879 protein-coding genes, 5 tRNA genes, 1 other RNA gene and 3 riboswitches (1 of these 888 cut by a window edge) are annotated in these 922,746 nt (G+C 42.5%); of the genes, 427 read left to right on the forward strand and 458 right to left on the reverse strand.

What is annotated here, in order from left to right; all coding sequences use genetic code 11:
- Positions 1-972 carry the 5' end (the start) of a CocE/NonD family hydrolase gene (locus ACOQOA_RS07900; RefSeq protein WP_420548101.1) on the reverse strand. The gene continues 1,005 nt to the left of window position 1, outside the view, so 972 of the gene's 1,977 nt are visible here — the first part of the coding sequence; it begins with the start codon at positions 970-972; the stop codon falls past the left edge of the window.
- Positions 973-1,114: 142 nt separating this feature from the next.
- Between ACOQOA_RS07900 and ACOQOA_RS07905 the strand changes: the two genes are divergently transcribed.
- The 12 genes from ACOQOA_RS07905 (at position 1,115) to ACOQOA_RS07960 (ending at position 14,328) form a co-directional block, all read left to right on the forward strand.
- Entirely contained in the window at positions 1,115-1,909 is a 795-nt protein-coding gene (locus ACOQOA_RS07905) for a helix-turn-helix transcriptional regulator (protein WP_420548102.1), read from the forward strand.
- A gap of 79 nt (positions 1,910-1,988) precedes the next feature.
- Positions 1,989-2,864, forward strand: coding sequence for a LysR family transcriptional regulator (locus tag ACOQOA_RS07910; RefSeq protein ID WP_420548103.1), 876 nt, complete (start codon positions 1,989-1,991; stop codon positions 2,862-2,864).
- Positions 2,865-3,014: 150 nt separating this feature from the next.
- The gene (locus ACOQOA_RS07915) at positions 3,015-4,466 is read left to right on the forward strand and encodes an aldehyde dehydrogenase family protein (protein WP_420548104.1); all 1,452 of its coding nucleotides are present in this window, start codon (positions 3,015-3,017) and stop codon (positions 4,464-4,466) included.
- 18 nt (positions 4,467-4,484) lie between these two features.
- The gene (locus ACOQOA_RS07920; protein WP_420548105.1) at positions 4,485-5,477 is read left to right on the forward strand and encodes a membrane dipeptidase; all 993 of its coding nucleotides are present in this window, start codon (positions 4,485-4,487) and stop codon (positions 5,475-5,477) included.
- Between the two features lie 3 nt (positions 5,478-5,480).
- On the forward strand, positions 5,481-7,181 hold the full coding sequence (locus tag ACOQOA_RS07925; protein WP_420548106.1) for a hypothetical protein: 1,701 nt from the start codon (positions 5,481-5,483) through the stop codon (positions 7,179-7,181).
- Positions 7,178-7,825 (forward strand): DUF3726 domain-containing protein, encoded by a 648-nt coding sequence (locus tag ACOQOA_RS07930; protein WP_420548107.1) that lies wholly within the window; start codon positions 7,178-7,180, stop codon positions 7,823-7,825. The genes ACOQOA_RS07925 and ACOQOA_RS07930 overlap by 4 nt, the downstream gene beginning before the upstream one ends.
- A gap of 16 nt (positions 7,826-7,841) precedes the next feature.
- Positions 7,842-8,843, forward strand: coding sequence for an Ldh family oxidoreductase (locus tag ACOQOA_RS07935; protein WP_420548108.1), 1,002 nt, complete (start codon positions 7,842-7,844; stop codon positions 8,841-8,843).
- Between the two features lie 220 nt (positions 8,844-9,063).
- Positions 9,064-10,371: an extracellular solute-binding protein gene (locus tag ACOQOA_RS07940; protein ID WP_420548109.1), complete on the forward strand. Its 1,308-nt coding sequence runs from the start codon at positions 9,064-9,066 to the stop codon at positions 10,369-10,371.
- Positions 10,372-10,450: 79 nt separating this feature from the next.
- Complete coding sequence (locus ACOQOA_RS07945; RefSeq protein ID WP_420548110.1) at positions 10,451-11,332, forward strand: ABC transporter permease subunit; 882 nt, start codon at positions 10,451-10,453, stop codon at positions 11,330-11,332.
- Positions 11,333-11,342: 10 nt separating this feature from the next.
- Positions 11,343-12,254 (forward strand): sn-glycerol-3-phosphate ABC transporter permease UgpE, encoded by a 912-nt coding sequence (gene ugpE / locus ACOQOA_RS07950; protein ID WP_420548111.1) that lies wholly within the window; start codon positions 11,343-11,345, stop codon positions 12,252-12,254.
- 14 nt (positions 12,255-12,268) lie between these two features.
- On the forward strand, positions 12,269-13,333 hold the full coding sequence (gene ugpC, locus ACOQOA_RS07955) for a sn-glycerol-3-phosphate ABC transporter ATP-binding protein UgpC (protein ID WP_420548112.1): 1,065 nt from the start codon (positions 12,269-12,271) through the stop codon (positions 13,331-13,333).
- Positions 13,330-14,328, forward strand: a complete 999-nt coding sequence (locus tag ACOQOA_RS07960; protein WP_420548113.1) for an endonuclease/exonuclease/phosphatase family protein — start codon at positions 13,330-13,332, stop codon at positions 14,326-14,328. The genes ugpC and ACOQOA_RS07960 overlap by 4 nt, the downstream gene beginning before the upstream one ends.
- Positions 14,329-14,355: 27 nt before the next feature.
- On the opposite strand, the gene ACOQOA_RS07965 is transcribed toward ACOQOA_RS07960, so the two are convergent.
- The gene (locus ACOQOA_RS07965) at positions 14,356-15,171 is read right to left on the reverse strand and encodes a hypothetical protein (RefSeq protein WP_420548114.1); all 816 of its coding nucleotides are present in this window, start codon (positions 15,169-15,171) and stop codon (positions 14,356-14,358) included.
- A gap of 17 nt (positions 15,172-15,188) precedes the next feature.
- Positions 15,189-16,631 carry a Na+/H+ antiporter NhaC gene (nhaC, locus tag ACOQOA_RS07970; protein ID WP_420548115.1) on the reverse strand — a complete coding sequence of 481 codons (1,443 nt, stop codon included), beginning with the start codon at positions 16,629-16,631 and terminating at the stop codon, positions 15,189-15,191.
- A 105-nt stretch (positions 16,632-16,736) separates the two neighbouring features.
- On the opposite strand from nhaC, the gene ACOQOA_RS07975 reads away from it, so the two are divergent.
- A complete protein-coding gene (locus ACOQOA_RS07975) occupies positions 16,737-17,666 on the forward strand; it encodes a LysR family transcriptional regulator (protein ID WP_420548116.1) in 930 nt (309 codons plus the stop codon).
- A 45-nt stretch (positions 17,667-17,711) separates the two neighbouring features.
- Here ACOQOA_RS07975 and ACOQOA_RS07980 read toward each other — a convergent pair whose 3' ends face one another.
- Positions 17,712-18,614: a LysR family transcriptional regulator gene (locus ACOQOA_RS07980; RefSeq protein ID WP_420548117.1), complete on the reverse strand. Its 903-nt coding sequence runs from the start codon at positions 18,612-18,614 to the stop codon at positions 17,712-17,714.
- Positions 18,615-18,773: 159 nt separating this feature from the next.
- Here ACOQOA_RS07980 and ACOQOA_RS07985 point away from each other — a divergent pair, with 159 nt between their 5' ends.
- From ACOQOA_RS07985 to ACOQOA_RS08005, 5 genes are all read left to right on the forward strand, one after another.
- Positions 18,774-19,436: an AraC family transcriptional regulator gene (locus ACOQOA_RS07985; RefSeq protein WP_420548118.1), complete on the forward strand. Its 663-nt coding sequence runs from the start codon at positions 18,774-18,776 to the stop codon at positions 19,434-19,436.
- A gap of 44 nt (positions 19,437-19,480) precedes the next feature.
- On the forward strand, positions 19,481-20,230 hold the full coding sequence (locus ACOQOA_RS07990; protein WP_420548119.1) for an HAD-IIA family hydrolase: 750 nt from the start codon (positions 19,481-19,483) through the stop codon (positions 20,228-20,230).
- 11 nt (positions 20,231-20,241) lie between these two features.
- Positions 20,242-21,072: a phosphodiesterase gene (locus ACOQOA_RS07995; protein WP_420548120.1), complete on the forward strand. Its 831-nt coding sequence runs from the start codon at positions 20,242-20,244 to the stop codon at positions 21,070-21,072.
- A gap of 128 nt (positions 21,073-21,200) precedes the next feature.
- Positions 21,201-22,175, forward strand: a complete 975-nt coding sequence (locus tag ACOQOA_RS08000; protein ID WP_420548121.1) for an alpha/beta hydrolase — start codon at positions 21,201-21,203, stop codon at positions 22,173-22,175.
- A 65-nt stretch (positions 22,176-22,240) separates the two neighbouring features.
- Entirely contained in the window at positions 22,241-23,230 is a 990-nt protein-coding gene (locus ACOQOA_RS08005) for a helix-turn-helix domain-containing protein (protein WP_420548122.1), read from the forward strand.
- A gap of 34 nt (positions 23,231-23,264) precedes the next feature.
- Here the strand turns inward: ACOQOA_RS08005 and ACOQOA_RS08010 are convergent, their stop codons facing one another.
- From ACOQOA_RS08010 to ACOQOA_RS08080, 15 genes are all read right to left on the reverse strand, one after another.
- Positions 23,265-24,239, reverse strand: coding sequence for a 3-methyl-2-oxobutanoate hydroxymethyltransferase (locus tag ACOQOA_RS08010; RefSeq protein WP_420548123.1), 975 nt, complete (start codon positions 24,237-24,239; stop codon positions 23,265-23,267).
- Positions 24,240-24,266: 27 nt separating this feature from the next.
- A complete protein-coding gene (locus tag ACOQOA_RS08015; protein ID WP_420548124.1) occupies positions 24,267-25,454 on the reverse strand; it encodes a pyridoxal phosphate-dependent aminotransferase in 1,188 nt (395 codons plus the stop codon).
- A gap of 9 nt (positions 25,455-25,463) precedes the next feature.
- Complete coding sequence (locus ACOQOA_RS08020) at positions 25,464-26,192, reverse strand: 4'-phosphopantetheinyl transferase family protein (RefSeq protein ID WP_420548125.1); 729 nt, start codon at positions 26,190-26,192, stop codon at positions 25,464-25,466.
- On the reverse strand, positions 26,167-26,937 hold the full coding sequence (locus ACOQOA_RS08025; RefSeq protein ID WP_420548126.1) for a 2,3-dihydro-2,3-dihydroxybenzoate dehydrogenase: 771 nt from the start codon (positions 26,935-26,937) through the stop codon (positions 26,167-26,169). The genes ACOQOA_RS08020 and ACOQOA_RS08025 overlap by 26 nt, the downstream gene beginning before the upstream one ends.
- Positions 26,934-27,581: an isochorismatase family protein gene (locus tag ACOQOA_RS08030; protein WP_420548127.1), complete on the reverse strand. Its 648-nt coding sequence runs from the start codon at positions 27,579-27,581 to the stop codon at positions 26,934-26,936. Before ACOQOA_RS08030 ends, ACOQOA_RS08025 begins: the two co-directional genes overlap by 4 nt.
- Complete coding sequence (locus tag ACOQOA_RS08035; protein WP_420548128.1) at positions 27,578-29,212, reverse strand: (2,3-dihydroxybenzoyl)adenylate synthase; 1,635 nt, start codon at positions 29,210-29,212, stop codon at positions 27,578-27,580. Before ACOQOA_RS08035 ends, ACOQOA_RS08030 begins: the two co-directional genes overlap by 4 nt.
- Positions 29,212-30,399 carry an isochorismate synthase gene (locus ACOQOA_RS08040; RefSeq protein WP_420548129.1) on the reverse strand — a complete coding sequence of 396 codons (1,188 nt, stop codon included), beginning with the start codon at positions 30,397-30,399 and terminating at the stop codon, positions 29,212-29,214. The genes ACOQOA_RS08035 and ACOQOA_RS08040 overlap by 1 nt, the downstream gene beginning before the upstream one ends.
- Before the next feature lie 15 nt (positions 30,400-30,414).
- Positions 30,415-37,527 carry an amino acid adenylation domain-containing protein gene (locus ACOQOA_RS08045; RefSeq protein WP_420548130.1) on the reverse strand — a complete coding sequence of 2,371 codons (7,113 nt, stop codon included), beginning with the start codon at positions 37,525-37,527 and terminating at the stop codon, positions 30,415-30,417.
- A 44-nt stretch (positions 37,528-37,571) separates the two neighbouring features.
- A complete protein-coding gene (locus ACOQOA_RS08050) occupies positions 37,572-37,778 on the reverse strand; it encodes an MbtH family protein (RefSeq protein ID WP_420548131.1) in 207 nt (68 codons plus the stop codon).
- Positions 37,779-37,780: 2 nt separating this feature from the next.
- Entirely contained in the window at positions 37,781-38,047 is a 267-nt protein-coding gene (locus ACOQOA_RS08055; protein ID WP_420548132.1) for a phosphopantetheine-binding protein, read from the reverse strand.
- A 103-nt stretch (positions 38,048-38,150) separates the two neighbouring features.
- Entirely contained in the window at positions 38,151-39,389 is a 1,239-nt protein-coding gene (entS, locus tag ACOQOA_RS08060) for an enterobactin transporter EntS (RefSeq protein WP_420548133.1), read from the reverse strand.
- Between the two features lie 231 nt (positions 39,390-39,620).
- Entirely contained in the window at positions 39,621-40,382 is a 762-nt protein-coding gene (locus tag ACOQOA_RS08065; RefSeq protein ID WP_420550097.1) for a ceramidase domain-containing protein, read from the reverse strand.
- Positions 40,383-40,391: 9 nt separating this feature from the next.
- Positions 40,392-43,814 carry an acyl-[ACP]--phospholipid O-acyltransferase gene (locus ACOQOA_RS08070; RefSeq protein WP_420548134.1) on the reverse strand — a complete coding sequence of 1,141 codons (3,423 nt, stop codon included), beginning with the start codon at positions 43,812-43,814 and terminating at the stop codon, positions 40,392-40,394.
- 39 nt (positions 43,815-43,853) lie between these two features.
- Positions 43,854-44,762: an esterase/lipase family protein gene (locus tag ACOQOA_RS08075; RefSeq protein WP_420548135.1), complete on the reverse strand. Its 909-nt coding sequence runs from the start codon at positions 44,760-44,762 to the stop codon at positions 43,854-43,856.
- A 10-nt stretch (positions 44,763-44,772) separates the two neighbouring features.
- Entirely contained in the window at positions 44,773-44,985 is a 213-nt protein-coding gene (locus ACOQOA_RS08080; protein ID WP_420548136.1) for a hypothetical protein, read from the reverse strand.
- Positions 44,986-45,130: 145 nt separating this feature from the next.
- On the opposite strand from ACOQOA_RS08080, the gene ACOQOA_RS08085 reads away from it, so the two are divergent.
- Entirely contained in the window at positions 45,131-45,733 is a 603-nt protein-coding gene (locus ACOQOA_RS08085; RefSeq protein ID WP_420548137.1) for a TetR/AcrR family transcriptional regulator, read from the forward strand.
- Positions 45,734-45,762: 29 nt separating this feature from the next.
- Here ACOQOA_RS08085 and ACOQOA_RS08090 read toward each other — a convergent pair whose 3' ends face one another.
- Genes ACOQOA_RS08090 through ACOQOA_RS08100 form a run of 3 tightly spaced genes read right to left on the reverse strand, consistent with a single transcriptional unit; the run spans position 45,763 to position 49,972 of the window.
- Entirely contained in the window at positions 45,763-47,343 is a 1,581-nt protein-coding gene (locus ACOQOA_RS08090) for a hypothetical protein (protein WP_420548138.1), read from the reverse strand.
- Entirely contained in the window at positions 47,340-48,293 is a 954-nt protein-coding gene (locus tag ACOQOA_RS08095; RefSeq protein ID WP_420548139.1) for a CobW family GTP-binding protein, read from the reverse strand. The genes ACOQOA_RS08090 and ACOQOA_RS08095 overlap by 4 nt, the downstream gene beginning before the upstream one ends.
- Before the next feature lie 38 nt (positions 48,294-48,331).
- On the reverse strand, positions 48,332-49,972 hold the full coding sequence (locus tag ACOQOA_RS08100; RefSeq protein WP_420548140.1) for an amidohydrolase: 1,641 nt from the start codon (positions 49,970-49,972) through the stop codon (positions 48,332-48,334).
- A 314-nt stretch (positions 49,973-50,286) separates the two neighbouring features.
- On the opposite strand from ACOQOA_RS08100, the gene ACOQOA_RS08105 reads away from it, so the two are divergent.
- The 6 genes from ACOQOA_RS08105 to ACOQOA_RS08130 all read left to right on the forward strand — a co-directional run bounded on the left by ACOQOA_RS08105 (position 50,287) and on the right by ACOQOA_RS08130 (position 55,681).
- Positions 50,287-51,306 carry a helix-turn-helix domain-containing protein gene (locus ACOQOA_RS08105; protein WP_420548141.1) on the forward strand — a complete coding sequence of 340 codons (1,020 nt, stop codon included), beginning with the start codon at positions 50,287-50,289 and terminating at the stop codon, positions 51,304-51,306.
- A 194-nt stretch (positions 51,307-51,500) separates the two neighbouring features.
- Entirely contained in the window at positions 51,501-52,373 is an 873-nt protein-coding gene (gene phnC / locus ACOQOA_RS08110; protein WP_420548142.1) for a phosphonate ABC transporter ATP-binding protein, read from the forward strand.
- Between the two features lie 42 nt (positions 52,374-52,415).
- A complete protein-coding gene (gene phnD / locus ACOQOA_RS08115; protein ID WP_420548143.1) occupies positions 52,416-53,429 on the forward strand; it encodes a phosphonate ABC transporter substrate-binding protein in 1,014 nt (337 codons plus the stop codon).
- An 86-nt stretch (positions 53,430-53,515) separates the two neighbouring features.
- Positions 53,516-54,334 (forward strand): phosphonate ABC transporter, permease protein PhnE, encoded by an 819-nt coding sequence (gene phnE, locus ACOQOA_RS08120; RefSeq protein ID WP_420548144.1) that lies wholly within the window; start codon positions 53,516-53,518, stop codon positions 54,332-54,334.
- Positions 54,334-54,966: a chloramphenicol acetyltransferase gene (locus ACOQOA_RS08125; RefSeq protein WP_420548145.1), complete on the forward strand. Its 633-nt coding sequence runs from the start codon at positions 54,334-54,336 to the stop codon at positions 54,964-54,966. Before phnE ends, ACOQOA_RS08125 begins: the two co-directional genes overlap by 1 nt.
- 16 nt (positions 54,967-54,982) lie before the next feature.
- On the forward strand, positions 54,983-55,681 hold the full coding sequence (locus ACOQOA_RS08130) for a DUF1045 domain-containing protein (protein ID WP_420548146.1): 699 nt from the start codon (positions 54,983-54,985) through the stop codon (positions 55,679-55,681).
- Here the strand turns inward: ACOQOA_RS08130 and phnN are convergent.
- From phnN to phnG, 8 genes are read right to left on the reverse strand one after another with little or no spacing between them, the layout of a single operon-like run.
- Positions 55,667-56,260, reverse strand: a complete 594-nt coding sequence (gene phnN, locus ACOQOA_RS08135) for a phosphonate metabolism protein/1,5-bisphosphokinase (PRPP-forming) PhnN (RefSeq protein WP_420548147.1) — start codon at positions 56,258-56,260, stop codon at positions 55,667-55,669. The genes ACOQOA_RS08130 and phnN overlap by 15 nt on opposite strands.
- 35 nt (positions 56,261-56,295) lie before the next feature.
- On the reverse strand, positions 56,296-57,438 hold the full coding sequence (locus tag ACOQOA_RS08140) for an alpha-D-ribose 1-methylphosphonate 5-triphosphate diphosphatase (RefSeq protein WP_420548148.1): 1,143 nt from the start codon (positions 57,436-57,438) through the stop codon (positions 56,296-56,298).
- Positions 57,439-58,149 carry a phosphonate C-P lyase system protein PhnL gene (gene phnL / locus ACOQOA_RS08145; protein ID WP_420548149.1) on the reverse strand — a complete coding sequence of 237 codons (711 nt, stop codon included), beginning with the start codon at positions 58,147-58,149 and terminating at the stop codon, positions 57,439-57,441.
- Between the two features lie 24 nt (positions 58,150-58,173).
- Positions 58,174-58,977: a phosphonate C-P lyase system protein PhnK gene (gene phnK, locus ACOQOA_RS08150; protein WP_420548150.1), complete on the reverse strand. Its 804-nt coding sequence runs from the start codon at positions 58,975-58,977 to the stop codon at positions 58,174-58,176.
- Positions 58,978-58,979: 2 nt separating this feature from the next.
- Entirely contained in the window at positions 58,980-59,909 is a 930-nt protein-coding gene (locus ACOQOA_RS08155) for an alpha-D-ribose 1-methylphosphonate 5-phosphate C-P-lyase PhnJ (protein WP_420548151.1), read from the reverse strand.
- Between the two features lie 5 nt (positions 59,910-59,914).
- Complete coding sequence (locus ACOQOA_RS08160) at positions 59,915-61,042, reverse strand: carbon-phosphorus lyase complex subunit PhnI (protein ID WP_420548152.1); 1,128 nt, start codon at positions 61,040-61,042, stop codon at positions 59,915-59,917.
- 2 nt (positions 61,043-61,044) lie between these two features.
- Positions 61,045-61,665 (reverse strand): phosphonate C-P lyase system protein PhnH, encoded by a 621-nt coding sequence (gene phnH, locus ACOQOA_RS08165; protein ID WP_420548153.1) that lies wholly within the window; start codon positions 61,663-61,665, stop codon positions 61,045-61,047.
- Positions 61,665-62,183, reverse strand: a complete 519-nt coding sequence (gene phnG / locus ACOQOA_RS08170; protein ID WP_420548154.1) for a phosphonate C-P lyase system protein PhnG — start codon at positions 62,181-62,183, stop codon at positions 61,665-61,667. The genes phnH and phnG overlap by 1 nt, the downstream gene beginning before the upstream one ends.
- Positions 62,184-62,354: 171 nt before the next feature.
- On the opposite strand from phnG, the gene phnF reads away from it, so the two are divergent.
- On the forward strand, positions 62,355-63,074 hold the full coding sequence (phnF, locus tag ACOQOA_RS08175; protein ID WP_420548155.1) for a phosphonate metabolism transcriptional regulator PhnF: 720 nt from the start codon (positions 62,355-62,357) through the stop codon (positions 63,072-63,074).
- A 42-nt stretch (positions 63,075-63,116) separates the two neighbouring features.
- Here the strand turns inward: phnF and ACOQOA_RS08180 are convergent, their stop codons facing one another.
- Both ACOQOA_RS08180 and ACOQOA_RS08185 read right to left on the reverse strand, forming a co-directional pair.
- Positions 63,117-65,093: an acyltransferase family protein gene (locus ACOQOA_RS08180; RefSeq protein ID WP_420548156.1), complete on the reverse strand. Its 1,977-nt coding sequence runs from the start codon at positions 65,091-65,093 to the stop codon at positions 63,117-63,119.
- 458 nt (positions 65,094-65,551) lie between these two features.
- Positions 65,552-65,920: a response regulator gene (locus ACOQOA_RS08185; RefSeq protein WP_420548157.1), complete on the reverse strand. Its 369-nt coding sequence runs from the start codon at positions 65,918-65,920 to the stop codon at positions 65,552-65,554.
- A gap of 256 nt (positions 65,921-66,176) precedes the next feature.
- Here ACOQOA_RS08185 and ACOQOA_RS08190 point away from each other — a divergent pair, with 256 nt between their 5' ends.
- Complete coding sequence (locus ACOQOA_RS08190; RefSeq protein ID WP_420548158.1) at positions 66,177-68,165, forward strand: response regulator; 1,989 nt, start codon at positions 66,177-66,179, stop codon at positions 68,163-68,165.
- Here the strand turns inward: ACOQOA_RS08190 and ACOQOA_RS08195 are convergent.
- Positions 68,162-68,527 carry a hypothetical protein gene (locus ACOQOA_RS08195; protein WP_420548159.1) on the reverse strand — a complete coding sequence of 122 codons (366 nt, stop codon included), beginning with the start codon at positions 68,525-68,527 and terminating at the stop codon, positions 68,162-68,164. The two genes, ACOQOA_RS08190 and ACOQOA_RS08195, sit on opposite strands and share 4 nt — an antisense overlap.
- 204 nt (positions 68,528-68,731) lie before the next feature.
- Here ACOQOA_RS08195 and ACOQOA_RS08200 point away from each other — a divergent pair, with 204 nt between their 5' ends.
- Positions 68,732-69,139, forward strand: coding sequence for a response regulator (locus ACOQOA_RS08200; RefSeq protein WP_420548160.1), 408 nt, complete (start codon positions 68,732-68,734; stop codon positions 69,137-69,139).
- Between the two features lie 176 nt (positions 69,140-69,315).
- Here ACOQOA_RS08200 and ACOQOA_RS08205 read toward each other — a convergent pair whose 3' ends face one another.
- The 22 genes from ACOQOA_RS08205 to ACOQOA_RS08310 all read right to left on the reverse strand — a co-directional run bounded on the left by ACOQOA_RS08205 (position 69,316) and on the right by ACOQOA_RS08310 (position 92,116).
- Positions 69,316-69,675 carry a hypothetical protein gene (locus tag ACOQOA_RS08205; RefSeq protein WP_420548161.1) on the reverse strand — a complete coding sequence of 120 codons (360 nt, stop codon included), beginning with the start codon at positions 69,673-69,675 and terminating at the stop codon, positions 69,316-69,318.
- A gap of 37 nt (positions 69,676-69,712) precedes the next feature.
- On the reverse strand, positions 69,713-69,880 hold the full coding sequence (locus ACOQOA_RS08210; protein ID WP_420548162.1) for a hypothetical protein: 168 nt from the start codon (positions 69,878-69,880) through the stop codon (positions 69,713-69,715).
- A gap of 132 nt (positions 69,881-70,012) precedes the next feature.
- Positions 70,013-71,467 carry a sigma-54-dependent transcriptional regulator gene (locus ACOQOA_RS08215; RefSeq protein ID WP_420548163.1) on the reverse strand — a complete coding sequence of 485 codons (1,455 nt, stop codon included), beginning with the start codon at positions 71,465-71,467 and terminating at the stop codon, positions 70,013-70,015.
- Positions 71,468-71,542: 75 nt separating this feature from the next.
- On the reverse strand, positions 71,543-72,250 hold the full coding sequence (locus tag ACOQOA_RS08220; protein WP_420548164.1) for a tyrosine-protein kinase family protein: 708 nt from the start codon (positions 72,248-72,250) through the stop codon (positions 71,543-71,545).
- Between the two features lie 2 nt (positions 72,251-72,252).
- The gene (locus ACOQOA_RS08225; RefSeq protein ID WP_420548165.1) at positions 72,253-74,370 is read right to left on the reverse strand and encodes an SLBB domain-containing protein; all 2,118 of its coding nucleotides are present in this window, start codon (positions 74,368-74,370) and stop codon (positions 72,253-72,255) included.
- Entirely contained in the window at positions 74,367-74,768 is a 402-nt protein-coding gene (locus tag ACOQOA_RS08230) for a hypothetical protein (protein WP_420548166.1), read from the reverse strand. The genes ACOQOA_RS08225 and ACOQOA_RS08230 overlap by 4 nt, the downstream gene beginning before the upstream one ends.
- A 10-nt stretch (positions 74,769-74,778) precedes the next feature.
- Entirely contained in the window at positions 74,779-75,093 is a 315-nt protein-coding gene (locus tag ACOQOA_RS08235) for an STAS domain-containing protein (protein WP_420548167.1), read from the reverse strand.
- A gap of 180 nt (positions 75,094-75,273) precedes the next feature.
- A complete protein-coding gene (locus ACOQOA_RS08240) occupies positions 75,274-75,915 on the reverse strand; it encodes a sugar transferase (RefSeq protein ID WP_420548168.1) in 642 nt (213 codons plus the stop codon).
- 9 nt (positions 75,916-75,924) lie between these two features.
- The gene (locus ACOQOA_RS08245; RefSeq protein ID WP_420548169.1) at positions 75,925-77,079 is read right to left on the reverse strand and encodes a glycosyltransferase family 2 protein; all 1,155 of its coding nucleotides are present in this window, start codon (positions 77,077-77,079) and stop codon (positions 75,925-75,927) included.
- 10 nt (positions 77,080-77,089) lie between these two features.
- Positions 77,090-78,184, reverse strand: coding sequence for a glycosyltransferase (locus tag ACOQOA_RS08250; protein ID WP_420548170.1), 1,095 nt, complete (start codon positions 78,182-78,184; stop codon positions 77,090-77,092).
- Positions 78,185-78,187: 3 nt separating this feature from the next.
- The gene (locus tag ACOQOA_RS08255; RefSeq protein ID WP_420548171.1) at positions 78,188-79,624 is read right to left on the reverse strand and encodes a GumC family protein; all 1,437 of its coding nucleotides are present in this window, start codon (positions 79,622-79,624) and stop codon (positions 78,188-78,190) included.
- A complete protein-coding gene (locus tag ACOQOA_RS08260; RefSeq protein WP_420548172.1) occupies positions 79,617-80,096 on the reverse strand; it encodes a hypothetical protein in 480 nt (159 codons plus the stop codon). Before ACOQOA_RS08260 ends, ACOQOA_RS08255 begins: the two co-directional genes overlap by 8 nt.
- Before the next feature lie 29 nt (positions 80,097-80,125).
- The gene (locus tag ACOQOA_RS08265) at positions 80,126-82,270 is read right to left on the reverse strand and encodes a hypothetical protein (RefSeq protein ID WP_420548173.1); all 2,145 of its coding nucleotides are present in this window, start codon (positions 82,268-82,270) and stop codon (positions 80,126-80,128) included.
- Complete coding sequence (locus ACOQOA_RS08270) at positions 82,270-83,382, reverse strand: hypothetical protein (protein ID WP_420548174.1); 1,113 nt, start codon at positions 83,380-83,382, stop codon at positions 82,270-82,272. The genes ACOQOA_RS08265 and ACOQOA_RS08270 overlap by 1 nt, the downstream gene beginning before the upstream one ends.
- Positions 83,379-84,128, reverse strand: coding sequence for an acyltransferase (locus tag ACOQOA_RS08275; protein ID WP_420548175.1), 750 nt, complete (start codon positions 84,126-84,128; stop codon positions 83,379-83,381). Before ACOQOA_RS08275 ends, ACOQOA_RS08270 begins: the two co-directional genes overlap by 4 nt.
- Complete coding sequence (gene glmS, locus ACOQOA_RS08280; protein WP_420548176.1) at positions 84,125-85,912, reverse strand: glutamine--fructose-6-phosphate transaminase (isomerizing); 1,788 nt, start codon at positions 85,910-85,912, stop codon at positions 84,125-84,127. Before glmS ends, ACOQOA_RS08275 begins: the two co-directional genes overlap by 4 nt.
- Positions 85,913-86,064: 152 nt before the next feature.
- On the reverse strand, positions 86,065-87,432 hold the full coding sequence (locus ACOQOA_RS08285) for an O-antigen ligase family protein (protein ID WP_420548177.1): 1,368 nt from the start codon (positions 87,430-87,432) through the stop codon (positions 86,065-86,067).
- Positions 87,410-88,840, reverse strand: coding sequence for a lipopolysaccharide biosynthesis protein (locus ACOQOA_RS08290; RefSeq protein ID WP_420548178.1), 1,431 nt, complete (start codon positions 88,838-88,840; stop codon positions 87,410-87,412). The genes ACOQOA_RS08285 and ACOQOA_RS08290 overlap by 23 nt, the downstream gene beginning before the upstream one ends.
- Positions 88,827-89,756, reverse strand: coding sequence for a DUF4114 domain-containing protein (locus ACOQOA_RS08295; protein WP_420548179.1), 930 nt, complete (start codon positions 89,754-89,756; stop codon positions 88,827-88,829). The genes ACOQOA_RS08290 and ACOQOA_RS08295 overlap by 14 nt, the downstream gene beginning before the upstream one ends.
- A 111-nt stretch (positions 89,757-89,867) precedes the next feature.
- On the reverse strand, positions 89,868-90,332 hold the full coding sequence (locus ACOQOA_RS08300; protein WP_420548180.1) for a hypothetical protein: 465 nt from the start codon (positions 90,330-90,332) through the stop codon (positions 89,868-89,870).
- Positions 90,316-91,098, reverse strand: a complete 783-nt coding sequence (locus ACOQOA_RS08305; RefSeq protein WP_420548181.1) for a hypothetical protein — start codon at positions 91,096-91,098, stop codon at positions 90,316-90,318. Before ACOQOA_RS08305 ends, ACOQOA_RS08300 begins: the two co-directional genes overlap by 17 nt.
- A gap of 1 nt (position 91,099) precedes the next feature.
- On the reverse strand, positions 91,100-92,116 hold the full coding sequence (locus tag ACOQOA_RS08310) for a glycosyltransferase family 4 protein (RefSeq protein ID WP_420548182.1): 1,017 nt from the start codon (positions 92,114-92,116) through the stop codon (positions 91,100-91,102).
- 196 nt (positions 92,117-92,312) lie between these two features.
- Between ACOQOA_RS08310 and ACOQOA_RS08315 the strand changes: the two genes are divergently transcribed.
- Together ACOQOA_RS08315 and ACOQOA_RS08320 are read left to right on the forward strand one after the other, a co-directional pair.
- Positions 92,313-93,251 (forward strand): NAD-dependent epimerase/dehydratase family protein, encoded by a 939-nt coding sequence (locus tag ACOQOA_RS08315; protein ID WP_420548183.1) that lies wholly within the window; start codon positions 92,313-92,315, stop codon positions 93,249-93,251.
- 239 nt (positions 93,252-93,490) lie between these two features.
- A complete protein-coding gene (locus tag ACOQOA_RS08320; protein WP_420548184.1) occupies positions 93,491-94,747 on the forward strand; it encodes a tyrosine-type recombinase/integrase in 1,257 nt (418 codons plus the stop codon).
- Here ACOQOA_RS08320 and ACOQOA_RS08325 read toward each other — a convergent pair.
- Positions 94,744-95,358, reverse strand: a complete 615-nt coding sequence (locus ACOQOA_RS08325) for a hypothetical protein (RefSeq protein ID WP_420548185.1) — start codon at positions 95,356-95,358, stop codon at positions 94,744-94,746. The two genes, ACOQOA_RS08320 and ACOQOA_RS08325, sit on opposite strands and share 4 nt — an antisense overlap.
- A gap of 196 nt (positions 95,359-95,554) precedes the next feature.
- Entirely contained in the window at positions 95,555-96,097 is a 543-nt protein-coding gene (locus ACOQOA_RS08330) for a recombinase family protein (RefSeq protein ID WP_420548186.1), read from the reverse strand.
- A gap of 332 nt (positions 96,098-96,429) precedes the next feature.
- On the opposite strand from ACOQOA_RS08330, the gene rnhA (ACOQOA_RS08335) reads away from it, so the two are divergent.
- The 3 genes from rnhA (ACOQOA_RS08335) to ACOQOA_RS08345 all read left to right on the forward strand — a co-directional run bounded on the left by rnhA (ACOQOA_RS08335) (position 96,430) and on the right by ACOQOA_RS08345 (position 98,401).
- A complete protein-coding gene (gene rnhA / locus ACOQOA_RS08335; protein WP_420548187.1) occupies positions 96,430-97,110 on the forward strand; it encodes a ribonuclease HI in 681 nt (226 codons plus the stop codon).
- A gap of 176 nt (positions 97,111-97,286) precedes the next feature.
- Positions 97,287-97,613 carry a hypothetical protein gene (locus ACOQOA_RS08340; RefSeq protein WP_420548188.1) on the forward strand — a complete coding sequence of 109 codons (327 nt, stop codon included), beginning with the start codon at positions 97,287-97,289 and terminating at the stop codon, positions 97,611-97,613.
- 617 nt (positions 97,614-98,230) lie between these two features.
- The gene (locus tag ACOQOA_RS08345; RefSeq protein WP_420548189.1) at positions 98,231-98,401 is read left to right on the forward strand and encodes a hypothetical protein; all 171 of its coding nucleotides are present in this window, start codon (positions 98,231-98,233) and stop codon (positions 98,399-98,401) included.
- Here the strand turns inward: ACOQOA_RS08345 and ACOQOA_RS08350 are convergent.
- Positions 98,379-99,005 (reverse strand): hypothetical protein, encoded by a 627-nt coding sequence (locus tag ACOQOA_RS08350; RefSeq protein ID WP_420548190.1) that lies wholly within the window; start codon positions 99,003-99,005, stop codon positions 98,379-98,381. The two genes, ACOQOA_RS08345 and ACOQOA_RS08350, sit on opposite strands and share 23 nt — an antisense overlap.
- 90 nt (positions 99,006-99,095) lie before the next feature.
- Positions 99,096-99,623 (reverse strand): hypothetical protein, encoded by a 528-nt coding sequence (locus ACOQOA_RS08355; protein ID WP_420548191.1) that lies wholly within the window; start codon positions 99,621-99,623, stop codon positions 99,096-99,098.
- Between the two features lie 1,190 nt (positions 99,624-100,813).
- Here ACOQOA_RS08355 and ACOQOA_RS08360 point away from each other — a divergent pair.
- Together ACOQOA_RS08360 and ACOQOA_RS08365 are read left to right on the forward strand one after the other, a co-directional pair.
- Positions 100,814-101,644 (forward strand): Bro-N domain-containing protein, encoded by an 831-nt coding sequence (locus tag ACOQOA_RS08360; protein WP_420548192.1) that lies wholly within the window; start codon positions 100,814-100,816, stop codon positions 101,642-101,644.
- The gene (locus ACOQOA_RS08365; protein WP_420548193.1) at positions 101,637-101,801 is read left to right on the forward strand and encodes a hypothetical protein; all 165 of its coding nucleotides are present in this window, start codon (positions 101,637-101,639) and stop codon (positions 101,799-101,801) included. The genes ACOQOA_RS08360 and ACOQOA_RS08365 overlap by 8 nt, the downstream gene beginning before the upstream one ends.
- Here the strand turns inward: ACOQOA_RS08365 and ACOQOA_RS08370 are convergent.
- The 3 genes from ACOQOA_RS08370 to ACOQOA_RS08380 form a co-directional block, all read right to left on the reverse strand.
- Positions 101,782-104,316, reverse strand: a complete 2,535-nt coding sequence (locus ACOQOA_RS08370) for a P-loop NTPase fold protein (protein WP_420548194.1) — start codon at positions 104,314-104,316, stop codon at positions 101,782-101,784. The two genes, ACOQOA_RS08365 and ACOQOA_RS08370, sit on opposite strands and share 20 nt — an antisense overlap.
- 59 nt (positions 104,317-104,375) lie before the next feature.
- Positions 104,376-106,052, reverse strand: a complete 1,677-nt coding sequence (locus ACOQOA_RS08375; RefSeq protein WP_420548195.1) for a hypothetical protein — start codon at positions 106,050-106,052, stop codon at positions 104,376-104,378.
- A 166-nt stretch (positions 106,053-106,218) separates the two neighbouring features.
- A tRNA-Ser gene (locus ACOQOA_RS08380) sits at positions 106,219-106,306 on the reverse strand.
- Between the two features lie 282 nt (positions 106,307-106,588).
- Between ACOQOA_RS08380 and ACOQOA_RS08385 the strand changes: the two genes are divergently transcribed.
- Together ACOQOA_RS08385 and ACOQOA_RS08390 are read left to right on the forward strand one after the other, a co-directional pair.
- Positions 106,589-106,933 carry a hypothetical protein gene (locus tag ACOQOA_RS08385; RefSeq protein WP_420548196.1) on the forward strand — a complete coding sequence of 115 codons (345 nt, stop codon included), beginning with the start codon at positions 106,589-106,591 and terminating at the stop codon, positions 106,931-106,933.
- A gap of 4 nt (positions 106,934-106,937) precedes the next feature.
- Positions 106,938-107,495, forward strand: coding sequence for a hypothetical protein (locus ACOQOA_RS08390; RefSeq protein WP_420548197.1), 558 nt, complete (start codon positions 106,938-106,940; stop codon positions 107,493-107,495).
- Positions 107,496-107,516: 21 nt separating this feature from the next.
- Here the strand turns inward: ACOQOA_RS08390 and lepA are convergent, their stop codons facing one another.
- Entirely contained in the window at positions 107,517-109,319 is a 1,803-nt protein-coding gene (lepA, locus tag ACOQOA_RS08395) for a translation elongation factor 4 (RefSeq protein ID WP_420548198.1), read from the reverse strand.
- A 131-nt stretch (positions 109,320-109,450) separates the two neighbouring features.
- Entirely contained in the window at positions 109,451-110,155 is a 705-nt protein-coding gene (locus ACOQOA_RS08400; protein WP_420548199.1) for a pyrimidine 5'-nucleotidase, read from the reverse strand.
- Between the two features lie 199 nt (positions 110,156-110,354).
- Here ACOQOA_RS08400 and ACOQOA_RS08405 point away from each other — a divergent pair, with 199 nt between their 5' ends.
- Positions 110,355-111,617: a DUF2336 domain-containing protein gene (locus ACOQOA_RS08405; RefSeq protein ID WP_420548200.1), complete on the forward strand. Its 1,263-nt coding sequence runs from the start codon at positions 110,355-110,357 to the stop codon at positions 111,615-111,617.
- 49 nt (positions 111,618-111,666) lie between these two features.
- On the opposite strand, the gene argB is transcribed toward ACOQOA_RS08405, so the two are convergent.
- From argB to rpmH, 5 genes are all read right to left on the reverse strand, one after another.
- Positions 111,667-112,569 carry an acetylglutamate kinase gene (argB, locus tag ACOQOA_RS08410; protein ID WP_420548201.1) on the reverse strand — a complete coding sequence of 301 codons (903 nt, stop codon included), beginning with the start codon at positions 112,567-112,569 and terminating at the stop codon, positions 111,667-111,669.
- A 52-nt stretch (positions 112,570-112,621) separates the two neighbouring features.
- On the reverse strand, positions 112,622-113,263 hold the full coding sequence (gene yihA / locus ACOQOA_RS08415) for a ribosome biogenesis GTP-binding protein YihA/YsxC (protein WP_420548202.1): 642 nt from the start codon (positions 113,261-113,263) through the stop codon (positions 112,622-112,624).
- Between the two features lie 107 nt (positions 113,264-113,370).
- Positions 113,371-115,125: a membrane protein insertase YidC gene (gene yidC / locus ACOQOA_RS08420; RefSeq protein ID WP_420548203.1), complete on the reverse strand. Its 1,755-nt coding sequence runs from the start codon at positions 115,123-115,125 to the stop codon at positions 113,371-113,373.
- A 223-nt stretch (positions 115,126-115,348) separates the two neighbouring features.
- On the reverse strand, positions 115,349-115,816 hold the full coding sequence (gene rnpA, locus ACOQOA_RS08425) for a ribonuclease P protein component (protein WP_420548204.1): 468 nt from the start codon (positions 115,814-115,816) through the stop codon (positions 115,349-115,351).
- Between the two features lie 5 nt (positions 115,817-115,821).
- Positions 115,822-115,956, reverse strand: a complete 135-nt coding sequence (gene rpmH / locus ACOQOA_RS08430) for a 50S ribosomal protein L34 (protein WP_155157148.1) — start codon at positions 115,954-115,956, stop codon at positions 115,822-115,824.
- A gap of 397 nt (positions 115,957-116,353) precedes the next feature.
- Between rpmH and ACOQOA_RS08435 the strand changes: the two genes are divergently transcribed.
- From ACOQOA_RS08435 to ACOQOA_RS08445, 3 genes are all read left to right on the forward strand, one after another.
- The gene (locus tag ACOQOA_RS08435; protein WP_420548205.1) at positions 116,354-117,085 is read left to right on the forward strand and encodes a TVP38/TMEM64 family protein; all 732 of its coding nucleotides are present in this window, start codon (positions 116,354-116,356) and stop codon (positions 117,083-117,085) included.
- A 105-nt stretch (positions 117,086-117,190) separates the two neighbouring features.
- Complete coding sequence (locus tag ACOQOA_RS08440) at positions 117,191-118,600, forward strand: sensor histidine kinase (RefSeq protein WP_420548206.1); 1,410 nt, start codon at positions 117,191-117,193, stop codon at positions 118,598-118,600.
- A gap of 155 nt (positions 118,601-118,755) precedes the next feature.
- The gene (locus tag ACOQOA_RS08445) at positions 118,756-119,514 is read left to right on the forward strand and encodes a helix-turn-helix domain-containing protein (protein ID WP_420548207.1); all 759 of its coding nucleotides are present in this window, start codon (positions 118,756-118,758) and stop codon (positions 119,512-119,514) included.
- Between the two features lie 117 nt (positions 119,515-119,631).
- On the opposite strand, the gene gpt is transcribed toward ACOQOA_RS08445, so the two are convergent.
- Positions 119,632-120,126, reverse strand: coding sequence for a xanthine phosphoribosyltransferase (gpt, locus tag ACOQOA_RS08450; RefSeq protein WP_155157140.1), 495 nt, complete (start codon positions 120,124-120,126; stop codon positions 119,632-119,634).
- Between the two features lie 177 nt (positions 120,127-120,303).
- Positions 120,304-121,428, reverse strand: a complete 1,125-nt coding sequence (locus ACOQOA_RS08455) for a hypothetical protein (protein ID WP_420548208.1) — start codon at positions 121,426-121,428, stop codon at positions 120,304-120,306.
- Between the two features lie 489 nt (positions 121,429-121,917).
- Here ACOQOA_RS08455 and ACOQOA_RS08460 point away from each other — a divergent pair.
- Positions 121,918-121,994: transfer RNA gene (locus tag ACOQOA_RS08460), tRNA-Arg, on the forward strand.
- Positions 121,995-122,055: 61 nt separating this feature from the next.
- On the opposite strand, the gene ACOQOA_RS08465 is transcribed toward ACOQOA_RS08460, so the two are convergent.
- The 11 genes from ACOQOA_RS08465 to ACOQOA_RS08515 form a co-directional block, all read right to left on the reverse strand.
- Positions 122,056-122,667 (reverse strand): hypothetical protein, encoded by a 612-nt coding sequence (locus ACOQOA_RS08465; protein WP_420548209.1) that lies wholly within the window; start codon positions 122,665-122,667, stop codon positions 122,056-122,058.
- A gap of 19 nt (positions 122,668-122,686) precedes the next feature.
- Positions 122,687-123,841 (reverse strand): acetylornithine deacetylase, encoded by a 1,155-nt coding sequence (gene argE, locus ACOQOA_RS08470; RefSeq protein WP_420548210.1) that lies wholly within the window; start codon positions 123,839-123,841, stop codon positions 122,687-122,689.
- Between the two features lie 9 nt (positions 123,842-123,850).
- Positions 123,851-124,564, reverse strand: a complete 714-nt coding sequence (locus ACOQOA_RS08475; protein ID WP_420548211.1) for an SURF1 family protein — start codon at positions 124,562-124,564, stop codon at positions 123,851-123,853.
- Between the two features lie 47 nt (positions 124,565-124,611).
- Positions 124,612-125,019 (reverse strand): DUF983 domain-containing protein, encoded by a 408-nt coding sequence (locus ACOQOA_RS08480; RefSeq protein ID WP_420548212.1) that lies wholly within the window; start codon positions 125,017-125,019, stop codon positions 124,612-124,614.
- A 45-nt stretch (positions 125,020-125,064) separates the two neighbouring features.
- Positions 125,065-125,910: a cytochrome c oxidase subunit 3 gene (locus ACOQOA_RS08485; protein ID WP_420548213.1), complete on the reverse strand. Its 846-nt coding sequence runs from the start codon at positions 125,908-125,910 to the stop codon at positions 125,065-125,067.
- A 101-nt stretch (positions 125,911-126,011) separates the two neighbouring features.
- Positions 126,012-126,629, reverse strand: coding sequence for a cytochrome c oxidase assembly protein (locus tag ACOQOA_RS08490; protein WP_420548214.1), 618 nt, complete (start codon positions 126,627-126,629; stop codon positions 126,012-126,014).
- A gap of 39 nt (positions 126,630-126,668) precedes the next feature.
- Complete coding sequence (locus tag ACOQOA_RS08495) at positions 126,669-126,815, reverse strand: hypothetical protein (protein ID WP_420548215.1); 147 nt, start codon at positions 126,813-126,815, stop codon at positions 126,669-126,671.
- A 17-nt stretch (positions 126,816-126,832) separates the two neighbouring features.
- Positions 126,833-127,789 (reverse strand): heme o synthase, encoded by a 957-nt coding sequence (locus tag ACOQOA_RS08500; protein WP_420548216.1) that lies wholly within the window; start codon positions 127,787-127,789, stop codon positions 126,833-126,835.
- A 144-nt stretch (positions 127,790-127,933) separates the two neighbouring features.
- On the reverse strand, positions 127,934-129,538 hold the full coding sequence (gene ctaD / locus ACOQOA_RS08505) for a cytochrome c oxidase subunit I (protein ID WP_155157119.1): 1,605 nt from the start codon (positions 129,536-129,538) through the stop codon (positions 127,934-127,936).
- Positions 129,539-129,560: 22 nt separating this feature from the next.
- Positions 129,561-130,436 (reverse strand): cytochrome c oxidase subunit II, encoded by an 876-nt coding sequence (gene coxB, locus ACOQOA_RS08510; protein WP_155157117.1) that lies wholly within the window; start codon positions 130,434-130,436, stop codon positions 129,561-129,563.
- A 363-nt stretch (positions 130,437-130,799) separates the two neighbouring features.
- On the reverse strand, positions 130,800-132,212 hold the full coding sequence (locus ACOQOA_RS08515) for a DUF3422 family protein (RefSeq protein ID WP_420548217.1): 1,413 nt from the start codon (positions 132,210-132,212) through the stop codon (positions 130,800-130,802).
- 399 nt (positions 132,213-132,611) lie between these two features.
- On the opposite strand from ACOQOA_RS08515, the gene tldD reads away from it, so the two are divergent.
- Positions 132,612-134,045, forward strand: a complete 1,434-nt coding sequence (gene tldD, locus ACOQOA_RS08520) for a metalloprotease TldD (RefSeq protein WP_420548218.1) — start codon at positions 132,612-132,614, stop codon at positions 134,043-134,045.
- A gap of 122 nt (positions 134,046-134,167) precedes the next feature.
- On the forward strand, positions 134,168-134,593 hold the full coding sequence (locus tag ACOQOA_RS08525) for a hypothetical protein (RefSeq protein WP_420548219.1): 426 nt from the start codon (positions 134,168-134,170) through the stop codon (positions 134,591-134,593).
- Here ACOQOA_RS08525 and ACOQOA_RS08530 read toward each other — a convergent pair.
- The 3 genes from ACOQOA_RS08530 to ACOQOA_RS08540 are packed head-to-tail and all read right to left on the reverse strand — an operon-like array spanning position 134,590 to position 138,181.
- Complete coding sequence (locus ACOQOA_RS08530) at positions 134,590-135,222, reverse strand: ATP-binding cassette domain-containing protein (RefSeq protein WP_420548220.1); 633 nt, start codon at positions 135,220-135,222, stop codon at positions 134,590-134,592. The two genes, ACOQOA_RS08525 and ACOQOA_RS08530, sit on opposite strands and share 4 nt — an antisense overlap.
- Positions 135,222-136,952, reverse strand: coding sequence for an ABC transporter permease (locus ACOQOA_RS08535; protein ID WP_420548221.1), 1,731 nt, complete (start codon positions 136,950-136,952; stop codon positions 135,222-135,224). The genes ACOQOA_RS08530 and ACOQOA_RS08535 overlap by 1 nt, the downstream gene beginning before the upstream one ends.
- 17 nt (positions 136,953-136,969) lie before the next feature.
- On the reverse strand, positions 136,970-138,181 hold the full coding sequence (locus ACOQOA_RS08540; protein ID WP_420548222.1) for an ABC transporter substrate-binding protein: 1,212 nt from the start codon (positions 138,179-138,181) through the stop codon (positions 136,970-136,972).
- Positions 138,182-138,547: 366 nt separating this feature from the next.
- Between ACOQOA_RS08540 and ACOQOA_RS08545 the strand changes: the two genes are divergently transcribed.
- Positions 138,548-139,045: a GNAT family N-acetyltransferase gene (locus ACOQOA_RS08545; protein WP_420548223.1), complete on the forward strand. Its 498-nt coding sequence runs from the start codon at positions 138,548-138,550 to the stop codon at positions 139,043-139,045.
- Positions 139,046-139,047: 2 nt separating this feature from the next.
- On the opposite strand, the gene ACOQOA_RS08550 is transcribed toward ACOQOA_RS08545, so the two are convergent.
- Positions 139,048-139,944 carry a LysR family transcriptional regulator gene (locus tag ACOQOA_RS08550; RefSeq protein WP_420548224.1) on the reverse strand — a complete coding sequence of 299 codons (897 nt, stop codon included), beginning with the start codon at positions 139,942-139,944 and terminating at the stop codon, positions 139,048-139,050.
- Positions 139,945-140,040: 96 nt separating this feature from the next.
- On the opposite strand from ACOQOA_RS08550, the gene ACOQOA_RS08555 reads away from it, so the two are divergent.
- A complete protein-coding gene (locus ACOQOA_RS08555) occupies positions 140,041-140,916 on the forward strand; it encodes a phytanoyl-CoA dioxygenase family protein (RefSeq protein ID WP_420548225.1) in 876 nt (291 codons plus the stop codon).
- A 48-nt stretch (positions 140,917-140,964) separates the two neighbouring features.
- Here ACOQOA_RS08555 and ACOQOA_RS08560 read toward each other — a convergent pair whose 3' ends face one another.
- From ACOQOA_RS08560 to ACOQOA_RS08570, 3 genes are all read right to left on the reverse strand, one after another.
- The gene (locus ACOQOA_RS08560) at positions 140,965-142,032 is read right to left on the reverse strand and encodes an HD domain-containing phosphohydrolase (protein ID WP_420548226.1); all 1,068 of its coding nucleotides are present in this window, start codon (positions 142,030-142,032) and stop codon (positions 140,965-140,967) included.
- On the reverse strand, positions 142,029-144,635 hold the full coding sequence (locus tag ACOQOA_RS08565) for a PAS domain-containing hybrid sensor histidine kinase/response regulator (RefSeq protein ID WP_420548227.1): 2,607 nt from the start codon (positions 144,633-144,635) through the stop codon (positions 142,029-142,031). Before ACOQOA_RS08565 ends, ACOQOA_RS08560 begins: the two co-directional genes overlap by 4 nt.
- Before the next feature lie 215 nt (positions 144,636-144,850).
- A complete protein-coding gene (locus tag ACOQOA_RS08570; RefSeq protein WP_420548228.1) occupies positions 144,851-146,119 on the reverse strand; it encodes an MFS transporter in 1,269 nt (422 codons plus the stop codon).
- Positions 146,120-146,237: 118 nt separating this feature from the next.
- Between ACOQOA_RS08570 and ACOQOA_RS08575 the strand changes: the two genes are divergently transcribed.
- A complete protein-coding gene (locus ACOQOA_RS08575; RefSeq protein ID WP_420548229.1) occupies positions 146,238-146,564 on the forward strand; it encodes a heavy metal-binding domain-containing protein in 327 nt (108 codons plus the stop codon).
- Position 146,565: 1 nt separating this feature from the next.
- Here the strand turns inward: ACOQOA_RS08575 and ACOQOA_RS08580 are convergent, their stop codons facing one another.
- Positions 146,566-147,333: a DUF1223 domain-containing protein gene (locus ACOQOA_RS08580; RefSeq protein ID WP_420548230.1), complete on the reverse strand. Its 768-nt coding sequence runs from the start codon at positions 147,331-147,333 to the stop codon at positions 146,566-146,568.
- A gap of 231 nt (positions 147,334-147,564) precedes the next feature.
- On the opposite strand from ACOQOA_RS08580, the gene ACOQOA_RS08585 reads away from it, so the two are divergent.
- Positions 147,565-149,364: an adenylate/guanylate cyclase domain-containing protein gene (locus tag ACOQOA_RS08585; protein ID WP_420548231.1), complete on the forward strand. Its 1,800-nt coding sequence runs from the start codon at positions 147,565-147,567 to the stop codon at positions 149,362-149,364.
- A gap of 57 nt (positions 149,365-149,421) precedes the next feature.
- Here ACOQOA_RS08585 and ACOQOA_RS08590 read toward each other — a convergent pair whose 3' ends face one another.
- From ACOQOA_RS08590 to ACOQOA_RS08600, 3 genes are read right to left on the reverse strand one after another with little or no spacing between them, the layout of a single operon-like run.
- Positions 149,422-151,389, reverse strand: coding sequence for a Gldg family protein (locus ACOQOA_RS08590; protein WP_420548232.1), 1,968 nt, complete (start codon positions 151,387-151,389; stop codon positions 149,422-149,424).
- A gap of 15 nt (positions 151,390-151,404) precedes the next feature.
- Positions 151,405-152,139, reverse strand: a complete 735-nt coding sequence (locus ACOQOA_RS08595) for an ABC transporter permease subunit (RefSeq protein ID WP_420548233.1) — start codon at positions 152,137-152,139, stop codon at positions 151,405-151,407.
- A 3-nt stretch (positions 152,140-152,142) separates the two neighbouring features.
- On the reverse strand, positions 152,143-153,093 hold the full coding sequence (locus ACOQOA_RS08600; RefSeq protein WP_420548234.1) for an ABC transporter ATP-binding protein: 951 nt from the start codon (positions 153,091-153,093) through the stop codon (positions 152,143-152,145).
- A 310-nt stretch (positions 153,094-153,403) separates the two neighbouring features.
- Between ACOQOA_RS08600 and ACOQOA_RS08605 the strand changes: the two genes are divergently transcribed.
- Positions 153,404-155,041: an adenylate/guanylate cyclase domain-containing protein gene (locus tag ACOQOA_RS08605; protein WP_420548235.1), complete on the forward strand. Its 1,638-nt coding sequence runs from the start codon at positions 153,404-153,406 to the stop codon at positions 155,039-155,041.
- Here the strand turns inward: ACOQOA_RS08605 and ACOQOA_RS08610 are convergent.
- Together ACOQOA_RS08610 and ACOQOA_RS08615 are read right to left on the reverse strand one after the other, a co-directional pair.
- Positions 155,022-155,471 (reverse strand): tetratricopeptide repeat protein, encoded by a 450-nt coding sequence (locus tag ACOQOA_RS08610; protein WP_420548236.1) that lies wholly within the window; start codon positions 155,469-155,471, stop codon positions 155,022-155,024. The two genes, ACOQOA_RS08605 and ACOQOA_RS08610, sit on opposite strands and share 20 nt — an antisense overlap.
- A gap of 49 nt (positions 155,472-155,520) precedes the next feature.
- Positions 155,521-157,176 carry a tetratricopeptide repeat protein gene (locus ACOQOA_RS08615; RefSeq protein WP_420548237.1) on the reverse strand — a complete coding sequence of 552 codons (1,656 nt, stop codon included), beginning with the start codon at positions 157,174-157,176 and terminating at the stop codon, positions 155,521-155,523.
- Between the two features lie 231 nt (positions 157,177-157,407).
- On the opposite strand from ACOQOA_RS08615, the gene ACOQOA_RS08620 reads away from it, so the two are divergent.
- From ACOQOA_RS08620 to ACOQOA_RS08640, 5 genes are all read left to right on the forward strand, one after another.
- Positions 157,408-158,505 (forward strand): 3-hydroxyacyl-CoA dehydrogenase family protein, encoded by a 1,098-nt coding sequence (locus tag ACOQOA_RS08620; RefSeq protein ID WP_420548238.1) that lies wholly within the window; start codon positions 157,408-157,410, stop codon positions 158,503-158,505.
- 159 nt (positions 158,506-158,664) lie between these two features.
- A complete protein-coding gene (locus tag ACOQOA_RS08625; protein ID WP_420548239.1) occupies positions 158,665-159,933 on the forward strand; it encodes a hypothetical protein in 1,269 nt (422 codons plus the stop codon).
- 56 nt (positions 159,934-159,989) lie between these two features.
- Positions 159,990-160,844, forward strand: a complete 855-nt coding sequence (locus ACOQOA_RS08630) for a trypsin-like serine peptidase (protein ID WP_420548240.1) — start codon at positions 159,990-159,992, stop codon at positions 160,842-160,844.
- Positions 160,845-160,846: 2 nt separating this feature from the next.
- Entirely contained in the window at positions 160,847-162,913 is a 2,067-nt protein-coding gene (mnmC, locus tag ACOQOA_RS08635; RefSeq protein ID WP_420548241.1) for a bifunctional tRNA (5-methylaminomethyl-2-thiouridine)(34)-methyltransferase MnmD/FAD-dependent 5-carboxymethylaminomethyl-2-thiouridine(34) oxidoreductase MnmC, read from the forward strand.
- 60 nt (positions 162,914-162,973) lie between these two features.
- Entirely contained in the window at positions 162,974-163,753 is a 780-nt protein-coding gene (locus ACOQOA_RS08640; protein WP_420548242.1) for an ABC transporter ATP-binding protein, read from the forward strand.
- Positions 163,754-163,772: 19 nt separating this feature from the next.
- Here ACOQOA_RS08640 and ACOQOA_RS08645 read toward each other — a convergent pair whose 3' ends face one another.
- The 5 genes from ACOQOA_RS08645 to ACOQOA_RS08665 all read right to left on the reverse strand — a co-directional run bounded on the left by ACOQOA_RS08645 (position 163,773) and on the right by ACOQOA_RS08665 (position 167,491).
- Positions 163,773-164,051, reverse strand: coding sequence for a DUF6460 domain-containing protein (locus tag ACOQOA_RS08645; protein ID WP_420548243.1), 279 nt, complete (start codon positions 164,049-164,051; stop codon positions 163,773-163,775).
- A gap of 101 nt (positions 164,052-164,152) precedes the next feature.
- Positions 164,153-165,022 (reverse strand): OmpA family protein, encoded by an 870-nt coding sequence (locus ACOQOA_RS08650; RefSeq protein ID WP_420550098.1) that lies wholly within the window; start codon positions 165,020-165,022, stop codon positions 164,153-164,155.
- Between the two features lie 195 nt (positions 165,023-165,217).
- Complete coding sequence (locus ACOQOA_RS08655; protein ID WP_420548244.1) at positions 165,218-165,640, reverse strand: VOC family protein; 423 nt, start codon at positions 165,638-165,640, stop codon at positions 165,218-165,220.
- Between the two features lie 39 nt (positions 165,641-165,679).
- Complete coding sequence (locus ACOQOA_RS08660) at positions 165,680-166,531, reverse strand: DUF4743 domain-containing protein (protein ID WP_420548245.1); 852 nt, start codon at positions 166,529-166,531, stop codon at positions 165,680-165,682.
- A gap of 12 nt (positions 166,532-166,543) precedes the next feature.
- Positions 166,544-167,491, reverse strand: a complete 948-nt coding sequence (locus ACOQOA_RS08665) for an AEC family transporter (protein ID WP_420548246.1) — start codon at positions 167,489-167,491, stop codon at positions 166,544-166,546.
- A 163-nt stretch (positions 167,492-167,654) separates the two neighbouring features.
- Here ACOQOA_RS08665 and ACOQOA_RS08670 point away from each other — a divergent pair, with 163 nt between their 5' ends.
- The 6 genes from ACOQOA_RS08670 (at position 167,655) to ACOQOA_RS08695 (ending at position 170,681) form a co-directional block, all read left to right on the forward strand.
- Positions 167,655-167,903: a hypothetical protein gene (locus ACOQOA_RS08670; RefSeq protein ID WP_420548247.1), complete on the forward strand. Its 249-nt coding sequence runs from the start codon at positions 167,655-167,657 to the stop codon at positions 167,901-167,903.
- Positions 167,904-168,035: 132 nt separating this feature from the next.
- Positions 168,036-168,242: a twin transmembrane helix small protein gene (locus tag ACOQOA_RS08675; protein ID WP_420548248.1), complete on the forward strand. Its 207-nt coding sequence runs from the start codon at positions 168,036-168,038 to the stop codon at positions 168,240-168,242.
- Positions 168,243-168,266: 24 nt separating this feature from the next.
- The gene (locus ACOQOA_RS08680; RefSeq protein WP_420548249.1) at positions 168,267-168,845 is read left to right on the forward strand and encodes a cob(I)yrinic acid a,c-diamide adenosyltransferase; all 579 of its coding nucleotides are present in this window, start codon (positions 168,267-168,269) and stop codon (positions 168,843-168,845) included.
- A gap of 31 nt (positions 168,846-168,876) precedes the next feature.
- Complete coding sequence (locus ACOQOA_RS08685) at positions 168,877-169,158, forward strand: hypothetical protein (protein WP_420548250.1); 282 nt, start codon at positions 168,877-168,879, stop codon at positions 169,156-169,158.
- An 8-nt stretch (positions 169,159-169,166) separates the two neighbouring features.
- On the forward strand, positions 169,167-169,982 hold the full coding sequence (locus ACOQOA_RS08690; RefSeq protein ID WP_420548251.1) for a hypothetical protein: 816 nt from the start codon (positions 169,167-169,169) through the stop codon (positions 169,980-169,982).
- Between the two features lie 78 nt (positions 169,983-170,060).
- The gene (locus ACOQOA_RS08695; RefSeq protein ID WP_420548252.1) at positions 170,061-170,681 is read left to right on the forward strand and encodes a hypothetical protein; all 621 of its coding nucleotides are present in this window, start codon (positions 170,061-170,063) and stop codon (positions 170,679-170,681) included.
- A 24-nt stretch (positions 170,682-170,705) separates the two neighbouring features.
- Here the strand turns inward: ACOQOA_RS08695 and ACOQOA_RS08700 are convergent, their stop codons facing one another.
- On the reverse strand, positions 170,706-171,137 hold the full coding sequence (locus ACOQOA_RS08700) for a hypothetical protein (RefSeq protein WP_420548253.1): 432 nt from the start codon (positions 171,135-171,137) through the stop codon (positions 170,706-170,708).
- Entirely contained in the window at positions 171,124-171,258 is a 135-nt protein-coding gene (locus tag ACOQOA_RS08705) for a hypothetical protein (RefSeq protein WP_420548254.1), read from the reverse strand. Before ACOQOA_RS08705 ends, ACOQOA_RS08700 begins: the two co-directional genes overlap by 14 nt.
- A gap of 444 nt (positions 171,259-171,702) precedes the next feature.
- Here ACOQOA_RS08705 and ACOQOA_RS08710 point away from each other — a divergent pair, with 444 nt between their 5' ends.
- The 4 genes from ACOQOA_RS08710 (at position 171,703) to ACOQOA_RS08725 (ending at position 175,167) form a co-directional block, all read left to right on the forward strand.
- On the forward strand, positions 171,703-172,452 hold the full coding sequence (locus tag ACOQOA_RS08710; protein ID WP_420548255.1) for an electron transfer flavoprotein subunit beta/FixA family protein: 750 nt from the start codon (positions 171,703-171,705) through the stop codon (positions 172,450-172,452).
- 14 nt (positions 172,453-172,466) lie between these two features.
- Positions 172,467-173,399 (forward strand): electron transfer flavoprotein subunit alpha/FixB family protein, encoded by a 933-nt coding sequence (locus ACOQOA_RS08715; protein WP_420548256.1) that lies wholly within the window; start codon positions 172,467-172,469, stop codon positions 173,397-173,399.
- 127 nt (positions 173,400-173,526) lie between these two features.
- A complete protein-coding gene (locus tag ACOQOA_RS08720) occupies positions 173,527-174,339 on the forward strand; it encodes a hypothetical protein (protein WP_420548257.1) in 813 nt (270 codons plus the stop codon).
- Between the two features lie 102 nt (positions 174,340-174,441).
- Entirely contained in the window at positions 174,442-175,167 is a 726-nt protein-coding gene (locus tag ACOQOA_RS08725; protein ID WP_420548258.1) for a hypothetical protein, read from the forward strand.
- Between the two features lie 3 nt (positions 175,168-175,170).
- On the opposite strand, the gene ACOQOA_RS08730 is transcribed toward ACOQOA_RS08725, so the two are convergent.
- On the reverse strand, positions 175,171-175,938 hold the full coding sequence (locus ACOQOA_RS08730) for an enoyl-CoA hydratase/isomerase family protein (RefSeq protein ID WP_420548259.1): 768 nt from the start codon (positions 175,936-175,938) through the stop codon (positions 175,171-175,173).
- 100 nt (positions 175,939-176,038) lie between these two features.
- Positions 176,039-176,815 carry a substrate-binding periplasmic protein gene (locus ACOQOA_RS08735; RefSeq protein ID WP_420548260.1) on the reverse strand — a complete coding sequence of 259 codons (777 nt, stop codon included), beginning with the start codon at positions 176,813-176,815 and terminating at the stop codon, positions 176,039-176,041.
- Positions 176,816-176,971: 156 nt separating this feature from the next.
- On the opposite strand from ACOQOA_RS08735, the gene ACOQOA_RS08740 reads away from it, so the two are divergent.
- Positions 176,972-177,847 carry a 3-hydroxybutyryl-CoA dehydrogenase gene (locus ACOQOA_RS08740; protein WP_420548261.1) on the forward strand — a complete coding sequence of 292 codons (876 nt, stop codon included), beginning with the start codon at positions 176,972-176,974 and terminating at the stop codon, positions 177,845-177,847.
- Positions 177,848-177,853: 6 nt separating this feature from the next.
- Here the strand turns inward: ACOQOA_RS08740 and ACOQOA_RS08745 are convergent, their stop codons facing one another.
- Positions 177,854-178,426 (reverse strand): TlpA disulfide reductase family protein, encoded by a 573-nt coding sequence (locus ACOQOA_RS08745; protein ID WP_420548262.1) that lies wholly within the window; start codon positions 178,424-178,426, stop codon positions 177,854-177,856.
- Between the two features lie 165 nt (positions 178,427-178,591).
- Here ACOQOA_RS08745 and argH point away from each other — a divergent pair, with 165 nt between their 5' ends.
- From argH to ACOQOA_RS08765, 4 genes are read left to right on the forward strand one after another with little or no spacing between them, the layout of a single operon-like run.
- Positions 178,592-179,977 carry an argininosuccinate lyase gene (gene argH, locus ACOQOA_RS08750; protein ID WP_420548263.1) on the forward strand — a complete coding sequence of 462 codons (1,386 nt, stop codon included), beginning with the start codon at positions 178,592-178,594 and terminating at the stop codon, positions 179,975-179,977.
- A gap of 20 nt (positions 179,978-179,997) precedes the next feature.
- Positions 179,998-180,126, forward strand: coding sequence for a hypothetical protein (locus tag ACOQOA_RS08755; RefSeq protein WP_420548264.1), 129 nt, complete (start codon positions 179,998-180,000; stop codon positions 180,124-180,126).
- 39 nt (positions 180,127-180,165) lie between these two features.
- Positions 180,166-181,455 (forward strand): diaminopimelate decarboxylase, encoded by a 1,290-nt coding sequence (lysA, locus tag ACOQOA_RS08760; protein WP_420548265.1) that lies wholly within the window; start codon positions 180,166-180,168, stop codon positions 181,453-181,455.
- A gap of 53 nt (positions 181,456-181,508) precedes the next feature.
- Positions 181,509-183,998 carry a DUF4175 domain-containing protein gene (locus tag ACOQOA_RS08765; RefSeq protein ID WP_420548266.1) on the forward strand — a complete coding sequence of 830 codons (2,490 nt, stop codon included), beginning with the start codon at positions 181,509-181,511 and terminating at the stop codon, positions 183,996-183,998.
- An 85-nt stretch (positions 183,999-184,083) separates the two neighbouring features.
- Here ACOQOA_RS08765 and ACOQOA_RS08770 read toward each other — a convergent pair whose 3' ends face one another.
- A complete protein-coding gene (locus tag ACOQOA_RS08770; protein WP_420548267.1) occupies positions 184,084-185,352 on the reverse strand; it encodes an MJ0042-type zinc finger domain-containing protein in 1,269 nt (422 codons plus the stop codon).
- 388 nt (positions 185,353-185,740) lie between these two features.
- Between ACOQOA_RS08770 and ftsE the strand changes: the two genes are divergently transcribed.
- From ftsE to ACOQOA_RS08790, 4 genes are read left to right on the forward strand one after another with little or no spacing between them, the layout of a single operon-like run.
- A complete protein-coding gene (gene ftsE / locus ACOQOA_RS08775) occupies positions 185,741-186,445 on the forward strand; it encodes a cell division ATP-binding protein FtsE (protein ID WP_420548268.1) in 705 nt (234 codons plus the stop codon).
- A gap of 4 nt (positions 186,446-186,449) precedes the next feature.
- On the forward strand, positions 186,450-187,340 hold the full coding sequence (locus ACOQOA_RS08780) for a cell division protein FtsX (RefSeq protein ID WP_420548269.1): 891 nt from the start codon (positions 186,450-186,452) through the stop codon (positions 187,338-187,340).
- Between the two features lie 2 nt (positions 187,341-187,342).
- Positions 187,343-187,963 carry a YdcF family protein gene (locus tag ACOQOA_RS08785; RefSeq protein ID WP_420548270.1) on the forward strand — a complete coding sequence of 207 codons (621 nt, stop codon included), beginning with the start codon at positions 187,343-187,345 and terminating at the stop codon, positions 187,961-187,963.
- A gap of 47 nt (positions 187,964-188,010) precedes the next feature.
- The gene (locus ACOQOA_RS08790; RefSeq protein WP_420548271.1) at positions 188,011-188,739 is read left to right on the forward strand and encodes a lysophospholipid acyltransferase family protein; all 729 of its coding nucleotides are present in this window, start codon (positions 188,011-188,013) and stop codon (positions 188,737-188,739) included.
- A gap of 393 nt (positions 188,740-189,132) precedes the next feature.
- On the opposite strand, the gene greA is transcribed toward ACOQOA_RS08790, so the two are convergent.
- The 3 genes from greA to carB form a co-directional block, all read right to left on the reverse strand.
- Positions 189,133-189,609: a transcription elongation factor GreA gene (greA, locus tag ACOQOA_RS08795; protein WP_155153496.1), complete on the reverse strand. Its 477-nt coding sequence runs from the start codon at positions 189,607-189,609 to the stop codon at positions 189,133-189,135.
- Positions 189,610-189,898: 289 nt separating this feature from the next.
- Positions 189,899-191,326 carry an alanine/glycine:cation symporter family protein gene (locus ACOQOA_RS08800; RefSeq protein WP_420548272.1) on the reverse strand — a complete coding sequence of 476 codons (1,428 nt, stop codon included), beginning with the start codon at positions 191,324-191,326 and terminating at the stop codon, positions 189,899-189,901.
- 283 nt (positions 191,327-191,609) lie between these two features.
- Positions 191,610-194,885, reverse strand: a complete 3,276-nt coding sequence (gene carB, locus ACOQOA_RS08805) for a carbamoyl-phosphate synthase large subunit (RefSeq protein WP_420548273.1) — start codon at positions 194,883-194,885, stop codon at positions 191,610-191,612.
- A gap of 319 nt (positions 194,886-195,204) precedes the next feature.
- Between carB and ACOQOA_RS08810 the strand changes: the two genes are divergently transcribed.
- Positions 195,205-195,672 carry a hypothetical protein gene (locus ACOQOA_RS08810; RefSeq protein WP_420548274.1) on the forward strand — a complete coding sequence of 156 codons (468 nt, stop codon included), beginning with the start codon at positions 195,205-195,207 and terminating at the stop codon, positions 195,670-195,672.
- Between the two features lie 11 nt (positions 195,673-195,683).
- On the opposite strand, the gene ACOQOA_RS08815 is transcribed toward ACOQOA_RS08810, so the two are convergent.
- The 5 genes from ACOQOA_RS08815 to ACOQOA_RS08835 form a co-directional block, all read right to left on the reverse strand.
- Positions 195,684-197,054: a hypothetical protein gene (locus ACOQOA_RS08815; protein ID WP_420548275.1), complete on the reverse strand. Its 1,371-nt coding sequence runs from the start codon at positions 197,052-197,054 to the stop codon at positions 195,684-195,686.
- Positions 197,051-197,602, reverse strand: coding sequence for a hypothetical protein (locus ACOQOA_RS08820; protein ID WP_420548276.1), 552 nt, complete (start codon positions 197,600-197,602; stop codon positions 197,051-197,053). The genes ACOQOA_RS08815 and ACOQOA_RS08820 overlap by 4 nt, the downstream gene beginning before the upstream one ends.
- A 1-nt stretch (position 197,603) precedes the next feature.
- Positions 197,604-199,106 carry a hypothetical protein gene (locus ACOQOA_RS08825; protein WP_420548277.1) on the reverse strand — a complete coding sequence of 501 codons (1,503 nt, stop codon included), beginning with the start codon at positions 199,104-199,106 and terminating at the stop codon, positions 197,604-197,606.
- 143 nt (positions 199,107-199,249) lie between these two features.
- A complete protein-coding gene (locus tag ACOQOA_RS08830; RefSeq protein WP_420548278.1) occupies positions 199,250-200,143 on the reverse strand; it encodes a lytic transglycosylase domain-containing protein in 894 nt (297 codons plus the stop codon).
- 23 nt (positions 200,144-200,166) lie between these two features.
- Entirely contained in the window at positions 200,167-200,649 is a 483-nt protein-coding gene (locus ACOQOA_RS08835) for a hypothetical protein (RefSeq protein WP_420548279.1), read from the reverse strand.
- Between the two features lie 352 nt (positions 200,650-201,001).
- On the opposite strand from ACOQOA_RS08835, the gene ACOQOA_RS08840 reads away from it, so the two are divergent.
- From ACOQOA_RS08840 to ACOQOA_RS08885, 10 genes are all read left to right on the forward strand, one after another.
- Positions 201,002-202,018: a hypothetical protein gene (locus tag ACOQOA_RS08840; RefSeq protein WP_420548280.1), complete on the forward strand. Its 1,017-nt coding sequence runs from the start codon at positions 201,002-201,004 to the stop codon at positions 202,016-202,018.
- 110 nt (positions 202,019-202,128) lie between these two features.
- Positions 202,129-203,124 (forward strand): hypothetical protein, encoded by a 996-nt coding sequence (locus ACOQOA_RS08845; protein WP_420548281.1) that lies wholly within the window; start codon positions 202,129-202,131, stop codon positions 203,122-203,124.
- A 197-nt stretch (positions 203,125-203,321) separates the two neighbouring features.
- On the forward strand, positions 203,322-203,888 hold the full coding sequence (locus tag ACOQOA_RS08850) for a hypothetical protein (RefSeq protein ID WP_420548282.1): 567 nt from the start codon (positions 203,322-203,324) through the stop codon (positions 203,886-203,888).
- Between the two features lie 54 nt (positions 203,889-203,942).
- Positions 203,943-204,836: a hypothetical protein gene (locus tag ACOQOA_RS08855; RefSeq protein WP_420548283.1), complete on the forward strand. Its 894-nt coding sequence runs from the start codon at positions 203,943-203,945 to the stop codon at positions 204,834-204,836.
- 42 nt (positions 204,837-204,878) lie between these two features.
- Positions 204,879-205,280 carry a hypothetical protein gene (locus ACOQOA_RS08860; RefSeq protein ID WP_420548284.1) on the forward strand — a complete coding sequence of 134 codons (402 nt, stop codon included), beginning with the start codon at positions 204,879-204,881 and terminating at the stop codon, positions 205,278-205,280.
- A 33-nt stretch (positions 205,281-205,313) separates the two neighbouring features.
- Complete coding sequence (locus ACOQOA_RS08865; protein ID WP_420548285.1) at positions 205,314-205,919, forward strand: hypothetical protein; 606 nt, start codon at positions 205,314-205,316, stop codon at positions 205,917-205,919.
- A 36-nt stretch (positions 205,920-205,955) separates the two neighbouring features.
- Positions 205,956-206,561, forward strand: coding sequence for a hypothetical protein (locus tag ACOQOA_RS08870; RefSeq protein ID WP_420548286.1), 606 nt, complete (start codon positions 205,956-205,958; stop codon positions 206,559-206,561).
- Between the two features lie 42 nt (positions 206,562-206,603).
- The gene (locus tag ACOQOA_RS08875) at positions 206,604-207,827 is read left to right on the forward strand and encodes a hypothetical protein (protein WP_420548287.1); all 1,224 of its coding nucleotides are present in this window, start codon (positions 206,604-206,606) and stop codon (positions 207,825-207,827) included.
- A complete protein-coding gene (locus tag ACOQOA_RS08880) occupies positions 207,824-208,510 on the forward strand; it encodes a hypothetical protein (protein WP_420548288.1) in 687 nt (228 codons plus the stop codon). The genes ACOQOA_RS08875 and ACOQOA_RS08880 overlap by 4 nt, the downstream gene beginning before the upstream one ends.
- A gap of 5 nt (positions 208,511-208,515) precedes the next feature.
- Positions 208,516-210,174, forward strand: a complete 1,659-nt coding sequence (locus ACOQOA_RS08885) for a hypothetical protein (protein ID WP_420548289.1) — start codon at positions 208,516-208,518, stop codon at positions 210,172-210,174.
- Positions 210,175-210,193: 19 nt separating this feature from the next.
- Here ACOQOA_RS08885 and ACOQOA_RS08890 read toward each other — a convergent pair whose 3' ends face one another.
- A complete protein-coding gene (locus tag ACOQOA_RS08890; RefSeq protein WP_420548290.1) occupies positions 210,194-211,402 on the reverse strand; it encodes a zinc ABC transporter substrate-binding protein in 1,209 nt (402 codons plus the stop codon).
- A 189-nt stretch (positions 211,403-211,591) separates the two neighbouring features.
- Between ACOQOA_RS08890 and ACOQOA_RS08895 the strand changes: the two genes are divergently transcribed.
- Both ACOQOA_RS08895 and folD read left to right on the forward strand, forming a co-directional pair.
- Positions 211,592-211,876, forward strand: a complete 285-nt coding sequence (locus ACOQOA_RS08895) for a YggT family protein (RefSeq protein WP_420548291.1) — start codon at positions 211,592-211,594, stop codon at positions 211,874-211,876.
- A 177-nt stretch (positions 211,877-212,053) separates the two neighbouring features.
- Positions 212,054-212,947, forward strand: coding sequence for a bifunctional methylenetetrahydrofolate dehydrogenase/methenyltetrahydrofolate cyclohydrolase FolD (gene folD, locus ACOQOA_RS08900; protein ID WP_420548292.1), 894 nt, complete (start codon positions 212,054-212,056; stop codon positions 212,945-212,947).
- Between the two features lie 62 nt (positions 212,948-213,009).
- Here folD and ACOQOA_RS08905 read toward each other — a convergent pair whose 3' ends face one another.
- The 3 genes from ACOQOA_RS08905 to ACOQOA_RS08915 form a co-directional block, all read right to left on the reverse strand.
- Positions 213,010-213,933 (reverse strand): DMT family transporter, encoded by a 924-nt coding sequence (locus ACOQOA_RS08905; RefSeq protein WP_420548293.1) that lies wholly within the window; start codon positions 213,931-213,933, stop codon positions 213,010-213,012.
- 5 nt (positions 213,934-213,938) lie between these two features.
- The gene (locus ACOQOA_RS08910) at positions 213,939-214,229 is read right to left on the reverse strand and encodes a DUF3253 domain-containing protein (RefSeq protein ID WP_420548294.1); all 291 of its coding nucleotides are present in this window, start codon (positions 214,227-214,229) and stop codon (positions 213,939-213,941) included.
- Between the two features lie 80 nt (positions 214,230-214,309).
- Complete coding sequence (locus ACOQOA_RS08915) at positions 214,310-214,618, reverse strand: hypothetical protein (RefSeq protein WP_420548295.1); 309 nt, start codon at positions 214,616-214,618, stop codon at positions 214,310-214,312.
- A gap of 105 nt (positions 214,619-214,723) precedes the next feature.
- Between ACOQOA_RS08915 and ACOQOA_RS08920 the strand changes: the two genes are divergently transcribed.
- Positions 214,724-215,422 carry an NnrU family protein gene (locus ACOQOA_RS08920; RefSeq protein WP_420548296.1) on the forward strand — a complete coding sequence of 233 codons (699 nt, stop codon included), beginning with the start codon at positions 214,724-214,726 and terminating at the stop codon, positions 215,420-215,422.
- Between the two features lie 12 nt (positions 215,423-215,434).
- Here the strand turns inward: ACOQOA_RS08920 and ACOQOA_RS08925 are convergent, their stop codons facing one another.
- On the reverse strand, positions 215,435-215,845 hold the full coding sequence (locus tag ACOQOA_RS08925; RefSeq protein WP_420548297.1) for a hypothetical protein: 411 nt from the start codon (positions 215,843-215,845) through the stop codon (positions 215,435-215,437).
- 227 nt (positions 215,846-216,072) lie between these two features.
- Between ACOQOA_RS08925 and ACOQOA_RS08930 the strand changes: the two genes are divergently transcribed.
- Positions 216,073-216,756 carry a hypothetical protein gene (locus ACOQOA_RS08930; RefSeq protein ID WP_420548298.1) on the forward strand — a complete coding sequence of 228 codons (684 nt, stop codon included), beginning with the start codon at positions 216,073-216,075 and terminating at the stop codon, positions 216,754-216,756.
- A 70-nt stretch (positions 216,757-216,826) separates the two neighbouring features.
- On the opposite strand, the gene clpB is transcribed toward ACOQOA_RS08930, so the two are convergent.
- A complete protein-coding gene (gene clpB, locus ACOQOA_RS08935; RefSeq protein WP_420548299.1) occupies positions 216,827-219,424 on the reverse strand; it encodes an ATP-dependent chaperone ClpB in 2,598 nt (865 codons plus the stop codon).
- Positions 219,425-219,711: 287 nt separating this feature from the next.
- Here clpB and ACOQOA_RS08940 point away from each other — a divergent pair, with 287 nt between their 5' ends.
- The 4 genes from ACOQOA_RS08940 (at position 219,712) to ACOQOA_RS08955 (ending at position 223,641) form a co-directional block, all read left to right on the forward strand.
- The gene (locus ACOQOA_RS08940) at positions 219,712-220,473 is read left to right on the forward strand and encodes an SDR family oxidoreductase (RefSeq protein WP_420548300.1); all 762 of its coding nucleotides are present in this window, start codon (positions 219,712-219,714) and stop codon (positions 220,471-220,473) included.
- 135 nt (positions 220,474-220,608) lie between these two features.
- Positions 220,609-221,712: a 2-trimethylaminoethylphosphonate dioxygenase gene (tmpA, locus tag ACOQOA_RS08945; protein ID WP_420548301.1), complete on the forward strand. Its 1,104-nt coding sequence runs from the start codon at positions 220,609-220,611 to the stop codon at positions 221,710-221,712.
- 30 nt (positions 221,713-221,742) lie between these two features.
- Positions 221,743-222,315, forward strand: coding sequence for an HD domain-containing protein (locus ACOQOA_RS08950; RefSeq protein ID WP_420548302.1), 573 nt, complete (start codon positions 221,743-221,745; stop codon positions 222,313-222,315).
- A 126-nt stretch (positions 222,316-222,441) separates the two neighbouring features.
- The gene (locus ACOQOA_RS08955; RefSeq protein ID WP_420548303.1) at positions 222,442-223,641 is read left to right on the forward strand and encodes an alpha/beta hydrolase; all 1,200 of its coding nucleotides are present in this window, start codon (positions 222,442-222,444) and stop codon (positions 223,639-223,641) included.
- Here the strand turns inward: ACOQOA_RS08955 and ACOQOA_RS08960 are convergent.
- Positions 223,638-224,390, reverse strand: a complete 753-nt coding sequence (locus ACOQOA_RS08960) for a maleate cis-trans isomerase family protein (protein WP_420548304.1) — start codon at positions 224,388-224,390, stop codon at positions 223,638-223,640. The genes ACOQOA_RS08955 and ACOQOA_RS08960 overlap by 4 nt on opposite strands.
- A 118-nt stretch (positions 224,391-224,508) precedes the next feature.
- Here ACOQOA_RS08960 and dusA point away from each other — a divergent pair, with 118 nt between their 5' ends.
- Positions 224,509-225,537: a tRNA dihydrouridine(20/20a) synthase DusA gene (dusA, locus tag ACOQOA_RS08965; protein ID WP_420548305.1), complete on the forward strand. Its 1,029-nt coding sequence runs from the start codon at positions 224,509-224,511 to the stop codon at positions 225,535-225,537.
- Here the strand turns inward: dusA and rnhA (ACOQOA_RS08970) are convergent, their stop codons facing one another.
- From rnhA (ACOQOA_RS08970) to ispH, 3 genes are read right to left on the reverse strand one after another with little or no spacing between them, the layout of a single operon-like run.
- Entirely contained in the window at positions 225,538-225,993 is a 456-nt protein-coding gene (gene rnhA / locus ACOQOA_RS08970; protein WP_420548306.1) for a ribonuclease HI, read from the reverse strand.
- 8 nt (positions 225,994-226,001) lie between these two features.
- Positions 226,002-226,967: a homoserine kinase gene (locus ACOQOA_RS08975; protein ID WP_420548307.1), complete on the reverse strand. Its 966-nt coding sequence runs from the start codon at positions 226,965-226,967 to the stop codon at positions 226,002-226,004.
- Positions 226,968-226,986: 19 nt separating this feature from the next.
- On the reverse strand, positions 226,987-227,931 hold the full coding sequence (ispH, locus tag ACOQOA_RS08980) for a 4-hydroxy-3-methylbut-2-enyl diphosphate reductase (protein WP_420548308.1): 945 nt from the start codon (positions 227,929-227,931) through the stop codon (positions 226,987-226,989).
- A gap of 128 nt (positions 227,932-228,059) precedes the next feature.
- On the opposite strand from ispH, the gene ACOQOA_RS08985 reads away from it, so the two are divergent.
- The 5 genes from ACOQOA_RS08985 (at position 228,060) to gcvP (ending at position 234,059) form a co-directional block, all read left to right on the forward strand.
- Positions 228,060-228,320, forward strand: coding sequence for a CDGSH iron-sulfur domain-containing protein (locus ACOQOA_RS08985; protein ID WP_420548309.1), 261 nt, complete (start codon positions 228,060-228,062; stop codon positions 228,318-228,320).
- 96 nt (positions 228,321-228,416) lie between these two features.
- The gene (locus ACOQOA_RS08990) at positions 228,417-228,965 is read left to right on the forward strand and encodes a hypothetical protein (RefSeq protein ID WP_420548310.1); all 549 of its coding nucleotides are present in this window, start codon (positions 228,417-228,419) and stop codon (positions 228,963-228,965) included.
- Positions 228,966-229,087: 122 nt separating this feature from the next.
- Positions 229,088-229,199, forward strand: a riboswitch (glycine riboswitch).
- A 1-nt stretch (position 229,200) separates the two neighbouring features.
- Positions 229,201-229,315: riboswitch (glycine riboswitch) on the forward strand.
- An 87-nt stretch (positions 229,316-229,402) separates the two neighbouring features.
- Positions 229,403-230,545 carry a glycine cleavage system aminomethyltransferase GcvT gene (gene gcvT / locus ACOQOA_RS08995; RefSeq protein ID WP_420548311.1) on the forward strand — a complete coding sequence of 381 codons (1,143 nt, stop codon included), beginning with the start codon at positions 229,403-229,405 and terminating at the stop codon, positions 230,543-230,545.
- A gap of 57 nt (positions 230,546-230,602) precedes the next feature.
- Positions 230,603-230,980, forward strand: a complete 378-nt coding sequence (gcvH, locus tag ACOQOA_RS09000; protein WP_155154871.1) for a glycine cleavage system protein GcvH — start codon at positions 230,603-230,605, stop codon at positions 230,978-230,980.
- 163 nt (positions 230,981-231,143) lie between these two features.
- Positions 231,144-234,059: an aminomethyl-transferring glycine dehydrogenase gene (gcvP, locus tag ACOQOA_RS09005; RefSeq protein WP_420548312.1), complete on the forward strand. Its 2,916-nt coding sequence runs from the start codon at positions 231,144-231,146 to the stop codon at positions 234,057-234,059.
- 69 nt (positions 234,060-234,128) lie between these two features.
- Here the strand turns inward: gcvP and ACOQOA_RS09010 are convergent, their stop codons facing one another.
- The 7 genes from ACOQOA_RS09010 to ACOQOA_RS09040 form a co-directional block, all read right to left on the reverse strand.
- The gene (locus ACOQOA_RS09010) at positions 234,129-235,004 is read right to left on the reverse strand and encodes a phytanoyl-CoA dioxygenase family protein (protein WP_420548313.1); all 876 of its coding nucleotides are present in this window, start codon (positions 235,002-235,004) and stop codon (positions 234,129-234,131) included.
- A gap of 103 nt (positions 235,005-235,107) precedes the next feature.
- A complete protein-coding gene (locus tag ACOQOA_RS09015; RefSeq protein ID WP_420548314.1) occupies positions 235,108-236,019 on the reverse strand; it encodes a LysR substrate-binding domain-containing protein in 912 nt (303 codons plus the stop codon).
- A 129-nt stretch (positions 236,020-236,148) separates the two neighbouring features.
- Positions 236,149-237,831, reverse strand: coding sequence for a methyl-accepting chemotaxis protein (locus ACOQOA_RS09020; RefSeq protein ID WP_420548315.1), 1,683 nt, complete (start codon positions 237,829-237,831; stop codon positions 236,149-236,151).
- Positions 237,832-238,318: 487 nt separating this feature from the next.
- Positions 238,319-240,508, reverse strand: a complete 2,190-nt coding sequence (gene pnp / locus ACOQOA_RS09025) for a polyribonucleotide nucleotidyltransferase (RefSeq protein ID WP_420548316.1) — start codon at positions 240,506-240,508, stop codon at positions 238,319-238,321.
- A 411-nt stretch (positions 240,509-240,919) separates the two neighbouring features.
- A complete protein-coding gene (rpsO, locus tag ACOQOA_RS09030; protein WP_155154877.1) occupies positions 240,920-241,189 on the reverse strand; it encodes a 30S ribosomal protein S15 in 270 nt (89 codons plus the stop codon).
- 11 nt (positions 241,190-241,200) lie between these two features.
- Positions 241,201-242,142 carry a tRNA pseudouridine(55) synthase TruB gene (truB, locus tag ACOQOA_RS09035; protein WP_420548317.1) on the reverse strand — a complete coding sequence of 314 codons (942 nt, stop codon included), beginning with the start codon at positions 242,140-242,142 and terminating at the stop codon, positions 241,201-241,203.
- 78 nt (positions 242,143-242,220) lie between these two features.
- On the reverse strand, positions 242,221-242,595 hold the full coding sequence (locus ACOQOA_RS09040; RefSeq protein ID WP_420548318.1) for a VOC family protein: 375 nt from the start codon (positions 242,593-242,595) through the stop codon (positions 242,221-242,223).
- Between the two features lie 259 nt (positions 242,596-242,854).
- Between ACOQOA_RS09040 and ACOQOA_RS09045 the strand changes: the two genes are divergently transcribed.
- On the forward strand, positions 242,855-243,295 hold the full coding sequence (locus tag ACOQOA_RS09045) for a hypothetical protein (RefSeq protein WP_420548319.1): 441 nt from the start codon (positions 242,855-242,857) through the stop codon (positions 243,293-243,295).
- Between the two features lie 22 nt (positions 243,296-243,317).
- A complete protein-coding gene (locus ACOQOA_RS09050) occupies positions 243,318-244,418 on the forward strand; it encodes a T6SS phospholipase effector Tle1-like catalytic domain-containing protein (RefSeq protein WP_420548320.1) in 1,101 nt (366 codons plus the stop codon).
- Positions 244,419-244,424: 6 nt separating this feature from the next.
- Here ACOQOA_RS09050 and ACOQOA_RS09055 read toward each other — a convergent pair whose 3' ends face one another.
- Entirely contained in the window at positions 244,425-244,925 is a 501-nt protein-coding gene (locus ACOQOA_RS09055; RefSeq protein ID WP_420548321.1) for a low molecular weight phosphatase family protein, read from the reverse strand.
- Between the two features lie 204 nt (positions 244,926-245,129).
- Positions 245,130-245,549, reverse strand: coding sequence for a VOC family protein (locus ACOQOA_RS09060; RefSeq protein WP_420548322.1), 420 nt, complete (start codon positions 245,547-245,549; stop codon positions 245,130-245,132).
- 164 nt (positions 245,550-245,713) lie between these two features.
- Between ACOQOA_RS09060 and ACOQOA_RS09065 the strand changes: the two genes are divergently transcribed.
- The 3 genes from ACOQOA_RS09065 to ACOQOA_RS09075 are packed head-to-tail and all read left to right on the forward strand — an operon-like array spanning position 245,714 to position 248,195.
- On the forward strand, positions 245,714-246,277 hold the full coding sequence (locus ACOQOA_RS09065) for a DNA-3-methyladenine glycosylase I (RefSeq protein ID WP_420548323.1): 564 nt from the start codon (positions 245,714-245,716) through the stop codon (positions 246,275-246,277).
- Positions 246,278-246,280: 3 nt separating this feature from the next.
- Positions 246,281-246,865 carry a TetR/AcrR family transcriptional regulator gene (locus ACOQOA_RS09070; RefSeq protein WP_420548324.1) on the forward strand — a complete coding sequence of 195 codons (585 nt, stop codon included), beginning with the start codon at positions 246,281-246,283 and terminating at the stop codon, positions 246,863-246,865.
- Positions 246,866-246,923: 58 nt separating this feature from the next.
- Positions 246,924-248,195 (forward strand): MFS transporter, encoded by a 1,272-nt coding sequence (locus ACOQOA_RS09075; RefSeq protein WP_420548325.1) that lies wholly within the window; start codon positions 246,924-246,926, stop codon positions 248,193-248,195.
- Here ACOQOA_RS09075 and ACOQOA_RS09080 read toward each other — a convergent pair.
- From ACOQOA_RS09080 to ACOQOA_RS09155, 16 genes are all read right to left on the reverse strand, one after another.
- The gene (locus tag ACOQOA_RS09080; RefSeq protein WP_420548326.1) at positions 248,149-248,559 is read right to left on the reverse strand and encodes a VOC family protein; all 411 of its coding nucleotides are present in this window, start codon (positions 248,557-248,559) and stop codon (positions 248,149-248,151) included. The genes ACOQOA_RS09075 and ACOQOA_RS09080 overlap by 47 nt on opposite strands.
- 62 nt (positions 248,560-248,621) lie before the next feature.
- The gene (gene rbfA / locus ACOQOA_RS09085; RefSeq protein ID WP_420548327.1) at positions 248,622-249,050 is read right to left on the reverse strand and encodes a 30S ribosome-binding factor RbfA; all 429 of its coding nucleotides are present in this window, start codon (positions 249,048-249,050) and stop codon (positions 248,622-248,624) included.
- Positions 249,051-249,125: 75 nt separating this feature from the next.
- Entirely contained in the window at positions 249,126-251,726 is a 2,601-nt protein-coding gene (gene infB / locus ACOQOA_RS09090) for a translation initiation factor IF-2 (protein WP_420548328.1), read from the reverse strand.
- A gap of 1 nt (position 251,727) precedes the next feature.
- Positions 251,728-252,432, reverse strand: a complete 705-nt coding sequence (locus ACOQOA_RS09095) for an RNA-binding protein (protein ID WP_420548329.1) — start codon at positions 252,430-252,432, stop codon at positions 251,728-251,730.
- 50 nt (positions 252,433-252,482) lie between these two features.
- Positions 252,483-254,057, reverse strand: coding sequence for a transcription termination factor NusA (gene nusA, locus ACOQOA_RS09100; RefSeq protein ID WP_420548330.1), 1,575 nt, complete (start codon positions 254,055-254,057; stop codon positions 252,483-252,485).
- A gap of 88 nt (positions 254,058-254,145) precedes the next feature.
- Positions 254,146-254,673: a ribosome maturation factor RimP gene (rimP, locus tag ACOQOA_RS09105; RefSeq protein WP_155154378.1), complete on the reverse strand. Its 528-nt coding sequence runs from the start codon at positions 254,671-254,673 to the stop codon at positions 254,146-254,148.
- A 264-nt stretch (positions 254,674-254,937) separates the two neighbouring features.
- Complete coding sequence (locus ACOQOA_RS09110) at positions 254,938-255,555, reverse strand: LysE family translocator (protein WP_420548331.1); 618 nt, start codon at positions 255,553-255,555, stop codon at positions 254,938-254,940.
- Positions 255,556-255,569: 14 nt separating this feature from the next.
- Positions 255,570-256,187 carry a LysE family translocator gene (locus ACOQOA_RS09115; RefSeq protein ID WP_420548332.1) on the reverse strand — a complete coding sequence of 206 codons (618 nt, stop codon included), beginning with the start codon at positions 256,185-256,187 and terminating at the stop codon, positions 255,570-255,572.
- Positions 256,188-256,294: 107 nt separating this feature from the next.
- The gene (gene trmB / locus ACOQOA_RS09120; RefSeq protein ID WP_420548333.1) at positions 256,295-257,020 is read right to left on the reverse strand and encodes a tRNA (guanosine(46)-N7)-methyltransferase TrmB; all 726 of its coding nucleotides are present in this window, start codon (positions 257,018-257,020) and stop codon (positions 256,295-256,297) included.
- A 94-nt stretch (positions 257,021-257,114) separates the two neighbouring features.
- The gene (gene metK, locus ACOQOA_RS09125; RefSeq protein ID WP_420548334.1) at positions 257,115-258,287 is read right to left on the reverse strand and encodes a methionine adenosyltransferase; all 1,173 of its coding nucleotides are present in this window, start codon (positions 258,285-258,287) and stop codon (positions 257,115-257,117) included.
- Positions 258,288-258,461: 174 nt separating this feature from the next.
- The gene (locus tag ACOQOA_RS09130; protein ID WP_420548335.1) at positions 258,462-260,840 is read right to left on the reverse strand and encodes a CHAT domain-containing protein; all 2,379 of its coding nucleotides are present in this window, start codon (positions 260,838-260,840) and stop codon (positions 258,462-258,464) included.
- A 36-nt stretch (positions 260,841-260,876) separates the two neighbouring features.
- Positions 260,877-263,258: a CHAT domain-containing protein gene (locus ACOQOA_RS09135; protein ID WP_420548336.1), complete on the reverse strand. Its 2,382-nt coding sequence runs from the start codon at positions 263,256-263,258 to the stop codon at positions 260,877-260,879.
- A 6-nt stretch (positions 263,259-263,264) separates the two neighbouring features.
- The gene (locus ACOQOA_RS09140; RefSeq protein WP_420548337.1) at positions 263,265-264,665 is read right to left on the reverse strand and encodes a DUF4384 domain-containing protein; all 1,401 of its coding nucleotides are present in this window, start codon (positions 264,663-264,665) and stop codon (positions 263,265-263,267) included.
- A gap of 184 nt (positions 264,666-264,849) precedes the next feature.
- Positions 264,850-265,815 (reverse strand): agmatinase, encoded by a 966-nt coding sequence (speB, locus tag ACOQOA_RS09145; RefSeq protein ID WP_420548338.1) that lies wholly within the window; start codon positions 265,813-265,815, stop codon positions 264,850-264,852.
- A 93-nt stretch (positions 265,816-265,908) separates the two neighbouring features.
- Positions 265,909-266,799 (reverse strand): LysR family transcriptional regulator, encoded by an 891-nt coding sequence (locus ACOQOA_RS09150; protein ID WP_420548339.1) that lies wholly within the window; start codon positions 266,797-266,799, stop codon positions 265,909-265,911.
- A 4-nt stretch (positions 266,800-266,803) separates the two neighbouring features.
- Positions 266,804-267,706, reverse strand: a complete 903-nt coding sequence (locus ACOQOA_RS09155) for a LysR family transcriptional regulator (protein ID WP_420548340.1) — start codon at positions 267,704-267,706, stop codon at positions 266,804-266,806.
- 186 nt (positions 267,707-267,892) lie between these two features.
- Here ACOQOA_RS09155 and ACOQOA_RS09160 point away from each other — a divergent pair, with 186 nt between their 5' ends.
- From ACOQOA_RS09160 to ACOQOA_RS09175, 4 genes are all read left to right on the forward strand, one after another.
- Positions 267,893-268,444 (forward strand): carboxymuconolactone decarboxylase family protein, encoded by a 552-nt coding sequence (locus ACOQOA_RS09160; RefSeq protein ID WP_420548341.1) that lies wholly within the window; start codon positions 267,893-267,895, stop codon positions 268,442-268,444.
- A 61-nt stretch (positions 268,445-268,505) separates the two neighbouring features.
- Positions 268,506-270,086: a 2Fe-2S iron-sulfur cluster-binding protein gene (locus ACOQOA_RS09165; protein ID WP_420548342.1), complete on the forward strand. Its 1,581-nt coding sequence runs from the start codon at positions 268,506-268,508 to the stop codon at positions 270,084-270,086.
- A 12-nt stretch (positions 270,087-270,098) separates the two neighbouring features.
- On the forward strand, positions 270,099-270,614 hold the full coding sequence (locus tag ACOQOA_RS09170) for an HPP family protein (protein WP_420548343.1): 516 nt from the start codon (positions 270,099-270,101) through the stop codon (positions 270,612-270,614).
- 107 nt (positions 270,615-270,721) lie between these two features.
- Positions 270,722-270,970 carry a PnuC protein gene (locus ACOQOA_RS09175; RefSeq protein ID WP_155154405.1) on the forward strand — a complete coding sequence of 83 codons (249 nt, stop codon included), beginning with the start codon at positions 270,722-270,724 and terminating at the stop codon, positions 270,968-270,970.
- 52 nt (positions 270,971-271,022) lie between these two features.
- Here the strand turns inward: ACOQOA_RS09175 and ACOQOA_RS09180 are convergent, their stop codons facing one another.
- Positions 271,023-273,098, reverse strand: a complete 2,076-nt coding sequence (locus ACOQOA_RS09180) for a methyl-accepting chemotaxis protein (RefSeq protein ID WP_420548344.1) — start codon at positions 273,096-273,098, stop codon at positions 271,023-271,025.
- Positions 273,099-273,239: 141 nt separating this feature from the next.
- Between ACOQOA_RS09180 and ACOQOA_RS09185 the strand changes: the two genes are divergently transcribed.
- The 10 genes from ACOQOA_RS09185 to ACOQOA_RS09230 all read left to right on the forward strand — a co-directional run bounded on the left by ACOQOA_RS09185 (position 273,240) and on the right by ACOQOA_RS09230 (position 282,786).
- The gene (locus ACOQOA_RS09185; protein WP_420548345.1) at positions 273,240-273,902 is read left to right on the forward strand and encodes a YkgJ family cysteine cluster protein; all 663 of its coding nucleotides are present in this window, start codon (positions 273,240-273,242) and stop codon (positions 273,900-273,902) included.
- 211 nt (positions 273,903-274,113) lie between these two features.
- The gene (locus ACOQOA_RS09190; protein ID WP_420548346.1) at positions 274,114-274,665 is read left to right on the forward strand and encodes a biotin transporter BioY; all 552 of its coding nucleotides are present in this window, start codon (positions 274,114-274,116) and stop codon (positions 274,663-274,665) included.
- Positions 274,665-275,342, forward strand: coding sequence for an energy-coupling factor ABC transporter ATP-binding protein (locus tag ACOQOA_RS09195; protein WP_420548347.1), 678 nt, complete (start codon positions 274,665-274,667; stop codon positions 275,340-275,342). The genes ACOQOA_RS09190 and ACOQOA_RS09195 overlap by 1 nt, the downstream gene beginning before the upstream one ends.
- A complete protein-coding gene (locus ACOQOA_RS09200; RefSeq protein WP_420548348.1) occupies positions 275,336-275,959 on the forward strand; it encodes an energy-coupling factor transporter transmembrane component T family protein in 624 nt (207 codons plus the stop codon). The genes ACOQOA_RS09195 and ACOQOA_RS09200 overlap by 7 nt, the downstream gene beginning before the upstream one ends.
- 12 nt (positions 275,960-275,971) lie before the next feature.
- The gene (locus ACOQOA_RS09205; protein WP_420548349.1) at positions 275,972-277,411 is read left to right on the forward strand and encodes an AMP-binding protein; all 1,440 of its coding nucleotides are present in this window, start codon (positions 275,972-275,974) and stop codon (positions 277,409-277,411) included.
- Positions 277,408-278,529 (forward strand): thiolase family protein, encoded by a 1,122-nt coding sequence (locus ACOQOA_RS09210; RefSeq protein WP_420548350.1) that lies wholly within the window; start codon positions 277,408-277,410, stop codon positions 278,527-278,529. Before ACOQOA_RS09205 ends, ACOQOA_RS09210 begins: the two co-directional genes overlap by 4 nt.
- The gene (locus tag ACOQOA_RS09215) at positions 278,526-278,957 is read left to right on the forward strand and encodes a hypothetical protein (RefSeq protein ID WP_420548351.1); all 432 of its coding nucleotides are present in this window, start codon (positions 278,526-278,528) and stop codon (positions 278,955-278,957) included. The genes ACOQOA_RS09210 and ACOQOA_RS09215 overlap by 4 nt, the downstream gene beginning before the upstream one ends.
- A 156-nt stretch (positions 278,958-279,113) precedes the next feature.
- Positions 279,114-279,575, forward strand: coding sequence for a (2Fe-2S)-binding protein (locus ACOQOA_RS09220; protein WP_155153524.1), 462 nt, complete (start codon positions 279,114-279,116; stop codon positions 279,573-279,575).
- Positions 279,576-279,577: 2 nt separating this feature from the next.
- Entirely contained in the window at positions 279,578-281,743 is a 2,166-nt protein-coding gene (locus tag ACOQOA_RS09225) for a molybdopterin cofactor-binding domain-containing protein (RefSeq protein ID WP_420548352.1), read from the forward strand.
- A 110-nt stretch (positions 281,744-281,853) separates the two neighbouring features.
- Positions 281,854-282,786 (forward strand): helix-turn-helix domain-containing protein, encoded by a 933-nt coding sequence (locus ACOQOA_RS09230; protein ID WP_420548353.1) that lies wholly within the window; start codon positions 281,854-281,856, stop codon positions 282,784-282,786.
- Positions 282,787-282,795: 9 nt separating this feature from the next.
- Here ACOQOA_RS09230 and lnt read toward each other — a convergent pair whose 3' ends face one another.
- The 10 genes from lnt to tsaB all read right to left on the reverse strand — a co-directional run bounded on the left by lnt (position 282,796) and on the right by tsaB (position 292,083).
- Positions 282,796-284,355 carry an apolipoprotein N-acyltransferase gene (gene lnt, locus ACOQOA_RS09235; protein WP_420548354.1) on the reverse strand — a complete coding sequence of 520 codons (1,560 nt, stop codon included), beginning with the start codon at positions 284,353-284,355 and terminating at the stop codon, positions 282,796-282,798.
- A gap of 22 nt (positions 284,356-284,377) precedes the next feature.
- Positions 284,378-285,328, reverse strand: coding sequence for a hemolysin family protein (locus ACOQOA_RS09240; protein WP_420548355.1), 951 nt, complete (start codon positions 285,326-285,328; stop codon positions 284,378-284,380).
- Between the two features lie 28 nt (positions 285,329-285,356).
- Entirely contained in the window at positions 285,357-285,884 is a 528-nt protein-coding gene (gene ybeY, locus ACOQOA_RS09245; RefSeq protein ID WP_420548356.1) for an rRNA maturation RNase YbeY, read from the reverse strand.
- A gap of 18 nt (positions 285,885-285,902) precedes the next feature.
- Positions 285,903-286,913, reverse strand: a complete 1,011-nt coding sequence (locus ACOQOA_RS09250) for a PhoH family protein (protein WP_155153519.1) — start codon at positions 286,911-286,913, stop codon at positions 285,903-285,905.
- Positions 286,910-288,334, reverse strand: a complete 1,425-nt coding sequence (miaB, locus tag ACOQOA_RS09255; RefSeq protein ID WP_420548357.1) for a tRNA (N6-isopentenyl adenosine(37)-C2)-methylthiotransferase MiaB — start codon at positions 288,332-288,334, stop codon at positions 286,910-286,912. The genes ACOQOA_RS09250 and miaB overlap by 4 nt, the downstream gene beginning before the upstream one ends.
- Positions 288,335-288,815: 481 nt before the next feature.
- Positions 288,816-289,646 carry a GNAT family N-acetyltransferase gene (locus ACOQOA_RS09260; RefSeq protein WP_420548358.1) on the reverse strand — a complete coding sequence of 277 codons (831 nt, stop codon included), beginning with the start codon at positions 289,644-289,646 and terminating at the stop codon, positions 288,816-288,818.
- Positions 289,647-289,800: 154 nt separating this feature from the next.
- Entirely contained in the window at positions 289,801-290,247 is a 447-nt protein-coding gene (locus tag ACOQOA_RS09265) for a Fur family transcriptional regulator (RefSeq protein WP_420548359.1), read from the reverse strand.
- 82 nt (positions 290,248-290,329) lie between these two features.
- Positions 290,330-290,743: a MucR family transcriptional regulator gene (locus tag ACOQOA_RS09270; protein ID WP_420548360.1), complete on the reverse strand. Its 414-nt coding sequence runs from the start codon at positions 290,741-290,743 to the stop codon at positions 290,330-290,332.
- 150 nt (positions 290,744-290,893) lie between these two features.
- The gene (rimI, locus tag ACOQOA_RS09275; protein WP_420548361.1) at positions 290,894-291,361 is read right to left on the reverse strand and encodes a ribosomal protein S18-alanine N-acetyltransferase; all 468 of its coding nucleotides are present in this window, start codon (positions 291,359-291,361) and stop codon (positions 290,894-290,896) included.
- Positions 291,361-292,083: a tRNA (adenosine(37)-N6)-threonylcarbamoyltransferase complex dimerization subunit type 1 TsaB gene (gene tsaB / locus ACOQOA_RS09280; RefSeq protein WP_420548362.1), complete on the reverse strand. Its 723-nt coding sequence runs from the start codon at positions 292,081-292,083 to the stop codon at positions 291,361-291,363. Before tsaB ends, rimI begins: the two co-directional genes overlap by 1 nt.
- A 271-nt stretch (positions 292,084-292,354) precedes the next feature.
- On the opposite strand from tsaB, the gene ACOQOA_RS09285 reads away from it, so the two are divergent.
- Positions 292,355-293,299, forward strand: a complete 945-nt coding sequence (locus ACOQOA_RS09285) for a polysaccharide deacetylase family protein (RefSeq protein ID WP_420548363.1) — start codon at positions 292,355-292,357, stop codon at positions 293,297-293,299.
- A gap of 62 nt (positions 293,300-293,361) precedes the next feature.
- On the opposite strand, the gene ACOQOA_RS09290 is transcribed toward ACOQOA_RS09285, so the two are convergent.
- The 5 genes from ACOQOA_RS09290 to ACOQOA_RS09310 all read right to left on the reverse strand — a co-directional run bounded on the left by ACOQOA_RS09290 (position 293,362) and on the right by ACOQOA_RS09310 (position 298,568).
- Positions 293,362-294,360, reverse strand: a complete 999-nt coding sequence (locus ACOQOA_RS09290) for a glucosaminidase domain-containing protein (protein WP_420548364.1) — start codon at positions 294,358-294,360, stop codon at positions 293,362-293,364.
- A 413-nt stretch (positions 294,361-294,773) separates the two neighbouring features.
- The gene (locus ACOQOA_RS09295) at positions 294,774-295,349 is read right to left on the reverse strand and encodes a NifU family protein (protein ID WP_420548365.1); all 576 of its coding nucleotides are present in this window, start codon (positions 295,347-295,349) and stop codon (positions 294,774-294,776) included.
- A gap of 189 nt (positions 295,350-295,538) precedes the next feature.
- On the reverse strand, positions 295,539-296,072 hold the full coding sequence (locus ACOQOA_RS09300) for a universal stress protein (protein ID WP_420548366.1): 534 nt from the start codon (positions 296,070-296,072) through the stop codon (positions 295,539-295,541).
- 108 nt (positions 296,073-296,180) lie between these two features.
- Positions 296,181-297,164 carry a DUF2333 family protein gene (locus ACOQOA_RS09305; RefSeq protein ID WP_420548367.1) on the reverse strand — a complete coding sequence of 328 codons (984 nt, stop codon included), beginning with the start codon at positions 297,162-297,164 and terminating at the stop codon, positions 296,181-296,183.
- Between the two features lie 66 nt (positions 297,165-297,230).
- Positions 297,231-298,568, reverse strand: a complete 1,338-nt coding sequence (locus ACOQOA_RS09310; RefSeq protein WP_420548368.1) for an MFS transporter — start codon at positions 298,566-298,568, stop codon at positions 297,231-297,233.
- 196 nt (positions 298,569-298,764) lie between these two features.
- Here ACOQOA_RS09310 and ACOQOA_RS09315 point away from each other — a divergent pair, with 196 nt between their 5' ends.
- Positions 298,765-299,625 (forward strand): hypothetical protein, encoded by an 861-nt coding sequence (locus ACOQOA_RS09315; protein ID WP_420548369.1) that lies wholly within the window; start codon positions 298,765-298,767, stop codon positions 299,623-299,625.
- A gap of 473 nt (positions 299,626-300,098) precedes the next feature.
- On the opposite strand, the gene trpS is transcribed toward ACOQOA_RS09315, so the two are convergent.
- On the reverse strand, positions 300,099-301,127 hold the full coding sequence (gene trpS / locus ACOQOA_RS09320; protein ID WP_420548370.1) for a tryptophan--tRNA ligase: 1,029 nt from the start codon (positions 301,125-301,127) through the stop codon (positions 300,099-300,101).
- Positions 301,128-301,360: 233 nt separating this feature from the next.
- On the opposite strand from trpS, the gene ACOQOA_RS09325 reads away from it, so the two are divergent.
- Entirely contained in the window at positions 301,361-301,822 is a 462-nt protein-coding gene (locus ACOQOA_RS09325; protein ID WP_420548371.1) for a methyltransferase family protein, read from the forward strand.
- 80 nt (positions 301,823-301,902) lie between these two features.
- Here the strand turns inward: ACOQOA_RS09325 and trxA are convergent, their stop codons facing one another.
- The 6 genes from trxA to ACOQOA_RS09355 form a co-directional block, all read right to left on the reverse strand.
- A complete protein-coding gene (gene trxA, locus ACOQOA_RS09330) occupies positions 301,903-302,223 on the reverse strand; it encodes a thioredoxin TrxA (RefSeq protein WP_420548372.1) in 321 nt (106 codons plus the stop codon).
- 55 nt (positions 302,224-302,278) lie between these two features.
- Positions 302,279-305,845 carry a double-strand break repair helicase AddA gene (gene addA / locus ACOQOA_RS09335; protein ID WP_420548373.1) on the reverse strand — a complete coding sequence of 1,189 codons (3,567 nt, stop codon included), beginning with the start codon at positions 305,843-305,845 and terminating at the stop codon, positions 302,279-302,281.
- Between the two features lie 3 nt (positions 305,846-305,848).
- Positions 305,849-308,968 carry a double-strand break repair protein AddB gene (gene addB / locus ACOQOA_RS09340; protein ID WP_420548374.1) on the reverse strand — a complete coding sequence of 1,040 codons (3,120 nt, stop codon included), beginning with the start codon at positions 308,966-308,968 and terminating at the stop codon, positions 305,849-305,851.
- Complete coding sequence (locus tag ACOQOA_RS09345) at positions 308,968-309,693, reverse strand: nucleotidyltransferase family protein (RefSeq protein WP_420548375.1); 726 nt, start codon at positions 309,691-309,693, stop codon at positions 308,968-308,970. The genes addB and ACOQOA_RS09345 overlap by 1 nt, the downstream gene beginning before the upstream one ends.
- A 101-nt stretch (positions 309,694-309,794) precedes the next feature.
- Positions 309,795-310,292: a tRNA (adenosine(37)-N6)-threonylcarbamoyltransferase complex ATPase subunit type 1 TsaE gene (tsaE, locus tag ACOQOA_RS09350; RefSeq protein WP_420548376.1), complete on the reverse strand. Its 498-nt coding sequence runs from the start codon at positions 310,290-310,292 to the stop codon at positions 309,795-309,797.
- 62 nt (positions 310,293-310,354) lie between these two features.
- Entirely contained in the window at positions 310,355-312,655 is a 2,301-nt protein-coding gene (locus tag ACOQOA_RS09355; RefSeq protein WP_420548377.1) for a PAS-domain containing protein, read from the reverse strand.
- 181 nt (positions 312,656-312,836) lie between these two features.
- Here ACOQOA_RS09355 and ACOQOA_RS09360 point away from each other — a divergent pair, with 181 nt between their 5' ends.
- Positions 312,837-313,865, forward strand: coding sequence for a YeiH family protein (locus tag ACOQOA_RS09360; protein WP_420548378.1), 1,029 nt, complete (start codon positions 312,837-312,839; stop codon positions 313,863-313,865).
- Here the strand turns inward: ACOQOA_RS09360 and ACOQOA_RS09365 are convergent.
- On the reverse strand, positions 313,862-314,773 hold the full coding sequence (locus ACOQOA_RS09365; protein ID WP_420548379.1) for a hypothetical protein: 912 nt from the start codon (positions 314,771-314,773) through the stop codon (positions 313,862-313,864). The two genes, ACOQOA_RS09360 and ACOQOA_RS09365, sit on opposite strands and share 4 nt — an antisense overlap.
- Before the next feature lie 158 nt (positions 314,774-314,931).
- Here ACOQOA_RS09365 and ACOQOA_RS09370 point away from each other — a divergent pair, with 158 nt between their 5' ends.
- From ACOQOA_RS09370 to ACOQOA_RS09380, 3 genes are all read left to right on the forward strand, one after another.
- A complete protein-coding gene (locus ACOQOA_RS09370; RefSeq protein WP_420548380.1) occupies positions 314,932-315,558 on the forward strand; it encodes a LysE family translocator in 627 nt (208 codons plus the stop codon).
- 70 nt (positions 315,559-315,628) lie between these two features.
- The gene (locus ACOQOA_RS09375; RefSeq protein WP_420548381.1) at positions 315,629-316,465 is read left to right on the forward strand and encodes a helix-turn-helix domain-containing protein; all 837 of its coding nucleotides are present in this window, start codon (positions 315,629-315,631) and stop codon (positions 316,463-316,465) included.
- An 83-nt stretch (positions 316,466-316,548) separates the two neighbouring features.
- Positions 316,549-316,839: a putative quinol monooxygenase gene (locus tag ACOQOA_RS09380; RefSeq protein ID WP_420548382.1), complete on the forward strand. Its 291-nt coding sequence runs from the start codon at positions 316,549-316,551 to the stop codon at positions 316,837-316,839.
- A 46-nt stretch (positions 316,840-316,885) separates the two neighbouring features.
- Here the strand turns inward: ACOQOA_RS09380 and ACOQOA_RS09385 are convergent, their stop codons facing one another.
- The gene (locus tag ACOQOA_RS09385; protein WP_420548383.1) at positions 316,886-317,791 is read right to left on the reverse strand and encodes a LysR substrate-binding domain-containing protein; all 906 of its coding nucleotides are present in this window, start codon (positions 317,789-317,791) and stop codon (positions 316,886-316,888) included.
- Between the two features lie 122 nt (positions 317,792-317,913).
- On the opposite strand from ACOQOA_RS09385, the gene ACOQOA_RS09390 reads away from it, so the two are divergent.
- From ACOQOA_RS09390 to ACOQOA_RS09400, 3 genes are read left to right on the forward strand one after another with little or no spacing between them, the layout of a single operon-like run.
- Positions 317,914-318,810: a pirin family protein gene (locus tag ACOQOA_RS09390; RefSeq protein ID WP_420548384.1), complete on the forward strand. Its 897-nt coding sequence runs from the start codon at positions 317,914-317,916 to the stop codon at positions 318,808-318,810.
- A gap of 27 nt (positions 318,811-318,837) precedes the next feature.
- Positions 318,838-319,374: an NADPH-dependent FMN reductase gene (locus ACOQOA_RS09395; RefSeq protein WP_420548385.1), complete on the forward strand. Its 537-nt coding sequence runs from the start codon at positions 318,838-318,840 to the stop codon at positions 319,372-319,374.
- Between the two features lie 12 nt (positions 319,375-319,386).
- Positions 319,387-319,617, forward strand: a complete 231-nt coding sequence (locus ACOQOA_RS09400) for a DUF2798 domain-containing protein (RefSeq protein WP_420548386.1) — start codon at positions 319,387-319,389, stop codon at positions 319,615-319,617.
- A gap of 4 nt (positions 319,618-319,621) precedes the next feature.
- Here the strand turns inward: ACOQOA_RS09400 and ACOQOA_RS09405 are convergent, their stop codons facing one another.
- Positions 319,622-320,590 (reverse strand): DMT family transporter, encoded by a 969-nt coding sequence (locus ACOQOA_RS09405; RefSeq protein ID WP_420548387.1) that lies wholly within the window; start codon positions 320,588-320,590, stop codon positions 319,622-319,624.
- Positions 320,591-320,758: 168 nt separating this feature from the next.
- Here ACOQOA_RS09405 and ACOQOA_RS09410 point away from each other — a divergent pair, with 168 nt between their 5' ends.
- From ACOQOA_RS09410 to tdh, 4 genes are all read left to right on the forward strand, one after another.
- Entirely contained in the window at positions 320,759-322,294 is a 1,536-nt protein-coding gene (locus ACOQOA_RS09410; protein ID WP_420548388.1) for a YifB family Mg chelatase-like AAA ATPase, read from the forward strand.
- Positions 322,295-322,369: 75 nt separating this feature from the next.
- A complete protein-coding gene (locus ACOQOA_RS09415) occupies positions 322,370-322,942 on the forward strand; it encodes a helix-turn-helix domain-containing protein (protein ID WP_420548389.1) in 573 nt (190 codons plus the stop codon).
- A 99-nt stretch (positions 322,943-323,041) separates the two neighbouring features.
- On the forward strand, positions 323,042-324,229 hold the full coding sequence (locus ACOQOA_RS09420) for a glycine C-acetyltransferase (RefSeq protein WP_420548390.1): 1,188 nt from the start codon (positions 323,042-323,044) through the stop codon (positions 324,227-324,229).
- Between the two features lie 8 nt (positions 324,230-324,237).
- Positions 324,238-325,266 (forward strand): L-threonine 3-dehydrogenase, encoded by a 1,029-nt coding sequence (gene tdh, locus ACOQOA_RS09425; RefSeq protein WP_420550099.1) that lies wholly within the window; start codon positions 324,238-324,240, stop codon positions 325,264-325,266.
- A 117-nt stretch (positions 325,267-325,383) separates the two neighbouring features.
- Here the strand turns inward: tdh and ACOQOA_RS09430 are convergent, their stop codons facing one another.
- On the reverse strand, positions 325,384-326,151 hold the full coding sequence (locus ACOQOA_RS09430) for a DUF4198 domain-containing protein (RefSeq protein WP_420548391.1): 768 nt from the start codon (positions 326,149-326,151) through the stop codon (positions 325,384-325,386).
- Positions 326,152-326,275: 124 nt separating this feature from the next.
- Here ACOQOA_RS09430 and nikR point away from each other — a divergent pair, with 124 nt between their 5' ends.
- The gene (gene nikR / locus ACOQOA_RS09435) at positions 326,276-326,683 is read left to right on the forward strand and encodes a nickel-responsive transcriptional regulator NikR (RefSeq protein WP_420548392.1); all 408 of its coding nucleotides are present in this window, start codon (positions 326,276-326,278) and stop codon (positions 326,681-326,683) included.
- 13 nt (positions 326,684-326,696) lie between these two features.
- Here the strand turns inward: nikR and ACOQOA_RS09440 are convergent, their stop codons facing one another.
- Complete coding sequence (locus ACOQOA_RS09440; RefSeq protein WP_420548393.1) at positions 326,697-326,990, reverse strand: DUF1330 domain-containing protein; 294 nt, start codon at positions 326,988-326,990, stop codon at positions 326,697-326,699.
- A 99-nt stretch (positions 326,991-327,089) separates the two neighbouring features.
- Between ACOQOA_RS09440 and ACOQOA_RS09445 the strand changes: the two genes are divergently transcribed.
- Entirely contained in the window at positions 327,090-327,959 is an 870-nt protein-coding gene (locus tag ACOQOA_RS09445) for a LysR family transcriptional regulator (protein WP_420548394.1), read from the forward strand.
- A 7-nt stretch (positions 327,960-327,966) separates the two neighbouring features.
- Here the strand turns inward: ACOQOA_RS09445 and ACOQOA_RS09450 are convergent, their stop codons facing one another.
- From ACOQOA_RS09450 to ACOQOA_RS09470, 5 genes are all read right to left on the reverse strand, one after another.
- Positions 327,967-328,494 carry a hypothetical protein gene (locus tag ACOQOA_RS09450; RefSeq protein WP_420548395.1) on the reverse strand — a complete coding sequence of 176 codons (528 nt, stop codon included), beginning with the start codon at positions 328,492-328,494 and terminating at the stop codon, positions 327,967-327,969.
- On the reverse strand, positions 328,487-328,984 hold the full coding sequence (locus ACOQOA_RS09455) for a hypothetical protein (RefSeq protein ID WP_420548396.1): 498 nt from the start codon (positions 328,982-328,984) through the stop codon (positions 328,487-328,489). The genes ACOQOA_RS09450 and ACOQOA_RS09455 overlap by 8 nt, the downstream gene beginning before the upstream one ends.
- Complete coding sequence (locus ACOQOA_RS09460) at positions 328,968-330,386, reverse strand: hypothetical protein (protein ID WP_420548397.1); 1,419 nt, start codon at positions 330,384-330,386, stop codon at positions 328,968-328,970. Before ACOQOA_RS09460 ends, ACOQOA_RS09455 begins: the two co-directional genes overlap by 17 nt.
- A 221-nt stretch (positions 330,387-330,607) precedes the next feature.
- Complete coding sequence (locus tag ACOQOA_RS09465) at positions 330,608-331,450, reverse strand: 5'-nucleotidase, lipoprotein e(P4) family (protein ID WP_420548398.1); 843 nt, start codon at positions 331,448-331,450, stop codon at positions 330,608-330,610.
- A gap of 85 nt (positions 331,451-331,535) precedes the next feature.
- Positions 331,536-332,372 carry a LysR family transcriptional regulator gene (locus ACOQOA_RS09470; RefSeq protein ID WP_420548399.1) on the reverse strand — a complete coding sequence of 279 codons (837 nt, stop codon included), beginning with the start codon at positions 332,370-332,372 and terminating at the stop codon, positions 331,536-331,538.
- A 100-nt stretch (positions 332,373-332,472) separates the two neighbouring features.
- On the opposite strand from ACOQOA_RS09470, the gene ACOQOA_RS09475 reads away from it, so the two are divergent.
- Complete coding sequence (locus ACOQOA_RS09475; RefSeq protein WP_420548400.1) at positions 332,473-333,660, forward strand: YbfB/YjiJ family MFS transporter; 1,188 nt, start codon at positions 332,473-332,475, stop codon at positions 333,658-333,660.
- On the opposite strand, the gene ACOQOA_RS09480 is transcribed toward ACOQOA_RS09475, so the two are convergent.
- Genes ACOQOA_RS09480 through nthA form a run of 4 tightly spaced genes read right to left on the reverse strand, consistent with a single transcriptional unit; the run spans position 333,652 to position 336,721 of the window.
- Positions 333,652-335,037: an amidase gene (locus ACOQOA_RS09480; RefSeq protein WP_420548401.1), complete on the reverse strand. Its 1,386-nt coding sequence runs from the start codon at positions 335,035-335,037 to the stop codon at positions 333,652-333,654. The genes ACOQOA_RS09475 and ACOQOA_RS09480 overlap by 9 nt on opposite strands.
- A gap of 31 nt (positions 335,038-335,068) precedes the next feature.
- Entirely contained in the window at positions 335,069-335,425 is a 357-nt protein-coding gene (locus tag ACOQOA_RS09485) for a nitrile hydratase accessory protein (protein ID WP_420548402.1), read from the reverse strand.
- Entirely contained in the window at positions 335,425-336,087 is a 663-nt protein-coding gene (nthB, locus tag ACOQOA_RS09490; RefSeq protein WP_420548403.1) for a nitrile hydratase subunit beta, read from the reverse strand. Before nthB ends, ACOQOA_RS09485 begins: the two co-directional genes overlap by 1 nt.
- 1 nt (position 336,088) lies before the next feature.
- A complete protein-coding gene (gene nthA, locus ACOQOA_RS09495; RefSeq protein WP_420548404.1) occupies positions 336,089-336,721 on the reverse strand; it encodes a nitrile hydratase subunit alpha in 633 nt (210 codons plus the stop codon).
- Positions 336,722-336,846: 125 nt separating this feature from the next.
- Here nthA and ACOQOA_RS09500 point away from each other — a divergent pair, with 125 nt between their 5' ends.
- The 5 genes from ACOQOA_RS09500 (at position 336,847) to dapB (ending at position 343,699) form a co-directional block, all read left to right on the forward strand.
- Positions 336,847-338,430 (forward strand): diguanylate cyclase domain-containing protein, encoded by a 1,584-nt coding sequence (locus ACOQOA_RS09500; protein ID WP_420548405.1) that lies wholly within the window; start codon positions 336,847-336,849, stop codon positions 338,428-338,430.
- Between the two features lie 272 nt (positions 338,431-338,702).
- Positions 338,703-340,628 carry a molecular chaperone DnaK gene (dnaK, locus tag ACOQOA_RS09505; protein WP_420548406.1) on the forward strand — a complete coding sequence of 642 codons (1,926 nt, stop codon included), beginning with the start codon at positions 338,703-338,705 and terminating at the stop codon, positions 340,626-340,628.
- 121 nt (positions 340,629-340,749) lie between these two features.
- Positions 340,750-341,901, forward strand: a complete 1,152-nt coding sequence (gene dnaJ, locus ACOQOA_RS09510) for a molecular chaperone DnaJ (protein ID WP_420548407.1) — start codon at positions 340,750-340,752, stop codon at positions 341,899-341,901.
- Between the two features lie 148 nt (positions 341,902-342,049).
- Positions 342,050-342,778: a class I SAM-dependent methyltransferase gene (locus ACOQOA_RS09515; RefSeq protein ID WP_420548408.1), complete on the forward strand. Its 729-nt coding sequence runs from the start codon at positions 342,050-342,052 to the stop codon at positions 342,776-342,778.
- A 96-nt stretch (positions 342,779-342,874) separates the two neighbouring features.
- On the forward strand, positions 342,875-343,699 hold the full coding sequence (gene dapB, locus ACOQOA_RS09520; RefSeq protein WP_155156738.1) for a 4-hydroxy-tetrahydrodipicolinate reductase: 825 nt from the start codon (positions 342,875-342,877) through the stop codon (positions 343,697-343,699).
- Between the two features lie 28 nt (positions 343,700-343,727).
- Here the strand turns inward: dapB and ACOQOA_RS09525 are convergent, their stop codons facing one another.
- A complete protein-coding gene (locus ACOQOA_RS09525) occupies positions 343,728-344,624 on the reverse strand; it encodes a DMT family transporter (protein ID WP_420548409.1) in 897 nt (298 codons plus the stop codon).
- A 145-nt stretch (positions 344,625-344,769) separates the two neighbouring features.
- Entirely contained in the window at positions 344,770-345,267 is a 498-nt protein-coding gene (locus ACOQOA_RS09530) for a DUF2244 domain-containing protein (RefSeq protein ID WP_420548410.1), read from the reverse strand.
- A gap of 206 nt (positions 345,268-345,473) precedes the next feature.
- On the opposite strand from ACOQOA_RS09530, the gene ACOQOA_RS09535 reads away from it, so the two are divergent.
- From ACOQOA_RS09535 to ACOQOA_RS09545, 3 genes are read left to right on the forward strand one after another with little or no spacing between them, the layout of a single operon-like run.
- On the forward strand, positions 345,474-346,526 hold the full coding sequence (locus ACOQOA_RS09535; protein ID WP_420548411.1) for a putative transporter: 1,053 nt from the start codon (positions 345,474-345,476) through the stop codon (positions 346,524-346,526).
- Between the two features lie 31 nt (positions 346,527-346,557).
- The gene (gene nth / locus ACOQOA_RS09540; protein ID WP_155156744.1) at positions 346,558-347,190 is read left to right on the forward strand and encodes an endonuclease III; all 633 of its coding nucleotides are present in this window, start codon (positions 346,558-346,560) and stop codon (positions 347,188-347,190) included.
- 50 nt (positions 347,191-347,240) lie between these two features.
- Positions 347,241-348,182, forward strand: a complete 942-nt coding sequence (locus ACOQOA_RS09545; protein WP_420548412.1) for a TauD/TfdA family dioxygenase — start codon at positions 347,241-347,243, stop codon at positions 348,180-348,182.
- Positions 348,183-348,191: 9 nt separating this feature from the next.
- On the opposite strand, the gene ACOQOA_RS09550 is transcribed toward ACOQOA_RS09545, so the two are convergent.
- On the reverse strand, positions 348,192-348,692 hold the full coding sequence (locus tag ACOQOA_RS09550; protein ID WP_420548413.1) for a hypothetical protein: 501 nt from the start codon (positions 348,690-348,692) through the stop codon (positions 348,192-348,194).
- On the reverse strand, positions 348,689-349,465 hold the full coding sequence (locus tag ACOQOA_RS09555; RefSeq protein WP_420548414.1) for an EI24 domain-containing protein: 777 nt from the start codon (positions 349,463-349,465) through the stop codon (positions 348,689-348,691). Before ACOQOA_RS09555 ends, ACOQOA_RS09550 begins: the two co-directional genes overlap by 4 nt.
- A 239-nt stretch (positions 349,466-349,704) precedes the next feature.
- Here ACOQOA_RS09555 and murJ point away from each other — a divergent pair, with 239 nt between their 5' ends.
- Positions 349,705-351,267 carry a murein biosynthesis integral membrane protein MurJ gene (murJ, locus tag ACOQOA_RS09560; protein ID WP_420548415.1) on the forward strand — a complete coding sequence of 521 codons (1,563 nt, stop codon included), beginning with the start codon at positions 349,705-349,707 and terminating at the stop codon, positions 351,265-351,267.
- Here murJ and ACOQOA_RS09565 read toward each other — a convergent pair.
- The 6 genes from ACOQOA_RS09565 to ACOQOA_RS09590 form a co-directional block, all read right to left on the reverse strand.
- Positions 351,264-352,415 (reverse strand): trimethylamine methyltransferase family protein, encoded by a 1,152-nt coding sequence (locus tag ACOQOA_RS09565; RefSeq protein WP_420548416.1) that lies wholly within the window; start codon positions 352,413-352,415, stop codon positions 351,264-351,266. The two genes, murJ and ACOQOA_RS09565, sit on opposite strands and share 4 nt — an antisense overlap.
- Before the next feature lie 17 nt (positions 352,416-352,432).
- Positions 352,433-352,675: a hypothetical protein gene (locus ACOQOA_RS09570; protein WP_420548417.1), complete on the reverse strand. Its 243-nt coding sequence runs from the start codon at positions 352,673-352,675 to the stop codon at positions 352,433-352,435.
- A gap of 5 nt (positions 352,676-352,680) precedes the next feature.
- On the reverse strand, positions 352,681-353,745 hold the full coding sequence (cobW, locus tag ACOQOA_RS09575; protein ID WP_420548418.1) for a cobalamin biosynthesis protein CobW: 1,065 nt from the start codon (positions 353,743-353,745) through the stop codon (positions 352,681-352,683).
- A gap of 103 nt (positions 353,746-353,848) precedes the next feature.
- Positions 353,849-354,376, reverse strand: coding sequence for a bifunctional adenosylcobinamide kinase/adenosylcobinamide-phosphate guanylyltransferase (gene cobU, locus ACOQOA_RS09580; protein WP_420548419.1), 528 nt, complete (start codon positions 354,374-354,376; stop codon positions 353,849-353,851).
- Positions 354,377-354,387: 11 nt separating this feature from the next.
- Positions 354,388-355,023 (reverse strand): histidine phosphatase family protein, encoded by a 636-nt coding sequence (locus ACOQOA_RS09585; protein WP_420548420.1) that lies wholly within the window; start codon positions 355,021-355,023, stop codon positions 354,388-354,390.
- A 12-nt stretch (positions 355,024-355,035) separates the two neighbouring features.
- Complete coding sequence (locus ACOQOA_RS09590) at positions 355,036-355,890, reverse strand: adenosylcobinamide-GDP ribazoletransferase (RefSeq protein WP_420548421.1); 855 nt, start codon at positions 355,888-355,890, stop codon at positions 355,036-355,038.
- 86 nt (positions 355,891-355,976) lie between these two features.
- Between ACOQOA_RS09590 and cobT (ACOQOA_RS09595) the strand changes: the two genes are divergently transcribed.
- Positions 355,977-357,002 carry a nicotinate-nucleotide--dimethylbenzimidazole phosphoribosyltransferase gene (gene cobT, locus ACOQOA_RS09595; RefSeq protein WP_420548422.1) on the forward strand — a complete coding sequence of 342 codons (1,026 nt, stop codon included), beginning with the start codon at positions 355,977-355,979 and terminating at the stop codon, positions 357,000-357,002.
- Between the two features lie 60 nt (positions 357,003-357,062).
- Here cobT (ACOQOA_RS09595) and ACOQOA_RS09600 read toward each other — a convergent pair whose 3' ends face one another.
- Positions 357,063-357,524: an ester cyclase gene (locus ACOQOA_RS09600; RefSeq protein WP_420548423.1), complete on the reverse strand. Its 462-nt coding sequence runs from the start codon at positions 357,522-357,524 to the stop codon at positions 357,063-357,065.
- A gap of 130 nt (positions 357,525-357,654) precedes the next feature.
- On the opposite strand from ACOQOA_RS09600, the gene ACOQOA_RS09605 reads away from it, so the two are divergent.
- Positions 357,655-358,572 (forward strand): LysR family transcriptional regulator, encoded by a 918-nt coding sequence (locus tag ACOQOA_RS09605; protein WP_420548424.1) that lies wholly within the window; start codon positions 357,655-357,657, stop codon positions 358,570-358,572.
- Between the two features lie 288 nt (positions 358,573-358,860).
- Here the strand turns inward: ACOQOA_RS09605 and drt3b are convergent, their stop codons facing one another.
- Complete coding sequence (gene drt3b / locus ACOQOA_RS09610; protein ID WP_420548425.1) at positions 358,861-360,894, reverse strand: antiviral reverse transcriptase Drt3b; 2,034 nt, start codon at positions 360,892-360,894, stop codon at positions 358,861-358,863.
- Positions 360,887-362,149, reverse strand: coding sequence for an antiviral reverse transcriptase Drt3a (gene drt3a, locus ACOQOA_RS09615; protein WP_420548426.1), 1,263 nt, complete (start codon positions 362,147-362,149; stop codon positions 360,887-360,889). Before drt3a ends, drt3b begins: the two co-directional genes overlap by 8 nt.
- Positions 362,150-362,552: 403 nt before the next feature.
- Between drt3a and ACOQOA_RS09620 the strand changes: the two genes are divergently transcribed.
- The 7 genes from ACOQOA_RS09620 to ACOQOA_RS09650 all read left to right on the forward strand — a co-directional run bounded on the left by ACOQOA_RS09620 (position 362,553) and on the right by ACOQOA_RS09650 (position 366,756).
- Entirely contained in the window at positions 362,553-362,810 is a 258-nt protein-coding gene (locus tag ACOQOA_RS09620) for a YjhX family toxin (RefSeq protein WP_155156776.1), read from the forward strand.
- A gap of 108 nt (positions 362,811-362,918) precedes the next feature.
- Positions 362,919-363,449, forward strand: a complete 531-nt coding sequence (locus tag ACOQOA_RS09625) for a GNAT family N-acetyltransferase (RefSeq protein ID WP_420548427.1) — start codon at positions 362,919-362,921, stop codon at positions 363,447-363,449.
- A gap of 193 nt (positions 363,450-363,642) precedes the next feature.
- Complete coding sequence (locus ACOQOA_RS09630; RefSeq protein WP_420548428.1) at positions 363,643-363,903, forward strand: hypothetical protein; 261 nt, start codon at positions 363,643-363,645, stop codon at positions 363,901-363,903.
- A 128-nt stretch (positions 363,904-364,031) separates the two neighbouring features.
- Positions 364,032-364,613 (forward strand): hypothetical protein, encoded by a 582-nt coding sequence (locus ACOQOA_RS09635; RefSeq protein ID WP_420548429.1) that lies wholly within the window; start codon positions 364,032-364,034, stop codon positions 364,611-364,613.
- A 48-nt stretch (positions 364,614-364,661) separates the two neighbouring features.
- A complete protein-coding gene (locus ACOQOA_RS09640; protein ID WP_420548430.1) occupies positions 364,662-365,072 on the forward strand; it encodes a YqaA family protein in 411 nt (136 codons plus the stop codon).
- Between the two features lie 97 nt (positions 365,073-365,169).
- Positions 365,170-366,321, forward strand: coding sequence for an HD domain-containing phosphohydrolase (locus ACOQOA_RS09645; protein ID WP_420548431.1), 1,152 nt, complete (start codon positions 365,170-365,172; stop codon positions 366,319-366,321).
- Between the two features lie 84 nt (positions 366,322-366,405).
- Positions 366,406-366,756, forward strand: a complete 351-nt coding sequence (locus ACOQOA_RS09650) for a hypothetical protein (protein WP_420548432.1) — start codon at positions 366,406-366,408, stop codon at positions 366,754-366,756.
- Between the two features lie 13 nt (positions 366,757-366,769).
- Here ACOQOA_RS09650 and hemW read toward each other — a convergent pair whose 3' ends face one another.
- The 3 genes from hemW to rph are packed head-to-tail and all read right to left on the reverse strand — an operon-like array spanning position 366,770 to position 369,286.
- The gene (gene hemW, locus ACOQOA_RS09655; RefSeq protein ID WP_420548433.1) at positions 366,770-367,912 is read right to left on the reverse strand and encodes a radical SAM family heme chaperone HemW; all 1,143 of its coding nucleotides are present in this window, start codon (positions 367,910-367,912) and stop codon (positions 366,770-366,772) included.
- 18 nt (positions 367,913-367,930) lie between these two features.
- Positions 367,931-368,539, reverse strand: a complete 609-nt coding sequence (rdgB, locus tag ACOQOA_RS09660) for an RdgB/HAM1 family non-canonical purine NTP pyrophosphatase (protein ID WP_420548434.1) — start codon at positions 368,537-368,539, stop codon at positions 367,931-367,933.
- Between the two features lie 12 nt (positions 368,540-368,551).
- Entirely contained in the window at positions 368,552-369,286 is a 735-nt protein-coding gene (gene rph, locus ACOQOA_RS09665) for a ribonuclease PH (RefSeq protein ID WP_420548435.1), read from the reverse strand.
- Positions 369,287-369,436: 150 nt separating this feature from the next.
- Between rph and hrcA the strand changes: the two genes are divergently transcribed.
- From hrcA to ACOQOA_RS09695, 6 genes are all read left to right on the forward strand, one after another.
- Positions 369,437-370,480: a heat-inducible transcriptional repressor HrcA gene (hrcA, locus tag ACOQOA_RS09670; protein ID WP_420548436.1), complete on the forward strand. Its 1,044-nt coding sequence runs from the start codon at positions 369,437-369,439 to the stop codon at positions 370,478-370,480.
- Between the two features lie 139 nt (positions 370,481-370,619).
- Complete coding sequence (gene grpE / locus ACOQOA_RS09675; RefSeq protein WP_420548437.1) at positions 370,620-371,237, forward strand: nucleotide exchange factor GrpE; 618 nt, start codon at positions 370,620-370,622, stop codon at positions 371,235-371,237.
- Between the two features lie 223 nt (positions 371,238-371,460).
- A complete protein-coding gene (locus tag ACOQOA_RS09680; protein WP_420548438.1) occupies positions 371,461-374,091 on the forward strand; it encodes a caspase family protein in 2,631 nt (876 codons plus the stop codon).
- 253 nt (positions 374,092-374,344) lie between these two features.
- Positions 374,345-374,806, forward strand: a complete 462-nt coding sequence (locus ACOQOA_RS09685) for a hypothetical protein (RefSeq protein WP_420548439.1) — start codon at positions 374,345-374,347, stop codon at positions 374,804-374,806.
- 115 nt (positions 374,807-374,921) lie between these two features.
- Positions 374,922-376,151: an MFS transporter gene (locus tag ACOQOA_RS09690; protein WP_420548440.1), complete on the forward strand. Its 1,230-nt coding sequence runs from the start codon at positions 374,922-374,924 to the stop codon at positions 376,149-376,151.
- A gap of 149 nt (positions 376,152-376,300) precedes the next feature.
- A complete protein-coding gene (locus ACOQOA_RS09695; RefSeq protein ID WP_420548441.1) occupies positions 376,301-376,459 on the forward strand; it encodes a hypothetical protein in 159 nt (52 codons plus the stop codon).
- 114 nt (positions 376,460-376,573) lie between these two features.
- Here ACOQOA_RS09695 and ACOQOA_RS09700 read toward each other — a convergent pair whose 3' ends face one another.
- The 6 genes from ACOQOA_RS09700 to hisB are packed head-to-tail and all read right to left on the reverse strand — an operon-like array spanning position 376,574 to position 380,092.
- Positions 376,574-376,939: a histidine triad nucleotide-binding protein gene (locus ACOQOA_RS09700; protein ID WP_155153370.1), complete on the reverse strand. Its 366-nt coding sequence runs from the start codon at positions 376,937-376,939 to the stop codon at positions 376,574-376,576.
- 29 nt (positions 376,940-376,968) lie between these two features.
- The gene (locus ACOQOA_RS09705; RefSeq protein WP_420548442.1) at positions 376,969-377,301 is read right to left on the reverse strand and encodes a phosphoribosyl-ATP diphosphatase; all 333 of its coding nucleotides are present in this window, start codon (positions 377,299-377,301) and stop codon (positions 376,969-376,971) included.
- A gap of 9 nt (positions 377,302-377,310) precedes the next feature.
- Entirely contained in the window at positions 377,311-378,093 is a 783-nt protein-coding gene (gene hisF / locus ACOQOA_RS09710; protein ID WP_155153372.1) for an imidazole glycerol phosphate synthase subunit HisF, read from the reverse strand.
- A 4-nt stretch (positions 378,094-378,097) separates the two neighbouring features.
- Entirely contained in the window at positions 378,098-378,817 is a 720-nt protein-coding gene (gene hisA / locus ACOQOA_RS09715) for a 1-(5-phosphoribosyl)-5-[(5-phosphoribosylamino)methylideneamino]imidazole-4-carboxamide isomerase (protein WP_420548443.1), read from the reverse strand.
- A gap of 18 nt (positions 378,818-378,835) precedes the next feature.
- A complete protein-coding gene (gene hisH / locus ACOQOA_RS09720; RefSeq protein WP_420548444.1) occupies positions 378,836-379,468 on the reverse strand; it encodes an imidazole glycerol phosphate synthase subunit HisH in 633 nt (210 codons plus the stop codon).
- A gap of 24 nt (positions 379,469-379,492) precedes the next feature.
- Complete coding sequence (hisB, locus tag ACOQOA_RS09725) at positions 379,493-380,092, reverse strand: imidazoleglycerol-phosphate dehydratase HisB (RefSeq protein ID WP_155153375.1); 600 nt, start codon at positions 380,090-380,092, stop codon at positions 379,493-379,495.
- A gap of 276 nt (positions 380,093-380,368) precedes the next feature.
- On the opposite strand from hisB, the gene hslV reads away from it, so the two are divergent.
- Together hslV and hslU are read left to right on the forward strand one after the other, a co-directional pair.
- Positions 380,369-380,944, forward strand: a complete 576-nt coding sequence (gene hslV, locus ACOQOA_RS09730; protein WP_420548445.1) for an ATP-dependent protease subunit HslV — start codon at positions 380,369-380,371, stop codon at positions 380,942-380,944.
- An 11-nt stretch (positions 380,945-380,955) separates the two neighbouring features.
- Positions 380,956-382,266, forward strand: a complete 1,311-nt coding sequence (hslU, locus tag ACOQOA_RS09735; protein WP_420548446.1) for an ATP-dependent protease ATPase subunit HslU — start codon at positions 380,956-380,958, stop codon at positions 382,264-382,266.
- A gap of 33 nt (positions 382,267-382,299) precedes the next feature.
- Here the strand turns inward: hslU and ACOQOA_RS09740 are convergent, their stop codons facing one another.
- Both ACOQOA_RS09740 and ACOQOA_RS09745 read right to left on the reverse strand, forming a co-directional pair.
- Positions 382,300-383,208: a hypothetical protein gene (locus tag ACOQOA_RS09740; RefSeq protein WP_420548447.1), complete on the reverse strand. Its 909-nt coding sequence runs from the start codon at positions 383,206-383,208 to the stop codon at positions 382,300-382,302.
- 21 nt (positions 383,209-383,229) lie between these two features.
- Positions 383,230-383,586: a helix-turn-helix domain-containing protein gene (locus tag ACOQOA_RS09745; protein ID WP_420548448.1), complete on the reverse strand. Its 357-nt coding sequence runs from the start codon at positions 383,584-383,586 to the stop codon at positions 383,230-383,232.
- Between the two features lie 59 nt (positions 383,587-383,645).
- Between ACOQOA_RS09745 and ACOQOA_RS09750 the strand changes: the two genes are divergently transcribed.
- Entirely contained in the window at positions 383,646-384,338 is a 693-nt protein-coding gene (locus ACOQOA_RS09750; RefSeq protein WP_420548449.1) for a hypothetical protein, read from the forward strand.
- A 3-nt stretch (positions 384,339-384,341) separates the two neighbouring features.
- Here the strand turns inward: ACOQOA_RS09750 and ACOQOA_RS09755 are convergent, their stop codons facing one another.
- The 6 genes from ACOQOA_RS09755 to ACOQOA_RS09780 form a co-directional block, all read right to left on the reverse strand.
- Positions 384,342-384,986, reverse strand: coding sequence for a Smr/MutS family protein (locus ACOQOA_RS09755; protein WP_420548450.1), 645 nt, complete (start codon positions 384,984-384,986; stop codon positions 384,342-384,344).
- Positions 384,976-385,677 carry a LutC/YkgG family protein gene (locus tag ACOQOA_RS09760; protein WP_420548451.1) on the reverse strand — a complete coding sequence of 234 codons (702 nt, stop codon included), beginning with the start codon at positions 385,675-385,677 and terminating at the stop codon, positions 384,976-384,978. Before ACOQOA_RS09760 ends, ACOQOA_RS09755 begins: the two co-directional genes overlap by 11 nt.
- Positions 385,677-387,131 (reverse strand): LutB/LldF family L-lactate oxidation iron-sulfur protein, encoded by a 1,455-nt coding sequence (locus tag ACOQOA_RS09765; protein ID WP_420548452.1) that lies wholly within the window; start codon positions 387,129-387,131, stop codon positions 385,677-385,679. The genes ACOQOA_RS09760 and ACOQOA_RS09765 overlap by 1 nt, the downstream gene beginning before the upstream one ends.
- Positions 387,132-387,142: 11 nt before the next feature.
- Positions 387,143-387,949, reverse strand: coding sequence for a (Fe-S)-binding protein (locus tag ACOQOA_RS09770; protein ID WP_420548453.1), 807 nt, complete (start codon positions 387,947-387,949; stop codon positions 387,143-387,145).
- Between the two features lie 78 nt (positions 387,950-388,027).
- Positions 388,028-389,452: an MltA domain-containing protein gene (locus ACOQOA_RS09775; RefSeq protein WP_420548454.1), complete on the reverse strand. Its 1,425-nt coding sequence runs from the start codon at positions 389,450-389,452 to the stop codon at positions 388,028-388,030.
- A 23-nt stretch (positions 389,453-389,475) separates the two neighbouring features.
- A complete protein-coding gene (locus ACOQOA_RS09780) occupies positions 389,476-390,180 on the reverse strand; it encodes a Tim44/TimA family putative adaptor protein (RefSeq protein ID WP_420548455.1) in 705 nt (234 codons plus the stop codon).
- Positions 390,181-390,415: 235 nt separating this feature from the next.
- Between ACOQOA_RS09780 and ACOQOA_RS09785 the strand changes: the two genes are divergently transcribed.
- Positions 390,416-390,949, forward strand: a complete 534-nt coding sequence (locus tag ACOQOA_RS09785) for an FxsA family protein (protein WP_420548456.1) — start codon at positions 390,416-390,418, stop codon at positions 390,947-390,949.
- A gap of 105 nt (positions 390,950-391,054) precedes the next feature.
- A complete protein-coding gene (gene secB / locus ACOQOA_RS09790; RefSeq protein ID WP_420548457.1) occupies positions 391,055-391,561 on the forward strand; it encodes a protein-export chaperone SecB in 507 nt (168 codons plus the stop codon).
- 33 nt (positions 391,562-391,594) lie between these two features.
- On the opposite strand, the gene dnaQ is transcribed toward secB, so the two are convergent.
- From dnaQ to ACOQOA_RS09815, 5 genes are read right to left on the reverse strand one after another with little or no spacing between them, the layout of a single operon-like run.
- Complete coding sequence (dnaQ, locus tag ACOQOA_RS09795) at positions 391,595-392,287, reverse strand: DNA polymerase III subunit epsilon (protein ID WP_420548458.1); 693 nt, start codon at positions 392,285-392,287, stop codon at positions 391,595-391,597.
- Positions 392,288-392,292: 5 nt separating this feature from the next.
- The gene (gene coaE / locus ACOQOA_RS09800) at positions 392,293-392,925 is read right to left on the reverse strand and encodes a dephospho-CoA kinase (protein WP_420548459.1); all 633 of its coding nucleotides are present in this window, start codon (positions 392,923-392,925) and stop codon (positions 392,293-392,295) included.
- A gap of 1 nt (position 392,926) precedes the next feature.
- Complete coding sequence (locus ACOQOA_RS09805) at positions 392,927-393,760, reverse strand: shikimate dehydrogenase (RefSeq protein ID WP_420548460.1); 834 nt, start codon at positions 393,758-393,760, stop codon at positions 392,927-392,929.
- A gap of 10 nt (positions 393,761-393,770) precedes the next feature.
- The gene (locus ACOQOA_RS09810; protein WP_420548461.1) at positions 393,771-394,373 is read right to left on the reverse strand and encodes a Maf family protein; all 603 of its coding nucleotides are present in this window, start codon (positions 394,371-394,373) and stop codon (positions 393,771-393,773) included.
- A 22-nt stretch (positions 394,374-394,395) separates the two neighbouring features.
- Positions 394,396-395,238, reverse strand: coding sequence for a pyruvate, water dikinase regulatory protein (locus ACOQOA_RS09815; protein WP_420548462.1), 843 nt, complete (start codon positions 395,236-395,238; stop codon positions 394,396-394,398).
- Positions 395,239-395,749: 511 nt separating this feature from the next.
- Here ACOQOA_RS09815 and hemE point away from each other — a divergent pair.
- The 4 genes from hemE (at position 395,750) to rho (ending at position 399,866) form a co-directional block, all read left to right on the forward strand.
- Complete coding sequence (hemE, locus tag ACOQOA_RS09820) at positions 395,750-396,808, forward strand: uroporphyrinogen decarboxylase (RefSeq protein WP_420548463.1); 1,059 nt, start codon at positions 395,750-395,752, stop codon at positions 396,806-396,808.
- A 33-nt stretch (positions 396,809-396,841) separates the two neighbouring features.
- The gene (gene hemH, locus ACOQOA_RS09825) at positions 396,842-397,921 is read left to right on the forward strand and encodes a ferrochelatase (RefSeq protein WP_420548464.1); all 1,080 of its coding nucleotides are present in this window, start codon (positions 396,842-396,844) and stop codon (positions 397,919-397,921) included.
- A 16-nt stretch (positions 397,922-397,937) separates the two neighbouring features.
- On the forward strand, positions 397,938-398,375 hold the full coding sequence (hemJ, locus tag ACOQOA_RS09830; RefSeq protein WP_420548465.1) for a protoporphyrinogen oxidase HemJ: 438 nt from the start codon (positions 397,938-397,940) through the stop codon (positions 398,373-398,375).
- A gap of 228 nt (positions 398,376-398,603) precedes the next feature.
- On the forward strand, positions 398,604-399,866 hold the full coding sequence (rho, locus tag ACOQOA_RS09835; RefSeq protein ID WP_420548466.1) for a transcription termination factor Rho: 1,263 nt from the start codon (positions 398,604-398,606) through the stop codon (positions 399,864-399,866).
- Between the two features lie 340 nt (positions 399,867-400,206).
- Here rho and ACOQOA_RS09840 read toward each other — a convergent pair whose 3' ends face one another.
- Complete coding sequence (locus ACOQOA_RS09840; protein WP_420548467.1) at positions 400,207-401,178, reverse strand: quinone oxidoreductase family protein; 972 nt, start codon at positions 401,176-401,178, stop codon at positions 400,207-400,209.
- Positions 401,179-401,491: 313 nt separating this feature from the next.
- Here ACOQOA_RS09840 and ACOQOA_RS09845 point away from each other — a divergent pair, with 313 nt between their 5' ends.
- From ACOQOA_RS09845 to ACOQOA_RS09875, 7 genes are all read left to right on the forward strand, one after another.
- Entirely contained in the window at positions 401,492-401,755 is a 264-nt protein-coding gene (locus ACOQOA_RS09845; protein ID WP_155152994.1) for a DUF6489 family protein, read from the forward strand.
- 28 nt (positions 401,756-401,783) lie between these two features.
- Positions 401,784-403,121, forward strand: coding sequence for a tRNA uridine-5-carboxymethylaminomethyl(34) synthesis GTPase MnmE (mnmE, locus tag ACOQOA_RS09850; protein WP_420548468.1), 1,338 nt, complete (start codon positions 401,784-401,786; stop codon positions 403,119-403,121).
- Positions 403,122-403,346: 225 nt separating this feature from the next.
- Positions 403,347-405,209 (forward strand): tRNA uridine-5-carboxymethylaminomethyl(34) synthesis enzyme MnmG, encoded by a 1,863-nt coding sequence (gene mnmG, locus ACOQOA_RS09855; protein ID WP_420548469.1) that lies wholly within the window; start codon positions 403,347-403,349, stop codon positions 405,207-405,209.
- Between the two features lie 102 nt (positions 405,210-405,311).
- A complete protein-coding gene (gene rsmG, locus ACOQOA_RS09860; RefSeq protein WP_420548470.1) occupies positions 405,312-405,953 on the forward strand; it encodes a 16S rRNA (guanine(527)-N(7))-methyltransferase RsmG in 642 nt (213 codons plus the stop codon).
- Complete coding sequence (locus ACOQOA_RS09865) at positions 405,916-406,740, forward strand: ParA family protein (RefSeq protein ID WP_420548471.1); 825 nt, start codon at positions 405,916-405,918, stop codon at positions 406,738-406,740. Before rsmG ends, ACOQOA_RS09865 begins: the two co-directional genes overlap by 38 nt.
- Complete coding sequence (locus ACOQOA_RS09870) at positions 406,737-407,663, forward strand: ParB/RepB/Spo0J family partition protein (RefSeq protein ID WP_420548472.1); 927 nt, start codon at positions 406,737-406,739, stop codon at positions 407,661-407,663. The genes ACOQOA_RS09865 and ACOQOA_RS09870 overlap by 4 nt, the downstream gene beginning before the upstream one ends.
- A gap of 98 nt (positions 407,664-407,761) precedes the next feature.
- A complete protein-coding gene (locus ACOQOA_RS09875; RefSeq protein WP_420548473.1) occupies positions 407,762-408,760 on the forward strand; it encodes a serine hydrolase domain-containing protein in 999 nt (332 codons plus the stop codon).
- Between the two features lie 90 nt (positions 408,761-408,850).
- On the opposite strand, the gene holA is transcribed toward ACOQOA_RS09875, so the two are convergent.
- From holA to ACOQOA_RS09910, 7 genes are all read right to left on the reverse strand, one after another.
- Complete coding sequence (holA, locus tag ACOQOA_RS09880) at positions 408,851-409,885, reverse strand: DNA polymerase III subunit delta (RefSeq protein WP_420548474.1); 1,035 nt, start codon at positions 409,883-409,885, stop codon at positions 408,851-408,853.
- Between the two features lie 14 nt (positions 409,886-409,899).
- A complete protein-coding gene (lptE, locus tag ACOQOA_RS09885; RefSeq protein ID WP_420548475.1) occupies positions 409,900-410,397 on the reverse strand; it encodes an LPS assembly lipoprotein LptE in 498 nt (165 codons plus the stop codon).
- On the reverse strand, positions 410,390-412,963 hold the full coding sequence (gene leuS / locus ACOQOA_RS09890) for a leucine--tRNA ligase (protein WP_420548476.1): 2,574 nt from the start codon (positions 412,961-412,963) through the stop codon (positions 410,390-410,392). Before leuS ends, lptE begins: the two co-directional genes overlap by 8 nt.
- Before the next feature lie 56 nt (positions 412,964-413,019).
- Positions 413,020-413,541, reverse strand: a complete 522-nt coding sequence (locus ACOQOA_RS09895; protein WP_420548477.1) for a DUF3576 domain-containing protein — start codon at positions 413,539-413,541, stop codon at positions 413,020-413,022.
- 119 nt (positions 413,542-413,660) lie between these two features.
- Positions 413,661-414,788 (reverse strand): porin, encoded by a 1,128-nt coding sequence (locus ACOQOA_RS09900; RefSeq protein WP_420548478.1) that lies wholly within the window; start codon positions 414,786-414,788, stop codon positions 413,661-413,663.
- 193 nt (positions 414,789-414,981) lie between these two features.
- Positions 414,982-416,784 (reverse strand): sulfotransferase, encoded by a 1,803-nt coding sequence (locus ACOQOA_RS09905; RefSeq protein ID WP_420548479.1) that lies wholly within the window; start codon positions 416,782-416,784, stop codon positions 414,982-414,984.
- Positions 416,785-416,810: 26 nt separating this feature from the next.
- Positions 416,811-418,031, reverse strand: a complete 1,221-nt coding sequence (locus tag ACOQOA_RS09910; RefSeq protein WP_420548480.1) for a cupin domain-containing protein — start codon at positions 418,029-418,031, stop codon at positions 416,811-416,813.
- 191 nt (positions 418,032-418,222) lie between these two features.
- Between ACOQOA_RS09910 and ACOQOA_RS09915 the strand changes: the two genes are divergently transcribed.
- Positions 418,223-418,891 carry a YggS family pyridoxal phosphate-dependent enzyme gene (locus tag ACOQOA_RS09915; protein ID WP_420548481.1) on the forward strand — a complete coding sequence of 223 codons (669 nt, stop codon included), beginning with the start codon at positions 418,223-418,225 and terminating at the stop codon, positions 418,889-418,891.
- Between the two features lie 72 nt (positions 418,892-418,963).
- On the opposite strand, the gene ACOQOA_RS09920 is transcribed toward ACOQOA_RS09915, so the two are convergent.
- The 3 genes from ACOQOA_RS09920 to ACOQOA_RS09930 all read right to left on the reverse strand — a co-directional run bounded on the left by ACOQOA_RS09920 (position 418,964) and on the right by ACOQOA_RS09930 (position 421,975).
- The gene (locus ACOQOA_RS09920) at positions 418,964-420,040 is read right to left on the reverse strand and encodes a porin (RefSeq protein ID WP_420548482.1); all 1,077 of its coding nucleotides are present in this window, start codon (positions 420,038-420,040) and stop codon (positions 418,964-418,966) included.
- 255 nt (positions 420,041-420,295) lie between these two features.
- On the reverse strand, positions 420,296-420,796 hold the full coding sequence (locus tag ACOQOA_RS09925; protein ID WP_420548483.1) for a L,D-transpeptidase family protein: 501 nt from the start codon (positions 420,794-420,796) through the stop codon (positions 420,296-420,298).
- A 27-nt stretch (positions 420,797-420,823) separates the two neighbouring features.
- Complete coding sequence (locus ACOQOA_RS09930; RefSeq protein WP_420548484.1) at positions 420,824-421,975, reverse strand: hypothetical protein; 1,152 nt, start codon at positions 421,973-421,975, stop codon at positions 420,824-420,826.
- A gap of 193 nt (positions 421,976-422,168) precedes the next feature.
- Between ACOQOA_RS09930 and ACOQOA_RS09935 the strand changes: the two genes are divergently transcribed.
- Positions 422,169-422,858 (forward strand): response regulator transcription factor, encoded by a 690-nt coding sequence (locus ACOQOA_RS09935; RefSeq protein WP_155154090.1) that lies wholly within the window; start codon positions 422,169-422,171, stop codon positions 422,856-422,858.
- Positions 422,859-422,880: 22 nt separating this feature from the next.
- Here ACOQOA_RS09935 and ACOQOA_RS09940 read toward each other — a convergent pair whose 3' ends face one another.
- Positions 422,881-424,125: an MFS transporter gene (locus tag ACOQOA_RS09940; protein ID WP_420548485.1), complete on the reverse strand. Its 1,245-nt coding sequence runs from the start codon at positions 424,123-424,125 to the stop codon at positions 422,881-422,883.
- Positions 424,126-424,338: 213 nt separating this feature from the next.
- On the opposite strand from ACOQOA_RS09940, the gene ACOQOA_RS09945 reads away from it, so the two are divergent.
- Both ACOQOA_RS09945 and ACOQOA_RS09950 read left to right on the forward strand, forming a co-directional pair.
- Positions 424,339-425,187, forward strand: coding sequence for an MBL fold metallo-hydrolase (locus ACOQOA_RS09945; protein WP_420548486.1), 849 nt, complete (start codon positions 424,339-424,341; stop codon positions 425,185-425,187).
- A gap of 87 nt (positions 425,188-425,274) precedes the next feature.
- Positions 425,275-426,135 carry a class I SAM-dependent methyltransferase gene (locus ACOQOA_RS09950; protein WP_420548487.1) on the forward strand — a complete coding sequence of 287 codons (861 nt, stop codon included), beginning with the start codon at positions 425,275-425,277 and terminating at the stop codon, positions 426,133-426,135.
- A 6-nt stretch (positions 426,136-426,141) separates the two neighbouring features.
- On the opposite strand, the gene ACOQOA_RS09955 is transcribed toward ACOQOA_RS09950, so the two are convergent.
- From ACOQOA_RS09955 to ACOQOA_RS10005, 11 genes are all read right to left on the reverse strand, one after another.
- Entirely contained in the window at positions 426,142-427,323 is a 1,182-nt protein-coding gene (locus tag ACOQOA_RS09955) for an ABC transporter permease (RefSeq protein ID WP_420548488.1), read from the reverse strand.
- Positions 427,320-428,315, reverse strand: a complete 996-nt coding sequence (locus ACOQOA_RS09960; protein WP_420548489.1) for an ABC transporter permease — start codon at positions 428,313-428,315, stop codon at positions 427,320-427,322. Before ACOQOA_RS09960 ends, ACOQOA_RS09955 begins: the two co-directional genes overlap by 4 nt.
- Positions 428,316-428,328: 13 nt before the next feature.
- The gene (locus ACOQOA_RS09965) at positions 428,329-430,230 is read right to left on the reverse strand and encodes an ABC transporter substrate-binding protein (RefSeq protein ID WP_420548490.1); all 1,902 of its coding nucleotides are present in this window, start codon (positions 430,228-430,230) and stop codon (positions 428,329-428,331) included.
- Entirely contained in the window at positions 430,230-432,131 is a 1,902-nt protein-coding gene (locus tag ACOQOA_RS09970; RefSeq protein WP_420548491.1) for an ABC transporter ATP-binding protein, read from the reverse strand. The genes ACOQOA_RS09965 and ACOQOA_RS09970 overlap by 1 nt, the downstream gene beginning before the upstream one ends.
- A gap of 85 nt (positions 432,132-432,216) precedes the next feature.
- Entirely contained in the window at positions 432,217-432,723 is a 507-nt protein-coding gene (locus tag ACOQOA_RS09975) for a hypothetical protein (protein WP_420548492.1), read from the reverse strand.
- 18 nt (positions 432,724-432,741) lie between these two features.
- A complete protein-coding gene (locus tag ACOQOA_RS09980) occupies positions 432,742-433,563 on the reverse strand; it encodes a polysaccharide deacetylase family protein (RefSeq protein ID WP_420548493.1) in 822 nt (273 codons plus the stop codon).
- Position 433,564: 1 nt separating this feature from the next.
- Positions 433,565-434,710: a glycosyltransferase family protein gene (locus ACOQOA_RS09985; RefSeq protein WP_420548494.1), complete on the reverse strand. Its 1,146-nt coding sequence runs from the start codon at positions 434,708-434,710 to the stop codon at positions 433,565-433,567.
- Complete coding sequence (locus tag ACOQOA_RS09990) at positions 434,707-435,327, reverse strand: histidine phosphatase family protein (protein ID WP_420548495.1); 621 nt, start codon at positions 435,325-435,327, stop codon at positions 434,707-434,709. The genes ACOQOA_RS09985 and ACOQOA_RS09990 overlap by 4 nt, the downstream gene beginning before the upstream one ends.
- Entirely contained in the window at positions 435,324-436,439 is a 1,116-nt protein-coding gene (locus ACOQOA_RS09995; protein ID WP_420548496.1) for a glycosyltransferase family 4 protein, read from the reverse strand. The genes ACOQOA_RS09990 and ACOQOA_RS09995 overlap by 4 nt, the downstream gene beginning before the upstream one ends.
- Positions 436,440-436,455: 16 nt before the next feature.
- Positions 436,456-437,715 carry a glycosyltransferase family 4 protein gene (locus ACOQOA_RS10000; RefSeq protein WP_420548497.1) on the reverse strand — a complete coding sequence of 420 codons (1,260 nt, stop codon included), beginning with the start codon at positions 437,713-437,715 and terminating at the stop codon, positions 436,456-436,458.
- Between the two features lie 22 nt (positions 437,716-437,737).
- The gene (locus ACOQOA_RS10005) at positions 437,738-438,970 is read right to left on the reverse strand and encodes a glycosyltransferase family protein (RefSeq protein ID WP_420548498.1); all 1,233 of its coding nucleotides are present in this window, start codon (positions 438,968-438,970) and stop codon (positions 437,738-437,740) included.
- 260 nt (positions 438,971-439,230) lie between these two features.
- Between ACOQOA_RS10005 and ACOQOA_RS10010 the strand changes: the two genes are divergently transcribed.
- The 7 genes from ACOQOA_RS10010 to ahcY all read left to right on the forward strand — a co-directional run bounded on the left by ACOQOA_RS10010 (position 439,231) and on the right by ahcY (position 443,800).
- On the forward strand, positions 439,231-439,689 hold the full coding sequence (locus ACOQOA_RS10010; RefSeq protein WP_420548499.1) for a Crp/Fnr family transcriptional regulator: 459 nt from the start codon (positions 439,231-439,233) through the stop codon (positions 439,687-439,689).
- A 10-nt stretch (positions 439,690-439,699) separates the two neighbouring features.
- Positions 439,700-440,188, forward strand: a complete 489-nt coding sequence (locus ACOQOA_RS10015; RefSeq protein WP_420548500.1) for a class I SAM-dependent methyltransferase — start codon at positions 439,700-439,702, stop codon at positions 440,186-440,188.
- 21 nt (positions 440,189-440,209) lie between these two features.
- The gene (locus ACOQOA_RS10020; protein WP_420548501.1) at positions 440,210-440,671 is read left to right on the forward strand and encodes an HPr kinase/phosphorylase; all 462 of its coding nucleotides are present in this window, start codon (positions 440,210-440,212) and stop codon (positions 440,669-440,671) included.
- Between the two features lie 4 nt (positions 440,672-440,675).
- On the forward strand, positions 440,676-441,548 hold the full coding sequence (gene rapZ, locus ACOQOA_RS10025) for an RNase adapter RapZ (protein ID WP_420548502.1): 873 nt from the start codon (positions 440,676-440,678) through the stop codon (positions 441,546-441,548).
- Positions 441,549-441,643: 95 nt separating this feature from the next.
- Positions 441,644-442,042, forward strand: coding sequence for a PTS sugar transporter subunit IIA (locus ACOQOA_RS10030; RefSeq protein WP_420548503.1), 399 nt, complete (start codon positions 441,644-441,646; stop codon positions 442,040-442,042).
- A gap of 41 nt (positions 442,043-442,083) precedes the next feature.
- On the forward strand, positions 442,084-442,365 hold the full coding sequence (locus ACOQOA_RS10035) for an HPr family phosphocarrier protein (RefSeq protein ID WP_155154108.1): 282 nt from the start codon (positions 442,084-442,086) through the stop codon (positions 442,363-442,365).
- Between the two features lie 136 nt (positions 442,366-442,501).
- Positions 442,502-443,800: an adenosylhomocysteinase gene (gene ahcY / locus ACOQOA_RS10040; RefSeq protein WP_155154109.1), complete on the forward strand. Its 1,299-nt coding sequence runs from the start codon at positions 442,502-442,504 to the stop codon at positions 443,798-443,800.
- A 59-nt stretch (positions 443,801-443,859) separates the two neighbouring features.
- On the opposite strand, the gene ACOQOA_RS10045 is transcribed toward ahcY, so the two are convergent.
- Positions 443,860-444,690, reverse strand: coding sequence for an alpha/beta fold hydrolase (locus ACOQOA_RS10045; protein WP_420548504.1), 831 nt, complete (start codon positions 444,688-444,690; stop codon positions 443,860-443,862).
- Between the two features lie 92 nt (positions 444,691-444,782).
- Here ACOQOA_RS10045 and ACOQOA_RS10050 point away from each other — a divergent pair, with 92 nt between their 5' ends.
- Positions 444,783-445,661, forward strand: coding sequence for a LysR family transcriptional regulator (locus ACOQOA_RS10050; protein WP_420548505.1), 879 nt, complete (start codon positions 444,783-444,785; stop codon positions 445,659-445,661).
- Positions 445,662-445,699: 38 nt separating this feature from the next.
- On the opposite strand, the gene ACOQOA_RS10055 is transcribed toward ACOQOA_RS10050, so the two are convergent.
- The 4 genes from ACOQOA_RS10055 to ACOQOA_RS10070 form a co-directional block, all read right to left on the reverse strand.
- Positions 445,700-446,404, reverse strand: a complete 705-nt coding sequence (locus ACOQOA_RS10055) for an SDR family oxidoreductase (RefSeq protein ID WP_420548506.1) — start codon at positions 446,402-446,404, stop codon at positions 445,700-445,702.
- Between the two features lie 47 nt (positions 446,405-446,451).
- Positions 446,452-448,536 carry an adenylate/guanylate cyclase domain-containing protein gene (locus ACOQOA_RS10060; RefSeq protein WP_420548507.1) on the reverse strand — a complete coding sequence of 695 codons (2,085 nt, stop codon included), beginning with the start codon at positions 448,534-448,536 and terminating at the stop codon, positions 446,452-446,454.
- A gap of 136 nt (positions 448,537-448,672) precedes the next feature.
- Entirely contained in the window at positions 448,673-450,112 is a 1,440-nt protein-coding gene (locus ACOQOA_RS10065) for a class I adenylate-forming enzyme family protein (protein WP_420548508.1), read from the reverse strand.
- A 40-nt stretch (positions 450,113-450,152) separates the two neighbouring features.
- Positions 450,153-450,572, reverse strand: coding sequence for a PACE efflux transporter (locus tag ACOQOA_RS10070; RefSeq protein ID WP_155154780.1), 420 nt, complete (start codon positions 450,570-450,572; stop codon positions 450,153-450,155).
- Between the two features lie 124 nt (positions 450,573-450,696).
- Here ACOQOA_RS10070 and ACOQOA_RS10075 point away from each other — a divergent pair, with 124 nt between their 5' ends.
- Positions 450,697-451,206 carry a MarR family winged helix-turn-helix transcriptional regulator gene (locus ACOQOA_RS10075; RefSeq protein WP_420548509.1) on the forward strand — a complete coding sequence of 170 codons (510 nt, stop codon included), beginning with the start codon at positions 450,697-450,699 and terminating at the stop codon, positions 451,204-451,206.
- A gap of 14 nt (positions 451,207-451,220) precedes the next feature.
- On the opposite strand, the gene gshB is transcribed toward ACOQOA_RS10075, so the two are convergent.
- From gshB to rsmI, 4 genes are all read right to left on the reverse strand, one after another.
- Complete coding sequence (gene gshB / locus ACOQOA_RS10080) at positions 451,221-452,159, reverse strand: glutathione synthase (protein WP_420548510.1); 939 nt, start codon at positions 452,157-452,159, stop codon at positions 451,221-451,223.
- Between the two features lie 149 nt (positions 452,160-452,308).
- Positions 452,309-452,965, reverse strand: coding sequence for a BON domain-containing protein (locus ACOQOA_RS10085; RefSeq protein WP_420548511.1), 657 nt, complete (start codon positions 452,963-452,965; stop codon positions 452,309-452,311).
- Between the two features lie 109 nt (positions 452,966-453,074).
- On the reverse strand, positions 453,075-453,449 hold the full coding sequence (locus ACOQOA_RS10090; RefSeq protein WP_420548512.1) for a YraN family protein: 375 nt from the start codon (positions 453,447-453,449) through the stop codon (positions 453,075-453,077).
- The gene (rsmI, locus tag ACOQOA_RS10095; RefSeq protein ID WP_420548513.1) at positions 453,442-454,338 is read right to left on the reverse strand and encodes a 16S rRNA (cytidine(1402)-2'-O)-methyltransferase; all 897 of its coding nucleotides are present in this window, start codon (positions 454,336-454,338) and stop codon (positions 453,442-453,444) included. Before rsmI ends, ACOQOA_RS10090 begins: the two co-directional genes overlap by 8 nt.
- Before the next feature lie 120 nt (positions 454,339-454,458).
- Between rsmI and ACOQOA_RS10100 the strand changes: the two genes are divergently transcribed.
- A complete protein-coding gene (locus ACOQOA_RS10100; RefSeq protein WP_420548514.1) occupies positions 454,459-455,970 on the forward strand; it encodes a penicillin-binding protein activator in 1,512 nt (503 codons plus the stop codon).
- Between the two features lie 23 nt (positions 455,971-455,993).
- Here the strand turns inward: ACOQOA_RS10100 and xth are convergent, their stop codons facing one another.
- A complete protein-coding gene (xth, locus tag ACOQOA_RS10105) occupies positions 455,994-456,785 on the reverse strand; it encodes an exodeoxyribonuclease III (RefSeq protein WP_420548515.1) in 792 nt (263 codons plus the stop codon).
- 148 nt (positions 456,786-456,933) lie between these two features.
- A complete protein-coding gene (locus ACOQOA_RS10110) occupies positions 456,934-457,701 on the reverse strand; it encodes a gamma-glutamyl-gamma-aminobutyrate hydrolase family protein (RefSeq protein WP_420548516.1) in 768 nt (255 codons plus the stop codon).
- A 173-nt stretch (positions 457,702-457,874) separates the two neighbouring features.
- Between ACOQOA_RS10110 and ACOQOA_RS10115 the strand changes: the two genes are divergently transcribed.
- Complete coding sequence (locus tag ACOQOA_RS10115) at positions 457,875-458,657, forward strand: sterol desaturase family protein (protein WP_420548517.1); 783 nt, start codon at positions 457,875-457,877, stop codon at positions 458,655-458,657.
- Between the two features lie 3 nt (positions 458,658-458,660).
- Here the strand turns inward: ACOQOA_RS10115 and ACOQOA_RS10120 are convergent, their stop codons facing one another.
- The 4 genes from ACOQOA_RS10120 to ACOQOA_RS10135 all read right to left on the reverse strand — a co-directional run bounded on the left by ACOQOA_RS10120 (position 458,661) and on the right by ACOQOA_RS10135 (position 464,053).
- On the reverse strand, positions 458,661-459,350 hold the full coding sequence (locus ACOQOA_RS10120; protein ID WP_420548518.1) for a LolA family protein: 690 nt from the start codon (positions 459,348-459,350) through the stop codon (positions 458,661-458,663).
- Positions 459,350-461,761 (reverse strand): DNA translocase FtsK 4TM domain-containing protein, encoded by a 2,412-nt coding sequence (locus ACOQOA_RS10125; RefSeq protein ID WP_420548519.1) that lies wholly within the window; start codon positions 461,759-461,761, stop codon positions 459,350-459,352. The genes ACOQOA_RS10120 and ACOQOA_RS10125 overlap by 1 nt, the downstream gene beginning before the upstream one ends.
- 150 nt (positions 461,762-461,911) lie before the next feature.
- The gene (locus tag ACOQOA_RS10130) at positions 461,912-463,138 is read right to left on the reverse strand and encodes an aminotransferase class I/II-fold pyridoxal phosphate-dependent enzyme (RefSeq protein ID WP_420548520.1); all 1,227 of its coding nucleotides are present in this window, start codon (positions 463,136-463,138) and stop codon (positions 461,912-461,914) included.
- 96 nt (positions 463,139-463,234) lie between these two features.
- Positions 463,235-464,053, reverse strand: a complete 819-nt coding sequence (locus tag ACOQOA_RS10135) for a tetratricopeptide repeat protein (RefSeq protein ID WP_420548521.1) — start codon at positions 464,051-464,053, stop codon at positions 463,235-463,237.
- A 46-nt stretch (positions 464,054-464,099) separates the two neighbouring features.
- Here ACOQOA_RS10135 and ACOQOA_RS10140 point away from each other — a divergent pair, with 46 nt between their 5' ends.
- Positions 464,100-464,972: an SDR family oxidoreductase gene (locus tag ACOQOA_RS10140; protein WP_420548522.1), complete on the forward strand. Its 873-nt coding sequence runs from the start codon at positions 464,100-464,102 to the stop codon at positions 464,970-464,972.
- On the opposite strand, the gene ACOQOA_RS10145 is transcribed toward ACOQOA_RS10140, so the two are convergent.
- Positions 464,962-465,765: an alpha/beta hydrolase gene (locus ACOQOA_RS10145; protein ID WP_420548523.1), complete on the reverse strand. Its 804-nt coding sequence runs from the start codon at positions 465,763-465,765 to the stop codon at positions 464,962-464,964. The genes ACOQOA_RS10140 and ACOQOA_RS10145 overlap by 11 nt on opposite strands.
- 122 nt (positions 465,766-465,887) lie before the next feature.
- On the opposite strand from ACOQOA_RS10145, the gene ACOQOA_RS10150 reads away from it, so the two are divergent.
- The 5 genes from ACOQOA_RS10150 to ACOQOA_RS10170 all read left to right on the forward strand — a co-directional run bounded on the left by ACOQOA_RS10150 (position 465,888) and on the right by ACOQOA_RS10170 (position 472,481).
- The gene (locus ACOQOA_RS10150) at positions 465,888-467,264 is read left to right on the forward strand and encodes a glycosyltransferase family 4 protein (RefSeq protein WP_420548524.1); all 1,377 of its coding nucleotides are present in this window, start codon (positions 465,888-465,890) and stop codon (positions 467,262-467,264) included.
- Between the two features lie 10 nt (positions 467,265-467,274).
- Complete coding sequence (locus ACOQOA_RS10155; RefSeq protein WP_420548525.1) at positions 467,275-468,222, forward strand: glycosyltransferase family 9 protein; 948 nt, start codon at positions 467,275-467,277, stop codon at positions 468,220-468,222.
- Positions 468,223-468,384: 162 nt separating this feature from the next.
- The gene (gene thrS / locus ACOQOA_RS10160) at positions 468,385-470,334 is read left to right on the forward strand and encodes a threonine--tRNA ligase (RefSeq protein ID WP_420548526.1); all 1,950 of its coding nucleotides are present in this window, start codon (positions 468,385-468,387) and stop codon (positions 470,332-470,334) included.
- A 165-nt stretch (positions 470,335-470,499) separates the two neighbouring features.
- Positions 470,500-471,021, forward strand: a complete 522-nt coding sequence (gene infC, locus ACOQOA_RS10165; protein WP_155154798.1) for a translation initiation factor IF-3 — start codon at positions 470,500-470,502, stop codon at positions 471,019-471,021.
- A 152-nt stretch (positions 471,022-471,173) separates the two neighbouring features.
- Positions 471,174-472,481, forward strand: coding sequence for a hypothetical protein (locus ACOQOA_RS10170; RefSeq protein WP_420548527.1), 1,308 nt, complete (start codon positions 471,174-471,176; stop codon positions 472,479-472,481).
- A 7-nt stretch (positions 472,482-472,488) separates the two neighbouring features.
- Here the strand turns inward: ACOQOA_RS10170 and ACOQOA_RS10175 are convergent, their stop codons facing one another.
- The gene (locus ACOQOA_RS10175) at positions 472,489-473,424 is read right to left on the reverse strand and encodes an aminotransferase class IV (protein ID WP_420548528.1); all 936 of its coding nucleotides are present in this window, start codon (positions 473,422-473,424) and stop codon (positions 472,489-472,491) included.
- 128 nt (positions 473,425-473,552) lie between these two features.
- On the opposite strand from ACOQOA_RS10175, the gene ACOQOA_RS10180 reads away from it, so the two are divergent.
- Together ACOQOA_RS10180 and ACOQOA_RS10185 are read left to right on the forward strand one after the other, a co-directional pair.
- Positions 473,553-474,044, forward strand: a complete 492-nt coding sequence (locus ACOQOA_RS10180) for an Lrp/AsnC family transcriptional regulator (RefSeq protein WP_420548529.1) — start codon at positions 473,553-473,555, stop codon at positions 474,042-474,044.
- Positions 474,041-474,679 (forward strand): hypothetical protein, encoded by a 639-nt coding sequence (locus ACOQOA_RS10185; RefSeq protein WP_420548530.1) that lies wholly within the window; start codon positions 474,041-474,043, stop codon positions 474,677-474,679. The genes ACOQOA_RS10180 and ACOQOA_RS10185 overlap by 4 nt, the downstream gene beginning before the upstream one ends.
- On the opposite strand, the gene ACOQOA_RS10190 is transcribed toward ACOQOA_RS10185, so the two are convergent.
- From ACOQOA_RS10190 to ACOQOA_RS10200, 3 genes are all read right to left on the reverse strand, one after another.
- Positions 474,680-475,822 carry an endonuclease/exonuclease/phosphatase family protein gene (locus ACOQOA_RS10190; RefSeq protein WP_420548531.1) on the reverse strand — a complete coding sequence of 381 codons (1,143 nt, stop codon included), beginning with the start codon at positions 475,820-475,822 and terminating at the stop codon, positions 474,680-474,682.
- Positions 475,823-475,934: 112 nt separating this feature from the next.
- Complete coding sequence (locus tag ACOQOA_RS10195; protein ID WP_420548532.1) at positions 475,935-476,822, reverse strand: AEC family transporter; 888 nt, start codon at positions 476,820-476,822, stop codon at positions 475,935-475,937.
- 27 nt (positions 476,823-476,849) lie between these two features.
- The gene (locus tag ACOQOA_RS10200; RefSeq protein WP_420548533.1) at positions 476,850-478,121 is read right to left on the reverse strand and encodes a UbiH/UbiF/VisC/COQ6 family ubiquinone biosynthesis hydroxylase; all 1,272 of its coding nucleotides are present in this window, start codon (positions 478,119-478,121) and stop codon (positions 476,850-476,852) included.
- A 356-nt stretch (positions 478,122-478,477) separates the two neighbouring features.
- Between ACOQOA_RS10200 and ACOQOA_RS10205 the strand changes: the two genes are divergently transcribed.
- The 3 genes from ACOQOA_RS10205 (at position 478,478) to ACOQOA_RS10215 (ending at position 480,715) form a co-directional block, all read left to right on the forward strand.
- Positions 478,478-478,816, forward strand: a complete 339-nt coding sequence (locus ACOQOA_RS10205; RefSeq protein ID WP_155155260.1) for a P-II family nitrogen regulator — start codon at positions 478,478-478,480, stop codon at positions 478,814-478,816.
- A gap of 22 nt (positions 478,817-478,838) precedes the next feature.
- Entirely contained in the window at positions 478,839-480,203 is a 1,365-nt protein-coding gene (amt, locus tag ACOQOA_RS10210; RefSeq protein WP_420548534.1) for an ammonium transporter, read from the forward strand.
- 137 nt (positions 480,204-480,340) lie between these two features.
- Positions 480,341-480,715 (forward strand): hypothetical protein, encoded by a 375-nt coding sequence (locus ACOQOA_RS10215; protein WP_420548535.1) that lies wholly within the window; start codon positions 480,341-480,343, stop codon positions 480,713-480,715.
- On the opposite strand, the gene ACOQOA_RS10220 is transcribed toward ACOQOA_RS10215, so the two are convergent.
- Positions 480,712-481,380 (reverse strand): glutathione S-transferase family protein, encoded by a 669-nt coding sequence (locus ACOQOA_RS10220; protein WP_420550100.1) that lies wholly within the window; start codon positions 481,378-481,380, stop codon positions 480,712-480,714. The genes ACOQOA_RS10215 and ACOQOA_RS10220 overlap by 4 nt on opposite strands.
- 293 nt (positions 481,381-481,673) lie before the next feature.
- Between ACOQOA_RS10220 and ACOQOA_RS10225 the strand changes: the two genes are divergently transcribed.
- Positions 481,674-482,624 carry a hypothetical protein gene (locus tag ACOQOA_RS10225; protein WP_420548536.1) on the forward strand — a complete coding sequence of 317 codons (951 nt, stop codon included), beginning with the start codon at positions 481,674-481,676 and terminating at the stop codon, positions 482,622-482,624.
- A 17-nt stretch (positions 482,625-482,641) separates the two neighbouring features.
- Here the strand turns inward: ACOQOA_RS10225 and ACOQOA_RS10230 are convergent, their stop codons facing one another.
- Positions 482,642-483,292, reverse strand: coding sequence for a DUF938 domain-containing protein (locus ACOQOA_RS10230; RefSeq protein WP_420548537.1), 651 nt, complete (start codon positions 483,290-483,292; stop codon positions 482,642-482,644).
- 201 nt (positions 483,293-483,493) lie between these two features.
- Here ACOQOA_RS10230 and fdxA point away from each other — a divergent pair, with 201 nt between their 5' ends.
- The 3 genes from fdxA to ACOQOA_RS10245 all read left to right on the forward strand — a co-directional run bounded on the left by fdxA (position 483,494) and on the right by ACOQOA_RS10245 (position 485,674).
- Positions 483,494-483,835: a ferredoxin FdxA gene (fdxA, locus tag ACOQOA_RS10235; protein WP_155155257.1), complete on the forward strand. Its 342-nt coding sequence runs from the start codon at positions 483,494-483,496 to the stop codon at positions 483,833-483,835.
- Positions 483,836-484,212: 377 nt separating this feature from the next.
- Entirely contained in the window at positions 484,213-484,716 is a 504-nt protein-coding gene (locus tag ACOQOA_RS10240; RefSeq protein WP_420548538.1) for a CarD family transcriptional regulator, read from the forward strand.
- Between the two features lie 151 nt (positions 484,717-484,867).
- A complete protein-coding gene (locus ACOQOA_RS10245; protein WP_420548539.1) occupies positions 484,868-485,674 on the forward strand; it encodes a hypothetical protein in 807 nt (268 codons plus the stop codon).
- Here the strand turns inward: ACOQOA_RS10245 and ACOQOA_RS10250 are convergent.
- Positions 485,671-486,450, reverse strand: coding sequence for a thermonuclease family protein (locus ACOQOA_RS10250; protein WP_420548540.1), 780 nt, complete (start codon positions 486,448-486,450; stop codon positions 485,671-485,673). The two genes, ACOQOA_RS10245 and ACOQOA_RS10250, sit on opposite strands and share 4 nt — an antisense overlap.
- 72 nt (positions 486,451-486,522) lie before the next feature.
- Between ACOQOA_RS10250 and pip the strand changes: the two genes are divergently transcribed.
- Positions 486,523-487,485, forward strand: a complete 963-nt coding sequence (gene pip, locus ACOQOA_RS10255; RefSeq protein WP_420548541.1) for a prolyl aminopeptidase — start codon at positions 486,523-486,525, stop codon at positions 487,483-487,485.
- On the opposite strand, the gene meaB is transcribed toward pip, so the two are convergent.
- The 4 genes from meaB to ACOQOA_RS10275 form a co-directional block, all read right to left on the reverse strand.
- Positions 487,477-488,457, reverse strand: a complete 981-nt coding sequence (meaB, locus tag ACOQOA_RS10260) for a methylmalonyl Co-A mutase-associated GTPase MeaB (RefSeq protein WP_420548542.1) — start codon at positions 488,455-488,457, stop codon at positions 487,477-487,479. The genes pip and meaB overlap by 9 nt on opposite strands.
- A 37-nt stretch (positions 488,458-488,494) precedes the next feature.
- A complete protein-coding gene (locus tag ACOQOA_RS10265; RefSeq protein ID WP_420548543.1) occupies positions 488,495-488,872 on the reverse strand; it encodes a hypothetical protein in 378 nt (125 codons plus the stop codon).
- Positions 488,873-488,934: 62 nt separating this feature from the next.
- The gene (locus tag ACOQOA_RS10270) at positions 488,935-489,831 is read right to left on the reverse strand and encodes a DMT family transporter (RefSeq protein WP_420548544.1); all 897 of its coding nucleotides are present in this window, start codon (positions 489,829-489,831) and stop codon (positions 488,935-488,937) included.
- 10 nt (positions 489,832-489,841) lie between these two features.
- Positions 489,842-490,471: a gamma-glutamylcyclotransferase gene (locus ACOQOA_RS10275; RefSeq protein WP_420548545.1), complete on the reverse strand. Its 630-nt coding sequence runs from the start codon at positions 490,469-490,471 to the stop codon at positions 489,842-489,844.
- 287 nt (positions 490,472-490,758) lie between these two features.
- On the opposite strand from ACOQOA_RS10275, the gene gpmI reads away from it, so the two are divergent.
- The 11 genes from gpmI to ACOQOA_RS10330 all read left to right on the forward strand — a co-directional run bounded on the left by gpmI (position 490,759) and on the right by ACOQOA_RS10330 (position 502,851).
- On the forward strand, positions 490,759-492,315 hold the full coding sequence (gpmI, locus tag ACOQOA_RS10280) for a 2,3-bisphosphoglycerate-independent phosphoglycerate mutase (protein ID WP_420548546.1): 1,557 nt from the start codon (positions 490,759-490,761) through the stop codon (positions 492,313-492,315).
- 61 nt (positions 492,316-492,376) lie between these two features.
- Positions 492,377-493,528: a murein hydrolase activator EnvC family protein gene (locus ACOQOA_RS10285; protein ID WP_420548547.1), complete on the forward strand. Its 1,152-nt coding sequence runs from the start codon at positions 492,377-492,379 to the stop codon at positions 493,526-493,528.
- A gap of 146 nt (positions 493,529-493,674) precedes the next feature.
- Positions 493,675-494,997, forward strand: a complete 1,323-nt coding sequence (locus ACOQOA_RS10290; protein WP_420548548.1) for a S41 family peptidase — start codon at positions 493,675-493,677, stop codon at positions 494,995-494,997.
- Positions 494,998-495,037: 40 nt separating this feature from the next.
- Positions 495,038-496,315 carry a divergent polysaccharide deacetylase family protein gene (locus tag ACOQOA_RS10295; protein ID WP_420548549.1) on the forward strand — a complete coding sequence of 426 codons (1,278 nt, stop codon included), beginning with the start codon at positions 495,038-495,040 and terminating at the stop codon, positions 496,313-496,315.
- Positions 496,316-496,364: 49 nt separating this feature from the next.
- Positions 496,365-496,853: an RNA pyrophosphohydrolase gene (locus ACOQOA_RS10300; protein WP_420548550.1), complete on the forward strand. Its 489-nt coding sequence runs from the start codon at positions 496,365-496,367 to the stop codon at positions 496,851-496,853.
- A 25-nt stretch (positions 496,854-496,878) separates the two neighbouring features.
- On the forward strand, positions 496,879-498,597 hold the full coding sequence (locus ACOQOA_RS10305; protein WP_420548551.1) for a tetratricopeptide repeat protein: 1,719 nt from the start codon (positions 496,879-496,881) through the stop codon (positions 498,595-498,597).
- 17 nt (positions 498,598-498,614) lie between these two features.
- Positions 498,615-499,487: a 4-(cytidine 5'-diphospho)-2-C-methyl-D-erythritol kinase gene (locus tag ACOQOA_RS10310; RefSeq protein WP_420548552.1), complete on the forward strand. Its 873-nt coding sequence runs from the start codon at positions 498,615-498,617 to the stop codon at positions 499,485-499,487.
- 84 nt (positions 499,488-499,571) lie between these two features.
- Positions 499,572-499,646 (forward strand) — tRNA-Gln (locus tag ACOQOA_RS10315).
- 292 nt (positions 499,647-499,938) lie between these two features.
- Entirely contained in the window at positions 499,939-500,874 is a 936-nt protein-coding gene (locus tag ACOQOA_RS10320) for a sce7726 family protein (protein ID WP_420548553.1), read from the forward strand.
- A gap of 23 nt (positions 500,875-500,897) precedes the next feature.
- Positions 500,898-501,833 (forward strand): sce7725 family protein, encoded by a 936-nt coding sequence (locus tag ACOQOA_RS10325; RefSeq protein WP_420550101.1) that lies wholly within the window; start codon positions 500,898-500,900, stop codon positions 501,831-501,833.
- Positions 501,826-502,851, forward strand: a complete 1,026-nt coding sequence (locus ACOQOA_RS10330) for an RES family NAD+ phosphorylase (protein WP_420548554.1) — start codon at positions 501,826-501,828, stop codon at positions 502,849-502,851. Before ACOQOA_RS10325 ends, ACOQOA_RS10330 begins: the two co-directional genes overlap by 8 nt.
- 70 nt (positions 502,852-502,921) lie before the next feature.
- Here ACOQOA_RS10330 and ACOQOA_RS10335 read toward each other — a convergent pair whose 3' ends face one another.
- Complete coding sequence (locus tag ACOQOA_RS10335; protein WP_420548555.1) at positions 502,922-504,055, reverse strand: caspase family protein; 1,134 nt, start codon at positions 504,053-504,055, stop codon at positions 502,922-502,924.
- A gap of 345 nt (positions 504,056-504,400) precedes the next feature.
- On the opposite strand from ACOQOA_RS10335, the gene ACOQOA_RS10340 reads away from it, so the two are divergent.
- Positions 504,401-505,228 carry a fumarylacetoacetate hydrolase family protein gene (locus tag ACOQOA_RS10340; protein ID WP_420548556.1) on the forward strand — a complete coding sequence of 276 codons (828 nt, stop codon included), beginning with the start codon at positions 504,401-504,403 and terminating at the stop codon, positions 505,226-505,228.
- A 26-nt stretch (positions 505,229-505,254) separates the two neighbouring features.
- On the opposite strand, the gene ACOQOA_RS10345 is transcribed toward ACOQOA_RS10340, so the two are convergent.
- The 3 genes from ACOQOA_RS10345 to ACOQOA_RS10355 all read right to left on the reverse strand — a co-directional run bounded on the left by ACOQOA_RS10345 (position 505,255) and on the right by ACOQOA_RS10355 (position 507,437).
- A complete protein-coding gene (locus ACOQOA_RS10345; RefSeq protein ID WP_420548557.1) occupies positions 505,255-505,749 on the reverse strand; it encodes a DUF2938 domain-containing protein in 495 nt (164 codons plus the stop codon).
- A gap of 99 nt (positions 505,750-505,848) precedes the next feature.
- Positions 505,849-506,649 carry a substrate-binding periplasmic protein gene (locus ACOQOA_RS10350; protein WP_420548558.1) on the reverse strand — a complete coding sequence of 267 codons (801 nt, stop codon included), beginning with the start codon at positions 506,647-506,649 and terminating at the stop codon, positions 505,849-505,851.
- Positions 506,650-506,852: 203 nt separating this feature from the next.
- On the reverse strand, positions 506,853-507,437 hold the full coding sequence (locus tag ACOQOA_RS10355; protein WP_420548559.1) for a hypothetical protein: 585 nt from the start codon (positions 507,435-507,437) through the stop codon (positions 506,853-506,855).
- A gap of 227 nt (positions 507,438-507,664) precedes the next feature.
- On the opposite strand from ACOQOA_RS10355, the gene ACOQOA_RS10360 reads away from it, so the two are divergent.
- On the forward strand, positions 507,665-508,003 hold the full coding sequence (locus tag ACOQOA_RS10360) for a hypothetical protein (protein WP_420548560.1): 339 nt from the start codon (positions 507,665-507,667) through the stop codon (positions 508,001-508,003).
- 27 nt (positions 508,004-508,030) lie between these two features.
- Here the strand turns inward: ACOQOA_RS10360 and ACOQOA_RS10365 are convergent, their stop codons facing one another.
- Both ACOQOA_RS10365 and ACOQOA_RS10370 read right to left on the reverse strand, forming a co-directional pair.
- Positions 508,031-509,587, reverse strand: a complete 1,557-nt coding sequence (locus ACOQOA_RS10365) for a DUF3369 domain-containing protein (RefSeq protein ID WP_420548561.1) — start codon at positions 509,585-509,587, stop codon at positions 508,031-508,033.
- Positions 509,587-511,737, reverse strand: a complete 2,151-nt coding sequence (locus tag ACOQOA_RS10370; RefSeq protein ID WP_420548562.1) for a PAS-domain containing protein — start codon at positions 511,735-511,737, stop codon at positions 509,587-509,589. Before ACOQOA_RS10370 ends, ACOQOA_RS10365 begins: the two co-directional genes overlap by 1 nt.
- Before the next feature lie 127 nt (positions 511,738-511,864).
- On the opposite strand from ACOQOA_RS10370, the gene ACOQOA_RS10375 reads away from it, so the two are divergent.
- From ACOQOA_RS10375 to ACOQOA_RS10385, 3 genes are read left to right on the forward strand one after another with little or no spacing between them, the layout of a single operon-like run.
- Positions 511,865-512,215, forward strand: coding sequence for a hypothetical protein (locus ACOQOA_RS10375; RefSeq protein ID WP_420548563.1), 351 nt, complete (start codon positions 511,865-511,867; stop codon positions 512,213-512,215).
- Between the two features lie 41 nt (positions 512,216-512,256).
- Entirely contained in the window at positions 512,257-512,991 is a 735-nt protein-coding gene (locus ACOQOA_RS10380; protein ID WP_420548564.1) for a HupE/UreJ family protein, read from the forward strand.
- Between the two features lie 12 nt (positions 512,992-513,003).
- A complete protein-coding gene (locus tag ACOQOA_RS10385) occupies positions 513,004-513,696 on the forward strand; it encodes a transmembrane anchor protein (RefSeq protein WP_420548565.1) in 693 nt (230 codons plus the stop codon).
- A 47-nt stretch (positions 513,697-513,743) separates the two neighbouring features.
- Here the strand turns inward: ACOQOA_RS10385 and ACOQOA_RS10390 are convergent, their stop codons facing one another.
- A complete protein-coding gene (locus ACOQOA_RS10390) occupies positions 513,744-514,361 on the reverse strand; it encodes a LysE family translocator (RefSeq protein ID WP_420548566.1) in 618 nt (205 codons plus the stop codon).
- A gap of 138 nt (positions 514,362-514,499) precedes the next feature.
- Here ACOQOA_RS10390 and ACOQOA_RS10395 point away from each other — a divergent pair, with 138 nt between their 5' ends.
- Positions 514,500-514,943 (forward strand): Lrp/AsnC family transcriptional regulator, encoded by a 444-nt coding sequence (locus ACOQOA_RS10395; RefSeq protein WP_420548567.1) that lies wholly within the window; start codon positions 514,500-514,502, stop codon positions 514,941-514,943.
- 40 nt (positions 514,944-514,983) lie between these two features.
- Here ACOQOA_RS10395 and ACOQOA_RS10400 read toward each other — a convergent pair whose 3' ends face one another.
- The gene (locus ACOQOA_RS10400) at positions 514,984-515,643 is read right to left on the reverse strand and encodes a glutathione S-transferase family protein (RefSeq protein WP_420548568.1); all 660 of its coding nucleotides are present in this window, start codon (positions 515,641-515,643) and stop codon (positions 514,984-514,986) included.
- Between the two features lie 127 nt (positions 515,644-515,770).
- Between ACOQOA_RS10400 and ACOQOA_RS10405 the strand changes: the two genes are divergently transcribed.
- Together ACOQOA_RS10405 and ACOQOA_RS10410 are read left to right on the forward strand one after the other, a co-directional pair.
- Entirely contained in the window at positions 515,771-516,157 is a 387-nt protein-coding gene (locus ACOQOA_RS10405) for a MarR family winged helix-turn-helix transcriptional regulator (RefSeq protein WP_420548569.1), read from the forward strand.
- 118 nt (positions 516,158-516,275) lie between these two features.
- Positions 516,276-516,581 carry a hypothetical protein gene (locus ACOQOA_RS10410; RefSeq protein WP_420548570.1) on the forward strand — a complete coding sequence of 102 codons (306 nt, stop codon included), beginning with the start codon at positions 516,276-516,278 and terminating at the stop codon, positions 516,579-516,581.
- Between the two features lie 18 nt (positions 516,582-516,599).
- On the opposite strand, the gene ACOQOA_RS10415 is transcribed toward ACOQOA_RS10410, so the two are convergent.
- A complete protein-coding gene (locus tag ACOQOA_RS10415; RefSeq protein ID WP_420548571.1) occupies positions 516,600-517,190 on the reverse strand; it encodes a TetR/AcrR family transcriptional regulator in 591 nt (196 codons plus the stop codon).
- A gap of 116 nt (positions 517,191-517,306) precedes the next feature.
- Here ACOQOA_RS10415 and ACOQOA_RS10420 point away from each other — a divergent pair, with 116 nt between their 5' ends.
- Entirely contained in the window at positions 517,307-518,095 is a 789-nt protein-coding gene (locus ACOQOA_RS10420) for a YdhR family protein (protein ID WP_420548572.1), read from the forward strand.
- Positions 518,096-518,173: 78 nt separating this feature from the next.
- On the opposite strand, the gene ahpF is transcribed toward ACOQOA_RS10420, so the two are convergent.
- Both ahpF and ahpC read right to left on the reverse strand, forming a co-directional pair.
- Positions 518,174-519,778, reverse strand: coding sequence for an alkyl hydroperoxide reductase subunit F (gene ahpF, locus ACOQOA_RS10425; RefSeq protein WP_420548573.1), 1,605 nt, complete (start codon positions 519,776-519,778; stop codon positions 518,174-518,176).
- 92 nt (positions 519,779-519,870) lie between these two features.
- Positions 519,871-520,434, reverse strand: a complete 564-nt coding sequence (gene ahpC, locus ACOQOA_RS10430; RefSeq protein ID WP_155155232.1) for an alkyl hydroperoxide reductase subunit C — start codon at positions 520,432-520,434, stop codon at positions 519,871-519,873.
- Positions 520,435-520,602: 168 nt separating this feature from the next.
- Between ahpC and ACOQOA_RS10435 the strand changes: the two genes are divergently transcribed.
- Positions 520,603-521,493 (forward strand): hydrogen peroxide-inducible genes activator, encoded by an 891-nt coding sequence (locus tag ACOQOA_RS10435; RefSeq protein WP_420548574.1) that lies wholly within the window; start codon positions 520,603-520,605, stop codon positions 521,491-521,493.
- Here the strand turns inward: ACOQOA_RS10435 and ACOQOA_RS10440 are convergent.
- Positions 521,490-522,824 carry a diguanylate cyclase domain-containing protein gene (locus ACOQOA_RS10440; RefSeq protein WP_420548575.1) on the reverse strand — a complete coding sequence of 445 codons (1,335 nt, stop codon included), beginning with the start codon at positions 522,822-522,824 and terminating at the stop codon, positions 521,490-521,492. The genes ACOQOA_RS10435 and ACOQOA_RS10440 overlap by 4 nt on opposite strands.
- Before the next feature lie 367 nt (positions 522,825-523,191).
- Here ACOQOA_RS10440 and ACOQOA_RS10445 point away from each other — a divergent pair, with 367 nt between their 5' ends.
- The gene (locus ACOQOA_RS10445; protein ID WP_420548576.1) at positions 523,192-524,484 is read left to right on the forward strand and encodes an EAL domain-containing protein; all 1,293 of its coding nucleotides are present in this window, start codon (positions 523,192-523,194) and stop codon (positions 524,482-524,484) included.
- A 227-nt stretch (positions 524,485-524,711) separates the two neighbouring features.
- Positions 524,712-526,901 (forward strand): malate synthase G, encoded by a 2,190-nt coding sequence (locus ACOQOA_RS10450; protein ID WP_420548577.1) that lies wholly within the window; start codon positions 524,712-524,714, stop codon positions 526,899-526,901.
- 51 nt (positions 526,902-526,952) lie between these two features.
- Here ACOQOA_RS10450 and ACOQOA_RS10455 read toward each other — a convergent pair whose 3' ends face one another.
- A complete protein-coding gene (locus ACOQOA_RS10455; RefSeq protein ID WP_420548578.1) occupies positions 526,953-527,819 on the reverse strand; it encodes a fructosamine kinase family protein in 867 nt (288 codons plus the stop codon).
- A 14-nt stretch (positions 527,820-527,833) separates the two neighbouring features.
- The gene (locus ACOQOA_RS10460) at positions 527,834-528,313 is read right to left on the reverse strand and encodes a low molecular weight protein-tyrosine-phosphatase (RefSeq protein ID WP_420548579.1); all 480 of its coding nucleotides are present in this window, start codon (positions 528,311-528,313) and stop codon (positions 527,834-527,836) included.
- A 120-nt stretch (positions 528,314-528,433) separates the two neighbouring features.
- On the opposite strand from ACOQOA_RS10460, the gene ACOQOA_RS10465 reads away from it, so the two are divergent.
- Positions 528,434-529,162 carry an NAD-dependent deacylase gene (locus ACOQOA_RS10465; protein WP_420548580.1) on the forward strand — a complete coding sequence of 243 codons (729 nt, stop codon included), beginning with the start codon at positions 528,434-528,436 and terminating at the stop codon, positions 529,160-529,162.
- Position 529,163: 1 nt separating this feature from the next.
- Positions 529,164-529,751: a uracil-DNA glycosylase family protein gene (locus tag ACOQOA_RS10470; RefSeq protein WP_420548581.1), complete on the forward strand. Its 588-nt coding sequence runs from the start codon at positions 529,164-529,166 to the stop codon at positions 529,749-529,751.
- On the opposite strand, the gene ACOQOA_RS10475 is transcribed toward ACOQOA_RS10470, so the two are convergent.
- Genes ACOQOA_RS10475 through ACOQOA_RS10490 form a run of 4 tightly spaced genes read right to left on the reverse strand, consistent with a single transcriptional unit; the run spans position 529,748 to position 533,486 of the window.
- Positions 529,748-530,362, reverse strand: a complete 615-nt coding sequence (locus ACOQOA_RS10475) for a DUF2889 domain-containing protein (protein ID WP_420548582.1) — start codon at positions 530,360-530,362, stop codon at positions 529,748-529,750. The two genes, ACOQOA_RS10470 and ACOQOA_RS10475, sit on opposite strands and share 4 nt — an antisense overlap.
- Positions 530,363-530,365: 3 nt before the next feature.
- Positions 530,366-531,667 carry an HlyC/CorC family transporter gene (locus tag ACOQOA_RS10480; protein WP_420548583.1) on the reverse strand — a complete coding sequence of 434 codons (1,302 nt, stop codon included), beginning with the start codon at positions 531,665-531,667 and terminating at the stop codon, positions 530,366-530,368.
- A gap of 25 nt (positions 531,668-531,692) precedes the next feature.
- Positions 531,693-532,835, reverse strand: a complete 1,143-nt coding sequence (aroB, locus tag ACOQOA_RS10485) for a 3-dehydroquinate synthase (protein WP_420548584.1) — start codon at positions 532,833-532,835, stop codon at positions 531,693-531,695.
- Positions 532,836-532,874: 39 nt separating this feature from the next.
- Positions 532,875-533,486, reverse strand: a complete 612-nt coding sequence (locus tag ACOQOA_RS10490; RefSeq protein ID WP_420548585.1) for a shikimate kinase — start codon at positions 533,484-533,486, stop codon at positions 532,875-532,877.
- A 276-nt stretch (positions 533,487-533,762) separates the two neighbouring features.
- Between ACOQOA_RS10490 and ACOQOA_RS10495 the strand changes: the two genes are divergently transcribed.
- From ACOQOA_RS10495 to xerD, 3 genes are read left to right on the forward strand one after another with little or no spacing between them, the layout of a single operon-like run.
- Positions 533,763-533,903, forward strand: a complete 141-nt coding sequence (locus ACOQOA_RS10495) for a hypothetical protein (protein WP_218048788.1) — start codon at positions 533,763-533,765, stop codon at positions 533,901-533,903.
- 51 nt (positions 533,904-533,954) lie between these two features.
- Entirely contained in the window at positions 533,955-535,856 is a 1,902-nt protein-coding gene (locus ACOQOA_RS10500) for a hypothetical protein (RefSeq protein WP_420548586.1), read from the forward strand.
- Positions 535,857-535,870: 14 nt separating this feature from the next.
- Positions 535,871-536,770 carry a site-specific tyrosine recombinase XerD gene (gene xerD, locus ACOQOA_RS10505; protein ID WP_420548587.1) on the forward strand — a complete coding sequence of 300 codons (900 nt, stop codon included), beginning with the start codon at positions 535,871-535,873 and terminating at the stop codon, positions 536,768-536,770.
- Here the strand turns inward: xerD and ACOQOA_RS10510 are convergent.
- Positions 536,767-537,285, reverse strand: a complete 519-nt coding sequence (locus ACOQOA_RS10510; protein ID WP_420548588.1) for a PAS domain-containing protein — start codon at positions 537,283-537,285, stop codon at positions 536,767-536,769. The genes xerD and ACOQOA_RS10510 overlap by 4 nt on opposite strands.
- 168 nt (positions 537,286-537,453) lie before the next feature.
- Between ACOQOA_RS10510 and ACOQOA_RS10515 the strand changes: the two genes are divergently transcribed.
- Positions 537,454-537,825, forward strand: coding sequence for a nuclear transport factor 2 family protein (locus ACOQOA_RS10515; protein ID WP_420548589.1), 372 nt, complete (start codon positions 537,454-537,456; stop codon positions 537,823-537,825).
- Between the two features lie 212 nt (positions 537,826-538,037).
- Positions 538,038-539,876: a caspase family protein gene (locus ACOQOA_RS10520; RefSeq protein ID WP_420548590.1), complete on the forward strand. Its 1,839-nt coding sequence runs from the start codon at positions 538,038-538,040 to the stop codon at positions 539,874-539,876.
- 64 nt (positions 539,877-539,940) lie between these two features.
- Here the strand turns inward: ACOQOA_RS10520 and ACOQOA_RS10525 are convergent, their stop codons facing one another.
- The 3 genes from ACOQOA_RS10525 to ACOQOA_RS10535 form a co-directional block, all read right to left on the reverse strand.
- Entirely contained in the window at positions 539,941-540,795 is an 855-nt protein-coding gene (locus ACOQOA_RS10525; RefSeq protein ID WP_420548591.1) for an AraC family transcriptional regulator, read from the reverse strand.
- Positions 540,796-540,891: 96 nt separating this feature from the next.
- Entirely contained in the window at positions 540,892-541,287 is a 396-nt protein-coding gene (locus ACOQOA_RS10530) for an NUDIX hydrolase (protein ID WP_420548592.1), read from the reverse strand.
- A gap of 71 nt (positions 541,288-541,358) precedes the next feature.
- Positions 541,359-543,923: a PAS domain S-box protein gene (locus ACOQOA_RS10535; protein ID WP_420548593.1), complete on the reverse strand. Its 2,565-nt coding sequence runs from the start codon at positions 543,921-543,923 to the stop codon at positions 541,359-541,361.
- A gap of 439 nt (positions 543,924-544,362) precedes the next feature.
- On the opposite strand from ACOQOA_RS10535, the gene hemP reads away from it, so the two are divergent.
- From hemP to ACOQOA_RS10580, 9 genes are all read left to right on the forward strand, one after another.
- Positions 544,363-544,518, forward strand: coding sequence for a hemin uptake protein HemP (gene hemP / locus ACOQOA_RS10540; protein ID WP_420548594.1), 156 nt, complete (start codon positions 544,363-544,365; stop codon positions 544,516-544,518).
- Positions 544,519-544,608: 90 nt separating this feature from the next.
- Entirely contained in the window at positions 544,609-546,639 is a 2,031-nt protein-coding gene (locus ACOQOA_RS10545; RefSeq protein WP_420548595.1) for a TonB-dependent hemoglobin/transferrin/lactoferrin family receptor, read from the forward strand.
- Complete coding sequence (locus ACOQOA_RS10550; RefSeq protein WP_420548596.1) at positions 546,633-547,478, forward strand: TonB family protein; 846 nt, start codon at positions 546,633-546,635, stop codon at positions 547,476-547,478. Before ACOQOA_RS10545 ends, ACOQOA_RS10550 begins: the two co-directional genes overlap by 7 nt.
- 12 nt (positions 547,479-547,490) lie before the next feature.
- Positions 547,491-548,552: a hemin-degrading factor gene (locus ACOQOA_RS10555; protein ID WP_420548597.1), complete on the forward strand. Its 1,062-nt coding sequence runs from the start codon at positions 547,491-547,493 to the stop codon at positions 548,550-548,552.
- The gene (locus tag ACOQOA_RS10560) at positions 548,542-549,213 is read left to right on the forward strand and encodes a MotA/TolQ/ExbB proton channel family protein (protein WP_420548598.1); all 672 of its coding nucleotides are present in this window, start codon (positions 548,542-548,544) and stop codon (positions 549,211-549,213) included. The genes ACOQOA_RS10555 and ACOQOA_RS10560 overlap by 11 nt, the downstream gene beginning before the upstream one ends.
- A complete protein-coding gene (locus tag ACOQOA_RS10565; protein ID WP_420548599.1) occupies positions 549,210-549,629 on the forward strand; it encodes a biopolymer transporter ExbD in 420 nt (139 codons plus the stop codon). Before ACOQOA_RS10560 ends, ACOQOA_RS10565 begins: the two co-directional genes overlap by 4 nt.
- A 2-nt stretch (positions 549,630-549,631) precedes the next feature.
- Positions 549,632-550,474 carry a heme/hemin ABC transporter substrate-binding protein gene (locus ACOQOA_RS10570; RefSeq protein WP_420548600.1) on the forward strand — a complete coding sequence of 281 codons (843 nt, stop codon included), beginning with the start codon at positions 549,632-549,634 and terminating at the stop codon, positions 550,472-550,474.
- Positions 550,474-551,511 (forward strand): FecCD family ABC transporter permease, encoded by a 1,038-nt coding sequence (locus tag ACOQOA_RS10575; RefSeq protein ID WP_420548601.1) that lies wholly within the window; start codon positions 550,474-550,476, stop codon positions 551,509-551,511. The genes ACOQOA_RS10570 and ACOQOA_RS10575 overlap by 1 nt, the downstream gene beginning before the upstream one ends.
- Positions 551,508-552,254 (forward strand): heme ABC transporter ATP-binding protein, encoded by a 747-nt coding sequence (locus ACOQOA_RS10580; RefSeq protein ID WP_420548602.1) that lies wholly within the window; start codon positions 551,508-551,510, stop codon positions 552,252-552,254. The genes ACOQOA_RS10575 and ACOQOA_RS10580 overlap by 4 nt, the downstream gene beginning before the upstream one ends.
- A 168-nt stretch (positions 552,255-552,422) precedes the next feature.
- On the opposite strand, the gene ACOQOA_RS10585 is transcribed toward ACOQOA_RS10580, so the two are convergent.
- The 3 genes from ACOQOA_RS10585 to ACOQOA_RS10595 all read right to left on the reverse strand — a co-directional run bounded on the left by ACOQOA_RS10585 (position 552,423) and on the right by ACOQOA_RS10595 (position 554,750).
- Positions 552,423-552,509: transfer RNA gene (locus ACOQOA_RS10585), tRNA-Leu, on the reverse strand.
- 105 nt (positions 552,510-552,614) lie between these two features.
- Positions 552,615-553,781, reverse strand: coding sequence for a cell division protein ZapE (gene zapE, locus ACOQOA_RS10590; protein WP_420548603.1), 1,167 nt, complete (start codon positions 553,779-553,781; stop codon positions 552,615-552,617).
- Positions 553,782-553,802: 21 nt separating this feature from the next.
- The gene (locus ACOQOA_RS10595; protein ID WP_420548604.1) at positions 553,803-554,750 is read right to left on the reverse strand and encodes an acetyl-CoA carboxylase carboxyltransferase subunit alpha; all 948 of its coding nucleotides are present in this window, start codon (positions 554,748-554,750) and stop codon (positions 553,803-553,805) included.
- Positions 554,751-555,136: 386 nt separating this feature from the next.
- On the opposite strand from ACOQOA_RS10595, the gene ACOQOA_RS10600 reads away from it, so the two are divergent.
- The 4 genes from ACOQOA_RS10600 (at position 555,137) to ACOQOA_RS10615 (ending at position 560,671) form a co-directional block, all read left to right on the forward strand.
- Positions 555,137-556,897, forward strand: coding sequence for a methyl-accepting chemotaxis protein (locus ACOQOA_RS10600; RefSeq protein ID WP_420548605.1), 1,761 nt, complete (start codon positions 555,137-555,139; stop codon positions 556,895-556,897).
- A 122-nt stretch (positions 556,898-557,019) separates the two neighbouring features.
- Positions 557,020-557,457, forward strand: coding sequence for an acyl-CoA thioesterase (locus ACOQOA_RS10605; protein ID WP_420548606.1), 438 nt, complete (start codon positions 557,020-557,022; stop codon positions 557,455-557,457).
- 225 nt (positions 557,458-557,682) lie between these two features.
- A complete protein-coding gene (gene acs, locus ACOQOA_RS10610) occupies positions 557,683-559,629 on the forward strand; it encodes an acetate--CoA ligase (protein ID WP_155154672.1) in 1,947 nt (648 codons plus the stop codon).
- Positions 559,630-559,780: 151 nt separating this feature from the next.
- A complete protein-coding gene (locus tag ACOQOA_RS10615) occupies positions 559,781-560,671 on the forward strand; it encodes a hypothetical protein (protein ID WP_420548607.1) in 891 nt (296 codons plus the stop codon).
- A 213-nt stretch (positions 560,672-560,884) separates the two neighbouring features.
- Here the strand turns inward: ACOQOA_RS10615 and ACOQOA_RS10620 are convergent, their stop codons facing one another.
- The 4 genes from ACOQOA_RS10620 to ACOQOA_RS10635 all read right to left on the reverse strand — a co-directional run bounded on the left by ACOQOA_RS10620 (position 560,885) and on the right by ACOQOA_RS10635 (position 565,375).
- Positions 560,885-563,041: a methyl-accepting chemotaxis protein gene (locus ACOQOA_RS10620; RefSeq protein ID WP_420548608.1), complete on the reverse strand. Its 2,157-nt coding sequence runs from the start codon at positions 563,039-563,041 to the stop codon at positions 560,885-560,887.
- A 212-nt stretch (positions 563,042-563,253) separates the two neighbouring features.
- Complete coding sequence (locus tag ACOQOA_RS10625; RefSeq protein ID WP_420548609.1) at positions 563,254-563,568, reverse strand: NfeD family protein; 315 nt, start codon at positions 563,566-563,568, stop codon at positions 563,254-563,256.
- Between the two features lie 18 nt (positions 563,569-563,586).
- On the reverse strand, positions 563,587-564,525 hold the full coding sequence (locus tag ACOQOA_RS10630) for an SPFH domain-containing protein (protein WP_420548610.1): 939 nt from the start codon (positions 564,523-564,525) through the stop codon (positions 563,587-563,589).
- Between the two features lie 97 nt (positions 564,526-564,622).
- Complete coding sequence (locus tag ACOQOA_RS10635) at positions 564,623-565,375, reverse strand: class I SAM-dependent methyltransferase (RefSeq protein ID WP_420548611.1); 753 nt, start codon at positions 565,373-565,375, stop codon at positions 564,623-564,625.
- A 78-nt stretch (positions 565,376-565,453) separates the two neighbouring features.
- Between ACOQOA_RS10635 and gloB the strand changes: the two genes are divergently transcribed.
- Genes gloB through ACOQOA_RS10665 form a run of 6 tightly spaced genes read left to right on the forward strand, consistent with a single transcriptional unit; the run spans position 565,454 to position 568,985 of the window.
- Complete coding sequence (gene gloB / locus ACOQOA_RS10640) at positions 565,454-566,218, forward strand: hydroxyacylglutathione hydrolase (RefSeq protein ID WP_420548612.1); 765 nt, start codon at positions 565,454-565,456, stop codon at positions 566,216-566,218.
- 36 nt (positions 566,219-566,254) lie between these two features.
- Complete coding sequence (locus ACOQOA_RS10645) at positions 566,255-566,869, forward strand: glutathione S-transferase family protein (protein ID WP_420548613.1); 615 nt, start codon at positions 566,255-566,257, stop codon at positions 566,867-566,869.
- Position 566,870: 1 nt separating this feature from the next.
- Positions 566,871-567,302 carry a cupin domain-containing protein gene (locus ACOQOA_RS10650; protein WP_420548614.1) on the forward strand — a complete coding sequence of 144 codons (432 nt, stop codon included), beginning with the start codon at positions 566,871-566,873 and terminating at the stop codon, positions 567,300-567,302.
- 39 nt (positions 567,303-567,341) lie between these two features.
- Positions 567,342-567,707 carry a cupin domain-containing protein gene (locus tag ACOQOA_RS10655; protein WP_420548615.1) on the forward strand — a complete coding sequence of 122 codons (366 nt, stop codon included), beginning with the start codon at positions 567,342-567,344 and terminating at the stop codon, positions 567,705-567,707.
- Between the two features lie 20 nt (positions 567,708-567,727).
- A complete protein-coding gene (locus ACOQOA_RS10660; protein WP_420548616.1) occupies positions 567,728-568,339 on the forward strand; it encodes a pyridoxamine 5'-phosphate oxidase family protein in 612 nt (203 codons plus the stop codon).
- Positions 568,340-568,346: 7 nt separating this feature from the next.
- Positions 568,347-568,985, forward strand: a complete 639-nt coding sequence (locus ACOQOA_RS10665; RefSeq protein ID WP_420548617.1) for a ferredoxin — start codon at positions 568,347-568,349, stop codon at positions 568,983-568,985.
- A gap of 21 nt (positions 568,986-569,006) precedes the next feature.
- Here ACOQOA_RS10665 and ACOQOA_RS10670 read toward each other — a convergent pair whose 3' ends face one another.
- From ACOQOA_RS10670 to ACOQOA_RS10685, 4 genes are all read right to left on the reverse strand, one after another.
- Positions 569,007-569,276 (reverse strand): BolA family protein, encoded by a 270-nt coding sequence (locus tag ACOQOA_RS10670; RefSeq protein ID WP_155154259.1) that lies wholly within the window; start codon positions 569,274-569,276, stop codon positions 569,007-569,009.
- 59 nt (positions 569,277-569,335) lie between these two features.
- Complete coding sequence (locus ACOQOA_RS10675) at positions 569,336-570,496, reverse strand: NnrS family protein (RefSeq protein ID WP_420548618.1); 1,161 nt, start codon at positions 570,494-570,496, stop codon at positions 569,336-569,338.
- A 90-nt stretch (positions 570,497-570,586) separates the two neighbouring features.
- The gene (locus ACOQOA_RS10680; RefSeq protein WP_420548619.1) at positions 570,587-571,147 is read right to left on the reverse strand and encodes an HNH endonuclease; all 561 of its coding nucleotides are present in this window, start codon (positions 571,145-571,147) and stop codon (positions 570,587-570,589) included.
- A 152-nt stretch (positions 571,148-571,299) separates the two neighbouring features.
- A complete protein-coding gene (locus tag ACOQOA_RS10685; protein WP_420548620.1) occupies positions 571,300-571,953 on the reverse strand; it encodes a DNA-3-methyladenine glycosylase family protein in 654 nt (217 codons plus the stop codon).
- 9 nt (positions 571,954-571,962) lie between these two features.
- Here ACOQOA_RS10685 and gluQRS point away from each other — a divergent pair, with 9 nt between their 5' ends.
- The 5 genes from gluQRS to asnB all read left to right on the forward strand — a co-directional run bounded on the left by gluQRS (position 571,963) and on the right by asnB (position 577,691).
- Positions 571,963-572,880: a tRNA glutamyl-Q(34) synthetase GluQRS gene (gene gluQRS, locus ACOQOA_RS10690; protein WP_420548621.1), complete on the forward strand. Its 918-nt coding sequence runs from the start codon at positions 571,963-571,965 to the stop codon at positions 572,878-572,880.
- Complete coding sequence (locus tag ACOQOA_RS10695; protein ID WP_420548622.1) at positions 572,880-573,269, forward strand: GtrA family protein; 390 nt, start codon at positions 572,880-572,882, stop codon at positions 573,267-573,269. Before gluQRS ends, ACOQOA_RS10695 begins: the two co-directional genes overlap by 1 nt.
- A gap of 65 nt (positions 573,270-573,334) precedes the next feature.
- Complete coding sequence (locus ACOQOA_RS10700; RefSeq protein ID WP_420548623.1) at positions 573,335-574,831, forward strand: hypothetical protein; 1,497 nt, start codon at positions 573,335-573,337, stop codon at positions 574,829-574,831.
- Between the two features lie 17 nt (positions 574,832-574,848).
- A complete protein-coding gene (locus tag ACOQOA_RS10705) occupies positions 574,849-575,829 on the forward strand; it encodes a glycosyltransferase family 2 protein (RefSeq protein ID WP_420548624.1) in 981 nt (326 codons plus the stop codon).
- Positions 575,829-577,691 (forward strand): asparagine synthase (glutamine-hydrolyzing), encoded by a 1,863-nt coding sequence (asnB, locus tag ACOQOA_RS10710; protein ID WP_420548625.1) that lies wholly within the window; start codon positions 575,829-575,831, stop codon positions 577,689-577,691. Before ACOQOA_RS10705 ends, asnB begins: the two co-directional genes overlap by 1 nt.
- On the opposite strand, the gene ACOQOA_RS10715 is transcribed toward asnB, so the two are convergent.
- Both ACOQOA_RS10715 and ACOQOA_RS10720 read right to left on the reverse strand, forming a co-directional pair.
- Positions 577,688-579,106: a hypothetical protein gene (locus ACOQOA_RS10715; protein WP_420548626.1), complete on the reverse strand. Its 1,419-nt coding sequence runs from the start codon at positions 579,104-579,106 to the stop codon at positions 577,688-577,690. The two genes, asnB and ACOQOA_RS10715, sit on opposite strands and share 4 nt — an antisense overlap.
- Before the next feature lie 7 nt (positions 579,107-579,113).
- Positions 579,114-580,067, reverse strand: coding sequence for a glycosyltransferase family 2 protein (locus tag ACOQOA_RS10720; RefSeq protein ID WP_420548627.1), 954 nt, complete (start codon positions 580,065-580,067; stop codon positions 579,114-579,116).
- A gap of 70 nt (positions 580,068-580,137) precedes the next feature.
- Between ACOQOA_RS10720 and ACOQOA_RS10725 the strand changes: the two genes are divergently transcribed.
- On the forward strand, positions 580,138-580,536 hold the full coding sequence (locus ACOQOA_RS10725; RefSeq protein ID WP_420548628.1) for a GtrA family protein: 399 nt from the start codon (positions 580,138-580,140) through the stop codon (positions 580,534-580,536).
- Positions 580,537-580,567: 31 nt separating this feature from the next.
- On the opposite strand, the gene typA is transcribed toward ACOQOA_RS10725, so the two are convergent.
- Together typA and ACOQOA_RS10735 are read right to left on the reverse strand one after the other, a co-directional pair.
- Complete coding sequence (gene typA, locus ACOQOA_RS10730) at positions 580,568-582,391, reverse strand: translational GTPase TypA (protein ID WP_420548629.1); 1,824 nt, start codon at positions 582,389-582,391, stop codon at positions 580,568-580,570.
- Between the two features lie 89 nt (positions 582,392-582,480).
- Complete coding sequence (locus tag ACOQOA_RS10735) at positions 582,481-583,488, reverse strand: adenosine kinase (protein ID WP_420548630.1); 1,008 nt, start codon at positions 583,486-583,488, stop codon at positions 582,481-582,483.
- A gap of 161 nt (positions 583,489-583,649) precedes the next feature.
- Here ACOQOA_RS10735 and pyrF point away from each other — a divergent pair, with 161 nt between their 5' ends.
- The 9 genes from pyrF to ACOQOA_RS10780 all read left to right on the forward strand — a co-directional run bounded on the left by pyrF (position 583,650) and on the right by ACOQOA_RS10780 (position 592,154).
- Positions 583,650-584,399 carry an orotidine-5'-phosphate decarboxylase gene (pyrF, locus tag ACOQOA_RS10740; RefSeq protein ID WP_420548631.1) on the forward strand — a complete coding sequence of 250 codons (750 nt, stop codon included), beginning with the start codon at positions 583,650-583,652 and terminating at the stop codon, positions 584,397-584,399.
- Positions 584,400-584,443: 44 nt separating this feature from the next.
- Positions 584,444-584,956, forward strand: coding sequence for a hypothetical protein (locus ACOQOA_RS10745; protein ID WP_420548632.1), 513 nt, complete (start codon positions 584,444-584,446; stop codon positions 584,954-584,956).
- A complete protein-coding gene (locus ACOQOA_RS10750; protein ID WP_420548633.1) occupies positions 584,953-585,666 on the forward strand; it encodes a hypothetical protein in 714 nt (237 codons plus the stop codon). The genes ACOQOA_RS10745 and ACOQOA_RS10750 overlap by 4 nt, the downstream gene beginning before the upstream one ends.
- Positions 585,666-586,307 carry a phosphoribosylanthranilate isomerase gene (locus ACOQOA_RS10755; protein WP_420548634.1) on the forward strand — a complete coding sequence of 214 codons (642 nt, stop codon included), beginning with the start codon at positions 585,666-585,668 and terminating at the stop codon, positions 586,305-586,307. Before ACOQOA_RS10750 ends, ACOQOA_RS10755 begins: the two co-directional genes overlap by 1 nt.
- A gap of 303 nt (positions 586,308-586,610) precedes the next feature.
- Positions 586,611-587,837 (forward strand): tryptophan synthase subunit beta, encoded by a 1,227-nt coding sequence (gene trpB / locus ACOQOA_RS10760; RefSeq protein WP_155153832.1) that lies wholly within the window; start codon positions 586,611-586,613, stop codon positions 587,835-587,837.
- Between the two features lie 14 nt (positions 587,838-587,851).
- Positions 587,852-588,685: a tryptophan synthase subunit alpha gene (gene trpA, locus ACOQOA_RS10765; RefSeq protein WP_420548635.1), complete on the forward strand. Its 834-nt coding sequence runs from the start codon at positions 587,852-587,854 to the stop codon at positions 588,683-588,685.
- A gap of 134 nt (positions 588,686-588,819) precedes the next feature.
- On the forward strand, positions 588,820-589,548 hold the full coding sequence (locus ACOQOA_RS10770) for a hypothetical protein (RefSeq protein ID WP_420548636.1): 729 nt from the start codon (positions 588,820-588,822) through the stop codon (positions 589,546-589,548).
- 209 nt (positions 589,549-589,757) lie between these two features.
- Positions 589,758-590,765, forward strand: a complete 1,008-nt coding sequence (gene accD, locus ACOQOA_RS10775) for an acetyl-CoA carboxylase, carboxyltransferase subunit beta (RefSeq protein ID WP_420548637.1) — start codon at positions 589,758-589,760, stop codon at positions 590,763-590,765.
- Positions 590,766-590,855: 90 nt separating this feature from the next.
- Positions 590,856-592,154, forward strand: coding sequence for a bifunctional folylpolyglutamate synthase/dihydrofolate synthase (locus ACOQOA_RS10780; RefSeq protein WP_420548638.1), 1,299 nt, complete (start codon positions 590,856-590,858; stop codon positions 592,152-592,154).
- Positions 592,155-592,231: 77 nt separating this feature from the next.
- Here ACOQOA_RS10780 and ppa read toward each other — a convergent pair whose 3' ends face one another.
- From ppa to ACOQOA_RS10800, 4 genes are all read right to left on the reverse strand, one after another.
- Positions 592,232-592,756: an inorganic diphosphatase gene (gene ppa, locus ACOQOA_RS10785; protein WP_155153828.1), complete on the reverse strand. Its 525-nt coding sequence runs from the start codon at positions 592,754-592,756 to the stop codon at positions 592,232-592,234.
- Positions 592,757-592,936: 180 nt separating this feature from the next.
- Positions 592,937-594,991, reverse strand: coding sequence for a methyl-accepting chemotaxis protein (locus ACOQOA_RS10790; protein WP_420548639.1), 2,055 nt, complete (start codon positions 594,989-594,991; stop codon positions 592,937-592,939).
- Positions 594,992-595,131: 140 nt separating this feature from the next.
- Positions 595,132-596,511, reverse strand: a complete 1,380-nt coding sequence (locus tag ACOQOA_RS10795; protein ID WP_420548640.1) for an AmpG family muropeptide MFS transporter — start codon at positions 596,509-596,511, stop codon at positions 595,132-595,134.
- Entirely contained in the window at positions 596,511-597,017 is a 507-nt protein-coding gene (locus tag ACOQOA_RS10800; RefSeq protein ID WP_420548641.1) for a DUF2937 family protein, read from the reverse strand. Before ACOQOA_RS10800 ends, ACOQOA_RS10795 begins: the two co-directional genes overlap by 1 nt.
- Before the next feature lie 181 nt (positions 597,018-597,198).
- Here ACOQOA_RS10800 and ACOQOA_RS10805 point away from each other — a divergent pair, with 181 nt between their 5' ends.
- From ACOQOA_RS10805 to ACOQOA_RS10820, 4 genes are all read left to right on the forward strand, one after another.
- On the forward strand, positions 597,199-598,338 hold the full coding sequence (locus ACOQOA_RS10805) for an alpha/beta hydrolase family protein (RefSeq protein ID WP_420548642.1): 1,140 nt from the start codon (positions 597,199-597,201) through the stop codon (positions 598,336-598,338).
- Complete coding sequence (locus ACOQOA_RS10810) at positions 598,335-598,523, forward strand: hypothetical protein (RefSeq protein WP_420548643.1); 189 nt, start codon at positions 598,335-598,337, stop codon at positions 598,521-598,523. The genes ACOQOA_RS10805 and ACOQOA_RS10810 overlap by 4 nt, the downstream gene beginning before the upstream one ends.
- Before the next feature lie 89 nt (positions 598,524-598,612).
- The gene (locus tag ACOQOA_RS10815; RefSeq protein ID WP_420548644.1) at positions 598,613-598,993 is read left to right on the forward strand and encodes a hypothetical protein; all 381 of its coding nucleotides are present in this window, start codon (positions 598,613-598,615) and stop codon (positions 598,991-598,993) included.
- A 69-nt stretch (positions 598,994-599,062) separates the two neighbouring features.
- Positions 599,063-600,511, forward strand: coding sequence for a PepSY-associated TM helix domain-containing protein (locus ACOQOA_RS10820; protein ID WP_420548645.1), 1,449 nt, complete (start codon positions 599,063-599,065; stop codon positions 600,509-600,511).
- A 58-nt stretch (positions 600,512-600,569) separates the two neighbouring features.
- On the opposite strand, the gene upp is transcribed toward ACOQOA_RS10820, so the two are convergent.
- Positions 600,570-601,220: a uracil phosphoribosyltransferase gene (upp, locus tag ACOQOA_RS10825; protein WP_420548646.1), complete on the reverse strand. Its 651-nt coding sequence runs from the start codon at positions 601,218-601,220 to the stop codon at positions 600,570-600,572.
- Positions 601,221-601,466: 246 nt separating this feature from the next.
- Here upp and ACOQOA_RS10830 point away from each other — a divergent pair, with 246 nt between their 5' ends.
- Entirely contained in the window at positions 601,467-604,667 is a 3,201-nt protein-coding gene (locus ACOQOA_RS10830) for a hypothetical protein (RefSeq protein WP_420548647.1), read from the forward strand.
- 57 nt (positions 604,668-604,724) lie between these two features.
- Here the strand turns inward: ACOQOA_RS10830 and ACOQOA_RS10835 are convergent, their stop codons facing one another.
- From ACOQOA_RS10835 to ACOQOA_RS10845, 3 genes are all read right to left on the reverse strand, one after another.
- On the reverse strand, positions 604,725-606,122 hold the full coding sequence (locus tag ACOQOA_RS10835) for a hypothetical protein (RefSeq protein ID WP_420548648.1): 1,398 nt from the start codon (positions 606,120-606,122) through the stop codon (positions 604,725-604,727).
- Positions 606,122-607,297, reverse strand: coding sequence for a hypothetical protein (locus ACOQOA_RS10840; protein ID WP_420548649.1), 1,176 nt, complete (start codon positions 607,295-607,297; stop codon positions 606,122-606,124). Before ACOQOA_RS10840 ends, ACOQOA_RS10835 begins: the two co-directional genes overlap by 1 nt.
- 287 nt (positions 607,298-607,584) lie before the next feature.
- Positions 607,585-608,235 (reverse strand): LysE family translocator, encoded by a 651-nt coding sequence (locus ACOQOA_RS10845; protein WP_420548650.1) that lies wholly within the window; start codon positions 608,233-608,235, stop codon positions 607,585-607,587.
- 133 nt (positions 608,236-608,368) lie between these two features.
- Between ACOQOA_RS10845 and ACOQOA_RS10850 the strand changes: the two genes are divergently transcribed.
- The gene (locus ACOQOA_RS10850) at positions 608,369-608,815 is read left to right on the forward strand and encodes an Lrp/AsnC family transcriptional regulator (protein ID WP_420548651.1); all 447 of its coding nucleotides are present in this window, start codon (positions 608,369-608,371) and stop codon (positions 608,813-608,815) included.
- Between the two features lie 70 nt (positions 608,816-608,885).
- Here ACOQOA_RS10850 and odhB read toward each other — a convergent pair whose 3' ends face one another.
- From odhB to mdh, 5 genes are all read right to left on the reverse strand, one after another.
- Positions 608,886-610,142 carry a 2-oxoglutarate dehydrogenase complex dihydrolipoyllysine-residue succinyltransferase gene (odhB, locus tag ACOQOA_RS10855; protein WP_420548652.1) on the reverse strand — a complete coding sequence of 419 codons (1,257 nt, stop codon included), beginning with the start codon at positions 610,140-610,142 and terminating at the stop codon, positions 608,886-608,888.
- 84 nt (positions 610,143-610,226) lie between these two features.
- Positions 610,227-613,172 (reverse strand): 2-oxoglutarate dehydrogenase E1 component, encoded by a 2,946-nt coding sequence (locus ACOQOA_RS10860; protein WP_420548653.1) that lies wholly within the window; start codon positions 613,170-613,172, stop codon positions 610,227-610,229.
- Positions 613,173-613,437: 265 nt separating this feature from the next.
- Complete coding sequence (sucD, locus tag ACOQOA_RS10865; RefSeq protein ID WP_420548654.1) at positions 613,438-614,313, reverse strand: succinate--CoA ligase subunit alpha; 876 nt, start codon at positions 614,311-614,313, stop codon at positions 613,438-613,440.
- Positions 614,313-615,509: an ADP-forming succinate--CoA ligase subunit beta gene (gene sucC / locus ACOQOA_RS10870; RefSeq protein ID WP_420548655.1), complete on the reverse strand. Its 1,197-nt coding sequence runs from the start codon at positions 615,507-615,509 to the stop codon at positions 614,313-614,315. Before sucC ends, sucD begins: the two co-directional genes overlap by 1 nt.
- 423 nt (positions 615,510-615,932) lie before the next feature.
- Positions 615,933-616,886, reverse strand: coding sequence for a malate dehydrogenase (gene mdh, locus ACOQOA_RS10875; RefSeq protein ID WP_420548656.1), 954 nt, complete (start codon positions 616,884-616,886; stop codon positions 615,933-615,935).
- A 407-nt stretch (positions 616,887-617,293) separates the two neighbouring features.
- On the opposite strand from mdh, the gene ACOQOA_RS10880 reads away from it, so the two are divergent.
- The 9 genes from ACOQOA_RS10880 to ACOQOA_RS10920 all read left to right on the forward strand — a co-directional run bounded on the left by ACOQOA_RS10880 (position 617,294) and on the right by ACOQOA_RS10920 (position 625,359).
- Positions 617,294-618,055, forward strand: a complete 762-nt coding sequence (locus ACOQOA_RS10880) for a substrate-binding periplasmic protein (protein ID WP_420548657.1) — start codon at positions 617,294-617,296, stop codon at positions 618,053-618,055.
- A gap of 180 nt (positions 618,056-618,235) precedes the next feature.
- Positions 618,236-618,832, forward strand: coding sequence for a YqaA family protein (locus ACOQOA_RS10885; RefSeq protein ID WP_420548658.1), 597 nt, complete (start codon positions 618,236-618,238; stop codon positions 618,830-618,832).
- Positions 618,833-618,871: 39 nt separating this feature from the next.
- A complete protein-coding gene (locus ACOQOA_RS10890) occupies positions 618,872-619,387 on the forward strand; it encodes a disulfide bond formation protein B (protein ID WP_420548659.1) in 516 nt (171 codons plus the stop codon).
- 17 nt (positions 619,388-619,404) lie between these two features.
- Positions 619,405-619,977 (forward strand): demethoxyubiquinone hydroxylase family protein, encoded by a 573-nt coding sequence (locus ACOQOA_RS10895; RefSeq protein WP_420548660.1) that lies wholly within the window; start codon positions 619,405-619,407, stop codon positions 619,975-619,977.
- 46 nt (positions 619,978-620,023) lie between these two features.
- Complete coding sequence (locus ACOQOA_RS10900; RefSeq protein WP_420548661.1) at positions 620,024-620,863, forward strand: mechanosensitive ion channel family protein; 840 nt, start codon at positions 620,024-620,026, stop codon at positions 620,861-620,863.
- Positions 620,864-620,877: 14 nt separating this feature from the next.
- Positions 620,878-621,486: a J domain-containing protein gene (locus tag ACOQOA_RS10905; RefSeq protein ID WP_420548662.1), complete on the forward strand. Its 609-nt coding sequence runs from the start codon at positions 620,878-620,880 to the stop codon at positions 621,484-621,486.
- A 144-nt stretch (positions 621,487-621,630) separates the two neighbouring features.
- Positions 621,631-622,638 carry a cobaltochelatase subunit CobS gene (gene cobS / locus ACOQOA_RS10910; protein WP_420550102.1) on the forward strand — a complete coding sequence of 336 codons (1,008 nt, stop codon included), beginning with the start codon at positions 621,631-621,633 and terminating at the stop codon, positions 622,636-622,638.
- Positions 622,639-622,678: 40 nt separating this feature from the next.
- The gene (gene cobT, locus ACOQOA_RS10915) at positions 622,679-624,580 is read left to right on the forward strand and encodes a cobaltochelatase subunit CobT (RefSeq protein ID WP_420548663.1); all 1,902 of its coding nucleotides are present in this window, start codon (positions 622,679-622,681) and stop codon (positions 624,578-624,580) included.
- 86 nt (positions 624,581-624,666) lie between these two features.
- Positions 624,667-625,359: a hypothetical protein gene (locus ACOQOA_RS10920; protein WP_420548664.1), complete on the forward strand. Its 693-nt coding sequence runs from the start codon at positions 624,667-624,669 to the stop codon at positions 625,357-625,359.
- Between the two features lie 31 nt (positions 625,360-625,390).
- Here the strand turns inward: ACOQOA_RS10920 and ACOQOA_RS10925 are convergent, their stop codons facing one another.
- Positions 625,391-625,903, reverse strand: a complete 513-nt coding sequence (locus tag ACOQOA_RS10925) for an Lrp/AsnC family transcriptional regulator (RefSeq protein ID WP_155156291.1) — start codon at positions 625,901-625,903, stop codon at positions 625,391-625,393.
- Between the two features lie 210 nt (positions 625,904-626,113).
- On the opposite strand from ACOQOA_RS10925, the gene ACOQOA_RS10930 reads away from it, so the two are divergent.
- The 6 genes from ACOQOA_RS10930 (at position 626,114) to ACOQOA_RS10955 (ending at position 631,892) form a co-directional block, all read left to right on the forward strand.
- A complete protein-coding gene (locus tag ACOQOA_RS10930) occupies positions 626,114-627,112 on the forward strand; it encodes a mitochondrial fission ELM1 family protein (protein WP_420548665.1) in 999 nt (332 codons plus the stop codon).
- 153 nt (positions 627,113-627,265) lie between these two features.
- Complete coding sequence (locus ACOQOA_RS10935) at positions 627,266-628,156, forward strand: LysR family transcriptional regulator (protein WP_420550103.1); 891 nt, start codon at positions 627,266-627,268, stop codon at positions 628,154-628,156.
- A 24-nt stretch (positions 628,157-628,180) separates the two neighbouring features.
- Positions 628,181-629,065, forward strand: coding sequence for a peptidylprolyl isomerase (locus ACOQOA_RS10940; protein ID WP_420548666.1), 885 nt, complete (start codon positions 628,181-628,183; stop codon positions 629,063-629,065).
- A 68-nt stretch (positions 629,066-629,133) separates the two neighbouring features.
- Positions 629,134-630,363, forward strand: a complete 1,230-nt coding sequence (gene argJ, locus ACOQOA_RS10945) for a bifunctional glutamate N-acetyltransferase/amino-acid acetyltransferase ArgJ (protein ID WP_420548667.1) — start codon at positions 629,134-629,136, stop codon at positions 630,361-630,363.
- Between the two features lie 20 nt (positions 630,364-630,383).
- Complete coding sequence (gene mutT / locus ACOQOA_RS10950; RefSeq protein ID WP_420548668.1) at positions 630,384-630,836, forward strand: 8-oxo-dGTP diphosphatase MutT; 453 nt, start codon at positions 630,384-630,386, stop codon at positions 630,834-630,836.
- Positions 630,837-630,962: 126 nt separating this feature from the next.
- Complete coding sequence (locus ACOQOA_RS10955; RefSeq protein ID WP_420548669.1) at positions 630,963-631,892, forward strand: hypothetical protein; 930 nt, start codon at positions 630,963-630,965, stop codon at positions 631,890-631,892.
- A 3-nt stretch (positions 631,893-631,895) separates the two neighbouring features.
- Here the strand turns inward: ACOQOA_RS10955 and ACOQOA_RS10960 are convergent, their stop codons facing one another.
- The 4 genes from ACOQOA_RS10960 to ACOQOA_RS10975 all read right to left on the reverse strand — a co-directional run bounded on the left by ACOQOA_RS10960 (position 631,896) and on the right by ACOQOA_RS10975 (position 635,245).
- The gene (locus ACOQOA_RS10960; protein WP_420548670.1) at positions 631,896-632,705 is read right to left on the reverse strand and encodes a hypothetical protein; all 810 of its coding nucleotides are present in this window, start codon (positions 632,703-632,705) and stop codon (positions 631,896-631,898) included.
- Between the two features lie 7 nt (positions 632,706-632,712).
- The gene (locus ACOQOA_RS10965; RefSeq protein WP_420548671.1) at positions 632,713-633,645 is read right to left on the reverse strand and encodes a methyltransferase domain-containing protein; all 933 of its coding nucleotides are present in this window, start codon (positions 633,643-633,645) and stop codon (positions 632,713-632,715) included.
- Between the two features lie 93 nt (positions 633,646-633,738).
- Positions 633,739-634,464: an SIMPL domain-containing protein gene (locus ACOQOA_RS10970; RefSeq protein ID WP_155156273.1), complete on the reverse strand. Its 726-nt coding sequence runs from the start codon at positions 634,462-634,464 to the stop codon at positions 633,739-633,741.
- A gap of 118 nt (positions 634,465-634,582) precedes the next feature.
- Positions 634,583-635,245: a DsbA family oxidoreductase gene (locus tag ACOQOA_RS10975; RefSeq protein WP_420548672.1), complete on the reverse strand. Its 663-nt coding sequence runs from the start codon at positions 635,243-635,245 to the stop codon at positions 634,583-634,585.
- A gap of 149 nt (positions 635,246-635,394) precedes the next feature.
- Between ACOQOA_RS10975 and ACOQOA_RS10980 the strand changes: the two genes are divergently transcribed.
- From ACOQOA_RS10980 to ACOQOA_RS10995, 4 genes are all read left to right on the forward strand, one after another.
- Positions 635,395-636,324, forward strand: coding sequence for a DMT family transporter (locus ACOQOA_RS10980; RefSeq protein ID WP_420548673.1), 930 nt, complete (start codon positions 635,395-635,397; stop codon positions 636,322-636,324).
- A 132-nt stretch (positions 636,325-636,456) separates the two neighbouring features.
- Entirely contained in the window at positions 636,457-636,984 is a 528-nt protein-coding gene (gene fabA / locus ACOQOA_RS10985; protein WP_155156267.1) for a bifunctional 3-hydroxydecanoyl-ACP dehydratase/trans-2-decenoyl-ACP isomerase, read from the forward strand.
- Between the two features lie 192 nt (positions 636,985-637,176).
- Positions 637,177-638,400, forward strand: coding sequence for a beta-ketoacyl-ACP synthase I (fabB, locus tag ACOQOA_RS10990; protein WP_420548674.1), 1,224 nt, complete (start codon positions 637,177-637,179; stop codon positions 638,398-638,400).
- 20 nt (positions 638,401-638,420) lie between these two features.
- Positions 638,421-639,212: an enoyl-ACP reductase FabI gene (locus tag ACOQOA_RS10995; RefSeq protein ID WP_420548675.1), complete on the forward strand. Its 792-nt coding sequence runs from the start codon at positions 638,421-638,423 to the stop codon at positions 639,210-639,212.
- Positions 639,213-639,270: 58 nt separating this feature from the next.
- Here the strand turns inward: ACOQOA_RS10995 and ACOQOA_RS11000 are convergent, their stop codons facing one another.
- Positions 639,271-640,143: a LysR family transcriptional regulator gene (locus tag ACOQOA_RS11000; protein WP_420548676.1), complete on the reverse strand. Its 873-nt coding sequence runs from the start codon at positions 640,141-640,143 to the stop codon at positions 639,271-639,273.
- Between the two features lie 108 nt (positions 640,144-640,251).
- Between ACOQOA_RS11000 and glyA the strand changes: the two genes are divergently transcribed.
- The 3 genes from glyA (at position 640,252) to ACOQOA_RS11015 (ending at position 646,455) form a co-directional block, all read left to right on the forward strand.
- Positions 640,252-641,514: a serine hydroxymethyltransferase gene (gene glyA / locus ACOQOA_RS11005; protein ID WP_420548677.1), complete on the forward strand. Its 1,263-nt coding sequence runs from the start codon at positions 640,252-640,254 to the stop codon at positions 641,512-641,514.
- 191 nt (positions 641,515-641,705) lie between these two features.
- The gene (gene cobN / locus ACOQOA_RS11010; RefSeq protein WP_420548678.1) at positions 641,706-645,476 is read left to right on the forward strand and encodes a cobaltochelatase subunit CobN; all 3,771 of its coding nucleotides are present in this window, start codon (positions 641,706-641,708) and stop codon (positions 645,474-645,476) included.
- An 88-nt stretch (positions 645,477-645,564) separates the two neighbouring features.
- Positions 645,565-646,455 (forward strand): diguanylate cyclase, encoded by an 891-nt coding sequence (locus ACOQOA_RS11015; RefSeq protein ID WP_420548679.1) that lies wholly within the window; start codon positions 645,565-645,567, stop codon positions 646,453-646,455.
- A gap of 30 nt (positions 646,456-646,485) precedes the next feature.
- Here ACOQOA_RS11015 and ACOQOA_RS11020 read toward each other — a convergent pair whose 3' ends face one another.
- Positions 646,486-646,905: a rubrerythrin family protein gene (locus tag ACOQOA_RS11020; RefSeq protein ID WP_420548680.1), complete on the reverse strand. Its 420-nt coding sequence runs from the start codon at positions 646,903-646,905 to the stop codon at positions 646,486-646,488.
- A gap of 185 nt (positions 646,906-647,090) precedes the next feature.
- The gene (gene irrA, locus ACOQOA_RS11025; RefSeq protein WP_420548681.1) at positions 647,091-647,510 is read right to left on the reverse strand and encodes an iron response transcriptional regulator IrrA; all 420 of its coding nucleotides are present in this window, start codon (positions 647,508-647,510) and stop codon (positions 647,091-647,093) included.
- 155 nt (positions 647,511-647,665) lie between these two features.
- Between irrA and ACOQOA_RS11030 the strand changes: the two genes are divergently transcribed.
- Positions 647,666-649,609 carry a transglycosylase domain-containing protein gene (locus tag ACOQOA_RS11030; protein WP_420548682.1) on the forward strand — a complete coding sequence of 648 codons (1,944 nt, stop codon included), beginning with the start codon at positions 647,666-647,668 and terminating at the stop codon, positions 649,607-649,609.
- 4 nt (positions 649,610-649,613) lie between these two features.
- On the opposite strand, the gene ACOQOA_RS11035 is transcribed toward ACOQOA_RS11030, so the two are convergent.
- From ACOQOA_RS11035 to ACOQOA_RS11045, 3 genes are read right to left on the reverse strand one after another with little or no spacing between them, the layout of a single operon-like run.
- Complete coding sequence (locus ACOQOA_RS11035; RefSeq protein ID WP_420548683.1) at positions 649,614-650,180, reverse strand: ankyrin repeat domain-containing protein; 567 nt, start codon at positions 650,178-650,180, stop codon at positions 649,614-649,616.
- Positions 650,173-650,931, reverse strand: coding sequence for a cobalt-precorrin-6A reductase (locus ACOQOA_RS11040; protein ID WP_420548684.1), 759 nt, complete (start codon positions 650,929-650,931; stop codon positions 650,173-650,175). Before ACOQOA_RS11040 ends, ACOQOA_RS11035 begins: the two co-directional genes overlap by 8 nt.
- Complete coding sequence (locus ACOQOA_RS11045) at positions 650,928-652,055, reverse strand: cobalt-precorrin-5B (C(1))-methyltransferase (protein WP_420548685.1); 1,128 nt, start codon at positions 652,053-652,055, stop codon at positions 650,928-650,930. The genes ACOQOA_RS11040 and ACOQOA_RS11045 overlap by 4 nt, the downstream gene beginning before the upstream one ends.
- Before the next feature lie 136 nt (positions 652,056-652,191).
- Here ACOQOA_RS11045 and cobA point away from each other — a divergent pair, with 136 nt between their 5' ends.
- The 6 genes from cobA to ACOQOA_RS11075 all read left to right on the forward strand — a co-directional run bounded on the left by cobA (position 652,192) and on the right by ACOQOA_RS11075 (position 658,186).
- A complete protein-coding gene (cobA, locus tag ACOQOA_RS11050) occupies positions 652,192-653,013 on the forward strand; it encodes a uroporphyrinogen-III C-methyltransferase (protein ID WP_420548686.1) in 822 nt (273 codons plus the stop codon).
- Entirely contained in the window at positions 653,013-654,353 is a 1,341-nt protein-coding gene (locus tag ACOQOA_RS11055) for a cobyrinate a,c-diamide synthase (protein WP_420548687.1), read from the forward strand. Before cobA ends, ACOQOA_RS11055 begins: the two co-directional genes overlap by 1 nt.
- Positions 654,350-654,847, forward strand: coding sequence for a YcgN family cysteine cluster protein (locus tag ACOQOA_RS11060; RefSeq protein WP_420548688.1), 498 nt, complete (start codon positions 654,350-654,352; stop codon positions 654,845-654,847). Before ACOQOA_RS11055 ends, ACOQOA_RS11060 begins: the two co-directional genes overlap by 4 nt.
- 81 nt (positions 654,848-654,928) lie before the next feature.
- Positions 654,929-655,669 (forward strand): M48 family metallopeptidase, encoded by a 741-nt coding sequence (locus tag ACOQOA_RS11065; RefSeq protein WP_420548689.1) that lies wholly within the window; start codon positions 654,929-654,931, stop codon positions 655,667-655,669.
- 7 nt (positions 655,670-655,676) lie between these two features.
- Entirely contained in the window at positions 655,677-656,915 is a 1,239-nt protein-coding gene (locus ACOQOA_RS11070) for a multidrug effflux MFS transporter (protein ID WP_420548690.1), read from the forward strand.
- Between the two features lie 23 nt (positions 656,916-656,938).
- Positions 656,939-658,186, forward strand: coding sequence for a multidrug effflux MFS transporter (locus ACOQOA_RS11075; protein WP_420548691.1), 1,248 nt, complete (start codon positions 656,939-656,941; stop codon positions 658,184-658,186).
- A gap of 196 nt (positions 658,187-658,382) precedes the next feature.
- Here the strand turns inward: ACOQOA_RS11075 and cobM are convergent, their stop codons facing one another.
- From cobM to ACOQOA_RS11105, 6 genes are read right to left on the reverse strand one after another with little or no spacing between them, the layout of a single operon-like run.
- Positions 658,383-659,135 carry a precorrin-4 C(11)-methyltransferase gene (gene cobM, locus ACOQOA_RS11080; RefSeq protein ID WP_420548692.1) on the reverse strand — a complete coding sequence of 251 codons (753 nt, stop codon included), beginning with the start codon at positions 659,133-659,135 and terminating at the stop codon, positions 658,383-658,385.
- A gap of 14 nt (positions 659,136-659,149) precedes the next feature.
- Positions 659,150-660,958 carry a precorrin-3B C(17)-methyltransferase gene (gene cobJ, locus ACOQOA_RS11085; protein WP_420548693.1) on the reverse strand — a complete coding sequence of 603 codons (1,809 nt, stop codon included), beginning with the start codon at positions 660,956-660,958 and terminating at the stop codon, positions 659,150-659,152.
- Positions 660,959-660,962: 4 nt separating this feature from the next.
- On the reverse strand, positions 660,963-661,691 hold the full coding sequence (gene cobI / locus ACOQOA_RS11090) for a precorrin-2 C(20)-methyltransferase (protein WP_420548694.1): 729 nt from the start codon (positions 661,689-661,691) through the stop codon (positions 660,963-660,965).
- Positions 661,692-661,709: 18 nt separating this feature from the next.
- The gene (gene cbiE / locus ACOQOA_RS11095) at positions 661,710-662,918 is read right to left on the reverse strand and encodes a precorrin-6y C5,15-methyltransferase (decarboxylating) subunit CbiE (protein WP_420548695.1); all 1,209 of its coding nucleotides are present in this window, start codon (positions 662,916-662,918) and stop codon (positions 661,710-661,712) included.
- The gene (locus ACOQOA_RS11100) at positions 662,915-663,541 is read right to left on the reverse strand and encodes a precorrin-8X methylmutase (protein WP_420548696.1); all 627 of its coding nucleotides are present in this window, start codon (positions 663,539-663,541) and stop codon (positions 662,915-662,917) included. Before ACOQOA_RS11100 ends, cbiE begins: the two co-directional genes overlap by 4 nt.
- A gap of 4 nt (positions 663,542-663,545) precedes the next feature.
- On the reverse strand, positions 663,546-664,676 hold the full coding sequence (locus ACOQOA_RS11105) for a sirohydrochlorin chelatase (protein WP_420548697.1): 1,131 nt from the start codon (positions 664,674-664,676) through the stop codon (positions 663,546-663,548).
- Positions 664,677-664,945: 269 nt separating this feature from the next.
- On the opposite strand from ACOQOA_RS11105, the gene ACOQOA_RS11110 reads away from it, so the two are divergent.
- Positions 664,946-665,710 (forward strand): substrate-binding periplasmic protein, encoded by a 765-nt coding sequence (locus ACOQOA_RS11110; protein ID WP_420548698.1) that lies wholly within the window; start codon positions 664,946-664,948, stop codon positions 665,708-665,710.
- Positions 665,711-665,713: 3 nt separating this feature from the next.
- Here ACOQOA_RS11110 and ACOQOA_RS11115 read toward each other — a convergent pair whose 3' ends face one another.
- The 3 genes from ACOQOA_RS11115 to ACOQOA_RS11125 all read right to left on the reverse strand — a co-directional run bounded on the left by ACOQOA_RS11115 (position 665,714) and on the right by ACOQOA_RS11125 (position 668,587).
- Entirely contained in the window at positions 665,714-666,577 is an 864-nt protein-coding gene (locus ACOQOA_RS11115; protein WP_420548699.1) for an isocitrate lyase/PEP mutase family protein, read from the reverse strand.
- A 110-nt stretch (positions 666,578-666,687) separates the two neighbouring features.
- Entirely contained in the window at positions 666,688-667,263 is a 576-nt protein-coding gene (locus tag ACOQOA_RS11120) for an ActR/PrrA/RegA family redox response regulator transcription factor (protein ID WP_420548700.1), read from the reverse strand.
- Positions 667,256-668,587: an ActS/PrrB/RegB family redox-sensitive histidine kinase gene (locus ACOQOA_RS11125; RefSeq protein WP_420548701.1), complete on the reverse strand. Its 1,332-nt coding sequence runs from the start codon at positions 668,585-668,587 to the stop codon at positions 667,256-667,258. Before ACOQOA_RS11125 ends, ACOQOA_RS11120 begins: the two co-directional genes overlap by 8 nt.
- 216 nt (positions 668,588-668,803) lie before the next feature.
- Here ACOQOA_RS11125 and ACOQOA_RS11130 point away from each other — a divergent pair, with 216 nt between their 5' ends.
- Positions 668,804-669,016: a hypothetical protein gene (locus ACOQOA_RS11130; RefSeq protein WP_420548702.1), complete on the forward strand. Its 213-nt coding sequence runs from the start codon at positions 668,804-668,806 to the stop codon at positions 669,014-669,016.
- A gap of 74 nt (positions 669,017-669,090) precedes the next feature.
- On the opposite strand, the gene ACOQOA_RS11135 is transcribed toward ACOQOA_RS11130, so the two are convergent.
- The 5 genes from ACOQOA_RS11135 to ACOQOA_RS11155 form a co-directional block, all read right to left on the reverse strand.
- The gene (locus tag ACOQOA_RS11135; RefSeq protein WP_420548703.1) at positions 669,091-670,686 is read right to left on the reverse strand and encodes a phosphoenolpyruvate carboxykinase; all 1,596 of its coding nucleotides are present in this window, start codon (positions 670,684-670,686) and stop codon (positions 669,091-669,093) included.
- Between the two features lie 199 nt (positions 670,687-670,885).
- Complete coding sequence (locus ACOQOA_RS11140; RefSeq protein ID WP_420548704.1) at positions 670,886-671,623, reverse strand: HugZ family protein; 738 nt, start codon at positions 671,621-671,623, stop codon at positions 670,886-670,888.
- 18 nt (positions 671,624-671,641) lie between these two features.
- The gene (locus ACOQOA_RS11145; protein WP_420548705.1) at positions 671,642-674,752 is read right to left on the reverse strand and encodes an efflux RND transporter permease subunit; all 3,111 of its coding nucleotides are present in this window, start codon (positions 674,750-674,752) and stop codon (positions 671,642-671,644) included.
- Between the two features lie 12 nt (positions 674,753-674,764).
- Positions 674,765-675,925: an efflux RND transporter periplasmic adaptor subunit gene (locus tag ACOQOA_RS11150; protein ID WP_420548706.1), complete on the reverse strand. Its 1,161-nt coding sequence runs from the start codon at positions 675,923-675,925 to the stop codon at positions 674,765-674,767.
- Between the two features lie 91 nt (positions 675,926-676,016).
- Positions 676,017-676,433 (reverse strand): DUF1178 family protein, encoded by a 417-nt coding sequence (locus ACOQOA_RS11155; protein ID WP_420548707.1) that lies wholly within the window; start codon positions 676,431-676,433, stop codon positions 676,017-676,019.
- A gap of 154 nt (positions 676,434-676,587) precedes the next feature.
- Between ACOQOA_RS11155 and ACOQOA_RS11160 the strand changes: the two genes are divergently transcribed.
- Complete coding sequence (locus ACOQOA_RS11160) at positions 676,588-677,121, forward strand: class I SAM-dependent methyltransferase (RefSeq protein WP_420548708.1); 534 nt, start codon at positions 676,588-676,590, stop codon at positions 677,119-677,121.
- Here the strand turns inward: ACOQOA_RS11160 and ACOQOA_RS11165 are convergent.
- The 5 genes from ACOQOA_RS11165 to ACOQOA_RS11185 form a co-directional block, all read right to left on the reverse strand.
- Complete coding sequence (locus ACOQOA_RS11165; protein ID WP_420548709.1) at positions 677,102-677,929, reverse strand: carbon-nitrogen hydrolase family protein; 828 nt, start codon at positions 677,927-677,929, stop codon at positions 677,102-677,104. The genes ACOQOA_RS11160 and ACOQOA_RS11165 overlap by 20 nt on opposite strands.
- Positions 677,930-677,956: 27 nt before the next feature.
- Positions 677,957-678,211, reverse strand: a complete 255-nt coding sequence (gene grxC / locus ACOQOA_RS11170) for a glutaredoxin 3 (RefSeq protein WP_155153432.1) — start codon at positions 678,209-678,211, stop codon at positions 677,957-677,959.
- Positions 678,212-678,299: 88 nt separating this feature from the next.
- Positions 678,300-679,034 carry a double zinc ribbon domain-containing protein gene (locus ACOQOA_RS11175; protein WP_420548710.1) on the reverse strand — a complete coding sequence of 245 codons (735 nt, stop codon included), beginning with the start codon at positions 679,032-679,034 and terminating at the stop codon, positions 678,300-678,302.
- A 92-nt stretch (positions 679,035-679,126) separates the two neighbouring features.
- Positions 679,127-681,514, reverse strand: a complete 2,388-nt coding sequence (locus tag ACOQOA_RS11180) for a PAS domain S-box protein (protein WP_420548711.1) — start codon at positions 681,512-681,514, stop codon at positions 679,127-679,129.
- 1 nt (position 681,515) lies between these two features.
- Positions 681,516-682,127 carry a hypothetical protein gene (locus tag ACOQOA_RS11185; protein WP_420548712.1) on the reverse strand — a complete coding sequence of 204 codons (612 nt, stop codon included), beginning with the start codon at positions 682,125-682,127 and terminating at the stop codon, positions 681,516-681,518.
- A gap of 318 nt (positions 682,128-682,445) precedes the next feature.
- Between ACOQOA_RS11185 and ACOQOA_RS11190 the strand changes: the two genes are divergently transcribed.
- Together ACOQOA_RS11190 and ACOQOA_RS11195 are read left to right on the forward strand one after the other, a co-directional pair.
- Positions 682,446-684,131 carry a bacteriohemerythrin gene (locus ACOQOA_RS11190; protein WP_420548713.1) on the forward strand — a complete coding sequence of 562 codons (1,686 nt, stop codon included), beginning with the start codon at positions 682,446-682,448 and terminating at the stop codon, positions 684,129-684,131.
- 131 nt (positions 684,132-684,262) lie between these two features.
- A complete protein-coding gene (locus ACOQOA_RS11195; RefSeq protein WP_420548714.1) occupies positions 684,263-685,168 on the forward strand; it encodes a bestrophin family protein in 906 nt (301 codons plus the stop codon).
- Positions 685,169-685,200: 32 nt separating this feature from the next.
- Here the strand turns inward: ACOQOA_RS11195 and ACOQOA_RS11200 are convergent, their stop codons facing one another.
- The gene (locus ACOQOA_RS11200) at positions 685,201-685,878 is read right to left on the reverse strand and encodes a 2'-5' RNA ligase family protein (protein WP_420548715.1); all 678 of its coding nucleotides are present in this window, start codon (positions 685,876-685,878) and stop codon (positions 685,201-685,203) included.
- 104 nt (positions 685,879-685,982) lie between these two features.
- Positions 685,983-686,867, reverse strand: coding sequence for a MurR/RpiR family transcriptional regulator (locus ACOQOA_RS11205; RefSeq protein WP_420548716.1), 885 nt, complete (start codon positions 686,865-686,867; stop codon positions 685,983-685,985).
- 163 nt (positions 686,868-687,030) lie between these two features.
- Between ACOQOA_RS11205 and ACOQOA_RS11210 the strand changes: the two genes are divergently transcribed.
- From ACOQOA_RS11210 to ACOQOA_RS11250, 9 genes are all read left to right on the forward strand, one after another.
- Positions 687,031-687,804, forward strand: coding sequence for an N-formylglutamate amidohydrolase (locus tag ACOQOA_RS11210; RefSeq protein ID WP_420548717.1), 774 nt, complete (start codon positions 687,031-687,033; stop codon positions 687,802-687,804).
- 87 nt (positions 687,805-687,891) lie between these two features.
- On the forward strand, positions 687,892-688,374 hold the full coding sequence (locus tag ACOQOA_RS11215) for a TRAP transporter small permease subunit (RefSeq protein ID WP_420548718.1): 483 nt from the start codon (positions 687,892-687,894) through the stop codon (positions 688,372-688,374).
- Positions 688,374-689,696, forward strand: a complete 1,323-nt coding sequence (locus ACOQOA_RS11220) for a TRAP transporter large permease (RefSeq protein ID WP_155153297.1) — start codon at positions 688,374-688,376, stop codon at positions 689,694-689,696. Before ACOQOA_RS11215 ends, ACOQOA_RS11220 begins: the two co-directional genes overlap by 1 nt.
- An 84-nt stretch (positions 689,697-689,780) precedes the next feature.
- The gene (locus ACOQOA_RS11225; RefSeq protein WP_155153296.1) at positions 689,781-690,824 is read left to right on the forward strand and encodes a TRAP transporter substrate-binding protein; all 1,044 of its coding nucleotides are present in this window, start codon (positions 689,781-689,783) and stop codon (positions 690,822-690,824) included.
- A 60-nt stretch (positions 690,825-690,884) separates the two neighbouring features.
- Positions 690,885-692,249 carry a glutamine synthetase family protein gene (locus ACOQOA_RS11230; protein ID WP_420548719.1) on the forward strand — a complete coding sequence of 455 codons (1,365 nt, stop codon included), beginning with the start codon at positions 690,885-690,887 and terminating at the stop codon, positions 692,247-692,249.
- A 62-nt stretch (positions 692,250-692,311) separates the two neighbouring features.
- Complete coding sequence (locus ACOQOA_RS11235; protein ID WP_420548720.1) at positions 692,312-693,709, forward strand: aldehyde dehydrogenase family protein; 1,398 nt, start codon at positions 692,312-692,314, stop codon at positions 693,707-693,709.
- On the forward strand, positions 693,709-694,857 hold the full coding sequence (locus tag ACOQOA_RS11240) for an iron-containing alcohol dehydrogenase (RefSeq protein ID WP_420548721.1): 1,149 nt from the start codon (positions 693,709-693,711) through the stop codon (positions 694,855-694,857). The genes ACOQOA_RS11235 and ACOQOA_RS11240 overlap by 1 nt, the downstream gene beginning before the upstream one ends.
- A gap of 134 nt (positions 694,858-694,991) precedes the next feature.
- Positions 694,992-695,654 (forward strand): cytochrome b/b6 domain-containing protein, encoded by a 663-nt coding sequence (locus ACOQOA_RS11245; RefSeq protein ID WP_420548722.1) that lies wholly within the window; start codon positions 694,992-694,994, stop codon positions 695,652-695,654.
- 232 nt (positions 695,655-695,886) lie between these two features.
- A complete protein-coding gene (locus ACOQOA_RS11250) occupies positions 695,887-696,606 on the forward strand; it encodes a substrate-binding periplasmic protein (protein ID WP_420548723.1) in 720 nt (239 codons plus the stop codon).
- Between the two features lie 10 nt (positions 696,607-696,616).
- Here ACOQOA_RS11250 and map read toward each other — a convergent pair whose 3' ends face one another.
- Positions 696,617-697,387 (reverse strand): type I methionyl aminopeptidase, encoded by a 771-nt coding sequence (gene map / locus ACOQOA_RS11255; RefSeq protein ID WP_420548724.1) that lies wholly within the window; start codon positions 697,385-697,387, stop codon positions 696,617-696,619.
- On the reverse strand, positions 697,380-697,595 hold the full coding sequence (locus tag ACOQOA_RS11260) for a ParD-like family protein (protein WP_420548725.1): 216 nt from the start codon (positions 697,593-697,595) through the stop codon (positions 697,380-697,382). The genes map and ACOQOA_RS11260 overlap by 8 nt, the downstream gene beginning before the upstream one ends.
- Before the next feature lie 183 nt (positions 697,596-697,778).
- Here ACOQOA_RS11260 and ACOQOA_RS11265 point away from each other — a divergent pair, with 183 nt between their 5' ends.
- The 3 genes from ACOQOA_RS11265 to ACOQOA_RS11275 are packed head-to-tail and all read left to right on the forward strand — an operon-like array spanning position 697,779 to position 699,905.
- Complete coding sequence (locus ACOQOA_RS11265) at positions 697,779-698,540, forward strand: SDR family oxidoreductase (protein ID WP_420548726.1); 762 nt, start codon at positions 697,779-697,781, stop codon at positions 698,538-698,540.
- Positions 698,541-698,557: 17 nt separating this feature from the next.
- Complete coding sequence (locus ACOQOA_RS11270; RefSeq protein ID WP_420548727.1) at positions 698,558-699,262, forward strand: 2OG-Fe(II) oxygenase; 705 nt, start codon at positions 698,558-698,560, stop codon at positions 699,260-699,262.
- Positions 699,263-699,293: 31 nt separating this feature from the next.
- Positions 699,294-699,905: an alpha-ketoglutarate-dependent dioxygenase AlkB family protein gene (locus ACOQOA_RS11275; protein ID WP_420548728.1), complete on the forward strand. Its 612-nt coding sequence runs from the start codon at positions 699,294-699,296 to the stop codon at positions 699,903-699,905.
- A gap of 6 nt (positions 699,906-699,911) precedes the next feature.
- Here the strand turns inward: ACOQOA_RS11275 and ACOQOA_RS11280 are convergent, their stop codons facing one another.
- Positions 699,912-700,454, reverse strand: a complete 543-nt coding sequence (locus tag ACOQOA_RS11280; RefSeq protein ID WP_420548729.1) for a winged helix-turn-helix transcriptional regulator — start codon at positions 700,452-700,454, stop codon at positions 699,912-699,914.
- Positions 700,455-700,494: 40 nt separating this feature from the next.
- Here ACOQOA_RS11280 and ACOQOA_RS11285 point away from each other — a divergent pair, with 40 nt between their 5' ends.
- On the forward strand, positions 700,495-700,866 hold the full coding sequence (locus ACOQOA_RS11285) for a VOC family protein (RefSeq protein ID WP_420548730.1): 372 nt from the start codon (positions 700,495-700,497) through the stop codon (positions 700,864-700,866).
- On the opposite strand, the gene ACOQOA_RS11290 is transcribed toward ACOQOA_RS11285, so the two are convergent.
- Entirely contained in the window at positions 700,863-701,735 is an 873-nt protein-coding gene (locus ACOQOA_RS11290) for a helix-turn-helix domain-containing protein (RefSeq protein ID WP_420548731.1), read from the reverse strand. The genes ACOQOA_RS11285 and ACOQOA_RS11290 overlap by 4 nt on opposite strands.
- A gap of 134 nt (positions 701,736-701,869) precedes the next feature.
- Between ACOQOA_RS11290 and ACOQOA_RS11295 the strand changes: the two genes are divergently transcribed.
- On the forward strand, positions 701,870-703,924 hold the full coding sequence (locus ACOQOA_RS11295) for a TonB-dependent receptor (RefSeq protein WP_420548732.1): 2,055 nt from the start codon (positions 701,870-701,872) through the stop codon (positions 703,922-703,924).
- A 1-nt stretch (position 703,925) separates the two neighbouring features.
- Positions 703,926-704,366, forward strand: a complete 441-nt coding sequence (locus tag ACOQOA_RS11300; RefSeq protein WP_420548733.1) for a hypothetical protein — start codon at positions 703,926-703,928, stop codon at positions 704,364-704,366.
- An 18-nt stretch (positions 704,367-704,384) separates the two neighbouring features.
- Here the strand turns inward: ACOQOA_RS11300 and ACOQOA_RS11305 are convergent, their stop codons facing one another.
- Together ACOQOA_RS11305 and ACOQOA_RS11310 are read right to left on the reverse strand one after the other, a co-directional pair.
- A complete protein-coding gene (locus ACOQOA_RS11305; RefSeq protein ID WP_420548734.1) occupies positions 704,385-705,212 on the reverse strand; it encodes a substrate-binding periplasmic protein in 828 nt (275 codons plus the stop codon).
- A 251-nt stretch (positions 705,213-705,463) separates the two neighbouring features.
- Positions 705,464-706,357, reverse strand: coding sequence for a LysR substrate-binding domain-containing protein (locus ACOQOA_RS11310; RefSeq protein ID WP_420548735.1), 894 nt, complete (start codon positions 706,355-706,357; stop codon positions 705,464-705,466).
- 102 nt (positions 706,358-706,459) lie between these two features.
- Here ACOQOA_RS11310 and ACOQOA_RS11315 point away from each other — a divergent pair, with 102 nt between their 5' ends.
- From ACOQOA_RS11315 to ACOQOA_RS11325, 3 genes are read left to right on the forward strand one after another with little or no spacing between them, the layout of a single operon-like run.
- The gene (locus ACOQOA_RS11315; RefSeq protein ID WP_420548736.1) at positions 706,460-708,580 is read left to right on the forward strand and encodes an acetate--CoA ligase family protein; all 2,121 of its coding nucleotides are present in this window, start codon (positions 706,460-706,462) and stop codon (positions 708,578-708,580) included.
- 20 nt (positions 708,581-708,600) lie between these two features.
- The gene (locus ACOQOA_RS11320) at positions 708,601-709,410 is read left to right on the forward strand and encodes an enoyl-CoA hydratase/isomerase family protein (RefSeq protein WP_420548737.1); all 810 of its coding nucleotides are present in this window, start codon (positions 708,601-708,603) and stop codon (positions 709,408-709,410) included.
- Between the two features lie 26 nt (positions 709,411-709,436).
- Positions 709,437-710,426: an MDR family oxidoreductase gene (locus ACOQOA_RS11325; protein WP_420548738.1), complete on the forward strand. Its 990-nt coding sequence runs from the start codon at positions 709,437-709,439 to the stop codon at positions 710,424-710,426.
- 116 nt (positions 710,427-710,542) lie between these two features.
- Here the strand turns inward: ACOQOA_RS11325 and ACOQOA_RS11330 are convergent, their stop codons facing one another.
- Genes ACOQOA_RS11330 through ACOQOA_RS11340 form a run of 3 tightly spaced genes read right to left on the reverse strand, consistent with a single transcriptional unit; the run spans position 710,543 to position 713,625 of the window.
- Positions 710,543-711,568, reverse strand: coding sequence for an ABC transporter substrate-binding protein (locus ACOQOA_RS11330; RefSeq protein WP_420548739.1), 1,026 nt, complete (start codon positions 711,566-711,568; stop codon positions 710,543-710,545).
- A complete protein-coding gene (locus tag ACOQOA_RS11335) occupies positions 711,561-712,970 on the reverse strand; it encodes a sensor histidine kinase (protein ID WP_420548740.1) in 1,410 nt (469 codons plus the stop codon). The genes ACOQOA_RS11330 and ACOQOA_RS11335 overlap by 8 nt, the downstream gene beginning before the upstream one ends.
- Entirely contained in the window at positions 712,951-713,625 is a 675-nt protein-coding gene (locus ACOQOA_RS11340) for a response regulator transcription factor (RefSeq protein ID WP_420548741.1), read from the reverse strand. The genes ACOQOA_RS11335 and ACOQOA_RS11340 overlap by 20 nt, the downstream gene beginning before the upstream one ends.
- Before the next feature lie 153 nt (positions 713,626-713,778).
- On the opposite strand from ACOQOA_RS11340, the gene ACOQOA_RS11345 reads away from it, so the two are divergent.
- The 6 genes from ACOQOA_RS11345 to ACOQOA_RS11370 all read left to right on the forward strand — a co-directional run bounded on the left by ACOQOA_RS11345 (position 713,779) and on the right by ACOQOA_RS11370 (position 720,116).
- Entirely contained in the window at positions 713,779-714,741 is a 963-nt protein-coding gene (locus ACOQOA_RS11345; protein WP_420548742.1) for a Bug family tripartite tricarboxylate transporter substrate binding protein, read from the forward strand.
- A 74-nt stretch (positions 714,742-714,815) separates the two neighbouring features.
- Positions 714,816-715,307 carry a tripartite tricarboxylate transporter TctB family protein gene (locus tag ACOQOA_RS11350; RefSeq protein ID WP_420548743.1) on the forward strand — a complete coding sequence of 164 codons (492 nt, stop codon included), beginning with the start codon at positions 714,816-714,818 and terminating at the stop codon, positions 715,305-715,307.
- 12 nt (positions 715,308-715,319) lie between these two features.
- The gene (locus ACOQOA_RS11355) at positions 715,320-716,807 is read left to right on the forward strand and encodes a tripartite tricarboxylate transporter permease (protein ID WP_420548744.1); all 1,488 of its coding nucleotides are present in this window, start codon (positions 715,320-715,322) and stop codon (positions 716,805-716,807) included.
- 57 nt (positions 716,808-716,864) lie between these two features.
- Positions 716,865-717,929, forward strand: a complete 1,065-nt coding sequence (locus tag ACOQOA_RS11360) for an AbrB family transcriptional regulator (protein ID WP_420548745.1) — start codon at positions 716,865-716,867, stop codon at positions 717,927-717,929.
- 216 nt (positions 717,930-718,145) lie between these two features.
- Positions 718,146-719,828, forward strand: a complete 1,683-nt coding sequence (locus ACOQOA_RS11365) for a methyl-accepting chemotaxis protein (protein WP_420548746.1) — start codon at positions 718,146-718,148, stop codon at positions 719,826-719,828.
- Positions 719,829-719,846: 18 nt separating this feature from the next.
- Positions 719,847-720,116, forward strand: a complete 270-nt coding sequence (locus ACOQOA_RS11370; protein WP_420548747.1) for a hypothetical protein — start codon at positions 719,847-719,849, stop codon at positions 720,114-720,116.
- A 109-nt stretch (positions 720,117-720,225) separates the two neighbouring features.
- Here the strand turns inward: ACOQOA_RS11370 and ACOQOA_RS11375 are convergent, their stop codons facing one another.
- Complete coding sequence (locus ACOQOA_RS11375; protein WP_420548748.1) at positions 720,226-722,544, reverse strand: EAL domain-containing protein; 2,319 nt, start codon at positions 722,542-722,544, stop codon at positions 720,226-720,228.
- Between the two features lie 248 nt (positions 722,545-722,792).
- Here ACOQOA_RS11375 and ACOQOA_RS11380 point away from each other — a divergent pair, with 248 nt between their 5' ends.
- Positions 722,793-723,284, forward strand: a complete 492-nt coding sequence (locus ACOQOA_RS11380; RefSeq protein WP_420548749.1) for a winged helix-turn-helix transcriptional regulator — start codon at positions 722,793-722,795, stop codon at positions 723,282-723,284.
- A 4-nt stretch (positions 723,285-723,288) separates the two neighbouring features.
- Here ACOQOA_RS11380 and ACOQOA_RS11385 read toward each other — a convergent pair whose 3' ends face one another.
- The 5 genes from ACOQOA_RS11385 to ACOQOA_RS11405 all read right to left on the reverse strand — a co-directional run bounded on the left by ACOQOA_RS11385 (position 723,289) and on the right by ACOQOA_RS11405 (position 727,088).
- On the reverse strand, positions 723,289-723,522 hold the full coding sequence (locus tag ACOQOA_RS11385; RefSeq protein WP_420548750.1) for a hypothetical protein: 234 nt from the start codon (positions 723,520-723,522) through the stop codon (positions 723,289-723,291).
- Positions 723,523-723,717: 195 nt separating this feature from the next.
- Positions 723,718-724,008, reverse strand: coding sequence for a putative quinol monooxygenase (locus ACOQOA_RS11390; RefSeq protein ID WP_420548751.1), 291 nt, complete (start codon positions 724,006-724,008; stop codon positions 723,718-723,720).
- Positions 724,005-724,697: a class II aldolase/adducin family protein gene (locus ACOQOA_RS11395; protein ID WP_420548752.1), complete on the reverse strand. Its 693-nt coding sequence runs from the start codon at positions 724,695-724,697 to the stop codon at positions 724,005-724,007. Before ACOQOA_RS11395 ends, ACOQOA_RS11390 begins: the two co-directional genes overlap by 4 nt.
- Positions 724,687-725,964 carry a 3-oxo-tetronate kinase gene (gene otnK, locus ACOQOA_RS11400; protein WP_420548753.1) on the reverse strand — a complete coding sequence of 426 codons (1,278 nt, stop codon included), beginning with the start codon at positions 725,962-725,964 and terminating at the stop codon, positions 724,687-724,689. Before otnK ends, ACOQOA_RS11395 begins: the two co-directional genes overlap by 11 nt.
- Before the next feature lie 2 nt (positions 725,965-725,966).
- Positions 725,967-727,088 (reverse strand): isocitrate/isopropylmalate dehydrogenase family protein, encoded by a 1,122-nt coding sequence (locus ACOQOA_RS11405; protein WP_420548754.1) that lies wholly within the window; start codon positions 727,086-727,088, stop codon positions 725,967-725,969.
- A gap of 273 nt (positions 727,089-727,361) precedes the next feature.
- On the opposite strand from ACOQOA_RS11405, the gene ACOQOA_RS11410 reads away from it, so the two are divergent.
- The 3 genes from ACOQOA_RS11410 (at position 727,362) to ACOQOA_RS11420 (ending at position 730,272) form a co-directional block, all read left to right on the forward strand.
- Positions 727,362-728,375 carry a TRAP transporter substrate-binding protein gene (locus ACOQOA_RS11410; protein WP_420548755.1) on the forward strand — a complete coding sequence of 338 codons (1,014 nt, stop codon included), beginning with the start codon at positions 727,362-727,364 and terminating at the stop codon, positions 728,373-728,375.
- Between the two features lie 77 nt (positions 728,376-728,452).
- On the forward strand, positions 728,453-728,992 hold the full coding sequence (locus tag ACOQOA_RS11415) for a TRAP transporter small permease (RefSeq protein WP_420548756.1): 540 nt from the start codon (positions 728,453-728,455) through the stop codon (positions 728,990-728,992).
- Positions 728,989-730,272 (forward strand): TRAP transporter large permease, encoded by a 1,284-nt coding sequence (locus ACOQOA_RS11420; protein WP_420548757.1) that lies wholly within the window; start codon positions 728,989-728,991, stop codon positions 730,270-730,272. The genes ACOQOA_RS11415 and ACOQOA_RS11420 overlap by 4 nt, the downstream gene beginning before the upstream one ends.
- A 49-nt stretch (positions 730,273-730,321) precedes the next feature.
- Here the strand turns inward: ACOQOA_RS11420 and ACOQOA_RS11425 are convergent, their stop codons facing one another.
- From ACOQOA_RS11425 to ACOQOA_RS11435, 3 genes are read right to left on the reverse strand one after another with little or no spacing between them, the layout of a single operon-like run.
- Complete coding sequence (locus ACOQOA_RS11425) at positions 730,322-731,011, reverse strand: GntR family transcriptional regulator (RefSeq protein WP_420548758.1); 690 nt, start codon at positions 731,009-731,011, stop codon at positions 730,322-730,324.
- A 59-nt stretch (positions 731,012-731,070) separates the two neighbouring features.
- Entirely contained in the window at positions 731,071-732,108 is a 1,038-nt protein-coding gene (locus tag ACOQOA_RS11430) for a Gfo/Idh/MocA family protein (protein WP_420548759.1), read from the reverse strand.
- Positions 732,105-733,088, reverse strand: coding sequence for an SMP-30/gluconolactonase/LRE family protein (locus ACOQOA_RS11435; protein WP_420548760.1), 984 nt, complete (start codon positions 733,086-733,088; stop codon positions 732,105-732,107). The genes ACOQOA_RS11430 and ACOQOA_RS11435 overlap by 4 nt, the downstream gene beginning before the upstream one ends.
- A 138-nt stretch (positions 733,089-733,226) precedes the next feature.
- Here ACOQOA_RS11435 and ACOQOA_RS11440 point away from each other — a divergent pair, with 138 nt between their 5' ends.
- Positions 733,227-733,604, forward strand: coding sequence for a methylglyoxal synthase (locus ACOQOA_RS11440; protein WP_420548761.1), 378 nt, complete (start codon positions 733,227-733,229; stop codon positions 733,602-733,604).
- 118 nt (positions 733,605-733,722) lie between these two features.
- Here the strand turns inward: ACOQOA_RS11440 and ACOQOA_RS11445 are convergent, their stop codons facing one another.
- Positions 733,723-734,250, reverse strand: a complete 528-nt coding sequence (locus tag ACOQOA_RS11445) for a hypothetical protein (RefSeq protein WP_420548762.1) — start codon at positions 734,248-734,250, stop codon at positions 733,723-733,725.
- A 473-nt stretch (positions 734,251-734,723) separates the two neighbouring features.
- Between ACOQOA_RS11445 and ACOQOA_RS11450 the strand changes: the two genes are divergently transcribed.
- The 9 genes from ACOQOA_RS11450 to ACOQOA_RS11490 all read left to right on the forward strand — a co-directional run bounded on the left by ACOQOA_RS11450 (position 734,724) and on the right by ACOQOA_RS11490 (position 750,650).
- Positions 734,724-736,427, forward strand: a complete 1,704-nt coding sequence (locus ACOQOA_RS11450) for a ShlB/FhaC/HecB family hemolysin secretion/activation protein (protein WP_420548763.1) — start codon at positions 734,724-734,726, stop codon at positions 736,425-736,427.
- A gap of 16 nt (positions 736,428-736,443) precedes the next feature.
- Positions 736,444-743,697, forward strand: coding sequence for a DUF637 domain-containing protein (locus ACOQOA_RS11455; RefSeq protein ID WP_420548764.1), 7,254 nt, complete (start codon positions 736,444-736,446; stop codon positions 743,695-743,697).
- The gene (locus ACOQOA_RS11460; RefSeq protein ID WP_420548765.1) at positions 743,694-743,972 is read left to right on the forward strand and encodes a DUF6966 domain-containing protein; all 279 of its coding nucleotides are present in this window, start codon (positions 743,694-743,696) and stop codon (positions 743,970-743,972) included. The genes ACOQOA_RS11455 and ACOQOA_RS11460 overlap by 4 nt, the downstream gene beginning before the upstream one ends.
- A gap of 388 nt (positions 743,973-744,360) precedes the next feature.
- A riboswitch (cobalamin riboswitch) is annotated at positions 744,361-744,557 on the forward strand.
- Positions 744,558-744,848: 291 nt separating this feature from the next.
- Entirely contained in the window at positions 744,849-746,423 is a 1,575-nt protein-coding gene (locus ACOQOA_RS11465) for an ABC transporter substrate-binding protein (protein WP_420548766.1), read from the forward strand.
- A gap of 37 nt (positions 746,424-746,460) precedes the next feature.
- Positions 746,461-747,165, forward strand: a complete 705-nt coding sequence (locus ACOQOA_RS11470) for an ATP-binding cassette domain-containing protein (protein WP_420548767.1) — start codon at positions 746,461-746,463, stop codon at positions 747,163-747,165.
- A gap of 5 nt (positions 747,166-747,170) precedes the next feature.
- A complete protein-coding gene (locus ACOQOA_RS11475; RefSeq protein WP_420548768.1) occupies positions 747,171-747,944 on the forward strand; it encodes an ABC transporter ATP-binding protein in 774 nt (257 codons plus the stop codon).
- A gap of 26 nt (positions 747,945-747,970) precedes the next feature.
- Positions 747,971-748,942, forward strand: coding sequence for an ABC transporter permease (locus tag ACOQOA_RS11480; RefSeq protein WP_420550104.1), 972 nt, complete (start codon positions 747,971-747,973; stop codon positions 748,940-748,942).
- A 16-nt stretch (positions 748,943-748,958) separates the two neighbouring features.
- Positions 748,959-749,732, forward strand: coding sequence for an ABC transporter permease (locus ACOQOA_RS11485; RefSeq protein ID WP_420548769.1), 774 nt, complete (start codon positions 748,959-748,961; stop codon positions 749,730-749,732).
- A 15-nt stretch (positions 749,733-749,747) separates the two neighbouring features.
- Positions 749,748-750,650, forward strand: a complete 903-nt coding sequence (locus ACOQOA_RS11490) for a DMT family transporter (RefSeq protein WP_420548770.1) — start codon at positions 749,748-749,750, stop codon at positions 750,648-750,650.
- Positions 750,651-751,236: 586 nt separating this feature from the next.
- On the opposite strand, the gene ACOQOA_RS11495 is transcribed toward ACOQOA_RS11490, so the two are convergent.
- From ACOQOA_RS11495 to ACOQOA_RS11520, 6 genes are all read right to left on the reverse strand, one after another.
- Positions 751,237-754,362 (reverse strand): efflux RND transporter permease subunit, encoded by a 3,126-nt coding sequence (locus ACOQOA_RS11495; protein WP_420548771.1) that lies wholly within the window; start codon positions 754,360-754,362, stop codon positions 751,237-751,239.
- A 15-nt stretch (positions 754,363-754,377) separates the two neighbouring features.
- A complete protein-coding gene (locus ACOQOA_RS11500) occupies positions 754,378-755,559 on the reverse strand; it encodes an efflux RND transporter periplasmic adaptor subunit (protein ID WP_420548772.1) in 1,182 nt (393 codons plus the stop codon).
- 2 nt (positions 755,560-755,561) lie between these two features.
- Complete coding sequence (locus ACOQOA_RS11505) at positions 755,562-756,971, reverse strand: efflux transporter outer membrane subunit (protein WP_420548773.1); 1,410 nt, start codon at positions 756,969-756,971, stop codon at positions 755,562-755,564.
- Positions 756,968-758,314, reverse strand: coding sequence for a sensor histidine kinase (locus ACOQOA_RS11510; RefSeq protein ID WP_420548774.1), 1,347 nt, complete (start codon positions 758,312-758,314; stop codon positions 756,968-756,970). Before ACOQOA_RS11510 ends, ACOQOA_RS11505 begins: the two co-directional genes overlap by 4 nt.
- A 3-nt stretch (positions 758,315-758,317) precedes the next feature.
- Positions 758,318-758,980, reverse strand: coding sequence for a response regulator transcription factor (locus ACOQOA_RS11515; RefSeq protein ID WP_420548775.1), 663 nt, complete (start codon positions 758,978-758,980; stop codon positions 758,318-758,320).
- A gap of 311 nt (positions 758,981-759,291) precedes the next feature.
- A complete protein-coding gene (locus ACOQOA_RS11520) occupies positions 759,292-759,930 on the reverse strand; it encodes a lysozyme inhibitor LprI family protein (RefSeq protein WP_420548776.1) in 639 nt (212 codons plus the stop codon).
- Positions 759,931-760,157: 227 nt separating this feature from the next.
- On the opposite strand from ACOQOA_RS11520, the gene ACOQOA_RS11525 reads away from it, so the two are divergent.
- Positions 760,158-760,322: a hypothetical protein gene (locus ACOQOA_RS11525; RefSeq protein WP_420548777.1), complete on the forward strand. Its 165-nt coding sequence runs from the start codon at positions 760,158-760,160 to the stop codon at positions 760,320-760,322.
- Positions 760,323-760,356: 34 nt separating this feature from the next.
- Here ACOQOA_RS11525 and ACOQOA_RS11530 read toward each other — a convergent pair whose 3' ends face one another.
- On the reverse strand, positions 760,357-761,169 hold the full coding sequence (locus tag ACOQOA_RS11530; RefSeq protein WP_420548778.1) for an alkaline phosphatase family protein: 813 nt from the start codon (positions 761,167-761,169) through the stop codon (positions 760,357-760,359).
- A 323-nt stretch (positions 761,170-761,492) separates the two neighbouring features.
- On the opposite strand from ACOQOA_RS11530, the gene ACOQOA_RS11535 reads away from it, so the two are divergent.
- From ACOQOA_RS11535 to ACOQOA_RS11555, 5 genes are all read left to right on the forward strand, one after another.
- Positions 761,493-763,547, forward strand: coding sequence for an ABC transporter substrate-binding protein (locus ACOQOA_RS11535; protein WP_420548779.1), 2,055 nt, complete (start codon positions 761,493-761,495; stop codon positions 763,545-763,547).
- A gap of 133 nt (positions 763,548-763,680) precedes the next feature.
- Positions 763,681-764,673: an ABC transporter permease gene (locus tag ACOQOA_RS11540; protein WP_420548780.1), complete on the forward strand. Its 993-nt coding sequence runs from the start codon at positions 763,681-763,683 to the stop codon at positions 764,671-764,673.
- Positions 764,674-764,675: 2 nt separating this feature from the next.
- Positions 764,676-765,839, forward strand: a complete 1,164-nt coding sequence (locus tag ACOQOA_RS11545) for an ABC transporter permease (protein ID WP_420548781.1) — start codon at positions 764,676-764,678, stop codon at positions 765,837-765,839.
- 14 nt (positions 765,840-765,853) lie between these two features.
- Positions 765,854-766,846: an ABC transporter ATP-binding protein gene (locus ACOQOA_RS11550; protein ID WP_420548782.1), complete on the forward strand. Its 993-nt coding sequence runs from the start codon at positions 765,854-765,856 to the stop codon at positions 766,844-766,846.
- A gap of 4 nt (positions 766,847-766,850) precedes the next feature.
- Entirely contained in the window at positions 766,851-767,942 is a 1,092-nt protein-coding gene (locus ACOQOA_RS11555; protein ID WP_420548783.1) for an ABC transporter ATP-binding protein, read from the forward strand.
- A gap of 34 nt (positions 767,943-767,976) precedes the next feature.
- On the opposite strand, the gene ACOQOA_RS11560 is transcribed toward ACOQOA_RS11555, so the two are convergent.
- The 9 genes from ACOQOA_RS11560 to mutM all read right to left on the reverse strand — a co-directional run bounded on the left by ACOQOA_RS11560 (position 767,977) and on the right by mutM (position 779,091).
- Positions 767,977-768,528, reverse strand: a complete 552-nt coding sequence (locus ACOQOA_RS11560; protein WP_420548784.1) for a lysozyme inhibitor LprI family protein — start codon at positions 768,526-768,528, stop codon at positions 767,977-767,979.
- 281 nt (positions 768,529-768,809) lie between these two features.
- A complete protein-coding gene (gene gyrB / locus ACOQOA_RS11565) occupies positions 768,810-771,263 on the reverse strand; it encodes a DNA topoisomerase (ATP-hydrolyzing) subunit B (RefSeq protein ID WP_420548785.1) in 2,454 nt (817 codons plus the stop codon).
- Positions 771,264-771,340: 77 nt separating this feature from the next.
- Positions 771,341-772,561 carry a DNA replication/repair protein RecF gene (gene recF, locus ACOQOA_RS11570; RefSeq protein ID WP_420548786.1) on the reverse strand — a complete coding sequence of 407 codons (1,221 nt, stop codon included), beginning with the start codon at positions 772,559-772,561 and terminating at the stop codon, positions 771,341-771,343.
- 70 nt (positions 772,562-772,631) lie between these two features.
- The gene (gene dnaN / locus ACOQOA_RS11575; RefSeq protein ID WP_420548787.1) at positions 772,632-773,738 is read right to left on the reverse strand and encodes a DNA polymerase III subunit beta; all 1,107 of its coding nucleotides are present in this window, start codon (positions 773,736-773,738) and stop codon (positions 772,632-772,634) included.
- Between the two features lie 404 nt (positions 773,739-774,142).
- Positions 774,143-775,570 (reverse strand): chromosomal replication initiator protein DnaA, encoded by a 1,428-nt coding sequence (gene dnaA, locus ACOQOA_RS11580; protein ID WP_420548788.1) that lies wholly within the window; start codon positions 775,568-775,570, stop codon positions 774,143-774,145.
- Positions 775,571-776,397: 827 nt separating this feature from the next.
- Positions 776,398-776,658, reverse strand: coding sequence for a 30S ribosomal protein S20 (gene rpsT / locus ACOQOA_RS11585; protein WP_155153705.1), 261 nt, complete (start codon positions 776,656-776,658; stop codon positions 776,398-776,400).
- A gap of 189 nt (positions 776,659-776,847) precedes the next feature.
- Entirely contained in the window at positions 776,848-777,624 is a 777-nt protein-coding gene (locus ACOQOA_RS11590) for an enoyl-CoA hydratase (RefSeq protein ID WP_420548789.1), read from the reverse strand.
- A gap of 156 nt (positions 777,625-777,780) precedes the next feature.
- Positions 777,781-778,164, reverse strand: coding sequence for a hypothetical protein (locus ACOQOA_RS11595; RefSeq protein WP_420548790.1), 384 nt, complete (start codon positions 778,162-778,164; stop codon positions 777,781-777,783).
- A gap of 57 nt (positions 778,165-778,221) precedes the next feature.
- Positions 778,222-779,091 carry a bifunctional DNA-formamidopyrimidine glycosylase/DNA-(apurinic or apyrimidinic site) lyase gene (gene mutM / locus ACOQOA_RS11600; RefSeq protein WP_420548791.1) on the reverse strand — a complete coding sequence of 290 codons (870 nt, stop codon included), beginning with the start codon at positions 779,089-779,091 and terminating at the stop codon, positions 778,222-778,224.
- A gap of 148 nt (positions 779,092-779,239) precedes the next feature.
- Here mutM and ACOQOA_RS11605 point away from each other — a divergent pair, with 148 nt between their 5' ends.
- Positions 779,240-780,028, forward strand: a complete 789-nt coding sequence (locus tag ACOQOA_RS11605; protein ID WP_420548792.1) for a substrate-binding periplasmic protein — start codon at positions 779,240-779,242, stop codon at positions 780,026-780,028.
- A gap of 79 nt (positions 780,029-780,107) precedes the next feature.
- The gene (gene ubiE / locus ACOQOA_RS11610; protein ID WP_420548793.1) at positions 780,108-780,881 is read left to right on the forward strand and encodes a bifunctional demethylmenaquinone methyltransferase/2-methoxy-6-polyprenyl-1,4-benzoquinol methylase UbiE; all 774 of its coding nucleotides are present in this window, start codon (positions 780,108-780,110) and stop codon (positions 780,879-780,881) included.
- A gap of 2 nt (positions 780,882-780,883) precedes the next feature.
- Here ubiE and ACOQOA_RS11615 read toward each other — a convergent pair whose 3' ends face one another.
- Positions 780,884-781,666, reverse strand: coding sequence for a substrate-binding periplasmic protein (locus tag ACOQOA_RS11615; protein WP_420548794.1), 783 nt, complete (start codon positions 781,664-781,666; stop codon positions 780,884-780,886).
- A 162-nt stretch (positions 781,667-781,828) separates the two neighbouring features.
- Between ACOQOA_RS11615 and ubiB the strand changes: the two genes are divergently transcribed.
- From ubiB to ACOQOA_RS11650, 7 genes are all read left to right on the forward strand, one after another.
- A complete protein-coding gene (gene ubiB, locus ACOQOA_RS11620) occupies positions 781,829-783,424 on the forward strand; it encodes a 2-polyprenylphenol 6-hydroxylase (RefSeq protein WP_420548795.1) in 1,596 nt (531 codons plus the stop codon).
- Between the two features lie 385 nt (positions 783,425-783,809).
- Positions 783,810-785,024 carry a bifunctional phosphopantothenoylcysteine decarboxylase/phosphopantothenate--cysteine ligase CoaBC gene (coaBC, locus tag ACOQOA_RS11625; RefSeq protein ID WP_420548796.1) on the forward strand — a complete coding sequence of 405 codons (1,215 nt, stop codon included), beginning with the start codon at positions 783,810-783,812 and terminating at the stop codon, positions 785,022-785,024.
- A gap of 167 nt (positions 785,025-785,191) precedes the next feature.
- Positions 785,192-785,650, forward strand: a complete 459-nt coding sequence (dut, locus tag ACOQOA_RS11630; RefSeq protein ID WP_420548797.1) for a dUTP diphosphatase — start codon at positions 785,192-785,194, stop codon at positions 785,648-785,650.
- 9 nt (positions 785,651-785,659) lie between these two features.
- Complete coding sequence (locus ACOQOA_RS11635) at positions 785,660-786,112, forward strand: RrF2 family transcriptional regulator (protein WP_155155367.1); 453 nt, start codon at positions 785,660-785,662, stop codon at positions 786,110-786,112.
- Between the two features lie 33 nt (positions 786,113-786,145).
- The gene (cysK, locus tag ACOQOA_RS11640) at positions 786,146-787,102 is read left to right on the forward strand and encodes a cysteine synthase A (RefSeq protein ID WP_420548798.1); all 957 of its coding nucleotides are present in this window, start codon (positions 786,146-786,148) and stop codon (positions 787,100-787,102) included.
- 38 nt (positions 787,103-787,140) lie between these two features.
- Complete coding sequence (locus tag ACOQOA_RS11645; RefSeq protein ID WP_420550105.1) at positions 787,141-787,935, forward strand: HesA/MoeB/ThiF family protein; 795 nt, start codon at positions 787,141-787,143, stop codon at positions 787,933-787,935.
- Positions 787,936-788,019: 84 nt separating this feature from the next.
- Entirely contained in the window at positions 788,020-789,360 is a 1,341-nt protein-coding gene (locus ACOQOA_RS11650) for an 8-oxoguanine deaminase (protein ID WP_420548799.1), read from the forward strand.
- A 21-nt stretch (positions 789,361-789,381) separates the two neighbouring features.
- Here the strand turns inward: ACOQOA_RS11650 and ACOQOA_RS11655 are convergent, their stop codons facing one another.
- The 3 genes from ACOQOA_RS11655 to ACOQOA_RS11665 are packed head-to-tail and all read right to left on the reverse strand — an operon-like array spanning position 789,382 to position 792,685.
- Complete coding sequence (locus ACOQOA_RS11655) at positions 789,382-790,275, reverse strand: DMT family transporter (protein ID WP_420548800.1); 894 nt, start codon at positions 790,273-790,275, stop codon at positions 789,382-789,384.
- A complete protein-coding gene (locus tag ACOQOA_RS11660) occupies positions 790,268-791,662 on the reverse strand; it encodes an MATE family efflux transporter (RefSeq protein WP_420548801.1) in 1,395 nt (464 codons plus the stop codon). The genes ACOQOA_RS11655 and ACOQOA_RS11660 overlap by 8 nt, the downstream gene beginning before the upstream one ends.
- Before the next feature lie 33 nt (positions 791,663-791,695).
- Complete coding sequence (locus tag ACOQOA_RS11665) at positions 791,696-792,685, reverse strand: 2-hydroxyacid dehydrogenase (protein WP_420548802.1); 990 nt, start codon at positions 792,683-792,685, stop codon at positions 791,696-791,698.
- A 203-nt stretch (positions 792,686-792,888) separates the two neighbouring features.
- Here ACOQOA_RS11665 and ACOQOA_RS11670 point away from each other — a divergent pair, with 203 nt between their 5' ends.
- The 4 genes from ACOQOA_RS11670 to ACOQOA_RS11685 all read left to right on the forward strand — a co-directional run bounded on the left by ACOQOA_RS11670 (position 792,889) and on the right by ACOQOA_RS11685 (position 794,641).
- Positions 792,889-793,386 (forward strand): SH3 domain-containing protein, encoded by a 498-nt coding sequence (locus ACOQOA_RS11670; protein WP_420548803.1) that lies wholly within the window; start codon positions 792,889-792,891, stop codon positions 793,384-793,386.
- A 177-nt stretch (positions 793,387-793,563) separates the two neighbouring features.
- Complete coding sequence (locus ACOQOA_RS11675; protein ID WP_420548804.1) at positions 793,564-793,689, forward strand: hypothetical protein; 126 nt, start codon at positions 793,564-793,566, stop codon at positions 793,687-793,689.
- 220 nt (positions 793,690-793,909) lie between these two features.
- Positions 793,910-794,374 (forward strand): Hsp20 family protein, encoded by a 465-nt coding sequence (locus ACOQOA_RS11680; protein ID WP_420548805.1) that lies wholly within the window; start codon positions 793,910-793,912, stop codon positions 794,372-794,374.
- 48 nt (positions 794,375-794,422) lie between these two features.
- Positions 794,423-794,641 (forward strand): hypothetical protein, encoded by a 219-nt coding sequence (locus tag ACOQOA_RS11685; RefSeq protein WP_420548806.1) that lies wholly within the window; start codon positions 794,423-794,425, stop codon positions 794,639-794,641.
- A gap of 53 nt (positions 794,642-794,694) precedes the next feature.
- Here the strand turns inward: ACOQOA_RS11685 and ACOQOA_RS11690 are convergent, their stop codons facing one another.
- From ACOQOA_RS11690 to ACOQOA_RS11740, 11 genes are all read right to left on the reverse strand, one after another.
- Positions 794,695-795,216, reverse strand: coding sequence for a hypothetical protein (locus ACOQOA_RS11690; RefSeq protein ID WP_420548807.1), 522 nt, complete (start codon positions 795,214-795,216; stop codon positions 794,695-794,697).
- Between the two features lie 107 nt (positions 795,217-795,323).
- A complete protein-coding gene (ptsN, locus tag ACOQOA_RS11695) occupies positions 795,324-795,824 on the reverse strand; it encodes a PTS IIA-like nitrogen regulatory protein PtsN (RefSeq protein ID WP_420548808.1) in 501 nt (166 codons plus the stop codon).
- A 153-nt stretch (positions 795,825-795,977) separates the two neighbouring features.
- A complete protein-coding gene (gene hpf / locus ACOQOA_RS11700) occupies positions 795,978-796,541 on the reverse strand; it encodes a ribosome hibernation-promoting factor, HPF/YfiA family (RefSeq protein ID WP_155155387.1) in 564 nt (187 codons plus the stop codon).
- Between the two features lie 442 nt (positions 796,542-796,983).
- Entirely contained in the window at positions 796,984-798,540 is a 1,557-nt protein-coding gene (gene rpoN, locus ACOQOA_RS11705) for an RNA polymerase factor sigma-54 (protein WP_420548809.1), read from the reverse strand.
- Positions 798,541-798,569: 29 nt separating this feature from the next.
- Entirely contained in the window at positions 798,570-799,301 is a 732-nt protein-coding gene (gene lptB / locus ACOQOA_RS11710) for an LPS export ABC transporter ATP-binding protein (protein ID WP_420550106.1), read from the reverse strand.
- 1,068 nt (positions 799,302-800,369) lie between these two features.
- Complete coding sequence (locus ACOQOA_RS11715; protein WP_420548810.1) at positions 800,370-801,197, reverse strand: LptA/OstA family protein; 828 nt, start codon at positions 801,195-801,197, stop codon at positions 800,370-800,372.
- Between the two features lie 45 nt (positions 801,198-801,242).
- Positions 801,243-801,962, reverse strand: a complete 720-nt coding sequence (gene lptC, locus ACOQOA_RS11720) for an LPS export ABC transporter periplasmic protein LptC (protein ID WP_420548811.1) — start codon at positions 801,960-801,962, stop codon at positions 801,243-801,245.
- 168 nt (positions 801,963-802,130) lie between these two features.
- Positions 802,131-803,096: a KpsF/GutQ family sugar-phosphate isomerase gene (locus tag ACOQOA_RS11725; RefSeq protein WP_420548812.1), complete on the reverse strand. Its 966-nt coding sequence runs from the start codon at positions 803,094-803,096 to the stop codon at positions 802,131-802,133.
- Positions 803,097-803,156: 60 nt separating this feature from the next.
- Positions 803,157-803,768, reverse strand: coding sequence for a ribonuclease D (locus ACOQOA_RS11730; RefSeq protein ID WP_420548813.1), 612 nt, complete (start codon positions 803,766-803,768; stop codon positions 803,157-803,159).
- Between the two features lie 112 nt (positions 803,769-803,880).
- Positions 803,881-804,618, reverse strand: coding sequence for an MBL fold metallo-hydrolase (locus tag ACOQOA_RS11735; RefSeq protein WP_420548814.1), 738 nt, complete (start codon positions 804,616-804,618; stop codon positions 803,881-803,883).
- Positions 804,615-805,241: a hypothetical protein gene (locus ACOQOA_RS11740; RefSeq protein ID WP_420548815.1), complete on the reverse strand. Its 627-nt coding sequence runs from the start codon at positions 805,239-805,241 to the stop codon at positions 804,615-804,617. Before ACOQOA_RS11740 ends, ACOQOA_RS11735 begins: the two co-directional genes overlap by 4 nt.
- A 211-nt stretch (positions 805,242-805,452) precedes the next feature.
- Between ACOQOA_RS11740 and ACOQOA_RS11745 the strand changes: the two genes are divergently transcribed.
- The 4 genes from ACOQOA_RS11745 (at position 805,453) to ACOQOA_RS11760 (ending at position 808,365) form a co-directional block, all read left to right on the forward strand.
- Positions 805,453-805,761, forward strand: coding sequence for an ArsR/SmtB family transcription factor (locus ACOQOA_RS11745; RefSeq protein WP_420548816.1), 309 nt, complete (start codon positions 805,453-805,455; stop codon positions 805,759-805,761).
- A gap of 37 nt (positions 805,762-805,798) precedes the next feature.
- On the forward strand, positions 805,799-807,013 hold the full coding sequence (locus tag ACOQOA_RS11750) for an NADH:flavin oxidoreductase/NADH oxidase family protein (RefSeq protein WP_420548817.1): 1,215 nt from the start codon (positions 805,799-805,801) through the stop codon (positions 807,011-807,013).
- Positions 807,014-807,184: 171 nt separating this feature from the next.
- Complete coding sequence (locus ACOQOA_RS11755) at positions 807,185-807,439, forward strand: hypothetical protein (protein ID WP_420548818.1); 255 nt, start codon at positions 807,185-807,187, stop codon at positions 807,437-807,439.
- Between the two features lie 17 nt (positions 807,440-807,456).
- The gene (locus ACOQOA_RS11760; RefSeq protein ID WP_420548819.1) at positions 807,457-808,365 is read left to right on the forward strand and encodes a hypothetical protein; all 909 of its coding nucleotides are present in this window, start codon (positions 807,457-807,459) and stop codon (positions 808,363-808,365) included.
- Positions 808,366-808,683: 318 nt separating this feature from the next.
- Here the strand turns inward: ACOQOA_RS11760 and ACOQOA_RS11765 are convergent.
- Positions 808,684-808,770, reverse strand: a tRNA-Leu gene (locus ACOQOA_RS11765).
- A 188-nt stretch (positions 808,771-808,958) separates the two neighbouring features.
- Between ACOQOA_RS11765 and ACOQOA_RS11770 the strand changes: the two genes are divergently transcribed.
- A complete protein-coding gene (locus tag ACOQOA_RS11770) occupies positions 808,959-809,915 on the forward strand; it encodes a complex I NDUFA9 subunit family protein (protein ID WP_420548820.1) in 957 nt (318 codons plus the stop codon).
- 10 nt (positions 809,916-809,925) lie between these two features.
- Positions 809,926-810,267, forward strand: coding sequence for a 5-carboxymethyl-2-hydroxymuconate Delta-isomerase (locus tag ACOQOA_RS11775; protein WP_420548821.1), 342 nt, complete (start codon positions 809,926-809,928; stop codon positions 810,265-810,267).
- Positions 810,268-810,328: 61 nt separating this feature from the next.
- Here ACOQOA_RS11775 and ACOQOA_RS11780 read toward each other — a convergent pair whose 3' ends face one another.
- Entirely contained in the window at positions 810,329-811,126 is a 798-nt protein-coding gene (locus tag ACOQOA_RS11780) for an undecaprenyl-diphosphate phosphatase (RefSeq protein WP_420548822.1), read from the reverse strand.
- A 406-nt stretch (positions 811,127-811,532) separates the two neighbouring features.
- Between ACOQOA_RS11780 and ACOQOA_RS11785 the strand changes: the two genes are divergently transcribed.
- On the forward strand, positions 811,533-812,975 hold the full coding sequence (locus ACOQOA_RS11785; RefSeq protein WP_420548823.1) for an NAD(P)-dependent oxidoreductase: 1,443 nt from the start codon (positions 811,533-811,535) through the stop codon (positions 812,973-812,975).
- Positions 812,976-813,000: 25 nt separating this feature from the next.
- Positions 813,001-817,545: a glutamate synthase large subunit gene (gene gltB / locus ACOQOA_RS11790; RefSeq protein ID WP_420550107.1), complete on the forward strand. Its 4,545-nt coding sequence runs from the start codon at positions 813,001-813,003 to the stop codon at positions 817,543-817,545.
- Between the two features lie 106 nt (positions 817,546-817,651).
- Here the strand turns inward: gltB and ACOQOA_RS11795 are convergent, their stop codons facing one another.
- From ACOQOA_RS11795 to ACOQOA_RS11830, 8 genes are all read right to left on the reverse strand, one after another.
- Positions 817,652-818,410, reverse strand: coding sequence for a substrate-binding periplasmic protein (locus ACOQOA_RS11795; protein ID WP_420548824.1), 759 nt, complete (start codon positions 818,408-818,410; stop codon positions 817,652-817,654).
- A gap of 116 nt (positions 818,411-818,526) precedes the next feature.
- Entirely contained in the window at positions 818,527-819,063 is a 537-nt protein-coding gene (locus tag ACOQOA_RS11800; RefSeq protein ID WP_420548825.1) for a hypothetical protein, read from the reverse strand.
- A gap of 128 nt (positions 819,064-819,191) precedes the next feature.
- The gene (gene phoB, locus ACOQOA_RS11805; protein WP_155153423.1) at positions 819,192-819,887 is read right to left on the reverse strand and encodes a phosphate regulon transcriptional regulator PhoB; all 696 of its coding nucleotides are present in this window, start codon (positions 819,885-819,887) and stop codon (positions 819,192-819,194) included.
- A gap of 54 nt (positions 819,888-819,941) precedes the next feature.
- On the reverse strand, positions 819,942-820,655 hold the full coding sequence (gene phoU / locus ACOQOA_RS11810; RefSeq protein ID WP_420548826.1) for a phosphate signaling complex protein PhoU: 714 nt from the start codon (positions 820,653-820,655) through the stop codon (positions 819,942-819,944).
- A 28-nt stretch (positions 820,656-820,683) separates the two neighbouring features.
- On the reverse strand, positions 820,684-821,487 hold the full coding sequence (pstB, locus tag ACOQOA_RS11815; RefSeq protein ID WP_420548827.1) for a phosphate ABC transporter ATP-binding protein PstB: 804 nt from the start codon (positions 821,485-821,487) through the stop codon (positions 820,684-820,686).
- A 65-nt stretch (positions 821,488-821,552) separates the two neighbouring features.
- Positions 821,553-822,863, reverse strand: coding sequence for a phosphate ABC transporter permease PstA (pstA, locus tag ACOQOA_RS11820; protein WP_420548828.1), 1,311 nt, complete (start codon positions 822,861-822,863; stop codon positions 821,553-821,555).
- Positions 822,856-824,232: a phosphate ABC transporter permease subunit PstC gene (gene pstC, locus ACOQOA_RS11825; RefSeq protein ID WP_420548829.1), complete on the reverse strand. Its 1,377-nt coding sequence runs from the start codon at positions 824,230-824,232 to the stop codon at positions 822,856-822,858. The genes pstA and pstC overlap by 8 nt, the downstream gene beginning before the upstream one ends.
- A 114-nt stretch (positions 824,233-824,346) precedes the next feature.
- Complete coding sequence (locus tag ACOQOA_RS11830; RefSeq protein ID WP_420548830.1) at positions 824,347-825,384, reverse strand: PstS family phosphate ABC transporter substrate-binding protein; 1,038 nt, start codon at positions 825,382-825,384, stop codon at positions 824,347-824,349.
- Positions 825,385-825,765: 381 nt separating this feature from the next.
- Here ACOQOA_RS11830 and ACOQOA_RS11835 point away from each other — a divergent pair, with 381 nt between their 5' ends.
- Positions 825,766-827,328, forward strand: a complete 1,563-nt coding sequence (locus ACOQOA_RS11835; RefSeq protein WP_420548831.1) for a peptidoglycan DD-metalloendopeptidase family protein — start codon at positions 825,766-825,768, stop codon at positions 827,326-827,328.
- Positions 827,329-827,332: 4 nt separating this feature from the next.
- Here ACOQOA_RS11835 and ACOQOA_RS11840 read toward each other — a convergent pair whose 3' ends face one another.
- The 7 genes from ACOQOA_RS11840 to ACOQOA_RS11870 form a co-directional block, all read right to left on the reverse strand.
- The gene (locus ACOQOA_RS11840) at positions 827,333-827,767 is read right to left on the reverse strand and encodes a group III truncated hemoglobin (RefSeq protein ID WP_420548832.1); all 435 of its coding nucleotides are present in this window, start codon (positions 827,765-827,767) and stop codon (positions 827,333-827,335) included.
- Between the two features lie 10 nt (positions 827,768-827,777).
- A complete protein-coding gene (locus tag ACOQOA_RS11845; RefSeq protein WP_420548833.1) occupies positions 827,778-828,215 on the reverse strand; it encodes an RrF2 family transcriptional regulator in 438 nt (145 codons plus the stop codon).
- 12 nt (positions 828,216-828,227) lie between these two features.
- Positions 828,228-828,542, reverse strand: coding sequence for a hypothetical protein (locus ACOQOA_RS11850; RefSeq protein WP_420548834.1), 315 nt, complete (start codon positions 828,540-828,542; stop codon positions 828,228-828,230).
- Positions 828,543-828,672: 130 nt separating this feature from the next.
- On the reverse strand, positions 828,673-829,482 hold the full coding sequence (locus tag ACOQOA_RS11855; protein ID WP_420548835.1) for a hypothetical protein: 810 nt from the start codon (positions 829,480-829,482) through the stop codon (positions 828,673-828,675).
- A 16-nt stretch (positions 829,483-829,498) separates the two neighbouring features.
- Positions 829,499-830,311 (reverse strand): hypothetical protein, encoded by an 813-nt coding sequence (locus ACOQOA_RS11860; protein ID WP_420548836.1) that lies wholly within the window; start codon positions 830,309-830,311, stop codon positions 829,499-829,501.
- Positions 830,312-830,357: 46 nt separating this feature from the next.
- Complete coding sequence (locus ACOQOA_RS11865) at positions 830,358-831,497, reverse strand: M14 family metallopeptidase (RefSeq protein ID WP_420548837.1); 1,140 nt, start codon at positions 831,495-831,497, stop codon at positions 830,358-830,360.
- Positions 831,498-831,592: 95 nt separating this feature from the next.
- On the reverse strand, positions 831,593-832,060 hold the full coding sequence (locus ACOQOA_RS11870; protein ID WP_420548838.1) for a GNAT family N-acetyltransferase: 468 nt from the start codon (positions 832,058-832,060) through the stop codon (positions 831,593-831,595).
- A 181-nt stretch (positions 832,061-832,241) separates the two neighbouring features.
- Between ACOQOA_RS11870 and ACOQOA_RS11875 the strand changes: the two genes are divergently transcribed.
- Together ACOQOA_RS11875 and ACOQOA_RS11880 are read left to right on the forward strand one after the other, a co-directional pair.
- Positions 832,242-833,432, forward strand: a complete 1,191-nt coding sequence (locus ACOQOA_RS11875; protein WP_420548839.1) for a phosphoglycerate kinase — start codon at positions 832,242-832,244, stop codon at positions 833,430-833,432.
- Between the two features lie 58 nt (positions 833,433-833,490).
- Entirely contained in the window at positions 833,491-834,708 is a 1,218-nt protein-coding gene (locus ACOQOA_RS11880) for a PQQ-dependent sugar dehydrogenase (protein ID WP_420548840.1), read from the forward strand.
- Here ACOQOA_RS11880 and ACOQOA_RS11885 read toward each other — a convergent pair.
- Positions 834,705-835,814, reverse strand: coding sequence for a methyltransferase domain-containing protein (locus tag ACOQOA_RS11885; protein WP_420548841.1), 1,110 nt, complete (start codon positions 835,812-835,814; stop codon positions 834,705-834,707). The genes ACOQOA_RS11880 and ACOQOA_RS11885 overlap by 4 nt on opposite strands.
- Positions 835,815-835,846: 32 nt before the next feature.
- On the opposite strand from ACOQOA_RS11885, the gene ACOQOA_RS11890 reads away from it, so the two are divergent.
- Complete coding sequence (locus ACOQOA_RS11890) at positions 835,847-836,410, forward strand: NUDIX domain-containing protein (protein WP_420548842.1); 564 nt, start codon at positions 835,847-835,849, stop codon at positions 836,408-836,410.
- On the opposite strand, the gene ACOQOA_RS11895 is transcribed toward ACOQOA_RS11890, so the two are convergent.
- Entirely contained in the window at positions 836,407-837,003 is a 597-nt protein-coding gene (locus ACOQOA_RS11895) for a septation protein A (RefSeq protein ID WP_420548843.1), read from the reverse strand. The two genes, ACOQOA_RS11890 and ACOQOA_RS11895, sit on opposite strands and share 4 nt — an antisense overlap.
- A 75-nt stretch (positions 837,004-837,078) precedes the next feature.
- Positions 837,079-837,927, reverse strand: coding sequence for a DMT family transporter (locus ACOQOA_RS11900; RefSeq protein ID WP_420548844.1), 849 nt, complete (start codon positions 837,925-837,927; stop codon positions 837,079-837,081).
- A 186-nt stretch (positions 837,928-838,113) separates the two neighbouring features.
- On the opposite strand from ACOQOA_RS11900, the gene ACOQOA_RS11905 reads away from it, so the two are divergent.
- Entirely contained in the window at positions 838,114-838,374 is a 261-nt protein-coding gene (locus ACOQOA_RS11905) for a hypothetical protein (protein WP_420548845.1), read from the forward strand.
- Positions 838,375-838,493: 119 nt separating this feature from the next.
- The gene (locus tag ACOQOA_RS11910; protein ID WP_420548846.1) at positions 838,494-839,591 is read left to right on the forward strand and encodes a response regulator; all 1,098 of its coding nucleotides are present in this window, start codon (positions 838,494-838,496) and stop codon (positions 839,589-839,591) included.
- 5 nt (positions 839,592-839,596) lie between these two features.
- Here ACOQOA_RS11910 and ACOQOA_RS11915 read toward each other — a convergent pair whose 3' ends face one another.
- Positions 839,597-840,541, reverse strand: coding sequence for a GlxA family transcriptional regulator (locus ACOQOA_RS11915; protein ID WP_420548847.1), 945 nt, complete (start codon positions 840,539-840,541; stop codon positions 839,597-839,599).
- Between the two features lie 110 nt (positions 840,542-840,651).
- On the opposite strand from ACOQOA_RS11915, the gene ACOQOA_RS11920 reads away from it, so the two are divergent.
- A complete protein-coding gene (locus ACOQOA_RS11920; protein WP_420548848.1) occupies positions 840,652-841,212 on the forward strand; it encodes a cysteine hydrolase family protein in 561 nt (186 codons plus the stop codon).
- Between the two features lie 42 nt (positions 841,213-841,254).
- On the opposite strand, the gene ACOQOA_RS11925 is transcribed toward ACOQOA_RS11920, so the two are convergent.
- The 4 genes from ACOQOA_RS11925 to dapF are packed head-to-tail and all read right to left on the reverse strand — an operon-like array spanning position 841,255 to position 844,696.
- Complete coding sequence (locus ACOQOA_RS11925) at positions 841,255-841,563, reverse strand: NIPSNAP family protein (RefSeq protein ID WP_420548849.1); 309 nt, start codon at positions 841,561-841,563, stop codon at positions 841,255-841,257.
- Positions 841,564-842,484: a signal recognition particle-docking protein FtsY gene (gene ftsY, locus ACOQOA_RS11930; RefSeq protein ID WP_420548850.1), complete on the reverse strand. Its 921-nt coding sequence runs from the start codon at positions 842,482-842,484 to the stop codon at positions 841,564-841,566. It lies immediately after the preceding gene.
- Positions 842,485-842,507: 23 nt separating this feature from the next.
- Positions 842,508-843,863 carry a tRNA (N(6)-L-threonylcarbamoyladenosine(37)-C(2))-methylthiotransferase MtaB gene (gene mtaB, locus ACOQOA_RS11935; protein WP_420548851.1) on the reverse strand — a complete coding sequence of 452 codons (1,356 nt, stop codon included), beginning with the start codon at positions 843,861-843,863 and terminating at the stop codon, positions 842,508-842,510.
- Positions 843,864-843,865: 2 nt separating this feature from the next.
- A complete protein-coding gene (gene dapF, locus ACOQOA_RS11940) occupies positions 843,866-844,696 on the reverse strand; it encodes a diaminopimelate epimerase (RefSeq protein WP_420548852.1) in 831 nt (276 codons plus the stop codon).
- 412 nt (positions 844,697-845,108) lie between these two features.
- On the opposite strand from dapF, the gene ffh reads away from it, so the two are divergent.
- From ffh to leuD, 8 genes are all read left to right on the forward strand, one after another.
- On the forward strand, positions 845,109-846,488 hold the full coding sequence (gene ffh / locus ACOQOA_RS11945; protein ID WP_420548853.1) for a signal recognition particle protein: 1,380 nt from the start codon (positions 845,109-845,111) through the stop codon (positions 846,486-846,488).
- Between the two features lie 110 nt (positions 846,489-846,598).
- Positions 846,599-846,985, forward strand: coding sequence for a 30S ribosomal protein S16 (rpsP, locus tag ACOQOA_RS11950; protein ID WP_155154457.1), 387 nt, complete (start codon positions 846,599-846,601; stop codon positions 846,983-846,985).
- 84 nt (positions 846,986-847,069) lie between these two features.
- On the forward strand, positions 847,070-847,645 hold the full coding sequence (gene rimM / locus ACOQOA_RS11955) for a ribosome maturation factor RimM (protein ID WP_420548854.1): 576 nt from the start codon (positions 847,070-847,072) through the stop codon (positions 847,643-847,645).
- Positions 847,638-848,351 (forward strand): tRNA (guanosine(37)-N1)-methyltransferase TrmD, encoded by a 714-nt coding sequence (gene trmD, locus ACOQOA_RS11960; RefSeq protein WP_420548855.1) that lies wholly within the window; start codon positions 847,638-847,640, stop codon positions 848,349-848,351. Before rimM ends, trmD begins: the two co-directional genes overlap by 8 nt.
- Positions 848,352-848,432: 81 nt before the next feature.
- A complete protein-coding gene (gene rplS, locus ACOQOA_RS11965) occupies positions 848,433-848,807 on the forward strand; it encodes a 50S ribosomal protein L19 (protein WP_155154451.1) in 375 nt (124 codons plus the stop codon).
- A 312-nt stretch (positions 848,808-849,119) separates the two neighbouring features.
- On the forward strand, positions 849,120-850,526 hold the full coding sequence (gene leuC / locus ACOQOA_RS11970; RefSeq protein WP_420548856.1) for a 3-isopropylmalate dehydratase large subunit: 1,407 nt from the start codon (positions 849,120-849,122) through the stop codon (positions 850,524-850,526).
- Positions 850,526-850,720: a hypothetical protein gene (locus ACOQOA_RS11975; protein WP_420548857.1), complete on the forward strand. Its 195-nt coding sequence runs from the start codon at positions 850,526-850,528 to the stop codon at positions 850,718-850,720. The genes leuC and ACOQOA_RS11975 overlap by 1 nt, the downstream gene beginning before the upstream one ends.
- Before the next feature lie 15 nt (positions 850,721-850,735).
- Positions 850,736-851,356, forward strand: coding sequence for a 3-isopropylmalate dehydratase small subunit (leuD, locus tag ACOQOA_RS11980; protein ID WP_420548858.1), 621 nt, complete (start codon positions 850,736-850,738; stop codon positions 851,354-851,356).
- Between the two features lie 64 nt (positions 851,357-851,420).
- On the opposite strand, the gene ACOQOA_RS11985 is transcribed toward leuD, so the two are convergent.
- On the reverse strand, positions 851,421-851,882 hold the full coding sequence (locus ACOQOA_RS11985; protein ID WP_420548859.1) for a hypothetical protein: 462 nt from the start codon (positions 851,880-851,882) through the stop codon (positions 851,421-851,423).
- Between the two features lie 127 nt (positions 851,883-852,009).
- Complete coding sequence (locus ACOQOA_RS11990) at positions 852,010-852,465, reverse strand: hypothetical protein (protein ID WP_420548860.1); 456 nt, start codon at positions 852,463-852,465, stop codon at positions 852,010-852,012.
- 394 nt (positions 852,466-852,859) lie between these two features.
- Here ACOQOA_RS11990 and leuB point away from each other — a divergent pair, with 394 nt between their 5' ends.
- On the forward strand, positions 852,860-853,972 hold the full coding sequence (gene leuB, locus ACOQOA_RS11995) for a 3-isopropylmalate dehydrogenase (protein WP_420548861.1): 1,113 nt from the start codon (positions 852,860-852,862) through the stop codon (positions 853,970-853,972).
- A gap of 71 nt (positions 853,973-854,043) precedes the next feature.
- On the opposite strand, the gene ACOQOA_RS12000 is transcribed toward leuB, so the two are convergent.
- Entirely contained in the window at positions 854,044-854,394 is a 351-nt protein-coding gene (locus ACOQOA_RS12000; protein ID WP_420548862.1) for a helix-turn-helix domain-containing protein, read from the reverse strand.
- Positions 854,395-854,728: 334 nt separating this feature from the next.
- Here ACOQOA_RS12000 and ACOQOA_RS12005 point away from each other — a divergent pair, with 334 nt between their 5' ends.
- Together ACOQOA_RS12005 and ACOQOA_RS12010 are read left to right on the forward strand one after the other, a co-directional pair.
- A complete protein-coding gene (locus ACOQOA_RS12005) occupies positions 854,729-855,475 on the forward strand; it encodes a J domain-containing protein (protein WP_420548863.1) in 747 nt (248 codons plus the stop codon).
- A 130-nt stretch (positions 855,476-855,605) separates the two neighbouring features.
- A complete protein-coding gene (locus ACOQOA_RS12010) occupies positions 855,606-856,760 on the forward strand; it encodes a prephenate dehydratase (protein WP_420548864.1) in 1,155 nt (384 codons plus the stop codon).
- Positions 856,761-856,779: 19 nt separating this feature from the next.
- Here ACOQOA_RS12010 and ACOQOA_RS12015 read toward each other — a convergent pair whose 3' ends face one another.
- On the reverse strand, positions 856,780-857,577 hold the full coding sequence (locus ACOQOA_RS12015) for a hypothetical protein (RefSeq protein ID WP_420548865.1): 798 nt from the start codon (positions 857,575-857,577) through the stop codon (positions 856,780-856,782).
- A 14-nt stretch (positions 857,578-857,591) separates the two neighbouring features.
- Positions 857,592-858,497 carry an NAD(+) diphosphatase gene (gene nudC, locus ACOQOA_RS12020; protein WP_420548866.1) on the reverse strand — a complete coding sequence of 302 codons (906 nt, stop codon included), beginning with the start codon at positions 858,495-858,497 and terminating at the stop codon, positions 857,592-857,594.
- Between the two features lie 178 nt (positions 858,498-858,675).
- On the opposite strand from nudC, the gene ffs reads away from it, so the two are divergent.
- The 7 genes from ffs to ACOQOA_RS12055 all read left to right on the forward strand — a co-directional run bounded on the left by ffs (position 858,676) and on the right by ACOQOA_RS12055 (position 865,426).
- Positions 858,676-858,773, forward strand: an RNA gene (gene ffs, locus ACOQOA_RS12025) — signal recognition particle sRNA small type.
- A gap of 143 nt (positions 858,774-858,916) precedes the next feature.
- A complete protein-coding gene (locus ACOQOA_RS12030; RefSeq protein ID WP_420548867.1) occupies positions 858,917-860,173 on the forward strand; it encodes a nucleotide sugar dehydrogenase in 1,257 nt (418 codons plus the stop codon).
- Positions 860,174-860,297: 124 nt separating this feature from the next.
- Entirely contained in the window at positions 860,298-862,112 is a 1,815-nt protein-coding gene (locus tag ACOQOA_RS12035; RefSeq protein WP_420548868.1) for a DNA polymerase III subunit gamma/tau, read from the forward strand.
- An 83-nt stretch (positions 862,113-862,195) separates the two neighbouring features.
- Entirely contained in the window at positions 862,196-862,519 is a 324-nt protein-coding gene (locus ACOQOA_RS12040) for a YbaB/EbfC family nucleoid-associated protein (RefSeq protein ID WP_420548869.1), read from the forward strand.
- Between the two features lie 36 nt (positions 862,520-862,555).
- Complete coding sequence (gene recR / locus ACOQOA_RS12045; RefSeq protein WP_420548870.1) at positions 862,556-863,158, forward strand: recombination mediator RecR; 603 nt, start codon at positions 862,556-862,558, stop codon at positions 863,156-863,158.
- A 23-nt stretch (positions 863,159-863,181) separates the two neighbouring features.
- Positions 863,182-863,904 (forward strand): type 1 glutamine amidotransferase, encoded by a 723-nt coding sequence (locus ACOQOA_RS12050; protein WP_420548871.1) that lies wholly within the window; start codon positions 863,182-863,184, stop codon positions 863,902-863,904.
- 76 nt (positions 863,905-863,980) lie between these two features.
- A complete protein-coding gene (locus tag ACOQOA_RS12055; RefSeq protein ID WP_420548872.1) occupies positions 863,981-865,426 on the forward strand; it encodes a DUF4139 domain-containing protein in 1,446 nt (481 codons plus the stop codon).
- A 24-nt stretch (positions 865,427-865,450) separates the two neighbouring features.
- Here the strand turns inward: ACOQOA_RS12055 and rmuC are convergent, their stop codons facing one another.
- A complete protein-coding gene (gene rmuC / locus ACOQOA_RS12060) occupies positions 865,451-866,899 on the reverse strand; it encodes a DNA recombination protein RmuC (protein WP_420548873.1) in 1,449 nt (482 codons plus the stop codon).
- A 174-nt stretch (positions 866,900-867,073) separates the two neighbouring features.
- Here rmuC and def point away from each other — a divergent pair, with 174 nt between their 5' ends.
- The 8 genes from def (at position 867,074) to ACOQOA_RS12100 (ending at position 877,914) form a co-directional block, all read left to right on the forward strand.
- On the forward strand, positions 867,074-867,589 hold the full coding sequence (gene def / locus ACOQOA_RS12065) for a peptide deformylase (protein WP_420548874.1): 516 nt from the start codon (positions 867,074-867,076) through the stop codon (positions 867,587-867,589).
- 27 nt (positions 867,590-867,616) lie between these two features.
- Positions 867,617-868,543, forward strand: coding sequence for a methionyl-tRNA formyltransferase (gene fmt, locus ACOQOA_RS12070; protein WP_420548875.1), 927 nt, complete (start codon positions 867,617-867,619; stop codon positions 868,541-868,543).
- A 263-nt stretch (positions 868,544-868,806) separates the two neighbouring features.
- A complete protein-coding gene (locus tag ACOQOA_RS12075) occupies positions 868,807-870,927 on the forward strand; it encodes an EAL domain-containing protein (RefSeq protein ID WP_420548876.1) in 2,121 nt (706 codons plus the stop codon).
- 92 nt (positions 870,928-871,019) lie between these two features.
- Positions 871,020-874,877: a response regulator gene (locus ACOQOA_RS12080; RefSeq protein ID WP_420548877.1), complete on the forward strand. Its 3,858-nt coding sequence runs from the start codon at positions 871,020-871,022 to the stop codon at positions 874,875-874,877.
- 1 nt (position 874,878) lies between these two features.
- Complete coding sequence (locus tag ACOQOA_RS12085; protein ID WP_420548878.1) at positions 874,879-875,709, forward strand: CheR family methyltransferase; 831 nt, start codon at positions 874,879-874,881, stop codon at positions 875,707-875,709.
- 9 nt (positions 875,710-875,718) lie between these two features.
- On the forward strand, positions 875,719-876,306 hold the full coding sequence (locus ACOQOA_RS12090; protein ID WP_420548879.1) for a chemotaxis protein CheB: 588 nt from the start codon (positions 875,719-875,721) through the stop codon (positions 876,304-876,306).
- Between the two features lie 32 nt (positions 876,307-876,338).
- Positions 876,339-877,433: a CaiB/BaiF CoA transferase family protein gene (locus ACOQOA_RS12095; RefSeq protein WP_420548880.1), complete on the forward strand. Its 1,095-nt coding sequence runs from the start codon at positions 876,339-876,341 to the stop codon at positions 877,431-877,433.
- Between the two features lie 73 nt (positions 877,434-877,506).
- Positions 877,507-877,914, forward strand: a complete 408-nt coding sequence (locus ACOQOA_RS12100) for a PaaI family thioesterase (protein ID WP_420548881.1) — start codon at positions 877,507-877,509, stop codon at positions 877,912-877,914.
- A gap of 5 nt (positions 877,915-877,919) precedes the next feature.
- On the opposite strand, the gene ACOQOA_RS12105 is transcribed toward ACOQOA_RS12100, so the two are convergent.
- Together ACOQOA_RS12105 and leuA are read right to left on the reverse strand one after the other, a co-directional pair.
- Positions 877,920-879,272 (reverse strand): methyl-accepting chemotaxis protein, encoded by a 1,353-nt coding sequence (locus ACOQOA_RS12105; protein ID WP_420548882.1) that lies wholly within the window; start codon positions 879,270-879,272, stop codon positions 877,920-877,922.
- A 141-nt stretch (positions 879,273-879,413) separates the two neighbouring features.
- Complete coding sequence (gene leuA / locus ACOQOA_RS12110) at positions 879,414-881,108, reverse strand: 2-isopropylmalate synthase (RefSeq protein ID WP_420548883.1); 1,695 nt, start codon at positions 881,106-881,108, stop codon at positions 879,414-879,416.
- 558 nt (positions 881,109-881,666) lie between these two features.
- Between leuA and ACOQOA_RS12115 the strand changes: the two genes are divergently transcribed.
- From ACOQOA_RS12115 to ACOQOA_RS12135, 5 genes are all read left to right on the forward strand, one after another.
- Positions 881,667-882,854, forward strand: coding sequence for a glycosyltransferase (locus tag ACOQOA_RS12115; protein WP_420548884.1), 1,188 nt, complete (start codon positions 881,667-881,669; stop codon positions 882,852-882,854).
- 86 nt (positions 882,855-882,940) lie between these two features.
- Positions 882,941-885,778, forward strand: a complete 2,838-nt coding sequence (locus ACOQOA_RS12120; protein WP_420548885.1) for a helicase-related protein — start codon at positions 882,941-882,943, stop codon at positions 885,776-885,778.
- Positions 885,775-886,164, forward strand: a complete 390-nt coding sequence (locus tag ACOQOA_RS12125; RefSeq protein ID WP_420548886.1) for an RNA-binding S4 domain-containing protein — start codon at positions 885,775-885,777, stop codon at positions 886,162-886,164. The genes ACOQOA_RS12120 and ACOQOA_RS12125 overlap by 4 nt, the downstream gene beginning before the upstream one ends.
- A gap of 27 nt (positions 886,165-886,191) precedes the next feature.
- A complete protein-coding gene (locus tag ACOQOA_RS12130) occupies positions 886,192-886,659 on the forward strand; it encodes a TerB family tellurite resistance protein (RefSeq protein ID WP_420548887.1) in 468 nt (155 codons plus the stop codon).
- 6 nt (positions 886,660-886,665) lie between these two features.
- Entirely contained in the window at positions 886,666-887,055 is a 390-nt protein-coding gene (locus tag ACOQOA_RS12135; protein WP_420548888.1) for a VOC family protein, read from the forward strand.
- Positions 887,056-887,089: 34 nt separating this feature from the next.
- Here ACOQOA_RS12135 and ACOQOA_RS12140 read toward each other — a convergent pair whose 3' ends face one another.
- Both ACOQOA_RS12140 and ACOQOA_RS12145 read right to left on the reverse strand, forming a co-directional pair.
- Entirely contained in the window at positions 887,090-887,593 is a 504-nt protein-coding gene (locus tag ACOQOA_RS12140) for a response regulator (protein WP_420548889.1), read from the reverse strand.
- 159 nt (positions 887,594-887,752) lie between these two features.
- Positions 887,753-888,583, reverse strand: coding sequence for a 3'-5' exonuclease (locus ACOQOA_RS12145; protein ID WP_420548890.1), 831 nt, complete (start codon positions 888,581-888,583; stop codon positions 887,753-887,755).
- A 150-nt stretch (positions 888,584-888,733) separates the two neighbouring features.
- Between ACOQOA_RS12145 and ACOQOA_RS12150 the strand changes: the two genes are divergently transcribed.
- Positions 888,734-889,267, forward strand: coding sequence for a peptidylprolyl isomerase (locus ACOQOA_RS12150; protein ID WP_420550108.1), 534 nt, complete (start codon positions 888,734-888,736; stop codon positions 889,265-889,267).
- A 59-nt stretch (positions 889,268-889,326) separates the two neighbouring features.
- On the opposite strand, the gene ACOQOA_RS12155 is transcribed toward ACOQOA_RS12150, so the two are convergent.
- Positions 889,327-890,292, reverse strand: a complete 966-nt coding sequence (locus ACOQOA_RS12155) for a lysylphosphatidylglycerol synthase transmembrane domain-containing protein (protein ID WP_420548891.1) — start codon at positions 890,290-890,292, stop codon at positions 889,327-889,329.
- Positions 890,293-890,331: 39 nt separating this feature from the next.
- Here ACOQOA_RS12155 and ACOQOA_RS12160 point away from each other — a divergent pair, with 39 nt between their 5' ends.
- Entirely contained in the window at positions 890,332-891,654 is a 1,323-nt protein-coding gene (locus tag ACOQOA_RS12160) for an O-antigen ligase family protein (protein ID WP_420548892.1), read from the forward strand.
- Between the two features lie 40 nt (positions 891,655-891,694).
- On the opposite strand, the gene ACOQOA_RS12165 is transcribed toward ACOQOA_RS12160, so the two are convergent.
- The 3 genes from ACOQOA_RS12165 to scpA all read right to left on the reverse strand — a co-directional run bounded on the left by ACOQOA_RS12165 (position 891,695) and on the right by scpA (position 895,209).
- Positions 891,695-892,276 (reverse strand): YceI family protein, encoded by a 582-nt coding sequence (locus ACOQOA_RS12165; RefSeq protein ID WP_420548893.1) that lies wholly within the window; start codon positions 892,274-892,276, stop codon positions 891,695-891,697.
- A gap of 51 nt (positions 892,277-892,327) precedes the next feature.
- Positions 892,328-892,882 (reverse strand): cytochrome b, encoded by a 555-nt coding sequence (locus tag ACOQOA_RS12170; protein ID WP_420548894.1) that lies wholly within the window; start codon positions 892,880-892,882, stop codon positions 892,328-892,330.
- A gap of 179 nt (positions 892,883-893,061) precedes the next feature.
- Entirely contained in the window at positions 893,062-895,209 is a 2,148-nt protein-coding gene (scpA, locus tag ACOQOA_RS12175; protein WP_420548895.1) for a methylmalonyl-CoA mutase, read from the reverse strand.
- A gap of 256 nt (positions 895,210-895,465) precedes the next feature.
- Between scpA and ACOQOA_RS12180 the strand changes: the two genes are divergently transcribed.
- On the forward strand, positions 895,466-895,984 hold the full coding sequence (locus tag ACOQOA_RS12180; RefSeq protein WP_420548896.1) for a DUF2726 domain-containing protein: 519 nt from the start codon (positions 895,466-895,468) through the stop codon (positions 895,982-895,984).
- Positions 895,985-895,988: 4 nt separating this feature from the next.
- Here the strand turns inward: ACOQOA_RS12180 and ACOQOA_RS12185 are convergent, their stop codons facing one another.
- Both ACOQOA_RS12185 and ACOQOA_RS12190 read right to left on the reverse strand, forming a co-directional pair.
- Positions 895,989-896,783 (reverse strand): phytanoyl-CoA dioxygenase family protein, encoded by a 795-nt coding sequence (locus ACOQOA_RS12185; RefSeq protein ID WP_420548897.1) that lies wholly within the window; start codon positions 896,781-896,783, stop codon positions 895,989-895,991.
- 124 nt (positions 896,784-896,907) lie between these two features.
- Entirely contained in the window at positions 896,908-897,858 is a 951-nt protein-coding gene (locus ACOQOA_RS12190; RefSeq protein WP_420548898.1) for a lysophospholipase, read from the reverse strand.
- A gap of 161 nt (positions 897,859-898,019) precedes the next feature.
- Here ACOQOA_RS12190 and hpt point away from each other — a divergent pair, with 161 nt between their 5' ends.
- From hpt to ACOQOA_RS12205, 3 genes are all read left to right on the forward strand, one after another.
- A complete protein-coding gene (gene hpt / locus ACOQOA_RS12195) occupies positions 898,020-898,541 on the forward strand; it encodes a hypoxanthine phosphoribosyltransferase (RefSeq protein ID WP_155153014.1) in 522 nt (173 codons plus the stop codon).
- A gap of 184 nt (positions 898,542-898,725) precedes the next feature.
- A complete protein-coding gene (locus ACOQOA_RS12200; protein ID WP_420548899.1) occupies positions 898,726-899,385 on the forward strand; it encodes a GntR family transcriptional regulator in 660 nt (219 codons plus the stop codon).
- The gene (locus ACOQOA_RS12205; RefSeq protein ID WP_420548900.1) at positions 899,375-900,559 is read left to right on the forward strand and encodes a benzoate/H(+) symporter BenE family transporter; all 1,185 of its coding nucleotides are present in this window, start codon (positions 899,375-899,377) and stop codon (positions 900,557-900,559) included. Before ACOQOA_RS12200 ends, ACOQOA_RS12205 begins: the two co-directional genes overlap by 11 nt.
- Here ACOQOA_RS12205 and ACOQOA_RS12210 read toward each other — a convergent pair.
- Positions 900,556-901,050 (reverse strand): cupin domain-containing protein, encoded by a 495-nt coding sequence (locus ACOQOA_RS12210; RefSeq protein ID WP_420548901.1) that lies wholly within the window; start codon positions 901,048-901,050, stop codon positions 900,556-900,558. The genes ACOQOA_RS12205 and ACOQOA_RS12210 overlap by 4 nt on opposite strands.
- A gap of 67 nt (positions 901,051-901,117) precedes the next feature.
- Here ACOQOA_RS12210 and ACOQOA_RS12215 point away from each other — a divergent pair, with 67 nt between their 5' ends.
- Entirely contained in the window at positions 901,118-902,479 is a 1,362-nt protein-coding gene (locus tag ACOQOA_RS12215) for a cation:proton antiporter (protein ID WP_420548902.1), read from the forward strand.
- A 2-nt stretch (positions 902,480-902,481) separates the two neighbouring features.
- Complete coding sequence (locus ACOQOA_RS12220) at positions 902,482-903,099, forward strand: ribonuclease HII (protein ID WP_420548903.1); 618 nt, start codon at positions 902,482-902,484, stop codon at positions 903,097-903,099.
- A 9-nt stretch (positions 903,100-903,108) separates the two neighbouring features.
- Here ACOQOA_RS12220 and ACOQOA_RS12225 read toward each other — a convergent pair whose 3' ends face one another.
- The 4 genes from ACOQOA_RS12225 to ACOQOA_RS12240 all read right to left on the reverse strand — a co-directional run bounded on the left by ACOQOA_RS12225 (position 903,109) and on the right by ACOQOA_RS12240 (position 907,986).
- Positions 903,109-903,702: a GNAT family N-acetyltransferase gene (locus ACOQOA_RS12225; RefSeq protein WP_420548904.1), complete on the reverse strand. Its 594-nt coding sequence runs from the start codon at positions 903,700-903,702 to the stop codon at positions 903,109-903,111.
- A 3-nt stretch (positions 903,703-903,705) separates the two neighbouring features.
- Positions 903,706-904,962 (reverse strand): M16 family metallopeptidase, encoded by a 1,257-nt coding sequence (locus ACOQOA_RS12230; RefSeq protein WP_420548905.1) that lies wholly within the window; start codon positions 904,960-904,962, stop codon positions 903,706-903,708.
- A gap of 32 nt (positions 904,963-904,994) precedes the next feature.
- Complete coding sequence (gene thrC / locus ACOQOA_RS12235) at positions 904,995-906,401, reverse strand: threonine synthase (RefSeq protein ID WP_420548906.1); 1,407 nt, start codon at positions 906,399-906,401, stop codon at positions 904,995-904,997.
- A gap of 85 nt (positions 906,402-906,486) precedes the next feature.
- Positions 906,487-907,986, reverse strand: a complete 1,500-nt coding sequence (locus ACOQOA_RS12240; protein WP_420548907.1) for a carboxypeptidase M32 — start codon at positions 907,984-907,986, stop codon at positions 906,487-906,489.
- A gap of 107 nt (positions 907,987-908,093) precedes the next feature.
- Here ACOQOA_RS12240 and ACOQOA_RS12245 point away from each other — a divergent pair, with 107 nt between their 5' ends.
- Positions 908,094-909,374 (forward strand): O-antigen ligase family protein, encoded by a 1,281-nt coding sequence (locus ACOQOA_RS12245; RefSeq protein ID WP_420548908.1) that lies wholly within the window; start codon positions 908,094-908,096, stop codon positions 909,372-909,374.
- Positions 909,375-909,392: 18 nt separating this feature from the next.
- Here the strand turns inward: ACOQOA_RS12245 and hemF are convergent, their stop codons facing one another.
- Together hemF and ACOQOA_RS12255 are read right to left on the reverse strand one after the other, a co-directional pair.
- Positions 909,393-910,277 (reverse strand): oxygen-dependent coproporphyrinogen oxidase, encoded by an 885-nt coding sequence (hemF, locus tag ACOQOA_RS12250; RefSeq protein WP_420548909.1) that lies wholly within the window; start codon positions 910,275-910,277, stop codon positions 909,393-909,395.
- 89 nt (positions 910,278-910,366) lie between these two features.
- Positions 910,367-910,834 carry a tRNA (cytidine(34)-2'-O)-methyltransferase gene (locus ACOQOA_RS12255; RefSeq protein ID WP_420548910.1) on the reverse strand — a complete coding sequence of 156 codons (468 nt, stop codon included), beginning with the start codon at positions 910,832-910,834 and terminating at the stop codon, positions 910,367-910,369.
- Positions 910,835-911,256: 422 nt separating this feature from the next.
- On the opposite strand from ACOQOA_RS12255, the gene petA reads away from it, so the two are divergent.
- Genes petA through ACOQOA_RS12270 form a run of 3 tightly spaced genes read left to right on the forward strand, consistent with a single transcriptional unit; the run spans position 911,257 to position 913,920 of the window.
- The gene (petA, locus tag ACOQOA_RS12260) at positions 911,257-911,805 is read left to right on the forward strand and encodes a ubiquinol-cytochrome c reductase iron-sulfur subunit (protein WP_155154011.1); all 549 of its coding nucleotides are present in this window, start codon (positions 911,257-911,259) and stop codon (positions 911,803-911,805) included.
- Between the two features lie 14 nt (positions 911,806-911,819).
- The gene (locus ACOQOA_RS12265) at positions 911,820-913,088 is read left to right on the forward strand and encodes a cytochrome b (protein WP_420548911.1); all 1,269 of its coding nucleotides are present in this window, start codon (positions 911,820-911,822) and stop codon (positions 913,086-913,088) included.
- 13 nt (positions 913,089-913,101) lie between these two features.
- On the forward strand, positions 913,102-913,920 hold the full coding sequence (locus tag ACOQOA_RS12270; RefSeq protein ID WP_420548912.1) for a cytochrome c1: 819 nt from the start codon (positions 913,102-913,104) through the stop codon (positions 913,918-913,920).
- Between the two features lie 61 nt (positions 913,921-913,981).
- Here the strand turns inward: ACOQOA_RS12270 and ACOQOA_RS12275 are convergent, their stop codons facing one another.
- On the reverse strand, positions 913,982-914,725 hold the full coding sequence (locus ACOQOA_RS12275; RefSeq protein WP_420548913.1) for a hypothetical protein: 744 nt from the start codon (positions 914,723-914,725) through the stop codon (positions 913,982-913,984).
- A gap of 21 nt (positions 914,726-914,746) precedes the next feature.
- On the reverse strand, positions 914,747-915,118 hold the full coding sequence (locus tag ACOQOA_RS12280) for a DUF4170 domain-containing protein (protein WP_420548914.1): 372 nt from the start codon (positions 915,116-915,118) through the stop codon (positions 914,747-914,749).
- Between the two features lie 242 nt (positions 915,119-915,360).
- Between ACOQOA_RS12280 and ACOQOA_RS12285 the strand changes: the two genes are divergently transcribed.
- Together ACOQOA_RS12285 and ACOQOA_RS12290 are read left to right on the forward strand one after the other, a co-directional pair.
- On the forward strand, positions 915,361-916,311 hold the full coding sequence (locus tag ACOQOA_RS12285; protein ID WP_420548915.1) for a DMT family transporter: 951 nt from the start codon (positions 915,361-915,363) through the stop codon (positions 916,309-916,311).
- Between the two features lie 107 nt (positions 916,312-916,418).
- Entirely contained in the window at positions 916,419-917,936 is a 1,518-nt protein-coding gene (locus ACOQOA_RS12290; protein ID WP_420548916.1) for a UbiD family decarboxylase, read from the forward strand.
- Between the two features lie 2 nt (positions 917,937-917,938).
- Here ACOQOA_RS12290 and ACOQOA_RS12295 read toward each other — a convergent pair whose 3' ends face one another.
- The 3 genes from ACOQOA_RS12295 to ACOQOA_RS12305 all read right to left on the reverse strand — a co-directional run bounded on the left by ACOQOA_RS12295 (position 917,939) and on the right by ACOQOA_RS12305 (position 919,661).
- Complete coding sequence (locus ACOQOA_RS12295) at positions 917,939-918,412, reverse strand: MarR family winged helix-turn-helix transcriptional regulator (protein ID WP_420548917.1); 474 nt, start codon at positions 918,410-918,412, stop codon at positions 917,939-917,941.
- Between the two features lie 146 nt (positions 918,413-918,558).
- Complete coding sequence (gene phhA, locus ACOQOA_RS12300) at positions 918,559-919,365, reverse strand: phenylalanine 4-monooxygenase (RefSeq protein ID WP_420548918.1); 807 nt, start codon at positions 919,363-919,365, stop codon at positions 918,559-918,561.
- A gap of 23 nt (positions 919,366-919,388) precedes the next feature.
- A complete protein-coding gene (locus tag ACOQOA_RS12305; protein WP_155152971.1) occupies positions 919,389-919,661 on the reverse strand; it encodes a 4a-hydroxytetrahydrobiopterin dehydratase in 273 nt (90 codons plus the stop codon).
- A 129-nt stretch (positions 919,662-919,790) separates the two neighbouring features.
- On the opposite strand from ACOQOA_RS12305, the gene ACOQOA_RS12310 reads away from it, so the two are divergent.
- Positions 919,791-920,243, forward strand: a complete 453-nt coding sequence (locus ACOQOA_RS12310) for an Lrp/AsnC family transcriptional regulator (RefSeq protein WP_420548919.1) — start codon at positions 919,791-919,793, stop codon at positions 920,241-920,243.
- On the opposite strand, the gene ACOQOA_RS12315 is transcribed toward ACOQOA_RS12310, so the two are convergent.
- Positions 920,233-921,024: a sulfite exporter TauE/SafE family protein gene (locus ACOQOA_RS12315; protein ID WP_420548920.1), complete on the reverse strand. Its 792-nt coding sequence runs from the start codon at positions 921,022-921,024 to the stop codon at positions 920,233-920,235. The genes ACOQOA_RS12310 and ACOQOA_RS12315 overlap by 11 nt on opposite strands.
- 22 nt (positions 921,025-921,046) lie before the next feature.
- Complete coding sequence (locus tag ACOQOA_RS12320) at positions 921,047-922,633, reverse strand: aldehyde dehydrogenase (NADP(+)) (protein ID WP_420548921.1); 1,587 nt, start codon at positions 922,631-922,633, stop codon at positions 921,047-921,049.
- Positions 922,634-922,746: the final 113 nt, after the last annotated feature.

Here is a 922,746-nt window from a genome sequence, read left to right on the forward strand (position 1 = left end):
TTCCTCCGCAATCCAGCGCCCTTTGCGTGGCATATATTTTTCGGTAGGGTTATAATGCTCCTGCATAAAGGTCCGATAAGCTGGTAAATCTTCCGCCCCATTTTGCTCTCCCTTTAGCCAACGATCAAACCATCCTAAAACTTCCGAATGAAAGTCAGCTGGTTCAATTTTTGAGATATGCGCATAACGGTGCTCCCAAGGTCCCACCAAAGCTTTACAAGGCACATTAAGTTTCTCTGCAAGTAAGGCAGGTGTATTCACATAAGAATCCCCCCACCCTGTTATCGCCAGAACAGGCGCCTTGATTTTCGACCAATTTTCACAGATAGATCCGTGCTTCCAAAACTCATCCCGATTGGGATGCACCATCCAGTCTTTGGCAGAAAACGGCGTATTCTTTAATCGCTGAAGCCAATCTTCACGCCAATCTTTACGCAAGTCTGGATCGGCGGGGCGTGTCAAATAGGCAAACATTTGAGATGACCAATTAAAGTTATCGGTCAATAAACATCCACCCATATAATGAATATCATCTGCATATCGATCTGCCGTGGAAGCAACCGAAACAACGGCTTTCAGGGATTCAGGCTGACGATAAGCAAGTTGTAAACCATTAAAGCCACCCCAACTGATACCGATTATACCAATATTTCCATCGCACCAATCTTGATGAGTAATCCAATCCAAAATAGCTTCGCCATCACTTAATTCCTGTTCGGAATATTCATCATCAAACTGACCTTCGCTATCCCCTGTTCCCGCGATGTCCACACGAATGCAAACATAACCGGCTTTCGCAAAAACCGTATGGGTAGTCTCATCACGTGGGGCTGTCCCATCACGTTTTCGATAGGGAAGATATTCCAAAATTACCGGATATTTGCCATCTCTTTCAGGCATCCATAAACAGGCGGCTAATCGACGACCGTCAGGTAATATGATCCACTCATTTTCAATATGCTTCGTTTTCACTTGCGTCCCTATCTTTTTATTTTTGATTTATTGCTTTATGGGGAGTTACAGCTGAAAACTTGCAATAGTAAAGTAAGCACTTATAATACTTCTTACGCGTTCTTACGCTATTTTATATCTAACTGCGTAAAAAAATACCAATATGATTGAAAATTTTTCAAAAAACTTACGAAGCCTTTGTGCAGATTACGGCAGCATGGCTCATATATGTCGGGAAATCGGCATCAACCGTCAACAATTCAACCGCTATGTGAATGGTGCAGGTATGCCATCAGCTCATAACTTACGCAGAATAGCGCGTTATTTTAAAGTGAGCGAAGAAAGCTTGATGCTGGATCATGAGGCTTTCGTAATTGAACATATCAACCAGAAATCCCCCAATACAACTTCCCCCCTTGAATTCATGGCGGATGTCTTCAAAAATCAGGCGAAGCATCTTCGGAGATATCTTGGAGTATATCACGCCCATTTTATTTCTCCCTCTTGGGAAGGGCATATCATGCGCTCTCTCTTTTGGTTAAGAGAAGAAGATGGCGTTGTGGTTTCTCATTCTAACGAACGCGCAAGCAACCCGGATAGCAGCGTTATCATGCGCACACGTTATGACGGGTTAGTTGCTTTTCGTGGAAATAAAATCTATCTGGTGGAAAGGTCTCGATCAGATGACGGCGTTATTTCGGAAACCATTCTTTTTCCTGCACATCGTCAACAAATCCAGTATCTACGTGGCTTATCATTTGGTGTTGCTTTTCAACCACAGCCTATCCCTTTTAACACCAAAATTATCTGGAAACGGGTACCAACGAAAATCACAGCACGCGAAGCTATTGCAGCGACAGGGATTTTTCCTTTTAACAGCCCCCAGATTGATCCAGTCGTCAAAAAGTATCTGCTGGAAGATAACGAGAATAATTTTACAACGACACGCTCTTTATAAAGCTCAACCAATCGACAGATGACTTTTCAATAAAACTGAAATAATATTTATCAAATTTCAATTTTTCAGGAATTGATAGATGAATATCAAGATCTCAGTTTTAAAAATGTTTATCGCTGTCGTAGAAGCTGGCAACATCCATGATGCAGCGGAAAAAGTAGGGCGCTCTGCTTCTGCTGTTTCAACGGCATTAAAATTATTGGAAGAAGAAGTCGGCGGCACTTTATTTGAAACGGATCGTAAGAACCAGTTAACACCACTTGGCCAATATCTTTATGACACTTCCTTGATACAAGTGGGCGGATATGAGAAGGCTTTGTTAAATGTGCAAGCCTTTGCCAAGGGACATCTTGGACAAGTGCAGGTTGCTTCTATTCCTTCAGTGGCGACATCCTTAATGCCTAAAGCTCTAAAAGAATTTAAAAAAGAATACCCACATGTGGATATTGAATTATGGGATATGGATACAGCCACGATCGCCCGCTGGGTCGAACAAGGGAAATTGGATTTCGGCATTGGCGGCATCCCAAATAATCCAAAAGTAGATTTTGAGCCAATTTATGATGATGAACTGGTTCTCGTTTTTCCTAAAAGCTTTCCTATCAACATTCCCGATGGATCTATAGATATCCGAAGCCTGTTTTCATTTCCCTGCATTACAAATGGGATTATTGCCACATCAACTGATGAAATGTTGCAGGAATTTCATAACGCATCCCGCATGAATGTACATAATACATCCTCTATTTTGGCTTTAGTCGCCGCCGGCGTAGGTCTCACAGTACTACCCCGCCTTTCTGTGTCAATGGATATCCCGGGCATCGATATTTGCAGTGTCAATTTAACAGAAAACACGCGCCCCGTTGGATTGATTACAAATCCGACACGCCCTGCAACGCCTGTTTCGGATTTATTTCTGACACATTTTAAAAATCAAACTCAATCTAAAACTTGATCATAAACTGGTGTTTTATTTTCTGTTTTTGGATCCCACAAATATCACTTCAATAAAATTGAAGTAAATTACAATTTTATTCCATTGAATTAAATTCCTAGCTGCCTTTTTATCAAACCTAACTTTTCATATGAATTTTGAGAGATAAAAATGTCAGAAATATATCGCAACTTCATTGCAGGTGAATGGGCAACAAGTAACAACGCAATTGATAACATTAACCCTTCAGATATTTCTGATGTGATTGGGCAATATGCCCAAGCATCTGCAGCGCAACTTCAAGAAACAATTGAGGCGGCTAAGCAAGCACAAAAAGAATGGCAAGCAACCAGCTTAGAAAAACGACAGGCTGTCTTAAATAAAATCGGCGAAGAAATGATGGCCCGAAGTGCAGAGCTTGGTGAACTTTTGGCACGTGAAGAAGGTAAACCGCGCGCTGAGGGCGTTGGCGAAGTCTACCGCGCAGGCCAGTTCTTTACTTATTATGCAGCAGAAGTTCTACGCCAGATTGGTGAAAATGCAGATTCCGTACGTGATGGCGTGGAAGTCGATATTCGCCGCGAACCAATGGGCCTTGTCGGTGTTATTTCACCCTGGAACTTCCCAACTGCAACAGCCAGTTGGAAAATCGCACCTGCATTAGCTTATGGCAATGCGGTGATCTGGAAGCCTGCGAACTTGACCCCTGCAAGTGCGTGGGCTTTAACAGAAATCATTTCCCGTCAGGATATCCCAAAACGCTTGTTCAGTTTGGTAATGGGATCCGGTGCAGAAATTGGCCAAAACCTGATTGAACATCCAGAAATCAACGCAATCTCTTTCACAGGTTCCTATCAGGTAGGCAAAACAATTGCCCGCGCTTCCGCTGAAAACTTCACCAAGTTCCAATTAGAGCTTGGTTCCAAAAACGCCCTTTTGGTCATGGATGATGCGGATTTGGATATCGCAATTCCTGCAGCAGCGGGCGGTGCGTTTGGCGGGACAGGTCAAAAATGTACAGCTTCTTCCCGCTTAATTGTTCATGAATCCATTCATGATCAATTTGTAGAACGTATGTTAGAAGCCACAAAAGCATTTAAAGTTGGTCACGCATTAACTGAGGGCACACAACTTGGTCCTGTTGCAAGCGAAGCACAATTAAACGCCAACCTTGATTATATGAAGCTGGCCGCTGAAGAAGGTTGTGAAATTGCCTATGGTGGTGAGCGTTTAAACCTTGAACATGACGGTTTTTATATGTCACCAGCCTTATTATTGGGCGGCAACAACCAAATGCGCGTGAATCGCGAAGAAATGTTTGCCCCGGCAACATGTGTGATCAAAGTAGGCAGTTATGAGGAAGGCTTAGCAACAGTTAATGACACAGATTACGGCCTAACAGCAGGCATCATTACCCAGTCTTTGGCAAAGGCGACACATTTCCGCCGTCATGCAGAAACAGGCTGTGTCATGGTCAACTTGCCGACTGCAGGTACTGATTATCATGTTCCATTCGGTGGCCGGAAAAATTCTAGCTATGGGTCCCGCGAACAAGGGAAATATGCAGAAGAATTCTATACACAAGTGAAAACATCTTACATTTTCTCTGGTTCACCATTCTAAAAAGACGGGATATGGGAAATGGGACAAACACCACTGATCATTGACGCGTTACAGTATAATAATTGGTCCGAAGATATCTTTAAGCAAATGCGTGAAGGGGAAGTTTCCGCCGTTCATATCACCATTGCTTATCATGAAGATTTTGCTGAGACCGTTGAAAATATGATCACTTGGAACAAATATTTTCAGAAATATACTGATTATATTATCCATGGTAAAACTGCCGCCGATGTAAAACGTGCAAAGGCCGAAGGAAAGACCGCCATTATCTTCGGTTTTCAGAATTGTTCACCAATTGAAGATGATATTGGATTGGTAAAAGTCCTGCATGATCTGGGCGCACGTTTTATGCAACTTTCTTATAACAACCAAAGCCTGCTTGCGACAGGATGTTATGAGGCAAATGACCCCGGCATTACCCGTATGGGACGCCAGGTTATTCGTGAAATGAACCGTGTGGGTTTGGTGGTTGATATGAGCCATTCTGCAGAACAATCAACGCTAGAAGCCATTGAACTTTCCGAACGTCCTATTGCCATCACCCATGCAAACCCATCCTTCTGGTTTGAAGCTTTACGTAATAAATCAAATACGGTGATTAGTGCTTTAGCGGAAAGTGGCGGAATGCTGGGATTTTCCATGTACCCCCACCATTTAAAAGATAAATCCAATTGCAGCTTGGAAAGCTTCTGCCAGATGATTGCAGATAGTGCGGAGAAATTTGGCGTCGATCATCTCGGTTTTGGCAGTGATTTATGCCAAAACCAGCCCGATAGTGTGGTAGAATGGATGCGAAATGGCACATGGACCAACGAAATGGATTACGGTGAAGGTAGTAAATCCGCAGCAGGCTTTCCAGATCAACCTGATTGGTTTCAAGATAACCGAGGCTTTAAAAATATAATAAAAGGCCTGTCCAATGTTGGATTTAACGACGAAGAAATCGCAAAAATTGCGGGTGAAAATTGGCTGTCATTCTTTGAAAAATCATTTTCTGCCAAGGAAAGCTAAGAAATGACGACAGAACAGCAAAAAGCGTCAACAAGAATAGGGAAACGGCCGGCTGCCGAAATTTTAACGTTAAAGAAAATGGGCACCTCATTTTCTTCTCGCCTCAGTTTCATGAGAAATCTGATCCGTAAAATCCATACCCAGAAATGGAAACTGGAACGTAGAGAGTTTAACATTAACTCAGATGGTTTTGGTCACGCTGTCTATACAGCACATACCGGCGAAAGGTCCTATTCATTGGTGGCATTCACCCATGATCTACCGCCAGAGAAACGCACCGATCGTGTCATCGCAGAAGCATGGGATGCAACATTTAACCTGTTTGATGGCATTCCTTCCCGCGAAGATATCGAACGTTTGTCTCAAAACACGCCTAAACAAGAAGCTGGGCGATTTAGTCAAAAGGAACTTGTGCTAGGACGTGCAAATAAAAGCCTGCGTATGTTCGCAACCATGTTGGAATGCTTAAAGGCCGGACAACAACCCAATATTGATGATGTTGCTGCCGTTGGATATTTGATGCGAACAACAGCCGTTTATGGCAGCGGGAAATTTGGCTGTGCGGATCGTTCCGCCACCGATGGACGCGCTGAAATTCAGGCTTCTTTTCATGCTGAAATGTTGGCTGTCTATCTATTTCGCAGCTTCACTATTGACCTGATTGACCATATTGCGAAAACACAAGCGCCAGACACTGCGATTAAATTGGATGATACGATCAAACGCTTTTTGGGAATTGGAAACTCAACGGGCCTAGGCATGGCGCCGTTCTTGTTAAAACATTCTAAATTGATGCATCAATGGGTGAACTTGAAAGAAGAAGCCTTATGCCGTTGTCGCAATCAGTCCGTTGATCCATTAACTGCTAAATCCAAATTAAAAGCTCTTATGCCAGTGGTTTTAAAACATCTGGATCAATGGAATGTGGAAGATCAAACACAAACCGCAGATATTCAAGAGCTACGTGGCGACATCAACACCTTTGATCACTGGCTGAATGGCAATGATACCGCATCCAATCAATATTGGAATGACGCCTATATCTTTACGGCCAATAATCTTTCTGTTGAGGCCCTTTCTTTTGTTGAGAGTTTAATCATTGAATGTAATGGCGACTTGGTTGATGAGCTAGCAGATCAAATGTTTGAAGAGCAAGGCAAGGACTTTGACCCGACAATGCCTTTGTCTCAAATTCAGAAATTCCTTCAAACACATTATGCCTGGGTAGATGATATAAATTTCGCCAAGGAAAGTAATAATGCCATGTTCTGGTATTATTCTGAAGAGAAGTTAGAGCCACGCTTTGGGAGTCGCACTGACGTACCCGGTGCAGAGTTAGAAATGCCTTTGGCTATTGCACGTGATGTGGTGGCCTTAAAAGCAGCTATTAAAGATCTGAATAAAGACATCACGATTGCAGATTTTTTGATAGAACATGGTGAATTTCGCCATGTGGTTCGACGCATTCAAACCATTGCCAATTATCCCTATGGTGAAGTCTATGACAATTTGATCAGTGATGATACCCGCCCCATAGACTTATTACGCTTTAAATTGGCTTTCTTTGGTGCCAATAAATTTGACCCTAAATCAAGTCTATGGACACGCATTAACATGTATCAAGGTGCCCCTCTTTTGGATGAAATCTTGGATGTAAACCCAGATTCATGGGCTTATCCAGTTAAACCGGAGGTAAGATCATGACAGATACATTTGGTCCGGTTTCATTAAGCGAATTAATGTTCTTTACTAGTCGCGCAGCTTTTGGTGCAGGCTGTTCCTATGGCGTTGCTGAAGATGTGGCGACAGTAGCTATATGGTTAGCGAAACAAGGAATTGACCCTACGGGTCCTTTAGCAAAAGCCCTAGATACAGTTTTTGACAACCCATCATCCATGAAGTTGCAAAAAAATGAATTGGAAGGCCAGATAAAGCTATCCGCCAAATCCGGTTCTGTAACATCTGCAATTTGCGCAGGTGTCATTGCAAGTGATCAATTAGCGCTCATAAATGGTGATGAAAGGCGTGAAATCAGGGTTGAGCATGTTGATTCACCAGCGTTAGCTAAAGCCTTTGTAAAAGCACTTGCTCCTACTGGGGCTATGATTAACTGCTCTGCTTCAGAGGATATAAATAATCCGCAGATCGGCGATTTAACTATTTCCACAAACCAAGTGGTTCAATTGGACAACGGTCAAATACGCACGGCCTTAAACGATCATCATAATATATTAGTAAGCCAATCGGGATGGGCTGGCATTCTAAAACATTTCAAAAATAGCCTCGTAGAAGCAACGGAGGCCTCACGCCTCAGCGGGGCTGGTGCTGGCTTGGTAGATACAGATTAAATAACGGATAAGAATAATGGCAAAATTAACTGCAACAGAAATAGAAACTTTAGCGTTTGATGCCTTGTTAGGTGCGGGTACAAATGAAACATCTGCACGTTCCATGGCGCGTGCGGCCGCGGCTGCAGAAATTGATGGCATTCGTAGCCATGGATTGGTTTATATCCCGATTTATTGTGAACATGTGAAATGCGGAAAGGTCATTGGCGATGCAAAACCAGAGGTCAAACAAACAGCAGCTTCATCTATTCATGTAAATGCTAATTCTGGCTTTGCACATCCTGCTATTGATGCAGGTTTTGAAAAACTGATTCCAACAGCAAAAGAAAATGGTATTGCGGCCCTTGGGATTTATAACTCCTATAATTGTGGTGTCTTAGCCTATCATGCAGAAACACTCGCGAAAGAAGGACTTGTGGCACTTTGCTTTACAAATGCGCCGGCCTCAATTGCGCCTGTGGGTGGCAAGAAACCTGTAATAGGCACGAACCCATATTCCTTGGCTATTCCGGGGGAAGATGGGGACGCGGCTTTTGTCATTGACCAATCTGCAAGTGTGATTGCAAAAAGTGAAATAAATCTTCATGCCCGTGAAGATAAGCCTATCCCTGAAGGTTGGGCCTTTGACGCAGAAGGCAACCCGACGACTGATCCTCATGCTGCATTGAAAGGCAGCATGGCACCAAGTGGTGGCTATAAAGGATTTGGTAATGGTTTAATGGTTGAGGTTTTTGCTGCTGCTCTCTCCGGTGCTTTCTTAGGTAAAGATGCAAGTCCATTTGCTGGTACTGCTGGTGGCCCACCTAAGACGGGCCAATTCTTTATTGCAATCTCGCCTCAACATTTCTCCGGCGAGTTGTTTGCAGAACGCGTAAAAGATTTATGTACAGCGATTACGGATCAAGACGGTGCCCGTCTTCCGGGATCACGCCGTAAGAACAATCGCATTGAAAATCAAGATGATGGTGTGGAAGTCAGTGATGATCTGATCGAGAAAATTAAATCTTTCAATACATAATCATTATTGCAGTCCCTCAAACTGAACAGTTTGGGGGATTGATTCATGTTACAGGTTTATGAAAACGAAACCTATACGAAACCAGAAAGCGAGCTTTTTCATAAATTTGTCACAAAAAACGAAATTATTCATAATATAACTGTCACCAAGTTTTCGTGAAGCCCTCCTATAAGAAGCGATCTTTTATGCAAAAATGATTCTTCTCTCAGGAGTTACGACAATGAAATTTAAAAATATTGCTGCAGCTGCAGCGATCGCTTGGGGCGCGGTTGCAAGCGCAGCAGCATATGCCGAAACTGAAATTACTTGGTGGCATGCAATGGGTGGTCAACTTGGTGAAACAGTTAACCAAATCGCCGCTGATTTTAACGCTTCACAAGGCGATTACAAAATCACACCTGTCTATAAAGGTGGTTATGAAGAAACATTGACTGCAGGTATCGCCTCTTTCCGCGCGGGCGAGCAACCAAACATTCTACAAGTCTTTGATGCAGGCGCAGCAACAGTCATCGCAGCTAAAGGTGCGGTTCTTCCAGTTCAAGACTTGCTAAATAACAATGGTGTTAAATTTGACATCAACGATTACATTCCAGGTGTTCGTTATTTCTTTGCGGATGCAGATGGCAAAATGATTGGCATGCCGTTTAACTCTTCCACACCAGTTCTTTATTACAACGAAGAAGCTTTGAAAAAAGCTGGTGTTACAGCCCCTAAAACTTGGGAAGAATTTGAAACAACAACTGGCCCAGCTTTGAAAGCTGCTGGTTATGTGCCTTTGAGCCAATCTCACTTACCATGGATCTTCACAGAGAATTTCTTCTCTCGTCACGATCTACAATTTGCGTCTGACAATAACGGCTATGACAGCACAAATGTTGAAATCAAAGTCAACCATCCTGCTATCAAAGACCACTTTACAGCAGTGAAAAAATGGAAAGACGACGGTTTATTCGGCTTCTATGGTGCAAGCTGGGGTGATAACCAAAAGCCATTCGCAGAAGGCAAAGTTGCAATGTGGCTTGGTTCTTCTGGCTCTTTTGGTGGTTTATTGCAAACTGCTGAATTCCCATTCTCTTCTGCGATGCTTCCATATTGGGAAAAAGTTACAAAATCCCCTAAACAAACATTCATCGGTGGCGCGGCACTTTTCGCAATGTCCGGTAAATCTGATGCAGAAAACAAAGCAACAGCTGAATTCTTCAAATATCTAACATCTGCAGCTGCACAGTATGACTGGCATAAAGCAACAGGTTATGTGCCAATCACACAAGCTGCTTATGAATTGGCGAAAAAAGATGGTCATTATGATCGTTTCCCAGCCGCTGAAACAGGTATCAAACAATTGTCCTTACCTGCAGGTGAATGGACAAAAGGTTACCGCATGGGCTTCTACGTACAAATTCGCGACGTTATGAACCGTGAATATGGTCGTATCCTATCTGGTGAAGCTGATGCTGAAGAAGCTTTCAAAAATATCGAAGAAGAAGCCAACAAATTGTTGAGCCGCTTCGCAGATACAACAAGCTAAGCTTTTTAAAGACCTGATAAATGCCGATGGTAGCAATACCGTCGGCATTTACCTTATTTTCGGACTGGATGTTTAAACCATGAAACGGGCCAATTTTTCTAATCCCTGGATGCCGCTCCTATTCTTATTGCCGCAACTTTCGATCATTGCGATCTTCTTCTACTATCCTGCTGTACAAGCAATGCAATCTTCCTTTTATCTGGAAGACCCATTTGGTTTTGGCTCTACTTTTGTGGGGTTAAGGAACTATGCTGAAACATTACTTTCTAACCAGTATCGAAAAGCCGCGATCTTTACAGTTATTTTTACATTTCTTGTAAGTTTTTTCTCTTTATCCATTTCTTTATTATTAGCCTATAAAGCAGACAAAGTTCTTCGTGGGGGCAGCACGTATAAAACCTTATTGATGTGGGTCTATGCTGTTGCACCGCCAGTCGCAGGTCTTTTGGGTGTTATGTATTTCGATCAAAGTTTTGGTCTATTCACCTATTTTGTTGCTGATTTTGGTTGGGATTTTAAATTAGGTGTTGATTATTATGACACAGCAACAGCCATGGTCGTCGTTGCTGTATGGAAGCAAGTACCCGTTAATTTTATCTTCTTCTTATCCGGTCTACAAAGTATTCCAAAATCAATCAATGAAGCTGCCTTAATCGATAACAATTCAGGCTTCAGCCGTTTTTGGACGATTACCTTCCCGCTTCTTGCGCCAACCGCTTTCTTCTTGCTTATCATCAACATTACTTATGCGCTGTTTGATACATTCGGCATTATCGACATGTTGGTCAAAGCGGTTCCTGCAAATAACCCAATGACCCTCGTTTACAAAGTTTATCTCGATGGTTTCCGCGGCAACGATCTTGGCGGGTCCTCTGCGCAATCCGTTTTGTTGATGGTGCTTGTTCTCATCCTCACCGTCTTCCAGTTCCGTCTGATTGAACGACGAATTCATTATACATAGGAGAAGACATATGACTGATATGACATCTGAAAATCCGGTTATTCTGTCTTCCAAGGAAAAACCAAAAACTAAGAAACTAAAGCTAAGCAGTGTTATGGATCATTCTATTTTGATCCTTGGCTCTCTTTTTATGTTGATGCCGGTTCTGATGGCATTCACCACATCCACACATGACCATGTAACCATACACAAAGAAGGATTAATGCTTTCCATTGGTGATCAGTTTGCTGAAAACTATGGAGCCGCTATGTTTGAAAAGGGTGGTTTTACGGAGACTGTAGACGGCCTCACCATGTTAATGAATTCCTTAATTCTCGGGATTGGTTTTGCTGTCGGTAAGATTGTGATTTCTGTGTTGGCAGCTTACGCAATTGTTTATTTCAGATTGAGATTTGCCACGCTTGCTTTCTGGATCATCTTCACAACCCTTTTATTGCCGCTGGAAGTTCGCATTCTACCTTCCTATGAGGTGGTTCACAGTTTTGGTTTATCCAATACCTATACAGGCTTGATCTTACCCTTGATTGCCTCTGCTACTGGGACCTTCTATTTCCGACAATTCTTTATGTCGGTACCGGATGAATTGGTAGAAGCCGCAAAGATCGATGGTGCAGGACCATTTAAATTCTTGATTGATATCTTGGTGCCTATTTCCAAAACAATGGTCGCAGCGATCTTCATCATTATGTTTGTTTTTGGATGGAACCAGTATTTATGGCCCGCCTTGATCACCACAGATGAGACCATGTTCACCATCATCCGCGGCATTCGTCAGATCATTCTAGCTTACGCAGAAGGTAATAATATCCCTGAACATGGTCAGGCAATGGCCTTGGCTGTGATTGCTGTTTTACCCCCTGTCTTAATCGTTGTTTTCTTCCAATCCTGGTTCGTAAAGGGCCTTGTGGAATCTGAGAAATAGAAGAAAGAATTCTCATGCAAGTTACATTAAAAAATATCACAAAAACTTATGGAAATAACGTTCAGGCTGTTAAGCCTGTAAACCTTGAAATCAATCAAGGAGAATTGATTGTTTTGGTCGGTCCATCTGGTTGCGGTAAATCCACTATCTTACGCATGGTTGCAGGCCTTGAAGATATCACGGGCGGGGAATTGTATATTGGCGATCGCCAAGTTAATCATGTAGATCCTGCAGATCGCGATATCGCTATGGTTTTCCAGAATTACGCGCTTTATCCCCATATGTCTGTCGCCCAGAATATGGGATATGGATTAAAAAACCGTGGGGTTACAAAGGATGAGATCACTCAAAAAGTTCGTGATGCTGCGGAGATTCTAAATCTTTCAGAGTTTTTGGATCGTAAACCAAGCCAGTTGTCCGGTGGTCAACGTCAACGTGTGGCCATGGGGCGCGCAATTGTCCGTAACCCATCCTTATTCTTATTTGACGAACCCCTTTCAAATCTTGATGCAAAATTACGTAATCAGATGCGTATTGAGATCAAGAAATTGCAGCGCCGTCTAGGTGTTACATCTATTTATGTCACCCATGATCAGGTTGAAGCCATGACTTTGGCGGATCGGATCGTTGTGTTAAATGGCGGGGTGGTCGAACAAGTTGGGACACCAAGTGAAATTTACAACAATCCTGCAAGTTTATTTGTAGCAAGTTTCATGGGATCCCCACCCATGAACCTGATCGATCTTGCAAAGCCTGTAACGCATAAGAATGACAAAAATGAACTTAAACTTGTGAACAAATTATTCGGCTCACAAGATCACAATAATATTCATATCGGCATTCGCCCGGAAAAGGTACAGTATGCGTATGACGCATCTGAGAATAGTCTACCATTCACCATTGACTATACAGAAGAATTAGGTGCAAGCCGCTTGATGCATGGTAAAATTGCAGATCAAAGTTTCATCTTGTCCGATACAAGTGAAACAGAAGTTAAAAGCGATAATATCCATTTAAGCTTTCCGGCTGAGGCGCTATATAAATTCGACAATGAAACAGGTCGGAAAATCGAACTATGACGCACACGCCTATCCTGCCTTCTTTGCCAAAAGTACCTGAAAATATATGTCTGGATATCTTAGGTGCAGAGCGGACTGAAGAAATCCATCGTGGCTTCATGCAACAAATAGAGGCTATGAAAGTGCTAGAGGGAGAGTTGCATAAATCAAACAAACCTCTCTCTGGCGATTTTACGGTTTTGTCTTGGAATTTGGAACGCTGCCTTTTTCCAGAGAAAACCGCCGAACTCATTGAGAAACATAAACCATCCGTGATCTTATTATCCGAAATGGATAGCGGCATGGCCCGAACACAACAGGTGAATACCACGGCTAAACTAGCAGAGCTGCTAGGCATGAATTACCTTTATGGCCTTGAGTTCTTTGAGATGGATTTAGGGAGCGAAATTGAAGTTACCTTTTGTGAAGATGACTATAATCAATTCGGCTGGCATGGAAATGCAATCCTAACATCCGCCCCGATCAAAAAGGCCAGGCTTATTCGTTTGGATGATCATGGTCACTGGTTCTGTCCGCAAGACAATAATACGGATGCCAATCAGCCACGTGTTGGCGGGCGCCTTGCCATCGCAGCTATTATTGAAGTGGAAGGACAAGATATCTGTTTCGTTTCAACCCATCTAGAAAGCAATACCACAACAAAACATCGTGAAAATCAGATGATGTTTCTAATTAAGGAAGTTGAAGCATTTGCCAAAGATATACCTGTTTTGATTGCCGGTGATCTCAACACAGGTAACCATTTACCTGGCGCTGACTGGACATTGGAAACCTTATTTCATAGTGCTGAAACAAAGGGCTATAATTGGGAGCATAATGCAGAAGGGTTCACCACAAACCCCAGCTTGATCACCTTACATCCTGAACGCCAAATGAAACTGGATTGGTTTTGTATCAAGCAACTCACCGCTTCTAATCCGCAAATCATCGAGCCCATTGATAATGACACGCCACTCTCAGATCACAAGGCGATTTCATTGACTATACATAGATAAAAATAGGGCCTTGAAGGCCCTATTCATTTACTTAAAACTGATCTTTGCCAATTCCCCATCTTGCTTTCGCACAATCACTGTCGAAAATCGGGGCGTGGCGGAATAAATCACCATGTAAGGCCCTTGCAGATAGGCATCCGCGTGGATCGCCCAAGGTGCCATATGCACGCCGTAACCATAAGGAATCTTGAAGGCAGACACCTCATTCACTCCACTTTCTTGACGCTTACCGATGATTAGATATCCCCCACATTCTTCATTCATGGGCATATGGAAATGCGGCCGATCATGGACCTCAAGATATGCGCCTCCCCCTTTTTCAGGGTCCAGCAAATACCCATCAGGATAATCTTCACCTACAGCTGTAATCGTAAGTGGTAAATTCCCTGTCGATGTGAACTTCACAGCCTCACCAACTTTCACCAAATGACTTCCGTAATAAGCGAGATGCTCCGGTGTTGTTTCAGCGACAGCAATTTGCAGTTCGGTCTCACCTTCTTCCAATAAATAGCGACCATTCCCCCCCAGAATGTTCGCATCTTCAATGGTCAAATCAACCTCACTAATCCATTGCCCTGTTAAGATGGTTAACGGTGGTTTGATTGATTGTGGTAAATCTTTCACCTGCATGTCATCAGCTGGTTTCATCCCGTCAAAACCTAACGAATAGGTTCTTTCAGGCTCAACATAACCCAGATAACATTCTGTACGCATATAGGCATTTTCAGTCTGTCCTATACGATTCACAGTTAAAACAGGTGCGTCTCTCTGTAAATCAGCGGGTAACATACTGATGTCTAAAACATGCTCTTGTTCAGCAACAGGATCGATCCTATCAGACATGCTTAACTCCTATTCTTTTAAGCTGTTTTTACGGATGGATTTTCAAGTTTGTCCGAACCAGATCCTGATTTTGCTTTAAACAACGCAATTCCAAGATAAGCGAAAAGGATAGAGAGAATTGGATTACCCCAGTTTAATAATGCCCAAGGTGCATAATCCAAAACATCAACACCCAATGTGGATGCAAAGAATGCCCCGCCTGTCGTCCAAGGAATAAGAGCGGTGGTTAAAGTTGCACCTTCTTCCAAAGAACGGGATAGAACAGAACGGTCAATTTCATGTTCCTCATAAGCGTCTTGGAAAAGTTGCCCTCCCAATATAATCGACATATAGGCTTCGCCCATTGTCATATTACCAACAAAGCAAGCAATAATTGTGGAACTCACAATACTTGCTGCTCGTTTGGCACGAAGCAAAACGCCTGTAATCAAAACACGTAAGAAACCAAAACCGCTTAAGATTCCCCCCAATGCCAAAGCCATCAGCGCCAAAGAAAGCGTCCACATCATAGATGTGATACCACCACGGCCAAATAACTTATCCAAAGTTTCAACACCCGTTTCGAACGATCCACCCCCATATAGAGATCCAAGAACAACGGTCATATCAGCCCCTTGCATAAAGATCGCTAACAGAACAGCAACTACGGCAGCCGTTACCATAGAAACTTCGGCACTGATCTTCATAAAGCTCATCACCAGCATCACAACAAAAGGCAATAAACAAAGCACATTAATAGAGTAAGTACTGGAAATACCTGCCAACATTAAATTTAACTCTTCTGCTGGAAGGCTCATATCAGCATAACTAAAACCAATCACAGAATAGACCACTAACACGATTAAATATGTTGGTCCGGTAGTATAGAGCATGCTTTTAATATGTTTGTACAAATCTACCTTAGACGACATTGCTGCCAAGTTGGTCGTATCAGATACAGGTGACATTTTATCACCGAAACACGCACCAGATACCACAACCCCAGCAACGATTGGCAATGGGATTCCCATGACTTCACCAATGCCCATCAAAACAACACCAGCTGTACCAACAGTTCCCCAACTTGTTCCTGTCGCGATGGACATAAAGCTGCACAAGATCAAGCCGGCAGGTAAAAAGATTCCTGGGGAAACAAATTCCAAACCATAATAAATCAGCGCCCCCACGGTGCCACTTTGGATAAAAGCCGCAATCAGAACACCGATTAAGAAGAAAATATAAATGGCAGATAATGCCCCCTTCACACCGCCATTCATCGCATCACGGATCGATGCGAAACCATTCTCACTTAAACGCCACGCACTTACGCCTGCAATAAGCAAACATACCAACATCAAGCTGTGCAAACTAACGCCTAGGTAAAAAAGCCCAAAGCCGATCACCAAAACTATTGATCCAAAAGTCAGTAACGATTGAATGAAACTTGGATTATATCCATCCAGATTTTGTTGTTTCCCCACAACTTCCTCCTAAAATTTAAATACATCAAATTTTAAGCTAGCAATTAAATCAAGTCGCACATATCTTAGATTACTAATCCAACTATAAGTTAAAACTAATACCAAATGAATCAATTACCATCTCTTCAAGCTTTAAAAATCTTTATTATCACTGCACAACTCAACAGTTTCACCAAAGCTGCTGACGAACTTGGCATTAGCCAAGGCGCAATAAGCCAGCATATTAAAAATCTTGAAGTTCGGGTTGGTTTCAAAGTTTTCAATCGTGAAGGGCGCAAAGTTTCCCTGACCCCGTCCGGACATGAGTTATTAGTTTCTGCCAATCATAATTTGAATCAAATTCAACGTACTATTGAGCTGGAACAGCTAAAACAAAAGAAAAATGAGATTGTAATTTCTGTATTTCCGGGCTTTGCCATACGTTGGCTTCTTCCACGTATCATGTCTTTTAACGATCTTCATCCAGATATCAAAGTAGAATTAAACACAGTTTCCAGACCTACGGACTTCAATTTATTTCATGCACATGCGGCAATTTCCTATGCTGCTGAAGATGATTTACCTGAAAATGCTGATCCTTTATTCGAGGAAGAATTAGTTCCCGTTTGCTCTCCTGATTTTGCAAAACAGCATGACTTAAAGCTTCCTCTAAAAAAGAGCGACTTAGAGGTAATTTTCTCACTTCCTTTACTCAGCGATGAAAGTCCAACAGCCAATAATTTTGATGACACCTGGGGATATTGGGCTCACAAACTTGGATTAACTGATCATAAAAATACTCCTAAGAAGCAATCACAATCCAACATCACATTGCAACTCGCAGAATTGGGGCATGGTGTTGCTTTAGGTAGAACATCTCTAATTATGGATGCCTTAATAACAAAACGTCTTGTTGTGATGACCGAAACCTCCTTAACAAATCCTTGTAAGTATTTTATTTACCAAAACCCATTAATTGTAGCGAATAACTCATTTGAAATATTCATAAATTGGTTTCTAAAGGAAAGTAGAAAGATATCGGACTATAGGTTTTAAAGAATATTCAATTTACCAAGTCATACGGTAAGTAAGGAAATCAATTTATCTACAAGCAGCAGCTAACCAGCTTTCAACAACCTTCTTCAAAGGATGTCCTTTTTTCATAGTTGCATAATAACCGTTACCACTTTGCAAACGCATATTGGGTAATTCCAGCAACCAACCATTTGACAAATAAGGCTCAATAAGATGAGACCAAGCAAGTGCAACACCGTTCCCTCTTGCGACTTCTTGTAAAATGAAATTATAACTCGGCACAGGATGTTGAATAGGCGCATTTGCTGATTGCAGGCCAAAATGGCTCAACCATTCAGACCAACTAATCCATCCTAGATCGCCGAAATCTTGTGCAATTAAATCAAGCTGCCCAATATCATGTGGCGTGATATTTTGCACATCCAAACCATTTTTTTGCATATAAGCAGGCGCACATACTGGGAAAGCCTCTTCTCCAAAAAGGTGATAGGCATCGATATTCTCCCAATGACCAGATCCAAAACGTATAACTAAATCAGATTCATCTTCATCTTCGTATCGCTGTTGATCCGAGGTATTTAACCTTATGTCCCATTCTGGCAACATCTTCTTCAAAGCTTCCAAACGCGGCAGAACCCACATTTGCGCAAATCCATGTGTGCAGGAAATATAGAATTTCCTGTCTTTTGATTGGGTAGATATCTGCTTTAACGCTGCATTCACATGTCCAAAACCAAGCTCAACAGCTTTAAAAAGTATTTCACCCTCTCGCGTTACAGAAACTCCGGCACGATGGCGATCCAGCAAAGAGACTTCGAGTATTGCCTCTAGGTTTGAAATATACCTACTCACCGAAGGTTGAGGAATACCAAGACGGTTCGCAGCCTTTGTTAAACTGCCAACTTGAACAACTATCTCAAACACATAAAGCGCCTTGAGGATTGGTAATAATTTCTTATCTTCTTTCATATAATTTTTATATATTAATTATATAATTTTTCCCAGTTTAAATAGATATTTAATGTATATATCATAACATAATTATTTTTAAGACTGAGATAGAAACAAGGAATGCGGATATACTTTCGTAATTTTTTTTAAACTGAAGCACCGTATAAGTTCATGAAAATGAATAAAATTATTTCTTTTCCAAATGCCCAGATCGCAACTCATACATCATTCAAAATCGGATTCTATCTATTACCTGGATTTTCAATGATATCTTTTTCTTCCTTGATGGAAACTTTACGGATTGTGAATAAAATATTGGGTTACGAATATTATGAAATATACACATTTTCAAAGACAGGCGGTACCGTCATAAGCAGCAATGGCATACCAGTACATTCAAATAGAACACCCAGTTCCCAATCATCGCTCGATATTCTATTCATTGTTGGACAAGATTATGCACTTTGCGACGAGAAGGAGAAATTTGAAAAGTTTAATTTTGATGTGTCTGCATGCTGTCACATATTGGCTGCGATAGATAGCGGTGTCGAATTCCTAGCACGTCATGGCTATCTGGATGGTTATAAAGTTGCAATATATTGGCGAAAAATCAAAGAGTTAGAATTCCAATACCACCAAATTGAGTTCTGTAACTCTCTCTTTGTTATTGATAGAAATCGCTATACTGCCTCCGGCGCCAGCGCAGGTATTGACCTATTGTTAGCGATTATACAGGTTAAATTTGGTCATGACCTTGCTGCTCAAACATCTGACTATCTTTGCCACCATGCCCCCAGAGCCGAAGATACATTGCAAGGAACGTTGAAAATCAAAGCTTAGACTTTTCTCCTCCCAAATACTTTCAATAAAAGAAATCTAATCAAATGACAAAAAAACTAGATGAATATGATGCAATTTTAAGTGACCTGGATGGGTGCTTAATTTCTGGCAGCACACCTTTACCTGGATGTCTAGAATTTATAGAAAAATATGAAAATAAACTCTATATCGTTTCAAACAACTCTACAGATACTCCACTCAGTTTAAGCGCACATTTAAAAAGTTTAGGCATCAACTTTCCGTCAGAAAGAATTCTGTTAGCAGGTACAACATCCGTCGATTATATCGCCAAACATTATCCAGGTAAAAAACTTGATCTTCACGGTTTAGAGAGTGTGAAAAATTACGCACAAGAAAGCGGCTTAAAACTGTCAGAAGATAATCCGGATGTCGTTCTCCTCACCCGAAATTTAAATTTTACATATACCGATCTTGTGAGGCTAAGCCGACACGCATTCAATAAAACTCCTATCATCATCGCCAATATTGATGGCAGCCATCCAGCACCGGATGGTGCACGCATCCCTGAAACAGGTGCCTTACTTGCCGCCTTAAAATCATGCGTACCTGATTTAGTATTTACCTCGATAGGTAAACCCGAAATTAATCTGTTTGAAGATGCTCTAATGTTAGCAAAGACATCTCCATCCCAGGCTCTGTTTATCGGAGACAACCCCGAAACAGATGGCAAAGGGGCCAAAACGGCAGGCTTGGATTTCAAATTGATCCAACATGGAAACCCAATGATGGATCTCAACGCACTAATGAATCATCAGCACCGCCATACCCATTGATTGGAGAAATCATGAAATTCATTCATATCACAGACACGCACATGGCGCCTCGGGGTCACTTAATTTACGGACAGAATACGCAACTTCATCTTGATCGTGCAATCTCATCCATCAATAGCAAACATCACGATGCCTCCATGGTCATTGTGACTGGTGACCTCACCCATTGGGGAGATAATGCTTCTTTTGAAAATCTTCATGCATCTCTAGAAAAATTACGACTGCCTTATCACTTATTGATCGGAAATCATGATCATCGCGAAAAATTTAAATCCTATTTTCCTATGCAGATAAAGACTGAAACCAACAGCACTTTTATTCAGTCATGCCTTGAAACAGACTTAGGTAAGTTTATCTTCCTTGATACTGTCGATCATGGGCATGACCATGGAATACTTTGTGATGAACGCCTGCACTGGATAGATGAACAAATCCAGCAAGATGAAAGTGATATATTCTTTTTTATGCATCATCCACCTTTTCCATTAGGCATTACATCTATGGATAATATTGGATTGAGAAATGCGCAAAAGTTTAAAGAGCTCATTCATCCCTATAGATCACGAATACGACATATCTTTTTTGGCCATGTACATCGTTTGGTGTCTGGATCATGGATGGGTATTCCTTTTTCTTCAACCAACTCCATGATGGCTCAAATCAACCTTCAACTAGATGGTTGCTCAAAATACATCGCTAATAAAGAAAATCCCAGATATTCAGTCATTACACATGAAGATGGCATGACCATTGTGCATCAAGAAGACTTTTTGCTAGAAAAAGAAGACCTTTTTGATATGGAAGATAGCCCATGGAATGATTGGTGCATTGCCCCCAGATAAAACACGTATTTTGCGAAAACGCCTAATTTCTTTGTTGAAACCTCATAACATGTAAATTGTATTGATATATTTGTTAAAAACACAAAGTATCCTCAATGATGAGTTTCAAACAAAGAGAATATACGAACATGAAAAACCTGTTAAGATTGTATGTTTGGAGATTGCTGGCTCTATGCTTAATAATAACAGTTGGGCCTAATAGCGCCTATGCTGATGAAAATATACAAGGTTCAAAAGTATATCTTCAACAGGTGAATGAGTACGAGATTCATCCTGATCAACTAGATATTCCATTAAAGCTTTATGTCATAACGCCGGAAACTTACAATACGTCTATGACTTATCCTGTCGTTTATGCCTTTGATGCAGATTTATCGCTCGGCATGATGACGACGCTCACCTCTCTGGTTGCCAGAATGGCTAAACGATCCAGTCTACGTCCACCAATCGTGGTATCGATCGGATATGGTGACCTTAAAAAGGCATTCGAGAGACGTCTAAAAGATCTTACACCTTACGCAGATCATTATGATTTACCCGAACGTCCAAATGGTAAAAAATGGTCTAATATAGGCGGAGGAGATAGCTTTCTTGATATCTTAGTCCAAGACATCAAACCATTTATTCAAAATCGATATAGTGTGGACACATCCGCAGAAACATTATATGGCCATTCTTTGGGTGGTTTACTCACATTACATGCACTTCACAGCCACACGGAACATTTTGAACGTTTCGCAGCAGCAAGCCCATCGCTATGGTTCAATAAACGTCAAATTATGAGTGACATTATTGAATTTCATAACACACTTGCATCTACAAACTCTAAAGTACCTTTAAGACTAACAGTCGGTGATGAAGAAGAAGAACTTACAGGCTGGTCTGAGAAATATAGCAAAAATGCAGATTTCCGGAAAAAATGGCTCAAAGAAAATCGCATGGTCAGTAATGTAAATGAATTACAAGATATGCTTTTTTCCACAGAGGGGAGAATTGATGTTGAGTTTAAAATTTATGGCGGCTTGGAACATGCAATTGCCAATGCCCCTGCCTTTTATGACGCACTTCGCTTTGCCATTGAACCCTATGAAGTAAGAAAATAATCTTGCACATTTTATTAATAATGATTATCATTCGCATATCATCTATTATATAATGGGCTGCTTATATGATTTTGTCTTCAGGTCATCTGAACAAATATACTTCTAAGGGAGATTTGTGGAAAAAATTCCCCACCTTTAGTGTATCTCCACCGATTTCAGAACCTGAAAACCTTTTACGTGGCAATATAGATTTCATCAATTTACAAGAAGGTCTCTCCGTCCACTTTTCAGATGCATGTGATGTACGTGACGTGAAAATAATGCGTGAATGCCAACCAAGGCTCTGCATCTCTTTTTTCTTAGAAGGTAATATTGAGGCATATATCGGTGATGACCCAATACCCATGCCAATCTTTGACGAAGACAAGCAAAGCTGGAAACCAATTGCATCCGTGTTTTCACAACGTAAAATGGAAATTTTCAAACGTTATGCCAAACGCGGAAGCTATATTAAAAAGATCGTCATTTCCCTTTCACCTTCATGGCTTGAAAAATTCTCTCAATCTTCATCTGAAATTCAAAAAATCCGAGATTTCACCTCGAAACATTTAGCACGCAAAAACTGGATACCTAGTTCCCATGCGATTTCCATGGTTGAACAAATTGTTGCGTCGGACAATATTCCTGATGTGTTGCGTAGCCTTTATATCGAAAGCCGTGTCATCATGTTGGTGGAAGAAGCTTTTCGGGAATTGATAAGCGATGGTACGCAAGACTGTCCGGCAGGATTACGCCCCCAAGATCGCGATCGGTTAAAAAAGATAGATCAGTATTTACGTGATCAAGCCTGCCATCAAATCTCTACCAATGAACTCGCATCAAAGGTTGGCATCAGCATAAATTCACTTCAACGACTTCTTTCAAAAGTCTATGGCATGTCAGCATCAAAATATATTCGAACATTTATGCTTGAACGCGCACGTACCACCATGGAACGTGATGGTATTTCTATCGCCGAGGCAGCTTATCTTGCCGGCTATAACAGCCCTGCAAATTTTGCCACAGCTTTTAAGAAATGCTTTGGCTTTTCACCGGGTCGGTTATCCGAATTTTAAGTGGTGGCATTGAAAAACACCACCACTTATAAATCTATGCCGCACGTATATATTCAACAGGTTTATGCCAAGGATCGGAACAGATAATCTTACGCAAATCCTGTTGTTGTAACTTGGACATTGGTGAATTTGGATATTCACCAACAATAGCCTGACGCATCAATTCATACATAGAGGCCGTTAAAGCTTCTTCCGTATAACAATCAGGATAATCAGCTCTCTCTCTTGTCGCCGTTGACGGGAAAAAGCTACCTTTAAAATCTGGTTTAAAAATTGAATCCCAAACATTTAAGGATTGCCCACCCCAATCAGCCTTACCACTAAAGATACTATAAACCGGAATACTATCTGTAGAGGGACGGCATAGGCATTGGTTCACCAACTCATTCACGCGTTCTAATACTAAACCAATACTGCCCACATCACGTGCACGCCTTGCATGAGCAAACAGCTTTTGTGCTTCTTCTAAACTGTTACCAAAGGCTCTATTTTGACCGCTTTGAGGCGTATAACCAAGATGGCTTACCACTGGAACACCCACTTCAGACAAAGCTCTTACGATCTCAAACCGATCTTCTGAAAATATTTCAAGCTTTACGGCATCTGCACCAACATCCATCATTTGTAAGGCATGGTATATGGCCTTATCAGGTGTCGCTGTTGAACCATCGGGCATATCCGCCAAGACAAATGGGCGTGACGTAGATGGAAAATGCTTATTTGTTGCATCGGCTACTTCTTCGGTTAACCCTTTCATCAGATCAAAGAATTCTGCCTGTGCGTCTTCGGTTTCCAAGGATGTCTCTGACTTGCCCATATGAGTCATCAAATACGAATCCGAAATCATTACACATTCAACGCGACACGGGAAACCTTCTTCCTGCAAATATGCAGATGCCTTTGCCACTGCCGCGACTTCATAATCCCGATATAAATTAATCTTCAAACGAGGCACTTCATTTCTATCTTTATTTTGATCGGCCACATAGCCAAAAAGTTCATGAGACATGATGATAATTCCTTCCAGATGACTTGATTAGATTTTAGACTGATAAAGATCGTTAATGACTGAGATTCCGCGCTTCAGCAGGTCGGAGTCCACAGCTGTAAAACAGAGGCGTGCGTAATTTCCCATGCCCGCACCAAAAGCTTCGCCAGGTGCTAAAGAAATTCCTTGGGTGAGTAATTCATTGTAAAATTCCTGAATGCCTTTTTCACCCATCCGGGACAAATCCAAGAAGAAGTAAAATCCCCCGGAAAAGCCGCAATGAGGCACATCCAGCAGCTTTTCTGTCATTTTAGCGAGAGATAAGGTTTCGTTTCTTTGAACCAGCAGTTTTTCTTGTGGTGTTTGTAACGCCTGCCACGCCCCGAATTGAGATGGCGTTGCTATGGAATAAACAGAAAACAATCCACGTTTTTTCATATCCTTTGCACGGGATTGTGGGCTAATGACATATCCCACACGATATCCCGGCATAATATAGCTTTTAGAAAAACTATAGACTGAGAAACAGATTTCCGATCCCCCCTCCAGATCACGTGCATCGATAAATCCATCCTCACTATAGTCATAATATTCATAGGCATTATCAGCGATCAGCCAGATATTATGATCCTGACAGAAATCCACCAGAGTTTGTAACTGTTTTCGGGTCATCGAATAACCTGTTGGATTGTTCGGTGTGTTAAAATAGATCAAACGAATGCGCGGATTAATAGCCTCTTTCAAATACCCATAGATGTCTAAATCTGGATTTTTGCAGAGTTCAAGAAATAGAGGGGCTTCCAAAACATCTACATCGCATGCCTTAAAGACACCACGCGCAAACAGCCATTGAGGGGACAAAATTAAAGCCTGATCACCGGGGTTGAGGACAGATTGTGTTGCCATACTGATCCCATGTGTTGCCCCAGAACAAATCATCATCTGTTCCAGCGTAAAATCATGCCGGCCCCGATTGATATGTTCTTTTAAGATCGCTTCTTTTAAGGATTTAATCCCTTGAGGCGGCGCATGCGTATTATGTGCTAATTCAAATTCTCCATCCTTCCAGTTCCGTACATCCGGACATGGTGTGAAGGTGGTTTTTCCTTGATGCAAACCGATTATTTGATCGGCATTGGACGCTTTTAATTTCTCAACGAGACTTTCGAAAACTGAAAACTCCACATCATCTAAAGTACCTGAAGTTTTGGATAGCAAAGGGTGCTCTAACATCATTCTCTCGCTTTACTTTGAATTACTGAATTTGCTATTTACATAGCGATAGGTTCTGATTTCTGTCGCGCATTTCGGGGTTACCAACGCAGAAGCGTGCCCCGCTATTTCCGGTAATCGTCGCAAGGACCAAGTCATGTTGAGTTCGCAAATATCTTCATCTATGACTTCCAATTGAGTTAAATCTAGATTCAACCCACGCCCATCTGCCTTTACCAGGGCCTCTTTGCGACACCACCCCTCATAGAAAACATCTACCAACTGCTGTTTGGGTAGTTTCTGCATAAGAGCAATTTCTCTTTTAGAGAAAACTTGTGGCGCAATCTCCCACGGAAGATCTCTCATCTTATCTTCAACATCGACACCAACGGGACCGCAGCTAGAAACGGCAACCAACGCATATTGTTCGCTATGCGATAAGTTGAAGTGAAGCACCTGACTATCAGATAATATTGGCTTGCCGTAAGCGCCTTCTATAAACCTTAATTCTTTTGCCGATAAACCACTGTAGGCAGATAACAAGTGACGTAGAGCAGTATGCGCAACCATATATCCAATACGCCGTTTGGGGCTTACAAATCGCTGAGCACGTTGAATTTCTTGTTCAGACAGAACATTAGGTTGAATTAGCGTTGGTGCTTGAAGATCGATCAACCAAACATCTGTACTGATTCCTATAGAATTGAATTGCGCATCATCAGCAGATTGCCAATGATTACGCTCTTTGAGTTGCGCCGCCATCAACATAGATATCTGCCATTGTTATGTGAGATGCCCGGTCAGACAGCAAAAATAAAGCTGCCTCTGCCACGTCATCTGGTTGTCCTAGTTTTCCTAATGGAATGCCGGTTTTAAAAGTTTCCGGTAATCCATTAATCAATTGGTTCATCGCAACAGGATCACCCGTCATATCTGCCAACATCGGTGTAATCGTCGACCCCGGCGCCACAATGTTACAGCGAATACCATGAGGAGCCAGTTCCAGTCCTAAACAACGGGTAAACATTGTGGAGGCCGCCTTTGACGCCGCATAGGCAGACATGCCATGACGTGGAATTCCTCCCGCATTGGAACTGACTGTTACGATCGAACCGCTTTTACGCGGGATCATCACTCGCGCTAAAGCACGACCGATATTGAAAACCCCGGTAGAGTTAACCGCAAACATTGATTGCCAATCTGCATCTGACGTTTCAATCGCCAATCCAGTTTTTAAAACCCCTGCAACTGAAGCCGCCACATCAATCGGACCGAAATGCTGTTCCGCTTTTGAAACCGCAACATCGACAGCCGCGGGATCGGTAATATCTAAAACATGGTTATATATCGCTGCATCTGAAGATGGTTCTTCTGGCCATTCAATATCAGTGGCAAACACTTTCGCCCCTTGTGCAGCCAATGATTTAACAATCGCTGCCCCTATACCCCCACTTGCCCCTGAGACGAAGGCAACTTTGCCGTCAAATTCTCGTCTGATTGCGTTCATAACCAGCTTTCCACTTGCTCTAATGTGCAAGAAACGCCACAAACATCTCTCACATATTGAACAGCCAGATCATGCTTCTCACGAGAGAAATCAGCTACAGCATCAGCCACAAAAAACGGTTCAATATCCCGCATGAAGGCATCACCTGCGGTTAGTAGACAGCCGATATGTGCATAAACCCCGCAGATTATAAGCTGATCTCTATTTCTGCTTTTCATCATGGTTTCAAGATTACTGCGTTGGAACGCACTATAACGATGCTTGACCAACACATAATCTTCTTCAGATGGCGCCAAATCTTTGACAATTTTCTGATGGTTTTCCGGATCTTGCATTCCTGGCCCCCATAGGTCTGCCTGCAATCCACGATCACATCTTTCCTGTCTCACTTCTTGGGCTGTATAAAAAACCGGAATCCCAAGCTTTCGACAGTGACCAATCAAACGCTGAATATTGTTTAAAACCATATTCATAGGCTCAGCCTGTTGATCATAAGGACGTAAGAAATAATCCTGCATATCATGGATCAGCAAGGCTGCCCGATCTGCAGATAATTTCCAGTCAGGCCGTGGCTCTTGTAATTCTTCCAAGGTTGGTAAGGAGTATGTTCCGATTTGCGGTAACCCTTTTCTAATCTGGTTCATGCGATTTTCTCCTCTTCTTCCAAATGCCATTGGCGCATCTGTTCACGCAGCTCCTTACGGCTGATCTTGCCAACTGCGGTGGTATTAAACTTTTCAACAAAGATGATTTGATCAGGGATTTTGAAATCAGCGACTTCTCGCTCTCGCATCCATCGTTTCAAAGCGGCCTTTTTCGGTGCTTCACTAATCGGAATCACAAAAGCACATGACTTCTCACCCATCCCCTCATCAGGGATAGAAACAACAGTGGCATCATATACTTCTGGGTTTGCGATCAGATGACTTTCAACTTCTTCCGCGGAAATCTTCTCACCTGCACGATTGATATGATCACCAGCGCGTCCCAAAACTTCCAGATGCCCCGACGCCAGACGACGTACGATATCGCCAGTTCGATAAAACCCATCTTTGGTGAAAGACTTCTGATTTGCTTCTTCGGCATTATGATAGGCACGAATTGTATATGGACCGCGTGTCAAAAGATGCCCTGTAATTCCGTCGGCAACAGGGCGATCATTATCATCCACAACCAAAACCTCGTCAGCCGGACTAATTGGGCGACCCTGCGTTGTTGCGATAATCGTTTCATCATCATCAAAACGCGTATAATTCACCAATCCCTCAGCCATGCCGAAGACTTGTTGTAACTGACAACCAAGGATCGGCTTCACGCGTCGAGCAGTCGGTTCATCAAATTTAGCGCCACCAACCAATAAGGTTTCAAGGCTAGTGATATCTGCCACAACTTTCTTAAATTCAGCCGCATCCAACCAAAGACGCGCTAAAGGGGGCACCAACCCGGTGATTGTAACCTTTTCTTTTTCAATCAAAGGGAAACAGCTTTCTGGATTTCCAGAAGGCGCCATCACAACTTTCCCACCCGCAAATAAAGTACCCATATATCCCGGTGAACTCATTGGGAAGTTATGGGCAACTGGTAACGCCACCAAATAGACACTCTTATGGGTTACACCACAAATTTCGTTACTGGCACTGAAACTATAGATATAATCATCATGGGTTCGCGGAATTAGCTTTGGCATTCCGGTTGAACCGCCTGAAATCTGCAAGAAAGCAACTGAACACGGATCAGGATCAGGCAATGTATTATCAACAGGTGCTACACAATCTTCCAACGCAATAAACTCACCTGCGTCACCCGCAATAATGACATTTCGAATGGCTGGCACTTGCGCCTGAACATTCTTGGCAAGTTCCCGATAATCAAAACCGCCATATTCATCGACAGTCACCATTGCAACCGCTTCTGACTTTTCTGCTAAATGGCGTATCTCACTTAATCGATGTGCAGGCAAAGAATAAACAGGGATAATACCTGCTTGAAATAAGCCAAAGATAACAGGGAAGAAATCAACCACGTTCCCCATCTGCACAAGTACACGTTCACCAGGTTTAATGCCTAATTTCAAGAAACCAGCGGCATGTTCTTTTGCACGTTGCTCCAAATCCATATAGGTCAGAGATTTAGTTGCATCAACCACCGCTACGCTATCTGGATATTTACATGCACATTCACGCAACATGGAAGGGAAAGTTTGCCCTGTCCAATAACCTTCTTCTCGATAGCGCTTGATAAATTCGTCAGGCCAGATTTGGTGAACCTGTTTCATTACATACCTCCGGTCATTGTTATATTTGCTGGAATATTGAGCGCGCTCATCATCGCCCCCATTTTGGCACCTGTTTCCGCCACTTCTGACCAAGGGTCAGAGCCCGGTACGATACCTGCCCCGGCATAAAGACGTGCGGTGTTGTCCATGACCTCTGCACAACGCAAGGTCACATACCATTCCCCATCTCCGTTTGCCTCACACCAGCCAACAGCACCTGTGAAGAAATCACGGTTAAAAGGTTCAAGTTTCTCAATTGTTTCCTCCGCTTGGATTTTCGGTAACCCACAAACCGCAGGCGTCGGATGAACAGCGGCAGCCAAAATCGGCACAGGAATGTCAGGATCGCGAAGTTCGCCTTCAATACGTGTGCCCAAATGCCACATGCTTTTGGTACTGGTGAGTGTCATCCCATCAGGGCGTTTCAACATTTTGCAATAAGGCGCAAGAATATCGAGGATATATTCAACAACAATTGCATGTTCATGACGATCTTTCTCAGATCGTGACAGCCGACTTGCTGCGGCCGCATCTTCCGCTAAATCTGATACACGTCGCGCAGATCCGGCAAGGGGGTGAGAGGCAATTTTACGGCCATCTTTTGAAATAAGAAGTTCCGGTGTCGCGCCAATCATGTAACGGGCAGATGTCGTTTGCTTCGGTAAAGCAACTTGAAAAACATTAACAGCTGGATCAACTGACAATCGATTAAAGAGAGATTTTAAATCAATTGGTTGATCACATTCCGCTTCGATACAACGCGCCAAAACGATCTTGGTTAACTCATCTTTATCAACCGGATCTTTTGTTAAACATTGCAATGCAGCAGATACCGCATTTGCATAATCTTCGGCACGTGGTGCTTGGCGTACTTTCCAACTGGACGGAGAGAATGCATCTGGCTGAAACTGGCGCGGATCATGAATAATTGTATCCGCGATCCAGAGGCTATCTGGTTGATGATCGTAATGGAAAGGGAGTGCCCCAACGATTGCCTTTTTCTCATCAATATCTTGCATTACAACTGCCAGACGCTGGGCTAGTGTCTGACTGGTCCCTTCCGGCATCGCAACAGCATTTGATGTTTCCAGAACCTTACGACGGGATCGAAAGGCAAAGACAGGCTCACCAACGGTCATATCACGTTCAGGCTGAACATCCATATTTTTCATTTGTGCTTGCATCATATTCTCCTTCAGATATCAGGACGCAATTTGCGTTTCCTGTCTTCCGTCTTCAGACAGATTAGGTTGCTGGGTTTTTGACTCACGTAAATACACATCATCCATGATGCCACCGATAATGGGTCCAATCTTCTCCATCGAAGCGGGTGACATAATGTCGAAATGGGTACATTCAGGGAAATCAAACACCGCTGCAGAATTGGCATATTCTTCCCAAATCTGTTTTGGATTCACATGGGTAGGGCGCGAAAGGCCCGCAGAGAATAAGGTTACATGCCCGTCATATTTCGGGGCTTCGCCATTAGAAACCAAACCATTTGCATCACGGATATTTTGTAAAAGATGTTCAAGAATTTCAGCGCGTTCTTCTTGCAGGTCATCCTCTGCTCCACCTTGCATTTCTTCCTTAATCATATTTTCAAACTGATTAAGCCCACCTTTGGCGCCTAAAGCACGTGGGTATGTATCTAACATGCCAACAAAACGCACTTCTTTACCCATCGCTTTCAAACGCACAGCCAAGCCATAGGCAATACCGCCACCTATTGAATAACCAAGCAGATAATATGGACCTTGCGGCTGGACAGAGAGCAAGATTTCCAATTGTTTATCGCAAAGTTCTTCCAGTGATTTACTAGACGCGATTGGTCCGTTTGGGCGTGGCGATTGGAAAGCAACCAAACCTACATCATCAGGTAGGTGACGTGACAACACGTTAAATTTCCAAGAAATACCTGACCCCGGATAGAAACAGAAAAGAGGATTTCCTTCTCTTTTCTTAAACTCAAGAACCAGATCAAATCCGTCACGCGCCATGGTATTCACACGGTCCCCAAGGAAGATATGTTCTGCTAATTGTTCAATCGTCGGCATTGCAATGATTTGCCCAACAGAAATTTGAACATTGAAATCCCGTCGAATACGGGCAGCCAGTTTCATCGCCATTAGAGAATGTCCGCCAATGGCAAAGAAATCTTCGTCTGCGCCAACAATTTCCAATCCAAGTAATTCTTTGAACAAATCAGCAATAGGCTCTTCTTGCGGACCCGAAGGTGCACGCCCAAGCATACGATCATCAAATGCTGGTTTCGGTAAAGCTGCACGATCCAGCTTACCTGCAGAAGTTAATGGCATTTCATCCAGTGGGATAATGGTTGTCGGGATCATATGTTGTGGCAACAAATCACTAAGATAAGCCAATAAATTACTGATCCGCTCAAACGCACCCGTTACATAGGCTACCAATTGCATATCTGATCTGGTTTCCAAAGCCACAACAACGGCTTGATCCACATCTGGGAAGGTTCGAATTTGTGCTTCGATTTCACCTAGTTCCACACGCTGTCCCGCAATCTTGATTTGCGTATCTACACGTCCAAGATATTCCACCTGACCATCAGCACGCCATTTAGCCAGATCGCCTGTGCGATACATACGTTGTCCGTCTGACATAGGGTCAGCCACGAAACGTGATGCAGTTAGATCTGGGCGGTTAAGATATCCGATCGCCAGTTGATCACCACATAGATAAAGTTCACCTGCCACACCCGGGGATACAGGTCGTAAACAATGATCCAAAATACGAAGTTCCGTATTCCAAGCAGGATATCCAATTGGGACAATATTACTTTCTTCTGCTAGTGCCTTTGTTGCAGACGCCTGTGTCACTTCAATCGTTGCTTCTGTCGGGCCATATAAATTTAAAACTTCCGCATTGGACAGTTGAGAGAATTCCTCAACCACTTTTCGTGACAAAGCCTCTCCGACGCAGATCAATTGACGTAAAGATTTACATCTTTCAGCGTTATTACCTTCTTTCAATTCTGCCACAAAGACTTCCAACATGGATGGGACAAAATCTGTGAAAGTCACCTGATGCTTCTCAATTAAGCGAATAAGTTCAGATGTTTCCTGATGAACATTCGGAGATCCCACCACAAGACGCGCTCCACAAATGAACGGCCAGAAGAATTCCGTTAACGATACATCAAATCCGCAAGGTGTCTTTTGCAACACTGTATCTTCATCCGTTAGCGGATAAACATCCTGAACCCATAAAAGATAGTTCAATAACGCCCCATGACTGACGACGACACCTTTCGGTTGGCCTGTCGTGCCAGATGTATAAAGGATATAACAAGGATCAGATGGATGGATACCTGGATCTTCCAAATCCCGCACTTCATTATCCGGGCTATAAAGTTCATCAAATCGCAAGACCTGATGATCCCCTTCAAACATATTCTCTGTCTCATCTTCTACGATGATAATAGTAGGTTTTGAATCCCCGACCATATATTGAAGACGGGCTTGCGGATAAGATAAGTCCAGAGGTAAGAAGGTTGCACCAGCTTCACATATGCCAAGCAATGCAATACTTAATCTTGCTGATCGGTTTAAGGCAACCGCAACTACATCCCCCCGCTTCACACCCAGCTTGCGTAAGTCAGATGCAATTTCCAAGGCTTGATGTCGCACTTCTCTGAAGCTCAAACAAACGCTCTCATCGATAAGGGCTTCGGCATCTGGTGTACGCCCAACTTGCGCAAGTAATAGATCGCGCACATTGAGATCTGGGAGCGCACGATTTGTATCATTCACAAGCGCAATTTCTTGCAATTCATCAGCGGTAACAACATCTATAGACGCAAGATTTTGATCTGGATTACGTACCAACGCTTCAAGCACAACTGCCACACGCTTTGCCAAGGCTTCCACATCGTCAACGGCCCCTCTATCTTGAATGAGAAGCTTGATTTCATCGCCCGGTAAAACAACAAGCGCTAGCGGATAATGGCTATAGCCACGATTATGGAAATTCTCGACACGTAGATTGCTTCCTTTACGCAAAAAGGTATCAAAATCAGGATAGTTTTCCACAACAAGCAATGTATCAAACAAACTACCGGCCCCTGCAATTTGTTGAATTTCAGCCAATCCCAACTCATCATAAGTCATGAGTTTAATCTGTTGTTCCTGTAACTGCTTTGCTTGTTCCCATAATGGTTTATCCGCCTGAAGATTTGCCCGCACAGGCACCGTATTCAGGAACATACCGATTTGATCTTCGATACCGGGAATTGGTGCGGAACGCCCAGCAGTTGGTGTACCAAAGACCACATCATTACGTCCCAGCATTGAACCAAGCACCACAGCCCAAGCGGTTTGCATCAAACTATTTAGAGTTACACCGCGCTTCTTGGATTCTGCTTGCAAAGCCTGACTAATGTCGTGATCCAATAAATATTCGACTTCATTCAGATGATCTGTGGGTTTGATATGATCAAACAAGCGTGTGGCTTCCACTTGATCCAACGCCACCTTCCATGCGTCACGCGCTTCTGTTTGATCACGCGCCAGGAGAGATTTAATTACTGTTGAGTAGCTCGGAGAGGAAACTAGATGATCTCCAAGACCGTTTGCATAGAGATCAAATAAGTTATCCAAGATGATCGGCGCAGACCATCCATCAACGATAATGTGATGCACCACCAAAATAAGCACATTGTAATCTGGTCCTAGTTTGACCAGCTCCGCATGCATTAACTGACAAAATTCGTTGGTAATTAGCTCTTTGCTAACCGCTTCAGCTTCAATGCGTAAAATCTCTTCTTCCTGTTGCTTTTTAGGCAAGTTGGAAAGATCATGTTCATAAAGCGGCCAATGCTCATCCCCCGTTAGTTTTGGCAAAATCAGGTTTGGCTCATCACCAATGGAACTATTGAAGATACCTGTTAGGTGAGGATGTTTTTGCAACAATCCGTTTAATGCATTTTGAAGTTTGGACGTATCCAATTCACCACGGAGATAGAGACGTGTGTGAGAATTGTATTGCCCACCGCCTAAACCTGATTGTGACTGGAACAAAACACCTTTCTGGGAAGGCAGTAATGGTACAACATCCTCAATCACGCCATAGACTGAACTCAATTCTGCAAGCATTTCTGATGTAACTGTTTCAGTGGCTTCCTCATCAGGTTGAAGATCAGATAACAACGCCAAACGTTGGGAAATAGATTTAATTGATTTTCCTTCGAAGATATCGCGTGGGCTCAAAAAATATCCTTCTTTTCGAACCGCATTACACAATACCATGGCGGTGATACTATCGCCTCCCAAGGCAAAGAAATCGGCCTCAACACCAACCGCATTAAGTTTGAGCAACTTCGCGACCTGATCTGCAATCAGATGCTCTTCCGTTGTTTGTGGCTTGATATCCACAGAAATTTGCGGAGAAGGTAAACGATGGCGGTCAATTTTCCCAATTGGTGTTAACGGGAACTCATCCAAGACCACCAAGGCCGCAGGCACCATATAGTCAGGTAATTCTTCGCTTAATCGATGACGAATACTTTCCGCATCAAGTGTTTTGCCTGCCTTTGGCGTACAATACGCCACCAAACGTTTGATATGTCCTAAATCCTCAACAATCACCAAGGATTGTTGTACCGAAGGGCGTGCTTCAATGGCCATTTCAATTTCGGGAATTTCAATACGATATCCACGAATTTTAACTTGATGATCACTACGCCCCAGATATTCCAATTTACCGTCTGTGTTATAACGTACTAGATCTCCAGTACGATACATCACTTCCCCATCTTTATAGGGATGTGCGACAAACCGTTGCGCTGTTAAATCTGGACGATTGATATATCCTGCGGCAATGCCGGGACCAGAAAGATAAAGCTCCCCAACGCCACCGGGAACGACTTCTTCAAGACGTGTATCAAACACATGAGCTTGCGCGCCATGGATAGGATTACCGATAACCGGGCTTTCGTTTTCGTGGAGGTATGCAAGAACCGCATCTACCGTAAATTCGGTTGGGCCATAGGCATTCCAAACTTGAAGATCAGGATAACTTCTAAGTAATTCCCATAAGTTACCGGGGATTGCTTCGCCGCCAATTGTAATCATCGTTGGGTGATGGCGCCCGTTTTCAAACAAACCACTTTCAACCATTTGCCCACAAAGGGACGGTGTCAAATCTAACGAGTCAAATTTTTGTTTATCAGCCTCTAAGGCAAGCGCGTGGGCATCACGGCGCATATCCTCATCTAGAATATGAACCTCTTGTCCAAGCAACAGCCAGAACAACATCAACCAGCAGCTATCAAAAGCGAAAGTATGAGTATGGGCGGCGCGTAACACACGTTCAGGATAGTTTTCTTTTACTTGCGCTAAAGCTGGTAGATAGACTTGGTCTAGTTCTCCTTTAAACAGGCTTAATAAAGATGAATGTCTAATAACAACACCTTTTGGTCGTCCCGTTGAACCAGAAGTGAAGATTACATAAGCTGTATCGGCTGCACTCAAAGGCGCCAATCGCTCGTCGGATGAAATCACATCCGGCTTGAGAGTTGTTAATGTCTCTAAAAGCTGTGGATTATCCAGATACAATTTCGACACGGAAGAAGGTAAAGATTGATCGCCTTCACGATTGGTTAAAACCAGTTTTGGATCCGCATCTTCAAATATGTCACTGATACGCGATTGGGGGTAATTGATATCTAAAGGCAGATAAGTTGCACCAGTCGCCATGATAGCAAATGTGGCGATCACGCATTCTTCGGACCGTGGCAAAGCAACTGCAATACAATCACCCCTTCCAAGTCCCGCATTTATCAAATGCCGAGCAAGTCGAAAGACCGCATCTGACATTTCTTGATAGGAAAGTGATTTATCCTCATAAACCAATGATGTCGCATGAGGTGTTTTTGCCACCTGCTCAGAAAAAGCGTCAACAATTGTCGTCCAATTAGATGTATTGGCAAGAGGCTTAACTGTAGACCATGTCGCAAGATTTTCCTTGTCTATAGCTGACATCAGATCAAGCCTATCCAAACTACCAGTTGGATCTTGGATAAATCCTTCTAACAATCCCTGTAAACGGGTTGCGTGCTGAACTAACTCTTCCCTCGAATAAAGTGCGCCATCCGCACGTAATTCAATTGAAACGCGGCCATTATTCGTCAACAAGCCAAATTCGATATCTTCCACAGGACCAGTCGCTAAATGTTCCGTTTCCCCGCGCACATCGCCAAACATCAAGTCATAATCAAACATGCGATAATTGACGACTGGTCCAAATAGACGACGGCCGCTACCAACCATTCCGATATCACGTTGAATCAGGACGGTGTCATAACGTTGATGGCGGCGAATTTTGCGCATATTCTTTGCCACATTAAGCGCCATTTCCACGATCGACTGATCAGGATCAACAGGTACACGTAGAGGCAAGATATTCACCATAGGCGCAGAAGAGGCAATTGCAGCCGATCCCATACGACGCATGAATGGCACACCAATCACTTGTTCCGGTTGTCCGGTCATACGTGCCAAATACACAGCAACTGTTGCGATCAATAGATCAACACTTGCGATATTCTGTTCAATGTTTTCAAGTGATTGAACACTGCCTGCACCTAATGTGCGTATCTCAGTTAAAATGGGTTGCTCATCACCAGTTTTAGGGTCAGAAGGCACCCGCGCAACAGGGGGTAAATCGGAACAATATTCTGACCAAAAAGTGCGATCCCGGTCAAACGCCTTAGATGCACAGTAAGCTTCATATTCCTCAAGAACGGCTGGTGTTCCCTCATAAGGCGAAGCAGTTGGCGCCTCATCCTTGACTAAGGCTGAATAGATTTCAGCTGTACGTCTGGTCAAGGCCGTAAAACTATAGCCATCCAGCATGATATGATGATAACGTTGATACCAAATCCATCGAGGCTCATCATCAACATCACTCATACGCATAATAATATGACGTGCTAGCGGCTTATTTCCACCGGATCTCAATTCAGCATCTATGTCACTTTGCGTAAGGTGGCGCATTTCCCCTTCAGGATTGGTATGTGAACGTAAATCTAAAATCTCGATATAAATATCTTCAAGATTTACGGCACCAAATTCCTGCATACCAACATCATGATTAAAGAAATACTTTGCAGTAATACTATCTGCTTCTGACATGCCTTTACGGATTGCTTCAGACAGAATATTCGCATCAATTTCTCCACACATTTCCACGTTATGCGCAATGGTAAAGAGATTGCCTTTGTCAGATACTTGATCCGCCAGCCAAATACCTGATTGCGTGTTCAAAAGTGGAAATGAATTCATAATAGTCTCCGGCAAATTCACTCAAATATTGAAAAGAAGTCTAATTATTTCACCGATGTTAACGGTTTCACCCAAACGGCGTTGATATGTGCCAAACATTCATCACGCTCCGCTGGCCCAAAGGTAATATCCCAACCAGTTGGAACTTCCTTAAATTCAGGCCAAAGACTGTATTCACCTTTGCCATTCTTCAACGCCAAGAAGGTCAAACGATTATCATCAAAAGGGTTCTGAACACCGCTCTCAAACATGATTAAACTCCTCTCGCCTGAAAAATACATTGCCAGATGCCGTCGATAGAAAGTGACTTAGCAAGATCTTCAAACTTCACTTCAACGCCCCCCTCTCTAAGCCCCGTGACCAACTTCATCACATCGATAGATGTCAGGCCGTAATCCATCAGATTTTCATCAAATTCCGGCTCTTCGTCTAAAAGAGGAAGAAGATGATCGAATAGCTCCTCTTTAGAGTTCAAAGGCGCAGATAAAGTAATTTTTGGATTATCGTTTGAATTTAGCAATTTCAAACCCTCTATTTATAGTTGTATAAAAATGTATAAATTTCCTACTTTTAAGCCTGTTAAAATCAGTCCTATTTCGGATCTAATCTTTCAATTTTGACACCTAACCAACTGGTTCTGGCGTTTCAATTTCTTGACGTAATGGCAAAATCAACCGCAACAAAATAACCAGCGACATAATCACAAAGCCATAAATGATTAACGCTTCAGACGGGATAAACATGCCAGTCATGCTGCCAAAGATCATTGCTCCAAATATCATCCCAAGGTTTTCTTGAGCCATGTAAAGAGAGTTAACTCTGCCGAGATGGCTATCCGGCGTTGCCTTTTGCACCAAGGCCATTTGCACAACACCAACAGCACCAAGGGCTGCACCAAAAATTATCAATAGACACAAGACAACGATTAAACTTGAAAGATATCCAATACCCATAATCGCAATTGCAGCCGTTACACAGAGACCGGTAAGTGCCAATCCTGGTCGCTTCAATTCACTGACGGAGCGACTGAAGAACGCTCCCAATACTGTTCCCGCAGGCACCGCAGCATATAACAGACCCGCCGCCATATCCGGATCGAATCCACTTTGCTCTGCAAGAAACGGGAAAACAGTTCTAATTGCTGGCGATAATGCCATAAGTCCGCCCATACCAAATAGGCACAGCAATGCTTTATTGCCGCCAACAATTTTCAAGGCATCAAAAATCATGGAAAGCGGATTACCCTTTTTACTTTTTGCGGGCGCCAAAGATGGCAAGCCCCACAAAGAAATGACAGTCAATAATGTCATGAAAGCTGCAAAGGCATAATTCCAACTTACAGACCATAAAGCGATCACCAAGCCACCAAGCGCAGGTGATGCAATAGTTGCAAATCTTGTCACAATCATGGTTAAAGCCGTCGCCGGAGCCATCTTCTCACGCCCAACGATCTGAACCATAGCCCCTAACAATCCCGCAACACCCAACGCCCCAAAGAACCCATCCCAAAGAACAAGAACATAAATAGCAAGAATTGAAGGTTCCGGAAGGATGCTATTGATAAACAAGCCGAGGAATCCCAGCCCACAAACGCTACGTGCAAATAAGATGAGACGACGACGATCATAAGTGTCCGACAAAGTACCGCCTAGCATCAACCCTGATAACATTCCAAAACTCAGCAACGCCATCACCACGCTCACAGAAAAGCTGGAATTTGTCAGGTTATATGTCTGAACAGGTATACCGACGGAGAGAAAGCCTAATCCCATTAATGAAATACCGCGTGCAATCATCACACGTCTAAAGACGGGATTTTCACGCAGAATTGTCATATCTATCATATGCTTAGATAAAGCCATCAATGAATACCTTAGCGCCTAAGAAGTTTTCAGAACTGTAGATTAAAAATAATCAATCGACATATATCGTCGTTAATAATGATTATTAATATCAACAAATTTTGACCAGCACTAGCATTGATATGTTTGCAAATCAGCCATAATTCTTTGCAAATGACACGTTGAAATTCAAAATTTCAGATCAACAAATCATTTAAATTTTTTAGATATAGCCTTATTGATATCTCTATTTTATCGCAGAAATACTTGCCGTATAGACCGATAAACAATCCAAGTTGCGATGGCTGCTGCAACATGTTTCAGACTATGCCCACTTACGAACCCTAAAGTTAGTTGATAAAATTGCAAATCGAAATGTTCCAGAATTTTTGCAATTGCATACCATAAGAAAACATAACTAAGCATACTAACTTTCATGATCTCTGCCTGGCGATACATCCAGCAAATCAATCCAATAAGAATAACCGGAAAGAATTGTATAAAGGCATAGGCGCGCAAGTCTCCTACGCCCATATTTTCGGTGATGACCCAATATAAAATACTTAGCGCTCCAAGTAGTAGAGAAATTGGCAAAACAACTTTCTGGCCTATTCGGGCATCAATCCGATCGATAACCACCATAGAGAAAAACGCCATAAATGCGATAGTCATAGGCAGACGGTCCCAGACTAAAGTCATATTGTTAGGATCAAGATGATAATACCCTGACCCTAACCCAACCAATCCAACGCCAATAAAAAATACCAAGGATACAAGCCTATATTTTAAGTATTCATCCTTCATTTGTAGTGATTCACGAATACCTAATACCCCGATTATCAAGAAGAATATATTACTTAAAACATTCAAAAAATGATCAATACCCAACATATTCCTTTGATCCGCAAAGTTATGATACGAGATATCTTGTGCAATGGGATAGGTCATCGCCTTCAATGAGATAAAGAAAAGCAATGGTATCCAGAAAATGAGTATAACTTCCTTTTTAAACATCACGTTCAATTAACCTAATTCTTCATCAACCAGTTTTTGAATGCTTACATAATCCGTCTTGCCCGTCCCTAACACTGGCAACTGATCAACTGTCAGAATTTGTTTCGGGATCATTAATTCTACCATACCTTCTGATTTGGCTGCTTCAGATAAAGCTTTTCTTTCAAGTGCGGCATTTTCTGTCACTAAAACTAAAGCTTCCCCTTTCTTGGGATCAGGTATTGTAACAACAGCATGCATTTGATCAGACCAGTTTTTGGCAATAAAGGTTTCCACAGCACCCAATGAGACCATTTCACCTGCAATCTTGGCAAATCGCTTGGCGCGTCCTTTAATGGTTACAAAACCTTCTGCATCAATATCTACAATGTCACCTGTATCATATCGTCCATTCAAAGGTGGCAGGATTTCACCCGGTTTTTCAGCAAGCATGTATCCTTTCATCACATTTGGGCCTGAAACGATCAGCTTTCCACCCTCCTCAATACCCGGCACTGGTTCCAGTTCTGCTTTTAATCCCGGCATTAAACGACCAACAGTTCCGGCCTTGAAATGCATAGCGGTATTGGTGGAAAGAACGGGTGAGGTTTCTGTTGCACCATAGCCTTCAAGGATACGTAAGCCGAATTTCTCAGACCAAACTCTACGCGTTTCATCTTTGACTTTTTCTGCCCCTGCAAAAACATATCTCACGGCATAGAAATCATATGGATGTGCGACTTTGGCGTATCCGGTCAAGAAAGTATCCGTACCAAACATAATGGTCGCATTACTATCATATACTAATGCAGGCACGATCCGATAATGTAGGGGGGATGGATATAGAAACGTTTTGATACCAGACAGAATAGGTAACAACATCCCGCCTGTTAATCCAAATGAATGGAAAATTGGCAAGGCGTTAAACACGATATCCTTTGGGTTAAAATCCACACATGCAGCTAACTGAAATCTATTGGACAGTAAGTTTTGATGGCTCAAAACCACACCTTTTGGAACACCTTCCGAACCGGATGTGAATAAGATAACAGCCGGATCTTCCGATGAAACCTCTCTAGCCTTATGAATTTCACCTGCAAACGGAAGGGATAGTAGACCAACGATTTTGTCTAGGAAGTTAATCTTCTGTTTTATATCTTCCAAATACACCAGTTCCGTATGCTCAGAAATTGCATCGACTAAATCTTCCAGCTTACCCAGTTCTATAAACCGTCTAGAAGTCAGAACCTTCTTAATCTTGCCTGTTTGGCAGGCGGATACCAAATTTGCAGAGCCTGTAGAGAAATTTAACATAGCCGGCACGTAACCGAATGCTTGTAAGGCAAAGAAAACCACAGAAGCACCAACACTATTTGGTAATAGCACGCCTGTAACTTCACCTTTTGAAAGGAAAGATTTAAGTTTCCGTCCTAAAACCAAACTTCCTAAAACAAGCTTCTTATAGGATAAAGGTTTACGTTCAATATCTTCAACTGCAAGACTAGACGCACCATGAATGGCCTTTGTGTCCAACAAAGTCTCAAACAATGTCTGTTGATTATTCTGTGTTTCGAAAATCAAAGTTGTCATCACATCATATAATTTTTGGCTGGCCATTTGCCGACGCTCACGTCCAAAAACTTCGGCAGGGATCTCAAATTGACGCGGCTCCTGAATAGTAATTGTAATTTTCGCGAAAAGACGACGACGCACAGTGCCTTTAAGACGTGAGAAAATTGTATATTGTGCACCATCAATCCGGATCGGCACCATAGGTGCATTTGCCTTATCAGCAATCAATCCTGGACCTTCATAAATCTTCATCAGCGCGCCGGTCGTAGTAATACGCCCTTCTGGGAAAATCACGCAATGGCGCCCGTCATCTACCGCCTTTATCAAAGATTTAATTGCCATCGGATTTGTAGGATCCATTGGATAGGCATCCACAATTTTCAAGAAAGGCTGTATCCACCAGCTTTGAGCTACATGACTATCGACAGCAAAAGTAGGCTTACGCGGCAAGAAAACCGCTAATAATACCGCATCTAGAAAAGAGACATGATTAACAACAATCACCGCTTTTTCATCTAGGGTTTTATAATGCTCTAGTCCTTTGACCTCCACCTTGTAACAAAGCTTCAAAATCACTTTAAGGGCCATTTTCACAATAGCATCAGGTAATAACCCACAAATGTAGACGGCCACAAATGCGTTCAATATTCCAAGTATCAAGAATACGTCGATGACAGATAAGTTAACCGCCAACATCACAGTTGCAGCCAAAGCGCCAACCACCATGAACGCTGCGTTCAAAATATTATTGGCAGCAACAATACGGGATCTTTGCTGTTCAGAACTTCTATTTTGCATAATCGCATAGAGCGGCACGATAAACAGCCCTGCACAAATCGCAATCGCAACTAAATCTGCAATGATACGGATCGCAGACAGTGTCCCAATGAACTCATAGGCACCGATAAATTCTTGACCAACGGTCGGCTGATATCCACTGACTGCGAAATAGAGATCTATAATGAAGATTGACATCCCGACAGCCCCAAGCGGAACATATTGTGCCGAGATTTCGCCTTTCAAAAGCTTGTGGCAAATCATGGAACCGATCGCAATGCCGATCGAAAAAACAGCAAGAAATAGAGTTACAACCTCTTCATTTGCACCTAAATATCCTTTGGCAAGATTTGGAAATTGCGCCAAGAATGTTGCACCAACAAGCCAAAACCAGGAGATCCCCATAATAGATAAAAAGACGTCTTTTCTTTCACGTGCAAGCGCGATCGTTTTAAAGGATTGTCCTAGGAAGTTAAGGTTAATTTTTAAATCAGGATCCGCAATATTGGTTTTTGGAATAGGTAAACTGGTCAACCATCCAAGAATGGCAAAACCAACAATCGCAATCGAAATGATCAACGCGCCATTTTCACCTAAAATATATAAACCACCAAAGATCGTACCAATCAAAATGGCAAGAAAAGTCCCGGCTTCAATTAAGGCATTACCGCCAAGCAACTCATCTTCTTTCAAATGATCCGGCAAAATAGAATATTTCACAGGTCCAAAGGAGGTTGACTGTAATCCCATTAAAAATAGTACAAATAATAGAAAATATGGCTGTCCGAAAAAAATCCCATAGGCACCAAATATCATAATTAAAATTTCGGCAAATTTGATAAATGAAATGAGCCGCGACTTTTCAAATCTGTCAGCGATTTGTCCTGCCAAGGCAGAAAACAAGAAAAACGGCAGAATAAAAATCCCAGCAGCTAGTGTGATCATTAACTGACCGTCTAATCCCGCCTGATCTGCCAATTTGTAGACAATCAAAATCACCAACGCATTCTTGAAAACATTATCATTCATTGCGCCCAAAAACTGAGTCAAAAACAGAGGTAAAAACCTCTTACTACCCAGAATATTGAAATTGCCATCACCCATTTTTTATCTCCAAAGACCGGATATACCCTCGGCCTGTTTCTAAAACTTCGTATTTTCCAAGAATTGCTTTACAGCTGAAGCTGTCGCTTCCTGATATAATAATGTGGAATGTAGTCCTTTGATTTTAAGAAAATCATCTGCCCCCTCTAGATGCGTTTCTTTTAGCGAAACTACCATGTCATCATTACCAGTTACAAAAAGATTATACCCCTCATCGCCTGAAGAAACTCCGGCAATAATACCGACAGGAATGTTCAGTGATGGAAAGTTGGGTGCAATATCTGATGTCAATTGTTGCCCAGATACACCATATACTAACTGGTAAAATAAACTCTCTTTCAATTCATCCGCAATCTGTGAACCCTGATTTGGTGGGGCAATCATGACCACGTTACTTATGTCAAATAAATCTTGATCCAAATCGCGTCTCCCTAACGCCTGCCTCAAAACCAAACCACCCATCGAATGAGAAACAAATGAAACCGTTTCAACATTTTCCAGTTGATCCAGAAGAATGTTTAAATTTTCTGCATGCTCCTCAATTGTAAGTCGGGTACTGGCATAGCTAATAGCCGTTGTTTCATATCCTGCCTGACGTAAATTTTCTTCCAAAAATGAAAATGATCCTGCGGAACGTAAAATTCCATGTACGAAGATTACTAAATGTCCCGCTTTTCTATCTCCAAAAGCTTTAGAGAGAACTTGTTGGCATTCCTTCAAACTTCCCCAAGTGACACGCCTGTCATTTTCATCCAAAAGGCGATAATGACCTGTTAAAACGTTTTCCTGAAGGCGCCAGTCATTTTGAATCTGAACATCAGACCAGATTTGCTTTCCTCCAAGTGTCGGAATAGAAAAACTTTCCTTTGCCCCCGCAATGACAGATATCATACAAATAATAATCACTGCCAATCCGCCAAGAAATCTTCTTTGTCTATTAAGGCGCATAACTTCCCCCTTAACCAGCAATCAAAGCGAGCTGTTGTATCGTTTCTGCCTCAAACAGTTCAACAAAACTAAATAGCGCTTGCTCCATACTACTAATATTGATCGTCCAGATTGTGCCAATCATATGCCCAATTAAGAACCCTGATACAGATATTGCGATCAAAGCGACAACAACAATTTTGACTAACTGTTTCACATTCAAATTTTGAGTTTCATAAGTCATAATCAATCTCCTTAATTGAACAATGCTCATTTAGAATTATATGAACGATGTTCAATTGTCAATGATCATTGTTCAATTAATTTGATTTTAGGGTTCATTCCCGCTATTTTTCTGTGAGCACAAATGATAGATTTAGGATTAAATCATGGCGCGAAGATATGACCATAGCCGCGAAGAATTATTGCAAATGGCTATACAAGCAGCACGTAGTCTGGTTATCGAAGAAGGAACAAAAGCCCTTACGGTTCGAAAAGTAGCAACAGAAATGGGTTATGCCGTTGGAACTATATACAATCTCTTCAAAAATGTAGATGACTTAATCATTCACTTAAATGCCACCACGCTTGATGCACTTCACAATAATCTGACCACAATTGTGTTTAGTGGAAATGTGGAAAGCGATATTAAAAAATTAGCGAACAGCTATATAGATTTCACTTTTCAAAACCTAAATTTGTGGAATGCACTTTTCGAACATAGCTTACCCAAAGGCGAGATCTTACCTGATTGGTATAATAAGAAAATTGAACTACTTTTAAATATTGTTGAGGCAGCCCTCGCCCCCCTAAAAACATCTATATCTGAAGAAGAAATTAAAAAAGCGGCGCGCGTTTTATGGAGCTCTCTTCACGGTATCTGTTCTTTGGCGACAGCCGATAAACTTAAGATCATGACGAAAGACCCCGCGATAGAGCTGAGCAACTCATTAGTCACCAACTATATCGCCGGGCTTCAACAATTCAAATAAATGTTTGAGGTTTTGCTACTCAAACTCGACTAGTTTTTAGGTATCCACCACTCAACACCGCGTTCCGTCTCAATATATTCCGGCCAACGGAAATTATGAGGTGATGGATAGTCACATTGCGGTGCAATCCAGTTTTCACCGCCAACACCACCCGTGCGTTCCTCAAACTCTTCTTTCGCTTTTGCCAGAACCTCTGGTTTGGTTAGCAGATCAATGATTGTGTTTCCAATTGTCTTACTGGCACATAAAATCATCGGGTCGATCGTTTCCGGAATCCCGCCCAGTGCATTCATCACCCAAGCAGGATATTTCTTTCCGTTATCAGGTGCTTTCAAGGTTGGCCGCGCGATATATAACCGTACCGTTGGGGCATGCCAGCAAAATTCCGTATAATCATCTGAAGTGAAATTCTTTTGCCATTCAGGTAATTGTTTTCTTAATTCACGTTCAGCGTCTTGCGGCGAAATCAATTCCTCACATTCCGTCATGAATGGGGCATCCATTTCATCCAAGCCAAGATTACGTTGGATTTCCTGCGCTTTCTTTACAGCTGCCTTCCCTTCATTAAACTTTGGGGCACCTACAAATTCCAGATTGTCATAAGTTAGTTGCGCCATCACATGATTGGGAAGACCGGGTCTGGATTTACAAACCCAATCTTTTTTCCAACTACAATGCGAAATTTGAGCCGCCGCCGCTGCGTTTTGATCCAACACGCGTGTAACCGTTTCCGCCATTTCAAGATCAGGTACCCGCATAATATATTGAATTTGGGCAATTTGAGCTGGAAGATTATCTGCTGTTGCCTGCCCTGCTGTTAAGATACATTCATTCATAGACCATCCTGTACCAGCAGCCACCATAGATTCTTTTAAGAGTTTGGAAGTGCCATACATCTGCATCAATGCATCATTTGCGCCCGGCGCCCGCGCAGATGCATGAGAAGCCGCAATTGGTGAATCCGCTTCATCACTTTGCGATAACCAGGTTTCCGGCTCTTTACATTCAAAGGTATAAATCATGGCATAGGCAGCACCACAATGGGTATTCCATCGTGTCGTATTGGACAAAGGCAACATATAAAATGGATGGAAACTAATGGCCGCATCCAAATCATCATAATATCCGTTGGCCGCATGAATTGGTTTGGAACCACGCACCTTTTCAGCAGGTTCCCCAAAATATTTTAAAGTCCCCGGAATATTATACTGTTCCATCATTTTTTTGGCCGCTAACAAACCACCAAGACTACTAATACCCAAGGCTGAATGAGGGTCCGTATGACCACCTGCATGTTCACTTAAATTATCTCTCGCTCGTTGCACAGTATCTGCAGCCTGGCAATTTCCGGGTACAGCATCATATTCTGCGTAGCTGCCGATTGTGGGACCATCCCCATTTTTCCAAACCGCACAAAATGCGGTCGGCATACCACCACTGCCTTCTTCAACCTCAAAACCTTCTTCTCTTAAACGGTTCACATACCAAGCGCAGGACTTATATTCACGCCATGCTGTTTCCCCATAATTGAAGATAGTTTGATGCCAATCTGATAAATCTGATGCGTTATCATCAACCCATGCCAAGATTTCGTTTTTTATATTCTTCATTTTACGATACTTCCCTGAACACAATTATCCAACTGCTCTTGAATAGCCGACATATCGACTTCTTTTTTCATTGAAATCATGACCAATTGACTTTGTCGGTCTTGGTTTTGATATTGATCTTTGGACCATTCCTGTCGCGCCCCGACCACCTGCAACACCACACGTTCTTCCGGATATATATCTGAAAAGAAAACACCTTTTGCCCGGTAAATATCTTTGGGAAGTGTCCTGATGACGCTGCGAAGCTTTGTTACGTCTATCTGCTGATCACTTTTCCAATGCCATGTATGAAACAGACCCTTATGGGAATGCCCATGTTTATGGTTTGAGGAATCCATCAATGCCTTGCTCTGACCTGAAAGGGAAAACAGAATATCCAACGGGACGTCGGAATAATTCGTTTCAATCACACGCGCTGATGGATAAAGCCAGTCGTCATGTATACGTTTAAGGTCAGCCTTTGAAACATCCGCAGCCTTATTCATGACAATAATATCAGCGGCATCCAGTTGAGACATTGCAAGATGTTTCACATCCCCTTCTAGGTCTTGAATTGTTTGTGCATCAATTAATGTGACAACCGAATCAATCTGGAACACATCACGCACTTGAGGGTACTTCAATGCATTGATAATTTTAGATGGGTCGGACACTCCACTTGCCTCAATCACAATATATTCTGGTGGACCATCAGGATGAGATAGGAGTGCCTGAAGTTCAAACACCAGATCATTCTGCAAACTACAGCAAATGCAGCCGTTTTTAAGACTGATAGTGTTACCTTCTTGCTTTGCCAGAAGCTGACTATCAATATCAATTGCCCCAAAATCATTAACTAAAACAGTGATGTTTAAGCCATGATCACCATTCAATATATTGTTCAGCAATGTGGTTTTGCCTGCGCCTAAAAAACCACTAATCACACAAACCGGTACCGGGGTTATTTTCATATTCTTGTCAGCCTTATCATACTAAACATAGCCTAACGCTAAAAGTTTGGTCGTTCGTTCCAAACGGCTTCATTTGCGGAACCTTTAAATGCCTCTATCTCATCCCACGTACATTGACCTTGCAGCATGGTCAGCTGAACTTGGGTTTGATGAAGTTTTCCACGTATCTCAATTTCAAATGGATTATGTTCCAAAACGATCAGATCAGCCGATTTTCCAACTTCAATTGAACCCGCTTTTTCCTCTACCCCCATGGCATAAGCACCATTCAACGTCATGATGCGAATAGCCTCTTCAATAGAAACAGCAACGCCACTAAAAACCTCGTCACTATCAGTAAGAGGGTTCTGTCTTGTGATCATGGCTTCAAACCCGACCCATGGATTAATATGAGAAACGGGCCAATCAGTTCCCATCACAGCAATCCCGCCTGCATCCAAAACACCTTTGAAATTATACATCCGCGGCCAGCGCTCTTCTCCAACGGATTGGCGCGCTTTGGCAAAGGAAGATGGATACCAACCCACTGGTGAAAATTCAGCTGTTACATTCAATGCTGCAAATCTTGGTAAATTCTCATCAAGTAAATTCGTTGAATGCGCGCATTGATGGCGCACGCCATTTGGCCCGTTAACCCGACGTGCTTCTGCCACGGCATCTAAAAACAAGTCTGACGCCCCATCTCCTGTACAATGCGCAATTACCCGGATGCCCCGTCGGTCCAAATCAACCAGCATATCGGTAATATGCTCCGGGGTTAAGTTTAGGCCACCGCGCCATTTATTTTCTCCCGGCCAAGCAGTTGATAAATAAGATGAACGGGATTCATGGGTACCATCAAAATGGAACTTCACCGTATTGGCATTCAAACGACTGCTTCGGTAATAATGTCTTTCCCCGGCTAGAAGTTCCCATCGGCGTTTCACAGGAAAAATATCATCTTGCCAACTGATGGCTGCCTCAACACGGGCAGACATTTGCCCTGCTTCATCAATCGCTTTCAAAGCATCAAGGCGATGTTCGCATACATGCACGTATTTTGTACCAACAACGCCGCGGCTTGCCTGATAATTCAACCCATCTCGATAAGCGCGTTCCAACGCATGAGAAGGCGTCGGCGGCATCGCCTTATAAATGAGTGAATAAGCACCATCCACTAAGATACCTGTTGGCTCGCCACTCAACGGGTCCCGTTCGATATAACCATTTCCGGGATCTCTTGTGTCTTTTGTTATATTGGCAAGCTCCAAAGCCATGCTATTTGCCAAGATACACCCCCAAGATCGATCATGAATTGCGACAGGGCGATCTTTGATAAAACTGTCCAGCCAATATCGATCCGGAATAATACCTTCACGTTTAAAAGTGTATTTCACAAAATACTGGCCATAAATCCATCGTTCTTCGTTTTCCGATGCATATTTTAATATAGCATCTTTCACTTCGGATGGCGTCGGGTCTTCCTTTGCAATATCAAGATATCCTGCATATCCCGGGGCCAAAGCTAAATCCGGATGGGTATGCATATCATAAAGGCCCGGCATCACAAATTGACCTTGAAGATCAATGATATGCGTATTTTCATCAATAAGAGTTTCTAATTCTTCATACGTCCCTGTACCAATAAAGATACCGGATGAAATCGCCACCGCTTCACACCAAGGCTGGTCTGAATTCACGGTATATATTTTTCCATTCCTCAGAAGTATCTCTGCCGTTGTCATCGAAGGATGACAATTTGTGGATGAAAAGTTCTGCATATTCTTCATAAGTGATACCTGTCATTCAAAGAACGGAATCAATATTGATTATACCAATGTTCCTCTATGATAATTTAACATGCGAGAGTTTAAGACTGTATTGGTTATATATAACTCTCCACATGTCCTTCAGTCATAAAATACACTCTTGCACTTCTCAATAGCATTATATTACAATTAAATAGCATTTAATAACAAACAACATATTCCAAAAAGACTTTGCTGCATTCATCATGGTTGACTTAAACCAAAATCAAAACATGGCCCTCCAATTTTTCCGACGCCTCTTTTCCTGTTGGGATGATCTTTGCCCTGACATAGCTCTTAATGAGCAACTTGCAGCTTTCGGATTAAATCGGGCGGATATCGTTTCTGGAAAACAAAAAGTAACGATCGAACTTTACTATCGCACCTTACAGCTTATCGCCCCATCTTGTTGGAATCGCGGTTTCTTCTTAAGGCTTGGAGATAGTTATGATATTTTCGATCTGGGATTAGTAGGATACGCACTTGTCAGCACCTCAAATTTGCAACGCTCTTGGGAACTTTCCTCTGCACTCGTACCTCATCTCATTAAAACAGAAAGACAGGTATTTAGGGATCATGTTGAAATTCTTCTGGGTAATTCCCCACTAGATGACTTTCAAACTATTGCACTTTTTGAAGAATGGTTAACCAGTACATGGAAATGGACCTGCCAACGTTTACCAAAGATCAGGCACTGCCCAGATGTTAAAATCCATCTCAGTTTTCCAGAGCCCGCCCATAGCCATGTATATTCTGAAATTTTCCCCGGACAGATTTTATTCAATCAACCTAATACGCTTTATTCTTTCCCGATAGAATTTAATGAAAAAGCATTTTCATCCAGTAACATGGCCGTTTCAAAGTTATGCTTTGAACAAAGCTTGGCGACACTACCTTTAATGCAGCAAGCAAGTAACTTAGTAGATGAGGTGCGTTTATACCTACTACAATCAGCTAATGTGGCCTTTGCAAATATTAAAGAAACTGCTGAATATTTTGGAATGCCTGAACATACATTTAGGCGCCGACTAAGCAGGAACGATACAACCTTTCGCAATGTTCTTTATGAATCCCGCATGACCCTTGCCAGACAATATCTGTTAGGCACCAGATTATCCATAAACGAAATTGCATATTTAACGGGATACGAGCATCCCCCGAGTTTTTATCGTGCATTTACCAAAAAATATAAAACTACACCGGAACAATATCGCATTTCTGGTTAACCTTTCCCACTGCATACCCACTCGATAATCATCTGCTAATACTGATTAACCATCCATCGCTAGTTTATTAGACAATTTCAAATGTTGTCCCGACATTCCCTCTCCTAGTCATATAACCGTCACAAAAACATAACCCCAGTTTCGCATTCAAATTTTAGCTTCACCGTTAGTTTAAAGAAACGATTAGGTGAAACATGCGTGCTATTTCAGTTGAAAACTTAAATAAGACTTTCAAAAACAATCAGGCGTTAAAAAATGTCTCCTTCACTATCAATTCCGGTGAGATGGTTGCACTGATTGGCGCCTCTGGATCAGGGAAATCCACACTCATCCGCCATATCGGCGGTCTGGTAGAGGGCGATAAAAATAGCGGTAGCATCACTGTATTAGACGGTCAAATTCAACAATCCGGCAAGCTTGGTAAAAACGTTCGAAAAATCCGTTCAAACATCGGGGTGATCTTCCAACAATTTAACTTGGTAAACAGGCTGTCTGTTCTGACAAATGTATTGATGGGTTATTTGGGGAAAATCCCCGCCTGGCGAGGAACATTAGGCCTATTCACCCAAGAAGAAAAACTGCAGGCCATGCAAGCTTTACAGCGTGTAGGCATCGATCAATTTGCAACAAACAGAGCATCGAACCTATCCGGTGGACAGCAACAACGCGCAGCAATCGCCCGTGCAATCACACAGGGTGCAGAAGTTATTTTAGCCGATGAACCAATTGCATCCTTGGATCCAGCCTCTTCACGCCGCGTGATGGATACGCTTGAAAAAGTGAACAAAGAAGATGCCGTCACTGTTTTAGTAACATTACATCAAGTTGACTATGCGCTTCGTTATTGTCCACGCACCATCGCAATGCGTGATGGCGAAATTGTTTTTGATGGCGCTTCAAAACAACTGACCCCGTCATTTCTAACCAAACTTTATGGTGATGAAAGTATCGAACTTCTCAATAACGACAATAGTTTGGAACTACCAGATACCAACACAGAAACTCAAGCAGCAAATATCAAAGATGTCATTCAACCAATGCCTGTTGCCGCTCTTGAGACTGCTTAATCAAATCTAACTCATCTCACAAACTCACAGGAGTCTTCTCAAATGATCCGTAAACTTTTTGCCTCTGCAATTGTGTCAGCTACTGCCCTCATGGGTGTTGCACAAGCAGAAATGACTTATAAACCACTGGAAAGTGACCCTAAGGAACTAACCTTCGGTATTATTTCCACTGAATCTACATCCAACTTAAAAGACCAATGGCTACCTTTCACCGAAGCCATGGAAGAAGAGTTGGGAATGAAAGTGAATGCTTTCTTCGCACCAGATTATGCAGGTGTTATCGAAGCGATGCGTTTTGGTAAAGTGCATGTTGCATGGTTCGGCAACAAATCTGCGATGGAAGCGGTAGATCGTTCTGGTGCGGAAGTTTTCGTTCAAACATCAAAAGCAAATGGTAGCCAAGGTTATTATTCCCACATCATTACACATGTTGATAACGATAAGATTAATTCCTTAAAAGACATCTTTAAATGTGACAAATCCCTGAATTTCGGTATTGGTGATCCAAACTCCACATCTGGTTTCCTTGTGCCTTCTTACTATGTGTTTGCACAAAACGATGTAAATCCAAAAGATTGTTTTAAGACAGTTCGCAATGCGAACCATGAAACCAACTTAATGTCCACAGCGCATAAACAAGTTGACGTTGCTGCGAACAATTCCGAACAAATTGGCCGTTCCAAACTAAAAGCACCAGAAGCAGCGAAAAACATCAAGGTGATCTGGACATCCCCATTGATCCCATCCGATCCAATCGTTTATCGCAAAGATTTGTCTAAAGAATTCAAATCCAAAATCAAAAATTTCTTCCTAGGTTTTGGTCGCACCGGCGATATTGCTAAAGCGGAAAAAATTCTTGCAGGCATCTCAGACGGTCAAGGTAAATATATGGAAAGTGGTAACTACCAACTTTACCCAATTCGTCAGTTAGCTTTGTATAAAGAGAAACTACGCATTCAATCTAATGAAGGATTAAGTGCCGAAGACAAAGCTGCCAAAGTTGCAGAAATTGATCAAAAGCTCGCTGAATTAGCGATCTTGGTTAAGTACCAATAAACTGATCAGAAAATCAGAACGGCATCTCGGACGATCGAGGTGCCGTTTCATTTTCTGATGATGTCATGCACCAAGGAAAATTGAAAATGACTAGTTCCATTCCGTCTCATCCGACCTCTACACCAACTGTTACCGTTCCTTCTAAGGACTTAAAGAAATCCAGCCTGACCTGGATAATGTGGGGGGCCGTTTTCATTCTTCTTGCCGCATCTTGGGAAGGGGCAGATATGCGCCCAATGGCCCTGATTGATAATGCAGACAATATGCGTCAATTCGCCTCTGGCTTTTTCCCACCGGATTTATCTCAATGGACAATGTATCTGGAAGAAATCTGGATCACAATCCAGATTGCCATCTGGGGAACAGCCTTAAGTATTTTATGTTCTATTCCTTTTGGTATCTTATGTTCAGAAAATATCGTACCGATGTGGATCTACCAGCCTGTACGTCGTCTCATGGATGCAGCTCGCGCAATTAACGAAATGGTCTTTGCCATGTTATTCGTAGTGGCTGTTGGCTTAGGGCCATTTGCAGGTGTGTTAGCTTTATGGATTCACACAACAGGTATTCTGGCAAAGCTATTCTCAGAAGCTGTAGAGGCGATAGACCCTCGCCCGGTCGAAGGTATTCGCGCCACTGGCGCTACAGCATTACAAGAAGTGATCTTTGGTGTGATACCACAGGTATTACCACTTTGGATTTCCTATTCCCTTTATCGTTTTGAATCAAATGTACGATCTGCAACAGTGTTAGGCATTGTTGGCGCCGGTGGTATCGGCATGGTGCTTTGGGAAAATATCCGTGGTTTCTACTATGCAGAAACAGCTGCTGTGATGTTGCTTATCATTGTTTCAGTGAGCTTGCTGGATTTACTATCGCAACGCCTGCGTAAAATGGTTATTTGATGAATAAGTCAAAACAAACCAAACAACTCAGCGAAGAACCAACCATTCATGAAACTGCAATCGTGCTGGATTCCCAGATCGGTAAATGGACAGAAATTGGTCCTCGAAGCAAGATCATTGAATCCAGCATAGGTGATTATTCATATGCAATTCATGAATGTGATTTGATTTATTCTAATGTTGGGAAATTTGTAAATATCGCTGCACATGTCAGGCTGAACCCCGGTCAACATCCAATGGATCGTGCCTCCATGCATCATTTTCAATATCGTTCTTCTGCCTATAATTTAGGAGATGACGATATGAGTTTTTTTGACTGGCGTAGAGAGAAAACCGTTACGGTTGGGCATGATGCCTGGATCGGACATGGGGCAATAATTCAAGGCGGTGTTACGATTGGAATTGGTTCCGTCATCGGGTCCGGGTCAATTGTAACCAAGGATGTGTCGCCATATACGATTGTTGCAGGTGTTCCAGCTAAGCTCATTCGTCCTAGATTTGATAAAGATATACAGGATGCTTTGTTACGAATTCGCTGGTGGGATTGGGATCATCAGGACTATCTTGAACGTATGGAAGATTTCAGGAAACTATCCGCAAGCGAATTTTGCCTTAAATACGACCCTGCCTAAGTAAAAGATCTAGCTTATGAATTATAAACGATATGCAATTTATTATGCGCCCGAAGATCAATCAGAACTTGGGAAGTTTGGCAATCATTGGCTGGGCAGAAATCCAACAACGAAGAGTATCTTATCCTATCCTGATATTAAAAATATCTCACCAGCTCAAATTAAGGAAATAACCTTATCGCCATCGCGTTATGGCTTTCATGGAACATTGAAACCACCCTTCATACTTGAAGATGGTTTCAACTTTTCTGACTTTGAATCTAAAACCCTTGAATATGCGCGTCAGATAAAACCGTTTAACATCGGCACTTTAAAACTGGCCCGTATTGGAAAATTCCTGGCATTGATACCCGCAACAAAGTCAGAGGCATTATATGATTTAGCGGCAAAACTAGTTGAAAATCTCGATATTTTTCGAAAAGCTGCATCTGAAGACGAAATCAATAAAAGACGCGTAGCAGGCCTTAGTAATCGACAAGATGTATTGCTTCTAAAATGGGGATATCCTTATGTCTTTGAGGAATTTCGATTTCATCTGACACTCACTGATAAGTTAGATGAGAATAGATTGAATTGGCTTGAACCAATACTTTCAAATTACCTAGAACCCCTGACAACAGCGCCGATAAAGATAGAAAATATCTGTATCTTCGGAGATCCTGGTAATGGCGGTGCGTTTGATTTGTTAAAACGTATTAAACTAGGTGGCGTTTAGTCTGCTATTTTCAGTAACGATTTGAATAAAGCTTTTACAGGACGTTTCCAACTCACCGCTATTGTCAATCTGCTGGACATCATTTCCGCTCACCCTAAATGCTGATGATCGCGCCAACCTTTTCTCCACATCTTCAGGTGTTTCTCGCCCACGTGACGTTAAACGTTTCCGTAATTCTGCTTCATTTACTATAACAGATAAGACCACCACATTTTGGAACCTTAAACGTGCCTCATCCAGAATCGAACGCGAAACATTTACCACAACCGACCTACCCGCAAGAATAGCTTCTTCGACTGTTATTGGAATGCCATAACACAAGCCATGCGCTCGCCAATGAAAGGTAAATTGTCCAGCCTGACGTTGCTTCTCGAAATCATCCATTGTAATCGGAAGATGATCTTCGCCCCCTGCATCCATCGGCCGAGAGATATAACGACGAGGAAAAAGAATTTCTTCGGATTTGCTGAAATGATTTCGGGCAAAATTCAGAATACTATCTTTCCCAGAACCACTAGGACCGACCACAAGGAATAGAGTACCTTGTGGTTTGTCAAATAATGCAGCCAATTTGGTCATGACGATTTATCTCTTCACTCAGACAAGATAGAACGTCAGGAAACCCGACGACCTTCACACCAAACCGCGCGGATCACAGGATGATGTGGTGTATGATGCACATGGATCAAATCTGCTCTTTTGCCCACAGCAATCTCACCGCGATCCGTCAGGCCAACACTTTCAGCCGGCGTCTTACTGACCGTACGAATTGCCTTTGGTAAATCATACTCATCTAGGTCTTCATACAAAATCATCGCAGCATGCAGCATGCTATGAGGAACATAGTCGCTGGATATGATGTCCAGATAGCCTTCCTTCGCCAGATCTGTCGCGGCGATATTACCTGAATGCGATCCCCCACGTACTACATTTGGCCCGCCCATCAAGACGGATAAGCCGCCTTCATGCGAAGATTTAGCTGCTTCCATCGTTGTAGGAAATTCAGCAACAGTCATCTTATCATCTACTGCTTCGGCCACATGGGCAGCTGTTGCATCATCATGACTGGCCAACGCAAAACCGCGTCGATGTGCTTCTTCTACAATGAAACGTCGATTGGATTCACTATATGCCTCTTGATCTCGTTTACGTCTTTCAACGAAGGTTTCCATCTCGGCATCTGAATAACCTAACTTACCTTTATAATAAGTATAATAGGCATCCATACTGACAAATTGACGCTGTCCGGGGGTATGATCCATCACCGAAATCAGTTTGACCATTTCATTATCAATGACCTTATTCACAGCTAATTCCATTGTCCCGAAGCTCACTTCACAACGTAGATGCAGCATATGATCTGCCCGTAACAATTTATCATCACGGCATTGTTCTAATCCCTGGATCATTTCAGGAAGACGTTTTACCCGCGGGCTTTCTTCATCCGCATCTCCAATTGCTAAAGAATCAAATACCGTGGTGATACCTGCTGAGGTTATTTCATTATCATGCGCAATAACCGCGGCCACCGCAGGCCAATGAGCTTTTGGTCGAGGCATTAAATGCTTTTCAAGGTTATCGGTATGTAATTCTACCATCCCCGGTAAAATGTAATCGTTGCCCATATCTAGGGCGACAGGAAGACTGGAATTACTCGTACTTATATCTGCAATCACACCGTCTCTTAGATATAAGCTACCTTGGATAACTTCATCCGCAAGAACAATGCGAGCATTCGTAAAAATCTCTTCTTTCATTTACTCTGTCCGATAATTCGTCACGTCCAATTGACCGTTGCATACGGTATCTCTGGCTTCGTGATCATGAAAGATTCCCAAGATGGCAGCACCACGGGATTTGGCTTCTTCGATTAGTTCCAAAACAGTTTGGCGGTTTTGTGCATCCAACGACGCTGTTGGTTCGTCCAACAACATGATCGGATAGTCATAAACAAACCCACGGGCGATATTCACACGCTGTTGTTCCCCGCCGGAGAAAGTAAGCGGGGACAACCCCCATAATCTTTCAGGGATTCTCAATCTGGTGAGCAATTCCTTTGCTTTTTCAATCGCAGCTTCTTTTTTCTCACCTGCTTTCACAAGTGGTTCAGCAACAATTTCCAAAGTTGCAACACGTGGGATCACACGTAGGAATTGGCTAACATAACCAAGACTATAACAACGAATATCTAATATCTGGTGCGGGGATGCGGTTACCAAATCAAACCAAACGTCCTTGTGCTTAACATTGATAGCACCGCTACTGCATAAGTAATTGGCATATATCATACGCATGAATGTAGATTTCCCTGAACCCGATTCCCCTAACAAGGCGACACAATCCCCAGCTTTTAAGGAGAAATTGATATCCTTGAATACCGGTATAATCGTTTCACCTTCCGAAAAATCACCTTGGTTATATAAGGTGAAGTCCTTTGATACATTTTTTACATGAAGCATTTCTGACATTTTTCTTAACCTTATATAAAGCCACTAGGCCTGTAGAATGGAAGAAACCAATAACTGGGCATATGGATGCTGCGGATCATCCAGCACCTGATCTGTTAGACCAGTTTCTACCACCTGACCTTTGCGCATCACCATCAGTCGATGAGACAACAATCGGGCCACAGCCAGATCATGGGTCACAATCACCACAGAAAGCCCTAAATCTTGCACAAGCCCCCGCAGCAAATCCAAAAGTTTTGCCTGTACAGATACATCCAATCCGCCTGTTGGCTCATCCATGAAAACCAAACGTGGACCAGACACCAAATTTCGGGCAATTTGCAAACGTTGCTGCATACCGCCAGAGAAAGTCGAAGGTAGATCATCCAGACGTTCTTCAGCTATTTCCACATTGGTTAGCCAATTTTCTGCCTTATCCCGAATATTCCCGTAATGGCGCCAGCCCACAGCCATTAGTCTCTCACCGATATTTGCGCCTGCACTTACGCCCATACGTAAGCCGTCTCTTGGATTTTGATGGACAAAAGCCCAATCAGTACGCATTAAAAATCGTCTTTCAGGTTCTGATAACTCGTGAAAAAGATCACGAATATCACCTTGATTTGTATGATACTTTACTGATCCAGAGGTTGGTTCCAATTGCCCGGAAATACAACTCAGTAAAGTAGACTTGCCTGACCCGGATTCCCCAACGATCCCCAATACTTCACCCGGCCAAAGATCGAATGAAATATTCTCACAACCCACACGTGGACCATACATCAACGTTAAATCTTGAACTGAAAGCAGGGCTTTGTCTTCATGCAAGCCAATTGATTTATTTTCCATGATCATTCCCCAACCAATTTTGCAGCGGTTACATTTTCGGGATGCAGATGCCCACGATGCCCCTCATTCTGTCTTTCTTGACAAAAATCAGTATCTGAACAGACAAACATTCGATTGCCCTGATCATCTAAAATCACTTCGTCCAGGAAGCTTTCTTCCGCACCACAAATCGCACAATTCTCTTCCCATTTCTGAATCTCAAAAGGATGATCTTCGAAATCGAGACTGACTACTTTTGTATAAGGTGGAATTGCATATATTCTTTTTTCTCGCCCAGCCCCGAACAGCTGCAGTGCAGAACAATTATCCATTTTCGGATTATCAAATTTCGGGATCGGAGATGGATCGGTTAAGTAACGATCATTCACCAAAACCGGATAAGCGTACGCCGTAGAAACATGCCCATGGTGGGAGATATCTTCATATAACTTCACATGCATCAGGCCATATTCTTCAAGCGCATGCATTTTCCGTGTTTCCGTTTCCCGGGGTTCCAGAAAACGCAAAGGTTCGGGAATAGGCACTTGATAAACTAAAATCTGACCCCCATCGACGCCGCGTTCAGGAATGCGATGGCGTGTCTGAATGATGGTGGCGTCCTTGGTTTTTTCTGTGACTTCCACATCAGCAGTTTTAGCAAAGAACTGACGAATACTCACCGCATTCGTTGTATCATCACTGCCTTGGTCGATAACTTTCAAAACATCATCTGATTTTAAGATGGCAGCTGTCACTTGTACGCCCCCGGTTCCCCAACCATAAGGCATAGGCATTTCTCTGCCCGCAAATGGCACCTGATATCCCGGGATCGCGATGGCCTTCAAAATTGCACGTCGGATCATGCGTTTTGTTTGTTCATCTAGATAGGCAAAATTATAAGCTGCCATGCTCTCGCTCGGAGCATCTTCCATTAAATGATTTATATCTGGCATCACTATTACTCCGCAGCCTGTGGTTCTTGCATCGTGGAATTTTGTTTTCGCAATTCTTCCGCTTCCTTACGTAAACGGCGCACAAGTTCGAGCTCTGATTGGAAATCTACATAATGAGGAAGCTTTATATGCTCAACAAAACCCGTTGCCTGAATGTTATCGCTATGAGACAAAACAAATTCTTCGTCTTGCGCGGGGCTTTCGATCTCTTCGCCTAATTCACGTGCACGTAACGCGCGGTCGACCAATGCCATGGCGATCGTTTTTCTTTCATTTTGTCCGAATGTAAGCCCGTAACCACGCGTGAATTGCGGTGGTTCCGTCTTGGATCCTTCAAACTGGTTAACTGTTTCACATTCTGTTACTTCAATGTCGCCAATAGAAATCGGGAAACCCAATTCTTCCGGTTCAATCGTCAATTCAACGGTGCCATATCGAATTTCTCCAACGAAGGCATGATTGCGGGCATAGCCACGCTGTGTTGAATATCCAAGAGACAGAACAAACCCCTCATCCCCACGGGACAGGTTTTGCAAGCGAACGTCACGGTCAACCGGAAAATTCACAGGTTCGCGCGTTAAATCTCCGACATGTTGAGCTGCTTCATCTTGAATAACGGGTTCGGTTTGAATTAAACCTTCATGATGAAGTAGGTTATCCAAAACTCTTGGGATAGAAGCATCTAACCCATGCTCTTCCTGATGAGTTTTTGGTATTTGATTTTGCTCGGAGGCCAAATCAAAATCAATAAGACGATGCGTATAATCAAATGTAGGCCCAAGAATTTGACCGCCAGGTAAATCTTTATAAGTCGCTGAAACACGTCGATCGATATTCATATCTGTAGTTTCAATAGGCTTACTATAGGCAAAACGAGGTAAAGTCGTACGAAAGGCACGGATCAAAAAGATCGCTTCAATCAAATCACCACGCGCCTGTTTAATTGCAAGAGCGGCTAAATCCGGGTCATAAAGGGACCCTTCGGCCATAACCCGGCTAACGGACAAGGAAAGCTGCTCTCTAATTTGCTTGTGATCCAGTTCCGGTATGTTCTTATCGCCACGTCGATCTTCTGCGAGTAACTTATGTGCATTCGCAATAGATTTTTCACCACCTTTTACGGCTACATACATGACTAATCCTCCAATTTGGTGGTTCGCGGGATAGCCATCAATTCTGTATTGCTGGCAAAGATGATATCTATTCCACATGGATAAAGACTGTTCTTCATATCTCGCCATGAAAAAAAGCTATCCGGTAAATCCGGCATCTGAACTTGTTTGATATTTTCTATTCCCGGACCATTTAAAGTGACTTTCTTACTTCCACGAATGTTTGAAACCTGAATTATTAAAGTTGCTGATTGATCAGGGTATTGCGGATCACCTACAGGCAAATCCTGATATTGCGAAATATCCGTATCTTGGGTCGCAATTACAAAATCGGCCTGATTTGCGCTATCAACTATTTTCACCCCTGTATGAAGTGTGAGAAACCCGCGACTGATCGGGCTATCTAGTTCACTTGAAAGATACAAAGAAGTATCCATGTCAGCTAAAGTCAGGATAGCAGCAGAAGCAGCTTTTAAGAGCTCATCAGGGTGACCGCAAATTTCTGTCAGCTCTTCAACTGTTCCAGGCTCAGACATAACCTTTGCCAATACACGGAAAACTTCAGCAGAAGAATGAACCGGATCTTGCAAGCCGGGAATATTCATTCCACGGGCATCTTGGCTGCTTGAAAACTCTGTATGCATTATGCCTCTCCTCTCACCATTGCAAAGAAATCCACCTTTGTAGATGCAACTTTTTGCTCCCGTTCTTTACGGTTGGCCGCAAGTCGCTGATGAATTGGGTTTATGACCTTTTCAAGTAACAAGCTTTGCCAGGTATCTATTTGTAAAACTGCATCAAATAGTGCTGAAAATTCGGCGTGTTTAACATCACGCCCTAAGATATAGGCATGCCCGATTTCCCCACTATCCAAGATCACTGAACAACGTGTCGTCGTGACTTCGCCAAGATTGAATTGCCTGCCTTGCCCGCCTGCACGCCCACGGCTCATCACCAGACCTGTCTCAGGCTGGCGGATATAAGAATATCGATTAGAAAAATCTTCTTTTGCGTAGACATGTTCGATCCAATATTTACGCAACTCCTCACAATTGGACCGCGCTAAAACAGACATCCAGAATTGTCGGTTTTCGGTTAAAGCCGTCTCAGTGTCAGTTTCTAACTGAACTATTTCCGGGGCCTTTCCATCACTTTTTTGCATTGCCTGTATTTCTCCACGCGTTAAGCCAATTAGAAGATCTAATCACCAGAAAATGAACAAATTTCAAATTTGTCTAGACATCTATATATTTTTGTTATAAGAAAAAGATGACTCAGCTTCAATGGCTGTTTTGTGAATTTTTTGTGACCCTTCTTTTCAGGGAACATGGGAATGGAATGGGAAAGAGGTTCCACCAAGTGGAAGCAGATCGAAGAGATCGTATTAAGTGAAGTCGCCAATGGCCTATATAAACCCGGCGAGAAACTACCAACAGAATTCGCGATGGCAGAACGATTTGGCGTGAATCGTCATACAATACGTAATGCTATTTCTTCCTTGGTAGAAGCGGATGTTCTATATGTTGAACAAGGGCGCGGTACTTTTGTACGCGACACGACCCTGGATTATACATTGGGGAAGCGCACTCGTTTTTCTCAGAACATTTCTCAAAAGGATAAGTTACCAGATAAGAAATTACTGCATTGGGAAATCATTAAAGCAAAAAAGGGGATCGCAAAAAAACTAGGCGTCAAAAAAGGAGATGCAATTATCTTACTGGAATCTGTTTCCATCGCCGATAATGTACCTCTCGCCTACTCCAAAAATTACCTGCCATCGTTAAGATTCCGTGGGATTCAGGATACTTTCAACAAGACCAAATCCTTAACAGATGCGTATAGATATTTTGATATTGATGATTATACGCGTTATTCCACTAAAATCTTAGCAGAAATGCCGTCTACTTTTTGCGCGGATATACTAAAACAACCCAAAACCAAACCAGTTCTGCGTACTGACGGCATTGATGTTGACATGAACGGCACACCAATCAGCGTAAACAAAACCTACTTTGCCAGTCAACGCGTACAACTTATCATCAATGCGCATTAAAAAAATAGATGGCAGAGATAAATGCATATGCACAAAACTATATCATCGTTCTGAAAATGACACGATCTCTCTTGCAATTCTAGTCGTTGCCTCAACAGATAAATGATTTGAATCTAAATACATTAATTCACCATTAAGTGTCACATAGCAAAAAGAATTGTCACACAAAAACTTACTCGGATCTATAAACGTAATGTTATCCGGAAACTTAGTATCTCTCATTTTATTCAAGATAAAAGAATTACGCTCATCATAATGACTACGAGGAATACCAATCACCCGTTCTATCGCACCATCGATATCGGATCGAAAAATCATACGTTGAACATTCTTATCAAGCTCAGGATAAGGCAATAGAATATATATATTTTCCTTATGCCCAGCTAAATCTAACAGCAGATTCTTAAACGAACTCCACAGGAGTTCACGCTTATCTGTTACAGACAAATCTCCCCCAATTGATTCTGGTTCAAAATCAGGGTGATCGGGATATAGATTTAAATTTTCACCAAATAAATGATAACTGTAACGATAGTTGATTACCACGTTTTTTATGTCAGCTTTATTAATTAGCTCATCAATTGCCTCAGTTGTCCAACTTGAACAGTATTTATATACTTCACTGTAATTTGAAACCAAAGGCGGACAACCACTATAACTGAGATGTTTAAGCCCTATGCCTTGCTCTTTTAGCTCTAAAGCTAAAGCATACGAAAGCTCAATAACATGGCTATCCCCTAATGTAGCCCATGTCACTTTATCATTAAAATAGGTACAAGCTTGGCTTGGTAGTAAATAGTCCTGCCCCGAAGTATGACAATCTTTCAACTTCGGACTCCAGTTAGTTGACACAATCAAGTTTCGTGCTTCATTTGATAATCGATCAGGGAATCCTTTATACAAATGCCCAATCGCACCTACACCAATGAAGAAAGTTAGCAGTAAGAAACTAAAGAAAAATATCTGCTTGCGAGAAAATTTGGTCCTATCTCTAAACGGCAATTCGATATACTTCCAACTCACAAAACCTAAAACTAAAGACAGTACAGATAGAAGAAGAAACACAGAGTCAGACGGAGAAAAATAACTCTTTATTCTTGCAAAAGCAAATAGAGGCATGTGCCACAAATAAGCACTATAACTTATCAAACCAATAGCAACTAAAATTCCAGAAGATAAAAGCTTATATGAAATTGTGCCCGCAGAAGAAAATAGAATAATAAGGGCCGTGCCGATCACAGAAACTAAAACATTATAACGTGAAAGACTGCTTTCTAAAAAAGGCAAAAAGAATCCGCAAACAAGAAGCAACAACCCTAAAATCGATAACAATTGACTGCTTTTAATTTCCTTATGATAGAGAATAAAAGCGATAATAGCCCCAGTTAACAATTCCCAAGCTCGAGAAAACGGAAGAAAGAACGCAAACTTAGGCTCATTAATCAAAGCCGACAAGCTTTCAGGAATCTCAAACAGCGATACAATATCAAGAAAGAAATAACTCGCAAGCCACAAAATCAATATGATTGATACAATCAATTTACGAGAAACAACAAGAAGTCCACACATAAGTATGGGAAATAAAACATAAAATTGCTCTTCTACGGCAAGACTCCAAGTGTGCAAAAAAGGTTTTTCCTCAGCAACTAAATCAAAATAGCCACTTTCCCACCAAAATAAGAAATTTGACGAAAACAACCCCATAGAAAATAGGCTTTGTGAATAATCCAGCAACTGCTGGGGAAACATCCAAGCCCAAGCAAATGGAATACTAAGTATGCTTATTAAACCCAGAGCTGGCAAAATACGCCGAGCACGCCTCTCGTAAAAATTTATTATTGAAAAACTCTCGTTATCTATCTCCTTCAAAATAATTGAGGTAATTAAAAACCCCGATATTACGAAGAAAATATCAACACCAACATAACCTCCCGAAAAGGCTTCAAACCCTGCATGAAATAAAATAACAGGAATCACAGCACAAGCTCGCAAGCCATCAATATCTGCCCGATAATTCATTTTAATTTCCTTTATTGAAATCAAACAGAATGGGCGTATGTGATAAGATAAAAATCACTTTACTAAATCCTTATAGTGAAAGATTTATGTTGGACAATTCCTATGATCACTCAAAGTCAAAAAGCTGTTACTTATCAATAATCATTCACAGAGCTATTAGAAAAAATTGGACGATAAAGCAAGAACTTAGTTGCAAATTCAATTGCTATCATCTTTACACGTCTTAAAATAAAATTCGAAGAAAATGAATTTTATTTAGTAGATTAGACTATAATGTGTAAATCTCAGTAAAACATCTGATATTCATTATATTTTCCTCACGCAAGATTGAATTACCAAATTGCATAGGACCTCAGCTACTGCCCCCTGTAGTCTTAAGATTGATACACTCCCCTTTACAGTTAAGAATTACAAAGCTTTTAGTGGTATCTTCTTTATTTCTATAACAGGGAATATGCCTAATTAAGTTTTGAAATGATATCTTTGGTGTTATATGGCTTCACGATATAACCAATAATCCCGCGCCCTAAAGAATCTTCAATGTTACGAATTCTTTGGTCATTTGAGGTAATTAATGTCGGGATGTTCGGTACCTTTCTTAGCCTCATCATTTCCAGCAAATCAAAACCACTTTCCCCGTTCAATACAATATCCAATAAAAGATAGTCTGGTTTGTCAGAATGAATGATAGCAATCGCGGATTCAACATTTGCCGCCTCTAGAGGAATAAATTTATTCGTCTTTTCCATTCTGCGCATCGTAATTTGTCGTATTACTTCGTCATCTTCAACGATGAGTATCCTCTTTTTTCGTTTAAAAAACCACATGTCATGCCTCTTTGAGTTGAAAGTTAATTAGCTAAAGATGCGCAAAGGGCATGCCACTGAGAAACGGTCTAAAACATAGTTTGTTATATCCAAATCTATCACGTTGCGTCTCAAATTGAGATTTTTCGTCAAATTGCAATGACTTTTCTCGCAAAAACCTGAATTATTGTTAAATTGAAATGGGCATTAAACTTGCGATTGAAATATTTACACTATGAGCTAATCAAATTCGCATGTATATATCAGGAGCTTTCAGATGAAATTATTTAACACAATTTCGACACTGAAATCCAAGTTTGGAATAAAAGATGTTCGATCCTCTATGGTAGAGGCCGTTTTAGAATCTTCCCTTGATTGTATTATTATCGCAGATAAAACAGGTCATATTATTGAGTTTAATCCAGCTTCTGAGAAAACATTTGGCTTTAGCCGATCAGAAGTTATTGGCAAATCTCTCGCAGAAACAATTATTCCGCATGATTTACGCGCCGCCCATGATGAAGGTATGGCCACTTATCACAAAACAGGTTTCCAAAAAGTAATTGGACAACGAATTGAAGTACCAGCTCTTCATAAAACAGGCACAATATTTCCTGTTGAGTTGGCAATTGAAGTTGCGCAAGGTGCAAATGGAGATACCATTTTTGTTGCCTATATGCGTGATATCACCGATCGCAAAAACTATGAAGAAAGATTGGAAGAATCAAAACGTCGCGCAGAAGCTGCCAATGCAGCCAAATCTGAATTTTTGGCTATGATGAGCCATGAAATTCGCACACCTTTAAATGGAGTGATTGGTGTCCTAGGGTTATTGGATGACAGTGTTCTCAACAAAGAACAGGATAAATACGTTCAGATCGGTAGAAATTCTGCGGAAACCCTTTTAAATGTTATCAATGATGTATTGGATTTTTCCAAGATGGAAGCCGGGAAACTTACGCTTGAATCTGAAATTTTTGACCTTCATGCCCTGATTAATAGTGTTGCCGATATCATTCGCCCAAGAGGCCAAATCAAGGAATTAGATCTTATCATTGATATAGATGATGAAGTTCCTCGCTGGATTGAGGCGGACTCCGGTCGTATTCGCCAAATCCTGATTAATTTAGCTGGAAATGCGGTAAAGTTTACACAATCGGGATATGTAAAAATAGGTGTTAAACAAGCCCAAGAAAAACTGTGTTTCTTTGTCGAAGACACCGGCATCGGTATACCTCATGATAAACATGGCGAGTTATTTGTGGAATTTTCCATGCTAGATTCATCTTACTCCCGCAAATTCGAAGGAACAGGCCTCGGCCTAGCCATCTCTAAAAAACTCACAGAATTAATGTCCGGTGAAATCAACTTCGAAAGTGTAGAAAATGAAGGTAGTGTTTTTTACATTCACTTGCCTTTAACGGAAGCGAACGCACCACAAGAAGAAGTGCTGACATCCGAAAAGGATTTCGCGAACACCCAATTCCAAAAACAACGTATTTTGGTCGCAGAAGACAACCCTGCTAATGTTATTATTATCAAAGCTCTACTGGAAAAATTAAATTTGACGGTTGATATCGCCAATGACGGTACCGAAGCCGTAGAAGCCGTTAGACGTTTCCCTTACGACTTGGTTTTTATGGATATTGCAATGCCTGAAATGGATGGGATCGAAGCAACAGGTGCCATTCGAAAACTACCGACAGGCAAACAAATTCCAATAGTCGCAATGACCGCCCATGCCATGGAAGGTTACAAACAAAAAGTCCTTGATGCTGGCATGGATGATTACATGCGGAAACCTGTTAGACGTGCCCGTCTTTTGGAAGTATTACAGGACTATCTGGAAACTACATCTACCGCATCGTTTGAACCTGCAGGATCAGATACATCGGGACAAACACCACTGGTAAATGAGCAATTATCTATCTTTGACCAAACTATCCTCAAACAGTTGGAGGTTGATGTTGGACGTGATATTGTTCCAGAATTAGCAGATATTTATTTCAAGGATTCTCTAAAACGTATTGAAGCTATGAAACAAGCATATAAGACGCATGACTTCCAAACATTGGAACTTGAATCCCATACCTTAGCGAGCAGTTCTGCAGCTTATGGATTAAATGCTTTACACGATTGCCTCAGAAGCATTGAGACAGCTGTTACTTCTAAAGATGATGATACGGCCCTCAAACAAACAAAGGAAAGCTTCCATATATATGATCAATCTATGGAAGCTCTTAAAAACTATCTCGCACAATTTTAATTCAACATATTTTGTGGTTTCACAGACATATTGATCCCAAAAGATAAAAGATGACATCTTAAGTGATACAGCGCGTTGATACACTCATCTCGTGATGATGCAGATATACGCGCCACTAAAGCATTACGAGTAAAGGAAGGTCTAACGCGCCACCAGGCATGGTCCATTTGAACACTCAAACCACCGATATCAGAACAGTTCATATCTTCTGATTTGAGCTTCTCATAAAGGCCTTTCACAATTGCTTCTTCCCGACCTTCGGGGCAGTTAATATAGATACGACAAGTACGCTCTGTTGTTGCAATATTGCCAACTGATTGCCCCATTGGAAGTGTTGGGATTTCATATGTAAGTCTCGACATTTTCTTCTCCATATCATCAAGAATTTTCCAATCCCCCTATTGGGTCTTGCTCCTATGAACGGTCAGAAAATCAAATTGTGATAAACGCCGTCCTTTATGTTATGAATGGCAAATCCTATGCCGTTTATTTATCTCAACCTCCCAGATAAATCAGGTACGCCAATTGCAATTCTTTTCATAACAATTAATGAAAGGAAAAGCGTTATGAGTAGTTTTAAAGATATAAATTCAAACTCTGTTTTGATCGTAGATGACGAGATAAGCACACGTGCAATTCTTAAAGCGCGACTGGGACAAAAAGAAGGTTACGATATTTTGGAGGCTGCCAATGGCACAGAAGCTTTGGAAAAAATCTTTGAAAATCAACCAGATGTCGTCATATTGGATTGGAAGATGCCCGATCTAACCGGCATAGAAGTCCTAAAAGAATTACGCCAAAACGAAGAGACACATGATATCCCTGTGATAATGCTAACCTCTAAAAAACTGGTTTCCGATGTAGAGGAAGCCTTTGAATCGGGTGCATTAGCCTTCATCGCAAAACCCTTAGATTTACAACAAATCAGTCAAAAAGTTGGTTTCTACATCAATCAAAAACAGGAATCTTCTTAAGATGTTTCTCAATATGCGAAACATTCTGCAAAATCCACCTATTGAACAAATGAAACAAACTACCAAGATCAGCATAGAGAACCTCTTCTATGCTGATCTTTTTGTAATCTATGCATAAAAATAACCTGAATATAGATTATTCAGGCCATAAAGTTCTAGGGAAATACTTATCTGGTTTACGCGAGTTTAATTTTCACAAGGAAGCCTATTCCTATACCAAAACAATTTGATGCCATATCATAAAGACAGGCGGAACGATCCGGAATATAAAATTGTATCGCTTCAATGAAAATTCCCAGAAACACCAGGGGAAGAATTGACCAGATATGGTTTCGATATCCGAAATAGAAGGTGAAGAAGGCAAAAGCACCAATGTGAACCAGCTTATCCTCATAACCAGTTAAGAGCAGACTATCTATATCTGGCAAAGGAATCAGGAATAAAATCAATGCAATCAATGCCAAAACGAGATTGATCTGCAGAGTTTTTATCCTGAAACCAACGTGGTTAATTAAATGAGGCACTTTATCCATCACGACACATTCTTCTAATGATTCAAATTTTCTTTAAAAATTAATCGGTGCCATAAAGTGGGAAGCGTACATTAATTGACCAATCATCATCGGGATAGCGTTCCTGAATACGTTGTATCAATGCACGTGCTCTTTGTGAGGAATCATAAACAAGTTTAACTGGCTCATGGTTCTTACTTAGAATAAATGTTTTCTTTTGCGTTTTCATTGCTGTTCTCCTTTCAACTTTATAATTAAGAACAGCAAAGTTGATGCCACGTTTCCCCTTCACGTCTGGCAAATAAAAAGGGCGATTAAATCGCCCTGAAATAAGATTAAATATTTGTTATAAATCAAATATTTAATCTGATCTCCACGCATTCTTCTTGCGATAAATAGTCGCCGCACTAATGCCCAGATAATGGGATGCTTGTGGTACATTACCGTCGCATAATGCGATTGCATTCTCAATATGATCCCGCTCAACATCTGACATCTTGCGGATTGTTTCCCGGCTGGTCGGCAAACTGGTTGTCATTGGACTTTGTGCTGCATAAGGGCTCATTGCTTGCGGCATTTGTTGCGAGGCGAAAGAAGATTGCATTTCACGCTGATACACGTGAGCTGCAAGATTATCATCCATCAACGTGTCTAGCGGTGCCGGCAACATAGATGGCGTGACAATATCTCCAGAATTTAACACAACGATATTGCGTACAACATTCTGTAACTGTCTGATATTCCCAGGCCAACTATATTTGGCAAAAACCATCTCTACTTCTGTCGCAAAGCGTTCAAATTCTTTCTGTTCTTCGCGGGCATAGGTTTTAAGGAAATGATTTGCGATTTCAACAACATCATTTTCACGTTCTTGCAACTTGGGTAAATGCATAGGTAAAACATGCAATCGATAATATAAGTCCTCACGGAATTTACCTTCCGCAACTTCTGCAAGTGGATCTTTATTGGTTGCACAAACAATCCGTACGTCCACCTGTTCTAACTTATCGGATCCAACTTTGTTAAAGGTACCAGTTTGAAGAAAACGAAGAAGCTTTGGCTGAAGAGCCATATCCATTTCACAAACTTCATCCAGAAACAATGTGCCGCCATGAGCTGAACGAACGGAACCATCTCGTTCCTTTACCGCACCGGTGAAAGCTCCTTTAGTATGACCAAATAATTCACTTTCAATCAAATCTTTGGGGATCGCACCACAGTTTATGGCAATAAACGGTCCATTTGATCGATTGGATTTTCTATGAATAGCTTCGGCGCAAACCTCTTTACCTGTACCGCTTTCTCCTGTGATGAAAACAGTCGCCTTACTTTCTGCAGCACTATCAATCATGTGATAAACACGCTGCATCGCAAGGCTTGATCCAATAAAACCACAATATTCGTGACGATCAATTTCTTCCTGATAAGTACGAACAATCCTCTTCAAACTTTGATTTTCCACCATATTTTTCAAGGTGGTGAGCAATCGTTCCTTGTTATATGGCTTGATCATGAAATCGCAGGCACCAAGCTGCATGGCCTCAACGGCCGTATTCATAGAACCATTACCGGTGATAACTACAACTTCGCAAGGCAATTCATTATTTGCGATATGTCGGAGAATTTCAAAGCCATCCATATCAGGTAGTTTAAGATCAAGAATAACGGCATCAGGACATGCATGAGTAAGCAGTTCAATAGCTTTATCACCGCGATCCACACTTATGAAATCATAGGCTTCCTTTGAGAGATAGGCTTGGGTGATGGCCACTTCGCTTGGGTCATCCTCAATCATCAAGACCTTTTTGTTTGCCATAAAACCCGCTTCCCCTAAGCCAATTGATTTACAAGACTATGATATTCCTACATATCCTATTAGAGATATCTTGCCCTAGATATCTTGATTGAGCAATGTGGAATTGCGTAATACGTCTTGCAATCGTTTGACTAGCTTAGGAAAAAAATTTTCGATTCTACGAGTTTCACGTAATAATTCTGAAAGTAAGCTCGGCGTAAATCTGTCATTTAGAATAGCGCCATGAATATTTACATCCGCACTTTTTAACAAATCATAGGCATCGCGAATTTGAGTTTCCGTATTTACCCCGGTTAATACGCTTAACAATGTTCCGTCAGCGCATTGGCAAATGGTTTCGGGGGGTACATTCCCCTGGTTTTTGGAACTTAGCGGAGACGTATCCATAATTATAATGTCAAAATCCTCGCGCAAAGCATCTAAAAACTTTCGCAAACTTTCTAATTCTCTAAACTCCCATCGTTTGGAACTTTCTGTTGGCATAGAAAGAATAGATAAATGATCCAATTTCGTTGCTTTTATGGGTAAACTTTCAACTTGATTTGGATACCAATCTACGCGTTCAACATTATAAACCTTGTGAAAATGCGGAGCCGCAAAATTCAGATCAATGAGCAATGTTTTACAATTTGTTTGCGCACAACGTTCTGCCAGTGTTTGACATAAGGTGGAAGCCCCATTTTCTGAATCTACGCTGGCAACTGCAATCAATTTTAAATTTTGCTCTATCGTCTGTCGATAAAGTTGAGTGACTTCGGAATATCCAGTTGGGAATTGAAACATAATCATAGTCCTCCGATCAGAGAAATAAGCGCTAAAATAGAAACCGAATCCTGAATTGTTTTTGAGAAAACTGCCCAACCGCTTTGATCTTTATTCGGGATATAGACCATATCACCCGCTCGTAAAACAGGCAGCTTTCTAAAATCACCCGTCTTAGCGAAGTCGACTAAATCAAAGCTGCGCGCATGGGGCTCACCTTGCATACGTTTATTCACAACCACAATTCGATCAGGTAACGCATTCGGTGTTGGCCCCCCCGCTTCTGCCAATAAATCAAGGATCGTCATGGTATCATCAAAGTCATAGCGACCCGGACTTCCAATAGCCCCAATAATGCGTACAGTTTCTTCTTTCGGTTTGTTCAAAAATTGCGCCTGACGTTCCGGAATATAAATCACATCTTCCGGCGCCACTTTCGGCAGCAGAGTGTCATCCCCTGTTTGGAAATAAAGTTGTAAATTCAACTTTGTCACACGGGCAGCACGGGAATCACGGTGGGAAATTCGGATGTTACGAGTATCTGCAGCCTGTGTTGGTCCTTGAGCTGCGGAAAGGATATCAAGGAAATTTAAATCTTCATTAAAGGCGTAACGACCCGGTGCATTCACTTGCCCAAAGATATAGATTGAACGTTCGCTAGATTGTCTAATCCATTGGGATCTATTGTCATTAGGATCTTTTGGCAATTCCGGTATAACCACGGTATATCCTGCGCTTAACGTTGGCACACTTTCCAAAGCACCTCCTTCTTCAAGGAATTTCTTCAAGTTAAAGCTACTGCTTTTTCCATCATGTAATACATTGATATGGGCTGTATCTGCTTCACTACGCGGGCCACCTGCGTGAGCGATCAAATCCATCATGGTCATTTCATCAGACCACTCATATCGACCTGGACGATGAACTGCACCAATAATACGAATGGCGCGAGTGGTTGGCACTTTTAACCAGGATTTTTCATTCATATCCACCTTTTCCGGCACCAGAATAGCGTCACCGGGAATGATGTCCGGCAATTGAACCGATTTGGGTCCATCAACATAAGCCTGTAAATCAAAAGGCAAAACAGAACCATCCGCACGTAAAATACGAATTTGGCGAGTCTCGGCAAAACGTGTAGGACCACCCGCATTTGCCAAAATGTCATAAAAACTTGCCCCCTCTTTAGTCTCAAACGCACCCGGTTTAAAAACTTCCCCCATCACATACACTGTGCGTGCACCAACCTTGACCTGATCGCTTGCTTGCGGCACAAAAATCGTATCACCAGCCTGTAAATCAGGTAAAATAGACTTGTTACCGGTATCCAGATATTCACGCATATTAAATGGGAATGGTGTACCACTGGAAATCACACGAATTTGCTCAATCCCGGCATAACGTGTCACCCCGCCAGCCCGCATGATTAAATCAATTACATCGGGTTCACCTTTATAAGAAAATGTGCCGGGGCGATGGACTTCACCAAATACTTTCACAGCCTGACCGTCTTCGCCCGCATCACCAGCGGCAGTCAGAGTACGTGCATCGAAATCAACTTGCACATTCCCTGTTAGTGGCGACGCAGGAACAAAAATCGTATCCATCGCTTGCAAAGATGGTAAAATATCAGGATTACCGGTATCTAGATAAGCTTTATAGTCAAAGGTAATCATACCTTCCTGACGACGCACTTGTAATTTGTCTAGTTGCGCACCTTGCGCCAATCCACCGGCTGCATTGATTGCCATTTGTACCGTTGCATCACGTGGTAAATCCACAGGTCCTGGTGTTTTGACATATCCCAAAACCATTACAGAAAGACGTTGTTCGGCAACCAAAATTTCTAATCTGGATAAATCTTTATAAACAAGCTCTAATCTTGTAATGATCTTAGCGCGGGCTTCTTCTACTGTTAAACCAACTATGGAGATTGCACCGACTTCTGGTAGTACAACATTTCCGTCACGCTTCACCTGATAAGGGTCATCAAAACTTTCCTCGCCCGGCAAATCTACCTTGATGATATCGCCAATCTCAATAAGTTCTTCCAGTGTATCAGTTGTTTCATTTGCAAACACGCCCATATTCCAGAAGATTGCTATCGCAACCATCAACAGAATCTTCTTGATGCCAATCATGTGCAGCTCCTCTTTAGATTTTCGCGGATAGGGGCGTATTCATCAGGAAACTCAACGGCAATATCCAACTTCAATTGTTGAAGTTCGTTACTCAAATCAATTAAATCCTGACGAGCCTCTCTATCAAAATTTGCCGAATGGGCTCTGATCGCACGTGTCCATAGGCGGGACATTTCAACAAGCTTGGCCGGTCGATACTCTACGGCAATACCTGCTGTCATGGCCTGTATCTCTCGATCAAAACAGTCGATCATGCGACGGTTCTTTTCCCGTAGATAGTTTCCATATGTTGGCATGGTTGCGAAATCTTCTGCTTCACCACCGCGCCCTTCCGGCGGCCAGTACGCACAAGCATTCAGAGAGAAAAGGACGACCGTTATTACAAGTTTCTTCAACATGACGACCTCCTCAGTTCAAAAACTCTGTTTCGATTGTCTTTTCCATCCGCAACAAACGAATGATGGCTTCAGGTTGCCCCGTCACGCCAATAATCCGTAGATTACGATTTGCACTTTTCAATCGTTTAAACAGGAAAACCAGAGCTCCCACACCGGATGAATCCAGTTTGCTGACATGGGATAGATCAATTACGATATCTTCTTTTACTTGAAAGACTATCTCATCAAATAAATCACGGATATCATCCATCACATCCGCATTCAGCGGACCTTGAAGGGAAAGAGTATGAACTTCTGAGTTCTGTATGGCAGAATGATTTAACATTTTATCCTCCTGAAACTATTTCTACATCTATAGAAAGCAGGAGATATGCCAAAATTTTATTAAATAAAATCATACACTTAAATATATAATCTTATAAAAAAATTTTCTTTTCGCAATTTGAGATGCAAAAAGAAAATTAAAGTGTGAGGGCATTATATTTATTTAGAACTTAAGCTCGTGTTATTGGCCTTTTTTCAGAACAACCACACTCACGGTCATCCATAAGATTCTGAGATCTGTTTTAAACCAGCTCAGAACATCAAATAGGGATAAAGCATAAGCATGATCAAAGGCAACTTTGTCTCGTGCCTGATCCACTGTATCGGTGTACCCCTGAAGCACCTGTGCCATACCTGTCACACCTGGACGTACACCATAGGTCCGTTCTGTGAAATAAGGAATAGCATTTTCAAGTTGTGGATACATGCCCGGACGTTCTGGTCTAGGACCAATTAAAGACATATCACCCTTGATGATGTTAATCAGTTGCGGCAATTCATCCAACCGTGTTTTACGTAAGAATTTACCTATCTTTGTCACGCGTGTATCCGTGGCACTGGCCCAGACAGGACCTGATTTTTCTTCAGCATCTTCACGCATGGAACGGAATTTATACATCCAGAAGAAAGACACATATCGATCGGTTACCTGCCCAATTCTTTGTTGTTTAAAGATAATCGGACCCGGTGAATCCAGTTTGATTAGTAAAGCAAGGATTGGAAAAAGAGGACTTAAAAGCAATAGGGCTATGCCCGCACTGATAAGATCAAAGCCTCTTTTACATAATTGTACAGAACTCGGGATAAAGTTTGTTTTATTCATAGTAACCTCCTATTGATTTGGGCGTTTCCAGGCACCATTCTCTAATCCTGCTAGATATCTGAATGTGCCAACTAGGCCCGCCATATGACCGATAAGGATATATCGTAAAGCTGAGATGATTTTTTCGATTTTACCTGACCAGCTAACAGGTAAGAAAAGGAATACAAGCCCCATAAATTGTAAGAGAAAGAAATATTGGAAAAATGAGCTATCTAATGCTGCGATCGCTGTAAGAGCGAAGATAGTCAGCAGGCATAACGGCATCCAGGCACGTAAAAATTTACCGGAGAAGAAACAAAAAGACACACCGATCTTCTTACAAAACAACAAATTAAGACATCTAATAGCTTGTTGAACGTTACCTGCTGAAATACGTACACGGCGTTTCCAATTCATGGCATGATCAGAAGACTCTGTTTCAATACAACTGATCTTAAGATCGTAGACACCGCGATACCCTTGCGCGATAATTTTCATTGGTAAAATAAAATCATCATTAATAGTATTTGCCGGAAGACGCTCTGCCAGACTTTTACGGAAAGCATAAAATGCCCCATGCAATCCCATAGGTGATCCAAAATTTGCTTCACCTGTTTTTACAGCTGTCTGATATTTCCAATAAACTTGTTCAGATGAACCCTCATTACCCGAGAATTGATATGTTCCCCCTACAACGCCAACATCCAAATCAGAAAAATGGCCCGCAACGCGTTTAAGGGAGTCTAGTGACAGCAAACTAGAACAATCACTTAAGGCGACAATATCACTCTCAACACCAAATATCTCTTCATTCAGAACCGCGACTTTACCGCGATTTTCACGATGATCATTGATTGTTATATCTAGCTGTCTAACTTCAGGATGCAACAATGTATTACGCGCAATATTTGCAGTTTGGTCACTACATCCGTCCAAAGCAATTACGACTTTCAATCGGTTTGATGGATAATCGAGGCTTGCAGTATTGATGATCTTTTCTTCAATCGTTTTTTCCTCATTATAAGCGGGAATAATCAAAGTAATTTCCGGCCAATTCGACTGATCGCTTTTACTCATAAAACCTGTGATTTGGTTTTTTTTCATCAATAGCTTAAGCAAGACCGGGAAACCTGCATGGTGATAAATCACAAAGACACATAAGATAATAATAATCGTCTCTAACATAATTTTTCTCCTATCCCTTAAGCAGATTACTATATGCACCAATCATCAGGTGCATATCTGCATGTTTCATGACAAAATCGCGCGGGGTCACCATTTCTGTATCTTTTTGAAATTCTCTGCCTGCCAAGGTTTTAATAGCCTGGTTTATTGCATCTGTATCTTTTGCAGGAATCAATTGTCCTGTAGTCGCACAAAGCGCCTCTTTTGCCCCGCCAACATCAGTGATAATGGTGGGAATATCGCAGGCTTGCGCTTCAAGTGGAGAGAGAGGGAACCCTTCATTTAAAGATGGCAAGCAAAACATATCCAAGGATTTATAAAATAAGTCCATGCGTTCAATCCGCCCCAGGAATTGAACTCTGTCTCGCAATCCAAGTTGGATCACTATTTCGTTCAGCGCTTGTTTTTCACTTCCATCACCAGCGAGCACCAGTTTGATATAATCTGGCAAAGACGGCATGGCAGAAATCAAATAATGTAATCCCTTCACCTTCTCCATACGTGCAGCACAACCAATGAAAAAAGCTTGCTCATCCATTTTGAAAAATTGCCGCGTTTTAAGTTTTTCTGACTTTGTTGCGGGTGAAAATTTTCTTGTATCAATACCATTATAGATCACAACAGGTTCTGCTTCTTGAATGATGGCTTTCAAATTCTTAGAAACCGTATGGCAATCCGCGACCAATGTTGGTCTTAAATACCGGATTAATTTCTGCTCCAGCGTCGCCGCCCTTGGATCTTCCAAATGCCAAGCATCATGTTCTGTATGGACTAATTCTTTCAATCCGCAAAAGCGCGCAGCAACCCCACCATAGGTTAATGGGCCAATATGGTGGCTGTGGACTGCTTTTGCCTTTAAACGTTTAATCAACAAAACCAATTTTAAAACAGTCGAAATTTGTAGACCCGGTTTCTTATCTAAACAATGAAGTCTGCTTTCAACCTGTTTTAAACGCGGCCAGTTTTCCAAAACATCCTCTTTCTTACCTTCGAGACTCACAATATGAACATCAAAGTCTTTCATATGATGTTGTAAATCCAGCGCCATGGTTTCAATGCCACCAGGTTTCATATGCTGAACAATTTGCAAAACTACTCTGTTCATTTTTTACTCCTCCTTCGGCGGAATTCTGATAAAGACGGGAGCGTTGATCATTTGAGCCAATGCCTCTTTACGGCGGATAGTCGTGTCCAACATTTCAATGACAAAAGCGATCCCACATCCAAAGCAAATGCCACCAACCAAGCCGGCGATCACGAAGAAGATCAAAGGCAGGTTACTCGGCGCCAACGGTGTGAATGGCGGATCAATCAGTTTGATACGCTCACTTTCTTCAGACTTACCAAGCGCACCTGTCACACGGGCAAGCTGGTGTCGTTCGGCCAAATCGGAATAGATTTTTCGTCTCACTTCGATTTCGCGTTGTAACTCATTCAAGCGTCGTTCATGTTCGCCAAACCCGTTGACTTTGTCGGATAAAAGCTTCAACTCTGTTTCCAAGCCGCTAATTTCCTCTTCCAGACGTTCACATTGGCTCTGTGCATCTTGTAAACGTTCCAATTGGGATACCAATAAAGGCTGCACGCCATTTTGATTTTGGAAACCGTTGGATGTTGCCATATTCCAAAGACGATCCAGATTTTGACCTTCGAGTTTCGGGAATTGTTGAAGAACTTTGTTTCTTTCATTTTCCAGAGCTTCCAGACGACGTAATGCTGCCTGAATTTTTGTATGACGGTCCGTGTAACTTGCACGCAATGCAGTCAACTCAGCCATTGTTTCCACAATCGTTTCTTCAATTTTTCCAACAACTGGATTGGTGAGAGACAATCGCTCACGAATTTTTGCCTCTTCTCCTTTTGCACCTTCAAGTGCGATCTTACGATCTGCCAACAAAGCACGAATATGGCTTAAACGGGTGACATTCGCCGCATGCAGTTCGGGCAATTCACTGGCGTAAAGCGATTTATATTCAGCCAGCTCGGCTTCCGCCTCAAATAAATCGGTACGACGCGTATCCAATTCTGTTTTTAAAAACGTTTCTGATTGGGCAATAGAAGAACGTTGTGGGGCAATCACCCTCTCCACAAAACGCAAACTCACAAGCTTTAATGTTTCTGCCATATTATCAGGATTATTGGCCGTATAAGTGATCTTGATAAGATCTTCCCCAACCAATTTACTTTTCAACGCTTTGGAAAGTTTGGCTATTTCCCGTCGACGGGTTGTCTCATCCATCTCCTGATTGATCAAACCAAGCTTGAGCGCAACTTCGGTTAGAATATGTCGGCTATGCAATAAGGCGTTCAAGGCTTCCATTCGAGATTTCAAATTTGTTGCAATTGCTAAATCTTCCAGAAACGGGTTTTGCTTTGCAGCTTCCTGAATCAAGATGGTTGTATAGGTTTCATATTTTTTGGGAGAAAAAAATCCCGCAGCCAAACCTAGAAAAGGCATCACCAAAATCGGTACAGCGATCAAATAGCGGCGTCTCCAAGCTGCCCATAATATAACAGCAATATGATATATTAATTGTTTACGCATCTGACTCGCCCTCTCCCATCAATGGGGAAATAGTTGCGTGACCTTTTGGCGCATTTGGATCAAAGCGGATAGAAAGTGAAATCCCCTTGTCATTTAACTGTGCCCGGATTTCCTCACAGGTACGCAAAGCCATGGATGCCGCGCTAAAAGGATCCCCATATTCATAAGGACCGCAAAGAATTTCCATCGGCTGATTTTGAACAGTACGGAAAAATTCATAATTCGTTTCATCCAGAACATGGTCCTGATAGGAAATCTGTATTTCAACAATTTCTACAACTTCGCCATCTTGACCACGAGCCGATTGAAGAAGTTCCTGTATAGAAATACCATTCTGACCAGTCGGCGCGTAACGCTCATCCTTCATAGTCATGAAATACATTTCATTTTCCGGCAGTAATTCCATAGGACTAAGAGTCATGCAGCCACTTAAGCAAACCGCCAATCCAATAGTTGTTAATAAAACTCTCATAATAATCCTCAGTTCTGTTTCTGAGAATATCATTGCAATCGAAAAGCCAATTCCTGAATCTGGGATTTAAAACTTTGCCATTTTCCACGCTGAACTTTTCTGGCATCCTGCCATTTCAACGGAATATCTGTGTGGATTTCATCACGCAACTTACGTGCTTCTCGATTCTGCTTGGCAGCGCCATCAAGCCACTTTAACCAGCGTAGATCAGATATCCCATTCACCATGTCGATCAGATTGATATCAATATCTGGATGCTGTAAACACGCAGTTTTACTGGGATACAGCATCTGAACGTCATCTTCACGACCATCAGTTGGATCAAATGGGTCGGCTGTAGGCATACGCCCGTGCCATTGTAGATACCCATCCACGTCAGCACGCCACATGTAGAAACCAGAGCCTAATCTGGTATCTTCCATATTGTAAAACCAGATACGATTTTGAACCTTTTTTAGCTCCATAATTTGAGCAATATCTACTCCAAATCCTGCATTTATGAGTGCTAAATCAACAAACTTTAGATAGTTCCAATCCTTGCGACTATTAAAATGGCCCGCTTTTTTCGCAAAAGGACTCTCATTTTGCAAAAAATCATGTAAATCAGAGATATGCCGTCCTGTGCCAAGATTTGAAGGTTCGTCGGCGATCGACAAATAGAGATCATTAATCAAACCGGTTTGAATTGCCCTTTTGACAGCTGCATGATGACGCTTCATTGGCGTGTAAGCCAAGATATCACGATAACCAAAAGCTATCGCACGATTATAGTCCGCCACGATGTTATCGGAAAATGGTGGGGCGATTGCGGTTAAGCCCAGAGAACTCAGATATTCTAAATCACACCAAATTTGTCGATTTATTTCAGCCTCATCTCTCAGATATAAGGCGGGTTCCAGATATATCCCGATTGATTTAGGAATATCTGGAAGCGCTTGTTCTACAACATGAACTTTCAAGCCACCTAAATCATAAATACCTGTTTTGACATTTTTCAGAATTCTAATCTGATAGATCGATGTCTCAGATTTGCTTACTTGCGTAGAAAAACGTCGTGACTGGCGAACAAGCATTCCGCTATTGGGCTGTGATCTATGAAAAGCTTGCTGCGGGTAATAGGCCTTAACATCAATGCCAGTAACGGAAATCAGTTCCTGATTATCTGAAGGAACAAAGATCGTTTCGCCTGCGAAAACAACTATTTCTTTCACCGCATTAATTTGCCGTTCTTCAACGATATATGGCCATCTTTGATCAAACCATTTTTTACGCTGTTCCTGAACAACTGATGCATAATCAAATCCAAGAGGTTCAAGTATCAATCCAGTTATTGTCGTGGCTTGAAGATTTGATCCTGCCAGTTCCAATTTAAATAGTCCATTGTTCACATTAACTTCAAATTGCCGTAAATCACCCCGCCGCGATCCAAAACTTACCCAAGGTGTTTCCTGATTTGCACGTTGCCCTTGCAGATATCTGCTTCTAATCCATTGATGGTGATTTTGCCTTAACAGATCCACATCTTGCCCATTAATTCGAATACGCCTCTCATAAAGAGGCGGTAATGTTTCCCATCCACCGATATCTTCAGTCCATAAACTTGCCCGCCACAGGCCATTTGATATGGGAATTTCAAGAAGTGTAATCCCTTTCAATCCGTCACGAATAAGGCTATCCCCTCCCTTCCTGATAAAGGGTTGAACATTTATAGATTTAATATGAGACGATTGAGGTCCTAGTCGTTCGAACCCAAGAAATATGGGACTATCTATAGGGCCAAAATCATACGCAAGAACATCACTAGGCGGTTGTATTTCCGTTTTAACTATTGACTCAAAATCCAAGTCAGCAGGACTGAATACCGTGAGAGAGTCTAGTCCATTCAACGCCAAGAACTTACCGTTTGGTGTCTGCAATGCAGATGGCTGCACCCATATTTCAAAAGCGCCCGGTAATACCCACCTCTCTTCGTTTACTCGATCATGATAAGCCGGCTCAGGTTTATCCGTGATTTTTATGACCACGATCTGAGGCGATGATGTAGGGTTATAGCCTTGGATATGATAATAACTTCCCGCTGTTGGACGGTTTTCATCAGTGTAGACTAACTCAAGATCACCGTCTGCAACTGCAGGGAAACTCAACAATAGACAAAAAACAACAATTCGCCACATTAGTTATTCCACTGACGCAGAATGTTATCTAACTTACCTGCTTTGCTTCCCCAACTTTCATTTTTCACGCGCAACGACTGATCGTCAGACGGTTTAATATTCCTTAAAACTGACACAAGATCATCCGATGTTTCAAAAACATTAACAACGTCTCGATAAGGTTCCATAGCGGGATAGCATGTAGTGACAACAGGTGTATTAGACGCAATATATTCCCGAAGCTTAAGAGGATTACACGATCTAATTTGTTCGTTATCCTTGAAGGGAAGTAAGGCTGCCTGCCAATGTTGCACATAGCTTGGCAATTGCGCATGGGGCATAGCGTCTATCAACTGAATATTTTTAAGATTTCTAAAGGCGCTAATATCCGTTTTAATCGGCCCAATGAACATAAAATCCCAATTTGGTAATTTTTTCGCTGTTTCTGCGATCAAATCCACGTCAATCCATTCCGCCAAACTTCCATAAAACCCTGCAATAGGTCGTTTGGTTTGACATTCTGGTGCTGGTTCCACAGGAGACGAAAATAATCCATAATCAACACCATGTGGTATCAGAATTGTTTTCTCCGCGGGGAATTTATCAGCAAGCTTTTGGCTGACCGTGATAATCAAATCAGCGGCCTCACCAAGACGTTTCTCGCATTCAAGAACAGGAGCATGATCAACGCCATCCAATGCGCCGAAATCATCGCCACAATAATAAATCAACGCCTTCTTCTTTAAACCATCAAGGTAGTCAACAGCAGTTGGCAAAGATGTCCAAACGATAGGATCGCTACAATTATGACTTCCTAAAACTTTATAAAGCTGACCTAACAATAATGATTGGTTCAACCTTGTGGCCACGCGATTTCCAGGCCAGGGAAAAACTTTGGGGGCGACGACATCAACAGGTCCATCAACTTTATCTTCGACGGTTTGCTTCCTGAAAATTGCTCGACCTTTGGCAAACAGACGATTGAAGTCCCGAAAGTTGATCTGCGGACGCCGCATACCGATTGAATTAATCCAGAACACCCGGCGATTTTTTGAAAGATGATGTATTAAATGTTGGGTACTGCTTGGGTGACTACCCCAATCTTCCCCAAAAACAATCATATCTGCATTCATTTCTTGAACTCCAATATTTCTGGTTCTGGGTTTTCAGACATTAACGGTTTAATTACTTTTGCAGGACTGCCCCCAGCCAGAACATTAGCAGGTAGAGATTTGGTAACTATACTACCTGCAGCCACGATCGTGCCTTCGCCAATGGTGACGCCCGCCATCACCATCACACCTGTTCCAAGCCAGACATCTTTCTCAAGAATGATGTCCCCGGCCTGATCGTCATAATCTGATAAACCACGTGCGCGCTCATCTGCATTCACCGGATGCCCAGGATAGCCCGCCAGAAAATTACGCCCACCCATTCGTACATTGTCTGACAGTACAACACGTGTACCGACAGCAATTGTTGTTTGCCAACCGATCCCTACATTATGACCAATGATTAACTCGGGGGCGGGATTAGATTTTGTGCGACCTGAAAATGTTGTGGCACCGGAAATTCTGCAATCATCTCCGCATTTTATTTTCAGAGGCCCACTTATATAGGGCAACCCACCATATAGATTAAGTCGCTTTACTGACCCTTCAATTTGGCTTTTGAACATTGGTGTCAAATAGGTTGTTTGTATGAATAGCTCATATAGTGATGCGACCAATCGATGCGCCCTGTAGACAGGTCTATATAGCCCGCAAACGGATTTTGGAATTTCGATCGATTTACGAAATTGGTGTAATCTGCGTATAAAGCGGGCGGCATGGCTATCGCCATGCTTAGCCCATTGCTTAAATGACTGAACATGTATCATTCTACTGTCACCGATTTTGCAAGATTACGTGGTTGATCCACATCTGCTCCCAAGGCAACAGCCGTATAATAAGCCAGAAGTTGCATCGGCAGCGCATATAAAATTGGAACACAAAATTCGTCTACATCTTCAACTGACATATGTGCAAAGTCATCTAACGGTTCAGGACCAACTGTAATCACATTTGCGCCACGGGCTTTAACTTCATAAATGTTCGAGACTGTTTTTTCATGAAGCGCGTCTTTTGGCAGAATTGAAACAACAGGTGTTCCTTCCTCAATCAATGCAATAGGACCATGTTTTAATTCACCGGCCCCAAATCCTTCTGCATGAATATAAGAGATTTCTTTAAGTTTAAGCGCCCCTTCCATCGCAATTGGAAAAGATGTGTTACGTCCAATGAATAAGACATTCTTGGCATCTTTGATTTTTTTTGCGACTTTTTCTGCTTCTGGGGCTGATTTAAGCGCGTTTTGCACCAGATTGGGTAACTGATCCAATTGTTGGGTCAAAACCAAGGCTTGTTTGTGATCCAATTCCCCGCGTTGCTGACCAGCTTTTATGGCTATCTGGGCCAATAAAGTAAGTTGTGTGGTAAACGCCTTTGTGGAGGCCACACCGATTTCTGTACCAGCCATCGTATGGAAAACCAAATCCGATTCCCGCGCAATGGAACTTTCCGGCACATTCACAAGCGAAATAATTTTTTGCGCATGATCTTTGGCATATTTAAGTGCCGCTAATGTGTCTGCCGTTTCACCAGATTGAGAAATAAATAAAGCAGCCCCAGATTTTGATAAACATGGTTCACGATACCGGAATTCAGACGCGATATCTGTTTCAACCGGAAGTTTTGCATATTTTTCAAACCAGTATTTGGCAACAGAAGCTGCATAAAACGAAGTGCCACAAGCAACGATCGTCAAACGTGAAATATCTGCAAAATTAATTGGACAAGCCGCCACTTCCTGAACATTGGATCTAATGGTTTTTTCGATCACCTCTGGTTGTTCATGGATTTCTTTTAACATGAAATGTGCAAAACCACCTTTATCAGTTGCCTTTGTCATTTTGCTACGGGTCAACATTTCACGATATACGTCTTTATTGTTAATATCAGAAATTTGAATTTCTTCACGACCTAATACTGCAATATCGCCTTCCTCTAGATAGGCAATTTGTTTAGCATTTTTAGAGAGAGCAATACCATCTGAAGCTAGATAAGCCCCATGATCCGCTTTACCAATAACTAGAGGACTTCCCTTACGAGCAGCAAAAAGATGATCAGGATCATCACGCATTAAGACACCTAAAGCGTAAGCCCCTTCTAAACGTAAAACGGCCTCTTTTAAAGCAGCTTCCTGACTAAACCCTTTGGCAATATAATGCGTGATCAGATGTGGAATCACTTCTGTATCAGTTTCGCTTTCAAATACATGACCTTCTGCCATTAACTCTTCGCGAATATCGTGAAAATTTTCAATAATACCATTGTGAACAACGGCTACTTCAGAGGTTAGATGCGGATGCGCATTTGCAACGCTTGGCCCACCATGTGTTGCCCATCTTGTATGACCGATGCCAGATGCTCCATCTAAAGGGGATTGGTCCAATAATTCTTCAAGTCGATCCAGCTTTCCTTTCGCACGACGGCGGGAAATCGCCTGATCTTTCAAGATAGCCACACCGGCTGAGTCATAGCCCCGATATTCAACATTATGTAAACCTGTTAAGAGATCGTGAATAACTGTACCGCCGTTAATGGCGCCAACAATACCACACATGGACTTCCTCCTCTTGCAATATTAAACTTTGTTAAACCTTTGCAGAGAGCATGCCCAAAATTTATTCAATATTTTCAATTAGTTAAAATTTAGAAACAAGTGAAATTCTCATTATGCGATACAATTAGCGAAACATGAGTTCAATTTGCTTTTCAATATTTCTTTTGATGCACCAGTTTTTCAGAATAGCGGGAAATAGCCACGCCAAGGGATAGAAGAATATATACAGGCCATGTAAAACCCATAGTCAGAAAAGTCCCTGATACACAAAACCCGATCAGTCCGGCAAAAACCGCATAAGCGACGATATTTGCGACAACTTCATCAGTCTTTTCCAGACGTTGTAAAGTCTTTAACCCATTTCTGATTAGGGTAAATATCAAACTAATGAAGATCATAAAACCGATGAGACCTGTTTCTGCCAAAACACCAAACCAAGTACTATGGACCGCGTGGTTCTTACCATCCCAAAAATCACTATACATATAATAATTAGATAAAAAATTGTTGATCCCAACGCCGCTTATCGGATGTGAAAGCGCCATGCCAATTGCAGCATCCCAAGCATGTAAACGCCCCATGGATGATTCATCGATACCTGCTTCATGGGCACCGCCAGATGCACGGTCACTGATTCCAGCGACAGCAAATAAAATCATCAAACAGATAAGGCCAATGGAAAAGAACAAAGCCTTTGATTTAATCTTGCGATACCCAAAGACAGCCATCACCGACGTAATGCCCAACAGGCCACCACGACTTTGTGTGGCAATGATTGCAGAAATCATAGTTATAAAACAGATAACGCCGAGCATTTTCGTACCCCATCCCGTTCCGGAGGTGAAAACCAAGGCCAGCGCGAATGAAGCCGGAAACAACAAAACCAAAGCCAAGTCATTTGGATCTCCGAGCAATGATCCCAAATCACGACCAATTGTTGCCCGTGTTCCTTCTACAAGCCCAATCCCGTTCATCTTGTTATAAATGGTAACATAACCGACAATCAGACCAGCAATTAAGATGCTATAGAGCATGATCTTAAAGGCGCGTGTATCCTGTGATAACCAAGAAATCGCAAAAACCATAATTGCAATTTTAACATAAGTGCCTGACCAACTGGACATGGCCTCGCCTCTGTTCGTTGCTAAAAACACACCTAAGGTTACCAGTATGAAAAATACACAAAAAATACTGAATTCCGAACGCCAATAAACCTCAATTCTCTTTGTCATTAGATTGAAGGCTAAAGACGCGATCGTTCCCAATGCAAGCATCTGCGGGATGCGCAACGGATAAAGTTGAGGGAAAACTTCATGAATTCTGAAAAAGGAAAAAATAAGGAATCCCAGAACCATCAGAAACGGATAGCGAAGTGCTACAAATATCAAGATAGGTATCAGAGCCAATGCAACCGGAATGGCGGGGTGCGAGATCACATACCACGGTAAAACCAAAAACAAGCTCCCCAGTAAGGCAAAGATCACTTGTGTTGATCTATTATGCAATCCGTGTAGCTTCATGACATCTCACCGGAAGTTTCAAGAATTTCATTAAAACTGCCATCCCACCAAGGACACCAATGGCAATCATTCCCATCACTATCTGAAGATAGATCTCCTCCAGATAATTTAAGGTGACAACCATTGATCCTGTGTAAACTGCTAAAATAACCAGTTTTATAAACGGATAGGGTAAATTTAGTGTATTTTGCGCAACCACAATCGTTGTTCCAAAACGTATACCCAAGGCAATAAAAGTGGCCAAAATCGCGCCTTCAATGCCATATGCAGGAATAAACAAAAAGTAACTGGCAAAGGCGATTAAGGCACATGCGCCATCAATCAATGCCGGAAGTTTTGTTGTTTTTTCAGTATAAATACCAAAACCTAAAGTTTGCGTTAAATTATGTATGGCCGCAAAGGCAACAAGATAGGGCACATATGTTATGGATTGATGATAACTTACAGGGGTTAACCAAGTTATCAGCAATGGTGAAGCGGCACACACGCTCATCACCGCAGCACAAACAACGACAAAAGCAATAGAAGAGAAATGAGCAACTTTCTCCCGCCCGTTTTGCTGCGTTAACATACTAAAGCGTTTAGCTTGCCACCACATATCATAAGGTTGAATTAAAACAGCGGTGATTAATCCGAATTTAGCCGCTAATGCATATTGCGCCATTGCAGCAGTGCCGACAGCATCCGCCAAAATCCAACGGTCAAAACTACCCATAATAAATCCGGCAATACCAGTAAAAATCAAAGGGCCACCATAAGGCCCAAACGCTTTAAAAGCCGCGAAATCAAATTTGATTCCAGTATCTTTTAATTGCAGATACCCCATAAAGGCGCTTAAAGCGACACAAGCCACAAAACCTGCAAAGACAAATCCCGTTACACCAAAACCGAATGCAACCAAAATCGCTGCAAACCCAGCTTGAAATGCTGTACGACCGAGACTACCAGCCAGATACAAGCCTGCTTTGGAACGTAAACGCAACCAAGCCAAGGGTACAAGTATTGTACCAGACAAGGATAAGCTTGTTAAAATAAGACGTGTTTGAATTTCAGTCACATCCCCTGGCAAAATATCCGCGATCGTCGATGCCATCATTTGCGTAATAAGAAAAGAAACAGCGGCAATGATCCAGGATAAACCAAATAGTCGCGCTGCAATTTCTTTGGCTTTGTCCATTTCATTTTCATTACAAAATCTGAATAAAGTATCAGCCAATCCAAGCCCGATTATGATACTTAGGATATCTGCCAGTGTTTGCAGGATATCCAACCGACCATAATCTTCTGGGCTTAGATAGTGGGTGAAAATGGGAATCATCAACAAAGAGATCCCCTTTGCACCCGCTAAGGCCAATGCATAAATTGCAGATTGCTGTAAAGCCGCTGGAAGTTTCTTAAGCAATTGCATTTTCTTTCACCTGATTTTTACGTGCGAAAGCGAATACAAAAATCAAAGCCACCATCCCGGCAATACCACCACCCAAATGAGGGGCAGGTGCCGTCATGATTGTCACATTAGTATCTTGGATAGCTTCAATCGGGTCAGTTCGGATGCGGAAGACTGCATCGTTGAAATCCTCGTCACTTCGATGATCTCGATACAAGTCCTCAAAACCCAGAACAAGTTCTTCTTGATCATAATCGGCAAACATCATCGCCACATGGCGTGAATTGGATGCCACATTATCATAAGTTGCAAGTGCGTCATTCTCTGGATTTAAGAAATCCACAGAATACATGGTCATCGCGTCTTCATTTATACCGCCCCAAGAATAGGCATTTTGCATTAGGAAGAAGCCAACATTGGTACCTGATTCAAATACGATACCATCATCCATGGTAAAATCAGTGCCATCGGCCGTTAGAGTACCATTGCCTAACACAGCCGTATCACCTGCGACCAGAGAGCCTCCTGCCCAACGCTTGGAAGCGTTGTTAAAGATCATTCCGGTGTTTACATCACTTACATTCGATAATTCACCAACAGTAATGATGCCATTGCTATTGGTATCAATATCTCCGAATGTCGTGTTGTCAAAAGATGAGTCAGAAAATGTGAAATAGCCAAGGCTGTTTCTGTAACCTGCACCTTCATCAATAAAAGTCAGGCCAATCTGAGCATCATCAGATAATCGAATGACAGGATCGTAGCTTGGATTGAGGAATTCCATATCCACATTCCGGCTTTCCGGCAATGCGGTTTGAATGCCACTTAACAAGCCATCTTCCAAATCCACATTCTGCAAAGACTCTTGCGCCTGTGCAAAAGATGAAATCAGAAGAAACCCGAGTGCTGTCATCACTATATTTAGGGTTTTTTTCATAATAAACTCCATTTTTGTACAATTTTATAAGCGCAAGTCATATGCCAGAAAAAAGTACCGGTTTTTGGGAGTTTTTGGTTCGCAAAATGAGAATATTCTCAAAATGAGAGTTTAAATTTGCGACCAATCTGTATTTTCGATCAAATTGCAATGACCATATTCTTTAACTGCCAGAACAGAATTTCCATGCCTCTTGGCGGTTAAATTAGCCAACCAGTAAGAAAAGGCTGGAAACTCATCATATACCTGATTATCAAAAATAAACTTAATCTCTGATACTGGCAAATTCAGATAGTGAGCCAAAATACCGGCACCTTCCTCATTTCTTTCCAGAGCAATTACAGCAAGCAAACCCTCACAAAAATGATGATCAAAGATTTGAATGTCAAATTGGCCTCTATTTACCGGTTTGATGGTCTGTCTGTAAGATAAATTTTGCACTTCAAGTGATAAGATAAAGGCTGATTTGTCCTGTTCAGAATGATTAAGCACATACGAGGCAGGATACTTAAGATAAAGAGATATGATAAGGCATAAGCATATAAGATATGGTAGGAATTTAAGATGTTTTTGCATATTTACATCCTCCAATCATAACTAAAAGAACGGTTAACATTAATCCCCATTCAAATATCTGACTGCCAACCCCATCATGATAGTAATAATAAGATTGGGCAGATTGCGTCATAAAGGCCAAACGGAACGCATTTGACGCCAAGGTCATGAACATCACAACACCTAATAACAGCCAACTTCCCCATGTTATTACTCTTTTGAAAAACACATGCATCGTAAGCCATAACAGACTAATAAAGGATAGATTGGCAAAAACCGAACATCCTGTGAGAATTAAAAGAGGTTGTCCAGTTTCACTGATCACAATGTTAGATTCAATAACGGGCTGCTGTCCCATCAAAAGTAAAGCGACATTCGTCATAATCGCATCAAAACCAAGGATATTTCCTGCAAATAACTTCAAACAAATCGCTGTTAGAGGTTCTCTGAGAGAAGCCGCTAGTAATAGAATTGCCGCAAGATTCTTTGGTTGATGGCATACTATCCAAAATGCAACTAGGCTTGCACCGATCCAAGAAAGAGTTGCGCTAGGCACAAGCATCATAAATATCGCTATACAAAAGACCCAAATCGGCGGTAACTCCCTAATCATCCTTAGAGACATAAAAGCGATTAATAGTGAAAACCAGACAATGTAATTGGCCCCAAGACCACCAGCCAATACACCGTTTAGACCAGCTTCCTGAAAATCGCCGATGATTGGTCGAAATACAGCGCTGATAATGCAAGCCCAAAACACCAGAAATATATTTATGTTCAACGGCATATCATCCTCCAATCGTGGAAAAATAAATTTTTTCAATTTGAGGAATGATTGCCTGACAACTGTATTCAGTCTCAATTTTGGATCGTGCGGTATGACCCATAATTTCTTTCTTTTCTTGGTTCATGGATGCCCACTCATCCAGCCTCATTGAAAAGGAAGACAATTGATCTATCGATGCAATCCAACCTTGCTTCGAATTTCTGATGAGTTTGGGTAAATCCCCTGCATCTGATGCCAAAACAGGGATACCATGCGCCATCGCTTCCAAGGCAGCCATGGGCAGACCTTCAAATCTAGAAGGCATGCAAAGCAAATCTATTTGCTGCCAATATGTTGATATGTCAACATGACCAAAGAATGTGACATCTTTTTCATATGTCTGTTGAAGCGCCTCACGCATCGGGCCATCGCCATACATATGGAATGTAAGTTGTGGATTATTTCTTGCCAATTCACAGAAAAGATCAGGTCCCTTCTCTTCTGACAGACGTCCTACAAACGCCACTACATTTCCCTTCCTGGTCGTTCTAACCAACGGTAAAGAAACAAAGTTATTCACATGAACTGCTTTTTTAGGCAATTTAGCTAATATTTTTTCGCTAACAGCAATAGGGTGAGAAAGAAATGCAGTTAACCTGTCTAAGCTGGTATAAAAAGCCATCTTTCCTTTCGTGTCTTCACCTGCATGGAATGTAGAAACAACACGGATTGAATTGAACAAACCAACCAAACGACCCAAAATACCGGCCTTATATCCGTGCGTATGGATAAGTTGTGGACGCATCTTGGAAATATATTTATTCAAAGTTTTAGCGGTTCCATCCAAACTGGAAAACGGTATCTGCTGTGCTTGAAGCTTATCCTTCATAGGATGGTGTCCATAGTTATTCATAAAAACCACGATCACCTGCCAACCTGCTTGCTTCAATCCTCTGCTTAGTTCAACAACATGACTTTCAATACCACCTGTATGACGACTGTCTAACAGTTGACATATGACTTTCTCGTTTCCTTGCATGCTATCTCTCCTCAACAAATTATTTTGATAAACGCAGCAAGATCGTTGCCAGTTTTTTTTCGCAAAATGAGAGTCATTTCTAAATTTGAGAGCGCTCGACATGTAATTAAATTTATCATTATTCAATAATATCATATACTTAATGTTTGGTCAGCAGATTGCACTTCTCTTGTTAGAACTTTAACAGGAGAATAAAATGTCAAAATATCTTGTAACTGGCGGCTGCGGTTTTATTGGATCTCATCTATGTGAGGCACTTTCAGCAGAAGGACATGAAGTAGTCGTTCTAGACAATTTAAGTACAGGTAAGAAATCTAATTTAACCATTGATGTAGACTTACATATTGGTGATGTTGCCAATCATGATGATGTTAAAAAAGCAATGAAAGATGTGGATGGGTGTTTCCATTTAGCTGCTATTGCATCCGTAGAACAATCTTTGAATGATTGGCCCGGCAGCCATCGAATTAATGTTGGCGGTACAGTGAATGTCTTTGATTGCGCAAGAGAAAACAAAACACCTGTTGTTTACGCTTCCTCAGCCGCTATTTATGGAGATAATGCAAACATCCCGCTAAGCGAAACCGATAGACCGCGCCCTTTAAGTGCTTATGGAGCTGACAAATTAGGATGTGAATATCATGCAAAAGTTGCAGGGTTATCACATAACATACCCAGCGCAGGTATGAGATTCTTTAACGTATTCGGCCCTCGACAAGATCCATCTTCACCTTATTCAGGGGTAATTTCTATTTTCATTGATCGCCTAATATCTGGGCAGGAGTTGAAAATTTTTGGTACTGGTCAGCAAGTACGTGATTTCATCTATGTTAAAGATGTCGTTCGGTTTTTGCTTGCTGCCATGGCGAAAACATCCTCAGACGCAGAAGTCTATAATGTATGCACAGGTCAAACGACCAGCATCAACCAATTGGCAATAGTTCTTTCAATGATTGCAAAAAAACCACTATCCATAGAACGCTTACCCCAACGAAATGGTGACATACAAGTTTCTCTCGGAAATGCCGAGAAAGCTTATAAACTACTTGGGATCAAGGCTGAAACCCGATTGTCGGATGCGTTCCAGAAAACTTATGCGTCACACACCCAAGAAAAACTACTAGCGGCGGAGTGAGAGTTATCAGATCAATTCAGGAAGTAGCGGCTATATCGCAAATTAAGAACCACATTGAAGATTCTGAATCTCAAAAATTGGATATTTAATATATAGATTATGGAAGGTTCGTTTTACTAGATCTGGCGGAGCGAGGGGGACGCTCCGATTTACATTAAAAAATCCTATAATACCACTTGTTTTCAATAATATAAGACAATATACGTGTGTGGTAAACGTATGTGGTAAAGGATTGGGACATGCCTTCTTATATTCAGAAAAGACGAAAGAAATATTATGGCGTTTTGGAGATACCAAAAGACGTCCGCCCATATTTTGATGACAAGCCCCGCTTTGTTAAATCCTTAGACACAGATAGTGAAACTGTAGCTCTTCGAAGAGTGGCCCCTCTGGTAGCTCAATGGAAAGGCCAAATTCAAACAGCACGACAGACCAGCTTTGATCCCTTGGAGCAAGACATACAGTTTTGGAAGTCCGCATTAGCAGATGCAAGTCCCCACTCTGAGGTAGGTGACGAATCCCAACGCGATTTACTCCTAAGTGAGATTTACACTGTAGCATCCAAGGTTGAAAAACCAAGGCGAGAAGAATTTGTTAAAAGAATCACAGGTCAGATGACGCCGACTAAAGAGCATCTAGAGGAATGGCTTGGAACGCTTGAAAACACCGCAAAAACAGTTGATATGAAAAAGACTGATGTTGAGAGGCTAAGCAAGAAATTTACCGTACTAGAACATATTCACAAAAGAGATGTACAACGTTGGGCTAATCAATTAATCGGTGAAGAAGAACTAAAATCAAAGACAGTCACACGCATATTGTCAGCTTGTCGAGGATATTGGAGGTACCTTCAAGCTATCCAAGTAGTCAATGAGGAGACATTTCCATTTGATAACCTGCAAATCAAAAACTCTAAGACAACAGAGAAGAAGGATCAAAGAAAACCATTTACGCCTGAAGCAATCATCTCACTGTTAAATGCTGCAAAGAAAAACAAAGATGACAAACTTGCTTACCTGATTGAAATTGGTATGTGGACAGGCGCAAGAATTGAAGAAATATGCTCATTACGGACATCCAGTGTCCATGATGACTATCTTGAAATAGAAGATGCAAAAACCGCTGCAGGCTGGAGACAAGTTCCTGTTCATTCCCAACTAAAACCGCTCATAACGAAACTGAAAGAAGAATCCAAAGACGGTTACATAATATCAGGGCTTACATTCAACAAATACAATGATCGTAGCAATGCTATTGGCAAACGCTTTGGAACACTAAAAAGCAGCGAAGGTTTTGGCAAACAACATGTTTTCCATTCAATCAGAAAGACAGTTGCCACCCAGTTTGAGAATGCTGGTGTCTTGGAGAATGAAGCAGCAGACATAATAGGACATGAGAAGAACACAATGACATACGGGCTTTATTCTGGGGGCCTTGGACTTGAACAAAAGAAAATCGTTATTGAGAAACTTCAGTACCCACAAGCGCTAAACTAACCTAAAATACTAAGTAGAGTATATCGTTCATACAAATTAGTACCAAAATGTATGCCTACAAAAATAAATCCAAATGTCAAAAGCATCCAAGCAGAATGAAAGCCGCGAGTGTTGGAGAGCTTTCGTAATTTATACTTTTGGTCATTCGCATCTTCATACGCGGGCACCTGAATCAACGACTCATCAACTTCAAAATGATGAGATACATAGTATAAATTGAGCATGTAAGCTAGAAACATCACAGCTATCAAGATTAACAACGAGAAGGAGAATTCATTACCATAAATGGCGAACAACCAATAACAATTAAACCCAGAAACCCAAGCAGAAGCAAGAGTCGCATTCAGCATGAATAGAAAACCTAACCCAGCCCCGCGATAAGATATTACGACAAAAAGTTTACCGAATGCATAGGCAAGAGCCCCCTCTAACGCAATAAAAGCAAATGCTCTGATGACTATATTTATGTCTAATTTAAACTGTACGATATGCACATCAGAAGTCACGAGAGCTGGAATACTACCAAAAATATTTATAATGGTTATTGCTGCAGCTAAAAAAGATAGCGGCTGATTCTTAAACTCATTACCTAAAACTTCTAATACTTTCATATGATCCCTGACGCCCCTTACATGAAATCCCATCAACTTTCTAATATATTCAATAGATTAACACCACAACATATTTTTCACTTCAAATTTCTGATTGCTCTATCGATATACGACCGTAGCATTTATCCCCCCTTGGGGTGGTCCCTTCAGGAAAATCCCCTAGAATGAAGAAAAGGGAAACTGAAGCTCCCCTTAATTAATCTTCTTTCAGCATTCGATAGACAGAGCTTCGAGCTATCCTCAGTTGCTTGGCTATGTTTGTCGGTGTAATCCCCTCATTCTTAAGCTGTATTACTTGCTCCTTGTCGATTGAGGTCTTTCTACCTTTGTACTTGCCCTCTTTCTTGGCCTTGGCGATCCCTTCGCGCTGTCTCTCCTTGATCATCTCCCGTTCAAACTGTGCAACAGCTCCTATAATCTGGAGCTGGAGTTGTTGGAAGGGATTATCCTCTCCATTAAAGGTTAGGTTCTCCTTCAGGAAGTTCACGTTGACACCTTGATCAAGAAACCCACGGATCAACCCTAGTAAGTCTTCAAGGTTCCTTGCCAGTCTATCTATTGAATGAACATGTACAGTATCTCCATCTCTCACATAGTCCTGAAGGGCAAGAAGTTCAGGGCGGTTCTTAGTGCCTCCACTTACTTTGTCTTCAAACACACGATCCAGCGCAATGCCTTCTAATTGTCGTCCTGTGTTCTGATCTACAGATGAGACCCTGATGTAACCCACGTTTGCCATATATGCATCTCCGATATGTCCTATTAGACTCTAGGCATTAACTACATATATGTCCTTTAATTGTAAAGCAAGTCTAATCGAACACTATTTGTGTCTCGCTGGTGTGTCCTGTGAGGCTGTACCCAAATCGGACGTTAAATAATTGGGTTGCACTTTAGAGTGAGCAGCAGCGGATTACATTTACTGACGCTCATTGATCAACAATTAAAACGAAAGAGAGTATCAAATGTGCAATCAATCAACTTTCATAAATTACATCAGCATAGGTGAAGCTCTATGCCTGATCTCTATCTTGTCACTTCATTTCGTGATTTAAGGAAGGGAGTATAAAAATGAAAGCAACAGATGATTATATCCTATCCCGAGTTGCCACCCTATGGGATCGTCCCTATGAAGACCATGTAGTAGACGTTTACATAGACGGTTCTTGTGAGGTTAATCCGGGTATCGGTGGCTGGGGTGTCTTCGCCCTTCACGATGCCAAGTATGAGATACTGTACGGCGGGGGAGATCGGGAAAAAACGACCAATCAACGCATGGAACTTACAGCAGCAATCAAGGCCCTAAAGCATTTCAGTTCGCAAAGTAATTACTATCAACTAACAATCTACAGTGACAGCAAGTATGTGGTCGATGGGATTACAAACTGGATATATGGCTGGAAGATGAGGGGCTGGGTTAATTCTCAAGGGAAGCCAGTCGCCAATGAGGACTTGTGGCAAGAGTTGGATAGGTTGGTATGTTTGTATTCAAACCCTATCAACTGGCAATGGGTTAAGGGACATTCCGGCAATACTGCGAACGAGATTTCAGATCAGTTAGCAAGAATACGGGCTAAAACGTTTCCTGATTGTGACACGGCTGTGTTTGGACCGCGAGGTATGCAAAGTGACACACACGATAGCGCCCCATTAAGCCATCTTAGACAGTGCATTGATCTGCTAAAGAATGAGACCCCATCATTATGGAAGAATGTGTTGGCTGAGTGGCCTCATTTAGCGGACTTAAAGTGACCACGATGGAGGCCCTTAGGTGAAAGCTTGAGGGCCTCTGAGGTTCTGTCAGTCGATCAATTCTCGGTCCCACATGTGAGACTAAGTATTTGATAAATAAAGAAAATATTATTGACAAGAAAACTTGGCTGACTCATGATTCACACATCAATAACTACAGCAAGAGAGTAAATAACATGAAAATTTTGATCGAATGGGCTGATAAACAAGTAGAGTGGGACTCGACGCGCAACTTTCTGTACGTAAAGCTCTCATTCTTTGGTGAGATGTATTTGGACCGAACAGTCACAACAGGGCATTGGTTCAAATATGAAGAGGAAGAGAATGGGGAAGGCTGCTTGTGGCTTTGCAGAAGACCTCTCCATTATACTAACTATTCCCGCCATACATCTACGACCAGTGAAGAATTAGCAGCTAATAATGAGCAATTCTGGAAGGAGGTTTTAGAGGAAGAAGAGCAGCAAAATCGCCTTTCTATAGCTCCAGAGCACCAACCTTCTTAATGTTAGGTTTTCTGCGGGTTTGGAATTAGGTTGCACTATAGAAGGGGTTACCTAGGGTACATATAATATAGGTAGTAACTAAGATAGGTATGAAAGGTGGATAAGGGTAGTTATACAATCCCTCCTTCTTCCTGTTTCTACCTACCTCATTACCTTTGAAGACACATCCATAGGAAAACTGAAGGACATCCTTTCAGGAACCCTGCAAGAGAATTTCAGTGAAACTATGGTAGCTACTTACTGGTCCCCTTCAAATACAGATCAGGTGTGTGAGTGTCAGACGGCATTCATGCACCTTTTTTGTTTTAATCTCCTTGAAGGGAGAGAGGGTAGGAAGGATATGCCCTGTGTGACTCAGAATTGACCTCTGAGCGTGTTAGATGGCTTTTATGTGTATCGACTGGGGTTGATTCTAGGGGCTCTCCAGCGCCTTTTAAATGGGGTTAGCAGATGTACTATCGGTTCTGTTTACTTCCCTGTCTTCCATCCATCGGTTTTACCTCAAAAGGCACTGAGATGCCAAATCACTCATCTATAATTTACTCCACAACATATACTTGTTGTAATAGGAATCATGCTACTTTATGTCTTTAAAATTTCCCATTAGGAGTATTGTTATGAGTAAAGATAAAGTTGTTGTCACAGTAAGGGAAAGTGTGAACCCACCCTCACCAGTAGAAATTCGTAGTGTGAACCCTCCTACGACTCCTAGCCCAGATAGAGGTGGTTCTGTTAATCCACCATCATCTCCGTCACGAGGGCCATCTACTCCCCCGAAGCCGCGTTAAATCTAGTTACCGTTACACGATCAATACGACTGACGGGAATGTATGTTATATGGCTGCTTCCTTCTTCAACAGGTTCATAAGCTGTTTCATTTCCGTCAGCATCAATTCTACGGGTTAAATACATCGCGACATTGCCATTTTCATCCACATCTATTTGAGAATTTGGTAATCCAGAAGGTAACGTAGATAGGAAGCTTTCAAGGTATTCTCCATCCACCGTTCTAATGGAGACATTGCTCCATGTATACTTAGGTAGATTTATTATGGCCTCCCATGTAGAAGGTTGCAAATTTTCTCTTGTTACTCCAAATTTTCTTAAAACAAACGCAACAGACAAATTTCCAAATCGTCGCCATAATGCACCAATTGCAAAAACAAGTACTAAACTCAAAAATGGCATAATTATTTTCTGATTGGACAACGGGAGTTTGGAAATTAAATTTGTGGTTAGACTTGTCGCTATGACCCCAAAAACCAGTACTTGCAAGAGGACATCTAAGGTCTTGTGTTTTTCAGATACACCGATTGATCCAACCTTGTATCCTATATACCCAACTACTAAAGTAATTTGTAGTTGAAGAGGTAGTTCGAGTAATTCATTCATTAACTACATCCATCTTTAGCTCTATTGATGCGCTATCCGTATTATTCAACAAATGGGTTAATCCATCCCATTTTCTTACTGATAGCTTCGTTACGGTCTCTTTTGTTTTAATTTCTTGCGTAATTTCTTTTTCGCTTTCTCCTCCTCCTTTTTATGTTTAGATCGAACAAACTTCTCTGACTCTTCAATATTCTTTTTCATACTTAAAATTATTTTGTTTTTTAGAGTAATTTTTGGAGCTTTCATCTTACAGGAGTCAACAAAGTCAAGAATGTCTATTACATCTTCTTGAACAAGATGCCTAAGGATTTGAATATCCTGCAAGGTATCTATGGATTTAGTGTCGACGTCCCAGTATACCAGAGCGCTATAAACCTTTCGATAGACTGCTATGTCCTCGGAAAGCTTTGAAATATTTTCTCTGATGCGCAGGCCTAAAAATGTTAGGGCCATAATCATGATCGTGAATGTGAAACCTTCTTTGACGTAAGCCATCACTGATTTCCAAGTTATCTCCTCATTCATATTAAAGTTAACTAAGAGGAAGATTATAGCTAACGTTGTAGCAATGATAAAAGATGCTGTTTCCGCATGTTGTAGGCGTTTTAATTTTGTCATGTATTTTCTTTAAAAATTGTGGAAGGCTTATCGGCTATTTCTTTGAAGTAACTCCCTGATTAGAGGAAGTAGCATGTGTTGATCTCATGCGCTGACGATAGGATTCTCATTAAGTAATTACAAGTAATAAGGGATTCTTTTTTAATAAAAACCTTTTAAAGATGTGGGTGATGCAGCCCAAATAACTCTACAATCAATCACCTCTATGACCACCCTAGAGACACCCAAGGTCACCATAAGTCTACCTTCACCGTCCTTTGAGATCGTCACTTATGAACTCGTAGAGACAGACACAAATACGCCCTCAGTTCCACCTAAGTCTCCCTCTGAGACTTGGCCCTAATGGAAGCCACCTATCGCTTGTGGAAACAACAACACACTGAGACACCAACTTCTTTTTAAGGAAAATTGAATATGAACATTAACTACTGGAAGTGGCCTGCCACTCCACAGAACGACCTTGCGCCTTGGTACACAATCCTACGACGCTCTTTCGGTCTACCCTTCATCGGACTATCAGTCGCCTTTATCTACCTCGGTGGTCTCATCGGGTGGGGCCATAAGGAAGGCAAGTGGTGGACTAAAGAAGTCTGGGACCTGTAGCCATGTACGCTATATCAGCGCCTCTTTTTTACATGTTACCTCCAGCTCCTAAGAAGCCTGTGGATGTAGATGAGGTCTGGAGTAAGCGCAATGAAGAGCAGGACTTAAAGACCCACCAAAGAAAAACTGAGTGGTCCTTAAGGTTCCGCTTAAGGAGATCAATATGGATGTAATAGTATACATGATAGTTATCATCTTGGCTGGTATCGGATTTGGACAAGTGACCTATTGGATTTTGAAGGCTATTTCAATAGCTTTAGGGTATGAATAGTGATGACCTCACTAGGGATACTGGAAGCCATATACTATCTGGTTCTAGGCGTCATTACATGTACAGCATGGGTGTTCCTGAAGGACGGTATAAGGGAACTTAAAAGGACGCTTAAAGGAGACCCAGATGTTTGAACCATTAATGCAAGGGTACGCCCTTTTCTGGCTACCCTAATTGGTTCCTTAGTTGTCTCTATAATTATCTTCTTAGCTCTTGTTGTGAAACAAGGGTGGGACGAAAGACATACACGGGACCAGCCTAAACATCGCCCTTACTGGCGGTAGTAAAAACTCTTAACAAAGAGAAACAAAATCAAATGAAAAATTTTAACTTTAACGCCGTGGTGGATGACGTCACGGTGAACCAAGACGTGCGCGTTGTGGACATCGAAGGGAAACCTTGGTTTGTCCTGAAGGACGTGTGTGCTGCGTTGGGACTTAAGAACCCTACGGAGGTTGCACAGCGTGTTTATGAAGAGGATAAATCTAAGACCGTCTTAGGAAAAGGACGACCAGCAATCAGCGTATCTGAATCGGGCATGTACCGCATTTTGATGCGTTGTGATAAACCAGCTGCACGTCCCTTCCAAGACTGGGTGACCCGTGAAGTTCTACCTTCAATCCGACGTACAGGTAAGTATGAGATGGAAGAGGGTGAGACTATCCCACTCCCAGCCAACTTTGCACAGGCCATGCGTCAACATGCAGAGACCCTAATCAAACTAGCAGACTCTGAAGAAGAACGTGAACGGCTCCTGAAGGAGACTGAACGCTTAGGCAAGAAGTCTGACATTCTGGACGCCCACTATGCGCCACTTAACAACATCTCTGTAGGTCGCTTTGCGCGGACCTTGGACGGTGTGAACTCAAACAAGATGAAGCAATCCCTAATGAAACTGGGATACCTGTACAATAAAGCAGGTGTCTATCGTGTCTATTCCCAGTATCTCGACAAGCTGTTCTCTGAGAAACGAAACGAAGAGTACGGCACAATCGAAATCTTTGCGACTGACACAGGACGTGAACGGATTGTCCATCACTGGAACGAAGGAGAGTTGATCCTGAAGAAAGGTTTTGAACAACCTGACGCATACTACAACCACGTCCCTAAGTTCCTAACTGTAGGACTGGAGAGTAAACATGGCTAAACGTACAATCTTACTTGATGGGGACATTCTGGCCTTTCAGGTGGCAGTACGTTTGGAAACAGCGATTAACTGGGGTGCTGATGAGGAAACTGGGGTGGACCTATGGACACTCCATGCAGACCCTACAGAAGGTGACGTTACCAGTCTCCAGATATAAATTCTTCTTTCACAGACCACGGCAATGTTTTCAAATAGGATAAAGCATTTTCTTCCTGAGTAGTCGTTGGTTTAATACATTCAAGAATCTCTACAATGTCCAACGCAGGTTGTTCATCAACCTCAAGACTTGGGATTCTGATTGTATACTTATTCCAATGCTTTATATCGGATAAATTGTTTGCCACCCAACAAATCGTGTCAGGTTGATACTTTAGCATCAAAATCATTGCTATATAAAAAGTACCTATACTGTCAGGCGGCGGCAGCAACTTTCTTGGATTATATCTTGGAAGCAATCTTGAACAAAGCTCTTCAGAAAAATACCCTTCCCATTCTTCTTTAAAACTTCCTTTCAAATTACTTGGCGCGACCATTAGCGGCAGCATCCCACATAAGTCGTCTTCATGAATAAAATAATTATCCAAGAACATCTCTACTTCAGGAAAGCTCAGTTCCTGCCTAAAGAATCTCCACCAGAGTAAGTAACTATCGACATCTGACACTTTCAACGGGTTCAAGTTAAGCCCAAGACCAACAACCTTTAATCCGCTAATGAACTTTATCTTTTCAGCAGATAATTGATCCCTTTTGTCCTCAACGAGTGTAGAAATCAGCTCATCAAAATAACCTGTATTTGATTTTACAGATGGCGCACATAGCGCCCAATCATCGTCCGACACTAAAGAGCACAAAGTAGAGTAAAACTTAATCCAAGAGTCTAAATTCGAAGATAAGTGTTCTGCCTCTTCCTCATGTTTAAAAAGCGACAGATGTCTCAAGAGTTTTTTTCTTAGAAGCGGATTATCTTCAACCCAATTCAACAATAGGCTACAACTCATAGCATAATCCACCGCGAGTTGCGCGTTCGCTCTCAAATCAAGGGACATTAAACCTAACCCCTCAATTAGCATCTTCGCACAGGCGGCGTGAGAACGCGGGCTTTCATCATTGAATAAAGCAACTATAGCTTTCTCCAACCCACTAAACATGGGCTTTCTTTGTATGAAACGATTAACTTCCAAATGAAGGACATCAATATATCCTACTGCATTTTGCTCAAGGTGGATTAGTCGTTTATAATTGCCTTGGCGCAAGGCATCTGAGATTGGTCCATGTAGAACGGCCTGTAATGCCTGAAGCCTAGGTAATCCAAAATAAACCTGTGCATAACGTTCTGCAGCCACATTAGAATTTAATCCAAGAATCTGCCATGAGTTGATCTTAAAGTTGCCGTTCCGAAGTCGTTCTAAAAACTCAGTTCTAATTATTTCTTTTGACCCAGCCTTAGTGCTAGAGAGAAACTCATCCGTAGCTTCTAAGTAGTTGTTATTCAGCTCATACCAGTAACACAGCAGAACTTCCAGAGATTCAGCAGGATTTTGCATCTTCAATGTAGCTAGTTCATTTGCACATCTTACTAACTTACGTGGTTTTGGCAGATTTTCTGCTTCTATTTGAAGAAGTGCATCCATTACCAATTCCTGCTCTTTACTATCGAAGCCGCATTCAGCAAGTGTTTCTATGAAGAAAGGTTTCCAAGAGCTGATCAACAATGGCGAAATAGCAAAACGGGTATGAAAAAGTTTCTCAAAATGACCTAATGACTGTTGCTCTAGTTGGCTACTATCATAGCAACTTATGAAAAACACATTCTTCAGGAAATTTTGCTCTTCATCTGGGTTGTAGAATCTCTCAAAGAAGATTTGTAAAGTCTTCCACACCTCTAAAGCTTCTGTATTCTCAAGTCTGTCCAGATTATCAAATACAATGATAAGTTTTCGTTCTGGAGCATCTAGCGATTGTTTAAGCAGTTGATAAAACCACTGTTGAAAACGCCATGAACTGTGCTCAGCTTCTTCTACAGCTTCCCTGATGTCAAACTCGGACACATTACCTGAAAGTGCTTGGATTAACTTAGGTACAAAAGGCGGATACAGAAACACCCAAATCAAAAAGCCTATGATACCAATAGCGAAACCCATCCACTGTAATACTGGAAACTTGATATCAATATAGGCATTTATATCTTTTAATACATCTCTCTGGATATCCTCAGGGAAAAGAAGCCAGACAAAAATCAATACAACTATAAGTGCTATTATTTTTGAGAAAGCAGGAATAGAATTACTACGATCACGTTGTAAACTATCCAAATTCCAATTGATATTTTTAGTCCAACCTTTGCGCAACAATGAGTCTGCCAGCTTCTCTAGACAAGCACGTCTTAAATGGTCACCGCTATGCGACCATGTATCAATTGTAACTAGGTTGTAAGGACTATTGTCAGCGGTCACATTTAACTTCTTGGCGATCATTTTGATCACACTAGATTTACCACTCCCTCTAGCACCATCAATACCGATTGAAATACCCGATTGAGAAGGGTTCTGGACTAAATCAACAATCGTGTCTGCAACATTCCCATGAACGCCGTCAAATCGATCTTCACTATTCGGCACGTCAGGAACAATAGTGTATCGCTTAACATTCGTGATATCTGACATCTTCCCCATTCACATATCCAATCACCGAGTTGATTTAATAGATACGAATCTCTCAGAAAGTGCAATAATCATTTACGGTAACTAAAAAGCTCAAAAATACTACTCAAGGCCTCTTCACACTCCATGCTGACTTCTCTGAAATGTGTAGACAAATCTCCATAGTTCTCAAGTATTTGTTTTCGTTCTTTGTCTGCATCCTTCTCATTTGCGTGGCCTTTATGAGTTGATCTTAATCGCTGTAATTTTGCTATTGGCCTAGTAGTTTCACGAGCATCTTCTTGATCCATTCCATAAGCATTTAGCAATTCCGTTGTCATGCCAATAGACCCAAAAGATGGATCATACTCATGATCAAGATTCTTCAGCTGTTTCTTCAACCACTTTTTATCAATCCCATCCACAATAAGTTGGCATAAATTCAGTAATTCATTAGACCACTCCTTTATAGAAGCAGTTACAGGATAACGTACTGATTGATACAAGGATTCATCTCTACATTTCCACCAACCAAGATCGGACTTTTCAAACTGTTTAAGGATGTTCTTAATATCCACCAGCGGACAGTATGATGTAAAAAATTTACCTTCAAAATCTGTGGCAAACGCTCTCTCAGAAATCCCACCCTTTGGTTTCTCGTTGAATGACTTCCAGTAAAGCTGCTCTGCGTATGGTAAGCGTTGTAAATCAATGAGGTACACATGTACTTGCCCATGCTCATTTATATCATATGATTGAATGAACCAACCGCCTCTACAATGTATGCTTCTATCTTCAAGCCTGTATTTCTCAGAGTCATTCTTGTATTTCAGCAAGACCTCAGGATTAAAGAAAGCTGGGGACATTTCATAAGGCAACGTACTCTCAGTAAAGTAATTTACAATACTATCCGGCGCACATGAAATCTCCTTAATCTCGTTACGACGAAGGTCACGTGCAATAAAAGAAGCGTATTCCTTTGTACCATTATCATCATTACTAAAATGCATTTCCTGTAGCTTGGTAACAATCACACCACGACTTGCACTACAGTTAGTTGGACGTATTGTAAAACGTGTAACGAAACTCCTATCGATTCCACAATATGAGACCTCCTCTACTCCGTGCTCAATCAGGTAAGGATTCTCACAGCGAGTTAGATCAAACATGGTTACTAAAGATGAACCCGTGATTTCTGCATATTTACGTATAACGTGGCTATCACAAATAACTGCCATACCGCTTTCAAAATCGTCTTCGCCTCGAATCTGAACAACTTTCACGATGTCCTTCAGATCACCATTATCGTCCAGAGAACACCAAGCCTGCCTTGCCTTTATGTAATGCAACCCCATAACATGCATAAATCGCTGCGACAGTTCGACATAATTACCAAGGTCAGGCACTCCTTCAAATGTCCTCAAGAAAACTAATTGCTCTCCATGCGGTAATGTTTCACCTTGCCTGCTCATTGGGTCTTCAAGATGACAATCTTCATCCCCCATATGCTGCCACAAGTCCCATGATTCGTATGGGTTGAAATGCCACCGCATAAGATCATCAAAATCCGGTGGGTTTAATAAATCCTCGGGTACTAGTACTGTATGTGTATAATAGTAACCAAAGCCAGCATATAAGATCACTTCTTCACCGGATAACGACTTCTTCAGATTAGGTATAACGTCTTTTTGCCATAGCCATTCATTGAATTCTTCCTTATCAACAGGAGCTTCATTCAAACTCAAAAGCGTCTTTTCATCAAAAACCATTAGCTCACCTTCCCCGCTAAGTTCTGACAGTTCATAATTATGTACAGCCTAATGACTTTATACGATTCGTGAAGAAAAAACGTATGTGGTAAACGTGTGTGGTTTTATAAAAATCACACTCTCTTAAATATTTGATTTTAAATGAAAATATAAGATTTACTAGATCTGGCGGAGCGAGGGGGATTCGAACCCCCGAGGGGTTGCCCCCAACACGCTTTCCAGGCGTGCGCCTTAAGCCGCTCGGCCATCGCTCCTAATCTGTATCGCAAGGAATGCATGGGATTGCCTATCAACTTGCGGCCCCAACCATGTGGAGCGAGCGGAAACTAACCAAATCCCCACTGTCTTGCAAGGGCTGTTTTCAAGAAAAATGTAAATTTTTTAAAAAAACTTCATTTTTTTTACCCCATATAATAAGAGAATCTGATAAAAGGGTAGAATTACATGACTTTAGAGTTTTCTTAAGAGTGAAAATTCTATATTTCGCCTTGGTTTGAGCCATATTACATAAGATATGTCTGGGGAGACTAAAAACCATGCTTTTTCGCTGGTTTGGGAAATTATGCATCTTATCAGCACTTATCCTTCTTGGGATTGGGCTCTATATTTGGTTAAGTGGCGAAGATATTAATAAAGCTGCAGGTCAAATCTGGTATCAAATGCATCAACCAAGCCTGCAATATGCGCAGGTCATCGTTGAACGCTACCTCCATGCGAGCTGGTTCTGGACATTTTTCCAAAACTCCATCCTGACCTTACCAGCCTGGGATGCAATTATACGGGTCTTTATCGCCCTCTTCCTTATCGGTGGCATTATGATCGGCCTGTTTAAAAAACCACGTAGCCTGCATCATCGAAACAAAAATAAAGGCATCCATTAGATTAATGGAAAAAATTTTAAGTGATCCTCTATCAACTTATTACCTGATTGATCCAGACACGGATCATCCGCCCGCTGAATTTGAAAGCATCTATCAATTATGGGCAAAAAAACGCGGCGAAGATAATTTATTTCCCTGCTGGAAAGATTTTGACTTCACTGACTTTGTTGGATGGCATGGCATGCTCATCATTTCAGAAACCCAATGGGAACCATTTGAAATCACCTATCGTATATTTGGCAGTGAAATTGCCAATATTATCAATGAAGATCTGACAGGTAAAAAAAGCTATCCTGGCGAAGAAGGTGGCTTTTATTACGAGCTTGATAAACCATATTTAGAAGCAATTCGGGCCAATAGGAAACTAGGCTATGCCATCGGAAGTTTAGACTGGATAGGACAAACCCACCGTAAAGTTGCCTATATGGATTTTCCGATGAATAAAGCCCATCGTAGTGAAGATTTTAAAAACCCGACTATGTTTATGACCGCATGTTATGTGCATAAACTTAGTCGGGAAGAATATCTCAGCGCGCCAGCAACAATTGCATCAGACAAATGAGGAAATGGGTAATCTCCTGAATTAGTTATCACCCATTTTTAAAGCTTCAAGGAAAGCGGATTGTGGAATATCCACTTTACCGAATTGACGCATACGTTTTTTACCTTCTTTTTGTTTCTCAAGAAGTTTACGTTTACGTGACACATCACCACCATAACATTTCGCGGTCACATCTTTACGCATCGCAGATAATGTCTCTCGTGCGATGATCTTGCCACCAATCGCCGCCTGAATTGCCACCTTGAACAATTGACGTGGGACCAAATCCTTCAACCGCGCACAAATGGCACGACCACGGAACTCTGCTTGGGATCGATGAACCAACATAGACAAAGCGTCAACTGGATCACCATTGATCATAATTTGTACTTTAACCAGATCACCAGATTCATAGCCAACCATCTCATAATCGAAGGACGCATAACCACTGGTAATGGATTTCAGGCGATCATAGAAATCAAAGACTACTTCGTTCAACGGCAATTTATAAACCACCATCGCACGACCACCCACATAAGTGAGATCTAACTGTTCACCACGGCGTTCCGTACAAAGTGTCAGCACTGGGCCCAAATACTCATCAGGCACCATGATTGTTGCTTTAATCCATGGCTCTTCAATAGAGTCAATTTTCACAACATCCGGATAATCAGCCGGGTTATGGAGCTCCAGCAAACTGCCGTCATTCATATGAATTTTATAAACCACAGATGGCGCTGTTGAAATCAAATCCAGATCAAATTCACGGTTCAGGCGTTCTTGAATAATCTCAAGATGAAGTAGACCTAGGAAACCACAACGGAAACCAAAACCAAGTGCAGCAGAGCTTTCCATCTCAAAATGGAAGCTGGCATCATTCAAGGCAAGTTTACCTAGGCTTTCACGCAATGTTTCAAAATCCGATGCATCAACTGGGAAAAGGCCACAGAATACAACTGGTACAGATGGCTTAAAGCCCGGCAGAGCTTCTGTTGCAGGTTTGCGATCCAACGTGATGGTATCACCCACCTGACAATCAGAGACGGATTTAATGGAAGCTGTAATAAAACCCATTTCACCCGGGCCAAGCTCTTTTACGGTTTCATGTTTTGGCGTAAAAATACCAACACGGTCAATCTCATGTGTTGCCCCAGTGGACATCATCCGGATCTTTTGACCTTTTTGTAAAACACCATCTACAACACGGACCAAAATCACAACGCCAAGATATTGGTCATACCAACTATCAACCAGCATCGCTTTTAATTCACTGTCACGTTCTCCACCCGGCGGAGGCAACTGTTCGACGATCGCATCCAATGTTTCTTCGATACCAATGCCAGATTTCGCAGATACCTCCAACGCACCATCAGCTTCAATGCCAATCACATCTTCAATCTGTTGGCGAATACGATCTGGATCAGCTGCAGGTAAATCAATCTTGTTCAACACAGGGACGAGATCAAGATCACCATCCATTGCCAAATATACGTTAGCCAAAGTTTGCGCTTCTACCCCTTGAGAAGCATCAACAACCAATAACGCACCTTCACAGGCCGCCAAAGAACGGGAAACTTCATAGGCGAAATCCACATGGCCCGGCGTATCCATCAAGTTCAAGATATAAGTTTCACCATCTTTGGCTTTATATTCCAAACGAACAGTTTGCGCCTTAATGGTAATGCCGCGCTCTTTCTCGATCTCCATATTGTCGAGAACTTGTTCCGTCATTTCACGTTCTGTCAAACCACCACAATACTGGATCAAACGATCGGCAAGCGTAGATTTACCATGGTCAATATGAGCAACGATGGAGAAGTTGCGAATTTTACTTAGATCCGTCATCTGGCGAACTCAAAACTTAAATGAAATTAAAAATCTGCTATAGCAGTGTTAATGCTGCTTTGCGGGCGCGACAATAGGCCGAAACACCCGCTTTTTCAATCTATTCTTTTATTCAGTTATTGAGATATGAATTAAAGATCATATTCATGATTAACCAACCGATGCATCCAACCAGACAAGTCATTGGTCATATGGTGAATATGTCCACCTTCCGACCCCATGGAAGACCAATCCGCTGTTGTTTTCACCCAAACTGTACGCATCCCTACTTCAGCAGGATATTTCAAGTTTTTTGCCATATCTTCAACCATCACAGCTTTGGTAGGATCAATATCAAACTGCTTGATCATTTTATCATAAGGGGCCGCATTCGGTTTTGGTATGTAATCAGATGCTATAATATCAAAGATATCATCGAAATGATGTGCAATACCTAACTGTGCCAAAGTTGCTTCTGCATGTTTCACAGTACCATTGGTAAAAATCAACTTGCGCCCCGGCAGTTCAGCCAATGCCTTATCAATTGTCTCATCACGTAAGACCGGGGAATAATCAATATCATGAACAAAGTCCAAGAAATCTTTTGGTTCGACACCGTGATTGGTCATTAGGCCATTTAGCGTCGTACCATGTTCTAGGAAATACTTCTTCTGAACGGCTTTGGCCTCATCATGTTCCAAATCCAAAGTTTGGCTAATGAAATGTCCCATCTTCTTATCAATCTGGGCAAATAGATTACACTTTTCAGGATAAAGCGTATTATCCAAGTCAAAAATCCATGTTTCAGACGCTAATAATGCCAACCAGCTTTCTTTGTCATGTGTGATTTCTTGCATCAGCCTATCCTTATCTTAAATCCTGAACATTCTTATCTCTTCAAATGTTTTGCCTTTTTCAATCCCGAACAGCAAGAGAAAGATCATATTGTCGCTAAATTTTAAATTTATACGGTTAGGATTAGGAAAGAGATTTGCAAATAAGAAAAGAAGGGATATTCTGTTTAACGTTGTAAACTGTTGATATAAGAAAATAATAATGAACATATATACACATCCCAAAGTACCAGACGATCTGTCTTATGAAGAAGCCCGCTTATTAATGGTGGATCCGGATACGGCTGTGCGCCAGGCGTTGGCACATCATCCAAATACGCCTGAAGAAATCTTGTATTTTCTAGCAGAAGATAAAGAACCGTCAGTGAGACGCGCAATTGCGTTTAATGATAATACCCCACGCAAAGCTGATCTTATTCTGGCAAAAGACAATGACCCTCAAGTGCGTCATCAACTCGCCAATAAGATTGGACGTATCTTGCCAGACCTTCCGTTGGAAGCAAAAGAACTGGTTCTATCGGTGACATCAGATATCTTAACTCAACTGGCACAAGACGAAGTCGAACATGTTCGTAGCATGCTAGCTGATATGGTCAAAGATTTACCAAATGTCCCTAATGAGGTTGTGAAGCTTTTAGCAAAAGACAGCGCCCTCACCGTTTCGGAACCCGTATTGCAGTTTTCACCCGTTTTAGCCGATCAGGATTTGCTGGATATTATCAACACACATCCTTTAAAGGGTGTCATCAGTGCGATTTCCAAACGTGATGGCGTGAGTGAAGAAATCTGCGGGGCTATCGTTAAAAGCGGTGATGTAGAAGCAATTTTTCACTTGTTAGAAAATAAAACTTCCCAAATTTGCGATGATTCAATGGACAAGATTTTAGAAGAGGCGCCCAAGCATGAAGGATGGCATGGGCCTCTTGTACAACGTCCAAAATTATCTGCCAAAACCGTTACTCGCCTTACCGATTTCGTTGCCATGCAGCTTTTACATGAATTACAAGAACGGACCGATTTGGATGATGACTTGCTCGTTCAACTCACCCAGTCCATGGAAAACCGGATCGCAAAAGAAGCGGAAGAAAAAGCCAACCTTCCCGGCGAAGATTGGGAAGGCAGCGATGATATTGATGCTGAAATCACTGCGTTAAAAGCCAGTGGTAACCTTAATCAGGATTTCGTCGACGATTGTTTAGATAATGGCTATAGAGATAAGTTATTTGCTGGTATCGCAGTCATGTCTGATATCGAAGCAAATATTGTTGCCAAAACCTTAACCCAACCACGTCCAAAACGCATTTGTGCGTTATGCTATAAAGCTGGGATATCTGCCCATAGTGCACGGCAAATTCAAATTCAAATCGCAAAACTACCAACGTCTTTGGTGATCAAACCAACCGAAGACGGTGAATATAGCATGAGCAAAGACGAGCTTCTCGAAGTTTTCAATGATCTTAATTAAAAAAGAGCGAGATAATCTCTCGCTCTTATATTTCACTTTCTTAACTGCATTAATCCGCAGTAATCAAAGTCCCTGCACCCATTTCGGTGAACATTTCCAGCAAGATCACATGAGCCACACGCCCATCTAGAATAACGGCTGCATCTGCCCCTTTTTCGATGGCATGGAAACACGTTTCGATTTTTGGGATCATGCCGCCATGGATGGTGCCATCCTTAATCAAGTCTCTTGCTTGAGAAACAGTAAGCTCACGTATCAACTCACCATTTTTATCTAAGACACCTGGCACGTCCGTTAACAACAATAAGCGGCGAGCATTGGTACCACCAGCCACTGCACCAGCAGCTGTATCCGCATTAATATTATAGGTTCGCCCTTCTTCCCCAATACCAATTGGTGCAACAACCGGAATAAATTCAGATTCCATCAATACATTGATGATAGAAGGATCAACCTCAGTTGGTTCCCCCACAAAACCAAGATCAATCACTTTTTCAATATGAGAATCCGGGTCAACCACAGTACGCTCAAGTTTTTTAGCACGAATTAGACTGCCATCTTTACCGGATAGCCCGACTGCACGACCACCTTCATTTTGTAGATTGGCAACAATAGACTTATTGATATTACCACATAAAACCATTTCGGCAATTTCAACAGTTTCTGCATCTGTGACACGATGACCATCAACAAATTCACTTTGTTTATGGATTTTCTTTAGCATCGCCCCAATTTGCGGCCCACCACCATGCACCACGATTGGGTTGACGCCAACCTGCTTCAAAATCACGATATCACGGGCAAATTTACGAGATAATTCTTCGCTTCCCATGGCGTGACCACCGTATTTCACCACAATATTCTTGCCGGTGTAACGTCGCATATATGGAAGCGCTTCTGCTAAAAGTCCTGCTTTTTCCAGCCATTCCAAACGACGTTTTGTCTTATCCATGGGTTTTACTCTTCGTTTAAATTTTAATCTAAGATTGTTTCTTTTAAAGAATTTATACAGGCTGTGCCATATCGGTCAATAAGGCGCGTAACTCGCCAATGCCATACCCTTTACGGGAACTGGTAATAAATATCTCTGGATGGGCAGCGGCACGTGTTTTAATCTCTTTACGTACCTTATTCGCTGTTTCTTCCAACATGGATTGTTTTACCTTGTCCGACTTGGTCAAAATCACCTGATAAGCCACACCAGCAATATCCAGCATATCCATTAACTCACGATCTGGGTCTTTCAAACCATGACGCGAGTCGACTAATAAGCAAAGACGCTTTAGCTCTACACGCCCACGCAAATAATCACGCACCAGTCGTGTCCATGCCTGAACTTCGGATCGAGATACCTTCGCATATCCATGCCCGGGTAAATCCACCATCATCAAACGACCACCAAGCAAGAAGAAGTTTAACTCCTTCGTACGTCCCGGGGTATTTGATGTACGTGCCAAAGTGTTACGTCCTGTTAACGCATTCACAAGACTGGACTTACCGACATTGGAACGTCCTGCAAATGCGACTTCCGGAATACCATCTGTTGGCAAAGCTGCCAATTTGGTCACACCAAGTTGAAACTCACAGGATTGTGCAAAAAATTTGCGACCTTCTTCAATTTCTTCGTCGCTGAATTCAAAAGCCATAACGTCTTTTCATCTTTCAGTTAAATAGATTGCAATTAGCCTAAGCCAATTCGCATAAAAAAGCCGCATCTTTTTCAGACGCGGCTCTTTCACATATTTTTATTAGATCAGGTTTCAGCCTTGCCACCGCCAATGGCAACACCCATCCGTTTCATGATCACCCATTGCTGTAAAATGGACAAGCTGTTGTTCCATGCCCAATAGATCACAAGACCGGCCGGGAATGTACCCAATAGGAATGTGAAGAAAATTGGCATAAACATAAAGATTTTAGCTTGTACTGGATCAGCAGGTGCTGGGTTCAACTTCTGTTGTAAATACATGGTAACACCCATGATGATCGGCCAGATACCGATATTGATCATCGCCAATGCGGCTGGTACTTGCCAATCAAATAAGCCAAAACCTGTCAAAATAGTAAGCGGGTCCGGTGCAGACAGATCGTGAATCCAACCAAAGAATGGTGCATGGCGCATCTCAATGGTGATGAACAATACTTTATATAACGCAAAGAAGATCGGAATTTGTACCAAGATCGGTAAGCAACCCGCCATTGGATTTACTTTTTCTTTCTTATACAACCCCATCATTTCCTGTTGCATCTTTTGACGATCATCGCCAGCACGCTCTCTGATCTGTTGGATCTTTGGCTGCAACAACTTCATTTTAGACATGGATTGATAGGATTTATTCGCCAATGGGAAGAGCAACAATTTGATACCTAATGTCAGCACCAAAATTGCCACACCAAAGTTACCCAAAATCCCGTATAACCAATGAATTGCATAGAAGATTGGTTTTGTCAGGAAGTAGAACCAACCAAAATCAATAGCCAAATCGAAATTCAAGATTCCGAATTCTTCGCTATATTGATCAAATAAGGTTGTTTGTTTCGCACCAGCAAAAAGACGAGATGTCGTTTCAACAGTTTGTCCAGCCCCCACAACTATTTGCGGGTTCAAGAAATCTGCTTGATACCGATAGTCATTATTTGCAGGTGTTGCTTTAAAGCGTGTCGCAACTTCAACCGATTGATCCGGCACCAATGCAGACATCCAATATTTGTCTGTGATACCTAACCAGCCACCTGTTGTTGTTTCCTGAATTTGTTTATCATCCTGAATATCCCCATAAGAAAGCTCTTCCAGGGTTTCGTTAAACACGCCGGACATACCTTCATGCAGGATATAGAAATCCGTTGTTTCCGGTGTCTTGTTACGGGAAATAATACCGTAAGACGCAACAGAAACATTCTGGCCGCTTTCATTCACAACCTTCTGTGTCACAGTGAATAAATAATCTTTATCCAATGTAATCACTTGTTGGAATGTCAATCCTTGACCGTTATTCCAGCTTAATGTCACTGGTGTATCAATACCCAAGACATTCGCATCAGCAGACCAGATTGTGTCCTTGTTTGGTGCTGCGATACCTTTTTCAACCCACCAGCCAAATTCAGCATAATAGGCATTATGAGAACCTGTTGGTTGGAAGAGCTGGATTTTCGCGCTATCTGGGTCCAGCGTTTCACGATAATCTGTCAGGATCAAATCATCGATACGCGCGCCCTTTAAACTTAGGCTACCTTCTAAGCGATCTGTTTTAATTGCCAAGCGCGGCACATCTTTCAAGATGGCGCTGCGTGGGCGATCAATATTGAATTGAATTTCTTCGCCTGCGGGTGTCGGCATTTCTGCATTGGCGGTCGGGTTTGCTGGAACGGGCGTTCCATCAGCATTTACAACTTCGGCATTGGCAGCATCAGCTGCTTCCTGAAGACGTGGTTGTTCGTAAAGAAAATTCCAGCCCAGTAAAATTGCCAAAGACAAGACCACTGCAAGGATCAGATTTTTGTTTTCCATGGAAACCCCGGATAGTCACGTTTGCGTCGTAAAATAACGACAATTGAAACCTAGCCCAACAACAGGCCATCAACTGATACACATTGACTGCCTATATGACGAGTCCAAATTCATCATATAAGGTGATTTTTTTAAGATTTTAAGTCGACATGATGCGAAAGAGAGGAAATCGGCTTTAATTCTGATAGAACATCAATAAGAAAAGCGTCTTTATCGCCTGATGTTATGCCGTCTTGGTGGATGACTTTCCTTGATTAAGAAATGTATCACCGGAAATCTTATCCTGTTCACCTTGCTTCACAGCTTTGTTTGCAGCCTTACCTGAGGAAGATTGTAACAGGGATAACTGCTTCAAAGCGCGTTTCATATCACGCAAGAGAGTCGTATAAGGTCTTTTCGGGGAAGCAAACCGTGCAATTACCACATAATCATATCCGGCAATCGCCATTGTAGGCAAAGTATCTGCCACAACGGACCTTAGACGTCTGCGTGCCCGGTTCCGGGTTACTGCATTACCAATTTTCTTGCTAGCAGTATACCCGACCCGGATTGTCGCGTGGGGTGCGTCCACTGCGCCTTTCGGTGTCTCACGTACTTGAAGCACAAGCCCCGGAGTCGCAAAACTTCGTTTCGCACTGGCCACGCGCAGAAACTCAGACCGCCGCTTAAGAATCTCGACGGTGTGAGACATCTGACTTAAGCGGACAGACGCTTACGGCCTTTAGCGCGACGCGCAGCCAATACGTTACGACCACCTACTGTTGCTTTACGTGCACGGAAACCGTGGCGACGCTTGCGAACCAAGTTACTTGGTTGGAATGTACGTTTCATTTTATCTCTCCTAAATGAGGAATGTCCCAGTCTCTTATATGTCTAACAAACCAAAACATCCGTTTTCTGCCTAATCCCTTTTCGTAATCTTTATTCTATAATAGAAGAAAGACAGCCGAAATGGCACTTTAGGCGGAACCTAAAATTTCGAACGCGCTGTATAGTGCTGAAATACGGGTAAGTCAATGCCATCTGGTGAAAAAAGGCGGTATTCGTTTAAATAAAACCTGATTCATTTCATTTACAGGTCAGATCGTAGCCAACTTATCTGAAACACCCGAACTTAAGTCACCTAACATATCGCTCACGAAGGGTTTACCAGAGAGTGTATAGCCTTTTCCAGTCAAATTTTGCATAGTCGTGTTTATATTACAGCCCATTCTATGGAAAAACAGGTATGACTGACGTGACACAAGAAACAGCATCTAATAGCAAAATCAACAAACTCAAGAAACTCTTGCCTTTGTTTATATTGGCTGCTGGCCTGATTCTATTCTTTGGAACAGGGGCGCATAATTACATCAGTGAAGATGTTTTACGTGACAATCATGAAGCTCTTACCCAAGGTGTGGCAAGTTATCCCATCGTTGCACCACTTTTATTTGGTGCAGCTTATGTAGTTGTTGTTCTATTTTCCTTGCCAGGTGGCACATTAATGTCAGTCGCAGGTGGCTTCTTGTTTGGGCCATTTTATGGTGCCTTCCTTGTCGTCTTTTCAGCAACATTAGGAGCTTCAGGCCTATTTATTGCGGCCAAATCTTCGATCGGTGACAGTCTACGTGAAAAAGCTGGTCCATGGATGTCTAAATTGGAGGCTGGCTTTAAAAAGAATGAATTTAGCTACCTATTATTTTTACGCCTCGTTCCTGCATTCCCGTTTTTCGTGGTCAATCTCGTCCCAGCCTTCTTAGGTGTTAGTTTACGTAATTATGTGGTTGGTACATTTATAGGTATCATTCCTGGGGCTTTGGTATTCACATATTTTGGCGCAGGCCTTGGGAAAGTATTTGAATCAGGCGAAGCCTTCAGCCTTTCTGCCGTTGTCACACCGGAAATCTTGATTGCATTATCTGGCTTAGCAGGCCTTGCGCTTTTACCTGTGCTTATAAATAAAATCCGCAATAAGTAACTCACAGAATACTAGAATATTTGTTTTAAAATCAGAATTGTATTTAAGATAATATGAATTAGAATATTCTGAACATATTCTCATAAAGAAGTTGTATCCTTATCCATGTCAGATACGCCAAGCACAATTGATCGCAAAACACAAAACACCAATTGGTTCAGAAGCCTATCTGCCCGATTGTTGGTTTTGACAGTTAGCTTTGTGATGCTTTCTGAATTCCTAATTTTTGCTCCCTCTGTTGCAAATTTCCGACTTAACTGGCTTCATGAAAAATTAAATGCAGCACATTTAGCAGTTTTAACATTGGATGCAGCACCTGATGGCATGGTTTCAAAGGAAATGGAATCCACTTTATTAACCCATGTTGGCGTTAACAGCATTGCAGTAAAACGTGTGGGCATGCGGCAAGCTATGTTAAATGACATGCCGCCTAATGTAGATGAGAGTTTCGATCTAAGGGATCCCATGTTCTTCCCGCTTATTCTTGACGCCTTTCAAACTTTCGCTAGTGAGAATGGAAAAGTTATAAGAGTTATTGGCTTTTCACCTCATGATAACAAAACTGAGATCGAAATTATTCTGAGCCAACATCCGCTTGTAGAAGATATTCGTGCCTTTGGATGGCGCATCGTTGCCCTATCCTTATTCATTTCCATAATTACAGCCGGGTTAGTATATCTTTCTTTGCAGTGGTTTTTGGTGCGTCCAATGCGCAAACTTACTAGCAATATGGTGCGTTTTGCAGAAAACCCGGAAGACGAAAGCCGTATTATGATCCCTGGCAGCCGTCGTGACGAAGTTGGAAAAGCTCAACAGGAACTGTCCGGTTTACAGCGAAACTTACATAACTTGCTAAAGCAAAAAGAACATTTAGCTGCTCTTGGAACCGCCGTTGCCAAAATCAATCACGACCTGCGCGGTATTCTTTCAACTGCTCTTGTTGTCTCCGACCGTCTTGAAACATCAGATGACCCAAAGGAAGTGCGCAAGATCGCCCCAACCTTAATTTCAGCAATTGATCGCGCTGTAAATCTTTGCAGCCAGACTTTAAACTTCGTAGGTCAGGAAACACCTCCTATTAATGTCACGAAATTCTGTTTAGCGCCCGTTATTCAGGAAATTAGCGAAGGCATAAAGGGCGATATTCGTATTCTTTCGGAAATTAAGCAAAACAGAGAACTCGAAGCTGATCGCGATCATATTTTTAGAGTCATCACTAATTTAATTCAAAACTCAGTTCAAGCAGGCGCAGAAACTATCCGGATCACATTGGAAGGTGAAGATCAGGACTTCTGGTTGTTGGATTTGGAAGATGATGGTCCTGGCTTGCCACCAAGGGCAGAAAAGAATTTATTCAAGCCATTTCAAAGCTCTGCAAGAAGTGGAGGTACAGGCCTAGGCCTTGTGACTGCCCGTGAATTGATACGGGCGCATGGTGGAGACCTATGGTTACTGGAAACTGGTGAGACGGGAACCGTCTTCCGTATCCACCTACCACATCATATTCACGGTTGAATAAAAAATACCAAAATAGCTAAACTAGTGCTTGCAGAAACCCTTTTTTTTCTAAATTATATGCTAATAGATTGGAAAATATTGAGATAAATCAATTTTTCCTATTATACGAAGCATAGAAACAACCTATGCGTTATGGATTAAAGGGCAAGATTATGGGTATTACGGCTGCTGGCAAAACCCGCATTTTTGACGATTCCCTCAATGCTGATGAAAAATTAGCGCGTTCGAATCCTTGCGCTGATTGCACGGTTCGGAATCTGTCTTTTTGCAATTGCCTCAACAATCAAGAATTAGAAGAGCTTGATGCGATTGTGACGCATCTAGAAGTTCCCGCGCGTGCACCAATTATTGATGAAAAAGAACCTGCCGAGTTTCTATTTAATGTCACTGGTGGCGCAGTTAAATTATACAAGCTGCTCGCGGATGGTCGACGTCAGATCACTGGTTTCCTCTTTGCAGGCGATTTTTTAGGTATTGCGATGAAAGACAATTATGTCTATTCCGCAGAATCCGTGAATAAAACGACTCTTTGCCGCTTCCGCCGCACAGAATTGGAAGAAATGGTGGATAAGCACGCCAAACTTTCCAAGCAGATGCTGAATATGGCATCCAATGAATTGGAAATGGCACAAGAACAAATGTTACTTTTAGGTCGCAAGACAGCTAAAGAAAAACTTTGTAGCTTCCTTCTGACTCTTTCCAAGCGCGCAGAAAAACGTGGCGAGGCAGCGACACCTATTTATGTACCGATGAGTCGTGCAGATATCGGTGACTATCTTGGCCTCACAACCGAAACCGTCAGCCGGACTTTCACGAACTTAAAACGAGATCGCGTTATTCGCTTACAAGAAGGAAGCATGATCCATCTGAATGATCTTGAGGAATTAGAAGACCATTCAGAAGGACTTTAGAAAACATCACTTCTGAAATTGTAATATTAGACCGGGCTGTTATGCCCGGTTTTATTTTGTCTAAACAAAAGGGCGACTAAAAAGCCGCCCTTTTCGAAAGATATAGCCAATCAAAGATCAGTCCTTAATCTTCACATTTCGTTCGGCGATTGGTTGTGCATAACCAAGGTCCATATCCCACGGGAAATAGATCCATGTGTCTTGGGATACTTCAGTGATAAATGTATCCACCATTGGGCGACCAGCAGGTTTTGCATAAACAGTTGCGAAATGCGCTTTTGGAAGCATTTCACGTACAACTTTTGCTGTGGTACCTGTGTCTACCAAATCATCAATGATCAACCAGTCTTCACCATCTTCTGTGGCAACAACTTCTTTCATTACAGCAGAAGTCCCGAGATCTTTGTGATCATAAGATGCCACACAAGCCGTATCGATCAAACGAATGTTCAGTTCACGGGAAATAATCGCCGCTGGCACCAAGCCACCACGAGTGATTGCCACGATACCTTTAAACGGGCCTTTTTCTTGTAAGCGAAATGCCAAAGCGCGGGCATTGCGATGTAATTCATCCCAAGATACTGGGAAATCCATACGATAATTGTCAGCCATAATTTCTTCCTTTATCGACTTTATTTTTATCGGAACAGGGGAATTCCGAAATTCCAAACCAATTAGTATTTTATAGAGTTAGCCCGGCATCCTTAGGGACAACCGGGCTATATATTCTTTTAGAAAGGATAAACCTTTCAAAATGCTCTTTTAAGCAAATGACAATTACATCATGCTTTAATGAACATATAAGTGAACTTCATTTGCTGTTGCACTTGGGCTTTCTTGTGCCAACATTTGAACACGGCCACTTGGCACACCCATATCACGTAAGGAGCGAAGAACAGCTTCACCATTACGTTTAGCTGCAGATGCATTCAAAGCGATCTGTGCTGCTGTACCGCGTTGAGGGCTGATTGCAACCAAATCAAAGGTCGCTGTCGGCTTACGAGATAACGCCTGACTTACAGCATTATATAATGCTTGTTGATATTGCACATTTGGACGATCAAAACGAATGATAACCAACGGGCGATCAGAGGCTTTTGGTACAGAAGACTGTGCTTCTGCACGTGCCAGAGTCTCTGTCTGTGTGAAAGCGCGTGTTGCAAGGCTTGAACCATACAACTCACCATTTTTAATCGCCAAGGATAATGTTGTCATATTTTGACGTTCATTATTCACATAGATGTTTTGACGGTTCATGTCCTGCGACAGATCAGTCATCAAACGATCAATTATCACCATTGTCTGAAGGACATCATCTTCTAGGACTTCCAAACGTACATGGTCAGATTCAACCGCACCACTTAAACCATATGTCGCCTGTACCGCGCTCAACAAATACTGCCCGAAAGCAGCAGAGTCAGCAGCGTCATTAGACAATTTTGTCATTTGCGGAATTGTTTCTGCAACTTGTTCAAGCTCAATTTGTGCCTGATTCCATTGGTCAACCAAGATTGGGTTACCTGGTGTTGATCCGCGCTGTAGGCGCGCTGTGATCATGCCTAATAATGCATGATAATCATCAGATCCCTTTTCAGCATCCATCTGGATGGAACCTAAACGACCTTGAAGCCCAGCAACTTGATCTTGTAACTTACCAAGATCGCCTGCCATTTCATCAACTTTGTCACCCACGAAGGTAACAGGCTCACCAGCCGCCGCATATGTCGGTGCCGCAGCAGTTGTTGTATTTGCAACAGGGGCCGGAGCCGGCGCCGGAGCAACTGTTGATGTTTGTGTTGTCGAACTAGAAGTTGTTGCCGCAGAAGACGCACCTTCGTCAGACCATAAAGATCCACAACCTGACAAAAACAATGCTAAACTCGCACTAACGGCTAATTTCTTTGAAACACCCATGCCCCAAGACTGCCTTTTATTATTCAATGACTTTACCCAATGCTTAATTCATAAACTAATCCGAAGGAGAAAAGATTGCAATCTAACAAGCTGCCATCCTTCAAATTTGTTTACTCAAATGCAAGCGAAACAACATCGCACGATTCTGAAATCATGACAAATATTGATCGCCCCCTAAGATAACTTTGACGATGCTGTAACATATTTACCGTCTAAGTCAAAACAGTTTAAGCTTTTTTAACAGATAATCGCAAGCTTCAACCACCTGTTTATTTGATTTTATTCCAAAAATTTAACTTGGGGCCGATCAATTGATGCAAAAAAGCAACGCCTTCTATCCTAGCCAGAAATATATTTTTGACGGTTTTCCAATGATTTTGAAATTTTTGTAAAATAAATTTAACTTTTTTCAGTTTCAGGGGTTGCCAAAGCCATCAGGAAACAGTACATAAGCGCCCGTCGAGAGAACAATGCTTCTCCAAACAATATGCGCCCGTAGCTCAGCTGGATAGAGTACCTGACTACGAATCAGATGGTCGGAGGTTCGAATCCTTCCGGGCGCGCCAAAAAACCCCGAAGCTTGCTTCGGGGTTTTCTGCTTTTTAAGCCTATTTCAAACTTTTCTACCTATTCATCCGATAGCGGCATATCAAGGATTTTCCCTACATCGTTACTATAGACAGCTATTCCTTTATCGAGATCGTATTCAAGACGCGTATCTTGCTGTTCAAATTCATACCCGTAACAATGAAGATGTAAAAACGGTTGGTGATCAATATGCTCAATAGAATGAATACCACGCGTCATGCATGAAGCTGCACTACCAGGCCCGACAACAACGCTGCCTTTATTGACTAGCTCTGCTGGCCCTTCCGTTAAATCACCATCTTTGCGTTCATAAAAGTAATGACGTTCATGCCCGTGAACACCCGCGATAATCGCCCAAGCCTTGCCATGATCATGAGGGCGATACACACCCCCAGATCTAGTTACATAAACATATAATGCATTCTGTCCATCTTCATCAGAAAAAATCTTATAAAGCGTTTCATTCGCTTTTTCAGGAATGGGGAAATCTTCGTATGGGAAAAGCTCTGATTTCTTTGCTAATTCAATCAAATATTCTTTTGCCGTATCAATGACGTCAACAGCATGAGGTTGAGCCATAGTTTTAGAAACCGCATCCATTGTCTTACGGATCGCAGTTGATCGTCTTTGATGACGTTCATTCGGCTTCATATGGCTCCCCCCTAAGTCTTTATGCCTGCACCTCAATCAAGCGACGTAACATTTTCTCACACAATTCCACTTGTGAAATTTCAATAAATTCATTGGGTTGATGTGCTTGATCAATGGAACCAGGCCCACAAATAATTGTCGAATATCCTGCTTCTTGGAATTGTCCAGCTTCGGCAGCATAAGGCACAACTTGCGTGGTGTTTTGCCCGGTTAATTGACGCACCAATGCATCGGCTGCTCCGTCTTCTTCGGGGCATAGAGCAGGTACCTCTGATTCAATAACAGTAACAATATCGCAATCATCAGAGATCTTCTTCATATCCGGAATAAGGGTCTCACAATAGTCACGGAAACGCTTCACAAACTGATGCGGATCATCCCCCGGCATGGTCCGAATATCCCATTCAAACTCGCAATCGCGTGCAATGATATTACCCGCAGTGCCACCATTTATCACACCAACTGTTAATGTTGAATAAGGTGGATCAAATTCCAAACTAGTGTCTGCAGCGGCTTTATTTTCGGCCATCATCTCGGTGATAAAATTCACAAGCTTCGCACCGATCATAACAGCACTCACGCCACGTTCCACTTGCGAGGAATGTACTTCATGCCCACGAATATGTGTGCGCAAGCCTAAGATACCCTTATGCGCGTTTGTAATCTTCATATCCGTTGGTTCACCAACAATTACCGCGTGAGATTTAGGGAGTAGTTCTGCCATCTCAGAAATCATGGCTGGCGCCCCAACACAACCAACTTCTTCATCGTAACTCAACGCAAAATGAATTGGTTTCTTCAAATTGGCTTTCAACATCTCTGGTACTAAAGCCAAGCCGATCGCTGAGAAACTTTTCATATCACAGGTGCCACGACCGTAAAGCTTGCCTTCTTTTTCAACAATCGACCAAGGGTCCGTATCCCAAGGCTGTCCTTCAACAGGGACGACATCCGTATGACCGGATAACACAACACCGCCCTCTGTTTTAGGGCCAACAGTCGCATATAAATTTGCTTTACTTTTATCTTCGTTATAAACGCGTTGGCTTTCGACACCATGGCTTTTTAGATAATCCTCCACAAATTCGATCAATGGCAGATTACTTAAGGAAGATGTTGTATTAAAGCCGATAAGTTTTTCAATCATTTCACGGCTGGTATAGATGTCACCCATAATGCCCCTCTATTCTTCTGTTTCTTCTTTTTTACGACTAAACAACAAGAAGATCACTAACAAAGTGATGCCAAGACTAAACCATGTAATCGCATATTGCAGATGATTATTGGCCAGTTTCAAATGCCATTGCTTCCCAATCGGGAACCCACCCGGCACCTGATCATCCGCAGAAAGAAGATAATAATCAGCAAGATCATAACCGACAGCTTCTTTTGCCTGTTCCATATCAATATAGAACCACACATTTTTGGTTAGATCATTATCTGGAATAAACATATTTCGGCCCTTAGGGAAACGCAGCAAGCCGGACACTTCCTGTATGCCACCTACCAAGCCTGCAACGCGATTTTCTTTTTTGTCACGCCCATCTTCAAATGGGGCCCAACCGCGGTTCACCAAGATCGCGCCCTGACCATCTTCGCGCACCAATGGGGTTAGAACATGCACCCCCGGATTCCCATTCAAAGAACGGTTCACCAAATATATTTCATGCTCATGATCAAAAATACCACGTACCGTGAAAGGACGAAATTCCGTATCCTCTTCATCCAGACTGCCTGCCGGTAATTCAGCCGCAGGGGAATTGGCACGGGATATCATTTTATCAATAAGGTCATTTTTCCATTGCAGGCGTTGCACCTGCCAGAAGCATAAACCAAAAATAATGATAAGGGCAGGAACTGCCATCAGGGTTGGAATAAGTTTAAATTGAAATCGCATGGTCCACCAAAATACCCAAATAAATAATTTAGATATTGATAGGCGGATTAATCCTCTGCGTCAAAGGTATTTCGGCCTTCTTCACCAGCTTTTTGTTTATATTCCAACGCAAAAAATAATGCTTTGGAGGGCTGAAGGAGCCACAAAGTCAACGCGATAATAACCGGGAAGGTAACCACAATCTGAATCCAGAAAGGTGAATCAAATTTAAATTGAAGCCAGACACCAAGCCCAACCCCAATAAAACCAACAAGTAACATAATAAAGGGAACAGCAGCATCCCCAACATTGGCTTTGGTAAAGTCCAGATCGCAATGATCACAACGATCTGCCATTTTCAAATATTTAATAAAGAGACGCCCCCGCCCACAACGTGGACAGAGGCATCGAATAGCAACATGAAAAGGCGATTGTGGCGGAAAATCAGAAGGGGATTCACCAGTCGCCTTATCCATATCTATATCCTTTCTCTAGGAACTGTTTGAAGTTCTATGAACGGATTAACCACCCATCCAATAAACAGCCACAAACAGGAACAACCATACAACGTCGACAAAATGCCAATACCATGCAGCTGCTTCAAAACCGAAATGAGATGTTGGTGTGAAAGCGCCTTTTTTCGCACGGAATAAACATACAGCCAGGAAGATAGTACCAACGATTACGTGGAAACCATGGAAGCCTGTCGCCATGTAGAATACAGAAGAATAAATGCCATCGCCAAAACCAAATGTAGCATGACCATACTCATATGCCTGTAATGCCGTAAAGCAAAGACCTAGAAGAACTGTGATAGTCAAGGCATTGATAACTTGCTCGCGATGACCTTCACGCAACGCATGATGCGCCCATGTCACGGTACAACCAGATAAAAGCAAAATCAGTGTATTCATGAATGGCAAATCCCAAGCATTGAATGTTTCAACACCTACTGGTGGCCATTCACCACCTGTTGCTTCCACACGAAGAACTTGTGCAACTTCATCAAAGTAGAAAGCAATATCAAAATATGCCCAGAAGAAAGCTACGAAGAACATAACTTCAGATGCAATAAACAGGCTCATACCATAACGCATTGCCAATTGCACAACTGGTTTATGATGGCCTTCGTTACCTTCGCGGATCACATCGCGCCACCAGCCATACATTGTGTATAGAACTAGCAACACACCTGGAAGAATCTTCCATGCGCCCAGGCTTTCAAGACCTGGCAACATGATATCCGGGTGGAAATACCAAACGGCACCAAATGCCAAAACGAAACCGGACCAAGAGCCAACGAATGGCCATGGGCTCGGATCAACCAAATGATAATCATGGTTCGGGGCGTGATTTTCTGCGCTCATAATCCCCCATCCCTTTCTATAATTTTGCCTTACCGGATATCTGATTTCTGTTTCCAGAAATTCCCTCAGCACCAGTTTGGCGGTTCACCAGAAGGATCTTCCTATCCCGCATCTGCGGTAACAGGAGAAATCCCATTCTTGTTTTCGACCGTATCTTGTACTTCGTCTTCCTCCTCCTCTTCGAGGCGGAAGAAAGTATAAGACAAGGTAATTGTTTTAATGTCGTCCATATGTGGGTCTTCAGCGATTTCCGGGTCGACATAGAATTCAACCGGCATATCAACTTCTTCCCCGGGTCTAAGCACTTGTTCTGTAAAACAGAAACAATCGACTTTTACGAAATATGGCCCCGCTTTCTGCGGTGTTACATTGAAAGTTGCAGTCCCTTTGATGATTTCGTCACTGGTATTTTTAGCCCGATAAAAAGCAACACCATTTTGACCAACCTTCATCTCGATTTTGAGCTGTACCGGATCAAATTCCCACGGCAACGCCGCGTTGGTACTTGCATCAAATCGAATGGTTACGTCACGATCCAAGACCACATCTGATGCTTCTTCAGCTTGTTGGGTTGTGCCACCATAACCGGTTACACGACAAAACAAATCATAAAGAGGAACAGATGCATAAGTTAATCCCACCATAAAACACACAGATAGAACCGTGTATATCGCAACACGTTTGTTTCTTTGTGCCATTTTATCAGAATCAACAGTCATCGAATGAACTTTCACCTAAAAAACGCTTTCAAATCTATCCTAGAGGCTCGTGATACGAACGTAGGACACCATATAAAGCAAAACAATAAATCCAACCAAAGCCAAGCCTAGAACAATATTCTTTTGACGTAGACGTTTCGCACGATCTGCTTTTTCGTCTTCAGTTTCTTGTACTTGATCGTTCATGATCGTAGCCTCCATATTTACCCCCATAATGTATTCGGGCTGTCCATCACCAACACGGCAAACAGCATAAATAGGTATAGGATTGAGAAACCAAACATGCGTTTGGCTTGCTTATATTCGGTCTTTTCACCATCTTCCCGCATAACAGCAATTGCGGCTGCCAAGAAGACAAGGTTCAATGCCAAAGAAACAGTAAAGTAAATCCAACCAGCAAAGCCAAGGAAAGTTGGCGCAGCGGCGATTGGGAACAGAGTTAATGTATAAAATAACATCTGCTTCTTGGTTGTTTCTTCACCAGATACAACTGGCAACATTGGTACGCCTGCCTTTGCATAATCCTTGCAACGGAACAATGCCAACGCCCAGAAATGCGGCGGCGTCCAAAGGAAAATCAAAGAAAAGAGTACAATTGGCTCCCATGAGACATCAACGGTGACTGCCGCCCATCCAATCATCGGCGGGAAAGCACCAGCCGCCCCACCGATCACAATATTTTGCGGGGTGGAACGTTTTAGCCACATGGTATAAATGAACACATAGAAAAGAATTGCACCTGCCAACAGAGCCGCAGCCACGTAATTCACGGCAACAGCCATCAAAAATACAGACGCAAAAGACAAAATAACACCAAAGCTTAAAGCTTCGTCAGGGTTCATTTTGCCCGCTGGAATTGGACGATCCTTTGTACGTGCCATGACCAGATCAATATCGCGGTCATACCACATATTAATTGCCCCAGCAGCACCAGAACCAACAGCAATGCAAAGGATTGCAACCGCTGCCAACAACGGATGCATTTCGCCCGGTGCTACCAACAAACCTGCCATCCCGGAAAACACAACAAGGGACATCACACGTGGCTTTAACAAAGCCACATAATCTTTCACCTCAGCTGGATAATGACCTGCGCGGGCAACATAGTCCGTCGCGTCATTTTCTTTTGTTTCCGTAATATCCAATGCCGTATCTGACATATTCAATCCCATTTCGAATTTATTATTTTTCTATAAACAACATCTAAATCTTTTCACGTCGTAAAATTAAGGCTGCCTCGTTACTTCTTTTGAAAATCCCCAAAACTTTCATTCCAAGTTCCATAACGGGGCAGCTGTTAATTTTTACTTCACACGTGGTAGGTCATTGAAGCAATGCACCGGTGGAGGGGAAGATACTGTCCACTCCAATGTGGTTGCGCCTTCGCCCCAATAGTTATCACCAACGCGCTTACCAGCCTTCAATGTGTAAATCATCAAGAACACGAAGAAGATGGAAGAAGCGAAGGTTAGATAAGCACCATAGGAAGAAACAGCGTTCCAACCAGCCAAACCGTCAGCATAATCAATGTAACGACGTGGCATGCCTGCTAAGCCTAAGAAATGTTGTGGGAAGAAGATCAAGTTCACACCAATGAATGTTGTCCAGAAGTGAATATGACCTGCAACTGTCGGGATCTGACGACCAGACATCTTACCCATCCAGTAATAGATACCCGCGAAGATCGCGAATAACGCACCCAAGGACAATACGTAATGGAAGTGAGCAACCACATAATATGTATCATGCATTTGCAAATCCATACCGCCATTCGCCAATACCACACCTGTTACACCACCAACGGTGAATAGGAAGATAAAGGCAATCGCCCAAAGCATTGGCAATGTAAAGCGGATGGAACCGCCCCACATGGTCGCAATCCAAGAGAAAATTTTCACCCCTGTTGGAACCGCAATAACCATGGTTGCCACTGTGAAGTATGCACGTGTATCAACGTCAAGACCAACTGTATACATATGGTGAGCCCATACCACGAAACCTACGAAACCAATCGCAACCATCGCATATGCCATCCCCAAATAACCGAATACCGGCTTGCGGGAGAAGGTAGAAATAATATGGGAAATGATACCGAAGCCCGGCAAAATCATGATGTATACTTCTGGATGACCAAAGAACCAGAACAAATGCTGATACAAAATCGGGTCACCACCACCTTCAGGATTGAAGAAGGCTGTGCCGAAATTACGGTCTGTCAACAACATGGTAATCGCACCGCCCAATACAGGTAGGGACAATACAAGCAAGAAGGCTGTGATCAATACAGACCATGCCATCAATGGCATTTTGTGTAATGTCATGCCTGGTGCACGCATGTTGAAGATTGTTGTGATGAAGTTAATCGCACCCAAAATAGAACTTACACCCGCCAAATGGAGGGCAAAGATCGCCATATCAACAGCCGCACCCGGATGGCCTAGCGTCGATGAGAGAGGTGGATAAACTGTCCAGCCGGTACCTGCACCGCCGCCGATTACTGCTGAAAGAAGCAACAATACGAAAGCTGGTACGATCAACCAGAAACTGATGTTATTCATACGTGGGAAAGCCATATCCGGCGCACCGATCATCAACGGCACAAACCAGTTACCGAAGCCACCGATTACCGCTGGCATTACCACAAAGAATACCATGATCAAACCATGGGCGGTTACAACCACGTTCCATAGATGGCCATCGGCATTGCCGTCAGCATCCAACATGTATTGTACACCTGGGTCTTGCAATTCCATCCGCATATAAACGGAGAATGCACCACCGATCAAACCAGCAACAACAGAGAAGATCAGATACAAAGTACCGATATCTTTGTGGTTTGTAGAATAAACCCAGCGTTTCCAGCCAGTTGGGCCATGATCGTGGTCGTGGGCGTGAGTTGCTGTACTCATAACTTTTCTCCCTACCCTAACCTTAATCCAACTCAGCTAGTTTGCTAGCTGGCTGTTCATTATTAATATCCAAAGCTGCATATTCAGCCTGAGCTTGTTTCACCCATTGTGCATATTCAGCTTGTGTTACAGCTTTAACCGCGATTGGCATGAAAGCGTGGTCTTTACCACAAAGCTCTGAACAGAACCCGTAATAGATACCTTCTTTACCTTCCGGAATAATAAAGCCTTCTTCGTTCAAACGACCAGGTACTGTATCCATACGAACACCAAGTTCAGATACCGCCCAGTTGTGAATCACGTCTGCAGATGTCATCACTAAGCGTACGTTTTTACCAGTTGGAACAACCATTGCGTTGTCCACATCCATCAAACGTTTCACGCCTTTTTCTTCTGCTTCTTCAAATGTGCGTGCTTCGATAAAAGAATCAAAGGCAAAACCGCCATCATCCGGATATTCATATTCCCAATACCATTGGTGACCAATAATCTTGATGGTCATATCGGCTTCGGAAACATCATCAGATTTGTAAAGCAAACGAAGAGACGGGAAAGCCAAAGCTGCCAAGATCAAAATCGGCAACATGGTCCAAGCCACTTCTAACAATACGTGATGTGTTGTCTTACTTGGTGTCGGGTTCGCTTTTGAGTTAAAACGAATGCACACCCAAATCAACAACACCAATACAAAAACAGAAATTGCAGTGATCAATGGCATCAAGATATCATCGTGAAACCAAATTTGATCAACCGCTGCCGGATCAACCGGCTCGCTTAGGCCCAACTGCCATTTCACTGGATCAGCAGCTAGCGCCATACTCGCCATTCCAACAAGACCTGCAGCAACAGTACCTGTCGCCACACCTAGTTGACCTAGCTTCCGCGTAATCGCTTTCATTATGTCCCCATCCTTACAATTTTGGTGGACAGAAGCAGGTAAGATTTCCCCTCTTCCCCTGTCCCGGACTGATTTGGCGTTCCTTGTCATCACATCCGCATTCACTAAATTCTAGAAATGCGGGCAGTAGACGCAGTTCGCCCCTAATAAACCGAGTGAAATCATAAAGATTATGAAAAGAACTACAAGTAGCTGAAAATCATTGATTTTTTATTTCGCGCTGCAGCATGGCCTGAAAACACACCCCAATCTATTGATTTATATCAATTTTTTGACATGTCGCTAACACATGAAAACAGGGGTGTGACACGGTGTCGCACCCCTGTTTTTAATCTTCAAAAATGACAAATTAACTAACAAAGTTTAATTCGTCGTATCATCCTCTTCGGACCCAATGATGGTTTTGCGAAGCTTACGGCCTGCAAGCCAAACACCCACCGCGATCACTGGAATAGCTGCCCCTTGTATCATTTCAATACTGACAGGAAGACCCGTTGATTTTACAGCTTTGGCCAGATAGCCAACCAAACCGACCGCGTAATAGGTAATGGCTGCGACAGAGAGACCTTCCACGGTTTCTTGTAGGCGAAGCTGCAACTTAGATCGACGAGCCATAGTAGAAAGAAGTTGTTGGTTTTGTTCTTCCAGCGCGAAATCAACGCGCGTGCGCAATAAATTCGCCGCACGAGTTGTTCGTCGTGATAATTCAGACAGGCGATCTTCCACGGAAACACAGGTACGCATCGCGGGAGCCAAACGACGGTCCAGAAATTCCCCAACCTGTTGGAAACCTGCAATGCGACCTTCGTTTAATTCTTTAAGCCGATCTTCTACAATCGCATAATATGCGCGGGACGCCGTCAATCGATAAACAGTCGAAGAAGATAACCGTTCAAGATGCGCTGACAGCCCTGTCAGCTGAGCCAGAATTTCGCCGTCATAATCACTATCAGGTTCTTGTTCTTCGCCATCTTCGTTTTGCGCAATGCGAGATGTTAAACTCGCTAAAGCCGCGTCCATATGCACCATTTGAGCCGCTGCTTTTCGCGCCAGAGGCAATGTCATCAAGGCCATGTTGGAATAAGTCATAACTTCTAAAACACGTTGCAAGACGCGGCCCGCTTTCCAGCCGTTCAATTCACGGTTTTTAATCAAGACGCGACTATGTCCATCTCCATGAATTTGGAAATCAGTCCAGACCTGTGCTTCATCACTGGCAATATTACTGGTTACCAAACATCCACGGGCCAGCCATTTACGCATGGTTTTCTCATCCGGTACTTCTTTCTCAGCCCCCATGAAGGCCACATGAACCGCAACGATGCGTTCACCTGGTAAGGATTGCAACCAATCCGCAGGCACTTTACTGACCGGCATATAGGAAAACGGATCGACAAATTCACCCTCTACAAGGAATGTATAAGTGGAAAATTCCGAATGACGTTCCCAGCGTAAACGAAACGCGCCGAAATCAGCAGAGAAGTGGTTACTGCTATCTGAAGGCGGATTTACCCCCATGCGGGCACATAGTTCTTTTACATGGGCACGGTCCCTTTTCGCCCCGCCCTCACCAGAGGTCATGGCATAAAAGGTTGCCTTTGCAGGGGCCTCAATCCGCTCAAACGGACGTGCATGCAATTCATTGGTTAGTTCATACCGATAGGGGTGATCCAATTTGGCTAATAAATCGGTTTGCGGCATGGAACTATCATCCACATTCACCTCTGCCATACTGATCTCGATTTCTTTTTCGACTGCTTCCATCTCTTTGCCCATTTAATTACATCCGGAAGTCAGAATTATCTCTCTGCCCGGAACTTTCCCTTTAATTTTGTGCGGCCCTGTCTGCTTCTATTTAATTTGGCAGATATTGACCTTATTCATGCTAGGCACCACATAAGTTATTATCGAAGACTTCTATTGCATTGTTTTGCTGGCCTTGAGCCCTATATTTCTCTTGTTCTGGGCTTCGATACCAAATAGGTTAGTCTTCAAATAAACAATTCATAGCACATCTATTTTCTTATGATTGTTATCTTTTGATAAAAACAGTTTTTAATCTAACGATTAATACTGTTTCCACTACAAGAACCAGCTTCTTTTTAGTTACTGGGCCAAGATAAGTCATCAACAGATACAATAAAATTATGGAAGATAGAATAAAAGGATACAGGAATGTCTGACGTCTCTAAAACCGACTCTATTTTTTTCACCGACGGCGAATTAGATAAAGCACGCGCGGAATCCATCGTGAATGACACCTTAAACGGTGCAGATGATGGTGAGTTGTTTTTAGAATATAAACAATCTGAAAATATTGTTTTTGAAGATGGGCGTATCCGTAGTGCAAGTTATGACACCTCCCAAGGCTTCGGTTTACGCGCTGTTTCAGGAGAAGTTTCCGGTTTCGCCCATTCATCCGATATGAGCGAAGCAGGCCTTTTACGTGCAGCTGATGCGGTGAAAGCTGTAAAATCTGGTCATTCAGGCACATTGGCAGATGCACCACGCGCCACAAATCAAGCGCTTTATACTGATGACAATCCCTTGGGTAACATGACTTTTGAAAATAAGGTCGATCTTTTGCATCAAATGGATGCCTATGCCCGTGACAAAGACCCGCGCGTCAAACAGGTCAGCGCTAGTATCGGTGGTAGTTGGCAAGCAGTGCATATCTTGCGTCCGGGTGGATTACATCTAGCGGATATTCGTCCGATGGTACGTGTAAATGTTTCTGTGGTTGTGGAACAAGGTGACCGCATGGAAAGTGGCAGCCATGGGTCTGGTGGTCGTTCCAACTATGATCTATTCGTCACCCCTGATCATTGGCAGGGCGCGGTAGACGAAGCGTTACGTCAAGCCGTTGTAAATCTTGATTCTGTTGCTGCACCCGCTGGGGAAACAACCGTTGTTCTTGGACCGGGCTGGCCTGGTATTTTATTGCATGAAGCTGTTGGTCATGGGTTGGAAGGTGATTTCAATCGCAAGAAAACTTCTGTTTTCTCAGGCTTACTTGGGGAACGTGTAGCAGCACCGGGCGTGACTGTGGTGGATGATGGCACCATTCCTGATCGTCGCGGCTCTATCACCATTGATGATGAAGGCACACCAGCAGGACGTAACGTGTTAATCGAAGATGGTATTCTAAAAGGCTTTATGCAAGACCGCATGAATGCACGTCTGATGGGGGTTGAACCAACCGGTAACGGTCGTCGTCAATCTCATGCTCATATGCCAATTCCACGTATGACAAACACATACATGCTAGGCGGTGATCGCGATCCACAAGAAATTCTTGAATCCGTGAAAGATGGTATTTTCACTGTGAATTTTGGCGGCGGACAGGTGGATATTACAAATGGTAAATTTGTATTCTCCTGCACAGAAGCCTACAAAATTGAAAATGGTAAACTGGGTGCCCCTGTGAAAGGTGCGACTTTGATTGGTAGCGGTGCTGATGCCCTGACACGTATTTCAATGATCGGGAATGATATGAAACTGGATCCGGGTGTTGGTACATGTGGTAAAGATGGACAAGGTGTACCTGTTGGCGTGGGCCAGCCAACCTTGCGTCTTGACGATTTAACTGTTGGTGGAACAGCGGCTTAAATTTGGCCGTCCTTGTCCAAAACAGTCTTTTTCCCAAATCTGAATTGCTATCTAGATATAGCTTTATATAATACTTCTAAATCAGAGGGGCTATCTGATTGATTATATAAGGCTTTAACTAGATGCGATTAGCTTCGGTCTTTTGCAGTATTATCTTATTACTTACTTTATCTGCCTGTGATGACACAGAAAGTAAGGACAGCCCAAAGGCAAATCTGCTTTTGGATATTCTTGATATTTCGTTTTCGGTGAAAGATGGTCGACAGGTTTTTAGTCATACCCGTGTTTTCCGTGAAACGAATGGCATTGATTTAATGATCACCCGTGGCAAAATTTGTGTTGAATCCAAAAAGACCTGTGTTGATGCCTTTGTTGAATATGAAGTGGAAGCTTATGGAAAGCTTACCCAAAACAATCATCATGTGGCCACACGCCAAGGGGAAGATGAAATCACCTTTGAATATTGGGCCAAAGATGACAATGGGCATGAACATAAAATCAGCAAGACGCTGATTGTGGATGGCGAGAAGGCCGCCGTAAAACACTAGGTTCCAATTTCAATAACAGGGCCATTAGCTGCCTTTGCGTCCGCAGGATCGTGAGTCACCATAATGACGGGCAGCTTTAAGTCTTTGGCCCTACCAAACACAAAGCCGCGAAAACGTTCCCGTAACTCCTGATCTAGCTTAGAAAACGGCTCATCCAACAACAAAGCGCGTGGTTCTGATAACAACATCCGCATACAACTGACTCGCGCCCTTTGACCGCCAGATAGACGTGCAGGGTCGCGTTTTTCAAATCCTTCAAGATTTGCATCTTTCAAAGCTTGCTTAATCCGTAATTTACGCTCAATACCTTTGATTTCAGCTGGAATACCCAAGCTTAAATTCTGCGCCACATTCATATGCGGAAAAAGTAAATCATCTTGATATAAAATGCCGATGCGGCGTGTCTCAGCAGGCCATCTTTCCACTGAGACGTCATCCACATAAACTTTACCAAACGCTGTAAAATCGCGCGATAAACCGCCACCGATATAATCCAACAGGCTAGATTTGCCAGCACCTGATGGTCCCATCAACGTCAGGCATTGCCCATCTTTGACGAGACAGGAAATCGGATCAAATAAAGATTGCTCGTCCAATTTAATCTGAACATCTTCTAGGCGCAAGCTCATCAACGCTCCCCTAACATGCCAAGGCGGTTTGCAAATATCCATTTTGGTAAGATTGTCGCAATGCCAAAGATAATAAAAGGCAAAATCGCCTGTACAAATGCATAAATACCGATGACCCGACGATCACTTCCACTACTAAGTGCGACCGCCTCTGTGGTCAATGTTTCGATGCGCCCCGCACCCATAAATAAAGTGGTCAGATATTGGGCTATACTCACGGCAAAACCAATCGCAAATGCAATAAGAATTGGGCGTAATAACATAGGTAATTTAATCTTAAACAAAATGCGAAGACGATCTTGTCCCAATACCTTAGCCGTATGAATGTAACGTGAGTCCAGGTTAGAATAGGGCCCTTGTAAAGAAAGATACATATAGGGAAGCACAAATAGAAGATGCGACCAAACTACCCCGATATAAACACCATCCAAATGCAACGTCAGCGTAAAAAGTTGTACACCAAAAAGGAAAGCTAATTGAGGCACAAGTAAAGGAATGTAAATCAACATCTGCATGGCATAAACAAAGCGTTTTCGCTGATCTTGTTGTGTTTCCAAACAACCGATAACAAGAATTAATGACAGGAGAGTAGAAAACAAACCAAGACAGATAGTATGCCATAAGGCGTCCCCAACACCGTCTAAATGACGTGACCAGTATTTTATTGTCCATAAAGACGGTAAGGCATCCGGATATTTCCAACGTCCTGCGAAAGACCAGACAAACAAAATGACAACCGAAAACGCACCTAGCAAAAATACCAAACCGGAAAATCCACGCATGATCTTTGCAACACCGCCCTCAACCAAACGTGACGAGAAAACATAGCGTTGCCCGTGCATCACTGATTTAGATAACCAAAACTTACCTAACTGTTCCAACATAATCCAAACTAGAACTGCGGTGAAAGCAATTACCATCTGTATCATTGCCCCCATTGCGGCTAGATATTGAAATGACAAATCTCCATCATTGAACCAACGCAGCACCAGAATACCCAGATTGGGCGAGTTTGAAGGCAATAAAATAATTGCCATATCAACAACAGATACAGAAAACACCAAAACAGCCAAAACTGGTAAACGCATTCGACCATATATCTGAGGCAATATTGCCTTTGACCACCCCATCAAACGCCCATAGCCGAGCCCACGCATAACACGAAGTCCCCGGTTTACGGGTATTTCATTCATGGCCCCAAGCGTCATAATCAACAAAAATGGTATTTCTTTCACAAGTAAGGCGACGATCAGACTTCCGCCATAAACATCAGGAAAAAAGGAAACAGGCACCGGGCGATCAAAGCCTGTGAATTCAGGCGATAGAAGGCGTAAAATCCAACCAGACGGCGCCAACAAAAACACCAGACCTAAACTTAAAGAAACATGTGGTATCGATAATATCGGACTTAATCCACGCAGGATTCTATCGAATATCTTTGTCTGATAGAAACAGGCACAAATCAGCTGGCAGAATGCAAACGCCAAAAAGGTGGCAATAATACCAATAAAGAAAGACCGGAATACAGCACCATTAACAGCAGGGTAAGACCAAAACCTTTCCCAGACATCTAAAGAAAAGCTATGGCTGCCTAAAGCTGGAAAATAACCCAATGCAGGTAAAAGGCTCCCCAAGATACCCGCGACAACAGGTATCAGGAACAAGCCTAAAACCAGTACCGGAAAAGTTGGAAAATAGTCCGGTGAGAATAAATCCTTGAGGAACCGCATCTAAAAATTATTGTTGTCTAACTACCGAATTTTGAGAGCCATTCAGCCTCAATCATTGTCATCCAGCTTGAATGAGGTTCAGATAAACTTTTCCCCAATTCATCATTGGATAATGTTGCTTCATGACGCGGAATATTATTGAAACGCGCCTTGCTATCTTCATCCAGTAAAGACATTGAAAGAACCGTAATTTCACCCCAATATTCAGGGTTTTGCTTACGGGCTTGTGCTTCTGGTGACATCAAGAAATTCGCCACAACCTGTGCAGCCTGTTTATGCGCTGAGTTATATGGGATCGCAACGAAATGGGTATTGCCGATCGTGCCATTTTCCATCACAAAGCTACGTGCTGTTTCAGGTAATTTACCTTCCTGTATCGCATTAGATGCGCTTCCCACATTAAAGGAATAGGCAAAATCAATTTCCCCATCATCCAAAAGCTGGATCATCTCCGCGCCATTCTTGGGGAATTGCTTGCCTTCACGCCATAGATAAGGGCGAATTTCATCTAGCCAAGCCCAAAGCTTCTCTGTTTCCTGATCAAACTCGCTACCCGCATCTGCCAATAGTCGAGATGGATTATCAGATACCTCATATAAAACTTGTTTCATGAAGGTTGTACCTGTGAAATCAGGTAAAGCGGGATAAGTGACACGACCTGGATTTGCCTTTGCATATTCCATAAAAGCCGACATACTCTTTGGCGGATTTGGCACACGCGCCTGATCATGAATAAAAATCAATTGTGCCATTCCCCATGGAGATTCATATCCATCTGTTGGCAGGGTAAAGTCCAAAATAGTGGACGGCTTTTCATCTGTATCAATCAATTTGAAATTTGGAAGATTCTCAACAAAAGGACCAAATAATAATCCGTTTTCTTTCATTTGGCGGAAATTCTCACCATTAATCCAGATTAAATCAATGCTTCCATTTTCATCGCGCCCCGCCGATTTTTCCGCCAAAACACGGCGTACAGCATCGGCAGTATCTGTTAACTTCACATGAATTAATTCAATGCCGTAGTCTTCCTCAACACGGTCTGCAACCCAATTGATATAGTTATTATAGGTCTCGCTTCCACCCCAAGCATTCCAGTAAACTTTTTGGCCTTCTGCCAAAACAACTGTTTTTTCCCATTGTTCCGCAAAACTAGTTCCGGTTAAAGCCGTTAGAGAAACCATCCCCGCCACGACAGGTGCAGCCAGTCTTTGAAAGAAATTACGCATATTCTGCCTCACTATTAACTTTCTTCTTATACACTGATTTTCCTACAGACATAAGTAAAGATTGTCAGCCGCTAGTTTGTAATCACACGTAAATGTGATTTCAGATCGACGATGAATAAAATCACATTTTGTTATTTTCTATCTTGCCGGATCTGAATTTGCAGGATAGAAGCCAATTATTGATATTTTAAATTTTCTTTCGGGAAGACCAAAGTGGGCCTTACAAGTTTAAACCTACGACGACGAAGCAATGAACGACGCCGGATCGCATCCGCCGTTCGTTTCTGCATGTCGTAGAGAACAGGCCTTATTATTCCTGCCCTGAAACTCTGCGTGGATAAAATTTAAAGAGTATCAGAGGCAATTATGACTATTACCCTTCAAGCCGAAAATCTAACTGACAAAGCTGACATCACACAACTAATCGATACCTGTTTTGGTACAGATCGGAAGACAAGAACCGTTTATCAGTTCAGAGACGGTATTGACGCCTATGAACAACTTTGCATGACTGCAAAGGACGAAAATGACAACTTAGTTGGATCCCTCAGATTTTGGCCTGTCACTTTACCTAATGGAGAGACAATTCCTCTATTTGGGCCTCTGGCTGTCAAACCTGACCTTCAGGGACAAGGCCTAGGCAGACGCCTTATTCAAGCCGGACATGACCAAGTGAAAGCCGGGGGGTATCCTGCGATGCTGATTATTGGGCGTCCTGACTATTATAAACCATTCGGTTATAACGAAGATGTCATTTCTAATCTTCAACTCCCTGGCCCTGTCGCACCTCTAACCTTTATGGGGTTAGAGTTTAAAAAAGGTTATCTATCAAAATTATCGGGACTGATAACAGCTGCCCGCTAACGTTAGAATCTCGACTTGGTAAAATCGATGAAATCCTGAAGCATTGGCGAAGGTGGATATCCAGCGCGCCAAGCGAGAATAAGAGGCAGTGCGGGCACATCATCTTCGATCTCTATAGCAACGACTTCACCACCATTATAAGTTTCACGGGTTTGAGGACGCATCGCAGAAAGAGAAAAACCCAAACCGCTTGCAACAGCACATCTTACGGATTCCATCGTTGTGGAGCGAAAAGAAATTTGTGGATTGATATCCGCATGACTTAAGATACCTTTAAAATAATCTCGGCTATAGGGACCATCAAACAGGATAAAGTTGTCCCCTGACAAATTTGCCAGCGATAAACTCTTCTGCGTGGAATATGGATGCTCTCTTGGTAACAAAATATATGGCTTCAATCGCGTTAAAACGATCCAATCCAAATCTGATCCCGCCAATCCCATATCATAGGTCAATGCCAGATCAACCTCGCCTTTTAACAGATGCGATACAATTTCATCCTGAAAAGTTTCACGAGCCTCTATCTCAATATTTGATGCTTGTTTCATATAGGAAGTAATTAAATCGCTAAGATAAAAAGGCGCAATTGTATGAAAGCAAGCCATACGAATCTTACCCTTTTTATGAGCCGCAATAGACAAGGCATCACGTTCCATACGATTGGCTTCTTGCACCAAATTTCTCGCCAATGTCAGAAAGCTTCGCCCCTGAGACGTAAGTTCCATCCCCCGTGCATGATGACGAATAAAAAGCTGAAAACCATATAAATCTTCCAACTTATCAAGTGCCTGCGCAATTGCGGGTTGAGAGATATTTAATGCACGTGAAGCCTGTGCAATGCCGCCCTCATCAACGACTGATAAAAAATAACTGCATTGTTTAAGAGTATATTTAACCATATTTTTCTTTCTTTAATGGAAATATAAAACAGTTTTTCTGAATTATCTACATCCGATATTCTTTCTTCCAGAGATTAAAAATGGGATGGAAGCCAAATGAAAAATTTAACCAAAGAGCAAATTGAACAATTTAATCGTGATGGTTTTTTAGTGGTCGAAAACGCAATTGACCCTGAACTGTTACAGCAGATGAAAGATGATTTTAACAATTGGGTTGATGAAAGCCGTAAGTTTGAGAAACCGTATGGTGAAACTGTTGATGGACGCCCACGCTTTGATTTGGAACCGGGCCATAATGCTGTCCAACCGGGTTTACGCCGGGTAAATGCACCTGTTGAAGTTTCCAAAGCTTATTATGATGCCATGATCAACAGTAATGTCGGGAATTATGTAGCCGATCTGGTTGGTGCCAATGTTAAATTTCACCATTCAAAGATCAATTCCAAATTGCCAAAGACCAAAACCGTCGTAAAATGGCATCAGGATTTTCCTTTTACCCCCCATACCAATGATGATCTGATCACATGCCTCTTTATGGTAGACGATGTGACCGAAGAAAACGGTCCTTTGGAAGTTGTCGCAGGATCACATAAAGAGGAAATCCATACATTATGGCATGACGGCGTTTTTACAGGTGCGGTTAAAGATGATGTGACGGCAGATTGCATTAAAAAATCTGTCACCTGTACAGGTAAGGCAGGTAGTGTGGCGTTAATGCATACACGTACGTTACATGGATCTGCACCAAATAACTCCGATAAACCACGTACATTATTTATCTGCGTCTATTCTGCTGAAGATGCTATTCCTGTCTCTCCTAATCCTGTACCAACAGAATATGAAGGCCTAATTGTTCGCGGACAAAAAACTAACAAAATCCGTTCCGTGGATTATGATATGGATATGCCACAAAAACCAAAATCCGCTTCTTTCTTTGATCAGCAGGCTAAACATAAAGAAAACGCAGCCTAGATTTCTATTAGAAACGAAAAAGGGCTTCAATCTTGAAGCCCTTTTTTATTAATCATCCGGAAACTCGCCGCGCATTTCATTAATTTCGGGCAGAATACGAATAAATGCAGCCACCACATCAGGATCAAAATGTTGACCTGCGCTGGACTTGATCATCTCAACAGCATCTTCCAGGCTCCATGGCTTCTTATAAGGACGTACAGATAACAACGCATCATATACATCTGCCACAGCTGCAATTCGTGCAGAAATCGGTATGTCTTTACCAGACAATTTCTTAGGATAGCCCGATCCGTCCCATTTCTCATGATGACATACGGCGATTTCATGGGCCATATTCATTAATGGTGTATCATATCCATTCAGGATTTCACCGCCAATTTCCGCATGTGTATCCATAATCACACGTTCTTCTGCATCAAGACGCCCAGGCTTTAAAAGAATGCTATCCGGGATACCGATTTTACCAACATCATGCATAGGGGCTGCATTCAATATCAATTCGCAATATTGTTCGCTTTCTCCCAACTCCCGTGCAATCATCTCACAAATCTTGCTCATCCGGATAATATGCATACCAGTTTCATTATCCCGATATTCGGACGCCTTACCAAGGATACGGACCACTGAAAGTTGCGATGCACGAATTTCCTGTGTCCGTCTTTCAACAATCCCCTCTAATTCATCCACTTTCATTCTTTGTTGCTTAAAGTAATATCGCGTTTCAAGCATATTGCGAATACGCTGCATAACTTCCCAATGTTTGAAAGGTTTTACCAGAAAATCTCTAGCGCCCTTTTCTAACGCTTTCTGGCGCGTAACTTCATCCGTTTCAGCCGTTAATACCAAGACCGGCATATAATCATCTTCTTTAATTTCCGATAGCAATGCATCCATCACATCAAAGCCGGACATTTCAGGCATGCGAATATCCAATAAGATAATATCGAAATCATGTTCTCGATACAGCGAGACAACCTGTGTAGGATCAGTCGTTGAATAAACATTATCGTAATATTCTTCATCCAACATATGTTCTAAAAGCTGAACATTCTCAGTCTTGTCATCAACGATCAAAATTTTTGATTGCTGGAGAACTAGGTTCAATTGGCTCATGACTTCTTATCTCCGTCGAAACTTTGTTCCAGAAAATCTACAATCATTGCTAAGTCAACAGGCTTTCTAATATAGGCCTTACAACCGAGATTCATCATCATATCTTGTATATCTGGATCTATATTGGATGTTACAATCGCAAGAGGGATATCCCTAATTTCAGGTATCGTGCGCATCTTTTGCATCACGGTAACTCCATCAATATCAGGCAAGCTAATATCCAACAATATAGCATCTGGTTTTAGCATTTTCGCCATAGACAATCCCGCTTCTCCATCCATGGCCGCAACCAATGCTGTATTATCTAGTTCCTCAACAAAAGCTTCCATGAAGGAGATATTTTGTGGATTATCTTCAATATAAAGAATGACTTTATTCTCCATATCGACATTTTCTAGACTACGCCCAATGAAAACAGGATCACTTTCTTCTTTTTCTTCTTCGGCAACTAGGGGGAATTCCACCCAAAACTCACTACCTTCACCCTCATTAGATTTCAGGCCTATAGCCCCTCCCATGTTTTCAACAAGCATCTTGGTAAGATATAAACCAATACCTGTTCCTTCAACTTGGGTTAACTCAGCCCCTAGACGCTTGAAAGGCGAAAAGACGTCATTCAATTTATCTTCTGCAATTCCATAACCTGTGTCTGAAACAGTCACGCGACATAAGTCAACTTCTGGAAATTCACAACTCAGACTCACTTGACCGTCTTCTTTGTTATATTTCACGGCGTTAGATAAAAGATTAAGGAAAACCTGCCTCAAACGACGCATATCAGCATAGACAAAGAAATCTTCGTCACCGAGCTTAATATCAAACTGCACATCTTTATCTAGTTGTGCAGGAAGTGTTAAAGATTGCTCCCAGACAGCCAGTAGGGTTTCACGCATATTGACGACCTCTTCACTGAGAACGTCTTTACCGCTCTCAACACGCGCCATATCCAGAACCTCGTCAATCAAGGACAATAGATGATTTCCGCTGCTTAAAATCGTCGACACTTGTCGTTGTTGACGTTCTTCTAGTTGATGCCTTTTACTGTTTAATAATAATTGCGCATGGCCGAGAATAGAATTCAGGGGTGTACGCAATTCATGGCTCATATTGGAAAGAAAACGTGTTTTCGCATCATTGGCATTTTGTGCCTGATGGATCGCATCCTCAAGCTTTTCAGTGGCTTCCTTGCGATCTGTAATATCAAGCATTGTAACGCGCCCTTCACGAAGGCCAACCTCATCATCAATAACGATCGTTGCAGAAATAGATACCCAAATCAAATCTCCAGAAGCTTTACGTAAACATACTTCTTGATCATGCATTTCTGTACCTTGAAAGAAGTCTGCCCAGATTTGTGCCGTTTCAATCCTGCCATCCAGATCGGATTGATAATCCATAATACTACTATTGATTAACTCTTGAGCTTTATATCCTAGTAGATTTTCAAATGTTTTATTTAAGCGTGTAATACGGCCATCTGAAAGTTGGATTGTCGCATAGGCAACAGGTGCTTCTTCATACAGGGTTACTAATTCATTTTGTGTTCTTTCACGCTCTGATACATCACGTAAAATACCTGCATAGTGAGGCACCCCTTCAATCTCAATTCTTGAAACATTCAGATCAATCATAAAGATGGAACCATTTTTATGCAGCCCCTGCAAAGCACCGCGGTTAAAATTGATAACATCCTTTTTATGTAGACGTGCATTCTTGAGATACATGTCATGATCGTCACGTTCTGACATTGGCAATAACATATTCACGTTATGCCCTAGCATCTCATTCTCTTTATACCCGAACATTGAAGTGACTGCAGGGTTCACATATTTAACGATCCCTTTTTGATCAATATATATAATCGCGTCACTTGTATTCGTGATCAGCGTTTTATATTCCGCTAGACGATTGTTTAACTGAAGCCCGGATTTCACTTGTAATTGATCCATATTTTGACGTTGACGCCAAAACAAAAACACACTCCCTACAACAAACAAAACGCAGAAATAAGCTAGATAAACATAAGATTCTGCGCTTTGTAGAAAAGAAACTTTTCTTGTTTTTTCTTGCTGATATCGATGAAATATTACCTCGCTCAATGCTGATAGAGGCTCAGCTATTAAGGAGCGGTCCATCGGATTATTCTCAACGAAAGTTGAAAAATCACCGTCAGTTTCCAGAACTCTAATCAGGTCCGAAATCTGTTTGTCATAAGCATGTAACCCGTCATTCAAACGAATGAGAATTTCTTTTCCATCATCATCTAGTATGTCCGATACATGTGCTAAATGATTTTGAATAATATTTATTTGATTTAGAGCTTGCTGTGCCGCACTTAAGTCACCAGCACTAGTTGCTTGATAGTGAAAATATGATAAGCCATCGAAACCAAGTTCCTGTTGCACAGCAAACAGTTCTATTTTGATTTCATCGATTTCTGAAGAATGACCGCTCTCTTCCAGAAAACCATATTCATTTTTACTAGAATGATATTGGGTCAGTAAAAAAACACCGATACTCAGATATACCCCTACGAATATCATAAAGATATAAACAGGCACTTTTGTTGTAAGTTTTTTTTCCTTGGGTGTTTCAACTACCATCTATCAGACCTGATTTTGATCTCTGCGCTTTTTCTAGGTCATAAGCTATACAAGCTTACGATATCGCATTCAGTGCAAATATCCTGTCGCTTTCTGTTATTTTTTTCAAGCTTTTTTATTAGTTTTCAATTTGTTACTTGCAACTCTTGCCGCATCAAAACAGGTTACACAAACTCAAATACCCTATAATTTTCAAGGGAATAGTCTTCATTTAATTAATTGCCCTTTGATGTTTCATTGGCAGTCAGGTCTAATCGCCACAACATGACTCCACCAACAACAAAAAAACCAACAATCACAGCCATACCCGCCCGCTGACTATCAAACCAAAGGGTAAACATTGCCAACAACCAAGGCCCTAAAAAGGCGGTTGCTTTCCCTGACAATGCATATAAACCGAAATATTCAGTATGTAAGTTTGGTGGTGCCAAATGGGCCAATAAAGATCGACTAGAAGATTGAGCTGGACCAAGGAAAAATCCAACAGTTAAACCAACGACCCAGAAAATCATCACATCTGTAACGAAAACAGCCCCAAGGCAAAGAATGGTTAACGATCCAATTGAAATCAAGATAACCCTTTTCGGTCCCCATTTATCATCAAACCAAGAAAATGTTATTGCGCCGATACCTGCAGTAACATTTAACGCAATTCCAAAAGTAATCACACCAGCCAGATCCATACCAAATGTACCAGCCGCATACACCCCACCAAAAATAAACAACGTATTTAATCCATCGGTATAAAACATACGAGCGATCAAATATTTCAAGACAACCTTTTCTTTTGCGAGCTTTTTAAAAGTCTCAAACAATGTGGTAAAACCTTTTGAAACTGCTTGGCTGATAGGTAATCCGTTGGTTTGGGATTTAGGTAAAAACATAAAAGTGGGAATGGAAAAAAACGTCAACCAGATCGCCACTAATATAAATGTTGCGCGCACATGTTCCGCATTTTCCGTTGCGAGGCCAAACCAAGGTATTTCTGCTTGCACAAAGCCTAACAAGCTAATGACAAGACAACATAAGCCACCAATATACCCAAGTCCCCAACCCCATCCAGAAATACGTCCCCATTTTTCACGTGGGGCAACCTCTGGCAAGTAGGCGTTATAGAAAACCATCGAAAATTCAAAGGCAACGGTTGCAATCACAGTTAATATAACTGCTAGAACCAAAGAATCTGATCCCGGAGTTACCAACCAAAGCAACCCTGTTGCTAAAACACATAAAGCTGTAAAAGCCAATAACCACCTCGCACGGTGACCGGCATGATCCGCAATGGCACCAAATATAGGTGCAAATACAGCTAAAAGTACACCAGCTAAAGCCATGGCTTGCCCCCATAATGCAGTTCCAACTTCTGGATCATCGACTACAGCCTGAGAAAAATATGTGGGGAAAATAAATGTCATTATGATTGTTGGAAAAGCAGAATTTGCCCAATCATACATACACCAGCCAGCCGCTGCTGATTTTTTCATTACTTTACCTTTACTCCAAAGCTAGAGAATATTTTTATCCTTGAAACTTTGACAATCTGTTCCAAAATGAGAAGACGCCAACCTTAACAGCTTTACCTAATTTAGAAAGAGACAAAAAATGCAAGTAAGTACAACTGATACACTTGAGGGATATAGAGTAACTGCCTATCACGGCATTGTAAGCGGTGAAACAATTTTTGGTGCAAATATCTTTAGAGATTTTTTTGCAGGCATTCGTGATATTGTTGGTGGTCGTTCCGGTTCATATGAAAAAGTTTTAAATGAGGGTAAAGAAACCGCTATTGAAGATATGACAAAGCGTGCTGCAGATTTGGGTGCAAACGCAGTTATTGGTTGTGATCTGGATTATGAGACGCTTGGCGACAAAAGTTCCATGTTAATGGTTGTGGCAAGCGGCACTGCTGTCACGATAGAAAAAATATAAACTAGGATAATGGCAACATGGCGGCGGCAAGAATAGGGCCGCCGCCACGTTCTTGCAATAAAACAGCACAACCACCATCACCTGACAATTCATGAACTGGTATATTGAACTCCATATCGTCGCCTGTCCACCGATCCACCACACGCATATCTCTAACAATATTTGAACTGATCAAGGTTCTACCTCTATTTTCACCACGGGTGACTTTTGTCTCATGACGTGCATCATAGCTTACCAATATAATATCATAGAGCGCGTTCGCATTTACACCATTTGACTGCACACGAATATTCACATCATTTTCACCATGATTCAGATGCAAAACTGGCAGTGCTTCAAACGAGAGGTTTTTCTCTTCATCAATGGCAACTTCCACAGACATTTCACGTGATCCGACTTCATGGCGTCTTCCATTAATCACCATTTGTGGTGTGTAAATATACCGCATACTTAACGGACCGGCATAACTGCGCTGACGTTTGGTATATTCTGGGCTAGCGAAGGGATCTTTCCAACCGATGTAATCCCAGTAATCCACATGAAATTCCAAAGCAATTACATCATCACGTTCTGCTAGTTTATTTAAGAATTTCTCGGCCGGCGGACAAGAGTTACAACCTTGGCTGGTAAAAAGCTCAACCACAACAGGTCGATCTATAGAGGAGGCCGCCCAACTTTTCATAGTGAAACCGAAAGCAAAAACACATAAAGAAAAACCCAATAAGATTACTCTTGGATCGAAGGAAATAATATCTGCATTTTTCTTCATGGATTTTCCTCATTGATGCTTATTTATACTCACCAACACTATAAAAACTCAATCTCACAAAACCCAATCAAGACTGCTCACATAGCTGTGAAGACACTAAAATTCCAACTATTCAAGACGTTTAATTCCTTTTCCCCTTTGTAAAATCCTATATGCTACCTACATTAGCTTTAGGATCAAAAAGCGTGCGTCTCTTATGTCAGAATGCACATAGCGGGAATTCATATGAATATGCGAAAGATACAAATTTCCATTCGCTCTGTTCTTGTATTTGGCTTTGGCGGCCTACTTATCAGTGCGCTTGCCATTACTATTTTACTCGGTTTTGCAACAGCCACGAAAAATACTTATTCTCTATTAGCGTCGGCAGCAGAATCCGCAGTTGATAATGCAGAACAAATCATCCTGAACGATTTAGAGAAATATGAAAATCAGGCCAGTTGGGTTGGTGAAGCATTAGCAACAGGCCATATCACCCTTGATGATACAGACGGATTAGAAAAATTCCTGGTAGGAAGCATGGCTGCCACAGCAGATATTGCGGGCATGGCTATAATCGACCAAAAAGGTTCCGTATATTCGATGACAAAAAATTTTCCGATTCTACGGATCGAAAATTATACGCAAAGTTATCATGAAATTTCACGTGTTCAAAAACAGTTAAATAGTGGCTTCGGCAGCATTTGGGATCGTCCTTTTTGGCATCCTGAATTACAACGCACTCTTGTGAACCTTCGTAGCATTCTGGGTATTGGAAATAACGAACGTGTCATGTTTGCCCAAGGTGTTAGTATTGAAAGTCTTTCAGAGTTACTGTTAGCCGCTGACAGCTGGGAAGGCGCAACACCCTTTATGATTTATGATTATAAATATGTGTTAGCGCATCCAAATCTAGCACTAGGTGTTTTTAAGTCTACTGAGAATCAAACCTTACCCACCATGAATCAGGTGAATGATCCCATGTTGGGCTATTTCGGTTCGAGCGTAGATGCCCAATGGGATGAGATTGGCAACACTGATATTCAAGCTTCTGTAAATCGGATTGATGGTGAGGAACATTTTTATCTGTATAGAGAATTACCTAATCTTATGGATAAACCAGTAATCATCGGTATTCATGTGAGTGAAAATGATTCCAGCACCGAAATGGATCGCCTTATCCGATCTGCCATTATCGCCTGTATTACTGTAGTTGTTGCGATCATCATTCTATTAGTCATGTCCCAGCGGCTACAACGTCCAATTACTCGATTAGCTGATGCCTCTTTACGTATCGGCGAAAATAAACTCAATGAACCTTTACAGTTACCAGATAGCAGCATCCTTGAATATGACCAAGCTGCCAAGGCATTTAACGGCATGGTACAAGGTCTGCAAGAACGCGAAAAAATACGTGGCTTATTTGGTAAAATGGTCCCAGAGCGGGTAGCTGAGGCTATGTTGAAGTCTCAAGGAACCCTAACGCCGCAAAATGTAGAAGGAACCGTTCTATTTTGTGATCTGGAAGGATTTACAAGTCTATCCGAAAAACTGGAGCCACAGACAATTGTAGAATTACTCAACAACTTCTTTACGGATATGGTTGAAGTGATTGAGTTTCATGGTGGTATCATTACACAGTTCCAGGGTGATGCGATCCTTGCGGTCTTTAATGTACCAATTGAAGACCCTGATCATGCGGCTCACGCTATCCAAGCGGGTAACGCCATGCTGAATATCGTAAATAACAAACGCTATCTTGGTCATAGTTTAAGATGTCGTATTGGTATCAATACAGGCACAATGGTTGCTGGAAATGTAGGGGCAGAAAGCCGCATGAATTATACCGTTCATGGGGATGCTGTGAATACAGCAGCACGTCTAGAAAATATGAATAAACAGTTCGGTAGTCACATCTTGATTTCAGAAACGACTAAAGCCCTGGCTCCTGATTTCAATTACAAGAAACTAGGCGAAGCTGACATTCGTGGTAAAGAACAACCCGTGCCACTTTACACAATGGGTGAGATGACCTCTGAGACATCTAAATAAGAAAACACCCGCCTAAAGATCGATTTAGGCGGGTGTTTAACATTAGGATAAGAAAAATTAGCGATATCGACGTCGACGGATCACACCAGTCATGATCGCTACAATAGCTATTAATATTGGTACCAAAGCAATATTAACAAATTTTATATTTGCCTCCAAAGCTTCGATATCTTCGCGTAGTGCCAAATTGACAGAGCGCAATTCTTGACGAATATCCAACATATCTTGTGTGAATGCCTCAATCGCTTGCTCGGTTTCTTCTTTCGCTTCCCCTACAAGATTAGCATCACCGCCACCTTGCAGTTCAGCAAGTTGCTGTTCAATCTCAATCAAACGGGCCGAAAGCATCTGTTCCTGTGCACGGAATTCTTCCTCTGCCTTACGCTGGATGTCACTAATTACGGTGAATGGGCGGGCTGAAATTCCTCGACTACGCAGACTCATCAATTCACCTGAACCATTTAAAGATTCAAGCATGCCCAACATAAAGGCACCATTATCTGCAAATGGGGTCATCACTTGTTGACCAAAGAAATCCTGAACACGCACCCAAAAACGATCCGCCATAAAATCTGCATCTGCAATCAAGATCACATTGATATCACCATCGGAACTTGCCTTATGTTCAAGATAGCGTTGCACCCTTTCAGGTACCGGCTCACCTGCTTCTTCTAATGCTTTTCTTTCTTCCTCAATCTCTGCCAATTGATCTTCTGTTAATGGCGGTTCACCTTCAGGGAAGGCCGTATCCACTTTGCCATGGAAACGCGCGGCAACCACATAAGGTGCCTCTTCACCTGCTTGATAATCCTCCAACAATTTCATTACATTGCGTTCGCGTAGCTCTGAAATAGGAACCAATTTGGCATCAGATGTTGTGGTAATCAAAGGCTCCATCACTAATGATGATCCCTCTGATTGCATAATAGCACCTGCAGATGGCAATAAAAGATTATCAACGTCAGCCAAAGTCGGATCGTTTTGGTTTAAATTATCCAATTCTGGTTGTAACCAAATGATATAAGGTGCCGCAAATACTTGACCATCTGTGCCACCATTCACTTGACGGGCGATATTTTTATCCCCGACCACCTGTGTTTCTGCAATCTCAATGCCCCATTTAGTGAATAATTTTTCAGCAGAGCCATCAGAACGATCCGGCGCATAACCATTGCCCTTGCTTTCAAACCATGGATCCATCATGAAGACAGCTTTCCCACCGCGCATCATAAACTGATCAATGGCATATTGCATATCATCATGCAGATTACCCGGATGAGCGACCAACAAAATATCTGGTTGGATATCCAGGAAATCTTCAGGTCTGGAAATTTGTTCGATTTGAAAAAAGTCCTGAGCCTGACCAATAGCCGCCCAAGGCACCATCTGTTGACCCTGCATTTGGGCATATGGATCCCCAAACATGGTTGTTTCAGTAATCACACCAACCACAGGTAAGTCTGGATTACCAATGGTATAAATGGCTTTCATCATGTCATATTCAAGGAAGGTTTCCCGTTCGATTTGAAAGAACGGAATTGCAGAAACGATAGGCCCTTCACCATCTGGACTACCTGAGATGTCACCAGCTTCATCTGCGTAAACCACAGACATTCCGAAATAAACTTTATCTCCACCAGCTTCTAATGGTAACCCTTCCATTCCGTTTTCAACAGCTTCGTCTTCTTCTGCAGAAAATGGTTTGGGGTCAATTTCGCGTAAAATCATGCCCCCATTACTGGCGACTTCGAATTCTTTCAACATATCCCGAACACGGCTTGCAAAGGCGCCATATGTCGGAATTTCCTTACCCAAGGTAGTGGAATAATAAAAAGTCACCTGTACAGGTCGATCTTGCATTTTCGAGAGGACAACCTCACTCCCCTCAGAAAGAGTAAATAACTTCTCATCTGTAAGATCTAATCGAACACTTGATAGTTTTTCACTGGCTAAATTAACCACAACGAATGCAACAATCGCAAAAAAAGCTGCAAGTAAAGGTTTACGTTGAATCCATAACATCATCATCTCTCCCTTTACTTAAGCCCCACGGGCCCGTTCGACAGCTACTGTATTTGCGAAAAGGAAAGCAATGATCAAGCTTGCAAAATAAATTACATCACGCAAATCAATTACGCCCTTCATTAGGTCATTAAAATGTGTGATGAAACTGAGTGACGCAATAAAGCTAATCGCATCATCACCAACCCATCCGTTCAACAATCCTAAAATTACAGGTGAACCAGCCATGGTCACAACAAAGCAAAATGCGACACCAAGAACAAAAGCAATTACCTGGTTTCTAGTCAGTGCCGACACAAAAGATCCAATCGCCAAATACCCGCCAGCCATAAACCAACTGCCGATATATCCTGCTAAGATGGTACCATTATCAGGATCACCTAAATAATTTACGGTCAACCAAATCGGAAAGGTCAATACTAAAGCGACGCCCGCAAAAACCCATGCGGCCAAAAACTTTCCAAACACAGCTTGAAACGGTGAAATCGGTAAAGTAAGTAGCAATTCAATTGTACCATTTTGAACTTCTTCCGCCCAAAGACGCATCGCGATTGCTGGTATCAAAACTACATATAGCCACGGATGGAATTGGAAAAAGGCTATCAGATCAGCTTGATCTCTTTCTAGGAATGCGCCCATGAAAAATGTCAATATACCTGCCAACACCAAAAATACAGTGATAAAGATATAGGCCAGAGGAGTCGCAAAATAGGCTCCCATTTCACGACGAAAAACAGTCATAATTGCAGACATGATTTACGCCTCCCCTTTGTCAAAATGATGGATGTCAGACCTGGTTAGACTACGGAATACATCATCCAATCGTCCACGCTCAACCTGTACTTCTTGAGTTTTAAGATTTGCCTTTTCCAAACAGCCAAGTACTGAGTCCAAAATTGGTTTTCTATCAACCGACAAAGCTCTCAATCCGGTTTCACCGATCAATTCTACTGATTGAACGATTTCTGTTCCTTCTAACAGTTTTTGCGCATTTTCCTGCTGCTCAGCCGCTACGGTCAAACGCACGGCATTATGGCGTTCTGATTTCGCCTCCAAATCTTCGGGGCGACCATCCGCAACAATTTTTCCTGCATCAATAATCATCGCACGATTACAAATCACTTCAACTTCTTCTAAAATATGCGTTGATACGATAATCGCTTTATCCGCTGACATAGATTGAATCAAATCCCGGATATCTTTCTTCTGATTAGGATCAAGTCCGTCTGTCGGCTCATCCATAATCAAAACTTCGGGGTCATGTAACAAAGCTTGGGCCAATCCTACACGACGCTTAAAACCTTTGGATAAGGTCTGAATTGGTTGATGTAAAACATTCCCTAAATTTGTTTTTTCGACCACTTCTTCAATAGCTTTATCTGCCTCAAGTCCTGATATTTTTCGGATTTGCGCAATAAATTTTAAAAAACTAACTGGCGTCATATCCGGCCATGCCGGTGCACCTTCAGGCAAATAGCCAATGGAGTTTTTCACTGAAATAGGATCTTTGCGTACATCGCAGCCAAGGATACGCGCTGTTCCACTGGTCGGTGACAGATATCCAGTAATCATTTTCATACTGGTGGATTTACCCGCACCGTTAGGGCCCAAAAAGCCAAGAACTTCACCTTTCTCAACAGAAAAGCTTAGCCCATCAACAGCACGGAAAGTTCCAAAATCTTTCGTCAGATGGTCGATTTCGATCATCTTTACTTCCCTTACAAATTATTTTGATTTTTCAAGATCGTCACAATTAATCTTATTGAATTTGAATAGACCAATAATGACAGAAAACTAGGAAAGACTTTATGAAGCCAGCCCCTTTTTTTCAAGCGATAACATAAAAATGAAGAGGAAATCCTAAATTCATGCTCGCCCCCTATCAAAATATTGGCTAGTTTCTATAATAAAATTAATTTGGGGCAGGATTAAGGCATTCCATTTTATGATTAGAAATATCCGACTTTATACGGGCTGGATTTTATTCGCCTATGTTTTTATGCATTTAGGAAATCACATGATTGGTCTATGGTCCTTAGAGACGATGGACGAAGCCCGCTATTGGATACAATTGATTTGGAGTAATGAATTAGGCCGACTGGTGTTATCGCTTACTATGCTAATCCATGGCGGACTAGCATTTTATGCACTCTATCAACGTCGGCGTTTTTCAAATATGCGCGCTAATGAATGGATACAACTGATTTTTGGCCTCTCCATTCCACCACTCCTAATCCTACATTACATTGGCACCCTCATTATCGAACAATTCTATGGTGTTAATCCAAATTATGCCTGGATGTTATTGATTTATTGGAAAGGCGATATTCCAACAGGCGTGCGTCAATTGGCTGTACTGGTTATTGCCTGGACACATGGTTGTTTGGGGATTTACTTCTGGCTTCGCTTAAAAAAGAGTTGGCCTAAACTTCGTGGTTATGTGCTTGCTATCGCTTTATTATGGCCAACCCTTGCCTTGCTTGGGATTTGGGATGCTAGCAAGCAGGTCCTTGTTTTATTTGAAGATTCAAATTGGCTGCGTGAAGTTCTTACGCTTACCAAACAACCGACTGGTTCTGATTATGCTTATCTAGCCAAATGGGAATATGGCTTTTTAATCGGCTATGCAGCATTGCTTGTTCTAACACTTATCTTGCGACAATTACGTCCTGTTTGGGAAGCTCGTAATGGGTCCATCAAGATTACCTATGATTCAGGTCGTGAAGTTAAAGCTGCACCCGGTGTTTCCTTACTGGAAATTAGTCACAGATTTCTTCAACCTCATGCGAGCGTATGTGGCGGCAGAGGTCGATGTTCCACTTGTCGAGTGAGAATTAATAAAGGTATAGAAAATCTTCCCCCAGCTTCCGCGGCAGAACAAAAAATCCTTAACAAAATTGACGCAGAGAAAGATATTCGTCTGGCTTGTCAGTGCAAACCTTTTGCCGGAGAATATTCCGTCTCCTGTCTGCTTCCTGCCGACACGGATAATGATAACTTACATAAACGTAATAGTTTTCACCAAGGTCAGGAACAAGAAATCACGGTCTTATTTGCTGACCTACGAGGTTTCACTAAACTATCAGAAAGTAAGTTACCATATGACGTGGTTTTCGTACTTAACCGTTTTTTTGCCATGATGGGAACGGCTGTAGAAAAAAATGGCGGTCATCTTGATAAGTTCATCGGGGATGGTGTGATGGCTTTATTTGGTGTGAATGGACAATCCAAACAATGCGCAAGAAGTGCGATGAAAGCAGCGAAAGATATGGTGGACGGTATCCATGCCCTAAATAAAAGTCTGGAGGGCGATCTTGAACATGAATTACAAATTGGTATCGGTCTACATAGCGGGCACGCTATTATTGGGGATATGGGATATGGCAACGCAACACAACTAACCGCCATCGGTGATACCGTTAATACCGCTAGTCGCCTGGAAGGCCTCACCAAAGATCTAGAGGCAGATCTTGTCATTTCACAAGATGTTCTAACTGTTGCTGAAATAGATGAATTGGATATTCCTATACAAGAAACCGCCGTTCGCGGACGCAAAGGGCGGCTTTGTATACATGTCTTAAGACGAAAGCAGGATTTTGATACCCTGCTATACGCAATTAAAAAGAAACCAAAACTTACTGAGCAGCAGCAATAGAAGCTTTAAGTGTGTCGTAAGCTTCGCATCCCGTCGGGCAAAGAACCATCAACTTTTGCAATTGCACATCAGCCTGTTCTAAATTCCCTTGGGTTACATATAGCTCCCCAATATATTCTGTTGCACCTAAATGATCCGGATCAAGGGTCAATGCACGCTCATATGCATCCCAAGCCAAATCAAGCTGACCTGATTTACGATAAGTGTAACCAAGCAAGTTCCAGCCGTCCGCATTTTTCAAATCCATATCCAATACAGCTTTTAAATCCATGATCGCTTTATCATATTCACCGACATCAACTAATTTTTGAATATCATCCAATGATGGTGCCTCACCATTAAAAGTCATCGCATTGGTCAAAGAAATTGAAGCTACCATCCCTAACCCTAATGCCCCTGCCAAGGCAGATTTCAATATCATTTTGTTCATTTTACAATCCTCTTCTCATCCAAACTCATATTTAGATGTGGTCTTATACTTATTCAATCAAATCACCATTTTGTGAAGGCATCGGAGCAACCATACCAGTCATGGGGTCCATTTCCCCCAAATTCGTCGATGCATTTACATCTTCGATCATTTGGTTAACCTTCACTTCTTCACCCAACTCTGGGGACGGTATATCGTTAGATTGTGTCAAAGATTTGTCCAATTCATCAGGATCCAATCCCTTTTGCATCATTTCTAGTCTACGTGCCAAGCGCGTCATCAGATCTGCCCAACTTTCATGTGGATCAGCCGGAAATAATTCCATGGTTGGATACCATGCAGTATCTCGACCTTCTGCAGCCCAACGCCAATCAGGTTGCCCTGCTGGCAATGGTACCCATACAGGCTTTCCTAAGGCGCCCGCCAAATGGGCAATAACGCTATCAACGGTAATCACAAGGGCGCAACATTCAAGTATTGCCAAGGTATCGATGAAAGCGCCACCAGCTTCGTCCAAATCTTCATTAAAATCCCAAATTGGAAAAGGCACTTTATCAATATCTTGATGTCCTTCACCTTTCTGTACAGAAATCAAGGAAACATCATCCAATTTCTGAATAGCCTCAAAGGTATCTAAGGGGATTTTTCGTTCTCGATCATCAAAAGCTGGTTCATTCCCATGCCATGCAACCGCAATTTTGATGCCTTCACCCATTCTTTCACGCCAAGGCGCCAAAGCTGTCGGATCAGGCCGAAGATATGGAACACGATTTGGAATTTCGGTTTTATCCATCTTTAAAATTGCGGGAATGGAAAGCAAAGGCACCCATGCTGCAGCTTCCTGCCAACGTTCACTTTCACCTATCACGGTTACAGACCAGCGCATCGTACGCAAAAGAGGTTTCATTTCATCTGCGACAACCAAAGTGACCTTAGCTTCCGGGAAGACCAGATTCACAAGTCCTGCCACACGGCAAAACTGAACAGTTTCCGCATAACCACCTTCACAGATCACGATTAATCCGCGATTGCGTAAATCAGTACCATCCCAGATTGGTAAATCGGTGATTGGCAAGGCTCGTCTTTCCTTGAGGCGCGCTTCAAATTTGGTCCAGCCTTCAAGATAATTGCCGGTTGAAAGTAGCGCGGTCGCAAAACGCAGTTCCACCATTTTATTATCAGGTGCCTTTTCATGAGCTTCACGGAAACATCTAAGCGCTTCTTCCATTTGGCCACGTTGCCACCATCCCTCACCAAGCCCGCGTAATGCCTTAGGATTATCCGGTGCTTTATCTGCAGCCATTTGGAAAGCAGCCATGGCTTCCATCACCCGCTGTTGAGACAGATAAAATTCGCCAAGACCAATCTGACCTTCCGGACTGTCTGGGTTACGTGCGATTGCATTGTGAAAACACTCTTCCGCTTCTTGCAGACTGCCTTCTCCCCAGTCAGTTAGAACTTTACCAAGCAACACCCAAATATGAGCTTCACCAGACGCGCGTTCCAACGCAACACGCAAAGCAGCTTCTGCTTCGGAAAGTCGACCAAGTCGAAAAAGCACATCCGCCATGTAATAAATCGAAGGTACATGATCTGGGTGAGCAAGAAGAATTTTACGCCATAGCATAACAGCCATAGACCCATTTCCCTGGCGATCCAGCAAAAAGGCTTGTTTCATCATAGCTTGCGTTTTGGCGTCGGACATTCAAAAGCTCTAAATCTTGGTTCTTGAAACTCTAAAATACCACACAAATCTTGACTTCAAAATTGTTGCATTGCACAATTCCGAAGAAGCAGGGAATTTCTCCATAAATATAGTGCTGATTTCAGTGAAACATCAATGACATTAATTTTGACTTAGTCATGATGCCTTACTCGAAACGGCCTTGTTTAGGGCTCGGCTGAAAAATTAACCATAAAGACGTGAGTAAAAGTTATGAGTTTCACAAAAGTTGGGATTGTTGGTGCAGGCACCATGGGTTCAGGTATTGCAACCAATCTTGCACAGCAAGGTGTTGCTGTCGTTCTTGTTGATACAGCACAAGAAGGTGTAGATCGCGGTGTTGCAGCTGTTAATAAATTCTTTAGCCGTGCTGCAGAAAAAGGTAAAATTTCCGATGCTGACGTTGAAAAAGCAATGTCTTTGGTGGAAGGCACAACCGACCTTGCCAAATGCGGTGAATGTGATCTGGTAATCGAAGCAATCTTCGAAGAATTTTCTGTTAAAGAAGAATTGTTCAAAAAATTAAACGATATCATGCCTGATGATGCAGTGATTGCGACCAATACCTCTTGCTTGCGTGTATCTGACTTACAGAAAACAGTTAAAAATCCTAGTAATTTCTTAGGCTTACATTATTTCAACCCTGCTGCCATCAACCCAATCGTGGAAGTTGTTAAAGGCGAAGGAACTGATGATGCCGTTTTTGCACGTTGCCTTGAATTCTGTAAAAATACAGCCAAGAAACCAATTGCATGCTCCGATAACTTTGGCTTTGCAATCAATCGTTTCTTTGTTCCTTATGCAAATGAAGCGGTACGTATGTTAGATGAAGGTATTGCATCTGCGAAACAATTGGACCGCGTTGCACAAGAATGTATGGAAGTCGCGGCAGGACCAATGATGGTAACCAATTTGGTAAAATCCTCCGTAATGTATCATGCGCAAACCAATCTAGCGCCGCATGGTGCCTTCTATACCGTTGCTGAAAGCCTTAAAGATAAAGGCCCTAAAGGCGAAGATTACGCAATTGATGACGCAGATGAAGGTAAGCCGGAAAATGATGGCGTGGTTGCGGACCGTCTTCGTGCTGCGGCATTCTTCCCTGTTTTACAAGCTTTGGATGAAAATGTTGCCACCGCTGGTGAAATTGATATGGGCGCAGGTCTTGCGTTACGTTTTGGTAAAGCCCCATGTGAATTGATGGATAGCTTGGGCAAAGAAGAAGTAACACGTATCTTGACCCCAATCATTGATCAATATGGTCACACCATGCCTTCCTCTATTAATAAGGTTGGAAGCTTACGTGGATAAGCTTAATATCTTCGCATAATGTTTCGAAAAGGCGCGATCTTCGGATGGTGCCTTTTCTTTTTGTCCAACTTCCGCAGAAAATAAGACTTGGAGATTCTTACGTTTTTTCGTAAGATAATGTTCATATACGAAAATTTTGGACAAGAGTGAGAGAGAGAGATGACGCTTAATACAGGCGTCAGTTCAGTGTTTTCGGAAAACTCGATCTTTTCTACGTTAGCCGCCTCCGGCTTCGCAGAAAGTGGCGTATCCTCGCTGTCGCGAGCGTTCCGTACGGTTCTGGACCCGACGGGCATTCAGGGCGGTGTGGTCAGTGAAACAAGGCAGATTGTCGGCTATAGTAACGACACGCCTTCCCTATTCTATCGTCCGGTAGATATAGGGCTGACAAACACCCTATTATTGTCATCCCAAGTCACAGGTGTGGGCGAAGGAGGTTTTTCTGCGTCTTCAAATACAGAACTTGCTCAACGTGCATATGACTATCTTAACAGTCAGGGATTAATTGATAGCTTACCGACTATTCGCAATATTGCCGGAAATATTTTAAGTAACACATCCTTTGAAATTCTGCTTTCTGAACAAGCACAGGGTATTATATCCAATGGAGTGGACTATACGGCCAAAGATCTCGACAATTTGATTGTTTCCTACACAAACCGTCCAAGTGAGTTAGATTCTTTTGGAACCACGTATGACAGCGTAGTCGAAGATGACACCTTAAATACTCAATTTTTCCGCCGGGTTAGTTTAGCTCAAGGAGAAAGTATTAATCTCGCAGAATTAGTTCTTGCGAATTCGCAAGGAAGCCCGACAGATTTGGCCATACGTTTACTCAGTGAAGTGGGCTCTGACGGTGTTGGCACCATAACAGATTCAACCAATGCCGAGATTTCAAAAGACACTGTTATTGAATATGCCGATTTGGCTGATTACACCTATACCGCCGCAAGCAATAAGAATACGGATTACTTGTCCTTTGTTGAACTAGAAGATACTGACAATAACGGTGTCTATGAAGCACGTGGTGAGTATCAGACTGTATCCATTACAACCAGCGGAGAACGCGCTGATGCGTATGACGGGGATGAACCTGTTTTACGCTATACATTCTTTACTGAGGATGAGACATCAACAAAACGCTTAACCTTGTTTATCTCCGGTGTTGATAGCTTAGGTTATACAGATGCGCTAGATGCAATTGAACAAAACGATCTTCGTGTTCAAGCTTCTGAAACCTTACCAGATGGAACTGTTAATATGGCCATTACTGATCTTTATGTATCAGATGCCAATGATATTGTGGTCCAATTTGCTTATCAACAAGCTGCCGATGGCCAAACTGAAAACGGAATTGATGTAGAATTACGCGGACTTGATACATCCCTTGATCTTACTGGTGTCACTGTCTCCGCAATTTTTGCATGACAAGTAAAAACAATCGCTTATAGTTCGCTTATTCATTTCCAGCGTTAGAGTGTCTCATGCGATTTTTTACAAAATTTTATCTCTCCATTGGCCTCATATGTTTGATCTTTGGTCAAAACGCCTTTGCTTCAGAATTTACATTAGACATTCCAACAACCAAGCATCGTGAAATTAAAGATGCAACAACTTATCCCTATAGTGCCATTGGCACAGTAAACTGGGCGGGCTTTTCCAACCGTTCAAGCTGTACCGGTACCTTAATTGCCGAAGATATTCTAATCACCGCAGCACATTGCGTCATCAACCCGATAACAGAAAAAGTCGTAAACCCCAAAATTGTGCATTTTGCAGCTGGGTATCAAAAAGGTGAGTTTCTTGCCCATACCACTGGTGTCGAAATCATCAGTAACAATAAATTCAAATCCAAAGGAAAATATGTCAGTCGTGATCAAATTCGAAATGATTGGGCGTTGATAAGGTTGAAAGATCCCATTGGAAAAGAAACAGGCTATCTTGGCTGGGGAGTATTCAATACCAAAACTCTGGGAGATACGATTAATTCACGTGGTAAAGTTCTTGTGGCAGGCTATCCAAGAGACCGCATTCACGCCCTAACCGTAGAAACCAAATGCGGGTTGAAAATGTCACCTGATGATCAGGTCATTTTACGGCATAGCTGCCAGTTAGTTGAAGGGGATTCCGGTGGCCCCATTGCAATCATATATAAAAATTATGCAACCCTCATCGGCATCAATGCTGCAGTGAATTATGAAAATGGTATAAACTACGCCGTTACTTTGGAACCACTTGAAAAGCATATGGCAGAGTTGCTAAACAAGGGCGAAGCTTTTTCCAGGAAACAAACAATCCATTACACCAAAGGAAAAGCCCCAACAGTATCTGCAGAATAAACATGGCTTCTACACAAAGAGAAAAGCTAAAATCTCCTGAATTAAACTGGAAAGATGGCATTACACCAGAATCCATAGAATTCGGAGATATCTATTTTAATCCAACTGATGGCCTTGCAGAAAGTCGGTATGTCTTTATAGAGGGTATTGGTGGGAACGATATTTGGGAAACCTCCCCCTGTCTTGTTGTTGGTGAGACGGGCTTTGGAACTGGATTAAACTTCCTCAACCTCTGGAAAGAGTGGGATACCGGCAGCCAACCAAATCAACGTTTGCATTTTTTGTCTGTAGAGGCATATCCGCTAGCAGTGGAAGATATTCAAAAAGCCTTATCAGCTTGGCCTGAACTTTCTAAATATACAGAAAAACTTTGCCTTTCTTATCCTGAAATACATCCAGGGATTCATCGCATTTCATTCGATGAAGGCCGCGTCATACTCACACTTCTTTTCGGCACAGCCGAGGAAATGTTCCCACAAATACAAGGTTCTGTGGATGCTTGGTTTTTAGATGGGTTCGCTCCCTCACAAAATGAGAGTATGTGGACAGAGGATCTCTATAAAGAAATTGCACGACTTTCCAAACCAAATGCCAAACTTGCCACCTTTACGGCAGCTGGACATGTACGCCGTGGACTGGAAGCTGTCGGATTTAATATGTCCAAGAGGTCCGGCTTTGGCAAAAAACGGGAATGCTTATCTGGCATATTGAATTCAGAGACACCTATGAATTCATCGCATAAAACGCCTTGGTATGCACCTACACCTCCACTTTCAAAGGGCAAAAAAATTGCCTTGATTGGCGGTGGTATCGCTGCCTTTATGACTTCAAATGCTCTCGTTGCAAGAGGTTTTGAACCACATATATATGAAGCTGCACCTCAAGCCGCTTCTGTCGGCTCTGGTAATCTGGTTGGCCTTGTACAACCACGTCTCACAGCTGCAGATAGCTTAGATGGAAAATTTAATGCCAGTGCCTTTCTACATGCTGTTCGACATTATTCAGGCATAACTGGAAGCCACAAACAAAATATATGGCTTCCTAAACGAGGTGTCTTACAACTGGCCAGAACTGAAGACGAAAGTGCCCGATTCCAAGCGCTCGTAGACGAGGCCCGCCTTCCTGCCAATGTCATGCAATTCGTTTCTGCGGAAAAAGCTAGCGAGATTGCCACAACGACAATCGAACAAGATGCACTTTATTTTCCATCTGCCGGATGCGTTTCGCCCCGTGATTGGGTGATATCAGCTGCCCAAAATCACACAAATTTCCATCCCAACCATCTTATAAAACGTATCGAAAAGCTTCGAACTGGATGGCGGCTGTACGGCCTTGCAAATGGCAAAGAATTCATTTCCGAAGATTACGCAGCCGTCATTCTTGTAAATGGACCTTATGCGGATCAATTATGGACCAGTTGGGAAGTGCCCCTTCATGCAAAAAGAGGGCAAGTTGTTCACTATAAAGCCACAGAAAAAAGTCGTACTTTAAATTGTAGCATTGCGTTTGAAGGTTACATTAGTCCAGCTGAGAATATTGCGATTAACAATCAAGATAGCATCCTTCATGTGGCAGGTGCCAGCTATGCGAATTTCGACATAAACCCACCTGTAGAGAATGAGAATGAAATCGCAGACTGGCGTCATCTTAGAGAAGAAGACCGACTAGATATTAAAGAAAATGTGGCAAGATTTTTACCGTCTCTGGATTTAGATGAAGAAATTAGCGACCTTTCAGGCAGAGCTGGATTAAGAGCCACAGTCCCTGATCATCTGGCAATTGTGGGCCCTTTGCCTGACTATGATTTTTTTGAAGAAACCTATGGTGATCTTCATCATGGCAAGCCATCTCATCGATATCCTGAAGGACAATATCATGAAGGCCTTTATTGTCTGACAGGACTTGGCAGTCGCGGCGTACAAACGTCACCACTATTAGCAGAGGTTCTGGCTGATCTGATTACTGGTGAGCCATGCGCCTTACCAAAAGATCAATTAATTGCGCTGCATCCAGCACGGTTTCATATTCGAAAACTGAAACGCCCTCCACATCTTCGTGACGAAAACTAAACTTGCCCCGCCCCTTACGAAACAGTTAAACTCACCAAAACGAATTTGAAGGCCCTATCTATGTCCCAAGAAAACATTATTCATATTGAGAACCTGACCAAGTCATTTGGTGATCATTTGGTATTGAAAGATGTGTCTCTTGCTATTCCAAAGGGTGCCGTAACAGCTTTAATCGGTCCAAGTGCATCTGGTAAATCCGTTTTACTGAAATGCCTTCTTGGACTTTACCCAATTGATAGCGGTAGTGTCAGTATTGAAGGTCAAAATACCAGCAAACTTAACCGTAAAAACAAAGCTCGCCTTATGGATAGAATTGGGGTTTTATTTCAACAAAACGCGCTCTTTGATAGCTTAACTATTTGGGAAAATGTTTGCTTTCGTCCAATTTCAAATAAAAGCCTATCTCGTAAGCAAGCCTATGAAAAAGCAATAGAAATATTAGGCAAAGTTGGCTTAAAACCAGAAACAGCATTGCTTTTTCCATCTGATTTATCAGGCGGCATGCAAAAACGTGTAGGCCTTGCACGTGCCATTGCTTCCGAAGCTGATTTCCTGATCCTGGATGATCCCACAGCAGGTCTGGATCCTATCTTGTCTTTGGCAATCACCAATCTTATTCAAGATTTAGTGAAACGGACAAACGCCACAGCATTAGTTGTGACCGGTGATATGACAGATTTAGAGAAAAGATATAGTCATATTGCCTTACTGCATGACAAGATCATTCAATGGCAAGGGCCAAGCAATGAAGCCAAGACATCAAATCATCAGGCATTGATACAAATGTTGAATGGTGACAAAGATGGCCCCATTAGAATGAAATTACGTGAAGCGTCTTAAAAACGGGCTATGAAATCTATTATTTCTTACGATTAGAAATCGCATTGTTGACATATTTCAATACCGTTACAATAGCCCAGATTGGCACCACAATCAGCGCACCTGTTAGAATATAGTCACCCGCCCAAGTAAAGAAACCTTGCACAATCCCCCAAAGTGCATGAACAGTTTCACCTAAATTCTCCCAAACACGTTCAGGTGTAAGGCCAAAAAAATGCACCACAAATCCCACGATTAAACTAGCTACCGCCAATTTAATAATTTTGCTTATGACCGTATTTTGGGTTTCGCTTGCCATTGGTACTGTCTTCCAATTGTATTTATGTCATCGCCTAAAATCGCAAAGAAAAAGGAAGGCTGCAAGGCCTTCCTTTAATTTCGTTATTCTTTTTTGAACGATTAACGTGCAAAATTGAACAATACAGAACGGTTACGTGCTTCACGTACGCCATCTTCTGTGGCAAATACTTGCTCACGTTCGCCAAGTACTTCAACCGTGATTGCGTCAGCACTTATACCATTTGCAATCAAAGCCGCTTTTACAGCTTCGCCGCGACGCGCTGCAAGTGCATCATTATAAGCTGTATCACCAGAACGGTCAGCATATGCAGACAATGTTACAGATGTCGCGCCTAGATCAGTAAATACAGATGCCGCATCTTCAACCACAGAATTGCCATAGCCACCTAGATTTGCGCTGTCGAAATCAAAGTAAATAGCAATACCTTCCGGCAATGTTGCAGGTGTCGGTGCAGGTGTCGCAGCTGGTGCCGGCGCAGGCTCTGCTTTTGCCATTTTTGCCTTCTCGGCAGCTTCAACCTCTTCCATCGCAGCGATGAAATCTTTTTGACATGCTTCGATATCTGCTGGTTGACGGTTTTCTTCCTGCTCTTGCATCCAACAATCAAATGCCACTTGTGCACGCGCAAGCTGATTTGGATACTCAGATGTTAGACCACCATCGATTGCCTTCATTAAGCGTGCGCGGGATGATGTCAAAACACTTACACGATCTGCAGGTAAGTCTCGCATCGCGATTTCTTCAGGTAAAACCATACTGCCATTAGAAAGCATATCTGCACGTTTGGTGAATTTGCCGCCATCTGACCAATCATATTCATCAATCTCAGCCTGTGCTAAGCCCACATATCCCTGATGCAAAGCCTTTTCGAATGCACCGGACGAAGGTGGGTTCTCAGCCACATGAGGCAAGCGATTTGCACATGCAGCCACCAAAGGCATTAAAACAACTAAAGTTGCAATTTTCATTTTCTTCACTGGTCAGTCCTCCTGATATATTTCAGTGTCGTCGGAGAAATAGATTTAGGCCCCAACACATTATAAGCATAAAACAGTGGTGATATACAAACCCTGAATTATGTTAAATTTATGAAATACAACCTGACAACCATTTGGTCTCAATAGTTTGTTATGAGTTGCTGATATAAAAAAGCAACCTGACCGCTAATCACGCGCAAATAGTTGATCCATATTTTTAAAGGATTTAAATTCCAGCGCATTGCCTGAAGGATCAAGCAAAAAGAAAGTACCCTGTTCTCCTGCCTGACCTTCAAAACGTGTACGAGGTTCAATAAGAAATTCGCGCCCTTTCGCCTCTAAACTCTTATGAAGCGCTTCCCACTTATCCCATTGCAAAACCAACCCGAAATGACGCACTGGCACCTGATCTCCGTCAACGGAATTGGTGTGCGCAATAGTTACCTCTTCGGGGCGAAGATGGGCCGAAATCTGATGTCCGTGAAAATTAAAATCTATCCATTTCACATCCTCGCGCCCGATTTCACAACCAAGATCATTTACGTAAAACTCACGTGTTGCATCTAAATCGCTTACGGGAAAAGCTAAATGAAAAGGCGGCATTACCATTGTTCGATCCTTTCTGAATTTATTTTATTATTTCAGTAATTATTGCGCTAGACCTAGACAAATATCCGAATATTCCGGTTCATTATCCGCATGCAGATATCCATGTCTGATGAAGAAATCAATGAATACAAGATTACAATTATATTTCACATCATCTGTTTGACTGATCAATTCCATAACTTCATGCACAGGCATTAAAGTAAAGCTATCTACTTCGCCATCCAATGCGCGAGGTACAAAATCTTCTGGGAGTTCCAGATCAAAGTTAAAGATCTGATCAGGCTTCAAGCCATGCTTATGCTCATAGCAATATGTAATACTACCAACAGGTTTCAGATGCTGGCTTAAGATAAATGGTATACCCGCTTCTTCTTCGCATTCTTTTTGCATATTTTCTTTTATGCTCAACCCCAGAGGTTGGCCACCAGCCACCATATTATCTAACATACCAGGGTCATTGCGCTTACTCATAGATCGTTTTGCAACCCATAAATACAATCCGTCAGATTTACGTACATATCCTGTCATATGCACTCCCCAGGATCGCATACCTAAATAAGGACAACCGCCACGCTCCAATTCCGCAATAGGATCTTGCCCATAGGCCTGTACCAAAGGATATAGTTCATCCCACCAACCTCCAAGCTGACCCTTGTCATGTAAATCACTTAATGCATCGTGTAATACAGTTGTACGTCCTTCATACGTATCAATATTCGGTGCAAATATAACCTGATCTGATTGGATATTAAATGCTTCAGGATAGGCAGATAACAAATCCAGATTTGACTTTCGTATCCATCCGATCCGTTTTCCTTGCCATTTATAAGGTAGGAAATGAGTGATATCTGTATTATTGGCAAATTCAATATGTCGATAAAATCCCGGCATGTCCTAATCCATCTATCGAACGTTAAAGAAATATAATAGCCACGTCAGTGTAACAACAGAACTAACAGCTGCAACATAAATGCTGGTTGATACAACCGCCTCGCCAACGTGATATTTTGTCGCAAACATATATCCCATCACTCCGGGCGGTTGAGCTGCCATCAAAGTTAATAACGCCACAACAAAATAATCGAGCTCAAAGATATATGTCCCAACGATATAAACTAGAATTGGGAAGATGATAATCTTGCAAATCACGATAGATAAGGATTCCCAAAAACGCCCACGAATACCATAGCGTGTTAAACTTGACCCCAAGGCAAACAAAGCAGCAGGGATCATCGCACCTTTCATCAGTCCTGATAATGTATAAACGGCCTCAGGCATCGGGATCGACATCAGATTTACAGCTAAACCAATGACAATGCCGATAAGGATAGGGTTTTGTATAAGAGCAACAGCAATCGTTTTTACTAACTTATTTCCTGAATTCCCTGAATTTTCTTTTTTAACCCCTATTTCAAGTAATACAGTCACAATTGTAAACAAAGTCAAACCATGCACGGATAACAAAATAAAGAATGGCAAAATCTTTTCTTCGCCAAACGCTAACAAAAACAAAGGTAATCCCAGCAATAGGAGATTACCGAAAGCGCAGCAGAAGCCAGATATAACTTGCACGGTATAATTACGTTTAAAAATATATCGCGAAGACAAAAAACCCAAAATGGCCACAGTAAACAAAGGCCCATAAAATGTTATGAAGAGGGAAATTGGCGGATCGGATGGAAGATCAACTTGGGAAATCACATTGAACAACATCAAAGGGGCCGCAAAATTAAAGGTAAACTTGGTTAATCCTTGTTCAGCCTGCTCACTAAACCAGCCAAGCTTATTGGCCCCAAAACCCATCATCACAATACCAAAAACTGGCAATACGATTTCTAATACAACTGTCATAAAATACCTTTAGATCAGATCGTTCCCACACCCCGGATCAAAAATCCCACTCCCAAGTGTAATTTTATTTCCTAATTGGAACAAGCAGCTAGACAAGAAAATTCAGACAAGCACTTGATCCACAATCAATAGAATGTCATCACTGTTTCTAGAGGAGAAAGTCGTGCGGCATAAAGATGGCGATATAAACAGATTACGAACTTGGGGGCGGCGCCCCAGTTGTACGATCCGTTATGATCATGGAGGTTATAACGCTAGCTTTCCTATGAATGATCATACGGTCATTGGACAATTATTTTCTGATCTGGCCAAGGAACAAGAAGAAGCAAGACGCAAGCGATTAAATCCCTACCCAAGACGATCTAATATCCTGCAATTTCCTGCCCGACAGCTGAAAACAGATATTTCCTAAAAATAGCTTAAATGGGATCCTTCTTTCTCATTGTGGTTTGTGAAAAAAACACCTAGGTTTTAAAAAGATTCCAAATAGATTTAATCTGTCTCTTTATACCAAACGTATTCAGAGACAAAGGTAGATAAATACATGAATATTTTTGCAACCATTTTAATGGCTATCGGCCTAATCGCAACACTTGTCATACTTGCAATTGGTATCATTTCCATGGCACGTGGCGGTGAGTTTAATGACCGTTGGTCCAACCGCCTAATGCGCTACCGTATTGTTGCCCAAGCCTTTGCAATTGCTATGTTTATGTTGGGCCTTTACCTCATGAAAAATGGTGGTAACTAAAAATAACAAAAGGGTCAGGCAGTTATGGTCAGCTTAACAAAAATCTATACCCGTGGCGGTGATAAAGGCGAAACATCTTTAGGCGATGGATCCCGCCGTTCCAAAGCCAACTTGCGTGTAGAAGCATATGGTACTGTAGATGAAGCCAATTCATGTGTTGGCTTAATACGTCTTCACACAACAGGTGAAATTGATGCCCTATTGGGCAACATTCAAAATGACCTTTTCGATTTAGGAGCCGACCTTTGTCGACCAGAAGGCGACGAAGCAAAAAATCCTGAAAAAGCTGCGGCGGCGCTACGTATCTCCGCGACCCAAGTGGAAGCCATCGAAACTGCATGCGACAAATTTAATGAAGATCTAGCAGACCTGACGAGTTTTATTTTACCAGGCGGCTCTGACGCTGGAGCTTATATGCATCTGGCGCGCACGGTTACACGCCGCGCAGAAAGATTATGTGTCGCACTGGCTGACGAGGAAACCGTTAATCCAGAAGCTGTCAAATATTTGAACCGTCTTTCTGACCTTTTCTTTGTCTTAAGCCGTTATTGCAATGACAAGGGTAAGAATGATGTGTTATGGGTTCCCGGTGCCAATCGTTAGGCATTCCCCATAACTAAAACAAGATCAAAACATGACATCTGAAACTACTGAAATTGTCTCCTCACCTGCCCAAATCGCATTATTCATTTTGCTAGGTGGATTTATCTTTGCCGCTGTGGCCTGCCAATTTTTTGCCATGCGCCATCGCAGTAAAGATTGGCTTCAATTTGTGCATAAAGATTCCATGTTTAAAAATAAAGACCTTGCTTACACAGAAACAGGTATGAAATTTATACGGGCCCAAAAATACCTTGCGATTGCGGCAATGGCTACAGGCCTTATACTTGCCATGATCAGCGGTGATAACATCTAAACAGCCTCATGATTTTAGAAATACTTTCATATCTAACCAGCCCTGCCCCCAAATGGGCAAAAAAACTTGGTTACCTCACAGAAAGTATTGGCATAGAGGCCCGTTATGAAAGATGTAAAAAAGCATGGGAAAGCCATTTAGAAAATTCCAAGCAAGCTATCCTAGATGCAGCTGAAACATGTAAGCTTAAACGCACAGCACTCATTGTCGGGTCAGGTCCCGGTTATGATTTACCGCTAGAAGAATTGGCGATAGAGTTCAACACAATTATTCTTTTGGACGCGGTGCACCCGAGATGCATGAAGTCACGCGTGAAAAAACTTCATAAAAAAATCGGACATGAAAAAGTTATCCTATTTTCAGGCGATATTACGGAACTTTGTGATCGTTTAATCCAACATCCAAATCAGATTCCTGTTGTTGGTTTACCAAGCCTCTATCACGGATTTCCGGATATTGACTTGGTCGTTTCTTTAAACATCGCCAGCCAACTTTCGATTAGCCCGACAACATGGCTTCAAACCCATGGGGTAGATAATGATGAAGCCATTACAAAATTTGGTCATGATCTGGTAACAGCCCATCTTCAATGGATGTTAAAATTTGAAAAGGCGGTAAAACTCTTAATTTGCGACCGCCAATGGACAACAAAGGAAATATTGCAAGGTCGCGTACTAGAACGTATTGATCCACTAGATGGTGTTAAGATGCCGCGTCCCGATAAGTTATGGAACTGGCAAATTTGTCCTGTAGAGGAAATGCCAAAGGCAGACCAAGCCGCCAATCTATCCCGCGAAAACGTGGTCGGCGCACATATTCTTTAAAATTTTCTCGGATAAATTGAAAAACAGCTCAAACCCTTTCATTATGACTTTAGGATAAACGTCTTAGGATTTTGAAACATGCTGAAACGCTTCATAATTGCAATTATGCTTATTCCAACTACTTTGGTTGGGATCTACTTTATTGCACAATTTACGCAGCCTGATCCTGAAAATATCAACGATCCGAAAATCGCAATGCGTATTGGTGAGAAATATGCATCCCGCCACTATCCATTATATGACGGATTAAAAGCACAACCATATTTTGAACGTGCACGCGAACTAGGAGAAAAAGCCGCCAGTGCCTATCTTGCCCATATTTACTATATCACATTACCTCCGGAAGAAGCTTGCTCTAAAGCGCTTACCCTTGGAGAGGAAGCCCAAGGAACCTCACAAGCAGGCAGAGGCAGTTATTTCTTAGGCCTTGCGTATTACGAAGATAAATGTGGATTCAATGATATAGATAAAGCCATGGGTTATTTTCTTCAATCAACAGAGCAAGGCTCAACCTTCGCCTATTGGGCGTTGGCAACAATATATGAAAATGAAAAAGTTGATTTGCCTAAAGCTAAGCATTGGAATGAATTGATGCAGAAAGAGGCCGATAAAATTTCTTCTGAAATCGAAATTAGTTATAAAATCACAAATTTCACCAAAGAAGTTCTAAATTGGTATATGGAACTACTCGATAGTTAGTATATATCGAGCAGAATTAACCATCTAAACCTGACATCCTAAACTCATTGCTGCCGACAACCGGGACAATAGTTGAGAACCGGATAATCCAACAGCAGCTTTTAAAACGACATCTATATCAGAAGCAATACCTGCAATTTCCTTGATTGATTTTGCTTCAGAGACATTTTCTTCCGCTTTTGATTGAAGCCCCTTAATCTTAAATTTCAATTCCTTCATTTCTTCGTATGAACGGTTCAATCGTTGAGTAATCTCAGTACAACCCTCATCTTGGCCTTCTCCTGGCCCTGGCATGACCACAGGTAAGTCTGGACCAGGCTTTCCTGGATGGGACTGCAGGGCTTTTTCTGTTTCACCGCCTAGCTTCATTACACCATCAACTTTTAATTTTTTGGCGACCTGAAATTTCTTAATACCATCAAACATCGGTTGATCCGGCATATCATGCCAAACCATAGGATGGCATATCCATAAAACCGAATTTATGAAGTTTCATCTTCACATTTAAAGTATCTTCTGGATCGGCTGGGCTATCTTTAGCCAATGTTGATTTTAGAGAAAATATATTTTTATTCACTATATGTTCCATTATTAGAGTTACCAATCGATCTTCAGCGCAAAATTTGAACTTTCCGAAGATCAGCTTAGAAAAATATTTATAGAGGGAATATCCATAGACTCTGCCCTATTATCAAAAAGATAGGAAAATCATATTTCGAGTCATTGAAATACTTTCTATAGAACAAAAATAGAATATTGTCAATAAAATTAGAACAAATAAGGATCTTTTTGTTTTATCTTTATATTCATACTTATTTTCGGACCGTAAAATTCATTCTAAAAAGAGATAATCGATGATAAAAATTTTGACTGATTGCGTCACTGAAATCACCAAACACGTCACAGAGAAAATATTCTAGAGATTCACTAATCTTCTTACTTGACTTGGCTTAAATTGGATGCAAGATCACTTCCCGTTACGCCCAAAATCTATGGCTAAGTTTAGTGTGAGGAATTGACCATGAAGGTTCTCGTTCCAGTTAAACGCGTAGTTGACTACAACGTTAAAGTACGTGTGAAAGCTGACCAAAGCGGAGTTGAAACCGCTAATGTCAAAATGTCTATGAACCCGTTTGACGAAATTGCTGTTGAAGAAGCAATTCGTATGAAAGAAGCAGGTAAAGCAGACGAAATCGTTGCCGTATCCATCGGTGCTGCACAAGCACAGGAAACATTGCGTACAGCATTGGCAATGGGCGCGGATCGCGCGATCCTGATCGAAACAGACGAATTGGTAGAGCCATTGGCTGTTGCTAAATTGTTGAAAGCGGTAATGGACGAAGAAAATCCAGGCATCGTATTGCTCGGTAAACAAGCAATCGACGACGACAGCAACCAGACAGCTCAAATGTTGGGTGCGTTGACAGGTTGGCCACAAGCAACATTCGTTTCTAAAATCGAACTAGGTGATGGTTCTTTGGAAGCAACACGTGAAGTAGATGGCGGTTTGGAAACAATTAAAGTGAACATGCCAGCAGTTGTTTCTGTTGACCTTCGCTTGAATGAACCTCGCTACGCATCTTTGCCAAACATCATGAAAGCAAAGAAAAAGCCATTGGATACAAAATCCGCTGCGGATTATGGCGTAGATGTAACACCACGTTTGAAAACAATCAAAGTTACCGAGCCTGAAGCACGCGCCGGTGGCATTATTGTTGGCTCTGTCGCTGAATTGGTCGACAAGCTTAAAAACGAAGCTAAAGTTCTGTAAGGGGAGGCTGAATAATGTCTAACTTGATTATTGCTGAACACGATGGTTCTGAAATCAAAGGCGCTACCTTGCATGCAGTAACAGCAGCACAAGCTGCTGGTGGCGACATCACAGTTGCAGTTATCGGTTCTGGTTGCGGAGCAGCTGCGGAAGCAGCAGCTAAAATCGCAGGCGTATCCAAAGTATTGGTTGCTGATAGCGCAGAATATGAAAAGCAATTGGCTGAAAACGTTGCACCTGCAATCGTTAAAATGGCTGACAGCTTCAGCCATGTATGGGCGCCTGCAACAACTTCTGCAAAAAACACAATGCCACGTGTTGCTGCATTGTTGGATGTACAACAAATTTCTGAAGTAACTGCAGTTCAATCTGCAACAACTTTTGAACGTCCAATCTATGCTGGTAACGCAGTTGCAACAGTTGAATCTGCTGAAAGCAAAAACATCATCACAGTTCGTACAACAGCTTTCGAAGCTGCAGCGGCTGAAGGTGGTTCTGCAGCGGTTGAAGCTGTGGACGCAACAGGCGATGCAGGTCTGTCTTCTTTCCTACGTGAAGAAGTGACAGAATCTGATCGTCCAGAATTAACATCTGCGAAAATCGTTGTTTCCGGTGGTCGTGGTATGGGTTCCGGCGAAAACTTCGCAATGCTTGACAAAGTTGCTGATAAACTTGGTGCGGCTGTGGGTGCATCCCGTGCAGCTGTTGACGCTGGCTATGTGCCAAACGACTACCAAGTTGGTCAAACAGGTAAAGTTGTTGCACCTGAATTGTATATCGCTGTTGGTATTTCCGGTGCGATCCAGCATTTGGCAGGTATGAAAGACTCTAAAGTTATTGTTGCTATCAACAAAGACGAAGAGGCACCAATCTTCCAAGTTGCTGACTACGGCCTAGTGGCTGACTTGTTCGACGCTGTTCCTGAATTGGAAGGCGCACTAGACTAATCCGTTAGTCTACAAGTCAAAGCGACAAAGAATTAAGCCGCGTTGGAGTTTATCCAGCGCGGCTTTTTTATTTGCATCTCAAAAAGAACAAACCTATCTTTCCCTTCAACTATAGGGGGAAGAAAATATGTTTAGATTGTTTAATGCAATTATTCCGGCTCTCATACTGGTTGCTTGTCAAACGACTTTAGATCCTGCAAAAGTTGCATTGATTCCAACGAAAGATTCATTCTTTGAGAAACAATATGAATCTTTTACTTCTGAGAGCACACCTATCAATTACCCCATCTCGGTCCTTCAGAAATCACACCTTCCCACAAAGGCCAAATTAGATGTGTTTAGCATCATTAATGTAAGCACTTCCATAAAAACTAACCAAGCTTTTAACCTTCAAGGAGATTTAACTCGTACAAGGACGGAAAATACTATTATTGATACATATGGTTTCTATGAACTATATGGCAAAACAAATGATACATTGTTTCGCGCGACTAAAGACACCCCTCTAAAAATCAAGTACCAAGAAGAGCTAGAAAGCAAAAAATTTACTTCAGAAAAAAACATCCTTCTCCTGCCCTTCGCACATACAAATTCTTTACTTTCAAATCTGACAACAGGGTCAACAATTAAAATATCTGACCTCAAGTTCAAAGAAGATGAAAGATTTACACTGGATCTTCAACAAACATTAACCGTAGTTGGATCTGTAAAATTCAAAAGAAAAGAGGCTATTTTATTTGAGCTTAATGGGGAAGGATATCAATTTCTTTTGAACCTTGGACATCGCCATCCTGTAACTCAAACTGGCTTTATGATTTTAGATCAAACATCTGGGCAAATCCTTTACTACATCTCACATATTGCAAACACTGACTCATCAAAAATGTGGTATTGGGAAATGCATTCACAGCTAGAAAATTTTGTTAATTATACTCCCTAAAACAAAAAAGCCACGCTGACTTTATTCAGCGCGGCTTTTTTATTGTTTAAATACATAAACATACTTACCTTTGAACAATCAAAACACTGGGGGAAGTTCAAAATGCGCAATTCATTCTTTTTAACAATTATTCTCTTATTTCTTACCGCATGCGTTACAAATACATCGTTGCAAAATGATGACTTTACCTATCAAGGTAATGTGAATGAAATAACTGAACCCCTAGAACTATTCTTCACGGCGCATCCATTAACTGACATTGAATACAATATAACAGGACATATGGGTAAGCAGTTTTTTTCATTTGAGGCAAATGGTACCGTTATTCGCAGAAAAGTAGTTGATGCATTTGTCGACAATATAAAATTAAATCAAATGAAATCTTTTCCCAAAAAAATGTTGCCCTCTAGTATGACACAAAGTGTAAATAATCTTTGGTATGATAAGTCCGGTAATCTTACTAATCCACATATAAGAGGTAATCATATTCTAATAGGCCTAAGCTTTTTACCAGACCTACCAAAGTCCGTGAAAACAGGTACCGAAATTCATACATTTCCTGTTCCAGAAGATGCCGAATTCCAGATTGACCAAATTGCGATTGTTGAAGGAAAGTCGAAATTTCTTAATCGTGATGTTATTATCCTATCCATTCACGGAGATGGAAAAATAAATTTTGATGCAGCTGCCCCATCCGTTCGTAAACAAGGATATGCCATTGTTGACATTAAAACGTCGCAGGTTCTTTTTCAAAAATCAATTATTGAATCAATTAACAGCAATCCATCACTAACAATAGAATTTAAATCAGAACATGATCAATTTTAACAATTAAGCCTTCTGCGTCGCAGCAATCATCGCATTCATGGCAGGAACGGTCTCTTCGTTAAACCAGCCATCCGCAGTGCCATCCTTATTGGCGGCAGTATCACGAATGATACTTTCAACGCATTCCCCACGGATATCTGTCTTGATCATACCATAAGTTTTTGAAGGCAATTTGGCATAACGTTTCGCCGCCTTAAGTGCTGCTGCTTTCACTGCGTTACGATCACCCTCAACTTCTTCGTCAATGATACCCCAGGCCAGCGCTTTTTCAGTGCTGATAAATTCACCGCTTAACATCATATAACGTAATGCAGGTGGAGTTAACGCATGACGGGCTACCTCCAAAGGTGCCGTTGGGAAGTTCACACCAACCTTCGCCTCAGCCAACGCAAAATTCGCCCCTTTAATTGCCGCTGTATAATCAGCGGTTAACACAAAGAAAAAGCCACCCGCAATCGCCGCGCCTGCACATTCACAAATAACGGGCATCTTTAGGCCATAAGCAACGGTCAGAAAATCGTGCAAGCCTTTTACTAAAGCTACCTGATCATCCTTGGAAAAATGAACAGCCTCCTTTAAATCCACCCCCGCAGATAAAACCGCAAGATCACTGCCAATAATCAAGGCTTTGGCATTTCCATCAGCTTCCACCTCTTTATAAGCCATTGCCAATTCTTGCAAGAAACCCGGTGTCATCGCATTCACCGGCTTACGATTCATCCCAAGACGTATGATACCTGTTTCAACTTCTTCACGGATAATATTTGGCATAAGCCCCCCTATAGATATGTATAATTCTTCTGAAATTTTAGAAGATAATAAATATCTTTAAGAGAACTTCAATCTTGTGAAGCATATAAATACAAAATGATTAATTCAGATACTTTTTCCAAAGATGATCCATAGAACCATCTTTATACATTTCAGCTAAAACTGCATTAATCTTCATTGCTAATTTATCTGCATCTGGACGTGTTTTAGACACCATAAAATGTAGATCGAATGTCTTATCCGTGTCAAATTTGCGGATCACCAAACTATCTGGCAATGCGCCTTCATTCCCGTATCGATAATGGCCATTGAAAACCTGATACAAAGTCAAATACCCATCACAACGTTTGCTATCCACCATATATAAACCTTGTTTCACACCAGAAGCACGTGTTGGTATTTGATCATTATTAAATCCATAAGGCTCCAAATTCGTACCACGATTAGAACAAATGATAGCATCTTTCAAATCAGTAGCTTTAAGCATCCCTAATTGCGCCCATTTGGAATCCTTTCTTAACGCAACTCCCGGATTCAACACATGTATCATTGATGTATAAGCAAAAAACGCCTGGCGGTCCGTTTTAAACGAGCCATCAATAATCATATCAAAACCTCGCCCCTCTTTTGCGCTGTTAAAACAGCGTTTCCACGGCAAGGCTTTAATCTCCAGCTCAATAGATAACTTCTCAAAAATGACTTTGGCCAGATCGATAGACACACCTATCATTTCAGGATTTCTGGGTTCTTGAGGATTCGTGAAATGATAAGGCGGATATCCACCATTTCCATGACAAGCAGAAATTTTTACCTCAGCATATGCCGCAGACATATATCCAAAAACCAACACAATCCCGAAGCAAATATTTCTCAGCATTTTTATCGTCCTTGCTCAAATGCGAAAACCGAACTTATTGATTTATTTAATTATTGCCCCTTTTCCCTTTCTCCTTGGGAATTAAGTGGACATTTCTCGGTTTCCGACTAAAACTATATCCGTTTGAAATTTACTAGTAAAGAATGGGGATCTATCATGATTAGGACAGTTGGCGTAGTTGGTGCCGGACAAATGGGAAATGGTATTGCCCATCTTTGTGCACTGACGGGTGCTCAAGTCAAACTCATGGATATTGATCCGGCAGCAATTGAGGCTGCTATGACCTTAATTTCTAACAACATGGATCGACAAATCAAACGTGGTACCATTAACGAGACAATGAAACGTGATTCATTGGCACGCATCGAAACAGGCACTGGTTTTGAAATCTTCAAAGAGTGCGACATTGTCATAGAAGCAGCCACGGAAGATGAAGAAACCAAACGTATGATCTTTCGTGATTGTATCCCTCATATTACTGAGGCATGTATCCTTGCCACCAACACCAGTTCCATTTCCATTACTCGCCTCGCAGCAAATACAGATCGTCCTGACCGTTTTTGTGGTGTTCATTTCTTGAAACCAGCCAATGCGATGCCATTGGTTGAAATGATCCGTGGTTTGGCAACATCAGAAGAAACTTTTGAAACCTGCCTCAACTTTGTTGAGAAACAGTTAGGTAAAACCACAGCGGTTTCCGAAGATTTTCCAGCCTTTATTGTAAATCGTATCTTACTACCAATGGTGAATGAAGCGATCTACACTTTATATGAAGGTGTAGGCAATGTAACTGCGATCGATACTGCAATGAAACTTGGCACCAAACATCCGCTAGGTCCGCTTGAATTAGCGGATTTTATTGGCTTGGATACATGCCTTGCTATCCTAAACACTCTTCATCATGAACTGGCCGATAATAAATATCGCCCATGTCCGTTGCTAGTGAAATATGTGGAAGCTGGCTGGTTAGGGCGTAAATCCGGTCGCGGGTTTTATGATTATTCTGAAGACATACCGCGCCCGACACGCTAGTTCGATTTATTCATTAATCACGTAATTGATCATGGCTTTGGCGTCATCTGACGCCCAATGGGCTGGACCTGTATAATATCCAACCACCAAACCTTCTCGATCAATTAGGAATGTTGCAGGCAATCCTTTCACCCCAAAGGCACGACCTAGTTTAGTGCGTTTATCAATAAACAAATCCAGATTTTCTAATTTCAAACGATCGCGCAAAAATGGGCCAGCTTTCTTTGCCCCCATCAAGTCTTGCGAAATAGCAACGACCTTGAAATCATCAGAGCCTAAATCGGCCTCTAACTGATCTAAATCCGGCATTTCCTTAATACATGGCGCACACCAGGTCGCCCAGAAATTCACCAAGATCACCTGCCCCTTAAAATCTTTGATATGGCGTACATTCCCTTCGCCGTCAAAGAAAGGAACTTCTGGTGCCAACTCACGTTGTTTTAACAAGATAAAACCACGCATATCCCCTTTTGTCGGTGGGAAAGCATCAGAAGCTTGGGCAGATTGCATAATAGGCTGGTCAAGCAGGAGAAAGGTCGCTAAAACGGCAAACAACAATTTTATTTTGAAAAGTTTCATCTTTGACCTGCTGAATAGATAGAATTGTTCCTGAATGTCACTTGGTTGACGAATATATGTTTACCTAGTGCCAGATATGAGATCAATAGACCTTCCCCTCACATTTGGGTGAAGGCCGTATAAATTCAAGAACTGGCACGAAGAAAAAGAATATGAGGAGTTCCTATGAGCGCCAATGAGATGTGGGGCGGACGTTTCGCCGGTGGACCTGCTGCGATTATGCAAGAAATCAATGCCTCTATTGATTTTGATAAACGTATGTATCTACAAGACATTCTTGGATCCAAAGCCCATAGTGACATGCTGGCTGCGACTGGGATCATCAATGAAGAAGATCGTGATGAAATTCACCGTGGCCTGACCCAAATTCAGGAAGAAATCGAAGCAGATAAATTTGAGTTCAGTGCGGAACTGGAAGACATTCACATGAATGTAGAAGCCCGTTTAAAAGAAATTATCGGTGATGCCGCAGGCCGTCTTCACACAGCACGTAGCCGTAATGATCAGGTTGCCACAGATTTCCGCCTTTGGTTACGTGATGCGATTGACAGTTTAGATGCGCAATATGCAGATTTGCATAAAGCATTAATCAACAAAGCAGAAAAACATGCAGATGTTGTAATGCCGGGCTTTACGCATCTTCAAGCAGCCCAACCAGTCACATTTGGTCATCACTTGCTGGCCTATGCAGAAATGGTGGGCCGAGATCGTAGTCGTCTGGCAGATTGCCGTAAGCGCCTAAACGAATGTCCATTGGGCGCTGCTGCTTTGGCAGGTACATCCTTCCCAACAGATCGTCATATGACTGCAAAAGCTTTGGGTTTTGATGGTCCAACACGTAACTCTATGGATAGCGTGGCGGCTCGTGATTTCGCCATGGAATTTTTGGCAGCAGCTTCCATCAGTGCTGTACATCTTTCTCGTCTGGCAGAAGAAATTGTTATCTGGGCGTCTCAACAATTTAGCTTTGTTGCTTTGTCTGACGCTTTCACCACGGGCAGTTCTATCATGCCACAAAAGAAAAATCCGGATGCGGCTGAATTAATTCGTGCAAAACCGGGCCGTATCATTGGCTCATTAAACGCGCTATTGATCGTGATGAAAGGCTTACCTATGACTTATGGTAAGGATATGCAGGAAGATAAAGAAGTCACCTTTGATGCCGCTGACAATCTTTCCCTATGTGTCGCAGTAATGGCTGGTATGGTTGAAGATATGGAACCACGCCCAGAATTCATGAAGGCGGCTTTGGTGAATGGTTTCCCTACTGCAACTGACCTAGCTGACTGGTGCGTACGCGTCTTGAATATGCCATTCCGTGATGCTCATCACGTGACAGGTTCTTTAGTTGCCTTGGCAGAAAACAAAGAATGTGGCCTAGAAGATTTATCTTTGGAAGATATGCAGAGCATTGAAGCCAGCATTACCGAAGATGTGTTCTCGGTTCTATCCAGTGAAGCTTCCGTGACCAGCCGGACAAGTTATGGCGGGACAGCACCGGAAAATGTACGTGCGATGGCTGCAGAAGCCCGCGATCGTTTTTTGAAATAAGTTAAATAAAGGAAGATACTATGATCCGCAAAATGATTATTGGACTGACAGTGATCCTTTTAACTGCTGGTAGTTTGTCTGCATGTGGTAAGAAGCAACCACCTGTCGCACCTTCACAATCTGAACAAACTCAAGACACAACAAATTAATTTCCCATTCCCTAACCAGGGCAGGATGAGGCGAATTCCATGAACCATTTTGATTATGTTGAAGGTATCCTTCATGCAGAAGGCGTATCCATTTCCGATCTAGCGGCGGAAGTAGGCACCCCTTTTTATGTTTATTCCTCTGCGACGTTAGAACGCCATTATCAAATCTTTAAGGATGCATTGGATGAACAAGGTTTGGACACCTTGGTTTGTTATGCTGTGAAGGCCAATTCTAATCAATCTGTCTTGCGCACCTTAGGAAATCTAGGTGCGGGTGCTGATGTTGTTTCCGAAGGTGAAATGCGCCGTGCTTTGGCAGCTGGTATTCCTGCAGATCGTATCGTGTTTTCCGGTGTAGGTAAGACTGCAGCCGAAATGGCTGCTGCTATGGAGGAAGGGATTCTGGAATTAAATGTAGAAAGTATTCCAGAATTAGACACTTTGTCTAAAGTCGCAGATGCTATGGATACTGAAGCCCATATTGCCATTCGTGTAAATCCGGATGTGGACGCCAATACGCATGAAAAAATTGCCACTGGTAAAAAAGAAAACAAATTCGGTATCGATATCGAAATGGCAGGCCAAATCTATGCTAAAGCCATGGAATTGCCGGGTGTGAAACCTGTTTCAATCGCGGTTCATATTGGGTCGCAGTTAACTGATCTAGCCCCATTCCACGCGGCATTCACCAAAGTAGCTGAAACTGTTCAAATGTTGGATAATATGGGTGTCCCCCTAGAACGTATCGACATTGGTGGCGGTCTTGGTATTCCTTATTCTCATGGAGATGAGGAACCACCTTTGCCAAAAGATTATGCAAAAGTTGTAAAAGAAACCCTTGGTCATCTGAACAAGAAAATTATGCTGGAACCAGGTCGTCTTATTGTGGGCAATGCTGGCCTTCTAGTATCCGAAGTGATTTTTGATAAAAAAGGGGACACAAAACGTTTCGTCATCGTGGATGCAGCCATGAATGATTTGGTACGTCCAACCCTTTATGATGGACATCATGAAATCATTGCAGTCGAAGAAGCAAAAAATGAGGAAATCCATTCCCTAAGCGATGTGGTCGGCCCTGTTTGCGAAACAGGCGACACTTTTACAAAAAATCGCGAATTACCCGAATTTGAAACAGGTGATTTAATCGCTTTCGGTTCAGCTGGTGCCTATGGCGCAGTTATGGCTTCTACCTATAACTCTCGTCTTTTGGTACCGGAAGTTATGGTGAAAGACGATCAATTTGCTGTGATCAGACCAAGACAAGATTACGAAGCTCTGATAGGATTAGACAAAACCGCCCCTTGGTTGGAAAAAGATCAATCCGAATAAGGGGCCTTCGCCAACCTTTTTTGGATGGGCGTCAGTCATTCTGACGATCTTATATGAAAAGAAACGTAGTCAGAAGCTTCGTTGGACCCGTGAATATCACGGTTACATGGCTTGCCTTGATGACTGCAGAGATTATCCGGCAGGGGCGTTTTGCTTTACTCTTTTCCAGTTTATGGTTTTGTCTCGCCCTAAGCCCACTTCCTGAAATGCTACCCGGATTATTCTTTAATCTTGTTTCCTATGGATTGCTTATCGCTTCTCTCTATTCAGCTGTCATATTCATCAGAAATGTTCGACTACCTTCCTTTCAAAATGTCTTAAAACAAATAGAAGATAGTAATAAGTTAGAAAATCGGCCTCTACGATCCCTTAGCGACGATCTACCGCGACATTTACAGGATCAAACCCAGACGAACCAGCTTTGGCGAAAACATCAAAATAATTTACTTTTATCTTTACCGAAACTCTCAACAGGGTGGGCCAAGCCGATTTGGGCGGAAAAGGATCCTTATGCTTTAAGATTTTTATGTCTTTTTCTACTCATTATATTTGCCGTTGCGAATGATAAACCATTAAAACAAATCATTTCGGAAAGTCTGGTCCCAACTAATCTTTTTCCAACATCGCCCCCCTTACAGGTAGATGGTTGGATTACGCCACCTGATTATACAAGAATGGCAACATTGCTACTGGAAAACGATCAAACCCAAAACAATGCTCAGACAACCAATATAACAATTTTCCCTGATCATTCTAATTTAGTTTTACAAGTCAATAATAGTGACGAAATCCCAGAATTTTATATCGAAGGAAAAAAAATAAAGGATACGTTTGAGCAACTTACCGCCAATAGCTTTCGTCTCTCAACCAATATCAATAAAGGTGGTATTGCCGAGTTACACATTGATGGCGAAGCTATAAAAAGTTGGAACTTTCGACTAATTCCTGATCTACCTCCGGAAATCAAATTTAAAGGTCAAATCTCTTACACTAACCGGAAAAGCTTACGTATTCCTTTTGTCGCTATGGATGATTATGGAATCAAACAGATTGATTTAAGAATAACCAAAAACACCGGGCAAGGTGAATTTGAACAAATCCTACAGTTACCACTTATTGAGGCCAATGGCACAAAGCGTGATTTAAGCTCTAGTCATTTCCTTGACTTAACAGCACATCCATGGGCAGGTTTACAAGTTAAGGCTGAGCTGTTTGTAGTCGATGCGCTTGATCAAATTGGCAATTCCCTCTCACAAATCATTACTTTACCCCAACGTGTCTTCACACATCCTGTAGCACGTCAAATCATTGCTATTCGACGCGCAGTTGCTATATCAAATTCATATGAAGATTTGGAACCTCAAGCCATTAGAACTGCGTCCTTGGCAGAAAAAAGCGATGCCTATGAACAGGACCCCACAGTTTATATGACTTTGCATATTGCGGCACGGCGCCTATATGCGATTGACCGTATGGAACAGAAACAAAATTCCATGCGCTTGCTGTGGGATATTGCCCTCTATTTAGAAGAAGGAGCTGCCATTACCAATCTAGGGAAGCTACAATCTGCAGAGCAAGACTTAATGGATGCGTTAAATCGCGGCGCGAGCGATGAAGAAATTGATCGTCTCATGCAAGCCTTGGAACAAGCTATGGCCGAATATATGGAGGCCTTGGCACGTGATTTACAATCAAATGACGCACCTAAAACCGGGTTACAAAAACAGCTTGATGCTTCTCGCATGATGGATAGTAAAAGTATCCAAGATATGATGGAACAACTGCGAGAGCTCTTAAAGATGGGCATGATGGATGCGGCACGCGATCTTTTGGCTGAAATCCAGAACATCATGGAAAATCTTCAAATGGCGGAAGAAGAAGATTTACCGGAAACCACCATGCAAGCCGTTGAAATGCTACAAGACATAGAAGAGATCATGAAAAAGCAACAACGCTTGATGGAAAGAAGTTACAATCGTGCCATGGGCCGCGATAGTGATGCCAATAAGCTTGATAACAATAATACTCAAAATTCTCTGAAAAATATGCAAGCCCAAAACCCGGAAGATATCGCCGAACAAGCCGCTCTTGCTGAGCAACTAAAACAGCTGCGACAAGAATATAAAGAACTAATGCAACAAGATGCTCCCCAAAGTTTTATTGAAAGCGAAAATGCCATGGGCGCCGCAACCCATTCTTTGGAACAAGGAGATAATCATCAGGCTTCAGACCTTCAGGGCAAAGCGATTGAAGCTCTACAACAAGCGCTTAATCAGATGGAAGAAAGCATTATTGAACGTTTTATGAATAGTAACCAACAATCCATTTCTGCAGAAACTTCACCACAAGGTAAGGGACGTGACCCTTTTGGACGTAATATGCCTAATCCGCTTAGCAACAGTAGTGAAGGCACTAAAGTGCCTAATGCCTCCCAAATGGGACGCGCCCGTTCTATTCAACAAGAACTTCGTCGTAGGTTTAATGATAAATCGCGTGAAAATGAAGAACTGGATTATATCGAACGCTTATTAAAACCATTTTAAACCCATTTACCTCACTTAATCCCGTCATAAAAAAGGCACTCTGTATTAAAGAGTGCCTTCATAATAATTACGTATATATTTTCTATTATTGGGTTTCTTCAGATGTTTGTTCAGCATCACTTTCTGAACTCATCTCTTCCTTTTCCATCTCGCGGGCGACTTCGGCCTCTGTCGCGAAAGTTAATTCAAGGGACACACCACCAGGCGGCGGATTGAGCAAACGAGATTCATATTTTACTGATTCACCTGGTAAAGCCTCTGGATTTTCTGTCTCAAAATACCAGAAATAGATTTCTTCTTTGTTTGTGTTCAGCAAGACACCATTTAAAAACGGAATACGGACTGTTTCCGAAGTCGTATTCACAACCTCACCACGAATGATCAATGTTTGATCTTGGTCATTTGTTTCAACCTCAAAAACAGGGTCAGGTAATTCCAACCCAAATCCAACAATATCTGGATGGATACCAACTAACGCATATAACTTTTTAGCCGGAGGGAAGCTTTTTGTAATCTCTTTATTAAAAATTAATAGTGGCGCAACAACCATAGCAAAGAAGAAGAGGAAAATAAGCCAAGCTCTCATTGGCGAACGTGTTTTTTTCTTAACAACACGCTTCACTTTGACATTCTTCATATTCCGAGGAGGAATTGGTGGCGGATCCATAGACAAGCTTGGCATACCAGCTTTATCACGTGCCTCATCGAGAGCCGCAGCAGTTTCTTCCGGATCTTTGGAAGCAATCTCCTCCATATCCGGCATCTCTATCTCTTCCTCATCATCACCACGTTCTTTTGCATCCACTGCAGATGCTAACGCCAATAATGCTTGTTCCAGTCCGTCAGCACTCATGCCAACATCTGTCACAGGTGTAGATGGAACTTCTTTCGCAGGTGCTGCCTCAGCTTCCTCTTCCACAGAATCTTCTATGGCTGTTTCTGCAGCAACTTCTTCTTCAACAGATGTTTCCTCAATTACGTCATCAACACCAGCTTCAGCCGCTGCTTCTGCAAAAATATCATCAACATCTTCATTTGTTGCTGCAATATCTTCAACAACAGGATCATCTTCAGGTTCCGGAGTTGAGGCTACGGGAGGAGGAGGTGGTGGTGGTGGCGGTGGCGCCGGGCGCGGTGCAGCGGCAACAGGACGTTTCGAAGCCGCCTTCTTAACCACACGTTTTGTCGGGCGTTTCGCACTTACTTTCTTAGCAGGAGCATCGGCGACAGCATCATCCGTTGTGGCTTTCCAGCTATGAGCACATTTTGCACATTTAACAACACGACCCTGTGGCCCGATTGCGTTATCAGGCACACGGAACTTTGTTGAACAATTAGGACAAGCCAGAATCATAGCGCGTGCTATCTACCCTAAATTAGAATTAAGCAGGACTTTATTCTTGATCACCTTTAAATCCCCAGTCATTAAAAGCCGAATAAAATCTACAAACATTTTTAATAGAATGCCTTTAATTCATGCAGCTGGTCAAGGATAAACAGCGTTAAAATTTTGTTAAGTGCCTTGATTCCACTATCGAAATTATTAATTCACATCCATTATTCTTAAGAGCATGTATGTTTCCCCTGCTTTCACGCCTAGATTTCGCCCTATTCTTTCGCTATCAAATATATTGCAGCATTGCCCTAAAGAGAAAATCCTGTTATCCGATTTCTATTGGGAATTGGGTAACCCTATTTGTTAAGTTCAGTTTACAAAACTTACTATCAGGAGCTTGGACCAAGTGATTCGGTTTGAAAATGTTGGTATGCGTTACGGTGCGGGGCCAGAAATTCTGCGCGACATCACCTTTACGCTGGAACCAGGTTCATTTCATTTTCTGACGGGCCCAAGTGGTGCTGGGAAATCTTCTTTGCTCCGCTTACTTTATTTGGCGTACCGACCTAGTCGTGGCCTTATTCATATTTTTGATAAAGATCTCGCCACCACACCAAGAGAGAAACTGCCAATATTACGCCGTAAAATTGGTGTGGTTTTTCAAGATTTTCGCCTTTTAGATCATCTATCTACCTTTGATAACGTGGCTTTGCCTTTACGTATTTCTGGCGTACCTGAAAAACAGGTTCAAAAATATGTTAGCGAGCTTTTAGACTGGGTGGGCCTAACCCATCATATTAATGCGAAACCGCGTACTTTATCTGGTGGACAAAAACAACGTGTTGCGATTGCACGTGCTATTATTTCAAGACCTAAGCTTCTACTTGCCGATGAGCCAACCGGAAATGTGGATGATGAGATGGGCGTACGCCTGATGTATTTATTTCAGGAATTAAACAAACACGGCACTACAGTTTTAATCGCTACCCATAGCCAACATTTGATTGATCATTTTGGGCATCCGGTCATGCATATAGAAAACGGCACATTGGAGGTTCCCCCATCAGCAAGCGGTTTTAATCGCCCCAAACCGATGGAAGAAGGTAGATAAAGTCATGGCGCGCACTGATCATCTTCCACTCTCAACTGATCCATCCACCAAGTTAATGCCTTGGTTGGTTGGATTTCTTGTGTTTATTGCGGTTCTTGCAACATCTGGAAGCATGCTTTTAACAGGTCTCGCTAACATGTGGGACAAAGGTTTATCAGGTGCTGTGACCATTCAAATCCCACCGCTTGAAGGTGACAGTGAGATTGAAACAGCTGCAAAAACAGAAAATATTCTTGAAGCCGTGCAAAAAACACAAGGCTTAGGTGAGGTACGCCTACTCCCAAACTCAGAGATCATTGCCTTACTCAGCCCATGGCTTGGGGATAATATAAATCCGGAAAATTTACCTCTCCCCCAACTTATAGAGGCTGAAATCGATGATTTGGAGCTGGTGGATTTCGAAGAATTAAACAGACGTTTACGTGCAATCTCACCCGGTGCGATTGTTGATAGCCATGACGTGTGGCGCGATCACATGATTGGCTTATTAAATATCCTACGCCTCGTCGGATTATCTGTTGTAGCTCTCGTCACTCTATCTGGCGTTATTATGGTTGTTTTTGCAACACGCGGCGGATTAGTTGCACATAACGAAGTTATTGAAGTTCTTCATCTAATTGGCGCCAGAGATTCTTTCATTGCACGTCAATTTCAATCCCATGTCTTTTGGGCTGCTTTGAAAGGCGCCATGATTGGGGCTATTCTGTCTTTCGGTGTTATTTGGGGGCTCGCCGAGATGGCTAATGACCTGACAGGCGATAGCAACCTATCCACCTTACCTGGTTTAGATACAATTCAATTGGTTATTTTGGGATCTATTGCCCCAATTGCTTCGTTCATTGCTATGTATGCCGCAAGGCGAACTGTTTTAACCACATTACAGAAAATCATGTAAACATGCCGTTGCTCAGGAGAAATAAGGGCCGCAAACGAAAGACTTTGGCCTTCGGTATCCTGATCATTGCATCATGGATTGTCGGGTTATTTTGGTTCATCGATAGCATTCCTAAGACGCCTCAAACTCCAGATCGGAAAACTGATGCCATTGTTGTGCTGACAGGAGGCACCTTACGCTTAGAAGAAGGTCTTGATCTCCTTGAACGTGGTCTTGCGGATAAGCTTTTCGTTTCCGGCGTACATCATGCTGTCAATGTAGAAGAACTCCTTCGTCTTTCCCGAGAAACTCCCTCCAAATTGGACTGCTGTATCACACTTGGATATGAAGCCGATAACACTCAAGGCAACGCTATGGAAACGGCTCTTTGGATGCATGAACAAGGCTTTAAGTCCATGCGCCTTATTACGGGTGGCTATCATATGCCGCGTAGCTTAATGGAGTTACAATATGTTCTTCCTAATACCGAGATCATTTTACATCCCGTTTATCCAGATCATGTAAAGCTAAATGACTGGTATTTATGGCCTGGTACAAGCTTATTAATCATTGGGGAGTATAACAAAACCATTTTCATCCCTATCCGCAGATTGCTAACCCGTTTAATCACTGCTAAAGACTAATCTCTAGATTATTAACATTGTTAACTTTGCTGACAGGTAAATCCCTTATGATAGCGATCCGATCTTTTTTATTTTTGATCCTATTTTATGCCTATATGGCCTTGATGTGTATTATCTCTGTCCCATTCCTATTTATGCCTCGGAATATTCTTCGTTATGTAGCCCATTATTGGTTAGGTGGATGTTTGGTGTTAGCGAAATACATTGCTGGCATAGATTATAAAGTCATTGGAAAAGAAAATTTACCTGCAGACGCCGCAATTATTGCCGCGAAACATCAAAGTGCCTGGGAAACACTAGCGATGCATTATCTACATTTTGATTCGGCCTATGTCTTAAAAAAGGAATTGCTATCCATTCCACTTTTCGGCCGTTATCTAAGCAGAATGGGCTGCGTAGCAGTTGATCGAAAAGCTGGCGCAAGCGCATTAAAGGATATGGTCACACAATCACATACCCTCCTAAACGATAATCGTTCGCTGGTTATTTTTCCACAGGGCACACGAACTGCACCGGGCCAAGATCGTCCCTATCATCCAGGTATTGCAGGCCTTTATACCCAAAATAACGTAGCTGTTGTACCTGTTGCTCTCAATTCAGGTCAATTCTGGGGCCGAAATGCGTTTCGAAAAACACCTGGTACAATCACAATCGAATATCTTGAACCTATTCAACCCGGCCTACCAAGACGTGAATTTATGAACTTACTTAAAGAACGTATTGAGACAGCAAATACGCGTATCGAAGAAGAGATTATTGAAAACCGCGGCTTCTAATAAAGCTTTTACGTTTCTAATTTTCAGAATTTTGCCTACACATCACTTGTGGATAACTTTGTGGGTAAAAAGTCATATAATTACAAATTATTAAATAAACACCATTTTTCAGTGCCTTAAGAATTATTCTTAAGATGAAAAATTTATATGATACTGAAAATTACTTAAAAAACATCCCAACATATTGAAGAAAAACAATATTATTACCTTCAATCAATATATTCGCATAATCCCCGGATTTCTATAGATCAAATTATTGATTAAATTCCTAAGCAAAATCAGGGTTTATTTCTATTGTTTAGGCTATCGCTAATATTATGTGGATAATTTAATCACGAAAACAAAAAAGCCCTGCAATTGCAGGGCTTTCTATCATCTATCAGAATTAAAATCTTAAATGTATTTTACTTCTTCAATTTCATATTCCTTGGAACCACCAGGTGTGTGCAATTCAAATGCATCACCTGCCGACTTGCCAATCAAGCCTTTTGCCAACGGTGATGCCAAAGAAATTTTACCATTGTTGATATCGGCTTCCAATTCACCAACAATTTGATACTCTTTTTCTTCATCAGTATCGCAATCAACAACGGTCACTGTTGCACCAAACCGAATGGTTTCACCCTCCATTTTAGACGGATCAATCACATCGGCACGGCTGGTCTTATCTTCCAATTCCAAAATGCGACCTTCAATGAAGCTCTGTTTTTCTCGGGCAGCATGATATTCCGCATTCTCGGATAAATCGCCATGTTCGCGCGCTTCCGCAATCGCCTGAATTACAGCTGGACGTTCAACAGATTTCAAATTTTTCAATTCTGCTTGAAGAGTTTCGTAACCCTTCAATGTCACGGGTACTTTATCAACCATGACCTATTCCACTTCACCAATTGATGTTGTTACATATCGTATACAACGGTTTTCTCTTTACAATCAGAACAAAAAAAAACATCCGCGGAACATCAATTCCACGGCTTGTTTCGAAATCTTCCTGATTTGATATTATTAAGATAGTTCATCTGAAAGAAAATTACAAGATATCAGTATATGGAATGAAAATATCTCGTATATTTCCTCCAAGGTGAGTTCGAAATCTGATTTAACATTCAGATACAAACCACCCTGGAGGATATATTTTTCACGGACGTTTTAGTCCTATTTATTCACCCTTACCATTCCAGACTTCACGATTAATATCTAGATCAGCATAATCATCAGGATTCAGAACAGGTCTGTCGACGCCTGCTTTCAGCTGTGCACTAAAGTCAACGATAAGACGTTTTGCGATTGGGAAAAGCATCAATAATGCCAACAAGTTGACAATCGCAAGAATGCCCATCATTGGATCTGAGAAGAAGAAGACTGATGTAGCTGCAGGTGCAACAGCACCAAGGAAAACAATTGCAACAAGCGCAACTTTAAACACATTTAATGCAACCTTACTTCTCGTCATCACGGTCATCGCATTCTCACCAAGATAGTAGTTATAGATGATTGAACTAAATGCGAATAACAATACAGCACCTGTCAGGAAGTATTGTGCCCACTCACCAAGATGAGAAACAAGAGATTGCTGTGTCAGTGCCACACCGTTTACATCCTGCGCCCCGGCAACATACACGTCACCCAACAAGATAACGAAAGCAGTACAAGAACAGATTACAATTGTATCAATGAATACAGAGAAAGATTGTGTAATCCCCTGACTGATTGGATGACGCACATCAGCTGTCGCTGCTACGTTTGGTGCAGATCCAAGCCCAGCTTCATTAGAGAACAACCCACGGCGTAAACCTTGGGCAATGGCTGCGCCCATGCCGCCACTGACAGCTTCTTCAAAACCAAGTGCATTGGAAACAATCATACCAATAACAGCTGGAACGTCAGTGATATTAATCACGATCACGATCAAGGCCATGAAGATATAGCCAAGAGCCATAATCGGTACAATCACATCACAAGTTTTTGCAATACGATGGATACCACCATAAACAATGATACCCGTACCCAATGCAAGTACGACACCCGTGATCATACGGTCGATACCTAGGCTGTCCTGTGCAGCACCTGCAACTGTATTACCTTGGAAGGCTGGGAAGCCGATACCAAAAGCCGCAATCAAACAAATCGCATAAAGAACGGCAAGCCATCGATAATCTTTACCTAGACCGTGTAAAATAGTCCGTGCTGGACCACCACGAAAGGTGCCGTCTTCCGCAGGTTCTTTAAATAATTGCGCTAAAGAACATTCAACAAGACTGGTTGCCATACCAACAATAGCGATCGCCCACATCCAGAAAACCGCACCCGGCCCGCCAAGAGTGATCGCCACGGCGACCCCTGCGATATTACCGCCACCGACACGACCCCCTACAGAAAGCAATAAGGCTTCACGTGCTGTAATGGCATTTGGATCCCCGGTTTGGTTTTTACCCTGTAAAACACGGAACATTCGGCCAAAATATTTGAACTGTACAAAGCCACTGGCGAAGGTAAAAAATAGACCCAAAACGACGAGGAACGGAATTAATGACCATCCCCATGTGAGGTCACCAATGGTTCCAAAAATTGTCTCAAGAAATTCCATTTGTATTCCCCTAACTCCTAATAATGATTACATATTCATCATTTTGCCTGGATCAGAAACGATTAATCCCAAGCAAACCCCACATAATTTGTATATACATGTTCGCTAATAAACGCAATTAATTAGAAGGCGAATCAATATTCGTAGAACTCAATAAAGAAATTTCGTGAGAAGCCATGTGCAATCTGCTCACAAAAAAACCCTCGCAAATGCGAGGGTTTTTCATGCGATCATACATGCTCGTAGAAACAGTTTTAAGTTAACTCAATGAGCTTCACTAAACTTAACCAACAAAATAGCTCTGCAAAGGTGCTACTTCGATATCTTGTGCACGCAACGCTTGAATAGCGCGTGCCGCCGCATGACAGCCAGACATAGTTGTATAATATGGTAAACCTTGTTTCAAAGCAGTTTGACGTAAAGACAAACTATCTTGCAATGACTGCTGACCTTCCGTTGTATTAAACACCAAATCAACTTTTCCATTGATCATTGCATCAACAATATGTGGGCTACCCTCTACGACTTTATTAATAGCCTCTGCGGCTACGCCATTTTCATTCAAATAACGCGCAGTTCCGATTGTAGAAAGAATATTCAAACCTTCATTAACCAACAGTTTTGCCGCATCCAGAACTTTTTCCTTGTCGGAATCTTTTACCGAGATAAAGACAGTACCTTCTTTTGGCAATTTCGCAGATGCACCAAGCTGCGCCTTCGCAAAGGCCATGGCAAAGTCTTTATCCAAGCCCATCACCTCACCTGTAGAACGCATTTCAGGGCCAAGCATAACGTCAACACCTGGGAAACGGTTGAACGGGAAAACAGCTTCTTTCACCGCGATATGATCTTTCAACGCTTTGGTCTCTAAATCAAAATCAACCAATTTCTCACCTGCCATGATACGTGCTGCAATTTTTGCAACCGGAAGGCCTGTTGCTTTTGCCACAAATGGTACAGTACGGGATGCACGCGGGTTCACCTCAAGGATGAAGATACGTTCACCTTGAACCGCAAACTGAACATTCATCAAACCGACAACATTCAATTTCTTAGCCATTGCTTCCGCTTGACGTTTCATCTCTTCAATCACGCTGTTGGACAAAGAGTATGGTGGTAAGGAACAAGCACTATCACCAGAGTGAATTCCTGCCTCTTCAATATGTTCCATGACACCCGCAACGAAAACTGTATCGCCATCGCAAAGCGCATCCACGTCAACTTCGATTGCATCTTTCAGGTAATAATCAATCAAGACAGGGCTATCACCGGATACTTTCACCGCGGTTCCCATATAACGCTCAAGCTGTTCGCGACTATGAACAATTTCCATCGCACGACCACCTAATACATAAGATGGACGGATCACAACAGGATAACCTATTTCTTCTGCAATTTCTGCGGCTTGTGCTTCAGTTGTTGCAATACCGTTAGGTGGTTGTTGCAAGTTTAATTCTTGAAGCATTTTTTGGAAACGTTCACGGTCTTCCGCCAAATCGATCGCATCCGGAGATGTCCCAAGGATCGGAATGCCCGCTGCCTCCAAGGCATGGGAAAGTTTCAATGGTGTTTGGCCACCAAACTGAACGATCACCCCAAGCAATTCACCAGATTCTTGCTCTTTCTGACACAAGGCAATTACATCTTCCGCTGTGAGCGGTTCGAAATACAAACGATCGGATGTGTCATAGTCCGTAGATACTGTTTCAGGGTTACAGTTCACCATAATGGATTCAATGCCTGTGTCAGACAACGCGTAAGCCGCATGTACACAGCAATAATCAAACTCGATACCTTGACCAATACGGTTTGGACCACCACCAAGGATTACAACTTTCTTGCGATCGGAAATATCGGCTTCACATTCCGCTTCGAAGAAACCGTCTCCTTCATAACAGCCATACATATAAGATGTTTGGCTAGGAAATTCCGCAGCACAAGTATCGATACGTTTAAAGACTGGCTTCACATCCAATTCTTTACGTTTTGCAAAAACATCATTGGCATCGCTACCAACCAATTCCGCCAAACGTTCATCAGAGAAACCGAGTTTCTTCAAGCGCAACAGACCTTGTCGATCTGTTGGTAGACCGTTTTTACGAACTTCTTCTTCCGCATCCACCAATTGACGTGTTTGTTCAAGGAACCAACGGTCAACCTTAGTTGCCTGATAAATGGTTTCATCATCCATACCATGACGCATTGCTTGGGCGATGCTCAAGATACGATCCGGTTCTGGACGGGAAATAGCGGCGCGGATCGCAGATTCATTCATACTACCGTCTTCGTTTACCGCATTTGGAATATGGATTTCGTTTAAACCTGTCAGGCCTGTTTCCATGGAACGAAGCGCTTTTTGAAAACTTTCCTGGAAACAACGACCAATGGACATTGCCTCACCTACAGATTTCATCGCAGTAGTTAGTAATGGTTCCGCACCTGCAAATTTCTCAAATGTGAAACGTGGCATCTTGGTTACAACGTAATCGATTGTCGGCTCAAAGCTGGCTGGCGTCACAACTGTGATATCGTTTTTCAATTCATCCAATGTATAACCACACGCCAATTTGGCAGCGATTTTCGCAATCGGGAAACCGGTCGCTTTAGATGCTAAAGCAGAAGAACGAGATACACGCGGGTTCATCTCAATCACGATCATACGGCCATTTTCAGGATTGATCGCGAATTGTACGTTAGAACCTCCAGTTTCAACACCAATTTCACGCAGAACCGCAATAGAAGCATTACGCATGATTTGATATTCTTTATCGGTCAATGTCAGAGCTGGGGCCACTGTCACGCTGTCCCCTGTATGAATACCCATCGGGTCAACATTTTCGATGGAACAGATGATAATGCAGTTATCCGCGCGGTCGCGAACCACTTCCATCTCGTATTCTTTCCAACCCAGTACAGATTCTTCAACCAAGACAGAGTTCACAGGAGACGCTTTTAAACCTGTTTCAAGCAGGGCTTTATATTCTTCAACATTATAAGCGATACCACCGCCAGTACCTCCCATAGTAAAAGAAGGACGGAAAATTGCTGGTAGGCCAACATAGTCAAGGCATGCCATACCTTCTTCAAAACTTTCAACTTGTTCCGATCTTGGACAATCCAAACCAATCTTAAACATTGCTTCCCGGAAACGCAGGCGATCTTCCGCCTTATCAATCACATCTGCATTTGCACCGATCATCTCAATATCCAAACGATCAAGCGTACCGTTTTCCTCCAGCGCCAATGCTGTATTTAAGGCTGTTTGCCCGCCCATTGTTGGGAGAACTACCAATTTATCATTGGGTCGTTCCGCTTTTTCACGCTCAAGAATTTTTGCAACGGCTTCTGGTGTAATCGGCTCAATATAAGTCGCATCAGCAGTGCCCGGGTCGGTCATAATAGTTGCCGGGTTGGAATTCACCAACACTACGCGGTAACCTTCTTCTTTCAAGGCTTTACAAGCTTGGGTCCCGGAATAATCAAATTCACAGGCTTGACCGATCACAATTGGACCAGCCCCAATAATCATTACGGAGTCTATATCGGTACGTTTTGGCATGGCGGTATCTGCTCTTTATCTTGTCAAAGTCTATGGATTGGGAATTTTCAAGTCCAACCCGGTGCAGTCATGCCTAGCGCCTATTTAAAAATTCTGAATAAGTTCAGAATACAAGGCCCTAAGCGGCTGTGATGTACAGCAATTAGCAGCATTTGACCAGATGTCTGAGGAATTTTTTTCAATTATTTTAGAAAAAAACTCAAAATGGCATTGTTTATGCGTTATCATAACCTTGATTGATAAAGTCGCTGCGTTATATTTTATAGTGCAATTTAGAAAGTAAGAGTGGAGAAAACTCTTATTTTAACGAGCTTTTTTTATGAGTGATGCAGAAGATCAAACAGACGACCAGGCAGAAAATTCCGACAAGGAAGATGAAGAAACCGTAATGGACGCCTTCCAACGGAAGGAAAAAGAAAAAGCGGCGCGCCTGGAAGCAATAAATGAAAAAGATGCAGAATTGAAAATTCTGCATGCAGGCCTACGTGAAGCTCAAGCACGAATAAAACGTATCCTAGAACTCCAAAAACATATGGGTAAACATCCTGATGTGGATGGAAAACATGCCATTTCAATGTGCATTTCAGCCCTTGCAAGATATGACGATGAGAAAGCAATTAGAAATGCGCTAAATGCTTGCCTCCTATATTTGAAAAATCGTAAAGAACGCGAAGAATATGAAATTAAAGAAGCAAAACGGCAAAAAGAATTAGATGCCAAACGAGAGGAAGAAGCCTCTAAAGAAAAAAAATCATTAGGCAGCTTCTTTAAGAGATCTAAGAAATAAGTTGCTATCCGTTATTGGAACTTTGCAGAAGCTCCCTCTGCCCAACCAATTGCAGAAATATTTTTAGTAATACTTGCATCACTATTAGCATCTGTCGCCACAATGGCTAAATTATAATTGCCGCTTCTAAATAAGGACAAACCCATTTCATAGATAAAATCCTGACCTTCATCTAACGATACAACTTTATCATCAGCCAAAAGATCACTTTTTCGAATAACATCATGATTATTACTAGAAATAGAAACAGAAAAAGCCAAAGCAATATCAGAGAGATTTTTCATCAAAATCCTTAAACCGCATACATCAGGATCATCTTGCCAATCTTGATTAAAGGCTGCGTTAACTTCAAAAGCCGTCAATGACGTATCACGATATTTCCGCCCGGCACAGCTTCCACCATCTGCTGTTTTCATTTCAAATAACTGAAATGCAAGCTGATCTTTCAGCTGACTTGGTTTCACTATTTGCGTAGGCATTTCGTCTTGTTGAGACAATTGCCCGGAAGTTTCTTTGATGTCTTTATCATCTTTGTCGGGCGTTAAAACTTCTTCAGCCGGTAAAGATGCCCAACCTCCAGCTAATATTGTACCGGTTTCAACCATATTAGAATCTATTGCAGGCGTGATCGGTTCAAGATTTTCTTTTACTTCTGCCTTTTTCACATCTTCCTTCGTAGGGGCAAATATAACTTCTTCCGACCGATCTTGGTTAATAAACTGATCCAAATATCCTGTCTGATAGGCTAAAACACTACCCGCTGCAACCATAGCAGTCACAATACTGCCAAACACAATTTTTTTACTTTGCCCCTTATCCAAAATCGTTGAAGCTTTATCTTTTCGAGCACCTGAAATCATCTCAGATGCCATCTCAACCGGTAATACAGGAATATCAAAATCATTTTCCAACTGAGGTATATCTTCTACCGGTAAAACAAAACCAACCTTTGCCCCCTTCATTCTTAATTCTTTCAGCAAATCTGCCGCATGATTTAATTTTTGTTGAATATGAGAAACACTATGCACTGCTTCATCCCGTGCATTCACGGCACCAGTCACCAGCCAGACCTGATCAGCCGCCTCTCCCTGCATAGCCAGTTCGTTTTTTTCCATCAAAGCATGTGCCAGATAGACACCCAATTGCCAACTTTCCCCATTTGTAATACTTGCCGACACATCCATACGATAAGACTTATGTCCGGTCATGCGTTCAATAACCCCAGTGGGTTTGCGCACAAAGGCATGATATCCACGCGTAATCGGTAATGCTTCTGTGGATCCATTCAAACAAACAGCACAAGCTACATCCGGATCCTCAGAAACCAGACTTTGAATTTCAGATGGGCCTTCACTTGTGGCGATTAAAATACGGGTCTTCATGAGTTCAAGAATACCTCAGAAGCAGCATCCCGGAGAGTTTTGACAAAGTCATCTTCTTCTTCCGCCAAAAACTGGAAAACACCGTCAACAGATAACGGTAAGATTTTTTTCAAATATTCACCCTGACCAGACTTCAACGTGATCGCTGTCGGCGCCTGCTGAAAGGCATCTTCCATTTTCAATATAATATAAACTTGTCCGCTTTGTGCACGAGAATGCTTAATCTGAATGGTAAATCCATCCCCTTCTCTACTTGCCAACGCACCTGAGCTCGCTGCTGCTGCTCTTGGGAATTGATAAATTACGCGCTCAGAAAGAAGTTGGTCTAATGCCGATTGCAATTTTTCGTCTTGCTTCAACGCCTTTTGAAGTCCCGACGTCATACCGATATTCGCATCAGTTGCAAATTGATAGACATCGCCAAACCCATAACGACGTTCACGGTTTTCATCTATCATTTGTCGGCGAATGCCATCTATTACAGATAAACCCGAAAAACGTTCTTCAGTTCTACGCTTTTCATCTTCATTTAATAAATTCCAAGACATGTTATGCATGTCCTCCATAAATTCTGTAGAAACGTGCTGCAAAACGAGGCTTATCCTCATCATAACATAAAGACGCATCTACTTGTTGTATTGCTTTTAGAACCCGATCATATTTCCGATGAATCAAACCCAAGCAATCAGCCCCTTGTTCAAACAGGTCAGCCATTGTTGGATCATCAAGAACGGAATCCTGGAATCCTTGTCTGTTAATGTTATGGAAGGCTTTGCGCGCTTTTCCTAGTAACTCAAAATCTAATTCAATCGTTTCATCAGAATTTTCTTTGGCACCTATGTTATTCACCACATAAAGACTGGCTAACTGTGTGTTTCGCAAGCTATTCGACAGCTTTTGCCCAATGACGAGTTGATCTTCATAGTTTGTTTTACTGCTATCTTCACATAAAGCCTGAAAACGATCAGCATTCAGCTTATTTCTCAATCCTTGACTAATACGAGCTTGCCCTTGCCCAAAAGTTACGGAGCGCAAATAAGATAGAGCCCAACGGGATATTTCTTCGGTTCGATCAAGTATATCTGCAAGATGGTCTAAATCTTTTTTACCAATAAACTTCACTTGATCCAAAGGATCTTCTTGCAGCAATTCAAGAATACTATTTCCTTCTTCTGCAACGCTCAGTCCTTCTCCTCCAATACGATCTAAATTTGCTTCATGCGCTTCGGTTCCAAAAATCTTGGCGTCACTTACGTCACGTTTTGAGAGAGTTTCACGAATAGCTTGCGCATATCGGGTGAAATCATCAAAAACCGTTGTAAAACGAATAAAATCAGATGCGTCAGACCCGTTTGATAAATCTTGATCCTCCCAAAAGGCCATAATTGTTTCGTCATTAATTTCAGCTAAATCGAACCCTTCCCCTAAATAGCCATTTAAGAAAGTCAAGATATGACGCATCTTTTTCTGCCCTTGAGAAGAAGGTAGATGTTCACTTAAAAAAGCATAGCATTTAGAAAATAGGCTATTTGAAATATCGGATAATTCACGATGAGTAAGATCAGGTTTTCTAAGTCTGGCAAGATCATCTTGCATTTCAACAAAACCGATCGCATTTACCATAAAATCAAATAATGCTGCCAAATATGGCATACGCCCCGTTTTAACTTCGAATTCTTTATTGTCAGAATATCTGAAATTCAGCACATTACCTTCAATATAAAATCCGTCTGACAATCGTTTTGAATTTTCATGGGCTGCTAAAACAGATCGAAACCCAGATGGCGTTGCGGGATCTGCCATCCAAAAAACATTTACCGCTTCCCCACGACGATCCAGAATTCCAAAACCACGAAGCAAATGACACAGCTCATATATCCCGGATGCAAATCGACGTTCAGCAACATCTTTTAGTAAAGCCCAAATATCAGCTTGTCGATATCGGCGGCCATTCAGTCCTTCTTGATCTGCTAAGGCTTCAAAGATACCTGCCAATGAATCGCTGACGCCACCATAGCCATAAAAACTAGCTGTATTTAAATTTGAGTTCATCCCTAAAGACCCATTCCCCTTAAAACCTCAATTACCATATAATTTGCTATAAACTTGTTGAAGTAAAAACAAAAAAGGTCCGCGATCCCCTTAATCATCACGAACCTTTTTATCTTAAGAAGATTATCTTGAGGTTTCAACTCTCACATAAAGCGCTTCTTTTCATTGACATTCAATTGGGAATTCACACGTTTTAAGCTGTCTTGGAACTTTTTACGCAATGTCGAAAAATTTGAACTCTCATTTGATAGACCATCAGTAGAAGATAGATAGCCATATCCGTCAAAGATTTTTTCCTCTTTAAGTTCACCTTCCAAGATACGATCTGCCGCTTCCAAATATTCACGCCAGTTACGGTCTGTCTTTGGCTCTTCTAATAACCAATAAGTATCTGCAAAATGAGTTGAACCTTGTTTTTCCCAAGTGAAGCGTTCCGACCTTGCTGAACCAGCTATGGCAGCTTTTACTTCAGCGCTGGCCAATACAATCTCACTACGGGCATATTGACGCCAAAACTTCGTAACTTTCTTTACATATTTACGGGTGTAACTATGGGCAATAGCATTTGCGCCGCGCCCCTTCAAAGTACCGCCATTGTAGTGAGACAAAGCCAAATCCCATTTATTGCCATATTGATTATAAAGCTGATGCAAAAAGCGGATACCCAGTCGAATGTTTAAACGTGGATTCCATAATTGATCTGCCGCGACACCGAATTCACCTTTTGCGGTCGCCGGCATAATTTGCATCACACCGCGCGCACCAACATGACTTTTTGCCATAGTATTGAAATTGGATTCAACACGCGCCACCGCCAATGCCAATGCAACTGGTACGACACCATCTCGTTCAGCTTCCTGAACTATGATCTGCTTAATCTCATTCTTCGTGTAACCACCATTTGTGCGTGCAGCAAAAGCGCTGTCAACAAAACTCATAGTGATTGCAAAACCTATCAACAATGCGCCAAGCACACCTGTAATAGCACTAAAAAGATGTTTATCTTTTTCAGGTTTTCTAGATGCTAAGGGTTTCATCTTTCTTTCCTTCCTTAATAATTTTATTTCTGTCCAAATTCAGCCGACAAACGGGTCAACCATCTTTGATCCAATGCGGAAATCACAAGTTTTTCTGTTGGAATTTTGCTACGAATATTCATCGCTTCTGCCATTGGTAATTCAGGATCCAAAGCCAAAATCACACGTGATTGTTCATCAAAAGAAATCTGCGTAATCATAATCGGCCTCATCTCGGCATCTATGAATTCACCTTGGTAATAGATTACCAATTGATCTTTTTGCTGAACGGTTGATATCGCCGAAGAATTCTCCGATTGATCTGGCTTGGCGGGTGCTAAAGCTGCTGCGACAAAAGGATTACTTTCGTGTTTGGCTTGTGAAACCTCAGCGGTTCCTGCGCCCATAGAAACAAGTGTTAAAATCATAATGGCAAAAAAACCCATCGCTAAAGCCAAGGCAATTTCTGTCATCGCATTATCGCCAGTGACGGAATGGTGAGCGTTTGATGTTTGGAACTGAGCCATCTGGTGATTTCCCATCTAATTATAAACTTCAACGGACAGTTATCTGAAATAAACCAGCGTCCTTCGCTTATACGCAATGAAAGGTTTGGGAATTTTTTTGTGACCTTTAGAAAATAAAAATTTCATTTTTTACTTTTTAAAAACAAAGAAACCATTGCCTGAATTTTATAGATTATTAATATAGAGGCATTAACAGGTATTTAGGTCGTTAAAAATTAGGGGGAAGGCGAGGCAAAATTCGCGGGCAGATTAAAAAATTTCCAAAAAATTATCTGATGCTCAAAAAATACATCCTAGCCCTTCCATCACAGGTTCAGATTAAAAATTTGAACTCGAATCTTGGAGTAGAAAAATGAAACAATTGAGCAAATGGGTTAAAACATCCGTCGTCGCTGCAATGGCAGTTGGCGCGGTAGGAATAACAGGCCTTTCCAATCAAGCGGAAGCTGCCGTACAACAAACCAAAATCCCAGTTTTAGTAATGGGGGAAGATTCTGATCCAACTACTGTGAAACGTTCCAGTGACATCTTTAAACGCGTCATGGCTGGCTTGAAAGACAGCATGTCCCGTTACGGTTTCCGCATGATGGATGAAGAGTTTATGGCTGTGGAACTTGGATGGAAAATTACAGAACGCCGCCCAAAAACAGAATTAATTGAGGCTGCAAAATTGGCAAACGCTGCGTCAAAAGCAAATACCCGCAGCCGTGCTATGGTTCTATTCCGTGTTCATGCGACATTGAAAAAATTAAGCTTCTCCAACAAGGTAACAACCCGTATTGATGGCGAAATTTATGATGTGAACAACAATAATTTCTTAGGTACATTTGAATTAAGCCCACAAGCTTATCCAGCGCCGGCAGATTGTGATTCCATCTGTATTTCAGAAGTTGTAGGCGCAAAAGCACGTGTTATCGCTGAAGATCTTGGTAATGTTTTGGCGAAGAAACTGGATTATTTACATACTGATGGTTCCGCATCTGGATCTTCTGTTTCCGGTGGTTCCAGTGGCAATGGTTCAATCCCGTCTTACGCGGAAAGCAACATTCCAAATGCCTATACTATTAATTTGAAATATTTCGATACACGCGAAGCATTATCAATTATTGGTGTAATGTCTGACGAATTCCCAGGCTATAAAGGTCATGAGTTACTTTCAAAAGGCTCTGTCAATCGTTCCTACGAATATATGACCATTGCAAAATCTTCCAAGTTGGAAGAATGGATTACAATTCTGCTTATCGATATGGGTTTTGATATTGATCGCCACATTGAGATTATGATCCAGGGGAATGAGATTACAGTGAATAAACTGAATGCGACCCCAGAACGTGCCCGTTCCGAAGATGAAACCAAACGCTTCAACTAAGTTTTAATCTTCCGCTCTTCCTATCACTCGAAGGGCGGAAGACATCTTAAATTGTTGAAATGAATTGTACCCTAATTCTTTAAAGACTAGCCGTTCAAAAGGACAAGAAAATGACTTTAAAATCCATTTCAAAAGTAATTTTCGGGATTTTGGCATTGTCTCTTTTGGCAGCCTGTGCCCCGAAAAACCAAGAATTCTCCGGCCGTAATACAGTACCTGTTATGATTTTAGCCGAAGATGAAAGTGGTAATTCTTTGCCGCGAAGCAGCTTGGTTCACAAACAAATCATCGCAAAGGTTCAACGCCAACTTTTACGTCAGGGCTTTACCGTCAAAGATGGTGATTTCGTATTATCAGATGCAGGTATCACACAATTTGACCGCATGACCAAAAGCGAGATTATCGAAGCTGCAAAATTGGCCAATGGTTCCGCCTCTGCATCACGTCGCGCCCGTGCTTTAGTTTTGGTTCGTGTGTTTAGCCATTCTCAAAATGCATCCTTCTCAAATATCGTGCATACACATTTGGAAGGTGAGATTTATGATCTTAAAAACAATAGCTATATGACGGGTTTTGATACACCAGTGAAAAAGTTTGGTGCGCCAACAGATTGTGATATGAGTTGTGCAATCACCGTGACCAGCCGCGAAACAGCTCCTTTGGCAGATGATTTAGGCAGCGTATTAAGTCGCAAACTCGCTGCATTGGTTGACGGGCGTCAAATAGCCAATGATCAACCACGTAATACAACATCCAGTAGCCATCTTGCCAAAAAAGATACCTATGTTTTCAATTTAGTTGGTTTTAATACTGAAGAAGCATTGGAAATCATGCGCGTGATGAGCAAAGAATTTCCTGGTTATCAATCCCATGATCTGATTGCACGTAACAATCAACAATGGACTTATGAATATCACAGCAAAGCCAATTTTGGTAAGTTGGAGAAATGGGTCAGTATTCTGTTAATCGATATGGGATACGATCCGGATCGCGAAGTGGATATCAAATTCGCTAATAACAACTTCACCTTAAATTTGAAAGAAGCACAAATTCCATCTCCAAGTGGATCAGGCACGAAACCAACAGGTTCTGCCCGCTTCCAGTAAAATTCTGAAGTCTGAACTTATGAAACCCTCTAAATACTCTTTAGGGGGTTTTTCTTTGAAAAATTTTATTCAAATTTATTTATAGATTCCAATTCATTACAGATTTGAATATTTTTTTTATCTCTATGTCAAAAAATAGCGGCCTAGCCCCTTCATTGCATATTCAGAAAGAATTTGATGCAGAAAGGACTGCTATTATGACTAAGTTAAATACATCATCGCTAACTTCCAAAGCAATCTTGTTTGCAGGGGCTGTAACAGTTCTTGCCGCATGCCAAACAACCACCCAAGAAGCGTCCAATGAAGGTATTGATTATCGCCAAGCACGCTTTGAGGAAGTTGCAGCAATGCGAGACTATCGTGACTGTATTGCCGAAGCTCTAACCTTAGATCAACAAGCACGCACCAATAAATCCGCAGGTCAATATATTGCATCTGCCAAGATGGTACAGACATGTGAATCCGGTTTAGGCCCAAATGTCGCAGGTATCGCAGTCGAAGAACGCATGCGTGCCTATGGTCTATCCATCCAAAACTACCTGAAAGGCGGTGATATCGCTGCAGCCCAAAAATCTTTAGATAACTTCACAACGGCCTTTCCAGGTAAGGATTTATACTACGCCGATGGGTCTTCTTTCACAGAAACCATGAGTGCCCTTTTAAATCGCGAAGAAGCCTCCTCCTTCGGGCAATTCTCCATGCTGAATGTCAGCAAAGATTTAAAACAGGAAATGCGCCGCAAAACATATTGGAGCACAAATTAAGCACCACAAAAAATAAGAAGAGCCGCTTAAAACTTGCCCCACAGGAGACAGAAAATGTTTAAAACATCTAAATTCGGAAAGACATTGATTTACAGTGCAGCTTTGGCCGCAATTGTGATGTCCACAACACCAGTAACAGTATTTGCATCTACCGCGGATTGGGCACCAACCGCGAGTGAGAAACTGGTTAAAATGCCAGCAACTTATTTGAAACGCGCCGTTGAACGTGATTTCGCAAGTTCCGCTTTAGCCTCTGCATTAAGTGAAAATACGGACACTATGGCTGCCAAGAAAGCTTCGTTGAAAGATTTGCAGGAAGCAGCAGAAATGGCAGAAGGTGATTTGCGTATTGAGTTACAGCATCAATATCTGGCAGAGAAAAAAGCCTATATCCGTTTAATGGGTGAACGTCAGGATATGCAACGTAAACATGCAGAAACACGTATTAAGTTTTATCAACGCTTGTTACGTAAACTTGAACGCAACAACCAAGGTACAACACCTGAAACACAGGCTTTGATCCAACAACAGGAAGAAGCAAAACAACGTTTCAGTGCCATGTCTGACAAAGTTGATATGGAAGTTTTCGGTGAACCTGGCGCCAAGCGCAGTAAGTATTCTGTTGATTATGCGAAAAATGAATTGGCTTTGAAACAGTTAGCCGCGGCTATCGAAGGCCATCCGATGAACCAATCAGCTCAAATGGATGGGGAGCCAATCTCTAAACAAGACTATATCAAGCGTTTAATTCAGGATGGTGAATCCGAAGTCGCCCTTATTGATCAGAAAGATGAATTGCTTGGCTATATGGCCAAATTGGTAGCCTTAGACGCAATGGCCCTTGCTGAAGAAGTAGAAGAAATCCAGTTGGGTGGTTTGGCGGAATCTTTGGAAGAAGATCAAAGCCCCTTTGATCCGGCGGATAACGTCGATCTATTCTTAAACTAATTGTTAAAGCATCTAGCTCATTTTAATGACAGGAGACTGATCATGTTGAAAAACAAAGTAACACAAACCTTAACTGCATTAGGTATTACAACCTTTGCTACTTTATCCATTACGTCTGCTCATGCAGGTAGTTTGGAAAACCTGGAACGTGAACGTGCGGAAATCATTCAGACATTGTTAAATCCCTCTATTTCCGCGGAACAACGTGCAAATAAAATCAATACATCTAAACACCGTTTGGTTGATATGGAACGTATGGTTCTGCGTGACAAAACATTGGAAGGAAAAAACACACCGGAAGTCCGTGTAGCTTTTCAAAATTACGACCTTACCTTCCTTGCCCATTCTTCCATCGAGAAAGATGTTTCCATGATGGATCTCTGGTTGGAGCAAATGGGTATCACAACCAATAGCGTTATGAATGCCCATGTAGGCCGCCAATAAGAAATCCATAAATCCGAGATAGAGGAACTGGTTATGTCAGATATGTCACTTACACAAGATACTGTCGAAGCTGAAATTGTTGAAGCACCTCAACCGAAAAAATCTGCAGAGGCTTTAAACAAATTACGCTTCGTTGCCGGAAATCTATCTCGCACCGTGAGTTACTTCCTAGGCTTAACAGTCTTGGTTTTGGGTGGCGCCGTCGCCATAACCAAGACATCCGTGACGGAAATCGCATCTTGGGCAGAGAGTATCTTGGGGTATGGTTTTATCGGCCTTCTTGCGATTTTAATTGCGGGCAGTTTATTTAGCCTCGCCAATATGACACGCCAAAAGAATATGGCGAATTGTAACCTTTGGCTTGAAACGGGTTTGCATATGGCTGGTGGTATTACCACATTGGCCCTGACATTCACCTTATTGGGGATCAGCCTTGGTATTGGTGGATTATCCGAACAAGCCCTTACACCAGAAACTGTTCAAGACGTCATTCGCAGTCTGACAGCACAATTCTCATTGGCATTTATGACGACTGTTATTGGTTTACCAACTGCCGCTTTGTTACGGGGGGCGCTTCTCATCAGTCATGCACATATCATGACCAAAAACAGTGAAGCGATATTGGAAAACCAAGCTTAACCAATCACCATCTGATAAATTATAAGGATGAAGATCATGAAATTTCTAATCTTTAATATCACCGTCGCAGCTGCTTTAGGTTATCTTGTTTTTGGTGAAGAGCTAGGTCTTACTTCGGCTAAAGACGAGTTTGCTGCTAGCACAGCACCGGAACTTAACGAAGCAAAAGAAACATTGGCATCACTGAATGCGGAGGATTTGCGCCCATTGATCGCTGAAATGATCACGGCCAGTCAGGAAACAAACTCTCAGCCCTTATCTGAAGACGATATTAAGACAATTGTTGCAACTGCCGTTGCCGATGCATTAGCCAATCAACAAATGCCTGCATCTATCCAAGAAAGCATCGTTGAAGCGAATGAAACACCTTATGTTTCACAAGTTGATGACACAACAAGTGATCTCATCGAAGAAGAGTTGCCAACAACTGTGGTAAAAACACCTGTCACACATGCGCCGTCTGTTGAAACCGGGGGCTTAGGAATACCAGAAAATAGCAATATGCCTGTTCAAATTGCTGCTGCCTCTAACAATGTTCAATTGGCAGAAGGGGAAACAATGATGACCCCACAATCTCGTCAGAAAGAATTAGATAAATTGGTTAATAGCCTGGAGTTAATGTTTCTAGATTTGTCTAACTAAGAATTTAGAGACAATTCTTATGCATCGTGCTGGAGAAAATAAATGGGTAAAAAGTTTGATAAGAAAGATCTGATCGGAATGGTGACAATGCTATGCCTTGCCACTCTTCTGATCATCAAACTTTCCCCAAATATCGCAGAAAAACCACGTGATACACCTCAACCTGCGCCTGAAGGAAAATTCACAGAGACGCCGTCTATTCCCAAACTCGACATTTCCGAACTTCCACAAATGAACATGGCGGCAATTACACTACCCGAACCACCACCAATGGAAGTATCTGAGGATCTTACACCTGATCCAATTGAAGAAGTGACACAAGAGGTTATGGCCCATACGCCACCAAAAGAAGAAATTACTTCAGCAAAAATCAAAACTATAAAGCCATTGCAAGTTCAGTCTAATGTGGAAAAACCCACATTGGTAAAATCTACCTTACAAGTATCCGAAACAGCACCCTCAAAACAAACCGATCAATTTAAGGTAACAACGCTTAAAGAGACCGCAGATCATAAACCGTCGGATCAACCTGTTGAAAAGGTAAAGCCCTTATCTGAAATGACCGAAACTAGATCTGATGAACAAACGAAGCATCAATCAACATGGATGGCAGAACCAGGACTGGATAAATCCGATCTAGATAGTCTAAGAAATCAATCACTTAAACCACAGAATGACCCGACTGCTAAAGAGTCCCAAACTGCCCGTGCGACGATCACAGCAAGTATTAAAAACCGTGAAGCCGTTCAAACAGGCCGAAGCTTATTGAAAGTGTTGGAACATGGACAAGGACCAGCCATTCAAATTATTTGGCCTGAAGATGCTCAAAGCCGTGAGCGCCTTTATGCGCATCTCACACAATGTTATGGCATGGTAAGTGCCATCCTGACACAATCAACTTTTTATAAAGCAGATGAAGCAGGTAGCTGGGATTTAAATCCGGATCTCTATAGTGGTTTCTTACGCCAACCATCCGGCCGCCTACCAAGTGAAGAACGCACACAACTTCGCCAGATCCAGCGTCAGAATAATTTGCACGGCAACTTACCGCCTGTCCGTCTATTCCCACGCCAATCTGACGCAATCTTACTTGGCGGGCTTCAACAACTGATCGGAGATCAATATTTAAAAGCCAATGATATTCAGGGCAGATATGCCTTAAGTAATGGCAAATTACATCTGGAAAATATCCGTGTTGATGGTATATCGGTGAGCGGACGCATTGATTTCACCCCGCTCTATAGAAATTGTGGAGGCTGGGCATGAAATATATATCCATCCTACATCTTGTATGCCTTAGCGTCCTTACTGTTATGATATCCGCCTGTAACTCTACCCGTGAGACACATTATCAGGGGAAAGAAATTTCAACCTCTTTCTTCCAACGTGAAGTCCAGTTTGAACTAGAGGAAGAATATTTCCGACAAGCACCTGAATGTATTACAGTTCTACCGATTGTTGATGAAAATGGTACAACCCTTAAAACTTCAAAAACGATCGAAGCTGCCTTTACCCGACATCTTTATAGCAAAGTAAACCGGGTCATTGGCCCACAAGACCGTGACACACTTAGTCGTCAATTGGCGTTTGATCTCAACCATCAATCAGATCGTCAGGTTTGGAAAGCCAATCGAAATTGTTATCATTTCATCTCGCTACATCCGTTGGATGATCAGGGGAATTATCTTTTCTTTTGGTCGCGTAAAGCCGTAGGTGTTGAGGCACGAATCACGACTAATGGAAGTGATGATATTTTATGGCGCGGACGTCATATAGCTGATCGTCATAATGGTGGTTTACCTTTAACACCACTTGATGCAGCTGTTGCTATTTTTGAAGCAAATAGTCTCGCATTTGACGATGATATACATCATTCCTTGGCAGATGATTTAGCACGTCGTATTCTAGCCACACTTCCAAACCTTCGTGATCCGCTAAGCAGCTATTAAGAAACATGAAATTTAAATCTTTACTTCTAGGTCTTTCCTTAACACTTGTTCCTTTTTTAACGCAAATCGCTTTTGCCGAAGAGGCAGACACAACAAAGCAGTTAAACAAGCTGGCACGTAATATCACCAATGATATCTTTGCCTATCGCGAAGGTGTCAAAATCGGATTTCGTCCTTTCTTCAAAGGTGAAACTTCTTTGAACCCACAGGCCGCTGATAAGCTTTACCTTCAGTTTTATACGGCGTTGAATAAATACAAAGATTTTGGTGAGTTTCATTATATCGACCAACGCCATATGAAGGAATTGCTGCAGGCACGTGAAGAATATTATATGGCAAATCCGACTAAATTGTTGGAAGCTGCACAAGCTGATATCGAAATCATTTGTCACCCGCAAAGCTTAGCGAATGCAATTCGGCTTTCTTGCGTAGCGTCAGATTTACAAAATGCCATTACCTATTCTACACGCGAGATTGAAGTCCCTTTCGATCTTCAAAAAGAAGGGGCTACCGATTACAAATATGCGTTGGAAAATTTGGCTCTAAATCTAGCACCACAAGTTTCTGATCTACATTCAACCTATCGCCCTGTCATTGTTGATATGCAAAGCGGACGCGAAACCGAATTGTCTCAGCTTTTGGGAAACAGACTGTCTGGCGAATTACAGAAACAAGTTGGAAAAATTTATAAATCTGCTCTTGAAAGTTACGAAGCCAACAGAGTTCTAAACGATGCATTAAAACCACCTGCAAAGTTATCCCAACAATACAGCTTAAAAGGCGAACTTAACAAAACTAGCGTCGATGTATACGAATTACATGTGACCCTGCAAAATAATGGAAAAATTGTGACTTCTGGCAGTCGTCTTATCAAAGCCTCTTCTTTGCCAAAAACAGAAGTGACAAATGTGAACCATAATTTGGGTCAAATTTTTACAGCGACAGGCGAAGCAATTATTTCTGATAAATTAGATGCAGATGCCGCCAGACGTGGTGCCATTAATCTTGCCCGTGCCCGGGCAGTTTCTCAGGCATCCGGTTTGCCCGCCCCTGCTTTTGAAAAAATTGCCACTGAAGCCGAAGCCTCTCTTATTCTACTAAATAGTTTAAAATTCGGCATTCCGATCAAGGAAAGTATTGTTGATCTGGCTGCGACAAACAACGGAAAAAATATTGCAATTGAATTACATGCGGAAGTCAAAGCCATTGGCACGAAGTTATCACCGACTATTCAAGCCAAGCTAAATAAAACATCTTATAAAGCGGGAGATAAAATCCATATCAATCTATCCTCTGCAGGACATACAAATGTGGGTATTTACGGCTGGTTTGCAGATGGCAGCATGATCCGTATCTATCCGACCAAAGATCAACAAGCCGTTGCCTTAACCAAAGGGCGCCCTTTGATCTTGCCTCGCCCTGATGAGCCACAATTAATGACAGCACCCATGCCAATCAGAGGTAATAAAGAAGATCAGGAAGCTATCGTAATCATTGCCAGCAACGAATATTTCGACTTCCAATCCTTAGCACCACGCTTAGGGGAAAGCATAAATCAGACCATAGAAAAAGCCGCCACAGCGGGCGACTTTTTCGACAGATTAGGCAATATGGACTTGAGTCGGGTCAGTTTAACCATATTGCCTTATCAGGTGCATAACTAATTTCAGTGGGTGGAGGAAATTATTTAGTTAAGCACCCTTTTAATGATGTAGATAAATTCTGCATCAATTCAAAATACTGATTACCACCTGTTTCTAAACCAAAACCGATTGGATCTAACTCGCCGGTTTTCAAGTTGGTATCCTCCTGAAGAACCTTTACTAATTTTGGTTTAAATTGTGGCTCTGTGAAAACACATTTTACATTGTTATGTTCGACAAATTCACGCAATTCAGAAAGACGTTTTGCGCCAGGTTTTCTCTCAGGATCAAGTAAAACAGCACCTGCCGGTTTCAAGCCATAGCTGTCTTCGAAATACTGATATGCATCATGGAATACCAAATAGCTTACATCCCCTAATCCTGCCAATTGAGCAGATAAATCCTGATCTAGCTGCTCAAGCTTTGCAATAAGGGCAGTTTTTCTTTCTGCCAAACCGTCTTTCAATTCTGGGGAATGCGCTACAAGCTGTGCTTCCATTGCATCAACCATCATCTTTGCATTTTTGACACTCAACCAAAGATGCGGATCATGTGCATGTCCATCACCAGAGAAATGTTCCTCATGCCCGTGTTCATCGTGATGTTCTTCATGTTCGGCATGTTTTTCATGATCATGGTCGTCATGACCTTCATGTTCGGCGTGATCATGGTCCTTATGTTCTTTTTCATCATGCGCATGATCTTCGTGACCATGGTCATCATGGCCGTGTTCCTCATGTGCATGATCATCGTGACCATGTTCGTCATGATGTTCTTCAGCATGGTCTTCATGCCCGTGATCATCATGCTTTTCCTCTGCATGATCGTCGTGGTCGCCATGACCGTGGTCGTGATCATGATTATGACCTTCTCCCCAGACACCACCTTCACGGATTTCCAACAGATGAATTCCTCTGATCTCTTCCAATGTCAGGATGTGATCATCCTCAACATTTGAATGAAGAACTTTCTGGATAGAGCTTTCCAAAACAGGGCCCACCTGAACAACCATATCTGCCTTTGTCAACTTACGAACATCGCTTGGCTTCAAAGTACGACCATGTGGTGTCGCGCCAGAGTTTGACAATGGTTGCACCTCTGCCAAATCACCAACCAAAGCTTCAGCCAAACCTTGAATGGGTGGAATTGTTGTCACAATCAACGGTTTGTCCGCTGCATATGCGGATGACAACATGGAAGAAGAGAGTAAACCAGCAGCCAAAGCGGCCATAAATTGTTTCTGCATCATAAACCTATTTCGGAAAAATCAATTAGTCATGTTTTGTTATAACATAACAATTTTAGGTGCAAGTCATTTTTATTACCAACATAAATAGAGATGAAAATACGTGTAAGCTTGAACAGAATGCTTGCGCCGCCTATATGATATTTCTATGCTAATTTCCAATCGGATTGACTTAGAAAGAAAGACAAATTCATGGGTTCTATTATCTGGCTGATTTATACAGTGATTAATCTTTATATTTACGTATTGATCGGCAGCGCAATTCTAAGCTGGTTAATTGCCTTCAATGTGGTGAATACGCGTAATCAATTTGTAAACCAGATTGGTCAATTCCTTTACAAAATTACCGAACCCGCCTTACGTCCAATTCGCAAGGTAATCCCATATATCGGCGGCATTGATATCTCACCAGTTGTGTTGATTTTACTATTGATGTTTGCACAACGCCTATTGATTGAATTTGCAGGTCGCATCTAAGGAAAAGATAGACGTTATCCGGCTGAAATGCGTCGCAAAAAAAGAGGGTTTCTATAGCTTGGAACCCTAAGATGCAAACAGTGTGAGAATTCCGTGTTTCTATCTGAAACACATTAATCCCCTGCGCCTCTACGTGAGGCGCTTTTATTCTATATTGTCATCAAGGGACTTATAAATATGTCTGACGCAAAGATTATTGACGGTAAAGCCTTTGCCGCAAATATCCGCGAAAAAGTTGCTGCGGGTGTTGAAAAATTGAAATCTGAAAACGGCATCACACCGGGTTTGGCTGTTGTTTTGGTGGGTGAAGATCCTGCCTCTCAAGTTTATGTACGCAACAAAGGCAAACAAACTGTCGAAGCCGGCATGGAAAGCTTTGAGTTCAAAATGTCTGAAGACACAACTCAAGACGCTTTGTTGGCAAAAGTAGAAGAATTGAACAATGATCCAAAAGTAAACGGTATCTTGGTTCAGCTTCCTTTGCCAAAACATATTGATGAAGAAGCTGTTTTGTCTGCAATCAACCCGGACAAAGATGTTGATGGTTTCCATGTAATCAATGTGGGCCGTTTAAACACTGGCATGGCTGGTGGCCTTGTTCCATGTACTCCATTGGGTTGTATCTTGATGTTGCGTGATCATTTCGATGGTGATCTATCAGGTAAAAAGGCCGTTGTTGTAGGTCGTTCCAACATTGTTGGCAAACCAATGTTCAACTTGTTGCTTCAAGAAAGCTGCACCGTGACAGTTGCCCATTCCCGTACAGCTGATCTACCTGCAGAAGTTGGCGCAGCTGACATCGTCGTTGCGGCTGTTGGCCGTCCGGAAATGGTTAAAGGCGAATGGTTAAAAGACGGTGCTGTTGTGATCGACGTTGGCATTAACCGTATCGAGAAACCAGAAGGTGGCACACGTTTGGTGGGTGATGTTGACTTTGCATCTGCTGTTGAAAAAGCATCTGCAATTACCCCTGTACCAGGTGGTGTTGGCCCGATGACAATCGCATGCCTATTGGTAAATACATTAACAGCTGCTTGCCAACAAAATGGCCTAGAAGCACCAAAAATGTAATAGCGATTTCGTTATAAATTAGAAAAGGCGGTTCAGTTTTGAGCCGCCTTTTTTATTTTTGCTCATGTGGTTTTTAAAACCTTTACTTTTGGAAGTCCTGTCCATGTCACAAGGATAATCCCGATTACGACGGGAATAAGCCCCAACAGGTCTGTTCCCACAATGGGTTCCCCTAAAATCGCCCAAGCCATAATCAAGGTGAAGCCGGGATTTAGGAAATGAAAACTACTAGCTGCACCCGCGCCTATTAATTTGATCAAACGGAACCACATCAACAACCCGCCAATGGAAATAAACACCGCCGAATAAGCCATCGACCCAATTAGATATTCATCTAATCTGAAGACACCCCAATCTTCCATCACATATGAAATCGGCAGTAAAATCACGGCAGAGGAAATCATCTGAAACAGGTTTAGATTCAAGGTATCTTGCCCTGTCCCCCATTTACGATAGGTGATTGTTCCCAATCCCAAACAAATCGTTGCAATGATGGTGATTGTAATTCCAAAAGGATCCAAACCACCATCCAGGTTCACACGGCCTTGCAAGACATACCAAACGCCAAAGATACCCAGGATCAGGCCAATAAATTTTCTTAAAGTAAAGCTTTCACCCAAAACTGGCTTTGCTAAAACCGCAGTTACCAAAGGCATTGCAGAGGCAATTAACGCAACAACCCCCGCATCTGTCGTTTTAAACGCAATAAAACAAAGCCCAAGATAAAGCGCGTTGTTTAACAGACCGAGCAAGGAACCAACCCAGACTTCCTGCCATGTAAATTTTAAAGATGTTTTTTCTCTCTTTGCTTGAAAAAGACGGATGACTAATAACATTAAACCCGTGGCAAAGAAAAAGCGCACCATTAAAAAACCAAGAGGAGGTGCGCTGATAATCGAAAATTTACCTGCAATAAAGGCGGAACTCCATAACAGGCAGAAGCCGATGCCCAATACAAAGGCTTCAATACGATTTGTGTTGTCCATATATCCTATTTAGCTATCCGAACTTTCCAAAGTCCTTTCAGATCATTCGGGTCTGCTACCTCTCCTTTACGGATAATTTCCACTTTACCCTGACGGGCCAGGAAAATTGCCTGTTGTTTGGTCGCATTGAAGTAACGACGCCATAGCTGTGGTCCATCTTTTGGCTTACGTTTGAATTCTGCAACTGCCTTTGCCAGATTTTCGGGTGACATCAATTCACCTTCTTCCAGACGGGAAAGTGTGCTTAAGATCATTTCCGCAACTGGGTCCAAAGGTTTTTCATCTGTGTCTGCCATCTGTCTGGCTCCTTATCCGCAAGAGATTAGTTATTTCTATATATCCTGAATAGGTCCAATTTAGGACCAGAATTTATGATTTACAGGACAAGCTTAAATTGAGTGGCCTCATTTCCATAGACGGGATCAATCCGTCTATCTGCATCAAAAGCCAATATCTGCCCATGATTTACCAGAATTTGCGCAGCCTGCAAGACCTCTCGCACCATTCTGTCACGCGCATGGTTATTATAAAGCAACTCAACGACTTGAATTGCTTCAATCTTTCCGTGATCTTGCAATAACTTCAAAATAGAATTTTGCACATCTTCGGTCCTAGGCACATCCCCACCAAAGCCCATGATACGGCGCATAGTAAAATCGATCAGTGATTTCAGACTATTTCTCATAGATTTTCCAACCCGAATCCTGTCATGATGCATATTAGCAGTCATTAAAACATAAAAACCATATATAGGCTGATAAGGTAAACTCATCGGGATTGGAGCCCACCCATGGATGTAAGTGATAATCTGGCATTCGCCACAGCCTTGTTTGTACTTAGCCATTTTTTGCTTTCAAGTACAGCCATTCGAACACCTGTTATATCAAAAATCGGTGATAAGGGATTTCGGATTACCTATTCCATCATCAGTTTTCTGACATTTGCATGGATGTTGGTGTCTTATGGAAATGCCTTTTATCAACCGATCTGGGAACCCCCGATGTTTATGCGGTTTGGTACTTTAATCTTGATGCTACCGGCTTGTATTCTTTTATTCTGCTCCCTCACCACCAAAAGCCCAACTATGGTGGGGGGTGAAGAGTCTTTAAATGACAGCAATCCAAATGGGAATGTTCCAAAAGGTATTATTACCATTACGCGTCATCCAATGTTAATGGCGACCAGCCTCTGGGCGATCGGTCATTTATTATCAAATGGGGATCGTTCAACTATGATTATTGCCATTGGTATTCTCATCCTTTCCATTGGGGGCATGTTACATATTGATCAACGTAGATCCGATCATCCAGCCTGGGGTGTCATTGCCTTAACCACATCCATATTCCCCTTTCATGCCGCCATTCAAAAACGCGTTAAAATTGACTGGAAGGGTATTGGTTTATGGCGATTGTTAGGTGGGTTGATTTTATTTGCCGGTTTGATTTACGGACATGAAACAATCGCGGGCATTGCATTGATGCCTTCATAAAATTGTTAAACCTTAGGCAGGAATACATTTAACCTGAACAGCATTGGTAGGAAGTGGCATATATTCACTTTCCCCCGGCAACGCAGATACAACAACGCCATCAGCAGAAAGAATACCTGTTTTACATAGATGTTGTTCTGCCAAAGCGCGAACTGTCGGCACAAGTAAATCAGCACTTTGGGCAAGGGGTGCATCTTGCCAATATTGATGACCTTGTCGGATCAAGACCACCAGATGAAAGGGTCGATCATCCGCACCACGGCCGTCTAGAACTCTAAACAACAAATCAGAATTCAACGGAATAACCCGTGCATTCAACTCTTTCTTAAGCTGAACATTACGTAACTGTTCTTCTTTTGAGATCGTCTTTTGGCACGCAACAACAAGAAAAAAAGCTGCAATGATTGAAATAATTTTATACACGAATTCCCCACCAATGAATTAGGTTCAACCCTCTACCTAGATCAATTGTATATAATATATCTTATTCTTAATCTAGTATCTTGGCAGAACTTGGTCGATGCCACCAAACTTATCTAAGAGTTAAGGACATATTAAGCATATTATAGACTTCAATAAATAAGTTGTTGATAATCAAACTAAAGTTGATAGATTTTAGTTATTAGCTGCAATAATTAATAGTGAAAACCATGAGATCATTCCCGCCAAAGTTTCTCTGCTTACTCTTATTTTTTTTAATATTAGGATGCAAAGTAACACATCACGGTTCAAACATTTCAAAAAGCTCTTCCAAATACACAGTTTCTCCCGAAGAATATGTTGAATCTGTAAGGAAAAACTACAAATACTTCGATTTGAGTGATCGTATTTCCTTTGGGCAAGCTTTTCAGGGGAAATCAGGTGATATATCTTATACTTTCATGCAGAGATCTTCGCATGAATCGTACTTACTTGATGCACCACTTTCTAGGCATAACTTTAAATGGTTCAATCAGCCGATAGATCAAGATAATAGTCTAGATTTGAAGTTAGAAAATTCATTCGGTGAAATAGCAATTAATGTGATAAATGACGCCTATTGGAGCCATGAAGATTATCTAACATCAATGAAGACAAAATGGGCAAAGTCAGGCGCTAAATTTACCACAACAGATAGAATTTATCTGGGACAAGATTCCAAAACACGCATTTCGGAATCTATTGCCACCATCACCACTAAATTAGGGTACAAATTTCAAACCGTCTTTCTCAGCTATGCTCGCAAAGACAAATGGTTTGTTTTTGTGGCCACGCCAAAACGCAAAAGTGCAATGCAAGAAATGCTATCACAAATGGCTAGGATCTTGATAGATATACATGACATCCCCACTTGACCGACACATAAGAGAAGCCGGAAATTCATCCGGCTTCTGCGTTACATTCGGGTGCTTAAACGTAGTAATCTTAAGCCGCTTTAGCTTCAACCACGTCACCATTTAAAGTGATGCTATCACCTTCTACGGATACCTTAACGGTTTCACCATCCTTCACAGTAGCTTCCAAGATTTTGGTCGCAAGCGGATTTTGGAGATAGGTCTGGATAACCCGTTTTAACGGACGCGCCCCATAAACCGGATCATAACCTTTATTGGCAAGCCACGTTTCGGCCTCATCCGATAAATCCAAAGTGATTTTGCGATCTTCCAATAAACGACGCAAGCGACGCAACTGGATCTCCACAATCCCGGTCATGTTGTCGCGGGTCAATTTATGGAATTGTAAAATCTCATCCAAACGGTTCAGGAATTCCGGACGGAAATGACTTCGCACCACTTCCATTACAGAGGCACGGGCTTCTTCTGTATCCGCACCTTCCGCTAGTTGCGCCAGATGTTCCGACCCAAGGTTAGATGTCATAATGATCAACACATTACGGAAATCGACTGTACGTCCCTGACCATCCGTCAAACGGCCATCATCAAGAACTTGCAACAAGACGTTAAACACATCTGGATGTGCTTTTTCCACCTCATCAAACAGAACAACTTGATACGGACGGCGACGGACGGCTTCGGTCAACACCCCACCTTCATCATACCCCACATATCCCGGAGGTGCCCCAATCAAACGGGCAACGGCGTGTTTTTCCATAAATTCGGACATATCAATCCGCACCATGGCTTGATCATCATCAAACAGGAATTCCGCCAAAGCTTTGGTAAGTTCGGTCTTGCCGACACCTGTTGGGCCCAAGAATAAGAAAGATCCAATAGGGCGGTCCGGGTCTTGAAGGCCTGCACGGGCACGACGAACTGCATTGGATACAGCTTCAATCGCTTCTCCCTGACCGATTACACGACGTGACAGATTACTTTCCATTGCCAGAAGCTTTTCACGTTCACCTTCCAGCATTTTGTCCACGGGCACACCTGTCCAGCGGGAGACCACAGCAGCAATATCCTGATCGCGTACTTCTTCGTCAATCATGGCCTGATCATTAGCAGCTTCTGCTTCTAGCAGGCGTTTTTCCAAATCTGGGATAACGCCATAGGCCAATTCACCCGCACGATCAAAACGACCGTCACGTTGTACCCGCTCTAATTCAGCGCGTGCTTGATCCAGCTGCTCTTTGATACTGGTTGCATCATTAAGCTTAGCTTTTTCCGCCTGCCATTTGGACGTAAGATCAAAGGATTTCTCTTCCATATCCGCAAGTTCAACGCCCAGATTAGCCAAACGATCTTTGGAAGCTGCATCCTTTTCTTTTTTCAAAGCTTCCTGTTCGATCTTCAACTGGATGATACGGCGATCCAACTCATCAATTTCTTCCGGTTTACTATCAACTTCCATACGAAGGCGGCTCGCGGCTTCGTCCACCAAATCAATCGCCTTATCCGGCAAAAAACGATCTGTGATATAGCGGTTAGATAAAGTCGCCGCAGATACAATGGCACTATCCGTGATACGTACACCATGATGCAATTCATATTTCTCTTTCAACCCCCGTAAGATTGAAATGGTATCTTCGACAGTTGGTTCCGCCACAAAGACAGTTTGGAAACGTCGCGCTAGGGCCGCATCTTTTTCAATATGCTTGCGATATTCATCCAAAGTGGTCGCACCCACACAATGCAACTCCCCACGGGCCAAGGCAGGTTTCAGCATATTGGCCGCATCCATACTACCTTCAGACGCACCTGCCCCCATCAATGTGTGTAGTTCATCAATGAAACAGATGATTTGCCCTTCCGCCGCAGAAATTTCTTCCAACACCGCTTTGAGGCGTTCTTCAAACTCACCACGGAATTTAGAGCCGGCAACCATCGCCCCAAGATCAAGAGACATCAGTTTCTTATTCATCAGGTTTTCAGGCACATCACCATTCACAATACGAAGGGCCAAGCCTTCAATAATGGCTGTTTTACCAACACCCGGCTCGCCAATTAGAACAGGGTTATTCTTGGTCCGGCGTGATAAAACCTGAATGGTACGGCGAATTTCCTCATCCCGCCCTATGACCGGATCAAGTTTGCCTTCACCTGCTGCTTCGGTCAGATCGCGCGCATATTTCTTAAGCGCATCATATTTATCTTCTGCAGAGGCACTATCAGCCGTGCGCCCTTTGCGGATTTCATTAATTGCCTGATTAAGACTTTGCGGGGATACTTTTGCTTTTTTCAAAGCTTCTGCCGCATCTGTGCCTTCTGCCATGGCTAAGGCTAACAATAATCGTTCTGCGGTTACAAAACTATCGCCTGCTTTTTCAGCTATCTGGGTTGCCTGATCAAATAATTTGGCAAGGCTTGGATCAAGATGTAACTGCCCAGCGCCACTACCTTGTACTTTTGGTAATTTGGATAAGGAAAGTTCAACAGCGTCCAATGCTTGCTTTGCCTTACCACCTGCAGATTCAATCAAGCCGGATGCAAGACCTTCTTGGTCTTCCAATAAAGCTTTTAATAAATGTTCCGGGGTAAAACGTTGATGATCACTGCGTAACGCCAAAGTCTGTGCAGACTGAATAAAACCACGAGAGCGATCTGTGAAATTTTCAAAATTCATATTCAACCTCATATCTGACATCCCCCGTCCATACGGCAAGATATCTTTGTAGAGTTGTCCTTAAGGCCTAACCCAATTCTTGGCATTAAACCCGTTTCTAGATGTGGACCCATTCTTGGCATCCACAGTAAATATATGGGTTCACTTACCATTACTTCAAGGATTTTTTCCTGAAAAACCCAAGCAACCTTATTCATGGAAATTGCTTTTATGTCAGGAATTTATCATTGCCCAAAAGACTTAACCGCCCCTATCATAACATAAAAGAAAACGCATAGGGAAAGATCATGACAAATATCGTTATTGTAACAGGTGCTGGTAGTGGCATTGGGCGTGCTTTAGCCATCAATTTAAGTTTAAAAGATATTCCTGTACTGGCTGTGGGGCGTCGTTTGAACAAGTTGGAAGAAACAGCAAAACTTGGTCATTCCAAAAAGATCACCCCCTTTTCTTGCGACATTGCAACCATCGCAGGACGAGAGAAACTCATCCACCATTTGGCAGACCAATCTTTATCAGGTCTTGTTCATTGTGCTGGTACTTTTCCCATCCAATCTTTAGATGACATATCTTTGGACAGTTGGCGTGAAACTTTTGCCACCAATCTTGAAGCTCGCCTGTTTCTTAGTCGTGATTTGAAATCCAACCTTGGCAAAGATGGGCGTATTTTGTTTATCGGGTCTATGTCTGCAACGACGGCACGCAAGGGTGCGATGGCCTATTGTGCCTCAAAAGCGGCTTCTTTCATGTTACAAGAATGCTTAAAGAAAGAATTTAATAATCAGGATCCTGCGGTTGGCATTGCCATTCCAGGCCCTGTCAAAACACCCATTCTTGATCAAGGCATGGAGGCGGACTTATCTATCTTTCCCGATGGAGCCGGATATGCAAATTCACCACAAATTGATCCAGAACGTTTAGGTCGATTTCTCAGCTGGTTATTGATAGAGACAGATCGTATTAGCTATGAGTCAAAACAATGGGACATACGTCATGAAGATCACCATAACCAATGGCTTGGGGAAGATGAACTTTTTATTACAGTATGAGTTTTCATTCATGCATGCATGACAATTTTGAGGAAACTTCTTTTCCAATTCGCTTTCAATATCTGCTATAAGGCTAGTCATAAGAAATTTCTTTCATCCCCATAGATTTTACAGATAGTTGAAAGACGATCAGCGATGACACAATTAAATAGTCTCGATTTTGACCCAAATAAATTAACCCTGACTTGGGCGGATGGCAGCAGCAGCCAGTTTCACGCGGTATGGCTGCGCGATAACGTTTTAGAAGAAGATGCACGCCACAAAAATGGCCAACGTCTTTTTGACTGGTCCGAATTACCACGTGACTTTTCCATGAAGTCAGCCGAAGTTGATGGTGACACAATCAAGATCAATTTCAATGCTGGGGATCGTCAATCATCCTATCCGATTGAATGGTTAAAAACATATGCCTATGACAATCAGGCACCTGAAAAGTCATATGAAATTTGGGGTAAAGACCTAGATCTTTCAGTGATCTATCATGATTATACTGAAGTACAAAAAGGCGGACAGGCCATGTGCGACTGGCTAAAATCTGTTCGTAAATATGGTTTTGGCATTATTCAAAATGTACCACAGGAAGAAGGTATGGTTTTGAATATTCTAAACAGTTTTGGCTTTGTACGTGAAACCAATTACGGCAAATTATTTGAGGTTCGCACCGAAGAAAACCCAAACAATCTAGCCTTCACACCTTTAGGCTTAAATGTGCATACAGATAATCCTTATCGTGATCCGGTTCCAGGCTTGCAAGCATTACATTGTCTTGAATCCAATAATGATGGTGGTGAATCTGTATTCGTTGATGGATATAAAGTGGCTGAACTACTTCGTCAGGAAGAACCGATCTATTTTGATTTACTCTCCAGCTACCACGCGAATTTCCGTTTCTGCGATGGGAAGGCTGATTTGAAAAACCGCGCAACTGTTATTGGCGTAGATAATTTTGGTCATTTCACCCATATTCGCTATAACAACCGTTCTGCGGCACCTTTGAACTTACCTGCAAATGTAATGGAAGATTACTATACCGCATTACTAGCATATGCAGATATGTTACACCGCGAAGAAGTCGAAGTTCTATTCAAACTAAAACAAGGTGAACTTGTATTATTTGACAATGAACGTGTATTGCATGGGCGCAAAGGTTTTGCCGGCGGAAAACGCCATCTTCAAGGCAGTTACGCAGATAAGGATTCCTTAAACAGCTGGATCAATATCTGGGAAGCTAAGCAGTAAAATAACTCATCAAAAAAAGAGAGATTAAAAATGCAGGATCATAAAACAGTTACCAAAGAAAACGTGGTTGATTTCCTAATCGACATGTTTAATTCACGTGGGCAAGATGAATATCTTGGTGAGGCCATCACACAATCAGACCATATGTTGCAATGCGCCGTTGTTGCGGATCAGTTTGAGGCAAAAGAATCTGTGATCCTTGCAAGCTTGCTTCATGATGTTGGTCATTTTATGCATGATTATGATTTTGATTGTGCCGATCATGGGATCGATAGTCGCCATGAAGATGTTGCAGATGATTTCCTGAAAAAATTTTATCCACCAGAAGTAACCGAACCTGTTCGTATGCATGTGGATGCAAAACGTTATCTTTGCGCCGTTGAACCAGACTATTTCGGCAAACTCTCTGAAGCTTCTGTTCATTCCTTAAAGCTTCAAGGCGGCCCTATGTCGGCTGAGGAAGTGAAAAAGTTTGAAGAAAGCCCACATTTAAAAGACGCACTAGATCTGCGCCGCTTCGAAGAAGCAGGTAAAGTTGATGGTGTTGAAACACCAAAAATCGAAGAATATCGTAGTTTAATGGAAAAATTTCTGCTGAACTAAGCAATTGATGATATTTTACTTTAAACCCGCCAGTAATATCTCTTGGCGGGTTTTACTTTTTTATCCCTAGATAATCCAATTCCATTTCCTATATCGTATAGGAAATGTGCAATCGGATTTATGGTTATGAAACTGACTCTTGGGAAATCATTACGGAATTTTGCTGGCGCTACTGCTTTACTGGCATTAGGCAGTTGTTCGTCTGTACCCAATACGGCAAGTTTTACACCCAATGAATCTTTACCCCCCTATACGCAAGATAGCTATGCAGAATACATCTCAGAAACACGTGACTGGTTAAGTAAAAACCGTGCGTTCATCAGTGAAGATTTAGTTGCTGAACTTAACGCAAACTCACCCTTTGAAAAGCGCCCAGATCATCCAACGAATAAAGGTATTTTATTAATCCACGGTCTGGCAGACTCCCCCTATAGTTTTCATGATGTCGCCGACCAACTGGTTCAACAAGGATATCTAGTTCGAAGCCTTCTTATTCCCGGCCATGGAAGTCGACCAGCCGATTTGATGCTTCCTGAATATGAGGATTGGAAACTCTTGGTCGAACATCACGCTGCTTTGATGAAACAGGAAGTAGATGAAATATGGATGGGTGGTTTTTCAACAGGTGCTAATCTTGTAACAAATTACGCCTTACAAGATGACGATATTTCTGGACTTTTATTATTTTCCCCAGCTTTTAAGCCAAAAAGCACAACCATGATCCAATTGGCAAAATGGGTGAAAGAGGTCATGCCTTGGGCAGATGCAGAATTGGAAGATAACTTTATACGTTATAATTCGCTACCGACCCATGGTGGCGCTTTATATGCGGAAACCTTTAACGTGGTGACAGATCGACTAGAAGGATATGGAGAATATAACAAACCTGTCTTCATCGCCTTAGCCGAAGATGACAGTGTTGTTGATACGGATAACATCCGACATATCTTTGACACGCAATTCACCCATCCAGATAGTCGTATGGTGTGGCTCGGTGATCCGATAAAGGAAAATCCACGCATTGATCAGTTTCCCATGACATTGCCTAAACAACGCATTTCAACAGGCTCTCATATGGCACCGTTATTTAGTCCGGATAACCCCTATTACGGAACCAACGCTTCTATTCGCATTTGTGAGAATGGACAAACACCCGAACAACAAGACGCATGTTTAAGAGGCGCCAAAATCTGGTATTCTCATTATGGATATGTTGAAGATAGTAAAATCCATGGGCGCCTCACCTATAATCCATATTTCAACGAGATGATTGGCTCAATCTATGAAACTTTAGGTATTGAAGATCAGGTAGCGTCCCAAAACTAAAGTTGAAACAAACGTCCCCATTTATCAGATATGTTTGTATAGCCCATTAAACGTATTGCATGCCAGGCGATTGCCTGATTACTACTCACCACAGGAATAGATAATTCTTTTTCTAGAACTTCTATCACCTCAATAGATCGCATTGCAGTACAAGATAAAAACATGGCCTCTGCCGCAGGATGCAGACAGGCCTTCGCCTCTTTTACAATGGCAGCCGGATCAATACGGGTGATATCTGCATCTTCCAGAACACCAAATCCCGCGATGTTCAAAATTTCCAATCCTTTTGCTGCAAAGGTTTCTCCAACCTTTCTATTCACATCCGGAATATAAGGTGTCAATAAAGACAGTTTTGTCACATCTAATGCCTTAAATGCTGCTGCCGCCGCGGTGATGGGGTTTGTTACTTTTGCGCTTGGTTTTACTTTTTGGATTTCTTCACGCAATCGATCTTCCCCAATCGCTGCGGTGCCCGAAGAACAACCATAGGCAATTACATCAACCGCCTTATCAGGCAATAAGTTATGGGTTGCACGTTCCAAATCTTGTGCCATTGCGGCCAAGCTATCCTCTGTAACCTGCCCATCAAAAATAATCCGATTGGTTAGGATAGACACATCAAAGTCATTTAACATATCGCGCAAATTATCTTCGATAATATGATCAGTCGATAACGCAATCAGGCCTAATTTCTTGCCGTCAAAATATTCAGATTTCTGATAGTCAGGATTGATTTTGGTAATTTCCATTCATGTGACTCCCACTGCACCTTCTTGAAAATCTATAGACTGTTTCTTATCTCCCCGGAAGTAAAATCAAACGCCCCACCCCTTGCAAAACAACAATATTCGCAGTATCACGCCCTTTATGACTGACATCACATTTAAACGCCCCGACCCGATTACCAATGCACGCAAACTTTCCATCGCGCCGATGATGGATTGGACGGATCGTTTTGACCGTTATTTCCTGCGTCTATTGTCCCGTAATATGTTGCTATATACAGAGATGGTGACCACAGGTGCGTTACTGCATGGGGATGTGGAACGTCATTTAGAATTCGATAGAGCCGAACATCCAGTTGCCTGCCAATTAGGGGGACATAACCCGGGTGATCTGGCCCATGCTGCCAAGCTTGTGAAAAAATATGGGTATGATGAAGTAAACCTGAATGTGGGCTGTCCATCAGATCGTGTGCAGAATGGTCGATTTGGCGCATGTTTGATGGCAGAACCTGATACAGTGGCAAATGCCGTTAAATCCATGCAAGATGCCGTGGATTTGCCTGTCACAGTCAAACATCGTATCGGCATCGATGATAATGATCATTATGACTATATGCGCAACTTCGTGGAAACTGTTGCCAAAGCAGGATGCGAACATTTCATCGTACATGCCCGCGTGGCAATTTTGCAGGGTCTAAGCCCCAAGGAAAACCGTGACATTCCGCCTTTAAAATATGATTTTGCCTATCGTTTAAAACAGGAATTTCCAGAACTTCATATCAGTATCAATGGCGGCATTCAGACCATTGAAGACAGTATTGAACATCTTAATCATGTGGATGGGGTTATGATTGGACGGGCAGCCTATAACAACCCATATATGCTGGTGGAAGCAGACCACAAAATCTTTGGTGACCCCGTTGATATACCAAGCCGCCATGATGTGTTACGTCAAATGTATCCTTATGTGGAAAAAGAACTGTCCCGCGGTACACCACTCATACAGATCACACGCCATTTATTAGGTGTCTTTGCAGGTATTCCGGGCGGACGTAAATATCGTCGTCATCTCAGCGAAAATGCCTATAAGAAAGAATCTGGATTGGAAGTATTGGAAACTGCACTTGGCTTCGTCTCAGAAGAAGCTGCCGCCCTTCATCCAGCCGCGTGATTAATCGGAATTCGCATCCAAAAGGATTTTATTCGCGGCTTGGCGGGCTAATTCATCGCAACGTTCATTTTCAATATGGCCTGCATGACCTTTGACCCATTTCCATTTAACATCATGAATGGAGACAGCCTCATCAAGACGTTGCCATAGATCCGCATTTTTAACCGGTTTCTTTGCAGCGGTTTTCCAACCGTTTTTCTTCCAATTAATAATCCATTTGGTGATGCCATCTTTCACATAGGTACTATCTGTTGTGAGGACCACTTGCATGGGGCGTTTTAAAGTTTCCAATCCCTGTATCGCCGCCATCAATTCCATGCGATTATTCGTGGTGTCCAACTCACCACCGGATAGTTCCTTTTCGGTGCCCTTCCAACGCATGATAGTCCCCCAACCGCCTGGTCCGGGATTTCCGCTGCACGCGCCATCGGTGAAAATTTCAACAGGATTGGACATTGGCTTTCCTATTTCTCTAATCCATATTCAGTCGGACTTTTAATATGACCATGGAATTTCAAATAGCCATAATATTCCATTGGATCCTTTGGTTTCACCAACGCACCTTCAGGATGATTGAGCCAATCATAAAGGCGAGTTAACAAGAAACGCAAGGAACTGCCACGGGCAAAAATTGGTAAAGCTTCCATTTCAGCAATCGAAAGGGCGCGCACCTTGTTGTAGCCGGACAACATCTGTTTCGCTTTGGTAATATTGAAACTACCATCACGTTCAAAACACCATGCATTCAAACAAATCGCCAAGTCATAGGCGTAGAAATCTGTACAGGCGAAATAGAAATCAATGATACCAGATAATTTCTTATCCAAGAAAAAGACATTATCGGTAAATAAATCCGCATGAATAACACCACGAGGTAAATCTGTCGGCCAGTGATTGGAAAGATAATCAAATTCCGCTTCTAATTCTGCCGCCAACCCCTGCTTCACTTCATCCGCACGGTCCGTGCAATCATCCAAAAGCTTACGCCAACCCTCAACGGATAACGCATTATCCCGTTCCATATCAAAATCGGCACCTGCCAAATGGAACTGCGCCAAAGCTTTTCCTAATTCCGCACAATGAAAAGGCATAACCTGCTTAGGCGACATGCCATCAAGAAAACTAATCATTGCTGCGGGGCGTCCACAAAGTTCCCGTAAAGCCTGTCCATTTTTGCCATGAACAGGTAAAGGACAATTCACACCTTTTTCAGCTAAATGGTCCATTAGATTTAAGAAAAATGGCAAATCATCCGGATTAACGCGTTTTTCATAAAGCGTTAAAATCAAAGGCATTTTGGTTGTTTTTAGCAGATAATTTGAATTTTCCACGCCTTCGGCGATACCTTTGGCAGAAACGATTTCACCCACATCATAATGGGTTAAAAATTCACGCAAATCTGCATCGGAAACTTCCGTATAAACAGCCATTATTTTTCCTTTTTCTTACTTAATCTTTGAGCAGGCGGGGTAATTTGAATTCAATATTTTCTTCGGCCGTTACCTTATGAAAAACGGTTAGATCGAATTTCTCACGACAGGCTTCAATAACTTCTTCGACCAGTATTTCAGGAGCTGAAGCACCAGCAGAAATCCCCAATTTACCAATACCGTCAAACCAGCTCCAATCAATTTCAGATGCTCTTTGAATAAGGTAAGCCGGGATATCGCCTGTTTGTTTGGCCACATCAACCAACCGTTTAGAGTTTGACGAATTTGGCGCGCCAATAATGAAGGCCAAATCTACATCTTCCGCCACGGCCTTCATTGCGGCCTGACGATTGGTTGTCGCATAACAAATATCTTCGCGCTTAGGCCCTTGAAGTTGTGGAAATTTCGCTTGCAAAGCAGCTAAAATATCTTTGGTTTCATCCACAGATAAAGTCGTTTGCGTTGCATAAGCCAGCTCTTGATCTTCTGGAAAATTCAGCTTTTCCACATCTTCGACTGTTTCAACCAGTGTCATCGCACCCTCATCCAATTGACCCATTGTGCCAATCACTTCTGGATGACCTGCATGCCCAATTAAAATAATATGACGCCCTTTTTCAAAATGACGTTCCGCCCCGCGATGTACTTTTGACACCAATGGACAAGTGGCATCCAGATAAATCATTTGACGTTTTTCAGCAGCAGCAGGCACAGATTTTGGTACGCCATGGGCAGAAAATACAACAGGACGATCAGCTGGACATTCATCCAGTTCATCAACAAAGATCGCTCCTTTATTTTCAAGAGATTCAACGACATAGCGATTATGAACGATTTCATGGCGGACATATACAGGCGCCCCAAATTTTTTGAGTGCTTCTTCAACGATCAAAATTGCACGATCCACGCCCGCGCAAAAACCACGCGGCCCCGCCAATACAATTTCCAGTTTTTGTTTCGTCATATCCTAATCCACCAAGCTGAATCTCTTAGTATATTTATAAGGCTAGCCTTTCGTTCCAAGCGGTTTTACACTATGGCTTCACATATGAAAACCGAATTACAATGTTTTTAAATCAGGAAAAAGAAAAAATGGAAGATAAAAACCTCATACCTGATATTCCTCAAGTTGCTCCATATTCTCTGAAGGTGGAAGAAGGAAAAACTTATTATTGGTGTGCATGCGGTAAATCATCCAAACAACCTTTCTGTGATGGATCTCATAAAGAAACAGGTTTTGCGCCAATAGCCTATAAAGCAACCAAGACACGCCAAGTATTTTTCTGTGGCTGCAAACTGACCAAACGCCCGCCACTTTGTGATGGAGAACATGCCCGCTTAATCGACGGATAAGATAAAACAACATGAATATAGGCAAATACTTGACCATCTCCATAAACTAGCCGATATAGTTAAACCATCGAAATCACCCTGAACACAGGATATTCCATGCCACATTTTTTCACAAAATCTATGCGAAACATTATTTTGCTTTTAACACTATCTGCCCTCGCCGCTTGTGCAGGCCTTGGTAGAACGCAGGAAGATGTGGTTTGTCCTTCAGTACGCGTAATCAAAGATACGGATGTTCTAACACGATTTAAACCAGGTCCAGGTCGTGATATCACAGATATTGAATTACAGGCGGAGCTTGTTCGAGCTGCGGGGGTTTGCGAAGCCTATGATGATCACGCCGACGTATTTCTGAATATTGATATACAAGCCCTTCAAGGAACCGCAAATCAATCCAGTAATCAGGTTGTTGACCTCATTATCGGGATTGTCGGTCCTGATGGTGAATTAATTGCTCCAGCGCCGATTGGTCATCGTAAATTGCCGCTCAATTTAACCTTTCCATCAAACCAATCCCAGATTGTATACAAAGAAGTTATTCGCGTAGATGTTCCATTTTCTGAAGAACAATCACCAGACGATTTTATCATTTACGTCAGCTTCGGTTTGAGCAAAGAAGAATATAAATATAATCAGGAAAATTAATTTTTTTCGAAAAACTGACCCTTTAAGCTACTGTTCTTAAATATTTTTTTAGGCAAATAAAAAAATGCACAAAAAGCTATTGACAGGAGCACGACATTCTGTAGCTTATAAACGACAGCCCGTTGATATGTGTGGGAGAGATCAGTGGATCATGGATTAAGTTTCATGATGACCATAGACGCCGAAGGAGCAACCGCCCCGGAATCTCTCAGGCAAAAGGACCGCATGTAGAGGGCCTTCTGGAAAGTGAACTTTTCGTAAGATTTGTTCCGCCGAAGGGGTAAGCTGATGGATGATGGTCCCCACCCTGATATCTGCCAGTCACACTCTCAGGCTCCGATGACAGAAGGGGTTTTTAACTTTTGTCCGGTTATGTTCGTCGCACAGACAAACATGCCGGTGCATGATGAAAACCTTGATTTGTCGGAGACCCCTTTATGGATTCTGCATCTGATACAGATTTATTGCGCACAGCGCTTCACGATTTGCACGTAGAACTTGGTGCGAAAATGGTACCATTCGCAGGCTATTCCATGCCTGTTCAATATCCACTTGGTGTATTGAAAGAACATCTTCAAACTCGTGAAAAAGCCGGTCTCTTTGACGTATCCCACATGGGCCAGTGCTGGTTGGTTGGTGAAAACCCAGCGCAAGCACTTGAAAGCCTCTGCCCTGCGGATTTACAAGGTTTGACAACAGGTCAACAACGTTACAGCCAATTCCTAAACGATGAAGGTACTATTCTGGATGATCTAATGGTGACCAAGCCGGTTAACCCTGATTATTCTGATCGTTTGTATCTTGTCGTGAATGCCGCGTGCAAAGATCAGGATTATGCCCTGATGAACGAAAAGCTTGCTGGCAAAGCAGAAGTTGTTGTTATTGATCGTGCCCTTCTTGCAATCCAGGGACCAGCAGCCGCGGAAGCAACCGCGCGCGTTCTTGGCGAAGCTGTCCTCACTCAACCATTCATGACCCAGTCCGAAGTTGAATTTGAAGGTGATACTTTACTTGTTAGCCGTTCAGGTTATAGCGGTGAAGATGGTTATGAAATTTCTGTTTCAAATGAAAAAGCCGATGCATTAGCACGCGCTCTTTTAGATCAGCCAGAAGTAGAAGCAATTGGCCTAGGCGCACGTGATAGCTTGCGTTTGGAAAGCGGCCTTTGCCTTTATGGCAATGACATTGATACAACCACTAGCCCAATTGAAGCAGCCTTGCTATGGTCTATTGGTAAATCCCGTCGTGCGGGTGGCGAAGCCGAAGGTGGTTTCCCGGGTGCCGATAAAATTTTGGCACAAATCGCAAATGGCGTAAGCCGTAAACGTGTTGGTATTCAACCGGAAGGACGCGCTCCTGCACGTGAAGGCACAATCATTACCGATATGGACGGTAATGAAATTGGTAAAATCACTTCTGGTGGTTTTGGTCCAACGACAGGCAGCCCAGTTGCAATGGGTTATGTGGCAATTGACCATGCTAAAGTTGGTACCGACATTCAATTGATGGTTCGTAATAAGGCAGTTCCTGCAAAAGTTGCTAAGATGCCTTTTATCGAACAACGTTACTATCGTGGCTAAAGCCAATAATATTTTTATTAAGTTCTCACTTATTCAGGATTAAAGGGAGTAAATTTTATGAGCACAATTCGTTACAGTGAAGATCACGAATGGGTATCTGTAGATAACGGTGTTGCAACAATCGGTATTACAGACTTTGCTCAAAAAGCATTGGGCGACGTGGTATTCGTTGAATTGCCAGAAACTGGCGATACAGTTTCTCAAGGTGGCGAAACCGGTGTTGTTGAATCTGTAAAAGCAGCTAGTGAAATCTATGCACCAGTTTCTGGTGAAGTTGTTGAAATCAACGAAGAGCTAGAAGCTAACCCAGGCTTGGTAAACGAAGATGCAGAAGGCGATGCTTGGTTCTTCAAGATCAAACTTTCTGCGGAATCCGAACTGGAAGAACTAATGAGCGCAGACGACTATAAAAACTTCACAGAAGAGTCTGAATAAGTCGACTGATATCATAGCCCGCTGAAAATACACAAAACCAGCGGGCTAAACTGAAAATTAAAAAACAAATAATGTAAGGGGCAAAATACCGCTTTTTACAAACGGGATTTTACACCCAAAACTAGCCCATCTCACGGGCGCTAATATTTGTAGGGAAAATGCGATGAGTGAAACAAGAGCAAGCTTAAGCGAGTTGGAACAATGGGACGATTTTGTCGGTCGCCATATTGGTCCAAATGATGAGACTTTGAATCATATGCTGAACACAGTTGGGGTGAGCAGCTTAGAGGATTTGATCGATAAAACAGTACCGGCAGCCATCCGTAATGAGGCGCCATTAAACCTTCCAGAGGCTCATACAGAACGCTATACAGTTTCTAAATTGCGTCGCATTTCCGAACGCAATAAAGTATTCGTGACCATGATGGGCATGGGCTATTCCGGCACTGTAACTCCACCCGTTATTTTACGTAACGTTTTGGAAGATCCAGGTTGGTATACAGCTTACACACCATATCAGCCTGAAATCAGCCAAGGTCGTTTGGAAGCCTTATTAAACTTCCAACAAACCGTTATTGACTTAACAGGTATGGAACTTGCCAATGCGTCCCTACTGGATGAAGCGACAGCAGTTGCTGAAGCGATGGCAATGTCTCATCGTGTTTCCAAGAAAAAAGGCGCAAATGCATTCTTCCTAGATCAAGATACACATCCTCAAATCCGTGAAGTTGTTGAAACACGCGCACGTTCCATGGGTTTTGAAATTGTTGTGGGTGATCCATATGCAGACGATCTGGATACAAGCGTCCTATTTGGTATTGCCCTTCAATATCCGGGTTCAAGTGGTCAGGTTCGTGATCTACGTCCAGTGATTGAAAAAGCTGCCGCTGATAAAGTTCTAACAACAGTATCCGCAGACATTCTATCTTTGGCTATCCTCACACCGCCAGGTGAAATGGGTGCGGATATTGTTGTTGGGTCCTCTCAACGCTTTGGTGTTCCGATGGGCTTTGGTGGTCCACACGCTGCTTTCATGGCAACAAAAGATGCGTTCAAACGTAACATGCCAGGTCGTTTGATTGGTGTCTCCATTGATTCCAACGGCAAGCCGGCACTACGTATGGCAATGCAAACTCGTGAACAACATATCCGTCGCGACAAAGCCACCAGTAACGTATGTACCGCGCAGGCATTACTAGCGGTTATCGCTGGTTTCTATGCTATTTATCACGGTCCAGAAGGTATTAAGCGTATTGCCAATAAGGTACATCGCATGACAACCATTCTGGCAAATGGCCTAAAAGAAATGGGTCTGAACATTGTTACAGATAGCTATTTCGATACCATCACCGTAAATGTTCGCGGACAAGCACATCGCTTGGCAGCGAAAGCCCGTGAAAAAAGCATTAACGTCCGCGTTGTAGATGCCGACCATATTGGTATCTCTGTAGATGAAACAACCAAACGTCAAAATATTGAGACACTTTGGACTGTCTTCAAATCTGATGCTTTAGATCATATTTCTATCGAAAGTCTGGATGATGGTGCAATCACAACTGTACCTGCAAATCTACAACGTAAATCAGACTTCCTGACACATGAAGTATTCAATAGCTATCATTCTGAAACAGAATTATTACGCTATATCCGCTGGTTACGTGATCGTGATATCTCCTTAAACCGTGCAATGATCCCATTGGGTAGCTGCACCATGAAATTGAACGCGACATCTGAAATGTTACCAGTAACATGGCGTAACTTCTCTCATCTGCATCCATTTGCACCGGAAGATCAAACACAAGGTTACCAACAATTGTTTGAAGAGTTGGAATCTGCACTTTGTGAGATCACAGGTTATGATGCAATGTCCCTACAACCTAATGCGGGTTCTCAAGGTGAATATGCCGGTCTTCTATGTATTGCCAAATACCATCAAGCACGTGGTGAAGGTCATCGTGACATCTGCTTAATTCCATCTTCCGCACATGGTACCAACCCTGCTTCTGCTGTTATGGCCGGTATGAAGGTTGTTGTGACCAAATGTGATGACGACGGTAACGTTGACGTTGACGATTTAAGAGCAAAAGCTGAAGAATATTCCGACAATCTAGCCGCTTTGATGATCACATACCCATCCACACATGGTGTATTTGAAGAAGCCGTTCAGGAAGTATGTCAGATCATCCATGACCATGGCGGTCAGGTTTACATGGATGGTGCGAATATGAATGCGATGGTTGGCTTGGTGAAACCGGGTAAAATCGGCTCTGACGTAAGTCATCTGAACTTACACAAAACATTCTGTATCCCACATGGTGGTGGCGGTCCAGGTATGGGCCCAATCGGTGTAAAATCGCACTTGGCACCATATCTATCCGGCCATAACCAAGTGCCTGGTCTTAACCCTGCTGAGGGTGATGAAGGTACAATTGGTGCGGTTTCCGCAGCGCCTTGGGGTTCTTCCAGCATTCTTCCAATCACTTGGGTTTACATCCAGGCGATGGGTGGTGCAGGCCTAACCAAAGCGACCAAAGTTGCAATTTTGAATGCCAACTATATCGCAAAACGTTTGGCAGATCATTATCCGGTTCTTTACACAGGTATTAACGGTTTTGTTGCGCATGAATGTATCGTTGATATCCGTGGCATCAAAGAAGCTTGTGGTATCGGCTCCGAAGATATCGCCAAACGCTTGGTTGATTTCGGTTTCCATGCACCAACACAATCTTTCCCTGTTGCAGATACATTAATGATTGAACCAACAGAAAGTGAAAGCTTGGTTGAGATTGATCGCTTCTGTGATGCGATGATCCAAATCCGTAAGGAAATTGCAGATATTGAGTCCGGCAAATCCGACCCAGAAAACAACGTATTGCGCAATGCGCCACATACATATGGCTTGTTGATGAAGGGTGACTGGTCTCTACCATATAGCAAGAATGAAGCATTCTTCCCGGTAGACACCAAACGCGACGATAAGTTCTGGCCACCTGTAGGCCGTGTGGACAACGTATATGGCGACCGTAACTTGGTTTGCACATGTCCACCAATGGAAGCTTACATGGAAGCGGCTGAATAATTTCCTGATAATAATATAAGTGAGACTAAACTGGGCGGTGAGCAATCACCGCCCGTTTTTTCTTTTGGATTAACTCACCTGCTTTGACTGTTGTGCAAAGAAAGAGGCTTCCTTTGGATATTCAGGTAATTCCAAGGTGAATGCTTTCGATCGAATTTTACCGCTTTTTTCGCCATAGACAATTTCACTATCATATTTATGCGGGATCGGATTAGCCACAAGCGGGGCAGCGTCTTCCGCGACATAGGTTACAATCAGCAAGTTTCTGGATTTATCTGTTAGATTTTGCCCCGACCCATGAAGGGTATTTGCATGCATCAGACAAATATCACCAGCATTCCCAGTGCAACTGACCGATTTTTCACGACATTCTTGTTGAATATCTGCATCAACCGCCCCAGTAAAAACACCCTCTTGATAATGTGAATATAACGGACCTTTATGACTTTCAGGGACAACCTGTAAGGGGCCGTTTTCTTCGGTTACGTCATCAAGAAAGAATAAGACTGTCATCATATCATCATTGCTATGCGGGTCGAATGGGAAGTCCTGATGATATTTCACAACTGTACCTGAATTGGGTAGTTTAAGATTTATCTTGCTGGCCCATAATTTAATAGCGGTTCCAAATATTTGATGTGTTAAATCTAGACCTCTATTTTTTCGGACAAATTCAAGAAAAACATCTGACACCTCAATCGGCGCGCCGATACGCCGCAACGCCGGATTTTCTTTTGAATGACTTTTTTCTTCTAGATCAAAACGCGGTCTGCCATCCAACATCTCACCAAAAGGTGCATCATATTCTTTGGATTGTTCCACCCAGTTTTGTAATTCAGCATTTAACTGCACCAATATATCCTCAGATATACCATTTCGAATGATGACAAAACCGTTGTCACTAAACTCTTGTTTAAGACGATCCACCTCATTCTTATCCATCATGTCTCTCCTATCGAACCTTCATAGATCTCTAATCTGGATGGTAAGAGAAAATCAAATTAGTTCAAATGATGGCTCTTCATCGTCACATTCCAAATAGGAATGTCTAAATCTTGGCTTCCGAAATAATCCATTCCTTGAACTGACGTGTCGGTCTAGATAAGTCAGCCTGAGAAGATGAAACAAGATAATAGCCGTTACTTGTTTTTAAAGGCTCTTCAAATACCCGACATAGCTGCCCTTTGTCGATTTTTTCTTGTATCGCATAATCCCAGCCGAGCCCTAATCCCCGTCCAGCTTCTACAGCTTGAAGCACCAAGGGATAAGAATTAAATGCGGGACCTTGGCGTAAAGGTTTATGTGCCACTTGATATGCATGCATCCATTTATCCCAATTAACCCCGTCATGGATCTGAACCCCGCCTTTTAAATGGATTAATGTATGGTCAGATAAGTTAGCAGGGGAAATTTTATCATATCGATCCATATATGCTGGGCTGGCAACAACATAAATGACTTCCTGAACTAATTGATCTGATTGCATATCAGGCCATTCACCATCGCCAAATAATATCGCAATATCTGATCCGTCTTTTTTTAAATCTACTGGTGTATCAGAACTGATAACATTTACCTCAATATCAGGATAAAGGTTATAAAACTTTTCAAGTTTAGGTATCAGCCAGAAATACGCAAAGGATACAGAGGCTGACACGGTAATTCGTTTCTGATCAGGTTGTGGAAAATATGGCTTTAGCCCCTCATTCAATTGCAACAAACTTGCTTCAACCTGATGTAAAATTTTTCGGCCATCTTCCGTCAAACGAATGGCACGATGCATTCGTTCAAATAGTTTAGTAGATAATTGAGTTTCAAGTGCAGAGATTTTCTTACTAACCGCACTTTGGGTAAGACATAATTCTTCGGCGGCTAATGTAAAGCTACCATGTCGCGATACTGCTTCAAAACACAGCAACAGATCCATAGGCGGCAAGTTATATTTTTTATTAAAAGTCATATATTCATCAAAATCCAAACAGGACTTTACTATCAGCCTATAAAGTTATTTTCGCAATGATGATTTTAACTTCCAATAAAAAAGGGCGCATAAATGCGCCCTCTCTGTATTGATCATATGATTTTCAAATTAAGAAACGGTACGCACCTCACGCAAGAATGCTTTCACAGCCGTATCCAATTCACCGGAACGATCTTCCAATTCATTGGATGTTTCAAGTAATGTGCTAGACGCATTTCCCGTATCATTGGCAACTTCGGTTACACGCACAATCGCATTTGAAACTTGTGCCGTGCCAGTTGCGGCTTCTTCCACATTACGTGCAATTTCATTTGTCGCAGATGCTTGTTGCTCCACCGCAACGGCAATACCATCCGCCACTTCGGCAATATCATTGATAAGGCCTGAAACATTTTCAATCGCGGAGACAGATTCAACCGTTGCCTGTTGCACACCCGCAATCTGTGTTGAGATTTCTTCGGTCGCCCGTGCTGTTTGACTGGCAAGGCTTTTCACTTCGTTTGCCACGACAGCAAAACCTTTACCTGCATCACCTGCACGTGCGGCTTCGATGGTTGCGTTCAAGGCCAGTAAATTTGTTTGTTCCGCAATATCTGTGATTAAATTTACAACCTCGCCAATTTTCTTGGCAGCTTCTGCCAATCCCTGAATACGTTGATTGGTTTCACTGGTTTCATCAACTGCTTTACGAGACATTTCAGTTGAACGGTTGACCTGACGACTGATCTCATCAATAGAAGAGGTAAGTTCAGTTGTCGCTGTTGCAACTGTTTGCACATTCTGGGATGCACGTTCTGCTGCCATGGAAACTGTATCTGCCTCTCTTCGTGCCATATCAGAGGAATCATTCAATCCTTTCGCACGCTCTGAAACGGTTGAGGAATCTTTAATAACTGCAGTTACGACCTGCCCCACAGCCCCTTCAAAATCATTTGCCAAACGTTCCATCAAAGATTTTCTTTCCGTCAGGCGCTGTGCACGCGATTCTTCTTCTTCGCGTTTTAGGTTTTCCATAGCTAACGCATTATCTTTGAAAATCTCTAATGCATGGGCCATGTCGCCAACTTCGTCTTTACGCTCTTTGAAAGGTGTTTCAATCGCCAGATTACCAGAAGAAATCTCACCCATCGCATTTTTGAGGCGACCTAATGGTACAGTGACACTGCGTGAAATAAAGAAAGTAACGCTAATGGTGATAATTAAAACCAGGATCAGGACAACAACCAGTAATTCATGAAGATCTGTATTCATTTCATCGGCGGTCGCCATGAATTCATCAGCCTTGTTCAAAGAGAAATCAATCAGATACTGAACTTGTTCATTCATCTTCTGAACATGGGCCGCGCCTTTTTGCTTGGTAATCGCAGCTGCACCTTCCGCATCTCCTGCCAATTTCAACGCAATCACTTCATCGCGGATGGCTTTCCAATCCTTAAAGCTTTGTTCCGCTGCATAGACCCGTGATTGGTCCCCTAAAAAACGCTCATGAATTAAATCAAATGTCTCTAAGACTTTCTGTTCACGTGCATCCACCTTGGCAATGGCCGTACGCACCTGCATATCTGTTTTTGACAAAGCGATATCTTTCATATCGCGATGCATGGCCGTAATATCCCCATTTATACTTTGCATGCCATTACTGACTGCAAACGGATGTTTATAAAGCTTCTCCGTCAAAACATGCAGCTGCGTCATTTCAATATATGCCATGATCCCCAGCCCAATGATCAATGTTAAAGTAATCCCCGCATTAATCATCAATCGTGAAGCAATTTTTAAGTTTGAAAACATCTTCCTTGGTCCCTCAGAAACTAAAATTAAGTCTTCCCACCATTAAAGCCCTGAATTTAAGTAATATTTCTATAAAATTTTATATATTTTAAAGCAAGCGCTAAATATAAGTTTTTATGGTTATTTTTTCCTGTGATTACAGCAACCTACGCTTGATTTAAGATATTTTCCGCATGAATTTGATCGCCAATCTTTGTCATACTCACACGTATTTTATTTAGAATATTTCTAATTTTTTACTCAACCATAAGAATTCCATTCAAAAATTCTTATTGAATTTCCTCTCATAAATAAATCTACCTACGAACTGTAGGGTAACTTATTTAACTGAGCCGCAAGAAACATTGCCCTACATCAAAAACCGAAATAAATCGCATTCCTGAAATTAATTCTTAGCCATAAATCTAGTTATGAAGTTCTGATGAGGCACAAACAAAAAGGGCAGCCCGAAGGCTGCCCTTTTCCAAATCAGATAATCTGAAACAGATTAGTCGTCTCTGCGTGGTTTACGACGTGCCTTACGAGGACGATCTTCACCGCCTTCTTCGCCTTCGCCGCGTGGTTCACGTGCAGGTGGTTCAACTTCTTCACCTGTTTCCTGATCCACAACTTTCATGGAAAGTTTTACTTTACCACGATCGTCAACGCCTAGACATTTCACGTATACTTCGTCACCTTCGTTACAAATGTCTGTTACTTTTTCTGTACGTGCGAATTGCAATTCAGAAATATGAACAAGACCATCTTTGGAACCCATGAAGTTCACGAATGCACCAAAATCAACAACCTTCACAACCTTACCTTTGTAGATTGTGCCTGGCTCTGGCTCAGCAACGATACCGTAGATCCAGTCGTAAGCACGTTTGCCTGCATCTGCATCAACAGCTGCGATTTTCACCGTACCATCTTCGTCGATGTCGATTTTCACGCCTGTTTCTTCGGTGATTTCACGGATAACTTTACCGCCTGTACCGATTACGTCGCGAATTTTCTCTTTCGGGATTTGCATGGATGTGATGCGTGGTGCGTTGGAAGATACTTCCTCACGACCTGCTGTAATCGCTTTTGCCATTTCATCAAGGATATGTAGACGACCGCCTTTAGCTTGTTCCAAAGCTGTCTTCATAATGTCTTTGGTAATGGATGTGATTTTAATATCCATTTGAAGGGATGTGATACCGTCTTCAGTACCAGCCACTTTAAAGTCCATGTCGCCTAAGTGATCCTCATCACCCAAGATATCAGACAATACAGCAACGCCATCTTCTTCTTTAATCAAGCCCATTGCGATACCCGCACATGGCTTTTGTAAAGGAACACCCGCATCCATCATCGCTAGGGATGTACCACATACTGTCGCCATAGAAGAAGAACCATTAGATTCTGTGATCTCAGATACCACGCGAACTGTGTATGGGAAGTCTTCTTTAGTTGGCATCATTGGGTTGATTGCGCGCCAAGCCAATTTACCGTGACCAATTTCACGACGACCCGGGCTACCCATACGACCAGCTTCACCAACAGAATATGGAGGGAAGTTATAATGCAACATGAAGTGCTGACGATATTCGCCTTCCAACGCGTCGATGATTTGCTCATCTTGGCCTGTACCCAATGTTGTAACAACCAACGCCTGTGTTTCACCACGTGTGAATAATGCAGAACCATGTGTACGGTCAATCACGCCAACTTGGCAATCGATCGCACGAACATCAGCCAAGCCACGACCGTCAATACGACTGCTTGTTTTGATGATGTTGCCACGAACGATGTCAGACTCAAGACCTTTGAACAATTTGCCAGCCAATTCAACGTCTAGCTCTTCTTCTTCCAGTTTAGCCATTGCAGCTTCTTTAACTTCTGCAATTGCCGCTTGGCGATCTTGTTTAACGATGATGCCATAAGCATCACGTAGGCCAGCTTCAGCCAATTCTGTCAAACGTGCTTTAACAGTTTCTTTTGCTGGATCTTCTTCTGGCATGTCATATGGCTCTTTTGCCGCTTCTTCTGCCAAGGAGATGATCAAGTCGATTACTGGTTGGAAAGCATCATGACCGAAATCAACTGCCTCAAGCATTGTTGCTTCGGACAATTCCTGTGCTTCGGATTCAACCATCAACACGCCTTCAGTTGTACCAGCAACCACCAAATCCAACTCAGACTTTTCCATATCGGATTCAGATGGGTTCAATACCAACTCACCGTCGATACGACCAACACGTGCCGCACCGATTGGGCCAAGGAATGGCGCACCGGAAATTGTCAAAGCGGCAGATGCACCGATCATCGCAACGATATCTGGATTTGTTTCCAAATCGTGGCTCATCACTGTTGTCACAACTTGTGTTTCGTTACGGAAACCGTCGATGAACAATGGACGGATTGGACGGTCGATCAAACGACTTGTAAGTGTTTCTTTCTCAGATGGACGGCCTTCACGTTTGAAGAAACCACCTGGAATTTTACCCGCTGCGAATGTTTTTTCTTGGTAATTCACAGTGAGTGGGAAGAAGTCTTGGCCCGGCTTAGCTGCTTTTGCAAATACAGCTGTACATAGCAATTTTGTACCACCATATGTGATCAATACCGCACCATCAGCTTGACGTGCGATACGACCTGTTTCGATGGTCAATGTACGACCAGCCCATTCAATAGACTTTGTAACTACGTTAAACATAATTTTCCTTTTCTTAACATCAAATAGATCAGTACCCCCTATGGGTCCTGACTTTTTGAAAGAAGAAAGTGAATGAAAACTAATTCAGTCTCAGAGCCGTGTTGGCGTATCTATGTGAAATACTTTGTCAGGTCCGGTGCGCTTCATCGCCCAATCCACCTCATAATAACTTGGGTGGTTGGATGGGGGAGCGGGCCGGAACCGTTCCACATAAATATGTCAACACGACCATTTTTAGGTCTTTGGGTGAACCCGAGGCTGATTTAAATCCCGTTCGCCAATCCTTCTTTCATTTTTATCCAGCTTAATTAAGCTGAATGGTCCATAGCTATACCAGATTTGTTACAGAAATATAGCTATAGAAATAAACAGGGCGCAGAATTTTTCTGCGCCCTGTCGAAAGCTCTTCGCTTAGCGGCGAATGCCCAATTTCGCGATAAGGTCTTTGTAACCTTGCTCGTTTTTCTTTTTCAAGTAATCAAGCAAGCTACGACGCTTACCAACCATTACAAGCAAACCACGACGAGAGTGGAAATCTTTTTTGTGAGATTTCAAATGCTCTGTCAGGTTAGAAATGCGCTCTGTCAAAATCGCGATTTGTACTTCAGGAGATCCTGTATCACCAGATTTAGCTTGGTTGTCAGCGATCACTTCAGCTTTGCGTTCAGCAGTAATGGACATAATGTCTTCCTTTATACGGTATCTTGATAAACAAAAACCCGTGTCGGTTTGATCTCTCCCCTACTGTAAGTCACTAGCGCAAGCGCCCGTTTCTTGAACAAAGCAAGGGCCGTGTCACCGTCCTTCAGGTCGGCAATACGATCCAAATCAACCTTTCGGAGAAGGGTTACAGCCTGACCATTTCGTAGTCTCAAGGCTTCACCTTCTTCTAAAGACAACGCCGGGATACCGTCCAGCGCTGCTTCTATGGGGAGCAATAGTTCCCCAAATTCCACGGCGTTATGCGCCTTTTTTTCGAAATCTTCAAGTAAAATCGCATCTTTTTCTTCAAAAGGACCGATTTTTGTTCGACGTAAGGTCGTCAAATGACCGACAGTCCCCATGGCTTCCGCCAAATCACGCCCTAAGGACCGTACATAAAACCCTTTTCCACATGTCACTTCAAAGAAGGCATGGTCAGCATCTATCACTTTGATTAGCTTGATTTCTTTCACATAAGCAGGACGAGATTTCATCTCAACTTCTTCGCCTGCACGTGCTAGATCATAAGCCCGTTTCCCATCAATTTTAAGCGCGGAGAATTTTGGCGGCACCTGTTCAATATTACCAACAAATTGTGGGATCGCTGCCAACATTTCTTCTTCTGTTGGACGTTTGTCAGATATGGCAACAACCTCACCTTCCAAATCAAGTGTGTCGGTCACCTCACCAAATTTCAACGTAAACTGATAAGTTTTAATCCCATCCATTACATAGGATACGGATTTAGTCGCCTCTCCAAAGGCCAAAGGCAGCAATCCGGTGGCAAAAGGATCAAGTGTGCCGCCATGCCCCGCTTTTTGTGCATTTAACGCACGACGCGCCTTTCCAACAATCGGGGTGGAGCCAATACCGGCAGCCTTATCAATAATCACCCAGCCATGCACCGGGTTCCCTTTTTTCTTGCGACCCATAAATTCTCGCTACTCATATTTCGTCAATCACGTGAAGGCAGACACATAAAGGCCCTATCTTTGAAACTCAAGAATAATTTATTTGGGCTCATGCATGACATGTAACTTATTCCCATCTAAATCACGGCAATAAGCACCATAATAGTTAGGTCTATAGCGATAACCTGGATCACCTTCATTTTTTCCACCGAGCTCTAAAGCCAAGCGATGGAATTCTTCTACCATTTCGTTACTGGTAGCTTGAAAGGTCACCTGCGTGCCATTGCCAAAGGTCGCAGGCTTTTGGTTGAAAGGTTTTGTAACCCAGAAGCAACTAGAACCACCATGCGGTCCATAACCAATTTCTATGTCATCCGCCATAAGGCGTACCATTTCAATAGTATCCAGAAGCTTATCATAAAATTCACCCGCTTCTTTAAGATTGTTGGTTCCAAGTACAACACCAAACAGCATGATCTTTCCTTATTGAAATGGAATTAAGATTAGTCTCGCTATCCAGTTATAAACAGAGTCCATATATTTTCATCTCTCCAAACCTGATAACAAAGAAGCGATACGGATACTTAACCTGCAAAGCAAGTATGTTTTGAAAATATCAATTAATAGAATAACTTAAAATATCAATATTAGAATAATCTATTTTAGATAGATTTAATATAAATTTTCCGCTATAAGTGATTGCAAAGGCTGCATGAAAAGAGGGGGAATTTTTATGGACAATCTTAATGCATTTCTGACCCATGATGTTATAGAAAATCTCGGTAAAGTCATTTTACTCGCAATGGTCCTTGAACGATCCTCAGCCTTGCTTTTTGAATCACGTTGGTGGAAGCAAGCGAAAGAAAAATTCCCAAATTTACTCTCTAAATCATTCGTCAGTTTTCTGGTGTCATTAGGAATCTGTTACCAAATTAATTTCGATATCCTCGTCAGCTTTACGACAGCTGCCACGCCCACTTGTTCAACATCATTAGGTATGATTGTTACAGCCGCCCTAATCGCAGGAGGCAGTAAAGGCGCAATAAGATTGTTTCAGGGATATCTAGGCTTTAGCCAAGAGGCTGTACGCAATCATGTAAAACAAACTGCCGAAATCGCAGGAAAACCCGCAGCAACAAGCCAACAAGAAAACAAGGCAAAATCAGACCAGTAAAAATCGTTATGGGAGAAAGCATATGAGTAAAAAAATTATTATCTGCTTTGACGGCACGGCAAACGAACCTGAAGACGCTCATCAAAGAGATTTAGGAAATGGTCGCGTGGAAGACGACGGCATCAGTAATGTTTTAAAGCTCTATTTTTTGCTCGGTGGACGCCTAAAAAATTTGAATAAAACCAGTACTGCTGCCGGCGCATCCTCTAAATTTCCCAATCAATATGTATATTATTTTCAAGGCGTAGGAACCTATGGAGGGTTTTTCCGCAAATTCATAAATATGACCTTGTCTCCAACTTGCAGTGATGTAGATGAAATTATCGGTTTAGGGGCAAAGGCCATCTCAAACACCTACCAACCTGGTGACGAGATTTATCTGTTTGGCTTTAGTCGAGGAGCTGCAATCGCACGAAAATTTGCAAGTTTAGTAAAAAAATACATTCCAGAAGACTCTTCTGAACCTGTCATTCGATTTATGGGGGTTTTTGATACAGTCATTTCATTTAATGCACCCAATTTAAGCCGTGAGGAAAACGCCTATTCAAAAGTGAAATTTGAAAACGGAAACCGAGTATCTGAAAATGTGGAAGAAGCTCTTCATCTTGTCTCACTTGATGAACAGCGATTGGCATTTCGTCCAACGTTAATGCAAGCAGAATCTCGTGTGACTGAAATTTGGTTTCCAGGTGTCCATAGTGATATCGGTGGCGGGTATTTTCATGATGGCCTATCTGATATAACCCTTCAATTCATGTGTGAGGAGATGAAGCGTAGAAAATTGAATATGGCTTTTCGTACGCCTCAAAAAATAGCCCAGAAGGAGTTCAAGAATAATAAATACGGACTTGGCCCAGAAGATATTGAAATCATCCCACGAGTAGATGGTAAACTTCATTGGCATAAACGTCCTGCAAATGCCTTTTTAAAAAATAGAAACATACTGAAATGTATCAGCGGGGCCGATGCCAGCTCCAACCAAAAGCCACTTATCCATACTTCCGCTTTTCAGCGAGCCCAAAAGTTTAATGATTATTATCCAACCGCACTTAATGAGGGTCAACTTTATCAAGAAGTTAACGATAAGGGGAAGATACAAAAAGTCAGCACGGCGAAATTCTAGTTGAAATCATGCGATCATCTTAAGGTTTGCCTGATAATCTTTGGATAAACGAGATAAAATATCCATCAGGTCAGCACCTCCCGAATTATGGTCCAGTTCAGCCAATAGGGATTTTGCACTATGTTCCAGTTTTAAGAATACTTCTTCAAATACATGGGTCATCTCTTTGGCATCACATACATAACGTGCTGGATCCGTTAATCCCCAATGTAATGACACAGGGTTTCCGGACCAAGCAGGTGCGTCCAGCAAGGCCGCATTATCACAAACCGTGATCACGGCATCAAATTCAGGCAAGTTATCATCTTCCCAACTTTTTGAAGACAAGTCTTCATAAGAAATGCCATGGCGATACAGACAGGCTTCCGCACCCATATTCACATCGCCAACCGGATGGGTACCTGCACTGTAAGCCGTAATTAATCCATGTCCATAATGATTAAAAATAGCTTCAGCCAGGATACTGCGACAACTGTTGCCGGTGCAGACAAATAGAATATTAAACATGTTACTCACTCCCAAAGAAAAATTATTTTATGAATTAGGAGCAGCTCTTATATAAGTTTTATGTAATGTATTTGTGACGGTTTGGTTTTACAATTATGTCACCAAAGATAATTACTCTCTTTAATTATACTATTTAAAATTGAACCTCGATCCACAGAAAGGATCGAGGTTACAAAAGTATTCGAACAATCATTTTAAAATGTTTTAGGCAGAGAGAGCAGTATATTGCTCCTGAAATTCTGCAGATGGTGGGATCAACTTGATCACATCAATCATTGCCCCGGCCGGGTCAGTCATAATGAAATGGCGCTGCCCCCAATCCTCATCTCTCAATTCAAGTTTAATCGACATATTGGCGGCTTTCATTCTGTTATAAAAATCATCTACATCTTCAACTTCAAAATTCAGGATTACACCCTGGGCTTGTTGACGTAACATCTCTGGTACGGATGGATGATCCGATTTAACAAAAGCCAAATTCACATATGGCTGTTCTTTCATAGTTAGATGCACATACCAATCACTGTCAAAACCAACTTCGAAACCAAAATGCGTTTGATAGAAATCTGACATTTCCTGCACGTTATTCACACATAGAACCGGATAATAGCTAGAGATTTTCATAATTTCCTCCTGTAAATCTCGAAATTTTATCTTATAGACATTTTGTCTGTATATTATTTATAGACAATCTGTCTATATGTCAATATGCTAATTTTTAGTTTCAAATCTGGATGAAAAATGCCAGAAAAATAGCGCTGATTTTAGCTTTAGGAAATGGGTGTAAAATGAAGAGATGCGACTGGTCGGAATCAAATCCGTTAGAAACAAAATATCACGACGAGGAATGGGGCGTACCTGTTCACGATGATCGGCTTTTGTTTGAGATATTGGTTTTGGAAGGTATGCAATCCGGTTTAAGCTGGGCAACCATCCTTGCCAAAAGATCAGGATACCAAGAAGCCGTTGATAATTTCGATGCCGCCCAAATTGCCACCTATGGCGAAGATAAAATTCAAGCTTTACTGCAGGATGAGCGTGTGGTTCGCAATAAATTAAAAGTGAATGCGATTATCAGTAATGCCAAAGCTTTCCTGAAAATACAGGAAGAACATGGAAGCTTTGATACGTATATATGGTCCTTCGTGCAGCATGAACCTATCATCAATAACTGGCAAAAAGTTGAAGATGTACCGGCTGTCACACCAATTGCAGAAGATATGAGTAAGTCACTCAAAAAACAGGGTTTCAAATTTGTCGGACCAACCACCTGCTATGCTTTCATGCAAGCGGTCGGCATGGTGAATGATCATCTCGTAGATTGTTTCCGGTATCACGAGGTTCAGAAATAAGAGATGAACAAACCTGTCGGTAAAAATAAAGAGAATTTGGAACGTACACGAAAACATCTGATCGACGTAGCGACAGATTGTTTCGCCACATATGGGTTTCGCAAAACATCTACGACCAAGATTGTAGAAGCGGCTGAAAGTTCCCGTGGATCTCTTTATCATCATTTCAAAGATAAGGTCGATATTTTCAAAGCTGTTTATGACAGTTTAGGGGAGAAGATGGGTGAGATTGTGGAAGGTTATGCCACAAAAAACGAAGACCCCCGTACAGACCTGATTGAAGGTTGTGTGGCTTACCTTCATGTCTTTGTTGATGCCGCTTTTGCCCAAGTGATGTTAATTGATGGCCCCAATGTCCTAGGTTGGGATTATTGTCGATCCCAGGATGAGGAATCCGCCTATGCCGCATTATTATATGGGGTAGAGGTTAATCAAGGCTCTAAAGAAGATGCAAAATATATTGCTGATTTCCTTTCGGGTGCTTTGGATAGCTACGCCTTGAAAATTGCCACCTCAGAAAATCGCGAAGCGGCGTTTCATAAATATGCGGATGCTTTTCGCAAGATATCTGACCAGATATTGGATTAATCATATATCCAACCCTGATTTTCATTGCGATCATTATTTTCTAACGCGAATATAGTTCATGGCTTTTATTTCGCGAAATTTCCAAAGCGGTATCACCGAGGCATTTTCTGATCGTAATTTCAGAATCTATTCTGTGGGTTCCATCACCAGTTGGATTACATTTTTCATCCAACTCATTGCGGTGAATTGGTATGCATGGGAAATTACACAATCAACCGCTTGGTTGGCCATCATCACATTGATGGATATATTACCCACAATCCTATTCATGCCGTTTTGTGGTGCTTTAGCAGATCGGTATGACCGATTAAAGATATGGAAAATCAGTAATTTCCTTTTACTCAGTCAAGCTGTGTTGATTGCCTATCTTGCATGGATAGATCAACTACCCATTATCACTCTGGCTGCACTTGTGTTTATTCATGGTATCTTTGTCGCATTAACAGTACCTGCAATGAATAGTATGTTGCCGCGCTTTATCGCCAAAGAAAAGCTGACTTCCGCGATTGCGGTCAATGCATCTTATACGCAATTTGCCGTTTTCGTCGGCCCTGCCCTTGCGGGTTTTTTAATCGCTAACTTCGACATTGCAATCGCCTTTGGTATCAATGCTTTCGGCTATATGGTTCTCTTACTGGTGATCTATACCCTAAAGACACCAGAAGATTTCACCTCGCCGACCAAAAGCGAGAAATCCATTATGGCCGATATCCAAGATGGGTTCAGCTATATCTTCAAGCATCCGCAATTTATGCCTATTGTCATTCTTATGTTGCTTGGAGATTTCTTGATGTCAGCGGTCTATTACATGACACCTGCATTTTCAGATCAGCTTCTTGAGGCTGGCGTGATCGGGGTTTCAGCTATTCTCGCTGCCCGTGGCATCGGGGCAACCATAACCGCCTTATGGCTCGCCCATGGTGGTGAGGCTTTAATCATCCCACATCGGATCATATGGGCTTTTCTGATTTCCATGATTGCCCTAGTGATTATGTATCTTTTTCCCAATCTTTATATCGCAATTGCGATGTCTGTTATCATGGGCTTGGCTGGGGAATTCCGGCGCACTCTATCTTACAGTTATATCCAGGTTGAAGTGATAGAAGAACAACGGGGTCGCGTCATGGGCAGCCTCTTTATGCTTGGCCAATGTGCAGGTGGCATCGGCACCTATATTGTCGGTGCCATTGCTGTGAACTACGGATTGATTATTCCAACGCTGCTAGCCGCTGCCTTTTGCTTTGCGATCTGGCTTATTCTTTTCATAAGACGGCCCATTACTTCTAAAGATGGGTCCATACCGCAAGCTCATAGCCTTCAGGATCGGTAAACTGAAATCTCTTACCACCGGGGAATTCAAAAATCGGGACTGAGATCTGGCCACCTGCTTTCTTAATATCGGCCATAACTTCTTCCAAGTCATCCGCATAAAGCACAACAAGTGGACCACCAAGAACTACATCTTCAGGTTTCATCAAGGCAAAGCCACCCTTCATTTTACCGTCATTGAATTCACAATATTCCGGTCCATAATCGGTAAAGGTCCAGCCAAAGGCCTCCCCATAAAAACTTTTGGCCCGTTCGATATCTGTGACATTCAGTTCCACATAATTGATGCAACGATCATCATCATGATCCTCGATGCCAAGCATATCAGTCACCGCATCAACAACTTCTTCAATAATTTCATCCATAAAAAAGGCTCCTTCCCGCAACTGGAAGGAGCCTAGCAAAAACACTAAGATCGATCTAGAAATTAATCTTCAAAATCATCTTCATCGTGACCTTTTGCCACATCGGCTTGCACCACAGGATTACGTAAAAGTGCATCCACATGAGAGCCTTCATCGAAGCTTTCGTCATATTGGAAAGAAAGACGAGGTGCATATTTCAAATGAACGGATTGCGCCACCTGTGTTTTCAAGAAGACAGATGCCCCTTTTAAGGCTTCTAGTACTTGGTCACGTGGCACACGGTCTTCACCACCCAATGGCACGATAAAACATGTGGCATTACGAAGATCCGGACTTGCACGCACTTCTGTCACCGTCAGATTTGCTTTCTGCAAGATCGGGTTACGAAACTCACCACGCATGATAATCGAAGACAACGCATGGCGGATTTCTTCGCCAACCTTTAATTGACGTTGAGAACGACCTACACCAGAACGATTTTTATGTGCCATTTTACAATTTCCAAACTTAAACAAGAAGAGGGAGAGTATGACACCCTCCCTCTAAACGCATATGAAGATATGTGATTAAAGTTCGCGTGCGATTTCTTCAATCTCAAAGGCTTCGATCACGTCGCCAGCTTTGATATCTTCGTAATTTTCGAATGCCATACCACATTCATAACCGGATTGAACTTCCTTCACATCGTCTTTGAAACGACGCAGGGTTTTCAATGTGCCTTCATGGATCACAACGTTATCACGCAACAAGCGTACTTTCGCGCCACGTTTCACCATGCCTTCAGTCACATAACAACCACCAATCTTACCGGCTTTTGTAATATTGAAGACTTCACGAATTTCAGCATAACCCAAGAAGTTCTCACGAACTTCTGGTGCCAACATACCGCCAAGAACTTTCTTCACGTCATCAATCATATCATAGATCACGGAATAGTAACGGATGTCTACGCCATCGCGACGGGCCATATCACGGGCTTGCGGATTTGCACGCACGTTAAAGCCCATACATACACCGCCTGTGGACGCTGCCAAAGTCACATCAGACTCTGTCAAACCACCAACAGCACCATGAAGGACACGTACTTTCACTTCGTCATTGGCAAGTTTCTCTAGAGATGCTGTAATCGCCTCCAAGGACCCTTGTACGTCGGTCTTGATCACCACAGGCATTTCTTTGATCTCGCCTGCTTTAATCTGACTGAACAATTGATCCAGGCTGCTCATGCCTTGTGTCACAATTTGTTTCGCGGCTTTCGCCTTACGTTGACGATATTCAGCGATCTCACGTGCTGTTGCCTCATCATCTACAACGGCGAAATCATCACCTGCAGATGGTGTTCCTTGGAAACCGAGAATTTCAACAGGAACAGATGGACCGGCTGTTTTGATCTTACGACCTTTATCATCCAACAACGCACGAACACGACCAGATTCACCGCCCGCAACAAAGATATCGCCGACAGAAATTGTACCACGTTGGATCAAGACAGTTGCAACAGAACCGCGACCTTTTTCCATACGTGCCTCAACAACCGCACCTTCAGCTTTACGATCAGGATTGGCTTTCAATTCCAAAATCTCAGCTTGAAGAAGGATATGTTCTTCCAAATCATCAAGACCTGTACGTGCTTTTGCAGAAACTTCTACACATACAATCTCACCACCCATATCTTCCGGGATCAAATCATTTTCTAGAAGTTGGGTTTTGATGCGCATTGGATCAGCTTCAGGCTTATCACATTTGTTGATCGCAACAATGATCGGCACTTCCGCTGCTTTGGAATGGGCAATCGCCTCTTTGGTTTGTGGCTGGATACCATCATCCGCCGCAACAACCAAAACTACGATATCTGTTACAGACGCACCACGCATACGCATTTGGGTGAAGGCTTCGTGACCAGGTGTATCAAGGAATGTAATTTGATCACCAGATGCCATCTCAACCTGATAAGCACCAATATGCTGTGTAATACCACCAGCTTCACCAGCCGCCACATCAGTTGCACGCAACGCATCCAACAAAGATGTCTTACCATGGTCAACGTGACCCATAACAGTCACAACAGGGGCACGGGAAACCATATCAGCTTCGTTATCCGCTTCACCAACCAAGATATCCTCGACATCTGATTCCGCAACGCGAACAATTGTGTGACCAAATTCTTCAATCACTAATTCCGCTGTATCTGGATCAATAGATTGGTTTTGTGTTGCCATCACGCCCATTTTCATCAATGACTTGATCACATCACCCACACGTTCCGCCATACGGTTTGCCAATTCAGCAACTGTAATGCTTTCAGGTACTGTCACCTCACGAGAGATTTTCTCGTTACGGTTACGCATATTCTGTGCTTGTAACTTTTCTTTTTCACGACGGCGTTTCACCGCTGCCAAAGATTGTGTACGTGGTTGGCCATCATCACCATCCAACGCCTGTGTAATCGTCAATTTACCTTGACGACGACGTGGTTCACCGCGACTAGCACGGGATGGCTGAGGTGCCGTTTGTGTCTTCTTCTCTGCAGGTCTCTTCTTCGGCCCGCGATTAGCATCACCCGCGTCATCAACAACCGCAGCCGCTTTAGGTGCTGCTTTATTTTCTTTAGGTGCAGATTTTGCCGCAGCCGCTGCTTTTTCAGCTTCACGCTTCTTTTCTTCGTCAGCCAATTGACGGGCTGCTTCTTCTTCAGCTGCGCGTTTTGCTTCCATTTCAGCTTTCATTTTTGCTTCAACTTCAGCACGTGCTTTTTCAGCTTCCGCGTCTTTGATCTTTTGCTCTTCTTCTTCCTTACGGCGTTCAGCAGCTTCTTTCGCACGACGATCGGAATCTTCGCGCTCCTTACGTAGACGCTCTTCCTGCTCTGCCGCACCAGCCAACGCTTTCATACGTGCATCACGTTCAGCATCGGACAAACCATCCATTGCTGGTGAATATGTTGCCGCGGATGTCGACGCCTTACCGCTTTCATCCACCGCACGCATCTTACCGCTTGCACCACGTTCAAATGTACGTTTGCGTTTCACTTCAACAGTCACGGTCTTGGAACGGCCATGGCTAAAGCTTTGCTTAACTTGACCAGTTTCTACAGTCTTCTTCAGTTCAAGCCGACCTGGCTTGTCCAGAGTTAATTTAGAACCGCCTTTATTTTTGTCGTCGCTCATTTTAACCTTCTTCCTTGATGCCTGCTTCCTTACGGAAACCCGCCAACCGTGCCGTATCGGCCTTTAAACTGTCTGTTAGGCCTCCCGGCAACAGATAGGCATGTATCACCATATCGCGCCCGAAAGCTATTCCGATTTCCTCTGCATCCAAGACATCCGAAACCGGTGTTTTTAACGCAGCAGCCAGCTGTCCGACCTTGCGTTTCCCATCATCTGCCCCATCACGGGCTGCTAAAACCAATCCTGCCGCAGGTCGCGCTTCGGCTTTCAAGGCGGAACGCACCTTTTCAAAACCGACAATGGCCTGCCCCGCACGATTGGCTAAAGACAGGTTCTCGCTGCAACGGCGAACCAGCAGTTTTTCCAATTGCGCAACAAAATCATCCGGAATGATAACTTTGCTACGTGCTGCCTTGGCGAATAATCCGCGCTTGGCTGCTTGACCCAGTAATTCCGACGATGCGCTCGCCCACATACCACGTCCCGGTAAAACCGCTTTCAAATCCGGTACCAAGGTCTGATCAGGCCCTAATACAAAACGGATCATCTCTGATTTTAATTTACGTTCCCCAGATACCAGACATTTCCGCATGGGATCCGTCTTTTGTTTCTTGGAACGTTTTCCAGCTACATCCGGACCATCATCCAAACAATCAGCTGGAATTTCCGCTTCTGTTGTTTCGCTTTCCATATTCTGATCAGACATGTTCAAGTTCTTCCAACAGAAGCGTTCTATCCTTAGGTAAGGTCGCTAAATTAAGCGTCTTCACCTTCTTCTTCAGAAGCAGCTGCACGCATCTCGTCCAACTCTTCTTGTGTAAACCAACCAGCAGCCACACGCGCTTCCATAATCAAGTCACTTGCTTCTGCTTCAGTCATCGGGAATTTGCGCAAGATACCGTCTTCTTTGTCAGTCAACTCATCTGCAGCCAAATCCGCGAAATCATCTAGGGATTTCACATCTGCTTCACCAAGTGCAACCAACATTGCTGGTGTCAATGCTTCAACATTGCTCAGATCATCTGCGATACCCAACTCAACACGACGTGCTTCTAGACGCGCAGATTCTGCTTCCAAGAAGTTACGTGCACGATTACGAAGCTCTTCAGCCAACTCTTCATTGAAACCTTCGATGCTTGCCAATTCTTCAACTGGTACGAAGCCAACTTCCTCAACAGAGGTAAAGCCTTCCGTCACCAACAAACGTGCGATCACTTCGTCTACGTCTAATGCGTTCATGAAAGAGTCAGAACGTTCAGCAAATTCAGCTTGGCGTTTTTCAGACTCTTGTTCCTCGGTCATGATATCGATATCCCAACCTGTTAACATGGAAGCCAAACGTACGTTTTGTCCACGACGACCAATTGCAAGGGAGAGTTGTTCATCAGGAACAACAACTTCCATCTTACCTGTTTCTTCATCCATCACGATTTTAGAAACTTCAGCTGGCGCCAACGCATTTACCACGAAGGAAGCTTCGTCTTCTGTCCATGGAATGATGTCGATTTTCTCGCCTTGAAGTTCAGCCACTACAGCCTGAACACGAGAACCGCGCATACCAACACATGCCCCAACAGGGTCGATAGATGCGTCATTGGAAATCACGCCCATTTTTGCACGGGAACCCGGATCACGGGATACGGATTTAATTTCAATTACGCCATCATAAATTTCTGGTACTTCCTGTGTAAACAAAGCCGCCAAGAATTGCGGATGTGTACGGGATAGGAAGATTTGCGGACCACGTTGTTCTTGGCGAACATCATGGATATAAGCGCGGATACGATCACCGCGTTTGAAATGTTCGCGTTGAATTACTTCGTCACGGCGCAAGATTGCTTCTGCGCGACCCAAATCAACAGTTACGTTGCCAAATTCAATACGTTTCACAACACCATTGATGATTTCACCAACACGATCTTTATATTCTTGATACTGACGCTCACGTTCAGCTTCACGAACTTTCTGTACGATAACCTGTTTCGCTGTCTGTGCAGCAATACGACCAAAATCAATCGGTGGCAATTCATCAACGATAAATTCACCTGCAGTCGCATTAGGCATGAAACGCAAAGCTTCTTTCAAAGAAATCTGTGTCGCTTCATCTTCGACTTCGTCTACGATCTCTGTGTAACGCGCCAATTTGATTTCACCGTTTTTACGGTCAATCTCTGCGCGGATATCGTGATCATGACCATATTTGGAACGACCTGCTTTTTGAATAGCTTGCTCCATCGCTTCCAAAACATGTTCGCGATCGATGCTCTTTTCCCGTGCTACTGCGTCAGCCACTGCCAACATATCTGTGCGGGTAATCGTAACACCTTCCATCGTACTTCATCCGTTTTCTAGCTGTCGTCCACTAAAGAACTGTCACAGCGGTTAGCCAATACCAAAGAGCGTCCACTTAGATTAAGGATTACTCTTCATTCTTCTCTGCTTGTGCTTCATCAAAAGCTTTCTTAGAAGCTTCCATCAAAGCATCGGACATTACTAATTTTGCCCGATCAATATCATCATATGGCAAAGCGATTTCCACCAACTCACCTTGATGATCAATTTCTAGATGGACATCATCATCGACCATGCCCAAAAGTTTTCCACGGAAACGTCTTTGATTTTCAACAGCATATTTCAGCTCGATCTTCGCTTCATAACCAGCGAAACGGGCATAATCCCGTTGACGAACCAAAGGACGATCAATACCCGGCGAACTTACTTCTAAATTGTAAGCTTTCTCTATAGGGTCTTCCACATCCAGAATAGCGGACACGGCACGGCTAACAGTTGCACAATCTTCAACATCCACAGGCTTTTCATCCAACCGATCAATCATAATTTGAACGGTGACAGTTTCCTTACCAGACATTTGAATACGCACGATAAAATATCCCAAATCTTCAAGGGAGGGTGCGATCAATTCTTCAACTTGCGTTACAGCCGCCATGGCTACTCCTTCAATTATACCATCAATAACGCTTTAAACCTAGCTTCTTCGCCACTTTCAGCGAAGTGCCTTTCGAAGTTTTCACTTGATTTAGGCAATAAAAAAGGCGGGCCTTGGCCCACCGTCAACATCGTTGCCTCAAGGCACGTTATTAAGGTTGCGCTCTATATAAGGGAAAGCCTCAAAAATATCAAGTAAAATCTTGTGGATAAGAATAGCAGTCAAATATGACAGATTCCTTGCACCCACAAATTCAGGTAAAATTTAGCTACGCGTTGCTAAAAACGCCCCCGCGCCCACCATAATGGAACCAGCTGAACGATTAAGTTTCTGCATAGCAGATTGGGATTGAAACCAGCGTCGCGCTTGGGATGCAAAAATCGCAATCACCATCAAACCAATCATCAACCCCACCAAAGTTAAAACAGAAGCCAGCACTATATCCTGTGCGTTTAACACTGTTAAATCCATAAAGGTTGGCAAGAAAGCGATATAAAATAGGATCACCTTTGGATTTGAGGCAGAAATTAAAAAGCCCTGCACAAAGCTCATAACGTGGCCTTTTTTGCTATCTTTTGCAGATAATCCATTCAGATCAACAGGCGCTGTCCACATTTTATAGCCAAGATAAATCAAATAAGCTGCCCCAACAAAACGAATGATTGTAAAAAGCTCACCCCAATGTTGGGCAATTGTCGCCAAACCAAAACATGCTGCTACCAGATAAAACACATCGCTCACCGACATGCCCAAAGAAAGCATCACACATTGACCAGCCCCCTTGGTTAAGGCACGCGCAAGAATAGCAAAAATACCAGGCCCCGGCGTCACACTAAAAATCAAAACAGCAATAAAAAACGAAACCGCACTTTCAAAAGACATGATTTCGCCCTCCCTTAACTACGCGCCGCAAGAAACACACCTGCACTTGCCATGATAGAACTTGCACTGCGATTCAAAATCTTAACTGCTTTTTCTGTTTGAATAAGCTTTCGTCCACGGCCTGCGAAAACGACAATAAGGAAATATCCCGCCATTAAGCTGGAAAATAAAACCACAGATGTCAGTGCAATATCTTGATTTGATAATGCTTCCACATCCAGAAATGAGGGTAAAAGCGCCACATAAAACAAAATATTCTTTGGATTAGAGGCTGAAACCGCAAAACCTTGAAAATAAGTCAACATATAACCAAGCTTGCCATTCTCGTCTTTTGGTAATGCCAATTTTGCAGGCGCTTTCCACATTTTATACGCCAGAAAGATAAGATAAGCTGCACCAACCAAACGAATGATAATAAAATATTCGCCCCAATGTGCCGCAATGGTCGCCAAGCCAAAACAAGCCGCCACCAGATACATCAGGCCCGCTGTTGCCATCCCAAGCCCTTGTATCATGCAAATTGACAATCGTTGTGTCAGGCCACGCGCCATCAAAGCAAAAAAGCCCGGCCCTGGCGTCAAACTGAACAATAACATTGTGATAAAAAACGAAATCGCAGCTTCAATAGACATCGTCACGCATCCATATTTCCATTAACCTCACTCAACTTATAACGCGCGGTTAATTTCAAATACAAGTGACGAATTGTATCAGATACAATTCCTAAACAGCAAAGACCTTAACGTGGCTTTCGCATAAAGCGCAGGTAATGCGGATTACCCGCCAAGGCCTTTTGTTCATAGCGGGTTGCGGGCCAATCATCACGACGATGATACCAATCTTTCGGTCCTTCATCGATCCAGTCCAGTTTTTCTGATGCCATTAAATGCATCATCGCCCAACGCACATATTGTTTATGATCGCTCGCCAAACGAAATTCACCGCCATCCCGAAGAAGACGTTCAAATTTCGGGATATTATGTGGCCCGACAAAACGACGTAAACGATGTTTGTATTTCGGCCATGGATCAGGGAAAAGAACGAAAATCTTCGATAAACAGCCATCCGGAAGTTTATCCATAATCTGTCGCGCATCATCAGAATGCACGCGAACATTTGCCAGTTTTTCATCTTCCAGATGGACCAACAAACGTGCCACACCATTGATAAACGGCTCACAACCGATGATACCTACATCAGGATTATTTTGGGCCTGCCATGCCAGATGCTCACCAGATCCAAATCCGATTTCCAACCAATATTCTTTTTTCTCTGCCCCAAAAACTTTCGCCAAATCGATTTGATCCACGGAAGTATCTACACCAAGAGTTGGAAGAACGTCATCCACCAATTGCTGTTTTTTATCATTCAAGGTACGTCCATGGCGACGCCCAAAGAATTTAATCTCGTTTGGGTTCTGCTCGGAATATAGAGGATTTTTGGTTGGATCATATTTATCCGTCATCGGGACCAGCCTTTTGCTTTAAAACAGAGAGCACAAAAATTATGGCCCCGAGAATACCCGAGGCCATATCTAATTTCAATTTTGAAACTGTCTTTTAGATTGCCGCTTTAAGGGCGTCAACCAAATCTGTTTTCTCCCAGGAGAAATGACCAGCTTCTGTTGGTGTACGACCAAAATGACCATATGCAGAAGAAGGCGCATAAATCGGACGGTTCAAATTCAAATGTGTACGGATACCACGTGGGCTTAAATCCATTGCTTCTTGAACAGCAGCTGCAATTTTCTCATCCGCAACCGTACCTGTACCATTCGTATTTACATAAACAGATAATGGTTTGGAAATACCAATCGCGTAAGAAACCTGAATCACACAAGACTCAGCCAATTCCGCTGCAACCACATTTTTCGCCAAGTAACGTGCCGCATAAGCCGCAGAACGGTCAACCTTGGTCGGATCTTTACCAGAGAAAGCACCACCACCATGAGGCGCTGCACCACCATATGTATCAACGATGATTTTACGGCCAGTCAAACCAGCATCGCCATCCGGGCCACCAATTACGAAACGGCCTGTCGGGTTCACATAAAATTCATCTGCTGGGCACATCCAACCTTCTGGCAATACTTTCTCCACATGGGAACGTACTAATTCACGTAATGCGTCTTGTGGCATGCCTTCGTTATGTTGTGTGGATACAACGATAGATGTGGCACGCACAGGTTTACCATTTTCATAGGCCAATGTTACCTGAGATTTCGCATCTGGACCCAAGCCACTTGCCGCATCCGCATGGCGATGCTCCGCCAAACTACGCAAAATACGGTGGGAAAGATCGATTGGTGCTGGCATCAAGCTTTCTGTTTCACGACAAGCATAACCGAACATAATGCCTTGGTCACCCGCGCCTTCTTCAGTGTCTGTACCTGTACCTTCGTCAACACCTTGTGCAATATCAACAGATTGATCATGGACCAAACAATCAACATTCATATTCGCCCAATGGAAACCATCCTGCTCATAACCGATTTCTTTGACCGCTTGGCGCGCAACGTCAATCATCTCAGCTTTGGTTACTTCTTCTTTACAACGAACTTCACCCGCCAAAACCAATTGCTGTGTCGTTGCCAATGTTTCAACAGCCACACGTGCTTCTGGGTCTTTACCCAAAAACAAATCAACGATGCCATCAGACACACGGTCACAAACTTTATCCGGATGTCCTTCAGATACGGACTCACTTGTGAAGAGGTAATTACCATTTGCCATTTTTGAGATATCTCCAAAAAACCCCATTCTCTCCATGGCTTTAGTCCAAAGTCAGAAAATGGATATATAAACTTTTCTTTATCTGTTTCGTCTTTTGACAGTTTTTAACGAACAGGTCAACCGAAATATCGAATTGTGTGCGATATTTCGGACAACCTGATTCCGCCAAAGAACTTACACTTTCCCTGTGAGTTGGAAAGCAGCCCAGAAGCGTGGATGATTGAAGCGTTTAGCTGTGGCACGTTGTGCCTTTCTTAAAGCTTCGGCCTTATTGTCACGCTTCAAATTATCATAGAATTGCTCCATCAGATAAGCTGTGGCCTCATCCGAAACAGGCCATAAGCTAGCATTGATAGAACGGGCCCCCGCATAGAGGAAGCCGCGGGTCAACCCAATCACATCATCCCCATTCGCAACCTCACCCAAACCTGTCTCACAAGCAGACAAAGTCACCAATTCCGCATCAAGGTTAAGGTCATATAATTCATCAACCGTCAGAAGACCATCTTCCCCGTTGCCGGCCGCTAACTTCATCCCCGACGTTAACGGGTTTTCTGCGTCAAACTCCCCATGACTGGCTAGATGCAGATATTGGAAAGCTGGCGCCGCTTCTTTAAACACAGCTTCGGTGGCAAATTCACGAAGTAACACACGAGACCCCGGCCATTTACGGGTGATCTCTTTGGTTTCAATCTCCGCACCAGGAAGATCATAATCCGGATTACCAAGATCTGGATTACCCAAAGCAAGAAGGGCTCTTGCCCCTTTGGCATTCCCTTTGTCCAGATACATCAACACGCTGGCACTTGGTAATAGACGGAAGCTACGACTTTCAATCAAGAAACCATTGCCATCATGTAAGGCCGCCCATGGGAGATAATGAAGCGGACCATGAGGCACAATCGTCACATTAGGCATATCAACCTGTGCAATCACAGGCGTGATCAAACGTTGATATAAAGATTGCGCTTTGGGCAGATATGCATCCCCCTCTTCTTCCTGAATGGCATGACGGAAAGCATGGATGTCTTCGGTTAAGCCTTTGCCATTTAGATCAACAACCTGAATGGAATTACGGGTGATGGCAAAAGCAAAGAAAGCATCACCGGATTGATAATATTCAAGCAAAGCTTCATTTGGAGAAAGCTTCAATTGAATATCCGACAACTTAATCGCATCCACAGAGATCAAAGAAGACAGTTCAGCATCCTGATCCCGTAACTCTGTCTTTAAGGCTTTTAGTTGTAACTTACGATTTTGTGTGCCTGTCCCGGAGGCAGAGGCCACTTGCAGACTTTCCATCTCTAACTGTTGTACTTTACGCAACACATCATTGGTGGAAGCGGCTGTGGCTTTTGGACGTTTAAAGCTGGAACGTTCCGCCAATTGATCCACAAGGGCGCGGGCCTTGGCACGTTCCGCATATTCAAAAGCTTCAGCCACACGGTTTTGATCCACAAGTAATCCAACCATATCCGCATAGATCTGTTCTTTACCCCCGACAAAACCTAGCTTGTAGTTTTCTGTTTGAAGGGCAGAACGTTGGGATTCCAACACATCAATGGCTTTGGACAGATTATCATAGGCAACATTCATATCACCTTCTGTCATCGCCAATTGCGCACGGTCATGTAAGACAGATACATGTAGCTTGGCAAAGTTCGCAATACGTCCATCGGCCAGAAGATCATCAAAACCTTTACGTGCTTCTTCTAAACGTCCTGTCTTATAAGCGCTGCGGTAAGAGAAAATTCTTAAAGGTAAATTACGTACAAAATGAAATTCATCAATTGTTGTTCCTGTGATCGCAACCGACATTGGTGCTGTAAAAGCAGTCAATAAACCATCACCTAGAAAATCAAGTGAATCCCTATCATCTCTGGTGGCATACATATACGCTTTTTCATAGTCGCCAGATGCATAATGATACTGTGCAAGCCAGCGTCGAGAGGTCATGGAAAAATATTCTGATTGATCAATATTGAAACTTTCAACCCGTTTTTCTAAACGCTTAAGATAAGGTAAAATTTCATTATCTCGATCACTATATTCTAGTGCCATAATTTTCACACCTAATGCTATAGCATCCATTTTTTTTGCATTGTGATCATTGTCAGCAAATAAAAAACTGGAAGATGGCATACGAGGATTACGTGCTTGGGCTGCTAAACTTAGATCCGCATGATAAATTGCTTTTTCAAGATCACCTAAACCAAGGTATTTTTCTGCCTGTAATTCATGCAGAACCATCTGTGTCATATCATCGTTATAATAATATCCCATTGTAACCCAGAATACTTCTGAATTTGCACGTTGTTCCAAAAAGTTATAACAGGTATCCAACTGACTGTATTTTTCAGTGGTTAACAATGCTCTGCAAACTTCATATAGGTCCCAAATATCAATTTGTGCATAGACCTCTTCTGCATTTTCTTCTGTTACACTTTGAAATTCACCACGTGTACTCTGTTGGCGGATCTGACTGGCACATGCCATTAGACTTACTGCTAACAAGCCAAATGTGGCTAGCTTTACAAACTTTTTGACTAACATCGCGTCCCCCAATGGATATTTATAACAATCATGTTTCTACACTTTCCCTGTGAGTTGGAAAGCAGCCCAGAAGCGTGGATGATTGAAGCGTTTAGCTGTGGCACGTTGTGCCTTTCTTAAAGCTTCGGCCTTATTGTCACGCTTCAAATTATCATAGAATTGCTCCATCAGATAAGCTGTGGCCTCATCCGAAACAGGCCATAAGCTAGCATTGATAGAACGGGCCCCCGCATAGAGGAAGCCGCGGGTCAACCCAATCACATCATCCCCATTCGCAACCTCACCCAAACCTGTCTCACAAGCAGACAAAGTCACCAATTCCGCATCAAGGTTAAGGTCATATAATTCATCAACCGTCAGAAGACCATCTTCCCCATTGCCGGCCGCTAGTTTCATCCCCGACGTTAACGGGTTTTCTGCGTCAAACTCCCCATGACTGGCTAGATGCAGATATTGGAAAGCTGGCGCCGCTTCTTTAAACACAGCTTCGGTGGCAAATTCACGAAGTAACACACGAGACCCCGGCCATTTACGGGTGATCTCTTTGGTTTCAATCTCCGCACCAGGAAGATCATAATCCGGATTACCAAGATCTGGATTACCCAAAGCAAGAAGGGCTCTTGCCCCTTTGGCATTCCCTTTGTCCAGATACATCAACACGCTGGCACTTGGTAATAGACGGAAGCTACGACTTTCAATCAAGAAACCATTGCCATCATGTAAAGCGGCCCATGGGAGATAGTGAAGCGGACCATGAGGCACAATCGTCACATTAGGCATATCAACCTGTGCAATCACAGGCGTGATCAAACGTTGATATAAAGATTGCGCTTTGGGCAGATATGCATCCCCCTCTTCTTCCTGAATGGCATGACGGAAAGCATGGATGTCTTCGGTTAAGCCTTTGCCATTTAGATCAACAACCTGAATGGAATTACGGGTGATAGCAAAAGCAAAGAAAGCATCACCGGATTGATAATATTCAAGCAAAGCTTCATTTGGAGAAAGCTTCAATTGAATATCCGACAACTTAATCGCATCCACAGAGATCAAAGAAGACAGTTCAGCATCCTGATCCCGTAACTCTGTCTTTAAGGCTTTTAGTTGTAACTTACGATTTTGTGTGCCTGTCCCAGAGGCGGAAGCCACTTGCAGACTTTCCATCTCTAACTGTTGTACTTTACGCAACACATCATTGGTGGAAGCGGCTGTGGCTTTTGGACGTTTAAAGCTGGAACGTTCCGCCAATTGATCCACAAGGGCGCGGGCCTTGGCACGTTCTGCATATTCAAAAGCTTCAGCCACACGGTTTTGATCCACAAGTAATCCAACCATATCCGCATAGATCTGTTCTTTACCCCCGACAAAACCTAGCTTGTAGTTTTCTGTTTGGAGAGCAGAACGTTGGGATTCCAACACATCAATGGCTTTGGACAGATTATCATAGGCAACATTCATATCACCTTCCGTCATCGCCAATTGAGCACGGTCATGTAAGACAATCACATGTAATTGCGCAAAATTATCAATAACATCATCCGCTAGTAATTTATCAAATCCCTTACGCGCCTCTTCCAATCTGCCCGTTTTTGAGGCCGCGCGATATTGTAAGATTTCCATGGGAAAATTATGCGCGAATTGAAACTCGGTGATCAGCATACCAGTCATCACAAGACCAGCCGGCGCTGACACAATCGCGATATACCCATCCAACAAAAAATCAAGCGGATTACGGTCATCTCGTGCGGCAAATTCATAAGCACGTTCATAATCTTCAATCCGATAATAATATTGCGACAGCCAGCGCCTCGCTTGAATATCGTAATAAGCCACATTTCCTTTAACGAAACTTTCAACACGTTGACGCAAACGAGGTTCTATCTCAGCTATCTGTGCATTTTGCTCACTCATGGAAAGTGCCATCAACTTAACACCCAAAGCTGTAATATCCGCACGATGGGCCCCATAATCATTATCGGAAATTAAAAAATTAGTAGATACCATTCCGGGGTCACGATCATAGGCTGCCAGTGCCATATCCGCATGATCAATTGCTTGGGCAAAATCACCTAAACCAAGATATTTTTCCGCTTGTAATTCATGCAACGTAATATCGACCATATCCTTGTTATAATATAGAGTTCCAAGAGGATTTTCGAAGATTTCATTTTGACTGCGTCTTTCTAAAACGTCGAAACAATCATCAAATTGGCTATATTTCTCAACACTTAGGAAAGCGTCACAGATTTCATATAAATCCCATATTGCAGTTGTTGCATATGTGGCTTTTGCTTCTTCTTCGGTGATCGCATTAAATTCACCTTGCATTGTTTGACGATTAATCTTGCTCACGCAACCTGCCATAACAATGGATAAGATAACTAAAATAAGGTTTTTAGACCAGTTAGATAAATTCATTATATCTTACTCCAAGGTTACCATCATACTGGCTTCAGAAATTCTAATATCTGGAATTGATCGAAAAGCTGAGTTAATTTGCTTCACAATTTTTGTCGATAATTCAGCAAAATCATTGGCACGTATTTCAGCTGGAAGATAGGAATCAACATCACGGTCCGTTGCAAAACAATGGATCCGCTCAACCCCCGTAGGCCCCGCTAAACTCAATTGGAAAGGCATCGTGTCGCCCGGAATTTGGTGAAGGAATTCGCCCGTTAACTTCGCGTCCGGTTGAAAACTATTTGGATATAGCTTCACAACGGATGAATCTATCGCGTGGTAAAAACAATAAAGATACGCATCTTCGCTAAGTTGTACCAATAAGTTCAGATCACTACCAATTTCATAAACGGGATTATTGCCGCGATCACTACTTAGATACAAACCCAAAGGGCCTGCAAAATTCGGATTTTCGACAGAAAGTAAATCCTCATCCGGTAATAAAGTTAAAGCATCTCCAATAGACTCTTTCAAAACCAGCGCCTTGGCTTTTACACGCTTACCAGACGCATTTTTTAACATCATGCGTAATTCAACATATTTGCCCTGATCCCAATAGGTCCCTTTAAACAGGAAATCACTTTCATTGGCAGTGACAAGTTTTTCATCTACAGCCGCAGAGTTGATTTTTAGTTTTCTTTGCGCGCCCGTGATCGCGATCGTTTCACCTTCTCTTGCACCTGTAGCTGCATTCATTTTTTCTAAAAACAGATCAGATGTATATTCACCGAAACGAGTTTGTATCCCGGTATCTGCATAATAAAATCCTTTAGGGCGGATCACCGCGACTTTTCCAAGCTGATTACTAAATTCCTGAACCATGCGGTCCAATGCGGCCTCAAGGTTTTTTGCCGAAGTGACATCCAGATCATTTTCCACATTGTAATTCAAATATAAAGGCGCACTACTTGATAGGATTTGCCCGGTTAAGACATCATTTGCCCGATAAGAAATATAAACACCGCCTTCTGGTGCACGGCTTACCTTACCAATGACCAGAATATCTGCCTTAGCGGAATCTAATATCTTTTGGAATTCCAATTGATGAAATTCTTCAACTTCGGCAAAAACTTTTAACAACTCATCCCTTGCAACAAGCTGATGTTGTTTACTGGTCTTTAAAAACTTTCGTTGAAAAGCTGCAATCAACGCATCATTGAAAACTTCACCGGTTGCTTTCGCTACTGGAAGTTCATCTTCTTCAAAAGGACGGATGGCAATTCTCTTTTGCTTACCATCAATTCCTTTTTCAAGTTTTGATACAATCTGATCAAAGACAGAAACATCTAATGCATCCTGTGCAAATGCAGATGTCGTCCCATATACAGATATAAAGATTATCAATAAATTGATAAGCTTTTTCATTTTCCCTGCCCTAATATCTGAACCTTCATATTTATTTGAACATATTCACTTTGATTTTTGACACGTGTCAAGAATATATCAAATACCTAATACGAATGACTAATGACAGGTTTTGGATTGTTTTTTCAAAAAGAAAAACCCCACCCTGAATGGGTGGGGCACAAGTTTACATGCTTTCTTTCTATTAACCTTCTGAACGAAGGTTTCGGGCATGGAAAACATAACCAATTAAATTCATTAAGACCTGTGCCGCCAGAATGCTTGTGGTACCTGTTTGATCATAGTCCGGGGCAACCTCGCAAAGATCAATACCAACAACGTCGCCCATATGTGCCACACCCTGTAAAATTTCCATCACTTCATAATATAGGAAACCACCATGACTAGGTGTACCCGTACCAGGTGCAATAGATGGATCAAACCCATCAATATCAATGGTGATATAATAATTCACACCTTTAGGGATTAAATCCAACACTCCTTGCACTCCAAGTTTACGAACCTGACGCACAGAAAGAATGGTTGATCCAGCATCACGCGCCGCTTGATGGTCGTCTCGGTTGGATGAAGACACATTACGAATACCCAATTGCGTCATACCCGTAATATGATCTTGTTCAGACGCACGACGGATCGGATTTCCGTGGCCAAAGCGTACACCATGACGTTCATCCACAAAATCAAGATGAGCATCAATTTGAATGATATGAAGAGGCCCCTTACCTTCAAAGGCGCGAATGATCGGGGCGTTTACGGAATGATCGCCTCCAACAACGACAGGCAAAGCACCAGATTCCAATATCTTACGAACACCATATTCTATATTGGCATGGCTTTTTTCTGTATCGGTATGCACCATATCGGCATCCCCGATATCCACCATATTGACGCCATCCATATACATCACATCATCTTCATGATCATAAGCACCGCCATGACCAAAGGAAAATAACGTAGAAGCTTCACGTACACCACGTGGTCCCATACGTGCACCTGACCGCCATTGGGTTCCACAATCAAAAGGGGCTCCCATAAAGGCTACATCAGCCTTAATATTATCCCAGTCTTCGCAAATTGGGCTTTTCGCAAAAGTACAAAATCCAACGAATGGCAGGTTCAATCGACCTTTATCATATGTATTGTCACTCATTTCCTGATCACTCTTTCATATTGTTTATGTGTTTCTACAAACAATATGACAGGAAATTATATATCAAAAAATACGAATTATATTATGCTTACATTATATTTTTTTATGTAATTGAACTTCCAAATCTTCGACGAATAGTTTGACGATCTGTTGCATAGAGGGTGCTTTTCGGGTGGCCAGCTGAATTTCTGACTGCCAGTTTAACCCCAAATGATCCAAACTTCGCATCTCCCCCTTATCTACCCAGGTCTTTGCATAATGCACGGGTAAAAAACCCATAAAGCGTCCGCTTACAATTAAATGCGCCAAAGCTTCCATATTTGAGACAAAGGCCGGATTTGGGCTTTTGCGAAAGTGAAACAAGTCTGTGGTTTGTAGATAGCTTCGTGATGCGATGGAGTAATCTTCTAATGTCTCAAGATTAATTTCATCATCTTTCATCTCAAACAATGGATGTGCTTTTCCAAGATAAAATTTATGATCTTCCATATAGAGATGTTGATAATCAATCGCCTGATGTTTCTGGGCAAATATACTGATGGCAATATGAATGTTACCGCTTAACAATTCTCTTTCCAGATAATCTGGGGATAAGGTCTTTAAAGATAATCCTACTTCATTTTCACGTGCATAAAATCGGTTAATCGCTCTTGCTAAGGGGGATTGGGGATCCGTGACCGTACTATCAATAACTCCAATACGAAGTTCTCCGGTTAACTTATTACGCAATTCCCCTAAATCCGCATCAAAATCAGAAATGGCATTTAGCATCTCTCGACATTTACGATAGGTGATTTCACCTTTCTCTGTCAGGCGAAAACCGCTGCGCCCCCGATGACACAATTGGAAACCAAGGCGAATTTCAAAATCACGAATATGAGTTGATATAGCTGGCTGACTCATCCCCAAAACAGTTTGGGCACCGGAAAAACCACCATATTCCACTACTGTGCAGAAGGTTTGCATATGTTTAACAGAATGCATGTTACTACCCCTCCAAATCCTTATTCGCCCGGAGATGCGCGACCATGTAATCCACAAATGCCCTGACTTTTGCCGACGCCATTCGACCTTCTTGATGCACCACATGAATAGGGATACGGTCTTGTTCAAATTCTTCCAAAATTGTTTTTAAACTTCCATCCTGAAAATATGGAATGACTTGATAAGAAAGCAAACGGGAAATCCCGCCTCCGCGTTTCACCGCCTCAATAACCGCATCATTGGTGTTCATCCGCAATTGCGGCGAAATCCCCACTCGGAATTCTTTAGCATTTTCGGCAAAAGTCCATTCAAGACCAGCCCCCATAGCCATGGATTGAACAACTCGATACGATTTTAAATCTTTTGGATGTTGCGGAATACCGTTATTTTTCAAATAGTCTGGCGATGCAAATAAAACCCGACGCACATATCCAACCCGGATAGCAGTCAAGGATGAATCCGGCAATTCGCCAATACGGATGGCAACATGCATGCCTTCATCCATCATATTCACTACTCGATCGACAAATAAAGTTTCTGCGGACACTTCGGGATATTCAAGAAGAAAATCATTTAAAACAGGCGTTACAAAATAGCGCCCAAAAAGGACTGGTGCGGTCACTCTTAACAACCCTTTGGGTGTTGCATGCGTTCCAATAGCTGCGAGTTCTGCTTCTTCCAGATCGACAAGAATACGCTGACTATCCTCAAAGAAACGTTCCCCACTTTCTGTTAAACGAACGGAGCGGGTCGTTCGTGTCAACAAACGCGTCCCCAGTCGATCTTCCAATGTTGAAATGGCACGAGTTGCCGCGGGTGGCGATAGATTCAAAACACGTGCCGCGGCAGCAAAACTTCCTGTCTCCACCACTTTGACAAATACTTGCAGACTATGGAAACGATCCATTTAATTATTCCGATTATCGTAATAGTAACTTATCAAAAACATATATTAACACATTTATAGGAATTAACTATATTTTTTCCTGTGAACGGCAGATTGCCTCTTAATCCCCTATATCCCCCGAATACTAAGGTATCTTCCGTTCACAAACTGAATGATTACAACTTTTAATGCTAAGGAGTATAATAAATGTCTCGTATATCTACTGTCACACAAGAAACCGCCAATTCAGATCAGAAAGAGCTGTTAGATGCCATTCAAAATAAGCTAGGGATGGTCCCAAATTTCTTGAAAATCCTGGCACATTCACCGGATGCCTTAAAAGCTTTCCTTGGATTACATGGTATTGCAGAAACAGGTTCTTTAAGCGCCCAAACCCGTGAACGTATTGCCCTAGTTATCGCACAGGGGAACTCCTGTGAATATTGCCTGTCTGCCCATAGCGCTATTGGTAAAAAAGCCGGGCTCAGCAATAGTGAAATTGAAGCTAACCGTAACGGCACATCCCAGGATGCAAAAGCAGCTGCGGCTGTTGAATTTGCCAAGGCCTTAAACACCCATATGGGCGACATAACACAAGCAGAGTTTAACGCGGTACGCGAAGCAGGATACAGTGACTCTGACATTGTTGAAATCATCACCCATGTAGGTATGAATATTTTGACAAACTTGATTGGTAAGGCGACACATGTGGATATCGATTTTCCAAAAGTGTCACTTGAAAGCAATCAGGCTGCTTAAAGTTAAAACATATTTCTGGGCTCATTTACATAGAGAAAAATGAGCCCCTAGGAGACTTATTATGGCTCGAAAATTTGCAGAGATTACCTTCACTGCCTCAGTGAAAGCCGCACAAGAGAGATATGGCAGCCGTCAGTCAAATCAAGGTTTTGAAATTATGGAAACAGGGCCAGATTTAATCTCATCAGTTGAAGCTGAATTTATTCATGCCCGTGACGGATTTTATCAAGCAACTGCCAATGCAGAAGGTTGGCCCTATGTGCAGTTTCGTGGCGGCCCAAAAGGTTTTTTGCGTGTAATCGATAAACAAACCCTCGGTTACGCGGATTTTCGTGGCAATGTCCAATATCTGTCCGTTGGAAATATGGGCGAAAATGATCGTGTCGCTTTAATCCTGATGGATTATGCCAATCGTCGGCGTCTTAAAATCTGGGCGCGTGCATCAATTGTAGAATATGACGACAATCCAGAGCTTATTTCAAAACTGGAAATTCCAACATATCGTGCACGCGTAGAACGCGGTATTATTTTGAAAGTGGAAGCTTTTGATTGGAATTGTCCGCAACATATCACACCACGTTTCACCGAAGACGAAATCAATCAACTCGTCGCCCCAATGCAACAACGCATCGAAGAATTAGAGAAAAATACCAAAACGAATAGTCAATCCAAGAGCCTAGGCTGGGGCGAGTTGAAAATTGAAGTAACAGGAATCCGCCAACTAACGCCAGATGTACGGGCTTATGAGTTTCGTCGCCCGGATCGGTCTGAATTACCCAAGGTCAGTGCGGGATCACATCTTACCATCCCCGTGGAAATGTCTGATGGCCAAATCGTTGATCGCACCTATTCCGTCGCAAGTAACCCCAACCGTCGTGACATTTATGAAATTGCGGTCTTAAAAGAAAAGGACGGGCGTGGTGGCTCCAAAGCAGTCCATGACACGCTTCAATTGGGCTCAATCCTAAATATTGACCTACCTAAGAATGCCTTTCCTCTTCATCAAGAAAAGAAAACAACCATTTTAATTGCGGGCGGTATTGGCATCACCCCTATTAAATCAATGGCACAGGAATTACGTCGTCGACGCCACCGTTTCGAACTTCATTATGCGGCTCGTTCTCGTCAGCATATGGCTTATCGCAGCAAGTTGGAGCTTGAATTGGGAAGTGATCTACATCTTTATCCGCTAGATGAGGGTAAAATGCTGGATATCCAATCTTTACTTCGTGATGCTCAAAGTGAGACCGTGTTTTACATTTGTGGTCCGCAAGGGTTGATTACAGCTTTTGTTGACATGGCTAATACTATCGGCTTTCCGAAAGAACAAATCCATTACGAGTTGTTCAAGAATTCTGCAGATACCACGCATGACACCGCCTTCGATATCTATCTTGAAAAATCAGATAAACATCTTCATGTGGCACAAGATCAAAGTATTCTTGATGCCATGTTAGATGCTGGTCTTCAGCCACAATTCGGTTGCACCACGGGTGGATGCGGACAATGTGCTGTCAAAATTTCAGAAGGTGAAATCGATCACAGAGATTTAGCACTGTCAGATCAACAAAGGGAAAAAGAAAACTTGATGTGTATCTGTGTATCCCGTGCCAAAAGCAAACAGTTGGTCCTAGACGCATAAAGGAGACATAAGATGAAAGATATTTCTTTGAAAGTTCCTTTTTGGAAATCCCGGGAACAAATCCCTGCACGCCCTAGTTTAAAAGTAGCCTGCCTATCTGGATTAGGTGCTATGTTAGGTATTTTAGGTCTGAGTTTCACGACAGAGATTTTGGAAATGCCCTTGCTTATGGCTCCATTTGGCGCGTCTTGCTTCTTAATTTTTGCCTTACCTGCAAGCCCGCTTGCGCAGCCGCGAAACGTCATATTTGGGCATTTTCTTTCTACGTTAATTGGATTACTTATGTTCAATATTTACGGCGACAATCAGCTCGCCATGGGTATTGCCGTCGGTTTAGCCGTATTTATCATGTTATTGACCCGCACAGGTCATCCCCCTGCAGGCGCGGATCCGATCGTCGTTTTCTTGCTGCAACCGGGTTGGGATTTCTTAATCCTGCCGACTTTGGTTGGCGCCATCGGCCTGGTTCTCATCGCATTGATCTTTAATAACCTAAGACCAAACATAAGATATCCAACATATTGGTAATAAAAGGGCAGATTTTTCTGCCCTTTTGTTTGTTATTTCATGAAACTGTCTTAAAACTTCGCTAAATAGACAATCTTTTCTCTCAAATTTTCATTTACAGGATTAATATGGAACAGCTTTTCACCCATTATGGGGTCGATTGGGTTGCGATGACCTTAAGCGTACTTGGTGCCTATATGTTAGGAAATAAAAATCAATATGGGTTTATCGTCTTTGCCATTTCAAATGTAATGTGGATTTTCTTAGGCCTCACCTGGATGACCAGTATCGGTATGGCAATCGGCAATCTGGTTTTCTGTCTGATCAATTTACGCGGATATTGGAACTGGCGCCAACAGAAACTAGCCAACGCATAAAAAATGCCGACAGAATTTCTGTCGGCATTCTCTTTTCTTAACAGCATCTTAGTTATGTACGCGTACGCATATCTTCCAAGAATACGTTTACTTCGGATGAAAGTTGATCTGCACGCTGACCCAGCTCTTCCATGACTTCAGCCATAGAGGAAGCGGCTTGCCCGACATCTTTAGCTTCTTCGGATACATCACGTAACGCGGATTCAACTTCACTGGTACTACCAGAAGCTTCTTGCGCCCCACGTGCAATTTCCTGCGTCGCCGAAGCTTGTTCTTCAACTGCTGAGGCCACAGAGGTTGTGATCTCATCAACATTAGAGATAGTTTCACGAATTTCAGAAATCGCAACAACGGTCTTATTGGTAACAGCCTGCATATCACTCACTTGTGCTGCGATCTCACCTGTTGCGTTTGCCGTTTGATTAGCAAGAGATTTCACCTCATTCGCAACAACCGCAAATCCTTTACCCGCATCCCCCGCGCGGGCCGCTTCAATGGTTGCATTCAAAGCCAAAAGATTTGTCTGTTCTGCAATATCATTAATTAAACCAACAACTTGACCAATATTTGCGGCGGTTTCAGATAGTGCTTCTACCGTCTGGTTCGTATCATCTGCTTTAGATGCTGCATCACGGGAAATACCCGCAACTTCCGCAATACGATGTGATATTTCATCTACAGATGCGGATAACTCTTCTGCAGATGCTGCCATGGTTTGCACATTCATGGTCGCATTTTCCATAGACCGGGAAACAACCCCCATGCGGTTCATGCTACTTTCCGCATTCGCAGTAACCTGACCGGTATTTGATTTCGCAGATGACACCCCATCCAATACATGATCAGAAATAGAAGTAATGGATTTTTCAAAATCATCCGCTAGCTTCAGCATGCTGGCACGGCGTTCTTCAGCATTTTTCTTTTCTAATTCTTCATGTTGGGCCTGAAGACGTTTATTTTCCTGCATACCGTCTTTGAAATGGTCAAGTGCACGGGCCATATCCCCAATCTCATCTTCATCTTCTAAAGACGGGATATCAATACTGGTATCACCTTTCGCCAGTTTATCCATTAAGCCCGTCATCACGCCAATTGGTTTGGCGACACCAGAACCGACGAAATAATAAACTGTCGCCCCAAGGAGGATTGCAATCAACGCAATAATAATAATGAAGTTGCGCGTTTCATTGGCTTTTTCGAATACTTTGGATGTCGGGGCATGGATAACCAAAGCCCAGTTTTCATCTGTACCAAAGTTAACCGGAACACTGATCATGTTATAGGCAACGCCATCCAGCACACCATTACTGATAACCGTTTCACCGGTCACGACCTCTTTTAAGATATCCTGGTAGAGTTGTTCTTCCGCCACAGTTCCTAGTTTTGACGTATCTGAATGGGCAACCCATTGACCATCATGACTTAATAAATAGGCAAACCCTTCTTCATAGGGTCTTACTTGCGATACAATTTCCACGATATCGTCCAAGGATGTATCAATAGTTACAATACCGATTGCTTTACCTGAAGCATTTTGCATCGGGATAGAAGCGGTGGTCATTAATACATCCACGCCTTCTACCGGATAAATGTAAGGAGGCGTAATCAAGCTACGATTTTCACGAACCGGGCGATCATACCATTCACCTGTGCCCGCTTCCGGACTCATATCCAATGCTTCAACCCCGACGCCACTTGCCGTATTAAAGAAATAAGGAACATAACGACCCGTAGCATCTGAATATTTACTACCCTTCATGCCCGCATCATCGCCATTAAACTGATTTGGCTCCCACGCGGTTGTAGAACCAACATATTGAGGGTTGGCAGCAACAACGCCGCTTGCAGCTTCCGCCACATTTTCCGGCGTATGTAAGTTTTGCGCCTGCAGTCCTTCAATAGAGGACGCCAAAACTTCCGCAGTGATAACAGCTTGACCTAATTGCTTCTCGATATTTTCAGCGGCTTCGCGTGCAAGCGTCTTGATAATCTTTTCACTATCTTCTTCAGCCATATTATTTAACTGATAAGTTGCAAAAAAACCAAGTAAGGCACTGGCAATAACAATGACTGTTACGCCTGACGCCACGATCCTTCCCCGCAACGTTTTAAATGGTAATTTGATCATAATCCTATTCCCTAACTATCGAGTTATTTTTGTTCATTATTTCCCTCAAATCACACTATAATCGCGAAATTAAAATTAAGTAAATTTATTTTTAGTTTAATTTATAATCATAATAACCAGCATAGGGTTGAAAAACCATCCATGAACCATTTCAAAGACATCGCACAAGAACTATATGATTTTGCTTATGATCATGATGATTCCAGCCAAATCATGTCTTTTTTTTATGATAGAATTACAATTTTCATAAATGAAGGTTTAAAATCACCTGAATTACGAGGTGAGAAATTGGATTGCAGTACAGGCTGTGCCTCTTGTTGTCACCTACCTGTAAAATGCCCACCCGAAACGATCTTTTTTATTGCCTATTGTCTACAAACCGCCTTGCCAGAGGAACAGATTAAGGAGCTTAAATCCGTTCTTACTTTATATGCACTAGAATGGAATCAAATATCTGAAAACAAAAAACTTTTCACTCGGTTGCCTTGTCCGTTTCTCGATCCAAATAATGCTTGTATGATTTATGAAATACGACCATTTTCTTGTCGTGCTTTCACATCAACAGATGTACGCGTATGTGAGCATTTATTAACCCATCCAAATGATGAAAGCATAACAGTTACGCAAAATAGTTTCGTATTTGCCCTTTTTCAGCTCGCAACAACTATTCTTTCTTCCGTTGCGAAATCTAAAAACAGAGATACAAGCCAAGTGTATTTCATACCGTCCTTGTTAATTGCACTGGAAAATCATGAATTAGAGTCTGATTGGAAAAGCGGAAAAAAACTTCCATATAGCGATTAATCTCAACAAGTTGAAACCATTCATTTTTTGCGTACGCGTACCTCAAGAACCGCAGAATTTAGCCATTTTTTTACATTTTGACGCTTGCATAAATCACAAAAAAAAGCCAAAAGAATGCCAACAAATTCGAAACCACAGATATAATTGATATTACTCAGGAAATTACAGAATTATCTCTGTAAAACAAATAAAAGATTTAAGGGATTCACTTATGGATATTAAGCATTCAGTATATATCGCACTTTTTGCTGCTATTACCGCAGCTCTTGGCATCTTCCCACCAATTAACATTGCTGCTTTAGGCGTTCCTATTACCGCACAATCCCTAGCAGTTATGTTAGCAGGTGGCATTTTAGGTGCCAAACGTGGTGCATTATCAATGGTATTATTCCTTGTTTTGGTTGCTGTTGGTCTACCATTATTGTCCGGCGGCCGCGGCGGCTTTGGTATCTTTGCAGGTCCTAGCGGTGGTTTCCTATTAAGTTGGATCGTTGGTGCTTATGTCGCTGGTCATATTGTTGAAAAAGCATGGAACAAATTAAATGTTGTTTATGCATTCGTTGCAGCAGCGGTTGGTGGCATTGTGGTCGTCTATGCGATTGGTATTCCATGGGTTGCTGTTGCCGCTGAAATCAGTTTCAATAAAGCATTCGTAGGTTCCATGGCATATGTACCGGGTGATTTAATCAAAGCCGTGATTGCAACAGCAGTTATTCTGGTTGTAAAAAAATCTTACCCGATCATTTCTAAATCTGAAGACTAATGATCAAATTCGATTCAGTCAGCGTTAAAAAGGAAGGTCGCGTTATTTTGCGCGATCTTTCTTTATGTCTGGATCAAAAGCGCATTGGGATCATTGGACATAATGGATCTGGCAAAAGCACCTTTATCAGACTTATCAATGGCATTGAGATGCCTGCAACCGGTCAAGTCAGTGTCAACGATTTATATACAGATAAAAACCGCAAAGAAGTCCTAAAACGCGTTGGTTTTGTTTTTCAAAACCCGGAAAATCAAATTATCTATCCGATGGTGCGCGAAGATCTGGCTTTTGGTTTAAAAAACCGTCGTCTGTCAAAATCAGAAATTAGTGACCGTATCCAACAGACTGCTGAAATGTTTGGCGTGTCTGACCTACTTGATCGATTAAGTCATACTTTGAGTGGTGGTGAAAAACAGCTTGTTGCCATTCTCAGTATTCTGATTATGGATCCGGATCATATTGTGCTTGATGAACCGACCACTTTGCTTGATCTCCAAAATAAAAAGAAAATCATGGATATTTTGGATAATTTGAACCAACAGATTTTAGTTGTGTCCCATGATTTGGAATTCCTCAAGAGTTACGACCATATTTTGCGTTTTGAGCAAGGCCAACTTATTGATCAAGGTAAACCAGACGACGTTATCACCAAATATATAGAAGATGCGCTATGTTAAGCGGTCTCTATATAGAAGGTACAACGCTCTTACATAGAACAGGGCCAGGAAAGAAAATCTTGTCTCTTGTCCTTACCGGCACAGGGCTATTTTTAATCCGCGATCTGACAGTTCTCGCCAGTTGCTTTGCTGTTATTATCGGCCTTTATTTTACAGCTGGTATCCCTGCGAAAGTCATGCTGCGTCAATTACGGCCGGCCGCCATCCTTTTGATTGTTATTTTTATCGTTCAATATTTCAGTAATTCACTTGAACTTGCGACTTTAATCGTATTGCGCTTTGCTTGTTTAATATTAGCGGCTTCATTGATTACCTTAACCACCCGAACATCTGATATGGTTGAAGGTATCGAGCGTGGATTAAAGCCTCTCCATAAAATCTTACCCGTAGAACGAGTTAGCCTCACGATCAGCTTATGCATTCGTTTTATCCCAACAATTCAAGCCATCACGGAAGAGGTCAAAGAAGCACAATATGCAAGAGGTTTATCCACAAATATCTTTGCCATTGCGGTTCCAGTAATTATACGCACGCTAAAAATGGCTGATGAGATATCTGAGGCAATCTATGCCAGAAGCTTTGAAACCGAACCTTACCATCCTGATCTGGATAAATAAGGGACTGCGCCTATGTCCCATATTGATATCTTTCATCAAATTAAATATCACGCCGCAAGCTTTCCAGATAAAACCGCAATCATATTAGATAGAAATCGTATTACCTATGCAGATTTCTTTCAAAAAATCCAAACCTATCAACATTGTTTTCACGATAAGCCTAGCCAATTAATTGCGACCATTCTCCCTAATCAGCACGCATTTGAATTATTGAGTATCTTCATTGCCGCCACGAGTTTGGGGCATAACACAGAAGTTTTGAATTCCGATTGGCCAGAAGAAATCATCGACACAATATTGCAGGAACAAAACCCGGACCTCATTCTCACCAATGCAGGCTTACCTATCCATCAATCCGCTAAGAATCCCGCGATAAACACTAACACTGATCTGGCTTTCTATACGGGCTTTACATCTGGATCTACTGGCGGGCCAAAGGGGTTTGTAAGGTCGCAACAATCCTGGTTGGACAGTTTTAAAGCGGATCAACAGGTATTTAGCTTTCATAAGGATGATGTAATTATCGCACCGGGCAGTCTGGCGCATTCCCTCTTCTTTTATGCTGCTATACGTGGATTGTATCTAGGCGCAACCATTGTCTTATCCCGTCATTTCCGACCTGATCGCATTTTAAAACAAATTCAAGATTTCAAAGTCACAATTGCCTATATGACACCGACACAAATTCGATCAATTATCGATGCGGTTAAACCAAGTGATCCTCCCTTAAACAAGATGCGCTTGATCTTGTCATCCGGATCAAAGTTACCTTTAGCATGGCTGGATGACATTTCCTCAGTATTTCCAATGCAGGAAACTTATGAATTTTATGGCACGTCAGAACTTAGTTATATTTCTGCAAACAAGCTCACTCCACAATCAGATAGCACAAATGTCGGGCAGGCTTTTCCATTTGTTGATCTTCTGATCCTTGATCAAAACAAAAATTCTGTTCCCGTTGGTGAAACAGGTCAAATATTTGTCAGAAGTAAATTTAAATTTATGGGATATGCCCTTCCCAACCGCCAAACAGATATGGGGCATTGCCAGATATACCAGGATTATATCTCTATTGGCGATCTCGGCTTTTTAGATAAAAAAAATAATCTGCATCTTATCGGTCGCATTGATCGAATGTTCCAATCTATGGGTCGTAATATCTATCCAGAAGAAATCGAAAAGGTTTTACAATCTTCGCCCAACCTAAACCATGCGGCCGTTTTTAAAGAAGCAGATGAAAAACGTGAAAATACAATCGCAGCGGTTATTTTAAAATCGGAAGCTCCGCAACTTTCTAACATGATCCAGTATTGTCGCGAAAAATTACCAAGCTATAGTATTCCTTATCGCTTTTATATGATTGATCATTGGCCAAGAACCGTCTCAGATAAAACGGATCTCAAATTATTAGAAACAAAACTAGCCAAAGAAGAGTTGGAAATACTTAAATGACAAAGGTCTATATGATAGCTGCGAAACGATCCGCCGTTGTGCCTAGAAATGGTGCTTTTGCCTCTTTAGGCCTTCATGATCTTGCCGCACCTGTTATCAAAGATCTTTTAAAATCTGCTCAAATCAAAACTGGTCAAATTGATAGTTTGTTTTTGGGGAATGCGCTTTATGGTGGCGGTAATCCAGCAAGAATGACGGCGCTTGCAGCCAGATTACCTGAAGGAATTCCAGCCTTTAGTATCGATACACAATGTTGTTCAGGTATGGATAGTATTATTCTTGCGGCACAACGTATTGCATCTGGACAGGATAAAATTGCGATTGCGGGTGGTGCAGAATCTTACAGTCGTTCACCGCGGCGATTTAAACGCGCGCTTTCTGTGGATGAAGAAGATATAGAATATCTTCGCCCTCCATTTGCCCCATGGCCTGACCGGGACCCGGATATGCTGACATCTGCAGCGAAACTTGCGGCGGATTACAAAATCACAAGAATAAATCAAGAAGAATTCGCCATTGAAAGTCATCGCAAATCAGGGTCCGCATTGGATGAAATTACACCAATCCACGATATTACTGCAGATCAATTCACCCGTAATCTTTCCGCCAAAACTTGTGCAAAACTCCCTATCTTAGAAGGCGATACAGAATATGGCTTAACCAGCGCTACAACTGCTGTGGAGGCAGATGCAGCAGCCTTTGTAGTTTTAGCCAATCAAGAAATCGTTGATAAACTAAGAATAGAAAATGCGCTTCTTATTCTGGATAGCCAATCTCAAGGCGGTGATCCTATTTATCCAGCTTTGGCGCCGATAGTAGCCACCAGAACCTTGATGCAACGGCAAAATATATCTCCTGAAGAAATCAACAAATTTGAAGTAATGGAAGCTTTTGCAGTTCAGGCTATGATTTATCAGAACCATTTCAAAATCCCTAGTGAGAAACTTAATCTAGGTGGTGGCGGATTATCACGCGGACATCCAATAGGCGCTTCTGGTGCAATCAATCTTGTCAGATTATGGTATGAGTTACAACATTCACCTAACGGTTCAAAAGGGCTGGCGACGATTGCAGCCGCGGGTGGTTTAGGCACAGCTATATTGTTGGAAAAACCATGATAAACATAAAGATACCAAGCCAACTTTCAGATTATATAGATCAAGAAATTATATATCCCGACAATATTCAGTTTGGAAAAAAGGATTTGAAAGACTTTTTACGCTTAAGTCAGGATAAAACAGACATTCATAATCCAGAGATCACAGAACAACCTGTTATTCCGGGTAATATGATCTTGATGAAGCTGCCGCGTTTTATTCAACAAATGATCAAAGTAGAAGAAATTCAATCTGTTATGACAGTGGGTTATGATAAAATCAGTTTCAAATCGCCCTTACATATAGATCAAGAATTTAAACTTTCTCTAACTTGCACAAATCTACGAAAACGTGGGGAAACTTATTTCTTATCGCAGGAAATTAAACTCAAACATCCCGCGGATAGTATGATTTTCTGCCAGATACAGATAAATGACTTATATCGGTAAGTTGTATACATATCCTGTAAAATGTATCCATCTTATGTAAATCTGTTTATTCAATTTCATGCTATAATTCCTATATCTATTACTCAGTTTATAGGGAATTAGAGCCGCAAAAGGCCGCTTCCACCGAATACCGTATCAGGACCAGAGGAGCGACTGATGAAATACGATCTCAAAATTAATGGGGAAACCCGTAGCGTTGAGGCGGATCCAGACACACCAATGTTATGGGTGATCCGCGATGAACTCGACATGACAGGCACTAAATTTGGATGCGGTGTGGCATCTTGTGGTGCGTGTACCATTCATGTGGATGGTGAACCGACACGTTCTTGCCAAACAACTATCGAAGACGCAGTTGGTAGTGAAATTACCACAATTGAAGGCCTTAACGATAAGGTTGCTATGGCCGTACAAACAGCTTGGCGTGAAAAAGATGTTGTCCAATGTGGATATTGCCAATCCGGTCAGATCATGTCCGCAGTTGGTCTTCTGACTGAAAACCCATCACCATCTGATGAAGAAATCGATGATTATATGGATGGTAATGCATGCCGTTGTGCAACTTATGTACGTATCAAAGATGCCATTAAACTGGCATCCACACGATTGGAGGCATAATCATGGGTGTTAATCTTTCCCGTCGTGGATTTATGCAAGCGTCTGCCGCAAGTGCAGCAGCCCTTGTTATTGGAATGAACTCAAAAGGCGTTTTAGCCGCCGCAGGTAGTCAATCAACAGACATCAACCCATTCGTGCGTATTGATAATGATGGTGTCGTAACTGTTATCATTAAACATTTTGAAATGGGCCAAGGTACGACAACTGGTCTGACAACTTTGGTTGCGGAAGAGTTAGATGCAGATTGGTCAAAGGTTGAAACCGATTTCGCCGCTGCTGATACTGAAAAATACAAAAACCTATTCTTTGGTATGCAAGGTACAGGCGGCTCCACAGCAATCGCAAACTCCTTCATGCAATATCGCCAAGCTGGCGCTGCGGCCCGTGATCTTTTAATTCGCGCAGCTGCAAAAAGCTGGAATGTGTCGCCATCTGATATCAATATCGAAAAGGGCATGCTTATCAGTGGATCAAAGCAAGCGCATTTCGGCCAATTCATTAATCAGGCAGCCCTACTCACACCTGTTGAAAATCCAACAGTTAAAACACCAGATCAATTCAATCTGATTGGTAAGGTAGATCTGCCGCGCAAGGACAGCTACGCAAAAACAAATGGTACGGCCACTTTTGCAATGGATGTAAAAGTGCCGGGCATGGTTTACACAGTGATCCAGCGCAGTCCTAAATTTGGTGGCACAGTTAAGTCATTTGATGCATCAGAAGCCTCTCAAGTAAACGGGTTTATTGATGCACGCGAATTGCCAACCAAAGCAGGTGTTGCCGTATATGCCAAAAACACTTGGGCGGCCCTTAAAGCACGCGAAGCTTTATCCGTAGAATGGGATTTCAGCAATGCGGATAACCGCGGGTCTGATCAGGCTTTGGCTGAACATATCCAACTACTTGATAAGCCTCAATTCCAAGCCCATGAGCAAACCACGGATCAAGTGGCTCCTATGGTTGCTAGTGCTGATCGCAAAGTTGAAGCTGATTTCACCTTCCCATTCCTGGCCCATGCCCCTATGGAACCAATGAATTGCGTGATCGAAGCAACAGATAATGGTGTGCGTATCATTGATGGCAACCAGTTCCCAACCATGACACAGGGTGTTGTTGCCCATGTTCTGGGATTGGAAGCTTCACAGGTTGAAATTAAAACCGTATATGCGGGTGGTTCCTTTGGACGTCGTGCCAATGCGCAATCTGATTACCATATGGAAGCCGCCTTGGCATTTGCTGCTTTAGGCGGGAAAACACCTGTAAAATTGGTATGGAGCCGCGAAGATGATCTTGCAGGCGGATATTACCGTCCAATGGCTGCCCATAAAGCTTCGATAGGTCTGGATGCAGATGGTAAAATCGTTGGGTGGGATCATCGTCTCTCCTTGAAATCCATTATCAAGGGGACTGCGTTTGAGCCATTCTTGGTGAAAAATGGGTTAGATCACACTTCAGTAGAAGGTGTTGCACATCCTCTTTACAATATTCCAAATCAATCTGTTGGTTTAAGTGATTATGAAACACCAATGCCTGTTTTATGGTGGCGTTCTGTGGGTCATACACATACGGCTTATGCAATGGAAAGCATGATGGATATGTTGGCAACAGCCACCGATCAGGACCCCGTTGAATTACGCCTTTCCATGCTGGATATGTCTAATCCACAACAAGCACGCCTTGCAGGTGTGATTAAAGAAGTGGCTAAAGCAGCGGGATGGAAAAAAGGTGATAAGCGTGGCTTTGCGGCTCACTTCTCATTCAATACATATGTCGCCATTATTGCTGATGTTTCTGTGGAAGATGAGACAGAAGTATCTGTTGATAAAATCCATGTGGCTGTTGATTGCGGGGTCGCAGTTAACCCTGATGTTGTCAAAGCGCAAATGGAAGGTGGCGTTGGTTTCGCTTTAGGTGCCATTGCCCAAAATGAAATCACAATGACAGAAGGTGTGGTTGATCAGGAAAACTTCCCTGATTACGAACCACTTCGTATCAGCCAAATGCCAGAAGTCGACGTGATTATCGTTCAATCTAACGAAGCACCAACAGGTGTGGGGGAACCGTCTGTTCCACCAACAGGACCTGCAGTGGCAAATGCGATTTTCGCACAAACAGGTAAACGGATCACAAAACTTCCGTTTACAAAATCAGGCTTTAACATCGTCTAAAGCCAACTAAATGGCAGCCCCACTTCCCATTCTTCCCTGCTTAGGGGCTGCCATTTCTTATTTTTCTTCCTATATGATAGGATAAGAAAACAAAAACGATCAGGTGCATTATGACAGAACCAATGCTTCACTTTAAATCTATCAGTGAATTTTCCGATTTTATTGGGCATGAACGCCCTGAACATCCATTTTTTGGTGTCTGTCACGTGGATCAGTTCGGTGGTGAAGACCAAAATGTTGCAGCCTGCGCAACCAGTGGCATCAGTTATACATCCGACTTTTACACAATTGCCATTAAACGCGTTATTTCCGGTGAAATCTATTATGGACGCACCAAATATGATTTCAATAATGGATCCATGATGTTCACTGCCCCTCGTCAGGTTATGCAGGCCAATAATGTCGTGGTCAGCCGAGACGCAATTATTATCGCAATCCACGAAGATTTCTTCAAAGGGCACCCCATCCGTGAAAGCATCAAGAAATATGGTTTCTTTTCATATGCTGTGAATGAAGCCCTTCATCTTTCCCCAAAAGAAGAAAAGATGATGCGTGGTCTGATGCAAAATATTCATGATGAATATAAAGGAAACCCGGATGAATTCAGTAAGGAACTGATCCTGTCTCAACTGGATACATTACTTAAATATTCAAACCGATATTATAAACGTCAATTCTTAAACCGCGCAGAAATGTCGAACGAAATTTCTGAACGTTTCCAGACAGCTATCCAATCCTACTTTGATGATGGTCGTTTTACCGTATCCGGCATGCCCAAGATCGAAGATATTGCTGCAGAGATGAATGTATCTCCGCGTTATCTGAGTGATACGCTGAAAGCTGAAACAGGCAAAGCGGCCCAGGAACATATCCATCTATATTTATTGGACGAAGCGAAAGACTTGCTTCTAGCGAATAATACAACTGTTTCTGAAGTCGCCTATAAACTGGGATTTGAATATCCGCAATATTTCTCTCGTCTGTTTAAGAAAAAGGTCGGCGTTAGTCCGAAAGAATTTCGCAATCAAAATTCTATCCATTAATGTGGAGATTTAAGTTTTCCGTCTTTGCATAAAGATCAGAAGTAAAATCCATATTGCGAGTAATCCGCCAAAGATACTATTCCCAATCATATGAAATACTGTCTTTTCGCTTATGGCACTAGGAAGGTAGAAATCTACAACCCCACTTTCTTCTAGGGGAATAGATTGCAGTATCCGACCATAAGGATCGATCACCGCAGAAATACCCGTATTAGCAGAGCGAATAACAGGGACGCCTTCTTCAATCGCACGTAATCTGGTAATTTCCAAATGTTGATAAGGACCAGATGTACGACCATACCATGCATCATTTGTTAAGTTTAACAACCATTCTGGTGGCTGTATTTCGTTCACCACCTGCGTCGGGAAAATGACTTCGTAACAGATCAAAGGTCCTACCATTGGAAGACCATTAATATTTAAACTTCTAGGACCAGGCCCAGGTGAATAATCAACAGCCCCTTGTGTAATTTTATCTATCGGCAGAATATCCTTCAATGGGACATATTCGCCGAAAGGTACCAAATGCGCCTTATCATAAACTTCAGAGACCTGACCTGTTTTATCAACCGCCAGCATAGAGTTGTATAGTTTCACGCCTTGAGGATCGATATCTTCTGAGACAAATTCACGACGTGGTGCCCCTGTCAATAAAACCCCGTCAGGCGGTAACAATAAACCGATTGTATCTAGCGCCAGTTTATCTTCAGCCAACATAAAAGCTGCTGCTGTTTCCGGCCAAATAATCGTACGAACCCAATCCGGTCTATCTTTTATGGATAGACTTAAATGAAGATCAAAGTTGCGTCGGCTATATTTACGATCCCATTTTTCTTTTTGTGGAATACCAGATTGAACCATGCGCATGCCAAAGGCTTCGCTGGCATTTACATCTTCTGCTGTATTTAATCGATAAGCCCCAAATCCATACGATCCCAAAGGTATCAAGATGGCAACTGCAACGAAAACTTTCTGAACCCTTGGCGCACTAAATGGGATCAAAGCAAACGCAGTCGCTGCCACAACAACCAATAAGCTTAACCCATAAATCCCAATATAGGCGGCAAGCTGGGTCATCTCATTCAGCATACCCCAACTTTGACCAATCAGGTTCCATGGCAATCCTGTCAGCATCGTACCACGTAACCATTCAGCCACCAGCCAAGCCGCCCCCCATCCTAAAATGCGGGCGGGTACAGATTTCAACCAATAAACAGATAAACCTGCCAAACCTGTGTAAATTGCAAGGAAAGCTGGCAAACCAACCGCTGCAAAGGGCACCATCCACCAGAAATCATCAGAAAAGATGATCAAAGCATGGCTAATCCAATATAGACCGAAAACGAGATACCCAAATCCAACCGCCCAGCCTGTCCAGAAGGCTTGCTTTTTGGTTCTAGCTGCCGCCACCAACCACGCAGAAATAGGAAAAGCAGCAAATAGAATTGGATAGATGTAATAAGGTGGCAATGCCAATACCATCACCGCACCGGCAATGATCCCAAGCAATATTTTCTTTTTGATGGATGCTAGCTGTAGGCCACCCAATATGGTCATGAATTTATGCATCTTCCCCAACCCTATATTTGAACTATTTGGTCAGATTTTCCGTACCCCGAATACGCATTCTCTTAATACGACGCGGGTCTGCATCCGTTATTTCAAATTCCAGGCCAGATTCCGGATGATGTACCAATTCGCCTCGGGTCGGCACACGACCAAGCAAGTTGAAGATAAAGCCACCCATAGTGTCGATATCTTCATCCCGTTCCTCATCATTAAGGAATTTACCGATCTTTTCCTCAAAATCTTCGATTTCAAAGCGCGCTTCCACGCGATAACTCCCATCCGGCATTAAAGTTAATTGCGGAGTGTCTTCTTCATCATGTTCATCCACGATGTCACCAACAATTTCTTCCACCAAATCTTCAATTGTAATCAGACCGTCAACACCGCCATATTCATCCACAATCAAAGCCATATGACGGCGACTTTCCCGCATCTCAACCAATAAATCTAAAACGCGGATAGACGGGGCAACGAACATAACTTCACGTCGGATAGAAGATAAGGAGAAATCCGTATCCATCTTACCCGTTTCTGATCTTTCTTTCAGAACGCGCAATACATCTTTGATATGGACCATACCAATCACATGGTCTGGTGTATCATGATAAATTGGATAGCGGGAATGTGGCATTTCCACCATCATGGAAATCACATCCAAAAGCGGTGTATTATCTTCGATTGAATCAATATCAGCTCTTGGGACCATCACGTCTTCCGCGGTGGCATCCCCTGCTTTAATAATATTTTCAAGGATTTCTTTAGCGCCAGCCCCAAGACTGGTTTCTGGCATATCTTGATCGTCGATCTCATCAAGAATTTCTTCGAATGTATCCCGTAGATGGGAATCTCCATTACGACTAAACAGGCCTTTTAAAACAGATTTCACACCAGCTTTTTTTGGTTGCTGGCTAGGTTGGCTAGAATATCTCGACGCGTCTTCGTCGTCTAATGCCGATGCCGATTTATCAGTCATCTTTTCCTTCGTCTTAGGTTACACCCGATTATTCGGGGGCTTCAAAACCTTCTATATATGGATCGGAAATATCGAATTCAGCCAGATAAGCCGTCTCCAATGCTTCCATTTCTTCTGCTTCATTTTCTTCTATATGGTCATAGCCAAGAAGATGTAAAACCCCATGCATCACCAAATGTGTCAAATGATGTTCAAAAAGTTTGCCTTGCGTCTCAGCTTCTTGCAAGACCGTTTCATATGCCAAGATAATATCACCCAGAAGTCGTGGCATTTCTGCAACCATTTCGGGTGGCATATCATCTAAATCAAACTCATCACCTTCTTCGGCGGCAAAAGATAAAACATTGGTTGGCTTATCTTTACCACGCCAATCTAGGTTCAAAACTTGCACCTGGTCATTATCAGAAAGGGTAATTGCCAACTCCCCCATGCGATCTTGTGCGGCCCCTTCAGGTGCATTTTCCCAGACATATTCTGCTGCTCTTAGCACAATCCTATCAATCGACTGAGGCCAATGATCAGCATTCCTAATAATATCAATATCAAGTTCAGACATTAACGCCACATTCTCGCTTTAATCTTCCTGTGGTGGATGATCGATGCGTAGACGATTGTCATAGGCCTTAACAATTTTGGACACTAATGGATGACGCACCACATCTTCTTCTGAGAAACGGGTAAATGAAATCCCCTTAATGCCCTGCAAGGTTTCAACAGCGTCTCGCAAACCAGATTTCTGGCCGCGTGGTAAATCCACCTGCGATAAGTCACCTGTAATTACCATGCGACTGCCTTCACCAAGACGGGTCAGGAACATTTTCATCTGCACAGGTGTCGCATTCTGTCCCTCATCCAACAAAACAAAGGAATGTTTCAATGTACGTCCACGCATGAAAGCCAAGGGGGCGATTTCAATAATCCCCATTTCAATCTTTCGATTTACCTGATCCCCCGGCAAAGTATCATAAAGGGCATCGTAAATTGGGCGCATATAGGGATCAACTTTTTCTTTCATATCCCCCGGTAGGAAACCAAGATTTTCACCCGCTTCTACAGCCGGGCGTGACAGGATAATCTTATCAACCTTACCCGCCATCAACATGGAAACCGCCTTACAAACCGCAATATAGGTTTTACCAGTTCCCGCAGGCCCTAATCCAAAACTCAAATCGTTATGGGTCATACCATTGATGTAATGTGCTTGGGTCGGTGTCCGCGCAACCAATTGTTTTTTTGGTGTGCGGATCATGGTTTCCTGTTCGCCAAACAGGTTTTTCGGCTCATCAATCATACGAATTGCTGCTGTCACATCCGCTTTTTCAATCGGCTGACCAGATTCAATACGTCGATATAGGGATTCAAGGGCAGAAACTGCAACTTCAATTGCATCCTGTGGACCTGATACCGCCAGCTGGTTTCCTCGATTTACTAGCGAAATACCTAATGCTTTTTCAATTTGCACCAGATGTTTGTCATGCTCACCGTAGAGTTCCGGCAATAATTTGTTATCTTCAAATTCAAGATATTCAGCACTTGGGGCTTCTTGCCCCGATCCGTTGGTCCCGGATGAATTTACTTTGCTCAAGCGATCGCCCTTTCCTGTTCACTTTCAACGAAAGGCTCAACAGCTTCACCAAATAAACTGTGGCCTTTCACATGATCAATCTTACAATCGATAATTTGTCCAACCAGGCTCTCCGGCCCTTGAATATGGACAGGTTGCAAATATGGGGAACGTCCCATCATTTGACCATCTTCACGTCCCGGCTTTTCAAATAGAACCGGAATTGTTTTACCAGCCATGGATTCATTAAAGGCTTGTTGTTGCGCATTCAACAATTGCTGCAACCCTGCCAAACGTTCGTCTTTCACTTCTTCAGCCACTTGCATTTCAGATGCCGCAGCTGGTGTGCCTGGGCGTTCGGAATATTTGAATGAGAATGCACCTGCCCCAAATCCAACTTCTGATACTAAACGAATTGTATCGGCATGATCTTGTTTAGTTTCCCCAGGGAAACCAACAATGAAATCAGAAGACAAAGCCAAATCAGGACGAGCTTTGAATAATTTCTCAACCAGTTCCATATATTCTTTGGCCGTATGTTTACGGTTCATCGCCGCCAACATATTGTCTGCGCCCGACTGAACAGGTAAATGCAAGTAAGGCATCAAATGAGGTAATTCTCCATGTGCCGCAATCAAATCATCATCCATATCACGTGGGTGGCTTGTGGTATAACGAATGCGGTCCAATCCATCTACTTTGTCAGCCAGATGACGTACCAGGCGGCCTAATCCCCATTCACTACCATCACTGCCTTGACCATGGAAAGCGTTTACATTTTGACCCAATAGGGTGATTTCACGTGCACCGCTGGCCACCAGACGTTTCGCCTCCGCCACGATTGATGTTACGTTACGGGAAGATTCAGCCCCACGTGTGTAAGGGACCACACAGAAGGTACAGAATTTATCACATCCTTCTTGAATGGTTAAAAACGCTGTTACGCCTTCAGATTGGGTTTCATCCGGTAGATGATCAAACTTATCTTCCGGTGGAAAATCTGTATCCAGAATCTTTTGCCCTGCTGCGCGCGATGCCTTGGCAACCATTTCAGGTAGACGATGATAGGTTTGTGGGCCGAATACCATATCAACTTCCGGCGCGCGGCTCATAATTTCTTCGCCTTCAGCCTGCGCCACACAGCCAGCTACGGCAAGTAACATACGTCCGCCATCAGCTGCTTTTTTTTCCTGATGCTTACGGATACGACCAATTTCAGAATAAACTTTTTCTGACGCTTTTTCACGGATATGACATGTATTCATGATCACCATATCGGCATCATCAATAGTTTGAGATAATTCATAGCCTACAGGGGACAATACTTCAGCCATACGCTGACTATCATACACATTCATCTGACACCCATAGGTCTTAATGAATAGTTTTTTGTTATTCTTCTTTGTTGCTTCAGTCTGGTTCATGTCTATTTGCGCAGTCATAACAGCTGTTCCTCAGGCTCTGACAAAATCAGTGACCCCAACACAGGTCGATGGTGTTTAAACTTTGTCAGCTGCACGTCTTGAGGAATAAAAAACCTCGAATAAAAAACATCTCCCGCAATATAGGCAGAAAGTATCGTTTTTAATTGTATCGAAAGTCGGTAAAACCGTTTATTTCGGCGGCTCAAAAGGCGCGCTGACATTTTCAATGCCTTGCCATACGGCCTTTTAGGGGGCAAAGTCAAACAAAGACTGCACCAGAGGCTAGAGATAATTTGGAAAAACTTTGCTTCCAGAGGACTCTCCCAAATCTACAAAACGGCTCAAAAACCATAATATCATTTAAAATCAACAAGATAAAAAAGTACATCTATTAGATTTTACGCAAGTCCAACCCAAAAAGCTGAACTTGCATTAAGCTTACCTTAATTCGCTTTTTTCACCAAGAATAAAGACATGAGAAACATGCCCATCATCATGACTATTTAATATAATGCTTCTTATATCGATTTGACATGCGCTCCGTCTCAACAATGATACAAATATCTGTTGTATCGAATTGCTGATCAACCACAGCACCATCACCAACGACAGCACCCGCACGTAAGTAACCTTTAATCAAAGGCGGTGCAGCCTTAATAGCACGTTTTGGATCAATTTCTTCCATTGGCATCCAATTCATCGGCACATACTGATTTGGCAATGCACGAGGGCGAATTTCCAGACGCGCCATATGGAAATGATGCAGATAGGACAATGTTTCACGATACATATCGATCTCAACACCTTGGAAGCTTGCGCAACCAAACATGAAATCAATATCATATTGCAATACATATTCCGCCAAGCCACGCCACAATAAATCCATTACCTTTTTATTACGATAATCTCTGTGGACACAGGAGCGACCTAATTCCAATAAATTTTTCCCGGTACCAACAAGCGCGCCAATGTCATATTCATGGGAGGTGTAAAATCCACCCAATTTATTCGCATGTGTTTTACGCAACAAACGATATGTCCCAACGACTTTTTCACCTTCTGCATGATCATGATCGATCACCACAAGATGTTCTGCGACGGCATCAAATCTGTCACGATCCAAACGCATGATTTTAGCCGAAGAGGATGGCGTTGCATTCCCTTCTTCATAAAAAACTTCATAACGTAATTGTTGGGCGGCATAGATAACTTCCGGATCTTCAGTAATGGAGATTTCTAAATTCCCCATTCGGATTGGCTCAAAGCCGGAAACATCTGCAAAAGTATGACCTTCAGGCATATACTGAAAGTCTGCATCTAGAATAGCCATAAATCTTCCTCCATCCCGGGAGCGCTCCGTGTTGTTGCGTTCCCTTCTTTAAAGAAAGATTTATGCCCATTTTGTTTTCGTTATGTGGCAAAAATATAACGGTTTGGTTAAAATCGACCAAATTCCACTCCGCAATCCCGATTTTGCCCCGAAATTAGCGTGCTTTTTTACTATCTAGCGGCACGCCATATAATTCGAGACGGTGATCCACCAGCTTGAAGCCTAGCTGTCGGGCCACCTCTTCTTGTAACTTCTCAATGGCTTCATTATGAAACTCTATCACCTCTCCCGTCTCGACGTTAATCAAATGATCGTGATGATCTTCTGATACTTCCTCATAACGGGCACGACCGTCACCAAATTCATGCTTTGTTAGAATATTCGCTTCTTCCAACAAACGAACAGTCCGATAAACTGTCGCAATAGAGATGCCGTCATCAATCTCAACAGCACGTTGATACAATAATTCAACATCCGGATGGTCAACAGATTCAGACAGCACACGTGCAATTACACGGCGTTGCTCTGTCATCTTCAAGCCTTTTTCCTGGCAAAGACGCTCGACACGTTGCGGATCAACTGTGGTATTAACTTCAGACATTCTTAAATCATCCATTTCTATATAAAATTTTTTGCGTCAGACTACTCTTTGTTCGGATATTTTCAAGACCGGGTTAAAAAGACTATCGAGTTCCTAATCCAATTTTTTTCGCCAACTTGGATCGTTGTTTAGCATAGTTAGGTGCAACCATCGGATAATCAGCTGGCAGCCCCCAACGTTCTTTATATTCTTCCGGGGTCATATCATACGCTGTTTTCAGATGACGCTTCAACATTTTAAGCTTTTTTCCATCTTCCAGACAAATAATATAATCCGGTGTAATTGATTTCTTAATGGGCACAGCAGGAATGGGTTGATCATCATCAATCGTATCCCCACCTGACCCTACATTGGCTAGGGTAGAATAAACTTGTTCGATCAAGCCAGGTAACTCTTCCGCATTCACAGAATTGTTAGATACATGTGCAGCCACAATTTCAGAAGTCAACTCTAACAAGCTATCAGAAGCATCCAGTTTTGGCGTATTTTCTGTCATTTCATACCCTATGTAAGAAAGTTTGATCTTCTGATCATATAAGTAATCAATTCTTTATTGCAATAATACTAATCTAGATTTGCAGAAATTCCAACTAAAGACCACCTTAACTTTCACAATTACTTGTGGATATCTTTTGTCACATAATTTTTATTGTAATTTCTTCCACAAATTATAGGCATCAACACGTATGCCACCTGCGCGTTTGTAATACCCTTTTCGACGGGAGAGCTCTTCATATCCAAGTTTTTTATATAGCCTTTGGGCTCCTTTGTTATCAGCTGCGACTTCCAGAAACATTTTTTCAGCCCCTTGCGCTTTCGACTGAGCCTCCGCCGCTTGCATTAAAGTAAAAGCGAGACCTTTTCCTTGTGCCAGCGGGTCAACAGCAATGGTCAATATTTCTCCTTCTTCAAATAGACTACGTGCTAGAACAAACGCCACCAGCTTCTTTGACGCATTATCAATCACGCGATATCCAAAGGCGCCCTTCATGCGCAATAAGTCCAGTAAGGCGGCTTCCCCCCATGGTTCAACGAAGGCATGACTATATACATTCGCTGCTTCTTTGAGATCAGTCTTTTGCAACACATTTAATTGATATGGAGATTGAGGCATTAGCGACCAGCAGTTTTAAACAGGAATTTTGGCTTAGGTGGCGTTGCATCCGGCGGACGTAGATATAGGGGTGCGGGCGCAATTTCAAAAGCTGCCTTTCCCATAGAGTTGTATTTACTCATAGCAACCTGACCAAAGATACCAGCATCAGGTTGGCTATTCTTAGATCCCAGTTCAAATTCGAAATCCGCCACAACTGATTCCCGCACTAATCTTTCGACACCATCACCACAAAGAAAAATCTGTTTTCCATTGGACAGAGTTTCAAACTTTTGTGCGATAGAAGATGCCAAAAGCGCCTCTGGCTCTCCCAAAGGCATTCCATTGCGATCAAAGAATTGGATATAGTAATCCATACGTTTGGTTTCGATAACCACAGCTACAAGAACCCCCTCAAAACTCGATAAGTCTTGCGCAGCAAGCAATGCTTCCATCGTTGTTACACCTACTAACGGTTTCTTGATCGCAAGAGCTAATCCACGCGCGGCTGATAGACAAATGCGAATACCAGTAAAAGCACCAGGCCCAACTGTGACGGCCAACACATCCAAATCGGAAAAATTCGTGCTAGATTGGGTCATCACCTTCGCCACAAAGGGCATTAGATTCTCTGATTGACCCCGTGGCATATCTTCAAACTTATGTGCTAAAATCTCATCATCCTGCCAAACAGCAGCGGAACATGAGGCACATGCACTATCGAGAGCCAAGAGCAAAGTCACAATGAATAATCCTGTCTATAAAGTCTAAAAATCGAACCCGTTAAGAATACGTATTTGCCCCAAGGATACAAGAGAGCCTATAATGGCTTGATTCTATAAGATTTTTTCTATTCACAATTCCTGAAAATTCAGGCAATATAGTTGCGTTGCAACATAAAACATTTTTGAGCCAACCATGAAGTCTAAATTTTTCCTTCTTTGCACCTTTTTATTAGGTCTTTTTTCAACATCCTCTTTTGCCGCTGAATTCAATCATTCAGGGGTTGCGATCATGTATCATCGATTTGGTGAGAATGATTACCCATCGACGAATATCCGTGTAGAGCAATTAAAAGAACATATACAGGAACTGACTTCCGGCAAATATAACGTAATGCGCCTAGATGATATGATGGCAGCGTTACAAAAAGGTGAAAAGCTTCCTAATCGCAGTGTGGCTATCACAATTGATGATGCATTTGTTTCAGTCTTTAATGTGGGCTGGCCTATGTTTAAAGAAGCAGGCTTACCAGTGACTTTATTCATGTCCGCTGGGCCTGTTGACCAAGGTCAGTTTGACTATATGACTTGGGATCAAATTCGCCAAATGGCGGCCGAAGGGGCAGATATTCAAGGACATAGCCTTAATCATTCCCATTTACCCCTTTTATCAACAAAGCAAGCTTTTGCAGAGATCGAGGAAGATCATGCACGCATTGCTGAAGAATTGGGTAAAACGCCAACTCTATTTGCCTACCCTTACGGCGAAACCAGTAAAGAAATAATGAACTACGTTCAGGAACTTGGTTATAAAGCCGCTTTTGGACAACATTCAGGTGCAATGACACCGATGCATAACCAATTTTACCTACCACGTTTTCCTGTAAATGAACGTTACGGTGAATTTGATCGATTTAAGATGTCCATCAATGCAGTAGGTTTGCCTGCTACAGATTATTTACCAATGGATCCATTGCTTTATGCAACTGGTCCAAAATCAGAAAACAACCCGCCCCATATTGGATTTACGCTGCCTGCTGATCTAAAACGTGCAAATGAATTAGCTTGTTATCATTCTCAAGTTGGTAAGATTGAAGATATGCAGCGCATTGGCAGCCGCCGTATAGAATTACGCTTTGATGAGAAATTCCAAAAAGGCCGTACCCGCGTCAATTGTACATTACCTGCAGGTGACAATCGTTGGTATTGGTATGGGATGCAATTCTTTACGAAATAAAAATAAAGCCCATAAGAAATTTACTCTTATGGGCTTCTTTATAGATCAAACCGCAAAAAAACTTAATTCAAACTTGCCAGTTTTGTATCACCTAATTGTGCGCCATCAAAACGTGCCATCTGATTGCTATTAATGATATTTTGCAACAGATAAACATATTCCATGCCTTTTTCAGAGTAACGCTGCAATCCCATAGTCAAATCCAGCCCGGTTGCATCAATACCTTGTTTACGTAAATCAGCGCGCAAATTACGTAATTCACGATAGGCGCGATTTGTATTCAGATTATGTACATAGGCCACAACAGAATCTAAAGGTGATTCAAAAGATTTGATTTTATGGGTTTTACCTTCTTCACGACCATCTGGCACAATACCTTCATCGCCCCAAGTCCACTGACCAAATAAAGCATTACCTTGACGGGCAAAACGAGATGTACCCCAACCACTTTCAATCGCGGCTTGCGCCATCGCCAAAGAAACCGGCACCACATCAACGCGCTTAATCAATTCAGCCATATCAACTTCGTCTAGACGATAGCTTTTCGCGATATTTTCGAGCCAGTTCTGGTCAGCTTTCGCAATCACCTCACCTTTTGCCTGTTTATCTGCAATAGACAATAAACGTGCACGATCACGCTCAATACGTTCATTGGAAAGCAATACCAATGGCAACATCATTTTCATGAATAAGGCTTTACGGTCCTGCACCACTTGAATGCTATCCATATCATCTGGGACAGCATCCGGCCAAATACGCGGTACGGTGTAACCATTTGTTTCCAACTTATCGATACTATAGCCGATCTGTTGAAATTTTTTCTGTAATTTCTCAACCGTATGCGTCGCAAGTTTTTGTGGCTTTTGCGCCGCCTCTTTTACCTCAATTGTACTGGTCACAGCCGGTAAAGGAGCATCAGGTTGCAAGAGGCCAACAACGGCCAAGCCCACACCAAATCCAACAATCACTGTAAAAATCCAGGAACGCTTTACCGCTTGAAAAAGATCAGCTGGTGTTAACTCACCGGATTTTCGACCCGTCGTATTCAGGTTCATACTCATGGTTCTATACACAAATTGCAGATGGGTTTCATGATATTAAAAGATGCAAACGCATCCTTTATAACTTCAATCCCACGGACATTATTTTGACTAAATAATGCTCCCACCCGACTACTGTTTTACCTTTGAATTCCATCAAGAATATACCTTCCCTTGGATTTCAAAAACGACAGCATTTACAAAAGAAACAGACCCTCTCAAGGTCAATTTATTCAATATCTATGTATTATTAACAGATCATATACCACATAAAGTATATAGTTTCTACATCTAATCTGCTTATCTCTTCTCTTATATTAGCAATTTTAGCCATAAAAGATCATGCCGTCTACAGGACTCTTTGCCTAACAACAGGAATAAGAACCTATCAACTGACAGCATCAGGAATTTGATCAAATTTTTGGAAAAAATGCTTAACCGGCTGGTCGAACTTCAACCACTTCCGGAATATAATGGCGTAACATATTCTCAATACCCATTTTTAAGGTAGCGGTCGAACTTGGACATCCGGCGCAAGCGCCACGCATGGACAAATAAACCACACCTTCTTCAAATCCATGAAAAACGATATCACCACCATCTTGGGCAACAGCTGGACGGACGCGCGTATCCAATAACTCTTTGATTTGGGCGATAACTTGATCATTTTCACCATCACCCGCAGGGGTTTCTGCATGATCTGATTCTTCAACAACGGCTGAACCCGCCATAACAGGCTGTTCGGTTGTGAAATGTTCCATAATTACGCCCAAAATAGATGGCTTCATCACATACCATTCTTTTTCGTCTTCTTTTGTGACTGTCACAAAATCATGTCCGAAAAAGACACCAACCACACCTTCAACACCAAAAAGGCGCTCCGCCAATGGAGATTTTTCAGTAGCTGCCTCCAAAGACGTAAAGTCCGCTGTGCCTTGTTCTAAAACCACGCGGCCCGGTATAAATTTCAACGTTGCAGGGTTGGGGGTTTGCTCTGTTTGAATGAACATCGAGAAATTCCTTAAATTCCATCTTCTGTCGCCAATCCAATCATTTGGGAATAATTTCCCTTAGGGTTGGCAGACTATCATTTCGCTTGAGCAGTAAATAGGGCTTATGCGGTTCAATTTCAAGGAAAACCGCATTTTAACTTGTGATATATTGTCGTGAGCTTATGGAAACAATTGCGTCAAAATAACCTAACTCACTGTCAACGCATCGATTTCTTCATCCGATAAATTCCCCGGCACAATCGTAAATGGTGTACGCATCCTAGCGCGTCCTTTACCAGTTAGGTGATTAATCACATGGTCATTTGACGCTTTCTCAGCGCTTGTTGCCAAAACAACAATCGAAATGGTTTCATCTTCTTCCAATAAATCAAACAGCTGATTAGCTCTATCCCCTTCGCGCATATAGATAATCGGATAGCTACCGCATAAATCATTCACAGTTTCTGAAAGTTTTTGCAATAAAGCTTCCGCTTCTTCACGCGCTTCTTCTTTCATCAAGGCTTCCACGCCTAACCAATGGTGGAATTCCGCATTATCCTGCACATGCAGTAAAGCAACCATACCACCTGTATGTTTGGCACGAAGACTGGCAAATCGAAGGGCTTTTGGCATTTCTGCACTATCATCCACAAGAACCAGGAAAACCCTAGGTCGGGCTTGAAATTCCTTTCTTGCATGGAAATCCCCTATGTCTACCGAGGCACCCGTCTCATCTGACATAACACTCTCCCTCAGGCTAAATATTTTATTTCAAAGCCTTTTATATTTTTTGCTACTTAGAAGTTTATCAGCAATTTTTTTCCGATCAAAGAAAAAAGAACCAAGAAACTATTTCAAAAGAACATTAGAAATTTCACGAAGTTGAGTTCTAGCACGAAGCAAATAGAAACCCTGCCCTGCCAAATGGCTAGGCATGATAAAACTATCCGGCGCTGCATTTGTCACCAGTAACGGGTCCATACTTGCTGCTTCTTGCAAGGATAAGAGCATCTGATCCCAGGCCTTGGTAAGTTTCCGCTCTTCAATCACATTCGCATAATCGGTTTTTAAACCCTTGAGAATGAAATAATAGGCATAAAGACGCCCTTTGGTGCGGTAAAACACATCATCGGTATCAAAAGAAAAGGCCGATAAATCTTGAATAGTACTATCAATCACGGCAGATGCAGATCCTAAATCCGCCGTTATACGATCTATTGTCGCAAGCAGGTTATCCCCACGGCGTTCAAAAATCGCCTCGCCAGCGGCAAGACGTCGATTATAATTTTCAAACGATCTAACAGCTAACATATATTGTTGCGCAGAAGATCTTTGTGGCAACCAACTTTCTGAAATATCATAAACCCAGACATCAGGTTTATATTTAAACAAGCCCGCCGCTTTATCCAAATCCTCATCCACCTGTGATGATCCACGTACACGGCCAATTTGATCCGACATTTCAATCGCGAAGCGACTAATAGCCGAAACCATACCTTTTTGGAAATTTGGCATATTATCTAAAGCTGCGCCGGGCATAAAAAATGGATCCATCGCTGTCCATCGATAATCTTCAATTTCACGACGCATCAAGCCTGCTGCATTTGCTACAGCTTCGGATTCTCCGGGATTGAGGATCGGTGTGTAACCTAGATTATCATCTACCTTATGCACGATCATCATGCCAATCGGATAATAAAGCCCGATCACCAGAACAATCCCGATACCAATCGATTTAAGTAATTTCTTATCACCACTTAGTCGGTCACGAAGAGACGTGAGTGGTTGAAAATCAACCCACCAGTCTTTGATATTTTGCCAAATATTCATCATACATTAGGAAATAAGTAAGATCGCTTTATCTTTCAAGTCTCTAATGCATCGATATTGATGAAAGCACTAAGAAGAAGATGTTTTCTGTTTCAATTCTTCCGAACCTGCTGCTTTTTCATTTTGATGTTTCTTGCGCTTTTCCCGCATCACACTATCCAAAGCGGCGTTATACAATTGCTTACCGCCAAAGCTAGTGCCGGAAATTGGCATAAAGACCGATTTACGTTTGATATTATTTTCAGTTCTGACACGCACCAACATACGTAAAGCCGTGAAGCACGCTAATGTAACCGCAACAGTTGCCGTATAGTAGAATAAACCTATTGGTCCAAATAACCCCATAATCTGACCAGCAGCAATTGGACCAATTGAGGCGCCAATACCATAAGCAACCATAACGCCAGCCGCCACCTGCACTCGCATATTTGAATCTGCCATATCATTAAGCTGGGCAGCTGATAAAGGATAAACTGTATAGGCAATTCCTCCATAAACCGCTGCCATAGCAAAAAGCGCAATTCCGGCATTTTCAGCAAAACTGACCATGATGGTGGACATGCCAAAGGTGGCCGCTGCCACAACAATAATCACGGCACGACGATCAAATCTATCCGACAAGCGCCCGACAGGATATTGCATTACCATCGCCCCTAATACGAAACAGGCCATCAAGGTGGAAATATCTGATAGCTCCAACCCCATTTCCTTACCAAAGACAGCCCCCATGCCATTCACAGCCGCATTCATTAATCCTGCTGTACAGACACCAATCAAGCCAAGGGGGGAAATCTTGAACAGTTTTGGCATAGATAAACGGATCGCAGGCTGCGGTGGTGGCGCTTTTGATCTCGTTAACAGGATCGGTACAAGTGCCAGAGACAAAATGATGGAAGCAATAATAAATAATTCTGTATTTTTTGGATCATCCAGCAAAATCAGAAATTGTCCGATACCAAATCCCAAATAGTTGGTGATCATATACATAGCCATGATCTGTCCGCGGTTGGAATTTTCCGAATTCCCGTTTAACCAGCTTTCCACAATCATGGTCATACCGGACAGGCAGAAACCTGCCATCAAGCGCAAGATAAACCAGAAAACCGCATCAATCCATAATACGTGACTTAATACTGCCACCGACATAATAGACGCTAAAGCAGCAAAGGCGCGAATATGCCCAACGGCACTGATAATCCTGATGGCGTAAACAGCCCCAATCAACATCCCAAGGAAACTGCCAGCCATGATAATACCAGTCGTTTCCGTACTGAACCCTTCCAGTCGGCTACGCAAACCAAGCAATGTATTGAACATACCATTTGCGGTAATCAAAAGCCCAAAACTTAACAGAAGGGCAATAACGGGGCGGATGATAGACAACATCGCATCGAAACTTTCAAGCAATTCAAATATCTAAGCCAGTTTCCGCTCATTTAAAAAAATAGGCAATGACTTAATTGAGGAATATTAGGCACAGCTATAAGTCTGAATCCTGAAACATCAGCTCACTATTAAATAGAACAAAAAGTAAATATATTGACAAAAATATATTTATTTACTATATGTTCTCAATAAATCAACCCAAATGAAGGAATATTATATGGTTTCAACCGATGTTGAAGCGCGTGAATTGGCGCGCTTAAAGAAACTAATGAAGAACCCGTCCTATTGGCGTGACCGTGACCCAGCTATCGTAAAGGCTGTTACCAAAGGGTTTGAAGACCTCTATGATTCCCCGAAACAGAGTGAATCAGAAGCCTCTAAACTTAAAGACTTACCTGAAGCCCGTCAGGGACAAATGGCCAATATCTTGGGCCTAAATGGTTTAACGAATAAAAGAGATACATATATCGCGCATCTTACACCGGGCGAAATTGTTCTGCCTCTTTCCGCCCAAACAGAAGAGGTTATGGCTCTGATCTCGCAAACACTGGGCGAAGATCTCCCCATCTACACCGTCGGATCCGGCAAAGAACAAATCAACCCCGAAAGCGGCCTGCCAGCCTTCGCGGACTATAATAATTACATTCGTAATCGTGCTGAAAACTTATTCAATGAGTCTATCGATGATATAGAGAACGGCTTGGTGGACGCCCAAAAAGCACCTACACGTTGGCATTATGAAGATCGAGAAAAATTAAATCGCCCGTTACCTAACAGTCCAGCACAAGCAAAAACATGGGGATTTAAAAAATACTCACAGGGTGAAAGTATTTATCACCAAGACAAGAAAGGAAAACCTGAAGATAAATACGGCCATCCTGACGGTCGGGAAGTGGTTTTTAACGGTGATACAGGAAAAAAGATTACTGATCCTTCCATTAAGGGTACATATAATTATGTGTATTATCCGCCTTATACCGAAGATGTTGGTGCTGTAGAGAGGACAGCACGGTTTTTTGGGCATCTCGGCACCGATGTTATACCGTATGAGCTTTGGGGAACGCCTCGAAGGAAATAAAGAATAACGTATCACTATGAGGTATTTACCTCATAGTGATGTACAAAATATGAAAGCGCTAAAATGAAAAATAAAATTTTAATTTCTATTCATATCGCAAATATCTTATGCATTTTCCTATTTGCCTTTAATAAATTCTCAATTTTGAATCAATTTATGTTTGATAAAGATTTTTATGCAGATAGCTCTTTTGGGATTTTTATCGGAAGCCTTGTACTTTTTGGTTTATCTATAACATTTTTTTGCCAAAAAAAATGGAAGCAGGGTCTGTATGTATTATTGTCGTTTTTTGTTTGGATACTGTTATCTGGAAACCTAATGGTTATTATCACGTAATCGTCTATTTGAATCAGGAATTCAGCGTATGAGAGACAATCGTTGCGCATCAGTCTAAACTTAATTTTCTATCCAATAAAAAACCCTGCAGGTCTTCACCAACAGGGCTTTTATTCGACGGATCAATAGGATTTCGTTTAACGAAGTAATCCTACAATATCATAAACATCATCAATGATTGGTTGCGTAATTGCCTGTGCGCGTTCTGCACCATCTTTCAAGACGGAATCAATATAGGCTTCATCATTCAACAGGCGTTGCATTTCTTCGCCAATTGGACCTAGAACTTCTACCGCCAGTTCGGTCAGAATTTCTTTGAAATCCTTGAAGGATTTACCACCAACTTCTGCCAATGCCTGTTCAGATGTCATATCTTGAAGGGCTGCATAGATACCCACCAGGTTACGAGCCTCTGCGCGGTCTTCCAAGCCATCCATTTCTGTCGGTAATGGTTCTGGATCAGTTTTGGCTTTACGTAATTTCAAGGCAATCGCATCACGATCATCTGTCAGGTTGATACGACTGTAGTCAGATTGATCCGATTTAGACATTTTTTTGGACCCATCACGCAACGACATCACACGTGCAGCTTGACCCAAAATCACAGGTTCTGGTTCCGGGAAGAAATTCGGCACATCCCAGTCATTATTAAACTTATTTGCAATATCACGGGTCAGTTCAAGATGCTGTTTCTGATCTTCACCAACAGGTACATGGGTTGCCTTGTAAGCCAAGATATCAGCCGCCATCAGATTTGGATAAGAAAACAAACCTGTAGAGGCATTTTCACGGTTCTTGCCTGCTTTTTCCTTAAACTGGGTCATACGGTTCAACCAACCCATACGCGCAACACAGTTAAACACCCACGCCAATTCTGCATGGTTCGGATTGCGGGATTGATTAAACAATGCGGATTTTTTCACATCAATACCAGATGCAATAAAGCTTGCGGTCACTTCGCGGATGGATTTACGCAAAGCCGATGGATCTTGCCATGTGGTTATCGCGTGCATATCAACGACACAGAAAACACATTCGTAATCCTGTTGCATACGCACCCAGTTACGAATAGCCCCTAGATAGTTTCCTAAATGCAGGTTACCTGTCGGTTGCACACCAGAAAAAATACGGTTTGTTGGTAATTTATCAGAATAGTCTTTTGTCATTTATAAAACTGCCGCATTGCTGCAAACAGCCCCACTCAAAGGTTTTGGACGCCCGAAGGGTTTCACAGAAAAAGGAACAGAATGTTCCCGATTAAAATTTGCTTACAAGAAAGCAACGCCCACGGTTATGACGACCTGCCCCCTATCGGTCAAGGGGAATTCCAAATAACTATATTTTCCAACAAATTGTGGTATATATGTAACATTAAAACCGGAATGAATTGGCGAAATAGATGACATGGTTACAGCTTAAATTCCCGCCCCCATTGGTGGCTTTGGTCTTTCTTATACATCTGGGATTGGTTGCCTATTTGTATCCAGACACTATTTTTAGCTTTCCTTATCAATCCTATATTGCCGTGATAATTGGTTTAATTGGATTAGCCTTGGGAATTACGGCTTCTATCGAATTTCGTAAAGTCAAAACTGCTGTAAATCCAAGGAAACCGGAACTGGCACAAAGCCTCGTCACAAATGGCATTTTTAAATATAGTCGAAATCCCATGTATCTTGGATTGGTGATCATTATCTGTGCGGCTGTGATTTTTGCCGGGAATTTTATTACCTTAATGCATCCAATCCTGCTTGTAATGTATTTACATTTTTTCCAAATACGGCCTGAAGAGCGTATTTTACTAGATAAATTCGGTGAAGATTATCTTGTTTACATGACACATACGCGTCGTTGGATTTAAAACAGAAAAGGGCCGCTAGAACGCGACCCTTTTCAAATTCGTAAGCTTCAAAAGCGAAACACAATCATATGCGATGCATATTATTTGTTAGAGTTAATCCACTCTTCCAATTGTGTTTTTGGCAATGCACCAACTTTTGTAGCAACAACTTCGCCGTCTTTGAACATCATCAATGTTGGAATACCACGCACACCGAATTTGGATGGTGTATCTGGGTTTTCATCAATGTTGATCTTTGCAATCTTAACTTCGCCTTGCATGTCAGAAGCAATTTCTTCCAAAGCCGGGCCAATCATCTTACAAGGGCCACACCATTCAGCCCAGTAATCAACTACAACTGGTTGGTCAGCATCAAGAACAGCACTTTCGAATTCGTCGTCTGTTACATTTACAGTGGACATTTCTTTGCTCCTTAAAATGTCTTCAATCATCCGACATGTAGACGGATTATGGTTTCTACTTTTTCCTAATGTAGGGAGTGGGTGAAAACAGGTCAAGTTGTCCTTTGTCCAATTCCATAATTCTTGGCCCATCTGTCCATAAAAGTGCACATCGAATATCATGGTCGGGATAGATTTTATCTAACACCGCACGGTAGCTAGCCATTTGTTTTAAATAGGCTTCTGGAACATCTGCCGGATCCATCGGGCTTGGTCGCAGGGTTTTGTAATCTACGATAAAAACTTCTGTGCCTGAAACGATCAAACGGTCAATCTGACCTGAAACCAATTGTGTTTTATCCCCTTCAATCAATCCCACCACAGGGACTTCCGCGCGACTATCAGGCCCAAAAAGAGAAGCAAATTCAGGCTTTTCCATTACCGCCATGACTTCATCTGCCAATTCAAGTTGATAGGCCTCATCAATGCCATGAGCAGGTTGAGCCAAGAATTTTAAAGCAGCATCCCGCCGTTTTGCCAAAGGTAAATCTGGTAAACTTTGAAGCAGGCGATGCACCAATCGACCACGTTTATAATATTTCTGCGCCTTCACTTGTCGCGGTGAACGCACAGGCGGATTGGCAACCTCCACTGTTGCCGCAGATGGAATCAAGGGACGCGGTGGCATAGGTTCTGCCCCCGGCGCTACACGCATCCAATACGGCATTTCTTCTTGCGCCTTTTCGGCAACGATTTCTTCTTCTTTTTGAATGATTTCAGCAGTATGCGCTTCCTCATATATCCAGGCTTTCCCGGTCCAGCTATCCATACTGTCGATAGGGGCAGCAAAATCCACCTCTGTTCCAATCTTGCTTAGGCCCTGTTCAATCAATTCATGCCAACAATCCGCCGATGCCCCATTGGTCCCGGCCGAGCCACATACCAATAAGCGATCCTCTGCACGGGTTAAGGCCACATAAAGCAATCGACGATATTCCTGATTTTGGGCTTTCTTTAAATCAGCCTTGGCCTTTTCACCTATAGCTTCCTGATAATGCCCGCTTGGGGTCCAGACAGGGAATTGTTTCTCCCCCTCTTTCACCCAATACATTTTATCACGCATCATTGGGACAGATGTTGTATCCGGCATAATCACGATCGGCGCCTGAAGACCTTTTGATCCATGTACCGTCATAATTTTTACTTCATCCCTAACACCTGCTTCCAAGTCACGCTTAACTTCGGATTGACCTGCATGGAACCAGTGTAAAAAGCCTTGTAAGGACGGCGCATTCCCTTGTTCGTAACTCAAGGCCATAGCAAGAAATTCTTCCAGCGGGTCTTCTACTTCCCGACCCAATCTTGCCACCATAGCTTCACGCCCAGTTAAACTACGATCTTCTTTTTTATCCAATGCGGGACAAGGACGGGCCAAAATGCTTGAAAATAACTCAAAAGGACGGATAAAATCCGTACGGGCCAATAAATCGGAAAGCCAATTTACCACTGGCCCAAAACGTGGATGATCTCGTCCAACTTCCCGTAAATTAAACCACAGGGATCGGCTCCCTCGTTTATGGGCCAGTTTAAACAAATCATCATCATTAAGACCCAAAAGTGGTGTCTTTAACAAAGTCGCAAGCGATAAATCATCATCCGGCATGATCAGGAATTGCGCTAACACCATCAAATCCATCACTACAATCTGTTCTGACAGGATCATCCGGTCCACACCTGCCACGGGAATGTTTTTACGTTTTAGGGCACGCACCAATAAATCTACAAAGGCATCACGGCGACGCACCAAAACCATAATATCCCCAGCGCGCACTTTTCGGGCCTTGGCTGGCAGGTCTTCATGTCCAATCCAACTAGCTACTTGATTTGCCAACGCATCCGCCAATCTTTGTTTTGGACTGGCATCCCGTTCGGTTTCCGTTGGTAACAACCACGGATCAGGATCAACCGTACGATCTGCTTGCACCACAGGCCATATTTCCACACGTCCCCCATGGCCTTGGCGGAAAGCATTATGGTGGATTTCACGTTCCAACGGCACCACCCCATCCCGTGCGACCGGATTTTCAAAGACAGCATCCACCGTTTTTAAAACCGCATTGGTGGACCGGAAACTGGTATCCATCGGAACCATATCCCAATCCTGCCCAACCTCTTTTACAAGATCAGCAAACACGCCTTGCATACGATTAAATTCACGTGGATCAGCACGTTGGAAACTAAAGATGGATTGTTTCTCATCCCCGACGGCAAAGATGGTTCTAAATACATCACGCTCAAATTTTTCAGGACGGGTATTATATTGCCCTTCCCCTGTGAAAAATTCACGGGTTAAGGTTTCTACTACCTGCCATTGTTCCGGGTTGGTGTCTTGTGCCTCATCAATCAAGACATGATCCAAACCACCATCCAGTTTAAACATGACCCAAGCAGCCGCACCATCTTCCTTAGTCAGCAGGTTTACAGATTTTAAGATCAGATCGTCAAAATCCAGAAGATCACGTGCCTGTTTTTCGGTCTCATAAGCCCGTAACATAGCTTCGCCCAAACGCAACACGCCCGCCGACGCGGTTGCCGTTACTTGGCGTGCGATGCGATCTTGCACACGAATGATACGATCTTGCTCATTTAACATCACATCTAAAATGTCAGGACGATCTTCACCCCGTTTCTTAGTCATGACATTCGCTTTAGGGTCAAGTTTCTGGGTTAAGAATATAGATCGATAGCTTTCATACCCAACCACACGTCCAGCTTCGTCAGCCTCAAGCCAAGATGCCAATTTTTCTGCGGAAGACTGATCCGTTTTTGTGCCTCCCTGCAGATGTGTCATAGCATCACGTAATGCGTTGCGATCAAAGGCCCCTTCTTTACAAGCCTCCTTAATCACGTCTTCTTCGCTCACCCCACGCACAGCATCTAGTAAATCAAAAAGCTCACCCTCAACTCTATTAAGGCAATCTAGGGGACTTTCATCAGGACGTTGATCCAATAACCGTTTGAGGCGGCCACGCTCATAGATCAACCCACGCATCAATTGGGCAAAGCTTTCTTCATTACTATGGCGGGTAACAACTTTCAGTGCTGATTGTAAAACACCTGCCTGATCCGCGGCGCGCAAAATAGTATCCTGGGCGCGCATTAACATTTCATTGGCAGACCGATCATCCAGAATTTGGAAATTAGGCGACACACCTGCTTCCAATGGGAAACGACCAAGTAAGGACTGACAGAAACTATGGACCGTTAAAATCTTGAGCCCCCCCGGTGTATCAAGAACACGGGCAAATAACTGTCGGGCAAGCTGCATATCATCCTGATTGGGGGCTATCCCCATCAGTTGATGCAATTCCTTAAACAGCTTTTCTTCTTCCATGGTTGCCCATTCACCAAGCTTTTCATTCACCCGGTTGGACATCTCCGCTGCTGCGGCCTTGGTAAAGGTGATACATAGAATTTTTTCAGGCCAGGCGCGCATTAATAACAAAGATAATACGCGATCTGTTAGAACCTTGGTCTTACCACTTCCGGCACTTGCCGACACCCAAACTGAATTAAACGGATTGGATGCACGACGTTGCAGGATGTTTGGATCAATGGGAGTATGAGATACAGCATCAGACATGACTTAATCTTCCCCCTCTTCTGCAATACGCCATTCCCCTTCCCGTGCCAGATGTTCGAAATCATTATATCGACTGGCATAGCGCATCTTTGGGGTGGCTAGATAAGGTGTTTTCTCATCCGCAAATTTATGCACCAGTTTCTGTACACCTTCTTCAGCTTCTTCTACTAAATCAGCTAAAGATTTATCTTTGATACGAACCGGATGTTCTTTACCTGCCGGATCACCACCGGATAATTTCCAAAAAGAAAGTTCCGCCACATCAAGATCTTCCCCATTTGGTATTTCCTTGAATCCTGCCTTTGCGGCAATGACTGCTTCCAACGGCAATTGAGGCGCATACCCAGCTGCCACCATCTTACTACTAGGTGGCGAACCTGTTTTATAGTCCACGATAGACAAAGCCGATTGGTCTCTTGTTTTATCCAATCGATCTGCTTTCGCGGTCAAGGTAAACTCTCCAATAGGCGAGTTAAATGTCCAAGTGCCTTGAATCTCACTCAAACTATTCAGCATGACTTTGCGACGATCTTTTTCCTTTTCCACAAACCATGCGGCAATACGTTCAAATCGCGGCCACCAGAATGCCCGCACAGCTGGATGCGCCATATGTTGTTGGAAATGTTTCTCCCCAAATTCCAACAGTTTATCTAAGGCTGTTTCGGGTAGATTATGGTTATAAGGAAAGGCCTCCATAAAATCTTCTAGAGCTGCATGGATAAAGTTTCCCCGATCCGCCGCCCCCGGTTCTTGTTCCAAGGGGTCGAGCGGGCGAAGGCCTAAAATCTTTTCCGCGTAAATGCCATAAGGATTACGCATCCATGCCTCAATCCGGGTGACAGATAGTTTATTTGGTCGCGCTTCAAGTGGTGGTGTTGGCGCCGGAGGATCAATGGTTTCACCTTCTGCTTGTCCCAATTCAATGGCCCAATCCAACCAAGGCCGATCTGCTTTCATCAGATGGGACATTTCTAGTTTGTCCAAAACCACATCTAAACGGCTTAACCAACGACTTGGCACTGTTGGTGATCCGTCGGTCTTTTCAGCGCGTGTAATCACAACTTCCCCTGCACAGAAACATTGGGCGAAATCATGGGCACTTAACCCGATACGGCGTTCTGGCAAAGGAAGGCCAAATTTCTGTCTCATAGGCCGTGACATCCAAGGATCTGATTGGCTTTCCGGCGGCCATATGCCTTCATTTAATCCTCCAAGGATCACAAGGTCTGTATGCTGTAAGCGGGCTTCCATAGGTCCCCAAATAAAGGCGCGAGGATGTCGACCATGGGCGGCGCGTACGGCTTGGCCCACCAGCAAAGATTCAAACAAACTTGGATATTCCCGTGGTGGCATAGCTTTTACCAAACCAGCATCTTCCCCCAAATCTGCAAGGAAATTCGCCAAAGTTTCCCCTGCATCCCCCGCCCAAAGACGGTCTGATCCGCTTTCTTCGTAAGACGCAGCCAAGGCCTCTGCAGCTTCCATATGAGCTTCCAAGATTACAGGTAAATCAACAGTTTCTTGATCAATCACTTCCAAAAGAGGCTTAAGGGCGGTTTCCAATCGATCCAGAAACGCTGTAAGGCGCACTACATTTTCATCGCGCTTTTCTGGTTTTCGATGATCTGCCTTGGCATAATCGCCAACCAATGCGCGCAATCCCTTCATACCCGGTGCAGGTTTTGGTCCACGCAAACATTCCGTTTCTAGTAATCGAACATCACGGCGGAATTGTGCAATATGATCGCCACAAGCCGACATTGGATGTTTTAACAAGGATAATAAAGAAACAGGCGATAGGGATAAGGAGACCGCGTCTGCCAAAAGGCGCATATAGGTTGCAGGTGCTGTGGTTGAAAGCGGTTGCCCCGCTGAATCATCCACCTGAATGCCCCAACGTTGTAATTCACTTGCCACACGACGCGCCAACATTCGATCTGGTGAGACCAGCGCCACTGTCTGCTCCGGTTCTTGCAATCTTGCGCGCATCAACAAAGCAATGGTCGCCGCTTCCGTCCCTGATGTTGGACAATCAATCTGGCAAATCCCATCCAGCGCCTTTTCAGGCCAATCACTTAAGCCTCGCCATTTATCTGTCGTGCGGGCAGGTCGCAACGTTTCTGTCATCAACTCTACGCGCGAAATATCACTTGCTTGATGATCTTCAATACCATCAAAGGTCCAAGGCTTCACATCTTCGCGTGTTAACCCCATATCTTTTAACACATGGGCAAAACCATATTGCGGATGGGTTTCATCTTCTTCGACTGCCGCCCAATCATCATCTGACAAAGATAAATCAACCCCCGGTAAGATCACTTGCCCTTCAGGCAGATGGGCAATCACACGCAACAAATTCGCCGCCGCCGGAATACTACCCGTCATACCTGCTGCCAGAATACGTTGAGTTGGTGGGGAGGCTTCCCATGCCATAGCCTGTGCATTCAAAATCCGATTTCGACGATCCGCCGGATCAAGCGCCCCATTTTCTTCTAAAATTGCGGGCCAGAATTTTCGCAAAATATCTAGAAATTCAATAATCTCCCGCCAGTGATCAGAAAACTCATGAGACCCTTCAATCAGGTTTTCCAAACCATCCAATGTTAATTGTTCCGTTTGCACCTGATCTAAGAGACGGGCAAGTTCTTGTGCCAAACGTGCGGCCTGTTCCACAGAAGGCGTATGATCCCCAATAGGACGCATGCGGATCAAGCTGGTCAATAACAATTGGCGATGCAGATTGGAAATCGCTGGCGGCAGTTCAATTTCTTCCATCATACCCAGATCGGTATAGCCCTCTGCACCCAATAAAAGCTCATCCTCATCTACATCCCCGATCGGACGCATCACAGGTAACAGGATCGGTTTGCCTTTGCCCAATCGTAAGAAAGCATCTCGCAAGGCACGACACGCACGACGGGTTGGCAATAAAATCACCATATCGCTGATCGCAAGTGGATCTTCTGCGATATCCTTTAATAGCTTTGCCGCTAGTGCATCTACAAAAGTTATATTCGGGGCAATGGTATAAACACTTGCCTCCCCTGCAACCACTGGCACCGGATTTATCGGTTGGGGCGCTTCATCAAAGGCTGTAAAAAGATCGGCTTGTTCAATAGTCATCAGATGATCTTACCATCAACCAAACGTGAACCATAATGAGATTCAGCTTCTTCTAAAGATTTCACAGATGAGATATCTAACCATTCTCCATCATGCACGACCCCAAACAAACGACCAGCTGCCTGAGCTTTATCAAAACTGTCACGTAAGGAAAAAGCCCCGTCCGGCGTATCGTCTAACAAGCGGGGATGCATGATACGATAACTGGAAAAGATATATGGCGCGCTATCTTCTTCTATCCGACGTGTCAAACCACCCATTTCATCCATAAAATAGTCACCTGCGCCTCCGTGACCGAATGCTTTTTCTTTGGGAATTAATAGCATCAGGCAATCCATCTTTTCGTCATCCCAATGGGATAAAAGATTATTCAAAGATTTTTCTGCATCCCCAATCAATACCACATCCGCATTAGCGACGAAAACTGCATCCTGCCCTAATAACGGCAGTGCCTTTTTCATACCACCACCCGTTTCGAGAATTTCATCTTCATGAGAAATCTGAACTCTAGGATCATCGGAAAAATGACCGTGGATTTTATCAGCCAAGTAATGACTATTCACCACAAAATCTGTAGTTCCAGCGGATCGCAATAAATCCATACACCAATCAATCAATGGTTTACCTAGAAACGGAACTAACGGCTTGGGAATAGTATTGGTTAAAGGGCGCATACGGGTACCGAAACCTGCTGCCATCACCATTGCTTTTGTGATTTTTGTCACTTTCAAATCCCTTCACCCATACCTAAATGCGAATGGATAATGTGCAGGGATTTGCCTTTTCCCGCAAGAGGTGGCACGCAGGAAGAAATACCTAAAATGTCTTAATCAGCCAATCCAACCAACTTATCCGCCCAACGTGCATGGGTCGTGTGAATTTCAATTTGTCTAATGTCGCCCCCTTGTTCCACATGGGTCAACAAAATATCCAAACGATCCCACGGCAGATAACTCCCAAGACGGTCAGGCCATTCAATCAAGGAAATGCCCTCACTAAAGGCTTCATCAATGCCTAATTCCAGAACCTCATTTTCATCTTCCAAACGATAGAGATCATAATGATAAATATCTTCACGGTCTGTTTCATACGTTTGCACCAAAGTGAATGTCGGGCTTGGCGCCTGTCCTGCCTGCTTTTGGCGTGATTGAATTAAAGCTCTGGCAAAAGTGGATTTCCCAGCCCCCAAATCACCCCATAAACAAACCACATCCCCGGCAACCAAAACATTACCAATACGTTCTGCAATATGCTTTGTTTCAGCCTCATCTTCCAATGTCAGGCTGTATAAAGGTCGTGTAGCATCATCAAGATTTTCATTCATCTTTCTGGGCTTTCTTAATGCAATCTATGAAAATTCTTATTGGCGCTGTATGTGCGACTTTTCTAGGCCTTTTTCAAGACTATTGTCACCGCAAACCCTTTTTCGGAAGTGACATCCAACTGAATCTCACCACCATGAAGTTCGACCATATTTCGCGCGATTGATAAGTTTAATCCAACACCGGATCGCAAGGCTTGCGGGTCATTCCCCATAAATCTGTTTTGGATATATTTTTGATCTTCCTTATGATCCAACACCCAATCTGTTTGATATCGAATACATAAATGATCTGGAAAATCTGAAAGTTGAATATCAACGTGATCCCCGTCTGAAAGTTTAAGGATACTCCCCAACAAGTTAGACAAAGCACGTTCCAAGCGCCCTTGATCACATTTATATCGATACACACCGGGCTCACAGAAACAGGTTAACTGCTGTTTCTCATCCATCACCAGAGCTTTATTATCTTCAATTGATTTATTAATGAGTTGCGCAATATCACTTTCTTCCAACTCAAGCTCCATCAGATCTGCCTGAATAATCGCCAGATCAAGGATATCTTTCACCAATTGCGTTAATGTTTCTCCCGCATCCAGAATGTTCTGCACATGGTTCATTTGACGTTCATTTAAAGTCCCGAAATATTCTTCTTTCAGAATGGATGCAAACCCTTGAATAGCATTAATTGGTGTACGAAGCTCATAAGATACATTGGATAAAAATTGTGTTTTCAATAAATCAGCACGTTCAAAAGCAACATTTCGTTCTTCCAAGGCTCGCTCTACTCTTTTGGTGTCAGTCACGTCAGAATGGATCACTAAAACCTGCGCATCTGGCAATGGCACCAAAGCAACTTCAATAACACGACCATCTACAAGCGCCAGAGTATAACTTTTTGCAACCCGTTCCGTAATTTGTAAAATCATATCGGATTTTGATTTCTTGACTGCAAGTTCATCTTCATTTGCCAACCATTTCTCATGATAGAAATCTACAATCTCAGTGATATGTGGATTGGTATCCAAAAGTTCTTTCGGGAATTGCCAGAATTCCTTAAACATACGATTCCAAATATTTAATTTACCATCACTCCCCCAAACCGATACAGCATCAAAGAGGTTATTTAATGTCTCCTGCTGTACCGCAATCTGCGTATTATAGTTACTTTCCAAAGATAAAAGATCGGTCACATCTTCCAACATCCACATTAGCCCACCCAAGGGATGAGGAATAATTAATTGATGCAGTGTTCGCCCGTCGGGCAGATGAAGCATTTCTTCTTTCTTTTCCAAAAGACGTGAAAATAACGCTTCTTGTTCACGTTTATACTTGGGGAAATCAATTACTTCGGGAAGTTTTCTTTTCTGCCGAAGTTTCTCCAACACCTCACCATATCCAAGACCGGCAGCAACATCAGAAGAATGCAAGTCAAATAAGCGCATAAAAGACTGGTTAAAGTAAGTTAACCTCTTATCTGGTCCAAAGATAACAATAGCTGATAGCATTTCATCCAAAACCGTATCATGAGCTGCCAAATGAGTTACTAATTGCGCTTGCACATCGTCCAATGCCGTCATATCCAAAGCATAACCAGTTAGTAGATGAGGTAGATTAGGATGGCGTTGTTCCGTAAATTCAAGCAGTCGACGTTTGCCTTGCAAGGCCACCGAATGGCTTTCCGTTTGAATACTGCTAGAACGCGCTGCCCGACGGGCCAAAAATCGACCAGCCGCGGAAATACTACCAGCGCCCAATTCATGCTGCTCAGAGATAACAATATCTTTGTCTTTTTCTAGATATTCTGCATAGGCTTTATTACAGTCAAGCAGGTTCAAATCATCTGTTGATCGCCACCAGATTGGATAAGGTAAACTATCAATAATTGCTGACTGAATACGACTGTCCTGTTCCATTCTTACATAATTATCTGCAAGCAACGAAAGCTCGCTGATATCTTGAAACCAAAGAACAAGAACATATCGGCGAAATATTCTGGTTTTTTCCCCTTTTATCGAAATCACTCGTCCGGAAAGTAAATCAAAACTCCCTTCAAACCCTTTGCCATTCTTCATCAAAACATCAAGATGCATTAGAAATCTGGACTGTTGGTTTTCATCTATCAATTCAGCAACATGCCCCATGGCCTGAATTTGAGAAAACCCAATTAATTCAGCAGCTTTTTTGGACCAAAATAACATTTCTGTTCCCTGCAAAATCAACGCCTGTGAGGATTGATCAACAAATTCATGTAATCGACGTTTCAGTAAATTTGAAAACCATAGATAAAAAATAGCCACACAGGTGATGATTACAAATGATGCAATCAACAAACTCAACAAAATCTGTGATGCTGTTACTTCCACCCTAATTTCCTGTTCAAATGACACAATTATCTAAAAATTCGATTTTATATCCAAACACGGTTCGAAACTTTTTTCCACCCGTGTTTGAAGCTTTACTTGATCCTTCGTCAAAGCTGCGATAGAGAAAAATCATAAAGAAAATAATTATTATAATTTTCACAAACACAGGAATTAATTTTTTATGTCTGAAGATTCCAAAGCAACTGGTTTCATGAATTCCAAATTTGAAGAGGGAAAAATTCTATTCCCAGGTGTGATTATTACAGTGATTGTGGCTATCGCGGCTTCGTTTCTATCAGAACATCATGGCGGGCCCGTCATGCTTTATGCTTTATTGTTAGGTACAGCCTTCCATTTTTTATCAAAAGATGAAAAAACCGCTGATGGCATCCAATTTTCTGCCAAGACAGTTCTACGCGTCGGTGTTGCTTTATTAGGCGCGCGGATCACAATTGATCAAGTTGCTGATTTAGGGTTATGGCCATTATTAGTGGTCGTTGCCTCTATTGGTGCGACAATCCTATTCGGATTGATTGCGGCCAAATTGTTGAAACAGGATAAATGGTTTGGCGTTTTAACAGGCGGATCTGTTGCGATTTGCGGAGCATCTGCGGCAGCAGCGCTTTCCGCAGTGTTACCTAAATCAAAAGAAGCAGAAACCAATACGATTTTTGCAGTTGTCGGAGTAACAACATTAAGTACACTTGCAATGGTATTCTATCCATTGATCGCCCAATGGTCAGACATGTCAGATGTGGGAAATGGTTTTTTTCTTGGTGCCACCATTCATGATGTGGCGCAGGTCGTTGGTGCAGGGTATTCTGTGTCAGAAACCGCAGGTGATACCGCAACCGTGGTAAAACTTTTTCGCGTAGCCATGTTAGTGCCCGTAGTTCTTTTTGTATCTATTGCCGTTAGTATGGCTGCAAAAGATATCAAAGGTGGAAAGAAGGCCGTTGGCGTACCAGGTTTCTTAGTTGGTTTTGTTATCCTCGTACTACTTAAAAGCTTTGGTTTTCTTCCTGATCAAATCGCCGAATTTTTAAAAGAAGCGTCCCGCTGGTGTTTGATTACAGCTATTGCAGCGATAGGCATTCGCACCTCATTGGGAGATTTCAGATCTCTTGGCTTTGCACCTGTTGTCATGATCCTCAGTGAAACTGCTTTCCTTGCAGTTATAGGTTTCGTCGTAGCATGTATCGGATATTAATCGGCATAGATTATATCTTCACCAAAAATATCTGCCGCAATTAAATATTGGCGATATGATTTATCAGGATAAACGTTTAGCGGGTTAGTAATACTAAATATTCGACGTGGATGTTTGGTCACAAAATCAATACTTTCTTGATATTCTTCTGCCCAGATTTTTTGTAGATCTCCATCTTGATAAGCAAGCTGCAAACCTTCCAGGACACGTTCAGCAGCGCGTTCATTACCTTTCGTGGTAAAAAAGAAAGCTGGAAAGTCATAGTAGATTAAGAAACTGTCGTCATAAGTTAAACTGGGAACATCTTTATTTCTATTCCATTCAGCAAAAATCTCATTCACCCCGCGCAGGAATATATCCGCCCGATCCGTTGCCACTTGCCTAAACATACCATTATAAGAACTGGATGTAATCACCCCAAAACCGCCATTTCGAAGGATTTTATTATCAACCCAACCTAATCCCTGTAATATGCTAAATTGCTGTAACTCCTTCAATGTACTTACTGATTTCAACTTTACCTTTGTTTTTTCCGATACAAAAGCTGCACGATAGCCTAACACCCCCAAAGTCAGCGGAAATGGTACAGCTATCATATTATTTAAACGATCAGGTGTGACTGCATTTTGCACAAAGAAATTGGGATAACTACCTCGTTCCACCTCTCGCATCGTGCGTTTCGTATTAGATCCAATAGGTGTCACTTTCAGGGTGTAAGCCCCATGAGTGTTCGTTGTTTTTTCAAGTGCCAACTGTAGTAATTTATTCTGATAAATATATCGTTCATCACCCTCAGATTCAGGACCACGGGTTGTAAACACCTCTTCTGCAAAGGCAGAAAAACTATCCAGAAACAAAAAAACCATCAAAGAGGAAAAGAAATTTAACAGGTGGATACGCAGACACATAATAGAAATTCTACTTATTTCAAAAACTTCAAATATCTACAACCAATCCTTTAAATAGTCTAAAGGGTTTTTTAACGAAATTCCACTTTCAAATTCTGTTCATTCGGTAGTAAATGATCTTAACTAAAAATTTCGGAAGATTGTGAAAAGGAAAAAACATGTTTGATATACCATGGCTTTTATTCATTGCAGCTTCGCTTGCAGTCATTATATCTCCGGGCCAAGATTTAATTATGGTTATGTCTCGTGGCTTAGGCCAAGGATCCAAAGCAGGTGTTATAGCCGCTTTAGGGATCTCGATTGGCTTGATGGGCCATACTATTCTCGCAGCTCTTGGTTTGGGTGCAATCCTTACAACATCGGAACTTGCTTTTGCTATTCTAAAATATATCGGTGCGGCCTATCTGTTTTATATTGGTATTAAACTTATTCTTTCTGGTAGTCACCACTTAGAAACCGAAGACAACAGCGACAAATCTGTCAAACGCGTTTTTATTGAAGGCACACTTTGCAATATCACCAATCCAAAAGTGACCCTGTTTTTCTTTGCATTTTTGCCACAATTTATTCCTGCAAATAGTGAAAATCCGACTCTTGGTATTTTTGCCATGGGCCTTTGTTACGCATGTCTAACCTTTATTTTGAAAACACCTGTTGGTTTTTTTGCAGGCCGTTTATCTAACTGGTTTAAGCAAAATCCAAATTTCCTAAATTGGGTTTTCAAATTCAGTGGATTTACCCTACTTGGGCTTGGCATTCGCCTAACACTGGAAGAAAGAGGCTAAGTTATTGTCACATCTCATTCCAGAATATGTGAAAGAAAATGTCCTGCTCATACCAGAAAACCTTTATGAAATGGATGACGCCCGTTGCGTGATGGCACATGGTGATGCCGCCATCTTTTATAAAAACATCCCACAATCTATGCTTGGCATCGAGTTTTTCACAAACACCCCTTGTCTTGCCTATGTCTTGAGCGGAAAGGAGACATTTTCTTCTTTTGAGGAAGATGAGATCATTCTGGAAAATGGACAACTACTCTTTATGCCCAAAAATTCATTTATGGTTTCTGATTTTGAAAAGATTGATGGTCCATTAGAAGCTTTCTTGTTTTTCTTTGACAAAAATACCATAGAACTTTTCTTGAAAAACAAGCTTCTCACCTTAAAGGAAACGAATAATAAGATTGCACCTTATAAATTAACATCAAATCCAAGCATTAACTCATATATGACATCACTATATGAAATTTATAAAGACATTCATCCATCAGTCGAAATGGTTCAATTAAAACTACTTGAGCTTCTAAACTTATTGGATCATCTGGACGAAAATAAAAACCTTAGGGCTTTTTTAAAAACGACCACAGATGATCAACCCAAACGCAACATTAAAAGATTACTTAAAAATCAACAATGCTGGCGATTAAACGTAAGAGAACTGGCCCAGCTTTCTGGGCGACCAATAACCAGCTTCAATAGAGACTTCAAAAGGCAATTCAATACCACCCCACAAAAGTGGCTTATGTCTGCCCGTCTCAATAAAGCCTATGATCTCTTAGAAAAATCTTCTCTATCCATTTCTGAAATTTCCATGGAAGTTGGATATGATAATATTTCACATTTTATATCTATTTTTAAAAAGAAATTTGGCACATCCCCTAAACAAATTCGCCTACAAAACAATTGGTAGAAAATCGGCATTTTTGGTGAAATCGGGATAGTTAGAAATCAGATTTTCCATATATTTCTCCTCATCAAATGAAGGAGAAAACAATGCCAGTTACCGTCACAATTCACGCAGAAGTAAAATCGGATATCTATCAAGATTTACAAATATTTCTCGAAGAAAACTTACCTAATGTGCGAGGCTTTAAAGGAGCCTTAAATGTCTCTGTATTCTTTAATTCAGAAACAAACAATTTTCTCATTCACGAAGAATGGCTCTCAAAAGCAGATCACCAAGAATATCTTAAATTTATCACTGAAAACGGGGTCATGGCACAATTGGCATCGTTTTTTATAGATACGCCAGCCATCAATTATTATTCAAAAGCAGCGTTATAATCCTGTTTAAATAAGGCAGCGAGGTGCCCAACCTTGCTGCCCCAATCTATACAGCCACATATTCTTCTATATTCTTCAATAGATATTCCTTAAACATCTGAACCGCGGGTGATTGCCCATGACGCGAAGGAGAAAGCAAACTTAACTGTGCACGTCCCGTCACCCAGTTTGGCAAAACATGCACTAAAGAGCCATCTTCAAGCTCATCACGACATGTATAAGAAGGTAGGTTTACAATACCAAGTCCTTTCACAGCCACCTTTTTCAAGCTACTCATGTCATCACTGGAATAGACGTTGCCATGAACAACTTTCTTTTCTAAGCCCTGTTCATTCCTTAACACCCAATGAGATGCGCTTGGCTGCCATCCAACATTGAGACTTTTTACATTTTCAAGCTCATCTGGATCATTCGGCATACCTAATTCCTTCACATAATCAGGACTTGCGAATAATTGCCAGGAAACAGTTGTGAGATAGCGCTGAACAACCGATGAATCCGGTAAAGGTTCCGTATGTCCCCGAATGGCTAAATCAATACCAGAAGATACCAAATCAACCGGCTGGTTTGTCACTTGTTGAATGAGTTCAATCTTTGGGTTTTCGCATAAAAATTTAACAACCAATTCCTGAATAGCAAACTGAGAAACCCCGACAGAGCAACTCATAATAATACGACCACTGATCGTGTCTTTTTTGGTAGATATGGCAGCTTCTGCCATTGCCATTTCATCCATCATCGCCTTAGCATGATTGTAAAATAGCTGCCCATATTCCGTGATCTTAAATTGTCTTGAAGTGCGTTGAATAAGCTTTACATCCAACCTTGCTTCCAAGTTAGACACATGACGGCTCAGTCTTGATTTAGGAATACCTAAAACTCTTGCGGCTGCAGAAAAGCCTTCTTTCTCCACCACATGTACAAAATAAAAATAGTCATTCAAATCAATCATCAGAATATCTTCATCTATCGTTCTAAATTTAGAACATATCTTTCTTTTATTGGCTATTTTAGCATTTATCGTTCCATTTTATATTACATCTAGTTTACAAATTTAAACAAGGTGTTCTTCTGATGAATAAGTTACATAGCCCAAATATAGTTACACAAAACACTTCAGCTGTTAAAATTTCAGCCAAGGTAGTAAGTAAACCTCTCAATATCGGGACCGGGTTTACAGCAAAGACTTTTCGCGAAAAAGACTTCGACCAACAAATGGATCCACTCGCCATGGTTGACCATTATGTCATGACCACCCCGACATTTGGCGCCCATCCACATGCGGGATTATCTGCTGTTTCCGTACTTTTTGAAGATAGTTCAGGCAAATTCCACAATCGGGATTCCCTAGGGAATGATTTTGATATCTTGCCAGGTGACTTATATTGGTTAAAAGCAGGTTCAGGTGCTGTTCATGATGAGGCGCCTCGTCCCAATGCCCGTATTCATGGCTTACAAGTCTTCGTGAATCTTCCAGCAAAACATAAAAAAGACGCGCCGGCGTCCAAACATGTCTCCGCCAAAGATATGCCGATCATTGAAGAAAACGGGGTGAGAGTTCGTATTGTTGCAGGAGAAAGCAATCATATTTCCGGACCAACTTCCCCAGCTTTACCGATGACCATTTTGGATGGGAAAATCCAACAAGACGCAAGTTTTCAACATGATTTAAACGCAAAAGAAAATGCGTGGATCTACGCGGTTGAGAATGACATCACCGTGAAGATTGCAGATCAAGTCATCATACTTTCAGCAGGTGAAGCCATCGCAATATCCAATTTAAATTCAAATGCACCACAAAATATCCAGTTTTCCAGCGCATCTATAGAAGAAGCGCATTTTGCCCTTTTTGCCGCCCAGCCTGTGGAAGAAGAATTCATCCAAAAAGGCCCCTTCATCTTGAGCAATGAAAAAGACATTCAACAAGCAGAAGCAGATTATGCCGCGGGCTTGTTTGGGTCTTTGGATTAATACAAATCTGGATTTAAGGATAAAAAAATGAAAATCGTTACTTTTGCCGCAAGCAACAGCAGTAAATCTATCAACAAAGAATTGATAAGATATGCAACCACATTCCTGACAGATCATGATGTGGAAATGATAGATATCAATGATTTCAAACTGCCAATCTACAGTGCCGATTTGGAAGAAAAACATGGTGTCCCGGATGCTGCATCCGATTTTTTAAACCATATCGAACAAGCCGACGCTTTGCTTATTTCCTATGCGGAGCATAATGGCAACTACACAGCCGCCTATAAGAACCTGTTTGATTGGGCCAGTCGTAAAAAGCTGGATGTTTATCATAAGAAGCCAATTATTATGTTATCCACTTCACCCGGCCCAAATGGGGCAAATACGGTGTTAAGCATGGCGAAAAATACCGCCCATTTTTATGATGGTACCGTTATCGCTTCTTTGTCCATTCCAAGTTTTTATGACAATTACGATCAGGAAAATATGAAACTGAAAGACGAGACCTTAAAAACAGAATTCGTGAATGTCTTAAACGCATTTAACAACGTTAAGATATAGGGAGATATAAACATGATCCCCAACAAATATCGTTTTTATGTGTTTTCCTTTATCATGTCCCTGCTGATGTCCGGGGCTATGTCATTCGCTTTTTTGGTGATGGAAAATATAACCTGGACAGTCGTTATGGAGAAATGGCCATTCTCTTGGTTTGTTTCCATGCTCATTGCCTTTCCCATGAGCCTGTTTATTGTCCCTCTCACAGACAAACTGGTATCTAGGCTTATGATGCAGGATGCATAGAAATTCAGGCGATATTCTTCTGTTTCTCCTGACGGCGCCGCACCACTTCGCGATGCAAAATATAAAGGCCACTGGCCACAATTAGCAAACTGCCCATCACTGTTGTTGAAGTTGGAATGGCGCCCCAGAAGAGCCACCCCCAAAGCACTGCAAAAGGAAGAGAACTATATTCAAAAGGCGCGACCGCATTGGCACGCCCCAAACGGTAAGCTTGACTGATACAGAAGAAACCAGCCGCCGAAATAAAACCCAGCGCAATGATCAATCCTATCTGCGTTAAGGTCGGTACAGACCAGGCACGCAAGAGATATTGCGCACTAGGATGGGAAATTTCATCCATCCAACCGCTGCCCAAAGTCAAGCCGACAATCCCACTTAAAGCAATAAAAGCCAGTTGCGAATAAAAAGTCATACCCAAGGCAGATTCCGTTGATCCCAGCTTACGAGCAAGCAGGCTTTGCGCGCTGTAAGCCACCGCAGATAAAAGCGCAAGGATCATCGCAGGCTCAATACCACTTGATCCGGGCTGTGCGACCAATATTACTCCGCCAAACCCGACAAAAATCGCCAACCAACTTCGGAGACCTACTTTTTCGCCAAGGAATGGAATGGATAATGCCACCACAAAAAGCGGACTTGTATAATAAAGCGGCATGGCATCCGCCAATGGCAAAACCGCTAATGCCATTGAAAATAAGGAAAAACACAGAAAACCTGCAAACCCACGTAAAAATGCCCAGACCGGCTGTTTCGATACAAAAGCACTTCTACCTTGTAGATAAAACATAATCGGGGAAATGATCATCAACGTGACCACACCGCGCAGGAAGATCACTTCTTGTAAGGCGATCTGATCACTAAAGAATTTCATAATCACATCTTGGACGGAAAATACGATCAACCCTAAAACCAGATATAAAATACCTTGTGATGTAGTATCATCCACATTCTGTTTTAACGCTGTATCCGACATTTATCTTCTGTCCAATCCTGAAATCTTATCAGAAAAGATGTTGCGCTTGATCGTCATTTAAGACCTGAATATTTACGACAGGATACTTCCTCTTCGCGCCGCACCTTCAAATTTTCCCCTAATCCATTCATTGCATCTACAGGACAGATTTTATGAGGGGGATATTCTATGGTTGCCCATATCCGAACCGTGGCTTTTCAAGGTATTGAGACAGTTGATGTCGATGTACAAGTTCAATTATCTTCAGGCCTGCCAGCTTTTTCCATTGTTGGACTAGCCGATAAAGCCGTATCCGAAGCAAGAGAACGTGTACGTTCGGCACTGACGGCACTAGGATTATCTCTGCCCGCCAAAAGGATCACTGTAAATTTATCTCCTGCCGATCTGCAAAAAGAGGGCAGCCATTATGACCTGCCCATCGCGTTGGGTTTATTGGCCTCTATGGAAATCCTGCCCTTGGAAGAATTAGACCAATATATTGTGATGGGAGAATTGGGGCTTGATGGCGGATTAGCCGCTGTTTCAGGTGTGTTGCCCACAGCGATTTCCGCCAATGCGGCGGAGAAAGGTTTAATCTGTCCAGCTGCTAATGGTGGTGAAGCCGCATGGGCAGGTGATATGGAAATCTTGGCACCTCGTCATTTGATGGAACTCATCAATCATTTCAAATCCGGACAATTACTCACCCGCCCGAAAGCAGTTCAAAATCACGAAACAACCACGTTGCCTGATCTCATAGATATCAAAGGGCAAGAAACCGCCAAGCGGGCGTTAGAAATAGCGGCTGCAGGTGGACATAATATGTTAATGACCGGCCCGCCCGGCGCCGGTAAATCCATGCTTGCGTCTCGATTGCCAAGTATCTTACCGCCGCTAGACAGTCGTGAAGCTTTGGAATTATCCATGATACGATCTGTGGCAGGTCAAATTGCCCAAAATGACAATGACACAGGTTTTATGAGTTTAACCCGCCCTTTTCGCGACCCACATCATTCAACATCGGTGCCTGCATTGATTGGCGGCGGACAAAAAGCAAAGCCCGGTGAAATCAGTCTCGCCCATAATGGCGTCCTCTTTTTGGATGAGTTACCTGAATTCGCCCGTGGTGCCTTAGAAGCCTTACGCCAACCCCTTGAAAGCAGCCGTGCCGTGGTTGCCCGTGTTAATGCGCATATTACTTATCCCGCCCGTGTTCAATTGATTGCAGCGATGAATCCTTGTCGATGCGGTCATCTGGCCGATATCGATATGGCTTGCAGCCGTGCCCCAAAATGCGGCGGAGATTATCAAGCCAAAATATCCGGGCCCCTTTTCGATCGTATTGATATTCATATCGACGTCCCCGCGGTGAGTGCTGCGGATCTAGTTTTACCACCCCCAAAAGAAAGTAGCGTTGACGTTGCAACACGTGTCTTAGCCGCACGCAAAATACAAATCAAACGCCTTGAAAAACTGGCCCCTGATCAAAACTGGCGCTGCAATGCTGAAATCGACGGGCAAGTATTAGAAGAAATCGCAGCACCAGATGAAACAGGTCGCAAATTATTGGTCGAAGCTGCCAATCAAATGAAACTATCGGCCCGCGGTTATCATCGTATCTTACGCGTGGCGCGCACCTTGGCCGATCTTCAAGCTGAGGATCATGTGCAAAAACATCATATCGCCGAAGCCATTGGATATCGCCGTCCTCAACTTCGACAGTAACAAGCCAGATTATTCTTTAACGAAATCGAATTTTTACATATGGCTTTTTCCATGGTGGCATTGTAGTTTTCCGTTATGACGGAAAATACAGACACAACATTAACACGCTTGCCAGCCCGATTGAAGGAAGCAAGACGTGACAAGGGGCTTTCACTGGAAGCTGTTGCGAATTTAAGTGGGGTTTCACGTTCCATGCTCAGTCAGATTGAGCGTGGGGAAAGTAGCCCTACCATCTCAACATTGTGGAATTTAACTCAAGCCCTGCAAATAGATTTTGCGGGCTTGCTGGCTGAAAACAAACAATCCGATAGCATCGAAGTTTTAAAGAATTCCGAAACACCCAGCATTGATAATATGGGTAATTCCTGTCGCATTCGGATTTTATCCCCACCCGAAGCCGCCGGGGGCCATGAAGTCTATGATATCCGGTTTGAAGCTGACGGCAGTCTTGAAAGTCATCCCCATGTGCAAGGAGCAAAAGAACATCTGACCGTCTTGGAAGGATCCATTCAAGTTACATCCGGTTCTGCCACCTCAGAATTAAGTCAAGGTGACACAGCCAGATATGCGGGTGATGTGGCTCATTCAATATCTGCGATTAATGGTCCCGCACGAATTTTTCTGATCGTGAAAGACGCCGGCACTTAAAATTCCACCAAACAAGAATTTTATCCGTTATATTGTATTTCTTTTATTGCGGATTTTTATCCGCTATGTTAGATGTTGATTTCGAGATGGGAGATCAGCATGACAAACACGTTCTATACACATATTGAAGACACACTTATTCAGATCGAAAAAGACGGGCTTTATAAAACCGAAAGACAGATAACATCGTCCCAATCCGGTCAAATTACCGTTGGCGACAAACAGGTTATTAACTTATGTGCCAATAACTATCTGGGCTTGGCAGATCATCCTGATCTCATCAAAGCTGCAAAAGATGCGATGAACCCAAAGGGGTTTGGTATGGCGTCAGTTCGATTTATTTGTGGTACACAGGATATCCATCGTGAATTGGAACAAAAGCTTGCGAAATTCCTGAACCAAGATGACTCCATTCTTTTCGCTGCATGTTTTGACGCAAATGGCGGTTTATTTGAACCCTTACTTGGACCGGAAGATGCCATTGTCTCAGACTCTTTAAACCATGCCTCCATCATCGATGGTATCCGATTATGTAAAGCCAAGAGATATCGTTATGCCAATAATGATATGGCCGATCTGGAAGATAAATTGAGACAAGCACGCCAAGACGGTGCACGTCATATTATGATCGCAACCGATGGCGTTTTCTCCATGGATGGCTATCTGGCAAACCTGCCTGCCATCAGAAAACTTGCGGATCAATATGAAGCTGTTTTGATGGTGGATGATTGTCATTCCACAGGTTTTATGGGCCCTCGTGGGGCGGGAACCGCAGATCATTTCGGCGTGAATGTAGATATTGTAACAGGTACCTTGGGCAAAGCTTTAGGCGGCGGCATTGGTGGATATATTGCAGGCCCGCAACCTGTTATAGATCTATTGAGACAACGGGCGCGCCCTTATTTATTTTCAAACTCCCTGCCCCCATCAATCGTGGCTGCGGGATTGGAAGCGATCAAATTAATTGAAAATGGATCAGCGCTTCGTCAGCGACTATTTGACAATACATCATACTGGCGACAAGGGTTAACCGAACTTGGCTTTGAATTGCTTGATGGAGATCATCCAATCGTCCCGGTAATGTTGGGTGATGCAAAACTGTCCCAACAAATGGCGAATAAATTATTTGAAGAAGGCGTTTATGTAACCGGCTTCTTCTTTCCGGTGGTGCCACATGGCAAAGCACGTATCAGAACACAGATGAATGCCGCCCTAACAAAAGATGATCTGGATACCGCCCTAACCGCTTTTGGTAAGGTTGGTAAAGAATTGGGGATCATATCATGAGCCATAGAATGAAAGCCCTTGAGAAATCCAAGCCGGAAGAAGGCCTATGGATGATTGAGGCGCCAATACCAGTTATTGAACCGCATGAAGTTTTAATTCGCATCCATAAAACCGCGATTTGCGGCACAGATATCCATATCTGGAACTGGGATTCCTGGGCCGCAGATACCGTCCCCTATCCGATGATTACCGGACATGAATTTGCAGGTGAGATCGTGGAATTAGGATCAGATGTAACAGGTTTGGAAATAGGCCAAAGATGTTCCGGTGAAGGTCATCTGATTGGCACTGACAGCCGTCAAAGCCGTTCCGGCAAATTCCATCTTGATCCCGGCACACGCGGTATCGGGGTGAATGAACAAGGTGCCTTTGCAGAATATCTAAAAATCCCCGCCTTTAATGTTATTCCTCTGCCAGATGATATTCCTGACGATATTGGTGCCATCCTTGATCCACTGGGAAATGCAGTACATACCGCTTTAAGCTTCGATCTCCTTGGGGAAGATGTATTGATTACCGGTGCAGGTCCAATTGGTATTATGGCGGCAGCTGTGGCACGACATGCAGGTGCCAGAAATGTTGCCATCACAGATATCAATCCACATCGACTGGAATTGGCGCAACATGTTGTCCCATCTGTCAGGACTGTCAATGTGGCAGAAGAAGATCTGAAAGATGTAATGACGGAACTTGGCCTGAAGGAAGGTTTTGATGTGGGCCTTGAAATGTCAGGCAATCAAAAGGCGCTTGATCAGATGGTGGACGTGTTAGTGATGGGCGGCAAAATTGCCCTATTAGGCATTCCCCCCGGGGAATCCCCGGTTGATTGGTCACGTATCGTATTTAAGGCCATCACCATCAAAGGCGTTTATGGTCGTGAGATGTTTGAAACCTGGTATAAAATGATTGCTATGTTGCAAAACGGTCTGGATGTCAGCCGTGTCATCACCCATCGGTTAAACGTGAATGATTTCAAGGAGGGTTTCACCACGATGAAATCCGGATATTCAGGCAAAGTCATTCTTGATTGGACTTAGACATAAAAGAAGGCAGAAGCATCATTCCTGAATATATGAATATACATTCGAGATAGTGCTTCTGCCTTAATATACTCTGATGCTAGACAATTTTCAGAGTGAATATATAAAGGGCAATTATTTCATATCTTCTGCTTTGACCCAGATTAACGCCCCTTTTTCGATGACATAATCTTTGCCATCTTCAGCCTTTAATGTTTCGCCATCTTCGATCAAGGCTGCAAATCCCCACCAGCCAGCTTTTGGCATGTTATAGGAAAACACCCCATTGGCATCTGCTTTAATCACCTGCGTGATAAAGCTGTCATTTGGCGCTTTGAGATTATCTTCATTTTTATGTTCTACTTCAATTTCAGCAAAAGGCACTGGCTTGCCATCTTGTAAGACAATGCCACGGAACGCATTATTGGTCCAAAGGCCGTAAGGGCGGCTTAGCGGCTGAATTTCAACAGGCAATCCAACCAATTCATCCCAAGCATCCCCGCCACCATTTGTCACAACTGTCTTTGTATAATGGACGATAAATTTACTTTCAGCAGGCTCAAAATAAGGTACTGGCTCTACATAAAAAGTGTAATCACCCATACGCTTTAACTTTTGGCTTGCATGCCATTTCAAATTTTCAAAACCAGATACCTGATCAAGTTGTGATAAAAGGTCTGTTTTCTGACCCTTATGCATCACCCCAAAAGATTTAGGGCGTTCCATCTTCATAAGAGGTCCATTTTCAAATGGATGTGTGAAGGTCATTTCAAGGGACACTTCTTTTCCATTGTCACCACCAAGAACATTTTTATCCGCTGTAATCTCTACAAAATGCGCAGACGCAGAATAACTCACAAGGGAAAAAGCCAAACCAAATGCAATTGACGCGATATTCTTCATAATCTTAAATCCTAAAGTTCATACTTTTTTTGTAAAAATCATACTCGTTTATACTTGTCAATCCAGTTGTATGATAATTATATGAAAATTATGAAAAAATTACGGTAATCGGGAGAGAAGAAAAATGGAAAGAATTACGATTTCGTTGGATGATGACCTGTTGGAGAAGTTCGATCTCTATATTCAGGAAAAAGGTTACACCAATCGATCTGAAGGTTTCCGGGATGCGATCCGACATCTCTTATCTCATTCCGATCAGATGGACCCCCAAGATGAAGAATGCCTAGGCTGTGTCAGTTACGTTTATGACCATAAAGAACGGATGCTTTCCTCCAAACTTGTTGAAACACAGCATCATCACCATAGTATCCCAACGGCGACCTTACATCTTCATGTGGATGAAAATAATTGCTTTGAGGCAACTGTTCTACGTGGCAAAACATCCGAAGTTCGATCCCTCGCAGATCAAATCACATCCCAGACAGGTGTCAAAAATGGGCACCTGCATTTGGTGCCCATTAAACCAATTTGATTTTCAGCCTGCTTTATTGTGGTGGCGTCAGGATTTGTACAGTCCAGTCACCTGAGCCGACCCGTAAGGCATGGATAGATTGCAGGTCAGGATCTTGCCGCCAGTTTCTGGCATCTTCCAAAGTTGGAAATTCAAGAATAACTGAGGCCTCATAGGTTTCAGGTTGGCCTTCCAGCACTTCTACCTTTGGTGTGGAGACTAATAATTTTCCATGATGCTTTTTTAATGGAATAGGGGCTTTTTCCCGATATTTAGCCAAAGCTTCCTGATTCAGATTACGGCCAAAGGCCAGACAATAAATAGACATTCCATTTCCTTTCTTTGATGAATTCCTTGCAAAGATAGGTATGATTAATCCGTGCGAAAATTATTGATAATTGCAAATCTAATGTGCAAAAATGTCAATATGAAAGATTGGGATGATTTAAAATTTATATTGGCTATTTATCGCAGTGGTGGGTTAAGCGCCGCAGCACGCGATCTTGGCGTCAACCATGCCACCGTTTCCCGTCGCCTGACGGCTTTTGAAGCGCGAAAATCTCTACGTCTGTTTGATCGCTTTTCAGATGGTATGAAACCAACCTCAACAGGTTTGAAAGTGATTGAAGCCGCCCAACAGATGGAACAACATTATCATGCCATTGATTTGGAATTGACGGCGCAAACAGATGATCTATCCGGCCCCTTGAAACTGGCAGTGCCCCAATTGATCCTCAAATTTTCATTGCTGGATATTCTTGCTGAATTCAAAGAGAAATACCCGCAAATAGACCTTCAAATCATTGCCACAAATGAAGCCAATATTCACAGACGAGAAGCCGATGTAACCATCTGCGGCACAGACAAACCTGAAAACAGTCTATGGGGGCGTAAATTACTTAGCCAGAAGCGAGGCTTTTATGGATCATCAGATTATCTGAAAAACCGAAATCCCGAAGCCCCTTTAAAGCTGGTGAATTTTATCTGGTATGGGGATAAAGTATTGCCCCAAATAAAAACCCATTACCCCAATGCAGAAATCATTGCCAAATTCGATGATATGGTGGCCGCCTTAAGTGCCATTGAAAATGGTATGGGCGTTGGTCGTATTCCCTGCATTATTGGAGAAAACACTCCAAACCTGATCCGATTATCCAAAACAGATTTGGAAGATTACTCTGATCTATGGTTGTTAACCCATCCGGATTTACGCAAAACCCCTAAAATCAAAGCCTTTATGGATTTCGTTGGCCCTGCGTTAATCAAGAAAAAGAATATATTTATGGGAATGACTTAGAACGCGTTTATTCTATCTCTTTTAAATGGCGTTTCGCCCAAGCCATCTCAAAAAGATCACCTTTCCAACGGTAAAGGATCATCGGCGCCATGATGGTTGAAACAAACGAAGGGCCAACAAGATAAAGCAGAGCTTTCACTAATCCACCTTCCAAAGTAAGTAGAAAGAACGCCATACACACACCATAGCAAATAGCATAGGTGATAAGAATGATGATTAAGGTCGTTCTGATACGATAATCATCCATATAGCTTCGTTGTAATCTTGCAGACGCGTATCTTGCTCTTAGGAAAATACTTGAGGGAATTTGCAAGAAAATCAATCTAAACACTATAGTCATGCAATATGCGATGCCTATAAAGGCTTGAGAAGACAAGTCAATCGGTGAATCAACCATCGACCACCCCTCTAAAATACCCTCCGCCATTAGGTAAGTAGTTAAGATAATGAATTGAAAGATATAAAAACAAACAAACTCAATACCCCATTCCAGAAACAGTAGTTTCAGATACTTTGGCAATACCAACTTACGCATTCTGCCTCCTCATCTTACGAGAATTCGCCCAAGCCATCTCAAAAAGGTCGCCTTTCCAACGATAAATAAATATCGGCGCAAGAATAGCTGCAACAAAAGGCTGCGCAGAAATTGGGATGAATCTTTTAACCTCATTTATATCTGTTAGAGCAACAAACCCAATCAAAATACTATAGGAAATAGCATATGTAATAGATATAATTAACAACGCATTTTTTAGACGATAAGAATTACGTTTCGCATATCTCATCCTCAAAAAAAGACTGATGGGAATTTGTAGAAATAATATTCTGGTAAGGAAAAAAGGTATTAATAATAAAGCAACGACTAGATAATCGCTGACTGGATAATCGCTGAATTTACCAGGTAAACCGACAAGCAGTACAGCCGAGCTAAACATCAGAATATAAAGTAAAACAAACTCGATACCCCATTCCAATAATAAGAATTTTATATAATTTGGTAATTTTATCTTAATTATCTGTATCATATAAATTATCCACCATTGCTTGTCCCAAACGAACTCTATGGTTCAAAAGTTGAAAATTATAATCACCTTTTGGGAACTCTTTCTCCATTGCAGCCAATACATCTCTATCAGCAATTATTCTCTCTAAAGGCCCATCTAAGTTATTATCGTCATTAATACCAATTAAAATTCCACTTCTATCTAGCTTAGGATATTCTTCAAAATATTTGTCAGTTAACTTCTCCACGTTCTCTTGCTCTAAAACAACAAGCGCATGATCGAGATCTCGTCCACGCAAACCCTCTAATCCCTTGATTTCTTTACCATGATACAAGTCTAGGAAGTTTTGATAGTTAATTTTTGCCAATTCATGATGCACAAACTGTAAATAAGTTCTCTCGGCATCAGTCATGCTAGAAGGAATATGTTGTAAAAAATATGGAAACAATTCCTTTTCGCTTACAAGCCCTAAGGCATTCCCAGATGTTACATCTTCTGCTGCTTTAAACCATTTGGATTTTATCGCCCCTTCCTTATTATTAAGCGCTATATGCATTTTCCCATAATTTTCACTATTCTCCAAAATTGTCTCGCCTGGTTCGATCGGGATTTCTAAAAGTTTTTTCTGTCCCTTCTCTTTATATGAAAGGGTCAAAGGCTTTTTTTCACGCTTTTGGGTATCGTAAGGAATTTGAGATATGTTTGGCCCTTCCAGATCATATCGAACCTTTGAATCTGCATTCTTTTTCAACACATCCGCATATTTTTGCAGGATCGGCCCTGTAATACCGCTTAATTTATGGGCAATTTCCGGGTCGGCCCGATAAACTCTTTTATTCAAATCATTTAAAACGGCTTCTCCCCCATTGGGATCATCCTGCATCATCTGATGAAATAAGTCTGGCAACCCGGTCATTTCCGATGACTTCGTGACCAAGGTATTTTTCAGACTTTCATTTTCCTGCTTTGCCGCCTCACTAATTTGTGGGTGAAACTGGCTTGCCGTTGGCTTTGACATAGGACCTGTCTGGCCTTGATGAACTTCTTTGGTCAGCTGAATAGGCGCAAATTTCGCAACAGGTCGTTTTATGGGTGCCTTTTTGAAGGATTGTGGACGTTCTTGAAATTCAGCCCTATCAAGAGTTGGCTTGGCTTTTGGTGCCTTAAACAAAGAATCTCCTTCTTCAGCTTCATCTTTCAACTCAACCATATTTGATCTCTTTTTGTTCTCTTCATTATTTACAGAAAGAGCTGTATTGAGCAAGGGTTTTTGATCCATATCCAAAGGGGCAAAAGTATCTACACTTTCATCATATCCATCTATCTCTGTGTCTTGTGACACATCATCGTCAAAATTGTTTTCTAACAAATTTGTAGGCTTAAGGGTCTGTATACCACCCATTCCACCTGATTTTTTATCCATTTGTGACGATTGTGCATCCGTACCATCTGAGATACCGCCCATATTTTGCTCCTTAATAAAATTACAGAAATCCGAATTTAAAACGAGATCAATATAGGAACAAAACTTCAATTGTCAATAAAAAAGAACATAAAGTGATCATTTATATATTATGAGTTATTGAATCAAAAAAGGACGCCTGATAAGACGCCCTTTTCTTTATCAAATTTTAAGCGTAAAACTTATTCAGCAGGTTCCCAATAGGTCATCGCATCCAGTTTCTTTTGACGGCGCTCTTCAGCGGGGAGTTTCCAGTTATGGTCAAAAGTAGCAGATTCCCAAGTTCCATACATTGGATTGGCAAACATAAACCATTTCGTCCCCCACATATGTGCGAATTTTTCCATGGCCGCTTCACGATCCGCCATAGACCCTTTTGCCGCATCTGTGAAATCACCAAAGTTATCGCCGAAATTCATAATCACACGATAATTTTCCGCCACATATGCACGACGCGGGCTTTTCTTGGAAGATTTCCATTCTTCCTTTTCACCACGCAAGATCACTGTGTCTTCGCTTTCATCAATCGGATATCCCAACGCTTTTAGATTATTGCGTGTTGCTTCTTCCAAAGGTGCTTTACGATTTGACACATAGAAGATTTTCACCCCACGGGATTCTGCCAGTTTGATGAAGTCCAAAGACCCAGGAATAGCGCCAGAAATTTCCGCATTCACAAAAGGCGCCCATGTTTTGGAACTGTAACTTTTACCTGCTTTGATTAACCATGCTTGATAGGCGGAATTATCCATCACAGTTTCATCCAAATCCAGAATAACCGCAGGCGGTTTAGAACTGAAATCACCTGTTTGTTCTTCTGGGACCGCGGTCCAGCTTTTATCTGCGATCGCCACATCCAGCATCAAGGATGCAAGTTTATAAGTGCCAATAGCATTTGCCTTATATTCGACAGATGTTTGTGTCCAAAGTGTCGCATCCAGCAAATCACTTTGTCCATGATCGTCCGCCATCGCAGGTGATAGTAATGCTGTGGATACCACCAAAGTCGCCAATAACTTTTTCATAATATAACCCCGTTTCTTATGCATTTTTGTAAAGAAACAATTATGTTACATTTTTATGACAAAATGCCTAGTGAAAAATACTACTCTAACGATATACATCTATCATGGCTTGGATCGCTTTTAACGATGTCGTATTCTTATGTCGGATTAAATGGGTAGTCATCTGGGCAATATGATCGGGCAGATAATCTATCTCCAGATCTTTTTTAAATCTGCATGTTTCTATCACCCAAGCAGGTATAATCGTATAGCCAAGCCCCATGGATACGCAGCTTAAAATACCATCCAAACTACCGAGTTCCATCTTACTAGCATAGGCTTCTCCTCGTTCTCGCTGCCAGTCCAGTGCACGGGTCCGATAGGCACATCCCTCTTTGAATAAGATTAAAGGTAAGGAAGTAATATCCGTCCCTTTTTGATGCAATATCACCAGAGTTTCTTCCTGCACTGCCTCAGCAACTAAATCGGGATGATCGATGGCACCAGATACAAAGGCGCAATCCAACTTATAATTTAATACAGCCTCTGCTAGAGGATTAGACGTATCTGTATGAACAGAAAGATGAAGTTGGGGAAATTCATCCCGCAATCGTTTGATAGAATGAGGCAATTTTAACGCAGCAAAGGTTTCCATAGATCCTATACGTAATTCCCCGGCATTCTCACCCGCTTCACGCACGGCGGTGCCAGCTTGCTTTTCCAGATGTAGCAATTGTTTGGCATATTCCAATAGCACTTTACCTTGCGGCGCAAGCTCCAGACCACGCCCCTTACGATAGAAAAGCTCAGCCCCAAGTTCTTCTTCCAACCGTTTGATACGAGAGGTCACATTGGATTGCACCGTGTTCAATTTACGTGAGGCAGAGATCACACCGCCCTCTTCCACCACAGCTTGAAATGTCTTTAATGCCTGCAATTCCATAATCAATCTCCATAAGGGAATAAATTATTCTATATAATTCACTATTCAAGATCAATGGAGAGGTCTATAGTCACCCTCAATGAATAACCGGAGAAATTCTATGCCATCTAACAACACAAGATTAAAAGTGCTTTTCGCAGGCGTTTGCAGCCTTGTGTTACTTATGGCCATAGCCCGGTTTTCATATACCTCCCTGCTTCCTGTCATGTTGGAACAAACCAGCCTAGACCATGCTTGGGGCGGATGGCTCGCAACCTTGAATTATATCGGTTATATGGCAGGTGCGTTGATCGCAGCCTCTATTAGTAATTTACGCCTCAAAGACACTCTTTATCGATGGGGTCTCATTCTGGCAATTTTAACCACCGCTGGCATGGGGTTGGCAGATAATATATGGCTTTGGGCTGTTTTACGAATTGTTTCGGGCCTTACCAGCGCGGCAGGCTTATTGCTGGCCTCTGGCTTAATCTTAAACTGGCTTTTACGCCATGGATTTCGCGGAGAACTAGGTATACATTTCAGTGGCATTGGCATTGGGATCGCCCTTCTGTCCGTCGTGGCAGAAATTTATCTTTTACCTCTTGCTTGGCAGGATCAGTGGTATTGGCTAGGCGCAGCAGGATTAATCCTGATCATCCCTGCTTGGCTTTGGATGCCAAGACCACCCAAAGTTATGCCTTTAGACCACCAAAAGAAATTGCGTGACAACCCACCCGGCAAACAATTCATTCAAATCCTGACAGTTGCTTATTTCTGCGCCGGGATTGGTTATGTGGTTAGTGCCACATTTATTGTGTCCATCATCAATGATTTACCGGGACTGGAAGGACAAGGGGCATGGGCCTTTGCCTTAATCGGTTTGGGGGCAGCCCCTGCCTGTATCCTTTGGGATTATATTTCCAGAAGCATCGGTCATGTGGGCGCCATGCTCATCGCTTATCTAATACAAGTGCCCTCTATCATCCTGCCAGCCCTTATTGTGACCGTGCCCAGCGCTTTGATTTCAGCATTTCTATTCGGGTTTTCATTCTTGGGGATTGTATGTATCGTCCTGACTATGGGTGGACTATATTATCCATCAAAACCCGCCAAGATGATGGGGAAAATGACCTTATCTTATGGCTTGGCACAAATTATCGGGCCCGCAATTATCGGCTATTTTGCCACTCGTTTTGGCAGTTATGATTTCGGCCTCTACATGGCATCGGGTGCGATGATTTTTGGAAGCATCTTAATCATCTGGCTGAAACTTATTGAAAAGAAAAAACTTCAACCTGCTTTAGCCTAATTTTGGAAGCCTCTTCCCGTAACCTGTGGCTTTTTCAAAGGCATATGCAATTTTCATAACCAACTGGTCTTCGCCTTTGCGACCTGTAATCATAATACCATGTGGCATCCCATCACTTGTAAATCCACATGGTAAAACGATAGATGGCAAACCAAGCAAAGGGGCCAGATAAAGGGCTGACCAGTCACATTGGCCTTCTCCTTCATAGTCCAGCGCCCCATATGCTAAACAATTATGGACAGGTGAAATAATCACATCGTGTTTTTGCATGAAATTTTGTATCTGGACCCTTAAATGATCCCGCGCATTGAACATTTCATAAATCTCTTTGGCAGACATCAACATATAAGCATCCACATTTGCCTGAATAGATGGTTTTACGGATCGATCTTTTAATGCGGCGTCCAAGACCAAAGAAGGCAATCCCTTTACATAGCCATAAGCATTAAAATCTTTATATAGCTTTCTATAAACTACGCCCAACGACATGGTATCACGTGATACCAACAGACCTGCTTCTTCAAAAACCTTGGCGTGATCTTCAAATAAATTCGCCATTTCAGGATTTAAATCCCAGCCTGCAAAATCCGTCATCCATGAAATAGTGAGGCCTTTGGGTAAATTCGCAAGATTTTGATGATCAAAAAATTCCCCATTTGGATAAGAGATGGCAGAATTTACATCAGGCCCTGCAACTGCCTGCATAAATAGGGCTGCATCCTGAACCGTTCTGGCAAAAATACCAGCTGTACTTGTATCACCATCTGCTAAAGAACCGACAGGCCCCGGTATCCACCCGGATGAAGGACGAAACCCGACCAGATTTGTCCAACTGGCAGGGGATCGAACCGACCCACCTATATCACTACCATCAGCCAAAGCCACACAGCCGCTCGCCAAGGCTACAACCCCACCGCCGCCACTTCCACTGCAAGTTTTATCAATATTCCAAGGATTTTTTGACAGGCCAAAAATTTCATTGATGGTAATGCCACCGGATGCGCAATCCGGTGTATTGCTTTTTCCGACAATTAAGGCGCCAGCTTCTCGTTCACGACGCACCAAAAGATCATCTTTGCTTGGTATATAATCTTTAAAGAAAGGACTGCCTTTCGTGGATCTTAATCCTTTGGTCTCAAACACATCCTTTACGGCAAGCGGTAATCCAAAGAGTAATCCTGATTTGTCAGATTGGTTATCAAGCTGTTTTGCCTTGTGTCTAGCTTCCTCAAAATTCAACGTGACCAAGCCATTATAGATCGGGTTCACTTTTTCTATTTGAGAGATAAATGCTTCTAACAGTTCTGAAACGCCCAACTCACCAGATTGGATCATCTGACGTAATTCAACAGCAGATCGAAAGCAAAGTTCGGACATGGTTCAACACAATCTTGAATATAGAATAAACCTATAGAGAAACAGGTTCCCCATGAGGCGTATCTAAATAAGCTTGTCGCCATTGTTCTTTACGCGACTGCATATCCCCCAAAGACACCATATTCTTGGACGCCACCATTTCCTCAAGACAATTGATCCAATGAAGATAATAGGTATCGCCTAAATCAGGGTCCCCTGCCGCTTGGGCTTTTTTGATCTGCTGGCTGAATTCTTCAACCCATTCCTGCCATGTGAAATAGCCGTCTTCGCAAAGCTTAACCGCCATGGCAAAGGCCTGCGCCTGCCAAGGTTCTGCAAAAACTGGCCCTTCTTCATCCTTTGGCAAAAGCGGCATATTCAGACAGATATTTTGCTGCGCGTCACTCATCACACTTTCTCCAGATAAGGTTGCCAAAGATCCACATGGACATCCACATCCCCTTCAGGACCCCAGATATCCTTGCCATCAAATCGCACATTATAAAGATGATCGGCCACCTTATTACCTGTTGAATTTTCGTCCGGATAGATAAAGGATCCGAAATATTCGACAATCTCCCCCACATGACCACGTACATAACGTGGGGCACGTGTGTGACCCGTCGGGTTCATCATCTTAACTCTAACCCTATCGCCAACTTGGAAGATTTGAGGTTGATCGGTGGGAAAGTCACAAGGACCCCCCTTATCCAAAATGGCTGCGACTTGTTCAGGACCAACGCGTTTATCCTGAATATCTTGAGGCACAGGTTGTTGCATCTTACCTGTCTCTATTTCCTCTTGGGTCGCAAGGCCTGTTTCAACCAGTAATTTTTCCACGCCCGCCATCCAGTTTTCGTAATAACTGTTGGATAGATACTTTACAGGGTGCTGTCTTTCTCTGGCATGGCGGGAAATATCGATATTCCATTGTCCTAAAAAGCCAGTCGTTAAAGTAAGGCCTAATGCGCGCTTTTCCCATTCTGCATGGAATAGCGGCTCTTCCTTTTCTGCTTCGGGATTGATGGGTCCAAGCCCATGCATTCCACCTAAATCATGTGGGCCATTCATCTTATGCTTCCCCCGGATTTAAAGCTTCTTCCACACCAATCATGCTATTACGGGAAATCAGCTCTTCCAATTGTTCCTCGGTCCAACCATCTGTTCCTGCTGGGCGTTGAGGCATCACCAGAAAACGCATCTCGGATGTGGAATCCCAAACTTTGATTTTCTTACCTGCAGGTAATTCAGTACCAAATTCGGCCAATACAGATTTCGGATCAGACACCACACGGGCCCGATATGGGGCAGATTTATACCAAACGGGTGGTAAACCAAGCACAGTCCAAGGGTAACAGGAACATAAAGTACAAACGACGACATTATGTATATCATCTGTATTCTCAACGATTTTCATATGTTCACCCTGACGGCCTGTATAACCAAGTGACGCAATCGCAGCCGTAGCATCGTCCAATAACCAACCTTTAAATTCGGCATCAGTCCAAGCCTTAGCGATCACCTTAGCCCCGTTTCGCGGCCCGACTTTTGTCTCATAAATCTCAACAATTTCATCAATGGTCGCTGGATCAACCAGTCCTTTTTCCACCAAAAGGCTTTCTAACGCCTTGACCCGAAGTGCCGGATCTTTTGGCGGTTCCGTATGGTCATGTCCGTGATGATGTTTATGTTCTTTTTGCCCCATGCCCGCTCACCTTATACTAAATTTTTCGTTATAATTAAGATAATTACGTTTTTTTTGTTTCCTAATTTAAACATCTATCCAATAATATAGGAACAAAATAAACAGGATCAATCTGAACAAGTCATATGACGGAACAGCACGAGATAAAAAAACCAATCAAATTCAAGATCAGTATCCTGATCGCAGTCATGCTTCTGGTTGTTACTTCTATCTCAGCAGTGAGTTCCTATATTTTTTTCTGGGAAGAGTTTCAAAAACTCGAACAACAAGATGCAGACCTGAACCGGGATCGTATCCGTATTGGTTTCTTTGACAAGCTGGAAACGCTGCACTTATCTGCACTTCATTTATCTTCCGCAAATGATACCTATAGCTTTGTGAAAGGTATGTTTGATTGGCAGCGTGAATCCTACATTAAGTCTTATCTGACCAAAGCCACCTTCTGGAACAATAATATTGATGTCATGATCTTTATGAATCTGGAGGAAGAAGCTGTCTGGGCCAAAGAATTTAACTCAGACACTGGTATGACACATCCTGTAAATGAAGATATTCTTTCCTTCTATAAAAGTTTCAAACCTTTTAGTAAGGCCGGTAAATATGGTTTATATGTGAAGGAAAGCCGTGTCTTTATGGCCTCAACACGTCCCATATTCAGAAGCAATAGCCTAGGGGAACGTATTGGTTATTTAACAGTAATGCGTGCTGTAGATACGGAATTCATCAATGCTTTCAACGTGGAATTTGGATCAAAGATCACCGTAAAGGTTATTCCTAAAAATGTACCTACCTTGAAAAATCTAAAACCAAAAGATGGTTGGGGACAATTCACCGAAACGGATGAACGCGTCAGTTTCTTTAATATCAGTAGCCTGAACAGTGATTATATCGTCAATATCAATGTTTATTCTGAAAGGGAAATAACCCGTAAGGCTCAATTAGCGGTTCTATGGAATGCGGCGGTTATTCTCGCTGGTATGGCATTGGTTTTCTTTGGGTTATTAAAAAGTCTGGATTTCATTGTCGTGACACGTTTAAAAGCCATGGCAAAAACCATTCTGAATATCGGGCAAGAAGAAAATCACAGGATTAGATTAAATGATGATGGCCAAGATGAAGTCAGTCTAATTGCCCATGAAGTGAACAAGATGCAAGATCGTATCCTTGAGCTTGCTTTAAATGACCATCTGACGAACTTACCAAATCGTCGCTTATTTGAAGATCGCATGGCTTCGGCTTTGGAACGTGGACGTCGAGAAAACACACATGTATCTCTTCTTTTCCTAGACCTGAATGGCTTTAAAACTGTGAATGACACTTTGGGACATCAAGTGGGGGACGAATTACTGGTTCGTGTGGCAAGACGATTGAAATCTATCACCCGTGCAACAGATAGTTTGGCTCGTCTTGGTGGTGATGAATTTGGTCTGATCATGGAATTAAATCCGGACGAAGATTTACAGGCCATTGATGCTGTATGCGAAAAAATTGTCACAACACTTGAACGTCCTTTCCTTATTCAAGACAAACCGATCAATATCTCAACGTCGATTGGCATTTCCATCTACCCAGACCATGCCGAAGATGCCACCACCATGATCCGATATGCGGATATTGCCATGTATGCCTCTAAGGCTATGAAAAACAGTAAAGATCCTGACAACAAGCCATGGCGCTATTTTACTTCAGAAATGGAAATTAAAGATTAAACCTGTCATCAATATCCCATTCTTGCAGTTAGTTATATCAATCCGGTTGGTTTATTTTCCAAAAACATAGAAGCTGAAATATTGGAAAATATCGGATTTAAGATAAAAAACTTCAAAAAATTGGCGGTTTTTGGCCTGCAAATACTTGCATGAACCGATTTTCCTTCCTATATACCCATCGAACAAAAACATACATGTACAACAAGGGACTTCCGAGTTGGGTGCCGATGGTTCGGGCCTGCATGTGAAGTCTGCTGCAAAGTGAGGATTACATGAGCAAAGTAATTGGTATCGACTTAGGTACAACAAACTCCTGTCTGTCTGTAATGGACGGCGGTTCTGCAAAAGTTATCGAAAATGCTGAAGGTGCACGCACAACACCATCCATGATCGCATTCGCCGAAGATGGCGAGCGTCTTGTTGGTCATGCTGCGAAACGCCAAGCAGTAACAAACCCGGATAACACATTATATGCTATTAAGCGTTTGGTTGGTCGTCGCTTCGAGGATCCAGAAGTAGAAAAAGATCGCAAAAATGCTCCTTTCAAAATCATTAAAGCTGACAATGGCGATGCATGGGTAGAAGCGCGCGGCGACAAATATGCCCCTTCTCAAATTTCCGCTATGGTTCTGCAAAAAATGAAAGAGACAGCAGAATCTTATTTGGGTGAAGAAGTTTCCCAAGCAGTGATTACAGTTCCTGCATATTTCAATGACAGCCAACGCCAAGCAACAAAAGATGCTGGTAAAATCGCTGGTCTTGAGGTTCTACGTATCATCAACGAACCAACAGCTGCAGCTTTGGCTTACGGCCTAGAGAAAAAAGGTTCCGGCATCATCGCAGTTTATGACTTGGGTGGTGGTACATTTGACGTATCCATCCTTGAAATCGGCGATGGCGTATTCGAAGTAAAAGCAACCAATGGTGATACATTCCTTGGTGGTGAAGACTTTGACCAAGCAATCATCGACTACTTGGCAGATGAATTCAAAAAAGAAAACGGTGTTGATCTTCGTGAAGACCGTATGGCATTGCAACGTTTGAAAGAAGCAGCTGAGAAAGCAAAAATTGAACTTTCCTCTGCAACACAAACAGATGTGAATCTTCCATTCATCACAGCTGATGCTTCTGGTCCTAAACATTTAAATATCAAGATGACACGCGCAAAGCTTGAGTCTCTTGTTTCTGACCTTGTAAAACGCACAATTGAACCATGTAAAGCTGCCTTGAAAGATGCTGGCTTGAAAGCTTCTGAAGTTGATGAAGTAATCATGGTTGGTGGTATGACACGTATGCCTAAAGTTGGTGAAATTGTTGAGGAATTCTTCGGCAAAGAAGCTCATCGTGGCGTAAACCCTGACGAAGTAGTTGCTATCGGTGCTGCTATTCAGGGCGGTGTATTACAAGGTGACGTAAAAGACGTATTGTTGTTGGATGTGACACCATTATCTTTGGGTATTGAAACATTGGGCGGTGTCTTCACACGCTTGATCGATCGCAACACAACAATTCCGACCAAGAAATCCCAAGTCTTCTCTACAGCTGAAGACAATCAATCTGCTGTTACAATTCGCGTCTTCCAAGGTGAACGTGAAATGGCGGCTGACAACAAAATCTTGGGCCAATTCGACTTGGTTGGCTTACCACCTGCACCACGCGGCGTGCCACAAATTGAAGTGACTTTCGACATTGATGCCAACGGTATCGTTCATGTATCTGCGAAAGACAAAGGCACAGGCAAAGAACAACAAATCAAGATTCAGGCTTCTGGTGGTTTGAACGATGATGAGATCGATCAAATGGTTAAAGACGCTGAAGCAAATGCGGATAGCGATAAGAAGCTTAAAGAAGTTGTTGAAGCACGTAACCAAGCTGACGGTCTTGTTCACAGCACAGAAAGCGCGCTGAAAGAACATGGCGACGCTGTTTCTGAAGAAGAGAAATCTGCGATTGAAGCTGACATTGCTAAATTGAAAGAAGCAATGGAAGGTGACGAGCCAGAAGCAATCAAAACTGCAACAGAAACCTTGATGCAGTCTTCCATGAAACTTGGCGAAGCTATGTATAAAGCATCCCAAGGGGAAGCTGGTGCTGAAGGTGGTGCAGAGGCAGGTGCTTCTGACGATGCAGCGGCTGATGAAAATGTTGTTGATGCTGACTTCGAAGAAGTTGACGACAACAAAAAAGACAAATCCTAAGCCTCACGCTTTATGGATCTAGGATAACGGATATGGGCCGGATGCAGGATAACTCTAATTTCCAGCACCCGGCCTTTCCGCATCAAAGTTCGAATTAAATTTAGATTCTGGAATTTAAGCCATGAGCAAGCAGGATTATTATGAAACACTTGGTGTTGACCGCGGCGCAGACGCGGCTTCACTGAAATCTGCCTATCGTAAAATGGCGATGAAATACCATCCGGACCGTAATCCGGATGACAAGGAAGCCGAAGCAAAGTTCAAAGAAGTGAACGAAGCTTATGAAATCCTGAAAGACGATCAGAAACGTTCTGCCTATGATCAGTATGGTCATGCTGCTTTTGAACAAGGCGGCGGTTTTGGCGGTGGCGGCTTCGGTGGTGGCGCCGGTTTTGGTGGTTTCACCGATATCTTCGAAGAAATGTTTGGTGATTTCATGGGTGGCGGTGGCCGTCGCGGCGGCGGACAGCAAAGCTTCCGCGGATCCGACTTACGCTACAATCTTGAAATCAGCTTGGAAGACGCCTATCACGGCCGCACCATTGAAATCAATGTACCCACCTCTGTTGCTTGTGACAGCTGTGACGGTAGCGGTGGCGAAGATGGCGCCCAACCTAAAACCTGTGGTACATGTCATGGTCATGGTAAAGTACGCGCCCAACAAGGCTTCTTCACGGTTGAGCGCACATGTCCCAGCTGTAATGGCCAAGGAAGCGTTATCGACAAACCATGTCATTCTTGTCACGGAAGTGGACGTCAACAGAAGGAGAAAAATCTTTCTGTAAACATCCCTCAAGGGGTTGATGAAGGCACACGCATTCGCTTAAGCGGTGAAGGCGAAGCAGGCCTTCGTGGGGCACCATCAGGGGATTTATATATCTTCTTAAACATCGCACCACATCGTATCTTCCAACGTGAGGATGCACATATCTTCTGTGAAGTGCCAATTTCTATGGCTGATGCCACATTAGGTGCTGAGATTGAGGTCCCAACCATTGATGGTGGTCGTGCCAAAGTAAAAATCCCGGCGGGCACACAAACAGGTCAACAATTCCGTTTGCGTGGTAAAGGGATGAGTATCCTGAGATCGCAAAATCGGGGTGATATGTATATCGAAGCTAAGGTGGAAACCCCGCAAAACTTGACCAAGCGTCAGAAAGAATTGCTGGAAGAATTCCGCAAGGAAAGTGGTGGCTCTAGCAAGCAGCACCAACCTGAAACGGATGGTTTCTTTTCCAAAGTTAAAGAATTCTGGGATGATCTAACTGAATAATCCCAAATCCAACTGCCAAAAAAGCGTTTGCCATCCCAGCAAGCGCTTTTTTTGTATGTTCCATATGAAATCTACCTTTGCAATTTCTTGCCAGCTAAACAAATCATGATACTCTCATCCATCTTTTCACTGAATATCGATAGACAAAATGATAGTTTTTCCAAATGAACGCGAATCCTTCTTAGAACTCATTCCCAAGGAAGGCATTGGTTGCGAGATAGGTGTTGCTGAATGTGTTTTCTCACAACATCTTTTAGAAAAGACACAACCTACGAAGCTTCATCTTATTGATCCTTGGGTGTATCAGGAAAGAGAGGATTATCAAGCTGACCTTAATAATGTCAGTAATGATGAAGGTGAAAAACGTTATCAAGCCGCCCGCACCCTGTTCAAAAATCAAATGGATACAGGACAGGTCGAAATCCATCGTAATTTTTCTTACGAGACTGTCTCACATTTTCCAGACAACTATTTCGATTGGATCTACGTCGATGCTGTGCATTCCTATGAAGGAGCAAAAAAAGATCTCGAAGATTTCCTGCCAAAACTTAAAGATGATGGCATTTTAATGGGACATGATTATGCCAACCATATTGCAGCTCAAGAAATGGGGTTTGGTGTCGTAGAAGCGGTTGATGATTTTTGCATTGAAAACAATATGAATTTTGTTGCACTAACCTATGATGCATTTCCAACTTTCATCCTGACAAAACCTGAAAATAAAAAAGTCGCAGAATATTTGACACTTGTGACGAAATTTAATTTTCCAGAAGCCATTGAAATTGTCGATTATCCTAAACATAACAAGCTGCAAATGGACATATTGGATTTCAAGACCGAGAAACGATTATCTTATAAATTCTTACATCGTGAATAGAACAGCAGTACACCTTAGAAATAAATACTGTTTTCCTTCGCCCCTTAGTAATGTAGAAAGAGCCCAGTTTTAAATTTCCTCATATGAAGGTTTCAAATGTCCGATCTTAGAAAAGTTGCAATCGTTGGATGCGCGGGGCGCATGGGTCAAATGTTGGTCACCGAGGTTATCAACAATCCTAAATGCGAACTATCTGGTGCAACTGATCGGGCCGGCAGTTCAGCTATTGGCCGTGATGCAGCTGCTATCGCCGGATTAGAACCATGTGGTGTCATCGTTGAGGATGATGCGGCCCGCGTGATTATGGAAGCCGATGTGGTTATTGATTTCACTGCCCCTGCTGCAACCGTTGATCATTTACGCCTATGCGCACAGGCAAGCACAGCCATCGTGATCGGTACAACAGGCCTTACCAAAGAAGATGAAGCCAATATTGATTTGGCAGCCCGTCATGTACCAGTTGTTTATGCAGCAAATTATAGTGTTGGTGTAACTTTGTTGAATGAGCTGACCCGTAAAACAGCTGAAATTCTGGATGATGATTATGATATTGATGTATTGGAAATGCATCACAAACATAAAGTTGACGCCCCATCTGGCACCGCTTTGATGTTAGGTAAAGCAGCTGCGGCAGGCCGTGGTGTCGATCATGACGAAGTTAAACAAGCTGTGCGTGATGGCCAAACAGGGGCACGTCCGCGTGGTGAAATTGGCTATGCGACCCTTCGTGGTGGTGATGTTGTGGGTGAACATAGCGTTTATTTTGCAGCAGATGGTGAACGTTTAATCCTGACCCATAAAGCCTCATCCCGTCAGGTCTTTTCCAAAGGGGCTGTGCGCGCAGCCATCTGGGCAACTGATGCTGAGCGCGGTGTTTACGATATGACAGATGTCTTGGGCTTAAAACAGCCCATCGGCTAAGACTTTGTTAAAGGGATTGTCGATTTATCTATCTTTTCCGACTGACGGCAATCCCACTCAAAATCAATCCAAGCCCAATAAAGGCTGTTGATTGCGGCTCTTCGCCCAAGAATAACATCCCCCAAAGCAAACCAAATAACGGCACCATATAGTTATTAAGGGATAAAAAGGCCGCCCCGCGCACTTTCACAATACGAAGCAAGATAATCTGCGCCAAAGCGGTTGAAAGCACGCCCAATGCAACAATAGACCCAATTGCCTGAACAGTCGGATTTAACATCCATGGTTGATCAATCACCAAACTTGCCGGAATCGCAAATACACAAGAGGCAATCATAATCGTTGCGGCGGTCGCACGACGGTCCGGTTTATGGGAAAGTTTTTTATTCACAATTGACGAAATACCATAACAAATCGCACCAGACGCCACCGCCAACTGATATAAAACGCCTTCACCCAGATTTTGCAGCGCATCTGCCCCGATCAAGAAAACAACCCCGGTAAAACCAACAATAATACCAATCACGCGACGTAAAGAAAGTTTCTCATCTTCGGTCGTGAAATGCACCATGATCAAAGTACAGATCGGTACAATTGCCATCAAAATAGAGGCCAAACCACTATCAATTCCCTTTTCACCCCATCCAATCAATGTGAATGGAACGGCGTTTCCGATCACTGCGATGACGAAGGCCCAAAACCAGGTATCTTTATCTCTTGGTAAATTCTGACCTGCCATGCGCGCGGTGATATAAAGGAAAATAGCAGCAATCGCCAAACGCCCGGCCGTGATGGTAATCGGTGGCACAGTATCTACCGCCACTTTGATGAACATGAAAGAGCCGCCCCAAATAGCCGCCAAAATGACCAACATGCCGTAATCCAGCACAGATTGGTCTTGTGTTGTCATCGTTTGTGTTGTCATTCCCCGCAACCCCATTGAAATTATTATATGAAATTCGTATTATTTCTTAGTTTTAAAAGACTTTAGGCGCGTTGTTTTTTAAGGACAAGCCTTATTCAGGCACAACACTGTGTTAAATTAAACAGGCTAATTTTTCTAGGGTTTTTCAAGCAGATGTCCAGGTCAAGGCGCCACCAACCCGATATTCATCCACCGCTTGTTGGATATCCTCTGCCAGTTTCTTACATCCTTTTGGCCCTAGAAAACTGCCTACAAAAATATCTTTACCGTGACTACGCAATCGAACAGCAGAAGATTTTCCGCGTCTTTTGATCGCCGCAACCTGTAACCAGTTGGGTTCTATCGAAGTTACTTTTTCTTCGCCTTTTGGTGAAACACGACGAATTTCCAACCCATGAGATGTCAGGCGAATATGTTCCAGGCGACGCGCTTCATTCATATTCACCTTAAACGCATAATAAAGCAGGATAAAATCTAACCCCGCAAAGCCCAAAATAGGCCAAGCCCCGATCAGAAAGAAGGCAAAACTGATAAAAAACAGGATGATAGCGATAAATAAAAGCAAGTTGCGAAATCCGCGTGGCGACAAGCTTCGATGGGGTCGAAGCTTCACATCCAGATATACTTCTACATCTTTCGTCATGTGATCCACCAGTTAAACAAGCTGTCTTATTTCTGCCTTATTAGGAGTGTAGCAAAATCACGTAGGTAAAACTATGTCAAATTCACGTGAAACCTGCCCTTTCGCCCTAGACAAAACAGGGCGAAACATATCACATTACGGATCAAATCGCTGGGTTGATCATAAAATTCAAATTTTAACCAAATTCAATAGATGGAGAATGCTGCGTGTTTCATTATTTCTATAAGTCAAAAGAATGGGCATTTTGGGCCTATGGTGGCGGCGCAGTTCTTATTTTCTCTCTCTGGCTTCAAGTAGAATTAACCGTTGCAATCAATGGATGGTATGGTGATTTCTATAACTTATTACAAACTGCAGGTGAATATACGGATAAATCCGACGAAGGGATTATGTTATTCTTCCAAAAACTAGTTGGATTAGATTATCTAACTGGTACCGCAGAAGTTGAACATCCATCCTTCCTTGTTCTTGCTTTCCCGTATGTCTTCTTAGCCTTATTCACCAACTGGTTTACCCGTATCTATGGTTTGCGTTGGCGTCAAGCAATGACCTTTGGATTTATCCCACGCTGGCGTACGGTTGAAGAAGAAATCGAAGGTTCATCTCAGCGTATTCAAGAGGACTGCAACCGATTTGCACGCATCGTTGAGTCATTAGGTTTACAAGTTGTTCGCGCCGTAATGACATTAATCGCCTTTATTCCAATTCTATGGGAGTTAAGTGATAAGGTAGATGTTCCCGTTCTCCGCGATATCGAAGGGTCCCTTGTTTGGGGTGCATTGATTGTGTCACTCGGGGGATTATTAATCTCTTGGATTGTCGGTGCAAAACTGCCAGGACTTGAATATAATAACCAAAAAGTCGAAGCTGCCTTCCGTAAAGACCTCGTCTTAGCTGAAGACAATAAGAAAGATTACGCGCGCCCTGAAACCTTATTTGAATTATTCACTGGCATTCGTTTCAACTATCAACGCCTCTATCTACATTACGGATATTTTGACCTATGGGTGACATCTTATGACCAGTTTATGGTCATTGTACCTTACTTGGTAATGGGTCCAGGCTTATTCACAGGTGCTATCACTCTTGGGGTTATGGTACAGGTTTCAAACGCATTCCAGAAAGTACACGGCGGATTTGCTTTATTCTTACATAACTGGACAACGATTACAGAATTACGTTCAATTTATAAACGCTTGCATGAATTTGAGGATAACTTACAAAAATACGAAAAGCCTCAATTCAAGCCAGCTGATTAATTAAAACAAAAACACGATCAGGATCGAAGACATGAAACGTGAATTGGTAGAGGAGTTTTTCCAATGCCTGCACGATAAAGACCCGGACCCACAGGGGGAGTTGAATTATACCAACCCCTATACCCTCTTGGTGGCGGTAGCTCTATCGGCGCAGGCAACCGATGTCGGGGTGAATAAGGCGACTGAAAAACTTTTTCAGATCGTCTCAACCCCCGAAGATATGATGGAATTAGGTGAAGCCGGCCTGAAAAATCACATTAAAACCATTGGCTTGTTTAATTCCAAAGCCAAGAATGTCATGAAAATGGCAGAGCTTTTGATCCGTGATTATAATAGTGAAGTGCCAGAGGACCGTGCAGAACTTGAAAAACTTCCTGGTGTAGGTCGAAAAACCGCCAATGTGGTCTTGAATATCGCATTCGGGCACCCTACTATTGCCGTAGATACTCATCTATTCAGGGTCAGCAATCGAACTGGATTGGCACCAGGCAAAACACCATTAGAAGTCGAAAAAAAGCTGGATCGCAAAATTCCTAAACATTGGAAATTACATGCGCATCACTGGCTTATTCTTCATGGCCGTTATGTCTGTAAAGCAAGAAAACCGGACTGTCCGTCCTGTGTGATCAAGCATATATGCCGATTTAAAGGAAAAACTGTTTAACTCTAACCTGAACAGATCCCCTATACCTTTTGCTAATTTTGAGTCTGACCATGCCTGACATCACCCTACCTGAAAATGATCATCCTTATGTTTTATATCAAGCATCTGAAACAGATAAATTGTCTGAACTGGATGTAGAAAACGTAAAGACACTTTACAAAGAACATGGGGCGATCCTTTTTCGTGGCTTTGAATGGGATGTCCCGGATTTTAAAGACCTGACATCTAAGTTTTGTTCCCATGGTGCCCATAACAGTAGCATCGGTCGTGATGTCGTGGATCGCGAACATATCATCCAGTCTGTTAATTTGGGTAATGAGGCATTCCCATTACATCCTGAAATGTCGGCACAACCATGGAAACCAGACGTATGTTGGTTTGCCTGTCAGAAACCGACGATCTCAGGCGGGGAAACAACGATTTGCGATGGTGTTGAAATTGTAAAAGCTCTGCCAGATGAAATGGTAGAAGACCTAAAATCCAAAAAAATCAAATATGTTCTACCAACAGAAATGGATGAGGTTAAATACTGGCTAAATACAAATAACGTCACCCGTGAATCTTTGGAAAATATGCCAGAGGATTGTCCTTTTGAATTTTTTCGAATGGAAAATTCTCTCTATAAATCTTATGTGACAGACTTTTTCCATGAAACCATGTTCCAGTCAGAACTTGCTTTCGGTAACTTCATCTTATTCGCGCGTTATCTAAACAATCGCATGAATTATCCGCTTTATGCAGATAACAGCATTATCCCTAAAGAGATATCTGCCAAGATCAAAGAAGTATCCGATCCTCTGACTGTTCCAATTAATTGGGAAAAGCATGATATTGTGATGATTGATAACAGTCGCTTCTTACATGGTCGTAACGAGGTGATGCCCATGGATGATCGCTATATTTTAACCTATTTTGGCTATCTCAATTTTGCAGAGCTCTCACCAAGAGATCAAAATCAGCGCTGGCGTAAGCCGGGCTTTTTCCGCTTTTAGATATCAGGGTTAACTTGCTTGTGGATTGCTGTGACGAATATGATCGCGCAGCATTTCCGCAAAACAGGCCCGTTGTTCATCATTGGTCAAAAACTGGCTGCGCAAATCTGTAAACTTTACCTTGATATCAGTCCCAGTCGTCGTTGGTACTGGGTATAGGAACAGATCCAGATGACAAACACCTTCTTTCCATTCACGCCGATATTGCCAAACCTCAATCTGCCCATCGCGGCGAGCAAAAATCGGTGCCCCGATTTTTTCATTCACCATAGATAAACTTGCGCCCAAAAACTGATCCGGATTGTCATTCACTTCGATCACACGAAGAACGACGTCTTCCTCTTTAGGTTCTTCCTTAGGTTTTGGTTCTACAACGACCTCTTCAATAACTTCAACTTCCGGCACAATTTCCGGTGCAGAAGTTGTTACAGGCGCAGGCTTATCCGGTTGAGCACCACAAGCAGCCAATAAAAAAGTTAATCCGGTAAAAAGAGAAAAACGCGCTATCATTGATTTTCAATCAAATCCTTACGGCCTGTCATTTCAATCACAGACGCGCCATCGTCAAAACCACCTTCTTTTTCAGCCATCTTCATAAATAAATGGCTCATCATGGCGGTGGCAACCAAAGGCGTTAACAAGTTCAAAAATGGGATGGTCATCATGAAAGCACAAATAAAACCAAGCAACATCACGGTGCCGCTATTTTTCTTGCGCATTTTTCTTGCCTGATTTGGCAACATGCGGCGATGGGCAACCTGTTCGAAATATTCACGGCCCATCAAATAGCCGTTGATCAAATAATAGAGAACCAAACCAAGACCCAAAATCCAGAAGGTCATCACATAAAATGGCAAGGCGATTATATTGACCGCAACAACAATACCCAAGAATTTCAACGCATTGATAATTGCTTCGACCGTTGAAGTGTCACGGGCTTTCCCTAGAAGCGGATAATGTTTTTCTTCGACGGCTTCACAGACATCATCCAGAAAAATCCCCATGCTGGCCGTCATCACCGCCGGGAATAAGAAATAGGTTAGGACAATAGAGATAACAATACCGCCGGATACAGCCAGAAAATCGAATGTATCGCCCATCCATGTAATAACATCACCGATGAAAAACGGCAGCTCTGTCCAGACAACTGCCCCCAACGCAGACCAAATCACCATCCATGTCAGGATAAAAATGCCGATCGCAGTAAGCAAGGATTTGATCAACACGGACATAAAACGCGGGTCCGTCATTTGACCCAATGTTTTGGAAAAAGCAGAGAACATATCAACCCTATTTCTGTTCAGAAAAATCTTTATCTCTAATTATGTAAGGATAACCGTGAAAAGGCGCAAGCTTTCAGGCCATATTTATTTAAAATCCGACCTATTTCCGCCTTATTTTCTGTCTACCTTAATTCTAGCCTTGAAGTGGCAAATCCGATAAGTTGCCGTTTGGGGTTAATCCAAAGCCAAATCAAGGTTAGGATTTTCGGGTTTAAAAGTGATTTAGGAATTCCATTGATATGAATTTGATGCGCGCCGTCGCCACCATCGGAGGCTGGACCATGATCAGCCGAATTCTTGGCTTTACCCGTGATATGTTGATCGCCAATGTGGTGGGTGCCGGCATGGTGGCGGACGCTTTTTTCATTGCCTTTAAATTCCCCAATCTATTTCGCCGTCTCTTTGGTGAAGGTGCGATGAATGCGGCTTTCGTCCCGCTTTATGCCAGAAAACTAGAAGAAGATGGACAAGACGCCGCACGTAGATTTGGCTCGGAAGTGGCAGCTGTTTTATTAACCGCTATGCTATTCCTAACCATATTGGCCTTTATTTTTATGCCTTATGTAATGTCGGTTGTGGCCCCCGGATTTAAAGATGATCCGGCAAAATTCCTGCTCACCGTTTCTTTGGCACAAATCACCATCCCCTATCTGTTATTTATGACGTTATGTGCACAATTTTCAGGCATGTTAAACAGTGTGGGCCGATTTGCCGCTGCCGCTGCTGCACCCGTTTTATTAAATGTGGTGATGATCATCGTCTTGGTTTTGGTGAATAACCATATTCTGGACGCACCGGGTCATGCCATGGCATGGGGTGTTGCCGTTGCAGGCTTGATCCAGTTCCTGTTTTTAGGCGTCGCCTGTCATAAAGCAGGTATTCTTCCCTCTTTCACAATGCCGCGCTTAACGCCGGATGTAAAAAGGCTTCTGATCTTAATGGCACCCGGGGTTCTAGGTGCAGGTGTTGTACAGATCAATGTGATGGTCGGTGATATTTTGGCAAGCTTCCTGCCGGAAGGGGCGGTTTCCCTTCTTTATTACGCAGATCGTATCAATCAATTACCACTTGGCGTGATTGGTGTAGCCGTTGGTGTCGCCCTTTTACCCTTGATGACCCGTCAATTACGCGCCGGCGAAGAAGATGCCGCTATGCATAGTATGAACCGTGCTTTGGAAATTTCTTTGCTATTAACAATCCCTGCTGCGGTCGCCCTTGCCATGATCCCTTGGCCGATTATTGCGGTTTTATTTGAGCGCGGCGCCTTTAGCACAGAAATCAGCTATGCCACCTCCCGCGCCCTGCAGGCTTTTGCGATTGGGTTGCCTGCCTTTGTCTTAATCAAAGCTTTAAGCCCCGGCTTCTTTGCCCGTGAAGACACAAAGACACCTGTAAAAATTGCCATCTTCAACGTGACACTTAACATCATTCTGGCCTATATCCTGATGCAATATATGAGCTATGTTGGGATTGCCCTTGCCACCAGCATTACCAGTTGGATCAATGTTTTTGCCCTCGCTATTATCCTGTATAGAAGAGGTCATTTAAAACTGGATCGCCGCCTTCTGCAGGCAGGCTGGAAGATTGTTTTATCTGCGGTCTTAATGGGAACAGCCCTGATCCTCACCTTCCATCAATTCTCATTCACCTTCCTCACCAGCGGCTTTTTAACCCGCTTTGGTATCTTGGTCGGCCTGATCACGTTAGGCATAGTAAGCTATGGTCTCATGATCCATTTCACAGGTGCTGCAAAGATTTCTGATGTGAAAGCCATGTTGCGTAGACGGAAAACCGAAACCTAAAAGAAAACCTGATCCAAGTTCTCCAACATTTCCGCGTCTTGGACGAATTTGTTCATGTCGATAACCCGGCCTTTTTCAAGCCAGCCAGCACTATGTAAAATAAGGTCGGCCTTGGACCAGAGAGATGATTGCATCAATTGGATGCCATCATAACCCGATTGGGCATCATGGATTTTAGAACAAGTGAGCATACCATCCCCACGCCCCGGGATGCCAAGACGATCCATTAATTGCGCGCCACCCATCTGAACAAACTGGGTTTCTGCACAGCCAAAATTCGGCAACATGGATTGCATGGAAAATGGGACACCATAAATACCACCCATTACCGCCACACCCGGTTGGTAATATTGGCTCAAGGCCACACCCATCATGACTTCGGCCAGCCCTTGGGCCAAGGTTTCCTGCACCGTGACCATACTGGTACAGCCCATCATCATATAGGAAGACACCATGGAAGCCTGTCCCAACACACTTGCTTCGCGCAGGCATTTTAGCGGGTTGGATTGCGCGACCAAGGGCGGTGTTGTGTTGATCATATGTAGAAGCGTAGTTTCCCCTGCCACAAATGTGGTGGCATCTGCCTCTTCCGCCACGGCTTTTAATGCCATTTCATTGATCACACAGCCCATCATAGGTTTGGTGGAATGTTTAAGATGGGCTTCAGCCATATCCAGATGTTTGGTTTTATCGGTGCGGTCATGGACAATGCATAATAAATAACCGCTGGTCCCAATCTTTGGGAATTCCTCACACAGCTTTACCAAATCCACATAATCATCATAGGTGCCAAATTGCGTATAGCCATCCCAGCGCCGCACATTTGGCGCCCCGAACATAGGGGCAAAGATCGGTGTATTTTGACCGTCCACCTTACCTATAGTCAGGGATTTATCGTCACTCACCCCGCGCCAAGTAAAAAATGTGGGTGCCTTATTGATATAGCTTTTCAGGATATCAAAAGAAATGCGCACCCGTTCCCCTTGAACGGATGCGCCCATTTCTTTTAAAGCTGTCAGGGATTGTTGATCATCCCGCAACTCCATGCCGACTTCTTCGAGGATCTGTGCGGTTAGCCCCTCGATATAATCAAGTTTCTCGTTAGAAAAGAGAGGAAAATCAATATTTGTCTCCTGACAATCATTCATACCCCAACCCCCTTCTGTTAATCGAACAAACCATAAATATATTGATCTATCATTTGACCTATCCATCCACCGCCATGATAAGCGCCCATAACGCCTACCAAAACGACCAACCCTATAATAAAATGGCTTCGTTTTTCTTCTTTCAAAGGGTTTTCATTATCGAAATGTGCATTGACTGATTTTCCCAAAGACCGACAAATCAGCCAAATCAATAAAATCAGTGCAATAACAATTAACGATAAAAAGATATAACCTTCCAAAAACCTTATGCCTTCAATGCAGCTTCAATCGCGGCTTGATCAAGGCCATGTTGACCAATCACCACCAATTGAGTTTGGCGTGTTTCCCCATCATTCCAGGCACGGTCGAAATAACGGTTAAAGCGTGGCCCAACCCCTTGGATCACTTCGCGACGTTCAACGCCCGGACGGTGAATAAAGCCTTTCACGCGCAACACATCATGTTCTTTCACAATATCAATGATTTTTGCTTGGAAGGCATCCGCATCATCCACATCACCTAGTTGAACGGTGAAGCTTTCAAATTCATCATGATTATGGTCGTGGTGATGGTCATGATCGTGATCATCATCGTCGTGATCATGGTCATGATGGGAATGACGTGCATCCAAATCGTCTTCAGCGGCTGCATTCATGCCGAGCAAGACAGTTGGATCAACTTTCTTTTCACTAGAAGAATGCACAAAACGCACACCATCGCGAAGAGTTTTCTTCAATTCTGTTTCGATTGTGGACATTTCATCATTGTCCAACAAATCAGCTTTGTTCAAAACAACCATATCCGCGCATAGCAATTGATCTTCGAACACTTCTTCCAACGGATTGTCGTGATCCAAATTCTCATCCGCTTCGCGCATTTTTTGAACTGCATCTTCATCATCGGCAAAACGGCCTTCTTTCACCGCTTTTGAATCAACAACGGTGATCACGCCATCCACGGTAACTTGCGCGCGGATTTCAGGCCAGTTAAAGGCTTTTACCAATGGTTTTGGCAAGGCAAGACCAGATGTTTCAATCAAGATATGATCCGGTTTATCGTCACGGTCCAATAAAGCTTCCATGCTTGGTAAGAAATCATCTGCAACAGTGCAACAAATGCAACCATTGGCCAATTCAATCACGTCTTCGTCAGTGCAACCTTCGATGCCACAGCCAACCAACATTTCCTTATCAATGCCAAGATCACCGAATTCGTTGATCAAGAAAGCCAGTTTCTTACCATTTGCATTTTCCACCATATGACGGATCAAGCTGGTTTTACCTGCCCCCAGAAAACCTGTGATAACGGTAGCTGGAATTTTTTGAGCCATGATTAAATCCTTAAATCAAATTATTGTTGCTTGTTTCTTTGTTTCTGACCTCTAGATAGTCAGGTCCGACCCAAGCTTCAAGCTATAAACTTTTACCCCTAATTTAGCGGCTATCTTTCATCACCAAGGGTAGGCCGGCTGCAACAAAAGTGACGATATCTGATACAGATGCGACTTGTTGATTCATCCAGCCACTTTCATCCCTGAACTGACGGCCCAATTTGTTATCTGGCACAATGGAAAGCCCCACTTCGTTTGAAACAAAAACCAGATGCCCTTTTGCCTCTTGAATGGCTTCTATCAGATCCTTGCGTTTCACTTCCAGATCATGTTCCGCCAACATATGATTGCTGAGCCAAAGGGTCAGACAATCCACCAATAAAATTCGGTCCGCCTGTGCATGCATGCGAATGATGGTTGAAAGTTCCAGCGGTGCTTCCAAGGTCATCCATGTTTCATCACGCTCATCTTGATGACGTTTCACCCGGTCTTGCATTTCCGGGTCAAATATTTGTGCGGTGGCCACATAGATTTTTTGCAAATCTTCTTGTTGGGCAATCTCATCTACAATGCCCAAAGCATGGGATGTTTTACCGGAACGTGCCCCACCTAAAACCAGCTGAACTGTCATCTATTTTATCCTTATGCCTCATCACGATGGCGACGTGGCAACCAATTTATAAACCCTAATCGCCAATGGGTGGTATCTTCCCCCTGAATATGGTCCAGACGGGTCACAGACACATTTTCAACGGAATAGGCCAAGGCCGCTTCGGCCCCGCAATTGGTTGCAATGCCCAAAGCAGAACGAATGGTCCCTCCATGGGTCACCGCAATAATATCTTTACCTTCAAAGGCATTGCTATGTTTGGTAATGGCAGGCCCCACACGGGCCATCAAATCCACAAAGCTTTCCCCTGCAGGGGGACGTTCAATGGCGGGTGCCAGCCAATATCGATGGGCAATACCATCTCTTAAAGTGTCGAAATCTGCATAGGTAACGCCTTGCCAGTCACCAAAGCTTTGTTCCCGAAAATCTGCTTCTTCGATACGTGCAGAGAACTTCAAACCGCCCGCTTCCAGCGCATCTGCCGTTTGATGCGTACGTTGTAAGTTACTGGTGATACAGATCGCATCTTGCGGCAACATATCAGCCACATGTTTAAACAGATCTTCATCGGAACAATCACAAGGCAAATCTTGTTGGCCGTAAATGCGCCCCTCATTACTTGTTACCGGTGCATGACGCACCCACCACCAACGTGTTACTGCTGTCATAATCTTTCTATCCTATTTGATTAGCCAATCGCTTAAGGAAAAACCCAAAGTATTTCCAACCGCCATCACGGTTAGATAAGTTGTAATTTCTACCACCTGACAAAGAGCACCCAGACTGTCCCCATTGGTGCCGCCTAGTTTGGCTTTCATAATTTGCATAAAACCAACGCCCGCCACTAATGGCACGGCTGCAATAAACACAGCTGCTTGCACCGGAATAAATGCAGCAAATGGGAGAAGACCTAAAACTAATGCGATCAACGCGATAGGCATCGCAGTTTTCCCCGCCGTCGCAGCCATACCTGTTTTTCCAGCTGGTGCCTGCAATGCCATCACCATGGACATCGATGCCCGTCCCAAACCATGGGCCGATACCATCACCACCAAAATCAGGATCGGATTATAGAAACTCGCCAAGGCCCCTGCCCGTAAAGCAATATTCAACACCAATGCCAATGCGCCATAAGCCCCGACACTGCTATCACGCATAATAGACAGACGTTTTTCAACAGTATTTCCACCCCAATAGCCATCAGCCACATCGCTAAAGCCATCCTCATGCAAAGCGCCGGTCACAAATACCGTCGCGACAATTGCCAAGACAGCCGCCAGCCATCCGGTTAAACCAAGGAACGTCACCAAAATAAAGACACCCGCGCCAATTGCCCCGACAAGCCAGCCCACAATAGGGAAAGCCCAAGCTGCCGCGCTGATCTGGCGTCCGTAATAAGGCATTGGAATACGGGTTAAAAACAGAAATGCCGTGGCGATATCTGCCCAGATTGGCAAGCCACGCGGCGTTTCATTTTCCGGCCCCTTTCGGCCTTCGGGCAAGTCTTTGCCGCTTTTTTCTCTTTCTTCATTCATAACTAAAGGATATACCGCTAACAGGTATTAGAAATCCAGCCGAAAACAATGCTGGGCCAAATAATTTTAATTTGATGGTAGCGACAATGTCTGACACACCCATAGAAGCCAATTTTGATGAAATCCGCGACATTATCCGTGGTTTTCACGGTCCTAACGAAAAAGCGCAGAAAATTGCGCAAGATCGTGAAGGTCAATTGACCAAGCCACCGGGGGCTTTGGGTCGCTTGGAAGAAATCAGTGAATGGTTCGCCACATGGCAAGCAAAAGACAGCCCTTCTATTGAACGTCCACGTGTTGCTGTTTTTGCCGGCAACCATGGTGTGGCAAAACAAGGCGTTTCTGCTTTCCCACAAGAAGTCACCGTGCAAATGGTTGCCAATTTCAAAAATGGTGGCGCAGCAGTGAACCAGCTTTGTCGTGCCCATGATGCAGAATTACGTGTCTATGAAATGGCGCTGGATCAACCAACCCATGATTTCACCGAACAACCTGCCATGAGCGAAGAAGAATGCGCAACCGCCATTGCCTATGGCATGATGGCCGTAGAAGAAGGCGTCGATGTACTTTGCATTGGGGAAATGGGCATTGCCAATACAACAAGCGGGGCGGCGTTAGCCTATGCCCTGTTCAATGGCGAAGCTGCTGATTGGGTCGGGCCGGGCACAGGTGTCGAAGGCGATGCCTATAACAACAAAATCCGCGTGGTACAGGAAGCCGTTGGTAAATATTTCCATCAACGTCATGACCCACTTGAAATCCTACGTTGTCTTGGCGGTTATGAAATTGCCGCGATGGTTGGTGCTATTATTGCCGCGCGCATGGGGCGTGTACCTGTAATTTTGGATGGATATACAACATGTGCGGCGGCGGCTGTGTTATACCAGATGGACCCTGCGGCCCTAGACCATTGCATTGTCGGTCATCTATCTGCGGAACCTTCCCATATCCAGCTATTGGAAGAAATCGATAAAGAACCGTTATTGAATTATGGCATGCGTTTAGGCGAAGCCTCCGGTGCGGCCCTCGCCCTTGGTATCGTTAAATCTGCTATTGCTTGTCACACAGGCATGGCAACTTTTGCCGAAGCGGGTGTTTCTGATAAAGATTAAAGACTTGTCTTAAATTAAGAAATAAAAGGCACAGGATTTAGTTCTGTGCCTTTTATTTTATCACCCTTTAATTTGCTTTAAGGCTTTTAGCCAATCTTCGATATGGTAAGAATTTACAATCTTGCCATTTTCAACGGTATGAATATCGATCGACATGATTTCAAACGCATTGCCTGTGGCTGGTGCACCAAATAGTGCTTTTACAGGTGTGCCTGTCGCCTTGCCACGTACCACATAACGATTACCGTCTTGCAATACATCAACCACTTCCCATTTCAAATCCGGAATGATGGATCCGAAATAGGCCACAGTTTTGGCAAAACCTGCATGACCGGTTGGTTTTTCATTTGTCGTCCAGTCATCAGACAGAATTTTCTTCGTACGATCCGCCATATCACTCGCGGTCGTATCACTTAACAATTCTGAATAGAACGATTTCACCAAATCAATGTCATTTGCCATTGCAGTTGATGCTGTCATCCAGATAAATCCACCTAAAACAAGGGAAAGTAATTTTTTCATTTTTATCTCCAAAAATCTCTAAAAGAGGCCCAAAAATTCGATGGGTCGGAAGCTACATCGCTTTTTTTATTTTAGGGAGAGACTAATTTAAGTACATTATGTTCACTATTTACGAACATAAGAGAGATTGATGCATACTCATCACTTCAGATTATTGGCCTATTACACTGAAATTGTTGAATGTGGGTCCATTCGTAGCGCCAGCCGAAAGTTAAATATTTCCCCTGCCGTCTTAAGCAAGGCCCTGTCGGATTTAGAAGAATATTTGGGAATGACCTTGTTAAAACGTGGAAAACGCAAGGTTGAAATCACCCCAGATGGCCAAAAAATTTATAATCATGCGCTGACCATGGTAGACGCCGCAGCCACCGCAGTTGATCTAGGTAAAAAAGAAAATGAAGACATATCCGGTGAGCTTAACATCACCTTACCAAGTGACTTATGCATATGTTGGTTACCGGAAATTCTAGACGGGTTTAAGGCGAAATATCCAAAAATCAAAACCTTCTTCGCGGCCCAGGACCAAACCATTGATCTTGGCACATCTAATTTTGATATCGCGGTCCGATCAAAACATAATATGCAAGAAAGTCAGGCAGCAGATATCTTTTTAAACTTGCCAGTTACGTTGACCTGTCATCCTGATCTGATCCCAAATCCGAAAGCTGATTTAGCAGAAATTCTGGCGAATGTGCCCTATATTGGGTTTTCACATGGCATTGTTGAAACACAGGTTAAAGGCCTCAATAAACGCACAGAACGTATTGAAACTTTCTCAGTGTCCCCTGAATTTTCAGTGAATGTAGGATATTTAACCAAGGAATTGGCGCGTGCAAAATTCGGGATTGCGCTCATTGTAGAAGCCACCATGAAACAAGATGAACTCAATGGCGATCTTGTCAAAGTTTCCCAAGATCATGACTTCGGCTATTTAGCCGTCAGATTGGTAACTAGAGATCGCCTGCATTCCCCAGCCGTTCGGGCCTTCATCAAATATGTAAAAGATCAATATGCGAGTATTATTCAAGACACAAAAGAAACAGAATAGCTTGACGAAACAAAATGTTCATTATATGTTCTTTTTCATCTTCTAAGAAAGGCGTCATAAATGACGCCTTCTCAGGAATAGCCTTACGGGATCATGTCTGTCGTGTGTGCGAATAAATTGTAGGGTTAGTACATTTATTCTGTCCTCAATGATTCTATTAGACTAGGTCGTTAGATACGTTGGTACGCTATTGCTTTTGCGACCACATCAAGGTCTCCAAAGACTTTCTAGAGTCGTCGCAAAAGCAACCTCCAAAAAGTCTCAATAAGGCAGATTTAAGCTAGCTAATTAGTATGGTAGTGGCAATTCTTTTTTACGAATTTCGTTTCTGATATCTCTTTCAATATTCCAATTCGTGAAACGAGGCCAAGTTTTTGGCGATTGCAACGCTTTTTTAAAGGCATTCATCTTTCTATGATTATATTTAAATAAATTTTTTAGCATATCATCAAACTTAGACTTTTCTGAAGCATTGAACTTGTCCCGAAGCTTTTCAAACACCTCCCATTTCCGTTCAAAATCAAGAAAAGGGCAACTCATGTAATCACAGAATATGATGAAATGATCCGCTGATCTAAGTTTGATTATGTTTTTCTCCAAAGCTGCTTCAGTATATAGGAGTATTTCATTTACCAAATCTTCATATTTATCGTTGCACTTTTTATCGGAGTTGGCTGTATAAATTAATGCAGTGGTGAATTTCATATGGAGGTTTTCAGTATCGTCACTACGCAAGGATATTAAACTTGAAAGCTTCTCTTCACTAAGCAGATTGTCTTGGCATAAATGCTTTATCATAATGAGAATGCTCATTTTCTCAGAAGTGTAATGCTCATTATCAGAATAGTTATCTAAAACAATATTCATTTCATCAAAAATATACTTCGAGATATGTGATAGAGTTTGGCGTTTTGATATTTCTGTATCTGATGATGATTTCTTCTTCAGCTCACTAAATATATTAACTAAAATGTCTGCTGAACGATGAACTGATCTAAAGCTTGTACTCATACACATTAAAAATGATATTACATCGATAAAGCGCTCAAGAAAGTCTTCTAACTCTTCAGCACTATATTCCGAAGATTTTATCTTGATCGCTTCTAAAACCGCTTTATGGCGGCTGTGTATTTCGTTAAGAACAAAATTATTAACATAAGAGAAATAAGTATCATTTTGCTTGATAATGCCTTTGATTTCATTGATTAGTTTTTTTGATTTAAACCTTTTTCCAACAATTAGGTCAGAAATGTTCTCCCTAGGAAGATACTCTTCAAAGCACTTTTTTAAGTTAACCTTGGCAACGCTAATGTTGGTCATAAATGGACGAGTTTGATGGATGTCTTTCGACTCATTTAGATAAAAATTGTACTTCCTAATCTCACTTGAAATAATTTCCGAGATTCGCTCGATATCTTTCAAATCTCTGCCGAAGATAAAGAAGTCATCCATATAACGTTTAATGTCGTAATCGACTTTATGTTGAAGTTCCCTGCCATCATTCTTAATCAAATTTTTGATTGATTGAAAAATACTCAAATCAATTCTTTGGAATATGATTTCACTGAAAATTCGAGAAACCTCTGGCCCAACGAGAATGCCATTAGTCTCATTATAGTTTGAACGTTGCATTAATTGATCAAACTTGGTCTCAAAATTATCAGGTCTTACTTCGATCTGAGATTTTGCAAATTCTTTGCTTGTAACCGCCCAAGCGATTGAATGAGTGTAAATACTGTAGAAGCATTTACTGACATCAACTCTTTTGTAATATGGGTATTTCTTCTCCAATCTTTGAAAGCTATCATGGGCGTAAAACTTGTGGAGCATTGCAAAGTCACCGTATGTAAAATATGTCCTAGCAACTTTGTCTTCATCTTCAGTGTCTAATGTTGATGCATCTGGACTACTAGTGTCAGGCTCATTTACCCCTCCATCTTCTTCCTGCTTAATCTCTTCTGCGTCTTTAATATAATAACAATCCGCAATCTTTCTCGGAGCGCGTATTGAATATGGACTTTTTGAACACTGGTGGATGATCAACTGATCAAAGTCTTTATAAAAATCGATAAATCGAAGTTGGGAGATAGGGTGGATGACGCTCATAAGGCGTCCATCTGAAACACCTTTAGGAATTGTAAACTCCATTGGTATTGTGAAGTCATTTGAAGACTTCCAAGATTCAACTATGCCTGCGTTGTTTTTGTTCTTTATATACTGATAGAAAAAATGATTGGTGAAATGAAATGGCATTTCATATGGCAGCAATTCCGTGAGGATGACACGGTCATAGTCAGTTTTTGAAATGTATTGCTTAGGCATGTTTCCAGCACTCAATGATTTCTTTGATACGTTCTTCTGTAAAGTTTTCGTGTTCCGTAAAGCGTTTTAAAAAGGAAAATTCATTTGTAGATATTGGTATTCTAGAAGTTGAAACCCTTTGAATAAGGTACCTATCTAAACCTCTTAATGGGGTAAGGTCATTCAAAAGAGGATAAGTAAATCGCAATCCACCTTTGAGTTGGTTGTTATGGTGTGCTGCTGTTTTATAATTCTGGTGTAATGGGTATGTGCCTGAGAGAAATTTCAATCGATCCTTTAGTAATTGGATATTAGGTGCTCTAAGAAAGTCGATTATAGCGATTTGAACTTTCCTTTTTACCCGATCAATTTTCTTCTCAGAAATTTGGATTTTTAAGGCTGATTGTTTCTTATTCGATTGTTTTTTCTTGTTATTTAGAATGTAGCGATATCCAAGAAAGTCGATTGAGACTGGCCGTTTCGAAGTGACTGATTTTATAGATGAGTAGTATGGAAGATGGTCTTTATGATCTATACTTGCATAGATGACCTGTTCTTTTTTGTTGAATTTAAGGCCTTTAGTAAGCTTTGCTTCCAATATACATTCTAGTTCAGCTTTGATTACATCTCTGTCTAAATGGCAGAAAATAATAATATCATCTACATATCTGGCATAAAAATAGATCCCATCAATCATCCTTATTTTCTTATCAAAATCACGTAATACATATTCCGAAAGTGTTGAGCTAATACTTAACCCCCTAGGCAATCCTTTATATTCTTTGAATTTTCTGAAAAGCTTCCTAAGAATAACTTTTGTTTCATTTGACAGAATTCTATCATCCAATAATTTGTCTTGCAGGGTGTTTAAGTTCACGTTTTCATAAAAACTTTTGATGTCGAGTTTAATAATTGTTCCGGTGAAATCTGACTGGAAAATCGATGAAATCTGTTTTGATATAGCATGTCGATCTGAGAAAGAGATTTTGAATACTCCACGCAAAGTTCTGTTTAATCTGCGAAGAGCTAGATCCGTATAAAAGCCGGTTCGAGCTTCAACTGAATATGTTGTTGTTTTAGTGCGATTGTGTTTGTAGCTATGAATGCCAGGAAAATCGAACTCATCCTTGCTAATCTGACTAGAGGCAAGTGTCGTGTAACGCAAGTAGCGCATAGATTTACTTGCGTTTATATCTTCTCTTAATTGATGGCGAATTAAGATCTTCCTATTAAGTGACTTATGAAGATTTTCTGCGCTAAACCGTTGATCTAACATTCTCTATCTGCTGAGTTATAAAATAAGGAAGGCAAATACTAAGTCAGAAAAATTACAATTTAAAGAGGAAATAAAAATATCCGCATTTCTTATGGGTGTTTTTATGCTCAAATTTATATTTAGAGCATTACTTATAAGCTTAATAAAACTGGAATAGGTAAGCGAAACATCCCCCTTATTTATGCCTACAGATTGACATTTGAATTGTCCTGAATTAGATAACCCGCATCTAAACAGCAGGCCTGTCCTGCGCTACTAATGAGTTTTTATGTTAGAGAATGTATCAAAGTAACCTCGCTTCTGGTTCGTGAAAGAAGCAATTAACGCAACGGATGCTATCGGCTGTGCTGTTTTTGTGCGTCTAACCGTTGCTAAGTTACTTTCAGCATAAAGACTAAAATCAATGAATATTTCAAAAGCTGAACAACGCGCTTTGCACGCGTTGGCACAAGGCGGTTGCATTCGATTTGAACGTGGCTCAAACGGTCACGTCACCGAAGTCACCTGCTTTAACCGTGATGGCTATGCCTTGGTCGGATTTTCAATAGAGGTTTTTAAAAAACTCAAAAAGAAAAAGCTGATCCGATCCAAAAAAGGACAAGCCTACCAAATTTCACATGAAGGGCGTTTAAACGTGAATGCCCAACTCGACAATCGATAGATCATATACTGGCTCAAACAGAGCCGGCACCATCACCTATTCCCAAGGGTTAAGTCTTCCATAGTCTTCACCCTTGGGAATATGTATTATAGTAAAGAAAGAAAAGCCATGAAACATAACAACGAAGATATTCAAACGCTCCAAAATCTTCATTTACTCGCATTTGGTGAAGAAGAAGGACCAATCATTTCAGACTTGGTAAAAGAATTTCTCCTACAGCCTGATACTATCTCTATTTCTATAGAGCGGGATAATATGGTTGCAGGAAATATCATCTTCACCCCGTTTCAAATGAAGGAGCACCCAGAAAAGAAATGTTATCTTCTGGCACCTATTGGGGTTCTACCTGAATTCCAAGGGCAAAAAATTGGTAAGGATTTGATCGAAAAAGGCGTTGAACATTTAAGATCAATCGGGGCGGATGCCGTATTCGTTCTAGGTTATCCCAAATATTATGCCGCCAATGGATTTGAACCAACACATATCCTGACACCTTATCCAGAACTCACAACATATCTGGAGGCATGGAAAATGCGTGAATTGAAAAAAGGCACGATGAATGGGATCAGCGGGGAAACAATTGCTATTGATCCATTTATGAAACCTGAACTTTGGGACACATCTGGTCGGCCTGAATAATCAAGGAATATAAGGGAGTAATTTATACTCCCTTATAACCTCATATTCTAAACTTCGTCATAACTTTATTAAATTATTATATTATTTTGTAGAAATATGTATTACAGTTCGCCTCACTTAATATAAAGACGTCGACAATTTGGTATGGGGATAAACCTTTTTCGTTGGCATGCATTACAAAAAAGGTCATAGAATGAGCCAGAAGGTCAAACAACTAGAAGAGAAGCTTCAACGTTTAAATATTGCATTAAGCAGATTATCAAAAGACAAAAAAGAAGCGAGACAAACACTTGTTGCCGATATCAAGAAAGTCCAACAAGAAATTGTCCTTGCCACCAGCGCACCTGCACAAAGTAATAAATCGGTTAATTTAACAACTATCATTTTAGGTTCCGTTTTAATCGCTGTTGCAATCGGCTTTATAAGCTTCTTCTCTACTGGTGGTTCATTGTAAGACTTGCAGAGAAGTTAAATCAGGTACCGATCTCACTTTTTACAAATATCTGATTTCCTAATTTTAAAAATCTGTTTAAACTGCTCAGCATGTTGAGAACACATCGCTTTTTTAGATATCTGATACTTGTGCCAGCACTTTTGCTGTTGGCCAGTTGTTATATGCCAAGTGCCTATCAACTGCGAATTCAAATTCTGCAGGATGGTCGCTTTGCCTATGAATATGAAGGTGATTTGCTTCATCTTAGATTTCTGTCAAAGCTTGGTCTTGGTGAAATACAACAAGGCAGTGCCGAAGAAATCGAATGGGCTGAAATTTATGAAAAAGATTTGCGCCGTGATGAAGGTTTCAGTGAAATCAAATATAAGGGCGAAGGTCGTTTCTTAGTCAAATTTCGCTTTAAAGGTAATATCAACGAATTACGCAGTTATCATTTTGTGCGTCGTAACGCCTGGTTTATGCGTATAGCTCGTACCGCACCAGGTGTTGTTGAATTAAAAAGCAACAAACTGCCTGAAAATTACCGCAAGGAATTAGAAGCTGGCGGCTTTATCCCATGGGGACGTATCCGCGTCTGGACAGATGCAGAGGTCACCTTTGAAAATGCGACAGCTGTAAGCGGTAGTGGTACACGTCTCTATGAATGGGCGATCCGATCCAGTGAAGACGAATTACCTCGTATGGTTATTGGCATAACGCCACAGCCTTAAAAACTATCCTATCTGTATATGCTTTTCTCATTTTTCAGCCTTTTCCTGATGGCTTTTTTGGCCGCGACAATATTACCCTTATCATCCGAAGCCCTGTTAATTGGTCTAATCCAAACGGAGCCAGAATGGATCTGGGGTCTGGTTGTCATGGCAAGCCTAGGTAATATCCTAGGATCAATCGTGAATTGGGTTTTAGGGCGATGGCTAATCCATTTTAAAGATCGAAAGTGGTTTCCTGTAAGTGAAAAATCCCTTCAAAAAGCAGAAGATCGCTTCAATAAATGGGGATGGCCCAGCTTATTATTAGCTTGGGTACCTGTTATTGGGGATCCATTAACTTTAATTGCAGGCGCCATGCATTTTTCTTTTCGGAAATTCATCATTCTCGTCACGATTTCCAAAGCAGGCCGATACATCATCCTCGCGTTGATACAGCATGAAATAATAAAAGTTTTCTAAAGCTTTACTTGACCAGAATTCATTCTAGTCGTTTACTTATCTTTAACTAAAATATTTCTATACTTGGATTTAAGAAAATTGGATAATTGGAGGCTATATGTCTTGGGATCAGCTTGTTCAAAAACAAGCAGATAAACTGGCAAAGCCAGAAATGACCCATATACTCTTTGCGGTTTCCAACCCAAAGAAATTCGAAGCCGTCCTTCCGGCTGTAAGATTGCGCGCTAAAGTCTCTGTCATTGATCAAGGCTGGGCCGCAGTGGAACATGGTGTTCAGGAAAAATATGATGCTGCCGTAATCGAAGCCGATATGCCTGGTATTACCGGTTTTGAAATCGTAAAACGCATACACGAAGAAAGAAAAGAAAAAGACCTTTCATCTCTACCAACCCTATTCATAGGCAATACAGAACAGGTTGCAGAAAGCCTAGATTTAATCCGGGAATTCTGTGAAAACAGTATGTCTGCTCCATTCCACCCGTCCCATTTCCTAAGCCAATTGTGGGAAGTTTGTGATGTGGCAGCAGAAGGCCATTGGTTAGAGCTAAACCCGCTTCAACAAAGCGTATTAAAAGTGACAAAAAGCTCTATCCGAAAAATGTTTGATGCAGAAAATACCAGCACCATCATCAAGCCGGAGCTTTATGAAGATTGTTCCCGCGTATTAGTTGAAGCCGCCGCCAATCGCGATCTGCGCAATGTTGTCGATATGCTGAAACGGCATCACGGTTACACTTTTGTGCATGTCTTAAAAGTGTCTTCTTTGATGACAATCTTTGGGGCAGAATTAGGGCTTGGGAAAACTGATATGGAACTGCTGGCCCAAGGCGGGTTAATGCATGACGTTGGAAAAAGAGATACACCAATTGAAATTTTGGAAAAACCAAGCCAACTTGATCCCCAAGAATGGGAAGAAATGCGTAAACATGTAACTTTGTCAGGATCCATATTACGTGCCTCTCCTGGTATTCCACAGGAAGTAATAAATATCGCTGAACGTCATCATGAAAAAATTGATGGGTCAGGTTACCCCTATGGCCTTAAAGGGGGCCAAATGGATGATTTAAGCTTAATATCAGCGATTATGGACATCTATTCCGCCCTCACCGATAAACGATCCTACAAGCAGGCCATGGTGCCACAAAAAGCCCTTTCCATTATGGATAACATGGTCGGTGATCATATCGAAGAAGGATTCTATTACCGTTTTAAGGAAATGGTATTGGATGGTTGTATGGGTGATGTCTAACATCTCCCCTTGGCCTGACTTGCTAATATCGACCTAATCCTATACATCAGCCCTGACTTGAAGATAAGCAAAAGAGGCCAATCCATGAATGATAATATCTCAACCACGGGTGTCAGCATTAACCAATTAGCTGTGGCCTTGGAACGTGTTGAACTTGCCATGCAAGGCAATGATGAGCTGAAAGAAGAATTGAAAACCATTAAAACCTCAATCCGTTCTTTGGAACATCTTCAACATGAAGGTAATGCGGCAATGTTGGGCTTAGCGGCAATCACAGCGGCAATGTTGCGAAACAATGTGATTTCCGATGCAGATATCCAACAGATGCTAGACGCATTAACCCCGCCTACGGATTTAGGTCAATTAAACCGCGAACGTGCCAATAGCCTTTACACAGCTATTGTAAACGCAGCGCAGGAACCAAAACCATCCTGATGATTATAGTCAACTAGTTTAATAAGTAGTCTAATACAGCATTCAGACGTTGGCGGCCCTCATTGGTCGCCAAAATTTTATCGTTACGTTGGGTAAGCAACCCCTCTTCACACAAGATATCTAACCGATCCTGTTGAAGAAAATCGCCAATTTCATTCAAACGAAAGACAGGCACGCCTTCTCGTAACCGCAATCCCATCATTAATGCTTCTTGAAATTGTTCTTGTGCATCAACCGAGACGATTTCGCGGGTTGCATGACCAAGGGATTGAACAGCATTCAACCATTTTTCTGGTAAACGATGACGAAGGACAGCAGATTTCTGCCCCTCTATTTTGAGGCGCCCATGGGCACCAGGCCCGATCCCGGCATAATCCTGATAGCGCCAATAAACCAAATTATGACGAGATTCCTGTCCCGGTTTCGCATGATTGGAAATTTCATAAGCTGGACGGCCAGAGGCTTCCATCATCTCTTGGGTTACCTCATAAAACTCGGCTGCCAAATCTTCATCCGGCATCATAAATTCACCAAGGCGATGTTTGGTATAGAAGGCGGTACCTTGTTCAATGGTTAATTGATAGAGGGAAAGATGATCCCCCGCTAAAGCCAGCGCATCCTTCAATTCTTCTCGCCAAGCTTGAATGGTTTGATTTGGGCGCGCATAGATCAAATCGAAACTGTAACGATCAAACAAATCACCCGCCAATTCAATGGCTTGGCGTGCTTGATCCACATTATGAAGGCGGCCTAAAAATTCCAAAACCTCTGGCTGTAGACTTTGCACGCCAAGGGAAAGACGGTTGACACCTGCATCGCGATACCCATGAAAACGGCCCACATCTACCGAGGTTGGGTTTGCTTCCAAAGTAATCTCTAAATCTTCTGCAACCTGCCAGCTGGATTTTGCTTTTTCAATAATTGCGCCAACCGTTTCGGGCGGCATTAGAGATGGTGTTCCGCCTCCAAAGAAGATGGATTTCAATTGGCGTGGACCTGCCTCTTGAATGGCATGATCCAATTCTTGCAACAAGGCAACACGCCATTGGTCTTGTTTAACCTGATCACGTACATGGGAATTGAAATCGCAATACGGGCATTTGGATTGGCAGAAAGGCCAATGCACATATAAGGCAATTTCAGACAGGTCAGACATGATAAATTGAATTAAGCCTTATGCGTCATCTGCGAAAACAAGTTCAACCAGTTTTTTAAAGGCATCTGCACGATGGCTCATTTCATGTTTACGCTGCGGTTCCATTTCCGCAAAAGTGATATCAAACCCCTTTGGTTGAAAAACAGGGTCATAGCCAAAGCCTTTATCCCCACGTGCTGGCCAGACAATATCACCTTCAACAAAGCCTTCTACGCAAGCTTCTTCGCCATCAGGCCAAACCAATGCCAAGGAACAAATGAAACGTGCAGTACGATTATCATTCTCCCCTAACTCATCATTTACTTTTTCCATGGCATAGTTGAAATCCCGTACGCCGTCTTTAACCGCCCAACGGGCAGAATAGATACCTGGTTTTCCATCTAATGCGTCAACTGCAAGACCGCTATCATCTGCTAAAGCTGGTAAACCAGAGGCCTTAGCAGAATGATGCGCTTTTAATAATGCATTTCCTTTAAAGGTTGCTTCGGTTTCTTCCGGTTCGGAAATTCCCAACTCACCTGCAGATGTAACTTCCACGCCATAAGGCTCCAGCAAAGCTGCAATCTCCGGAACCTTGCCTTTGTTATGAGTAGCAATAACCAGCTTTTGACCACGTAAAGATTTCATCTACCAAATACCTTATGCAGAAAGAGATTTCTCGATAGCAGCCTTTTGGGCATCTACTAATTCTTTAACGCCTTTTTTGGCAAGGCTCAGAAGTTTCAAGAACTCTTCTTCACTAAACGGGTCTTCTTCGGCGGTTCCTTGAATTTCCACGATACCGTTTTTATCTGTCAAAACGAAATTGGCATCTGCGCCAGCATTACTATCTTCCGGATAATCCAGATCTAAAACAGCTTCCCCTTCAAAAATACCACAAGAAATGGCTGCCACATGAGATTTCAATGGAATGTCTTCAATAACACCCAATTTTTTCAAATGTTCAAAAGCTAAATGAAGCGCCACATAACTGCCCGTAATAGCTGCTGTACGGGTACCACCATCTGCCTGGATCACATCACAATCCACACGTACCTGACGTTCTCCAAATCCGTCCATTACCGTAATCGCACGTAGACTACGCCCGATAAGGCGGGAGATTTCCTGTGTACGGCCACTCGCCGCAGTACGTTTACGATCCATACGGCTATGAGTGGAACGTGGCAACATTCCATATTCTGCTGTCACCCAGCCTTGACCAGAATTACGCAAAAATGGCGGTACATTGTCTTCCACAGTTGCGGTACATAAGACATGAGTATTTCCAAACTTCGCCAAACAGGATCCTTCCGCATAAGGGCTAAAATCCGGCTCCAGTTCAATCACACGCATTTCATCTAAAGCGCGACCGGAAGGGCGATGTGTTTCAGTCATAAAAATACTCCAAAATTAAACGAATATGCTAAACTGGCCTCTCTATAAGCTGCGAAAGCAGTTGGGACAAGCCTAACACGCTTGCAAAGCCGGAATAAACCTGCACTCTTACAAAAAATACAAATAATAACGTATAAGGATGGCCTTTTCATGATTTCAGACCTCAATGACCGATCCAGAGAAATATTAAAACTGGTCGTTGAATCCTACGTGGAAACAGGTGCACCTGTTGGTTCAAGAACCCTTTCTAAAAAACTTCATGAAAATATAAGCCCCGCCACTATTCGGAATGTCTTGGCGGATTTAGAAGAATATGGATTGCTTTATGCACCTCATGTCTCAGCCGGACGTCTGCCAACGGATCTTGGCATGCGCCTTTTTGTAGACGGAATCCTGGAAATCGGTAATCTAACGGACGAGGAACGCATTCAGATTGAAGCCCAATGTAAAACCAATGGCGCCTCTTATAATCAGGTTTTAGAACAAGCAGGCAATTTAATGTCTGGATTAAGCGCCTGTGCAGGTTTAGTTGTTGCCCCGAAAACAGAACAACAACGCCTGAAACATGTGGAATTTGTCAGTCTTGGACCAGGGCGCGCCTTAGTGGTAATGGTCACAGAAGAAGGTCAGGTGGAAAACCGGGTCCTTGATTTACCCGTTGGTGTAACCCCTTCTATATTGATAGAGGCCGGAAATTATTTATCTTCTAAGCTTATTGGTCAGAGTTTAACCGAAGCGAAAGCTGTTATTGCCAATGAAATCAGTTCCAACAAGGCCGCCATTCATGAGCTCTCTACAAAACTGGTCGAAGCCGGCCTTGCTACCTGGTCTGATACCAGTGATGACGGCGTGCTCATTGTACGAGGTCAGTCAAATTTATTGCAAGATATCAATGCTCTTGGTGATTTAGAAAATATCCGCACCCTTTTCACAGCACTTGAAACGAAAGAAAATCTACTTCGTTTAGTGGACCTCACGCAGGATGCAGATGGGGTTCAAATTTTTATCGGCGCTGAAAATGAGCTATTTTCTGTGACCGGCTGTTCAATGATTATTTCCCCTTATCGCAACAGTGAAGAACAGATCATCGGTACCATCGGTGTGGTCGGACCAACACGTATGAATTATGCCCGCATTATTCCCATGGTGGATTATACAGCAAAAGTTGTCAGTGAAATGTTGCGTCAGAAGTAAGGACACCCTATATAAACGGCAAGAAGTCGTAATTTGCGCAGAACCAAATTTTAGTTGAAAAGTCTGCAGTTTTAGGCTGAATAGCTGCTGTTGAATATTTCAACCAGATATCAAGATGTTTAAAAAGAGATCTAAAAAGATGATGGACCAAGAAAATCCTGTGGAAAATCAAGAAACTGAAGCTACTGCTGAGGAAGTTGCAGTTGAAGAAAATGTAGCTGTAACAGAAGAAAACGGTTTTGAAGTTATTGAAAAACTACAAGCCGAAAATGCAGAGCTGAAAGATCGTTTGATGCGTGCTTTGGCTGAAGTGGAAAATATTCGCCGCCGCACAGATAAAGAAAAAACCGATATGGCGAAATATGCCGTCAGCCCCTTAGCCAAAGAATTGATGCCTGTTGCTGATAACCTACAACGCGCTATGGAATCTTTGTCTGATGAAGCAAAAGAAGCTGCAGATGAACAAATTAAAACATTTATCACTGGCGTGGAAATGACAGAGAAAATGTTACAAGACGCTTTTGGCAAAAACAAAATCGAATATATAAACCCTGAAGGTGAAAAATTTGATTACAAACTTCATCAAGCCATGACTGAAGTTGAAAATTCAGGTCAGCCTGCAGGTACCGTAGTTCATGTGATGCAGCCAGGTTATGTCTTAAATGAGCGTTTGTTGCGTCCTGCTATGGTTGCTGTAGCCAAGGGCACACCCGAAGAAAAACCAGATAATGTAGAATCTGTAGATACGACTGCATAATCTAATTTCTAATTAGAAATAGCTATAAACCCAACCATTACAATTGGTTGGGTTTTTTTATACCTATCCCCCCAAATTTTATGGATATTTTAATTAATAATATCAGATATTTATAAATTATATCTTCTTAAATTAGCAATTTTACCTTTTTATCAATGAATTAATCAGTTAAAAAAACGCTGAGGATCGAAATAATATTGTCTGGTGAGGGGGATTATCGGCAATGAAATATTTAACTAAAATTCCGTCTGCGTCTTTTAAAAAGGGCCTATTGATCTGCGGTTTTTCTGCATTTCTGAGCGGTTGTGTCGTTTATACCGTTTTTGGTGTAGGTAAAGAGTTTAATGACGCCTATCTAGCTGGAAATTGGAGCCAAGCTGCTCTGGTTTATGAAAGTGACCCAGCCTTCTTTAAACAAAATGCTGACCTGGCTGGCTTCACTCCGCAACTGGACCATATAGCGCAAGAATTAAACAAAAACCTGGCAAGCCGTTTAGAAGTACATAGAAATAAATTGGATAGTCAGGTATGGCCTCAACGGGCTGAAGATTGGGTTGTCACCAAAAACTTCCTAGAAGAATCTGAAACAATTCTAACGGAATATAATCAATATTCCTTATTAAAAGAACCACAATATCGAAATACAGACTTTGATGTCTATGCGAAAGACTTAGAAACATTTAGAGATCAAATTACAGATACAGCACCAGAGGCATTTGCGGATTTTGATCATTTTGACAGCAAAGATTTCTTTAAAGAATATCCTGTTTTTCTTGCTAAATCTAAATTCATTTCAGCTAATTTTGATAAAATTGAAGATGATATTACCAATGCAAATGTTGCTCAATTTGAGACATTTCTAGGAAAATATGCCCTTAACAAGGAATTGGTAAGTGCAACAGCAGCCAAGGTTGAAAAAGCCTATCTAAATGCCTTGGTTATGGAAAAAACAGGTGGACGCGATCCGGATTTGATGGAAACCTGGGAAATCTATCAAAGCGCGGAAAACAAAGGTATTAAATCACGTAAATATCTGCGTGACAGCATTACAATGATCGAGATTCCGAGCCGGGATCGAATTGGACAAACCGCCATTGATTTTCCGATTTCAGTCGAAAAAGAAAAGAATGTTTTAAATAGATCTATCAATCTTGAAAAAGTTCTATCAGATGACGCTGTTCAAAATGCCCGATATGTAGTGATTGTTGATTTGGCGGCAGCGATTTCCACATCTAAGGATCAAGGGAAAACAAAATCTCAATCACGTTATTATACGCATTCTGATTGGCTGCCTAATCCTGACTATGCAGCTGCGCAACAAGAAGTTAATGCGGCACAATTAGGGCTTCAACAAGCACAAGCCGCCTATCAACAAGCCTTACAACAGCAACAATTGAATAGTTATAACACTGGTTATGATAGCGGTTGGGGTGCTGTTTTTGCTTCTGCAGTGACTTCTGTTGTAAGTATTTCAGGCGTTACCAGTGCTGAAGAACGTTTGAACGAGGCTAATAATCGTTTGGCGAATACACCTATTCAAGTGGAACATAAACGTTATACACCTTATCAATATCAACGCGTTACGGTTGGTGCGGAAAAGCAAGCAAGCGTGAATTATTTTGTCCTTGACCGAAGCACAAATAAATATGTTCAAGGCACGTTGAGTAAGAAAAACAATAAAAGCTTTATCGTGCTTGAAGATTTAAATCAGCAAGATCCAGATTTATCTTCTATCAAAAAAGGAGCTGTAACTCGCGATGAGCTGGCAAATTGGTTAGAAGAACCTGAAACGGTTACTTTTGACGATGTGATTGCTGACTATCGCCAACGCCGACGTCAGGGCTCGAAACTGCCTGCTGATGTGTTGGTTCAACAAGACTTATTTGATCAACGCAACAAAGCAATCAAAGTCGCTTTGGCCAATACATCTAACAAACAAACAACCGTGGTAGAAGCCGCCGCCGTCACAGCTAAAACAACTAATTTGGGTTATGGACGTATCACCGATTATAACTTCCCACGCGGCAAAGTGAATAACGATGCCTATGCAGTACTCGTTGGTGTCCGTGATTATGATAACAAAGATATTCCACCTGTCGATTTTGCCCTAAATGATGCCGATGCCATCAAACAATATTTGATCAAGACACGTGGGTTTAAGGAAGAAAATGTAATCGTTCTTGAAAACCCAAATCAGTCTGACCTCATGTCTCATTTTGGTAGTGAAAGCAATCATAAAGGCAAGCTGTATGACAGTGTAACACGTCGAGGCATGAAAGATATTTTTGTCTTTTATTCCGGCCATGGCATACCGACAGATGAAGGTACAGGGGTGATGTTGCCAAAAGATGCAGATCCGCAAAAACCAGAATTTACTGGTTATGCTCTTAGTACATTGGTGAAAAACCTAAATAAGCTAAATAATGTTAATATTACTCTAGCTGTGGATGCGTGTTTCTCTGGTGTTTCTGCAGGCGGTACTTTAGTTAAATCTGCCTCCCCACTATATTTGGGGTCAAACTCATCTAGCCTAACTTTGACCAATGGCACTATTTTCACAGCTGCGGACGGGAAAGAAATTGCCTCATGGGATACTGATGTACGCCTTGGTTTATTTACCAAACATCTACTTGAAGGTTTTGTTGGTAAAGCTGACAAAGTTGGCAATAAAGATGGTAAAGTCAATGTGGCAGAAATGCTTGAATATCTGCGTGATGCCGTGGGTGAAGAAGCGGATCGTCGCTTTAATCGCCGTCAAACCCCTCAGGTATTTGGTAATACCCGTGCGGTCGTGAATGAAGCTGTTAATCACGATTTTGAAACAATCCAAGCGTTGATGAAAATCTCAAACTAGCGTTCATTTCAGTCTTTCACTCTGAATTATGAAAGACATTATGGATAGATAATTAGGGGACAAAGAATAATTTCTTTGTCCCTTTTTTATAAATACAGCTTATAAATAGCCTCCGAATAATAACATAAAATACAGAGATGACATACTATACTACCATTTTTATATGTTATTTTATTAAAATTACATATTGTTTCTTGACCTTGTTTATTCCTTCACTAAAAATACGTGTAATTTACTTTGGGGGGTGGATGTTGTGAGCTTGGAAATAAAATCAAGCCTTTTACAGGAATTGTATGATCATTGGTATGATCTAAATGCCGGAGGAATCCCTCTGGAGAACCAACTTGACCCATCTTCGTTTCCAAAGAAATTATTTCCCTTCATTTCCTTATATGAAGTCACGCAAGAACCGAGACGATATTATGCCAAAATTGTTGGAAATGGCCTTATTCATTTTGCGAATGTAGATTATAGAAATAAATATTTGGATGAACTTCCTATATTTAACCTTCTAAGTGAAATCATTGACTGGTATGACGTCTGTGTTGACGAAGAAATAGCGTCAGTGAAACAGCTCCCCTTTAAGGCAATCAATGATGAAGACCTACCTGCCGAACGCCTGTTCTTACCCTATAAAAATACGGACGGCCAAATATCAAAGTTCATTGCGGCAAGTATGTTGGAAGTTCATCTCAAGACACACACCTTACCCTGATATAGTCTTCAAAAATGGATATGTGTCCTAAAGGCACAAGTCATGTTTCTTGACCAAGTAATCGCTTTCCCTGATAACTAGCCTTCTAACTACAGAAAATAAGTGGGTAAATGCTATGAAATGGTATGGGTTAAAAGAAAAAATTACTAATAAGGAATTTTGGCACTCGCCCGAAGGATGTTTGATCATTCTGGCATCTGCTATGCCCTTGGCTTTTACCACTTGGATGACATTGCTCAACAATTTCACCATTGAAAAAGCAGCTTTCACAGGGACAGAGATTGGTATTTTACAATCTCTTCGCGAAGTACCTGGTTTTCTGGCTTTTGCAGCTGTTTTCCTTCTTCTTTTTATGCGAGAACGTACTCTGGCCATTACATCCATGCTGCTGTTAGGTGGCGGCGTATTTATTACAGGCTTCTTCCCGTCAGCCATGGGCCTTTATATCACAACCGTCATTATGTCTATTGGCTTTCATTATTATGAAACCATGCAAATGTCTTTGACATTACAATGGATGAGCAAGGATGAAGCGCCAAAATCCATGGGACGTCAAACAGCTGCACGATCTTTCACATCCCTTATTGCTTATGCCATGATCTGGATTGTGATGGAATTTATGGGGCTGGATTATGCCTGGGTTTATGCTGCGGGTGGCGGGTTGTGTATTATGCTTACTCTGTATGTGATCTTTGCCTTACCAAACCACAAGCCCGTGGAAGAGCAGCATAAGAAAATGATCTTACGAAAACGCTATTGGCTTTTCTATGCCCTCACTTTTATGGGGGGTGCACGTCGTCAGATTTTCGTGGTATTTGCAGGCTTCTTGATGGTGGAAAAATTCGGCTATGATGTCGCAACCATTACCCTATTATATCTTGCCAATCATGTAATCAGCATGTGGTTTGCCCCAAAAGTAGGCCAATGGATCGCCAAATGGGGGGAAAGACGTGCCTTGATCGTAGAATATATCGGTTTGATCCTTGTTTTTGTAGGCTATGGCCTTACTGAATCCGCAGAAATCGCCGCGGGTTTATATGTTCTGGATCATCTCTTCTTTGCTTTTGCGATCGCCCAACGTAGTTATTTCCAAAAAATTGCCGATCCAAAAGACATTGCATCGACTGCGGGCGTAAGCTTTTCAATCAATCATATTGCCGCCATTGGTATCCCATTCCTCTTCGGATATTTCCTATGGTCCGAAAGCCCTGCTTTTGTTTTCTATGCAGGCGCAATTATGGCGGTTATCTCATTGATTTTGGCCTTAAATGTACCTCATGACCCAAAAGAAGGAAATGAAGTCGTCATTGGACATGTGAAGCCAACCCCTGTTGCGGCAGAATAATTTTTAGAATTATTACAAGGTAAATCAAGGTGTTACCGCGATGCAAAATTAATTTTTGTGCGATTGATCTAGCGCAATGATTTCTACGTTCGCAACACCTATATTCCGATCAGTTTTTATGGTAATTTGTTACCGAAGAGGATTTTACAATGGCTGATGCTTTGAAACCTATTTTGCTCGTACTTGCAGGCCTAGTCGTTATTTTAATTTACGCTGCAACCTTCTTCTTTAAATTAGAAATCGGTGTTTGGGCGGGCGTATTGCTTTTACCACTTATGTCTTTGCAAATTTATATCTGGGCCAGATAACGACCCATAGAGAATATATTGAATGAAAAAAGCAGGCGGCTTGCTAAAAGCGCCTGCTTTTGTGTATTTAATACATATGGAAAAGGCAGACGAAATGTCTGCCAAATACAAATCCTATTTTTCAGGGCGTAACATACCCTTCATGGCGCGCTTGCCCAGGATATGTACATGCAAGTGCGGGACTTCCTGAAATGCATCAGCCCCGTGATTAGCAATCAGGCGATATCCACTTTCATTTACACCGGCAAGACGGGCTACATGGCCAACTGCTTTGACATATCCCGCCATTTCAGCATCAGATGCTTTTTCAGAAAAATCATCCCAGGAAATATAGGCACCTTTCGGAATGACCAAGACATGACAAGGAGCCTGAGGCGCAATATCATTAAATGCCAAAGCATAATCGTCTTCATAAACCTTGTCGCAAGGGATTTCCCCACGCAGGATTTTGGCGAAAATATTTTGATCATCATAGGCCATTGCCCAACTCCCTTATTTGAATAGAAATCTTAATCTTTCGGACGAGATGCTTTTTCATCAATGCCGGAAATCCCCTGACGTTTAGCAAGTTCCGCAAAAACATCATTCGGTTTTACCCCTTGATCTGCCCAAAGCACCATCAAATGATAGAGTAGATCTGCAGATTCAGAAGTCAAAGCTTTTTGGTTACCCGTAATAGATTCAATCACCACCTCAGTCGCTTCTTCACCGACTTTCTGTGCGATTTTTTCAATCCCTTTGGTAAACAGTTTTGCTGTATAGGAAGTTGACGGATCATCTCCCTTACGGCTCTCAATCACTTTAAACAGTTCATCTAGAACCAATGCATTTATTTCAGACATATGGACCTCTTACATATCCAGATGTTTATCATTCACAGGGCGCATATTCAGGCCAGCTGCGGCCATATGCGCTTTGGCTTCGGCAATTGTATATTCCCCGAAATGGAAAATAGACGCGGCTAGAACCGCAGAGGCATGACCCAAAGTCACCCCTTCCACCAGATGATCCAGATTACCCACACCACCAGACGCGATAATCGGCACAGAAACCGCATCAGCAATGGCGCGGTTCATTTCATTGTTAAAACCTGCTTTAGTACCATCACGATCCATGGAGGTCACAAGCAATTCACCTGCCCCTAAAGAAACCATGCGTTTTGCCCATTCAATGGCATCAATACCTGTCGGATTACGACCCCCATGAGTGAAGATTTCCCATTTACCCGGCGCAACCGTTTTTGCATCAATAGCCACCACGATACATTGGGAACCAAACTTTTCCGCCGCCACTTTCACAAAGTCCGGATTATGAACCGCTGCCGTATTGATGGAAACCTTATCCGCACCCGCCAATAACAATTTACGGATATCTTCCGGTTCTCGCACACCACCACCTACGGTCAACGGCATAAAGATCGCCTCTGCCGTGCGGCTAATCACATCATACATGGTTTCGCGATTGTCAGAACTGGCCGTAATATCAAGGAAAGTTAATTCATCCGCCCCAGCGGCATCGTATATCTTAGCCTGCTCTACCGGATCGCCTGCATCTTTCAAACCAACGAAATTCACGCCTTTTACAACGCGTCCGTCTTTCACATCCAGACAAGGAATTACACGTGTTGTCAGCATTTCCTTAGTCCTTTAACAATTTCAAGGCAGATGCGATATCAATACGTCCGTCATAAAGCGCACGACCGGAAATCACACCACTGATATTCCCTGCGGCTTTCAATGCAGATAAATCATCCAGATTAGACACACCACCAGAGGCAATGATCGGAATGCTCACATGATTTGCCAATTTAGATGTTGCTTCTGTATTGGGTCCCTGCATCGCACCGTCACGTTCAATATCCGTATAGATAATTGCTGCAACGCCTGCATCTTCGAATTTCTTTGCAAGATCTAGGGCTGTGATCTCAGTCACCTCAGCCCAGCCTTCAACAGCTACAAAACCATCACGCGCATCGATCCCAACAGCCACCTTACCCGGTAACTCTTTACAGGCTTCAATCACCACGGAGGGATCTTTAATCGCCACTGTACCCAAAATAACACGGCTTAGACCGCGTTCTACCCAATCAACGGCCTGTGCCACAGAACGGATACCGCCACCCAATTGAACAGGCATGGAAGAAGCCTTTAAAATACCATCAACTGCATCTGCATTCACAGGCTTGCCTTCAAAGGCACCATTGAGATCAACCACATGAAGCCATTCAGCCCCCTCATCTGCAAAAGCCTTGGCTTGGGCTGCCGGATCATCGTTGAAAACTGTGGCAACATCCATGTCACCGCGCAACAAACGTACGCATTCGCCATCTTTTAAATCAATAGCCGGATATAAAATCATCTTTCAGTTTCCTTACAATTATGGCTTCCAGCCAAGAAAGTTCTTAATTAAGCGCAAACCAGTTTCCTGACTTTTTTCAGGATGGAATTGAGTTCCGACAATATTATCACGCCCGATCACGGCAGTAATCGTTTGGCCATAAGGTGTGGTTGCCAATAAATGATCCGCATTATCCGGCACATAATGATAGCTATGCACAAAATAGGCATAAGCCCCATGGTTCAGATCATCTAAAACCGGATGACGGCTTTCATCCACACCATGCAATTCATTCCATCCCATATGCGGGATTTTCAAACTAGCGTCATCTGGCTCAATAGCCTTCACATGACCCGGGATCCAGTTCAACCCTTCAGTTCCACCAAATTCTTCGCCAATGGTTGCAAGCAATTGCATTCCCACACAAATTCCAAGGAAGGGTCGCCCAGCTTCGATCACTGTTTTTTGTAAAGCATCTTCCATACCTTCAACAGCACGTAAACCAGCACGACAATCTGCATAAGCCCCAACACCCGGTAACACTATATGATCTGCGGCTTCCACCACTTTTGGATCCGAAGTCACAATCACTTTTTCATCGCTCATCCGTTCAAACGCTTTCGCCGCTGAACGAAGATTACCAGAGCCATAATCAATAATGGCAACAGTCATTTATCTAATTTCCTTAAACTAATATTATAAGGAACCGCCAAGGGTACCTTTGGTAGATGGAATTTCATCAGCTTTGCGCGGGTCAATTTCCCAAGCCATACGCAGGGCACGCGCTAATGCTTTATAGATACTTTCGATGATATGATGTTGGTTTTCGCCATAGATATTTTCAACATGCAAGGTTACACCCGCAGATTGACTAAATGCCGCAAACCACTCCTTGAACAATTCGGTGTCGAAATCCCCGATCTTGTCACGGGTAAATTTCACATTCCAGATCAAATAAGGACGGTTAGAGAAATCCAGCGCCACACGGCTTAGTGTTTCATCCATTGGCACATAGCTGTGTCCATAGCGGGTCAATCCTTTGCGATCACCCAACGCTTTGCTCACGGCTTCACCGATCACATAACCTGTATCTTCAACGGTATGATGAAAATCGATATGTAAATCCCCTTGGGCCCGTAAATGCAAATCCATCAGGCTATGTCGGCTAAGCTGTTCCATCATATGATCAAAAAACCCGATGCCTGTTTCAACATCATAGGTTCCTTTGCCCTCTAGATTCACATTTGCGGAAATCCGGGTTTCATTTGTGTTACGCTCTACACTTGCCTGACGCATTAGTTTAAATCCTGAAATTAATTTTTTTACAAAATTCGTCTCCCGACAAATAATCTTTGTCGGGCAAGCTACAAATGCCCCTAAAATTCGCAAAAAACAAGGACATTCGATCATTTCAAGATGTTTTTTAACTTGTATATTCAAGTGATTAGATGGGGAAATTAAAGTTATTTCATCGATTAATGGATTGTTTTTCTATACAAAATCTAATCCATTCCCTGTTTTCCTAGCATTCAGGCATTGACCAAACGGGTAATCTGTCCCATATCCCATGACATGACTGATAATACTTATGATCCCGTATATAACGCCCATGGCGCCCCTGTATTTCACGGCACCACAATTTTATCCGTTCGCAAAGAAGGAAAAGTTGTTATCGCTGGTGATGGTCAGGTCAGCCTTGGAAATACCGTATTCAAACCAAATGCCAAAAAAGTACGCCCCATTGCAGGTGGCAAAGTGCTTGTTGGATTTGCCGGTGCAACGGCCGATGCCTTTACATTGGTGGAACGTTTGGAAGCTAAATTGGAACAATTTCCAAATCAATTGACCCGTGCCTGCGTAGAATTAGCAAAAGATTGGCGGACAGATCGCTATCTTCGTAAATTAGAAGCCATGCTTGCAGTTGTGGATAAAGATGTATCCTTAATCGTATCCGGTACAGGTGATGTGATTGAACCTCATGATGGCATTATCGGTATTGGATCCGGTGGGCATTTTGCCTTATCTGCAGCCCGTGCCCTGATTGATGTAGACGGCTTGGATGCAGAAGAAATCGTGCGTAAGTCCATGCAGGTGGCTGGCGATATCTGTATCTACACAAATAATAATATCACCCTTGAAAGCTTATAAGAGAGTTTCAAATGACATCCTTTTCTCCAAGAGAGATCGTATCTGAACTGGACCGCTACATTGTAGGGCAAAATGATGCGAAACGTGCAGTGGCAATTGCCCTGCGTAACCGCTGGCGCCGTCAACAATTGACAGGTGACATGCGCGAAGAAGTCCTTCCTAAAAATATCCTAATGATTGGACCAACAGGTTGCGGTAAAACCGAAATCGCACGTCGTCTGGCAAAATTGGCTAATGCACCATTCATTAAAGTGGAAGCAACCAAATTTACCGAAGTTGGTTATGTGGGCCGTGATGTGGAACAAATCATCCGTGATATGGTGGAAGTTGCTATTACCATGGCCACAGAACAACAAAAAGCCTCTGTGAAAAACCGTGCGGAAGCCAACGCAGAGAACCGTGTGTTGGATGCACTAGTAGGTGAGAATGCCACCGAAGCCACCCGTGACAGTTTCCGCAAGAAATTGCGTGATGGCTTGTTAGATGACAAAGAAATTGAAATCAGCGTGAAAGATAACAGCACATTATCTATGCCATCCATGGATATCCCGGGCATGCCAGGCGCCTCTATGGGGATGATGAATTTGGGTGATCTTTTAGGTGACAGTTTTGGCGGTCGCAAACGCACCCGTAAACTAACTGTTGCTGAATCACATGAAATTCTAATCAGTGAAGAAGCTGACAAAATTGTCGATCATGACAAGATCACCGAAGAAGCTTTGGAAAATGTGCAACAAAACGGCATCGTTTTCATTGATGAGATTGACAAAATTACCATCCGTTCTGACCGTCAGGGCGGCGATGTATCCCGTGAAGGTGTACAACGTGACCTCTTACCATTAATCGAAGGCACGTCCGTCAGCACCAAACATGGTACCGTGAAGACAGATCATATCTTGTTTATTACATCCGGTGCTTTCCATCAGGCAAAACCATCTGATTTATTGGCAGAATTACAAGGTCGCTTGCCGATCCGTGTGAATCTGAACCCGCTTTCCGAAGAAGATTTCGACCGCATCTTACGCGAACCGGAAAACAGCCTGATCAAGCAATATATCGCTTTGATGGGTACGGAAGATGTGACATTGGATTTCAAAGACGATGCCATCAAACGTGTTGCGGAATTGGCTGCGGAAATCAATCAGACCGTGGAAAATATTGGCGCCCGTCGCCTGCATACGGTTCTGGAACGCTTGCTTGAAGAAATCAGCTTCACCGCCACAGATCGTTCCGGTGAAACCATTGAAATTACGTCTGAAATGGTCACCGAACGTGTTGCTGAACTGGCCCAAGATACAGATTTAAGTAAATTTATCCTCTAAGGATATTTTATAAATCATAAAGATAAAAGCCGCTCATAACTGGGCGGCTTTTTGTGTTCTTTGAGCAAAATGATCTGTCAAAAATGGTGTTGTAGGATCAAGGGTAACCTCTAGAATATTTCTAATATATAAATCTGCACCCCAGTGCTTCGAATCTAGTTCACTTTCCATGTCCAACAAAACCGTTGAGCCTGTATATTTGTCTATAAGCAGATATCCAGAGAGATTAACATCATAAGATGTATCTTTATTCTCTTCACTAGTGACTTGTGTTATCCCCTCAAATTCTAGTTTGATACTAGGTCGAGAGTTCCATATTGTTTCTCCAGCAATTATTGCAGCCAGAACTGTTTTTTCAGCGGCCTCTTTATCTCCCAGATAAATTTCAGTTTCCCCTTTTTTAAGTTCATTTTCCCCCATAGGAATGGTCAAAATATTAAACAGCGTCCACAAACCTCGTTGAGCAATTTGTAATGCCTTACCTTCTTTATTTTTGTCTTTGTCTATAAGTGCAAAATCAATAATTTGTCCCAAATTGTTTTTACTACAGCTAATCAGTGTTGCCTTAACCGGATTGATATCATTGTCAGGCCAAGCCGTTGTATGTTGTAAATTACGCCAAAAAGCCATCTGCATCTTTGAATTTGATTCAAAGTCATAGATTTTTTCATGCATAACGCCATGGCTAGATTTTGAGTCTAGTTTACCCCTTAAATTAAACACTTCTCGCAAACGAGGGGTATGTACATATGTAGACCAGATAACATCTGCATTCTTGTAACTTCGAAACTTCTGCTTAAAAGATGTTGAAATTTCAGATAATTCCCCATGATATTCTGTAGAGTTAAAATGTTTTGAAACATCCATTACATTAAGACTGCTACTGGCGTGACTACATGCGACTAAAAAAATCGATACGGTTAAAACAAGAATTTTGTACATAATTCCCCCACAACAATTAACTTACTTTGAATTTTCAACTATTTCTAAAAGCTTTTCAATCTCTTCCTCATTGAGTTTATTAACTTTTTTAGAAAGTAAATTAGCAAGGCGAGTTGCTTCGGGTGAAAGGCCGCTTGTGTCTATGGTAACTTTTGGATGAGACACATCAGCAAGGCGTTGGAGTTCTTCGGCATCATCCCAGATAATCCCGAAATAGGCACATATCTGATGGATCAATACTGTGGTTGGCTTACCACGATGGCCATGTTCCAGCGCTGATAAATAAGGTGGAGATAATTGAAGAGCCTTCGCCATTTCTTTTGCCGTTATGCCACGTTCCTTACGCAGATCTCTTAGTTTTTGCCCAAATGGTGTCATAAATTACTTTTACTTTTATTAGGATTTTATTATACCCCTAGTAATGGGGTGGTTTTACAATGTCTTTAATGCATAAAACATCTATTATTTTGATCTTTATCTTTGGCTTTCATCATATTGCCAGTGCAAATGACTATTGTCCAAAAAAAGTTGGGGCCATGTCAGAAGCCATCGCCCATGAAGAGATCACTTCAATATATACAAATATATTCAACGAATTAGAATGTGAAATTACAATCGTTAAAGTGCCTGGACAACGGATAATCAAACTTTTAAACACAGGTAAACTTGACGGCGATTTACTCAGATTTCCTGTTGTTGAGGAAAAATATCAATTTGATTTCATACGTTCAAACCCACCTGTTTTAAAAGACTTGGTAAAAGGTGTCTTTAAATTCCCTGGCTCAAAGGTAAACAATCAAATCCCAAAAGGGGTTGTTCTAGGGTCTGTCTGGCAAGAGAAATATGCAGATGCGCATAGAGATGAAGATATGGCTAAGGTTATTCTATATTATAGCTATGACGAAATATTAAAGGCTTATCAAAATCAGGAAATCAACGCGTTTTTATCGGAACAGCCGTTAGTTGATCATGCCTTTAATATTGGACAGATTGATATAAAACCCGAATTACATAAAGCCATTCATACAGATAATATCCATCTATATCTACGTGCCGAATATGCAGATTTTATGAGAGATTTTGGCAAGATAATTACCAAGAAAAATCCATTTGCTGATAATTCATTGTAACTTTCAATAGTCCCGCTTACGTTTTAGCAGAACATAAAGTGCACCTTTGCCGCCATCTTCAATCTGGGCAAAGCTAAAAGACAAGATCTTATCGCGCAAAGGCGCATCATTTAACCAGCGCGGAACCGATTGCTTTATCGCCCCCATATTTTTTTCCCCTTTGCCTGTCACCACCAATATACAACGATGACCTGCGGCATAAGAGGATTGAACAAAATTGCTCAAACGGATATGGGCTTGTTCCAAACCATATCCATGTAAATCAACTTTGGCATCAATCAACATCTTACCGCGTTTTAGGCGTTGGGCGGTGCGCTTATCCACCCCCGGGCTATCCCCATGTTCCAACATCCCCAAGACATTCAGTTTTAACTGCGATTTGGAGGGCGGATGTGTCACCTTTTGTACCACATCAGGTTTATGATTTTTGCGATGTACATGAACAGGCTTTTTAGAATGTTTTTTTGATTCAAAAACATCTTCATGACTGGATAAAAACCCTTCTAGATGCTGACTATAGAGATATTCCCGTCCCTCTAGCGGTTTTGCGGTTTTAGACACAATATCCCAAAGACCATCTTTATGTGTTTTGGCCTTATGAGTATCTGTCACCTTACCAGCATCAGAAGATTTCTTTTTACGCGTCATCAGCAACCATTAAAATATGAAGTGCATGTGGACCATGGGCCCCTAACAGGATTGTTTGTTCAATATCCCCTGTTCGGGATGGACCTGTAATCATATTAACGGTGCGTGGCAAGAATTCTTCGCCTTTATCCGCCTGTTGTTTGCGAATACGCGCCCACGCTTCCTCATAAGCCCCGACAATATCGCTTTCGCGTAAAACGACCATATGGGTTTCAGGTAAGAAATTAAGTGTGGTTGGACCTTTTGGCCCTGAATGTAAAACCAAGGTGCCTGTTTCAGCAATACCTGCAAAACTGACAGCCAGACTTACCAGATCATCACCACCACTTGCCCCTTCTAATAAGGAAACATGTCCTGCATTTTCTGACCATGGCAGATTGGTCAATCTTTCATCACCAGATAATTTTATACGCGCAGGTAAGTTCTTTTGGGCAAGATAATCCGATACAGCGGCTGGAATATCCTGATCAGATTTCAAACGCACCACGGATGCTTGAACATTTTCCGCCATTTGCTGAAATAGATCTACTTGTTCAGCTTTTTCCAACTGGCTGCGTTTTGGAATAAGACCTGCAGGATGTTCAGTGAGGCGTTTTTCAACAGCTTTTGGATCGGATTTAACACCACCGCGTTCTTTTGATCGGCGAATAGAGGCAAAAATTTGATTTCGGGCTTCCATATTCTTTTCCATTATTCTGTACCCTTCTTCAATTCGCTAAGAGACGTTGCCCCACCCTTTTTCTTCCATTGGGATTGGAAACTACTGCCTTGGGAAGCCGGAAAATCACGATGTTTGGTCCATTCACCCATCCAAAGAGGCAATTTACGGAACCGTCCTTTACCGCCGGATAAGGTATAAGCAAATTTCGCTTTTATGCCTGTGATCATACGCCAAAGCTTTGGACGGGTTGCCATAAATCCGTAGGCTTTCAAGGCCCAACGAACCGGCGCTGCATTCATATTACCTTCAAATTCCTTTTGACGGTAATGACGCATCATTTTTGGCAAGGGAATACGCATTGGGCAAACTTCTTCACATCTCCCACAGAAGGTAGACGCATTGGGTAAATGACCTGCTTCTTCCACCCCAATAAAGCTTGGGGTTAAGACGGATCCCATTGGTCCCGGATAAACCCAGCCATATGCATGACCACCCACAGCCCCATAAACCGGACAATGGTTCATACAGGCCCCACAGCGGATACAACGCAACATATCCTGAAATTCAGTACCCAACATCGCACTTCGCCCATTATCCAGAATAACAACATGGTATTGATCTGGACCATCAGGATCTTCTTCGCGTCGTGGGCCACTTGAAAAAGTCGTATAGGAAGTAAATTCCTGCCCCGTTGCAGAACGGGCTAAGACACGAAGGACAGCTGAAGTATCCTCAAGTGTTGGAATAATTTTTTCCATACTGGCAATTACGATATGCACCTTAGGCAAGGTCTGGGTTAAATCGCCATTCCCCTCATTGGTGACAATGATGCTGGTTCCAGTTTCAGCTACAAGGAAGTTGGCCCCGGTAATACCAACATCACTATCCAAATATTTCTGACGTAGAACCTCACGGGCTTCATGCACCAATTGTGTTGGTTCTTCCAGCTGACGATCTGGATCAAGGTCGGTATGGGCTTCGCGAAAATCAGCTTCTACTTCATCTTTAAGAACATGCACAGCAGGCGCAATAATATGGCTTGGAGCCTCTTTACGAAGTTGGATGATATATTCACCCAAATCCGTCTCAACCACTTCCAGGCCTGTTTTTTCCAAAGCAGCGTTCAATCCGATTTCTTCTGAAACCATACTTTTGCCTTTGGTTACCATTTTGGCATCAACCGATTGGCAAATTTCTAAAATCGTTTGGCAGGCTTCATGGGAATTACGGGCCCAATGCACGTGACCACCTTGCGCTGTGACTTTCTCTTCAAATCTTTCGAGATAAAGATCGATATTCTGTAACGTGTGATTTTTAATATCTCGTGCCTGATCACGTAAGGCATCAAATTCAGGTAATTTTTCGGCCGCTGCGGCACGACGCTCAACAAAGCCAACTTTCAACTTACCTAGTGCTTCTTGCAGGTTGTCATTCTTCAACGCTGAAGAGACATTACTTTTGAAATTCCTAGTGGTAGATTGCATATCCCTACCCCCTATTTCTTCAAACTATCAAGGGTGAAAGGTTTTGATGGGGCGCCAATCGCCGGACCATCTGCCATATCGGCCAAGACTTCGGCCACATGATAAGCTTTTACCGGGGCATCTTTGCGATGCATCTTTCCTGACATGTTTAAAAGGCACCCTAAATCGCCCGCCAATAAAATATCCGCATCCGTGGAGATAATATCATCTGATTTTTCATCCACAATCTTGCCGGAAATTTCAGGATATTTTACACAGAATGTTCCCCCAAAACCACAACAGGTTTCCGGACGTTTCATTTCCTGAATTTCAAGTCCATCAACAGATTTTAATAATTTTCGTGGCTGTTCTTTGACCGAAAGCTCACGTAAGCCCGAACAACTGTCATGATATGTAATTTTCGCATCCAGTGATGCTTCAACGGATTGCATCCCACAAATATCAACAAGGAAAGATGTTAATTCATAAGTTCGGGCCGACAATTCATGGGCACGCCCCGCCCAATGAGGATCGGTATCAAATAATTCTGCATAATGTTCTTTGATCATGGCGGCACAAGACCCACTTGGCGCCACCACATAATCAAATCCTTCAAATGCCTCTATCACAGCTTTGGCAATCTTGGCTGTATCTGCATTATCGCCGGAATTAAAAGCAGGTTGCCCACAACAAGTTTGACTTTCAGGTACCGCCACCTGACAACCTGCATCTTCCAAAAGCTTTACTGCGGCAAATCCGACATTAGGGCGCATCACATCCACAAGGCATGTGACAAATAGACCAACTGTATAAGCTGGTTTTTCGGCATGTTTCGACATCATCGATCCTACAATACTGATATTTTATTTTTTCGTAATTTTGTCGCATTTTAGCGATTTTTTGGAAAGGTGCCAGTCCTAGTTTGGCACAGATGTTTCTTCAGAAGCCGCTTCTTCTTCAACTTCTTGTGACAAACGATCTGCCACACTATTTGGGATCAATACAAAATATTGTCCTTTGGAATTCATACGACCTGCTTTTGCAAGTGCCTTATCCCCATATCCCCAAAAGAAATCGCCACGCACGGGCCCCTTGATTGCACCACCTGTATCTTGCGCTACCAATAAGGTTTGCAATGGATCCGTAGATCCGCCCGGTTGAACCGTATCAAGCCAAATCAGATTACCCAATGGGATAAAACGTTGATCAACCGCCAAACTGCGTTTTGGTGTTAAGGCAACACCTTGTGATCCGATAGGACCATCTCCATCCAGTTCACGGAAAAATACAAAACGTGGATTTTGTGCAAATAGATCCGCTTGTTTATCCGGATTTTGTTCAATCCAGTTGCGGATTCCACCCCAAGACGCTTTATGTTTTTCAATTTCGCCCTGTTCAATCAGATAACGTCCGATTGACTGATATTTATGACCATTATGAGCCGCATAGCCAACACGAACAACACCACCATCAGGTAAAATTACCCGACCGGACCCTTGCACTTGTAACAGAAATACATCAACTGGATCATTAATCCAGAGAAGCTGTAAACCTTGTGGATCAAGCCCCCCTGCTTCGATAGCACCGCGTTGATGATAAGGTTTAAATTTCTGATTTTCATCAACACGGCCAATCACATGTTTGCCTTTTAGGTCTTCAGAAAATTCCCCAAGATTAACTGAGACAAGATCATTTGGTTTGCCATAAAGCGGATATTTAAAGATATCTGTTTTTTGACGGCTGCCTTTAAGTTCGGCTTCAAAGTAACCTGTGAATTTGCCAAAGGTCTCTTCATTATTGGCAGCAAGGTAAGGTGTTAATTCTTTTTCCAGAAATTCACGCATCAACTGGTTGGACTTACCAGCAACTAGGTCCGGAGACTCTGAAAATCTAGCACATATCGGTTGCCAATCCCCATAAGTCATAGGAATAGCATCATGCCCACGACCCATTTCTTTATCCGCAGGACGTTTTTGAATGGCGCTGCAACTACGTTGTAATGCCTGTTCAATACCTGCAAAATCATCATTCAACCATCCAGGTAAATCTGTAAAACTGGCTTTGGTCAGTTTAATCGCAGGACCTTCAGGTTTCTTGACCTCTTCCGGTTTCGGTTCTGGTTCCTTCACAGGAACTGGAACTTCCTTGATGATTTCTTTAATGACTTCTTTTTCCTGAATAACAATTTTGATTTTTTCTTCAGGCTTCAAGAAATACGGCGCAATAAAGGAAGTCGCTAAAATGCCTAGGGCTAAACCAATTCCAACACCTGCAAACAAGGCGGGACCCTTCGGATTCCGCCTGCTCATAGAATTCTGTTTGTCAGGTGATTGATCAGCCATAAAACTTAAAATCTTGAAGTTTGTTATTCTGGACTATGTGTCGCAATCAAAGACCAATTTGGATCACGAGATTGAGTATCACGTGCAAAAGTCCAAATATCAGTCACATCAACAACTTTATTTGGATCACCAGAAACGATTTCATCCATATTGTTGTAAAGCACATTCACTTGTTTAGATTTTAATTTCACGGTGACTTTCGCAACAGATCCATCCATCTCAGCTTCAATAACTTCACAACTATCAATGCCAACCAACATTTCTTCTAAACGTTGACCTAATGATTCACGATTAGACAGGGAACCGTCAAAGTTTTCATAGACATCATTTGCCAACAAATTACGTAATGTTTCACGATCACCTTCGACATAAGCCCGTAAAATCCATTCAAATGCCGCACGGGCACCATCCAAAAACTGGGCCGGAGAAAAACTTGGATCAGCAGCTTGAATTTTGACGTAACTTTCTTGAAGTGGACCTTCTAGTTGCTGTTCATCAAATTCACGATCATGACGTTCTTTCAAAGATGGCAAAGGTACAACGACTTCGTCATTTTCTTTTGCTTCTGCCTCTTCATCTGCTTTTTTAGCAGCATCCATCATGTCTTTGTAAGCTTTGGGCGGGTTTTCATGGCCTGTGCGTTTGCCCAACACAGAACCAAGACGCAGGATTAAAAAAATCGCAACGCCAGCAAATAAAATAATATCGAAAATAGGAATGCCGTTCATTTTTAATTCTCAATGAAGAAACGTGATCTTTATGTAAGTATATACAAATATATACGATTTTGTGGATAAAATGGACCTATATCGACAAAATGGCAACAGGGAGGCACATATTTTAGCTGAAAAAATCGCTTTTTACAGCTTTCACTTGCAGATTTTCTATTTGCTTCCTAAATAATGAGAAGAAAACAAGCAGAATTCTGTTAAATACATAGGTATTCACACCCGAAAGAGCAAGATGCCCCTTTTACTTCTTTTTATAATTATTCCAATCATCGAAATCTTCTTATTCATCGAAATTGGAGACAAAATCGGTGTTGGTTGGACAATCGCATCCGTTTTAGCGACTGCCTTCATTGGCACCGCTTTGGTTCGCAAGCAAGGATTGGATGCTTTAACCAAGGCACAAAGTAATCTAGACCAAAATCGATTACCTATGGAAGAAGTCTTTACAGGGATTTGTCTACTTGTTGCAGGGGCATTATTGCTTACCCCTGGTTTTTTAACAGATGCTATCGGATTTACCTTACTTATTCCTCCCTTTAGAAAATCATTAGGGGCAACTATTTGGGGATGGATCAAAAAGAACGGCCATATTCGCATGCAACAAAGTCAGTTTGGACAAAGTGCGAATTTTAATCAGGGTGCCCCATTTGATCGAACATATAATCGTGATGATGTCATTGATGGTGAATTTGAAGAAGTACATCCTAAGAAAGATACAACATCTTCATCCAAACAAATAAATATGGATAGTGACAAAACATCATAATTTTCTGAATATCGCTGAATATATGGAAAATTTAACCATAACTATTGTTTCAACCTGTGGGACATGTTAGCGAAATTCAGAACTATTTTTTCGGAGATTTTTTACATGTCAGATACAGCTGAAAATCAGGCTGAAGGCGCAGCAGAAGCACAAGCACCTGCGTTTCAAATTATTCATCAATATTTAAAAGATTTATCTGTTGAGGTGCCAAATGCACCCCACATTTTCCAAAAAGCCCCAACAAACCCACAGTTATCTGTGAATGTGGATGTGACATTGGACCAATTGGCGGAAAAAGATTTCGAAGTTTCTTTGCACTTACATGCAAAATCTGAACAAGATGGTGAAGTACAACATCAAACAGAATTGGTATATTCTTCAATTGTGGCTGTTAGTGATTTAAAGCAGGATATGTTGCAAGCAATCCTTTTCATTGAAATTCCACGTATGCTTTTCCCATTTGCACGTCAAATTTTGACAAGTTCCGTTATCAACACAGGTTTCCCGCCAATCAATTTGGCACCTGTTGATTTCGTGGACATGTTCCGTCAACGCATTGCTGCAGCAAAAGCTGAAATGGCAAATCGCGAAGAAGGCGAAGCCGTAAACTAATTTCGGTAAACGATTTTAGTCGAAATTTTGAGGTCACCGGTTCCAGATGGGGTCGGTGACTTTTTCGTCTAAAAAGGCCGCATGAGCTACAAGTTCCTCATCATGTGCTTTATGCGGACGGGCAGGACGAACAGGTTTATTAGATTTCTTTATCCCGCCGGCTGATAATCCACCAGTTCCACCTTTTCCGTCTTCGGCAAGTTCAAGACCCGGTTGTCGACCACCAGTAAGTTCCAGATATACATCCGCCAAAAGTTCAGAATCAAGCAACGCGCCGTGATAGGTACGTGAGGTATTATCAATATCAAAACGCCGGCAAAGCGCATCCAATGTAGCTTGTGCTCCTGGGAACATTGCCCTTGCCATCGCCAAAGTATCGATAGAACGACTCATGGGGATTTTAGGTAATCCCATCCATTCCAATTCTGCATTTAAGAATTTCATATCAAAGGCGGCGTTATGGATCACCAACATGCCATCCCCGATAAAATCCAAAAAGGCCTGTCCTACTTCACGAAATGTGGGAAAATCAGCCAAAAATTCTTCAGAAAGACCATGAACCTGAAAAGCGCCTTCCGGCATATCACGTTCAGGATTAATATATTGATGATAAACTTCACCCGTTGGCATGCGATTGACTAATTCTACACAGCCAATTTCCACAATACGGTCACCACTAAATGGATCAAATCCCGTGGTCTCGGTATCAAGAACAATCTCACGCATTTTGTTTATCTTCTTTCCTTATTACGCATTTGATATTGTTTATGAAATTCAGGATCAAGCAGTTGTTCAACCACTTGTTTCACTTCATTCATAGTATAGCCCTTATTCAGGCCTGTCTGAATAACAAAATCGGATTTCGCCATTTTTTGACGAATTGGCATTTGTTGAGCTTTGATTTCTTTAAATTTTTCTTCCGTCATATTTGGACGGGCCAAAACCCGTTGTTTTTGAATAATATCCGGGGCCCTTACACAGACCGTATAATTGCAAAGTTCATCCAAACCTTTTTCAAAAAGAAGCGGCACATCTAAAATAGCTATTTCTGCATTTTTACGCATTGCCATTTCAAGAAATTTCTCTCTCTTTTTTCCAACCCAGGGATAAAGAATTTCTTCTAATTCTCTTAATTTTTCTGGATTTTTGAAGACAATATCCCCAAGTTTCTTTCGATCAACACCGTCTTCATCAACTATTCCCGGGAAAGCTTTTTCCACATCAAGTAAAGCTTCGCCATTTTTTGCCATTAATTCATGAACAACTTTATCAGCATCCTGTACAGGAAATCCAAGATAGTGAAACATACCTGCAACTGTGGTTTTTCCCATCCCGATATTGCCGGTTAAGCCCAGAACAATCATCTTAGAGAACCTCTAACATATGCTGACGTAACTCTTCAGTCACCACTGGTTTTTCAGAAGGATCAAACCAACTTTCAAAGCCAGGAATTGCTTGGAACAATAACATACCGATCCCATCCACAATCGGATTTCCACGGCTTTTAGCCTGCGCCAACACACCTGTTATTAATGGATTATAAACAATATCAGTAACGACAGCGTCTTTTGGAAGATCTGATAAATCAATATCCAAAGGATTTTGGCCTTTCATCCCTAAAGATGTGCTGTTTACCAAAATCTGACATTCAGTCATATATTTTGAAAGATCAGATAAAGGGCCAGCAATAATAGATCCACCTAGATCATTGGCAACTTCCTCAGCCCTTTCCACAGTTCGGTTCAACAGATAAATCGGACTATATCCCAATTCTTCCAAGGCTGTACAAACGGCACGGGATGCACCACCTGCCCCAAGGACAATCGCCGCACCTGATGGAGTTTCAGGTAATTTTCCGCTGGCTTCTAAATTTGTTTTAAAACCGTAATGATCAGTATTGCTTCCCTGTAATTTTCCATCGCGAACGACCAAAGTATTCACAGCACCAATACGTTTTGCCAAGGGGGAGATTTCATCACAAAAAGCCATGATTTCCTGTTTATGAGGAACCGTTACATTAGCTCCCATTAACCCCAATTCACCAGATTTCAATTTATTGGCAAAATCACCTAGATTTTCAGGTTCAACCGGTAATGCCTCATAGCTGCCTTCTATACCAAGTTTATCCAGCCAAAAACCATGAAGACGGGGGGACAAAGAATGGGAAATTGGCCAGCCAATCACTACTGCTTTTTTCATCTTTTATCTCTTATGGTAAAATAGTTTTATGACCACGTAAAAACTGCATCAACGGTAATAAAGGTAATCCTAAAACTGTAAAATAGTCACCACGAACCGTTGCAAATAATTGTGATCCCGGCCCTTCCAGACGATATCCACCAACGGAATCACAAATTTCATCTCCTACAGTGTTTAAATACCAATCAAGCCATTCGTCTGAAAAATCACGTACATGCATTTCAGCCGGATCATTTACATGCCAAAGGCGCTGTCCGTCTTTAACAATACAGACTGCTGCATTAAGGCGGTGTTTTTTACCACGGAAAAATTTTAAATTTTCTCGTGCCTGATCCATATTTTCAGGCTTATCAAACCAGTGACCTTCACAATCCAATGTTTGATCTGCCCCGATAACCATTACACCCGGATGGCGACGAGATACAGCTTGCGCCTTTAACTCAGCTAAGGTCTCAGCCACTTGAACGGCAGATGCTCCCTCACCTTTTAAAGAAATTTTAACACTATCTTCATCTACATTTGCTGGGTCACAAGTGACATTAATTCCTGCATTTTGAAGTAAAGCTGCGCGGGTTTTACTGGCAGATGCCAATACCAAACTTGTTTCGGTCATTTTGAGAGCTCTTTTTATGTAATCAGTTTTTTTCTTGGAGACGGGTTTTTCGCATTTCAACATGTTTAATCACCGCAGCCGCTGTTTCTTCAATAGATCGACGCGATACATTAATCACTGGCCATCCATGTTCCGCACAAAGACGACGACAGGCGACAACTTCCTCTTTTACCTTATCCATATCTGCATAGCCTGTATCTTCTTTATCAGATAAATGACGTAAGCGAGATTTACGAATTTGTACCAGACTATCAATATCTTTGGTTAAACCAACGACAAGTGGGTAATCAGGATTATTTGGATCAAGTTTTAATAATTCTTGCGGCATCACCACATCAGGTACAAAAGGTACATTTGCTGCTTTCAATCCACGATTGGCCAGATAGATACAGGTTGGTGTTTTTGAAGTTCTGGATACGCCTACCAAAACAACATCTGATGCTTCTAAATCCCATGGTGCCTGTCCATCATCATGGATCAACGCAAATTGCATGGCATCAATACGTTCGAAATATTCATCATCCAGATTATGTTGCCGACCTGGCTGTCCTTTACTTTTTACACCCAGATAATTCCCAAGGAAGCTAATCACCGGATCAAGTAAGGAAATACAAGGAAGACGATGACGACGACAAGCTGCCTGAATAGCCTGACGCATTTCCTCATTCACCATAGTGTACATAACAACACCCGGATTTTCCAAGATATTTTGGATAACTTGTTCTACCTGCCCAACCGATCGCATCATGGGCCATTGATGTTCTATTGCTGTCACACTTTCAAACTGTGCCAGAGTTGCACGGGCAATATGTTCAACGGTTTCCCCTGTGGAATCCGAAACAAGATGAAGATGGAATGTCGCCACGGTTTTCTTCCCGTTTTTAAATCAAATATCTTTAACTGAGCCTTTTTGGACGAAATTCACCTTTTGCACAAGAAATTGTATAACTTTACTGAAAAGTCTGGGGATAACCTGTAGATATTTTTCTGGATAACTATTCACCCCCAACTTTCCCAGATTCCGAAACAAAACTTATGACCAGTTGCACAAATGTGAATCTATTTTTCCCCTATTGTGAATGTTTTGATATCGAATCTTCAAAAAATCGACTTAATCACAAAATTGTATAAATCCTAATAACTTTTTATTTTCAATATCTTATATATTTTTATTCCACAGTTATTCACAGTTTTATTTATTTCTAAAATCTTGTGGAAAAAAGGTAGAATAAAATTTAATCCCCATGATTCAGTGCACAACAACTACTACATCCTTCTTATTAATAATTAATATATATATTTATTTGTAAGGCCGGATAGGCTATCTGAATGATCTAGAAATTATACACTCTTCTAAAAAATAGGTTTTCAATCCCGTGACAAATCCAATTCAGACTACTGAGAAACCTTTTATCAATGCTTTAAAAGGAAAGACACATACGAACCCACCTATGTGGCTTATGCGTCAGGCAGGACGTTATCTGGAAGAATATATGGCGATCCGCCGTTCTGTGAGTGGTTTTTTAGAATTATGTTACACACCGGAATTGGCACATGAAGTTACCATGCAGCCAATTCGTCGATTTGGATTTGATGCTGCTATTTTGTTTTCAGATATTCTGGTTGTACCGGATGCATTGGGACAAGAAGTTACCTTTGTGCAGGGCGAAGGCCCTAAATTAAAGCCTGTTCGTTCAGCCGCAGAGTTAGCGAATTTTAACGAAGCCTGGCTCCATCAACGCCTAGAACCTGTTTATGAAACCATCCGTCGTATTCGCAAAGATCTGGATGAAACCTATCCAGATACAGCTTTAATAGGATTTGCTGGTGCCCCTTGGACGGTTGCAACTTATGTTGTTGAAGGCGGTAGCAGTAAAGATTTTGCCAATACAAAATCCTGGGCGTATCAAGATCCGCAAGGTTTTCAAAAGCTTATTGATATTTTGACCAGTTCCACAACTGATTATTTATTGGCACAAATTGAAAATGGTGTTGAAGCTGTTCAAATTTTTGACAGTTGGTCTGGTGTTTTGGCAGAGAGCGAGTTCCGTAAATTCTGTTTGGAACCTGCGAAGAAGATTACCCAAGCGATTAAAGAAAAATATCCAGATATTCCTGTGATTGGTTTTCCGCGTGGGGCAGGTTTGATGTATCCAAATTATGTGGAAGAAACAGGTGTGGATTGTGTTGGTTTGGATACAACCGTTCCAACCGGTTGGACGAAAGAAAATTTAGCAGACAAAGTTTGTGTGCAAGGTAACCTGGATCCTCAAATTCTTTTAGCTGGCGGTGAAGAATTGGATAAAGCGGTGAAGAACATTCTTGCAGATCTTTCCGGCCAGCCTTTTGTTTTCAATCTTGGTCATGGCATTATCAAAGAAACACCAGTTTCTCATGTAGAAAGATTGGTCGATTTGGTTCGTGGACGCGTATAGGGATTTTCTGCTTCCAAAAAATAAGGTTTTCAGATGTCCGATAAACGTAAAATTGCTGTTGTCTTTTTTAATCTTGGGGGACCTAATTCTCCTGAAGCTGTCCAACCATTTTTGTTTAATCTGTTTAATGACAAGGCAATTATCGGTGCACCACAACCTATTCGTTGGTTGATCGCAAAACTGATTTCCACAAGACGGGCACCGATTGCGCAGGAAATTTACAAGGAATTGGGTGGATCATCCCCTCTCCTTCCGAATACAGAAGCGCAAGCAGCTGCATTGGATAGTTATTTATCAGAAAACTTGGCGGAAGATATAGAAGCTAAAACCTTTATTGCCATGCGTTATTGGCATCCTTTTGCCGCAGAAACGGTACAAAAAGTTAAGGATTGGGGCGCTGATGAAATTGTTCTTTTGCCTCTCTATCCCCAATTTTCGACAACGACTTCAGAAAGCTCTATCCATGATTGGAAAAAATGGGCGGCAAAATTGGGCCTTAAAAAGCCCACACAGAGCATCTGTTGTTATCCAACCCATGATGGCTTCATAAATGCGGTCAGTGCGCTTGTGGAGGCTTCTCTGACGGAATTAGCAGCTAAAGACATTAAAAGTGATATCCGTATTCTCTATACAGCACATGGTTTGCCGCAAAAGGTTGTTGATGGCGGCGATCCTTATCAGTGGCAGGTAGAGCAAACAGCAAAAGCAATTGCAGAACGGGTTTCTGATACTTTTGCTGATTTTAAGGATAGTGATTGGCGTTGTTGCTATCAAAGTCGCGTTGGTCCGCTTGAATGGATTAAACCTTATACAGAAGATGAAATTATTCAGGCCGGACAAGATGGAAAAGCCCTTGTGGTTGTGCCGATTGCCTTTATATCTGAGCATTCAGAAACATTGGTTGAACTTGATATCGAATATAAAGAATTGGCCGAAGAAAATGGAATTAAACATTATTCCCGTGTGGCCACAGTTGATTGTCATCCGGAATTTATTAAATCCCTAGGAGAACTTGTCACAGAACAAGTAAATATGGGAATTTCAGGTAAAATTCATTCTCAAGAGAAGACAAAAATCTGTCCGAAAAAATTCGATAGATGTATTTGTAACTAATTGGAATAATTATAAAATGTTTGATTGGATCGATTATAATTGGGTAAAAGCTCTCCATGTGATTGCGGTGATTAGCTGGATGGCTGGATTACTCTATTTACCACGTCTTTTTGTCTATCATGTTGAGGCAACACCCGGATCAGAACATTCTGAAACCCTGAAAATCATGGAACGCCGTTTAATGAAGGCGATTATGACCCCGGCAATGGGGGTGACATGGTTGGCAGGTCTTTATCTTCTTTGGGATGGTGGCTGGATGAGTGATGGATGGATGCATGCAAAGTTGACATGTGTTGTTTTAATGTCGATTGCTCATGAGATGATGAAAAAATGGATGAAGGATTTTGCCAATGACAAAAATACAAAAAGTCAGAAATTCTTCCGCATTGCCAATGAAGTGCCAACTGTTTTGATGATCATTGTTGTGATTATGGTGATCGTTAAACCTTTCTAGAAATTATAAAAGACCCCTTGCGCAGAAATTTATCTCTTGGTAAAAGAAAAAGCGTAGACACAAAATTTAACTACGAAGTCGGAAAAATTCGATCGGATTATCAAACTCGATCAAGACATAATCAAAAGATTAGTAATTTATTTTTCTAGTCGAGAGATATCAAAATCTCTCATCTTACATACCTACCTTAACAATCGATATCTACACATCATAAGCGATTGAAATCTCATGCATCTAAAAGAACTTAAACAAAAGAAACCTTCGGAATTACTCGCCTTTGCTGAGGAATTGGAAATTGAAAATGCCAGCACCATGCGCAAACAGGAATTGATGTTTGCATGTTTGAAACAATTGGCCACCAATGATGTGGCGATTTTCGGCGAAGGTGTGTTGGAAGTATTACCTGACGGCTTTGGCTTCTTACGATCCCCAGAATCCAACTATTTGGCGGGCCCTGATGATATTTATATCTCCCCTAGTCAAATTCGTCGCTTCGGTTTGCGTACAGGTGATACGGTTGAAGGCCAAATTCGTTCCCCGAAAGACGGCGAACGTTACTTTGCCCTATTGAAAGTAAATAGTGTTAACTTTGATGAGCCTGAAAAAGTACGTCATCGTATTAACTTTGATAACCTGACCCCGTTATATCCTGATGAAAAGTTGGGAATGGAAATTGAGTTCGGTGATAAGAAAAAACCGGATTTATCCACCCGTGTGATTGATTTGATTGCGCCGATCGGTAAAGGTCAACGTGCCTTGATCGTTGCGCCACCTCGTACGGGTAAAACTGTTTTGATGCAGAATGTGGCACATGCCATTGCACAAAATAACCCGGAAGTATATTTGATCGTATTATTGATCGATGAGCGCCCGGAAGAAGTAACCGACATGCAACGTAGTGTGAAAGGTGAAGTTGTGTCATCTACTTTTGATGAACCTGCACAACGTCACGTACAAGTTGCTGAAATGGTTATAGAAAAAGCAAAACGTCTTGTTGAACATAAACGTGATGTTGTGATCCTGCTTGATAGTATTACCCGTTTGGCACGTGCCTATAACACTGTTGTCCCATCTTCTGGTAAAGTATTAACCGGTGGTGTGGATGCAAACGCACTTCAACGTCCAAAACGTTTCTTTGGTGCCGCTCGTAATATTGAAGAAGGTGGGTCATTAACCATCATCTCAACAGCCTTGATTGATACAGGTAGCCGTATGGATGAGGTTATCTTTGAGGAATTCAAAGGGACTGGTAACTCTGAAGTTATTCTGGATCGTAAGCTTTCTGACAAACGTGTCTTCCCAGCGATTGATATTACAAAATCCGGTACGCGTAAGGAAGAATTACTCATGGGCAAGGACACATTGTCCAAAATGTGGGTACTTCGTCGTATTCTCAACCCAATGGGCGTTACTGATGCGATGGAATTCTTGCTTGGTAAATTGAAAGATACCAAAAATAACGATGATTTCTTCGATAGTATGAACCAATAACCAAGTTATTGATTTAATTTATTAAAATAGTCTTACAAATTTATTTGTGAGGCTATTTTTTTGTCTCAGTTTCTGTGGATTTTTCGTCATCGTTATCAAAATAGATGATCTTGTTTCGATGGAGTTATAAAAGGTAGCTGTTTTTAATTAGATTACGAATTATAAACTTCAAATGTAGTTTTATATATACAGTAAATATATGTATTAATTCAATGTTTCACGTGAAACATTTTTTGTGAGTCATAAATGGTGGTCTTCTCTTAAGTCACAAAAAATCCCTGAAATAGTTAAATTTCAGGGAAAATTCGAAAATTTCTATTTTTATGTAGGATATTGATTTTTAAGGAATAATTACTGTAGATCCTGTGGTTTTACGGGACTCTAAATCAATATGAGCTTGCTGAATATCGCTGAGCGCATAATTCTGCATGACATTCACCTCTAAGCCCTTCTCAATTGCCTCAAAAAGAGAGTTTGTTGAAGTTACTAAATCAGCTCTGGAAGCTACATATGTCATTAAAGTAGGTCTGGTAAAGAATAGTGATCCTTTAGCCGCTAAAATTCCTGCATCAAATGGTGGTACTGGACCAGATGCATTTCCGTAAGAAACCATCATGCCACGTGGCGCCAAACTATCTAATGAGCCGTCAAAGGTCGAAGCACCAACACCGTCATAAACAACAGGCACACCTTTTCCATCGGTAATGTCTTTCACTTTGGTGGCTACATCTTCTTCATTATAGTAAATGATATGATCCGCACCATGGGCTTTGGCTAATTCTGCTTTTGCTTCACTACCTACAGTTCCAATAACCGTTGCCCCTAATTGTTTTAACCACTGACAAGCAAGAAGGCCTACACCACCAGCTGCTGCATGAAATAAAACAGTATCTCCTTCTTGCACCTGATAAGTTCGGCGAATGAGATATTCAACGGTCATGCCTTGTAACATCATAGCTGCGGCTGTTTCTTCGGAAATACTATCCGGCAATTTCACCACACGATCCCAGGGAATAAGTCGCTCTTCCGCATATGCACCCAAGGGTCCTGCCCCATAACAAACACGATCGCCAACTTTGAATTCTGTGACACCATCACCTACGGCGGTGACGACGCCGGCACCTTCTAGACCTAATGTTGCCGGAAGTGGAACTGGATAGAGACCAGAACGATGATAAGTATCGATATAATTTAAACCAATAAAGCTGTTCTTGATTTTGATTTCACCAGCAGCTGGATCACCAATATCCACATCTTCATATTTCATAACCTCGGGACCGCCTGCTTCGTGTATACGAACTGCTTTGACCATTATTACTCTCCTAAACAGGTTTATCTTTTGAGGCTATGTTATAGATATCACATCATTTCTCATAGCTATTTCATGAGCGTTTCACTTGTGAAAATTGGTAAATATCATTCATGTTTCAAATATGTATAAATCGCTTGATTTAATCCGGTATAATGAAAATTCACTGCGATATTCCTTACTTTTTTCGGATATAGTTTCTTTCCATTATGGCAAAAAGAAATGTTGATATACATATCTGGACAAAGTTGTTTGTCTGATAAGCGAATAATGTGATACTAGCAGTCTTACCCGAACGGATTGGTGGGAGGATAATATGAAGATCACTTTTGATATTGATTGTACACCAGAAGAAGCAAGACGATTTCTTGGATTACCTGATGTCTCTGCAGCGCAAGATCGCTTGATGAAAGAATGGGAAGACAAGATGCGTGAAGCAATGGATAAGGCAGTCTCTGGTGAAGATCCCGCCGCTTTGATGAAGTTATGGAATCCATTTGGTGCGGATACATTAGATGGAATTCAAAAAGCGTTTTGGAATTCTGTTGGGATGTCTTCAACTCATAAAGACGATAAATAATAAATATTCAACTTGGATTTAGAAGAAGATGAGCGGCGATACAATTTTTGCCTTAGCCAGCGGTAAAGGTCGAGCTGGTGTTTCAGTCATTCGCATTTCTGGTGAGAAAGCTGGTGACGCAGTGAAAGCAATTACGGGTAAGGATCTTCCCCTTCCCCGTCAGGCCGCGCGTCGTTGGTTTTTAGATCCATCTGATAATAACAGTCAAATCGATGATGGTTTATTGATCTGGTTCCCGGGCCCAAATAGTTTTACGGGCGAAGATTGCGCTGAAATTCAGGGACATGGCGGCTTAGCTGTTATTTCTGCAATGTTGCGCATATTAGGTGAACAATCTGGATTACGGTTGGCAGAACCGGGTGAATTTACCCGTCGCGCCTTTCAAAACGGAAAGATGGATTTGACTGAAGCTGAAGGCCTTATCGATCTTATCGATGCAGAAACAGAGGCTCAACGTAAACAGGCTCTCGCGCAATCCAAGGGCGCTTTGGGTGCTCTTTATGAAGGATGGTCTGAACGTTTGAAACGTATACTAGCCTATTATGAAGCTGAAATTGATTTTGCTGACGAAGATTTACCGGAAGATGTCGGGCAAAGATTGGGACCCAATATTCAAGCTTTGTTGAATGAAATGGATCAACATCTAAATGATAATCGCCGTGGGGAACGCCTTCGTGATGGTGTACAAGTTGCTATTATTGGCCCCCCAAATGCGGGTAAAAGTAGCCTTTTAAATACCCTCGCCCAACGTGAAGCTGCGATCGTTTCCGATATCGCTGGGACGACCCGTGATATTGTAGAGGTCCATTTAGATCTGGGCGGATATCCTGTTATCATATCAGATACTGCAGGTATTCGTGAACAGACGGATGATGTGATTGAACTGGAAGGTATCCGTCGGGCCCATCAAGCGGCATCGGATGCGGACCTAACTTTATGTGTTGTAGATGGCAGTGAGATATCTGCCCTCTCAACAGCACAAGAATTATTAGGTGATCGTCACGGGCTGATTATCTTAAATAAATCCGATAAGATATCTGGTGACCAAATTGCCGATAGTGATCAATCTGTCTATGGTATTTCTGTTAAAACCGGGAATGGATTAGATGAATTATTGAAGGTATTATCGGGACAAGTCGCAAGTTTATTTGGTGCCTCCGATATGCCTTATCTAACACGTGAACGTCATCGCCAAGCTGTGATAGAAGCAAAGGAAGCTTTGGGTAAAGTACCTTATGCACCAGAGATGGTATTGGCGGCCGAAGATATCCGCATCGCCATGCGTGCTTTGGGACGTATAACGGGCACCGTCGGTGTTGAGGAATTATTGGATGTGATCTTCCGTGATTTCTGTATCGGGAAGTAATATTTAATATATGTTGTATATTGGTAAATTAGTATAACAATATATAGATGTTTCACGTGAAACATTTCTATTCAGTTCAATAGGATATAACCTGTTCTTTAGAAACACTTGAAATTCGCCTCTAATTCACGTATATGATAGGCGCGAAGCGGGCTTAATCCATTATTGTATCGCCCCTTTAAGTTAGAGATTATTACCCCTCAATCAATGAAGTGAGCCCAGTTTATGAAACAGTGGGATGTGATTGTTGTGGGCGGAGGTCATGCCGGTTGTGAAGCCGCTGCCGCATCTGCAAGAGCAGGTGCAAAGACTCTTCTGTTGACCCACAAAATTGAAAAGCTTGGTGAGATGTCTTGTAACCCGGCCATTGGTGGTTTGGGTAAAGGTCATCTGGTGCGTGAAATTGATGCCATGGATGGTATCATGGGTCGGTGCATTGATCAGGCGGGTATTCAATATCGCATGTTGAATCAAAGTAAAGGACCTGCAGTGCGTGGTCCCCGTGCCCAAGCAGATCGCAAGCTTTATAAAAAAGCAATGCAGGCCATTTTATCAAACCAAGAAAATCTGGATATTATTGCGGCGGCTGTTGATGATATCAAACTGAATGATGATGGTGTCGTTTCAGGTGTCTTAACTGAAGATGGTGAAACATATCTAGGCGGTCAAGTGGTCCTAACCACAGGCACATTCTTGTCTGGCTTGATTCATCTTGGAAATAAAAAGATCCCGGCTGGTCGTGTTGGGGATGACCCTTCTTATGGTCTTTCAAAAACGCTTGATCGTTTTGGGTTTAATCTTGGTCGATTGAAAACAGGTACCCCTGCCCGTCTGGATGCACGTACAATTGATTATAGTGATTTACAAGAACAACCGGGTGACGAAGATTTAAGACCATTTTCTGACTTAACAGAGAAAGTAGAAGTTCCACAAATTTCCTGTCATATCACTTATACAACGCCGGAGAGCCATAAAATTATCCGTGATAATCTGGATCAATCGGCGATGTATTCAGGACAGATTGAAGGTGTGGGTCCACGTTATTGTCCATCGATCGAAGATAAGATTGTACGTTTTGCTGATAAAGATCGTCATCAGATTTTCTTGGAACCAGAAGGGTTGGATGATCATACAGTTTATCCAAATGGGATTTCTACTTCCATGCCTGAAGATGTACAAAAGGCATTCCTACGCTCTATTCCCGGATTGGAAAATGTAGAAATTCTTCAATATGGTTACGCCATTGAATATGATTATGTGGACCCGCGTGAATTGAAAGCGACGTTGGAAACACAAAAAATTTCCGGTCTCTACTTGGCAGGTCAAATCAATGGCACCACTGGATATGAAGAAGCAGCAGCGCAAGGTTTAATGGCTGGCTTAAATGCTGCCCTCATCGCGCAAGATAAGGAAGCTTTGATTCTGGATCGTGCGGATGCATATATAGGTGTGATGATCGATGATCTGATCACTCGTGGGACTAATGAGCCTTATCGTATGTTCACCTCCCGTGCGGAATATCGTTTACGTCTTCGCGCAGATAATGCCGATCAACGCTTATCAGATATTGCCATCGATGCGGGTTGTGTGGATGATCTTCGTAAAGAAAAATGGCTTAAGAAAAAAGAGGCTCTCGCCTCTGCACGTGAAATGGCACGTGATCTGAAAGCCAGCCCAAATGCGTTAAAGAAAAAGGGCTTTAAGGTGAATGAAGATGGCGTAATGCGATCTGTTCATGATCTTCTTTCATTACCGGATATGACCATAGAACGACTTACAGTTATGTGGCCAGAGCTTGAAAATATCGAAGCAGATATTGTAGAGCAATTGGAAATCGATGGTCGTTATTCTGGATATCTTGAAAGACAGGATGCAGATATTAAAGCCTTCCGTAAGGATGAAGGATTACATCTACCAACGGATCTCGATTATGCCAAAGTGGGTAGCCTATCAAATGAGATGCAACAAAAGTTGACAGAACATCGTCCACAAACTTTGGGTGCAGCTGCGCGTATCCCGGGTGTGACACCTGCGGCTTTGGTCGCCCTGCTTCGTTATGTAAAACGTCAAAAGGCTGAAGCAGCTTAATATATTCTACTCTGATATTTCTTTTGAAGGGGCAGGACTAAACTGATAGTCTTGCCCCTCTTCTTTGAGATACCTCCTCTAAAAAAATAACAGGATTTTCAAATGTCATTCACCGCAGAAGACTTCCAGAAGGAACTTAATGTTTCACGTGAAACAATGGAAAAATTGAAACAGTATGATGAGCTGCTTCAAAAATGGCAGAAGAAAATCAATCTGGTTGGCCCAGCCACGATGCCGGATCGGTGGCGTCGTCACTTTTTAGATTCAGCACAGCTCCTTCCACTTATTCCGGAAGATGCGAAAATTCATGTGGATATGGGAAGTGGGGCAGGATTTCCGGGTCTGGTTCTTGCGATTATGACAGGGATGGAAGTCCATCTAATTGAATCTGATCTTCGGAAATGCCTTTTTATGCGCGAAGTTATCCGTGTGACCGGGGCAAATGTCACGGTACATAATAAAAGAATAGAAAAAATTACAGATATTAAAGCAGATGTGATTTCTGCGCGTGCGCTTGCAAGTCTTTCAAAACTCTTAGATTACGCAAATTCTTTTCTTAAAAAAGATACATTATGTATCTTCCCTAAAGGAAAACGGTTTGAAGAAGAATTGACCGAACTAAAATATGTATGGTATATAAAAGAACATCGAGTAACCAGCGTAACAGACGATGAGGGTGTCGTCCTGGTGATAAGGGGTATTGAAGATGTTCGCGAAACTGCCAGAACAAGTGACTCAGCCTAACGGGGATGGAACTGCACGTATCCTCGCCATTGCCAACCAAAAAGGTGGGGTAGGCAAAACAACGACCGCTATTAACTTAGCGACTGCGATGGCTGCGGTTGGAAATAAAGTTCTTATTATTGATATTGATGCGCAGGGAAATGCCAGTACAGGTCTTGGTATTTTGCCAGAAGAGCGCCATGTAACTTCCTATGATATTTTAATGGGTCAGGCAGATGTTCAATCTGCGATCCATGAAACCGAAATTCCAAACTTACATGTGATCCCAAGTACTGTGGATTTATCAGGGGCGGAAATTGAATTGATCGAAGAAGACCGCCGTGAATTCCGTCTCAGAGATGGTTTGCGCAATGTGGCAACGGAATATGACTATATCCTAGTTGATTGTCCCCCTGCCCTAGGTCTTTTGACCTTAAATGCATTATGTGCCGCCAATGCGGTTTTAGTGCCATTACAATGTGAGTTTTATGCGCTTGAAGGTCTAAGTCATCTGATCAAGACAATTGAACGTGTAAAACGTGCCTTTAATCCGGGTCTGGATATAGAAGGTGTTATCCTTACCATGCATGATCAACGTAACAATCTGTCAGAAATGGTAGAAGCTGACGTAAGAGATCACTTTGGTGAGAAAGTATATAATACTGTAATTCCTAGAAATGTTCGCGTTTCAGAAGCACCATCTCATGGTAAGCCCGTCATTCTTTATGATGTCAATTGCCGCGGGTCCCAGGCCTATATCCATTTGGCCGGTGAAGTCTTAAAACGTGAAGGAAGGGCTGTTCAATGATGGCTGCAAAAAAATCAAATTTAGGACGCGGCCTCTCCGCGTTATTGGGCGACGAAACTGCATTTGAAGAAACTTTACCGGCGGAAGTAGAGCGTGCGTCCAAGCCAGTACCAGTTGAGTTTCTAAAACCAAATCCAGATCAACCACGTAAGCGTTTTGAAGATGGTGCCATTGACTCTTTAGTAAAATCTATTGAAGAAAAAGGTATTCTTCAGCCAATTTTAGTGCGTCGTCATCCACAGGAAACGAATTCCTATGAGATCGTTGCTGGTGAACGTCGTTGGCGTGCTGCACAGCGGGCAAAATTACATGAAGTACCTGTAATTATTAAAGATTTAAGTGATGCAGATACACTTGAATTTGCATTGATTGAGAATATTCATCGTGAAGACCTTACCCCGCTTGAAGAAGCAGAAGGCTATCAACGTCTTATGGATGAATTTGGTCATACGCAGGAAGCTTTATCCAAAACAGTAAGTAAAAGCCGTAGTCATATTGCCAATACATTGCGCCTGTTAAATCTATCTGATGAAATTAAGAGTATGATTGACGATGGATTATTATCTGCCGGTCATGGTCGTTGTCTCGTTGGTGTGGCAAATGCAGAGGAAATTGCACATATCGTGATTGAAAAAGGTTTGAATGTCCGTCAAACCGAACAATTGGTAAAGCAAGGTAAGAAAACATCCGCTGATCCAATGAAAAAAATCAAGAAGCAGTTAACACGTGACCCAAATGTATCAGCATTAGAAGACAGTTTGACTAATAATCTTGGTATGAAAGTTAAGATCGCGACCAAATCCGAAGAAACAGGTAAACTTACTATTGAATATGATAACCTGGATCAGTTGGATGAAGTAATTTCTCGTCTTTCTTCCGCAGAATTGGATCTTCCAACCGAAGGAAATGTGGTGGAGATGTAGCTTCCGACGCTATAAATGGAGAAGGATAAGAGATGCGTATATTATTACTACCCCTTCTTTTTCTATCATTTTCTGCTTCCTATGCCTTTGGGGGAACGATGCAAGAAAGACTATCTGAAGCAATTGAAGATGGAGACCTTAAAGGTCTCCATTCTGTTGTCATGATGCTTAATGGCGAACGAAGAGCAGAGGCTTATTTTCCTGGGAAAGATGAGAATTGGGGTTTGGATTTAGGTCTTGTTCAACATGGACCAGATAGTTTGCATGATACGCGGTCTGTTACCAAATCGATCGTAGGTCTATTATATGGTATTGCATTAGCTGAGAAAGCAGTACCTGAACTTAATACCCCCCTACTCAATCTTTTTCCTGAATATCCTGATTTACGTGATGGGTCTGATCGTGAAAAGATCACCATTCGCGATGCACTAACAATGCAAATGGGAACCGAATGGGACGAGAGTTTACCCTATACGGACCCAAGAAACAGCGAACATGCGATGGAGCTCGCAAAAGACCGATATCGTTTCATTCTTGATCGGCCAATGACAGATAAACCAGGAACGACCTGGAGCTATAATGGCGGTGCAGTTGCATTACTTGGCAAATTAATTACTGACGGCACAGGTATGCCACTTGAAGAATATGCGAATTCACGTTTGTTCAAACCACTTGATATAGAAACATATGAATGGGTTAAAGGATATGATGGTGTTTCTTCAGCAGCGTCCGGATTAAGGCTTACTGCACGCGATTTAGCCAAAATTGGCATGATGGTGGCGCAAGATGGGGTTTATGAAGGTCAAAAAATTGTTCCTTTTGAATGGCTTAAAGCATCTTCTCAACCTGCCTCCCTTATTCAAGAAGGATTTGAATATGGATATCTTTGGTATCTGATAAAAGGTCCAAGTGGAGATACAATTATGATTGCGCTTGGAAATGGCGGACAACGTTTGACAGTTCAGCCAGAGAGAGATTTTGTCGTATCTACATTTGCTGGAAATTACAATCAACCAGATGCTTGGCAGGTTTCATTGAAAGTCTTATTGGAGTTCGCTATTCCAGAGGCAACCAAATATCTTAAAAATAAGGATTAATTCATAATATTTGATCTATTGAAATAAATAGACGCTAAATAAAAGATATCTCCAAGATAGATCGCCGTTTTGGCTTGCTATTAGAGAAGATTAACGTCTTCTCTGGCGCCTAGCTAAAGCGGCGATTTGTTGTAAGGCTCTGCCTGTGATTATTTCCGGAGGTAATCCCGTTCTTTTACAATCCTTTTCCGCATTTAAAAGAATAGTTAACACTTGGGCGGTTGGAGTTTTACCCCAGAATCGACATTGGGCTGTAAATTTATCTTTAATCTTCCAGAAAATTGGTGGACGTAAAGAACCCACAGCTTCATCAACTCTTGATCCAGTTTCCATCTTGGCCTGAACTTGCTGAATTTTGAGCATATGGCCTGTCATCGAGCGGATAAGAGCCACCGGGCTTAAGCCATCATCCCATAGTTTATTAAGGACCAAATCCAATTGCTTGGCATCCCCTTCTGCCGCGGCTTGAACGGCCATATCGAGAGAAAAAGCAGATGTATCCCCAATGGCTTCTGTCACATCATCAAGATCAAGGCGTTTTTCCTCACCAGCATATAAAACCAGTTTTTCAAGCTCAGATCTGGTCATCCCACGGCTACTGCCCATATTTTCGGTAAGATAAGCCACAGCATCTGCTGTGATATTAACCTGATTGTCTTTCATATGATCTCGTATAACCGCGTCTAAAGAGCGATTATCATCTGCATAACAGGCAATTGCAGCACCAAAATCTTTCGATTTCTCAAACGCTTGACGTAGTTTGGATGATTTAGCTAGATCACCGCCCGCAATCACGATTAACGCGTCCCCAGGTGGGTTTTCAAGGAACTCTACAAAGGTTTTAGCATGGCTATCTGCTACATCCCTTATGCGGACAACACGACGGCCGCCCATCATAGAGATAGCCGCTGCTTCATCACTTAAGCGAGCTGGGTCGGACTTTAAGATATCTCCATCCAAATCCGCAATTAAGAAAGGGTCTGATACATCTTCAACAACTGTTTTTGTAAGTATGTCAAAGCGTTCTTTAACAAGTCCTTCATCGGGCCCAAATACAAGAATACAACGCACCTTTGGATCAGGAGATTTTAAAAAAGCTGCTGTTTTTCCTGTTGCAATAAGCAATGAATTTGCCTTTATTAATCCAGATTTTCTTTACGTTCTATAAGGGCGGCAATACGAATCTTAGCATCCTCTGCGATTTCTTCCAAATTACGTCGGATTGCATCGTTTTCAGCAACCTCTGTGGAATACGCATTGTCAGATTCATTATATCCAGTGTTACGGATAATCGTAAATTTAGCAGTACTACCTTTATGAACCAATGTGAATTTTACTTGTACTCTTGAGTTTTTACGAGTTGTTGTGTCATCACTTTGTACGCCAAGAGAACTAGAAGAAATACTAATAGACGATTTCAACTTATAATCAGCTTGTGACGGATTACCATAAGGGTTCAAAATATCATTAAGGCGATTATAAAGAATCTGCCCTGTACGTTCCTCAACAGGATAAATTCGAACCTTCTGAATGATACTGCTATCGGCGGATTGCTTACTTGCATAAAGTGGCTGAAAACCACATGCAGCAAGCAAAAGCACCATATATAAGGCAATTAATTTACTTAATCTAGGCAACGATATTCACAATCCTATTTGGAACAACAATCACTTTTTTAGGTGTTTTACCATCTAAGGCGCGTTGAACATTATCCTGAGCAAGTGCCGCTTCCTCAACAAGAGAATTAGCAGCATCTTTTGCCACATCAATTTTTGCACGCATTTTACCATTCACTTGAATAGCAATAGTAACTGATTCATCTACCAACATAGATTTTTCCGCTTGCGGCCAAGCAACATCTGTCAAATCATCGGAATGACCCAGTGCATGCCATAACTCAGCTGTTAAATGCGGTGTCATGGGACTTAGCATCTTTACTAAAGTCTCAAAACCAAAGCGTCGCAAATATTGTGCTGCTTCGTCATCCCCTTTGATACTTTCAAGAGCATTTGAAAGTTCCCGAATACGCGCAACTGCTTTGTTGAAGTGAAGACGCTCAAGATCGAGGCCCAAGGCATCCACGGTCTTGTGGATCATGCGTAATAAATCAAGGTTTTTGCCTTCCATATCAGGCTGAGAAGTACCCACAGACGCAATAGGACCTTTAGGTGAGGTAATCATACGCCAAACACGGTTAATGTATTTCCAGGCGCCTTCAACGCCACTTTCTGTCCATTCCAGATCACGATCAGGTGGACTATCAGATAACATAAACAAGCGTGCGGTATCGGCACCATATGTTTCAACGATATCTTCAGGATCAACCACATTCTTTTTAGATTTGGACATCTTGATAGAACGGCCGACAGTTACAGGTGCACCTGTCTTTACATGAGTTGCAGATCCACCATCTTTTTCAATATCAGCTGGGAAAAGCCATTTTCCATCTGCATCCTGATAGGTTTCATGACAGATCATGCCTTGTGTAAACAAGCCCTCAAAAGGTTCTGACACATCAAGATAGCCACATTTCTGCAAAGCCCGTGTAAAGAAACGTGAATAAAGCAAGTGTAATACGGCATGTTCCACGCCACCTACATATTGATCAACAGGTAACCAATAGTTTGCTAAATCTTTATCAAATGCTTTTTCTTCATTATGTGCATCACAATAACGTGCAAAATACCAGCTACTTTCAAAGAAAGTATCAAATGTATCCGTTTCACGTTGGGCATCTTTACCACATTTAGGACATGAACAATCTTTCCATGTGGGATGATGATCCAGTGGATTTCCCGGTTGGTCAAAAGAAACATCTTCTGGCAATGTGACAGGTAGATCTACTGCAGGAACAGGTACAATACCGCAATCTTCACAATGAATCATTGGAACAGGGCAACCCCAATAGCGCTGGCGAGAAACGCCCCAGTCGCGTAAACGATAGTTTATTGTCCCCTCACCGGCTTTGATGGATTCAAGTTTACTGATTGCCGCTTCTTTAGCTGCATCAACGTCCATACCATTCAAAAAGTCGGAGTTATATATAGTACCTGAGTCAGTATAAGCTTCGTTTCCAACAGAAAACTCTGTTGGATCAGCGCCTTCCGGAAGGACAACAGGAATTACATCCAAATTATATTTGCGTGCGAAATCCAGATCTCGTTGATCATGTGCGGGACAGGCAAAAATTGCACCTGTGCCATACTCCATCAAAACAAAATTCGCGACGAAGATTTTAAGTGTCTTACCTTCAATAAAAGGATGTTTTACTTCTAGGCCTGTATCAAAGCCAAGCTTCTCAGCCTTTTCGATCTCTTCTTCAGAAGTACCCATTCGAGAACATTCTGCAACAAAAGCCTGTAGGTCTGGATTATCTTTCGCTAATTCCTCTGAGATAGGATGATTTGCGGCAATTGCACAGAAAGAAGCACCATATAATGTATCCGGCCGGGTTGTATAGACTTCAAGCTTTTCTTCGCGTCCGATAATATCAAAATGAACACGGGCGCCTGATGACTTACCAATCCAGTTATTCTGCATCAGGCGTACTTTATCTGGCCAGCGTTCAAGTCCTTCGATGCCTTCTAATAATTCATCGGCAAATTCGGTAATTTTTAAGAACCATTGATTCAGACGACGACGTTCTACAGGTGCACCGGAACGCCAGCCTTTGCCGTCTACGACTTGTTCGTTCGCAAGAACGGTGTTTTCGACAGGATCCCAGTTTACCCAGCTTTCTTTACGATAAGCTAAACCTGCTTCCACAAAGTCCAAAAACATCTTTTGTTCATGTTTAAAGTAATCAGGCTCACATGTGGTAACTTCACGGTCCCAATCTAAAGATAACCCCAGTTTACCCAGCTGTTCGCGCATGGATGCAACATTACTGCGCGTCCATTTGGCAGGGTGTACATTATTTTCAATCGCTGCATTTTCAGCAGGCAAACCAAAAGCATCCCAACCCATTGGATGAAGGACGTTAAATCCCTTTGCACGTTTAAAACGGGCTACAACATCACCTAATGTATAGTTTCTAACATGTCCCATATGGATACGACCAGATGGATAAGGAAACATTTCCAGGACATAATATTTAGGCTTACTACGATCTACTTGGGCTTGGAAAGATTGTTGTTTTTCCCAATTTTCCTGCCATTTAGCTTCAATATCACGGAAATTATACAAAGTGGCTTCTACAGACATTTTTGATCTTTATTCTTGATAGGGTTATTATGATTACATAAAAAAATTAAGTAGTCTTATTCTTGGTTTTCCAAGGCAGCAACACGCATTTGACGTGCACGTGCCAAAATAGAATCCTCAATTTTTAAGGCAAATTCTTTTGAAACAGCAACTGTTTCCCATTGGCCAGCCGCATTCTTTACTTCCTTGAATGCAGAGACGCGTAAACCATCAGAACGTAGTTCTTGGGATAGAATATACACGTTTAACTTAAATCGCTCATTTAGTTTTTCTGCCGGGCTATACCAATCAGTGATAATAACGCCACCAAATGGGTCCACCTGATTTAATGGCATGAAGGAAATTGTATCAAGTGAGGCTCGCCAGATAAAAGCATTTACTGCTACGCCGCCTATTGAAGATTCATCGCTGCTTGAACCACCAAAAGAAAATCCTTCTTCCCCTAACAATTTACCATTTCTTTGGCGACGGTCCCACTCTCTATCTGTTTCGGAAGGAACACTTGGTTGGCCACCTGAACAGGAGGCTAAGAAAGCAGCAAGAGTAGCTAATATAAGGAAGCGACTAATTTTTGGCATAATTCAAACCCGAAAAAATTAACTAATTATGAAAAGAGTGTGTGCATATTATACCAAAACAAAGGGGAATCAACCGAAGTTGATTCCCCATTTGTATTTAGACTATTTCTTCTAAAGAATTAGAAGGATAGACGTGTACCGATGATAACGGTTGTAGACTCTTCTTCGCCAGCAGAACCTGTTACAGAAGCGTCGTCAGATTCAGAGAACTGAACACCAGCGTATGTGGATAGACCTTCAGCAACTGTGTATTCTACGTCCAAAGACAAGTTTTCGTATGTGTCGTCTTGACCGTTGATGTCTTCAGCTTCTGTAGCAGCGTAACCAACGGAAACAGCTGTTGCACCGAAGGAGTAAGCAACACCCAATGTGTAACCGTGACCAGCGTCAGCGTCAGAAGATTTCAAGATACCGGACTCACCGTTATCGAAGTAAGATGCGCCGATGTTGAAGCCAGCGATGCCAACTTGTGTACCGATTTCAAATACTTCAATGTCTTCACGGCCTTCAGCGTTTGCTTCTGTTGTTTCAGCAACGTCAGCTGTACGGTATTGACCAGCAACTGTTACAGATGCGCCACCGAACTCACCAGAGTAAGAAGCCATCAACTCATACATGTTGTCTGCATCAAGAGATACGCTTGTACCTGTAGAGCTGTCTGTTAGGGAACCAACAGAGCTATCTGGAACGAAGGAGAAACCAGCGGAGAAACCACCGAAGGAAGGTGTATAGTAAGAGATTTTAGCAGCGTCGCTAGAATCGTAACCAGCGTCTGGGCCAGGAGCGTTACCTTGCAATTGGCTGTTAGAACGACCGGATACATATGTACCTGTCCAACCGAAGGAACCAACTAGTACGGAACCACCTTGTGGTACGTTGTCTTCACCAACACCGTCGTCGCTACCAAGAACAACTTTACCGAAAGAACCTTTTAAGTCGATCCAGATTTCGTCAAGGTTGTCGTTTGCACCGCCAGAACCGCTAGCGTTGGATGGACGGTAGTCAATACGACCGCCATATGCCAAGCCGTTGTCAGCTTCTGCATCGATGTCCCAGATCAAAGCTGTCATGAATGGCAAGTAACCCAAGTCGTCTTTACGATTGTTGGATGTGTCGTTTGTTTCAGAAATGTACTGAATGTCGATGCCACCGGACAAAGATACTGTTGGAGCTTCTGCAGCAGAAGCAGAAGCAGCTACAGCAGAACCTGCAACCAATGCAGATGTAGCTAATAGAATTTTACGCATAGTAAATACCTCCAAGATGTCTGAAAGAATGTTCAGACAAAGTTTAACTGTGAAAACAAAACTGTTTCCGCATTCTGTATACTCATAGGAAGCTTTAGGGTGCAACGACTTATTAAGGCAAATTCGCGCTTTTGAAATTGTTGTGGCATTTTTGCAACAAGCGTATTTTGGAAATAATTTGTAACAAATTCAATTAACTGCCAAGGAGAGGTGAAAGATGGTCTTTGTAGTTTAGATATCTTTCAGCTGAGCTGGAATAAACCTTGTTACGTGCCTGATGCAAGCTGGCGGTTTTGATTTGTCTTTTATTCTTATAGAATTCCAAACAAGCAGGATCCCAATCCAATCCAATATGGGAAATAATTGATTTTGCTTGATTTTCCGTATCCGTAACAAGGTCTTCATAGGTAATTGTTAAGATACGATCTCCTAAACGGCTTTGCCAAAATTCCATGAGTTCATCCAGAATATCGAACATGAAGTTGATATCATCTAAATCATTATCAAATAGGAATTGATTGGCAAAACTTTGCTGATAGATAGAAAGGCCACTGGCAGCCCGGTTACGCTTTGCAAAGATAAATTTTGCTTTTGGCAGAATTGCCGCAAGCAGGCCTATATATAGGAAGTTACCAATCGACTTTTCGACGATTTTCGTCGCAGCCTTATTTACAAGGAGGTTTTCCGAGTTTTTCATAAATGTCTTAGAAAGCTGAATTTTGTCTTCCTCAGAGCGCGCCATAAAATGTGCAGGCCATTCTATAGATGGCGGGAATTTGATCAGCTTACCTGCTACTTCTGCTTTTAATTTATCGAGATTCTCTGACTCACCTATACCATCACATTCTGGATGGGCAGCAAGAATTTGTTCCATCAACGTGGTTCCGCTTCGCGGCAAAGCAGCAATAAAGACCATTCTATCGTCTTGATAGTCGACACTATCCAAAAGTTGATCCCAATTATCAAAATCTTTCAGATACTGGACATAATTTAGGAAATGATCTCTATCAAACTTCATTCCATAGAGTTCATTTTCAATTTTCTTTTTATCGTTAGCCAGTTTTAAAGCTTTGAATGCGTTATCAAAGTCTTTTTGGCTCTCCATGATTGCGCTTAATCCAAATAAGCTTCCATGATCCAGATTGGAAATCTTTGTGTCGTCTATAACCAGAGATTTGGAAAATTCAAAAGCTGCATCAAGTTTGTCACCAAAGACCTCTTCCTGAGCCTTGATTTGAACGGATGCACTTAAAGCGTCTATATTTGTCGGGTCAATGCGAACCATTTCTTTGAGATGTTCTTTCGCTTTTTCAATATCTCCTTCTTGTGAGTAAATATTGTATAACGAAAAATGAGCACGGAAATGGTCAGGGTCTTTTTCTAATACCTTTTTATTAAGTGCTGTTGCAGGCTCTAATAAGGTACGACTTTCGTAAAAACTTGCCAATACGGATTGAACTTCCAAATCATCAGGATTTTTACTTGCCGCAATCATCAATATTTTTTGGGCTCTATTATAGTTCTCTTTCTTGACATAGATATTGGAAAGAATGCCTGCAATTTCTACGTCAGATGGATTCATTGTAAAGGCAATATCTAAAAGTTCTGCCGCCTTATCCGTATCACCCATAGCATAGTATAATTGCCCCAAGTTATTGATGTGAGAATATTCCTTTGGGGCTCTTGAATAGGCGAGCGTAAGAAGCTCAAGTGCTTTCTCATGCTCACCCATACGGAAGTAAACTGCGCCTAGGCCACCTTGATTAATATGGCCATTGCGATCTTTGTTCATGCCCATTGAGAAATTCTTTTGAGCAAGAGAATAGTTCTTTTTCTCATTATATAAAGAACCCAGAAGATAAGTTACATGAATATCATCTGGGTGCTTTTTTGCTACAGATTTTGCCTGTTTCAAGGAAGCGTCGATTTTTCCTTCATTGCGCAAATTATATGCTTTCATGAGGATCTTTTGTGCTTGTGGGCTTAAAGCAGACATAGGTATTTTTCTCTTAGGCTAGTTTATTATACTTGTTGAATAACGCGCATGTTTTGCAGATTTTGCAATGTTTGATCAAGTGCATCAATACCACTTTCAGAGAATTTTTCTGTGAATTCTGTTCTTTCAAATTCTGATTTGGATATAACCCATTTGATTTGATCAACAAGATTTGGTGGGATTGGAACACCTTGTTTTTGACTGTTAACCAATGCGATTTTTCCCTGCGCCATTGTTATGGAAAAATCAGGAGAGGTTATCTTAAAGCGAATTTTCTTTGCCTTTAACGGCAATTCATAACTACTGCGTTCATAATGGAAATCTTCAATCCTTTGTATGGTTGCATCGATGAATTTATCACTTTGCAACATTTTTCCAATATGATCTGCCATTTCGGAAAGATGCTTTTTCATTGCATCACGACCTAAAGAAAGTCGAGGCGCATTTAGCCGGAAAAGTGGATCATGAACCATTGCGCTGCCTAATGTTTCAATAACATCTAAGCCAATGTAACCTGTTAAGCCGAAGGCAATATGGATACAGCCATCTGAAGAAGACAAAGCGTCGTGATATAGCCCACGAGGAACATATAGAAAATCACCAGGCTTCATCGTGATCTCAATATATGAATCTCCGCGTTCTTTTTGTTGGCGCTCATCAGGCTTGATATATTCAGGATGGCGGATAGGAAGATTTTCCATCTTACTGAAAATACGCCAAACCTTTTCACCTTCCATATGCATTGCAAATACGTCATGGGTATCATAATGGCTACCAAAAGCCTGTCGTTGTTTGGAAGAGCAGTATAAGTTTGCTTGGGACTTTCCATTAACCGCTTTTTCAAGCGCATTACAAATGCCCATCAGACCAGGGTTTAATGTATCGATGTCATTGCAGACCAAAGTTGCACCATTGGAAATATGCTGCTTCACCATATTGGGGTCTGGTTGCATAACATTATTTCCGGAATGATCGATGCCCGGACGACAATATTCATTCGCCGGAATAACTTTGCGATCTACCGCAAGCATTAATGAGCTAGAAGACCAGATCGAATGCATATTCAGGAGATTTGATAAAATTTCCCAGGTCATTGCTTTTTCATACTTATTTGCAGCACCCGGAATATGTAAATGTTTCTTCCCGAAATAGTCTCTGAAAAATTCCTCTTCCGTGATAGGGGCAATAATATCTGCAAAACTGCAATCGTAACTTAGAGGCTTTGCGGGTTTGGATTTCTTACTCATGGCTTTCTTTCCGGTAGGTGTGAACATTCACAGATGGATTTGATACTATGCCTGTAATGACTTGAAAACAGTTCTTTGACTATGAGTCATGTCAAATAGTATGAATTTTCCTGTTTTTTTGATCTTGTTCGAAAATCCCTGCAAGGGTATCCATGTAAAAATACGAATATTTCCTTATTGGAGTTAAATGAATGCTGTCGGAAAATTTACAAGTGGTGAAAACAAATATTGTAAAAGCTTTGGAAGAAGCCCCTCGTAAAGACAAAAATGTAACACTTGTTGCCGTTGGCAAAACCTATGATGCCGATGTTATGAGACAAGCTTTAGCAGCTGGACAACGCGTATTTGGTGAAAACCGTGTGCAAGAGGCAGCTGGAAAATGGCCGGAGCTGACAGAGGAATATTCTGATATTGAATTACATTTAATCGGACCTCTCCAAACGAATAAGGTAAAACAGGCACTTGAGTTATTCGATGTCTTTCAAACGATCGATCGTCTGAAATTAGCAAAGTCCTTGGCGAAGGAACTTGAGAAAGCACCCAAAGATATCAAATGTTTTATTCAAGTTAATACAGGTAATGAGCCACAAAAGGCCGGTATACTTCCTGACGAAGCGGATGATTTTATTAAAACTTGCAGAGAAGATTTAAATCTGCCGATTGTTGGATTGATGTGCATCCCACCTGTGGATGAGGAAGCAGGACTGCATTTTGCGTATTTGAAAAAGATTGCTGATCGCAATGGATTAAAAGAATTAAGTATGGGTATGAGCGGCGATTATGAAGCCGCAGTTGGGTTTGGTGCCACATATGTGCGTGTTGGATCCGCTATTTTTGGTAAACGAGATTATACTGCCTAACTTAAATCTTTAAAAGAAAACGCCGCTTAGGGAGGTAATCTAAGCGGCGTTTTATATTTAGGATAGCAAATCTTAGAACGCTAGATTTGTACCAATAACGACTGCCTGTCCTTCTTCAGTAGTTCCGGCAGAACCATCATTTGATTCAGTCAACTGAACACCGACATATGCGGCTAAGCCTTCGGCAATTGTGTATTCAACATCCAAATGAAGGTTGTCATATTCATCCGTTGTACCTGTTGCATCGTCAGCTTCTGTTGCAAGGTAACCAAGAGATACAGCGGTTGCACCGAAGCTATAACCAACGGCCATATTGTAACCTTCACCTGCAGAAGCAGAAGAACCTGCTGCAACTAAAGAGTCACCATCATCGAAGTAACCAGCACCAATTGTGAAGCCAGCCACAGTTACTGTTGCACCAATTTCATATGATTCAACATCTTCATATGATTGTGAGCCGATATTTGCTGCTTCAGCTGTGTAATATCCTGCACCCACATCTAAACCAACATTGCCGAATTCACCGGAATAAGCAGCAATGAATTCATAGTGATTATCATAGTCTGTACCAGAAGATGGTGTAACAGAGCTATCTGGTGTGAAGGAGAAACCAGCAGAGAAACCGGAAAATGCTGGAGTGAAATAAGAGATTTTAGCTTCGTCACCTGTGTTGAATTGGGATTCAACAGCTAATGCAGCACCGCCAACTTGGTGATTTTCACCACCAACGAACCCACCGTCATAAGCGTAAGAACCAACCAATGGATCTGTACCACCAGGAATAGCATCGCTTACACCATCATCATTACCTAGGACAACTTTACCAAAAGAGCCGGCCAAATCGATCCAGATTTCGTCCAAGTTAGAATCTGTAGCAGAACCTGATGAGTTGGTTGGACGATAGTCGATACGGCCGCCATATGCCAAACCATTGTCCGCTTCTGCATCAATATCCCAGATTAACTGTGTATTACTTGCTGAATATCCAAGATTGTCAGTACCACCATTTCCAGCAGTGTCAGAAGATTCAGATGTATATTGAATATCAATAGCACCGGATAAGGAAACTTTTGGAGATTCTGCTGCTTGTGCAGAAAGAGCGAACACTGAAGCAGAAACAGCTGTTGTAGCCATTAAAATTTTGCGCATGTTTAAACACCTTATATGCAATTAATTATGAATTTCATATGTGCCGTAGTTCCATCACACGTCAAAAAACAAGAGTTATTTCGAAGATGGTAGCTATGAAATTATAAGTAAATTTATGTCTGAAAATTTTTCAAACAAAAGGCATATAGTTAGGTTTTTTAAGGCTTTCAATAGAAGAAATAAGAAAAAAATATTACAAAACGATAGTCTATAAATTATCTGTATCAACTCGATATATAGACGCGGTTCGGATAATCAAAATTTGATCTCAATAGCATCGCCGGGCTGCGCTATTGATAAGATATGCTCAAGATGATCCCGTCGTAAAGCAATACAGCCTGCTGTACCTTCATAGTTATCACGTGCAATATGCATGAAAATGGCACTTCCTCCATATGGAACAGCCGGATCGAGATTGTGATCTAATACTACCACAATGTCATATATATTATCTTTACGAAAAAGTTCTTCATGCGAGGCTTCAAACGGCAATTTTACCTGCTGATTGTATAAATGGTGTTCAGGTGAGTCGCACCATCCATCATCAGTTTGAATTTCCTGAATTGGAAAATTGCAGATTGGTTTGGAACCTTTGTCTGCACGGTATAAAACGCGTATGATTTTCCAAACGCCAATAGGGCTCGCATTATCCCCTTCTCTTTTATCTTTGATAAGTCCGTTTTTGCCTAAGGCACATGGAAATATCTGATCATAACCAGGAATAGAAAACCCGTCGGGGGAAGCTGTAAAAATCATAAGGCCTCACGGTAACTAGAGAAATACTTAGTTACCATTTAACAACGCATCATATTTTTGCAAGGCCTGCATCATTGCATTTGAAATATCAACCACCTGTTCTGAAGACGCAGGTTGTCCCATAGTTTGGGCATTTTGATAGGCTGCCAATTTTGCTGCTTGATCTTGTGTTATTTGTGTTGCGTTAGCTGCCGCTTGTTGCTTTATCGGCTTCTTTTCTACAACTGGGGAAGGATTACTTTCTTCTTGAACTTGCAAAACAGCATGTTGATTATTCAATTGATTTATACGATCCAGTTGACGACTAATATCCTTAGAGAGAGGCTTAAAACTAACTTCACGATTTAAAGGCATTGCCTGTTGAGCATTTGAATTTAAAGACGCGGCTTCTGCAACGGATTTAGGATCATTTAAAATTGCACCGGGCATATGGGTCATGGCAAGACCCCCAGAGGCCGTTGGAATTGAGGCCAGTTTATCAGCCAATTCACCTTCAGCAGATTTTACCGAAGGGTTTTCTGCAAGAGACTTTTGTGTTTGGCTTATAGTAGGCTCATTTGCAGAAATAGAAGCGATCTGTGTTGGAACTGTTTCTTTAATAAGTGAGGTATCCACCTTCTCTGCTTCTACATCTGATTGGGCTACATTCTGATTGGCAGAACGTGTGTCATCAGAAAACAAAGCAAAGAAATGTTCGCCAACATCTTTTCCGGACTCTTCATCAATAATAGAGTTGACTACGCTTGCTGCGAAACCAACAATACCACCATAAAGCGTACCACCTGCGATACGGGAAGGCGTGCTAATATCATCCCCTGTTATTTCACGATAAACCGCACCAACGCCCGGGATATGCTGTAGAGGATTAATGATATCAAGTATATCCAAAGGACCAAGAGGGTCCTCAGACTTAACGTTTTTGGAGAGAGCAAGATTATCTCTATCTTCTGGACGGCCTGTGCCAGATGATGCATATGGATTCACAGAAGCTGGTGTTTTCAGGTCGTCTTTTTTGACTCCCAATGAAGCCACTTGAGAACTCTGTCTTGGTTTAGATGAAATATCTGACAGCGAAAAAACTTCTGCGCCAGATTGGGACGAAGAACCACTTTCACTAGTTGGGGTCGTCATGGACCATGGGGCAAAGCCCGTATCCATTATGGACGTAATTGTACTCATATTCTCTCTCCTCGCTCTGATAGAAGCAAGCACTGTGCCAATTTAAGAGGGAAAATATTACAATTCTTGATAAAAAAGGATGAAGTGACTGAAACCTTGCTATATTTTAAAAAAACAATACATAAGAGACTAAGACGTTAATTTGAATCTTGAGCCTCGTACTTGGGATAATACATTGGATAGGGTTGAACATATGAATGTAGGGAAGAAAATTCTGCTTGTTGATGATGATGATGCATTACGCAGTTCCTTGGCAGAACAATTACGCTTACACGAAGAATTTCAAACTGTAGAAGCCAATAATGCGACAGAAGGTATCGAATTGGCACAGGCTGATCATTATGATGCCATCCTATTAGATGTAGAGATGCCTGATATGGATGGTCGTGATGCATGTCGTCTAATGCGCAGGAATGGTGTGACCTCACCGATTATCATGCTCACCGGGCATACATCTGACTCGGATGAAATTTTGGGATTGGATTCTGGGGCAAATGATTATCTTGCGAAACCATTTCGTGTGAATGTTTTACTGGCCAGACTTCGTTCGCAATTGCGTCAGCATGAGCAATCTGAAGATGCTGTTTTTAATATTGGTCCCTATATCTTCAAGCCGTCATCAAAACAATTAATTGATGAGGTAAAGGATCAGAAAATTAGATTGACGGAAAAAGAAACAGCAATCCTCAAATATCTCTATCGCTGTGGCGATAAAGTGATTGATCGCGATACCTTGTTAGGCGAAGTATGGGGATATAATGCAGGTGTCACAACACATACGCTTGAGACACATGTGTATCGCCTAAGACAAAAAATTGAACCGGATCCGTCTAAGGCCTCAATTCTGGTGACGGAACCGGGTGGATATAAGCTGGTTCCATAAAACATAATATTAATGAAAGGCCTTACGTTGTTAAGGCCTTTACTTTTTGCATCAAAATCAAACTTACAAATGCAGAAATCAGACAGGCAGCAATAATCGTAATCCCAAGTGAGTCCCATTTGGTTTCGGTAAATTGTAAGGCTATAGCAATGATTAGGGGACCGGAAAACACCCCCACATTTCTGCCAGACATCACCCATCCAAATGCTTTTGTGCCCGATTGTTGTCCCAATACCAGACTTGGCATTCGATAGAGGCAGCTTGGTGTGACTCCCGCTAAAGATCCATAAACTACCAGTAAGATAAACTGAATGATCAACTCTTCACTGGTGAAGGTATAGAGGATTAAATAGGCTGATAATCCCTGCCCCAAAATAGCGGCAGTTAACAGGCATGTCGCACCAAAGATACGCATTAGAGGTGCTGCCAGAACATTAAACAAACCAAGAAATGCCATGGGGGCAATAAATATTAGGGCCGCCTGCTCCTGTTGATATCCCAAATCTTCAGCCAAATAACTAGGTAACCAACTCATAAAGGCAATATTTTGACAGGACCAAAAAGCAAATGTTAGTGCCGTGAGAATGACGCAGATGCGATGGGTCTGACTATCCCATAAGGATGTCATATGACCATTTTCATCTGGCGCTGGTTTATGTTGGCGGGTCAGAGATACATGATTTTTTTGATAAAACATGGTGCTCAGAATAAGGAGCAGGCTCATTCCAATTGAGACAATCCAATTCAATTGCCATTGATGATCTAAAATACCAAGATATTTATCTGGCCAAAGGGCAAGCAAGCTTGCCAGTATCACCCCAAGTGGTATCCATAATGCACCGATAGAAGCAGCCAATCCTTGTTGTTCTGGACGCATAAACCGGAAAATAACTGCTGGACCAGCAATAGATAGACCACAAGCCCCGATACCTTCCATCGCCCGGGCAATAAACATTGCAATATCACTTTGCGGTAACAATAAGCCTAATATCGCACCCAAAAGAGATAAGATCAGAATGTTGCGGATAAAAGACGCAACGTCCTTATCATGCATATGGTTGCCCATCCATCGCGCCAAGATCAATCCCGCGACAGCGTAAATGGACATGAAACTCCCGGATAATAAGGGACTATAGGAAAATTTTATTGCCATTTCAGATAAAACGGGAGCCATCTTAAATTGGTGATAGGCCGCCAAGGTAGATAACCCTAATCCATAAAGAACACCTGTCCAATTTGGCAAAGAAGATGGTTCAGTATTTGCCATGGTCATTCCTAAATATGATGGATAAACAATTAGTGATGGAAAAATTCTGAATTTTTGTAAAAAATCAGTGGCATATATTACAAAACATCGTTTTAATAGATGCGATTTTAAATTCAACTATTTTTATAGTGTTTTAGATTTTTGTAAGACAGCGGGATTTTCTGTTATTTTATAATAATTAAAAGCAGAAATAATACGAAAGAAAGACGTGACATGTCAGACGGGTTCACCGTTACTTTTTGGGGGACAAGAGGCAGCTTAGCTTGCCCCGGACCACATACAACCAGATATGGCGGCAATACTTCCTGTGTTGAGATGTCATGTGGCGGGCATTCATTGGTCTTTGATGCGGGGACAGGCCTGCGCGGTCTTGGCAAAAAAATGATGATGGCTTATGGGGATGAAGAACAGCATATCAATATGTTTCTAACCCATACCCATCTTGATCATGTGGTAGGCTTACCCTTTTTTGGACCCCTTCATAAACCGGGGAATAAAATTAATATCTGGGCTGGGCATTTGGTGCCAAACCGTACATTGACAGAAGCCTTGAACACATTGATGTCCCCGCCTCTATTTCCGGTGCCACCTGCCATTTTCCGGGCTGATGTATCTTATAATGATTTTGAGGCCGGTGAGACGATTACATTAGCGGAAGAAGAAGGGGTTGTTATCAAATCTGCACCGCTTAATCATCCAAATGGCGCAACAGGTTTCCGTGTGGAATATGGTGGAAAGTCAGTATGTTATATAACTGATACGGAACATGTTCCCGGTCGTCCGGATCAAGTGGTGCTTAACCTGATTAAAGATTCTGATATGGTCATTTATGACAGCAGCTATACCGAAGAAGAATATAAAACCTTTATGGGATTTGGCCATTCCACATGGGAAGAAGGCGTAAAACTTTGCGATATGGCAAATGTGAAACAATTATACCTATTCCATCATGATCCAAGCCATGATGACGACCGCATGGATGAGATTTTAGCGGATGCTCAGAAGCTACGTCCAAATGGCGTGGATGCGGCCCGCGAAGGTGAAACCGTTACCTTGCTATAAGCATCTTGTTGCTTTTCAATTCATCTGAGTTCTTTTACATATCAAGGAAATACAGTCAAAACGGCTGTCAATTTTCGGAGGCGTTCCATGTCATCTAAATTCTGGCGACGATTGCATTTGGGCTTGCGTACATTGCTGACGGATCGCCCAAAAGGATATTTTATCCCCTATCGTTATGCTGATGGCGATGTGCCTGCGGCGGATCGCAAGTCTTATGCGTCTGTTGAGCGTCTTATGGACCGCAAAAAAGAAAACTTTGCCGGCATCATGGATGAATTATCCCTATGGAAATCCGCCTTTGAAAAATTTGACGGGGCCGAACCTCCTATGCCGCGCTGGCAACAGACATGGTTTCCTGCTTTGGATGGTGCGCTGGCCTATCATATGGTTCAAGTGGAAAAACCTACAAAGATTGTGGAAATCGGGTCGGGTCATTCCAGCCGCTTTATGATGCGGGCTATTCAGGACGGAAATTTACAAACAAGTTTTCATGCCATTGACCCTGCCCCAAGAGCCGATATCACCAAACTGGAAAATATCAACCTTTATCCCACCACCGTGCAATATGCGGATCAGTCGGTTTTCAAGGATTTAACCGCAGGTGATATCCTTTTTATCGATAGCAGTCATATATTAATGCCGGGCAATGATGTGGATTTGCTTTTTAATCATATTATACCTGCGTTACCGTCAGGGGTGATACTTCATATCCATGACATGACCTTGCCGGATGACTATCCAGATGTCTGGCAATGGCGGGGTTATAATGAACAATTAGGCGTGATCCCGATGTTAACCAGCGGTGGGTTTGATCTTTTATGGTCGTCCCATTATGTGGCAAGTCGTATGGAGGCAGACATCCCCGACTGGTTTACCAATCTGACGCAATTGCCAGAAGGGGCCTTGCAAACCAGTCTTTGGCTTCGCAAAACCTGTCCGGCAATTTAATTTTCCTTATTTATAAGGGTCGGATGCATCCCGTAGGCCATCCCCAAGGAAGTTAAAGGCTAGAACCACCAACACTACTGAAATCATTGGTACAATCAGCCATGGATGCAGCACGATATCATTGATATTTTGTACTTCATTTAGCAACACACCCCATGATGTGATAGGCGGGCGAAGGCCAAGGCCCAAATAGCTGAGCGCGGTTTCCCCTAAAATCATGGCGGGGATAGATAAGCTGGCAGAAGCAATCAGATGGCTCATAAAGCTTGGCATCAAATGACGCATAATAATCCGTTTCGGGCTGGCCCCCATGAGATGGGCGGCGACGGCAAAATCTTCTTCACGAAGGCTTAGAAGTTTTGATCGGACGGCTCTCGCCAAGCCCGGCCAATCCAGCATACCCAGAATGATCGTTAAGCCGAAGAAGACTAAAATCGGGCTCCATGTCACTGGAAGGGCAGCAGATAACGCCATCCAAAGGGGCAATTGCGGGAAAGATCGGATAATCTCAATCACGCGCTGAATTGTGGAATCAATAAAGCCACCGTAATATCCGGCAATCCCGCCAATGGTGATCCCCATAAAGAAACTAATAGCGATGCCGACGATACCGACAGTTAAGGAAATACGTCCGCCATAGCCCATCCGTGATAGCATATCCCGACCCAAGCGATCCGTTCCCATCAGAAATAATTGGCCACCGGGTGCCGGACAGAAAAGATGAGTATCGCCTGTAAATAGACCACCCCAGAATTCATATTCGGCCCCTGCATAATCATTGCTGGAACAGAAAAAACGAATTTTCTGAATATCAGATATGTCTTCTTCATAAATCCATTGCCAGGTTTTGAGGTCAAACTCCCCCTTGGTGCCATAGACAAAAGGTCCGATAAATTCCCCCTCATGGGTGAAATGTACTTCTTGGGGCGGCATATATAAATAATCGGTATGGCGATGATTAGGGTTATAGGGGTTTAAAAACTCTGAAATCAGCAGGGAAAAATAAACGGTGACCAGGAAGATACCGCTGATCAAGGCAACGCGATGTTTGCGGAATTTCCACCACATAAGTTGCCATTGGCTGGCTTGATAATAACGTTCTTGTTCCGCGGTTAGCTTTGTAACGCTATCTGGGTTCCATTCATTTTCATTCACCCAATGCGTATTTTTGTTGGAAATATCACTCATTTTGATGCCTCCGCACCTAAACGAATTCGGGGATCAAGCAGGGCTAAGGCTAGATCTGATACCAGCATGCCAACTACTGTTAACAGGGCCACAAACATTAAAAAACTACCCGCGAGATAGATGTCTTGGGCCAATAGAGCATTTAACAACATCGGGCCTGTTGTTTCCAAACCAAGAACAACTGCCACAATAGCAGATCCCGAAATGACATCCGGGATTAGATTACCAATGTCGGAAATAAAAGGGTTTAAGGCCATGCGCAATGGATATTTCACCAATGCTTTTTTGGGTGATAATCCCTTAGCTCTGGCCGTAATGACATATTGTTTATGCAATTCATCCAATAAATTTGCCCGTAAACGGCGGATCATAGAGGCCGTCCCACTTGTACCGATCACAATGACGGGTACCCACAGATGTTCTAAAACAGAAAGGGCTTTATCCATGCTCCAAGGGGCATCGATATATTGTTCATCCATCAGGCCGCCCACATCAACGCCGAAATAGGCCTTCGCAATATAAAGTAAAATCAAGGCAAGCAGGAAGTTAGGGGTTGCAAGTCCTAAATAGCCAATCAATGTCAGGCTATAATCCCCAACGCTATATTGCCGGACGGCGGAATAAACGCCGATCGGGAAGGCGACAATATAGATAAACAAAATGGTAAAGAAATTGAGTACAAAGGTGAGGGACATACGATCCCCAACAACCTCTGATACAGGTAAGTCATATTCAAAACTATGACCAAAATCACCGTGCAACATACCCCATAACCAGTTGAAATATTGGACAATCATGGGTTGGTCTAGGCCATATAATTCCCGATAATAAGCGATGCGTTCTTCACCGCTTTCACCTTGTGCCTGTAACTCGTTGATCAACGTGGTTAGGTAATCACCCGGCGGCAGTTGAATGATAATAAAAACAAGGGCAGAAATCACCAACATGGTTGGGATCATGATTAAAAGGCGTCGTGCAATATATCCAAACATAGTTTTTCGCCCCTTAATCTTTAAACCAGAATAAATCAGTATTATAGAGGCCGAAATGGGCACCCGGTTCCCAGTTCCAGATGGCTTCTTCCGGTACATTCATTAATTTATTGCTCACAACGATTGGCTGTAAGGTTCCGGCAATAAGACCAATGCTAAAGACTTGATTGGCATGAGTTTCCAGCATTTGGTGCCAGATCATGGCTCGCTCATCTACGGATTTTGCCTTAAACCAGCGATCATAATATTGCATCAACCCAATCGCCGCTGGCATATCTGGTTCTTCGCCTGAAACGCCACCAGTTTGTACATATTGTCCCCATTTTGGCCATTGGAAATGGTCTTGGTCGATGGGAGCAAGGCTTGCAGGCGGTGTATCGGCGGTTGCCATACCATTTTCCATACCGGAAAAGACCGTCATCACATTGGCGCCGGAATAGATGCGAGGCTTTAAAATATCCATGGTCGTAGGTTTAATATGTAACGCAATACCTGCTTTTGCCCAACTATCAGCAATTAATTGTAAAACATCAGATTGCTCTGGGCCGGTATCTGTTGTTTCTACAATGATTTCAAGTGTTTCACCATTTGGCAATTTGCGAATACCACGGCCATCTTTTTCAACTAACCCGATTTCATCTAATAATTGATTGGCTTTTTCAAGATCGAATTCTGCATAAGCGGTGCGGAAATTCTCTTGATAAAGTGGACTTGCAGGTAAAACCGTATTTTGGCCCTCTATGGCAAAACCGAAATACACAACGCGGTTGATTTCATAACGATTAATAGCCAAAGACAGAGCACGTCTAAACCGGACATCACGTAACAAGCTTCTCCAAACAGGATTACTGTTATTCAAATTTGGAAATAAGGCCATATGGGAGCCTTTACCATTACGCCATAGCCTTGTGGTATAGCCGTATTCAACTTCGTTTTGTTTTAGCAACGAAATGTTGTTGAAGTCTAAATAGCGCCCTTGAAGATCAACTTCACCGGTTCCTGCTTTTAAAGGGATGAGCTTCTTTTCAGTGATGCTGAACACCCAGCGATCAATATAAGGAAGCTGAAGGCCGTTTTCATCAACACGATGGAAATAGGGATTACGATGATATTCGTATCTTTCCCCGGATTTCATCACTTTTAAAACCCAAGGCTGAAGACTTGGTAACTTCTCATTCTTGTTATGATAGGCTTTTGCATATTTGTTATGCAACGCACCCCAGTTTTTGACCCCTTTTTCCTTAACCAGTTGATCTATATAATCTTTATCTTGATAATCAGCGTGATATTTTTTTAGATAATGAGCCGGTGCATAGATATAGCGCGGACTGGCTTTGGCGAGGGATGCTAGAAATAATGGGTTAGGTACAGGCCATTCATATTGAACAACATCTTCAAATGGAAATGTAACCACAGGGAGGTGCCCTTGTACGCGAAGGGCAGAAGGAGGACCAGATGGATACAGGATTTCGTTATTGGCTACATCTTCCCACCAATAGCGGAAATCTTCGATAGTAAAAGGTGCGCCATCAGACCATTTATGACCTGCGCGCAACTTAAGACGGAAAATGCGACCGTCAATGATTTCCACATCTTCCAGAATGTCGGCCTCTAGTTCCAAATCCGTATTGTATTTAACCAAACGCGCATAACCATATACGACCATTTGGCGCGTATCTTTGTCTTTACGCATGGCCATGCGAATGGTGCCGCCATGATGACCAAGTTGAAGACCTTGGTCAGTCACATTTACGATTTTCGGAATATCCGGCAAACGATTGTCAACAGATGGCAATTTGCCCTTGGCAACTTTTGAAACATTGAAATCAGAATCTATAAACATATCTGCCATCGTCAGTGACGGCGCGACAAATACAGCTAGTGATATGAACGCGGCTTTTAGAAATTTCTTCATCAGGAAACTCCTAAACCTGAATTCACATGGGTGCGCACATAATGTTCCCCAGACATGTCAGATAAAGCTAATTGTTGAGACCCATCATCGGTAAAAGGTGTCGGCCAGCTTTCCGGATTACTGGCTTTTTCATTCATCAGGTGATTGAAATCCAGTAAATGATCCAAACTTGGTTCGGGTACAGCTTTTAACAAGCCTTTGGTATAAGGATGTATCGGGTTTTTAAACAGGCTTTCCCGTGGGGCCATTTCTACCAAACGGCCGCGACACATAACCGCAATATCATCTGCGATGTAATCTACAACGGCTAAATTATGGCTGATAAAGATATAAGTGAGCCCCAGTTTGGCTTGTAAGTCTTTAAGCAAGTTTAAAATCTGCGCTTGAATAGAGACGTCTAATGCGGAAACAGGTTCATCGCAAATAATTAGTTCCGGACGTAAGGCAAGGGCACGTGCAATGCCAATGCGCTGTCGTTGACCGCCAGAAAAACTATGTGGATAGCGTTTTAGATGACGACGGTCTAGACCTACTAATTCCATCAATTCTTCTGCCATTTCCCGACGGCTTTGCGGAGTGCCGATATTATGGATCACCAAAGGTTCCGTAAGAATATCACCCACTGTCATACGCGGGTTTAATGATGAAAATGGGTCTTGGAAAATAAATTGCATTTTTTGGCGGAAAGGAACTAAGGATTTTTCATCTAGCCCAAGAATATCAATATCTTTTTCACCATCATTAAAGGTGATGGAGCCTTCATCGGGGCTTAGGGCCCGCATTAACATCTTGCTTAAGGTCGTTTTGCCACATCCACTTTCCCCAACAAGGCCAAGGCATTGCCCTCGTTTAACCTGAAAAGTAACGTTATTCACGGCATGAACAGTGTTTTTTTCTTTTCCAGATCCAAAAACACCGCCTTTACGAATAGTGAAAGACTTACGTAATCCATCAACTTTAAGGATTGGCTTTTCAAGTTCTTCGGGCTTTTGATTGCCGTTTTTACTTTCCCGTTCCGCCATTAAATGGCCGGTTTTGGTCTCAATGGATCGAATGGGCTTCAATCGTTCGCCTGGTTCCATATCAAAGCGCGGCACCGCTGCCAGCAAAGCTTTTAGATAAGGATGCTGCGGATTACGATAGATATCTTGTAAATTACCTCTTTCCATGATTTCGCCATGATACATGACCACCACATCTTTTGCGACATTGGCAACCACACCTAAATCATGCGTAATCATCAAAACAGCCATACCAAGTTCAGATTGTAGGTCGCGGATAATTTTCAGAATTTGGGCCTGAATGGTAACATCCAAGGCTGTGGTTGGCTCATCAGCAATCAGCAAAGAGGGCCGACATACCAAGGCCATGGCAATCATAGCGCGTTGGCGTAAGCCACCAGATAATTCAAAAGGATAAGTTTTCAGAGCACGTGCTGGGTCGGGGAAACCGACAGCCCTTAACATATCCTTGGTTAATTCAGCAGCTTCTGAAACAGAGACGGGTCGATGCAGCAACAAGGCTTCCATGATCTGATTTCCCACCGTATGTAAGGGGGAAAGGGATGTCATAGGTTCCTGAAAAATAATAGATATACGACCACCACGAATATCCTGCATCGTTGTTCCTGCAGGATTAAGGCGTGAAATATCAATTGGGCCACCTTGGGCGAGGGCTGCTTCATCACAAAATAGAATTTCACCAGTTTCTATTTTTGCTGATTTAGGGAGGATGCCCATAATTGCTTGGGAAATCACAGATTTACCGGAACCAGATTCCCCAACAAGAGCGACGGTGCCACCATGGGGGATATCAAAACTTACATTTTTGACAGCTTTAACTACGCCTTCATCCAAATGAAAATGAATGCGCAAATCTTTGACTTGCAGTAGCTTGTCCATCCAAGCTTTCCCTTTCTGCTGTCGAATTAACCCCCTTAATCCGACGATACCCTGTTATTTTCCCCGTATTTTTTGAACGTAGATCTTATAAATCTACGCGATCCATCGGGGTATTTATGCCGGACGCATTCAGATTATCCAAGGTCACCGGATCGAGCGATAGCTCTTTTCTGGCGGCAGCCTCTGACGCGCGGTGTAAGATTTCATCAAAATCTTCCAGCTGTGAATCCAAGTTTATACTAATATTTTCCGCTTTCAATTGTAAAAACATCCATCCATTCTCACCAGATTTCTTGGTGGAATAATAACGCAGTTTCAATTTATTAAGCTTGTCCCATTCCAAGGTTTTTGAAATGGGTTTGAGTTGCTTCAATTTCTCATGATCATGTGTAATTTCAGTGACAGCACGAATATAAATTCGCCCCAAAAACACAATGAATATTGCTGCTAAACCATAAAGGATCCAGCTTAACCATGTTACAGGCTGGCCCATCACCAAAGGTAATACAACAAGGAATAGGCCTAGCGCGCCCTTGGCCCCATCCCACATAAGGCCTTGTTTGCTATATCTTAGAATTGGGGTATCTGACATTGCGTTTACTCATTCATATTAGAATTCAAAAGAAAAGCTATCAATATAAGTGGATAAATCCAACCAGTTTGCAGATGGGTGTTGCTGAATAGTTTGATTAAACTTTTCTATAAAAGACCAAGTTTCTTCATCATGGATTAAATGATGGGTTAAAAAACCAGTCGGTTCGATCACATCAACATTTTCCCAAACTTCACGTTTGGCACGTAGATGTAAAATTGCTTGAGCCAGACTTGCAACATCGCCTAAAAATTGTCGATCAGCTTTCCAATTCACAGGATCGATATGGGCATTTAAAATATAGGGGCCTGTATTTGGTTGGCGTGGTGTGAAGGTTGATACAAACTCTAAACCTGCTTCTTTCACGGCGTCTTCACCATCATTACCTAATCGGTTCCAAGGCGGCACAAAGAGAGGTTTAAATTGACCTCCAAAAGCCTCCTTTAAGAGAGAATGACCCTTTTTAAGTTCTTCTGTCATCACTTCTTTTGAGCGATGGTCGCGAAATTCAGCTTTTTTCTCATCTGCAGGCGCATGATTTACATGGGCAAAGCCATGTTGAACGATGGTGATATTTTTGTGTTGAGAAGTGAAGGGTTGAAGGCTTTCTTCTAATTGATCCGGGATCACAGCTAAACTGATAGGAGTGTGATCTGTTACCGTCATAAGTTTTTGTAAGGCGGATGTGTTGGCAACGGCATCATCATCACGCCACCAAAATTCAGCGATCACACCTTCTTTCGCCCAATTGTCTAGTTCATCAGTAAAATAAACCCATGGATTGGCAATAAAATCTGTATCAGAAAGTAATTTCTGTTTTTCTTCTTTAATCGTCGGCATCTTAATTTCTTAGCAAAGATTTGAGTATAGTTGCGGATTTTTCTGCCCCATCCAGCGGAAATGGAGTATGCGGAATAACTGCTTGATTGGCTAGAAGAATATCTATTTTGTCTGCCAATAGATCGGGCGTTAAGCTGCTTTCATCTACGATAGACAGGCGATTGGCTTGTGCTAATAGTTCTGCGCGTAAGGTTTGTTCGCTTTCCTCCCCGTCTGCAAAAGGAATCACCAGACTATTCACGCCCGTAGCTAGGATATCCATGATCGTATTGTAGCCTGCCTGACTGATAGATAGTTTTGCAGAGGAAAGCAGGTTTCGAAAATCAGATCGGGCATCCTCAATGATCAGATTATCCTGAGCTTGGCTTTTGAGTTTTGTTTTAATGGAGTCAGGCAAGTTTGGGCCAAGTAATAGACGCCAAATACCTGCTTTGTTTTGACTAAGTTTATAGGCTTGAAGGGCAGTTTCATAAATGCGCTGGCCTACAGCGCCCCCACCGGCAGAAATAACAACTTCGGAAAGATCACCTGTTTCAAGTGCCTTTGAAGATCCGCTATCTACATATCCTGTATAGATGAGCTTATCGCCTAAACAGTCCGCATCTTTAAAACTTCTTTCCAAAGGGCAAAATTCTTTTTCTCCATGGATAAGAACACGGTCTAGATATTGATTGGTTGTATCAAAGGCAAATTGGCGTTTCTTTTCTTTTTTGGGATCTACCAGAATATCGCGGATAGACGTTGCACAAGGGATGTTATCATTTTTGGCCTTTTCAAGCAGAGGGATAAGCTCTTCCTTAAATTTACGACGGGCAAAAGGAAAGCCTTCTAAAAGGATAACATCAGGAGATATTTTATTGTATAAATCAATGAGTTGGTTGCGGCGTTCCTGCCACCATTTTTCATCAATCAAATCACCCTTTTCATCAATTAACTGATTGAAATCTCCATTTCTGGTTTTTGTGGGGGTAAGTTGATGAAAATATGCGTCACCAAGATCTGGCAATTCTTCAGGAAACCCACCACTGATATAATGAGCTTCAAAGCCAGCTTTAAGGCAGGCGCGGGTGAGGGCTGCCGCGCGCATCTGATGTCCAATCCCAAGAAGATGTTGTACATGAAAGAAAAGCTTAGGTTTTTCTGTCATATACCCTGTTCCTTATTGGGGTTTGGCCCGGGATGAAGTTTAATATTCATCTCCACAATTGAGGGATGTCCATTATGATCCAGTTCAAATAGATGTGCTTCGGCCTGATTAAGCTTGTATGGAGGTTTTCCTAACATGGGCCAATCACAAGCCAGCGCCATGATTGCTCTAATCATTGCCAAATGTGTGACACAGACGGTGGCTTGATCGTGTTTTGCGATTTCTTGCAGCAATGGGTTGATACGGTTTTGAACCTGTCTTGGACTTTCCCCATTTGGCGGTAAGAAATCCAATCCACGATCTTCGTTCTCCTGCATTTCAGTACCAAGTCGTTCACGTAGATCGGGTAAAACTTTTCCTTCCCAATCTCCAAAACTCATTTCTATCAAGCGTTTGTCGGTTGGTGGTGTCTTACCGGACAGGATTTCTGCGGTTTCCAATGCTCTGGATAAGGGGCTACTAATCCATTGGAAAGTTTCTGTGAATTCAGGTAATCGCCATTCTTTCACCCAATTTTTGCTGAGATCGGAAATGGGAATATCTGTATGCCCCTGAAGACGTTTTTCACCATTCCAAATCGTTGGTGCATGTCGAATAAGCAAAAGTGGTGTGGTCATAAAGGCAAGCTCCGGGCGATGATTTGGGCCGCAGCCTGAAGGGAATGATTATATTTTACATTTTCTTCGGCAGCAAAAGACATATTGTGACGAATATCTTCATGTTCCAAAAGGTAGTCTACCGCTTCACTAAAAGCATCTACGTTACCTTCTTCCACCAATAAGCCGGTTTGTCGATGATGGATGAAGTTGGCTATGCCCGCTCTGTTGGCAGAGACGACAGGTAATCCTGCTGCTTGGGCTTCTAACATAGCTAAGCCAAAGGCTTCTTTAATACCGGGCCATATACATAAATCGCAATTTTGAAGTAAATCGGCGATTTCATTTTCATCCATTTGTCCGGTGAAACGAACTGGTACGTGGAGGTTTGCAAATTTTTCTTCTAAATCTTTACGACTTTCTCCATCTCCGACAAGAATCAGGCTGCAGGCGTTTTCCCCAAGCTTTTTCCAGCTATCTGCAATAATTTCATAGGATTGCGTTTTATCTCCCTTGCGCATCATGCCAACAGCAATCGCCCAGATGTCATCTTCAGGTAAATCGAGTTTTTCAGCCCATTTCCCCCGGTCCAATTGATCTAGGTTACTTTGATAGGGACGTGCGTCCAAGAAGGGCGGTAATAATATCAGTTCCGTCCAGCTGGGAAGATATGGTTTGATACAAGGCACATCATCCGGATTTAGCACATAAATCCGCCCTGCCAGCGCCAGCGCTTCCTGTGTGGCTTTTAATCCCCGATCCCAAGGACCACTTTCCTGTTTGGGTGCATAACTTGCTTCTGCGATACAGTATGGAATATGAAAATGTTTACAGATCTTTGGGCCAATCAGATCAGGTGCCTTATGATAAAGATGATAGGTAAACCAAACTTCTGGTGCGCCATTTTTCTCATATAACGTAATTAGACGCTGCATTTCTGCTGCGGCTTCCTGTTCAAGACTATCCTGAATTTCATTGTCACCTGTTTTATTATAGGAACGAAACTCACTGGCTAATTCGACCTTTTCGCCTGACATTTTTAACGCTTGTAGTATCAATCGTCCCACGCGCCGATCTCCGGACGGGGTCGGATGGTTGGGTGATTTTAACGGGGCATAAAAGGCGATAGTCATGATCTTCCTTTGAAGGTTACTTCAGGGAAGTATGGTCCAGATTAAAACATTCTGCCAGTCTGGTGATACAATGATCCGCGTCAAATTCTTCACGGACACGTTTTTCACCTGCCTGACCCATCTTGTATCTTTGTTTTGGACTCGTAATGATTTTTAAAAGCTTCTCTGACAGATTATCTGCATCTTCGGCTTCTGCGAGTAATCCGTTCTTACCATCAACGATTAGTTCAGGAATGGCAGAGATATTGGTAGACACAACAGCCAGCCCTTGGCTTTGAGCTTCCATTAAAACATTTGGTAAACCATCGCGATCGCCATCTTCGACGACTTTACTGGCAAGAACAAAAGCATCAGCCTTGCGAATTTCTTCCAGTACTTTTTCCTGAGGTTGTGCACCAAGCCAATCGATCTTATCGGATAATCCAAGGTTTTTTGCTTGTGATTTAAGTTTCTCTTCCAGCGTGCCGCCACCGACTTGTATTAGTTTCCAATGCAAATCTTTTGGTAGTTTTGCCAAGGCGTTGAGTAAGTCGTCATAACCTTTCTTTTTGACCAAACGACCCACAGAAACAAGTGTAACTGTTTTTTCTGTGGTTGATCCGTCAAAATCATTTTCTTTTCGATCAAAATGATCGAAGCGTGCCAAATCAAGTCCATGATAAATGAGATGCACTTTCTCTGGATCAGGGCTTAGCTCACGCAGATGGGCAGCGCCATAAGCAGTACAAGTTGAAAGCCAGCCCATTTCAGCCATTTTTTCTTGTTTCTCCCAATCAGGGATTGTCCAGATATCTTTGGCATGGGCAGAACCGCTCCACGGCAGTTTCCGCATTATAGCGGCATAGCGGGTTACAGATGCGGGCGTATGCAAAAAATGAAAATGTATACGTTCTATACTGTCAGGTAATTCCGTTGCCAAAACACAAGCTTGTCCAAATCGGCGAATACGATTTCTTGTTTTGTCGCGTTTATAATCTTTCAAAAATGCACGGAATGCTTTTGAATATCCGGGCAAACAACGGGCTTTGAGCCATGCTTTTGAAACCCGTGATTTCTCTTCATGAAGATATTCTGGCAAATAGGATACATCTGCTTCAATTTCGCTGTGAATTGGATGACGAGCTGTATCTGTTGGATGACGCAGGGAAATAATTTTGATGCCCAAGCCAAGCTTTTCCAAGTTGCGGATTTCTTGGGCAATAAAGGTTTCAGAAAGACGAGGATAGCCTTTCAAGACAAAAGCAACAGAAGGCTTTTCGGATTTATTCTGGGACATATGTTTTTCGTTTGGTTAGATGTTAACCGGAAATTTGTGAAAGCGTTGCAGCTGTTTCACGATTTTTGGCGCGGGTATCAAGATGTTTTTGGGTTAGTCGGTTCACGCTATCAAGACCATCCATTAAGCCAGGTACAACCACATCGCTTGGACGTTTTTGTTGTGGTAATTGACGAAGGGCTGTTGCCATTGTATCCGGACGGCGTTCATTGTCGTCTTCCAGCATAGAAACCAAACCTAAAGATTGAGCACTGGAAGCACGGATAAATTGTTCCATACGTGGACGGGTACGTGGAATAATCATCGCAGGTTTGTCAAAAGATAAGATTTCACAAAATGTGTTATATCCACCCATGGCGACGATAGCTGCGGCATTGTCCATTAAGCTTTCCATATGGGCATCAAAAGAAAGAGCTTCTACATTATCAAGCTTATTGATCCGCTCAACAAAGGCGTTTTGTTGTTCGGATTGCATGAAAGGACCAAATACAATCAGCGCAGGATAGGGTAGGTTTTTATGATTTTCATAAGCCCGTAAGACCCAGTCAACCATCAGGTCGCCGTCACCACCACCACCCGGAGTGACCAATAAATAAGGCGGTTCAAACTTTGAGATGATATAGGGTTTGATGGCTTCACTTGGTACTTCACGTTCCAGATAGCCCGTATAAACCATCTTGCGTAATACAGATTCAGGTACATGCATCCCATCAAGAGGTTTGCAAATTTGTGGTAGACCATACACCCAGATTTCATCATATAGGTTTTCAAGTGCCGGCATGGCGCCTTTGCGTTCCCATTCTGGTTCCAGGAGATCTGGGTCATCCATGACATCACGTAATCCAAGGACCAGAGGCACGCCCATTTCTTTTAACATATGAAGGGTGTTTTCGACTTCCCCACGTAATCCCAATGGTTCTTTATCCACAATAAAAAGATCAGGATCAAAAGCTTCAGCAGTATGTTTGATAATAGAGGCACGCATCGCCAAAGTTTCTTCAATATCCATATGAAGTTTTAGCGATGTGTAATCCCCGTTTCGGAGTTTGATCACGCCGGGGATACGGACAAAATCAACACGGGAAGAAAAATCAAAACTACCAATGATAGGTGATCCGGTGAGGATCAAAACACTTAAGTTGGGATTTTGACGCACTAAAGAATGGGCAATTGCGCGTGTACGGCGCAAATGGCCCAGCCCGAATGTATCGTGGCTATACATCAAAATTCGTGAAGCACGCTCTATTGCGACCATCTTGACCCGTCTGTTTCCTTGATTACATATTGGATGTAATCGTAAATTATTACGCACACTATCGCAGAAAAGCGATGAAAAACAAGTGGGATCACTCTGCCCAATTTTACTTTTGCAAGCAAGACGTGTGATAAATGCAACAGTCACATTGATGTGACTGTGGTTTCACTTGCGAATGGGCGATGAAAAAAGCATATTACCCCAAAGAGGGGGAGACTATTGGTTCTATGCCGATAGGAAGTTAAGGATTTAAGAATTTAATGAGTTTGCAAGAAGAAGTCGAAGCGCTCTCGAAAGTGCCTATTTTTGAACGTCTGGATATGGCGAAACTAAAAGTACTCGCTTTTACAGCTGATCGTGCCACATATGCGCCACAAGACCTTTTATGTAAGGAAGGGGAGCGCGGTGATCGCGCCTTCGTGCTTATGTCTGGCGAAGCGAAAATCTGGGTGGAAACCAATACGGGGCCATTGCATGTGGCGGATTTAAAACGTCACGATGTGGTCGGGGAAATCGCTTTGCTCGCAGGCTTGCCACGAAGTGCGACGGTCATTGCAGAATCGCAAGTTGAAGCCTTAATTTTAAATGAAGATGTGTTTATGCATATGATCCATGAATTTCCAAGTGTCGGGCTTGAACTAATGCGTAGCTTGGCTGAAAAACTTCACAATACGACGTCCCGTCTTCAGGATGTGGCGAATTTACCAAGTGATGAATAGGAAGATTTAAATGTCACGACTTGATAGTGTGATCCGCCGGTTGAAAGCGCAACGTGCTTGCCTGGACGAGGCGACATCTATGGTAAATGGCAAAAGCGGACATGTTCTTGAACTTGGGCTTGGCAATGGTCGCACGTATGATCATTTGCGTGAAAGGTTACCTGGAAAAGATATCTATGTGTTTGAACGTCAGGTGAATGCTCACCCGGATTGTATTCCTCCTAAAGACAAATTATTTCTGGGTGATTTAGAAGATACTTTATTGGAAGCCCGTGATAAACTGGGGGCGACTGCAGATTTATTGCATTCCGATATTGGCACAGGTGATCCAGAAAGAAATCGTAAATTTGCATCTTGGCTAAGTACTATTTATCCGGACTTAATGGCGTCAGGCGGCATCATCTTGAGTGATCAGGAATTAACCTTAAGTGAATTTGATCCTCTTCCATTGCCCCAAGATGTGCAGGTTGGGCGATATTATTTCTATAAAAAGAAATAGGTAAAACGGAAGGTTGTTGTAATGTCTGATAAAGAAAAGTTAATTCAGGAACATGCAACAACCATTGCTATTCCAGAGGATAACACCGCGCAGCGATGGTCTGCGGTTATGTTACGAGGGCCTTCTGGTAGCGGTAAATCTGATCTTGCATTACGTCTTATTGATCAAGGGGCTGTCTTAGTCGCAGATGATCGATCATGTTTGGAATATAAAGAAAAAACCATTTGGGTCAGTCCGCCAAAACCACTTGCAGGAAAGCTTGAAGTGCGTGGTCTTGGAATCATGCAAGTTTCATATAAAGAGCTTGCTGAGTTGAAATTAGTGGTCGATCTAAAACCATTAAATGAAATCGAACGTATACCTGAACAAAAAACTGTAACGTATCTAGGACATGATGTGCCATATGTTCAAATTTGTGCCTTTGAAACATCAGCAGCGTTGAAAATTCGTTATGCATTGAATGCTGATTGGTTGGAGATATAAAAAGATGAGTGAAGTAACGGATGTCCCAATTTATCTTGTTACCGGTTTATCTGGTGCAGGAAAGTCCACATGTTTACATGTATTGGAAGATTTGGGGTATGAAGCCGTTGACAATTTACCATTGTCTCTCCTGCCTGCCCTGATTGAAGAAGCAATAAACCCTGATTCAGGATTTGGACCATTAGCTGTAGGTATTGATATCCGTAGTCGCAATTTTGATGTCAGTGAGTTTATTGATGTGGCGAAAAAACTACAGGCAGATGCAGGATGTCCGATACGTTTACTTTATGTGGAATGTGATGATGAAAGTTTAATTTCCCGTTATAATCAAACACGACGACCACATCCATTAGCCCAGGATAGCCTGGAAAAATCCGTTGCGTTGGAACGGGAGTTGCTAAACCCGTTAAAAGAACGCGCTGATCTTGTGATTGATTCAACAGGACAAACCATCTGGCAATTCAGAAGTCGCCTCAAACAGGTTCTCGGGGATGGGGTGGCTGATAAAATGGTGGTGACTTTGATGTCATTCTCTTTTGCCAAAGCTATTCCGCGCGATGCTGATTTGGTGTTTGATGTGCGGTTTTTACAAAACCCTCATTATATTGAAGAATTGCGTCCCCTCACTGGACAAGATCATTTCGTACAGGAATATGTGCGTAAAGATCCGGATTTTGAGAGTTTTATGGAAAAACTTACATCCTTGCTTGATGTAACAATGCCACGTTATCAAGAAGAAGGAAAAAGCCATTTGACCATCGCAATTGGCTGTACTGGCGGGCGTCATCGATCTGTTTTTGTGGCAGAAGAGTTGGGGAATTATCTACAAGGTCAATGGCCTTATCATGTAACTCACACGATTATTGGCAATGTTTGATTGTAAAAAGACTTGATGAAAAGGTCTGAATGTTCATACTTCCTAATTGTAATTTCAACATATAAAAATGCGTATATTGCGGGGGCAAAATTTATATGATCGGTTTGGTTTTGGTCACTCATGGCAAGCTTGCAGATGAATTTGTATTAGCCATGGAACATGTGGTGGGTCCTCAGGAACAAGTTGCGAGTATTTGCATTGGCCCTGACGATGATATGGAACAACGACGTACAGATATCGTTTCTGCTGTTGGTAAAGTTGATAGCGGTGAGGGTGTTATTGTTCTAACCGATATGTTTGGTGGGACGCCTTCTAACTTGGCGATTTCCATTATGGACCAAGGTAAGATCGAAGTTTTAGCTGGATTGAACCTTCCAATGTTGATCCGTTTAGCCAGTGTGCGTCAAACCGAAGATATGGATGAAGCTGTAAAAGCAGCACAGGAAGCAGGCGTAAAATATATAAATATCGCCAGTAAGCTGCTTGGGAATTAAGCACCTATCGCATAAACAAGATTTAAGTAAGTTATATAAATATGAGCGATACAGCTTTTGAAAAAACGTTAGAAATCGTAAATAAGCGCGGCCTTCATGCACGTGCGGCAGCCAAGTTTTCAAAGCTATCTGATGAATTTGATGCTGACATTCGGGTCAGTAAAGACGGGCAAACGGTTTCTGGTTTATCCATCATGGGGTTGATGATGTTGTCTGCATCTAAAGGCACAACTATAGAGATCGCAACGTCGGGTGCGCAGGCAGAAGATGCAATGAAGGCTTTAGAAGAATTAGTCTCAGGCGCGTTTGACGAAGAAGAATAGACTCTCATTAATTTAAACATATAAAGAAAAATTTATATCTTGTTCGGTTTTGCTGGACAGATTTATACTTCATTGCTATACCCCGCCATAGATACATCCCTGTTTAATACACTTAACTGTTAGGAAGGAAGCCGATATGTCCGGTTTTACTGATTATAAAGTTGCAGATATTTCTTTGGCTGAATGGGGCCGTAAAGAAATCAATATCGCTGAAACAGAAATGCCGGGTTTGATGGCACTTCGTGAAGAATTTGGCCCAAGCCAACCCTTGAAAGGTGCACGTATTGCTGGTTGTCTTCATATGACAATTCAAACAGCTGTGTTGATCGAAACATTGGTTGCTTTAGGTGCGGAAGTACGTTGGTCTTCTTGTAACATCTTCTCCACACAGGATCAGGCTGCTGCTGCGATTGCGGCTGCTGGTATTCCTGTATTTGCCTGGAAAGGCTTGAATGAGGAAGAGTTCAACTGGTGTATTGAACAAACAATCACAGGTCCAGATGGTTGGGAAATCAACATGATCTTGGATGATGGTGGTGATTTGACAATTATGGCCCATGAAGAGCGTTTTGCACATATCCTTGAAAACGTAAAAGGCCTATCCGAAGAAACAACAACTGGTGTTCATCGTCTACATGAAATGGTGAAAGCTGGTACATTGAAAGTACCTGCAATCAACGTGAATGACAGTGTGACAAAATCCAAATTCGACAACAAATATGGTTGCCGTGAATCTTTGGTTGATGCGATCCGTCGTGCGACAGATGTAATGATGGCTGGTAAAGTTGCTGTTGTGAACGGTTATGGTGACGTTGGTAAAGGTTCTGCAGAATCTTTGCGTTCTTCTGGTTGCCGCGTATTGGTGACAGAAGTTGATCCGATCTGTGCATTGCAAGCTGCAATGGAAGGTTATGAAGTTACAACAATGGAAGATGCGGCTGCACATGGCGATATCTTCGTAACAACAACAGGTAACATCGATATCATCACAATTGACCATATGCGTGCGATGAAAGATCGTGCGATCGTTTGTAACATTGGTCACTTCGATAACGAAATCCAAGTTGATGCTTTGAAAAACTACGAATGGGACAATATTAAGCCACAAGTTGACGAAATCATCTTCCCGGATGGCAAGCGTATGATCTTGTTGGCAGAAGGTCGTTTGGTAAACTTGGGTTGTGCAACAGGCCACCCAAGCTTCGTAATGTCCGCAAGCTTCACAAACCAAGTATTGGCTCAAATGGAATTGTGGAATGATGCAGACAAATACGAAAACGATGTTTACGTATTGCCGAAACATTTGGACGAAAAAGTGGCTGCGCTTCACTTGGCAAAAGTTGGTGCGAAACTAACAAAAATGTCTCAAGCGCAAGCTGAATATATTGGCGTAACTGTGGATGGCCCATTCAAGCCGGATGCATATCGCTACTAAGTTTTCCAATATGGAAAATAGAAAAGGCCGCTCATTATTGGGCGGCCTTTTTGTTTTGATTAGCGGAGAACTTGATGGAGCCAGTTTTCCAATTTGTCAGATAGAAGGTTTGGTACATCTATCATTGAAAGATGGCCTGCATCCGGCAGAGGTTCAAAATCAGAATTGTTGAGCATCGCGTGAAACCGTCTACCCTCTGAAATATTGACCCATTGATCTTCTTCTCCCCATAAAACGAGGCTTGGGACTTGAAGTGTGGGATATAATTTTTCCAGATCGGCGGTGAAGGCATAATCATATTGTCCCACTTGTCGATAATATGCTTTTTGTCCTTCTTCATCGCGCCAAGGCGCTAAAAGGCCATTCATTAAATCCGTATCAATTATTCTGGAAGAGGCGGTTTTAATATGTGCTTCCAGAACAGCTAAATGAACATATTCTGGAACATTAGCAAAAGTCTCTTCATGTTGTTGAACATGTCTTGAAAAGGTTGTGCCCCATGGAGATAAAACCACACCGTCAATAATTGCGATGGCTTTGACGGATAATTCCTCAACCAAATGGGCACCAAGAACACTCGCAGCACCGAAATCATGACCAATTAAAATTGGATTGATCAGGTTTTTATGGGTTGAAAATTCTTTCACAACGCGGGCAAAACTACGCAAACGAACATCTTGACCCTCGAATTTATCGGAACGCCCATAACCGGGCAAATCAAGTAGATGAAGGCAATAGTTCTTAGAAAGTCGTTTAACAACGTCAGTCCAGATAATGGCATTAAATGGTGTCCCATGAACCAAGATGAGATCAGGCCCATTGCCGATTGAAGTATGCTTTATAGTTCCTGCACTTGATGTAAATTCATGATTGAGTTCGATATATGACATATTTTTATCCTTAAGTTTGCTGTATTCTGAAACTTAAGTTATTTTTCAAGTAATTAAATTGATACTATTTCACCAAAAGATGAAAATTTGTCATGTTACCACCGATCCAAAATATATTGGCATTCGTTACAATCGTAGAGCTAAAACAGTTTAAACGTGCTGCCAGCCATCTGAATTTGACGGAATCCGCGATTAGTCATCAGTTAAGCCGATTGGAAGATCACCTTGGCAGGAAATTGCTAGAAAGGGGCAGAAATGAAGCCTCATTAACATCCGATGGGGAAGTTTTTTATGGATTTGCAACAAATGCCTTGAGGGAATTACAAAATGGTGTTTCGGCAATCCAATCCCACAATGTGAATAGTATTCATATCACGGCACCTCGCACCATGGTGGCGATGTGGCTGGCGGCTAAAATTCCTGAGTTTTATATGGATCAGCCAAATATAGAATTACGTCTTAGTGCGACGGATCGTGTTTGTAATTTGAAACATGAAAAAATTCATCTTGCGATCCGATCAACGCCAAATCTTAGAGATGGCTATCGTTATGAGAAGTTTTGCGAACAATACATCTTTCCTGTGGCAAGCCCAGAGATTGCAAAAGAAATTGCCATCAAAGGATGGGATCAGGTTGTAAAAGAAACTGCCTTTATCTTGAATGAGACACATTTAGGTGAATGGAAACAATGGTCTGAAGAATTCAATACAACCTGTCCGGATGAAAGGAAAATGCATCGGTTAGGCAGTTATGATATCGTGCAATCGGCCTGCATTAAGGGTTTGGGGATTGCGATGGGTAGATATCCGTTATGTTCGGAAGCCATTCAAGATGGTCGCTTGGTACCAGTCTTTGAAGAGAACAAATTCTTTGATACGCCCTATTATCTTGCGTGGTCGGAAGATAGCCCAAATTATCAATCCTTAAGGATTGTCCGGGATTGGTTATTGGAACGCAAACCAAGAGATTGAAATGACCGCCCTATTTGCAAGGCGGTCATCTTAAAAGATTAGCTGAGCAACCAGCCACCATCTACATCGACAGTCGTGCCGGTTACAAATTCATTTTGCACGACAAAAAGAATACCTTTTGCCACCTCTTCCGGCTGACCGGGACGTGGGATCAGATTATCTTTGGTCATGCCAGCCAGTTGTTCATCCCGTGTGGTCACGTCATCGCCAAACATAGGCGTGCTGATGAGGCCTGGGGAAACCACATTGATACGGCGCGGCGCCAATTCCGGTGCGATGGCCCGCGCAAAAGCCTCTACCGCGCCACCGACAGATGCCAAGGCAATTTGGCCTGGGCGGCATTTCCGCGCTGGCGCCCCACTTACCAAAACAATATTTCCTTTATCTGATAAGTGTTCGGTGCCGTAACGAACTACATTGGTATAACCCCATAATTTATCAAAGGAGGCTTGATAGCTTTCCATGTCCATTTCTAAAAACGGGCCCTTTGCGCGGCTGCCACCTGTTGCAGCACTGATTAAAATATCATAAGGGCCGCATTCTTTGAATAAAGCCTTTAGGGCATCCGCATCACGGACGTCGCATTTTCTGGTGCTGATATTATCACCAAGGTCACCTGCTTTTTCTGGATTGCGGCTGATGGCAATGACTTCGGCCCCTAAATCTGCCAGTTGCTTACATGTGGCCAAGCCAATACCAGACGTACCGCCAAAGACCAGAGCCTTCTTATTTGATAAATCCATCGATATTTCCTCAATTCACTCTTATTTTTATTTCGATATAAGAACGTTTATTTCTCATCCAGCTGTGTTCCATCAAGATAATCAGGGGGGAAACCATCACTTAGATAACTCTGATATCTTTCAAGAAGTTTGTGTGAAACTTTATCTTCTGGATATAATATAATGATTTCCTTTAATAAATCTATGGCTGACGAGATGTTTCCTGCATAGAATTCTTCAAAAGATTTATGACTAAGATGACAAACTTTATCGATATGTTCGTGGCAATTATTTCCTAAAACTTCATAAACAGTTACGGCTTCGCTACTTCCTTTTGCAAATACTTTTTCTAAAGGTCGGCAAAGTAATCTACCTTTGATTTTCCCATATACTGCATCACTTACAAGCAGATTGCTGTCATAACGTTTATTCATCCCTTCTAGCCTTGAAGCGAGATTGACGGTAGATCCAAAGATCGTGAAATTTTTTCGATCCTCTGCCCCAACATTTCCCACAATAGATGGGCCCGTATGAAGGCCAATACGTGTGTTAAAGATTGGCTTTCCTTCTTCTTCCATTCTTTTATTAAAGATTTTAAGAGCCTTTTTAATTTCTAGCGCGGCTAGGCAGGCATGATAGGCATGATCATTTTGTTTTTCAGGTGCATTCCAAAATGCCATCACAGAGTCACCAATATATTTGTCTATTATCCCATAATGTTTATCGATAATCGGGGCGAATATCTCAAAATATTCAGATGTCTGACTAAGCAATGCGTCCGGTGCCAGACTTTCAGAGATAGAAGTAAAACCTTCAATATCCGTAAAAAGTGCTGTGATTTCGCGTGCTTCACCGGTCAAATCCAGCTTTGTATCATTTTGAACGATTTGTTTTACCAACTGACGTGGAACATAACGGCCAAATTCCTGAAGGCCTGATCGCATTTGTTCCAAGGTTTCTGAAAGTTGATTAAGTTCTTTGATCCGTGTGGAAATAGAAAAGTTGTCATCCAGATCAAATTGACCGACCTTCTGGGACTTTTCGGACAGAACCTGAATAGATTTTGAAACTTGTTTGGCTGCATAAAAAATTACAAAAAGCCCAATTGTTAAGATGACAATAAAAACTGAAATTGATTGTATGCGCAGTTTATCAGTCTCTGCATTCAATTCGGAAACAGGTGCGATGACCGCCAAGTGATGCTCGCTATATTTATTCATAAAATTGGGGGCGAGAAAAATCTGGAAGTCGCCAATGTTTTTTATATGACTTTGAATTGATATCTTTTCTTTACTGGTATCCAAATTTTCCAAACTGATTGCGATGAGTTGTTTATCGGTCTCGCTGAGATTATTCCGTCTCGGATGGCTTATAATAGTCCCATCGGACATAAAGATGAAATTTGTGGCAGAAGGACTTAGTTTATGTTCATCCAATGCTTGGTCTGTTAATTCAATGGCAACGTCTAGGCCGACAACGCCTTTCTGATCCCTTAAAGGCCGACTGATTGTGAGGCCAGTGTAATCTGTATCAGAAAACTTATAAGGTTTACCCAGTACAGTATTCTGTGCCTCAATTGCTGCCTTATACCATGGCCGTTTTATTGGATTATAAGTTGGATCATAACTTCTGTATTGCAGTAGGGTTTCAAAATTTTTATCTAAAAATGCAATATCTTCAACTTTTTGATTTGCAACGAAATTTATATGCCTTAATCGATAAACCGTCTCTGCTGGGATGTTCTTTTCGATTTGATATTTTTGAAATTTAAGGGCTGTTTCCAACTCCTGCAACAATATTAATCGACCATCTTCCAATCCGACATAAGCTGAAAGGCTTCCTGGTAACAGTCGATAAAATGCGGATAAAGAACGTAGAATAGACGTTATATCATTTGTTTCATTATGTTGATATGCAAGCGTATCAGGTGAATGAACCATTTCATATTGAATGGCGTCAGCGTTATCCAGTTTGATCTGAAACTCCCGCTTCAAGGCATTTTGAAACTCATCTACGAGCTGAAGGGTAAATTTTTCACGAATGGCCAAGCTTGTCTGTGTGCCAGAGATTATCAATGCAATCGACATTGATAAAATTAAACTCGTGAATAAGATCAATATAGATACAGAAAATGGTATCTTTTTAAAGTTCATCTCATGCTCCCCCCTTTGATAATTCAAATGGTTGGATCAACCTCGATGAAAGATGATCTACCAATCATTAGATATCTTATAAGTTGATCCTAATATTTACTATAGGTTGATTGTAGGGAGATGGGAATAGAGAAGATTAATTCTGGATATTTTCTTTTGATAGGAACTCAGCCAGTTCCTGGCGCTTGATCTTATTGGTTGAGGTACGAGGAATTTTATTCACTGATTTTAAAATAATTTGGCCTAATGCATTCTGGGTAAGAGGGGCGACAATGGCTTTAATCTCATCAATATCTGTATGTTTGGTTGGAACAATACATAGCCAGATAAGTTGTTCATTTTTATGGCTTTTAGTCTCACATATGCAAAAATCTTCTGCATGTATCTTTGGGCGTATAAATTCTTCTAATTCAGGGATCAGTTTTTTGACTCCTCCGATATTGATAAGGTCATCTGCACGGCCTTGTAATCTAAGATGTTGTTCATCAGGTTTTAAGCCGACATCTCCAGGATAAAACCAGTCTTCTTTAAATTTTTCTGCTGTATTTACTGGATCATCCAGATATCCATCCACCAAACCCTGTCCTCGAATACGAATGCGGCCCGTTTGGTTCAAAACCGGTTGATCATGATCATCAACCACTTCGACTTCCACATTAGGTAGGATATATCCTAATTCACCATCAATCATCGTGCAGATAGACCCGGTTTCATTCGTCCCGTAGCTTTCGACAATCTTATCCGCAAGTTTTTCTATGGCCTGTTGTTTGAGATTGGCTGGAATTCGACCGCCAAAGGTGGATAAAGTAAAACCTTTAGGTCGAATAAAATTTTTTGGCAAAAGATCTAATAGTTGGCGCAGGGTTGTGGGCAGTAGAGTGACATGTGTTGCACTATATTTTATTAGATTTTCAATAACAGATTGGGATTCTGGGTGGATAATGCATCCACCAGCCTCCAGACAAGCTGTAGCGCGCCCATAATTTGCCTGAACGGCGAAGTTATAAGCGAGCAGTAATCGACTATCTTTCCGATACTGATCTTTTTCTTGTAACTGATTGATCCGAAAATTATGCAGAACCAGATTACGTTCCATAAATTTCGGCTTTCCCGTGGTACCTGAGCTGCATTGTAAACGCATCGGGTCATAAGGGCCTAATATAGAAACAGGCTTCTGATAATTGATTTCTGCCTGAGTAATACGGCTAAATTCTTCGGCGGTGAAAAGAAATATATTCTCTTCTTTCACATCAATGATAGGAGATGACGCAATTACCAGCTTTGCACGATCCCTCAAGAAAAGTTCGACACTTTCCATATCATCTCGCCCAAAGGAAAGGCAGCGATATCCTAGGGCTTCACATGCTAATAGAAATAACCAATGAGGATAGAGACGAAACCATTCAACAGCGACCATATCTCCTTTTGTGAGATCGAATCTTTTTAAGGCTTCTATAAATTGACAAAGGTTTTTGGTGAATTGTGCATAAGTAATCGCCTGACCACCATCAACAACCGCAACGGCATCTGGTTGCGTTTCTGCATGGTCAAATAAACGATCAAGCGTTTGCGTCACATCACATATCCTGAAGTTATGTAACGTAAGTATATGAAAATTAGGCAGGCTTGGGAACCGGGAAGATAAGGTCGTAGGCCCAGTTATAGCAAAAGGCGTATATTAAGAAGAAAACAGAGAAGCCAATATCTAAAATAAGCGCGTCCAAATAACTAATATTTAGGAAATGTGCGACAATGAATATCCCGGCGATAAGCATGCCTGCTTCAAAGAAAATGGCGTGGATTGTTCGAAATAAAACACCACGGGGAGCTGCATTTCGATACTTTAAGTCCCAAATATCAACCATCCAGTTATAGCTAAAATTCCAAACCATTGCGAGTAAACTAAAGATAATGCCCAGCATGCCCATTTCTTCGACCGAATGACCTGTGATCAGAGATCCACCAACAGCCGTACATAGAATGCCGATAATTTCAAAGAATACTGTATGTCTAATTCGATCGCCTAAAGTTCGCATTGCCTGTCACCAAAACTATCTTTCCAGAAAGATATATAAAGTTTTTATCTTTCCTGCAAGATAAATTGTCAACAATGTAGATTTTTGCTAGATTTACATATCAACACGACTTACCGAGATGAATATGGAAGAAAAATATTCCCTGCAATCTACTCTAAAGCGTTACGAAGAAAACTGGCCGGAAATGGCTTTGCCTGAATCTGAAGCCGTTGTGACCTTGATGCGCTTAAACGATATTATGACCGAAGCTACGAACCAAACGATCCATTCTTTGGATATATCGCATCTGGCTTTTGAGGTTTTAGTAACTTTGCGGTCTTACCCGGCACCACATCAGGTAAGTCCGACTGATCTATATAAATCGGTTCTTTGTAGTTCTGGCGGGATGACCAAGGTTCTAAAAAGCCTTGAGGATGATGGTTATATCTCCCGTATGGATAATCTGGATGATAAGCGAAGCAAGCTTGTGCAACTAACAGCCACAGGCATCACCAAAGCTGAAGAGGTGATGGAGGCCGTTTGTCAGGGTGATAAAGCTTTTTTCACCAATGCCTTGGATGATGAAGAAATCAAGAGTTTGAATAAGTTATTACGATTACTTGTACAGAAACTTGAAGGCACAAGAAATTTATAAAGCAGTAATTTTATTTACAGCTTTTCTTCAATGGCATCCCAGATCAAAGCTTCTAGACAGGTATCATCATATCGGTTGATTTCCTGCAAGCCTGTTGGGGAGGTTACATTAATTTCTGTGAGATAATCCCCAATTACATCAATACCAGTGAAGATCAGGCCCTGTTCACGCAAGGTTGGGCCAATGGCTTCGCAAATTTCATGTTCGCGCTTGGTAAGTTCGGATTTAACAGGCTTGCCACCTACATGCATATTGGAACGCGCTTCACCAGCAGCCGGCACACGATTAATGGCGCCAACAGCCTTACCATCCACCAGAATGATACGTTTATCACCTGCACGAACTTCCGGCATGAAACGTTGGATCATCAATGGTTCTCTGTTTTTCTCAAAGAACATTTCTAACAAGGAAGCTAAATTTTCATCTTCAGGTTTCAGATGGAAGACGCCAGCCCCGCCATTGCCAAATAGAGGTTTGACAATGATGTCTTTATATTCTGCGCGGAAAGCCTTGATATCGCTTTCATTGCGAGTAATCAGGGTTTCTGGCATTAAGTCCGGAAAATGGGTTACCAAAAGCTTTTCTGGTGCGTTTCGCACAGAGGTTGGATCATTTACCACCAATGTATCTGGATGAATATGATCGAGTAGGTGGGTTGCGGTAATATAGCTCATATCAAAAGGTGGGTCCTGACGCATCAGGATCACATCTACATTGGCTAAGTTCACCTTTTCTGAGGCGCCCAGATCATAATGATTTCCCTCTTCATAGCGAAGGGTCATTTCTTCGGCATGGGCGGAAACGATACCATTTTGGAAACTTAAGTCATTTGGATGATAGTGATAAAGTTTATAGCCGCGTTTTTGGGCCTCAAGGCCTAATACAAAGCTACTATCGCCGTTGATGTCGATACTTGCGATATGATCCATTTGCAGGGCAACAGTCTTTGTCATGACTTTATCTTTCCAATTTGAATTGTGATCTTTGCAGCCAGATAAGGTGGCTTAAGGTAAACTACAATCCCTAAATAAAAAAGAACAGGAATTATTCTTGTTCCTGTTCTTCAGTTATATCTTCTAACTATAAGATAAAAATGATATTTTTATGAATCAGTTTCTGGTTTCTCTTTTTGCTTTTTTAACCAGTCAAGACGCGCTGGATCGTCTTTTAACTGAACGATCGGGATAACCCGGCGCACATATGATATTTGTTTCGTTTGTGCAATAAGTTGATCTAGCTCTGCGTCATTTTGAGCGATGCCAAATAAATAAACAGTACCATTCACAACAGAAGTATTATAGTTAACGGCGTGGATTTTATCATCAAAAGTTATGGCTGAAGACAAGTTGCTTTTAATCAATAAATCTCGGGAAAGATCAAGAAAACCGCCATTGTCAGTAACTTGAATTTCATTGAATACTTCTTCTACACCGTCAACTTTCCAGGCAAGTTCAATCGCATCAAGGCGTAATTGACGATCACTTACAGTACCTGTTAACAATGTGCGGCCTTCGATAACATTGACGCTCACATTGATATAGTCGGACCCGCCATGCTTACTTAATGCTTGGGAAATCTGATAAGCCATGTCACGATCAACAACCGCTTGTTCAAATCCACGTTCTTCTAAGGCCATAGATCCCGCGGCTGCCCCTGCACCAATAGCAAGACTAACAGGATCGCAAGCAGATAATATGAGCGTAGATGCAAGAACCAAAGGCGCTGCAACTAATTTTTTAAATTTTTTTGTAAGTAACACCAGCTATAACCTGACTTATAAACATTTTCTGATAATAACCCTTATACAATTAAGTATAAGGTGCTTCGCCTATATGGACTAGACCTGAAATATGGCAATTTTTGGGTATTTAAAGGCTTGCGGGTGGATTCCATGCGTTTTTAATATGAATGGGCGTCATTTTCATTGGAACCACAAAGATGGCGTCAAATCGAATGTCACAAGCCACGACCTCAGGATGTTTACTTTGATAAAAGGTTATGGCCCGGGCAATACGTTCCCATTGTTTTTGTTGAATAGCGTTTTTAGCTTCTTCTTCTGTTTGGCGTGCCTTGACCTCAACCGCTATTAAACTATCGCCTTTTCTGGCTAGAATATCGATTTCGCCTACTGGCGTTTTATATCTATATTCTAAGACTTTATAACCTTTTAGATGCAGCCATAAACGCGCTTTTCGCTCAGCTATCTGTCCTTTGACGTGACTTCTATTTAACAGTTTAACCATTTAAATCTAACGCTCTTTTATAGATTTGCTTTTTAGGAAGATTTGTTGCTTCCGCTACAATCGCAGCAGCATCGCGTACTGAATTGGACTTTAACGCCTCCTTTAGCATATTGTCTACATCTGCTTCGCTGGATTCTGCTTGTTTGGCAGGTTCTAGCAAAATGACAATTTCTCCTTTTGGATTGCCGTTTTCAGTATAATGATCAGATACGTCTTTTGCGGTTCCTCGTTTGAATTCTTCAAACATTTTTGTTAATTCGCGGGCAACAACAATTTGTCGATCTGGCCAAATTTCTGCGATATCTGATAAAGTAGATGTCAGGCGTTTTGGACTTTCGAAGCAAATCAATGTAGCGCCTGATTTACTTTCCTGTGCTAAAAACTCCGTTTTTGCTTTTTTCTTTGTTGGTAAAAAACCAATAAATAAAAAACGATCACTGGGTAAACCCGCTGCAGCTAAAGCGGTGAGTGGGGCAGATGCACCGGGGATTGGGTAAACTTTATGCCCCTCCTCAATACAGTCGCGAACCAGTTTATAACCGGGGTCAGATACTAAAGGTGTACCCGCATCAGAAGCTTGTGCAACAACTTTACCAGCCTCTAAGGCTTCCATGATTTTTGGGCGCATTTTATCGGCGTTATGATCATGATAAGCCAGAAGAGGTTTGTTTAGACTATAAGCTTGTAGCAGGCGTTTGGTGATGCGTGTATCTTCACAAAGAACCAGATCAGCAGCTTCTAAAACATCCAGAGCGCGTAATGTAATATCTCTCAAATTTCCAATTGGTGTGGCAACAACGTAAAGACCTGATTGAATTTTACTTTTGTGTTGTTTACTTGGCCCTAATTCCGCCTTAAAGTCTGTATAGTCTTCTTTTTGCTGGTTCATTTTTTAGATCTTTATTAGCCAATTATCTGGATGGGTGGGTGAAAAGTTTGATTGGGGTCAACATAAAGTAATTCGCAGCTTCTGGCGATGGTATAAGTCCGCGTAAGGCAAATAAACGTGATGAAAACTGAAAATAATAATTTGAAATTCACATATGCATTGCAAATGGTGAAGCCCGTTTTGTTGGCTTTGACAGTGATTGGGCTTGCCACAGCATGTGCGAAACCGCCATCAAATCAGAAGCAGGATGAAATCACTGTAACTTTATTCGGTTCGGGGCAGACGGATAATGAAGATGGTTTGCCACCGGTTGGACCTGATATGGAAGGATTACCAAAAGCCGCAGAAAATACGGAGACATTTGAAAGTAATGAGCTGGCTCTTTCTGATGAAGAATTACAGGCAGAATTAGATGAGGCGAATGGTCAATCAAATCAAGGCGTCATTGTGAATGAGGACGCTTTGCCTGCCAATACTGAGCGGACAAAAATTGCTCTTTTACTACCCCTTTCAGCACCGGATGAAGGCTTGCGCAATGTTGCAAAAACTTTAAATGATGCAGCATTGCTGGCTTTATTTGATCAAGGCAATCCAACCATAGAACTGATCCCATATGACACAAAAGGAAATATGCAATCCACGGCTCAAGTCGCGGAACAGGCAATATCTGAAGGTGCAGATGTTATTCTGGGGCCTTTATTGAGTGATAATGTACAAGCGGCTTCTATTATCGCCAAACGTGAAGATATTCCAATGATGAGTTTTAATAACCGTCTGGATGCTGCTGGAAATGGTGTTTATATCCTAGGGAATTCACCTCGTTTCGAAGTCGAAAAGGTTTTGGAATATGCAAGCCAGCAAGGGTTACGGGATTATGTGGTTTTGGTGCCAAATAATATCTATGGGCAGATTGTGGTGGAAACTGCGCAGTCCTATGCAGAAATTCTAGGCATTACATTAAAGCGTGTCGAATATTATGACCCGACTGCAACTGACTTTACGGATCTAACCCGTGATTTGGCAAATTACCGCAATCGTCATAATGAATGGCGTAGAAAAGTGGAAGAACTGGAAGAGCGTGATGATGAGGTTGCACAGGCTGCCTTAAAACAGTTGAAATTAAGAGAAACTATTGGTGATGTGAATTATCAGGCAATTTTGGTGGCGGCGCTGGATCAATTCACCTTACGCACCATTTCGGCTCAGTTATCACAATATGAAGTTGATCAACCAACTGTGCGCTTTTTAGGACTTTCAGCCTGGGATGATATGGGTAACTTATCCAATGAACCACCATTAGTGGGGTCATGGTATGCATCTTATCCTGATACAGGTTGGAACCGTTTTGCGAAACATTATAAGAAATTCTATAATGAAATTCCGCTCAACCTAGCTTCGGTTGCTTATGAAGCTGTCGCTTTAACATCTATTCTTGCAGGACGTGAGTATCGCCCGGATTTCAGTCAGGCACGTTTGGAATATAATCGGGGGTATCAAGGCGTACGAGGATTATTCCGGTTAAGTAGTTTTGGATATGCAGAACGTTTGTTAGCAGTGAAGCAAATCAATAAAAGTAAGGCGGAGGTTATTGCACCACCGCCTAAAAGCTTTGATCAACCATTAACAAATTAAATCAATAGTTTGTATTTGATCTCTTAATCTTCCAGTTCAATTAAAACAGGTGCATGGTCAGATGGCTTTTCCCAGCCACGCGCATCCACGATTACTTTTAAATCTTTGACCTTGTCCTTTAACGGTTCCGTGATCCATATATGATCAAGGCGTCGACCTTTATTGGCCTTGCGCCAATCGCGGGAACGATAACTCCACCAGCTATAAAGTTTTTCAGGCGTTGGGATCATTTGACGCATGGCGTCAATCCAGCCAAAGGCGTCCATAACCTTATTCAAGGCTTCAACTTCTATCGGTGTGTGGCTGACAACTTTTAAAAGCTGTTTATGGCTCCAAACATCGTCTTCAAGCGGAGCAATATTTAAATCACCTACTAATATCATAGGCTTAGAGTTATCTTTCTCAGCAGGAAACCAATCGGTCATTTCCGCAAGGAATTTTAGTTTATGGTCAAATTTCTCATTGGTTTCCGGGTTTGGTTCGTCTCCACCTGCAGGCACATAAAAGTTATGTACCTCAATTCCATTTGGAAGCGCGACAGATTGATGACGACAATCAGATTTTCCAACCCAGTCTTTTTGTGTCTCGTTTTCTAGGGGAAGCTTTGAACAAATCGCCACCCCATTATATCCCTTCATGCCTACAATATAGACATGGGGGAAACCTAATGCTTTCACATCTTCCATAGGGAAGTCGGTATTTTGCGCTTTTGTTTCCTGAAAACACACAACATCTGGATTATATTCATCATCTAATTGTCTAAGTAAATGAAGACGTTGACGGATAGAGTTAATGTTCCAGGTTACCAAGCGCATGTGATCGACTTTCTGATGAATTCATAATGACTTTCAATCAGCATAGAGGCGTTCTAAACACTCAACAAGGACGGATATCACAGTTGCTGCAGAAAAACAGCTTTTCCGTGATTAATTATGTTTTGATATCGAAATGAAAATTGGTTTGTTAACCGCGTTTGCTCATCCAATCACGTGCTGCGTTGCCAAATGCCTCAAACATCTTTTTATTAAGAGGTACTTCCAATGCACGCACATGTTCAGGATGCCATTGTACAGACACCATAAAGTTTGGATAATCTTTAACACTAATGGCTTCGATCACCCCATCTTCAGCTGTTGCTTCAACTTGTAATCCTTCACCAAGTTTATCCACCGCTTGTTCATGGACTGTATTTACCCAAACATCATCCAAGCCGCCATTTAGTTTTTCTAAAATACCACCGGGTTGAATTTTAATTGGATGTTTTGGAGTGTAGCGATCATCAAAAGGAATGGAGGTATCGGCACGATGGTCATTATTGCCTTCAATGTCATGAACATATTGATGCATAGTGCCGCCATGGATTACATTTAATTCTTGATGACCACGACAGATACAGAAAACAGGCATGCCGCGATCCAGAACTTTACGTAGAAGCGGTAGATTGGTGGCATCCCGACCGCGATCCAATTGATCTTCGGTTTGTTGACTTTCAGCACCATAATGATGAGGTTCGATATTAGCTGGACTTCCGGTGAAGACAACACCATCCAATTTATCTAACAAGGCTTCCATATGTAATCGGTCAGCAATAGGCGGGATCATAACAGCCAGACATCCTGCCGCTTCAACAACACTGAGGATATATTTATCGCCAACTTTATAAAAAACGGATTCACCGCCAGGAAGGGTGTCTCCTGTTACACCGATTAAAGGTAAAGCTGCTGTTGTCATAAGGCACCTATTATTATGCTTCTATCTTAAATCCTGATCATCGCAAAAATGTGATCACTTTTTGCAATATACGACGCTTGCGCTGTTCCTGCAAGACATGCGAAGGTTCAAGTGATTTTCCAAATAGGCAAAAATCATCCCTAGAATGATAAGAAAGTTTCAGGATCTGTTTCATGTTGCATGAATTGTTGAATTACAAAATTGCTATCCTTGCTGTATGGGCAGCTTTGTTTTTTGCTATTGAAATTCTTGCACCAAAAGCCCATTCCCCGTTTCAGGGCATTGCGCGGTTCAAAAGATGGGGTCGAAATTTTGGGCTGGTTGGGATCAATTTTGTGATTTCGCCGCTTATTGTGATTCCGATAACCCTATGGGCGAGCGAAGCTGGATTTAACTGGCGTGGTGAATTTGGGACGATTTTTTGGGATCAAACATGGACCCTTCTTCTTGATCTATTGATATTGGATTTCTTTATCTATTGGTGGCACCGACTTAACCATGTAATACCGTTCCTATGGCGTTTTCATGAAGTTCATCATTTGGATGAGTTTTTAGATGTGACTTCTGCTACACGGTTTCATTTTGGTGAAGTGATTTTATCTGCTTTGGTGCGTGGCGGGGTCATTTTATTAATGGATATCCCACTTGCTTCCGTATTAATTTTTGAAACGGTGGTTCTGATCTGTTCTATTTTCCATCATTCAAATATCCGGATTTCAGATCAGACTGATAGCGTTATCTCAAAGATATTTGTGACGCCGAACTGGCACTGGATGCATCATCATGCTGTGCGTGCGGATACAGATAGTCATTATGGAAATTTACTCACCATTTGGGATCGCCTGTTTAGATCACGTGCGAAAAATAATCGGACCGTTGATATGAAAATGGGTGTGAGCGGCAGAACGGAGCGAAGTTTTCTAGGCCTTATCCGACGCCCCATTGATAAACCTTAAATTTTAGTTATCTCTGCGCTTATTCCAAGGGTTAACAAAGTAAAAGAGATCAGGGTCCAGTTCGTCCCCAAAACGCGGTGCAATGATGGTCACTGTTGTTCTGTTTTGTTGTGCATCAATGATGGTCCATTGTTTCAACATCATTGGATCATCGGTAAAAGTCAGGATCATGCTGCCCAGTTCAGGCTCATCTGTTTGTTCAAACTGCATGCGCAAGATACCATTGACACGTTCATAGCCAATCAAGTTCAAGCCATCTTTAATGGACAGGTCTTCGCTGAGCATAAAGTTGGCAGGTGTTGAACCTAACGGAATATGCATGACCTGTTTCAGCTGTTTATCAACATGAATAAAGAAAGTGCCATCCGCTACTAACAAGATGGGAACCGGATCATCATATTCAAATCGCATACGCCCCGGGCGGTGCATATACATATCGCCTTCCAGATAAGAACCATCTGGATTGGCTTGTATAAATCGGGCTTCCATAGTGGTGAGTAAAGAAAAGAATTCTTCAGCCATTTCCAGAGACCGGATAACTTCCGGGTCATTTAGATCCGGCGTCGTTAGCGCGGCATTTGCAAAATTTGGCAGACCCGTCGCAGTGATAAGCGCTGTCGCACTTAGAAGTCTCAGGAAATGACGACGCGTGAAAGATTTGCTTTTCAAATATTCTGTTGATTGAAACAACATTAATAGTTTTCTCCGCTATGGTCCGGTAATAGCACATCGCGTTTACCAACATGATTTGCACTTGATACCATGCCTTCTTTTTCCATTTGCTCAATGATACGGGCAGCACGGTTATAGCCGATCTGCAAGTGACGTTGAATAAAGCTGGTGGACGCTTTGCGTTCACGTGCCACAAGTGCAACAGCTTCATCAAATAAAGCATCACCGCTATTTGATTTGCCACCGTCCAAGCTACCAAGACCTGTTGTAGCGCCACTAACATCCGTATCAAAGCCGCCGCTTGTGTCATCTTCATCAGTAACTGCTTCGATATAAGCAGGTTGACCTTGAGATTTCAGATAGGTGCAGACATTTTCAACTTCACTGTCATCAACAAATGGTCCATGGACACGTTTAATACGGCCACCACCTGCCATATGTAACATATCCCCTTTGCCTAACAATTGTTCCGCCCCTTGTTCGCCAAGGATCGTGCGACTATCTACTTTGGATGTCACCATGAAACTAATACGGGTTGGGAAATTTGCTTTAATGGTACCTGTAATAACGTCTACGGATGGACGTTGTGTTGCCATGATCAAGTGAATACCAGCAGCACGGGCCATTTGGGCAAGACGTTGAATAGAGGCTTCAATTTCTTTACCTGCCACCAACATTAAATCGGCCATCTCATCCACGATGACCACAATATACGGTAAGGGGGTGAGATCCATTGTATCTTCTTCGAAGATCGGCTCACCTGTTTCCTTGTCAAAGCCTGTCTGAATTTGACGTGATATGGTCTCACCTTTTTGTGCAGCTTCGGTCACACGTTTGTTATAGCCGTCGATGTTACGCACGGATAATTTGGACATGGCGCGATAACGGTTTTCCATTTCGCGCACGGCCCATTTTAAGGCAACGACAGCTTTTTTCGGGTCGGTGACTACCGGGGAAAGCAAATGTGGAATATCGTCATAAACGGACAATTCCAGCATCTTTGGATCCACCATGATAAACTTACATTTTTCAGGTGAGAACTTATACAGCAAGGATAGGATAATCGCATTCAAACCAACGGATTTACCTGATCCTGTGGTACCTGCAATCAACAAATGAGGCATAGTTGCCAGGTCTGCAATTTCAGGCCCGCCGCCAATATCTTTACCAAGAACGATCGGTAATTTGGCTTTGTTGCTATCAAATGTATCAGATGCCAATAATTCACGAAGATGGACCATTTCGCGATCAGAATTTGGCATTTCAATACCGATTACACTACGTCCCGGAACCGTGGCAATACGTACAGAAATTGCAGACATGGATCGTGCGATATCATCTGCCAAACCGATAACACGGCTGGTTTTTGTACCTGGCGCTGGTTCTAACTCATAAAGGGTGACAACAGGTCCCGGTCGGACTTTGACGATTTCACCTTTCACCCCAAAATCATCGAGAACCGTTTCCAACATGCGGGCGTTTTCTTCAAGGCCTGCTTTATTTTGTTCTTTTGCCTGATGTTGGCCTGAATAGTCGTCCAATAAATTAAGCGGCGGCATTTGAAACTCATCACCATCATTCGGTGGTAAGTCCAAAGCGATTTGTCGTTCTGCCACGGCCTTTTTACTTGGCTTTGGTTGCTCAACTGGTGTTTCGACGCGGTCATCACGTTTAGGCACCGGAATGGGGGCTGGTTCTACTTTGTCACGACGCATTGGCGCTTTGGCAAATGTCGGTTCGATCTTTTCCCCTTTGACGCGGGATAATGTTTCCGTGGCCGCTTCTTGGAGGTTATCTTTTAGGTCACCTGCATTACGAATGCCATCGGTAACCTTTTTGCCCATTTGCCCGATACCGCGGGCCGTGGCCAGCCATTCGCTCGGCTGAATACCCATAATATAAAATAATAAACCTATAGCGATGATGCCAAAACCAAGGGCAAACCATACGCTATCCACCATAGGCAGAAGCTTCGTGAATAAACTTAACAGTAATTGGCCGGTAAAGCCGCCAAGACCTGCAGAAATAGGCCATTCACTTGGCGCTGGAATGGCGGCGAAGCTTAAAGAGCTGAAGAGTAAAAGTAGTGGAAGTAAGCTTAAGCGGGCCCAGAAATGATGAACTGCCTGATCCCAGAAAACACGCCAACCCCAACCAAAAATCACTGGAACCAGAGCTGCACATGCCAAACCTAACGCCTGTAAACAAACATCAGACATATAAGCACCCACCATGCCCAAGATATTGGTTGGTGAGTCTGGGGTCGCGTGATTGAAATTTGGATCTGCGGCGTTATAGCTGCCTAATGCTAGGGCATAGGCAAGGGAAAGTGCCATAAAAACAAGGCCGCCAAATTTAATCATACGTCGATTAATGATCTCCGCAACGCCATCTGGCAGAAAACGTATTTTCTGTTTTTGCGCTTGAGCCATGCGCTTTTAACCTCTTTGTTCCAACATTGTGGATCGAATAAGTATGACTGCCAAAAAAGCAGAACCTCCCACTTTACAGTGATTCCGCCATAAAATGGAAATGAAAGCTTTCAGCAGCTTCTTGGTGATAGATAAGAATTATGTCAGAAATTAGGTTAAACTGCGTCGGACTCTGGTGCAAATCTCTTTCACGGTTTTTTCATCATGTACTAAGGCCAAGCGAATATAGTCATCCCCCGGGGATTTGTCGGTCTTTTCATCCGCACGACACATATAGCGACCCGGCATGACTTTTATACCTTCTTCTTGCCAGAGTTTGGCGGCAGCCTCTTCACCACTTAATCCATGTTTTGAAGTATTAAACCAAACGAAAAAGGCTGCATCAGGACTACGATAACCCGCTAAATTACCCAATTCTTCATCGGCAATGGAAATCAAGCGACGATAAAGGTCACGATTTTCAACCACATGGGCATCATCTTTCCAAAGTTCGGTCGCGGCTGCGAGTAAGGGGCCGGGCACTTGCGCGCCCCCATATCCTCGTAGCATATTTAAATCTTGCAATAATTTAGTTTCACCAATGACCATGCCACATCGTAATCCCGGGGCGCTGGATCTTTTGGATAAACTGTTGAAAACGAGCAGGTTATCTAGACTATCACCTATTGCTTTTGCTGCATCCAAGCCACCTGCGGGTGGCTCATCAGTCCAGATTTCGGAATAACATTCATCGACTGCCAAGATAAAATCATACTTGCGGGCGGCTTCAAGCATGGCTTTTAGCCGATCCAAACTTGCAACAGTACCTACCGGATTTCCCGGAGTACAAAGATATACCAAGGCGGTACGTCTTAGCGTTTCTTCAGGCAAAGATTCAAAATCGGGAATAAAATGATTATCTTCGGTCGCATCAACCATCACAGCTTCGGCATGTCCCATCAAAGCAGCCCCAAAATACACGTGATAAAGCGGGTTAGGCAGGCAGATGATCGGTTGTTCGTTGTTATTCAACTGGGCACGTTTGCGATCTGCTGCATAAAGACCCGCTTGGAATAAAGCTTCGCGCGTGCCGTTGACTGGAATGACATGAGTTTCAGGGTCAAGATAATTTTCAGGCAAGTTATAGCGTTTTATTGCCCAATCTATGGCAGCTTGGCGAAATTCAATAGTGCCTTTGATGGGGGGGTATTTGGACCAAAGATGGCCGTTTTTTGCCACGGTATCTTCAAGTAGTTTAGGCGGATTACCTTGCGGTTCACCGATATGGGTGAGCAATGCGTCTTGATCCGGTTTGATATGGCCAAGTAATTTATTCAGACGATTATAGGGGTAGTCATATAATTGTTCGACAAGAGAAGTGTTACTTTGATCGGACATATCTTAATCCATTTTATTAGACGAGAGCTTGTAGTTTTGAGGCTTATCATAAGCTTTTATTCAGGAAAAGTTTGGAATTGTATGGGCGCAATTATCTTATTCTTCACCCAGTTCCATTTTTTGTAAGTTACGCTGTGCCATATCAGCCGCAGGACGACCATCATGATATTCAATCAGTTTTAACCAATCTGTTCTTGCGGCTTCTCTATTATTTTGTAAGCGATAAACAATGCCGCGTTCCAATAATGCTTCTGGATTGGTTGGCTCAAGCGCCAAGACACGATTAAGATCGACAAGCGCAAGATCAAATTTTTCCTCAATACGATAGGCGGATCCGCGATAGGTCAATGCTTCAAGATTATCTGTTTCAAGTTTTAACGCTTCGCTGAGATCTTTGATGGTCTCCTCTCCCTTTCCTAATTCCATTTGGGTGAGGGCACGATCAATCAATAAAGTGATGTTTTCAGGATGTAGTTTTAAGGCTGCGGTTTGAATTTCTAGTGCATTTCCGTAGTCTTCAACCGTATATAGCGCCAACCCGGCTTGCCCTAAAATATCTGCAACAATTTGCGGTGAAACTGTTTCAGGCATGTCTTTAGCGAGTTGCTGTAGGCGTTCCGCTGCTTCTTGATAATGTTCCAGATTAAACAATGCGATGGAGGCACAATGGCGGGCGGGTAATCCTCCACCTTCATCTTCCCAGGACAGAGCCGTCTCAAAAGCTCTTTCCGCATCTTTATGAGCCAGGATAATGCAGCCACGATAGGATTGATTATGAGTGAAATCCACATCGGTGGTTTCTGCGTAAGCTGAGGTAAAATTCGTCACCAGCAAGAAAGATGCGATAATTGAAATTCGGTTAAGAATTCCGCTAGATTTATCTGAAATCAGTGAATAAGCTCTGGCAAATAACATTCGGCAATCCTGCTGCTCAATTAATACTTTGATGGAAATTACAGACATGACAGAAACAAACAAGCATCTTTTTGTCTTTGGCCTTGGATATAGTGCGACTTTTCTGGCGCGCAAGCTTTTGGCGAAAGGATGGAAAGTTTCTGGAACAGTAAGACATCCTGAAGAGGCGCTCGAATTAAAAGAGTTGGGCATCACTTTATATGCATTTGATGGCGAAACAGCCTTAGATGGGTTCGATAATATTTTGCAATCTGTCACGCATGTTATGAGCTCTGTCCCGCCTAAGGGGGAGGAAGTAGATATCGTCTTGAAATGGCATTTTGATGATTTGGCTGCTGCCACTCATCTTGATTGGGTAGGGTATTTGTCGACAACTGGCGTCTATGGTGATCGTGATGGGGGATGGGTAGATGAAGAGTCAGAACAATTACCAACTGGCCCACGTGGACAAAAACGTGTGGATGGCGAAGCGGCTTGGTTTAAATTATGGTTAGATCATCAAATACCGACCCATACCTATCGCTTGGCAGGTATCTATGGGCCCGGCCGCAATGCATTGGAAACCGTGAAACAAGGACGTGGTCGCCGTATTAATAAGCCGGGTCAGGTATTCAGCCGTATTCATATCGAAGATATCGCACAGATTTTGGAGGCTTCCATGGTGAAGCCGAATGGTGGGCAGGCTTATAATGCATGTGATGATAATCCAGCCCCACCCGAAGAAGTGATCGCTTATGCATGTGATTTACTTGGGGTCGATAAACCGGATTTAATTGATTTTGAAACAGCCGATTTAAGTCCGATGGCCCGCAGTTTTTATCGTGATAATAAGCGTGTTTCAAATCAACGTATTAAAGAGGAGCTTGGCGTCAAACTCCTCTGGCCTGATTATCGTGATGCATTAAAGGCTATGTTGTAGTTTTTGAAACAATCTCTAAAACACGTTTTCCAAGACGGTTTAATTCATCCGGATTAGACAGGCGATGATCACCAGCTTTGACCATTTCAATGGTGATGTCAGTTGAGGTCAGGCAATCAGCCACTTTAAATGGATGATCATTTGGCACAACTTCATCTTCCAAACCGTGGATGATATGGACAGGACCATTAAATTCAACAGAGCCGTCTAACAAATTATGGGATTTTGACTCTTCGATAAACTTCATGGAAATAGGATAGGATTCTTCGCCTTCAAATTCGGACGGTCGATACCAGACGCCTTTGGTTTCTAGATCCTGTTTCGCAGCCTCATCAAGTTCGGGCCACATCAGTTTGGTTGGAAAGTCAGGTGCTGGCGCAATAAGAACCAAGCCTTTAATACGTTCAGGTCTAGCGTGAGTTAGCAACATACTCATCCAGCCACCCATGGAAGATCCAACTAAAATAAGGGGGCCCGTGGTCACTTGATCAATAATTGCTAGTGTATCTTGAAACCAATCACCAATAGTCCCATCTGCAAAATCACCAGAGGAAATACCATGGCCTTGGTAGTCAAATCGACAATAGTCCAGTTTGTTTTTAGCGCAGAAATCTCTTAGGAAAAGAGCTTTGCTACCTTCCATATTGGATTTGAAGCCACCACAAAAAACGATGGTTGGTGTATTCATATCCTTACTTTCCTTGAAAGCATGGAAAAAATATGCGATTTGAGCCTCTCCCAAATCGGTATTTCTGGTTAGAAATGAGGCTGCTTTAGTATTTTCTTTAGTCATTCTGATGATTTACCACTGGTGAAAATGTAAACTTCCCCATAAAATAGTATCGATCTATGGATGGGGGCGGGTCAGGATGGACCAAGGATATCCATTGGTTCTTCTATAGGAAAGAGATTAAATTGACCACGGACGTTAAAAAACAACAGGGTGAAAAACCTGTGATCCTGCAAGTATTGCCTGCGCTTCATACAGGAGGCGTGGAACGTGGTAGTGTGGATGTGGCCGCTGCGACCGAAGCTGCAGAGTTTAAATCTGTTGTAACTTCTGCCGGTGGCCCAATGGTACATCAGGTAGAACGTGTCGGGGCAAAGCACGTCACTTTGCCGTTGGATAGCAAGAACCCTTTTACGATTTTCAAGAATATTAAACGTCTTGAAAAAGTTATTAAGCGGGAAAATGTATCTGTTGTGCATGCGCGTAGTCGCGCCCCTGCATGGAGTGCCTATTTCGCCTGTCGTCGTTTAGGCGTGCCTTTTATGACAACGTTTCACGGCACATATAATTTCGACGGCCCGATTAAGAAATTTTATAACTCTGTGATGCAGAAAGGCGAAAAGGTTATCGCCATCAGCGAATTTATCGTTGATCATATGATGGAAAATTATAAAACCCCTTGGTCCAAAATACGCCTCGTACGACGTGGCATGGATTTAGATGTTTTTAATCCGGAAAAAGTACCTGCTTCTCGTGTGGTGAAATTAGCGACAGAATGGCGTTTGCCTGATGGGGTGCCTGTGGTGATGTTATCTGGCCGTTTAACGCGCTGGAAGGGACAAATCTTGTTGCTGAAGGCGCTAGGTAAACTGGATATGAATGTGCGTTGTCTGCTTGTTGGTTCTGGACGCCCTGAATATCAAAGCGAAGTCGAAGCGCTGGCAAAAGAACTTTCCATTGATGACCGTGTGCATGTGGTTGGGGAATGTCGTGATATGGCGGCGGCTTATAAATTGGCGGATGTGGTGGTGTCTGCCTCAACTGACCCGGAAGCCTTTGGTCGTGTTGCCGTTGAAGGACAAGCCATGGGTCGCCCAGTTGTGGCACCACATCATGGCGGGGCAGTTGAGCAAATTGAACATGGTGTGACCGGATGGTTATTTAAGCCGGGTGATCCGGATGATTTAGCCCGTATGTTGAAAAAAGCGCTTTCGCTTGATGAAGCTCAACGAAAAGAGTTTCATGATCGTGCGATAAAAAGTGTGCATGAAAATTTCACTAATGAGAAAATGTTGCGTCGTACATTGAATGTATATCGCGAAATTCTTGATCTACCATTAGAGAAGAAGTCAGAGACAACGTCAGCTGAACCAAAGCCCAAAAAGGCCTCTGCGAAGAAAGTAACGGCTAAAAAGTCTGCGACAAAAAAGGCTGCTTCCAAGAAGGCAGTTGCGAAGAAAACGGCAACAAAGAAGACGAAGGCAAAATCTGCCAAAGCGAAAACCAAGGCAGCTAAGGTGAAATCTTCAAAAGCAAAAGCAGCGCAACCAAAAGCAAAGTAATAATACGAAGATGACTTCAGAAAATATCCTGATTATCAAACTCAGCGCCTTAGGTGATTTTGTACAAGCCTTAGGTCCAATGCAGGCCATTCGTCGTCATCATCCAGATGCTAAATTGACATTGCTTACAACAAAACCTTTTGTGGATATTGCGGAGCGCAGTGGTTGGTTTCAGGAAGTTATCGTAGATAAACGGCCGAAATTGCTTAATATAAAAGCAATGTTGCAACTTCGTAATAAGTTGCGGTCAGGTAAGTTTGCGCGCGTTTACGATCTGCAAACATCTGACCGATCCAGTTCCTATTATCGACTAATGGGAAATCCGAAACCTGAATGGTCTGGTATTGCAAAAGGGTCTAGTCACCCCCATGCAAATCCAAATCGGGATTTTATGCATACGGTGGATCGTCAGGCAGAACAATTATCCATGGCAGGCATCACTGATGTGCCTTTCCCCGATGTGAGTTGGATGGAAGCAGATCCATCTAAATTCGGATTACCTGAAAATTATGCGTTGCTTATTCCTGGTGGGGCGCCACATCGTCCGGACAAGCGCTGGCCGGGATCAAGTTATGGGCAATTGGCGGCGAGATTGGTTCAAGAAGGCATTACGCCAGTGATTTTGGGAACCAAGGCAGAAGAAAAAGAAGCGGACGAAATTCAGGCGGAATGCCCGGAAGCTATAAGTTTACTTGGTAAAACCACATTGTTTGAAATTGCCGCCTTGGCCCGAAAAGCACGTTTTTCCGTTGGTAATGATACGGGCCCAACCCATTTGGCAGCGATAGCAGGGGCGCCGACTTTGGCTTTGTTTTCCCATGCCAGTAATCCGGATCTATGTGGTCAACGTGGACCAGAAGTCGAAATTTTACGGGTGCCGGATTTAAGTAATCTTCCTGTGCCGGATGTGTTTGGAAAGTTGCGTTCTATCGCACATTTGTCACAACCAGAAACATAATCACCCGATTTCGATTAAATATCCGCAAAAACAGGTGTTTTTCCCCCGCTTTTACTTGCGGTTCAAAGCCGTTTCCAGTATGAACCACACACGGTAAATCTAAAATTGTTTGGATTTCACCGCACGAAAATTTCTAAATACAAACATAAAGGACATACGATCATGGTTGCGATAACGCTTCCGGACGGCTCCAAGCGAGATTTTGAAGGAGCAGTTACTGGTTTACAAGTAGCTGAATCCATTAGTAAATCTCTTGCGAAAGCAGTCGTCCTTGCAAAGGTAGATGGTGAAGACTGGGATTTAAATCGTCCGATCACTACCGACGCAACAGTGTCCTTGGTTAAAAAAGATGATGAAGAAGCCTTGGATCTGTTGCGCCACGATGGGGCCCATGTTTTAGCACAGGCAGTACAGGAGTTATTCCCAGGCACACAAATCACCTTTGGTCCATCTACAGATGATGGTTTTTATTATGATTTCCATCGTGAAGAGCCATTTTCAACAGATGATTTTGCCGCGATTGAAAAACAAATGCGCAAAATTGTTGAGCGCAATGACGAAATCGTGCGCGAAGTTTGGTCTCGTGAAGATGTGCATAAATATTTCACTGAAAATGGTGAAACATTTAAGGCGGAATGGGTTCTGGAATTGCCAGAAGACGAAGACATCACCATGTATCGTCAAGGCGATCAATGGGTTGATCTTTGCCGTGGTCCGCATTTGCCATCCACAGGGCGTTTGGGTACGTCTTTCAAATTGATGAAATTGGCGGGTGCTTATTGGCGCGGTGATGCCAATAATCCACAATTGCAACGTATCTATGGTACAGTTTGGCGCAATGATAAAGAACTGAAAGCTTATCTGACACGTTTGGAAGAAGCGGAAAAACGCGACCATCGTAAGATTGGTCGTGAAATGGGTCTTTTCCATATTCAGGAAGAAGCTGTTGGCGCGATTTTCTGGCATCCAAAAGGTTGGAAACTTTATTCAACACTTGAAGATTATATGCGTAAACGCATCAATGACTCTGACTATGTTGAGGTAAAAACACCTCAATTGGTGGATCGTAAGCTTTGGGAAATGTCCGGTCACTGGGATAAGTTTCATGAGCATATGTTCATCGCCGAGGTAGATGAAGTTGATTCAGCTGCGGCTGAAGATGCAAAACGTATGTTGGCGTTAAAGCCGATGAACTGTCCGGGCCATGTTCAGATTTTCCGTCAAGGCATCCGGTCTTACAAAGATTTGCCGATGCGTATGGCAGAGATGGGCGCATGTCACCGGTATGAGCCACGTGGCGCATTGCATGGCATTATGCGTGTGCGTGCCTTCACGCAGGATGATGGGCATATCTTCTGTACCGAAGATCAGATTGTTTCAGAAACCAAAGTGTTCATCGATCTGTTAAAATCTGTCTATAAAGATTTAGGTTTTACGGAAATCGCGGTGAAATTCTCTGACCGACCTGAAAAACGTGCAGGCACAGATGAGATTTGGGACAAATCCGAAGCGGCGTTGAAAGAAGCAACCGAAGCAGCAGGTCTGTCTTATACATTGAACCCGGGTGAAGGGGCTTTCTATGGTCCGAAACTTGAATTTGTATTGCGGGATGCTATTGGTCGTGACTGGCAATGTGGTACCTTGCAAGCAGATTTCGTATTGCCGGAACGTCTGGATGCGGCCTATGTAGGTGAAGATGGTGAAAAACATCGCCCTGTGATGTTGCACCGTGCGATCCTTGGATCTTTTGAGCGTTTCATCGGTATCTTGATTGAACAATATGCAGGCAAATTCCCTGTATGGTTGGCGCCAACACAGGCGGTTGTGGCAACCATCACATCTGTTGCGGATGACTATGCAGAGGAAGTAACCAATGCATTGAAAGCGGCAGGTGTGCGCGTTGAATGCGATCTCAGAAACGAAAAAATTAACTTCAAAGTGCGCGATCATTCTGTGAAGAAAGTACCATTGATCTTGGTTGTTGGTGCACGCGAAGCCGAAGAAAAAACTGTGGCGATCCGTCGTTTGGGCGGTAAGGCACAGGAAGTGATGTCACTGGATGCGGCAATTGAATTGCTAAAATCCGAAGCTGCTTTACCTAGTGGTGAGTGATAACGCTTAAAAATTAAGGGATTTCAGGTCTTTTCGACATGAAATCCCTTGAAAGCGACAGATAGCTTTGTTTTAATGCAGCTATCGAATTTGGAAAAACTGGTCAGGTGGTCTTCAAAAGGAAGGCCCAAGGAGGAAAGCATACGCCGTCCACGTAACGCACAAATGCCGGAAAAGTCCGGACCTCGTGCAAATGAATCTATTGAGGCAGCCGAAGTGCGTCTTATTGATGAAACTGGGGAAAATGTTGGAGTTGTAAAAACTCGTGACGCTGTTCAACGCGCAGCACAAGCTGGTCTAGACTTGGTGGAAATTTCACCAGGCGCGAAACCGCCTGTGGCTAAGATCATGGATCTTGGTAAGTATAAATACGAGCTGCAAAAGAAACAGAATGAAGCCCGTAAAAAACAAAAAACCATCGAAGTGAAGGAACTTAAATTCCGTCCGAATATTGATGAGCATGATTATCAGGTAAAAATGAAAAACATGCATAAATTCATCGATGCGGGCGATAAAGTTAAAGTAACTCTTCGTTTCCGTGGACGTGAAATGGCGCATCAGGAATTAGGTATGGAAGTCCTTAACCGTGTTCGCGAAGAAATGGGCGACAAGGTGAAAGTGGAAGCCAAACCAAATATGGAAGGCCGTCAAATGGTGATGGTGCTTGCCCCTGAGGCTAGTAAGTAGAGGCACAGCCTCACACTTAAGTTTGCTGGAGTAATTCTCTTGGCAAATACAAGAAATTAAAGAAACCGTGTTGGGCAACCAGCACGGTTTTTGTTTGCAAAAAGAGGGGTGTGCAGTGAAAATCAATTTTTGGTTGTGTTGAGGAGGAATTGATGAGTGTAGGCACTATATTAAGTGGGGAAGATGCAGTAAATTTGTGGCTTCAAGGGAGTGAGGCTTGGAATGAATGGGTAGGGGAAAATCCAGTTGGGGATGTAGATTTTTCAGATGTAGATTTTTCTATATATTTGAACGAGGATGAGCCTGTCGCCTTTGATGATTTAGATTTTCCAAAAGGTGAAATACTCTTTGAGTATTCATCATTTAGTTCTGGAAATGTACTTAAGTTTGATAGGTGTCGGTTTAAAGAGAATGAATTAAAATTCAATCATATAAAATTTTCAGATAATTTGGTACACTTTGTAAATGTAGAATTTAATCAAACAAAAATATGGTGCCATGATACAACATTTAGTGATAATAGCTTTGATATAATTCATTCAAATTTAAGAGATGTTAGTTTAATTTTCACTCGTACTTCTTTTGAAAATTCAGATTTCTTGTTTTTGGGAAATAAGTTAGATTATTTCTATTTCTATGCTTCTAAAACTGATTTTGATGGGAAGTTTGATGTAAATGCAGAAGTGGGAAGTTCAACATATTTCGATTTTAAAGGTTGTAGGTTTTCACGCAATGTAAGTTTTGATGAATTAAACAGCTCGGAGAATTTATATAAATTGTCATTTCGATCATGCACATTTGAACGTTATTTGGCACTTCCAAAAAATGAAATGAAATTCATTCCAGATTTGATAGATACAAAAATCTCGAACCAGTTTTCAGTGCACAATATCAAATGTCATTTATCAGTTAAGAAGAAAAAAATATTTAAAATTTTTTCCGTGCTTTATGCCTCAGAAGAGGAGGATTCAGCAAGATTAAGACGTTTAAAAGAAATCGCAGAAGATAATAAAGACCACACGCAGGCCCTACGATTTATGGCGATGGAGATGCGGGCGAAGCGTTGGCATCCTGAGCTGATGAGCAATGCGGCGTCTTTGATGGATTTGGCTTTTGATAAGTTAAGCAGTTATGGGCGCAGTATTAAGAAGCCTATTATATTATGGTTGGCGCAGCTTATTATATTTTTTGGGGTTTTTCTAAGCCTATCAGAGAAATTGGATTGGCGCAGTTTTGCATCAATCGATTTAAATGTGGAAAATGCGGCTGAATATTCTTTGGCAAATACGTTTAGTTTTTTCAGCCAATCAAAGTCTACGCGTGACCAAGTTGAAACTGTTTTATTTGGTGGTGATCCGAATATTTGGGTTTCGCTATTGTCCTACACGCAAACCGGCCTATCCCTATTATTTCTATTTTTGCTGGGTTTGGCTTTGCGCAATCATTTCAGATTGCGTTAGGCGTTCCTTACTCATCATAATTAATCGGGGTGATCCAGTTGGCGTCATTGTGTTTTTGCCAATAGAGGTCCTTGATTTTGGAGAAGACGGGGCCTGCGGCACTATTTTGTAGGATGGTGTCATCAACTTTTGAGACAAATTGTGGGCCACCGGCAGTGGAGGATAGGAAAACCTCATCCGCGTTTAAGAAGTTTTCTTTTGGTAAGGATTGGATTTTACAGTCTATGCCTAGTTCCGCACAAAGGTCGATTACGGTTTGACGGGTGATGCCTTCCAACACACCGGAAGACGGGGTGTAGACCACGCCATCTTTAACAGCAAAGATATTAAAGCCCGGGCCTTCGGTGATATTGCCATCAAGATCCACAAGCAAGGTATTTTCTGCACCTCTATCATAAGCTTCAAACAGGCCCGCAATTAAATCCAGCCAATGATAATTTTTAATGGTGGGGTCTACCGATTGCGGGGCAATGCGCACCACATCACTGATAGCGATATGAAGGCCACGCTTTTGTTGATCTTCATTGGCGATAGAGCCCAAAGGAATAGCAAAACAAATCAGACGATTATCCGCATCCCTTGGATCGCGACTAAAGGTGGGGGAAGAACCACGGGTACAAATCATTTCCACATAGGCATTTTGAAGGCCGGATAAACCTACACAATTATGTAGAATATCTTCTAGTTCTGTACGTTCCACAGGTAAAGTCATGCGTAACTTTTCAACACTGTTGAGGAAGCGATCCACATATTTATCAAGACGGAAAAAAGCGCCTTCCCAAGCATGGACCACATCATAAGTGGCGTCAGAGCGCAAAAATCCCCAATCAAGAACAGATATTTTGGCTTCATTCATCGGGATATATTGGCCATCCATATAGGCCACCCCTTTTGGATAGGGACGTGGGTCTTGATAATGGTGTTGCAAAACGGGTTTTGTCATTTGCCAATCTTCCCTGAATTTGTATATGGTCAGTTTGTAACCTAAAGAGTGACATGTTTTGTCTGGGATTTCTGCCCTAAATTTCTGAAATTGTGAGGCAAATTACCCAAATCTAGTCGATGGATGAGATGAAAGTTAGTTTAAAAGAATTAGATAATCTGGATCGTAAGCTGTTAAACCTGTTGCAAAAAGACAGTCGTTTATCCGCAGAAGCACTTGCCGTGACACTGAACAGCTCCCGATCTTCAATCCAGCGACGTCTCAAAAATCTTCGTGAAAGCGGGGTGATTGCACAAGAAACCGTTATTCTTTCCCAAGATGTGATGCGGGAAAAGATCAGCGGATTATTGGAAATCCGTCTTGAAAAAGTGACACAGGATATCTTGGATGAGTTTCGGGCCAGCATGTTGCGTCATGACGAAATACAGCAATGTTATTATGTGACGGGCACGGCGGATTTTGTTGTCTTGGTCGTGGCTGAAAACATGACCCATTACGAAGATTTTACCCGCAAGATTTTCACAGAAAACAAAAATATCAAACGCTATAATTCCAACATCATTGCCGATACGATCAAGGCAGGTTTATTTGTGCCATTGAAAGAGGAGGAGGAAAAATGAAGATGATTTGTCGTTTATTTATTTTTCTTGCTGCCGCTGTGTTGGGGGTAAATCATTCTATTTCTTTGGCAGATGATTATGACCCCCTCACCTTCACACCAAATGGGGATACCTTGATTGTGGAAGGGGTTATTGATGATCGGGCCATTGAATCCTTTATCGTGGCAATTAATGAAAATCCCAATGTGAAGTCTTTAACCCTAAAATATGTCCCGGGCTCAGCTGATGATGATTATAATTTGATCTTGTCGCGTGTGGTGCGATCTATGGGGTTGGGCACTATTATTCCAAAAGGGGGATTGGTGGCGTCTGGCGGGACAGATTTGTTTTTAGCTGGCGTCTGGCGGAAAGTCTCCACCAATGCCTGTATTGGGGTGCATTCCTGGGATTATGAAGAAGACGGACATATTATACAGGCGACGGATTTCCCGAAACATGATCTCGTCCATCAAATGTATCTGCGATATTTTCGCGATATGGGCATTCCACCAGCCTTTTATTGGTATACGTTAGACGCAGCCCCCGCCGCCGATATGCATTGGATGCATAAATCTGAATTAAAGAAATTCAATATGGTGACAGAGGCTGATGTCCTTCCAAATCTGGGCACAGATTACTATTGTGATCGATTGTAATTATTCATCTTCGGCTTTATTCCAGTCAAATCTGACGCGGACTACGCCATGGTCGGATTTGATTTTATCCTTGCCATGATCGTCTGTGTGGTCATTTAAGATATGCATGTCCCGAAATGACCAGAAACGGCTGTTGGAATAATCATAAAATTCTTCGGAAGCCAAAACATGATCAATGACTTCGGGTACATTTTTATATTCATGGCTGTAATAGGTATCTTTTAGGCTGCGCAATTGTTGTAGATTGATGGCTGGAAAGAGGCCGGTGTCGTTTCTGTTGTTACTTGCCGCCGCGGTGCTGTCCGCATACCAACGGAAATCTGGCTGGTTTGATAAGATCGCCAAGGTGTTGGAAAATTGACCGTCATTTAAATCCCCAAGAACTATAACCGGGGTATTCGTGTCTTTCATGATTTTGTTTAAGATGATCCGTAAGGCGGTGGCCTCCGCCGTTCTTCGAATGGTGGAAAGACCTGCGCCTAATGCGTCTTTATGAGACTTAAAGTCAATTGTGGGGTGATGATATTCTTCTCTATCCAATCGAGATCCGCGTTTGGATTTGAAATGGGCACAGAATACATGAAAATTGGGAACGTCATCTCGATCCGCGTTTTTTAAAATAACTTCCAATGGAGATCGGGAGAATTTCTTAATATCCACATGGATTTCTTCATCCTCATGGGCGCTATCCAAATCTTCATCTTCTGTTTCATCCACAAGATCAGGGTTATTCTGCAATTCCTGTAAGGATCGATCTCGTTTGTTAAGAAGCAGTTCTTCTGGAAAATCCTTATGTCGTTTCCAGTTTTCAACTTGCCAAGGCTTACGTACTGCCATCGCCACAGCTATACCGTCCCAGTTTGGTAAATCTGCACCAGCGTCAGGATCTTTGATAAAGACCAGTGTATAATCATCCGATAGATTGGCTTTTTCAAATACATCAACAAGGCATTTTGCGGACCATAACTCTTGAAAACCGATGATGTCAGCATCCAATTGTTTGATTATATTGGCTGTCCAAGTCAATTTTTGATTATAAATTTCAGGGGTATATCGGCGTGTGTTCGGATACATGGCCGTATTTGGTAATTGAAGATTGAGCAGATTGAAGCTGGCAACCGTCAGGTCTCGTGAGTTACTCATTTTTCTCTCCCATAGTCATAAAAATATCGCAGCATATTTATTATATATTCGTAATATTAAATATATATTATTGAGAGAGTTAAATAACTTTTACATGTTAAGAGGGAGAATCTTAGAAAACCCAAGGTAGCAAGAATGGGAGTGTGATAAAGCATATTACTGTGCTGACAACGATCACACCTGCCACTTCCTCCGGCTGGTTGTCGTATAAATTGGCAAATAAATAGTTGAAAACAGCGGATGGCATGGCGGCCTGAATGAGGACAACACCACGTGCAACACCTTGTAAATCAAAAAGCCAGACAAAGAAAAATCCAGCCGCAATGCCGCCAAAGACCCGGATGAAACCAATTAACGCAGCACGCGGTAAAGATCTTACATGCAGTTTTGCCAAGGATATACCCAGCGTTACCAGCATGAGCGGGATGGTAAACGACCCGGTCAGCTCCAGGCTATTCATCACCCATTGCGGCAATGAGATATCTAATTGAATAAGTGCAAGAGAGAGAGCTAACCCCCAAATCATCGGGTTCTTAAACAACTTGGTTAGATTTGCATGACCTGCAGCAATAGCTTGCCCAATAGTGAATTGAGATAGGGGAAGAATTGCAAAATAAGCAACACCCAAGGCCATGCCTTCTTCGCCAAAGGCAAAAAGGCATAGGGGTAAGCCTAAATTTCCATTATTCGGTAACATGGTCACAGGCAGATAGGTGCGAATATTCCAGCCAAGGCTTTTGAACATGACATAGCCGATAACCCCAAAGAGAGCCTGCATTAAAAGGGATATTGCAGCCATCTCCCCCAGATCGCTTAGTCGAATTTCAGCATTAAGAAGGGCATAAACCACAAGGGCGGGTGTACCGAAATTAATGATGAGTGGGGTAAGGGCCTTGGTGTCAAAAGCCTGATTGGTCTTTTGTAGGTAATATCCAATACAGGCCAGAATAAGGACGGGGATGATAACGGCTGCCAATTCTGCAAAAAGCCCTAAAGCCATCTTTTATCCCCCGATCCTGTCTTGATCTTACAGTTTCTCACCGCGGATCAGACGAGGTAAATCCCCGATCACGCCCATGGCATGGCGCATAAAGAATTTCTTGGCTGGCATGACTTTGTTAAGGGCGGCCAAGCCTAGGTCACGCGCCAGACGGATTGATGCATGATCATTTGAAAACAGGCGCAATAAGCCATCGCAAACCGCCGCTAACATAACATTGTCAAAGCGACGCCATTTTTCATATTCGGTTAAAATACTATGGGATCCGATATCAAGGCCCAAACGTTTTGCATCCACCAGAATTTCTGCCAAGGCAGCTACATCGCGGATACCAAGGTTATAGCCTTGTCCTGCAATCGGATGAATGCCATGGGCAGCATCGCCTGCCAAAACCAGACGATCTTCCACATAATGATCCGCTAAGATTAGATTTAATGGATAGGCAAATCGTGGGCCTGCCAATTTTAAATCGCCTAGCCAATCACCAAAGCGAAGTTGCAATTCCGCCATGAAGTCTTCTTCGGACAAATCCATGAATTCTTTGGCCAGTTTGGTTTTTTCCGACCAAACGATATTGGTGCGCCCATCCGTCATTGGCAGCATGGCAAAAGGACCATTGGGCAGGAATAATTCTACGGCTGTGCCTTGATGGTCGCGTTCATGTTCAACAGTACACACAATGGCGGTTTGATCATAATTCCATTCATTATGTTTAATGCCCGCTTCTGCGCGAATTTTGGACTTTCGCCCATCCGCAGCAACCGCCAGGGCTGCTTCGATTTGTCGTCCGTCGGTTAGCGTCAATGTTGCTTTATGGCTGGTTCGCTCAATCGTATCAACGCCGACCGGGTAAAATTGATGAAGTTCTCCGCCTGCATCAGTTGTTTCATATTCTTTTGCCAATTTATAAAGTGCAACACGTGTTTGGCGGTTCTCAATAATATAGCCTAGGGCTGCCTCACCATATTCTTCGCCCAGATCACGATGATCATAATGCATAAATAAGGGTGAGATACCGCGCATCGGATGCCCATCGGCAATCCGTACATCATAGATTGGGCTGGCATGGTCTTCGATATAATCCCAAAGACCGATACCCTTAAATACTTGCGCTGATCCATAGGAAATCGCCGAAGCGCGTCCGTCATAGTCGCCTTCTACCTGATAGCTAGGTGTGTCAAAATCGACCACGGCGACTTTCAGGCCGCCTTTTGCCAAAGCACAACCAAGGGTCATACCTACAAGGCCGCCGCCGGCAATTGCTACATCAACTTTGAAGATATCAGAATTTTGGGACATGGATGCCACCTTTCATAATATGCGACTTGTTCAAACCAACGCGTTTGGATCTGCTTCTATATAATATACGTGCAAAAAACCTAAATTGATTTGCCGCATATATAGGCTTTTTTATCCAAAAGAGCCAGTGGTTAATATTATTGATTAAAATATAGGCATAAATGCGATAGTGATTAAATATTAGGCAATAATATGGGGTTTTTCTTAATATTGTTGCGGTGCAATATTTAATTAAATATTTGATAATTAACAATAAAATGTCAATTTTTCAATTCTGGCACGCCCCTTGTAATAGTAATAGCCAAACGTCTTGTGCGCAGCACAATTTTCAAACAGAGCAGAGGGAGATCGCTCAAATGAAAATGGTTACGGCAATTATTAAGCCTTTCAAGCTGGATGATGTGCGTGAAGCACTGACCGAGCTTGGTGTAACTGGACTGACCGTTATGGAAGCCAAGGGGTTTGGGCGCCAAAAGGGTCAGACTGAAATTTATCGTGGCGCTGAATATGCAGTTAGCTTTTTGCCAAAAGTTAAGTTGGAAGTCGCCGTAGAAGAAGCGCTCACCGAAAAGGTTGTGGAAGCCATTCAATCTTCTGCAGGTACCGGTCGTATTGGCGATGGCAAAATCTTTGTTATGCCAATTGAAAAAGCTGTTCGTATTCGCACGGGCGAAACAGACAGCGCAGCTCTTTAATTCAGACAAATAGGAGCAAAAAATGCTTAACTTGAAGTCTCACAAAATCTGGATGGGCGCTGCGGTGACTGCGGCGGTTATGACAGCTACTCCTGCAATGGCGGAAGTCTCTGCAGAAACATCTTATGTATTTAACACATTTTCCTTTTTGATTAATGGCGCTTTGGTCATGTGGATGGCCGCAGGCTTTGCCATGTTGGAAGCTGGCCTTGTTCGTACAAAGAACACAGCCACCATCTGTTTGAAAAATATTGTTCTCTATTCTATCGCTGGCATCATGTATTACCTGATCGGCTATAGCCTGATGTATACGGACGTATCCGGCTTTATCGGATCATTGGGTGGTATGTTCTATAACCCATCTGAAGCTGAATTGGCGTTGTTGGGAGCTGATGAAGTAACAGCTGAGCTGGTAGCGCCTGTTGTTGAAGGCGGTTATTCCGTTGCATCTGACTGGTTCTTCCAAATGGTGTTTGTGGCAACAACTGCATCTATCGTATCTGGTACTTTGGCAGAACGTATCAAATTCTGGCCTTTTATTATCTTCATCGTTGTTTTGACAGGCTTTATCTATCCAATTCAGGGTTCCTGGACATGGGGTGGCGGCTGGTTAGCTGAAATGGGCTTCTCCGATTTTGCTGGTTCCACAATCGTTCACTCTGTTGGTGGTTGGGCTGCACTTGCTGGTGCGATCGTTCTTGGCGCGCGTAAAGGTAAGTATAATAAAGACGGTCAAGTATTGCCGCTTCCAGGTGCAAATTTACCATTGGCAACTTTGGGTACATTCATCCTATGGATGGGCTGGTTCGGCTTTAACGGTGGTTCTGTATTGGCCTTGGGTGATGCTGCCTCTGCGACATGGATGGCCATTGTCTTCACCAACACAAATCTTGCTGCCGCAGGCGGTGTGGTTGCCGCGACCTTGTTGACACAGGCACTCTATAAAAAGATCGATCTTACAATGGCCTTGAACGGTGCGTTGGCTGGTCTGGTATCCATTACAGCTGGTCCTGATCTAACAAACCACTTCTTGTCTATCGTAATCGGTGCGATTGGTGGTGCCTTGGTGGTGTTCACAATCCCATTGTTAGATAAATTGAAAATTGACGATGTTGTTGGTGCGATCTCTGTTCACTTATTCGCAGGTATCTGGGGCACTTTGGCCGTGGCGATCTTTGGCGGTGGCGATTTGATCGTTCAGCTAACAGGTATCGTTGCAATCGGTGTCTATTCCTTCGTTGTGAGCTTGGTTCTATTCGTGATCTTGAAAGTGGTTATGGGTGTTCGTTGCTCCGAAGAAGACGAAATGTTGGGCTTGGATAAAGCTGAATTAGGTCTGGAAGCATATCCAGAATTCGGCTCCGGCTCTCAAAAGTTTGGTGCGTAAATCCGCACCTGAATAAACGCAATCCCGCGTGGTAAACTATACCCCCGATCTTATTAAGGTCGGGGGCTTTTTTTGTTCCTTGACGAACCCTAAGATGATGTCTCTAAATTAGAAATCAAATAAATGGGGGAATGAAAATGCGGGCGAATTTGTTGAAAAATATAGAGCAACGCATTGAAGCGTTGGTGTATTTTGTTTTCTTACTTGGACTTCATGTTCCGATCTTTCTCAAGATTAGGTCTATATCTTTGTTTTCTGATGCTAATGATGATCAAGTAATTACAATTTCGGATTTGAAGGTTAATTTATTGGAAGCGGCAGATGCTACTGGAAAGTTTTACACAGGCGCTCTGGCTGACACAAAACTAGGTGTCTTTTTTGAGTTAAACCGAATTGAGATTGCTGAAGCAATTTCGCCAATGATTACGATGGTTCTCTTTGTAGCTCTCGGTTTAAGTCTCTTAAATCTTGTAACTAAAGACTGTTTCGTCGTGTTAACAAGACACAACTAAAAATCCAAGTCTGCATAATGTGGCGGTGGTGGGGCGCCCGGGATATGATCTGCCAATAACCCTCGGAAAGAGGGGCGTGATTTCACCTTTGCATACCAGTCCTTCGCACTTGGATGATCGGCCCATGGCACATCCCCAAGATAGTCAACGCATGATAAATGAGCTGCTGCTGCGAGATCAGCGAGGCTCAATTCATCGCCGGCCAACCATTTACGGCGATCCACCAGCCAATCAATATAGCTTAAATGGATATGAATATTTTTATGTCCGGCGCGAATGGCGTTTGAATTAGGCTCCCCCAAACCCAAAAAACGTTTCATGATTTTTTCATTCACAAGATTTTGAATAACTTCATCTTGGAACTTTACATCAAACCATTCAATCAAACGGCGGGTTTCTGCACGTTCTACAGCCCCGGTACCGATTAAAGAGAGTGTGCCATACATTTCATCCAGATATTCGCAGATCACTTGAGATCCACAAACTTTGGTCCCGTCTTCATCCACGATAACGGGTACTTCACCTGTCGGATTTAGGGCTAGGAAATCAGCCTCACGACGCCAGGTTTTTTCAATCTGCATGTTGAATTCCAGCTTTTTTTCTCCCATGAGCAATCGCACCTTGCGACAACCCGGTGAAAGCCAGAGATGGTATAATGTAATCATGATCTTTTGCATATAACCCTGCTTTGCCTGTCGTCGCAATGCTTGCGGTAAAGAATTTGTTAAGATTTTAGGAAAATCTTTCCCACAACAGCGAATTGGACGACACCAATCTGAAGATTTTGCCACTTTAAGGGCAGATTATGTCAAAATTTTGGAGGCTAGCTAAGAAATTGAAAACTTGAACATATTGGATTCCTTGGGGTTGTGTAGGATGTGGATCAAACTGGCATAAAAACTGCTTCTTAAAGGTCAAGTTTAACTGCGAACAAGACCTTTAGGAAAAAAGTGCCGAAATGATAGACGGAATTCGATCTTTCATGAATACAGGGTTAGGAACCCTGCTGACCGCGCAATCCCAGCAAACACAAAAGCTGGAACAAGCGCAGGCAGCGGCACGTCTTGCAAAACAGCAAGAAGTCAAATTCCAAGATAACCCTGCTGTTGAAATTCGTTTATCTCCCCAAGCGCAAGCTTTAATGAAGGCTTTTGAAGATCGTAAAGCTGCTTTGGCAGCCAATGGGGAGGATGCATCAGGCCAGGTTATTAACTTGGCTGAAGAATTCCCAGAGGCAGGTCAGCAAAAGCGTGGTGAAGTGACACGTCCTGCGGTCTCTGTGGCGCTTGACCGTATGTTGGCACAATATGGGACACCGGATTATTCTGCAGAAAACCAAGAACAATTAGATAGTTTATTCCTTCAATTACAGCAAGAGCTTGGCCCAATCCGTGAATTCAACAAAATGCAAGAGGCAAGTCAAAATCAGGTTGTAGACGAAAATACAGGATATAAATCCAGTCTTGCCAAGATGAATGAGCAAGATGCGGAAGACGGCGCAGAGGCATCTCAACAGCATCCAGCTCTTGAAGGCGCAGATGGATTGACTTCTATGGAACGCATTAAATCTGCAATTCTTTATTCAGAACTAGATAGAATTTTAGGTGGCGCTGGGGTGTATTTTGGTGGTGATCAGGTGATCTCTCAATTGGATACAACAACTCAAGAACGCGTTACGGAAGCGAAACGAGATTTAACAAAAATCATCACTGGCTCTGCGAATGGGCCGAGTTTAACGCCAGGTCAAGAAGCACGTGTGGATGAGATTTATCGTGAAATTTCACGTATTCAAACGCAAGCGGAAGATCGTAATGCAAGTAACCGAAAGCAAGCAGTTCGTAACTTGATTGATAGCAGTGCGAACCACAGCCGTGTCATTGATGCAGGTAATGCGTCACTTGGTGGATAATACATACCTATCTGATTTTAAATCTTTTTATAGATGATACAAAAGTTATTTGCTGGCATTTCTATGCTATGTTTATGTTGTAATCCATTTTGTTCCGCAATAGAAATAACATCTTCCAGATTACGAATACCCCAACTGCTATCTCTTGATTTTAAACTCATATCAAACTGGGCGTTGCTGTCAGATGTGTGTTGGTTATCTATTTTGTAAGGGCCATACATAAAGAGTATGCCATCGCTTTTTAAGTGGCGTCCTGCCCCTGATAGAAGGCCTAAAGTACAAAACCACGGGCTAATATGGATCATATTAGCGTTGTAAATAAGATCTAATGGTTCAGTTTCCCAATTTTGTGATGTGACATCCAGATAATGGGCTTCTTTCATATTCGATAGGTTTTCTGCTTCGCGATGGGCATTTGCACTGTCTATATGAGCAGTTTCTATATCTGTTGGTTGCCAGATAAGTGCGGGAAATGATTTACTGAAATGCAGGCCGTGTTCTCCTGATCCACAGGCAATTTCAAGTGCTTGGCCGGATGTGGGGATATATTCTTTTAAAACTTTTAAAATTGGCTCTTTGTTGCGGGCGGATGAAGGGGCATAAAGTCGTTTATCCGTGTTTTCATCAGATTTTGTCGCTGTATGAGATGTATTTCCCGTATTTATCATGTGAATTAATCTTATTTCCATTAAGTATAAGGTGAATTTCCATTAATATGGAGTAAAAATGAGCTTTTGTCGAATATTGGGGTTGCATTATTTGGTATGGGTTTTATATGTCTTTGCCAGTAATTTTATAACAATCGCCAAAAAGGATTTATCAGGAGTCCTGAAATTTAAATAAATGGCGTAAAATTGGAGTGATCGCAGATGACTTATGTAGTCACAGAAGATTGTATTAAATGTAAGCACACTGATTGTGTGGAAGTTTGTCCTGTAGATTGTTTCTATGAGGGTGCCAATATGTTGGTGATCCATCCGGATGAATGCATCGATTGTGGTGTATGTGAGCCGGAATGTCCTGCGGATGCAATTTTGCCTGATACCGAAGCAGATGCAGAAAAATGGTTGGAACTCAACCGTGAGTATGCAGATAAATGGCCTGTGATTACGATGTTGAAGCCTGCACCGGCGGATGCCAATGAATGGCATGATACGCCAAATAAATTTAAGGAACATTTTGATCCGACCCCGGGTACTGGTGACGAGTAAGTCTGTATACCCTGAAATAAATTATTGGATTCCTTGAGAATCTTTATGGGAACTTTAAGTTGACCCATGGTGAATCTAGCCTGAATCTTTTTTTGATTCAGGCTATGGGATTCCCCTTGAAATTATGTTACAATACATCCTTATTCGGCAGGATTTCGCTCAACATTAATTTGTTGGGGCGATTTTCTTAATGAGTTCATACAGAGTTCATAAGGACAATTTTCACGAGATATTGAAAACAAGTCTCACATATTAACGTAGCATTGGATTTTAATTGTTATGAGATTGTGAGTACCGCATGCATGGGATGGTGCGGGAGGTCTTTGTTACTGTGAATTTTGGCTGAAACAGAAAGAAAAAAGAAAGTAGAAATTGGAATGTCTAAAGCTATGACTTTCACAAAAGGTGACCACGTTGTTTATCCGACACATGGCGTGGGTAAAGTTCAAGGTATCGAAGAAACAGAAGTTGCAGGTGAAAAGCTGGAACTGATTATTATCGAATTTGACAAAGATCGCATGATTTTGCGTGTGCCTGTGGCTAAAGCTGCAAATTCCGGTCTGCGTAGTCTGTCTTCCCCTGACATCATGAAAGATGCGTTGAAAACGTTAAAAGGCAAAAGTCGCGTACGTCGTACCATGTGGTCTCGTCGTGCGCAGGAATATGAGGCAAAGATTAACTCTGGTGATCCAATTGCGATTGCTGAAGTGGTACGTGACCTATTCCGTAATGCAAATCAACCAGATCAATCTTATAGTGAGCGTCAATTGTATCAAGCGGCCCTTGACCGTTTGGCACGTGAATTTGCTGCGGTTGAAGAATTGGGCGAAGAAGAAGCGATTGAAAAACTAGAAACAATGTTGGAAAAAGCTGCAGCTTAATCCTTATTGCATTTATGTTTGAAAATACCGTTCTGTTTGGCAGGGCGGTATTTTTTTTACCTATATTTCACTTTACAGAGATGGCGGTTCCGGCCATATCATTTAAGTGGTTATTAGGATGGAAATCTCAAATTTAAGGTAAGAGGCAAAGATGGCAGGGCAAAATCCATTGGCTGTATTACGCGCCAATCGTCGGGTTTGGATTGTCGGTGCCATCCATAGTAATCTATCTGCGCTGAAAGAAATACATCAAGAAATTGCTTCCCAAGCCCAATTTGGCGATCGTCTGGTTTATACAGGTAATATGATTGGCTTTGGAGAGGAAACACAGCAAACCTTAGCTGAGATCATGAGTTTCAGGCGGTGGTTTTTATCCATCTGGCCTTATACTGATCTGGAAGATGTGGTTTATCTGCGTGGGCGACAAGAAGAAATGCTGGCAAAGATGACGCAGTTGCATTTTGCACCAGATCCACAAGAAGTTTTGCAATATGTCTATGCCATGGGACTTGAGCCGGTTCTTAAAATGTATGGCTTGAGCCGAGATCATTTAAATTCCGCTGCAGAAGAAGGTACAAACGCCTTGGTCACGTTAACGGGTCGGTTAAGTACCAATATTCGAAATATGCCAGGACATGATCCCTTCTTTAATAGCCTAAAGCATGCTGCCTATACGGAAGATGGCGTTATTCTTTGTGTAAGTAGTGGTCTGGATGGTGAAAAACCATTGCAAAAACAAGGTGATAATTTCTGGTGGAGTGGTGAAGATTTTCATCAACTGGGACATGCATATGGTGGGTTTTGCCGTATAATTCGCGGCTATGATCCGGCACATTCAGGGTTTAAGGAAACTGCCTTCACCGTCACTTTGGATAATGGACCAAGAGATCAGCAAAAAATCTGCGCTGTGGGGCTGGATCGCCAAGGTGAAGTGTTTGAAACTTTTATATCCAGCTAATCTTGAATGACTCTTAAATGTTCGGCAACGTCTAGACGAATAAAAGGGCCATTCCAACTTTCGATTAATCCACGTATTTCAACTTTAGTACCCTCAACATAAAGATTCTGGATTGTTTTTGTATCGAAACGTTCGTCGTTGGTAGGGATGCCAATAGTGAAATCATCCTGCCAATTCGATCCAAAATTCAGATATAAATAACTTCTTCGTTTGGCGGCTTGTGTGATGATACCTGTGGCAATGATAAAGCCTTTATATGGACCGTTGTATTGATTGGCGTCATAACTTTCGAATTTACCTGTTCCCCAAAGACCTGTCTTTTGAAGGCGTGCCTCTTTCTCTGCCTTGTACAAAATATCTATGTGATCCGTAAAACCGGTATTGAGTTGAACACGGGCAAGACCAAGATCTAACAATTGAACATTAAGCCAGTTTTGGTTGGGTTCTTTGGTTAGGGCATGAACACGACCAAAGAGATCATATTGATCACCTGTTGGTTGGATAACGAGTTTCTTGCCGACAGCATGATTTGAAAGCCATAGACGGGCTTTATTAAGCCTATAACCAGATAAACCATGACTTTGAGGACGTTCTATGCCGCTTAAAACAATAGTATGCCCCGACTTTCCGCGTAAGACAGGAAAATTCTGCATTCCCGTAATTTCATCCGTGAAGACTGGCGCCGAATTCTCCTCTGCGAATGCGGCATAATCACTTGCAAAAAAAGAAAATAGTAAAAGAAATCCGACTTTTACTTGCTTCTGTAAAACAGACATGGCACCAATTTAGTAAGACGTATGAATAAACGTTTATAGATTAATATGGATTGCGTTAAAGGAAAGTCTTTTATGAGCCGCCACAGACTTTATCCCCCAATTGAACCTTATAATCATGGTTATTTAAGACCTGATGGGCATCATGAAATTTATTGGGAGGAAGTCGGGACGCCTACCGGTATTCCGGTTGTGTTTTTGCATGGTGGCCCCGGCGCTGGCTGTAATCCAATGCATCGCCGTTTTTTTAATCCGCAATATTATCGGGTGATCTTGATGGATCAACGTGGTTGTGGACGATCTCGACCAAATGGGTCTGTGGAAAATAATACGACCCAAGATCTTATTGAAGATCTTGAAAACCTGCGCGAGATGTTGGGGATTGAGAGTTGGATCGTATTTGGGGGATCTTGGGGGTCGACATTGGCTCTTGCCTATGCGCAAGCTTTTCCAGATCGTATGAAAGCTTTGGTTTTGCGCGGTGTTTTTTGTGGTCGTCAACAAGAATTGGATTGGTTTTTCCACGGCGTGAAGCATGTTTACCCAGAGGCGCAGGAAAAGCTGCAAAACTTCCTGCCTGTTGATGAACAGGACGATATTTTAGGTAATTACTATAAGCGCCTTTGTGATCCAGATCCTGCAATTCATGGTCCTGCCGCACGTGTCTGGGCTGTATTTGAGGCCAGTTGTGTGGCATTAGAGCCAGATATGAAGGCTATTGAGAATATGATTAATCCCGAAGCAGATTTAGCTATTTCGCGTCTGGAAGCACATTATATGATCAATGATTTGTTTTTGAATGACGCCCCGATTTTAGAAAATATGCATAAAATTCAGCATCTTCCAGGATATATTGTGCAAGGCCGTTATGATGCAATTTGTCCACCTGTCACTGCATATGAACTACACAACAACTGGCCTAAGTCAGAATTAACGATGTTGCATGATGCAGGTCATTCCGCATCCGAACCAAGTATCACGCAGAACCTAGTTAAGATCATGGATAAGCTGGTAAAAACGTTTTCCGGGTCAGCTTAAATCCAAAAAGGCGGAAATTAATCGGCGAGATGCAGCCACAGGAGATTGTTGTTTGTGACGCACTTCCGCTTCTGCTTCTTCCAGTTTAGCTTTTAGTTTAGGGTGTTGGCGTAAACGATCGATCAAACCATCGCTTAACTCAGTCCAGAGCCATGCTGCTGCTTGGGCTTCACGACGATCATCCAAGGTGCCATTTTCATGCATCTGTGAGAAAAAACCACTGATATGACCCCATGCGATATCCAGCCCTTCTTGTTGAAGCGCGGAAACTGTTTCTACGGGGACCTGCCAATCCGCGGTTACCGGGCGTAACATATGAAGTGCACTACGATAGTCGGCTTTTGAACGTTTTGCCGTCCGTAATAAATCACCATCTGCCTTGTTGACCAAAACCATATCTGCAAGCTCAACAATGCCTTTTTTGATACCTTGTAATTCATCCCCGCCCGATGGCAAAAGAAGCAATAAAAACATGTCTGTCATTTCTGATACGGCTGTTTCTGATTGGCCAACCCCGACCGTTTCTACGAAAATGACATCAAATCCGGCTGCTTCACATACCAGCATGGCTTCACGGCTGCGCCTTGCGACACCCCCTAAAGATTTTCCTGCCGGGCTTGGGCGAATAAATGCTTCTGGACGACGTGATAGGCTTTCCATCCGGGTTTTATCCCCTAGGATTGAGCCACCGCTTACCCGGCTAGATGGGTCAACTGCAAGCACTGCTAATTTATGTCCCTGATCGATCACATGCATGCCAAAGGATTCAATAAATGTGGATTTTCCAACCCCGGGTACACCTGAAATACCGATCCGCCTTGCATTACCAGTATGCGGCAGCAGTTTTTCCAATAACGCATCTGCTTGGTCGCGATGATCGGGGCGGGTGGATTCAACCAAAGTAATTGCCTGTGCCAATGCCCGGCGATTGCCTTCAAGAATACGATCAGCGATTTGGGATATATCGACCATTTTTGCTTATGTCTTTAAGTTATAGATATGAGTGCGTTTAGTGAGGTTTCTTGGTGTTTTTATTGGCGTCAGATAACTGGGAACCGAACATGACTTCGCCAAGTGCGCGAAGACGTGCTTTTTCTTCAAGGGGTAAATGATCCAGATTTTCCTGTTTTTGCCGATAGATCATCATCGCATCTTGAACAGCTTTTAAATGATTAGGGTCGTGACCTGCAATTTTTTCTTCCATAGCAATGGTTTGCTCGGCTTCCAAAATAGCTTGTTTAATCAAACTCGCCGGATCATCGCTCGCGTGTGGTGTGCTTGCTTTTTGATGATGAATTGTAGGCTTGGCAGTGGGTTTTTTGGCAGCTTTTTTTGATGGTTTTTTCTTACCATCATCAGTTAATAATTCTGCCAACTTTTTAAACATAGTTTCATCCTTTAGGTGTTGATCCCATTTTAAGCTGATTTGCTTAAGATGTTGAGAAAAATCTAGGAAGATCTTGTTTTTCTTTCCCGATAGCCAATGTAAAGGCCGCTTAAAATAATCACGCCACTGCCTAGCCATGTGGAATCGGCCGGAATTTCCCCAAAAACTAAATAACCGAAAACAGCACCGACGATTAATTCCTGATATTGGAGAGGGGCCAATAAAGCTGCTTCCATATATTTGGTGGCTGCAATGATAAGGCCATGCCCTGTTGCGGCAGCTGCGCCAACGCCAGCCATTAATAGAACGGCCTCTAATGTCAGTTCAGACCAATTCATAAAAGCTAGGATGGAAAGAGCTGCAGTTCCCAGAACGCCTTGGTATAAGAGGCTAACAAAGGCCGGATTATCGCCCGCAGTCTTACGTGTTACGGTGATATAAACACCAAATAGTGCACCAGCACTAAGTGCATAAAGCGCAGGCCATTGAAATACGCCTGATCCTGGCTGAATAATAATCATTGCGCCAGCGAAACCAATGATAACGGCGACCCAACGATGGATACCTACTTTTTCTCCAAGAATAGGGACGCTCAATGCTGTTACAACTAAGGGCGCAACAAAGGCGAGCGATAAAGCATCTGCCAAAGGGACAGTATGTAATGAGGAAAAAAAGCAGAAGGTTGCAATCACAATTGTAAGGGCACGAAAAGTTTGAACCTTCAAGTTTTTGGGAATGAAACCGCTTGGTCCAAATTTTATCAACACAATTGGCATTAGAAACAACATATGGAAGAAATAGCGTCCAAAGGTAACCTGCCCACTATGATATCCCATGGTGGTCAATATTTTTGCAATGCCATCTCCCATCGGGACGACGACATAAGCTGCAACGCCTAGAACAAGGCCCAGCATCAAATTTTGATGTGTTGAGGGAGAGTGGATTGCAGCCTGTGTCATCTTTAAATTCCTAAATATCTGCGCCACCTTGGCCAACATAATCGGCCAATCTATGAAGCGGGGGATCGATAATTCCACAATCATCCAAATGTTTGACCGTGTTGAGTAAATAGTCACGATTACTGCCTGCACTGCCATGGGCGCGTACAATCATTGAAATGGTTTCATCTTCGCTTAAATCACCTGCATATTGAGGGTGGTGACGATCAACAACAAAAGTATGGCAGCTCAATGTCTCGCCATGCTCATTATTTGGATGCACAATAGCTGGCTCATAGACGCCTGTGACCATTTCACGCTCCCATAAATAATCCATGGCAGGTCGTGCTTGATCTGCAGAACAACGAATGGCGGATCCATGGCATTCCCCACCTTGATCCAAACCAAGAACAAGACCGGGGACTTCTGGTGTACCTCGATATCTGTGAGATTGTACACAGAAGGAACGGCTCCACCCTTTTAGAATAACAGATTGGATTTCTTCATGTTCAAAGCCTGGATTCCACATTAAGGATCCATAGCCAAATACCCAGATCTCCTTACCTTCTGGCAAGCTATCCAATAACTCCCGTTTCATATGATCGCGAACAGCCGGATCAAGTTTCGGATAAGCATTGGGAGGGTCAATTGGCGGTAACATGTTGCTTTAGATGCCTTCTAAGTCGAATTCACTGATATATTATGTTGTTTATAGGCTAGTTTAACTTTACGCACCAGTCAGATTATACTGGAAAACAATCATAAATCTTGTGCCATAAATTGGCCTTATAGATTGGTCAAAAGACTTATCTGTAAAAAATTCGCAAAAATTCGAGGCTCCATACTGGAAACAAAGTGGCGTATCTATTATAAAAAGAGCAAGAGAAATACTGGCCTTTTACGGGCATTGCATGCAGTAAGTGCATATTAGATAAATGGTTGAGATTTATGACTTCTGAAAATAATCGTCCAAATCCTGTTGTTGTTTGTATTCTGGATGGCTGGGGAGAGCGCAGCTCTTCTGAAAATAACGCGATTTTACAGGCGAATACACCAAACTGGGACAAGATTTCAGCAACTTATCCAAAGGCCAATTTACAAGCATCGGAAACTTTTGTGGGTTTGCCAAGCGGACAGATGGGGAATTCCGAAGTTGGTCATATGAATCTGGGCGCTGGACGTGTTGTTTTACAAGATCTTCCACGTATAGATGAAGCGCTTGATAGTGGCACATTTAAATCCAATACACGTTTGATTGCCTTTATCGAAAAAATGAAAGCAACAGGCGGTGTTGTTCATTTAACAGGTTTGTTGTCACCAGGTGGTGTGCATGCGCATCAAGACCATATGGCAAAATTGGCAAATCATCTGATCGAAGAAGGTTTGACGGTTAAGTTGCACGCAATTTTGGATGGTCGTGATACGCCGCCACAAAGTGCAAAGCCATTCGTTGAAACTTTTATGGAAATGTCCCCAAAAACCGAAGTGGCAACTATTTCTGGCCGTTTCTATGCAATGGATCGTGATAATAACTGGGACCGTGTTTCTTTGGCGGTTGACGCTATGTCTGCTGCAAAAGGTGAAAAGGCAGAAGATGTGCTGTCTGCGATTGATGCATCATACGCGGTTGAGAAATATGACGAATTTATACTGCCAACTGTGATTGGTGATTATGCAGGTATGCAAGATGGTGATGGGCTGTTTATGGCGAATTTTCGTGCAGATCGCGCACGTGAAATTTTATCGGTTTTCCTTGATCCGAATTTTGATGGCTATGACATCTCTAAGCCTGTTCAATTTGCTGATGCTTTGGGCATGGTGGAATATTCAAAGGCACATAACGCATTTCTTGGCACTGTCTTCCCACCCGAAGAGCTATCTAATACTTTGGGGGCTGTGGTGTCAGCTAATGGTTTAAAGCAACTGCGCATTGCTGAAACTGAGAAATACGCCCATGTAACTTTCTTCTTTAATGGGGGTGAAGAAACGGTTTTTGACGGGGAAGAGCGAATTTTAATTCCATCTCCAAAGGTGAAAACCTATGACATGCAGCCTGAAATGTCTGCGCCGGAAGTGGCGGATAATTTGGTTGATGCTATTGAGAATAAGCGGTTTGACTTGATTGTCGTTAATTTCGCCAATACCGATATGGTTGGGCATACAGGGAACCTGAAGGCAGCGATAAAGGCTGTAGAAGCTGTCGATGAATGTGTTGGTCGTTTGGTTCAGGCGCTTGAAACTGTTGGTGGTGCGATGCTAGTCACCGCTGATCATGGGAATGCGGAAATGATGGTGGATGAAAGCACTGGCCAGTCACATACTGCCCATACCCTAAACCCTGTACCATTGATCCTTGTAAACTCATTCGATGGGGTGAGTGGTTTATCATCTGGCCGATTGGCAGATGTGGCGCCAACCGTTCTTGATTTATTAAATATCGATCAACCTGCTGAAATGACAGGACAAAGTCTGATTCAATATGCACAACAATCTGCGGCAGAATAAATTAGATTATAAATCTACTGAGAAGCGATCATTCAGTCGGATGATCGGGGCGTTGTTATATGTGTCTTTTGCTCTAACTTTTTCGTCTGCGGCTGTTGCCGAAAGCGAAGAAGATCTTCAGCGTCTGCAAGCAAATATTGAAAAAGAAACACGGATCAAAGAAATTTTTGAGATGCAAGCACGTGCCTTGCAACAAGAAGCGCGGAACTTGCGAAATCAGTTGATCGAAGCCGCAAGTCGGACGCAGGATCAGGAATACCTGATTGATAATTTGAACGAACGTCTGGCAGAGTTAAAAGATGATGTGGCTTATCGCAAAAATCGGCTGGATGAGCGGTCTGCACAATTAAGTGGTACCTTAGGCGCCCTCACAAAGTTATCTGATGACTCTGCATCTGCGTTTTTTTTATTTCCAGGAACACCGCGGCAATCGGTTCATAGTGCCATGTTATTAAAATCTGCTGTTCCTGCCTTGCGAGATCGTGCTTTTGTCTTAAAAGAAGAATTAGACTCTTTGGCGGCTGTTGAAACAGATATTCATGAACAACTTGCTTCACTTGAAACGGCAGGTGTTAGGCTTCAAGAAGAGCAGGCTTCGTTAAAGGTGCTGCTTTCACGCAAGAAGCAACTGGCGCAAAAACAAGCGGCTCGTCAAGCAGCCTCACAAAAGCGGATTGACAAACTGGTTCGTGAAGCCAAATCCATGCAGGATTTGCTTGATAAGTTGAATAAAATACGACCATCGACGCGCCCGGAAAACACGGAACAAGCAACTGCTTCTATTCCAAGCGACATTATGATGGCTAAACCGACATCTGTACGTGCCTTTCCAAATTCAGGTCGTTTACCCTATCCGGTGTCAGGTAAAGTGGTGCAACGTTATGGGCAAGATTTAGGTTTTGGGCAAACGGCTAAAGGTATTAAAATTAAAACACGTGCTGCCGCACAAGCCATAGCCCCTCATGATGGACAGATTGCATTTGCTGGCCCCTTTCGGGACCATGGGTTGATCGTCATTATTGAACATGAAGGTGGATATCACACAATTTTATCTGGATTGGATGTGGCAAATGTGGTTACCGGACAATGGGTTTTATCCGGGGAGCCTATAGGATCCATGTCACAATCTCGTGAAAATGGCTTGGAATTATATGTGGAATTACGACGTAATGGGAAACCCTTAAACCCGTTGCGTTGGTTTAAACGTGGATAGGGAAAATGGATAAGCTTATTTCCTTAATGTTTTGTGACATTTACCGTGACAAAGTAAAGGAAATCAGCGAAAGTTGAATTCAACGACTTAGTAATTTAATTGATTTTCGCAATAGGCATCGTTGTAGATTGGTATCGGATATAAAGATGAAGAAATTTCTTGGTGTAACAGGTTGGGCAGCTGCATTGGCTTTAGGGGGCACTATTTTGATGTCCAATTCCTCGGCACAAACAGAGGAAACCTATCCTGACACATTAACCAATTTACGTATGTTGGGCGATGTGATGGAACATATTCGCGAAAACTATGTTGATGAAGTAAATGAAAAAGACCTGATCGAAGCAGCAATTCAAGGCATGTTAACATCGCTTGATCCGCATTCGACATTTTTGCCGCCAAGTGATTTTGAGGATATGCAACAAGATACCAAAGGTGAATTTGGTGGTCTTGGTATTGAAGTCACCATGGAAGATGGTTGGGTTAAAGTTGTATCCCCAATTGACGATACACCAGCTTATAAAGCAGGTATCGAAGCGGGTGATTATATTACTCATCTTGATGGGGAGCCTGTTCAAGGTTTAACCTTGGATCAAGCGGTTGAAAGAATGCGCGGCATGGTTGGTGAAGATATCGTGTTGACCATTGCACGCAAAGGACAAGAACCTTTTGACGTAACGATCACGCGTGACACCATTAAGATGCGTGCGGTTCGTTATCGCATGGAAGATGACGATGTGGGTTATATCCGTATTTCCCGTTTTAGTGAGCAAACACAACCAGGTCTTGATAAAGCGTTGAAACGTTTGAAGGAAGAATCTGAAGGAAATCTAAAAGGCTATGTGTTGGACTTGCGGAACAATCCAGGGGGTTTGTTAAATCAAGCCATTTCCGTAAGCGATACCTTCTTGGAGCGTGGTATTGTTGTTTCTACCCGCGGACGTGATGGTCGTGACGCACAAGACTTCCGTGCAGGCGCTGGGGATGATGCAGATGGTTTGCCGATTGTGGTTTTGATCAATGGTGGTTCTGCATCTGCTTCTGAAATTGTGGCAGGGGCGCTGCAAGATCATGGCCGCGCGATTATCATGGGGACAAAAAGCTTCGGTAAAGGATCTGTGCAATCGATCATGCCGTTATCTTACGGCGACGCAGCGATCAAGATGACCACACAGCGTTACTATACACCAAGTGGGGATTCCATTCAGGCAACTGGTATCGAGCCGGATATTTTAGTGGAACAAGCACGTCTGGAAACTGTTGAATCTCGCTTCCGCACACAAGAATCTGATCTTCGTAATTCCTTGAAAAACCCGGATGGTGAAGAAGATGAAGGTGCGAATGACGGAACCACGGAACCGGAAGAAGAAACAGCCGAAGATAATTCAAATGAAATTCAGGATTATCAATTGGAACAAGCTGTAAGAATGGTTAAGGGTGTTTCAATCTTCCAAAATATGGATGAAAACTAGGATTGAATATTGTTGAAGTTAATAGGGGCTGAGTAGCAGGTTGGGTAAATTCTCGTTACCAAGTTTGAAAGCGATTAAATTGCCTTTTGGTAAGGGCGAATCCTCGTTGCATGACCCTATTGAGGATGATGATACTAGCGATCCATTTGACTATGATGCGCCGTCTAAATTTCAAAAGATGTTGCCATGGTTGATGGTCGCAGGCGCTTATTTTCTGACAGTTGCCGGTGTTGCCGGTACCTATCTTTATCTTGATAGCCAGGCTGAACAGATTGAACAGGAACTGATTGACCAGCGTCCGAGTAATTTGATCGAAGAGATCAAGATTAGCAAATCAACCGATAATACTGAGCCAGAAGCAACAGAAGCATCTGAGAATGTGTCTGGTGAAGAAGATGACAAGGCTGAAAATGCTAATCCAGATGCGATGGCTGAAAATGCTTCAACTGAAGATACAGTAACATCTAATGATGCTGCGACTGCTGAACCTGCGGTTCGTGATTACGGAAAAATGATGCTTCCGCATCCTGATCCAAGTTTGATTGAGGAAAGCAAGGAAGGTCCCCTGCCCAAAATTGCGGATGATGGGCGTGAACCATGGCGTGTTTATTCGCGTCCATTTAATTCTTTTGAAAATCGTCCAAAAGTTGCGCTTGTGATGGTGGATTTGGGTATTTCTCGCAAGGCAACCACCGAAGCATTGGAGCGTTTACCGGGTGAAGTGACTTTTGCCTTTGCACCCTATACACCTCAATTACCGAGCTGGATCGCGAAAGCGCGTGATACTGGGCATGAAGTTATGTTGACCTTGCCAATGGAACCCATTGATTTCCCGAAAAGCGATCCTGGACCTTATGCGCTTTATACCAATTTGGAAGCAGCTCAAAATACCAAAAAGTTAAACTGGATTATGAGCCGTGGTACAGGCTATGTGGGGCTGATCTCCTATCAAGGGTCTAAATATTTATCATCTGAATCCCATGTACGTCTGTTAGCAGCACGTATGAAAGCGCGTGGATTGTTATATATGGATAGCTTTTATTCTCCTGTGAATGCGGCGCCAAAGATGATGGAATTGACGGCCGTGCCTTATATCACCATGGATGAAATTGTTGATACGCCACCTGGTCGTACAGATGTCTCAAGAAAATTGAAAATGATCGAAGAGATAGCCTTGCAAAAAGGAGTAGCTGTGGCGATTGCACATCCATATAGCGCGACGATTAAACAAATTGAACGCTGGGCCGAAGGATTAGATGAAAAAGGATTGGCTTTGGTGCCTGTGACTTCTGTCGCTATTGAAGGTTTACAGAAGTAATCATACATAAAGAAAATGATACTAAGATTTATAGAATACGGAAGAAAAAATGACTGACGATCGCCCTTATCGCCCCTGTGTTGGCCTGATGCTCATCAACGATCGCGGTGATGTATTTGTGGGGGATCGCATTGATACACCAGGCGCTCACTGGCAGATGCCACAAGGTGGGATTGATGAAGGTGAAACCGCCGAAGTTGCCGCTTTACGCGAACTTGAAGAAGAAATTGGAACTGCTAAGGCGCGTATTTTAGCTGAATCTGAAGACTGGTATGCCTATGACTTACCAAAAGATTTGTCTCGTAAGATTTGGAAGGGACAATATCGTGGTCAGAAACAAAAATGGTTCTTATTGGCGTTTGAAGGGGATGATAGTGACATCCGTTTAGATGCCCATTATCAAGAGTTTTCAGATTGGCAATGGGCACCATTTGATGAATTAACTGATCTGATTGTACCTTTTAAACGGGATACTTATGAGAAAGTTACGGCTGAGTTTCGTAGCTTTGTGACCGATTATCTGCATGGCAAAATTTAAGCGAAAGCAAAGTTAGGAATAGATTATGAAACGATGCCATGTTGGAAAAGCTGTTAAGTTATCAATCTATGCTTTCGGGCTTTTAGGGACTGTAATGTCATTGCCCATGGGGCAAGTCGCCCAAGCAAATACAAATGATAATGAAGTTTCAACACGCCCTTATTATGGTCTTTATTTATCTGGTCGATATGCCAATCTGAATTCTGATTTTGATAACGCGGTTGCAATTTTAACCGAAGCTGTACGTCGGAATTCCGAACATGGTGCGGATGTCGAACCAGTTTTAATTGGGGAATTACGTGATTCATTATTGCGTTTTGGGGATATTGAAAAAGCGATTTCTTTTTCAGAGATTTTAGGCCAAAGCGGATCTTCTGATTATAATACACGTATGTTACTTCTTGCGAAGGCCGTCCATGCAGGTGATTTTGCAACAGCACAAGAGCTGGCGAAAAAAATCCCAAATGGTCGTGTTTTTAACGTTATCAAAAACTTATTGAAAGGCTGGATTGCGGTTGGTTTAGGAAATAAGCAGCTTGCGCTTTCTGAAATTAATCAACTTAAAGCGCGTTTTCCGGGCCTGTATAGTTTTATGAAAGGACAAATGTTGGACCAGTTAGGTGACCATAAAGGCGCAGAAGAAGCGTATATGGAGCCTGAAGGTTATGTAAGTCCAATGCAATTACCAACCGTCACATTCAGAGCTTATATCCGATCAATCTTTAATCAGGGTCGGAAAGATGAAGTGCGTGACCTGGTGACTGAATTCATTACCAAGATTGGTGATGGTCCGGCATTGAGCGAAGATTTACGCCTTCTCATGGAAGGGAAAGATCTAGTGCCGATGATAAAGTCGGCTGAACAAGGCGTTGGTGAAGCGATTTACCAAGTGGCGCAATTCTTAAATGCGCCAACAAATGACTTGGTGTTGGATCTAACCCGTGTTGCTGAATATCTTCATCCTGAACATCGTAATATCAAAATGTCAGTGGCCCAATATATGATGGGCAATGAACGTTTTGATGAAGCTGTTGCAGTATATGACCAAGTGAAGGATCTATATCCTTTTTTCTGGCAATCTGAGATCTATAAAGCGGAAGCTATTTGGGAAATGGGCGATAAGGAAAAAGCGCTGGATTTACTGGATGATATTGCCAGTGATCGTCCAAGCGATCTGGTTGCACTGGATTCCATGGCACGTTTTTATAATCGGGACCAAAATTACGAAGATATGGCGAAAACCATGGATCGCTTAATCGGTCGTATTAATGCGCCAACACATGCCCATTGGGGATACTATTATTTACAAGGTATCTCTTATGAACGTTTGAAGGAATGGCCGACCGCGGAAAAAGCTTTTTTGAAGGCGCTGGAATTGAGCCCGGATGAACCTGATGTATTAAACTATTTAGGTTATACATGGGTGGATAAAGGTCTGCATCTGGAAAAAGCACAAGGCATGTTGAGAAAAGCAGTAGACGCACGCCGTGGTAGCGGTGCTATTGCCGATAGTCTGGGATGGGCTTATTACAAGCTTGGTAAATATGAAGATGCAGTAAAGCTTTTGGAACGTGCGGTTGCGCTTGATCCCAATGAAGCTGTCATCGTGGAACATCTTGGCGATGCTTATTGGCAAGTGGGACGCAAACGCGAAGCACGTTTCCAATGGAACCGGGCAATGAAATGGCCAAGTGAAGAAGTTGATGTCGACGCTGTGCGTGAAAAACTTCAAAAAGGCCTGTAATTTCATCCTGAGGGATCATGGTAAAAAGTATTGAAGAATTCGCAGCCGCCAAGGTTAATTTAGACCTCTTGGTCACGGGAAAGCGTGAAGATGGCTATCATCTATTGGATAGCTTGGTGGTATTTACCGAATTTGGTGATCATATTCGGGTAAGCGAAGCAGAAGAGCTCAGTCTGGAAGTTTCAGGCCCATATAAATCAGCGGTGCCGCTAGATGGAAGTAATCTGGTGCTAAAGGCGGCCAAAGCTCTTCAGGCAAAATTGCATATCAAAACAGGCGCAAAGATACATCTGGAAAAGAATATACCCGCAGCCGCTGGTGTTGGCGGTGGGTCTGCAGATGCCGCAGCAACCTTAAAAGCTCTATTGCGTCTCTGGGATATTCAGATGCCTTTGGAAGAGCTCTCTGAGCTGGGATTGACGTTAGGAGCAGATATTCCTGTCTGTCTTCTTTCCCAATCTGCGATTATGCGTGGTGTTGGCGAAGATATTCGAAAGATTGTGCCTCTTCCGCCTTTATATATGTTGTTGGTAAATCCTGGCGTGTCACTTTCCACGCCCGATGTATTTAAAGCGCGTGTACCAGAATTTTCAGCTATAGCTGATCGTTCTTCTTTGATGGATAAAACTCAATCTCGACAAGATTTTCTAAACCTTTGTCTGGCACAAAAAAATGACCTGACAGAGGCTGCCAACTGTTTAGCGCCTGTGGTGGCAGAGGTCTTGAATGTGATTGAAAAACAACCGGATTGCCTTTTGGCCAGAATGTCTGGAAGCGGGGCCACTTGCTTTGGATTATTTGCTGATATAGAGGCAGCTGATATGGCAAAAAACGCCGTTTTGCGCTATAATACAGACTGGTGGGCAGAGGCCGCACTGATAAAGATGTAGTTTTTGTAAAAAAAATGCATTTTTTCGCATTTTGCCTCTTGTCATTACCGGACGAAAACAATAAATTGCGCGCCAACACACTGATGGGGTGTAGCCAAGCGGTAAGGCATCGGGTTTTGATCTCGTGTACCGTAGGTTCGAATCCTACCACCCCAGCCATATTTCTTGTAAGTCATTTACAAGACACAGTTTTGAGCCTTGATCCAGAAACAATCTGATCAAGGCTTTTTTGTGTATAGTGGATAATATACATCTCTTTAACTGTATACTCTAAAAAAATGGAGAAGATACACATTCTTGGCAAAGTTTGTGAAGTTAGGATTATTAGTTAGCGTTCGAATGATGAAGAACTGACTATAAATTACAAGAGTTGTGGGATTTAAACGAAGCAGTTATATTCATTAATGAAGAGGGGAAATATCTCTGATCGAGTGCTTTGAGCCCAGAGGAGATGGTTGATGTTGAATTTAATTCAATCAATAAGAAAATGTTGATTAGTCAAAAACTTGATAACTATCAAGTCGCAGCTGTATCGCGTTTGTTTTCAGCTAGTGTGTTTCGTGAATTGTCGCAAAAAGGGTATTCTCCTTTGTTTGCGAGACTTGCGACGGATGCGGGTATTTTAAATCAAATGCACGATGCGAACAGTGTTGGAGACGTTTTCGACACTGCGTTCGATATATTAAAGAAAAAAGACAACCGCCATGAGTACGCATATAAAGCTGCATTAACTCATAAAGTTCTACTTGGTATTCATTCGTTAAATACAGCAGCTATGATCAATGAATTCCGCGTTGGAAAGAGTAAGGCTGACACAGTAATTTTAAATGGTACAGGAACTGTTTACGAGATTAAATCAGAACGCGATACTCTATCTCGCTTGGATAAACAGATAAATGATTACAAAAATGTCTTTGCAAAAGTGAATGTGATTACAGGAGAAAACCATCTGGAAGGCGTCTTGAAAACTGTTTCCAAAGATGTTGGTGTGATGATATTGTCGGAAAGGTATAGCATTTCAACCTTGAGAGAGGCCCAAGATTTACCGGAACGTACCAGTCCCATTGCAATTCTAGATTCCATTCAGATCAAAGAAGCAAAAGCCATCCTTAAATTTTTGAATTTAGCCATCCCTGATGTTCCTAATACAAAAATGTATCCTGCGTTATGTGAAGTTTTCTTAGATTTAGAAGCCTCAATTGTGCATCGAGCCATGGTTGAGGTGTTGAAAAAATCTAGAAGTTTGACTCCTTTGTCTGATTTCATGGGTAGATTGCCAAACTCCTTGTTGCCAACTGCTTTTTCTACTAAGATTAGAAAACAAGACCATAATAAACTTTTTACGGCTGTAAACTCCACTATTAGTGAAGTTAAAAATTGGAACTAGGTTAACGAATGTATTACCCCTATATGCGAGGCAAACAAAACGAATTAATGGTAATTCGTGAAAATGCCAGTCTGCTTGCGGATGCTAATTTTACTCCTATTATCGAACCTGTGAAGTCCGCTATTAGTGGTCTTAAGAGGGCTCTTGATGAAGTTAGACTTGCAAATGGGAGGGCTGTTGTAATTGTTAATCCTCATCACGGTGAGTTGGCGAATGATGATGAAGAAACAATAGGTGCGTTGGTTGGTGACTATGAAGATGCAGATGGCATTCAATTAGGTATTCTTTTGACACAACAAGTTACATTGGAAGAAGTTACGGCACTTTTGGAAAAATATGATGGTGAGCAGTTAGTTTTTGTTCATTCAGGTTTTGGGAATGCAAAAAGTTTAGCCGCATGTTTAGGTGACGATAATATTGCTGGAGTTAAGCACGTCTTCATAGAGAAGCATTGTGGGAAATTGTATCAAAAACGTTTTGATGATGCTTATAAAGTTCTAATTCGTGATGGTTTCGATAAAAGGAAGAACAGTGAGTACCCCGATTATGAAAGTTTTTCTGACATTCATTTAACCTACGAGCTTGAAGGTGCGGATGCATTTGGTGACTTTTTGATTGTAGGAGATGAATTTAGTGAGTCGGGCGGCCCAGCATATGCGGTTGCAATTCATATAACGTGCATTGATGAAGACAATGAAGATGAGATATGGATACATCATTTTAAATCTGATCGAAATGACTCACCACAAGATCCAGCTGGTAAATTTGCGGAAGCAGTCGATAAGTTGGTAGAAGAATTGGATGAATTAGAAACTCATATTACAGAGACACGCGCAATGGAATCGTTTAGAGACTTACATGCGCGATCACATTTCCCTGGCTTGGGAGTAGTTAAAAAATTATCTATGCAGCATCATATTGAGATGTTAGCTGAGTATTTCGATAGTATAGATGACTGATAATTTATGCTGTCCTGATTGTATCGGTGACGAAGGTATGGGTAAGTTATTTCCCTTATTCGTTCCATATGAAGATGTATGTTCTTATTGTAACAAAACGTCAGCTGTCGCCTCTGTGACTTATTTAAGGGACTACTTTGATCCTTTGCTTTCAATCTACGAAGAGTCAGAAGATGGCGAGTATGTAACAGATCTTTTGCAGAGAGATTGGTGCTTGTTTCCAGATAAGGATCGAGCGCAAGCGTCTCTGCTGCTAGGAGATATTATTGAGGACGGCAATTTACCGAGAAAAAAATTCCATTGCTCAGAATCTGAAAAAAGTGATCAATTGAACGTCTGGAAGGAACTTTCCTCGGAATTGAAAGAAGCCAACCGCTATTTTCCTATTACAAGTTTGAATTTAGGGCGGTTGAAAGAACTCTGGGATCATATATTGGTTCGATCTGAAGTAATAGGGTTAAATTGGTATCGTGCGCGAGCTAACTCTGACGATCAGTGCTTCAATATCGATCAAATGGGGGCTCCCCCGGGGCGTAAGGCTTCTCATGGTCGGGCAAATCCGGTTGGAATCCCATACCTATATTTGGCTTCCAACTCAGAAACCGCTGTATGCGAAATTCGCCCACATACTGGTGAAACGGTAAATATTGCTAATTTCAGAATACCAGAAAAAATGACATTTGTGGACTTAAGAGAGCCAAGGAAACTTGTGTCTCCCTTCATGCTTGAGGGAGAAAAAGATATAAAGCTTATGAGGCAAGATATTGGTTTCTTGGAGTTATTAGGGGAAGAACTCACGAAACCAGTTTTACCAGAAAGTGCAGCAATCGATTACATTCCGAGCCAATATTTGTGCGAGTTTATTAAGAAATGTAATTTCGATGGAGTAATTTACAAAAGTTCAGTTGGCAATGGGATCAATCTGGCCATTTTTGACCCATATAAAGCAGAAGGTCATGAGGAAGTAGAAAAGCGTGTCGTCAAAAGCGTAACAGTCGAGACAGAAGTGGTAAACTGAATATGAATAGTATGTTCAGATTAAAGATCCATTATAATAAACTTTTGAGCATTCTAAGTTATGTCTTACTTTACCTAGCAACAGTAATTTGGACATTTTGTTTACGGTTATAATAGCGTTTGGCCCAATAGGTGACGGTATCATCCATATAGGCTTGCAATTCACTCATAGAGACCTGACCGTCTTCGTTACCATATTGTGGACCATCAGCTTCTCCCTTCATGCCTTTGATATAATGATAGGTGAAAAGACCGTTCTCTTTGTTTTTGGTCCAACTGGCCAGTTGATTGGTGGACCCGGCTGTTATCACGTTCAGTTTCGGGGGGATGGTTGTTTCTTCTGTATTCATAAAGACGGGGGATGCATTACGAATGACGGTGCCGGCATTACTATTTCCAGAAAAGCAGCTTTCTAGAATAACCGTGGTGGATTTTGTATTAATCTGACTGAGGTTTTTATAAAGTAAGTCTAGTGGATACCCGTCTAGATGAATGGTATCGGCGGTGGCATCAACGGGTACTAGATAGGCTTCTCCATTCGGGCCGGGTGCCCCATGACCCGCATAATATACATAAAGATCAGAGCGGCCTTCTCTGACCCAATTATAGGCACGTCCTTGATAGGTTCTATCATTGCCAAAGATGCGGGCTAAATCCGCCTTTGTTGCGTTGTTCAAATGAATGATATTTTCTTCGAGAATACCCAAGTTTTCCATGGCAAATTTTTTGAAAACTAAACCATCATTCTGAGCGGGTGTGACATCAGGAATATCCTGCCCCTTTGTGCGATAATCCTGGTTTCCGATGATGACCGCAATACTGGCAGCATTGGGTGCAGATCGATATGTATGGGTCGATTGGGTTGGTGTAAGGGATATGTCCTTAGGTTCAGCTAGGGCTATTTGAGGTTGCGCGGTTTGAATGGGGGACAACGTGTTAATTAACATTCTGAATTGTGTTTCGTTTTCGTATTTAGCCCTTTTATCGTTAACTTTATATAAAGCACATTTCCCAAAACTTTGATTATAGCCACCAACAATCGCGAAGAATGCATGGCATTCTTCAATTAATTTTTTATAAGTCTCAACAGGGTCACCAGTCACCACTGCACCAAAATATGAGGTCTTAGAAACATACCAGTCTTTGGATACCAGGATTTTGACTTGGGAGGAGGTATCCCAATTGTTGTATTCTATGCGGGTCATTTTTTTTGCATGACTAGCACTCATCATTGCGATGAGACAAATTATAGATAGGAAGAAGCTTTGTTTTACCTTAAGCAATTTTCCTTTCCTCCCCAAAAGCGCAAATTATTTAGATTACAATTATCTTTAAAAAATTAATCCAAAAATGACAATATCAGAACTGGTAAGTTGCACAAGTAACGAACAAGTCATTATGTTGGAATAGGTTATGAAGTGATTAGGAATGGTTTTACTCCAATCATGTTTGTTTTAATATCTGAAAGCCATTCAGATCTGAAATCTGGCGTAACCTTGAATTTGATAAGAGATTATGTCAGGATTTTTAACATAACATTCGGGGTATTTATGACTAATATGCATATGCGATTTTTGTTTGTATTTCTGATGACGATGTTTTTTACATCCAACATAAGTCGTGCTGAAACAGTTTCTTATGTCAGATATCAAACCGAAACTGGTATCCGCTTTGGTATTCTAAATGGAGATCAGATTGAAGAGTTAAGCGCCGGCCTCTTTCCAGTATCTGAAAAAACAGGAAAAAGAATTTCTGTGGATGAGGTGCGTTTGTTGCCGCCGACAGATGCGCGCAAAGTCTTTGCCGTTGGGATGAATTTTGCTAGCCATATTGCCTCTTCTTCCTCACAGCCACCGCCTTTGTTTTTAAAACTTCCTAGTTCATTGATTGGAAGTGGCGAAGATATTGTCCTGCCGTCAGATGCCAGTAATGTGCATTTCGAAGGTGAGCTTGTCTTGATCATTGGCAAGCGCGCAAAAAATATATCCGAAGAAGATGTAGAAGAATATATTTTTGGATTAACAGCCGGAAATGATTTAAGTGAGCGTAACTGGCAAGGACAAGATTTACAGTGGATGCGCGCGAAGGCAAGCGATGGGTTTGGTCCCGTCGGGCCGGTGCTTGTGACGGGACTTGATCCAAATAATTTGTTGCTAACGACACGGTTAAATGGCGAAATTGTGCAACAGGAAAATACACAGAATATGATCCATAAACCGTCTAAGGTTGTGAGTTACTTAAGTCGTTATTTTACGTTGGAACCCGGTGATATGATCTTTATGGGTACACCGGGGCGTACAAAATCTCTTAAGGATGGTGATATTATAGAAGTCACAATTGAAGGGATCGGAACATTAACAAATCGTATAAAGAGATAAAGTTTTAAATAGAGGAACTCCTCCGTTTATAGAAATTGGCTCAGAATGATCTTTGTCGTAAATCCACCAAGATATAATCCTAATCCAAAGATAAAATGTGTTATGAGGCTTTTTAGTCGTGCGTTATTGGGCTTGGGCAGATTGCTGCCTGCGATACCCATGCCGAAACATGGTTGCATCAGGAAGAAAGGAAATACAATAGTACTGATCCCAATAATTAGGGATTGAATAAAAGTCGGCGAAGACCCCCATATAAGAACCAGCATAGCCGCGAAAAGAATACCGATAACATAATGTGAAACCCAGCCGATTATGCTTTCTCCGGCGATTTTGGAACTTTTCCCAATACCTTGATGTGTTAGTTTTCCGTTGAATATATGGCCTATCCAACGACCAACCATGCCATAATTTAATCCCACAATATTAAAGGCTGCCTTTAAAAATAGAGCCCAGATATCCATGATGATGGTGGCAATGATACCAATAAGTGCGGCATGAATGAAAAATGATAGAATATCCATTTTTATCTTCCTGAAATCCAATATTGTTTTCAGGATAGAAGTTCAAGCCGACTTGAGGTCAAGAAAGAATTTATGTATCTGATGTTTGAAGATAAAAGACTAGTAGATATATCCCTCTACAATTTTTTCAATGCTGCCATTTTGTTGCATCTCAATAATGATGGAGTCTAGTTTTTCGATAAAATCATTTTTATAAGAGGGGTTGTTGTTTCTACTATAAGCTACATACCCCCATTCTTTTTTGATCACGGGTCCAAAGATTATATTATCTGCCTTGGCAGGTTTAATACTTTTCTTTTCAACTAATTTTTGTAAACCATATTCAATCGACATGCGGTCATTGGCGTAGCAAGGCACACGTCCGCCTGTAAGTTTCATCAGATTAACTTCATTGCCGTCACCACTTTCCAGCGTGATAACTTCAACGCCATTTTCAAATAAAATGGATCGATCAATGACCTCAAACCCTCTGTTAATGGCGATGGTTAGGCCGTGAAAGTCATTTGGCCAAAAAACGCGTCGGGTATTTCTAAAGACATCTTCACGACAGACGATTACGGTTTCTTCGGCATAGATAGGGACAGAGTATCGCGATATAAAGGGTCTTTCACTGGGGCGGTAATAAGGGGGAAGCAATCCTAAGGCGGTTCCCTTTTCAGTTTCTCGTAAAGCCCGTTTCCAGGGTAGGGGAATAAGGTTAATATGATATCCATCCAGTTTTTCATCTGCCATACGCAAGATATCCGGATAGATGCCTAATAAATTACCATTCTCACTATAGGAATAGGGGGGATAACTATTATCAGTTACAATAGTGACTGTTTCCTCTGCCAGAGTAGCGCTTGATAAAAGGCTCCCAAAGAGGAGGTGAAAACCAACCTTGATACATTTTGAAATCACGACAAGGATCTCCTAACAGCGTTGAGCTGAGATGAATTTCCGCGGATTGAACACCTAAAAATTTATGGGTTTACCTAATTTTCGAAGTGCGTTTTGAGTTATTTAAGCATAACTAGATTTCAAATACATTAATTAATTTAGGTTCTTATAATATATTAAGGCGGAGACATTTGATGTTAACAAAAAGGATCTTGCTAAAGAGATTAATGCATCAAATTTTTAGACGTGTAAGCCGCTTCATTCAAAGCTTTAAGTACTTCGATATCTATGCGTGCTCTATTTTCATTCATCATGGATTCAAACATGATGAGATGATGAAGGGCGGTCGGGATTTCGATATCCCACATTAATTTGGAAAGATTGCGTCGGGCCGCATCCAGATCCTGAGATTGAATATCATGTAGGATTAAAAGTAAGATTTTTTCATCATCACTTACCTTTCCACAGGATGCACAGCCAAGCAGAAAGGGTTTTCTAACATTCCTTGTGAGGAAACTTAGAAAGGAATCCCAATGATGGGCCGCATCCTTCCCGCCCAGAGAACAAAATTTCTGTGTCCAGATATTAAGGGCTTCATGCAACTGGTTGTCCTGAATGCCGCGCATATTTAGATGGGCAATTTGGGACCATACCCGTGTCACGCATAGGATAAACTCTGAATAATCTCGATATTGGCAAGGTACCAGTTCATCATCCAGATATTCATTCAGTAACTCCTGATCTTCCTCATGTTGAGTTTGAAAATGGAACATATGATGCATGGATGATTTTGTTTGTTGTTGAGACAAGATTTTACCCTAAAGTTGTATGTGAGACTGTAACTTGTCTTCATAGTAACGGCATTTAAAAATATATGCAATTAATAATCATTATTAAATAAGATTTTTATGTTTCATTTTCCAGTTGGTTAGATGATTTAATATTAGAATTATCTTGTATGTGATTTTGATTGAGTTACACTCATTTGCAGACAGCGTGTTTAAGGGAAATTCTGCTTACAGGGAAGGATTAAGCAATGAATAAATTTATGGGCGGTATATTGGGTGTATCTGGCATGTTCTTAGGATTGATATTGGCAGGCCCCTCAGCAACAGCGGGGACTGTTGTTGTGTGTAATTCACCAGCAACCGGTATGTGTGGCGAATATGATTTAAATAATGCGCAAACTGCGGAACAATATATGCAAAGTTGTAAAAGCATGGGCAGCCAAGCAAGTTATGGGGGGCAATGCAATCGATCGGGTGCGGCATGTCAACATAGCTCCGGGATCGGGTCAGTAACCACTTATGTATATAATCTAGATCCAAGTGTGGTTCATGAATCCTGCCGACAAAATGGGGGCACACCTTTATAAGGTGTATTCTTATATCCTGAGGGGTATTTAGGCGTTATATGTATCTTGATATCTTGATCTTATACGATTGATGCCGTCTATATTTTCAAATAGCAGGTCTACGATTTCAGGGTCGAAATGTTTGCCGCGCTCCTGATTGAAGAGTTCATACACTTTTTCCAATGGCCAGGATTTTTTATAGCAACGATCACTGGCTAACGCGTCATAGACATCTGCAACTGCGGTTATACGTGCTTCGATTGAGATATTTTGGCCTTGTAACCCCTCTGGATAGCCTGAACCATCCCATTTTTCGTGATGCTCTTTTGAAATGGTTGCGCCGACTTTAAGAATTTCGCGTTCGGTATCATTCAGCATATTATATCCGATGGTCGTATGAGTTTGCATTGTGGCCCATTCGATTTCATCTAGCTTTCCAGGTTTATTCAGAACGGCGTCAGGTATGCCTATTTTACCGAGATCATGCAATGGTGAAGCATGTTTTAGAATTTCGGCATCACGTTGTGACATGCCTAATTTTAAAGCGAGCAAGCGCGACATTTCGGCAACGCGCTTCACATGATTACCGGTTTCTTTTGATCTAGTTTCTACGGCTTCTCCCAGTCGATAGACAACTTCTCTCTGGGTATCCATAATTTCTTCTCGAAGGGATAGATTTTCAAAAGCAACGAGGACATTTTGGGTGAAAAGTTCTAACAAGTGTTTCTGTAAATTATCTTTGATATGTATACCTTTTAGATAAATCGCCTTTAACTGGCCGTCATTGCCTCTTGAGGCTGCCAGAAAATCGCCCTCAGAATAAAAACAACCTTCTCCTAAGTTTTTCATCACGCCTCTAAAGTGGCTAGGCAGAGCTTCACTAATGTTTTCGCCAACAAGTGTCTGCAGGTCGCCTGTGCCTGCAACTACCTTAATGAACCCGTCCTCTTCATGAGCCGCAGCGCTGGCTATATCGTTAAGTATGGCACCATCTTGTGCATACATGATGGAAGATATTTGTTGCAGAACACCACTTGCAAATTCGTCAATATATTGACGTTCAAAAATATTCTTGGATGAGTTAATAACTTTCTCTAGGCCTTTGGTTGTATGTTCCAAAGCCAGTATATCTCTATAGGCACGTAAACAAGAATAAAGAAGCGTATAGAGTTTACGGGAAGTTAATTCGGTTTTCTCTTTATAATCGTTGATATCATAATTTTTGATGATTTCCTCTTCCGGCGCCTGTCCAGGTTGCCCGGTTCTTAAAACAATACGTGTCTTAGTATTCTCAAGATCTTCACGGATATATTTGGCAACTTCCAGACCAGCATGATCTGTTTCCATGACAACATCTAACAGGATTAAAGCAATATCGTCATGATCTTCCATGATCTCTTTGGTTTCTGTGCCGGAATAGGCGTGAATAAGATCTAGTTTTGATCCTTCAAAACTGAAATTCTCCAAGGCCATCGTGGTTATTCTGTGTACATCTGCATCATCATCCACGACTAGGACTTTCCATAGATTTTCAGAACATTCTGCTGAGTTTAAAGATGTATCTTCTAGTTCATCTTCCGGGGCAAAAACTAAGGTATCATTCATTATATATTACTCCCTTGATCCAAAATGCTCTGATCTATTTGTTGTTGAGTCTTTTTGTCGGTTGTTATGTTTTGAGGTATAGTAATCAGGAATTGTGTTCCCTTTTCAGGTTGGCTGATACACTTAATTCTTCCTTTCAATTTTTGAGTAACCAGATTGTAGACAATATTCATACCAAGGCCGCTGCCACCTTGGCCTCGACGTGTGGTGAAGAAAGGGTCAAAAATTCGATTGACCGTGGCGTTATTCATTCCCTTACCATTGTCATTATACAAGAAGTGAATGAAGCCATCATTTGCTTCTGCATGAATAGTGACTTGCCCTTCTTCATTCTCTGGAAAGCCATGGATGACACTATTCATTACAAGATTTGTAATAATTTGTGCGATAGACCCGGGGTCGGTTGTGATACTGAGATCATCTTTCATATCTGTATCTATGGTTATATTCGTTCGCTTCAGCTTCGGCGTCAGGTTGAGAAGGACTTCTTCGATATATTCGCGAAGATATAGTTTTCTGATATCTTCTGAAGACTGATCAACGGCGACTTTCTTGAAGCTACCAATGAGCTTTGCCGCACGACTTAAGTTACTAAGGACCATCTTGCAGTTTTCTTCGGCATTCTCAAAGAATGTATCTAGATCAGATTTCTTCAATGCACCTGCATCAAGTTTTGATTTTACTTCACCCAGTTTTTCCTCAAAAAGGGATGCTGCTGTGACGCTAATTCCAATTGGTGTATTGACCTCATGGGCGATGCCGCTGACTAACCCACCTAGGGACGCCATTTTTTCAGCCTCAATCAGTTCATTTTGCGTAGCCTGAATAGATTGTAAAGCATTGCCAAGTTCGTGATTGGACTTACGTAATTCTTTTGTTCTTTCTGTGACTTCTTTTTCAAGATTTTCATTGAGGGCTTTAATTTTAAACTCTGTTTCTTTCCGGGCCGTAATATCTTCATAGGTACCTAGAAGTCCAACGCATATGTTATGTGCATCAAATAAGGGAATTTTGTTTGTTTTGATCCATTTTTCGTTATTTTGATCATCCAAAAATGTCTCTTCCATATTCAATTTTGCCTCACCGCTTTCAATAACTTCTTTATCTTGACTTACGAAAATTTCGGCTTGCGGTGCATCGAACATATCATGGTCTGATTGTCCTTCTAATTCGTGCGCATTTTTAAGGTGACGATCTTCGATATAACTTTTGTTGCCGCCTTGATAGATACTGTTCACATCTTTCCAAAAGACACGAATTGGAATGGTATCAAGCACATTCTGTAAAAGATAACTTGTGGTTTGGAAGTCGGACTGGCTGGCTTGCAATTGTGCGGTGAGCTCTATTTTGTTTTTATTTAGCCCGTCTAATTCGTTCTGTTCTGATGTGACGTCACGATAGGTAGTTACAAACCCGTATTCCATAGGTTGCCCGGCAATTTCCAGATAGATACCGTTCGGTCTTTGTCTTACAAATTTGTGAGGTTCAAACTGGCGAGCTTTCTCTAATATCGTCTCAACGATTTCTTCAGGGTCTGCATCACCATATTCACCGCGCTCTACATTATAGCGCACCATAGCTTCAAATTTGGTTCCGGGTTCACCGAGTGATAATGGAAATTCAAGTAGTTGCAAAAATTTGCTATTGCAGATCTTCAATCTTAAATCTCTATCGAATACAGAAATACCATGTGGCAGGCATTCAACAGACACACGCATAATCTCATTCAGTTCTTTACCATGTTCTTGAAGTTGCGTGATGATACGTTTGGTGTGAGTTGCATCTTGATAGGTTGCAATGAAACCACCTCCCTTAATCGGGGCGCAATTCACGATGATTGTCTGTCCGTTCGGGCGTACCCTTTCAACTGAAAAGGGTTTGCCTGAAGTCATCATCTTTAATCTATCTTCTACGACGGCTTTGGCATGATCTTTTGGGCCATATTCACCACGTTCCGCATTATATTCATGGAAAACACGTAATGCTGTTCCCTGGACGGAAAATTCTTTTGGATAGTTAAGGGTTTCTAAAAATGCGTCATTGCAAACGATTAGTTTCTGGTCCGCATCAAAAATAGATATCCCAAAGTTAATCAGATTAATGATTTCATATATTTTTGGGCTTAGAAGTTGCTTTGCTTCTATATTCATAGGGGGCTGCTGCCTTCCATTTCTAAAAAGACACCACTTACCCAATAGTGGAATATTAGCTTAGTTGAATGGAAAGTTCAATATTACGGCCTTGATCTTGCCGCATTCTATTATTAGATAAGCGGTTATGAATTACGTCTGCAAATATTTGCGCCGAGGGGCGGCAATTGTGATGCTAAGCCTTGTGGTATTGGCAGGATTTTCTGCATCTATGAATATTTTGCTTAGTCATGATGTGACGCCGGATATGGAGTTATCCAATCATGATGGTGATCATCAGCATGATTTCGACCCACATGATATGCATTCACATAAACATATTCATAACGCGGCGGATCATTCCCATGAAACGCCGGTGACTGCGCAACGCAAACCAATTGAGGTTATGCAAAACGTTGCCAAGGTCACATTTTCTATTCCACCAATTCCTGTTTCCAATTTGTTTTATAGTCTGGATCGCCCGCCCGCTATTTCCTGATTTTTCTTAATAAATCAGTTAACAAATATATTGGAAAAATTATGAAACATTCACAATTTGTGGATGGATTGCCTGCTTTATGGAAGCAGGGATCTATCCTATTCTTTGTGTTGTTGGCGAGTTTACTTGTCAGCAGCATTGAGCCTGCCTTTGCCCATGCAGTGGCGCAAGGCGATAAAGGTTATATTCAAGAAATTTCCGGCCCAAATATCATCCCGTTTTTATATTTAGGGGCGAAACATATGGTTACTGGCTATGACCATATTCTCTTTTTATTCGGGGTGATCTTCTTCCTCTATCGGATGCAGCATATTGCCATTTATGTAAGCCTCTTTGCCATTGGTCATTCGACAACCATGTTGCTTGGGGTGTATTTCGACTTTGGTATTAATAGTTATATCATTGATGCGATTATCGGCTTGTCAGTGGTTTATAAGGCGCTTGATAATTTAGGTGCCTTTAAACGTTGGTTGGGTTTTCAGCCAAATACAAAAGCGGCCACGTTGATATTCGGTTTCTGTCATGGTTTTGGTTTGTCGACCAAGATTATCGAATATGACATTTCATCAGATGGCCTTTTACCAAATCTATTAGCCTTCAATATAGGGGTAGAACTTGGTCAGTTGACAGCGCTTGCCTGTATTTTGATTTTGATGGGTTTTTGGCGTCGGTCCAGCAGTTTCCTAAAGCATGCTTATCACGTCAATGTTGTCATGATGTCGGCGGGTTTTCTGCTGATTGGTTATCAACTCTCTGGTTATATTCTATCTGCCTAAGGTATTCGAAAAATGTATAATGAAAATATTCCAACCCGTGCGGAGTTGCCGACATCTGCACAGCTTATCAAATCCACTGTTATCGCTGTTTGTGCAGCGATCCTATTATTATTTACCGTTGTATTACCGTCTGAATATGGCATTGATCATACAGGGGTCGGCCGCATTTTGGGTTTAACCAAAATGGGTGAAATCAAAGAGCAATTGGCTGAAGAAGCAGCCGCTGATCAGGCCAAGGCAGAAACATTAGCTATCCAAGAGGTGAAAGAAGCATCTGCATTGCAAGAACAGTCGATTGCTAGGCCAGAAAAAGAGACCTTGGTTATAGAAGAAACGCTTCCTGAAGTTCGTATTAATGAGCCTGTGATAGAGGAGCCGATCAAACCTGTTATTCGAGATAAGTTTGAAATTACCTTGGCCCCAGGTGTTGGAACTGAGGTGAAGTTAGTTATGCCAAAGAAAGGTATGGTGGCCTATTATGAATGGACATCAAATGGGGCAAAACTAAATTATGACACCCATGGAGATGGTGGCGGTAACAACATTTCCTATGAAAAAGGTCGCGGTGTGCCTGAAGATGCAGGTGAGCTGGTTTCCGCTTTTGCAGGCAATCACGGTTGGTTTTGGCGAAATCGCACGGATAAGGATGTTACGCTGACGTTAAGAACTTGGGGGGAGTATGAAAAGCTGGTGCATATAAAGTAACATAGTTGAAGAACCATCCAGTGATGAATAATCCTGGATGGTTTCTTTTAAAGGTCTAGGTATAACTGGATAGCGATTAGCAACAGTATAATACCCGAAATAATTCGGAAAACTTGATATCGACGTTGGGTGATAAACCGGGTTCTTAGGAGTGAGGCCGCAGTTGAATATCCAAGCAATGATGTGATGGAAAGCACGCAATAGGTTCCTGTGAGGATAATAGATTGAGTGAAAAGGGCTTCTTGCGGTTTAATAACTTGCGGGAAGAGAGCGATAAAAAACAGGATCGCCTTCGGGTTGGTGACGGCCAATATATAAGCTTCTGAAAAAAGCAATTTCCCCCTTATGCCGGCTTCAATTTGCGTATCGGTGACAATTTTCTCTGTTTTGAAAATGAGTTTTAGACCGAGCCATGCAAGATATCCAATCCCGATATATTGAAACAAAATCCATAATGTATCTGACGTCATGATGATGGTTGCCACACCACTTGCGCAAATCACACCTGATGTGAAGAGACCAAGAGCATTCCCTGAAATAGTGGGGATGGTTTTGATAAGGCCTAACTGCATGGCCCGTCTGATTGTATTTAAAATTGCGGGGCCCGGCGTGACAATATTTGCAATCGAAATCAGGGTGAAAGACAACCATACTTCCCAAACCATCTTTATATCCTTTTAACTGTTGGATGTTGAGGTGGCTTATAAAATAAAAGGGATTATTCAAGTTGTCTTTGTTGTATCAAAGGTAAATTATCATTATGATTTTCTATATTAAAATATATATGGAGAATTTTATTTGATATGAAAAAATCGATAGATGAAATTGATCGTAGAATTCTTTTAACGCTGAGTGAGGATGCCCGAAAAAGTTGGCGAGAGCTGGGGGAAGAACTTGGTGTCTCTGCCCCCACCATTCGGGATCGCGTTGCTAGATTGCAGGATCTAGATATCTTAAAAGGCTTCACGATTGATATGGGTGCGGAAGCTTTAGGATATGAGTTGCAAGCCATTGTGCGGTTTAAACCTTTTCCGGGAAAGGTAAAACAGTTGGAACAGCAAATTCAGGCCGAGAAGCGGGTCATTCAATGTGACAAGATCACGGGGGATGATGCTTTTGTTGCGCGTATTCTGCTGCGATCCATTTCTGAGTTGGATAATTTGCTAGATGCATTTACAGACAAAGCATCGACCCATACATCAATTGTTAAATCTAGTCCTGTTACATTACGAAAACCGCCGATTTAGATAGCCAATACTAAAATAAGACTGGCTATCTAGATATGTTTTAGGCATTCATTTGTTTGGATAGATAAGAATCTCGTTTCTTTAAAAATACCGTTAGCAAATCATTGTAATTATCTGCAACCGCTTGCTTGACAGAGGCGCGATTGGAGAGGTTCTGACGCCATTTTTGAAGCTTCGGCTTATCGGATAATATTCCAAAATCTTGAACTTGATCAAAAACATCGAAATAGCGAAATATTGGACCGAAGGTCGCGTCCACAAGGGAGAAATTATTGCCCTTGAAAAAGGTATCCTCCCCCAATTCCTCTTCAAGTCGTTCAAATTTTTCTTTGAGGGATAAACGTTTCTTTTCGAAAGTTTCACTGTCCCTTGCAGAATAAAATCCGGCAATTTCGTTGAGGATGGAAGATCCATATTCAATCCAGCCCCTATGTTGGGCGCGCTCAATTGGGTTTTGAGGGTGCAATGGGTTTGATTGAGTATCTTCCAGATATTCTAAAATCACGGCGGATTCAAAAATAGGTTGATCTTGATCTGTCAGGACCGGGGTTTTTCCAAGTGGTGATATCTCCAAGAACCAATCCGGTTTATTCGCAAGATCAATATTCGTGCGTTTGAATGGTATCTTTTTCTCATAAAGTGAAATCACTGCACGCTGTACATAAGGACATAGCGTATGGCTCATAAGATGTAAGGACATAATGTTTCTCCAATTTAGATGCATATGCATGTATATTTGGAGATTTAAGCTTGAAAGTCAATGCAAATGCATCTAAATTTTGCGTATGATATATCCTACAGAACAAACCATTATTGCGTGGATCCATATGGCACGAAGCTACACCCGTGTTTTATTGGCCATTGAAAAAGACCTAAAAGCAGCCGGATTTCCGGCGCTGGATTGGTATGATATTTTACTTGAATTGGAAAAGGCTGGGGAAGAAGGTTTGCGGCCGTTTGAGTTACAAGAGAAATTATTATTACCCCAATATGGCGTGTCGCGATTAGTGTCACGCATTGAAAAGGAAGGCTACGTAGAGCGTGTTTCATGCACAGAAGATGGGCGTGGGCAATCTCTAAAAATCACATCTTTAGGTAAAGATTTAAGGGAAAAAATGTGGGCAATTTATGGGCCTAGCCTTGAAAAGAATCTTGGGGCGAAAATCTCTGAAGATCAAGTAAAGATGATTGCGGATATTTTGAGAAAAATCTGAATAATTTTAATGGGATAGTTGTGCAACCAGAAGCGTAATTTGATCTTCATCAATGATAATGAGGCCGAATATACCTATTCAGAATTCAGCTAAAACTGAATGAGGTATATATATTATCATGGCATCAAAATCTTTCGCCAATCGTCGTGACGGGGGTATCCGCGTGACGGTTTGTAAACCTGTGCTAATTATCGATGGTCGAAATTACGAAGTCACAAATTTTAGTCGTACGGGATTTGAAGCGGTATTACCCGATCAATTTAATCATATTGGAGCGACAGGTAATGGCGAACTACATTTTGAAACAACAGGTGCCTATAATATTCAGGATGTGGCTTTCAAAGTTGTCCGTCAAACACCTAAAGGCCGTGTTGGGGCAACTTACGAGCCAAGCAACAGCCGATCGACTTTGAAAGACATATAAGGTCCAATATCATATCTATTATTTCGCATTGATATCTATTGTCTCCCCGGCAATAGATTGTGCTGCGTCTTTGATGGATTGTGCGATTTTTTCAATACCTTCTGGATTTCCCATTGCACGAAGAACGTTAAGACCACCGATCAAAGTTGATAATGTCGCCCATGCCCTTTCTTCTTTTTTTACACCTGCAAGCCCTTGGGTAAAAATAGAGACGATCTTTATCATTTTTGCTGCATAGAGTTCATGTAGCGTAGATGAAGATTTAATCACCTCTGGTGTGAGAGACGCCATAGCACAACCACATTCCAAATTTGATCGATGTGCTAAGCCTAAATAATAATCACAAAAGGCTTCTATCCAACAATCGCCAGACTCTTTTTGAAACTGTTGAATGCCGCTTACAACTTCATTTAAGCCCATCATCAAAATTTCTTCAAAGGCTGCATTTTTTGATCCAAGATGTGCATAGAAGGCGCCGGATGTAACACCCGCGGCTTTCGCAATACCATCCACGCCAATACCTGCATATCCATTTTTTCGAAAACTTCGACTAGCTGCGTCTAACATTTTAAGGCGCGTTTGTTCTTTCTTGCTTAGATTTTCAGCCATTTCTACTCCAAAATATAACGATCACTATTTTTTATATTGACAGATTGGTTTTGGCGACAATATTAATATAACGATCGTTATATTTTAATTCAAAACTACGTCATAAGGAAGAAGAAATGCAAAAAGAGAAGGAAGAATTTTCTGTTAACAGTGGCTTAACACGAAGAAAGATATTGTCTGTTGGTGCCAAAGTGGCGGCGACGGCGATGACAGCAACCATCATGCCATCCACAGGTGGAATGGCTCAGGAAAACCAAGCAAAGGAGCCTCACATGAAAACCAAAGCATTCGTATATACTGAAGTGCAAATCAGCGTGCCTTTTGATCAAGCACCATGGCGCAAGATTAATCAGGCCATTAAGCAACAACCTGGTTTTATAAGTAAAACCTGGCTTGCTGGTCTAAACAATAATTCTCTCGGTGGTATATACGCATTTGATAGCATTGAAAATGCAAAGAAATTTGTTACTGGTTATTTTCCAACGGAAGCAGGCGGATTTGGGGCAGCGCATAATACAAGGATTTTTGATGCTACCTTGGTTGAAGAGGCTAGCAGAGATATGGGATCACCGCATTTTGGTATTGCGCCCTATAAAAAACCCGGCGCCTTTGTGTATACGGAGGTACAAGTGAATCTTCCTTTTGAACAAGCACCATGGCAGGATCGAAATCCAATCCTTAAAAATCAACCGGGGCTTTTGGCAAAGACATGGTTAACGGGCCTGCATACCAATACAATTGGTGGGATTGATGCCTTTGATACGGTGGAAAATGCAAAGCAATTTGCGATAAATACATTTCCCAAAACAGCGGAAAAAATGAATGCCGCATTCTATACCCGCATTTTTGATGCGAGTTTAACGGAAGAAGCAAGTAAGGATATGTATTCTCCTTTCTATCTTTAGAACTGAACTAGACGACACAAATAAACCCGCCGATTTAAAGGCGGGTTTATGTTGATCTGGAATGTCCGATTTATCTTATTAATCAGCAGCTTGTGCCGTTTGTGCATTATTGAATACATCTTCCAAACGATCACCGTCTGTTAGTAAATATTCAAATGCTGCCAAAGATGCTTTGGAACCTTCGCCCATGGCAATGACAATCTGTTTATAAGGTACGGTTGTCACATCGCCACATGCATAGATGCCGCTAGCAGACGTCTGGCATTTTTCATCGATAACGATTTCACCAAATTTAGTGCGTTCAACCACATCACCCAAGAAGTCACTATTTGGCACCAGACCGATTTGAACAAAGACACCATCCAAATTCAAAGATGTTTTTTCTTCCGTGGCACGATCGGTATAATCAATCGCGCTTACTTTGCCATTGGTTGCCTGAATTTCATTGGTGGCAACATTTTTCAAAATAGTAATATTGTCACGCTCTTCAGCCTTATCAACCAAGACTTTATCTGCCTTTAATTCAGGCATGAATTCAAAGACGGTCACGGATTTCACGATACCCGCTAAATCAAGGGCTGCTTCGATACCGGAGTTACCACCCCCGATCACCGCCACATCTTTGCCTTTAAAGAAGGGGCCATCGCAATGCGGGCAGTAAGCTACACCGTTACCAATGTTTTCTTTTTCGCCCGGCACGCCTAATTCACGCCATTTTGCACCCGTGGCGACGATCAAGGTTTTCGTATTGATCACTTCACCGGATGACAAGGTGACTGCTTTGATGTCGCCTTGTGTGACAGAAGCAACTTTCAAATGCTCTTTCAAGGTAACATCATATTCGTTCATATGAGCCATCAATGCGCCGGATAATTCAGGACCCGTGGTTTTCTTCACAGAAATCAGGTTCTCAATATCCATAGTGTCTTTCACCTGACCACCAACGCGATCCGCGATCAAGGTTACTTTCAAACCTTTACGTGCGGAATAAATCGCTGCACTTACACCAGCTGGACCACCACCGATCACTGTGACATCTTGTAATGGCAAAGCCTCACCGCTTGATGCTTGTGTCATGGATGGGGCGCGTTCCATCAATTTTTCAATCAATACAGCCGCATCCACTTTACCATTGGCGAATAACTCACCGTTTAAATAGACGCTTGGAACACCTTGAATATCGCGCTCTTTGATGATGTCTTGGAAGGGACCACCATCAATCATTTCGTTACTGATATTCGGGTTCAACAAGGCAAACTGGTTCAATGCCTGAACAACGTCAGGACAGTTATGACAGCTTAAGCTGATAAATGTTTCAAATTTCAATTCTTCTGTGATATTGGCGACCATCTTCTGTAGGCCTTCTTCCAATTTCAACGGAGTGCCAGAAGCTTGTAATATTGCTAAGATAAGGGAGTTAAACTCATGTCCACCAGGCACACCGGAGAAACGGATGCCTGTATCTTCGCCATCAGCTTCTAGTAAAAAACTGATCGGGCTACGCAACGCATCATGGTCGCGTTCTTCCAGTTTCAGATTATCGCTAACAGAAGCAATATCGGATAGGAACTTTACCAATTCTGCGCGTTTTTCATGTTCCCCTGTATGTAATACGAAGGTAACTGTCTTTTGCATATTTTCTGTATAAGCTTTTATGGATTGCAAAATTGCATCAGTTAACATGGTTAATACTCCTAATAAAAATATGGTCTTTTGAGGAAATCCGGGGCCTTGAAGCGTTTATTTCAAGGCCCGCACAGATTTCTTGTCAGATCTTAGATCTTGCCAACAAGATCCAAGGAAGGTGCTAATGTTTCTTCACCTTCTTTCCAAGCTGCTGGGCAAACTTCACCTGGGTGAGCCGCAACATATTGTGCTGCTTTCACTTTACGAAGTAGGTCAGAAGCGTCACGGCCAATGCCTTCAGCTGTGATTTCCATTGCTTGGATGATGCCGTCTGGGTCAACTACGAATGTTGCACGATCAGCAAGACCAACACCTGGACGCATTACGTCGAAGTTGTTTGTGATGTTGCCGTTCGCATCACCCAACATTGTGTATTTGATTTTGCCGATTGTGTCAGACGCGTCGTGCCAAGCTTTATGTGTGAAATGTGTGTCTGTAGAAACAGAATAGATTTCAACACCCATTTTTTGGAACTCGTCGTAATGATCAGCAAGATCACCCAATTCTGTAGGACATACAAATGTGAAGTCAGCTGGGTAGAAGAAGAACACGGACCATTTACCTTTAAGATCGTCGGAAGAAACTTCAACGAACTCACCGTCTTTGAAAGCAGTTGTTTGGAAAGGTTTAATTTCTGTGTTGATCAGTGCCATGATGGCCTCCTTGGAATAAAAAATGTGGTTTGTCGTTAAGACAATTGGAATATAGAAATTCACCTCTGATAAGTAAAATTGATTATTTTGATATTTGTAATCTAAAAAATTGAATGTATATTATAGTAAAGAAAATGGGCGCTTTGCCGATGTTTTAGGATAGATAAAATGATTACGACCAAACAGTTGACGTATGCTTTGGCAGTTGAAAAGACACTGCATTTTAAAAAAGCAGCTGAAGCCTGTCATATTAGTCAATCCGCGTTAAGTACGGCATTGAATGAACTTGAAAAGCAATTGGGGTTCACCATTTTTGAACGGGATAACAAGAAGGTTCTGTTGACCCCTATTGGTAAAGAAGTTCTAGATCGTGCACGGGTAATTATTCAGGAAATTAATGATCTGCAAAGCTTGGCAGATGGCGGTGACCCGCTTAATTTCCCAATGACGATCGGTATTATCCCGACCATTGCGCCCTATATGTTGCCACGTATTTTACCAGATATTAATGCGAAATATCCCAAATCTGAAATTACGGTGGTGGAAGAACAATCCCATGTTTTAGTGGATATGGTCCGAAATGGAGAATTGGACACAGCTGTCTTGGCGATGCCATATCCTTGTGACGGTTTAATGGTCATGGATTTCTGGGAAGAGGATTTCTATTGGATTGCCACCAAAGGGGCTGCCCATACCGATCAGCAAGAAATCACCAGTGATGAGCTACTTGAGAGCAATTTAATGCTTCTAAAAGAAGGGCATTGTTTGAAAGATCATATCTTACAAGCGTGTAAATTCCCGGAACCACCTGGTAATCACGGTTTTAGCGCCACAAGTTTGCATACTTTAATTCAGATGGTACGCGGTGAGATGGGGACCACACTTATTCCTGAGATGGCGTTGAACCAGTTAATCTCGCAAGATGATAATCTAACCACGGTGCATCTAGATGAACCTAGTCCACATCGAAAAATTTCATTTATTATGAGACCAAATTACACACGGATGCGCTGCATTGAAGCGCTGATAGAGTTAAGCAAGTTAGCGTTATCCCATTAAGTTGAATTTTTTGCTTTTTGGATTTCAGGCAGCGTTGAATATAGACGATATTGATTGCGACCGGCATTCTTTGCTTCATACATAGCTTGATCCGCATAATCGATCAGTTTTTCCAAATCATCTGTATCGTTTGGAAGTGTTGCTATGCCTAAGCTTGCACCCATGATGAATTCTTTACCTTGAAGGTTGAAGGGGGTAGTTAAAGAATCCAGCACCTTGTTAGCGATAATAACGACATCTTCAGGATTTTGCAGATTTTCAACAATTGCAACAAATTCATCGCCTCCAATGCGGGCAATGGTATCCGCACCGCGCATCACATGTTTGAAACGATTAGCAACTTCGATAAGGGCCGCATCCCCTGCATCATGTCCCATGGTATCGTTGATAGGTTTGAAATTATCCAGATCGATAAATATAATTCCCATTGGTTTTTGGGAACGTTGGTATCTTGCTTTGGCTTGGACAAGGTTTTCTTCAAATAAAGCCCGGTTTGGCAGGCCGGTTAATCTATCATGATAAGCGATATAAGTAAGGCGCTCTTGTTCTTTCTTGCGTTCAGAAATATCACGCATGATACCTGTGAAGCTTTGGCGTCCATGTCGATCAGTAACACGTGCAATTGACAATTCTAGTGGGAAGACTTCGCCATCTTTGCGTTCGCCGGAAAATTCCCGCAATTGATTGAACATAGTGGATTGGCCGGTTAACAGGTATTTAGCCATATAATCCGAATGTTGTGATTTATAGGGTTCAGGCATAAATATGGTGACATTTTTTCCTACGGCTTCGGTTTTTTGATAGCCGAACATATTTTCGCAACCGCCGTTGATGTCTTGAATGATGCCGTATTCATCAATAATGACGATGGCTTCGTTTACCGTTTGCAAGATACTGCGAATGCGTTCTTCCCTGGATCGGGCAGCTTGGGAAGCCGCAACAAATTCGGTGATATCCTGACATTCGACCATATATAAATCGGCACTTTCATGCGGTATGGATGTGACCATCATTTTCACATCTAACATCATGCCCCCCATTTCCATCATCTTTAAGGGGATGCCATCGGATTCTTCGGCAAATGCATCGATGCCCAACATAAGGATGTCGGCGAACTGATCTTCTACAAAATCAGCGAGTGGTCGGTTCACTACGTTACTGGGGTTTTCAAAGCCAAACACTCGATAGGCCTGTGCGTTCACATAGAGTATGGTTGTTTTATCACACACAAAGATAGGATTCTGGACACGCTTAAGGATGTCGGACGCACCGCGCCCGATCAGATTCTCAATAACCAGATCCTCGGAATTCTTCCGTGTGGAAATATTCATTAAACAACAATCCTGCTTTTTCTAAAGCAGCGATTCTCCCCGCCCTTACAGCCCCAAGACCGCATGTATTCGAAAAGACTTTTATACCTAAATGATTCAATTTTCTAGTCCTTTTGAAAAAAAGATTAAAATTTTATTCAATTCTCTTATAAGTAGATATTAAAATTTCACTTTCACCATATTGAAGTTACTTTTCAGCTCTAATCCTAAAGAAACGAGAATTGAATAAGTGTAAAATAGTTCAATTCATTTTGAAGGGTTGGTTAGTTGTTGTATTAATTAGGTTTTTCTAAATTAATAGTTTTGTCTTTAAATTAATTAAAATTTTATGTATATTGCAGGAGCACTATTTTAAGATGAGGTTGTGATGGAAGATTACAATGAATTTGATGAAGAGCTGCAAATATATACACCGTCTGCATTGTTAAGACGGGCGAGTTTGGTTTTTGAAGAGGCGAAAAAGAATAAAACACTTGTTGGATTGATAGGTGTAAATTTTTCCGAAACCATCAGAATTCGATCGCTACTAGGTGCTTTTGCATCCATGCAGGCCAGAAAAGAAATTGTGAGCCGTAGTAAGTCAAAGTTACCTGATAATCATTTAATAGGCCGTGGCACTGACAGCTTGATCATTTGCTTGCCCGGCATGGGGCGTGAAGCAACGAAACATCTGGCAGATGAAATCGCGCTTGAGCTTAATATACCAATTACATATGAGGGGTTCACCTTTGATTTGGCGCCAAAGGTAACTGTATGTGAATATCCTGGAACTGTTGGATATGTTGACGTGCGCGAAGTTACCCGAATTTGGGGATCATTTATCGACATTGCTCAAACCAGAGAAGCCCAAGTCAATATGATGAGTGAAAATGATTTATTTCATATTAACGAAAAACAGCGCATTGATCGAAACTTACTTAAAGCTATTCCTAATGGGGAATTTAAACTTGTCTATCAACCCCGTGTGCACATGCAGACAGGAAAAGTTGTTGGTTGTGAGGCTTTATTAAGGTGGGAAAGTCCAGAGCTTGGACATGTAAGTCCCGCCGTATTTATTCCGCGCGCAGAAGCGACCGGCATAATCCACTCAATCACACCTTGGGTGATAGAACGTGCAGGTTTATCAAATAAGTTTCTGCAGCAACAATTTGGTGACGGGTTCCGGACAGGGATCAATTTATCTCCGGCGAATGTGAATTCACCAAACTTGATTCAAACGGTAAAAAAAGCTTTGGATAGATCAGAAACCACGGCGCAAAATCTGGATTTTGAAATTACGGAATCCTTATTGCTCGAAAATAAGTCCATGGTCATGAATCAATTGAATTCCATGAGGCAACAAGGGGCGCATACTGCTCTTGATGATTTTGGGACAGGGTTTTCATCTTTGAGTTTGCTGGCGCGCATACCGTTGGATGTATTGAAGATAGATCAGTCTTTCATTCAAAAACTTGATCAGGCTGAAAGCCAGATGGACCTTAATGTGATTAAGGCCATACGTGATTTAGGAAATGCGTGTGGCTTACAAATTGTTGCCGAAGGCATGGAAACAAGGGAACAGGTAGATATCCTGATTAATCGTGTAGATGTTGAATATGGTCAGGGATATTTTTTCGGACGGCCTATGAGTGCTTCGGAATTTATTGAAACATATGCCTAGCACCGACATATCAAATGACTTTCAAAATTTCTAATACCTATTTTCACATAATTTTATAAAGTCTTTATAATGCCCAACTTGGGGATTGAACTTTTATTTATGTCGCAAAAGTGACATTCTATTCTCAATATAAAACGACAAAAAGTCGAAGTTTTTGCGCTGGAAGTTTTCATCGTGGGGAGAAAACTTAACTGCGGTCAGCGTTAGCATTATTATTGAGGTGAAACATGACTAATCGTGTTCAAAAAGGCAGCCTGCAAATTGATGCGGGCCTTTATGGTTTGGTTGCGGAGAAAATTATCCCGGGCACTGGCGTGGATGTCGATGATTTTTGGGCAAAATTCGAATCAACATTGAATGAGCTTGCGCCTAAAAACAAAACCTTATTGGCAAAACGTGGTGATATTCAAACGAAGATGGATGATTATTATCGTGTTCAAAAAGGCAGCGATATCGATATGGCAGCTTATAAAGATTTCTTAACTGAAATCGGATATCTGGTGCCGGAAGGTGATGAGTTTAAAATCACCACTGAAAATGTGGATGAAGAAATTGCCACAATTGCAGGTCCACAATTGGTGGTGCCAATCATGAATGCGCGTTTTGCGTTGAATGCGGCAAATGCGCGTTGGGGCAGCCTATATGATGCGTTATACGGCACGGATGTGATTGCAGATTCCGGTGAGACAGCCAAAGGTGGTTCTTATAATCCAAAACGTGGAGATGCGGTGATCGCATATGCGGCTTCTGTTTTGGATAAAGCTGCACCATTGACATCCGGTCAACATGGGGATGTTACCTCTTATAATCTTGTTGATAATGCAGGTTCTTTGACTCTTTCAGTTACCTTGAAAGATGGGTCTGAATCTGGGTTGAAGGATGCAGAAAAATGTGTGGGTTATACAGGACCCGCAAATGCGCCGACATCCATCCTTCTTAAAGATAATAATCTTCATTTGGAAATTCAGATTGATCGTGATCACCCGATTGGCAAAGCCTCTGCAGCAGGTGTGAAAGATGTGGTGATGGAATCTGCCATGAGCGCAATTATGGATTGCGAAGATTCTGTTGCGGCGGTTGATGGTGAAGATAAAGTCGTTGCTTATCGCAATTGGCTTGGATTGATGAAGGGTGACTTGCAAGAAACCTTCACCAAAAATGGTAAGGAAATGACCCGTGTCTTGGCAGATGATCGTTCTTTTACGTCCGTTGATGGGTCTGATTTAAATATTCATGGTCGCAGTCTGCTTTTGGTGCGTAATGTTGGACATTTGATGACTAACCCTGCAATCTTAGACAAGGATGGCAATGAAGTACCAGAAGGCATGATGGATGCGTTTATTACAACGCTTTGTGCCATTCATAACTTCAATGGCAATGCAAAACTGAATAACAGCCGTAAAGGCAGTATCTATATTGTGAAGCCGAAAATGCATGGTCCGGAAGAAGTTGCTTTCGCCGAAGAATTATTCTGTCACGTGGAAGATGCGCTGGGCTTGGCACGAAATACGATGAAAATTGGTGTGATGGACGAAGAACGTCGCACAACGGTTAATCTAAAAGAATGTATCCGTCAGGTGAAAGACCGTATTGTATTTATCAATACAGGTTTCCTGGATCGTACAGGTGATGAAATTCACACAAGTATGGAAGCAGGGCCATTCTTGCCAAAAGCGGATATCAAAGGTGAACCTTGGATTGCAGCTTATGAGAACTGGAATGTGGATATTGGTCTGGAAGTCGGTTTCACAGGCAAAGCTCAAATCGGAAAAGGTATGTGGGCAGAACCAGATAGTATGAAAGCTATGATGGAAGCGAAGATTGGACAGCCAATGGCAGGTGCCAATTGTGCTTGGGTTCCATCTCCTACCGCTGCGACCTTGCATGCAATTCATTATCATGAAGTTGATGTTTTTGGTCGTCAGGCTGAAATTGTGAACCGTGGTCGTGCAAATATTGATGACATTCTATCTGTACCTTTATTAAAAGGTCGCAATCTTTCTGACGAAGAAATTACACGTGAGTTGGAAAATAATGCACAAGGTATGTTGGGATATGTTGTACGTTGGGTTGAACAAGGCGTTGGTTGTTCCAAAGTGCCAGATATCAACAATGTGGGATTAATGGAAGACCGTGCCACATTACGTATTTCGTCTCAGCATATTGCCAATTGGTTACATCATGGGATTTGTACTGAAGATCAGGTGATGGAAGTCTTAAAACGTATGGCAAAAGTTGTAGATGGACAAAATGCAGGGGATGCAGACTATCGTCCCATGGCAGCTGATTTTGACAATAGTGTGGCCTTCCAGGCAGCTTGTGACTTGACCTTCAAAGGTGTGGCACAACCAAGCGGTTACACAGAACCTGTCTTGCATGCACGTCGTATTGAAGCGAAAGCTAAATTTGCGGCTTAAAGGCAATTACTGAGATAATCACTTTTAGGCCTGCTCAGTTGAGTGGGCCTTTTAGTTTGTATTGTTGGCTACAAACCGATTGAGGACCATATTGGTTTCTTCTATGTAAGATCCGCCAAATAATCGGCAATGTACCAGCAAAGAATATAAATTATAGATCGGCACCCGCGTGTCGAAAAAGGCACGATCTAGGGTGAAATGATCGTTATAGACCTCGTAAAATCTTTTGTTAAATGTATCAAACATCAAAGTAAAAGCGATCTCAATTTCCCGATGTCCAAAGTAAATAGCCGGGTCAATAAAAGCTGCTACCTTATGATCACGATAAATGATATTCCCGCCCCAGATATCACCATGTAGCAAACTTGGATGGCTTGGCGGTGCAATAAGTGAGGGCAGTTTGTCTGCTAATTTATCCACCTTATGCATGATTTCGGTGCTCAAATGACCATGATCATACGCAACCTGAGCCATATAACGCAGGCGATGATCTCTGAAAAATTCAATCCAGTTTAAGTTCCAAGGGTTCGGTTGGCGTAAAGTGCCTATCAATGTATCTTCTGCAAAGCCATGTTGAGGGGCTTTAATTTTATGCAGAGCTGCCAAAAGTTCAGCTGCATGTTCATCGCTATGAATGTTTTTACTAGCATCACTTTCAATCCATTCCATAACCAATAGGTCAGAGCGATTATAGATGATTTCTGGAACAGGAAGTTGCGTATTTTCCTTTAAATACAGGATCATACCCGCTTCTATTTCCAGATTATGGCCTTCAAAAGCGGTTTTTACGGCTGCTTCCATGCCGTTGTCGAATTGCACTTTCCAAACTTCACATCCTTCATTACCAAGGATATAAGTTGTTTGAACAATCTTTTGTTCACAATAGGCTTCGATAATAGCGATATTTTCGTTCTTCATTCGAAACGATCTTCTTAAGTTGCGTTTTTAATCTCTTTCAGCCAGGCAGCACTTGCGGCTTCTACCATATCTAAGACCAATTCAAATCCATCGGCACCACCATAGTAGGGGTCAGGGACTTCGATCTGATTGAACTGCTCTTGAACAGGTTCGAGAAACATCCGGATCTTGTTTGCTTTGCCTGAAGGGGCATAATCCTGCAAACTGTCAAAATGTCCATGATCCATCGCAAGAAGTAGATCAAATTCATCATAATCGGATATTTTCAATTTGCGTGCACGCAAGTCGGCCAGATTATAACCACGTCGCTTAGCGGCTTCTACGCTGCGACTATCTGGTGGGCTCCCCACATGCCAACCTTGAATACCGCAGCCATCCGTTGAAATTGTATCAGAAAGGCCTGCATCTGACACTTGTTGGCGAAAAATACCTTCTGCGGTCGGGGAGCGACAGATATTTCCAGTGCAAACAAATAGAACCTTCATGGATTTCATATGAATTTCCTAATAAATCTATAATTTCTTGATATTTGTGCCAAAACCAAGTCAAATTACCTTGTCGCTAATTCGGAAACAATAAAATTCTGGCAAGATCCAGATTATAAGGGGTAGCACATGTCCGAAAAATCAAAATATCCGATTGTTATTTTAACAGGGGCCGGAATTTCAAAAGAATCCGGTTTATCTACGTTCCGGGATGCGGATGGTATCTGGGCACAAGTGAATATAGAAGACGTTGCTACGCCAGAAGCCTTTGAGAAAGATCCCGATCAAGTTCATAGGTTTTATAATGAGCGGCGTGATGGGGTGCTTGATCCTTCCATAAAACCAAATGCAGCCCATGAAGCTTTGGCAAGACTAGAAGAAAAATGGCCAAATGACGTACTTGTGGTGACACAAAATATCGATAATCTTCATGAACGTGCGGGCAGCCGAAATCTGATCCATATGCATGGGGAATTATTGAAGGCACGATGCAGTCATTGTGATGCTGTTTTGGCTTGGGAAGCCCCGATCATTGTGGAAACGCTTTGCCCAAAATGTGGGCAAGATAACGGAATGCGCCCGCATGTGGTTTGGTTTGGCGAGGAACCATTTATGCTTGATGTAATCGGCGAAGCCTTGTCGCGTTGTGGTTTGTTTATTTCCATAGGTACTTCTGGCAATGTATATCCAGCGGCTGGTTTTGTTGCGACGGTAAAGCAATTTGGTCATGCGGAAAGTCTGGAGATTAATATGGAACCTTCCGAGGGGCATAGCTTATTTGATGATGCGCTATATGGTCCGGCCACACAGACTGTTCCTAAGCTGGTTGAACAGCTTTTGCGTACAGTGGGTGAATAGTTTGGAAAAATTATCTGACCTGCTTTCAGAAATTTCTGCCTGTAAGATTTGCGAACCTGAATTGGATTTAGGTGCGCGACCCGTTGTCGTGGCAAATGCAAAGGCGCGCTTGATGATTATCGGGCAAGCACCAGGTACCAAAGTGCATGCAACAGGCATCCCATGGAATGATCCAAGTGGCGATCGATTGCGTGAATGGTTACAGTTGGATAAAGACCAGTTTTATAACGAAGAAAATATCGCGATTATGCCCATGGGATTTTGTTATCCCGGCAAAATTCCAAAAGGTGGTGATAAGCCTCCACGCCCTGAATGCGCTCCTCAATGGCATGAACGGTTGAAGGCGCAACTTCCCAAGATTGGATTAACTTTATTGGTAGGGTCTTACGCACAGAAATACTATCTGGGAAAAGAAATGCAAAAAACAATGACGGAAACGATCCGTCATTATGAAGATTATCTTGATCGAGGCTTTTTGCCGTTACCCCACCCTAGCTGGCGTACAACAGGATGGTTAAAGAAGAACCCATGGTTTGACGAGGAAGTGCTGCCTTTTCTACGGCAGAAAACCAAAGCATTTTTGAATTAAAGTTTAATACCCGGATTATCGTCTTCTTCACCTTCAGGTTTATAGAAGGGCGTATAAAGTTCTTCGACAACTGGTCCTTTAATATCCAAGGCATGACATGTGTTAAGATGCGGTGGGCGCTTCATAGGTGCATCGGGATCAATCTCTGGTAATGGTTGTCCGATAATTTCTTTTGCTTTTCGGCTGGAGGCAAATACAGATTGAAAGGCTGTTGTGGCAATCGGGCCTAACAGTTCCGTCATATGGGTGCAGCCCTTGATACCTTTGAAAAGTTGGCGTGTGATCCCGGTGAAGCCCGGTTTAATCTGTTCACCGATCAGTTTTTTATAGGCGTCATTATTTGCCGCACAAATATTATAGGGGCCAAAATCTGTTTTGGCCTCTGCATCATGGATGTTCAATTTATCATCCACAGTTAGGCGTAAATACATGCCATGAAGATGTTCGCCTGTCTTAATCTCACCACGATGCATAGTGCTGAAATCATAAGATTTTTCATCACTCATATGGCCTTCGATATCCCAAAGGCCATCTTCGCGGATATAGGCATTTACCGTGACTTTACGCGTATGAATATGATGGCGTTTCACTTTTGGTTCAGGCAAAGGCATGGATCAATCCCTTTCTTCTTCGGCTTCTTCTTCAACCGGTGGGGTCAGGATCAAGGATTTAATTCGATTACCTTCGCGTTCTGTGATCTCAAAGCGGAAGCCAAAAAACTGGAAAGTTTGTCCAACCACGGGAATCGTGCGGGATTCATAGAGGATCAAACCTGCAACTGTTGCTGCGTCATCGTCAGGCAAGCCCCATTCAAATTCGCGGTTTAAATCTCGCAAAGTTACAGTGCCATCAATCCAATATCGACCATCGGATAACATATTCACACCTTTTACAGTGACATCTTGTTCGTCGTCGATTTCACCAACGATTTCTTCCAGAATATCTTCAAGGGTAATGATCCCCATAAAGCTGCCATATTCATCGACAACAACAGCAAAATGTTCCTTACGTTCCCGGAAAGCTTCCAATTGATCTAACAATGTGGTGGTTTCAGGTACATACCATGGGTCGGCTGCAAGTTCCTTAAGGTCAATGCTTTCAAGGGAGTTTTGGTGTGCGCGTACGGCCCGCAATAAAGGTTTTGCATGTAAAACACCAACGATATTATCTGGGTCATCTTCAAATAATGGAATACGTGTAAAGGTGCTATCCAATACTTTGTCAACATTTACCAAAGTAGGATCGGATAGATCCAACATCACGACATTTGACCGATGGGTAATGATGTCTGAAATATCCACGTCATCCAGATCGAGGATAGAACGCAGCATTTTTTGTTCTTGTTTAACCTCTGGCTCTGATCCTTCATGCAATTCAATAGCGCCACGCAACTCTTCTTCTTTATGTTCTTCATTGGCTTCATCGGCGAGCTTCAAGCCAAATAGATGAAGGGTTGCACGCACTATCAAGTGAACCGTGGCGGTGATCGGTGCAAATAAGGTGGTCAGCACATTCATGACAGGTGCCACCATCAAGGCCATGGAATCTGGTTTGGTTAAAGCCCATGTTTTAGGTAAAACCTCTGCAAAAATCAAAACCAAGGCTGTCATAACCAAAGTTGCATAGGCGACACCCGCCTCCCCAAATATGGATAGGAAGAGTGATGTGGTTAAAGCAGAAGCCAAAATATTAACGAGGTTATTACCAAGCAGGATCGCACCGATCATGCGATCCTTTCTTTCCTGCAAACTGATAACGGTCTTCGCACGTTTTTCCCCGTTTTTTGCTAATTGGTGCATGCGAGGGCGTGAAGACGCAGTTAATGCCGTTTCCGATCCCGAAAAGAAGGCGGAAATAAGAAGTAAGAAAAATACAATGCCGCCTGAAATAAGAAGCGGTGTCCAGCTTTCATCCATGATTTAAACCTAGTTTATGGTCTATTTAGTCACCCAAAAGGGTCTCGCCGATGGATTCTGACACAGTTAGGGCAAGTTGTTCAACTTTTACATCTTGGGTGATAAAGCTGTCGCCCATGCTGCGCGCCAAAATAAAGGTTAAATTTCCATCGGCAACTTTCTTATCGGTTGCCATACGTGCGATCAGATCGTCGGTATTCCATGTCATGCCGGGAATATGTGTTGGATCCGTTGGCAGGCCAACGGCGGCTAAATGACGACGCAATCGTGCTGCATCATCTGCAGGGCATAAACCCATTGCAACAGAAAGATCAAATGCCATCACCATGCCGATTGCAACAGCCTCACCATGAACCAAACGTCCACCATATCCAACCGCGGATTCAAGGGCATGTCCAAAAGTATGGCCCAAATTCAATAAGGCGCGAACGCCACCTTCTTTTTCATCTTGGGCAACGATATTTGCTTTGGCAAGACAGGACCGTTTCACGGCTTCGATACGTGCTGACATAGCCCCATCAATTAAATCCTGACCATGACTTTCAAGCCATGTGAAGAAAGGCTCATCCCCTAAGGCACCATATTTTACGACCTCGGCATATCCAGCCAATAAATCGCGTTTTGGCAAACTGTCCAATACGGTCATGTCAGCTAAAACCATTTTTGGCTGATGGAAAGCGCCCACAAGGTTCTTGCCTGCAGGCACGTTAATGCCAGTTTTACCACCAACAGAACTATCCACTTGAGCAAGTAAAGTAGTTGGAATTTGTACAAATTCGATGCCACGCATGGCGATTGCCGCGGCAAATCCGGTTAAATCCCCGATAACACCGCCGCCTAGAGCAACAAGACAGCTTTTGCGTTCAAGACCACGACCCAGAAGGTCATTCATCAAATTGCCTAGATTTTCAAAGCTCTTGGTGCTTTCTCCTGCAGGCATAATGATCGCTTCATGGGCAATATCTGCTTGGTCTAAAGATTTTTGCAAAGCTTCTAGATGTAGGGGGGCAACATTATCATCGGTAACAATGATAACCTTTGGCAATTTTAATACGGGTTTCATTAACTCCCCCGCGCGTGCCAACACATCGGTTCCGATCACAATATCATAAGATCGGTCGCCCAAAGCAACATTGATACGTTCATGAGAGGCAGAGGCAAGGGTCACAGTGCTTAAGTCCTTATATTTTTTATCAAGGTTAAAGTTTTATTGAGCCAAATGGTTTCGTAAAGCGTCGATAACACGATCACGCATGTCTTCTTTAGACACATCATCACAATCTACAATAATATCAGCTTCTTCATAGACTGGATATCGGTCTTCAATCAGTTTTTTCAAGGTGCCTTGTGGATCGGGTGTATGTAGCAAGGGTCGATGACTTTTCCGTGACACACGTTCCCATAAAATATCAAAATCGGCTTTAAACCAGATTGAAATTGCATTTTTTGCAATTGTCTGGCGTGTCTCTTCATTCATAAATGCGCCACCGCCTGTGGCTAGAATATGAATTTGACTACGTAATAAACGCGCAATCACTTTACGTTCGCCATATCGGAAATGATCTTCGCCGTATTTTTCGAAAATTTCCGGGATGGTTAAGGCTGCTGCTTTTTCTATTTCGTGATCTGCGTCCATAAAGGGAAGGTCTAATTCCTGGGCAATCATTCTTCCGATAGCAGATTTACCTGCACCCATCATACCAATCAGAACAACGGGCTGGGTTAGGGTCAAGCCTTTGGTATTGACCGGGTCGTAATTTACAATCTGGTCGCTGCTAGGGTCATCATCTTCTAACCCAAAAGCAACATTTTTATCCATATCATTCATTTTACATTTATCAGGTTTTATCCTGATCTTTCTGCTTGAATTGAAGCAAATAAAATTTTCCCTTGCCGCAGAATTGCCACAGTCGAGCCATAGGGTAAAGAAAAATGCCATTGATCGGCTTAATTTCCTGCGAAAATAATTTGTGAGTTTAGGTCAAAAGCTGTCTCGCTCGGGCTTGTTGCAGAAATGCGAAGCAGTTAAGGTATGGGCATAATCTGATTTATATATCCTGAACGTAGGTTTTTAGGACAAAAGGATAAGGAAAATATGGGTAAGCTATTAACATTTTTCGTGGCGCTTTTGGCTGTTGTGATTATTGGCGGTGGCGTATTTTTGGCGAGCTGGGATATACCGGCCCCGACACGTGATGTTGAAAAAACACTGGATGATGACCAGTTCCCTCGCTAAGCATTTAGATTAGCTAGAAGGGTTCCTCCATAGCTAGAAGGCTAAAAATTTATGAAATCCCTTTCTTTGAATAAGAAATTTAAAATTGCACTGCTGATTTCGGTATTCGTTATGCCAAGTTTGGCTTGGTCTCAATCAACGACACCGGTAATTACTTCTGATGAAGAAGTATTGGAAGTTAAACCGATTGAGGAAGAAGACCCAATCAGCCTTTTTCCATCTGAAGAAGAATTAGAACCAACTCAGGTTAACGAGGATAACCAGGTTCCTGCAATTACTTCTATTCCTGCAGATGAAGGCGGTTCGGCTATCCCGGGTATTGTGTCTGAAGAAAGTCTGGCTGTCATAGATCCTGCGACTGCGGGTTTATTTGATACAAAAGCGACTGGCGGGCTTGGTGTGAATATGTGGGCAGGGTCAGACCGTGCACAAATGAAAGCAATCTTTACATCTCTTCCAGATCGTATTGGTTCTAAAACATTACAGCTACTCGCGAAGAAACTTTTACTGACTTCTGCGGAAACACCAAATCTTGAAGGTGATAATGAAATCATCCTTACAGATGGTATCGAAGTGCTAAAAATGCGGGTAGACAGATTGATTGCCTTGGGTTTGGGGAATGAAGCGAGAGAGTTAATTCTCGCGGCGGGACTAGAGAATGACCAATTTCAAGCCTTTGCAGAACCGCTTTTGGAAGTTTCTTTACTTGAAAGTAACTATGCTCAGTCGTGCGATTTAGTACATAGTCAAACTGGGAAATTAGGGGAGCCTTACTGGCAAAAGAACTTAACCTTCTGTCATCTTTTGGAAGGTAATGTGGACGGAGCCAATTTTGGTATTACGATTTTACAAGATTATGGGGATGATGATCCCTTATTCTATGCACTGGCAGATAAAATTTTAGGATTAAATTCTGAAATTCCAACTGTTCAGAAATTAACACCTCTTCATCTGGCAATGTTTGAAGTGGCGGATTTACCTCTTCCGGAGAGTATCCTCACTTCTGATATTGATGTGAATATCTTACGTGCGTTGGTAAATAATCCGAAAACCGATATTCAATTACGTATGCAGGCCGCAGAAGAAGGGGTGAAACTCGGCATTATTGAGGGGCCAAAGCTTGCAGAACTTTATATGGCGCAAAGCTTTAGTCCAGAGGAAATAAAAGCGCCGCTTTCTACGGCGGAAGCTAATTATTCTGCCCATACACGCGCTTTATTATATCAAGCAGCCGCTGCAGAACCTACTGAAGAGACACGTGCTGTCATTATTGAGAAAGCGTTGGATTTTGCACGTAAAGGCGGGACCTATGGCATAACACTGGCTGCTTTTGAGGGATTGATTGGCCAAATGCCAATCCGTGCGGATTTGTGGCATTTCGCGGATGAAGCTGCCAGATCTCTCTATGCAGTGGGGCGCAGTAAGCCAGCAAAGGTATGGATTGATCAACTTATGGATCAGGCTATTCGTAATGCTGATGCGGCACAGGAATTAAATGAACTATGGGCTATGTCACGTATCGCATCATCTGATCAAATGACAATGATCAACGAAGAAGAAGGGCGTCGTGGTTGGATATCTTATGTGGAATCCACGGTTGCAGATGAATCCGAAGTAGAAATCCTGCGTCGCTTGGATATGGCTTATTCTTTGATTGAGGTTTTGGATCGCCAACCTGTCTCCATGCAGGCATGGGAAGAGATGGCAACGCGGGACGCGAATTTATTGGCGTTGACACCAAATCCGGCAAATGTGCGTCTGGTAAAGATCGCCGCAGATCAAAATCGAGTGGCTGAAACAGTTGGGCGTGTGATTGCCATGTTAGGGGGAACAGATTTATCACGTGTATCTTCTACTTCGGTTGTGACAGCAATAGAAGCGCTCAGTCAGGTTGGCTTGGAACAGGAAACAAGACTTTTAGCTGTCGAAGCTGCATTGGAGAATGGCCTGTAAAGGCCTGAATAATAATGGCACGCTATCTGGAAAATTTTCTGGAAATGTTGATGGCCGAACGTGGTGCGGCCGCAAATACGATAGAAGCTTACCGTCGGGATTTATTAGATATAAACGGGTTTTTGAGTTCTGGCCTTGAAAAGGCTGATACTAACCAGCTACGACAATATCTGGTTGCGCTGGAAAAAGATGGTGTGAAAGCCAGTACGGTTGCGCGTCGGTTATCCGCCATGCGTCAGTATTATCGGTTCCTTTATGACGAAGGTCTGGCGGAAGATGATCCAAGTGGCAAGCTTGAAAGTCCAAAATTGCAGCGTCCTTTGCCAAAAATGTTGAGTGAAGATGAGGTGGATGCGCTTTTAGTAATGGCGCATCAAGAAAAAGAGCCGGAAAATATTCGTCTCGCCTGCTTGTTAGAATTGCTGTATGCGTCAGGTCTACGGGTGAGCGAGTTAGTCAGTCTACCTTATTCATCGGTTTTGCGCGACCAAGATCACATGTTGGTTATGGGAAAAGGACAAAAGGAACGATTGGTCCCGCTTTCTGTTCCGGCCCGGGAAGCTTTAGTTGCATATAAAGCGGTTAGAGGCTGGTTTTTTCCAAAAGGCGTAGATGAAAGCTTTTATCTTTTTCCGTCTAATAGCAAGGAAGGCCATCTTACGCGACAACGGGTAGGGCAATTGTTGAAGGAATTAGCAATTAACGCCGGGTTAGAGCCAAAAAAAGTTAGTCCGCATGTATTGCGGCATGCTTTTGCCAGTCATCTGTTAAATCGTGGTGCCGATTTACGGGTTGTTCAGCAATTATTGGGGCATGCGGATATCTCAACAACACAGATTTACACCCATATTCAAGATGAACAGCTTATGAAGCTGGTTCAAGCTGTGCATCCACTTTCAAAACAAGATACTTAATCTCTATTTTTGTCTTCAACTTGAACACTGATGGCCATTACAACATCCACATCTATGCCGTTTGATGCCGTGGGTAGGAAAAGTGTTTGATCAAGAAATTTACGGCGATGTCCGATTTCAAAAGAGCAAACATTATAAAGTGGCCTCTTTTGGTTCATGACATAGTCATAATTTTCAATAGCTTTTTCTGGGTTTTCTGCTGCGCATGTGTCACGTACAAGTTGGCCTGTCGGATCCATACCACGAAATTGAACTTCGTTAGTTCCAACAAGCCGATAGCGGAATTCGTCCGTCTCTAAATGTTTCTCTACCATAATAATATATGGCAAAAGATCGCACATTTCGACCGGATCAAAATCCTTTTTAGACGGCAAAGCATAGCTATCATGCTTTTCCATCCATAACTCATAAAATTTTTTTAGACGCCAATCGCATTCGCCTAGAAAGGAATCGTCCTTGATGATCAGCCCATCTTCAAGTTTCTCCGACCCCTTCGGATACTTTCTTACATTCATCTGAATCCCCCAATTCATTGCGGATGAGAATAAACAAGAATTTCTACTTTGCATAGAGGAGTTTTTGTAAAATTTGACCTAAATTAATTTATTTCTGAATTTTGGGAAGTTGAGGTATTTTATATTAAATAGTGCTAATCTATTGGCTGTATGAAGTAGGGAAGAAAAATGCCGGCACCGAAGGAATTTGCGGCGATCCGCAAGGTGTTGCATAACTATATGGAAGGTAGTTATGCAGCTGATTTATCATTGTTACGTTCTGTCTTTTATCCGGAAGCCAGTATGTCGGGTTTTATGGGCGATCAGCTAGAGGTTGGAACGACAGCGCCTTTCTATGAAGAGTTGCAAGCAAATAAATCTTCAAAAGAAAGCGGGGAAGCTTATCACGCTGAAATAGGTTATATCCATATTACTGGTAAAGCAGCAAGCGCCAGCGTGATTGAAGATAATCTGCTGGGGCGAAATTACGTAAATCATTTCCATCTGTTGAAGATTGAAAGTGACTGGAAAATCATTAGCAAAACATATGTGGAAATGTGACGATTAAATTCGATCTAGTAATCAATGTTTCTTCGTACATCAGGTAAAAACCACGCTAGGCATCTCATAACTTGAAAAATGAGGACGAATAGAAAATAATCACCTGAAAAATAGGGGTTATCAGGCTTAAAGTTTGTGAGGGGATGATGGGTCGATTTTCAAAATTATCTATGTTTGGATTTGTCTTTTTGGGGCTGTTATCGGTATCCCAAATGGCGTCGGCGACTAATAAATATGCTTCCATGACAGATCGGCAGGTTTGTGCCTGGGCTTTGGATTTCCATGGGGATTGGAAAGCAGAGTTAGAGATCGTCAAAAAAGAAATGAAGCGTCGGGGCACAAAATGTCACTTTGGGTCTGATTATTACCAACCTGCAATTGATGCCTGGCGGTCGGGTCAACATGCTAAAGCATTGGACTATGCGCGAAAAGGTGCGGCAGAAGGTGATTTGGATTTGATTTATGTAATCGGGAATTTACATTGGAATGATGATAGCCCTTTTAGAAAAGACGAAGAAGGCATTAAATGGTACACAATCAATGCTGAAATGGGTGATCGTGATGGTCAATATCAGCTTGGTTTGATCAATGAAAAGGGATTTAGGAAGCAACCTAAAAATTATAGTGAAGCCTTTCGACTATACACGCTAGCGGCTGATCAAGGACATGAAAAAGCGCATGTTCAACTCGCTTACCTTCATTATTATGGTAAAGGCATTCCCAAAAATGTTGCGAAAGCAAAAGAAATTTTATTAAAAGCCCAGGATTTTAATAATCAGTATGCCTATTCTTTGTTGGGGTGGATCTACGAAAATGATGAATCTGATATTGGGTCTGCTTTGCCATTATATACAAAAGCTGCGGAATTGGATGATGTATGGTCTATGAGGAGGCTTGCCCGGACTTATCAGTATTCCAAATCACATATTGATTATGAAAAAGCTGTGTTTTGGAATGAAAAAGCCATGCAAAAAGGCAATGGTATAGCCACTAATGATCTAGGTGATCTCTATGAAAATGGTCGTGGTGTAAAACAGGATACACAAAAAGCCATTGAACTCTATATGAAAGCCATTGAGATGGGCGAGGATTTTGGCAAAATTAGTATGGGTGGTCTATATGAGCGCGGGGAATATGTAGAGCGTGATCTGGAAAAAGCTAGAAAATGGTATCAAGACGCGCTGAATAGTAAATTATCAGATGGACATAGAGAACAAGCTAAAACATTTTTAGCACGTGTAGAGGATGCAATTGCGGCAGAAAAACTGGCTGCACGCTATAAACGTGATCCAAACCGTCATGATGTGGCCGTGATTATCGGCAATCAAAATTATAAAAAATATGGACGAGATATTCCTGATGTGGCGCCAGCCATTAATGATGCCAAGCAAATCAAATCCTATTTCACGGATATTCTTGGCATTGATCCGGAAAATATTATCTATGTGGAAGATGCCAAAACAGCAGACCTTATCAGAATTTTTGGCAATCATCGTTCCCATAAAGGGGATGCCTATAGCTGGGTGCGTGAAGGTAAATCAAACCTCTATGTTTATTATGCGGGACATGGTGCGCCGGGGGATGCAGGGGATGCCTATCTGGTGCCGACGGATGCGTCTGCTGATAATATTGAAATAAGCGGATATTCGGTGGCACAGCTCTATGGAAATTTGAGCAAGATTAAGACCAGATCCACCACGGTTATTCTGGAAAGTTGTTTTTCCGGTAATAGTGATGCGGGCAGCGTGATCACCAATGCCTCACCCGTTTATATGAAAGCACAAAACACAGATATCCCGACAAATCTAAATGTGATAACGGCGGGGTCCGCGAATGAATTGGCCAGCTGGACCAAGGATAAGCAAAACGGTCTTTTCACCCATTATTATATCAAAGGGATGAGTGGTGAAGCCGATAGTGCCGAATATGGTAATCAGGATGGCGTGGTGTCCACCCATGAATTGCAAGCCTATCTGGATGACACGGTGACGTATTTTGCTAAACGTCATTATAAACGTGAACAAACTGTTCAAATTACCCTATCTCAATAAAAGCAGATGAGCGAAAGCTAGATCACCTAGCTTTCGCTGATAGACTTCTACTTGTAAGATAGATCTAGGCAAGCGGGATATAGATATCCGTAATTAACTCGCTTTCATCTACTTCCGCGCAGGAATTTTTATATTCCACAAAAAGCGGGAAATCCCGGGTCTTTTCACCACTTTCCGGTAACCATTCGCCATACATTTGATAGACGACTTTATCCATATGTTTATGGGGTCCTACATGGCGGGCAACTGCACATTTACCAGCAGGGATGCTTTTGGTCACAATGCCCTGACTATTGTCAGGAATATCCTGTTTTACTTCCCCGCAGACATCGAAACGAAAATCATCGGGCTCAACATTATTTGGATCGTTATAGATAATGCCGAAGGTACGATGTGTTTCATAAGGGGATAAATTGTTGCCCATACGCCATTCGATGAATTTATCGACGGTTTTATTCACAAGCGCTGGGGCGCCATGATGTTCAAGGGCCGCAATTTTAGTGGCTTCAAAGTCAATGATTTTGATATCCATGAGTTTTTCCTCTGTCGGTATGTTAAAATCATATTGCGTATGCCAATAGAGCCAGTCTGGATCTTTACGAAATGCCGTCGGTGTTTGGTTGAAGGTTTTCTTAAAGGATCTGGAAAAGGATTCCGGTGTTTCAAAACCGGCATCAAACGCAATATCAATGACTTTCCGCTCTTTTTTATAAACAAGATGATAAGAGGCCCGTTTTAAACGTGCCAGTTTCACATAGGCGGAGACATTCAAACCCACATAGGCTTGAAATTGTCGGTGAAAATGAAAACGGGAAAAGTTGGCAATACAGGCCAGTTTCTCAACGCTTAGATCTTCGTCCAAATGTGTCGCGATATAATCGCAAACCCTATTCATTCTGTTTTTGTAAGCATCAGTCATAAGGCCACTATAAGCATCCCTCAAAACATCTCTTGATCAAAATTGCTATGTTTTAAAAACAATCCTTTTCTTAAATTCGCCACAACAACTGACGACTTAACTCTTGAATTGACCTATCAAGATTTCGCTTAAAGGGGCAATTTTGATATCTTCAGCGGAAGTCGGATCAAACCAAATGGTTTCTGCGATTTCAGCTGCTGCATGAGGTTGGCAATTGATATGTGCCTTAAATATTTCTGCGACCACTTCATGATCAGGTTCATTTGCAGCAGGGGCTGAATAAGGGCCGATATAGGTGGCCTCAATATTGGAAATTCCGAGCTCTTCTTCTACTTCCCGACGTAAGGCAGATAATGCGTCTTCATTTGGTTCGATCTTTCCACCGGGTTGCATAAAGACATCGGTGCCTGCTTTGCGAACCAATAGAATTTGATTGGCATCATTAAGTATAACGGCTGCAGCGATTTTAATCTGAGGTTTTATATCGTTCATTAGATATCTTCATTTATCGGTTGAATGTTATACCGCTTCTTAAATCGTTTAGGATGAAAAATCTAGAAAGATTAGGCTGAATTTGCCAAGGCATGAATCTCTTCGTCCATCACTTGGTTGATGGTGGTGAGAACATTGTTGATGTCATAGGGTTTGCTGATAAATCCGTTCATGCCGCAGTTAAGATAATCTTCCACATGTTCCGTTGTGGCATCTGCGGTGGCTGCGATGATCGGGATTTGCGCGCGTGGCGACGCCATATTCCTGATTTCCTGAGTGGCTTCTATACCATCCATTTCTGGCATTCTCACATCCATCAAAATAATATCAAAACTAGTGTTTTTATGTGCGTTAACAGCTTCCAAACCGTTATCAACGGTCGTGACCTGATGACCGTATTTTTCCAACAGTGATTTGATGAGAATTTGGTTCACGTGAACATCTTCCGCCACGAGTATATTTAAGGACCGATTGCTTTGGGTTTCCGTTATGGGGTTTTGAGAAAGTGTTTGTGCCGCATTTGTTTTGGCTGAAGAGAATGGAATTCTAAACCAGAAGGTGGACCCCACCCCTTGTTTACTTTTTACATCAATTTCGCCACCTAATAACCCCACCAGCCTTTTACAGATGGTAAGGCCTAAGCCGGTGCCTGCATATTTACGAGAGATAGACGCATCTGCTTGGGTAAATTCTTCAAATATATGTTTTGAGACATCTTCATTCATACCGATGCCCGTATCAATCACTTTGAATTCCAGCTGGTTATTCTCAGATATTTTACAAGAGATGGAAATCTCACCTTCTTGGGTGAATTTATGCGCATTGCCCACAAGATTGATTAAAATCTGCCGGATACGGGTTGGATCACTATTGATAAATTGAGGGACATTTTCGCCTATTTGTAGATCCCAGTCTAAGGCTTTTTTTGTATTACTATCATTGTTGAACATATGCAGGATTTCTTCTAATAAATCCTTGAGGTCGAAATCAATGCGTTCGATTTCCAATTTTCCTGCTTCCAGTTTGGACATATCCAAAATGTCATTCACAATGCCTAAAAGAGACTTCGCCGCAACTTGAATACGTTCTGCATTCTCCTTAATGCTTGGAGTTATTTTTTCTTGTAAAATCAGGTCGGCAAATCCGATTACGGTGGTCATTGGGGTGCGTAGTTCATGGCTCATAGAGGCTAGGAATTCAGATTTGGCATGGTTGGCATTATCTGCTTTTTTCTTTGCTTCTTCCAACTCTTTGGCATTTTCGATTTGCTTGGTAATGTTTTTACCTGTGCCTCGATATCCCTTAAAATTTCCTTGGTTGTCGAAAACGGGAATACCGCTGATGGATAACCAGAATTTACTATCATTTGTTGCATTTGAGTAAACGAAATCTTTGAATTCTTTATGTTGATCAAGTGTATCAAAATGTTCTTTCCAATGATCAGAATCCACATCAGATATGCCGATTTCCTTTCTGGTTCGACCCAAAAGGTTTTCGCGTAAAAGGCCGGAACTTTCTTCTAATTTTCCAGAAAAGAAGGAAAACCGTAAATCTTGATCCATTTCCCAAAACCAGTCCGATGAGGCGGATGAGAAATCTTTAAATCGCTGTTCACTTGCCATCAGTTGTCGACTTATACGGGTTTTTTCAGTGATGTCCTGTACAGTGCCAAAGAAGGATTTCTGTTGACCCGTTTCTGTGAATTCAACTTGTAACTGAACTTCGACAGTTTTTACCTCGCCATCTGGTAAGGCGATATCATATTGGAAATTATCTAGGTCTTCATTCCGTTTTAGGCGCAGCATTCTGCCCATCACTTCGTCATGATAGGTTCGATATTCTGGCGTGATCCATTGGGTGAAGATCTCATAGGTTAAAGGCTCTATTTTTTCGCGGCCAAAAATTTCCCAAAGTCCGTTTGACCAGGTGACTAATCCGGTTGATATGTCATAGGACCAATTCCCCAAAGCTGCGATTTTCTCGGCTTCTTCTAATCCTGCAGTAATATTGCGTTGATTACGAAGTGATTTCATCAATGTATAAATGAAAGCAATGGCAATGACCCCGGCGCCTATAAGCAGAACGATAATGGTTTTATATTGATGATCAATTTCGGTGGATTGTACATCAATCATATTTTCCAAGCGGCTTTGATAATGGGCTAGGCTTTCTTCAATGGTTTTCTTTTCAGAAACATCATGGATTACGGAAAATAAAACTGTTTTCCCCTGATATTCTAATGGTTTGGCATATACCTCTACTGTTTTAACGGTACCGTCTGCAATCATATGCCGGAAAATAAAAAAGTTTCGGCTTTCGGTTTTTGCAAGTTGGATTTCTTCTGCGACTTGTTCTGGCGTTAACATGTTGATCTCAGAGATTTTCATGTTTTCAAGTGTTTCAAGCGGGTATCCATAAAAATCTGCTGCTGCTTGATTGGCTTTAACTATCTCACCACTTTTAGGTTCGATTAAGATCATCACGGCGTTATGTGAGGAAAAGAAGGAATTAAAATCGACATCTGCTCTTGCAGGTAAATTTGAAAGAATAGTAATACATGCGATTAATAGGAAGGCGAGGTATGACCACTTCTGGGTTAAAAAAAACCTAATTTTGCCTATATTGCATAAGTTCATTCTTTGATCCCTTGTCAGCTTATTTCACAAAGATTGATTGGTTTACTTCGACCGAAACCTATATTCGTGAAACCTCTATATGAAGAAGAGTATCAAAAAATGTTTTGATATTCATCAATATTTTAGAAGTCTCTTAAGTAATGATCCAAATCATTGATATAAATAAAGTTCATACAAATAATTTCTTTTGCGTCGCTGGGGTGAGTATTGTGTCGCAATAAGTGTTTTAAACTCATCAATTGAGTTGTTGTAGAAAAGTCACACAAAGTACAAAAAAGCTTACAATATGTACAAAAGGGCGTTTTTTCCCTTATTACGATTAATAATTAGTCTCATACAATTTGACGGAATGTTATGTGAGTGATAATCATTCGCAACAAATAAATGAGTAATCATTTATGTGATACGTGACTATTTTGAATCTTGAAGGTGTTGGGTTATGGAACCTGATGATAAAAGAAAAGTTGTTTTCCAGAATAATAAAGTGGAAAGCAAAGACCTTTTTTCCAAAACTCATGAACTGATCATTATTCATAATGACGAAGAATATAAGTTACGTATCACTGGCAATAAAAAATTGATTTTGACTAAATAATAGCCAGTAGCCCGCCCCCCAAAGTGACAGGAAAACCTGATCACGATTAGGCAGCAAGCCAAAGCTCCGACTGAAAGTAAAGGATACGCCATGCAGAAAAAACTGCATTTGGCATTTGCGACAGGTTTGTTGTATTCAACAAGCTTGACTGGAGCATATGCACAAGATTCATCCCCTGTAACGACCACTGAAGAAGTTACTGTTTATGCAACACGTAGTGAGGAAACGACATTTTCTGTGCCTGCCATTGTGGACACAGTTGATGTGGATGCCGTGGAAAATGCAAATGCGAATGATCTAGAAGATTTACTTGGATATGTACCAGGCGTTGAGATCTTAAATGGTCCGCGTCGCAGTAGCCAAACGATCTCCATTCGCGGTTTTGATGACGAACAATTGCTCATTTTAATGGATGGTCGCCGCCAAAATGTAGCTTCAGGTCATGATGGTCGTTTATTCGTTGATCCATCTTTATTGAAATCTGTTGAGGTGGTTAAGGGTAGTTCTTCCTCGATCTATGGATCAGGCGCTGTCGGGGGTGTGGTTGCATTTGAAACAAAAGATGCAAGTGATCTATTGAAGCCAGACCAAGAGTTGGGCGCGCAAGTCAGTGCAGGATATGCCTCCGCATCCCGTGACAAAACAACAACCGCTACTGGATATGGTCGTATTGACGGTTTCGATATCGTAGGAAGTGTCAGTTATCGTGACGCAGGTTCAATTGAACAAGGTAACGATACGAAGTTATATACCGAGGATGAAATTGCATCTGGCTTGTTCAAAGCGGGCTATACCTTCAATGATTTTCATACGCTAAAAGCAAATATTCAATCTTATGTGCATGATGGTCTGGAACCAAGTAATAGTGACTCTATTGCAAGCAGTACCGGATTGGATGTGGATAAAGAAATCACCGACAGACAATTCGGCCTGCAATATGAATATGAAAATCCCGAAAATGATTTGGTCAATTTGAAAGCACATGTGTATTTCAATGATAACGAAATTAAGGAAACAGATATCAGTGGGAGCGATGCTGGGCGTGTTCAAATTCGTGAGACTGATACAATCGGCTTCAATTTGGACAATCAGTCCTTCTTGACCTTTAGTGGACAGAACCACACTCTGGCTTATGGCTTAGAATATTATGAAGATGAGCAAACACCATCTTCTACTGAAAGTGATGGCTATGATGGTGTGCCACATGCTGAGGCAGAAAATTTTGGTCTGTATCTGCAAGATACAATTGAAACAGCAATTGGAACTGAGGGTAAGTTCACGATTACCCCGGCATTACGTTATGATTCATATGAAAGCTCTGATGATTCCGGGCGTTCACAGGATGAAAGTGCCTTTTCACCAAAACTCGCAATCGCAGTAGAGCCGACATCGAATTATATTGCTTTTGCAAGCCTATCAAGTGCCTTTCGCGCACCAAGTATCAGTGAATTATATGCAACGGGTGTTCACTTTACAGCTGGCCCGTTTGTGACAAATCGCTTTATCCCTAATGAGGAACTCAAGCCTGAGAAAGTAACGACATTTGAGGTGGGTGCGGGCTTTAACTTTGATAATGTCTTGGCAAGTGCTGACAAAATTACTGTGAAGGGATCATACTTCAAGAGCCGCGGTAAAGATTTTATTGATCAAGATGTACAAACCACAACAACACAATCTGTGAATATTGATCGTGCCTCTATTCAAGGATGGGAAGTTCAGCTTGATTACAAGGTTGATAATATAACAACTTATGCAAGCTTAAACACGACAAAGGCTAGAGACGAGAGCGATAATACATACTTAAATGCAAGTGTGCCGTTAACCATGATCGCTGGGTTAACCTATGATGTGGCTTCAATCGACAGCTCCTTTGGTTTCCGCGTTAAAGCGGCGGAAGCAAATAATCGTATTAAGCCTTCAACAAGTTCTAGCGCGTTGACTGCGACGGATGGCTATGGTGTGCTTGATATCTATTACCGTTGGGTACCGGAATTCGCAGAGGAAAGCTTGACTGTGGATTTGGGTGTAAACAATATAACCGATAAAGCTTACACACCGAACTTCTCTAATTTGTATGAAGAAGGTCGCAGTGTCGTAGGTAAGGTTACCTACAAATGGTAACAGTAACTAACATGCAGGTTTCTGAAGGCGTCAAATGGAGTTTCTATTTGGCGTTTTCAGCCTGTTTGTTGTTTGGTGTGATGAACCAGTTTTCAATGCAAAGGCCAGAGCCGAAACCGTCATTATTAGAGCCGCTCAAGATAAAGCTTGTGACTTTAGCTGCGCCAAAAGCTGTTGAGTTACAATCGACATCTGTCGCCGCCAATATGCCGCAACCAACGTTAAAACAGGTAGTTCCTGAGAAGGTTGTTGTGACAACGAATGCGGTCGAAAAGATTGTACAAAAATCAAAGCAGCTGCCCCTTTCTGAGGTGGAAATATCGAAGAAGACTGCAAAACTTGATACCAAGGTTCTACCTATACCACCTGCGCCTATAAAGCCGATGGAGCCCGTTGAGAATGTATCAGAACAAAAATCGGAAGAAATTCCACAAATTGTCAAAAAAGTTGAAGAAATCAAACAACTTGTTCCTGAATTAACAGTTGCTGAAGATGTTGAGAAGCCAGCAGAACCGATCCCGGATACCTCTATCGCCAAAGAGGCAATCGGGACCTCATCCGCCACGGTTATTCAGGATGCAAAATACCGAAAGCAAACTGCGCCGGTTTATCCACGCCGTGCGCGTGATCTGGGGCAGCAAGGGATCGTGATGATCCATGCGCATGTTATGCCGGATGGGCGCCCTGTCGAAATTAAGGTGGCAGAATCCTCCGGACATCGGTTGTTAGATCTATCAGCGTTATCTGCCGTTAAAAAATGGGAATTCGAACCTGTACACCACAATGGAGAACCCTCGGAAGGATGGGTTCGCGTACCGGTACGTTTCGTAATTCAATAAAAGGATGAAGTCATGTCTAATCCAGTTAAAGAGAAAATGATTAAACTAAAAGCAGAAGAACCAAATCTTCGCGCACGGGATATTGCAGCGAAACTGGGTATTTCTGAAGGTGAATTACTTGCGGCACAAGTGGGTGATATTGCCACTGTTCTAAAGCCTGAAATTGAAGCGATCCTGACGGATGTGGAAGCATTGGGTGAGGTCATGGCGCTTACCCGAAATGAAGCTTGTGTACATGAACGCAAAGGTATTTACGAAAAACCGCAATTTTCCAATATGGGTCCAATGCGAATGGGGCTTTATATCAATCCTGATATTGATTTGCGCTTATTCCTTGATCATTGGGCGCATGCATTTGCAGTGACAGAGAATGTTAAATCCGGTCAAAGACATAGCTTACAATTCTTTGATAAAGAAGGTGTAGCTATTCACAAGATTTATGTCACCGACATGTCTGACAAAGCAGCATTTGATGCTTTGGTAGAAAAATATAAAGCCGCGGAGCAGACTGATCATCTAAAGGTGGAAACTTATGATGCGCCAGCACCGGATCAACCAGATGAAAATGTTGATTGGAAAGGTTTCCGTGAGGCTTGGGAGAATATGAAAGATATCCACGAATTCTTCCCGATGTTGAAGAAGTTTAAAGTTGGGCGTGAACAAAGCTTCCGCAACATCGGTGAGGATTTCGCTTATCAAGTGACAAATGAAGCGCCGCGTCAGGTATTGGATATGGCAAGAGACCAAAATTGTAAGATTATGGTATTTGTCGGCAATCGTGGTTGTATCCAAATTCATACAGGTGACGTTCACAAACTTATGGAATTTGGAGATTGGTACAACGTATTAGATCCAAAATTTAATTTACATTTGGATGAAAGCAAAATTCACTCTGTATGGGTTTCACGTAAACCAAGTGAATATGGCAATGTGACTTCTGTAGAAGTATTTGACGAAAAAGGTGAAACGATTGCTATGTTCTTCGGACAGCGAGATCAAAAGTCTCCTGAACAGGAATTATGGCGGGGTATTGTTGCAGAACTTTCTCAGAAGGAAGTGAGTAATGCAGCTTGAATCCTCCGAAATAACGTCCACTGCTATTTTGGATTATCTGGACCATCTCTCACCTGATGCTGCTGAGTTATTCTCTATGCTTGGGTTGATGGCTTGGCCGTTGGCTGGATGCGCAATTCTGACCTTGGCAATTGTCTTGGAACGCAGCGTATTTTTTATCAGGCAATACGCATTCAAGCCGCGTGTTTATCGGAATTTCATTTCAAAAGTTGATGACTATAAAGAAGTTTCAAAACCGCTCAGAGATGAAGCCGTTTCAATGGCTTTAATAGATGCACAGAAAAATTTTCAAAGTGGTATTCGATTGTTACGAACCATTTCTGTGGTCAGCCCCATGCTTGGTCTTTTAGGAACAATTCTTGGTATCATTTCCGCATTTAAAGTGATTGCAGTCCAAAAAGGGCCCGTATCCCCCAGTCTAATTGCAGATGGTTTATGGGAAGCAATGCTAACAACAGCGGTTGGCCTGATGATCGCGCTTCCAGCCATTATGGCCGCGTTTATATTGAAACATATTGCGGGAAATTATCTTCATAATTTGGGTGTGACGTTGAACAAGCTCTCTATGGAATATGCGCTGCAAAAAGAGACATTAGGGGAATTCGAACAAGCTGGCACTGATATTCAGGAAGATACGTCAAAGGATATCAGGGCCGCATGATCCAATATGATGTAAAAGATGAAGACATTCTGAATGATCTGGCACCCGACCTTACGCCCATGCTGGATATTCTGTTTATTTTGCTTGTCTTTTTTCTACTCACCGCCGGAGCTGTTTTACAGTCTATGGAACTTACATTGCCCTCTTCAGTTTCAGAAGAGTTAGAGATGGTGGATACCCCAAATCATATCTTACTGGAAATTCGAAATGAGAGCTATGCCGTGAATGGCAATAGCATGGATACATTTAGTAAATTTAAAGATGCAGCTGCCTCCCAGGTTAAAGAGCAAGCCAATGATTCTGTCATTGTCGCCGGAGATAAAGACATATCGATGGAAAGGCTCTTGGAAGTTCTCACTTATTTGCAATCGGAAGGTATTCAGGTTGCCAATATATTAATGCAAAAGGAAAACTAACTATGAGATCATTTCTCATTTCTCTGACACTATGTGCTTTCTCTTTTATCAATTTGGCACAAGCTGACGCACCTAAACGTATTTTATCTATCGCTGGTGGGAACACTGAAATCATATATGCGTTAGGGGGTGAAAACCTATTGGTTGGAAGTGATACAACAAGTTATTATCCAGAAGCAGCAGCCAAATTGCCTAAAGTAGGATATATGCGTGCCCTGTCTGCCGAAGGTGTTCTGTCTTTAGATCCTGATCTGATCGTTTTAACGGAAGAAGCAGGTCCGCCACCTGTTATTATGCAATTAAAACAGGCGAAGGTGAATATTCTTGAGGTTAAAGCTGCGCGCTCTTTCGATGATATCAAAGAGAATATATCCGTTATCGGGAAAGCAATTGAGAAAGAAGCTGAGGCGGATAAGCTGATTGAGAAGATGAACCAACAATCAGATCAATTACAGCTGGCGATCTCGCAACAAGACGTAAAAAAATCATATATGTTTATTTTCCAACATGGCAACGGATCCCCGATGGTTGCGGGTCGTGATACATCTGCGGATAGTATTATCGCATTGGCTGGTGGAAAGAATGTTGCAACTGCTTATGAGGGCTTTAAGCCTCTAACACCTGAAGCCGCCATTAACATGCAGCCGGATATCATCTTGGTGACTAATCGCGGATTAGCAAGTGCGGGTGGATTAGACGCCTTTAAAACCCTTCCTGGTATCAGCCTCACAAATGCAGCACAACAAGGCAATATCATTGCAATGGATGTCCTGTTTATGTTGGGATTTGGGCCGCGTACGGTTGAAGCAGCGACGGAAATTTTCAAGTTACAAGAGAGCATGTAATGCGCACTAGATTAGTTACGATAGGGCTGCCTCATGTAAATTTTCGCATGCCGGTTATGTTGTTCTTCGCCGTTATATTGGTAACCACAATGTTGGTTTCCTTATCAATCGGGGCGATTAAGATACCTTTGGTACATATCCTTACCTGGGATCTAAGTGACTTACATGAAACCGTTTTAACGCAGATAAGATTACCACGTGTTTTATTGGGGCTGGTCGTTGGTGGTGCGCTCGCTGTATCTGGGGCTGTTATGCAGGCGTTGTTTCGAAATCCACTTGCTGATCCCGGTTTGATTGGTGTGACAAGTGGGGCTGCTTTGATGGTGGCCTTTACCATTGTCGTTGTCGGGTCGCTTCCGGGTATCTTGGGTGTATATAGTCTTAGTTTTGCGGCATTCTCCGGGGCTATTATAACCTCTATTTTGATTTTCAAGATTGCCGGGCATTCCGGTAAGTTTTCTGTCACCTATCTTTTATTGGCGGGCATCGCAATCAATGCCTTGGCGGTGGCTGGGATTGGGTTTTTAACCTATTTAAGTGATGATCAGCAGTTGCGAAATTTCACTTTTTGGACCTTGGGCAGTCTTGGGGGCGCTTTATGGCCAGCCGTAATGGCGGCAGCTTCAGTAATCATTCCGGCGTTATTGATTTTGATCCGCCATGCGCGGAAGCTCAATATTTTACTCCTGGGTGAGAGCGAGGCGCAGAATCTGGGGATTGATACAGAAAGCCTGAAACGTATGACCATCGTAGTCGCCGCTATTTCTGTCGGTGCGGCTGTTGCGGTCAGCGGGATGATCGGTTTTGTTGGGTTGTTGGTACCACATCTCATACGTCTTATGTTTACATCGGACAATCGACAACTTATTCCATTGGCTGCCATGATGGGGGGCTTTCTTCTTATCCTCGCAGATCTACTGGCCCGTGTGATTGTGACACCTGCAGAAATGCCCGTGGGCATCCTCACCAGTATTCTAGGGGGGCCATTTTTTCTATGGCTCTTGTTGAAACAATTTTCTGGTAGGTTCGGCATATGATTGAAGCGACAAATCTAAGCTTTTCAATTGGCGATAAAGCGATCCTGACAGATGTGAGTATCGAAATCCCTTATGGAGAAGTATTATCTATCCTGGGGCCTAATGGTGCGGGAAAGACGTCATTGTTAAAATGTTTAACAGGCGCAGAAAAACCGATCGCTGGTGACGTTTTGTTAGACGGACAGCCTTTACAACACTATCCGCCCTCTCAGCTGGCAAAACGCAGAGCTGTCTTATCGCAATCAATAGAGGTTAGCTTTCCCTTCACAGTGGAAGAAATCGTATTGATGGGGCGTAATCCTCATATTCAACATTCAGAGACAAAATATGATAAGGAAATTGCCAGCTATATCCTTGATATGTTGGAGGCAACACATCTTGCGGATCGGCTCTATTCAACCCTTTCCGGCGGGGAAAAACAACGTGTTCAATTTGCGCGTATTTTGACCCAGATCTGGGATCAGGAAAATGCCTGTTTATTTTTGGATGAACCCACTGCCGCACTTGATCTAAAACATCAAATAAGCATCCTTGAAATCGCCAAGGAACTCGCATCGTCACGCGGCTTTGCCATCTGCGCTATTCTTCATGACCTCAAACTCGCTAAAATTTTCTCAGATAAGCTTATTTTAATGAAATCAGGCAAGGTTTTCGTGAAATATGACCATAGTGATGCGTTAAAGGTGGAAGATATCTGTGCCCTTATGGATGTGCCAGAAACCTACACACGCCAACTTATCTGATAAGAGATGTGTTTATTGTAAAAGGAATATACTTCTAGCGGGCAGCCGGAAGTCAAAATGCGATATCTATGTGGAAGAAATTTGATTAACCATATCTTCGACATCTCACGTGACAATCAAAGACAGTATTGAGATTTCAATAGGTTATTAGCATGTAATGGAGAAGAGTGGTGCCCCCAGCGAGAATCGAACTCGCACTTCCGTAAGGAAACTGGATTTTGAATCCAGCGCGTCTACCAGTTCCGCCACAGGGGCACGAAACATTGCGTTGAGGCGTTATCTATAGGTTTCTGTCGGGTCGGTCAACAGCTTTTATGACTGAAATATGAAAAAAATGGATCGCGACGTGAATTCAGTTACTTATTGATCTAAAAGCTGATCAATACCGCCTTCATCGGAAAGCACTTTATGGGGGGAAGATAGATATTCTTTGGATTGCATTTCAATCAAGCGTGAAACGGTGCGTTCAAATTCAAAGGCATGTTTGCCTTCCGGATAAAGCTGCGTGGCTTCGCCATCGGCACCCATTATCAAATTGCAGCTATGTTCATAAAGCGCATCCACAAACATCATAAAACGTTTGGCTTCATTGCTTTTATTGGCTGACAGAGTGGGTACATCATCCATCACGATTGTATGGAAACGTTCCGCAATACGGATATAATCTTCGGCCCCTAGAGGTTGCGCACAAAGACGTTCAAAATCAGTTTTTAAGACACCGCGTGCTGTGGTGTCGAATTCCAGATTACGTCCCTTTACTGTCAGGGTTTCAGTTTCAATTCTTGCCCCTTCTGTAAGGAGGCCAAAAATTTTCTCTAATTCTTCAGAAGTTGCGGATCCAAGCGGTGCGTGATATGTACGCATACGGTCTAAATGGATCAATCGATAGTCTGTCGGACTATCCAGATGCAGGATATCCAGCTTTTCTTTTAAGAGATCAATAAAAGGTAAAAAGCTTTCTCTTTGCAGGCCATCTTTATAAAGATCATTAGGTGCCCAGTTAGAGGTGGCAACCACCACCACGCCCAATTCAAACAGGGAAGAAAAGAGACGCCCCAAAATCATTGCATTGGTAATATCGGTCACATGAAATTCATCAAAACATAACAGCCAAGTGTTGGCTGCGATATCTTGAGCAATGCGAGGCAGAGGGTCTGTTTCTTTTGTGGCGCGGTTGGTTTGTTCTTTGCGCCAGACTTGGATGGCTTCCTGAATTTCGATCATAAATTCATGGAAATGCACACGGCGCTTTTTTTCAACGGGCGCGGTTTCATAAAACAAATCCATAATCATGGATTTACCACGTCCAACACCGCCATACATATATAGACCAAGGGGTGGTTCGACTTTACGCCGTCCAAGGCCAAAACGTTCTTTCCAGCCTTTTGAACCTGTATCCGGTTCATACCCTTTTAAAGCATTATGCAGGCTTTGCAGTTTTTCAACGGCCAAGGCCTGCATACCGTCAGGGCGAATATGCCCGTCAGCCTTCTTTTCGCGATAAATATGAAGCGGGCCGTCGGACATAGATCACTGATTACCTTTGAATTATGGGCGACCCATGGCCAAGAATTTCTCACGGCGTTTGGAACGCAAGGTGCCACCATCAAGAGACATATGATCTTTAAGATGGTTTTCGATTTCCTTTGCGACGGATTGAATGGCACCCGCAGGATCACGATGAGCGCCGCCAACAGGTTCTTTCACAATTGTGTCGATGACTTTTAGCTCTTTCAAATCTTGTGCGGTGAGGCGCAAGGTCTCTGCAGCTGTTTTTGCTTCATCCGCGCTACGCCATAAGATGGACGCACAGCCTTCCGGGGAAATCACGGAATAAACGGAATGTTCCAACATCATAACAGTATCTGCGGCTGCGATTGCAATCGCGCCACCAGAGCCACCTTCACCGATGATCGTAGAAATCAACGGCACTTTAATCTGCAAACATTTTTCAATAGAGCGTGCAATGGCTTCAGCCTGACCACGTTCTTCGGCACCAACGCCCGGATAAGCACCTGGTGTATCCACAAAGGTAATAACAGGCAGATCAAACCGTTCTGCCAATTCCATCAAGCGAATAGCTTTACGATAGCCTTCTGGACGCGCCATACCAAAGTTACGTTTTACACGAGATTCAGTATCGTTGCCTTTTTCATGGCCTAAAACCACACAACTTTGACCACGGAAACGACCCATGCCGCCAATAATGGCGTGGTCTTCGCCAAAATTACGATCCCCTGCCAATGGGGTGAAATCTTCGATCAAGGCATTTACATAATCAATGCAATGCGGACGGTCTTGATGGCGCGCGACCTGAACTTTTTGCCATGGGGAAAGTTTAGCATAGGTGGATGTGAGTAATTTATTTGCTTTAGTTTGCAATTTTCCCACTTCATCAGCGATATTTACTTCACCGTCATCAACGAGGTGACGTAATTCCTCGATTTTACCTTCCAAATCCGCAATTGGTTGTTCAAAGTCCAAAAAATTCCGCATAGGTACCCATTCCGCCAAGATACTGGCTCTTATGAAATCATTCTTTTGTTTTTTATCTGAATTTCGCTTTCAGTTAAAGCGAATAGACAAAATCCTATAAAACCTTGGCTGAACTAACATAGCTCATCCCTAAAGAAAAGATAGAACCGTATTTAAAATGGGACTTTTAAGCCGATTTCAAGTGCTGGGGCATTTTTTATAAAAACATGGATGTCGAAGATTGAAACAAATGTTTAATTTTATTTTATGCGTGACAATTGTTAAGCCTCCATAATATGCTATCGATTAATTAAAAAAATGTTGGAACAATACCGACAAGAAGCCGGAAATGATCTCAGGATAAAAATTTAGAAGATCAACAAGACTTGAGGCTAAGAAGGTAAAAAATGTCTAATAAAGCAGGGAAAGGTTTTGGTGTTGCTTCCAAAATCTACGGTATTGTCGGGTTAAACTTGGCATTACTGGTTGTGTTGGGGCTGGTCGCACTTAATAGTATTAGCAGTATCGGTTTGTTGGTGGAAAAACTGGCAGATGATGTAATGCCGATTGCTTCCTCCGTACGTGAAGTTACCAAGGCGAATTTGGAAAAAGGTCGCCAGTTTGAAGGTGTGATGCGTGTCGGGGAAGAATTATCTTATGATGATGATGCGCTTGCCATTTATGAAAAGAAACGTGCAATCTTTGACGCACAATCCGTCTTAATTTCTGAATATGTAGCCGAAGCGAAATCACGCGTTGAATTGGTTATTTCGAATAATACTGACGCAGTATTACAAGAATTGCTCACAGAAATTAACGGCGATTTAGATCAGGTTCTTCTTTATCAAACAGAATATGATGAATTGGCAGCACGCCTGTATGGTTTGATGATTGACGGATCTTTCCTTGTGGTGGTTGAGAAAGAAGGCGAATTGGCGCAGTTGGAAGCACAAATTGCCGATACAGTTGATAACCTTCTTGGCAAAATTGATAATATCGCCAATGACGCTGTTGGTGCGGCGTCTAGTGAACAGGCAAATTCCTTCCAGATCTTATTGGTGCTTGGGGTGATTTCGATTGTTGCGGGCGTGACATTGAGTTTGCTCGTGGCCCGAAATGGGATTGCGAAACCTTTGGGACGTGTATCCGAAGCGATGGAGCAATTGGCCGCTGGTGATTTAAATGCCGATGTGACCGTTCGATCCCGTGATGAGATTGGCAGTGTTGCCGCCGCTTTCCATCATTTTAAAGAAAATTTGCTAGATAACGAAAAACTGCGCGATGAACAACAGGCACAAGCGGCCCGTATGGAAGAAGATCGCCGCCATACCCAACTTGAATTGGCCAATAACTTGGAAACATCTGTTGGTAAGGTTTTAAATTCTTTAGGTGTGTCTTCCCGTGCCATTAACGATAATGCCACTCAGCAAAGTGACGCGGCACGTTCGGCGGAAAATCAAACCGTGCAAGCGGCAAGTGCGGCAAGTGCAGCCTCTGACAATGTGGCAACTGTTGCTGCGGCGGCAGAAGAATTAGCAGCCTCCGTTGAAGATATTCGTCGCCAAGCAGGTCGTTCCACACAGATCGCTGCGGATGCAGTGTCTCAGGCGCGTCACACCGATAGTACCGTAAGTGGTTTATCTGCCGCGGCAGAAAAAATCGCAGATGTGGTTGGGCTTATTCAGGATATTGCCGCTCAAACAAACTTGCTTGCTTTGAACGCAACGATTGAAGCCGCCCGTGCTGGTGAGATGGGCAAAGGTTTTGCGGTTGTTGCGAATGAAGTGAAAAGTTTGGCTAATCAAACGGCAAATGCGACAGATGAAATTGGTCAGCATGTTGATGAAATTCAATCCACAACCAATCAGGCGGTAGATGCAATCCAGTCTATTGGTAAGGTGATTGAAGATATCTCCATGATCACCGAAGACATGGCGAATTCTATTGATCAACAGGGTCATGCAACCCGTGAGATCGCCGAAAATGTACAATTGGCATCTAGCGGTACAATTGAAGTGTCACAAACCATTGAAAGCTTGAAGGGTACCGCACAAACAACCGGGGCGACGGCGGCTGAAATGTCCAGTTCTACGCAGGATTTGTCTGAACTTGCAGATCGCCTACAGCTTGATATGAACAGTTTCTTACAGGAGATCCGCAAGGGATAAGTTGTAGGAATAAAGTTTATAAGAACCCATATCTGTGTCTGACATGGATATGGGTTTTCTTATGTTCAAATCATGGATAAGCTTTCAGGCAATGAAACCATATATTTAAACAGGGATAAGAAATGGCAAAGCCGACTAAAGAACTGGCATTGGATGATTTTCCTTTCCAGACCTATGATAAATTACGTTATGCAGATACAGACCGCCAAGGGCATGTGAATAATGCTGTTTTCAGTACTTTCCTTGAAACAGGGCGGGTGGAATTCCTGCTGGACCCAAGCAAACCGTTAACGGATGAAGGTGCATCCTTTGTGATTGCCAATATTTCGTTGAATTTATTAAGTGAGATTAACTGGCCGGGAAAAGTGGATATCGGCACGGGCATTACCAAGATCGGGAATAGTTCGATTGGCATGTTCCAGGGGGTCTATCAAAATGGTAAATGTGTTGCCACGTCACAAACGGTTATCGTGCAGATGAATAACGAAACACGCAAATCACATCCCTTAAGTGAAAAGACAAAAGATTTCTTGGCGAAACATTTAATTTCGACAGAATGAATGTAAGCGCGAATATGATAATAACTATCTGAATTATATAATAAATAATTAGAACTTATCGATAAACCTAACAAATTAACAAGAATAATATTTTTTCTGTAAAAGAGTTTACAAAATTGCGGAAATGGCCTTGTAACTGAAAATCATTGTGCCATTATATGCGCAATTAAAAAGACGGCCCTGATGTGATACAGGGCGTGACGAAATAGGTAATGAGGTATGACAATGGCTGACAATAATGTTTTCCCGGTTCCGACAGAATGGGCTGAAAAGGCGAAAGTTGATAACGCCAAATATATGGAAATGTATCAACATTCTATCGATGATCCGGAAGGCTTCTGGGGTGAACATGGTAAACGTGTTGACTGGATCAAGCCATATACCCAAGTCAAAAGCGTGTCTTACAATCAAGAAGATTTGCATATCAAATGGTTCTATGATGGTACCTTAAACGTTTCTGCCAATTGCCTGGATCGTCATCTTGAAAGCCGTGGTGATCAGACCGCTATTATTTGGGAGGGCGACGATCCCACGGTGGACAAGAAAATCACCTATCGCGAATTGCATGAAGAAGTTTGTAAATTTGCAAATGTTTTGAAATCCCGCGGCGTGAAAAAAGGGGATCGCGTAACCATCTATATGCCGATGATCCCGGAAGCTGCTGTGGCAATGTTGGCCTGTACCCGTATCGGTGCGGTTCATTCCATCGTATTTGGTGGTTTCTCACCAGAAGCTTTAGCCACACGTATCACTAATTGTGAATCAAAATGCATTATTACCGCAGATGAAGGCCTTCGTGGTGGCAAAGGCGTGCCATTAAAAGCCAATGCGGATGCGGCAATGCATCACCATGATGCAGAATGTGATACCTGTATCGTTGTGAAACGCACAGGTGGCGGCAGTTTTGAATGGTTCCCGGATCGTGATGTCTGGTATCATGAAGCCATGGCAGAAGCATCAAGCGATTGCCCACCAGAAGAAATGTCTGCGGAAGATCCGCTTTTCATCCTTTATACATCTGGCTCCACAGGCACCCCGAAAGGTGTGTTGCATACAACAGGTGGGTATCTTGTTTATGCGTCTATGACCCATGAATATATCTTTGATTATCAAGAAGGTGATATCTATTGGTGTACAGCCGATGTGGGTTGGGTCACAGGTCATAGCTATATTGTATATGGGCCATTGGCCAATGGTGCCACAACTTTGATGTTTGAAGGCGTGCCAAGCTATCCGGATAATTCCCGTTTCTGGCAAGTCTGTGACAAACACCAGGTGAATACATTCTATACCGCACCAACCGCGATCCGTGCTTTGATGCGTGATGGGGATGAGCCTGTTAAGAAAACAAGCCGTTCTTCTTTGCGTCTTTTGGGGTCGGTTGGGGAACCGATTAATCCAGAAGCATGGCAATGGTATTATGATGTTGTTGGTGATGGTCGTTGCCCGATTGTGGATACTTGGTGGCAAACAGAAACAGGCGGCATCCTGATTTCCCCATTACCGGGCGCGACAGATTTGAAACCGGGATCGGCAACCCGCCCATTCTTTGGTGTGAAACCATTATTGGTGGATAATGATGGCAAGGAACTAGATGGCGCCACAGAAGGTAATCTATGCCTGTCTGACAGCTGGCCGGGCCAGATGCGCACGGTCTATAAAGACCATGACCGTTTCTATCAAACCTATTTCTCCACCTATAAAGGTTTGTATTTCTCTGGCGATGGCTGTCGTCGTGATGAAGATGGTTACTACTGGATCACAGGTCGCGTGGATGATGTGATCAATGTCTCTGGTCATCGTATGGGCACAGCGGAAGTTGAATCCGCCCTTGTGGCCCATCCAAAAGTATCTGAGGCCGCTGTTGTTGGTGCCCCGCATGAAATTAAAGGCCAAGGCATTTATGCCTATGTCACCTTGAATGCGGGCGAAGAACCATCTGATGAGTTAAAAGCAGAATTGGTGAAATGGGTCCGTCATGAAATCGGCCCGATCGCTTCCCCAGATTGGCTACAATGGGCACCGGGTCTACCAAAGACACGTTCCGGTAAAATCATGCGTCGTATCTTGCGCAAGATTGGTGAAAACGATTATGGCAGCTTGGGGGACACTTCCACCCTCGCCGATCCATCCGTTGTAGATGAATTAATCGAAAACCGCCAAAACCGCTAATTCGGTTTCAGCAGTAAAATTAAAAAGCCCTGAGAGTTTTCTCAGGGCTTTTTAATGATCAAATTGGATATGGTTTCACAACGATAAAGTTGTAGAAGAAAAATCTTATTACATTATAAAATAATGAATATGTTGGCTATAAGAACAAGTATTGGGTCAAATGGACATTAAGAATTCTAATTTTACAGCAGAAGAAAAGTTTTATGTTTCTGCGGTATTTCTCGGGATAGCAATATTTATATTATCTATCATTTTTGGAATTAGCTTTTTTAATTCTTTGGCATATTCTTTAGTTTCACTCTTTTTCTCAGCCGCAGTTTTTGGTGCAAAGTTTGGTAGTTCATCACTAAAAAAGGCCGAAGCCTCCAAGCAGGCAGAAGTGGTATATCAAACCTGTTATCCAACTCTGCTCAAACTAGTTAAATGGAATTTATACATATTTAGCTTAGCTTTAGTTATTGTTTTTCTTTTGGAGTTTGTAGGACTTAGTAAAAGCGTATCAGATTATATTGACGATCATCGTCTTGTTGATTTTGGTCAACTAACCTTTTATGCGTTTGATTTGAATAGATATGGCTTCTACAATGTATCTCTCTTTATGGATGTTTATGTCTTTTGTGTATTGCTCACAAATGTATATTTTCTTTTCAATTTTATAATTTGTAAAAGAAGTTTAGCTATAGAGCTTCTTAGGTTAGGAAGCTATAGAATACGCATTAAAAACAAGATTATGCTAAAAGCTGAGCCGTATCTAAAAATACATGCGCTTTCATTTCTTTGTTTAATTTTACTTTTTGTGATCAGCGATACGTTATTTTACTCAAGACATATAGATGAATATATCTTAACACATATAAGCTTAAATGTTGGTTTAGTGGCCTTGGATTTAGACGAGTTATATAGATTTCTTAGGAATATTTATATTGTTGTGAGTGTATGTGTTTTTTGGATTTATCTTCCATTCCTTTTGCTAGGGGGGGCAATCTTTTTCAGTCGCATAGGAAGCACTTTATTATACAAAGAACCGCGTCGTGATTTCTAGAGAATGAGTTTGCTATCATTCTAGTTCATCTATCAGGAGTATAAACTTGTTTGTCGCAAAACATATTAGCGCAAGTTCCGAAGAAACGTTGAAGTTCAACCATACTCCAGAGTCAGTTAGGTTATTTGAATTTCCCAAATTTTAAGAATTAGGCAAAATATCGGTTGAACCTTTGAATTCTGCCTAATTCTTAATTGTATTTAGGGTCTTACCCTAATTAATGGTTTTTACATCCTTAAGGAAGCCTTCGATATCATGGCGGATACCTTCGGATAAGGAGAGAAGCTCTGTGGTGGCTTCAAGCATTGTATCCATGGATTCCTTACTGGTATCTGTCATCTGGTTCACATCGCCGATCTTATTGCGAAGATCTTCGGTGCCTGATGCGGCTTCTTGTGTGTTGCGGGCAATTTCTTGTGTGGTTGCCCCTTGTTCCTCAACGGCGGCCGCAACGGCTGTACCGATTTCAGACAGGTTTGAAATAATATCATTGATCTGATTAATGGCGACCACGGTATCTTGTGTGTCAGTTCTGATCTTGTTGATATGGTCTGAGACTTCTTCCGTTGCTTGGGCGGTTTGTGAGGCAAGTGATTTCACTTCATTAGCCACAACGGAGAAACCTTTACCGGCTTCACCTGCACGGGCCGCCTCAATAGTGGCGTTCAGGGCCAATAGATTGGTCTGGTTTGAAATATCATTAATCATGGTGATCACTTCACCAATTTTATGGGTAGATTCATTCAAACTATTTACCAGTTCCAGACCTTTTTGGGTTTCTTCCGCCGCATGGTCGGAAATGCTGCTGGAATGGGCAACCTGTCCGCTGATTTCCTGAATGGTATTTACCAATTCTTCGGTGGCTGCCGCCACACTACCCACATTTTGAGAGGCATTATCGGTCACCAATGTCACATCCCCTGCAAGATTACTGGTATTTTCAACAGTGCCTTGCATATTTTCAGCCGTGCCACGCATATGGTCCGACGCCCCTTTTACAGCGGAGAGGGATTTGTTGATATTCTCTTCAAATTTCTGGACCAAATTATGCAGCTGTTCCGCTTTTCGTAAATTGGTTTCCTGTTCCAAAATACGTTCTTCGGCATTTTGCTCACTTTTAATAATGCGTTCTTTGAAATCGGACAGGATTTCAGCGATTTTACCAAAGGCGGTTTGTGGATCAAGATCGGGAACTGTTGCGTTTTTCGCATCTTTTGCCAATTCCTGCATGGATTCAACAAGCTTTAGCATCGGGCCTGCAATATTACGGCCCAGGAACAAGCCTGTTACCGTGGCAAAGATCACCATGCCCAGCATCAGATAGAGCATGAATTGACCAAGTTTAATGGCAGAAGCCACTGCTTCATCTTCATGAAGTTCTGCAACAACGGCCCAAGTCACGCCTTCGATCGTAATCGGAGTGAAGGCAGATAAATATTCAATCCCATCATCGCCTGTATAATGTAACACACCACTTTCGCCTGCCAAAGCATCTGCGACCGCTTGGTTTTCTTTGCTCTCAATCGCAATCATATATTCATCAGAGAAACGGGAATTACTGCGCATCTTCATATCTGACCCCACCAGATAAGCTTCGCCAGTTTCCCCCATGCCTTCTGATTGATTCATAACCTGATTGATAACCGTATCAGGCATCTGGAAGGCCAAGGCACCGATGAAGCGGCCTTTCTTTGACAGGATTGGCGCTGCGATAAAGCTTGTCGGTTTATCATCCAAGGCGGAATACGCCGTAAAGTCAGCAAAGGCAATTTCGGAATGATCGCTGATTTCCAACGCCTGTTTAAAGACCTGTGCAAGGCCGGTATCACTATAAGGTCCGGTTAGTAAGTTGGTGGCAAAATCGACATTCTTGTTCACGCTATAGACAACATTGCCTTCTTTATCCATGAGATAGAGTTCGTTCAGGCCTTTTTCTTCGGCAAAACGTTTATAGAAAAGGTGATGTTTTTTATGCGCTTTGCGATAGGCACTTTTGAAGCCTTTCGCATCTACAAATTCTGCTCTTTCTTCTGGGCTATTCGGGTTGTTGGTAATATAGACATCTTGGAAAACCTGTGTCTTTTCCCCTTTGGTCATTAACCAACCTGTTTCAAACTCACCAAAAGATGTTTTGGCAGACGGTGTTGCCGCCAGCAATAAGATATCTTCCTTTAATCTGGTCATTAACAGATCAATGGTGTCCGCTTTGGAAAATACCTGTGCGGATAGTTTTTCTTCTGCCTGTTCTGTTAATGCGTCATTGGCTAGAAAATAACCAGCTGAACCAATCACGATGGCGGTTAACAAAGACAGAAAGATCGTCGTTGCAGGAATTAACTTATTTAACGAAATTCTAAACAGAGTTTTCATTTGGGCCTCTCACTCAGTTTGAAACAGAATTTAGTGATAATATAAATCGTTATGAATCTAACAAAAAATAGATAATAAAGTTTTAATGGGTGTGAATTTATTGAATTTTTCTGTTGCGACAATAAGTGGGGATTTTGAGACAGATTTGGGATCAGGTATATAAATACCCAATCCCAAGGGTGAAATATCATCACAATTTGAGTTCAATAGTGTTAATAATCATTAATGTCTGCCTGTTCTTTTTTATTCTTCTGCCAAATAAAACGGATGAGAATTACCGAAATTACAGAAAGAATAGCAAAGAAGAAGCCGACTTCATGCCAATCATCCAGAAGGACTGTTTCTTCGCCAAACCATCTGTTTTTTTGTGCATAAACAACGGCGCTTACGATTAAGGCTGCCGCACCAACGGGTAATACGAAGAAATCATATCCTAAAAAGATATCTGCCATAACCAGTAAAATACCAAGAATAAGCCAGATTTCAGGTTTAAAGGCGAGTGAGGATATCTGTAAATAAGTGTCCATGATAACTCATTCCTTCGCTTATTTTTTATCACCGCTAAAGCTGTCTAGTAAAACCTGTAAGGATCCCAATGTCTGGGTAACATCTGTAGGAACAACCACGGTCTTACTGTTATTGGCAGATGCCATATTACCGATCGCTTCAACCTGTCGTTTCATGATTTCATAATTAATGGCAGGCTGTCCGTTATCCGCAATAGCTGCTGCAATCAAGCGGGTTTGTTCTGCATTGGCCTTTGCTTCAATTTCAATGGAATAAGCATCGGCTTCGGCTTTTACGCGGATCGCATCGGCTTCTTTTTGGGCTTCATATAGTTTTGCATCTGCGGCAAGTTCAACGGAACGTTTTTCACCTTCTGCACGGGCGATAGAGGCACGACGTTCACGTTCTGCATTTAACTGCTGACGTTGGGCTGCTTTGGTTTGCTCATCTACAATCACATCGGTGATTTCTGTACGGGTGATCTCAATACCCCAAATTTCAGCTGCTTCCTGTAAGTTGGTTGCGATTTCGCTATTCATGGATTCACGCGAAGACTGTAATTCATCCAACTCTAACTTACCTGCAGCGGAACGTACGATGGATGTTGCGGCAGTAAAAATCGCCTGATTTATATCGGCGATACGATACACAGATGCTGCAGTATCAACGATACGGAAGAAAACCGTCGCTTCCAATTGGACTTCCACATTATCGCGTGTGATGACGGATATATTAAATTCAGGAAGCTGACGTTCTAGGATGGATACTTTGAAGGCAACATTGTCTAGGAACGGCACAATGAAATGTAAACCTGCGGAAAGGGTTTGGGTGTATTTTCCAAAACGTTCAATCACATAATTTCTGGATTGAGGGACGACAATCACCCCTTTTTTTACAACAACAAATGCCAAAACAATTATCAAAATGGTGATAATTGATGACAGCCCCAATTCGAAGCCAAGTAAAGACGTATCCATTATTTTGCAGCCTTTTGTGAGAATTCAGATAATTTCTAATTTAATATATGTATTTTCTAATTATTTCAAAGAGTAATGCCTAAGTGTAAAACTTCTATTAAGAGCCAGAGCCGTTTTCACGTATCGCACTTGGTACAACTACCAAACGTCGTTTTGCGACGCGACGTGCAGGGGTTGCTGCATAGATTTGCTTTCTTGCTTCAACCATGACCACCCCACCCATACGTGGTAACCATTGGCGCCCCATTCTTTCCCAAACCGGGGCGGAATGTAGGAGAATGCCGCTATGTGATGGTGGCATATAAAGGGCACGGGCTTCTTGTTGCGGATCAAACTGTGTTTCTTTTAACAGGAGTTTGAGTTGTTGCACTGAATAAGGCTTACCCATGCCAAAGGGGGAAATATCCCGTCTTGCCCATAATCCACGACGTGACGGCGCAACAATCAACATCCGCCCATTTCCAGCAAGCACCCGCCAAGCTTCGCGCATCATCTGTTGCACATGTTCTGCATTCTCCAAGGCATGAACAAGTAAAAGACGATCTACGGAATAATCATCAAAAGGCAATGCCGCTTCGTCTGATAAAGCCACGCGGTTGGCTTTTTCTCTAGGCCAGTGGGTGACGCCTTGTTGGGCGGGCATAATCGCCAAGGTGCGATCAGCTTCTTTTTCAAATTGTTTTAAATATGGTGTAGCATAACCAAGTCCCACAATGGTTTGGCCGGCAACATCAGGCCAAATTTGACGCACTTGTTGCTTGATAAAATGGCGCGCCACTTTACCTAGTTGAGAACGATAAAATCCGTTTAAATCGACAACATCTAACCACATAAAAGATAGATAACACATAAATGTGTCATGGCTTCAATAGAATTTGCATGATATGAAAAGAAAAATAATTTTTCTGTAGATCAGGATGAAAAAGAAATGTTGGAAATCGTACAAATCCCGGTATGGGATGACAATTATATTTACCTTGTACATGAACCAAATAGTAAGAAAACAGCGGTGGTTGATCCGGCGGAAGCCAAACCTGTTTTGGAGGAAGCGAAAAAGCGTGGGTGGCAAATTACACATATATTAAATACCCATCATCATTTTGATCATGTCGGCGGGAATGAAGACATTCAAAAAGCAACAGGTGCAATTGTTGTTGGTGCGGCAAATGATACACGTCGGATTCCCGGTATTTCCGTAACGCTATCTGACGGGGATGAGTTTGAATTTGGGCAGAGTAAGGCCAAAATTTTTGAAACCCCGGGTCATACAACAGGGCATATAGCTTACTGGTTTGAAGATAGTCAGGCGCTTTTCTGTGGCGATACTTTATTCGCGCTTGGTTGTGGTCGGTTATTTGAAGGCAGTCCGGAACAGATGTGGGAAAGTTTATCGAAGTTGCGAAATCTTCCTGCGGAGACAAATGTTTATTGTGCCCATGAATATACCTCTGCTAATGCTGATTTTGCGATTACGATCGAGCCGCAAAATGACGATCTAAAAAAACGGGTCGAAAAAATTAAGCAGATGCGTGATCTTGATATGCCGACAGTTCCTTCTAAATTGAAAGAAGAAGTAAAAACAAATCCTTTCTTACGTGCGGATGATGTGAATATCGCGGCTTTCCTGAAATTAGACGGGGAAGATGCTGCGACAGTCTTTGCAGAAATTCGTCGTCGCAAAGATAACTTTTAATTAATTTCGATTTGGAAATGAACAGGAATGGCTGCAATGAAACTTTTTTCTTTTCCCACTTCCCCCTATGGGCGGAAAGTGATGCTTATGGCTTTGGAACTTGGTTTGGAAGATCAACTGGATCAACAAGTGATTCCGGTGTTCAAGTCAGAAGAATATCGTAAAACCAATCCTTTAGGGCGTATTCCGGCATTGCAACCTGCAGAAGGTGAAGAGGTTCTTTTTGATTCTTTTGTGGTATGTGATTATCTGGACAATCTGCATGATCAGGATCCATTTATCCCGAAAGACGGTAAATCCCGTTATCAGGTTTTACGTCTTCATGCGCTAGCAAATGGTATCACCGATGCGGCCTTAAACTTGCGGGCACAAATTATGCGCAATGCAGAACTGGAAGTAGATTTACCGGAAGATTGGTATATTGACCGTCAAAAAGCAGCTATTAATGCAGGGTTGGACGAACTTGAAAAATCATTGGATCAGCTGTCAGGTAATCTTAATTTAGGTGTGATTGCAACAGCGGCCATGCTTGGCTATCTGGATTTCCGATTACCGCATCTTCAATGGCGTGACGGGCGTGACAAATTGACTGTGTGGTATGGAGAATTTGAAAAAAGACCTTCTATGCAAGCAACTATTCCGGCAGATTAAAATGACCCCGAAAGATATTATTGAAAAATTACAGATGCAACCACATCCCGAAGGTGGATGGTATGTGGAAACATATAGAGAGCAACCTCAAGATGGCGGACGTGGTGCATCCACATGTATCTATTATCTCTTGGAAAAAGGTCAATCTTCTCATTGGCATAAGGTTACAGATGCGGATGAAGTTTGGCATTGGTATGCAGGTGAAGCTTTGCTATTAAGTTTATCAACAGATGGGCATGATGTTTCTGACATCGTCTTGGGGCCTGATCTGTTAAATGGGCAGCAACCGCAAGGGATTGTGCCTGCCGATGTGTGGCAGGTAGCAAAACCTTTGGGTGACTGGGTGTTGGTCGGATGTACCGTCGCACCAGCCTTTGACTTTAATAGTTTTGTGATGGCACCGGATAATTGGGTGCCGGGCAAAGATTTATAAATATTGCGATATCGTAATTATTTATATGGGGAGAGTTAAATGAAAATGCATTTGGTTAAAAATGTACCAGCGATCAAATCTTCAGAATTAGAAGATTGGGGGCCTGTTGGTTTTCCTGAAGGTGAACCTGTTTCCCATCTCAGCGGCCGCACGCTTGAAGATACGGATGATGGTAAATTGGATGTTGGCCTTTGGGAATGCACACCAGGACGCTGGGTGCGTCAGGTGAAATATGCTGAAATGTGCCATTTCCACAGTGGTCGTTGCAAATTTATCCATGATAATGGTGAGGTATTGGAAATTGAGGCGGGTGATACAGTTTTCTTTCCAATGAATAGTACCGGTATTTGGGATGTAGAAGAAACCGTTCGTAAATCTTATATGATTGTAAATCTGGACGGATAACTTTTAGGATGGAGAGATAAATGGCTAAAATAGATACAGTTGAAGGCCTGTTGAACTTATATGGTGAGGCAAGTCAGGTTTCTACGATGAAACAATTGGCTTATCTGGATGAGCATTGCGCAAAATTTATCTCTTTATCCCCTTTTGTGGTAATGGGGACATCGGCAAAAGAAGGGCTTGGGGATGTGTCTCCGCGTGGGGATCATCCGGGTTTTGTGAAGATTTTAGATAGTGAAACTATTATCTTGCCAGACCGTCCCGGTAATCGTCGCTTGGATAATTTGCGCAATATTATCGAAAATCCAGTGGTCTCATTTTTATTCCTTATCCCGGGTGTTGATGAAACATTACGGATTAATGGTATTGCTGAAATAAGAGATGATGAAGATTTACGAGACCTATGCGTTGTCGATGGGAAGTTACCTGCCACGGTTTTGAAGGTTTCCGTCAAAGAAGCGTATCTACATTGCCCAAAGGCTTTTATGCGATCTGGTCTATGGGATCCTGCGTCGCAAATTGTACGTTCGGAACTACCAACATTAGGCAAAATGATCAAAGATCAAACCAATGGGGAAGCCCCGGTGCAGCCGCATGACGAGATGATCGCACGATTTAAATCTCAGCTATATTAGAGGTGGAATGGATATTTTTCAGGAACTTTCATCTGCATTGTCACAGGTCGGGCTTATCATTCGTGGTGGTTTCCATGAAGATGGCACAACGCTTTATTTGGTTGGGCATGGCGGAAGCAGTTTTTGGGAAAGTTTTTCATCCAGTGACTTTTTTGATCAAGAGGATAATCCTCTTGATAACTGGTCCAAGCAGGTGATTGGTGAAATTGCATCCGCATTGGATGGGCAGGCTATCTATCCGTCTGATGGCCCACCTTATGCCCCTTTTCAACAATGGGTTCGAAAATCAGAAGGGCTTTTACAATCCCCTCTCGGTATGATGATCCATCCTGAATTTGGTTTATGGCATGCCTATCGTGGAGCTATTTGTTTTGAAGGTATACATGAGCTACCTGATAAATCAGAAATCAGCGATATCTGTGGTACATGCATGGATAAGCCGTGTTTAAATACTTGCCCTGTCGATGCATTTTCAATGGACGGGTATGATGTGCCTGTCTGTGCCGCACATATAAAAACATCAGATACAAAAGACTGTATGTCAAAAGGGTGTTTTGCCCGTCGGAATTGTCCAAACGGGCAAGAGTATATCTATCAATCAGATCATGCGAATTTTCATATGAAGGCGTTTTGCGGAAATCATTAATTTATCGAAATGACTTAGTGATCAGACTTCTGAAGGGGACTTCACACTTAATGCCATAGCGTGGACGGGACCGTCTAATTCATCTTTCAGCACTTGATAAACTTCACGCTGGCGTGCAACACGATTTTTACCTTCAAAAGCATTTGCCACAATATGGATGTGGAAGTGGCTTTCGCCTGTTCCTGGATCGCCTGCATGGCCTGCATGCATATGAGATTGGTTTTCGATTTCAATGCTTTGCGGGTTAAAGGCTGCCTTTAATTTTTCTTCCATTACAGCTTCGATAGACATTTAAAAATCCTTTATCACATTTATTTTAATTATAGGGTAAAGATGGCGCTTTTCGGATCCTATTTCAATAAATAACGTCCATATTTTAAGAGGAAAAGTAAAAAGGCGCCGGACCAAAAGGTCGCGGAAATAGAGATCGCATGCCCGTATCCTGTTTCCATAAAGGGGGCATATATCCGTAAACCTGCGCCAAGATTGATTAGCAGGTAAATCACCAAGGTCACCTTATCAGCATGTAAAGGACGTCCCGTATGTCCCAGACAAACACGGGTCATAACGGCAACAATCATAACGCCGATCGTACCTGATGTAATGGCATGCAAAGCTGTATCAAAGGATAGCATATCTGGATCCAAGCTAGCATAGGCAATGGCAATCAACCCGACAGGTAACCAGAAATAAGCAAGATGCAAAACGGTAACCAATGGTTCTTTGATCGTTTTCCAGCCTTTCCATCGACAAAGACGAATAAAATGCAAAATAGCAGTTGCGATCAGTAGGAACGCAGAAATTATTTCTTCAGGCGAGATGAGCCAGAATAACAAGCTAATGACTAAAGAGAAAACGGCGATCTTATCGAATAAATCAAAGATAGGTAAATTAAGAGGCATCCCTGATTTCTTGGACCAGTTATTCGTAAATGCCGGAATAATGCGTCCAGCAATGAGTGCGATTAATAACATCGCTAGAATGATACCCATATATAGCGAAATAGACGGATTGCCATCTGTTAAATATAACCAATGCCAGCTGATATTCCCGATAGCAAAAAGAGTAATCATTATCCCGACGGGTGCATTTCTTTTATTTTCAGCAGCAATAATCTCACGCCATACGATTAAAGAGAAAATGACAGAATAGGATATATCTATGACTGCCACTACATCTTCCGGTATATGATTTGATAAGATAAATGCCACTCTACCTGCAATCCAAATTATGGCAAGTAAGGCGAGTTTCGTGCCGTTTAGGGGCGGTCGGTCTGTCCAGTTCGGGATGGCGGTTAACAAAAAGCCGCTAATTATTGCGATAACGAAACCATATATCATCTCATGTCCGTGATAGGCAAATGGACCATAACTTGTTTCAAATAATGAATGACCCAGAAGATCGAGCGTTATTAACAAAGGTAGCGCAAAGGCAACCAAGGACCCCAATAGGAAAAAAGGGCGAAATCCATAGCTTAGAAACGCGGATGTCGGCGCATGGCTATCAGACATGATAAACCTCTCAAGATATGAGGTAGAAGAATCTGATAAACATCCTATACCGATTATTCAGGGATGAAAAACCCCAAATTGAAGTAGGGTTTATTGATGCAGTTCCGCATCCCAATAAAGAAAGTCGGCCCAGCTTTCATGTAAGAAATTTGGTGGAAAAGCGCGTCCAGCTTCCTGTAGTTCCCAACTATCCGGAGCACGGGGGGTACGTAAAAGCGGCATATGGGCTTCTTTTGGGGTAAGGCCGCCTTTTTTGGAATTACATGGGCTACAAGATGCAACAATATTTTCCCAAGTGGTGCGACCACCTTGTCGACGAGGGATCACATGATCAAAGGTAAGTTGATGGGCTGGAAAATAATCACCACAATATTGGCAGGTCAGTTTATCACGTAAGAAGACATTAAAACGCGTAAAAGCCGGCGTGTGGGCCGGCTTTACATAATCTTTTAGGGAAATAACGGATGGCAATTGCATGGTGAAACTGGGGCTATGTATCTCCGTTGAATATTCAGCAACGATATTCACCCTGTCTGTTAACACTGCTTTTACAGCTTCCTGCCATGACCAAAGTGACAATGGGAAATAGCTCAAAGGCCTGAAATCTGCATTGAGGACTAAAGCTGGGGATGCCTGTAAGGCAACTGACATTCTCATTCTCCCGTTTTAGATGTCTGTTAGCTAATAAATAGTTTACACAAGTTATCCACAGGCTACAACATATTGTGTGGATAACTTCATGATTAACTGATTATTGTGACATATATATGACTAATGAGAGAGTTGTTGAGTTGCAGTTTAGGTTACATGTTACCGTCGGCATCTCTTGGTGCGCCTTTATAATAATGCCAAAGGAATAGGGCACCGACGCCTCGCCAAGGAGCCCATGTTTTAACCAATTCTCGGCTTTGTTTACCGCTTGGTCGGTCTTTCAATCCTTTTAGTCGTCGAAGTGCTTCTTGTAAGGCTAGGTCATCAGCCGGAAATACATCGGGGCGGTTCAATGAAAACATCGCATATATTTCGGCGGTCCATTTCCCAATACCTCGTAAAGAACTTAATGTTTTGATGACGTCTTCATCGCTTAAGTCACTTAGTGCTTTATAGTTTAATGCACCAGATAGTTCTGCTTCTGCAATCCCGCAAAGATATTCAATTTTACGAATGGATAATCCGGCTTCTCTTAGGGTATCGAATTCAATCTCTAAAAACGCATTGGATGTTACGCCCTTAGGCATTAGGGCGTCTACACGATCCAAAATGGCCTTGGCGGCATGGATAGAAATTTGCTGACTACCCACACTGTTTAAAAGCGCAGGAAAACCGTCAGGGCGAATACGTGGCGCTGGATAAGGATTTTCCATTATCGCCATCCCTTTTTTTACATCAGGATCAGCTTTAGCGATTTCATCTAAGGCATGTTTAATGACGGTTTCATCAATGACAGGATAGTTCATGGAAAACTCATGGGCGTGTTTTATTTGACAGGGACCCGAAGCTTGGGTAGCGCTATGGGCATGATGACTGATTTTCCTATTCCCGTCACCCGTTTTGCACCAAGCCCTTCCGGTTATTTACATCTTGGGCATGCTTATTCAGCTTTGCTGGCCTATAGAGAGGCGCAAAGACAAAAGGGTGTGTTTTTACTACGTATCGAAGATATTGATGTCACACGGTGTAAAGACGAATATATAGATGGAATCTATGAAGATTTGAAGTGGTTAGGGATGGAATGGCCGGAACCTGTCTTGCGTCAATCAGAACATTTTGAACGTTACGATCAATTTCTTCATGTTTTGGAGGAAGCAGATCTGGTTTATCCCTGCTTTTGTACACGCAAGGAAATTCAGGCAGAAATTGAAAAAAGCCCATCGGCGCCACATGGACCAGATGGGGCATTATATCCAGGCACATGCAAAGATCTGGATCATGTTGAAAGAAAAGCGCGTATTGAACGCGGTGACAGCCATGCCTGGCGTATCCATATGGATAAAGCTGTTAAACTTGCGGGGCCTTTATCTTTCAAAGACCGTATACGTGGAGAAGTCAAAGTAGAACCGGAAACATGCGGTGATGTGGTGCTGGCCCGTAAGGATGTGCCTACAAGTTATCACTTATCAGTCGTTGTAGATGATGCCCTGCAGCATGTCTCACTTGTTGTGCGCGGTGAAGACTTACTGCATGCCACTCATATTCATCGTATTCTTCAAACTTTGCTCGGTTTTCCGGAACCGGAATATTTACATCATGAATTAATGACCGATGAAAATGGAAAACGTTTCGCAAAGCGAGACAAGTCTTTGACCATAAAGGCAGTACGTGAAAGTGGCTCTAGTAAGGAAGACGTCATTCGCCGTTTAAATGTGGATATAGAAAAAATCTGATGACAAAACTAATCAAACATTATGGCGCATTTGTCTTGGCGGGTGGAGGTGCTTTTGTAATCAATAGTATTTTACTGTTACTATTGGTTAATATACTGCGGCTTGATCCTTATCTCAGCCAAGCTTTTGCCGTTGCTTGTGGTATTGTCTATAGTTGGTTCATCAATCGAAAATATACCTTTGAAGTTCCGGAAAAACCAAGTTTTCGAGAATTTATAAAATATTGTGGGACGATGTTTGTATCTACATTGGTCAATTATTCGGTTTATAGCCTATCTATCACATTCTTCGCGGTATTCTACATGTATCCAGTTTTAGCTTTGATACCGGCAACGGCAATTTCCATGATTGTAAGTTATTTAGGCATGAAATTTCATACTTTTAGATAGTGCTTTTCGCGAAAATCTCCTATGTATGGGTTAATTTCTGGAAGTAAGTAAATAAGGGGATTGGCATGCCGACGATGAATAAGGCGCCAGAGTTATTATTTTATCTGATTATAGCGATCCTGGTTTTGATCCGTGGATATTATTTCATCGAGTTTGGCCCGATCTACTCAAATGATAGTGGCGGTTATGAATCTTATGCACTTCTGTTGATGCAACAAACAGAACAGATGTCTTATATGGATCTTAACTGGGGGCATGGTTTAGGAACAACGACATTTAGAAGTATAGGATATCCAGCTGTTCTTGCTTTCTTTATGTTAATTTCCCCAGATCATTTTGACTGGTTAGTGATAGGGTTTCAGACGTTATTGTCGTTTTACTGTGGATTTTTACTGTATAAATTGAGTTTTGCTTTCCTTCAGAACCGTTGGATCTCACTTTTTGTATTTGCATCTTATATTTTGAGTTTAGGATTGGTTTTGGATCAATCCATTTTGACAGATAGTTTAAGTGCCAATCTGGTTCTGATGATGATTTGTCATGCAGGTATTTGGATCCTAACAGATAAACAATTGAGCTGGGTTCATTTTTTAGGATTAGGCATGTTGATGGCTTTATCCTTCTTCGTGCGTGAAGCTGGCGCCATTCTTCAATATCTGATGTGGCCGATGATCTTGATTTTAATTGTTACAAAACATTGTAATTGGAAAACGTCTTTGGTGATGTTTTTGGCATTTGTCGCACCGATGTTTTTATCTATTCAGGGGTATAAAGCATGGAATGAATATCGTACCGGTGAAAGTTTTGTAACCACAGCAGCTCGCACGACTGTGTATTTCCCAGCATTTGATATGATGAAGCGCGGACATGACCCATTCACGGGAGATCAATATCTGGATGGTGCGCCGGTCACTCATGAGATGTTACAAACATTATCACCTAATGAAATCATGGTTTTGGTAAGCAAATATGTTTATGAAAAACATCAAATGAATGCTGTTGAGATGGCACGGTATGGGTATAAATATTACTTCAAGCTTTGGCAGCAATTTCCTGCTGATATGTTACGTCAAACCTTTAAAAATATAAGAGTAAAAGCAGGGTTCCTAGCGGTGATGCCAATTGAATCATATATTACACTTCGATATTGGAGTAATTGGGATTTGGATAGTCGGCCATATTCAGGTACCAAAGATATGAAACATAAGGTGTTAAACGAAGGTAGATATGACCTAGCCCTACTGTATTTGTGTCAGTCCATATTTAGATTAATTTCCTTCATCCTTTTTCTAGGCTTCACAATCGGGATTCCTGTTATCGTTATTCGTAGAATATTTACGGCTGGATTGACCCGATTAACAGAAGTCGAAAATTTGAAAGTATTAACATCATTGTCATTCTGGGTAATTTTCTGGGGTTATGTCTTTGCTTATGCCCTTGTACATCTTGAGTTACGTTATTTGTTGCCAGTTGTTCCAATTGGGATGATTGCTGGAATCTATAGCTGGTCTGAGGTAAGAAATTACATGAAAATTCGCAAATTTCGAAAAATGGCAGTCTAATGAAAAAGAGTTCTGAAATGGCAAAACAAACAACTGGTTTGGATCTATCAGTCATCGTCCCTTTTTATAATGAAGAAGGCAATATCAAGCCATTATACGAAGAAATAAAAGAGGTTTTGATTTCCACGGGCAGAAGTTACGAAATGGTATTCGTGAATGATGGCTCCAAAGATAAGACTCTTGAACGTGCCATTGAGATTGCTGAATCTGATCCAACTGTTCATGTAATCGATTTACTGAGGAATTCTGGCCAAACGGCTGCTCTTATGGCCGGGTTGGATCAAACATCTGGCGATGTCATTATTTCTATGGATGGTGATGGCCAAAATGATCCAAAAGGAATTGTTAAACTTTTAGAAGAGCTAGAGAAGGGTTACAGTGTTGTTTCTGGTTGGCGCAAGGATCGTCAAGATAAGGAAATTTCACGAAAACTCCCTAGCCGCATAGCTAATAAACTGATTTCAAAAGTATCAGGCGTTCATCTGCATGATTATGGTTGTGCATTAAAAGCTTATAAACGTGAAGTCGTTGAACAAGTAAGATTGTATGGAGAGATGCATCGATTTGTACCTATTTATACAGTATGGCAAGGTGGAAAAATATCAGAAGTCCCTGTGAATCATCGTGCACGTGTTCATGGTGAGTCCAAATATGGTTTGAACAGGATCTTTAAGGTTTTGCTGGACTTATTATTGGTCATGTTCATGGAACGATACATGACAAAGCCAATTTATGTTTTCGGCGGCGTTGGGTTTTTATCTCTGGCCTTGTCAGTTCTGACGGCGATTTGGGCAATTTTCTTGAAAATATTTGATGGAAAATCATTTGTTGAAACCCCTTTACCCATACTTGTCGGTACTTTCTTCACAACTGGGATTTTGTGCATATTAATGGGGTTGTTGGCAGAATTGATGATGCGAACTTATTTTGAAGCACAGGATAAAAAAACTTATCAAATCAAAAAGCATTATAACTATAAAGGTTCAAAGATCACCTGATGTGTGGAATCACGGGATTTATTGGTTTAGGTGATCAATCTGATTTGTTGCAGATGATGGCCGCTATTCGTCATAGAGGACCAGATGGCGATGGGATGCATATCGATCTGGATATGGCTGTTTATCTCGGGCATTTAAGACTGTCTATTCTTGATCATGCGGGCGGTAAACAGCCTATGACGAATAGCTCGCAAACTATATGGGTGACTTTCAATGGTGAGATTTACAACCATGAAGAACTACGAAAAGAGTTAATAGACAAGGGGTATAAATTTAAGAGTGACCATTCTGATACAGAGGTTTTGGTTCACGGTTGGCAAGAATGGGGCGAAAATCTTCCTCTCAAGCTAAATGGAATGTTTGCTTTTTGCATCTATGATGTAGGGGCAAAGACAGTCTTCCTTGCGCGTGACCGGTTTGGCGAGAAACCATTATACTGGGCATTTCAAAATGGTAATTTATACTTTGCTTCAGAAATTACCGCGATTGCAGCACATAGTAGATTTAAGAAAGAGATTAATCATAAATCTCTGAAGAAGTTTTTCGCATATAACTATATCCCTTCTCCCAACGCTATTTTGGAAGATTGTTGGAAATTACGCGCTGGTCAATCGTTAACTTTTGATTTGTCTACACGCCACATTAAAGAAAACTCTTATTGGCAATACAGAAATGAGCCAGGTGAATTTACACCAAGTATAGAAGAGGCGGCTGAGGAAGTAGAAAGATTACTAATTGCATCGACAAAAAGGCGTATGATGAGTGATGTGCCGCTTGGTGTATTCTTATCTGGGGGCGTTGATAGTAGTGCAGTTGCTGCTTGTATGTCGAGGCTCATTCCTGCGAAAGAAGTTCAAAGTTTTTCAATTGGTTTTAATGAAAAAAGTTTTGATGAAAGTGCTTACGCAAGATCCATGGGAAGTTTTCTCGGATTGCAGCATAATGAAAAAATATTAGATCTAAAACAGGCGCAATCTTTGGTACCGGAAGTATTGTCTAACTTGGATGAACCTATGGGGGATGGTTCATTGTTACCGACATATCTTTTATGTGAGTTTGCATCACGGCAAGTAAAAGTTGCGTTGAGTGGTGATGCAGGAGATGAAATTTTTGCCGGATATGATCCATTTAAGGCTTTGAAGCCGGCTAGTTTATATAGCCAATTAGTCCCGAACGGATTACATAATGGATTCAAAAAGCTGGTGGACTTCCTACCAAAATCAACGAAAAACATGAGTCTGGATTTTAAGCTTAGACGCGTCTTAATGGGGTTGGACTATTCTTCTGAAATATGGAACCCAGTTTGGATGTCTGCATTGAGTGTGGCGGATATCAAGGATTTATTCCACGAAGAGCTATATGCTGATGAATTATATTCTGAGGCTATTGAATTATGGCAAGAATGCCCAGAAAAGGGAAATGTGGATAAGACACAAGAATTCTATGTGAATTTCTATTTGCCAGATGATATTCTCACCAAAGTGGACCGTGCTTCCATGCTCAATGGGTTAGAAGCAAGATCAGTGTTTCTTGATAATGATTTGGTGGATTTTTCGCGTCGACTGCCAATGTCGTATAAGTTTGATGGGCATATAACAAAGAAAGTGCTCAAGCTTGCTCTTTCTCGTATGGTTCCACAAGATATCCTTGATCGTCCTAAAAAAGGGTTTGGAATTCCTCTGATGGAATGGCTGAAAAATATGGATAATAGTTTAGAAACTATCCATATTTCTAGTTTGTCTCAGCAAACAGCGGAACGGTTTCAGCGACAACATCAGCATGGAAAGGCGGATTATCGCTTTTTCCTATGGAATATGATGTTACTTAAGAATTCAACTATAATCATGAATAGAGCCGATTAAGCGTGTAATGTTTTCTCTTTTCGCTTTTTTTTCCATTCATGAAGCATAACAAAAAAGAAAACGAGACCCATCGCAAATGCTGGTGCAGCAGTAATCTGATAGCGTGATACATTTAAACTAACCAATGGATAGAAAACTAAGCTAAAGAATGCTGGTGACAGAACAGCCAATAAAATCATTTGTCTGTTCCTGAAGGCCCAGAAGATTAAGAAGATCATCCCTGGCAATGATAAGGGTATAAAAATATCTCTTAATATTCCTCTATAAAAAAGAGGGATTGTTGTTAATGCATGGGTAACCGGGTTGCTTAAAATCTGATCTTTTAGCTCACGAGTCCAAGCCTGGTGTGCTTCCTCATGAGTCATTTTATCTTCCTTGATGAGTCTTTTCATATGCATTGAAAAATCGCTATGTCCTTTTCTGAAAAAACCATCTGGATTACTTAAGTCGAACCTTGTCCAATGCTCCTTGGGGATAAATTTTCTAGCTAAGTTATCACCACTACCCGGGATCCAATATATGAATGAGGTGAAATATTCAGGTAAAGTCATATCATGAAAAATATTGCGAGCAGAAAGTGCAATACCTTCGCGCACATCTGTTAATCTGTAATGACCACTGACTTCTCCATTCCGGTTAATCCATAAAGCTGGAAGAAGCGCGGAGGTGATAATAAAAACAAGAGCTGGGAGTGCAAATTTCTTTATTTGAACTTTATCGATTTTGATTGCAATAAAATAGCCTATCAGAATTATGCACGCCAAATAGAAGAAATACATAAATATAGCTTTTGTCAGAATTAAGAAGCTTAGGCTGAAGCCGGTGGTTATAGCTAATAGAATTTTCTTTTTATGATTTGTCGTAATTAATGTTTTGGCTGCTAATAAGGTAAAACCGCATACTAATACAAGGGATAAAGGATCAGAGACAATCTGATCCATGCTACTTTGCATCTTAATGTTTAACCAAACAGAGGACCCCGCTAATGTGGCCAACTTTAAGGAACTAAAGAAGGTTAAACTCAGCCAAAACATGGCTATGCCTGCAAGCGCAAAAAAAATCCGGTTTAGCCATTGAACGGATTTATAAGGTTTAACACCGCAACCGTCCTCTGAGCGCAAACAAGTCATTGTAGCTTCTTCTATGCTGCCCAGACCAAGATTGTATATTTGTGCCATGACAAAAGGAAAGCCAGGCTCTCGACCAATTCCAGGTTTTATGCTTTCCTTTTTACCTGCGAGGGATTGCGAATAAATTCCATAACTGCTCAAGTTATGGGCAGCAGCAATATATTGCATAGAGTCATTACGATCCGGATGATCCATTTTGGACCGTGCAGCCATTAGGCCAACGCAGATCAAGCTTCCAATTAAACAAATTAGCCATGCTTTTTGAAGATTGGATAAAGAAGTCATAGAAGCTTTAATCTTTCATGAATGGAATAGATAGATAGCTTAGACGTTTAGTTTCTAGACGCTGCTGTGCGACACTATCTAAGATAAACCCGCAAGCAAGCGCTAATATTGCAGATACCATAATACCCATTGAAAGGACGGCTGTGGGCAGACGTTCAACTAAGCCGGTCTCCAAATAGTCAAAAATGACGGGCATAGAAATTCCGATGGAAAGTAATGCTAGAATAAGTGCGCCGATGGTGAAAAATGCCATTGGGCGGTAATCTTTGAATAAGCGGACCATCGTCATGAGAATGCGAAAGCCGTCCTGATAAGTATTTAATTTACTTTCCGTTCCTTCAGCACGCTCAAAATAAGGTGTTTCTACTTCACCACTGGGTAAACCCAAACTTAGGCAATGAATTGTCATTTCAGTTTCAATTTCAAAACCACCTGACATCACAGGGAAAGATTTTGCAAAACGGCGTGAAAAACCACGATAACCGGAAAGCATATCGGTAAAACCGCGACCAAAGAAAAAGCGAGCTAGAGTGGTGAGTAACACATTACCAAATGCATGGCCTTGACGATATGTTTTCTCCCCTTCTACAGGTTTACGGATGCCAACCACCATATCACAGCGATCGTTAAGAACGGCATCTACCAGTTTTTGTGCGCTTGCAGCATCATAGGTATCATCACCATCCGCCATAATATAGCAATCCGCATCAATTTCAGAAAAGATGCGTCTAACAACATTTCCCTTACCTTGTTGGCGTTCAAAAAGAACGGTTGCACCCGCTTCTTTTGCTTCAGTTACCGTCTTATCTTTTGAATTGTTATCAAAGACATAAATTTCGGCATAAGGCAGTGCTGCCTTAAAGTCAGTTACCACTTTGCCAATAGCGCCTTCCTCGTTATAACAAGGCAGGACTACAGCAATTTTTGCTGTCTGAGTTACAGATGAAACAGCGGATGTCATTTTGGAGCCCCATAGGTATTTGTTTGTTTCGATAGTATTAACTAATTATTGATAGAAAGAGCAAGTAATAATGCGTCGAGAAGTAATAGGATTTTTAATTGTCGGCGGTATTGCTTTTTTTATAGACACGGGAATTTTACAGTTGCTGACTTTTGTCGGAATGGATCCTTATTTGGCAAGAGCAGTTTCTTTCACTTTAGCACTTACATTTACATGGTGGATGAATAGAAATCATTCATTTAAGGTTTCGTCAAAACCTACATGGAAAGAGTTTTTTGCATATGCGAGTTCTGTCTCGTTCGGTGGTGCAATAAATTGGCTTGTCTATATCTTTGTTTTGGAACTTTACTTAACAAATTCAGACTATCCGGCCATAGCTCTTGTTCCTGCGACGGCAATATCCATGTGTTTTAATTTTTTGGTTATGAAATTCGTTGTGTTTCGCAAGCGAACTGACATCTCTAAGTAAAAAGGCCCCGATTAAGGGGCCTTTATATTTTTTAACCTTCAGCCGCCATTTGGCGTTTTGCACGTTTACGATCATTTGGATCAAGCAGTGCTTTACGCAAACGAATGAAGTTTGGTGTTACTTCTACACGTTCATCTTGTTGGATATAAGAAATAGCTTCTTCGAGAGAGAAACGAACAGGTGGGGTCAATTTCACCGCATCATCCTTACCGGATGCACGTACGTTGGTAAGCTGTTTACCCTTCAATGGGTTTACTTCTAAATCTTGACCTTTGTTATGTTCCCCGATGATCATACCGCCGTAAACTTGGATATTGGCATCGATAAACATTTTACCGCGATCTTCAAGGTTAAACAGTGCATATGGCGCTGCTTTACCTTGTTCTTGAGAGATCAACACACCTTCGCGACGACCTGGGATTGCTCCTTTATATTCCGCAAAACCATGGAACATACGGGACAAAATACCGGAACCACGTGTATCGGATAGGAACTCACTTTGATAACCGATTAAGCCACGGGATGGGATGATAAATTTGATACGTGTTTTACCACCACCGGATGGTGTCATTTCAGTCATCTCACCTTTACGAAGGCCCATTTTCTCTACCACAACGCCTGTGAATTCATCATCCACGTCAACTTGAGCTTCTTCCATTGGCTCTAATGTTGTGCCGTTGTCATCCTTTTGGAACAGAACGCGTGGCGGACCAACTGTGAGCTCAAATCCTTCGCGACGTAATGTTTCAATCAATACACCCAATTGTAATTCACCACGACCTGCAACTTCCAAGGCATCTTTTGCTTCAGAAGGTGTTACGCGGATCGCAATGTTCACTTCCGCTTCTTTTTCAAGACGATCTTGGATCATGCGGGATGTCAATTTATCGCCGTCTTGACCTGCCAACGGGCTGTCATTTACAGAAATTGTCATAGACATTGTTGGTGGGCTAATAGGGCGAGAAGGCAATGCTTCTTCAACTTCGGTTGCACAAATTGTGTCTGCCACAGTTGCTTTGGCAAGACCTGCGATTGAAACAATATCACCTGCAACAGCTTCTTCAATTGGTTCACGTTTCAAACCACGGAAAGCCAGGATTTTGCTGATACGTACTTGTTCGATACGCTCACCATCTGGTGTTAAGGCTTTAATTGTTGTGCCAGGTGTTACTTTACCGGAATAAACACGACCTGTTAGAATACGACCAAGATAAGGATCGGCGTCCAGTGTTGTTGCCAACATAGTGAAATCACCATCTTCGTCTACATCTGGTGTTGGTACATGCTCAACGATTTTTGCAAATAGCGGGTGCATGTTTTCACGTGGATCGTCCAAATCCTCCGCAGCCCAACCTTCTTTTGCAGATGCATAAAGTACAGGGAATTCCAATTGTTCTTCTGAAGCATCCAATGCAACAAACAAGTCAAATACTTGGTCTACAACCCAGTCGCAGCGTGCATCAGGTTTATCGGCTTTGTTCACAACAACGATTGGTTTTAAACCAAGTTCCAATGCTTTCATGGTCACAAACTTTGTTTGTGGCATTGGGCCTTCTGCGGCATCTACCAACAAAACAACGGAATCAACCATGGATAAGATGCGCTCAACTTCACCGCCAAAGTCGGCGTGACCCGGTGTATCTACGATGTTGAGACGGTCATTTTCCCATTCAACGGATGTCACCTTTGCAGAAATTGTAATGCCGCGTTCTTTTTCAAGGTCGCCGGAATCCATCGCGCGTTCTGCAACAGCCGCGTTTTCACGGAAAGTACCTGATTGTTTGAGTAGTTCGTCTACCAATGTGGTTTTACCGTGGTCCACATGGGCGATGATGGCAAGGTTACGAAGTGCCATAGTCTTTATCCTGTCTTTTAAATCCAGAACCAGCTGTTCAGTCAGATGGTTCTTATCAAATTCATATTAAACTTAAATGTCTTAATCGCTTAGCTTGCTTCAGCAACGATAGCAGCCATGTCTTCTTTCACATCACGTTCCAATCGCGCCCCGTAATGAGAGATCACCTCACCCGCCATCATGTTGCCCAGACGTGCACATGTTTCAAGGCTATGGCCTTGTGTATAGCCATAAAGTGCACCGGCTGCATATTGGTCACCTGCACCTGTTGTATCTACGACTGTGTCAACTTTTACGGCTGGCACTGCAAGAATATCGTCTGCAGATGCCACAACAGATCCTTTGGATCCACGGGTTAAGAAAGCTAGTTTACAATCTTGTCTGACCATATCCATGGCTTTACCAAATGTATCCACTTCATAAAGGGACATGATTTCATCTTCATTGGCGAAAAGAATATCTACATGGTTTTTCACCAGATCACGGAATTCAGAACGGAAACGATCAACACAGAATGGGTCGGATAAGCTGAGGCTTACTAAAGTCTCTGTGCCGCCTTTATGGGCTGTTTCAGCCGCTTTGATGAAAGCTTGCTTCGCTGTTTCGCGGTCATATAGATAACCTTCCATATAAACCACTTTCGAACCAGTGATGACAGCCTCGTCGATGTCTTCCGGGCGAAGATCATTAGCTGCGCCAAGGTAGGTACACATGGTACGTTCTGCATCCGGGCTTACCAATACGAGGCATTTCCCTGTGGAATAGTCGCCTTCATAATCGGTGCTATCAAAAGAAACGCCCATTGCTTTTAAGTCATGGCGGAAAACCTGACCAAACTGATCGCCTGCCACTTTACCAATGAAAGCACCTTTACCACCAAGAGCTGCAAATCCTGCCATAGTATTACCAGCAGAACCGCCGGAGGCTTCTTTGCCAGGTGGGAGTTGTTCATAAAGGCTATTGGACTGATCCATGTCCACAAGGTTCATGCTACCTTTTGGAAGATTTTGGGCTTCTAAAAAGTTGTCTTCGATTTTGGTAAGAACATCAACAAGGGCATTACCAATGCCCACAAGATCATATTTGAATTGTGACATGAAATTTGGTCCAAATTTTTGAATATCGCGATATGCGCTGCTCTATAGCGGGTTTGGCTTTCAAATGCAAGTTAGATAGGCATGATATGAGCCTGCAAAGCTTGATTTTTGCCTATGAAACAGGCTAAGTCAGACAAATCAGTTCAGGAAAGGTGACCTTCATGCAAAATAAAGACAGAATTCTTGTAGCCGTTGATACTCCGGATGTGGCACATGCTCAAAAACTTTCCCGTCAATTGCAAGGTCATGTTGGAGGGATAAAACTAGGGTTGGAATTCTTCAATGCGAATGGTCATGCAGGTGTGCGTGATGTTATTCATGGGGATGATGCAACAACGCCTCGCGGTCAAGCGACACCCAATCAACCTTTATTCCTTGATCTGAAATTCCATGATATCCCTAATACGGTTGCGGGTGCAGTACGATCTGTTGTGCCGCTTAATCCAAAAATCATTAATGTCCATGCGTCCGGTGGCCCTGAAATGATGCGCCAAGCCATGGCAGCGGCAAAATTTGCGGCAGAACCTTTAGGTATCATGCCGCCCATGTTAATCGCGGTGACAATTCTGACCAGTATGGGGGAAGAAGATGTGGATGCGGTTGGCATGAAAGGCCCAGCATTAGATCAGGTTGTACGCCTTGCGGCGCTGACTCAGAAATGTGGTTTGGATGGTGTTGTCTGTTCAGCACGTGAAATTGAAGCTATTCGCAAAGAATGCGGCCCTGATTTTAAATTGATCGTGCCTGGTATCCGCCCAGCCGGTTCCGATAAAGGCGACCAAAAACGCACCATGACCCCACGCGAAGCCGTTGATGCAGGCGCAGATTATTTGGTGATCGGTCGTCCAATCACCCAAGCTTCTGATCCTATCGCAGCTGTAAAAGCAATCGTTGATGATTTGGATGCATAATCCGTAACATTTAAATTTTTCTCCGCAAGATATCTGGGAAGATCATGTTAAAGAAGCTATTTGTATCTAGTTTTTTAGTATTATTCGTTTCTTGCAGCAGTGTAATAGAGAAAAAAGAAGATATCTCACTTATCCTTCTGGAGAGAGAAGATGATGTTTTCGTTGAGATAATAAATACATCTAGTATGCCTCAAGGTATTTTACCTGCTTTTGGTTTTTGGGAGCAATGCTCAATTCTCTATGCAGATGTGAAGTTTGAGCCAGCTCAGAAGACAGATGGGGTTAGTGAAAAAGGCGTATTTTGTAATGCAGGCGTTATGCCTGATATAGGGTCGAATATTAAAATATTGTTACCAAATGAGAAACTTACATGGTCCTTTCGAAAATATGATATTTTTGAAAAACATAACCGCGAGAAAGGGATTTATTTTGTACGTGCGGTTTATGATTTCACAAGGAGCAATGTATTGAGTAATCTCGGATTACAACATATTGACGGTGACGAAGTTTTCATCGGAAAAGTTTATTCAGATTACATGAAGTTGCATTTAAATTGAAAAATTGGCTTTCCATCGCGCTGACACCCTTTGATTTAAAGCATATCGAATATTATCTGCGATTTGCGGTTATTCCTGTGACGGTAACGGGCGTCTATCTTGGGGTAGTGGCGGATTGGACGGCAGGGTTTTATCCGGTTGATGGATTTAATTATCATGCTTTGGAGCGCCAGATACTCTTTTTTGTCGCTTATAGCTATTTTCTCTTAAACTGGGCGGCTTATGTGGCCCGATATGTCGGGAAATATGACGGGCCGCGTGCACTTGTGTCTCCATTTATCATTACCATGGGAATGCTTGTTTGTGTTTTTCTTTCAGGAATTGATCAATTAGAACCTTGGGGAAGCTTATTCGCAAATTTTGGTGAGTATGGTGAATATTCATTTATCTATTTATTAACCTTCAGGTTTCTTGGCAGCTGGTTTTTATTAATTTTGTTAAATCTTTTTAAAACCGGGAAATTGAATTTGGATATGAAGGCGTATTTCCTAAATTTGATTTATGCGGTGATTTTTGTGTTTCTTGTTTTTGATGTCATGGGCGGCACTGTTATATTCGGGATTTCCTGGGTCTTACAAGAAATAGGGTTTCTTGACCCCTTTAAGACTTTCCAATCAATCTTATATGCGATACTGCATGTTATGATGATGGGGGCATGGCTATCAGTTTTGACAATGTTCCTCCAAAATAAAATTGCGGAAAAAAAATAATGACCACACAAGCAAAAATTTGCGGATTAAAAACACCGGAAACGATTCACGCGGCGGTGCAGGCTGGAGTAGATCATATTGGTCTGGTTTTCTTTCCGAAAAGCCCGCGAAATGTGTCTATTGAAGAAGCGGCAATGTTGGCGTCCCGTATTCCATCAAATGTGAATATTGTAGGTCTTTTTGTGGAACCTGATGATCAGTTGATTGATCGTGTTCTGGAAGCCGTACCTCTGGATATCATTCAATTGCATGGTAAAGAACCTGTTGAACGCGTGGTTCAAATTAAACAGCGCACAGGCCGTCAGGTGATGAAAGCAATTGGTATTCGTGAGGCCGAAGATCTTGAAGCTGTGAGCCAATATGAACCTGTTGTCGATTGGTTATTGCTTGATGCCAAGCCGCCAAAAGATGCAACACTGCCCGGTGGTAATGCCATTGCCTTTGATTGGACGTTGCTTGAGGGTAAAAGCTTTTCCAAACCATGGATGCTGGCAGGTGGTTTGACACCTGATAATGTGCAAACTGCCATACGTATGACGGGGGCACCTTGTGTGGATGCGTCATCAGGTTTGGAAGATGCACCAGGTGAAAAAAGCCCGCATAAAATCCGTGAATTTATGAAGGCCGTAAAAAGCGCATAAAAGATTGTAAAATATTTAGTTGGTTTGTTCACTTTATATTCGCGTATGTTATGCGCTTTCTAACCCCGCAGAATTCCAGATAAAATGAGAATATTATAAGAACTTTGTTCTATTTTTTATTGGTCGCACGTTCAATAAAAAGAACAAAAAAATGCCTGTAACCCGCATAAAACTGCTTGTTTTAGAAGGTTTGCTGAATTAGTGTTTTCGCGAAATTAAAGAAAACCGATCAGTAAGTTTAGTCGTATTCTTACTGTAAGCCTGACAATAAGAATGGCAAAATTCGACAAAGAGGAATTCGCGATGAGTGGTGTAACAGCTGAGAACCTGAATAGCTTCTCGACCGGCCCGGATGAGGACGGTAATTTCGGTATCTATGGTGGCCGTTTTGTGTCTGAAACCTTGATGCCTTTGATCCTTGATTTGGAAGAGGCATATAACACTGCACAAGATGATCCAGAGTTTCAAAAAGAGTTTAATTACTATTTGAAACAATATGCAGGTCGCCCAAATCCACTTTATTTTGCAGAACGTCTGACAGAACACTTAGGTGGCGCGAAAATCTATTTGAAACGCGAAGATCTAAACCATACAGGTAGTCATAAAATCAATAATGTATTGGGTCAGATTTTACTGGCCCGTCGCATGGGCAAGAAGCGGATCATTGCTGAAACAGGCGCTGGCCAACATGGTGTGGCTGTGGCGACTGTATGTGCATTATTTGACCTGCCTTGTAAGGTTTATATGGGTAAAACCGATGTGGAACGTCAGGCACCAAACGTATTTCGTATGAAGTTATTGGGGGCGGAAGTCGAAGCTGTTACATCCGGGTCCATGACATTGAAAGATGCGATGAATGAAGGCTTACGTGATTGGGTGGCAAATGTAGAGGAAACTTTCTACATCATTGGCACTGTGGCGGGCCCGCATCCCTATCCGCAAATGGTACGAAACTTCCAACGTATCATCGGTGATGAAGTGAAAACACAACTTCAAGAAGCGGAAGGATGTCTTCCTGATGTGGTTACAGCCTGCATTGGCGGTGGATCAAATGCGATGGGTCTTTTCTTCCCATTTGTGGATGATCCATCAGTTGAGATTATTGGCGTGGAAGCTGGTGGTCATGGTGTTGAAACGGGTGAACATGCAGCCTCTATCACGGGCGGTAAGCCGGGTGTTCTGCATGGTAACCGTACCTATTTATTGCAGGATGGGGATGGTCAGATCACCGAAGCTCATTCCATTTCTGCAGGTCTGGATTACCCGGGTATTGGTCCTGAACATAGCTGGTTCTCTGATGTGGGGCGTGCACAATATGTGAATGCCACAGATACCGAAGCTTTGGAAGCATTCCAATTAATGACGAAGCTTGAAGGTATTATTCCGGCATTGGAATCTTCTCATGCATTGGCACATGTAATGAAAATTGCGCCAAAAATGGATAAGGACAAAATCATTGTGATGTGTCTGTCTGGTCGTGGTGACAAAGATATTAATCAGGTGGCTGAACGCCTTGGCGTTGAGTTGTAAAGGGAGTAGGAAATATGTCTGAGATTAAAGATTCCGGTCGTATTGATGCTACCTTCGCGCGTTTAAAAGCAGAAGGTCGTGGTGGATTTGTAAGTTTCACCACGGCAGGTGACCCTGATTACGATACCAGTTTGGAAATTTTAAAGGGATTACCGGACGCAGGTGTTGATATTATCGAAATTGGTATGCCATTTACAGATCCGGTTGCTGATGGCCCGACTATTCAGGCTGCTGGATTACGCGCTTTGAAAAATGGTCAAACATTGGTCAAAACATTGGATATGGTGCGTGAGTTTCGTCAAGAGAATGACACAACCCCAATTGTAATGATGGGATATTATAATCCGATTTATGCTTATGGCGTGGATAAGTTCATAACCGATGCCAAGAATGCGGGCATTGATGGTATGATTGTTGTGGATTTGCCACCAGAAGAAGATGAAGAATTATGTGTGCCTGCTAAAGAGGCTGGTTTAAACTTCATTCGTTTGGCAACGCCAACAACAGTTGGTCGTCGTATGGGGCCTGTCTTAAATGAAAATACCAGTGGCTTTGTTTATTATGTGTCCATTCTTGGGATCACGGGTACGGGTTCTGCTGCAGAAGCAGCTGTAGAAGAAGCTGTTTCTCGTTTAAAATCACACACAGATTTACCTATTGTTGTTGGCTTTGGTATCAAGACCCCGGAAAATGTAAAATCAGTTTCTTCTATCGCAGATGCAGCCGTTGTTGGATCAGCAATTGTGGATCGTATTAAGTCAAATTTGGATGAAAATAATGCACCGAAAGCCGGTTGTGCTGCAGATGTGCTAGCTTATGTCAAAGAATTGGCGGATGGGGCACGTTAAATAGGCTGTAAACTAATTAGAATTTAAAGAGGCCCGACCATATTTTGGTCGGGTTTTTTTATTTACTTTCTATGCGAATAACGACAGAAGTTAATTCATCTTTAGGTTTATCAATTCAATTTTGAGGGGAAGAAATGAAATATCTATGGGTAATGTTGATAGGTCTCATGTTAACAGGCTGTTTGAGTTCGGCTGGATTGCGCCCGGAAAATATAGGTAAAATATATATGGGGGCTGCTGAGGTTGGAAAAGATAATATGTCTGTTCCCTTACTTGAAGGGCCATGGCAATTAGTTTCGCAAAAGAAATTTTTCAACAATAATAGAACGAAATTTAACGAAGCTGTTCTTGTGCAGATTAAGGACAACACAGTTGATAAGTTAATTTATGTATATGCATCCATGGAACATACAAATTGGGGCTACTGGGAGAGTGCGTTTTGTAATCGAGATGATTTGATTCACATAAATTATGTTTCAAATTATGGTAGCGGTGATCAAGATTGTTGGGGCATAAATCACTGGGAGATGTTTGACGACGGTGACAGCAGTTTGTGGGATAAAGCCTATGATTATATACGAGCGCAAGGGCATACGATTCCTGAAACAATGATAGCAGCGACATACCGTAAGGCGGATAGGCATAAACTAATGCAACTATCATATGCAGTAAACCCTGAGAATAGAGGCTTCGATCCAGTTCCAAATCCTGAATGGACAACGAATGACTGGAATGTTGTGCGTATTCACAAGGACCCTGCAAAGGTAAAATTTGTAGAAGAATATAAGAAATGGGCGCAAAACTGGAATTATCAGGTTACAGAAGGTTTCGAAGGTAATCTAGAGATAGGCCAACCTTATTAATCCAGTTGTTATAATGCTCGTTAACACTCACGATGAAAACAAAGTGGGTGTTTTCGTTTTAGGTTGCAAATGCGAAAAACTTGTTTTTCTATTCCTAAAAATGAGGCTTAGACCTTGTTTTCTGGACGTAAGAGTGTATCTAGAGGGTTTATATCGATCGCAAGATAACGATACCTAAAATTTATGATCATCACGGAAAGGGATTTCCTATGAACTGGCTTACAAATTTTGTGCGCCCAAAAATTAAGGCATTGGTTGGAGCCAAACCAGATGTGCCGGATAACATGTGGCATAAATGCCCAGGTTGCGGACAAATGTTGTTCCATCGCGATTTGGAAGCCAATTTGAATGTGTGTACACATTGTGACCATCATTTGCGTTTGCCGGTTTTGAAACGTTTGGCAAGTTTGTTTGATGATGCGGCCTATACACGTATTGAATTACCAAAAGTTCCCGTTGATCCATTAAAATTCCGCGACCGCAAGCGTTATACTGATCGCTTGAAAGAGGCGCGTAACAAAACAGGTGAAGAAGACGCGATTGTTGTTGGACATGGTAAAATGTCCGGTGTTGATACAGTGATTGCTGCGTTCAATTTTGAATTTATGGGTGGTTCCATGGGAACTGCTGTTGGCGAAGGTATCGTGGTTGCAGCGCATTTGGCTGTGCAACAAAAAGCGCCTTTGATTGTTATTCCGGCTTCTGGCGGTGCGCGTATGCAGGAAAGTATTCTTTCCTTAATGCAGATGCCACGTACAACAGTTGCTTTGCAAGAATTAAGCGAAGCTGGGTTGCCGTATATTGTGTTGCTTACAGATCCGACAACAGGTGGCGTATCAGCAAGTTTTGCTATGTTGGGCGATATTCATGTGGCAGAGCCAGGTTGTATGATTGGTTTTGCGGGTCGTCGTGTGATCGAACAGACGGTACGTGAAGTATTGCCGGATGGTTTCCAAACTGCAGAATATCTACATGAACATGGTATGGTTGATATGGTTGTAAGTCGTCTGGATTTGAAACAGGCGCTTGGCAATTTGATCCATATGATCATGGTGAAAAAGATTTCTGGAAATGTTGAACCAATCACCCGTGAGGCGATTGAAGATCATTTGGATCAGTCCGATGATGATGGTGCCTTAACGGTTGCTTCTGGACCAGTTGAGCAACCAATTCCGGATGATCCGAAACCAAAACAGATTAAGAAAGAAGACGATTAATCTCGTCGTTATTTCACTATTTTGAAAAGGGCTGCTTGCTATACTGGCGGCCCTTTTTCATGCAAAGACAAAATGAAAGAAAGTTGTATCATGGCTGGTCGTGAAAGTGATGTGATCCTGTCCCGTTTATTAAGCTTGCACCCTAAGGTAATTGACCTTGGGTTAGACCGCACTTATGAGATGCTTGAATGTTTGGGTAATCCACAAGATAAATTACCGCCCGTCGTGCATTTGGCAGGTACCAATGGCAAAGGCTCAACGCAGGCTATGTTGCGTGCGATTTTGGAAACTGCTGGCTATAAAGTGCATGCCTATACTTCACCGCATCTAGTGAAATTTCATGAACGTATTCGTTTGGCGGGTGAATTGATTTCTGAAGACGCCCTTCAAGATTTACTGACCTATTGTGAAGAAGCTAACGAAAATAAACCAATTACTTTCTTTGAAATCACGACCGCAGCGGCTTTCAAGGCTTTTGCAGATACGCCGGGTGATATTGTATTGTTGGAAACAGGCCTAGGTGGTCGTTTGGACAGTACCAATGTGGTGGATAATCCGGCGGTCACTATTCTCACGCCAATTTCTATGGATCACACGCAATTCCTTGGCGATACAATTTCGGCAATTGCAGGTGAAAAAGCTGCAATTCAAAAACCATCCGCAATTTCTGTTGTAGGCCCACAGCCAGATGCAGCCATGGAAAAAATTGAAGAAGTTGCCCGTGATAAAGCTGTTCAGATGTCCCGTTTTGGAGCTGAATGGTCTATTACGGATACTGGTGAAGGCCTTCGTTTTGTATCTTCAGCAGCTACATTGGATTTACCGTATTCCAATCTTCCTGGCGAACATCAAGTGACAAATGCAGGTCAAGCAGTTGCTGCTATTTTAGCATTACGTGACCAAGGATTTGATATTTCTGATGATCAAATTCGCGAAGGCTTAGTGAATGTGGAATGGCCTGCGCGTTTACAACGTTTAAAATCCGGACCAATTCTGGATGAGTTGGGTTCTGATTTTGATGTTTGGCTAGATGGTGGTCATAATGCCGCAGCTGGTATCACCTTAGCAAAGCAGGCAGAGAAATGGAAAGCAGAAGATGATCGCCCGCTTCACATTGTATTTGGCATGTTAAATACCAAGGCAGCAGGCGATTTCTTACGCCCGCTGGCGCCTTACATTGCTAAGGCACATGCTATTCGTATCCCGGGTGAGGAAAACAGTTTGACTGCCGATGAAGCAACTGATTTTGCAAAAGAACAAGGGATCGATTGTCTTGCGAAAGAGACTGTCGAAGCCGCAATTTCAGATTTGCCGAAAGGTAATGAAGCGCGTTTGTTGATTTGCGGATCGCTTTATTTCGCTGGGATTATTCTGGCTGAGAATAACTAAGGCATATTAAATTTAAGATATAAAAAACCTCACAAAGATCAGTCTCTGTGAGGTTTTTTGTGTTAACGCTTTAACGCTTATTTTTCAGCGCGATCCACAGCTTCTTGGATCAAACGGTTTGCTTCAGCAGCAGGTGCGAAATCTTTCAATTTCACCCATTTGCCTTTTTCCAAATCTTTGTAATGTTCAAAGAAATGACGCACTTGGTTCAACAGATGCTCTGGCAAATCGTTGATGTCTTTGATGTGGTCATAAAGAGGTGTCATTTTAGAATGTGGCACTGCTAAGATTTTTTCGTCCTGACCAGCTTCATCTTCCATGATCAACACGCCAACTGGACGTGAGCGGATTACGCAACCCGGTGCCAAAGGATAATCGCCAACAACCAATACGTCTGCTGGATCACCGTCATCAGACAAAGTACCTGGTACGAAACCATAGTTACATGGGTAATACATAGGTGTTGCGATAAAGCGGTCTACAAATACAGCACCGGAATCTTTGTCCAATTCGTATTTTACTGGCACGCCCATAGGCACTTCGATCACAACATTGATGTCTTCAGGTGGGTTACTACCCGCAGAGATTTTGGAGATATCCATGGAAATACACTCTTCTCAGATTTGAGTTAGACTAAAACGTTAATCAAGCCTGAACCATCATTTTATATCTAAAACGACAATTCAGACTTGTTTAACAAGAAACTTGGGCAAGTTTATAGCGACAAATGAGCGAAACAACAAGTTTCTATGTTTGCTATAGACTCCGTTGTTTCACTTAGTTTATAGCGCACGTACATCTTGTAGGAATTGTTGGATTTCCTTGCGCACAGAGCCAACATTTTCAGTGACGACATTGACTGCATCATTAACTGAACCTCCGGCAGTACGCGTTTGATTGGCGCCATTATTTACCAGTTCAATATTGTCATTCACAGAATTCACACTTTGCGCAGCTTGTGCCACACTTCCTGCGATATCGCGTGTGGCAACTGTTTGTTCTTCGACACCGGATGCAATACCTGTTGTGCTTTCAGAAATATCATCAATGCGTTTGGAAATTTCCATAATGGAATTCACGGCTTGATCTGTGATTTCCTGCATTTGCTTGATTTTGGAGCTGATTTCCTCAGTCGCACGACCTGTTTGGTTGGCAAGGTTTTTCACTTCACTTGCCACAACTGCAAAGCCTTTACCTGCATCTCCTGCACGGGCTGCCTCAATGGTTGCGTTGAGGGCCAGTAAATTGGTTTGTTCCGCAATATCGCTGATCAGGCTCAATACCTCACCAATTTGATTGGCAGCTGCGGAGAGCTCAGACACAACAGTATTGGTTTCATTTGCCATATCCTGCGCTTGTGCCGCATTTTGGGAGGCATAATTGATTTGGCTGCCGATTTCCTGAATGGAGGCGGATAATTGTTCAACAGCTGCAGAAATACTTTGAACGTTGGAGTTCACCTCGCCGCTGGCAGAAGAAGCTGTATTCGCACGTCCACTTGTATCATCTGCGATATGGCTCATATCTGTTGCCGCTTGGGAAAGAGACGCATTGGTTTCTTCCAGATTGGTCAACATACTAACAATATGTTTATCAAATTCATGTGACATATCTTCTAGTTGCTGACCACGTTGCACTTGGCGTTCCTGTTCTTGACGCTGTTTTTCTGCTAGGTCGCGTGCTTCAATCATATGTTCTTGGAAAACAAGAACAGCTCTCGCCATAATGCCAACTTCGTCTTGGCGATTTTGACCTGCGACACGTACTTCCAGATTACCAGAAGATAATTCATCCATACTGTGGGTAAGGCGTCGTGTAGAAGCCGTGATTTCGCGGGAAATTAATGTACCTACGATAATTGCCAGAACAATAGCGATAGCTGCCACAATAAACTCAATAATCAATGTGTTTACTGCGTCATCGCGGAATTGGATGGCATGATCCAGAATATCATTGGCAATGATATCTTCGACTTCTTTCAGGCTTTCAATCTTTTCGGTAATCGTATTGAACCAATAGCTGCCTGTTGTACTGCCAATATCGCCACCATATCCTGCTTTAAGTGCGATTTTGCGCATTCCTTGCACATCTTCGGTTGCAGGATTCATAGCCATGATATCGTTATATTCTTCAACGATAGTCTGGGGCGCGTTTTTTGTGAAAATATCAAGATATGCATTTTGTTGAGCAATTAGGGATAAAAAGCGTTGATGTACAGTCTCATTAAATGCACCTGCACCAAAGCCTGCGCTCCCCATTGCACGTTCAATTCCGGCCCGTTCTTTTGCCTGAAGGAAAGCAATATATGCAATAATGCGTGTGTTTACGGAACCAATAGATGAAAGTTCCGGCATTTTCTCAATAAAATTGAGTGTTTTCGCAATCGTGCCAGTATAATATTTCGCCATTGTCGATACATTCATATTTTGGTTTAGAATGGCGGATCGCGTATTAGAGAGTTTCGTATATTCTTTTTGTGCAGTTTTCAGGCGATTGGTTAAATCTTTATCGTAACTGTCCAGATCAAAGTGCTTTAAGGCAGCATCAAGTGATGCAAATGCTTTATCAGTCTCTTTATGTTGAGCTGTTAGCATTTGTTTTGAGCTGCCTTGACCTTTTTGGGAAATATATAAAGCAGAAGAACCACGTTCTTTTTGCATTTCATGTACCAAGCCGCTGAAGCTTGGCGCAATTTCAGCGAGTTGTTCAACTTTATTGATTTCGGAAACAATAGAGCTTTGAGAGTAGATAGAGATTCCGGCGAAGCCAAATAAGGCAAGCATAGGAAAGGCCAGAACACCGATAAGTTTTTGCCAGATCTTTAAATGAGCGAACATGAGATCCCCCTTATATATTGCAGCAAAAGGTAGATTGGTAATAATCCCGTTACCTCTATACGATATTTTTCTATAAGAGAAGGAAAAAACACCAATAAATTGGTGTGGATATATTTAATGGCTACTTAACCGAGATTTTCTTATCTATTCGTTAGTTTTTCTACGGCTAATATCAAGAAAATAACGGGAATACCGATTAAGGCAGTCCCAATAAAGAAAACTTCCCAGCTGCTGGCATCAACGACGATACCTGAAAATCCACCCAGGAATTTGGGTAATATTACCATTATCGACGTGTATAAGGCGTATTGTGATGCCGAGAATTGTTTATTCACCAAACTTGAAAGGTAAGCGATAAATGCTGCCGAAGCGATACCGGCACTTAAGTTATCTGCTGAAATTACCAGTGCCAATGTGGTAAGATTACTGCTTTGAATATAGGCCATATAGGCAAATAGTAAATTAGAACCTGCAGCTAAAACTGCGCCAATCAACAGTATTTTGAGAACTCCATAGCGCCGGATCAATAGACCGCCGAGGAATGTGCCGCCAATCGTCACAATTAATCCAAAAACTTTGGAAAAGCGCCCGATTTCTTCTTTGGCAAACCCCAAATCTGTATAGAAAACATTTGCCATAACGCCCATCACGATATCGCTGATACGATAGGTGGCGATAAGAGCAAGTATAACAATTGCGATCATTCGATAACGCTGTATGAAATCAACGATAGGCCAGATGAAATGGTGGAAAATCCAAAAAAATGGTTTCAAAGCTGGATTTTGAGTAGCTTCAACTTTTTGTTCAATTTCTGACAACCATGGATCGGTTTCCTGTTGCTTAGGTTGGTCAGGTTCTTTGATGACTAGTGTTGCAATGATCCCAATACTCATTGCAAAGGCCATTGATAGATAGGCCCATTTCCATGCATTATAATCATATCCTGCTAGTCCATCCCCTTCTATAGTGTCTAGTAAACCAGCAATTTCAAGCGCACCAGCACCTGCCAAGATCATCGCAATTCGATATCCTGCTGTATAGGTCGCCGCCATGGCGCCTTGATAGCTTTCGTCAGCTCTTTCGATGCGATATGCATCAATAACTATATCTTGAGTGGCGCCCGCAAATGCGAGCGCGGCCGCCATCATGGCAGTTGTCGTTGCGTTGATGGCTGCATCGTTAAAGGCGATACCGCAAATGGCAAGGATGACTAGGCATTGCGCAAAGAAAAGCCAACCTCTTCTTCGACCTAACAAATTGCATAATATCGGTAGTTTTACCGCATCGATTAGGGGCGCCCATACAAATTTGAATCCGTAAGCAAGGGCAATCCAGCTAAAGAAACCGATATCTGCACGACTGATTTCCACTTCACGTAACCAGATAGATAAGGTGCTGAAGACGAGTAATATGGGAAGGCCACTTGAATATCCCAAGAAAAACATAGTGATAGCCGGGCGTGACAAATAAACCTGAAACGCGTCGCGCCAGCTATGTTGCTTTTCGATTGGATGGGACATTAATCAGGTTCCGATTGTAAGACTCTGCGCGGGAAGAAAATCAATAAAAAGGCCATTAGGATATATCCAATTACAAAACCGATACCGAAATAAGTAGCGCCCGAAATGGTAAGAGGCACAGCGGGTTTATAAACTTCGGCGGTGGCTTTGGCCGTATTTACATCTAGATGATAGATTACCAATATTGCCATCATTTGCGGGGAGGCATTCTCCAGACTAGTAATGGCTTGTTGTACATCAAATTGTCTGCGTAACAGATTCGTTAGATGCTCCCCTTCCATCTGTGCAGCTTTATCCTTACTGTTGATGAGGTGACGGATGTAATTATAACGGGTTAAATCAGTACTAGCAGCGCGATTATCCAAGGCTTCTACCTGACGATCTAATTCATCTAATGTGCCACCTAGACGTTGAAAATATTGTTGGTGGAACTCGGGAAATTGCGAGAAAACAGCGCCAACGAAAAGGCCCGTAAGAATATAAAGATATTTGCGCCAGTTACCCATATTTCACACCCAATCACCAAAAATTTGGAAATCAACTATACGACCTGTTCGGCTTTTTCAGCAAGTTAATATCACTTTATGGCGTGAGTGAGGCTTGCTCATTTATTAAGGCTATATTATCCAATCTGTAAGAGATAAAAATTGTATCAGAGATCGAATGTTGAATTGGGGGTGCTGGAAGATGGCTTTTCGGCGCATTTTTGGGGGCTTGGGATGGCTGTTTATTGTCGTCGCGATTTTGAGTTTTTTTTATGAATGGGACACATCACGGATTTATTACAAGAAGTTGCGTGCAAAATCTGCGTATCTTTATGAAGAAATAAACCCTCGATATCTTGAAATTGATCCAAGAGATTATTTGCAAGACAAAAATGTAAGTTCGATACGTGCGGCTTTACTTTCCGCTGTGATGGGCGACCGCGATATAGAGAAATTATGGCCGATAGACGTCCAGAATGTTCCTGATGCATCTGATTTTTTGGAATGTTTACAAGAAAGTAAGTACAGGGCGTCGACACCGTGTCATAAATCTAGATACGAAAAGTGGGCGAATTTGGGTAAGATTCAAGAGTTGATATTCGAAACGGATTTTGACTTAAGAACAAATGCAATACTCTTCAAACCTGAAAATTTTTCGGGGAAAATGGTCATTTATCATCATGGATATGCCGGCACGTTTCATGAAACTCATCGCCATTTGGAGAAACTGGTGGCTGCAGGATATTTGGTCCTAGCATTTAATACTCCTCTATATGGAGACGTCGTCAGATTGGGTGATAATGCTTTTATTCCGAATATTTATAAAGGCACAGCACCTGATGATATTTCTTACCCCACACGTTTCTTCTTTGAACCTCTTTTCGCTGGGTTAAATTATGTTTTGTCAAAAGAAGAAATCCAGCAAGTCAATATGATTGGCCTTTCAAATGGGGGATGGGCGACGGCAGTTTTCAGCGCGATGGATCCGCGAATAGAAAATTCCTATCCTATTGCAGGCGTCTATCCAGTATATCTGAGACAACTCAAAGAATCTGCGCCCGCGCAATTGAAAAAGAACATGTTGGAGGCGGCCAGTTATATGGATATGTTTGTATTGGCTGCCGATCGTTCTGATCGTTCACAACTACAGATTTTCAACAAATATGATCGATGTTGTTATAATAATACGCGCGGTAAACTTTATGAAGATGCTGTGCAGGAAAAGCTGGGTTTGATTGGTGGAGGTGATTTTCAAGTTTTAATCGATACTACGCACCCTCGTCACAAAATATCTCATTGGGCTTTTGATCAGGTGTTTGCGCATATGGAGGCAAGATCATGATGAAAAAAATTGGGATGTCGATTACCTTTTTATTCTCAGCTTTGACGGTTTGGCTATGGTATCAGGATGGGGCTTGGAATTATGGTGAGATCCCAACAAAAGCCGTTTTCAAGGTGGTTGGATTTACATTTTTAGCCTGCCTTTGTTTTTGGCTGCAATCTAAATTTAGATCAAAGAACAATTAGTCAATTTATCGATTAGTAATCTAGTTATTGGATTGACATTGAAAGCCGAATTTGGAATTCTGCGCCGCGATCAGGCGGAGAAATTATAAATGTCTAACTATAAAACAACAGGGCGGATATTGCTGCAATGTCTTTGTAGCCTGTCATTGTTGTTGATGACATTTGCGCATCGTACCAATTCGATCGATCCCGCACGTCTTGCCGAATTGGAACTAGGCCCGCTTCCCGCCGGTTTTGAATATTATATCTGTGTCACAGGCACAGAGGACAGTTTCCAATTTGAATATGGTAATCATTGTGAAGCTTGCCGTGTTACGACAGCTGTTATTTTACCATCTACAAGTGACGATCTTGTTTTAGGTAGTTTGAAAGTCGCAGCTGTTCAACAATTTATAGAACGTGCAATCAGTAAGAAAGTTGATTTCAAGCTTCGTCGTGTCACGCGCGGTCCACCAACATACCTTTCCTAATTTATCCAAATTTTATGTAAATTTATGAAGGCAGTTTTTATCTGAAAACTGTCTGGGAAAGGTTATGAGATGAATAATCAAACAAATGTTGCATCCTATGAGGATGCGACCAACGACGATCTGTCGACAAAATTTTATCGTGCTGTATGGCGTTGGCATTTTTATGCAGGGCTTTATGTCATTCCATTTATGTTGATGTTAGCGATCACCGGTCTTTTGATGATGTATTATAACGTGTTTGAAACACGTTTTGGCGTGAAGCCGACCGTTGAAGTATCAGGTGAGATGTTATCTCCAAACAGACATTATGAAGCTGCGCAGGCTGCGTATCCTAATGGTCAAATTACACGCTATATTCCACCTGCCGATGCGACATCTGCGGCTTATGTTGAAGTGGTAACTGAAAGCCATGGAGAAGATCATGGAGGTCATGGTGGCGCTGGTCATGTATTATCAATTGATCCTTATACAAACCAAGTCCTTGGGGATGTCGTAAAGGATGATACAATTTACTACTTGGCAAATGATATTCACGGCACCTTATTGATTGGAGATTTAGGAGATCGTTTGATTGAAGTGGCTGCTAGTTTAGGTATCGTGCTGATTGTTACGGGCTTATATATGTGGTGGCCAAGACAGGGAAGTAATTTCCGTCAGGTATTGTTGCCGAACCTTTCTGCGAAAGGGCGTGCTTTGTGGAAAGACCTTCATGTAACTTCCGGTTTTTATATCTCTGTCATTTTAATGTTTTTCTTGCTCTCCGGTCTTGCGTGGGCCGGTGTTTGGGGTGGTAAATTTGTCCAGCCGTGGAGCAGTTTTCCAGCAGAAAAATGGGGCATGGAAGTGCCTTTGTCTGATGACGTACATGCATCTATGAACCATGGCGCACTGGAAGAAGTGCCATGGGGGCTGGAGCAAACAAAAATGCCTCTTTCCGGTTCCGATGCTGGTATTACCGGCGTTGCAGAAGGATATTCCATCGATCTGTCCAGCATCACTGATCTGGCATATAAAATTGGCTTTGGACCAAAATTCCGTATCAACTTACCAGAAAGCGAAACAGGTGTTTATACCATTACGGCGGATGCCTGGGATAGTGATACAACTGATCCAACAGCAGATCGTACAGTTCATATTGATCAATATACAGGTAAAATTCTGGGTGAAGTTGGCTATGCTGATTATTCACTCATGGCTAAAACCATGGCGGTTGGTACAGCTTTACATCAAGGGGATATGGGGCTTTGGAATATTATTTTGAATGTGGTGTTTTGTCTGACGGTAATTTTCTTATGTGTCAGCGGTATTGTCATGTGGTGGAAACGTCGTCCATCAAAAGCAGGTCGTTTAATGGCACCGCCAATGCCAAATAATGTGCCTTTATGGAAAGGTGCAGTCGCAGTGACTTTACTGCTTTCAATGGCTTTCCCACTAGTAGGTATTTCTTTGATCATCGTTTTGTTTTTGGATTTGATTATTTTTCAAAATATCAAACCATTAAAGCGTGTCTTACAATAACAAAAAAGAGCCTCTGGATTTCCAGAGGCTCTTTTCTTTTAAGCGTTTGGCTTAATCTTTATTTGGTGCCGAATAGACGGTCACCTGCATCACCAAGACCCGGACGAATATAGGCATGGTCATCAAGACCTTCGTCAAGGGACGCAGTATAGATATGCACATTTGGATATTTTTCCTGGAAGGTACGGATACCTTCAGGGGCTGCAACCAAAGCCATGAAACGGATATTGTGAACTTCAACACCATGTTTAACCAAAACATCCATGGCATGAACCGCAGAGTTGCCTGTTGCCAACATCGGATCGCATAAGATGAATAAACGTCCACCTGGCTCTGGCAATTTTACATAATATTCTTCTGGCATTTTTGTTTCCGGGTCACGGAAAAGACCAACATGACCTTCACGTGCATTTGGCATCAGGCTACGTAGACCTTCAACCATACCAAGACCAGCACGAAGAATAGAAATAATTGCTGGTTTACGACCTGCCAAAACCGGTGCGTCATATTCTTGCAATGGTGTTTCGATATTCTCGGTTGTCAAAGGAATATGACGGGAAATTTCATAACCCATCAACATGGAAATTTCTGTCAAAAGCTGACGAAATTGGCCTGTCGGGGTGTTCTTTTTGCGCATGATTGTCAATTTATGTTGAACCAACGGATGGTCAACCACATGCAGGTTTTTGAATTCTGGATGGTCGGACATAGGGAACCTTTATTTTTTCAATATTCAAATACTTGAAGATTAATTTGTATCTGAAAACCTGTTATAATGCTAAATGTCTAAAGGAACAATGTTTAAACCTACCTTAGGGGCAAAACAGCTGTTAAGGACTATATGTTGAGGAAATCCGCGGCTTTGATCAAAATCTGGCCGTTGAAATAATTTACGAATCAAGTCAAAATACTCTTCGCAAACCCTTGAACTTTATTGAAAATCAGGTTGAAGACCATGAGTGCAGAAGTCAAACATCTACCCAATGCAATGCGTAAACCTTTGCATGAGGGGGGCGATAACTCAGAAGAAAAACTTCGTGAGGCGGAAAAGGTAACGCAGACAAGACTGCTTCGTATGACGATTATCTTGTCCATGCTATCTGTTATCTGGCTTGGCGTTTGTGGGCATTATCTCAACAATTTTATGGGATATGATTTATTGGCAAGCTTGATGCCACATGAATTAGCTGGACTTGTTGCAGGCGTGTTTACACCCCTGACTTTTATTTGGTTTATGGGACTTTATTTTAAACGCGGACATGCCGTTAAATCACATACGGAAGAACTAAAGCGACAATTAGCTTTGTTGACTTATCCTGTGGATGAAGGGGATACACGCGTCAATACGGTTGCAACGACGTTGCGTCGTCAAGCAGATGAATTATCAAAAGTTACACAAGAAGCAGCGGCTGATATTGCGGAATTGACCGTGATGCTGGATGAGCGCACCGGTGCATTAAATGGTGCATCACTCACCGCACGTGAAGATGCGGGTAAGTTACGTTCAGCCCTCTCCAGTCAAACTGAAAAACTTGAATCTTTGGCAGACCGTATGGATCATCAACGTAAGTCCATCGAAGAAACTGTTGATGCACAAGTGGATGAATTGAGCCGTGCTTCTAAAGAAACATTAGAACGTGCAGATGAAATGAAAGCTGCCCTTCGTATACAAACTTCCGAAGTGACTGATGCTTCTATGAAGGCAACAGAGCAAGCAGAGAAAATTGGCACGCAGTTTAATAAACAAGCAAGTGACTTGAAGAAAGCCGCAGAAGAAGCATCTGACTCTGCGAAAGACATGACTGTCTTGTTTGATCGTTCCACAGATTTCTTAAATCAAGCGACAGAATCTGCTGCACAACGCAGTAATGATATTGCACAGAAGTTACGTGATGTTGTGAATACCATGGATCAACGGATGAAAGATTCCTTTGAAATCCATAAAGCGTCTCTTAACAGTTTTGCGGATAATGCGGGCGAACGTTTGGATCGTTTGACCCATGCATTGCGTCAACAAACCGATTTGACAACTGAACAAATCGAAAATGGTTTCGATCATTTTGAAAAAGATATCACGCGTCTATTTGATAATGCAAAAAAAGAAGCACAGCAACTTGGTGATGGCTTTAAATCCAGTACCGATGCCCTGTCCGACAAACTAGATAATGTGGTCAATGATCAAACCAATCGTCTTCGCGATGTCGTGCATCGTTCCACTGAACAAATGCAAGAGATCAATGCCGCTTTGCGTCAACAAACAACAGATCTAAACAATTCGGTTGATCAATCCGGCACACGTGTTGTGGCGATTAAATCTGCGATTTCTGAACAATCGCAGGAATTGTTAAAGCTGTCTGGTCAGTTAGCAGCTGATGTGAAGCAAGTAAATGAACGTGTGGATATGCATACAGGTGCCTTGGGTCGTATTTCTGATGAGGCCGCTAAACAGGTTGAAGAAATGGGTCAGTCCCTTCGTCAACAGGCCATGGAAATGGGGCGTGCAACAGACCTTGCCTCTTCCCGTGCGGAATCAATTCGTGATGCATTGAAAACACAGGCGGATGATTTATCAGAAGCTGCCCAAAAAACATATGCACAGGCACGTAGTATGGAAGCAATGATCCAGACGCGTACACAAGAATTGAAAGATATGTTGGGCGAAGGTTCCCAGCATCTTGCAGATAGCTTCAGCCCTGTGATGAACCAGACACAGGAAGTCATTACGCATTTGAAATCCAATAGTGATGCCATGCGCAAAGCATCTGATTGGGCAGGTGAGACTGCGAAGGTTATCAGTCATTCCTTGAAAGAACAGGGACGTGAATTGCAGTTGGTGACTGAGCAGGCAACCAATCAGATTTCAAATCTTCGCGATGTAATGAAAGAACAAACGGATGAAATGAATCAGGCAAGTACCCATGCGGGCTCCCTTGCGGATAAAATTCGTTCTTCCTTGCATAACGAGGCTAAAACTCTTGGTGAATTGGCAGTGGTACTTTCCAATCAGGCTGGTCTTATTCAGGATACGGTTGGACAACAATCCGGTCAGTTGCGCGATGCATCTACTTATGCATCAGAAACTTCTCAATCTATCCAGAATGTCTTGGCAGAACAACTGATGGCGATGAAATCTGCATCGGATATGGTGCAGGATCGCTTGATGCGCACTAATGATATGTTCCGTGATGAATCTGTGAATTTCACAGATAGCATGGGCAAAGCCATGAATATGTTAGAAGACCTGACCGATCGTTTCCAAACGCAACGTGAGTTACTCACGTCTACTTCTGTACAAACGGCAATGCAGTTATCGGATAACCGCGATGAATTACGTGGGCAAACAGATGAATTGGCCTTGGCTGCAAAAGAAGCGGCCCGTGTTGTACAAATGGTGAGTGATAACTTTAGTCAACAAACCGATGCCATTGATAAAGAGGCCAACCGGGTTGAAAATCGTGTGGTGAATTTATCCGATGTTCTAAAAACACAGGCTGATCGTGTGGTTGAGGTTGGTAATTTGGCCGAAAGCAAAATGCGTAATGTGGCAGATGTAGTATCAGAACAAACAGATATTCTTGGTAATACTGCGGATTCATCTCGTAAGGCGATGGATGAGGCTTCTTCTGCGGCACGTGAATCTGCACAAATGTTGGCAGAGGCGGTGGATCGTACAGCCCATCGTACACGTCAGTCTATCCAGTTAATGGATACGGAAACACAGCGTCTGGTATCTGCGGCTGAAGCAGCCGTTATTGCCGCTGAGAAAACCAAAACAGCGGCGGATGATAATTCCCGTGAAGCTTTCGTGAAAACCACGCGCTTTATTCTGGAAGATTTAAATTCAACCTCTGTTGACTTAACACGCTTATTACGTGCAGATGTGCCAGAAGCAGACTGGAAGCGTTATATGAATGGCGACCGAGGTATCTTTACCCGTGCCCTTCTGCGCGAACGTCCACAAAGTATTTTAAATTTGATGGAAAAACGTATGAAGGAAGATGCGGAATCCCGCAGTTATTTCATGCGCTATGTGGAACAGTTTGACCGCTTATTGACAGAGTGTCGTTCTAATGATCCAGAAAACTTGATGGAATCTACGGTCCTCAGTTCTGATGTTGGTAAGCTTTATGCGTTGATCAAGCAAGTGATGCGTTAATTCAATATGCTGTAAAAAATGAAAAAGCCTCAGATATTTCTGAGGCTTTTATTTTTATTAATCAACCATTGTGTTTTTGAGGGCTGCATTCCCTCTGCGACGAAGTAAATCGGCTTCATCCGGTCCGACGATTAACTCCATTAACCGAGAGGCAATATGGACATAAGCATAAGCGGTCGGAATGAGATCTTCTGGTGCTTTTGGTAAGGCTTTTAAAAGGCCAGTTGTGTAGTTCTCAAAATGCTTTTCAAGTTTGGAAATAATTGCCAGACAATTGGATTGATTACCGAGTTGTTTGGAAATAGCATTGATGTCATGAATGGCTTGTGCACGGCGTTCTGCAACTTCGAAATCATGGTCATTTGGCATTTCCGCAAGCTTTGGTACAAGGCCGCCGGATTTAGTTGGTAAAGCACGCATAATCCGTTGTTCGGCATCACGTAGGAACTTTACATCGATTGCTTCACTTACCTGTGCGCGGGCCTTAAACATCCGCTGCCCCCATTCACCGTCACGGGTGATACCCATATTATCGGTAACCTCTTTAAAGCCTTGGGCAAAGAAATAGATATCTTCTACAACCGCAGCTTCATTAAACTCACCTTTGGCAGAGCTGCGTTTCACTTTTCCTGCAGTTTCTTCTAGTTCATCAATTGCGATTTTACCGACAACACCGATATCTGTCTTCTGCAGCATCGCATCATCCCCTTTGCGGGATAAAGTACGTAAGATCTGGAAAATAGATGAAGGGCGTAATAGGCGTGCAGTAATTGCAAGTAAGAAATAAACTTCATCGCCCGGGACTTCATCGGCAATTTCAGTATAACCGCGCTTAGCAGCCAGAATTTCAGGCTCAGCTAGATCGTGGATCGGTTTCGCGCGCATTTCGGATTTTGCATGTTCAAGGAAAGGTGCAATACGTAAACAACCTGCCATTTCAATAACATCATTCAAGCGATTTTCACCACCGAATTTTTTAGCCATTTCTCGCATGGCTTTATCATTCACATTTACAGATTTTAACGCATCACTCATCAGAGATGCACCATGAGCCCAAAGCGCTTTAGCAGCTTCCAGTGTTGCTTCGTCATCACCTTCGCGCTGGGCATCAGTATATTCTTTGGCAAGCGAAGGATAGGTGTCTTTTGCTAATTCCTTGGTAAACCATACCCACATTGGTTGAATTGTTGAGCGATCAATATGGCCGGTTGGTTTGGGATCGGGTTTGCCGTTTACCAGCATATCTTCAAACGGCAGGCAAAAGATACGCTGTGGTGTGTGAACACGTTCCGCGCGGATTAAGGCCAGTGATGGTCTTAATAATTGCATAATAGCATTATGTGGTAAGCCAAGTTTATTGGCGCCACGATCTAACTCAACTTTCGCGGCGAGTTTTTTTAATTCTTTCTCACTTAAAGAAGTGATCAACATTTGGAGTTGTTGGCCCGCATCCATCACAAAATCTCCATCTTGGTATTGCGAAGGGCAGCCTCTGCACCATCTTTCATGTCTTTTAGATATTTAACGCGGCCAAGCCAACGGAGCTGGGCTGTACGTAACTTAAGCCAATTTTCTTTTTCTTTCTCATCTGTGATGATGGGTTTAGGCAGGACCGGTACAAAAGGCGCTAGCGCAGCCAGACATTCTCTTTGGCGGAAACGTTGTGCATTAATATGATATTCGCGTGAATCAAGAATGCGTTCCCACCCATCGATCATCAAATCTAAAGCATCACGAATTTTTATAATATTGTCGCGCAACTTGTCCCATTGTAGGACGGACTGGTCGAGATTCTTATATACCAAATCCAAATCTTCCACGTATTTTTCCGCAGCTTTAATCGTAGCAAGGGCAGCAATAGAAGTAAGCTGTGCCATTTCGGATTCTTCAACAGGTTCAGGAATTAGCCATTGGCGCAAATCATCACTAAAGGATTGCATACGACTAAGGATATCGCGGACAGGGCCATTCATACCCGTATGAGGGCCACCAAAATCACGCATGACCTGACTGATATCTGATAATCGTTCAAGGATGGTTTCTTTTTGTAAACCATGTGTTTCAGCAAAGCGTTCCAATTCAAGAGCAGCGGTATTGCGGCCCTCGTCTGTGGCCATATTCACATGTTCAGGCGCATTGTTACTGCCATGCTTTTGAATCAAATCATCAGCCAATGCATTTAGAATTGCCGGTTCCATATTGGCGAAAATAACGCGTTTAGAACGCGCGATACGCATCATATCAATGCCGCCTAATCCTGTTTCGCCTATTTCCATACGCAACTGACGTATGGTGGAAGAGTTAAGGGTCTCAACAAGTTTATCCGATGAAGAGTCTTCATCTTTATCGCCTTGGATCAAGTTAGTGATTGCTTCATGCAAGGCACGATCAAAAACAGTTAGGCTAACAAGTTCAGGAAGCTTATCAAATGGAAGGACATTTGCGACTAGTTTATCCGCAAATCCAGGTAAAATTACTTCTAGTCCCTTTTTTCCTTGGCGTAAACGCGCATAGGCAACGGGACGTGTAGTAAAGGGAAGTGCCAATCCGCGATCCTCTAAGGAATTAGGCAGATATTTCTCCGTTACTTCTTCAACGGGGGCTGTATTTTGGGATGACCATCCGCTCATGGACAAACAACTCTATTCACCGACTAAACAAACCAAGATCGGTATCTTCCCCCCAAAGTTTACCGAAACGAAATAGATAGAAATCTAGCATATATGATGCCCCTATTCGTCTGAAAAGCCAATATAAATTTGAGAAAAACCTAGGATTTGTGGCGATTTTTTACGTTTTTAATCTAAATAGTGATAAGACTCCGGACTTGGCTTTGATATTATTGAATAATATTTAATTCAGGAATTCTAATTTAAGAATATTTCTAAATCTCTATTTTAAATTGTTTTGTGTATTTCTATATTGCTAGATATGCGTGTACTAAACTATAAATTATGGAGGTTGATATGCTCAACAGGACTATTGCGCTGACGCGGTTCGCCCATAATAGCCAGATAGAATTAAAGTAGCGTCGTAGATATCCGGTAAGAAAAGATAGAATAACCCACCATAAAGCGGATCCTAAAAAGACGCCGAATACCACTAAGATTTTTTCAGCGCCACTTTCTCCCGTCGTGATGCCTAAACCTGCAAAGATAGCGATAAAAGATATGATGGTTAAAGGGTTGCTGATTGTTAACAGAAAGATTGTGAGAAATCCTTTTGCTTTTTCTTTGTGACTAGTTTCTTCGAGTTTGGCGTCTTCAGGGGGGTGGCGCAGAATCTTTATTCCAAGATATAACATGAAGAGACATCCTAATAATGGTGCCCAGAAATCAAAACCGAATCCGCCGATCTTATAGGTAGACGTTAAGTTATCTAATGTTAAAAGTCCGAAAGCTGCAATAATGCCGTATGCGGCGTCGGCTACAGCTGCTCCCATCCCTGAAATGAAGGCGGTTTTCATGCCTTTTGTCAGGCCTGTTCGTATTACCAATATACTAATTGGACCGACAATTGCTGCGATTGATAAACCGACCAAAATAGATTTTATAAAGATGAGGAGCATTTTTTATTCCATTTATTAAGAACTATACACAATGTGATTATAAATAGCATGTATGATTGTAAATTGTAGTTATATATGTAAAATTATGAAGGTAAATAATTTCTGTTTGTAAGATATATGTATGGATTATTTTATGATTATTGAATTAGACGATTTGGACAAAAAATTATTGAATGCGTTACAAAGGGATTCTCGTCAGTCTTTTAACGCATTATCCAAGCTAACCGGGGCTTCTACACCGACAGTGGTGGATCGTGTTAGGCGTCTGGAAGATCAGGGTGTTATTCAAGGCTATAGTGTTACGATTGATCGTAAAAAACTGGGTTGGGAACTTACATCAATTATCCGGGTCGTTTGCCCACAAGATCAATATCAAAAGGTTCATCGTCTTGCTCAAGACATGGTTGAGATATTGGAATGTCACCATGTTACCGGTGAAGACTCGTTCTTTATCAAAGTTATTGCGAGAGATATCGTGCATCTAGAATCTGTAATTTCACGCTTTTCCGGTTTGGGGCGGAGTATATCTACGATTGTGCTATCATCTGCGGTTGAGGGCAAATCTATTAAAATTCGTTGAAAATGGGGCTGGGAAATAAAAAAGGCGAAGCAAGAAGATGCTTCGCCTTTTTCGTTTTGATCAAATAATATTAAACGTCGATCAATAGACGTTGTGGATCTTCGATGCACTCTTTCAAACGTACAAGGAAGGTCACTGCTTCGCGACCATCAATAATACGGTGGTCATAGGAATGCGCCACATACATCATATTCCCAACGGTAATGTTGCCCTGATCATCACAGATTGGACGTTTCTGAATCTTGTGCATACCTAAAATGCCAGATTGCGGTGGGTTCAAGATTGGTGTGGACATCAAGCTACCAAAGATACCGCCATTGGTAATAGTAAATGTACCACCCTGCATCTCTGCCATTGTTAATTTACCATCGCGTGCACGACGGCCAAAATCAGCAATGCCAGCTTCAATTTCGGCAAAACTTAGTTTATCGCAATCGCGTAATACAGGAACAACCAGACCTTGTGGCGTGCCCACGGCAATACCAATGTCATAGTAGTTTTTGTAGATTACCTGATCTCCATAGATCTCCGCATTCACAGCTGGTAACTCTTTCAATGCGGTTACTGCAGCTTTCACAAAGAAACTCATGAAGCCAAGTTTCACATCATGTTTCTTTTGGAAGGATTCTTTATACTCGTTCCGTAAATCCATCAAAGCCGTCATGTCGATTTCGTTGAAAGTAGTCAACATCGCAGCTGTGTTTTGCGCTTCTTTCAAACGTGTGGCAATGACTTTGCGAAGCTTGGAAAGCTTAACACGTTCTTCACCACGTGGATCCATAGGACGTTCCGGTGCAGGCGCAAATGTTTGCGCTGCTGGCACTGCTGACGATGCAGGCGCCGCTGCAGATGCTGCAGGAACGGCTGCGGCATTGCCGGACAAGAAGTTTTGAACATCTTCCTTGGTGACATTGCCTTTTGGACCCGTTGCAGGCGCTTGGGATGCATCCACATTGTTTTCCGCAGCCATTTTTGCAACAGCAGGGGATAATGTTTCATTGCGTTCTGCTGCAGGCGCAGGTGCTGCAGCAGGTGCTTCTTCTTTTGCGGCTTCCTTAGCTGGTGCCGCAGGTGCAGCGGTTGCTTCTGCGCCTTCTTCGATACGACATAACAAAGCGCCAACTTCAACATCGGTGCCTTCTTCGACAACGATTTCTGTGATAACACCTGCCACAGGGGAAGGAACTTCGACAGTAACCTTGTCAGTTTCAAGTTCAACAATTGGGTCATCAACTGCAACAGCTTCGCCCACATTCTTCATCCAACTGTTTACAGTTGCTTCGGAAACGGATTCACCCAAAGTTGGGACTACAATATCTTTTGCCATATTTTTTGCTCCTGTTTGAGCTTCTTTTATAAGCTCTCATTTTGAGCAGGAAATGATGGAGGCACCCATCACTTCCTGTGTGAATTAACTCAGCGTAATTGCTTCTTTAACCAATGTCTCTTGTTCGATCTTGTGACGACCACCACTACCTGTTGCAGGGGAGGCTGCTTCTGCACGACCAACATAACGCGGGCGGCTACAAACTTTATTTCCGGAAGCACCGATAACTTTTTCAAGACGGCGATCTACAAAGAACCATGCACCGTTATTTTCAGGTTCTTCCTGACACCAGACGACTTCCGCATTCGGGAAGCGACTTAATTCAGTTTCCAGAGCTGAGTCCGGGAATGGATAAAGTTGTTCAAGACGCATGATGTAAACATCTTTGATGCCTGCCTCATCACGTGCTTCCGCCAGATCGTAATAAACCTTACCAGAACATAGAACGACGCGTTTGATGTCCTTATCAGCTGCTAATGTATTCTCGAATTGTGCGTCATCCCACAAGACACGGTGGAAAGTCGCCTGTTCAGAGAATTCAGAAAGTTTACTGACGCAACGCTTATGACGTAACAAGGATTTAGGACTCATTACGATCAAAGGTTTGCGGAAATCACGACGTACTTGACGACGTAACGCGTGGAAATAGTTGGCAGGCGAAGTAATATTACAAATTTGCCAGTTATCTTCTGCGGAAAGTTGAAGGTAACGTTCTAGGCGTGCAGAACTATGTTCCGGCCCCTGACCTTCAAAGCCATGTGGTAACAGCATGACCAATCCGCACATGCGTAACCATTTACTCTCACCAGAGGCAACAAATTGATCAATAATCACCTGTGCACCATTGGCAAAATCACCAAATTGCGCTTCCCAGATCACTAAAGAATGTGGTTCTGCTGATGCATATCCATATTCATAACCAAGCAATCCAAATTCAGACAGAGGGCTATCAATCACTTCATAACGCGCCTGACCAGTGCGGATATTATTCAGTGGGATATATTCGCTTTCATCTTTTTGATCGATCAATACAGAATGACGATGCGAGAAAGTGCCACGTTTGCAATCTTCACCGGAAAGACGAATGGTTGTGGATTCACATAATAATGTACCAAACGCCAAAGCTTCTGCAGTACCCCAATCAATGCCTTCGCCAGAATCAAACATTTTCTGTTTGGCTTTTAATTGGCGTACGATTTTGGAATGAACATTGAAGTTTTGAGGATAGCTCGTAAGCGCTTGTCCGACTTCTTTGAGTAGATTTTCTTCAACAGAAGTCTCACCGCGACGTGCATCTCCGGCAGCCAGACCTAAACCAGCCCATTTACCTTCAAACCAATCGGCTTTGTTTGGCTTATATGCTTTGGCAGATTCAAATTCAGCTTCCAGTTCGGCGATATGTTTATCAACAATCGCTTTTCCTTCACCTGGTTGAATTACGCCTGCATCTTCAAGACGTTTGGCATAGATTTCCTGTGTACGCGGATGTGTGCCGATACGGTCATACATCAATGGTTGGGTGAATTTAGGTTCATCCCCTTCGTTATGACCATGACGGCGGTAACACCACATATCAATAACGACGTCTTTCTTGAACCGTTGGCGATATTCCATCGCCATACGTGCTACGTGGATACATGCTTCCGGGTCATCGCCATTCACATGGAAGACGGGGGCATCAACTGTTTTCGCCATATCAGAACAGTATGGAGAAGAACGGGAATAACGCGGAGAGGTGGTAAAACCAATTTGGTTATTGGTTGCGATGTGGATCGTGCCACCTGTCTTGTATCCATTAATTTGAGAGAGCAAGAAGGTCTCAGCAACAATACCCTGACCAATGAAGGCGGCATCCCCGTGAAGCAATAAGCCCATCACTTTGGAATGATCTGTATCACCACGTTGATCCTGTTTTGCACGCACCTTACCTAGGACAACTGTATTCACGGCTTCCAAATGACTTGGATTGGCAGTTAAGGATAAATGGATTTTCTTACCGCTAAACTCACGATCGGCAGATGTACCTAGATGGTATTTCACATCGCCAGAACCTTGAACATCTTCTGGATTGGCACTACCACCTGCAAATTCATTAAAGATCGCGCGATAGGGTTTATGCATGATATTGGCAAGAACATTCAGGCGACCACGATGGGCCATACCCAAAACCACTTCTTCTAAACCAACTTCTGTACCGCATTTGAAGATCTGTTCCATCAATGGCACTAAGGCCTCGCCACCATCAAGACCAAAACGTTTTGTGCCCCGATATTTCTTATCAAGGAAAGTTTCAAAAACATCTGCCTGCGTTAAGCGATCCAAAATTGTGCGGCGACCAAGATCGGTAAAATCTTTGCGGTTTAATGTGGATTCCATACGTTCCTGAATCCAGGCTTTTTCCTCTGGATCCTGAATATGTAGGAATTCGACGCCAATATTGCCGCAATAGGTTTGCTCACAAATACTTACGATTTCACGTAAGGTTGCAGTTTCCAAACCTAAAACATAGTTGATGAAAATTGGATGATCCCAATCTTCATCCCCAAAACCATAAGAAGCTGGGCTTAATTCCGGATGCTCACCGCGATCTGTTAGATCAAGAGGGTCCAATGTCGCATGTAAATGACCACGCATACGATAGGCACGGATCAACATTAATGCGCGAATGGAATCAAGGGTTGCTTGCCTGATTTGGCCTGCTGGCGCTGCTGCGCCTGCAGAAATATTCTTTAACTGGGACATCAAGGCATCAAGAGTGGCATTTCCGGATGCCGTATCTTTTTCCATTAATGCATCTGAAAGTGAGGTACCAGCATCAGTTCGTCCACCGACGACTTTAGTATCTCTTTTTTGCCAACTTGGGCCAAGATCACGAGTCACGAGATCATCAATCTCTTCATCTAACCCGTCAAAAAAAGCCACCCAGCTTTCATCTACCGCAGCGGGGTCCGCCTGATAGCGCTTATACATTTCCTCAATATAAATTTCATTTGCCTGAAACAGAGGGGATGTATCGCCTAAATACGCCATGAGCGCATCTCCTTAACCGTCAAAACGTAGGATAGACGCAGATCATAGGTCGGCCGTCATGAGGAAAGTTAGTCCTTAAATCCTAATCGGAAACTTGGAATTCCCTATCGGCGGTTCCGGTCTATGAAACGGTTCTATCCGTTCTTCTCATTGGGCCTAAAAATTATTTTCTAGACCTTGTTGTTTGAAGCTTACCCAGAATATCTGGATTTACTTCAGGTTCTAAATAAGAAGGGGAAGCCTTTTTGACTTCCCCTCATTATCTTTAACCTTTAATGGTCTCCAACATTGTGGAGCCCAGTGCGGACGGGCTCGCCGCCACATTGATACCAGCAGATTTCATCGCTTCGATTTTAGATTCCGCGGTACCTTGTCCACCAGAAATAATCGCACCGGCATGGCCCATACGTTTACCTGGAGGCGCTGTTACACCAGCAATAAAACCAACCATTGGCTTTTTAACTTTGGAAGATTTGATGAATTCAGCAGCTTCTTCTTCCGCTGTACCACCAATTTCACCAATCATGATGATGCCTTCTGTTTCGTCATCATCTAGGAACATTTCCAAACAATCGATGAAGTTTGTGCCATTTACTGGATCACCACCAATACCGATACATGTTGTTTGACCTAGGCCAACAGCTGTTGTTTGACCAACAGCTTCATATGTTAATGTACCAGAACGGGATACAACGCCGATTTTACCTGGTTGGTGAATATGACCTGGCATAATACCAATTTTACATTGGTTAGGTGTGATCACGCCCGGGCAGTTTGGACCCACAAGACGCGTTTTGGAGCCTTGTAAGGCGCGTTTAACCTTAACCATATCCTGCACAGGAATACCTTCTGTAATACAGACAGCTAATTCCATTTCAGCATCGATTGCTTCTAGGATTGCATCCGCCGCGAATGGAGGCGGTACATAGATAACAGTCGCATTTGCATCAGTGCGATCTTTTGCCTCGGCAACAGTATTGAAAATAGGCAGATCCAAATGTGTGCCGCCACCTTTACCAGGTGTTACGCCACCAACCATTTGTGTGCCATATGCAATCGCTTGCTCAGAGTGGAAGGTACCTTGCGCACCAGTGAAACCCTGACAAATGACCTTTGTATTACGATCAATAAGAACGGCCATTAGCTTGCCTCCTTCACTGCTGCAACAATTTTTTCAGCTGCGTCTTCCAGATTATCAGCGGAAATGATTGGCAAACCACTTTCAGCCATGATTTCTTTACCACGCTCCACATTTGTACCTTCAAGACGTACAACAAGTGGCACATGCAGGCTGATTTCACGTGCAGCCGCAACAACGCCTTCGGCAATCACATCGCAACGCATGATACCGCCAAAGATGTTAACCAGGATGCCTTCTACATTTGTGTCTGACAAAATGATCTTAAATGCTTTGGTGACACGTTCGGTTGTTGCACCACCACCCACGTCTAGGAAGTTAGCCGGTTCGCCGCCTTTTAGTTTAATGATGTCCATTGTTGCCATTGCAAGGCCGGCACCGTTCACCATACAACCAATCGCACCATCAAGTTTGATATAGTTTAATTCATGCTTGGCTGCTTCCAACTCGGCTGGATCTTCTTCGTCTTCGTCGCGCATGTCGGAAATGTCGCCATGGCGGAATAAGGCGTTATCGTCAAAACCCATCTTTGCGTCCAAGGCGATCACTTCGCCGGCGCCTGTAATAACCAATGGATTGATTTCAACCATATCAGCGTCAAGTTCAACAAAGGCTTTATACATTGCCATCAAGAACTTGGTGCAGGATTTGATTTGATTACCTTCAAGACCTAGGCCGAAAGCAATTTTACGACAATGGAAGCCGGAAATACCGGAAGCCGGATCAATGGTTGTTTTGATAATTTTTTCAGGCGTTGCTTCTGCAACATCTTCAATATCCATGCCGCCTTCAGTGGAAGCCATAATCAAAACACGACTTGTCGCGCGATCTAGTAACAAGGACAGATACATTTCTGTTTGAATGTCGCATCCATCTTCAATGTAAAGTCGTTTTACTTCTTTACCATTTGGGCCTGTTTGCTTTGTTACCAAAGTTTCGCCCAACATAGCTTTTGCGTTTTCGCGTACATCTTCTACAGATTTCGCTAGACGCACACCACCTTGGTCAGGGTCGCCTCCTTTGAAACGGCCTGCGCCGCGGCCACCAGCGTGAATTTGTGATTTAACAACCCAGATTGGGCCGCCCAGTTCGTTCGCAGCTTGAACAGCTTCATCAACAGTGTATGCAACTTTACCATTTGGCACAGCGACACCGAATTTACGAAGCAATTCTTTTGCCTGATACTCGTGAATGTTCATGGTTCTCCGGTTTCCCTCCCGGTTGACCCTGTTTGAATTTTCTTATCAGATTTGAAACTGGGGATGCCAATTTCATCTCTTGAATTTCGAAAACCCCTGTTAGGGCCGTGGTGAAATTTGTTATTTACTCGATAGTTGAATTTATGAACGAACGTTCATAAAATTACGAAAAGTCGCATTCAGACAATTCAACCGTCGCAGTTCCTTAATTTAACAGCAAAAATTCAGTGCGCAACCGCCCAAATTAAAATTTTTGCTGCCATGCACCTAAAAATTGCTGTTTTTTAGGGTGAATGTGATCACAAAATGCCAAATTTAGGGTAGAAACAAAAAAAGCGGGACAATCTGCCCCGCTTTTCAAATTTTATTTTAAAATGAAAAAAATAGAATTTTTGACGAAAATATCCGTCAATTTTTCAATTTTTAACCTTCCATGCCATCAACAACCGCGTTCAAATCTTTCACTGCTTGAACAGAATTATCGAACATTGCACGTTCGTCATCATTCATTTTAATCTCAACAATCTTCTCAACACCATTTTCACCGATGATGCATGGAACACCAACATAAAGGTCATCCAAACCATATTCACCAGAACAATGTGCCGCACATGGAAGAAGTTTACGTTTGTCTTTCAAATAAGCATCTGCCATTTCAATTGCGGATGATGCAGGGGCATAGAATGCGGATCCGGTTTTCAACAGACCAACGATTTCAGCACCACCATCACGGGTGCGTTGAACGATTTCGTCGATTTTTTCCTGAGTGGACCAACCCATTTCAATCAAATCAGGAACGGGAATACCAGCTACTGCTGAATAACGTGTTAATGGAACCATTGTGTCGCCATGACCACCCAATACAAATGCGGTTACATCTTCAACAGAAACATTGAATTCTTCAGCCAAGAAGTAACGGAAGCGCGCGGAATCAAGAACACCTGCCATACCGACAACTTTGTTTGTTGGAAGGCCAGATGCTTTTTGTAATACACCAACCATAACGTCCAGTGGATTTGTGATACAAATAACAAATGCGTTTGGACAGTTGTTTTTGATGCCTTCACCAACGGATTTCATCACATTGGTGTTGATACCGATCAAGTCATCACGGCTCATGCCTGGTTTACGTGCAACACCCGCGGTTACAATCACGACATCTGCGTCTTTGATTGCTGCATAATCATTCGCGCCTGTCATACGTGCATCAAAACCTTCAACAGGGGAAGATTCAGCTAAATCTAGAGCTTTACCTTGCGGAATACCCTCTGCGATGTCGAACAATACAACATCACCTAGTTCTTTTAAACCAGCAAGATGTGCCAATGTGCCGCCAATGTTACCTGCGCCAACCAATGCAATTTTATTGCGAGCCATGATTAATTCCTTCCGAAAATTGTTACCATAAGTGAGTATGGAACGGGTTGGGAAAGCTTCGTCGGGTTTCGGCTTAGTAAACCCGGAAGCGAAAAGTTGTAGCTTTGGTAAACCATGAGGAAGAAAATATCAAGAATTTGCGTATAGGCGACATGAAACATTGATGCAGCGCAGTTTAGGCATAGTGGTAATTTAAATTAGAATTCATTGATATTCGTTAAAAAACATTTGATTAACCGAAGAAAACTAATTATGTCGCACCCCAATAAAAAATATGTCTTTGAGATCTGATACCTTATTTTCCAAATTAACCTCGGTTAACAAAAGGGAAATGCAAATCAGGCATGTTAACGTTTTTTTAAGACTCTTGAGCTAGTATTTTACATAAGAAAAGAGCGGGCGGGGAAATGAGAGTAAAGAGTTTGAAGCGCAATATTGCGGTGTTATGTGCCATGATAATCATGGGGCTAACGCCTTCTTATGCATATGCGGCTGAAAAGCTTGAAATCCTTTCTATTCACTATCCTCCCTTTATCATTGAAAATTCGTCAGATGGTCGTCGTGGATATGATGTAGAAGTAACAGAGCTTGCCTTACATGTAGCAGGTTATGATCCTGTGTTTATCTTTCAAGACTGGGAAACAATTCAAAACCGGGTTAGAGCGGGGCAAGCCGCGGCTATTCAAAGCTGTACGCATAGTCAAAAGCGTGAGGAATGGATTGAATTTTCAAACCCGGTGAGTTATTCGACGCGCGGTTTTTTTACCATGAAAAAGAATATCAGGTTGATAGAGCCTGTCATGTTAGATGCGCTTGATAAATATTCTGTAACAGCCGTGAAAGATTATGGGACCGCATTTGAATTGGAAAATGCTGGATTGTCTCTGGGAGAAAAGCCGCTTACAGATAAAGATGCATTTTTCCAACTGGAAGATGGTGGTGTAGATCTATTTTATTCCACAGGTGAATTTGGGAATTGGTATGCGCGAAAAGAATTGGGTTTTGACGATACTCTAAGATTTTATAAGCGAAAAGGGCGCCCCTATTACCTATGTGTTAGCAAGGCTTGGCCAAACTATAAAACGATCGTAACCGATTTTAATATTGCTTTAGCAAAAATTCGCCAAGATGGGCGATATGATGAAATTCATGCAAGATATGGCAACTAGTTCTCAGTGAATGGCCGCATTGCACGCCTTTTTTTTGCCGCATTTTAACAATACTAGTAAAAGCTTCTCCAAAGATAAAATTAGTGAGGCTATTCGTCTGGTCAAAAGCTTCTCTATATTCTATAGAGCTAAGAAGTTAGAACATTTCCTTCTCATTCAAGTTTAAAGATCGATCTTTTCATGAATATATTCTCTCCTTTACGCCGTCTGTATGACTGGACTATGGATTTGGCGGCTCATCCTTATGCGATTTGGTGGTTGGCGCTGGTGGCCTTTGCTGAAAGCTCCTTTTTTCCTATTCCGCAAGATGTGATGATGATCCCAATGATTTTGGCAGCAAGAGAAAAGGCATTTAAGATTGCTCTGGTTGCTACAATTGCAAGTGTTCTTGGTGGTGGTGCTGGTTATATGATTGGCGCGGGGTTATATGATGTTGTCGGTCGTCCGATTATTGACTTTTATGGATATGGCGAAAAGTTTGGTACTTTCCAAGGTTGGTATGAACAATGGGGAGAATGGATTGTAGCGGCTGGTGCCTTTACACCAATCCCATATAAAGTGATTACAATTGCAAGTGGCGTCGCTGAGATGGATTTAACAAGCTTTATGTCTGTGTCTGTTGTTGGACGTGGAGCACGTTTCTTTGCATTGGCAGCCTTGCTTTGGTTCTTTGGAGAGCCAATCCGTCGACTAATCGAAGAAAGGTTTGGTCTTATGACAACTCTTTTCTTTGTGTTGGTTATTGGCGGATTTGTATCCTTGAAATTTATCGTGTAACGAAAGATAGAGATATCTTGCAATGTGACTGGATAGAACATGCTAAAGATTGAGTTATTTGCTGCGCGTACTGCGGCTTGGATCCTTTTGATAAGTGCCGTTCTTGTGCTCGGCGCAGCCCATGTTTTTGAATATGGTTTTGGGTATGAGCCGTGTAAGCTTTGTTTGTATCAACGCTTGCCATGGTGGTTGGCAATTGGGCTTGGATCTGTGGCGATCAACTTTCGACGTAAAGTTCATTTGATGGTGATTTTTACTGTGATGGGTGGTCTGGCTTTGTTAGTCGGAGCGGGAATTGCTGGATATCACACCGGCGTGGAATATAAGCTTTGGGAAGGGCCAAGTGGCTGTACCGGTACAGTCGGTTCTGCTGATATGTCATTAGATGAGTTAAAAGCAGCTATTATGAGCGCTGCGCCAGTGCGTTGTGATGAAATTCCATGGAGCTTGTTTGGTATTTCAATGGCTGGATATAATTTCCTACTTTCTTTAGGGTTTGGTCTGTTCATTATCTATGGTGCGTGGTTTAATAAGCGCAAATCTGTGATTGGTTAATTTGTATAAGGTCTTGAATGATGGCTGAAACAAAAAAGAAACTAGGTCCGAAATATCTTCCTGGGGATTTATCGCCGGATAAAGCATTGGAACGCATTATTCGTGTGGATCAAGCGGGTGAATATGGCGCGAAACGTATTTACCAAGGTCAGATTGATGTATTGGGGGACACAGAGATTGGCCCAACTTTGCGTCATATGCAGGATCAAGAACAAGAACATCTAGATTATTTCAATGATCAATTGGTGAAACGTCAAATTAGACCAACTGCGCTGACACCTTTTTGGCATGTTGCGGGATGGGCCGTGGGTGCCGGCACGGCGATGATGAGCAAGGAAGCTGCTATGGCCTGCACGGTTGCCGTCGAAGAAGCCATTGATGAACATTATGCCGAACAGCGTGATCGTCTGATCGCTGAAGATCGTGAACATGAAATGGTCGAAACAATCGAAAGATTCCGTCAAGAAGAGTTAGAGCATCGCGATATTGGACTTGATAATGACGCGGAACAAGCCGCAGCTTATCCATTATTATATCAAGCGATTAGCAAAGGTTCTAAATTGGCAATTTGGTTGGCTGGACGTATATAATCTAGCCATCGTAGGGGCGTGTTTTCCACATTAAGGGTAAAGATAAATGGAAGATCAATTAACTATTTTGCAAGAATTTTTACTAATTATTCAAGATTCTGTCATTGGATATGGCCCTGATATTCTAGGTGCAATTATCACCTTGATTGTTGGTTGGATGCTAGCCGGTTTCTTCAAAGGGTTAGTAACGCGTGCGTTGCATCGCGTACCGAATATGGATGAAACGCTGGTGCCAATGTTATCTAGCATGGTGAAATATGCGGTACTGATCGTCACATTCGTTGCTGTATTATCCCAGTTTGGTGTCGAAACCACCAGTATTATTGCTGTCCTTGGTGCCGCAGGTCTTGCCATTGGTTTGGCATTGCAAGGTACTCTCCAGAATATCGCGGCTGGTATTATGTTGTTGATGTTGCGCCCCTTTAGAAAAGGCGATTTCATAGATGCAAGTGGCATTATGGGAACTGTTGAAGCCATTAATCTATTTACCACTGATATGAAAACCGTTGATGGTGTTTATATGGCTGTGCCGAATTCATCTCTTTGGAATTCAAATATCACAAATTATTCCCGTAATCCAACGCGTCGTATTCAACAGGTTATGGGTATTTCCTATGGTGATGATGTGGCAAAAGCCCGTGGTGTTTTGCTTGAACTTATGGAAAAGGATGAGCGTGTTCTGGCTGATCCTGCACCACAAACGATGGTTTCTACTTTAAATTCGTCCTCTGTTGATATCACCATGCGTTGCTGGGTGAAGACGGATGATTTCTGGAATGTGCATTTCGATATTTTGGAAAAATCTAAAGAAGTGATCGAAGGCGCTGGTATGTCTATTCCTTTCCCACAACAAGATGTGCATATGCATCAGGTTGAGAATAAGTAAATGGCGGATTGACTATGCCTCGTCCTTTTACAGAGAAATATCCTTTAGGTGGTCGCAAGCATTTCCGTGTTTGCGACCATCCTGATTGTACTCTGGAGGGAGAGCATCGTGCCCCGAAATCAAGTAACAATTTACAGGATTATTTCTGGTTCTGTTTGGAGCATGTGCGGGAATATAACGCCAATTGGAATTTCTGCGAAGGTATGGATCAATCTGATATTGATACCATGATCAAAACAGATGTTTGTTGGGGGCGCCCCACATGGCCATTAGGTAATAATGGGGGACATGCGAACCCAAAGTCTAAAGCACGAGATGCTTCCGGCAGACGACCAAATTTCAATGGGAAAATATATGACCCATTTGAAATTTATGAAGAAGCGACAGCCCATTCGGCAAAGGCAAAAAAGGCCAAACAAGATGCGTTAAGATCACATCCTGAAATGGAAGCCTATATGACTTTGGGATTTGATTATCCAGCCGATGAATTGGAAGTGAAAGCGCGCTATAAAGAATTGGCAAAAGATTTACATCCAGACCTGAACCAAGATAACCCTAAAGCCGTAGAAAGACTGAAATCCGTTAATCAGGCTTATTCGCGATTGAAAAAGTCTTTTTCCTGACATTTCTGTACGATTTCGAGTGCAAAAGTTGAAAAGCGGGTTTAAAGGTATTGCAACACGCTAGGTTTAGGGTGAGTCGGCTGACTTAATCTCCCGATACCTTTCATTAAAAATTAAGGATCAATTGGTGACGCTATGACAAATATGAGCGATGCAAATTCTTTGGATACAGAAATCGTAGATACAGACAGCCTTGTTGCGCCGGATATTGAAGTATCTGTTCGCGAAACATTTGGTATCGATTCTGATATGAAAGTACCAGCTTTCTCCAAACGTTCAAATCATGTGCCGGAAGTTGATCCAACCTACCAGTTTGACCATGATACAACCATGGCCATTCTTGCCGGTTTTGCTTTTGATCGACGTGTGATGGTGCAGGGTTATCATGGTACAGGTAAATCCACACATATCGAACAAGTTGCCGCACGTTTAAACTGGCCTTGTATCCGTATTAACCTTGATAGCCATATCAGCCGTATTGATTTGGTGGGTAAAGATGCGATTGTTTTACGTGATGGAAAACAAGTAACAGAATTCCAGGAAGGTATTCTTCCTTGGGCATTACAACGTCCTGTCGCTATTTGTTTTGATGAATATGATGCGGGTCGTCCAGACGTGATGTTTGTGATCCAGCGTGTATTGGAAAAAGCTGGTAAGTTGACCTTGCTTGACCAAAGCCGCGTGATCCATCCACATGCAAATTTCCGCCTATTTGCGACTGCCAACACAATCGGCTTGGGTGATACAAGCGGTTTATATCATGGTACACAACAAATTAACCAAGGTCAGATGGACCGTTGGTCCGTTGTGACAACCTTGAACTATCTGCCACATGATGACGAAGTTGATATTTTGTTGGCGAAATTGCCTGAATATGACAGTGAGGAGGGCCGTGCACGTATCAATGCAATGGTACAGATGGCAGACCTGACACGTGCCGGCTTTATCAACGGGGATATTTCGACTGTGATGAGCCCACGTACTGTGATTACCTGGGCAGAAAATACAGCAATCTTTAATGATCTGGCCTTTGCTTTCCGTGTGACCTTCTTAAACAAATGTGATGAAACAGAACGTTCAATCGTGTCTGAATATTATCAACGTTGTTTCGGTGAAGAATTAAAAACAGATACACGTGTTCAAATCGGCTAAGGCCCGATTCAAATACCCTGTTTAGATTTATTGGTGTTGCATGAGCAAGGATAAGCAAGAAGCGATAGAGGATTTCAAGCAACGAAATGCGGCGGCATTTCGGGCGATCACAGGAATCCCGGATATCGAAGTTTCATATGGCAGTGAACCTGCACATATGGCGGGTAACCGCGCGCGTTTGCCTTATCCCAATCGTGAGATCAATGAAGAAGCAATTGCGCGTTCTCGTGGTGAAGCAGATTTGCTTGCCATGCGTCTTTCCGGTCATGATGCCACAAAACATCAACGTAACCGCCCAAAAGGGGATATGGCGCCTTTAATTTTTGATATGTTGGAAGAAGCGCGTATCGAAGCGTCAGGTAGCCGTTTTATGGAAGGGGCGCGTGGTAATATCGCGGAAGCCTTGGAACAACGTTATATGCGTCTTGGCTATCATCGTATGAAGGAAAAGGCTGATACAACTTTGCCAGAAGTTGTGCGTCTTTTGGCTCGTGAACATATGACTGGTCAAGAAGTCCCACCATCCGCCAAAGAAGTTGTTGATTTATGGCGTCCGGTTTTGGAAGAAAAACTGGAAGAAGCGCTGGATGACCTTAAACCATTAATGACCGATCAGTCTGCGTATGCGAAGGCTGCCCGTGACCTTATCCGCCAGATGGATGTAGATATGGGCATGGAAGAACCACAAGATTCTGAAAGTGACAGCGAGGACACTGAAGAATCTGAAGAGCAAATGCAGGATAATCAAACGCAAGGTCAGGACCAGAACGAAGACGGTGGTGAACAAGAAGCCGAAGACGAGGAAATGCAAGCAGAAGCGGGCGAAGGATCCGAAGATGCTGAAGGCATGACCGATGATGAAATCCAAGACATGATGATGGATGATATGTTGCCGTCGCCGGGGGATGAACAATCATCTGATGCGTCAAAAGGTTGGCGTCCGGAAAATGATCTGAGCAACGTGCCAAAAGAAGATTTCTATTCTATCTTTACCAAAGGGTTTGATGAAGTTATTCGTGCAGAAGATTTATGTGATCCAGAGGAACTAGATCGTCTACGCAGTATGCTGGATCAGCAGCTGGTTCATTTGCAAGGTATTATCGGCAAGCTAGCTAATCGTTTGCAACGTCGTTTGATGGCGCAGCAAACCCGCAGTTGGGATTTTGATCTGGAAGAAGGTATCCTTGATTCCGGTCGCTTAAGTCGTGTTGTAACCAATCCAACCCATGCGCTTTCCTTTAAATGGGAACAGGATACCGATTTCAAAGACACGGTTGTAACTTTGTTATTGGATAATTCTGGTTCCATGCGTGGACGTCCAATCACCATTGCTTCTATGTCAGCGGATATTTTGGCACGCACATTAGAGCGGTGTGGTGTGAAAGTTGAAATTCTGGGCTTCACGACAAAAGCCTGGAAAGGCGGTCAATCCCGTGAACAATGGATTGAGGATGGCAAACCGGGTAATCCGGGACGATTAAATGATTTACGCCATATCATTTACAAAGCTGCTGATGAGCCCTATCGTCGTGGTAAGAAGAATTTGGGCTTGATGTTACGTGAAGGCTTGTTGAAAGAGAATATCGACGGTGAAGCGTTGCTTTGGGCGCATGATCGATTACTAGCGCGTCCAGAAGATCGTCGTATTTTGATGGTGATTTCTGATGGCGCCCCTGTTGATGACAGTACCCTATCTGTGAATAGTGGTAATTATTTGGAACGTCATCTACGTGATACAATCGATTTTATCGAAAACAGATCACCTGTTGAGCTATGCGCAATTGGTATTGGTCATGATGTGACTCGTTACTATGAGCGTGCGGTTACGATTGTGGATGTAGAGCAATTAGGTGGCACGATGATGGAACAATTGGCTGATTTATTTGATCTAAAGGCTTCTGTTTCTGGTGGAAAATCGCAACGCAAAAGTTACGTTTCTTAAGCGGTAGAGATTTTTTTCCAAAATCGCCTTTACTAAATAGTGAATAACTTCAATACTATATCTACCAATTAAGTTGTGAGGTTATCATGTTGTCGTTTCTGTCCAGGATTACCTATACATTCAGTTTTATTGTTTTGAGTCTGTTTTCGGCTCAAGCTTCTGAAATTACTTGTCCCAAAAATATAGCTGTGATCGAAGGCGATCCATTAGGTGAGATCGCGGCAAAGACGCTTATATCTACTTATAAAAATTTAGGCTGTGAGGTCACCAAGATTGCAAGGCCCGGTTTGCGTGGCATCGCAGACTTTAATAAAGGTTTGGTAGATGGGGAGCTGTTTCGCCTCGAATTGGTTGAAAATGCTTATGAACGTGAATTTGTTAGATCAGCTGTGCCGCTATTTTCTTTGAAGAATTCATTATGGCTTCATAGAAAGACTGAAGAATATGGGTCAAATGCCGTGATTGGATATGTGCCCGGTATCAATTGGCATGAAAAGGTTGTTTCAGATAATGCCATACAAGGATATAGTTATGCGCCTTTTCACACGGAAACTGAATTACATAAAGCATTTGAAGATCGAAAGATTATAGGTTTTCTAAGTGAAAAGCAGACAATTGACATTTTGATCGCACAAGAGAGATTTAAGGTCAATCCAATCGAAGAGCATAGTTTTGGTGAACGACCACTCTATCATTATCTGGGTCTTGAATTCTCAGAGTTTATGGATGTGTTTTCCGACTATTTAGCCAAAGAAAAACCCTATCAGCATTTAAACTGATAGGGCTGTAAAAACTGTCTTTGGGTTACGATTAATCGCTTTCACCGTCATAAACCGCATCATCGCTGTCGCTTAGATCAATGGGTACGCCAAAGCTTCGTTTGGATGCGTGGATACCTTGCGCAGAGCGCACATGAGCAACATTTTCTTCTTCAGTCAGCTCTTCGGTAAGGAATTTATTGTAGCTTTCCATGTCTCGGGCAACGATCTTCAACAAGAAATCGGTTTCACCTTGTAACATGTGGCATTCGCGTACTAAGGGCCATCCGTTTACTTTATCTTCAAAGTTAACAAGATCAGTTTTAGCTTGGCTTTTCAAACCTACAAAAGCGAAAACAGTAACACCATAACCAAGGAATTTTTCGTCGACCTCAGCATGATATCCTTTGATATAACCAGATTCCTCAAGGGCACGAACACGACGCAAACATGGCGGTGCTGAGATACCTGCACGTTGGGCTAACTCAACATTGGTCATACGACCATTATCTTGCAGATCGCTCAGGATTTGACGATCAATTCTGTCCAATTTAGTACGGCGCATTATTTTACCCTTTCAAATTTTGGGCTTCTTTTAAAACATTCTTACGGTGTAGCGCAAGAATATTATTGCGACTACGAACGAAAAAATATGAAAATATTAGTTTAGGAAGGGAAAGTAGAGGTGCAAGATCGGTTGCATTTACTTTCGGTGCTCGGCATAGTCCTTTCTGAACCAGCTTACAAGTGAAAATTAAGGGATAGGCGCGAAATAATGCGAATTTGTTGGGTTGTCAGCGAAGATAAGGCCGGAATGATTGCTCAGGCGCGCGGATTGGCGGAATCCCTTAAGGAAAAACTAAAAGCAGATAATCAAGATTTGGAGATCCAATATCGCCTCATCAAAGGCAAGGTACCGTGGAAATATCTTCCTAATAAGTTATGGCCCACAGGTGTTTTTGGCGTGGACTTGATCGATGGTAGTCATTTTCATGAACCTTGGCCCGATATTGTGATTTCTTGTGCACGAAAAGCGGCATGTCCAAATGCGGAAATCCGTAGAAGGGCTAATAAAGCTGGCAAAGATATTTTCACAATCCATATTCAAAATCCTGGGATTGATATGGAGAAGTTTGATTTAGTCACCACACCTATTCATGATGGTTTAAAAGGTGATAATCTTATTGAGACCTATGGTTCACTAGGACGGGTAAACCGGAAGATGTTAGATGGCGCCGCAAATATATGGCGGGAGAAATTGAAGCATTTACCCAAGCCCTTAATTGCTGTGTCAGTCGGTGGCGATAATAAAGTATACAAATATACTGCTTCGGACATTGAGGACTTAGCGCAAGGTTTGACTAAGGTTGTGGCTCAAACAGGGGGTGGATTAATGGTAACGTCGTCTCGTCGTACCAGCCCTGAGAATACAGATATTCTGAAATCTGCCCTTAAAGATCTGCCGCATGTTTATTGGGATGGAACGGGTGAGAACCCGTATTTCGGTTATTTAGGTTTAGCCGATTATGTGGTGGTTACTTGTGACTCTGCCAATATGGTGTCTGAGGCTTGCGCGACAGGTAAACCTGTTTTTGTTTTTCATGTGGATCCGATACGTAAAACCAAATTTGATATCTTCCATGATCAATTGAATAAACAAGAGATGACACGCCCATTTACAGGTCAAATTTCGGACTGGTCTTATCCAACACGAAATGAAACAGCAGAAATGGCGGATTTGGTGCTGGACAAATTGGGCTGGTTGGCTAAATAAAGCCTTCCTTTCAATCATCAAACTGTCGTTTTGATGAATAGACATCCTATAAAATCGCCCCTATAAGTAATAACACAGACATTTAATGTATCTGCATGGTCTGTATATGCGGGGGCAAAATTTATAAAAACCATCGGGAGAGCAGAAATGCCAATGGATTGGGACAAATTGCGTATTTTTCACGCAGTTGCGGAAGCAGGCAGCTTCACCCATGCCGCAGAGAAATTGAACCTGTCGCAATCTGCGATCAGTCGTCAGGTTAGTGCATTGGAAGAAAGTGTGAAAACACCTCTTTTCCATCGTCATGCGCGTGGCCTTATTCTGACTGAACAAGGGGATATGTTATATAAGACTGTTCAGGAAGTTTTTCACAAACTGACAATGGCGCAAAATCGCCTGACAGATTCCAAAGAATTACCAAGTGGTCCTTTGAGAGTGACGGCAACATTGGGCTTGGGAAATACTTGGTTAACCCCTCTTATCAAAGAATTTATCGAACTTTATCCAGAAGTTGAACTGCATCTAATTTTATCAGATACAGAAGTAGACTTATCCATGCGTCAGGCTGATGTGGCCATTCGTATGTCAGTACCCCGTCAGCCAGATTTGATTCAACGTCCGCTGATGACTGTACGTCATAAAGTCTACGCCGCGGATGAGTATATTGAGAAATATGGAGAGCCGAAAGACGGTAAAGATTTGGATAATCACCGCATTATTACTTTTGGTGATGATACACCACAGCCTGTTTCCACCATTAACTGGTTGATCCATACAGATGAGAGCCTGGATAATCCGCGTGTTCCCATTGTAATGGTGAATAATATCTATGGTATATATCGTGCTGCTAGAAGTGGTCTTGGGATTGCGTCGATCCCTGAATATATGATACCGGAAGAAAGCAATTTACAACATATCTTGCCTGAACTTGAAGGACCACCTATTCCGGCGTATTTCGTATATCCTGAAGAGATGCGTCATTCTAAACGTATCACAGTTTTTCGTGATTTCTTGTTACGTAAAGTGGCAGAAGCAGATTTCTAATTCTATCCATAAGAGGATTTCATAATGACAAAATGGCAATGGTTGAAAGCGGCTCCGATAGCGGCTGTATTGGTCATGGGAAGTCAGGTTGGTATAGCCCAAACGCAACAGGCGCCCAAAGTCATTGCCACTGTAGCTGGGCAGGAAATCACGGATCGTGATTTTGAACAAGCCTATGGAAGCCTGCCTGCCAAGTTACGTCAAAGTAGAACCAAGGAAGAGCTTTATCCACATGTTTTGGAGCTATTAGTTCAACAAATAGCAGTGGTGAGTTCTGGGCGTGCGGTAGGTATCGCGGATAGTCCTTACGTGCAACAACAACTGAAGGCGCTGGAAAATCGATTGGTGCATGATATCTACGTGCGTGAAGCTGTCCGTCGCTTGATCACCGAAGAAATGCTTCGTGAAGAGTATAATCGCTATATTACGACGGCTCAGTTTGGTGAAGAGGTTAAAGCGAGACATATTTTGCTAGATACCAAAGCCGAAGCAGAACAGGTTATCGCATTGATGGGGCAGGGAAATGACTTTGCGTCATTGGCCCAACAATATTCTAAAGGAAGTTCTGCACCATCAGGCGGGGATTTAGGTTATTTCCCGCGTGGTCAAATGGTTCAAGAATTTGAAGATGTGGCTTTTGGCATGCAACCCAACACCTATACATCAAGCCCGATACAAACCAAATTTGGTTGGCATGTGATTTTGGTGGAAGATAAACGTCAGGGGCAGCCACCTAGTTTTGAGCAAATGTTACCACGACTTCAACAGGTTGTTGGTGAGGCTTTAGCATTTCAGGTTGTTCAAGATGCTATTAAAAAAAATCAGGTGCAGCGTTATGATTTACAAGGGAATCCAATTGATGCACCCGCGTCTGATATTCCTGAGTTAAGAAGCCTTTTATCCCAGTAAAAATTCTGTATATACTGATATTTCAAGGATTACATCCTAAAGACACAAAGATTATTTGAGGGTATGCCATGTCTGATATTTCTCCTTTAGCACCAGAAAATTTTCCAAAAATCCCTGTTATCAAAGGGGTGAAATTAGGCGCCGCGGAAGCTGGTGTAAAATATGAAGGTCGTACAGATCTTTTTTTGGCGGAGTTGGCAAAAGGATCTACAGTTGCAGGTGTTTTAACTCAATCCCTAACGCGTTCTGCACCTGTTGATTGGTGCCGTAAAGTATTACCAAATGGGGAAGCCCGCGCCATTGTTGTAAATTCGGGTAATGCCAATGCTTTTACCGGTAAGTCTGGCGTTGTGACAACGGAAGCAATGGTTCATGCGACCGCTAGAACAATTGGCTGTGAACCCGAAGAAGTTTTGGTGGCGTCTACCGGGGTCATCGGGGAACGCTTACCTGTAGAAAAAATCGAAGCGGCTTTGCCAGGGTTGAAGAAAAGCCTGAAAACCGGGAATTGGGAAACCGCTGCAGAAGCAATTATGACTACGGATACTTTCCCGAAGGCTTCTTATCGTTCCGCGAAGATCGGAGGAGTTGAGGTAAAAATCGGGGGTATTGCAAAAGGGTCAGGTATGATCGCACCAGATATGGCGACCATGCTTTCTTTTGTATTTACCGATGCAAATATTCCGGCATCCGTTTTGCGCCTGATTTTGAAACGGGCAGCTGATAAATCCTTTAACTGCATGACTGTGGATGGGGACACCTCAACAAGTGATACATTGATTATGGCTGCGACGGCTAAAGCCGATCACCCGATACCTTCCACTGCAGATGATTTGATTTTAGAAGAATTCATTACAGCGGTTGATGAGGTGATGATCGATCTTGCCCAACAAATTGCAAAAGATGGTGAAGGTGCAAGCAAATTTATCACCATTGATGTAACCGGTGCTGATAGTGATCGGGCTGCAAAAACTGTGGCACTTTCTATCGCAAATTCCCCATTGGTAAAAACTGCGATTGCAGGGGAAGATGCGAATTGGGGACGTGTTGTGATGGCTGTTGGTAAGGCGGGTGAACGTGCTGATCGTGATACCTTAACCGTGTCTATGGGCGGTGTTGTTATTGCGGAAAAAGGCGAAGGTGTCGATGGATATGATGAAGCACCTGTGGCAAATCATTTGCGTGGTGATCATGTAGATATTGCTGTGGATTTGGGAATAGGTGATGGTCAGGCGCGGGTTTGGACTTGTGATCTGACACATGGTTATATCTCTATCAATGCGGATTATCGTTCTTAAATTCAAGTCTAGGAAAAGTCATGGAAAGTGGATGCTGGCAAGCGGGTGAACGTGCTGAACAGGCTGTGAATGCGAAGAAGATCATATTGGTTGTTGCGGTCGCGATGGTCGATCCAGATGGGCGTGTATTAATTGCGAAACGTCCGGAGGGAAAATCCATGGCGGGCCTTTGGGAGTTTCCGGGCGGAAAAGTAGATGAAGGTGAGACACCGGAAGCTGCTTTGATACGTGAATTACAAGAAGAACTTGGTATTGATACCCGTGAAAGCTGTTTAGCACCTGTTACTTTTGCATCCCATGAATATGATGATTTCCACCTACTTATGCCTCTCTATGTTTGTCGTATGTGGGAAGGTGAACCTCAGTCCAAGGAAGGGCAGGAACTGGCATGGGTGCGCCCTGTAAAACTACGGGATTATCCGATGCCGCCCGCTGATATTCCGCTTATCGCGATGCTGCGGGATTTGCTTTAACAAGCGACATTTAAATCAAATGCAAGATGATGTTTCTTGCTAGATACAGGTCCGTTCGATAATTAAATTATACATTCGTAAAAAGTAATGAAAACGAATGCGTAGGTTTTAGCGGGTTGATCTGTTGTGTTTAAGATTTTGTATTGCCTGAAATGTTCTGCGGAACTTAAGGAAGGCTGGAAAGTATGCGGTAAATGTGGTGAGCCAATTCCAACTGGATTGGAAATGGACGATGACGCCAAGCCCAAAAAGTATAAAATTCTAGACCCACGAAGCCTTGATCGTTCCAAAACGCCAGGTAAGACAAAATTAGCTGTTGTCTTATTTGTTTTCTTGCCAATTGCGTCCTTATTATATTTTGCCAACCATTTCTACCAATCCTCACTTGAGCAGGATGACCAGACACGTATTTTGATGTTGAAACAGCATCTTTCCAAGTTGAATGAAAATGAACATCGTGCGCGCCTAGAAGTATATAGGCGATTAATGGATCTTGATGGTGAAAATAAGGAATATATGATCAAATTTGATTATCACAGATCCCAAATCAAAAAGGTTGAAGCGAAAAATACAAAGAAGAAAAAGAAGAAGTTTCGTCCAAGCCTAAGAGGCTTTGGCACTCTGGCCCAGGAGATTGATGGCGCCAAGGACATTTTCGGCTGTAAGCAAACCAAGGACCAGTATCTAAAGGTGGGGCCTGAAGAAGAAAAGCGGACACGATTTAGCTGTCCTTACGAAGATAATCATTTGGTTGTTTGGTATGTGAATGAAGCCAAGAAAAACGGCAAGACTGAAAGCAGTCAGCTGGTATGGACTGGTCAGGAAGTAAACCAGGATAAGGTCAAAGGTGTTATTCAACCAAAAGACGATGTGGAAGAAGCCTTAAAAGCTTTTATGGATCATTATGCGCCTGAAAATATATTAACCTTGGAACAGGCCTTTCGAGAAACCAATAAAGGCCGTGTTGTTAGTCGCCATTATATTTTCGATTACGAATTCAAACTCTCAGAAGAAAAAGAGTTTGAACGCACAATCACCGTGATTCCAAGAAACTAAATTTTAGTCCTGTTCTGCAAATTGTTTAAATTGCTGATATGCCATGGATAGGGCAGAAACCCCGATGGCAATACCAAAATAGTTCAAGCTATGCTGGACCAAATGCAGGAAAAGTTGCACAACTAAACTCTCCGTTGGGATGTTGATGGCAACCAGGATTGTGAACAAAATCGTCTGAATAATGATTTGAATAAAGGCAAGAGGGATTGGTGGCAAGATGGCCAGAATACCCAAACGCCAACCATTGCCGTTTGTTAAATTCCAACAGTCTTTTAGATCTAGATTATCATCCACAGCCGCTGCCGGAAAAAGTAAGCTTAAGCGCGCGAATGTTAGAGTAAGCACAGCGAAGGCGAGGATCGTACCAAAGGGGCTGATCATAAAGCCGCCAGTTCCCGGAAGTAATGAAATAAGTAAATTTAGACCAATCATGATACCAAAGGAAATGCCGGCGATTTGAATGAGGCGACCAAGAAATTTTGTCTTTCGTGTGTCCCATTTTAAGGCGGAATAGATGGTGATATCGGCTTCACCCACAAGCCATTTACGATGCCATGCAACAGCGAACATCACATATAAAATTGTATTTACGATCAAGATAGGAATGAAAGACATATTCACGCTTGGCACTTGTGTTTCTGGATTGATCACTAACAAAGGCTCTGGATATAGATGGGTTAATACTGTTCCAAGTATGCTCAATCCAATAATAGGTAACGCCGCCATAGCGATAAAATTTTTACGCTCGCCAGTAACATAAAAGAAGGCGTCTTTAAGCATGCCAATGGCTGGAAGATAATATTTGTCACTCATTTGATGCTTACCCTTCTTGAGTATCGGTCAGGAAATCTGCCAAGCTTGTTTGACCACTTCCCGGTTTTGCAGGTTGTTGCTGGCTTGGATCTGGTGCCCAACCATGCATATAGACGATGACAAAACTGGCTGGAATGCGCCCTTCGTCATTTGTATGTTTTTCTGCATAAATTTCTGCGGCACGCATAAATAACTGACGAGATGAAAAACTTTTTACCCGTTCATGAACTGCATTGGTTTCGCCCATGTTGCGTAAATCCTGTGCCAGTTTAAACAGGTTTTCATAGGTGACATCAATGACTTCGCTATCCAGAACAGGAAGGTTAAAACCAGCACGCTGCATCAAACTGCCTGCATCACGGATATCGGCAAATGGTGAAACCCGTGGGCTAATACCACCTGAAAGCTCAATCTCAGCTTCCATAATGGCAGAACGCATTTCAAATAGACTTTCACCACCCATCATACTGCCCATAAACAACCCGTCTGGTTTTAAGCTTTGGCGGATTTGTGCAAAAGCGCCGGGCAAGTCATTCACCCAATGAAGCGATAGATTGCTGATCACCAGATCAAGGCTTTCCGGCTTAACAGGAAGTAAATCTTCATTCGCTACGAAGCTAGCCGCGCGTGCATTGGCTGTTTTTGCATAGGCCTCTGCCATATCGCATTGGATAAGATGTTTCACCTTATCAGGACAGTTTTGAAGCCAGTGATGAACCTCGCCACTATGACATCCGATATCTAACGCCAAATCAAAATTTCGACTAACATCCAACAAGCGATCCACCAGGCGGTCTGCAACTTCCATAAACAGGAAATTGGCATCACCAAATTCCTTATCAGCTGTGATTTTTGCAGCCCGTGTGCGGTGCATACGTACGACATTGCGGTCAAAAATATTCACCGCATCAGAAGAGGATGTGAAAGATGTATCAGTCATAAGCCGCACTATGTCTATCTAGGCGAAAAAGGCAAGCCTGAAAGTGTTTGTATCGGCGCTTTCAGGCTCTCCTTGATGAGTGATTTGTTCTGACTAATCCGTTAAATAGAAGGTGATGGTTGTGACAATGCGTATGTCTTTTTCAATTTTTGCTGTATCGCCATATTCCTCACCTGCATCGCGAACGATAAATCCGCCTTGTCGTGCATTTCGAATGCGCCCCACATTTGCACCGGCATTTGACGCAAATTCATTTGCGGCGATACGTGCGTTTTGTGTCGCTTCTTTTAACATCTCCGGCTTAATTTCATTTAACTTGGTGAAATAATATCTTGGGGCATAATTTTCGATATCAATGCCTTGTGTGATCAGCTTGTTGATGCTGGATCTCACAGTTGAAACCAAATCTACTTTATCAGTTTCAACATCAATAGACCCTGTAAGTTGATGTCTTTCATCAACCAGATTTTGATTGTCATCCCGATATTCCATATAAGAATAATCAATTACGCCGAGTTTGATTTCACTTTCATCAAAGCCATTTTGTTTAAGCAGGTTGATGATTGTTTTTTGGTTTTCTTCGGATTTTTTATAAAGCGCTGGGATATCTTCACTTTTATATCCTGCATTCCTAAAAATTATGGTCCAGTTTGCGCGATCCGCTTTTACGCGCTTTTCTGCCAAACCTTTTGCCTCTGCCGTGTTGAGGGCGACTTTGGCATTATACATGGTTTGCCCGATGAAATAGCCACCAAGGGTTATTCCTAAAGCTAGAAATAAACCTAAAAATATAAATCCGGTCTGATTTGGTTTTGACATATCCTCTCCTGACTATCGTGGTTTTACACGATAAAGATTAAGCTCCTGAGAAAGAGGATTGTCAGGCGTCAATCAGGCGGAAATATGTCAGGAATTTAACGATCTTTAGACAGGGTTTTTAGTAATCTTCTGTTTTTACTTCTTCCAAACATTGTTCAAGTGCTTGTTTGAAATAGGAGGCTTCTTGAGCACCGGAAATCAAATATTTATTATCTAGAACAACAGCAGGAACACCCTGAATGCCTAGGGATAGCCATCGACGTTGATTTTCACGAACGGCTTCCACATAACGACCATCTTCTAACACTGATTTTGCTTCGTTTTTATCTAGGCCGATGCTGCCCACGACATCTAAAAGTGTTGCACTGTCAGAAATGTTTTTCTTATGAGTGAAATATGCATCAAACAAGGCAAGTTTGAGCTCCGTCTGTTTACCTTGTTCCAAAGCCCAATGTAAAAGTTGATGCGCCATGAAGGTATTATAGATGCGCATGTCATCAAAGAAGTTGAACTGGAACCCTAAATCCAAACCATATTGTATAAGTGTTTCACGAATACTGGCGCTTTGTTCAGGGGAAGAATTATATTTCCTGACGATGTGATCGCGAAGATTTTCACCTTCCATTTCCATATCAGGATTAAGTTCAAAAGGGTGCCATTGAATTTGGTAATCCATACGATCCTGCATTTCTTCAAGCGCAGAAAGCAAACGTTTATAGCCAACAATACACCACGGACAAACCACGTCTGAAATGATATCAATATGAATAAAGGGCTTCATGATTTGTCCTTTTGAATTTTTTGATCAGAATTATGCTGACATTCCCCGTCAGGATGCATTATGTAGGAACTATCTTTTCTTATTAAACCCTATATAGATTAAGAACAAATAAATAGCTTTATGTTAAATATAGGGTGCGGGGTGTGATTATGGCTGTCGGCTTGCAAGTGGATGCAACTACACGTGAAACTAATAATTTGGTAGCAATTGTCTATCTTATGATTGGTATGGCTTTATTAAGTGCTATGGATGCTGTTGCAAAGACAATGGTTGAGGCTCAATACCCTGTTGCGCAAACTTTGGCTGTGAGAAGCTGGATTATTGTGCCTATTTTGTTTTTATGGGCTCTGGGACAGCGCAATAATCTCAAAAATATTAAAACCAAGCGGTGGAAAGTTCATATCTTCCGCGCTGTGATTGGATTTTGTGCACCATTCTTTTTCTTTACGGCTTTAGGTGAAATGCCATTGGCGGATGTCACGGTTCTGTTTTTTGCTTCACCATTTATTATGACAGCTTTATCTGTGCCGTTATTTAAAGAGAAAGTAGGTTTTCAGCGCTGGATATCCATTGTCATAGGTTTTGTTGGTGTGATTATCATTGTGCAGCCTGGCAGTACAACTTTCCAATCTGCCGCGATTTGGGCACTCGTTGGGTGTTTTGCTTATTCTATTATCGGGCTTATGGTCCGTTGGATGAGTGATACGGAATCTTCCTTCTGTATTGTTTTTTATTTCAATTTAGGAATTTTGGTTATTGCTTCTGCCTTTATGCCCTTCCAATGGGTGCCTATTCCGCTGGAAGATTTATGGATGTTTGTCGCGATGGCCCTATTGGCGATGGTCGGGCATATATTTTTAACCAAAGCTTTTGCCATAGGTGAAATGGCAACAGTCACACCATTTGAATATTCGACACTTATTTGGGCGGTTCTTTTTGGTTTTGTTTTCTGGGGAGATTTACCAGAAATGCATGTCTGGTGGGGGGCTGCCATTATTGTTTCTTGTGGCATGTATATTCTGTATCGCGAAAAGAAAAAGGCAAAGACAATTACACCACCTGTGACAGATTTGCCTTAATTTTGTAAAATATGAAAAATCTTTCACTTTAAAGGCTTTTTTACAGCTATTTCTGCTTTCTTGCGCATTGTTTTCCGTGAGGGCTTGGTGTAATAGGAGGGTAGAAAAATATGAAAAAGTCGGAGCAGTATCTTGAGCGAAGATAATCTTACCCACCGGAATAGCTTTTCCTATGACGATTTAATCGATTGTGGTCATGGCAAATTGTTTGGTCCTGGTAACGCATTGTTGCCTTTGCCAAATATGTTGATGATGGACCGTATCACAAGTATCACCAAAGATGGTGGTGAGCATGGAAAAGGCCATATTTTGGCTGAATTGGATATTAAACCTGATCTTTGGTTCTTTGATTGCCATTTCCGTGGCGACCCTGTGATGCCAGGTTGTTTAGGTCTAGATGCAATGTGGCAATTGACAGGCTTCTTCCTCGGTTGGATGGGTGGCAAAGGTAAAGGTCGCGCATTGGGTGTTGGTGAAGTTAAATTGTCCGATATGGTCCTACCTACAGCCAAAAAAGTAACTTATGAAATCACCATGAAGCGCGTGATTATGCGTAAATTAATCATGGGCGTCGCTGATGGCATCATGAAAGTTGATGGTAAAACAGCTTGTGAAGTTACAGATATGAAGGTTGGGCTCTTTATTCCTCAAGAAGCCTAACTATATAAAGATTTATGAAAGCTTGTCTGTTATATTCATGGGCAAGCTTTCACTTTATAATCTGATCGAGAATATTAAATTTTTCTTGATCGTTATGAAATAAAATAAATGTAGCAAATTTCCTCTATATTTCTGAATTCAGTTTGGTACATTTTGTTAAATATACAATTAGCATAGAAAAGGGGTCTCCCCATGCGTCGTGTCGTTGTTACCGGTATCGGTATCGTTTCCAGCATCGGAAATAATCAAGAAGAAGTTCTGGCATCCTTGAAAGAAGGTAAGTCAGGTATTGTTCATTGCGAAGATTATGCAGAGCGTGGTTTCCGTAGTCATGTTCATGGTGCAGTTAATCTTGATCCGACAGAGCATATTGATAAGAAATTGATGCGCTTTATGGGTGACGGTGCGGCTTGGAACTATATTGCCATGGAACAGGCAATCGACGATGCTGGCCTCGAAGAAAATGATGTGTCTAATGAGCGCACTGGTTTGATTATGGGTTCTGGTGGTCCATCTACTAAAAATATGCTTTGGTCATGGGATACAGCGCGTGAGAAATCTGCGAAACGTGTGGGTCCATTCATGGTACCGCGTATTATGTCTTCCACAAACTCTGCGACATTGGCGACCCCGTTCAAGATTAAAGGTGTGAACTACTCTATCAGTTCTGCTTGCTCTACATCTGCACATTGTATCGGCAGCGGTATGGAGCAAATCCAATGGGGTAAACAAGATATTGTCTTTGCTGGCGGTGGCGAAGAATTAGACTGGACATTGACCGTTGTGTTTGATGCGATGGGTGCCCTAAGTTCTAAATATAATGATAATCCATCTAAAGCGTCCCGCGCTTATGATGCGGCACGTGATGGTTTTGTTATCGCCGGTGGCGCAGCGGTTCTGGTTCTTGAAGAATTGGAACATGCGAAAGCACGTGGTGCGAAAATTTACGCTGAATTGGTTGGTTATGGCGCAACATCTGATGGTTACGATATGGTCGCACCATCTGGTGAAGGTGCGGTTCGTTGTATGAACCAAGCACTTTCCACAGTGAATGGCACAGTTTCCTATATCAATGCACATGGTACATCCACACCAGTTGGTGATACCAAAGAATTAGGTGCGGTTCGCGAAGTATTCGGTGGCGCTGAAACAATGCCAGTGATTGGATCTACCAAATCCTTAACAGGCCATTCTTTGGGCGCGACAGGTGCACAAGAAGCAATCTATTCGTTATTGATGATGAAAGAACGCTTCATTGCTGAATCTATTAACATTGAAAATCTTGATCCGGAAGCAGAAGGCATGAACATTGCCACATCCCGTATCGATGATGTTGATATCGACGTTGCTCTTTCCAACAGCTTCGGCTTTGGCGGGACAAATTGCACATTAGCAATGCAACGTTACACAGACTAAGCTTTTAAGGGGAAAAGAATATGTCTGAAAATAAAGGTGTTATGAGCGGTAAACGCGGCGTGATTATGGGGGTGGCGAATGACCATTCCATCGCTTGGGGTATCGCAAAACTTTGTGCTGAACATGGCGCAGAACTGGCATTCACATATCAGGGCGATAGCATGGAAAAACGTGTACGCCCATTGGCAGAATCTGTTGGTTCAGATTTCTGTATTCCATGTGATGTGGAAAATGACGAAGATATTCAGCGTGCTTTCACGTCAATTGGTGAAAAATGGGACAGCATTGACTTCGTTGTTCATGCGATTGCTTATTCTGACAAGAATGAGTTGAAAGGCCGTTATGTGGAAACAACACGTGCCAATTTCGCCCAAACTATGGATATTTCTTGCTACAGCTTCACAGCGGTTGCAGCAGCAGCTGAGCCATTGATGAAAAATGGTGGTAGCTTGGTAACCTTGTCTTACTCCGGTGCGGAACGTGTGATGCCATCTTACAATGTGATGGGTGTGGCGAAAGCAGCGCTTGAAGCATCTGTTCGCTACTTGGCGCAAGATTTAGGTCAGAATGGTATCCGTGTGAATGCGATTTCCGCAGGGCCAATGCGTACCTTGGCTGGCTCAGCAATTTCCGGTGCACGTTTCGTTTATAACTGGCAAGCAGATAACGCGCCAATGCGTCGCAACATCACATTGGAAGATGTTGGTGGTGCTGCCGTTTATCTGATGTCTGATTTAGGGGCGGGTGTCACAGGTGAAGTTCACCATGTTGACAGCGGTTACCACGTAATCGGTATGGCTGTGCCGCAGTAAACCAGTTATCTGTAATGATTAATTAAGCAGCCGTTTATGAATTTGGACGGCTGCTTTTCTATTGTGTCAGAAGATCAATGAGCTTGCGGATGTTTTCCTGTTCCGCCACAGGTTGGGCAATTTCAATAATTAACTGATCCATACATTCAAGCTTGTCATTTAAGGGCGCAATCAAATTATTATTGGCGATGTGATGAGCCAAGAGCGATTGGCGTCCCATTAAGATGCCTGCGCCATGTAGGGTTTCTTCAACAGCCAAGCTATAAAGTGAATAAGACGGACCCGCGATCTTGTTTGATAGGTCCGGTGCAAATCTTAATATCCATTTCTGCCAATCGTCTTGCCAAGCTTGGTCGTGCAGTAAGGGAAATTGAATGAGATCAGCAGGAGCGTTGATTTTTGAAGCAATTTCCTCATTGCAAAGAGGTAAGATAAAATCTTGGCCTAAACTTATTTGATGGGCTTGCGGGATGCCATAGAAGATACTGATATCAAAAGATTCACGTGTTAAATTAGGGGCGGTTTCCAAGGCAGTTACGGATATCTGAATATCCGCCATTTCACGTCGGATTTTAGGCAGACGTGGTGTGAGCCATAATTGTGCAATAGAGGGTAAAGCCGCAATACGGATTTGATCCGGCTTTGCCCATGATTTCAATGAATGAATGGCTTCTCCCAAATGATCAAAAGCCGTGATGAATTTAGGCAAAATATCGTTGCCTAATTCTGTTAATTCTACCCCCTGTGCATGCCGAATGAATAGAGGGGCTGTCGTCCATTCCTCTAATGCCTTAATATGTTGTGCCACTGCACCAGCGGTGACGCAAAGTTCTTCCGCAGCTAGTTTGAAACTGCCAAGGCGTGCAGCTGATTCAAAGGCACGTAAAGCATTCAGGGGCGGCCCTTTGGGGCGTGGTGGTTCTACAGGCATAAAGACATAGTAAATCTACGCCTAGTAAAAAGCAATTCTGATTTGCGCGAAACTGGAAGTTTGAGAGACAATTCACCTAGCAAAGAAATACATACCAAGGTGGAAAAAATGAATTATCAACTTCCTAATAAAGATGTCTTGGCAAAGACCGATCCATTGATTGCAGCTGCTATGACAGCTGAGAAAGATCGTCAACAAAATACGATTGAACTGATTGCTTCTGAAAATATTGTTAGCCCGGCTGTTTTAGAAGCTTTAGGGCATGAAATGACCAATAAAACCCTGGAAGGTTATCCCGGCGCACGTTTTCATGGCGGTGGTGAGAATGTAGATACAGTTGAGCAGGCTGCTATTGATCGCGCAAAAGATTTATTCGGTGCCGCTTACGTAAATGTGCAACCGCATTCTGGAAGTCAGGCCAATCTTGCCATTTTTTATGCTGTGTTAAAACCGGGCGACAAGGTTTTAAGTCTGGATTTAGCTGCTGGTGGACATCTTAGTCATGGCCTTGGCGCTAACTTGTCCGGCCGTTGGTTTGAAGCACATCATTATACAGTTAATCCGGAAACAGCTCTCATCGATTATGATCAAGTGGAAAAGCTGGCAATTGAAATTCGCCCTAAACTATTGATTGCTGGCGGATCTGCTTATCCAAGAGAGATTGATTTTGTGCGCATGTCCGACATTGCGAAAAAGGTAGATGCCCTTTTCCATGTGGATATGGCACATTTCGCCGGATTGGTGGCTGGTGGAGTTCACCCATCTCCATTACCTCACGCGGATTTTGTGACCTGCACCACCACCAAAACCTTACGTGGCCCTCGCGGCGGCTTGATCCTTTGTCGGGATGATAAATGGGCAAAGAAATTACAATCAGCCGTATTCCCCGGTGTTCAAGGCAGCATTCATTCGCAAGTCATCGCAGCAAAAGCAGTTTGTTTAGGAGAAGCCTTACGGGATGATTTTAAAGCATATGCAGCGCAAGTGAAACGCAATGCAGCTTTACTGGCAACGACGCTGAGATGCCGGGATATTGATCTGGTATCCGGTGGGACAGATACGCATATCGTTTTACTTGATTTGAAAAAATATGGTCTTAAGGGGCGTGAAGTTGAAGCGGCCTTGGCAAAGGTGAATATCACCGCTAATAAGAACCCGATTCCATTTGATGTAGCTAATCCACAAGATTGGGTCGGTTTGCGTCTTGGGGTATCCGCAGCAACAACCCGTGGAATTACGGAATATGAGTTTGCCAGCTTAGGTGTTGTTGTGGCTGATATTATTCACGCGCTTGCCAATGATGATTTGGAAAGTGTGTTGGATGCGTCACGAAAGAAAATACAAGAAATTTGTGATGCATTTCCGATCTAGAACAACTGGCTCAGCAGTTGGGGTTTCTCTAGATCAGAGGGAGAGTGGTTTGACCGCTCTCCCTTTTTTAATGGTAAACGTGCATTTATCTGGAAATCTGTCGTTTTCATGCTTGACCAAAAGCCACAGAAACAGGCAAAAGGAAGGCTATTTTAAAGAATAAAAACGCCTTTTGGATAAGGACGGGATCCATGCATCTTTTAGCAGCCACACCTGGTGCCGTAGACGACGGTTCAGAAGCAATCGACCTAGGTCAAACCCCGGGTGATATCGTTATTTTGACCGCCGCTGATACGGAAGTATCCTGCTTTGCCAAAGCACAAGCTATTCGTTTACAAGAAGATGAAAATACACCTTCCGTGCGCGTTGCCAATCTGCTTCATCTTGGACATAACTATTCCGTTGATCTTTATGCTGAAGAAATCATTTCGAATGCGAAATTGGTTGTTGGGCGTTTGCTTGGTGGGCGAGGTTATTGGGAATATGGGGTTGAACAACTCACTGCCATTTGTCGTGCTAAGAATATCCCCCTTGCATGGTTACCAGGGGATGATAATCCCGATGCAGAATTGGCTGGTTTATCGTCCTTAGGCCAAGAAGAAAGCCATCGTCTATGGCAATATTGTGTGCAAGGTGGCGTGGAAAACGCAACCAACTTCTTGCGCTATGCTTCCAGTTTGTTGGGAAATGAAGCTGAATGGATTGAGCCTGCGCCGTTATTACGTGCTGGTATTTACTGGCCCGAATTAACGCAACCAAACATTTCCGATCTCCCATGGAAAGAGGGTCGCCCTGTTGCGGCGATTACTTTCTATCGCGCACTTTATCAGGCGGCTAATACACGTATGTTGGATCAGTTGATTGCGTCTTTGGATGCGGCAGGTGTGAATGCATTACCTCTTTATGCGGCAAGTTTAAAAGATCCAGTATGTGCGGCTTTGCTGACCGAATTAATGGAAGAAGCCAATACCGGTATTGTGCTAAATGCCACTTCTTTTGCACTAAGTTCTCCGGGGGCAGCGCGTACAGCAACACCATTTGATAGTCTGGATTGTCCCGTCTTACAGGTGATTTTCTCTGGCGGGAATGAAGAAATCTGGCGAGAGAATACCAATGGCTTATCAGCGCGTGATATTGCCATGAATGTGGCCTTGCCGGAAGTTGACGGGCGTTTGTTAAGTCGCGCGGTGTCCTTTAAAGGACTTGCGCAACGCGATGAAACTATCCAAGCGGATTTGGTTGAATATCAACCTGTAAAGGATCGTTGCGATTTCGTTGCGAATTTGGCGTCGAATTGGTTATCTCTTCGTCATACAGAGGCAAAAGATAGAAATATTGCTTTGATTTTCGCCAATTATCCAAATCGGGATGGGCGTTTGGGAAATGGTGTTGGTCTGGATACACCAAATGGTGCGATGGAAGTTTTGAAATCTCTGGAAGGCGAAGGTTATGATATATCTGTTCCTTTTGCTGACGGGGATGCGCTTTTAAATCATCTATCCGATGGTCCGACGAATGCAGGTAATGATGGCCGTGAAATTCGCGAGACACTAAGTTTAGAGGCTTATAATCAATTTTTTGATACGTTACCGAAATCAATAAAAGAAACTGTTCTAGAACGCTGGGGCGCGCCGGAAACAGATCCTTTCTATCTGTCTGATGGGGATCATGCAGGTGAATTTGCGCTTTCCATCTTTAAACTTGGTAAAATCGTCGTAGGTCTACAACCTGCCCGTGGCTATAACATCAATCCGGTTGAAACTTATCATAGTCCTGATTTGGTGCCGCCACATGGTTATATTGCCTTTTATGCATGGTTACGTGAAAGCTATAAAGCCCATGCCGTGATCCATATGGGCAAACATGGGAATATGGAATGGTTGCCGGGTAAGTCTGTGGCTTTAAGCGAGGAATGTTACCCTGAAGCTGTTTTTGGTCCATTGCCGCATCTCTATCCTTTTATTGTCAATGACCCGGGCGAAGGTACCCAAGCAAAACGTCGCGCCCAAGCGGTTATCATTGACCATCTGACCCCGCCGCTGACCCGTGCGGAAAGTTATGGTCCATTAAAGGATCTGGAACTGTTGGTGGATGAATATTTTGAGGCTGCAGGTGTTGATCCACGGCGCTTGAAAGTATTGAAACGTGAGATTTTGGAACTGACCCGTGTCACAGGTTTGGATAAAGATGCCGGCATTGAAAAGTCTGATAATGAAGATGATGCTTTGGCCCAATTGGATAACTATTTATGCGAATTGAAAGAAATGCAAATTCGCGATGGTTTACATATCTTTGGTCTGTCACCAACTGGCGATCAATTGACAGATTTATTGGTGGCCTTGGTACGTGTACAGCGAAATCAAGGTGAGGGAGGCGATGCCTCTTTATTACGGGCATTAGCAAAAGATTGGGATTTCCCAATTGAATTTGATGCACTTGATTGTGATATGCGTGCGGATTGGATTGGTCCGAAACCAGATATTCTGACAGATATTGTTGAGGGTAGTTGGCGAAGTAACGGTGATACTATTGAACGGATGGAAGAATTTAGCCGTCAGTTGGTTTTGGGAGAGGTGGAAGCGGCAGGTGCGCATAGTGAAGCTGTGATCGCGGAGATCCGTGACGTGTTACGCCCAATGCTAGAATCTTGCGGCAAGGCTGAGATCCAAGGATTGCTGACTGGTCTTGATGGAAGATTTGTGCAACCAGGTAGCAGTGGAGCGCCAACACGTGGACGTCCTGATGTCTTACCGACTGGTCGTAATTTCTATTCTGTTGATACACGTACAGTTCCAACCCCTGCAGCGTGGACTTTGGGTTGGAAATCCGCACAGATGTTGGTGGAACGTTATGCCCAAGATCACGGATCTTATCCAAAACGATTGGCGTTATCGGCTTGGGGCACATCCAATATGCGTACAGGTGGTGATGATATCGCCCAAGCCTTGGCGTTGATGGGTGTGCGTCCAACATGGGATAGTGCGTCGCGTCGTGTAACTGGTTTTGAAATCATGCCATTGGATTTGTTGGATCGTCCACGTGTGGATGTGACTTTACGAATTTCTGGTTTCTTCCGAGATGCATTCCCGGGATTAATAGATTTGGTGGATAGTGCATCCCGTGCTGTGGCAAAGCTTGATGAATCTGAAATTGATAACCCACTAGCTGCAAATCTAATTCGAGAAAAAGCTGAATTGTCAGCACAGGGTATGGATGAAACTCTTGCTGAGAAACAGGCAGGTGCGCGGGTATTTGGTTCTAAGCCGGGTGCATATGGTGCTGGTCTTCAAGCATTGATTGATGAGAAAGGTTGGGAGAGTGAAGATGATCTGGCCCGCGCCTATGTAGCATGGGGTGGGTATGCTTATGGGGCCGGGGCTGAAGGTCGCGCGGCGCATAACCTGTTTGAACGTCGACTAAGTCAGGTGGAAGCAGTTCTTCATAACCAAGATAACCGTGAACATGATTTGTTGGATTCTGATGATTATTATCAATTTGAAGGCGGGATGACGGCAGCTGTTCGTATGTTATCCGGTGATCAACCAACTGTTTATCATAACGATCATAGTCGTCCAGAAAGTCCGAAAATTCGTACGCTTCAAGACGAAATAGGCCGTGTAGTTCGGGCACGTGTTGTGAACCCGAAATGGATTGAAGGCGTTATGCGTCATGGATATAAGGGTGCCTTTGAAATGGCAGCGACAGTTGACTATATGTTTGCTTTTGCAGCAACGGCCAAATGTGTGGAAAATCACCATTTCGATGCTGTCGTTGACGCTTATTTGAAAGATGAAAAGGTTCTAGATTTCTTAAAAAAACATAATCCACAAGCGCTAAAGGAAATGTTAGAGCGTCTTCAAGAGGCGCTAGATCGAGGTTTATGGCAAACACGTCGTAATGATGTTTTTGGCCTGTTAGAAGAATTAATTGCAAAAGAAACAACCGAAACAACTGTTTCATAAAAAATTACTATCCGGGGTATAGCCGATCCTATAATCTTGTTATAGTATTTCTATGCAGAGAATTTTCTAGGCGTGACGGAGTTGGCGTATGAACAATGTTGTAGTGATGGATGATACAAGTATCATTGCTCGCCTTGTGTCCGAATTCCTAAAAGAAGTAGAAGGTGTTAACCCGATCATCTTCACCAATCCTTTAGAAGGATTGGACTATTGTATTAATGAACCCACTGTCGATTTGGTTTTGGTTGATTATCAAATGCCAGAACTTGATGGTCTTCATGTGATCGAAAAGCTGCGTGAACATAAAACTTCTGATGACTTACCAGTGATCATGGTAACCAGTAGTGAAGAGAAGCATTTCTTGCGCGATGCATTTGAAGTAGGGGCCAATGATTTCTTGCGAAAACCTGTGGATCCTACAGAATTAATGGTGCGGGTTAAAAACCTGCTTGCCATGAAAGAAATGACGGCGAAACTTCATGCGCTTGCCAATACAGATGTATTAACCAATGTGATGACAAGACGTGCTTTTTTAGAGGCGTCTGAAAGTGAAGTGCATCGGTCACAACGTTATGATCATCCTATGTCTGTTATCATGTTAGATGCAGATCATTTTAAAAATGTTAACGATACTTATGGTCATGCGGGTGGTGATGATGTTTTACGTTTTCTATCAGCACAATGTATGGAAATTGTTCGTGATGAAGATCATGTAGGGCGTTTGGGCGGAGAAGAATTTTGTATTGCACTGCCTGAAACCGATTTAGAAGGGGCAGCCCTTGTTGCAGATCGCTTGCGTCAATCAATTGCGGATAGTGACATAAAATTATCAGATGGACAGGTTATAAATGTGACAGTTTCAGTTGGGGTCGCGGCCATACAAGAAAACGAAAACCTTGATGATGTTATGCGGCGCTCTGACGAAGCTTTATACGAAGCCAAAGAAAATGGCCGCAATCAAGTAATGAAAGCGGCCTGATTCCTTATGATTTTTCAATTAATCTGGCATTTAGGAATTTAGAGAATCCAAAGCTTTTTGGAAACGACCAGCATGGTTTTTTTCTGCTTTTGCCAAATTTTCAAAAAGATCGGCAATCTCGTTAAAGCCTTCTTTGCGAGCAGCTTCCGCCATTTTGGGATACATTTCTGTATATTCGTATGTTTCCCCACTGATAGAGGATTTCAAATTTTCCTCAGTTGTGCCAATTGGTTCATTGGTTACAGGGTCGCCATTTTTTTCGAGCGCTTCTAGGATTGTGTGTGCGTGTGCTGTTTCGACTTCAGCAGTAGAGCGAAATACAGCAGCAATGTCATTATAGCCTTCAATATCCGCTTTTTGAGCGAAATATAAATAACGGCGATTTGCCTGTGCCTCGATAGCGAATGACTTAATAAGATTTTCTAGTGTTTTAGAACCTTTAAGCGACATGAATGTCTCCTGATCCTTTAGTAGTAAATAACGCGTGATAAGGTGGATATGATAAATCCGTGGGGGGACTATATCAGTTTAAACCGATAGGGCTAGCCCTGAAATGACAGGAATAGAATTCTTGTCATATATTCGTTCTATGCGATGTATATGTCAGATCAGCAAATAATATTTATTTGGTTTGTTTAGGCGTTTTGATTTACACGGATAACGACATCAACTGATGCAATGGAAAGTTGATCTGGCAAATCCGGAAGTCTACTAACTTCGACTTGATCAACTGGAATGTCTGTAATCTCACCAGTTGCTTCATTATACATGTGATGATGTGGCGTTGGATTTGTGCAGAAATAGGAATGGCTTGATTCCAGAACCACTTCACGTACAAGCCCTGCTTCACTGAACTGATTCAGTGTATTATAGACTGTTGCCAAAGAAATTTTCAGACGTGCGTCATGTGCGTCCTTATGTAACTGTTCTGCAGTCACATGATCGAAAGGACGTTCAAATAAGAGACGTGCTAACCCTAAACGCTGCTTGGTTGGGCGAAGACCCACCGCGTTGAGTTTTTCTAGGCATTTTGAATATGTACGTTGTTTTTGCATGAGCCTTATATAGGGCGAAGTATTCTGCTTGGGAAGCCCTAGATTTGTTGGATTAGCAACTATTGATCTATATCAAGGAAGAACATATAATTTTAGTCAATTTCTAAATCATACCAAGGCTTGGCGACGAGGCCGACTCTGCGTATATCTATGCTATGGTAAATACACGAAATCCTAAAAATAAAAAAGTAAAATCAAAAACAGCAGCTAAGAAAACTGCAGCAAAAAAAGCTGCGAAATCAACAGCTAAAGATAATTCTCGATCTACTGAAATGGGCTCGATTCAAACGAAATCATCGCGTCCTTTGTGGAAATGGTTGAAATGGATTTTAACATTCGGGATTTGGGGTGGTGTAACTTTTGCTGGAGTTTTGCTGTGGTTTGCCTGGGATCTTCCAAATCCAGAAACGGCAACGCAAGCGATCACTCGTAATCCTTCTATGACAGTTTTAGCCGCTGATGGATCGATCTTGACCCGACAAGGTGGAACGCATGGTCGGCCAATTACATTGGATGAATTACCCCCGTCTTTAGTTCAAGCTTTCATTGCCACGGAAGATCGTCGATTTTATGATCATTTTGGTATCGATATATTTGGTTTGGGGCGTGCAATATTTGTGAATTTAACGAGTGGCGGGTATCGTCAAGGTGGGTCAAGTTTGACTCAGCAACTGGCGAAAAACCTGTTTTTAACGCGTGAGAAAACAATCCGGAGAAAAGTGCAAGAATTGCTTCTTGCTTTTTGGTTGGAAAAATCGTTTAGCAAAGATGAGATTTTAACAATTTATTTAAACCGCGTATATCTGGGGTCAGGAGTTTACGGGGTGGACGCAGCTGCGCGTCGATATTTTGGCAAGCCCGCCTCAAATTTATCTCTGTATGAGAGTGCCGTTTTGGCCGGATTACCTAAGGCACCAAGCGCATATAATCCTCGTGCGAATGCAGAAAGGAGTGCCAAACGAGCAAATCTGGTACTTGATCTCATGGTTAATGCTGAATTCTTGCAGCAAGCCACAGCTGATGCGCATAAACGTAAACAAGTTAAAACCGTCGGCGGAAGCGCAGGACAGAATAATCGCTATTTTGCTGACTGGGTGATGGGGCGGGTGTCTCATTTAATCGGTCCAATAGATGATGACTTGATTATTCAGACAACATTTGAACCAAGCCATCAAAGGGCTCTGGAAAGTCAAATTTGGAAAATATTAAATCAAGCAGTTAAAGCAAATGCTGAGCAGATCGCTGCTGTGATCATGCGAGAGGACGGCGCTGTAACAGCGATGTTAGGTGGGAAAAATTGGTCAAAATCACCATTTAACCGTGCGGTTCATGCGAAACGTCAAACTGGTTCTGTCTTTAAACCAATTGCATATCTTGCTGGACTTGAAAACGGTATGCAGCCGGATGACAAGATTGATATATCTAATATTGTGATTGATGGATGGAGTCCAAGAGATCAATCTTTATTGAATGATCCTAATGCAGAAAATAGAGATAAAGTTTCTTTAGAAGAAGGATTACGTCGTTCCTTAAATAAAGCTGCTGTTGCTGTTGCAGAAAAGGCAGGGCGACATGAAGTTATTCAAGTTGCAAGACGTTTGGGCATTACAGCGCCTATGCAAGAACATCCGTCTTTACCATTGGGGGTACAAGAAGTGTCATTATTGGAAATGACAGGTGCTTATGCCGTGATTGCCAATAACGGTATTACGGCAATCCCACATGGAATTAAGGAAATCAAGGCAGGTAATGGTGAAACACTGTTTAAACATTTTGAAGATGATAGTGAGATACTGGATTCTGATGTGGCAGAAGATATGACCGAAATGCTGCATAATGTTGTAACAGATGGTACAGGAAAACGGGCGCAGCTGGAGCAAAGTTATGTTTCCGGTAAGACAGGTACGACACAATTAAACAAAGACGCTTGGTTTATTGGGTTTGCTAAAGACAGTCCGACCGCGGATACAGCATTGGCTATGGGGGTTTGGATCGGAAATGATAAAGCCACCCCGATGGATAATATATCCGGAGGTGGCTATCCTGCCATTTATTGGCAACGTGTAATGTCACGTCTTGAAAGTGAAATCAGTAGATAAAAATTTATTGGACACCTAGATTAATCAATTCACTTTCCATTCGCGTGTTACGGCTGTTTCGGGCGTAATCCAAGACACCTCGACCAGTATAATCTCTAACAGATGGATCTGCACCGTAATCAACTAACATCTGAAATATTTCAATATCCCCGGTACGGGCGGCCCAGAGTAGCGGTGTTTCACCCTGAGCATTACCCATATTTGGATCAGCCTCATTATCTAGTAAAACTTGTACGCTATCATAATCCAAACGATCAACGGCATAGAAAAGGGCAGAATTACCAAGACTGTCTGGATGGTTGGCAAAGGCACCGAATTCGAAAGCCAGTTCAACGATATCTGGATAACCTCTTTGAGCAGCGGCGATGAGTACAGTAATACGGCGTGAGCCTGTCATATTTGCATCGACACCTTTTAGAAGTTGAGAGCGAACCGCCGTATAATCGCCATTTAGAGCACCCTTAATCATCGGGTGATCTACAAATAGCTCGGTTTGTGCCATGCTAATATTTATAAAGCAAAATAGAGCCATAAAGGAAGTCAGAGCGGACTTAACAAGCGATTTAATCATGACGTAATTCTTCTTTCAGCCAATGGATCATTTGGTCTTGGGATGTAATGATTGGCACAGGTTGTGGGGCTGGGCGATTAATCATCAACACTTTTATTCCAAGGTTGCGACAGGCCTCAATTTTCGCTTTGGTAGCCTGTGCACCACTATTCTTTGTGACCAATATGTCTATTTTTAACTCGGAAAACAATGTTTCTTCTTCATTTAAATGAAAAGGTGGTCGTGCATAAATAATCTGGCAATCTTTTGGCAAATTCTCTTTGGCTGCCTTTTCAATCATACGTGCAGTTAGTTTTAACCCAGAGACATCTTTGAATGCTGCCAAATCACGTGATCCCAACGCAAGAAAGGCATGCTTTCCCAATTGAGGAATTAGGGTTGCCGCTTGATCAAGACTATCTGCATATATCCATAGATCATCTGTTTCTTCGAACCATTCTGGGCGCAGATATCGAACAAGTTTACATTGGTTGATCTTTGAGGCCTCATATGCATGTTTGGGCATAGCTTTGGCAAAGGGGTGAGTCGCATCAATAATAGCAGAGACATTATTGGCTGTTATGTAGTTGCTTAACCCTTTAATGCCTCCAAAACCACCAATCCGTATTTGGCCTGTTTCTATTTTAGGTGATTTGGTGATGCCTGAAAAACTTGTTACGATATCGTATTTACTTGTAAGGACGTCAGGTATTTCAGGAGGGAGTAAGCGGGCTTCTGTGGTTCCCCCAAGTATCAAGATTTGCGGCTTCATCCTAAAATACTCGTTTCCGCGCCTTCATGGGCAAGGATTGTTCCAATGCGATCAACCACAACAATGTCAACTTTGGTTTGGCCTGATAAGGTCGCAAGAGCCGTTTCCCGTGCTTGCTTTGCAACGGTTTTTGCAAGCGGTAAGTCAGGACAGGCTTCCAAGACTTGTTTGGCTGTATTAGCAGATTTGGTCAGATTAATTTGAGCATCGCTTCCCCCAAGTTTCAAAACCATATCTGCAAGTTTTTCGAAGTTCACTTGGGATCGGGATGAGTGTAAATCCATATTGCCTTGCGCCAATTTTAACATCTTGGCAAAGCCACCAGAAATGGTGACACGTTCGACAGGATGTCGGCGAATATATTTAAGCATGCCGCCAGCGAAATCCCCCATATCCAAATAGGCTTCATCTGGTAGATCAAAACTTTCACGCAAAGCGTTTTCAGACATATTACCCGTGGTACCTGCCACATGATGAAACCCATTGGCACGGGCAACATCGACGCCTCGATGAATGGAATGTATCCAGGCCGAACATGAAAATGGTGTCACAATGCCTGTTGTTCCTAGAACAGAAAGCCCGCCAACAATACCAAGGCGAGGATTCCATGTTTTTTGCGCAAGTTCTTCGCCATTTTCGATTGATATTGTAACATTCAATCGAAGGACCTCGTCATGTTGGTCTGCGACTTCTTGCAGGTTACTTTCTATAATTTCGCGTGGTTTTGGGTTGATGGCAGGTTCACCGACAGGAAGTGGAAGGCCAGGTAAGGTTACTGTGCCAACGCCTTTTCCAGCATAAAATTTGAGACCATTATCGTCGGCTTTTGTTATCGTGGCGCTAATAATCGCTTCATGCGTAATATCTGGATCGTCTCCTGCATCTTTCTGGATGGCAACTGTAGCAGATTCTTTTGAAATAATTGGGTCGAGAGTTTTAAAACGTGGTAATTCACCACGTGGAAGACGAATTTCAACTTCATCAGGCACTATACCTGTAAGTAACCCAAGATAAGCCGCTTTTGACGCGGCTGCGGCACAGCTACCCGTCGTCCAACCTTTGCGTAAAGGTTGATCAGGTTTTCGGCCTACTTTTGGCTGTTTATTTTTATTCGACTCATTCATGAAGATGCAGTTTAATCTGAACTGTAGAAAACGACCATCGCAAAAGAGGCCAAAATTTCTAATTTTTGCGCAAAGTTGTTAGTTCTAGTCGCTAGGATTTGTTGCAAAACTTTCTGATTTGAGTATGGTGCCCGCCATGAGTTTGACAATGAATATTACCCCGCCAGCTGACCTGCCAGAATTTCTGCCCGGTTGGGTTTGGCTCGTTGGTGCAGGTCCGGGCGATCCGGGGCTGTTGACCCTTCATGGTGTGAATGCGTTGGCCCAAGCAGATGTCATTGTTTATGACGCTTTGGTTGATGAACGTATTCTGTCTATGGCAAAACCAGAAGCAGAACGTATTTATGCGGGGAAACGTGGCGGTAAGCCTAGTCCAAAACAACAAGATATTTCCGATCGTTTGGTTGAACTGGCGAAAGACGGAAAACGTGTATTGCGCCTTAAAGGGGGTGATCCTTTTGTGTTTGGACGTGGTGGTGAAGAGGCATTAACCCTTGTTGATGCGGAAGTTCCATTTCGTATCGTTCCCGGAATAACAGCGGGTATTGGCGGTATGGCTTATGCAGGTATCCCTGCCACGCATCGTGATTGTAATTCTGCTGTGACTTTCGTGACGGGTCATTCCATGACGGGTGAAGTGCCCGACAATATGGATTGGAAAGCATTAGCCAATGGTGCACCCGTGCTGATTTTCTATATGGCGATTAAGCATATCGGACGAATTGTCGATAAATTGATCGAAGCTGGGCGTCCTTCTGATGAACCCGTTGGTTTTATCATGGCAGCGACTACCGAAAATCAAAAGGTCGTTACCTGTACGCTGGAAACGGCTGTCGAAACTGCAGAACAAATTAAACCACCTGCAATTGTTTGTGTGGGTCCTGTTGTGGGTTTACGTGAACAGTTGAACTGGATGAGCAAAGTTGCAGAATTATCTGCTTCAGAAGCTGCGGAATAATGACCGAACTTTCCAACAGTCGTGGATTGATAATTGCGGCCCCTAAATCGGGTAGCGGTAAGACTTTAATTACACTTGCTTTGCTACGTGCGATAAGAAACCGTGATATCAAGGTGGCTTCTGCTAAGATCGGTCCGGATTATATTGATCCTGCTTTTCATCGGGCCGCGAGTGGTCACAATTGTTTGAATATTGACCCTTGGGCGATGCGGCCAGAAACGCGCCGGAATATTCTGGATCAATTAGCTGAAAATAATCCGGAAATCATTATTACCGAAGGGGTGATGGGATTATTCGATGGCGCAAAAGACGGTACCGGTTCAACGGCGGATTTTGCAGCCGAAATTGGCCTGCCTGTTTTACTGGTCGTGGATGTAAAAGGTCAGTCTGCCTCCGCAATTGCCACAATTAAGGGATTTATCGATCTTAGAGATGATGTGCAGATTGGTGGGGTTTTATTCAACAATCTTGGTAGTTTGTCCCATAAAGATTTGATCCAGCAAGCCATGGATAAATATTTACCGGATCTACCGATATTAGGATATCTGCCACGCCATCCGGATTTGGAAATGCCGGAACGTCATTTGGGATTGGTGCAAGCAGGTGAACATTCTGATCTGGAAGGCTTCCTGCAAATTGCAGCTAACTGGATTTCTGAATATTGTGATATCGACAAATTAATATCGATTTCTTCATCATTGCAATATCGTAATGATGAAGGTGTAGCAGATTATATCCCACCCATTGGTAAGCATATTGCGGTTGCGCGTGATCTGGCCTATGCCTTTTGCTATGAGGGTATGTTAACCCACTGGCGTAAAATGGGGGCTGAGATATCGTTCTTTTCACCCTTGTTGGATGAGGTACCAAATGAGGAGGCGGATGCAGTTTATCTACCTGGTGGTTATCCTGAATTGCATGCGGCTAAACTTGCCGCGAATGAAAACTTTTTAAATGGGCTTCGTAAAGCGGCGAAACAAGAAAAATTTATCTTTGGTGAATGCGGTGGTTATATGACACTGGGCCGTCAAATTGTTGATAAAGAAGGTGTTGCCCATGATATGGCAGGGCTGCTTCCAGTGATAACCAACTTCCAGAAACGCAAACTTCATTTGGGGTATCGTAAAGCTGAATTACAGCATGATTGTCCGTTAGGCAAAGCGGGCGATGTATATCTTGCACATGAATTTCACTATGCATCTACCGATGAAATTGATATGAGTGCAGAGACACTTTTCTCAACAAAAGATGCAACCAACACGCCGATGGGCACCGTTGGTTTACGTGTTGGATCTGTGATGGGGTCCTTTATTCACTTGATCGATCGGATGAAACCGTGAGCCAGTCAGAACAACTTCCTTTTTGGGAAACCAAGTCTCTTTATGAGATGACCCAGACAGAATGGGAATCTCTTTGTGATGGCTGTGGTCAATGTTGCCTGCATAAAATGGAAGATATTGATACGGGGGAAATTGCGGTTACCAATGTGGCATGTAAATTACTGGATTTGAATAGTTGCCAATGTAAACATTATCCTAATCGGTTGGATCATGTGCCAGATTGTGTGCAATTGACCCCCAAAGATGCTGAAACATTAACTTGGTTGCCGAAAACTTGTGCTTACAAACTTATTGTGGATGGGGAAGATCTACCAGCTTGGCATCCTTTGATTTCTGGTGATCCAAATACAGTGCATGAAGCAGGCATTTCCGTGCAAGATGAAGTGGTTGGCGAAGAAGAAGTCGAAGATTTGGAAGAGCATGTGATGCATTGGTTGGAGGCAGGTAATATGCCATTTAATTTTCAAGATCGCGATCCGGATTTCGAAGATTAAATCTTATTCTTTCTTTAGCGGCATTTTACTTCGCCAAAAAGAAGACTTCAGAATTTCATCAAAGCAGCCTACACTCCCTCAATGCTTGAATTATTACGCTCTTCATCCAAGAAATCTCTGGAAACAGATCGACTTGCCCTAAAAGATGGGCAAGAAGTGATTATACGTTTCAAGGTAAATGCGCGTGCGAAACGCTTGATCCTGAAATATGACACAGCTGAGCGAGAAGTTGTGGTGACTTTGCCAAAAGGAGTTTCACAACGTCAGGCTTGGCGATTTGTTGATCAGTATCATGAATGGATTGAGACGCAGATTTCTAAACAGGAAGCGCTTATTGAAGTTCATAATGGTGTCTTACTTTATGTTGAAGGGATTGAATATAAGATCACGCATGATCCGGAAGCAGGGCGATCTTGCCGGTTAACCGAAGAAAGTTTGTTGATTGTCGGTGGTCCCGAAGAACATATGCCACGTCGTGTCATGGATTTCCTTAAGAAGAAGGCAAAAGAAAGATTCAAAGAAAGAGTTGATTATTATACAGATCAACTTGGTGTCCAACATCGACGTATTAGTATTCGTGATACGAAAAGCCGTTGGGGAAGTTGTGCGTCAGATGGAAGTTTAAACTTTTCCTGGCGCCTCATTATGGCACCAAGATATGTCTTGGATTATGTGGTCGCACATGAAGTGGCGCATATCCGGGAACATAATCATTCAAGTGCCTTTTGGGCGATTGTCGAAGAATTAGATCCGGAATGGAGAAAGTCCCGGGATTGGCTGCATCAACATGGCGGAAAATTACACGCCGTGACTTTTAATTGAGATAATTATGAATATTTCGAAACAGGATTATATCAAAGCTGATCCCGATCATACGCCATCGGTTTGGTTTAGTATCCTTTTGACTGCCTTAACATCTATGGGTGTTTTGTCGGTGACTTTATATGTGCCTGCTATGCTGGGCATTGCGGATGACTTTCAGGTGGATAAGGTTTCCGTACAGGTTACTTTATCTTTATTCTTGTTTGGCTTCGCCTTTGGTCAGCTTGTTTACGGGCCCTTAAGTGATCAGTTCGGCCGTCGTCCCGTTCTTTTATCCGGTTTGGCTTTTTATGCGGTTTCCAGTTTTATCTGTGCCTTGGCGCAAGATATTGAGGCCCTGCAATTTGCACGTCTTTTTCAAGGGATTGGCGCCTGTTGCGGGGCTGTAATTTCACGTGCTGTCGTTCGGGATTTATATCATCAAGATCAGGCCATCCGGGTTTTTGCTTTTGTGGCGACGGCATTGTCTTTAACCCCTGCAATTGCCCCTATTATTGGCGGGCAGTTAACCGTGTGGTTTAGCTGGCAGGCTTGCTTTTACTTCTTGGCCGTTGTGGGAAGCGTGATGTTTATTTGGTCTTTCTTTCATTTAAAGGAAAGTAATACGGAAAAATTATCAGGTGCGATTAACCCAATTCGTTTGGCTAAAATCTATTGGCAAGTGGTGAGCAATTTAAGATTTGTGGCGTTGGTGATGATCAGTAGTCTGCTATTTGGTGGTTTGATGAGTTACACCACTTTAAGTCCGTTCCTGATGTTGGAAGAATTAAAATTAACGCCGGATCAATATGGATTGCTTATCATGTTTACGGCGGCAGCTTATGGTTTTGGTAGTTATATGTCAGGCCGCATGGTGAAAGTGATTGGGCATCAGGCGATTATGATAGGTGGGCCAATTATATCTATTGGCGGCGCTTTGTTGATGTGGGCCTTAAGTTTTGAACTTTCGATTATCTATCTGGTTTTACCAGCCTCCATCTATCTAATTGGGAATGGATTTGTGGCACCCACCACGATGGCAGCCGCTATGCAACCTTTCCCCAGAATTGCCGGGAGTGCTTCGGCCATGATGGGGGCATTTCAAATGGGCGTCGCTGGGATTGTGAGTGTTCTGGTGAATAAAGTATATGACGCAACGGCCTTGCCTTTGTCTCAAGTTATGCTGGGTTTGGCCTTTGCATCGCTTGCCTGTGCATTTTACGTCATATTTACAGATCGACATATTGCGGCTAAACAGCCTGTCTGATTTTAATTTTTTGGATTTTCGAAATGGCAATTCGCCCTACTCATTTGGCAGTCACTTTTTTGCTGACCATGTTGACAGCTCTTGGTCCCATTAGCACAGACTTATATCTTCCAGCCTTACCGAATATTCAAGATAGCTTTCAGACTGATGTACCAACGGTGCAGTTGACCCTAAGTGTCTATATGGTGGCCTTTGCTATTTGTCAGTTATTTGCAGGCGCCATGAGTGATCAATATGGCCGGCGTAAGATTTTACTGGGCAGTACTTTTATCTATTTCTTGGCATCTATTTTTTGCTATTTTGCAGGCAGCATAGAAGAACTTATTGCGGGTCGCCTTTTGCAAGCAGTTGGTGCCTGTGGGGGGATTGTCATTGCCCGCGCTGTGATCCGCGATGTGTATCAGCCCGTTGATGCTGCAAAGTTAATGTCACATATGGGCACTGTTATGGCGATCGCCCCGGCAGCAGGGCCGATCCTTGGTGGTATCGTGACGGTTTATTTTGGTTGGCAAGGCAACTTTGTGATGCTTTCAGCCTTTGGCGGATTATGCCTATTTGGGATTTATTTCCTGCTTGGGGAAACGAATAAACATATTGATCCCCATGCGATTAAGCCGCGCCGGATGATGAGAAACTTTAAATTCATGCTCTCTCATCGTGCTTTTGTGGGCTTTATGTTGGCCTGCCTTTTCACCTACTCAGGATTATTCGCCTGGATTTCAGGATCCGCATTTGTGTTTATTGAGGTGATTGGTTTAAGTCCGGATCAATATGGATATGTTTTTGCCGGTATGGTCGTGGGGTATATGATCGGTACGCAATTTGGTGGACGTACAGTCAAAAAAATCGGAATGCGGAAATTGATCTTACTTGGTGCCTTATTTGAAATGCTGGGTGGTGGTGTAATGCTGAGCATGGTCCTCATTGAATATGTAACGGTGGCAAGTATCCTAATTCCAATGGTGCTTTATGCAGCTGGTATGGGATTGGTTTTACCCAATTCTGTGGCCTCAGCTGTTGGGCCTTTCCCGAAAATGGCAGGTGCAGCCAGTAGTTTGATGGGTTTCATGCAATATTCAGGTGCCGCATTTGTTGGACTGGCCGTAGGGCATAGTTTCAATCTAACCGCATTCCCTATGGCTTTTGCCATTGCTGTGATGGGGGTGTTAACCATGGTTGTCTATTGGATGGTTATTCGTGGTGCCGAAGATTTAAAAGACGCTGGTACGCCTGATGAACCAGCGGCTAAGATTATTGAGGAAGCCGTTTAAAACACGAGTCAGTGATCACCGTCACAGGACTTGAATTTTGAATCTGTTATCCTATATATCCGTTAAGATAGTTTAGTTTGAATGACTCCCTCCCCTGTTTAACTGTGAAAACTGGCTATTGCATAAGACGTTTATAAGAAAAGGGCCGGAAAATTTTCCAGCCCTTTTTGTATGTCATGCATGAATTTGAAATTTATTACGGTCTCAAAACATGTGTGTGGTCGATATGATAAAGATGGCTATCATCAAAATCTTCATTTTCAAAAACACGTCCCACTAGGATCAAAGCTGTGCGAGTTAGTTTTGCCGCTTTTACTTTCTTGCGAATGTCAGACAAATTACCACGAATAATCGCTTGGTCCGGCCATGTGGCACGATAAACAACAACCACTGGGCAATCTTCGCCATAAAGCGGGGTCAGGTCTTTAACCACATTTGCCAAATTGGTGATGGATAGATGGACTGCCAATGTCGCGCCACTTTTACCCAAAGTTACCAAATCTTCACCTTCAGGCATTTCTGAGGAACGTGTAGATGTTCGTGTCAGAATGATTGTTTGGCTGACACCTGCAAGGGTTAATTCAGATTCAACCAAGGCAGCACTTGCCGCAAAAGCTGGGACGCCCGGGCAGATATCATATGGGATACCTAGTGTCTTTAAACGACGGATTTGCTCACCAATGGCACCATAGATGGATGGATCACCGGAATGAACACGGGCAACATCTTCCCCACGGTCATGGGCTTTTACGATCTCATCAATGATTTGGTCTAGATGCATAGGAGCCGTATCCATGACCAATGCGCCTTCTGGTGCTTCAGATACAATTGCTTCTGGCACCAGTGACCCTGCATACAGGCAAGTTTTACATTTTTGGATAAGTTTCAGGCCGCGAACGGTGATCAGGTCTTCTGCACCCGGTCCGGCACCAATGAAATGTACAGTCATTTGTCTTATCCTTCTTAGTCAGTCATTTTCTTTGCATAGCCGCGCGGCGTATAGACAAATACCTTGCCGCCACGTTCTACGAAACGAGTTTCGGAATTACCGATCATCACCAAAGTCAACATATCTACTTCTTCTGGATTAAACTCCGAAAGTTTAACCACACGTACTGTTTCATCCGGACGACCTAAGTTTCGTGCAATAACCACGGGTGTTGTATCCGGGCGATGCTTTAACAAAATTTCTTTTGCTTCCGGCAGTAATGTACGGCGACGTAGGCTTTGCGGGTTATAGAAAGAAATCACAAAATCGCCTTCACCTGCCGCATTCAAACGTTTTAAGATATGTTCACGTGGTGTCAGAAGATCGGACAAGCTGATGGTGCAGAAATCGTGGTTGATCGGTGCGCCAATGCGTGCAGCCGCTGCTTGGAATGCAGAAATACCCGGTGCCACTGTGACATCAACACCATTCCATGCACGGTCATCTGCGCGATCGATTAATTCAAATACCAAAGTTGCCAAAGCATAGATGCCGGGGTCACCAGAACAAACCAATGCGATTTTTTTACCTTCTGCGGCTAATTCCAATGCACGGCGGGCACGGGCTTCTTCTTCACCCAATTCGGAATTATGAGTTGGTTTGCCCGCGATCAAGTCATCACATAAATCCAGATAAAGCTGGTAACCAACGATTTCTTCTGCATCTTGCAGTAAATGAACGGCTTCAGCCGTACGCCAGTTTTCTGTACCTGGGCCGATGCCGATGACATATAGTTTTCCAGCCTCGCGACCTTTATCCATGAAATTAATTCCTTTGTTATTTCTGGCAATTGCCATTGTATGTTTTGGATCTTTTTGTTTGGGAAGGATCAATTCACCACCATCTCCTGCGAGGGAGAGGGCCGAACCTTCCGCAACGCCATAACATCCTGTTTCTTTGAACACGATTTCAGATGGGTTTTGGAGTTGATCCTTATATTTGTTGAGAGCCGATGCCTCAAAAACGCGAAAAGGGATATCAAGTTCTTTTGCCAAGCCGTTCATGGCTGCTTCATCAACTTTGATATCAATGCTGCCCATGGCAGCAATACTTTGTGCAGACAGATTTGCGTCATCCAGTTGTTTCTTTACATGGGATATTAATCCTGATGCTGGCGCATTTCTCTCACAACCAACACCAAGAGCAAGAACCGGTGGATGAATGACCAAGCTTTTGTCATTTACACGATCGGATTTGTCCGTTACGAAAACGCAATATTCTCCGGATGAGGAAAATACCTCTGAAGGCGGCCAACTTTCATCGCCCGCTTCATGAATCAGTTGAACCTTCTCACCGGCTAACAGGGCCGCGGTGATGGGTTTCATTACTTCAGGATTTTCAAGCTTATATCCAATTGGTGGTTCATCCAAGGAGAAACCTAGTTTTAAATCGCCCGCAGTTGTAACGGCAGCGTGAATGTTAAGATGGCTTGCCAGATCACGCGCCATTTGATTTGCGCCATGATGCCCCCCAAGAAGAGGAATAATAAATTGACCATCTTCAGATAAAGAGAGAAGCGCAGGTTCATCACGCTTATCACCTAAAGTTGGTGCAACGGCACGGATCAAAATCCCGGATGCGCATATCCCGATAATGGAATGGCCCGATTTATATAGCTTTTGAATATGGGAAATGGTTTCTGTGAAATAGGTATCACAACCTTCCTCAATCCTTTTTTTGAAACCATGAATTTCCGCCTGTCCAAGCGCAGATTTCACCTTTGCTGCCAAAGGCAGGGCGCTATCTGTCAGGATAAGGATGGCAGCAGTCGGTTTCAGAGGCATCAGATTATTCCTCTTTCCAGGCTTCGCCGCGTTTATGAATTAAAATCATGGAGAAATATGGGGCTGTTTCCAACTCAACCTCCGCCAATGGCGCGACTATTTGCTTGTCCATTGTCGCATGACTGATATAGCGAGCTTGATCTGTAAGGCCTAATTCTTCAATGACCCGACGGATTTTGGGAAGATGACGCCCAACTTTCATTATGGCTGCCGCTTCTGCACGGTCCAGTCGACGTTTCATTATGTCTTCTTCAACAGGTCCGGGAATGACCGTCATCACATCATTCCGACTTGCTAGTGGCGCGCCAACTGCGGCCGCGGTTGCCATTAATGAGGATACCCCGGGAATGACCTGGATCGGAAATTCGTCCGCCAGGCGACCAAACAAATACATAAAGGAGCCGTAAAAGAAGGGATCACCTTCACACAAAACAGCCACATCTTTGCCCGCATTTAATTGTTCTGCAATTTCGACTGCTGCTTTGTCATAAACATTTTGTGCCGGAAAACGGGCAACTTCCATCGGCATACGAATGGGAATTTCGTGATGATGCCCATCTAGATGTGGTTCAGCAATTGTGCGTGCCAAACTGTCCCCTTCTAAAAGGGCGGGCCAAGCCAAAACATCGACTTCACGGATCACGCGTAGAGCTTTTAGGGTGATAAGTTCAGGATCACCCGGACCAACGCCCACGCCGAAAAGTGTACCCGTATTTTTAATCACTTTTGTCATATTCTTATTCTTCTTACATTAAGACTTGGTTACGGCATATTGCGTAACTTGCATGAAAGGTTTCCAGCCATGATGTGGGCCAACTTTGGTTAAGCGGGACACGGATTGACGCGACATTTCACCGCCCCAGTTTTCCCACATTTCCATAAGTTTTACTTCCCCTTGTAAGGTAACGGCATTGGCAACCAAACGCCCACCTATTGGTAATGTATCCCAACATGCTTCAACCAAACCTTCGGATGTTAATCCGCCACCAATAAAGATTGCATCGGGAGTTAAAAGACCATCAAGGCTTTCTGGGGCACGGCCTTGGATGATTTTCAAGGTTGGTGTTCCAAGGCTAAGAGCGTTATCTGCCATTAATCCAAGACGTTCGTCGTTATCTTCAATGGCAATGGCTTTACCACCTGCACGCATCCATTCAATTGCGATGGACCCGCAACCAGCCCCAACGTCCCAAAGTAACTCACCCGGTTTGGGTGCAAGTAAAGCCAAGGTTGCTGCCCGTACTTCGCGTTTGGTCATTTTGCCATCATGGGAGAAGGCATCGTCAGGTAAGCCTGCGATACGCGATAAAGATGCTGTCTGATCATCAGCTACGCATTCGATGCAAATGACGTTGAGATCAGCTGTTTTTTCATCACCCCACTCTTTTGCAGTATTAGATATACGGCCCTCATCACTTCCACCCATATGGGATAAAACTGTGATCCGGCTTTCCGCAAGTCCTTTGAGGCATAGGAGTTCCGCGACTTGCGCAGGGGTTTCTCCATTTGCGGAAAGTGCGATCAATTTGACACCATTTCGAAGGTGTAATGATAAATTTTCAAGCGGTCTGCCATGTAAGGTTAAGCATTCGGTGAAGGGGTCTGTTAAAGCCCATCCCATTTTCGCGGAAGCAAGCGCAAATGCGCCAACTGTAGGAACAATATCCAGTTGCTCATACCCAAAATGTTTACCTAAAGTCACACCAATCCCATAAGACATCGGATCGCCAGTCGCAAGCACAACTACTTGTTTGCCCTTTAGTTTCTCTATATCAGCTAGAGTATCTTTTAAGGGGGATCGCCACGTCATTTGATTGGCTTTGGTTTCACCTATCATCGCAAGATGGCGGTCACCGCCGATCACCACATCGGCTTGATCAATCAAAATACGACTACTGGCAGAAAGGCCATTCAGCCCATCTTCACCAATGCCAATGACTTTGATCCATCTTTGGCTCATTCTTCATTCTCCGCGCAAAGGGCATTTATGGCTGCTGCGGCCATAGCACTGCCACCTAAGCGACCACGTAAGGTAACAAAAGGAATATCGCCGGCATGGGTAATCAAAGCTTCTTTGGATTCTGCTGCACCGATGAAACCTACAGGGAAGCCTAAAATCGCAGCAGGTTTTGGTCCGCCTGCTGCAATTTTCTCCAAAAGATAGAATAGGGTGGTTGGCGCGTTACCAATGGCAACGACAGCTCCATCCAACCAAGGTTCCCAAAGTTCCACGGCCGCCGCAGATCGTGTATTTCCAATCTGCTTGGCAAGGTTAGGTGTGCTATCCATATTCAATGTACAGATCACATCGTTTTCTGCAGGCAATCGGCGACGGATAATACCATGTGATACCATTTCTGCGTCACACAGAATGGGCGCACCTTGTTTTAAGGCGTCAGCTGCCTTGGTGATATCTCCACCCCATGCGATATTTTCGACAACATCCGGGTTTCCTGCTGCATGGACCACACGTAAGGTGATCGCATGCAAGGATTCCGGGATATTAGTCAGATCAGTTTCTTCGCGGATAGCTTTAAAACTGGCCGCATAAATCGCCATAGGATCACGAATGTAATCAAACATTACTTTAGCCCTTATATCCGGTTTCCAGCGTTTTTGGACCAAGGGGATGGTCGGCTTGTGGATATGGATGATGATGGTGGTCATGGTCACCATGATCATGTGAATGGCCATGTCCATGATGGTGATGCCCGTGATCATGTGAGTGGTCGTGACTATGGTCATGGGAATGATCGTGGCTATGTGCATCGCCAGTACCGATACCTTCCACATGGTGGTGATGACTTTCCTGTGCCATACCTACTTCATCTTCAAAACCTAGAACTTGTGCACGATATTTACACATCTGACAGTTCATGACATTGGTGCCTTCAAGAATTTCCCATACGCGTTCTGCAAAAGTATCCATCACTTTAGGATGATCGTTTAGATATCCGACTTTTACAAATTCCACATCTGGGTGGCGTGCTGCCACTGTGTCGACATTGGCATAAATTCGATCAACTAGAATGCCTGTGAAAAGGAAATATGGGAAAACAAGAATACGTTTGTAACCTAGTTTTACATAATGCTCTAATCCAGCTTCGACCAACGGGAATGTTACGCCAGAGTAACAAGTTTCGGCCCAGCCAAAACCCATACCTTCCCACAACATGCGGGTCACCTTGGTGGCATTGGAATTAGCATCAGGGTCAGACGCGCCGCGACCAACTACAGCCAACAGAGTTTCATGTTTACTTTTGCTATCATCCAATTTGGACCAAGCTTCTTCCACACGATCACCTGCGGCTTGCAACATTTTAAGATCGATGCCTAATTCGCGACCATATTTAATTTCAACACCCTCATTTTGTGCCTGATAGGTGTTTAATACAGATGGGATATCGTTTTTCGCATGACCAGCTGCGAATAGCATGCCCGGGATTGCCAAGATCAACTCACAACCAGCTTCACGTAAGTTATCCAAGCCTGTGCGGATAATTGGGGTCGCAAATTCCAGGAAACCGTAATCAACAGGTAAGTGGCTCCAACGTTCTTTTAGCTGTTCGGACACTTGTTTGAATTGTGTAACTGCGTTCACATCACGGCTGCCATGTCCACATACCATAATGCCGATTTTTCGGCCATCTGCTGCATGTGTTGGGATTTGTAATGATGAAATGTCTACGCTAGAAGAAGCAGCGATCTGATCAGACATATTTGCCCCGTCCTTTCTGGGTTCTCATGGTTATGCTTATATTATGTGGTAGATATATTTGCCCCAATCCACCAAGGGTTCGCATGAATGTGCGCTATAACATGCTCTTTTCTGTTTTGCCAGCGTCAAAGCCGCCATTCCTTGCTCTGTTCGCGACAGAGTTTCTATTTGCGTCTAGAAACTGAATAGTAGTATGATTACTTAAGTTTAGCATTAGATGAGTTAAAGAGATATTGAATTTCAACATAGCGCAAAAATTCGGATTTTTTATGGGGGCCTGTATATTTTTATATATGGGCTTTGTTGTATCTGCTTTGGCAGAAAGTCAGAAAATAAAACTGGCAACCGGGACTGATTATGCACCTTATACAGATCCAGATTTACCCGGTGGGGGTGTCGTGTCTCAGATCGTTAGACGTGTTTTTGAAGAAATGGATTATGAAGTAGAGATTGGCTTTTATCCTTGGAAGCGTACCTATCAACGTACGTTAGAATTGCAAAATGATGCAACCTTTCCCTTTGCAAAAAACGCTGAACGTGAAGCTGACTTTTTATTCTCTCGTCCTATCAACCAAATTAATGTCCGTTTTTATGAATATCGTGAAACAGCGAAAAATATCCAAACGGTTGAAGATATTATCGGGATGACCTATTGCCAGCCATTGGGGTATTTAACGGAACCGGAATTGACGGATTTAATAGCTGCAGGACAATTATCGCGATTTGAAGCCACCGATATGCCTGCCTGTTTTAAGGTATTAGGCTTAGGCCGTGTCAATTTTGTTCTAGCGAATGATTTTGTGGCTTGGGAATCTGCACAGGCAGCGTTTGGAATGGATGGATTTGACCGTATTAAGCCTGCAGAGGAACCTATCCGCCGTGCTTATGAATATTTGATGATTTCCCGTCAACATCCGAAAGGTCGAATGTTAATTGATCAGTTTAACAACGCTTATGGCAGTTTATTAGATAATGGAACTTTACAACAGATCTGGACAGATGCCATTGGCAAGAATGCAAAGCCTGCGTCTTAAAAGCTAATCTGATGCTTTTCTATGCTCCATTTGACGTGTGCTTTCAGTCATAAATTGCATTACCTTTGAATGCGGCATGGCATCTCGGCTATAGTCAAATGTCCCAAAAGTTTTAATTTCCTTTGCGGCATTATAAAGCGCACCCAGAGCAGCGCGGGCAAATGAGCCCCCAACGCTTACTCTTTTGACACCTGCATTTTGTAACTCATCAAGCGTGAAGGTTGGGCCGGAAAGACCCATGACCACATTCACAGGCTTGTTCACAGAATTGCAAACAATACGGATTGCTTCAAGACTTGGTAAGCCGGGGGCAAATAGAACATCAGCACCTGCTTTTTCAAAAGCTTGCAAGCGTCTAATTGTATTGTCCAGATCTGGGCGTCCATTTAGATAATTTTCTGCACGCGCAGTCAGAACAAAGCCACGTTTTTTTGCGATTTCCGCTGCAGCTGCAACACGTTCTACGGCAAGACTAAATTCAAAAATTGGGCGTTCAGGATTACCAGATGCATCCTCAATAGAGCCACCAACCAAGCCAATATCAACAGCGCGCTCAATCGTCAGCGCACAATCTTGTGGGATCGGGCCAAATCCATCTTCCAAATCCGCAGAGACTGGCAGGGAAACGGAATTTACTATCTCAGCAGCATTTTCAAGGACATCTTCGCGCTCTAAACCTGCAATGCCGTCCTGCAAACCTTGTGAGAAAGCATATCCCGCACTTGTTGTGGCAAGAGATTCAAAACCGACAGTTTCCAGGATTTTGGCTGATCCTGCATCCCAAGGGTTTGGCATTACAAATATGCCCGGTTTTTCATGTAAGAAGCGGAAGGTTTCTAATTTTGAGTCACGTGTAGTATTAGCCATTTCTTAATGCCCTTTTCTGTTCCCCGCCAATAAGAGAAACGCATACTAACATAAAATAATATTTTAAATCATCCTGAATCTTTATTATTTTCATATAAGACATATTGCAATTACTCACTTGGTGCGTCTTTTGGTGCATGTTTTGCCAAAATACGTTGTAAACTGCGGCGATGCATTTGTAATCGCCGCGCAGTTTCCGAAACATTGCGGTCGCATTGTTCATAGACACGTTGAATATGCTCCCATCGCGCACGATCTGCTGTCATCGGGTTTTCTGGGGGCGGGGGAAGACTGTTGTCTTCTTCAAGTAGTGCAGCTGTGATCTGGTCTGCATCAGCTGGTTTAGAAAGATAATCAACCGCTCCGGCTTTCACGGCGCTTACAGCGGTGGCTATATTTCCATATCCTGTTAGCATGATGATGCGCGCATCGGGCCGTGCTTCGGATAATGCTTCTACAGCTTCCAAACCGCTGCCGTCATCCAAACGCAAATCCATAACTGCATAGGCAGGAGGATTTTGTTTAATAATAGTGAGGCAATCTGCGATTGAACCAGCGGTTGAAACGTCGAAACCACGTTTTTCCATGGCGCGTGCTAAACGCGTTAACAGGACGGTATCATCATCCATTAACAGTAAACTACGATCGCTAAGAGAGGAGATTTGATTATCCTGTGATTCAGTCATTCGTCATCCCTTTTTCGTTTTTGTTATTGGAGGGAAACAAGATTTCGACGCGTGCGCCATTAGGGGATCGATTTTGCACACGTACATGAGCATGAATACGTTCTAGCAAAGTAATGGCAATAAATAAACCAAGCCCCATATGTCCATCTTCACCTGTTCGAGTGGAAATATAAGGCTGACCGATTTTTTCTCGAACAGTGGCTGGGAAACCAGGGCCATCATCTTCAATGATGAGGCGATAGCCTGTATCATCCCAACTGAAATGGGTTTCTATTATATTTTTCGCGAATTGTCCCGCATTGCTATAAAAATTCCCAAGCCCTTGAAGAAGTTCAGGGGAGGGATAAACGATAGGCTCTGCACCAATAGAATTATCATCAAAGACGAACTTACTTTCAATATGAGGTGGCACATGATCTTGCATGGCGTGTTCAACCATATGTGAAAGGGTGAGTTCTTCAAAATTTTCACCCCCAATATGTTCCGGCTGTACCGATAATTTTGCCAAGATATCCCGACATCTTAGGGACTGGCTAACAAGAAGTTCTACATCCTCAAAATAGGGGCTGTCATCGGGTAAATCATTCATTAATTCCTTGGCAACTAAACTGATGGTAGATAGTGGCGTGCCAAGTTCATGGGCGGCAGAGGCCGCTAAGCCGCCAAGTGCGGACATTTTTTGCTCGCGAGCCAAGGCAGATTCAGTTTGTTGTAAGGCTTCTGATGTTTTGCGCGCTTCTTCCGTAAGTGACCAAAGATAAAGTGCCATTAATATAATTGCTAAAGCTAAAGCAACCCAAAGCCCAACAATGTACAGAACCGAAACCCGCCCGGTATGAATATCTAAGAGACTCCCCTGCCAAGGAAGAGGTTCGTGATAAAAGGCCATAAAGGTTGCACAGAAAAGTGCTATTACCGTCAGCATGACTGTGGCGCCGCGGGAAAGCAAGGTCGCCGCAATTGTAACTGGGACTAAAATAGTGAGCGAGAATGGATTTTCTAAACCGCCCGTATAATAAAATAATGCGGTTAGCTGGATCATATCAAAAGCCAAAAGACGTGCCGTATGGTAGTTTGACATACGATTTGTTTGGCTGGTGGAAATGCCCATCCATAAATTGGATATGGCTAGGATACCTATCAGGATAAGGCATGGATATAGCTTAATTGGAAAATTTAAGCCAAAGGTCACAACACCTATTGCGATAAGCTGTCCAAATACAGCAAACCAGCGAAGCAGGATTAAGCTATGCGTACGGATTTCCCCTTCCCGTCTTAGGGTAGGAGACTCAATATTACTAAACCATTCCAAAGGACTACGCATGTGCTAAATGAGCATTATTACAGCCAATTTGGCAAGTCAAAAGCTTGGCTGATTGTTGGATAAAAGGAACAATTCTCAAAAATTTATAGATAAGGTTGTTTTCGTTAGAATATGCTTTATTAAGAAATATAGATGAAAATATATAAAATGGTTGAACTTGGTTTTGATCTATTTTTATAGACTATTTGAGATTTACAGTGGTTGAGGACTGATAAAATGATGTATTTGGTGGCAATTTTGATTCCGTGGTTGGCCTTGTTCTTAGTGGGCAAGCCTTTTCAGGCGATTTTTAACTTGATCCTATGGTTGTTTTCCGGTGGATCTATCTTGTTCACTTTTGGCGTTGGGTCTTTTGTCGGTGGGCCGATCTGGCTCATTTGTGTGATTCATGCAATTCTTGCTGTGGCAAAATCTAAAAGCGAAGATTAATTTTCGACTATCTTGGATGAAATTAAAAAGGCGATCCAGATCGGATCGCCTTTTTGTTTGATCACGTTGATGTTTTAAGCAGCAAAAATGCCAGCTTTCTTAACGCTTTCATCTACATGTTCTTCAAATTGCTTAAAGTTTTCTTCAAACAGACCACGAAGTTTAGAAGCTGTCGCATCATATGCAGCTTTATCTTCCCAAGTGTTTTTAGGTTGTAAAACTTCATCAGGTACATCTGGGCAAGAAGCAGGAATATGCAGACCAAAGTTTTCATCAGTCAGGCGACCTACATTATCCAATCGACCATCCAGTGCAGCACGCACCATAGCGCGTGTATGATGGATGCTCATCCGCTTACCAGTACCATAAGCACCACCAGACCAACCGGTATTTACGAGCCAGCATTTTGCGCCGGATTTTGCCATGCGTTCGCCTAACAATTTAGCATAAACGCTTGGGTGGCGTGGCATAAATGGTGCGCCAAAACAGGTGGAGAAGGCCGCTGTTGGTTCTGTAACACCACGTTCCGTTCCAGCAACACGGGCTGTGTAACCAGATAGGAAGTGATACATTGCTTGATCTGCTGTCAGTTCAGAGATCGGAGGCAATACACCAAAGGCATCTGCGGTAAGCATAACAATATTTTTCGGCTCACCACCTTGACCATTTTCCTTGATATTTGGAATGAAATCAATTGGGTAAGAGGCACGTGTGTTTTCTGCTAAACTGTTATCGTCAAAATCAACTTCGCGTGTGATAGGATCAAACACTACATTCTCAAGGATCGTGCCCATACGTTCTGTTGTTGCATAGATTTCTGGTTCCATTTCTGGAGACAGATTAATCACTTTTGCGTAACAACCGCCTTCAAAGTTAAACACGCCATTGTCGGACCAGCCATGTTCATCATCACCGATTAAGGTACGAGAACCATCAGCTGAAAGAGTTGTCTTGCCTGTACCGGATAGACCAAAGAAAATTGCCGTATCCCCATCTGGGCCAATATTGGCAGAGCAATGCATCGGCATGACACCCTGTTCAGGCAACAGATAGTTTAAGATAGAGAATATAGATTTTTTGATCTCGCCTGCGTAACGCGTGCCACCGATCAAGATCATTTTCTTTTCAAAATTGACCAGAATAAAGCATTCGGAATTTGTACCATCACGTTCAGGAACAGCATTGATATATGGGGAATGCAAAATTGTGAAATCTGGCGCGAAACCTTCCAGATCATTGCGATCCGGACGGATGAACATATTGCGCGCAAATAAGCTATGCCACGGGCTTTCAGAAATAACACGTACATTTAAACGATAATCTACATCGGCACCTGCATATAAATCCTGAACATAAAGCTCACGATTTTGAAGATATGCGGTCATTTGTTTATGCATGGCATCAAAGACAGCTTCTGTTGTGCCTTTATTTACTTGCCCCCACCAAATGTTATCTTTGGATGATGCTTCTTCAACAATAAACTTATCATTTGGAGAGCGACCGGTAAATTTACCTGTCTCAACGGCTAAAGCGCCGCCTTTGGTCATTACCCCCAAACCTTTGGAAATTGTTTCTTCGTATAATGCCTCTGCGCCAAGGTTCCATTTTACATCGACGCTATTAATAATGCCGGCGCTTTCCAGCCCGGTTGTATTGCCCTGGGTTCCCAAGGGTCCCTCCTAAATTTTTTTCGCCTCACAGAGAATGATCTTCCAAGTCCGTTTCACAGGGAAGTTCAAAGTCTTTGCGCACTATATAGAGGGCAAGCAGGAGAATCGAGTCACGAAATGAGAAAATGTTGCAATATTATGAAATAAATCACTAATCTATGCGAAAATGATTCAAATCAATGGTTAGTTTTTCGAAAAATTAGGCAGACCGTGCTAATTTTGCGGCTGCCACAAATTCTTTTCGGGCATCATCCGCTGTATAGACAAGCGATTCAAAGGGATATCGGATCATCTGCCCTTCAAGTTGCAGATCACACCCATCAGGATCAACACCTGTTATTTGCCACCCCACACCTTTTTGTTTTAGCAGCTTGTTTGCGATAAGGTTAAGGACATCCGCATGATCTTCATTCATATGTGTGACGATATCTGTTTCAGCGAGAGTGAGTTCAGATACATTTTCATTAATCAAGATATCGGCCCAAGTGATCCAGTGAATTTTCCCAAATCCTGCAACTAAATGAGCACGTGTTGGATTAAAACGTACGACATTAAAATCAGGGAAATCTTGATACATTCTCGCAGAATTATGTCGGGAGATATAGCGTGTTTTAGCTTGTTCGGCTTCTATCCCATCTAGGAACTCGATCTCCCCTTGTAAGGTTACACGTGCACCCGTAAGAGGATCACGACGTCCTGTGGTTCCATCTAATAGCAGGGAGCAAACCGGATTTTCTTTAACGGCCTTTGTATGTTCTGCAAGATTGCTGATGAAGAGGATCGGGTGACTTTTCATGTCAAAAGCCACCAATACCAACGCGACATATGCAGATTGGTTTTGGTCCTGATCTTTGTTCAGATTGACTGCCAGACTCGCCCGATCACAACCACGTAATAACAAACGGATATCTTTACCGATATCTTGATCATTCGCCATTTTTATAATCCCGCTTATCTATGCTTTACTATCAGCAAGCGGCTTTTTCGTTATCTTCGCAAAAAGATTTGGAATAGCCCCAAATAGTAAGCTGTACAACACAGGGACAACCCCAAGGGTCAGGATTGTACCAATTGTTAAGCCAAACATAATGACGACCGTCATGGCAAACCATAACTCCCCACCAAATATCATAAGGGGAACAAGTCCAAGAATAGTGGTGAGTGTTGTCATAACAATTGGGCGTAAACGTGATACTGCGGATTCAATGATTGCCTGTTTAAGGTCGGTTCCATTTGCACGTTCCAGATCAATCTTATCAATTAACACAATACCATTATTGATGATAATGCCTGCTAAACTAATCAATCCAAGCATGGCGTTAAAATCCAGATAGGCACCTGTCAGATTTAACCCCAAACTTGCCCCGATAATCAGAAGCGGAATTGTAAAGGCAATGATGAATGGTTTTCTGAAAGAGTTGAACTGCCAAATTAATAGTAGCAGCATCAACCCCATACAATGCGGCATATATTTGAAAAGTGCAGCATTCGCTTCTTCGGATCCTTTTAACTCGCCATCAACTTCGATCTTGTAGTTATAAGGTAAATCCAGTTTCTCAAGGGTGGGCTGCATTGCGGCATAAAGGCCTGCAGCTTCCATATTTGGATTAATAGCGCTGATTGTGATCGCACGTTCCTGATTATATCGGCGGATTTGGGATGGCACTACATCCCCATCAATATCCGCAATCTGGATGAGCGGTACGACATTGCCATTACTGGAAGGTACGGTCACACTTCTGAGGTCATCAAGTGTACTGCGTTTATCTTCTTCTGAACGCAAGATAACGGGTATGACTTTATCGCCTTCACGGTAGGAGGTGACGGTTTCACCATCAAAGTTTGTGGAAAGTGCCTGCGCGATAGAGCGACTATCAGTACCAGCCCGACGGGCGCGTTCTTGGTCAATTGCCACCTTAATACGGATCACCGGATTTTCCCAATCACTGCGAATATCTTGTGTGCCGGGGATCGTACGGAAACCTGCCATTACCTCATTGGCTTTATCCATCAAGGTAGGAATGTCAGGGCCCAAAATACGTAATTCAACAGTTCCAGGTTTGGTGGAGCCTAGGAAAAGCTTTTCAGTAAAGCCTTCTGCTTCCGGCATGTTTTCGATAATAAAGCGATCAACCTTTGCCATAGTCGGATCACGATCTTCTGGATTTGCTACATTGATAATGGCAAAAGCAGTGTTCGGTGCGGGGTCAGGCGGGCTTAAAGCCAAGAAGAAACGTGGGCCACCATTGGCGATGAAAATTGTACTGCTGGTGATTTCCGGATTTAAGGATTTGTTATTCACCCAATCTGAAAAGCGTTTCACGACTGCCTGTGTTTCACGTACATCGACACCTGCTTGTAAACGAATAGGTAAGACAAATTGTGCGCGATCTGATGGGGGTAAAAGACGTTTCGGTACATCTTCCAAGCCTTTGACGGACAAGATTAACAAGGCGAACATAACCACTAGGAATGGGATACGAACGCGTAGCATAAAGTTTAGAAACTTACGGAAGAGATTATAGTAGGTACCCCCGTATAGATCCTTTACCTCAGTCTCATTCTTCTTGGTTTTTGATTTTTTCCGATCCCCAAGGAACCAATAACAAAGGGCTGGTGTCACTGTTATGGCTAATCCCCAAGAAGCCAGCAATGTTGCTGTGACAACTTGACTGAGGGCGGACATAAATTCACCCGTTTCATCATCCGCCAACATCAAAGGCATAAACGCCAAAATTGTCGTGAGTGAAGAGGTTAGAAGAGGAAGGCCTAAGCTACGTGCCGCTTCGATACAGGCATTTAGGCGTTCCATGCCTTGAGATAATCGGGTTTTGATATCTTCGGCAATGACGATACCGTTATCTACGAGCAGGCCAAGCGAGATAATAATCGCTGCAATCGAAATCCGGTGAAGCGGGATCTCAAAAAGACGCATGGCGATGATCGCAGCAAGGATGGTAATTGGGACAACAGAACCGACAATTGTACCGGTACGAAGTCCCAAGAATAACATAACCACCACAAGAACGGTGGCGAGAGTTTGCATAAGATTCGACGTTGCATCTTTGATGCTGGCATCGACAATTGGGGGTTGATATGTGGCATAATCTAAATTCAGGCCGAGGGGGAGTTCCGCGGTTAAAATTGCGATTTCTGCTTCCAATTGAGCTGCAAATTCTTTAATCGCAATATTGGGAACCATGGATATACCAAGGATAACGGCTGGACGCCCATTATATAATGCGGGACGTTCTGGTGGGTCCACATATCCGCGACGCACAGTTAGTAAATCTTTTAGATAAACAACACCTGTATCTTCGCCGGTTTGGATGGCTACATTTTCAATTTCTTTAACGGAATCAAAATTACCAGTTGGATCAATACCGATACTTAAGCCATCCGCGATTAAATTGCCGCCGGGTAAAATAATATTCTGATCTTTCAGGGTGTTCACAACTTGATTGGCAGATAGATCAATCTGGGCCAGTTTGTCTTGATTCATTTCAAGCCAAACACGTTCTTCCTGAATGCCATAGAGATCAACGCGACTTACAAGCTCTAAGGCACCAATGCGATCACGCAGATTTCGGGCAACAGATCGTAAATCTTTATAATCATATTCATCGCCATAAAGCGCCAATGTGGCGACTGAAACCCGACCATAATCATCATTTACAAACGGGCCTTGTGTGCCTTCAGGTAAGTTGGGTTTTAAATCATCCATCTTGTTTCGAATATCTGACCAAATGGGATCTAGATCGAAATAAGACGGATAGATACGCACTGTTACTAGTGCTTGTCCCGTTGTTGCTTGGGATTTGATGAATTTGATTTCCGGAATTTGTTTCAGATTTTCTTCGATAGGACGAATAATGAGCTGTTCAACTTTTTCCGCAGCTAAACCTGGATAACTGGCTGTGATTTGACCAAAACGGATGGTGATTTCAGGGTCTTCCTGACTTGGTTGTGACAAAAAGGATGTAAAGCCAGCTACAATAATAGCCACAATAAAGAAGACAGTCAGACGGGATCGTTCAATACAGAACCGGGTAAGGGCAGCTAACATGATAGAGCCTCCTTATTCCGGTTGCCATAACAAAGCAGACATGCCGTCATGCAGGAACGAAACACCTGCCACAATAATCTTATCGCCGGCATTAAGTCCTGAATAAACCTCTAAACGATTGCCACGGGTTTTACCGATAGTCACAAAAACACGTTTTACGGTTTCGGTAGCTTGATCATAAACGAAAACAGGGGCAAGTGAGCTGCGTTCATTTTGAGCTTCATTTGCCTCGGACAGGCTTTGCAGGGAAATCGCCGAAATCGGGATTGTATAAACGGGGCCAGATGTTTCGCTATCAAGTAAGAAGCTTACTGTCGCGGTCATGCCTGAAAATAATCGACCTTCGCCAGTGGGGGCTTCTTCAGGTTTTTGTAACGATAGCTTAACTAGGAAGGCATTTCCGGATTCTGATTGGCTTGCAATTTCAGAGACAATAGCAGGGATTTCCAAGCCACGGGCTCCTGGGAAACGAACAATTGCGGGATGACCATAATCCAGCTTTTGGATCATGGATTCAGGAACCAAAACCTCAACATTCATAGCGCCTTCTGCTTCCAGCTCATAGATGGATTGTCCAATGCTAACTTCAGTGAAAGTTTCAACAGACTTTACTGAAACTTCACCGGAAAATGGGGCAAGGATTACTGTTTTTTCTAAATCTCGTTCTGCACGTTTTAATTCGCTGATCGCCACATCGACCTCACTAAGAGATGTATCTAATGCGGCTTTTGCTGTGTCTAATGCGGCTTTGGCAACAAGATCTTTTTTATAGAGGGTTTCCTTGCGGACATATTCTTCTTGGGCTTCTACCAATTTGGCTTTTTGGGTGCGAACCTGTGCGGAGGCCTTATCTTTTGCTAACTGATAGTTGGTTGGATCCATCATGGCCATCATTTGGCCGGCTTCTACGCGATCGCCTAGCTCTGCAGCCATTTCAATAACACGACCATTAATTGGGAAGCTTAAAACGCTGGTTTCTGCGGCTTGAACTTGTCCTGATAAGTTGCGGATACGCTGACTGTCATCTGGGAAGACTTCTTCAAATTTCACTCTTGGAGTAACTTCAATTTGCTCTTCAACTTTTTCTTCACAGCCGCTTAAAATAAACGCAGTTGGTAAAAGTAAGGCAAAACCCAAATGTTTAAACGTGATAGAGAAATTTGAAAGACGCATGAAATAATACCCGCATAGAGATTAAATTATCTAGGGCTACTATAAGGCGAAAAAATTACGATCTCAAAGGTTTATTGTCTTTCCAATGAGATTAATTAGTCTTGTCGTCCACCCAGGGTACTGCCGCCACTTCAACGCCTTCTTCGACCAATTCTTTGACTTCATCGGCGCTGGCATTTCCGTAAATACCGCGTTCTTCGGTCTCTCCATAATGGATTTTACGAGCTTCCTCGGCGAATTTGTCACCTACATTTTCGCAATTAGATTCAATATCTTTGCGCATTTTCACCATGGCGTTGCGGGCTTTAGTGAAAAACTCGATTTGTGATTTTTCTTGGGAGCGACTGGTTGAAATATTGGGCGCGCTTAAGGCTTTTTTGACGTTGTTGGATCCACAAACAGAACATTCCAACAAGCCCAGTTCTTGTTGTTTTTCAAAGGAAGCTGAATCTTTAAACCAGCCCTCAAATTCATGTTCGTTTTCACATTTCAAATTAAAAGAAATCATCTTTTAACCCATATCCATCGTCATTTAGAATTTAAAATTCTGGTTTCATCGCTTGAAAAACAAGTTATATTTCCCAACTCAATTCAGAATTTGGCGATTATCTATCGAAATAACAAGGCTTTGTCACGTTTTCTATGCATTTGGATGAAAAAATATGTCTCATGTCTCTATGACGCCACTCCCATTCATTGAAAAATGGTTGGCACCTGATCTTACCGGAAAATTAGTTTTGGATTATGCCTGTGGTGCAGGTCGCCATGGACGTCTTGCACATGAAAAAGGCGCTGCAGTTACTTTTGTTGATATTGATCTATCCAATGTTGAGGACTTGCTATGCAAGGAACAAGTTACCCTTTTACAGGCTGATCTTGAAGAAGAGGACCGATGGCCTTTATCTGAGCGCCAATATGATTTGGTGATTGTGACTAACTATCTTTTTCGTCAACGGCTTGAAGATATCTTTAAGTTGGTCGCGCCTGGCGGGATGATTTTGTATCAAACCTTTGCAAGAAGTCACGAGGTTTTTGGAAAACCATCCAATCCTAATTTTCTATTGAAAGAAGGGGAATTGCGTGAATTTTGTCACGGGTTTGATATCTTGCAATATGAACAGGGAAAAGTAACTATCCCGTCTGAAGCAATAGTCCAACGCCTTGCCGCAAAACGTGTTATTGGTCTGGAAGACTAAAGTCACGTCCATTTTGCAAAGATGGTACCATGGCACGGGCTTTTGTGACGTCTTCTAAATCAAGATCAACGCGAATGACGCCGATTGCCGTATCTGCATCGGCAAGTATATTTCCCCAAGGATCAATAACAAGACTATGACCATAGGTATCACGACCATCATCGTGATGGCCAGTTTGTGCAGCTGCAGCAACAAAGCATGTAGTTTCAATAGCGCGAGCAGCTAGCAATGTATGCCAATGTGCCTCACCGGTTTTCTGAGTGAAAGCAGCCGGGTTTAAAATCACTTTGGCCCCTGCATGGGCAAGGCTTCGATGGAGATGTGGGAAGCGCACATCATAACAAATAGTTAGACCGATAATGCCCCAAGGTGTCTCCACTGTAACGGCTTGCTCACCGGGTTTAAAAGATTTGCTTTCGCGATAACTTTCGCCACCTTCTAAATCCACATCAAACATATGGATTTTGTCATAGCATGCTTTGATTTCACCTTGATTATCAATCATAAATGCCCGATTGGCCATTCGATCATCATCAGGCAATTTTATGACACAGGATCCAATATGAATCCAAATGCCAAGTTCCTTCGCTATAGCTTGGCATCCAGAAAGGAAAGGATCATCTTCTTGAAGACAGGCTTCTTTTGTGGATTGAGATCGTTTCATCTGGACCAGATTGGCGACTTCCGGGAGAGAGATCAATTTTGCACCTTGTTTGGTAGCCTCACGGATAAGAGGCTCCGCTAAAGCTAAATTTTCCTCAATTGATGTGGTTGAGGTCATTTGAACCAAGGCTAAAGGCAAAATCATAGAAATCTCCCGCTGGATATGTAATTTTTAGCCTAAGAGTGGATCAAGCTTGCCAGATTTTTCCATTGCCATCATATCATCACAACCACCAATATGCTGATCGTTGATAAAGATTTGTGGTACGGTACGACCACCGTTGGAGCGTTGGATCATTTCCGCCTGACGACCATCTTCTTCCCAAATGTTGTATTCTGTATAGCTAACACCCTTTCCGTCCAATAGACGTTTTGCAGCGGCACAAAAACCACACATGGGGCGCATATAAATTTCAACTAATGCCATTTTAGATATTCCTAACTTCTTAAATCCGTAAATTTATGCATGTCATACTTGGTGATGATATAGGATGCAATATGTGATCTGTTCCACCTTAATCAACTTTTTGTGGGCGCATAACTCTGGCTACGGTTAATATGTAAACTTCTTTAGCACCATTCTTCCTTAATATCTTGGCTGCTTCTTCTACCGTGCTACCGGTCGTGTAAACGTCGTCAATTACAAGAACAGTTCTATCTTGCAGGCTTTGCTGGAATTTTTTTGAAACACGAAACGCGCCGTGTAAATTTCGACGACGCGCTTTTGGAGTCAGATGGCCTTGAGTTTCAGTCTGTTTGATACGTTGTAACAAGTTAGCTGCGTAGATTAAATCATTCTGTTTAGCAAAAGCTTTCGCTAATAAAGCGGCTTGATTAAAACGTCGTTTGATGAGGCGGCGTGAATGAAGGGGGACAGGAATAACATAGTCGAATTTGATATCATCTGGAAAATGAAGACTGGCCATATTCAACCAACGTGTAAAAAGGGGGGCTATATGTTGTTGATCGCCATGCTTGAATTTCAAAAGTAAATCGCGGCTTAAATCATTATAAGTGACTGCTGCTCTTGCCATATGAAATTTGGGTTTTTGTGCAAGACAAGCCGCGCAGTAGCTATGATTTGAGATGCCAGTTATATTTTCAAAGGGATAGCCACAACAAAAACAGATAGGTTGCGCAATAAAAGAAATTTGGCTCCAGCAATCTGAGCATATTGCCTGTGATTGCGATATTTCTACATGACAATTTAAACAATGAGGCGGCAGAAGGTCATTCAAACCAGCTTCCAATAATCGTATTGTTGTCTTCCTACTGCGCCATAGGAATTTTTGCAGAAAATGCGAAAGTTTCAATTTTGGAAAAGACGTCGGCATTATTCCCATTAACTTGTTTCTTTAACGGATAGCTTTAGTTGTTTTTCAATAAGTTGCATTAACGTTATAACATTGAATGGTTTGGTAAGATAGTCAACGCACCCTGCATTTTTGGCTTCTCGGATAACTTTTGTCGAAGCATCGGCACTTAAGGCAATAATGGGAATATCTTTGGTTGCGTCTGTTGCTTTCAGTATACGTGTTGCTTCAATGCCACTCATTCCCGGAAGATTGATGTCCATTAAAATAATATTTGGGTGACATTGCGTCGCTAATTCAATACCTGCTTCTGCGGTAATGGCCGATTTAATCTTTAAATTTGGTATCTCAACAGCGATGTCTTCCATCAGTTGCAAATTGGTTAAGTTATCTTCGATGTACAATAATATATGATCACCATCAGGTAAGGACATATTTGGTATATGTTCTCTGTCATCTGTATGGATGTTAATGGGATCAGCTATGATGGGAAACTCAACCCAAAAAGTAGAACCTATATGTATCTGGCTTTCAAAACCAATAGATCCATCCATTAATTCAACGATTTTTTTGGTTAAGGCTAAGCCAATACCGGTCCCTTCTATACCGCTCTTATCGATCCCCAAACGGTTGAATGGTTGGAAAAGTTCATTTTGCTTTTCTATAGGTATGCCGCGCCCATTATCTGCGACACTGACGCGGTAATTATATTCTTCGGTGATTTGTCCAGAAATTGTTACCTGACCACCACGATCTGTATATTTTATGGCGTTGGACAGTAAGTTAATCATCGCTTGCTTATAACGAAGCTTGTCTGCTTTTAGAAAAGGCAGTGTTTTAGCGCATAACTTATTGTTGAGATAAATATCTTTTTCTTCTGCATTACGTGTTGCGAACTGAATACATTCTTCAATGGTTTCGTTAAGAGAAATAGGTTCCATAGATATGGAAAGTTGTCCGGCCTCTATTTTAGCTAAGTCCAGTATTTCATCAATAAGTTCCAAGAGATGTGAACCTGCAGAATGGATCTGACTGACTTGTTTTTCCTGTCTCTCATCCAAACTGGATCGGCGACTACTGCCTAGTAATTGAGAGAAACCGATAATGGCGTTTAGCGGGGTGCGCAGTTCATGGCTCATAGATGAAAGAAATTCAGATTTTGCTCGGTTAGCTTTTTCTGCTTCTTCTTTTGCGAGAAGCAAGCGCAGCTCATTTTCGCGTTCTTCGGTTAAGTCTCGTACGATACCTGTATAAATGGTGCCATAAGATGTTTCCACCTCGCTGACAGCCAACTGCATTGGGAATTCTGTGCCATCGCGTTTAAGGCCTGTAACTTCGCGGCCAATACCAACGATTTTTGCCTTCCGGCTTAACCTATATTGGGCCAGATAGGCATCATGATGGCTACGATCTGGTTCGGGCATAAGCATGGAAACATTATTATCGATCAGTTCCTCACCCGTATATTGAAACAGATTAGTTGCGGCTTTATTGACGGATTGAATAATGCCGTGATCATCGATGGTAATAATACTATCGACAGCATTATCAAGAACGGCTCGTAGATTAGCTTCTCGATCCCTGATGGTGTTTTCGGCGATTTTTCGACGTATGGAATGAAAGCGCACGGCTTCTAGAAAATTATTGCCAGCGTCAACGAGGGCACCAATTTCTGTTTCTTCCAGCCGGGTTCGACGTTTGAGGCGTATGTCTTCTGGGTCGTCAGGTCGTGACGTTTGTAAGGTTTGTATAACTTCACGTAAAGGGCGGAAAAGATACCAGTAAATAAAGCTTGTTGTGAAAATAAAGAGAAGAATTAAGATCAGTACAAGCGCAATACCATAGACTTTATTTACAAAAATGGAATCTGCGACTGATTTCGTGATTGAAAGGGTGTTTCGCTTATATAAATTCATCAATTGAGATTCTAGGACCTCAATTGATTTAATAGCTTCTGTGTCATCTATACGCACGATCGCATCAATATACTCGATGGTTTTCTCTTCTTCGATTAACTGTTCTACTAAAGAGATATTGCTATGATATTGATCGATAATTCTTTTGAGATTAGTTAAGGCATGTCGTTCGTCATTACTCAATTTTAATGACTTATAAGTGGTCAGGACCAGATCCAATTGTAATAACTTTTCGTTTGCCGCGACGAGGTAATATCGATCTTTGCGTAAAAGAAAGTTCTTAAAGTGATGGATCATGCCGTTAAAACCCATCAAGCCTCTTAATTGACCCAGCAACAGGGACTTGCGCGCAGCTGTTTCCTCAAATTCCATCCAGATGGCTTGGATGTCATCTGCTTGCTTAACCGAACGTATGGAAATAGTCGCTACAGATATCACGGCAATTAATAATCCAAGGGATAAAAGCCAGCCAAATGTAGTAATACGTATGCTTGGTATCATCTTATTCACCACTCGCCATGCTGAGAGGATTAGATGATACATATTTAAGTTTCGCGGACAGCAGATCCAACTCAGCATAAACATCATCTAATGTTTTGTCTTTGGGAGGTAATTGGTTTTCGAGATAAAAATGCCTTACTGATTTAGTCCCTTTTGTAACTTCCACGTATTTATTCACGATGTTCTGAAGAATGTGGGAAGAAAGAATATAAACATCACTTACAGTTTGTGGCTTTGTATGGGTAGAAGTGTTTTTTTCAAAACTTTTGTATTCTCGCACCCAATAAGGTTCCGGCTGTGTGTGTGTTATCTGAACAATAAGTGCTAAGTCTTTGTGAAGTCTAAGAGCTTTTTCCATCACATCATTGCTGGTTTTTCCCATAAATCGCCTAGGTTTAACAAGAGCTGTCTTACTTAAGGAAACCCCATATGTTTCTTGAAATAGCATTTCTGATGCAAGGCCAATATTCTGCCAAATGTTAAAGACATGGTTTGGAGTTATGCCTAGTTCCGTGGCGAAAGTATTTGATGTCAATAGAATGATGTTTGCAAAACTATAGATAGTAAGAAAAAATGATTTACTTCTTATGGATAATTTTTCAAAAACTAACATTTTAATAAAATCAGGTAATTCTTAATCTTTTCAGAATTATTCTGATCTCCCACCCAGTAAAATATATTTCCATAAGCATATGATAAAAAACAATAATTTTTCTTATATGCGAGGGTACTTAATAATAGAAAAAAGGCTTCGTCAATTTCTTTCTTTATAATTTATTAGGGTTTTTCTTTGTTGTTTTGTAAGTATTTGATTCAGTTTGCCTATTAAAGTGCGTTTCGGTTTTGAAAGAAAAAATAGAAAACTAATCAAGGGTATTCAGGTATTTTGCGTTTATGCTAAACTGATTTTAGATAAATGCGAGATCACTAAATGGGTAACTCTGATTCCAATTCTATATCTAATGAATTATCTGTTGAGCAATATAAACAATTGCTACAATCTTTTTCGTCGACTGTTTCAGGTGTAATTGGACAAGACTATTACAAAGCTGTCGTTAAAATGCTGTCCGAAACACTTGGGGTGGATTACGTGTTCATTGGCGAATATGTCGACGATTTTACGGCTATTGTGACCCGGGCTGGATATGGTAAAGGTCAGTTTCAAGAGAGTATTACCTATAGCCTGGAAGGCACGCCTTGCGATATTGCATTAGGGCAAGGGGTTTGCGTTTATACATCTGGGGTTCAGCAAGCTTTTCCTCAAGATGAATATCTTCAAATCATCGGTGTAGAATCCTATATGGGGGCAACATTATATGACTCAAACGATCGCGGCATGGGAATAATTAATGTCCTTCATAGTGAATCGATCGGAAATAAGAACATAATTTCAGCCTGTTTTGATATTATTGCAGGGCGTACGGCCGCTGAAATGGAGCGTATGAAGAAGGAAATTGAACTTCAGAATGCTTTGATTGTTGCGGAACATGCTAATCAGGCAAAATCAGAATTTCTATCTTCCATGAGTCATGAATTGCGTACGCCCTTAAATGCAATATTGGGTTTCGCGCAGCTTATGAAGGTGAATGAACAAAATCCCCTAAGTCAGGCGCAAAAATCTTATTTAGAAAGTATAGAACAGGGTGGAGAACACCTGCTGGGGCTTGTAAATTCAATTCTTGATTTGATTAATATTAAAGATGGTCAGATTGAATTGGAAATTGAAAGCTTTAACCCATTAGAGGTTGTTGTCGAAACGGTTGGCTCGATCGCAGAGTTAGCAGGGCAACATCAAATTCATGTTAAAAATAATTTAACAGCTGATCAGACCGCCCTGGTTAAAAGTGACAGGGCACGATTTAAACAAATAATCTTGAATGTGTTGATGAATGCCATTCAGTTCAACAAGCCCGAAGGTGAAGTTGAAATTTATGGGGAAGTAACTCGGCAAAATTTCCAACGCATTTATATTCGAGATACGGGTATTGGCATTGAACCTCATCAACAGGAACGTATGTTCGATACATTCCATCATTTTGATTATAAATCAAAAGTGACGAAGAACGGACTTGGGATTAGTTTAGCCGTTTCAAAACTTTTACTTCAAAGTCTTGCGGGATGGATTGATTTTAAAAGTGAGGTCGGTGTTGGAAGCGTTTTTTGGATTGATATTCCTCTGGAAGGCAATGATGAGATTATCATATGGGATAACAATATTCGTGTTGGCGTAGAGGCGATAGATCAAGATCATCAACAAATTATTGCGCTCGTAAACCGTGCCTGGAGGCGTGATGTTTCAGAAGGCGATATGGATGATATTTTGACAGAATTGATTAGCTATACAAAATACCATTTCGCACGCGAAGAAAAGCTAATGGAAATCTGTGGCTATACTGAAATTGCTGAACATAAGAAGATCCATGGGCGCTTGATAGAGCAGCTAAATGAAATGGCGTTGGTATGGCAAGGAAGTCGAAGTGATGAAAGTTTAATGCGTCTTCGTTACTTCTTGCGTGACTGGTGGTTGACGCATATTGGGAAGGTTGATCGTGGGTTGGCAAAATGCGCGAAGGGAAAAGATCAGGAGATAAAGCAGCAACTTGCCCTTATCACTTGAAGTGGTAATGAATTATCTATTGTGATTGTTATAAATAAAGTGCTTTTTGACGCTTATAAAACGGTACATCTATTAAAAGATTGAGACATTTATCCTGTTGAATAGAAATGCAAACTCGCAAGGTAAAGTCGATGATCGTTCGTGATAAGCCAAGTATATGGATGTTGTTTTTTATTACCAAAGGATCTGTGATTACAGATATTTGGGCGAAGATCCTCATTGTGACAGCATTTTCAATTGGAATTTATTTTCTGGATAGTCAGTACGATATCGTACCTCATTTCTCGTTATCTGCGATGGGGGTGTTTGGTATTGCGATGTCATTATTTCTGAGTTTCCGAAATAGTGCAGCATATGATCGTTGGTGGGAAGCACGTAAACTCTGGGGCGCGCTGGTAGGTGATTCAAGAAGTTTTGCGCGTGATACCAGATTGTTTTTGAAGGATAACAAGCATCGTAAGCGTTTATTGTATTTGTTAGCCGCTTTTACTAACGCACATCGAATGAATTTACGCTTTGAAATGCAGAGCGCTGATCTGAAATACTGGTTGCAGAAAGAGGAAGTTGCAGCCGTTAAGTCGTCATCCGCGCCGGCATGTTATGCATTAAACTTATTGGCAGAAGAAATCGCGATTTTGCGAGAAAAAGAAATATTAAGTGAGCTGGGTACACGTGTCTTGTCAGAACGTATGGGCATGATTGCTATGTCTCAGGCAGGGTGTGAGCGTATCGCCAATACGCCTTTGCCATTTGTGTATTCTTTGCTTATTCGCCGTACGGCTTATCTCTATTGTTTTTTAGTGCCATTCGCATTGATTGATGCGGCTGGTTATATGGCCCCCTTATTTTCAGCGATTATTGCTTATGTGTTTTTCGGTCTAGCTGCGGTTACAAATCATTTAGAACATCCATTCTATCGCGGACCAAATGGGTTGCCGTTGGATGCCATGTGCCGGACCATTGAAAACGGGTTGTTATGCAGCTTGGGTAAAAAATTACGTCCAGCCATTAAACCACAAGGGTTTTTATTGGAATAAAAAAGCCGCCAATTGGCGGCTTTCTTTCTTTGCTATTTCTTAAATAAGAAGATTTCTTCATCGCCGGATTTGACTTGTCCAAGTGGGTTCACAGGCGCAAATCCAAGTCCAATGACTTGTCCTTCAACATAAATTTTCTCATCTTTGATGGCGGTAATAAAGTCATCAAGTTTTGTGTTTTTTTCACCTGCGAGCTGTGTCAGATGTGGGTTATACTGCGCAAATACATTTGGTGAGCCATAACGCTCAAATGTTTTAAGTTTTTCAGGATATTTCTTAACCCAATTTGGTACTTGATAATCCAAGTTTCTCATAGGTTCCATAGATAAAACGACTTTATCTGAAAGGCGTTGCAAGTCTTTGCTATAGGTTAGGTCTAAGAAATACCAACGTCCTTTGGTTAAATGCGTACCATCTACAATTAACGGGAATGACTTTTGATTGCGGGCCAAATCCTTAACTTTTGCCTTCACTTCATCAAGGTCGCTTGCTTTAAAAGAAGTAAGATACAGAGTTGCGTGAGGGAGATAACCACGTTGTTCAAAAGTTTCTATATCTGTTTGATCTTTTAACTTTTTACCAAATTCGTTCACATAATTGGAAATCTCAGCACTAGGTACAGCAAAGATATTATATTCCTGCTCAGCTGCGTGACTTGACGTATTTGCAACAAAGGTAAATGCAAGCAGCATAATCCAGAGACGTTTCATTATTAGTAACTCCAAAGAATAAATATTTGATATCATTCTTTGGTAAAAGTTGAATGTTACGTTTCTATGAGAAATTCATGTAAACTTGATGATGAGAAAGGGGGCTATGTTATCTTCTTGAACTTTTTGAAGAGGCGTGTTTCATCAAAAAGATATTCCAGCTCATTCATGCGTTTCTTGGTCTGTGTCCATGTTTTCTTTTGAACGGCTGCGATCAAGGCTTCTAATAAGAAAAGAGTAACCACAGATGAATCCCAAGCAGATGGCACTTCAATACGTAAATTGAAAACATGTTTGGCGTTTTTGGCAGCTGGTGATCCCCATTGATCAGTGAACAAGATTACATCTACGCCACGTTCGGATGCTAAATGTGTAAGATTCAACAAGCTATGTTCATAACGGCGAACATCAAAGCAGACTAATAGGTCCCCTTTTTCCATATTTAAGAGGTAGTGCGGCCATGTATTGGAGTTACTGGCAACACGATGCACATTTTTACGGGCCACTTGCATATGGGTGAAAAAATAATCGGCCAAAGAACGTGTGATCCGTCCACCAACAATATGTAATGCATTCTTCTGAGTGGAAAGCTTGTCGACGATCGCATCAAACTCTTCCGGATCAATCTGCATCAGGGACTGACGCATATTTTCCATCACTGCATCAGTGAACTCATTTAAGATATGTGTATCTGCGGCACTTTCATTCCAGCGGTCAAATTTTGTAATTGGACTTGAAATTTTTTCTTCGAGTTCTGTGTGAACAGCTGACTGAAAATCCGGGAAGCCATCATAGCCAAGTTTTTTTACCGTACGTAGAACGGTTGGGGTGGATACATCCGCTGCCGCTGCAACAGCGGTAATCGATCCCAGACAAGACATTGGATAGTTTTCCAATAGCGTATTGGCAAAAAGACGTTCCGTCCGGGTTAAATCTTCAAAATTATCCCGAATGGATTCTGCTACACTTTTTACCGCTTCGTCTGTCATATAGACCCCCATGAAATCTGCTGGTTTAGTACAGATTTTTTCGCCTGCTGTAAACGTTATGATTTATTTTGTAAAAAATTTAACAGAAAAAGTATTGCCTGAAAATATAGTTTCTGTCATATATTGAAAAATTTTTTACAAGAATAACAAAAAGCGGTGGAGAATGGGGAGCAAAAATTCATATCCATCTCAGATCAATGCGGTCGAGATATTTAACGCGGCAGGTCATAATGCTGCGGTGTTGGTATGTGAGCATGCCAGCAATTATATCCCTGCGGAACTAAATAATCTGGGATTGGAAGAAGATCTTCTTGAAAGTCATATTGCGTGGGATCCTGGTGCCTTGGCTGTGGCACGTTTGTTGGTGGAAGATCTAGAAGCGCCGTTGGTGGCGTCCCGTGTATCACGTCTGGTCTATGATTGTAACCGACCACCAGAAGCGAAAGATGCATCCCCTTCTAAAAGTGAAGTTTTCGACATTCCCGGTAATTGCGATCTGACAGAGGAAGATCGTTCTTGGCGCGAAAAGAATGTTTATAATCCTTTTAAAAACGCTTTATCGCAAGTTATTGAAAATAAAATGACTTCAGGTCAAAAACCTGTAATCTTTACCATTCATTCTTTTACACCTGTTTATAAAGGTAATAAACGGGAAGTAGAGATTGGGATCATTCATGATCGAGATCATAGTGTTGCTGATTTGATTATGGCGGAAGAAAGTGAATTTGTGGTGCGTCGGAATGAGCCCTATGCACCAACAGATGGTGTCGCTCATACCTTGCGTTTGCATGGGGATGAGAATGGATTGGCAAATGTGATGATCGAAATTCGGAATGATCTGATCAAAGATAGCGCAGGTGTGGCGAAAGTGGCGGCATATCTGAGTGATGTGTTCAAAAAAGTCCTAGAAAAGCAAAAAACAGAACAGGGTTTGTAAAAAGCGAAAGTGAAGTCAGTAATGATTTTCATGCATAAATATATAGCATTTATAGATGCAGTAAATTACCGGATAGGACGCTTTGCAATGTATGGCGTCTTTGTATTGGTCGGCATTTTATTATGGTCGTCGATTTCAAAAACATTTTTCCTGCCATCCTTATGGACACTGGAAATGGCCCAGTTTTCCATGGTGGCATATTATATTTTAGGTGGTCCATATTCTATCCAGTTGGGATCGAATGTGCGCATGGACTTGCTTTATGCAAGTTGGAGCCATCGCACCAAAATGTGGGTAGATAGTATCACCATTTTATTCCTGATTTTCTATCTGGGTGTCCTTCTTTATGGCGGTATTGATAGTACCACTTATTCCTTGATGTATGGGGAACGCAGCCCGACAGCATGGCGCCCCTATATTTGGCCAATTAAAGTTATTATGTGTTTCGGTCTGGTCCTGATGATTATGCAATGTATCTCTGAATTGTTTAAAGACATTATCCGTTTGCGCGGCGATAAACTGGATCATGAAGATCCACATGAATCCAGCCTTGGTTGGGAGGAAGCATAATGTCTTATGAGATGATTGCTCTCTTCATGTTCTCATCCATGATGCTGATGTTGTTAACAGGTCAGCGTGTATTTGGGGCTATTGGTTTCGTTGCTTCAATTGCGGCTTTGGCCCTATGGGGAACAGGCGGATCAGATATTCCGTTTTCTGCGGCCATGAAGTTAATGAAATGGTATCCGCTTCTGACACTGCCAATGTTTATTTTCATGGGCTATGTCCTGTCCGAAAGTAAAATTGCGGATGACCTTTATAAGATGTTCCATGTTTGGATGGGGCCAGTCAGTGGCGGCCTTGCTATTGGCACGATCCTTTTGATGGTTCTTATTTCTGCGATGAATGGTTTGTCCGTGGCCGGTATGGCAATTGGTGCAACAATCGCCTTACCGGAACTTTTGCGGCGGGGGTATGACAAGATCATGGTGACGGGGGTCATTCAGGCCGGATCGTCGCTGGGTATTCTGGTGCCGCCATCCGTGGTTTTGGTTCTATATGCGATGATCGCTAGACAGCCTGTGGGCCAACTTTGGTTGGCTGGGATTATCCCGGGTTTGATGATGGCAGCTATGTTCGTGGTTTACATCGTTGTGCGTTGTAAAATGAATCCGAAACTTGGCCCTGTCTTGCCACCTGAAGAACGTAATGTTTCTAAAGCTGAGAAATATCGCCTGTTGCTTGCTGGCTTGTTACCTTTCGGTATTTTCTTTGCCATGATGATCCCATTTGTGAATGGTTGGACATCATTGGTGGAAAGTTCTGCGATTGGTGCAATGACTGCTTTTGTTGCGGCTGTTTTGAAAGGCCGTATGACCAAGCAGGTATTTGAAAATTCTGTAAGAAATACACTTGGCATTTCCTGTATGTTTATGTGGATCATCTTGGCAGCGCTTGGTTTCGGTGCGGTATTTGATGGTCTGGGTGCGGTACGTGCTATTGAAAATCTATTCACGGATCAATTGGGCCTTAGCCCTTGGATGATCCTGATTTTGATGCAGATAAGCTTCATTTTAATGGGGACCTTCCTGGATGATACGGCAATGCTGGTTATCGTGGCCCCATTATATGTGCCATTGGTTGGTGCGCTTGGTTTTGATTTGATCTGGTATGGGGTTCTTTACACCATCACCACGCAGATTGCGTATATGACACCACCATTTGGTTACAACCTGTTCTTAATGCGGGCTATGGCACCGCCTGAGATCGGGTTAACCGATATCTATAGGTCGATCCTTCCATTTGTGTTGGTGATGACAGTGGCTTTGGCCATCGTGATGATCTTCCCGGAAATTGCCCTATGGTTACCTGAATACGTCTATAGCAAATAAGACGATCCCGATGCCAACCCCGTCATCAGAACGGGGACGTATCAAAACACTTAAAGTCGTATGTTGAACAAGGAGTATTATGACATGACAACAAGACGCGAGTTTATGAAAAAAGCAGGTGTAGTAGGTACTGCAGCTGCGGCATCTACATTGGCTGCACCAGCCATCGCAAGCGGCAAAATCAAATGGCGCATGCAAACATATGCAGGTTCTGCATTGGCAGAACATGTAATCAAACCAGCAATCGACAGCTTCAACAAAATTGCTGGCGATGAAATGGAAATCGAATTGTATTACGCTGACCAATTGGTACCAACAGGTGAATTGTTCCGTGCAATGCAAAAAGGAACAATTGATGCGGTTCAGTCTGATGATGATTCCATGGCATCCCCAACTGAAGTAACAGTATTTGGTGGTTACTTCCCATTCGCGTCCCGTTATTCTTTGGACGTGCCAGTATTGTTCAACCAATATGGTTTGAAAGAAATCTGGGAAGAAGAATATGCGAAAGTTGGCGTGAAACATATCTCCGCTGGTGCGTGGGATCCATGTCACTTTGCGACAAAAGATCCAATCTATAGCTTGGAAGACCTTAAAGGTAAGCGAGTATTTACCTTCCCGACAGCAGGTCGTTTCTTGAGCCAGTTCGGTGTTGTTCCTGTAACATTGCCTTGGGAAGATATTGAAACAGCGATGCAGTCCGGTGAGCTTGACGGTATCGCATGGTCCGGTATCACAGAGGATTACACAGTTGGTTGGGCAGATGTGACAAACTACTTCCTGACAAACAACATCTCTGGTGCTTGGGCTGGTTCTTTCTTTGCGAATATGGATCGTTGGAACGAATTGCCAGAACATCTTCGTGAATTGCTAACAGTATGTATGGATCAAAGCCATTATTACCGTCAGTGGTGGTACTGGGGTGGTGAAGCTTCCCTACGTGTGAACGGCACAAAGATGGAATTGACATCTATTCCAGATGGCGAATGGTCCGAAGTTGAAGCAGCGGCTGTTCAATTCTGGGATGAAATCGCAGCTGAATCTGAAACAAAGAAAAAAGTTGTCGATATCATCAAGCAATATAACGCAGACATGCAAGCTGCAGGTCGTCCATATCGTTACGGCTAAGTGCCTGATCGATAATTGAGAACAAACTGACGCGGCGAATTTAGGAAAAGGATAATAATCATGGCTGGTACTCTTACCTTTGATCAGCTGAAGAAACTGGTTGCAGAAGGATCTATTGATACTGTTTTGGCATGCCTTGTAGATATGCAAGGCCGCCTGATGGGTAAGCGTTTTCATGCGCAGAATTTCGTAGATACATCATACGAAGAAACCCATTGCTGCAACTATTTGCTGGCAACGGATTTGGAGATGGCCACACCTGATGGCTATGCTTCAACAAGTTGGAGCCAAGGCTATGGTGATTATGTGATGAAACCTGATCTGGACTCTATTCGTCTAGTACCATGGTTGGAAGGCACCGCAATGGTTCTTTGCGATGTGTTGGATCATCACCATCATGAGCCAATTCCGCATTCGCCGCGTCAGGTTCTTAAAAAACAAGTAGAGAAAATGGAAGCTCTTGGCTATACAGCAATGACCGCGACAGAGCTTGAGTTCTTCTTATTCGAACATAGTTTTGATGAAATTCGCAAAGGTAACTTCCAGGAGCTAGCTCCAATCAGTGGCTATAACGAAGATTACCATATTCTTCAGACCACTAAGGAAGAAGAAGTTTTGCGTCCACTGCGTAACCATTTATTCGCAGCTGGTATTCCAATTGAAAACACAAAAGGTGAAGCTGAAACAGGGCAGGAAGAATTAAATATTCGTTATGCCGAAGCCAATCTTTGTGCTGACTATCATACCATTTCCAAGCATGCGACCAAAGAGATCGCATGGCAGCATGGCCGTGCTGTGACCTTCTTGCCGAAATGGGATCATAACAAAGTCGGTAGTTCATCTCACGTGCATCAATCCCTTTGGAAAGATGGCAAGCCTGCTTTCTTTGATGAAAGTGATAAATTGGGCATGTCTGATTTGATGAAAAACTACATGGCTGGTTTGATCAAATATGCACCTGAATATACTTATTTCTTGGCACCTTATGTAAATAGCTACAAGCGTTTTGCGAAAGGTACTTTTGCGCCAACTAAAACTGTTTGGTCGATTGATAACCGTACTGCAGGTTTCCGTCTTTGTGCGGCAAATACCAAAGGTATCCGTGTTGAATGCCGTATCGGTGGTTCTGATTTGAACCCGTATTTGGCAATTGCGGCGCAATTGGCTGCTGGTATGAAAGGTATCGAAGATAAACTTGAATTACCTGCGCCAACAACAGGTGATGTGTATGAAATCGCAAAAGCGGACGATATTCCGCAAACCTTGCGCGCTTCCACAGAAACCTTGCGTAATTCCGACATGCTGAAAGAGGCTTTGGGCGAAGATGTTGTCGCTCATTACACCCGTGCAGCTGAATGGGAACAAGAAGAATTTGATCGTGTTGTAACTGATTGGGAAATTGCCCGCGGTTTCGAACGCGCTTAAAAACCACTGCCTAAAAATCTTAGGTCAGGATTTAAAAACGATAACAATGAAAGGTCAAAGACATGGCTGGTTCTGGCAATGTTTTGAAATGCATCAGTCCTATTGATGGTTCCGTATATGCGGAACGTGCTGTAGCGTCTCAGGATGAGGCGGTTGCTGTTGCGAAATCTGCACGGGATGCTCAAAAAGCATGGGCAGCACGCCCAATGGCGGAGCGTATCGAATTGGTACGCGCGGGTGTCGCCAAGCTTGGTGAGATGAATGACGAAATCGTACCGGGTATTGCCTATATGATGGGTCGCCCAACCCGTTACGGTGGTGAGTTCGGTGGCGTGAATGAACGTGCAAGCTATATGGCTGATATTGCTGAAGAAGCATTGAAGCCAATCGTGATTGAAGAAAGCGACAATTTTGAACGTCGTATCGAACGCGAAGCTTTGGGTGTTGTGATGGTAATTGCGCCATGGAACTATCCATATATGACGGCGATCAATACTGTTGCGCCTGCTTTGATCGCAGGTAACACGGTTGTGTTAAAGCATTCCACTCAAACCCTTTTGGTGGGTGAGATTATGGTAAAAGCATTTGTCGAAGCAGGCATGCCGGCAGATGTATTCCAAAACGTATTTTTGGACCATGGCACAACTGAGCATTTGATCCAAAATCGTTATTTCAATTTTGTAAATTTCACAGGTTCTGTTGGTGGTGGTCGTGCGATTGAACGTGCTGCGGCGGGTACATTTACAGGCACAGGTCTGGAACTAGGTGGTAAAGATCCGGGTTATGTATGTGAAGATGCAGATCTGGATGCAGCAGTTGATACATTGATTGACGGCGCGATGTTTAACTCTGGCCAATGTTGTTGCGGTATTGAGCGTATCTACGTTCATGAATCTCAATATGATGCTTTTGTTGAAAAAGCAGTGGCGATTGTATCTGGTTACAAATTAGGTAACCCGATGGAGGAAGAAACCACAATCGGTCCAATGGCATCAAAACGTTTTGCTGACGAAGTTCGTGGTCAAATCAAAGAAGCAATTGCAGATGGTGCGAAAGCTTTGATTGATCCTGCTCTTTTCCCGAAAGATACAGGGGAAGATGCATATCTTGCACCACAAATTCTAGTAGATGTAAATCATGACATGCGTGTAATGATCGACGAAAGCTTTGGTCCTGTGGTCGGCATTATGAAAGTTTCTTCTGATGAAGAAGCAATCAAAATGATGAATGATTCAGAATTCGGTCTGACATGCTCTATTTGGACAAAAGATGCAAAACGTGCCGCAAATATTGGCGCACAGATTGAGACAGGTACTGTATTTATGAACCGTGCAGATTATCTTGATCCAGCTCTTTGCTGGACAGGTTGTAAAGACACGGGCCGTGGCGGAGGTCTATCCGTTATCGGTTTCCATAATCTGACACGTGTTAAATCCTATCATTTGAAAAAGGTGCTCTAATGACTTTAACAGCAAACTGGGGCTATCCTACAGCTATTCGTTTTGGTGCTGGTCGTATTCAGGAACTGGCAGCAGCATGTACAGAATTGGGTATGAAGAACCCTCTTTTGGTAACAGATAAAGGCTTGGCGTCTTTACCAATTACAGCTTCTACAATGGATGTATTGAAAAATGCAGGCGTTGAAGCAGGTTTCTTTGGTGATGTGATGCCAAACCCGGATGATGTCACTTTGGAAGCTGGTTTAAAGCTTTACAAAGAAAATGGTCATGATGGCGTGATCTGCTTTGGTGGGGGATCCGCTTTGGATCTTGGCAAGATCATTGCCTTCATGTCCGGTCAAACACGTCCTGTTTGGGATTTCGAAGATATTGGTGACTGGTGGACCCGTGCTGATCCAGATGGCATTGCACCGATCATCGCCGTACCAACAACAGCGGGTACAGGTTCCGAAGTTGGTCGTGCCGGTCTTTTGACTGATACAGTGAACCACATCAAGAAAATCATTTTCCATCCAAAAATGTTACCAGCGATTGTAATCTGTGATCCGGAATTGACCGTTGGTATGCCGCCAGTAATTACAGCGGGCACAGGCTTGGATGCGTTTGTACATAGCTTTGAAGCATATAGTTCACCTGTATATCATCCGATGTCCCAAGGTATCGCGCTTGAAGGTATGCGTCTTGTGAAAGACAACCTGTTGCGTGCCTATAAAGATGGTACAGATATCGAAGCGCGCGCACATATGATGTCCGCGGCAGCAATGGGTGCAACAGCATTCCAAAAAGGTCTGGGTGCGGTTCACGCCTTAGCTCATCCATTGGGGGCGGTTTATAACACACCTCATGGTATGACCAATGCGATTGCCTTGCCAGCTGTGATGCGTTTCAACCGTCCGGCGATTGAAGAGCGTGTGGAACGTCTGGCAGCTTATTTGGATATCAAAGGTGGCTTTGATGGATTCTATGACTGGGTTGTAGAATTTTCCGAAGCTATGGAAGTACCAAAATCCATGAAAGCATTGGGTGTGGATGACAAGCAAATTGATCTTCTTGCGAAGATGGCTGTGGAAGACCCAAGTGCAGGTGGTAACCCGATTGAGCTCACAGTGGAAGCAACCACAAAGCTTTATCAGGAAATTATCATCTAGTTCTTGATAGAAATATCAGACACCGAACTCCCATATCGGTGAAAATGGAATGGCGGCTTGTCTTCAAGTCGCCATTTTTTTTATGTATAGTAAATGAATAAGAAGCTTAATTAAAATATGTTATGGATCGAATGATGTTCAAAAAAGTATGGGATATACCGACGCGCTTGTTTCACTGGCTATTGGTTTTATTAATTGCTGCTGCCTATGTGACAGCAGAATTTGAACTTGGTGATCTGGATATGACCTATCATATGTATGTGGGTTATTCGATCCTGACTTTAGTCATTTATCGTATCTTATGGGGGATATTGGGGAGCAGTAGTGCAAGATTTAGTGATTTTATTAAATCTCCTAAAGCCGTTTTTTCTTACATAAAGTCGATGCATTCATCTCAACCACAAAAATACCTTGGTCATAATCCGGCTGGTGGTTTGATGGTTGTAGCGTTGCTTATTTTAATTTTGATGCAAGCAACATTGGGTTTATTTACCACTGATGATATTTTGGTGGATGGTCCACTTGTGCATTTAGCTTCGTCAAGCTTCGTGAATTTTGCAACAAGTTGGCATCATACTATTTTTGACATCCTATTGATTTTTATAGGTTTACACATTTCTGCCGTTTTCTTTTATCTGTTGATGAAAAAAGAAAATTTAATTCGCCCTATGATAACCGGAAAAAAAGAAAAATCTCATACGCCAGAAGGTAAAGATGTAAGTTTTGTTTCACCTGTTTTTGCCCTGATTTTATTAGCTATTGCGGCTGTGGTTGTTTGGTTTGTGGTAAATCAGTAAGCAAATAAAATGATGTTCTTATTTAGACTTTAGTTAAAATGCTGACAATTAATTGTTGAAATTGTTAAAATATTTTAACATTCTAATGATAAGTTCTTAAATTAATCCGTTTGCTTGCAAGCGGATTTTATTTTCTAGAGGCAAATAATTGGGGCATAAGAACTTCATGAGAATAATATTTATATTCACTTTCTTTTCGATATGTCTGTCGACATTGTCGTATGCAAGTGATTTGAAAATTAGGATTGGTTTCAATTCCAATTCCAGTTTTCCTCATATTCTTGGATCTGGTGATAAGCTTGCATCTCCTCCGGGTGTTTCAGTTGAAATCGTGGATCATGTCATGAAGGAAATTGGATATGATGTTGAATTTATTCGCGTGCCCGGACTACGTGTTTTAAAAATGCTGCAAGAAAATGCACTGGATGCTGCTTTTTTATTTTCTCATTCAAAAGAACGAGAAGAATTCGGTGTCTATCCAGCTGGCATTAAGGATGGAGATTTTGAGGCTAGATTAGCAACGCTTTCCTATTCAATCTTTAAATCTGAAAACTCACCTTTGACATGGGATGGTAAAACTTTTTTTAATCTTGAACGCCCGATCGGTGCAAATACAGGATATTCGGTTGTTAAGATATTACGTTCTGCCGGTATCGAAGTTGAAGAAGCCATGTCAACTCAGCGCAATATCAAGAAATTATTAAATCGCAGGATTGATGGCCTGGCTGACCAAGATGTGGTGGTGGAGGCTCATTTAAAGCAATTGAAAGTATCGGGTATTGTAAAGATGGAACCGCCAATTGTGACAAAGAATTACTATCTTATCTTCAGTCATAAATTTGCCGACGAGCATAAAGATGATGTCGAAGATATTTGGCAGATGATTGGTGAAAATAGAGAGGCAATGACAGAAGAATTATTGCCAAAATATTCTTTGATGTTGAATCAATAAGTTCGCCCGATCAGCTCAAGAAACGAGTTTCATCCGGTCGTAAAGTTAAAATTTCTACCCCGGTTTCTGTAACCGCAACGGTATGTTCGAACTGGGCGGAAAGCTTTTTATCTGCTGTTCGAACTGTCCATCCATCATCTTCCGTAATCACGGTGCGACGCCCTTGGTTGATCATGGGTTCTACAGTAAACACCATACCTTTTTGTAACTTTAATCCTGTGCCGCGATGCCCAAAATTCAGGACATCCGGTTTTTCATGCATCTCACGACCGATGCCATGACCGCAATATTCACGAACAGCTGAATAACCATGCCGTTTTGCATGCCGACTAATTGCAAATCCAATATCCCCAAGATGTGCATTTGGTTTTACTTGTTTGATCCCTTGCCACATGGCTTCTTGAGCGATTTTGACCAACCGCCTCGCCGCTGGTTTTACATCACCGACCATATAAGTTTTGCTGGAATCAGCGATATAGCCATTTTTTTCTAAAGTAATGTCCAGATTGATAATATCGCCATTTTTGATGATTTCTGTCGTACTTGGAATGCCATGGCAAACCACATTATTGATGGAACAATTCAGGACATATTTATATCCATATTGTCCTTTGCTGGCTGGACGTGCATCAAGATTGTCCGTGATAAATCGCTCAACAATATCGTTGATCTCCATAGTTGAGAGGCCTTCCAAAGATAATCCATCTAGCATCTCAAAGACGGATGCCAGTAGTTGCCCGGATATGCGCATTAAGGCGATTTCATCTTCGGTTTTAACCATCTTCAATAACTTTCAAATCAGGTCGATTTTGTTTTGAAGCTTCCAATTCCATCTTAACAATTTCGTTAAACGATAAGGTTGGATTTGTCTCTGCAAGCATACCAATCTTCATCCAGAATTCGGCTTGGGTATTAATAGTCCTGCACATCACACCGCTCACGCGTCTGACTTCTTCATGAAGTTCATCATCAATTTTTACAATGCCCATATCTTATATCCATCTATATATGATTAATATATATACCATATACGTATTGTATGTTTTATTTGTCAAGAGCGTGAAGATATAAGCTGGCTGTATATATTGCTTTTCAATACCAAGAAACGGGTCGTTTGCTTGTAGGGAACATCCTAAAACCAAAAGAACGAATTTGAATTTAGGAGATAAAAAATGAACATTCTTGAAGGAAAAGTGGCCATTATAACTGGTGCCAGTGCGGGGATTGGTGAGGCGACGGCCAGATTGTTCGCATCTGAGGGAGCAAAACTGGTGATTGGTGCAAGGCGTGAGGATAAGCTTAATGCCTTGGCTCGGGAAATTAAGAATGAAGGCGGTTCGGTCACTGTGCTGGCGGGGGATGTCACTTCTGAGGATTACAATAAAAAACTGGTTGAAATCGCCTTTGAGTCCTATGGAAAGTTAGACATCGCTTTTAACAATGCAGGCACATTGGGGCAGCCATCTGCTATTGCAGATCTTAGCATGGAAAATTGGCAAAATATTATTCAAACCAATTTAACCAGCGGATTCCTTGCCGCGAAATATCAAATACCTGCCATGCAGGAAAATGGAGGATCCCTAATATTTACGTCTTCATTTGTGGGGTACACGGCAGGCATCCCTATGCAAAGCGCTTATGGAGCCAGTAAAGCTGGTATGATTGGCATGATGAAATGTCTTGCCGCTGAATATGGCGCACAAGGTATTCGTGTGAATGCATTGTTACCGGGTGGCACTGATACGGATATGGCTAAAGAATTTGGCACTGATCCAGCTGTGCAAGAATTTGTCAGAAACATCCATGCTTTAAAGAGGATCGCACAGCCAGAAGAAATAGCCCAATCGGCATTATATTTAGCTTCGGATGCATCAACATTTGTCACAGGGTCCGCCATGCTTGTGGATGGCGGTGTTTCCATCAATAAGACATAAAATAGATGATGGTTGATATGAAAAATAAGATTTTGTCACTTGATTGGCAGAAAATAGGGCAGAGCTTACATGAAGTAGGCTTTGCTCATCTCCCAGCATTGTTAACTGAAACGCAATGTCAGGAATTACGTGATCAGTTCCACTGTGAGGTTGGTTATCGAAAAACAGTGGAAATGGCACGTTATCGTTTTGGACGAGGATGTTATAAATATTGGGATTATCCTTTGCCCGGTTTGGTGGAAAATTTAAGGAAAGAACTTTATCCTCATCTTGTTCCAGTTGCGAATGACTGGATGGAAAAGCTGGGATTGGAACAAAGATATCCCAATGAACTCTGTGACTTTATAGAAACATGTTATCACGCAGGACAGAACAAGCCGACGCCTCTTATTCTCGAATATGCAAAAGGTGGCTATAATACCTTGCATCAGGATTTATATGGTGAGGTGTATTTTCCGATACAGGTCGCTTGTTTTCTAAGTCAGCCAGAGAGGGATTATTGCGGCGGAGAATTTGTTCTGACAGAACAGATCCCAAGGGCGCAGTCAAAGGTTACTGTTTTAAAACCAAATCTTGGGGATTTGATTATCTTTGCGACAAACTTTAAACCCATGAAAGGGATACGCGGATATTATCAGGCAAAGATGCGACACGGGGTAAGTCAGGTGCATGAGGGGCATCGGTATGCTATGGGCATAATATTTCATGACGCACTTAAATAGAAATAGTTCTTGATAAAGAAATAGAGCAACAATGGATTTATTTGAGCAAATTGAAGGGCAACCACGTAATCTTTTACCACATGATGGTGTGGTGAATTATTACGGGGCAATTATGTCGCCCGGGTTGGCGGATATCTATTATCAAAACCTGTTGAATACTATCGCCTGGAAGCATGACCAGGCGGTGATTTTTGGAAAGACGGTTACCACAAAACGTAAAGTGGCGTGGTATGCGGACCACCCCTATTCTTATACCTACTCAAAAGTAACGAAGCATGCCCTGCCATGGACTGCCGCATTATTAGAATTACGTGAACTCATTCAAGAAAAGAGTGGTGAAGAATATAATTCCTGCCTGTTGAATTTATATCATGATGGCAATGAAGGTATGGCTTGGCATAGTGATGCTGAAAAGGATTTAAAACGTGATGGCGCGATTGCGTCTGTGAGTTTTGGTGCTGAACGAAAATTTTCGTTGAAGCATAAAACCAGTGATGAAAATGTTTCGCAAATTTTACAGCATGGCAGTTTGTTGGTGATGAAGGGAACAACACAAACAAACTGGTTACATTCCATCCCTAAGACGAAAACTGTTTATAGCCCAAGAGTGAATTTAACTTTCCGCTATATCGTGGATCAATAGCTACATTCACATTGATAATTCAAGATTGATTGCCTGATTGATCGCCTTGCCAGTATTGATCGCTTGATAAATAGGACGAGGGGATCTTTCGGTTACATCAATTTCCCGTTTGATCCAGTGATGATCTTCCAGAAGGTATAAGGATTGTGATAAAGCGCGGTCTGTAATCCCCACTAATCCTGTTTTGATTGAAGAAAATCGTTGTGGCGTTTCCGTGACTGCGAGAACGGGAACGGCCCAGCTGCGGCGAATGACATCAAAGGCCTCGTCATTTGGAACTATATCTATAATCCGGTGTGCCATAGAAGCAGCAATTTCACCAGCTAGAGTGAGTTTGAATTCTGGTCGTAAGGGATGCCCATGACCGGGATTACGCTCCAATAAACCTAGTTCCGCAAGATGATTTAAGCTTGCGGTAAAAGAAGATCGACTGGCCCCGCAGGCTGCCAATAAAGGTGCCTGACGCCCAGGAGTGCCTGTATGTAAAAGCGCCAGAATCTTTAACGACCAGGCTTTGGAAGTGATGTTGACAAGAAAAGAAATGTTCATATAGTATATTTACTATATTTTTAGTACATAGGAAAGCATTATGTCAGTAGCACGCTTAAATAATACAATTACTTTGGCTCTTTCAGTTCGTGATCGACATGCAAGTGCAAAGTGGTATGAAGAAAATCTTGGTTTTCAGGTTTTGTATCATATGGATGATGCAGGTTGGAGTGAGATGACAACCAATACAGAAGGTGTGACGCTGGGTTTGGGGGAACAAGCTGAACCTAATCCGGGAAATACCGTACCTGTATTTGGGGTGGACGAAATAGAAGTCGCCCGTAACGCGTTAGAAGGTGTAGGCGTTAAGTTTGATGGTGAAACCATCACCATTGAAGGTATGGTAAGTACCGCCACATTTTATGATCCAGATGGAAACGCATTGATGCTGGCGCAGGATTTGACTGTTTAGGTAAATCTTTTCCGCCATGTAGACGGTGGGCAACCATAAAATCTACGAAAAGCAGCGGAAAATTTGGCCGGGTTCATATATCCAACCGCATTTGCGATGCTCAATATGGTTTGGTCGGTTGTTAGCAATTCCTTGGCATGTTCCATACGTCTATAGGTTAAATATTCGTATGGGGCATATCCTGTTGCATCTTTGAAAGCGCGGGTCAGGCCACGTGTTTCTCGTCCCAAAAGGTCGGCAATTTCGTCAACCCGAAGATCGCTATCCAATCTGCTTTCAATAAGATCAAAAGCTTGCTTTAACTGAGGTGTCGATAAGGGTCGGACGGGCCTTGAATTGACAGATTTTGAATTCAGTGATGTTAGCCGTCGTAAGATGAGATCTAGGCCATGTTCAAAGAACATGGATGAAAGACCATGAACTTGCGCATCGCGCCATAAGGCTGTGAGTACAGAACTGCATAAAGGATCATTATGAAGTTGGGTTATTGCAGGTTGAAGCGCTGCAATGCCACCAAGGTCTGACAATATTGAATTAGCTCTCTCCTGGCTGATGGCAATACCCAACATATGTGCTTTTGGTGTTGAACCTATCGATTGGGAGTTCGGTAGGGCAATTGCTAATGTTCCGGCTTCCATAACGCCTTCGACGCTTCCCCAGCTTCCGCTCTTATATAATTTCCCCGCTTTACGAAGCGCCATTGATAGCATTACGTATGGCGAAGAATTGAACTCGTTTTCTGCGGCATCTAGTTCTGAAACAGCAAGTAAAACTTCGCCGTTTCGATCGGAGAACATTTCGGAGGGTTCCAACTCGCGATCTACAACCCTTTGTTTAAAGCCTTTTTTTTCTTCCACCCAGTCTGTCAAAATTTTTTACCTTAGTGTTTTTTTCGTCGTTTTCGGATTGATTTGTGCTTGCATGGAGTAGACCTCTTAGCGTTATTTTTAGTAGCTCTAGTTGCGAATGATTGTCAACCGCAAATGAAAAATGAGAGTTATCAATGTTAAGAGGCAGACTAAAAGGCACCGCATCAATAGCGTTGTTTTTAATTTCAAGTCACACAGTTGCATTTGGGCAAGACGAAGAGGCCGTTTTATTGGATCCCGTTATCGTGAGCGGAGGATTTATTGAAAAATCGTGGCTTGAATCTGGTGTAAGTGCTGAAGTTATAAGCGAAGAAGATATCGAAAACCGACCTTCTCAAGATACAGTGAAGGATATCTTGAGCTATACAACCAATGTAACCTTGCCTGCAGGAACAGGTAAGAGTGCGACGATACGCGGCATAGATGGAACTGGGCCTGCGGAAAATGCGAATGCATTCTTTGCCGGAAGTCGTTCACGATTAGGATTAAGCATTGATGGGCGTCCTGCAAATTACAATGAGATCGTATTTGGTAACAGTGCTTTATGGGATGTGGAGCGTGTTGAATTACTGCGTGGACCGCAAAGCACAATAACAGGACGTAATGCAATTGCAGGCACAGTGACTGTTAAAACCAATGATCCCGTTTTTGAACAGGAGGCAGCTGCGCAAACCTCTTTTGGAAATTATGACAATAAACAATTGTCGGGCATGGTGAATGACGTATTGGTTGAAGATGTTGTGGCGGGGCGTTTAGCATTTGATATTCGAAGTGGCCGATCATCGGTTAATTATCAATCTTTTGAAGGTGTTGATAATCCTGGTGATATTGAATCCGCAAATGTTAGAGGAAAATTGTTAATTGAAGGCGACAACTCAACAATTCGCTTAACGGCCACGCATAACAGCTATGTCACACCCAATGGGGAAATTATCGTACGTCCTTTTGAACAGCGAAATTCAAATTTCCCTGAACAGCCTGTTCATGAAACATGGACAAATAGCCTGAATACAGAGATTGAGGTTGAGCTATCCGATGAATGGATTGCGGAGTTAGATGCGTCTGCAACCGATTTTTCTTTCAGACGAAAAACTGCGCCGAATGGTTCAAAAGCGGGTATCAACTCGACCGAATTTTCTTTTGATCCGCGACTTCGTTGGTATGGTGACAATGATGTTGAAGCACTTCTAGGCGCGCATATTTATCAATCTCGGCAAAAGGAAACAATCTTCCTTGTTTCTGATTTAGCTTTTAAAGATGACGTAAATACATATGCAGCATATGGCGAAGTTGTTCTACCTGCATATGATAAAGTTAACTTAACGTTAGGTTCCCGATATGAAATAGAAGAGCATCGTCGTACGGGCGGGGATGCTACTGGTGCTGTAGCTTCTATCGACTTGGACCAAAGTTTTAAAACATTTCTGCCGCGGGCTGATTTGAACTGGCAACCAAATGATAAACAAAGTTTGGGGTTCCTGGTGTCCAGAGGATATAACTCAGGTGGCGGTGGAATCTCTTTTGGTTTCCCAAGCCCATTTCCTGTTATCAATTATACTTATGAAAAAGAAACGGCTTGGAATTATGAGCTTTACGGCAGACATAAGTTAATGGATGACAAGTTAAGGCTATCGCATAACCTGTTTTATTCTAATTATAGTGATATGCAGCTTCCATTTGACCTTACCCCCGATAATACAGCGGATGAGTTATTTGTGATCCGCAACGCAGATAAAGTTACCGTATATGGTATTGAATTTGGGGCAAATTATGATGTCAGAGACGATATCGAGTTATTTGGTAATGTAGGGCTTTTGAAGACGGAGGTGACGTCTTATCCGAATTCCGGTGTTGAAGGCAATGAATTATTTAGTGCGCCAAATTTTACGGCGAATGCCGGGGTTAATTGGATGTATGAAGGTATTCTGACCAGCTTCACCACGCGATATACAGATGGGTATTTCTCTGATATTAACAACCGCCCAAGAGGTAAAACAGACGGCTATTTTGTTGCAGATGCCAAAATCAGTTATGATCTTGGAAATTTTAAATTCTTTGGCGAAGTTAATAACATATTCGACACGGATGAAGCTGTTGCGAAATATCCAAATGCGACCTCCTCTGCCAGTGATACTGCGGTGCTAGAACAACCACGAAGCTATAAAGTTGGCTTAAAGGTAGCTTTTTAGGATGAGCAGGATACTTGGCATAGATGAGTTGTGGCCGACTTGTATTGTGATTGTCGAAGGTAAGCAATCTTTGGAGCAACATATCCAAATGATCAAGATATGGGATGATTGGCTAGGAAAGAAGGAAGCTTTTCATATTTTGAGGTATTATCATGATGCACATTCCTTGGAGCAAACACCCGGTGTAGCCAAAGCAACAAAGAGCTGGTTAAGGGCAGGTGCACAAGACAAAATCAAAGAGTATATTTCTTCTATGCAAATTGTTGTGCCATTGGAAAGTTATGACAATGTAAAACAGCTGAGTGTTGAAAGAGTGTTTAGTGTCTCTGGTGGTATTTATGCATCTCTAGATGAGGCAATAAAAATGATATATACCCATGATCCGTCTCCATCGCACTTACCCGAAGATGTTTTGAGCCTTATTGCATCAGAGTTTACTTGAAGCTACCCATAGGATGATTTATCCATTTGCTTCACAGGGCATGTTAATCCATTGGTTAATAAACATGTCCTGAGTTGCTTTTATAAAGCCCTCTTGATCAAGATTCTTCATAATGGCGCGCATTGTTTGAACCAGTTCTGGTGAGGTCTTGTTACTAGCTACGACCCAAAGAGGTTTAGATAGCTCTTTGATAGGGAAATATGGGTCGAGTTGTTCACCATCATATCCGATCGCACAGGCATTTGTTTTGGCCACAAATGAGGTTAGGGGGATAGCATCGAACCTGTTGCCAAATAACATCGGTATTCCGTTGCTATAATGACTGTATTCCACAAAATCTTTCTCTATAACTAACCCTGTTTCCTGATAAAGATCTGTGATGCTACTGCCGATAGGTGCTGATAGCATAATGTTTTTCGATTTCACTTCTTTTAAGCTTGAAATCGCAGGTAAGTGGTTTTCCTTTAATTTATATAAATAAATCTCATATGGTGAAATTTCACTAATCCATTGATATTCCTTTTCCCGACTTTCAGTGCGTGAGATGGAGAAGAAAATAGTATTTTCTTCTAGCGTTGCAGCGCGCATCGCCCGTTTCCATGGAAGAAGATCAATAGAAAACCCCTGAATGATGTTTTTTGTATTCATACGGGTTAGTAATTCACGGATGATTGTGATTGCATATCCGTCTAACTTACCGTCCTTTTCCATCTGTAATGGAGCAAATTTAGCTGAAACTGCATGTATTTCAGCCGCCCCTGCTGATGAGAGAATAGTGGAGTAGGAAAAAAGAAGGGCCAGGGATAATTTACAAAGACACGTTTTAAACGCGCGAAGTCGCAACACTATACATTTCCCCCTATCTTAAATTACATATTATAATTGTAACTTACAAATTTAGAATATTGCTTCGGTATGATGATACTAACACTATCGTCATTTAAAAATCTAATCTTTTCAGAGTTAAAAAGAAAAAAGCCAAGATTCTGGTCTAAGTTTTAATTTTCTAGTTTATGTGGATTTATTCTAAAATTTGCCTGGTGATATTGAAATCATGAGATATGTGTTTGAGGGGGCAAAACTTAGAGAGTTGAACATTAAGGAATGTGCCGATAGGAACATAACCAGTCTACGACTTTCATAGTGATGGAGTCGGGCTCAATACTGCTGTCGTAGGTAGCATAATATCCTTGATTGGAAGTAGCGACCTCCTCCGAAGCACGAATGAGAGAGCCCTGCTGTATAAAGGCGTCTAGTAAGCCTGACCAACATAAGGCAACGCCTTCGCCAGCTACCGCAGCACCGACAAGCATGGAATAGCTATCAAACTCCAACGTCTTCTTTGGACTGATTTGGTTTGCACCAACTTCTGTAAACCAGCGTTTCCAGTCAAACCAGCGTTCCGGCGCATCTGACAATTCCAAAAGCTGCTCTTGTGCAAGATCGGCTAAGGATAAAAACTTATCTCTGTTTTCCAGATATTGCGGGGAGCATACGGCATATACTTCCTCATCCAACATTTTTTTGTATTGAAGGTTATCCCATTCGCCTGCTCCGAAACGGATAGTAATATCGCTTCCTGTCGATCCTTTATCATAATCGCTCGTTATAAGTCTAAGGTTCAAATTTGGAAAATTACGTCGCAATTCTGGTAATTTTGGCATCAGCCAAAATGACAAAAAACCGGAATATGCTGCGATGGTGAACTTACGTTGAGAATGTCTTCCTCGCATATCGGAAACAACTGTTTCTAAACGACTTAGGCCTGATCTTAAAACTTCAAAAAGCTCAGTTCCTTCCTTGGTTAGAGACATGGGCTTAGAAGTTCTTTCAAACAGCTTAAACCCCAAATCTTCTTCAAGTAATGCGATGCGTCGACTGATCGCAGGTTGGGAAACATTTAGCTCTGCGGCGGCACGTGTAAAGGTACCGTGCCGTGCAGCTGCATCGAATGCAAGTAATGTTGTAAAAGGAGGAAGTATTTTTGACATTATAACCTCAGCGTATAGTTATATGACTTTTTTGGGCGTTTACAAAAAAATCATCTGAATGATACCTAAGTCAAGCCAATTATCTGACAGGAGATAGCTTCAGTGTTTGACAATGCCGTTTATACATCAGATGCGTCCTATGAGACTCATTTACTCGATCCGCTTTTGAAGCCCAAATCAGTAGCGTTGATTGGCGCATCGAGACGCCGAAATGCTGTGGGAAATGATATGGTCCGCAACCTAATACCTGCAGGATTTGACGGACGTATCTATCCTGTTAACCCGTCTTATGAGTCGCTTTATGGTTGGACATGTTATCCTGATATTATGTCACTGCCTGAAACGGTAGATTTGGCTATTTTATCTGTCCCGAACCGTGTTTTGGAAGAAGTTGTGGATCAAGCAATTGCTTCTGGTGCACGGGCATTGGTTATCTTTGCAAGCGCCGAATTAGAAGGCGAAGAAGAAAGTGACCGACTACGTGACAGAATTGCCGAGAAAGCACGCAAGGCCGGGATACCTATTTGTGGTGCAAATGGTATGGGCTTTTTCAATCCCATTCATGGGTTTAGGGCATTTTCTGCCTTTCATCCAGACCCGATTGAAATAGGTGGGTTAACCTATATTGCTCAGTCAGGCTCCTTGTTACAGGCTTTACTTTTTAATGATGAACGTCTCAGATTTAATCTTGCCGTTTCTACGGGGCAAGAATTGGTGACCAATGCGGCTGATTATATGGATTATGCCCTTAACCAACCGGAGACGCGCGTTATTGCGATTGCATTGGAAGCTATTCGTGACCCAGATGGTTTTGTGAAAGCTTTGAAGAAAGCTTATGCCCGCAAGATCCCTGTTATTATCTTGAAGCTTGGTAAGTCGGAAGCCGGTGCACGATTTGCGTTGAGCCACACAGGTGCGATCGCAGGCGATGCCAAAGTATATGAAGCGTTGTTTCGTCGTTACGGCGTTATCAGCGTTAATGATCTGGCTGAGATGGCTGCAACTGCGAAACTGATGCTCAATACCAAACTTATTGCTAAAGGTGGGGTGTCAGCCATTTTAGATTCAGGTGGTGAACGTCAGCTGATTGTTGATGTCGCCTCAGAAATGGATGTGCCATTCGCAGATATTTCAGAAAGAACTCAGACGGTATTAAAAGAAAATTTGGATTATGGCTTAACAGCGGAAAATCCTGTGGATGCCTGGGGGACCGGGCGTGATTATGAACAGGTATTTCAAAACTGCCTTACCGCCTTGATGCAAGATGATGATACAGCACTCTGCATTTTTGTGGTCGATTTAGGCGAAGAACTAGATCTTCATGCAGGATATGCACAGGTATGTGAAGCCGTTGCAAGGTCATCTGATAAACCTCTTGTGGTGATGACAAATTATAGTGCCTGGAGTCATCGTAAACATGCCATACGCTTGGCACGTTTAGGTATTTCGGTTCTGGATGGTACTGTCACTTCTTTCCGTGCCATTAAACATGCTTTGGATTATCGTGATTTCCTTGCACAGCGGAAGGTGATTGAGGATCAACATATTGAAAATCCGCGGGCACAGTATTGGCGTGAACTTCTTGCCAATCGTAAATCTCCGTTAACAGAAGATGAAGGTTATGAGCTTCTAGCCGATTATGGGATTCAGACACCTTCCATTGCAATTGTGGAAAGCGAAGCTGAGCTAAAAGAAGCTGTGGATCGAGTTGGTTTGCCATTAGTAGCAAAAACTGCAGAGCCCGGCATTTTGCATAAAAGCGATGTTGGGGGTGTGGTTCTCAATATTGAAACGATTGATCAAGCTAAAAAGGCGTATGAGAAAATCAGCAAACTGGGACCACGTGTTCTTTTCAGCAGCATGCATAAAGGCACGGCGGAAATGGCCTTTGGACTGGTGCAGGATGAACAATTTGGCAGTTTCGTAATGGTTGCCTTCGGTGGTATCTGGATTGAGGTTTTAAAAGATAGCCAATTGGCGATGGTTCCTGTTGATCAGGATGTGGCCTTACGTCGCATCAATGAACTGAAAATTGCCAAGGTTCTGGACGGGGTTCGTGGTGAACCACCTTGTGACAAACAAGCGCTTGTTAATACATACATCAACCTCAGTAACATCGCGCAAGATTTAGGCGATTATATCGCGGAAATGGATATCAATCCTGTGTTGGTAAGCCCGGAGGGCGTGGTTGCGGTTGATAGTTTGATTGTTCCCAAAAATTAAAATTTAACAGGTATGATGCTATGATTAATGATCTTGTAATTTATACAGTAAATGGTCCGATTGGTGAGATTACGCTTAATCGTCCCCATAAATTAAATTCAATGACAGCAGATGTTATCGAGGCCTTGCATATCGCTATGGATAAAGCAGAGGCCGACGACAATGTGCGGGTTATTCTTCTGAAAGGGAATGGTAAATCCTTCTGCGCAGGTTTCGATTTGGGAGAAATGGAAGAAGACCCGGAAAAAGACGTGATGGGTCAGATGTTGAAAGCTGATTTTGACATCATCATGCGTTTTTGGAATTCTCCTAAACCGACAATTTCTGCGGTCCAAGGATATGCATTGGGGGGCGGGTTTGAACTTGCCATGGCATGCGACGTTACAATTGCATCGGATAATGCCGTTTTTGGGGAGCCGGAACCTAAATTTGGATCAGGCATAGTCGCCCTATTGCTGCCATGGTTAACCGGGCCGAAACAAACCAAAGAAATGTTATTATTTGGCAATGATCGTATCGCCGCGAACCGTGCTGTTATGATGGGATTGGTAAATATTACTGTTCCTGCAGATGATTTGGAAAAAGAAGCCCGCGAAATGGCATTGCGCTCTGCAATGTTGGATACTTCGGCGGCACGTATGACAAAGGTTGCAATTAATAAAAGCTACAGCCAGATGGGTATGGAAGATGCGTTGCAACAAGCGTTGGATATTGATGTCGAGATCGAAACGACTGAAACGGATGAATCTCGTGCTTTCAAACAAATTCTGAATACCGAAGGCGTGAAAGCGGCAATTGCATGGCGTGAAGCTCGCTTTGCTGCAGCATAAATCATATAAAAAAAGGGAAGAAGATTATGACTTTTAATGCATTAGTCGTGGATAAAACCGATGACGGTATCACACAGGTAATTGAGACGCATACAGACGCACAATTGCCGGAAGGAAATGTGACCGTAAATGTTGAATATTCAACATTAAACTATAAGGATGGCCTTTGTCTGACGGGTAATGGTGGGCTTGTGCGCACTTATCCGCATGTGCCAGGTATTGATTATGCAGGCACCGTAGAGGCTTCGGATCATGAACGCTATCAACCCGGGGATAAGGTAGTCCTCACCGGATGGCGTGTTGGTGAGACGCGCTGGGGTGGTTATGCCCAAAAAACACGTATTGACGGTGATTTGTTGGTGCCATTGCCAGACGGATTAACAACCCGTGATGCTATGTCCGTCGGTACGGCGGGCATGGCGGCTATGCTGGCGGTCCTAGCATTGGAAGATCATGGAGTGACACCCGATAAAGGTGAGGTTCTAGTCACTGGTGCCTCTGGTGGTGTTGGAAGTATTGCGACGGCAATTTTGTCTAACCTTGGTTATGAAGTTGCGGGTGTACGTGGTCTAGCCGATACGCCAGGATATATTGAATCCATGGGCGCAAGTCGTGTTATTCCGTTGGAAGATTTATCTGAAACAACGAAGCGTCCATTGGAAACTGAGACTTGGGCAGGTTGTGTGGATGCCGTGGGCGGTGACATGTTAGCGCGGGTATTGGGGCAAATGAACTATGGAGCTTCGGTTGCAGCTGTTGGTTTGGCCGGTGGGGCACAACTGCCAGCAACTGTAATCCCATTCCTGCTTCGTGGTGTGAATCTCTTAGGCATTGATAGCGTAATGCAGCCTTTTGAAAATCGCGTGCGTGCCTGGGAACGTATTGCAAAAGATCTACCACTTGAGAAACTAAACAACATGATCCAATGCGCCAATCTGAACGATTTACCGACGCTTGGGAAAGACATTCTAAACGGTCAAGTTAAAGGCCGCATGTTGATTGATGTGAATTCATAAGTTCAGAAATCAGCTTGTTAACCAATTAAAGAAATAAGAATGCCTCAAACTTAAACCCACTCCGTCTTACAGAAGGCAGAGTGGGTTATTTGTTTGGGTTCGTCTGTATAGCCAAATTAATATCTGTTGATGGATCTTTCCCAGTTTTCCAGAAAGATGCGTCTTTTCATTTGGTCCAGAAAAGCAAGTAACCCCACATCCAGTTTGATTGGTAAGATTGAAAATTGACCTAAATACGGCGTTAACCTGCTGACAATACTTGTATTTATTGGGATTAATGCGGTCTCTCTTGCCATAATCGATTGGCCTTCATATGAAAGGATAAATTGAATAAAGGTTTCTGCTAATTCTTTTTGCTTGGATGATTTTGGAATGAAAGCTGAACGAGCCATTGCCAAGGTGTAATCAGACATCAATATCACGCCTAAATCAGGATTAGATTTTGCAAATTGTAGCGCATAGGACCCCAATACATTGTAACCATATACCAACTCTCCCTCTGCCACACGATTGAGTATATCCGACGTACAGCAATAGGTTTGGACATTTGCCCAACCCAAGCTTTCATTCAGCGTAAATATTTGATTACTATGAATACTATCTTGTGTTGCAAACATATATCCAACACCAGATTCTTTAATGTCATATACACCTACGCGGTTCACATAGAAATCAGGATTTTGACGAATAGAAGCAATCAACACTTCCCGGTCCGTAGGAATATCCCTGTCCGAAAATGAAGGCTTATGATAAACGGCAACAACAGGTTCATAGGTAAAACCATATAATTCATTTCGCCATTGCGCCCATTCGGGTAAATTGAAATTAACTGTCGGCGTAAATTGATGAGCAAGCCCTTCATTTACAAGTTTAACCTGTAAATCCATTGAGGAACTGATAACGATATCTGTCTCAAACTCCGGATCATTTGAGTTTTCCAAAATCAGTTCCGCAAGTTCATTTGAATTATGATCATGATAGATAATATCAACATCAGGATATTTTTTCTCAAATCCTGCAAGTAATGCTGAGATCGCAGTTTGATCTGTATTACTGCGAATATAGAGAGAGGTCGCATTTGCCACTGTTGTGAAAAAGAATATAGGTAGCAGGAAAGCAAAGGCTTTAAGATGATTATTCATTTTCGTTCTGCCTTTTAATTGAAATGATAACTCCCAATCCGCCAAGTTTTGAGTTTGTTAACTCTACATCTGCCTGATGTGATTCCATCACCTCCTTCACAATTGCCAAACCCAAGCCGCTATGATTTGGCTTATTGGTAAAGGAAGAAAAACGATTAAACACTTCGTGACGATTTTCTTTCGGGATGCCGGGGCCGGCGTCGTCAATTTTCAATATGATATCAGATTGAGTTTGATGAAGAGATATCACGATTTTGTTTTTAGATGGGCCATGATTGATGGCGTTTTCAATGAGGTTAATCAAAGCTTCACGTAATGAAATTTCATCTCCTAAAATAGAATAATCCGTTTTTCCATGATCTTGGATATCGAGTGAAAATTCAATTTCAGAGGCAACATGGTCCTGCACCATCTTTTTTAGCGTTTTTACGATCAGTTCATCTAGTTTTAATATTTGTGGAGGTTGTTTGTCTGACCGATGAATAACCATGGCGTGAGAGAGTAGTTGATTTGTTAACCGTATTGTCCGACCTGCTAAATTATCTATCTTTTGCAATCTTTCATGTAATTGTTTTGGATCTTCCGCCCCAAGAGAAACTTCCAATTGTGATTTAAGCGCACTTAAAGAAGTACGTGTTTGATGTGCAACATTTGCGATAAAGTTCTGAGTATTATCAAGGCTTTGCTTATGTCGCGAGATAAGGCTGTTAATGGACTTAACCAAACTTTGAACTTCTCGTGGTGGTGAAGAAGGCAAAGGAGAAAAATCCGTTGGTTCACGCATGCGCAACTCTCTTTCGATCCCAATCAATGGATAAAGAGCGCGATTAATACCATACCAGACACATAATAATCCCCCAATTGTGATAACAATAGAAATAGCCAGTCCACTCAGAATGAGTTCCCACATGAGTTGATTTCGCGCAATCGTCGTTTGGCCAATTTGAACCGTAATCCATTGAGAGCGATTATATCCGCTTAAAAAACGTGACTGTAGAATGAAGCGCATGGGTTCATCACTATAATCCGCATTGTAATAGATCGCTTGATTAGAAAATTTCTGATCATCGGGAAGTGGTAATTCATCCCGCCCGGTAAGAGTTTGGCCATCAAATCCGGACACTCGATAAAATACTCTGTCCTCTTTAGCTAGACCAATTAACTGTAATGCAGAATAGGGAATATCTACGGAAGGCCCTTCTGGTGTTAAGGAAATTCTTTCAAGGATGGATAAAGCTGCCCCGGCTAAGAGACGATCATATGCACGGTTTGAGGCATCTTGTGCATAGCGCCATAGACCGATTGAGATGATACATATAATCACGATAAATCCGATTGCCATGCCAACCAGTAATCTCTGGCGTAAGGAGGGTTGAACAGTGTCAGATGTCTTCGTCAACATGTGCAATATATCCTAACCCACGGATTGTTTTAATATGAAATGGTGTTCCCCCTAATTTTTTGCGCAATCGTGTCAAAGATTGTTCTACGGCATTCAGGCTCGGGGCTTCATCAAAAGTATATATATGGTCTGCTAGTTCCTCTTTGGTTAATACCCGATCTAGATTTGATAAAAACAACTCAAAAAGTTGAACTTCTCTATTCCTTAACTCCAAGTCACGGCCCGCTAATGTTGCACGTTTTGAGGCACTGTCATATGCCAATTCGCCAATTCTAAATTCATTTTTTGCATTTCCAGATTTACGGCGCGCAAGAACGCGACAACGGGCTAATAGTTCCCTAAAATCAAATGGTTTTAAAAGATAATCATCCGCACCAGCATCTAGGCCAGTAACACGGTCACTGACTTCGGAACGCGCGGTTAAAAGTAAAACCGGGGTGTCATCATTGCGCGCCCGCAAAGATCGCAACACATCAAATCCGCTCTTGCCGGGCAGGTTCACATCCAGAATAACCAGTTCAAACTGACTAAAACGCAGTAAATCATTGGCGACTTCGCCATTGACTTCATGATCAATGGCATGCCCTTCCGCTTTGAATCTTTCCAGAATGGTTTCCGCAAGATCCTGATTATCTTCGATTAACAAAATTCTCATATCCAGATCATAACGCACATAAAGCCAGAGTTCAGCCAAAAATACGGTATGTCAGTTTCGTGTCAGAAAACCGTCAGGCTAATGTCAGTTTCCTTCGATATAAGGCCATACCTTACATAATAATGATCTAGTTGTGCCTTTGGGAGGTTACTTATGAAATTCTTGAAACTTGCATCTGCTGCAATTTTGGCGACTGTTGTTTCAACAGCATCTTTTGCTGCAGATATTGATAAAATCCATTTCCTTATTCCAGGTGGTGCAGGCGGTGGTTGGGATGGCACTGCGCGTGGCACTGGTGAAGCGTTAACCAAATCAGGTATTGTCAGCTCTGCATCCTATGAAAATATGTCCGGCGGTGGTGGCGGTAAAGCTATCGGATATTTGATTGAAAATGCAGATTCCAACCATGGCACTTTAATGGTGAATTCCACACCGATTGTTATTCGTTCTTTGGTGGGCCGTTTTCCATATAACTTCCGTGATCTAACTTTAGTTGCAGGCACAATCGGTGATTATGCTGCCTTTGTTGTCGCGAAAGATAGCCCTTTGAATAACTTTAATGATCTTGTGGCGGCCTATAAAGAAAATCCGCGTGCGGTTGCTGTTGGTGGTGGCTCTGTGCCGGGGGGTATGGATCACTTGGTTGCTGCTATGGCGATGCAAGCAGCGGGTGAAGACCCAACAAAAGTGAAATACATCCCGTATGATGCAGGTGGTAAAGCAATGGCGGCGCTACTTTCTGGTGAGATCCAAGCATTATCTACAGGATTCTCCGAAGCGGTGGCCTTGGCAAATGCTGGTGAAGTAAAAATCATCGGTATGACAGGGGCAGAGAGAAATAATGCTTATGAAGCTGCACCAACCTTGAAAGAGCAAGGAATCGATGCGGAATTCGTAAACTGGCGCGGCTTTTTTGCAGCTCCGGGATTGCCTGATGCCAAAGCAGATGAATATCGTAATGCGCTGGCGAAAATGTATGATACCGATGCATGGGAAGAAGTACGTGCGCGTAATGGTTGGGTGAATATCCATAATTCCGGTAAAGATTTTGAGCAATTCCTTACCAAGCAAGAAGAAGTTATTAAAGATCTAATGACAAAGCTTGGCTTCTTATAAGATCCAGATAAATCAGGATATTGGGGTTGGTAGTTATCTTCTGCCAACCCTCTTTAAAATCGAGAGGCGAAATCATGACATTAGATAGATGGATCTCTATATTTTTCTTAAGCATTTTCTTGGTATATGGCTATGCGGCTTATGATTACCCGCTACTCCCTTTTGAAAGACATATGGCTTTCTTACCGAATACATTGCCAAAGGCTTTAAGTATTCTTGGGATCGTAATAGCAGGCTTCATTTTAGTTACGTCTAAGGCGAAAAAGATCGATGAAGAAACGGACAGCGAAAATGAAGGCGATATCAATTTAAAACAGCTTCATACCTATAAGATAGGTCAAGCGCTGGCGATTCTTGCCGCTATGGTCATTTATGCGCTTATTCTTAGGCCTGTAGGATTTATTCCTTCCACTATCCTCTTCTTGGTTGGGTGTGGCTGGATTTTGGGGGAGCGTAAACTCCAAGTGATGATCCCGGTTGCTGCTATCGGCGCATTCTTTATTTGGTACTTGGTACAAGAAGTGTTGGGCATCTTCCTTAAGCCATTGCCTTGGTTCATAGGTTAGGAGGGATAGATTATGCTTGAAGGACTACTGATTGGATTAGAAACCGCTTTTTCGTTTCAAAATTTATTACTTGTAATCGCAGGCTGTTTAATCGGCACCTTGATCGGTATGTTGCCGGGTTTGGGGCCAATGTCCATTATCGCGATTATGATCCCTGTGGCGATCTCAATTGGCGATCCGTCGGCCGCGTTAATCTTGCTGGCAGGCGTTTACTATGGGGCCATTTTTGGTGGATCCACCTCGTCAATTCTTATTAATGCGCCGGGGGTGGCGGGAACGGTCGCAACCTCTTTTGATGGCTATCCTATGGCAAGACAGGGCAAAGCCGGAAAAGCGCTTACGATCGCGGCGATTTCTTCCTTTGCAGGTGGGACAATAGGGGCACTTTTACTGATGGGCTTTGCGCCTGCACTCTCTTCGGTAGCCTTGCTTTTCCATTCAGCAGAATATTTTGCTTTGATGGTGGTTGGCCTTTCCGCTATTGCAACATTTGCAGGTAGTGGCAAAGTCGCCAAAGCATTAATGATGACAGTATTAGGTTTGTTGCTTTCTACAGTGGGTGAATCTGCCTTATTTAATGCACCTCGCTTCACAATGGGGCTGCAAGATCTTCAATCCGGTTTTAGTTTTGTGACATTGGCGATGGCGTTATTTGCTTTACCTGAAGCCTTATACCTTGTGCTTGATCCATCACGCGGAAATAACAAAGAAGATGGCGGTGCCATTAAGAACTTGCGGATTACCAAAAGCGAGGCCAAGAAAATGGTGCCAGTCGTTAGTCGACAATCCATTCAAGGATTTCTGATCGGTGTGATGCCGGGCGCAGGTGCTACGATCGCTTCCTTCTTGGGATATGCGGTAGAGCGAAATATCGCAAAAGGCGATGATCAGGCTGAATTTGGTAAAGGGTCTGTGAAAGGTCTGGCGGCACCAGAAACCGCTAATAATGCAGCTTGCACCGGATCGTTTGTGCCTTTGTTAACATTGGGAATTCCCGGGTCCGGAACCACGGCGATTTTATTGGGTGCTCTTATTGCCCTGAATGTGAATCCAGGCCCGCGCTTGATGGTGGATAATCCGTCTATTTTTTGGTCTGTGATTATTTCTATGTATATCGGGAATGTGGTGTTACTGATCTTAAATCTTCCGCTTATTCCATATATCGCGAAGTTATTGACCTTACCAAGAAACTACCTCATCCCGTTCATCCTGTTTTTCACAATGATTGGGGCTTATATCGGGCAGAATAATGCAACAGAGCTTCTTTTATTAATTGGATTAGGTTTGGGGGCGACAGTCTTGCGTTTTGCTGATTTTCCGCTTCCTCCACTTCTGATTGGATTTATATTGGGTGGTATGTTGGAAGACAATTTTGCACGTGCGGTGAATATCTCCGACAGTATGGCCTTTATGTATGAACGGCCAATGACATTGGGATTGCTTGTTATCGGTATTCTTCTGATTGTCATTCCGAGCTTGCGAAGAAGAAAAGCAAAGTAATATGAAAATAATTATCGCCGGAGCCCTTAGGGCTCCGGTTTATTTTGAGTGTGCAAAATGATGGGTATTTTGGATTTTGATAAACAAACAATAGTGAAGCTAATTGTAACCCTGTTCATTGGGGCAATAGGCGGGACAATTGCCCATTATATTCATCTGCCTCTTGCGTGGATGATTGGACCGATGATTGCCAATATTTGTGCGAGTATGGCTGGTATTCAGGTCGGCATCTCCCTTAAGCTTCGCTCATTCACGCTGGTGATATTGGGATGTTTTCTTGGTTCCACCTTTGAACCAGAAATATTAGATAACATCCTTGCATGGCCGTTTAGTCTTTTGTCTGTTTTGGTTTTTGTGGTTGGCGCCACTATTTTATCAGCTCTCTATTATCACAAAGTTGCGAAGTTAGATTTTGTAACATCTCTATTCTCTGCAACGCCCGGTGGACTAACCCCGATGACCATCTTGGGAAGCAGTCTTGGGGGTAAAGAACAGAGTATTTCCTTTTTACAGGGAATCCGTGTTGTCTTTCTTGTATGCATGACACCATTCTTGGTTTTTGAAGTATTGGGATATGATAATTCGGGGATATCTCAACAAGTCATAAAAGAAGAAATCATCTGGTCTGAAGTAGGGATACTACTCACTGCTGCCATTCTAGGTGTCTTATTTGCGATGAAGATGAAGATCCCCGCTGCTCAAATGACAGGGGCGATGTTCGTCAGTGCGGCTCTTTTCTTATCAGGGGAAATCACAACGGACCTCCCTTCCATCATACTTGAAACGACTTTATGGATATTAGGGTCAGCCATTGGTAGTCGGTTCTCTGGGTTTGATCTTAAACTTGTCAAAAGTCATATCGTACAAGGAGGGGTTAATCTTTTTTGTCTGACGGCTGTTACATTGATGATATCTGCAGCCGTCGCCCATTTTTTTGGATTAGAATATGTCGCCGTGCTTCTTGCTTTTGCACCTGGTGGGGTTGCAGAAATGTGCCTTATTGCCTTGGCGTTAAATATCGATCCAGGCTTTGTCGCATTTCATCATCTCACCCGCATTAGTTTGATTTTGCTCATTACACCGATTGTGGCAAAACGAATTCAAAAACAAAAATCTACTTAAATATAGTAAATTTTGCATTGGAATATATGCATGTAATCATAAAAATAAAATATTATGAGTTTGAGTGTTTCTAGGATTTTTTATAAAATAATATAAAGTATACGATAAAAAATAAAATATACTTGTAGCCTTCCTTATAACTACATAAAGTTAGATTAGAAGATTAAAATTCCCGTGTACTAACATGGGCATATAACGTTTAGTTGAAGGCTTATAATGATAAAGAATCTAAGCATTAAATATAAATTCCTACTCTTATTTACAATCATTCTTACCGGCTTTGTGATCATTTCAGTCATCAATGTCATATTGGTACAAGCAGAAATGCTATCTGATCGAAAAGATAAGATTAAATCGGTTGTTGAAACGACAGTTTCTATGGCTGAGGGGTATGCATTAAGTGCAAAATCTGGTGAGTTAACGGAAGTTGAAGCGATTGAACAATTCTATAGTCATGTGACGGATATAAGATTTGATAATGACACAGGATATATGTTTGTATTTGATACCAAAGGTGTCACATTGGCGCATGGGGCTAATCAGAGTTTGGTAGGCAAGAACCTTTCTCAAATACAGGATCAAGATGGCAACTACTTTGTAAGAGATTTGATTGAGTCGGCCTCAGGGGATGGCTTTACAAGCTATGTTTGGCCGAAACCAGGAGAAGATCCTGATAAATTATTTGAGAAGATTTCTTTTGCGCATAAATTACCTTGGGGTGATGTGATTGGCACAGGCATTTATACTGACGATCTGGATGAGGCAGTTTCAGATATCATATTGAAATCTGTTTTGGTTATTGGGTCAGTCTTGCTTGTGACACTTGTTATTGGTGTGATTATTAGTCGTGATCTAACGCAGGTTTTACAAAGAATCTGTAGCTATATGAATGCAATCAGTCAGAAGGATTATATTGCTGGTATTGAAGGTGTCGAACGTAAGGATGAAATTGGTGAAATTTTGCGATCAACCTTAAGTTTTCAAGATCAAGCGAAAGAAAATGATGACTTGAAAAAGCAGCATGAAGAAGCCGAAAAACGAAATCATGAGATGCGGCGCCAAGAAACTATAAACTTGGCGGATAGTTTAGAGAAGAGAATTCAAAGCTCTATTGATAATGTATCTAATGCACTGAAGAAACTGCATCAGACCTCAGATCAAATGACCACAAATGCAGCAAATACGTCTCTGGAGGCTGAAAGAGTTAATCTGGCAACTGACGATGCCAGTAATAATGTAGAGACCGTTTCCGCCGCAAGTACAGAACTTTCTGCCTCCATTCAAGAAATCAACCGACAAGTTTCACAAGTATCGGCTTCGTTAAGTGATGGCGTAGAACAAGTCATGATCGCCAATCGCGAAGTAACGGGCTTATCTGAATCTGCTCAATCGATAGGTGAGGTTATTAACTTAATTCACGATATTGCAGAACAGACCAATTTACTTGCTTTGAATGCAACTATTGAGGCCGCACGTGCAGGGGAAGCAGGGAAAGGCTTTGCTGTCGTCGCGACGGAAGTAAAAAGTCTAGCAAGTCAAACCTCTAAGGCAACAGACAAGATCGAAGGGCAAATTAAATCTATTCAATCTCAAACCGTTGTGAGTGCGGATAATATACAAGCGGTCAATGAGATGATTAAAAAGATTGATCAAATGGCAAGCGAGATTTCTTCAGCAGTAGAACAACAAAATCTGGCGACAGGTGAAATTGCCCATAATGTTGAAAGTGCGGCAAGGGGGACAAAAGATGTTAGTGATAGGATTAAATTGGTTGCAGGCTCGTTAGAAGAAACTAATCAATTCTCCGGACAGATAAATACCGTAACGCGGGAGATTGAAGATGAATTTAAAAATATGATTTCAGAGATGCATGGTTTTCTTGCTGATGTGCGTCAGTAAAGAAAATGGGTCAGCCTAATGTCTATGTCCGAGAATAAAAATATCCTGAGTTTTAAAACTGTAACGGTGCATAAAGCAGGTGCATTACCTGAAACTTCTTCTATTCCAGTAACGTCAACACAGCTTGCAAAACTGTATGGACAATATTTAACAAGCAAGGAAGCAGAACAAGCGCTTGCCCATACGGCATTGTTACAAGGATTTGTTGATTACTTAAAGGTGTATCATTTGCAAGTTCATGAATATCTCAGCGAGAATGGAATTATCGGCCAGTTACTGAAACGCTGACATAAGTTTCCTGCAGCACTAGAGCGAGTAGTCTGTTCTCGTGACAGTCTAGTGTATGTAAACTAAAAGGAGGCCTGTCCAATAGCAGGTCTCCTTCTTTTTTTATTATTCAATGAGGTAAAGAAATTTCTTTGAGGAATGGCTTTGGTGGATCTAGATAAAAACTAAATAATTCTTCTTCAGATATTGGTGGAGAAAACCCAAAGCCCTGAAATGCATCAAAGCCTAAATCTATCAAAGTGTTTAACTGAGCTGAATTTTCAATTCCTTCAACCAAAGTGTTCTTTTTCATAGACTTACATGCATTTAAGATCGATGTTAGCAGCATTCTTTTCTTGTAATCTTTCTCAACATCAATCACGAATTGCCTATCGATTTTGATTTCATCAACACAGAAGTGGACAAGTTTGGACAAGCCGGAATATCCGGCTCCAAAATCATCAAGTGATATTTTAATGCCTGCTTTCGACAGCCTGTTTACATTTAACTGCGCGGATTTCATTTTGCTAAACATCGCCGTTTCTGTCAGTTCCAATATGATGTAGCTAGAAGTGAGGTTGTAAAATGTCATTCTATCGAGAAGGAATTGAACAAAGCTTTCGTTATCAATATCTATTCCAGAAATATTTATTGAAACGGGCAATATATCTTCTGAGGAGTTCAAAGATAAGAAACTCAGTTTAGCGCATACTTGCTCAATTACGTATTCAGTTAAATTGGATATTAATCCGCTTTCTTCTGCGATTGGTATAAAGATTGAAGGTGGAATTGTGCCCAATTCAGGAGAATGCCATCTGATCAAAGCTTCGAAGCCGAAAGGATATCCTGTTGGGTCGACTTTTGGTTGGAAAACCAATTTAAATTCTTTGTTCTCAATAGCTGTGGGAAGATATTGGGATATCTCATGCCTTTCAATGAATTTTTCTTTATCTTCTGCGTTAAAGGGGTTGAGTATATTTGAGCCGTTTTTTGCTGCATAAGATGCATTGGAAACAAGGGAATCAAAGCTAAGTGAGCTATCTTCAGATGAAATATTACCGCATTTGACTTCGATAGGTATATCCATGCCATCATGAGAAAGAGTTTTTGGGATTTTGGGATCAATTACACCTTCAATAAAATCCTTACCAATTGAATATGGGCTAAGCTCGATAAAACCTAAGGTATCATAATCAATAAGAGAAACTGTTGAGGGGACCTTATGTGAAAATAACACATTTTGAATATATTGGCTTAATTGCCGTAAAACGGAAACTCTCGAGGCAACTCCAAATTTTTGCTCTATGAAGTCAATGTTTTTGACCGAAATTGTGAAGATTTCGAGAGGTTCAGGGTATTTTTGCTGGAAGGTTTTTATATTTTTTTTTAGCCAATTTCGATTGGGAAGCTGAGTTAGTGAATCAATATGCTTGGTTTTCAAAATATAGTTTTGGTGTCGTTTGAACAATGACACCAAGGCAGTGTCTGATGTAACATCATTAAATGTTAATAATGCACGGTCTGTGAAAGGGATTTTCAAGAGCTCCACATTATATACCTTTCCCGAGACCTTGATGCTTTTAAGGGGATTAGATGTCTGAATATTTAATTCTTCAGAGTTTATGAGGCTATCTAGCTTCGTGTTTTGAATGTCTTCCTTATCGGAAGAAATAAGCGTCATAAAAGCTCTATTAAAATCAATGATTTCTTTTTCACTATTAATAATTACTTTTGGTAAAGATGCTTGATTAAAAAGGGCTCTATATAATTCTTTTTGTTCTAATAAATTCTCTTCTGATACAGCAGCTTGCTGTAGGGAGTTTTTAGCAATTTTGATCGCTTTAAAAGTGGCAATTGGAATACAGATATTAAAAAGTAAAAAAAGCGTACTATGTACGTAGATATGGGCATTTGGCAGGTTTTCTACATAAGGATTAACGCTGCTTAAATGAAAATTGGAAAGCAGCATTACGAAGGGGATAATATTGATCAAGATGCACGCAACACCAGTGCGTGTGCCGAAAAACATAAATCCAATTATGGGAAGTAAATAGAAAGTCATAAGCCCTGTGGAGGCTAATGATAAATCCGTATGATTTGCGCTGAAAATCAAACCCGCTAATGCGAGTGCTCCCATAAATGTGGCAACACCATATTTATAATTTCTTTTACTCAATTTTACGATCAAAAGAAGGAGGCTGTAGAAGAATGCGATGATGAGCAGCAGATAAATTGATTTATTACCGATAGCTTCATATGCTGATGCAATGAAAATTATGTTTGAAAAAACAAATAGTACTAAGATCACCAGTTTGAGCGTATTGCTCATATGGGAGTCAAAGTCAGATGACTTTTTTTTGGGTTCAAAACCACCAGAATTCATTGAGGTAAAGGTTAAAAACCAATTGATTAACTTAAGCTTTTTTATTGTTATTATATCGTATTTCATTTGAAATTTCTCTGGGTAAATCGCGGTATATAAGTATATTGTAAAATATATTTAGAGTATTAATTGGTTTTGTAAAGAAACTTAAAATAAGAATTAATATTAATTTTATCTATTTGGTTCGTGGTCATAATCTGACTTAGCGATAGTGGGATGGACCTGTGTATCCATTGGTCGTTAAATTAGATTACATTGTCTTTGTTCATGAAACTTGGTAGATGCTTCCATAAGCAAAAATTACGAGGTCAAAGATGACGAGGAAGTCAACAATCGAATGGAACTGCAGTTGGGCTAGAGCCGCGGAAGTATTTGGTGATAAATGGTCTTTGCTGATAATAAAAAATGCCTTTATGGGAGTGCGTTCTTTTTCTGGGTTTGCGGAGAGTTTAGGGATTTCAAGAAACATACTATCTTCACGTCTTGAGCATTTGGTAACCTATGGTGTTCTGGAAAAAACACCGAAAGACTTCATGAGTAAACAAAGTGATTATAAATTGACCGGAAAAGGCGAAGACTTAATCGTTATGATGATTGCCATCGGGCAATGGGGCGATAAGTATCATTTTGATAATCATGAAATACCTATTCAGATACGCGATACCCAATCTGGTGAAGAGGTTTCTATATTAGAAGCAAGTTCCAAAGATGGTCGTGTGTTAAGCGCGACAGATATAACTTTTGAGCCCGGTCCAGGAGCAAATGAAGAAACTAGAGCGCTTTTACATAGCCAGTCACAATTATAAGCTCCTAACTCTCAAATTTGGGTGATAAACCAGCATGTAATAATTTCTGATAGATTTCTGGATATGTTTGATAAATATAATGAAGAAATTCTTTTGAAATATGATCTTTGTTATTTATTTCCAATTGTGTCTGGTGAAGGTTGTCTAGAAATTCGCCATAAATTTTAAGAAGATTATCTTTTGGCAAGCTGTCACTTAAAGCGGCATCGCTTGTAATATATTGTGAATCATTCCTCATTTCTGCCCCTGAATTGATGATTGTTTCGTTTCAAATAACATATTCATTCAGCATTCAAAGAAGTGAAGATCATTTGCCTAGCACAAATATAAGCTGAATTATTACATTATCATATTACCATAAATGATTCTAATAAAGTATTAATAAGTTTTGTAAAGAAACTAATTTCTCTCATCGGTTGAGAGAAGTGATTATTTAACAATAAACTTTCTCGAGAATTCTTACGTTTTTATTCTCTATCCAGTTTTTCACTATTTGATCAAACGATAGAAAATGTTTTGTCTTCAGATGCATATTGAATGCGTCTTCATCTGAATAAAGCTCATATAAGAAAATCTCGGTCATGTCATTCGGGTTGATCGCGATATCAAACTGGTGACAATCTTTTTCTAAACGTAAGGTATTTTCGGCTTGTGCCTTCATTTCTATAATGAATTTATCTATGAATTTAGGTTTAATTTTGAAGTCGACCAGTATCGCGATCATGATTTTGCTTCCTTGCTTGTATTGAAACTTTTTCCAACACCATAGCCTTTGTTGAATTTCGCTAATGCTTCGTCCATTTGTCTGTCACTAAGCAATTTTACGTTATCAACGCAAAGTAATCTGAAATAAACATCACATAATGTTTCCACTTCTAGGGCCATGGACAACGCTTGTTTTAGTGAATTTCCCAATGCAATTTGCCCATGATTTGCGAGTAAGCATGCTTTTCGATCTTTGAGAGCTTCTAAAGCGACATTAGATAATTCTTGAGTGGCAAAAGTTTCATATGGTGCACAACGAATTGAATTTCCGCCCATAAGACCGATCATGTAATGAAATGGCGGGACATCCCGATGCATGCATGCGATGGTCATTACCGCTTGACCATGGGTATGCACAATGGCATTCACTTCAGGGCGAGCTTTGAAAATATCTTCATGAAAGCGCCATTCGCTGGAAGGTTTACGCAAGCCGTTTGGACTTTCGTGATTGCCATCTAATTCTTTATAGACAATATCCTCCGGTTGTATTTCTTCGTAGGCCATGCCGGATGGCGTAATGAGATATCCGTTATCTATTCGGATGGATGCATTGCCTGAAGATCCTTGATTTATGCCAAGTGCGTTCATTTTGAGAACTGTTTCTATCAGCTCATTTCTTAAATCCAGATGTTCCATTTTATCTACCATTCAGGCTGTTGAGTTGTGAGATCGCTTTGGTGAAGAAATCGTCACTGCCAAAATTACCAGATTTCAATGCGAGCGCGATCGAGGAATCGCCGATGCTTTTGGTCCATGGAACACCGGGATCAATCATAGGGCCAATCTCCAAAGTATTCACATTTAATGAATTAATCACCGCACCTGATGTTTCACCTCCGGCAACAACAAAGCGCTTTATATTTTGTGCATGTAATTTTGTGGCCAATGTCGATAAAACAGCTTCCACCTGTTCACCAATCTCCAAAGCATTTCCATGCTTGTGAATATGCTCAAGGTCGTCAGGTGTAGTCGATGAATAGATAAGAACCGCATCATCATCTTGTAATTGATTTTCAGCCCAGCTCAGGGCTTCAGTAACAACATCTTTGCCTGAAAGAATATCAAAAACATTAATCTGGAAACTGTCGATAGTTAGTTTCGCATATGCGATTTGTTTGCGGGTCGCTTCAGAGCAACTACCTGATAATATAACAGTTTTTCCGATTGGCGCGTCGAAACTTTCTTGAGATTTGGAGGAGAGAATGCCTTTTTCAAGATAGTTATCTATGAGCCCTTGCCCGACTGCGGATCCGCCGGTGATAAGCGAAAGGTCTTTGCAGGCTTTCCCAATTTTTAACAGATGTTCATCTGTTAGACTGTCCATAATATATATTTTGGAATTAGGGTTTGATGAGGAAGTGTCACTTAGGGGACGTATTCCATTTTCAATCTCGTTGAAAAAGATATTCTCCACTGTTGCATCACATTGACTTGATAGTACTTGCTTCAAGTTGGAATTGGTCATTGGCGTAAGTGGATGATCTTTCAAGGGTGAGGCTGATAACAAGACATCATTTACAAAAAGATGTCCTTTATAGACTGTCCGACCGTTTTCCGGGAAGGAAGGGCAGGCAATCGTGGTCTTCACGTTAAGCTCTTGCATCAAGGCATCACAGACTGGTCCAATATTTCCCTGTTCCGTTGAGTCAAATGTTGAACAGTATTTGAAAAATATTTGTTGGGCGCCTTGATCTTTTAACCAGCGGCAGGATGTTATTGATTGATCAATGGCATCAGCAGCCGGAATAGTACGTGATTTAAGGGAGATGACGATCGCGTCTGCATCCGGCACAGGTGTTTGATCATATGGGACGCCCACAATCTGCGCGACTTTCAAACCCGATCTTTGAAGGATCATCGCAATATCAGTCGCCCCCGTGAGGTCATCTGCAATACAGCCTAAAATAACTGACATGATTAACCCCGACCGACATTTTGTAATTGATACATGCGCGAAATAATTTCTTCCGTCACAGCTTTAGTACCCATATCTCCGCCAAATTCCATTGGTCGGATGGCGTTGGCGGAAAAGCCGTCATAAATTGTATCCTCAATGAGATTTGCGGCTTCTGTAAGCTTCGGGTTTTGATTCTTATCGGCAATATAGTCCAGCATCAGAGAACCACTTAAGATAGCAGCTAAGGGATTTGCTTTATCCTGTCCCATAATGTCAGGCGCACTGCCATGAGCCGGCTGGAAAAGGCCATGATGATCGCCGATCTCCCCACAGGCAGCCATGCCCATGCCTCCAACAAGGCCTCCCCCTAAATCCGACAAGATGTCGCCAAACATGTTTTCCATAACCATGACGTCAAATTCCCATGGTTTACGGACCAAATCTAACGCCATGGCATCCACATAGTTATAGGAATATTCGATATCACTATGGGATGTTGCGCATTCATTAAAGATTTCGCGAAAGAATGCCTGAGATTTAAAAACATTTGCTTTATCGACGCATGTTACTAAACCGCGTTTCCCTCTATTTTTTCTTTTGCGGGCTAAGGAGAAGGCAAAATTGTGTAACTTCTGTGTCGTGCCACGGGTGATACGCATGATATCTTGAATTTCATCATTATTTTCTACCGGGCATCTGTTATGGACGGCCGCAGAATAAAATAAGCCTTCAGTGGATTCCCGTAAGATAACGACATCCATATCTGCCGCGCGTTTATCTGCAAGCCTTTGCGGTGCATTTGGATAGGCACGAATAGGGCGGATGCCAGCATAAAGTTGATAACGATCTCTCAAACGTAAATGCGGGGAAATTTCGGTCCCATTTTCATACCGGATTGAAGGTAAACCAATAGCGCCTAAGAAAATAGCATCTGCCTTGCCTGCGTCTTCTTCGCCATTTGGCTGAATATCTGTACCCGTTTCCTTGTAATATCCAGCCCCTGCAAGAATATGGTTTTGGGTTAGAGTGAATCCTCCAACAAGTTTTTCTGCCTCTTGTAGGATTGATAATGTTGAATTGGTTACATCAATTCCAATACCATCTCCCTTGATGACTGCAATTTCATACGACGGGTCTTGCATCTGTGACTATCCTTTAACCTAGGCTATTTTTTCTGACCAGCGAACTTTATCCCCCATTCTCTAAAGGGATCGCGATTGCTTTTTGCTTGGTTTTCTGATCATCAGTTTCATTTTCTAATCATTATTAATAAATGAATTAATGTATACGTCAATATATTCATTGACATATAAAATAACAAATATATTGTTTTAGTGAAATCTCAATCTCTAAAGAATTGGGAAAATATGAATAAGAGAAATTCCAAGCCAAGTACCTAGGGAGGTATAAGTGTTATGTTAAAGAGTTTATTGAAGTTAACGATTGGTGCAGCGGCGGCTGTTACCATGTTTGGCGCGAGCGTTAGTCTTTCGCAGGCAGAGACAGTTTTACGGTTCAGCCATACAGATAATCCGGGTGGCTCAAGACAAGCGGCGGCTGAAGTCTTTGCAGAAAAGGTCGCTGAATATACGGAAGGTCGTTATAAAATTCGTATTTATCCAGCCGGCCAATTGGCAAATGATCCAAAAGCCATTGAACAACTTCAATTGGGTGGTGTTGATTTCACGGTTTCTGCGACGGGCAGTTATGCCACTCATTTACCAACGTTAAATTTAACGGCGATGCCGTTTTTAGTGGATAGCTATAAACAAGGTTGGGAATTATATGATAATTCCGATTGGTTGAAGGGCGAATTTGCGAAGCTGCCTGCAAAAGGTTTCCGTGTTCTATCAACTTGGGAGGCTGGTTTTAGAAGTTTTACCACAACCATGCCATTGAATTCACCAAGTGATGCCTCTGGTAAAAAGATGCGTGTTTATCCAAATGATATGATCCGTTGGACAATGGAAGCAATCGGTTTCCAAACCGTGGTTATGCCTATTACAGATGTATATTTGTCCATCCAACAGGGAATTGTGAATGGTCAGGAAAACCCGGTTGATACCATTAATTCTCTCCGTTTTTATGAAGTTGCTAAAAATGTTACTTTAACACGCCATGTATATAGTCCGTTGCCATTAACTGTATCTGAAGCAACATGGCAAAAATTCTCTGACGCTGACAAGAAAGCTGTGATGAAAGCTGCTGCAGATGCATCTGAATTTAGCCGCAACTTGGTACGTGATTCCGTCAACAGCCAGTTAGATGATATGAAATCAGCCGGTGCTACGATCATTAACCCTGAAATTGGTCCGTTCAGAGAGGCCGTGCAATCAGTCTATTCCAAAGCTGAGGGTATCTATGGCGCCGATGTGGCTAAGATCTTGGCAGATGCGAAGAAGATTCGCGAAGCATATCCTGCAAACTAACAAATATTTCCAAGAAATGCACTGCAAGCTATCAAGCTTTGCAGTGCATTAACTTGCTATATATGGAGTGATATCCGATGGATTATAGGGACAGATATCCAACCATACTTAAAATGTTGTCATGGAGTATCGACACTTTTTTGGTAATTGGTGGAACAACAGTTCTCATTCTCATTTTTGCAAATGCAGTGTTAAGAGGAGCCGCAGGTTTCGATCTGGCCTGGTCGCTTGAAGTGACTGCATTTTTATTACTTTGGCTTACTTTTTTAGGTTGTGCAGCTGCGATTGCTAGGGGCGCACATATGCGCGTGACAGAGATCGTAAATTATCTTGTTGCTGAAAAACTGAAATTGCCGTTGGAAGTGGTCATCAACCTTATAATCGCAGCCCTGTTACTTACCATGATCTATCATGGGTATAATATCTCAGCGCATACCTGGGCACAAAAGACCACAGTTCTATATTGGCCAGTTGGCTTTCTTTATGCGTCTCTGCCTGTCGGTATGACGCTAACCCTTATTTTTCATTTTTATAATATTCGGCTTGATTTACGTGATGGCTTACCACGTCCTGAGGTTTCACAGGATGAAGCGCATGATTGGGAGGATTACGAATGATACTTTTAACAATCTGTGCGATATTTTTGTTTAGCATATTTATCGGAATTCCTCTTGTTTGGGCTATTCTAATCACGGCCGTATTGCCGATTTTTATTTTCGACTTGGGCTACCCCTTACAAGCGCTCTATCTTAATTTTATCGGTGGTGTCGAACCTAATCATTTTATTGCTATTCCCTTATTCATCATTGCAGGTGAATTAATGGGGCGTGGTGGCGTCGGTCAGCGGATTATTGATTTCGCCAAAGCTGCTTTTGGATTCTTGCCGGGTGGATTAGGTTTCGTGGTTGTCGGTGCATCCATGCTTTTCGGCGGTATTTCCGGTTCTGCTATCGCAGATTCTGCTGCGATCGGATCAGTGATGATTCCAAATATGGCTAAGCAGGGTTATAAGAAAGCATTCGCTGGCGGTTTGGTCGCGGCCGCAGGAACTATTGGAATTATTATTCCGCCGTCCATCCCGATGTTGATTTATGGGTTTGTAGGTAATGTGTCGGTTGCCGATCTATTTTTGGCCGGCGTTGTACCCGGTTTGATTTTCGGCACCTTCTTTATGGCTGTTTGTTACTATATCGGTAAGAAAACGGGCTGCGATCCGGGTGGACATAAAACATCTGCCAGAGAATTATGGCGCGCTTTTATTGCCTCTGCACCAGCTTTATTTATGCCTGTTTTAATCCTGGGTGGCATTTTTGGCGGTCTGGTAACACCTACCGAAGCTGCCGCTGTGGCCGTTGTATATGGTTTGTTTGTAACAATCTTTATCTATCGTGATTTTAACATCCGCCATATGCCGAAACTGCTCACTGACTCTTTCGTAACAAGTGCCATTGTGATGGTGGTTATCGGTTCTACAAGTGTATTGGGCTGGTTGATTACTTTAGAGCAGTTACCGCAGATATTGGTTGAGTTTGTTCAACGGATTTCTTCTGATCAATTCACCTTCTTGCTTTTGGTTAATATCGTTTTGCTTATCTTGGGGCTTGTTCTGGATCCGGTACCGGCAATTCTTTTAACTGCACCGTTGTTTATTCCAACCGCAATGTCTTTTGGGGTAGATCCAGTTCATTTAGGTGTGATCATGACATGTAATGTGGCTGTTGGCCTCTTTACTCCGCCTGTCGGGGCAACATTATATGTTGCATCACGAATATCTGGTGTCGGGGTGTTATCAATCGCAAGGGCGATGATGCCATTATATTTGGTGGCAATATCAGCTTTGCTATTGGTGACTTATTTCCCGATTGTATCACTTTCCACTGTCTATCTCTTTAGATAGAGCACTATGAAAAAGGGGAAGAATTAAATTCTTCCCCTTCTTTTTTGAATTACAGCTGTGTAAGACCAAGATTTTCTAAAAGCTCAATCATCATCTGGCCGGATTTTTCTCGGTGAATACGGTGTAATCGGCGTGCTTTATCTGCATCCCCGTCTACAATTGCGCTTAAGACTTCTCGATGATCTGCATTAGATTTCACAGGTAAAGGGCGCATCTTTAACGTCAGCATACGAACACGATGTGATTGATCAAAAAATCGATCAACAAGCTCGATGAGGCGTTCATTGCCACTCATATGAACAAGTTGTTTATGAAACGCTTCATCTGCATGGGCCCATGCAACCAGATCTTCTTTTTCAAGTGCTTCATCCATCTGCGTTACGCAGTTACCTAACGTCCGGATTTCCTTTTCCGATTGTTCATTCTGCGCAGCTTGCCAGGCGGCTGTTGATTCCAAACCAATCAACAGCATGTAGATTTCTTTCATGTCCTTGATAGAGACAGGCTTGACCTTCATCCCGTGTCGAGGGCGTACTTCGACTAACCCTTCAGCGTCAAGTCGCATCATTGCTTCTCTGGTAGGTGTTCTACTCATCTTCAGCAATGCGGCTAACTCCGCTTCCAACAATTGATCGCCGGCGGTAATTTTATTATCAAGGATTAACTTTTTTAACTCAGTATATGCTTTATCTGTTAAAGAAGTTTTTGTTTTCTTTTGAGTAACAGCTTTTGACTGCATTTTTATACTCCCCATTTGCTTCTTTCTAGCATCCTTGAGCACGGAATCAAGCTTATGGTTTAAAAAACTACATCAATCTGTCGCTTTTTATCGTTTGATTTATATACTAAATCTGTAATCTGGACGTTTTTTAAATATTCTGTCGCAGTATTTACAATTTCATCCCCATTGATGAGGCAATTGATAATGTGTTTTTGTAAGTTAAAGACGCAGTTGCCGCCAAAATCTGTATTTTCCCATTCATATGGTATTTCTTGGAACAGATTCGAACCTGTTTCACGGATGAATATTTTTCCGTCTCCATTTAGGAAAATGGTTTTATGTTCCGCCTCAATAACCAATTCGCCCATTGTTAAGCGTCGATTTGAAGCGGAATGATCGCTATTGCGATTACCATCAAATATGCCTCTGCTTCCGTTTTCAAATTCAAATAAGACGATCCCTGCATCTTCACCTTTTATGACTGGGTTGACACGACGAAGGTCTGCATAGAGGTTTTTGACTTCCCCTAACAGATATCTAAAGACATCGATCAGATGCACAGCAGTTTCATGAATTAGAAATTTTTCCATCTGTTGGAAATAGGGTTGGCGATCAAGATAGGCGTCCTTTCCCTGTCCATCGCCCGGTCTTAGATTAAATTTAATCTGGTATATTTCACCTAAACTTCCATCGCTTAGAATATCTTTTATTTTTAGATACCATGGTTGAAAACGGAAGTTCTCATGTATAACAACGGTACCATTCTTTTCTTGAATGAAATCGGTCAGATCTTTTGCTTCTTCCAAAGACTGAGTGAAGGGCTTTTGGCATATAACTTTAACCCCTCTTTCAACAGCCGCGCGTACATATGCATCATGCGTATGGGGTGGGGTAATAATATCCACCAAATCGGGTTTTTCCTGATCTAACATCTCTTCAAAGTCTGTATATATTTGAGGGATGCTATACTGATCAGCGATTTCCTTGGCCGCGTCTTTTGTGCGATTACATATGGCAACCAGATCGACTTCAGGGATTTTATGCCAGGCAGAATATTGAAAACGACTAAAGTAACCAGCGCCAACAGTGACGAGGCGTATCTTTGATGTTGTCATTGTGATGCTTCTCGTCTTGGTCCGTTGAAATTCCAGTGTGTTGGCGGATGTCCGCGATATTCTGTTGTTATCTTGTAGATGCAATCATCTAGTAAGCAGCCAAGATATCCAAGATTGAGATCCTCCCCGCCAAAGGCAAAGCTTGAGATGTTTTTTAGTTTCTTCCCAAAGTAGTTATCCAGATGAGGGCGCCCCATCTTTCCTGCCTGAAACGCTTCTTCGACCCATTTAAGTTTATCTAGATCGCTATCTTCGATTATGATTTCTTGATTGCCATGAATATCAATGCGAATGAGGCGATTGCTGACAATAGATGTGATCCAGATGCCGTCCTTTGTGTCGAAAGTTAAGCCATCGGGAAATGTGCCGAGGCCGAATTCAGCAACAAGCGCCTTATTTTCTAAATTACCATTTTCTGTAATATCGTAACTGATCAATCTCTTTGAAAAAGTCTCGTTAACAAAGAGCTTCTTACCATCTGGTGATACAAGGCATTCATTCGTATAACCTAAGTTTTCTGCAACAATTCTGGCAATACCGTTTTCCACTAAGACAATGAAGCCATCGGCAATATTTGGATTATATCCTAGCGCGCGAGGTATTTTACGGGTGCTGATGGTAATCCAAACACGTCCGTTTGAATCTAGATGAACGTAATTTGTAGGCGGAAGAGGGGAGCCTTCAACTTCAACGCAAAAGGGAGTCGTCACGCCATTTTCAGCTATTTGATAAACCCCGCCCTGATCATCCCCTAAATGAGCAGCTAGTATTGAACCATCAGGCATTAGACAGATGCCGTTTGGCTTTAGATCGAAGTCTAACCCTTTTGCTAGAAGTTCCCATTGAAACCCATCTTGTTCAATGATGTTGATGCCGCCGTTAAAACTTGCGGTGTATATTCGCCCATTTGAGGTGGTTAAAACACATTCGGGTCGATTAAGGTTCGATCCCAGTTTTTCAATATCATCTAGAGATAGCATTATTATTCTTTCAAAGAGACACAGATAATCTGATAGTATGATAACATAGTTTTACTTTTAATTGATATTAATGTAGACAAAGTAAAATTACAAAAAGAATTTATTAAAGTATACATTAATTTTACCTGAGGTAACTTTATGCCAGATATTAAGAAAATTGCACTGGTTGCGCATGACGGACGGAAACCGGATATTATCGAATGGTGTAAATCAAATACGGATATACTTGCCAGACACAAGCTTTGGGGAACAGGAACTACAGGAAAGATGATCCATGAGCAAACGGGGTTAGAGATCATTTGTTTGAAAAGTGGGCCGTTGGGTGGTGATCAACAGCTTGGTGCCATGATTGCCGAAGGGGAATTGGATATTCTTATTTTCTTTACGGATCCGCTTTCCTCTCATCCTCATGACGTGGATGTAAAGGCCTTGGTGCGCATTTCTACTTTGTATCAGGTAGCCATGGCATGTAACCGCACCACCGCAAATTATATTATCTCTTCACCGGAGTTATGAGCTTTATTTATAGGGATAGTGTATTCCCAAAGGTGATATCCAAAATTAAGTTTGGCTATGGGTAGGGATGTTTTATTCAGTGAACAGGAACAGATTTGTGGTTTTTATTTTAGACCAATTAACTTTTTAGCCGCGCATTGATCTCCTCGCGATCTATACACCAAATATGCTTAGGCGGCTCGTGGCCAAAAGCTGCTTCATAGCAATCAAAAAGATTGTGAAGCCTTGTGACTTCCTCTTCTTTTCCCATAGAGGCGGGATTGGGACTATGTTGTATATAAAAACCACAAACATGTTCGCAAAAGTCAAAATAAGCGGGTGAGTAAAGCAAGAATGTATGCCAGAATAAATCCACTGGCCCTGACATACCTATCTTGAAAATTCCATTGCGAGCTGGCCCATCAATTGCAGCTCTGACACAGACGAATCTTTTTACCTCTTCCATCTGCAACAGCGCCATTTCGCGGGGTACATTTTCCTGGTTGCAATAGCTATTTATAATTTCTTCAGATATTTGAAATTGTTGGGCACGTTGAAAATAGTTTCTAATAAGTGAACTCACTTTATCATTCACCAGTAAAGGCATGCTGGAATTTGAATTAAGTCCTGATATACAATTGTCAGATATTTCATCTACTACGGTCATATTTAGCTTTCTAAGTCATATGTGCTCAAATTTATGTTCAATGGAATTGCCACGTCTTAATCCGAGAGAGTTTATTCATGTCCTTATCAGAAACTCCCTTAGATATTTCCTAGTGACATATGGAAGAAATGATATTCACTATTTATCAGTCACTTAACACAAAATGTAAAGTGACTGATAACTAAAGCATCTTTACCTAAAACGTCTCTCTGTAAATTAGTCAGAAGTGACATGCTGTAAAATGGGAATGGGTTAACGATTTAGCGCCTGTATTTTTCGCCTATTACACTTAAAAGATAAATTTTGAAATAAATCCAAATCGAAAGTTGTTGATAGCCATTCTTAAGTTAGTTAGATAACTATAAATTTATTGGGTGAATTAACTAATTGGGCTCGCTAATAGAGGGTGATTTATGCATAAATAATTGTGCATGTTTCAAGCATTCTATTTACGAGTGGGGTGTAGAGGGGGCATGAACCAATTTTTAATTGGGACAGGTTTTGTTTTGATTGCGTCAGGCACAGCTTTCGCAAATACGGTAACCACGCCAGAATACCTTCAGCAGCAACAGAATATTATCATACAACAAGAACAACAACGTCAGCATGAAAGAGATTTGCTGAACGATAAGGAACCGCCCAAACGTATATCGCCGGATAAGCCAAACAAGGGGCTAACAGCAGATCCCAATGTTTGTTTTGAATTTCATGAAATCACGTTTCAAGGCTCTGAACATTTTTCTGATGAAGAGTTAAAAATCCTTGTTTCTGGTTATCTTAATGATTGCGTTACTTTAGCAGATTTACAACATCTCCTTAGTGAATTGAATACGTATCTAAGTGACTTGGGATACATAACCACAAGAGCTTATCTACATTCACAAGATTTATCTGATGGAATACTGAGTATTTTCATTCAGGATGGTAACATTGAATCTATCAACCTATTTGAAAATGAAGAACCGCGTATAGAAGGTTTAACCGTTTTTCCGATACAAAATGGGGCTTTGTTGAGTCTGCGTGACCTAGAACAAGGTATCGATCAAATTAATCGTCTTCAATCGTTCGACGCTAAATTGGATTTACAACCAGGTTCTAAAGAAGGTTTGAGTGTTGTTGATGTGAATATGACCAGAACAAAGCCTGTATCATTAACCATATCGACGGATAATAATGGATCAGACTCAACAGGTGTTAGACAATATACCTTTAATGCCGTCGCAGAAGATTTCTTTGGTATTTATGATCAATGGAATTTGAACATCGCTCATGATGGCGAACATAATCAAGATTTGTTAGCCAAAAAAAGCATGAGTTTGAGTTGGTCAATCCCCCTAGGATATTCATCAATTCGAGGGTTCAGCAGTTACTATAAATATCAAACCAGTTTTAGTAGTTCTAATCAGGTGTTTGAATCAAAAGGAAATAGTACCAGTCATAGCTTAGAGCTTGATCACGTAATGATGAGAGATCAAATATCTAAAACGGGCTTTAACATTGGTATCAATTTTCAAAATGATCGAAATTATATCGAAGAAACCTATCTAGAAGAAAGCAGTAGAAAATTATCCTCTTTAGCATTGGAGATATGGGATAGTCGCCGTCTGGGGGATGGCAGTTTGTCTTCCTCATTGGGATTGGAACAAGGATTACGAATTCTTGGGGCTAAGGAGGATAGCGGTCTTTCCCCAAATGATCCTGAGGCTCAATTCCTTAAATGGATAAGTTCTGTTCAATTTTATTATCCTTTTCAACTTGAAACAGAGAATTTGGGAATAAGTAATTCAATTACTTTTCAGTATAGCAAGGACGAATTGTTTGGTTCAGAACAAATTGGCGCTGGTGGTCAATATAGCGTGCGTGGATATCGCAATAACAGCATTTCCGGCGATACAGGTGGATATATCAGAAATGAAATTATCTGGTATCCACAGATAGATCATCAGCTTTTTGATGGAACAAATATAGAGACTTTCGTTGCCTATGATGCTGGATGGATTAGGTCGGATCTGAATGATGCATTTGAAGGGGGGCGTGTTTCCGGTTCAGCTTTGGGAATGCGCGTCAATGGGGAATATTTGATTGCCGAAATCACATATGAAAAACCGCTAACAGGCGCCTTCTCCTTCGATAAGGAAGGCAGTTCAATACGTGCCAGTGTTGGAATGAAGTTGTAATTGATTGAGATGAAGTATGTTGTTCAATACGTATATTAATAATTTCTACTATAAGATTAATTTTATAAATAAAATCAATTTATTAAAGAAAATATTTACTCTTTTTGTCGGGTTTAGTTTTCTCGCACAATCAATTGTACCTTCTTATGCAACCGATATTACCATTGACCCGTCGAGCGGAAATACATTTATCTCATCTTCAATAAACGGAACCCCAGTTCTGAATATTGCAACACCAACAGGAAATGGTGTTTCACATAACAAGTTCAAGAATTTTAACGTGAGTGCTCAAAACCTAGTTGTGAATAACAGTGCTGATGCGGGAATCTCCAAACTTGGAGGAGGTGTTCTAGGTAATATAAATCTGCAAAAAGGTAATGAAGCGCGCTTAATTCTAAACGAAGTCACGGGGGCGACGCGTTCACAGTTAACGGGCGCAATAGAGTTATTTGGCAGTTCAGTGCCGTTGGTTCTTGCCAATCCGAATGGAATTACCTGCAATGGCTGTGGATTTATCAATACACCAAAGGCGTCTCTGATTACAGGAAGTCTTGATCAAAACCGTTTACATTCTATTAATCCGCAATTCGATCTTAGTCAGGAAAGTGTACAAATTGGCCCAGATGGTTTGAACTTTGGTGATGCGACTTCCGGGGAAATTATCTCTAGGCTAGTAGATCTGAACGGGGAAATTCATGGTGGCGCTGTTGATGTCGTGACAGGTTATGGAAAATATGATTTCCAATCCAAGTCATTTGCAGAACAAATAGTTGATGATGCAACAAAGCCAGGTTTTTCAATCGATTCTACGCTGTTGGGCGGCATATATGCAGGGCGTATATCCTTGGTTGCCAATGAAAATGGAGTTGGGGTAAAGGCGCCTGATAATATGTCTGCGTCTTTAGGCGATATGCGCCTTACTGCAGATGGTCAACTTATCGTCAAAAATCTGGACGCCAATGGATCAGTTTATCTAGAAAGTAAGTCTGACAATATTGATCTGCAGGGAACAATTGCAACAAAGAAGAATATTAATGCAACTGCTCAAGATATTACGCTAATCGCTGCAAAAGAAATAGCAGCGAAAGAAAATATAAATATCTCTGCCACTAATCTCTCCATTAATGCGGATTCAAAGGTTGTTGCGAGCGGGTCTATTGAGGTTAACACCGTCAGTCATCTTGAAAATGCAGGCGCGATGTCCGCAGCAGGTCAACTGAATGTCACTAGTCAAGACAGGTTAACAAACTCCGGGGATATGACAGGTGATATAATCGATATTACTGCTGATGGTAATTTTGATCATTCCGGGAATATTGAGGCTTTAAAAACAGCAAAGATCAATGCGACATCTACAATGAATATGTCGGGAAATATTCTTTCTCTACAAGATGTAATTTTGAATAGTCATCAATTGACGATGTCAAATACTGCAAACCTTAAAGCGGATGAGGATATCGAACTTGTTCTTACACAAGATTCAACATTGGATGGAGAAATTGTCGCAGGCCAAAATGTCAAGGTAACCACTCAAAACAATCTAACATCCAATGCCTTATTACAGGCCCCGAATATGGAATTTGCCATCGGGTCAAACTTTACCAGCACAGACAGAATTATCAGTGGCGGTGATCTGACATTTACAAATGCAAGCAGCAGTTTCACCAATGAAGGTGAAGTCGTGCTATCGGGAACTTTATCCCATGAAGGTAAAGTGATTAATGCCGATGGTGGTAAAATTGTTGCCAATGATAATTTAACTATTTCTGTAAATGCCCTTGAGAATGCCGGTGATATTGACGCCAAAGGTTTAACCATTACCAGTACAGATACCATTGAGAATACGGCAACAGGCACAATTGATGCTGGTGATAATGGTTTAACTATTAATGTTGCAAACAATCTGACAAATGCAGGGCAGGTTCAAACTGAAGGTATTTTAAGTGCCACTGCAAGAGGCCTGACCAATAGTAATAATTTATTCGCCGCACGTAGCTTAAACCTCTCTTTGACAGATGCCATCGATAATACAGGCACAATTACGGGGGATGAGAGTTTAACCACTTCTTTTGCTGCGGCGGCTGCAACGCCATTGGTCACAGATGGTCAGTGGATAAGTAGTGGAGATCTTTCGTTAACCGGATTAAGTGACTGGACCAATAGTGGCCTGTTGATGGTGAAAGGCGATTTAATCGTCGAAGCAACAGGGGACGTTGTGAATAGTGCAGGTAGCATTATTGCGTTAAATGACTTGTCCATTACAGGAGAAGCAGGAGGCAGAGCCAATTCCATCACCAATGCCTCAGGTTTAATCCAGAGTGATAATGGGACTGTTACCTTAAAAGCGGATACGATTACCAACACACGTAAGGATTTGATTGTTACAAGTGGGTTGGTTTTCGATCAAACATACTCTGCGCTTCAACCAACTATTAGCACATATACTTATCAAGGATTTTGCGGAAAAGAAGGTGATACACCATGTCAAAAAACAGGTAAACGTTACCACTATTCCAATGGTCAGGTCAGCACAGGCGAACCCAATGATGGTGTGCTGCCTTCCATAAATTCCGTGCCGGGGGCGTCTATTTCCGGCGCGGGTTATGCCTATATGTTAGATGGTAGTACAGTTATCGTTCCCCATCCTGACCGCGGGATGGATTACGCAGCCTATTATGATGAAGGCCCTGTTAGAGTTCAGCAATATAAGACTGAATTGGCAGGCGGCGCCCGCGGTACAATCCAGTCTGGCCAGAATATCGTTATCGACGCCAATACGCTTAACAATAATTACAGTACCATCGCCGCAACCGGCGACATCGATATCTCTGGTGGGGATCTCAATAATTCAGGTCTTGCCTTGACCAGCCAACTCTATTTCTCGGCCTATTATGGGAATTACAATCGTTGTTTTGGTGGCCCGTGTAAATGGTTTGGGAATGGCGGCGGTCGTTTGCTGGTTGAAACCACATCTGCCGGGATTGAAGCTGCGACCATTCAGGCGGGGGGCAACGTTAATTTAAATTTAACAGGTACCGTAACCAACAACAGTGATATTGAATCCGGTATGACTATCCGTCCGGATGCCGCAGTTCTAGTAGATACAATTGATAAAGGTAATCGCGCTGCTCTTGATTATAGTTCCATTGCCCAAGGGGCGTCTTTAGCCGCCTTTAATGGGGTCGAAGGAAACCTTCAGGCCAATCCAAAAGACCCGCTTGCGCGTGTTGAAACAAGCAATTCTGCTTTACATGGTTTCTTAACCAACAATGTATCAGGCTTTGACAGTCTTTTTGCACAAGCCGCACCAAATCAGTCGGTTTTATTTGAAACACGTTTTGCCTATGCGGATTTAGGTCAATTCTATGGCTCTGACTATTTCATTAGCAGCCTCCCTGAATTCACCATTGATGCGGATGTGAAACGTCTGGGGGATTCCTATCTGGATACCCGCTTGATCCACGAACAAATCATGCAGCAAACTGGTAAACGCTGGCTTGATCCATCCATTGCCGATGATAGCGCACAGATGAAAAATCTGCTGGATGCGGGGATTCAATATGCAAAGGATATGAATATCTCGCCTGGTGTTTGGTTAACACAGGAACAGATCAATAATCTGAATCAGGATCTGGTCTGGTATGTGGAGATGGTCGTTGAAGGGCAACGTGTTCTTGTCCCGAAAGTTTATCTCGCAAGCACAACAAATGCGGAGCTGACCGATACGGGTGCCGTTATTGCCGCCGTCGGGGATCTCACCGTGACCGCTTCCGAAGTGATCAATAAAGGTGGGGATATCATCGCCAGAAATGCGCAAATCACCGCCGCAGGAAATATCGTCAATAATTCCGGTCGGATTATCGCTGAAAAAGATGTCACACTGACCACCCTACTTGGTGATGTTATTAACACCACGGATACGATCACCGCGGTGACGAACCTGAATGCGGCTAAATCCATTCTTTATAAAGATGGATCTATTCAGTCGGGTGAAGATTTAACTATAGATGCCGCCAATGATGTTTATATCTCCGGTGCCAATACTGAATCTGGTGAGGATACTACGATCAATGCGCAAAATAACATTGTGGTTGATGGGGTTGGCCTTGTTGAAAAATATGACCAATCTGGCGCAAGCGAAGGGTTCCACGATACTTATACCAAAGATAATCTGATCTGGAAGACCTCCAGCATCAAATCTGGTGGCAATCTAAATGCCACCGCCAATAACGATATTTCCCTCCTTGGGGCCCAGATTGAGGCCGCCAAAGCAGTCAATATTGATGCGGGGAATAACCTGACCGTTGGTACTTTGGTGGATCAGATCAATGTGCATTACGGCGAAGAATCCGACAAGAAAACCCTTAAGTATGATTATCAAGCCCAGTTAAACAAGCTGACCAGCATCAAAGCGGGTGAAGAGATTTCACTCAAAGCACGTAAAGATTTGGAACTGGTTGGGTCCAAACTGGAAGCGGGCGAAGATATCTTCCTTGAAGCGACTGAAGGCGGCATTCGTCTCCTGACGGCGCGCGACAGCACATTTGAATCCCTAGAAAAGAATTATGAAGGCAAAGCTTGGTTCAAGATGCATAGCCAAGGCGAAATTGCCGAAACTGTGTCTATGGTCTTGATGGAAGCCCAAGGCAGTATCAACTTCAAATCTGCCGAAGGGATCACTGTTGAATATCGTGAAAGTGGCAACCTTTTAGAAGATGCAGCTGCTTTATCCAAATTACCGGGCCTTGAATGGATGGAAGAGGCCCTTGAACGCGAAGATATTGACTGGGTTGCGGTTCAGGAACATTACGAAAGCTGGGATGAGAAAAACGAAGGCATGACCGGCGCCGCCATGGCGGTGGTGGCCATTGCCGTGGCAGTGGTAACAGCCGGGGCTGGTGCAGCCATGCTGGCTGCTGCACAGGGGGTGGCGGTAAGCTCATTGGGTACTGTTGCAACAGCTGTTGCAAATGCTGGGTTTACTAGCATGGTTACAACCGCAGCAACCGCCACAATCAATTCTAAAGGTAAACTAGGGGCAGGTATTAAAGCCGTTGTTTCTAAAGAAGGTATGAAATCCCTACTCTCTGCCGTATTGGTCGCCGGAATTACAGCCGGGGTCACCAACACAGCTGGTGCAGCCGCTAATGGGAGTTCTGGTGCAAATAATACCACATTATTTGATATGACTAATTTAGAGTCTTTGCCCACGGTAGCTAAAAATCAACTCATTAATGCTGCAGTTAAAGCAAGTGTAAATAGCGCGATTTATGGCGGTGATTTTGGCGAGAATATGAAAGATGCCTTTGTAACAGCGGCTATCAATGTAGCATCTTCACAAATATATAACATGATTGGTGATTTTGCAGCGGGTAGTCTGAACGAAGATCTTGGTTTAAGCGACGGGTTCAAACTGGAAGATGGATCTGTTGAGAAAATCCTTCTTCATGCCGTGGCTGGATGCGGTATCGGCGAAGCACGAAGTGGTGGTTGTTTTGCTGGGGCGATTGGGGCGGGTCTCCAAGAGGCGTTAGGGGATGGTTATGCATCGGTCTCATCTGATCCCCAAATGCAGGCTCAGTTGGCGGGTTTAGTTGCTGCGGTTGCTGTCGCTCTATCCGGCGGGGATGCAGATGCCGTCAATACGGCTAATGCAACAGCCTATGATGCAAACCTTTACAATCGCCAACTTCATACAAAAGAAATCTTGGCGATTAAGGAAAAGGCAGAGGCTTTAGATGGTGTTGATGGTTTGAGCGCAGCGGAATGGCAACAAATCCTCGGTCAGGAAGCCATGCGTTTGAATGATGAAGATAATAGCGAATTATTTACAGCATTATCTGAACGCACCGATTTGTCTGGTGCTACCATTCAAATAGCACAAACAGCTATTTCGGATATGATTGCTGCAAATGATGCGACCTTTATAAACGAATTGGGACAGCAACTAAGCTTCCTATCTGAAAATGACGGAGGTCGTTATTTCTCTGAAGCAGCGATGTTATCGAAGGAAATTAGTCAAAACGCAGAATTTTATAATGTAATTTTAAAAGATTCTATTCCGCCTCAATATGACCAATTGGGTGAATTAATTTCTCCTTCTTCATTATTCCAAGCAAATATTTTTGCTAATGTAACCGATCACCGGGATTTTATCGGTGGGGATAATTACGATGGGAATAATTTCGTCGAAGCGCTCTTTGGATATGAAGATAACCCTACACCTGAACAAATTGTCGCCCGTCAGCAAGAGATGTTGTCTTATGCAAAAACGGCAAATGAAACTTTCGAAGTTATTAACGCGAGACTTGCCAGTGATGATCTAACACCTATCCAGAGAGAACAATTACTTGAGCTTAAATCTGACACACTTGATGTCGCAGTCACGACTCTAGAAGGAATAAGTTACCTTAGAGAAAAAGGAGCAGGTGAAGGTATAGCTGAATTTCTCTCGTCTTCTGCACAGGCCACGCTTTTACTTGTGGCTGATCAGGTTAATCTAGCACTTGATCTGGTTATACCGGAAGAGGCTTTGGGACTTGATTGGGGGGCAGGTGAACAGGCTATGGCAAACAATCAGGCTTTAACGAAAGCACTTGTTAAGCTTGCCTATGAATTAAAAGATGACCCAGTTGGTTTTTTGAATGACGTTATAGATGGCTATTCCAACAGATTTGCTGAAGCTGATAAATTAGAAGCCGCAGGAGATGTGATCGGCGCAGAAAGATTACGTAATAATGCTGAGGCTGAACTTATATCAACTGTTGCTGGACTTGCGGGTACAGCGAAAGCTGTCATAAAATCGGGTTTAAATAAGTTAGATGTACAAGTTGCTACAAATAGATTGCCGGATTTCCAACATGGTATACCACAAGGCGAATATGATGCTATTAATCCCGGTCCACTTGATGATGGTTTGGCAGGAACTTTTTCTGGTGGAAAGTATACGGAAGTTGTTTTAGATAAAGATGTGATCTTACATCGGGCTGGTACAGAGGATACACCTCTAGGACAATTTTTTACGCAAAATTCTCCGGACGGTGTTCTTAAAACAAGAATTGATAGTGCAGTATTACCTGAATGGCCTGGTGGAGGTGCATCGCCAATAGATTCAGCTTTTGAGGTGAAAATCCCCGCAGGAACAAGAGTATATGTGGGTGAAGTTGGTTCGCAAGGAGGAATATATGTTGGTGGAACGCAACAAATCGTGGTTCCTAAACCGTGGTTAATTGAGGGTGTTCAAGTTATTGGGAGTAAACCTCTTCAATGAGTAAGGTAGATATTGAAAAAGCCGAACTATATTTGTCCGAAATGGGAGAGTTATTAGAGAAAAATAATTGTTCTCCATTTTGGGCAAATAAATTGAAATCTCTCGCGGCAAAAAAAACACTGTGTCCAGATGATTTTAGGGTCCAGATTAAAAGTATGTTTGGTGGAATGGGGTCATTGAATGATCTTGTATTATTAGATGATGATGGGAAGGTTGATCGTGATCTTAATATAATCTTTGATGATTTGAGAAAGAAGTTATTTGATGTAATCTAGAGTATTTCCCTCCTTGGGACCCAGATTGAGGCCGCTAAAGCAGTCAATATTGATGCGGGGAATAACCTGACTGTCGATATTTTGGTTGATCAGATCAATGTGCATTACGGGGAAGAATCCAACAAGAAAACCCTAAAAATGATTATTAGGCTCAGTTAAATAAACTAGTTAGTTTGAATACAGGTGGGGAGTTTTCTTCAAAGCCCAGCATGACTTAAGCCTGATCGACAGATAGACTTGATACGAGAATAATAGGGGGTGTCTCGTGATAAAATTAACGCATATCCTTAACAAGCAAGACCTCGCATTTTTGATACATCTTGACGTATGAATTGTGCGTTCTTGTTAATGGTGCAAATTTAATTGACATGAGAATCGTTCTCATTTAACTATTTTTACAGATATTGGTGCTTCAAATTTTGAGGTGAAAAGGGAAATTGGTGAAAATCCAATACTGCCCCCGCAACTGTAAACGGTTAGCGTCGACTGATAATGCCACTGGTAGAAAATCGTCTATTGGGAAGGTTATGTCGAAAAGCAAAGATCCGTATAGTCAGGAGACCTGCCAGTATTAGCGTTACCCGTCCTTCATACGGGGAGGTTTGAAGGCATGGCAACCCATTGTGGTGACGCAACTTGTGTCGCTATGGTGGGAATTAATCAATATATCTGATCAATTTCCAAATAAATATGTGAGATCCGTTTAACTCAGTTACACAGTTAAATGGATTTATATGTTTTCTATAGCTTAATTTTGTTTTGGCTTTGATAGGAAGGCTCCCTCTCAACCTATCGATGATCAAAAAAAGATGTTGGCAAACGTAACACAAAACAATAAATGTTATGTTATAACATATCAAATATATGGAAAGTTCTATGCTATCTAAATTACACAATTTTTCTGCAGCTGGTCTATTAGCTACCACTTTGATTGCGTCCGCAACATTTACTGCTACAAATTTGTCCACGGCTATGGCCGACGAAAATATTATGACAGTTGCCGTGCCTTTTGGCCCTAAAGGTTCCGTGCCTGATCCACGTGCCCGTCAAAATGGCTGGATCAGTAACCGCGCAGGGGTTTCAGAAACACTAATTGGCCTGACCTATGATATGCAACAAGCCCCAAGGCTCGCGGTTTCTTATGATCAAATATCACCGACAGAATGGAAAATTGGATTACGCAAAGGTGTAAAATTCCATGATGGTAGTGCAATGACCGCCCAAGATGTGAAAGCGTCTTTTGAAAAACTTTCTGAAGAAGGTCATTCGGCTCATAATCCACGGCTTGTGAAATTACTTGGTATCAAAGAAATTAAGATTGTAGATGATCACACTCTTGTTTTTGAAACCAATACACCAAATTCTGCTTTTCTTTGGTCTTTAACTGAGCCTTCGGCTGCTGTCATGAAAGAAGGTACTAAGGAACTTCCTTTAATTGGTACTGGGCCTTTTGTCTTCAAGGAAGCTGAAACGGGAAAATTCTATCGTACCGTTGGATTTGATCAGTATTGGGGAGGAAAACCAAATCTAGACGGTCTTGTTTTAGATACAATTCCTGATCCTTCAGTTGCGGCCTTGGCATTGCGTTCTGGTGACGTTGATGTTGTTACAAACTTCAATGAACAAGAATTTGATAAAGTGAAACAAAGCGGTGACTTTAATACCTATGCAACTGAAACTTTACGTCTGTTCTTTATTCAACCCCAAACAGAAAAAGGCCCGTTGAAACACAAAGTTTTGCGTCAGGCAATTTCATTGGGGCTTGATCGTGATTTGATGGTTCAGGTTGCACTGGCAAATGTGGGTGGTGCCGCGTCAAAATCTATCTTCCCACAACAAATGAAATCTTGGGTGAATAAAGCGGTTGACCTTCCGTTCAACGTAGAAAAAGCCAAAGAAATTTTGGATGCTGCAGGTATCAAAGATTCTGATGGCAATGGTATTCGTGAAGTCGATGGTGCAGACATTGTATTGAAAGTTCGCTCATACGAAGGTCGCCCTGCTTTGAAACCGTCTCTGGAAATTACGCAAGCCTTGTTGCAACAAATTGGTATCGGTGCGGAAGTTTCCATGGGTGAATGGGGTGCGAATAATGCATCTCTGGAAGCGGGTGAAATTGATATGCATCTTCAGGCATGGGGTACTGCCCCTCAAGGTGATCCAGACTATTTCCCATCCACACTTGTACAAACGGGGGCAAAGTATAATGTTTCTGGATACAGCAACTCTCTTGTCGATAAGTTGTTAGAACAGGGACGAAATGAGTTTGATAACGAAAAACGCAAAGTCTTCTATGATGAAGTACAAGAAATCATCAATGAAGAACTGCCTTTGATCCCTCTATTCCATAAAACACAGGTATCTGTGTCGTCTAAGGCCGTGGAAGGATATAAAATCCATCCTGCTGAAACTTACCTCGCAACACCAGAGCTTACTCTTGTTAAAGAGTAAAGAGCTGTTGTTGTCCTGCGCCGGGTTGAGTGTCCATATGGATACTCAGCCCATCTTGCAGGAGATTGACTTGTCTATCTATGCAGGTGAAAAAGTCGCTATCGTAGGCCGTTCTGGTTCTGGGAAATCTACTCTGCTGCGCGGTTTGTTTGGGTTGTATGCACCGATGAAACGAACGAACGGCAGTATTCAATTTCAGGACCAGATGAAATCTTCTGATATTGCCTATGTTCCGCAAAATCCAGATTTCGGATTTGATCCGCTAAAAAGGCTCGTTTGGCAGTGGAAACAATTTTGCAAATGGCATTTGAAAGCAGCTGGCAAAGAAGTTGAAGATTTACAAGAAACGCTTACTGCTTTCGGTTTACCAGCATTAGGTCGGAAATACCCACATCAATGGAGCCGTGGTATGCAACAAAGATTGCTTATTGCGAAAGCTATTGCGACACATCCACGATTGCTTGTTCTTGATGAGCCAACCTCCGCATTAGACCCAATAATTGCATCTGTTGCGTTGGATCATATCTCTGAATATTCAGTTAAAGAAAATATGGCTTTGCTTATGGTTACTCATGACATTGGGCTCGCCACAGAATTTGCTGATCGGATCATCGTTTTGGAAGGTGGGTTATTGGCGGAAAACACGCCGAAAGAACAATTCCTCAAGAAACCAGCTTCCGAAGCAGGAAAGTATCTGTTGAGGTTTAAATCTTGGTCCATAAACCAGAATAAGGCAGCTTAGTGGTTATGCTTCAAGAAAGTTTATTGAAAGTCGAAAGCTTAACTGCCTTCACTGATACAACAAATCTGTTAGAAAATGTAAGTTTTGCTCTTGATTGCGGTGAAACACTTTGCGTCGTTGGAGAAAGCGGCGCAGGAAAGTCGACGTTATTAAAATCGTTGCTAGGAATTCAACCTTCTCACTGGAAACGTTTTCAGCATCACTTAGTGAATGGTGACATTGAAATTATTAACGTTGAAAAACGAACTTTGGGTTTACCTTTTACCCAATGGGTGGCTCAAGATCCACTTGCGGCATTAAACCCGCGATTAAATCTAAATGATCTAATTTCCGAAACACTTTATAAGCAAAATCTTCCAAAAGGGGAAAGAGCCGACAAAGTTATGCATGCTTTGGCGTCGGTGGATTTGCCCACTGATTGGTTACAAAGAAAACCGACGGAGTTATCTATCGGGCAAGCCCAAAGAGTATGTATTGCGCGCGCGATCATCTGTGAACCGAAACTCATTTTATTTGACGAACCATTAAGTGCGCTTGATGCAATTACACAGAAACAGGTTGCCGAGACAATGCACACGATCCACCAGGAAACGCAATATGCACAGATAATAGTGACGCATGACCTCGGTTTTGCGAAGGCTTATGCAGATAAGATACTTGTCTTGAAAAACGGTCAAGTAGACGCTTATGCGAGCGCATCTGATTTTTTCACAACGGACCAAACTGAATATTGCCATAAATTGCTGACGGCAGCCCAAAAGTTAGGGGTACTTTACTAATGATAAGGAACTTCACGCCCTATCTGATGCATCTATTAGGCTTTATTACGGTATTGCTTGGTATCAGCCTTATAACTTTTGCACTTTATTATTTTTCTCCCGGTGACAAAGCAGAAGCTATTGCCCGTGCGACTTATGAAGGTGAGATTGCGTTCTCAAACGAAGTTATACAAGGGATCATTATAAAGCACGGTTTGGATAAACCCTTTTTCGATCAATACTTGGCGTGGTTATTAAAAACGCTTTCTGGTGACTTTGGAAATTCATGGGTTTCAAATGCACCAGCTATAGATATCTTTATGGAAAATGTTGGCGGTACCTTGGAGCTTTCCGCTTATTCATTGATGCTTGGTCTTTTCATTGCTTTCTTACTTAGTATTCTTTGTTACATATATCCTGGTAGCGTTATCGACAAAGCTGCAATTGCTATCTCATCAATTGGCGCAGCAATCCCTAATTTCTGGTTGGCGCTTATATTGATTTTCGTTTTTTCCGTGAGTTTAAACTGGTTGCCAAGCTATGGATCAGATAGTTTTAGTCATCAAATACTCCCTGTCATTACGCTCTCTTTTTGGGTTATCTCTTCACAAACAAGGCTTCTTCGATCCTTCTTCTTAGAAGCAAAGCAAGCCCCTTTTATATCTACATTACGAATGAGAGGCGTATCAGAGGTTGAGATCTTCCTGAAGCATGTCATTCCTCATTCTACCTCATCTGCCCTAACGATGATCGCTCTTGATTTAGCGCATCTGCTGGAAGGGGCAATTATCATTGAGATCATCTTTGTGCGAGGCGGGCTTGGATCTTTGCTGATCTACTCAGTAGGTGCGCGGGACTACCCAATGCTAATCTTGCTTACTTTGTTCTCAGCCATTGTGTATTTGCTCACTAATATCTTTGTGGAACAGGTTCAATCGCTTCTTGATCCGCGAAAACGTGTTGCACTTTTAAAAAATAAGAAAATCAAAGTTAGCTCTTTGATCCCCTCAAAAAATTAGTTCCATAGTCTCTATCATGCCTCTCATAATCATTATTCTTTGTGTTATTATTGCCTTGGTCAGCCCTTATGATCCCGTGCAACCGGATTTCTTAAGCCGATTGGCGTTACCTTCTTTTGTACATCCTTTGGGTACAGATCACTTAGGCAGGGATATGCTTAGCCGTATTGCCCATGGTGCCATTTATTCCCTTGGTCTCGCTTTTTTGATTGTATCGATTGGAGCTATCGTTGGTATAGCGCTTGGTATCGTTGCAGGCTACGCAGGCAAGAAACTTGATTATGTACTTATGCGTTTTACAGACAGTTTCTTTGCTTTCCCTGAAATCATAGCCGCGATTGCAATGGCAAGTATCTTGGGCCCTGGCACGCGTAATATGGTCATCGCATTAGCTCTTGTAAGTTGGATGAAGTTCGCCCGTCTTGCACGGACATTGACCGTAAACGTTTTAAACAAAGATTTTATTCTACAAGCAGAATTAAACGGCTTACCAAAATGGATGATTTTCAAGCGTCATATTTTGCCAAATATCTTTATGAATCTTTTGGTTTTATGGACCAATGCATGGTCGCGTACCATTCTGACAATCTCTGGTTTGAGTTTTATTGGATTAGGCGTGCAGCCGCCAAACGCAGAATGGGGCGCTATGTTATTAGATGGTAAAAGCTATATGTTTACCCATCCATGGATCATGATTTTCCCCGGCATAGCGGTTTTAGTATCGGTATTATCTATCAATATTATGGGAGATCGCCTTCGCGATCGCCTAGATACATTAAGTTATAAATAAGTATTTGAGATTATCATGCAAAACGATTTTTACGGAATTATCTTACGTATCGGTGCTACTTTCTTCTTCACGTTGATGGTGATTTTTATCAAGATTTTAGCTGAAGATTATCCTGTTGGTCAGACCGTATTTTTTAGAAGTGCTTTTGCAATGATCCCATTGGTGATGATGCTTGTTATTATGGGAGATTTTCCATCTGGGCTAAAAACCAAGCGGCCGGGCGGACATATACTAAGGTGTCTTTTAGGATGTGTGGCAATGTTTGCATCATTTGCCAGCTTAAAATACTTACCGCTTTCTCACGCATCTATTCTGGGCTATTTAGCGCCGATTTTAGCTATTCTACTAGCTCGTGCATTGTTAAAAGAAAACGTCACTTTCACTCGTTGGATTGGTGTTCTCACCGGCTTTTCTGGTGTGGTTGTTTTAATTCTTCCAAATATTAATCTTGTGACTATCGATCATCTCTACATGTTGGGCGTAGGACTGGCATTAGCGATGGCTATCTTCACGGCAGGCGCGAAAATTCAGATACGTAGTTTAGCATTATCAGAAAATGCCGGGGCAATTGCTTTTTATTTTGCTTTAACTTGTGCTATCGCAGGCTTGATTACATTACCGTTTGGTTGGGTCATACCAAATTCTGTCGATCTACTTTATTTGATTGGATCTGGCATTGCTGGCGGTATTGCCCATATTATGATGACTTTAGGCTACAAATATTCTGATGTGTCTAAACTGGCAGCGTTTGAATATTTATCCCTTTTCTTTGCAGTGATTGCAGATCTAGTAATCTTTAACATTATTCCGTCTTATGCCTTTTACCCTTCAGCAGCTCTGATCTTAATTGGATCAATAATAGCAGCGTTTAAAGATGATAAGTTTAGATTAATGAGAGTTAAGTTTAGGGCAAACTAACAGATTTAGTTTTGTTTTTAACAGGAAATAGAAGACATTATAATCTATCATAAAAAACGCGAACCCATATTTTAAGGATTCGCGTTTTATGTGTCATTCCATTCTCATTTTATGAGTCACTTCACACAACAATTGTAAAGTGACACATAACTTGCGAACAGGTTTACCAGAAACATTACGTTTTTTACAATTTGTGACACATAAAATGCGAACGTTTTGACTCATATCTTGAGAATTTTTGAAATAAGCCCGTTAAAAATAGGCGAAGCAATTTATTCTAGATTTAGGAATATTTATACTAGGGGATGTGGGCAGCTTTAATAATAAGGTTGTCTAATTTTTTTGATGAGAACTGAGGCTTCAATATTTTCTAATACTACAGATCAGTCTATTGTAAATAAGCTGAATGCTATTTCTATTGAAGATCAAGATTACTGGTCGTTCAAAGGCCGTTCAAAACTTACTCAATGTCATGCTTTGATGCAGTATCCAGCAAGATTTAGAAAGTTAAACTGTCATCGAGAGATGATAACAGTCTAACTCGTTTTTTTATATTTAGGGTAAGGTTATGTTTTAATATCTATCATCAGCGAAATTTTTTGATGAAGTAAAACCTTTTAATTGATTTCAAATCGTCAAACACCATGTATAGGCATGGAACAAGTATCAGGATAATAGCTGTTGAAAACAGCACACCAAAGCCAAGAGAGATGGCCATTGGGATAAGATATTGTGCCTGTAATGATGTTTCTAGCAAGATCGGTGTTAATCCGCCAAATGTGGTTAATGTTGTTAGCACAATGGGACGAAAGCGTCTTAGTCCAGATTGGCTGATGGCTTCATAGGCTGTAATTTCATCTCCCATTTCCGCACGTAAACGGTTAGCATAATCGGTCATGATCAAGGATGCGTTTAAGACTACGCCTGAAAGGGCCACGACACCCATCATGGAAATGATCGAAATATCATAACCCATTATAATATGCCCGATCACAGCACCTATTGCCCCAAAAGGAATAGCACTTAATACGATGAAGGGCTGGGAATAGTTTCTAAATGCAACCGCCAGTAAGGCATAAATGACAATCATAGCCAGTCCAAAATATTTCCATAATGCATTCATGGATTTCTGCATTTCAGCATTTGAGCCTTCAAAGCTCCATGATAATCCCGGATAATCGGCACGTAACTGGGGTAGAATATCGTTATTTAAACTGTTAACAATTTGTGTAATTTCACGCTTTGGTTCGACATCTGTTGATACATTGACAATACGCTTACCATTGCGACGTGTGATCGATGAAAATGCTTCGGTATAGGTCAGCTCTGTTACTTCAAATAGAGGTACTTCTGATCCAAGTGGTGTTTGAATAATGAAATTTTCTAAATAAGATAGATCATTCCGTTCTGACTCAGGTAGTTTTACGCGAATTTCTGTTTCGCTATTACTGCGAAGTTGACGTATGGCAAGCAAGCCAAAGAATGCACCTCTAAGCTGCTGTCCAACATACTCCGGGGTAAGCCCTAATGCACTTCCCTCTGGCAATAAACGGAAATCAATCCGTTTTTTGCCTTTGTCAAAATTGTCGCCAATATCAGAGGTGTTTGAGAACTTTTTCAATTCTTCAACAAGGCGTTGACTGGCTTTTTCTAGGACATTGATATCACTATGGCTGAGATCCACGCTAATATCTGCACGCCAGCCACCCGGGCCGCGCTCAGCCTCAAAATTGATTTGATCAACACCGTGGATATCGCCGATCTCGTCACGCCAAAGTTCGATCACATCTTTTGCGCTCATATCTCGTTCATTGGGGGGGCGCATAACAATTTCAACATCAATTGAATCTTGTCCGCGTACATTTGTTTTTATACCTTCTGCGACCTCATGTAAGTTATGTTCGTCATACATGCGCTTTGTTGCTTCGGTTAATTTTAAAGCCATGCGTCCGGCTTGGGCAGGCGTTGTACCAACAGGCATCGATATACCAGCTTCAATTTCATCTGCGGAAACTTCTGGCATATTGATTATTCCCATATGTGCGCTAGTCGCATAATTACCAATAACAATAAGGAATGCTAAAGCAGCAGTAATTGTGATGTAACGATTACGCAGGAATATCTCTAAAAATTTTTTATAGGGACCATACACAAAACGATCAAAACGGTTGGAGAAATTCATTTGAATTTGTTTGATTGAACGTAAAAGTAAATTTTTGTTTTCACCTTTTTTTACATGGCCTAAATGTGCAGGAAGAATAAAAAGGGCCTCAAATAAAGACAGTGTCAGTACAGTTATGACAACAACAGGTAATGGCCACCAGAATAAACCAGTTTCCCCCGGAATAAACAGCAAGGGTACAAAGGCAATAAGTGTTGTGAGGATAGAAAAGATAACCGGCATTGCCACTTGTTTTGTGCCGATAATCGCAGCTTTCATTGGGTCATTATGTTTTTTGCGTTCTTCAAATACATTTTCCCCAATCACAATAGCATCATCGACCACAAGACCGAGTGCCACTAAAAATCCAAATAATGAAACCATATTAATGGTGACACCCACAGGCGGTAGAAACAACACAGACCCCACATATGAAATTGTCATACCCATCATCACCCAAAAACCTAATTTTGCGGCAAGGAAGAGGGACAAGATAAGCAACACAATCACAATCGAAGATGTACCATTTTCTAAAATTAGATTCAGTCGTTCCCGGAAATCTTGTGCATTATTACTATCAATACGCCATTCCACACCCGGTGGGGATGTTGTTTCAAATTCGGTCATAATGTCCATGACCGCTTGTTCAATATCTAGGGGGGATTCACTGCCAGTTCTGAAAATTGAAAGTTCCACCGATGGCATGCCGTTAAAGCGGGAATGAAAATTACCTTCAATAAAACCGTCTTTGATTGTTGCAAGATCACCTAATTGTATAATGCCACCATCTTGATCAGCGATGATGTAGATGTTTCGTAATTCTTGAGCCCATATTTTACGCTCATTCATACGTAACAATATTTCCCCATCATATGTTCTTACCGCACCAGCTGGAATGTCTTGAGAAGACTGACTAATGACTTGCGATACATCTTGAAGCGTTAATCCATATTGGCGCAATGTATCATTACTGATTTCAACATGCGTAATATATTCTGGCACACGTTGCAGTTCTACTTGTGTAATATTGGGGTCACTTAAAAAACGATCTCGTAAACCTTCTGCAATGTTTCGAAGTGTCCATTCATCAACAGGGCCAAATAGACCAACTTGCATTGCCTCTGTACGTTTTGCTTGTAGTTTTACTTCTGGTTCTTCTGCATCATTTGGGAATGTTTGGATACGTGCAATGGCTTGGTCGATATTTTGAAATGCTTGCATATGGTCAATAGTTGAGACCAGTTCAATTTGAATAGAGCCACTACCTTCTTTGGCTTCTGATGTGATGTCACGAATTCCCTCTAACCCACGTATCGCTTCTTCCACGGGTTGCAAGACACCTGTTTCTACTTCACTTGGTGCTGCACCAGGGTAACCCACATCCACAGTGACAATATCTAGTTGGAATTGAGGGTGAACTTCTTTTTGAATTTGTAAAGCTGTTACAATTCCGCCAATCAGTAAAATTACCATTAAAAGATTGGCTGCAACGGGGTTCTTTGCCATCCATGCAATGGGACCACGGTCATAGTTTTTGTATGATATGTTCATTTCAAATGATCTTTACTATTGTATTTCCGTACGCAAGGCCATGCCTTCAGCAACTGTTGCCAAACTGCTTGTTATCAACAGATCATTATCGTTAATCCCCTTGGATATATAGGCATATTCCTTATCTTTCATCACAACTGTGGCTTGGGAAATGTGCAACTTATTGTCTCTGTTCAACCAGACTGTATTGCCTTCGCGTAAGTAATCACGCTTAATACGAAAAACGTTTTTTAATAGCTTGCCTTCAATTTCAGTTTGCACAATGGAATCAACTAAAATGGGCTGCTTGTTGCGTTTTTGTATGGCAAGAGGGTCTTTGACAGAAACCAGCACTCGTGCAAGTCGTGTTGTTTGATCAAGGGCGCCAATCAAGCGAACAACATTGCCTTCACGCACAGCGTTTTCAGGCCATGCCTTAGGGCTCTTAATAATAACGCGTGCGCCTTGATTGTTGCCTTGCGGGAATGTGAGATGCTGTAGTTGGGAAACAGGTACGGCAACAATCACCCAATATTCATCGATACCAACCAAGCGAGCAATTTGCGTGTTTGTATTGATTTGAGACCCGATATTCACATTACGTGTGATAATTTGCGCAGCAAACGGGGTTTTCACCGATGCACGTTCAAGCTCCATTCGGGCTTGTTCAAAAGAAGCTTTAGCAGAATGAACTGCGGCTTTTGCAGCTTGCATCTGGGGCTCTCGGAGGACTAGAGCCTTATTTTTACCAATGAGTTGCTTATTAATTAATGCATATTCTTTTTTCGCAACTTCATATTTTCCACTTTCAATATCAAGTGCCGCTTTTGCTTGCTGTAATGCACTTTCCATTTGTTGCATGTTGTTTCTGTAATCGGCAGGGTCAATTTGCAACAGAATATCCCCAGATTTTACAATATTTCCTGGAATGAAGCTTTCTGAAATCTTTGTGATTTGTCCACTTACCCGTGGGTTTAAAATAATATCCTGTGCTGCTTGTACATTTCCTAATCCTTGTATCATAGGCGCGAAGTCACCTTTTTTAAGATGCTCGATTTCAATCAGCATGGCCGTTTTTTTAACCGCGTCCTCTTGTTCAACAGAAGGTTCAGTTGAGTTGATCCAAAAAATTAAAACTGTGGAAATCGCCAAAATTCCTAAAATCATGATGAAGGCAAGGATTCTATTTGGTGATTTTTGTATCTGTCCCTGTGACATGATTATTGGTCCTCTTTCATTATATTTTCGCGTGGCGTTTCAAAACCACTGGCTAGAGCGCGACACAGAGAAATGCGAAATTCCATGAGATTACGACGTGCGAGAATTAAGTCACGTTCAAGCGATTGCCACTCTATTTGAGCACTTAGGACTGATAAAAATTCATTCGCACCATTTAAAAACCCAAGCAGCACTTGGTCATAAGATTCTTCTGCAAGGGCTAATCGTTCTTCTAAATTTTGAATGCGTTCTTGTTGTTTTTTCTCTTGAATAAGGGCGTCTTCCACTTCTTGAAAAGCCAGTAAAACTGTTTGTGCATAAGTCGCCACGAGTTCACTGCGTAAAGCTTCTCTATTGGATATTTCGGCACGTCGCTGACCGCCATCAAATAAGGGTGCTGTAATCCCGCTTACAAGCGTAGTGATCCAATTTGAAAAAAGAGCCCCTGCTGTTGCTGCTTCTGAAATATAGGAGGCTGATAAGGTAATCTGGGGGTATTGGTTATGGATGGCAGCAGCTAAATCTTTATCTGCCACTTGAATCTCCAGATAGGCTTGTTCCACATCAGGACGACGTTTTATAAGGGAGGAAGAGATACCAATGCTTTCTATATTCGCAAGTGTTGGTAATACTTCACTAACCGTATAAGCAGCGTTTTGAGGCATTTCCCCACGCAGAACAGCCAATTGATGGTTCAGCGTTTTAATATCGGTCTCAATATTGATTTTTTCTGCAATAACAGCCTTGTTTAAAAGTTCTTGGCGCAAGACATCTTCGCGTCGGTTTTGCCCTGTCTCAAAGCGTGCTGTTAAAATTTCCAGCGTTTTATCATTTGTCTGTATTTGTTTTTCTAGAAGCTTATTTTGATTATGTGCCTCTACAATTTGACTCCACACAGTTGCGATATTGGCAGACAATGACAATGCCGCGGTACGATATGATTTTTCATTTGCCAAGGCACGCAGGTCTTCCGCTGCGGATTCTGCACGGATACGCCCCCAAAGGTCGACTTCATAAGAGGCTGAACCACCGAAGGTAAATTGATTAGTTCTTTGTCCACTATCAATTTTATGGGATGTGCCACCATCAATATTTAAGCTTGGGTATAGGCCGGAAGAAGCTTTGCTAGCTAAAGCTTGTGCAGCATTAAACCGTTCCCATGCAGCGGTTAAAGTGAAGTTCTGATTTAAAGCCGTTTCTATATGCGCATTCAGGTTTTCATCCTGAAAAGCATGCCACCATAAGTCTGGTAATACCTCTATGCCGTTTTGTAGCTCAACTTCACTTATTTCGTTTTCCCACGGTAATTTATAGCCTTTATATGTAGCGCAACCTGATAAAAGCGTGATGATTATAGTATAGGAAAATACGTTTTTTATCATCTTGATATATAGTGATGAGTTATTTTTCACGGCTTTAAGCTCTTGTCTTTATTTAAAAATAAAATGGATATGCGAAACATGTTGTCTTCTGTTGTATCAATATCCATGGACCAATTGAGGCGTTCACAAATACGTTCAACAATTTTTAAACCGATACCAATTTGATCGTTATTCGTCGTCGCTACTGTCTCGTTGGAAATTTCAATCTTATGACTGTCACCAGAGATATAAATTGTGTTTCCGGTCCTATGTTGTAGGGCATTACGGATAAGGTTATGGATCACGACACTCAAATATTCTATTGGCGCGGTGACAGCTGCTTGATCATCAATATTGATCTTGATTGAAACGTTATCGCTAGCTTTCAAGAAGCGATTTTTTTCAAATGCTTCGTGACATATTGGTACTAAGGCACAAGGCTTTTGGTTATCAAAATTACATTCTTCACGACCTAAAAGAAGGAAGGATTCTATGAGCTGAGCCATATCTTTATTTGAGCGTTCAATACGGCCTAATGTTGTTTTTATTTTGGAATAATCTTTTGTCTGCAAGAGTTCTTCAATGACTTCTAATGCGGCCTGACTATTGGCAACCGGGGTGCGTAATTCATGACTGGCATCACGGGTAAAGGCCTTTTCCCGCTCAATAAACTCGTTTATTCTATTAAGGAAGTGATCAATACGATGAGCAAGAAAGCCGACTTCATCTTGATAAAATGTGTTTTTGTTTAAATTACTTTTTTGCCCTGTTGCTTGCAGGTCAACTTCTTTAGTCAATCGCTTTAAGGGCGAAACAACACGCCGTGATAAAAATATACCAGCGACAACGGCACATCCCATTATGAGCAGAATGCTTACGCTAAATAGTGTCAGTGTTTTTTGTACTGAATTCGTTGAGTAACGATTGAAATCAGAGACATCTACAAAGTAATAGAGATGCTCCTTATCTAAGGGTGCTTTTAAAATATGATAGGATTCATTTTCAGATCCAAGTTCATAATTTTCATAACCTTCTTCAGATATAAAAGGGACTGGACCTTCAAGATCAATCTCGTTGAGGGATGCTGCTGCTGCAATTTCTTTTCGAGCAAAAGGTGCGGTCATCTGTGAGGCAAGATGTGCTAATGCTTGCTTCTCAGTTCCAATGAGAAGTTTTTCGTTTGAATTTTTTAAATGACTATCAAAGGCATCTTTATTCTCATGATATAGTGATATCAATTGAGTCATATGTTGATTTAGATGCCAGATGAATAATTCATCATCGTTGATTTTTAAGCTGAATGTTAAAACATACCCAAACAATAAATTGGTTATTAGTGCTAAAACACAGCACATTAAAACAATTCTGAAACGTAAGCTTTGTAGTATATGCATGGGTTAAGACATCCTATATCCACGCCCTTTGATTGTTTGAATGAGTGGCTCTTGATAGGGCTTATCAATTAACTGTCTTAATTTATAAATATGGGTGCGCAAGGAATCGCTATCTGGCAGGTCATCTCCCCAAACGAGATATTCAAGCTTCTGTCGTGAAACAAGTTTTGGAGAACGCTGCATTAACGCTATCAACAGTTGATACATGTTAGATGATAGGATGATTTCATTATTTTGACGATGGACTTCACCCGTTTGTGTATTCACAGTCAGGTCTTTAATTTGTAACAGACGGCTAGTGCAAATAGCCCGTTTATGAATGGCTTCTATCCGTGCATATAATTCGCGCAGCTCGAAGGGTTTTACCATATAATCATCGGCACCAACGGCAAATCCTGCCATTTTATCATCGACAGTATCGCGTGCCGTTAGAAATAAAACAGGGGTTTGTTTCGCGCATTTTTCTCTTAAGTGATGGCATAGTTCTAAACCGTCCATCATAGGCATGGAAACATCGAAAATACAGATATCATATTCACTGTTTGTCGCGAACTCTAATCCTGCTTTGCCATTAAATGCGCAATCACATGTACATCCTTTTAACGTTAAGTAATCATTAATACTCTCCGCTAAATCCATGTTATCTTCGACTAATAAGACCTGCAAATTTAACACTCCAAACCTATAAATATAACTTCGTTGTAAAATATCTAATGTGAACTCAACGTGAAATTTTAGGTGAATATCGGACTCATAGTCTAAATAAAAATCGTTTTATGTTTACGCTTGTTTCTTGAGAAACGTTCTAACTCAATTTGAGCTTGCAATATTAACGCAACAATCATTAAACGCTAAGTTGCACTCCGGCACCGCTGTTTTTCAACCTTGGATACTTTTAAATTAATATCTAGCCGTGTCGCAATTCTCATCACTCAAAACTCATAAAATAAGAATTGTTAAAGAATCCCTTGTCTGAGTTATTCATTCTCTAGACAATAACTTTCGGTTGGTTGATTAGGGTCACAGAGTAAGCCACCCCATTGGAAAGCTTGTTGGTTGGATACTTCAATAAGGAACCAAGGATATCCATTCATCATGTTATTGGTTTTCTCAATAATGACGATGTTTTGTTTGCCAAAGATTGATCCAACTTGTGCGCTATCCATGCTTGGTGCTGCGCGCAATTTACCGCCCCAAGAATATGCCTGAGCATATCCTGTATCTGATCCTAGTCCAACTTGTGTGCTATTTATACTTGGTGCTTCAGGCAATTTACCACCCCAAGAAATTGCTTGGGCGTATCCCGCATTGAAGAGGGATATACGTTGCTTAATTTTCTCTTTGATACAGTCATATCCATATTCACATTCATTTCGCGATGAAAGCCAATTGATTTGATTGGACTTAAGTTTGTCTGGATCCACAAATGGTTTTGATAATTCCACCTGATATAACTTATTCAGTTTTCGGTCTAAGGCAGATAACTCATAACTACCACAAATAACTTTTTCAGCTATCAAATTGGTATTATCACATGTAAAGCTTGGCTCGTTTGATGCATATGAATCTGTTGAGTATAGTAAAACACTCAGTAGCAATATCACTACTTTTTTCATATCTAGCGCTTTCCTTTATTTGGATTTCTCTATGGTCGATTGACACTAAGTGTAACGATATTCCCTACTTTTTATATTAACGGGGTTTCCGCATAGGGAACAGGTGCGTTGATACTTTTAATTCCAAGGTGGCTTTTTAGGGTTATTTATTTGTTTCACAGTCATTTGGATATGGGAAATGGTTTATTTGAGTTTTGATCAAGTTGACCATGATATAGGGGGGGAACATGTCTGATATTGAAGTAATTCTGGCTGCATCTTCACTAATGTTTACTGCCGCAGGTGTAATACTGGCTGCAGTTACCATATTTATTGGTGTTTTAGCGTTCATTAGGTGGAAGCATATGAAAAATGTGGCTGCGGAATCTGCTGTATACAGAATTAACTTTTAGGCTGCCTGAAGTCTGCTAGATGCTCAGGCTTTGATTAAGTTTTAATTGGGGGAAGTTGCATTGCTATTGGGATATCTATATTCATTCTATTCAAGATCGTCGGAGCGATGGAGCATTGGTTGATTATGTTTGAACTTTGTGGAATAGGGTTACGTGCAACGTGATATAGCGGGACATATTGGACAATATCGGCAGTACCGCCATGCGAGCCTTTTTCATCCATCCCATGATCAGCAGTGACAAATATCTCATAGTCTTTCCTTATCCAATTCGGAATATAGGTTGCCAGAAGTTGGTCTGCTTTGGAGGCTTGATGGAAATATTGATCTGATGTGCCTCCGAACACGTGGCCTTTATAGTCACAACCCATAGGGTGAATAAGCATATAGTCTGGATGATGTCGTCTGATCAATAGTTCTGCATCGGCAAAGAGTTCTGAATCCGGATAATCATCTTTCTCATAAAAGCGGCCATGTTGGATATTTAAGCTTTCGTCATCTGTTTCCCGATCTTCAACAGAATCATAGGGAGACTTATTGTAAAGTTCAGATATCCAGCTATACGCGGCTGCAGCTGTGGTTTTTTCATTCGCACGACAAATGGAAAATAAATGGTCGCATGTGCTAAGACGTACAATATCATTGGTTAGCACCCCATGTTCAATAGGTGTCATGCCTGTATGTAGTGTTTCATACAAAGGACGAGAATTGCTTGGTAGGGCCGTTTTTACCTTCCATTTAGACGCTTTACCTACCTGGACCATGCCTTCCATATAGCCCATTTCCTGTGTGGCTGCGTCATAGCCTAGCCCGTCCAGTATCACCAAGATCATTTTTGTATTTGCCATTTTGCTTTCCATTCAACAAAGAGGAATTATTACTCCCTCTCTCTCATACATGTTTTTAGCGTTAAGGAAATTTAAACTTTTGTTACGATATCCACAGTAAATGTGATTTTGTGTTGTTTTAGGAGATTTATTTTTATCTCTGTATATAGCTATATGCATTGGGATATATTGCGTGTTTGTAGAAATACTAATCAGTTAAATTGTGTGGTTTTAAATTTTTATGACCGATTTTGTGGGGTAAAAAACTGAATTTGTAAGAAAAAAGTAACATTAACCCTGTACCCATTTAGGTCATATTCGTAATTTCTTAATGGACAGGAACCATGTTTCTAAAACGTACTCTACTTTCTGCCGCAGCTTTGGTGGCACTTTCTTCATCCGCATATGCGGCATGTCCGACCCCAACCGTGTCTGACATGAAGGGTTTGCAATCTGTATATCCTCAACAATTTGAATTAGCTGAGTTTGAAAAGGCAGTAAGCTGTGATCTGGCAATTTCCGAAAATCCGGCGATTAACGATTTAAACGCACGTATCACAGGCAATGGTAAGCTTGCTGTTGTTGCAGACCGTATCCCTGCCGAAGCATTGGTTGTTGCCCCATATGACCAAATTGGGTCTTACGGTGGTACATTAACTGGCCTGTCCAAAGGTACAGAATCTGGTACGTCCGATTTACTTTCTGTTCGTCACGTAAATTTTGTGCGTTACGCAGATGATTTACAAACCGTTGTTCCAAATATTGCCCAAGCTTGGGAATGGAATGAAGATTACACTGTTTTGACATTTGATCTTCGTAAGGGGCACAAATGGTCCGATGGTGAAGCTTTCACATCTGAAGACGTTGCTTTCTGGATGAATGATATAATTTTGAATCCAGATGTTTATGAAAAGACACCTGATCGTTGGTTATTTGCTGGCAAGCCTGTAAAAGTTGAAGCCGTAACACCTGAAATCGTGAAATTCACATTCCCTGTGCCAACACCAGGTATCTTGAATCGTTTCGCAGTTGATTTCGGCCAACCGTTCCAGCCAAAGCATTTCCTTGGCCAATTCATGCCAAAATATAACAAAGATGCTGATAAACTTGCACAAAGCTATGGTTTTAAAAATGGAGCCGAAGCTGTTGATTTCTATTATGGCGGTTCTGACTGGAAAGACGTTCCATCCCCATTGTTGAAAGATGCAGATAAAGCAGCAAAAATCGGTCGTGCAGTAGTTCCAACTTTGGAAAGCTTCATCGTTGTTGAAGAAAATGCAGAAGGTCGTAAACTTGTTGCCAACCCGTATTTCCACATGGTCGATACAAAAGGTCAGCAACTTCCATATCTCAACGAAATTGTTGAGACATATGTTTCTGATAAAGAAGTTCAAAACCTTAAAATCATGAATGGTGAAGTTGTGTGGAAGCAGCAAGCTGTATTCTTAGAAGACTTCCCATTATTGAAAGAAAACGAAGGTAAAGGCGGCTATAACATCCAGTTCGCCCCAACATTCGGCGAAAATGTTTTCTATTCCTTTAACCGTACACACCAAGATCCAGTTCTTCGTGAAATCTTTAACGACATTCGTTTTAACCGCGCTATGTCTGTTGCCATCAATCGTGATGAAATCAACGAAATTGTATATTTGGGTCAAGGTAAACCAATGCAAGGTGTGCCAGCGGAAGTGAAAACAGTTTCTTTCGTAACAGATGATCACTTGAACAAAGATATCCAGTTCGATCCGGCAATGGCGAAAAAGCTTCTTGCTGAGATGGGGCTGAAAGACAGCGATGGTGATGGCACATTAGAACGCCCAGACGGCAAGCCATTGGTGGTTCGTTTGGTTTATTCCTCTCAAGGTTCCCCTGTTAAAATGCAAGAATTGGTTCGTGATTACTGGACGGCCGTTGGTGTTCGCATCGATCTGAAAGAAGTAACATCTGACGAATATCGTGCATCTGGTAACAATAACGATCTTGATCTGACAGTATGGAAATATGACGGTAATGCCGGTCCAACAATTTCCCAAGATACAACAGTCTTCGTCCCTCCATTCGGTGATTTCTTTAACCCAGGTACAGGTTTCGCTTGGGCAGCATGGAAGAAAAGCGACGGCGCAGAAGGTATCGAACCACCTGCAGATATCAAGAAACTTTGGGATTTATCCGAAAAGTTCATCCAAGTTGAATTCGGCACAGATGCTTCTAACAAATTGGGGCAAGAAATCACAGATATCCACGTAGACAATATGTTGAAGATCGGCACTGTTGGCGACATTGTGGCACCTTTCTTATACCGCAACGATTTGCAGAATGTGAAGCCTATTAAAGCGAAGACATATGATTTCTATTGGACATATCCATACCGTCCACAACAATGGTTCTTGTCTCAATAAACTTGCGCAGACAGATGACCAAGGAAACCCGGAGCGCGCAAAGATGCGCTCCGGGTTTCCATTTAAAAAATAATTGAATGATCCGCATCAAGCGCGGGCAAATAATGATCTAGGTTCATCAGGGGTTTAAAGCATGATACGCTTCACCTTAAAACGATTGGTGGGTATGGTTGTGACCATGGCACTGGTCTCTGTGATGGTATTCATCATCATGGAAATTCCACCGGGCGACTATGCCGACCGTTATGCTTTTCGTAAATATTCAGGCACGGGTGTGAATGTCACCGAAGCTGATATTCAAGCCATTCGTGTCGATCTTGGCCTCGATAAACCAATGATCTTACGTTACTTTGACTGGATTGGCGGTATTGTCTTATATGGTGACTTCGGGCAGGCCTTTGCCTTTGAAACATCCGTGACCAAAGTGATTGGTGATAAAGTCTGGTTAACTTTAGGTATTTTATTTTCTACCCTTTTCTTAACCTATGCCATTTCCATTCCAGTGGGGATTTATGCAGCTGTGCGTCGTGCTTCTATGGCGGATTATACGCTGACCATCTTCTCCTATCTTGGTCTCGCCTTACCAAATTTCTTACTAGCTCTGATCTTACTTTATTTTGCCAATAAGTTTTTTGGCGCTGATATCGGCGGCCTTTTCTCCGCTGAATATACAGATGCGCCTTGGTCCTTTGGCAAATTCTGGGACTTGTTAAAACATTTTTGGCTACCTGCCTTTGTTTTAGCTTGGTCTGCCGTTGCCTATCAAATTCAGACCGTGCGTGCGACCATGTCAGATGAATTAAACAAGCTTTCCGTGACTGCTGCCCGCGCACGTGGTGTGCCGGAAACCAAACTGTTGATCAAATATCCAGCCCGCCTCGCCATCAATCCGATCGTTTCTACCATCGGCTTTGACGTGAATCGTATTTTTTCTGAATTGCCGATTGTGGCCATTGTACTGGGCCTGACTGAATTAGGTGAGTTGTTGTTAAAAGCTTATTTGGATCTGGATATGTATGTGGCAGGGGCCATTCTGTTACTTTTAACCTTTATGATCGTATTTATGAATTTCGTGTCAGATCTGTTGCTCGCGGTACTCGATCCGCGCATTAAGTTGGAGTCCTAGTCATGGAAGAAATCAAAGGCTCTTTGGAAGACGGCTTTCCAACCCGCGAAGAATTAAAAGAGCAGGCCCGTCTGCAAAAATATTATTCTGCCTCTCAATGGACATTAATCTGGTGGCGATTCCGTCGTCATAAGGCTGCGATGGTGGCTGGTGTGATCCTGATTATTATGTTTGTCGCAGGCATGTTTGCAGAATTCGTAGCCCCTTATTCCCCTGTTACCCGCGATACGGCCTATATTGACGGTGCCCCGCAAATACCATCTTTCTGCGATCATAATGGATGTAGCCTAACCCCGTTCATTCATGGAGTTACCACCAAACGTAACCCAATTACCTTGCGTGCGGAACCTGTACCTGATCCAGAAAAGCGTATTTATCTATCCCTTTTTAAACGTGGCGAAGAAATCACCATTCTTGGCCTGTTCAAAACAGATGTGCATCTGGTGGCCTTAGATGATCCAGAAGCAAAGATCCATTTCTGGGGTACAGATGATTTAGGACGAGATGTGTTTTCCCGAACTATCTATGCCACACGCACTTCCCTTTCCATTGGTGTATTGGGGGTAATGATTTCCTTCGTACTTGCCCTGGTGATTGGTGGTATTGCTGGTTATGCAGGCGGACGTACAGATGATGTGATCCAACGTGTCACAGAAGTCATTCGTGTTGTGCCGATCATCCCGCTTTATATGGGCTTGGCAGCGGCCATGCCGAAAGAATGGTCCACGACAGAAGTCTATTTTGCCATGACCTTGATTCTAGGCTTATTCGGATGGCCGACCTTAGCAAGGCGTATCCGCTCCCAATTACTATCCATCCGAAATGAGGATTATGTAGTTGCTGCCCGTTTGGCTGGTGCACGTCCGGGGCGCATTATTGCCCAACATATGTTGCCAAGTTTCAGCAGCTTTATCATCGTGGATCTGGTGATCAGTTTCCCATATATGATCTTGTCTGAAACCGCGCTTTCCTTCGTTGGTTTAGGGCTTCGTCCACCAACCGTCAGCTGGGGGGTGCTACTGCAACAAGCTCAATCGGTTCGCGTTATTGAACAAACCCCTTGGTTATTCATTCCGGCCCTGTTTGTGATCGTTGCCGTGCTTGCCTTTACCGTGATTGGGGATGGTTTACGTGACGCAGCTGATCCATATTCAGATGCGAAATAAGAAGGGATGAGATTATGACAATGTTAGATGTGAAAAATCTGTCCATTTCCTTCAAGACAGATGAGGGCGAAATCACACCAGTCCAAGGCGTAAGCTTTAGTGTGGAAGCTGGCAAGACATTAGGCCTTGTTGGTGAATCCGGTTCGGGGAAATCCGTTTCAACCAAAGCCTTAATGCGTTTATTACCGGGTAATTCAGACCTTTCACCGGAAACCAGCATTAAATATAAAAACAAAAATGGTGATGTGATTGATGTCGAAAAGCTTTCCTATAAAGCGAAAACCTTACGTCAGCTACGTGGTGGTGAGATCGGGATGATCTTCCAAGAACCAATGGCAAGTTTCTCCCCAGTTTACACTATTGGTAATCAAATGATCGAAGCCATTCGTCTTCATAAGAAGATGAGTAAAAGAGAAGCTCGCCAATATGCCATTGAGATGCTGGCAAAGGTTGGTATTTCAAGCCCAGAATCCCGTATCGATCAATATCCACATGAAATTTCCGGCGGCATGCGTCAACGGTGCATGATTGCCTTAACTCTGTCTGCAGGGCCTGCCTTGTTAATCGCGGATGAACCGACAACTGCTCTTGATGTAACCATTCAAGCGCAAGTGTTGGAATTGATGCGAGATTTACAAAAAGACCTTGGTATGGGTATGATTTTTATCACTCATGATCTTGGCGTAATTTCTCATATCGCGGATGAAGTGGCAGTGATGTATTTGGGCACAATTGTGGAACGTGGCCCAACGTCGGATATCATCCATGATCCGAAACATCCATATACCCGAGGTTTGATTGAGGCGATCCCAAGCCTTGATACTTTGCATCATCGTCTATCCCCTGTACCGGGAGATATTCCAAGTCCGAATGAACGCCCGAAAGGTTGCCCATTCCACACAAGATGCACACAAAAGATTGAGGGCAAATGTGATGTAGATGCCCCGCTTGAAGCCCGTGTTAGTCCTGAACGGCTGGTGCGTTGCTGGTTGCATGAGGAAGGATAAAAAGATGAAAAAAGATAATGTTCTTATCGAAGTGAAAAATCTTGATGTCCGTTTCCCCATCAAGAAAAAGAAAAACTTCTTTCAAAACGAAATTTTAGAACTTCGTGCCGTTGATGATGTCAGCTTTAACATTAATCGTGGAGAAACTGTTGGCCTTGTTGGTGAATCCGGTTCCGGAAAAACCACAGTAGGCCGCGCCATTTTACGCGCCATTGATCCAACTAGTGGCGATGTAATCTTCCATGCCAAGAAACGTAATGTGGATGTGGCTGAATTGGAAGGGGAAGACCTACGAAAATTCCGAAAGAAAATGGGTATGGTCTTTGCTGAAAGTTCAAACAATATCGCCACAATGGGTCTCAATACATTACGTACCTATCGCCCAAGGATGAGCCTTGTTTTCCAAGACCCTTATTCCTCGCTTAACCCACGGATGACCGTGCGGGACATCATTGCTGAACCTTTGGTGGCTTCTGGTATGATGAATGATCGCGAAAAGATTGATAAACGTGTTAGAAAGGTTGCCAAACAATGTAAGTTAAACTTGGAACATTTACGCCGTTTTCCCCATGCTTTTTCTGGTGGTCAACGTCAACGTATTTGTATTGCCCGTGCGCTTGTGACTAAGCCGGATTTTGTGGTTTGTGATGAAAGTGTTTCCGCCTTGGATGTTTCTATTCAGGCAGAAATTGTGAACTTACTGAAAGATATTCAGGACGAGATGGGCGTGGCATTCCTATTCATCGCCCATGACCTGTCAGTAGTTGCGCAGATGAGCCACCGTGTCGCCGTGATGTATGTGGGGAAATTTGTGGAATATGCAAAGACGGAATCCCTTTTCTTTAAACCACGTCATCCATATACCCATGCCTTGTTAACAGCGATTCCACAAATCGATCCGGATAAGGCTTTTGATCCAATCAAGCTGGAAGGGGAAATTCCAAATCCGCTGTCCGCCCCATCCGGTTGCCGTTTCCATACGCGTTGTCCCTATGCTGTTGAGTTATGCCGTCAAAAAGAACCTGAATGGCAAGAAGTAGATAAGGATCATTTCGTCGCTTGCCATCGAACGAATGAGTTTGATTTTCAAAGGTAAAGTATAGATTGGCTCTATTGATTTTTAATTGACGCTATTTATTCTCTAAACAATAGCTTGCGGCTGGTTGATTAGGATCACAGAGTAAGCCACCCCATTGGAAGGCTTGTTGGTTGGATGCTTCAATAAAGAACCAAGGATATCCATTCATCACGTGGTTGGTTTTCTCAATAATGACAATGTTTTGTTTCCCAAAGATTGATCCAACTTGTATGCTATCCATGCTTGGTGCAGCGCGTAGTTTACCACCCCAGGAATATGCTTGAACGTGCTTCGTATCCAATATGGATATCCGCTGTTTAATTTTTCCTCTGATACAATCATATCCATACTCACATTTATTTCTCAATGAAAGCCAATCGATCTGATCCGATTGGAGTTTGTTCTGGTCCACATATGGCTTTGATAACTCTGCTTGATATAACTCATTTAGTTTTCGATCTAAGGCAGATAATTCACGACTACCACAGATAACTTTTTCTGTTACCAAATCAGCAGTATCACAAGCAAAGCTAGGTTCATTCGATGCATATGAATTGGTTGTGTATAACAAAAAGCTCAGAAACAACATCGCTGTTTTTTTCATATGTGGCGCTTTCCTTTATTTGGACTTCTCTATGGTCGATTGACACTAAGTGTAACGATATTCCCTACTTTTTATATTAAAGGGGTTTCTGCATAGGGAACAGATGCGCTGATACTTTTAATTCCAAGGTAGTTTTTGGTGAATGAATCATAAAGCGCGAATTCCTATTTTAAGGATTCGCGTTTTATGTGTCATTCCATTCTCATTTTATGAGTCACAGATTTTCGCATTTTATGTGTCGCAATTCTCATTTTATGAGTCACTTCACAAAAAATAAAAAACTAGATATCCAAGTTGGATACTTTCAAAGCGTTGTCTTGAATAAACTCACGACGTGGTTCAACGACATCGCCCATAAGGGTAGAGAAGATATCTTCGGCACTCTCCATCTGATCCACTTTTACCTGTAACAATGTACGTGCATCTGGGTCCAATGTTGTTTCCCAAAGTTGATCTGGGTTCATCTCGCCAAGACCCTTATAACGTTGTACGGCAAGGCCCTTACGGCCTTGTTCCATGACCACATCAACCAAAGCGATTGGGCCTGAAATCTCAAACTCTTTTTCACCTATGGAAAGTATTCCGGCTTTACTGCCATAATTGGATTTTAGATTTTCAGCGATTTCATTCAACTTGATGGCTTCCGCAGAACGCATCATCGCCCCGTCAATTTCACAACGCTGTGTTACACCACGAAGGGTACGTTCAAATGCAAGGCCACCATCATCCATAACCTCACCGCGCCAGCCTTTTTCAAGTTGATCTGCCATTGCATCGAGACGGCTGGCAACTTCGTCCGCTAAAGCTTGCGCTGCGGCAGGGTCATCTTGAAGTGTGGTTTTAAGCGCGCCTGCAATTGCTGCTTGTTCTACTGCATCCAAGGAGCCCGCTTTACGTCCTAATGGATGGATCAAATTCCGTGCTTTCATCGCCTGATGAATCATCTCTTTAAGATCCTGGCCGGAATGCTGGGTGTCATTGCCACTATTTAGAATAGCTTGGGCAACAATATTATTTACCAAGAATTCTTCCATTGCCTCATCATCTTTAAGGTAAGTGATTTCTTTACCACGTTTTGCCTGATACAGAGGCGGTTGCGCAATATATAGATACCCATTTGCAATGATTTCCGGCATTTGACGGAAAAAGAAGGTCAAAAGAAGTGTACGAATGTGACTACCATCCACATCGGCGTCAGTCATAATAACGATTTTGTGGTAGCGAAGCTTTTCTAAATTGAAATCATCACGTCCGATACCTGTGCCCAAGGCAGTAATCATGGTACCGATTTCTTGGGAGGATAACATCTTATCAAATCGCGCACGTTCTACGTTCAAGATTTTACCTTTTAAAGGTAAGATCGCTTGATTTTGACGGTTACGGCCAGATTTCGCAGATCCACCCGCGGAATCACCCTCCACCAGGAAGATTTCGGCTTTAGACGCATCGCGTTCCTGACAGTCAGCCAATTTACCGGGGAGAGAGGAAATATCCAACGCGCCTTTACGGCGGGTCAATTCACGCGCTTTACGAGCCGCTTCACGCGCCGCTGCAGCTTCTACTACTTTTTGAACTACTTTACGTGCGTCTTGTGGATGTTCCTCAAACCATTCTGCCAGTTTTTCGTTCACAATATTTTCGACAACGGGACGCACTTCGGAAGAAACCAGTTTATCCTTGGTCTGAGAAGAGAATTTTGGATCAGGTACTTTCACTGAAAGCACACAAGTCATCCCTTCACGGGCGTCATCACCAGAAAGGTTCACTTTCTCTTTTTTCGCCAAACCAGAAGAAGCCGCATAAGCATTAATCTGACGTGTCAAAGCTGCACGGAAACCAGCTAAATGGGTACCACCATCACGCTGTGGAATGTTGTTGGTGAAGCATAATGTGTTTTCATGATAGCTATCATTCCATTCCATGGAAACTTCAACGGTGATCCCGTCTTTTTCACCCATCATAGAGATAGGTTCATCCTGCATGGATTGTTTGGACTTATCTAGATATTGTACGAAAGCTTGAATGCCACCCTCATATTGCAAATCCGTAACGACTGGTTCCGCATGGCGGGCATCTGTCAGACGGATATGTACACCACTATTCAAGAATGCCAATTCACGTAGACGATGCTCAAGAGTAGAGAAATTGAACTCGGTCATGGTGAATGTCTCAGGAGACGGTAAGAAGGTTACTTCGGTGCCTGTTTCATCCCCACATTCGCCCGTAACTGTCAGGGGACCTTGTGCCTCACCATGGCTGAAATCCATTTCATGGACTTGACCATTACGCTTGATTTTCAATTTTAAAAGAACAGAAAGAGCGTTTACAACAGAAACACCCACACCATGAAGACCACCGGAAACTTTATAGCTGTTTTGGTCAAATTTACCACCTGCATGAAGCTGAGTCATAATCACTTCGGCCGCTGATACACCTTCTTCTGGGTGAATATCGGTTGGAATACCACGTCCGTTATCGGTTACGGTAACAGAGCCGTCGCCATTCAAGGTAACTGTTGCGATATCGCAATGACCTGCCAATGCTTCGTCGATCGCATTATCCACGACCTCATACACCATATGGTGCAGACCTGTGCCATCATCAGTGTCACCGATATACATGCCAGGGCGTTTACGAACGGCTTCTAGGCCTTTTAAGACCTTAATGGAATCTGCGCCATATTCCGCCCCACCGTCGGCGGCTGTATTTTCCATTGTTTCTTCCATATCGCTCATCTTTTATCTCGCTTCCAACTTATATCGGTTTTCTTATTCTATATCGATTTCGTAATTAATTTCAAATAGTCAATTAGCTATGCAGCCTGCTTTTCAACTTTGCCATTCTCTACATGAAAGAATTGGGCTTTTCCTTTTAATTCATCAAATACATTTGGCTCTGTGCCAGTAAGCCATGTCTGGCTTCCTAAACTTTCAATTGTTTCAAAAAGGGCAGAACGTTTCTTCTGATCCAAATGGGCGGCAACCTCATCTAATAATAACAAAGGAGGTACGCCACGCTCGGCCGCCTGTAACTTGGCATGTGCCAGAACAATTGCGATGAGGAGAGCTTTTTGCTCACCCGTTGAACATAAATGGGCGGGCATATTTTTTTCCAAATGCATCACATCTAGATCGGAACGATGCGGGCCATGTCCGGCACCTCCATTTTCTGCATCTTGTTGACGTCCGGTACGTAAGGCCTCAGCAAATTTATCTTCAACCTCAACTGCGGGGAGACGCGCCAAGTCATCTTCGACGGATCCACTAACGGCCACCTTTGCGCCAGGGAAAGGTCCATCAGAGCGTGCGCAAGCAATATCCAATCTTTCTGCCATATCCCGACGGGCTGCTGCGACGGCAATACCGCGTTCCACCATTTGGGATTCAAGCGCTTTCAACCAAATGTCATCTTTGACACCTTGTTTTAATAATTTGGCCCGTTCCCGCATTGCTTTTTCATAGGCAGATAAACGTCCGGCATGGGCAGCATCAAAGCCATATATAAGCCGATCTAAGAACCTACGACGTGCACCGCTACTATCCAGAAATAATCTATCCATCTGAGGTGTTAGCCAAACGGCACTGATATATTCGCTTAAGGCACCTTGGCCTTTTGCTGTCGCCCCATTGATACGTACGATGCGACGTTCCCCTTGCGGGTCTCGACCAGTTCCAAGCTCTACGGGGCCGTATTCGGAATCCAGACTGCAAGAAACTGCCCAAGGGCCATATGCATTGACTTGGTCCAAGTCACGTGTTTTGCAGCTTCTCAATCCACGTCCGGGTGTAAGCATAGAAATTGCCTCTAAAATATTAGTCTTTCCGGCGCCGTTATGACCAGTAATAACAACAATATTGCTACCTTGTTTCAAGCCTTCGGCTTCCATGCGTAAATGGGTGTAGTTGCGATAACTAGATAGTGAAAGTTTACGTATAGCTAATCCGGTCATGTCAGAAGGATCAGAAGAAGCCTTTAACTCTTCTCCCTGATTTGCTGGCATGTCTTGGTCGACCATTCTAGCTATGAGTTCCATTAAATGTCCTGTAGTTGAGCTCTTATTCACCTAACATGTGTAAAAGAGCTCAACCTCAAATCTGCGCTGATTATACACGCATCGGCATCAAAACGTACAAAGCTGACTTATCTTCAGCATCTTGAACGATGGTTGGGGAAGATGGGTCAGCCATGATAAATTGTGCACTTCCACTTTCAATTTGCTGAGCGATATCCAGCAAGTAACGAGAGTTAAATCCGATCTCGATACGGTCATTTGCATAATCTACGGAAATTTCTTCTACCGCTGTGCCACTGTCTTGACTAGATGCGGAAAGTGTCACAACGCCACTATCCATTGCCATTTTTACAGCGCGCATTTTTTCTGTCGCAATGGTGGACACACGATCTACAGCTTCTGCAAAGCTACGTGTATCAAGGCTCATGACTTTATCATTACCTTGAGGAATAACACGTTCGTAATCAGGGAAAGTTCCATCAATCAACTTGGATGTAAGTACAGTCGCACCTGCTTCGAACTTGATTTTTGTGTCAGACAAGTTGACCGCAATGTCACCATCTGTTTCGTCAATTAATTTGCGAAGCTCTTGTACAGCTTTACGCGGGATAATCACACCAGGCATGCCTGCGGCACCATCCGGTGCAGGAAACTCAACACGTGCCAAACGATGGCCATCTGTAGCTACGGCGCGTAAAGTATCGCTGCCTTCAGCTACATGCATGTAAATACCGTTGAGGTAGTAGCGTGTTTCTTCGGTTGAGATGGCAAAACGGGTTTTATCAATTAACAACTTCGCTTCAGAGGATGTTAATGCAAAACCAGTAGGCATATCGCCGCCTGTCATTACCGGGAAGTCATCTTGTGGAAGGGTTTGCAATGTAAATTGGGAACGTCCCGCAACCAATTCCAATTGATCCCCATTTGTCGACAGGTTTACTTGAGCTCCATCAGGAAGCTTTTTCACAATGTCATATAAAGTATGCGCAGGTGCTGTGGTGGAACCTGCTTCATTTACGGTTGCTTCTACTTTATCGACGATTGCGATATCCATGTCTGTCGCGGTTAGGCTTAGGCCGCCGTCTTGGGCTTGCATCAAAACGTTGGACAAAATCGGAATAGTATTACGGCGCTCTACCACGCTTTGTACATGGTTTAATGCTTTCAGAAGTGCTGCGCGTTCGATGGTAATTTTCATGCTACTTTAGCCCTGTTCAAACCTAATATAAAATCTCTCTTTTCCCTACGCCCCAAAGCTTGCAATGGCGCCCAGAAAGAGTCTCCAAATACCTAAAAATGTTTCGAAAAATTATGCAAACAATACCCCCTCGAAACAGGCGTGGAGTATACCATGCCTCATCCCTAAAAGAAGCCTTTTTTAAGCAATTTTCCACGTTCAAATAACAATTTTTTGAAACGAGAAGAGGATGTGTGTTAAGTTATTGTAAAAAAACAATAATATGTTTTAGCTTGTAAAAGTGATGCTGCTCTGAGATTTCGATTTAAGACGGCTTCAACGGACAAATATAAAGTATTTATCCGTTGAAAATTCAAAAATTCAAAATTGGTGATTCGTAGAGCCATATGATGGCGAAGATGTGATTAACCTTCCAGCATACGGCGAAGGAGATCTACATCTTCGGAGAAGCTGCTATCAGATTGGCGTAATTCATCAATCTTACGTACGGCATGCATAACTGTTGTATGATCACGTCCGCCAAATTTACGGCCAATCTCAGGCAAAGAGCGAGAGGTGAGCTGTTTTGCCAAATACATAGCTACCTGACGCGGGCGTGCGATAGCGCGACTACGGCGTGCGGAATGCATTTCAGAAAGTTTGATGGAATAATGCTCTGCCACACGTTTTTGAATTTCTTCAATAGTGATACGGCGGTCATTGGCACGTAAAAGGTCGTGTAGAACTTCTTGCGCAGTTTCCAGGCTTACATCGCGTCCAACGAGGCTGGAATAAGCGACAAGGCGATTTAAAGCACCTTCAAGCTCACGAATGTTAGAGGTGATCTTATGCGCCAAAAATTCCAAAACTTTAGCAGGAATATGAATGCTTAATTGTTCCGCCTTAGACTGCAAAATGCCAAGACGTAATTCGTAGGTTGTTGAGTGAATCTCCGCAACCAAACCCCAGCCAAGACGAGATTTCATGCGTTCTTCAATGCCGTCTAATTCAGCAGGACTTTTATCAGCAGAAATAATAACCTGACGATTTTGATCTACAAGTGCATTGAATGTATGGAAAAATTCTTCCTGTGTGCTTTCTTTACCAGCAATAAATTGAACATCATCAATCATCAAAACATCAACGGATCGGAACTGTTCTTTAAATGCCATTGTATCCTTGTAGCGCAAAGCGCGAATAAACTGATACATGAATTTTTCAGCACTTAGATAAAGAACTTTTTTCTCTGGGCTAGTTTGACGGATATTCCAAGCAATGGAATGCATCAAATGTGTCTTACCAAGGCCTACACCGCCAAATAAGAAAAGCGGGTTAAATGGGACAGACTCGCCTTCGCCGATACGACGGGCAGCTGCAAAAGCCAGCTCGTTTGGTTTTCCGACAACAAAGCGATCGAAAGTGAAACGATCATCTAATGGCGCAGATAGCTCCATCGCAGATGGTGTGCGTTCTTCATCAATTTTATCGGAAAGAATAGAGGGTTCGACGACAACAGTCTTTTTAGCCTGACGGGAACCAGAGTGGGAAATAGAGATATCTGTGACCTGTGCGTTTTCATTCGACCAGAGAGCCAATAGGCGATCTTTGTACTGTGTCTCAATCCAGTTTTTCATGAAACGGGTTGGTACGGTCATCTGGGCAGTATTGCCGCTAAGAGATTCTAGAGTCAGTGGCTTTAGCCAGCTGCGATAAGCGGTCTCACCAAATTCAGCGCGAAGGCGTGCACGAACGCGTGCCCATTGTGCGGTTGTCTTTTGGTCCATGGATTGGGAGTCAGAGCCTGTGGAAGATGTGGCAGCCATTACTCTGTCTGGTTCCATGTTGTGTTGCATTGTTTACTCTCTTAATTCCGAATTTATTGTTGGACAAATCAAAAGATATCCCTTGATCTGTCAGGTCCCCAAAAACATAGATCGGCCACACCTTGTAGGAAGGTATCTCCAATCCATCTGAGTTCAACAGAAATTCCCCTTTCTCTTAAACTCAATTTTATAACTTCAAACACCAGCCCTGCCCCCAAAGCCGACGGATGAAGTTTCGTCTTGCCACTTGAATATCAGATCGATCGAAGTAGATCGAAAATAAGTCAAAAGACCACCCGCCAATACCGAAGTATTGTTTGAGAGCTATTCAAATATTTTAGACTATATGAGTAAGTAAAAGATGCCATCGATGCGGCTTTTTACTTAAGCTTTACTTTACCCAAACAAGAGGTTCAAAGATGACTGTGATTCAAATGACGTGAATACTTCAGTGACAACCCTTAAATCTTCCCTGCGAGAAAGACATTACATGGGAGAGCTTCGAGTCGCAAGAAAACAAATTGCCGATTCATACATAAAAAATCATTGACAAGGCATTTGAAAAACTGAGTCGCGCAGAAAACCTAGCGACTCCAAAAATGAGAAAAAATGAAATTTTTTTTGACCTTTAATTCATGTTCTCAAATGTTCTTGTCTTCGGCGGAAAAGCTATCTATTTCCCCTACCATAAGTATGTAATTATATTATAAAAAATCGCAATTTTAATACATTTCATTGAAATTATATTATCGATATTTTGATGTGGATTGCTGTAAAAAGCGAAAAGGCCACGAAAGAAACTTTCGTAGCCTGAAACACTTTTTCCATTCATCTGACGAAAAGTCAGAATTAAGGAATTAAAGAGCCTTTACGCGTGCTGTCAAACGGCTGATCTTGCGAGCAGCTGTATTCTTGTGCAATACGCCTTTTGTTACACCACGGTGCAATTCAGGCATTGCCGCACGAACAGCAGATTCAGCAGCGGATTTGTCGCCGGAAGCAATTGCTTCTTCTGCGTTGCGTACGAATGTACGAATACGGCTTACACGATCGCGATTGCGTTCTGTGCGAACCTTAATTTGACGAATGCGTTTTTTGGCAGATTTTACGTTAGCCATAATAATTATTCCGTTTTTAGCGTTAAGCTGAAGCAGGCGGGCTTATACGGCCCTTAGTGCCTTACGTCAAGTCCTGTGACCTCATTTAGCATAAAAAAACTATAATATGAGGTGTTTTTTGTATTTTTATCCCGTTTTTCAGAGTTAGATTTCTTAAAAAAGAAAGAATCCAAAAAAGGGCATGTTTGGTTATTTATTTTTAAATTGTGGTTGTCGTTTTGCGGCAAATGCTTCCATGCCTTCTTTACGATCTTCTAGTGCAAATGTTGCGTGGAATGTGCGGCGTTCGAACAAAATGCCTTCTTTTAGTGTCGTTTCAAAGGCACGGTTCACGGCTTCTTTAGCAGCCATTGCAACTGGTCTGGACATGTTGGCTATCTTTTGTGCGGTCGTTACTGCTTCTTCAATCAAGTCGTCAGCCGGAATGATGCGACTAACAAGACCAGATCGTTCTGCTTCATCTGCATCCATAATACGACCAGTTAAGTTCATTTCCATGGCTTTGGATTTACCAACATAGCGAGGTAATCGTTGTGTTCCACCTGCGCCGGCAATGGTCCCAATGGTAATTTCGGGTTGACCAAATTTAGCAGTATCAGCAGCTAAAATAAAATCACACATCATTGCCATTTCACATCCACCACCCAAAGCATAACCAGCCACGGCTGCGATGACAGGCTTACGACATGTTGTTACATGTTCCCAGCCTTTTGTGATGAAGTTTTCCATATATACATCGATATATTCTTTATCTTTCATCTCTTTAATATCGGCGCCAGCAGCGAAGGCTTTTTCTGAACCGGTTAGAACAATTGCACCAATTTCGTCATTTGCTTCCATTTCGTCTAACGCATTACCAAGGTCTTCGATTAAACCTGCACATAATGCATTTAAAGCTTTTGGACGGTTTAAGGTGATCAGACCCACATTACCGCGGGTCTCAACCAGAATATGTTCGTAGGCCATTTCGGGCTCCTTTAATCTCGAAAGATAGTTCGTATTCTATGTTTGTTTCATTTAAATTAATTGCACGGATTTAAGCCGAGCTTGCAATTTGATGCAAGTATGGAATTAAAAATTATGTCATAAAATTCCATTTAACTGGTTTTTACGTAGTGCTTCTTAATTGTTATTTGCATTCATTGGTGCAAGCTCAAAATGCACTAATGTCTCACCGTTTTCTGTGTTTAGAGTTAGGCTTAGCTTTTCATTTTCTCTTGTGAATTCCGTTGCAGACTGTGCTGTCCAGCCAAGTTGCGGCATGGTTACTTTATAGAAACTTAAGATGCTTTCTTTATCTTTCATTCCACGCGCAGCGACCTGCACGATGCGTCCAGTCGGCGCGTCAAAGCTAACTTCACTTTCGGCAATCTCTGAAATTTTTTCAGGCAATGGTACTTCAGGAAGTATAGATAAGAAACCATCGGCATAAGAGGCAAAGTTCAGAAACACGAAAAATATGCCTGCTAATAGGAAGGCGTATGATCGTCGTAAATTATGTATCATGCAAAGCCCCGTATGTGGTGAGTATTCTCTGTAGTTTTTCTTGCAAAATATCTTGCCCTATTTTTGGTGCTTTGGGCAATAGAAAGTGGAACGACCAGATTGAGTGAAACGTTGAATTATACCGTCACACCCTTCCTTTCCGCATTCCTCGCCTTCTTTTCCATAGGCATCCCATTGATGCTGAAAATATCCAAGTTCTCCATCAGCTTTGCGATAATCCTTTAGGGAGGAGCCGCCCGCCGCTATTGCGTCACTTAGGACTTCTTTTACCACGTCTACCAAAAGAGATAATCGTTTGGTGCTGATCTTGTTAGCAGGGGTCTTTGGATTGATGTTACTGCGCCATAAAGCTTCACATATATAAATGTTACCAAGGCCAGCTACTACAGCTTGATCCAGCATCACAGATTTAATGGCAGATTTTTTCTTTTGAATGGCATTGGCAAGTTGCTTTGTATTGAACTTGTCAGATAAGGGTTCGGGTCCGATATTGGCAAGAGATGGATGGTCTAATTCATTTGCTGTCGCAAATAAATCCATATATCCAAAACGGCGTACATCGTTATAAACGACGCGCCCGCCATCGTCTAAGGTGATTATAACATGATCATGTGGTTCTGCCAGTGGCCAGCTGTTATGTCCTGCTTGTCCGGAACTGGCTTTTACATCACCTGCTGCATTTATGGTAAAACGCCCGGTCATGCCCAAATGGATCATCCAGCTTTCACCTGAATCAAGTTGGACTAGAATATATTTTGCCCGTCTTGAAAGCGAAATAATTTCTGCACCCATTAAGCGCGTAGGAAAGTTTTCCGGAAAAGGAAAGCGTAAATCGGCACGACGTTGTTCCACATGATTGATTTTTCGGCCAATCATATGGGGTTCCAGACCGCGCATAACGGTTTCCACTTCAGGTAATTCAGGCATGCTTTTAATTTTCCATTATGTTTTGTGATGAATGACTTATTATAGATATGGACTTCAGTAGGATTGGCAATAGAAAACAGCTTCACCTTATGGAAGTTATATATTAGAAGTGGTGGGGAGAATTGGATTTTTCTTTGGCAGGAATTTAATGCAAAGACGCAGATTTATTCAAGGGGTAGCGGCGAGTTCCATAGTGGGATCTGTTGTTGGTATGCCTGTATTGGCCAACGCAGAGAGTAAGTCGGATACATTAATTATTAATTACTATAATAATTGGCAGCCTATAAGTTACGCAAGCGAGTCCAGCGTGGCTTCAGGGATGCTTATTGATATCTTAGATGCTGTTTTGAAGGATCGCATGGGATTAAAAATACGTCACCGTGGTTTGCCATGGGAACGTGCGCAACGTGAAGTGCAGCAAGGTAAGGCGGATGCGTTATGTGTGGTGCGAAATGAGGCGCGAGACGCCTATCTAAAATTTGCTTCCATACCAAGTTTTGAGCTTAAAGTTGTGTTTTTCTTTAATGAGCGGGTTGATAAGGCAACACTTCAAGCTGCAACCTCTATGCATGATTTGCATGCTTTTTCCTTCGGTGAGCTTGTTGGGAATAGATGGGGGCAAGATAAGCTTAAGGATCATCCGAAAGTCGCCTGGGTTGCTGATCAACAAAGTTTATTTGAAATGTTGTCACGCGGACGCATTGATATCGCGATGGTACCAAATGTTATAGGGCGATATTATCAATCCCGCTTAAGTATCAAAGATAGTATTGATTATTGTTCGGTTCCGTTCGTACAGCGTGAAACGCGTATGCAACTTGGTATTAATCGGAATTTTCCATATGTTGATGAGATTCTCAAGGAATTCGACGAAGAAATGGCGAAGCTGATTGCTTCAGGTGAATATGATAAGATTGTGCAACGTTATTATACGTAAGTTATTCTTTATTTTGGCTGGAAAAAATAGGCTGAATGTCTTATGGTCCCGCCCATCTTATATATAGGTGAGAAAAGCCATGGCGACTGAGACTCATAATCCGCATTACGATTCAACAAGTGATACTGCTTCTTTCGGTTTTACAGATGTAACCGCTGATGAGAAGCCTGAGCTGGTACAAGGCGTTTTTGAATCCGTCGCCAAGAATTATGACATTATGAATGATTTGATGTCTGCGGGCGTGCATCGTCTTTGGAAAAATACCTTGATGGATATGATCAAACCTCGGGCCGATCAGCATTTGTTGGATGTTGCGGGGGGGACAGGTGATATCGCATTTCGCTTCATGCAAAATGGTGGCGGTCATGTGACTGTTTGTGATTTGACTGAAGGAATGGTTCGTGTTGGCAGAGACCGTGCGATTGATCAAGCGATCTTGGATGGTATCGACTGGACTGTTGGAAATGCAGAAGAATTACCAATGCCTTCCTCTTCAGTCGATGTTTATACGATTGCATTTGGCCTTAGAAACGTTCCGCGCACTTTGCAAGCGTTGAAGGAAGCCTACCGGGTTTTGAAGCCGGGCGGGCGGTTTTTCTGTTTGGAATTTTCTAAAGTTGTCATACCAGGTTTTGATAAAATGTATGATGAATATTCGTTTAAACTTTTGCCAAAAATTGGTGAGGTTGTGGCGAAAGATCGTGAGTCATATGTCTATCTTGTTGAATCAATTCGTCGTTTTCCTGATCAAGAAACTCTGAAAGAATTGATGCGTGAAGCAGGTTTTGATCAAGTGAAGCATCGAAATTTATCTGGTGGTATAGCCGCTATTCACAGTGGTTGGAAATTGTAAAATTACGGCTTCAGGTAATTTACGTAAGAAATCATAATGTGGTGATAGCTGCCATCACGTTTCATGATACTGATACTATCGTTAAATTGACGTATAAGTTTTGCACCATTCTTATTATTTTTATGAATAGTTAAATAAAAAGGATATAGGGCAACTTCTTCTGCTTTTATTTCAGGCAGTGAATCGCCGATCTCTAGGCGTTGGTATACCCATTCAGTGGGAAGGGTGTATGCAAGAAAAGCATCTATCCGTCCGCCCATCAGAAGTTTTAGGCCAAATTCTTCAGACCTGACCGTAGCATGAGATATGCGAAGTTGTGTGAGTATTTGTTCTAAAGGTGATCCAAGAGTCGTTGCAATTCTTACCCGGCGGCCATCTTCCATATCAAATAGAGTGGGGCCATTGTAATTCTTTAAGGTGAAATACGACACGCTCAAATTGTTAAAAGGACGGCTGTAAAAGAATTGCTCTTTATCTTCTTTAGGCTTGGTGGATTGAAAGCTACCAGTTACCACCCCGGAACGTGCAAGACGTTGAGCGCGTTCTGTCGGAAGAAATTGGAATCTTACATTATAGCCATGCCTTAAAAAGGCTTCGTGAACTATTTCAATAATGAAGCCCGCATTTTTACGTGTTAAGTCATTATGGATTGAGAAGGGCGCAAAGTTGGTTGTGGCAAAAGTTAAGGTTTCAGCAAGAGCATGATTAGCGGGTTTTGAGACTAAGAAAATAGTCAAAATGACGAGGACGATCGAAATATGGATATGTTTGGTCACTTGCATCATGAAACATGTGCTTCTTTTTTTAATCATTCTAAAGAAGATAACATAAAACCATATAATAGTAAGGGGTATATTCGAATAATTCTGTAAGCAAATTATTTTAAGTGATTTTTTGGTGATGACCTGCTACACGGGCATCAGTTGGAAAAGAGAGATGAAAATCAGATGCTAACTGGACTAAAGAATTCTGCGCGCGCAATTGGGCTTGTGAAGGCACTGGCAAGATATGATGCCTTATGGCCTCTGGAGATGGTAGGGGTGCCAAAACCTGCCTTATGGACTGCAAAATTACTTTGGGGTAAAAAGCATTCTGGTCGTCCGGGGGAGCGTCTTGCAGATGCGCTGACTGCAATGGGACCGACCTATATCAAACTTGGTCAGGCATTATCTGTCCGCGCTGATCTAGTTGGGGAAGAGGTCGCCAAAGATCTTTCGCGTCTTCAAGATAAATTACCACCTTTTGGTTTTGAAAAAGTCCGTGAGACTATTGAAGCGGAACTAGAAGGTAAGCTGGAAGTATTATTTCCTGTATTTGATAAACAATCGGTTGCAGCTGCCTCAATTGCACAAGTACATTTTGCCGAGACACCTGATGGCGATCTGGTTGCTGTTAAGGTCTTGCGTCCCGATGTGGAAGAACATTTTAATAAGGATGTGGCTTTATTCTTCTGGATGGCAGCAGTTATGGAAAACTGGTTCCCAGCGTTACGGCGTTTACGTCTTGTCGATGTCGTTGTGACTTTTAAGGATTGGGTGCAAGTTGAAATGGATTTGCGCCTAGAAGCGTCAGCCGCGTCTGAACTGGCCGAAAATTGTCGGAATGATTCAGGTTTTCGTGTGCCCAAAGTATATTGGCAATATGTGGCGAAATCCGTCTTGGTGACAGAACGTATTCAAGGTATGCGCCTTGATGATCTGCCTGCCATGCGAGACGCAGGGCTTGATCCTGATAAAGTACTTGAACACGCATCTTCCATTTTCTTTTTACAAGTCTTTAGGGACGGCTTCTTTCATGCGGATATGCATCCTGGGAATGTGTTTGTGGATGATGCAGGTACAATCATCCCCGTTGATTTTGGGATTATGGGGCGTGTGGATTATCCGACCCGTATTTTTCTAGCCGATATGTTAATCGGTTTCTTACAACGTGATTATCGTAAAGTAGCAGATGCCCATTTTGATATGGGGGTGGTGCCTCCTTATAAATCACGCGATGCCTTTACGCAGGCGTTACGCGCAATTGGTGAGCCTCTTTTAGATCGTCCCTTAAATGAAATATCTGTGGCGCGTTTGCTAGCGCATTTGTTTCAAACCACAGATGATTTTGATATGGAGACGCAGCCTGATCTTCTATTGCTACAAAAAACCATGCTGGTGGCAGAAGGCGTGGGTCGTAAGTTGAACCCATCCGTAAATATGTGGATTTTGGCACAGCCATTGATCGAAGAGTGGATGTATGCGAACCGTGGGCCAGAAGCGCGTGTGAAGCAGGCGGCAATGGCTTTATATTCCCGCTTGGAAAAGTTACCAGCAATGATGGACCGTTTGGAGTTATTGTTGGATGAGCAACTAGAGCAGGCTGGACAGCGTACAGGTCGTACTTCTGGTCGAACAGCTTCGGGTACATTCAAAGGAAGCCGTTTGAATGATCTCTCTATGGATGGACAAACGCGTAAGGGGATACGAAAACGCTGGGCAATTGTTGGGGTTTTGGTAGGGGCCTTAGCAACCGCCCTGACAATGACGGTGTTGAACCACTAAAGTATTCATAAAACGGTTTTAGTTTGTTGTCGCTGCAAAGGTTTATAATCTTTGCAGCGATTTCTTGTGCCCCAGAATGATCTAGGATCTTTTTCATTGTGGAGAAAAAATAGTCTTTGGGCGCAACTATTTGACCTTGCTATCAGATTCTCATGAGGTGCCGATTAAGAATATATAACTACAAATGTAGTTATATATTCTTATGGATTTGATGATATTCAACCAAAAACTTCATATGTAGTTTTTGGTTTGTTAATTTGATCCGCTTTGGAACTAAATTTTTGAAAAGAAAAAAATATTGGCATCGCCCCTTGAACTTTTCGACAAATAGGATAAATCTACATTTATAAAATGTATTACAATATATTTCCCAATTCGGTGTGAAATGAATAAAGCAAGAAAAATACTCTTAATTGTCTCTGGTGGTATTGCCGCCTATAAGACATTACCACTAATTCGCCTTTTGCGGGAAAATGAATTTCAAGTGCGAGTCGTGATGACCAAGGCGGCAGAGCAATTTGTCACCCCATTATCACTTGCCTCACTGTCTGAGGATAAGGTCTATACAGATCTCTTCTCATTAACCGATGAAGCTGAGATGGGACATATCCAATTGTCACGTGATGCGGATTTGTTGTTGGTTGTACCAGCCTCTGCTGATCTGATGTCAAAAATGGCTAATGGTATGTGTAACGACTTAGCATCGACTGTTTTGTTGGCAACAGATAAACCTGTGATGATCGCGCCTGCCATGAATGTTCGTATGTGGCATCATCCGGCTACTCAAGATAATTTCGCCAAGTTAAAATCCCGTGATGTGAAGGTCATCGGACCTGTTGAAGGGGCGATGGCATGCGGTGAATATGGTCTTGGTCGAATGGTGGAGCCTGAAGATATTTTAAAGGCTGTAAAAACCCATTTCAAAGAAGTTTCGAATTCAAAACAATCCCCATTATCTGGTAGGAAGATGCTGGTCACATCTGGACCAACTCATGAGCCCATTGATCCGGTCAGATATATCGCAAATCGCTCCTCCGGACGTCAGGGACATGCCATTGCAACGGCATTGCAGCAGGCAGGGGCAGAGGTAACACTAGTGTCTGGTCCGACACGGTTGGCAGATCCAGTTGGTGTGAACGTTATTCATGTTGAATCGGCTTGTGCAATGCTTGATGCGTGCCAAAATAATGGACGATTTGATGGTGCGGTTTTTGCTGCGGCAGTTGCGGATTGGCGTGTGAAAAATGCAGGTGCCCAAAAAACGAAGAAGGAAAATGGTAAGCTTCCTGTTTTCGAATTTGCAGAAAATCCTGATATCCTAAAGACAGTTTCCAATGCAGGAAATGATCGTCCGGAACTGGTGATTGGTTTCGCAGCCGAAACGGAAAATGTGGTGGAATATGCTTCTGCGAAACGTATCCGTAAAAGTTGTGATTGGATTTTGGCGAATGATGTTTCTCCAGAGACGGGTACCTTTGGTGGTGAGAAAAACAGCATACATTTTATACATTCTGCTGGTGTGGAATCTTGGGAGGAAATGTCAAAACAAGCGGTGGCGGAACGATTGGTCGAAAAGGTAGTTACCTATTTTAAGGGATGATGTTCGATTTAAAGAACTTTTGGGATTTGGTCGAATGTACGAGTATCAAAGAGATAATTTGCTGGAATCTATGACTTTTATAAAACTGCGTTTGTAGATTTTGTTTGTATATAGAAACGATAACTCCGTATGAAGTTAAAAAATTAGATATAGAGGATTTATAGGGTATGAGTGAAAAAATTACAGTGAATGTAACTATTACCCCCCATGGGGAAGGGTTGGCTTTGCCATCTTATGGAACAGCAGATAGTGCGGGTGCAGATTTATTAGCTGCAATTACGGACACACATGTCATTCATCCAGGTAAGCGCGCGCTTATTCCGACAGGTATTAAAATCGCATTACCATCAGGGTACGAAGCGCAAATTCGTCCCCGTTCGGGATTGGCGTTAAAGCACGGTATAACCGCATTAAATAGTCCAGGCACTATCGATGCGGACTATCGTGGAGAGGTTGGGGTAATCTTGATTAATCATGGCGAAGAAGATTTCGTAATTGAACGCGGTATGCGTATTGCGCAAATGGTGATTGCCCCTGTTCAACAATTGGAATGGAATGTTGTCCATGATCTGGATGAAACGGATCGTGGTGAGGGTGGCTTTGGATCCACTGGTACAGAAGGGTAAGGTGATCGAATGCGCTTAACCAAGAAACTTATGTTTGCCATTGAAGCTGTATTAGATATTGCCTATCACGCAGCAGATATGCCGGTACAAAGTAAAGATATTGCGGAACGCCAAGGTATTCCACGTCGTTATCTTGAACAGGTATTGCAGCATCTTGTACGCGCGGATGTATTGCGTGGAGTACGTGGTCCACGTGGTGGATATCGTCTGGCAAGAGAACGTCGTAATATTACTGTGGCGGATATAGTAAAAGTTGTTCAAGGCATGGATGGGGGAATGGATCCATTGATGGATCCGGCTGGTTCTGAATTAGGACATGCTGTATTGCGCCCTGTCTGGCAAGAAATTGAAGATGAGGCGATGTTGCGTCTCGCAAAAACAAGTGTGGAAGATTTGTGTAAGCGCGCTGAAGAAGCCGGTATTGAATCCGCGCATCGTGAAAACTTCGACTTTATGATTTAACAAATAAGAACTTATTGGAATAGGACTAAGAAAATGGCGAATACAGAATTCCGCGGGAAAATTTATAACAATCTAACTGAAACAATTGGGGCGACACCTTTGGTGCGCTTAAATCGTTTTGCAGAAGAAAATGGCGTCGAAGCTGAAATTCTAGGAAAGCTGGAATTTTTCAACCCATTGGCAAGTGTAAAAGATCGTATTGGTCAGGGCATGATCGAAGCGATGGAAGCAGAAGGTGTGATTACCCCGGGTAAGTCGACATTGGTTGAACCAACATCCGGTAATACTGGTATTGCTCTGGCATTTGTTGCTGCATCTAAAGGGTATCGTTTGATTTTGACTATGCCGGAAAGCATGTCGGTTGAACGCCGTAAAATGTTGAAGCTTCTTGGTGCTGAGCTGGAATTGACACCAGCGGCTAAAGGCATGAAAGGCGCGATTGAACGTGCCGAAGAATTGTTGAATGAAATTGAAAATTCCGCAATGCCTCAACAGTTCCACAACAAAGCTAATCCTGCAGCCCATCGTGAAAGCACAGCTTTGGAGATCTGGAATGACACAGATGGGAATGTAGACATCCTCGTCGCGGGTGTGGGGACTGGCGGTACTGTAACTGGTGTTGGCGAAGTTCTGAAAGAAAAGAATCCTGACTTTAAGGTAGTTGCTGTTGAGCCGGAAGACAGTCCAGTTTTATCGGGTGGTAAACCTGGTCCACATAAAATTCAAGGTATTGGCGCTGGTTTCGTACCACCGGTTCTTGAAACTGATGTGATTGATGAAGTTGTTCGTATTGCCAATGAAACTGCATTTGCAACTGCACGTAATGCAGCGGCAACAGAAGGTTTGCCTATTGGTATTTCGTCCGGTGCGGCCTTGGCAGCAGCGATCGAAATTGGTAAGCGTCCTGAAAATAAAGGCAAGCGTATTGTTGTTGTTTTGGCAAGTTTTGCTGAACGTTACTTGTCTACAGGTCTGTTTGAAGGTCTATAAGATATAGGCTTTAACAAAAGGATATCTTGATGTCTGAGATAGAGCTCACTGATGAGCAATTGGAACGCTATGCCCGCCATGTCATCCTTAATGAAGTGGATGAAGAAGGTCAGTTAAAGCTTCTAAATGCAAAAGTGTTGATGATTGGTGCAGGCGGGCTTGGCTCGCCAGCACTGCTCTATCTTGCAGCAGCAGGAATTGGTACAATTGGTATTGTGGATCACGATGTGGTTGATGTTAGCAATCTTCAACGTCAGGTGATCCATTCTACCGATGAATTGGGGCAGTCGAAAGTTTCCAGTGCTGCTGAACGCATGGAAGCGATTAATCCAGAGATCACTATTCATGAGTATCGCGATCGTATCGGGCCTAATAATGCGATAGATTTAATCAGCCAATATGATTTGGTTATTGATGGGTCTGATAATTTTGCCTCGCGTTATGTGGTGAATGATGCCTGTTATTTATTGAAGAAACCATTGATGAGTGCAGCCCTAGTAAGGTTTGAAGGACAAGCAAGTTTATTCAAGGCTTATGACGGTGCGGAGCAACCTTGCTATCGATGCATTTTCCCGGAAAGTCCGGACCCAGATTTGGTGCCACGTTGTGATACGGTTGGTATCCTAGGGCCAGTTGCAGGTGTGATGGGATGTATTCAAGCGACTGAAGTTTTGAAAGAGATTTTAGGGCTTGGAACGAATTTAGCTGGTCGATTGATGCTTTTTGATGCTATGGATATGGAGATGCGTAGCATCAAGACGAAGAAAGACCGCAATTGTGCACTTTGTGGCGATCATCCGACGATTACCGAAGAAAGCATCGGTAAGGTTTGATTTCCTAAAAGTTAGGCACATAAACTTCTAAAATCCGGCGGGTGTTCAAAATATGATTGAATACCAGATAAAAAGGAGAGAAGTTTGAAAATCTGGCTAAAGACCCCCCTTTCAATTTTGGCTGAAAATGCCGAAAACGGTCTTGTTATTCAAGACAACAAGATTATAGAACTTGTTCCCTTGGGCGCAGAACCTATTAATCAAATTGATAAGATTTTTGATGCGTCACAGCATGTGATTGTCCCAGGGTTGATCAATACGCATCATCATTTTTATCAAACGCTTACACGTGCCTGCCCATCGGCGATTAACAAAGAGCTGTTTCCTTGGTTGAAAGCCCTGTATCCAATTTGGGCTGGTCTAAATCCAGAGAATTTTCGTCTGGCTGTGCGTGTCGCGCTGGCTGAATTGCTTTTATCCGGTTGTACGACGGCGGCGGATCATCATTATGTCTATCCGAAAGAATTAACTGATGGTTTGGATATTCAGGTGGACGAAGCTAGAAAGCTTGGAATCCGTATGCATCTGACACGTGGGTCTATGAACTTATCTGAGAAAGATGGTGGGTTGCCCCCTGAATCTGTGGTGCAAGATAAGGATACTATCTTAGCTGATAGTGAAGCAGTTGTTGGGAAGTTCCATCAACATGGGGAAGGGGCTATGACCCAAGTGGCTTTGGCACCTTGTTCCCCATTTTCTGTGACCACAGATATTATGGAAGAAACGGCGGTTCTAGCTGAAAAATTAAATGTGCGCCTTCATACCCATCTGGCAGAAACAGAAGATGAGAATAATTTCTGTCTTTCATTATATAATTGTCGTCCAGTTGATTATCTGGAAAATGTGGGATGGATGAGCAATCGGACATGGTTAGCACATGGTATCCATTTTAATGAAGATGAAATTTTGCGCCTTGGGAAGGCAGGCGTTGGTATTGCCCATTGTCCAAGTTCGAACCATCTTCTTGCAAGTGGACATTGTTTGGTGCCGGAATTGGAAAAAGCGGGAGCACCTGTTGGCTTGGCAGTTGATGGATCAGCATCGCAAGATTGTTCTAATTTAATGCAGGAAATTCGTCAGGCGTTTTTCTTGCAGCGTATTAATTATGGTGCAGCAAATATTACCCATTTCGATGCGTTTCGTTGGGCAACAGAAGGATCAGCGGCCTGCCTTGGTCGAGACGATATTGGGAAAATCGCTGTTGGGAAACAGGCAGATATAGCGATGTTTAAATTGGATGAACTTCGTTTTTCCGGTGCAGGCGATCCATTAGCGGCTCTTGTTCTTTGTGGTGCACATAAAGCTGATCGCGTAATGATCGCAGGGAAATGGGTTGTTGAAGACGGGCAAGTACCGGGTTTAGATATTCCTTCATTGATCTCAAAACACCATGGAGAAGCCTTAAAGCTTCAAGGCTTGATATAGATTTATGAAAAGCGGCTTTACTTAAGCCGCTTTTTTATGCTGCCCTTCACGCCACGCAAGAATAACTGCGCCAGAGATTATTAATCCTGCCCCAACTATACTAACCCATTCTGGTATGACATTAAAAATAATAAAATCATAGATCGCCGCAAATACAAGCGTACCGTAAAAGAAAGGCATGATAAAGCTGGCTTCTGATCTCTTCATAGCTTGGATAAAAAAGAACTGGGCTGTCACCATAAGGCAGCCTAACGCCCCCATCATAATGAGCTGTGTTTCATTCGGCATGACAAAAACGCTGCTTGCTACACTGCAGGCGATTGTGGCGCCAATGAAGTTATTGATAAGCAAGATCTGTATTGGGGAATCGTTACCAGTAAGTTTTTTGATGAAAATCACTTCAATGCCCATAAAGAGAGCCCCAGTTAAAGCGATAAGGGCGGCAAATTGAAAAGCATCCGTTCCGGGTTGGATCAAGATAAGGGCGCCGCTTAAAGAAATTGCCGCTGCAATCCATCTCCATGGGCCCACCTTTTCACCAAGAAACGGGATAGCAAGTACCATAGCGACCATCGGATTCAAAAAGCTAATCGCAGTTGCTTCGGCGACAGGCATTAATGCTGCCGCTGCAAATAGACAACTGACACCTGCCCATCCACTTAAAGATCGGCCAATATGGATTTTCCACGCAATATTTCTGAACTTTGGTTTTAAGATTGCAGCAAAGGGTAAGAGAGCCAGAAATGCGAAGAAGAAACGTCCGGCGCTGACCTGAAAAGGATGAAAAGCTTCACCTGAGGAACCGTTACCAAGAGCTTTGGCAAGTAGGGTTGTTGATGCCACGAAAGCACAAGCGGTTAATATACAAGCTATGGCAATAGTCGTGGATTTTTGCGTTGGTTGATTATTAGTCATGGGCGTGTAAAAGCTTATCCCCTTGCTTATGGATATAGAGAACACGCCCTAGAAAACAAAGGAGCGCAAAGAAACTTCCTAAGGAAATTGAATAAAAAAGACCCGCGACATCATAATGTATAATTTGTGTCATGATATAACCGGCGGGTACCATGATGATGAAAAAGGCGACAAAGGAGATCGCTGTTGGAACCCATTTATCCTCGCATGCACGTAATGTTGATTGGATGACAACTTGTCCACCATCGCCAATATTTAGAAATGCAACAACTGCTAAAATTGGGATGGCAATACCAATCAGTTCAGGGTCCGTTAAGTAGAACGAAAGAACTGTTTCGGGTAGATAAAGCATTACTAGGGCAACAGGGACTAATAGGATCAGTAAAACTGAAAAACCAAGCCAACTTGCCAATTTCCGATCAGGCCAGTCTTTGCGCCCATGGGCAACACCGACACGAACGCCTGTTGCAGTTGCTACACCGACAGCCAGCATAAAACAAAGCGCTAAGATATTCATACAGACACCATAGATTGCAACCGCATCTTCGCCGAGCCACCCTGCATATAAACTCATAACGCCGAAGGCAGATGTTTCGAAGCCAAGGGCCATTCCCGCGGCATAGCCATGACGTCTCTGGACTTTACCGCCACGCCACCAACCATCATTTGCACGTTTCCGAATAGAGAAAGTCGCATGATCTTTCAGGAACCAAACATAGGCGGTTAATCCAATACCTAGAAAGGTACGGGAAAGAGTTGTTATCCAGGCAACACCTTCTGCGCCGTAATCATCTACAACCCATTCATTGCCAAAAGCGTTTAAGATATTGGCTATTATAATGAAAACCGTTACCGCTTTTGGGCGTTTAATTGCTTCAAGGAAATATGTGCTGGTAAGGAACAGGGTGGTTGGGATTAAGCTTAAGCCAAGCACCGCTGTGACTGTTGCGCTGCCTTGAATAAGATTGCTCGGTTGATCCACAACTGTAAAAAACGCTTCGCCCCACAAACATATAAAGGCTGATACACACCCAACTATTAATCCATAAGGTAGGCTTCGTCGCCAAACAGCCCCTGTTTCTTCTAGTAAATTTTCACCATAGGCATGGGAGGTTGAGATTAAGGTTCCCAACATGAGCCCAATACCAATAACCAACAGAACAATGAACGGACTTTGCCCTAAAGTGAAATAAGCAAGTTCTGTTGAAGAGGTGCGGCCCAAAATTGCGAAATCTGCAACGGCTAAAGCAAGAACCCCGGTTCTGTTAAAGATCACAGGAATGCCAAGTTTACCAATTTCAGTTAAATGTCGTCGTACGCGATTTGGATCGCGCTGGTCGAGCGGATATTCTTCCTGAATTTCAGCGAGTTCGATTTTATCTGTCATTGGGGGCCACCTTCCCCTAAAGAGTTTTGCTCTCTAGAACATCGTTTCGATAACGCGGTCTGGTGGATTGTGACCGTCAATAAATGTACGAATGTTGATAATAACTTTTTCCCCCATGGCAACGCGACCTTCAATGGTTGCGGAACCCAAATGCGGTAACAAAACAGCATTTTCAAGTTTCAACAATTTAGGGTTAATCTTTGGTTCGTTTTCAAATACGTCCAAACCCGCACCTGCAATATCTTTGTTCGCTAAAGCTTTCACAAGCGCTTGTTCATCAACCACTTCTCCCCGGCTTGTGTTTACCACATAGGCATGGTTTTTCATCAAGGAAAGGCGGCGTGAGTTTAATAAGTGATAGGTCGCAGGTGTATGGGGACAGTTGATAGAAACAATATCCATATGAGCGATCATTTGATCAAGGCTGGACCAATAGGTTGCTTCTAATTCTTTCTCTGTTTCTTCTGCTACTCGATTACGATTATGGTAATGGATAGATAGACCAAAACCTTTAGCACGTCGCGCAACGGCGGTACCAATACGACCCATACCAATAATACCAAGGCGTTTCCCCCAAATACGATGACCTAACATCCCTGTCGGGGACCAGCCTTGCCACTCACCTGTGCGGACCAAACGTTCACCTTCAGCCAAACGGCGTGGAACAGATAAGATCAAGGCCATGGTCATATCAGCTGTATCTTCGGTGAGGACATCTGGTGTATTGGATACCATAATGCCTTTTTTACGAGCAGCATGAAAATCAATATGGTCGACACCTGTGCCGAAAGATGCAATGAATTTTAAATTTTCACCAGCTGCATCGATGATTTCTTTATCAATTTTATCAGTTACGGTTGGGACAAGGACGTCGCAAGTTTGAACTGCTTCGATCAGTTCCTCACGAGACATAGCCTTATCATCCAAGTTCAGTTTACAGTTAAACAATTCCATCATGCGGGTTTCCACAATATCAGGCAGTTTTCGTGTAACAGTAACGTTTGGTTTTTTATTGTAACTCATAATATATCTACTCTATCGCTCATATGCTTGGCGCCTCATTGCCAAGCTATACTCTGTTCTGAAAATTTTCCAGTCCTTCTGGAACAGTTCACATAAATTTCTCAAAATTCTGATGTGTAATAGAGAACAAAATCTTTTGTATCTTGAGGAACCTGCCGAATCAAAGCAGGTTTAATCTTCATTTTCGCATTCAGGCTGGATAGATGCTGATATCTTTAAAGAAATTTTCTGTTTTTGGATTATTTGTGGCAATCCTTTCATTTTTGCCACTCATGGCACAGGCACAACAACAACTACCTTTACCACGTATGGTTTCCTTGCGGGCAGAGGAGGTGAACGTGCGAACGGGCCCCGGTGTTCAATATCCTGTAAAATGGATTTTTAAAGCGAAAGCGATGCCTGTGGAAATCATCGCCGAATATGACACATGGCGTAAAATTCGTGATTCTGAAGGTGAAGAGGGCTGGATACATCGGGCGATGCTGACGGGTAAACGTGCTTTGGTAATCATCGATGCAGAAACCAAGATGATGGAAGATCCTATTGAAAATTCAGCAATTGTTGCGCGTTTGGCGATGGGAATTGTCGCTGAAATTGATGAATGTAATAGCAGTTGGTGTCATGTAAACACTCGGGGATATGATGGCTGGGTTGCGCGTACGGCGGTTTGGGGTGTTTATCCGCACGAGGTCATTCAATAGGGTGGATTTAAGAAATTTGATCTGGAAAGTGATCTAGGTCTTTATTTTTCCACGCTTTTGCCTTATTCCTGCCTTGCATTTCCATCACAAATCACATTATGAATGATTTGAAGTGATTCGCATTATGCGAGTCCTTGGAATATGACGTTGATTCCATTTGAAATTACGGATTAAAAAATGTTGAAAACCGTTGCAACTACATTTGCATTACTTGTCGCAGTTTTTGCGACCGTGGCTCTAGCTACCAATGGGGCACCTTTTTCTTCGCCAACACAAGAAACGCCTGTAGCTTTAGCTGATTAATCTTTTTACGCGTGAATTTTTCTTATTTTAAGAAAAAAGCGCAGAAATCTGCGTATATGCGTGAAAAAGAGCTTGAACTCTCCTCTCTCTTTACCCACATTATATCTAATTCGATCGCCGCATCTGTGCCTAATGAGGGCAGAATTGGGATCGGTTGTGACAGCATCTCGCTCAGATAGCATTCTCGCATTTGGCGTTTAATAGAGGAGACAGCTGGGGTATGACAAGAATGACCCTATTTGATAGCCCATTATTTTTGGGCTTTGACCAGTTGGAACGCACTTTGGATCGTGTGGCCAAGACTTCCAATGAAGGTTACCCACCCTATAATATTGAACAATTAAGTGAAGATCGCTTGCGTATTTCGCTGGCTGTGGCTGGCTTTGCCGAAGAAGATCTCAGTATTCACCGTGAAGGCAATCAGCTGGTTGTAACCAGTCGGAAGTCCGAAAAAGAAGATGATCGCATTTTTCTACATCGTGGTATTGCTTCACGCCAGTTTAAAAAAAGCTTTTTGCTGGCTGAAGGTATAGATGTGATTGGCGCCCATATGGATAGCGGTTTATTGCATATTGATCTGCGCCAACCGTTACCGGAAGCGAATATTCAAAAAATTGAAATTTCCAAACCACAGAAGACTGTCACTCAAAAAACAGTTGCGATGGATTTGGATAGCGAAGAATAAGAAAAGATAGCGCCTGTATTTTAATTGAAGGGCTATCGGAGAAAAAGAATGACTTTTGAAGATTTAAAGGAAATCAGCTTGTTGGAATTTGCTGAATTGGGCAAAGAAGAAATTGGCTATATCAAACCGACTGAAACAGACGAAGATGGTGTTCAAAAATTCCAGATTGTAGGTGCGGATGGTCGTGCAATGGCAGAAGTTGATGATATCGAAACTGCCTGGGCTGCAATGGAACATTTTGAACTGGAAACAGCGACGTTACATTGATCTAATTTAGAATGATAAAAAAAGCGATAGAGTTTCTATCGCTTTTTCGCTACTTACTTACATAATAAATTTCTTGATTTTGCCTCATTAACTGCAGCGGCAAAGTCAAAATTCCATTCTTTCGAATTTTGATCACACGCATATTTCAAAACTTCTGGATCTGTCCAGTTAGATACAGCATGTACTTTTTGTGTGCTTGTATCATTTTTCAATCTAGAAATGTAGGCTTCAATTTGTTGATTAAGTTCTGATTCATTTGTGTATTTTGTTTCTGTGTTTCCCAAGTAGGCAACACGGCATGTACCTGCGTAAGATATCCATTTGGTCTTGCGAGTTTTACATTCCTCGAGTGCTTCAGGTATGGCTGTTGAAAGATCTGTAACTCGTGATTTGTAAAAGGAAGAATATCCACCTCTTAGGCCATTTGCGATTACGAAAAACTTATAGTTATACTCGTGTTCTTTTATAGGGAAGTATTCGGATTCCAAATAATATAAAACTCGACCAGGTATTTTAGTTCCTCCGGTACAGCCAACAATTAAAGCACCTAACATTAAGAATAAAAGAATTCTCATAACTTCCCCCTTATAAATTTATTTCATAGAGAAAGTTGCCTGATTTGAATGTTTTAGCAATAAAAAAAGGAAGCTAATAAGCTTCCTTTATGAAATTTTTTAATTTCTTAAGCTGCGTTTGAGGCAGGTTCCCCGGTTAATAGAGCAAATAATGCATCTGCATCTTCGCAGCCTCTTAGGCGTTCACATAGGCCTTGATTACGCAGCATACGGGAAATTTGTGCCAATGCCTTTAGATGTTCTGCGCCCGCATTGCTTGGTGCAAGCAGTAAGAACACCATATCAACGGGTTGGTCGTCGATGGAGTCAAACTCAACCGGTTTTTCGAGCAAGGCAAAAATACCATGGATGCTTTTTAAGCTATCTAAACGACCATGTGGAATCGCAATGCCATGGCCTACGCCTGTACTGCCAAGGCGCTCGCGTTCAAGCAGAACTTCAAATAGTTCACGCTCACAAGAATCCTGATCTTGAGTGAATTCTTCCGCATTGCATTCGCGCAAATGTTTTGCGCCATGGCGTGCCAATTCTTGCAGAAGCTGTTTCTTGGATGACACATTCACTTTGGCCAGAACGCATTCTGGCGTAACAAGTTCATGTAATTCCATAACCCACCTAAGGTCTATGCACCTTCAGGCCCGAACACGATTCCTTGTAGATGAAATCGTGCCTGACCTGTCGATGTCTTGGCTCTATCACATGCTAACCCCCGCCAGCGATTAGTGATTATGCCATTTTGTTAAATTTGCAGCTGGAAACTATCAGCTATTTTGCTGAGGGTCCACCCAACTTATGTTTCCATCTGCTCTTTTATAGACCACGTTGATACCACCGTGTTTGGCGCTTCTAAACAACTGAATTGGTTGATTAGAAAGGTCCATCCGCATCACTGCTTCACCTACAGACATAGTTTCCACCTCTGCTGGCATTTCAGCGATGATAATTGGATCATCGTGTTCCGGTTCCTCATCTTTTGTTTCTGGCTGCAATACATATTGTTGTACAGCCATAATTTCATTTTCACTACGCCCTTTATGGTCCCGCAATCTGCGCTTATAACGACGCAAACGTTTGGTCACATGTTCATGTGCCTCGTCATAGGCCCCATAAGGGTCGGTGCTATGACCTTGGCCATGTACGACAATTCGTTTGGATACGTGAACATGTATATCCACAACGAATTCATGCGCCTCTTTGGTGATCGTTACGGTGCTATCAACTGTATTGTCGAAATACTTTTCGATAGCGTCTGGTAGACGATCTTCGATATGAGTACGCAAAGCGTCCCCAACATCCATTTGCTTGCCGTTGACTTGAAGCTGCATATCAGTGCTCACTTTTCTTGTTATTGATTCGACAAGATCAATGCCGTCTTTCCTATAACTCAGGTGTGCACTTGGCTTTCGGTTTTGCCAGCCCAACCTTTGCTGCCAGTAAGAATTACCAGCTCGATGCAAGTAGCGTCAGGCGATTTGCGGTCTCAATTTCATAAACACCGTCAATTCTTTCGTCGGTGCGCTATTGGCCATGATGAAATCGAGGCCGGAACCTACAGACGCTACGGTTATAAGTCAAGCATCGTCTGCAAATATAGTTTCGCAAGAAATAACCCGTTCTGTAAACATAAATCGGGGTTATTTTATTGCTTTTTTATGCGCCAATTTTGAAAGCTAATGATTCTGGATGTTTATCGTATAATAGGGAATGTAGCGGTACTTCAAATCACCGCATCCATGATTGTCATCATATCATTTTGGAGTAAATAGCTTAAAGTTTCTTCTTTTTTTGGCGGCGACGTTGGACGGAAGATGGGATATTCATTGCCTCACGATACTTAGCGACGGTGCGTCGGGCGATATCCATGCCTTCGTCTTTCAGAATAGCTACAATTTTATCATCAGAAAGAATTTTCTTTGGATCTTCAGCATCAATTAGTTTTTTGATGCTATGTTTTACTGATTCTGCAGAATGAGCTTCCCCAAAACTGTTCGTACTTGAAATCGCAGAGGTGAAGAAATACTTCAATTCGAAAATACCGCGCGGCGTAGCTATATATTTATTGGATGTAACCCGGCTCACGGTCGATTCATGCATTTCAATTGCTTCTGCGATATCGCGTAGAACCAGTGGTTTAAGATGTGAAACACCATAGCGGAAAAAGCCATCTTGCTGGCGGACAAGTTCAGTGGAGACTTTCATGATTGTTTGAGCGCGCTGATGCAGGCTTTTTACAAGCCAGTTGGCAGTCTGGAACCGCTCGTTTAAATAATCTTTATCATCTTTGCTTCTGGCAACGGCACTAATGGTACCATAATAGCTTTCATTAACTAGCACGCGGGGTAAGGTCTCGGAATTGAGATCAATCCTCCATCCACCTTCAGGTGTGGGACGCATTAATACATCTGGTACGACAGGCTCGACAACAACGGTGTCGAATGCGACGGCCGGTTTTGGATTTAAGGCCCGAATTTCCGCCACCATTTCCATTAAATCTTCATCATCCACACCGCAGAGGCGCTTTAGGGCACGTGCATCTTGATTGGCCAATAAATGAAGGTTGTTCAGCAACCTCTCCATCGCCGGGTCATATCTATTTAGATCTTTTAATTGCAGCGCCAAACATTCTTTAAGGTCACGCGCGAAAACGCCAGGTGGATCGAATTGTTGGAGTGTCTCCAGAACAGTTTCTACTAACTCAACTTCACAGCCTAGATTGTCTGCAGCATCCTTCAAATCACCTGTTAACCAACCGCTGTCATCTAAGTAATCGATGAGATATAAGGCAACCATCTTTTCTGCATTGCCTAAATTACTCATCTGCATCTGTTCTATTAGATGATCCCCCAGGGATTTGTTCTCACTTAGAGTAGCCTCCAGCCCACTGATATCATCACTAAAATCAGATCGTCCGCCACTGCCTGTTCCATTATATAGAAGGGAGGATTCATAGGTGCCACCTTCAGTGGCACCTGCACCAGCATAGTCACCATCATAGGTATTGCCATAATCGGCATCTAAGGGAGAATCTTGCCCATCGCCAGATATATTTCCGCTACCTAGAAGATCTGAACTGTCAAAATCTTGTGCATTTTCAGAAGGGGCAGCATCTTGTATTTCAGTAGCCGGTTGCTCAGTGGCATTGCGAAGAGGGTCTGCTTGACCTTCATCACGTTCAAGCATGGGATTTTGTTCAAGTTCTGATTCAACAAATCCTGCCAACTCAGTATGCGACATTTGCAACAACTTAATTGCTTGTTGCAATTGTGGTGTCATAACCAGTGACTGTGATTGTCGTATGTCCAGTCTTGGACCTAAGTCAGCCATTGTTACCCCTTAGTTAGCGTCTTTAAATCTTAGCGATCAAATTCGTCGCCAAGATAAACTCTTTTTACTTCTTCATTGTGAATGATTTCATTAGGTGTTCCTTCCATCAACACCTTGCCACCATGAAGAATATAAGCACGATCAACGATACCCAATGTTTCTCGTACGTTATGGTCAGTGATTAATACTCCTAATCCGCGGTCTTTCAAATGACTCACCAATTCGCGGATGTCTCTTACCGCAATTGGGTCAATACCTGCCAGCGGTTCATCAAGCAAAATGAAATGCGGTTGAGTTGCCAGGGCGCGCGCAATTTCAAGGCGTCGACGTTCACCGCCAGAAAGGGCTACAGAAGGACTTCGGCGCAGATGAGAAATTGAAAACTCGTCCATTAAGGATTCAAGCATATTCTCTCTTTCGTCCCGGCTGCCGCCAACAGCTTCAAGGACTGCACGAATATTTTGTTCAACAGTCAAGCCACGAAAGATCGATGCTTCCTGAGGAAGGTACCCGATACCCATACGTGCGCGACGATACATCGGCAAATCGGTAATTTCCTGCCCATCAAGAGAGATCACACCTGCATCAGCGGGAATGAGCCCGCAAACCATATAGAAGCATGTTGTTTTACCGGCACCATTTGGACCAAGCAGGCCAACCGCTTCGCCACGTCTCACATTTAGAGAAACATCTCTTAAGACAGGGCGTTTTTTATATGTTTTACCTAGGTTGCGAATTTCGAGACCTGCTGCACCCGGCATTTCTATAGAATTACTTGAGTTTGACGTCTTCGATGTAGTGACTTTTTCCTGAAATGAAGTCGTCATGATTTCTTGTTCGAGAGAACTGGCTTCGGCTTTAATGTCGGTTGTTGTATCCACGATAGGGGGCACTTCTTCTGTAGGACTTACAGTATCAAGAGATGGGGAAGCTTTCTGGGATTGCAAGGTGGCTGGGATATTGATTTCCAGCGTATCTTGTTCCTTATCTTCTTCTTCCAGAATATCAATCTCAGTTTCTTCGATTGTAGGTAATTTTGCTTCATCCAGTTTAATGAGATTCTTTGATAGCTTAGCTTCCGCAATTTCTGATTTACTTAACAATGGGTCGCTCAGTTTCCCAGAAACAGGTGGTGGCAGTGTGTCATCGGATGAATGAGCTTCTGTTTCTTTTATCTCATTTGTATTGTCAATTTTAAAAGCAGGTGGAGGTGGTTGTGCAACTGACAAATCGTGAGATTTCTCTAGGTTGTCTTTTAAAATTTTGCCCGGGTTATTTACGATGGTTCCTGATGGATGCTCTTCACGAGCAACATCAATTCTGCTCAGAATATTCTGAATATCCTGACTTAAATCTTTGTCCAGTAGGGGGGGCGTATCTGTATTTGGGTTGTCTTGTTCTACAGATAGGGGTGAAGCATTTCTTTTTGTTTCTAATGCCTTTGTGTTGCTAGGTGCTTGTTCTTCAATAGTTTTTTTAACAACTTCTTTTTCTTGGGTGGAGGGTGCTTCCAGTTCCAAATCCAAAGATGCTCGTAACGCACGACGTGCTTCTGCAAAAGAGTTTGCGCCACGATCTATATCAGAATCGCGATCTTTCAAACTCTGTTTTGCATCGGACCCGTCGGGGGTCTTGTTATCATTTTGGCTTTTGAACCAGCTCATTATTCTGTATCAATCCGAGTTAGAAGGCGAAAGTAGAACCTTTAAGATAGCACTTTCCGAATAGTATATAGCTGCTTCGTGTAAAACGACAATGTGTAATAAGCAAAAACTATACCGAATTAGACATTTTTTGGATGAATGAAATTGATGGAGAGAATTAAAAACCTAGTTGTTATTTAGGATCAATCCTTTAACGCGACTATCTCCGCCAAGCAATTTGCTACGTCCAGTTTTCATATTCACTTCAGCACATTCGCCGTTTAATTGATTTTCTCCTCTGGAAATTTTAACATTTCCACACAGGGTCGCGATTTCTTTTTGGAGGTCATATACACCTTCCTGACCGGTCACGATTTCTGTTGGCGTAGAAATATGTACACCGCTTGTCGCATCAATGCGTGTTACTTCATTCTTTCCAGTGGTTATATTTTCTCCAATGAAGGCTGTCATGACACCTGCTTGCATGCGTTTGTCTTCAGTTATCAATAAGGCGTCGCCGCGGGCAACTGCGATATTCTTTTCTGACCAGAACTCTAGCGCATCGCGTGCTGTAATTGTGGCACGTGGATCGATAAGGCGTAAGTTTTGTCCAACAAGCACAGCGACCTGTTGTTGCATATGAAATGCACCTCTGTCCCCATAGGCGTTCGTTTCTTGTTGATTTACAACAACAGAACCTTCGGCATCGATGCGGTGAACGTCTTGTTTGTCATTGGCATTCGTTCGATAATGGGCGATGAGTTCATCCGATGTAATGTTGAGGTCACCTTGTTTTGCAATGGCATTGCCAATGGCCTTATAATAACCTTCTTGCTTACCGGGTTCTTGTATCCACTCTATTCCATTATCAGCTTCGATCTCCACGGGTTTATTGGATTGATCTTGCTGTACAGTCGCTGTTTGTGCGGAAGCTGAAGTATGAATGCTTGCGAAAGATATACTCAAGGCAAGGACAAAACTGCTCCAAATGTTACGCTTTACTATGTTTAACATAAAATCAATCTCTTGCTTTAAGTTACTTGTTTACGGTGAACAGGGTTAATTTTTTTCATTGGGGGTGTTTTTGCCAGCACCAGTGAAGATGATTTTAGATTTGCCAATTAAATCTATTCTCTCGCCACCATTGTGAATATGCAGGCCTTCCGCCTCTATGTAAATATCTTGGCCAACGCCTTCTACAGGAGCATCGGTAAAACCGCTACGATTTCTGAGATCGACACTCATTCTTTCTGACCTGAATTCTAGGCCCTGATCCTGAAAAGCGTTTACGCCTCCCCATAATTCCAGCATATTCGTGTCTTGATGCATGCGCCCTTTTGGTGCTGTGACAGCATACCAGGCATCATCTGACCAAAGAATATCGCCTTTCGGTTCTTCCAAATCTATGATCGGCTTATCAGGGTCGTTTTGTATCGCCCGATCCGCAGTGATTGTGTAAGGAGATCCTTCGTCGCCATAGCCACCGTAACTTGCGTCAAAAACCTGCAACTTTGTACTATCAATATCGGGATCGTCATTGAAGACATTAAAGTCTTCGGTTTGTTGTAACAAGGGCCAAAGAATTATGCCTGCAACCATTGCAAGCGCAATGGTTGGCAATATCACCTTCATAAAGGAAACAAAGTGACCATAATAAGGGTTAAGGCGGGTGGATTTTTGACTTAATCGAATAGAGGCTCCGCGTTTCAAATTAGGACTGTAAGATGGCGGGGGCGTATTATCCCTCTGTCTCTTATCCATGTTTGAAATATCGCTCATTCAGGTGCCCGCAAGATAAATCTGATTAATATAAACTCTTGCCTTGATATAGACCTAGAGGCTTTATGGTTGCAAGCTTAAAGCCGCATAAAATATGGAAACTTTAAAATAATGCCAAGTTATATGCAGCTTGTGGAGATCAATACGGGAGCGTTTTTTTATTTGAGTTTAAACAACGCCGGCCCGAAGGAAATCATGTACATGGGCAATGCCCACAGGTTTTTTGCCATCTGTTACGAAGACGGCTGTAATTTTTGACTCATTCATTAGCGTCAAAGCTTCGGCTGCCAAGCTACTAGGTGTTATGGTAATTGGGTTTGGCGTCATGATTGAATCAGCAGATTGATCCAATAGATTTGGTGCCATATGGCGACGTAAATCACCATCCGTTACGATCCCGGAAAGATTTCCCTGGTTGTCAGTGATGCCAACGCATCCAAATCTTTTTTCAGCCATGATAACAATGGCGTCGCGCATCTTGGTTCCTGAGCTACATAAGGGTAGCTCATTGCTATCATGCATTAAATCTTCTACACGAAGGAGTTGTTGGCCAAGTTTTCCACCTGGGTGGAAAGTGTGGAAATCCTGTGCGGTGAAGCCTTTTCGTTCCATTAGAGCAACGGATAAAGCATCTCCCAAGGCCAAAGTCATCGTGGTGGATGTGGTCGGCGCTAACCCCATGGTTGCAGCTTCTGGCATGGCGGGGAGGATGATAGGAATATCCGAGTTTTTGGCCAATGTGCTTCCGGCTTTGGACGTAATACCAATCATTGGAATGGAAAAGCGTTTCGCGAAATAAATTAAATCGCTTAGTTCTTTTGTTTCGCCTGAATTAGAAATCGCAATTACTGCATCTTCATTGGTGATCATGCCTAAATCGCCATGACTAGCTTCACCCGGATGTACAAATTGTGCGGGTGTACCGGTTGATGCCATGGTTGCAGCAATTTTACGTCCAATATGTCCGCTTTTTCCCATGCCTGAAATAATAACGCGGCCCTTTACGTTGAAAAGTAAGGTGACGGCATCACTGAAATCTCCGTTAAGGCTATCGGATAGGGATTGGAGTGCTTCGCTTTCAAGAGTTAGAACGCGGCGACCTGCATTTACGTCTGTTTCTTTTTGATCGGACATAGTTGTATTTCTTGTAAAAGTTATGGGAGATCCGAATTTATGCGGTAAGGCCAGTTTACTTTAATGGGAGAAAATATCCATTTCTTCCCAGCCACCAATATCAAGTGCCGCACGCTCTGGTAAAAACTTGAAGCAAGATTGTGCCAATTCCATACGATTTTCACGTTCAAGCATCATGTCTAATTTCGCTTTCAAGGCATGAAGATGAAGAACATCGCTGGCGGCATATTCTTTTTGAGCATCCGTTAATTCAGCTGCAGCCCAATCAGATGATTGTTGTTGTTTGGAGATTTCAACGCCTAACATTTCACGACAAAGAACCGCTAAACCATGGCGATCTGTGTAAGTACGTACCAGTTTTGCTGCTATCTTTGTGCAGTAAACCGGATTGGAACGAATACCCAAATGTTTTTCTAACATGGCAATATCAAATCGCCCAAAATGAAAAAGTTTCGTAACGGTTTCATCTGCCAATAGCTTTTTCATATTGGGCGCATCATATTCGCCTGCTTTGAATTGCACTAAATGGCAATCCCCATCACCAGCTGAAAGTTGGGCAAGACAGAGGCGGTCGCGTACCAAGCTTAAACCCTGTGTTTCTGTATCGATAGCTACGATCTTTCCTAAATCCAAACCGTCAGGTAAATCACCTTGATGCAGATAAATAGTCACGCGATAATCCTTTAAGAAGTGCTGAGTTTGATGGAAAACCAAGAATATACCAGTTTTTCCAAAGAAACCAGCCCCTGCAATTCAAAGAATGTGCAGGAATTAATGTTGTTTGTTAGTTACTTGCGATGCCAACTTCTAAATCTTCAAACCAATCAAGGAAACGTTTCACATCATCTCCTCTAAAGATACCGCCATGTTGAGGTGCCATCATGTCGATTTCAAGCTTGCGAACACGTTCAATCCATTGGTTTTTAGCCGTATTTGAGGGCATCCAACGTTGGTGGAATAACTTCATTTTGGCTTTATGGGCTTCGAAATCTTCAACAAACATTGGCGCTTCACTTTCAAGTAAGGCCGCACCTATATCGCCACTCATCAAGATTTTTGCTTCTGGATCATATACACTGAAATTACCTGAGGAATGCAAATAATGTGCAGGAATGAATTGAAGTTCCAGCCCTTCCAAATGAATGCTTTTACCTTGATCAGGTAAGGGGTCATAAATAATTGATTCGCATCCGAAATGTTTTATGAAACCTTCCCATAACCATGGCGCATGCAAAGTTGCGCCAGGCAACGCTTTATCCCAAAGCCCCAGAGAGGAAATAATATCTGGATCCTGATGGGAGGCGAAAAGATGCGTAATATCTTCGATTGGTACATGGTCGGATACCGCTACCAACATAGGGGCAAAAAGCTCAATCCCACCCGGATCTAATAAGATAGCTTTTCCATGACTTTTTACCATATATTGGTTTGTATCAATGATGGAGTCAGATTTTTGCGGGTCCCGACCAAAGGAAATCCATTGATGGAACTTGCCGGCATAAATTTCAGTGGCTTTCATCATTTGAAATATTTCCTTGCGCTTTCGTTGAGTGCTTTTTTGCTTTCCGCGATTGTGCTGCGGATTTTATGGGCTGCGATTTCGAAATTCTCCAAAAGAGCCAAAAAATGTTCCGAATAACCCGTGTCATTGATACCGACTTCCAGTCGAAATTTGGAAGTTGCTACATTCGTTGCAACCAGATTGTTATCGATCTCATCCAACGTCATTTGTAATTCTTTGATATGATGGCGGATGGTTTGATGAATATCTTTAACCTGATTTTTACTATCTGTCGCGAAGGGCTGGATATGGGAGATATAGGTCATCTCCTGGCCGTTTTGAATGGCCCAATCAAATTGATTGCGGGCGCGCTCTTCGGCAAAGCCTGCTAGTGAAATCTGGGTGACGCCTAAAGATTGCTGGCTAACCTCATTCACTTGGGAAATGATTTTGCTTGCCAGCATTTCCATATAATCGGTGATAGGTTGTATCGCGCGCGCATTATTGCCGGATCGGGCGACGATGGATTTCGCATTCATGGAGCCTAGCGAAATATTCTTTGCTTCGCGAATGATAAGTTTTAAATTTGCAGCTACGGTTACAGCAGTCACAAAGAACTGATCTGATTTATTGCTTTTGGACACAAGCCACCTGATCTGTTGTTTATTTAAGGATGCAATCTTCTACTAACGAAATCAATTGCTTCCCATGATTTGTATCAAATCTAGCCATATTTAGAATAAATTAAAAGTGCAATAAACAATCTGTTAGCAGAATGCGTAATCGAATTTTTCTTGACTCAATCTATATATCGAGATATTGCGATATATAGATTGTTCATCAGGAGTGAAATTTATGGATATGGAAAAAGCTGTGTCGGCATTGAATAATCCTATTCGTCGACAGATTTTACATTGGCTGAAAGACCGATCCAATTTCCCGCCGGCCTTGCCGGAGCATAAAGACGCAGAAGGTGTTTGCGTGGGATATATTCAGGAAAAGGCAGGCTTATCCCAATCTACGATTTCGGCTTATATGAATGCCTTGAAGCAGGTGGGGTTTGTTGAAGCCGAACGTCATGGGCAATGGACATTCTATTATCGGAACGAAGAAAAAATTCAGGAATTCCTGAATGCTATGAGCGACGAATTATCGATATCTTGACGCCTCAATAGTCGTCTAAAAATCAAGGAGTTGAGTTATGATTGAGCAACCATTGAAGTTGCCAAACGGCACCCTATTGAGAAATCGCATTGTAAAATCTGCCATGTCTGAAGCTTTGGCAGATGCGCATAACAATACGACCGATGGGCATATCAATTTATTTGAAAGATGGGGTAAAGGTGGGGCTGCGCTTCTGATTACGGGCAATACGCCCGTGGATCGCTGGCATTTGGAGCATGCAGGTAATTTCGTGTTGGATGAAAAGACGGATGCTGAACAGACAAGACGCCTGACAACGGCGGCGAAAAAACATGGGGCAAAGATATTGGCGCAATTGGCCCATGCGGGCCGCCAAGTGCCAGAAGCGATTAACCCAACGCCCTTATCTGTTTCGGAACTAAAACTGGATTTAGCGGGATATGGGCAACCAAAATCTGCAACTGAAGAAGAATTACAAGCCACAATAGAGAAATTTGTAACCTCTGCTGGATTAGCGAAAGATTATGGATTTGATGGGGTGCAAATTCATGCAGCCCATGGCTATTTATTAAGTTCTTCCCTCTCCCCACGAATAAATATGCGTGATGACGAATGGGGTGGCTCACTGGGAAAGCGTGCGCGTCTGGTTCTTTCCGTTGTGCGGGCGGTACGTGAAAAAGTTGGTAAAGATTTTATCGTCGCAGTGAAGCTGAATTCATCTGATTTCCAAAAGGGTGGCTTTAGTCACGAAGATAGTATTGAAACGGCAAAGATGCTTGAAAGAGAAGGGGTGGATTTCATTGAAATTTCCGGGGGGAATTTTGAAACACCTGTGGCTTATGCTCATAAATCCAAGCAGGAAAGCACAAAAATCCGCGAGGCCTATTTCCTTGAATATGCTAAAGACATCAAGGCAGCGCTGGATATTCCGGTGATGGTGACTGGTGGGTTTAGGTCACGTGAAGTGATGGAAAATGCATTAACAAATGGGGATGCGGATTTAATCGGTATCGGACGCCCCTTTATCATCGATCCTGAATTTCCGAGCAAATTATTCGCGGGCGACATGGATGTGATCTCGGCGGTAGAGCGGGATTTCCCACCTGCACAGGATTTACCAAAAGGCGCAGTTTTAAACTGGTTCTGTCATCAACTTGCCTTGCATGGCACCACCGGGGATTCAGATTTATCCGTGCCTGTGGTGGAAGGGCATGAGAAATATTTGGACTATATTGAAACCTCAACCAAGAGATTGCTGGAAGCCAGAGGGTGATAAGCGCATTAGCGGCGTTTGAAAAGCCGCCGCAGATTCCAAAAACGCCGCCGAAAGACTGCTTTTTTTGGTTGGGAAAGAATCAGTACGCAACAACACGCGCCTTGATCCACATTACAAATCAGGTAAGGTGCATTTGTTATTTAAATTCAATCGACGGGGGAAGGGTGAATGCGATTGTTTAAAATGGTCTTTGGCTGGCTGCTTTGCATGATCCTTGGCTATCTAGCTGTAACATTTCTAACAGAACAAGAAGCTATTGCAGGGATATTGATGGCGCTTGCAGCCTTCAGTGTGAATCCCTATGTGCATGACAAGATGGTGTTGAAGCAACAAGAGGACGGCAAAAAACCAATGCACTATATGCTGAACCTGTTCAGTGCCGCTGTTATCGCAGCTATATCTATCGTTTTGGTGGCAAGCTAAATATATTGGGGTGTATTATGGGAATGGTCGAAGCCGATATCGAAAAGCTGATGGAAACTAAATGGGGGCGTACTTATGCAAATTTTACTTGCCCAGTTTGTAACCAATTAAGTGAGGAGTTGGTAAAGGTTTTTATGCCTACTCGTTATGAAACACCTTCAAAACCTCAAGAAATTGCATTGAGTTGTTCTGAATGTGGTAAAGAATTTAATGGGCAGCTGACCGTTATTGAGGGGCATCCAAAAATGAAACTGGCTGATCATCCAAGTGTCGACCTAAGTTTTACGCCCTTAGTTTTGGATGATTATTACTCAGAAGAATATGAGATGTTTTTAAGGAACTTCGATTGGAGAAGTAGCACCTTAGCTTCTTTTATTGGGGCAACTGGCGAATTAAAAGATTTGTTGAGAGATAATCCTGAAAATGGTGGTGCGAGTATCTTCAACAAAATGATATTTTCGCAAATGTTCAGTGTTTTCGAGGCATTTTTAGCAGATACCTTAGTGCATTTAATTTTTGACAGGCAGAAAAATATCGAGGTTTTCCTTAATAAACATGATAAATTGCAGAAGCAAAAGGTAAGCTTATGTGACTTGCTTGAAAATCAGTCGCAGCCCGTTCTCGATTATATCAAATCCCATATCTTCAAAGAAATTAGAGAAGAAACGCTTTTCCATAACCTTCCAAAAGTAGAAAGGTTATACGCCATATTAGGTTATAAAGTCTTCAATGATGATAGACTTAAGGATAGCTTGATGAAGGCCAGTGACTTGCGTCATCATTGTGTGCATAGAAATGGCCATGATATGCATGGTAATGTGGTAGATGCTTATACATACGAATATTTGATGACGACAATAGAAGCCATGCGAGTTGTAGCCCTATTCATTGAGCATGAGATACTGAGAGCAAAGAGGGAAAACTAGAGTTTAAGACATCGGCAAATAGTAAAGCTGCGACAGAAAGAAAAATAGCCAGCTGCATTTCTACAGCTGGCTAGGTGCCTCATAGGGAGGTGGGAGGTATTATTGGCTTGCGTTGATTTCGTATTTCTTGAACTTCACCACCTTCGCGCCGACGGCATCGTTGATTTCTTCAAAGACAGATTGCATGGGTTATGATTGTCGCCCGACATATTTCTTTTATGTTATGTGTGTTCTGGGATTCAAGTTATATGCGAGAGAAACACTGAATTAGTGATATCAAGTTTGATTAGATATCGATCAAAATAATAAGCTAAATACTGGTGCCCTGGAGAAGACTCGAACTTCCACGACCATACGGTCACTAGCACCTGAAGCTAGCGCGTCTACCAATTCCGCCACCAGGGCAGCACCATTTTGTTGGGAGCGCATATGTGCTGATTTTGACGGTATTTGTCAACATGGGAAATTTGCTCATTTATAAAAAATTTCCTTTATGAAAAGGCTGTTAAGGTTGGCGAATTCATCTTTTCCAAGTATAACCTCGTATAACTAATTATATTGTGATCAGATCAGAGCATTCTGGGGAGTGAAACATGGCTTTTAACGGCAAGATGATCGTTGTTTTTGGTGGGTCCGGTTTTGTGGGCCGCTATGTGGTTCGTAAACTGGCCGCGCAAGGCTGGCGTGTGCGTGTGGCAAGCCGTGATCCGGAAGCGGGCCTTTATCTGAAAACCACGGGGGATGTGGGCCAAGTCACACCTGTGCAAGCCAACATCCGTAACGAGGCTTCTGTCCGTGCGGCGATTGAAGGTTGCGATGCGGTGATCAATCTGGTGGGGATTCTATATGAATCCGGCAAACAGAAATTTGACGAAGTGCAAGGGAATGCGTCTGCCCCTATCGCAAAGATCGCCAAAGAATGCGGCGTAGAAAACTATGTTCATATGTCTGCTCTTGGTGCCGATGCCAATAGCAAATCCAAATATGCAAAATCCAAAGCTGCCGGCGAAGATGCAGTACGTGCTGTTTACCAAGATGCCGTGATTGTGCGTCCAAGCGTTATTTTTGGGCCTCAAGATGGGTTCTTTAACCGTTTTGCTTCTATGGCGGCAACAAGTCCGGCTCTACCTTTGATCGGCGGCGGTAAAACTAAATTCCAACCTGTCTATGTGGGGGATGTTGCCGAAGTGATCGTACGTGGTCTGGAGGATAAATCCATGGCGGGCAAAACTTATGAACTTGGCGGTCTGGATGTATTGTCTTTGGAAGAAGTTTATCAGGTCTTGTTGAAACAAATGGGCAAACATCGCGGTTTGGTGCCGATGCCACTGTTCCTTGCAAAGATTTTGGGTTCTGTATTGAGCTTCCTGCCTGTACCGCCAATGACCCGTGATCAAATGATCCTGTTGGAACGTGATAATGTGGTATCTGGTGATCTGCCAGGCTTGGCTGACCTTGGGATTGAGCCAACAACCATCGCATCTGAATTGCCACATTACATGAATAGATATCGTAATGGTGGTCAATATAATCCGATCACACCATCCTAAGGATATAAAGATGCCTCATTTTCGTATTGAATATTCCCGTGATGTGGAAGCGCGTCACGATATCGGCGAAGCTGTCAAAAATGCGTTTGCCGCAGGTGTGAAAACAGGTGAAATGACCGCAGATGCCTTAAAGGTGCGTGCGACCCCTTATGATCATCATATGATGAATGTGGATGGCGGCAGTTTTGTGCATATGACAGTTTATCTTCTGGAAGGCCGCACAGTGGAGCAGAAAGATAAGATTGGTAATATCTTATTGGAATCTCTAACTGAGTCATTTTCAACCGTGACATCGGTCAGTATTGATTTTCGCGATATGGAAGCGGCTGCTTATAAGAAACGCGTTCTTTAAGATCCTACTGAATTGATAAAAATAAAAAAGCCGCTGGGAAATTTCAGCGGCTTTTTTGTGTTTAATAATAGATGTAATACAATAGGTATCCACCAAGGGCGATACGATATAAGACAAAAGGTGTGTAGCTTGCCCGGCGTAACCATGCCATTAAAACAATGATGGTTAGCCATGCGGCGAAGAATGAAATAACCGCCGCCAGAATTGCATCATAAGTCAGGGCCATATTGCCGCTTTGCCATAATTTATAGGCGCCCAAGCTGCCTGCGGCCAAAATGGTCGGGATCGATAGAAGCATGGAAAAACGTGCGGATTCTGCGCGTTCCATCCCCATAAAGCGTGCCGCGGTCATGGTGATGCCGGATCGGCTAGTGCCCGGGATCAGGGCTAGAACTTGTGCCAAACCAATCACTAATGCGGATGGAATGCCTAAATGTTCGGTGCGGCGAATGGTCATGCCGACTTTATCCGCAATCCAAAGCAGGATGCCAAAGCCAAGAGTAGTCCAAGCCACAACTTTAATATCGCGCAGATATCCTTCCACATAGTCATAAAGGAAGAAGCCTGCCAAAACGACAGGGATGGTGCCAATGACAATATTAACAACCAGTTTGCTGTCTTTGTTGGGGCGGAAGGTAGCGAGGCGGCCTGTTCCCTTGATCATGGTCCAGACATCGCGCCAGAAATACATCATTACGGCAAAGAGGGTGCCGAAATGAACGGCAATGTCCATGGTCAGACCTTGATCTTCGGTGCCGATAAATTCACCGGTTAAATATAAATGGCCGGAGGAACTGATTGGCAGGAACTCCGTGATTCCCTGAACCAATGCTAAAACCAGAATATAATGAAGTGCCACGCGTAACTTACCCCAAATCGCTTCTGCGTAAAGAATGAATTGATTCTATATAACATGTTCGTTTGAGCTTGCATCCAGAATGTTGGAAATATTTAGTTCCGAAATGGTACTAAAATGTGATCCCAAATTTGTGATCATTTTAATGTGAGCGTCATTTTTTTGAAAATTTAAATATTTTAGTCAACAAAGTTGACCTATTTTGCATTTTTTACTGGATTTATGCGAATGATCGCGATATGACGGGGGCATCCAAAGAGAAATTGAGGGTAATAATACTTCAAACTCTATTGGGTGCTTGAGGGAAAATTCCTCAAAAATCACTTCTCTGATTAGAAAATTCAATGGGTAGTCTTCAGGGGAGTCGGGGTTAAGAAAGATAAAAACAACCACGGTCAGGAGCACTGAAATGAGCAAAACTATGCTGAAATTTGTGGATCGCGCACGTCAAATGCCGACAAAGCGTTCTGCAGAAGATCGTTCAAAGGATTTTGGCGAAATCTATGAAGGTTTCGAAGATCAAGAAGCAAAAGATCAATCTTCGCGTTGCTCGCAATGTGGTGTGCCTTTCTGTTCTGTGAATTGCCCGTTACATAATAATATTCCTGATTGGTTGATGATGACCGCCGAAGGGCGTCTGGAAGAGGCATATGAATTATCCTCCGCAACCAATACAATGCCGGAAATCTGTGGCCGCATTTGCCCACAAGATCGTCTTTGCGAAGGCAGCTGTGTGATTGAACAATCCGGCCATGAAACAGTGACTATTGGGTCTGTTGAAAAATATATTACGGACACCGCTTTCGAAAATGGTTGGGTTGAGCCGATCAAACCAATGATCGAACGTGATCAGTCTGTAGGCATTATCGGCGCTGGCCCGGGTGGTTTTGCAGCTGCGGCGCGTTTACGTGGCATGGGCTATCAAGTTCATATCTATGACCGCTATGACCGTGAAGGCGGCTTGCTTGTTTATGGGATTCCAAATTTCAAATTGGATAAATCCGTTGTGGCCCGTCGTGCGGATTGGTTGAAAGATAGCGGCGTGACATTCCATATGGGCGTTAATGTCGGCGTTGATATGTCTTTTGAAGATATCAAATCAAAACATGATGCGGTTGTGATTGCGACAGGTGTATATAAAGCACGCAACATTAAAGCACCGGGCGTTGGTTTGAAAAATGTATTGCCTGCTTTGACCTATTTGACAGCATCTAACAAAAAAGGTTTGGGTGATTCGGTTGAAGAATATGACAATGGCGCATTAAATGCCGAAGGCAAAAACGTTGTCGTTGTGGGCGGTGGTGATACCGCAATGGATTGTGTGCGTACTGCCATTCGTCAAGGCGCAAAATCTGTTAAATGTCTCTATCGTCGTGACGAAGCAAATATGCCTGGTTCCGAACGTGAAACTGCCAATGCCAAAGAAGAAGGCGTTGAATTTGTTTGGTTATCTAATCCGGAAGCCTTTGTTGGTAACGACAAGGATGAAGTCACAGGTGTACGTGCGATTTCCATGCGTTTGGGGCCGCCAGATGCAACCGGTCGTCGTCAACCACGTCCGATCGAAGGGTCTTCCACTATTCATGATGCGGACTTGGCGATTTTGGCGCTAGGGTTTGAACCAGAAGAATTACCAACTTTATGGAACCAGCCGGAATTGCCTGTAACCAATTGGGGCACAGTCAAGGTTAATCACCGCACATCCATGACAGATATGGATGGGGTATTTGCCATTGGTGATATCGTTCGCGGGGCAAGCCTTGTGGTTTGGGCTGTGAAAGACGGTCATGACGCTGCGGATAATATCCATAAATATATGCAAGAAAAAACAGCAGCTGCAGCTGCGGAATAAGTCGGGAAGAGTAGAGGAAAACATGATGAATAAAATCAACAAAGACCTGAATGTCGTTGAAAAACATGCTCTTCAAGCGAAATATCTGGCTGAAGAAGGCATGTATCTGCCAAATATGGAAACTGCCAATTGTGGTGTTGGTATGGTTGCGGCCCTTGATGGGGAAGCACGTCGTGATGTTGTGGAAGCTGGTATTGAAGCTTTGCAACAGCTTTGGCATCGTGGCGCGGTTGATGCCGATGGTAAAACAGGGGATGGTTGCGGTATCCATCTGCAAATCCCACAAGAATTCTTTAAGGATCATATCCGTCGTATGGGGCAACAACCAGGCACAGGTGCCTTGGCGGTTGGTCAGGTTTTCTTGCCACGCACAGACCTTGGGAAACAGGAACGTGTACGTGAAATCGTAGAAAGCGAAATTATCGGCATGGGTCACCGTATTTACGGATGGCGTCAGGTGCCAGTGAATATTGGCGTGATTGGGACCAAAGCAAATGCAACCCGTCCAGAAATTGAGCAAATCCTTGTTGAAAATGCGCTGGATGTGGATGACGCACAGTTTGAAGTTGATCTTTATGTGATCCGTCGCCGCATTGAAAAAGCTGTTTTGGCAGAAAACTTAACAGAAGCATATATCTGTTCTCTGTCTTGTCGTTCTGTGATTTATAAAGGTTTGTTCTTGGCTGAAGAATTAACCGCTTTCTATCCGGATTTGTTGGATGAGCGTTTCGTATCCAACTTTGTAATTTATCATCAACGTTATTCTACAAACACTTTCCCAAGCTGGCCTTTGGCACAGCCATTCCGTGTCTTGGCACATAATGGTGAGATTAATACCCTACTTGGTAACGTGAACTGGATGAAATCCCATGAAACACGCATGGATGATCCTGTTTTCGGGGAACATGTAGAAGACATCAAACCAATTATCCAACCAGATAGTTCTGATAGTTCCGCATTAGATGCCGTATTTGAAGTCTTGGTACGTACCAAACGTCAATTGCCAGAGGTGAAATCCTTGTTGATGCCGGAAGCTTGGGAAAATTCCAAAGCTGTGCCGCAAAACCATAAAGATTTCTATGCGTATGCAAATAGTGTGATGGAACCATGGGATGGTCCGGCGGCGGTTTGTGCTTATTCTGGTCGGTGGTTATTGGCAGGCCTTGATCGTAACGGTCTACGTCCGTTGCGTTATGTGGTGACAGGCGATGGTCTTTTGATCGTTGGGTCTGAAGCGGGCATGGTAAAAGCGGATGAGAAAACCGTTGTCGAAAAAGGTCGCGTAGGTCCAGGTGACATGCTGGCGGTGAACCTTGAAGAAGGTAAGCTATATAACGACCGTGAATTGAAAGACATGGTTGCTGGCCTTGCCCCATTTGGGGATTGGGTGAAAAACATCACTACTCTGGAACAGCTAGGTTCTGAACCTGTTGGTACCATCGGCGGTCTGGATAAGGCGGAATTACGTCGTCGTCAGGTGATTGCTGGTTGGACGATGGAAGAGCTTGAGTTGATCTTACAACCGATGTTGGAAGACGGCAAAGAAGCCACTGGATCAATGGGGGATGATACACCTGTTGCGGTTTTAAGTGAAAAATATCGTGGTCTTCATAACTATTTCCGTCAAAACTTCTCACAGGTAACAAACCCGCCAATCGATAGTTTGCGTGAACGTCCGGTGATGAGTTTGTCCACACGTTTGGGTAACTTGGGTAACATTCTTGAAGAAGATGCCAACCAAGTGAAAATCCTTCAACTGGATAGCCCGGTTCTGTTAAATGGCGAATATGAAGCCATGCGCAAAAACCTTGGTGATACCGTTGCTGATCTGGATTGTGTGTTCGATCCAAAGGCAGGGTCTTCTGCGTTACGTGATGCGGTTTATGCATTACAACAACAAGCGGAAGATGCTGTACGTCGCGGGGCCGCACAACTTGTGTTGACCGATGAAAAAGTGGGGCCTGACGCAGCCCCAATTCCAATGATCTTGGCTGTCGCGGCCGTTCATACCCATTTGGTGAAATCTCAATTGCGTACATTTGTAAGCTTGAACGTACGCTCTGGTGAGGCATTGGATGTACATTTCTATGCCGTATTGGTTGGTGTGGGCGCAACATCCATCAACGCCTACATGACTATGGAAGTAATCGCAGATCGTCACGCCAAAGGGTTGTTAGGTGATATCAGCCTTGAAAAGGCGATGTTGAATTACAAGAAATCCATCGGTGATGGTTTATTAAAAATCATGGCGAAGATGGGTATTTCTATTATCTCATCTTATCGTGGTGGATATAACTTTGAAGCTGTCGGTCTATCCCGTAGCTTGGTTGCGGAATTTTTCCCGGGTCTTCCAAGCCGTATTTCCGGTATTGGTCTATCTGGTTTGCAAAGCCAAGTGATTGCACAGCATGAAAAAGCTTATCTTGCTGCGGCAGCAACATTGCCGGTTGGTGGTTTCTATCGCTATCGTAATGGCGGGGAAAAACATGCTTGGGAAGCTGGTTTGATTCATACATTGCAAACGGCTGTTTCCACAGATTCTTATGCAACTTACCTGAAATATTCCAAAGGCTGCCATAGCGGTGCGCCAGTGAATTTACGTGATTTATTGGATTTCGAAAAAGTTCAGGCACCGATTTCTGTTGATGATGTGGAATCTATCACTGAAATTCGTAAGCGTTTAGTGGCACCGGGTATTTCCCTTGGTGCGTTGAGCCCGGAGGCCCATGAAACAATTGCGATTGCCATGAACCGTATCGGTGCGAAATCTGACTCTGGTGAGGGGGGTGAAGATGCAAAACGTTATAAGCCATATAAAAATGGTGATAACGCCTCTTCTGCAATCAAGCAGGTTGCCTCTGGTCGTTTCGGTGTGACAGCTGAATATCTGAACAATTGTAAAGAGATTGAGATTAAAGTTGCCCAAGGTGCAAAACCGGGTGAAGGCGGTCAGTTACCTGGCTTTAAGGTTTCCGGTGTCATTGCAAAATTGCGTCATGCGACAGAAGGCGTGACATTGATCAGCCCGCCACCACATCACGATATTTATTCTATCGAGGATTTGGCGCAGTTGATTTATGACCTAAAACAAATCAACCCGGATGCATCCGTTTGTGTGAAATTGGTGGCCCGTGCGGGCATTGGTACTATTGCCGCAGGTGTTGCAAAAGCCCATGCGGATAGCATTATGATTTCTGGTCATTCTGGTGGTACAGGGGCTAGTCCACAAACATCCATCAAATATGCAGGCCTTCCATGGGAGATGGGCTTGGCAGAGGCGCATCAGGTATTGAGCCTTAATGGTCTTCGTCACAAAGTACGTCTTCGTACAGATGGTGGTTTGAAAACAGGTCGTGATGTTGTAATCGCTGCGATTTTGGGTGCGGAAGAATTCGGTCTTGGAACAGCAACATTGGTGGCGATGGGATGTATTATGGTGCGTCAATGTCATTCCAACACATGTCCGGTCGGCGTATGTACCCAAGACCCTAAGATGATCGATAAGTTTGTTGGTACACCTGAAAAAGTTGTGAACTTGTTTAGTTTTGTTGCGGAAGAAGTTCGTGAGATTTTAGCAGAACTTGGCGTGTCTTCTCTAAACGAAGTGATTGGTCGTACAGACTTGCTTCGTCAGGTAAGCCGTGGTGCGGCTCACTTGGATGACCTCGATTTGAACCCGTTACTTGCACGTGCAGATGCAGGTCCTGAAGGCATGATCTGTACATTAGATGGTCGTAATGATGTGCCTGAAACATTGGATGCACAAATGATCGAAGATGCGGAAAATCTCTTTGATCGTGGTGAGAAGATGCAACTTCAATATAACATCCGTAATACGTATCGTGCGATTGGTACCAAGATCAGTTCCAAAATCACTCGTCAATTTGGTATGGCGAAATTGAACCCGGGTCATTTGACTGTACGTATGCGTGGGTCTGCTGGTCAATCTTTAGGCGCCTTCGCGGTACAAGGGTTGAAACTGGAAGTGATCGGGGATTCAAACGATTATGTAGGTAAAGGTCTATCAGGTGGCAGCATCGTGGTACGTCCAATCGCAACAAGTCCGTTAGAAAGCCATAAAAACACCATCATTGGTAACACATGTATGTATGGTGCGACGGCAGGTACGCTTTATGCGGCGGGTCAAGCGGGTGAACGTTTTGCGGTACGTAATTCTGGTGCGACAGCGGTGATTGAAGGCTGTGGGTCCAATGGTTGTGAATATATGACAGGTGGTCGTGTGATGATCCTTGGCAATGTTGGTGACAACTTTGGTGCAGGCATGACAGGCGGTATGGCGTTTGTGTTGGATCGTGATGGCAGCTTTGAAGAGCGTATCAATCCTGAAACTATCGGCCTTTATAGCCTAGAGAATGACTATTGGGCGGATCAATGTAAATCCATGCTTGAAGATCATTATCGTGAAACGCATTCCAAATGGGCGGATACATTACTGTCTGAATGGGATCGTGTACGTGGCATGTTCCGTCATGTGGTGCCACATGAAATTCTAGACAAGCTGGAACAGCCTGTTGAAACAGTTACCCCAACTGTAGGAGCAGCTGAGTAAGAAGACCCCTTTTTACTCGATTAAAGTTGTTCTCTCAGAACATACTGGCCCTGTCTCTTCGGAACAGGGCCGTTTTTTCTTTTAAGATGAGATAAAGATAGATGCGTTATTCGCCACTTCTATTATGAAAATCGTCAAGCGCGTCTTGAAGGATTTTGGCGACCTGTGGCTTAGACCTTGGAACAGCAAGATAACGCTGCACATATTCAAGTGGTGGGGATACCTCCTCAAACATGTTTTCTACATTTTGTTGTTTTGTGGCTTCCTTGAGGACATTTCTATCGCCAATGATTAAATCGACTCTTTTGTTGAGTAGCTTTTGTAGTAACATTTCATTGGTGATCGTTGAATATTGCATATTTTCAATGCATTTTGCGTCCTCAATAATTGCGGGGTAGCGATAACCTGAAATAGCCCCAATTTTATATGGTGATAGATCACATATGGACTTCCATGATTTGATCTTAGTATCATTTTTTCGGCCCCAAATGACCGTAGGGCTACCTTTGGGGGTAATAGGGCCAACCAAAATATATTTTTTTGCACGTTCTTCCGCATAACGCCATGGGAGAGAGGCATCCACCATTGCTTTATCCGTTAAGGCGACTGTTCGTTTCCACGGATGGGCCGTTAGATTGAATTTGATTTCTTTGTTTTCTAGAGCTTTTTTTAATGTATGGATTAGAATACCGGAAGCTATGCCATCACGATTTTGATAGGTGAATGGAGAAAACTCACCATCGTAGCTGATCTCTAAAACTAATGAATTCGTATCTGATGCTGCACTAATATTGGTTTGGAATATAGCAAACGTTACGAATAGTATTTTTAGAAGCCAGAACTTATAAATCGTTACATATTTCATTGGTTTATCAATGTTATCTATCTGTTTTTTAAGACTACAATAAGTTTCAATTGATATCTAGATAGATAAATCTTGCAAATTTGCAGATAAGCTTTAAGATCTATCAGTTTTCAAAGCTATTTTTTGTCTTTTTCCTCTTGGATTTTGGCAAGCGTAGCCTCAAGACGGTCCAAAATGGCAGCTTCTTCTGCGGTTTCCTCCGCGGATTTATCTTCATAAGGAAAGTCGGTTTCGGAATAGAAAGGCCAGCGGAAAGCATAGGTTTCTGGTTCATCTATTTCTAACGTGCCCATGGCATATTGTTGCAACATATCTTCAGCGATAATAGCAATAAAACCAGCGGCGATTTCTTGACCTACGCCCGTTGGATTAACCAGAAACTGGCTTGAATGCATCAAGCGGGCATGATGATCTTCATGTTCGTGAAGATAACGTGCTAGATGTGTGGTATAGGCCTGTTCCGGCACCGTCTTGGTTAATTCCTTTGGGGCCGCATCGATGGCTTGTGACAGGATAATATAGGCAAGGTTCTCGCGATGTTGAAACGCTTTCAAGGTTTCCACATTATTGATCACCCGGTCGAAATAGAGGCGCATATCATCACTAAGCGCGCCAAGTTTTTTCGTAACAATTGTCAAATATGGTGAAGACAAATCTAAAACCTTTGTGAGTTATCCTTATGACAAAGCAGGATAATCACGCTTTGGCGAGTTTTCCAGATAAAAACAGGAGGTAAATGAAAATTTACCTCCTGTTTTTGATTTCAACTGTAAGCTTGGTCTTAAACTTTGCTATCATCCAAAGAATAACCTGCAGAACGTACCGTGCGGATCAGGTCCGGCAACCCACCGTCATTCAGGTTTTTACGAAGACGACGGATATGAACATCAACTGTACGTGTTTCCACATAGACATCACGCCCCCAAACCATATCCAGTAACTGTTCACGGGAATAAACACGACCTGGATTTTCCATGAAGTGACGCAGCAATTTAAATTCGGTTGGGCCTAATTTGATTTCGGTATCATCGCGATAAACACGTAAGGAAACCAAATCCATCAATAAGCCACCTACGCTTAAGTTATCTGCGGCAAGAGATGGGCGCGCCCGACGAAGGACAGCTTGAATACGTGCTTGTAATTCACTTGGGGAGAAGGGCTTTACCATATAGTCATCTGCACCGGACTCAAGGCCCCGTACAGTGTCTGATTCTTCGCCACGCGCCGTTAACATGATGATCGGTAAATTCTTATGGTCCGGATTACGACGCAAGCGGCGGCAAATTTCCACCCCTGATACATGTGGAAGCATCCAGTCAACCAATAGCAGGTCCGGCTGTTCTTCTTCCACCATAATGAGGCCTTCCTCACCATCCATCGCAGCTGTTACTTCATAACCGGATTTTTCCAAATTATATTTTAACAAAGTTACCACTGCGGCTTCGTCTTCGATGATTAGAATTTTGCCTTGGCTCATAGTCTTTATCCGTCTTTAGTCTAAGTCGTCTTAAATGAAAAAGAGATATCTCTTTTAATCTAGTGATTCATATTTAGAAGCATCCGCTTTAGGGCGATCTGCCAATGATTCACCTGTTTTTGTGAAGTAAATTGATTCTGCAATATTCGTTGCCAAATCACCAACACGCTCGATGTTTTTAGCTACAAACATCAGATGAGAGGCAGCCGTAATATTACGTGGATCTTCCATCATATAGGTTAAGATTTCACGGAACAGGCTTGTGTAATGGGCATCGATATCTTCATCTTTTTCCCATACTTGCACCGCTTTTTCTTCATCCCCGGCAAGGAAAGCATCGAAAATATCGCGAAGCTGTGTTTGCACAGATTGCCCCATACGTACGACACTTTTCATCACTGGCATAGCAGGGAACTGGCTCATTACTAGGGTGCGTTTACCAATGTTTTTTGCATAATCACCGATGCGTTCGATATCAGAAGCTGCTTTCATAGCAGAAATAATGAAACGCAAATCATCTGCCATTGGTTGGCGAAGGGCAATCAATCGGATTGCGGCTGCATCAACATCTGCTTCCAGTTGATCAATCTCTTTGTCGCGTTGTTTTACTTTTAAGGCCAATTCCTCATCACGGGCATCTACCGCTTTTAAGGAATTTGCAAATTGAGTTTCCACCAAACCAGACATCTGGCTTACGAGGCGATACAACTCATCCAAATCCTGGTCATAAGCTGTAACGATATGGTCTGAACCGACTGTCGTATTCATTTACTTTAATCCTATGTTAAAATGCAGCTTAACCAAAGCGGCCTGTAATATACCCTTGGGTACGTTCGTCTTCAGGGTTGGTAAAGATTTGATCTGTTTCACCCATCTCAACCAGATGACCCAAATGGAAGAAGGCTGTACGCTGTGAAACACGTGCGGCTTGTTGCATAGAGTGGGTTACGATGGCGATGGTGAAGTTTTCACGCAATTCATGAATAAGTTCTTCTATCTTGGCGGTTGCAATCGGATCAAGCGCGGAACATGGCTCATCCATCAAGATTACTTCCGGGCGAACGGCAATGGCACGTGCAATACATAGACGTTGTTGCTGACCACCGGAAAGGCCAGTTCCCGGAGCATCAAGGCGATCTTTTACTTCATCCCAGATGGATGCTTTACGCAAAGATGTTTCAACAATTTCTTCAAGATCGGTTTTATTGTCCACTAAACCATGGATTTTTGGACCGTACGCGACATTGTCGAAAATGGATTTCGGGAATGGATTTGGCTTTTGGAACACCATACCAACGCGGGCACGAAGATGAACCGGGTCGACTGACTTTTCATAGATATCTTCGCCATCCACAGTGATTTTACCTTCGATGCGACAGATGTCGACCGTATCATTCATACGGTTTAAGCAGCGCAAGAAGGTGGATTTACCACAACCGGATGGTCCGATCAGTGCGGTCACTTCACGGTCATAGATGTCGATATTTACGTCAAATAACGCTTGTTTCTCGCCATAGAATACCTTCACGTCTTTCCCCTGCATTTTGATCGCACGATCAGCTGGGTAATTAACTACTTCGGATTGCTCTAGATTTTTCATATTAATTCCTGACATTTTCGATGTCACTTTCTAAAAAACTGGCTCAATTATACACTGGTTTTGAATTACCAGCGACGTTCAAATTTCTTGCGAAGTAAAACGGCTGCAAGGTTCATAAAAATTAAGAAACCAAGCAACACCATGATCGCGGCACTTGTGCGTTCTACAAAGGCACGTTCGGGACTATCTGCCCAAAGATAAATCTGTACTGGTAACGCGGTTGCAGGATCGGTTGGGCCGCCTGGAATATCTGCGATAAAGGCCACCATCCCGATCATCAATAACGGGGCTGTTTCACCTAAGGCTTGGGCCATACCAATGATGGTACCTGTTAGCATACCTGGCATTGCCAGCGGTAATACATGATGAGTCACCACTTGCAGGCGGCTCGCCCCCATACCTAGGGCAGCTTCACGAATAGATGGTGGAACTGCCTTTAATGCAGCACGGGAGGCAATGATAATGGTTGGCAAAGTCATAAGAGTTAGAACCATGCCACCAACGATTGGCGCAGAGCGTGGTAAATTGAACCAGTTCAAAAAGAGGGCAAGGCCTAACAAACCAAAGACGATGGATGGTACCGCAGCAAGGTTGTTAATGTTGACCTCAATCAGATCAGTCCATTTATTCTTTGGTGCGAATTCTTCCAGATAGATGGCCGCGGCGACACCGATTGGGAAGGAAAGAAGCAAGGTAACCATCAAGGTCCAGAAAGATCCGATTGCAGCACCCCAGATACCAGCTTGTTCAGGTTCGCGGCTATCTGCGTTACTGAAGAAACGTGTATTGAATGCCGATTTCAAATCGCCTTTTTCAATTAATGTATCTACCAATCCGATGCTGAAGTCAGATAGACGACGATCAGATTCTGGCAAATTGCGATCAATGTAGCCTTTATTGAGCATGTCGACATCATCGGATGCGGCCATCCAAAATGATACGGTGGTCCCAATCAAATCTGGATTTTCAACGACCATGCTTTGCAATTCGTATTTAGCGCCAGAAGAGATGACTTTATAAAGCTCTTTTTTATCTTTGCGGCTTTTCACATCTGGGAAAACTTCACGCAAAGAATTGCGAAGCATCTTATTAAAGCTTGCTTTACGGATGTCTGCATATTCACGAGAGGCAAATTCACCTTCGTCAATATGAACATCCAAACGGATTTCTGTTTGCCAAAAGGCGGAATACCCCTGTGTGATGATGCTACCAAATAAGATCACCAAAAAGGTTAAGGCTAAACCAATGGCACCAATGCCATACATGCGAAATCGTTTTTCGGCTGCATGACGTTTTGCCAAAGTTGCTGCGACACGTTCGGAACTTGCCGTGGTCACAGACTTGGGAGGAACAGCATTTGGTGTTGTATCAGTCATATTGCTCACGATATTTGCGTACGACGCGCAGCGCCACGATGTTTAAAAGAAGGGTGATAAAGAACAGCATCAAACCAAGCGCAAAAGCGGCTAGGGTTTTAGGGCTGTCGAATTCTTGGTCACCAACCAACAAGGTCACAATTTGTACGGTTACTGTTGTCACAGCTGCAAATGGGTTAGCCGTTAGATTTGCAGCAAGGCCTGCGGCCATAACCACGATCATGGTTTCACCAATAGCGCGACTGGCAGCTAACAGAAGTGAGCCCACAATACCCGGTAATGCAGCAGGAAGGATTACACTTTTAATCGTTTCAGAACGTGTAGCCCCTAATCCATATGAGCCTTCACGCAATGAATTTGGAACCGCAGAAATCACATCATCGGAAAGGGAGGATACGAAAGGAATAATCATAATTCCCATCACCAAACCCGCTGCCAATGCACTTTCACTTGAAATACCGATGCCTAGATTTGCACCTGTATCTCGTAAGAATGGCGCAACAGTCAAGGCGGCGAAGAAGCCATAAACAACCGTTGGGATACCTGCGAGGATTTCCAAAAGTGGTTTTACTACGGCGCGCACTTTGGAAGAGGCATATTCGGACATATAAATTGCTGAAAACAACCCAATCGGGGCGGCAACAACCATAGCAATGAAACTGATGAGCAATGTGCCGGCAAATACGGGAATTGCACCAAAGCTACCGCTGGATCCTACTTGATCGGCGCGTAAAGCTGTTTGCGGACTCCATTCCAGACCAAAGAGGAATTCATAAAATGGTACTTTTGCGAAGAAGCGGCTTGCTTCAACAATCAAAGATAAAACAATGCCGACGGTGGTTAAGATCGCAATGCAGGAACTTGTGATTAACAAGACCATCACAATACGTTCAACGGCTTGACGTGCACGGAAATCGGGATTGATTTTGCCATGGGCAACTTTCAAGGCGATAACCGCCATAGCAAGAACAAGAACAAGTGCTGCAAGCTGACTGTTACCTTTGAGGCTTCTATAAGCATCAACGGCTGTTACGATTTCAGGCGCTGCTTTGGTGATATCACCACGACCAGCAACCAAGTTTTGAATGTCGTTATAAATAAGACCAATTTGATTAGCTTCTAAATTAGGAGAAGCTGTAATGATTGGATCCAAGACAATGTTTTTGATGATAGTAGGTTCAAAAAGTGTCCAGCCAGCCCATAAAAGAAAAGCAGGGATTGCTGCATACATTACGGCATATACACCATAATAACCTGGCAAAGAATGAATTTTAGTCTCACCTGCCAGTTTTCTGACACGTTTTTTGCCGCTGCTGAAGGCGAAAATAAAGATCACCACCAACAAAACTGCTAAAATTGTACTTGTCATTTAAAACCGCCGAAATATCAAAAATGATAAAATAATAAATTGGTGGGAAAGAAAGGGCGGGCTCTACAGTATCTGTAGGGCCCGCCAACAATTCTCAACCAATCATGTAACTGATTACATGGATAAGTTTGTTAGGCCCATTGCTGCCGCTTTGTAAGCTTCGCGCTCTTCAGTTGGCATTGGGATCAAACCGCGGTCTGTTAGGTAACCTTCATCACCCCAAGCATCGTCAGATGTGAATTCTGTCAAATATTCTTGAACACCTGGGATCACGCCTACATGTGCTTTTTTCACATAGAAGTATAGGGAACGGGATACACCGTATTTACCATCTGCGATATTCTCAAATGTTGGCTCGTTACCACCAACTTTAGAACCTTGGATTTTGTCAGAGTTTTGATCCAAGAAGGAGAAGCCGAAGATACCGAATGCATTCGGGTTAGCTTCTAGTTTTTGAACGATCAAGTTGTCGTTTTCACCTGCTTCTACAAATGCACCATCTTCACGGATTGCATGTGCAACTGCTTTGAATGCTTTTTTGTCGGACTTACGAAGAGCTTTAAGAACGTCAATTTTCTTCGCGCCACCTTCCATTGCTAGCTCAACGAATGCATCACGTGTACCGGAGGTTGGAGGAGGACCCAATACTTCGATTTTTGTGTTTGGCAAAGACGCATCAATGTCAGACCATTTCATGTAAGGGTTAGCAATGTAACCGCCATTACCATCTGGAATTTCTTTCGCCAAAGCCAAGAAAATTTGTTTCTTTGTCAAAGATAATTGTGGTGCAGACTTTGCGTTACCGATAACGATACCATCGTAACCAACTTTAACTTCTACGATGTCTGTAATGCCGTTTTCTGCGCATTTTTTAACTTCGGAAGATTTAATACGACGAGAAGCGTTTGTGATGTCTGGATGTTGAACACCGATACCAGAGCAGAACAATTTCAAACCACCGCCGGAACCTGTGGATTCAACAACTGGTGTTTTGAAGTCTGTAGATTTACCGAAGTTCTCTGCAACTGCTGTTGCAAATGGGAATACTGTAGAAGAACCAACAATGTGGATTTGGTCGCGTGCTTCAGCAACGCCAGATACAGCAACAAAGCCAAGAGCAGCAGCTGCAACAGATTTCATCAAAGATTTCATAATCATTATCCTGAATTTTGGAGTGGCTCGCCGCGTTAAAATTGTAGGATGCATTGAACCGGTTTCAAACTTGCACATGAGTTCCGAAAATCCCCTTTCGAAGATCATGTGCAGGAAGATTTATCGTTTATCTGCGACTCTTTTATTGAATAAATGTTACAGTTTCGTGAAACACCGTCATAAAAGTGAAAAAAATCCTTAATATGAAACCAGGGATAAGGATTCGTCTTATTCTCGCCATAATATATTGTATAAAAGTAACCCGATTTTCCTGATGAAAATGAGGGATGGACGCCCCTTGCGAGCCAGTCTATAACCTGATTAATCTATATTGTTGTCATATTTCTGGCATTTGAACTTCTAGATAAAGAATAAAAGATAATGAAAAGTAAGATTGTTAATTTTTGGAAAAAACGTCTTGGGCAAGGCGGTAGCTCCATCCAGTTGAATGATCCTTTTCAAGATCTTGACGAAGAAATGCAGGAGAGCTTCCCTGAGTTGGGTGAAGCGACGCATGTTCATGAAAAGCAGAAGGGGGTAAAGGGAATCAAGCGTTTTAAACCCTTTGCTGGAAAATCTCATAAAAACCCGCTTGCCACAGCGAATGTAAATAAAGCACGCCTAATTGGGGCTGCTGCATTAGGAAGCGCTTTTGGTATGTTTATTCTGGCAGGGCTTGGTGTCTGGACGGATATCTGGGAAGAGAAAGTTGAAGAAGTCGCAATTCCAGAAGTTGAGATTGTGCAACCTGCTCCAGTGGTGGAAGTGATTGAGGAGGGCCCACTTGAAGCCGTGGATACGGTTATTCTTGGTGAAATAAAATCAGGTGATACCTTGGCAAATATTATGGTTGCAGCGGGCGCCAGCCAGCGAGATACGCATCTTGCGACAAGAAGTTTTAACAAGGTCTTTTCTGTTCGGAAATTACGCCCAGGTCAAAAAACATCGATTCGTTTGATTGAGGGAGACGAAGGGCCGATCCTTGAAGAATTTACATTAGAGCCAGATCAAAAACGCAAAGTTATTTCCACAAGACAAGCAGATGGTAGCTTTGAAACCATTGTGGAAGAAGTACCATTGAGCACGAATTTGAAAGTCACCAATGGTGTTATCGAAAGCAGTTTATATGTTGCTGCAACGGAAGCAGGCATCCCTTCGCGTGTTTTGGCTGACTTGATTAATATCTTTAGCTTTGATGTGGATTTTCAACGTGAAATTCAAAAAGGCGATAGTTTTGCTTTGATGTATGAATCGTTACAAGACGAAGCTGGTCGTGAAATCGAAACAGGTAAAATTCTTGTGGCTGAGATGACGTTAAGCGGGGATCACCATAAGTATTATCGTTTCAAGCCAAAAGATGAGTTTGCCGATTATTATACGTCAAAAGGGCAATCCGTTCGTAAGGCATTGTTAAGAACACCGATAGATGGCGCACGGATTTCGTCTGGTTTTGGCAATCGGAAGCATCCTGTTTTAGGATATACGAAATTACATAAGGGGACCGACTTTGCGGCACCTCGTGGAACACCAATTTATGCGGCAGGTGACGGTGTGATAGAAGTCGCCGGCTGGAACGGCAGTTTCGGTAAATATGTACGTATTCGACATAATGGAACTTATAAGACGGCTTATGCGCATATGCATAATATTGCTAAAGGTATCAGTAACGGTAAGCGTGTGCGACAACGTCAAGTAATTGGCTATGTTGGTACAACAGGTCGATCAACTGGTAACCATCTGCATTTTGAAGTGCATAAAAACGGGCGTGCGGTAAACCCTCTTTCTGTTAAGTTACCGACTGGTAAAAAGTTGAACAAAAAACAGCTTAAATCGTTTAACATTGCAAAGGCTGAATTGGACAAGTTGTATGATGCTGAAAAAGCAACACAACTTACCCCACTTCAGTCCGCGGAAACGATACAAGAAGCTTCGGTGGCGCAGTAACTTATTAAGCAGCTGATTTTGGTTGTGGAATATAGTCTTCCGGCATTTTATCATCAAACATAGTGTAGTGAAGGCTTTTTGCGATCATTTCAGCCTTCTTCTTAAACTTATCAGCTTCATCCGGAACAAAGGTTTCATCGCAGCTTTCAAACCATAAGTTTAACCAGCGTTGGAAGAATTCTGTTTCTGCTTCATGCGCGAAACGGCTGTGAACCATATGTGGACTACCTTTATATTGTCCGGTGCCATTCATTACAGATGCCCAAAAACGATACATGGTCAATAAGTGATCGCCCCATTGGTCCAGCGTGTCACCTATATGGCGTTTGAAAAGAGGCCCAACTAACTCATCCTCTAAAATTTTGCTATAGAAATGATCTACTAGAATCTTAATGGTTTGGTCGTTGATTTCTGTGTGGTTCATTTTTGTTGTCGTCATTCTTATTTCCTTAAGCCACATCACTAAATAACAGGCGGCCGAGTTCGCCTTTACGTTTGGTAATATCTTCTAAGTTATATTCATCTAGAATGGCGAAAAAGGCATTTGCTGCACGGGTCAAGGCTGATTTCAAGATGCAGCCGCTTTCAATTTTACAGGCCGAATTTTTTCCCATGCATTCAACAACACATAATGGGCCTTCCATAGCACGGGCGACCGAACCAATATTAATTTCGGATGCAGGGCGTGCCAGACGTAATCCACCACCTTTACCTCTAATAGTCTCAACAAAGCCTGTTTGACCAAGTTTTTGAATAACTTTCATTAAATGGTTTTTGGACAAGTTATAACAATCCGCAATTTCTTGGACTGTACATAATTCATCTGGTCGCATCGCCAGATAGATTAGGGAGCGATAGGCATAGTCTGTAAATTGAGTTAGGCGCATCAATTCTCTTCATTATTCTGCTGCTACCCAGGCTTTGGCGTGTGGGTGTTGCGCATTCATGTTTACTTGTTCCTGCATTAACTTACGGTAATGCTTCCTATAACTGGTTATGCCTACAACAGCCATTGTTATTGGCACTGTTAAAGCCATGACAGCAAAAATCACGCCTTCAGTCATATTTCCCGTTAACCATGTCGGTTGATAGAAACCTCCATAGGAAAATGCTAAAATCACATGAAAGATAGATGCCATCCATCCATTACGTATGGCGCGCTGACCAGCTTGATTAGCAGGACTGCCAATTTCAGTGCTTGTGAATATAGACATTTTTCAACTCCATAACAAGTATTTTATATGCATCTTATTTAGCGCAAATAAGCATTTATAACAAGTATTTTATATGCATGTATAATTTTGTTTTTAATATCAGATTCTTAAATGTCTAAGGAGGAACTGATTATGAGTTGCTTGACGCGAATATTTTACAGGCTTTGTATTTGCGAGCAGTATGTTCTTTTCGATCTTTTATCGTCTGATAGACGCCATGTCCTGTAACTTTATAACATGTCCAATAGCCTGGACTGGTAAGTTCAAGACTTATTTCCCGCAAGGCTGGATTATGTGCATCCAATGGATATCCTGATTTTTCTTGCCAGAAATCCACGATGCTTGATATAGGCGTTTTGAATAAAGCTGGCAGGTTGTTGTTACATGTAAGGAAACTTATGTCATCATCATCGGGATAGTAAAAGGGATAATAGACTGGATGTATATTCCAGAATCCCGCTTGATCTTGAAGGGCAAGTTTGAATTTTTTGCCAGCTTTAATTGCTTCGATTATGTGGGAATAGCCATTTGTATTTCCATATTCCCACACAAGTTCATAGTCGTTATGACAAATCCATTCCAATTCCTGGTAACGGCCTGTCGTCATTAATAAAATACGTTGTTGTGCATCCTGTTGACTTAACAAGTCTTGGTCGGTTGCGCGAAAATTTACAAACATATCCAGTGCATTACTGTAAGCATAGCCGCTTGTATATGTAATAGTTTCATCTACAAATTGGGAAACGTTTCTATCTTGGCATGCCCATACATCATTATCTTTGATGATCAGATGCCTTAGATCTAAAGATTCAATATAGCTGCTTGTGCCGTCGCGATCCTTGACATCGGCATCAGGCTTTAAGTAGATATGGACAGAGTTCCCTTCCAAAGCAAGTTTAGCTAAATCATCAAACTTATTCTTTTGCGCATTAGATTGCATATGAATTTTACTCTTGTTACATGGCCTTGGATGCGAAAATTTTCATACGTTTATAAGGGCGTCTACGACCATTTTTTTGATCTTCGATGGTTTGATAATACCCGTTATCACGCACTTTGTACTTAATCCAGAAGCCAGAATTGCTTGCTGCAACTTTCTGATGCACAGACGCAGGGCTGGTGCTGTCCAGATTTACGCCATTGGCTTGTTTCCAAATGGTGTCCAAATGCGCGGGAGATTCTTTGACCAGATTTGGCAGACATCCTAAATGGGTATGGAATTCCAATATGTCTTTGTCTGGGTAGTAAAATGGGTAATAAACCGGATGAATATTCCAAAACTCTTTCTCATCTAGGAAGGCAATTTTGAATTTTGCACCACGATGAATTGCTTCGACAATTTTTGATTTATCTTGTTTCGGTTTATCTTCCCAAACTAATTCATAATCGTCATGGCAATGCCAACGTAACTCGGAATAATGACTGCTGGAGAGCATTAAGATAGAAAGGTTAGGCGATTTTTCGTTTAATTGTTCATCGCTCATCCGATAATTCATAAACATGTCGATTGCATTGCAATAGAGGTAACCCGCTGTATGGGATAGAGAGGCGCCAGCAACTCCTGCTACATTTCGATCTTGTCCTGCCCAGACCATTTTATCTCTAACGATTAAATGTGGCAGATAAACCGACTCAATATAGGGGCCTAGGCCCAGTTCGTCTTCACGCGTGTCATTAGGGCGCAAATAGATAGAGACCGATTGTCCTTCCATAACTTTATCTGCCAAATCGTCAGATCTATTACGGATGGCTTTACTGGTATCAAACATATTCACCCCCTAAACACATCAATTGAAACTCCTAATAGCACTCAGCTTATTTTCTTAGGTCCCCATGAACCGCCCAAAGTGCGTCTAGGCATGCTTGACCTAGTTTACGAGATCGTTCCGGGGACCAACCCATAAACTCATCTGGCATATCATCATTATCCTTAAACGGCATTTCCAATGTCATAGTTAGGGCTTGATGAGTATTTTGAATATGTGCGCTGGCAATTGTCAAATTCGCTTCGCCCGGCTTAGTTTCCGGATAGCCATGCTCTGTTTGGAAGTCAGGGCTGATAGCTGCCAAATTTGCCTCATATGACTTCCTGAGATTAATCAGTCGTGGATCACAGTTCGGAATAGCATCCGCATTTGCAATAAAGCAATAAGGGATTGATTCATCGCCATGTACATCCAGACAGAAATCAAGGCCGATTTCTCTCATTTCCTGATCAACGAGGAAAACTTCTGGGCTTGTCTCCATGGAGGGTGTTGCCCATTCGCGATTTAAGTTAGCGCCCGCTGCATTTGTGCGAAGATAGCCGCGTTTGCTACCATCAGGATTCATATTTGGTACGACATAGAAAACGCATTTTTGAAGAAGGCTGCGGCTCACAGGGTCGCTGTCATCCAATAGACGACGTAACATGCCTTCCATCCACCAGCTTGCTTGGGTTTCGCCTGGATGTTGACGGGCAATAAACCAGATTTTCAGTTTTTCATGATCCCAATCATCGCCAATGATCAACATATCCAAATCTTGACCATCTAGGGTTTCACCTAGAACTTCTACGTTACAGGCAGGATGCAGGCCAACTTCTGCAATAAGATCCAATTGACGTTCGCGGCAATAAGGCGCGAAATACGCAAAATAGATTGTATCTGCTTGGCCCATATGGCGGACAGTCATGGTTTTTCCATCAAACTCAGTATCTACTTGGAACCAAGTTTCACGATCATAAGATGCACGGCATTTGTAATTTTCCCAACCTGGTGGGTAAGCCGTTGTATCCATATCTTCAAATTTCAGAACCATCTGCTCTCCTTTGATGCCACTTACACGAAAGTGGAACCATTGACGGAACTCTCCACCTGCATCGGCAGCGATGCGAAGGCGGATATTGTCTGCGTCTTCGGCTGATAAAACATCGATTGCACCTGAATCGAAATTCGAATTAATACGGATACTCATTTTTGATCCCTTTTGTCCGGTAAATTAGTTTTTTTAGTTGAATTTGACGCAACGATACCAGTGGTTTGCATGACTGCCAAGGGGTGAGAATTGTTTTAACTTGCTTTGGCCAAATCCAAACTCATGAAGGTACTGTTTGGATCATATATATATTCACCAAATGGCGGGCATTCGATAAATCCGAAGCCTGAATATAAATCACGAGCGGGCTTAAATTCCGGCTGTGCCCCCGTTTCCAGACTGATTTTTGTCAAACGTCTGGATTTTGCTGTCTCAATAATATGGCTGACAAGTTTCGCGGCGATGCCTTTGCCGCGATGTTTGGCTGGCGTATGCATGGATTTTAGCTCGCTTTCTTGGTTGCCAAGTTCTTTTAGGGCGCCACACCCAACAAGCTCATTTTCTTCCCAAACAGTCCAAAAGGTTACGCTATCGTGTCTTAATCCATCTAAATCGAGCGCATGACAACTTTCAGGTGGCGAGATAGAGGCCATTGTATCCAGATGAACTTGCAGCAGATTTTTAATCTCATCACCACTTAAATCATCAATTTTTATTTCCATGAATTTCATCCTGTTAAAGTCGTTGAAATGTATTTTACGGCCTCTATTTCAATTTTCCATCGAAATCAGTTTAACCAGGCGAACATACACCTTTTCTTATTGGTCAAAATCTAGTATCTGACTGACAGTTTCAAAGCGGAAAATGCATGAAAATAGCTGGGCGAGCGATATGGAGAACGCAATGTTTAAAACCCTTGATGATGTGAATGTAAATGGCAAAACAGTTTTGGTGCGTGGTGACTTAAATGTACCAATGAAAGATGGCGTGGTAACTGATAATACCCGTATTGTTCGTCTATTACCTACCATCCGTGATTTACAAGCTGCGGGGGCACGTGTTGTTTTGTTGAGCCATTTTGGTCGCCCGAAAGGTCAACCCGTTCCGGAAATGTCTTTAGGTCATATTCAAGATGCTGTGGCAGAGGCTCTGGGATGCGAAGTTGCCTTTGTTGATGATTGCATTGGGGCGAAAGCAGAAAGCGCTGTGGCTGCTATGAAAGACGGTGATGTCTTGATGCTGGAAAATTTGCGTTATTATGCTGAAGAAGAGAAGAATGACAATGCTTTCGCCGATAGTTTAGCAAAACTTGGCGATATTTATGTGAATGATGCCTTTTCTGCTGCGCATCGTGCCCATGCGTCGACCGAAGCAATTGCAAAACGCTTACCAGCCGTTGCAGGTCGCAATATGGAAGCAGAATTGAAAGCATTAGATGCTGCTTTGGGAAATCCAAATCATCCGGTCATGGCAATTGTAGGGGGGGCGAAGGTATCCACAAAACTGGCTGTTTTAGGGCATTTGGTGGATAAGGTGGATATGCTGGTAATTGGTGGGGGCATGGCTAATACATTCCTTTACGCAATGGGTACCGATATCGGTGCAAGTCTTTGTGAAAAAGATTTAAAAGACACAGCCTTGGAAATTCTTGGTAAGGCTAATGAAGCCAATTGTGAAATCTTGTTACCTGTTGATGGTGCCGTTGCGGAAGAGTTCAAAGCAGGTGCAGATATGGAGATCCGCCCTGTAACAGCAGTTCAGGAGAAAGGTATGATCCTTGATCTAGGTCCAGATAGTATTGCTGCGCTTAATGCAAAGTTGGATGGTTGTAAAACACTGTTGTGGAATGGTCCACTTGGGGCGTTTGAAATTGAACCTTTCGACAAGGGAACCGTTTCAGTTGCTCAAAAAGCAGCAGAACTGACCAAAGCTGGTAAGCTTGTTTCTATCGCAGGCGGTGGTGATACAGTTGCTGCGATGGCACATGCGGGCGCAAGTGAGGATTTGACTTATATTTCAACAGCAGGCGGCGCTTTCCTTGAATGGATGGAAGGTAAAGAACTACCCGGTGTTGCTGCATTAGTGAATGCATAAATCATTCGTGATTTGAGTTCAGAAAATTCTGAGTTAAGCTAGAGGCATGAAAAAAATCATGCCTCTTCTTTTTTATCTTGGTGGGATAGTAATTTCTACAAGCACGCTGGCTGAGCAACCGGGTGAAGTTTTTTATGTGGATCCTGATAAGCTGGCAAAGCCATATGCAACTGAATCGACAAGTCGCTCGTCAAGACTTGTGACGCGCAACGAAGATATGAAGCCGATTGCGCCGGAAGGCTTTGATGTTCAATTGCTGTTTGAGGATATCGCACATCCAAGAAATATGGTAACGGCCGAAAATGGAGACATCTTTCTCGCACAATCTTCGCATGATCAACTCTCACGACTATATGATAGTGATGGGGATCAGGTGGTTGATGATGTTGAGGTTTTACCACAAAATTTCGATACGCCACATGGCTTAGCTATTTATGACAAAAATCTTTATGTCGCTGACCTAGACTATATCAGGCGTTTGGATTTGGAAGATCTTCGTGCCGATGCTGAAATTCTCACCCAGCCAAACGAATTAGGGCCATCCGGCGGGCATTGGACCAGAAATCTGGCGATTTCAAAAGATGGACAACAAGTGATTGCGGCTATTGGAAGTCGCTCCAATATTTCCGAAGAAGACTTACCCCGTGCCGCTTTGAAAGAATTTACCTTTACCTCACAAGGGAAATTGGAAAGTCGCGGTATATATGGGTTTGGCCTTCGTAATCCAGTTGGCACCGCATTCCACCCTGTTACAGATGAAGTGTATACGGTGGTGAATGAGCGTGATGGCATGGGGGATGGTTTAGTACCTGATTACTTTACCAAAGTGGAAAAAGGAGATTTCTTTGGCTGGCCTTATGCGTATATCGGTCAAAATCCACAACCACGTATGGCGCATCTTCGGCCTGATCTTGTGCAAAAATCTATAGTGCCAGACGTTTTATTCGTCTCACATTCTGCCCCTCTAGGACTTGTATTTCTCCATGATGCAAATGTGCCAGAAAAATGGAAGGATGACGCGCTGGTTGCCTTACATGGATCTTGGAATGCGGCTAATCCAACAGGCTATAAAGTTGTTCGTGTGGAATTTGAAGATTTGAAACCAACAGGGCGGTATATCAATTTCCTCACAGGGTTTCGACTAAATCCTGATGAGCAATATACGACGGCTAAAGTTTGGGGGCGTCCAGCTGGTCTTACGATAGATGAAACAGGCGCTGTTATCGTTAGTGACGCACGAGGCGGCACTATTTGGCGCGTATCATATTTAAATTAAGCCTTTTGGGCGAGCACTATGATGCCGTTAACTTCGCTGCCATATTCCCAGCGAAGAACGGCTTGTTCTTTTCTAATCAAATTAAAGCCGGTTTTGCGCAGGCAGTTTAAAACATAGTCTTCTGAATGACTGTAACGACCACTGGCATGTAATTCGTAATTGATGACTTTTTTGCATTCTAATGAGAAAGCAAGATGACCATTGCCTTTCAAGCATTCGCGGCTGGCGGCAAAGATTTCTTCCAGATCACCGAAATAACAAAAAACATCTGCTGCAACGACAAGATCATATTGCATACGATGCTCATTCATAAACCCAGTGAGTTCAGCTTCATCAAGAGCGTCATAATCGCCTTTGTCAGAGGCTTTTTCCAGCATGCCCGGACTTAGATCGACGCCATGTAGTTTGCTTGCCCAAGGGCGTAAAAGCGGGCCGCAAAGTCCAGTGCCACATCCAGCATCAAGAATAGAAAGTTTTTCACCTTGGGGGGCGAGTTGATCTTGAAGAAGTTGATGTAAGAGCTTTGGGGCTTGATAACCGAGTTCCTCTAACTTGTCTTCAAAATCCGGCGCAAAATCATTAAACACGTCAGCCACATAAGCATCATTAGCGCGTTCTGGCGCAGGTAATCCTGCGACAGCAGCGCCCATATGCGCAGCATCAGGTTGTTCTGGAAACTTTGTCACCCAATCAAGGGCAATGCGTTGCGCTTTTTCTTTCAAATGGGGTGTCGTCAATCCGGCATTATATAAATCGTAGAGGGACTTACCCAGATTTGAATGGGAAACCAGATCGTCTGCGTCTAGATCAATTGCCTCTTTTAAAGTATCAACAGCTAATTCAGCTTCACTTAACTCATAATAGGCCAGACCAAGTTTGCAGTTTTCATCGAAATCGTGCGGATAGAGCTCTTTACTGCGACCAAGGCATTTAGATGCTATTTCATATTCATCTTGTTGGATGGCAATTTCGCCACGCCAATCTAAAGCTTCCTGATTATCTGGGTGGCTTTTCAGGATTTCATCATAAACGGCTTTCGCTGCATCCAGTTCCCCCTCGCGGTAATGATCCATCGCAGTTTCCAAATCTAATTCAATGCTAGCCATTTATTCATTTTCCTGTTGCTGTTCAGCCAATCATGGCGCAATCTGCATCCATGTCTAGTCCAAATGATCACATTTCAGGCGGCCCACGTATTCGGCAAATCCCCGAAGGCGATACGGTAGAACGTCTTGTATGCCCTGAATGCAACTTTATCAACTATGAAAACCCGTTGATGGTTGCGGGGGCTGTTGTCACTTATGGTGAAAAAATATTGTTATGTCGCCGCGCAATCGAACCAAGGCATGGATATTGGACTATTCCAGCGGGCTATATGGAATTAAATGAAACGCCCGCTGAGGGGGCTGCCCGCGAAGCTTGGGAAGAAGCTTGCGCCAAGATTGATATCAATGCGCTGCTTGCGATTTATACTATTCCACGTATTTCACAGGTTCAGATGATCTATCGTGCCACAATTGCAGAGCCTGTCTTTGACGCAGGCGAAGAAAGTTTGGAAGTCGCACTTTTTGACTGGGCCGATATTCCATGGAATGAACTGGCATTCCCAACCGTTCATTGGGCATTAAAGCAATATCAGGAAAGTAAAGAGCGCAAAGATTTTGCACCCTTTGGAAATATGGGGGAGACGCTTAAGCTTTAAGCGTCATTTTTATCTTCGTCGTCAATCATATGTTTGGACATGAAAGGCATCTGGGTTGCGATAAAGCCAAATGTTAAAATCAATAAGCCGAAAACTTTGAAATTTACCCAAAGATCTGTGCTTTGAGTGCGCCAGACAATTTCATTTAAAGCCGCACTGAATAAGAAGAAACCGATAAAACGTATGGTGAGTGTACGCCATGCCGCATCCGGCATTTTCATTGCGCCCCCAAAAAGATGTTTTAGCCAAACTTTTTTCAAAAGCACTCCAACTCCCAGAATGAGGGCAAAGGCCGCTTGAATAATCGTTGGTTTCATTTTGATGAAAGTTTCATCATTTAGATAAATTGTAAGACCGCCAAAAATTCCGATAACAGCAGCAGTCACTAACGGCATGATAGGGAGTTTGCGGGTAATGATGAGGGAAATCAAAATAGCGGCTGCGGTTGTTGCCATAATGACTTTGGTCGCATCGATCAGATCATCTGTCTTCCAATAAGTGATAAAGAATGCCACAAGCGGACCGTAATCCACCAATGTCTTTACCCATTTGGGTTCTTTGTTTTCGGTAGTGACGTTTTGATGATCTGACATGGTTATCCTCTTTTTCTATAGAGGATTTAGTCTTTAACGATTAACTTTCAACTCCGCAAGGATAGCTTTGTCATTTTAGCCGAAGAAATTTAGAAAAATCACACCGCTTCCAACCATACCTGCAGCTGCGATACGCCATTTACCAAATGCTTCTTTCAAAAGAACTGTGCCAATAATTGCGGCGATAATGACAGAGGTTTCCCGAAGTGCGGAGACGGACGCCATGCCACCAACAGCAAGTGCAGCCATAACAAGGCCATATGCTGTGTGGGAGGCAAAGGCACCGCCTACGGCATATTTCCAGTTACTTTGAAGGAAAGGTAGATATGCTTTCCAGCGATAGGCAATCCAAATCAAGAAAGGAATGCCTTCTAATGTGAAAAGCCAGAAGATATAGGTGAGTTTGTTTTCCGTGCTGCGGACACCTAATCCATCCGTAATTGTATAAGCCCCAATCATCATACCTGTTAGTATGGCCAAGACGATAGGTTTGCGGTCTCCTTTTTGGGGCATACCCTTTTCAAAGGCTAAAGCCATAATGCCAAGGCTGGAAAGGATGATTGCAATGTAAGCGGGGGTGGATAGAATTTCTCCGGCAAAAAGAAAACTACCTAATGCGACAAGGATGGGCGCTGAGCCGCGCGCAATTGGATATACCTTACTCAAATCCCCGACTTTATAAGACATGAGCAATAATGCATAGTATGTGAAATGGATTATGGTTGATAATACAAGCCATAGCCAGGTTTCTCCATCTGGCATTGGAAGAAAAGGTAAGGCAAAAAGACATACAATGGCGCCGAGTAAAGTCATGGATCCAAACAACATCCATTTATCGGCTGCTGATTTTACTAAGGCATTCCAACTGGCATGTAAAACTGCGGCACTTAAAACCATAGTTATCGCAATGATGTCTAAACTCATTTCTTTCTCCGACTTAACGCCTGTTTGATTAGCAGTCAGAACAGGAAATACCAATCTCGAATTCTTCACTTATGCATGAGTAATTATTCATGCTTATGAGTTCTATATGTGACGATTATGGTTAGAAAATGCCGATAAAGTGGTTATTGGCTAGACCGTTATGGAAGTTTCAGGTATCGTGAGGTCATGAGTGAAAGAAATTCTTCTATTGGCCAATCAGGTGGCGGTTTAATTCAAGCGCCTGTCAGTCGTCCGCGTGGATCAAACGTTGGGGATGCATCTACGCGTCTACCCGAAGCGCAACCACGTAAGTCTGCACCAAAGCGCGATCCTTATAATTTACGCGCTGCATTTGATCGTTTGGCAAAGCTCTTAACCCGTGATACAGAGGGAAAGCCACGTGCTGATATCCCGCAGCGTGGTTACTATCTAAATATCCTCGTTTAAACTTTCATCAAGAAATCTGCATTTTAAACATCTATTTGCTTTTCAATAGGTTTATTTCGTTGTTAAATTGGCGAAATTGGGTCTGGGCTAAATAGAAAAGAAAAAAGAGTTTCAAATTAATGGCACGTTACGATTTCAGTCGCTTATCTGTTCTTGTAGTAGAAGATAGTTTATTTATGCGTTCCCTGATTGTTGGGGTTCTGCGTGCATTGGGTATTGAGCGCATTTCTACTGCGGAAAATGGTGAAGAAGCTATCGCCATCATGTCACCTGCGGGTAAGAAAACAAAATCCATGGTTGGAATGTCCGGTATTGATTTGATCATTTGTGATCAGTTTATGCCACTGGTGGATGGCACTATGTTCTTACATTGGGTGCGTCGTCATGATCGGTCGCCTGACCGCTTTATTCCGTTTATCATGGTGTCTGCCGCTGCAGACCGTGAAGTCATTGAAAAAGCGCGTGATGCGGGTATTGATGAGTTTCTTGCAAAACCGTTCTCTGCGACCATGTTGGCATCCCGATTAACAGCATGTGTGGAACGTCCTCGTCCTTATATTTATTGTCCTACATTCTTTGGCCCCGATCGCCGTCGTCGCCAACGTCCTGTGGCGGAAGACCGTCGTGTGTCGACAAAAGAAGATAAAGAAATCGTTCATTCCGGTAAGGACTTATCCTCTTTACGTAAAAGTAAGAAACGTATCTGGGAAATTCGTAAGCCACGGAATCTAAAACAGAAACTTGCGACTGGCTTTGGCGGTGCGGGTAGCGACGAAGAACCAGCATTTGATATGGCTTTGTTGGATGCAGCTGAAAATAAAGTGAAGGATATGGAGTCTGATTATGCAGATTGGGTGCAAGATTCCATCGAAAAACTTACACAAGCACATCACCGTGCCATTGAATTTATGGATGATCCTGCTGAACAAGCAGAACATTTAAATACAATTCATACCATTGCGTTGGAACTACGTGGTCAAGGTGGGATCTTTGGCTATCCGTTAATGACGCAGTTTGGTAAGTCTCTATATGAATGCACCGAAGAAGGTACACGTATTACCGGGCCTTTATTGGATTTGATTTCTGCGCATATTGATCTCATTCGTGTGGTCATGGGGCAGAAAATTAAAGGCGATGGTGGTCGTACAGGTCAAGAATTGTTGAATAGTTTGCGCGAAGCCCAAGATAAACATCAGCAGATGGAAGAAGGCGGCTAGTTCGTCTAGTCGTTTTCAGTTTCCAATTTTTTACTGAAACGATTTCTGAATTCTTTTGGGGTCAGGCCTGTGATTTTAATGAAGGTCTTACGAAAAGCATTTACATCTTCATAGCCTACTTTATGTGCTATGGTTTCAACCGTTGTCGGACTGGATTCTAAGCTGTCACATGCTTTTTGAATGCGTAGGCGTTGTAGATATTCATTCGGCTTCAAACCTGTGGCTTTTGTAAAGCGTCTCAGGAATGTACGTGAACCAATTGCATATTGATCGTAGAGTTGATTGATTTGAATGGCTTTATGGTATTCTTGCTGTAAATAATCTTGGACAGCCAAGATGACCTCATCTCCATGATTTCGTTGTGGGCGAAAACTATCGTAATATCTTTGTTCTCTCTGCCCTGTATCTATCAGTAACCATTTTCCCAGAACCCGCATCACTTGTGGGCTTGTGAGTTGACTGACAAGTTCCAACCCTAAATCTTGCCAGGACATTAACCCGCCTGCTGTCAGAATATCTCCATCGTTAATCAGAATCTTATCGATATCCAGATTAGTATCCGGGAAAGTTTCGGTGAATTTCTCAGCTAAAGCCCAGTGAGTGGTGGCTGGGCGATGCCTTAAGACGCCAGCGTGCCCTAGCAAAAAGCTCCCCGCGCAGGCAGAACTGAGTAGTGCTCCTTGCTGTTTGCAATTTTGCAACCATGCAGTAACAGCCTTATCTTCGTGGCTATGATAGGTATCTCCCAAACTCGGTGGGACGATCACTGCGGTATGTCTATCTGCTGATTTGGGCAGGTTGTCGTGAGCGAAGGTTTCCGTGCTGATATGCACTTGAACATCAAGATTTTTTGCAATTTCATTGGTCAGGAGAAACATTTCCTGTAACCCGAAAACGGCTGACTTTAAAACGGAGGGGTATTTCAGAATTGCAATATTATATGATTTCATGATTGTCACTTTTAACATTTAATATGTCATTAATGACACTAACAAATTTACGATGGATGAGCAATATTCTCTTCAACAGAAACGATTATCTAAAATATGGAGAGAAAAAAATGTCCGAAACAGCCTTACTCATTATTGATTGGCAAAACGATTACTTCCCAAGCTTCGAAGGGGCTAAATGTGCCTTGCCAAACGCGGAAAATGCAATTTTGAAAGCGGGAGAATTGTTATCTGCTTTTCGTGAAAAGGGATTATCCGTTGTGCATGTACAACATATTTTCCCAACAGAAGAGTCTTCTTTCTTTGTGCCAGGAACTGATGGCACGCATATTCATGAAACTGTTACACCGAAAGAGGGGGAACCCTTAATCGTGAAGCAATTTGCTAATAGTTTCAGAGACACTAATCTGAAAGAAGTTCTAGATGAAATTGGTGTCAAAAATCTGGTGATTGCAGGTGCTATGAGCAATATGTGTATTGATGCAGGCACACGTGCTGCGGCTGATTTAGGGTATAGTGTTTCTGTAGCCGAAGATGCCTGTGCGGCATTACCGACAGAATTCAATGGTGTTGAGGTCCCCGCAGATCAAGTGCATGCAGCCTATATGGCCAATTTGGGGATGGGCTATGCAGAAATCAAATCAACGGATGTTATTGTCAGTAGCCTGTAATATTAAAGAAAGCCATGAAGTGTATACTTCATGGCTTTCTTTTTATTCTGGAAAAACAGGACGTAGAAATTCGCGATCAAAACGATGAAAACATCTTGTTTTATCAGCGTAATCCAAGGCTGCTTTTGCCTCTTCATCTTCGGCTGCTTTGATCCGGTATTCCTCATAAGCGGCGAGGCTTGGGAAGGAGAATAAAGTAACGGCCAGATCACCTGCACTTTCATGCGGTAGGAAATAGCCATGATGGGTGCCGCCTAAACGTTCAACAATTGGCATCCACATTTTGGCATATGTTTCAAACTCATCTACTTTATAGATATCGACTTCGTATTTCACATAACAAGTGATCATTTAATCCAATCCCATTAAACTGCGAGCATAAGCATTTGCCTCAAACGGGCGCATGTCATCGGCTTGCTCGCCAACCCCGATCACATGAACAGGTAATGCGAATTTTTCAGCTAAAGCTACAAGTACACCACCTTTGGCGGTGCCATCCAATTTGGTTAGGGCAAGACCGGTAACCCCAACGGTGTCTCGGAAAATTTCAACTTGGGAATGGGCATTTTGCCCAACTGTCGCATCTAGAACCATCAGAACGTCATGTGGTGCGTCTGGCGCCAGTTTCTTAATGACACGGATAACTTTTTCAAGTTCAGCCATTAAATCTTTTTTGTTTTGAAGTCGACCAGCAGTGTCAATCAGTAACACATCTGCATTTTCATTACGCGCTTGTTCTATAGCATCAAAAGCAAGGCCCGCGGCATCAGCGCCTGTATCACGTGCAACAACGGAACAGCCTGTACGATCACCCCAGATTTTCAATTGTTCAACCGCTGCTGCACGGAAGGTGTCACCCGCCGCCATCATCACCTTTAAACCGCTTTCGCTATAATGCTTTGCAAGTTTGCCGATGGTTGTGGTTTTGCCAGATCCGTTGACACCCACAACAAGTACGATATGCGGGTTATGGGATTTGTTAATCTCAAGCGGCTTGGCAACTGGTTCCAGAATTTTGGTGATTTCTTCTGATAGAACTGTACGCACTTCCTCATCGCTGATTTCTTTATCATAACGATTTTTTGCCAATGCTTCGGTCAGTTTCATTGCTGTTTGAGGGCCAAGATCACCTGCAATTAAGATATCTTCCAACTCTTCTAATGCGTCATCGTCCAGTTTTCGTTTGGTGAAAACATCTGTGATACCGCCAACCAATTTATTGGAAGATTTAGAAAGACCAGCTTTTAATTTGGAAAACCAACCGCCACTCATAAGACCTCTCACTTAATCCTGATTTAGGATTCTATCGGTTCACCGATGAGGGTTATGCCGTCCCGCCCGGTGATTTTGACATTTAATAACGTGCCATCGGGTACATCAATCGACAGCTTTACACAAGCAAACTGTTCATTTCGACCAAGACCGTTACGTTCAAACAGGACTTGGGCTTCTGTCCCGATGCAACTTTCCAGATATTTTGCCTCCTGAAGTTTGCCTGCTTCACGGATTTTCTGGGCGCGTTCTTTACGAATATTCTTTGGCACTTGATTTGGAATACGCGCAGCTGGTGTGCCCGGACGTTCAGAATACGGAAAGACATGTAGGTAAAGCAAACCACATTCTTCTACAGTCTTCAGGGTGTTTTCGAACATTTCATCTGTTTCGGTCGGGAAGCCCGCGATTAGGTCGGCCCCAAAAACGATATCCGGACGTATGTTGCGCAAGCGTTTGCAAAGATCAATTGCGTCTTGTCGTCCGTGACGACGCTTCATCCGCTTTAAGATCATATCATCGCCCGCCTGCAGAGATAAATGCAGATGCGGCATAAGGCGCGGCTCATTTGCAATCACATCAAACAGATCTTCATCCATTTCGATGCAGTCGATGGAAGATATACGAAGGCGTGGTAATTCCGGCACGGCTTGTAAAAGGCGTCTGACCATTTGTCCTAGAGACGGCGTGCCCGGTAAATCAGCACCATATGACGTGATATCCACTCCGGTGAGGACGATTTCTTTATAACCATTTTCAACAAGGGATTTTACCTGTTGTGTAATTTCGCCCATCGGTACAGAACGACTATTGCCACGGCCATAAGGAATAATGCAGAAGGTGCAACGGTGATCGCAGCCATTTTGAACTTGTACAAAAGCACGTGCACGTCCTTCGAAACCAGCAACCAAATGGTTCGCAGTTTCTTTTACCGACATGATGTCGTTAACTTGTACTTTTTCGGAAGCTTCGATGCCGAAAGAGGCTGGATTAAAACTTTCTTGTTCAAGCTTTTCCATATTGCCGATGACTTTACTGACTTCCGGCATTTCAGCGAATTGATTACTATTCACTTGTGCTGCACAGCCTGTCACAATAATTTTTGCATTGGGATTGTTCCGTGCTGCACGGCGGATCGCTTGGCGTGCTTGGCGTTCTGCTTCTGACGTTACGGCGCAGGTGTTAAAAATGATCGCATCTTCAAGACCAGCTTTTCGGGCATTATCCCGCATCACTTCGGATTCATACGAATTCAGGCGGCAGCCAAAAGTCACGATGTCCAGATTATTATCTACATGTTCTTCGACGGGGCGTGGCTGGATTGGATCGTCAGTGCCATTTTCGGCCTCTGGCGGATTGGTATTTATGTCACTCACCATGATCAAGCGGCCTCATCCAGATCAAAATCACTGATAAAGGATGTGGCAACTGGGCCTGTCATAATAACATCCCCATTTTCCAGATATTCAATTGTAAGGACACCGCCATCCAATTCAATGTCCATTTTACGATTATCGGTAAAGCCGCTTTCAAAGGCAGCGACACCTACCGCGCAGGCGCCGGAACCACAAGCCATAGTAATGCCGGCACTACGTTCCCATACTCGCATGCGCAAACTGCCATCAGATTTTTTACTGACAAATTCGACATTGGTGCGTTCTGGGAATAGTGGATGATGTTCTGCTTCGGGGCCCACTTTTTCAAGATTGATTTTATCTGCGTCATCTACAAAGAAGACACAATGAGGATTACCCATGCCAACGGCAAATGGGGTGGCTGCGCCATCTACTTCGATTGGAAGTTTTGTTGTGTCTATATCTCTGGACAGTGGAATATTTTGCCAATCAAGCAAGGCGCCACCCATATTTACAGAATAAAGGCCGTCACCGACTTCCTTGCTTGGCAGTAGCCCGCGCAAAGTTTCAATGATGATTTCACTTTGTCCTGTTTCGGCAATAATCAAGGACGCGACACATCGTGTCGCATTGCCACAAGCGCCGGATTCGCTAGCGTCCGGGTTGTGAATGCGCATGAAAACGTCAGCATCTGAATTTTGTGCTGGCTCCAGAATAATAAACTGGTCGCAGCCAATGCCAAGGCGGCGATGGGACATCAGTTTGATTTGCTCATCAGATAGCTTGAGTTTACCATCGCGATTATCAACCACGATGAAATCATTCCCCAAACCATGCATTTTGCGAAAAGCAACCATAACTCTATGTCCGTAAATAATATGGCAAGTGTCGACTATCGACTCTGTCCAAGTTTTCCTTAATATAGGTGATGAAATTGAAAAGTCGAATGATAATGAAATCTGTTCCAATTCGTCTTTCAAACCGCGCGGTTATAGCTTTTATTGTGGAAAAGTCCAACGGGAATCGAAAAAGAGTCGGAAAACCGCGAAAAACCGTGACTTACACTTGACAGGTAAAGCATTAATACGTATAAGCCGTGCAACAAATCAGCCACAACCTAGGTAATCCTAAGTCCTGTGGGGCAACGTCAGTCTGCGAGGGTTCGCACACTGGCGCGTTTTGCTTTGGGCCTTTTTTACAGGTTTTGTTGTTGATTTTGAACTGGTTTTTCAATCACTGAAAAGCATATCAACAAGGTTTGAGAGCACAATGTTTGATACATTAAGTAACCGTCTTGGTTCTGTATTTGATGGCTTGAAGCGTCGCGGCGCCTTGAAAGAGGCTGACGTATCTGAAGCAATGCGCGAAATTCGCTTGGCGTTGCTGGATGCTGATGTTGCTCTCCCTGTTGTGAAAAGCTTTATCAAGGAAGTGAAAGAAAAAGCGGTTGGTGAAGCTGTTTTAAAATCTGTGACTCCGGGTCAACAGGTTGTTAAAATTGTTCATGATGCCTTGGTGGATATGTTGGGTGCAGAAAGCCAAGGGCTTAATCTGCTAGGTGAGCCACCTGTTGCGATTATGATGGTGGGTCTACAAGGTTCTGGTAAAACAACCTCCACAGCAAAAATTGCAAAACGCCTGCAAGAGAAAGAACGTAAGAAAGTTCTTATGGCTTCTCTTGATGTGGCGCGTCCTGCGGCGCAAGAACAATTGGCTGTATTGGGTGAGCAGGTAGACGTTAAAACCTTGCCAATCGTTGCGGGTCAACAACCTGTTGATATCGCAAAGCGTGCGATGCAGGCCGGTAAGCTTGGTGGTTACGATATCGTGATGCTTGATACGGCAGGTCGTTTACATATCGACGAAGGCTTGATGGATGAAGTTGCTGCTGTAAAAGCGGTGACAAACCCACAAGAAATTTTGTTGGTTGCCGATTCTATGACAGGTCAGGATGCGGTGACTGTCGCGGATAGCTTTAATCAAAAGATGTCCCTGACAGGTATTGTTCTGACCCGTATTGATGGTGATGCACGCGGTGGTGCGGCGTTGTCCATGCGTAAAGTTGCCAATTGCCCGATTAAATTCCTTGGTACTGGCGAGAAGATGGATGAAATTGAAGAATTTCATGCCGATCGTCTTGCTAATCGTATTTTGGGCATGGGCGATGTTGTTTCCTTGGTTGAAAAAGCACAGGAAACAATTGACGAAGAAGAAGCTGAAGAGCTGGCCAAGAAGATGCAGAAAGGTCAGTTCGACCTTGATGATATGGCCAAGCAATTAAAGCAAATGCGCAAGATGGGCGGCATGGAAGGCCTGATGGGCATGTTGCCAGGTGTTGGCAAGATGAAAAAGCAGATGGCTGGTGCCGGCATCGATGACAAAATGATTGTCCGTCAGGAAGCTATTATTTCTTCCATGACAAAGGCGGAACGTAAGAACCCGAAACTCATCCATGCGAAACGTAAGCAACGTATCGCGGCGGGTTCTGGCACATCTGTGCAGGAAGTTAATAAAATCCTGAAACAACATCAGATGATGTCCAAGATGATGAAAAAAGTTTCAAAGTTGGGAGAAAAGGGGTTGATGCGTTCGCTCGGCGGTATGATCCCTCCCAATATGATGCCACCGGGTGGCGGTTTTAGACGTTAAAATGATCTAAACCCCAACTTGGTGACAATGCCGAGCTTAATTGAAGCGGGGAATGCGAAAGCAGACCTCAAATAACCGCAAGGTTTAAACTAAATAGAAAGTAGAGACCCATGAGCTTGAAAATTCGTCTTGCACGTGGTGGTGCGAAGAAGCGCCCTTACTACCGTATCGTAGTTGCTGATTCCCGTATGCCTCGTGATGGTCGTTACATCGAAAAGATTGGTTCCTTCAATCCGATGTTACCAAAAGATCACGCTGATCGCGTATTGTTCGACGCTGAGCGTGTAAAACACTGGATGTCTGTTGGCGCGAAACCTACAGACCGTGTTGCACGTTTCTTGGCTGCTGCTGATATGGGCGAGCGTTTGATCCCTCGTCAAACAAAGAAAGCAGAACAAAGCGAACGCACAAAAGAGCGTATTCGTGAGAAAGAAGAGAAATTGGCGGCAGCTGCTGAAGCTGCGGCTGCTGCAACAGAAGAAGCTGCTGCTGAATAAGCAGTTTTCTTTCGTAAAACTTTCAAGTTCAGTAATTGATTTTGCATGAATTTGACTAATTGATTGAGACGGACGCGCATTATTATGGCGAATGAAGTTGAAAAACTCTGTTTAGGTGTCATCACAGGCGCCCATGGAATCCGCGGAGCGGTTAAGGTGAAAAGTTTCACCGAAGACCCGGCTCAGCTGACTTCCTATGGGGCGTTATCTGATGAAGCTGGCAAAGAGACTTTCAACCTTTCCATCATCGGTCAGGCAAAAGGTCAATTGATTGCGAAAATTGCTGAAGTAAAAGACCGGAATAAAGCAGAAACCTTGAAAGGGACTGAGTTATTCATCGCCCGGGACAAATTACCAGAAGCGGATGAGGATGAATTCTATCATGCGGATTTGGTTGGCCTGAAAGCCTTGGAAGAGGATGGCGAAGAATATGGTGTCGTAAAGGCTTTGTTTAATTTCGGCGCTGGCGATATTTTGGAAGTCCACCGTTATGACGGAAAGTCAGTTATGCTGCCTTTCTCCATGGAAGTGGTTCCAACCATTGATATTGATGCTGGTCATCTGATTGTGATCCCACCTGTTGAGGTGAGTGAACGTGATGCTGATGTAGCAGATATGGAAGATGGCTCGTCAGACGGTGAAGAGGTCAGGAATGGCTGATTCGTCTTCCCAGAAATGGCAGGCGACTGTGTTAACCCTTTTTCCGGAAATGTTTTCCGGAGCTTTGGAATACTCCATACCGGGGCGGGCACGAGAAGCTAACATTTGGGAGTTAGAGACGGTTCAGATCAGAGACTTTGCAACCGACAAGCATCGCACAGTGGATGATACACCATTTGGTGGTGGTCCGGGCATGGTGATGCGCCCCGATGTGATTGATGCAGCCATTGAGGCTGTATCTGACAAACCGGGTCCTTTGATTTATATGAGCCCGCGTGGTGAACGCTTTGATCAGCGTATTGCGCAGGAACTGGCAGAGGAAGACGGCGTTAAAATCCTATGTGGGCGTTATGAAGGCATTGACCAGCGGGTGTTGGATAAACACCAGATACGCGAAGTCAGTCTTGGTGATTTCGTCCTGTCGGGCGGAGAACCAGCCGCCATCGCGATGTTAGACAGTATGGTGCGTCTATTGCCGGGGGCTCTTGGCGCAGATGCATCGCTGGATGAAGAAAGTTTTACAAGCGGATTACTTGAATATCCGCAATATACCCGCCCCAGTGACTGGGAGGGTCGAAAAACACCGGAAGTTCTTTTAAGTGGGAACCATGGCAAAATTCGGGACTGGCGTCTGGATCAAGCCAAAGAGATCACAAAGGAACGTAGACCGGATCTTTTTTCGACATATGTGGGTGATGCGGAATAGAAAATTTTAGATGGAGTATGTTTCGGGTAGAGGCCCCAAACCACTGCACATCGAGTATTAAACTCAGAAAGGACTCGACCAATGAATATTATCGAGCAATTGGAAAAGGAACAGTTGGACGCGCGTACACCTGAAGGTGGCATCCCTGAATTCCAAGCTGGTGACACAGTTCGCGTTAACGTGAAAGTTGTCGAAGGCACCCGTGAACGTGTACAGGCTTTCGAAGGCGTGTGTATCGGTCGTAAAAACGCTGGCTTAAACTCTAATTTCACAGTTCGTAAGATTTCTTACGGTGAAGGTGTGGAACGTGTATTCCCGCTTTACAGCCCACGTTTGGACAGCATCGAAGTAGTACGTTACGGTAAAGTTCGCCGTGCGAAATTATACTACTTGCGTGGCCGTACAGGTAAGGCAGCTCGTATCGTTGAGCGCCGCGTTACCAAGAAAGCTGACTAATTTTAATTAGTTAGGCTTCTTATGGGTCTTTTGGTGATAGCGGCGGCACCTGATCAGGTGCGCCGCTAATGCCATATGTGCCTTCTGCTTATAAAAAGCTGAAATAATATTTCTTTATGCAATCATAGGGAATGTTGAGTGTCAGGAACAACTGTTCCAACTCTCAAAAGCTGGCTTTTTCTGAGGATTTGAGGCATTTTGCAGCCCATACAAAATACAGATCGTGATATAATGCGGTCTGATCAGGATTAAAATATTTTTCGATATGTGATCACCCAAATATGATTTGGGTAACATAATGGGAGAGGAACCATGGGTAATCCCCGTACGCTCTTTGATAAAATCTGGGACAGCCATGTAGTGGCAACACAAGAAGACGGAACAAACCTTCTATATATTGACCGTCACATGGTACACGAAGTAACCAGCCCACAGGCATTTGAAGGGCTTCGTAATTCCGGCCGTAAAGTGCGTGCACCTGGGCAAACCTTGGCTGTTGCGGATCATAACGTGCCGACAACGGATCGTTCCAAAGGTATTGAAAACGAAGAAAGCCGTATTCAAGTGGAAACACTTGTTCAAAACACTGCTGACTTTGGTGTTCCATACTTCCCAGTAGAAGACGTTCGTCAGGGCGTTGTACATATCGTTGGTCCGGAACAAGGCTTTACCTTGCCGGGTATGACCATTGTGTGTGGTGATAGTCACACAGCGACACATGGTGCATTTGGTTCCCTGGCGTTTGGTATTGGTACGTCAGAAGTTGAGCATGTTTTAGCGACACAAACATTGTTGCAAAAACCTGCGAAAAACATGTTGATCACTGTTGAAGGTGAATTGGCACCGGGTGTAACAGCAAAAGACATCACTATGGAAATTATCGGCCGTATTGGTACGGCAGGTGGTACAGGTTATGTGATTGAATATGCGGGTAGCGCAATTCGTGATCTTTCCATGGAAGGTCGCATGACCATCTGTAATATGGCAATTGAAGGCGGTGCCCGTGCGGGTATTATTGCGCCAGACGAAAAGACATTTGCTTATGTTAAAGGCCGCCCAATGGCGCCAAAAGGCGATGCTTGGGAAAAAGCCGTTGCTTACTGGTCCGCATTGCCATCTGATGAAGGCGCGACATATGACCATGAAATTCACATCAAAGCAGAAGATATTGCACCGGTTGTGACTTGGGGGACTAGCCCTGAAGACGTGGTGGCAATTACAGATACGGTACCAAATCCAAAAGATTCTGCTGATCCAAATAAAGCAGCTGCTATGGAACGTGCACTTGCTTATATGGGCCTAACAGCTGGTACACCAATGACCGACGTTGAAATTGATAAAGTCTTCATCGGTTCTTGCACAAATGGTCGTATCGAAGATTTACGTGCGGCTGCAAAAATCGCAGAAGGTCAGCAAGTTGCGGATGGTGTTCATGCCATGGTAGTGCCGGGTTCTGGTCTAGTGAAGATGCAAGCCGAAGAAGAAGGTTTGGATAAGGTCTTTAAGGCGGCTGGTTTTGATTGGCGCGAGCCGGGTTGTTCCATGTGTTTGGCAATGAATGATGACAAATTGAAGCCGGGTGAGCGTTGCGCGTCCACATCCAACCGTAACTTTGAAGGCCGTCAAGGCCGCGACAGCCGCACCCATTTGGTGAGCCCTGCAATGGCGGCGGCGTCTGCCATCAAAGGTAAGTTGGCTGACGTGCGGGAGTTCATTTAATGTTGAATGCGGCCTTACAGCAAGAAGATTGGGTGAGCTATATGCTTGGCCACGATCTTGAGACCAATAGCTTTGTGGTTGATATCCCTGAATATCAAGCTGCAAATGATGATTATGTGGTAAGTGACGTAGAAGCAGAATTTGAAGATTTTCTGTCTTTTATCGTTGATTTCCAATCCAAGAAAAAAGCTTAAGGGAGGAATTTCCTGATGGATAAATTTACAACATTGACAGGGATTGCGGCTCCTCTTGATCTTATCAACATTGATACAGATATGATCATTCCAAAGCAATTCTTGAAGACAATTCACCGTACAGGTTTGGGTAAGAACCTGTTCGATGAGATGCGTTATGAATCTGATGGTTCTCCAAAAGCAGATTTCGTATTGAATAAAGAGCCTTATACAGGCGCGCAAATCTTGGTGGCTGGTGATAACTTTGGTTGTGGATCTTCCCGTGAACATGCGCCATGGGCTTTGTTGGATTTTGGTATCCGCTGTGTGATCGCGCCAAGCTTCGCAGATATCTTTTATAACAACTGCTTTAAAAACGGTATTTTGCCGATCAAGTTACCACGTGAAGTAATTGATAGCTTAATGGAAAAAGCAGATCGTGGTGGCAATGCGACTTTCACAATTGATCTTGAAAACCAAAAAGTTGTTGATCCTGATGGTACAGAATACGCATTTGACGTGGATGAATTCCGCCGTCATTGCCTCTTGAACGGTCTTGATGATATCGGCCTGACTTTGCAAAAATCAGATAAGATTGAAAGTTATGAAGAGACACGTAAAGAGCAAGCACCATGGGTGTTTGGTGCATCTGCATAATGTAAGATAATCTTTATCTAGCTTTACAAGAAAAGCGTAGCTTATATGGCTGCGCTTTTTTTATTTAGATGGTTTTAAAATTGATTTGAACTTCTAGTGCATTCTCGATGGTTTTTGTCAGCACAGAATGTACTGTAAAACTATCTGTATTCCATGCACGTTCAACATAGCACATATCATCAAGCAAGCTTTCAACACGATCGATTAGCGCTTCTTTTAGTGCAGAGATATGTGTGCTTGCTTTCACCCATGCACGTGTATCTTCAATTGAAAGATTGGTTTTATAACCAGAATTGCTTAAATGCTGATGTAGCAATATGGTGCTACTGGCAATTGAAAGCTCTTCTTCTTCCCGATTAAAGATTTCGTAAAATTCTCGAACAGATTTCTGGATCAACTCTGGATCATATTCTTCAACTGTTTCCGAATCTACAGTTACAATATCGTCCTCTAAATTGAATAGATCAATTTCTTCAAATAGGTCGATACTCTCATCCGTATCATCAAATAAAACAATATCGTTCATTCACATATCCTGAGTCTTTAGAACTTTTAAAAGAAGCGGATATATAGTGATACAGCCTTTTTAGGTCAATATCTCTATTGACCTTTTCGTTAGGGATTTAGTTAAAATACAAGCTGTTAAGGTTTTGTTAAATAGTATGAAATTGGATTGTAACACTCATTTGATCTTTCAATGTATTCGTCGAAATTGAATGCACATTAAAATTGTCTGTTTTCCAATTATGTTCAACGACAACCATCTCATCCAATAGATCTTCTACGCGGTCAATGAGCGCCATTTTCAATTCTTGATTCTCACTACTTGCGGATACAATTGCTTTTTGATCCTCAATAGAGATATCAGTTTGATATCCCGCTGCCTGAAGATGCTGATACATCAACATGGCACCGCTGGCGACGCTAAGGTCCCCTTCTTGTTGGGTGAAAATTTTATGGAACTCTTCCACAGATCGCCTGATCGCTTCCGGGTCCACATTAAACTCTTCTCCAAGATTTTCCCCATCCTCTTGAAAAGAGCAATCCAGATCAAAATCATCGAATAAATCAATGTCTTCATCTGCCTTTTGAGCTGTTTGGTTTTGCATATATACCTCTTATTCACACTTGCCCCTGTAAGCCAATCCACTGCACGCAGGAATATGAGTAGATTTAATTACACGCGATAAAGGCGAGTTAGGTCAAGTTTATTTTTGAATTTTTCTAAAATTTTATCTATTGAGGCCTTGAAAAAGATCATAAAGCATTTGTTTTCAATATGATATTTGTATTCTTGAATGGCTTGATGGCCTTATTTTGTTTTGGAAAATATGGAAAGGTTATTTTGAAGCCTTTTTGCTGGTCAAAAGGGGGATGAAGCTATAAGAAAAGGGCAATATTTTAGCAGGAAAAGATGACTTTTTGATATTTTCTGTCAGGAAAGTTGTTTTTTCGATAATGGGGTTTCCCGAAACCAAAAAAGAAAAGCGGAGTGTCTTTAAGATGGCGTCCAATAAAACAATTTTGATGTTGCCTGGCGATGGCATTGGTCCTGAAGCGTGTAATCAAGTTCGTCGTATTATCGATTGGATGGCTAAGCGCCGTAGCGTTTCCTTTGATGTTAAAGAAGGATTGGTTGGTGGTGCATGTTATGATGTGCACAAAGAAGCGATCACAGACGAAACTATGGCTGATGCAATGTCCGCGGATGCAGTGTTGTTTGGGGCTGTAGGTGGCCCGCAATATGATAACGTTGAGCGTCACGCCCGCCCAGAAGCTGGTTTGCTTCGTCTTCGCAAAGATATGGACCTGTTTGCAAACTTGCGTCCGGCGGTGACATTTGATGCGCTTTTAGATGCGTCTACTTTGAAGCCAGAAGTGATCTCTGGTTTGGATATCATGATTGTTCGTGAATTGACTTCAGGGGTATATTTCGGTGAGCCGCGTGGTATGCAAACCTATGAAGGTGTCGAACGTTGTGTTGATACGCAAGCATATACACGAGCGGAAATTGAACGTGTTACAGCTGTTGCCTTTGATCTCGCCCGTAAACGCGGCAAAAAAGTTCATTCTTCAGAAAAGTCCAACGTTATGGAAACAGGATTATTCTGGAAAAATATCGTAACCGAAATGCATCAAAGTGGTGAATATGATGATATCGAATTACATCATATTTTAGCGGACAATTGTGCAATGCAATTGGTAAAAAATCCTAAGCAGTTTGATGTGATTGTAACAGATAATCTTTTCGGTGATTTGTTGAGTGATGCGGCTGCGATGGCAACCGGTTCTTTGGGGATGCTTCCAAGCGCGAGCTTGGGTGGTGTTGACGAAAACGGAAACCGTAAGGCGTTGTACGAGCCTGTGCATGGCTCTGCACCTGATATTGCGGGTAAGGATTTAGCCAACCCAAGTGCAACTATGTTGAGTTTCGCAATGTTACTTCGCTATTCTTTCGATTTGCAAGAAGATGCGAATATGATTGAGCAAGCAATTCAAAACGCAATGACATCCGGTAAGCGCACAGGTGACATCATGGCTGATGGATGTGAGCAGGTTGGCTGTTCTGGTTTCGGTGATGCAGTATTGGCAGAATTGGATAAATTGTCTGCCTAACACGCGATTGTAAGTTATTACATTTGAAGCCCCTCAGAAATATCTGTGGGGCTTTTAAATGCATCTATGCACTATTTTTTTCCTGTGCACGCTTTAATCAAGTTTAAGATTTGATTGCGAATATTTTCATCTTTAATCGCATCAATTTTTCCTGCGAGTTCAATCGTTCTACGCGGGATATTTCCTGAAGCTTGTGCGCCCTCGGCGTTAATCCCATCAAAGAAATATGTGATAGGTGAATCAAGGGCCCGGGAAATTTCCCATAATCGGCTAGATCCTATCCGGTTGGTTCCTTTTTCATATTTTTGAACTTGTTGGAAGCTAATGCCAAGTTTTTTACCAAGATCTTCTTGGCTATAACCTTTGGTAACGCGTGCTTCGCGAACTTTTTGTCCGACATGTACATCTGTTGGATGGGGCATGTGACAAGTCTCCCTTTTGAGTTTCTTTCCTTATTCATTATAAGGGCCATAGGGTTGAAGGCAGGCAGCCTCTGTCACTTCACTCCTCTCTAATATAGTGGAATTGTATAAAATTGCAACAGCAATATTTATCTATGGTTGCATGCTCTTATTGTGAGAATCTTATGCGAGTATTGTCTTGAGAGAGATTATTCAGGTGAGAGAGTGAAGGGCGAATCGATTTTTATGTCTTGAAAAAATATGAGAATCAGCCATCATATGAGACTTATCTACAAAAGTAGTAGGTGGGTTAAGCCTTTGGTTTTGCCTTTGGTTTTGTAAGGGAATATGCATCATGGAAGCGGGCGCTGCGCTGAACGACAAGGGTGCCGATATTGTGGCTGATGATAAATCGCAAGATGATAGCTTAGTGGAAGCTATTCGTGCGGTTGCTAAAGTGCCGTCGCAAAGGAAAGTTTCTTATGCGATCCCATGTGCTTCTGAATTTCGTGATAGAGTAAGCGAATTAGCTGAACGTCGAAATGTTAACGTTGGTGATATTGCGCGTTCTGTTATGTTGACCTTACCTGAAGAGGTCATAGATTCTGTCTCGGATCCTGGAGAGCCTGACCTGGAAGATCGAGAAACAATTATATTAAAATCCGGTCCTAGTGCGGGTAAGCCTTGGCGTCGTAAGCCTCGTTTGCAAGTGCGTATGCCTGCTGGTTACGATATGGTGACTATTCGTAAGGCTCTTGCCTTGGCGCTCAAGCTAGATGATGGAACTTTGACTATTAATCTTGACGATCCGTCGCTTCCGAAAAAATCGGAGCAAGCAGAGATGGATCGGGAGCAGATTATTCGCCTGCACACAATTATTACAGCAATGTCGTTTGATCTGTTAAAGGGCGGAGTGCAAACCCATGAGGAGGCCTTGTATGTGCTTGGTTTTCCGCCAACTGCACGCCCAACAATGGATGAGGTTAAGCAACGTTTCCGTTTGATGGCGACTATCCACCATCCTGATAGTGAATTGGGTGGGCATGAGCGTATGGCTCAATTAAATGACGCGATTTCATTGTTGCGTCGTACCATTCTTTAATCCTGTCTTTTTTTGTATAAATTTCTTCAGTCAGCGAGGAAAATTGCTTATATGGCAAAAAACTTGTTGCATCAAAATTATTTTGTGCATAATTTGCACAATTATATATTTAGTTGCACAAAAATGACCTATGAAGCAAAGAATAAAGCAATCTCGTAAAAAACGCCGGTTAAGTCAACATGATTTAGCTGAAAAGATTGGTGTATCTCATTCTACATTGAATAGATGGGAGGCAGGACATCGTGAACCAAAGCGAGATCATCTTGAAGCCTTGGCAAGGGAATTAGATATCTCGGTAGAATGGCTTATGTTTGGTGACGTTCCAAAGCCGCAAACTGAAGCTGCCGCTGCCTCATCTGTTTCAACGCAATATTATCAGCCAGAAGCTGAAAACTTTTATCGTGCATCCTTTCAAAAATTGGAGACAACAATGTTCAAGCATCCATCAGAAGAAAATCCCGTCATCGCCTATCAGGGCGTGCCTGGCGCTTATTCTCATTTGGCGTGTCGTGAAGCCTTTCCAGATATGGAGCCAATGTCTTGTCCAAGTTTTGAAGATGCTTTTGAAGCTGTAGAAACTGGTAAAGCTGGCCTGGCCATGATTCCGATTGAAAATTCGCTAGGTGGTCGGGTTGCAGATATTCATCATCTGCTACCAGAATCTAGTCTTTATATAATTGGAGAGCATTTTCAGCCGGTCCACCACAATATTTTGGCGCCAAAAGGCGCTGACTTGCAGTCTCTAAAAGAAGTGCGCAGTCATACGCAAGCTTTGGCGCAATGTCGGAACACCTTACGAGAGTTGAAAATTGATCCGGTTAAGCATGCGGATACAGCTGGGGCGGCCAGGGAAATTGCGGAATTGAATGATCCAACAATTGGTGCGGTAGCAAGCAGTCTTGCTGCAGAAACATATGATTTGGAAGTATTACGTAATCGCGTAGAGGATAAAATTGGGAATGTAACCCGATTTATCGTGATGTCACGGACAAGGATTGAGCCTGATCCGCGTTCCGGCCCTTGTTTAACAAGCTTTGTCTTTCAAGTACGCAGTATTCCAGCAGCTCTATATAAATCGATGGGTGGTTTTGCAACCAATGGCGTGAACTTTATTAAGCTTGAAAGTTATATTTCAATTGCTGATACGGGGACAGCACGTTTCTATGCCGAGATTGAAGGCCATCCTGCTGATAAGGCTGTGGATAGAGCGTTTGAAGAGCTACAGTTCTTTACCAGCAAAGTTAAGATACTAGGTACCTTTCAAAAACGTAGCTTGGAGAAGTAAGTATAGATATCAAAGGCGGTTATAGAATAGCCGCTCTTTTTTCTTTTGATTTAAGGATGCTGGCATATCCAACTAGATAAATCGTCGCTGTTGCAAAAGACAGTAAGGTGCCAATAGCAACGCCAAGCGTTTGATAGCACAAATAAACTGTAAGTGTGTAAATAACTAAGGCGCCCAATCCGGCGGGATAGTTCTTGATAATTGTTAAAGCCTGATTTTCTCCGTAAGTGAGATGCATCATTATTAGGAATGGAACCATACTGACGGGGAATGCGGCTAATAAACCTGACCAGACAGGTCCAATAGCTGAGGCGACACCAGTGATGATCAGGACCATCGCAGCGGCCACTGTGGCGCGAATTAGCAGAATTGTTGGGGTTGTTTTGACTGGCCTTCCAACTTTCGTATTTTCAATTTGACGAAATGCATAGGTAAAAACTGGTATGGCAATAACTGGAATCAATACCGCCATATAAATATTATAACTTGGCAACTTTAATAGAAAAGATGTTATGCCAAAGGCACCGAAAGCAAAGATGGTTGAAATCAAAACTCTAGGTCTAAGGGCGGTTCTTAAGCCGATAAAATATCCTGCGGCTAACATCATTGCGGCAACAAAGCCTGGCAGGGTGTAAAGGGCGGCGTCGGTCGCGAATTCTAACCCGTTCTCTAAGCCAATAAAAAATAGGGCAATAGCGGTTCCAAGCGGGTAGCCCGCCATGATGCCACCCGCACGTGGGCTTACGCGCTCTGCTATAAAAGATAGAACTAAAACGGCCAATATTGATGACGCGATCTTTGCGATGAAAAGTTCCATAATATTTGCTGCTATTATTTATTACTTAACCAGTCGGAGATAAGAATCCAGGAAATGGAATCTTTGCGCGGTGTGCGATATTTTCCTATCGCTTCCCCTTCAATTAATTCTTCTCTGGTAAACCAGCGTGCATCTTCAATTTCGACAGGGTCAATGTTAATCTCATGGCTTGTTGCAACTGCGTTGAAGCCAAGCATCAAAGAGGAGGGGAAAGGCCAGGGTTGTGAGGAATGGTATGTAACATCCTTGGTATAAACCCCGGTTTCTTCATAAACCTCACGGGAAACGGCCTGTTCTAGAGTTTCTCCCGGTTCCACAAAACCTGCCAGAGTTGAATACATACCTTCGAAAAAGTGTGGGCTACGCCCCAATAATGCGCGGCCTTGTTCATCTTGGACAAGCATGATCACAGCAGGATCGGTTCTTGGGAAATGATCTTTTTCACATTCCGGGTTAACACATTTACGACGATGTCCTGCATCCATATTGGTGGTTGGGTGGCCACATTTACCGCAAAACTGATGATGAGCGTGCCAATGGGTTATGCCCCTGGCAAACGCAGCCAGCGCCCCTTGTTCAGCAGACATGGTAGGGCCGACTTCCCGTAAGTCATAAAATTCACCATGTTCCTGTAAGGGAGGTTCATCATGATGTGATAAATCAATAGCAAAATGAGGTTTTTCATTCATGATTCCAAGAAATGAAATGCCTTTACCGTCTTCTAGAACAGTTGTCATTATATCAAGGGGGATATTGGCAAGTTCTGGTACGTCGTTAGCATTTTGAATCAAGCTTTTTGCACGCCAAACAGGTAGAAGTGTTGCCTCGCTTGTGCGGAGCATTCTTGTGATTTCATCCTGATTTGCACGTAAATGTCCTGATCTGTCTAGATTAGGATGCACATAGTAATTTTTGCGCATTTGCCTTCCCGCTTCATTCTTGTTCGCTAATTAATTTAATGGAAATGTGCTGTAAAAAAACACTTTATGCAAGGTTAAGCCATTGGAATAAGTTCCTTGACTGTATGGAAGTAAGGAAAAGCAGCTGATGATACAAAAAAAGCTTGCGCAAAAGCTTCGGATTCGTCATAAGACGCGCGGAAGGTCGGTGCGGACGGATTTCTCCGCCAACCCGGTCAGGTCCGGAAGGAAGCAGCCGTAACGGAATTTTATTCGGGTCGTTTCCGGCCTTCCACTTAAAAAAACGCTGGCAATTGCCGGCTTTTTTTATTTCTAAATTACTTGATATAAGTTAATTCTATGCCACTTTATTTGACAGAGGTTGCAACTGTCGATAAAGCTTTCAAATCTTCAGAAGTTAAATCACTGGAAACAGAATCATGATCGAAAATCCTTCAATTGTTGTTATTGGTTTAGGCTATGTTGGGCTACCTCTGGCCGCGGCTTTGTCTCGCCAATTTGAAACCATTGGCATTGACATAAACAAGTCACGTGTGGCTGAGTTAAAAGAAGGATTTGATCGCACCGGAGAGCTAACCGCAGGGGCTCTAAAAGATGCGCCGTTGGTTATTTCGGACGACTTGGCTGACGGAGAAAACAAGAATATTTATATTGTAACTGTTCCAACGCCAGTGGATGAGACGAATACACCTGATTTAACAGCAGTGCGAAAAGCGTCGGAAAGTGTTGGTAAGATTATTTCTAAGGGATCTATTGTTGTCTATGAAAGTACAGTTTATCCTGGCGTAACAGAGAAAATTTGTGGGCCGATATTGGAAGAGATGTCAGGTTTAAAGGCAGGTGAAGATTTCTTTCTTGGCTATTCACCAGAACGTATTAATCCGGGTGATAAAGTTCACACCGTTGATAAAATTACAAAAGTAGTCGCAGGCCAAACTACCGAAGTAGCCGATTTATTAGCGCATGTTTATGGCTCCATGAATGGTGGGAACATATACTTGGCAAAGGATATTCCTACCGCTGAAGCTTCAAAGGTAATTGAGAATGCACAGCGTGATATCAATATTGCATTTGTGAATGAAATTGCATTGATTTTTGAAAAAATGGGTTTGTCCGTATATGACGTATTGGATGCGGCAAATACTAAATGGAACTTCCTACCGTTCCAGCCGGGATTGGTAGGCGGACATTGTATTGGTGTTGACCCTTATTATTTATCATTTGCCGCACAGGAATTTGGTCTTGATCCAAAAGTCATTTTGTCCGGCCGATCCATTAATGATGGTATGGCAGATAGTATGGCTGAACGTATTGATAATTTATTATCTGGCAAATCCAAGCTGTTGATGCTTGGCGTAACCTTTAAAGAGAATGTACCGGATATTAGAAATTCCAAAGTTGTTGATTTGATTGCAGCTTTAAAAGATCGTGGGCATCAGGTCGATATTTTTGATCCTGTTGCCGATGAAGAAGAAACCAAGGATGAATATGGGTTGGAATTGCTCACAAAACCGGAAGCTGGTAGTTATGATGCGGTAGTTGGGGCTGTGCCACACGAAGAATTTGAAGAGCTATCGCTGGCAGATTTGTTGAAAGAGGGTGGTTTGGTCGCTGATATCAAAGGTATGTGGCGTAATCGTCCGCTGCCAGACACAATCCGTCGTTGGAGCTTATAATTCTTTACAAGAATTTAAGTAAATTAAAGGGCTTCTTTTGAGGCCCTTTTTTATTTATAAAATTTTTTCGAAAAACTGTAGAATTTACGGGACAAGTCAGGGGGGGCTGTTTATGATATTCACCATGACTGAACAGGATTCCAATACACAAGAATATCGGGTGCTCGCCCGTAAATACCGCCCAGCCAATTTCGAAGATATGATTGGTCAGGAAGCGTTGGTGCGTACATTAACCAATGCAATTCAATCTGGACGTATTGCACAAGCCTTTGTGCTGACAGGGGTGCGTGGGGTTGGTAAAACGACAACAGCCCGTATTATTGCAAAAGCCTTGAATTGTCTTGGGCCGGATGGAACAGGAAATCCGACAGCATCTCCTTGTGGGGTATGTGATAATTGTGTAGCGATTTCCGAAGATCGTCATGTGGATGTTCAGGAAATGGATGCGGCCTCTCGCACGGGTGTAGATGATATTCGTGAATTGATTGAAGGTGTGCGTTATAAACCTGTCGCAGCGCGTTATAAGATCTACATCCTCGATGAGGTTCATATGCTTTCAAAAAACGCCTTTAACGCGTTGTTGAAAACGTTGGAAGAACCGCCAGAGCATGTGAAATTTATTTTTGCGACAACAGAAATTCGTAAAGTGCCGATTACGGTGCTTAGTCGTTGCCAACGTTTTGATCTGCGTCGTATTCCTGTGGAAAAATTAGCAGGCCATTTTAAAAATATCTCAACAGCTGAAGGTATTGAGATAGAAGATGATGCCGTCGCTATGGTTGCGCGTGCCGCGGATGGTTCTGCGCGCGATGGATTATCTATCTTGGATCAGGCGATTGCTTTATCTTCGGGTACGGTTACTGCGCAACAATTAAGAGATATGTTGGGTTTGGCAGATCGTGCGCGCATCTTTGATTTATTTGAGGCAATTATGCAGGGTAAAGCTGCCGATGCCTTAGATGCTTTACGTAACATGTATGATGAAGGCGCTGATCCGGTTGTGATCATGCAGGATATGTTGGATGTCTGCTATTGGCTTACACGATTGAAATTGACGCCTGCATTGGCAGAGGAGCCTTCAACACCAGATATTGAACGCAGTAAAGGGATGGAAATGGCTGGTCAGTTAAGCCAACCTATCCTTAGCCGTGCGTGGCAAATGTTGCTCAAAGGTTTGCAAGAAGTCATGGGGGCGCCAAATGCTATTCAGGCAGCTGAAATGGTTGTTGTGCGTTTAATTCATGTGGCCGATATGCCGACCCCGGGTGATCTCGTAAAAAAACTTACTGAAGGTGGATTACCTGCAGGTCAACCAAATGGCGCCACAGTTGCAGGCGCTGGGAATGGTGGTGTACATGCACAAGGTCAGGTGATGCAGGGATCACCAAATGGAGGTGGTCAACCAACCGCACGTTTGGCTGCTGTAGGGGGTCAAGCTGTCAATATGCAGGTTGGTCATGCAGAGGCGATTGCACCGGTCCCTCAACAAGTTGCGAAAGCAGCGCCAAAGATGACGGGGCCAAAAGATTTCAATGAAGCAATTCAGCTTTTCCGTGATCGTCGTGAAGGTATGATGGTGATGCATCTGGAAAATAATGTGCATCTGGTGAAATTTCAACAAGGCCATATTGAAATGCGTCTTGTGGGAAATGTGCCGAAAGACATTCATGGTAAAGTAGGCCAAATGTTAAGCACCTGGACAGGTGAGCGCTGGTTGGTAACGTTGAGTAATGATGCGGGTGCGCCAACAGTTGCAAGTCAGAAAAAACAAGCTCAACAGGCTTTGCAAGATGAAGCAGAACTTGATCCTCTTGTGCGGGCGGTGAAGAAACATTTCCCGGAAGCGCGTATTAAAAAAGTGATTGAAGCACCCAAAATAGCGGCTCCGACGTTGAGTGTTGTTGAAAGTGGCGATGATACGACTGGTATTGACGAATAAGATCGCTTGATTTTGTCGAATTACCGCCCATATTGGCATCAGAATTTATCTATTAAACATTTATTGATTAGGATGGAACGATCATGTTGAAACTTGGTCAGATGATGAAGCAAGCCCAGGAAATGCAGGGCAAAATGCAAGAAATGCAAGAGAAACTTATGTCTCATGAAGTTGAGGGACAATCTGGTGCGGGTCTTGTGAAAGTATCCATGAATGGTAAAGGTGATCTTAAATCTTTAAATATTGATCCTAGTCTTTTGAAAGAAGATGAAGGTGAAATTCTACAGGATTTAATCTTGGCAGCCCATGCAGATGCTAAAGTGAAGGTAGAAGCCTATATTCAGGAAAAGACTCAGGAAGCCATGGGGGGATTAAATCTTCCTGAAGGCTTCAAGATGCCATTTTAAGGTGGTATTTGTTTCCTTTATTAAAGGCTGTTTCCTATGAACGAAATTGATCAAGTGGTCCAGTTGTTATCACGTTTGCCAGGTTTAGGACCGCGTTCGGCAAAACGTGCGACACTGCATTTGCTTCAAAAGCGTGAAGGTTTGATGCGACCACTTGCAGATGCTTTAGAGCGTGCCGCAGATGGCATTCTGGAATGCAATATTTGCGGTAATCTAGATAGTATCAACCCTTGTCATATCTGTTCAGACGGGCGTCGTGACAGCACAACGATCTGTGTGGTTGAACAAGTTGCGGATTTATGGGCGCTGGAGCGTACTGGTGCTTTTAAGGGCCATTATCATGTATTAGGTGGTGTTTTGTCTGCTTTGGACGGCATCGGCCCAGAAGATTTGAATATGGCTGGGTTGATCAACCGCTGTTCCGAAGAAGGGACAGAAGTAAAAGAAATTATTCTTGCTACAAATCTGACTGTGGATGGACAAACAACCGCACATTATATTACAGAGAGACTATCTGAGTTTCCGGTTGATGTAACCCGTTTGGCACATGGCGTACCTGTTGGGGGCGAACTGGACTATCTGGATGATGGTACATTAAGCGCAGCTTTAAAGGCGCGTAATGATTTGAAACGTAGTTAAATTGATAAGTGAGGGCGTAATTTATGTCTAAGCGTATTTGGTATATTTCTCAGCTCGCAGACCCTGAACATTATGATATGAGTATCTTTGACGAATGTCCGGGCGGGGATAACGAAATTGAATGGATCAAAATACAACTACGTCAATTGAATCTACTTGATGAGATTGATTTCAAAGGTGTGCAAATTGAACGCGGAGATAACCTGCCAGAGATTGAAGATGTGGATGCTGCTTTCCTTGGTGGTAGTTTTCATTCTGTACATGATAAGTTTGATTGGCAACATGATTTGCAAAGTTGGCTTGGTCGTTACCGTGAGGCGGGTAAACCTTTGTTCGGGATATGCGGTGGGCATCAACAAATGTCTACTTTTCTAGGGGCAACTGTTGGTAGTATTGAAAATGGCCCGATGGCGTCCAGCTTGAAAATTAATCTGACTGACACAGGTCAGGATCACTTTCTTTTTGATGACATTCCTGCGGATGAATTGAAGTTTCATTTCGGTAATTATGAACATGTGGAAGCAGTACCTGAAGGGGCAACTGTTTTGGCAACACGCCCAGAAATGCCTGCGATGGCCATTGATTATGGTAATCATTGGTATTCAACTCAGTTCCATCCAGAAGCTTTAAAAGATTTATTTGCACGTAGCTGGGCGGGAACGCACCCGGAATATTGCAGCAATTATATTGAACTGCCTCATGCACCAAAAATGTTAAAGAATTTTATCGACCGTTACACAGGATAACCTTCTTTCCCGCATAATTTGGTCACAATTCTAAACTATCTCTGTATTCTGAAAAGATATTATAAGGAATTGAAATATGCGATCCTCCAAGATCAAGTTTACCTCACTTTTGATGGCAACATCCTTATTTGTTGCAGCTGGTAGTGTTGTGGCAAAGGCTGAAGATTATAAACAAGAAAGCCTATCCTTAACCATATATCAGGATAATTTTGCGCAAGTTAACTCAAGTCGCAGCTTTAATATCAATTCGGAAACTGAAACAATACGTTGGGAAAAGCTTCCGACAACGATCCAGCATGATAGCTTTGTTCTGTCTTCTGATAATCAAACTATTGCGGATATAAGACGTCCTCTTATGGTGCGCGGCCCTGGTTCGATTATGGAGCAATTTATTGGCCAAACATTGGTTTGGTATGATGATACAGCCGTCAATCCAGAATTAACGGAACGTGAGGGCAAGTTGCTTGCTGTTACGGGTGAAGGTGTAGTTGTTGAGTTTGAAGAAGGGATTGAAGTTGATCCTTATGGGAAAGCTCGATTGCCTTATGCGCCTACGACAGTCCTACCCTATCCGCATGTGGATGTTACGCTTGCAAATCCTCAAGCGGGGAAAAGTAATTTTAAAGCGAGTTATCTGACTGAAGATCTATATTGGATTGCCCAGTATAAGGCTGTTATAGATCAGAATATGAAAAATTTGACCTTAAACAGCATGATACAAGTGGGGAATTTAACGGAACGCGACTTTACCATTGATAAGCTATCTCTTGTTGCTGGTGATACCAAGATTGAAAACAATCAACGGCCTATGATGCAAAAAGCGGGACGTGCTGAAATGGCAATGATGTCAGCAGCGCCATCTGCTGATATGGTGCCAATTGTTCAACCTTCTATAAGTCTGTCAGATCGTTATGTTTTTCCAGTTGAAGGAACTAAGGAATTACCGGCGGAAACAGAGATCAAGTTCAATTTCTTTGAACCTGTTACATTTCCTGTAAAGACCAGTTATGAGTTGGATTGGCGTATGCCTTGGGGTGTTGTCAGCCGTCAAAATGCACCTGTAATGCGACCAAATACGGTTGTGGAATTTGAAAATAGCGACGAAAACGGTTTGGGGATGGCGTTGCCGGAAGGCAATATCCGGTTCGTTGCGGATGGCGGTGATACGAATTTAGGTGAACTATTTGTCTCAGAAGAATATATGCAAAATACGGCTAAGGGACAGGACTTAAAATTCCATCTTGGTCAGGCGTTTGATATTACCGCAAAACATATTCAAACTGATTTTAGAAATCTAACAGATGATCATCGTCGATTTGAAACAAGTTACGATGTGAAACTGACAAATGCCAAAGATGAGGCTGTGACGGTTATCTTGCGTGATTTTATGCCTTCAACAGTTGAAGTACTCGATGCAAATGCAGAATATGAAAAAACATCTGCACAATCTGTGGCTTGGACAGTTGAAATCCCGGCAAATGGTGAGTTTACTCTTTCGTACCGAGTTCAAGTAGGTAAGTAATCAAATTTTAAGGAAAGCAGGTGGCTAAAGAAGCTGATCCTGCTTTTCTTCGATTTGAGGAAGCTCTTCTTCATTTTCAGCTGAAAATGCCAGAGGTTTCTTCACTTTAACGCCTAGGTCACGCAATTTCTCCGCCTGAGAAACGAGATTGCCTCGTCCTGTACTTAGTTTATTAAAACCTTTTTCAACGGAATCCTGCGCTTTTCCCAATTGCGCGCGGATATCAGATAGATCTTCGGTAAAGCCGCGGAACTTATCGTAAAGAGCGGCACCACGTTTTGAAATCTCTTCGGCATTTTCAATCTGACGTTCAGTGCGCCATAGATGTTCAATGGTACGTAATACCATCATGATGGTGGAGGGGCTCGCAATGCCGATATTTTGTTGCAAGGCGTTTTCTGCCATTTGTGGTTCCTGCTCCAAAGCAAGCATCAAAGCGGATTCAAGCGGTACAAACATCACAACAAAATCGGGTGACTGAAGCCCTTCAATTTCTTGATAAGATTTACTGGATAATTGCTTAATATGAGTTTTTACAGCAGTAACATGGGCCGCAAGATGGTTTTGTTTTTCTGTTTCATCTTCAGCATTGATATAGGCATTATAATCAATCAGAGAGAGTTTTGAATCAATAATGATGCAACGATTACCAGGAAGTTTTACAATGGCATCTGGACGTAATCGTTGCCCATCCTCACCTGTGAAGCTGTCTTGGGTTGTATATTCATATCCTTTTCGAAGGCCCGAAGATTCCAAACTATGTTCCAGAACCATTTCCCCCCATGCCCCACGGACTTGAGATTGTCCTTTTAAGGAATTGGTGAGGTCACTCGCTTCTTTCGACATACGAAGAGCAGTATCGTTGATGGTTTTAAGTTCATTTTTTAGATCTTGATTTCGAACTGCGGCTTCTTTGTTAGTTTCATTAACCAGTTTGTTAAAACTTCCAAGTTGATCCTTTAACGGATTTAGAACCTGTTCTAAATCTTTAGTGCTGCGTTTTTGCAAGTCAGAGCTATTTTTTTCTAAAATTTCCTGCGCCATGTTTTTAAACTGGCTATTCATTGCTTCTTGAAGTTTTACTTGGTCGTCTTTTTGCTTTTGTTGCAATTCTTCCAGATGGCGCTGGCGTTCACTATTTAGATTTCGTTCTTCTCTTAGTGATGATTGTAGACGCACAATCTCTTCACTTAGGCCTTGGGATTCCTGCACCAATTGTTCTTTTTCTTTTTGAAGGCTTTCTGCAATGCCTCTGCGTTCTTCTAATTGGGCGTCTAAAAATTCTACTTGTTTTTCAAGAGCTACATTTTCCAAGCGTATATTTTCCAGTCGGATTGAGGCCTCTTTAAGTTGTGCTTGAATATCTATAAGCACAGCATCAGCTTTATCGTCTGATTGTTTCGGACGAAGGAAAATTAGTAAAGCCGCGATCAAGATAAATCCTGTGACGACTGCACCTAGAAGTAGCATCATGTTATCCATGCTCTTAAAAACTCATGATTCGGGGTGTGGGGCAAAGATTTTCCCTGTTCAAGTTCGATAAAGCTTGGCTTTGTCTCACTTAGAGTGTATCGGTTCGTCATCTTGACGAGAGGCAGGTTTATACCTACCTATATGGTACAAATTTTTAGAATTAAGGCTAAGAAAATGGCAATTTTGGACATCCTTGTTGCGCCACACCCTGTATTGAAGAAAGTGGCAGCACCGATTGACGAAGTGAATGATGAAATTCGTCAATTGATGGATGATATGATGGAAACCATGTATGACGCACCAGGAATTGGGCTTGCTGCACCGCAAGTTGGTGTATCTAAGCGTGTTTTGGTGATGGATATTGGTGACGAAGAAACGGGTCCACAGCCAATGAAAATGGCGAACCCTGAGATTGTTTGGGCATCCGATGATATCAGCTCCTACAATGAAGGTTGCTTAAGTTTGCCTGAACAATATGCCAATGTTGATCGTCCATCTCAGGTAAAAATTAAATATTTGGATGAAAGTAATGTCGCGCAGGAATTGGATGCTGATGGGTTGTTAGCCACATGCGTACAACATGAAATCGATCATTTAGACGGCGTTGTTTTTGTAGATCATCTTTCTTCTTTGAAACGCAATATGATCCTGCGTAAATTGAAGAAATGGGTTAAATCCAACGCGGCATAAAATGCTTAGAAAATAAGGACGTTTGTGATGGAAAAGTTAAGACTTGCATTTATGGGCACACCGGATTTCGCTGTGGAAACTCTGAATGCACTTCTTGAATCCAATCATGACGTTGTATGTGTTTATACCCAGCCGCCGCGTCCTGCAGGTCGTGGACAAAAAGAACGCAAATCACCTGTTCAGGTGCGGGCTGAAGAGATGGGAATTGAAGTTCGCTATCCTGTTTCTCTCAAAACTGAAGACGCACAACAAGATTTTTCTTCTTTGAATTTGGACGCAGCTGTCGTAGTTGCTTATGGATTGATTCTGCCCAAAACTGTTTTGGATGCACCTAAATTTGGGTGTATTAATGTTCATGCTTCCTTACTGCCTCGCTGGCGTGGCGCTGCACCGATCCAGCGTGCGATTTTAGCAGGTGATGATGAGACTGGTGTTACAATCATGCAGATGGATGAAGGGTTGGATACAGGTGATATGTTGTCTGTTGAAAAATTGCCAATCACTTCCACCACCTTCGCACAGACCTTACATGATGATTTAGCGGCGTTGGGCGGTAAGATGATTGTACCTGCATTAGAAGCCTTAGCGAATAACACTGCAAATCCAATTGCCCAACCTGAGGAAGGTGTGACTTATGCAGAAAAATTGCAGAAATCCGAAGGTCGATTGGATTGGAACTTACCTGCCACAGAACTTGTGCGTAAAGTTCATGCGTTGACACCATGGCCTGGATGCTTCTTTGAATGCGATGGGGATCGCGTTAAAGTTCTCGATGCTGAGGTAGTTGAAATGGTCAATACACCGGGATTTGTATGCTGTGAAAGTTTAGTCGTAGGTTGTGGCCGCGATGGTCTTCGCATCACTAAGTTGCAGAAGCCTGGTAAGAAACCTGTTACATCTGAAGAATTTCAACGTGGAAACCGCATTGATTGTGGTAAGCATCTACCATATTAGAGATATCTTTAGTAGCTGGATTTTTAAGGGGCTTTAAACTCACTTCGCCTGTATAATCTTAATATTATTAATGCTTTATATTAGTTTATTAAGAATGCCTTAACTTTTTTCCTTTACAGTTTTTGATACATTTTCCACAATCATGTAAGATTGATTGGTTCAATGGATCGAACATATATGACTTATACAAATCCAGAATTTGGTATAGAATATATTTGAGGGGTAGTTAGAGGCTTTTATAAAGTCTCCGAGTGGGTGTGAGTATGGTACCGAAAATTCTCATCGTAGATGATGTACCGGCAAATTTAGTGGCTTTGAAAGCTCTGTTACGCGGATTAGATAAAGAGGTTGAAATTATCTCTGCTAATTCTGGTAGTGAGGCGCTTGAAAAAGTGTTGGAACATGAGTTTGCATTGATCCTAACCGATGTTCAAATGCCTGAAATGGATGGCTTTGAAATGGCTGCTATTTTGCAAGAACATGATGAGTGGAACCAAATCCCGGTTATTTTTATTACCGCAGCATATAAAGATGAACAGAATCGTGACCGCGGTTATTCCGCTGGGGCTGTTGATTACATACAAAAACCGATTGAAGAGCATATTTTACTCTCCAAAACGGCAATTTTTCTGAAACTTTATGAGCAACGCCAAATCATTAAGAATATCAACGTTGATTTAGAAAAACGGGTTGAGGAACGTACAGCCGAGCTTGTGCAAACGCAGGCTATGGCAAAGATTGGTGGATGGCGTATCAATCCAGAAACTTGGGAAGAAAAATTATCTGAACAAGCCTGTGCAATAATTTGTGGGGTGCAAATTGGTGACCCGGATTGTAACTGCAATAGTTCGTTATCTGAAATGTTATCTGATGAAGATCGCGAGTATCATTTTGGTCGTATTCGGGAGCTTGCAGATACTGCAGATGGACAATATGAATTTTTAGCAGAGTTTACGACAAAGAATGATCAATTATGCCATGTGTTTTGTAATGTGGAATGCATGTATGAAAATGGTAAGCTTGTTGATATTCGCGGTATTATTCAAGATATTACGGAAAGACAACGTGCTGAAGAGATTATCCAATATCTTGAAATGCATGACGCGCTTACAACTTTGCCCAATCGAAACTCTTTCCATGAACAAGCATTGAGTTATTTGGCTGACACACGTGCAATGGGTGAACAATTGGCCGTAATGCTGATTGATTTGGATCGATTCAAAGACGTTAATGACGTGCATGGCCAGGCCGTTGCAGATTTAATGCTGGCTGAAATTGCACGACGCCTTAATGAAAAGATGACCCAATATGAAAAATTGTTCCGGGTTGGCGGAGATGAATTTGCGGTTGTCTTACGTGGGATTGAAAACGCGGTTGAAGTAGCACAGCATGCGGAAACTTATCTTCAGGCGATTGCCGAAGAATTTGTGTATTTTGGTGATACGATTTCTGTGTCGGCCAGTATGGGGATTTCCTTGTTCCCGCAAGATGCGGATGATGTTGATAGTCTGATGAAGTCTGCAGATTTAGCAATGAGTCGATCAAAGGAAGACCCGGGTATTGCCTATAATTTCTATGACAAAGAAATGTCACAGACGTTTCAACGTCGAAAAGAACAAGAAATTCGTTTGCATCATGCAATCGAACGAAATTTCTTTGAACTTTATTATCAGCCAAAAATAAATTTAAAAACAAATGAAATCCAAGGTGTGGAAGCACTTATTCGTTGGAATGACCCTGAACTTGGTTTTGTAGGGCCAGATGAATTTATTCCGCTTGCAGAGGAAACAGGTCAAATTCGTGATTTAGGTCGTTGGATCATTCGTGAAGCTTGTGAAGCTGCGGCACGCTGGAAAAAAGAGTTAGGCCGTACCGTGCCTGTTGCGATTAATGTATCTGTTGAACAGATCAAATGTCCAAAGCTGCCGAACTATATTCAGGAAGTTATGAATGAAGTAGGCATCACACCGGATATGATCGAAGTAGAAATTACAGAAACAGCCTTATTGGATGATCGTGGAGAAAGTCGCGAGACTTTACAGCGTTTAAAAGAGATGAATCTAGGTATTGCTCTTGACGATTTTGGCACAGGATATTCATCACTGACACATCTGAAATCCTTATTGCCAAGTTCTATTAAAATTGATCGTTCCTTTATTCAAAACATTATGACAGACCCATCTGATGCACATATTGCTGATATGATTATTTGTGTAGCACATAATTTAAAAATGACAGTCATAGCCGAAGGTGTCGAAGAAATAGAGCAATGCGATCGATTGAATGAATTGAATTGTGACATTGGACAAGGATATTTCTATAGCAAACCTCTACCTGAAGCCGATTTTTTGAGTTGGTATCATGATTATGCGAAGGCATCGTGATCTTCTTTGATATGGAGAAGCCTTAAGAAGAATGATTGAAAAGTTTAATTGATTTTCAGTACGAAAATTGAACCGGGAAGAAAGATAATAAGATGACCTTATTACGAAGTTTCGCCATCATGGCGGCTATTAATATCGCAGCGGTCCTTGCCTTGTTTTCTTCTTTCTGGATGCTTGAAAGATATGAACGCGATATCAATAGAGCGCATGAAATGCGTTATGCTGCGGAACAGTTAGCAACTTCGTTACGCCAAGATTCCAATATGTTGACTCAATTGGCACGTATCTATGCGAGCACAGGGAATGAAGATTATGTAACGCAATATAACAACCTCATGGATATACATATGGGGCTGTTGGAACGTCCTTTGAATTCTCATCGTATCCAATGGGATTTGTTGCCATATATGCAAGAAACCTTTCTTCGGGGAAAACAACTGACCCCGCTTCATGAGCTTATCGAAGATAAGGGTTTTAGCGAAGAAGAACGTGCTGTTTTTATTCGTGCGTCACAGTTAATGGCGGAGCGCACAAAAATCGATATGTCTGTCTTTCGGGATTTACGTCTTTTAAAATTGGAGAATGGCCTAAATGATTTTTCTGACGTTGATTGGTCCATTAGTGGGCGCGCGACCAGATATCAGTCAATTGTCTCGAATTTATATGATGATAGATATAACAGCTTGTCAGTAAAAGTTATTGAACCGATTGATGCTTTCCAGATGGCTGTCGAAGAACGTACTCTCAATATCGTTAATGAACTTTATGAAAAAACAGCTTCACAAAGATTGTTAACATATCTGATTGTCGGGGTTTTATTGTTAACCTTTGTGGGAAGTTTTCTATTTATTTATCGCCGTATTATCCAATCTGCACGCCGTCTCAGAAAAACTTTTTCCAGACTCGCACGTGGAAATACTGAAATTGAGATCCCAGATGTTGATAGAACGGATGAGTTTGGGGATATGGCGCGCGCATCGGAGAAATTTAAAACAGCTTTAAAAGATTCAATCGATCAAAACTGGATAAAATCTCATGCGCAGGAAATTTCTAATGATTTGCAAGCAGCTGTCGCGATGGGAGAGGCAACGGAGAGTTTTCTTGAAAGATTGATGCCTGCATTAAATAGTCCGGTTGGTGCCTTCTTTTACTTCAATACCGATTATGATCTTTTACAAATTATGGCTTCTTATGGCTATACCAAGCGCAAAGGACAAAAGAACACTTTTGAACTTGGAGATGGTTTAATTGGCCAAGTGGCTCAAAATAAGAAACCAATGGTCATTGATGCGCTACCGGACGAATATCGCCATGACGTTGCTACCGGTGTTGGCGGACATCCCGTTAAAGTTCTCTACCTCTATCCCTTGGTTCATAACAATACATTATACGGCGTTTTGGAATTTGGTAGTTTTACAAAATTCTCGCAATTACAACTCGCTTTATTAGATACAGTATTACCTGTCGTAGCTGTTTATCTGGAGAATTTAGCACGTGCTTCCAAGACGGAAAGCTTGTTAGTGCGTAGTCAAAATCAAGCAGAAGAGTTACGTGCGTCTGAAGAAGAATTACGTGCACAAAGTGAGGAAATTCGTGTTAGTAATGAGCAACTTCGTGCACGGACAGAACAACTAGCACAAAAAACAACGGAGCTTCAAACTTCAGAAGAAGAGCTTCGGGTTGGTAATGAAGAATTATCCGAAAAAACACGTATTCTTGAAGTACGACAAAAAGAATTAAGTGCCGCGAAGAAAGATGCAGAAATTTTTGCTGAAGAGATGAGGCGTGCCAATCAGTATAAATCGCAATTCTTGGCGAATATGTCTCATGAATTAAGAACGCCTTTAAATAGTTTATTGATTTTAGCGCGTATTTTAGCGGACAATAAAAAAGGTAATCTAAATGACGATGATGTTGAGGCGGCGAGTATTATTCATGATAGCGGACAACATTTATTAAATCTAATCAATGATATTCTTGATCTGTCTAAAACGGAAGCAGGCAAAACGGAGCTTCTGCCAGAACATGTTCGTATAGAACAAATTGTTAACCAGGTTCGTAATAATTTTGAACATGTAGCAAAAGAGAAGCTTGTTGAATTTAATCTGAATATTGAACAAGGTGTTTCGGAGGTCATCTATATTGACCCAACAAAATTAACCCAGATTCTCAACAATTTATTATCTAATGCTTTCAAGTTCACTGAAGAAGGTTCTGTATCTTTTGCTGTAAAACGAGTTTATAGAAAAGATCTGGAGAGAGCAGAACTTGATATTCAAGGGAATTATATAAAGTTTGAGGTTTCTGATACCGGAATTGGTATGACACCGGAACAGTTAAACAGTGTTTTTGATGCTTTTCGTCAGGCGGATGGAAGCACCAGCCGTAAATATGGTGGTACGGGTCTTGGATTAACTATTACACGTTCATTATGTGAACTTATGGGCGGACAAGTTCTCGTTTCTAGTAAATCGCACCAGGGATCTGTTTTCAGTATCCTTGTCCCGGTTAATTGTTCTGATGAACATAGTCAGGATAATCTTAAGCAATCTGATGCGGCAAATGATGATGTTGAAAAGATGCCGATGATAGATAATCTTCATCAGTCGAAGGAACAGAATATCGATGGGCTTGATATGTTGCCTGAGGCGGAAGAGCTTGGCTTTGAAGTCGTCTATTTGACAGATGATCAAAAGCCGTCAGAAGTTGTTGGTTATGATATCGATGATGACCGGGATATTGTCGCAGCGGACCGTGAAGTGGTTCTGATAATCGAAGATGACGTAACCTTTGCGGAATTACTTTTAAAACAAGTACGTAATCGTGGGTTCCTCGGTGTGGTCGCAACGCATCCAGATAAAGGCCTAACACTTGCACAATTAATTAATCCAGCTGGCATTGTGTTGGACATCAATTTACCAGATATGGATGGTTGGGAAGTCTTGGAGAAACTGAAATCTGCCTCTCATCTCAGGCATATTCCTGTCCATATTTTATCAGCATTGGAAGACCCTGGAGATTCACTAGAAAAAGGCGCCATCGGGTATAGTTCCAAACCCGTAAGTCCTGAAGCATTAAATGAGGTGATAACAAAGTTTGTGGATATAGAGCCCGCTAGTCGAAAGCGAATTTTGTTAATTGAAGATGATTATGCCTCACAAATCGCCGTGGGAAGAGTCATGGAAAGCGGTGACATTACGACTATAGCTGCTGGAAGTAGTGAAGAAGGCATTGAAATTCTGGAAAATGAACATATCGACTGTATCATTCTGGATCTAGGATTGCCGGGGGCAAACGGATTTGAATTTTTACGGCAGGCAAAGGCCGTTCATAAAGATAAGTTGCCCCCAGTTGTTATATATTCTGGACGAGAATTGGAGCAGGATGAATTAAACCTATTACATGAATATACTGATAGTGTGGTGATTAAAGGGGCAAGATCTGCAGAACGCTTGTTGAGCGAGGTAACGTTGTTCTTGCATAGTGTGGAAGCCAAATTACCTGAGCCTCAACAACAAAGTATTGCAAAAGCAAAAGCGGTTTCAAAAAAACAAGTGGTAGAAAGCTCTGGATTTGGTGGAACGCACGTTTTGCTAGCTGATGATGATATGCGCAATGTGTTCGCTTTGTCGAAAGTGTTAAAAGATTATGGGTGCATAGTTACGATTGCCAAAAACGGTAAGGTTTCTTTAGAGAAGTTAGAAGAGCATGCAGATGATGTTTCTATTATCCTCATGGATATGATGATGCCAGAAATGGATGGTTTGGAAGCGATCGGTCATATCCGTAAAAACTCTGATTATGATCATATACCTATTATTGCGGTAACTGCGAAAGCTATGGCTGGCGAACGGGAGAAATGCCTGAATGCAGGTGCAGATGAATATCTCACGAAACCTGTAGATATAAATAAACTCTCAGATTTAATGACATCATTGTTGCGGGAGTAGGATGATGATGCGGAATGAAATATATAACGCTGAACTTGATATATTTCTGGAAGCATTAAAGTGCCGTTATGGTTATGATTTTACAGAATATGCACGGGGATCGTTAAAACGACGTGTGCAGGATTTACAAGTCGCATTGGGCGTAGAGACCATTGCAGATATGGTTCCTTACGTTTTTCATAATGAAGAATTTCTCCCTCTCATGCTGGAACATTTATCGGTTCAGTTTTCTGAAATGTTTCGTGACCCACATTTTTATGTGGCTTTGCGTCAAGAAGTGATCCCAATTTTGAAAACATATCCGCAGATAAATATTTGGATTGCTGGTTGTGCGAATGGGGAAGAAGCTTATTCGCTGGCCATATTGTTAAGGGAAGAAGGTCTGTTAGAGCGTGCAAATATTTATGCAACAGATATTTCTGTGAATGCGTTAGATAAAGCCAAAGAGGGAGTATACCCTATTGAGGCAATCGATATTTACGAAGCGAATTATATAAAAGCAGGCGGCCAGGCCAAATTGTCAGATTACTATGTGAGTCGATATGAATTTATGGCAATGGACTCATCCTTGAAGGAGAGCATTTTTTTCTCTGAACATAATTTAGCGGTGGATGGTGTGTTTTGTGAGATGCATTTGGTTCTTTGCCGAAATGTGTTGATTTACTTTAATCGAAGATTACAGAATAGATGTCTGGACTTATTTGATAATGCGCTCATACGTGAGGGTTTCTTGGGGCTTGGAGAAAAAGAAAGTATTGATCTATCAAGGCAAAAGAAAAACTATTGTCGTTTATCCTGTGAAACACCTGTTTTTCGCAAAAAGGCTGTATAAGGAATTTTAATGAAATATGGGGCAGTAGTCATAGGATGTTCTATGGGAGGCTTAAAGGTTTTAAGCCAGATCATAAAAGACTTGCCACATGACTTTAATTTACCACTTGTTATTCTTTGTCACATGGATAGTGACTCGCCAAGCCTGTTGCCAGAGATATTAGCGCGTGAAACGACTCTTCCAGTCCACCAATGCCATTGGGACATGACGTTGGAGGCCGGTCATATTTACATCGCGCCACCAGCCTATCATATGTATGTAGAACCAGATTACAGTTTCTCATTTTCACAAGATCCAAAGGTGAGTTTTTCACGCCCCTCAATAGATGTTTTATTTGAATCGATGGGAGATGTGTTTGGGCCGAGATTAATTGCGGTGCTTTTAACAGGGGCAAATGCAGATGGTGCCTTGGGTTTAAAGCATGTCCGTGATTTAGGAGGTATCGCCATTATTCAAGACCCTGAAGTTGCGGAGGTACGAACGATGCCTGACGCGGGATTGGAAATTGCGGGTTCAGATTATGTTTTGGAAGATGACGAAATTGTTGAAGCAATAGAAATGCTTGCTAAAAAACATATTCGTGTGGTCGAATATTAATTCTATTTTTTCTCAAATTGGACAGGTAAATTATGGGACCTCTTGCAGGAATTAAAATTGTGGAAATGGCTGGTGTTGGGCCTGGTCCGTTTTGTGCAATGTTATTGGCGGATATGGGGGCAGATGTTATTCGCCTTGAGAGACCCGGAGGAAGTAATTTATTAGGGTTAAAATATGATATCTTAAACCGAGGGCGTCGCTCTGTGGAAGTGGATCTTAAAACATCTGAAGGTGTGAAACATGTCCTTAAACTCATTGAAAAAGCTGATGGGTTAATTGAAGGGTTTCGTCCGGGAGTGATGGAGCGTTTAGGTCTGGGGCCAGATGTCTGTTTAGAACGTAATGCGAAGCTTATTTATGGTCGAATGACTGGCTGGGGGCAGGATGGCCCTTTGGCAAATGCAGCTGGTCACGATATAAATTATGCCGCCTTAACAGGTGCTTTACATGCAATTGGAACAAAAGATAGTGGCCCTATTCCTCCTATGAATTTAGTAGCCGATTTTGGAGGTGGGGCTATGTATCTCGCCTTTGGTATGGTCTGTGGATTACTTGAAACAAAAACTTCAGGTAAGGGGCAGGTTATTGATGCTGCTATGGTTGATGGTGCTTCCCATATGATGGCTATGACCTATGCCATGTTTGGGGAAGGTAAATGGATGGATCATCGTGAAAGTAATATGTTGGATGGGGCGGCTCATTTTTATGGATGTTATGAATGTGCAGATGGAAAATGGATATCTATTGGTTCGATTGAACCACAATTCTATGCTTTGCTTCTTGAAAAGGCTGAAATCAATGATCCTGCATTTGAAAATCAGATGGATGTGAAGGAATGGCCTCATTTAAAAGCCAAGCTTTCTGTTATATTTAAATCGAAGTCTCGGCAGGATTGGTGTGAGGTCATGGAAGGAACCGATATCTGTTTTGCCCCTGTATCAAACTTATCTGAGGCACCACAACATCCACATTTGAAAGCGCGGGGTACATTTGTGAATAATGACGGTGTCACCCAACCTGCACCGGCACCACGTTTTAGTCGTACAAAAGCAAAGATCCAATCTTCGCCTCCTTATCCAGGGCAGCATACCGAAGAAGTTTTGAAAGATTGGGGTATTGATAGTTAGTCAGAGTTAAAACTTTACCTTTACGTAAAGGTAAGTCATAATTTTCCAAAATATTCTAAGAAGGGGCTAAGCCATGCGAATGGAAGAAGCGCAAAATATTTTGGGGAAAGGCTTTCAGGAGACCATTGGGTACAAAGTGGTTCAAGATGATGAAGGTCGTTGGGTTGTTATACTGGACGTGAATGATCGTCATTTAAACCAATATGGTGTGGCTCACGGTGGTGTGGCGCTAAGTTTGATGGATGCAGCAGGCGGTATGGCAATCTACGCGGTGAGAGATGATATTCAACGTATGGCAACTATCTCTATGTCGCAAAACTTCTTATCATCCGCTAAGCCCGGTACCATTATAGGTGTAGGCGAGGTAGAGCGTATGGGCAAGGCTGTTGGATATTCATCCATGCGCCTCTATCAAGATAAAATTGGTGGCGAATTGATCGCCACCGCCCAAGGAGCTTATCGATTATTTATTCATGAGTAGTCTGGTTAGTCCGATTTTGTTAGTTCTTTCATAAATGCTTTTGCAGATTTGTCTAAGTTACCTGCTGCATCACTAAGATTACGAGCGCGTCCATAGAGTTGATCTGATGTTTCCTGTGTTTTAGAAGCTACATTCTGCATTGCCGTAATGTCATTCATAACTGAATCCGCATGACTTACAGCCGTATTGATTGTTTGCATAATTGTGTCTGTCGCCATTGTTTGTTCTTCTACAGCTACTGCAATAGCAGCTGACTGATCATTTATTTCCTCAACGGTTTGGCTGATCTCAGTAATAGCATTTACCGACTTTTCTGCAGCCGTGCGAATTGCATTCACTTGATCTGAAATATCTTGTGTTGCCTTGGCTGTTTGACCAGCGAGATTTTTTACTTCACCAGCCACAACAGCAAATCCTTTACCCGCTTCACCAGCTCTGGCGGATTCAATTGTTGCGTTCAGTGCTAACAAATTGGTTTGATCGGCAATTTCAGTGATTAACTTTACAATCTCTCCAATCTTGACGGTTGCTTCATGTAATTCAGCGACATCACTGTCAGTTTGTTGGGCTGTCTCAACAGCATTTCGTGCGATAGAGGCAGATTGATGGACTGCATTTCCAATCTCGCCAATGGAGCTTGCAAGTTCGTTAATTGATGTTGAAACCTGAGAAATATTATTTGATATTTCGTGAGTTGCGCTGGCTGCATGATCGCTTTGTGAAGAAACCTGATCAGCAATACTGGCCATCGCCTTGGCTTCTGGATTAATCGCAGCGGCTTCATTTGTGATGATTTCTACTTGCCCCTGCACAGAAGCTTCAAAAACTTGCTCTAATTCAAGAACTGCTTCGTTACGTTTTTCAACAGCAGCTTCTTCTGCCAAAGAAAAATAAACAGCCAAGCGAATATTAAGATCCAGATAGATCAGGCTATTGATGGCGTTCAGGGCTTCGGTTAATGCTTTTTTTCGAAGACCATAAACTTTTACTGCAACTGCACAAATATCGCTGGCGAGATAAGAGTAATTCCCCATTAACCAGCGCGGGCGAAATCCTTGCTTCGATTGGTTGCGACCAACACTAACCGCATTGTTATAGTAATCTTCATCAATTTTTCCGGAAAACAAAGATAACCAATGAGCGGAGATAGTTTTCTGGAAGTCGCCGTTTTTGACAGGCGTTGCCATGACATCTTTCAACCCGTCTACAGTCATCATATGTTTGGCTAATCGATCTACGATTTCTGGCATATGTTTCTTTAGATGTGGATGAAATTTCTTCGCTGCCTCAATTGTTTGAGGTGTAATTCCTTGTGCTTGCATACGACTGTGCAAGTCTGTTTTTGCGTCAATTCCCATGTGAATGGCACTACCTGTTTATAGATTTGATTTTTCTTATAAGCGGAGTGTAGTTAGGGAAAAAAGGCCTGACAACCAGAAAAGAAACGGCGGGAAAATTATCCCGCCGTCTCGAAAATATTCAATTACTTTGAGTAGTAATTAATCTGCGATAATTCTGTTAAAGGCACATGTAATTGCCTTTAAGGAAGCTGACACGATATTTGGGTCACGGCCTACGCCATGCAATGTTTTCCCATCAGGTGTACGCATTTCAATATAGGCAACAGCTGTAGCATCGGCACCGCTGCCTGTAGCATGTTCTGAGTAATCTAACAATTTAGCCTCAATGCCAGTTTCTGCTTTCATCACATTCATGTAAGCATCAACAGGGCCGTTACCTTTACCTAACAGTTCGACTTCTTCGCCATTCTTGGTGACCGTCGCAGTAATTTCACGAACTTCACTTGCATGTGTATCAGGCACTGTACGATGACTAACAAAACCATAAGGTGTCGTATTATTTAGATATTCAGAATTGAAGGTGTCAAAAATATCTTGGGAAGTAACTTCTTTACCGGAAGAATCCGTAACTTTTTGTACAACACCAGAAAATTCGATCTGTAATTTGCGTGGCATTCGGATCCCATGATCGGTCTCCATAATGTAAGCCACGCCGCCTTTACCAGATTGAGAATTAACACGGATAACAGCTTCGTAACTTGCCCCGACATCTTCAGGATCGATGGGCAAATAAGGAACATCCCACATATCGCTATTTGCTTGTTCGATAGCATGTAAACCTTTTTTGATGGCATCCTGATGACTGCCGGAAAAGGCTGTAAAGACTAAGTCACCCGCATATGGATGACGTGGATGAACGGGTAATTGATTGCAATATTCCACGGCTTTTACGATTTCCGGCAAATTATGGAAATCAATACCTGCATCCACACCTTGTGATACCAAATTCATACCTAACGTGATTAAGTCCACATTGCCTGTGCGTTCACCATTGCCAAATAAGGTGCCTTCAATGCGATCTCCACCAGCTAATAAAGCAAATTCAGCTGCAGCGACACCTGTACCACGATCATTATGTGGATGAATGGACAAGATTACAGCTTCACGGTTTTTGATGGTCCGGTGGAAGAATTCGATTTGATCCGCATAAACATTTGGCGTGGAAACCTCGACTGTTGCAGGCAAGTTTAGGATGATTGGATCTTCCGCGGTTGGTTCCATAACTTCCATGACGGCTTCACAAATTTCTACAGAATAATCTAATTCCGTTTGCGTGAAGCTTTCAGGCGAATATTCATAACGAACATTCATGCCCTTAGCACGGGCTTCGTCGCCCAAAGTCTTAACCAGTTTGGCGCCTTCGACAGCAATATTTTTAATACCATCGCGATCTTGTTTGAAAACTACATTCCGTTGGATAGTAGAGGTAGAATTGTAAAAATGAACAATAACATTTTTGGCACCTTCCAAAGCTTCAAAAGTGCGACGGATCAAATGTTCACGACATTGAACCAAAACTTGTACAGTAACATCGTCAGGAATTTTTCCTTGATCTATCAATTCACGACAGAAATCAAAATCTGTTTGGGATGCAGATGGAAAGCCGATTTCAATTTCCTTATATCCCATCTTGATCAATAAATCATACATACGATGTTTGCGATCAGACCCCATTGGTTCAATCAGGGCCTGGTTGCCATCGCGTAAATCCACACTGCACCATGTTGGGGTTTTGTCTAAAGTTTTACCTGGCCATGTGCGATCGTCCAATTTTACGGGTTCAAATGGTTTATATTTATGAACCGGCATTATTGATTTAGACGCTTGTGTCATTTTGCAATCTCCTGCGGGGTTGGTACTTACTGAACCCCTTACTGTGTGGCTTGGCTACGATTGTAACGCGCCTGCCAATAAATTTGAATTTTGTTTACATGATCTCACAGCAGAAATACAGCCATCGGATGCTGTTTTTTTGATTTTTCCGATGGCCGCATCATAGTCGCAGCGCACGCCATCCGCGTGCATGAGCTTCAGGCATATGAATTGTGCCTGCAAAAGGAGAAGAGATTGTATAAATTTGAATTGAAATTTTCATTTTGGGCCGATTAAGAAAACTGGTATTAGGGAAAAGGATAGTAAGCTCAGAACAATTATGCGCTGAGTAGAAGGAGCCCTAGTAGCAGTTTATGTATCATAGTCTTAATCATGGGTTAAACGCTATGGTCAATTTAAGGGCGGGTCAAGCAGTTATTTTCCATATGGTGAAAATTTGGTAAATTTTATTTGTTTTTGTAGGCAATTAAAATTAGAACCAAAGTTATAAGGAAACGCAGAAGCTAATACCTGAAGCTATTCTTAGTACAAGAATAGTGAGAGAAAGATCGGGAAGATATGGGGAAACCTTCAATATTCTATGTGATCACCAGCCTTAATCGAGGCGGGGCGGAAACGCATTTGTGGCGTGTGCTGCCAGATCTAAAGGATAAAGGTTATGATATCTCTATTATTACCATCCGTGAAAAAGGTGAGTTAGCAGAGAAATTTGAAGGCAAGGGTATCCGCGTATTTGGGCCTTTGTTGAAATATCCAAAACCGAATGTTGGTGATCATATTTGGGGCCCAAGCATTAAGTTGCCGATTATGTCTCGCTTTGGCAGTCGGTTATGGTACCTAGTTCGAATGCTGCAACTATGCCTTTGCTTAATGATAAGGCGTCCAGATGTAATTCATTTCTTTCTGCCTGAGGGATATTTAATTGGCGGGATTGCATCTATTTTCGCCATGTTGCCAAATAGAGTTATGAGTCGTCGAAGTCTGAACGTCTATCAAAGCAAGTATCCCGCAGTTGTCCGTAAATTAGAACTTATCTTGCATAAGAAGATGAAGTTGATCCTTGGGAACTCTCAAGAAGTGGTAAGTCAGCTGATTTCTGACGAAGGTTGTGATCCGACCAAAGTCAGATTGATTTATAATGGTATGAGAAAACCAAAGTTACGCGGTGATAATATACGTGCTCAATTTAATATTGATTTAGATGATGTTGTGTTTACGCAAGTTGCAAATTTAATTCCTTATAAAGGCTATGAAGATTTGATACGCGCTTGTGCGACATTGCCAAAAGATAAGAAATGGAAGCTTTTGATTGTAGGTGCGGATAGAGATTGGTATCGCGAAGTTCTAGAAACGCTTGTTTTGGATATGGATATTAACGATCGTGTGATTTTCACGGGGCCTAGTGAGGCGGTCGCAGATATTTATGCTGCCTCTGATGTAGGTGTATTAGCCTCTCATGAAGAAGGATTTTCAAATGCTATCTTGGAAGGTATGGCTGCAAAATTACCAATGGTCGTGACGAATGTTGGTGGTAATGCGGAAGCCGTTTTAGATAAACAGACTGGGTTGGTTGTGCCGCCGCATGCACCAAAGGAATTAGGGCAAGCTTTAACAGCGATGTTAGAGAAAACAGACCTGCGTGAAAGATATGGAAGCGCAGGGTTGACGCGTCTAGAAGAAAAATTCTCTCATCAGGTATGTGTGGATACATATGATCGATTATATCAAGAATTGATTAAGAGTTAAGCTTGCAAATTGCCTATAGAAGGCGCATCTATATCTTTATAAATACAACCTCCTATTTATCAGACTTAATCCCATAGAGAGGGACAATGTCTATTCTTGATTCATCACGAAGTCGTATACGCGCTATATTGGGGCCTACAAATACTGGTAAGACCCATTTGGCTATGGAACGAATGCAGGCCTATGAAAGTGGTATGATTGGATTTCCGCTTCGTCTTCTTGCTCGTGAGAATTATGATCGCCTTGTTGCTGCGAAAGGGGCGTCATCGGTTGCTTTGATTACTGGGGAAGAGAAGATCATTCCTCATCGGCCTAAGTGGTTTATATGCACTGTTGAATCTATGCCTGTGTCTGAACCAGTTGATTTTGTGGCCATTGATGAAATTCAACTTTGTGAGGATAGAGATCGAGGTCATATATTTACGGATCGTCTTCTGCATGCGCGCGGTCGCTATGAAACCATGTTCCTTGGGTCAGACAGTATGGCTGACCTCATCAAACAGTTAGTCGAGGATGTGGAGATTGAAGGCCGTCCCAGATTATCGACCTTATCTTATGCAGGGAGACAGAAACTAACACGCTTGCCCAGAAGAACGGCAATTGTCGCATTTTCCGTGAATGAAGTATATGCGATTGCTGAAACGATCAGGCAGCATCGGGGAGGGACGGCTGTTGTACTTGGTGCGTTAAGTCCACGCACGCGTAACGCACAAGTGGCAATGTATCAAGCTGGTGAAGTGGATTACCTAGTGGCGACCGATGCTATAGGTATGGGCTTAAATATGGACGTGGATCATGTGGCATTTGCATCTATGCGGAAATATGATGGTCATAAGTTACGCCCATTGCGCCCATGGGAAATAGGACAGATTGCTGGCCGTGCAGGGCGTCATATGAATGATGGTACCTTTGGGGTGACAAATAACCTGCCAGAGATTGACGATGATGTCGTGGAGTTGGTTGAGGGACATGAATTTACCCCCATAACGCATATTCAGTGGCGAAATCGTAATCTTGATTTTAGAAATACTCAAAACCTATTACGCAGTTTACAAAAAAATCCAAATTCTTCTGAACTTCTTCGAACGCGTGATGCAACTGATCATGTGGCTTTGCAAATGATGATGAAAGATGACGAAGTAATGTTACGTGCGACAACACCGGATCGAGTTCAGCTTCTTTGGGATGTTTGTCAGGTGCCGGACTTTCGAAAGATTACGCCAGATCATCATACGGAATTTTTAACCCGTTTATATCTAAATCTAGTGGATCATGGTGCGGTTCCTGAAGACTTGATGGAAGAGCGTTTGAGCAGATTAGATAATACCCAAGGAGATATTGATCAGCTTACTCAACGCTTGGCTCATATTCGTAGTTGGGCCTATGTGACGCATCGTTCAAGCTGGTTAAAGCATAGTTATGAATGGCAGGAACGCGCACGATCCATTGAGGATAAAATATCTGACGCATTGCACCAATCTTTGATGTTGCGATTTGTAGATAAGCGTGCAGCGTTGATCGGCAAGAAAGACAAAGGAGAGGGACGTAAGCACTTTTCCGCTGTTGATAAAGCTGGTGTGATATCAATCGAGGGGCATATTGTTGGGCGTATGGTTGGCTTTCATTTTCAGGCTGACCGTGCAAAAGACCGCCGAGAAGCAAAACAATTGGCTGCTGCTGCTTCGAACAGTATTGGAAAATATGTTCAGGAAAAATCTGATTGTTTGATTAATTCAGCAGATACGGCTTTTCGTTTGACGCCATTCGGTCATATAGCTTGGTCTGACCCCAATGAAGAAGGTGGGGAGTTTAATGACATAGCAAGATTGATCAAAGGTGAGAATATCCTGTCTCCCAAACTCCTGTTGCTCAGTAATGATATCACAGATAATGGTATACAGCGTGCGATTTTGTCGCGGATGGAAGAATGGCTAAAAGCTTATCTTTCAAAAAAGTTGATTACTTTGGAGGGGCCCAAATTATCTGACGGTGATGCTAAGTTATCTGCATATGCGCGCGGGCTAGTTTTCCAGCTCAAAGAGGGGTTGGGAAGTGTAAATGTGAAAGCGGCAAAGGAACAATTAGAAGGTTTAACGGAAAGCGAACGTAAAATATTCGGGAAAAGCCAGTTACGTTTTGGAGTATACTGGGTGTTTTGGAAGCGATTATTAAATGGGGATATGTTGCGTCTTCGTGCATTATTATATGCCGTTTATCATAAGATAACTATACCCACTTTACCTCGAAAAGCACAGATATGTCTGCCATATGATTATCTTTCACAACAGGCGTGGTCGTTTATAGGATATATACCTGCAGGGCCGGTGGTATTACGTCTGGATCATTATGAAGCTGTGATGGCGCATATAAGACGTGAAAGTAAAAATGGTGTTCTTGAAAAAAATGAGAGACTTGCTGATAGAATCAGCTGTACACTTCAAGAGTTGCCAATGGTTTTACGCGCTTTAGGTTGTAAAGAGGTTGAAGCCGAAGATGGTAAAGCATTCCGCTTAATTGCAAATAATGTGAAAGCATCTAAGGATAAAAAGCCGAAACAACCAAATAAATCGAAAAAACCGAACCGCAAAAAACAAAATGTCCAACAGGCTTTAAGCCAACAGAAAAAAGGTCAGAAACCTTATTCTGATAAGAAAATGGGTCGTGATATGGTCGCTTCGCAACAAGTGACAGATTTGGCAAAAGATATAGATATTCCACCATCAACAAAGATGGTTTCGGAAGATACAAAATCTACTCCAAAATTTAAGAAACATGGATCAAATCATTCGCAGACCCAAAATGCGACAATGAGAGGGAGTACTCCTAAAGGGCGACGACAATCAGCACAAAAATCCAAGTCGAAAGTAAATCCTAATTCTCCGTTTGCGGGGTTGAAAGATTTATTGGAGGCGAAAGGAAAATGATTGGAGATGCACCAGAAAAACTACGTGTGGATAAATGGTTGTGGTATGCGCGTTTTTTTAAAACGCGTACTTTGGCGGCACAACAGGTAACGTCAGGCCATTTGCGTGTAAATAGCCAACCAGTCCGCAAAGCGGGCTATCAGGTCAAGGTTGGCGATATTTTAACTTTTCCCAAAGAGCAAGACATTCGGGTTATCGAAATTTTGGCTTTGGGTGACAAAAGACGAGGTGCTCCTGAAGCAGCTCTTCTATACAATGACCTGGATCCACCAGTGAAAAGAAAGAAATCAGAACAGGCAACAGTAGACGGATTGCGAGAACAAGGTGCAGGGCGTCCTACTAAAAAGGAACGGCGAGAGACCGACCGTTTGAAAAGTGTGTTCTGAGGACCATCGACGAAAGGAAAAAGTCCCATGTGGGCAAATGTGAAAAAATTTATCTTTGAATCTTTTGGTGAGACCAAAGAGAAAGCACATACTGAACGCGAATTGCAGATCGCAGCTGCGGCTTTACTTGTGGAAGCCGCTTTATTGGATGGCGAATTTGATGATGACGAACGTGCGATTATTGTATCGGACTGTATGAAGTCATTTGATATGGATGCAGAAACGGCCCATTCACTTTTAGATGAAGCAGTCGCCTTACAAAAAGATGCGGTCGACATTCATAGTTTTATTAGCAAGTTTGCACCGAATTTTGATTATCAAGAACGTTTACAACTATTGGAAATGCTTTGGGGTGTTGTTTATGCGGACGGTGTTCTTCATGATTATGAAGCAAATTTAATGCGCCGGGTATGCGGATTGTTGGGTGTTAAAGATAAAGATAGTGGTGATCTTCGTAAGCAAGTGCTTGCGCGTATGGATATCGCTGCAGCGTAACTAAAGATGTCTCAATTTATTTCGTCGATTAGCTTGATTGTACCAGATTATGATCAAGCCAAAGAGTTTTATGTCAATATTCTGGGGTTTGAAGTCGTTCAAGATGTTGAATTAGCGCCCGATAAACGCTGGATTGCTGTTCGACCAAAAGGGGCTATTGAAACCTGCCTTGTATTTAAGAAGGCAGAAAAAGCTGAAGAATTAAATGCCATTGGTAATCAAGCAGCAGGTGGTGTTTTACTTATCCTTCGAACCAATCAGTTCGAAGCCGATTATTTGCAAATGAAGAATGCTGGGGTCGTATTTATGGAGGCGCCGCGTAACGAACCTTATGGAAAGGTTGTTATTTTTTCGGATCCTTTTGGACATAAATGGGATTTAATTCAGCCAGCATAAGCTGGCTGTTTCCTGTGAAGGAGATTATTTGAGATTATTTACTGCGACGCTCTTCGCCTGTAAATTCCTCTGCATCTGGAACGCGACGACGATCAGGTCCGTAATAACCTTTTGCGGAAATATAATTTTGTGGGCTTGCCATTAGGCTTTTGATTTTTTTGTGAAGACTATCGGGTGCTAAAGGTTTGACGATAACCGTATCAACCCCTCCTTTGATAGCTTCAATTAAAGCTTCACGTGTACCACCTGCAAGGAGACCAAGAACACGAGGTGGGTTATCGTCTTTTTTACTGCGTGCCGCAGCGATTAACATTAATCCGTCTTCTTTGGTATCTGGGGCTAGATCTACAACTAAAAGTTCAGGCGTATGCATGGAGAGATAACTCATTGCCATGTCTATATCTAAATGAAACTGGGTATTGGTTAGGCCTGCGCTTTGAAGGGCTGCGCGACCAATAGGGCCTGAATCACGGTTAGGGTCAAAAAACATCGAGGTTGCTTTGATAATCTTTTGATTTGGAACCGCCATTTGAACCATTGATAAAATCCCCAGAAAAATAATCTTAAATTGCCAATAAATTAGAATTATGCTCATTTTCTTTAGAAATCAAGCATAATTCAGGAAGATTTATTCAAGATGGGTTGAATTAATTCTTCTTAAGTATAATAGCATAAATTGATTTTTTTGTCTTAAATTTCAAAGAGCAGAAAAATCTCCGCGACTACTTTGACGCCAAGCTTCAAGGAATTCTTTGTAAGCAACGTTATTATCAGATCTTTCTTCTAATTCGCTTTGTAAAAGGATACGCGCATGATTGTATCCATCTATATCTGTGATCCCAGTGTGTAATGCATATCTTAGGTAGACAAGAAAGGTATTAATCACATCGGTTTCACAATAATCTCTAATTTCTTGAATCTTTCCTTGATCATACATTTCCATCACATCACCACCATCTACACCGGTTTTACCGGGTAGATTAAATGCCGCGCAAACTTCATTTAATCTTAAGCGTGCAGATGCACCATAATCAGAAAGCTGTTCAAGTAAATCACAATGCCATGCTTTTGAGTAACGTTGATTGTAGTTATTCCATTTATCCCCAGCTTTGTGTAGCCATTCAGCAGAAATGCCGTATTTCATTGCCCTATATTTCAACACAGGAAGATCAAATCCACGCCCGTTGAAGCTAACAAGTCGTGGTACATGTTTGCCACAATACTGAAAGAACCCTTTTATAAGTTCTTCCTCGTCAGAGTGTTCGTTCCCCCCTGAGCGAATTTCTTCAATTTGATATGTTTCGTAATCTCCATCGCGCAAGATGCGAGCACGCAGAAAACTGATCGCAACGACTTTATGGAAGCACTGTCTAGGGAAAGCGTTTCGACCGTCGGTAACGTTTAAATGATATTCTTCCAGCGACTTTCGACGTTCGTCGATGTTATCATTGTCTAATCCTGTTAGGTTGGGAACGGCATCCGTATCCGGAATAGTCTCAATATCGAAGACAAAGATTTGATCTAGCATGGGAAAACTCAAAATTTTGGGAAGTATATTTTTATAAAACATAAGATAGAAGTTAAAGAATATACGTGCAATGAAAGAATGAGTCAGATATTCTTCGTTATAGAAGAATCTAACTAACTAAGGAGTGGGTTTGTGTTTGCTTCCCGTTTTATGAAATCTGCATGTTTTGCACTTGGGCTTTCTCTCTCAGCAGGTGCAGCATCTGCACTGGATCCTGAAAACACAATTTATCTTGAATTAAAAGATGGTCGTGTAGTTATTGAGTTACGACCCGATTTGGCACCAAATCATGTGGCACGTATTAAAGAATTAACACGTGAGAAATTTTATGATGGTATTGTTTTTCATCGTGTGATTGAAGGGTTTATGGCGCAAACTGGTGATCCCGATGGTAATGGAACGGGTGGGTCCGGTCAGAATCTCGACGGTGAATTTTCTGCCGAAAAACATGTGCGTGGTACATTATCTATGGCGCGTGCACAGGATCCAAATAGCGCCGATAGCCAGTTCTTTATTGTTTTCCAAGATGCACCTTGGCTGGACCAGCAATATACTGTTTGGGGAAAAGTGGTTGAAGGCATGGAATTTGTTGACAACATTAAAATGGGTGAGGGCCCTAACGGGGCCGTACTTGGTGAACGCGATAAGATCGTTACTATGCGTGTTGCCGCGGATGTAGAGTAATCCTGATTAACCATAGGTAACGCTATAATATAAAAGCTCGGTTTTTTAACCGAGCTTTTTTAGTTTTTGGTTTTAGCAATGGCTGCTGACATTGCCTTCTTTCCTTCTGGAATCAAATCCTTTGACCAAAAGAAAGCGCCGATCATACTGACAATAATGCCCGCAAAACCGACTTGAACTGACGCAAGAAGAGCCACTTCACCAGGAATATCAATAAGAGCAAAGAATAGGATGCCGCTACCTTCGCGAAGGCCCCAGCCACCGATAGATAAAGGCAGAGATGAAATAAAGATAACAGCAGGTGTCACTAGGAAAAGATCTGCAAGACTGGCTTTAAATTCAAACAAGGTCCAATACTGAAGGACGCCCATACAAACAACGACTATACCCCATAGAAAAATGGCTGCTATTTTACCTTTATGAAGATGAAATAAATCCTTGAGCATCATTGAATCATTATCTACGAAGCGTGGAATTAATAAAGCGCCTGCGATAACAGATATAAAGACTAAGAAAACAGCAGCTACCACTTTAGGGAAATTATCAAGCTCTTCTTGAAATACATGTGTATCGGCAATAAAGGGGACACTAATTGCTATACATGTGACCAGTGGTAAAACAATCGCAATTTTATCGAACAATATGCTCAATAAAGTATATTTACTTCTAATGCCGATCTGGCGCATCAATACAAGTTTTACGGCCGTGCCTGAGATAAGGCCTGGGAAAAATAATCCCGCATACATTGCAATTAGCTGAGCTCTTATGCATTGAACAAAAGTGGGTAGTGGCGTCAGTAAGCGAAGAATAAGTTGCCATCGCTTAGTCACTATTGGGATTAATAACAAATTGATGATGATCGCAAAAAGGAAGAACTCCAATTTGATATTCTTCGCTTGGTCTATTATTCGATCAATGCCGAAATAATAAACAGCAAGAAATAGTAGCCCTATGCTAATCAAGATATTGAAGATTTTGCGCATAATCTTTATTACTGTGAAAACTAATTCCTTGATATATGGCATATCCTTTTATTTTCAACAAGCATTGTAAAAAAAACATTTATGAAATTACAAAATATTCTTAGCAATAAAGCATTATGTATATTCTTAGTTCTGTTTCTACTGGGTGCACAGCTATCGATTGAGTTCATCTTTCTAGAGAATACTTTGCGACTTTCTGTTGCGGATTTTTTGTTAGTGATCCTATGTATTCCAGTGATTTTTACGCTAGAGAAGAGAGATTTTTTCGAGTTACGTCTCATGATCGGTATACTATCGATTTTGTTTACGTTTTTTGCACTTAATTTCATGTTTCTCAAAGGGGAATCGTATTCATGGGCATTGGTAAAGGTGGTCGGTATATTGATTCTTTCAGGGATGTTTTTTGTTACATATTTGGCGGGAAAAAGTTTAACTGGAATTGAGTCGGAAAAATCTCAATATACTTTGTTAAGAACGATACTTATTATTTCAGTTTTGGTTGCCGTTATTGGTCTTGTTTTTCATTTGTATCATCGGCTTAACGCCTCACAAAACAATTTATTGAATATTGCATATCCTCAGAGGCTTTCGGGTCTACTGAGAAATCCAAATGCATATGGTTTCTTTCTGACATGTATGATAATTTTTGGGTTAGCAGCTCTATGTAAATTTCAAGCTGCATCGAAAAGATTGATCTGGTTGAGTATGTTTGTCTTACTGACATGCTTATTTCTTACCGGCTCAAGGGGGGCAATGATTGCTTATGCATTTGTGGCTATTGTTACGCTAGTTTGTCATCCTAAACTCATCAGCAAGTTAGTATTCGTGACATTTATGGCTGTTTTAGTACCGGTTGTAATTGGAAACGGGTTTATTTGGCTTACTGAAATTATGAATTCCCTAGGAGTATTTGGCGGGGGAAACACGGGAGCAAATATAGGTAGGGCTGCTCATAATTTAAACCCAACATATCTTTCCCAAGAAGTTCTAATACAAGGTGCTGATGTAGGTACGATTGAAAGGTTGAAATCGTATAAAGTCGCATTGCAGGTGTGGTTAGAGCATCCTATATTTGGCGCTGGTTTAGGGTATTATAAAAATCATTCATTAGAATATGCGGTGCGTGAAGGAAGTTTATTGCACAATACAGGGTTATGGTTGCTTGCAGAAACCGGGATCGTTGGATTTGGGCTTGTTTTATTACTTCTTGTCTATCTTTTCCGGATATTCTGGATCAATCGAGATAATTGGATATGCTTTTCTATGGGCTTAATTTTAATTGCAGCCGTTGTGATGAGCCAAACATCTGAAATCATGTATCAACGTCATCTATGGATTTTCCTCGGGTTCGGATTTGCCGTTGCCGTATATCATCAGAAACATAAAAAAGCCGAACTGATATAACAGCTCGGCTTTCATTAAAAGCTTCGTCTTCTTAAGAGAATTATTGACGAATACCTTCTACGCCTAGTTCTAAGAAGACTTGCATATCAGCTGGTAAGTAAGGTTGTGTGATGCCGAAATCTGCGATTGTCAAAGCTGTTTCGCCCAAAAAACCGGAACGGTAGTTACCCCATGGGTCATCACCTTGGCCAATATGGCTTACTTCGATTTCGATGGATTTTGTAACGCCCTTAAGTGTTAAATCACCTGTTAACACGCCTTTACCATCACCTGTATAGTTAAAGCCTGTGCTTGTGAAAGAAGCAGAAGGGAATTTGTCTGTTTCAAGGAAATCAGCGGAACGGATATGTTTGTCACGCTCAGCATGATTGGAATCGATACTGGTTGCGTCGATTGTTACAGAAACTTGCGCGTCAGATGGATTGTCTTGGGAAAAGCTGAAATCACCTTCAAATGTATTAAAGCGACCAGAAATCCAGCTGTAGCCTAAATGAGAAATTTTGAAATCGATATAGGCATGGGCACCATCTGTGTCGATTTTGAAGCTGTCAGCTGCAAATGCGGAAACAGAAGTAAACATTGCCGCTGCGATGATGGCGGATTTTGTAAAGAGTTTTTTCATGAACGTGGTCCTTCGTTGATAAGATGTTAAATAGTTAAAGTTGGAGTTTTCTTAGCGTTTCTTTTTACCTAGCATGCGAATTAGTGTCGTATCCTTATCAATCACATGATGTTTAATTGCGCCCATAATATGTAATGCCGCTAAACCTATAAGAACGCATGCTGCATACCAGTGAATAACACCTGCAATATCTTCTTGCTTTTCAATGGAGGTGATTAATGCAGGTACTTCAAACCAGTCGAATACCTTTATGGGGCGTCCGTCAGCTGTAGAAATAAGATAACCACTCATGATGATGCCAAAAATCAGTGCATAAAGTAAAATATGTGTAATCTTTGCAGATATTTGCTCCCATCTCGCATGGGTCTCAAGATGTTTAGGTGGCTTATCAAAAATTCGCCACGCCAAACGTGCAATCATGGTGATGAAGAGAAGGATACCGATACTCTTGTGGATATGTGGTGCGGGTTTATACCAGGAATCGTAATATGTGAGGTCGACCATCCACCAGCCTAGGGCAAATAAACCAAAGACAGTAAATGCAACGCCAAAATGCATTAGAATAGCTACCATCCCCCAATGGGTGTGTTGATTGCGCCAATGCATGGGCCTCTCCTAAGAATGATTATTATTCACTTTAATCTTTCAGGACTATGTAAGAAGTTTACTCGAAAATTTAAATAGGTTCAAAATAAACTTATTGTTTCCAAAATCGACATAAAAAAGAAGCCCGTGATTTTTCACGGGCCTTGAACAATTGTTTAAACAATAAGAAAAGCGTCTGGTTATTTGCTAACCAGTTCCATAATCTCCGCTGCGGCGGCAGGAATATTTGTACCAGGACCATAGATTGCGGCTACGCCGGCTTTTTTCAGGAAGTCATAATCCTGTGCGGGAATAACACCGCCACAGACCACGATAATATCCTCTGCACCTTCTGATTTCAGAGCGTCAATCATAGCAGGTACAAGTGTTTTATGACCTGCGGCTTGTGAGGAAACCCCGATAACATGCACGTCAGCTTCGATTGCTTGTTGGGCTGCTTCTTCTGGTGTTTGGAAGAGTGGGCCCATATCCACATCAAAACCAATATCTGCAAAAGCAGTTGCGATAACTTTAGCACCGCGATCATGGCCATCTTGTCCCATTTTCACAACCAGCATACGAGGGCGGCGACCATTGGTCTCAGCAAAACTTTCCACATCATTACGGATTTTTTGGAAACCTTCATCCCCTTCATAAGCAGAGCCATAGACACCTGAGATGGAGCGAATTTCTGCCTTATGGCGTGTGAAAACTTTTTCCATAGCTGATGTAATCTCCCCAACAGAAGCGCGTGCACGCGCAGCGTCGACAGATAATGCAAGTAAATTGCCGCTGTTTTCCTGTGCTGCCTGTGTGAGTGCATCAAGTGCGGCATGGCAAGCGGTTTCATCGCGATTCGCCTTTGTGCGTTCTAGACGCGCAATTTGCTGTTCGCGAACAGCAGTATTATCAATATCAAGAATATCCATTTCGTCTTCTTGAGCCAATTGATATTTATTCACACCAACAATCACTTCTTCTTTACGGTCGATACGTGCTTGTTTCAAGGCGGCTGCTTCTTCGATCTTTAGTTTTGGCATACCAGCTTCAACAGCTTTTGTCATACCACCAAGCTCTTCAACTTCATCGATCAATTTGCCAGCTTCTTTAATCAAGCTCGCAGTTAAGCTTTCCACATAATATGAGCCTGCCAATGGATCGACAGTTTTAGTAATGCCTGCTTCTTCTTGAAGAACCAATTGGGTGTTGCGGGCAATTCGGGCAGAGAAATCTGTTGGCAAGGCGACAGCTTCATCCAACGCGTTCGTATGCAAGGACTGAGTGCCACCCAAAGCCGCTGCCATTGCTTCGACAGTTGTGCGGATCACGTTGTTATAAGGATCTTGTTCTGTCAAAGAAACACCAGATGTTTGGCAATGTGTGCGTAACATCAGGCTACGTGGGTCTTTTGGCTTGAAATGCTTTTGCATCAAGCTTGACCATAAGAAACGTGCTGCACGCAACTTTGCAACTTCCATAAAGAAATTCATGCCAATACAGAAAAAGAAACTTAAACGCGGTGCAAATGCATCTACATCCTGCCCTTTGGAAAGGGCCGCGCGAACATATTCAAGGCCATCGGCAATTGTAAAAGCGAGTTCCTGCACACATGTGGAACCTGCTTCTTGCATATGATAGCCAGAAATAGAAATACTATTAAAACGCGGCATAAAGTCGGATGTATAGCCGATAATATCTGCAATTGCGCGCATGGATGGTTCTGGCGGATAAATATAAGTATTTCGTACCATGAATTCTTTTAAGATGTCATTTTGGATTGTCCCTGAAAGTTGGTCTGGTGAAACACCTTGTTCTTCCGCGGCGACAATATAGTTCGCCATAATCGGAAGAACAGCGCCATTCATAGTCATCGAAACGGACATCTTGTCTAAGGGAATTTGATCAAACAGGATTTTCATATCTTCAACGGAATCAATGGCAACGCCGGCTTTACCTACGTCCCCCATAACGCGCGGATGGTCACTGTCATAACCACGATGGGTTGCCAGATCAAAAGCCACAGAAAGGCCCATTTGGCCTGCAGCTAGATTGCGGCGATAAAAGGCGTTGGATTCTTCTGCCGTTGAAAATCCGGCATATTGGCGGACCGTCCATGGGCGTCCTGTATACATTGTTGCACGAGGGCCACGGACAAAAGGAGCGGAACCAGGCATCATACCGCCATCAGCCATATGCTCTAAACCTTCAAGATCAGCAGCAGTATAGAGAGGTTTGACAGGAATACCTTCAGGGGTTGTCCAGATGAGCTCTTCCGCTTTACGGCCTTTGAGCTCTTTCTCAGCCATTGCATTCCAGTCATCCACTGTTTTCTTGTCAAATACGCTCATATTATGACCCTTTTCTTCATCCCGGTATTCTTTGTTCTAAATGTTACGATCCATCCAGAATTTGTATTTTTCTTTTTCAGATTTACCTCAGAATATACTGAAAATTTTCCGGAGTATATGCGGCAATGCAACATATGTCCATACGGTTGCGTATGGTAAGTATGTTTTTTATAGATAATAATACGATATTAATATATTAAGTTATTGAGAAGAAATAGCTAAATTATTTTGGTGTTCGGATTTAAAGAGTGGCGAAATGACCTCAGAAATTCTTTTTTATATATTTATTGGGTTGATTGTTCTTGTTGGGTTTTTCCGTTTGCTACGCGGTGGGAATTACGTCGATGAGCATCTAAGACTAGTCAAAAAGGGAAAGATATTTTCGCAACCTTTGATGAATAAGTCCGAAATGCGTTTGTATAAAGAACTGAGAAACTGGCAACGGGTTTCAGGGAAAACCAATCTGAATTTATTCTCACAAGTTTCCATGGGGGAAATTCTTTCAACTGACAAAGAAGAAACAAGGCGCAGTTTCAATGCGAAACGTCTGGATTTTCTTTTTGTGGATCAGGATGCAATGCCTTGTGTTGCAATTGAATATCAAGGACAGGGGCATTTTGGAGAGGATGATATCCAAAAGAAACAAGTTAAAAAGAGAGATAAGGTCAAACGCCTAGCATTAGAAAAAGCAGGTATTATCTTGATCGAAATATTCCCCGAAGATCGTCAGAAGGAAATACAGGCCAAGTTAAATCTAGCCTTGGATAAATTATAAATACCTAAACCGTTGCGCTTTGGATGTTTTGAATACGATCGGATAGTTTCTGACGATATGCCCATTGTGCAGGGTCATTTGATTTTGTGGCCGGCATATCGATTGGGAAATGGTTGTAATGATCTTCGCCACGAACAAGGATCGCACCATCATCTGGGTTTTTGAGTTGGCGTACATGTGGCGCAAGATATTGGATGTTGAGCCCAATACGACGATCAGGGCTTGTATTCGGCATGGATGCATGCAAGGTCCATCCATGGTGTAAGGAGGCTTCGCCGGGGTTTAAGGGGCAATAAACGGCTGCTTCTTCATCGACACCAACCACATTTTGGCCGTTTAGAAGTACATTATTTTCATCTTCAATGAGCTGATGTTCTATTTTGCCGCCAAGGTGGCTTTTAGGGATCATGCGCATGCAACCACTCTCCATTGTTGCGGGGGAGAGGGCAAGCCAAGCACTCACCTGATCATCGGAACTTAGTCCCCAATAGGTCAGGTCTTGATGCCAACTGACATGTGAAGCGGAATGAGGCTCTTTGATAATATAAGAGACACTGTATAGCAGGATGTTAGGACCTAATATCGCTTCAATTGCATCTAGTAGTTTAGGATGTGTTGCAACTTCAAAGGCCGAGGGCATAGCTGTATGGATTTTGAATTTGTAATGTAGATTACCGATATCTGTTTCTGTTCTTTCCAAGATATCTCGTTGTTTTTGCGCTTCTTGTTCATCCAGAATTGAAATCGGTGATACAAAGCCATCCTGATCATAACGTCTTTTGATTTCAGATAAGTCCATTTTCCACATGCTCCCCAGATATAAGATCATTATCTCTTAAGAGAAACTGTGGCATGGAAATCCAAATCTACATAATGTTATTTCTGTCGCGTCTGCGACGACCTGTAGTTAAATTTCTATATGGTCATAAGGCGCTGTTTTCTAATATATATTTAGCGATATCCGTGCTAACTTTATCACCATTTAAATCTCGGGTCAGCATATGATATCCGTCTTTATATCGTTTTAGCGACCAGCTCTTGTCGCTATTTTGTGGAAGTTGTTTTAGGAAACGTTCTACTGCATATGGAGGAACAATTTCTTCTTTGTCGCCATATAAGATCAAAGTTCTCTTATCCAGTGTTTTTGCCTTATCACCGGCAGCCATCATAAGTTCGAACAAAAAGTATCCCGTATCCACGCGACTTCTTTTGATAAAGAGCGGATCTTCAAACATTTTGATTAACATTTCCCGATTGTCACTGGCGATCTTGTCTGTGTGGATGGTGGGTGTCCATCCTGGCGCAATTGCAAGTGTCGCTTCGACAATAACACGTTGAATCCACGGGACATCCTCACGATATAAAACAGCAGGTGCTACTAAGACATAGCCATCCACTTCTGGGGGGTGTTCTGAGGTTGCTGTCAATAAGGTGATGGCGCCACCCATACTATGCCCTGCTAGATAGATTGGTGTTTCTGGGTGTTTTTCTTTTAATAGAGTGATGGCGGTTTTTACATCATCAATATATGTTTCTTCACCTGCCCAAAGGCCACGTTGTTCCGTTGCACCAAAACCGCGTTGATCATAGGCGTAAGTCCATAAGCCATTTTCTGCCCAGATCGTGGCTGCTTGATCCCAACCATTTGCGTGATCGTTAAATCCGTGTAGAGCTAGGATAACAGCTTTGGGTGTTAAGTCGTCAGTTTTCCATACTTTCAATGGCAACTCAAAACCATCTTTGGTTATGATTTTATCGTCATGCAATTCGGGTTTTTGATTGATTTCACTGATGGTCTGCAATGTAGGGCTACATGCTGAAATCACTTTCAAAGCAAATATGAATAAAAAAACCTTGTGAATTCTAGCCCACATGGCATAAACCTTCCCGAATTGTCCGCTGGCAAATCATTTATCGTATGATATATAAGGTCAAGTTTTGCTGCATTGCAATACAATGAAGGGCGAAAAAGTGCCTCATTGGATGTAAGCTGATAAATTCGCAGGATCAAATTTAAACTAAGGTGGAACCCCTTATGACCCAAATTACGCAGTTATATAGCGCGGAAGAAATTGCAACACGTATTGATGAAATGGCAAAATTGATGGCTTTGGAAGTGCCAGAAGACATCATGGTTGTAGGCCTGTTAAAGGGAGCATTTACTTTCACGGCTGACTTGGTACGCGCTATGGATAAGTGGGGGTTGAAGCCACAAGTCGAATTTATGCGTTTAAGTTCTTATGGAAATTCAAAAGAAAGCAGTGGCGAAGTACTCATGTCTGGCGGTGTGCCTGCTGATATTCACGGTAAACATGTTTTAGTCGTTGATGATATTTTGGATTCTGGCCGTACATTGGCTTTTACCAAACGTGTCTTCCGTGAACATGGGGCAAAATCTGTTAAGTCATGTATTTTGCTGGATAAACCATCCCGTCGCGAAGTTGATGTGAAAGCGACGTATACAGGCTTTGAAGTAGAAGACTTATTTGTTGTTGGCTATGGTATCGACTATGCGGAGAAATACCGTCATCTTCCATATATCGGCACGGTTGACTAATTTCATTGTTAGATGATTTGTGATTTATGAGAGAGGTGCTTTAAGCACCTCTTTTGTTTTGGAAGTAAATACTTAGTAGAAATCGTCTCTTTCTACATTTTTAAAATTGGATCCAATTTGACATATAGTAATATTATATGTAAGTCATAAGGTATATTGAACTGGGTTAACTTGGATTTATACGATGACTATGAAAAGGCCGGGCAAGCAAACAGCAGTATTGATTGAGAAGTTACGAGAAGAAATTATTGCTGGTGCACGTTTGCCAAATACACCATTGCGTCAGGATAAGTTGGCTGAAGAATATCAAGTTAGTCGCATGCCAATCCGGGAAGCTTTGCGAGTGCTGGCCGCAGAAGGTTTAGTTGAAATTATTCCCAATAGAGGCGCGCGCGTTGCACCTATTCAAGTTGCTGAAATAAAAGAAATATATGAAATGCGTATCGCGGCAGAAACATTGGCGATGCGATTTGCTATGCCGGAATTGAACAATCGCCAAATTGAAATGGCAAAAGAAATTAACGATGAAATTGGGCGCGCCAACCCACAAGAATATGGACGATTAAACAAGAAATTCCATGAGGCTTTATATACGCCTTGTCATATGCCACGCCTTTTAACGCATATTTCTGAATTAGCAGATGTTTCTGATCGTTATCTGAGATTGACGGTACGTGAGCTGGATTATGCAGCACATTCCAATAGTGAACATGATCAATTGATAGATGCATGTTTTAAGCGTGATGCAGATCGGGCCCTTAAAATATTAACCAAGCATATTAAAGATGCAGGACAAGCATTAGAGGTGCATTTAAATAAAGACATGGGGAATAATGATGCTTAAAGATTTTTCGTTTCAAGCCTCCTTTATGGGATTGCTTGCCGCATTTGTAGGTTTCACCAGTTCTTTTGCAATTGTACTTCAAGGTTTAACGGCCGTTGGCGCAACGGAGCTTCAGGCGGCTTCTGGATTATTCGCCTTGTCTATGGCGATGGGTATTGCAGGTATTTTGTTAAGCGTTATTTATCGCATGCCAATAAGTGCTGCATGGTCTACCCCGGGAGCTGCGCTTCTTGCTACATCAGGTGTCGTTGAAGGTGGATTTGCGGGAGCAGTCGGGGCTTTTCTAATTTGTAACATAATGATTGTAATTGCCGGATTATGGAAACCTCTAGGCATGGCAGTTAGTAAAATTCCGTCATCAATTGCGAATGCCATGTTGGCGGGGGTATTGGTAAGCCTCTGTTTAGCGCCAGTGAAGGCCGTCGCTTTTGATCCAGCGCTTGGCTTACCTATTCTCATTGCTTGGATTGTGGTTGGGCGATTCAATAAATTATTTGCAGTGCCTGCTGCGTTTCTTGCTTTCATTCTTGTATTGATTTTTGGCGTGGATATCCCTGCGGATGCCACGAGCCAGCTTGCTGCATCGAGTGCAATTCCAACGGAATTTGTTTGGCCAGAATTTAGTGTCTCTGCATTTATAGGCATTGCGTTACCATTATTTCTTGTGACAATGGCATCACAGAATATTCCCGGCGTGGCGGTATTAAAAGTGAATGGATTTGAACCTAAACCAGGGCCTTTATTCGCATGGACGGGCGGGCTTTCATTACTTTCGGCTCCTTTTGGTGGGCATGGAATTAATTTGGCTGCTATTACGGCTGCGCTCTGTGCGGGACAGGATGCTAATAAAGATCCGACTAAACGTTATTGGGCAGCCATAATGTCTGGGATTGGTTATGTGGTTTTCGGTTTGTTGGCGGGCGTTGTTACGACTTTGGTGGGGCTTGCCCCCTCAATTTTAATCCATGCCGTAGCAGGTTTGGCTTTAATTGGTGCGTTCTCTGCGTCGGCAATGGCAGCGTTTAAAGAGTCAGAGGATCGCGAAGCAGCAGCTGTTACTTTCTTGTTCACTGCTTCGGGAATCTCTTTCTGGGGGATTTCAGGCGCCTTTTGGGGCTTACTAGCTGGCGGATTGGTGTATCTTTTCACTCGTAGAGAGAAGAAAGAGGTTTAATCTTCGTAGTAACTGCCATCTTTATGTTTGAAGCGAGCAAGTTTCCCTTCATATCTGGGCTCATCTATCAACAAGTCTATATCTGGGTAATGCCCTTCATCCGCTTGAGATCGTCCACCAATTTCCAAAACGATCACGTTGTCATCTGACTTGTTGATGAGCTGATGTCCATCCGGATTACCTGCTTTAAAACCTGCGTAATCACCCGCCGTAAGTGTTGTTTCTCCGTGATCCGTAATCAAGGTCGCTGTTCCGGCAATTATATAAATCAGCTCATCTTCATCTGTATGCCAGTGTCGTTGAGAGGAGGCTTGCCCCGGTGGCAAGATTGTTTGATTCACGCCGAATTGGTTTAAGCCAAAAATGTCTCCAATTTTGGCTTTTTGTCGATCTCTACAGATTTCATCATAGGGCGCTGGATAGCCACTGCCTTGATGATAATTCAAGTCATCCTGTGAAAGTTTAAGGGGAGGTGAATTTTCCTCTGACATAATAAATTCCTGATCTTTAATGATTTTTTAATGAAATGTTAATTGCTAATATGATATAGTAACTTTTATGCATGGATCAATAGAACTCACTGGACTTGCCCTTGTTGCCGTTGCAGCCACATTTTGTGGAATGGCGATGGTACGTATCAAACAACCTGCCATAATTGGATATATTTTCGCTGGCGTCATTCTTGGACCAAGTGGCCTTGGTTTTGTCACTGGGCGTGAGAATATTGCGCTGATGGCGGAGCTTGGTGTGATCTTGCTTCTATTCTTTATTGGCATGGAATTATCCGTTCAAAGTTTCAAAAGTGTCTGGAAAGTTGCCGTGACAGCAACCCTTGCGCAGATTGGTGCAAGTCTATTGGCTGTCTGGGGTTTAACCAGCTTGTTTGACTGGCCAACAGAATGGGCTGTTTTATTCGGTTTCTGCCTGGCGTTGAGCAGTACGGCGGTGGCTGTGAAGGTATTGCAGTCGATTGGCGAAGCCCGAACACGCGTGGGGCGTATCACTGTGGCCGTGCTTATCGCACAGGATTTGGCGGTTGCCCCGATGTTGGTTATCGTTGGTAATCTAACTGGTGGATCACTTAACTGGTTTGTCTTGATAGAAGTGGCTTTGTCTGTCGGAATATTGATTGCGATCATTATCTATTTAACCCGTGTTCGTCGTATATCTTTGCCTTTTCATAAATTGCTGGAAGGGAAAGATGATCTTGCACCTTTAGCTTCAATTGCATGGTGTTTCCTGATCGCTGCGGTGGCTGGATTGTTTGGGCTATCTCCGGCATTTGGGGCGTTTTTAGCAGGATTAATTGCAGGCAACAGTCAACAACGTGAATTGGTACACCATAATGCAGGCCCTATTCAGGCGATCTTGTTGATGGCCTTTTTCCTTTCGATTGGCTTACTGATTGATTTGGGCTTCCTATGGGATAATTTGGGACTTGTTTTTGCCTTATGGCTCTTTGTCACAGTGTTTAAGACAGCCATGAATGTCGGAGTATTAAGGTTGTTAGGCGAAGAATGGCAACGGGCTTTTATGGTGTCTTTGGTATTAGGGCAACTAGGGGAATTTGCTTTTGTGTTAGGTGCGGCGGCAAAAGATTCAAATCTAATTGCTTCTGATATTCATCGTTTGATTGTCGCAGTGACTGTCCTTTCCTTGATAAGCAGCCCTATTTATATTGACGCGGCAAGGCGTTTGCATGAAAAATCAAAAGATGACGCAGGTTTCAGGGCGACAGTTAGACTTATTTATATGAATGAATGGAATTTCCTACGCCGCTTTCTGGAAGCTTTAATACATGTCTTAAAAAATTCTGTATCCTTTGCGAAAAACTACAAAGCAGCTTATCAGGGACGTAACGCCAAACGATTTACAAATGGCGGACAGTCTCAACCTGATACGGATACAAAGGATACTTAATCATGCCAGACTTTTCGCTTGAACAAGCTTTCCAAAAGGAGGGCTATCAGTTAGTGGCTGGCGTGGATGAAGTGGGGCGCGGTCCTTGGGCTGGGCCTGTCGTTACCTGTGCGGTGATCATTGATCAGAAGACATTTCCAAAAGAATTATTTGACCAATTAGATGATTCCAAGAAGTTAAGTGAGAAAAAGCGCGAGGCCCTTTATACGCAAATTCAGGAGCACGTCATTTATGCTTATGGTGAAGCTTCTGTTGAAGAAATTGATGAGTTGAACATCCTTCAAGCGACATTTCTTGCGATGCGCCGTGCTGTTCAGAGCCTTTCACAAAAGCCAGATGCAGTTTTAGTCGATGGTAATAAAGATCCTGATTTAGGGCTTCCGACGCAAACGGTCGTGAAGGGGGACGGCAAAAGCCTGTCTATATCTGCTGCCTCTATCTTGGCTAAGGTTAAACGTGATCATCTGATGAAATCACTGGCAGAAGATTATCCCCATTATGCGTGGGAGAAAAATGCAGGTTACGGTACTAAAGCTCATCAGAATGGTTTGGCAGAAAAAGGTGTGACCCCTCATCACCGCAAAAGTTTTAAACCAATTGCGGCTTTGCTCGAAACCTAAATCAAGAAGTTATTCATATGGATTGGGGCGTGGGTCAGATCCAAGAATGGCATAGGTGACATGATCTTGCCATTGCCCGTTGATACATAAATATTTACGTGCCAGGCCTTCTTCGGAAAAGCCAATTTTTTCTAGTAAACGGCGGCTTGCTGTATTTTCTGTCAGGCAAGCAGCTTCGATGCGATGTAAATTTTGTACGTTGAACGCATAATTCAGGCAAAGCCCAAGTGCCTCAAACATAAAGCCTTGTTGGGTAAATTCTTCACCTAGCCAATAGCCCACATTGGCACTTTGAACGACACCACGGCGAATATTGTTCATATTAACGCCACCCATTAGGGCGTCAGTTTCGTTATCAATGATGAAAAAAGATGCGCCACGGCCTGCTTCCCAATTTGCATGTAGGCTTGCAATATAGTTGATATAACCGCGTTTGGTTAGAAAACTCGCTGGTCGTTGCGGCTCCCAGGGGCGCAGGAAATCAAGATTTCTTACCCGGATATCGATCCAGTCATCCATGTCAGATTTGACCGGGGGCCTAATATGTATTCTAGGTCCCGCTAATCTGATATTTGGTACACGCTTTAGCCAAAGCTTTGACATGAATTACAATCTACCCCGGATCTGATCATAAGATTCAAGATTTGAAAGTGGTCCAATAGCTGCCAATGTTGGTGTTGTTGAGAATATCTTCTCCGCAACTTGTTGAACTTCTTTAATACTCACGGCTTCTATCTTGCGCGATAATTCTTCCATCGTCCAGAAACGATTATACGTTAACAGTTGCGTACCTAATTGGTTGGCACGTGCATCACAAGATTCCATACCCATCAAGATAGTTGCTTTAAGCTGTGTTTTTGCGCGTTCTAACTCATCGGTGTTAATGTTATGACGACAATCATTCAAACTATCACAAAGGACAGGAATCAGTTCTGAAATTTCTTGTTCGCCTGTACCCGCGTAAATTCCGAATAAGCCGCCATCTATAAAGGATTCCGAATAACTATAAACGGAATAGACGAGCCCGCGTTTTTCGCGAATCTCTTCAAATAAGCGAGATGAGGAACCGCCCCCTAATAAGGTGGACAGAATTGTTGCTGGGAATTGGTCATCACTACCATAGGCAACACCGTCGAACCCTAGTTTAAAATGAACTTGCTCGCTCTCTTTATCATCACGAAAGTCACCGCCTTGATAGTTTATATTCTCAATTGTGGGAGTTGCTGCATCGTTTTGATTGCCAAAATGATCTTCTGCAAGTTTCAATAACTCTGCGTGAGAGACTGCCCCCGCCGCAACTAAAACCATATTTCTTGGTCGATAACGCGCGTCCATAAAATTGATTAGATTTTCCCGACTCATCTGTTGAACCGTGTCAGAAGTACCTAGAATTGGTCGACCCATAGCTTGGTCCGGATAGGCAGTTTCCTGAAAATAGTCATAAATAATGTCATCAGGTGTATCGAGAGATTGTCCAATCTCTTGCTGGATTACTCCGCGTTCACGTTCAAGTTCTTCAGGATCAAAAATCGGATTTTGAAGAATGTCGGAGAGAATATCCACTGCCAGAGGTAGATTGTCTTTAAGTACTTTTAAGAAGTAAGCTGTGTTTTCACGTGCAGTATATGCATTGAAATAACCACCAACATTTTCCACTTCTAACGCAATATCACGCGCCGTACGGCTTGTGGTGCCTTTAAACGCCATATGTTCAAGATAATGAGCGGCGCCGTTGATTGCTGCTTCTTCGGCGCGTGCGCCTGTGCCTACCCAAACCCCAACACTCACTGATGCAAAGAATGGCATTTCTGCGGTGACGACGCGAAGGCCATTAGAAAGTGTTGAAGTTTGAACGTTGCTCATCTTATCTCTTTAATCTTCACCAAGTAACGGAATTAGTTTTGGGTACCTGCACGGTTATGCTTTTTAATTTCTGCCTGAATTGCAGAAACAGTATTATCCAGCACAATATATTTTTCCTCACGTTCAAACAGGTCTGCTAGACGTGACGGTAGAGGTGGGCGGATATTCGTAGCTTGTTCCACAGCATCAGGGAATTTTGCAGGATGCGCGGTCGCCATACAAACAAGCGGTGAGGCAGGTTCAAGGCGTTGTGTCCAGCCTGCGATGATACCAACAGCCGTATGCGGATCAACTAGTTCACCTGTGGATTGATGAATCGCGCCAATAGCCCCTAATGTTTCTTCATCAGACAAACGATGTCCTGTAAACAGACGAGTTGCCAATTCCCATTTTGAGGTGTCTAACGGCATTTTTCCTGTACTGCGGAAGGTGTTCATCACTTCTTCCACTTTTTCACCATCACGATCCAATAAATCAAATAGAAGACGTTCAAAGTTACTGGAAACCTGAATATCCATGGAGGGAGATAAGCTAGGTTCAACTTCCAACATAGACATATCATTGTCTTGTAAGAAGCGCGTTAAGATATCGTTGCTGTTTGAGCCAACGATTAACTGATCAACAGGCAAGCCCATTTTATGGGCAGCATAGGCCGCAAAGATATTACCAAAGTTACCTGTCGGGACAGAGAAGGTAACAGCGCGATCTGGCGCACCTACCAAAATACCCGCATAGAAATAATATACGATCTGAGCCATAATACGCGCCCAGTTGATAGAATTTACCGCAGATAGATTATATTGATCACGGAAATTCATGTCATTAAACAGGGCTTTTACAATATCCTGACAATCGTCAAAACTACCACGTAAAGCAATGTTAGATACATTACTGGATAACACAGTTGTCATTTGACGACGTTGGACGTCAGAGGTGCGTTCATGCGGGTGTAAAATGAAAATATCAATACAATCCCGATCACGACATGCTTCAATCGCAGCGGAACCGGTATCGCCAGATGTCGCGCCGACAATGAGCACTCGTTCATTACGTTTCTTTAAAACATAATCGAAAAGGCGGCCGAGAAGCTGTAATGCGACATCTTTGAAAGCTAAAGTCGGACCATGGAAAAGCTCCATCATCCAGCTGTTAGAATCCAATTGTTTCATTGGCAATACAGCATCATGCTCAAAACCTGCATAGGCGTCAGCTACCAAGTTGGCAAAATCATCTTTCGGGATGCTGCCTTCTACGAACGGATACATGATTTTTGTCGCAAGCTCATCATATGGTAAGCCGCGCATTTCACGAATGTCATCAGCAGTAAATTGAGGCCAAGTTTCTGGTACATAAAGGCCACCATCGCGCGCCAAGCCAGAAAGTAGAACTTCATCAAAGTTAAGAGCCGGAGCTTGTCCGCGGGTAGAGATATATTGCATGAGATATCGCCAGATAGATGAAAATTAATGTTAGATGTTCTTTTAAGCGCAGATAACGGCTATCGCAAGCTTCGCTTACGAAAAATTACCCTAAATAGCGCGTTGTTAGATGATTTTTGAAAGCAGTTGGGTCTAATACACGTCCAGTTGCCTGTTTCATTAGCTCTTGGGAGCTATATCTAGATGCTTTTTGGTGAATGTTTTCGCCAAGCCAAGACATTAATGGTTCGAAGTTTCCTTTACCAATTTCAGTTTTGATTTCCGGTCTGGCTTCATTTGCGGCCTGGAAAAGTTGCGCTGCGGACATTGCACCTAAGGTATAGGTCGGAAAATATCCCCAAGCGCCATCGAACCAATGAATATCCTGCATACATCCTAGCGCATGATTAGGTGGGGTGATCCCAAGCAGTTTTTCCATGCCTTCATTCCATGCAGCAGGTAGATCTGTAAGTTTCATATCGCCATTTAAAAGTGCTTGTTCCAATTGGAAGCGTAAAATGACATGAGCAGGATAGGTAACTTCGTCTGCATCCACACGAATAAAGCCGGGTTCCACCCAAATAGCATCGCGATGAAGTTCATCAATTCCAAATCCCTCTACTTGCCCAAAAGCTGCTTGCAAAACAGGTGCTGCCCATTGATAGAATTCACGGGAACGACAAGCTTGCATTTCCACAATTAAGGATTGGCTTTCATGGATTGCCATGCCACGAGATTCACCGACTGGCTGTAGCGCCCATTCTTTTGGAAGACCTTTTTCATACATGGCGTGACCACATTCATGTAAAACAGCCATTAGGCCGGGGCCAAATGTATCTTCTTCGTAACGAACGGTAATACGTTGATCGCCACGATGGCCTGTTGAAAATGGATGTGCACTTTCATCTAATCGGCCAGCTTCGAAATCAAAGCCAACTGTTTCGGCGAATTTTTTGGTGATTTGGCGTTGGATATCGACGGAAAACGGGCCTCTTGTGACGGGTTTGGGGCCTAGTTGAGATTGCTTGTCTATAACCTCAGTCAGAAATTCAGGTAGAAAAGCTGCATAATCTTCAAAAATTGGCGCAATTTCTTCGGCACGCCCATCTGGTTCATATTGATCGAGTAATGCGTTATATAAGCTTAAACCAAGTTTATCAGCTTTAGCTTCTCCAACTTGAATACTTAAGTCTAAAACTTCCTGCAAGGCAGGTAACACTGCGTTGAAATCAGACTCTTTCTTTGCTTCTCTCCAAATAGACTCACAATTTGAACAGGCAATGGAATGTGCTTCTACGAGATCGGCTTTTAATGCTGTTGCATGAACATATCCTCGGCGCATTTCTTTAAGATTAGCTTGTTGCCATTCATTTAATTCCGACGCGGCTGTTTCTTCAGCTTGGTTTAAAAGATCACCAATTTTTGGATCAACAGCTTTGGTATGTTCAATCACTTTTAGGGCTGCTAATTGTTCACCGCGGGCTTCAAAGCCACCGCGTGGCATCATAACTGCCATATCCCAATGCAGGACAGACATAGCTTCGCCTATTAAGGCTGTTTCACGGAAAAGATTTTCTAAAGTCTGATATGGGGAAGAAATGTTCATAAGATAATGCCTGAAAATGTTCTATTTTATAAATGGACTAATAAGTGGGGATTGTTATAGTGCTGCGAATTTTTAATGATTTCATATTCACAGTAAAGCAGAATTCTATGGCAAATTTCACAGGACAGCCTAATCAGTTGGATGCAGACCGTTTAGACTATTGGATGGCAGGGTTGTTTGGTGTAGGTGTTGCCTTGTCGCCAATTAGCCGTGTTGGGGTGGCAATTATGCTTGTTCCTGCGGTTGTTTTACTGGTTTTCAGATTTTTAAAAACAGAAAATTTTCGAAAGATATGGACATATCGCAATACAGCTATCGGACTTGGGATTATCGCTATTTTTAGCTGGTTTTCGATTACGTCGATGTTTTCTATTGATCCCGCCAAGTCAATACAAGTGACAATACGAACTTTGATGATGATTGTTATCGCCGTGATGTTTTATCATTATGCGAGATCAAGAAAAGGACTTGCCCAACACGGTATGAAAATTGGGCTAGCCGTATTTGTTATCTGGTGTCTAACTGGCGTTTATTTTATTTACTTTAATATTCCGCTTTTCCAGACAGTTTTTTATGATTGGTTAGGTATTACTAATCGTTTGATTTTCTACAAAAATGATAGTGCTTTAGCCTTTGTTTTTTTGGCTGTCGCATTATATTTTTTATTACATTCTCAAACACCAAATCGCTGGCTATACGCTGCTTCTATAGTGGTTTTGATTCTGTTTATCTATGCAGATAATTACTCTCCGTTGAGAAATCGCTCGGCTATGGCTGGGAATGTATTGGGGCTGATCGGGGCCGCATTTTTTATGATGCTTACGGTTTTGCCGATGATATGGCGAAAAATTGTTGTTACGTTATTATTTGTAGTGGCATTAATCGGCATGGCTTCAATTATGGAACGTTTGGCACCGATTGAGAAAATAGGGGATGTTCCTGCACCTGCATTGTCATATCCCGATCATCATAGGCAGGTGATATGGTCTTTCGTTTATGAAAAATTACAGGCTAATCCCGTATTTGGGGTTGGTATTGATGGTATCGCTAAAACAGAGCATGCAAATACGAAGTTAGTCTTCTTTAAAGGGCAAGAGTATGTTCCATCACATCCACATAACTGGGTTTTAGAGGTAGCTGTTGAAACAGGCATTATCGGGGTCATTTTAGTTTTATCGGTGATTGCGATGTTTATATTGGATTTACAAAATTTGCTTCGCCAAAAGAATGTGGATAGAAAGATGATCTTTGTGATCCTTTATTTCTTTTGCAGTTTCTGGATAACTTCCATGGCGGCATTTTCTATCTGGTCAGCATGGTGGCTTATCAGTTTCTTTATGATTTTGGCGATGATGATGACCGTGGTAAAAGAAAAAGCGTCAGAATAATCTGACGCTTTGAAAGCTCTAAGGCCATTTGGCTTCGGGGGGTAAGGACATTAATACGGCTTCTGGATTGCCACCTGTCATCAGTCCAAAACGTGTACCGCGGTCATAGACCAAATTAAATTCAGCATATCGACCACGTTTTACCAACTGCCATTCACGTTGTTCTTCGGTCCAGCTGTTGTTGAAATGGCGGCGGACTAGCTTTGGATATATGTCGAGAAAGGTTTTGCCCACATCTTGGGTAAAGCTGAAATCTTCTGACCAATCACCTGTATTCAAACTGTCATAGAAGATACCGCCAACACCGCGTGGCTCATCCCAATGTTTGATCATGAAATATTCGTCGCACCATTTTTTGAATTTTGGATAATATTCTTCGTTATATTTATCACATGTTGTTTTGAAGGCTTGATGAAAGTCTTGCGTATCTTCATCAACTTCATACATCGGGTTTAGGTCGGCACCCCCACCAAACCAGCTTTGTGAGGTACAAATAAAACGGGTATTCATATGAACAGCAGGTACAAGGGGGGAGTGATGGTGTGCGACCAGCGAAATACCAGACGCCCAGAACTGACCATCCGATTCTTCCGCGCCATTGATTTCTTTTCTGAATTGTTCGGAAAAAACACCATGAACTTTAGAGATATTAACCCCGACTTTTTCGAAGACACGGCCGCGCATGATAGACATTTCACCGCCACCGCCATGACTGGCTTCGGAATCGGGGCGCTCCCAGGTTTTACGTTCAAAACGACCAACCTCTTTATCAGCGTTTGTCCCAATTAAGTCATCTTCGATAGCTTCAAAAGCAGCACAAATTTGATCTCGCAAACTTTTAAACCATTGGGATGCTTGGTCTTGTTTTTCTTGAAGTTCTTGTGGAAAGGCTGCGTCAGTCATGAAGGTGTCCTGAATATTTAGAGTGAAGGTGCACTAACTAAAATCATTCTAAGAAAAGTGCAATGTCTTTGGCAATGGCAGATAAGCTTCTATATCTGCGGAAATGTTTGAGTTTGGCGCAAAGCCTCACCACATACCATTGCTGCAGATAAGGCAACATTAATGGATCGCATACCTTCTTGCATAGGGATGAGTAGCCGTCCGTCAGCTCGTTGGTGGACTTCTTCCGGTACACCTGATGACGCACGTCCAACAAGTAGGGTATCATTTTCTTGATACTGAAAGTCTGTATACCCTACAGCTCCTTTGGTGGTGAGAAGCAGCAAACGTCCAGGTAATTGGTCAACAAAGTAATCCCAGTTACGATGTTTAGTGAAATCCACATCATCTAAATAGTCCATGCCAGCACGACGCATCTTTTTTTCCGCCCAAACAAAACCGCATGGCTCAATAATATCGATCCCCATCCCCATGCAGGCGGCAAAGCGCATCATTGTGCCAACATTTTGTGGAATGTCAGGTTGATACATAGCGAGGCGTAATTTTGTGTTGGACAAGGTTTAAATCCTTACAGCTAATTTTGTTTTTATAGTGGGTCTAATGTAAAGCCCTCTGATAGTCGTTGCTTTTAGCCTCTTTCAAAGATTTTTAAAAGAAAATCAAAGATTATTATCACATTTTCGCGATCTTTTCCTTTCCAATAAGGGGCTAATCTTGTATAGGAAAACCGATAGATTCATGCCTTCCTTAAACCGGAAGGGTTGAGGAAAACGCTTGAAGCCAGCTTTTCTGCTGGTTTGTGGCGTTTTTGGCATGAGGTAGTTTATCCAGTTGTTTTGGGGAAATTTCGTGTTCGAAATTCAAAACCGGATAAATGACGGAACCGGTTCTCATATATGAGAGCTATGAAGCGGATCTGGAAACAGATCTAAACCGGCCTGGTAACAGGCCAAATTGTGATCGGAATGAGGGGACGAAAATGGCGGATACAAGCCAGAACGCGGCTCAACCGGAGGATACCTCCCGTCGCGACTTCCTGAATATCGCTGCTACAGCTACAACAGCTGTGGGTGGCGCATGCTTTGCGTGGCCGTTGATCGATTCTATGAACCCGTCTGCGGACGTGTTGGCGTTGGCTTCTACGGAAGTAAACATTGATGGAATCGAAGAAGGTCAGGCTATTACATTGAAATGGCGTGGTAAGCCGGTGTTTATTAGACATCGCACAGCGGCTGAAATCGAAGAAGCAGAAGCAGTTGATGTTGCTACTTTGATTGATCCACAAACCGACGCTGAACGTGTTCAGAAGCCTAAATGGCTTGTGATGATTGGCGTATGTACCCATTTGGGTTGTGTGCCATTGGGCCAAAAAGACGGCGAACCAAAAGGTGATTTTGGTGGCTGGTTCTGCCCATGTCATGGTTCTCACTACGATACATCTGGTCGTATTCGTAAAGGTCCTGCACCGATTAACTTGGTGGTTCCTGAATACTCTTTCACCAGTGATTCTGTTATTAAAGTCGGCTAAGGAGGGTTTTAAAGATGAGTGGCGCACCTGCACCAGAATTCAAAAACCCAGTTGTACGTTGGGTTGACGTACGCCTGCCGGTTTTTACATATTTACATAATGAATATACAGGCTTTCCTGTACCAAAGAACCTGAACTATTTCTGGTCTTTCGGTGGGATGGCTATGATTGCCCTGATCGGAATGATTGTTTCCGGTATTATCTTGGCAATGCAATATACACCACATGTTGATTACGCGTTTGAATCTGTTGAACGTATCATGCGCGATGTGAATTATGGCTGGTTGATCCGCTATATTCACATGAATGGCGCATCCATGTTCTTCATCGTGGTCTACATTCATATTTTCCGTGGTATTTATTACGGATCATACAAACAACCTCGTGAGATCATCTGGATCCTTGGTGTTATCATCTTCTTGTTGATGATGGGTACAGCCTTTATGGGTTACGTACTGCCTTGGGGTCAAATGTCTTTCTGGGGTGCGACAGTAATTACCAACTTGTTCTCTGCGATCCCTGTTGTCGGTGATTTCGTTGTAACATTGCTTTGGGGTGGTTTCTCCGTTGATAACCCGACATTGAACCGTTTCTTTGCACTACATTACTTGTTGCCATTCGTTATTCTTGGTCTTGTTATCTTGCACATCATTGCGATGCATATTGCAGGCTCTAACAACCCGGATGGTATCGATCCAAAAGGTCCACAAGATACAGTTATGTTCCACCCATATATGACAGCGAAAGATTTAACAGCGATCGTTGTATTTGTATTAGCATGGGCATTCTTCGTATTCTATGCGCCAAACTATATGGGTCATCCGGATAACTATATCCCGGCAAATCCATTATCTACACCAGCGCATATCGTGCCTGAATGGTATTTCCTACCTTTCTATGCAATTTTGCGTGCTTTCACCGAAGACAGCTTCTTGTATATCCCAATCTCTTGGTTGATGGATGCGAAGTTGGCAGGTGTATTGGCAATGTTTGCGTCTATCGCATTGTTGGCAGTATTACCTTGGTTGGATACATCCAAAGTTCGTTCTTGTCGTTACCGTCCCGTTTATAAATGGTTGGTAATTGTGTTCACAATCGACGTTTTATTCTTGGGTTACCTTGGTGGTAAACCAGCTGAAGGTTGGTATGTGACAGCATCTTACTGGGCGACCTTCTGGTATTTCCTACATCTGTTGGTTCTAACACCAGTTGTTGGTTGGTTTGAGCGTCCGAAGCCATTGCCGGCTTCTATCTCTAAACCTGTCCTCGACGCAGCTGAATAAGGGAGCGAATATTATGCGTAAATTTATTGTTTCGCTCGCAGCAGTAGCCGCTATGGCGTTTGGTGCTGCTTCTTCCGCAAATGCTGCGGGTGGTGTTCACGCACCGCAAGAAAAATGGTCTTGGACCGGTTTCTTTGGTTCTTTCGATAAGGCCTCTGCACAACGTGGTTTCCAAGTGTATCAAGAAGTTTGTTCTGCTTGTCACGGCTTGGACTTGGTTGCATATCGTAACCTTGATGCGTTGGGTTATAACGAAGCTGAAATCAAAGCAATTGCTGCTGAAGCAACTATGATCGCGGGCCCAAATGACGAAGGTGAAATGTTTGAACGCCCTGGTGTTCCTGCAGATCGTTTCGCAAACCCGTTTGAGAATGAAAACGCAGCACGTGCTGCAAATGATGGTGCATATCCACCTGACTTCTCATTGCTCGTAAAAGCGCGTGCAACAGGTCATGGCAATATTCCATATAACTTCACACAATGGATGGCTGGTCGTGGTACCGCGTCTGGTGCGGATTATGTATATGCCTTGTTGACAGGTTATGATGATACACAAGCAGTTGCAGAAGGTAAGTATTGGAATGCATACTTCCCTGGTCATGCAATTTCTATGGCACCTCCACTTTCTGAAGATGCAGTAGAATATGCAGATGGCACACCTGCGACCGTAGAACAAATGTCTCGTGACATTTCCACATTCCTTGCTTGGGCGTCTGAACCTGAATTGGAACAGCGCAAAAGCATGGGCTTGATGGTTATCTTGTTCTTGGTTGTATTGCTTGGCTTGTCGATCGCTGCGAAGCGTCGTCGCTGGGCAAACGTTAAGAAGTAATCCTTCTTTACGTAACCGAATTCCGATTAAAGCGGCCTCTCAGAAATGAGAGGCCGTTTTTTTATCTTTTATCTAAATCATCGCCAGATGTGATGATTTTGTAAGGATAGGCAAAGGCGGTTTCATCTTGGCTGATCCGTGCTGTTATCCCACGGCGATATTCCACATCTGAAATTAATCGAAGGATAAAATCTTCTTCGCTTTCTTTGATTTTCAATTGCTGATGTAATCGGCTTAATAAAGAGGCGGTTGTTTCCTTGTCCCATCTCCTGTTTTCGGCATGGATATCAGAAATGGAAATTGCATCCGATTGATTTCCTGAAGGACAATAATGTCCGCGTTCGCCGATATAAGCATAGATTTGATTGAGCGAGGATTGATCTGCACGATCAATGCGCATGTTATTTAATTCTGCAAAACTATAATTCGCCGCATAAAGCTCGCTTTTATGCATAATGTCGAGCTGTGTTTCATCCAGCCATGTAATGGCAACGGAGACAATTACATCCGGACAATGTTGCAACATCGCCGGAATAGCTCCGTATGATGTAATATGGGCCGCAAAGACCACATCAAAATCATGTAGCTTCACCTGTTCGACAGGTATCAACTGATCAGTTAGATGACCAAATTTTCGCTTAAGTTGGGAGGGCGCCTTATTAGACCCGAACGCGAGGACAGGTGTTCGATCTTGGACCAAGGATAGATTAAAATCTTTAATATCCCCATCATGATACAGATATGAAAAGCGCGGGCTATCATATGGATAGGCCCGCGCACGATGTAATTTATCTTCGATGCTCATAAGAAGCGTGAAAAAGAAAGCTTACATTTTTTCGATGCGATAACGCACGTAGCAGTTATCAATATCTGCCATGGAAAGGGCTTTCCATTTGTTACGTGCTTCATCACGAGACGCATAAGGGCCGAATTTGTTTTCCGCACCATCTTTGATGGTTTTGAAATCTGTATCGGTATATTCCCCGCCAATTACGAAATATTCACTATGAGATGCTTTTTCGATGTTGAATTTTGCATAAGCTTCATCAATGGTTTCCATTGCTTTTGCACGCCAAACCGCAACGGCCTCATCATAATTGTCGAATGGTCCAAGACGGGCCAATTTATGCCCCTCTGCCATATCGGTGAATGTTGTGTCTTTATATAGCCCGCCGACCACAAAATATTGTTCAGACATGTACTCTCTTCCTAAAGCTTGAAAGCCTAGAGTTAGTATACTTGTTGAGTATTCTAGTTACTTTTCATTTATTATTTTCCTGTCTTAGCGCATCTAGGTGAAAAAGTAAATTCGCCCTAAGGCTGAAAAAAGTGCAGTTGCCGCGAAATCTATACTGTTGTGATATATTAAGCCTTTTCCAAATTCGGCGTTTCCTCTAGAAACAATCAAATTGAAAATTCACAGGTGCGGAGTAAGCGGTCATGACAAGATGGCAAGCGAATTTATGTTTGCTGTTAGCAGCAGCAATTTGGGGATCAACCTTTGCTGTTCAACATGTGGCAATGGATAGTATTGGCCCAATGGCCTTTACGGCAATCCGTTTCTATCTGGGGGCTGTGGTTGTGGCACCCTTTGCCTGGCGTGAATGGAATTCGATCAAAAATGAAGCCGCACGTGGGGAACGTGAACTGCTTTCCGGAAAAGACTGGTTCGGCTTTTCCCTGACAGGGGCTTGTCTATTTGCCGGGGCTTATATCCAACAATATGGCATCATCTATACCACCGTGACCAATGCGGGTTTCCTGACTGCCTTTTATGTGTTGCTGGTACCAGTTTTAGGTGTGTTGTTATTTCGTCGTAAAGTGCATTGGTCCGTATGGCCTGCGGGTTTTGCCTGCATCGGGGGCACCGCGATTTTAAGTGGCGCCTATGGGGCTTATATATCGGGTACTGCGTTTGAGTTGAATATCGGTGATTTCTGGGTCTTGGTGTCGGCCTTTTTCTGGGCCATGCATGTATTATTGGTTGGGGTTTATGGGCAACGTGTCGGCAAACCGGCTCTCTTTGCCTTTGTCCAATTCCTGACTGTTGGTTTCATTGGTTTGATCTTCACCGTAGCCACCGAAGAAGTCACCATGGCGCAACTAACAGATTCCGCATGGATGTTGGCCTATGCCGGATTTATTTCTGTGGGCATTGGTTTTACCTGTCAGGTCTTGGGACAAAAATATACAGGGCCTGCGGATGCGGCGATCATCATTTCCATGGAAACCGTCTTTGCCGCGATGACAGGTATGGCCTTCTTGGGTGAACGTCTTTCCCCGATCGATTTTGTCGGTTGTGCGTTGATCTTATCAGCTGTCTTCCTCGTAGAATTAACACCAATGCTAACACGCGGTTGGCGTAAGCGTTGGATGAAACCTGTCGATTAATCCCGTCGATGATTATTGTAGGCGCAGGTATCCGTTGCAGATACTTGCACCTACGCATTTTCCATGTCATAGCTTCCTGACATATTTCATAAGAGTTAAAGAAGATCATGCCGTATAAAAGCCTTCGTGATTTCATGGATAAACTGGAAGAAACAGGCCGTTTGGTCCGTGTATCCGAACCTGTTTCTACCCATTTGGAAATGACCGAAATTCAAACCCGTCTCTTGGCGGAAGAAGGACCAGCCGTCCTGTTTGAAAATCCGGTGAATGAAAAAGGCGAAAAGGCGGAAATACCCGTTCTGGTAAACCTGTTTGGCACCGTGGAACGTGTGGCATGGGGCATGGATCGTGAGCCGGACCAATTGCGCGAAGTGGGCGAAACTTTGGCCTTCTTCCGCCAGCCGGAACCACCTGCCAATATTAAAGAAGCAATTGAGATGTTTCCGATGATCAAATCCGTTTTGGCGATGAAGCCAAAAACGGTGAAATCAGCGCCTTGTCAGGAAGTGGTTCTGACAGGGGATGATATTGATCTGGACCGTATTCCGATCCAAGGCTGCTGGCCGGATGAGCCTGCACCCTTGATCACTTGGCCGTTGGTGGTGACACAGGGACCAAATCCGAAAAGTGATAAGACAGATGTGTTTAATCTGGGTATCTATCGGATGCAGAAATTATCCAAAAATAAAACCATCATGCGGTGGTTAAAACATCGTGGTGGGGCACAACATCATCAACGTTGGAAGAATGAGAAATCCGAACCCTTGCCTGTAGCGGTGGTTCTAGGCGCAGATCCGGGCACGATTTTAGCCGCGGTGACACCTGTGCCGGATACTTTATCCGAATATCAATTTGCAGGCCTTCTACGGGGTAAGAAGGTAGAGCTGGTTGATTGTAAAACCGTGCCATTAAAGGTGCCTGCGGAAGCAGAGATCATCCTTGAAGGGCATGTGTCTTTGGATGATTATGAAGATGAAGGGCCATACGGCGATCACACAGGCTATTATAACTCTGTGGAGAAATTTCCGACCTTCACCATTACTGCGATCACCATGCGCAAAAAGCCGATTTACCTTTCCACCTTCACAGGCCGTCCACCGGATGAGCCATCTGTGTTGGGCGAAGCATTAAACGAAGTCTTCATCCCGCTTCTGCAACAACAATTCCCTGAAATTACTGATTTCTGGCTACCGCCGGAAGGTTGTAGCTATCGTATCGCCGTGATTTCCATGAAGAAAGCCTATCCGGGCCATGCCAAACGGGTGATGTTGGGCGCATGGAGCTATCTACGCCAGTTTATGTATACCAAATGGATCATTGTGGTGGATGACGATATCAACGCACGGGATTGGAAAGATGTGATGTGGGCGGTCTCGACCAAGATGGACCCGGCACGCGACATCACCGTGATTGAAAATACCCCGATCGACTATCTTGATTTCGCAAGTCCTGAACCATCCCTTGGTTCCAAAATCGGTCTGGATGCCACGGATAAACAATATCCGGAAACCAAACGCGAATGGGGCGAAGAAATCTATATGGAAAAAGAGGTCATCGACAAAATCGATAACCTCTGGGAAAAACTCAACCTACCGGGTAGTGGTCAAAAGATTTGGAAGAAGTGATCTCACATCTCCTCAGTATTTTCTAGCATTTGGTGGAGGATTTTATTGAGGGTTTTGATGTCGAGATAACTGGCGCCAGCAAGCAAGGCGTCTTGCATTTCTAGGGCCGTGTCGAGCATATCGGCATGGAGGTCTTTGCCCTTTTTGGTCAGGGTCCATGTTTTGCGGCGCGGGTCGTTTTTCGGGGCTTTGAAATCTACTAGGCCATCTTTATGCATACGGGTGAGGGCGCGACTAACAGCGGCCTTGTCGATGCCTAACATTTCGGTCGCGCGAGCCACGGGGATATCCGGTTCTTGGGTCAACATCACCAACATGCGCCAATCCATGGCACCGATGCCGAAATCCTTTTGAAGGCGTTGGGAAACCTTGCGGGTATATTTGGTGGCTGCCATCACCATGAGGGAGGCAGGCGATTTGGCAAAATCCATGGTTGGATCGCCAGAACCATCATTGATATAAAAGGAACTATCCATCTTTCTACCCCTTTAACACCGCCTTGAAGTTCAGGGAAAATAAGGTTTCTTTAAAGATGAAAACATGGATTTTATTCCAAGACAACAATTAATGTTGCGTTGCAGCATTTTTATAAAATTGTTGCGAGGTCAACAAGTGGGACGGCTTATTCCGCGGCATGTTTTTCAACAGGTGGGAAAGTTGGCTCAAAGGCGCCAAGGCGTTTTGCTTCATCCATGATGGCCTGTAAATCCTGATCCAACACGGCAAGCAGTTGGTTAAAATCTTCGATGCAATAATAGATAGGTTGAAAGATATCAATCCGGTAGGGGGTGCGGAAAATGGATAATAGATCAAAGTCCCGTCTTTCCGGTTCCCGGCTTTCCACCGCATATACAGTTTCACCGGGGGAAGAAGCGATACCTGCCCCATAGACACGGGGACCTTCATGTGTCTTGATCAGGCCAAATTCTACGGTGAACCAGAAAAGCTTCTGCATCCGCCAAACATAGCTTTTGTCAAAAGACAGCGCGGTCTTGCCGAATTTCTCCAAGAAATCCGCATAAACCGGATGGGTTAGAAGTGGGCAATGCCCGAAAATCTCATGAAAGATGTCCGGCTCTTCCAGATAATCGAAATCTTCGCGACGACGGATAAAGGTGGCGATGGGGAATTTCCGATTGGCAAGAAGCGTGAAAAAAGTTGTCGGGGTGATCAGGGCTGGTACAGCCTCAACCCCAAACCCACTGCATTCTGCCAAACGGGCATTCACATCACGTAATTGGGGTACTTTATCCTGTGTCAGGCCAAGCTTGTCCAACCCGTCGAGAAATTCATGAGAAACGCGGTTTGGCAATAAATCCACCTGACGTTTATATAAATCATGCCAGACGGCATCTTCTTCTGCGCTATAAGCGATCAGGCCGGATGCATCCGTTTGTTTTGATTCATATGTGCCATTTGATTTTGCCATCTCTGCCTATCCGTTTCTTAGTTTTAACTGCTGATCAGATCCATATATTTTGCAAGCTTTTGATCCAGTTCGCTCAAGCCGCCCGTATCATGGGTTGTTAGGCGCACTTCCACCCGGTTATAGACATTGAACCATTCTGGATGGTGATTGATTTTTTCCGCGCGGATCGCCACGCGGGTCATAAAACCAAACGCTTCGCTAAAATTCTTAAATTTGAAAGTCTTGTTGATGGCATTGCCATCGTCTTCCAAAATCCATCCGCTCTCTTTGAGGGCGTCATTATAGATATCTGACATTTTTTATTCCTTTTGTTAGGCTTCATTATACGCCTGTTTGACGAAAATATTTCCCTAATTTTCTGGATAGGCAGGGATATATGAATTATTATAGTCACAAATATTCATATTATGGGAAATTATTTCGTTATGGATGATGCAAAACTTTTGCGGGAAATACAGCGGGATGCGGATATCTCGTTACAGGATTTGGCAGATCGCGTGGGCATGTCCCAATCCACGGTCTGGCGCAAGATGCAGGATTATGAGAAATCAGGCTTGATCAAAGGTAAGGTGGCCTTGCTGGATGCGGATCAACTGGGGTTGAAAATCTGCGTGGTGGCGAATGTATCATTGACCAGTCATAGCGAAGAGGCAGTGGATGCCTTTACCAACCTTGTCAAAGACCATCCGGAAATTGTCGAATGTTATTCCTTATCCGGCGCCTATGACTATATGGTCAAAGTCTATGTGGAAGACATCGCCACCTATGAAAGCTTTATGAGCCGTTATCTTTTACGCAATGAATATATCGCCTCTGTCACATCCGGCTTTGTACTGAAAGAATTAAAAAACACCACCGAATTACCGATCAGAGAATAAAGAAATAGGCCGCCCAATCATAAATTAGCTTGAACCCTGTCAGGCAAAGGAAGCTATAACAAAGCAGATAAAATAGATCGTCTGATACTTTGTGATGTAGCTTGATGCCTAAATACATACCCAATGGGGCTAGAGGTAGAAGGACGAGGCTGGTGGTTAAGACGCTGCCATCAAATTGTCCGATCATGCCATAAGGGATCAGTTTCACCAGATTGATCGCGGTAAAGAAGAATACCGTCGTAGCTTGATAGAGGGTCTTATCCAGTTTTTGTGGTAACATATAGGCATTCACAGGCGGACCACCTGCATGGGCCACGAAACTTGTGAAACCTGCCACGCCACCCCAGAAATAGCCGTAAAGCCGCCCGGGGATTTTTTGGTCTTTCTCTTGATGCTTTGGGAGTAGATGCCCAAACCGTTTCTTGAAGAATTTGAGAGAGAATATCACAGCTATCAGGCCGATGATTAATCTGATCCAGGCTTCATGAAAATATTCAAAAGTAAAGGTGCCGATTGTGATACCAATAATGGCCGCCGGCACGGTAATGGCCAGATGTTTCCAGCTCCATTTACGCCAAAAGGCATAGAGCCCCACCACATCCATACAACATAGGATCGGCAGCATCAGGGCAGCCGCCACATTAATTGGTACAGCGAAAGCAATAATGGGGACGGCGACAACCCCAAGGCCGCCACCAAAGCCGCCCTTACTAATACCAGCTATAAAGATTGCTGGAATGGCGCAGAGATAGAAAAACAGATCGGTTGGTATTTGGTCCATCTAACGCTGCGCCTTTTGGTTCCTAAAGCGCGTTTGTTCCCCACACGCCGTCGATTAATCTTTGAATGCCAAGCGGATTTGTATTTTTCAAGGCTTCCGGTAACAAATCATCCGGCATGTTCTGATAACATACAGGACGCACAAAACGCTCAATGGCTTTAGAACCAACGGAAGTTGAACGGGAATCCGTGCTGGCAGGATAAGGGCCACCATGAACCATCGCATGGCAAACTTCAACACCTGTCGGGAAACCGTTTACTAAAACGCGACCAGAATTACGTTCCAGATGTGGTATCAGATTACGGGCAGCTTGCGTATCATCCTCATTCATCTGGATGGTCGTGGTAAGTTGTCCGATCAGATTGGCAGAGAGTTCTTCCATCTGCTCCAGATTATCACATTCGACGATAAATGCGGCTGGGCCGAAGATTTCTTCGGAAAGGTCTGGATTTGCTTTCCAACCTGCATAATCAATTTCAAAAATCGCAGGGGTGGCGCAGAAAGGATTATCTGTATCTTGTGTTGGTAATAGGCAAGTAAGACGACTATCTCCGGCTAATGCTTTGGTGGTGTTTGCATAAGCAGCTGCAATGCGATCCGTAAGCATGGCTTGTGGGGTAATTTCTTTTAGGATCGAAAGTGCTTTGGTCTTGAAGCTGTCTAACTCTGCCCCTTTCAAGCCGATAATGATACCGGGGTTGGTGCAGAATTGCCCAACACCCATGGTAAGGGAACCAGCCCAGCCTTCGGCAATGGCGTCTGCTTTTTCAGACATGATGGATGGCATCAAGAAGACAGGATTGTTGCTGCCTAATTCACCATAAAACGGAATTGGATCAGGTCGGGAAACCGCGATATCAAACAAAGCACGTCCCCCGGCTAAAGACCCTGTAAAACCAACAGCCTTAATCGCCGGATGTTTCACAATGGCTTGACCAACCGATTGATCACCCCCTTGGATCATACTGAAAACCCCTGCAGGTAAGTCGCATTTTTTGATGGCTGCATCAATGGCTTGGGCAACTAATTCTGTCGTGCCGGGATGGGCCGGATGGGCCTTTACTATAACCGGGCAACCCGCAGCAAGAGCAGAGGCTGTATCACCGCCTGCTGTGGAAAAAGCGAGTGGGAAATTACTTGCTCCGAAAACAGCTACAGGGCCCAGGGCTTTATTTGAAACCCGAATATCTGGACGCGGTAGAGGTGCACGATCAGGCAAAGCAGTATCAATGCGGGCACCAAGCCAGCTGCCTTCTTCTATCCAGTCGGCAAAGAAACGTAATTGGCCCACGGTCCGGCCGCGTTCACCTTCAAGACGGGCAGCAGGTAAAGCGGTTTCTGCTTGTCCAATTTCTGTGATGGCATCCCCACGCGCATCGATTTCTTCGGCAATCGTCCGGATAAAATCTGCACGTGCTTTGATAGGTAAGGTTGCGAAAGCTTCTGCGCAATCGGCTGCGGCTTTTGCTGCTTGGTCAACTAGATCCACATTTCCGTGAAAGAAGGATGTTTCGTTTTTTGTGTTTGTTGCAGGGTTGTGAGATGTAAACCCATTTTCAGTTGCGATCCATGCCCCGTTAACTAAATGTTTGCCCGTTAAAGTGTTCATAACGAAACGTCCTTTTGTGATATTATTGTGATATATTTAAGATATATCAGATGAATTGGAGTTTGACTATAGGTAACTGAACATGAGGGTGTTTTTGCTGAAGTCACAAAAAT

This window comes from Curvivirga sp. (genome assembly GCF_965219885.1).
Lineage (GTDB): Bacteria > Pseudomonadota > Alphaproteobacteria > UBA8366 > Aestuariispiraceae > Curvivirga.

Excerpts from the sequence above, each read along its gene's own strand:
- ACOQOA_RS07905 (WP_420548102.1), top strand. The coding sequence starts at position 1,115 with ATGATTGAAAATTTTTCAAAAAACTTACGAAGCCTTTGTGCAGATTAC.
- ACOQOA_RS07910 (WP_420548103.1), top strand. The coding sequence starts at position 1,989 with ATGAATATCAAGATCTCAGTTTTAAAAATGTTTATCGCTGTCGTAGAA.
- ACOQOA_RS07915 (WP_420548104.1), top strand. The coding sequence starts at position 3,015 with ATGTCAGAAATATATCGCAACTTCATTGCAGGTGAATGGGCAACAAGT.
- ACOQOA_RS07920 (WP_420548105.1), top strand. The coding sequence starts at position 4,485 with ATGGGACAAACACCACTGATCATTGACGCGTTACAGTATAATAATTGG.
- ACOQOA_RS07925 (WP_420548106.1), top strand. The coding sequence starts at position 5,481 with ATGACGACAGAACAGCAAAAAGCGTCAACAAGAATAGGGAAACGGCCG.
- ACOQOA_RS07930 (WP_420548107.1), top strand. The coding sequence starts at position 7,178 with ATGACAGATACATTTGGTCCGGTTTCATTAAGCGAATTAATGTTCTTT.
- ACOQOA_RS07935 (WP_420548108.1), top strand. The coding sequence starts at position 7,842 with ATGGCAAAATTAACTGCAACAGAAATAGAAACTTTAGCGTTTGATGCC.
- ACOQOA_RS07940 (WP_420548109.1), top strand. The coding sequence starts at position 9,064 with ATGAAATTTAAAAATATTGCTGCAGCTGCAGCGATCGCTTGGGGCGCG.
- ACOQOA_RS07945 (WP_420548110.1), top strand. The coding sequence starts at position 10,451 with ATGAAACGGGCCAATTTTTCTAATCCCTGGATGCCGCTCCTATTCTTA.
- ugpE (WP_420548111.1), top strand. The coding sequence starts at position 11,343 with ATGACTGATATGACATCTGAAAATCCGGTTATTCTGTCTTCCAAGGAA.
- ugpC (WP_420548112.1), top strand. The coding sequence starts at position 12,269 with ATGCAAGTTACATTAAAAAATATCACAAAAACTTATGGAAATAACGTT.
- ACOQOA_RS07960 (WP_420548113.1), top strand. The coding sequence starts at position 13,330 with ATGACGCACACGCCTATCCTGCCTTCTTTGCCAAAAGTACCTGAAAAT.
- ACOQOA_RS07965 (WP_420548114.1), bottom strand. The coding sequence starts at position 15,171 with ATGTCTGATAGGATCGATCCTGTTGCTGAACAAGAGCATGTTTTAGAC.
- ACOQOA_RS07975 (WP_420548116.1), top strand. The coding sequence starts at position 16,737 with ATGAATCAATTACCATCTCTTCAAGCTTTAAAAATCTTTATTATCACT.
- ACOQOA_RS07980 (WP_420548117.1), bottom strand. The coding sequence starts at position 18,614 with ATGAAAGAAGATAAGAAATTATTACCAATCCTCAAGGCGCTTTATGTG.
- ACOQOA_RS07985 (WP_420548118.1), top strand. The coding sequence starts at position 18,774 with ATGAATAAAATTATTTCTTTTCCAAATGCCCAGATCGCAACTCATACA.
- ACOQOA_RS07990 (WP_420548119.1), top strand. The coding sequence starts at position 19,481 with ATGACAAAAAAACTAGATGAATATGATGCAATTTTAAGTGACCTGGAT.
- ACOQOA_RS07995 (WP_420548120.1), top strand. The coding sequence starts at position 20,242 with ATGAAATTCATTCATATCACAGACACGCACATGGCGCCTCGGGGTCAC.
- ACOQOA_RS08000 (WP_420548121.1), top strand. The coding sequence starts at position 21,201 with ATGAAAAACCTGTTAAGATTGTATGTTTGGAGATTGCTGGCTCTATGC.
- ACOQOA_RS08005 (WP_420548122.1), top strand. The coding sequence starts at position 22,241 with ATGATTTTGTCTTCAGGTCATCTGAACAAATATACTTCTAAGGGAGAT.
- ACOQOA_RS08010 (WP_420548123.1), bottom strand. The coding sequence starts at position 24,239 with ATGTCTCATGAACTTTTTGGCTATGTGGCCGATCAAAATAAAGATAGA.
- ACOQOA_RS08015 (WP_420548124.1), bottom strand. The coding sequence starts at position 25,454 with ATGATGTTAGAGCACCCTTTGCTATCCAAAACTTCAGGTACTTTAGAT.
- ACOQOA_RS08020 (WP_420548125.1), bottom strand. The coding sequence starts at position 26,192 with ATGGCGGCGCAACTCAAAGAGCGTAATCATTGGCAATCTGCTGATGAT.
- ACOQOA_RS08025 (WP_420548126.1), bottom strand. The coding sequence starts at position 26,937 with ATGAACGCAATCAGACGAGAATTTGACGGCAAAGTTGCCTTCGTCTCA.
- ACOQOA_RS08030 (WP_420548127.1), bottom strand. The coding sequence starts at position 27,581 with ATGAACCAGATTAGAAAAGGGTTACCGCAAATCGGAACATACTCCTTA.
- ACOQOA_RS08035 (WP_420548128.1), bottom strand. The coding sequence starts at position 29,212 with ATGAAACAGGTTCACCAAATCTGGCCTGACGAATTTATCAAGCGCTAT.
- ACOQOA_RS08040 (WP_420548129.1), bottom strand. The coding sequence starts at position 30,399 with ATGATGCAAGCACAAATGAAAAATATGGATGTTCAGCCTGAACGTGAT.
- ACOQOA_RS08045 (WP_420548130.1), bottom strand. The coding sequence starts at position 37,527 with ATGAATTCATTTCCACTTTTGAACACGCAATCAGGTATTTGGCTGGCG.
- ACOQOA_RS08050 (WP_420548131.1), bottom strand. The coding sequence starts at position 37,778 with ATGTTTGAGAGCGGTGTTCAGAACCCTTTTGATGATAATCGTTTGACC.
- entS (WP_420548133.1), bottom strand. The coding sequence starts at position 39,389 with ATGGCTTTATCTAAGCATATGATAGATATGACAATTCTGCGTGAAAAT.
- ACOQOA_RS08065 (WP_420550097.1), bottom strand. The coding sequence starts at position 40,382 with ATGTTTAAAAAGGAAGTTATACTCATTTTCTGGATACCATTGCTTTTC.
- ACOQOA_RS08070 (WP_420548134.1), bottom strand. The coding sequence starts at position 43,814 with ATGGGTGATGGCAATTTCAATATTCTGGGTAGTAAGAGGTTTTTACCT.
- ACOQOA_RS08075 (WP_420548135.1), bottom strand. The coding sequence starts at position 44,762 with ATGCGCCTTAATAGACAAAGAAGATTTCTTGGCGGATTGGCAGTGATT.
- ACOQOA_RS08080 (WP_420548136.1), bottom strand. The coding sequence starts at position 44,985 with ATGACTTATGAAACTCAAAATTTGAATGTGAAACAGTTAGTCAAAATT.
- ACOQOA_RS08085 (WP_420548137.1), top strand. The coding sequence starts at position 45,131 with ATGGCGCGAAGATATGACCATAGCCGCGAAGAATTATTGCAAATGGCT.
- ACOQOA_RS08090 (WP_420548138.1), bottom strand. The coding sequence starts at position 47,343 with ATGAAGAATATAAAAAACGAAATCTTGGCATGGGTTGATGATAACGCA.
- ACOQOA_RS08095 (WP_420548139.1), bottom strand. The coding sequence starts at position 48,293 with ATGAAAATAACCCCGGTACCGGTTTGTGTGATTAGTGGTTTTTTAGGC.
- ACOQOA_RS08105 (WP_420548141.1), top strand. The coding sequence starts at position 50,287 with ATGGTTGACTTAAACCAAAATCAAAACATGGCCCTCCAATTTTTCCGA.
- phnC (WP_420548142.1), top strand. The coding sequence starts at position 51,501 with ATGCGTGCTATTTCAGTTGAAAACTTAAATAAGACTTTCAAAAACAAT.
- phnD (WP_420548143.1), top strand. The coding sequence starts at position 52,416 with ATGATCCGTAAACTTTTTGCCTCTGCAATTGTGTCAGCTACTGCCCTC.
- phnE (WP_420548144.1), top strand. The coding sequence starts at position 53,516 with ATGACTAGTTCCATTCCGTCTCATCCGACCTCTACACCAACTGTTACC.
- ACOQOA_RS08125 (WP_420548145.1), top strand. The coding sequence starts at position 54,334 with ATGAATAAGTCAAAACAAACCAAACAACTCAGCGAAGAACCAACCATT.
- ACOQOA_RS08130 (WP_420548146.1), top strand. The coding sequence starts at position 54,983 with ATGAATTATAAACGATATGCAATTTATTATGCGCCCGAAGATCAATCA.
- phnN (WP_420548147.1), bottom strand. The coding sequence starts at position 56,260 with ATGACCAAATTGGCTGCATTATTTGACAAACCACAAGGTACTCTATTC.
- ACOQOA_RS08140 (WP_420548148.1), bottom strand. The coding sequence starts at position 57,438 with ATGAAAGAAGAGATTTTTACGAATGCTCGCATTGTTCTTGCGGATGAA.
- phnL (WP_420548149.1), bottom strand. The coding sequence starts at position 58,149 with ATGTCAGAAATGCTTCATGTAAAAAATGTATCAAAGGACTTCACCTTA.
- phnK (WP_420548150.1), bottom strand. The coding sequence starts at position 58,977 with ATGGAAAATAAATCAATTGGCTTGCATGAAGACAAAGCCCTGCTTTCA.
- ACOQOA_RS08155 (WP_420548151.1), bottom strand. The coding sequence starts at position 59,909 with ATGCCAGATATAAATCATTTAATGGAAGATGCTCCGAGCGAGAGCATG.
- ACOQOA_RS08160 (WP_420548152.1), bottom strand. The coding sequence starts at position 61,042 with ATGTATGTAGCCGTAAAAGGTGGTGAAAAATCTATTGCGAATGCACAT.
- phnH (WP_420548153.1), bottom strand. The coding sequence starts at position 61,665 with ATGCATACAGAGTTTTCAAGCAGCCAAGATGCCCGTGGAATGAATATT.
- phnG (WP_420548154.1), bottom strand. The coding sequence starts at position 62,183 with ATGCAAAAAAGTGATGGAAAGGCCCCGGAAATAGTTCAGTTAGAAACT.
- phnF (WP_420548155.1), top strand. The coding sequence starts at position 62,355 with ATGGAATGGGAAAGAGGTTCCACCAAGTGGAAGCAGATCGAAGAGATC.
- ACOQOA_RS08180 (WP_420548156.1), bottom strand. The coding sequence starts at position 65,093 with ATGAATTATCGGGCAGATATTGATGGCTTGCGAGCTTGTGCTGTGATT.
- ACOQOA_RS08185 (WP_420548157.1), bottom strand. The coding sequence starts at position 65,920 with ATGTGGTTTTTTAAACGAAAAAAGAGGATACTCATCGTTGAAGATGAC.
- ACOQOA_RS08190 (WP_420548158.1), top strand. The coding sequence starts at position 66,177 with ATGAAATTATTTAACACAATTTCGACACTGAAATCCAAGTTTGGAATA.
- ACOQOA_RS08195 (WP_420548159.1), bottom strand. The coding sequence starts at position 68,527 with ATGTCGAGACTTACATATGAAATCCCAACACTTCCAATGGGGCAATCA.
- ACOQOA_RS08200 (WP_420548160.1), top strand. The coding sequence starts at position 68,732 with ATGAGTAGTTTTAAAGATATAAATTCAAACTCTGTTTTGATCGTAGAT.
- ACOQOA_RS08210 (WP_420548162.1), bottom strand. The coding sequence starts at position 69,880 with ATGAAAACGCAAAAGAAAACATTTATTCTAAGTAAGAACCATGAGCCA.
- ACOQOA_RS08215 (WP_420548163.1), bottom strand. The coding sequence starts at position 71,467 with ATGGCAAACAAAAAGGTCTTGATGATTGAGGATGACCCAAGCGAAGTG.
- ACOQOA_RS08220 (WP_420548164.1), bottom strand. The coding sequence starts at position 72,250 with ATGTTTCAATTCCCAACTGGATATTCCGAAGTCACTCAACTTTATCGA.
- ACOQOA_RS08225 (WP_420548165.1), bottom strand. The coding sequence starts at position 74,370 with ATGATTGGCATCAAGAAGATTCTGTTGATGGTTGCGATAGCAATCTTC.
- ACOQOA_RS08230 (WP_420548166.1), bottom strand. The coding sequence starts at position 74,768 with ATGTTGAAGAAACTTGTAATAACGGTCGTCCTTTTCTCTCTGAATGCT.
- ACOQOA_RS08235 (WP_420548167.1), bottom strand. The coding sequence starts at position 75,093 with ATGTTAAATCATTCTGCCATACAGAACTCAGAAGTTCATACTCTTTCC.
- ACOQOA_RS08240 (WP_420548168.1), bottom strand. The coding sequence starts at position 75,915 with ATGAATAAAACAAACTTTATCCCGAGTTCTGTACAATTATGTAAAAGA.
- ACOQOA_RS08245 (WP_420548169.1), bottom strand. The coding sequence starts at position 77,079 with ATGTTAGAGACGATTATTATTATCTTATGTGTCTTTGTGATTTATCAC.
- ACOQOA_RS08250 (WP_420548170.1), bottom strand. The coding sequence starts at position 78,184 with ATGAACAGAGTAGTTTTGCAAATTGTTCAGCATATGAAACCTGGTGGC.
- ACOQOA_RS08255 (WP_420548171.1), bottom strand. The coding sequence starts at position 79,624 with ATGCGTAAACAATTAATATATCATATTGCTGTTATATTATGGGCAGCT.
- ACOQOA_RS08260 (WP_420548172.1), bottom strand. The coding sequence starts at position 80,096 with ATGAGAGTTTTATTAACAACTATTGGATTGGCGGTTTGCTTAAGTGGC.
- ACOQOA_RS08265 (WP_420548173.1), bottom strand. The coding sequence starts at position 82,270 with ATGTGGCGAATTGTTGTTTTTTGTCTATTGTTGAGTTTCCCTGCAGTT.
- ACOQOA_RS08270 (WP_420548174.1), bottom strand. The coding sequence starts at position 83,382 with ATGAATGCAGATATGATTGTTTTTGGGGAAGATTGGGGTAGTCACCCA.
- ACOQOA_RS08275 (WP_420548175.1), bottom strand. The coding sequence starts at position 84,128 with ATGATACATGTTCAGTCATTTAAGCAATGGGCTAAGCATGGCGATAGC.
- glmS (WP_420548176.1), bottom strand. The coding sequence starts at position 85,912 with ATGTGTGGTATTGTTGGCGCCATTAACGGCGGTACAGTTATTCACGAT.
- ACOQOA_RS08285 (WP_420548177.1), bottom strand. The coding sequence starts at position 87,432 with ATGAAGCTACACGGATTGCATAATAGATCAACACAAGTGATCTTTGCC.
- ACOQOA_RS08290 (WP_420548178.1), bottom strand. The coding sequence starts at position 88,840 with ATGCAATTGCTTAAGAAACTTCCAGCGGCTTTACAGCAATCTGCAATT.
- ACOQOA_RS08295 (WP_420548179.1), bottom strand. The coding sequence starts at position 89,756 with ATGAAAAAAACCCTAAATATAGTGATGACAGCACTCGGGTTTCTTCTG.
- ACOQOA_RS08300 (WP_420548180.1), bottom strand. The coding sequence starts at position 90,332 with ATGCAAAAACATCTTAAATTCCTACCATATCTTATATGCTTATGCCTT.
- ACOQOA_RS08305 (WP_420548181.1), bottom strand. The coding sequence starts at position 91,098 with ATGCCGTTGAACATAAATATATTTCTGGTGTTTTGGGCTTGCATTATC.
- ACOQOA_RS08310 (WP_420548182.1), bottom strand. The coding sequence starts at position 92,116 with ATGCAAGGAAACGAGAAAGTCATATGTCAACTGTTAGACAGTCGTCAT.
- ACOQOA_RS08315 (WP_420548183.1), top strand. The coding sequence starts at position 92,313 with ATGTCAAAATATCTTGTAACTGGCGGCTGCGGTTTTATTGGATCTCAT.
- ACOQOA_RS08320 (WP_420548184.1), top strand. The coding sequence starts at position 93,491 with ATGCCTTCTTATATTCAGAAAAGACGAAAGAAATATTATGGCGTTTTG.
- ACOQOA_RS08325 (WP_420548185.1), bottom strand. The coding sequence starts at position 95,358 with ATGAAAGTATTAGAAGTTTTAGGTAATGAGTTTAAGAATCAGCCGCTA.
- ACOQOA_RS08330 (WP_420548186.1), bottom strand. The coding sequence starts at position 96,097 with ATGGCAAACGTGGGTTACATCAGGGTCTCATCTGTAGATCAGAACACA.
- rnhA (WP_420548187.1), top strand. The coding sequence starts at position 96,430 with ATGAAAGCAACAGATGATTATATCCTATCCCGAGTTGCCACCCTATGG.
- ACOQOA_RS08340 (WP_420548188.1), top strand. The coding sequence starts at position 97,287 with ATGAAAATTTTGATCGAATGGGCTGATAAACAAGTAGAGTGGGACTCG.
- ACOQOA_RS08345 (WP_420548189.1), top strand. The coding sequence starts at position 98,231 with ATGAGTAAAGATAAAGTTGTTGTCACAGTAAGGGAAAGTGTGAACCCA.
- ACOQOA_RS08350 (WP_420548190.1), bottom strand. The coding sequence starts at position 99,005 with ATGAATGAATTACTCGAACTACCTCTTCAACTACAAATTACTTTAGTA.
- ACOQOA_RS08355 (WP_420548191.1), bottom strand. The coding sequence starts at position 99,623 with ATGACAAAATTAAAACGCCTACAACATGCGGAAACAGCATCTTTTATC.
- ACOQOA_RS08360 (WP_420548192.1), top strand. The coding sequence starts at position 100,814 with ATGAAAAATTTTAACTTTAACGCCGTGGTGGATGACGTCACGGTGAAC.
- ACOQOA_RS08365 (WP_420548193.1), top strand. The coding sequence starts at position 101,637 with ATGGCTAAACGTACAATCTTACTTGATGGGGACATTCTGGCCTTTCAG.
- ACOQOA_RS08370 (WP_420548194.1), bottom strand. The coding sequence starts at position 104,316 with ATGGGGAAGATGTCAGATATCACGAATGTTAAGCGATACACTATTGTT.
- ACOQOA_RS08375 (WP_420548195.1), bottom strand. The coding sequence starts at position 106,052 with ATGGTTTTTGATGAAAAGACGCTTTTGAGTTTGAATGAAGCTCCTGTT.
- ACOQOA_RS08385 (WP_420548196.1), top strand. The coding sequence starts at position 106,589 with ATGCTTTTTCGCTGGTTTGGGAAATTATGCATCTTATCAGCACTTATC.
- ACOQOA_RS08390 (WP_420548197.1), top strand. The coding sequence starts at position 106,938 with ATGGAAAAAATTTTAAGTGATCCTCTATCAACTTATTACCTGATTGAT.
- lepA (WP_420548198.1), bottom strand. The coding sequence starts at position 109,319 with ATGACGGATCTAAGTAAAATTCGCAACTTCTCCATCGTTGCTCATATT.
- ACOQOA_RS08400 (WP_420548199.1), bottom strand. The coding sequence starts at position 110,155 with ATGCAAGAAATCACACATGACAAAGAAAGCTGGTTGGCATTATTAGCG.
- ACOQOA_RS08405 (WP_420548200.1), top strand. The coding sequence starts at position 110,355 with ATGAACATATATACACATCCCAAAGTACCAGACGATCTGTCTTATGAA.
- argB (WP_420548201.1), bottom strand. The coding sequence starts at position 112,569 with ATGGATAAGACAAAACGTCGTTTGGAATGGCTGGAAAAAGCAGGACTT.
- yihA (WP_420548202.1), bottom strand. The coding sequence starts at position 113,263 with ATGGCTTTTGAATTCAGCGACGAAGAAATTGAAGAAGGTCGCAAATTT.
- yidC (WP_420548203.1), bottom strand. The coding sequence starts at position 115,125 with ATGGAAAACAAAAATCTGATCCTTGCAGTGGTCTTGTCTTTGGCAATT.
- rnpA (WP_420548204.1), bottom strand. The coding sequence starts at position 115,816 with ATGTCTCACACCGTCGAGATTCTTAAGCGGCGGTCTGAGTTTCTGCGC.
- rpmH (WP_155157148.1), bottom strand. The coding sequence starts at position 115,956 with ATGAAACGTACATTCCAACCAAGTAACTTGGTTCGCAAGCGTCGCCAC.
- ACOQOA_RS08435 (WP_420548205.1), top strand. The coding sequence starts at position 116,354 with ATGACTGACGTGACACAAGAAACAGCATCTAATAGCAAAATCAACAAA.
- ACOQOA_RS08440 (WP_420548206.1), top strand. The coding sequence starts at position 117,191 with ATGTCAGATACGCCAAGCACAATTGATCGCAAAACACAAAACACCAAT.
- ACOQOA_RS08445 (WP_420548207.1), top strand. The coding sequence starts at position 118,756 with ATGGGTATTACGGCTGCTGGCAAAACCCGCATTTTTGACGATTCCCTC.
- gpt (WP_155157140.1), bottom strand. The coding sequence starts at position 120,126 with ATGGCTGACAATTATCGTATGGATTTCCCAGTATCTTGGGATGAATTA.
- ACOQOA_RS08455 (WP_420548208.1), bottom strand. The coding sequence starts at position 121,428 with ATGGGTGTTTCAAAGAAATTAGCCGTTAGTGCGAGTTTAGCATTGTTT.
- ACOQOA_RS08465 (WP_420548209.1), bottom strand. The coding sequence starts at position 122,667 with ATGAAGCCGAATGAACGTCATCAAAGACGATCAACTGCGATCCGTAAG.
- argE (WP_420548210.1), bottom strand. The coding sequence starts at position 123,841 with ATGGGTGACATCTATACCAGCCGTGAAATGATTGAAAAACTTATCGGC.
- ACOQOA_RS08475 (WP_420548211.1), bottom strand. The coding sequence starts at position 124,564 with ATGCGATTTCAATTTAAACTTATTCCAACCCTGATGGCAGTTCCTGCC.
- ACOQOA_RS08480 (WP_420548212.1), bottom strand. The coding sequence starts at position 125,019 with ATGGATAAGGCGACTGGTGAATCCCCTTCTGATTTTCCGCCACAATCG.
- ACOQOA_RS08485 (WP_420548213.1), bottom strand. The coding sequence starts at position 125,910 with ATGAGCGCAGAAAATCACGCCCCGAACCATGATTATCATTTGGTTGAT.
- ACOQOA_RS08490 (WP_420548214.1), bottom strand. The coding sequence starts at position 126,629 with ATGACTGTTGATTCTGATAAAATGGCACAAAGAAACAAACGTGTTGCG.
- ACOQOA_RS08495 (WP_420548215.1), bottom strand. The coding sequence starts at position 126,815 with ATGAACGATCAAGTACAAGAAACTGAAGACGAAAAAGCAGATCGTGCG.
- ACOQOA_RS08500 (WP_420548216.1), bottom strand. The coding sequence starts at position 127,789 with ATGTCAGATACGGCATTGGATATTACGGAAACAAAAGAAAATGACGCG.
- ctaD (WP_155157119.1), bottom strand. The coding sequence starts at position 129,538 with ATGAGTACAGCAACTCACGCCCACGACCACGATCATGGCCCAACTGGC.
- coxB (WP_155157117.1), bottom strand. The coding sequence starts at position 130,436 with ATGAAAGCGATTACGCGGAAGCTAGGTCAACTAGGTGTGGCGACAGGT.
- ACOQOA_RS08515 (WP_420548217.1), bottom strand. The coding sequence starts at position 132,212 with ATGGGCAAAGAGATGGAAGCAGTCGAAAAAGAAATCGAGATCAGTATG.
- tldD (WP_420548218.1), top strand. The coding sequence starts at position 132,612 with ATGTCTGACGTCTCTAAAACCGACTCTATTTTTTTCACCGACGGCGAA.
- ACOQOA_RS08525 (WP_420548219.1), top strand. The coding sequence starts at position 134,168 with ATGCGATTAGCTTCGGTCTTTTGCAGTATTATCTTATTACTTACTTTA.
- ACOQOA_RS08530 (WP_420548220.1), bottom strand. The coding sequence starts at position 135,222 with ATGAGCTTGCGCCTAGAAGATGTTCAGATTAAATTGGACGAGCAATCT.
- ACOQOA_RS08535 (WP_420548221.1), bottom strand. The coding sequence starts at position 136,952 with ATGCGGTTCCTCAAGGATTTATTCTCACCGGACTATTTTCCAACTTTT.
- ACOQOA_RS08540 (WP_420548222.1), bottom strand. The coding sequence starts at position 138,181 with ATGCGTAATTTCTTTCAAAGACTGGCTGCACCTGTCGTGGCGGGGATG.
- ACOQOA_RS08545 (WP_420548223.1), top strand. The coding sequence starts at position 138,548 with ATGACTATTACCCTTCAAGCCGAAAATCTAACTGACAAAGCTGACATC.
- ACOQOA_RS08550 (WP_420548224.1), bottom strand. The coding sequence starts at position 139,944 with ATGGTTAAATATACTCTTAAACAATGCAGTTATTTTTTATCAGTCGTT.
- ACOQOA_RS08555 (WP_420548225.1), top strand. The coding sequence starts at position 140,041 with ATGAAAAATTTAACCAAAGAGCAAATTGAACAATTTAATCGTGATGGT.
- ACOQOA_RS08560 (WP_420548226.1), bottom strand. The coding sequence starts at position 142,032 with ATGAGCCAATTGAACCTAGTTCTCCAGCAATCAAAAATTTTGATCGTT.
- ACOQOA_RS08565 (WP_420548227.1), bottom strand. The coding sequence starts at position 144,635 with ATGGTAGTTGAAACACCCAAGGAAAAAAAACTTACAACAAAAGTGCCT.
- ACOQOA_RS08570 (WP_420548228.1), bottom strand. The coding sequence starts at position 146,119 with ATGAAAAAATCAGCAGCGGCTGGCTGGTGTATGTATGATTGGGCAAAT.
- ACOQOA_RS08575 (WP_420548229.1), top strand. The coding sequence starts at position 146,238 with ATGCAAGTAAGTACAACTGATACACTTGAGGGATATAGAGTAACTGCC.
- ACOQOA_RS08580 (WP_420548230.1), bottom strand. The coding sequence starts at position 147,333 with ATGAAGAAAAATGCAGATATTATTTCCTTCGATCCAAGAGTAATCTTA.
- ACOQOA_RS08585 (WP_420548231.1), top strand. The coding sequence starts at position 147,565 with ATGCGAAAGATACAAATTTCCATTCGCTCTGTTCTTGTATTTGGCTTT.
- ACOQOA_RS08590 (WP_420548232.1), bottom strand. The coding sequence starts at position 151,389 with ATGATGTTATGGATTCAACGTAAACCTTTACTTGCAGCTTTTTTTGCG.
- ACOQOA_RS08595 (WP_420548233.1), bottom strand. The coding sequence starts at position 152,139 with ATGTCTGCAATTATGACTGTTTTTCGTCGTGAAATGGGAGCCTATTTT.
- ACOQOA_RS08600 (WP_420548234.1), bottom strand. The coding sequence starts at position 153,093 with ATGATCGAAATCGACCATCTGACGAAAGATTTTGGAACTTTCCGTGCT.
- ACOQOA_RS08605 (WP_420548235.1), top strand. The coding sequence starts at position 153,404 with ATGATTGGTCTATGGTCCTTAGAGACGATGGACGAAGCCCGCTATTGG.
- ACOQOA_RS08610 (WP_420548236.1), bottom strand. The coding sequence starts at position 155,471 with ATGAACAAAATGATATTGAAATCTGCCTTGGCAGGGGCATTAGGGTTA.
- ACOQOA_RS08615 (WP_420548237.1), bottom strand. The coding sequence starts at position 157,176 with ATGTCCGACGCCAAAACGCAAGCTATGATGAAACAAGCCTTTTTGCTG.
- ACOQOA_RS08620 (WP_420548238.1), top strand. The coding sequence starts at position 157,408 with ATGAGTTTCACAAAAGTTGGGATTGTTGGTGCAGGCACCATGGGTTCA.
- ACOQOA_RS08625 (WP_420548239.1), top strand. The coding sequence starts at position 158,665 with ATGACGCTTAATACAGGCGTCAGTTCAGTGTTTTCGGAAAACTCGATC.
- ACOQOA_RS08630 (WP_420548240.1), top strand. The coding sequence starts at position 159,990 with ATGCGATTTTTTACAAAATTTTATCTCTCCATTGGCCTCATATGTTTG.
- mnmC (WP_420548241.1), top strand. The coding sequence starts at position 160,847 with ATGGCTTCTACACAAAGAGAAAAGCTAAAATCTCCTGAATTAAACTGG.
- ACOQOA_RS08640 (WP_420548242.1), top strand. The coding sequence starts at position 162,974 with ATGTCCCAAGAAAACATTATTCATATTGAGAACCTGACCAAGTCATTT.
- ACOQOA_RS08645 (WP_420548243.1), bottom strand. The coding sequence starts at position 164,051 with ATGGCAAGCGAAACCCAAAATACGGTCATAAGCAAAATTATTAAATTG.
- ACOQOA_RS08650 (WP_420550098.1), bottom strand. The coding sequence starts at position 165,022 with ATGAAAATTGCAACTTTAGTTGTTTTAATGCCTTTGGTGGCTGCATGT.
- ACOQOA_RS08655 (WP_420548244.1), bottom strand. The coding sequence starts at position 165,640 with ATGGTAATGCCGCCTTTTCATTTAGCTTTTCCCGTAAGCGATTTAGAT.
- ACOQOA_RS08660 (WP_420548245.1), bottom strand. The coding sequence starts at position 166,531 with ATGCCGGGATTTTATCGACATATTGAATTTGCCAATAATACAGATATC.
- ACOQOA_RS08665 (WP_420548246.1), bottom strand. The coding sequence starts at position 167,491 with ATGACAGTTGTATTAGAAATCGTATTGCCAGTTTTTGGTATTGTGATG.
- ACOQOA_RS08675 (WP_420548248.1), top strand. The coding sequence starts at position 168,036 with ATGAATATTTTTGCAACCATTTTAATGGCTATCGGCCTAATCGCAACA.
- ACOQOA_RS08680 (WP_420548249.1), top strand. The coding sequence starts at position 168,267 with ATGGTCAGCTTAACAAAAATCTATACCCGTGGCGGTGATAAAGGCGAA.
- ACOQOA_RS08685 (WP_420548250.1), top strand. The coding sequence starts at position 168,877 with ATGACATCTGAAACTACTGAAATTGTCTCCTCACCTGCCCAAATCGCA.
- ACOQOA_RS08690 (WP_420548251.1), top strand. The coding sequence starts at position 169,167 with ATGATTTTAGAAATACTTTCATATCTAACCAGCCCTGCCCCCAAATGG.
- ACOQOA_RS08695 (WP_420548252.1), top strand. The coding sequence starts at position 170,061 with ATGCTGAAACGCTTCATAATTGCAATTATGCTTATTCCAACTACTTTG.
- ACOQOA_RS08700 (WP_420548253.1), bottom strand. The coding sequence starts at position 171,137 with ATGGTTTGGCATGATATGCCGGATCAACCGATGTTTGATGGTATTAAG.
- ACOQOA_RS08710 (WP_420548255.1), top strand. The coding sequence starts at position 171,703 with ATGAAGGTTCTCGTTCCAGTTAAACGCGTAGTTGACTACAACGTTAAA.
- ACOQOA_RS08715 (WP_420548256.1), top strand. The coding sequence starts at position 172,467 with ATGTCTAACTTGATTATTGCTGAACACGATGGTTCTGAAATCAAAGGC.
- ACOQOA_RS08720 (WP_420548257.1), top strand. The coding sequence starts at position 173,527 with ATGTTTAGATTGTTTAATGCAATTATTCCGGCTCTCATACTGGTTGCT.
- ACOQOA_RS08725 (WP_420548258.1), top strand. The coding sequence starts at position 174,442 with ATGCGCAATTCATTCTTTTTAACAATTATTCTCTTATTTCTTACCGCA.
- ACOQOA_RS08730 (WP_420548259.1), bottom strand. The coding sequence starts at position 175,938 with ATGCCAAATATTATCCGTGAAGAAGTTGAAACAGGTATCATACGTCTT.
- ACOQOA_RS08735 (WP_420548260.1), bottom strand. The coding sequence starts at position 176,815 with ATGCTGAGAAATATTTGCTTCGGGATTGTGTTGGTTTTTGGATATATG.
- ACOQOA_RS08740 (WP_420548261.1), top strand. The coding sequence starts at position 176,972 with ATGATTAGGACAGTTGGCGTAGTTGGTGCCGGACAAATGGGAAATGGT.
- ACOQOA_RS08745 (WP_420548262.1), bottom strand. The coding sequence starts at position 178,426 with ATGAAACTTTTCAAAATAAAATTGTTGTTTGCCGTTTTAGCGACCTTT.
- argH (WP_420548263.1), top strand. The coding sequence starts at position 178,592 with ATGAGCGCCAATGAGATGTGGGGCGGACGTTTCGCCGGTGGACCTGCT.
- ACOQOA_RS08755 (WP_420548264.1), top strand. The coding sequence starts at position 179,998 with ATGATCCGCAAAATGATTATTGGACTGACAGTGATCCTTTTAACTGCT.
- lysA (WP_420548265.1), top strand. The coding sequence starts at position 180,166 with ATGAACCATTTTGATTATGTTGAAGGTATCCTTCATGCAGAAGGCGTA.
- ACOQOA_RS08765 (WP_420548266.1), top strand. The coding sequence starts at position 181,509 with ATGAAAAGAAACGTAGTCAGAAGCTTCGTTGGACCCGTGAATATCACG.
- ACOQOA_RS08770 (WP_420548267.1), bottom strand. The coding sequence starts at position 185,352 with ATGATTCTGGCTTGTCCTAATTGTTCAACAAAGTTCCGTGTGCCTGAT.
- ACOQOA_RS08780 (WP_420548269.1), top strand. The coding sequence starts at position 186,450 with ATGGCGCGCACTGATCATCTTCCACTCTCAACTGATCCATCCACCAAG.
- ACOQOA_RS08785 (WP_420548270.1), top strand. The coding sequence starts at position 187,343 with ATGCCGTTGCTCAGGAGAAATAAGGGCCGCAAACGAAAGACTTTGGCC.
- ACOQOA_RS08790 (WP_420548271.1), top strand. The coding sequence starts at position 188,011 with ATGATAGCGATCCGATCTTTTTTATTTTTGATCCTATTTTATGCCTAT.
- greA (WP_155153496.1), bottom strand. The coding sequence starts at position 189,609 with ATGGTTGATAAAGTACCCGTGACATTGAAGGGTTACGAAACTCTTCAA.
- ACOQOA_RS08800 (WP_420548272.1), bottom strand. The coding sequence starts at position 191,326 with ATGGAATTTCTTGAGACAATTTTTGGAACCATTGGTGACCTCACATGG.
- carB (WP_420548273.1), bottom strand. The coding sequence starts at position 194,885 with ATGCCAAAACGTACCGATATAGACTCCGTAATGATTATTGGGGCTGGT.
- ACOQOA_RS08810 (WP_420548274.1), top strand. The coding sequence starts at position 195,205 with ATGAGTGATGCAGAAGATCAAACAGACGACCAGGCAGAAAATTCCGAC.
- ACOQOA_RS08815 (WP_420548275.1), bottom strand. The coding sequence starts at position 197,054 with ATGAAGACCCGTATTTTAATCGCCACAAGTGAAGGCCCATCTGAAATT.
- ACOQOA_RS08820 (WP_420548276.1), bottom strand. The coding sequence starts at position 197,602 with ATGTCTTGGAATTTATTAAATGAAGATGAAAAGCGTAGAACTGAAGAA.
- ACOQOA_RS08825 (WP_420548277.1), bottom strand. The coding sequence starts at position 199,106 with ATGAACTCAAATTTAAATACAGCTAGTTTTTATGGCTATGGTGGCGTC.
- ACOQOA_RS08830 (WP_420548278.1), bottom strand. The coding sequence starts at position 200,143 with ATGAAACCCTTAGCATCTAGAAAACCTGAAAAAGATAAACATCTTTTT.
- ACOQOA_RS08835 (WP_420548279.1), bottom strand. The coding sequence starts at position 200,649 with ATGGCTCAGTTCCAAACATCAAACGCTCACCATTCCGTCACTGGCGAT.
- ACOQOA_RS08840 (WP_420548280.1), top strand. The coding sequence starts at position 201,002 with ATGAAACAATTGAGCAAATGGGTTAAAACATCCGTCGTCGCTGCAATG.
- ACOQOA_RS08845 (WP_420548281.1), top strand. The coding sequence starts at position 202,129 with ATGACTTTAAAATCCATTTCAAAAGTAATTTTCGGGATTTTGGCATTG.
- ACOQOA_RS08850 (WP_420548282.1), top strand. The coding sequence starts at position 203,322 with ATGACTAAGTTAAATACATCATCGCTAACTTCCAAAGCAATCTTGTTT.
- ACOQOA_RS08855 (WP_420548283.1), top strand. The coding sequence starts at position 203,943 with ATGTTTAAAACATCTAAATTCGGAAAGACATTGATTTACAGTGCAGCT.
- ACOQOA_RS08860 (WP_420548284.1), top strand. The coding sequence starts at position 204,879 with ATGTTGAAAAACAAAGTAACACAAACCTTAACTGCATTAGGTATTACA.
- ACOQOA_RS08865 (WP_420548285.1), top strand. The coding sequence starts at position 205,314 with ATGTCAGATATGTCACTTACACAAGATACTGTCGAAGCTGAAATTGTT.
- ACOQOA_RS08870 (WP_420548286.1), top strand. The coding sequence starts at position 205,956 with ATGAAATTTCTAATCTTTAATATCACCGTCGCAGCTGCTTTAGGTTAT.
- ACOQOA_RS08875 (WP_420548287.1), top strand. The coding sequence starts at position 206,604 with ATGGGTAAAAAGTTTGATAAGAAAGATCTGATCGGAATGGTGACAATG.
- ACOQOA_RS08880 (WP_420548288.1), top strand. The coding sequence starts at position 207,824 with ATGAAATATATATCCATCCTACATCTTGTATGCCTTAGCGTCCTTACT.
- ACOQOA_RS08885 (WP_420548289.1), top strand. The coding sequence starts at position 208,516 with ATGAAATTTAAATCTTTACTTCTAGGTCTTTCCTTAACACTTGTTCCT.
- ACOQOA_RS08890 (WP_420548290.1), bottom strand. The coding sequence starts at position 211,402 with ATGATGCAGAAACAATTTATGGCCGCTTTGGCTGCTGGTTTACTCTCT.
- ACOQOA_RS08895 (WP_420548291.1), top strand. The coding sequence starts at position 211,592 with ATGGGTTCTATTATCTGGCTGATTTATACAGTGATTAATCTTTATATT.
- folD (WP_420548292.1), top strand. The coding sequence starts at position 212,054 with ATGTCTGACGCAAAGATTATTGACGGTAAAGCCTTTGCCGCAAATATC.
- ACOQOA_RS08905 (WP_420548293.1), bottom strand. The coding sequence starts at position 213,933 with ATGGACAACACAAATCGTATTGAAGCCTTTGTATTGGGCATCGGCTTC.
- ACOQOA_RS08910 (WP_420548294.1), bottom strand. The coding sequence starts at position 214,229 with ATGGCAGACACAGATGAAAAACCTTTGGACCCAGTTGCGGAAATGATC.
- ACOQOA_RS08915 (WP_420548295.1), bottom strand. The coding sequence starts at position 214,618 with ATGAGAAATAGTCTGAAATCACTGATCGATTTTACTATGCGCCGTATC.
- ACOQOA_RS08920 (WP_420548296.1), top strand. The coding sequence starts at position 214,724 with ATGGATGTAAGTGATAATCTGGCATTCGCCACAGCCTTGTTTGTACTT.
- ACOQOA_RS08930 (WP_420548298.1), top strand. The coding sequence starts at position 216,073 with ATGAGATCATTCCCGCCAAAGTTTCTCTGCTTACTCTTATTTTTTTTA.
- clpB (WP_420548299.1), bottom strand. The coding sequence starts at position 219,424 with ATGAATTTTGAAAATTTCACAGATCGCTCTCGTGGTTTTATTCAGTCT.
- ACOQOA_RS08940 (WP_420548300.1), top strand. The coding sequence starts at position 219,712 with ATGACAAATATCGTTATTGTAACAGGTGCTGGTAGTGGCATTGGGCGT.
- tmpA (WP_420548301.1), top strand. The coding sequence starts at position 220,609 with ATGACACAATTAAATAGTCTCGATTTTGACCCAAATAAATTAACCCTG.
- ACOQOA_RS08950 (WP_420548302.1), top strand. The coding sequence starts at position 221,743 with ATGCAGGATCATAAAACAGTTACCAAAGAAAACGTGGTTGATTTCCTA.
- ACOQOA_RS08955 (WP_420548303.1), top strand. The coding sequence starts at position 222,442 with ATGAAACTGACTCTTGGGAAATCATTACGGAATTTTGCTGGCGCTACT.
- ACOQOA_RS08960 (WP_420548304.1), bottom strand. The coding sequence starts at position 224,390 with ATGGAAATTACCAAAATCAATCCTGACTATCAGAAATCTGAATATTTT.
- dusA (WP_420548305.1), top strand. The coding sequence starts at position 224,509 with ATGACTGACATCACATTTAAACGCCCCGACCCGATTACCAATGCACGC.
- rnhA (WP_420548306.1), bottom strand. The coding sequence starts at position 225,993 with ATGTCCAATCCTGTTGAAATTTTCACCGATGGCGCGTGCAGCGGAAAT.
- ACOQOA_RS08975 (WP_420548307.1), bottom strand. The coding sequence starts at position 226,967 with ATGGCTGTTTATACGGAAGTTTCCGATGCAGATTTGCGTGAATTTTTA.
- ispH (WP_420548308.1), bottom strand. The coding sequence starts at position 227,931 with ATGACGAAACAAAAACTGGAAATTGTATTGGCGGGGCCGCGTGGTTTT.
- ACOQOA_RS08985 (WP_420548309.1), top strand. The coding sequence starts at position 228,060 with ATGGAAGATAAAAACCTCATACCTGATATTCCTCAAGTTGCTCCATAT.
- ACOQOA_RS08990 (WP_420548310.1), top strand. The coding sequence starts at position 228,417 with ATGCCACATTTTTTCACAAAATCTATGCGAAACATTATTTTGCTTTTA.
- gcvT (WP_420548311.1), top strand. The coding sequence starts at position 229,403 with ATGGATTCTGCATCTGATACAGATTTATTGCGCACAGCGCTTCACGAT.
- gcvH (WP_155154871.1), top strand. The coding sequence starts at position 230,603 with ATGAGCACAATTCGTTACAGTGAAGATCACGAATGGGTATCTGTAGAT.
- gcvP (WP_420548312.1), top strand. The coding sequence starts at position 231,144 with ATGAGTGAAACAAGAGCAAGCTTAAGCGAGTTGGAACAATGGGACGAT.
- ACOQOA_RS09010 (WP_420548313.1), bottom strand. The coding sequence starts at position 235,004 with ATGATGGATAAGAATGAGGTGGATCGTCTTAAACAAGAGTTTAGTGAC.
- ACOQOA_RS09015 (WP_420548314.1), bottom strand. The coding sequence starts at position 236,019 with ATGACTTTTAATAAAAAATATAACTTGCCGCCTATGGATCTGTTGCTG.
- ACOQOA_RS09020 (WP_420548315.1), bottom strand. The coding sequence starts at position 237,831 with ATGTTTTCAAACTTAAAAATTGCTTCACGATTGATGATTAATGCGGGG.
- pnp (WP_420548316.1), bottom strand. The coding sequence starts at position 240,508 with ATGTTTAACGTAGTTACAAAGTCTATTGAATGGGCTGGTCGTACATTG.
- rpsO (WP_155154877.1), bottom strand. The coding sequence starts at position 241,189 with ATGTCCATTACTGCTGAACGCAAAGCTGAAGTGATCGCTGACAACCAA.
- truB (WP_420548317.1), bottom strand. The coding sequence starts at position 242,142 with ATGGGTCGCAAGAAAAAAGGGAACCCGGTGCATGGCTGGGTGATTATT.
- ACOQOA_RS09040 (WP_420548318.1), bottom strand. The coding sequence starts at position 242,595 with ATGCTGTTTGGTGTTGTACTTGGAACCAACAATCTTAAAGAAGCGGGT.
- ACOQOA_RS09045 (WP_420548319.1), top strand. The coding sequence starts at position 242,855 with ATGGACAATCTTAATGCATTTCTGACCCATGATGTTATAGAAAATCTC.
- ACOQOA_RS09050 (WP_420548320.1), top strand. The coding sequence starts at position 243,318 with ATGAGTAAAAAAATTATTATCTGCTTTGACGGCACGGCAAACGAACCT.
- ACOQOA_RS09055 (WP_420548321.1), bottom strand. The coding sequence starts at position 244,925 with ATGTTTAATATTCTATTTGTCTGCACCGGCAACAGTTGTCGCAGTATC.
- ACOQOA_RS09060 (WP_420548322.1), bottom strand. The coding sequence starts at position 245,549 with ATGAAAATCTCTAGCTATTATCCGGTTCTATGTGTGAATAACGTGCAG.
- ACOQOA_RS09065 (WP_420548323.1), top strand. The coding sequence starts at position 245,714 with ATGAAGAGATGCGACTGGTCGGAATCAAATCCGTTAGAAACAAAATAT.
- ACOQOA_RS09070 (WP_420548324.1), top strand. The coding sequence starts at position 246,281 with ATGAACAAACCTGTCGGTAAAAATAAAGAGAATTTGGAACGTACACGA.
- ACOQOA_RS09075 (WP_420548325.1), top strand. The coding sequence starts at position 246,924 with ATGGCTTTTATTTCGCGAAATTTCCAAAGCGGTATCACCGAGGCATTT.
- ACOQOA_RS09080 (WP_420548326.1), bottom strand. The coding sequence starts at position 248,559 with ATGGATGAAATTATTGAAGAAGTTGTTGATGCGGTGACTGATATGCTT.
- rbfA (WP_420548327.1), bottom strand. The coding sequence starts at position 249,050 with ATGGCACATAAAAATCGTTCTGGTGTAGGTCGTTCTCAACGTCAATTA.
- infB (WP_420548328.1), bottom strand. The coding sequence starts at position 251,726 with ATGAGCGACGACAAAAATAAAGGCGGTTCTAAATTAACTCTGGACAAG.
- ACOQOA_RS09095 (WP_420548329.1), bottom strand. The coding sequence starts at position 252,432 with ATGTCTGATCAGAATATGGAAAGCGAAACAACAGAAGCGGAAATTCCA.
- nusA (WP_420548330.1), bottom strand. The coding sequence starts at position 254,057 with ATGGAAGGTGTTACGATTACCCGCACAGATATGTTGGCAGTGGCTGAC.
- rimP (WP_155154378.1), bottom strand. The coding sequence starts at position 254,673 with ATGGCGGCTGTAACGCAAGTTGAAGAATTGATCGCACCCTCCCTTGAA.
- ACOQOA_RS09110 (WP_420548331.1), bottom strand. The coding sequence starts at position 255,555 with ATGTCTTTTGAAAGTGCGGTTTCGTTTTTTATTGCTGTTTTGATTTTT.
- ACOQOA_RS09115 (WP_420548332.1), bottom strand. The coding sequence starts at position 256,187 with ATGTCTATTGAAGCTGCGATTTCGTTTTTTATCACAATGTTATTGTTC.
- trmB (WP_420548333.1), bottom strand. The coding sequence starts at position 257,020 with ATGACGGATAAATATGATCCAACCAAAAATCCTCTATATTCCGAGCAG.
- metK (WP_420548334.1), bottom strand. The coding sequence starts at position 258,287 with ATGGCAAATGGTAATTACCTCTTCACAAGTGAGTCCGTATCTGAAGGA.
- ACOQOA_RS09130 (WP_420548335.1), bottom strand. The coding sequence starts at position 260,840 with ATGTTAGTCAAAAAGTTTGTAAAGCTAGCCACATTTGGCTTGTTAGCA.
- ACOQOA_RS09135 (WP_420548336.1), bottom strand. The coding sequence starts at position 263,258 with ATGAATTTATCTAACTGGTCTAAAAACCTTATTTTAGTTATCTTATCC.
- ACOQOA_RS09140 (WP_420548337.1), bottom strand. The coding sequence starts at position 264,665 with ATGAAAAAGCTTATCAATTTATTGATAATCTTTATATCTGTATATGGG.
- speB (WP_420548338.1), bottom strand. The coding sequence starts at position 265,815 with ATGAGTGACAATACATATGATAAAGGTCGATTGAACCTGCCATTCGTT.
- ACOQOA_RS09150 (WP_420548339.1), bottom strand. The coding sequence starts at position 266,799 with ATGCATTCTGTTAAACATATGCAAACCTTCTGCACAGTAGTGGAATAT.
- ACOQOA_RS09155 (WP_420548340.1), bottom strand. The coding sequence starts at position 267,706 with ATGGATCGTTTCCATAGTCTGCAAGTATTTGTCAAAGTGGTGGAGACA.
- ACOQOA_RS09160 (WP_420548341.1), top strand. The coding sequence starts at position 267,893 with ATGTCTCGTATATCTACTGTCACACAAGAAACCGCCAATTCAGATCAG.
- ACOQOA_RS09165 (WP_420548342.1), top strand. The coding sequence starts at position 268,506 with ATGGCTCGAAAATTTGCAGAGATTACCTTCACTGCCTCAGTGAAAGCC.
- ACOQOA_RS09170 (WP_420548343.1), top strand. The coding sequence starts at position 270,099 with ATGAAAGATATTTCTTTGAAAGTTCCTTTTTGGAAATCCCGGGAACAA.
- ACOQOA_RS09175 (WP_155154405.1), top strand. The coding sequence starts at position 270,722 with ATGGAACAGCTTTTCACCCATTATGGGGTCGATTGGGTTGCGATGACC.
- ACOQOA_RS09180 (WP_420548344.1), bottom strand. The coding sequence starts at position 273,098 with ATGATCAAATTACCATTTAAAACGTTGCGGGGAAGGATCGTGGCGTCA.
- ACOQOA_RS09185 (WP_420548345.1), top strand. The coding sequence starts at position 273,240 with ATGAACCATTTCAAAGACATCGCACAAGAACTATATGATTTTGCTTAT.
- ACOQOA_RS09190 (WP_420548346.1), top strand. The coding sequence starts at position 274,114 with ATGGATATTAAGCATTCAGTATATATCGCACTTTTTGCTGCTATTACC.
- ACOQOA_RS09195 (WP_420548347.1), top strand. The coding sequence starts at position 274,665 with ATGATCAAATTCGATTCAGTCAGCGTTAAAAAGGAAGGTCGCGTTATT.
- ACOQOA_RS09200 (WP_420548348.1), top strand. The coding sequence starts at position 275,336 with ATGTTAAGCGGTCTCTATATAGAAGGTACAACGCTCTTACATAGAACA.
- ACOQOA_RS09205 (WP_420548349.1), top strand. The coding sequence starts at position 275,972 with ATGTCCCATATTGATATCTTTCATCAAATTAAATATCACGCCGCAAGC.
- ACOQOA_RS09210 (WP_420548350.1), top strand. The coding sequence starts at position 277,408 with ATGACAAAGGTCTATATGATAGCTGCGAAACGATCCGCCGTTGTGCCT.
- ACOQOA_RS09215 (WP_420548351.1), top strand. The coding sequence starts at position 278,526 with ATGATAAACATAAAGATACCAAGCCAACTTTCAGATTATATAGATCAA.
- ACOQOA_RS09220 (WP_155153524.1), top strand. The coding sequence starts at position 279,114 with ATGAAATACGATCTCAAAATTAATGGGGAAACCCGTAGCGTTGAGGCG.
- ACOQOA_RS09225 (WP_420548352.1), top strand. The coding sequence starts at position 279,578 with ATGGGTGTTAATCTTTCCCGTCGTGGATTTATGCAAGCGTCTGCCGCA.
- ACOQOA_RS09230 (WP_420548353.1), top strand. The coding sequence starts at position 281,854 with ATGACAGAACCAATGCTTCACTTTAAATCTATCAGTGAATTTTCCGAT.
- lnt (WP_420548354.1), bottom strand. The coding sequence starts at position 284,355 with ATGCATAAATTCATGACCATATTGGGTGGCCTACAGCTAGCATCCATC.
- ACOQOA_RS09240 (WP_420548355.1), bottom strand. The coding sequence starts at position 285,328 with ATGACTGATAAATCGGCATCGGCATTAGACGACGAAGACGCGTCGAGA.
- ybeY (WP_420548356.1), bottom strand. The coding sequence starts at position 285,884 with ATGTCTGAACTTGATATTGATATTATTAGGAATGCTGATCATTGGCCT.
- miaB (WP_420548357.1), bottom strand. The coding sequence starts at position 288,334 with ATGACTGCGCAAATAGACATGAACCAGACTGAAGCAACAAAGAAGAAT.
- ACOQOA_RS09260 (WP_420548358.1), bottom strand. The coding sequence starts at position 289,646 with ATGGCTATTCTAGATGCAGACTTTCAGTATATGCCTGAAGGTCATACT.
- ACOQOA_RS09265 (WP_420548359.1), bottom strand. The coding sequence starts at position 290,247 with ATGTCTGAAGTTAATACCACAGTTGATCCGCAACGTGTCGAGCGTCTT.
- ACOQOA_RS09270 (WP_420548360.1), bottom strand. The coding sequence starts at position 290,743 with ATGACAGAAAATACGCCAAAACTGGATGCTTCTGATAGCTTGTTAGAG.
- rimI (WP_420548361.1), bottom strand. The coding sequence starts at position 291,361 with ATGCCTCAATCTCCATATCAATTAAATGTGTTGCAAAAGACTGATCTC.
- ACOQOA_RS09285 (WP_420548363.1), top strand. The coding sequence starts at position 292,355 with ATGTATCATCGATTTGGTGAGAATGATTACCCATCGACGAATATCCGT.
- ACOQOA_RS09290 (WP_420548364.1), bottom strand. The coding sequence starts at position 294,360 with ATGAGTATGAACCTGAATACGACGGGTCGAAAATCCGGTGAGTTAACA.
- ACOQOA_RS09295 (WP_420548365.1), bottom strand. The coding sequence starts at position 295,349 with ATGTTCATTCAAACAGAGCAAACCCCCAACCCTGCAACGTTGAAATTT.
- ACOQOA_RS09300 (WP_420548366.1), bottom strand. The coding sequence starts at position 296,072 with ATGTCAGATGAGACGGGTGCCTCGGTAGACATAGGGGATTTCCATGCA.
- ACOQOA_RS09305 (WP_420548367.1), bottom strand. The coding sequence starts at position 297,164 with ATGATGAATATTTGGCAAAATATCAAAGACTGGTGGGTTGATTTTCAA.
- ACOQOA_RS09315 (WP_420548369.1), top strand. The coding sequence starts at position 298,765 with ATGGTTTCAACCGATGTTGAAGCGCGTGAATTGGCGCGCTTAAAGAAA.
- trpS (WP_420548370.1), bottom strand. The coding sequence starts at position 301,127 with ATGACAAAAGACTATTCTGATAAATTACCAACAAACCGTATTTTTTCT.
- ACOQOA_RS09325 (WP_420548371.1), top strand. The coding sequence starts at position 301,361 with ATGACATGGTTACAGCTTAAATTCCCGCCCCCATTGGTGGCTTTGGTC.
- trxA (WP_420548372.1), bottom strand. The coding sequence starts at position 302,223 with ATGTCCACTGTAAATGTAACAGACGACGAATTCGAAAGTGCTGTTCTT.
- addA (WP_420548373.1), bottom strand. The coding sequence starts at position 305,845 with ATGTCTGATGCTGTATCTCATACTCCCATTGATCCAAACATCCTGCAA.
- addB (WP_420548374.1), bottom strand. The coding sequence starts at position 308,968 with ATGACTATTGAACAAGCCGATCTTTTTACAGCCTTTGATGAAGCGCCC.
- tsaE (WP_420548376.1), bottom strand. The coding sequence starts at position 310,292 with ATGAATGAAAATCTTGATGATGCTACACGACCTTTATACAGCCTGACA.
- ACOQOA_RS09360 (WP_420548378.1), top strand. The coding sequence starts at position 312,837 with ATGTCTGAAGATTCCAAAGCAACTGGTTTCATGAATTCCAAATTTGAA.
- ACOQOA_RS09365 (WP_420548379.1), bottom strand. The coding sequence starts at position 314,773 with ATGTGTCTGCGTATCCACCTGTTAAATTTCTTTTCCTCTTTGATGGTT.
- ACOQOA_RS09370 (WP_420548380.1), top strand. The coding sequence starts at position 314,932 with ATGTTTGATATACCATGGCTTTTATTCATTGCAGCTTCGCTTGCAGTC.
- ACOQOA_RS09375 (WP_420548381.1), top strand. The coding sequence starts at position 315,629 with ATGGATGACGCCCGTTGCGTGATGGCACATGGTGATGCCGCCATCTTT.
- ACOQOA_RS09380 (WP_420548382.1), top strand. The coding sequence starts at position 316,549 with ATGCCAGTTACCGTCACAATTCACGCAGAAGTAAAATCGGATATCTAT.
- ACOQOA_RS09385 (WP_420548383.1), bottom strand. The coding sequence starts at position 317,791 with ATGATTGATTTGAATGACTATTTTTATTTTGTACATGTGGTGGAGAAA.
- ACOQOA_RS09390 (WP_420548384.1), top strand. The coding sequence starts at position 317,914 with ATGAATAAGTTACATAGCCCAAATATAGTTACACAAAACACTTCAGCT.
- ACOQOA_RS09395 (WP_420548385.1), top strand. The coding sequence starts at position 318,838 with ATGAAAATCGTTACTTTTGCCGCAAGCAACAGCAGTAAATCTATCAAC.
- ACOQOA_RS09400 (WP_420548386.1), top strand. The coding sequence starts at position 319,387 with ATGATCCCCAACAAATATCGTTTTTATGTGTTTTCCTTTATCATGTCC.
- ACOQOA_RS09405 (WP_420548387.1), bottom strand. The coding sequence starts at position 320,590 with ATGTCGGATACAGCGTTAAAACAGAATGTGGATGATACTACATCACAA.
- ACOQOA_RS09410 (WP_420548388.1), top strand. The coding sequence starts at position 320,759 with ATGGTTGCCCATATCCGAACCGTGGCTTTTCAAGGTATTGAGACAGTT.
- ACOQOA_RS09415 (WP_420548389.1), top strand. The coding sequence starts at position 322,370 with ATGACGGAAAATACAGACACAACATTAACACGCTTGCCAGCCCGATTG.
- ACOQOA_RS09420 (WP_420548390.1), top strand. The coding sequence starts at position 323,042 with ATGACAAACACGTTCTATACACATATTGAAGACACACTTATTCAGATC.
- tdh (WP_420550099.1), top strand. The coding sequence starts at position 324,238 with ATGAAAGCCCTTGAGAAATCCAAGCCGGAAGAAGGCCTATGGATGATT.
- ACOQOA_RS09430 (WP_420548391.1), bottom strand. The coding sequence starts at position 326,151 with ATGAAGAATATCGCGTCAATTGCATTTGGTTTGGCTTTTTCCCTTGTG.
- nikR (WP_420548392.1), top strand. The coding sequence starts at position 326,276 with ATGGAAAGAATTACGATTTCGTTGGATGATGACCTGTTGGAGAAGTTC.
- ACOQOA_RS09440 (WP_420548393.1), bottom strand. The coding sequence starts at position 326,990 with ATGTCTATTTATTGTCTGGCCTTTGGCCGTAATCTGAATCAGGAAGCT.
- ACOQOA_RS09445 (WP_420548394.1), top strand. The coding sequence starts at position 327,090 with ATGAAAGATTGGGATGATTTAAAATTTATATTGGCTATTTATCGCAGT.
- ACOQOA_RS09450 (WP_420548395.1), bottom strand. The coding sequence starts at position 328,494 with ATGCGTAAGTTGGTATTGCCAAAGTATCTGAAACTACTGTTTCTGGAA.
- ACOQOA_RS09455 (WP_420548396.1), bottom strand. The coding sequence starts at position 328,984 with ATGATACAGATAATTAAGATAAAATTACCAAATTATATAAAATTCTTA.
- ACOQOA_RS09460 (WP_420548397.1), bottom strand. The coding sequence starts at position 330,386 with ATGGATAAAAAATCAGGTGGAATGGGTGGTATACAGACCCTTAAGCCT.
- ACOQOA_RS09465 (WP_420548398.1), bottom strand. The coding sequence starts at position 331,450 with ATGAAAAAGTTATTGGCGACTTTGGTGGTATCCACAGCATTACTATCA.
- ACOQOA_RS09470 (WP_420548399.1), bottom strand. The coding sequence starts at position 332,372 with ATGGAATTGCAGGCATTAAAGACATTTCAAGCTGTGGTGGAAGAGGGC.
- ACOQOA_RS09475 (WP_420548400.1), top strand. The coding sequence starts at position 332,473 with ATGCCATCTAACAACACAAGATTAAAAGTGCTTTTCGCAGGCGTTTGC.
- ACOQOA_RS09480 (WP_420548401.1), bottom strand. The coding sequence starts at position 335,037 with ATGTCCGAACTTTGCTTTCGATCTGCTGTTGAATTACGTCAGATGATC.
- ACOQOA_RS09485 (WP_420548402.1), bottom strand. The coding sequence starts at position 335,425 with ATGAGTGACGCGCAGCAAAATATCTGTCTGAATATGCCGCTTTTGCCA.
- nthB (WP_420548403.1), bottom strand. The coding sequence starts at position 336,087 with ATGAATGGCCCACATGATTTAGGTGGAATGCATGGGCTTGGACCCATC.
- nthA (WP_420548404.1), bottom strand. The coding sequence starts at position 336,721 with ATGGGGCAAAAAGAACATAAACATCATCACGGACATGACCATACGGAA.
- ACOQOA_RS09500 (WP_420548405.1), top strand. The coding sequence starts at position 336,847 with ATGACGGAACAGCACGAGATAAAAAAACCAATCAAATTCAAGATCAGT.
- dnaK (WP_420548406.1), top strand. The coding sequence starts at position 338,703 with ATGAGCAAAGTAATTGGTATCGACTTAGGTACAACAAACTCCTGTCTG.
- dnaJ (WP_420548407.1), top strand. The coding sequence starts at position 340,750 with ATGAGCAAGCAGGATTATTATGAAACACTTGGTGTTGACCGCGGCGCA.
- ACOQOA_RS09515 (WP_420548408.1), top strand. The coding sequence starts at position 342,050 with ATGATAGTTTTTCCAAATGAACGCGAATCCTTCTTAGAACTCATTCCC.
- dapB (WP_155156738.1), top strand. The coding sequence starts at position 342,875 with ATGTCCGATCTTAGAAAAGTTGCAATCGTTGGATGCGCGGGGCGCATG.
- ACOQOA_RS09525 (WP_420548409.1), bottom strand. The coding sequence starts at position 344,624 with ATGACAACACAAACGATGACAACACAAGACCAATCTGTGCTGGATTAC.
- ACOQOA_RS09530 (WP_420548410.1), bottom strand. The coding sequence starts at position 345,267 with ATGACGAAAGATGTAGAAGTATATCTGGATGTGAAGCTTCGACCCCAT.
- nth (WP_155156744.1), top strand. The coding sequence starts at position 346,558 with ATGAAACGTGAATTGGTAGAGGAGTTTTTCCAATGCCTGCACGATAAA.
- ACOQOA_RS09545 (WP_420548412.1), top strand. The coding sequence starts at position 347,241 with ATGCCTGACATCACCCTACCTGAAAATGATCATCCTTATGTTTTATAT.
- ACOQOA_RS09550 (WP_420548413.1), bottom strand. The coding sequence starts at position 348,692 with ATGATAGCGCGTTTTTCTCTTTTTACCGGATTAACTTTTTTATTGGCT.
- ACOQOA_RS09555 (WP_420548414.1), bottom strand. The coding sequence starts at position 349,465 with ATGTTCTCTGCTTTTTCCAAAACATTGGGTCAAATGACGGACCCGCGT.
- murJ (WP_420548415.1), top strand. The coding sequence starts at position 349,705 with ATGAATTTGATGCGCGCCGTCGCCACCATCGGAGGCTGGACCATGATC.
- ACOQOA_RS09565 (WP_420548416.1), bottom strand. The coding sequence starts at position 352,415 with ATGAATGATTGTCAGGAGACAAATATTGATTTTCCTCTCTTTTCTAAC.
- cobW (WP_420548418.1), bottom strand. The coding sequence starts at position 353,745 with ATGGCTCAAAAAATTCCAGCTACCGTTATCACAGGTTTTCTGGGGGCA.
- cobU (WP_420548419.1), bottom strand. The coding sequence starts at position 354,376 with ATGACAGTTCAGCTGGTTTTAGGTGGGGCACGTTCCGGTAAAACATCC.
- ACOQOA_RS09585 (WP_420548420.1), bottom strand. The coding sequence starts at position 355,023 with ATGACAGCAGTAACACGTTGGTGGTGGGTGCGTCATGCACCGGTAACA.
- ACOQOA_RS09590 (WP_420548421.1), bottom strand. The coding sequence starts at position 355,890 with ATGAATGAAGAAAGAGAAAAAAGCGGCAAAGACTTGCCCGAAGGCCGA.
- cobT (WP_420548422.1), top strand. The coding sequence starts at position 355,977 with ATGTCTGACACACCCATAGAAGCCAATTTTGATGAAATCCGCGACATT.
- ACOQOA_RS09600 (WP_420548423.1), bottom strand. The coding sequence starts at position 357,524 with ATGAAAAAATTACTTTCCCTTGTTTTAGGTGGATTTATCTGGATGACA.
- ACOQOA_RS09605 (WP_420548424.1), top strand. The coding sequence starts at position 357,655 with ATGCATACTCATCACTTCAGATTATTGGCCTATTACACTGAAATTGTT.
- drt3b (WP_420548425.1), bottom strand. The coding sequence starts at position 360,894 with ATGCCTAAGCAATACATTTCAAAAACTGACTATGACCGTGTCATCCTC.
- drt3a (WP_420548426.1), bottom strand. The coding sequence starts at position 362,149 with ATGTTAGATCAACGGTTTAGCGCAGAAAATCTTCATAAGTCACTTAAT.
- ACOQOA_RS09620 (WP_155156776.1), top strand. The coding sequence starts at position 362,553 with ATGAATATTTCAAAAGCTGAACAACGCGCTTTGCACGCGTTGGCACAA.
- ACOQOA_RS09625 (WP_420548427.1), top strand. The coding sequence starts at position 362,919 with ATGAAACATAACAACGAAGATATTCAAACGCTCCAAAATCTTCATTTA.
- ACOQOA_RS09630 (WP_420548428.1), top strand. The coding sequence starts at position 363,643 with ATGAGCCAGAAGGTCAAACAACTAGAAGAGAAGCTTCAACGTTTAAAT.
- ACOQOA_RS09640 (WP_420548430.1), top strand. The coding sequence starts at position 364,662 with ATGGCTTTTTTGGCCGCGACAATATTACCCTTATCATCCGAAGCCCTG.
- ACOQOA_RS09645 (WP_420548431.1), top strand. The coding sequence starts at position 365,170 with ATGTCTTGGGATCAGCTTGTTCAAAAACAAGCAGATAAACTGGCAAAG.
- ACOQOA_RS09650 (WP_420548432.1), top strand. The coding sequence starts at position 366,406 with ATGAATGATAATATCTCAACCACGGGTGTCAGCATTAACCAATTAGCT.
- hemW (WP_420548433.1), bottom strand. The coding sequence starts at position 367,912 with ATGTCTGACCTGTCTGAAATTGCCTTATATGTGCATTGGCCTTTCTGC.
- rdgB (WP_420548434.1), bottom strand. The coding sequence starts at position 368,539 with ATGAAATCTTTACGTGGTCAAAAGCTGGTTATTGCTACTCATAACAAA.
- rph (WP_420548435.1), bottom strand. The coding sequence starts at position 369,286 with ATGACTGAAACACATCGCCCTTCCGGTCGCGCTTTAGATGAAATGCGT.
- hrcA (WP_420548436.1), top strand. The coding sequence starts at position 369,437 with ATGATTTCAGACCTCAATGACCGATCCAGAGAAATATTAAAACTGGTC.
- grpE (WP_420548437.1), top strand. The coding sequence starts at position 370,620 with ATGATGGACCAAGAAAATCCTGTGGAAAATCAAGAAACTGAAGCTACT.
- ACOQOA_RS09680 (WP_420548438.1), top strand. The coding sequence starts at position 371,461 with ATGAAATATTTAACTAAAATTCCGTCTGCGTCTTTTAAAAAGGGCCTA.
- ACOQOA_RS09690 (WP_420548440.1), top strand. The coding sequence starts at position 374,922 with ATGAAATGGTATGGGTTAAAAGAAAAAATTACTAATAAGGAATTTTGG.
- ACOQOA_RS09695 (WP_420548441.1), top strand. The coding sequence starts at position 376,301 with ATGGCTGATGCTTTGAAACCTATTTTGCTCGTACTTGCAGGCCTAGTC.
- ACOQOA_RS09700 (WP_155153370.1), bottom strand. The coding sequence starts at position 376,939 with ATGGCCTATGATGATCAAAATATTTTCGCCAAAATCCTGCGTGGGGAA.
- ACOQOA_RS09705 (WP_420548442.1), bottom strand. The coding sequence starts at position 377,301 with ATGTCTGAAATAAATGCATTGGTTCTAGATGAACTGTTTAAAGTGATT.
- hisF (WP_155153372.1), bottom strand. The coding sequence starts at position 378,093 with ATGCTGACAACACGTGTAATTCCTTGTCTGGATGTGAAAGACGGACGC.
- hisA (WP_420548443.1), bottom strand. The coding sequence starts at position 378,817 with ATGATTTTATATCCGGCTATTGATTTAAAAGATGGCGAATGCGTACGT.
- hisH (WP_420548444.1), bottom strand. The coding sequence starts at position 379,468 with ATGACTGTTGCCATTATTGATTATGGCTCTGGTAATCTTCGTTCAGCG.
- hisB (WP_155153375.1), bottom strand. The coding sequence starts at position 380,092 with ATGCGTCAGGCAAGTGTAGAGCGTAACACAAATGAAACCCGGATTTCC.
- hslV (WP_420548445.1), top strand. The coding sequence starts at position 380,369 with ATGACTGATAATACTTATGATCCCGTATATAACGCCCATGGCGCCCCT.
- hslU (WP_420548446.1), top strand. The coding sequence starts at position 380,956 with ATGACATCCTTTTCTCCAAGAGAGATCGTATCTGAACTGGACCGCTAC.
- ACOQOA_RS09740 (WP_420548447.1), bottom strand. The coding sequence starts at position 383,208 with ATGTACAAAATTCTTGTTTTAACCGTATCGATTTTTTTAGTCGCATGT.
- ACOQOA_RS09745 (WP_420548448.1), bottom strand. The coding sequence starts at position 383,586 with ATGACACCATTTGGGCAAAAACTAAGAGATCTGCGTAAGGAACGTGGC.
- ACOQOA_RS09750 (WP_420548449.1), top strand. The coding sequence starts at position 383,646 with ATGTCTTTAATGCATAAAACATCTATTATTTTGATCTTTATCTTTGGC.
- ACOQOA_RS09755 (WP_420548450.1), bottom strand. The coding sequence starts at position 384,986 with ATGACGCGTAAAAAGAAATCTTCTGATGCTGGTAAGGTGACAGATACT.
- ACOQOA_RS09760 (WP_420548451.1), bottom strand. The coding sequence starts at position 385,677 with ATGGAAAAGAATATGGAAGCCCGAAATCAAATTTTTGCCTCTATTCGC.
- ACOQOA_RS09765 (WP_420548452.1), bottom strand. The coding sequence starts at position 387,131 with ATGCAATCTACCACTAGGAATTTCAAAAGTAATGTCTCTTCAGCGTTG.
- ACOQOA_RS09770 (WP_420548453.1), bottom strand. The coding sequence starts at position 387,949 with ATGTCGAAACATGCCGAAAAACCAGCTTATACAGTTGGTCTATTTGTC.
- ACOQOA_RS09775 (WP_420548454.1), bottom strand. The coding sequence starts at position 389,452 with ATGGCTGATCAATCACCTGACAAACAGAATTCTATGAGCAGGCGGAAT.
- ACOQOA_RS09780 (WP_420548455.1), bottom strand. The coding sequence starts at position 390,180 with ATGAACGGCATTCCTATTTTCGATATTATTTTATTTGCTGGCGTTGCG.
- ACOQOA_RS09785 (WP_420548456.1), top strand. The coding sequence starts at position 390,416 with ATGCCCCTTTTACTTCTTTTTATAATTATTCCAATCATCGAAATCTTC.
- secB (WP_420548457.1), top strand. The coding sequence starts at position 391,055 with ATGTCAGATACAGCTGAAAATCAGGCTGAAGGCGCAGCAGAAGCACAA.
- dnaQ (WP_420548458.1), bottom strand. The coding sequence starts at position 392,287 with ATGCGTGAGATTGTTCTTGATACCGAGACCACGGGATTTGATCCATTT.
- coaE (WP_420548459.1), bottom strand. The coding sequence starts at position 392,925 with ATGATTGTTCTGGGCTTAACCGGCAATATCGGGATGGGAAAAACCACA.
- ACOQOA_RS09805 (WP_420548460.1), bottom strand. The coding sequence starts at position 393,760 with ATGAAAAAAGCAGTAGTGATTGGCTGGCCAATTTCCCATTCTTTGTCC.
- ACOQOA_RS09810 (WP_420548461.1), bottom strand. The coding sequence starts at position 394,373 with ATGACCGAAACAAGTTTGGTATTGGCATCTGCCAGTAAAACCCGCGCA.
- hemH (WP_420548464.1), top strand. The coding sequence starts at position 396,842 with ATGTCCGATAAACGTAAAATTGCTGTTGTCTTTTTTAATCTTGGGGGA.
- hemJ (WP_420548465.1), top strand. The coding sequence starts at position 397,938 with ATGTTTGATTGGATCGATTATAATTGGGTAAAAGCTCTCCATGTGATT.
- rho (WP_420548466.1), top strand. The coding sequence starts at position 398,604 with ATGCATCTAAAAGAACTTAAACAAAAGAAACCTTCGGAATTACTCGCC.
- ACOQOA_RS09840 (WP_420548467.1), bottom strand. The coding sequence starts at position 401,178 with ATGGTCAAAGCAGTTCGTATACACGAAGCAGGCGGTCCCGAGGTTATG.
- ACOQOA_RS09845 (WP_155152994.1), top strand. The coding sequence starts at position 401,492 with ATGAAGATCACTTTTGATATTGATTGTACACCAGAAGAAGCAAGACGA.
- mnmE (WP_420548468.1), top strand. The coding sequence starts at position 401,784 with ATGAGCGGCGATACAATTTTTGCCTTAGCCAGCGGTAAAGGTCGAGCT.
- mnmG (WP_420548469.1), top strand. The coding sequence starts at position 403,347 with ATGAAACAGTGGGATGTGATTGTTGTGGGCGGAGGTCATGCCGGTTGT.
- rsmG (WP_420548470.1), top strand. The coding sequence starts at position 405,312 with ATGTCATTCACCGCAGAAGACTTCCAGAAGGAACTTAATGTTTCACGT.
- ACOQOA_RS09865 (WP_420548471.1), top strand. The coding sequence starts at position 405,916 with ATGTTCGCGAAACTGCCAGAACAAGTGACTCAGCCTAACGGGGATGGA.
- ACOQOA_RS09870 (WP_420548472.1), top strand. The coding sequence starts at position 406,737 with ATGATGGCTGCAAAAAAATCAAATTTAGGACGCGGCCTCTCCGCGTTA.
- ACOQOA_RS09875 (WP_420548473.1), top strand. The coding sequence starts at position 407,762 with ATGCAAGAAAGACTATCTGAAGCAATTGAAGATGGAGACCTTAAAGGT.
- leuS (WP_420548476.1), bottom strand. The coding sequence starts at position 412,963 with ATGTCTGTAGAAGCCACTTTGTATAATTTCCGTGATATTGAAGCTAAA.
- ACOQOA_RS09895 (WP_420548477.1), bottom strand. The coding sequence starts at position 413,541 with ATGCCAAAAATTAGTCGCTTCCTTATATTAGCTACTCTTGCTGCTTTC.
- ACOQOA_RS09900 (WP_420548478.1), bottom strand. The coding sequence starts at position 414,788 with ATGCGTAAAATTCTATTAGCTACATCTGCATTGGTTGCAGGTTCTGCT.
- ACOQOA_RS09905 (WP_420548479.1), bottom strand. The coding sequence starts at position 416,784 with ATGTCTGCTTTAAGCCCACAAGCACAAAAGATCCTCATGAAAGCATAT.
- ACOQOA_RS09910 (WP_420548480.1), bottom strand. The coding sequence starts at position 418,031 with ATGAGTAAGAAATCCAAACCCGCAAAGCCTCTAAGTTACGATTGCAGT.
- ACOQOA_RS09915 (WP_420548481.1), top strand. The coding sequence starts at position 418,223 with ATGCTGTCGGAAAATTTACAAGTGGTGAAAACAAATATTGTAAAAGCT.
- ACOQOA_RS09920 (WP_420548482.1), bottom strand. The coding sequence starts at position 420,040 with ATGCGCAAAATTTTAATGGCTACAACAGCTGTTTCTGCTTCAGTGTTC.
- ACOQOA_RS09925 (WP_420548483.1), bottom strand. The coding sequence starts at position 420,796 with ATGATTTTTACAGCTTCCCCCGACGGGTTTTCTATTCCTGGTTATGAT.
- ACOQOA_RS09930 (WP_420548484.1), bottom strand. The coding sequence starts at position 421,975 with ATGAGTACAATTACGTCCATAATGGATACGGGCTTTGCCCCATGGTCC.
- ACOQOA_RS09935 (WP_155154090.1), top strand. The coding sequence starts at position 422,169 with ATGAATGTAGGGAAGAAAATTCTGCTTGTTGATGATGATGATGCATTA.
- ACOQOA_RS09940 (WP_420548485.1), bottom strand. The coding sequence starts at position 424,125 with ATGGCAAATACTGAACCATCTTCTTTGCCAAATTGGACAGGTGTTCTT.
- ACOQOA_RS09945 (WP_420548486.1), top strand. The coding sequence starts at position 424,339 with ATGTCAGACGGGTTCACCGTTACTTTTTGGGGGACAAGAGGCAGCTTA.
- ACOQOA_RS09950 (WP_420548487.1), top strand. The coding sequence starts at position 425,275 with ATGTCATCTAAATTCTGGCGACGATTGCATTTGGGCTTGCGTACATTG.
- ACOQOA_RS09955 (WP_420548488.1), bottom strand. The coding sequence starts at position 427,323 with ATGAGTGATATTTCCAACAAAAATACGCATTGGGTGAATGAAAATGAA.
- ACOQOA_RS09960 (WP_420548489.1), bottom strand. The coding sequence starts at position 428,315 with ATGTTTGGATATATTGCACGACGCCTTTTAATCATGATCCCAACCATG.
- ACOQOA_RS09965 (WP_420548490.1), bottom strand. The coding sequence starts at position 430,230 with ATGAAGAAATTTCTAAAAGCCGCGTTCATATCACTAGCTGTATTTGTC.
- ACOQOA_RS09970 (WP_420548491.1), bottom strand. The coding sequence starts at position 432,131 with ATGGACAAGCTACTGCAAGTCAAAGATTTGCGCATTCATTTTCATTTG.
- ACOQOA_RS09975 (WP_420548492.1), bottom strand. The coding sequence starts at position 432,723 with ATGTCAGATACCCCAATTCTAAGATATAGCAAACAAGGCCTTATGTGG.
- ACOQOA_RS09980 (WP_420548493.1), bottom strand. The coding sequence starts at position 433,563 with ATGCCGACGATTAAAGAAGAAAAACAGAAATTACTTTCTGATACAGAT.
- ACOQOA_RS09985 (WP_420548494.1), bottom strand. The coding sequence starts at position 434,710 with ATGACAGAAAAACCTAAGCTTTTCTTTCATGTACAACATCTTCTTGGG.
- ACOQOA_RS09990 (WP_420548495.1), bottom strand. The coding sequence starts at position 435,327 with ATGACCACACCACTTTTGCTTATTCGACATGCACCAACGATTTGGAAT.
- ACOQOA_RS09995 (WP_420548496.1), bottom strand. The coding sequence starts at position 436,439 with ATGACTATCGCCTTTTATGCCCCGTTAAAATCACCCAACCATCCGACC.
- ACOQOA_RS10000 (WP_420548497.1), bottom strand. The coding sequence starts at position 437,715 with ATGTCCCAGAATAAATCCGAAAAGCCTTCTGTTGCTTTTGTCTTGAAA.
- ACOQOA_RS10005 (WP_420548498.1), bottom strand. The coding sequence starts at position 438,970 with ATGGTCGCAATAGAGCGTGCTTCACGAATTTTGATGTATAGCCACGAT.
- ACOQOA_RS10010 (WP_420548499.1), top strand. The coding sequence starts at position 439,231 with ATGAGTTTGCAAGAAGAAGTCGAAGCGCTCTCGAAAGTGCCTATTTTT.
- ACOQOA_RS10015 (WP_420548500.1), top strand. The coding sequence starts at position 439,700 with ATGTCACGACTTGATAGTGTGATCCGCCGGTTGAAAGCGCAACGTGCT.
- ACOQOA_RS10020 (WP_420548501.1), top strand. The coding sequence starts at position 440,210 with ATGTCTGATAAAGAAAAGTTAATTCAGGAACATGCAACAACCATTGCT.
- rapZ (WP_420548502.1), top strand. The coding sequence starts at position 440,676 with ATGAGTGAAGTAACGGATGTCCCAATTTATCTTGTTACCGGTTTATCT.
- ACOQOA_RS10030 (WP_420548503.1), top strand. The coding sequence starts at position 441,644 with ATGATCGGTTTGGTTTTGGTCACTCATGGCAAGCTTGCAGATGAATTT.
- ACOQOA_RS10035 (WP_155154108.1), top strand. The coding sequence starts at position 442,084 with ATGAGCGATACAGCTTTTGAAAAAACGTTAGAAATCGTAAATAAGCGC.
- ahcY (WP_155154109.1), top strand. The coding sequence starts at position 442,502 with ATGTCCGGTTTTACTGATTATAAAGTTGCAGATATTTCTTTGGCTGAA.
- ACOQOA_RS10045 (WP_420548504.1), bottom strand. The coding sequence starts at position 444,690 with ATGTCATATATCGAACTCAATCATGAATTTACATCAAGTGCAGGAACT.
- ACOQOA_RS10050 (WP_420548505.1), top strand. The coding sequence starts at position 444,783 with ATGTTACCACCGATCCAAAATATATTGGCATTCGTTACAATCGTAGAG.
- ACOQOA_RS10055 (WP_420548506.1), bottom strand. The coding sequence starts at position 446,404 with ATGGATTTATCAAATAAGAAGGCTCTGGTCTTTGGCGGTACGTCTGGT.
- ACOQOA_RS10060 (WP_420548507.1), bottom strand. The coding sequence starts at position 448,536 with ATGAACTTTAAAAAGATACCATTTTCTGTATCTATATTGATCTTATTC.
- ACOQOA_RS10070 (WP_155154780.1), bottom strand. The coding sequence starts at position 450,572 with ATGCGAACTTTAGGCGATCGAATTAGACATACAGTATTCTTTGAAATT.
- ACOQOA_RS10075 (WP_420548509.1), top strand. The coding sequence starts at position 450,697 with ATGGAAGAAAAATATTCCCTGCAATCTACTCTAAAGCGTTACGAAGAA.
- gshB (WP_420548510.1), bottom strand. The coding sequence starts at position 452,159 with ATGACAAAGACTGTTGCCCTGCAAATGGATCATATCGCAAGTATCGAC.
- ACOQOA_RS10090 (WP_420548512.1), bottom strand. The coding sequence starts at position 453,449 with ATGGTTAAACTGTTAAATAGAAGTCACGTCAAAGGACAGATAGCTGAG.
- rsmI (WP_420548513.1), bottom strand. The coding sequence starts at position 454,338 with ATGAACCAGCAAAAAGAAGACTATACAGACTTTAAGGCGGAATTAGGG.
- ACOQOA_RS10100 (WP_420548514.1), top strand. The coding sequence starts at position 454,459 with ATGAAAACTGAAAATAATAATTTGAAATTCACATATGCATTGCAAATG.
- xth (WP_420548515.1), bottom strand. The coding sequence starts at position 456,785 with ATGCGCTTGGTAACCTGGAACATTAACTCTATCCGTCAACGTCTTCAT.
- ACOQOA_RS10110 (WP_420548516.1), bottom strand. The coding sequence starts at position 457,701 with ATGACAACAGCAGCTTTACCTTTAATCGGTGTAACAGGAGACACCCTT.
- ACOQOA_RS10115 (WP_420548517.1), top strand. The coding sequence starts at position 457,875 with ATGTTGCATGAATTGTTGAATTACAAAATTGCTATCCTTGCTGTATGG.
- ACOQOA_RS10120 (WP_420548518.1), bottom strand. The coding sequence starts at position 459,350 with ATGTTGTTTCAATCAACAGAATATTTGAAAAGCAAATCTTTCACGCGT.
- ACOQOA_RS10125 (WP_420548519.1), bottom strand. The coding sequence starts at position 461,761 with ATGGCTCAAGCGCAAAAACAGAAAATACGTTTTCTGCCAGATGGCGTT.
- ACOQOA_RS10130 (WP_420548520.1), bottom strand. The coding sequence starts at position 463,138 with ATGTCCGATCAAAGTAACACTTCTCTTGTCGAACAATTATATGACTAC.
- ACOQOA_RS10135 (WP_420548521.1), bottom strand. The coding sequence starts at position 464,053 with ATGTTATTTGCCAGAGCTTATTCACTGATTTCAGATAAATCTAGCGGA.
- ACOQOA_RS10140 (WP_420548522.1), top strand. The coding sequence starts at position 464,100 with ATGACAGAAACAAACAAGCATCTTTTTGTCTTTGGCCTTGGATATAGT.
- ACOQOA_RS10145 (WP_420548523.1), bottom strand. The coding sequence starts at position 465,765 with ATGACTAAAGAAAATACTAAAGCAGCCTCATTTCTAACCAGAAATACC.
- ACOQOA_RS10155 (WP_420548525.1), top strand. The coding sequence starts at position 467,275 with ATGACTTCAGAAAATATCCTGATTATCAAACTCAGCGCCTTAGGTGAT.
- thrS (WP_420548526.1), top strand. The coding sequence starts at position 468,385 with ATGGTTGCGATAACGCTTCCGGACGGCTCCAAGCGAGATTTTGAAGGA.
- infC (WP_155154798.1), top strand. The coding sequence starts at position 470,500 with ATGCCGGAAAAGTCCGGACCTCGTGCAAATGAATCTATTGAGGCAGCC.
- ACOQOA_RS10170 (WP_420548527.1), top strand. The coding sequence starts at position 471,174 with ATGAGTGTAGGCACTATATTAAGTGGGGAAGATGCAGTAAATTTGTGG.
- ACOQOA_RS10175 (WP_420548528.1), bottom strand. The coding sequence starts at position 473,424 with ATGACAAAACCCGTTTTGCAACACCATTATCAAGACCCACGTCCCTAT.
- ACOQOA_RS10180 (WP_420548529.1), top strand. The coding sequence starts at position 473,553 with ATGAAAGTTAGTTTAAAAGAATTAGATAATCTGGATCGTAAGCTGTTA.
- ACOQOA_RS10185 (WP_420548530.1), top strand. The coding sequence starts at position 474,041 with ATGAAGATGATTTGTCGTTTATTTATTTTTCTTGCTGCCGCTGTGTTG.
- ACOQOA_RS10190 (WP_420548531.1), bottom strand. The coding sequence starts at position 475,822 with ATGAGTAACTCACGAGACCTGACGGTTGCCAGCTTCAATCTGCTCAAT.
- ACOQOA_RS10195 (WP_420548532.1), bottom strand. The coding sequence starts at position 476,822 with ATGGCTTTAGGGCTTTTTGCAGAATTGGCAGCCGTTATCATCCCCGTC.
- ACOQOA_RS10200 (WP_420548533.1), bottom strand. The coding sequence starts at position 478,121 with ATGTCCCAAAATTCTGATATCTTCAAAGTTGATGTAGCAATTGCCGGC.
- ACOQOA_RS10205 (WP_155155260.1), top strand. The coding sequence starts at position 478,478 with ATGAAAATGGTTACGGCAATTATTAAGCCTTTCAAGCTGGATGATGTG.
- amt (WP_420548534.1), top strand. The coding sequence starts at position 478,839 with ATGCTTAACTTGAAGTCTCACAAAATCTGGATGGGCGCTGCGGTGACT.
- ACOQOA_RS10215 (WP_420548535.1), top strand. The coding sequence starts at position 480,341 with ATGCGGGCGAATTTGTTGAAAAATATAGAGCAACGCATTGAAGCGTTG.
- ACOQOA_RS10220 (WP_420550100.1), bottom strand. The coding sequence starts at position 481,380 with ATGATTACATTATACCATCTCTGGCTTTCACCGGGTTGTCGCAAGGTG.
- ACOQOA_RS10225 (WP_420548536.1), top strand. The coding sequence starts at position 481,674 with ATGATAGACGGAATTCGATCTTTCATGAATACAGGGTTAGGAACCCTG.
- ACOQOA_RS10230 (WP_420548537.1), bottom strand. The coding sequence starts at position 483,292 with ATGATAAATACGGGAAATACATCTCATACAGCGACAAAATCTGATGAA.
- fdxA (WP_155155257.1), top strand. The coding sequence starts at position 483,494 with ATGACTTATGTAGTCACAGAAGATTGTATTAAATGTAAGCACACTGAT.
- ACOQOA_RS10240 (WP_420548538.1), top strand. The coding sequence starts at position 484,213 with ATGTCTAAAGCTATGACTTTCACAAAAGGTGACCACGTTGTTTATCCG.
- ACOQOA_RS10245 (WP_420548539.1), top strand. The coding sequence starts at position 484,868 with ATGGCAGGGCAAAATCCATTGGCTGTATTACGCGCCAATCGTCGGGTT.
- ACOQOA_RS10250 (WP_420548540.1), bottom strand. The coding sequence starts at position 486,450 with ATGTCTGTTTTACAGAAGCAAGTAAAAGTCGGATTTCTTTTACTATTT.
- pip (WP_420548541.1), top strand. The coding sequence starts at position 486,523 with ATGAGCCGCCACAGACTTTATCCCCCAATTGAACCTTATAATCATGGT.
- meaB (WP_420548542.1), bottom strand. The coding sequence starts at position 488,457 with ATGGTCGATATATCCCAAATCGCTGATCGTATTCTTGAAGGCAATCGC.
- ACOQOA_RS10265 (WP_420548543.1), bottom strand. The coding sequence starts at position 488,872 with ATGTTTAAAAAGTTGGCAGAATTATTAACTGATGATGGTAAGAAAAAA.
- ACOQOA_RS10270 (WP_420548544.1), bottom strand. The coding sequence starts at position 489,831 with ATGACACAGGCTGCAATCCACTCTCCCTCAACACATCAAAATTTGATG.
- ACOQOA_RS10275 (WP_420548545.1), bottom strand. The coding sequence starts at position 490,471 with ATGTTACCGCCAATTGACCCTCCCAATGCTTATCCGAAACTTGATCCG.
- gpmI (WP_420548546.1), top strand. The coding sequence starts at position 490,759 with ATGACTTCTGAAAATAATCGTCCAAATCCTGTTGTTGTTTGTATTCTG.
- ACOQOA_RS10290 (WP_420548548.1), top strand. The coding sequence starts at position 493,675 with ATGAAGAAATTTCTTGGTGTAACAGGTTGGGCAGCTGCATTGGCTTTA.
- ACOQOA_RS10300 (WP_420548550.1), top strand. The coding sequence starts at position 496,365 with ATGACTGACGATCGCCCTTATCGCCCCTGTGTTGGCCTGATGCTCATC.
- ACOQOA_RS10305 (WP_420548551.1), top strand. The coding sequence starts at position 496,879 with ATGAAACGATGCCATGTTGGAAAAGCTGTTAAGTTATCAATCTATGCT.
- ACOQOA_RS10310 (WP_420548552.1), top strand. The coding sequence starts at position 498,615 with ATGGTAAAAAGTATTGAAGAATTCGCAGCCGCCAAGGTTAATTTAGAC.
- ACOQOA_RS10320 (WP_420548553.1), top strand. The coding sequence starts at position 499,939 with ATGGTTGATGTTGAATTTAATTCAATCAATAAGAAAATGTTGATTAGT.
- ACOQOA_RS10325 (WP_420550101.1), top strand. The coding sequence starts at position 500,898 with ATGCGAGGCAAACAAAACGAATTAATGGTAATTCGTGAAAATGCCAGT.
- ACOQOA_RS10330 (WP_420548554.1), top strand. The coding sequence starts at position 501,826 with ATGACTGATAATTTATGCTGTCCTGATTGTATCGGTGACGAAGGTATG.
- ACOQOA_RS10335 (WP_420548555.1), bottom strand. The coding sequence starts at position 504,055 with ATGACCCGCATAGAATACAACAATTGGGATACCTCCTCCCAAGTCAAA.
- ACOQOA_RS10340 (WP_420548556.1), top strand. The coding sequence starts at position 504,401 with ATGACTAATATGCATATGCGATTTTTGTTTGTATTTCTGATGACGATG.
- ACOQOA_RS10345 (WP_420548557.1), bottom strand. The coding sequence starts at position 505,749 with ATGGATATTCTATCATTTTTCATTCATGCCGCACTTATTGGTATCATT.
- ACOQOA_RS10360 (WP_420548560.1), top strand. The coding sequence starts at position 507,665 with ATGAATAAATTTATGGGCGGTATATTGGGTGTATCTGGCATGTTCTTA.
- ACOQOA_RS10365 (WP_420548561.1), bottom strand. The coding sequence starts at position 509,587 with ATGAATGATACCTTAGTTTTTGCCCCGGAAGATGAACTAGAAGATACA.
- ACOQOA_RS10370 (WP_420548562.1), bottom strand. The coding sequence starts at position 511,737 with ATGAATATAGAAGCAAAGCAACTTCTAAGCCCAAAAATATATGAAATC.
- ACOQOA_RS10375 (WP_420548563.1), top strand. The coding sequence starts at position 511,865 with ATGAATTACGTCTGCAAATATTTGCGCCGAGGGGCGGCAATTGTGATG.
- ACOQOA_RS10380 (WP_420548564.1), top strand. The coding sequence starts at position 512,257 with ATGAAACATTCACAATTTGTGGATGGATTGCCTGCTTTATGGAAGCAG.
- ACOQOA_RS10385 (WP_420548565.1), top strand. The coding sequence starts at position 513,004 with ATGTATAATGAAAATATTCCAACCCGTGCGGAGTTGCCGACATCTGCA.
- ACOQOA_RS10390 (WP_420548566.1), bottom strand. The coding sequence starts at position 514,361 with ATGGTTTGGGAAGTATGGTTGTCTTTCACCCTGATTTCGATTGCAAAT.
- ACOQOA_RS10395 (WP_420548567.1), top strand. The coding sequence starts at position 514,500 with ATGAAAAAATCGATAGATGAAATTGATCGTAGAATTCTTTTAACGCTG.
- ACOQOA_RS10400 (WP_420548568.1), bottom strand. The coding sequence starts at position 515,643 with ATGTCCTTACATCTTATGAGCCATACGCTATGTCCTTATGTACAGCGT.
- ACOQOA_RS10405 (WP_420548569.1), top strand. The coding sequence starts at position 515,771 with ATGGCACGAAGCTACACCCGTGTTTTATTGGCCATTGAAAAAGACCTA.
- ACOQOA_RS10410 (WP_420548570.1), top strand. The coding sequence starts at position 516,276 with ATGGCATCAAAATCTTTCGCCAATCGTCGTGACGGGGGTATCCGCGTG.
- ACOQOA_RS10415 (WP_420548571.1), bottom strand. The coding sequence starts at position 517,190 with ATGGCTGAAAATCTAAGCAAGAAAGAACAAACGCGCCTTAAAATGTTA.
- ACOQOA_RS10420 (WP_420548572.1), top strand. The coding sequence starts at position 517,307 with ATGCAAAAAGAGAAGGAAGAATTTTCTGTTAACAGTGGCTTAACACGA.
- ahpF (WP_420548573.1), bottom strand. The coding sequence starts at position 519,778 with ATGTTAACTGATGCAATTTTGCAATCCATAAAAGCTTATACAGAAAAT.
- ahpC (WP_155155232.1), bottom strand. The coding sequence starts at position 520,434 with ATGGCACTGATCAACACAGAAATTAAACCTTTCCAAACAACTGCTTTC.
- ACOQOA_RS10435 (WP_420548574.1), top strand. The coding sequence starts at position 520,603 with ATGATTACGACCAAACAGTTGACGTATGCTTTGGCAGTTGAAAAGACA.
- ACOQOA_RS10440 (WP_420548575.1), bottom strand. The coding sequence starts at position 522,824 with ATGAATATTTCCACACGGAAGAATTCCGAGGATCTGGTTATTGAGAAT.
- ACOQOA_RS10445 (WP_420548576.1), top strand. The coding sequence starts at position 523,192 with ATGGAAGATTACAATGAATTTGATGAAGAGCTGCAAATATATACACCG.
- ACOQOA_RS10450 (WP_420548577.1), top strand. The coding sequence starts at position 524,712 with ATGACTAATCGTGTTCAAAAAGGCAGCCTGCAAATTGATGCGGGCCTT.
- ACOQOA_RS10455 (WP_420548578.1), bottom strand. The coding sequence starts at position 527,819 with ATGAAGAACGAAAATATCGCTATTATCGAAGCCTATTGTGAACAAAAG.
- ACOQOA_RS10460 (WP_420548579.1), bottom strand. The coding sequence starts at position 528,313 with ATGAAATCCATGAAGGTTCTATTTGTTTGCACTGGAAATATCTGTCGC.
- ACOQOA_RS10465 (WP_420548580.1), top strand. The coding sequence starts at position 528,434 with ATGTCCGAAAAATCAAAATATCCGATTGTTATTTTAACAGGGGCCGGA.
- ACOQOA_RS10475 (WP_420548582.1), bottom strand. The coding sequence starts at position 530,362 with ATGCCTTTGCCTGAACCAAAAGTGAAACGCCATCATATTCATACGCGT.
- ACOQOA_RS10480 (WP_420548583.1), bottom strand. The coding sequence starts at position 531,667 with ATGGATGAAAGCTGGACACCGCTTCTTATTTCAGGCGGCATTGTATTT.
- ACOQOA_RS10490 (WP_420548585.1), bottom strand. The coding sequence starts at position 533,486 with ATGGATAAAAATGTTGCTTTTGGGTTAGAAGATGATGACCCTAGCAGC.
- ACOQOA_RS10495 (WP_218048788.1), top strand. The coding sequence starts at position 533,763 with ATGGGTAAGCTATTAACATTTTTCGTGGCGCTTTTGGCTGTTGTGATT.
- ACOQOA_RS10500 (WP_420548586.1), top strand. The coding sequence starts at position 533,955 with ATGAAATCCCTTTCTTTGAATAAGAAATTTAAAATTGCACTGCTGATT.
- xerD (WP_420548587.1), top strand. The coding sequence starts at position 535,871 with ATGGCACGCTATCTGGAAAATTTTCTGGAAATGTTGATGGCCGAACGT.
- ACOQOA_RS10510 (WP_420548588.1), bottom strand. The coding sequence starts at position 537,285 with ATGAATGTAAGAAAGTATCCGAAGGGGTCGGAGAAACTTGAAGATGGG.
- ACOQOA_RS10515 (WP_420548589.1), top strand. The coding sequence starts at position 537,454 with ATGCCGGCACCGAAGGAATTTGCGGCGATCCGCAAGGTGTTGCATAAC.
- ACOQOA_RS10520 (WP_420548590.1), top strand. The coding sequence starts at position 538,038 with ATGGCGTCGGCGACTAATAAATATGCTTCCATGACAGATCGGCAGGTT.
- ACOQOA_RS10525 (WP_420548591.1), bottom strand. The coding sequence starts at position 540,795 with ATGACTGATGCTTACAAAAACAGAATGAATAGGGTTTGCGATTATATC.
- ACOQOA_RS10530 (WP_420548592.1), bottom strand. The coding sequence starts at position 541,287 with ATGAACGATATAAAACCTCAGATTAAAATCGCTGCAGCCGTTATACTT.
- ACOQOA_RS10535 (WP_420548593.1), bottom strand. The coding sequence starts at position 543,923 with ATGAACTTATGCAATATAGGCAAAATTAGGTTTTTTTTAACCCAGAAG.
- hemP (WP_420548594.1), top strand. The coding sequence starts at position 544,363 with ATGGAACCTGATGATAAAAGAAAAGTTGTTTTCCAGAATAATAAAGTG.
- ACOQOA_RS10545 (WP_420548595.1), top strand. The coding sequence starts at position 544,609 with ATGCAGAAAAAACTGCATTTGGCATTTGCGACAGGTTTGTTGTATTCA.
- ACOQOA_RS10550 (WP_420548596.1), top strand. The coding sequence starts at position 546,633 with ATGGTAACAGTAACTAACATGCAGGTTTCTGAAGGCGTCAAATGGAGT.
- ACOQOA_RS10555 (WP_420548597.1), top strand. The coding sequence starts at position 547,491 with ATGTCTAATCCAGTTAAAGAGAAAATGATTAAACTAAAAGCAGAAGAA.
- ACOQOA_RS10560 (WP_420548598.1), top strand. The coding sequence starts at position 548,542 with ATGCAGCTTGAATCCTCCGAAATAACGTCCACTGCTATTTTGGATTAT.
- ACOQOA_RS10565 (WP_420548599.1), top strand. The coding sequence starts at position 549,210 with ATGATCCAATATGATGTAAAAGATGAAGACATTCTGAATGATCTGGCA.
- ACOQOA_RS10570 (WP_420548600.1), top strand. The coding sequence starts at position 549,632 with ATGAGATCATTTCTCATTTCTCTGACACTATGTGCTTTCTCTTTTATC.
- ACOQOA_RS10575 (WP_420548601.1), top strand. The coding sequence starts at position 550,474 with ATGCGCACTAGATTAGTTACGATAGGGCTGCCTCATGTAAATTTTCGC.
- ACOQOA_RS10580 (WP_420548602.1), top strand. The coding sequence starts at position 551,508 with ATGATTGAAGCGACAAATCTAAGCTTTTCAATTGGCGATAAAGCGATC.
- zapE (WP_420548603.1), bottom strand. The coding sequence starts at position 553,781 with ATGTCCGACGGCCCGCTTCATATTTATCGCGAAAAGAAGGCTGACGGG.
- ACOQOA_RS10595 (WP_420548604.1), bottom strand. The coding sequence starts at position 554,750 with ATGCGGAATTTTTTGGACTTTGAACAACCAATTGCGGATTTGGAAGGT.
- ACOQOA_RS10600 (WP_420548605.1), top strand. The coding sequence starts at position 555,137 with ATGTCTAATAAAGCAGGGAAAGGTTTTGGTGTTGCTTCCAAAATCTAC.
- ACOQOA_RS10605 (WP_420548606.1), top strand. The coding sequence starts at position 557,020 with ATGGCAAAGCCGACTAAAGAACTGGCATTGGATGATTTTCCTTTCCAG.
- acs (WP_155154672.1), top strand. The coding sequence starts at position 557,683 with ATGGCTGACAATAATGTTTTCCCGGTTCCGACAGAATGGGCTGAAAAG.
- ACOQOA_RS10620 (WP_420548608.1), bottom strand. The coding sequence starts at position 563,041 with ATGAAAACTCTGTTTAGAATTTCGTTAAATAAGTTAATTCCTGCAACG.
- ACOQOA_RS10625 (WP_420548609.1), bottom strand. The coding sequence starts at position 563,568 with ATGGACACTTATTTACAGATATCCTCACTCGCCTTTAAACCTGAAATC.
- ACOQOA_RS10630 (WP_420548610.1), bottom strand. The coding sequence starts at position 564,525 with ATGGATACGTCTTTACTTGGCTTCGAATTGGGGCTGTCATCAATTATC.
- ACOQOA_RS10635 (WP_420548611.1), bottom strand. The coding sequence starts at position 565,375 with ATGTGTTATCTATCTTTTATGTGGTTAGATGTTGTCGATTTAAACGGA.
- gloB (WP_420548612.1), top strand. The coding sequence starts at position 565,454 with ATGTTGGAAATCGTACAAATCCCGGTATGGGATGACAATTATATTTAC.
- ACOQOA_RS10645 (WP_420548613.1), top strand. The coding sequence starts at position 566,255 with ATGAAACTTTTTTCTTTTCCCACTTCCCCCTATGGGCGGAAAGTGATG.
- ACOQOA_RS10650 (WP_420548614.1), top strand. The coding sequence starts at position 566,871 with ATGACCCCGAAAGATATTATTGAAAAATTACAGATGCAACCACATCCC.
- ACOQOA_RS10655 (WP_420548615.1), top strand. The coding sequence starts at position 567,342 with ATGAAAATGCATTTGGTTAAAAATGTACCAGCGATCAAATCTTCAGAA.
- ACOQOA_RS10660 (WP_420548616.1), top strand. The coding sequence starts at position 567,728 with ATGGCTAAAATAGATACAGTTGAAGGCCTGTTGAACTTATATGGTGAG.
- ACOQOA_RS10665 (WP_420548617.1), top strand. The coding sequence starts at position 568,347 with ATGGATATTTTTCAGGAACTTTCATCTGCATTGTCACAGGTCGGGCTT.
- ACOQOA_RS10670 (WP_155154259.1), bottom strand. The coding sequence starts at position 569,276 with ATGTCTATCGAAGCTGTAATGGAAGAAAAATTAAAGGCAGCCTTTAAC.
- ACOQOA_RS10675 (WP_420548618.1), bottom strand. The coding sequence starts at position 570,496 with ATGTCTGATAGCCATGCGCCGACATCCGCGTTTCTAAGCTATGGATTT.
- ACOQOA_RS10680 (WP_420548619.1), bottom strand. The coding sequence starts at position 571,147 with ATGTCAGTTGCCTTACAGGCATCCCCAGCTTTAGTCCTCAATGCAGAT.
- ACOQOA_RS10685 (WP_420548620.1), bottom strand. The coding sequence starts at position 571,953 with ATGAACTATCCTGTCATTGATGAAACCGTCATTAAACATGCCTTAGAT.
- gluQRS (WP_420548621.1), top strand. The coding sequence starts at position 571,963 with ATGGGCGTGTTTTATTTGACAGGGACCCGAAGCTTGGGTAGCGCTATG.
- ACOQOA_RS10695 (WP_420548622.1), top strand. The coding sequence starts at position 572,880 with ATGACAAAACTAATCAAACATTATGGCGCATTTGTCTTGGCGGGTGGA.
- ACOQOA_RS10700 (WP_420548623.1), top strand. The coding sequence starts at position 573,335 with ATGCCGACGATGAATAAGGCGCCAGAGTTATTATTTTATCTGATTATA.
- ACOQOA_RS10705 (WP_420548624.1), top strand. The coding sequence starts at position 574,849 with ATGGCAAAACAAACAACTGGTTTGGATCTATCAGTCATCGTCCCTTTT.
- asnB (WP_420548625.1), top strand. The coding sequence starts at position 575,829 with ATGTGTGGAATCACGGGATTTATTGGTTTAGGTGATCAATCTGATTTG.
- ACOQOA_RS10715 (WP_420548626.1), bottom strand. The coding sequence starts at position 579,106 with ATGACTTCTTTATCCAATCTTCAAAAAGCATGGCTAATTTGTTTAATT.
- ACOQOA_RS10720 (WP_420548627.1), bottom strand. The coding sequence starts at position 580,067 with ATGACATCCGCTGTTTCATCTGTAACTCAGACAGCAAAAATTGCTGTA.
- ACOQOA_RS10725 (WP_420548628.1), top strand. The coding sequence starts at position 580,138 with ATGCGTCGAGAAGTAATAGGATTTTTAATTGTCGGCGGTATTGCTTTT.
- typA (WP_420548629.1), bottom strand. The coding sequence starts at position 582,391 with ATGGCACTTCGTAACCTTGCCATCATCGCCCATGTGGACCACGGTAAA.
- ACOQOA_RS10735 (WP_420548630.1), bottom strand. The coding sequence starts at position 583,488 with ATGTCACAATTCAAATATGATCTTGTGGGCATTGGTAATGCCCTTGTT.
- pyrF (WP_420548631.1), top strand. The coding sequence starts at position 583,650 with ATGCAAAATAAAGACAGAATTCTTGTAGCCGTTGATACTCCGGATGTG.
- ACOQOA_RS10745 (WP_420548632.1), top strand. The coding sequence starts at position 584,444 with ATGTTAAAGAAGCTATTTGTATCTAGTTTTTTAGTATTATTCGTTTCT.
- ACOQOA_RS10755 (WP_420548634.1), top strand. The coding sequence starts at position 585,666 with ATGACCACACAAGCAAAAATTTGCGGATTAAAAACACCGGAAACGATT.
- trpB (WP_155153832.1), top strand. The coding sequence starts at position 586,611 with ATGAGTGGTGTAACAGCTGAGAACCTGAATAGCTTCTCGACCGGCCCG.
- trpA (WP_420548635.1), top strand. The coding sequence starts at position 587,852 with ATGTCTGAGATTAAAGATTCCGGTCGTATTGATGCTACCTTCGCGCGT.
- ACOQOA_RS10770 (WP_420548636.1), top strand. The coding sequence starts at position 588,820 with ATGAAATATCTATGGGTAATGTTGATAGGTCTCATGTTAACAGGCTGT.
- accD (WP_420548637.1), top strand. The coding sequence starts at position 589,758 with ATGAACTGGCTTACAAATTTTGTGCGCCCAAAAATTAAGGCATTGGTT.
- ACOQOA_RS10780 (WP_420548638.1), top strand. The coding sequence starts at position 590,856 with ATGGCTGGTCGTGAAAGTGATGTGATCCTGTCCCGTTTATTAAGCTTG.
- ppa (WP_155153828.1), bottom strand. The coding sequence starts at position 592,756 with ATGGATATCTCCAAAATCTCTGCGGGTAGTAACCCACCTGAAGACATC.
- ACOQOA_RS10790 (WP_420548639.1), bottom strand. The coding sequence starts at position 594,991 with ATGTTCGCTCATTTAAAGATCTGGCAAAAACTTATCGGTGTTCTGGCC.
- ACOQOA_RS10795 (WP_420548640.1), bottom strand. The coding sequence starts at position 596,511 with ATGTCCCATCCAATCGAAAAGCAACATAGCTGGCGCGACGCGTTTCAG.
- ACOQOA_RS10800 (WP_420548641.1), bottom strand. The coding sequence starts at position 597,017 with ATGGGTAACTGGCGCAAATATCTTTATATTCTTACGGGCCTTTTCGTT.
- ACOQOA_RS10805 (WP_420548642.1), top strand. The coding sequence starts at position 597,199 with ATGGCTTTTCGGCGCATTTTTGGGGGCTTGGGATGGCTGTTTATTGTC.
- ACOQOA_RS10810 (WP_420548643.1), top strand. The coding sequence starts at position 598,335 with ATGATGAAAAAAATTGGGATGTCGATTACCTTTTTATTCTCAGCTTTG.
- ACOQOA_RS10815 (WP_420548644.1), top strand. The coding sequence starts at position 598,613 with ATGTCTAACTATAAAACAACAGGGCGGATATTGCTGCAATGTCTTTGT.
- ACOQOA_RS10820 (WP_420548645.1), top strand. The coding sequence starts at position 599,063 with ATGAATAATCAAACAAATGTTGCATCCTATGAGGATGCGACCAACGAC.
- upp (WP_420548646.1), bottom strand. The coding sequence starts at position 601,220 with ATGTCCGACCATCCAGAATTCAAAAACCTGCATGTGGTTGACCATCCG.
- ACOQOA_RS10830 (WP_420548647.1), top strand. The coding sequence starts at position 601,467 with ATGAGTGCAGAAGTCAAACATCTACCCAATGCAATGCGTAAACCTTTG.
- ACOQOA_RS10835 (WP_420548648.1), bottom strand. The coding sequence starts at position 606,122 with ATGGATGCGGGCCAACAACTCCAAATGTTGATCACTTCTTTAAGTGAG.
- ACOQOA_RS10840 (WP_420548649.1), bottom strand. The coding sequence starts at position 607,297 with ATGAGCGGATGGTCATCCCAAAATACAGCCCCCGTTGAAGAAGTAACG.
- ACOQOA_RS10845 (WP_420548650.1), bottom strand. The coding sequence starts at position 608,235 with ATGCTCCTCATCTTTATAAAATCTATTTTGGTCGGTTTATCAATCGCA.
- ACOQOA_RS10850 (WP_420548651.1), top strand. The coding sequence starts at position 608,369 with ATGATTATTGAATTAGACGATTTGGACAAAAAATTATTGAATGCGTTA.
- odhB (WP_420548652.1), bottom strand. The coding sequence starts at position 610,142 with ATGGCAAAAGATATTGTAGTCCCAACTTTGGGTGAATCCGTTTCCGAA.
- ACOQOA_RS10860 (WP_420548653.1), bottom strand. The coding sequence starts at position 613,172 with ATGGCGTATTTAGGCGATACATCCCCTCTGTTTCAGGCAAATGAAATT.
- sucD (WP_420548654.1), bottom strand. The coding sequence starts at position 614,313 with ATGGCCGTTCTTATTGATCGTAATACAAAGGTCATTTGTCAGGGTTTC.
- sucC (WP_420548655.1), bottom strand. The coding sequence starts at position 615,509 with ATGAACATTCACGAGTATCAGGCAAAAGAATTGCTTCGTAAATTCGGT.
- mdh (WP_420548656.1), bottom strand. The coding sequence starts at position 616,886 with ATGGCTCGCAATAAAATTGCATTGGTTGGCGCAGGTAACATTGGCGGC.
- ACOQOA_RS10880 (WP_420548657.1), top strand. The coding sequence starts at position 617,294 with ATGAGAGTAAAGAGTTTGAAGCGCAATATTGCGGTGTTATGTGCCATG.
- ACOQOA_RS10885 (WP_420548658.1), top strand. The coding sequence starts at position 618,236 with ATGAATATATTCTCTCCTTTACGCCGTCTGTATGACTGGACTATGGAT.
- ACOQOA_RS10890 (WP_420548659.1), top strand. The coding sequence starts at position 618,872 with ATGCTAAAGATTGAGTTATTTGCTGCGCGTACTGCGGCTTGGATCCTT.
- ACOQOA_RS10895 (WP_420548660.1), top strand. The coding sequence starts at position 619,405 with ATGATGGCTGAAACAAAAAAGAAACTAGGTCCGAAATATCTTCCTGGG.
- ACOQOA_RS10900 (WP_420548661.1), top strand. The coding sequence starts at position 620,024 with ATGGAAGATCAATTAACTATTTTGCAAGAATTTTTACTAATTATTCAA.
- ACOQOA_RS10905 (WP_420548662.1), top strand. The coding sequence starts at position 620,878 with ATGCCTCGTCCTTTTACAGAGAAATATCCTTTAGGTGGTCGCAAGCAT.
- cobS (WP_420550102.1), top strand. The coding sequence starts at position 621,631 with ATGAGCGATGCAAATTCTTTGGATACAGAAATCGTAGATACAGACAGC.
- cobT (WP_420548663.1), top strand. The coding sequence starts at position 622,679 with ATGAGCAAGGATAAGCAAGAAGCGATAGAGGATTTCAAGCAACGAAAT.
- ACOQOA_RS10920 (WP_420548664.1), top strand. The coding sequence starts at position 624,667 with ATGTTGTCGTTTCTGTCCAGGATTACCTATACATTCAGTTTTATTGTT.
- ACOQOA_RS10925 (WP_155156291.1), bottom strand. The coding sequence starts at position 625,903 with ATGCGCCGTACTAAATTGGACAGAATTGATCGTCAAATCCTGAGCGAT.
- ACOQOA_RS10930 (WP_420548665.1), top strand. The coding sequence starts at position 626,114 with ATGCGAATTTGTTGGGTTGTCAGCGAAGATAAGGCCGGAATGATTGCT.
- ACOQOA_RS10935 (WP_420550103.1), top strand. The coding sequence starts at position 627,266 with ATGGATTGGGACAAATTGCGTATTTTTCACGCAGTTGCGGAAGCAGGC.
- ACOQOA_RS10940 (WP_420548666.1), top strand. The coding sequence starts at position 628,181 with ATGACAAAATGGCAATGGTTGAAAGCGGCTCCGATAGCGGCTGTATTG.
- argJ (WP_420548667.1), top strand. The coding sequence starts at position 629,134 with ATGTCTGATATTTCTCCTTTAGCACCAGAAAATTTTCCAAAAATCCCT.
- mutT (WP_420548668.1), top strand. The coding sequence starts at position 630,384 with ATGGAAAGTGGATGCTGGCAAGCGGGTGAACGTGCTGAACAGGCTGTG.
- ACOQOA_RS10960 (WP_420548670.1), bottom strand. The coding sequence starts at position 632,705 with ATGAGTGACAAATATTATCTTCCAGCCATTGGCATGCTTAAAGACGCC.
- ACOQOA_RS10965 (WP_420548671.1), bottom strand. The coding sequence starts at position 633,645 with ATGACTGATACATCTTTCACATCCTCTTCTGATGCGGTGAATATTTTT.
- ACOQOA_RS10970 (WP_155156273.1), bottom strand. The coding sequence starts at position 634,464 with ATGTCAAAACCAAATCAGACCGGATTTATATTTTTAGGTTTATTTCTA.
- ACOQOA_RS10975 (WP_420548672.1), bottom strand. The coding sequence starts at position 635,245 with ATGAAGCCCTTTATTCATATTGATATCATTTCAGACGTGGTTTGTCCG.
- ACOQOA_RS10980 (WP_420548673.1), top strand. The coding sequence starts at position 635,395 with ATGGCTGTCGGCTTGCAAGTGGATGCAACTACACGTGAAACTAATAAT.
- fabB (WP_420548674.1), top strand. The coding sequence starts at position 637,177 with ATGCGTCGTGTCGTTGTTACCGGTATCGGTATCGTTTCCAGCATCGGA.
- ACOQOA_RS10995 (WP_420548675.1), top strand. The coding sequence starts at position 638,421 with ATGTCTGAAAATAAAGGTGTTATGAGCGGTAAACGCGGCGTGATTATG.
- ACOQOA_RS11000 (WP_420548676.1), bottom strand. The coding sequence starts at position 640,143 with ATGCCTGTAGAACCACCACGCCCCAAAGGGCCGCCCCTGAATGCTTTA.
- glyA (WP_420548677.1), top strand. The coding sequence starts at position 640,252 with ATGAATTATCAACTTCCTAATAAAGATGTCTTGGCAAAGACCGATCCA.
- cobN (WP_420548678.1), top strand. The coding sequence starts at position 641,706 with ATGCATCTTTTAGCAGCCACACCTGGTGCCGTAGACGACGGTTCAGAA.
- ACOQOA_RS11015 (WP_420548679.1), top strand. The coding sequence starts at position 645,565 with ATGAACAATGTTGTAGTGATGGATGATACAAGTATCATTGCTCGCCTT.
- ACOQOA_RS11020 (WP_420548680.1), bottom strand. The coding sequence starts at position 646,905 with ATGTCGCTTAAAGGTTCTAAAACACTAGAAAATCTTATTAAGTCATTC.
- irrA (WP_420548681.1), bottom strand. The coding sequence starts at position 647,510 with ATGCAAAAACAACGTACATATTCAAAATGCCTAGAAAAACTCAACGCG.
- ACOQOA_RS11030 (WP_420548682.1), top strand. The coding sequence starts at position 647,666 with ATGGTAAATACACGAAATCCTAAAAATAAAAAAGTAAAATCAAAAACA.
- ACOQOA_RS11035 (WP_420548683.1), bottom strand. The coding sequence starts at position 650,180 with ATGATTAAATCGCTTGTTAAGTCCGCTCTGACTTCCTTTATGGCTCTA.
- ACOQOA_RS11040 (WP_420548684.1), bottom strand. The coding sequence starts at position 650,931 with ATGAAGCCGCAAATCTTGATACTTGGGGGAACCACAGAAGCCCGCTTA.
- ACOQOA_RS11045 (WP_420548685.1), bottom strand. The coding sequence starts at position 652,055 with ATGAATGAGTCGAATAAAAATAAACAGCCAAAAGTAGGCCGAAAACCT.
- cobA (WP_420548686.1), top strand. The coding sequence starts at position 652,192 with ATGAGTTTGACAATGAATATTACCCCGCCAGCTGACCTGCCAGAATTT.
- ACOQOA_RS11055 (WP_420548687.1), top strand. The coding sequence starts at position 653,013 with ATGACCGAACTTTCCAACAGTCGTGGATTGATAATTGCGGCCCCTAAA.
- ACOQOA_RS11065 (WP_420548689.1), top strand. The coding sequence starts at position 654,929 with ATGCTTGAATTATTACGCTCTTCATCCAAGAAATCTCTGGAAACAGAT.
- ACOQOA_RS11070 (WP_420548690.1), top strand. The coding sequence starts at position 655,677 with ATGAATATTTCGAAACAGGATTATATCAAAGCTGATCCCGATCATACG.
- ACOQOA_RS11075 (WP_420548691.1), top strand. The coding sequence starts at position 656,939 with ATGGCAATTCGCCCTACTCATTTGGCAGTCACTTTTTTGCTGACCATG.
- cobM (WP_420548692.1), bottom strand. The coding sequence starts at position 659,135 with ATGACTGTACATTTCATTGGTGCCGGACCGGGTGCAGAAGACCTGATC.
- cobJ (WP_420548693.1), bottom strand. The coding sequence starts at position 660,958 with ATGCCTCTGAAACCGACTGCTGCCATCCTTATCCTGACAGATAGCGCC.
- cobI (WP_420548694.1), bottom strand. The coding sequence starts at position 661,691 with ATGACAAAAGTGATTAAAAATACGGGTACACTTTTCGGCGTGGGCGTT.
- cbiE (WP_420548695.1), bottom strand. The coding sequence starts at position 662,918 with ATGAGCCAAAGATGGATCAAAGTCATTGGCATTGGTGAAGATGGGCTG.
- ACOQOA_RS11100 (WP_420548696.1), bottom strand. The coding sequence starts at position 663,541 with ATGTTTGATTACATTCGTGATCCTATGGCGATTTATGCGGCCAGTTTT.
- ACOQOA_RS11105 (WP_420548697.1), bottom strand. The coding sequence starts at position 664,676 with ATGTCTGATCAGATCGCTGCTTCTTCTAGCGTAGACATTTCATCATTA.
- ACOQOA_RS11110 (WP_420548698.1), top strand. The coding sequence starts at position 664,946 with ATGGGGGCCTGTATATTTTTATATATGGGCTTTGTTGTATCTGCTTTG.
- ACOQOA_RS11115 (WP_420548699.1), bottom strand. The coding sequence starts at position 666,577 with ATGGCTAATACTACACGTGACTCAAAATTAGAAACCTTCCGCTTCTTA.
- ACOQOA_RS11120 (WP_420548700.1), bottom strand. The coding sequence starts at position 667,263 with ATGACTGAATCACAGGATAATCAAATCTCCTCTCTTAGCGATCGTAGT.
- ACOQOA_RS11125 (WP_420548701.1), bottom strand. The coding sequence starts at position 668,587 with ATGCGTAGTCCTTTGGAATGGTTTAGTAATATTGAGTCTCCTACCCTA.
- ACOQOA_RS11130 (WP_420548702.1), top strand. The coding sequence starts at position 668,804 with ATGATGTATTTGGTGGCAATTTTGATTCCGTGGTTGGCCTTGTTCTTA.
- ACOQOA_RS11140 (WP_420548704.1), bottom strand. The coding sequence starts at position 671,623 with ATGGCGAATGATCAAGATATCGGTAAAGATATCCGTTTGTTATTACGT.
- ACOQOA_RS11145 (WP_420548705.1), bottom strand. The coding sequence starts at position 674,752 with ATGTTAGCTGCCCTTACCCGGTTCTGTATTGAACGATCCCGTCTGACT.
- ACOQOA_RS11150 (WP_420548706.1), bottom strand. The coding sequence starts at position 675,925 with ATGCGTCTTTCAAATTTCTCTATCACGTTTAAACATTTGGGTTTTGCC.
- ACOQOA_RS11155 (WP_420548707.1), bottom strand. The coding sequence starts at position 676,433 with ATGATTTCTTTTAATTTGAAATGTGAAAACGAACATGAATTTGAGGGC.
- ACOQOA_RS11160 (WP_420548708.1), top strand. The coding sequence starts at position 676,588 with ATGTCTCATGTCTCTATGACGCCACTCCCATTCATTGAAAAATGGTTG.
- ACOQOA_RS11165 (WP_420548709.1), bottom strand. The coding sequence starts at position 677,929 with ATGATTTTGCCTTTAGCCTTGGTTCAAATGACCTCAACCACATCAATT.
- grxC (WP_155153432.1), bottom strand. The coding sequence starts at position 678,211 with ATGGCATTAGTTGAAATTTATATGCGCCCCATGTGTGGTTTTTGTGCC.
- ACOQOA_RS11180 (WP_420548711.1), bottom strand. The coding sequence starts at position 681,514 with ATGATACCAAGCATACGTATTACTACATTTGGCTGGCTTTTATCCCTT.
- ACOQOA_RS11185 (WP_420548712.1), bottom strand. The coding sequence starts at position 682,127 with ATGTTAGTTTTTGAAAAATTATCCATAAGAAGTAAATCATTTTTTCTT.
- ACOQOA_RS11190 (WP_420548713.1), top strand. The coding sequence starts at position 682,446 with ATGGGTAACTCTGATTCCAATTCTATATCTAATGAATTATCTGTTGAG.
- ACOQOA_RS11195 (WP_420548714.1), top strand. The coding sequence starts at position 684,263 with ATGATCGTTCGTGATAAGCCAAGTATATGGATGTTGTTTTTTATTACC.
- ACOQOA_RS11200 (WP_420548715.1), bottom strand. The coding sequence starts at position 685,878 with ATGAAACGTCTCTGGATTATGCTGCTTGCATTTACCTTTGTTGCAAAT.
- ACOQOA_RS11205 (WP_420548716.1), bottom strand. The coding sequence starts at position 686,867 with ATGACAGACGAAGCGGTAAAAAGTGTAGCAGAATCCATTCGGGATAAT.
- ACOQOA_RS11210 (WP_420548717.1), top strand. The coding sequence starts at position 687,031 with ATGGGGAGCAAAAATTCATATCCATCTCAGATCAATGCGGTCGAGATA.
- ACOQOA_RS11215 (WP_420548718.1), top strand. The coding sequence starts at position 687,892 with ATGTATGGCGTCTTTGTATTGGTCGGCATTTTATTATGGTCGTCGATT.
- ACOQOA_RS11220 (WP_155153297.1), top strand. The coding sequence starts at position 688,374 with ATGTCTTATGAGATGATTGCTCTCTTCATGTTCTCATCCATGATGCTG.
- ACOQOA_RS11225 (WP_155153296.1), top strand. The coding sequence starts at position 689,781 with ATGACAACAAGACGCGAGTTTATGAAAAAAGCAGGTGTAGTAGGTACT.
- ACOQOA_RS11230 (WP_420548719.1), top strand. The coding sequence starts at position 690,885 with ATGGCTGGTACTCTTACCTTTGATCAGCTGAAGAAACTGGTTGCAGAA.
- ACOQOA_RS11235 (WP_420548720.1), top strand. The coding sequence starts at position 692,312 with ATGGCTGGTTCTGGCAATGTTTTGAAATGCATCAGTCCTATTGATGGT.
- ACOQOA_RS11240 (WP_420548721.1), top strand. The coding sequence starts at position 693,709 with ATGACTTTAACAGCAAACTGGGGCTATCCTACAGCTATTCGTTTTGGT.
- ACOQOA_RS11245 (WP_420548722.1), top strand. The coding sequence starts at position 694,992 with ATGTTCAAAAAAGTATGGGATATACCGACGCGCTTGTTTCACTGGCTA.
- map (WP_420548724.1), bottom strand. The coding sequence starts at position 697,387 with ATGGTTAAAACCGAAGATGAAATCGCCTTAATGCGCATATCCGGGCAA.
- ACOQOA_RS11260 (WP_420548725.1), bottom strand. The coding sequence starts at position 697,595 with ATGGGCATTGTAAAAATTGATGATGAACTTCATGAAGAAGTCAGACGC.
- ACOQOA_RS11265 (WP_420548726.1), top strand. The coding sequence starts at position 697,779 with ATGAACATTCTTGAAGGAAAAGTGGCCATTATAACTGGTGCCAGTGCG.
- ACOQOA_RS11270 (WP_420548727.1), top strand. The coding sequence starts at position 698,558 with ATGAAAAATAAGATTTTGTCACTTGATTGGCAGAAAATAGGGCAGAGC.
- ACOQOA_RS11275 (WP_420548728.1), top strand. The coding sequence starts at position 699,294 with ATGGATTTATTTGAGCAAATTGAAGGGCAACCACGTAATCTTTTACCA.
- ACOQOA_RS11280 (WP_420548729.1), bottom strand. The coding sequence starts at position 700,454 with ATGAACATTTCTTTTCTTGTCAACATCACTTCCAAAGCCTGGTCGTTA.
- ACOQOA_RS11285 (WP_420548730.1), top strand. The coding sequence starts at position 700,495 with ATGTCAGTAGCACGCTTAAATAATACAATTACTTTGGCTCTTTCAGTT.
- ACOQOA_RS11295 (WP_420548732.1), top strand. The coding sequence starts at position 701,870 with ATGTTAAGAGGCAGACTAAAAGGCACCGCATCAATAGCGTTGTTTTTA.
- ACOQOA_RS11300 (WP_420548733.1), top strand. The coding sequence starts at position 703,926 with ATGAGCAGGATACTTGGCATAGATGAGTTGTGGCCGACTTGTATTGTG.
- ACOQOA_RS11310 (WP_420548735.1), bottom strand. The coding sequence starts at position 706,357 with ATGTCAAAAATACTTCCTCCTTTTACAACATTACTTGCATTCGATGCA.
- ACOQOA_RS11320 (WP_420548737.1), top strand. The coding sequence starts at position 708,601 with ATGATTAATGATCTTGTAATTTATACAGTAAATGGTCCGATTGGTGAG.
- ACOQOA_RS11325 (WP_420548738.1), top strand. The coding sequence starts at position 709,437 with ATGACTTTTAATGCATTAGTCGTGGATAAAACCGATGACGGTATCACA.
- ACOQOA_RS11330 (WP_420548739.1), bottom strand. The coding sequence starts at position 711,568 with ATGAATAATCATCTTAAAGCCTTTGCTTTCCTGCTACCTATATTCTTT.
- ACOQOA_RS11335 (WP_420548740.1), bottom strand. The coding sequence starts at position 712,970 with ATGTTGACGAAGACATCTGACACTGTTCAACCCTCCTTACGCCAGAGA.
- ACOQOA_RS11340 (WP_420548741.1), bottom strand. The coding sequence starts at position 713,625 with ATGAGAATTTTGTTAATCGAAGATAATCAGGATCTTGCGGAAACCATT.
- ACOQOA_RS11345 (WP_420548742.1), top strand. The coding sequence starts at position 713,779 with ATGAAATTCTTGAAACTTGCATCTGCTGCAATTTTGGCGACTGTTGTT.
- ACOQOA_RS11350 (WP_420548743.1), top strand. The coding sequence starts at position 714,816 with ATGACATTAGATAGATGGATCTCTATATTTTTCTTAAGCATTTTCTTG.
- ACOQOA_RS11355 (WP_420548744.1), top strand. The coding sequence starts at position 715,320 with ATGCTTGAAGGACTACTGATTGGATTAGAAACCGCTTTTTCGTTTCAA.
- ACOQOA_RS11360 (WP_420548745.1), top strand. The coding sequence starts at position 716,865 with ATGATGGGTATTTTGGATTTTGATAAACAAACAATAGTGAAGCTAATT.
- ACOQOA_RS11365 (WP_420548746.1), top strand. The coding sequence starts at position 718,146 with ATGATAAAGAATCTAAGCATTAAATATAAATTCCTACTCTTATTTACA.
- ACOQOA_RS11370 (WP_420548747.1), top strand. The coding sequence starts at position 719,847 with ATGTCTATGTCCGAGAATAAAAATATCCTGAGTTTTAAAACTGTAACG.
- ACOQOA_RS11375 (WP_420548748.1), bottom strand. The coding sequence starts at position 722,544 with ATGAAATACGATATAATAACAATAAAAAAGCTTAAGTTAATCAATTGG.
- ACOQOA_RS11380 (WP_420548749.1), top strand. The coding sequence starts at position 722,793 with ATGACGAGGAAGTCAACAATCGAATGGAACTGCAGTTGGGCTAGAGCC.
- ACOQOA_RS11385 (WP_420548750.1), bottom strand. The coding sequence starts at position 723,522 with ATGAGGAATGATTCACAATATATTACAAGCGATGCCGCTTTAAGTGAC.
- ACOQOA_RS11390 (WP_420548751.1), bottom strand. The coding sequence starts at position 724,008 with ATGATCGCGATACTGGTCGACTTCAAAATTAAACCTAAATTCATAGAT.
- ACOQOA_RS11395 (WP_420548752.1), bottom strand. The coding sequence starts at position 724,697 with ATGGTAGATAAAATGGAACATCTGGATTTAAGAAATGAGCTGATAGAA.
- otnK (WP_420548753.1), bottom strand. The coding sequence starts at position 725,964 with ATGTCAGTTATTTTAGGCTGTATTGCAGATGACCTCACGGGGGCGACT.
- ACOQOA_RS11405 (WP_420548754.1), bottom strand. The coding sequence starts at position 727,088 with ATGCAAGACCCGTCGTATGAAATTGCAGTCATCAAGGGAGATGGTATT.
- ACOQOA_RS11410 (WP_420548755.1), top strand. The coding sequence starts at position 727,362 with ATGTTAAAGAGTTTATTGAAGTTAACGATTGGTGCAGCGGCGGCTGTT.
- ACOQOA_RS11415 (WP_420548756.1), top strand. The coding sequence starts at position 728,453 with ATGGATTATAGGGACAGATATCCAACCATACTTAAAATGTTGTCATGG.
- ACOQOA_RS11420 (WP_420548757.1), top strand. The coding sequence starts at position 728,989 with ATGATACTTTTAACAATCTGTGCGATATTTTTGTTTAGCATATTTATC.
- ACOQOA_RS11425 (WP_420548758.1), bottom strand. The coding sequence starts at position 731,011 with ATGCAGTCAAAAGCTGTTACTCAAAAGAAAACAAAAACTTCTTTAACA.
- ACOQOA_RS11430 (WP_420548759.1), bottom strand. The coding sequence starts at position 732,108 with ATGACAACATCAAAGATACGCCTCGTCACTGTTGGCGCTGGTTACTTT.
- ACOQOA_RS11435 (WP_420548760.1), bottom strand. The coding sequence starts at position 733,088 with ATGCTATCTCTAGATGATATTGAAAAACTGGGATCGAACCTTAATCGA.
- ACOQOA_RS11440 (WP_420548761.1), top strand. The coding sequence starts at position 733,227 with ATGCCAGATATTAAGAAAATTGCACTGGTTGCGCATGACGGACGGAAA.
- ACOQOA_RS11445 (WP_420548762.1), bottom strand. The coding sequence starts at position 734,250 with ATGACCGTAGTAGATGAAATATCTGACAATTGTATATCAGGACTTAAT.
- ACOQOA_RS11450 (WP_420548763.1), top strand. The coding sequence starts at position 734,724 with ATGAACCAATTTTTAATTGGGACAGGTTTTGTTTTGATTGCGTCAGGC.
- ACOQOA_RS11455 (WP_420548764.1), top strand. The coding sequence starts at position 736,444 with ATGTTGTTCAATACGTATATTAATAATTTCTACTATAAGATTAATTTT.
- ACOQOA_RS11460 (WP_420548765.1), top strand. The coding sequence starts at position 743,694 with ATGAGTAAGGTAGATATTGAAAAAGCCGAACTATATTTGTCCGAAATG.
- ACOQOA_RS11465 (WP_420548766.1), top strand. The coding sequence starts at position 744,849 with ATGCTATCTAAATTACACAATTTTTCTGCAGCTGGTCTATTAGCTACC.
- ACOQOA_RS11470 (WP_420548767.1), top strand. The coding sequence starts at position 746,461 with ATGGATACTCAGCCCATCTTGCAGGAGATTGACTTGTCTATCTATGCA.
- ACOQOA_RS11475 (WP_420548768.1), top strand. The coding sequence starts at position 747,171 with ATGCTTCAAGAAAGTTTATTGAAAGTCGAAAGCTTAACTGCCTTCACT.
- ACOQOA_RS11480 (WP_420550104.1), top strand. The coding sequence starts at position 747,971 with ATGCATCTATTAGGCTTTATTACGGTATTGCTTGGTATCAGCCTTATA.
- ACOQOA_RS11485 (WP_420548769.1), top strand. The coding sequence starts at position 748,959 with ATGCCTCTCATAATCATTATTCTTTGTGTTATTATTGCCTTGGTCAGC.
- ACOQOA_RS11490 (WP_420548770.1), top strand. The coding sequence starts at position 749,748 with ATGCAAAACGATTTTTACGGAATTATCTTACGTATCGGTGCTACTTTC.
- ACOQOA_RS11495 (WP_420548771.1), bottom strand. The coding sequence starts at position 754,362 with ATGAACATATCATACAAAAACTATGACCGTGGTCCCATTGCATGGATG.
- ACOQOA_RS11500 (WP_420548772.1), bottom strand. The coding sequence starts at position 755,559 with ATGTCACAGGGACAGATACAAAAATCACCAAATAGAATCCTTGCCTTC.
- ACOQOA_RS11510 (WP_420548774.1), bottom strand. The coding sequence starts at position 758,314 with ATGCATATACTACAAAGCTTACGTTTCAGAATTGTTTTAATGTGCTGT.
- ACOQOA_RS11520 (WP_420548776.1), bottom strand. The coding sequence starts at position 759,930 with ATGAAAAAAGTAGTGATATTGCTACTGAGTGTTTTACTATACTCAACA.
- ACOQOA_RS11525 (WP_420548777.1), top strand. The coding sequence starts at position 760,158 with ATGTCTGATATTGAAGTAATTCTGGCTGCATCTTCACTAATGTTTACT.
- ACOQOA_RS11530 (WP_420548778.1), bottom strand. The coding sequence starts at position 761,169 with ATGGCAAATACAAAAATGATCTTGGTGATACTGGACGGGCTAGGCTAT.
- ACOQOA_RS11535 (WP_420548779.1), top strand. The coding sequence starts at position 761,493 with ATGTTTCTAAAACGTACTCTACTTTCTGCCGCAGCTTTGGTGGCACTT.
- ACOQOA_RS11540 (WP_420548780.1), top strand. The coding sequence starts at position 763,681 with ATGATACGCTTCACCTTAAAACGATTGGTGGGTATGGTTGTGACCATG.
- ACOQOA_RS11545 (WP_420548781.1), top strand. The coding sequence starts at position 764,676 with ATGGAAGAAATCAAAGGCTCTTTGGAAGACGGCTTTCCAACCCGCGAA.
- ACOQOA_RS11550 (WP_420548782.1), top strand. The coding sequence starts at position 765,854 with ATGACAATGTTAGATGTGAAAAATCTGTCCATTTCCTTCAAGACAGAT.
- ACOQOA_RS11555 (WP_420548783.1), top strand. The coding sequence starts at position 766,851 with ATGAAAAAAGATAATGTTCTTATCGAAGTGAAAAATCTTGATGTCCGT.
- ACOQOA_RS11560 (WP_420548784.1), bottom strand. The coding sequence starts at position 768,528 with ATGAAAAAAACAGCGATGTTGTTTCTGAGCTTTTTGTTATACACAACC.
- gyrB (WP_420548785.1), bottom strand. The coding sequence starts at position 771,263 with ATGAGCGATATGGAAGAAACAATGGAAAATACAGCCGCCGACGGTGGG.
- recF (WP_420548786.1), bottom strand. The coding sequence starts at position 772,561 with ATGGAACTCATAGCTAGAATGGTCGACCAAGACATGCCAGCAAATCAG.
- dnaN (WP_420548787.1), bottom strand. The coding sequence starts at position 773,738 with ATGAAAATTACCATCGAACGCGCAGCACTTCTGAAAGCATTAAACCAT.
- dnaA (WP_420548788.1), bottom strand. The coding sequence starts at position 775,570 with ATGCAACACAACATGGAACCAGACAGAGTAATGGCTGCCACATCTTCC.
- rpsT (WP_155153705.1), bottom strand. The coding sequence starts at position 776,658 with ATGGCTAACGTAAAATCTGCCAAAAAACGCATTCGTCAAATTAAGGTT.
- ACOQOA_RS11590 (WP_420548789.1), bottom strand. The coding sequence starts at position 777,624 with ATGGCCTACGAACATATTCTGGTTGAGACCCGCGGTAATGTGGGTCTG.
- ACOQOA_RS11595 (WP_420548790.1), bottom strand. The coding sequence starts at position 778,164 with ATGATACATAATTTACGACGATCATACGCCTTCCTATTAGCAGGCATA.
- mutM (WP_420548791.1), bottom strand. The coding sequence starts at position 779,091 with ATGCCTGAATTACCTGAAGTGGAAACCGTTATGCGCGGTCTGGAACCC.
- ACOQOA_RS11605 (WP_420548792.1), top strand. The coding sequence starts at position 779,240 with ATGCAAAGACGCAGATTTATTCAAGGGGTAGCGGCGAGTTCCATAGTG.
- ubiE (WP_420548793.1), top strand. The coding sequence starts at position 780,108 with ATGGCGACTGAGACTCATAATCCGCATTACGATTCAACAAGTGATACT.
- ACOQOA_RS11615 (WP_420548794.1), bottom strand. The coding sequence starts at position 781,666 with ATGATGCAAGTGACCAAACATATCCATATTTCGATCGTCCTCGTCATT.
- ubiB (WP_420548795.1), top strand. The coding sequence starts at position 781,829 with ATGCTAACTGGACTAAAGAATTCTGCGCGCGCAATTGGGCTTGTGAAG.
- coaBC (WP_420548796.1), top strand. The coding sequence starts at position 783,810 with ATGAATAAAGCAAGAAAAATACTCTTAATTGTCTCTGGTGGTATTGCC.
- dut (WP_420548797.1), top strand. The coding sequence starts at position 785,192 with ATGAGTGAAAAAATTACAGTGAATGTAACTATTACCCCCCATGGGGAA.
- ACOQOA_RS11635 (WP_155155367.1), top strand. The coding sequence starts at position 785,660 with ATGCGCTTAACCAAGAAACTTATGTTTGCCATTGAAGCTGTATTAGAT.
- cysK (WP_420548798.1), top strand. The coding sequence starts at position 786,146 with ATGGCGAATACAGAATTCCGCGGGAAAATTTATAACAATCTAACTGAA.
- ACOQOA_RS11655 (WP_420548800.1), bottom strand. The coding sequence starts at position 790,275 with ATGACTAATAATCAACCAACGCAAAAATCCACGACTATTGCCATAGCT.
- ACOQOA_RS11660 (WP_420548801.1), bottom strand. The coding sequence starts at position 791,662 with ATGACAGATAAAATCGAACTCGCTGAAATTCAGGAAGAATATCCGCTC.
- ACOQOA_RS11665 (WP_420548802.1), bottom strand. The coding sequence starts at position 792,685 with ATGAGTTACAATAAAAAACCAAACGTTACTGTTACACGAAAACTGCCT.
- ACOQOA_RS11670 (WP_420548803.1), top strand. The coding sequence starts at position 792,889 with ATGCTGATATCTTTAAAGAAATTTTCTGTTTTTGGATTATTTGTGGCA.
- ACOQOA_RS11675 (WP_420548804.1), top strand. The coding sequence starts at position 793,564 with ATGTTGAAAACCGTTGCAACTACATTTGCATTACTTGTCGCAGTTTTT.
- ACOQOA_RS11680 (WP_420548805.1), top strand. The coding sequence starts at position 793,910 with ATGACAAGAATGACCCTATTTGATAGCCCATTATTTTTGGGCTTTGAC.
- ACOQOA_RS11685 (WP_420548806.1), top strand. The coding sequence starts at position 794,423 with ATGACTTTTGAAGATTTAAAGGAAATCAGCTTGTTGGAATTTGCTGAA.
- ACOQOA_RS11690 (WP_420548807.1), bottom strand. The coding sequence starts at position 795,216 with ATGAGAATTCTTTTATTCTTAATGTTAGGTGCTTTAATTGTTGGCTGT.
- ptsN (WP_420548808.1), bottom strand. The coding sequence starts at position 795,824 with ATGGAATTACATGAACTTGTTACGCCAGAATGCGTTCTGGCCAAAGTG.
- hpf (WP_155155387.1), bottom strand. The coding sequence starts at position 796,541 with ATGCAGCTTCAAGTCAACGGCAAGCAAATGGATGTTGGGGACGCTTTG.
- rpoN (WP_420548809.1), bottom strand. The coding sequence starts at position 798,540 with ATGGCTGACTTAGGTCCAAGACTGGACATACGACAATCACAGTCACTG.
- lptB (WP_420550106.1), bottom strand. The coding sequence starts at position 799,301 with ATGCCGGGTGCAGCAGGTCTCGAAATTCGCAACCTAGGTAAAACATAT.
- ACOQOA_RS11715 (WP_420548810.1), bottom strand. The coding sequence starts at position 801,197 with ATGTTAAACATAGTAAAGCGTAACATTTGGAGCAGTTTTGTCCTTGCC.
- lptC (WP_420548811.1), bottom strand. The coding sequence starts at position 801,962 with ATGAGCGATATTTCAAACATGGATAAGAGACAGAGGGATAATACGCCC.
- ACOQOA_RS11725 (WP_420548812.1), bottom strand. The coding sequence starts at position 803,096 with ATGTCCGATCAAAAAGAAACAGACGTAAATGCAGGTCGCCGCGTTCTA.
- ACOQOA_RS11735 (WP_420548814.1), bottom strand. The coding sequence starts at position 804,618 with ATGATGAAAGCCACTGAAATTTATGCCGGCAAGTTCCATCAATGGATT.
- ACOQOA_RS11745 (WP_420548816.1), top strand. The coding sequence starts at position 805,453 with ATGGATATGGAAAAAGCTGTGTCGGCATTGAATAATCCTATTCGTCGA.
- ACOQOA_RS11750 (WP_420548817.1), top strand. The coding sequence starts at position 805,799 with ATGATTGAGCAACCATTGAAGTTGCCAAACGGCACCCTATTGAGAAAT.
- ACOQOA_RS11755 (WP_420548818.1), top strand. The coding sequence starts at position 807,185 with ATGCGATTGTTTAAAATGGTCTTTGGCTGGCTGCTTTGCATGATCCTT.
- ACOQOA_RS11760 (WP_420548819.1), top strand. The coding sequence starts at position 807,457 with ATGGGAATGGTCGAAGCCGATATCGAAAAGCTGATGGAAACTAAATGG.
- ACOQOA_RS11770 (WP_420548820.1), top strand. The coding sequence starts at position 808,959 with ATGGCTTTTAACGGCAAGATGATCGTTGTTTTTGGTGGGTCCGGTTTT.
- ACOQOA_RS11775 (WP_420548821.1), top strand. The coding sequence starts at position 809,926 with ATGCCTCATTTTCGTATTGAATATTCCCGTGATGTGGAAGCGCGTCAC.
- ACOQOA_RS11785 (WP_420548823.1), top strand. The coding sequence starts at position 811,533 with ATGAGCAAAACTATGCTGAAATTTGTGGATCGCGCACGTCAAATGCCG.
- gltB (WP_420550107.1), top strand. The coding sequence starts at position 813,001 with ATGAATAAAATCAACAAAGACCTGAATGTCGTTGAAAAACATGCTCTT.
- ACOQOA_RS11795 (WP_420548824.1), bottom strand. The coding sequence starts at position 818,410 with ATGAAATATGTAACGATTTATAAGTTCTGGCTTCTAAAAATACTATTC.
- phoB (WP_155153423.1), bottom strand. The coding sequence starts at position 819,887 with ATGAGCCAAGGCAAAATTCTAATCATCGAAGACGAAGCCGCAGTGGTA.
- phoU (WP_420548826.1), bottom strand. The coding sequence starts at position 820,655 with ATGAATACGACAGTCGGTTCAGACCATATCGTTACAGCTTATGACCAG.
- pstB (WP_420548827.1), bottom strand. The coding sequence starts at position 821,487 with ATGAAAAATCTAGAGCAATCCGAAGTAGTTAATTACCCAGCTGATCGT.
- pstA (WP_420548828.1), bottom strand. The coding sequence starts at position 822,863 with ATGACTGATACAACACCAAATGCTGTTCCTCCCAAGTCTGTGACCACG.
- pstC (WP_420548829.1), bottom strand. The coding sequence starts at position 824,232 with ATGACAAGTACAATTTTAGCAGTTTTGTTGGTGGTGATCTTTATTTTC.
- ACOQOA_RS11830 (WP_420548830.1), bottom strand. The coding sequence starts at position 825,384 with ATGAAATCTTTGATGAAATCTGTTGCAGCTGCTGCTCTTGGCTTTGTT.
- ACOQOA_RS11835 (WP_420548831.1), top strand. The coding sequence starts at position 825,766 with ATGAAAAGTAAGATTGTTAATTTTTGGAAAAAACGTCTTGGGCAAGGC.
- ACOQOA_RS11840 (WP_420548832.1), bottom strand. The coding sequence starts at position 827,767 with ATGACGACAACAAAAATGAACCACACAGAAATCAACGACCAAACCATT.
- ACOQOA_RS11845 (WP_420548833.1), bottom strand. The coding sequence starts at position 828,215 with ATGCGCCTAACTCAATTTACAGACTATGCCTATCGCTCCCTAATCTAT.
- ACOQOA_RS11850 (WP_420548834.1), bottom strand. The coding sequence starts at position 828,542 with ATGTCTATATTCACAAGCACTGAAATTGGCAGTCCTGCTAATCAAGCT.
- ACOQOA_RS11855 (WP_420548835.1), bottom strand. The coding sequence starts at position 829,482 with ATGCAATCTAATGCGCAAAAGAATAAGTTTGATGATTTAGCTAAACTT.
- ACOQOA_RS11860 (WP_420548836.1), bottom strand. The coding sequence starts at position 830,311 with ATGTTTGATACCAGTAAAGCCATCCGTAATAGATCTGACGATTTGGCA.
- ACOQOA_RS11865 (WP_420548837.1), bottom strand. The coding sequence starts at position 831,497 with ATGAGTATCCGTATTAATTCGAATTTCGATTCAGGTGCAATCGATGTT.
- ACOQOA_RS11870 (WP_420548838.1), bottom strand. The coding sequence starts at position 832,060 with ATGGAAATAAAAATTGATGATTTAAGTGGTGATGAGATTAAAAATCTG.
- ACOQOA_RS11875 (WP_420548839.1), top strand. The coding sequence starts at position 832,242 with ATGTTTAAAACCCTTGATGATGTGAATGTAAATGGCAAAACAGTTTTG.
- ACOQOA_RS11880 (WP_420548840.1), top strand. The coding sequence starts at position 833,491 with ATGCCTCTTCTTTTTTATCTTGGTGGGATAGTAATTTCTACAAGCACG.
- ACOQOA_RS11885 (WP_420548841.1), bottom strand. The coding sequence starts at position 835,814 with ATGGCTAGCATTGAATTAGATTTGGAAACTGCGATGGATCATTACCGC.
- ACOQOA_RS11890 (WP_420548842.1), top strand. The coding sequence starts at position 835,847 with ATGGCGCAATCTGCATCCATGTCTAGTCCAAATGATCACATTTCAGGC.
- ACOQOA_RS11895 (WP_420548843.1), bottom strand. The coding sequence starts at position 837,003 with ATGTCAGATCATCAAAACGTCACTACCGAAAACAAAGAACCCAAATGG.
- ACOQOA_RS11900 (WP_420548844.1), bottom strand. The coding sequence starts at position 837,927 with ATGAGTTTAGACATCATTGCGATAACTATGGTTTTAAGTGCCGCAGTT.
- ACOQOA_RS11905 (WP_420548845.1), top strand. The coding sequence starts at position 838,114 with ATGAGTGAAAGAAATTCTTCTATTGGCCAATCAGGTGGCGGTTTAATT.
- ACOQOA_RS11910 (WP_420548846.1), top strand. The coding sequence starts at position 838,494 with ATGGCACGTTACGATTTCAGTCGCTTATCTGTTCTTGTAGTAGAAGAT.
- ACOQOA_RS11915 (WP_420548847.1), bottom strand. The coding sequence starts at position 840,541 with ATGAAATCATATAATATTGCAATTCTGAAATACCCCTCCGTTTTAAAG.
- ACOQOA_RS11920 (WP_420548848.1), top strand. The coding sequence starts at position 840,652 with ATGTCCGAAACAGCCTTACTCATTATTGATTGGCAAAACGATTACTTC.
- ACOQOA_RS11925 (WP_420548849.1), bottom strand. The coding sequence starts at position 841,563 with ATGATCACTTGTTATGTGAAATACGAAGTCGATATCTATAAAGTAGAT.
- ftsY (WP_420548850.1), bottom strand. The coding sequence starts at position 842,484 with ATGAGTGGCGGTTGGTTTTCCAAATTAAAAGCTGGTCTTTCTAAATCT.
- mtaB (WP_420548851.1), bottom strand. The coding sequence starts at position 843,863 with ATGGTGAGTGACATAAATACCAATCCGCCAGAGGCCGAAAATGGCACT.
- dapF (WP_420548852.1), bottom strand. The coding sequence starts at position 844,696 with ATGGTTGCTTTTCGCAAAATGCATGGTTTGGGGAATGATTTCATCGTG.
- ffh (WP_420548853.1), top strand. The coding sequence starts at position 845,109 with ATGTTTGATACATTAAGTAACCGTCTTGGTTCTGTATTTGATGGCTTG.
- rpsP (WP_155154457.1), top strand. The coding sequence starts at position 846,599 with ATGAGCTTGAAAATTCGTCTTGCACGTGGTGGTGCGAAGAAGCGCCCT.
- rimM (WP_420548854.1), top strand. The coding sequence starts at position 847,070 with ATGGCGAATGAAGTTGAAAAACTCTGTTTAGGTGTCATCACAGGCGCC.
- trmD (WP_420548855.1), top strand. The coding sequence starts at position 847,638 with ATGGCTGATTCGTCTTCCCAGAAATGGCAGGCGACTGTGTTAACCCTT.
- rplS (WP_155154451.1), top strand. The coding sequence starts at position 848,433 with ATGAATATTATCGAGCAATTGGAAAAGGAACAGTTGGACGCGCGTACA.
- leuC (WP_420548856.1), top strand. The coding sequence starts at position 849,120 with ATGGGTAATCCCCGTACGCTCTTTGATAAAATCTGGGACAGCCATGTA.
- ACOQOA_RS11975 (WP_420548857.1), top strand. The coding sequence starts at position 850,526 with ATGTTGAATGCGGCCTTACAGCAAGAAGATTGGGTGAGCTATATGCTT.
- leuD (WP_420548858.1), top strand. The coding sequence starts at position 850,736 with ATGGATAAATTTACAACATTGACAGGGATTGCGGCTCCTCTTGATCTT.
- ACOQOA_RS11985 (WP_420548859.1), bottom strand. The coding sequence starts at position 851,882 with ATGAACGATATTGTTTTATTTGATGATACGGATGAGAGTATCGACCTA.
- ACOQOA_RS11990 (WP_420548860.1), bottom strand. The coding sequence starts at position 852,465 with ATGCAAAACCAAACAGCTCAAAAGGCAGATGAAGACATTGATTTATTC.
- leuB (WP_420548861.1), top strand. The coding sequence starts at position 852,860 with ATGGCGTCCAATAAAACAATTTTGATGTTGCCTGGCGATGGCATTGGT.
- ACOQOA_RS12000 (WP_420548862.1), bottom strand. The coding sequence starts at position 854,394 with ATGCCCCATCCAACAGATGTACATGTCGGACAAAAAGTTCGCGAAGCA.
- ACOQOA_RS12005 (WP_420548863.1), top strand. The coding sequence starts at position 854,729 with ATGGAAGCGGGCGCTGCGCTGAACGACAAGGGTGCCGATATTGTGGCT.
- ACOQOA_RS12010 (WP_420548864.1), top strand. The coding sequence starts at position 855,606 with ATGAAGCAAAGAATAAAGCAATCTCGTAAAAAACGCCGGTTAAGTCAA.
- ACOQOA_RS12015 (WP_420548865.1), bottom strand. The coding sequence starts at position 857,577 with ATGGAACTTTTCATCGCAAAGATCGCGTCATCAATATTGGCCGTTTTA.
- nudC (WP_420548866.1), bottom strand. The coding sequence starts at position 858,497 with ATGCGCAAAAATTACTATGTGCATCCTAATCTAGACAGATCAGGACAT.
- ACOQOA_RS12030 (WP_420548867.1), top strand. The coding sequence starts at position 858,917 with ATGATCGAAAATCCTTCAATTGTTGTTATTGGTTTAGGCTATGTTGGG.
- ACOQOA_RS12035 (WP_420548868.1), top strand. The coding sequence starts at position 860,298 with ATGACTGAACAGGATTCCAATACACAAGAATATCGGGTGCTCGCCCGT.
- ACOQOA_RS12040 (WP_420548869.1), top strand. The coding sequence starts at position 862,196 with ATGTTGAAACTTGGTCAGATGATGAAGCAAGCCCAGGAAATGCAGGGC.
- recR (WP_420548870.1), top strand. The coding sequence starts at position 862,556 with ATGAACGAAATTGATCAAGTGGTCCAGTTGTTATCACGTTTGCCAGGT.
- ACOQOA_RS12050 (WP_420548871.1), top strand. The coding sequence starts at position 863,182 with ATGTCTAAGCGTATTTGGTATATTTCTCAGCTCGCAGACCCTGAACAT.
- ACOQOA_RS12055 (WP_420548872.1), top strand. The coding sequence starts at position 863,981 with ATGCGATCCTCCAAGATCAAGTTTACCTCACTTTTGATGGCAACATCC.
- rmuC (WP_420548873.1), bottom strand. The coding sequence starts at position 866,899 with ATGATGCTACTTCTAGGTGCAGTCGTCACAGGATTTATCTTGATCGCG.
- def (WP_420548874.1), top strand. The coding sequence starts at position 867,074 with ATGGCAATTTTGGACATCCTTGTTGCGCCACACCCTGTATTGAAGAAA.
- fmt (WP_420548875.1), top strand. The coding sequence starts at position 867,617 with ATGGAAAAGTTAAGACTTGCATTTATGGGCACACCGGATTTCGCTGTG.
- ACOQOA_RS12075 (WP_420548876.1), top strand. The coding sequence starts at position 868,807 with ATGGTACCGAAAATTCTCATCGTAGATGATGTACCGGCAAATTTAGTG.
- ACOQOA_RS12080 (WP_420548877.1), top strand. The coding sequence starts at position 871,020 with ATGACCTTATTACGAAGTTTCGCCATCATGGCGGCTATTAATATCGCA.
- ACOQOA_RS12085 (WP_420548878.1), top strand. The coding sequence starts at position 874,879 with ATGATGATGCGGAATGAAATATATAACGCTGAACTTGATATATTTCTG.
- ACOQOA_RS12090 (WP_420548879.1), top strand. The coding sequence starts at position 875,719 with ATGAAATATGGGGCAGTAGTCATAGGATGTTCTATGGGAGGCTTAAAG.
- ACOQOA_RS12095 (WP_420548880.1), top strand. The coding sequence starts at position 876,339 with ATGGGACCTCTTGCAGGAATTAAAATTGTGGAAATGGCTGGTGTTGGG.
- ACOQOA_RS12100 (WP_420548881.1), top strand. The coding sequence starts at position 877,507 with ATGCGAATGGAAGAAGCGCAAAATATTTTGGGGAAAGGCTTTCAGGAG.
- ACOQOA_RS12105 (WP_420548882.1), bottom strand. The coding sequence starts at position 879,272 with ATGGGAATTGACGCAAAAACAGACTTGCACAGTCGTATGCAAGCACAA.
- leuA (WP_420548883.1), bottom strand. The coding sequence starts at position 881,108 with ATGACACAAGCGTCTAAATCAATAATGCCGGTTCATAAATATAAACCA.
- ACOQOA_RS12115 (WP_420548884.1), top strand. The coding sequence starts at position 881,667 with ATGGGGAAACCTTCAATATTCTATGTGATCACCAGCCTTAATCGAGGC.
- ACOQOA_RS12120 (WP_420548885.1), top strand. The coding sequence starts at position 882,941 with ATGTCTATTCTTGATTCATCACGAAGTCGTATACGCGCTATATTGGGG.
- ACOQOA_RS12125 (WP_420548886.1), top strand. The coding sequence starts at position 885,775 with ATGATTGGAGATGCACCAGAAAAACTACGTGTGGATAAATGGTTGTGG.
- ACOQOA_RS12130 (WP_420548887.1), top strand. The coding sequence starts at position 886,192 with ATGTGGGCAAATGTGAAAAAATTTATCTTTGAATCTTTTGGTGAGACC.
- ACOQOA_RS12135 (WP_420548888.1), top strand. The coding sequence starts at position 886,666 with ATGTCTCAATTTATTTCGTCGATTAGCTTGATTGTACCAGATTATGAT.
- ACOQOA_RS12140 (WP_420548889.1), bottom strand. The coding sequence starts at position 887,593 with ATGGTTCAAATGGCGGTTCCAAATCAAAAGATTATCAAAGCAACCTCG.
- ACOQOA_RS12145 (WP_420548890.1), bottom strand. The coding sequence starts at position 888,583 with ATGCTAGATCAAATCTTTGTCTTCGATATTGAGACTATTCCGGATACG.
- ACOQOA_RS12150 (WP_420550108.1), top strand. The coding sequence starts at position 888,734 with ATGAAATCTGCATGTTTTGCACTTGGGCTTTCTCTCTCAGCAGGTGCA.
- ACOQOA_RS12155 (WP_420548891.1), bottom strand. The coding sequence starts at position 890,292 with ATGCCATATATCAAGGAATTAGTTTTCACAGTAATAAAGATTATGCGC.
- ACOQOA_RS12160 (WP_420548892.1), top strand. The coding sequence starts at position 890,332 with ATGAAATTACAAAATATTCTTAGCAATAAAGCATTATGTATATTCTTA.
- ACOQOA_RS12165 (WP_420548893.1), bottom strand. The coding sequence starts at position 892,276 with ATGAAAAAACTCTTTACAAAATCCGCCATCATCGCAGCGGCAATGTTT.
- ACOQOA_RS12170 (WP_420548894.1), bottom strand. The coding sequence starts at position 892,882 with ATGCATTGGCGCAATCAACACACCCATTGGGGGATGGTAGCTATTCTA.
- scpA (WP_420548895.1), bottom strand. The coding sequence starts at position 895,209 with ATGAGCGTATTTGACAAGAAAACAGTGGATGACTGGAATGCAATGGCT.
- ACOQOA_RS12180 (WP_420548896.1), top strand. The coding sequence starts at position 895,466 with ATGACCTCAGAAATTCTTTTTTATATATTTATTGGGTTGATTGTTCTT.
- ACOQOA_RS12185 (WP_420548897.1), bottom strand. The coding sequence starts at position 896,783 with ATGGACTTATCTGAAATCAAAAGACGTTATGATCAGGATGGCTTTGTA.
- ACOQOA_RS12190 (WP_420548898.1), bottom strand. The coding sequence starts at position 897,858 with ATGTGGGCTAGAATTCACAAGGTTTTTTTATTCATATTTGCTTTGAAA.
- hpt (WP_155153014.1), top strand. The coding sequence starts at position 898,020 with ATGACCCAAATTACGCAGTTATATAGCGCGGAAGAAATTGCAACACGT.
- ACOQOA_RS12200 (WP_420548899.1), top strand. The coding sequence starts at position 898,726 with ATGACTATGAAAAGGCCGGGCAAGCAAACAGCAGTATTGATTGAGAAG.
- ACOQOA_RS12205 (WP_420548900.1), top strand. The coding sequence starts at position 899,375 with ATGATGCTTAAAGATTTTTCGTTTCAAGCCTCCTTTATGGGATTGCTT.
- ACOQOA_RS12210 (WP_420548901.1), bottom strand. The coding sequence starts at position 901,050 with ATGTCAGAGGAAAATTCACCTCCCCTTAAACTTTCACAGGATGACTTG.
- ACOQOA_RS12215 (WP_420548902.1), top strand. The coding sequence starts at position 901,118 with ATGCATGGATCAATAGAACTCACTGGACTTGCCCTTGTTGCCGTTGCA.
- ACOQOA_RS12220 (WP_420548903.1), top strand. The coding sequence starts at position 902,482 with ATGCCAGACTTTTCGCTTGAACAAGCTTTCCAAAAGGAGGGCTATCAG.
- ACOQOA_RS12225 (WP_420548904.1), bottom strand. The coding sequence starts at position 903,702 with ATGTCAAAGCTTTGGCTAAAGCGTGTACCAAATATCAGATTAGCGGGA.
- ACOQOA_RS12230 (WP_420548905.1), bottom strand. The coding sequence starts at position 904,962 with ATGAGCAACGTTCAAACTTCAACACTTTCTAATGGCCTTCGCGTCGTC.
- thrC (WP_420548906.1), bottom strand. The coding sequence starts at position 906,401 with ATGCAATATATCTCTACCCGCGGACAAGCTCCGGCTCTTAACTTTGAT.
- ACOQOA_RS12240 (WP_420548907.1), bottom strand. The coding sequence starts at position 907,986 with ATGAACATTTCTTCCCCATATCAGACTTTAGAAAATCTTTTCCGTGAA.
- ACOQOA_RS12245 (WP_420548908.1), top strand. The coding sequence starts at position 908,094 with ATGGCAAATTTCACAGGACAGCCTAATCAGTTGGATGCAGACCGTTTA.
- hemF (WP_420548909.1), bottom strand. The coding sequence starts at position 910,277 with ATGACTGACGCAGCCTTTCCACAAGAACTTCAAGAAAAACAAGACCAA.
- petA (WP_155154011.1), top strand. The coding sequence starts at position 911,257 with ATGGCGGATACAAGCCAGAACGCGGCTCAACCGGAGGATACCTCCCGT.
- ACOQOA_RS12265 (WP_420548911.1), top strand. The coding sequence starts at position 911,820 with ATGAGTGGCGCACCTGCACCAGAATTCAAAAACCCAGTTGTACGTTGG.
- ACOQOA_RS12270 (WP_420548912.1), top strand. The coding sequence starts at position 913,102 with ATGCGTAAATTTATTGTTTCGCTCGCAGCAGTAGCCGCTATGGCGTTT.
- ACOQOA_RS12275 (WP_420548913.1), bottom strand. The coding sequence starts at position 914,725 with ATGAGCATCGAAGATAAATTACATCGTGCGCGGGCCTATCCATATGAT.
- ACOQOA_RS12280 (WP_420548914.1), bottom strand. The coding sequence starts at position 915,118 with ATGTCTGAACAATATTTTGTGGTCGGCGGGCTATATAAAGACACAACA.
- ACOQOA_RS12285 (WP_420548915.1), top strand. The coding sequence starts at position 915,361 with ATGACAAGATGGCAAGCGAATTTATGTTTGCTGTTAGCAGCAGCAATT.
- ACOQOA_RS12290 (WP_420548916.1), top strand. The coding sequence starts at position 916,419 with ATGCCGTATAAAAGCCTTCGTGATTTCATGGATAAACTGGAAGAAACA.
- ACOQOA_RS12295 (WP_420548917.1), bottom strand. The coding sequence starts at position 918,412 with ATGGATAGTTCCTTTTATATCAATGATGGTTCTGGCGATCCAACCATG.
- phhA (WP_420548918.1), bottom strand. The coding sequence starts at position 919,365 with ATGGCAAAATCAAATGGCACATATGAATCAAAACAAACGGATGCATCC.
- ACOQOA_RS12305 (WP_155152971.1), bottom strand. The coding sequence starts at position 919,661 with ATGTCAGATATCTATAATGACGCCCTCAAAGAGAGCGGATGGATTTTG.
- ACOQOA_RS12310 (WP_420548919.1), top strand. The coding sequence starts at position 919,791 with ATGGATGATGCAAAACTTTTGCGGGAAATACAGCGGGATGCGGATATC.
- ACOQOA_RS12315 (WP_420548920.1), bottom strand. The coding sequence starts at position 921,024 with ATGGACCAAATACCAACCGATCTGTTTTTCTATCTCTGCGCCATTCCA.
- ACOQOA_RS12320 (WP_420548921.1), bottom strand. The coding sequence starts at position 922,633 with ATGAACACTTTAACGGGCAAACATTTAGTTAACGGGGCATGGATCGCA.